The organism is Elizabethkingia bruuniana, from assembly GCF_002024805.1.
Classification (GTDB): Bacteria; Bacteroidota; Bacteroidia; order Flavobacteriales; family Weeksellaceae; genus Elizabethkingia; species Elizabethkingia bruuniana.
Genome location: NZ_CP014337.1, coordinates 461,371 through 1,384,116, shown reverse-complemented (window position 1 = coordinate 1,384,116; position 922,746 = coordinate 461,371). Strand labels below are relative to the sequence as shown.

The 922,746-nt window shown below is 35.9% G+C and carries 862 protein-coding genes, 7 tRNA genes, 3 rRNA genes, 1 other RNA gene, 2 pseudogenes and 2 riboswitches (2 of these 877 cut by a window edge); of the genes and pseudogenes, 383 read left to right on the top strand and 492 right to left on the bottom strand.

The features are described 5' to 3' along the window. Positions 1-846, top strand: the 3' portion of a protein-coding gene (locus tag AYC65_RS06490) for a hypothetical protein (RefSeq protein ID WP_052114711.1). It extends 837 nt beyond the left edge of the window; only the last 846 of its 1,683 coding nucleotides appear in the window; the start codon falls outside the window, past its left edge; its stop codon occupies positions 844-846. Between the two features lie 139 nt (positions 847-985). On the opposite strand, the gene lysS is transcribed toward AYC65_RS06490, so the two are convergent. From lysS to AYC65_RS06445, 9 genes are all read right to left on the bottom strand, one after another. Then, positions 986-2,689, bottom strand: coding sequence for a lysine--tRNA ligase (gene lysS / locus AYC65_RS06485; RefSeq protein WP_034870217.1), 1,704 nt, complete (start codon positions 2,687-2,689; stop codon positions 986-988). Between the two features lie 134 nt (positions 2,690-2,823). Then, positions 2,824-3,279, bottom strand: a complete 456-nt coding sequence (locus tag AYC65_RS06480; RefSeq protein ID WP_034870216.1) for a heme-degrading domain-containing protein — start codon at positions 3,277-3,279, stop codon at positions 2,824-2,826. Between the two features lie 98 nt (positions 3,280-3,377). Continuing rightward, positions 3,378-3,788: a c-type cytochrome gene (locus tag AYC65_RS06475; RefSeq protein WP_034870215.1), complete on the bottom strand. Its 411-nt coding sequence runs from the start codon at positions 3,786-3,788 to the stop codon at positions 3,378-3,380. 165 nt (positions 3,789-3,953) lie between these two features. Further along, the gene (locus tag AYC65_RS06470) at positions 3,954-4,448 is read right to left on the bottom strand and encodes a hypothetical protein (RefSeq protein ID WP_034870214.1); all 495 of its coding nucleotides are present in this window, start codon (positions 4,446-4,448) and stop codon (positions 3,954-3,956) included. 21 nt (positions 4,449-4,469) lie between these two features. Beyond that, positions 4,470-6,335 carry a M1 family metallopeptidase gene (locus tag AYC65_RS06465; protein WP_034870213.1) on the bottom strand — a complete coding sequence of 622 codons (1,866 nt, stop codon included), beginning with the start codon at positions 6,333-6,335 and terminating at the stop codon, positions 4,470-4,472. 151 nt (positions 6,336-6,486) lie between these two features. After that, positions 6,487-6,861 (bottom strand): helix-turn-helix domain-containing protein, encoded by a 375-nt coding sequence (locus AYC65_RS06460; RefSeq protein ID WP_034870212.1) that lies wholly within the window; start codon positions 6,859-6,861, stop codon positions 6,487-6,489. A 74-nt stretch (positions 6,862-6,935) separates the two neighbouring features. Further along, the gene (locus AYC65_RS06455) at positions 6,936-7,661 is read right to left on the bottom strand and encodes an AAA family ATPase (RefSeq protein ID WP_034870211.1); all 726 of its coding nucleotides are present in this window, start codon (positions 7,659-7,661) and stop codon (positions 6,936-6,938) included. Between the two features lie 84 nt (positions 7,662-7,745). Next, entirely contained in the window at positions 7,746-10,118 is a 2,373-nt protein-coding gene (locus tag AYC65_RS06450; protein ID WP_034870210.1) for an outer membrane beta-barrel family protein, read from the bottom strand. Positions 10,119-10,207: 89 nt separating this feature from the next. Next, a complete protein-coding gene (locus AYC65_RS06445; RefSeq protein WP_034870209.1) occupies positions 10,208-11,041 on the bottom strand; it encodes a GLPGLI family protein in 834 nt (277 codons plus the stop codon). 109 nt (positions 11,042-11,150) lie between these two features. Here AYC65_RS06445 and AYC65_RS06440 point away from each other — a divergent pair, with 109 nt between their 5' ends. The 8 genes from AYC65_RS06440 to AYC65_RS06405 all read left to right on the top strand — a co-directional run bounded on the left by AYC65_RS06440 (position 11,151) and on the right by AYC65_RS06405 (position 23,232). Next, the gene (locus tag AYC65_RS06440; RefSeq protein ID WP_078674552.1) at positions 11,151-11,420 is read left to right on the top strand and encodes a hypothetical protein; all 270 of its coding nucleotides are present in this window, start codon (positions 11,151-11,153) and stop codon (positions 11,418-11,420) included. A 323-nt stretch (positions 11,421-11,743) separates the two neighbouring features. Next, the gene (locus tag AYC65_RS06435) at positions 11,744-12,589 is read left to right on the top strand and encodes an RteC domain-containing protein (protein ID WP_078674553.1); all 846 of its coding nucleotides are present in this window, start codon (positions 11,744-11,746) and stop codon (positions 12,587-12,589) included. A 251-nt stretch (positions 12,590-12,840) separates the two neighbouring features. Next, complete coding sequence (locus AYC65_RS06430; RefSeq protein WP_078674554.1) at positions 12,841-13,194, top strand: helix-turn-helix domain-containing protein; 354 nt, start codon at positions 12,841-12,843, stop codon at positions 13,192-13,194. 11 nt (positions 13,195-13,205) lie between these two features. Continuing rightward, entirely contained in the window at positions 13,206-13,496 is a 291-nt protein-coding gene (locus AYC65_RS06425) for a helix-turn-helix domain-containing protein (RefSeq protein ID WP_074230273.1), read from the top strand. A gap of 102 nt (positions 13,497-13,598) precedes the next feature. Then, positions 13,599-15,068 (top strand): DUF3945 domain-containing protein, encoded by a 1,470-nt coding sequence (locus tag AYC65_RS06420; protein ID WP_078674555.1) that lies wholly within the window; start codon positions 13,599-13,601, stop codon positions 15,066-15,068. A gap of 6 nt (positions 15,069-15,074) precedes the next feature. Then, positions 15,075-17,168, top strand: a complete 2,094-nt coding sequence (locus AYC65_RS06415; protein WP_078674556.1) for a type IA DNA topoisomerase — start codon at positions 15,075-15,077, stop codon at positions 17,166-17,168. 258 nt (positions 17,169-17,426) lie between these two features. Then, positions 17,427-17,864 carry a DUF1896 domain-containing protein gene (locus AYC65_RS06410; protein WP_074229990.1) on the top strand — a complete coding sequence of 146 codons (438 nt, stop codon included), beginning with the start codon at positions 17,427-17,429 and terminating at the stop codon, positions 17,862-17,864. Next, the gene (locus tag AYC65_RS06405; RefSeq protein ID WP_078674557.1) at positions 17,851-23,232 is read left to right on the top strand and encodes an N-6 DNA methylase; all 5,382 of its coding nucleotides are present in this window, start codon (positions 17,851-17,853) and stop codon (positions 23,230-23,232) included. Before AYC65_RS06410 ends, AYC65_RS06405 begins: the two co-directional genes overlap by 14 nt. Positions 23,233-23,246: 14 nt before the next feature. Here the strand turns inward: AYC65_RS06405 and AYC65_RS06400 are convergent, their stop codons facing one another. The 13 genes from AYC65_RS06400 to mobA (AYC65_RS06340) form a co-directional block, all read right to left on the bottom strand. Further along, positions 23,247-24,068, bottom strand: coding sequence for an RteC domain-containing protein (locus AYC65_RS06400; protein ID WP_074229988.1), 822 nt, complete (start codon positions 24,066-24,068; stop codon positions 23,247-23,249). A gap of 69 nt (positions 24,069-24,137) precedes the next feature. Next, positions 24,138-25,367 (bottom strand): MFS transporter, encoded by a 1,230-nt coding sequence (locus tag AYC65_RS06395; RefSeq protein WP_074229987.1) that lies wholly within the window; start codon positions 25,365-25,367, stop codon positions 24,138-24,140. 65 nt (positions 25,368-25,432) lie between these two features. After that, positions 25,433-26,314, bottom strand: coding sequence for a bestrophin family protein (locus tag AYC65_RS06390; RefSeq protein WP_074229986.1), 882 nt, complete (start codon positions 26,312-26,314; stop codon positions 25,433-25,435). A 29-nt stretch (positions 26,315-26,343) separates the two neighbouring features. Then, complete coding sequence (locus AYC65_RS20980; protein ID WP_074229985.1) at positions 26,344-26,667, bottom strand: DUF6122 family protein; 324 nt, start codon at positions 26,665-26,667, stop codon at positions 26,344-26,346. 30 nt (positions 26,668-26,697) lie between these two features. Continuing rightward, the gene (locus tag AYC65_RS06380) at positions 26,698-27,885 is read right to left on the bottom strand and encodes an efflux RND transporter periplasmic adaptor subunit (RefSeq protein WP_078674558.1); all 1,188 of its coding nucleotides are present in this window, start codon (positions 27,883-27,885) and stop codon (positions 26,698-26,700) included. Between the two features lie 20 nt (positions 27,886-27,905). Beyond that, on the bottom strand, positions 27,906-32,300 hold the full coding sequence (locus AYC65_RS06375) for a CusA/CzcA family heavy metal efflux RND transporter (RefSeq protein WP_078674559.1): 4,395 nt from the start codon (positions 32,298-32,300) through the stop codon (positions 27,906-27,908). A gap of 21 nt (positions 32,301-32,321) precedes the next feature. Continuing rightward, entirely contained in the window at positions 32,322-32,930 is a 609-nt protein-coding gene (locus tag AYC65_RS06370) for a hypothetical protein (RefSeq protein ID WP_074229982.1), read from the bottom strand. Positions 32,931-32,941: 11 nt separating this feature from the next. Then, the gene (locus AYC65_RS06365; protein WP_074229981.1) at positions 32,942-33,625 is read right to left on the bottom strand and encodes a HupE/UreJ family protein; all 684 of its coding nucleotides are present in this window, start codon (positions 33,623-33,625) and stop codon (positions 32,942-32,944) included. A 119-nt stretch (positions 33,626-33,744) separates the two neighbouring features. After that, complete coding sequence (locus AYC65_RS06360) at positions 33,745-34,002, bottom strand: hypothetical protein (protein ID WP_074229980.1); 258 nt, start codon at positions 34,000-34,002, stop codon at positions 33,745-33,747. 85 nt (positions 34,003-34,087) lie between these two features. Then, positions 34,088-34,552 carry a hypothetical protein gene (locus tag AYC65_RS06355; RefSeq protein ID WP_228418650.1) on the bottom strand — a complete coding sequence of 155 codons (465 nt, stop codon included), beginning with the start codon at positions 34,550-34,552 and terminating at the stop codon, positions 34,088-34,090. A gap of 74 nt (positions 34,553-34,626) precedes the next feature. After that, entirely contained in the window at positions 34,627-36,627 is a 2,001-nt protein-coding gene (mobC, locus tag AYC65_RS06350) for a conjugal transfer protein MobC (protein WP_074229978.1), read from the bottom strand. 100 nt (positions 36,628-36,727) lie between these two features. Further along, on the bottom strand, positions 36,728-38,017 hold the full coding sequence (mobB, locus tag AYC65_RS06345; RefSeq protein WP_050378357.1) for a conjugal transfer protein MobB: 1,290 nt from the start codon (positions 38,015-38,017) through the stop codon (positions 36,728-36,730). Between the two features lie 2 nt (positions 38,018-38,019). After that, positions 38,020-38,457: a conjugal transfer protein MobA gene (gene mobA / locus AYC65_RS06340; protein ID WP_050378358.1), complete on the bottom strand. Its 438-nt coding sequence runs from the start codon at positions 38,455-38,457 to the stop codon at positions 38,020-38,022. A 681-nt stretch (positions 38,458-39,138) separates the two neighbouring features. Between mobA (AYC65_RS06340) and AYC65_RS06335 the strand changes: the two genes are divergently transcribed. Genes AYC65_RS06335 through AYC65_RS06325 form a run of 3 tightly spaced genes read left to right on the top strand, consistent with a single transcriptional unit; the run spans position 39,139 to position 40,995 of the window. Further along, on the top strand, positions 39,139-39,906 hold the full coding sequence (locus tag AYC65_RS06335) for a ParA family protein (RefSeq protein WP_074229975.1): 768 nt from the start codon (positions 39,139-39,141) through the stop codon (positions 39,904-39,906). Positions 39,907-39,910: 4 nt separating this feature from the next. After that, positions 39,911-40,348, top strand: coding sequence for a DUF3408 domain-containing protein (locus AYC65_RS06330; protein WP_078674560.1), 438 nt, complete (start codon positions 39,911-39,913; stop codon positions 40,346-40,348). Between the two features lie 11 nt (positions 40,349-40,359). Next, entirely contained in the window at positions 40,360-40,995 is a 636-nt protein-coding gene (locus tag AYC65_RS06325) for a conjugal transfer protein TraD (protein ID WP_074229973.1), read from the top strand. 13 nt (positions 40,996-41,008) lie between these two features. Here AYC65_RS06325 and AYC65_RS06320 read toward each other — a convergent pair whose 3' ends face one another. Genes AYC65_RS06320 through AYC65_RS06310 form a run of 3 tightly spaced genes read right to left on the bottom strand, consistent with a single transcriptional unit; the run spans position 41,009 to position 45,643 of the window. Continuing rightward, positions 41,009-41,656: a DUF5710 domain-containing protein gene (locus AYC65_RS06320; RefSeq protein ID WP_078674561.1), complete on the bottom strand. Its 648-nt coding sequence runs from the start codon at positions 41,654-41,656 to the stop codon at positions 41,009-41,011. A 22-nt stretch (positions 41,657-41,678) separates the two neighbouring features. Beyond that, complete coding sequence (locus AYC65_RS06315; RefSeq protein ID WP_074229971.1) at positions 41,679-43,499, bottom strand: UvrD-helicase domain-containing protein; 1,821 nt, start codon at positions 43,497-43,499, stop codon at positions 41,679-41,681. A 2-nt stretch (positions 43,500-43,501) separates the two neighbouring features. Then, the gene (locus AYC65_RS06310; RefSeq protein ID WP_074229970.1) at positions 43,502-45,643 is read right to left on the bottom strand and encodes an ATP-dependent nuclease; all 2,142 of its coding nucleotides are present in this window, start codon (positions 45,641-45,643) and stop codon (positions 43,502-43,504) included. A gap of 191 nt (positions 45,644-45,834) precedes the next feature. Between AYC65_RS06310 and AYC65_RS06305 the strand changes: the two genes are divergently transcribed. The 12 genes from AYC65_RS06305 to AYC65_RS06250 all read left to right on the top strand — a co-directional run bounded on the left by AYC65_RS06305 (position 45,835) and on the right by AYC65_RS06250 (position 55,300). Beyond that, positions 45,835-46,140, top strand: a complete 306-nt coding sequence (locus tag AYC65_RS06305; protein ID WP_074229969.1) for a DUF4134 domain-containing protein — start codon at positions 45,835-45,837, stop codon at positions 46,138-46,140. An 11-nt stretch (positions 46,141-46,151) separates the two neighbouring features. Then, positions 46,152-46,481 (top strand): DUF4133 domain-containing protein, encoded by a 330-nt coding sequence (locus tag AYC65_RS06300; protein WP_074229968.1) that lies wholly within the window; start codon positions 46,152-46,154, stop codon positions 46,479-46,481. Then, complete coding sequence (locus AYC65_RS06295; RefSeq protein WP_078674562.1) at positions 46,478-48,982, top strand: TraG family conjugative transposon ATPase; 2,505 nt, start codon at positions 46,478-46,480, stop codon at positions 48,980-48,982. Before AYC65_RS06300 ends, AYC65_RS06295 begins: the two co-directional genes overlap by 4 nt. A 27-nt stretch (positions 48,983-49,009) precedes the next feature. Then, positions 49,010-49,642, top strand: coding sequence for a DUF4141 domain-containing protein (locus AYC65_RS06290; RefSeq protein WP_074229966.1), 633 nt, complete (start codon positions 49,010-49,012; stop codon positions 49,640-49,642). 3 nt (positions 49,643-49,645) lie between these two features. After that, a complete protein-coding gene (gene traJ, locus AYC65_RS06285; RefSeq protein WP_074229965.1) occupies positions 49,646-50,638 on the top strand; it encodes a conjugative transposon protein TraJ in 993 nt (330 codons plus the stop codon). A gap of 23 nt (positions 50,639-50,661) precedes the next feature. After that, entirely contained in the window at positions 50,662-51,285 is a 624-nt protein-coding gene (traK, locus tag AYC65_RS06280; RefSeq protein ID WP_074229964.1) for a conjugative transposon protein TraK, read from the top strand. Positions 51,286-51,297: 12 nt separating this feature from the next. Next, positions 51,298-51,585 (top strand): nitrogen regulatory IIA protein, encoded by a 288-nt coding sequence (locus AYC65_RS06275; RefSeq protein ID WP_074229963.1) that lies wholly within the window; start codon positions 51,298-51,300, stop codon positions 51,583-51,585. Beyond that, entirely contained in the window at positions 51,572-52,891 is a 1,320-nt protein-coding gene (traM, locus tag AYC65_RS06270) for a conjugative transposon protein TraM (protein ID WP_074229962.1), read from the top strand. Before AYC65_RS06275 ends, traM (AYC65_RS06270) begins: the two co-directional genes overlap by 14 nt. 77 nt (positions 52,892-52,968) lie before the next feature. Beyond that, complete coding sequence (traN, locus tag AYC65_RS06265; RefSeq protein ID WP_078674563.1) at positions 52,969-53,862, top strand: conjugative transposon protein TraN; 894 nt, start codon at positions 52,969-52,971, stop codon at positions 53,860-53,862. A 20-nt stretch (positions 53,863-53,882) separates the two neighbouring features. Next, positions 53,883-54,443, top strand: coding sequence for a conjugal transfer protein TraO (locus AYC65_RS06260; protein WP_074229960.1), 561 nt, complete (start codon positions 53,883-53,885; stop codon positions 54,441-54,443). 10 nt (positions 54,444-54,453) lie between these two features. Next, positions 54,454-54,903 carry a DUF3872 domain-containing protein gene (locus AYC65_RS06255; protein ID WP_074229959.1) on the top strand — a complete coding sequence of 150 codons (450 nt, stop codon included), beginning with the start codon at positions 54,454-54,456 and terminating at the stop codon, positions 54,901-54,903. Positions 54,904-55,012: 109 nt separating this feature from the next. Continuing rightward, on the top strand, positions 55,013-55,300 hold the full coding sequence (locus AYC65_RS06250; protein ID WP_074229958.1) for a molybdenum ABC transporter permease: 288 nt from the start codon (positions 55,013-55,015) through the stop codon (positions 55,298-55,300). Positions 55,301-55,384: 84 nt separating this feature from the next. On the opposite strand, the gene AYC65_RS06245 is transcribed toward AYC65_RS06250, so the two are convergent. Beyond that, positions 55,385-57,418 carry an ATP-binding protein gene (locus AYC65_RS06245; protein ID WP_074229957.1) on the bottom strand — a complete coding sequence of 678 codons (2,034 nt, stop codon included), beginning with the start codon at positions 57,416-57,418 and terminating at the stop codon, positions 55,385-55,387. A gap of 233 nt (positions 57,419-57,651) precedes the next feature. Here AYC65_RS06245 and AYC65_RS06240 point away from each other — a divergent pair, with 233 nt between their 5' ends. The 3 genes from AYC65_RS06240 (at position 57,652) to AYC65_RS06230 (ending at position 58,902) form a co-directional block, all read left to right on the top strand. Beyond that, the gene (locus AYC65_RS06240; RefSeq protein WP_074230272.1) at positions 57,652-57,963 is read left to right on the top strand and encodes a helix-turn-helix domain-containing protein; all 312 of its coding nucleotides are present in this window, start codon (positions 57,652-57,654) and stop codon (positions 57,961-57,963) included. Continuing rightward, entirely contained in the window at positions 57,944-58,243 is a 300-nt protein-coding gene (locus AYC65_RS06235; RefSeq protein ID WP_074229956.1) for a helix-turn-helix domain-containing protein, read from the top strand. The genes AYC65_RS06240 and AYC65_RS06235 overlap by 20 nt, the downstream gene beginning before the upstream one ends. A gap of 269 nt (positions 58,244-58,512) precedes the next feature. Beyond that, the gene (locus AYC65_RS06230; protein ID WP_074229955.1) at positions 58,513-58,902 is read left to right on the top strand and encodes a response regulator transcription factor; all 390 of its coding nucleotides are present in this window, start codon (positions 58,513-58,515) and stop codon (positions 58,900-58,902) included. A 14-nt stretch (positions 58,903-58,916) separates the two neighbouring features. Here AYC65_RS06230 and AYC65_RS06225 read toward each other — a convergent pair whose 3' ends face one another. From AYC65_RS06225 to AYC65_RS06205, 5 genes are all read right to left on the bottom strand, one after another. Next, the gene (locus tag AYC65_RS06225; protein ID WP_078674564.1) at positions 58,917-59,909 is read right to left on the bottom strand and encodes a hypothetical protein; all 993 of its coding nucleotides are present in this window, start codon (positions 59,907-59,909) and stop codon (positions 58,917-58,919) included. A 307-nt stretch (positions 59,910-60,216) separates the two neighbouring features. Further along, complete coding sequence (locus AYC65_RS06220; protein WP_074229953.1) at positions 60,217-60,699, bottom strand: DUF1281 family ferredoxin-like fold protein; 483 nt, start codon at positions 60,697-60,699, stop codon at positions 60,217-60,219. 52 nt (positions 60,700-60,751) lie between these two features. Beyond that, positions 60,752-61,825: a DUF932 domain-containing protein gene (locus AYC65_RS06215; protein ID WP_074229952.1), complete on the bottom strand. Its 1,074-nt coding sequence runs from the start codon at positions 61,823-61,825 to the stop codon at positions 60,752-60,754. Positions 61,826-61,867: 42 nt separating this feature from the next. After that, positions 61,868-62,233, bottom strand: coding sequence for a single-stranded DNA-binding protein (locus AYC65_RS06210; protein ID WP_074230271.1), 366 nt, complete (start codon positions 62,231-62,233; stop codon positions 61,868-61,870). A gap of 571 nt (positions 62,234-62,804) precedes the next feature. After that, the gene (locus AYC65_RS06205) at positions 62,805-64,055 is read right to left on the bottom strand and encodes a site-specific integrase (RefSeq protein ID WP_074229951.1); all 1,251 of its coding nucleotides are present in this window, start codon (positions 64,053-64,055) and stop codon (positions 62,805-62,807) included. A 335-nt stretch (positions 64,056-64,390) separates the two neighbouring features. On the opposite strand from AYC65_RS06205, the gene AYC65_RS06200 reads away from it, so the two are divergent. The 4 genes from AYC65_RS06200 to AYC65_RS06185 all read left to right on the top strand — a co-directional run bounded on the left by AYC65_RS06200 (position 64,391) and on the right by AYC65_RS06185 (position 67,258). Next, positions 64,391-65,368: a sensor histidine kinase gene (locus AYC65_RS06200; protein ID WP_236887508.1), complete on the top strand. Its 978-nt coding sequence runs from the start codon at positions 64,391-64,393 to the stop codon at positions 65,366-65,368. Next, a complete protein-coding gene (locus tag AYC65_RS06195) occupies positions 65,358-66,038 on the top strand; it encodes a response regulator transcription factor (RefSeq protein ID WP_034870206.1) in 681 nt (226 codons plus the stop codon). Before AYC65_RS06200 ends, AYC65_RS06195 begins: the two co-directional genes overlap by 11 nt. A gap of 95 nt (positions 66,039-66,133) precedes the next feature. Then, entirely contained in the window at positions 66,134-66,613 is a 480-nt protein-coding gene (locus AYC65_RS06190) for a DUF4822 domain-containing protein (protein WP_034870205.1), read from the top strand. A gap of 84 nt (positions 66,614-66,697) precedes the next feature. Beyond that, positions 66,698-67,258 (top strand): TlpA family protein disulfide reductase, encoded by a 561-nt coding sequence (locus AYC65_RS06185; RefSeq protein ID WP_034870204.1) that lies wholly within the window; start codon positions 66,698-66,700, stop codon positions 67,256-67,258. A 74-nt stretch (positions 67,259-67,332) separates the two neighbouring features. Here the strand turns inward: AYC65_RS06185 and AYC65_RS06180 are convergent, their stop codons facing one another. Together AYC65_RS06180 and AYC65_RS06175 are read right to left on the bottom strand one after the other, a co-directional pair. Continuing rightward, positions 67,333-68,508 (bottom strand): MFS transporter, encoded by a 1,176-nt coding sequence (locus tag AYC65_RS06180; RefSeq protein WP_052114712.1) that lies wholly within the window; start codon positions 68,506-68,508, stop codon positions 67,333-67,335. A gap of 155 nt (positions 68,509-68,663) precedes the next feature. After that, on the bottom strand, positions 68,664-69,104 hold the full coding sequence (locus AYC65_RS06175) for a hypothetical protein (RefSeq protein WP_034870202.1): 441 nt from the start codon (positions 69,102-69,104) through the stop codon (positions 68,664-68,666). 165 nt (positions 69,105-69,269) lie between these two features. On the opposite strand from AYC65_RS06175, the gene AYC65_RS06170 reads away from it, so the two are divergent. Then, a complete protein-coding gene (locus tag AYC65_RS06170) occupies positions 69,270-70,685 on the top strand; it encodes an amino acid permease (protein ID WP_034870201.1) in 1,416 nt (471 codons plus the stop codon). Between the two features lie 251 nt (positions 70,686-70,936). On the opposite strand, the gene AYC65_RS06165 is transcribed toward AYC65_RS06170, so the two are convergent. Continuing rightward, positions 70,937-72,523, bottom strand: coding sequence for an ABC-F family ATP-binding cassette domain-containing protein (locus AYC65_RS06165; protein WP_034870200.1), 1,587 nt, complete (start codon positions 72,521-72,523; stop codon positions 70,937-70,939). A gap of 256 nt (positions 72,524-72,779) precedes the next feature. Here AYC65_RS06165 and AYC65_RS06160 point away from each other — a divergent pair, with 256 nt between their 5' ends. Then, positions 72,780-73,253: an META domain-containing protein gene (locus AYC65_RS06160; protein ID WP_034870199.1), complete on the top strand. Its 474-nt coding sequence runs from the start codon at positions 72,780-72,782 to the stop codon at positions 73,251-73,253. A gap of 49 nt (positions 73,254-73,302) precedes the next feature. On the opposite strand, the gene AYC65_RS06155 is transcribed toward AYC65_RS06160, so the two are convergent. The 9 genes from AYC65_RS06155 to gpmI form a co-directional block, all read right to left on the bottom strand. Next, entirely contained in the window at positions 73,303-75,708 is a 2,406-nt protein-coding gene (locus AYC65_RS06155) for an alpha/beta hydrolase family protein (protein WP_059333776.1), read from the bottom strand. A gap of 85 nt (positions 75,709-75,793) precedes the next feature. Continuing rightward, complete coding sequence (locus AYC65_RS06150) at positions 75,794-76,288, bottom strand: hypothetical protein (RefSeq protein ID WP_034867725.1); 495 nt, start codon at positions 76,286-76,288, stop codon at positions 75,794-75,796. Positions 76,289-76,333: 45 nt separating this feature from the next. After that, a complete protein-coding gene (era, locus tag AYC65_RS06145) occupies positions 76,334-77,209 on the bottom strand; it encodes a GTPase Era (RefSeq protein WP_034867724.1) in 876 nt (291 codons plus the stop codon). A gap of 159 nt (positions 77,210-77,368) precedes the next feature. Further along, on the bottom strand, positions 77,369-78,136 hold the full coding sequence (locus tag AYC65_RS06140; RefSeq protein ID WP_034867723.1) for a class I SAM-dependent methyltransferase: 768 nt from the start codon (positions 78,134-78,136) through the stop codon (positions 77,369-77,371). Between the two features lie 3 nt (positions 78,137-78,139). Beyond that, positions 78,140-78,949: a type I methionyl aminopeptidase gene (map, locus tag AYC65_RS06135; RefSeq protein ID WP_034867721.1), complete on the bottom strand. Its 810-nt coding sequence runs from the start codon at positions 78,947-78,949 to the stop codon at positions 78,140-78,142. A gap of 89 nt (positions 78,950-79,038) precedes the next feature. Continuing rightward, positions 79,039-79,467, bottom strand: coding sequence for a BT0820 family HAD-type phosphatase (locus AYC65_RS06130; RefSeq protein ID WP_034867720.1), 429 nt, complete (start codon positions 79,465-79,467; stop codon positions 79,039-79,041). Positions 79,468-79,509: 42 nt separating this feature from the next. Beyond that, entirely contained in the window at positions 79,510-79,767 is a 258-nt protein-coding gene (locus AYC65_RS06125; RefSeq protein ID WP_034867718.1) for a hypothetical protein, read from the bottom strand. Positions 79,768-79,777: 10 nt separating this feature from the next. Continuing rightward, complete coding sequence (locus AYC65_RS06120) at positions 79,778-80,269, bottom strand: GNAT family N-acetyltransferase (RefSeq protein ID WP_034867717.1); 492 nt, start codon at positions 80,267-80,269, stop codon at positions 79,778-79,780. 7 nt (positions 80,270-80,276) lie between these two features. After that, positions 80,277-81,800, bottom strand: a complete 1,524-nt coding sequence (gpmI, locus tag AYC65_RS06115; RefSeq protein ID WP_034867715.1) for a 2,3-bisphosphoglycerate-independent phosphoglycerate mutase — start codon at positions 81,798-81,800, stop codon at positions 80,277-80,279. A 135-nt stretch (positions 81,801-81,935) separates the two neighbouring features. Between gpmI and AYC65_RS06110 the strand changes: the two genes are divergently transcribed. From AYC65_RS06110 to AYC65_RS06095, 5 genes are all read left to right on the top strand, one after another. Then, positions 81,936-82,259, top strand: a complete 324-nt coding sequence (locus tag AYC65_RS06110) for a translation initiation factor (RefSeq protein WP_034867713.1) — start codon at positions 81,936-81,938, stop codon at positions 82,257-82,259. Between the two features lie 134 nt (positions 82,260-82,393). Next, positions 82,394-83,248 (top strand): nucleoside phosphorylase, encoded by an 855-nt coding sequence (locus AYC65_RS06105; RefSeq protein ID WP_034867711.1) that lies wholly within the window; start codon positions 82,394-82,396, stop codon positions 83,246-83,248. A gap of 22 nt (positions 83,249-83,270) precedes the next feature. Beyond that, complete coding sequence (locus AYC65_RS06100; RefSeq protein ID WP_034867710.1) at positions 83,271-83,450, top strand: hypothetical protein; 180 nt, start codon at positions 83,271-83,273, stop codon at positions 83,448-83,450. Positions 83,451-83,507: 57 nt separating this feature from the next. Beyond that, entirely contained in the window at positions 83,508-83,678 is a 171-nt protein-coding gene (locus AYC65_RS20720) for a hypothetical protein (protein ID WP_157877510.1), read from the top strand. Between the two features lie 449 nt (positions 83,679-84,127). Beyond that, positions 84,128-84,556 carry a CBS domain-containing protein gene (locus tag AYC65_RS06095; protein ID WP_024564093.1) on the top strand — a complete coding sequence of 143 codons (429 nt, stop codon included), beginning with the start codon at positions 84,128-84,130 and terminating at the stop codon, positions 84,554-84,556. Positions 84,557-84,666: 110 nt separating this feature from the next. On the opposite strand, the gene AYC65_RS06090 is transcribed toward AYC65_RS06095, so the two are convergent. Further along, positions 84,667-85,227: a DNA-3-methyladenine glycosylase I gene (locus AYC65_RS06090; RefSeq protein ID WP_034867708.1), complete on the bottom strand. Its 561-nt coding sequence runs from the start codon at positions 85,225-85,227 to the stop codon at positions 84,667-84,669. Positions 85,228-85,351: 124 nt separating this feature from the next. On the opposite strand from AYC65_RS06090, the gene AYC65_RS06085 reads away from it, so the two are divergent. After that, positions 85,352-85,690, top strand: a complete 339-nt coding sequence (locus tag AYC65_RS06085) for a hypothetical protein (RefSeq protein ID WP_034867707.1) — start codon at positions 85,352-85,354, stop codon at positions 85,688-85,690. 71 nt (positions 85,691-85,761) lie between these two features. Here AYC65_RS06085 and AYC65_RS06080 read toward each other — a convergent pair whose 3' ends face one another. Together AYC65_RS06080 and AYC65_RS06075 are read right to left on the bottom strand one after the other, a co-directional pair. After that, the gene (locus AYC65_RS06080) at positions 85,762-86,796 is read right to left on the bottom strand and encodes a threonine aldolase family protein (protein ID WP_034867828.1); all 1,035 of its coding nucleotides are present in this window, start codon (positions 86,794-86,796) and stop codon (positions 85,762-85,764) included. Positions 86,797-86,802: 6 nt separating this feature from the next. Further along, on the bottom strand, positions 86,803-90,183 hold the full coding sequence (locus AYC65_RS06075) for a trifunctional glycoside hydrolase family 18/polysaccharide deacetylase/glycosyltransferase family 2 protein (protein WP_034867706.1): 3,381 nt from the start codon (positions 90,181-90,183) through the stop codon (positions 86,803-86,805). A gap of 170 nt (positions 90,184-90,353) precedes the next feature. Between AYC65_RS06075 and AYC65_RS06070 the strand changes: the two genes are divergently transcribed. Beyond that, positions 90,354-91,007, top strand: coding sequence for a metal-dependent transcriptional regulator (locus AYC65_RS06070; protein WP_009088220.1), 654 nt, complete (start codon positions 90,354-90,356; stop codon positions 91,005-91,007). 107 nt (positions 91,008-91,114) lie between these two features. Here AYC65_RS06070 and AYC65_RS06065 read toward each other — a convergent pair whose 3' ends face one another. Together AYC65_RS06065 and gyrA are read right to left on the bottom strand one after the other, a co-directional pair. Next, a complete protein-coding gene (locus tag AYC65_RS06065) occupies positions 91,115-92,482 on the bottom strand; it encodes a tetratricopeptide repeat protein (RefSeq protein WP_034867705.1) in 1,368 nt (455 codons plus the stop codon). An 18-nt stretch (positions 92,483-92,500) separates the two neighbouring features. Continuing rightward, the gene (gyrA, locus tag AYC65_RS06060; protein WP_034867704.1) at positions 92,501-95,074 is read right to left on the bottom strand and encodes a DNA gyrase subunit A; all 2,574 of its coding nucleotides are present in this window, start codon (positions 95,072-95,074) and stop codon (positions 92,501-92,503) included. A 160-nt stretch (positions 95,075-95,234) separates the two neighbouring features. Between gyrA and AYC65_RS06055 the strand changes: the two genes are divergently transcribed. Further along, positions 95,235-95,552, top strand: a complete 318-nt coding sequence (locus AYC65_RS06055) for a DUF4286 family protein (protein ID WP_034867702.1) — start codon at positions 95,235-95,237, stop codon at positions 95,550-95,552. A gap of 64 nt (positions 95,553-95,616) precedes the next feature. Here the strand turns inward: AYC65_RS06055 and AYC65_RS06050 are convergent, their stop codons facing one another. The 4 genes from AYC65_RS06050 to AYC65_RS06035 all read right to left on the bottom strand — a co-directional run bounded on the left by AYC65_RS06050 (position 95,617) and on the right by AYC65_RS06035 (position 98,927). Then, on the bottom strand, positions 95,617-96,075 hold the full coding sequence (locus AYC65_RS06050; RefSeq protein WP_034867700.1) for a DoxX family protein: 459 nt from the start codon (positions 96,073-96,075) through the stop codon (positions 95,617-95,619). A 41-nt stretch (positions 96,076-96,116) separates the two neighbouring features. After that, the gene (locus AYC65_RS06045; protein ID WP_065419763.1) at positions 96,117-96,785 is read right to left on the bottom strand and encodes a hypothetical protein; all 669 of its coding nucleotides are present in this window, start codon (positions 96,783-96,785) and stop codon (positions 96,117-96,119) included. A gap of 67 nt (positions 96,786-96,852) precedes the next feature. Beyond that, positions 96,853-97,752 carry a helix-turn-helix domain-containing protein gene (locus AYC65_RS06040; protein ID WP_034867698.1) on the bottom strand — a complete coding sequence of 300 codons (900 nt, stop codon included), beginning with the start codon at positions 97,750-97,752 and terminating at the stop codon, positions 96,853-96,855. Between the two features lie 140 nt (positions 97,753-97,892). After that, positions 97,893-98,927 (bottom strand): aldehyde dehydrogenase family protein, encoded by a 1,035-nt coding sequence (locus tag AYC65_RS06035; protein ID WP_034867697.1) that lies wholly within the window; start codon positions 98,925-98,927, stop codon positions 97,893-97,895. Positions 98,928-98,980: 53 nt separating this feature from the next. Here AYC65_RS06035 and AYC65_RS06030 point away from each other — a divergent pair, with 53 nt between their 5' ends. From AYC65_RS06030 to AYC65_RS06005, 6 genes are all read left to right on the top strand, one after another. Beyond that, positions 98,981-99,331, top strand: a complete 351-nt coding sequence (locus tag AYC65_RS06030) for a 4Fe-4S binding protein (protein ID WP_009088212.1) — start codon at positions 98,981-98,983, stop codon at positions 99,329-99,331. Between the two features lie 75 nt (positions 99,332-99,406). Then, a complete protein-coding gene (gene serC / locus AYC65_RS06025) occupies positions 99,407-100,465 on the top strand; it encodes a 3-phosphoserine/phosphohydroxythreonine transaminase (RefSeq protein WP_034867695.1) in 1,059 nt (352 codons plus the stop codon). A gap of 68 nt (positions 100,466-100,533) precedes the next feature. Beyond that, positions 100,534-101,487 (top strand): D-2-hydroxyacid dehydrogenase, encoded by a 954-nt coding sequence (locus AYC65_RS06020; RefSeq protein WP_034867693.1) that lies wholly within the window; start codon positions 100,534-100,536, stop codon positions 101,485-101,487. Between the two features lie 6 nt (positions 101,488-101,493). Beyond that, positions 101,494-102,732 (top strand): DUF1015 domain-containing protein, encoded by a 1,239-nt coding sequence (locus AYC65_RS06015; RefSeq protein ID WP_034867691.1) that lies wholly within the window; start codon positions 101,494-101,496, stop codon positions 102,730-102,732. Positions 102,733-102,791: 59 nt separating this feature from the next. Beyond that, positions 102,792-104,147: a M20/M25/M40 family metallo-hydrolase gene (locus AYC65_RS06010; RefSeq protein WP_234300252.1), complete on the top strand. Its 1,356-nt coding sequence runs from the start codon at positions 102,792-102,794 to the stop codon at positions 104,145-104,147. Then, complete coding sequence (locus tag AYC65_RS06005) at positions 104,147-104,512, top strand: diacylglycerol kinase family protein (RefSeq protein ID WP_034867689.1); 366 nt, start codon at positions 104,147-104,149, stop codon at positions 104,510-104,512. The genes AYC65_RS06010 and AYC65_RS06005 overlap by 1 nt, the downstream gene beginning before the upstream one ends. Here the strand turns inward: AYC65_RS06005 and AYC65_RS06000 are convergent. From AYC65_RS06000 to AYC65_RS05985, 4 genes are all read right to left on the bottom strand, one after another. Continuing rightward, on the bottom strand, positions 104,488-105,282 hold the full coding sequence (locus AYC65_RS06000; RefSeq protein WP_034867687.1) for a patatin-like phospholipase family protein: 795 nt from the start codon (positions 105,280-105,282) through the stop codon (positions 104,488-104,490). The genes AYC65_RS06005 and AYC65_RS06000 overlap by 25 nt on opposite strands. A 105-nt stretch (positions 105,283-105,387) precedes the next feature. Then, the gene (lpdA, locus tag AYC65_RS05995; RefSeq protein WP_024564082.1) at positions 105,388-106,776 is read right to left on the bottom strand and encodes a dihydrolipoyl dehydrogenase; all 1,389 of its coding nucleotides are present in this window, start codon (positions 106,774-106,776) and stop codon (positions 105,388-105,390) included. Between the two features lie 209 nt (positions 106,777-106,985). Next, positions 106,986-107,816 carry an OmpA/MotB family protein gene (locus AYC65_RS05990; RefSeq protein WP_034867686.1) on the bottom strand — a complete coding sequence of 277 codons (831 nt, stop codon included), beginning with the start codon at positions 107,814-107,816 and terminating at the stop codon, positions 106,986-106,988. 14 nt (positions 107,817-107,830) lie between these two features. Beyond that, complete coding sequence (locus AYC65_RS05985; RefSeq protein ID WP_034867684.1) at positions 107,831-110,269, bottom strand: alpha-ketoacid dehydrogenase subunit alpha/beta; 2,439 nt, start codon at positions 110,267-110,269, stop codon at positions 107,831-107,833. A 121-nt stretch (positions 110,270-110,390) separates the two neighbouring features. Here AYC65_RS05985 and AYC65_RS05980 point away from each other — a divergent pair, with 121 nt between their 5' ends. Both AYC65_RS05980 and AYC65_RS05975 read left to right on the top strand, forming a co-directional pair. Further along, positions 110,391-110,690 carry a hypothetical protein gene (locus tag AYC65_RS05980; RefSeq protein WP_034867682.1) on the top strand — a complete coding sequence of 100 codons (300 nt, stop codon included), beginning with the start codon at positions 110,391-110,393 and terminating at the stop codon, positions 110,688-110,690. A gap of 52 nt (positions 110,691-110,742) precedes the next feature. After that, positions 110,743-111,285, top strand: a complete 543-nt coding sequence (locus tag AYC65_RS05975) for a hypothetical protein (RefSeq protein ID WP_236708669.1) — start codon at positions 110,743-110,745, stop codon at positions 111,283-111,285. Here the strand turns inward: AYC65_RS05975 and AYC65_RS05970 are convergent. Continuing rightward, positions 111,278-112,042, bottom strand: coding sequence for a response regulator transcription factor (locus tag AYC65_RS05970; protein ID WP_034867680.1), 765 nt, complete (start codon positions 112,040-112,042; stop codon positions 111,278-111,280). The genes AYC65_RS05975 and AYC65_RS05970 overlap by 8 nt on opposite strands. An 86-nt stretch (positions 112,043-112,128) precedes the next feature. On the opposite strand from AYC65_RS05970, the gene AYC65_RS05965 reads away from it, so the two are divergent. Next, positions 112,129-112,779, top strand: coding sequence for a DUF1349 domain-containing protein (locus AYC65_RS05965; protein ID WP_034867679.1), 651 nt, complete (start codon positions 112,129-112,131; stop codon positions 112,777-112,779). A gap of 384 nt (positions 112,780-113,163) precedes the next feature. Here AYC65_RS05965 and AYC65_RS05960 read toward each other — a convergent pair whose 3' ends face one another. From AYC65_RS05960 to AYC65_RS05910, 11 genes are all read right to left on the bottom strand, one after another. Further along, a complete protein-coding gene (locus AYC65_RS05960) occupies positions 113,164-114,141 on the bottom strand; it encodes a polyprenyl synthetase family protein (protein WP_034867677.1) in 978 nt (325 codons plus the stop codon). 52 nt (positions 114,142-114,193) lie between these two features. Further along, positions 114,194-115,069, bottom strand: a complete 876-nt coding sequence (locus AYC65_RS05955; RefSeq protein ID WP_078674571.1) for a hypothetical protein — start codon at positions 115,067-115,069, stop codon at positions 114,194-114,196. Then, positions 115,059-116,102: a dual-specificity RNA methyltransferase RlmN gene (gene rlmN, locus AYC65_RS05950; protein WP_034867674.1), complete on the bottom strand. Its 1,044-nt coding sequence runs from the start codon at positions 116,100-116,102 to the stop codon at positions 115,059-115,061. Before rlmN ends, AYC65_RS05955 begins: the two co-directional genes overlap by 11 nt. A gap of 96 nt (positions 116,103-116,198) precedes the next feature. Then, the gene (gene queA, locus AYC65_RS05945; RefSeq protein ID WP_034867672.1) at positions 116,199-117,248 is read right to left on the bottom strand and encodes a tRNA preQ1(34) S-adenosylmethionine ribosyltransferase-isomerase QueA; all 1,050 of its coding nucleotides are present in this window, start codon (positions 117,246-117,248) and stop codon (positions 116,199-116,201) included. Positions 117,249-117,452: 204 nt separating this feature from the next. After that, on the bottom strand, positions 117,453-117,944 hold the full coding sequence (locus AYC65_RS05940; protein WP_034867670.1) for a DNA-deoxyinosine glycosylase: 492 nt from the start codon (positions 117,942-117,944) through the stop codon (positions 117,453-117,455). Continuing rightward, on the bottom strand, positions 117,928-118,419 hold the full coding sequence (locus AYC65_RS05935; protein WP_034867668.1) for a toxin-antitoxin system YwqK family antitoxin: 492 nt from the start codon (positions 118,417-118,419) through the stop codon (positions 117,928-117,930). The genes AYC65_RS05940 and AYC65_RS05935 overlap by 17 nt, the downstream gene beginning before the upstream one ends. 10 nt (positions 118,420-118,429) lie before the next feature. Then, positions 118,430-118,885, bottom strand: a complete 456-nt coding sequence (locus AYC65_RS05930; RefSeq protein ID WP_034867666.1) for a hypothetical protein — start codon at positions 118,883-118,885, stop codon at positions 118,430-118,432. A gap of 111 nt (positions 118,886-118,996) precedes the next feature. Continuing rightward, positions 118,997-120,190 carry a glycine C-acetyltransferase gene (locus AYC65_RS05925; protein ID WP_034867664.1) on the bottom strand — a complete coding sequence of 398 codons (1,194 nt, stop codon included), beginning with the start codon at positions 120,188-120,190 and terminating at the stop codon, positions 118,997-118,999. Positions 120,191-120,265: 75 nt separating this feature from the next. Continuing rightward, positions 120,266-121,732 (bottom strand): D-alanyl-D-alanine carboxypeptidase/D-alanyl-D-alanine endopeptidase, encoded by a 1,467-nt coding sequence (gene dacB / locus AYC65_RS05920; protein WP_034867662.1) that lies wholly within the window; start codon positions 121,730-121,732, stop codon positions 120,266-120,268. Positions 121,733-121,879: 147 nt separating this feature from the next. Continuing rightward, the gene (gene priA / locus AYC65_RS05915; RefSeq protein WP_034867660.1) at positions 121,880-124,321 is read right to left on the bottom strand and encodes a replication restart helicase PriA; all 2,442 of its coding nucleotides are present in this window, start codon (positions 124,319-124,321) and stop codon (positions 121,880-121,882) included. 90 nt (positions 124,322-124,411) lie between these two features. Further along, positions 124,412-125,581, bottom strand: coding sequence for a proline dehydrogenase family protein (locus tag AYC65_RS05910; RefSeq protein ID WP_034867658.1), 1,170 nt, complete (start codon positions 125,579-125,581; stop codon positions 124,412-124,414). Between the two features lie 126 nt (positions 125,582-125,707). On the opposite strand from AYC65_RS05910, the gene aroB reads away from it, so the two are divergent. From aroB to AYC65_RS05880, 6 genes are all read left to right on the top strand, one after another. Further along, complete coding sequence (gene aroB, locus AYC65_RS05905; protein WP_034867656.1) at positions 125,708-126,751, top strand: 3-dehydroquinate synthase; 1,044 nt, start codon at positions 125,708-125,710, stop codon at positions 126,749-126,751. Between the two features lie 199 nt (positions 126,752-126,950). Then, positions 126,951-127,544, top strand: a complete 594-nt coding sequence (locus tag AYC65_RS05900) for a porin family protein (protein ID WP_034867819.1) — start codon at positions 126,951-126,953, stop codon at positions 127,542-127,544. A gap of 707 nt (positions 127,545-128,251) precedes the next feature. Continuing rightward, positions 128,252-128,884: a porin family protein gene (locus AYC65_RS05895; RefSeq protein ID WP_034867654.1), complete on the top strand. Its 633-nt coding sequence runs from the start codon at positions 128,252-128,254 to the stop codon at positions 128,882-128,884. 133 nt (positions 128,885-129,017) lie between these two features. Continuing rightward, complete coding sequence (locus tag AYC65_RS05890) at positions 129,018-129,641, top strand: porin family protein (RefSeq protein ID WP_034867652.1); 624 nt, start codon at positions 129,018-129,020, stop codon at positions 129,639-129,641. Positions 129,642-129,732: 91 nt separating this feature from the next. Then, positions 129,733-131,766: a methionine--tRNA ligase gene (gene metG / locus AYC65_RS05885; RefSeq protein WP_034867650.1), complete on the top strand. Its 2,034-nt coding sequence runs from the start codon at positions 129,733-129,735 to the stop codon at positions 131,764-131,766. Between the two features lie 54 nt (positions 131,767-131,820). Beyond that, positions 131,821-132,486, top strand: coding sequence for a hypothetical protein (locus tag AYC65_RS05880; protein WP_234300250.1), 666 nt, complete (start codon positions 131,821-131,823; stop codon positions 132,484-132,486). Positions 132,487-132,669: 183 nt separating this feature from the next. On the opposite strand, the gene AYC65_RS05875 is transcribed toward AYC65_RS05880, so the two are convergent. From AYC65_RS05875 to AYC65_RS05840, 8 genes are all read right to left on the bottom strand, one after another. Further along, positions 132,670-133,371: a class I SAM-dependent methyltransferase gene (locus tag AYC65_RS05875; RefSeq protein ID WP_034867647.1), complete on the bottom strand. Its 702-nt coding sequence runs from the start codon at positions 133,369-133,371 to the stop codon at positions 132,670-132,672. A gap of 100 nt (positions 133,372-133,471) precedes the next feature. Next, positions 133,472-135,085 carry an MFS transporter gene (locus tag AYC65_RS05870; protein WP_034867645.1) on the bottom strand — a complete coding sequence of 538 codons (1,614 nt, stop codon included), beginning with the start codon at positions 135,083-135,085 and terminating at the stop codon, positions 133,472-133,474. Between the two features lie 78 nt (positions 135,086-135,163). Then, positions 135,164-136,297: an HlyD family secretion protein gene (locus tag AYC65_RS05865; protein ID WP_034867644.1), complete on the bottom strand. Its 1,134-nt coding sequence runs from the start codon at positions 136,295-136,297 to the stop codon at positions 135,164-135,166. Positions 136,298-136,349: 52 nt separating this feature from the next. Then, positions 136,350-137,660, bottom strand: a complete 1,311-nt coding sequence (locus AYC65_RS05860) for a TolC family protein (protein ID WP_034867642.1) — start codon at positions 137,658-137,660, stop codon at positions 136,350-136,352. 117 nt (positions 137,661-137,777) lie between these two features. After that, the gene (locus AYC65_RS05855) at positions 137,778-138,608 is read right to left on the bottom strand and encodes a helix-turn-helix domain-containing protein (RefSeq protein WP_034867641.1); all 831 of its coding nucleotides are present in this window, start codon (positions 138,606-138,608) and stop codon (positions 137,778-137,780) included. A 123-nt stretch (positions 138,609-138,731) separates the two neighbouring features. After that, on the bottom strand, positions 138,732-140,462 hold the full coding sequence (locus AYC65_RS05850; protein ID WP_034867639.1) for a cellulase family glycosylhydrolase: 1,731 nt from the start codon (positions 140,460-140,462) through the stop codon (positions 138,732-138,734). A 228-nt stretch (positions 140,463-140,690) separates the two neighbouring features. Beyond that, positions 140,691-141,095 carry a hypothetical protein gene (locus AYC65_RS05845; protein ID WP_034867638.1) on the bottom strand — a complete coding sequence of 135 codons (405 nt, stop codon included), beginning with the start codon at positions 141,093-141,095 and terminating at the stop codon, positions 140,691-140,693. Between the two features lie 27 nt (positions 141,096-141,122). Then, positions 141,123-142,262: an acyl-CoA dehydrogenase gene (locus tag AYC65_RS05840; protein WP_034867637.1), complete on the bottom strand. Its 1,140-nt coding sequence runs from the start codon at positions 142,260-142,262 to the stop codon at positions 141,123-141,125. 121 nt (positions 142,263-142,383) lie between these two features. On the opposite strand from AYC65_RS05840, the gene AYC65_RS05835 reads away from it, so the two are divergent. The 9 genes from AYC65_RS05835 (at position 142,384) to AYC65_RS05795 (ending at position 150,618) form a co-directional block, all read left to right on the top strand. Continuing rightward, positions 142,384-144,150, top strand: a complete 1,767-nt coding sequence (locus AYC65_RS05835; protein ID WP_034867636.1) for an AMP-dependent synthetase/ligase — start codon at positions 142,384-142,386, stop codon at positions 144,148-144,150. 56 nt (positions 144,151-144,206) lie between these two features. Next, on the top strand, positions 144,207-145,778 hold the full coding sequence (locus tag AYC65_RS05830; protein ID WP_034867635.1) for a glycoside hydrolase family 16 protein: 1,572 nt from the start codon (positions 144,207-144,209) through the stop codon (positions 145,776-145,778). A 34-nt stretch (positions 145,779-145,812) separates the two neighbouring features. Next, on the top strand, positions 145,813-146,493 hold the full coding sequence (locus tag AYC65_RS05825; protein ID WP_034867634.1) for an SIR2 family NAD-dependent protein deacylase: 681 nt from the start codon (positions 145,813-145,815) through the stop codon (positions 146,491-146,493). Positions 146,494-146,797: 304 nt separating this feature from the next. Continuing rightward, positions 146,798-147,151, top strand: a complete 354-nt coding sequence (locus tag AYC65_RS05820; RefSeq protein ID WP_024567642.1) for an MmcQ/YjbR family DNA-binding protein — start codon at positions 146,798-146,800, stop codon at positions 147,149-147,151. 9 nt (positions 147,152-147,160) lie between these two features. Beyond that, complete coding sequence (locus tag AYC65_RS05815) at positions 147,161-147,820, top strand: YggS family pyridoxal phosphate-dependent enzyme (protein ID WP_034867632.1); 660 nt, start codon at positions 147,161-147,163, stop codon at positions 147,818-147,820. A 14-nt stretch (positions 147,821-147,834) separates the two neighbouring features. Continuing rightward, positions 147,835-148,407, top strand: coding sequence for a Crp/Fnr family transcriptional regulator (locus AYC65_RS05810; RefSeq protein WP_034867630.1), 573 nt, complete (start codon positions 147,835-147,837; stop codon positions 148,405-148,407). Between the two features lie 68 nt (positions 148,408-148,475). Then, complete coding sequence (locus AYC65_RS05805; protein ID WP_034867628.1) at positions 148,476-148,892, top strand: VOC family protein; 417 nt, start codon at positions 148,476-148,478, stop codon at positions 148,890-148,892. Positions 148,893-149,046: 154 nt separating this feature from the next. Further along, positions 149,047-150,084, top strand: coding sequence for a DUF4303 domain-containing protein (locus AYC65_RS05800; RefSeq protein WP_034867626.1), 1,038 nt, complete (start codon positions 149,047-149,049; stop codon positions 150,082-150,084). 63 nt (positions 150,085-150,147) lie between these two features. Beyond that, positions 150,148-150,618, top strand: coding sequence for a YdeI/OmpD-associated family protein (locus AYC65_RS05795; RefSeq protein WP_034867624.1), 471 nt, complete (start codon positions 150,148-150,150; stop codon positions 150,616-150,618). A gap of 120 nt (positions 150,619-150,738) precedes the next feature. Here AYC65_RS05795 and AYC65_RS05790 read toward each other — a convergent pair whose 3' ends face one another. From AYC65_RS05790 to AYC65_RS05775, 4 genes are all read right to left on the bottom strand, one after another. Further along, positions 150,739-151,170 carry a hypothetical protein gene (locus tag AYC65_RS05790; RefSeq protein ID WP_034867621.1) on the bottom strand — a complete coding sequence of 144 codons (432 nt, stop codon included), beginning with the start codon at positions 151,168-151,170 and terminating at the stop codon, positions 150,739-150,741. Positions 151,171-151,189: 19 nt separating this feature from the next. After that, positions 151,190-151,639, bottom strand: a complete 450-nt coding sequence (locus AYC65_RS05785) for a hypothetical protein (RefSeq protein WP_034867619.1) — start codon at positions 151,637-151,639, stop codon at positions 151,190-151,192. Positions 151,640-151,770: 131 nt separating this feature from the next. Continuing rightward, complete coding sequence (locus AYC65_RS05780) at positions 151,771-152,403, bottom strand: response regulator (protein ID WP_034867616.1); 633 nt, start codon at positions 152,401-152,403, stop codon at positions 151,771-151,773. Between the two features lies 1 nt (position 152,404). Continuing rightward, complete coding sequence (locus tag AYC65_RS05775) at positions 152,405-154,390, bottom strand: ATP-binding protein (protein ID WP_034867615.1); 1,986 nt, start codon at positions 154,388-154,390, stop codon at positions 152,405-152,407. A gap of 143 nt (positions 154,391-154,533) precedes the next feature. Between AYC65_RS05775 and AYC65_RS05770 the strand changes: the two genes are divergently transcribed. The 5 genes from AYC65_RS05770 (at position 154,534) to AYC65_RS05750 (ending at position 160,039) form a co-directional block, all read left to right on the top strand. Continuing rightward, positions 154,534-155,718: a sigma-54-dependent transcriptional regulator gene (locus tag AYC65_RS05770; RefSeq protein WP_034867613.1), complete on the top strand. Its 1,185-nt coding sequence runs from the start codon at positions 154,534-154,536 to the stop codon at positions 155,716-155,718. 3 nt (positions 155,719-155,721) lie between these two features. Next, on the top strand, positions 155,722-157,083 hold the full coding sequence (locus AYC65_RS05765) for an MATE family efflux transporter (protein WP_034867611.1): 1,362 nt from the start codon (positions 155,722-155,724) through the stop codon (positions 157,081-157,083). 197 nt (positions 157,084-157,280) lie between these two features. Next, positions 157,281-158,120 (top strand): hypothetical protein, encoded by an 840-nt coding sequence (locus AYC65_RS05760; protein WP_234300249.1) that lies wholly within the window; start codon positions 157,281-157,283, stop codon positions 158,118-158,120. Between the two features lie 6 nt (positions 158,121-158,126). After that, entirely contained in the window at positions 158,127-158,474 is a 348-nt protein-coding gene (locus AYC65_RS05755; RefSeq protein ID WP_034867609.1) for a DUF4180 domain-containing protein, read from the top strand. A gap of 47 nt (positions 158,475-158,521) precedes the next feature. Beyond that, positions 158,522-160,039 carry a carbon-nitrogen hydrolase family protein gene (locus AYC65_RS05750; RefSeq protein ID WP_034867607.1) on the top strand — a complete coding sequence of 506 codons (1,518 nt, stop codon included), beginning with the start codon at positions 158,522-158,524 and terminating at the stop codon, positions 160,037-160,039. Between the two features lie 85 nt (positions 160,040-160,124). Here AYC65_RS05750 and AYC65_RS05745 read toward each other — a convergent pair whose 3' ends face one another. The 5 genes from AYC65_RS05745 to AYC65_RS05725 form a co-directional block, all read right to left on the bottom strand. After that, a complete protein-coding gene (locus AYC65_RS05745; protein ID WP_034867605.1) occupies positions 160,125-163,223 on the bottom strand; it encodes an efflux RND transporter permease subunit in 3,099 nt (1,032 codons plus the stop codon). Between the two features lie 25 nt (positions 163,224-163,248). Next, positions 163,249-164,334, bottom strand: coding sequence for an efflux RND transporter periplasmic adaptor subunit (locus tag AYC65_RS05740; protein WP_059333777.1), 1,086 nt, complete (start codon positions 164,332-164,334; stop codon positions 163,249-163,251). Positions 164,335-164,337: 3 nt separating this feature from the next. Further along, entirely contained in the window at positions 164,338-165,585 is a 1,248-nt protein-coding gene (locus tag AYC65_RS05735; RefSeq protein ID WP_078674566.1) for a TolC family protein, read from the bottom strand. 78 nt (positions 165,586-165,663) lie between these two features. Further along, positions 165,664-167,034 carry a sensor histidine kinase gene (locus tag AYC65_RS05730; RefSeq protein WP_034867603.1) on the bottom strand — a complete coding sequence of 457 codons (1,371 nt, stop codon included), beginning with the start codon at positions 167,032-167,034 and terminating at the stop codon, positions 165,664-165,666. Beyond that, a complete protein-coding gene (locus tag AYC65_RS05725) occupies positions 167,031-167,711 on the bottom strand; it encodes a response regulator transcription factor (protein WP_034867600.1) in 681 nt (226 codons plus the stop codon). Before AYC65_RS05725 ends, AYC65_RS05730 begins: the two co-directional genes overlap by 4 nt. 161 nt (positions 167,712-167,872) lie before the next feature. On the opposite strand from AYC65_RS05725, the gene lipB reads away from it, so the two are divergent. Both lipB and AYC65_RS05715 read left to right on the top strand, forming a co-directional pair. Further along, the gene (lipB, locus tag AYC65_RS05720) at positions 167,873-168,586 is read left to right on the top strand and encodes a lipoyl(octanoyl) transferase LipB (RefSeq protein WP_021347105.1); all 714 of its coding nucleotides are present in this window, start codon (positions 167,873-167,875) and stop codon (positions 168,584-168,586) included. A 483-nt stretch (positions 168,587-169,069) separates the two neighbouring features. Further along, a complete protein-coding gene (locus AYC65_RS05715) occupies positions 169,070-170,377 on the top strand; it encodes a dihydrolipoamide acetyltransferase family protein (protein ID WP_034867598.1) in 1,308 nt (435 codons plus the stop codon). 893 nt (positions 170,378-171,270) lie between these two features. Here AYC65_RS05715 and rrf read toward each other — a convergent pair. From rrf to AYC65_RS05685, 6 genes are all read right to left on the bottom strand, one after another. Beyond that, positions 171,271-171,378, bottom strand: a 5S ribosomal RNA gene (gene rrf, locus AYC65_RS05710). 185 nt (positions 171,379-171,563) lie between these two features. Continuing rightward, positions 171,564-174,345: ribosomal RNA gene (locus AYC65_RS05705) — 23S ribosomal RNA — on the bottom strand. 160 nt (positions 174,346-174,505) lie between these two features. After that, a tRNA-Ala gene (locus AYC65_RS05700) sits at positions 174,506-174,579 on the bottom strand. Positions 174,580-174,667: 88 nt separating this feature from the next. Beyond that, positions 174,668-174,741: transfer RNA gene (locus AYC65_RS05695), tRNA-Ile, on the bottom strand. Between the two features lie 205 nt (positions 174,742-174,946). Next, positions 174,947-176,463 (bottom strand): 16S ribosomal RNA (locus AYC65_RS05690). Together the 16S, 23S and 5S rRNA genes with 2 tRNA genes alongside form the textbook arrangement of a ribosomal RNA operon. 686 nt (positions 176,464-177,149) lie before the next feature. Beyond that, positions 177,150-179,396: a glycoside hydrolase family 20 protein gene (locus AYC65_RS05685; RefSeq protein ID WP_034870381.1), complete on the bottom strand. Its 2,247-nt coding sequence runs from the start codon at positions 179,394-179,396 to the stop codon at positions 177,150-177,152. Positions 179,397-179,579: 183 nt separating this feature from the next. On the opposite strand from AYC65_RS05685, the gene AYC65_RS05680 reads away from it, so the two are divergent. The 7 genes from AYC65_RS05680 to rplI all read left to right on the top strand — a co-directional run bounded on the left by AYC65_RS05680 (position 179,580) and on the right by rplI (position 183,444). Then, positions 179,580-180,062 carry a GNAT family N-acetyltransferase gene (locus tag AYC65_RS05680; RefSeq protein ID WP_034870380.1) on the top strand — a complete coding sequence of 161 codons (483 nt, stop codon included), beginning with the start codon at positions 179,580-179,582 and terminating at the stop codon, positions 180,060-180,062. Between the two features lie 15 nt (positions 180,063-180,077). Continuing rightward, complete coding sequence (locus AYC65_RS05675) at positions 180,078-181,475, top strand: chloride channel protein (protein WP_034870379.1); 1,398 nt, start codon at positions 180,078-180,080, stop codon at positions 181,473-181,475. A 106-nt stretch (positions 181,476-181,581) separates the two neighbouring features. Further along, entirely contained in the window at positions 181,582-181,797 is a 216-nt protein-coding gene (locus AYC65_RS05670) for a hypothetical protein (RefSeq protein ID WP_034870378.1), read from the top strand. 42 nt (positions 181,798-181,839) lie between these two features. Then, on the top strand, positions 181,840-182,037 hold the full coding sequence (locus AYC65_RS05665; RefSeq protein ID WP_034870377.1) for a hypothetical protein: 198 nt from the start codon (positions 181,840-181,842) through the stop codon (positions 182,035-182,037). A 115-nt stretch (positions 182,038-182,152) separates the two neighbouring features. Beyond that, the gene (gene rpsF / locus AYC65_RS05660; RefSeq protein WP_034870405.1) at positions 182,153-182,494 is read left to right on the top strand and encodes a 30S ribosomal protein S6; all 342 of its coding nucleotides are present in this window, start codon (positions 182,153-182,155) and stop codon (positions 182,492-182,494) included. Between the two features lie 27 nt (positions 182,495-182,521). Beyond that, a complete protein-coding gene (gene rpsR / locus AYC65_RS05655; protein WP_021347702.1) occupies positions 182,522-182,824 on the top strand; it encodes a 30S ribosomal protein S18 in 303 nt (100 codons plus the stop codon). 119 nt (positions 182,825-182,943) lie between these two features. Beyond that, positions 182,944-183,444 (top strand): 50S ribosomal protein L9, encoded by a 501-nt coding sequence (gene rplI / locus AYC65_RS05650; RefSeq protein ID WP_034870376.1) that lies wholly within the window; start codon positions 182,944-182,946, stop codon positions 183,442-183,444. 58 nt (positions 183,445-183,502) lie between these two features. On the opposite strand, the gene AYC65_RS05645 is transcribed toward rplI, so the two are convergent. Next, the gene (locus AYC65_RS05645) at positions 183,503-184,324 is read right to left on the bottom strand and encodes a hypothetical protein (protein WP_034870375.1); all 822 of its coding nucleotides are present in this window, start codon (positions 184,322-184,324) and stop codon (positions 183,503-183,505) included. Positions 184,325-184,550: 226 nt separating this feature from the next. Between AYC65_RS05645 and AYC65_RS05640 the strand changes: the two genes are divergently transcribed. Beyond that, the gene (locus tag AYC65_RS05640; protein ID WP_009086192.1) at positions 184,551-184,727 is read left to right on the top strand and encodes a histone H1; all 177 of its coding nucleotides are present in this window, start codon (positions 184,551-184,553) and stop codon (positions 184,725-184,727) included. Between the two features lie 77 nt (positions 184,728-184,804). Here the strand turns inward: AYC65_RS05640 and AYC65_RS05635 are convergent, their stop codons facing one another. Next, the gene (locus AYC65_RS05635; protein WP_034870374.1) at positions 184,805-186,325 is read right to left on the bottom strand and encodes an FMN-binding glutamate synthase family protein; all 1,521 of its coding nucleotides are present in this window, start codon (positions 186,323-186,325) and stop codon (positions 184,805-184,807) included. A gap of 323 nt (positions 186,326-186,648) precedes the next feature. Between AYC65_RS05635 and AYC65_RS05630 the strand changes: the two genes are divergently transcribed. The 4 genes from AYC65_RS05630 to AYC65_RS05610 all read left to right on the top strand — a co-directional run bounded on the left by AYC65_RS05630 (position 186,649) and on the right by AYC65_RS05610 (position 192,378). Next, positions 186,649-187,041 (top strand): acyl-CoA thioesterase, encoded by a 393-nt coding sequence (locus AYC65_RS05630; RefSeq protein WP_034870404.1) that lies wholly within the window; start codon positions 186,649-186,651, stop codon positions 187,039-187,041. Further along, positions 187,041-187,601, top strand: coding sequence for a helix-turn-helix domain-containing protein (locus AYC65_RS05625; RefSeq protein ID WP_034870373.1), 561 nt, complete (start codon positions 187,041-187,043; stop codon positions 187,599-187,601). The genes AYC65_RS05630 and AYC65_RS05625 overlap by 1 nt, the downstream gene beginning before the upstream one ends. Positions 187,602-187,894: 293 nt before the next feature. Then, positions 187,895-190,867 (top strand): heavy metal translocating P-type ATPase, encoded by a 2,973-nt coding sequence (locus AYC65_RS05615; RefSeq protein WP_034870372.1) that lies wholly within the window; start codon positions 187,895-187,897, stop codon positions 190,865-190,867. 128 nt (positions 190,868-190,995) lie between these two features. Beyond that, positions 190,996-192,378 carry a phosphatase PAP2 family protein gene (locus AYC65_RS05610; protein ID WP_034870403.1) on the top strand — a complete coding sequence of 461 codons (1,383 nt, stop codon included), beginning with the start codon at positions 190,996-190,998 and terminating at the stop codon, positions 192,376-192,378. Positions 192,379-192,456: 78 nt separating this feature from the next. On the opposite strand, the gene AYC65_RS05605 is transcribed toward AYC65_RS05610, so the two are convergent. The 3 genes from AYC65_RS05605 to dacB (AYC65_RS05595) all read right to left on the bottom strand — a co-directional run bounded on the left by AYC65_RS05605 (position 192,457) and on the right by dacB (AYC65_RS05595) (position 195,881). Continuing rightward, the gene (locus AYC65_RS05605) at positions 192,457-193,200 is read right to left on the bottom strand and encodes a glycerophosphodiester phosphodiesterase family protein (RefSeq protein WP_034870371.1); all 744 of its coding nucleotides are present in this window, start codon (positions 193,198-193,200) and stop codon (positions 192,457-192,459) included. Positions 193,201-193,333: 133 nt separating this feature from the next. Then, a complete protein-coding gene (locus AYC65_RS05600) occupies positions 193,334-194,500 on the bottom strand; it encodes a sensor histidine kinase (protein WP_034870370.1) in 1,167 nt (388 codons plus the stop codon). A gap of 4 nt (positions 194,501-194,504) precedes the next feature. Further along, positions 194,505-195,881, bottom strand: a complete 1,377-nt coding sequence (gene dacB, locus AYC65_RS05595) for a D-alanyl-D-alanine carboxypeptidase/D-alanyl-D-alanine endopeptidase (protein WP_034870369.1) — start codon at positions 195,879-195,881, stop codon at positions 194,505-194,507. Positions 195,882-195,990: 109 nt separating this feature from the next. Here dacB (AYC65_RS05595) and AYC65_RS05590 point away from each other — a divergent pair, with 109 nt between their 5' ends. Further along, positions 195,991-198,192, top strand: a complete 2,202-nt coding sequence (locus tag AYC65_RS05590; protein ID WP_034870402.1) for a RelA/SpoT family protein — start codon at positions 195,991-195,993, stop codon at positions 198,190-198,192. Between the two features lie 9 nt (positions 198,193-198,201). After that, positions 198,202-199,356 (top strand): Na+/H+ antiporter NhaA, encoded by a 1,155-nt coding sequence (nhaA, locus tag AYC65_RS05585; protein ID WP_034870368.1) that lies wholly within the window; start codon positions 198,202-198,204, stop codon positions 199,354-199,356. Between the two features lie 107 nt (positions 199,357-199,463). Here the strand turns inward: nhaA and AYC65_RS05580 are convergent, their stop codons facing one another. The 4 genes from AYC65_RS05580 to AYC65_RS05565 form a co-directional block, all read right to left on the bottom strand. Then, positions 199,464-200,123: a rhomboid family intramembrane serine protease gene (locus AYC65_RS05580; RefSeq protein ID WP_034870367.1), complete on the bottom strand. Its 660-nt coding sequence runs from the start codon at positions 200,121-200,123 to the stop codon at positions 199,464-199,466. 1 nt (position 200,124) lies between these two features. After that, the gene (locus AYC65_RS05575; protein ID WP_034870366.1) at positions 200,125-202,125 is read right to left on the bottom strand and encodes a S9 family peptidase; all 2,001 of its coding nucleotides are present in this window, start codon (positions 202,123-202,125) and stop codon (positions 200,125-200,127) included. A gap of 160 nt (positions 202,126-202,285) precedes the next feature. Next, entirely contained in the window at positions 202,286-203,065 is a 780-nt protein-coding gene (locus AYC65_RS05570; RefSeq protein WP_034870365.1) for a zinc ribbon domain-containing protein, read from the bottom strand. A gap of 2 nt (positions 203,066-203,067) precedes the next feature. Then, on the bottom strand, positions 203,068-204,165 hold the full coding sequence (locus AYC65_RS05565; protein ID WP_034870364.1) for a Nif3-like dinuclear metal center hexameric protein: 1,098 nt from the start codon (positions 204,163-204,165) through the stop codon (positions 203,068-203,070). A 100-nt stretch (positions 204,166-204,265) separates the two neighbouring features. Here AYC65_RS05565 and AYC65_RS05560 point away from each other — a divergent pair, with 100 nt between their 5' ends. Continuing rightward, the gene (locus tag AYC65_RS05560) at positions 204,266-205,108 is read left to right on the top strand and encodes an ion transporter (protein ID WP_034870363.1); all 843 of its coding nucleotides are present in this window, start codon (positions 204,266-204,268) and stop codon (positions 205,106-205,108) included. Between the two features lie 42 nt (positions 205,109-205,150). On the opposite strand, the gene AYC65_RS05555 is transcribed toward AYC65_RS05560, so the two are convergent. Further along, positions 205,151-205,579 (bottom strand): DUF1801 domain-containing protein, encoded by a 429-nt coding sequence (locus tag AYC65_RS05555; protein WP_034870362.1) that lies wholly within the window; start codon positions 205,577-205,579, stop codon positions 205,151-205,153. A 209-nt stretch (positions 205,580-205,788) separates the two neighbouring features. After that, positions 205,789-206,712 carry an alpha/beta hydrolase gene (locus AYC65_RS05550; RefSeq protein WP_034870361.1) on the bottom strand — a complete coding sequence of 308 codons (924 nt, stop codon included), beginning with the start codon at positions 206,710-206,712 and terminating at the stop codon, positions 205,789-205,791. A gap of 291 nt (positions 206,713-207,003) precedes the next feature. Here AYC65_RS05550 and AYC65_RS05545 point away from each other — a divergent pair, with 291 nt between their 5' ends. Beyond that, positions 207,004-207,609 (top strand): hypothetical protein, encoded by a 606-nt coding sequence (locus tag AYC65_RS05545; RefSeq protein ID WP_052114727.1) that lies wholly within the window; start codon positions 207,004-207,006, stop codon positions 207,607-207,609. 53 nt (positions 207,610-207,662) lie between these two features. On the opposite strand, the gene AYC65_RS05540 is transcribed toward AYC65_RS05545, so the two are convergent. From AYC65_RS05540 to AYC65_RS05510, 7 genes are all read right to left on the bottom strand, one after another. After that, positions 207,663-208,742: a peptidylprolyl isomerase gene (locus AYC65_RS05540; protein ID WP_034870359.1), complete on the bottom strand. Its 1,080-nt coding sequence runs from the start codon at positions 208,740-208,742 to the stop codon at positions 207,663-207,665. A 205-nt stretch (positions 208,743-208,947) separates the two neighbouring features. Further along, positions 208,948-210,309 (bottom strand): DUF4403 family protein, encoded by a 1,362-nt coding sequence (locus AYC65_RS05535; protein WP_234300248.1) that lies wholly within the window; start codon positions 210,307-210,309, stop codon positions 208,948-208,950. A gap of 200 nt (positions 210,310-210,509) precedes the next feature. After that, positions 210,510-212,849: a phosphocholine-specific phospholipase C gene (locus AYC65_RS05530; RefSeq protein ID WP_034870358.1), complete on the bottom strand. Its 2,340-nt coding sequence runs from the start codon at positions 212,847-212,849 to the stop codon at positions 210,510-210,512. A 41-nt stretch (positions 212,850-212,890) separates the two neighbouring features. After that, the gene (locus AYC65_RS05525) at positions 212,891-214,720 is read right to left on the bottom strand and encodes an alkaline phosphatase (protein ID WP_034870357.1); all 1,830 of its coding nucleotides are present in this window, start codon (positions 214,718-214,720) and stop codon (positions 212,891-212,893) included. A 72-nt stretch (positions 214,721-214,792) separates the two neighbouring features. Further along, positions 214,793-216,301, bottom strand: coding sequence for a RagB/SusD family nutrient uptake outer membrane protein (locus AYC65_RS05520; RefSeq protein WP_034870356.1), 1,509 nt, complete (start codon positions 216,299-216,301; stop codon positions 214,793-214,795). Positions 216,302-216,318: 17 nt separating this feature from the next. Next, the gene (locus AYC65_RS05515) at positions 216,319-219,216 is read right to left on the bottom strand and encodes a SusC/RagA family TonB-linked outer membrane protein (protein ID WP_078674573.1); all 2,898 of its coding nucleotides are present in this window, start codon (positions 219,214-219,216) and stop codon (positions 216,319-216,321) included. A gap of 207 nt (positions 219,217-219,423) precedes the next feature. Then, on the bottom strand, positions 219,424-220,182 hold the full coding sequence (locus AYC65_RS05510) for a DeoR/GlpR family DNA-binding transcription regulator (RefSeq protein WP_034870355.1): 759 nt from the start codon (positions 220,180-220,182) through the stop codon (positions 219,424-219,426). A gap of 109 nt (positions 220,183-220,291) precedes the next feature. Here AYC65_RS05510 and AYC65_RS05505 point away from each other — a divergent pair, with 109 nt between their 5' ends. Genes AYC65_RS05505 through AYC65_RS05490 form a run of 4 tightly spaced genes read left to right on the top strand, consistent with a single transcriptional unit; the run spans position 220,292 to position 225,005 of the window. Next, a complete protein-coding gene (locus tag AYC65_RS05505; RefSeq protein ID WP_034870354.1) occupies positions 220,292-221,893 on the top strand; it encodes a glycerol-3-phosphate dehydrogenase/oxidase in 1,602 nt (533 codons plus the stop codon). A 10-nt stretch (positions 221,894-221,903) separates the two neighbouring features. Next, positions 221,904-223,400 (top strand): glycerol kinase GlpK, encoded by a 1,497-nt coding sequence (gene glpK / locus AYC65_RS05500; protein WP_034870399.1) that lies wholly within the window; start codon positions 221,904-221,906, stop codon positions 223,398-223,400. 24 nt (positions 223,401-223,424) lie between these two features. After that, on the top strand, positions 223,425-224,156 hold the full coding sequence (locus AYC65_RS05495) for an MIP/aquaporin family protein (protein ID WP_034870353.1): 732 nt from the start codon (positions 223,425-223,427) through the stop codon (positions 224,154-224,156). A gap of 36 nt (positions 224,157-224,192) precedes the next feature. After that, positions 224,193-225,005 (top strand): hypothetical protein, encoded by an 813-nt coding sequence (locus tag AYC65_RS05490; protein WP_034870352.1) that lies wholly within the window; start codon positions 224,193-224,195, stop codon positions 225,003-225,005. Between the two features lie 194 nt (positions 225,006-225,199). Here AYC65_RS05490 and AYC65_RS05485 read toward each other — a convergent pair whose 3' ends face one another. Further along, positions 225,200-226,381, bottom strand: a complete 1,182-nt coding sequence (locus AYC65_RS05485) for a C1 family peptidase (RefSeq protein ID WP_108721285.1) — start codon at positions 226,379-226,381, stop codon at positions 225,200-225,202. A 212-nt stretch (positions 226,382-226,593) separates the two neighbouring features. Then, complete coding sequence (locus tag AYC65_RS05480; protein ID WP_034870350.1) at positions 226,594-227,523, bottom strand: ClpXP adapter SpxH family protein; 930 nt, start codon at positions 227,521-227,523, stop codon at positions 226,594-226,596. 84 nt (positions 227,524-227,607) lie between these two features. On the opposite strand from AYC65_RS05480, the gene AYC65_RS05475 reads away from it, so the two are divergent. Beyond that, complete coding sequence (locus tag AYC65_RS05475) at positions 227,608-227,919, top strand: winged helix-turn-helix transcriptional regulator (RefSeq protein WP_034870349.1); 312 nt, start codon at positions 227,608-227,610, stop codon at positions 227,917-227,919. A 25-nt stretch (positions 227,920-227,944) separates the two neighbouring features. Here the strand turns inward: AYC65_RS05475 and AYC65_RS05470 are convergent, their stop codons facing one another. The 6 genes from AYC65_RS05470 to AYC65_RS05445 form a co-directional block, all read right to left on the bottom strand. Then, positions 227,945-228,796 (bottom strand): diacylglycerol/lipid kinase family protein, encoded by an 852-nt coding sequence (locus AYC65_RS05470; RefSeq protein ID WP_034870348.1) that lies wholly within the window; start codon positions 228,794-228,796, stop codon positions 227,945-227,947. A 60-nt stretch (positions 228,797-228,856) separates the two neighbouring features. Beyond that, the gene (locus AYC65_RS05465) at positions 228,857-229,300 is read right to left on the bottom strand and encodes a DUF6526 family protein (protein ID WP_034870347.1); all 444 of its coding nucleotides are present in this window, start codon (positions 229,298-229,300) and stop codon (positions 228,857-228,859) included. Positions 229,301-229,307: 7 nt separating this feature from the next. Continuing rightward, on the bottom strand, positions 229,308-230,126 hold the full coding sequence (locus AYC65_RS05460; RefSeq protein WP_034870398.1) for an RsiV family protein: 819 nt from the start codon (positions 230,124-230,126) through the stop codon (positions 229,308-229,310). Between the two features lie 78 nt (positions 230,127-230,204). Beyond that, the gene (locus AYC65_RS21040) at positions 230,205-230,438 is read right to left on the bottom strand and encodes a DUF5684 domain-containing protein (protein ID WP_234300247.1); all 234 of its coding nucleotides are present in this window, start codon (positions 230,436-230,438) and stop codon (positions 230,205-230,207) included. Positions 230,439-230,766: 328 nt separating this feature from the next. Beyond that, complete coding sequence (hisS, locus tag AYC65_RS05450; RefSeq protein ID WP_034870346.1) at positions 230,767-232,116, bottom strand: histidine--tRNA ligase; 1,350 nt, start codon at positions 232,114-232,116, stop codon at positions 230,767-230,769. A gap of 84 nt (positions 232,117-232,200) precedes the next feature. Continuing rightward, on the bottom strand, positions 232,201-232,524 hold the full coding sequence (locus AYC65_RS05445; protein WP_034870345.1) for a single-stranded DNA-binding protein: 324 nt from the start codon (positions 232,522-232,524) through the stop codon (positions 232,201-232,203). A gap of 251 nt (positions 232,525-232,775) precedes the next feature. On the opposite strand from AYC65_RS05445, the gene AYC65_RS05440 reads away from it, so the two are divergent. The 6 genes from AYC65_RS05440 to AYC65_RS05415 all read left to right on the top strand — a co-directional run bounded on the left by AYC65_RS05440 (position 232,776) and on the right by AYC65_RS05415 (position 238,819). Further along, the gene (locus tag AYC65_RS05440) at positions 232,776-233,120 is read left to right on the top strand and encodes a hypothetical protein (protein WP_034870344.1); all 345 of its coding nucleotides are present in this window, start codon (positions 232,776-232,778) and stop codon (positions 233,118-233,120) included. 108 nt (positions 233,121-233,228) lie between these two features. Then, positions 233,229-233,936: a response regulator transcription factor gene (locus tag AYC65_RS05435; protein ID WP_034870343.1), complete on the top strand. Its 708-nt coding sequence runs from the start codon at positions 233,229-233,231 to the stop codon at positions 233,934-233,936. A gap of 3 nt (positions 233,937-233,939) precedes the next feature. Beyond that, on the top strand, positions 233,940-235,349 hold the full coding sequence (locus AYC65_RS05430; RefSeq protein WP_078674572.1) for a sensor histidine kinase: 1,410 nt from the start codon (positions 233,940-233,942) through the stop codon (positions 235,347-235,349). Positions 235,350-235,604: 255 nt separating this feature from the next. Next, a complete protein-coding gene (locus tag AYC65_RS05425) occupies positions 235,605-235,973 on the top strand; it encodes a hypothetical protein (RefSeq protein ID WP_236887506.1) in 369 nt (122 codons plus the stop codon). Between the two features lie 25 nt (positions 235,974-235,998). Continuing rightward, positions 235,999-236,703, top strand: a complete 705-nt coding sequence (locus AYC65_RS05420) for a YoaK family protein (RefSeq protein WP_236887505.1) — start codon at positions 235,999-236,001, stop codon at positions 236,701-236,703. Between the two features lie 388 nt (positions 236,704-237,091). Further along, positions 237,092-238,819 carry a thiamine pyrophosphate-dependent enzyme gene (locus tag AYC65_RS05415; protein WP_034870339.1) on the top strand — a complete coding sequence of 576 codons (1,728 nt, stop codon included), beginning with the start codon at positions 237,092-237,094 and terminating at the stop codon, positions 238,817-238,819. A gap of 83 nt (positions 238,820-238,902) precedes the next feature. On the opposite strand, the gene AYC65_RS05410 is transcribed toward AYC65_RS05415, so the two are convergent. Together AYC65_RS05410 and AYC65_RS21180 are read right to left on the bottom strand one after the other, a co-directional pair. Further along, entirely contained in the window at positions 238,903-240,258 is a 1,356-nt protein-coding gene (locus AYC65_RS05410; protein WP_236708672.1) for a TlpA family protein disulfide reductase, read from the bottom strand. A 47-nt stretch (positions 240,259-240,305) separates the two neighbouring features. After that, the gene (locus AYC65_RS21180) at positions 240,306-240,431 is read right to left on the bottom strand and encodes a hypothetical protein (RefSeq protein ID WP_257788233.1); all 126 of its coding nucleotides are present in this window, start codon (positions 240,429-240,431) and stop codon (positions 240,306-240,308) included. Between the two features lie 299 nt (positions 240,432-240,730). Here AYC65_RS21180 and AYC65_RS05405 point away from each other — a divergent pair, with 299 nt between their 5' ends. Next, a complete protein-coding gene (locus tag AYC65_RS05405) occupies positions 240,731-242,854 on the top strand; it encodes a Tex family protein (RefSeq protein ID WP_034870337.1) in 2,124 nt (707 codons plus the stop codon). Positions 242,855-242,963: 109 nt separating this feature from the next. On the opposite strand, the gene AYC65_RS05400 is transcribed toward AYC65_RS05405, so the two are convergent. Continuing rightward, positions 242,964-243,401: a bleomycin resistance protein gene (locus AYC65_RS05400; RefSeq protein ID WP_078674671.1), complete on the bottom strand. Its 438-nt coding sequence runs from the start codon at positions 243,399-243,401 to the stop codon at positions 242,964-242,966. A gap of 230 nt (positions 243,402-243,631) precedes the next feature. Between AYC65_RS05400 and AYC65_RS05395 the strand changes: the two genes are divergently transcribed. Continuing rightward, on the top strand, positions 243,632-244,141 hold the full coding sequence (locus AYC65_RS05395) for a nuclear transport factor 2 family protein (protein WP_034870336.1): 510 nt from the start codon (positions 243,632-243,634) through the stop codon (positions 244,139-244,141). A gap of 64 nt (positions 244,142-244,205) precedes the next feature. On the opposite strand, the gene AYC65_RS05390 is transcribed toward AYC65_RS05395, so the two are convergent. The 6 genes from AYC65_RS05390 to AYC65_RS05365 all read right to left on the bottom strand — a co-directional run bounded on the left by AYC65_RS05390 (position 244,206) and on the right by AYC65_RS05365 (position 251,722). Then, positions 244,206-244,649, bottom strand: coding sequence for an SRPBCC domain-containing protein (locus tag AYC65_RS05390; RefSeq protein ID WP_078674665.1), 444 nt, complete (start codon positions 244,647-244,649; stop codon positions 244,206-244,208). Positions 244,650-244,759: 110 nt separating this feature from the next. Beyond that, entirely contained in the window at positions 244,760-245,332 is a 573-nt protein-coding gene (locus tag AYC65_RS05385; protein ID WP_185097693.1) for a Crp/Fnr family transcriptional regulator, read from the bottom strand. A gap of 175 nt (positions 245,333-245,507) precedes the next feature. Continuing rightward, complete coding sequence (locus tag AYC65_RS05380; protein ID WP_052114722.1) at positions 245,508-246,317, bottom strand: DUF2490 domain-containing protein; 810 nt, start codon at positions 246,315-246,317, stop codon at positions 245,508-245,510. A 232-nt stretch (positions 246,318-246,549) separates the two neighbouring features. Further along, on the bottom strand, positions 246,550-248,988 hold the full coding sequence (locus AYC65_RS05375; RefSeq protein ID WP_034870393.1) for a TonB-dependent receptor: 2,439 nt from the start codon (positions 248,986-248,988) through the stop codon (positions 246,550-246,552). Positions 248,989-249,002: 14 nt separating this feature from the next. Continuing rightward, positions 249,003-250,481 carry a trehalase family glycosidase gene (locus AYC65_RS05370; RefSeq protein WP_034870335.1) on the bottom strand — a complete coding sequence of 493 codons (1,479 nt, stop codon included), beginning with the start codon at positions 250,479-250,481 and terminating at the stop codon, positions 249,003-249,005. An 8-nt stretch (positions 250,482-250,489) separates the two neighbouring features. Next, positions 250,490-251,722 (bottom strand): MFS transporter, encoded by a 1,233-nt coding sequence (locus AYC65_RS05365; protein WP_034870334.1) that lies wholly within the window; start codon positions 251,720-251,722, stop codon positions 250,490-250,492. Between the two features lie 223 nt (positions 251,723-251,945). Between AYC65_RS05365 and AYC65_RS05360 the strand changes: the two genes are divergently transcribed. Beyond that, positions 251,946-252,800, top strand: a complete 855-nt coding sequence (locus tag AYC65_RS05360) for an AraC family transcriptional regulator (protein WP_034870333.1) — start codon at positions 251,946-251,948, stop codon at positions 252,798-252,800. 59 nt (positions 252,801-252,859) lie between these two features. Here AYC65_RS05360 and AYC65_RS05355 read toward each other — a convergent pair whose 3' ends face one another. Further along, entirely contained in the window at positions 252,860-253,684 is an 825-nt protein-coding gene (locus AYC65_RS05355) for a CvfB family protein (RefSeq protein WP_034870332.1), read from the bottom strand. 74 nt (positions 253,685-253,758) lie between these two features. Here AYC65_RS05355 and AYC65_RS05350 point away from each other — a divergent pair, with 74 nt between their 5' ends. After that, complete coding sequence (locus tag AYC65_RS05350; protein WP_034870331.1) at positions 253,759-254,220, top strand: hypothetical protein; 462 nt, start codon at positions 253,759-253,761, stop codon at positions 254,218-254,220. 102 nt (positions 254,221-254,322) lie between these two features. After that, positions 254,323-254,778 carry a VOC family protein gene (locus tag AYC65_RS05345; protein ID WP_034870330.1) on the top strand — a complete coding sequence of 152 codons (456 nt, stop codon included), beginning with the start codon at positions 254,323-254,325 and terminating at the stop codon, positions 254,776-254,778. 58 nt (positions 254,779-254,836) lie between these two features. Here AYC65_RS05345 and lpdA (AYC65_RS05340) read toward each other — a convergent pair whose 3' ends face one another. Genes lpdA (AYC65_RS05340) through AYC65_RS05330 form a run of 3 tightly spaced genes read right to left on the bottom strand, consistent with a single transcriptional unit; the run spans position 254,837 to position 257,944 of the window. Next, positions 254,837-256,240 (bottom strand): dihydrolipoyl dehydrogenase, encoded by a 1,404-nt coding sequence (gene lpdA / locus AYC65_RS05340; protein ID WP_009086051.1) that lies wholly within the window; start codon positions 256,238-256,240, stop codon positions 254,837-254,839. Positions 256,241-256,292: 52 nt separating this feature from the next. After that, a complete protein-coding gene (locus AYC65_RS05335) occupies positions 256,293-256,838 on the bottom strand; it encodes a shikimate kinase (protein WP_034870329.1) in 546 nt (181 codons plus the stop codon). Then, a complete protein-coding gene (locus AYC65_RS05330) occupies positions 256,838-257,944 on the bottom strand; it encodes a M14 family zinc carboxypeptidase (protein ID WP_034870328.1) in 1,107 nt (368 codons plus the stop codon). Before AYC65_RS05330 ends, AYC65_RS05335 begins: the two co-directional genes overlap by 1 nt. Before the next feature lie 357 nt (positions 257,945-258,301). Here AYC65_RS05330 and AYC65_RS05325 point away from each other — a divergent pair, with 357 nt between their 5' ends. Both AYC65_RS05325 and AYC65_RS05320 read left to right on the top strand, forming a co-directional pair. Continuing rightward, complete coding sequence (locus AYC65_RS05325; protein ID WP_034870327.1) at positions 258,302-259,384, top strand: TerC/Alx family metal homeostasis membrane protein; 1,083 nt, start codon at positions 258,302-258,304, stop codon at positions 259,382-259,384. An 802-nt stretch (positions 259,385-260,186) separates the two neighbouring features. Next, positions 260,187-260,726, top strand: a complete 540-nt coding sequence (locus tag AYC65_RS05320; RefSeq protein ID WP_034870326.1) for a helix-turn-helix domain-containing protein — start codon at positions 260,187-260,189, stop codon at positions 260,724-260,726. 155 nt (positions 260,727-260,881) lie between these two features. On the opposite strand, the gene AYC65_RS05315 is transcribed toward AYC65_RS05320, so the two are convergent. Continuing rightward, positions 260,882-262,936, bottom strand: a complete 2,055-nt coding sequence (locus AYC65_RS05315) for a glycosyl hydrolase family 95 catalytic domain-containing protein (protein WP_052114720.1) — start codon at positions 262,934-262,936, stop codon at positions 260,882-260,884. A 345-nt stretch (positions 262,937-263,281) separates the two neighbouring features. On the opposite strand from AYC65_RS05315, the gene AYC65_RS05310 reads away from it, so the two are divergent. The 4 genes from AYC65_RS05310 to AYC65_RS05295 all read left to right on the top strand — a co-directional run bounded on the left by AYC65_RS05310 (position 263,282) and on the right by AYC65_RS05295 (position 265,306). Next, positions 263,282-263,464, top strand: a complete 183-nt coding sequence (locus tag AYC65_RS05310; RefSeq protein ID WP_021347765.1) for a hypothetical protein — start codon at positions 263,282-263,284, stop codon at positions 263,462-263,464. 55 nt (positions 263,465-263,519) lie between these two features. After that, a complete protein-coding gene (locus AYC65_RS05305; protein WP_157877517.1) occupies positions 263,520-264,356 on the top strand; it encodes a GLPGLI family protein in 837 nt (278 codons plus the stop codon). Between the two features lie 105 nt (positions 264,357-264,461). Next, positions 264,462-264,818: a 50S ribosomal protein L19 gene (gene rplS / locus AYC65_RS05300; protein ID WP_009086043.1), complete on the top strand. Its 357-nt coding sequence runs from the start codon at positions 264,462-264,464 to the stop codon at positions 264,816-264,818. Between the two features lie 86 nt (positions 264,819-264,904). Continuing rightward, the gene (locus tag AYC65_RS05295; protein ID WP_034870323.1) at positions 264,905-265,306 is read left to right on the top strand and encodes an NUDIX hydrolase; all 402 of its coding nucleotides are present in this window, start codon (positions 264,905-264,907) and stop codon (positions 265,304-265,306) included. 82 nt (positions 265,307-265,388) lie between these two features. Here the strand turns inward: AYC65_RS05295 and AYC65_RS05290 are convergent, their stop codons facing one another. Further along, positions 265,389-266,171, bottom strand: coding sequence for an AraC family transcriptional regulator (locus tag AYC65_RS05290; protein ID WP_034870322.1), 783 nt, complete (start codon positions 266,169-266,171; stop codon positions 265,389-265,391). Positions 266,172-266,248: 77 nt separating this feature from the next. Here AYC65_RS05290 and AYC65_RS05285 point away from each other — a divergent pair, with 77 nt between their 5' ends. After that, positions 266,249-267,004 carry an MFS transporter gene (locus AYC65_RS05285; protein ID WP_311316672.1) on the top strand — a complete coding sequence of 252 codons (756 nt, stop codon included), beginning with the start codon at positions 266,249-266,251 and terminating at the stop codon, positions 267,002-267,004. Between the two features lie 161 nt (positions 267,005-267,165). Next, on the top strand, positions 267,166-267,393 hold the full coding sequence (locus tag AYC65_RS21230) for a hypothetical protein (RefSeq protein ID WP_311316671.1): 228 nt from the start codon (positions 267,166-267,168) through the stop codon (positions 267,391-267,393). Between the two features lie 14 nt (positions 267,394-267,407). Here the strand turns inward: AYC65_RS21230 and AYC65_RS05280 are convergent, their stop codons facing one another. After that, entirely contained in the window at positions 267,408-268,406 is a 999-nt protein-coding gene (locus AYC65_RS05280; protein ID WP_034870321.1) for an alpha/beta fold hydrolase, read from the bottom strand. Positions 268,407-268,445: 39 nt separating this feature from the next. Next, positions 268,446-269,687: an MFS transporter gene (locus tag AYC65_RS05275; protein ID WP_034870320.1), complete on the bottom strand. Its 1,242-nt coding sequence runs from the start codon at positions 269,685-269,687 to the stop codon at positions 268,446-268,448. Positions 269,688-269,999: 312 nt separating this feature from the next. On the opposite strand from AYC65_RS05275, the gene AYC65_RS05270 reads away from it, so the two are divergent. Beyond that, positions 270,000-271,340: an ammonium transporter gene (locus AYC65_RS05270; RefSeq protein WP_034870390.1), complete on the top strand. Its 1,341-nt coding sequence runs from the start codon at positions 270,000-270,002 to the stop codon at positions 271,338-271,340. A 112-nt stretch (positions 271,341-271,452) separates the two neighbouring features. Here AYC65_RS05270 and AYC65_RS05265 read toward each other — a convergent pair whose 3' ends face one another. Beyond that, on the bottom strand, positions 271,453-272,427 hold the full coding sequence (locus AYC65_RS05265) for an EamA family transporter (protein WP_034870319.1): 975 nt from the start codon (positions 272,425-272,427) through the stop codon (positions 271,453-271,455). A gap of 232 nt (positions 272,428-272,659) precedes the next feature. Here AYC65_RS05265 and AYC65_RS05260 point away from each other — a divergent pair, with 232 nt between their 5' ends. Continuing rightward, on the top strand, positions 272,660-274,828 hold the full coding sequence (locus AYC65_RS05260) for a M60 family metallopeptidase (RefSeq protein WP_034870318.1): 2,169 nt from the start codon (positions 272,660-272,662) through the stop codon (positions 274,826-274,828). A gap of 394 nt (positions 274,829-275,222) precedes the next feature. On the opposite strand, the gene rpsA is transcribed toward AYC65_RS05260, so the two are convergent. After that, positions 275,223-277,007: a 30S ribosomal protein S1 gene (gene rpsA / locus AYC65_RS05255; protein WP_034870317.1), complete on the bottom strand. Its 1,785-nt coding sequence runs from the start codon at positions 277,005-277,007 to the stop codon at positions 275,223-275,225. 342 nt (positions 277,008-277,349) lie between these two features. On the opposite strand from rpsA, the gene AYC65_RS05250 reads away from it, so the two are divergent. After that, positions 277,350-278,657: a DEAD/DEAH box helicase gene (locus tag AYC65_RS05250; RefSeq protein WP_034870316.1), complete on the top strand. Its 1,308-nt coding sequence runs from the start codon at positions 277,350-277,352 to the stop codon at positions 278,655-278,657. A 39-nt stretch (positions 278,658-278,696) separates the two neighbouring features. On the opposite strand, the gene AYC65_RS05245 is transcribed toward AYC65_RS05250, so the two are convergent. From AYC65_RS05245 to AYC65_RS05230, 4 genes are all read right to left on the bottom strand, one after another. Next, positions 278,697-279,110 (bottom strand): hypothetical protein, encoded by a 414-nt coding sequence (locus tag AYC65_RS05245; protein ID WP_052114718.1) that lies wholly within the window; start codon positions 279,108-279,110, stop codon positions 278,697-278,699. Then, positions 279,049-279,300 carry a hypothetical protein gene (locus AYC65_RS05240; RefSeq protein ID WP_034870315.1) on the bottom strand — a complete coding sequence of 84 codons (252 nt, stop codon included), beginning with the start codon at positions 279,298-279,300 and terminating at the stop codon, positions 279,049-279,051. Before AYC65_RS05240 ends, AYC65_RS05245 begins: the two co-directional genes overlap by 62 nt. Before the next feature lie 190 nt (positions 279,301-279,490). Beyond that, positions 279,491-281,158, bottom strand: coding sequence for a S41 family peptidase (locus tag AYC65_RS05235; RefSeq protein ID WP_034870314.1), 1,668 nt, complete (start codon positions 281,156-281,158; stop codon positions 279,491-279,493). A 30-nt stretch (positions 281,159-281,188) separates the two neighbouring features. Next, positions 281,189-281,905, bottom strand: a complete 717-nt coding sequence (locus AYC65_RS05230; protein WP_034870313.1) for an outer membrane beta-barrel protein — start codon at positions 281,903-281,905, stop codon at positions 281,189-281,191. 210 nt (positions 281,906-282,115) lie between these two features. Between AYC65_RS05230 and AYC65_RS05225 the strand changes: the two genes are divergently transcribed. The 7 genes from AYC65_RS05225 (at position 282,116) to AYC65_RS05195 (ending at position 288,086) form a co-directional block, all read left to right on the top strand. Continuing rightward, positions 282,116-282,454: a MerR family transcriptional regulator gene (locus AYC65_RS05225; protein ID WP_034870312.1), complete on the top strand. Its 339-nt coding sequence runs from the start codon at positions 282,116-282,118 to the stop codon at positions 282,452-282,454. Between the two features lie 67 nt (positions 282,455-282,521). Further along, positions 282,522-282,722, top strand: a complete 201-nt coding sequence (locus tag AYC65_RS05220; protein WP_052114724.1) for a hypothetical protein — start codon at positions 282,522-282,524, stop codon at positions 282,720-282,722. Between the two features lie 6 nt (positions 282,723-282,728). Further along, on the top strand, positions 282,729-284,003 hold the full coding sequence (locus tag AYC65_RS05215) for a helix-hairpin-helix domain-containing protein (protein ID WP_034870310.1): 1,275 nt from the start codon (positions 282,729-282,731) through the stop codon (positions 284,001-284,003). Positions 284,004-284,078: 75 nt separating this feature from the next. Next, positions 284,079-285,509, top strand: coding sequence for an ATP-binding cassette domain-containing protein (locus tag AYC65_RS05210; protein WP_034870308.1), 1,431 nt, complete (start codon positions 284,079-284,081; stop codon positions 285,507-285,509). A gap of 76 nt (positions 285,510-285,585) precedes the next feature. After that, complete coding sequence (locus AYC65_RS05205) at positions 285,586-286,725, top strand: acyl-CoA dehydrogenase family protein (protein ID WP_034870307.1); 1,140 nt, start codon at positions 285,586-285,588, stop codon at positions 286,723-286,725. 179 nt (positions 286,726-286,904) lie between these two features. Continuing rightward, entirely contained in the window at positions 286,905-287,441 is a 537-nt protein-coding gene (locus AYC65_RS05200; RefSeq protein WP_034870305.1) for a TlpA family protein disulfide reductase, read from the top strand. 36 nt (positions 287,442-287,477) lie between these two features. Continuing rightward, a complete protein-coding gene (locus AYC65_RS05195) occupies positions 287,478-288,086 on the top strand; it encodes a DUF4230 domain-containing protein (protein ID WP_034870303.1) in 609 nt (202 codons plus the stop codon). Positions 288,087-288,524: 438 nt separating this feature from the next. Here AYC65_RS05195 and leuB read toward each other — a convergent pair whose 3' ends face one another. The 4 genes from leuB to AYC65_RS05175 are packed head-to-tail and all read right to left on the bottom strand — an operon-like array spanning position 288,525 to position 292,785. Next, complete coding sequence (gene leuB / locus AYC65_RS05190) at positions 288,525-289,646, bottom strand: 3-isopropylmalate dehydrogenase (RefSeq protein ID WP_034870301.1); 1,122 nt, start codon at positions 289,644-289,646, stop codon at positions 288,525-288,527. Continuing rightward, positions 289,646-290,236 (bottom strand): 3-isopropylmalate dehydratase small subunit, encoded by a 591-nt coding sequence (leuD, locus tag AYC65_RS05185; RefSeq protein WP_034870299.1) that lies wholly within the window; start codon positions 290,234-290,236, stop codon positions 289,646-289,648. The genes leuB and leuD overlap by 1 nt, the downstream gene beginning before the upstream one ends. A 4-nt stretch (positions 290,237-290,240) precedes the next feature. Continuing rightward, a complete protein-coding gene (leuC, locus tag AYC65_RS05180) occupies positions 290,241-291,623 on the bottom strand; it encodes a 3-isopropylmalate dehydratase large subunit (RefSeq protein WP_034870388.1) in 1,383 nt (460 codons plus the stop codon). Further along, complete coding sequence (locus tag AYC65_RS05175; protein WP_034870387.1) at positions 291,610-292,785, bottom strand: 2-isopropylmalate synthase; 1,176 nt, start codon at positions 292,783-292,785, stop codon at positions 291,610-291,612. Before AYC65_RS05175 ends, leuC begins: the two co-directional genes overlap by 14 nt. Before the next feature lie 146 nt (positions 292,786-292,931). Between AYC65_RS05175 and AYC65_RS05170 the strand changes: the two genes are divergently transcribed. The 11 genes from AYC65_RS05170 to AYC65_RS05120 all read left to right on the top strand — a co-directional run bounded on the left by AYC65_RS05170 (position 292,932) and on the right by AYC65_RS05120 (position 303,829). Next, complete coding sequence (locus AYC65_RS05170) at positions 292,932-294,476, top strand: hypothetical protein (RefSeq protein WP_034870293.1); 1,545 nt, start codon at positions 292,932-292,934, stop codon at positions 294,474-294,476. A gap of 46 nt (positions 294,477-294,522) precedes the next feature. Further along, on the top strand, positions 294,523-296,454 hold the full coding sequence (gene thrS / locus AYC65_RS05165) for a threonine--tRNA ligase (RefSeq protein WP_034870291.1): 1,932 nt from the start codon (positions 294,523-294,525) through the stop codon (positions 296,452-296,454). 37 nt (positions 296,455-296,491) lie between these two features. Further along, complete coding sequence (infC, locus tag AYC65_RS05160) at positions 296,492-297,016, top strand: translation initiation factor IF-3 (protein WP_009085972.1); 525 nt, start codon at positions 296,492-296,494, stop codon at positions 297,014-297,016. A 103-nt stretch (positions 297,017-297,119) separates the two neighbouring features. Next, positions 297,120-297,317, top strand: coding sequence for a 50S ribosomal protein L35 (rpmI, locus tag AYC65_RS05155; RefSeq protein WP_009085970.1), 198 nt, complete (start codon positions 297,120-297,122; stop codon positions 297,315-297,317). Positions 297,318-297,439: 122 nt separating this feature from the next. Continuing rightward, positions 297,440-297,784 carry a 50S ribosomal protein L20 gene (rplT, locus tag AYC65_RS05150; protein WP_009085968.1) on the top strand — a complete coding sequence of 115 codons (345 nt, stop codon included), beginning with the start codon at positions 297,440-297,442 and terminating at the stop codon, positions 297,782-297,784. Positions 297,785-297,885: 101 nt separating this feature from the next. Further along, the gene (locus tag AYC65_RS05145; protein ID WP_034870289.1) at positions 297,886-299,274 is read left to right on the top strand and encodes a Gfo/Idh/MocA family protein; all 1,389 of its coding nucleotides are present in this window, start codon (positions 297,886-297,888) and stop codon (positions 299,272-299,274) included. Next, complete coding sequence (locus AYC65_RS05140) at positions 299,261-300,181, top strand: nucleotidyltransferase family protein (RefSeq protein WP_034870287.1); 921 nt, start codon at positions 299,261-299,263, stop codon at positions 300,179-300,181. Before AYC65_RS05145 ends, AYC65_RS05140 begins: the two co-directional genes overlap by 14 nt. Before the next feature lie 3 nt (positions 300,182-300,184). Then, a complete protein-coding gene (locus AYC65_RS05135) occupies positions 300,185-301,237 on the top strand; it encodes a phosphotransferase enzyme family protein (RefSeq protein ID WP_034870285.1) in 1,053 nt (350 codons plus the stop codon). 125 nt (positions 301,238-301,362) lie between these two features. After that, a complete protein-coding gene (locus tag AYC65_RS05130) occupies positions 301,363-301,959 on the top strand; it encodes a porin family protein (RefSeq protein ID WP_034870283.1) in 597 nt (198 codons plus the stop codon). Between the two features lie 282 nt (positions 301,960-302,241). Further along, positions 302,242-303,099 (top strand): sensor histidine kinase, encoded by an 858-nt coding sequence (locus AYC65_RS05125; protein ID WP_234300246.1) that lies wholly within the window; start codon positions 302,242-302,244, stop codon positions 303,097-303,099. Continuing rightward, entirely contained in the window at positions 303,089-303,829 is a 741-nt protein-coding gene (locus AYC65_RS05120; RefSeq protein WP_034870278.1) for a LytR/AlgR family response regulator transcription factor, read from the top strand. The genes AYC65_RS05125 and AYC65_RS05120 overlap by 11 nt, the downstream gene beginning before the upstream one ends. An 8-nt stretch (positions 303,830-303,837) precedes the next feature. Here the strand turns inward: AYC65_RS05120 and AYC65_RS05115 are convergent, their stop codons facing one another. Both AYC65_RS05115 and dgt read right to left on the bottom strand, forming a co-directional pair. Next, on the bottom strand, positions 303,838-304,746 hold the full coding sequence (locus AYC65_RS05115; RefSeq protein ID WP_052114716.1) for a DUF6268 family outer membrane beta-barrel protein: 909 nt from the start codon (positions 304,744-304,746) through the stop codon (positions 303,838-303,840). Between the two features lie 152 nt (positions 304,747-304,898). Further along, positions 304,899-306,263 carry a dGTP triphosphohydrolase gene (dgt, locus tag AYC65_RS05110; RefSeq protein WP_034870273.1) on the bottom strand — a complete coding sequence of 455 codons (1,365 nt, stop codon included), beginning with the start codon at positions 306,261-306,263 and terminating at the stop codon, positions 304,899-304,901. Positions 306,264-306,612: 349 nt separating this feature from the next. Between dgt and AYC65_RS05105 the strand changes: the two genes are divergently transcribed. Next, on the top strand, positions 306,613-307,542 hold the full coding sequence (locus AYC65_RS05105; protein WP_034870269.1) for a TIGR01777 family oxidoreductase: 930 nt from the start codon (positions 306,613-306,615) through the stop codon (positions 307,540-307,542). A gap of 93 nt (positions 307,543-307,635) precedes the next feature. On the opposite strand, the gene AYC65_RS05100 is transcribed toward AYC65_RS05105, so the two are convergent. The 3 genes from AYC65_RS05100 to gcvP all read right to left on the bottom strand — a co-directional run bounded on the left by AYC65_RS05100 (position 307,636) and on the right by gcvP (position 316,913). Further along, positions 307,636-309,069 carry a glutamate synthase subunit beta gene (locus AYC65_RS05100; protein ID WP_034870267.1) on the bottom strand — a complete coding sequence of 478 codons (1,434 nt, stop codon included), beginning with the start codon at positions 309,067-309,069 and terminating at the stop codon, positions 307,636-307,638. Positions 309,070-309,074: 5 nt separating this feature from the next. Then, positions 309,075-313,571 carry a glutamate synthase large subunit gene (gene gltB / locus AYC65_RS05095; RefSeq protein WP_034870386.1) on the bottom strand — a complete coding sequence of 1,499 codons (4,497 nt, stop codon included), beginning with the start codon at positions 313,569-313,571 and terminating at the stop codon, positions 309,075-309,077. A gap of 483 nt (positions 313,572-314,054) precedes the next feature. Then, positions 314,055-316,913, bottom strand: coding sequence for an aminomethyl-transferring glycine dehydrogenase (gene gcvP / locus AYC65_RS05090; protein WP_034870265.1), 2,859 nt, complete (start codon positions 316,911-316,913; stop codon positions 314,055-314,057). Between the two features lie 221 nt (positions 316,914-317,134). Between gcvP and AYC65_RS05085 the strand changes: the two genes are divergently transcribed. Together AYC65_RS05085 and AYC65_RS05080 are read left to right on the top strand one after the other, a co-directional pair. Further along, positions 317,135-317,713, top strand: coding sequence for a phosphatase PAP2 family protein (locus AYC65_RS05085; protein ID WP_234300245.1), 579 nt, complete (start codon positions 317,135-317,137; stop codon positions 317,711-317,713). A 27-nt stretch (positions 317,714-317,740) separates the two neighbouring features. Further along, entirely contained in the window at positions 317,741-318,205 is a 465-nt protein-coding gene (locus tag AYC65_RS05080; protein WP_034870263.1) for a BlaI/MecI/CopY family transcriptional regulator, read from the top strand. Positions 318,206-318,350: 145 nt separating this feature from the next. On the opposite strand, the gene AYC65_RS05075 is transcribed toward AYC65_RS05080, so the two are convergent. The 3 genes from AYC65_RS05075 to recQ form a co-directional block, all read right to left on the bottom strand. Continuing rightward, a complete protein-coding gene (locus tag AYC65_RS05075; protein ID WP_009085940.1) occupies positions 318,351-318,632 on the bottom strand; it encodes an RNA recognition motif domain-containing protein in 282 nt (93 codons plus the stop codon). A 105-nt stretch (positions 318,633-318,737) separates the two neighbouring features. Continuing rightward, complete coding sequence (locus AYC65_RS05070; RefSeq protein ID WP_034870261.1) at positions 318,738-319,829, bottom strand: glycosyltransferase; 1,092 nt, start codon at positions 319,827-319,829, stop codon at positions 318,738-318,740. An 11-nt stretch (positions 319,830-319,840) separates the two neighbouring features. Then, on the bottom strand, positions 319,841-322,048 hold the full coding sequence (recQ, locus tag AYC65_RS05065) for a DNA helicase RecQ (RefSeq protein ID WP_034870260.1): 2,208 nt from the start codon (positions 322,046-322,048) through the stop codon (positions 319,841-319,843). Between the two features lie 73 nt (positions 322,049-322,121). Between recQ and AYC65_RS05060 the strand changes: the two genes are divergently transcribed. From AYC65_RS05060 to AYC65_RS05045, 4 genes are all read left to right on the top strand, one after another. Continuing rightward, positions 322,122-323,081, top strand: coding sequence for a KpsF/GutQ family sugar-phosphate isomerase (locus AYC65_RS05060; protein ID WP_034870259.1), 960 nt, complete (start codon positions 322,122-322,124; stop codon positions 323,079-323,081). Between the two features lie 3 nt (positions 323,082-323,084). Continuing rightward, a complete protein-coding gene (tatC, locus tag AYC65_RS05055) occupies positions 323,085-323,939 on the top strand; it encodes a twin-arginine translocase subunit TatC (protein ID WP_034870257.1) in 855 nt (284 codons plus the stop codon). Between the two features lie 15 nt (positions 323,940-323,954). Next, a complete protein-coding gene (locus tag AYC65_RS05050; protein WP_034870256.1) occupies positions 323,955-325,604 on the top strand; it encodes a M1 family metallopeptidase in 1,650 nt (549 codons plus the stop codon). 101 nt (positions 325,605-325,705) lie between these two features. After that, positions 325,706-326,347 (top strand): TetR/AcrR family transcriptional regulator, encoded by a 642-nt coding sequence (locus AYC65_RS05045; RefSeq protein WP_034870255.1) that lies wholly within the window; start codon positions 325,706-325,708, stop codon positions 326,345-326,347. A gap of 66 nt (positions 326,348-326,413) precedes the next feature. Here the strand turns inward: AYC65_RS05045 and kdsA are convergent, their stop codons facing one another. Then, on the bottom strand, positions 326,414-327,223 hold the full coding sequence (kdsA, locus tag AYC65_RS05040; RefSeq protein ID WP_034870384.1) for a 3-deoxy-8-phosphooctulonate synthase: 810 nt from the start codon (positions 327,221-327,223) through the stop codon (positions 326,414-326,416). Positions 327,224-327,375: 152 nt separating this feature from the next. Here kdsA and AYC65_RS05035 point away from each other — a divergent pair, with 152 nt between their 5' ends. From AYC65_RS05035 to budA, 3 genes are all read left to right on the top strand, one after another. After that, positions 327,376-328,281: a helix-turn-helix domain-containing protein gene (locus AYC65_RS05035; RefSeq protein ID WP_059333843.1), complete on the top strand. Its 906-nt coding sequence runs from the start codon at positions 327,376-327,378 to the stop codon at positions 328,279-328,281. Between the two features lie 72 nt (positions 328,282-328,353). Beyond that, positions 328,354-329,136: an SDR family NAD(P)-dependent oxidoreductase gene (locus tag AYC65_RS05030; protein WP_034870254.1), complete on the top strand. Its 783-nt coding sequence runs from the start codon at positions 328,354-328,356 to the stop codon at positions 329,134-329,136. 13 nt (positions 329,137-329,149) lie between these two features. After that, positions 329,150-329,983: an acetolactate decarboxylase gene (gene budA / locus AYC65_RS05025; RefSeq protein ID WP_234300244.1), complete on the top strand. Its 834-nt coding sequence runs from the start codon at positions 329,150-329,152 to the stop codon at positions 329,981-329,983. Between the two features lie 92 nt (positions 329,984-330,075). Here budA and AYC65_RS05020 read toward each other — a convergent pair whose 3' ends face one another. From AYC65_RS05020 to AYC65_RS05005, 4 genes are all read right to left on the bottom strand, one after another. Beyond that, the gene (locus AYC65_RS05020; RefSeq protein ID WP_034870252.1) at positions 330,076-330,606 is read right to left on the bottom strand and encodes a DUF1697 domain-containing protein; all 531 of its coding nucleotides are present in this window, start codon (positions 330,604-330,606) and stop codon (positions 330,076-330,078) included. Positions 330,607-330,676: 70 nt separating this feature from the next. Continuing rightward, positions 330,677-331,003, bottom strand: coding sequence for a DMT family transporter (locus AYC65_RS05015; protein WP_009085924.1), 327 nt, complete (start codon positions 331,001-331,003; stop codon positions 330,677-330,679). Between the two features lie 67 nt (positions 331,004-331,070). Then, positions 331,071-331,634, bottom strand: coding sequence for a Crp/Fnr family transcriptional regulator (locus AYC65_RS05010; RefSeq protein ID WP_034870251.1), 564 nt, complete (start codon positions 331,632-331,634; stop codon positions 331,071-331,073). A gap of 87 nt (positions 331,635-331,721) precedes the next feature. After that, a complete protein-coding gene (locus AYC65_RS05005; protein ID WP_034870250.1) occupies positions 331,722-335,207 on the bottom strand; it encodes a glycosyltransferase family 117 protein in 3,486 nt (1,161 codons plus the stop codon). 242 nt (positions 335,208-335,449) lie between these two features. Between AYC65_RS05005 and AYC65_RS05000 the strand changes: the two genes are divergently transcribed. From AYC65_RS05000 to AYC65_RS04970, 7 genes are all read left to right on the top strand, one after another. Continuing rightward, positions 335,450-336,487: a PLP-dependent cysteine synthase family protein gene (locus AYC65_RS05000; RefSeq protein ID WP_034870249.1), complete on the top strand. Its 1,038-nt coding sequence runs from the start codon at positions 335,450-335,452 to the stop codon at positions 336,485-336,487. 74 nt (positions 336,488-336,561) lie between these two features. After that, complete coding sequence (locus AYC65_RS04995; RefSeq protein WP_034870248.1) at positions 336,562-337,833, top strand: aminotransferase class I/II-fold pyridoxal phosphate-dependent enzyme; 1,272 nt, start codon at positions 336,562-336,564, stop codon at positions 337,831-337,833. Positions 337,834-337,911: 78 nt separating this feature from the next. Continuing rightward, a complete protein-coding gene (locus AYC65_RS04990; RefSeq protein WP_034870246.1) occupies positions 337,912-338,727 on the top strand; it encodes a hypothetical protein in 816 nt (271 codons plus the stop codon). 74 nt (positions 338,728-338,801) lie between these two features. Further along, on the top strand, positions 338,802-339,263 hold the full coding sequence (locus AYC65_RS04985; protein ID WP_034870244.1) for a glucosaminidase domain-containing protein: 462 nt from the start codon (positions 338,802-338,804) through the stop codon (positions 339,261-339,263). An 81-nt stretch (positions 339,264-339,344) separates the two neighbouring features. Then, positions 339,345-340,676, top strand: a complete 1,332-nt coding sequence (locus AYC65_RS04980; protein ID WP_034870243.1) for an SGNH/GDSL hydrolase family protein — start codon at positions 339,345-339,347, stop codon at positions 340,674-340,676. A gap of 9 nt (positions 340,677-340,685) precedes the next feature. Further along, positions 340,686-342,341, top strand: coding sequence for an MBOAT family O-acyltransferase (locus AYC65_RS04975; RefSeq protein WP_034870242.1), 1,656 nt, complete (start codon positions 340,686-340,688; stop codon positions 342,339-342,341). A 47-nt stretch (positions 342,342-342,388) separates the two neighbouring features. Then, positions 342,389-342,823 (top strand): FKBP-type peptidyl-prolyl cis-trans isomerase, encoded by a 435-nt coding sequence (locus AYC65_RS04970; protein ID WP_078402188.1) that lies wholly within the window; start codon positions 342,389-342,391, stop codon positions 342,821-342,823. A 129-nt stretch (positions 342,824-342,952) separates the two neighbouring features. Here AYC65_RS04970 and AYC65_RS04965 read toward each other — a convergent pair whose 3' ends face one another. The 4 genes from AYC65_RS04965 to atpD all read right to left on the bottom strand — a co-directional run bounded on the left by AYC65_RS04965 (position 342,953) and on the right by atpD (position 348,981). Continuing rightward, on the bottom strand, positions 342,953-344,266 hold the full coding sequence (locus tag AYC65_RS04965; RefSeq protein WP_034870241.1) for a GDSL-type esterase/lipase family protein: 1,314 nt from the start codon (positions 344,264-344,266) through the stop codon (positions 342,953-342,955). Positions 344,267-344,433: 167 nt separating this feature from the next. Next, entirely contained in the window at positions 344,434-346,962 is a 2,529-nt protein-coding gene (locus AYC65_RS04960; RefSeq protein ID WP_234300243.1) for a DUF5686 family protein, read from the bottom strand. Positions 346,963-347,131: 169 nt separating this feature from the next. Continuing rightward, positions 347,132-347,416 (bottom strand): F0F1 ATP synthase subunit delta/epsilon, encoded by a 285-nt coding sequence (locus AYC65_RS04955; RefSeq protein WP_034870240.1) that lies wholly within the window; start codon positions 347,414-347,416, stop codon positions 347,132-347,134. Between the two features lie 56 nt (positions 347,417-347,472). After that, a complete protein-coding gene (gene atpD, locus AYC65_RS04950; RefSeq protein WP_034870239.1) occupies positions 347,473-348,981 on the bottom strand; it encodes a F0F1 ATP synthase subunit beta in 1,509 nt (502 codons plus the stop codon). 102 nt (positions 348,982-349,083) lie between these two features. On the opposite strand from atpD, the gene AYC65_RS04945 reads away from it, so the two are divergent. Further along, positions 349,084-350,004: a bifunctional riboflavin kinase/FAD synthetase gene (locus AYC65_RS04945; RefSeq protein ID WP_034870238.1), complete on the top strand. Its 921-nt coding sequence runs from the start codon at positions 349,084-349,086 to the stop codon at positions 350,002-350,004. 38 nt (positions 350,005-350,042) lie between these two features. On the opposite strand, the gene AYC65_RS04940 is transcribed toward AYC65_RS04945, so the two are convergent. Both AYC65_RS04940 and AYC65_RS04935 read right to left on the bottom strand, forming a co-directional pair. Beyond that, the gene (locus tag AYC65_RS04940; RefSeq protein ID WP_034871231.1) at positions 350,043-351,548 is read right to left on the bottom strand and encodes an alpha-L-fucosidase; all 1,506 of its coding nucleotides are present in this window, start codon (positions 351,546-351,548) and stop codon (positions 350,043-350,045) included. A 215-nt stretch (positions 351,549-351,763) separates the two neighbouring features. Beyond that, positions 351,764-353,842, bottom strand: coding sequence for a glycoside hydrolase family 2 protein (locus tag AYC65_RS04935; protein ID WP_034871230.1), 2,079 nt, complete (start codon positions 353,840-353,842; stop codon positions 351,764-351,766). 268 nt (positions 353,843-354,110) lie between these two features. Between AYC65_RS04935 and AYC65_RS04930 the strand changes: the two genes are divergently transcribed. Next, the gene (locus tag AYC65_RS04930; protein ID WP_045178950.1) at positions 354,111-355,118 is read left to right on the top strand and encodes an acyl-ACP desaturase; all 1,008 of its coding nucleotides are present in this window, start codon (positions 354,111-354,113) and stop codon (positions 355,116-355,118) included. A 118-nt stretch (positions 355,119-355,236) separates the two neighbouring features. On the opposite strand, the gene AYC65_RS04925 is transcribed toward AYC65_RS04930, so the two are convergent. The 8 genes from AYC65_RS04925 to AYC65_RS04890 all read right to left on the bottom strand — a co-directional run bounded on the left by AYC65_RS04925 (position 355,237) and on the right by AYC65_RS04890 (position 362,757). Next, positions 355,237-355,770: a glutathione peroxidase gene (locus AYC65_RS04925; RefSeq protein WP_034871229.1), complete on the bottom strand. Its 534-nt coding sequence runs from the start codon at positions 355,768-355,770 to the stop codon at positions 355,237-355,239. Between the two features lie 102 nt (positions 355,771-355,872). Next, a complete protein-coding gene (locus tag AYC65_RS04920; RefSeq protein WP_034871228.1) occupies positions 355,873-356,535 on the bottom strand; it encodes a hypothetical protein in 663 nt (220 codons plus the stop codon). Positions 356,536-356,565: 30 nt separating this feature from the next. Then, positions 356,566-357,300, bottom strand: a complete 735-nt coding sequence (kdsB, locus tag AYC65_RS04915) for a 3-deoxy-manno-octulosonate cytidylyltransferase (protein WP_034871227.1) — start codon at positions 357,298-357,300, stop codon at positions 356,566-356,568. Positions 357,301-357,415: 115 nt separating this feature from the next. Further along, on the bottom strand, positions 357,416-358,669 hold the full coding sequence (locus AYC65_RS04910; RefSeq protein WP_034871226.1) for a pyridoxal phosphate-dependent aminotransferase: 1,254 nt from the start codon (positions 358,667-358,669) through the stop codon (positions 357,416-357,418). Positions 358,670-358,714: 45 nt separating this feature from the next. Further along, entirely contained in the window at positions 358,715-360,460 is a 1,746-nt protein-coding gene (locus AYC65_RS04905) for a phospho-sugar mutase (RefSeq protein ID WP_034871225.1), read from the bottom strand. Positions 360,461-360,463: 3 nt separating this feature from the next. After that, a complete protein-coding gene (locus AYC65_RS04900) occupies positions 360,464-361,165 on the bottom strand; it encodes a GIN domain-containing protein (protein WP_034871224.1) in 702 nt (233 codons plus the stop codon). A gap of 38 nt (positions 361,166-361,203) precedes the next feature. Further along, positions 361,204-362,154 (bottom strand): glycosyltransferase family 2 protein, encoded by a 951-nt coding sequence (locus tag AYC65_RS04895; protein ID WP_034871223.1) that lies wholly within the window; start codon positions 362,152-362,154, stop codon positions 361,204-361,206. A 15-nt stretch (positions 362,155-362,169) separates the two neighbouring features. After that, entirely contained in the window at positions 362,170-362,757 is a 588-nt protein-coding gene (locus AYC65_RS04890; RefSeq protein ID WP_034871222.1) for a DUF4199 domain-containing protein, read from the bottom strand. 157 nt (positions 362,758-362,914) lie between these two features. Here AYC65_RS04890 and ffs point away from each other — a divergent pair. Then, an RNA gene (gene ffs / locus AYC65_RS04885) (signal recognition particle sRNA small type) lies at positions 362,915-363,012 on the top strand. Positions 363,013-363,020: 8 nt separating this feature from the next. Here ffs and AYC65_RS04880 read toward each other — a convergent pair. The 4 genes from AYC65_RS04880 to AYC65_RS04865 all read right to left on the bottom strand — a co-directional run bounded on the left by AYC65_RS04880 (position 363,021) and on the right by AYC65_RS04865 (position 366,000). Then, positions 363,021-363,707, bottom strand: a complete 687-nt coding sequence (locus tag AYC65_RS04880) for a metal-dependent hydrolase (RefSeq protein WP_034871221.1) — start codon at positions 363,705-363,707, stop codon at positions 363,021-363,023. Positions 363,708-363,713: 6 nt separating this feature from the next. Then, on the bottom strand, positions 363,714-364,163 hold the full coding sequence (locus AYC65_RS04875) for a GNAT family N-acetyltransferase (protein ID WP_034871220.1): 450 nt from the start codon (positions 364,161-364,163) through the stop codon (positions 363,714-363,716). 6 nt (positions 364,164-364,169) lie between these two features. Next, entirely contained in the window at positions 364,170-365,090 is a 921-nt protein-coding gene (gene menA / locus AYC65_RS04870) for a 1,4-dihydroxy-2-naphthoate octaprenyltransferase (protein WP_034871219.1), read from the bottom strand. A gap of 73 nt (positions 365,091-365,163) precedes the next feature. Then, positions 365,164-366,000, bottom strand: coding sequence for a 1,4-dihydroxy-2-naphthoyl-CoA synthase (locus tag AYC65_RS04865; protein WP_016198645.1), 837 nt, complete (start codon positions 365,998-366,000; stop codon positions 365,164-365,166). 125 nt (positions 366,001-366,125) lie between these two features. Here AYC65_RS04865 and AYC65_RS04860 point away from each other — a divergent pair, with 125 nt between their 5' ends. After that, the gene (locus tag AYC65_RS04860; RefSeq protein WP_034871233.1) at positions 366,126-366,608 is read left to right on the top strand and encodes a lipocalin-like domain-containing protein; all 483 of its coding nucleotides are present in this window, start codon (positions 366,126-366,128) and stop codon (positions 366,606-366,608) included. Positions 366,609-366,616: 8 nt separating this feature from the next. Here AYC65_RS04860 and AYC65_RS04855 read toward each other — a convergent pair whose 3' ends face one another. From AYC65_RS04855 to AYC65_RS04845, 3 genes are read right to left on the bottom strand one after another with little or no spacing between them, the layout of a single operon-like run. Further along, on the bottom strand, positions 366,617-367,750 hold the full coding sequence (locus AYC65_RS04855) for a lactonase family protein (RefSeq protein ID WP_034871218.1): 1,134 nt from the start codon (positions 367,748-367,750) through the stop codon (positions 366,617-366,619). Between the two features lie 13 nt (positions 367,751-367,763). After that, positions 367,764-368,774 carry a WD40/YVTN/BNR-like repeat-containing protein gene (locus tag AYC65_RS04850; protein WP_034871217.1) on the bottom strand — a complete coding sequence of 337 codons (1,011 nt, stop codon included), beginning with the start codon at positions 368,772-368,774 and terminating at the stop codon, positions 367,764-367,766. A gap of 40 nt (positions 368,775-368,814) precedes the next feature. Then, positions 368,815-370,329: an amino acid permease gene (locus AYC65_RS04845; protein ID WP_034871216.1), complete on the bottom strand. Its 1,515-nt coding sequence runs from the start codon at positions 370,327-370,329 to the stop codon at positions 368,815-368,817. A 184-nt stretch (positions 370,330-370,513) separates the two neighbouring features. Here AYC65_RS04845 and pnuC point away from each other — a divergent pair, with 184 nt between their 5' ends. The 7 genes from pnuC to AYC65_RS20920 all read left to right on the top strand — a co-directional run bounded on the left by pnuC (position 370,514) and on the right by AYC65_RS20920 (position 377,139). After that, complete coding sequence (pnuC, locus tag AYC65_RS04840; RefSeq protein ID WP_034871215.1) at positions 370,514-371,203, top strand: nicotinamide riboside transporter PnuC; 690 nt, start codon at positions 370,514-370,516, stop codon at positions 371,201-371,203. 7 nt (positions 371,204-371,210) lie between these two features. Further along, a complete protein-coding gene (locus tag AYC65_RS04835; RefSeq protein ID WP_034871214.1) occupies positions 371,211-371,861 on the top strand; it encodes a hypothetical protein in 651 nt (216 codons plus the stop codon). A 120-nt stretch (positions 371,862-371,981) separates the two neighbouring features. Then, complete coding sequence (gene dapF, locus AYC65_RS04830) at positions 371,982-372,749, top strand: diaminopimelate epimerase (protein WP_034871213.1); 768 nt, start codon at positions 371,982-371,984, stop codon at positions 372,747-372,749. A gap of 7 nt (positions 372,750-372,756) precedes the next feature. Beyond that, complete coding sequence (gene mltG, locus AYC65_RS04825) at positions 372,757-373,782, top strand: endolytic transglycosylase MltG (RefSeq protein ID WP_034871212.1); 1,026 nt, start codon at positions 372,757-372,759, stop codon at positions 373,780-373,782. Continuing rightward, a complete protein-coding gene (locus tag AYC65_RS04820; protein ID WP_034871211.1) occupies positions 373,782-376,373 on the top strand; it encodes a TonB-dependent receptor in 2,592 nt (863 codons plus the stop codon). The genes mltG and AYC65_RS04820 overlap by 1 nt, the downstream gene beginning before the upstream one ends. A 5-nt stretch (positions 376,374-376,378) precedes the next feature. Beyond that, on the top strand, positions 376,379-376,942 hold the full coding sequence (locus tag AYC65_RS04815) for a tyrosine-protein phosphatase (protein WP_078674664.1): 564 nt from the start codon (positions 376,379-376,381) through the stop codon (positions 376,940-376,942). Between the two features lie 44 nt (positions 376,943-376,986). Then, entirely contained in the window at positions 376,987-377,139 is a 153-nt protein-coding gene (locus AYC65_RS20920; protein WP_021347836.1) for a hypothetical protein, read from the top strand. Here AYC65_RS20920 and AYC65_RS04810 read toward each other — a convergent pair. The 14 genes from AYC65_RS04810 to tpx form a co-directional block, all read right to left on the bottom strand. Beyond that, a complete protein-coding gene (locus AYC65_RS04810) occupies positions 377,136-377,783 on the bottom strand; it encodes a J domain-containing protein (RefSeq protein WP_034871209.1) in 648 nt (215 codons plus the stop codon). The genes AYC65_RS20920 and AYC65_RS04810 overlap by 4 nt on opposite strands. 203 nt (positions 377,784-377,986) lie before the next feature. Continuing rightward, complete coding sequence (locus AYC65_RS04805) at positions 377,987-379,990, bottom strand: alpha/beta hydrolase family protein (protein WP_034871208.1); 2,004 nt, start codon at positions 379,988-379,990, stop codon at positions 377,987-377,989. A 113-nt stretch (positions 379,991-380,103) separates the two neighbouring features. Then, positions 380,104-380,562 carry a DoxX family protein gene (locus tag AYC65_RS04800; protein WP_034871207.1) on the bottom strand — a complete coding sequence of 153 codons (459 nt, stop codon included), beginning with the start codon at positions 380,560-380,562 and terminating at the stop codon, positions 380,104-380,106. Further along, the gene (locus AYC65_RS04795) at positions 380,563-381,000 is read right to left on the bottom strand and encodes an SRPBCC family protein (protein WP_034871206.1); all 438 of its coding nucleotides are present in this window, start codon (positions 380,998-381,000) and stop codon (positions 380,563-380,565) included. 33 nt (positions 381,001-381,033) lie between these two features. Then, on the bottom strand, positions 381,034-381,456 hold the full coding sequence (locus AYC65_RS04790) for an SRPBCC family protein (protein ID WP_034871205.1): 423 nt from the start codon (positions 381,454-381,456) through the stop codon (positions 381,034-381,036). Positions 381,457-381,482: 26 nt separating this feature from the next. After that, complete coding sequence (locus tag AYC65_RS04785; RefSeq protein ID WP_034871204.1) at positions 381,483-382,337, bottom strand: VOC family protein; 855 nt, start codon at positions 382,335-382,337, stop codon at positions 381,483-381,485. An 11-nt stretch (positions 382,338-382,348) separates the two neighbouring features. Continuing rightward, positions 382,349-382,759, bottom strand: a complete 411-nt coding sequence (locus AYC65_RS04780) for an SRPBCC family protein (protein ID WP_034871203.1) — start codon at positions 382,757-382,759, stop codon at positions 382,349-382,351. Between the two features lie 109 nt (positions 382,760-382,868). Next, positions 382,869-383,309: a VOC family protein gene (locus tag AYC65_RS04775; RefSeq protein WP_034871202.1), complete on the bottom strand. Its 441-nt coding sequence runs from the start codon at positions 383,307-383,309 to the stop codon at positions 382,869-382,871. Between the two features lie 18 nt (positions 383,310-383,327). Continuing rightward, positions 383,328-384,101: an alpha/beta fold hydrolase gene (locus AYC65_RS04770; RefSeq protein ID WP_034871201.1), complete on the bottom strand. Its 774-nt coding sequence runs from the start codon at positions 384,099-384,101 to the stop codon at positions 383,328-383,330. A 2-nt stretch (positions 384,102-384,103) separates the two neighbouring features. Next, on the bottom strand, positions 384,104-384,628 hold the full coding sequence (locus AYC65_RS04765) for a DinB family protein (RefSeq protein ID WP_034871200.1): 525 nt from the start codon (positions 384,626-384,628) through the stop codon (positions 384,104-384,106). A gap of 188 nt (positions 384,629-384,816) precedes the next feature. Continuing rightward, positions 384,817-385,404: a Crp/Fnr family transcriptional regulator gene (locus AYC65_RS04760; RefSeq protein ID WP_034871199.1), complete on the bottom strand. Its 588-nt coding sequence runs from the start codon at positions 385,402-385,404 to the stop codon at positions 384,817-384,819. Further along, entirely contained in the window at positions 385,388-385,774 is a 387-nt protein-coding gene (locus AYC65_RS04755) for a glyoxalase superfamily protein (RefSeq protein ID WP_034871198.1), read from the bottom strand. Before AYC65_RS04755 ends, AYC65_RS04760 begins: the two co-directional genes overlap by 17 nt. 11 nt (positions 385,775-385,785) lie before the next feature. After that, entirely contained in the window at positions 385,786-386,997 is a 1,212-nt protein-coding gene (locus AYC65_RS04750; RefSeq protein ID WP_034871197.1) for a DUF763 domain-containing protein, read from the bottom strand. 70 nt (positions 386,998-387,067) lie between these two features. After that, entirely contained in the window at positions 387,068-387,565 is a 498-nt protein-coding gene (tpx, locus tag AYC65_RS04745; RefSeq protein ID WP_009090558.1) for a thiol peroxidase, read from the bottom strand. 333 nt (positions 387,566-387,898) lie between these two features. Between tpx and AYC65_RS04740 the strand changes: the two genes are divergently transcribed. After that, entirely contained in the window at positions 387,899-388,426 is a 528-nt protein-coding gene (locus tag AYC65_RS04740; protein ID WP_034871196.1) for a DUF4442 domain-containing protein, read from the top strand. Positions 388,427-388,429: 3 nt separating this feature from the next. Here AYC65_RS04740 and proC read toward each other — a convergent pair whose 3' ends face one another. Next, entirely contained in the window at positions 388,430-389,218 is a 789-nt protein-coding gene (gene proC / locus AYC65_RS04735; RefSeq protein WP_078674663.1) for a pyrroline-5-carboxylate reductase, read from the bottom strand. Between the two features lie 162 nt (positions 389,219-389,380). Here proC and AYC65_RS04730 point away from each other — a divergent pair, with 162 nt between their 5' ends. Both AYC65_RS04730 and AYC65_RS04725 read left to right on the top strand, forming a co-directional pair. Further along, positions 389,381-391,600 (top strand): NADP-dependent isocitrate dehydrogenase, encoded by a 2,220-nt coding sequence (locus tag AYC65_RS04730; RefSeq protein ID WP_034871194.1) that lies wholly within the window; start codon positions 389,381-389,383, stop codon positions 391,598-391,600. A gap of 153 nt (positions 391,601-391,753) precedes the next feature. Then, on the top strand, positions 391,754-394,147 hold the full coding sequence (locus AYC65_RS04725) for a hypothetical protein (protein WP_034871193.1): 2,394 nt from the start codon (positions 391,754-391,756) through the stop codon (positions 394,145-394,147). Between the two features lie 72 nt (positions 394,148-394,219). On the opposite strand, the gene arsC is transcribed toward AYC65_RS04725, so the two are convergent. From arsC to AYC65_RS04710, 3 genes are all read right to left on the bottom strand, one after another. After that, entirely contained in the window at positions 394,220-394,567 is a 348-nt protein-coding gene (gene arsC, locus AYC65_RS04720; protein WP_034871192.1) for an arsenate reductase (glutaredoxin), read from the bottom strand. 14 nt (positions 394,568-394,581) lie between these two features. After that, positions 394,582-395,196, bottom strand: a complete 615-nt coding sequence (locus AYC65_RS04715) for a deoxynucleoside kinase (protein ID WP_009090550.1) — start codon at positions 395,194-395,196, stop codon at positions 394,582-394,584. Between the two features lie 106 nt (positions 395,197-395,302). Next, entirely contained in the window at positions 395,303-395,644 is a 342-nt protein-coding gene (locus AYC65_RS04710) for a winged helix-turn-helix transcriptional regulator (RefSeq protein WP_034846577.1), read from the bottom strand. Positions 395,645-395,736: 92 nt separating this feature from the next. Here AYC65_RS04710 and AYC65_RS04705 point away from each other — a divergent pair, with 92 nt between their 5' ends. After that, positions 395,737-396,372 carry a peroxiredoxin family protein gene (locus AYC65_RS04705; protein WP_034871191.1) on the top strand — a complete coding sequence of 212 codons (636 nt, stop codon included), beginning with the start codon at positions 395,737-395,739 and terminating at the stop codon, positions 396,370-396,372. 56 nt (positions 396,373-396,428) lie between these two features. Here AYC65_RS04705 and AYC65_RS04700 read toward each other — a convergent pair whose 3' ends face one another. The 9 genes from AYC65_RS04700 to AYC65_RS04660 all read right to left on the bottom strand — a co-directional run bounded on the left by AYC65_RS04700 (position 396,429) and on the right by AYC65_RS04660 (position 404,447). Beyond that, entirely contained in the window at positions 396,429-397,475 is a 1,047-nt protein-coding gene (locus AYC65_RS04700; protein ID WP_034871190.1) for a glutaminyl-peptide cyclotransferase, read from the bottom strand. A 63-nt stretch (positions 397,476-397,538) separates the two neighbouring features. After that, positions 397,539-398,456, bottom strand: coding sequence for a Dyp-type peroxidase (locus tag AYC65_RS04695; RefSeq protein WP_034871189.1), 918 nt, complete (start codon positions 398,454-398,456; stop codon positions 397,539-397,541). A gap of 51 nt (positions 398,457-398,507) precedes the next feature. Beyond that, positions 398,508-398,885, bottom strand: a complete 378-nt coding sequence (locus tag AYC65_RS04690) for a VOC family protein (protein WP_034871188.1) — start codon at positions 398,883-398,885, stop codon at positions 398,508-398,510. Next, on the bottom strand, positions 398,869-399,303 hold the full coding sequence (locus AYC65_RS04685) for an SRPBCC family protein (RefSeq protein WP_034871187.1): 435 nt from the start codon (positions 399,301-399,303) through the stop codon (positions 398,869-398,871). The genes AYC65_RS04690 and AYC65_RS04685 overlap by 17 nt, the downstream gene beginning before the upstream one ends. Before the next feature lie 144 nt (positions 399,304-399,447). Then, on the bottom strand, positions 399,448-400,653 hold the full coding sequence (locus AYC65_RS04680; RefSeq protein WP_034871186.1) for an ABC transporter permease: 1,206 nt from the start codon (positions 400,651-400,653) through the stop codon (positions 399,448-399,450). Positions 400,654-400,661: 8 nt separating this feature from the next. After that, a complete protein-coding gene (locus AYC65_RS04675) occupies positions 400,662-401,618 on the bottom strand; it encodes an HlyD family secretion protein (protein ID WP_034871185.1) in 957 nt (318 codons plus the stop codon). A gap of 10 nt (positions 401,619-401,628) precedes the next feature. Continuing rightward, positions 401,629-403,047, bottom strand: coding sequence for a TolC family protein (locus tag AYC65_RS04670; protein ID WP_034871184.1), 1,419 nt, complete (start codon positions 403,045-403,047; stop codon positions 401,629-401,631). Positions 403,048-403,289: 242 nt separating this feature from the next. Beyond that, the gene (locus AYC65_RS04665) at positions 403,290-404,093 is read right to left on the bottom strand and encodes a GLPGLI family protein (RefSeq protein WP_078674662.1); all 804 of its coding nucleotides are present in this window, start codon (positions 404,091-404,093) and stop codon (positions 403,290-403,292) included. A 27-nt stretch (positions 404,094-404,120) separates the two neighbouring features. Continuing rightward, the gene (locus AYC65_RS04660; RefSeq protein WP_131828186.1) at positions 404,121-404,447 is read right to left on the bottom strand and encodes a hypothetical protein; all 327 of its coding nucleotides are present in this window, start codon (positions 404,445-404,447) and stop codon (positions 404,121-404,123) included. A gap of 430 nt (positions 404,448-404,877) precedes the next feature. Between AYC65_RS04660 and AYC65_RS20715 the strand changes: the two genes are divergently transcribed. Next, on the top strand, positions 404,878-405,072 hold the full coding sequence (locus AYC65_RS20715; protein ID WP_078674661.1) for a hypothetical protein: 195 nt from the start codon (positions 404,878-404,880) through the stop codon (positions 405,070-405,072). Positions 405,073-405,086: 14 nt separating this feature from the next. Here AYC65_RS20715 and AYC65_RS04655 read toward each other — a convergent pair whose 3' ends face one another. Beyond that, positions 405,087-410,942 (bottom strand): alpha-2-macroglobulin family protein, encoded by a 5,856-nt coding sequence (locus tag AYC65_RS04655; protein WP_034871181.1) that lies wholly within the window; start codon positions 410,940-410,942, stop codon positions 405,087-405,089. A gap of 19 nt (positions 410,943-410,961) precedes the next feature. Here AYC65_RS04655 and AYC65_RS04650 point away from each other — a divergent pair, with 19 nt between their 5' ends. From AYC65_RS04650 to AYC65_RS04640, 3 genes are all read left to right on the top strand, one after another. Beyond that, positions 410,962-411,714 (top strand): UbiA prenyltransferase family protein, encoded by a 753-nt coding sequence (locus tag AYC65_RS04650; RefSeq protein WP_034871180.1) that lies wholly within the window; start codon positions 410,962-410,964, stop codon positions 411,712-411,714. A gap of 32 nt (positions 411,715-411,746) precedes the next feature. Continuing rightward, positions 411,747-412,826, top strand: a complete 1,080-nt coding sequence (gene recF / locus AYC65_RS04645; protein WP_034871179.1) for a DNA replication/repair protein RecF — start codon at positions 411,747-411,749, stop codon at positions 412,824-412,826. Between the two features lie 216 nt (positions 412,827-413,042). Next, entirely contained in the window at positions 413,043-413,336 is a 294-nt protein-coding gene (locus AYC65_RS04640; RefSeq protein ID WP_034871178.1) for a hypothetical protein, read from the top strand. Here the strand turns inward: AYC65_RS04640 and AYC65_RS04635 are convergent. The 4 genes from AYC65_RS04635 to AYC65_RS04620 all read right to left on the bottom strand — a co-directional run bounded on the left by AYC65_RS04635 (position 413,314) and on the right by AYC65_RS04620 (position 418,058). Then, the gene (locus AYC65_RS04635) at positions 413,314-415,350 is read right to left on the bottom strand and encodes a recombinase (protein ID WP_034871177.1); all 2,037 of its coding nucleotides are present in this window, start codon (positions 415,348-415,350) and stop codon (positions 413,314-413,316) included. The two genes, AYC65_RS04640 and AYC65_RS04635, sit on opposite strands and share 23 nt — an antisense overlap. A 19-nt stretch (positions 415,351-415,369) precedes the next feature. Further along, positions 415,370-416,020: a monofunctional biosynthetic peptidoglycan transglycosylase gene (gene mtgA / locus AYC65_RS04630; RefSeq protein ID WP_034871176.1), complete on the bottom strand. Its 651-nt coding sequence runs from the start codon at positions 416,018-416,020 to the stop codon at positions 415,370-415,372. A 590-nt stretch (positions 416,021-416,610) separates the two neighbouring features. Beyond that, the gene (locus tag AYC65_RS04625) at positions 416,611-417,609 is read right to left on the bottom strand and encodes a DUF6268 family outer membrane beta-barrel protein (protein WP_068801167.1); all 999 of its coding nucleotides are present in this window, start codon (positions 417,607-417,609) and stop codon (positions 416,611-416,613) included. 11 nt (positions 417,610-417,620) lie between these two features. Continuing rightward, positions 417,621-418,058 (bottom strand): hypothetical protein, encoded by a 438-nt coding sequence (locus tag AYC65_RS04620; RefSeq protein WP_034871174.1) that lies wholly within the window; start codon positions 418,056-418,058, stop codon positions 417,621-417,623. Positions 418,059-418,463: 405 nt separating this feature from the next. On the opposite strand from AYC65_RS04620, the gene AYC65_RS04615 reads away from it, so the two are divergent. From AYC65_RS04615 to AYC65_RS04595, 5 genes are all read left to right on the top strand, one after another. Then, complete coding sequence (locus AYC65_RS04615; protein WP_034871173.1) at positions 418,464-419,552, top strand: sensor histidine kinase; 1,089 nt, start codon at positions 418,464-418,466, stop codon at positions 419,550-419,552. Next, positions 419,549-420,271 carry a LytR/AlgR family response regulator transcription factor gene (locus AYC65_RS04610; protein WP_034871172.1) on the top strand — a complete coding sequence of 241 codons (723 nt, stop codon included), beginning with the start codon at positions 419,549-419,551 and terminating at the stop codon, positions 420,269-420,271. Before AYC65_RS04615 ends, AYC65_RS04610 begins: the two co-directional genes overlap by 4 nt. A 724-nt stretch (positions 420,272-420,995) precedes the next feature. Beyond that, entirely contained in the window at positions 420,996-423,950 is a 2,955-nt protein-coding gene (locus AYC65_RS04605) for a SusC/RagA family TonB-linked outer membrane protein (protein ID WP_034871171.1), read from the top strand. 6 nt (positions 423,951-423,956) lie between these two features. Next, the gene (locus AYC65_RS04600; RefSeq protein ID WP_034871170.1) at positions 423,957-425,423 is read left to right on the top strand and encodes a RagB/SusD family nutrient uptake outer membrane protein; all 1,467 of its coding nucleotides are present in this window, start codon (positions 423,957-423,959) and stop codon (positions 425,421-425,423) included. Between the two features lie 441 nt (positions 425,424-425,864). Continuing rightward, the gene (locus AYC65_RS04595) at positions 425,865-427,217 is read left to right on the top strand and encodes an endonuclease/exonuclease/phosphatase family protein (protein ID WP_034871169.1); all 1,353 of its coding nucleotides are present in this window, start codon (positions 425,865-425,867) and stop codon (positions 427,215-427,217) included. Positions 427,218-427,419: 202 nt separating this feature from the next. Here the strand turns inward: AYC65_RS04595 and AYC65_RS04590 are convergent, their stop codons facing one another. The 3 genes from AYC65_RS04590 to AYC65_RS04580 form a co-directional block, all read right to left on the bottom strand. Beyond that, the gene (locus tag AYC65_RS04590; RefSeq protein ID WP_052114772.1) at positions 427,420-428,175 is read right to left on the bottom strand and encodes a GLPGLI family protein; all 756 of its coding nucleotides are present in this window, start codon (positions 428,173-428,175) and stop codon (positions 427,420-427,422) included. Positions 428,176-428,189: 14 nt separating this feature from the next. Then, a complete protein-coding gene (locus AYC65_RS04585; RefSeq protein ID WP_059333842.1) occupies positions 428,190-428,447 on the bottom strand; it encodes a hypothetical protein in 258 nt (85 codons plus the stop codon). Positions 428,448-428,890: 443 nt separating this feature from the next. After that, complete coding sequence (locus tag AYC65_RS04580) at positions 428,891-429,760, bottom strand: DUF5829 family protein (RefSeq protein ID WP_034872036.1); 870 nt, start codon at positions 429,758-429,760, stop codon at positions 428,891-428,893. A gap of 209 nt (positions 429,761-429,969) precedes the next feature. On the opposite strand from AYC65_RS04580, the gene AYC65_RS04575 reads away from it, so the two are divergent. The 4 genes from AYC65_RS04575 to AYC65_RS04560 are packed head-to-tail and all read left to right on the top strand — an operon-like array spanning position 429,970 to position 437,609. Beyond that, on the top strand, positions 429,970-432,192 hold the full coding sequence (locus AYC65_RS04575) for a peptidase domain-containing ABC transporter (RefSeq protein WP_052114822.1): 2,223 nt from the start codon (positions 429,970-429,972) through the stop codon (positions 432,190-432,192). A gap of 6 nt (positions 432,193-432,198) precedes the next feature. Beyond that, positions 432,199-434,850 (top strand): lantibiotic dehydratase, encoded by a 2,652-nt coding sequence (locus AYC65_RS04570; protein WP_034872035.1) that lies wholly within the window; start codon positions 432,199-432,201, stop codon positions 434,848-434,850. A 4-nt stretch (positions 434,851-434,854) separates the two neighbouring features. Continuing rightward, positions 434,855-435,706, top strand: coding sequence for a thiopeptide-type bacteriocin biosynthesis protein (locus AYC65_RS04565; RefSeq protein ID WP_034872033.1), 852 nt, complete (start codon positions 434,855-434,857; stop codon positions 435,704-435,706). Continuing rightward, entirely contained in the window at positions 435,693-437,609 is a 1,917-nt protein-coding gene (locus AYC65_RS04560) for a lanthionine synthetase LanC family protein (RefSeq protein WP_034872031.1), read from the top strand. The genes AYC65_RS04565 and AYC65_RS04560 overlap by 14 nt, the downstream gene beginning before the upstream one ends. A gap of 119 nt (positions 437,610-437,728) precedes the next feature. Here the strand turns inward: AYC65_RS04560 and AYC65_RS04555 are convergent, their stop codons facing one another. The 14 genes from AYC65_RS04555 to AYC65_RS04490 form a co-directional block, all read right to left on the bottom strand. Continuing rightward, positions 437,729-437,923 carry a pinensin family lanthipeptide gene (locus tag AYC65_RS04555; protein WP_034872029.1) on the bottom strand — a complete coding sequence of 65 codons (195 nt, stop codon included), beginning with the start codon at positions 437,921-437,923 and terminating at the stop codon, positions 437,729-437,731. Positions 437,924-438,022: 99 nt separating this feature from the next. After that, positions 438,023-440,206 (bottom strand): TonB-dependent siderophore receptor, encoded by a 2,184-nt coding sequence (locus tag AYC65_RS04550; RefSeq protein ID WP_034872027.1) that lies wholly within the window; start codon positions 440,204-440,206, stop codon positions 438,023-438,025. Between the two features lie 10 nt (positions 440,207-440,216). Then, positions 440,217-441,665, bottom strand: coding sequence for an ABC transporter permease (locus AYC65_RS04545; RefSeq protein WP_034872026.1), 1,449 nt, complete (start codon positions 441,663-441,665; stop codon positions 440,217-440,219). 3 nt (positions 441,666-441,668) lie between these two features. Next, on the bottom strand, positions 441,669-443,087 hold the full coding sequence (locus AYC65_RS04540; protein WP_034872024.1) for a DUF3526 domain-containing protein: 1,419 nt from the start codon (positions 443,085-443,087) through the stop codon (positions 441,669-441,671). A 130-nt stretch (positions 443,088-443,217) separates the two neighbouring features. Next, complete coding sequence (locus tag AYC65_RS04535; RefSeq protein WP_034872022.1) at positions 443,218-443,919, bottom strand: ABC transporter ATP-binding protein; 702 nt, start codon at positions 443,917-443,919, stop codon at positions 443,218-443,220. A gap of 640 nt (positions 443,920-444,559) precedes the next feature. After that, positions 444,560-445,279 carry an SDR family NAD(P)-dependent oxidoreductase gene (locus AYC65_RS04530; protein ID WP_034872021.1) on the bottom strand — a complete coding sequence of 240 codons (720 nt, stop codon included), beginning with the start codon at positions 445,277-445,279 and terminating at the stop codon, positions 444,560-444,562. Between the two features lie 208 nt (positions 445,280-445,487). After that, positions 445,488-447,059 carry a discoidin domain-containing protein gene (locus AYC65_RS04525; RefSeq protein ID WP_034872019.1) on the bottom strand — a complete coding sequence of 524 codons (1,572 nt, stop codon included), beginning with the start codon at positions 447,057-447,059 and terminating at the stop codon, positions 445,488-445,490. 130 nt (positions 447,060-447,189) lie between these two features. Continuing rightward, positions 447,190-448,359, bottom strand: coding sequence for a TlpA disulfide reductase family protein (locus AYC65_RS04520; protein ID WP_162275841.1), 1,170 nt, complete (start codon positions 448,357-448,359; stop codon positions 447,190-447,192). A gap of 84 nt (positions 448,360-448,443) precedes the next feature. Beyond that, a complete protein-coding gene (locus tag AYC65_RS04515) occupies positions 448,444-449,043 on the bottom strand; it encodes an NADPH-dependent F420 reductase (protein ID WP_052114820.1) in 600 nt (199 codons plus the stop codon). Positions 449,044-449,352: 309 nt separating this feature from the next. Then, on the bottom strand, positions 449,353-449,979 hold the full coding sequence (locus AYC65_RS04510) for a hydrolase (RefSeq protein WP_034872017.1): 627 nt from the start codon (positions 449,977-449,979) through the stop codon (positions 449,353-449,355). A 100-nt stretch (positions 449,980-450,079) separates the two neighbouring features. Then, positions 450,080-450,523, bottom strand: a complete 444-nt coding sequence (locus tag AYC65_RS04505; RefSeq protein WP_108721179.1) for a nuclear transport factor 2 family protein — start codon at positions 450,521-450,523, stop codon at positions 450,080-450,082. Positions 450,524-450,698: 175 nt separating this feature from the next. Continuing rightward, a complete protein-coding gene (locus tag AYC65_RS04500; protein WP_034872016.1) occupies positions 450,699-451,067 on the bottom strand; it encodes a helix-turn-helix domain-containing protein in 369 nt (122 codons plus the stop codon). 294 nt (positions 451,068-451,361) lie between these two features. Next, positions 451,362-453,029 (bottom strand): FISUMP domain-containing protein, encoded by a 1,668-nt coding sequence (locus AYC65_RS04495; protein WP_052114819.1) that lies wholly within the window; start codon positions 453,027-453,029, stop codon positions 451,362-451,364. Between the two features lie 57 nt (positions 453,030-453,086). After that, positions 453,087-453,272: a hypothetical protein gene (locus AYC65_RS04490; RefSeq protein ID WP_059333840.1), complete on the bottom strand. Its 186-nt coding sequence runs from the start codon at positions 453,270-453,272 to the stop codon at positions 453,087-453,089. 411 nt (positions 453,273-453,683) lie between these two features. Between AYC65_RS04490 and AYC65_RS04485 the strand changes: the two genes are divergently transcribed. Beyond that, positions 453,684-454,913, top strand: a complete 1,230-nt coding sequence (locus AYC65_RS04485) for a phage integrase SAM-like domain-containing protein (RefSeq protein ID WP_034870178.1) — start codon at positions 453,684-453,686, stop codon at positions 454,911-454,913. A 252-nt stretch (positions 454,914-455,165) separates the two neighbouring features. Here AYC65_RS04485 and AYC65_RS04480 read toward each other — a convergent pair whose 3' ends face one another. Both AYC65_RS04480 and AYC65_RS04475 read right to left on the bottom strand, forming a co-directional pair. Continuing rightward, on the bottom strand, positions 455,166-455,909 hold the full coding sequence (locus AYC65_RS04480; RefSeq protein ID WP_034870179.1) for an SDR family NAD(P)-dependent oxidoreductase: 744 nt from the start codon (positions 455,907-455,909) through the stop codon (positions 455,166-455,168). A 39-nt stretch (positions 455,910-455,948) separates the two neighbouring features. Next, positions 455,949-456,710, bottom strand: a complete 762-nt coding sequence (locus AYC65_RS04475) for a nuclear transport factor 2 family protein (protein ID WP_034870181.1) — start codon at positions 456,708-456,710, stop codon at positions 455,949-455,951. 269 nt (positions 456,711-456,979) lie between these two features. On the opposite strand from AYC65_RS04475, the gene AYC65_RS04470 reads away from it, so the two are divergent. The 11 genes from AYC65_RS04470 to AYC65_RS04420 all read left to right on the top strand — a co-directional run bounded on the left by AYC65_RS04470 (position 456,980) and on the right by AYC65_RS04420 (position 464,647). Then, positions 456,980-457,183 (top strand): winged helix-turn-helix transcriptional regulator, encoded by a 204-nt coding sequence (locus AYC65_RS04470; RefSeq protein ID WP_059333839.1) that lies wholly within the window; start codon positions 456,980-456,982, stop codon positions 457,181-457,183. 261 nt (positions 457,184-457,444) lie between these two features. Continuing rightward, positions 457,445-458,695 carry a site-specific integrase gene (locus tag AYC65_RS04465; protein ID WP_019974921.1) on the top strand — a complete coding sequence of 417 codons (1,251 nt, stop codon included), beginning with the start codon at positions 457,445-457,447 and terminating at the stop codon, positions 458,693-458,695. Positions 458,696-459,115: 420 nt separating this feature from the next. Continuing rightward, positions 459,116-459,508: a single-stranded DNA-binding protein gene (locus tag AYC65_RS04460; RefSeq protein ID WP_019974919.1), complete on the top strand. Its 393-nt coding sequence runs from the start codon at positions 459,116-459,118 to the stop codon at positions 459,506-459,508. Positions 459,509-459,551: 43 nt separating this feature from the next. Further along, positions 459,552-460,625: a DUF932 domain-containing protein gene (locus tag AYC65_RS04455; RefSeq protein WP_078674660.1), complete on the top strand. Its 1,074-nt coding sequence runs from the start codon at positions 459,552-459,554 to the stop codon at positions 460,623-460,625. A gap of 51 nt (positions 460,626-460,676) precedes the next feature. Continuing rightward, positions 460,677-460,883, top strand: a complete 207-nt coding sequence (locus tag AYC65_RS04450; protein ID WP_078674659.1) for a DNA-binding protein — start codon at positions 460,677-460,679, stop codon at positions 460,881-460,883. Between the two features lie 4 nt (positions 460,884-460,887). After that, positions 460,888-461,091, top strand: a complete 204-nt coding sequence (locus AYC65_RS04445) for a hypothetical protein (RefSeq protein WP_059333838.1) — start codon at positions 460,888-460,890, stop codon at positions 461,089-461,091. A 4-nt stretch (positions 461,092-461,095) separates the two neighbouring features. Continuing rightward, positions 461,096-461,704, top strand: a complete 609-nt coding sequence (locus AYC65_RS04440) for a PRTRC system protein E (protein ID WP_059333833.1) — start codon at positions 461,096-461,098, stop codon at positions 461,702-461,704. Positions 461,705-461,722: 18 nt separating this feature from the next. Continuing rightward, positions 461,723-461,941: a PRTRC system protein C gene (locus AYC65_RS04435; RefSeq protein WP_059333832.1), complete on the top strand. Its 219-nt coding sequence runs from the start codon at positions 461,723-461,725 to the stop codon at positions 461,939-461,941. A gap of 17 nt (positions 461,942-461,958) precedes the next feature. Further along, on the top strand, positions 461,959-463,125 hold the full coding sequence (locus AYC65_RS04430; protein WP_059333831.1) for a hypothetical protein: 1,167 nt from the start codon (positions 461,959-461,961) through the stop codon (positions 463,123-463,125). Next, positions 463,122-463,841: a PRTRC system protein B gene (locus tag AYC65_RS04425; RefSeq protein WP_059333830.1), complete on the top strand. Its 720-nt coding sequence runs from the start codon at positions 463,122-463,124 to the stop codon at positions 463,839-463,841. The genes AYC65_RS04430 and AYC65_RS04425 overlap by 4 nt, the downstream gene beginning before the upstream one ends. Beyond that, a complete protein-coding gene (locus AYC65_RS04420) occupies positions 463,841-464,647 on the top strand; it encodes a PRTRC system ThiF family protein (RefSeq protein ID WP_059333829.1) in 807 nt (268 codons plus the stop codon). Before AYC65_RS04425 ends, AYC65_RS04420 begins: the two co-directional genes overlap by 1 nt. A 278-nt stretch (positions 464,648-464,925) precedes the next feature. On the opposite strand, the gene AYC65_RS04415 is transcribed toward AYC65_RS04420, so the two are convergent. The 17 genes from AYC65_RS04415 to AYC65_RS04335 all read right to left on the bottom strand — a co-directional run bounded on the left by AYC65_RS04415 (position 464,926) and on the right by AYC65_RS04335 (position 477,656). Then, positions 464,926-465,369: a response regulator gene (locus AYC65_RS04415; RefSeq protein ID WP_059333828.1), complete on the bottom strand. Its 444-nt coding sequence runs from the start codon at positions 465,367-465,369 to the stop codon at positions 464,926-464,928. A 274-nt stretch (positions 465,370-465,643) separates the two neighbouring features. After that, positions 465,644-465,943, bottom strand: a complete 300-nt coding sequence (locus AYC65_RS04410; RefSeq protein ID WP_019974910.1) for a helix-turn-helix domain-containing protein — start codon at positions 465,941-465,943, stop codon at positions 465,644-465,646. Further along, positions 465,924-466,235, bottom strand: coding sequence for a helix-turn-helix domain-containing protein (locus AYC65_RS04405; protein WP_019974909.1), 312 nt, complete (start codon positions 466,233-466,235; stop codon positions 465,924-465,926). The genes AYC65_RS04410 and AYC65_RS04405 overlap by 20 nt, the downstream gene beginning before the upstream one ends. Positions 466,236-466,405: 170 nt before the next feature. Further along, positions 466,406-467,695 carry a hypothetical protein gene (locus AYC65_RS04400; RefSeq protein ID WP_059333827.1) on the bottom strand — a complete coding sequence of 430 codons (1,290 nt, stop codon included), beginning with the start codon at positions 467,693-467,695 and terminating at the stop codon, positions 466,406-466,408. A gap of 84 nt (positions 467,696-467,779) precedes the next feature. Continuing rightward, positions 467,780-468,061 carry a hypothetical protein gene (locus tag AYC65_RS04395; RefSeq protein ID WP_019974907.1) on the bottom strand — a complete coding sequence of 94 codons (282 nt, stop codon included), beginning with the start codon at positions 468,059-468,061 and terminating at the stop codon, positions 467,780-467,782. A 111-nt stretch (positions 468,062-468,172) separates the two neighbouring features. Beyond that, positions 468,173-468,622 (bottom strand): DUF3872 domain-containing protein, encoded by a 450-nt coding sequence (locus AYC65_RS04390; RefSeq protein ID WP_059333826.1) that lies wholly within the window; start codon positions 468,620-468,622, stop codon positions 468,173-468,175. A gap of 12 nt (positions 468,623-468,634) precedes the next feature. Beyond that, the gene (locus AYC65_RS04385; RefSeq protein WP_059333825.1) at positions 468,635-469,195 is read right to left on the bottom strand and encodes a conjugal transfer protein TraO; all 561 of its coding nucleotides are present in this window, start codon (positions 469,193-469,195) and stop codon (positions 468,635-468,637) included. A 21-nt stretch (positions 469,196-469,216) separates the two neighbouring features. Further along, positions 469,217-470,110, bottom strand: a complete 894-nt coding sequence (traN, locus tag AYC65_RS04380) for a conjugative transposon protein TraN (protein ID WP_059333824.1) — start codon at positions 470,108-470,110, stop codon at positions 469,217-469,219. 24 nt (positions 470,111-470,134) lie between these two features. Further along, positions 470,135-471,469 (bottom strand): conjugative transposon protein TraM, encoded by a 1,335-nt coding sequence (gene traM, locus AYC65_RS04375; RefSeq protein WP_059333823.1) that lies wholly within the window; start codon positions 471,467-471,469, stop codon positions 470,135-470,137. Next, positions 471,456-471,722 (bottom strand): nitrogen regulatory IIA protein, encoded by a 267-nt coding sequence (locus tag AYC65_RS04370; protein ID WP_446175693.1) that lies wholly within the window; start codon positions 471,720-471,722, stop codon positions 471,456-471,458. Before AYC65_RS04370 ends, traM (AYC65_RS04375) begins: the two co-directional genes overlap by 14 nt. Before the next feature lie 40 nt (positions 471,723-471,762). Continuing rightward, entirely contained in the window at positions 471,763-472,191 is a 429-nt protein-coding gene (locus AYC65_RS04365; RefSeq protein ID WP_059333822.1) for a hypothetical protein, read from the bottom strand. A 12-nt stretch (positions 472,192-472,203) separates the two neighbouring features. Next, complete coding sequence (traK, locus tag AYC65_RS04360) at positions 472,204-472,827, bottom strand: conjugative transposon protein TraK (RefSeq protein ID WP_059333821.1); 624 nt, start codon at positions 472,825-472,827, stop codon at positions 472,204-472,206. Between the two features lie 21 nt (positions 472,828-472,848). Beyond that, positions 472,849-473,844 carry a conjugative transposon protein TraJ gene (gene traJ / locus AYC65_RS04355; RefSeq protein WP_059333820.1) on the bottom strand — a complete coding sequence of 332 codons (996 nt, stop codon included), beginning with the start codon at positions 473,842-473,844 and terminating at the stop codon, positions 472,849-472,851. Between the two features lie 2 nt (positions 473,845-473,846). Continuing rightward, positions 473,847-474,479 (bottom strand): DUF4141 domain-containing protein, encoded by a 633-nt coding sequence (locus AYC65_RS04350; protein ID WP_078674658.1) that lies wholly within the window; start codon positions 474,477-474,479, stop codon positions 473,847-473,849. 26 nt (positions 474,480-474,505) lie between these two features. Continuing rightward, positions 474,506-477,010 (bottom strand): TraG family conjugative transposon ATPase, encoded by a 2,505-nt coding sequence (locus tag AYC65_RS04345; protein ID WP_059333819.1) that lies wholly within the window; start codon positions 477,008-477,010, stop codon positions 474,506-474,508. Next, entirely contained in the window at positions 477,007-477,339 is a 333-nt protein-coding gene (locus AYC65_RS04340) for a DUF4133 domain-containing protein (RefSeq protein ID WP_055133788.1), read from the bottom strand. The genes AYC65_RS04345 and AYC65_RS04340 overlap by 4 nt, the downstream gene beginning before the upstream one ends. A gap of 11 nt (positions 477,340-477,350) precedes the next feature. Continuing rightward, a complete protein-coding gene (locus tag AYC65_RS04335; protein ID WP_055133789.1) occupies positions 477,351-477,656 on the bottom strand; it encodes a DUF4134 domain-containing protein in 306 nt (101 codons plus the stop codon). Positions 477,657-477,915: 259 nt separating this feature from the next. On the opposite strand from AYC65_RS04335, the gene AYC65_RS04330 reads away from it, so the two are divergent. The 9 genes from AYC65_RS04330 to AYC65_RS04290 all read left to right on the top strand — a co-directional run bounded on the left by AYC65_RS04330 (position 477,916) and on the right by AYC65_RS04290 (position 490,280). After that, a complete protein-coding gene (locus tag AYC65_RS04330) occupies positions 477,916-478,467 on the top strand; it encodes a restriction endonuclease subunit S (protein ID WP_055133790.1) in 552 nt (183 codons plus the stop codon). A 1-nt stretch (position 478,468) separates the two neighbouring features. Then, positions 478,469-479,995: a type I restriction-modification system subunit M gene (locus AYC65_RS04325; protein ID WP_055133791.1), complete on the top strand. Its 1,527-nt coding sequence runs from the start codon at positions 478,469-478,471 to the stop codon at positions 479,993-479,995. 1 nt (position 479,996) lies between these two features. Continuing rightward, positions 479,997-481,163: a restriction endonuclease subunit S gene (locus AYC65_RS04320; protein ID WP_055133792.1), complete on the top strand. Its 1,167-nt coding sequence runs from the start codon at positions 479,997-479,999 to the stop codon at positions 481,161-481,163. 3 nt (positions 481,164-481,166) lie between these two features. Next, positions 481,167-482,465, top strand: a complete 1,299-nt coding sequence (locus tag AYC65_RS04315) for an SMODS domain-containing nucleotidyltransferase (protein WP_055133793.1) — start codon at positions 481,167-481,169, stop codon at positions 482,463-482,465. 15 nt (positions 482,466-482,480) lie between these two features. Further along, positions 482,481-483,035 carry an SLATT domain-containing protein gene (locus tag AYC65_RS04310; RefSeq protein WP_059333818.1) on the top strand — a complete coding sequence of 185 codons (555 nt, stop codon included), beginning with the start codon at positions 482,481-482,483 and terminating at the stop codon, positions 483,033-483,035. A gap of 72 nt (positions 483,036-483,107) precedes the next feature. Further along, a complete protein-coding gene (locus AYC65_RS04305; protein WP_059333817.1) occupies positions 483,108-485,393 on the top strand; it encodes a Piwi domain-containing protein in 2,286 nt (761 codons plus the stop codon). Then, a complete protein-coding gene (locus AYC65_RS04300; protein WP_055133796.1) occupies positions 485,381-486,280 on the top strand; it encodes a hypothetical protein in 900 nt (299 codons plus the stop codon). Before AYC65_RS04305 ends, AYC65_RS04300 begins: the two co-directional genes overlap by 13 nt. Before the next feature lie 5 nt (positions 486,281-486,285). Beyond that, complete coding sequence (locus AYC65_RS04295; RefSeq protein ID WP_055133797.1) at positions 486,286-489,576, top strand: type I restriction endonuclease subunit R; 3,291 nt, start codon at positions 486,286-486,288, stop codon at positions 489,574-489,576. Continuing rightward, positions 489,573-490,280, top strand: a complete 708-nt coding sequence (locus AYC65_RS04290) for a M48 family metallopeptidase (RefSeq protein ID WP_235524276.1) — start codon at positions 489,573-489,575, stop codon at positions 490,278-490,280. The genes AYC65_RS04295 and AYC65_RS04290 overlap by 4 nt, the downstream gene beginning before the upstream one ends. Positions 490,281-490,312: 32 nt before the next feature. Here the strand turns inward: AYC65_RS04290 and AYC65_RS04285 are convergent, their stop codons facing one another. The 4 genes from AYC65_RS04285 to AYC65_RS04270 are packed head-to-tail and all read right to left on the bottom strand — an operon-like array spanning position 490,313 to position 492,450. Next, positions 490,313-490,948: a hypothetical protein gene (locus AYC65_RS04285; RefSeq protein ID WP_059333816.1), complete on the bottom strand. Its 636-nt coding sequence runs from the start codon at positions 490,946-490,948 to the stop codon at positions 490,313-490,315. Between the two features lie 12 nt (positions 490,949-490,960). Then, positions 490,961-491,266: a DUF3408 domain-containing protein gene (locus AYC65_RS04280; protein WP_055133800.1), complete on the bottom strand. Its 306-nt coding sequence runs from the start codon at positions 491,264-491,266 to the stop codon at positions 490,961-490,963. Then, complete coding sequence (locus AYC65_RS04275; RefSeq protein ID WP_059333815.1) at positions 491,266-491,670, bottom strand: DUF3408 domain-containing protein; 405 nt, start codon at positions 491,668-491,670, stop codon at positions 491,266-491,268. The genes AYC65_RS04280 and AYC65_RS04275 overlap by 1 nt, the downstream gene beginning before the upstream one ends. 12 nt (positions 491,671-491,682) lie before the next feature. Then, a complete protein-coding gene (locus AYC65_RS04270) occupies positions 491,683-492,450 on the bottom strand; it encodes a ParA family protein (RefSeq protein ID WP_059333814.1) in 768 nt (255 codons plus the stop codon). A 699-nt stretch (positions 492,451-493,149) separates the two neighbouring features. On the opposite strand from AYC65_RS04270, the gene mobA (AYC65_RS04265) reads away from it, so the two are divergent. The 14 genes from mobA (AYC65_RS04265) to AYC65_RS04200 all read left to right on the top strand — a co-directional run bounded on the left by mobA (AYC65_RS04265) (position 493,150) and on the right by AYC65_RS04200 (position 507,144). After that, positions 493,150-493,581: a conjugal transfer protein MobA gene (gene mobA / locus AYC65_RS04265; protein ID WP_059333813.1), complete on the top strand. Its 432-nt coding sequence runs from the start codon at positions 493,150-493,152 to the stop codon at positions 493,579-493,581. A gap of 8 nt (positions 493,582-493,589) precedes the next feature. Then, entirely contained in the window at positions 493,590-494,870 is a 1,281-nt protein-coding gene (mobB, locus tag AYC65_RS04260; protein ID WP_059333812.1) for a conjugal transfer protein MobB, read from the top strand. Between the two features lie 128 nt (positions 494,871-494,998). Continuing rightward, a complete protein-coding gene (locus tag AYC65_RS04255) occupies positions 494,999-495,373 on the top strand; it encodes an ArsR/SmtB family transcription factor (RefSeq protein WP_002978466.1) in 375 nt (124 codons plus the stop codon). Next, entirely contained in the window at positions 495,370-495,963 is a 594-nt protein-coding gene (gene merTP, locus AYC65_RS04250; RefSeq protein ID WP_002978464.1) for a mercuric transport protein MerTP, read from the top strand. Before AYC65_RS04255 ends, merTP begins: the two co-directional genes overlap by 4 nt. Before the next feature lie 6 nt (positions 495,964-495,969). Then, positions 495,970-496,176: a GDCCVxC domain-containing (seleno)protein gene (locus AYC65_RS21035; protein ID WP_002996045.1), complete on the top strand. Its 207-nt coding sequence runs from the start codon at positions 495,970-495,972 to the stop codon at positions 496,174-496,176. Positions 496,177-496,373: 197 nt separating this feature from the next. After that, a complete protein-coding gene (gene mobC, locus AYC65_RS04240) occupies positions 496,374-498,374 on the top strand; it encodes a conjugal transfer protein MobC (RefSeq protein ID WP_059333811.1) in 2,001 nt (666 codons plus the stop codon). Between the two features lie 233 nt (positions 498,375-498,607). Next, positions 498,608-499,453: a helix-turn-helix domain-containing protein gene (locus tag AYC65_RS04235; RefSeq protein ID WP_059333810.1), complete on the top strand. Its 846-nt coding sequence runs from the start codon at positions 498,608-498,610 to the stop codon at positions 499,451-499,453. A 149-nt stretch (positions 499,454-499,602) separates the two neighbouring features. Continuing rightward, on the top strand, positions 499,603-500,247 hold the full coding sequence (locus AYC65_RS04230) for an HdeD family acid-resistance protein (RefSeq protein WP_002978206.1): 645 nt from the start codon (positions 499,603-499,605) through the stop codon (positions 500,245-500,247). 195 nt (positions 500,248-500,442) lie between these two features. Continuing rightward, the gene (locus AYC65_RS04225) at positions 500,443-501,753 is read left to right on the top strand and encodes a TolC family protein (RefSeq protein WP_002978205.1); all 1,311 of its coding nucleotides are present in this window, start codon (positions 500,443-500,445) and stop codon (positions 501,751-501,753) included. Positions 501,754-501,780: 27 nt separating this feature from the next. Continuing rightward, positions 501,781-502,941 (top strand): HlyD family secretion protein, encoded by a 1,161-nt coding sequence (locus tag AYC65_RS04220; RefSeq protein ID WP_002978203.1) that lies wholly within the window; start codon positions 501,781-501,783, stop codon positions 502,939-502,941. A gap of 7 nt (positions 502,942-502,948) precedes the next feature. After that, positions 502,949-504,493 carry an MFS transporter gene (locus AYC65_RS04215; RefSeq protein ID WP_059333809.1) on the top strand — a complete coding sequence of 515 codons (1,545 nt, stop codon included), beginning with the start codon at positions 502,949-502,951 and terminating at the stop codon, positions 504,491-504,493. A gap of 113 nt (positions 504,494-504,606) precedes the next feature. Next, positions 504,607-505,467 carry a universal stress protein gene (locus AYC65_RS04210; protein WP_059333808.1) on the top strand — a complete coding sequence of 287 codons (861 nt, stop codon included), beginning with the start codon at positions 504,607-504,609 and terminating at the stop codon, positions 505,465-505,467. A 10-nt stretch (positions 505,468-505,477) separates the two neighbouring features. Then, positions 505,478-506,308 (top strand): universal stress protein, encoded by an 831-nt coding sequence (locus AYC65_RS04205; RefSeq protein WP_002978197.1) that lies wholly within the window; start codon positions 505,478-505,480, stop codon positions 506,306-506,308. An 11-nt stretch (positions 506,309-506,319) separates the two neighbouring features. Next, complete coding sequence (locus AYC65_RS04200) at positions 506,320-507,144, top strand: RteC domain-containing protein (RefSeq protein WP_059333837.1); 825 nt, start codon at positions 506,320-506,322, stop codon at positions 507,142-507,144. 4 nt (positions 507,145-507,148) lie between these two features. Here the strand turns inward: AYC65_RS04200 and AYC65_RS04195 are convergent, their stop codons facing one another. Together AYC65_RS04195 and AYC65_RS04190 are read right to left on the bottom strand one after the other, a co-directional pair. Continuing rightward, a complete protein-coding gene (locus AYC65_RS04195) occupies positions 507,149-512,530 on the bottom strand; it encodes an N-6 DNA methylase (RefSeq protein WP_078674657.1) in 5,382 nt (1,793 codons plus the stop codon). Further along, on the bottom strand, positions 512,517-512,954 hold the full coding sequence (locus AYC65_RS04190) for a DUF1896 domain-containing protein (protein WP_059333806.1): 438 nt from the start codon (positions 512,952-512,954) through the stop codon (positions 512,517-512,519). The genes AYC65_RS04195 and AYC65_RS04190 overlap by 14 nt, the downstream gene beginning before the upstream one ends. Before the next feature lie 264 nt (positions 512,955-513,218). Between AYC65_RS04190 and AYC65_RS04185 the strand changes: the two genes are divergently transcribed. From AYC65_RS04185 to AYC65_RS04170, 4 genes are all read left to right on the top strand, one after another. After that, positions 513,219-514,343: a hypothetical protein gene (locus AYC65_RS04185; RefSeq protein ID WP_059333805.1), complete on the top strand. Its 1,125-nt coding sequence runs from the start codon at positions 513,219-513,221 to the stop codon at positions 514,341-514,343. After that, complete coding sequence (locus tag AYC65_RS04180; protein ID WP_059333804.1) at positions 514,340-514,795, top strand: three component ABC system middle component; 456 nt, start codon at positions 514,340-514,342, stop codon at positions 514,793-514,795. The genes AYC65_RS04185 and AYC65_RS04180 overlap by 4 nt, the downstream gene beginning before the upstream one ends. A gap of 4 nt (positions 514,796-514,799) precedes the next feature. Continuing rightward, entirely contained in the window at positions 514,800-516,734 is a 1,935-nt protein-coding gene (locus AYC65_RS04175) for a DUF3732 domain-containing protein (protein WP_059333803.1), read from the top strand. Positions 516,735-516,836: 102 nt separating this feature from the next. Then, positions 516,837-517,013: a histone H1 gene (locus tag AYC65_RS04170; protein WP_059333802.1), complete on the top strand. Its 177-nt coding sequence runs from the start codon at positions 516,837-516,839 to the stop codon at positions 517,011-517,013. A gap of 34 nt (positions 517,014-517,047) precedes the next feature. Here AYC65_RS04170 and AYC65_RS04165 read toward each other — a convergent pair whose 3' ends face one another. The 6 genes from AYC65_RS04165 to AYC65_RS04140 form a co-directional block, all read right to left on the bottom strand. Further along, entirely contained in the window at positions 517,048-517,929 is an 882-nt protein-coding gene (locus AYC65_RS04165; protein WP_059333801.1) for an ORF6N domain-containing protein, read from the bottom strand. Next, the gene (locus AYC65_RS04160) at positions 517,919-520,012 is read right to left on the bottom strand and encodes a type IA DNA topoisomerase (protein WP_059333800.1); all 2,094 of its coding nucleotides are present in this window, start codon (positions 520,010-520,012) and stop codon (positions 517,919-517,921) included. Before AYC65_RS04160 ends, AYC65_RS04165 begins: the two co-directional genes overlap by 11 nt. A 2-nt stretch (positions 520,013-520,014) precedes the next feature. Continuing rightward, positions 520,015-521,466, bottom strand: a complete 1,452-nt coding sequence (locus AYC65_RS04155) for a DUF3945 domain-containing protein (protein WP_059333799.1) — start codon at positions 521,464-521,466, stop codon at positions 520,015-520,017. Between the two features lie 98 nt (positions 521,467-521,564). Beyond that, complete coding sequence (locus tag AYC65_RS04150) at positions 521,565-521,858, bottom strand: helix-turn-helix domain-containing protein (RefSeq protein ID WP_059333798.1); 294 nt, start codon at positions 521,856-521,858, stop codon at positions 521,565-521,567. Between the two features lie 12 nt (positions 521,859-521,870). After that, positions 521,871-522,224: a helix-turn-helix domain-containing protein gene (locus tag AYC65_RS04145; protein ID WP_059333797.1), complete on the bottom strand. Its 354-nt coding sequence runs from the start codon at positions 522,222-522,224 to the stop codon at positions 521,871-521,873. A 251-nt stretch (positions 522,225-522,475) separates the two neighbouring features. Continuing rightward, complete coding sequence (locus tag AYC65_RS04140) at positions 522,476-523,321, bottom strand: RteC domain-containing protein (RefSeq protein ID WP_059333796.1); 846 nt, start codon at positions 523,319-523,321, stop codon at positions 522,476-522,478. A 305-nt stretch (positions 523,322-523,626) separates the two neighbouring features. On the opposite strand from AYC65_RS04140, the gene AYC65_RS04135 reads away from it, so the two are divergent. The 4 genes from AYC65_RS04135 to pgl all read left to right on the top strand — a co-directional run bounded on the left by AYC65_RS04135 (position 523,627) and on the right by pgl (position 527,740). After that, on the top strand, positions 523,627-523,812 hold the full coding sequence (locus tag AYC65_RS04135) for a winged helix-turn-helix transcriptional regulator (protein ID WP_078674668.1): 186 nt from the start codon (positions 523,627-523,629) through the stop codon (positions 523,810-523,812). A 281-nt stretch (positions 523,813-524,093) separates the two neighbouring features. Next, positions 524,094-525,512 carry an NADP-dependent phosphogluconate dehydrogenase gene (gene gndA, locus AYC65_RS04130; protein WP_034870183.1) on the top strand — a complete coding sequence of 473 codons (1,419 nt, stop codon included), beginning with the start codon at positions 524,094-524,096 and terminating at the stop codon, positions 525,510-525,512. Between the two features lie 12 nt (positions 525,513-525,524). Next, a complete protein-coding gene (gene zwf / locus AYC65_RS04125) occupies positions 525,525-527,006 on the top strand; it encodes a glucose-6-phosphate dehydrogenase (RefSeq protein WP_034870184.1) in 1,482 nt (493 codons plus the stop codon). A gap of 23 nt (positions 527,007-527,029) precedes the next feature. Continuing rightward, entirely contained in the window at positions 527,030-527,740 is a 711-nt protein-coding gene (pgl, locus tag AYC65_RS04120) for a 6-phosphogluconolactonase (RefSeq protein ID WP_034870194.1), read from the top strand. A 56-nt stretch (positions 527,741-527,796) separates the two neighbouring features. Here pgl and AYC65_RS04115 read toward each other — a convergent pair whose 3' ends face one another. From AYC65_RS04115 to AYC65_RS04100, 4 genes are read right to left on the bottom strand one after another with little or no spacing between them, the layout of a single operon-like run. After that, positions 527,797-528,588, bottom strand: coding sequence for a TerC family protein (locus AYC65_RS04115; protein WP_034870185.1), 792 nt, complete (start codon positions 528,586-528,588; stop codon positions 527,797-527,799). Next, positions 528,589-529,788 carry a cation:dicarboxylate symporter family transporter gene (locus AYC65_RS04110; RefSeq protein ID WP_034870187.1) on the bottom strand — a complete coding sequence of 400 codons (1,200 nt, stop codon included), beginning with the start codon at positions 529,786-529,788 and terminating at the stop codon, positions 528,589-528,591. It lies immediately after the preceding gene. A gap of 49 nt (positions 529,789-529,837) precedes the next feature. Further along, positions 529,838-531,124: a CitMHS family transporter gene (locus tag AYC65_RS04105; protein ID WP_034870189.1), complete on the bottom strand. Its 1,287-nt coding sequence runs from the start codon at positions 531,122-531,124 to the stop codon at positions 529,838-529,840. Between the two features lie 21 nt (positions 531,125-531,145). Continuing rightward, a complete protein-coding gene (locus AYC65_RS04100) occupies positions 531,146-531,838 on the bottom strand; it encodes a DUF2490 domain-containing protein (RefSeq protein WP_034870190.1) in 693 nt (230 codons plus the stop codon). A 230-nt stretch (positions 531,839-532,068) separates the two neighbouring features. Here AYC65_RS04100 and AYC65_RS04095 point away from each other — a divergent pair, with 230 nt between their 5' ends. Next, positions 532,069-533,103: a sensor histidine kinase gene (locus AYC65_RS04095; RefSeq protein WP_034870195.1), complete on the top strand. Its 1,035-nt coding sequence runs from the start codon at positions 532,069-532,071 to the stop codon at positions 533,101-533,103. After that, entirely contained in the window at positions 533,096-533,797 is a 702-nt protein-coding gene (locus AYC65_RS04090) for a LytR/AlgR family response regulator transcription factor (protein ID WP_034870192.1), read from the top strand. The genes AYC65_RS04095 and AYC65_RS04090 overlap by 8 nt, the downstream gene beginning before the upstream one ends. A 59-nt stretch (positions 533,798-533,856) precedes the next feature. Here the strand turns inward: AYC65_RS04090 and AYC65_RS04085 are convergent, their stop codons facing one another. The 4 genes from AYC65_RS04085 to AYC65_RS04070 form a co-directional block, all read right to left on the bottom strand. After that, complete coding sequence (locus AYC65_RS04085) at positions 533,857-536,283, bottom strand: TonB-dependent receptor domain-containing protein (RefSeq protein WP_034870193.1); 2,427 nt, start codon at positions 536,281-536,283, stop codon at positions 533,857-533,859. A gap of 67 nt (positions 536,284-536,350) precedes the next feature. After that, a complete protein-coding gene (locus AYC65_RS04080; protein WP_059333836.1) occupies positions 536,351-537,637 on the bottom strand; it encodes a sensor histidine kinase in 1,287 nt (428 codons plus the stop codon). Between the two features lie 7 nt (positions 537,638-537,644). Continuing rightward, complete coding sequence (locus AYC65_RS04075; protein ID WP_034868177.1) at positions 537,645-538,328, bottom strand: response regulator transcription factor; 684 nt, start codon at positions 538,326-538,328, stop codon at positions 537,645-537,647. Positions 538,329-538,493: 165 nt separating this feature from the next. After that, on the bottom strand, positions 538,494-539,876 hold the full coding sequence (locus AYC65_RS04070) for an MFS transporter (protein ID WP_174561931.1): 1,383 nt from the start codon (positions 539,874-539,876) through the stop codon (positions 538,494-538,496). A gap of 892 nt (positions 539,877-540,768) precedes the next feature. Between AYC65_RS04070 and AYC65_RS04065 the strand changes: the two genes are divergently transcribed. From AYC65_RS04065 to AYC65_RS04035, 7 genes are all read left to right on the top strand, one after another. Further along, on the top strand, positions 540,769-541,581 hold the full coding sequence (locus AYC65_RS04065; RefSeq protein ID WP_034868180.1) for a M12 family metallopeptidase: 813 nt from the start codon (positions 540,769-540,771) through the stop codon (positions 541,579-541,581). Positions 541,582-541,645: 64 nt separating this feature from the next. Further along, complete coding sequence (locus AYC65_RS04060) at positions 541,646-542,542, top strand: omptin family outer membrane protease (protein ID WP_234300242.1); 897 nt, start codon at positions 541,646-541,648, stop codon at positions 542,540-542,542. Between the two features lie 295 nt (positions 542,543-542,837). Then, on the top strand, positions 542,838-543,977 hold the full coding sequence (locus tag AYC65_RS04055; protein WP_034868182.1) for a helix-turn-helix domain-containing protein: 1,140 nt from the start codon (positions 542,838-542,840) through the stop codon (positions 543,975-543,977). 154 nt (positions 543,978-544,131) lie between these two features. Continuing rightward, the gene (locus tag AYC65_RS04050; protein WP_034868183.1) at positions 544,132-545,190 is read left to right on the top strand and encodes a serine hydrolase domain-containing protein; all 1,059 of its coding nucleotides are present in this window, start codon (positions 544,132-544,134) and stop codon (positions 545,188-545,190) included. A 54-nt stretch (positions 545,191-545,244) separates the two neighbouring features. Further along, a complete protein-coding gene (locus AYC65_RS04045) occupies positions 545,245-546,711 on the top strand; it encodes a serine hydrolase domain-containing protein (protein WP_052114639.1) in 1,467 nt (488 codons plus the stop codon). Positions 546,712-546,724: 13 nt separating this feature from the next. After that, positions 546,725-548,092 carry a serine hydrolase domain-containing protein gene (locus AYC65_RS04040; protein WP_078674656.1) on the top strand — a complete coding sequence of 456 codons (1,368 nt, stop codon included), beginning with the start codon at positions 546,725-546,727 and terminating at the stop codon, positions 548,090-548,092. 130 nt (positions 548,093-548,222) lie between these two features. Continuing rightward, the gene (locus AYC65_RS04035) at positions 548,223-548,441 is read left to right on the top strand and encodes a DUF4287 domain-containing protein (RefSeq protein ID WP_034868184.1); all 219 of its coding nucleotides are present in this window, start codon (positions 548,223-548,225) and stop codon (positions 548,439-548,441) included. Between the two features lie 72 nt (positions 548,442-548,513). Here AYC65_RS04035 and AYC65_RS04030 read toward each other — a convergent pair. Continuing rightward, a tRNA-Arg gene (locus AYC65_RS04030) sits at positions 548,514-548,587 on the bottom strand. A gap of 176 nt (positions 548,588-548,763) precedes the next feature. Beyond that, positions 548,764-548,837 (bottom strand) — tRNA-Arg (locus tag AYC65_RS04025). 45 nt (positions 548,838-548,882) lie between these two features. On the opposite strand from AYC65_RS04025, the gene AYC65_RS04020 reads away from it, so the two are divergent. From AYC65_RS04020 to AYC65_RS04005, 4 genes are all read left to right on the top strand, one after another. Beyond that, positions 548,883-549,929, top strand: coding sequence for an ABC transporter substrate-binding protein (locus AYC65_RS04020; RefSeq protein WP_034868185.1), 1,047 nt, complete (start codon positions 548,883-548,885; stop codon positions 549,927-549,929). A gap of 35 nt (positions 549,930-549,964) precedes the next feature. Next, positions 549,965-550,576, top strand: coding sequence for a Pr6Pr family membrane protein (locus AYC65_RS04015; protein WP_034868186.1), 612 nt, complete (start codon positions 549,965-549,967; stop codon positions 550,574-550,576). A gap of 58 nt (positions 550,577-550,634) precedes the next feature. After that, on the top strand, positions 550,635-551,444 hold the full coding sequence (locus AYC65_RS04010; RefSeq protein WP_034868188.1) for a helix-turn-helix domain-containing protein: 810 nt from the start codon (positions 550,635-550,637) through the stop codon (positions 551,442-551,444). A gap of 66 nt (positions 551,445-551,510) precedes the next feature. After that, on the top strand, positions 551,511-552,779 hold the full coding sequence (locus tag AYC65_RS04005; RefSeq protein WP_034868189.1) for an erythromycin esterase family protein: 1,269 nt from the start codon (positions 551,511-551,513) through the stop codon (positions 552,777-552,779). Positions 552,780-552,867: 88 nt separating this feature from the next. Here the strand turns inward: AYC65_RS04005 and AYC65_RS04000 are convergent, their stop codons facing one another. Next, positions 552,868-553,356, bottom strand: a complete 489-nt coding sequence (locus AYC65_RS04000; protein WP_034868195.1) for a nuclear transport factor 2 family protein — start codon at positions 553,354-553,356, stop codon at positions 552,868-552,870. Between the two features lie 94 nt (positions 553,357-553,450). On the opposite strand from AYC65_RS04000, the gene AYC65_RS03995 reads away from it, so the two are divergent. The 3 genes from AYC65_RS03995 (at position 553,451) to AYC65_RS03985 (ending at position 555,175) form a co-directional block, all read left to right on the top strand. Then, positions 553,451-553,858: an Rrf2 family transcriptional regulator gene (locus AYC65_RS03995; RefSeq protein WP_059333795.1), complete on the top strand. Its 408-nt coding sequence runs from the start codon at positions 553,451-553,453 to the stop codon at positions 553,856-553,858. Positions 553,859-553,865: 7 nt separating this feature from the next. Beyond that, positions 553,866-554,513 carry an NAD(P)-dependent oxidoreductase gene (locus AYC65_RS03990; RefSeq protein WP_200289580.1) on the top strand — a complete coding sequence of 216 codons (648 nt, stop codon included), beginning with the start codon at positions 553,866-553,868 and terminating at the stop codon, positions 554,511-554,513. Positions 554,514-554,632: 119 nt separating this feature from the next. Then, positions 554,633-555,175, top strand: a complete 543-nt coding sequence (locus AYC65_RS03985) for an HdeD family acid-resistance protein (protein ID WP_234300241.1) — start codon at positions 554,633-554,635, stop codon at positions 555,173-555,175. A gap of 322 nt (positions 555,176-555,497) precedes the next feature. Here AYC65_RS03985 and AYC65_RS03975 read toward each other — a convergent pair whose 3' ends face one another. Further along, the gene (locus tag AYC65_RS03975) at positions 555,498-556,028 is read right to left on the bottom strand and encodes a hypothetical protein (RefSeq protein ID WP_059333835.1); all 531 of its coding nucleotides are present in this window, start codon (positions 556,026-556,028) and stop codon (positions 555,498-555,500) included. Positions 556,029-556,457: 429 nt separating this feature from the next. Between AYC65_RS03975 and AYC65_RS03970 the strand changes: the two genes are divergently transcribed. From AYC65_RS03970 to AYC65_RS03940, 8 genes and pseudogenes are all read left to right on the top strand, one after another. After that, positions 556,458-558,152 (top strand): acyl-CoA synthetase, encoded by a 1,695-nt coding sequence (locus tag AYC65_RS03970; protein WP_034866343.1) that lies wholly within the window; start codon positions 556,458-556,460, stop codon positions 558,150-558,152. A gap of 288 nt (positions 558,153-558,440) precedes the next feature. Beyond that, positions 558,441-558,503: pseudogene (locus AYC65_RS21245) on the top strand (TetR/AcrR family transcriptional regulator); the annotation flags it as partial. A gap of 36 nt (positions 558,504-558,539) precedes the next feature. Then, positions 558,540-558,941, top strand: coding sequence for a hypothetical protein (locus AYC65_RS03965; protein ID WP_236887503.1), 402 nt, complete (start codon positions 558,540-558,542; stop codon positions 558,939-558,941). 16 nt (positions 558,942-558,957) lie between these two features. Then, a pseudogene (locus AYC65_RS03960) lies at positions 558,958-560,304 on the top strand (TolC family protein). A 22-nt stretch (positions 560,305-560,326) separates the two neighbouring features. After that, positions 560,327-561,403: an efflux RND transporter periplasmic adaptor subunit gene (locus AYC65_RS03955; protein ID WP_078674655.1), complete on the top strand. Its 1,077-nt coding sequence runs from the start codon at positions 560,327-560,329 to the stop codon at positions 561,401-561,403. A gap of 33 nt (positions 561,404-561,436) precedes the next feature. Continuing rightward, the gene (locus AYC65_RS03950; RefSeq protein ID WP_034866349.1) at positions 561,437-564,610 is read left to right on the top strand and encodes an efflux RND transporter permease subunit; all 3,174 of its coding nucleotides are present in this window, start codon (positions 561,437-561,439) and stop codon (positions 564,608-564,610) included. A gap of 99 nt (positions 564,611-564,709) precedes the next feature. Next, positions 564,710-565,192 (top strand): DUF2059 domain-containing protein, encoded by a 483-nt coding sequence (locus AYC65_RS03945; RefSeq protein WP_034866352.1) that lies wholly within the window; start codon positions 564,710-564,712, stop codon positions 565,190-565,192. Between the two features lie 11 nt (positions 565,193-565,203). Beyond that, positions 565,204-565,617 (top strand): hypothetical protein, encoded by a 414-nt coding sequence (locus tag AYC65_RS03940; RefSeq protein ID WP_034866354.1) that lies wholly within the window; start codon positions 565,204-565,206, stop codon positions 565,615-565,617. Between the two features lie 22 nt (positions 565,618-565,639). Here AYC65_RS03940 and AYC65_RS03935 read toward each other — a convergent pair whose 3' ends face one another. The 3 genes from AYC65_RS03935 to dnaE form a co-directional block, all read right to left on the bottom strand. Next, positions 565,640-565,957 carry a type II toxin-antitoxin system RelE/ParE family toxin gene (locus tag AYC65_RS03935; RefSeq protein ID WP_034866356.1) on the bottom strand — a complete coding sequence of 106 codons (318 nt, stop codon included), beginning with the start codon at positions 565,955-565,957 and terminating at the stop codon, positions 565,640-565,642. Further along, positions 565,948-566,172, bottom strand: coding sequence for a hypothetical protein (locus AYC65_RS03930; protein ID WP_034866359.1), 225 nt, complete (start codon positions 566,170-566,172; stop codon positions 565,948-565,950). The genes AYC65_RS03935 and AYC65_RS03930 overlap by 10 nt, the downstream gene beginning before the upstream one ends. Positions 566,173-566,275: 103 nt before the next feature. Continuing rightward, a complete protein-coding gene (gene dnaE / locus AYC65_RS03925; RefSeq protein ID WP_034866361.1) occupies positions 566,276-570,937 on the bottom strand; it encodes a DNA polymerase III subunit alpha in 4,662 nt (1,553 codons plus the stop codon). Positions 570,938-571,172: 235 nt separating this feature from the next. On the opposite strand from dnaE, the gene AYC65_RS03920 reads away from it, so the two are divergent. The 4 genes from AYC65_RS03920 (at position 571,173) to AYC65_RS03905 (ending at position 577,499) form a co-directional block, all read left to right on the top strand. After that, entirely contained in the window at positions 571,173-573,245 is a 2,073-nt protein-coding gene (locus tag AYC65_RS03920) for an alpha-ketoacid dehydrogenase subunit alpha/beta (protein ID WP_034866363.1), read from the top strand. 45 nt (positions 573,246-573,290) lie between these two features. Continuing rightward, positions 573,291-575,510, top strand: coding sequence for a hypothetical protein (locus AYC65_RS03915; protein WP_034866366.1), 2,220 nt, complete (start codon positions 573,291-573,293; stop codon positions 575,508-575,510). Between the two features lie 186 nt (positions 575,511-575,696). Then, on the top strand, positions 575,697-576,968 hold the full coding sequence (locus AYC65_RS03910) for a M20 metallopeptidase family protein (protein ID WP_034866400.1): 1,272 nt from the start codon (positions 575,697-575,699) through the stop codon (positions 576,966-576,968). Positions 576,969-577,292: 324 nt separating this feature from the next. After that, positions 577,293-577,499, top strand: a complete 207-nt coding sequence (locus AYC65_RS03905; RefSeq protein WP_034866370.1) for a bacteriocin-like protein — start codon at positions 577,293-577,295, stop codon at positions 577,497-577,499. An 85-nt stretch (positions 577,500-577,584) separates the two neighbouring features. Here AYC65_RS03905 and AYC65_RS03900 read toward each other — a convergent pair whose 3' ends face one another. From AYC65_RS03900 to AYC65_RS03880, 5 genes are all read right to left on the bottom strand, one after another. Continuing rightward, complete coding sequence (locus tag AYC65_RS03900; protein ID WP_034866375.1) at positions 577,585-578,388, bottom strand: SDR family oxidoreductase; 804 nt, start codon at positions 578,386-578,388, stop codon at positions 577,585-577,587. A 23-nt stretch (positions 578,389-578,411) separates the two neighbouring features. Further along, positions 578,412-580,070: an FAD-binding dehydrogenase gene (locus tag AYC65_RS03895; protein WP_034866378.1), complete on the bottom strand. Its 1,659-nt coding sequence runs from the start codon at positions 580,068-580,070 to the stop codon at positions 578,412-578,414. Positions 580,071-580,229: 159 nt separating this feature from the next. Next, positions 580,230-581,222, bottom strand: a complete 993-nt coding sequence (locus tag AYC65_RS03890) for a glycosyltransferase family 2 protein (protein WP_034866382.1) — start codon at positions 581,220-581,222, stop codon at positions 580,230-580,232. 79 nt (positions 581,223-581,301) lie between these two features. Then, positions 581,302-582,465, bottom strand: coding sequence for a THUMP domain-containing class I SAM-dependent RNA methyltransferase (locus AYC65_RS03885; RefSeq protein ID WP_034866384.1), 1,164 nt, complete (start codon positions 582,463-582,465; stop codon positions 581,302-581,304). A gap of 41 nt (positions 582,466-582,506) precedes the next feature. Then, positions 582,507-582,887, bottom strand: a complete 381-nt coding sequence (locus AYC65_RS03880; RefSeq protein WP_034866388.1) for a Fur family transcriptional regulator — start codon at positions 582,885-582,887, stop codon at positions 582,507-582,509. Positions 582,888-582,968: 81 nt separating this feature from the next. On the opposite strand from AYC65_RS03880, the gene AYC65_RS03875 reads away from it, so the two are divergent. The 4 genes from AYC65_RS03875 to AYC65_RS03860 all read left to right on the top strand — a co-directional run bounded on the left by AYC65_RS03875 (position 582,969) and on the right by AYC65_RS03860 (position 585,485). Continuing rightward, complete coding sequence (locus tag AYC65_RS03875) at positions 582,969-583,691, top strand: class I SAM-dependent methyltransferase (RefSeq protein ID WP_034866390.1); 723 nt, start codon at positions 582,969-582,971, stop codon at positions 583,689-583,691. After that, complete coding sequence (locus AYC65_RS03870) at positions 583,692-584,384, top strand: ZIP family metal transporter (protein WP_034866392.1); 693 nt, start codon at positions 583,692-583,694, stop codon at positions 584,382-584,384. 132 nt (positions 584,385-584,516) lie between these two features. Then, positions 584,517-584,801 (top strand): hypothetical protein, encoded by a 285-nt coding sequence (locus AYC65_RS03865; protein ID WP_034866394.1) that lies wholly within the window; start codon positions 584,517-584,519, stop codon positions 584,799-584,801. A gap of 150 nt (positions 584,802-584,951) precedes the next feature. Continuing rightward, a complete protein-coding gene (locus AYC65_RS03860; protein WP_059333793.1) occupies positions 584,952-585,485 on the top strand; it encodes a hypothetical protein in 534 nt (177 codons plus the stop codon). A gap of 65 nt (positions 585,486-585,550) precedes the next feature. On the opposite strand, the gene AYC65_RS03855 is transcribed toward AYC65_RS03860, so the two are convergent. Both AYC65_RS03855 and AYC65_RS03850 read right to left on the bottom strand, forming a co-directional pair. Continuing rightward, positions 585,551-586,951, bottom strand: a complete 1,401-nt coding sequence (locus tag AYC65_RS03855) for an OmpP1/FadL family transporter (protein WP_052114673.1) — start codon at positions 586,949-586,951, stop codon at positions 585,551-585,553. 87 nt (positions 586,952-587,038) lie between these two features. Next, the gene (locus AYC65_RS03850) at positions 587,039-588,007 is read right to left on the bottom strand and encodes a vitellogenin ii (protein WP_034869655.1); all 969 of its coding nucleotides are present in this window, start codon (positions 588,005-588,007) and stop codon (positions 587,039-587,041) included. Positions 588,008-588,155: 148 nt separating this feature from the next. Between AYC65_RS03850 and proS the strand changes: the two genes are divergently transcribed. Then, entirely contained in the window at positions 588,156-589,631 is a 1,476-nt protein-coding gene (proS, locus tag AYC65_RS03845) for a proline--tRNA ligase (RefSeq protein WP_034869656.1), read from the top strand. Positions 589,632-589,748: 117 nt separating this feature from the next. On the opposite strand, the gene AYC65_RS03840 is transcribed toward proS, so the two are convergent. Continuing rightward, positions 589,749-590,159 (bottom strand): hypothetical protein, encoded by a 411-nt coding sequence (locus AYC65_RS03840; RefSeq protein WP_034869658.1) that lies wholly within the window; start codon positions 590,157-590,159, stop codon positions 589,749-589,751. A gap of 305 nt (positions 590,160-590,464) precedes the next feature. On the opposite strand from AYC65_RS03840, the gene AYC65_RS03830 reads away from it, so the two are divergent. The 5 genes from AYC65_RS03830 (at position 590,465) to AYC65_RS03810 (ending at position 595,742) form a co-directional block, all read left to right on the top strand. Continuing rightward, positions 590,465-591,787: an OmpA family protein gene (locus AYC65_RS03830; RefSeq protein ID WP_034869661.1), complete on the top strand. Its 1,323-nt coding sequence runs from the start codon at positions 590,465-590,467 to the stop codon at positions 591,785-591,787. Between the two features lie 113 nt (positions 591,788-591,900). Then, positions 591,901-593,298 (top strand): Nramp family divalent metal transporter, encoded by a 1,398-nt coding sequence (locus tag AYC65_RS03825; protein ID WP_034869664.1) that lies wholly within the window; start codon positions 591,901-591,903, stop codon positions 593,296-593,298. 59 nt (positions 593,299-593,357) lie between these two features. Continuing rightward, positions 593,358-593,894, top strand: coding sequence for a nucleotide exchange factor GrpE (locus tag AYC65_RS03820; RefSeq protein WP_034869666.1), 537 nt, complete (start codon positions 593,358-593,360; stop codon positions 593,892-593,894). Between the two features lie 26 nt (positions 593,895-593,920). Next, a complete protein-coding gene (dnaJ, locus tag AYC65_RS03815; RefSeq protein ID WP_034869667.1) occupies positions 593,921-595,033 on the top strand; it encodes a molecular chaperone DnaJ in 1,113 nt (370 codons plus the stop codon). Between the two features lie 232 nt (positions 595,034-595,265). Continuing rightward, entirely contained in the window at positions 595,266-595,742 is a 477-nt protein-coding gene (locus tag AYC65_RS03810; protein WP_234300240.1) for a glycine-rich domain-containing protein, read from the top strand. A gap of 105 nt (positions 595,743-595,847) precedes the next feature. On the opposite strand, the gene AYC65_RS03805 is transcribed toward AYC65_RS03810, so the two are convergent. After that, complete coding sequence (locus tag AYC65_RS03805; protein WP_034869671.1) at positions 595,848-596,483, bottom strand: DNA-3-methyladenine glycosylase family protein; 636 nt, start codon at positions 596,481-596,483, stop codon at positions 595,848-595,850. A gap of 10 nt (positions 596,484-596,493) precedes the next feature. Beyond that, positions 596,494-597,009, bottom strand: a complete 516-nt coding sequence (locus AYC65_RS03800) for a methylated-DNA--[protein]-cysteine S-methyltransferase (RefSeq protein WP_034869673.1) — start codon at positions 597,007-597,009, stop codon at positions 596,494-596,496. 533 nt (positions 597,010-597,542) lie between these two features. Continuing rightward, a riboswitch (SAM-I-IV-variant riboswitch) is annotated at positions 597,543-597,638 on the top strand. A gap of 377 nt (positions 597,639-598,015) precedes the next feature. Between AYC65_RS03800 and AYC65_RS03795 the strand changes: the two genes are divergently transcribed. Beyond that, positions 598,016-600,760, top strand: coding sequence for a TonB-dependent receptor plug domain-containing protein (locus tag AYC65_RS03795; RefSeq protein ID WP_059333834.1), 2,745 nt, complete (start codon positions 598,016-598,018; stop codon positions 600,758-600,760). Between the two features lie 100 nt (positions 600,761-600,860). Here the strand turns inward: AYC65_RS03795 and AYC65_RS03790 are convergent, their stop codons facing one another. Then, a complete protein-coding gene (locus tag AYC65_RS03790) occupies positions 600,861-601,658 on the bottom strand; it encodes a class I SAM-dependent methyltransferase (protein WP_052114674.1) in 798 nt (265 codons plus the stop codon). A 721-nt stretch (positions 601,659-602,379) separates the two neighbouring features. On the opposite strand from AYC65_RS03790, the gene AYC65_RS03785 reads away from it, so the two are divergent. From AYC65_RS03785 to AYC65_RS03755, 7 genes are all read left to right on the top strand, one after another. Beyond that, positions 602,380-602,958 carry a hypothetical protein gene (locus tag AYC65_RS03785; protein WP_034869674.1) on the top strand — a complete coding sequence of 193 codons (579 nt, stop codon included), beginning with the start codon at positions 602,380-602,382 and terminating at the stop codon, positions 602,956-602,958. A gap of 86 nt (positions 602,959-603,044) precedes the next feature. After that, positions 603,045-603,845: a WxL protein host-binding domain-containing protein gene (locus AYC65_RS03780; RefSeq protein WP_034869675.1), complete on the top strand. Its 801-nt coding sequence runs from the start codon at positions 603,045-603,047 to the stop codon at positions 603,843-603,845. Continuing rightward, positions 603,838-606,597 (top strand): COG1470 family protein, encoded by a 2,760-nt coding sequence (locus AYC65_RS03775; protein WP_034869676.1) that lies wholly within the window; start codon positions 603,838-603,840, stop codon positions 606,595-606,597. Before AYC65_RS03780 ends, AYC65_RS03775 begins: the two co-directional genes overlap by 8 nt. Then, complete coding sequence (locus AYC65_RS03770) at positions 606,594-607,133, top strand: hypothetical protein (protein WP_034869677.1); 540 nt, start codon at positions 606,594-606,596, stop codon at positions 607,131-607,133. Before AYC65_RS03775 ends, AYC65_RS03770 begins: the two co-directional genes overlap by 4 nt. Positions 607,134-607,135: 2 nt before the next feature. Then, a complete protein-coding gene (locus AYC65_RS03765; RefSeq protein ID WP_034869678.1) occupies positions 607,136-607,645 on the top strand; it encodes a hypothetical protein in 510 nt (169 codons plus the stop codon). A gap of 82 nt (positions 607,646-607,727) precedes the next feature. Further along, a complete protein-coding gene (locus AYC65_RS03760; protein WP_034869679.1) occupies positions 607,728-608,165 on the top strand; it encodes a low affinity iron permease family protein in 438 nt (145 codons plus the stop codon). A 268-nt stretch (positions 608,166-608,433) separates the two neighbouring features. Beyond that, entirely contained in the window at positions 608,434-609,768 is a 1,335-nt protein-coding gene (locus AYC65_RS03755) for a GH1 family beta-glucosidase (protein WP_034869680.1), read from the top strand. Positions 609,769-609,954: 186 nt separating this feature from the next. Here AYC65_RS03755 and AYC65_RS03750 read toward each other — a convergent pair whose 3' ends face one another. The 5 genes from AYC65_RS03750 to AYC65_RS03730 form a co-directional block, all read right to left on the bottom strand. Further along, positions 609,955-610,548, bottom strand: a complete 594-nt coding sequence (locus AYC65_RS03750; protein ID WP_034869681.1) for an HD domain-containing protein — start codon at positions 610,546-610,548, stop codon at positions 609,955-609,957. Positions 610,549-610,611: 63 nt separating this feature from the next. After that, positions 610,612-611,259, bottom strand: a complete 648-nt coding sequence (locus AYC65_RS03745; protein WP_034869682.1) for a hypothetical protein — start codon at positions 611,257-611,259, stop codon at positions 610,612-610,614. A gap of 7 nt (positions 611,260-611,266) precedes the next feature. Continuing rightward, a complete protein-coding gene (locus AYC65_RS03740; protein WP_034869683.1) occupies positions 611,267-611,731 on the bottom strand; it encodes a MarR family winged helix-turn-helix transcriptional regulator in 465 nt (154 codons plus the stop codon). After that, on the bottom strand, positions 611,721-612,146 hold the full coding sequence (locus AYC65_RS03735) for an EVE domain-containing protein (protein ID WP_034869684.1): 426 nt from the start codon (positions 612,144-612,146) through the stop codon (positions 611,721-611,723). The genes AYC65_RS03740 and AYC65_RS03735 overlap by 11 nt, the downstream gene beginning before the upstream one ends. Beyond that, on the bottom strand, positions 612,143-612,562 hold the full coding sequence (locus AYC65_RS03730; RefSeq protein ID WP_034869685.1) for an SRPBCC family protein: 420 nt from the start codon (positions 612,560-612,562) through the stop codon (positions 612,143-612,145). The genes AYC65_RS03735 and AYC65_RS03730 overlap by 4 nt, the downstream gene beginning before the upstream one ends. A gap of 336 nt (positions 612,563-612,898) precedes the next feature. On the opposite strand from AYC65_RS03730, the gene AYC65_RS03725 reads away from it, so the two are divergent. Beyond that, positions 612,899-614,047: an acyltransferase family protein gene (locus AYC65_RS03725; RefSeq protein ID WP_034869686.1), complete on the top strand. Its 1,149-nt coding sequence runs from the start codon at positions 612,899-612,901 to the stop codon at positions 614,045-614,047. A gap of 73 nt (positions 614,048-614,120) precedes the next feature. Here AYC65_RS03725 and AYC65_RS03720 read toward each other — a convergent pair whose 3' ends face one another. Continuing rightward, positions 614,121-616,136 (bottom strand): BCCT family transporter, encoded by a 2,016-nt coding sequence (locus AYC65_RS03720; protein WP_034869688.1) that lies wholly within the window; start codon positions 616,134-616,136, stop codon positions 614,121-614,123. A gap of 283 nt (positions 616,137-616,419) precedes the next feature. Beyond that, entirely contained in the window at positions 616,420-617,109 is a 690-nt protein-coding gene (locus AYC65_RS03715) for a TMEM175 family protein (RefSeq protein ID WP_034869690.1), read from the bottom strand. 232 nt (positions 617,110-617,341) lie between these two features. Between AYC65_RS03715 and AYC65_RS03710 the strand changes: the two genes are divergently transcribed. After that, positions 617,342-618,319: a DUF2971 domain-containing protein gene (locus tag AYC65_RS03710; protein WP_034869691.1), complete on the top strand. Its 978-nt coding sequence runs from the start codon at positions 617,342-617,344 to the stop codon at positions 618,317-618,319. A gap of 61 nt (positions 618,320-618,380) precedes the next feature. On the opposite strand, the gene AYC65_RS03705 is transcribed toward AYC65_RS03710, so the two are convergent. Continuing rightward, entirely contained in the window at positions 618,381-619,199 is an 819-nt protein-coding gene (locus tag AYC65_RS03705) for an anti-sigma factor (RefSeq protein ID WP_034869692.1), read from the bottom strand. A 1-nt stretch (position 619,200) separates the two neighbouring features. Next, on the bottom strand, positions 619,201-619,710 hold the full coding sequence (locus tag AYC65_RS03700) for an RNA polymerase sigma factor (RefSeq protein ID WP_234300239.1): 510 nt from the start codon (positions 619,708-619,710) through the stop codon (positions 619,201-619,203). Positions 619,711-619,856: 146 nt separating this feature from the next. Here AYC65_RS03700 and msrB point away from each other — a divergent pair, with 146 nt between their 5' ends. The 4 genes from msrB to AYC65_RS03680 all read left to right on the top strand — a co-directional run bounded on the left by msrB (position 619,857) and on the right by AYC65_RS03680 (position 622,674). Continuing rightward, positions 619,857-620,369, top strand: a complete 513-nt coding sequence (gene msrB, locus AYC65_RS03695) for a peptide-methionine (R)-S-oxide reductase MsrB (protein WP_078674654.1) — start codon at positions 619,857-619,859, stop codon at positions 620,367-620,369. 120 nt (positions 620,370-620,489) lie between these two features. After that, entirely contained in the window at positions 620,490-621,059 is a 570-nt protein-coding gene (locus tag AYC65_RS03690; protein WP_034869696.1) for a fasciclin domain-containing protein, read from the top strand. A gap of 65 nt (positions 621,060-621,124) precedes the next feature. Next, positions 621,125-621,835: a ferritin-like domain-containing protein gene (locus tag AYC65_RS03685; RefSeq protein WP_034869698.1), complete on the top strand. Its 711-nt coding sequence runs from the start codon at positions 621,125-621,127 to the stop codon at positions 621,833-621,835. A 26-nt stretch (positions 621,836-621,861) separates the two neighbouring features. Further along, entirely contained in the window at positions 621,862-622,674 is an 813-nt protein-coding gene (locus tag AYC65_RS03680; RefSeq protein WP_034869699.1) for a ferritin-like domain-containing protein, read from the top strand. Positions 622,675-622,744: 70 nt separating this feature from the next. Here AYC65_RS03680 and AYC65_RS03675 read toward each other — a convergent pair whose 3' ends face one another. The 5 genes from AYC65_RS03675 to AYC65_RS03655 form a co-directional block, all read right to left on the bottom strand. After that, positions 622,745-623,737 carry a phosphatidylinositol-specific phospholipase C gene (locus tag AYC65_RS03675; RefSeq protein WP_034869701.1) on the bottom strand — a complete coding sequence of 331 codons (993 nt, stop codon included), beginning with the start codon at positions 623,735-623,737 and terminating at the stop codon, positions 622,745-622,747. A gap of 173 nt (positions 623,738-623,910) precedes the next feature. Beyond that, positions 623,911-625,617, bottom strand: coding sequence for a fibrobacter succinogenes major paralogous domain-containing protein (locus tag AYC65_RS03670; RefSeq protein WP_234300238.1), 1,707 nt, complete (start codon positions 625,615-625,617; stop codon positions 623,911-623,913). Positions 625,618-625,671: 54 nt separating this feature from the next. Continuing rightward, on the bottom strand, positions 625,672-627,378 hold the full coding sequence (locus tag AYC65_RS03665; protein ID WP_234300237.1) for a fibrobacter succinogenes major paralogous domain-containing protein: 1,707 nt from the start codon (positions 627,376-627,378) through the stop codon (positions 625,672-625,674). A 547-nt stretch (positions 627,379-627,925) separates the two neighbouring features. Beyond that, the gene (locus AYC65_RS03660) at positions 627,926-630,592 is read right to left on the bottom strand and encodes a glycoside hydrolase family 3 N-terminal domain-containing protein (RefSeq protein ID WP_034869703.1); all 2,667 of its coding nucleotides are present in this window, start codon (positions 630,590-630,592) and stop codon (positions 627,926-627,928) included. Further along, positions 630,592-632,034 carry an alpha-L-fucosidase gene (locus AYC65_RS03655; RefSeq protein WP_034869704.1) on the bottom strand — a complete coding sequence of 481 codons (1,443 nt, stop codon included), beginning with the start codon at positions 632,032-632,034 and terminating at the stop codon, positions 630,592-630,594. The genes AYC65_RS03660 and AYC65_RS03655 overlap by 1 nt, the downstream gene beginning before the upstream one ends. A gap of 334 nt (positions 632,035-632,368) precedes the next feature. On the opposite strand from AYC65_RS03655, the gene AYC65_RS03650 reads away from it, so the two are divergent. Beyond that, a complete protein-coding gene (locus tag AYC65_RS03650) occupies positions 632,369-633,457 on the top strand; it encodes an alpha/beta hydrolase (RefSeq protein ID WP_034869706.1) in 1,089 nt (362 codons plus the stop codon). 80 nt (positions 633,458-633,537) lie between these two features. Here AYC65_RS03650 and AYC65_RS03645 read toward each other — a convergent pair whose 3' ends face one another. From AYC65_RS03645 to AYC65_RS03635, 3 genes are read right to left on the bottom strand one after another with little or no spacing between them, the layout of a single operon-like run. Further along, positions 633,538-633,939, bottom strand: a complete 402-nt coding sequence (locus AYC65_RS03645; protein WP_034869708.1) for a DUF1634 domain-containing protein — start codon at positions 633,937-633,939, stop codon at positions 633,538-633,540. Further along, positions 633,939-634,772 carry a sulfite exporter TauE/SafE family protein gene (locus AYC65_RS03640; protein WP_034869709.1) on the bottom strand — a complete coding sequence of 278 codons (834 nt, stop codon included), beginning with the start codon at positions 634,770-634,772 and terminating at the stop codon, positions 633,939-633,941. The genes AYC65_RS03645 and AYC65_RS03640 overlap by 1 nt, the downstream gene beginning before the upstream one ends. Then, positions 634,769-635,425, bottom strand: a complete 657-nt coding sequence (locus AYC65_RS03635; protein ID WP_034869710.1) for a FadR/GntR family transcriptional regulator — start codon at positions 635,423-635,425, stop codon at positions 634,769-634,771. Before AYC65_RS03635 ends, AYC65_RS03640 begins: the two co-directional genes overlap by 4 nt. 338 nt (positions 635,426-635,763) lie before the next feature. Here AYC65_RS03635 and AYC65_RS03630 point away from each other — a divergent pair, with 338 nt between their 5' ends. From AYC65_RS03630 to AYC65_RS03620, 3 genes are read left to right on the top strand one after another with little or no spacing between them, the layout of a single operon-like run. Continuing rightward, positions 635,764-636,033 (top strand): hypothetical protein, encoded by a 270-nt coding sequence (locus tag AYC65_RS03630; RefSeq protein WP_034869711.1) that lies wholly within the window; start codon positions 635,764-635,766, stop codon positions 636,031-636,033. 17 nt (positions 636,034-636,050) lie between these two features. Continuing rightward, positions 636,051-636,380, top strand: coding sequence for a hypothetical protein (locus AYC65_RS03625; protein WP_034869712.1), 330 nt, complete (start codon positions 636,051-636,053; stop codon positions 636,378-636,380). Between the two features lie 46 nt (positions 636,381-636,426). Continuing rightward, entirely contained in the window at positions 636,427-637,056 is a 630-nt protein-coding gene (locus AYC65_RS03620) for a GLPGLI family protein (RefSeq protein ID WP_059333792.1), read from the top strand. Positions 637,057-637,250: 194 nt separating this feature from the next. Here AYC65_RS03620 and AYC65_RS03615 read toward each other — a convergent pair whose 3' ends face one another. The 5 genes from AYC65_RS03615 to AYC65_RS03595 form a co-directional block, all read right to left on the bottom strand. Then, positions 637,251-637,664: an OsmC family protein gene (locus tag AYC65_RS03615; protein WP_034869713.1), complete on the bottom strand. Its 414-nt coding sequence runs from the start codon at positions 637,662-637,664 to the stop codon at positions 637,251-637,253. A gap of 95 nt (positions 637,665-637,759) precedes the next feature. Continuing rightward, positions 637,760-638,794, bottom strand: coding sequence for an ACR3 family arsenite efflux transporter (gene arsB / locus AYC65_RS03610; protein WP_034869714.1), 1,035 nt, complete (start codon positions 638,792-638,794; stop codon positions 637,760-637,762). A 3-nt stretch (positions 638,795-638,797) separates the two neighbouring features. Next, entirely contained in the window at positions 638,798-639,412 is a 615-nt protein-coding gene (locus AYC65_RS03605; RefSeq protein WP_034869715.1) for an arsenate-mycothiol transferase ArsC, read from the bottom strand. A gap of 18 nt (positions 639,413-639,430) precedes the next feature. Next, positions 639,431-639,904, bottom strand: coding sequence for a DUF6428 family protein (locus AYC65_RS03600; protein WP_034869716.1), 474 nt, complete (start codon positions 639,902-639,904; stop codon positions 639,431-639,433). Positions 639,905-639,979: 75 nt separating this feature from the next. Beyond that, a complete protein-coding gene (locus AYC65_RS03595; RefSeq protein ID WP_034869718.1) occupies positions 639,980-640,309 on the bottom strand; it encodes an ArsR/SmtB family transcription factor in 330 nt (109 codons plus the stop codon). A gap of 174 nt (positions 640,310-640,483) precedes the next feature. On the opposite strand from AYC65_RS03595, the gene AYC65_RS03590 reads away from it, so the two are divergent. Further along, positions 640,484-640,825 (top strand): winged helix-turn-helix transcriptional regulator, encoded by a 342-nt coding sequence (locus AYC65_RS03590; RefSeq protein ID WP_234300236.1) that lies wholly within the window; start codon positions 640,484-640,486, stop codon positions 640,823-640,825. A 69-nt stretch (positions 640,826-640,894) separates the two neighbouring features. Here AYC65_RS03590 and AYC65_RS03585 read toward each other — a convergent pair whose 3' ends face one another. Beyond that, complete coding sequence (locus tag AYC65_RS03585) at positions 640,895-641,860, bottom strand: MBL fold metallo-hydrolase (protein WP_034869721.1); 966 nt, start codon at positions 641,858-641,860, stop codon at positions 640,895-640,897. 288 nt (positions 641,861-642,148) lie between these two features. On the opposite strand from AYC65_RS03585, the gene AYC65_RS03580 reads away from it, so the two are divergent. Together AYC65_RS03580 and AYC65_RS03575 are read left to right on the top strand one after the other, a co-directional pair. Beyond that, the gene (locus tag AYC65_RS03580) at positions 642,149-642,817 is read left to right on the top strand and encodes a carbonic anhydrase (protein ID WP_034869722.1); all 669 of its coding nucleotides are present in this window, start codon (positions 642,149-642,151) and stop codon (positions 642,815-642,817) included. An 18-nt stretch (positions 642,818-642,835) separates the two neighbouring features. After that, a complete protein-coding gene (locus AYC65_RS03575; protein WP_034869724.1) occupies positions 642,836-643,141 on the top strand; it encodes a hypothetical protein in 306 nt (101 codons plus the stop codon). A 601-nt stretch (positions 643,142-643,742) separates the two neighbouring features. Here the strand turns inward: AYC65_RS03575 and AYC65_RS03570 are convergent. The 12 genes from AYC65_RS03570 to AYC65_RS03520 form a co-directional block, all read right to left on the bottom strand. Next, positions 643,743-644,324 (bottom strand): Crp/Fnr family transcriptional regulator, encoded by a 582-nt coding sequence (locus AYC65_RS03570; RefSeq protein ID WP_034869725.1) that lies wholly within the window; start codon positions 644,322-644,324, stop codon positions 643,743-643,745. Between the two features lie 76 nt (positions 644,325-644,400). Further along, positions 644,401-645,045, bottom strand: coding sequence for a cysteine hydrolase family protein (locus tag AYC65_RS03565; protein ID WP_078674653.1), 645 nt, complete (start codon positions 645,043-645,045; stop codon positions 644,401-644,403). A gap of 267 nt (positions 645,046-645,312) precedes the next feature. Further along, positions 645,313-646,845, bottom strand: coding sequence for a chitin-binding domain-containing protein (locus AYC65_RS03560; protein WP_052114680.1), 1,533 nt, complete (start codon positions 646,843-646,845; stop codon positions 645,313-645,315). A 10-nt stretch (positions 646,846-646,855) separates the two neighbouring features. Beyond that, complete coding sequence (locus AYC65_RS03555; RefSeq protein WP_034869727.1) at positions 646,856-647,035, bottom strand: hypothetical protein; 180 nt, start codon at positions 647,033-647,035, stop codon at positions 646,856-646,858. 495 nt (positions 647,036-647,530) lie between these two features. Continuing rightward, a complete protein-coding gene (locus AYC65_RS03550) occupies positions 647,531-649,162 on the bottom strand; it encodes an FISUMP domain-containing protein (protein WP_052114681.1) in 1,632 nt (543 codons plus the stop codon). A 32-nt stretch (positions 649,163-649,194) separates the two neighbouring features. Then, a complete protein-coding gene (locus AYC65_RS03545) occupies positions 649,195-649,377 on the bottom strand; it encodes a hypothetical protein (RefSeq protein ID WP_034869729.1) in 183 nt (60 codons plus the stop codon). Between the two features lie 763 nt (positions 649,378-650,140). Further along, a complete protein-coding gene (locus AYC65_RS03540) occupies positions 650,141-651,829 on the bottom strand; it encodes a fibrobacter succinogenes major paralogous domain-containing protein (RefSeq protein WP_090346980.1) in 1,689 nt (562 codons plus the stop codon). 17 nt (positions 651,830-651,846) lie between these two features. Beyond that, positions 651,847-652,029: a hypothetical protein gene (locus AYC65_RS03535; protein ID WP_034869731.1), complete on the bottom strand. Its 183-nt coding sequence runs from the start codon at positions 652,027-652,029 to the stop codon at positions 651,847-651,849. Positions 652,030-652,758: 729 nt separating this feature from the next. Next, positions 652,759-653,415, bottom strand: coding sequence for a porin family protein (locus AYC65_RS03530; RefSeq protein WP_034869733.1), 657 nt, complete (start codon positions 653,413-653,415; stop codon positions 652,759-652,761). A 98-nt stretch (positions 653,416-653,513) separates the two neighbouring features. Continuing rightward, positions 653,514-653,747: a hypothetical protein gene (locus tag AYC65_RS03525; RefSeq protein ID WP_031257562.1), complete on the bottom strand. Its 234-nt coding sequence runs from the start codon at positions 653,745-653,747 to the stop codon at positions 653,514-653,516. Between the two features lie 500 nt (positions 653,748-654,247). Next, positions 654,248-654,442 (bottom strand): LuxR C-terminal-related transcriptional regulator, encoded by a 195-nt coding sequence (locus AYC65_RS21025; protein WP_234300235.1) that lies wholly within the window; start codon positions 654,440-654,442, stop codon positions 654,248-654,250. Between the two features lie 8 nt (positions 654,443-654,450). Next, positions 654,451-655,665: a tetratricopeptide repeat protein gene (locus AYC65_RS03520; RefSeq protein WP_234300234.1), complete on the bottom strand. Its 1,215-nt coding sequence runs from the start codon at positions 655,663-655,665 to the stop codon at positions 654,451-654,453. A 709-nt stretch (positions 655,666-656,374) separates the two neighbouring features. On the opposite strand from AYC65_RS03520, the gene AYC65_RS03510 reads away from it, so the two are divergent. The 6 genes from AYC65_RS03510 (at position 656,375) to AYC65_RS03485 (ending at position 660,937) form a co-directional block, all read left to right on the top strand. Continuing rightward, entirely contained in the window at positions 656,375-656,995 is a 621-nt protein-coding gene (locus tag AYC65_RS03510) for a Crp/Fnr family transcriptional regulator (RefSeq protein ID WP_021347957.1), read from the top strand. Between the two features lie 39 nt (positions 656,996-657,034). After that, complete coding sequence (locus AYC65_RS03505; protein ID WP_034869736.1) at positions 657,035-657,634, top strand: hypothetical protein; 600 nt, start codon at positions 657,035-657,037, stop codon at positions 657,632-657,634. Positions 657,635-657,812: 178 nt separating this feature from the next. Further along, on the top strand, positions 657,813-658,295 hold the full coding sequence (locus AYC65_RS03500) for a DUF4822 domain-containing protein (RefSeq protein WP_021347959.1): 483 nt from the start codon (positions 657,813-657,815) through the stop codon (positions 658,293-658,295). Between the two features lie 351 nt (positions 658,296-658,646). Beyond that, on the top strand, positions 658,647-659,111 hold the full coding sequence (locus AYC65_RS03495; protein WP_034869737.1) for a hypothetical protein: 465 nt from the start codon (positions 658,647-658,649) through the stop codon (positions 659,109-659,111). 31 nt (positions 659,112-659,142) lie between these two features. Next, entirely contained in the window at positions 659,143-659,658 is a 516-nt protein-coding gene (locus tag AYC65_RS03490) for a hypothetical protein (RefSeq protein ID WP_034869738.1), read from the top strand. Positions 659,659-659,731: 73 nt separating this feature from the next. Continuing rightward, positions 659,732-660,937 carry an NAD(P)/FAD-dependent oxidoreductase gene (locus tag AYC65_RS03485; protein ID WP_034869739.1) on the top strand — a complete coding sequence of 402 codons (1,206 nt, stop codon included), beginning with the start codon at positions 659,732-659,734 and terminating at the stop codon, positions 660,935-660,937. A 494-nt stretch (positions 660,938-661,431) separates the two neighbouring features. Here the strand turns inward: AYC65_RS03485 and AYC65_RS03480 are convergent, their stop codons facing one another. The 6 genes from AYC65_RS03480 to AYC65_RS03455 form a co-directional block, all read right to left on the bottom strand. After that, the gene (locus AYC65_RS03480; protein ID WP_052114683.1) at positions 661,432-661,854 is read right to left on the bottom strand and encodes a hypothetical protein; all 423 of its coding nucleotides are present in this window, start codon (positions 661,852-661,854) and stop codon (positions 661,432-661,434) included. Between the two features lie 22 nt (positions 661,855-661,876). Further along, on the bottom strand, positions 661,877-662,224 hold the full coding sequence (locus AYC65_RS03475) for a hypothetical protein (protein ID WP_034869740.1): 348 nt from the start codon (positions 662,222-662,224) through the stop codon (positions 661,877-661,879). A gap of 68 nt (positions 662,225-662,292) precedes the next feature. Then, positions 662,293-663,048 (bottom strand): SDR family oxidoreductase, encoded by a 756-nt coding sequence (locus AYC65_RS03470; RefSeq protein WP_034869742.1) that lies wholly within the window; start codon positions 663,046-663,048, stop codon positions 662,293-662,295. A gap of 229 nt (positions 663,049-663,277) precedes the next feature. Continuing rightward, complete coding sequence (locus AYC65_RS03465; RefSeq protein WP_034869743.1) at positions 663,278-664,972, bottom strand: RagB/SusD family nutrient uptake outer membrane protein; 1,695 nt, start codon at positions 664,970-664,972, stop codon at positions 663,278-663,280. Positions 664,973-664,984: 12 nt separating this feature from the next. Beyond that, complete coding sequence (locus tag AYC65_RS03460) at positions 664,985-667,972, bottom strand: SusC/RagA family TonB-linked outer membrane protein (RefSeq protein WP_059333791.1); 2,988 nt, start codon at positions 667,970-667,972, stop codon at positions 664,985-664,987. 260 nt (positions 667,973-668,232) lie between these two features. Continuing rightward, positions 668,233-670,461: an alpha-L-fucosidase gene (locus AYC65_RS03455; RefSeq protein ID WP_034869745.1), complete on the bottom strand. Its 2,229-nt coding sequence runs from the start codon at positions 670,459-670,461 to the stop codon at positions 668,233-668,235. Positions 670,462-670,774: 313 nt separating this feature from the next. Between AYC65_RS03455 and AYC65_RS03450 the strand changes: the two genes are divergently transcribed. The 4 genes from AYC65_RS03450 to AYC65_RS03440 all read left to right on the top strand — a co-directional run bounded on the left by AYC65_RS03450 (position 670,775) and on the right by AYC65_RS03440 (position 673,690). After that, positions 670,775-671,203 (top strand): hypothetical protein, encoded by a 429-nt coding sequence (locus AYC65_RS03450; RefSeq protein WP_034869746.1) that lies wholly within the window; start codon positions 670,775-670,777, stop codon positions 671,201-671,203. A gap of 44 nt (positions 671,204-671,247) precedes the next feature. Next, a complete protein-coding gene (locus AYC65_RS21170) occupies positions 671,248-671,370 on the top strand; it encodes a hypothetical protein (RefSeq protein ID WP_021347971.1) in 123 nt (40 codons plus the stop codon). A 229-nt stretch (positions 671,371-671,599) separates the two neighbouring features. Further along, a complete protein-coding gene (locus tag AYC65_RS03445) occupies positions 671,600-672,301 on the top strand; it encodes a response regulator transcription factor (RefSeq protein ID WP_034869747.1) in 702 nt (233 codons plus the stop codon). 12 nt (positions 672,302-672,313) lie between these two features. After that, positions 672,314-673,690 carry a sensor histidine kinase gene (locus AYC65_RS03440; RefSeq protein WP_034869749.1) on the top strand — a complete coding sequence of 459 codons (1,377 nt, stop codon included), beginning with the start codon at positions 672,314-672,316 and terminating at the stop codon, positions 673,688-673,690. Positions 673,691-673,750: 60 nt separating this feature from the next. Here the strand turns inward: AYC65_RS03440 and AYC65_RS03435 are convergent, their stop codons facing one another. From AYC65_RS03435 to AYC65_RS03410, 6 genes are all read right to left on the bottom strand, one after another. Then, positions 673,751-674,590, bottom strand: a complete 840-nt coding sequence (locus AYC65_RS03435; protein ID WP_034869751.1) for a GNAT family N-acetyltransferase — start codon at positions 674,588-674,590, stop codon at positions 673,751-673,753. Between the two features lie 13 nt (positions 674,591-674,603). Next, complete coding sequence (locus AYC65_RS03430; RefSeq protein ID WP_034869753.1) at positions 674,604-675,455, bottom strand: EamA family transporter; 852 nt, start codon at positions 675,453-675,455, stop codon at positions 674,604-674,606. A 189-nt stretch (positions 675,456-675,644) separates the two neighbouring features. After that, positions 675,645-676,241 carry a pyridoxine/pyridoxamine 5'-phosphate oxidase gene (locus AYC65_RS03425; RefSeq protein WP_034869755.1) on the bottom strand — a complete coding sequence of 199 codons (597 nt, stop codon included), beginning with the start codon at positions 676,239-676,241 and terminating at the stop codon, positions 675,645-675,647. A 21-nt stretch (positions 676,242-676,262) separates the two neighbouring features. Continuing rightward, positions 676,263-676,706: a GNAT family N-acetyltransferase gene (locus AYC65_RS03420; protein ID WP_034869756.1), complete on the bottom strand. Its 444-nt coding sequence runs from the start codon at positions 676,704-676,706 to the stop codon at positions 676,263-676,265. A 274-nt stretch (positions 676,707-676,980) separates the two neighbouring features. Further along, complete coding sequence (locus tag AYC65_RS03415) at positions 676,981-677,469, bottom strand: DUF2938 domain-containing protein (RefSeq protein ID WP_034869757.1); 489 nt, start codon at positions 677,467-677,469, stop codon at positions 676,981-676,983. 35 nt (positions 677,470-677,504) lie between these two features. Next, entirely contained in the window at positions 677,505-677,804 is a 300-nt protein-coding gene (locus AYC65_RS03410; RefSeq protein ID WP_034869758.1) for a thioredoxin family protein, read from the bottom strand. Between the two features lie 375 nt (positions 677,805-678,179). On the opposite strand from AYC65_RS03410, the gene AYC65_RS03405 reads away from it, so the two are divergent. Next, entirely contained in the window at positions 678,180-678,716 is a 537-nt protein-coding gene (locus AYC65_RS03405) for an AAA family ATPase (RefSeq protein ID WP_034869759.1), read from the top strand. Here AYC65_RS03405 and AYC65_RS03400 read toward each other — a convergent pair. The 10 genes from AYC65_RS03400 to AYC65_RS03360 all read right to left on the bottom strand — a co-directional run bounded on the left by AYC65_RS03400 (position 678,713) and on the right by AYC65_RS03360 (position 685,391). Then, a complete protein-coding gene (locus AYC65_RS03400) occupies positions 678,713-679,207 on the bottom strand; it encodes a DUF7000 family protein (protein ID WP_034869858.1) in 495 nt (164 codons plus the stop codon). The genes AYC65_RS03405 and AYC65_RS03400 overlap by 4 nt on opposite strands. 12 nt (positions 679,208-679,219) lie before the next feature. Next, a complete protein-coding gene (locus AYC65_RS03395) occupies positions 679,220-679,951 on the bottom strand; it encodes a GNAT family N-acetyltransferase (RefSeq protein ID WP_034869760.1) in 732 nt (243 codons plus the stop codon). Between the two features lie 18 nt (positions 679,952-679,969). Then, positions 679,970-680,923 carry a helix-turn-helix domain-containing protein gene (locus AYC65_RS03390; protein ID WP_034869761.1) on the bottom strand — a complete coding sequence of 318 codons (954 nt, stop codon included), beginning with the start codon at positions 680,921-680,923 and terminating at the stop codon, positions 679,970-679,972. A gap of 10 nt (positions 680,924-680,933) precedes the next feature. Further along, a complete protein-coding gene (locus AYC65_RS03385) occupies positions 680,934-681,503 on the bottom strand; it encodes a GNAT family N-acetyltransferase (RefSeq protein WP_034869762.1) in 570 nt (189 codons plus the stop codon). A gap of 42 nt (positions 681,504-681,545) precedes the next feature. Beyond that, positions 681,546-681,935, bottom strand: a complete 390-nt coding sequence (locus AYC65_RS03380) for a cytidine deaminase family protein (RefSeq protein ID WP_034869763.1) — start codon at positions 681,933-681,935, stop codon at positions 681,546-681,548. Positions 681,936-682,002: 67 nt separating this feature from the next. After that, the gene (locus tag AYC65_RS03375; RefSeq protein WP_034869860.1) at positions 682,003-682,608 is read right to left on the bottom strand and encodes a GrpB family protein; all 606 of its coding nucleotides are present in this window, start codon (positions 682,606-682,608) and stop codon (positions 682,003-682,005) included. Positions 682,609-682,740: 132 nt separating this feature from the next. Next, complete coding sequence (locus AYC65_RS20705; protein ID WP_157877516.1) at positions 682,741-682,902, bottom strand: hypothetical protein; 162 nt, start codon at positions 682,900-682,902, stop codon at positions 682,741-682,743. Positions 682,903-682,907: 5 nt separating this feature from the next. Further along, on the bottom strand, positions 682,908-683,984 hold the full coding sequence (locus tag AYC65_RS03370; protein ID WP_034869764.1) for a DUF418 domain-containing protein: 1,077 nt from the start codon (positions 683,982-683,984) through the stop codon (positions 682,908-682,910). 453 nt (positions 683,985-684,437) lie between these two features. Continuing rightward, positions 684,438-685,004: a Crp/Fnr family transcriptional regulator gene (locus AYC65_RS03365; protein ID WP_034869766.1), complete on the bottom strand. Its 567-nt coding sequence runs from the start codon at positions 685,002-685,004 to the stop codon at positions 684,438-684,440. Then, positions 685,005-685,391: a DUF488 domain-containing protein gene (locus AYC65_RS03360; RefSeq protein WP_034869768.1), complete on the bottom strand. Its 387-nt coding sequence runs from the start codon at positions 685,389-685,391 to the stop codon at positions 685,005-685,007. Positions 685,392-685,616: 225 nt separating this feature from the next. Here AYC65_RS03360 and AYC65_RS03355 point away from each other — a divergent pair, with 225 nt between their 5' ends. The 5 genes from AYC65_RS03355 to AYC65_RS03335 all read left to right on the top strand — a co-directional run bounded on the left by AYC65_RS03355 (position 685,617) and on the right by AYC65_RS03335 (position 695,221). After that, on the top strand, positions 685,617-686,315 hold the full coding sequence (locus AYC65_RS03355) for an MgtC/SapB family protein (protein WP_034869770.1): 699 nt from the start codon (positions 685,617-685,619) through the stop codon (positions 686,313-686,315). Positions 686,316-686,338: 23 nt separating this feature from the next. Then, positions 686,339-689,011 (top strand): magnesium-translocating P-type ATPase, encoded by a 2,673-nt coding sequence (gene mgtA / locus AYC65_RS03350; protein ID WP_034869772.1) that lies wholly within the window; start codon positions 686,339-686,341, stop codon positions 689,009-689,011. Between the two features lie 524 nt (positions 689,012-689,535). Next, the gene (locus tag AYC65_RS03345; RefSeq protein WP_034869774.1) at positions 689,536-690,639 is read left to right on the top strand and encodes an efflux RND transporter periplasmic adaptor subunit; all 1,104 of its coding nucleotides are present in this window, start codon (positions 689,536-689,538) and stop codon (positions 690,637-690,639) included. A 114-nt stretch (positions 690,640-690,753) separates the two neighbouring features. Beyond that, the gene (locus tag AYC65_RS03340; protein WP_034869776.1) at positions 690,754-693,864 is read left to right on the top strand and encodes an efflux RND transporter permease subunit; all 3,111 of its coding nucleotides are present in this window, start codon (positions 690,754-690,756) and stop codon (positions 693,862-693,864) included. A gap of 88 nt (positions 693,865-693,952) precedes the next feature. Further along, positions 693,953-695,221, top strand: a complete 1,269-nt coding sequence (locus AYC65_RS03335; RefSeq protein ID WP_034869862.1) for a TolC family protein — start codon at positions 693,953-693,955, stop codon at positions 695,219-695,221. Positions 695,222-695,353: 132 nt separating this feature from the next. On the opposite strand, the gene AYC65_RS03330 is transcribed toward AYC65_RS03335, so the two are convergent. From AYC65_RS03330 to thiS, 7 genes are all read right to left on the bottom strand, one after another. Continuing rightward, positions 695,354-696,076 (bottom strand): HesA/MoeB/ThiF family protein, encoded by a 723-nt coding sequence (locus AYC65_RS03330; protein WP_034869777.1) that lies wholly within the window; start codon positions 696,074-696,076, stop codon positions 695,354-695,356. A gap of 343 nt (positions 696,077-696,419) precedes the next feature. Beyond that, complete coding sequence (gene thiH, locus AYC65_RS03325) at positions 696,420-697,529, bottom strand: 2-iminoacetate synthase ThiH (protein ID WP_034869779.1); 1,110 nt, start codon at positions 697,527-697,529, stop codon at positions 696,420-696,422. Between the two features lie 429 nt (positions 697,530-697,958). Continuing rightward, positions 697,959-698,723 (bottom strand): thiazole synthase, encoded by a 765-nt coding sequence (locus tag AYC65_RS03320; protein ID WP_034869781.1) that lies wholly within the window; start codon positions 698,721-698,723, stop codon positions 697,959-697,961. Next, positions 698,716-699,336: a thiamine phosphate synthase gene (locus tag AYC65_RS03315; RefSeq protein ID WP_034869782.1), complete on the bottom strand. Its 621-nt coding sequence runs from the start codon at positions 699,334-699,336 to the stop codon at positions 698,716-698,718. Before AYC65_RS03315 ends, AYC65_RS03320 begins: the two co-directional genes overlap by 8 nt. Further along, positions 699,326-699,940, bottom strand: coding sequence for a thiamine phosphate synthase (locus tag AYC65_RS03310; protein ID WP_034869783.1), 615 nt, complete (start codon positions 699,938-699,940; stop codon positions 699,326-699,328). Before AYC65_RS03310 ends, AYC65_RS03315 begins: the two co-directional genes overlap by 11 nt. Then, complete coding sequence (gene thiC / locus AYC65_RS03305; protein ID WP_034869784.1) at positions 699,937-701,745, bottom strand: phosphomethylpyrimidine synthase ThiC; 1,809 nt, start codon at positions 701,743-701,745, stop codon at positions 699,937-699,939. The genes AYC65_RS03310 and thiC overlap by 4 nt, the downstream gene beginning before the upstream one ends. 30 nt (positions 701,746-701,775) lie before the next feature. Then, complete coding sequence (gene thiS, locus AYC65_RS03300) at positions 701,776-701,982, bottom strand: sulfur carrier protein ThiS (RefSeq protein WP_034869785.1); 207 nt, start codon at positions 701,980-701,982, stop codon at positions 701,776-701,778. A gap of 60 nt (positions 701,983-702,042) precedes the next feature. After that, a riboswitch (TPP riboswitch) is annotated at positions 702,043-702,140 on the bottom strand. A gap of 131 nt (positions 702,141-702,271) precedes the next feature. Between thiS and AYC65_RS03295 the strand changes: the two genes are divergently transcribed. The 3 genes from AYC65_RS03295 (at position 702,272) to AYC65_RS03285 (ending at position 705,708) form a co-directional block, all read left to right on the top strand. Next, on the top strand, positions 702,272-703,273 hold the full coding sequence (locus AYC65_RS03295; protein ID WP_034869786.1) for an isoaspartyl peptidase/L-asparaginase family protein: 1,002 nt from the start codon (positions 702,272-702,274) through the stop codon (positions 703,271-703,273). Positions 703,274-703,491: 218 nt separating this feature from the next. Next, a complete protein-coding gene (locus tag AYC65_RS03290) occupies positions 703,492-704,394 on the top strand; it encodes an ABC transporter ATP-binding protein (RefSeq protein WP_034869787.1) in 903 nt (300 codons plus the stop codon). 24 nt (positions 704,395-704,418) lie between these two features. Then, positions 704,419-705,708 (top strand): ABC transporter permease, encoded by a 1,290-nt coding sequence (locus AYC65_RS03285; RefSeq protein WP_034869789.1) that lies wholly within the window; start codon positions 704,419-704,421, stop codon positions 705,706-705,708. 113 nt (positions 705,709-705,821) lie between these two features. On the opposite strand, the gene AYC65_RS03280 is transcribed toward AYC65_RS03285, so the two are convergent. The 8 genes from AYC65_RS03280 to AYC65_RS03245 all read right to left on the bottom strand — a co-directional run bounded on the left by AYC65_RS03280 (position 705,822) and on the right by AYC65_RS03245 (position 713,733). Continuing rightward, positions 705,822-706,490, bottom strand: a complete 669-nt coding sequence (locus AYC65_RS03280) for a porin family protein (RefSeq protein ID WP_034869790.1) — start codon at positions 706,488-706,490, stop codon at positions 705,822-705,824. Positions 706,491-706,639: 149 nt separating this feature from the next. Next, positions 706,640-707,515, bottom strand: a complete 876-nt coding sequence (gene sucD / locus AYC65_RS03275) for a succinate--CoA ligase subunit alpha (protein ID WP_034869792.1) — start codon at positions 707,513-707,515, stop codon at positions 706,640-706,642. Between the two features lie 50 nt (positions 707,516-707,565). Beyond that, positions 707,566-708,465 (bottom strand): UDP-3-O-(3-hydroxymyristoyl)glucosamine N-acyltransferase, encoded by a 900-nt coding sequence (locus AYC65_RS03270; protein WP_034869794.1) that lies wholly within the window; start codon positions 708,463-708,465, stop codon positions 707,566-707,568. A gap of 169 nt (positions 708,466-708,634) precedes the next feature. After that, the gene (efp, locus tag AYC65_RS03265; RefSeq protein ID WP_009091817.1) at positions 708,635-709,198 is read right to left on the bottom strand and encodes an elongation factor P; all 564 of its coding nucleotides are present in this window, start codon (positions 709,196-709,198) and stop codon (positions 708,635-708,637) included. A gap of 34 nt (positions 709,199-709,232) precedes the next feature. Further along, positions 709,233-710,024, bottom strand: a complete 792-nt coding sequence (lpxA, locus tag AYC65_RS03260) for an acyl-ACP--UDP-N-acetylglucosamine O-acyltransferase (RefSeq protein ID WP_016197960.1) — start codon at positions 710,022-710,024, stop codon at positions 709,233-709,235. Positions 710,025-710,031: 7 nt separating this feature from the next. Further along, positions 710,032-711,429: a bifunctional UDP-3-O-[3-hydroxymyristoyl] N-acetylglucosamine deacetylase/3-hydroxyacyl-ACP dehydratase gene (locus AYC65_RS03255; protein ID WP_034869797.1), complete on the bottom strand. Its 1,398-nt coding sequence runs from the start codon at positions 711,427-711,429 to the stop codon at positions 710,032-710,034. Beyond that, positions 711,422-712,459: a UDP-3-O-(3-hydroxymyristoyl)glucosamine N-acyltransferase gene (gene lpxD, locus AYC65_RS03250; RefSeq protein WP_034869798.1), complete on the bottom strand. Its 1,038-nt coding sequence runs from the start codon at positions 712,457-712,459 to the stop codon at positions 711,422-711,424. The genes AYC65_RS03255 and lpxD overlap by 8 nt, the downstream gene beginning before the upstream one ends. A gap of 32 nt (positions 712,460-712,491) precedes the next feature. Continuing rightward, complete coding sequence (locus AYC65_RS03245; RefSeq protein ID WP_034869799.1) at positions 712,492-713,733, bottom strand: HD domain-containing protein; 1,242 nt, start codon at positions 713,731-713,733, stop codon at positions 712,492-712,494. 141 nt (positions 713,734-713,874) lie between these two features. Here AYC65_RS03245 and AYC65_RS03240 point away from each other — a divergent pair, with 141 nt between their 5' ends. The 8 genes from AYC65_RS03240 to AYC65_RS03205 all read left to right on the top strand — a co-directional run bounded on the left by AYC65_RS03240 (position 713,875) and on the right by AYC65_RS03205 (position 721,391). Beyond that, positions 713,875-714,315: a DinB family protein gene (locus AYC65_RS03240; protein WP_034869800.1), complete on the top strand. Its 441-nt coding sequence runs from the start codon at positions 713,875-713,877 to the stop codon at positions 714,313-714,315. A 21-nt stretch (positions 714,316-714,336) separates the two neighbouring features. Beyond that, complete coding sequence (gene porX, locus AYC65_RS03235) at positions 714,337-715,881, top strand: T9SS response regulator signal transducer PorX (protein ID WP_034869801.1); 1,545 nt, start codon at positions 714,337-714,339, stop codon at positions 715,879-715,881. A gap of 143 nt (positions 715,882-716,024) precedes the next feature. Next, entirely contained in the window at positions 716,025-716,435 is a 411-nt protein-coding gene (gene tsaE / locus AYC65_RS03230) for a tRNA (adenosine(37)-N6)-threonylcarbamoyltransferase complex ATPase subunit type 1 TsaE (protein WP_078402387.1), read from the top strand. 39 nt (positions 716,436-716,474) lie between these two features. Further along, positions 716,475-717,665 carry an alanine dehydrogenase gene (locus AYC65_RS03225; RefSeq protein ID WP_034869802.1) on the top strand — a complete coding sequence of 397 codons (1,191 nt, stop codon included), beginning with the start codon at positions 716,475-716,477 and terminating at the stop codon, positions 717,663-717,665. After that, positions 717,666-718,034 (top strand): hypothetical protein, encoded by a 369-nt coding sequence (locus AYC65_RS03220; RefSeq protein WP_034869804.1) that lies wholly within the window; start codon positions 717,666-717,668, stop codon positions 718,032-718,034. Between the two features lie 232 nt (positions 718,035-718,266). Next, positions 718,267-719,775 carry a bifunctional ADP-dependent NAD(P)H-hydrate dehydratase/NAD(P)H-hydrate epimerase gene (locus AYC65_RS03215; protein WP_034869805.1) on the top strand — a complete coding sequence of 503 codons (1,509 nt, stop codon included), beginning with the start codon at positions 718,267-718,269 and terminating at the stop codon, positions 719,773-719,775. A 220-nt stretch (positions 719,776-719,995) separates the two neighbouring features. Then, a complete protein-coding gene (locus AYC65_RS03210) occupies positions 719,996-720,838 on the top strand; it encodes a prephenate dehydrogenase (RefSeq protein WP_034869806.1) in 843 nt (280 codons plus the stop codon). 76 nt (positions 720,839-720,914) lie between these two features. Beyond that, on the top strand, positions 720,915-721,391 hold the full coding sequence (locus AYC65_RS03205; protein ID WP_034869808.1) for a DUF1203 domain-containing protein: 477 nt from the start codon (positions 720,915-720,917) through the stop codon (positions 721,389-721,391). A gap of 19 nt (positions 721,392-721,410) precedes the next feature. Here AYC65_RS03205 and AYC65_RS03200 read toward each other — a convergent pair whose 3' ends face one another. Both AYC65_RS03200 and AYC65_RS03195 read right to left on the bottom strand, forming a co-directional pair. Beyond that, on the bottom strand, positions 721,411-722,160 hold the full coding sequence (locus tag AYC65_RS03200) for a subclass B1 metallo-beta-lactamase BlaB-22 (protein ID WP_068801164.1): 750 nt from the start codon (positions 722,158-722,160) through the stop codon (positions 721,411-721,413). Positions 722,161-722,179: 19 nt separating this feature from the next. After that, positions 722,180-723,598, bottom strand: coding sequence for an L-serine ammonia-lyase (locus AYC65_RS03195; RefSeq protein WP_034869810.1), 1,419 nt, complete (start codon positions 723,596-723,598; stop codon positions 722,180-722,182). A gap of 194 nt (positions 723,599-723,792) precedes the next feature. On the opposite strand from AYC65_RS03195, the gene AYC65_RS03190 reads away from it, so the two are divergent. Then, positions 723,793-724,083, top strand: a complete 291-nt coding sequence (locus tag AYC65_RS03190; protein ID WP_034869811.1) for a GIY-YIG nuclease family protein — start codon at positions 723,793-723,795, stop codon at positions 724,081-724,083. A 120-nt stretch (positions 724,084-724,203) separates the two neighbouring features. Here AYC65_RS03190 and AYC65_RS03185 read toward each other — a convergent pair whose 3' ends face one another. The 5 genes from AYC65_RS03185 to AYC65_RS03165 form a co-directional block, all read right to left on the bottom strand. Continuing rightward, on the bottom strand, positions 724,204-724,866 hold the full coding sequence (locus tag AYC65_RS03185; protein WP_034869812.1) for an alpha/beta hydrolase: 663 nt from the start codon (positions 724,864-724,866) through the stop codon (positions 724,204-724,206). 37 nt (positions 724,867-724,903) lie between these two features. After that, complete coding sequence (locus AYC65_RS03180; protein ID WP_034869813.1) at positions 724,904-725,944, bottom strand: S66 family peptidase; 1,041 nt, start codon at positions 725,942-725,944, stop codon at positions 724,904-724,906. Between the two features lie 76 nt (positions 725,945-726,020). After that, positions 726,021-726,587 carry a YceI family protein gene (locus AYC65_RS03175; RefSeq protein WP_034869814.1) on the bottom strand — a complete coding sequence of 189 codons (567 nt, stop codon included), beginning with the start codon at positions 726,585-726,587 and terminating at the stop codon, positions 726,021-726,023. Positions 726,588-726,690: 103 nt separating this feature from the next. Continuing rightward, on the bottom strand, positions 726,691-727,731 hold the full coding sequence (glk, locus tag AYC65_RS03170; RefSeq protein WP_223200293.1) for a glucokinase: 1,041 nt from the start codon (positions 727,729-727,731) through the stop codon (positions 726,691-726,693). A gap of 223 nt (positions 727,732-727,954) precedes the next feature. Continuing rightward, complete coding sequence (locus tag AYC65_RS03165; RefSeq protein WP_034869865.1) at positions 727,955-728,539, bottom strand: hypothetical protein; 585 nt, start codon at positions 728,537-728,539, stop codon at positions 727,955-727,957. Between the two features lie 214 nt (positions 728,540-728,753). Between AYC65_RS03165 and AYC65_RS03160 the strand changes: the two genes are divergently transcribed. Beyond that, positions 728,754-730,118 carry a DUF1800 domain-containing protein gene (locus AYC65_RS03160; RefSeq protein ID WP_034869816.1) on the top strand — a complete coding sequence of 455 codons (1,365 nt, stop codon included), beginning with the start codon at positions 728,754-728,756 and terminating at the stop codon, positions 730,116-730,118. A gap of 12 nt (positions 730,119-730,130) precedes the next feature. Then, positions 730,131-731,324 carry a DUF1501 domain-containing protein gene (locus AYC65_RS03155; RefSeq protein ID WP_034869817.1) on the top strand — a complete coding sequence of 398 codons (1,194 nt, stop codon included), beginning with the start codon at positions 730,131-730,133 and terminating at the stop codon, positions 731,322-731,324. Between the two features lie 89 nt (positions 731,325-731,413). Here AYC65_RS03155 and AYC65_RS21165 read toward each other — a convergent pair whose 3' ends face one another. From AYC65_RS21165 to rpsO, 4 genes are all read right to left on the bottom strand, one after another. Next, entirely contained in the window at positions 731,414-731,542 is a 129-nt protein-coding gene (locus AYC65_RS21165) for a hypothetical protein (protein WP_255412752.1), read from the bottom strand. Between the two features lie 288 nt (positions 731,543-731,830). Continuing rightward, the gene (locus tag AYC65_RS03150) at positions 731,831-734,020 is read right to left on the bottom strand and encodes a polyribonucleotide nucleotidyltransferase (protein ID WP_034869818.1); all 2,190 of its coding nucleotides are present in this window, start codon (positions 734,018-734,020) and stop codon (positions 731,831-731,833) included. A gap of 231 nt (positions 734,021-734,251) precedes the next feature. Then, complete coding sequence (locus AYC65_RS03145) at positions 734,252-734,800, bottom strand: DUF1003 domain-containing protein (protein WP_034869820.1); 549 nt, start codon at positions 734,798-734,800, stop codon at positions 734,252-734,254. Positions 734,801-734,868: 68 nt separating this feature from the next. Further along, entirely contained in the window at positions 734,869-735,138 is a 270-nt protein-coding gene (rpsO, locus tag AYC65_RS03140; protein WP_034869866.1) for a 30S ribosomal protein S15, read from the bottom strand. A gap of 171 nt (positions 735,139-735,309) precedes the next feature. Here rpsO and AYC65_RS03135 point away from each other — a divergent pair, with 171 nt between their 5' ends. From AYC65_RS03135 to AYC65_RS03125, 3 genes are all read left to right on the top strand, one after another. Beyond that, positions 735,310-735,891 (top strand): hypothetical protein, encoded by a 582-nt coding sequence (locus tag AYC65_RS03135; RefSeq protein ID WP_034869822.1) that lies wholly within the window; start codon positions 735,310-735,312, stop codon positions 735,889-735,891. A 79-nt stretch (positions 735,892-735,970) separates the two neighbouring features. Then, positions 735,971-737,281 (top strand): magnesium transporter, encoded by a 1,311-nt coding sequence (gene mgtE / locus AYC65_RS03130; protein WP_059333790.1) that lies wholly within the window; start codon positions 735,971-735,973, stop codon positions 737,279-737,281. A gap of 20 nt (positions 737,282-737,301) precedes the next feature. Next, positions 737,302-738,018, top strand: a complete 717-nt coding sequence (locus tag AYC65_RS03125) for an ABC transporter substrate-binding protein (protein ID WP_034869824.1) — start codon at positions 737,302-737,304, stop codon at positions 738,016-738,018. 133 nt (positions 738,019-738,151) lie between these two features. Here the strand turns inward: AYC65_RS03125 and AYC65_RS03120 are convergent, their stop codons facing one another. Genes AYC65_RS03120 through AYC65_RS03110 form a run of 3 tightly spaced genes read right to left on the bottom strand, consistent with a single transcriptional unit; the run spans position 738,152 to position 740,323 of the window. Continuing rightward, complete coding sequence (locus AYC65_RS03120) at positions 738,152-738,442, bottom strand: DUF1272 domain-containing protein (RefSeq protein WP_034869826.1); 291 nt, start codon at positions 738,440-738,442, stop codon at positions 738,152-738,154. A 7-nt stretch (positions 738,443-738,449) separates the two neighbouring features. After that, complete coding sequence (locus AYC65_RS03115) at positions 738,450-738,896, bottom strand: GAF domain-containing protein (protein ID WP_034869827.1); 447 nt, start codon at positions 738,894-738,896, stop codon at positions 738,450-738,452. Further along, the gene (locus AYC65_RS03110; RefSeq protein ID WP_034869829.1) at positions 738,896-740,323 is read right to left on the bottom strand and encodes a hypothetical protein; all 1,428 of its coding nucleotides are present in this window, start codon (positions 740,321-740,323) and stop codon (positions 738,896-738,898) included. Before AYC65_RS03110 ends, AYC65_RS03115 begins: the two co-directional genes overlap by 1 nt. Positions 740,324-740,369: 46 nt before the next feature. Here AYC65_RS03110 and AYC65_RS03105 point away from each other — a divergent pair, with 46 nt between their 5' ends. From AYC65_RS03105 to AYC65_RS03095, 3 genes are all read left to right on the top strand, one after another. Then, positions 740,370-741,137 (top strand): MBL fold metallo-hydrolase, encoded by a 768-nt coding sequence (locus tag AYC65_RS03105; RefSeq protein WP_034869831.1) that lies wholly within the window; start codon positions 740,370-740,372, stop codon positions 741,135-741,137. A gap of 64 nt (positions 741,138-741,201) precedes the next feature. Beyond that, positions 741,202-741,283: transfer RNA gene (locus tag AYC65_RS03100), tRNA-Leu, on the top strand. A 98-nt stretch (positions 741,284-741,381) separates the two neighbouring features. Next, the gene (locus AYC65_RS03095) at positions 741,382-742,533 is read left to right on the top strand and encodes a tyrosine-type recombinase/integrase (RefSeq protein ID WP_078674652.1); all 1,152 of its coding nucleotides are present in this window, start codon (positions 741,382-741,384) and stop codon (positions 742,531-742,533) included. Positions 742,534-742,564: 31 nt separating this feature from the next. Here the strand turns inward: AYC65_RS03095 and AYC65_RS03090 are convergent, their stop codons facing one another. The 25 genes from AYC65_RS03090 to AYC65_RS02970 form a co-directional block, all read right to left on the bottom strand. After that, entirely contained in the window at positions 742,565-742,921 is a 357-nt protein-coding gene (locus AYC65_RS03090) for a hypothetical protein (protein ID WP_034869833.1), read from the bottom strand. Beyond that, positions 742,921-743,541: an SOS response-associated peptidase gene (locus AYC65_RS03085; protein WP_034869834.1), complete on the bottom strand. Its 621-nt coding sequence runs from the start codon at positions 743,539-743,541 to the stop codon at positions 742,921-742,923. The genes AYC65_RS03090 and AYC65_RS03085 overlap by 1 nt, the downstream gene beginning before the upstream one ends. Before the next feature lie 2 nt (positions 743,542-743,543). Then, on the bottom strand, positions 743,544-744,041 hold the full coding sequence (locus AYC65_RS03080) for a LexA family protein (RefSeq protein WP_052114686.1): 498 nt from the start codon (positions 744,039-744,041) through the stop codon (positions 743,544-743,546). Further along, the gene (locus tag AYC65_RS03075) at positions 744,014-745,270 is read right to left on the bottom strand and encodes a Y-family DNA polymerase (protein WP_034869835.1); all 1,257 of its coding nucleotides are present in this window, start codon (positions 745,268-745,270) and stop codon (positions 744,014-744,016) included. The genes AYC65_RS03080 and AYC65_RS03075 overlap by 28 nt, the downstream gene beginning before the upstream one ends. A gap of 212 nt (positions 745,271-745,482) precedes the next feature. Next, complete coding sequence (locus tag AYC65_RS03070; RefSeq protein ID WP_052114687.1) at positions 745,483-746,430, bottom strand: hypothetical protein; 948 nt, start codon at positions 746,428-746,430, stop codon at positions 745,483-745,485. Continuing rightward, a complete protein-coding gene (locus AYC65_RS21020; protein ID WP_234300232.1) occupies positions 746,378-747,763 on the bottom strand; it encodes a hypothetical protein in 1,386 nt (461 codons plus the stop codon). The genes AYC65_RS03070 and AYC65_RS21020 overlap by 53 nt, the downstream gene beginning before the upstream one ends. A gap of 183 nt (positions 747,764-747,946) precedes the next feature. After that, positions 747,947-748,549, bottom strand: coding sequence for a hypothetical protein (locus AYC65_RS03060; RefSeq protein WP_034869837.1), 603 nt, complete (start codon positions 748,547-748,549; stop codon positions 747,947-747,949). Positions 748,550-748,635: 86 nt separating this feature from the next. Continuing rightward, positions 748,636-749,262, bottom strand: a complete 627-nt coding sequence (locus AYC65_RS03055) for a glycoside hydrolase family 19 protein (protein ID WP_052114688.1) — start codon at positions 749,260-749,262, stop codon at positions 748,636-748,638. Between the two features lie 9 nt (positions 749,263-749,271). After that, positions 749,272-750,102 carry a hypothetical protein gene (locus AYC65_RS03050; RefSeq protein ID WP_034869838.1) on the bottom strand — a complete coding sequence of 277 codons (831 nt, stop codon included), beginning with the start codon at positions 750,100-750,102 and terminating at the stop codon, positions 749,272-749,274. A 6-nt stretch (positions 750,103-750,108) separates the two neighbouring features. Then, complete coding sequence (locus tag AYC65_RS03045; RefSeq protein ID WP_034869840.1) at positions 750,109-750,447, bottom strand: hypothetical protein; 339 nt, start codon at positions 750,445-750,447, stop codon at positions 750,109-750,111. A 30-nt stretch (positions 750,448-750,477) separates the two neighbouring features. Next, complete coding sequence (locus tag AYC65_RS03040; protein ID WP_034869842.1) at positions 750,478-750,822, bottom strand: hypothetical protein; 345 nt, start codon at positions 750,820-750,822, stop codon at positions 750,478-750,480. Positions 750,823-750,840: 18 nt separating this feature from the next. Further along, a complete protein-coding gene (locus AYC65_RS03035) occupies positions 750,841-754,434 on the bottom strand; it encodes a phage tail protein (RefSeq protein WP_078674651.1) in 3,594 nt (1,197 codons plus the stop codon). Further along, on the bottom strand, positions 754,419-755,477 hold the full coding sequence (locus tag AYC65_RS03030) for a phage tail family protein (protein WP_034871246.1): 1,059 nt from the start codon (positions 755,475-755,477) through the stop codon (positions 754,419-754,421). The genes AYC65_RS03035 and AYC65_RS03030 overlap by 16 nt, the downstream gene beginning before the upstream one ends. Continuing rightward, positions 755,465-755,935: a hypothetical protein gene (locus AYC65_RS03025; RefSeq protein ID WP_131828183.1), complete on the bottom strand. Its 471-nt coding sequence runs from the start codon at positions 755,933-755,935 to the stop codon at positions 755,465-755,467. The genes AYC65_RS03030 and AYC65_RS03025 overlap by 13 nt, the downstream gene beginning before the upstream one ends. Continuing rightward, positions 755,932-760,164, bottom strand: a complete 4,233-nt coding sequence (locus AYC65_RS03020) for a tape measure protein (protein ID WP_157893258.1) — start codon at positions 760,162-760,164, stop codon at positions 755,932-755,934. The genes AYC65_RS03025 and AYC65_RS03020 overlap by 4 nt, the downstream gene beginning before the upstream one ends. A 203-nt stretch (positions 760,165-760,367) precedes the next feature. After that, a complete protein-coding gene (locus AYC65_RS03015; protein ID WP_078674648.1) occupies positions 760,368-760,589 on the bottom strand; it encodes a hypothetical protein in 222 nt (73 codons plus the stop codon). Positions 760,590-760,603: 14 nt separating this feature from the next. After that, positions 760,604-761,077, bottom strand: a complete 474-nt coding sequence (locus AYC65_RS03010) for a hypothetical protein (protein ID WP_034871249.1) — start codon at positions 761,075-761,077, stop codon at positions 760,604-760,606. A gap of 57 nt (positions 761,078-761,134) precedes the next feature. Then, positions 761,135-761,644, bottom strand: coding sequence for a hypothetical protein (locus AYC65_RS03005; RefSeq protein WP_078674647.1), 510 nt, complete (start codon positions 761,642-761,644; stop codon positions 761,135-761,137). 14 nt (positions 761,645-761,658) lie between these two features. After that, a complete protein-coding gene (locus tag AYC65_RS03000) occupies positions 761,659-762,060 on the bottom strand; it encodes a hypothetical protein (RefSeq protein WP_034871251.1) in 402 nt (133 codons plus the stop codon). Continuing rightward, the gene (locus AYC65_RS02995) at positions 762,057-762,476 is read right to left on the bottom strand and encodes a hypothetical protein (protein ID WP_223200405.1); all 420 of its coding nucleotides are present in this window, start codon (positions 762,474-762,476) and stop codon (positions 762,057-762,059) included. Before AYC65_RS02995 ends, AYC65_RS03000 begins: the two co-directional genes overlap by 4 nt. 14 nt (positions 762,477-762,490) lie before the next feature. Next, entirely contained in the window at positions 762,491-762,814 is a 324-nt protein-coding gene (locus AYC65_RS02990; RefSeq protein WP_131828182.1) for a hypothetical protein, read from the bottom strand. After that, positions 762,811-763,131, bottom strand: a complete 321-nt coding sequence (locus AYC65_RS02985) for a DUF6706 family protein (protein ID WP_034871253.1) — start codon at positions 763,129-763,131, stop codon at positions 762,811-762,813. The genes AYC65_RS02990 and AYC65_RS02985 overlap by 4 nt, the downstream gene beginning before the upstream one ends. Beyond that, the gene (locus AYC65_RS02980; RefSeq protein WP_034871254.1) at positions 763,131-764,201 is read right to left on the bottom strand and encodes a major capsid protein; all 1,071 of its coding nucleotides are present in this window, start codon (positions 764,199-764,201) and stop codon (positions 763,131-763,133) included. Before AYC65_RS02980 ends, AYC65_RS02985 begins: the two co-directional genes overlap by 1 nt. Positions 764,202-764,217: 16 nt before the next feature. Further along, complete coding sequence (locus AYC65_RS02975) at positions 764,218-764,586, bottom strand: hypothetical protein (protein ID WP_034871255.1); 369 nt, start codon at positions 764,584-764,586, stop codon at positions 764,218-764,220. 3 nt (positions 764,587-764,589) lie between these two features. Next, a complete protein-coding gene (locus AYC65_RS02970) occupies positions 764,590-765,168 on the bottom strand; it encodes a hypothetical protein (RefSeq protein WP_236887502.1) in 579 nt (192 codons plus the stop codon). Positions 765,169-765,364: 196 nt separating this feature from the next. Here AYC65_RS02970 and AYC65_RS02965 point away from each other — a divergent pair, with 196 nt between their 5' ends. The 3 genes from AYC65_RS02965 to AYC65_RS02955 all read left to right on the top strand — a co-directional run bounded on the left by AYC65_RS02965 (position 765,365) and on the right by AYC65_RS02955 (position 766,473). Beyond that, a complete protein-coding gene (locus tag AYC65_RS02965) occupies positions 765,365-765,661 on the top strand; it encodes a hypothetical protein (RefSeq protein ID WP_034871257.1) in 297 nt (98 codons plus the stop codon). Between the two features lie 10 nt (positions 765,662-765,671). After that, positions 765,672-766,382, top strand: coding sequence for a hypothetical protein (locus AYC65_RS02960; RefSeq protein WP_034871258.1), 711 nt, complete (start codon positions 765,672-765,674; stop codon positions 766,380-766,382). A 20-nt stretch (positions 766,383-766,402) separates the two neighbouring features. After that, positions 766,403-766,473 (top strand) — tRNA-Trp (locus AYC65_RS02955). A gap of 48 nt (positions 766,474-766,521) precedes the next feature. Here the strand turns inward: AYC65_RS02955 and AYC65_RS02950 are convergent. Then, entirely contained in the window at positions 766,522-766,929 is a 408-nt protein-coding gene (locus AYC65_RS02950; protein ID WP_078674644.1) for a hypothetical protein, read from the bottom strand. Positions 766,930-766,994: 65 nt separating this feature from the next. After that, positions 766,995-767,261 carry a helix-turn-helix domain-containing protein gene (locus tag AYC65_RS02945; protein ID WP_034871260.1) on the bottom strand — a complete coding sequence of 89 codons (267 nt, stop codon included), beginning with the start codon at positions 767,259-767,261 and terminating at the stop codon, positions 766,995-766,997. Positions 767,262-767,436: 175 nt separating this feature from the next. Between AYC65_RS02945 and AYC65_RS20695 the strand changes: the two genes are divergently transcribed. The 5 genes from AYC65_RS20695 to AYC65_RS02925 all read left to right on the top strand — a co-directional run bounded on the left by AYC65_RS20695 (position 767,437) and on the right by AYC65_RS02925 (position 769,402). Continuing rightward, positions 767,437-767,589, top strand: a complete 153-nt coding sequence (locus AYC65_RS20695; RefSeq protein WP_157893257.1) for a hypothetical protein — start codon at positions 767,437-767,439, stop codon at positions 767,587-767,589. A 154-nt stretch (positions 767,590-767,743) separates the two neighbouring features. Continuing rightward, a complete protein-coding gene (locus AYC65_RS02940; RefSeq protein ID WP_078411251.1) occupies positions 767,744-768,052 on the top strand; it encodes an SH3 beta-barrel fold-containing protein in 309 nt (102 codons plus the stop codon). Positions 768,053-768,055: 3 nt separating this feature from the next. After that, positions 768,056-768,316 (top strand): hypothetical protein, encoded by a 261-nt coding sequence (locus tag AYC65_RS02935; protein ID WP_078674643.1) that lies wholly within the window; start codon positions 768,056-768,058, stop codon positions 768,314-768,316. Positions 768,317-768,336: 20 nt separating this feature from the next. Then, positions 768,337-768,678 (top strand): hypothetical protein, encoded by a 342-nt coding sequence (locus AYC65_RS02930; protein ID WP_078674642.1) that lies wholly within the window; start codon positions 768,337-768,339, stop codon positions 768,676-768,678. Position 768,679: 1 nt separating this feature from the next. Continuing rightward, on the top strand, positions 768,680-769,402 hold the full coding sequence (locus tag AYC65_RS02925; RefSeq protein WP_078674641.1) for a phage antirepressor KilAC domain-containing protein: 723 nt from the start codon (positions 768,680-768,682) through the stop codon (positions 769,400-769,402). A 27-nt stretch (positions 769,403-769,429) separates the two neighbouring features. On the opposite strand, the gene AYC65_RS02920 is transcribed toward AYC65_RS02925, so the two are convergent. The 21 genes from AYC65_RS02920 to AYC65_RS02825 form a co-directional block, all read right to left on the bottom strand. Then, positions 769,430-769,837, bottom strand: coding sequence for a hypothetical protein (locus AYC65_RS02920; protein ID WP_034871264.1), 408 nt, complete (start codon positions 769,835-769,837; stop codon positions 769,430-769,432). A 9-nt stretch (positions 769,838-769,846) separates the two neighbouring features. After that, on the bottom strand, positions 769,847-771,889 hold the full coding sequence (locus AYC65_RS02915; protein WP_157893256.1) for a hypothetical protein: 2,043 nt from the start codon (positions 771,887-771,889) through the stop codon (positions 769,847-769,849). 56 nt (positions 771,890-771,945) lie between these two features. Beyond that, a complete protein-coding gene (locus AYC65_RS02910; protein WP_034871265.1) occupies positions 771,946-772,194 on the bottom strand; it encodes a hypothetical protein in 249 nt (82 codons plus the stop codon). A gap of 2 nt (positions 772,195-772,196) precedes the next feature. Then, positions 772,197-773,561 (bottom strand): phage portal protein, encoded by a 1,365-nt coding sequence (locus AYC65_RS02905; protein WP_034871266.1) that lies wholly within the window; start codon positions 773,559-773,561, stop codon positions 772,197-772,199. Positions 773,562-773,566: 5 nt separating this feature from the next. After that, positions 773,567-775,006, bottom strand: coding sequence for a phage terminase large subunit (locus tag AYC65_RS02900; RefSeq protein WP_034871267.1), 1,440 nt, complete (start codon positions 775,004-775,006; stop codon positions 773,567-773,569). Continuing rightward, positions 774,978-775,454, bottom strand: coding sequence for a hypothetical protein (locus AYC65_RS02895; protein WP_034871268.1), 477 nt, complete (start codon positions 775,452-775,454; stop codon positions 774,978-774,980). Before AYC65_RS02895 ends, AYC65_RS02900 begins: the two co-directional genes overlap by 29 nt. A gap of 18 nt (positions 775,455-775,472) precedes the next feature. Then, positions 775,473-775,709 (bottom strand): hypothetical protein, encoded by a 237-nt coding sequence (locus AYC65_RS02890; RefSeq protein ID WP_034871269.1) that lies wholly within the window; start codon positions 775,707-775,709, stop codon positions 775,473-775,475. A 5-nt stretch (positions 775,710-775,714) separates the two neighbouring features. Next, positions 775,715-776,182: a hypothetical protein gene (locus tag AYC65_RS02885; protein WP_131828181.1), complete on the bottom strand. Its 468-nt coding sequence runs from the start codon at positions 776,180-776,182 to the stop codon at positions 775,715-775,717. Positions 776,183-776,340: 158 nt separating this feature from the next. Continuing rightward, on the bottom strand, positions 776,341-777,120 hold the full coding sequence (locus AYC65_RS02880; RefSeq protein WP_034871271.1) for a ParB N-terminal domain-containing protein: 780 nt from the start codon (positions 777,118-777,120) through the stop codon (positions 776,341-776,343). Then, positions 777,092-777,793, bottom strand: coding sequence for a phosphoadenosine phosphosulfate reductase domain-containing protein (locus AYC65_RS02875; protein WP_034871273.1), 702 nt, complete (start codon positions 777,791-777,793; stop codon positions 777,092-777,094). Before AYC65_RS02875 ends, AYC65_RS02880 begins: the two co-directional genes overlap by 29 nt. A 291-nt stretch (positions 777,794-778,084) precedes the next feature. Then, entirely contained in the window at positions 778,085-778,429 is a 345-nt protein-coding gene (locus AYC65_RS02870) for a hypothetical protein (protein WP_052114779.1), read from the bottom strand. 1 nt (position 778,430) lies between these two features. Further along, the gene (locus tag AYC65_RS02865) at positions 778,431-778,844 is read right to left on the bottom strand and encodes a recombination protein NinG (protein ID WP_034871275.1); all 414 of its coding nucleotides are present in this window, start codon (positions 778,842-778,844) and stop codon (positions 778,431-778,433) included. A gap of 139 nt (positions 778,845-778,983) precedes the next feature. Then, a complete protein-coding gene (locus AYC65_RS02860; RefSeq protein ID WP_034871277.1) occupies positions 778,984-779,340 on the bottom strand; it encodes an HNH endonuclease in 357 nt (118 codons plus the stop codon). Further along, positions 779,340-779,594, bottom strand: a complete 255-nt coding sequence (locus tag AYC65_RS02855; RefSeq protein WP_034871278.1) for a hypothetical protein — start codon at positions 779,592-779,594, stop codon at positions 779,340-779,342. Before AYC65_RS02855 ends, AYC65_RS02860 begins: the two co-directional genes overlap by 1 nt. Then, on the bottom strand, positions 779,591-779,908 hold the full coding sequence (locus AYC65_RS02850) for a hypothetical protein (protein ID WP_034871279.1): 318 nt from the start codon (positions 779,906-779,908) through the stop codon (positions 779,591-779,593). The genes AYC65_RS02855 and AYC65_RS02850 overlap by 4 nt, the downstream gene beginning before the upstream one ends. A gap of 163 nt (positions 779,909-780,071) precedes the next feature. Next, positions 780,072-780,470, bottom strand: a complete 399-nt coding sequence (locus AYC65_RS02845; protein ID WP_034871280.1) for a hypothetical protein — start codon at positions 780,468-780,470, stop codon at positions 780,072-780,074. Beyond that, positions 780,467-780,688, bottom strand: a complete 222-nt coding sequence (locus AYC65_RS02840; RefSeq protein WP_034871281.1) for a hypothetical protein — start codon at positions 780,686-780,688, stop codon at positions 780,467-780,469. The genes AYC65_RS02845 and AYC65_RS02840 overlap by 4 nt, the downstream gene beginning before the upstream one ends. A gap of 16 nt (positions 780,689-780,704) precedes the next feature. Next, positions 780,705-781,004 (bottom strand): nucleoside triphosphate pyrophosphohydrolase family protein, encoded by a 300-nt coding sequence (locus AYC65_RS02835; RefSeq protein WP_034871282.1) that lies wholly within the window; start codon positions 781,002-781,004, stop codon positions 780,705-780,707. Between the two features lie 7 nt (positions 781,005-781,011). Beyond that, positions 781,012-781,437 carry a YopX family protein gene (locus AYC65_RS02830; protein WP_034871283.1) on the bottom strand — a complete coding sequence of 142 codons (426 nt, stop codon included), beginning with the start codon at positions 781,435-781,437 and terminating at the stop codon, positions 781,012-781,014. 19 nt (positions 781,438-781,456) lie between these two features. After that, complete coding sequence (locus AYC65_RS20690; protein ID WP_157893255.1) at positions 781,457-781,600, bottom strand: hypothetical protein; 144 nt, start codon at positions 781,598-781,600, stop codon at positions 781,457-781,459. Between the two features lie 43 nt (positions 781,601-781,643). Then, positions 781,644-782,129, bottom strand: a complete 486-nt coding sequence (locus AYC65_RS02825) for a hypothetical protein (protein WP_034871284.1) — start codon at positions 782,127-782,129, stop codon at positions 781,644-781,646. Positions 782,130-782,247: 118 nt separating this feature from the next. Between AYC65_RS02825 and AYC65_RS02820 the strand changes: the two genes are divergently transcribed. Beyond that, positions 782,248-782,391 (top strand): ribbon-helix-helix protein, CopG family, encoded by a 144-nt coding sequence (locus AYC65_RS02820; RefSeq protein ID WP_078674638.1) that lies wholly within the window; start codon positions 782,248-782,250, stop codon positions 782,389-782,391. On the opposite strand, the gene AYC65_RS20970 is transcribed toward AYC65_RS02820, so the two are convergent. From AYC65_RS20970 to AYC65_RS02740, 16 genes are all read right to left on the bottom strand, one after another. Next, positions 782,392-782,775, bottom strand: coding sequence for a hypothetical protein (locus AYC65_RS20970; RefSeq protein WP_185117053.1), 384 nt, complete (start codon positions 782,773-782,775; stop codon positions 782,392-782,394). 2 nt (positions 782,776-782,777) lie between these two features. After that, positions 782,778-783,626: a hypothetical protein gene (locus AYC65_RS02810; RefSeq protein WP_108721719.1), complete on the bottom strand. Its 849-nt coding sequence runs from the start codon at positions 783,624-783,626 to the stop codon at positions 782,778-782,780. Then, entirely contained in the window at positions 783,511-784,353 is an 843-nt protein-coding gene (locus AYC65_RS02805) for a hypothetical protein (protein ID WP_131828180.1), read from the bottom strand. Before AYC65_RS02805 ends, AYC65_RS02810 begins: the two co-directional genes overlap by 116 nt. Before the next feature lie 37 nt (positions 784,354-784,390). Then, on the bottom strand, positions 784,391-784,549 hold the full coding sequence (locus AYC65_RS20685) for a hypothetical protein (protein ID WP_157893254.1): 159 nt from the start codon (positions 784,547-784,549) through the stop codon (positions 784,391-784,393). A 1-nt stretch (position 784,550) separates the two neighbouring features. Beyond that, a complete protein-coding gene (locus AYC65_RS02800) occupies positions 784,551-784,847 on the bottom strand; it encodes a hypothetical protein (RefSeq protein WP_034871286.1) in 297 nt (98 codons plus the stop codon). Then, positions 784,840-785,793 (bottom strand): RNA-directed DNA polymerase, encoded by a 954-nt coding sequence (locus AYC65_RS02795; protein WP_034871287.1) that lies wholly within the window; start codon positions 785,791-785,793, stop codon positions 784,840-784,842. Before AYC65_RS02795 ends, AYC65_RS02800 begins: the two co-directional genes overlap by 8 nt. Before the next feature lie 211 nt (positions 785,794-786,004). Next, positions 786,005-786,382 (bottom strand): hypothetical protein, encoded by a 378-nt coding sequence (locus tag AYC65_RS02790; protein WP_052114781.1) that lies wholly within the window; start codon positions 786,380-786,382, stop codon positions 786,005-786,007. An 11-nt stretch (positions 786,383-786,393) separates the two neighbouring features. Continuing rightward, entirely contained in the window at positions 786,394-786,852 is a 459-nt protein-coding gene (locus tag AYC65_RS02785; protein WP_078674637.1) for a hypothetical protein, read from the bottom strand. A gap of 281 nt (positions 786,853-787,133) precedes the next feature. Beyond that, complete coding sequence (locus tag AYC65_RS02775) at positions 787,134-787,493, bottom strand: DUF3127 domain-containing protein (RefSeq protein WP_034871289.1); 360 nt, start codon at positions 787,491-787,493, stop codon at positions 787,134-787,136. Between the two features lie 4 nt (positions 787,494-787,497). Then, entirely contained in the window at positions 787,498-788,172 is a 675-nt protein-coding gene (locus AYC65_RS02770; RefSeq protein WP_052114783.1) for a YqaJ viral recombinase family protein, read from the bottom strand. Then, the gene (locus AYC65_RS02765) at positions 788,169-788,753 is read right to left on the bottom strand and encodes a hypothetical protein (RefSeq protein ID WP_034871290.1); all 585 of its coding nucleotides are present in this window, start codon (positions 788,751-788,753) and stop codon (positions 788,169-788,171) included. Before AYC65_RS02765 ends, AYC65_RS02770 begins: the two co-directional genes overlap by 4 nt. A 117-nt stretch (positions 788,754-788,870) precedes the next feature. Further along, entirely contained in the window at positions 788,871-789,128 is a 258-nt protein-coding gene (locus AYC65_RS02760; RefSeq protein ID WP_034871291.1) for a hypothetical protein, read from the bottom strand. Further along, the gene (locus tag AYC65_RS02755; protein WP_034871292.1) at positions 789,125-789,316 is read right to left on the bottom strand and encodes a hypothetical protein; all 192 of its coding nucleotides are present in this window, start codon (positions 789,314-789,316) and stop codon (positions 789,125-789,127) included. The genes AYC65_RS02760 and AYC65_RS02755 overlap by 4 nt, the downstream gene beginning before the upstream one ends. Position 789,317: 1 nt before the next feature. Beyond that, a complete protein-coding gene (locus tag AYC65_RS21160) occupies positions 789,318-789,440 on the bottom strand; it encodes a hypothetical protein (RefSeq protein ID WP_257788232.1) in 123 nt (40 codons plus the stop codon). Positions 789,441-789,652: 212 nt separating this feature from the next. After that, entirely contained in the window at positions 789,653-789,970 is a 318-nt protein-coding gene (locus AYC65_RS02745) for a hypothetical protein (protein WP_078674636.1), read from the bottom strand. A 68-nt stretch (positions 789,971-790,038) separates the two neighbouring features. Continuing rightward, the gene (locus tag AYC65_RS02740) at positions 790,039-790,236 is read right to left on the bottom strand and encodes a hypothetical protein (protein ID WP_078674635.1); all 198 of its coding nucleotides are present in this window, start codon (positions 790,234-790,236) and stop codon (positions 790,039-790,041) included. 130 nt (positions 790,237-790,366) lie between these two features. On the opposite strand from AYC65_RS02740, the gene AYC65_RS02735 reads away from it, so the two are divergent. Together AYC65_RS02735 and AYC65_RS02730 are read left to right on the top strand one after the other, a co-directional pair. Beyond that, positions 790,367-791,014 (top strand): hypothetical protein, encoded by a 648-nt coding sequence (locus AYC65_RS02735; RefSeq protein ID WP_131828179.1) that lies wholly within the window; start codon positions 790,367-790,369, stop codon positions 791,012-791,014. Positions 791,015-791,297: 283 nt separating this feature from the next. Beyond that, the gene (locus AYC65_RS02730) at positions 791,298-791,810 is read left to right on the top strand and encodes a hypothetical protein (protein ID WP_078674633.1); all 513 of its coding nucleotides are present in this window, start codon (positions 791,298-791,300) and stop codon (positions 791,808-791,810) included. Here AYC65_RS02730 and AYC65_RS02725 read toward each other — a convergent pair. Genes AYC65_RS02725 through AYC65_RS02715 form a run of 3 tightly spaced genes read right to left on the bottom strand, consistent with a single transcriptional unit; the run spans position 791,807 to position 792,785 of the window. Beyond that, on the bottom strand, positions 791,807-792,046 hold the full coding sequence (locus AYC65_RS02725; protein ID WP_078674632.1) for a hypothetical protein: 240 nt from the start codon (positions 792,044-792,046) through the stop codon (positions 791,807-791,809). The genes AYC65_RS02730 and AYC65_RS02725 overlap by 4 nt on opposite strands. A gap of 3 nt (positions 792,047-792,049) precedes the next feature. Then, positions 792,050-792,592, bottom strand: a complete 543-nt coding sequence (locus tag AYC65_RS02720; RefSeq protein ID WP_131828178.1) for a hypothetical protein — start codon at positions 792,590-792,592, stop codon at positions 792,050-792,052. After that, the gene (locus AYC65_RS02715; protein WP_078674630.1) at positions 792,519-792,785 is read right to left on the bottom strand and encodes a hypothetical protein; all 267 of its coding nucleotides are present in this window, start codon (positions 792,783-792,785) and stop codon (positions 792,519-792,521) included. Before AYC65_RS02715 ends, AYC65_RS02720 begins: the two co-directional genes overlap by 74 nt. Positions 792,786-793,003: 218 nt before the next feature. Between AYC65_RS02715 and AYC65_RS02710 the strand changes: the two genes are divergently transcribed. The 5 genes from AYC65_RS02710 to AYC65_RS02690 all read left to right on the top strand — a co-directional run bounded on the left by AYC65_RS02710 (position 793,004) and on the right by AYC65_RS02690 (position 797,954). After that, a complete protein-coding gene (locus AYC65_RS02710; RefSeq protein ID WP_078674629.1) occupies positions 793,004-793,561 on the top strand; it encodes a hypothetical protein in 558 nt (185 codons plus the stop codon). A gap of 1 nt (position 793,562) precedes the next feature. Further along, positions 793,563-794,462 (top strand): energy transducer TonB, encoded by a 900-nt coding sequence (locus tag AYC65_RS21015; protein ID WP_236887500.1) that lies wholly within the window; start codon positions 793,563-793,565, stop codon positions 794,460-794,462. 5 nt (positions 794,463-794,467) lie between these two features. Further along, entirely contained in the window at positions 794,468-794,779 is a 312-nt protein-coding gene (locus AYC65_RS02700; protein WP_034871303.1) for a helix-turn-helix domain-containing protein, read from the top strand. A 359-nt stretch (positions 794,780-795,138) separates the two neighbouring features. Next, the gene (locus AYC65_RS02695) at positions 795,139-795,903 is read left to right on the top strand and encodes a hypothetical protein (protein ID WP_034871304.1); all 765 of its coding nucleotides are present in this window, start codon (positions 795,139-795,141) and stop codon (positions 795,901-795,903) included. A gap of 527 nt (positions 795,904-796,430) precedes the next feature. After that, positions 796,431-797,954: a serine hydrolase gene (locus AYC65_RS02690; protein WP_052114784.1), complete on the top strand. Its 1,524-nt coding sequence runs from the start codon at positions 796,431-796,433 to the stop codon at positions 797,952-797,954. Between the two features lie 107 nt (positions 797,955-798,061). Here the strand turns inward: AYC65_RS02690 and AYC65_RS02685 are convergent, their stop codons facing one another. From AYC65_RS02685 to AYC65_RS02670, 4 genes are all read right to left on the bottom strand, one after another. Next, positions 798,062-798,793 carry an energy transducer TonB gene (locus AYC65_RS02685; protein ID WP_034871305.1) on the bottom strand — a complete coding sequence of 244 codons (732 nt, stop codon included), beginning with the start codon at positions 798,791-798,793 and terminating at the stop codon, positions 798,062-798,064. A gap of 148 nt (positions 798,794-798,941) precedes the next feature. Beyond that, positions 798,942-799,400, bottom strand: a complete 459-nt coding sequence (locus AYC65_RS02680) for a MaoC family dehydratase (RefSeq protein WP_034871306.1) — start codon at positions 799,398-799,400, stop codon at positions 798,942-798,944. A gap of 141 nt (positions 799,401-799,541) precedes the next feature. Continuing rightward, complete coding sequence (locus tag AYC65_RS02675; RefSeq protein ID WP_034871307.1) at positions 799,542-799,736, bottom strand: cold-shock protein; 195 nt, start codon at positions 799,734-799,736, stop codon at positions 799,542-799,544. Between the two features lie 83 nt (positions 799,737-799,819). Next, a complete protein-coding gene (locus tag AYC65_RS02670) occupies positions 799,820-800,944 on the bottom strand; it encodes a DEAD/DEAH box helicase (RefSeq protein WP_034871308.1) in 1,125 nt (374 codons plus the stop codon). 411 nt (positions 800,945-801,355) lie between these two features. Between AYC65_RS02670 and AYC65_RS02665 the strand changes: the two genes are divergently transcribed. After that, on the top strand, positions 801,356-802,294 hold the full coding sequence (locus AYC65_RS02665) for a beta-1,6-N-acetylglucosaminyltransferase (protein WP_034871521.1): 939 nt from the start codon (positions 801,356-801,358) through the stop codon (positions 802,292-802,294). A gap of 21 nt (positions 802,295-802,315) precedes the next feature. Here the strand turns inward: AYC65_RS02665 and AYC65_RS02660 are convergent, their stop codons facing one another. From AYC65_RS02660 to AYC65_RS02645, 4 genes are all read right to left on the bottom strand, one after another. After that, positions 802,316-803,416 (bottom strand): calcium:cation antiporter, encoded by a 1,101-nt coding sequence (locus tag AYC65_RS02660; RefSeq protein ID WP_034871309.1) that lies wholly within the window; start codon positions 803,414-803,416, stop codon positions 802,316-802,318. 65 nt (positions 803,417-803,481) lie between these two features. Then, a complete protein-coding gene (locus AYC65_RS02655; RefSeq protein ID WP_052114785.1) occupies positions 803,482-803,751 on the bottom strand; it encodes a hypothetical protein in 270 nt (89 codons plus the stop codon). A gap of 214 nt (positions 803,752-803,965) precedes the next feature. Continuing rightward, entirely contained in the window at positions 803,966-804,184 is a 219-nt protein-coding gene (locus AYC65_RS02650) for a hypothetical protein (protein ID WP_034871310.1), read from the bottom strand. A 104-nt stretch (positions 804,185-804,288) separates the two neighbouring features. Then, positions 804,289-804,849 (bottom strand): helix-turn-helix domain-containing protein, encoded by a 561-nt coding sequence (locus AYC65_RS02645; RefSeq protein ID WP_200289552.1) that lies wholly within the window; start codon positions 804,847-804,849, stop codon positions 804,289-804,291. Positions 804,850-805,026: 177 nt separating this feature from the next. Here AYC65_RS02645 and AYC65_RS20915 point away from each other — a divergent pair, with 177 nt between their 5' ends. The 3 genes from AYC65_RS20915 to AYC65_RS02635 are packed head-to-tail and all read left to right on the top strand — an operon-like array spanning position 805,027 to position 808,528. Further along, positions 805,027-805,167 carry a hypothetical protein gene (locus AYC65_RS20915; RefSeq protein WP_165689191.1) on the top strand — a complete coding sequence of 47 codons (141 nt, stop codon included), beginning with the start codon at positions 805,027-805,029 and terminating at the stop codon, positions 805,165-805,167. Next, positions 805,168-806,211, top strand: coding sequence for a glycoside hydrolase family 130 protein (locus AYC65_RS02640; RefSeq protein WP_034871311.1), 1,044 nt, complete (start codon positions 805,168-805,170; stop codon positions 806,209-806,211). Positions 806,212-806,257: 46 nt separating this feature from the next. Then, positions 806,258-808,528, top strand: a complete 2,271-nt coding sequence (locus tag AYC65_RS02635) for a glycosyltransferase (protein ID WP_165689190.1) — start codon at positions 806,258-806,260, stop codon at positions 808,526-808,528. 130 nt (positions 808,529-808,658) lie between these two features. On the opposite strand, the gene AYC65_RS02630 is transcribed toward AYC65_RS02635, so the two are convergent. Together AYC65_RS02630 and AYC65_RS02625 are read right to left on the bottom strand one after the other, a co-directional pair. Beyond that, a complete protein-coding gene (locus AYC65_RS02630) occupies positions 808,659-809,447 on the bottom strand; it encodes a hypothetical protein (protein ID WP_034871312.1) in 789 nt (262 codons plus the stop codon). An 820-nt stretch (positions 809,448-810,267) separates the two neighbouring features. Beyond that, positions 810,268-810,462 carry a hypothetical protein gene (locus AYC65_RS02625; protein ID WP_034871313.1) on the bottom strand — a complete coding sequence of 65 codons (195 nt, stop codon included), beginning with the start codon at positions 810,460-810,462 and terminating at the stop codon, positions 810,268-810,270. A 177-nt stretch (positions 810,463-810,639) separates the two neighbouring features. Between AYC65_RS02625 and AYC65_RS20680 the strand changes: the two genes are divergently transcribed. Beyond that, positions 810,640-810,789, top strand: coding sequence for a bacteriocin-like protein (locus tag AYC65_RS20680; protein ID WP_157877514.1), 150 nt, complete (start codon positions 810,640-810,642; stop codon positions 810,787-810,789). Between the two features lie 283 nt (positions 810,790-811,072). Here the strand turns inward: AYC65_RS20680 and AYC65_RS02620 are convergent, their stop codons facing one another. From AYC65_RS02620 to AYC65_RS02610, 3 genes are all read right to left on the bottom strand, one after another. Then, the gene (locus AYC65_RS02620; RefSeq protein ID WP_052114786.1) at positions 811,073-812,599 is read right to left on the bottom strand and encodes an amidohydrolase family protein; all 1,527 of its coding nucleotides are present in this window, start codon (positions 812,597-812,599) and stop codon (positions 811,073-811,075) included. Between the two features lie 102 nt (positions 812,600-812,701). Next, positions 812,702-813,442, bottom strand: coding sequence for a LytTR family DNA-binding domain-containing protein (locus AYC65_RS02615; protein WP_059333789.1), 741 nt, complete (start codon positions 813,440-813,442; stop codon positions 812,702-812,704). 197 nt (positions 813,443-813,639) lie between these two features. Next, a complete protein-coding gene (locus AYC65_RS02610; protein ID WP_078674627.1) occupies positions 813,640-813,804 on the bottom strand; it encodes a fibronectin type III-like domain-contianing protein in 165 nt (54 codons plus the stop codon). Between the two features lie 340 nt (positions 813,805-814,144). Between AYC65_RS02610 and AYC65_RS02605 the strand changes: the two genes are divergently transcribed. After that, a complete protein-coding gene (locus tag AYC65_RS02605; protein ID WP_034871315.1) occupies positions 814,145-815,464 on the top strand; it encodes an aspartate kinase in 1,320 nt (439 codons plus the stop codon). 73 nt (positions 815,465-815,537) lie between these two features. Here AYC65_RS02605 and AYC65_RS02600 read toward each other — a convergent pair whose 3' ends face one another. The 3 genes from AYC65_RS02600 to AYC65_RS02590 form a co-directional block, all read right to left on the bottom strand. Continuing rightward, entirely contained in the window at positions 815,538-815,891 is a 354-nt protein-coding gene (locus AYC65_RS02600) for a cupin domain-containing protein (protein ID WP_034871316.1), read from the bottom strand. 19 nt (positions 815,892-815,910) lie between these two features. After that, a complete protein-coding gene (locus AYC65_RS02595; RefSeq protein ID WP_034871317.1) occupies positions 815,911-816,330 on the bottom strand; it encodes a DoxX family membrane protein in 420 nt (139 codons plus the stop codon). A 194-nt stretch (positions 816,331-816,524) separates the two neighbouring features. Next, positions 816,525-817,313 carry a helix-turn-helix domain-containing protein gene (locus AYC65_RS02590; protein WP_034871318.1) on the bottom strand — a complete coding sequence of 263 codons (789 nt, stop codon included), beginning with the start codon at positions 817,311-817,313 and terminating at the stop codon, positions 816,525-816,527. Between the two features lie 232 nt (positions 817,314-817,545). Here AYC65_RS02590 and AYC65_RS02585 point away from each other — a divergent pair, with 232 nt between their 5' ends. Beyond that, positions 817,546-818,184 carry an HAD family hydrolase gene (locus AYC65_RS02585; RefSeq protein WP_034871319.1) on the top strand — a complete coding sequence of 213 codons (639 nt, stop codon included), beginning with the start codon at positions 817,546-817,548 and terminating at the stop codon, positions 818,182-818,184. Between the two features lie 85 nt (positions 818,185-818,269). Here AYC65_RS02585 and AYC65_RS02580 read toward each other — a convergent pair whose 3' ends face one another. The 4 genes from AYC65_RS02580 to AYC65_RS02565 all read right to left on the bottom strand — a co-directional run bounded on the left by AYC65_RS02580 (position 818,270) and on the right by AYC65_RS02565 (position 822,371). Continuing rightward, a complete protein-coding gene (locus AYC65_RS02580; RefSeq protein ID WP_034871320.1) occupies positions 818,270-819,850 on the bottom strand; it encodes a hypothetical protein in 1,581 nt (526 codons plus the stop codon). Positions 819,851-819,895: 45 nt separating this feature from the next. Continuing rightward, the gene (locus AYC65_RS20910) at positions 819,896-820,069 is read right to left on the bottom strand and encodes a hypothetical protein (protein WP_165689189.1); all 174 of its coding nucleotides are present in this window, start codon (positions 820,067-820,069) and stop codon (positions 819,896-819,898) included. 546 nt (positions 820,070-820,615) lie between these two features. Then, the gene (locus tag AYC65_RS02570) at positions 820,616-821,335 is read right to left on the bottom strand and encodes a LytR/AlgR family response regulator transcription factor (RefSeq protein ID WP_034871321.1); all 720 of its coding nucleotides are present in this window, start codon (positions 821,333-821,335) and stop codon (positions 820,616-820,618) included. Next, positions 821,328-822,371 (bottom strand): sensor histidine kinase, encoded by a 1,044-nt coding sequence (locus AYC65_RS02565; RefSeq protein ID WP_034871322.1) that lies wholly within the window; start codon positions 822,369-822,371, stop codon positions 821,328-821,330. The genes AYC65_RS02570 and AYC65_RS02565 overlap by 8 nt, the downstream gene beginning before the upstream one ends. Before the next feature lie 155 nt (positions 822,372-822,526). On the opposite strand from AYC65_RS02565, the gene AYC65_RS02560 reads away from it, so the two are divergent. The 4 genes from AYC65_RS02560 to AYC65_RS02545 all read left to right on the top strand — a co-directional run bounded on the left by AYC65_RS02560 (position 822,527) and on the right by AYC65_RS02545 (position 828,555). Further along, positions 822,527-824,968, top strand: a complete 2,442-nt coding sequence (locus tag AYC65_RS02560) for a TonB-dependent receptor (protein ID WP_034871323.1) — start codon at positions 822,527-822,529, stop codon at positions 824,966-824,968. A gap of 549 nt (positions 824,969-825,517) precedes the next feature. After that, positions 825,518-825,688 carry a hypothetical protein gene (locus AYC65_RS20675; protein WP_157877513.1) on the top strand — a complete coding sequence of 57 codons (171 nt, stop codon included), beginning with the start codon at positions 825,518-825,520 and terminating at the stop codon, positions 825,686-825,688. Positions 825,689-825,836: 148 nt separating this feature from the next. After that, positions 825,837-826,994 (top strand): TlpA disulfide reductase family protein, encoded by a 1,158-nt coding sequence (locus tag AYC65_RS02550; RefSeq protein ID WP_059333788.1) that lies wholly within the window; start codon positions 825,837-825,839, stop codon positions 826,992-826,994. A gap of 61 nt (positions 826,995-827,055) precedes the next feature. Beyond that, on the top strand, positions 827,056-828,555 hold the full coding sequence (locus AYC65_RS02545; RefSeq protein WP_157877512.1) for a vitamin K epoxide reductase family protein: 1,500 nt from the start codon (positions 827,056-827,058) through the stop codon (positions 828,553-828,555). Positions 828,556-828,652: 97 nt separating this feature from the next. Here the strand turns inward: AYC65_RS02545 and AYC65_RS02540 are convergent, their stop codons facing one another. Then, positions 828,653-829,324 carry a YceI family protein gene (locus AYC65_RS02540; RefSeq protein WP_034871526.1) on the bottom strand — a complete coding sequence of 224 codons (672 nt, stop codon included), beginning with the start codon at positions 829,322-829,324 and terminating at the stop codon, positions 828,653-828,655. 426 nt (positions 829,325-829,750) lie between these two features. On the opposite strand from AYC65_RS02540, the gene AYC65_RS02535 reads away from it, so the two are divergent. Continuing rightward, positions 829,751-830,779, top strand: coding sequence for a bestrophin family protein (locus AYC65_RS02535; RefSeq protein WP_034871329.1), 1,029 nt, complete (start codon positions 829,751-829,753; stop codon positions 830,777-830,779). Between the two features lie 75 nt (positions 830,780-830,854). Here the strand turns inward: AYC65_RS02535 and AYC65_RS02530 are convergent, their stop codons facing one another. Both AYC65_RS02530 and AYC65_RS02525 read right to left on the bottom strand, forming a co-directional pair. Then, positions 830,855-831,241, bottom strand: coding sequence for a hypothetical protein (locus tag AYC65_RS02530; protein ID WP_034871330.1), 387 nt, complete (start codon positions 831,239-831,241; stop codon positions 830,855-830,857). Next, on the bottom strand, positions 831,238-832,644 hold the full coding sequence (locus tag AYC65_RS02525) for an MFS transporter (RefSeq protein WP_034871331.1): 1,407 nt from the start codon (positions 832,642-832,644) through the stop codon (positions 831,238-831,240). The genes AYC65_RS02530 and AYC65_RS02525 overlap by 4 nt, the downstream gene beginning before the upstream one ends. A 73-nt stretch (positions 832,645-832,717) precedes the next feature. Between AYC65_RS02525 and AYC65_RS02520 the strand changes: the two genes are divergently transcribed. Beyond that, complete coding sequence (locus AYC65_RS02520; RefSeq protein ID WP_034871332.1) at positions 832,718-833,563, top strand: AraC family transcriptional regulator; 846 nt, start codon at positions 832,718-832,720, stop codon at positions 833,561-833,563. Between the two features lie 184 nt (positions 833,564-833,747). Here the strand turns inward: AYC65_RS02520 and AYC65_RS02515 are convergent, their stop codons facing one another. The 4 genes from AYC65_RS02515 to AYC65_RS02500 form a co-directional block, all read right to left on the bottom strand. Continuing rightward, positions 833,748-835,811, bottom strand: coding sequence for a fimbrillin family protein (locus AYC65_RS02515; protein WP_034871333.1), 2,064 nt, complete (start codon positions 835,809-835,811; stop codon positions 833,748-833,750). A gap of 23 nt (positions 835,812-835,834) precedes the next feature. Further along, the gene (locus tag AYC65_RS02510) at positions 835,835-836,032 is read right to left on the bottom strand and encodes a hypothetical protein (RefSeq protein ID WP_034871334.1); all 198 of its coding nucleotides are present in this window, start codon (positions 836,030-836,032) and stop codon (positions 835,835-835,837) included. Between the two features lie 342 nt (positions 836,033-836,374). Next, positions 836,375-837,337, bottom strand: coding sequence for a helix-turn-helix transcriptional regulator (locus AYC65_RS02505; RefSeq protein WP_034871335.1), 963 nt, complete (start codon positions 837,335-837,337; stop codon positions 836,375-836,377). A 146-nt stretch (positions 837,338-837,483) separates the two neighbouring features. Further along, complete coding sequence (locus AYC65_RS02500) at positions 837,484-838,488, bottom strand: hypothetical protein (protein ID WP_234300228.1); 1,005 nt, start codon at positions 838,486-838,488, stop codon at positions 837,484-837,486. 307 nt (positions 838,489-838,795) lie between these two features. Between AYC65_RS02500 and AYC65_RS02495 the strand changes: the two genes are divergently transcribed. The 14 genes from AYC65_RS02495 to AYC65_RS02430 all read left to right on the top strand — a co-directional run bounded on the left by AYC65_RS02495 (position 838,796) and on the right by AYC65_RS02430 (position 849,536). Beyond that, complete coding sequence (locus tag AYC65_RS02495) at positions 838,796-839,632, top strand: hypothetical protein (protein WP_034871336.1); 837 nt, start codon at positions 838,796-838,798, stop codon at positions 839,630-839,632. 149 nt (positions 839,633-839,781) lie between these two features. Then, positions 839,782-841,074, top strand: a complete 1,293-nt coding sequence (locus AYC65_RS02490; protein WP_078674626.1) for an outer membrane protein assembly factor BamB family protein — start codon at positions 839,782-839,784, stop codon at positions 841,072-841,074. 128 nt (positions 841,075-841,202) lie between these two features. Beyond that, positions 841,203-842,045, top strand: a complete 843-nt coding sequence (locus tag AYC65_RS02485) for a hypothetical protein (protein ID WP_034871337.1) — start codon at positions 841,203-841,205, stop codon at positions 842,043-842,045. 204 nt (positions 842,046-842,249) lie between these two features. Next, positions 842,250-842,789: a hypothetical protein gene (locus AYC65_RS02480; protein ID WP_234300227.1), complete on the top strand. Its 540-nt coding sequence runs from the start codon at positions 842,250-842,252 to the stop codon at positions 842,787-842,789. A gap of 7 nt (positions 842,790-842,796) precedes the next feature. Then, complete coding sequence (locus AYC65_RS02475) at positions 842,797-843,432, top strand: XAC2610-related protein (protein WP_034871339.1); 636 nt, start codon at positions 842,797-842,799, stop codon at positions 843,430-843,432. 65 nt (positions 843,433-843,497) lie between these two features. Continuing rightward, positions 843,498-843,920: a hypothetical protein gene (locus AYC65_RS02470; RefSeq protein ID WP_034871340.1), complete on the top strand. Its 423-nt coding sequence runs from the start codon at positions 843,498-843,500 to the stop codon at positions 843,918-843,920. 1 nt (position 843,921) lies between these two features. Next, entirely contained in the window at positions 843,922-844,803 is an 882-nt protein-coding gene (locus AYC65_RS02465; RefSeq protein ID WP_052114787.1) for an XAC2610-related protein, read from the top strand. 102 nt (positions 844,804-844,905) lie between these two features. Continuing rightward, positions 844,906-845,760, top strand: coding sequence for a hypothetical protein (locus AYC65_RS02460; protein WP_034871341.1), 855 nt, complete (start codon positions 844,906-844,908; stop codon positions 845,758-845,760). Positions 845,761-845,793: 33 nt separating this feature from the next. After that, positions 845,794-846,465: a hypothetical protein gene (locus AYC65_RS02455; RefSeq protein ID WP_034871342.1), complete on the top strand. Its 672-nt coding sequence runs from the start codon at positions 845,794-845,796 to the stop codon at positions 846,463-846,465. A gap of 28 nt (positions 846,466-846,493) precedes the next feature. Beyond that, entirely contained in the window at positions 846,494-846,976 is a 483-nt protein-coding gene (locus AYC65_RS02450; RefSeq protein WP_034871343.1) for a hypothetical protein, read from the top strand. Further along, on the top strand, positions 846,973-847,266 hold the full coding sequence (locus AYC65_RS02445; protein WP_034871344.1) for a hypothetical protein: 294 nt from the start codon (positions 846,973-846,975) through the stop codon (positions 847,264-847,266). Before AYC65_RS02450 ends, AYC65_RS02445 begins: the two co-directional genes overlap by 4 nt. Then, positions 847,244-847,822 carry a Crp/Fnr family transcriptional regulator gene (locus tag AYC65_RS02440; RefSeq protein WP_034871345.1) on the top strand — a complete coding sequence of 193 codons (579 nt, stop codon included), beginning with the start codon at positions 847,244-847,246 and terminating at the stop codon, positions 847,820-847,822. Before AYC65_RS02445 ends, AYC65_RS02440 begins: the two co-directional genes overlap by 23 nt. Positions 847,823-847,894: 72 nt before the next feature. Continuing rightward, positions 847,895-848,875: a quinone oxidoreductase family protein gene (locus AYC65_RS02435; RefSeq protein WP_034871346.1), complete on the top strand. Its 981-nt coding sequence runs from the start codon at positions 847,895-847,897 to the stop codon at positions 848,873-848,875. An 82-nt stretch (positions 848,876-848,957) separates the two neighbouring features. Then, positions 848,958-849,536, top strand: a complete 579-nt coding sequence (locus AYC65_RS02430) for a hypothetical protein (RefSeq protein ID WP_034871347.1) — start codon at positions 848,958-848,960, stop codon at positions 849,534-849,536. Between the two features lie 49 nt (positions 849,537-849,585). Here the strand turns inward: AYC65_RS02430 and AYC65_RS02425 are convergent, their stop codons facing one another. Together AYC65_RS02425 and AYC65_RS02420 are read right to left on the bottom strand one after the other, a co-directional pair. After that, positions 849,586-850,950 carry a sulfatase-like hydrolase/transferase gene (locus AYC65_RS02425; protein WP_034871348.1) on the bottom strand — a complete coding sequence of 455 codons (1,365 nt, stop codon included), beginning with the start codon at positions 850,948-850,950 and terminating at the stop codon, positions 849,586-849,588. Positions 850,951-851,192: 242 nt separating this feature from the next. After that, positions 851,193-852,626 carry a glycosyltransferase family 2 protein gene (locus tag AYC65_RS02420; RefSeq protein ID WP_034871349.1) on the bottom strand — a complete coding sequence of 478 codons (1,434 nt, stop codon included), beginning with the start codon at positions 852,624-852,626 and terminating at the stop codon, positions 851,193-851,195. An 851-nt stretch (positions 852,627-853,477) separates the two neighbouring features. Here AYC65_RS02420 and AYC65_RS02415 point away from each other — a divergent pair. The 6 genes from AYC65_RS02415 to AYC65_RS02390 all read left to right on the top strand — a co-directional run bounded on the left by AYC65_RS02415 (position 853,478) and on the right by AYC65_RS02390 (position 863,852). Then, positions 853,478-854,770 (top strand): nucleotide sugar dehydrogenase, encoded by a 1,293-nt coding sequence (locus AYC65_RS02415; protein ID WP_034871350.1) that lies wholly within the window; start codon positions 853,478-853,480, stop codon positions 854,768-854,770. Positions 854,771-855,123: 353 nt separating this feature from the next. Beyond that, positions 855,124-858,120 (top strand): SusC/RagA family TonB-linked outer membrane protein, encoded by a 2,997-nt coding sequence (locus AYC65_RS02410; RefSeq protein ID WP_052114788.1) that lies wholly within the window; start codon positions 855,124-855,126, stop codon positions 858,118-858,120. A 6-nt stretch (positions 858,121-858,126) separates the two neighbouring features. Then, positions 858,127-859,494: a RagB/SusD family nutrient uptake outer membrane protein gene (locus AYC65_RS02405; RefSeq protein ID WP_034871351.1), complete on the top strand. Its 1,368-nt coding sequence runs from the start codon at positions 858,127-858,129 to the stop codon at positions 859,492-859,494. Next, a complete protein-coding gene (locus tag AYC65_RS02400) occupies positions 859,494-860,735 on the top strand; it encodes a DUF4929 family protein (protein ID WP_078674623.1) in 1,242 nt (413 codons plus the stop codon). Before AYC65_RS02405 ends, AYC65_RS02400 begins: the two co-directional genes overlap by 1 nt. Then, complete coding sequence (locus tag AYC65_RS02395) at positions 860,732-863,437, top strand: insulinase family protein (protein ID WP_034871353.1); 2,706 nt, start codon at positions 860,732-860,734, stop codon at positions 863,435-863,437. The genes AYC65_RS02400 and AYC65_RS02395 overlap by 4 nt, the downstream gene beginning before the upstream one ends. Positions 863,438-863,531: 94 nt before the next feature. Next, on the top strand, positions 863,532-863,852 hold the full coding sequence (locus AYC65_RS02390; RefSeq protein ID WP_034871354.1) for a MazG-like protein: 321 nt from the start codon (positions 863,532-863,534) through the stop codon (positions 863,850-863,852). A gap of 243 nt (positions 863,853-864,095) precedes the next feature. Here the strand turns inward: AYC65_RS02390 and AYC65_RS02385 are convergent, their stop codons facing one another. The 19 genes from AYC65_RS02385 to AYC65_RS02295 all read right to left on the bottom strand — a co-directional run bounded on the left by AYC65_RS02385 (position 864,096) and on the right by AYC65_RS02295 (position 893,240). Next, positions 864,096-864,968, bottom strand: a complete 873-nt coding sequence (locus AYC65_RS02385; protein WP_034871355.1) for a ChaN family lipoprotein — start codon at positions 864,966-864,968, stop codon at positions 864,096-864,098. 105 nt (positions 864,969-865,073) lie between these two features. Next, entirely contained in the window at positions 865,074-866,102 is a 1,029-nt protein-coding gene (locus AYC65_RS02380) for a hemin-degrading factor (protein ID WP_034871356.1), read from the bottom strand. A gap of 4 nt (positions 866,103-866,106) precedes the next feature. Further along, a complete protein-coding gene (locus tag AYC65_RS02375; protein ID WP_034871357.1) occupies positions 866,107-866,757 on the bottom strand; it encodes a class I SAM-dependent methyltransferase in 651 nt (216 codons plus the stop codon). 2 nt (positions 866,758-866,759) lie between these two features. Continuing rightward, positions 866,760-867,536: a heme ABC transporter ATP-binding protein gene (locus tag AYC65_RS02370; RefSeq protein WP_034871358.1), complete on the bottom strand. Its 777-nt coding sequence runs from the start codon at positions 867,534-867,536 to the stop codon at positions 866,760-866,762. Next, positions 867,536-868,576, bottom strand: a complete 1,041-nt coding sequence (locus AYC65_RS02365; protein WP_034871359.1) for a FecCD family ABC transporter permease — start codon at positions 868,574-868,576, stop codon at positions 867,536-867,538. Before AYC65_RS02365 ends, AYC65_RS02370 begins: the two co-directional genes overlap by 1 nt. After that, positions 868,560-869,438 (bottom strand): heme/hemin ABC transporter substrate-binding protein, encoded by an 879-nt coding sequence (locus AYC65_RS02360; RefSeq protein WP_034871360.1) that lies wholly within the window; start codon positions 869,436-869,438, stop codon positions 868,560-868,562. Before AYC65_RS02360 ends, AYC65_RS02365 begins: the two co-directional genes overlap by 17 nt. A 178-nt stretch (positions 869,439-869,616) precedes the next feature. Next, positions 869,617-870,819, bottom strand: coding sequence for an enoyl-ACP reductase FabV (gene fabV / locus AYC65_RS02355; RefSeq protein ID WP_034871361.1), 1,203 nt, complete (start codon positions 870,817-870,819; stop codon positions 869,617-869,619). A gap of 229 nt (positions 870,820-871,048) precedes the next feature. Then, complete coding sequence (locus tag AYC65_RS02350) at positions 871,049-872,344, bottom strand: DUF2268 domain-containing putative Zn-dependent protease (protein WP_034871362.1); 1,296 nt, start codon at positions 872,342-872,344, stop codon at positions 871,049-871,051. Positions 872,345-872,419: 75 nt separating this feature from the next. Continuing rightward, entirely contained in the window at positions 872,420-873,718 is a 1,299-nt protein-coding gene (locus tag AYC65_RS02345) for a TolC family protein (RefSeq protein WP_034871363.1), read from the bottom strand. Between the two features lie 113 nt (positions 873,719-873,831). Further along, a complete protein-coding gene (locus AYC65_RS02340) occupies positions 873,832-876,264 on the bottom strand; it encodes an ABC transporter permease (RefSeq protein WP_034871364.1) in 2,433 nt (810 codons plus the stop codon). 71 nt (positions 876,265-876,335) lie between these two features. After that, complete coding sequence (locus tag AYC65_RS02335) at positions 876,336-878,768, bottom strand: ABC transporter permease (protein WP_034871365.1); 2,433 nt, start codon at positions 878,766-878,768, stop codon at positions 876,336-876,338. A 79-nt stretch (positions 878,769-878,847) separates the two neighbouring features. Continuing rightward, on the bottom strand, positions 878,848-881,277 hold the full coding sequence (locus AYC65_RS02330; protein WP_034871366.1) for an ABC transporter permease: 2,430 nt from the start codon (positions 881,275-881,277) through the stop codon (positions 878,848-878,850). Between the two features lie 95 nt (positions 881,278-881,372). Further along, on the bottom strand, positions 881,373-883,793 hold the full coding sequence (locus AYC65_RS02325; protein WP_034871367.1) for an ABC transporter permease: 2,421 nt from the start codon (positions 883,791-883,793) through the stop codon (positions 881,373-881,375). A gap of 86 nt (positions 883,794-883,879) precedes the next feature. Then, positions 883,880-886,294, bottom strand: a complete 2,415-nt coding sequence (locus tag AYC65_RS02320; protein ID WP_034871368.1) for an ABC transporter permease — start codon at positions 886,292-886,294, stop codon at positions 883,880-883,882. A gap of 95 nt (positions 886,295-886,389) precedes the next feature. Continuing rightward, positions 886,390-888,807, bottom strand: coding sequence for an ABC transporter permease (locus AYC65_RS02315; RefSeq protein WP_034871369.1), 2,418 nt, complete (start codon positions 888,805-888,807; stop codon positions 886,390-886,392). A 141-nt stretch (positions 888,808-888,948) separates the two neighbouring features. Further along, positions 888,949-889,683: an ABC transporter ATP-binding protein gene (locus tag AYC65_RS02310; protein ID WP_034871370.1), complete on the bottom strand. Its 735-nt coding sequence runs from the start codon at positions 889,681-889,683 to the stop codon at positions 888,949-888,951. Positions 889,684-889,748: 65 nt separating this feature from the next. Continuing rightward, positions 889,749-890,570: a head GIN domain-containing protein gene (locus AYC65_RS02305; protein WP_034871371.1), complete on the bottom strand. Its 822-nt coding sequence runs from the start codon at positions 890,568-890,570 to the stop codon at positions 889,749-889,751. Positions 890,571-890,581: 11 nt separating this feature from the next. Continuing rightward, a complete protein-coding gene (locus AYC65_RS02300; RefSeq protein WP_034871372.1) occupies positions 890,582-891,994 on the bottom strand; it encodes a DUF4932 domain-containing protein in 1,413 nt (470 codons plus the stop codon). A 1-nt stretch (position 891,995) separates the two neighbouring features. Beyond that, positions 891,996-893,240 carry an efflux RND transporter periplasmic adaptor subunit gene (locus AYC65_RS02295; RefSeq protein WP_034871373.1) on the bottom strand — a complete coding sequence of 415 codons (1,245 nt, stop codon included), beginning with the start codon at positions 893,238-893,240 and terminating at the stop codon, positions 891,996-891,998. A 147-nt stretch (positions 893,241-893,387) separates the two neighbouring features. Between AYC65_RS02295 and AYC65_RS02290 the strand changes: the two genes are divergently transcribed. From AYC65_RS02290 to AYC65_RS02255, 8 genes are all read left to right on the top strand, one after another. Continuing rightward, positions 893,388-894,734 (top strand): sigma-54-dependent transcriptional regulator, encoded by a 1,347-nt coding sequence (locus tag AYC65_RS02290; RefSeq protein WP_034871374.1) that lies wholly within the window; start codon positions 893,388-893,390, stop codon positions 894,732-894,734. Beyond that, positions 894,734-896,053: a sensor histidine kinase gene (locus AYC65_RS02285; RefSeq protein WP_034871375.1), complete on the top strand. Its 1,320-nt coding sequence runs from the start codon at positions 894,734-894,736 to the stop codon at positions 896,051-896,053. The genes AYC65_RS02290 and AYC65_RS02285 overlap by 1 nt, the downstream gene beginning before the upstream one ends. A gap of 33 nt (positions 896,054-896,086) precedes the next feature. Then, entirely contained in the window at positions 896,087-896,629 is a 543-nt protein-coding gene (locus AYC65_RS02280) for a dihydrofolate reductase family protein (protein ID WP_174561924.1), read from the top strand. 246 nt (positions 896,630-896,875) lie between these two features. Next, entirely contained in the window at positions 896,876-899,851 is a 2,976-nt protein-coding gene (locus tag AYC65_RS02275; RefSeq protein WP_034871376.1) for a SusC/RagA family TonB-linked outer membrane protein, read from the top strand. Positions 899,852-899,862: 11 nt separating this feature from the next. After that, entirely contained in the window at positions 899,863-901,308 is a 1,446-nt protein-coding gene (locus tag AYC65_RS02270; protein ID WP_034871377.1) for a SusD/RagB family nutrient-binding outer membrane lipoprotein, read from the top strand. A 20-nt stretch (positions 901,309-901,328) separates the two neighbouring features. Further along, positions 901,329-902,906, top strand: coding sequence for a calcineurin-like phosphoesterase C-terminal domain-containing protein (locus tag AYC65_RS02265; protein WP_034871378.1), 1,578 nt, complete (start codon positions 901,329-901,331; stop codon positions 902,904-902,906). A gap of 123 nt (positions 902,907-903,029) precedes the next feature. Further along, the gene (locus AYC65_RS02260; protein WP_034871531.1) at positions 903,030-903,482 is read left to right on the top strand and encodes an SRPBCC family protein; all 453 of its coding nucleotides are present in this window, start codon (positions 903,030-903,032) and stop codon (positions 903,480-903,482) included. Positions 903,483-903,489: 7 nt separating this feature from the next. After that, positions 903,490-903,561: transfer RNA gene (locus tag AYC65_RS02255), tRNA-Arg, on the top strand. Positions 903,562-903,610: 49 nt separating this feature from the next. Here the strand turns inward: AYC65_RS02255 and AYC65_RS02250 are convergent. The 5 genes from AYC65_RS02250 to AYC65_RS02225 all read right to left on the bottom strand — a co-directional run bounded on the left by AYC65_RS02250 (position 903,611) and on the right by AYC65_RS02225 (position 908,427). Next, positions 903,611-904,537 carry a hypothetical protein gene (locus AYC65_RS02250; protein ID WP_078674622.1) on the bottom strand — a complete coding sequence of 309 codons (927 nt, stop codon included), beginning with the start codon at positions 904,535-904,537 and terminating at the stop codon, positions 903,611-903,613. A 65-nt stretch (positions 904,538-904,602) separates the two neighbouring features. Next, complete coding sequence (locus tag AYC65_RS02245) at positions 904,603-905,478, bottom strand: hypothetical protein (RefSeq protein WP_059333785.1); 876 nt, start codon at positions 905,476-905,478, stop codon at positions 904,603-904,605. Between the two features lie 10 nt (positions 905,479-905,488). After that, complete coding sequence (locus AYC65_RS21010; RefSeq protein WP_236708670.1) at positions 905,489-906,913, bottom strand: hypothetical protein; 1,425 nt, start codon at positions 906,911-906,913, stop codon at positions 905,489-905,491. A 693-nt stretch (positions 906,914-907,606) separates the two neighbouring features. Continuing rightward, a complete protein-coding gene (locus AYC65_RS02230) occupies positions 907,607-908,047 on the bottom strand; it encodes a hypothetical protein (RefSeq protein WP_131828177.1) in 441 nt (146 codons plus the stop codon). A gap of 23 nt (positions 908,048-908,070) precedes the next feature. Beyond that, positions 908,071-908,427: a hypothetical protein gene (locus AYC65_RS02225; protein WP_034871382.1), complete on the bottom strand. Its 357-nt coding sequence runs from the start codon at positions 908,425-908,427 to the stop codon at positions 908,071-908,073. A gap of 249 nt (positions 908,428-908,676) precedes the next feature. Between AYC65_RS02225 and AYC65_RS02220 the strand changes: the two genes are divergently transcribed. After that, positions 908,677-909,498: a DUF5694 domain-containing protein gene (locus tag AYC65_RS02220; protein ID WP_059333784.1), complete on the top strand. Its 822-nt coding sequence runs from the start codon at positions 908,677-908,679 to the stop codon at positions 909,496-909,498. A gap of 318 nt (positions 909,499-909,816) precedes the next feature. On the opposite strand, the gene AYC65_RS02215 is transcribed toward AYC65_RS02220, so the two are convergent. Then, on the bottom strand, positions 909,817-910,176 hold the full coding sequence (locus AYC65_RS02215) for a hypothetical protein (RefSeq protein ID WP_034871383.1): 360 nt from the start codon (positions 910,174-910,176) through the stop codon (positions 909,817-909,819). 506 nt (positions 910,177-910,682) lie between these two features. Here AYC65_RS02215 and AYC65_RS02210 point away from each other — a divergent pair. From AYC65_RS02210 to AYC65_RS02175, 8 genes are all read left to right on the top strand, one after another. Next, positions 910,683-911,549 (top strand): AraC family transcriptional regulator, encoded by an 867-nt coding sequence (locus tag AYC65_RS02210; RefSeq protein ID WP_034871384.1) that lies wholly within the window; start codon positions 910,683-910,685, stop codon positions 911,547-911,549. 71 nt (positions 911,550-911,620) lie between these two features. Continuing rightward, on the top strand, positions 911,621-912,676 hold the full coding sequence (locus AYC65_RS02205) for a hypothetical protein (RefSeq protein WP_052114791.1): 1,056 nt from the start codon (positions 911,621-911,623) through the stop codon (positions 912,674-912,676). Between the two features lie 84 nt (positions 912,677-912,760). Beyond that, positions 912,761-913,651: a helix-turn-helix domain-containing protein gene (locus tag AYC65_RS02200; RefSeq protein WP_034871385.1), complete on the top strand. Its 891-nt coding sequence runs from the start codon at positions 912,761-912,763 to the stop codon at positions 913,649-913,651. Positions 913,652-913,717: 66 nt separating this feature from the next. Then, positions 913,718-914,701 carry a DUF6268 family outer membrane beta-barrel protein gene (locus tag AYC65_RS02195; protein ID WP_034871386.1) on the top strand — a complete coding sequence of 328 codons (984 nt, stop codon included), beginning with the start codon at positions 913,718-913,720 and terminating at the stop codon, positions 914,699-914,701. A gap of 29 nt (positions 914,702-914,730) precedes the next feature. Next, positions 914,731-915,138: a rhomboid family intramembrane serine protease gene (locus tag AYC65_RS02190; protein ID WP_034871534.1), complete on the top strand. Its 408-nt coding sequence runs from the start codon at positions 914,731-914,733 to the stop codon at positions 915,136-915,138. Further along, positions 915,125-916,039 carry an NmrA family NAD(P)-binding protein gene (locus AYC65_RS02185; protein WP_034871387.1) on the top strand — a complete coding sequence of 305 codons (915 nt, stop codon included), beginning with the start codon at positions 915,125-915,127 and terminating at the stop codon, positions 916,037-916,039. The genes AYC65_RS02190 and AYC65_RS02185 overlap by 14 nt, the downstream gene beginning before the upstream one ends. 909 nt (positions 916,040-916,948) lie before the next feature. Beyond that, entirely contained in the window at positions 916,949-919,822 is a 2,874-nt protein-coding gene (locus tag AYC65_RS02180) for a SusC/RagA family TonB-linked outer membrane protein (RefSeq protein WP_034871439.1), read from the top strand. 12 nt (positions 919,823-919,834) lie between these two features. After that, on the top strand, positions 919,835-921,397 hold the full coding sequence (locus tag AYC65_RS02175) for a RagB/SusD family nutrient uptake outer membrane protein (RefSeq protein ID WP_034871440.1): 1,563 nt from the start codon (positions 919,835-919,837) through the stop codon (positions 921,395-921,397). Positions 921,398-921,551: 154 nt separating this feature from the next. Here AYC65_RS02175 and AYC65_RS02170 read toward each other — a convergent pair whose 3' ends face one another. After that, entirely contained in the window at positions 921,552-921,986 is a 435-nt protein-coding gene (locus tag AYC65_RS02170; RefSeq protein WP_034871441.1) for a GNAT family N-acetyltransferase, read from the bottom strand. Positions 921,987-922,355: 369 nt separating this feature from the next. Here AYC65_RS02170 and AYC65_RS02165 point away from each other — a divergent pair, with 369 nt between their 5' ends. Next, positions 922,356-922,746: the 5' portion of an outer membrane beta-barrel protein gene (locus tag AYC65_RS02165; RefSeq protein WP_034871442.1), read on the top strand. It continues 236 nt past the right edge of the window; the window shows 391 of its 627 coding nt (coding positions 1-391); it begins with the start codon at positions 922,356-922,358; the stop codon falls past the right edge of the window.

Here is a 922,746-nt window from a genome sequence, read left to right as displayed (position 1 = left end):
CCCGGGATCAGCACTACTGCACAAACATTTATCATCAATACCGGAGGCGAAACAGCCTATAAAACAACCATTACGATCCCTGTCGGAGCTATTGCTATAGGTAAAGACGTTAACAGATCTCCTGTTAACATCAGCATAGACGGACCTGCCAAAGCAGGTTTGGAACCCGGCAGGTTTTATACACTGAAACTAAAGTTTAATAGCGACAGGTATACCGATGTCAACGGAAATACCGTAACCAAAGGTACAGGGATCTATGCTGTGATCGGGGGATACAAATGGGCACGTTACAATGAAGGCGTTGCCAACAAAAACCCGACTGTCAATAATCCCGATGTACTCAGAAAGGAAGTTCATGGAAGCTATTATCAATGGGGCTACCAGTTTACAGTAGCCGATGCTGATACATATGACGGATCGATTTCTAATTGGAACAGAACAAATAATACAAATAATAAAGGATGGAACAACGGAACGGAAGATCGTCCGATAAAAACCTCTAATGATCCTTGTGTCGGAGGTTTCCGTGTACCTACCCACTCAGATCTCAGGACATTGATCAACAATACGGTACAAAATGATGTAGGAAGTTTTGAGACATCGGCTGCAAACTACGGAGCGGCAAAGGTTTTTCGTAGTAAAAAAGCTCCAGAGATCCAACTTACCTTTCCCAATGCAGGTTTTCGGGAATCAACTAACGGTAGTCTTAGATACCGTGGCTACGGTGGCTATTACTGGGCCAGCAGCTCTTATGCCAGTAATTTTATGAGTTCCGAAACAGGGATTCTCATGGATAAAGCCCTATACGGCTCATTTGGCAATAGTGTTCGCTGTATTGCAGAATAGATAATGTGGATGAGCGAAGTATTCTTATAAAAATGTCAAGGCAAGTATAACACTAAGGATTAATCTCACAAGGGTATATTAATAAGGCATAAAAAAGCCGGAAGATATTCTTCCGGCTTGTAATTGTATTGTTATAGTATTAAACCATTTTAATCAATAAAACCTCATCTACTTTTTCAACTTTCACTAAGTTGTTTTTTGTAAGGTTCTTGATAGCTTTATCCCATTTCTTACCGGATAACTGGCTCTTATCTTTAACTTCAGCTAATGCTGTTGCGTCTTCACTAGCGCTTACGATTTCGATAATCGCTTTTTCATCTTCATTTAGCTCTAATTTAGGTTCTGTTTTCTCCGGGCGCATTTGCGGGAAGAATAATACCTCTTGAATAGATGGATTATTAGTAAGGAACATAATTAATCTGTCCATACCGATTCCTAAACCTGAAGTTGGCGGCATACCATATTCTAAAGCTCTAAGGAAGTCCTCGTCGATAAACTGACCTGCTTCATCATCACCTTTCTCAGAAAGTCTAAGCTGATCTTCAAAACGCTCTCTCTGATCGATTGGATCATTAAGCTCTGAATAAGCGTTAGCAATCTCCTTACCACAAACCATAAGCTCGAAACGCTCGGTTAAGCCTTCCTGACTTCTGTGCTTTTTAGTCAGCGGAGACATCTCTACAGGATAGTCTGTAATGAATGTTGGCTGAATAAAGTTACCTTCACATTTCTCACCGAAGATTTCATCGATAAGTTTTCCTTTCCCCATTGTTTCGTCAACCTCCAAACCAATAGATTTAGCAAAAGCACGAAGTTCTTCTTCAGTTTTCCCGGTAATATCATATCCTGTATATTTCTGAATAGCTTCAGTCATAGATACTCTCGGATATGGTGCTTTGAAGTCAATTTCATGTTCACCAAACTTCGCTTTAGAAGTTCCGTTTACTGCAATAGCACAGTGCTCTAATAATTTCTCTGTGAAATCCATCATCCAGTTGTAGTCTTTATAAGCTACATAAATTTCCATAGCGGTAAATTCCGGATTGTGAGTTCTGTCCATTCCTTCGTTACGGAAGTTTTTAGAAAACTCATAAACGCCATCAAAACCTCCAACGATAAGTCTCTTCAGGTATAATTCGTTTGCAATACGCAGATATAAAGGAATATCCAATGCATTGTGATGCGTAATAAATGGTCTTGCAGCTGCTCCACCAGGGATAGACTGTAATACCGGAGTTTCAACCTCAAAGTATCCTTTGTCGTTGAAGAAACCACGCATAGCGTTGAATAATTTAGTTCTCTTGATGAAAATATCTTTAACGTGTGGATTCACAGCTAAATCTACATAACGCATACGGTAACGTAATTCCGGATCTACGAATGCATCGTGAATTTTTCCATCTTCATCAGTTTTTACAACTGGTAGTGGACGTAATGTTTTTGATAAAAGGGTAAATTTGGTTACATGTACGGAAATTTCACCTACCTGTGTTTTGAACAGGTATCCTTCAATCCCGATAAAGTCACCAATATCTAAAAGTTTTTTGAAAACGGTATTGTACTCCACTGCCTCTTCTGTACTGGAAACGTCATCACGTGACACATAAATCTGCACACGTCCTTCGCTATCCTGAAGCTCTGCGAATGAAGCTTTCCCCATAATACGAACACTCATCAAGCGCCCTGCCAACTTCACCTTCTTACCATCCTCGTACTTGTCCTTTATCTCCTGCGTATTTGTGTTTACTTCAAATTCCGCTGCCGGATAAGGCTCGATCCCCATCTGTCTCAGCTGTTGCAGTTTTTCTCTGCGGATGATTTCTTGCTCTGTAAGTTGTTGCATAATAGGTTATATTTAACAGTCTGCAAAATTAAGGATTATTTAAAAAATATAACAGTGTTTCATCAGATAATATGATAATAAAGCTGTTTTGCTTTTTGTTATCCTGATCTTTAGTTTCTTAAAAGCACAATAATCTACAGATAACTTCCCTTCAGAGCTTCTATAATGATATTATGATCCTCTTCATCATGAAGTCCCGACACTGTTACAACGGCTATCATTCCCGCATTCTTTACAAAAATTGGGATTGCCCCGCCTTTCGCCAGGAAATCTTTTCCATCCAATCCAAAAGTCTTTTCTAAATTCATACTACCTTCTTTCAGGTCATTTTTCACACTAAGTGAGCTTTCTTCAAATTGTCTGGCAATATTTGCTTTTCTTCTCAACCAGTTATGCTTGTCCACCGGAAGTGTATCATCTACATACAGAAATACAGTTTGGTTCAGTCTGCAAATTTCCACAGCTATATGTTGATTACGGCTTTTAGCCAAATCGATAATTTTTACGCCCATATCAAAAGCAATCCGATTAGAAAAGCTTTCTAGTTCTATCCTTCTCAGAATTTCGTTATCGTTGTTATAATCTGTCATTATTAGTTTTTTCTAGTTTATTAATTGTGATCTTAAATTTAAGTCAATAAAAAGCCGGAAGACTAGCTCCCGGCACAATAATATATGGATTGTAATGTTTACTTCTTAAGACTAAGAACATACATAGCCATAGCTTCTGCCTGGGCCTGTGTAAGATCTGCGTGTGGCGCCATCGGAATCTCTCCCCAAACACCTTGTCCTCCTTTTATTATTTTTTCTGCAAGCATTTTTCTGTTGGCTTCTGTATTCTCATATTTAGCTGCAACATCTTTATAAGCAGGACCAATAAGTTTAGTATCATCAGCATGGCAGGTACGACAGTCGGAAGCGTTAATAAACTCCAGTCCGCTCTCTGGTGTAGCAACACTTACTTTTGCATCCTGCTGTTCTACGGTTACTTTAGGTTCTTCCAACATGGTATTGCTTTCCTTTTCTACAGGAGTTTCTTTTTTCGAACATGAAAAAGCTGCAAAAGCTAATAATGCAATAAGAAAGACTTGTTTTTTCATACTTTACTTTTATTTAGGTAAACAAATTTAACCATTAAATCCCTTGGATTCTTTCTAAATGACATCTATCAAGTATGAAATTTGAATACGAAGTACGAATGGGAAGCATTTTACAAAAAACAGCCCGAAGAAATTCTTCGGGTTGTTTTTATTTTATACAAGAGTTTATTTCAGTTTTTTAAGATCTACAATTCCGTAATGCAGCCATATTCCAAAAATTCCGGTTCTGGTATAAAACTCTTCTTTATCATTAAACCTAACCTTTGTTTTGGGCTCTGTCTGACAAATAAAAAAATGATTGCCATCTATACAATTCATTTTCCCGTTTCGGTATAATTCTGTCCAGCCAAATTCTTTATACTGATCTTCTTTATCTTCCGGAACGAACAAAAAACGCCTTATTACAGTCTGGTCCTTTTTACCTTCTTTTGTTGATGTAATTGCCCAACGTGCTAAATCGGATTCATATCTTGCTGCTACCTCATCAGCTTTTGCATCTGCGATTCGTTCTATGACTAAAGTATCCGAAGCCTTCATCAAACTGTCTTTTATTGCATATACCCCATAATAACCAGACCATATATCAGCCTTTGTATGCTTCTGTGCACTTAGTTTCCCTAATAACCCGGTTGCAATAAAAACTAAAAAAAGCTTCTTCATACTTTTAATATTATAAAATGATTAAAATATCTTTAGATTATCCTGAGGTGTATAATCCATAAAGATGCCACCATCCAAATTAACAGATTTTACCTGCTTTTTTATCGGAAGTTCTAGAGTGGTTTTCTTTTGGTCTTTCTCCCATACTGCAGGTGTGAAACGCTTATTTTCTTTGGTTCCGTCTGTATAGGTTACTACAGCATCGAATGGCACTGCAAAACCACCTACATTATCTATATTGATGTTCAGCTTGTTATTTTGCTGTGTAGCATCAGAAATCTTCAGATCTATGTAATTATTACTATAGAACCAGTTGTTCCAAAACCAGGTAAGATCTTTTCCGGACCCCGCATTCATGGAATAGAAATAATCCCAAGGTATAGGATGTTTGCCATTCCAGTTATCCATATAATGATGAAGTGCTTTTTTGAATAAAGCATCACCCAGATATTCTTTCAGTGCCAAATAAGATAAAGAAGACTTCACATAAGAGTTATTTCCGTATCCTGCTCCTGAAACCTGTGTACTCATTGTAATTAATGGCTGATCCTGTTCGGTTGCAGGACTGGTAATCCATCTTTTTGTTCTGAAATTTTTATAGAAGGTATCTGCAGCCTCTTTTCCGTTTTCATCAATTCCGATAAGGTATTCCAGTGTTGTTGCCCAACCTTCATCCATATATGCATAACGGGTTTCATTAATCCCCATATAGAAAGGGAAATAGGTATGTGCAATTTCATGATCAGCTGTCAGACGGGCATCCTGAAAATTATCCGGAACCGTACTGTCATTAATCATCATCGGGTATTCCATATCTGCATACCCTTGAATAGCCGTCATTACCGGATAAGGATATTCTACCCCCGGCCAGTTTTTGGAAAACCAGTCGATGTTGTAGCGCATCCAGCCTGTATATTGTTCAAAATCTTTTGCTCCGGCTTTGTAGCCAGCCTGTACACTTACCCTTTTTGTTTTCAGCTGCACACTGGAAGCATCCCATACATAATGGTTACTTAGTGCAAAACAGAAATCAGAGATGTGGTTTGCTTTAAACCTCCATACATTCCAATCATTCTGCTTCGTAACCTTCCCGGATTTCATCTCGGCTTCGTTGGCAACATGTATTATTTTATCGCTCTTCAGAGATTCTTTAAAGCGCTTCAAATATTCTGGCTGCAACACCTCTTCCGGATTCAGGAAATCTCCTGTAGACCATACAACATAGTTTTTAGGCGCTGAAATAGCGAAACTATAGTCATTGAAATCATTGTAAAACTCCTGTCTGTCAGAATGCTGAATAAAGTCCCAACCGTTGTAGTCATCATAAACAGATACTCTTGGATAAGAATAAGCTACATAAAAGGTATTTGGGTCTATCTGTCCTTCTCTGCCACTCTGTACAGAAAGTGGGTACTCCCACTCTATTTTTATTTCAGCTTTGGCCTTAGATGCTAATGGTTTATTCAGCTTTACCGCTTCTACAGTACTCCAATCATCACTATCAATATTATAACTTTCACCATTTACACTGAATGATTTTATTTTCAGTCCCGAACTCAGGAAATCTTTCGATACAAATCCTGAGCGTGGCGATTGTGGCTTGTGCATGTTATTCACAAAACGAATTGCCAAAATATCAAGCTGATCCGGGCTATTATTGTCATACAAAATAGTTTCGCTGCCGGAAACAATTTTGGTATCTGCATTTACTTTTATCTGAATATCATAAATTCCTTTATTCTGCCAGTAATTTTTACCGGGTGCTCCCGACAAATCACGGGTACCATTGGCATAAGCTTTCTTAATGTTTCTTGGCATGTACAACTCCTGAGCTGTAGCCTGCCCCAACATTCCCAGCAAAGCTATGCTGAAAAATATTTTTCTCATTTTTAAAATTTACGGATAAGTATCAAAATTAAGGAAAATACTTCTACAAAGGAGCTTTATGAACAAAAGAAATCTAAAAACATTGTATTTATTATTCGGATACTATTAAGAGACTGTATAAATTTTAATTCAAAATAATCTAAACAGGTTCTTAACCTGATATACCCTTTCGGAAATTTCCGGGTGTTTGCCCTGTCCACTTTTTGAAGAATTTGGAAAAGTTGGATGGATCATATGTAAGCTGTATGGCTACCTGAGCAATAGACGCTTTTGTTTCTTTTAAAAGTTTCTTTGCCTGATCTATAATCTTCTCGTCATAAAAATGACATGGATGGTGTCCGGTCTCCAGCTGGATAGTATCCGACAGATGTTGATGCGAAACAGCCAATTCGCGGGCTATCTGATTAAGTTCCATAAATTCGGGCACTCTCCCTTGGACAACATCGTCTATATGTTGATCCAGAAATACAAAATAACTGGTGAGAATCTCTTTACTTCTTTTTATGCTTTTATCCTGATCGGGCATCAATGTGTTAGTTTATAATTTCTCTAAAATACAAAAAAACACACTTAAGAATATGATGAACTTTTCAGATTATATTATTGGCTTATTACTGGTTTATTTTTACCTTCCAGCTCGTTGATAAGATTAGACTTAATCTCTGTAAAAATATAATCCCGGGCTTCGGCGAAGGAAATTCCGTAACGCCTGGATACAACCTGTAATTCTTCAGGGAATTTGGACAATAGAAAGTCGTAGTAACTATCCAATTCTTCTTCGGAAGGCATCGCAAAACTTATTCTAAGCTGGAAACGCCTGATGAGTGCAACATCCAGAATATCGATATGATTGGTTGCCGCAATTAGGAGTGCTTTCTCGGAGAAGTTATCTACCATCTGGATAATACTGTTTACCAAACGGCGCATCTCCCCAACATCTTTATCATCATTGCCCCGCATCTTTCCAATATGATCGAATTCATCCAGAAATAATACTGCATTCTCCCGATTTACTTTATCAAAAATCAGTCTTATATTTTTGGCAGTATCTCCTATTCTGGATGAAATAAAATTACTAAGATCCAGTATATACAAAGGTTTCTTCAGTGATGTGGCAATAGCTTTTGCAGTAGTAGTTTTACCACACCCTGAATAACCGTGTAAAAGAACTTTATTGTTTACAGGGAGATTGTATTTTTTCAGTTCGTCGATATAGGTAAACTCTTTCATCAGCTGATTAAGCTCTCTCCTGTTTTCTTCATCCAGAAAAACATCTTCCCAATTAACCTTTTCTTTTTCATCGATCAGAATCCCCGTAGTACTCATAATATACTGCAATTTATTTGATGTGTTAAATTTACGGAATATCTGAGTATTGGTAAACCTGATTTTTATCTCTCTTGCAATATGTTACATTCTGTTCTGTTCATCAGTTTTCTTTATCGCTTTGGTTCCTTTTACTTTTTGATTTCCAAAATTATATTTTAACTGAAGAACGAACTGTTGTGTATCTCTGTAATCGATAAAATAGTTGTCCTGATTGGCGTATTTAGTCGCTATTTTTTGCTTTGATGTTTTGAAGATATCGAGGAAGAATAAACTTGCTTCAAGCTTTTTATCAAAGAATTTGCGATTGGTTACCAGATAAGCTTCCCAGGCACCAGAAATTCTGAACGTTCCCTGAATTGCTGGCGAGTAATACTGATGTCCAATTTCTAATGTCCAATCCGAAGCTTTTTGCAATGTAAAGCTCGTAGATATAGTAGAATTCAGATTGTAAATTTTATTCTCATATAATTGCTGATCTTGTCCAAAGAAGTAGTTTTCATTATAGCTAAAATCTTCCGAAACACTAAGTGTCCACCAAGGTTTCAATTGAAAGTTTTTGTACAAACTGGCACCAAATGCATTTGCTTTCTGAATATTGGTATAATGAAATACCAAAGTATTAGTTTGTGGTACCTGATAAGAGATTTCCATAGATGGATCAATATCTTTCCTGTAATAAACTTCGAAATTCCAGTCTTTAACATTATAGGTAAAGCTAAGGTTATGTGAAATGGTAGCTTTCAGCTTAGGGTCCCCTTGAAAATAAGAAAACAGATTATAATATGACTTAGCGGGATTCAGCCAGGAATAAGAAGGTCTGCTAATTCTTTTGCCATAAGAAAGTCCAAACTGCTGCTTGTCATCAGTTGTATATTGTACATAAGCCGTAGGAAAAAGCTTCCAGTAATCATTGGTATTCTTTTCATAAGGTGTAGAAACAACACCGTTCAGGTTTGTATTCTCAGTTCTCAAACCGGCTTTAAATGCCCATTTTTTCAAATTTAAGGAAGCCGATGCATAGGCTGCAATATAGCCTTCTGTATAGTTGAAAATATTACTTTTATCCGGACGGTAAACTAACTTTCCGTTTTCATCGTCAGAAAAATCCAAAGTACTCGTGGTTTTAACCAAACTATATTTACCTCCTGCTTCCAATTCCCATTTGTCTTTTTTCCATCCATAATCCACCTGCTGAGAGAAAAGCTTTACATCCTGCCAGTTATTACTGATAAAATTTTGTGCAGATGGCGGTTGATTGGCAAAGTTGAGGTCTGTAAGAACATTTTCATATTTTTTATAATTGCTGGTAATGTAATAAGTCGTTAACGACAATGTACTGTTATCAAACTTTCTTTCCACCTGAAAACTTACATTGTTATTTATATTCCGGCTATTATGGTCGTTAATAGTATTGTAATAGGACTCAGCAACATTTTGAGCGTTGTATATGGTATTGGGGACAAAGTAAAGTCCTGCAGATTTGGGTGAAAAATATCCACGATAACTTAAAGTAAATGTAGTCTTATCATCTGGTGTATATTCTAAACTGGAATTTACCGTATTCTGGCTGTTGTTAATATCCTTCCGGTTCATAATACCACGCCATGTAGTCTGATCTTCCGGATAGTAAATATAATTGGACTCCTCCCGATAATAAGCTCCGGCTCCATGGGAGTAACTGGCCATAGCCGAAATTTTGCCCTTTTTATAATATTGTGCAATTGTTCCTACTCCTTTTGGATAAATAGACTGTACATATTTACCCGAAATATAACCACGATATCCTTCCAGTTTATTTTGTTTCAGAACAATATTCAGAACAGCACTTCCGGAAGCTTCATATTTAGCGGGTGGATTGGTAATAACTTCTACAGACTTCACATCGCTGCCCTGAGTATTTTCTAACAGGCTTTTTAGTTCTTCACTGGAAAGTGATACTTTTTTATCGTTGATGGTAACCAGAATGGCAGAACTTCCTTTAATTTTAAAAGCATCATTAGAAAATACAACTCCCGGTGTTTTCTTCAGAATCTCCCAGCCATTAAGACTGGAAATATTACTATTTTCAACATTAAATTCCAATCTGTCAATCTTTCTTTTCACCACTGGCTTTTGCTTGGTCATAGACACTTCCTGAATTTCGGTCGCAGATCTCTTCAGAACAAAATTTGGGTTAGTCCCTAAATCACTGAGTTTTATAACCTTCTCAAGTTTATCATACTCCAGATCATCTACTACTACTTTTATCTCTTGCACATCTATTCCTTCTACAATGAAACTACCTTTTTCATCAGTTGTCAAAGATTTTAGTAAGGTATTGTTCTGGTCGTATATATAGACTTTAGCCTGTGGTATTCTTTCTTTTTTATCATTTGTAACGATGCCTTCTGTTTTTTGTTGCTGCGCCCATAACATTACAGGCAGCAGGCAAATTGCTAATACTATTTTTTTCATGATCTTAGGTACTCAGATATAGTCTGAATTACAGAGCAAAAATGCAGTTAAAACTCCTGAAATTGGGTTAATGAAAGGTTAATGGCAGGTTAATACCGAATTGCTTTATCCAGTTCTATAGGATTAGAATAATTGTCCCTAATAGACTTTTGCATACTCGTATTAAGCTCTAAAAATTCTTCTTTACTCTTTATTTTCCGACCGTTAACATTAACATTCCAGTCAGGTTGAAATTCCGCTCTCATCCGTGCATAAGGATCATTATAAAAATCTTTTTTTAGCTTTACCCATGCTGGAAAAGTCACAAGCACAGGTTTCATATCATAATGATTCTCTACAAAACTTTTTGTATCAAAGGTTTTTGGAAGATTTTTATTTCGTGAGAAAGTATAAATAAAATTATGCCTGTCATCTTCTATCTTAAGAATGAGCCCAGGTAATCCTCTAAATTTATAAGGGCCTTCGGAAATAGGTATATCCTGAGTGAACCATGCAATCCATTTTCTTCCACCAAAATTAGTTGTTGCCTTCTGCATATTAAAGCCATTTTCTACTTTAGTATCATTGCAGATATCCCATTTCATTTCGTCTTTGGTTTGCATAAGATAATAATAAGGCATCATCCAGATTTGTAAATAATTGTTATTCAGAAAAGAATTTTTTTTGCGTAACAGTACCTGTTCTGTCATACTGGTATAGCCCTCATTATAATTCCCGTGAAGAATATTCAGAGAGTCAACTGCCAAAAAATTATAATCGTAAAACTTCACGTTATCCGGATTAATATCTAGTACAACTTCTTCCCGTTGATATTCCTCCTTTGTTGAATCTAGTTTATACCTGTATTCATAAATAAAACGTTTGGTCTGAGCATGCAAGATGACAGTAATAATTGTGATTAAAAAAAATAATAATCGATTCATAAAGTTTTTTGCAGTAAATATGTCACATAATAGAGAATAATCAGGTTAATGAAAGGTTAATGATGGGTTAATGCATCTTTAGCATTCACTAAAATTTTATCTTTGCTTTATGCTAAAAAACTATAAATGGCTTATATCTGCGTTTGCTCTCTTATTCCTGCTTCTGGTAGGGATACAGGTATACTTTCTTTATAAAACATACCAGATAAAAGAGAATAACATCTATGATAAATTAGATAAGGATCTTGGACAATACCAACCTATTCTACGGAAAAAATTAGAGGTTAGCGAGGATACTGTCCAGAAAATGCTTATTCGTTTTAATAAAGGCGAGATTACCAAAAAGCAGCTTCTGGATTTTTTTTTAGAAAAAGATTAATCAAGTCGAAATTGACTAATAAACAGTAGCTTACAAGAGTGCAAAACTCTGTTGGTAACGATTTAGTAATGGTGCTTACTGCGCTTGATTTCATTGAATTACCCCTGTATCAATACTACAAATTTAATGATTAATGGGCAATGTGGCTAACACTTTGTCCATTTTTTTTGTCTGCCTTTTTTTGTATTTGAAATTTCACTTCAAAAAAAAAAATTCCCACCTTGGGGGAACCTGTGGGAATGGTTTCATTATTTTTTTCAAATTTTGAATAATCAAAGATTTGATTATAAAACAAATAATGTTAACCTAAAATCGATTACGCTATGGAAATCCTATTAAGTGAAATATTATTAAAAATTCGGCATCAAGAAAATATTTTTTCTTCTCATATAATGCAGACGTCTGACGAGGCTTACCAAATGACTTTATTTCTAAATACGATGTTGCATAACATTAAAGCAGATGTTTTAAAATCAGGTTTTAAGAATGAACAACAAGAAATAGACTTTTTTAAAAACATTAAACCGCAAATTTTAGGCAAACTTATTTATTACAATAAGGTATTTCGTCTTGAAACAACTTGTCCTGCAAGCAAAGGCAAAATGTACCAAAGTTTTTACGAAAAACAGTTGAAAATTCTTAAAACCGAATACGAGGAAAACATCTGCAACGAAGATTTTTACAGATATTATCGTGCAAATAGAACAGACCGTGACCATAGCTATTTCACACTTGGAAACATAAATTATCACGATGGTTTAAAGAGCGGTGTATTTGAAATTGACCTAACTTTCTCAACCTATTATGACCACAAAATAGCCCATATAATTGCCAATGAACTAATCTATACTTATTTACTTTCCAAAATAAATCCTGAAGAAAATCCCGATGCGCTTTTACAAAATTTAGAAACCAACAAGGATATTTCGTGGACAAATTCACAAAATGCACTCATTGAACTGATATACGCTCTTTATGCTTCAAATTCCGTGGCTTACGGAAAAATTGGTATCCGAAAATTAGCTTTGATTTTTCAAGTCCTCTTCCAAACACCCTTAAATGATATACATCACTCTTTCCACCGGATGAAAACAAGGGCTGGCTCCCGAACTGCATTTTTAGACCAACTCAAATTGTCACTCGAAGAATATATGGATAAAGACCTTTAGGTTAATTCGGGGATATTTTTATTTTAAGCAGTACTCAAAAAGTACTGTTTTTTTTGCCCATATCTGCCAATTGGTAAATTCTTCCAAAACTTCAATACTAAATATTCAAAATGCCTTAAAAACCTTGTCTGATAAAGGTTTTACTTGATTGTGAAATTTTTCAAAAAACTTCAAAAACCAATGGGCAAGCATTGGCAGACAAACACTGCCACCTTTCACAATTTTGCATAGTGAACTTTAAATGATATGCAATGAAAATAATCACAATTGAAGAAGAAGCTTGGCTAAAGTTAAATAACAGTATTAATGCCATTGCCGATTATCTGAAAAAATTGGAAGATAAAAGTTATGATGACTTGTGGCTCAATAACCACGAGGTATCTCAATACCTACGCCTAAGCGAGAAAACCTTATGGCGTATGCGTACCAAAGGCGAGATTGCCTATTCAAAAATCTACGGTCAGTATTTCTACACCATCGGTGCAATTAAAGATATGCTGAATGCAAATGAAATTGAGAGTAGTGATGAGTTTTTGCAGGAACTTATGGCAAAAGGTAAAAGCTATATCGAAAAAGGAAGAAATCTGAAATTGGGGAAACCATAAAATGTATGGCTATGAATATTGATAGAATGGAATTTTTGGCGTGGATGGAACGCCTTATTGGTCGCCTCGATATGCTGGGCGATAATATCAATGAGTTGCAAAAAAAGCGTAACAGCATAGATGGCGAGGAATTATTGGACAATCAGGATTTGCTTCAAATGCTTAAAATCAGTAATCGTTCTCTGCAGCGGTATCGTTCGAATGGGAAGTTGCCTTATTATACGATTAGTGGAAAATTGTACTATAAACTTTCCGATGTACATCAATTTATTCGTGAAAGTTTTAATCCTCCTACTAAATAAATGAACGCCAATAAATGACAAATACTGCCTTTTAATGCCATTTCCACCAATCCAGTAAATGCTTGTTTTACATTCGATAGTGAATTTTAAATTTTTCAAATTATGAGCGAAGAAACAGCAAATACGCAGGAAATGCCCGAACAACTATCGGACATATTATTAGTGCTGGATAAAGAAAAAATGAAAATCCAAGCCGTAAAAAGTATCGACGAGAAAGGGAAAATGGAAACCGTTGACCCCACCAAGAAAAATGAAAATCAGTTTATGCGTGTGGATAAGGGTGGCGATTTTTTTTCCAATTTTTTTTCCAATTTTTTCAGCCAACTAAAGAACCCTACCAATTTTTCATTCTTTAAAGTACCTGCCCCTATCGCAGTTGAAAAAGCACAGGAAATGCAAAAACAGGTAAATAAGCCAACTCCCGAAGGCGAAAAAGTGATGCAAGAACACGAAATAAAAACAGAAATAAAGCAGGATAATAAACAAGAAAATCAAAAAGATATGGCAACAACACAAACAGCAGCGGAAACTAGCGAATACCGCTACAAACCGGAACAAATTGATTGGGACACAATGAATAATCTTGGATTGAGCAAGGAATTTTTAGAAAAAAGAAATCTGTTAGAACCTTTATTAAAAGGCTTCAAGACCAACGAACTTGTGCCCATTGGCGTTAATCTCGGTGGTTCAATTCTCCGTACTGATGCCCGTCTTTCATTACAGCAAGCCGAAGATGGAAAAGTTGTTGTGGGAATTCACGGTATCAAAAAAGAACCAACCTTACATTTTGAATTTTTCGGACACAAATTTACCGATGAAGACAAAAAAAATCTACTTGCAACTGGCAATATGGGTCGTGTGGTTGATTTAAAAAACACCAAAACAGGCGAAATGATGCCATCCATCATCAGTATAGATAGGCTTACCAACGACATTATTGCCCTACGGACAGATTTCATAAAAATCCCTGATGAAATTAAAGGCGTGAAACTCAATGATGCCCAAAAACAAACATTATTGGAAGGTAAACCGCTTTATTTAGAGGGTATGATTTCAAACAAAGGAACGGAATTTTCAGCAACGGTTCAGTTTAATGCAGACAAACGTTATGTTGAGTTTTTGTTTGATAGAAGCAACACCAACAAGCAAACTCAAAGCAACGGACAGAACAATCAACAAAGCAATCAGCAGAACCAAGCACAAGAAGCTCCAAAAACTTTCCGTGGTAAGGAACTGACCGATGAGCAACATAAGGATTTTAAAAATGGTCAAACCATCTACATTGACGGATTGGTAGACAAAAAAGGACAGCCTTATCAAGGTTACATCACTTTCAATAAAGAAGATGGTAAAACAAATTTTGAATTTCCAAATCAATACAAGGAAAGAGCAAAACCTACTGAAACCCATAAAACGCAAACTGCTGTCAATTCAGAAGGGAAAACCAATGAAGCCACCAAAAAAATCAATGAGCCTTTAAAATCGGGTCAGCAATCTCCGAAAAACAAGCAACAGCAGGAACAACAAGAAAAACCCAAAACTCCTGCAAAATCCAAAAGCAGAAAAATGTAACAGTGTATGAAAACAATTATTGCAGAAAAACCAAGCGTAGCAAGGGAAATAGCCAGAATTGTAGGAGCAACTGAGAAAAAAGATGGGTATATAACAGGTAACGGCTATTTTGTTACGTGGGCATTTGGTCATTTAATTGGCTTAGGAATGCCCGAAGATTATGGGATTTCGGGATTTGACAAAACAGCATTACCGATTTTACCAAACCCTTTTTTACTTACAGTTCGGAAAGTGAAAAAGGACAAAGGCTACGCAGTCGATACAGGAGCATTAAAACAATTGAAAGTTATCGAGCAACTTTTCAATAAAAGTGAACGCATTATTGTAGCAACCGATGCAGGCCGTGAAGGCGAATTGATATTTCGTTACATCTACGAATACCTGAAATGCAACAAACCGTTTGAACGGCTTTGGATAAGTTCGTTGACCGAAAAAGCCATCAAGCAAGGATTTGAAAAACTAAAACCAGGAAAGGAATTTGACGGATTATTTCAGTCTGCACAAGGCAGAAGCCGAGCTGATTGGTTGGTAGGCATTAATGCAACACAAGCATTGAGCATTGCCGCAGGAAATGGTATTTATTCGCTCGGAAGAGTTCAAACGCCAACATTGGCTTTGATTTGCAAACGCTATCTGGAAAACAAAAATTTCACAATTAAGAATTATTGGCAGATACAATTGCTGCAAAACAAGTCATCAATAGACTTTGAGAGCATTTCAGCAGAAAAATGGGAAGACAAAAAAGTTGCTGATGATATTTTGAAATCCATTCAACGAAACGGAACTGTAACCATAAAATCGGTAGAAATTAGAAACGTAACAGAGCAACCGCCTTTACTTTTTGACTTGACAGGATTACAAAAAGAAGCCAATAAAAAATTGAATTTGTCTGCTGACGAAACCCTGAATATTGCCCAAAGCCTTTACGAGAAGAAATTTATCACTTATCCCAGAACCGGAAGCAAATATATTCCCGAAGATATGTGGGCAGAAATTCCCAACCTCGTGAGGGCTTTGCAGGACAGGGAAAACTGCAAGCAAGCCGTATCAAAAATGAAATGGGGACGTTTCAATAAACGTATCGTGAATGATTTGCGTGTTACCGACCATCACGGATTATTGGTTACAGACAAAATCCCGTCAGCACTGAACGCAAAAGAAAATGCCGTTTATGATATGATTGCCTTTCGGTTGCTCGAAGCCCTTTCACAAGCGTGTATCAAAGAGATTACTGATGTTGATTTACAAGCTTTGCATTACGATTTTACGGCAAAAGGCTGTAAAATTCTGGAAGCTGGTTGGCGTTCCATTAAAGGTAATTTCTCCGATGATGACACCGAAGTTTTACAGGATTTACCCGAATTAAATAAGAACGATGAACTCAAAATAAAAGAAGCTTCTGTTCTCGAAAAGAAAACCAAACCACCTGTACTCTATACCGAAGCCGGACTTTTATCGGCTATGGAAAGTGCCGGAAAAGAAATAGAAAATGAGGATGAACGCAAGGCTTTACAAAATATTGGTATCGGTACACCCGCAACAAGAGCTTCGATTATAGAAACCTTATTTACCCGAAATTATATCCAACGAGAAAAGAAATCTTTAATACCAACTGAAAAGGGAATACAGGTTTATGAATTGGTCAAAGACAGGAAAATTGCAGACGTAGCAATGACTGCCGAATGGGAATTGGCTTTGCAGAAAATCGAAAACAACGAAATGAATGCAGAAACATTTCAAAAGGAAATGGAAAACTACGCTTCATCTATTACCAATGAATTGTTGCAAACTTCCATTGCCCAAAATAATCTACCCAAATTGGTTTGTCCGAAATGTAAAGCCCAACATTTGATTATCCGTGATAAAATTGTGAAATGTCCTGATGAGGTTTGCAATTGGATACAATTTCGCAATGTTTGTGGTATACAAATCGCTATAGCCGATATTGAAAATCTTATCAATAAAAAGAAAACCTCTCTTATTAAAGGGTTGAAAAGCAAAGCAGGAAAAAAATTTGATGCTTATATTTTATTGAATGAAGATTTTACCACATCATTTGAATTTGAACAAAATAAATCTCCAAAAAATAATAGAAAATAAAATTGCAACAACCTTTTGAAGTAGGTTAGACCAATCAATTTGCCAAATGTTTTACACTTGGCAAATTTTAATTTTCAGTGATTGGTTTCTTTTTCATATCACAACATTTTTAATCAATAAAAATACATTTTTTTAAACTGAATTTTTTTTCAACCAGACAAACTACGCCTTTCAAAGCCAATCTCTACCATCTCTAACGTTGATTTTATCTCCTGCCATAATTTTGATTTTAAATAAAATTCAAAATAAAATTATAGTATGGATACTCCAAAAAAAGACCTGTCGTATTTCAGTTTACGACTTAAAGATTTATTAAACACCAGCTTCCCCGAAAAAGCCCACGACCAAAAATTTATAGAGCATCGTGCTTCATTGGCTGCAAATGTATATGAAGGTGCTTTTCAATCAGGCAATGATGTTGAAAAATGCAATGAAATAGCCAATTACATTCTTTTTGAAGGTTTGCACTTCTCAAAATTCGATACTGTTTTTGAAGTGGTTTGTAATGAATTTGATACGGTAATGGCAGATGAAGAACTTCGACTATTTGCCTTGAAAATGTTTCCAATTTGTAAGCCAATTTTCGATGGCTATGAATTAACCGATGACTTCGCCTATAACACAGATTTCGACCTGCTCTATACTGAACTGACGGGAACCATCGCATTATGGATAGAGGAAAATGGGCTTCAGTAAAAAGCAACATCTCCAACAGAACATTGATGCCCTGCGAATTGCTTTTACACTGGATAAGGAGAAACGGCAAGCCACCGTAGGCGAAAGACTGCTAATGATGCAATACAGCGGATTTGGCGGTCTTAAATTTGTGTTGAACCCTATAGCGAAAGAAATAGACATCAACAATTGGAGAAAAACAGAACACGACCTTTTCCCAATTGCACAGGAACTCCACCAGCTACTCAAAGAAAATTCAGAAGACGAAAAACAATACCGCAAGTATGTAGATAGTATGAAAAGTTCTGTATTGACGGCTTTTTATACACCACCACAGGTCATAGATGCTATTTCTACTACATTGCGTGAAAGCGGTCTGAACATTGAAAAATTCCTCGAACCATCCGCAGGTATTGGGTCTTTCATACAATCCTTTTCAGAAAATCAAAAAGCCAGTGTTACCGCCTATGAAAAGGATTTGCTCACAGGCAAGATTTTAAAGCAGCTTTATCCCGAAAGCAATATCCGTGTAAGTGGCTTTGAGGAAATTCCCGAAAAGGAACAAAACAGCTATGATGTAATCGCCAGCAACATACCGTTTGGAGATACTTCCGTTTTCGACCTTTCCTATTCCCGCAACAAAGACAGCGCAAAAGTGCAAGCAGCTCGAAGCATACATAATTACTTCTTTCTGAAAGGTGCTGATATGCTTCGTGAAGGCGGTTTGTTGGTTTACATTACTTCTCAAGGGATTTTAAATAGCCCGAAGAATGAGCCTATTCGCAGGGCATCAATGGAGGATAACAATTTGGTTTCGGTGGTCAGATTGCCCAACAATTTGTTTACCGAATATGCAGGTACTGAAGTTGGCAGTGATTTGATTATCCTTCAAAAAAATACAGCAAAGGAGAAACTTACTGAAATTGAAGAACTTTTTTGTCAAAGCAAACCAACGGAATTTAATACAATTGGTAACGCTTACTTTCAAGACAACTCGAGAATTGTTTATACCAACCAAAAACTTGATACCGACCCTTACGGAAAACCAGCACTCATTTATACACATAAGGACGGATTTGATGGAATTGCCAAAGACCTCAAACAAATGCTTTCCGAAGATTTTGGCAAGCACCTGAATTTAGGCTTGTACAGAGGCGAACGCAACAATGAACCTATTATCCAAATTCCAATTGAGCCAAAAATAACTTCTCCAAATATCGAAACCGTCATCACTCAGGGAAGCGCTCAAGAATTAAAACAGTTAAGCATTTTCGACTTATTTGAAAATGTGAATGAACCTGTAACGGTAATTGTTCCTCCTAAAACGACTACACCAACCAAAAGGCAAAACGCTAAAAAAAGCAGCCGTACCAACGGTCGCCAAGCCAACCTATTCAGTAGTGTGCAACAATCTTATATACCTTCTGTTGCTAATAGTTCTGAGAATGTAATTACATCAAACTATAGCAAAAAACAGGAAGTTATTGGTGACCTGTTTTCAAGTTTAGACGGAAATGACCAAGTTACTCAACCAGCAGTTCCCGAAAATATTCCTGAACCTGTAATATTTAGCGGCGAACTTCAATCATTCCACCGAAACGATTGCCTTGTTGTGGATAATGGTTGGGTCGGTCATTTGCAAGATGTAGACAATTCAAATGGTAAAGCAGTTTTCCATCCTTTGCGATTGCCCACTTTACAGAACGCAAGAGCCGAAGCATACATTGCCGTCCGTGATGTTTACCAAGAACTTTACAATAAAGAGGCAAAATTTCATACCGAACAAAAAGGAGAAAGAGAAAACCTTAACCAATTATACGATGTTTTTATCAAAAAGTATGGCAATCTCAATAGTGCGGATAATATCAAACTTATAAAAACGGATAGTTCCGGTAAGGAAATTCCTTATTTGGAGCGTGTTGTTGGCGGTGTGGTGCACAAAGCGGATATATTCAGCCGTCCAGTAAGTTTTTCTACCATAACCATAGCAACGGATAATCCCGAAGAAGCTTTAGCGGCTTCATTGAATAAATATGGTAGCGTGGATTTGAATTATATGTCTGAAATCAGCGGTATGGCTGACGATGCTTTGAAAGAAGCCTTACACGGTCGCATTTTCTACAATCCATTACAAAAGGAATATGAAATATCCGAACGATGGATTGCTGGCAACGTAGTGGAGAAAGCCCAAGAAGTCAAATCGTATCTCGAACGCAATCCCGATGATACCGAAGCTAAAGCAAGCCTTACCGTTTTGGAAGAAGCCCGACCAAGAAGAATTGAGTTTGAAGAACTCGATTTTAACCTCGGTGAACGTTGGATGCCAACAGGAATTTATGCTCGTTTTGCTTCGCACTTGTTCGATACAGATGTAGTTATCCATTATTCCGAAAGCTCTGATGATTTTTCTGTAAAATGTAATCGAGGGAATTTGCATATATGGGAGAAATATGCCGTCAAATCAGAAAGCAGAACGTTTGATGGAATTGCATTGCTAAAACACGCTCTCGTTAACACCACGCCCGACATTACTAAAAAAATTACAGTAGAGGGACAAGAGGTTAAAGTACGGGATATGGAAGCCATCCAAATGGCGAATACCAAAATTGATGAAATCCGTACTGCTTTTTCGGAATGGCTTCACGCCCAAAATGATGAGTTTAAAAACAGGCTGACCGACCAATACAATGATACTTTCAATTGTTTCGTTCGACCAAATTATGACGGAAGCCATCAGGACTTTCCGGGATTAGACCGTAAGGCTTTAGGCATTGAAGACTTATATTCGAGCCAAAAAGACACTGTTTGGATGATAAAACTGAACAACGGTGCTATTTGCGACCACGAAGTTGGTGCAGGAAAAACATTGGTAATGTGTACCGCAGCACAGGAAATTAAACGTTTGGGATTAGCCCATAAACCAATGATTATCGGGCTGAAAAGTAATGTTCACGAAATTGCTGAAGCCTACCGCACTGCTTATCCTCACGCTAAAATTCTGTTTCCGGGCAAAGAAGATTTTACACCTCAAAAACGTCTGAGGATTTTTGGCGATATTAAAAACAACGATTGGGATTGCGTCATCCTCACGCACGACCAATTCGGGATGATACCGCAATCGTCCGAAATGCAAAAAGAAATTCTACAAATTGAGTTAGATAGCGTAGAACGAAACCTCGATGCGTTGCAATCGCAGGGCAAAGAAGTTACCAGAGGAATGCTTGCCGGAGTAATCAAACGAAAAGAAAACCTTGAAGTAAAACTAAAAACTCTGCAACACGATATTGATAATCGCAAAGATGATGTGGTTGATTTTAAGATGATGGGCATTGACCATTTGTTTGTGGACGAAAGCCATCAATTCAAAAATCTGATGTTTAATACAAGGCATTCAAGGGTTGCAGGATTGGGAAATGTGGACGGAAGCCAAAAGGCAATGAACCTGCTCTTTGCTATCCGCACCATTCAGGAGCGCATCAATGCGGATATGGGAGCCACTTTTCTTTCGGGAACAACTATCAGCAATTCTTTGACGGAGTTGTACCTTTTGTTTAAATACCTGCGACCAAGAGCAATGGAAAAACAGGGCATTCATTCTTTTGATGCTTGGGCAGCTATTTACGCAAGAAAAACGACCGATTATGAATTTTCAGTTGCCAATAATATTGTTGCAAAAGAACGTTTTCGATATTTTATAAAAGTGCCGGAATTGGCGCAATTCTATTCTGAAATTACAGATTACAGAACGGCAAAAGATATAGGAATTGACCGACCGGATAAGAATGAGATTTTATATACTATTCCGCCTACTCCAGACCAGTCTGCATTTATTCAAAAATTAATGGATTTTGCAAAAACAGGAAATGCCGAGTTGCTGGGAAGACCACCGTTGTCGCAAAGTGAAGAAAAAGCAAAAATGCTCATTGCTACAGACTACGCCCGCAAAATGTCGTTGGATATGCGAATGGTAAGTGGGAAATACGAAGACCATCCCGATAGCAAGGCTTCGCATTGTGCAGCAACTATTGCTAAATATTACAACCAATACAATGCACAGAAAGGAACGCAGTTCGTTTTTTCTGATTTGGGAACTTATAAACCTGGCGAATGGAATGTGTATTCTGAAATCAAACGCAAACTTGTGGAAGACCACGGTGTATCTGCTCACGAAATCCGTTTTATACAAGAAGCCAAAAATGATAAGCAACGTAAGGAACTTATTAAAGGAATGAACGAAGGCAAAATTCGTGTACTTTTCGGTTCTACAAGTATGCTTGGAACAGGCGTGAATGCGCAGAAAAGAGCCGTTGCTGTTCATCATCTTGATACGCCGTGGCGACCAAGCGACCTTGCTCAACGTGATGGCAGAGCTGTTCGCAAAGGCAATGAAATCGCCAAGTTCTTTGCCAACAACAAAGTGGATGTAATTATCTATGCAGTAGAAAAATCATTGGATAGTTATAAGTTCAATCTGCTTTACAACAAACAACTTTTTATTGACCAATTAAAAAACAATAACCTGGGCAAACGAACGATTGACGAAGGAAGTATGGATGAAAAATCGGGAATGAATTTTTCGGAATATGTGGCGATACTTTCAGGAAATACAGACCTGTTGGATAAAGCCAAATTAGAAAAACAAATTGCAGGTTTGGAAAGCGAAAAACAAGCTTTCAACCGTTCTAAATCTAGTGCCAAATACAAATTGCAAGATTATACAGTGTTATTGGAAAGCGCACAATCTCGTTTCAACAGAATGAACCTCGATTGGGGAAATTTAAAACAACGCATTCAAAAACATTCGGATGGAACTATTGCAAATCCTGTACAGTTAGACGGTTTACCACTTAATGCAGATATAAAACAAATCGGCATCAAGCTCAATCAACTTGCAGATAAATCCCGAACTGGCGGTCAGTACGAAGAGATTGGAAATTTGTACGGATTTACGTTGTTGGTAAAAACCGAAATGTCTGAAAAAGAAGGTTTGGATATTCGGGTAAACCGATTTTTGGTTCAGGGCGAAGGAAACATTAAATATACCTACAACAACGGTTTAATTGCTAAAGATGAAAAGCTGGCTGCAATGAATTTCCTAAACGCATTGGAAAAATTACCAAGCTACATCGACCAAGAGAAAAAGAAAATCGTAGAAATACAAAAAGATTTACCTGTGCTTCAGGAAGTGATAAATGGGACTTGGGCAAAAGAAGACAGATTGAGTGAACTGAAAACTGAATTGGCTTCGGTTGAACGGAAGATACAATTATCAATAAACCCCGAAAATAAAGGCGAAGAGAAAGAAAAAATTGAAAAACAAACGCTAAAAACAGCCAATCCCGAAAGTGCTTTAAAGAATAAAAGCATTCATCTTTCAAGAGGTGTTTAAAAATATCAAACCGTTTACATTTCGTCTTGTTCGTCCATTTTTTTCAGAAGACTTTCTTTAAGGTTATCAAGGAATTTTGTACGGTTGATTTTGCGGCTTTTCAGTTCGATGTAAGTGTGGTAAAAATCGCCTAAATCTATATTAAAAGTTTGTCCAAATGTTTTGGCTATCACTTTTAGATCTATGTTTCCACCTTCAAAAACAGCTTGGGAATGCAAAGCATAAATTAGTTCTATCAACGCCGTTTTACTGGCAGTCCAATTTAGTGTGGGCAAATCGGTTGATTTTTCTTCGTTTGTTGCTTTATGAAGTTGGTTTTCGATGTAAATTTGAAGCTGGTCATTGGCAATAATTTTTGCAACTTTATAATCGTGAGAAGTCGAAAAGGTATGGTCTGCCTGAAAATAAAAAGTATCTAAACTTAGCTTAATATCATATTTGCCACGTACAAAAATTTTTTCATCAATGTAGGTATTGTTGGTTCGATAGTATTTATAAAATTCAAGATTACTTTCAAAAAATCTTTTCAATTTCCTTAATTCTATATTTAAGTATTTTTTAATGAGTTTTGCACCGTAGGGTCTTTTGGTTTCGATTTTATAGATGGCGTTGTAAAAAATAAGCTTGGCAACAATTACAGGTTTCTGATATTTGAAAAAGCGGATTTCTTCCTCTTTATCTTGGAATTCATTTTTCAGGACATACTCCTTTAATTCGGACAAAGAATTTACAATAAGGTTGATGATTGCTTCAACTTTTTGAAAACAGCTTTCCGCTTCAATTTCTGTGATTTCAGTTTCTAGTTTATGCAACGTTTCATTGAAGAATTTAGTCATATATTTATCTTTTGGGATTAATATCTGGGCTAATTAATAAATGTCCTAATTATTTTCATTAAGCCATTTTTATTGTTTTACCTGTGGTTTTCTAATCAGCAGAATAGCTGCAATCGCTAAAATAATTGTGGCAATACCGCCATACAAAAACTCCCGACCGGGAAACTGTGTACCTAAAAATCCTGCAATGGGATAGGCTATTGCCCACCATAAATGGGAAAATGCGAAATGAGCACCATATACTTTGCCGTGGTCTTTGGCTTCAATATTTTCGCCGATTAGGGTTTCGGACGGCATATCTGCTAATGTTTGACCGATACCTGCCAAAACCCATAAAAACATTACTCCGTTGTATGGTAAAAAATTAGCAAAACTAATGGCTATACCTAGTAACATTGCACCGCTTATTAGGGATACACTTCTACTTTTCGATTTGTCTAAACTTCCCAATAAGAATGCGGTAATAGCTGCACCCACGCCAAAAATTGACATTATCCAACCGTAATGTTGGTCATCCAATTTCAAGGAATTTTTAACCAAACCTATTGTATTTACTAAGATGATAGCTCCTGCAATAGCTGATATAAACTCGATGCTTAAAGCGAAACGAACAATTTTGTTACCGAATAGTAATCGAATGCCTTTTAATACTTCATTCCACGTATTTTTAGATGCTGTATTCTCATTATTTACACCTTTTTGCAATGTTCCTTTGGGAATAGTAAGTATTATAAGTATAGCAACGAAAAGAGTTGCACCATTTATGAAAAATATTTGTGTAGCACCCATCCATACTGCGAAAATCCCTGCCAGTGCGGGTCCGAAAACACTCAATAACTGAAATGTTGCCATTGATAAACCATTGGCTTCTCTGTAAATTTCTTTTTCAACTATCTGTGGAATAATTGCCCTATAAGTTGGTGTAAAAAATGCTGCAAATACATTCAAGGCAAATATCAACCCATATAATTGCCATTCGGCATTAACGAATGGTAACGCACATACGATTGTCATTCTTGCCACCTGTGTAACGAGCAGTATCTGCTTTCGTTGAAATCTTTCTGATACAACACCTGCAAAAGGCGAAAAGAGAATATAGGCTGTTACCCTTAAAGTAAGGGCTGATGCTAATATTGCCGCTGCGTTTTTAGGGCTCATTTGGTAGGTAAGCAAAGCCAAACCGAGCCAAGTAAAAGCATCACCCAAAAGGCTTGCGATTTGGGCGAAATATAGCTTTGCAAAAGTAGCATTCCTCAGAGATTTGAAGGGTTCTATAATTGGTTTAATTATTTTATTCATTGTCTATTTAATTTTGATTTCTGTACGACAGATACACAGGTTTGATAATAAAAACTTAAGTACCACTACATTTCAAAATAAAGCTCATTGTCTTTCTTTTGGGGTATTTCGTCTTCACCAATCATTTGCTTGATATTGATTTCTATGGTTAAAGCCAGCGATGTCATCGGAGTATCAACAGGTGTATTCTCAAATGGGTCTTGCATCATTATGGCGGTTTTTTCTATGGCAATAAACATTATAGGAATAAGTATTGACAGTATAATTTGTATAGTAAACTGCGAATGCTCTAATCCGAATGGCACCAAGATGGTAAAAACGTAGATTAATGTATGTAATAGCAGGCTGTACGCTCTTGGGAATACCGTGTTTTTTATGCGTTCACATTTCCCCATACTATCACATAGCTTAGTAATTGTTTCGTTTAGTTGCAGTTGCTGAAACTCCGAAATTTTTCTTTGTTCTGCTAAAAAACCCATTTGTTTAGAATGCTCATCAAGAATAGCGTTTGGAATATTGACAGCACTAATTTTATGAAAATTAATATACGCTTCGACTTTTGAAGAAAATCCTACTTTCCTCAAGGTTTCGCCCAGAGCATACACCCATACAATTTGCCGTTGAGCAAAGATTTTAATTTCTTCTTTTTCTTTAGTCGATAGAAATTGGTTCAATTGCCTTGTAAGTATTCGAGAGTCATTAACGATAGCTCCCCAAACAATCCTCGCCTCCCACCATCTTTCATAAGACTGTGAGGTTCTAAAGGCAAGTAAAATAGAAACAATAGTTCCTAAAAGAGCCAATATGCTAAATGGTATTGCAATATCTGCCAGTACAGGGGTTAAATGCAGAAAACCAATGGTTAGAGCAAAGGTAACTACAAAGAATATTTGCCATTTTACTTGCTTAACAAAGTATGAAATAGATATTTTTTTGTTTAAAAGCATTTCTTAAAATTTTTGTTATTAATCGTTCACTACCACAAACAGTCCTGAAAATCGGCTACCATATGCAGCAATAAACCAAGGGCAATAATTCTTATTATTTTGTTTCCAAATAGGAACAACAAAACATACAGCACTATAGCGTAATATGAATGCAGAAAGTGAAATCCTACACTGCATCTGTTTGGATCAAATATTGGTTCGGCAAACAGATGGTCAATGTCAACAAGCATCGTTGATAATAAAATTATCCAAACCGTTTTCCATTCCTTTTTAAAAAATACAAAAGCAACTAACCCTGGAAAGAAAAAATGCAGCGTATAGTGGATAATGTTTTGTAATATAAATAGGGACATATTTTAACTTCTATTTGGGGCAAATCTTAACTATTCCTCTTCTTCGGCATTTTTAATCGCTGATAAAATAGTGTACGCATTTTTGGTAACTATTTTTATTTGTTGAGGATTTGCTGTTGATGGTAATTCTATGCCCGTGTAACCTTCTTGTTCTATGCCTTTGGCAACTTGTATTAATTGAAAAGTATAACCGTTTTTGCCTTCATTGGTCTGCGCAATAATATAATCCACTCCTTCTAACTGTACAAGTGCATCATTCGGCACTGCATTTTTTTCATCTGTTCCGGTTTCTACCCACGCTTTTACATACATTCCCGGCAGTAGTTTTACATCTTTAGTAAAATGGCAATGTACGGGTATCATCTTTTTATCGTCTGCAGCCTGCCCAACCAAAAATACTTTTCCGGTGTGCTTGTAATCATTTTCATTGGATAGTGAAAACCTAACGGTTTGCCCTACCTGAATTTTGCCTAAATCTTTCTCAAAGGCATTTAAAGCAAGATGTAGGTCATTGGTATCTGTAATTTCAAATAGGATATCGGTAGGCGATGCGTATTTTCCGATATTGGTATTGCTGTTTTTTATGTAACCTGATATGGGTGCATAAATGCCCGCTGTTCTCGAAATTTTATTGCTCCTTTTAAGAGAAGCAGTACTGATGCCAATCAAAGCCATTTGCTGCTCTAATCCTGAGATGCGGGCTTTCATTACTTTGAAGTCGGAACTTACCTGCTGGTAGGTTTTTGCTGCATTTATATCCTCATTTCTTAAATCCTGTTGTCTTTTGTATTCCTGCGATAGGTATTCTAACCTGCCAATGCTTTCTAAATACTCCTGTTGTATGGAAATAAATTCAGGGTTTTCGAGTGTGGCTAATTGTTGCCCTTTTTTTACAAATTGCCCGGGTAATAAACCTGCTGATTTGATGTAACCGCCTAAAGGTGCAGATACGGTGGCTACACTGTTGGGTTCGGCTTCAATTGCACCCGTTAGTTTGATGATATTGCTTAGGTTTCGCAGTTCTATAGTACCCGTTTGTATATCCGATAATTTGTACTGGTCTGGCGTAAATGTTATTTGTTTTACTTGGGATGCAGTATCGGTTTTGTTCTCTGTAACTGCCTGTTCTGTAGCTGTTTCTTTTTGGTCTTTACAGGATAACACCGTAATTACTACGATTAGTAAAAAGGGAATGTATTTTTTGAACGAACTATTCATTTTTCTAATTTTTTTAATGATTATTTATTGCCGGAAAGTGTTTCAATGGCGATAATTGCCTTATTGAAATTGTACAGGCTTTCTACGTAAGCGGTACGAATGTTATTTGCCAGCGTTAAATTTTGCAAATGCTGGGCATAGGAAACCTCACCGCTTTTAAAACTTTTTTCGGAATTGCTGATGATTAAATTGGCTTGTGGCAGAGCTTGTTGCTGATAATAATTCAGCTCATTCTGAAGTTTGGCATATTGCTGTTCCAATTCTTTTAACTGACCATTGAGGTTGGTTTTATTCAGCTCCACCTGTGTTGCTGCAATTTCCCGGTTAATTTTTGCTGCATTAATTTTTGATTTATAACCTCCCGGAAACAATGGAATGCCAATACCAATTTGAAAAAAGCTAAACCTGTCTTTTCCGGTATAAGTCCTGTCAATACCATTGATGGTCTGCATTCCTTTATAAGTCTGAGCGCTATAACCCAAAATAATTTCGGGCAACATTTTACTCTTTTCAACCTGTATTTCCTGCTGGCTTACGTTTACTTCTTGTTGCAGGTATCCAATAATGGGATTGTTATTTGCAGAAAAGTTTTCGATAGTTAATAGTAATTCTTTAGCCGTAAGGTTGGTTTCTGCAATGCTGATATCATCTGTGGTATTCAGTAAAGTTTGCAATTGTTGTTTGGCAATTTTCACATCGGCATTGTTTTTTTCAAGTTCATTTTGAATTTGTTTTAACTGAACGGAAGAGGTCATTTTTTCAAGATTGGTACTTTCTCCCGTTCTGTATCTTGCATCACTTGCTTTGCTCAGATTGCTGTAAATACTGTCTAACGCTGCAATGAGTTTTCCTTTTTCCAGAACATACTGGTATTGCAAATACGCCAGCTTCACATTTTCTATCAATTCATTTTCCGAAACGGCTTTGTATTTTTCTGTGCTGATTATCTTTTCTTGTGCCAGTTTTGACTGGTTGCTGTACAGTGTAGGAAAGTCAAAGCGTTGGGTCACGTTAATGAGATTATCATTAATGGTTGGGTTGCTTACAACGCCCTGTGTGTAAGAAAGCTCAGTTTTTGGAATGGTTACGCTTCCTTTTTTCAAAGCTTTTTGAACATTGATGTTGTATTCGGCAATCCTTATGCTGTTGTTGTTTTTTACGGCTTCATCAATAGATTGCTGTAAGGTCAATACTCTTGTGTTTGTTCCAGAAGATACCTGCGCTTTCAGTGTAGATGAAAAGCATAAAAAACCTAAGAGCAATATTGCCGTTGGTAATGTTTTATTCTTTTTCATTTTGAATGTTGATTTTGTAAAATAGATATAGAGCACCGGAAGCACCAGTAAGGTAAGCGCTGTTGCAGTTATCAGCCCGCCAATAACCACGGTTGCTAAAGGACGTTGTACTTCTGCACCTGATGAGGAAGAAATAGCCATCGGAAGAAAACCTAATGATGCCACCATTGCCGTCATTAATACGGGTCTTAACCTCACTTTTGTGCCAATGCGCACTCGCTCATAAATATCGGTAACGCCTTCTTTTGCCAATCGGTTAAATTCTGCAATGAGTACAATACCGTTCAATACCGCTACGCCAAATAGCGCAATAAATCCTACACCAGCAGAAATACTAAAAGGCATATCTCTTATCAGCAATGCAAATACACCACCTATAGCTGAAAGCGGAATAGCTGTAAAAATCAGCAAACCTTGCTTCACAGAACGGAATGTAAAATAGAGCAATAGCAAAATAAGCAATAGCGCTACCGGTAAGGCTACGGCAAGTCTTGCATTGGCTTCTTCCAGATTTTTGAACTGTCCGCCGTAAGTAATATGATAACCTGCCGGCATTTTTACTTTGGCTGCAACGATGTCCTGTATATCATTCACAATGCTTTTTACATCGCGGTTACGAACATTGAAACCAAGCGTAATACGTCTTTTGGCATTATCTCTCTGTATTTGTACAGGACCCGGTTTATAGGAAATATTGGCGACTTCGCTTAAAGGTATCTGCTGTCCTGTTGGTGTACTTACAAATAGGTTTTGTACATCTGTAATGTCGGCTCTTGATGCGCTGTCTAATCTTACCACTACATCAAATCTTCTTTCTCCTTCGTACAGCAAGCCTGCAGTTTTTCCCGCAAATCCTGTTTCAATGGCACTGTTTACATCTTCTACGTTCATACCGTATTGTGCTATTTTATCTCTGTCGAATTGGATGCTTATTTGTGGCAATCCTGTGATTTCTTCAACATACAAATCTTCTACACCTTCAACGGATTTTATTTTCTTTCCTACATCAGAAGCCAAATCTGAAAGTACATCCAGGTCTTCTCCATAAATTTTCAAGACAACATCTTGCTTAGCTCCGGTTAGCAACTCATTAAAACGCATTTGTATAGGCTGTTGAAAGCTGAAAGTAGCATTGGGAATAACAGCAAGTGATTGTTGCATTTTATCAATCAATTCTTCTCTATCTGCTGCGCTTGTCCATTCTTTTTTAGGTTTTAAAACAACGACCATATCACCGGCTTCAATCGGCATTGGGTCTGTAGGGATTTCTCCCGAACCTATCTTATTCACTACCTGCTTTACTTCGGGATAATTTTTCAGTAAAATATCTTGCGCTTTTTGGGATACATCTATCATCTGGTTAATGGAACTGCCCACGGGAACTCTTGTTTCTACTGCAAAGTCACCCTCATCTAATTGGGGTATAAATTCTCCGCCCATTCTGTTGAATGCAAAAAGGGTTATAACAAACATTGCCACGGCAATAGATATTACCAACAGCTTTCGTTTCATTGCTCCTTCAATGATGGGGCTGTACACTCTTTGAATGGCTCTCATCATTTTATCCGAAAAGTTGTCTTTGTGCGTGGTCTTTTTGCTGAGGACTAATGCAGACATCATCGGAACATAAGTGAATGACAATAGGAATGCGCCCATAATAGCAAATGAAACGGTTTGCGCCATTGGTGTAAACATCTTGCCTTCTACACCTACCAATGCCAGTAACGGTAGGTAAACAATAAGAATGATGATTTCTCCAAATGCTGCTGCCGAACGAATTTTGGTTGAAGACTGAAACACTTCTTCATCCATTTGTTCTTGTGTAAGTTTTTCTACTCCGCCGTACCGGTTTTTGCTGGTTGTTATTCGGTGTAGTACTGCTTCTACAATGATTACCGTTCCGTCGACAATAATTCCGAAATCGATGGCACCAAGGCTCATTAGGTTTCCGGATACGCCAAAAAGGTTCATCATCGCTATGGCAAACAGCATTGCCAATGGAATAACCGAGGCTACCACAAGACCGCCACGCAGATTACCAAGGAAAAGTATCAAAACAAAAATTACAATTAAAGCACCTTCTACCAAGTTGGTTGATACTGTTGATATGGCGCCATCTACTAATTTTTTCCTGTCAAGAAACGGCTCTATCTCTACACCTTCGGGCAAACTTTTTTGAATTTCTTCAATCTTTGCTTTTACATTGGTAATTACTTCAGAAGAGTTGGCACCTTTTAGCATCATCACAATTCCGGTAACGGTTTCTCCCTGCGCATTTCTTGTTGCTGCCCCATATCTTGCCCCATTTCCGAAACGGACATCTGCCACATCCCTTAACAAAACAGGAATGCCCCCTTCGTTTTTAACTACGATTTTTTTAATTTCCTCAATATTCTTTACCAAACCTTCGCTTCGAATAAAGAAAGCATTTGGGCCTTTATCGATATAAGCACCACCAGTGTTTTGATTATTCTTTTCTAAAGCGGTGAAAATATCGGATATATTGATGTTTTGGCTGGCGAGCCTGTCTGGCTCTATGGCTATTTCATACTGTTTTACAAATCCGCCAAACCCGCTTACTTCTGCTACTCCCGGTGTTCCTAAAAGTTGTCTTTTAATAATCCAATCCTGAATAGTTCTTAATTCGGTAGCATCGTATTTGTCTTCATATCCTTTTTTAGGATGGATGACGTATTGGTAAATTTCGCCTAAACCTGTGGTAAGCGGTGCCATTTCAGGAACACCGACACCTTCGGGTATGTTTTTAGCAGCCAAGGTCAACCGCTCCTGAACTTGTTGTCTTCCCCAATAAATGTCTACTTTTTCTTCAAAGACAATTGTAACTATGGAAAGACCAAAGCGAGAAAAAGAACGCATATCTTTTATGCCGGGAATACTTACCATTGTTTGCTCTACCGGAAAGGTTACGAGCTGTTCTACTTCCTGCGCTGCCAATGTGGGCGATACTGTGATTACCATTACCTGATTGTCTGTAATATCGGGCGTTGCATCAATAGGAAGTTTGGTAACGGAATAGGAACCCCAGCAAATTAATGCCAGGGTAAATAATCCTATTACCAACTTATTTTTTATTGAAAAATGAATGATGTTGTTTAACATATCATAATCTTGTTTGAATGGTTATTGTTTAAGGAGATACTGTCCTTTCATTTTGATTTTGACAGTAATGTCCTCATTTGAATTGTTTTTGAAATACCATCCTTGCGGACCTTCAAACGGAGCAAGAAATGAACCTGCCATATTGTTTGAATAAGCAATGGTGTAGCTTTCAAAGTAGTTGCTGTTGTTTTTTACCTCTCCGTGAAAATCAAAGTACAGTTCACCTTTATCGGTAATCCACTCATATTTTAATTGTCCGTATTTCAACATATTTACTTTGTACTCCAATCCTTTACCGGCAGGAATAACTACGCTTACATCATCTGTACGTTCTGCCAATTGTGTAGCAGGCGCAGGGTTGTTTGCGGCATCAGGCTTTGCCACATCCGCCGGCGAACCTACATTTTCCATTTTCAATATCTTGTGCGGTTCTGAACTTAGATTTTCTGTACTTCCTTCTGGTACATATAACTTGCTGAAACCGGTTGCCTTTCCTATTCCTAAGGGGTCTATACCATATTCAGCTGGTAATACTGCACTTACGAGAAGGGTGGTTCCAATAATTAAAGCAATGATTACCTGCTTTATGATAGATTTTTTATCTAAAACTTTATGTGCTATTTCTGACATTTTGATAATTGTTAAGAGTTAAAATAACCGACTAACTGGTAGCCGAATAATAAAAAGCCCGCTGCCATAAGCAACATATTGGTAACTGTAGAGAATTTGAAAAAGCTCGGTGATTTTCTCCAAAGGGTGATAACAAATAATACAAGAGCTAAGGCGATGAATTGACCTATCTCTACACCGATATTGAAACCAAGCAGGTTGGTCAATAATCCTGTTCGGTCAAAACTCAATTCCTGTAATTTACTGGCTAAACCGAAACCGTGAAAAAGTCCAAAGATTAAGACAGCCGCTTTTGTATTAGGCTGGCGACCAAGGAATTTTTGAAAGCCACCTAAATTATCAAAACCTTTGTAAACGATTGAAAGTGCTATAATAGCATCGATGAGGTAAGCGTTGATAGCCATATCTGCCAGTACACCTAATAAAAGGGTAATACTATGACCAATGGTAAAAAAACTCACATACAAAAGCACTTCTTTTGGACGATAAAGAAAAAAGATAACGCCCACAAGAAATAATAAGTGGTCGTAACCTGTAAGCATATGTTTTGCCCCTATATACAGGAACGGTACAAAAGCAACGCCTGAATTTCCACTTAAAAAAGTTTGGGTATCCTCATCTACTCCGTGAGCATACGCCGACCCTGAAACCAATAGCAATAAGGCTATTGATAAAACAATTTTTACATACTGCATTTGAAATTAATTTTTTAGTTAGGCAATAAAAGCCTGGCAGTACTGCGTACAAGGGTACGCAATACCAAACAGTCGCAGGCTTTGCTACAATGATTATAAGACTTTGCTTAAAAAATTAATTAATGCTTATGTCCGTGTGCTTTATCAATACTGTCCTGCTTTAAAGGAGCTACAGTTGAACTATCTGCTTTTGCAGCAGGTGCAGTATGATTACCGGAAGGATCGTGGGAATGCCCGTGTGCTTTATCAATGCTATCTTGATTTGCTGTTTCCACAGGTGTCACTTGATCAGTATTATCTGAAGATTTTTTCTCGTTGGTATTGCAGGCAACTAAGGTAAGGGCAGCAAAAGCCGCTATAATGAATGATTTTTTCATTGTTTAAAAAATTTGATAGTAAGAAATAAATAATTTGCCCGAAAAAATGGGCATACGTCAAATTTTAACTTTCGAGGATTGAAAGTTAAGCAACAATGAATGAAGGGGGACCCCGAAGGGAATAGGCTCCGTGGAGCGGTGGTAGATAAATAATATGCCTATCTGGTGGAAAAGTATTTTTCTGATAGTCAACTATATATTCAACGGGCGCAGTAAAATGAATAGGCAGAGCCTTAATAGATTTTACGTCGTCCTTGGAAATGACAATTTTAGTTTCGCTTGAATTTGTAAAGGATATGTTTTCACCAGCGTGTATAAAACCCGAAAATGCAATCTCTAAGGGTGTTTCGCCATTGTTTTTGCCGTTATGATGTTCGTCATTAACAATTTCAAGGTGGTGATGGTGCGATACAATGCCGTGCCCCAAAATCATTATTTGGGCAACAATTAAGAATAATATGGCAGTGTATCTACGCAACATTTTGACAAAGATATACAAATAAGTTTTGTTGGTAACAAAAGAAAGCAAAAAAAAGAATTTAAGAACCATAATAAATTTAATAATAACTCCCTAACCAACCATTTTTAAATTTGTCTGCTTACTGAAGTAGTTGTAAGAACATTTTATGCCTGCTGTAATAAATGTTGTAAATCTGGGTCGTTCTTAATTCTTTCCAATTCATTTTCTACAATATTCAAAATGTCCATCTTTATTTGTCGGTAATTCCCTTCAATCTGTTTTTTCATTTCATCTTCGCCCTGCTGGTTTACGAAAGATAATATTTGTGGTATCTTTTGGTACGCTTTGGTTTCTGATGCTACACTTTCATTGTCCACCACAATTTCAGCGTGAAAGATTTTCTGTTCAATTCGCTCATCGAAGTTATCCGAAACTGCACCAACAAACATCCCTTGTGTTAAAGTTGAAATTTTTGAAGCTGGGATTAAACTGTCCAATTGCGTAGAAATGGAAGTTGATTTGTCGCTTCGGTTGATGGTTAAACTTTGTCTTTTCTGCAACACCTTTCCGAAACGTTCCGAAAGGCTTTTTGCAGTTTCTCCCACCACTTGTCCGCTGAAAATATTACCAACCGTATTCTGAATAACCTTGCTTTCCTTGTCGCCATAATCTCTCGTCAATTGTGAAAAATCTTGAAAACCTAAACAAACAGCCACTTTATTACTTCTTGCAGTTGCAATCAAATTATCCAATCCTCTAAAGTAAATAGTTGGCAATTCGTCTATGATAACCGAACTTTTTAATTGCCCTTTTTTGTTGATTAGCTTTACAATCCTTGAATTGTATAATCCCAACGCTGCGGAATAAATATTCTGTCGGTCGGGATTATTACCTACACATAAAATTTTAGGTTCTTCAGGATTATTAATATCCAAAGAAAAATCATCGCCAGTCATAACCCAATACAACTGCGGAGAAATCATTCTTGATAAAGGGATTTTTGCCGATGCAATTTGTCCTTGCAATTGGTCTTGTGCGCCACCTTGCCACGCATCCATAAAAGGAGATAAATAGTTTTCCAAATCGGGATATGAAGTTAAAATCGTGAAAACATCTGAATATTTTTTGTTCAGCAATTCAATAGCGTGCGGAAATGTGCAATATTTTCCGTCATCGTAAATTTTCAAATACCAAATAATGGCAGCTAACAAAATTATCGGACTTTCTACAAAAAAATCGCCTTGTTTCTGTATCCAACTTCGGTTGAGGTTTAGCATTATGGTATAAGCAGCTTCGTAGGCATCAGAAATATCCGTCATAAAATCAGGATTGAGCGGATTGCAACGGTGGCTTTTTCGTGGGTCGTCAAAATTTATCACATAAAATTTTGGCTGAACTTTGTATTTATCCCGATGTTTTAATAAATGATTGTATGCAATGGTAGAAAGGTCATCAAATTTAAAATCGTAGATGTACATTGAAAACCCTTTTTCAATTTGTTGCTTTATATAATTATTTACAATCGCATAAGATTTTCCAGAACCGGGTGTTCCCAAAACAATAGTCGCCCGGAAAGGATTGACAATATTTATCCAGCCATTATTCCATTTGCCCTTATAATAAAACTTTGTAGGAAGATTGACAGAATACTCGTTTTCCATCAATTTAGTTTCCTGCTGAAAACTCTCATTCTCATTGTTGAAAACATCTTCCATTAAATTGGTACGGAGTAAACGGCTCATCCAAACTCCTGCTACCATCAAAGCAATATAACCTAAAGCAGTGGTAAAAATATACAGAAATGTGGCAGTTAATAAAGGTAGTTTCAACAAAGGAAAATTCAGAAAAAACAAAATAATTCCAATCGACAAAGCTACATATATTTTAGACCAAGTTATCTTCTCATTTTTAACGCCTTTTGTTCCCAAACAGCTTAATGCCAACAGTACCAAAGCAAAAATTTTGGTGTATAAATTGTGCGAAAACAAACCGGCTGTTCGGTCAAAATTGCCTAAGATTTTGTTGATTATTTCCAGCGTCCAGCCACGTTCCAAAAAGAAACCGTAGCAGAACCAATAAAGGTGCATCAGTACCAAAAGGATACTTACTGCCCGCATAAATGCCATTATTTTGGCAAGACCTCTTAAATCGTCTTCTCCCTGCATTATTTTAGTTTTAATGTTCGGGCGTGAATTTAAAAGTTGTAAATATTGGTTTTTAAAATGTGGTAGTCAATGTCTGCGAATGGCATTGTTTGGCGGATTGCTATTGCTGTCCTCTATGGCGTTTCCTTTTCTTCTTCATTTTATTTGCAAAATCTTGTTCTTCATAATCTTCTCCTTGTATTTCAGGCAATAAGCCGCCCAATGCTTCGACCAAACCATCTTCGTGTTTTTCAGTATTTAAAAAATCGAAGAAATGATGAGGTTTTTCCACAGGTAAATTTTCCGCATCGTTTGACTTAGAAGCTTTTATTTGTGATTGAACTGGTTCTTTAATTTCCGGTTTGATGTTGTTATTCCAATAATCGTTAAAAGTATTAGCAGAAAGTTCTTTTCCCAATCGTGAACCATTCCAAATTGTCTTAGAATTATGGTCTATAAAAGTTATTCCGTAAATTCGTCCTACATCATTTCTGCGCACCACTACATTAATTCCTTGTTCGGTTAATTGTTTCTTAAAACTCAATTCATCAGTTGTTGATTGTAAAGCAATGTTTATAGCAGATTTTAAAGTTTTTTGAACAGGATTATTTTTTAATGCAATTTTACTTTGCTCAAAATGCAATTCCAAAGCTGGAAGTCCAGCACTTTTCCCAAACAAAGATGCCTTGAACGGATGACCTGCTTTTTCTCCTTTTTCATTTAAGGGAATGTACAATAAACCCTTCTGCAACTGCCCTTGCAATTCTCCTTCTACCTTTTCGGTGGTAATGTTAAACAAAGAAAGCAAGGCGTTGTATTCTCCCAAAGTTTGGTATTGATAATAGTTTGGCAAATGGCGAATAACTGAAGCTATCTGACTTTTTACATCGCCTGCTTTGTAATTTATGGGACTAAAAATCTTGTCATTCAGTTTATGTTCTTTATCTGTAGCAGCTATCAATCCGTGTTTCCTTTCGAGTTCCCGGCACACATTCATAGACCGCATTTTCTCGAATTTATCAGAAATCTTTTTACCTTCTTCATCCACGCAAACCGAAACAATATGGATATGGCTGCGGTCAATATCGGTATGTTTGAAAATCACAAAAGGCTGTTCGCCATAGCCCATTTCACGCATATATTCTTCCGCCATTTCTCGAAACTTGTCATCACTTACCTCATCTCTCGGGTCAGGATTGAGCGAAATATGCAAGGTGTGTTTCTCGGTATTGCGGTTCGCTATGAGATAAGGTGCAAAAGATTGAGCCAATTGCGAAACGGAATAATGACCATTAGCGGTTTCAATCATCTTATTGGTGAACAAAATCTGTCCGTTCTCATTCTCCACTTTCAGTTGATTGTACGCCAATGCTCCATATAGATTTCCGCTTCTGCCAATTTTTGCTATCATTTCTAAGGCTGTTTTTTCAGATACTTTGTTTCAAATTCTTCGCTAATCTGAATGATTTTTTGACACAACATTGCCATTTCAGCCGTTTGTTTTTCTAATTTGTATAGAAACGCTGCGGCTTTTTTCTCGGAAAAATTCTTATACAAAAGCTTCACTATTTGGTTGTAATTGACACCCACAGAACGAAATTGACTATGAAACGAAGTCAATCTCATATAAAAATCAACCGTGCCTTTATCTATTTTAACTGATTTCATCTCGTTACCAAACAACAGAGAAATGATAAACTTTGCTTTATTGGGCATTCCCGATGTTTCAAAAAGCGATAAAAGTTTGGCATTTTCTTCATCAGTAAGACGAAAAACGTGGCGGTGGATGCTTGGGTCGATTTTTGCCTTCCGTCCGCCTTTATTTTGTTTTCTTTTATTATTCTCATTCATCACTAATCCATTTTAAATTCATACAAAACCTCGACTTCGGAGTGGTTTTTTCAGCTCCCGGCAGGGCAAGTTGTTTTGAGGCACGAACTCGGTTTCGAGTGCCTCAAAACACAACTTGCCGTGTTCTGATGAACACAAAAATCCGCCCTTCGGGACGGATTAAATTTAACAGGGAAAAACGGCTCGATGCCGTTCTGTTTAGTGTCCATTTTTGAGAGATACTTTGCATAAATCTGTTAATAAAAATCATTTTACAAAGTAAAGATCTGCTTATGAGAGTATTGCAAGACATTACCAAGACAAACATTGCCTTTGAGTGCCAAACACCGCCAAAGCCATAAAATTGATTGAAAATGATGATTTCTTTGCTTTTGAATGTTGGCAGGAACTCCATCAGGGATGATAGATTGATAGCATTCCGGAATGCAGATAATCCAGCAATCTTGACGGCAGGATTGCAAGGATGAAAGAATGATAGCGTGACGGCTTGTAATCAAGATTGCTTTCGTGAATGCAGGATTATAGGAACGCTAGAATGATGGCTATCCTGACTGATAGCAAACAATAATGAGTGCTGTCTTGCAGACCAGTAGGAAATCACGAATTCAATAAAGAAAGACTGCCGGTTATCCTGCAAGCAAGCCTGAAAACAAGAATACGAAAACTTTAAATTTTTAAAATATGGACACAAAAAAGAAACCTCTGTTTATTGCATTTTCTTCTCAAAAAGGTGGCGTTGGCAAAAGTACATTTACAACGCTCGTTGCAAGTACGATGCACTATAGATTGGGCTACAATGTAGCTGTATTTGATGCGGATTTTCCACAACACAGTCTGATGAAAATGAAGACAAGAGATTTGGCAATGGTTATGGAAAATGAAACTTTAAAAAAGCTGGCGTACAAACAATTTACCACCATCAACAAAAAAGCCTATCCGATTATGCAGCACAAAGCGGATAGTGTATTGGAAGCGGCTCAAGAATTTGTAAATACTTCTACCACTCCTGTGGATGTGGTATTTTTTGACTTGCCAGGAACTGTGAACACGCCAGGAATTCTGAATGCATTGGCGGGAATGCATCACATTTTTACGCCCATCGCAGCAGACCGTGTAGTAATGGAGAGTACACTCATTTTTACACAACTTTTGCAGGATGTGATTATGAAAAAAGGAGAAACCTCCATAGAAACCATTCATCTTTTTTGGAACCAAGTGGACGGAAGAGAAAGTACGCCATTGTATGCTGTTTACAATCAATTGATTGAGCAATTAGGATTGAGTTTGATGCAAAGCCAAATCAAGAACAGTACACGTTTCCGCAAAGAAAGTGAAGCGGATAGCAAAACAGTTTTCCGTTCCACAGTAATGCCGCCGGATGAACGATTGATGAAAGCTTGTCAATTGAATTTATTCATCGAGGAGTTTTTAAAAATCATTCAATTATAGCCTTATGGAGAAAGATAATAAAAGAAAAGCTACGCCCGATATTAACGAGGAAATGATGATGAACTTGATGGTGGATGGCGTAAAAAAAGACGGAATACAGCTTCCTCCTGAACCCATTGAAAAAATGGAAAATGAGGCTGTAAAACAAGAAGAATTTTCAAGAAATAAACCTGCCCAAAAGGAAAAGAACCGAACAAAGAAAATTCTTGATGGAAGTTATGGCGACCATTTTTTGAAAACGCATTCGATGACAAAGCGTGGAGATAAAAGCATCTACATCCGGCAGGAATATCACGAACGATTATCCCGCATTATACAGGTTATAGGAAAAGATGAAATACCGCTGTATGCTTACCTTGATAATATTTTGGAGCATCATTTTGAAGTATTTGAGAAAGCCATTATAGACGATTTTAATGAGAAATATAAACCCATTTTTTAAAACATTTAATTATGGAAATAGTAATTGTAATATGCTTGCTGATTGTAATTTTCTTGCTTGTACAAGATAAAATCATCATCAATAAAAAGTCGAAACAAAAACCGACACAAGAAAAAATCAATCCAAATCTTCCTGATATTATGGGTCTGCCTAAGCCAGTAAGAAGCCTTTCGATGCCAAACACTGCCAATGAACGCCAAATTGAGGAAGACGAAATAAATCCTGATAATTTAGACATAGAATACGACGAAAATGAAAACGTAGGTATTCAAATTCCGCAGGAAGAGCTGGACGAAGTTTTCAGAAATATACCTGATTTGGATGAAGAGGAAGAGGAATGGAACAGGTACGGAATATCCGATGGCGATGACGGTTTTGCCCAAGGGGTTACCTTTGAAGAACTAAGCTCCGTGGGGATGTTGCTCCAAAAAGAAGAATTGGAACCAGCCCAAAAGGAAACAGCGGTAGATATAGTTCAAAGATTACAGGGAACCGAATTATTTAGTTTGCTGGAAAGTTCAATAGATGGTGCTTCCAGAAGAATTGCCGAGCTTTTGGACAGTACTCTCACTTCTGAGACGGATGCCGGTTCTTCCACTTTGCGGAAAAGTGATGTGAGTGATTTTGATATTGGGGAATTTGTGTGAGCAAACTCCCTTTTTATTTTTGCTGCTCTAAAAATTCTTCGTAGGATACTGATTTGGCATATTTAGGAATGACATCAGCATTGCTTAACCAAGAATAATCAGCATCTATTTCTACATCAAATTTTGACGGAACAGTAATGAAAGTTAATTGTTCATATTCTTCTATTTCTAAAGGAAAGAAAGCGCCGCCCGGTTCTGAATGTAGAAAAAAATCGCCTTGCAAGGCTCCACAATGTTCACAATGATTAGCCCAATAACTACTTGTTTTAGAATATGCAATTTTATAATTTGGAAATAATCTTTTGATTTTACCTGCAATTTCATTTTCGATGAATACTGGCATACTAAAAAAAGACAATCCATCGGCTCGAAACCATTTTTCATCCTCATTTTCGTCGGTATTCAAATAATAAAAATTATTTGAAGCTAAGGAAATGACAGCAGTTTTGTTTGCACATTTATAGCAATCACTACTATTTAAAGCAATTGATACGGGCGATTTTATAATAACCGATACTTTTGATTTGTCTATCCAGTGCTGGAAATCATTAATATCCTTATGGTCAGGAACAAACCAAGTTTTTTGTTCTACATCCCAAAAAGCGCCTTTTGATTTGGCACTGTCTTTATCGCTGTAGGGTACATTTATTTTTAATGGCATCGTAATTTATTTTTTTAATGGCTCAATCCATCCCTTCAAATTTTTGGAAAGAATAATCATAAGTATACTCAAGCAAATGTGAGGTTGGGGGCTTTCCATCTGGCGCATAAAACTTATGAACATTTCTATATTTTTCAGAAATAAGATGTAAATTTTTTCTTGCTCTCGAAGCTAATACATACAAGAGTTTCTTTGAATTTTCAATACCATTATTATCATTAAAATGAGGAACATAACCGTCCAATAAGCCAAAGCCAATAACTGCATCGTATTCTTCACCTTTAGTTCCGTGTATTGTGGAAACAGTAATTCCATCTCGCTGTCTGAATACTTTTCTGAAATTTTCAATATCCCCAATATATGGATTTCCTTCATCAATCAATCTCTGAATTCTACTTTCAGAACTTGCAAAAAATGAATTGAAATGTTCATCTAACAAGGGAAAATTGGGCAGTACAATTTTTAACTTTTCACAAATCTGATTAAAGAAACTTTTTAAATAAGTTAAACCATCTGTCTCGTTTATCTCAAAAGAATTACAAATTCTTAAAAATTCTTTACTACTTACATTTGAAACATCAACACCTGCACTATCCAGTTCATTTAATATTTCTTTACTCCACCTTAGCCTTCTTACATACATAAAAGGAGATGGTTCCGTCAATGCAACTCTTGAAACCTTGAACCAAAAATTATCAATATCCCGAGAAAAAGGAGCCATTCCTGGTCCGTCAAAACTGAAATCAGGAAGTCTGATGATAAGTTTTCTTGTAATGCTTGCGATATGTACCCATTGTGGAGCAGTGATGCATATTTCGTTTGGGCTAATTCCGGCTGTTTCTACATTGTACAAAATTAACTGAGCTAATTCTTCAATTAAATCATCAACTGAGACAACTGAATTAAATGTAATTATACTTGGATAATCTTTTCCATTACCAAATGCAACAATTGGAGTGTCGAAAGTTTTATAATAATCAAAATAGTTGATAATAGCCGACGATGACCTATAGTTTTTATCTAAGCTTAATGGGGTCAATTCAAATCCTAATAATTTTTCTAATTCATCTTTAGGCATTGGGTAACCTCCCAGCGAGTCGTAAATAGATTGGTTTGGGTCTCCAACAATAAGTGTTTTTGAATTGCCTTTGTTAACGCTTAATATTTTGGATATGATGTGATACTGTATTTCCTTAGTATCCTGATACTCATCAATTAAAATAAAAGGGAATAATTTGGATAGAATATTTGCTACAACTGGTTTTGATTTGAGTATTTCATAAGCGTAAAACAAAATTTGTTCAAAATCAATCTGTCGGTTTTTTTCAAGGATTGCAAAATATTCCCCAAGAATTTTTTGTAACGAATTATGTTTTTTTGTGTCTAAACAGGTCAAATAGAAATTATCAGTTTTGGCAAGGATGCCACAATCATAATAGGTTATTTTTTCTTCTTTATAGGGTTTGCATAATTCGGTCAATATCTTTTCGCTGTCAAAAGAATTGATAACCTTAAAGCCGTTCTTCAATCGTTCAGAATACAAATGATATGGCTTTAAAATCCATTCCATACAAAAAGAATGGATAGTGCCAATCCATAATTGTGACGTATCGACACCTAATAACTCAACCCGCTCCTTTATCTCATCGGAAGCTCTATTAGTGTAGGTTATGGCTATAACGAATTCCTTGTCTGATTTCAACCTGCTTAACTCATAAGCAATTTTGAATGTAAGGGTTCTCGTTTTACCGCTTCCGGGACAAGCAATAAGAAGTACGCTATTATCTTCAAGAATTGCATCTTCCTGTTCTTTATTGATACTGTCTTTTTCCCAAATAAACATAACTACTTCAGTTTATCTATTAGTATTAAAATTTGGTCGTCTGGCAGTACAAGGTCAAAGTCAAAAGCTAAGTCTTCCAATTTATTTGTTCCATTTCTATATTTCAAAAGTTCCGCTTTACAACTTGTAAAATCGAGGGCATTATCAGCTTCAAAATGTTTATTCATTCTATATTGGATAATGTCTGCAACTATGTTTGAAGAATAGGTTTCTTTTGCAAAAAGGATAGCATCAAGAATGTAAGCTGGGATCTCAGTTTTATAAGAAATATGTTTGCCTAGCATAATTGCAAACCAACCTTTTCCTTCCTGTTTTGCCATTGTAAGCACCCGCTTACCATAAATAGCCACATCGGCACTTTCGATATCCGTTTTTGCTTGCGTACGTGTTGCTGGGTCAATATAGACTTTTTTAATAATCCTCTCCACTTCCCAAGCGTTTCCTTCTGAAATAAAATCTACTTCAAAAGTGTGCTTCGCATAAAATGCTTTGACCCACGTATTACCTGCTTCAAATGCATCTAATTTTGTTTTTCTTTCCAGCCCTTTTTGCTTAGAACCGGCTACTTTTTTCTTATACTTTTTCAAAGCATCACTGTCGCCAGCATTTTCAGTAGTATCGCAGATAGCATCATCTAAATCTGTGAGGATAGCACATTTACGTTGTATCCTGTCATTATGGAAAAGTTGCGCAACATTTTCAAACCCAGTGCTTCTAATGTTTATCAAACTTATTCCCAACTCGTCCAAGCTTATCCCCAAAACTTTCTTTACTATAATTGGGATTAGAATTTCTTCGGCATCGCCTTCTACCAAAATCACACCTTTAGCAAAGAGCAAGTTGGTTCTTACCGCATCCAAGTAACGTTGTACCTGATTGATGTTTTCTGCCCCCAAGTCTGTAGAAGGCTGATAAACCTCTGCATAATTTAGTTTTTTAGCTAAGATGTTTATGTTTTCTACATTACTGACTTCAGATATTTGCGTAGAATGGGTTGAATATATGATTTGAGTATCACCATAATCTAATTTGTCGAATAATGTTTTTTGAATGTGATTATGAATATGAGCCTCTGGCTCCTCTATAATTAAGAAATTTGCGAATGTATCTTTTGATTTTCGATATTTAAATTCCAAAAGTTTTAAGGTCAGGAAAATAAGATTAGCACCTCCCAAGCTTAACTCGTGGATACCGCCTTCATATTCTTCTCCTGGTTCTCCAATAAATAATTTCAAGGATTGGAGCAGTTTTTCCGCTTCATCAGGAACACTAGATTTTATAGATAATGATGAGGGAGAATAGGTAAGCCCAACAGCATCTTGAATTGTTGTTTTAATATCATCACGGATAGTCTGTACATCTGGAAGTGCTTCAATGCTTTCATTCAATTCTTTTACTAAATCGCTGATAGGCTGGTAATCAGCATCTTTTATTTCGCCACTTTTATTTTTTAAAAGGGTGAGTAACGGATTGGTTCTGTTATTATGGAAATCACTTACAACATCTCTTAGTGCCTGTATAAAAGTAAATGAAACTTCTTTTGCAACAGATAGCTGATGAGGAATTTTGGAACCAAATTTTGACGCATCAATAGCAGAAGGAAAAATGACATTTTCAAAATCACCTACAAGTTCTTTATACACATCAGGGTCGTTAAAATCCGCTGTACTTTTCCCTGTAAAAAACGTTTCATAGTTATCTAAAATGTTAATATCATCAAGGATAGCTTGTAATCCTGCTTTGTCGCCTTCCGCTAACTCAGAAAGTTTTTGTCTGATGTCTGCTTTTGGGCGAAAAAAAAGATTGTAAGTAGCTTTTTCTACATAGTCCGCTTCGGCAATACCGGTTCCGTGTATGAATAATGATTGAATGGCTTCTTCATCATTCAGTTCATCAAATTCTATGCTGATTATAATCCAATGACCTTTCCATCTTCCTTTGTCTAAAGTTCTATTAAAATCACCCTCAGTTAGTTTATAGGCAAACTGAAGAGAAGCATCTTCCAAAAGCAATCTGATTGCTTTAAAAACGTTGGTTTTTCCTGAACCATTTTCACCTATAACGGTGTTTATTCCTTTATTGAAATTGAAATATGCATTAACAAAATTTCTATAATTGACAAGGCTGACTTTAGATATGTACATTTAAAATTTGCGTTTTTAAATTAAGATTTTCAAAACAACTAATATAATACTTTTCTACGTTTTGGATGCCACCCACCGCCAAACAATTCCTCTCATTGCCACTTTCTTACAACGCTTTAATTTCTGAAACACCTTTGTCCCGAAAGTCCGCAAGGTGCGGGAAAACAGTAACAAATTAATGTGTTTCAATTATGGAAAAACAAAGAAAAAAAGTTTTGCTGGCAGCCGTGGCTATGCTGTCAGGAATTGGTGCGTTCGCACAGGGAAACGGTGTGGGCGGCATCAACGAGGCTACGCAAATGGTAACTTCTTATTTCGACCCCGCAACTCAATTGATTTACGCTATCGGTGCAGTCGTAGGGTTAATAGGCGGCGTTAAAGTGTACAACAAGTTTAGTTCGGGCGACCCCGACACAAGCAAAACGGCAGCTTCGTGGTTTGGTGCGTGTATCTTCTTGATTGTGGCGGCTACTATCCTGCGTTCATTCTTCCTATAATCCCAAGCCTTATGAATTACAATATCAACAAAGGCATCGGAAGAACGGTGGAATTTAAAGGGCTGAAAGCACAGTATCTGTTCATTTTCGCAGGCGGATTACTGGGTACGCTTATTCTCGTAATGATACTGTATATGGCAGGTGTAAACTCTTACTTCTGTCTGTTTCTTGGTGCGGGCGGTTCTTCGCTGATAGTGTGGCAAACCTTTTCGCTCAACAGAAAATACGGCGAACACGGATTAATGAAAATCGGGGCAAAAAAAAGACATCCCAAATACATCATCTGCCGCAAGCTCGTGCACCGCTATCTGAAATTCAATCCTAAACAAAATATCGTATGAGAAATGTAGCAAAAACAACCACATTGGAAAACAAATTTCCTTTGTTAGCAGTAGAAAACAACTGCATCCTTTCAAAAGATGCAGACATTACTGCCTGTTTTGAAGTGCGATTGCCGGAACTCTTCACGGTAGCAGCGGCAGAATACGAAGCCATTCATTCCGCTTGGCACAAGGCGATTAAAACCTTACCAGATTTCACGGTGGTTCACAAACAGGATTGGTATATCAAGGAAAATTATGCGCCAGATTTGACAGAAGAAAACCAAAGTTTTTTGGCAAAATCCTATCAACGGCATTTCAACGAAAGACCTTTTTTAAATCACTATTGCTATTTGTTCCTTACCAAAACGAGCAAGGAAAGAATGCGTATGCAAAGCAACTTCAGCTCGCTTTGCAAAGGTTCTCTTATCCCGAAAGAAATTAGGGATAAAGAAGCGATACACCGATTTATGGAAGCAGTTTCACAGTTTGAGAGGATTGTAAACGATAGCGGATTTGTAAGCCTGCAACGCCTAACTGAAGATGACATCATCGGAACAGATGAAAAGCAAGGCTTGTTAGAACAGTATCTAACACTTTCAAGAGAAGTAGGTACGCCAATGCAGGACATCGCTCTCGGTTCCGAAGAGGTTCGTATCGGTAATAAAAGATTAAGCCTTCATACTTTGTCGGACACCGATGATTTGCCAGGAGCAGTTTCAACTGATACCCGTTACGAAAAATTATCTACCGACCGAAGTGATTGCCGACTGTCTTTTGCTGCCCCAGTAGGTTTGATGCTCAGCTGCAATCATATCTACAACCAATATTTGTTTTTGGATAACAGTGAAGACAACCTGCAAAAGTTTGAGAAATCTGCAAGGAATATGCACTCTTTGGCAAGGTACAGCCGTGCCAATCAAATTAACAAAGAATGGATAGAAAAATATCTGAACGAGGCTCACAGTTTCGGGCTGGCTTCTATTCGTGCGCATTTCAATATTATGGCGTGGTCAGATGACCCAGCTGAACTAAAGCAGTTGAAAAATGATTGCGGAAGTGCCTTGGCATTGATGGAATGTAAACCACGCCATAACACTACTGATGTAGCTACTTTGTATTGGGCAGGAATGCCGGGCAACGCTGCCGATTTTCCGAGTGAGGAAAGTTTTTACACCTTCATTGAACCAGCATTGTGCTTTTTTACGGAAGAAACCAATTACCACAATTCGCCTTCGCCATTCGGGATAAAAATGGCTGACCGATTGACCGGCAAACCTATTCATTTGGATATTTCGGATTTACCTATGAAACGTGGAATTATTACCAACCGTAACAAGTTTATCCTCGGTCCTTCGGGAAGCGGAAAATCCTTCTTTACAAACCATATGGTACGGCAGTATTACGAGCAAGGCGCTCACGTTTTGCTGGTGGATACGGGTAATTCTTATCAAGGTTTATGCGAACTTATCAAAGGTAAAACCAAAGGCGAAGACGGCGTTTATTTCACTTATACCGAAGATAATCCGATTGCATTTAATCCTTTCTACACAGATGATGGCGTTTTTGACATTGAGAAGCGTGAAAGTATCAAGACTTTGATACTGACCCTTTGGAAACGTGATGATGAACCACCAACTCGTTCGGAAGAAGTTGCCCTTTCTAATGCCGTAAGCGGATATATCGAACGGATAAAAACCACTGATGATTTCCCGTCTTTCAACGGTTTTTACGAATATGTAAAAGGCGATTACCGCAAGGTATTAGAAAGAAAAGAAGTCAGGGAAAAAGACTTTGATATTGCCAATTTTCTCAACGTGTTGGAACCTTATTACAAAGGTGGCGAATATGATTATTTGCTCAATTCTGACAAACAGTTAGACCTTCTTACAAAACGTTTTATCGTGTTTGAAATTGATGCGATTAAAGACCATAAAATCCTCTTTCCCGTGGTAACCATCATTATTATGGAAGTTTTCATTAATAAAATGAGAAGACTTAAAGGTATTCGAAAACTCATACTGATTGAAGAAGCGTGGAAAGCGATTGCCAAAGAAGGAATGGCAGAATACATCAAGTATTTGTTTAAAACCGTCCGTAAATTCTTCGGAGAAGCCATCGTCGTTACGCAGGAAGTTGATGACATCATTCAATCGCCTATCGTGAAAGAAAGTATCATCAATAATTCAGACTGTAAAATCCTTTTAGACCAACGCAAGTATATGAACAAGTTCGATGATATACAGGCAATGTTGGGACTGACGGATAAAGAGAAAGGGCAAGTACTTTCTATCAATATGAACAATGACATCAGCCGTCTGTACAAAGAGGTTTGGATAGGATTAGGTGGTACGCACTCGGCAGTTTATGCCACCGAAGTTAGCCTAGAGGAGTATCTCGCTTACACCACCGAAGAAACCGAAAAATTAGAAGTGATGCAACTCGCTTCTGAATTGGATGACAATGTAGAACTCGCCATCAAGCACATCGCAATGCAGCGACGTGATAAAGTAAATCAATAATCTATAACATTTTAAAAATTTAAAAAAATGAAAAAATTAATGTATTTGGTGTGTACGGCACTAATGTTAGCCGTAGCACCGTCAGCAAAAGCACAATTTGTAGTAACAGACCCTGCAAATCTGGCTTCAGGAATTCTTAACAGTGCGAATGAAATCGTGCAGACTTCTTCCACGGTAAGCAACGTGATTAAAAACTTCAATGAAGTAAAGAAAGTGTATGAGCAGGGTAAGGAATATTACGATAAGCTAAAGGCAGTAAACAATTTGGTTAAAGATGCTCGTAAAGTTCAGCAGACGGTTCTTTTAGTGGGCGATGTTTCGGAAATGTATGTTCAGAATTTCGGCAAAATGATGAACGACCCGAATTTCACACCACAAGAATTGGTAGCCATTGGCAATGGATATTCCGCACTTTTGAATGAAAGTACTGAACTTTTGAAAGAACTAAAACAGATTGTATCTGCATCCAGTCTATCCCTGAATGACAAGGAACGTATGGAAGTAATAGACCGTGTGTACAAAGAAGTAAAAGACTATCACAGCTTGGTTCGCTACTACACCAACAAAAACATATCTGTAAGCTATCTCAGAGCAAAGAAGAAAAACGATGCCAAAAGAGTGCTTGACCTTTATGGAACTCCCAACCAAAAATACTGGTAAGCTATGGAATGGAATAATCTTCACGAAGTTCTTCGTTCGCTATACGATGATATGATGCCGCTTGCGGCAGATATGGCAGCAGTAGCAAAAGGTCTCGCAGGATTGGGTGCTTTGTTTTATGTAGCACTAAAAGTTTGGCAGGCATTGAGCCGTGCCGAACCCATAGATGTGTTTCCATTGTTGCGACCGTTCGCTTTGGGACTTTGCATTATGTTTTTCCCAACTATCGTGTTGGGAACCATCAATGCGGTTTTAAGTCCTGTTGTTACAGGAACGCACTCAATTCTTGAAAACCAAGTGCTTGACCTCAACAAACTGCAACAGCAAAAAGACCAATTGGAATATGAAGCGATGGTCAGAAATCCTGAAACCGCTTTTATGGTATCGGATGAAGAGTTTGACAAAAAGCTGGACGAATTGGGATGGTCGCCATCCGACATTGGAACAATGGCGGGAATGTATATGGACAGGCAGGCATATCAGATAGAAAAAGCTATCAAAGACTGGTTCCGCAATTTGTTGGAAGTCCTTTTTCAGGCAGCCGCATTGGTTATAGATACCATAAGGACATTTTTCCTGATTGTGCTATCAATACTCGGACCCATCGCTTTTGCGATTTCTGTCTGGGATGGTTTTCAATCCACACTTACGCAATGGATTACAAGATACGTTAGTGTTTATCTATGGTTACCAGTTTCAGATTTATTCAGTTCTATGCTGGCAAGAATACAATCGTTGATTTTGGAACGGGATATAGAAATGTTGTCCGACCCAACTTTCATTCCTGATACTTCCAATACTGTTTACATCATTTTTATGATTATCGGTATTGTGGGATATTTTACTATTCCAACAGTTACAGGATGGATTATCCAAGCCGGTGGGGCAGGAAACTTTACACGAAATGTAAACCAAACGGCAATGAAAGCTGGAAATCTCGCAGGAGCAGGAGCCGGTTCTACCGTAGGAAACATTAGCGGTCAATTACTCAAATAATTTAACCCATAATCAATAAAAAAATGGAATTTAAAACGCTAAGAAATATAGAAAACAGCTTTCGGCAGATACGATTGTATGCCATTATGTTTGCCGTTCTCTGCATTGGCGTGGTAGGATTTGCCGTATGGCAGTCCTATCGCTTTGCAGAAGAGCAACGCCAGAAAATATATGTATTGGATAAGGGTAAATCTTTGATGCTTGCCTTATCGCAAGACGCAAGTATCAATCGCCCTGTGGAAGCAAGAGAACACGTCAGGCGTTTTCACGAATTGTTTTTCACGTTGGCTCCCGATAAAAATGCAATCGAAAGCAATATGAAAAGGGCATTCAACCTTGCCGATAAAAGTGCCTTTGATTATTACAATGACCTATCGGAAAAAGGCTACTACAACCGTATCATTTCGGGAAATGTGCAACAGCGCATAGAAGTAGACAGCGTGGTGTGCAACTTCGACAGACATCCTTATGCGGTTCAAACGTATGCCAAGCAATTCATCATCCGTTCCAGCAATGTAACCAGACGTAATCTGATAACTTCCTGCTTCCTTGTAAACTCGGTTCGCTCGGATAATAATCCGCAAGGCTTCAATATCGAAAAGTTTGCAGTCATCGAAAATAAAGATGTAGAAGTCATCGAAAAATAAAAACCAAAGGTTATGAAAAAAATAAGAGCAAATCTGGACAGATACTTTGACAAGGTCGATGAACGCTGGCAGAAATTACCAATGCGAAAACAACATCAATATACCCTTTATTTTTTTATAGGCTATCTGGTGTTAACAGCATTTGTGATTGGCAAAGTTTGGTACGACACTTCAAAGTCCGAAAACGGTATGGTCATCGAGCATATCGAAAATCCTGTCCTCAAAAAAGATGAAAGTCCTGCAAAATTGCGGGACACAGTATCAACAATTCTAAAAAATCAGTTTTATGAAAGAAAATGATAACAAAAAGTCTGTGGTTCGGGTAACAGAAGGAAACCCGAAAGACAACGCTGATTTGCTTCACGAAGGCAATCAGAATAAAATGGATAAACTCAAAAAGCCGCTCATATTTGTTTTAATGGGTATTGTTTTTATCGGCTGTATGTATTTGATATTTAAACCGTCTTCGGATAAGGATGAAATCGAAAATCTCGGTTTGAATGATGCCGTTCCACAAGCAACTGATGCCGGAATGCAATCTGACAAACAAAAAGCGTATGAACAGGAAATGCTGGAAAAGCAAGAGCAGGCAAAAAGAAATGCCCTTACTACGCTTGCCGATTATTGGAATACAGACAGCACGCAAAGTAGTGAAGAAAGCTTATCTCAAGAAGAGGAAAGTAATGTTTTGGGTAAAGATAAATCTGCTAATCCTGCACTCAATAGTTACCAAAATGCGCAAAATACATTGGGTTCATTTTATCAAAATGATAATTCAGAAACGATGCAACTTCGCAGGCAGGTAGACGAATTGAGAGACAGGCTCGCGGAAAGAGATGTTCCTCGTGCTACCACAGTTGATGACCAATTGGCGTTGATGGAAAAATCCTATCAAATGGCAGCAAAATATCTTCCTCAAAATACAAATACGGGAAATGCTGCTCCTGACAATGCATCAAACCAAACAACATCCGCATCAGAAAAAGAGCATTTTGTAGCATTTGCACCGGCAAGAAAAAATACCGTTTCTGCTTTGTATCGAGAACCATCAGACAGTGCCTTTTCCGCAGACTGGAGCGAAATTAAAAACCGTGGATTTTTTACCGCAGGGTCTAAAGAACAAGTAGTTCAACCGAAAAATAGTATCAAAGCCTGTGTACACGATGCACAGACGGTAACAGGCGAAACTGGCGTACGTTTACGATTGTTGGAAACGGCACAAACACCACAAAGAACTATTCCGAAAGGAACTATTGTAACGGCAAATGCTAAATTTCAGAATGGCAGATTACAGCTAAAAGTAACTTCCATAGAATTAGAAGGTAACATTATTCCTGTTGAGATAACCATTTATGATTTGGATGGACAACAAGGATTGAACGTACCCAATTCTCCCGAACGAAGTGCCATTACAGATATTGTTGCCAATATGGGCAACGCTACCGGTTCAAGCTTTAGTATGAATTCTTCAACGGGACAACAAATTGCTTCCGACCTCAGCAAAAGCGCAGTTCAGGGTATTTCGGGTTATTTCGCTAAAAAAGTGAGAGCACCAAAAGTTACTTTAAAAGCTGGACATCAAGTCTTTTTGGTATCTAAAAAATAATGTTCAATTAAAATTTATAAAAAATGAAACCTGTCCTAGACAAGCTTCATCACAATTAAAAATAAATATTAAATAAGATGAAAAAATACATAAAAACCTTTTGGGCTATTGCCCTGATATTGGGCTTGGCCGTGCATTCTTATGCGCAAGACAGCATCAGAACACCGCTTGAACTCGGCAAGATAGAACCTTACAAAATGGAAGTTACTTACGATAAAACTTCGCATCTGATTTTCCCAAGCGCTATTCGTTATGTGGATTTGGGTAGCGAATACTTAATCGCAGGAAAAGCAGAAGATGCAGAAAACGTACTGCGTGTAAAAGCATCGGTAAGAGCTTTCGAGCCTGAAACCAATTTTTCCGTAATCACAAATGATGGTCGTTTTTACAGTTTCAATGTGTATTACAGTTCTTATCCCGAAGTATTAAGCTATGACCTTTTAACAATGCAAAAAGCAGTGGATAAAGCGAATGGAAACGATGTACTTTTTGAAGAATTGGGTAATAATTCTCCGTCATTGGCAGGTTTGCTTTTGGAAACCATTTACAATATGGACAAACGCATTGTAAAACATATTGGTGCTAAAAGTTTCGGCATCCAGTTTATTTTGAAAGGAATTTACATTCACAACGGCAAATATTATTTCCATACAGAATTGAGAAACCGTACCAATGTTCCTTTCCAGATAGATTTTGTGAATTTCAAAGTCGTAGATAAAAAAATAGCAAAGCGTACCGTAGTGCAGGAAAGACCAATGATACCGCTTAGAACCTACAAACCTTTGGATGAAATTGGCGGGAAGGCAATCGAGCAAAACGTGTTTTTGCTAGACCAGTTTACCATTGATGATGACAAAATTTTACTGATTGAAATTTTCGAGAAAAACGGTGGCAGATATCAAACGCTTCAGATAGAAAATTCGGATTTGATAAAAGCCCGATTGATAAATGATATGCACCTGAAATTTTAATAACCTTTTAAAACAATGATATGAAAAAATATATCTACACCGTAATGCTCGTTTTAGTAGGCATCACGGTTGCACAAGCGCAAAGAATGCTCCCGAAGCAAAAAGGAATTGAACTGAATGCAGGTATTTTGTCCAAAGATAAAATAGGCAATGATTATTACCTCAACATCGGAATGACCGTGAACGGTAAAAACGGTAATTACCAGCTTTGGGCTTTGGAATATACACACCAATACCACGACTACAAAAATGTTCGCATACCGCAGGAAACGTTTACTGCAGAAGGTGGTTACAGCTTATTTTTATTAGGCGATGCCCGAAAAAATATCACGATTAATTTAGGAATAACAGGCGTGGTCGGTTACGAAAGCATCAACCGTGGCGAAGCGATATTGTATGACGGTGCAAAAATTTTGAGCGAAGACAATTTCATCTACGGAGCTGGCGGAAGAATAACTTTTGAAACGTATTTGTCAGACCGGTTTGTATTAGTGTTGCAAGGACGTACAAAAGTCTTTTGGGGCACAGACTTAGAGCAGTTCCGTCCGTCTGCTGGTGTGGGATTAAGGTTTAACTTTTAAAAACAGAAAAATGATAACAATATTCAATAAATTCAGAATAGGATTATTGCCGGTATATCTAATGCTGGCAATCCTTACAGCTTCGGTTTCTTTGGTATCTTGCAGGAAAGATGACGACCTCGAAATACAGAACAATTTTCCTTTTGAGGTAAAAGTAATGCCGGTTCCGAAAGATGTTGCCAATGGACAAACGGTGGAAATACGTGTTACCATACAACGAACAGGAAATTACAGCAACACGCAATACTATCTCCGCTATTTTCAATTTGATGGGCAAGGTTCGCTACGTTATTATGATGAAACGCCATACTTGCCGAACGATTTGTATCTGTTACCAACAGAGCAATTCAGGTTGTATTACACATCTGCCTCTGCCGTTTCGCAATCTTTTGATGTGTGGATTTCGGATAGTTTTGGGAATGAAAAGCAACTGACTTTTCAGTTTAATAGCAGTGATTAACAGCATAGTAATTGAATGTAAAAACCGACTTTAAAGGTCGGTTTTTTGCTTTTTTACTTTTCGTAAATTATTTTTTTTCTTAAATTTAGATAACCTAATTTGAATTTTTATGGATGCGGTTACGGCTCAGTTAGTACTTGGTATTATTCCGCTTGTTATCGGAATAGGGCTTGTTTATTGGATAAGTCGCAGAAAATTTTACAGGCGTAATGCTGTTGGAGCCGAAGGGTTTTCCAGCTTTGAGGCATCAGTATTTACACGTTTTATAGAGCGTATTGGCAAATGGCTTGCCTATGCTTTGATTATTATCGGCATACTTTCTATTTGGTCGCATTGGCAAATGAAGAAAGAGAAAAAACAAACTGAGGTTAAAACGGAACAGCCTGTAGAGCGTTGATAATTATTCTCACTATAATTCTTTTAAAATCGGATAACGAAACGGTTACCCGATTTTTTTAATATAATTGTATTCGTTTCCATTTTACATCGCAACTCTTTTTAAAGAGGAACTCACTTTATTAAACTCAATATCTGCGAAGTCTTTCTCTGCCTTTTCTTGAACATCGATATCTTTAGTATTTAAAATTGCTGACATATACTTTAGCTTCCTTTTTACATTTTCTAACAAATCAGACCATTTCATAATCCATATTTCAATATTTTTATTTTCATTTCTGAAGTAGAAATAGGGGTTGTCTTCATTTCTTTGATTACCTTTTATTTGGAATTCAGCATCGGAATTTATTTTTGAGCTAATCAACAAAATTTTATAATGAATATTGGAGCTTGAGGCGTCAAGTTTTTCAATTTCTCTGGCATACTTCATTACTTGTTCTATTTCTTTAGGGCTTATTTTTACTTTGGGTGCTTTTAGTTCAACAACTAAAACTTCTCTTCTTTTAGCATCTAAAACTCTTTCATTATACATAAAAAGGTCAGTAATTGATTTTACTGGTTTTTCATCAATAACATTAATATTATCTCCATCTTTTGAGGGCTTAAACATTAAACAGTCTTGTCTTAATTGAGTTAAATTTTTTTCTAAATTCTTATCAGACAAAAGTTTAGTGCTTTCTGAATATTCTTCTCCAAAAACCCATAACATTTTTTCTAAAAATTTATGTAATTCTTTTCGCTCTTTTACATTTTTTGATATTTCGCTATATACCAATTTTTCGAGGAATTCAATATCTTCAATCTTTGAAGCAACTTTATCTGAAAACTCAACAATATTATCTAAATCGGTTTTTTCCAATAAATCGGAAAATTTAGATATCATTTTGTTATTTAATTTTAGAACACTTCGTAAAATGTTATTTAATTCTCCATTTGATATTGTTCTATCAATAAGGGGATAAATAATTTCTCTTAACTGATTATTGTCTTTTAAGATATGGTATTTATCTTCTACTAAATAGGCTAATTTATCAAACAGGATAACTTTTGATTTAGAGCTTGCCCTCTCTTTGTATGGATAAAAATCATCATTTTTAAGATTGTCGGAAAAATTGTCAAATTCAAAATTTCTGTCTTTAAAAAATGTGTTCAGTTTATCTTTAATAAATTCTCTTACTTTTCTCCAATCAGGGTCTAAGTCATCTAAATCTATATTTCTGTAAATGTCAGATGATAATGTAGAGGAAGACACATAAATAAACCATCCTCCAATTTTTGGGCTCAACCAACTTGCATCATATTCTAAACTTCCCGCTATAGTATTCAGACCCGCATTTTGCGCTGTTAAAAAGACTTTGATTTTATCCATTTTCTTAATTTGCATAAAGTCAAAAAGAACTTTATGTTCTTTACCTTTTGTGTCTGTATAAGTTTTAGCTATTTTAATCGGATTATCTATTACAAAATCAGTAGGATTTAAAGCTTTACCGTTTATGTGAAATGTAACTTCTTTATTAAAAATCTTTAAGGGGTATCTCTCAAAAATTGCATCTGAAAGATTGTCTTTAAGAAATTTGTCAATAATTTTCTTTTTTGGTTCATTTTCTGTGGTTGAATGTGGGTACAAACTGGAAATTGTTACCTTGTAAAAAGTATTATGATTATTTCCTTCTAAGATATTTTCTTTTGTAGCTAATTCAATTTCAGAAACATTGATGTTTTTCCCAAAACTATTGAATGATAACGGGATATATGTTTCAGTAAATGTCTTATCTTCTTGTGAATATCCAATAGTTTCAATTTCAATTTCTTGACCGATTTGAAAACTTGCAAATCTTCCAATTCCTTTACCACCATCTTTATTTGCCGTTCCAATGTCCAATAGTTTCCTTTCAATGTCAGACATATGAACTCCATTACCGTCATCTTTTACAGAGATTTTTTTGATTAAAAGAGGATGTATTTCAGTTTCTAAAGTATAGTCAATTTCAATCCAAATATTTTTACTCTTGGCTTGAATAGAGTTATTTAATAATTCGCAGAATGCAGCAAACGTACTGATATAATTAGCAAATAATTCATTGACTAATCTTGAATTTGTCGTAAGTTTTCTATTCATAGTTTCTTATTACGTATTGTTTTGTTACACTTGCAATTAATACCAACATATAAACAATGCCTATTTTGCATAATAATCAATAGGATTTATTTTCTCCAAATCTACAAAATTAATTCCTATCAAATTGCTGTTTCAAAGCCAAATACAGCCTTTCAAAGCCAACCAATACAATCTTTCCTAATCCCATAATAAGCCTCTATAAATTCGACTTCCAAAGAAAAATGAAGCAAGCTATGGAAGTTATCGCAATACAAAAATCTGCATTAGATAGAATAAACAATGAGTTAAAATCACTTTTGGAACTGACAGAAAATGCTACCACAAAATACATTCAGATTTTCAAAGCAGAAAAATGGCTCGATAACCAGGAAGTATGTCTGATGATGAACATTACCAAACGAACTTTACAGACTTATAAGGACAAAGGGCTATTGCCATATTCCAAATTAAACCGCAAAAACTATTACAAACTCTCGGATGTGCAGGCTTTGCTTGAAGCTCGACAATCTTACAATACCAACGAAAATGGATTTACTAACGAATGAAACCGAAGAAATAATTGCCCATCAGCAAATGATAATGCAGTTGAGAAGCTATATCGAAGTCATACTAAAAAATTATCGTCCTGTAATGAATGGCGAAATTTATCTCTCAGGCGATGATTTGTGCAGAATACTTCACATCAGCAAAAGAACCTTACAACAATATCGCGATGATAATATTTTACCATTTATACAAATTGGTGGCAAGATTATTTACAAGGAAAGTGATATTCTAACTGTCTTGGAACAGAACTATATAGCCAAAGGCAAACATTGTTTATAATAAATTTTCTTCTAGCTATGCTTCTATCAGAACGACTTTAGTATCTTTGCTATCTAAAATATAGAAATACTTAAAGTGTTTTTGCTTTAAGTCCCACATTGAAAACTGGTAATTTTTAAGACAACGGGACAAATAAGTAGGAACGCTCACGTGATAGGCGTGGGCGCTCGCTTATTCGTTGTCGGGTATACCAGTGCCTCAATGTCGGTAAGTGTAGTTGCCTGCGCTTTATTTTTTTGCAGGGCTACATCAACCTAAAAAGGTATGATATGAAAACTGGTACTGCACAACAAAAAACTTCCCTTGCCTTTATCAATGATAAAAGCCCGATTTTAGATTTGATTTGCAACGAACTTCTTTCTTCAGGAATAGAAATTCTGTTTCGGTCTGAAACTTTTCCAAATGCTTTAAATGAATTATCGGCATTAAAAAAACTTCCGCAAGTTTGCATTGTTGACCTCAATTTTTACGACAAAAATGTACTGGAGCAACTACAATATTTAACTTCACTTCATCCCACAATAAAACTGATTGCCCATAGCGATATTGATGCTGAAAAAGTAGCGAAAAGTCTTTTGGGTATTGGTTTTGTAAGCTATTTATTAATTGGCAGTGATGCAGATATTTTTAAAAAAGCTATTAAAAACGCCACCGAATGATGATTTTAAACAAATTAAATTTCATAGATAATACTGGTAATTTTATTATTTTCTAATACAAAATTCATCTGTTCAAATTTTTGAAAAGGTTGTTTTTCTAGTTCTGTAGAAGCAGGAAAATATTTCACGCCAATCATTACATAAGGCAATTTAAAACTCCACAATGACCTGATTTTAAAATCCTTACCGCTTAATTCTTGTTCGGAGGAACTAAGGTATTCTTTGAATTTTGGAATTCCTCTGGTTTCAAAAATAGTTTTCCAATGCTTGCGTACCTCGAAAATTATATCTTCATCAAGTTGCTTTACGATATTATCTTCATCAGAATTATTACACGCCTTTATAAATTCCCTGATAATTTTGCGGGGCAACTTTTGTATTTCTCTAATTTCTTTCTTTTTGTTTTCAAGGTAAAGAGTAAAATCATTTTCCACAACATCGGATATTTTATCAAATCCCCTCTGGAAAGCTTCTTGGCGAGATTTATAAAGTCTATCTGGCAAAATTTCTGCGCTTTTACTTTCATTGTTCGTTTTAAAATCATCTAACAACAAGAAACCTTTTTCATCGGTAGCTGTATTGATGCCATCTACAATATTGATATGGTAAAATTGCTCTTGGTCTTCAAACAAAACTTTAATTTTAGGATTGAAATCTTCCGCTTTGTTTATAGATGTTTTTATAAGATATTTCGTTTCGTTCAAAGGGTTTTCAATCCGTCTTCCCCAACCGTCAGTAGACAATTCAGACTGGTAACGGCTTATTTGAATTCTGATTTCCTTTCGTCCTCTTTCCAAATCTGTAGTAAATTCATAGCCCGGAAAACTACTGAGAATTGCTGTATCCAATTCCCATTCTTCATAATCGCTCGTAAAATTTATTTGATAGCTAAATTCATATTCCCGAATGTAAACAGGAAATTGAAACTGGTTTTCGATAATTTTCTGCTCCAATAAAGCAATATCGGATTTTCGGTTAACGGTTATTGAAATTTGAGTTTCTATCATTCTTTGAATTTGCGATTTTAATTATTTTGACAGATTTCAAATTTAATCAAATAGAAATATAGACAAAGCTTAATTGGCGATGTTCTTTTGCTTCTTTTCTTTGGTCGCTATGTGAAAAGAAAAGAAGTCAATCCAAAATTAAAGAATGGGATAACGAATATCCCACGCAAAAAACTCGCAACTGGTTTGATAAAATGGCGGAGCAAACATTTTCATCAAACGGGTTGCATCTTTATTGAATGCAAAAAGACATTTCCGACCAAAGGAAGGAAGTGTCTTTTTTGCTGAACCGATTTAATCGTAAATTTTAAATATTGCTCTTGGAAATTTTTCGGTCTAAAAGAGTTTCCAAAATTTCATAATCACTCTCATAAATTTCGCCTTCAAAATGATAATTGTCGGTTTCTTCGTCATAATGATAATTGGCAAAATCTTCATCTTCCAAATAAATATCTGTGACAATCCCGTCAGAAAATGTTGCCCTGCCATAGACCATATTGCCCAGTTCTTCATAATCCTGTATGAAATTTACTTTGTACTGTTTTGCTATCTTTTGAATAATTTCAAGATTAGGCGACCATTTTGTTTCATATTGAAAAACGCCTTCATCGCTTTCATTCCAATAAATATTGAAGAAATAACCGCCGTTTGTGTCGGGAACAAAATCGGGCAATTGCCCTTGTTTTTCTTTTTCTTCTTTGCTTTTCATCATTTGGAAAAGCTGCTGTATCTGTTCGATTGCTTCAGGTTTTCCCTCAAAAACAACCGTATTATTGCACCAATTTGCCATAACTTTTATTTTTAGTAGGCTACCACCGATTAAAGCGGTAGCCTGTTATTAATTAATTAAGATTTAAAATTTCCGCACCGTCTAAAGCAAATGCAGTACACAATTCAAATGCTTTCTGCGATTTTAGTTGGGCAGTTCCGCCCAATACAATACTCTGCAATTTGGCTTCATCGTTTTTGTAATTTCTTACATTCTGATAGTAGCCTGTAACAGCGTTGTACGCTCCGAACAATGTGCCTTTGGTTGTTTCCATTTGCTGTGTGTCGCTTATCATTGCATAGGCAAAAGCATCATCAACCGTATTTTTAAAGAGGGTTGAAATTTCATCTTCTGCACCTTTTTTAAGCAAATCAAAAGTTTCCTTGTTCGGACAAAGTGCCAATTGAATTAGCTTTTTTACTTCTTGGTCTGTTACCTTTACTTTTGCCCAATCGTTGAAAATGCGCTCTAATTGATTGCTTAATGTGTTTGCCAATCCCATAATCTTGTGGGCATTCTCGATACGCTGTTTTGCTCCCGATGTGTGTTTGATGCGGACTACATTGGTCATATTTCGCAATGAAGCATTTAAGGTATTTTGACAAACAATACGGATAGGTGTAAATGCGGCTGTAATGCTTCCGCTACCATCGTGCGAAGTGGTTAGAAAAATATACTTTTCCGTAACATCATCGCCATTGCCAACACGAATATAATCGGGTAATTTAGCTGTAATAAAAATACGTTCTCCGTTGCCCAATGCGCCTGCGGTTTCGTACAGAATACCTTCGCCACCGCCTACAATAGCATCAAAGAAATTAAAAGCTTCACGGTTTTGTACAATGTGATAATCTTTACCAACTACACCCAAAACGGCATTGTTATCGGTTCGTATGTTGGCAAAATAATTAGGTACTTCCAATTCGCTACTGCCTATTTCGATACCGCTTGCAGTTTCGATAATGCCCGAATTTTTAGTGAAAATTGGGGATTTTACGACTTCATAGTCTAATCCAGCGTATTTAATCGCTTCTTCACTGGTTGGGAATTGCTCCACGATTTGCCCTAAACCGTGCCACGCTTTTTGCTGAACGCTAAAAAATGAATAACGTCCTGTTCTCTCGTTGAAATTAATGTTGTGTGCCATTTTGATAAAATTTTGATGTTAAAAAATGATTTGTATACTTGATTAAAATGGAAGGTCATCCGTTTTTCCTTCTCCAGTAACTTGCACGGTTTCGGTTTTCCTGCCACCTCCGTGCAGTTTGATTTGCGAGGTATGAAAGTTTAACCCAGAATGCGCTTCTCCGTCTTTTCCTATCCACGCTCTTGTGCTTACTCTGCCTGTGAGTTCAACCAATTTACCCTTGGTGAGTAGTGTGGCTACCTTTGCAGAAATCCAATAAGCGCAATCGAAATAGGTTGTTTGTTCTATGCGGTCGCCTTGCTTGTTTTTGTAGCTTTCGTTGGTTGCTACAGAAAAATTCACTACCTGTTTTTCATTTGACAATGTGCGTACTTCCGCATCTTTTGTCAGTCTTCCAATGATGTTCATAACCATAATTTTTAAAAAGTTGTACATTTTTGTTAGGTTCACTTTTCTCGTTTCCTGCAATCGTAGTGGTTTGTTTCGCTTCGCTTCTCAAATAATTTTTCCAAAAGAAAAACCGGAAAAAAGAAAGCAGATAATCTTAGCGGGCTAAGCGAAAAACCAAAAGGAAACGGAATAAGTCCCGAAGGGTGGCAAGGCAACACACTACCACTCGGCGAAGCCATCATTTTGCCTTGCCATTATGCCGTAGTCTTTTGGTTGGACAGGGGCGGTGGCAGCCCGCTATACCTTAGCTGCCTTTTTACCGGTTGCTTATGGAAAATCATTTTCTAATAATTTTTTTTTGGAACTAAATACAGGCTAAGAAAGCCTGCGACAGGGAATTGAAAAATGAAATCGACGAGGGGATGAGAAAGGGAATTGCATTTTTCAATTTTCTGTTTCAAAAGAAGCAGAAAGCTCTTTTACAGCGTTGGGATATGCAGAGGAGAGTAAATGTGCTTTTGCTTTTAAAATTAAAGCCCAAAAAAAAGCAGAACCGTTAAGTTCTGCCTAATGATAAAATAAAAATGGTTTAAATAGTTGTTGAAAAAGCTTCTTCCATAGCAAGAAATTTAGGCGCAACCAAATCCATATCCTTGCTAATTTTTTGGCTTGTGATTTTGGCATAAATCTGTGTAGTAGCAATATTTTTATGCCCCATCATTTTACTAAGACTTTCCAAAGGCACACCTTCGGTCAAAAACATTGTTCCAAATGTATGTCTCGCAGTATGAAAGGTAACTTTCTGTTCAGTAATAATCTCGGCATCTTCCATTAATATTTTAATGTGATTATTGCAAGTTGTATTGCCAGGAACCGGAAAAATAAATTCATTGCGTGAGGTGCCTTGGTATTTTTCAATTATTCGTTTTGGAATATCCATTAAGCGAACATTGGATGCAACATCAGACTTCTTTCTTCTGCTGATAATCCATTGATGACCATCAAAAAAAGATTGGATATTTCTAACGGTCAGTTTTTTAATATCTACATACGATAACCCTGTAAAACAACTGAAAATAAACAAATCTTTTACCAGCTCATATCGAGGATGCGATGGTTTGCACTTCATTAATTTTTCAACATTCTCTTTCAGAAGATAACCTCTATCGGTTTCTTCCATACTGATTTCGTAATCCTCAAAAGGACTGTTACGTATCAAACCTTTTTTCATCGCCAGTTCAATTAAGCTTAAAACTGGCATCGTGTAAACCCAAACCGTGTTGTGGCTACATTGTTTATCATATCGAAGATAAAAATCAAATTCTCTGATAAAGTCGCCAGTTAACTCACGGAAAGCCATATCGTCTCTATGAAATCGTTGGCTTATGAAATCTGAAAGGTGAGTATAAACAATATTGTATTTGTAGTAGGTGCTTTCTGCACGTTCTCCCTTATCGACTAAATTTTTAAATTCTGAATTCTGTTCGTTAAAAACTTTTAAAATGGCATCATTCATTACGCCGACACCTAAAAATGACAGTTTCACTTTTTGTGATGTAGCAAAACCTTCGTGTTTCAGCATATCTTCATAAATCTTGTCGATGCGCCCACGAATGTTATCCAACTTTTGATTGATGTTTAAAGCAACTGAACTTTTTCCCTCAACTCTCCCAAATTTCAAATTCCAATTATTTGGATTGATTTCTAGCTTTGTTCCCAAAGTTTTAGCTGTTCCGTCAATGGTAATACGTGCCATAATGGGGGCATTTCCATTCTTTTTCAGTTCATTCTTTTTCAAATAGAAAAGTAGTTTGAACGTTGACTTTTTTGTCTGTTCCATAACTCAAATGTTTAATGATTAAAATTAAATTACATTGAGTTACAAGGGATTATGAAAACAAATGCAAAACACTGAATTATAATCAGTTACCACAAAATTACAAGCTATCAACAAGTAACGAATTAGTAACCAAACCTTGTCATTTCAAGTCCAAAACCGGTAAGACAGAGCATTCCATTCTTAGACTATAATTTTACAAATCACTGTATAGCAACGGTCTTAATCGTTTTTCTTACTTTTGCTTATTATTAATCTTTTTTTTAGAAAATAAAGAAACCATTAAACCTTATTTTTCCCATTATGTAGACAGTGTAGCCTCCAGAAGTAATCTGCAAGTGGCCATATCCCATCAGTTCAGAAATGTATTAAGCACAACTGACAACAGATATATTTTAGATTCAACCGTCACTATTTATGAAACCAAAAGACCAATTACAAAAGTTGGAAGAAGATACGGCGGTGAATGGGAAACATCAAATGAAAACAGGGATGACAAAACAAACAAACTGAATAACTTCTATTCGTTTAAAGTAAAAACCTACTACAATATTCAAATACTTAATATCAAATCCATTGTATTCAGAGACCTTACTATTCTTATCATTTCTTGTATACTTATACTTGCGGCTGTTCTATGGCTATTTACACGGACTATTAAGAACTTAATTTCACAACAAAAACAGGTTGAAATTCTGCATACTGTGGTAGATAATATTGCTCATGAATTTAAAACCCCTATTGCAACTCTAAAAATTGCTGCAAAATCTCTAAGAAAGGACTGGAATCAGGAGAATCTCCCATTGATGGAAAGACAAATTAGCAGGTTGGAAAATCTGATGCATCAATTACAGGATAATAATGATGAGGAAAATACGGAAGTATATTATGATGACTGGAATAATTATATTGAAGATCTGCAATTTGCTAATCCCAAAGTAGACTTTGTGTTGCATAACACTACACCAAACACACTTCCGTTTAACAGAACGGCTATGGAAACACTTATAAAAAACCTTTGTGAAAACAGTGCCAAATATGGAGCAACAAGAGTTGAAATTGATCTGAGGGCTATACAGAATACACTGGATATAAAGATAACAGACAATGGCAATGGTATTCCTAAAAAGGAACAGCAGCGGATATTTGAAAAGTTTTACAGAATACAGTCCGACAATATTCATAATACAAAAGGACTGGGATTGGGGCTTTTCCTTGTGAAGGATATAGTTAACGGGTATAACGGAAGTATTGAGCTAGTAAGTGAAACTGGCAAAGGGACAACATTTAAAATCGCATTGCCTTATGAAAACTAAGATACTTTTAGCCGAAGACGATTTCGATTTTGGATTGATCCTGAAGCAATATCTGGAACTGAGTGATTTTGAAGTATTCTGGTACCAGAACCCGGAGGACATAATGGAACTTCTGAAAAGTGAATTTCCTTTTCATATTGGTATCTTAGATATTATGATGCCTAATATTGACGGGTTCTCTCTTGCAAAAGCTATTATAAAGGAAAAATCTGATTTTCCACTGTTATTTCTAACCGCTAAAAACCAGAAAATAGACCGGATTACAGGTTTGAAACTGGGAGCAGACGATTATCTGTCCAAACCTTGTGATCCCGAAGAACTTATCCTGAGAATACAAAATATTCTGAAGAGAACACAGCCTTCTACTCCTCTATCAGTAATCAATATAGGTGATTACACCCTGCACTCTGATAAATTATTACTTAGCCACCCTAAAGAAGAGATTCGCCTTACCCAACGCGAGCTGGATTTACTCCTGTTTCTGCTGCAACACAATAATCAGACAATCAAACGGGAAATTATTCTGGATAAACTATGGGAAACGAACGATTACTTTACAGGAAGAAGTCTGGATGTATTTATCAGCAGACTCCGTAAATATTTTCAGTTCGACGAAGGTATCAAGATTCAGTCACTTCGTGGAATAGGATTTCAGGTAGACTTTCCTTAAAAGCATTTGTTATAATTTATACAACAACTACAAGTATATATACAATAACCGCTGGCCCATTATAAAATATTTTTGCTGCAATTAATATTTTGATAATGAAAAACAGAAAATTACTCTCAGCATTGGCTTTATTACTATTAGCCATATTCTCTATCTCTTGTTCCAGCGACAATAACGACAGAGAACCAGATCTTACACCAAGTCAGACACTGGCTTCTACTCCATGGTTAACCACAAATTCTAAAAATGCTGCCGGTGCCAATGTAGATCTTAAAGATCCAAATGTAGTAAACTTTGTAGGCTATGCATACTTCAAAGCAGATGGCACATTTACGATGTATAATCTGGACGATTCTCCTAAAATGCACGGAGACTGGTCTGTTAGTGCCGACGGAAAAACAAGAACCATTGTAGCTAAAAATGATAAAGGTGAAACTCTATTCACCCGTGTTGTAGATGTTACTGTTTTAACGAGAGCAGAATTTACTTACAGAGTATACCCGAATACTAATGACAAGTCTGTGTATTACGACATCATCCATACACCAACAACTCATAAGGAACCTGGAAAATAGTATTTAATTTTAGAATATAATCTGTTAGGCTGCTTTGTTAGGCAGTCTTTTTTATGCTTTTAAAATGCTTATCTTTACCCTATTATGAAGCGTTTTATCAATATTATTCTTGTCATTTTTGTTCTCGGTATTATCTTCGTTCCGGGAGTAAAAGTTTTTGTACAAAGTACACTTATGAAAATTGGTCTTTTTAGTCCTAAATTCAATAACAAACCTAAAGAAGCCACTACAGCAGCTTACACAATGCAGCTCAAAGATGAAAAAGGAGCAAATGTTAGCCTTGAAGACCTGAAGGGTAAAGTTGTTTTTATAAACTTCTGGGCGACATGGTGTCCGCCATGTATCGCTGAAATGCCAACAATACAGTCTCTGTATGAAAATTTCAAAAATGATGATAAGGTTAAGTTTGTTATTCTGGAAGTAGAAGGCAATCAGGAAAAAGCCAAAAAGCTATTTAGTGACAAAAGACTTACTCTTCCTGTAGCATTCCCCAATGGATCTATACCTCGCGAATTTTACAAAGGAACTCTACCTACTACAGTGATTTTGGATAAAAATGGCGCTATTGCATTTCAATCTGAAGGCATTACCAATTATGCAGATCAGAAAATGGTTGATTTTATCAAGCAGCAAAAGCAAAAATAATAGTTAGCTGATATCGGTATAAACAAAGGCACAATAGAAATTATTGTGCCTTTGTGTTAGTCTTATGATATAGATTAATGAGCTGCTTTAACCTTACCCGGAAGAAGCCAGTTTACAACAAAGTACATCGCAATAGCAGCTAACGCTAAAACAGCTCCCGATCCGATCCATAGTGTATTAAAACCTAAGTCACTTGCTACACTGGTTCCCAGTAAGGGAGTAATAATAAATGAAATAGAGAACGTCATACCATTAAGTCCCATATAGGCTCCCTGATTAGTTTTCCCGGACCGTAATGCCGTAATGGTAGACATAAACGGGAGTACTAATATTTCGCCTACACTCAGTAAAGAAATAGATAATAAAAGCAGTGCAATATGGTGGTTAATTGCTAACATAGCATAAGCTACTGCACACAGCAGAATTCCATAAAGAAGAGTTTTAGCAATGGTAAGATATTTATCAGCAAAGTTTACAACCAACATCTCCAATACCACAATAATAAACCCACTATAGCCAAGGATATACCCTATACTCTTTTGGTCTAGATGTGCTACTTCTTTATAGAAAATAGGAATCGTATTGAAAAACTGGAAGAAGCATACTGAAAATATAGCACACAGCAGACAGTATACCAAAAACGGAGAATCTCTATATGGGGAACGTTCTTTTTCCAAAGTCTCTTTAACTATAGGTTTCTCTTTCATTTTCTTCTGATAGATCTTATGTCTTTTTCTAAAAAATCTCACATAAAATATTCCTGCCATAACTGCCCCTACTGCATTGGTAATGAAAAGCAGTTCATAAGAAAATGAAGACAAAATCCCCCCTAAAGCAGGACCAATAGAAAACCCAAGATTAATCGCCATTCGGTTAAGAGAGAAGGCTCTGGTAAGATTTTCCGGCCTTGCATATTTGGTTATTGCTACAGAGTTAGCCGGACGAAATGATTCGCTGATAATACTTTGCACCAGAATAATTAATGCCATCCCTTCTACTGAAGTAAAAATAGGGATTAGCAAAAATAGAGGAGCACTGAGAAATAAACTGGTAGACTGTACCCTGTATTCTCCAAACTTATCGGTAATATAACCTCCCAACCAGGAACCTATAACAGATCCTACACCATAAAAACTCAGTACAATCCCCGATTCTTTAATACTGAATTCTAACTGATCCGTCATGTACACACCCAGGAAAGGCAGTACCATTGATCCGGACCTGTTAATAAGCATTACGATAGAAAGCATCCAAGCTTCCTTTGACAATCCCTTGAAAGAATCGGCATAAATACGGAGTAAACCCACAGTAGTATGATTTTAGTGTTATTCGGAAAAATTTAGGAATACCCAAATGTACGAATTAAAGGGCATTTACAGAGAATGTTAATCATTAATAATATCAATTAGCCAATCGATAGAATCTTCTGATTTTTACCATTGAGCTCAAATTCTTCTCCTGCTTTCTTCTTCAGCATAGATTGTACCAGCGGAGCATTTGCAGAAACCGCTATAATTGCTTTTCCATTAACATTAAGTTTCCCCAGACTTTCCGAGATATAAAAATTCCCCATAGAAGTCTCTACATAAGCTCCTAACCCCACAACAGCAGAAGCTTTTGTATTAATATTCTGTAAAACGTCTAGCTGATTATTTACTTCTGATTGTTGGGACAAAAGCCTGTTGATTTCCTGTTGTAACATTTCCCGGGAAGTTTCATATTTATCTCCCATACTGCTCTTTGTATCATTATTGGAAGCCCGTGTAGATACAATCATTTCTTCAAGATTCTTTACTTTTTCCTGTGCTAGTGTTTTCACTTGTTCCAACAAATATTCTTTATCCATATTACTATTACTCCGTTATTTACACCCGAAAAAATTAAATCATTCCGGAATTTCTTATTTTTCTTCTATTATTTCAGCAAAAATATAATCAAAATGTGATTTAATATAATTAAAATGCTATTTTTAAGCCTGAAAAATAATAATAAACTTGTAAAAAATTAAACGTTGGAGAATTCAGACAAGAAAGAATTAAAACGCGGTTTACAAAATCGTCACATTCAGCTTATTGCTTTAGGCGGAGCAATTGGTACCGGGCTATTCCTGGGTATAGGTCCTGCAGCTGTATTGGCAGGTCCTTCTGTAATTTTAGGTTATGCAATGGCAGGTTTCATTGCTTTTTTTATAATGCGTCAATTGGGTGAAATGGTTGTCCAGGAACCTGTTTCAGGTAGCTTCAGCCATTTTGCATACAAATATTGGGGCCCTTTTGCCGGATTTGCTTCTGGCTGGAATTACTGGATGTTGTATATCTTGGTAAGTATGTCTGAGCTTACCGCAATAGGAGTTTATGTACAATTCTGGTGGCCTGAAATTCCGTTGTGGGTGTCCAGTTTATTTTTCTTCTTTGTAATTAATGCACTAAATCTGGCTTCTGTAAAAGTATATGGAGAGGCTGAGTTTTGGTTTTCTATTATAAAAGTTGTAGCTATTATTGCTATGATCTTATTCGGTAGTTATCTGCTTATTAGTGGTACCGGCGGGGAAAATGCAACGATAAGCAACCTGTGGAATAACGGAGGCTTCTTCCCTAAAGGCTGGATCAGTACTTCTTCTGGCGGTAGTTTTCAAGGGTTATTAGCTGCTATGGCGCTTATTATGTTTTCCTTTGGTGGATTAGAACTTGTAGGGATAACAGCTGCTGAAGCAGAAAATCCTGAAAAGAATATACCTAAGGCAACTAATCAGGTAATCTACAGAATTCTTATTTTCTATGTAGGAGCATTGATTATCCTATTCTCACTATCTCCATGGGCCAATATTACAGAAGGAAGCAGCCCATTTGTTATGGTTTTCGAGAGATTAAAAGGCTTCCAGTTTAACTTATTCGGGCATACTGTGTATTTCACAAGTCTTATTGCAAATGTTCTGAATATTATTGTTCTAACGGCTGCATTGTCAGTATACAACAGTAGTGTATACAGTAACAGTCGTATGCTATTCGGACTTGCAGAACAAGGTAACGCTCCTAAATTCTTATCAAAACTGAATAAAAACCATGTTCCGGTAATGGCAATATTAGTTTCTGCAGTATTCGCTGCAATCTGTATTGTTATTAACAAGATTATTCCGGAAAAAGCTCTTAGTATACTGATGTCTCTTGTAGTATCATCTCTGGTTATCAACTGGATTATGATCAGCTTTACACATTTTAAATTCAAGCAGGCGCATAAAGGACAAAAGACAAAATTCCCTTCTTTTCTGTACCCGGCAACTAATTATATATGCTTAATATTCCTTTTCGGAATCTTAGTCATTATGTGGTTTACAGGGTTAAAAATTTCTGTGGAGCTAATTCCGATATGGGTAGCATTTTTATACATCTGCTACCTTCTGGTAAAGCAAAGTAAAAAAATGAAGTAGATCTTATAGATATATTAAAAAAATCCGAAAGAGTTTCTTTCGGATTTTTTATGCCATAAATCTCATATACATATGCTAATTAACTATATCAGATAAAACTATAACTACACAAATAAGGTGATATCCTTTCACTTAATAAAGCACGTATGGCTCCATTAGCAAAGTTCCAGGCTGTAACAGAATAAGCGTTTTATAAAAATCTTTAATAAGTTATCCTTGTCAGAGTCAAAACCCTGACAAGGATTTTTCTTTTATAATACAATTCTGGTCTCAATATTTATCTCTTCAGAAAAGACATCATCATGTGAAATTACCAATAGCGTTCCTTTGTAATCTCTAATAGCATTGGTAAGAATCTCGATATTCTGAATGTCAAGATTATTGGTAGGCTCATCCAGAATAATAATATCCGGAGCTTTTCCTGCAATTGACAAACATGCAAGCAATAGCCTCATCCTTTCACCGCCACTCAGTACACTACAAGATTTATCCCATGTCTCTTTCCCAAACAAAAAGCGATTGAGTATTGTTTTTACTTCGTGTTCAGGTAAAGGAAGCAGGTTAAATGATTCTGCCTGTTGAATTACATTCAACGAATGATCAATCATAGAATAATCCTGATCGATATATACAGAATAAAAATCTGCCCTTTCTATAATACCTTCAGAAGATTTCAGCTGTCCTAAAAGAACTTTAATCAATGTTGTTTTTCCCGATCCGTTTTCTCCACTTATCAGAATCCTTTCTCCACTGGTAACAACAATATCCAAAGGTTTTTTCCAAATATTCCTATCCTGGTAGGCAAAGTTTATATGCTCTCCTTTTACCAGTATTTTACCACGGTGAAGGCTAGTCTGATCAAATCCTAATTTCATTTGATCTGTAAGTGGAGCTTCTCTTCTTAGCTGCTGAAGCTCCTGACTAAGACCGTCTATTTTATCAGAATGGGTGTCTCTTATTTTAGCTGTACTGTTTTCAGCATTGTTCCGCAGAGTATTCATCATGATTTTAGCTACACCTGCTTTTTCCTGTTTCTTCTTTCCCTTTGCATCAAGCTTTTGCTGGCGTTCCAGAGTTTCTCGTTCAGTAGCTTTGGCTTTTTTCAGTGCGTTTTCAGTATTCTTAATACTATTCTGTAATGCATTTTGCTGTATCTGTTTTTGCTCTTTATAAAAATCATAGTTACCACCATAAAGCACCATTTCTTTACGGTTTAGTTCTGCTGTTTTAGGCAATAAGTTTAACAAGGTTCTGTCATGGCTAACGACCAGAAGGGTTTTATTTGTATTCTCAATAAATTCATATAACTGCTCCCTGCTCTTTCTATCCAGATGATTGGTAGGTTCATCCATCAGTATAATATCTGGCTGATGGACTTCTATACCGGCAATCAGAACTTTTGTCTTCTGACCGCCACTTAGCCGATTCATCGGCTCCTCTGCTCTAAAGTCTAACAAGCCCCATGCTTCCATCGCTTGTTTTATTCTTTCTTCCAGATCCCAGTCGTCATCAAGAACTGTCATATTCTCTTCGGTAACCGTTCCTTCCAGAATCTCTCTTAAAGCTGAAAGCTTTTTCTTCACTCCCAAAGCACTTGCTATATTCTGTGTATCGAATTGTTCCAGGATTTGTGGCAGATAATAAACAGACCCTTCTGTTCTTATATCTCCTGCAGCAGGTATTAATAATCCGGAGATTAGTTTTAATAATGTAGATTTACCGGAACCATTATTTCCGACAATTGCAATCTTTTCGCCTTTATTAACTATAAAATTAAGCTTCTCAAAAAGAATCTCCTTATCAGGGTGCTGATAAGTGATATTTTGTAACGTAAGCATTATTTCTTTCTTTAAAAAAATGAATAAATAGAAATTAACCCTGACATCAGGATTAAATAATTACGGAAAGAAATCGAATTCTACATGCTTACTATCTGAATTTTGAATGATACTACAAATGTAGTAAAATATTTATAATCAGATCAATGATCGTTTCAGTAAAATAAATTATGAAGAAAACAGATTATTTTCCAACCTATTTATAAAAAAAAGTATCTTAGTAAATAATAAACATAAAATTTTTTAAAAATAAATTATGAAAAAACATCTTACACTTATTGCTGCAGGAATATTACTATTTGCAAACTCCTGTAATACTGTTCAGAATACGAACAACAATAATAACACATCACAACAAAATACAATGCCCGAAAATACAGTTCTTGGAAAAAAATGGAAATTAATTGAGCTAAACGGTAAACCTGTAGCCGATAAAGTGAACGGAAAAGAACCTTATCTGAAACTTCTAAAGCAGGATAAAGAGTATAGATATGAAGCATCGGGTGGCTGTAATGGTATCGGTGGAAATCTTAAGCTAACCGGCTTTAGAGTTCAGTTTGCTCAGGGAATGTCTACTATGATGGCTTGTGAAGATATGAGTATCGAACAAGGCTTGAGTAAAGCCTTAATAGCTGCTGATAATTATACAGTGAGCAAAGAAGGAGATGTATTGTCTATTAACAAGGCTCGTATGGCTCCGTTAGCAAGATTCCGCGCTGTAGCAGAGTAAGCGATTTCAAACATATAAAAATAAAAGCTCCCATTTGGGAGCTTTTTGCTTATTTACCTTTCAGGCATTTTTCTAAGAAGATATCCTGCTCATAAAGCAAGTGAAGAATATTTTCTTTTGCTACATAACCATGTGCTTCTTTAGGTAGTAATACCATTTTTACAGGAGCACCAAGGTTCTTAAGTGCCTGGAAATAACGTTCCGTTTGTACAGTGAATGTTCCCTGGTTATTGTCTGCCTCACCATGTACCAATAACAATGGTGTTTTCATTTTATCAGCATTCATGAAAGGTGACATTTTCGTATACACATCCGGTACATCCCAATAATTTCTTTGCTCGCTCTGGAAACCAAACGGAGTAAGTGTTCTGTTATATGCACCGCTTCTCGCAATACCACAAGCAAAAAGATTAGAATGTGTTAAAAGATTAGCCGTCATAAATGCACCATAAGAGTGTCCGCCTACAGCTACTTTTTTACGGTCTATATAACCTAGTTTGTCTACAGCATCAATAGCCGCCTGAGCATCTGCTACTAACTGTGGAATAAAGGTATCGTTAGGCTCCGTTTTTCCTTCACCAATAATAGGAAAAGATGCATCATCCAATACTGCATATCCTTTAGAAACCCAGTAGATGAAAGATCCATAACTAGGGAAAGTGAAAGTATTTGCATTTTTAGTACTCATTCCTGCTGTTGCCTTGTCTTTATATTCAGCCGGATAAGCCCAGATTAGCAACGGAAGTTTTTCTTTTTTAGATTTCATATCATAACCTGCCGGAAGATATAAATTCCCTGTAAGAGTAACGCCGTCATTACGTTTATAGGTAATAACTTCTTTATGCACACCTTTCAAACCTTCAAAAGGGTTCTGGAAGTTTGTTACAGGAGTGCTTTTATTGGTCTTAAAGTTTTTAATAAAGTAATTAGGATAGTCTGTACTGGATTCATCCATTACCAGAATATCACCTTTTTTAGGATCTAAAACATCCAGAATCCTCTCTTTTACAGTTGTAGATTTAGATGTATAAAGTCTGTTTGTTTTAAATGTTTTCAGATCCATTTCATTGATGAAAGGAAATTGCCCTTCTTTGGTAAAGCCATCTCCTATCCAATATGTTTTTCCGTCTTTAATTTCTACAACGTTTCTGCCATATTGATTTCGTTCGGAAACAAGATTCCCCGGATTGCTATATACATCCTGGAAATTTCTGTCTATAATAAGTTTAGAATCTCCTGTTTTTGGATTAATCCAGCTGGTTTTGGTACTTCTGGTATCATACCATCCTTCGGAAACAAATGCATTATCTGCATTCCCCCAATCTATATCAGAAAATCTTTCTTTAGTTTTATATAATGCTTTAGCTTCTGCATTAAAAGGAGCATCCCATGTATAGATCTGGTCTCTGTATTCTGCTTTCTTCGACTGATCTCCGCCATCCAATGCTTCAACATAATATAAAGTAGCAGGCATGTCGCTTCTCCATGCTATACTTCTTTTACCTGTTCTTACAGAAGAGAATCCCTTAGGCATAATCTCATTTAAAGGCATTTCGTTCACTACCTTTACCTGCTGACCAGTCTTATCAAAAACTACAGTTTCAGAAGGGAAACGATTTAATGGGACGATATATGAAAACGGTTTTTTAATCGAGGAAATCATAATATAGTTACCATCTGGCGAAAATGTCTTTGAAGCATACATTCCGCTTTTTGCAAATCCGGATACATTACCATTCAAATCTACTTTGGCTAATTCAGAAGTTGCAAGATTTTCAAAATTAGTTTCATCTTTTGGTGTTTTTAACAAATCCTGGAATGTTGCATTCTGTGATACTTTTCCGGTACTGGTTGCTACGGTTGGCCCTGTTGGAATATCATTTTTATCACTCAATAATGCAGGTCTGTTTGCTGGCAAAACATTAATTAAAAATGATTTTGAATCTTTGAACCAGGTAAAAGGAGAACCTAAATTTGCATTCAGATTGTCAGAAGTAATTTTTTTTGCTGTTGCCGTTGCCAAATCCACTACCCAAAGTTCAACACCTTTTGAAGTTGTATTTGTAAATGCCAAAGATTTCTCGTCTGGTGAAAATGAAAAATAAGCAAGGCTTGCATTCTGAGGAAGCCCCTTAACCTGAACTTCAGATTTTCCTTTCAGATTCTTTATTTTCAGATTATCAATATATGTCAGTGTACTCGAGATATTAGTCAACGGATTTATTCTCAATCCCGCCAGCTTCACATCTTCCTCATAAAGATCCTTCAGATTCTTATAAGTTGGACGATAGGTAAATACCATCCATTCTTTTTTGCTGTCCATCAATACAGATGGTGGTCTTGTGTAATCTGCCAGCTTAAGAATTTCGGCAGAAGGTTTCTGATAGCTGGTACTTTCCTGAGCGTAGCTAAAACTCATTGCTGCTATTAAAAGCATTGTAAACTTTCTCTTCATATTAACATATTAACTTATAATTACGAAATTATGAATTAATAATTAGTTTACCCAAAATAAAAAGGCCCTTTATCAGGCCTTTTTATTACATCTTTTGTATATCTATTTTCATTTTACATCTTTCAATGCCTTCTTTAGCTTTCTCAATGTATGAGTTTTCATAAAGTGATAGTGCGTATTCTTTATACTTCTCAATTGCTTTTTCATATTGCCGTGTATCTTCATAATAATATGCCCACTCCCTTGCAAGATTACTTTTATTAACGTCTTCAACAGATTCTGCTTTTGTCAGAATATCCCGAAGATCATCATAGCGCTTTGCTTCTGATAAAAGGTAAGAATAGTTAAGATAAGAAGCTCCATATTCCGGAGTAAAATCTATAGCTAGTTTATAATGCTTTTCAGCTTCTACGGCATCATTCTCTTTATTTTTTAAAAGCCAGCCTATATGGTTATGTGCTTTGCCATATTTAGGATCTTCCAATAAAATATTATTGAGTACCGCTTTAGCTTCTTCGTTTAGATCCTGACTGATCAGGTCATCCGCACGGTCAAATTCTGAATCTAAATATTCGTTCATCTTTGAAATTCTTTACTTAAAGATAAATGAATTTACTGAATTTATCTAGCGATAACCAAAATTTTTCAGGTCTCTGTCATTTTTACGCCAATCTTTTTTAACTTTTACAAAAAGATTAAGGTGAAGCTTCTTTCCAAAGAATTTCTCCAAATCCATTCTGGCCTCAGTCCCAACTTTCTTTATAGATTCTCCTTTATGACCAATGATAATCCCCTTTTGAGTTTCTCTTTCTACATAGATAATACTATCTATAAAGATCATTTCTCCTTTATCCTTAAACATTTCTGTAACAACTTCTACAGAATACGGAATTTCCTTTTCGTAGTTCAGAAGGATTTTCTCTCTGATAGCCTCATTTACAAAGAATCTTTCAGACTTATCTGTAAACTGATCTTTATCGTAGTATCCCGGACTTTCTGGTAATAAAGATTTTAATTTTGGCAAGATATATTCTGTATTATAAGCATTTAAGGCGGATATAGGTAATATTTCTGCCTTAGGAATCCTCTCGTGCCATAGCGCAACAGTTTCTTCAAGAACTTTCTGATCTGCCTGATCTACTTTATTGATAAGGATAAGTACCGGAACCGGGATTTTATTCAGCTTTTCAATAAGAAATTCTGAAGGTTGTGCTTTATCTGTAATATCTACAATGAAAAGGAAAACATCAGCATCTTGTAAACTCTCCTTCACAAATTCCATCATTTTCTCCTGTAATCCGTACTTAGGGTCTAAAACTCCCGGAGTATCAGAAAAAACAATCTGGACATCGTCCTCGTTATAAATACCAAAAATACGATGTCTGGTTGTCTGTGCTTTCTGGGTAACAATAGCCAGTTTCTCCCCCATTAACTGGTTAAGAAGCGTAGACTTTCCTGCATTGGGTTTCCCCACTATATTAACAAAACCTGCTCTGTGCATTATTTAATTTAAAATTGAAATATTAAAAAGATTTAAGTTTTTAAATCTTTTGCAAAGTTAACAATAAATAAAAGAATGACTAGCTTATTCTTTAACAGGTTATAATGATTGATTATTCAACAGCTATAAAGAAAAGGCTTACAATAAGATATAAATTCACTAATGTTTAAAAACTACCGGAAGAATTTCATTCACCAGCAATCCGTAACGTTTCTGATCTTCTAAAGAAAACTTTTGAGAATATAAATTGATATCTACATCAAACCCAACTTTTTTAAGACGGTCAAAATAATCCATCCCATACCAACGAACATGATCATACTGCCCAAAATGCTTCTGACGCTCTTTAGGATCTGTTATACTAAAATCTTCATAAGTATGCTCCAAACTAGTTCTCATAGGGACCTGCAAAATTCCCCATCCGCCCTTTCGCATTACACGGTATAATTCGGACATCGCTTTGGAATCTTCTACAATATGTTCTAAAACATGATTACAAATAACAATATCATAAGATTCATCTTCAAAAGGAAGATCTAATACATCTGCCTTTACATCTACAATCGGAGAGAAAAGATCCGCAGAAGTATATTCCAGATTTTTTTGTTTTTTGAATTTTCTTAAAAACTCCTGCTCAGGAGCGATGTGAAGTACTTTGTAATTTTTGGTAAAAAAATCAGTTTCACGTTCCAGATAAAGCCACATTTGGCGGTGCCTTTCCAGTGAAAGAGTTCCGGGAGAAAGTGCATTTTCCCGTTGCTTCCCGTAGCCATACGGAAGGAATTTACGATAAGATCTACCGTCTATAGGATCAGTAAATTTATCTCCTTTAAAAAAGGATATAATTAAAGGACGCGCCACAATGCTTAATCGAATAAGCATAGGGCGCGGTAATTTATTTAAAAGAAATTTTGCTACTTTCTTCATTTGTTAGAAATCCATCTGGAAAGCTTTTTCCTCATCGGATTTAATACCTAATGCATCGTAGATATATTGGAATGTAGATAACAGTACTGGTTTTCCATTTACTACAGCTACATCGTGCTCAAAGTGTGCAGAAGGCTTATTATCCTGAGTTGTTACAGTCCAGCCATCAGAGTGAAACTTCACCTTTTCCGTTCCCATATTAATCATAGGCTCGATAGCAATAACTAATCCGTCTTTAATTACTTTTCCGGAACCTTTTCTACCATAGTTAGGTACCTGCGGTTCTTCGTGCATTTGTCTTCCAACACCATGCCCTACTAATTCGCGTACTACTCCGTAACCATGTTTTTCTGCATGCTCCTGAACTGCATAAGAGATATCTCCGATTCTCTTTCCACGGATACACTGAGCTATACCTTTATAAAGACTTTCTTTAGTTACCTGCAAAAGTTTTTTTGTTTCAGGAGACACTTCTCCAACTTCAAAAGTATATGCATGATCTCCAACAAAGCCATTCATGTATGTTCCACAGTCTACAGAAATAATATCACCATCTCTCAATGGTTCATCTGTAGGGAAGCCATGAACAACCTGCTCATTCGGGGACATACATAAAGAGTTTGGAAAACCTCCATATCCAAGAAATGCCGGTTCTGCACCGTGGTCTTTAATATACTCGAATGCAAGTTTATCTAAGTGCTTAGTTGTTACACCAGGTTTAATCTCCTTGGCTAACATTCCTAAAGTTTTTGAAACCAACTGAGCGCTTTCACGCATTAATTTGATTTCGTCTATTGTTTTTAACTGAATCATTTTTATTTAAATGTAGCAATTTACCCATGTAAGAATGTAACAATAATTGATACATTGGTAAATCGTTATATTATTACATTATATATATGTTACCAGAAAAGACCTTTTTTCTTTTCTTTTTTCAACTTTGAGTAAGCTAAAACTTCTCCGCCTGCTACACGGAATTCAATTTTCTCTTTAATGATGTTGTAAATTTCGCCCCATCCAGGAAATCCACCTAGGTTTCTGTCATCAATAAACATATCAGCATCGATTTTACGGCTGTGTGTTTCAGAATCAAAAACTTCACCTTCAAAGCTGGAATTTACAGCATAAAATTCTAATCCGTTTTTCTTACAAAAATCAACAGCATCCTGCAGAGCCTGCCCGCTTCTGTATGTCCATAAAATCAAACGATAACCTTCTGATTGTAATTTCAGCAATGTTTCGAATGCAAAAATTTTAGCTGGTCCTACTCCCGGATATGCATCGTCTACAATTGTTCCGTCAAAGTCTATCGCTAGTTTTTTATTTATCATCTGTATTAAAAATTTGAGTGCAAAGATACGAAAATATAGAACTTAATCCCGTCCCTTTATTAAGCGAATTATCGCGAAATAAATAACGTAAAGCCATCCCAATACACCATGGATAATTGCCCACAGAATAGATTTATTTCTATCCCATGATATGACTACTGCTATAATTGCTCCCAAACCTAGTCCGGAGTTTGTTACGGTATCTCTAATATCAGTGTTAGCATCTGTAGTACCAGACTGAGCCAACAACATATTGGAAAAAATTAACAATAGTGCAACTACCTGTATATTCTTTTTCATATCAGCTAATTTATATAATCTTTTTCAGCATCCAGATATCACATCCTGTATGCCCTGAATTTCCTAAAGGAGCAGATAACTGTTCGAATCCCTGCTTTTCATAAATACTGATTGCCTTACCAAAAGCCGGTAAGCTTTCAAGATAAATGTGAGTATATCCAAACTTTTCAGCCTGTTCATAGCATTTTTCCATAAACAATCTTCCGACACCCGTCCCTCTGGCTTCTTTGGAGATATAGAATTTCACCAATTCTACATGCCCTTCAGGCAATCCTTCAGTAGGATAAAGTCCACAACTTCCTATTACTCTATCTTCGATTTTAGCAACAAAAAGTACTGATCCTTTGGCATCAAATACTTTAGACAAATGATCTGTTGTAGGATCAACATAAACAGTACCTTCTGTAGGTGCTTTATATTCATCAAAAACACCGCGGATCATAGATGCCAAAGCACTATCATCCGCAGCCTGTATTGTTGTAATTATTACTTCCTTATCCATTATAGAATTAAGAAACAAGAATATCTCCCGTCATTTCTTCCGGAATATTTACGCCCATTACTTTAAGGATTGTAGGTGCTACATCTCCCAATTTACCATCTTTCACATTCCATGTGTGATCTTTATCCATTACAATAAAAGGTACAAGATTGGTTGAATGCTGTGTATTGGGAGACCCATCAGGATTTACCATAACATCAGAATTACCATGATCTGCCAAAATAAATACAGCATATCCGTGATTATAAGCTGTAGTAGCTACTTTTTCAATACACTTATCTACTGTTTCAGCAGCTTGTACTGCAGCCTGGAAAACACCTGTATGTCCTACCATGTCGGTATTCGCAAAATTCAGGCAGATAAAATCTGCACTTCCTTTTTCCAATTCCGGAACAATAGCATTGGTAATGTCATAAGCCGACATTTCCGGTTTGAAATCATAAGTAGGAACATCCTTAGGACTTGGACACAAAATCCTTCTCTCCCCTTTGAACTCCTCTTCACGTCCTCCTGAAAAGAAGAATGTAACGTGCGGATATTTTTCAGTTTCAGCAATACGAATCTGTGTTTTGTTGTTTTCCTCCAGAATCTGTCCCATAGTATGTGTAATGATATTTTCATCATACACCACTTTTACATTATGGAAGGTTTTATCGTAGTTGGTTAAAGTCACATAGTATAAAGGAAGCTTGTGCATTTCGTAGTCAGGGAAATCTTCCTGAGAAAGCGCCATGGTAATTTCACGCCCTCTGTCTGTTCTGAAATTGAAACAGAATACGACATCATTAGCTTCTATTTTAGCAACAGGCATTCCGTCCTGAGTACAGATAATTGGTTTTAGGAATTCATCTGTTATATCTTCCTCATAAGATTTCTGAATAGCTCCTACCGGGTTATTGGTTGCTAATCCAATACCATTTACCATAGCATCGTAAGCAATACGTACACGCTCCCAACGCTTATCACGGTCCATTGCGTAATAACGTCCAACAATTGTTGCCAGTTTTCCGGTTTTGGTATCCATAAACTCTATAAGATCCTGAATAAATCCTTTTCCGGAATGCGGATCACAGTCACGTCCATCTGTAAAAGCATGAACAAAGACATTTTCTAATCCATAATCATCTGCTGCTTCCAAAAGCCCTTTCAGGTGATTAACATGCGAATGTACCCCTCCGTCGGAAACTAATCCTATAAAGTGAATCTTCTTATGGTTGTCTTTTGCATATTTAAAGGCAGCAAGGATTTCCTGTTCATTCCCCAGTGTTTTGTTTTCCACTGCCATGTTTAGCTTTACAAGATTCTGAAAAATTACACGTCCGGCTCCAAGATTCATGTGCCCTACTTCAGAATTCCCCATTTGTCCTGCTGGTAAACCTACAGCCAAACCACTAGCTTCTAGTTTGCTGTGAGGGTATTTTTGTAAACATGAATCAATAAACGGTGTGTTGGCCTGCGCGATGGCAGAAACTTTGGGATCTAAACCTAATCCCCAGCCATCCAGGATGGCTAATATTGCTTTTTTAGACATTTCAGAATTATATTTAACTTAACAAATATACGAAACAATGCACTAAATAGTAAGGAATTTCACAGGTTTTATGAGGTAAATACCCTGAAAAATTGTAACTTTTCTTACTTTTGTTTACTAGTATTATAAAATAAAATGGATTTAAGAGATCAGTTAAAAAATCTTTTTCCTGAACACGAGGAGCAGGATTTCGAAATGCCTGAAGAAAAGTTTGAACAAAAGGGTGCCCTTGTCTGCAAGTTTGAAAAAAAAGGACGCAATGGTAAACCTGTAACTTTAATTGAAGGCTTTGAGGGTGGCGATACAGAACTGAAAGAAATTTCTAAAAAAATCAAAACCTCATTGGGAATTGGTGGCTCCGAAAAAGACGGTGTCATTATTATTCAGGGAGATAACAGAGATAAGATTATGAAGCTTCTGCAGGAAATGGGCTACAAAACCAAACGTGTAGGCGGGTAATTTTTTTAAGTACGAAATTAGAAGTACGAAGTAAGAAAATATGAAGTACAGAAGTAAAAGACCAGAAATACAAAAAGTATTTTTTTATCTCCGAAATTCTTTTTAACTTCAATTCCTTTTTAAAATCGGAAATTATGATGAATAAACTAGCAGCATCCGAGTTGGTGCTTAATGAGGACGGAAGCGTATACCACTTGAATCTTCTTCCTGAAGATATCGCTGAAAAAATTATACTGGTTGGAGATCCGGACAGGGTTCCTAAAGTATCTCAATATTTTGACAAGGTTGAAATCAAAAAAAATAAGCGTGAGTTTTATACCCACACCGGAACACTGAGAGGTGAAAGAATTACGGTAATGTCTACAGGTATTGGTACTGAGAATATAGACATTGTAATGAATGAACTGGATGCTCTGGTAAATATAGACCTAAAAGAAAAGGAATTTAAAAAAGAACACAGCCCTTTAGAATTATTCCGTCTGGGGACTTGTGGCAGCGTAAATCCAGATGTAGAAGTAGACAACATGTTGGTAACAGAAAATGTTGTAGGATTAGATGGTCTTCTTCATTTTTATCAGGACTATCAGTTTGAAAATGAGTTTTCAAAAAACTTTTTAGAAAAATTCCCTTATCAAAATATCAAGCCATTACTTTATTTCTCTGATTGGGCTAAAGAAAGTGCGCACTACTATCAGGATGCTAAATATATTGGCAATACAGCCACTTTCCCGGGATTCTATGCACCTCAGGGAAGACAGTTAAGACTGAAAGCTCTGGACGACCAGTTCTTGGAAACTCTTAATGATCTTGGTGTAACCAATTTCGAAATGGAAACATCAGCTATTTACGGATTATCCAAATTATTAGGCCATAAGGCTATTACTGTTAACTGCGTTATTGCTAACAGACGCCGTGGAGAATTCTCTGCTGACCACCATGCATCTGAAAAGATGACAATTCAGTGGGTATTGGACAGAATTATTAAGTAATATTTTATTTATACAACATTATATGAAGCCTCTTACAAGAACCATTACAGGAGTAGTTTTTCTAATTATCTTCCTTACGCTCTATTTTCAGGGAAGTGATAATACCTTATATAGTTTTCTTGAAGGTTTATCCGTAGCTATTGGAATTATTTTTGTAACACGAGGCTTATATGAATTGTATAGAGCAAAAAATGTAAAATAAAAAAATCCCCGTTTTGGGGATTTTTTTATTATCTTAGAATCACACAAAATACTTAATATGAAAATTTTTATCAGAATACTGCCAATCATATTCCTCGGATTTTCTATCGGAAGATTTATAAAACATGATCTTACATTCGATAGTATTGTAATTGCTACAGCAGCAATCGGAATTTTAGGAACTGTATTTTTACTTTTTAATGAAAGAAAAGATTCAAAAACAGAATAATAAGATGAATACTTCAACAAAATTCAATCAGTTTTTTAAGCTCTTTTTCACTCTCATCATTCCCTATCTTGTCATAAGTGCAATACAGTATTCTCATATTTTCGTCAACAGCTTTTTAAAAGGCTTCTAACTGTTTGACATAAAGTTTCTTTTCTTCGAATAAATCTTCCGGAATTTCGTTCCCAACAAAATGGTCCTGATATCTTATTGACATCAGGACCAGAGGATTCTCTCAATACGAAAAATATATTCGTGAACTATCGTATTGCTCCTACTAAGTTACATAGTCAAACTGAAAATAACTAAAGAAACATAGTGATATATATTTCTGAAATATATCATAAGTAGTTTTTTTGTAATGCCTGTTTTTCAGGCTATCTTTAAGAAGGATTAATAAAAGGGCCCTTTATTATCTGTCAATTTATCGAAATTAAATTAAAGAAATAATTATGAAACAAAGAGTTCCCGTATCCCAAATTATGTCCAAAGAGCTCATTACTCTTAATCCAAAACAGTCGTTATATGAAGCTGAAAAACTATTCAAAAAGAATAATATCAGGCATATTCCCGTTGTTGAAAACCTAAAATTATTAGGCATGCTCAGTTATTCTGATTTATTAAAGATAAGTTATGCAGATGTGGATGACTCGGATGAAGCAGAAGACACTTCTGTTTCCACAGTTGTTTACGATATGTTTAGTATTCCGCAGATTATGACCAAAGCTCCTTTGACGGTAAACACAGAGACTACAATTAAAGAAGTGGTTGAAATTTTAGCCCAGCAAAGCTTTCATTCAATTCCTGTAGTAGATCATGACGAAATAAAAGGAATTGTAACCACCACTGATATATTAAATTACTTATTAGAGCAATACTAATATAACTGTAATAGGCTAAGAGGTTGTCCCAAAAATGTCGTATTGAATCATGTTGAAATACCTTTAATTTTTTGAGACAGCCTCTTATTGTTCAATTATAATAGTTTCTTTTAATTATTCCTTACAAAGCAACTTTCTATATGATCATCTACAACTCCGGTTGCCTGCAGATGAGAATAAATTACTGTTGATCCCAAAAATTTGAATCCTCTTTTTTTCAAATCTTTACTTATAGCATCCGATAAAGGTGTTGTAGCAGGTGCTTCTGTGTGATGTTTCCAATTGTTTATAATTCTTTCACCATTGGTGTAAGTCGAGATATAGTTATAGAAACTTCCGAATTCTTTCTGAAGTTCCATAAATAGTTTTGCATTGCTTATAGCTGCTAATACTTTGAGCCTGTTTCTTACAATTCCTGTATCCTGAAGTAATTCATCAATTTTTTTCTCATCATATTTAGCGATCTTCTTATAATCAAAATTGTCAAATGCTTTTCTAAAGCTTTCTCTCTTACGGAGAATGGTAATCCAGCTCAATCCTGCCTGAAAACTCTCAAGTATCATAAACTCGAACATAGTAGCATCATCCGTTGCCAGTCTCCCCCATTCTTCATCATGATATTTCTGGTACAACTCATCAGTTCCGCACCATGCACATCTTATTTTTTCCATATTAAATTTATTTACCCAAAAATAAACATTTAGTATATCATTAGGAAAGTTTTAACGTTCGCTAACATCCTTTCGGAATGCTTATTGAAAGTATAGTAAACATTAACCCCAAAATTCACGAACAATGAGTACTAATGAACAAAATGAGAATCTGGACAAAGCAAAACAGTTTGTAAATGATACCGAAAACAATCTGAAAGATTTCACAAAACAAACACAGGATGCTATTGGCAATTTATCGGATAAGGTAAAAAGCTACATCGACCAGAAAAAGAATGAAAATGAAGAACCAACGAAGGAAGGTTTCTTTGCCCATCTGAAGCAACAGGTATCAGACGCTTGGGAAGACACCAAAGATGCAGCAGAAAATGCTTGGGAAAGCACTAAAAACTTTGCAGATGATGCCTGGGACAAAACAAAGGATGCAGCCAATGACATCCAAGACAATATAAAAGGAAAATAGGCCCTAAACTGCCAATCATTTTTAATTATAATTTTACGGAGAAATGGCCTCAAGATCTTGAGGCCATTTTTTTATGCTAAACGCTTTAATGATGCTATAAAACTATCCACTTCTGCTTCCGGTGTTGCCCATGAAGTTATAAGCCTTATTGCTGATCTTTCTTCGTCTATTTTCTTCCAGACATAAAAATCAAACTCTTCAGCAAGCTTTTCAATCCATGAATTTGGAATAATCGGAAATAACTGATTGCTGTATGAATCCGTAAGGAAACTACAATGATAAGCTTCAAATGCAGCTTTTATTTTCATTGCTTTCTGATTAGCGGATCTTGCAAGGTCAAAATAAAGGTTATCTTTCATCAGTTCCATAAACTGAATACCAATTAGTCTTCCTTTAGCTAGTAAAGCTCCTTTCTGCTTTACATGAAATCCGAAATCTTCCTTCAATTCCGGATTTACAATAACAATAGCCTCTCCTATTAACGCTCCGTTTTTGGTTCCGCCCAGATAAAACACATCTGCCAAACGTGCTATATCTTCCGGAGTTACATCAGTACCTTCTACAGTCAGTGCATGGCCAAGACGAGCTCCGTCTACAAATAAGTATAGATTATTCTCTTTACAAAATCCAGACAAAGCTTCCAGCTCTTCAAGAGTATAATGTGTTCCTAATTCTGTCGTATTCGAAATATACAACATCTTAGGCTTTACAACATGTGGCTGATTGGTTACCGTATCCAGAACTTCTCTACAAGCTTCCGGAGAAAGTTTCCCATCTTCAGATCGTGCTGCATGAACCTTATGTCCCGTAGCCTCTATAGCTCCTGCTTCGTTAGTAAATATATGTCCGGACTCTGCAGAAATAACAGACTGGTGCGGCCTTAGTATTGAAGAAATCGTAAGAAGGTTTGCCTGTGTACCTCCGGAAACAAAATAAATATCTGCTTCCGGACTATTAAACCTTTCGTTAATCATATCTCTTGCCATGGCAGAATACTGATCACCACCATAACCAATTTGTTGTTCTCTGTTGGTCTCAACCAATGCTTTCAGAATATTTGCATGACATCCTTCTGCATAATCATTTTTAAAACTAAATCTGTTCATTATCATCTATACTGTTTCAGTAATATCTTTTACGTTACCTGTTCTCTTCAATACTCCCCAGCTTTGTAGCTCTCCTTTCAGTGCTTTTCTCAGCGATTTGAATAATACAATTAGCATTAACCAACGATAAATAATACGCTGTGGAATCAGCCATATAATCTTCATAAAGCTTGCTTTCTCCATAACAAGGGCAAAGCCTAAAGCCAGGGCATCAATAATAAGGAATAATAAGTAATAAATCCCTATTTTTTCTGCACTTCCTGTGAACAATCCTATCACCATCAACAGATCTGCCAAAGGAGAAAAGAAAGGTATAATATATTTGAAGACCAACATATCCGGTAACGCTATCATTCCTAAGCCTTTAAACTTCGGATTAAAGAAAGCATCTTTATTCTTCCAGAAAGTTTGTAATACCCCAAATGTCCAACGGAAACGTTGTTTCATAAACTGTTTCAGCTTTTCAGGAGCTTCGGTATAGGCAATTGCTTCCGTTTCGTTGCTTACAAAATATCCTTTACGTAAAATCTTTATGGTAAGATCACAGTCTTCAGCCAGTGTATCAATACTGAATCCACCAACTTCTTCAATTGCTTGTTTTTTAAACAATCCTATTGCGCCCGGAACTACAGTAATTGCATTGAATGCTTCGAATGCTCTTCTGTCAAAATTCTGGCTGCCTATATATTCCGTAGATTGCCATTGAGTAATTAGATTGATCTCATTTCCAACCTTTACATTACCAGCAACAGCACCCACATTTTTATCAGCATTACGGTACATGTTTTCCATCATCAGACGCACCGCATTAGGCATCAGCTGGGTATCTGCATCTATACATACTACATAGTCCGACGTCGAACGGTCGATACCATAGTTAAGTGCAGAAGCTTTACCTCCGTTTGCTTTACTCAATAAAGTTATATTGGTATGCCCATTAAAGGCTTCAAATGCTTTACTAAAGGTTTCATCTTTACTTCCGTCATCAATAAAAATGATATGGAAATTAGGATAATCACATTTCAATAAATTTTTAAGCGATTTTACAATATTGACTTCTTCATTATATGCCGGTACAATAATATCGACCTGTGGAAACTCGGTTAATACAACTTTAATCTGATGCTTTTCCTTTTGATATGACCTGTAAGAATATACCATCAGCCATATAAAACGAAGTGCTCCCAGCACCATGAAAACAATAAACATGGCAAAGAACAGATATCCCAGATAATATCCGCCTATAGCAATAGCACTTGTAACCTGGAAGATATAATAGCCCTTAGTTTTTGGCACTGGCGGCATTACCTGATCTTTCTTCATCCCAAGAAGGTTGGCTACTGTAGTAAATTTATAGCCTTTTTTCTGGAAATACTCTATTATTCTTGGTAAAGCCTGTATTGTAGCTTCTCTTGGGCCACCGGCATCATGTAACAAAATAATATTACCGTTTCCCTGGCTTCTGATGACTCTGTTGACAATAGTATCCGCATTAAAACCTTTTATTTCTCCTGCCTGCCAGTCTTCCGGGTCTATACTTTCCCCTACAGTAAGATAGTTACGCTCTCTACTGTCTGCCACAGGAATTATTTCCTGCAATGTTTCGGGTTCACTATCTGCATTGAAAGGCGCCCGGAACAAAATTGTACTATGCCCGGTAATACTTTCTATCAGCAAACGGGTGGCATCCATTTCCATTTTACTCCGCTGGGGGCTTACCTCCGCCATATTCGGGTGTGTGAAAGTATGGTTGCCTATTTCATGTCCTTCACGGTAAATACGCTTTACCAAAGGTATATTCTGCTCCGCCTGAATACCTAATATAAAGAACGTTGCCGGAACTTTATATTTAGACAAAATATCCAAAATCTTCGGTGTATATTCGGGATCCGGTCCATCATCAAAAGTAAGAACCATTACCTTTTCATTATCTTTCGGTTTACCCCATTTTTTCACCACAAACATAGATGGTAACTTTACATATTGCTCATCCGTGATCAGCATATGTTCTTTATCTACAACTGGTCTTATAAGTCCTGTATCCGGGCGGGAAGCCACATCCAAGATTTCACCTTCTCCCATATAATCTACATCCGAGCTGCTGGCAACATGCTGAAGTTTGTTAAAATCGAAATCCTGCATTCCTTTTTTGCTGATATCTCTTTTATAAAAACTCCACAATCTGTTATCTTCACTTCCCAATCTCCATAACGCTGTTCCTCCAAGCCCATACTCCGCAGCAAACCTTAGTGTATTGAAATTGGTTACAGCATCGGTGAATTCTACATGATGTAAACTCCCCTGCTGATCTTTATAATCATAACGCAGGTTATAAGTATCCTTATCGAATACAACTTTCGAGTTTGTTTCCCGTGCTGTAGACAAAGCTTCCTGATAAGTAACATCTGTTGCAGTTTTAGCTCCAGCCTTCCAGTCGTAACCGTAGCCGGCTAGTCCTAATACAATTTTTTCTGAAGGAATATTTTTAGCCACCTGATCTACCGCAGCTTCTATCCATTTCTGACTGGAAACCGGGCCAGGTTTGGTATCATTACTAAACTCATCATAAGCCATCAGAAAAATATAATCGTTGTAGCGGTTAAGCTGATCATAATTATAATCTTCATTGAACGGCATTACATCCTGAGTTACCAGCAAGCCTTCTTTATGAAATGCATTATATAAATTTTTCTGAAAATTAATCAGCGGCTCATTCGTAGGCTCTGATAAATTCTCCAGGTCTATATTAATACCGCTAAAATCATTGGCTTTTACATAATGCAAAAGATCTTTAATGAATTGGTCCTGCTTCTTCTGATCGGTCAGAAGAATATGAATTCCTCTCGGATCGAAATTACCTTTGTAATTATTTGAAAGCATCGGTAAAACCTTAACTTTAGATGCCTTTATAAGGTTGAAGCCTCGTTTGTCTATATCCAACTGTAATTTTCCGTCAGGATGAATAAAAAACCATTCCGGAATAATCATGTTTAGCTTGTTGATACTTCTTCTGAGGGAAAAATAAGACTGTGCATCCCAAGCAACATAATAAGCCGCACGAATAGGTGCAGCCATATTATAGTCTATGGTTGCAGCCTTTAATTTAGAGTTGTGAACTTTTAGTCCCTTTTTCTGATGCTTTTTGATATATTCTCTGAATCCCTGATATTTACGAATACTTTTACTTTCATTCGCAGTTGTTTTACTTAAAAGTACATCCTGAGAGATTTTACCAGACGTATTCAGATTCGGAATGCTGGGTATAAAGGCTTTTCTGAAAGCGATAAACAATATAATCCCTGAAAGGATTAAGATAAACACGAGAATACGGGAAGCCCATTTGAACCGTTTCCATCGTGTAGGACTGTTGGTCTGAAAAATTTGCATTTAATTAATAAGTAGTGTTACAAAGATACTTCACGAATAAATAAATATTATACCATTTCTTATAATACACGGAAAATTGTTACATAATTAACACTGCTTAAAAATAGATTAAAGTAAAGTCTGTAGCCGGCAGAATTGGTCTAATTATTTTTTTGGTTTAAATTTGGGGTATGAATTCTCTGACTAAAGAAAATTACCTGAAAGCCTTATTTCATTTAGCCAACAGCGAAAATGAAATATCAGTAAAAGACCTTAGCGATAATCTGGGGATACGTATGCCCAGTGTAAATAGTATGATGAAGAAATTTTCAACAGAAGGCTGGGTCATCTATGAAAGCTATAAACCACTTATTCTCACTGAAAAAGGAAGGCGAAAAGCAGCTTTAATTGTAAGGAAACATCGTCTTACAGAAATGTTTCTGGTAGAAAAAATGGGATTCGGATGGGAAGAAGTGCACGACATTGCTGAGGAAATAGAACATATCCAGTCACCTGTTTTCTTTGATAAAATCGATGAAATTCTGAACTTTCCAAAAACAGATCCTCATGGCTCTCCTATTCCCGACAAGGAAGGAAACATTATTAAAAACAACTATTTCAAACTTAGTGAATGTAAGATTGGTGAATCTGTAGAATTTGTAGGACTAACAGCTTCTTCAGATGATTTTTTACGATTCCTGAATAACAAGAAATTGCCTTTGGGTACTTATATTACTATTCTGGAAAATGAACCTTTCGATGGCAGCAAGCGTGTAAAGTACGACGATCAGGAAGAAAGCTTCAGTCAGGTTGTTTTGGAAAAAATACTGGTTAAAAAGCAGTAAAAAAATAAAAAGATTATCTGTTTTTTAAATGAACCTTGACATGGTTTTTCTCAAAATAAAAAAACTCCCTTTCGGGAGTTTTTTTATTTTATAACTTAAAGATTGGCTTATTTACCTCCTTTTAGTTCTTTAGCTTTATCTTGCTTACCTAAACTGTTATAAACAGTTCTAAGAGTATCTACAACATCCGCTTCGTTAGGCGTTAGAGTATTTAGTTTCTCTAAGTATGGTAAAGCTTTGGAAAATCTTACTTTTCTTTCAGCAATAATCTTGTTCGCTTCATCAATTTTACCAGCTTTTCTTGCAACATTGTAAGCATCTACAATTTTAGCATCAGCTTTACCGTTTAAGTAAAGGTTGAATACTAACCCTTGTAATGCAGGTACATAGTTAGGGTCAATTTCTAAAGCTTTTTTAAATGAAGCTTCAGCATCTGCTACAGTCGCAGGATTGTTAGACTGGATAACACCAAGGTTAGACCAATTTAATTTATCACCTGGGTTTTTAGCAACCGCTTCTTTAATTGTTTGTTCAAGCTTGGAGCTATCACCGGTTCTTGAATAAGCCGACAATTTAAGATCGTTCATCTTAGCATTGTTCGGGAACTTAGCAAGACCTTTTTCAATAAGAGCTACTGCTTCAGTATTCTTATTATCATCTAACATTAAAGCTACAGCTGTTTCATATAATTCTTCTTCAACACTTTTAGATGTTTCAGTTTTAAAATCACCATAATCAGGAGATTTTTTCACTAATTCAAAAGAAGACTTATCCAGATTTTCTCTCTGGTTAGTTTTCTTGTTAAGTGCCGAATAAGTTGTTTTGATACCTGTATATCCTGAATTGATAAGATCCTGATATAGAGCAATAGATTCTGCTTTTTTGTTTCCTAAAGCATAGCTGATTGCCGCATAGTATTTGTAAATATCATCCGGCTGGCCTGCTGCTTTAAGTAGATCGTTTACCTGAAGGAATTTTTCAGCTGCAACCGGGTAGTTTTTAGCGTCATATTCTTTCTGTGCTTCACCACTTACTTTTTGTAATAAAGGGTTTACAGCTGCACCAACGTTTCCTGCTAATGTAGGAGAATATGTTTCTTCTTTCAACTGTAATCCAGCTCCGTCCTTATCAGCTTCTGCTTTACCTACGAAATAAACTTTATTTTTATTGTTGTCTTTACCAGCAAATATTTTATTTGTCTTAAGATCAGAAATTTTAGCTAGAACTGCTGCACCTTCAGATGTTTTGCCAGACTTTATTAAAGCTATACCTTTTGCATAATAGTATTGCTCTTGTACAGAAGGCTCCAACAAATACATTTTTCCCTGTAAAGCACTATCCGCAGCCGAAATCTGAGATAAAGCTTCAGCAGCATTACCTCCGTCTGCTGCTTTTACAGCGTTCTGAATTTCTTTTTTCTGTGCAAAAGCCAGTGAAACTGATACTAATGCTGCACTCAAAAGGATTTTTTTCATATTTCTATTATTAAACTTTTATTCTTCAATATTTTCGGTTCCGTCTTCCTTAAATAATTCTCCGGTAGCGGCATCATCCGAAGCATTTGGGATTACAGTGTTTTCATCACCTTCTTCCAATTCTTCTTCGTCCTCTACAGATTTGTCTACTTCGATTTTAGCAATCGCAGCAATTGCATCATTACCTTTAAGGTTGATCAGACGAACACCCTGAGTATTTCTACCCATAACACGCATTTCTTCAACGCTCATTCTAATTGCAACCCCGGATTTGTTAATAATCATAAGGTCATGTTCATTAGTAACGTTATTTATTGCAATTAATTGTCCTGTCTTATCAGTAATATTTAATGTAATAACACCTTTACCACCTCTGTTAGTGATTCTGTAGTCTTCTACAGCAGTACGCTTACCGTATCCGTTTTCAGAAACAACCAATACAGTTTCGTTCTCTTTATCACTAATAGCAATCATTCCGATTACTTCATCGCTGTCTTCCATTGTAATACCCTTCACCCCGATAGAAGTACGACCTACTGATCTTACTTTTTCTTCAGGGAAACGGATACACTTACCATTTTTAGTAGCAATCATAATTTCGGAGGTTCCGTCTGTTAATCTCGCTCCTAGTAACTGGTCGTCTTCACGGATTTCAATTGCGTTAATACCATTTACACGAGGTCTGGAATATGCTTCCAATGAAGTTTTCTTAATGGTTCCGTTTTTGGTAATCATCACAACGCTCATCTTCTCTACATACTCAGTATTTTTAAGATCATCCGTTCTTAGATAAGCTTTAATCTTATCATCCGGTTCTATATTGATAAGGTTCTGAATTGCTCTTCCCTTAGCCGTTTTAGATCCTTCCGGAATTTCGAATACTCTTAACCAGTAACATTTACCCTTTTCAGTAAAGAACAACATATACTGGTGGTTTGTAGCAGCCACAATATATTCAAGGAAGTCGGCATCTCTGGTCGTTGCACCACGATTACCAACACCTCCTCTGGACTGAACTTTATATTCGTTTACCGGTGTTCTCTTAATATAACCAGCGTGAGAAATAGTAAGAACAACCTGCTCGTTCGGGATGAAATCTTCAATATTCATTTCTCCACCAGCATAGTCAATCTCGGTTCTTCTTTCGTCACCGTATTTATCTCTGATCTCGATTAATTCATTTTTAATGATCTCATATTGTAAAGCCGGAGTTGCAAGAATATCTTCCAAACGCTTGATTAAGTTCATAATTTCTTCATACTCTTCACGGATCTTATCCAGCTCCATTCCGGTTAGTCTTGCCAACCTTAGATCAAGTATCGCTTGTGATTGAATATCAGAAAGTTCGAACTCTTCAATTAAACCTGTTTTTGCTTCCTGAGGGTTTGCAGAATGACGGATGATAGAAATAGCTTTATCTAAAGCATCCTGAGTTCCGATAACCTTCATGAAACCTTCAAGGATATGTGCTCTTTCTTTTGCTTTCTTCAGTTCGTACTCCGTTCTGCGGATAATTACCTCGTGACGGTGCTCTACGAAATGGTGAATAATTTCCTTCAGGTTCAGCTGTTGCGGGCGGCCTGCCACCAATGCAATATTATTAACACTAAAAGAAGTCTGAAGCGATGTATATTTGTAAAGAAGGTTTAGTACAACATTCGGGATAGCATCCATTTTCAGTTCGTATACAATACGAAGACCTTTTCTGTCGGATTCATCACGAATCTCATAGATTCCCGGAATTTTTTCTTCTTTTACCAGTTCCGCAGTTCTGGCAATCATTTCAGCTTTGTTTACCTGATACGGAATTTCGGATACAATAATTGCATCACGGTTACCGATTTGTTCAAAGCTTACTTTAGCACGAAGAACAATTCTTCCTCTTCCTGTATGGAAAGCATCTCTTACACCATCGTAACCATAGATAATACCTCCGGTTGGGAAGTCTGGTGCAATAATATGCTGCATCAGTTCATCTATCGTTATCTCTTTATTATCAATATAAGCGCAGATTGCGTTTATAGATTCTGTAAGGTTGTGTGGCGCCATATTGGTAGCCATACCTACTGCAATACCTGAAGTACCGTTCACCAGAAGAGCTGGCACTCTTGTAGGAAGCACTTTTGGTTCCTGTAAAGAGTCGTCGAAGTTATTCTGAAAGTCAACTGTTTCCTTATCAAGATCAGAAAGTATCTCATCTGAAATCTTTTTAAGTCTTGCTTCGGTATAACGCATTGCTGCAGGCGGGTCACCGTCCATGGAACCGTAGTTACCCTGCCCATCTACCAATGGATAGCGTAGAGACCATGGCTGTGCCATACGCACCATAGCATCGTAAACCGAGCTATCGCCATGCGGGTGGTACTTACCTAATACATCTCCAACAATTCTGGCAGACTTTAAGTATTTTCTGTTAGAAAAAACGCCTAAACCGTACATACCATAAAGTACTCTTCTGTGTACAGGTTTCAGACCATCTCTTACGTCCGGTAACGCTCTGGACACGATAACCGACATCGAATAATCGATGTAAGAGGATTTCATTTCATCAACAATGTTGATAGGAATTAGCTTTTCTCCTTCTGTATTCATTCTTTATATTTAAAATAAATCGGGAAAATCATACAAAAAACTGATTTTCACACTCCTGAAGTTCAGGATTTAAACAACGGGCTAATTTACGTTTTTTTTACCTAATATTGCCCCTGAAATGAAGCATATTTAATTTAAAAAATCATAAAATTTCTTAAAAATGAGTGTTCTTAGCGTTACCTTTCATGTTGAAAGTACAGTACAGCCGCAATGGTATGATTTTCTGGAGAAGGAATTTCCGGTATTAGTAGAAAATCTGTATGATGTGGAAAAGTTTATTTTCTCAGAAGTGAACAGCGATTATATCCAGGAAGGTAAAAATTATAATCTATTACTAATCTTCAATGATCATGAAATCAGAAGCGGATTCCTGTTGAATGAAATGCAGAATTTAAGCGAGATTATTCACAAAAAATTCTCTCAGGAACAGGTAATGATCTTTATCACGGAACTGAATCCGATTACTAAAAGGTTATAAATAAAAAAAGCGCCAGAGAAACTGATAATCTCTGGCGCTTTTCAGTTTATTCTAAAATTTAATTTTATTTATTCTTTAAAATATTTTTCAACAAAAATTTATCAATAGAAAATCTCCCGCTGCCTTCTATAAATAGTGCAACAGAAATTCCTATTACCAATAAATCGAACTGACATCCCTCTCCTTTTTGATTTCCAAACCAATTCATAAAAAAGCCGTTTTCCAGGTGTGATGTCATCATAATTCCAAGCATTAATCCGGTAAATGCCACAGCCCAAAAGCGCGTTGCAAACCCAATAAGAAAGCACAGAGAACCCAAAAACTCAATCAGAATAACAAGCAATGCAACAATCCAGGGAAGTCCCATTTTTTCTGTGAAAAGATGCAAGGTATCGGTAAAACCCATTCCACCAAATAATCCAAAAGTTTTTTGCAGACCGTGTGGAATAAAAACCACACCCAAACTAAGTCTTAAAATAAAACCAGTTAAAGAATCTGATGTTTTAAATAATTTTTCTTTCATTTTTCTATATATATTTTATTCGAGAATTAACTCCTCAGAGTTTAATTAAACAGACTGGCAGCCAGAAAAACACCATAGTTTTGTTTACCCTGCTTTTCCGGACCATACGCATCCCAATTCGCTCCCAATCCGAAACGGATCTCCTTATAACTAAGCCCCAATCGTAACATAAGATAGCTTCTGGCATGCTCTCCGGAATTTAAATTTTGTGCATACAATCCCTGTACCCTGGAATATATTTTCCAGTTCTCATTAATTTCCGGCTTGTATTCTGCCATTACAAAACCTTCTGCATTGCTATTCTTCGACAAATCAATTCGTGGACCTATACTCAGTAAAAGAGATTTATAATTGATTGTATACATTAAAGCTGTAGTAGGCCGCAACCCTGTGGTTGGTGTATAATGCATACCACCAAACAACCGCAATCCTTTTACTATTTCGAAAGTGATATTCGCCTGACTCATGGCATCCTTTGAGGTTGTTTCGTTCCATTTTGAGGAAATATTTGTAACACTAAAAAATCCTAGACGAGGAACAGACCGGAAAGATTTATTAATAATCATCTGAGAAGCTATTCCAGCGTCTCCGGTAAGAACTTCTATTGTTACAGGCGGGTTCAGAATTTTTTCGCTCTTTTCTTCCTGAGCAAAGGACATAAGGCAGGATAAGAAGAGAATCCCGACAGTATTTCGTTTTAATGTTTCCATTTCTGGTTAATTATTATCCTGCAAAGTTCCGTCCCTGAACACTGCATAACCAGAACAGAAAAATCAATTAACAGGACAAATCAATCATTCGTCTATATTCGGTAGGACTTTGGACTGCATGTTTTTTAAAAAAACGGGAAAAATAAGACGCATCTTCGAAGCCCAAAGTAAAAGCTACTTCTGCAACAGAATATTGCGACATGGATAATAAGGCTTTTGCTTCCATTAGTAATGCCTCATTAATGAGATCAGATGCAGTCTTACCAATAGTACTTTTTACACATTTATTCAGATGATTCGGAGACACATTAAGTAATTTAGCATATTCCTGTGTAGTATGGACATCCTGAATATGACTTGTGATAAGTTTCCTAAAACGTAGTGTAAGTGTTTCCTTCGGAGAAAATACCGGAAGAGGTTTGCTTTGTATAAAATGATGAAGTTCACTTATCAGTGTAGAAAAATAGGCCCGAAGCAGGATAATATTATTTTCTTTATCATAAAAATTCAGAAGCTGATCTAATATCCATTCCACCCTGCATTTATAATCCTCATCCAGATGGACAGACAGATTGCCCGTCAATTCTGTGTAATGGAAAATTTCTTTCAGCTGCTTTACTGCAATTCCGCTTTCAGCAATAAATTCTTCAGAGAAGTGACAGTAGAATCCTTGGATGTTCTGAGAATTGCGAACAATTGTTCTTATTTTGTATACAGGTAAAAACATAAACATACTTTCACCAATAACAAAAGAGTCCGAGCATACCATTTTCTCTAATTCTCCTTTAATTACAAATACAAAGTCATTGACGGTCTTTCTGTGTGGCAGGGAAGAAACCTTCTTACGCCGGTTCAATACAGAAAGAGGTTCTATAAAGAAACTGTTGAAAATATCCTTCATCTCTATTCTTTCTATATCAAGAATAGATTTAAAATTATTAGGTTCATATTGAGGGATACGCTGCATTCTCAGACACAAATTATACAATGAACTAAACTACAAATTTATTTTGTAGCATACCATCCTGTATATTCTTAAATGCAAAAATTCCCCATCCATAAACGGATAGGGAATCTGAAAATATTTTAAAACTTTTAATTAATGTTTTATACAACACTAAGAAAAGCCATTGTGTCTACATTATCTGCATAAACATCCAATCCTGGTTTCTGAGCTTCACCGAAAGAAACCGATGCTAATCCTAATGCATCTTTAGCAACTATACATTGTATTTCCTCCTGATGTTCGCTAATAAAAGTTTTTACATCACCAAGGTTTTTATACCTGCTAAAGTTAATTACTGAAAGCGGGCTAAATAACTCTTCACCTTCACGAAGCATTACAAAATTATTATCCCAGAAAGGTTCCTGATTTAATAAATATACAGCTCTGTTATAATCGTAGTTGTTTGCGTATTTATTATGATTGATTACATCTTTAAAATTCAGGAAATTTTCAAAAAGACGCTCAAGCTTAAAGTCCTTAGGAATAAATAGTCTTGTAACGTTACGACATCCTAATCCGAAATAACGGAAAATATCCTCAGCTAATAACTGCAATTCTTCATCGCTCTCATTTCCATTTAAAACAGCTACTGACGTACGGTTCTTACGAATGATATTCTGATAATCTTTGAAATAAAACTCCAGATACCTTGCTGTATTATTGCTTCCCGTAGCAATTACAGCATCGAAGTTTTCAAGTTTTTCAACAAATTCATATTCAATTCCTTCTTCTGTAAAATCATTCCATATTTTCATCAGAAAAGGAATGAGTAAACGATCTTTGGCAGAAAGTTTTATCACCGGAATATGTCCGGATAATACAACACACATTACATCGTGAAATCCTACTAACGGCAGATTACCAGCTAAGATAAGACCTACTCTTTTTGAGGTATCTGAAAATGGGTATTTATCTGTCCAACTGCTGATTGCAGCCTCATTAAGAACTTCTGCTAAACTTTCCAAAGCATATCTCAAACTATTCTGAGTAAACCATGGATTTTCAATTTCTGATCTTAACAATAATCCCTGAAATTCCTCTTCCAGAGGTGTATAATCGTTATTATTTTTTGTTAAGAACTCTTTCAAAAAACTTCCTAAACCTCCTAACCCCCGAATTTTAGCTTCCTTATTCATAATCTGGTGAAAAATTTTTATCTTTGTGCAAATTTAACAAAAATTAAAGAGCAATGGCCATTAAAATAACGGATGAATGTATTAACTGTGGAGCTTGTGAGCCTGAATGCCCTAACACTGCGATATATGAAGGAGCTGTAGACTGGAAAGCCGCTGACGGAACCAACCTAAAAGGAACCGTAACGATGACATCAGGTCTGACTATAGATGCTAATGCCCCACAAGAACCTGTTAGTGATGATGTATACTTCATTGTAACAGATAAATGTACTGAATGTAAAGGTTTCCACGAAGAGCCTCAATGTGCTGCTGTATGTCCTGTAGACTGCTGTGTACCAGATGAAGATCATGTAGAAACTGAAGAAGAGCTTCTTGAGAAAAAAGCTTTTTTACACGGAGAATAAAAATACCGCTCACTAATTGTGAGCGTTTTTTTTCAATAAAGACTTTATAAAAACAATATAACACCAAATTTAGTAATGAAGAAACATAATTTTAGCGCCGGTCCTTGTATTCTGCCTCAGGAAGTTTTCCAGAAAGCTTCAGAAGCTATTTTAGATTTTAACGGGATGGGGCTTTCCCTTCTGGAAATCTCACACAGAAGCAAAGAGTTTGTTGCCGTAATGGATGAAGCGCGTGCTATTGTAAAAAGATTAATGAAGCTTGGAGATGATTATGATGTTCTCTTTCTTCAGGGTGGTGCAAGCCTTCAATTTGCAATGGTTCCTTTCAACCTTATGAAAACAGACGGTAAAGCTGCATATCTGGATACCGGAACATGGGCTGCAGGAGCTATTAAAGAAGCTAAAAAACTAGGTACAGTAGATATCGCTGGTTCTTCTAAAGATCAGAACTATTCATTCATTCCTAAAGGTTATACCGTAGGATCTGAATACAACTATTTCCACTGTACATCCAACAATACAATCTATGGAACTCAGATGAAAGAGTTTCCTAAAACAGATACTTTAATGGTCTGTGATATGTCATCCGATATTTTCAGCAGAGTATTGGATTTCTCACAATTCGATTTAATTTACGCCGGAGCACAGAAAAACATGGGCCCTGCCGGAGCAACATTAGTTGTTGTAAAAAAAGATATTCTTGGAAAAACAGGAAGAGATATTCCTTCTTACTTAAACTATCAGCTGCATATTGATAAGGAAAGTATGTACAATACGCCACCTGTATTTGCTGTTTATACTTCACTCCTTACACTTCAGTACCTGGAGCAGCATGGTGGTATAGAAGCAGCTGAAGCACGCAATGAAGCGAAAGCTAAATTATTATATGATGAAATCGACAGAAACCCTTTATTCGAAGGATATTCTGTAAAAGAGGATCGTTCATTAATGAATGTTTCCTTCAAACTTACTGACGAATCTAAAAAAGAAGCTTTCGATACTGCATGGAAAGCAGCAGGCATTAGTGGCCTTAATGGGCACAGAAGTCTTGGCGGATACCGCGCAAGTCTTTACAATGCGCTGCCAATTGAAAGTGTACAGGTATTAGTAGACGTTATGAAGTCTATTAGCTAATTAATTGATTTGAAAATTAACGAACTCAAAAATCTGTAAATTTTTAAATCTGTAAATTTGTATCTTATATGAAGGTATTAGCTAACGATGGTATTTCGGAATCGGGGGAAAAAGCATTAAAAGAGGCAGGAATTAATCTGCTGGATAATCGCGTTTCATCCGGACATCTTGCCCAGTTTATTAACGATAACAAAGTGGATGTTCTTCTTGTAAGATCTGCAACCAAAGTAACAAAAGAACTGATAGACGCCTGCCCTACATTAAGGATTGTAGGACGAGGAGGTATTGGCATGGATAATATTGATGTGGAATACGCAAGAGAGAAAGACATCTATGTATTCAATACTCCCCTTGCCTCTTTACGTTCTGTTGCCGAACTTGTTTTTGCTCATTTCTTCTCTCTGGCCAGAAACCTGCATGAGTCAAACAGACTGATGCCGCTGGAGGGAGAAACCAAATTCAATGAACTTAAGAAATCTTTTGCCAAAGCTTTTGAGCTCAAAGGAAAAACTCTTGGGGTAATTGGTATGGGTAAAATCGGAATGGAAGTAGCTAAAATTGGAATTTCTCTGGGAATGAAAGTTTTATGTTACAACAGAACACCAAAGACCGAAAAAGTAGCACTAAACTTTTTCGATGGGCAAAAGGTGAATTTCAGCTTAACTTCTGTTTCCCTTGATGAAGTAATTACGCAATCTGATTTTATCAGTATCAATACAGCGAAAACACTCCATTATATTCTGGATTCTGAAGAATTCAGTAAAATGAAAGACGGTGTATTTATTGTCAACGCAGCCAGAGGTGGTGTACTTAACGAAGTTACCCTACTGGACTTTATCGAAGAAGGAAAAATAGCTGGTGCCGCACTGGACGTTTTTGAAAACGAACCTAATCCCGAACTTCCTTTATTAATGAATCCTGCTTTATCATTAAGCCCGCATATTGGGGGCAGCACAATTGATGCGCAGGAAAAAATTGGAACGGAATTAGCAGAACAACTAATTAAACTTAAACTACAATAGAAAGAAATGCCTTTATTTAAACCCTTTCGAGGCATAAGACCTCACCATGATTTGGTTGAAACATTTACAACAGCATCTATAGATAACTTCACAGAAGAAGAACTACATCTAAAAGCTGGCGTGGACGATTCTTATGTCCAAATGCTAAAGCCTTTTGTATGCAGCAAATCAAAAGATGTAGACCGTAACTTACGAAAGGTCAGAACTAATTTTGAAGAGCTGTTTCAGGATAAAAAACTATCTCAGGACAACGCTGCATTTTATCTTTACGAGCAGATAATGCCGGATAAAACAGTTTACCGTGGTCTTCTGGGTCTAACATCTGTGGATGACTTCTGGAACGGAAAAATAAAGAAACACGAAGCAACCATAACGCAGAGAAAAGAAAAGTTTGCCCATTACCTGGATAAAGTAAAAATTCAGGCTGAACCGGTATTGCTTACCTACCCTTCCAATTCCAAGATAGAAGTATTGATGAATCTGGAAGAGAAAAATGTTCCGGTTGCTAACTTTACTGATAAAAACGGAGTTCGTCATAAGTTATGGAGAATAGACAACCGCCTGAAACTTCAGCAATATAAAGAGGTAATCGAACAAATCGATTCCTTCTACATTGCCGATGGTCACCACAGAATTGGTTCAGCAGCACTAAATGCTAAAAACCATCTGGATAAAGGTAAAAAACATACCGGACAGGAAGGCTTCAATTATGTTTACAGTTACATTGTTTCCAACCAGTCTATTAAAATCCACGATTATAACCGTCTGATAAAAGACCTTAATGGCTTATCTACTGAACAATTCCTAAAGTCTTTAGAAAAGTTCTTCGTTATTCACGAAAAAGGAGATGTTCCTTATTATCCTTCTCAGAAATATCACCTGAGCATGTATGTAGACGGTAAATTCTACAGCCTTCATATCAGACATGATCTTAGAAATAAAACCGGAGGATTAGAGGATCTGGATCATTACTTCCTGGAACGTAACGTGATTAAAGAAGTATTGGGAATGGAAACCAAACTAAGTGACAGAATTGGCTTCTCTAAAGGTAACTCTACAGTAGAAGGTATTGCTGAAATCAAGCAGCTGGTAGATAATGGTGAGTATGCTGTAGGGTTTGCAATCCACCCGTTACCATTCTCTGATTTGGTAAAAATATCGGACCTTAAACAAAAAATGCCGCCAAAATGTACTTACATTGAACCTAAACTGCTTACTGCATTGGTAATGTATGACATGAAATAATATTTTTTCCTGTAAAAATTCCTTAAATTTGATTTACTCAAAACTTGACAGGAATTGCAATGAAAAAACTAATGCTTATTCCACTCATTGCGAGTGGATTTTTTTTCGCCCAACAGAAGGACGATTCTCTGGTATTTTCTAAAATATCGGGACAAATTTTAAACCACGGAGAAGCCTATGAAGAACTAAGGGATCTTAGTAAAAATATTGGGCACAGACTAAGCGGTTCTGCAGCTTACGAAAAAGCAACCCAATGGGCTGTTAATCAATTAAAACAAGCCGGAGCGGATAAAGTATGGCTTCAGCCTGTAAAAGTTCCGGTATGGGTAAGAGGTAAAGAATCTCTTCATATAAAAACAGCTAATGGGCAGTGGCAGTCTGTCAATATGCTTTCTCTTGGAAACTCTGAAGGGACTAAAGGTAAAGACCTGACCGGAGATATAATTCTGGTAAAAACTATTGAAGAGTTCAATGCATTGCCAGAAAGTGCTGTAAAGGGTAAAATTGTATTTTTCAGCTATCCTTTCAACCAATCTTATATTACTACATTCCTTGGATATCGTGATGCCGGAATATACAGGAGAGCAACAGCTTCAATGGTTGCAAAGAAAGGCGGAAAAGCTGTAATTATCCGCTCTTTATCTTCTGCTACAGACGACGCACCACATACAGGAGCGATGAAGTATGAAGACGGAATAGAAAAAATACCGGCTGTCGCTATTGGTCCAAAAGGAGCGGAGAATCTTGCTAAGTTATTACAATCTCAAAAGGTAACGGCTAAACTCAATTCAAATTGTGGAATGAGAGAGGAAGTTATGAGCAATTCTGTAATCGGAGAAATTACCGGTAAAAAAGATCAGAAAATTATTGTTGTCGGAGGACACCTGGATTCATGGGATGTGGGTGAAGGCGCACAGGATGATGGTGCCGGAATTGTACAGTCTATAGAGGTACTCAGAACTTTCAAAAAACTAGGAATTAACAATAACCATACAATACGCGCTGTATTATTTGCTAATGAAGAAAACGGAACGCGAGGCGGACTAAAATATGCAGAAGAGAATGGTGCCAAAGAGAAACATATCTTTGCTCTTGAAAGCGATGCCGGAGGCTACTCTCCTATTGGTTTCTTTATGGATGTGACACCAAACCAAAAAGCTGACGTAAAAAATTGGATGAAATTATTTGCAAGCTATAATGTTCATAATATTGCTGATTCAGAAGGAGGAACCGATATTGCACCATTAAAAAAATATGGTGTATCTACTGCTGGTTTAATGCCTGATTCGCAAAGATACTTTGATCTACACCACTCTGCTTCTGACGTTTTTGAAGCTGTTAACAGAAGAGAGCTTTTGCTGGGAGCAAGTGCTATGACTCAACTGATCTATATGGTTGACAAATACTGGGAATAATGCGTAAACCTTCTCTACATAAAAGTTTTGGTAATGCTTTCAGAGGAATATTGTTCTTACTGAAAAATGAGAGAAATTTTCAGATTGAAGTATTGGGCCTTCTGGTTAACCTGTTTCTTATTGTTTTTCTAAAGTTAGAAAGACTGGAAATAGCACTTATATTGATGGCTTCATTCTTTGTTCTGGTTACTGAAGCTCTAAATACGTGTGTAGAGAAAATATGTGATTTTGTCCACCCTGAATACAATCAGTATATAGGTATCATAAAAGATATAGCCGCCGGAGCTGTTGTAATAGCAGTTCTTGCGGCTGTTTTAACAGGCATTTATGTTTATCTGCCTTATATAATGGATTTTGCATCCTGATAGAACAGACTATCTGCAAAAGTATCCTGTGCAGAGATATAGCCAATATCAAATATCTCCTGCGTTCGTTGTTTTTTGGTTTCAAACCTTCCGTAGCTGCTTAGCTTATTTAAAGGAATAAACCAATCACACAATTCAAACTTATGCTGCTCCGATCTGTATAATAATATTTCCAAAGCCCGCTCAGTAACCGATCGGATACTCTTTATTTTATTCTGGTTCAGCTTTTCCATGGGAGAAAGATATACTCCAATCATTTTCTCTACCTTATTATTTAATAAATCTGCAGGAAAATTATTGATAATACCACCGTCACAATAGATTTCTTCATTAATACTATAGGGAGTGGCAACACCCGGAATTGCCGCAGAAGAAATAATAGCATCTATTAACTCCGTGTCCTCATCAAACACATGCAAAGTTCCTGTTCCCAAGTCTGTAGCTGTAAGTAACAATGGTATTCTGCTTTCTTTTATTTTTGAATTCCCAAATATGGGTTCAAGATAAATTCTGAAAATATCTGAACTGACAATACCCGGCTTATTAAATACCAGATGCTTCCAATTGAAAAAATGGACAGATTGGAAAAAAGCCAGAATATCTTCAGGCGACTTTCCATACGCATATAATGCTCCAACCAATGCCCCTGCCGATGTACCGGAAATAACATCTACTTTTATTTGCTGCTCTTCCAGAAACTTCAGCACTCCTGCATGCGCAATGCCTTTAGTTCCGCCTCCCGAAAGTACAAGCCCTGTTCTGTAATCCATTTAATAATTTTGTGTTGTAAAAATTTGGTTTATAAAATTATAAAATCCACAGCAGTTGCTGTGGATTTTAATTATTTTTCACATAATATTTATATTACGTTTATATTATATGTGAATTACTTCTCCATAAGCAGCTGCTACCGCTTCCATAATCGCTTCAGATAAAGTCGGGTGCGGGTGGATAGATTTAATGATCTCATGACCTGTAGTTTCTAATCTTCTTGCTACAACAGCTTCAGCAACTAATTCAGTTACACCTGTACCAATCATGTGGCATCCTAACCATTCACCGTACTTAGCATCAAAGATTACTTTTACGAAACCATCAGTATCACCATTTGCTGTAGCTTTACCACTAGCAGAGAACGGGAATTTACCTACTTTTATTTCGTAACCTTTTTCTTTAGCCTGCTTTTCTGTTAAACCAACAGATGCAATTTCAGGAAGACAGTAAGTACAACCAGGGATATTGCCGTAATCAATTTTATCTACATGCATTCCTTTGATTTTCTCCACACAAGTAATACCTTCAGCAGATGCTACGTGAGCTAGTGCCTGGGTAGGGATAATATCTCCGATTGCATAGTAACCCGGTACATTTGTCTGATACCATTCGTTTACTAAAACTCTTCCTTTATCTGTTTTAATACCAACTTCTTCAAGTCCGATATTTTCAATATTTGCCTGGATACCAACTGCAGAAAGTACAACATCTGCTTCAAGGATAACTTCACCTTTAGCCGTTTTTACTTTAGCTTTTACACCTTCACCTGTAGTATCTACGCTTTCAACAGAAGAATTTGTCATTACCTCGATTCCTGCTTTTTTCAATGATTTCTCTAAGTGCTTAGATACTTCCTCATCTTCTAAAGGAACGATGTTTGGTAAGAATTCTACTACAGTAACTTTAGTTCCTAAACTTGAATAAAAGTAAGCAAACTCAACACCGATAGCTCCTGAACCTACAACAATCATAGATTTTGGTTGCTCTGGTAAGCTTAGTGCCTGACGGTAACCGATTACTTTTTTACCATCCTGCGGAAGGTTTGGCAATTCACGGGAACGTGCACCAGTTGCTATAATAATATTCTGACCTGCATAAGTTTGTTTTTTACCTTCAGCATCAGTAACTTCTACTTTCTTGCCTGGTAATACTTTTGCAGTACCTAAGATTACATCGATTTTGTTTTTCTTCATCAGGAACTCGATACCCTTGCTCATTTTATTAGCAACGCCACGGCTTCTTTGGATGATGTTCGGGAATTCAAAACTAGGCTCTACTTTATTAAGACCATATTCCTCAGCATGTTCTATATATTTGAAAACCTGTGCAGACTTCAATAAAGCTTTTGTTGGAATACAACCCCAGTTAAGGCAGATACCACCAAGATTCTCTTTCTCTATAATTGCAGTTTTGAAACCCAATTGGGAAGCTCTGATTGCAGTAACATAACCACCAGGTCCACTTCCTATAACAATAATATCGTAATTCATTGGAAAAAATTTTATTGCGAATTTACGAAAAAGATTGTGAAAAAAATAGCGAAACTAAAAACGAACAAATGAGAATAAACAGCTTATTACAGATTTTGCAAAAAAGAGAATATATCCAGAATTGGCAATACTTTATGTCTCAATTCAATAGTCAATAAAAAAAGCCTGTTTCAATAACTGAAACAGGCTTTTATAAGGAATTTACAATTTTATCTTTTTGCTTCCAATAGCTGCATGAACTGGTCTAATTTAGGAAGAACGATAATTTCTGTTCTTCTGTTCTCAGATTTACCCATCGGCGTATTGTTGTCTGTTTTAGGAACGTATTCTGAACGTCCTCCGGCTGTCATTCTGGAAGGATTAACTGCGAATTTTGTCTGAAGCATTCTTACAACTGAAGTTGCACGCAATGCAGACAGATCCCAGTTATCTCTGATTAGTGCATTTGGCTTCATCGGATCTGTATCCGTATGCCCTTCTACCATTACATCATAGTCACTATAATCATTGATTACACGCGCTACTTTCTCTAATACAGTCTCAGCTGTAGGCAGGATTTCATAGCTGCCAGATTTGTATAACATTTTATCGGATAATGAAATGAATACAACACCTTTCTGAACTTTAATATCGATATCCTGATCATTAATATTATCAAGAGATCTTTTCAGCTTGTTAGATATTGCAATATTCAGAGAATCCTGCTTAGATCTTGCATCCTGTAATCTCTTGATGTAATCCTGAGATTCTTTGATCTGACCAATCAACTTCTCTATATTCATAGATCCTTTGTTGCTGTTGCTCGCACAATCTTTTAAGCTTTCCTGTAAGATTACATTTTGATTTTTAAGCAAATTAATTTGCTCTTCCAATGAAGAAACTCTTACTTTCTGACTCTGAATAAGGCTTTCTTTCTGCCCTGAATCACTCAGACACTTCTGATAATCTGTTTGTAATGCTTCTAACTTTTTCTGAGTTCCGCATGAAGTTAATGCTAACCCTAAACCACCTGCTAAAACAAATTTCAATACATTATTCATAATAAAATATTTTATTAAATCTCCGGATATTTTGTTGGATTAGATTCACGCACAAGTGCATAAATTTTCTCCACTACATCATCTGCCGAAGGTTTAGAGAAATAATCTCCGTCTGAAGCGTATGCTGGTCTGTGATCTTGTGCTGCTATTGTCAACGGTTCTGAATCTAAATGTCTGAACGCTTTTTGTTTTTCAATAACCTGCTGAAGAATAAAGGCTGTTGCACCTCCCTGTACATCTTCATCTACCACTACCAAGCGGTTTGTCTTCTTCACACTTTCCAGAATATCTTCAGATATATCAAACGGCATCAATGACTGAATGTCTATTACTTCAATATTCACGCCAAGTTTTTCTAATTCTGCTGCTGCTTCCATTACAATTCTCCATGTAGAACCGTAAGTTACTACTGTAGCGTCTGTTCCTTCTTTTGTAATTTCTACTTTACCTACCGGTACCGTAAACTCTCCTAAGTTGTTTGGCAACTTTTCTTTCAGACGGTATCCGTTCAGAGTTTCAATAATAAGAGAAGGTTCATCCGACTGTAACATTGTATTATAGAAACCTGCAGCTTTGGTAAGGTTTCTTGGTACCAATACATGAATACCTTTTATTAAGTTCAGAATTCCTGCCATTGGCGATCCCGAATGCCAGATTCCTTCTAAACGGTGTCCTCTTGTACGTACAATAACCGGAGCTTTCTGCCCACCCTTCGTACGGTAATGAACTGTTGCCAAATCATCACTCATTCCCTGAATACAGTAAAGCAAATAATCCAAATACTGAATCTCGGCTACAGGACGAAGTCCTCTCATAGCAAGACCAATTCCCTGCCCTAATATTGTCGCTTCACGAATACCTGTATCGGCAACACGATCAACTCCATATTTTTCCTGAAGCCCTTCCAACCCCTGGTTTACATCTCCAATATTTCCACTGTCTTCACCAAAGATTAGGAATTCAGGATATTTTGCTAATATTTTATCGAAATTATCTCTTATTACTACTCTTCCGTCTACCATTTCAGCATCGTCTGCATAAGTTGGTTTAACTTCAGGTATATTGACAGCCTGCCACTCTGATTCACTATACAGGTGAGATGAATAATTATCTCTTTCTACAGCTGTTAATTCATTTAATATACTTTTTACAGCCTGACGTTCTGCAGAGTTTTCACCTCTTGTTACCCAAAGAGATCTTCTTAGTAAATGGAAAACTTCTTTTTTAGCAATAGTAATAAGTGATTTGAATTTTTCAATCTCCTCATTTATTCCTGCAGGGTTTGCAGATACTGTAGCTAATTTTTCTACTGCAGGTAATGCTTTATCTTTTAATGAAATAATTGTTCCCTGATATACATCCCAAGCTTTCTTCTGTCCGTCTTTAGCTTCTTTCTTAGCTTCTCTGTCTATAAGATCCAATTCTTCTTCGGAAGCCAGTACCATTGATCCCTCTTCACCTTCAATTTCATAGTTCAGGATCCACTCACGGAATTTTTTCAGTCCATCGTGCTCCTGCTCCCATTGCAATCTTTCCGGAGATTTATAACGCTCATGAGAACCCGATGTAGAGTGTCCTTGTGGTTGTGTAACCTCAATAACGTGGATAATTACAGGTACTCTTTCAGTTCTTGCAAAATGTTCTGCTTTCGTGTAAGCATCTTGTAATGCAGGATAATCCCAAGCTTTCACCTGAATAAGCTCGAAACCTTGATTTTCACCTTCTTTTCTTTGGAATCCTGACAGCATTTCTGTCATATCCTCTTTCGCTCTCTGGTTTTTAGTTGGTACAGAAATTCCGTAACCATCATCCCAAATAGACATAATCATAGGAACCTGTAATGCTCCTGCAGCGTTAATAGTTTCCCAGAAATGACCTTCAGCTGTAGAGGCATCTCCGATAGTACCGAAGGCTACTTCATTTCCTTCTTTGGAGAATTTTTCAGATCCTGGATAAGTATGGTTTTTATAATAATTAGAAGCCTGAGCTAATCCTAATAAACGAGGCATCTGCCCTGCTGTAGTAGAAATGTCCGAGCTAATATTTTTCATTTTAGTAAGATCCTTCCAGCTACCATCTTCGTTTAAAGATCTCGTAGCAAAATGACCGTTCATTTGTCTTCCTGCAGATGCCGGATCTCTTTCCACATCTGTATCTGCATATAAAGAAGCAAAGAAGCTTTCTGGTGTTAATGCATGAATTGCCATCGCAAAAGTCTGATCACGGTAATACCCTGATCTGAAGTCTCCGTCTCTGAATACTCTGGACATTGCTAACTGAGGAAGTTCCTTCCCGTCTCCGAAAATCCCGAACTTGGCTTTTCCGGTTAATACCTCTCTCCTTCCTAAAAGACTCATTTCTCTTGAGACTCTGCCTAGTTTGTAATCCGCAAGTATTTGTTTTTTGAAATCTTCAAAAGTAACCTGTGATGTTTCAATATCTGTAACTTCCATTGTAAAGCATTTTTACAAATATAAGAATTTAGTATTTATTTATTTATCATAAAATTTATTAAAAAACTGCCTCGTAATGCTTATTTACATAAATTAGTTAAAAAAAACGAGAGCTTTAGTAATGAAAAGAAAATCACAGCATATTCTTAACACATCCTCAAATCTTTTGGGGTTTTGTTTAGTAATCATCACTTCACTAAAAGTCGCAAAACTGTCAAAAGGAACCTATTTGGATGATTTTGCAGCAGTTGCAAGTTTGCTTTTAATGGCTAGTTGTATCCTCTCTTTTCTTGCCATACGTACAGAATCGGAAAAAAAATCTTATAAATACGAACGGATTGCCGACTTGTTTTTTATTATCGCATTAACTGCTTTAGCTATTTCTGTTGTTATTATTGTTTTCTTAGATTTGATTAATTAAATCTGTTATTTATTCAAAAGGAAATATTACTGCTCTTATTATTTTAATAATTATGAAAGAAAAAATTACTTTAAGTTTTAGGGGAATGACACAATCTCAGTACCGGCTATCTATATTTTTTATCATATTGTCTATATTTCTTATCCCGACAATATTTATGGCTATTGTTATTAGCTATCAGCTAAACAAAATACCCAGGGCTGTGGGAATTATGATAATGGGTATTGCCGCAATTATTGTTTTCTTTCTTCTCTCTTTTCTTTTCAAAAAGCTTCTTGCCAGTAATTTTAAGATTTGCTTTGAAGACAAACAAGCTATTATCTCGTCTAAAAATATTAATAGCGTAGTTCTTTATGAAAATATTGAAAAACTGGAAATAAGAAATAATACCGATTATTCTTATCTACTATTTTTAGAAAAGGATGGCAGGAAAACTAAAATATTTGTAGGAATGGCAAATCTCGGTATGAAAACAAGTACAATCCTTACACCTGCTGATCAGTTGGATTCTTTCTTTGGAAAACCGGATTTCGAAAAAAAGACTTATTTCAAAAAAAGTATGGAATATATTCTTTATACAACTTTTCCTAACTAATCCACCCAAGGCATTCTGCTTTATAACAAGCTTCGAAAGAATTGTTTACATGAAGCTTTTCCAGAATATTCTGGCGATGACGGTTAACGGTATGCAGGCTTATAGATAATTCAGCAGCAATTTCTTTGCTCAGCTTTCCATTTTTTATAAATGTCAGAATTTCTTTTTCCCGTTCCGATAATATATTATCTAATTCGGGTTTACTGGTTTTTACAATTTCCCCGGTAGTGGTATTTACAATCATTCCTTCATAAGAATTCTGTCCGGGATGTGATGAAAAACTGTAAAGACATAATACTAAACCTATGCTTCCGTTCGGCGTACTGTTAATATAGAATATACGGTGCCATACCGGCAAATAACTTCCCTGAGAAGTTTTCATCCGTACAGCACTGGAGACGTGATAATTTCTTCTGTTATCCTGTGCTATACCTTTCAGAAAATGAAAAAAGTACAGCTCCATTCGGTATTTTTCAGTAAGATCATCCGGATGAATTCTCTCCAATACATCTTTTTCCCATATAGAAGGTATTTCAGACTTTTCATTTGTGAGTCCTAATGTGGCAGCCATATTTCCGTAATAGATATAACTTTTATCTGATACCAGATCACTTAGTACAGCAATTGCATTTTCTGTTTGTGCATATACCTTTGCAATATTCTGTCCTGCCAATAATTGAGCTTCCGGATTGTTTTCCTTGCCAAAATTCTGCTGAAGCAGTTGCTCATTTAAAGTTGTACCTATATTATCTTCCATAAAATGGCTATTAATCAGTATTGCTACCTATGTTGGTCTATTATAGCTTTGCGAAAATAATCAATTAAGCTAAAAACAACATTAATATGCGAAAACTATTATTGTTTATGATTGGCAGCATAACGCTACAACAGGTTTCTGCCCAAAAACTGGAAAAGCTTCAATGGTTTAATGAACCTGAGAAATGGGAGATTAAAAACAACAGCCTTCAGATGTTTGTAACTCCGCAAAGCGATTACTGGCGAATATCCCATTATGGATTTACGGTAGACGATGCTCCCTTCTGTTATGGAGTTTATGGTGGTGAATTTGAAGTAAAAGTAAAAATTACCGGAGATTACAAAGAAAGATTTGATCAAGCCGGACTAATGCTTCGCATTGATAAGGAAAATTATATAAAAACTGGTATTGAGTTTGTGGATGGCAAATACAACATCAGCAGTGTTGTTACCCATAAAACAAGTGACTGGAGTATGATTAGCCTAGATAAAAGCCTTCCATATATCTGGATAAAAGCTGTAAGGAAGCTGGATGCTGTAGAAATTTATTATTCTTTTGATGATACAAACTACCAGCTAATGCGCAATGCCTATCTACAGGACAATACTCCGGTTATGGTTGGCTTAATGGGTGCCAGTCCGGATGGAAAAGGTTTTCTGGCAAAATTTGAAAACTTTAGTGTGAAGCACCTTCCGGACCAGAGAAGATTAAAGTGGTTAAAGGAAAATCAGGAATAATTACATTATTCTTTTTTCATATAGTAAATAAGGGGAAGAGGTCTTTGAAAGGCCTCTTTTTCTTATAAATCCTTGTCAAGGTTTGGAACCTTGACAAGGCTAATAAATTATTTGATTTAATAATAGATCATCGGAATACTCTTCGACTTCGCTCAGAGTGACACTGTATCCAGATACTTTTTTATACCAGAAAATTCTCTCTATTTGTGATTAAAAACTCTAAATCTCCATTTAACACAAACCAGAAGTTATAAAAAGCCCTGTCAAGGTTTAAAACCTTGACAGGGCTGATTAAATTTAGAACCTAATTATGTCACTCCAAGCATCGTCGAAGAGCTTAACATTAATAGACTATACTATTTTGATTTATAAATTATAGAAAAATTAGAATTTACGTTCGATAACGTAATCCAGCATCAGACGTAAAGATTTCTTTGCCTCAGAATCGGGGAAAGTATCCAGAATATCTACAGCTTTTTGTTGGAAATCCTTCATAATACCAATTGCATAATCAAGACCACCAGAAGTTTTCACGAACTCAATAAGTTCTTTTACTCTTTTAGGTTTCTTGTTATAACGTTTGATCGTTTCGAAAAAATATTTACGTTTCTCCGGATCAGCCGTTCTAAGTGTATAGATTAACGGCAGTGTCATTTTTTGTTCCTGGATATCTATTCCTACAGGCTTACCTATAATATTGCTGCTCAGATAATCGAATAAGTCATCTTTAATCTGAAAGGCCATTCCTGTATAAGTACCAAACTCTTTCATTTTAAGAGCTGTATCTTCATCCACGTTATTGGACCGGACACCGACCTCACAACAAGCGGCTATAAGCGTAGCTGTTTTCTGACGGATAATTTCGTAATAAACATCTTCCGTAATATCCAGTTTACGGGCTTTTTCCAACTGAAGAAGTTCTCCTTCTGCCATTTCTCGTATGGTTCTGGAGATTACTGCCAGTAAATCGAAATCTTTGTTATCTGTAGAAAGCAATACACTTTTTGAAAGTAAATAATCGCCTACTAAAACAGCAATTTTGTTTTTCCAGAGTGCATTGATGGAGAAAAAATTACGGCGTTTGAAAGATTCATCCACCACATCATCGTGTACCAGAGTTGCAGTATGAATAAGCTCTATCATAGAAGCTCCACGATAGGTTTTTTCGGTTACCTCTCCTACCAGATTAGCGCACAGAAATACAAACATAGGACGCATTTGTTTCCCTTTGGTGGTTACAATAAACTGCGTCACTTTATCCAATAATGAAACATTACTTTTCATAGATTCATAAAACTTCTTTTCAAAAAGTTTCATGTTTTCTTTTATCGGACTTTTGATTTCCTCTACAATATTAGCCACTGGATCGCTGGTTAAATCTGGATGATGTTAAATTTTCGAAACACAAATATAATCAATTAAGTTCTTTAAATGGTAAGAAATATAATCGTTGTCTGGCATTAATGATTTTAAATTTGAATTGCTCTCCGGAAATATACAAACCTTCTTCTGTAGCTGTTAGCCCTTCTATTTGCCCGAAGCGTGTGGCCATCCCCAGAAAGTATTTCTGTATTTTACCGTTAAAGAACACTCCGGGAGCAGTTTCTTCGCATGATAACAAATAAACATTAGCTCCTTTGGTATAGCCAATAAGGTATAGTTTCCCCTGATAGTAAGTAGCGTCTGTCACTACAAAATCTGATTGATAAGATTCTGTTTTTTGTGCAGGCTGCAGGGTTTCGGTGGTTGGATCTATAATATAATGAGATACCGACTTGCTCTTCCACTCTTTGGTGAACAGATGAATTTTTCCGTTCAGAAGAATCATGGCTTCTGCATCGAAATCATTATTTCTGTTTTTGGAAGAAAAATCTTGTTGTTCCGGGTAGAAGAAATTAATTCTGGAAGTATATGTCAGGTTTTCAGTTTCCGGATTGAAAGGAATTTTATAAATAGTGAGATCCTTTCTGTTTCCCAGATTATTGCCAAAATCACCTACATAGATATTTTCGCTGTCATTGGTTATTGCTTCCCAGTCTATATTTACAGCATTAGTTTTATAAGTTTTACCAATGCTACCGTTATTTGGGTTCAGCTCATAGATTTCGGCAGGATTACCACTATCATTAAAGCTTAGCAGCTTTCCTTTTATAATGGTTAAACCCGAACTTTCTTTTAGTGTATCAGAGATAAGAGTCTTTTCAAAAGGCTTTAGCTTTAAGGTCCGGACTTCCTGTGCAAAGGAAACCTGAGCCATTACCAAAGCTATGAAAAGGTATTTAAGCTTCACTTTCAGTTGTTTTGTTGGCCAGCTGACCACAAGCTGCATCGATATCACCACCACGGCTTTTTCTTACCATTACAGTTATACCTGCTTTTTCCAATTCGCGAACATACTTTTCTTCAGCAGCAATACTTCTGTGATCGTATTTACCTTCACCAATCGGATTGTACTGAATAAGATTAACTTTAGAAGGAATCTGTCGACAGTATTTAATCAGCGCTTTAATATCTTCATCACCATCATTAATTCCTTTCCATACACAGTATTCAAAAGTAATTACGGATCCTGTTTTCTGATACCAATATTGCAAAGCTTCCATAATATCGGTTAAAGGAAACTTATCCGAGAATGGCATAATCTCATTACGCTTATGCTCAATCGCTGAGTGAAGGGAAAGTGCTAATTTTACTTTTAGCTCTTCATCCGCCAGCATCTTGATCATCTTCGGTATACCGGAAGTAGAAACGGTAATTCTTCTCGGTGACATTCCCAAACCTTCGGGCTTGGTAATTTTATGAATGGCTTCCACAACGTTTTTATAATTCATCATAGGCTCTCCCATTCCCATAAATACGATATTGGAAAGCGGCCTGTCGAAATATAAACGGCTTTGTCTGTCTATTAAAGCTACCTGATCCACGATCTCGGCAACTTCAAGATTACGCATACGTTTTAGTTTCGCTGTAGCACAAAATTCGCAGTTCAATGAACAGCCAACCTGTGAAGATACACAAGCAGTAGTTCTGGTTTCTGTAGGAATAAGCACACTTTCTACCATCAGGTTATCGTGTAGCTTTACTCCGTTTTTAATAGTTCCGTCTGTACTTTTCTGCATTAAATCTACAGATACCGGATTAATCGTATACTCCAGTGCAATTCTTTCTCTCAAAGGCTTCGAGAGATTGGTCATTTCGTCTATAGAGTGCAGGTTTTTGGACCATAACCAGTCATAAACCTGTTTCGCGCGGAAAGGCTTCTCTCCAAGCGATACAAAGTATTCTTTTAGCTGGTCCAGGGAAAGTGTGCGGATGTCTTTCATTGAGTTGACAATTGTCAGTTGTATAGTATAAAAAAGCAAACAGTTGGCAATACACAGTAAAATACTGCTACTGCCAACTGTTTATTTTAGTCTTTATTAAAGAATAAGCATTGCATCACCATAAGAATAGAACTTATAGTCATTCTTAATAGCTTCTTCATATGCTTGCATTACAAAATCTCTACCTGCAAAAGCAGCGATCATCATAATTAATGTAGACTTTGGTGTGTGGAAGTTGGTAATCATTGCATTTGCAATACCAAAATCGTAAGGAGGATAGATAAATTTGTTAGTCCATCCTTCGTAAGCACTAAGTCTTCTGTTTGTAGAAACCGAAGTCTCGATAGCACGCATAGTAGTTGTTCCTACTGCACACACTCTACGGTTTTCTTCAATTGCTTTATTAATGATGTCAGCGTTATCCTGAGTAATGATAGCCTGCTCACATTCCATTTTATGCTTAGAAAGGTCTTCTACCTCAATTGGGTTGAAAGTTCCTAAACCAACGTGTAATGTTACATTTGCAAAGTTGATCCCTTTGATCTCCATTCTCTTCATCAAATGCTTAGAGAAGTGAAGTCCTGCAGTTGGTGCTGCTACAGCTCCTTCTATTTCTGCATAAATTGTCTGGTAACGCTCAGCATCTTCTGGTTCAACATCTCTTTTGATGTATTTAGGAAGTGGAGTTTCTCCAAGTTCAGTTAATTTAGCTCTGAACTCTTCGTAGCTACCATCGAATAAGAAACGAAGTGTTCTACCTCTTGAAGTTGTATTATCGATAACTTCAGCAACTAAGCTTTCGTCTTCTGTAAAGAAAAGTTTGTTACCAATTCTTATCTTTCTTGCCGGATCTACTAATACATCCCATACACGAGCTTCACGATCTAATTCACGAAGTAAGAATACTTCAATTTTAGCACCTGTCTTTTCTTTATTTCCATAAAGACGAGCCGGGAATACTTTAGTATTGTTGAAGATAAATAAATCATCCTCGTTAAAATAATCGATTACATCTTTAAAAAGCTTGTGCTCGATTGTTTGAGTTTTACGGTCTAAAACCATCAATTTTGCTTCATCACGGTTTTCGGATGGGTGTTCAGCTAAAAGATGATCAGGTAGGTTAAAATTAAAATCAGAAGTTTTCATTTATATAAAATCGTATGTTACAGTTAAAAAATTTCAGACTGCAAATATACGACATCGAATACCCCTTTGTCAAGTCTTTGAGAATTAAAGATTTTATAACGCCTCTGGTTGGCCTCTAATAACACATATAAAGTAAAAAACCTTACAGACTTTTGAGATCTATAAGGTTGGTGGTTAGCTTTATATATTCTAAAACACCAAAATTTACAGATAATGAAGAATCTGTTCCCATTCCGGAAGTTTCTTTTCGAATCCGACAGTATGAAGCGGACTTGTGCTGGGTAATCCATAAAAATTAATCCCCACTTCTTTATTTTTTAGCTGTTTACTAAGATTTTTGAATGCTTTCTGTCCGTTGCAGAAAACAACCTTTATATTTGGAAACTCTTTTAAAAGTTTTGCAATGTCATTTGCTTCTTCATTTTTTATATCGGTATCTTTACTTCCTTTTCGTTCACAGCTTTCTATCGTATCCCATACTGCAATTCCATTTCGCTGAAGCATCACTACCTTTTCTTCATAATCCGAAGTTACGGGTTCAGCCAGCAGATGAAACATAATCTTCCAGAAATGATTTTGCGGATGTGCATAATATTGCTGCATCTCCAGAGATTTTACTCCGGGTACGGATCCCAAGATCAGAATTTTTGAGTCTTTATCTATAAAAGGTGGAAATGAATTAATTCGATCCTCCATTCAATGCTTTATTTATCTTTTTCATGTTGTCCTGCAGTTCTTTGTTCCCTGCCTGATCAACTTCCTTCGTTGTTTCTTTGGCAGCCTGACTAAAGTCAATTTCTTTAGCTAATTTACCATTTTCATCATAATATTTCCATACCCCATATTTATACCAATTCCGGTATTGATCAGTAATATTAGTCCTGGACATTCCTATAGCAGATAATCTACCATTTGAATGATAGGATTTGGTTACTGATGTTTCTTTTTTAAATTTCTCCGTTTCATATAATCTATCACCATATTTATAAGTCCATTTTCCAATTTTTTCTCCGTTTCTATATTTACCTGTCGCCAGCATATCTCCATCACCTGTATGCAATGTTTCTTTCCACTTTCCATGTCGTTGGTGTCTGGCATCATATTGATTGTATTTGGTAGAACAACTTACCACAGTTAAAACAGTCAATAATAGTAGAGCTTTAATATTCATATTAATAAATTTAGTGTCCGTAAAATTTCTTCACATCGTATTTCATTATACCTCCTTCCTGGTACTGGTATAAATGGCCTTCTTTGTAATATTTAATCCAAAGTAGATTGCCTTTTGAATCATATTCATGCCATGGTCCAAATTTATACCAATGCCTTTTCCCATCTTTTGTTATATCCAGTCTGGACTGCCCTTTAGCCATCAGTAATTTATCCGGATAGTAATAAGTTGTGGTAATAATATTCTTCCTGATCTTGTCCTTTTGATATAAAGTATCTCCAAAGGAATAAAGCCACTTCCCTTTTTGTTCACCATGCCGGTATCGTCCTTTACTCGTTAACATTCCGCCGGCCACAGGTTTTGTTTCATTCCAATACCCATGCCTTTGCTTTGCACGATCTCTTTTGTTGATCCCACAGGAGAACAATAAAGTTAACACAATCAATGAAGAAAAAAGCTTATTCATATTCTACTTGAATAGAATAAAAATAGTAAAATAATTTTATTCTACAACAATAGAATAAAAAAAATCCCCAACATTTCTGCGGAGATTAATATATTTAAAAACTAAGGGAGATTAAATAACTCTTAATTCTTTACCAATTTTAGTGAATGCAGCAATTGCTTTATCCAAATGTTCTGGTGTATGTGCAGCAGATAATTGTACTCTGATTCTAGCTTTGCCTTTTGGTACTACCGGATAGAAGAAACCAATTACATAAATACCTTCATCCAATAATTTATCAGCCATTTGCTGAGAAAGCTTAGCATCGTACAACATAACCGGAACAATAGCAGCATCTCCTTCAGGAATATCGAAACCAGCTTCCTGCATTTTAGTACGGAAATACTGTGCATTTTCCATTACTCTGTCTCTTCTGGAAGTATCATCAGAAATTAATTCCAATACCTTAGTTGCAGCTCCTACGATACCAGGCGCTAATGAGTTAGAGAATAAATATGGTCTTGAACGCTGACGCAGCATATCGATAACTTCTTTTTTACCGGATGTGAAACCTCCAAGAGCACCACCTAAAGCTTTACCTAATGTAGATGTAATAATGTCTACTCTTCCGATTACATCATTAGCTTCATGAGTTCCACGGCCTGTTTTGCCAATGAAACCTGTTGCGTGAGAATCATCCACCATTACCAATGCATCATACTTGTCAGCAAGATCACAAACCCCTTTCAGGTCAGCAACAATACCATCCATAGAGAAAACACCGTCAGTTACAATAATTTTGAATCTGTGATTTTTTTCAGAAGCAGCTATTAATTGTGCTTCCAGATCTTCCATGTTATTGTTTTTATATCTGTAACGGGCAGCTTTACATAATCTAACCCCGTCAATAATTGAAGCATGGTTTAATTCATCCGAAATAATCGCATCCTGTTCCGTAAACAAAGGTTCGAAAACCCCTCCGTTAGCATCAAAACATGCTGCATAAAGTATTGTATCTTCTGTTCCTAAAAATTCAGAAATCTTCTTTTCCAGATTCTTATGAATATCCTGTGTACCGCAAATAAATCTTACTGAAGCCATTCCGTATCCATGAGTATCCATTGCAGCCTGAGAAGCCTTTACAACTTCCGGATTATTCGCTAATCCTAAATAGTTGTTTGCGCAGAAATTTAATAAGGTCTTATTATTTACTACTATTTCCGCATCCTGCGAAGAGGTAATAATTCTTTCTCTTTTGTATAGTCCGTCAGCATCAATCTGTGCCAATTCGTTTTGAAGATTCTCTAAAAATTTTGGGCTAATCATATTATTAAATTTGAGACGCTAATTTATAAAAAAAGCCTCCAGTAAAGAAGGCTTTCGTATGTATTTAAGAAAATTTTATAATTGTAATGTCGGTTCCAGCAATTGTTCCATTTTTCGTTTTACCTGATCGACTGAACCACTATAATTATTAATGAGTAATGAGAATGTAAGTGTCTTCCCTGTTCTCGTTTTAATATAGCCTGCAAGTGTTTTCACTCTGTTCAGCGTTCCCGTTTTGGCGAAAATTTGTCCATTCGCTTCATTATACAAGAACATTTTTTTCAGTGTTCCTGAATTTCCGGCAATTGGCAATGAATCAAAATAAGTTTTGAAATATGGTTGTTTCATTAGCTGTGCCAGGAATTTCACATGTGCCAAAGGGGTTACAGTATTACTTTTAGAAAGGCCACTTCCATCTGCATAATTCAGTCCTGCAAAGTCAAAACCTACAGCTCCCAAATGACTTACAACAGCGCTTTTGCCAGACTCCAGCGAAAGATCTCCATTGGTATAAAATCCGGAAATACGCATCAATGCTTCTGCATATCTGTTATTACTGTTCTGGTTGGTAAAGTATATTATATCTTCCAGTGTTGGAGATTTTTGTTCTGCCAAAAAAACTCTTTCTTCAGGGTTAGTATCTACAGTACGTGTAGTTACTGCACCCGTTACAGGCGTTCCGCTTTTTATTAAAGAAGATTTCAGATTATTAGCCAGATAAGCCGGAGCATCCGGTAATTTCCCTTGTAAATATGTATTTCCTTCAAACTTATCTGCATAAACCAGCTGCTTACTATATGGTGAAATATAGAAGTAGCTTTTCTCTCCGGATGATGGTCTTTTGGCTTTAACCACCATTTTTTCGTTCTGAGGATTTATGTTCTGGGTATTCCCTACAGGCAAATAATAGTTATTGTGTTCTAACCATACGATATTAGGAGGAAGAATTGTTTCGGATGTTTTAAAAATCCCAGATTCTATTACAATTCCACCATTAATTCTTTTGATTCCTGCCCTGTTTAAAGCATCTTTAAAATTAGCAATAATTGTCCAGTAAGAGTCTGCTCCAGCCTGATTGGTTCCAAGGCTGGGGTCTCCACTACCAATAATATACAGGTTTCCATTCAAAGCTCCTTCCGGGGTTATTTCTCCGGAATATTCCAACTGAGTTACCCACTGGAATTTTTTTCCAAAAAGAGAATATGCTGTATCGGTTGTCAACAGTTTCGTTGTGGAAGCTGGCACCAATGGTACATTCTCGTTGTAGCAGGTAATCATTTTATTCGTTTGCGGATCATAAACCGCGAAGCCCCATGTTGCATAACGCAGAACGGGATCACTCTGAACTCTGTTCAATTCAGTGTCTAACTGAATTTTAGGGCTCAACAGGGATTTCTCAGCCGTCATTTCTTTTCCCACAAGCTGCTGCTCCGCATATACCTGCGGATAATATGTTTGTACAGATGGTTGAGCAGAGGTTTGTGCTAAAAGAAATGAAGTGAAGAGGATTAGGTTCCCCGAGATAAGTTTCTCTAGATTCATTTATTAAATATTTATAAAAACATGTAAAATGCTGAATATTTAAAAAATATAAATATTCCACATCTTATAACGAAATAAAAATACTAATTATTATGCCTAATCAATGAGTGAGCTGTACTAAAGCTTCATAACTTTTGTTAAAAAAAGTTAAAAATCGACATAGAGATTCAATTTTACACTTTTGTAACCCGAAATTTCATTGAATTCATCTATTGAAGTAGAGACAAATTGTTTGAACAGATTGTATTTTTTTCCTTTAGGAAGTTTTAGTAAAATCTGATACTGGTATAAATTATTAATCCTGAAAATCTGTGATTTTTCAGGTCCCAGTATGCATTCTTCCGGCAAATACTTTCTTAGGACAGAGCCCAGAAACTGGGATGCTCTTTCTACTTTATCTTCCCGGCGGTGCTTTAATTCTATGAAAATTAATTTCACAAAAGGCGGATATAAGAATCTGTTTCTTTCCTGAATAAAGTATTCGTATATGTGATCCGGATCCTTTGACAATTTCTCAAAAATGGTCTGATAAGGATTATAAGTCTGAAGCAGCATTCTTCCGTGTTGCGAAGTTCTTCCGGCGCGTCCGGCCATCTGAGTGAATAGCTGATAAGCTCTTTCTTCTGCCCGGAAGTCCTGAATATGCAGCATTGCATCAGATTTCGGAACCACAACAAGATCTACATGATCAAAATCCAGTCCTTTAGAAATCATCTGGGTACCAATAATAATATCCAGTTCCTGATTTTCTACTCTTTCAAAGAACTTTTCGTAGGCAAATTTAGTCCGCATAGCATCCAGATCCATTCGACCAACTTCTGCTTCAGGAAATAGACGCTGAACTTCTTCTTCCAATTGCTGGATTCCCAAACCTTTTGTTGTAAGATTTTCGGAATGACAAGACGGACATTGCTTAGGCACTGCCGATCTCTGACCACAATAATGACACTTCAGTTCGTTAGATACTTTATGATAAGTCATCACAACATCGCAATTACTACAATATTGTGTATAACCACAACTTTCACATTCTATCACATTGGCATATCCACGGCGATTGTGAAGGATGATAACCTGCTTCTTCTGCTCCAATTGCTCCCTGATCTCCATAATCATTTGGATTGTAAAGCTGCCATTAGTAGTTTTCAGATTCTGAGCTTCTTTAAAGTCAATCAGGTTTATCTTAGGAACTTTGCTTTCGCCAAAACGTTCATCTAATTTCACCAATCCAATTTTATTGGTTAAGGCCGAATAATAAGATTCGACAGAAGGTGTTGCACTGCCCAGCAGAACTTTTGCTTCGTAAAACTTTCCTAAAACAATTGCCGCATCTTTTGCATTAAAAAAAGGCTGAACAGTTGTTGTTTTATATTGGGAATCGTGTTCTTCATCTACAATTACCATCCCAAGATTCTGAAATGGTAAAAAGAGTGCATTCCGAGTTCCCAGAACAATTTTCAACTGGTTATTTTTTACTTTTCTCCAAATTTCAACCTTTTCAAAGTCGGTTAATTTGGAATGATAAAAACCGAGTAATTGTCCGTATTTTTTCTCTAATCTTTGGGTGATCTGCTTGGTCAATGCGACTTCCGGGAAAAGCATTAATACATTCTTTCCGGAAGCTACTGTTTCTTCTATTTTGGAAATATACAGGTGGGTTTTACCAGATCCCGTAACACCATGTAGCAATACAACATCTTTCTCTTCATACTGCTTTACAATTTCCCACAAAGCTTTTTGCTGAAGATCTGTAAGCTGTTCTATTTGCTCCAAATCCCCGTCATACGAGTCTATACGATCTTTTTGCAAATAAAACTCTTCCACATAACCTTTATCAACAAGTGCTTTTAGCTGCTGGCTGCTGAAAAATTTATCTTCAAAGAGTTCTGATTTTTTTACAAACGGATTTTCGGAGGTTGCTTTATCCAGAATGGCCAGAAAAAGATCTTTTTGTTTAGGCGCTTTATTCAGTATCGAAAGGATTTCGTGAAGCGCTACACTTTCCAGCAACCCTTCTTTCAATCTGATATATGAAACCTCTTTAGCTTTATACTTTTCGCTAATTTTCTCATCAATAACAATCAGACGCTCGTCGATCAGACTGTTAAGCGTCTTCATAACCTCTTTTCTGGGAATAAATGCTTCAAGTTCCTGGAGATTAATCACGGATTTTACCTCCAATGCCTGCATCAGATGTATCTCGTGAACATCCAGTACTTCATAGTCAACTTCTACATCCGGATTCCTCTTTACATAAGTTTCGCTTTCCAGTTTTAAAGAAGAAGGAAATGCAAAACGGTATACTTCACCTACATTACACAAATAGTAATCCGAAACCCATTGCCAGAATTTCAGTTGCTCCTCCGGCAGGATAGCTTCATTATCCAAAGCGGAAATAATTTCTTTTGGTAAAAATGCTTCCGGTTCTCTGTCATGAATTTCAGCAACAATCCCCGTATAAAGTTTTTTTCCGCCAAAAGGAACTACAACACGCATTCCGATCGCCAGTTTACCATATAAAAAAATAGGAACTTTATAGGTATAAGTTCCTTTAATATTTAATGGCAAAATGAGCTGAGCAAACATCATTTTTATCTAAAATATAAAAAATCTGAGAGTGAGTATTTCTTCTATAGTTCTATAGCAGGAAATTTTCTCAATCTCAGATTTTAAGATTATTTATTTTTTCTTTCTTCTTTCTATTTCTTTCTGAATCAAAGAAAGTTCTCTTCCTGTCTGTCCTGCCACAGAAGTATTTTCCTGCGCACGACGTGTTAAATATGGCACTACGTCTTTCACCGGACCATAAGGTAAATATTTAGCTACATTATAGTGTAAGCTGGAAAGGTAGAACGTAATATTATCAGACATTCCGTATAACTGACCGAAATATACATGAGATGAATCGTTTGACAATCCTGCAGCTTTCATCTTATCCATTATCAGCTCGGTACTTTTCTCGTTATGAGTCCCGAAGAATGCTGAAACAATATCCTGATGCCCCATAATAAAATCGATACCTGCATTATAGTTATCGTCTGTAGCTTGCTTAGTAGGCTGTATTGGTGAAGGATAGCCCATTCTTATAGCTCTGTCGCGCTCTTTTTCCATATAGGCACCACGTACAATTTTATAACCAATGAAATAACCTTTTTCACGAGCTCTTTGCAAGTGTCCTTCCATATATTCCAGTCTGAAAGTTCTGTACATCTGGATGGTATTCCATACAATTGGAGTTTCCTTATTGTATTTTTCCATCATTTCTTCAGTAAGGTGATCTGCTGCATCCTGCATCCAGGATTCTTCAGCATCTACCATTACTTTAATATTGTTTTCATGGCACAACTTACAAACTTCATCAAAACGGGTTCTTACACGCTCCCATTCTTCCTTTTCACTTGTTGTAAGTTCTCTTCCCTTACCTACTTCTTCATAAAGATCTATTCTTCCGAAAGCCGTTGGCTTGAATACCACAAACGGTATCGCCGGATTACCTTTAGAGAATTTGATAATATCTTTAATCTCATTGCAGATTTTGTCAAAGCTTTCTTCATCTTCTTTACCCTCTACAGAGTAATCGAAGATACTTCCTACCCCTCTTTTCCATAGCTTGTTTACCGCCTGTATACTTTCTTCACGGGTTTCACCACCACAGAATTGTTCGAATAAAGTTTTCTTTACAATTCCGTCTACAAAAGGAAAGTTGTTCTTTACGGTAAAGTTAAGCATAGAAACACCCATATTCGTTAGTGTAGGGTTTTCAATACCTTTGAACATCCAGTATGCTTTTCTCAACTGGTCTGTTGTTTTATCTGCAAATGCAATCTGTGTATTATCAAAAATACTCATCTCTGTTTCTATTAAATTTATGATTCGCAAATTTAGTAAAAGTATGCTGGACAATACACTATCTTTTAAGTACTTTTTTCAATTCAAAAACGGTATTTTTGCATGATATAAAAATTAGTAATCAGAATGATCAGCTTTTTAGACGACAACTTCAGCCAGCTTAACGAATATATTAGTAAAATCAAACCAAGCCTGCTTCTATTATTGGTAGATGAAAATACTCATGAATATTGCCTTCCTGCTGTATTGGCAAACTTGGAAACTACTATTCCGTTCGAAATCATTGAGATTGAGGCCGGAGAAGAAGGAAAAAATATCGGGACCGCTGCTCAGCTATGGGAGATTCTTTCGGAATTCGGTACTGACAGAAATGCTTTGATGATTAATATTGGAGGTGGTGTTATTACTGATATGGGTGGTTTTGTTGCTTCTACATATAAAAGAGGTATTAAATTCATTAATATACCTACAACTTTATTGTCTATGGTAGATGCTTCTATAGGGGGAAAAACAGGAATAGACCATCAGTTTTACAAAAACATTATCGGCACATTCGCCTTACCTGAAAAAATATTTGCTTACCCAAAATTTTTACAGACATTACCATTTACTGAGCTAAGAAGTGGTTTTGCCGAGATGCTGAAACATGGACTTATCGCTTCTGACCAACACTGGAACAATCTAAAGCAACTGGAATTAACACCAGAAAACATAGAGCCATTTGTAGTGGACTCTATGAACATTAAGCAATATGTAGTAGAGCAAGACTTCAAAGAACAGAATGTCCGTAAAACGCTTAACTTTGGCCATACAATAGGGCATGCTATAGAAAGTCTTTTCCTTCAGCAGGAAACTCCTGTTCCACATGGTGAAGCTGTAGCCGCAGGAATGATTATGGAGGCTCACCTTTCCTACTCTAACCAATTGATAGATGAATCTACTCTAGCAGAAATCACCAATGCTATTACGGCAATATACCCATACCTTTCTATTGATAGTTTCAGCCATGAAGATATTTACAATCTGATGCTGAATGACAAGAAGAATAGTAATGGTATTATAAAATTCTCAATTATAGATAAAATAGGTCATTGCCTGTATGATTATGAGGTAACAAAAAGTCAGACAGAAACTGCTATTCAATACTACAAAGAAGCCTATAAGGCATAATTTAAGCTTTATATAATTATTTAAACTTATTCCAAATTAAAACATAAACATTGTAATTACCAATGTTTTAAATGTTAACTATAAAAGTAATTTGACATTTTTGTCAAAATAAATAAAGTTTGGCATTCCATTTGAAATAATGCTAGCATCAAAAAAGAGATTAAGTTTAAAATTATTAAAAAAAGTAAAATTTAAAATTATGAAAAAGGTATTTTTAGGATTAGGTATTGTATTAGGTACAATGGCATTCGCTCAATCTACAGCTGGTCCAAGATTCGGTATTAAAGCTGGTGGTAACCTTTCAGACTTAACTAACTTGAATTCAATAGGTGAAAAATCTAAAATTGGATTCTACGCAGGTGTATTTATGAATGCTCCTATTTCATCTGAATTCAGCATTCAACCAGAGGTTGTATACAGCCAACAAGGTGCTAAATTCAAAGATATGGGCAATGTAACGGACAGAAAATTAAATCTAGGATATATTAATGTACCAGTAATGGTTCAGTATAATGCAACTCCGGATTTCTATCTTGAAGCTGGTCCTGAATTTGGGTTCTTAGTGGATGCACAAAATAAAAGAACAGTGAGCGGAGTAAGTATGAACACTAGTGGTACTGATGGATTTAATACTTTCAACTTCGGTGTAGGACTTGGAGCTGGTTACAGATTTACACCAAACATTAGCATCAATGCTCGTTACACAGCAGGATTCACTAATACAATCAAAAATAATGACGGAGATTCTGTTAAGAACAATAACTTCCAATTAGGATTAGGTTATACTTTCTAAGAAAAACAACATCAATTATTATAAGAGGACTGTCAGTTGACAGTCCTTTTTTTATTTTCTCACTTCCCTGTTTTTAATTCTTGTTTTCAAAAATAGACCTCAATTTTAGAATAAAATACAGCGACATGGTATATAGAATTACATACGAAACCTTACGAATTATTTATTTTAACTAAGTTTTCGCATGCTTTCTTCGGCTCTTCTTCGAGGACTCTTCGGGAATCCTTCGGAAAAAGTGCAGTTTTCCGAAGGATTCCCGAACAATAGTCGAACGAACCTCGAACAAACTATTAAGAATCCTCGTCGTACAGCTTGTTACAATACAATATAAAAGGCACATTGTAGTCAACTAATATGTAAGCTCTCCAAACCTTCGCAAAAAAGATTTCTGAGGAGCCTTGTCTATACCAAGTCTAATTTTACAAGCTCCAGCCTCTTATTCTTTACTCCTTCTAAAAAGAGGTTTCTTTTCCTTTACTTTATTAAGATTTTTGTCTCCTCAACTGATTTTTATACCTCTGAATCAATTTGCTAAGGCTATTTATCATAATATTATAATTTCTCTTAAAAAGATATTGAATCTATAATTTAAAATACGTAAAAACATGACTTTCGTCATGTTTAGCGTCTTTTATATACCAGAAAAACCCTCTTTGGCACTTTGTTTGTAATTGTTATGACCTCAAAGTAAAGTAAAATTTAAAATTATGAAAAAGGTATTTTTAGGCCTAGGGATTGTTCTAGGTACAATGGCTTTTGCCCAAACTACGAATAATAGTGGAATCAGATTTGGTATCAAAGGTGGTGGTAACCTTTCTAGAATTACAGAAGGGAACTTCAGCGATACTCAACACAAATTTGGTTTTAACGGAGGTGTATTCATGAACATGCCAATCTCTGACAAGTTCAACTTCCAACCAGAAGTTATTTACAACTACATGGGTTCAAAATCTACTGCTGATGTAAATGGTGAAAAAATAAAAAACGAAACTAACTTAGGGTATATCTCTGTTCCATTAATGGTACAGTTCAATGTAACTCCTAAATTCTATGTTGAAGCTGGTCCTGAATTCAGTTACTTAGTAAACGCTAACAACAAATTAAAAGAAGGCAGTCAAACCGTAACTAATAGCTGGGATAGCAAAGCTCTGGATGATCTTAAGAGATTCAATGCTGCAGGTGCTATCGGTTTAGGTTACAGAATTACTGACAACTGGGGTATTAATGCTAGATACATAACAGGATTCACTAAAATCGGTAAGAATGATACTCCTAGAGGTCAATACTTCAACGATTCTAGAAATGAAAACATCCAGTTAGGATTAAGCTACACTTTCTAATCAGAAAAGAAAAAACATCAATTATTGATTTCAATAAAGAAGCCCGATTAAATCGGGCTTTCTTTATTTCCTGAAACCTGGACTTATTTTTTGGCATTTGGTTTGTAGGTTTTTGGGAAGTAAAATTTGATTTATGAAAAAACTATTTTTAGGACTGGGATTACTGGCAGGAACTTTTGCCTTTTCACAAGTAGGTCCGAAATTCGGTATTAAAGCGGGTATGAACGTTTCTTCAATTTCTGAAAACGGAGGTCTTAGCGACACAAAGTCTAAGATAGGCTTCAACGCTGGTGTTTTCTTGAACGCACCCCTTTCTTCCAATTTCAGTATTCAGCCAGAGGTTATTTACAACGATTTAGGCTCTAAAGTAACTTTCGGAAGAGACAATCAGAATTCTTACAGCACCAACTTAGGTTACATCTCTGTACCGGTAATGTTTCAGTTCAACGCCACTCAACAGTTTTATTTAGAAGCAGGTCCGGAATTCAGTTTTCTGATAAGCGCTAAAAACAAATTAAAAGATGGTAATGGTAATGTTTCTGTAGATGACTGGACAAAAACAGCTACAGATAATTTGAATACATTCAACTTTGGTTTAGGAGTAGGTCTTGGTTTCAATATTACACCAAATCTAGGGATAAATGCCCGTTATGTAGCAGGTTTAACGAATATCGGTAAAACAGACAATCCTATCGGATATAGCTATAGCAAATCGAAGAATAATGTATTCCAGGTAGGCTTAGGTTTAGCATTCTAATCACTTATTATTTAAATACAGTAAAGGTCAGACATGATGCTTGGCCTTTTTCTTTAGCATTATCCGTATATTTGCAAAAAACTAGAAAATAATGTCTACAAGAAAGATGATTACGGCAGCTTTGCCTTATGCAAACGGACCGGTTCATATTGGGCATTTAGCAGGTGTTTATATTCCTGCAGATGTCTATGCGAGATTTCAGAGAAGATTAGGAAAAGATGTTGCTTTTATCTGTGGTTCCGACGAACACGGAATCCCAATTACTATACGTGCTAAAAAAGAAGGTGTTACACCTCAGGATATAGTAGACAAATATCACGAGATTATTAAGAAGTCTTTTGCAGACCTCGGAATTTCATTTGACGAGTATTCCAGAACGACTTCTAAAAAACATTATGAAACTTCACAAGACTTCTTTAAAACGCTTTACGATAAAGAAAAGTTTACTGAAGAGGTTTCTGAACAATACTTTGACGAGCAGGCAGGAGAATTTCTTGCTGACCGTTATATCGTTGGAACATGCCCTAACTGTGGCAACGAAAATGCTTACGGTGATCAGTGTGAGAAATGTGGTTCTACCCTTTCTCCGTCTGAGCTGATCAATCCTAAATCGATGTTAAGCGGAAATGTTCCGGTTCTGAAAGAAACAAAGAACTGGTATCTTCCATTAAACGATTATGAAAACTTCCTGAATGAATGGATTATTGAAGGTCATAAGGATGACTGGAAGCCTAATGTATACGGACAAGTAAAATCTTGGTTAAATGACGGGTTGAAGCCTCGTGCTATGACGAGAGACCTTAACTGGGGAGTTCCGGTTCCGTTACCAAATGCTGAAGGAAAAGTATTATATGTATGGTTCGACGCTCCTATCGGTTATATTTCTTTTACCAAAGAATGGGCTGAGAAAAATGGTAAGGACTGGAAAGATTACTGGCAAAATGAAGACAGCGACCTGATCCATTTCATCGGAAAAGATAATATTGTATTCCACTGTATTATTTTCCCAGCTATGATGAAGGCTCACGGTGATTATATTATGCCTAAAAATGTACCTGCATTTGAATTCCTGAATCTGGAAAATGATAAAATTTCTACTTCCAGAAACTGGGCAGTATGGGCACATGAATATGTAGAAGAATTCCCGGGACAACAAGATGTATTGCGTTATGCTCTGCTATCTTCTGCACCTGAAACCAAGGATAATAACTTTACATGGAAGGATTTCCAAACCAAGAACAATTCAGAACTTGTAGGTATTTTTGGTAACTTCATCAACAGAGTTGCGGTATTAATTCATAAATATTATGATGGTGTTGTTCCTCAGGGAGATGTTAATACACCAGAATTAGCTGAAATAAACAAGGCTGCAAAAGAGATTGCTGAATTCTTAGACAAGTTTGAGTTCAGAAATGCTTTATCTGCATTGATGAATCTTGCACGTTTTGGTAACCAATACCTGCAAACAGAAGAGCCTTGGAAGACCATTAAAGATAATCCTGAAAAAGCAGCACATTCTCTTTTCGTAGGTGCTCAATTAGCCGTTGCTTTAGCTCAGCTATCTGAACCATTTATGCCATTTAGCTCTGAGAAGTTGTTGAATATGTTCAACGCTACTAAAACAGACTGGACAAATTTAGAAAACAATAAAGTTCTTGTTCCTAGCGGGCATCAGATCAATGAAGCATTTCTTCTTTTCTCAAAAATTGAAGATGATGTAATTGAAGCACAAATCCAAAAGCTGGAACAGACAAAACAAGATAATAAAAAGACCAACCCTAACGCTAATCCTATGAAAGAAGAAATCACTTTTGATGACTTTGGAAAAATCGATTTAAGAACAGCAACTATCCTTGAAGCTGAGAAAGTAGAAAAAGCAGATAAGCTTTTAAAATTCAAAGTAGATACAGGTGTAGACATCAGAACTGTAGTTTCGGGTGTAGCTGAAAGCTTCAATCCTGAAGAATTAATTGGTAAGCAGGTTATGATTCTTTTGAATCTTGCTCCAAGAAAAATCCGTGGAATTGAGTCTCAGGGAATGTTCCTTCTGACCACTAAACCAGACGGAAAATTGTCTTTCGTAACTCCGGATGAAACAGTAGAAAACGGAATTGAGATTAAATAATTTCTGATTACAATTATATAAATGGGCACCAGGTGCCCATTTTTTATGAGCATTATGGTAAAGAAAAGTACTTTAGAAAAACTTTCAGATACTGACCTGAAAAAATATATATCATCAGAAAGCCGCTTCACTCCGGAGGCTGTACAAATGGCTTTTGAAATTCTGAACGAAAGAGGGCATCAATTTTCAGATCAGGAAAGTGCTTTGATTCAAAAAATGATTCAGGACAAAAAAGAAGCTGAAATAGCTGAAGCTACTGAAGAAAATGAAATTTGGGAAGACCATATCACAGATGATCCCAATGCTATTAAACTTTATTCGCTAGGTTCTATTGTTGTATTAAGTACATTATTCGGAACCATACCCGGAGCTATATTATTAGCTTTAAATTTTATTAAGGTAAAGAAATATACTTCGGTAATCTTTGTTCTGTTATTTGGGTTTATCTATCCCTTTGTTCAATATTATTTACTGGATGCAATTTCAACACTTAATGATAATAAGACGCATTCACGCTATAGTCCTGAAACATTTTCCATTATAACAGGAAGCTTAATTCTATATGCAACTTCTGTGTTAGTAATGCCTAAAAAACTTCCTTACAGAGCCGAATCATTGCTATTACCAGTCATATTAGCTTGTATAATGGCATTTCTAATCTATATCAATCCACAGAACTTATTTTCGCATTATTTATTAAACAAAATAATGGCATTTTAAACAATATTACCACATAATTCAGAGCCTGTCTAAATTTCAATTCAAAAAATATTAGACTTCGACAAGCTCAGTCTGCCACCTCTAAGAGTAATATATTTCGAACGAGCAATGTCACTTTGAGTAAAGTTTGTAGTGAGCCTGACGAACTATCGAAGAGTATTAACTATAATATTTAAACAACTCTTATAATGTTAATCTCGCCAGGAAAGAATCTTCATCCTGCAGTACTTTTTCGATAGAAAAACCATTGTGTTCCGCTGCATTTTTCAGAGTATTGAAATCCAGATACAGCCAGGTAATAGGCTCTTCGGATTCCCCTTTATAATGAACGGTATAACCTAGTTCGCCATAATAACCACCTGCCGGAATATAAACACCGCCGTCTTCATCTCTATCGAACATATACAAAATGTCTGTACTGTCAATTAAGACCTGTCCACCACCATTAAGCAAAGTTCTCAGCTTTTGGAGATATACATCAATCTTTGCCAGACTTTCAAAAATTCCGGTACCATTCATCAGCAATAAGATGGTATCAAATTTTTCATCCGAGAAGTCCAGAACAGATTTGCATACAGCCTTGCTAATACCTCTTTCTTTGCAAACCTCAACAGATTTTGGGGAAATATCCAGTGCTGTTACATTCATTCTCCTTTCGTCCTGAAGATATAAACTATGTGAACCTGCTCCAGCTCCTACATCCAGTATTTTTCCTGTTGTCAGTTCAAGAGCCGCTTGCTCCAAATCATTCATTTCATCAAAATCACGAAACAAATAAGCAACCGGTAAGTCATCTAATTCCGAAATAGAAGTTTCTGTCTGCAAATCTTCAGGATTCTGATTATGAAAATAATCCCAGATTGCCTTTCCCATCAAATCTTTCATGCTTTTAAGCTAATATCAGTTCAGACTTCAAAACTACAAAAAAAGAATCCCCGCAGCAATGAAGCATTGGGGATTCGCATGAAAAACAAGGAATTTTTTCCTAAAATGCAGACCCTGCTGCATCTTTTATACCTTCAGCACTTCTTTCCAGAATAAGCTGCTCTCTTCTTCTTCGTTGTGCTATGAGCCCTCTTCCTTTAATCAGACGTACATAGCGGTTGTATGAAGTAAATCTTTCTTTACCAAAACCATGTTGCAACACATAGATCATAATTCCTATTCCAGCGATAATAATATATCCGAAAAGCTTTTTATTAGCGGCTAAAATAGCATTGATCTGAAACACTTTTAGGTTTTGTATGGCTGCAGGCTGGCTCAGATTAATACCATCCAGATATACTGCCATATCTCCAAGACTTGTTACCTGAAAATCGTACTGGAACCAATAAAACAAAGCACTAAAAACGGCTACTGCAATAAAAGACCGCCATACAAGTGCCAATCCGATAGCTGCCATCATATCATTAATATCCAGCTTATCCATCATGTAAAACCAGACCGTAATATACAGACTGCACATACCATAGCCTTTTAAGATCATTGGCAGGTACCATCTTTCAAAGTTCATCTCCGGAACCATTGAAAAATACATGATAATACAATAAGCTATTAATGCTGCAAAGCCTGATAATACAAAGAATTTAATATTTATGTTTTGTTTGAACCACATCATGCCCATAACGCCTGAAGCTACCATTCCCGGAATCATCCACAGATTCAGTTCTGCATTGGTTACAAGATCATATCCCAGTATACTTACAGCAAATATATTCTGTACTGTTCCTGTGGCCAGAAACATACCGAGCATTAGTAACATCAATAATCCGCTGTAGACATTTTTTCTTTTAAAAATTTTAAAAGATATGTAGGGTCTTTTCAATCTTGTCTGTCTGAAGGCCAGCATTACAAAACATGCAAATGCAGCAATGCTGGCATCTATTATTTTCGGTGAATTCAGCCAGTCCTGTTGTTTTCCGAATGTAAACACATAAGCAGAGAACAGAAAAGTTGCTGCAAACAATAATACACTCAGCCAGTCGATATAGTACAATGGCATCTTTACAGAAAAATATTGGTTGTGCATGAATATCCAGCATAATAATGCCATAAGCAAGGCTCCTATAGCTGTCAGTACATAGAAATGTTCCCAATTGTAACGCACAGAAATATCTACAGAAATATAGTTGATAATCTGACTAACAATAATAGCAAACGGATAGAAAACAGAATAGAATTTCCCTCTGTTACCGTCCGGACTCAGAATCATCATGAGAGGCAGAAAGAATTCTATCATAACAAACATTTTCATAAATCCTACGAGAAATGCTGTAAATACAATAAGTTCCGGCTGATTGGTTGTAGCACTGAACAGGCTTAGCGCAGCAATAAAAACAAATGCAAATGTTAATTTATCTCTGACTTTAAAACGAAATTTAAACCGCATGACGAGAGGCATTACTGCTCCCATTCCGATTGTTGTTGCATAATTGGCCATAGAAAAGTATTCCGACATACTCCCCATGCTGCTGTACATATAGGTAATATTCCCTGTATTCACTCCCGACAACGACATCGTGAATGCAGAAAATATTGCTATAAGAAGTAACTGTAGCGGTTTGGGAACCCAATTAGCAAATAGTCCTTTGTTATACATTTTATATAAGTTGTGAGCTTGGGAAATAACTAATTCTTTTATCAGAATCTATTCCCGCATTTCACTTTTGTAATAAGATTAATCTTTCAGTTTAATGATCATATTCATTCCGGCACGAAGCTGATTAAGCTTTTGCTTATCATTGCCTGAAGTGAACTCTATTCTCACCGGAATTCTCTGCTGAACTTTGATAAAGTTACCGGTAGAGTTATCTGTAGGTACACTGGAATATCTGGAACCTGTAGCTGCTGAGATTGCTGTAACCTCTCCTTCAAATTGCTGTCCACCCAATGCATCTGCCGACATCATTATTTTCTTCCCTACAGCAATTTTAGGCATTTGGCCTTCCAGAAAGTTTGCGGTTACCCATTTCTGACCATTAAGTACAATTGTTGCAATCTGCTGACCTGCCTGTACCAACTGCCCGTCGGAGATTGCTCTTCTCCCCATAACACCGTCATAAGGTGCTGTAATTACTGTATAGCTCAGGTTAAGTTTTGCCATATCCAATGCTGCTTTTGTTCTCTTAATTTCTGCATCGTTAATTCCTAGTTTAGATTTAACTTCTGTAGTAGAAAGATTTGCAGATTGCTTTTGATTCACCAAGGTTTCATAAGCCGCTTTCTGTGCATCATATTCCGTTTTTATCTGGTCATATTGCTGTTTTGTTACCGCTTCTGCAACCAAAAGGTTTTTATATCTGTTCAGATTTTGCTCTGCATTCCATAATCTTGCTTTAGCACCAGCAATATTAGACTCCATTACATTTACATTATTGGAAACCGTATTCACTGAGGAACTTGTAGCGCTTCTTTGTGCCAAAGCATTCTGATAAGCTGCTTCTGCCTGTCCCAGCTGAGTTTGTATTTCCCGGTCATCCAGAATGAGTAATGTATCGCCTTTTTTTACCTGTTGATGTTCTATGAATTTAATTTCTTTAATATATCCGGCCACCCTCGTATTTACCGGATTAATGAATTCTTCAACCTGAGCAGCTTCTGTATAGTCTTTGTCTCCGATATGAAAATATTCTCTGACTAACCAATAAAAACCTGCAATAAGAATAATAAATACAATTGAGTTTGCAATAGTGCTTCTTATTTTATTTTTTTTGTTGGCTTTCTTTTTTTCCTCAACTCTTGTTGACATTTGCACTTTTGCTCCTGTCCCTTGAGTTGATTGTTCTTGTTGTACATTATCCTTGCTTTCCATATATGTATCCTTGTGTTATTCTTTATTAGTTATTAATTGAAAATAGCTTCAGTTATAAGCTTCCTGTAGATTTCAGAAGATTGTAATACTGATACAATACATTGATTTCAGCGGTTACAAAGTCTAGCTCCGCCTGTAGTTTCTGGTTCTGTGCGTCTATCATTTCTGCCTGTACTGCCAATTGGTTAAGGTATTTAGCTTCAGTAATTTTATAGTTTTCTTCTGCTAGTTTCTGTGCATCATCCATTAACTTTGCCTGGTCTATAGATTCCTGGTACTTTACATAAGCTGCGTTTACCGTCATGTCTATATTCTGTCTGGTAAGCGTTAATGCATCCTGTGCCTGTGATTTCTGCAACTCTCCTACTTTCAGTCGCTCTTTGGTTTTATACAGATTATCGATGTTATAACTTAACGAAATTCCCGCCTGCCAACTATTCGAATACATGTCCAGAACTGGTGTTCTTGTCATAATAGGTCTCTGCATATTGTAACCGCCAAATCCGGACAGTGTAGGCATTTTATCTGTATTGATAATCTCAATATTTTTCTGTGCCACAGCAATATTGGTATTTGCCGATTTTAGCTGTGGGTTGTTTTGATATGCTTGCTCTATATAATAATCAGTTCCTTTTACCAATTCTTTTCCTTCAAGGCTTTCTGTCGGGTTAATCTCGGTATTCTGAGGAAGTCCTAAGGCAACATCCAGATTATAGTTAAGGATTTTTTTGTTATTGCTTAATGTAAGAAGTCCCTGATCCAGATTTTTGATGGCTAACTCTCCTCTGATTACTTCATTTCGGGTTACCATTCCCTGCTGGTTGAATTTCTGAATGTTTTTCAATCTTTCTTGTGCCAGCTTCTTATTGTTCTGAAAAATCTGTTCCTGATTCTTTAATTTGTAAACATCTAAATAATTGGAAAGTACCAAGAACTTTACATCCTGTTGGTTCTTTTCCAAATCCAACGCTGCAAGTTGCTCACGCAAACCTGCCATTTCAATGGATTTCTTTACCAACCCACCCTTGAAGATCAGCTGGCTCGCCTGTACACCATAAGAACTTCCATAATGTGGCATGGAAACATTGGTGGAATTAGAAAAATCCTTATCTATGATAAGGGCATTTCCTAAATAAAACTGACTTGTAGATGCTGTAATAGTGGGTAACTTCTGCAATTTGGTTACCTCTGTCTGTTGTTTGGAAATATAGATGTTCTTTTCGGATAGCTTAAGTTGCTGGTGATTCTGTAGTGCCAGAGTCATCACCTCATCTGCAGTCATGCTTTTCACTTCTTGTGCGGCAATAAGGCTTCCGTACAAAAGCATTACTGCCATTGCATAGTTTATAACTTTGTTTTTCATTTTCCTTGCTTTTCGTAAATCTCAGAAATCAGATTTACAGTGCAAATTTACACTGAAAATGAGGCCAAGGTAATGCTTAAAGAAAAGATAAAGATGTTCAAAAGTAAGATTACCTGTCTAAAACTGGTTTCGATACTCTGTAGGACTTACCCCCTGATGCTTTTTAAAGAAGTGACTGAAAGAATATTGATCACTAAAGTTTAGCCGGTTAGAAATCTCATTAACAGGCTTTAAAGTAGAAGCCAACAAAGCTTTTGCTTCATTTATTATGAATTCATTAATCATTTGTCCTGCTGTTTTACCTGTTTCGGCTTTAATAACTGAAGATAAGTGGCGTGTAGACAGCATCATAGTCTGTGCATAGAACTCTACGCTTTTCTGGCTAAGATAATTCTCTCCTACCAAACCTATAAAGTCCAGAACAATTTCCTGATTACGCGTCATCATACCTTTGGTATTTTTCCGGTTACGCATAACAAAACTGGAAACATTATAAATAAATGCACTAAAAAGACTCTCAATACTTTCAACAGCATATTCAAGATCACCTATTTCGTCCAGAAAATAATCTATACCCTTCAGTATATCCCAGAATACTTCAAATTCTCTGTCGGTAAATGTATAGCCTCTTCTAAGTTCCATTCTTATGTTATGGTAAATATTGAGTCTGTTGAATTTCAGTCCGATTTTACTAATAAATGAACGATGGTAGGTAAGCACTTTCACTTTCAGCTCTTTGCTTACTTCCATAATCTCATATACTGAACGGGAATCTATTAGGATAATGGAGTTTTCTCCGAGCTCAAAGATGTTAATCTGTTCTTTGATTACCATCTTTCCTTTTTTTATAAATAAAAACAACGGATTATTGGGATGGTATGGATGCCCCATTGTAAGACTATCCTGAAGGTTTTGTTCAGTAAAGATTTTTAAGGCATGAAACTCCATTAGATTGTTTTCGACAAAAGTAAGCAATTATGGTTCGCTATCTTTTACAAATAAAAAATAACCACAAAAGAAATAATTCTCTTGTGGTCGGTATAAATGGATTATAGATAGTGGTCTGTATTTTTATTTAAAGTCTATATAATTCAGATTGAAACCGCCTTTATCAAACTGAAGTTTTATTTTATCTGTTCCTTTAGTTATGTTTACATTTTTTACGGTTATAGTTTTCCATATCTGATCTCCGCCTGTAGAAGGAAGCTCTGTTTGTGCTATTTGTTGTCCTTTACCATCTGTTACGGATAACCTTCCTGTACCGCTTGCATTTGCATAGCGAATTTCCAGACTATATTTTCCCGGCTTTACACTTTTCAAAGTGAAGTTTAACCACTCTCCATCTTCAATTTTTCCTACATAATAGCCATTGGAAACTTTATCCTTATTGCTGTAAATATCCACACCATCGTTTCTCATCTTATCTCCGGAATTCCAGTTGACCTGTTCACCAGTATCTATACGATAGTTAATTGCATCTTTGTCATAATAAGCCGCTCCAATCCTTCCCAAATCGTATTCCGTAGCAAATATTCTTCCCGGAATTGTATGACTGGTATATGGCAATACTTCATTGCTTTTTATCTGACGAAACATTGCATCGATTACATCTTTTTTAACTTCTGTATTTTCGAATTTGTAATTGTCTGCTATCTGCATCATTGTTTTATAGGTAAATTCTTTGGAAGGTTTTTCACCGCCATTTTTCCAGTAATCCAGCAGCTTCTCGTATTCTGGTGTTATCTTAACATTGGCTACTCCGGCAATATTGTCTATTTTTTTCATTGGCCAGAAAGCCCATCCGATATTATTATTTTCCATAAGACTTATAGCTTCAGTAAACCATACATTGGAATTCTCACCACTCTCTCCTAACCAGATAGGCACATTGTACTGGTTGCGGTAATCCAGCATTTGCTTAATAGAGTTTTGGTCATTTTTATTCCAATATTTATGGAAACTTAGTACAAGATTATTATCCCATAGCGGGAATATTCCTTTATAATTATTTCCCCAGCAATTTCCTTCAATTATAATCAAGTGCTTTTGATCCACTTCGCGGATAGCTTTGGTTACATCTACCATAAATTTTCTTAGCGGAGCATTAGATTCTTCGTCGCATCCATTAAGGTTTTTTCCTGTAAATCCATAATTGGGTTCATTGATAATATCATACCCGCCAATCCATGGACTATCTTTGTAACGTTCAGCAAGCTTTTTCCATAGTGCAACAGATTTTCTCTGATTTTCTTCACTCTCCCACAAAGACGGTTTCGATTTATCATTATCCGAAATATTGACGTCATTCCCTTGCCCCCCAGGCAGAGCATGCATATCCAGAAACAAGTACATTTTATTTTCTGCACACCATTTCAGAAGATTATCCGTCATACGGAAACCTTCTTCCAGCCAGGTATCCTTTCCTTTTACCTTCTCTTTCTCTATAGGTAAGGTATAAAGGTTATAATGCATTGGTAATCTCACAGAATTGAATCCCCAAGACTTTAGTGCATCTATATCTTTTTTAGTAATTCCGTTTTCCAGATACTTTTTATAAAATGCCTGCATACCATCCTCACCGGCAAGTTCTGCTATTTTATTCTTTATCTGATACTGTGGACCTGCAAAATCCGCTGTTTTCAGCATATAACCTTCTTGTAACATCCATCCTCCCAAACCTAAACCTCTTAACAAAACATTCTCTCCTTTATCATTTACGATTTTCTGGCCTTCAGATTTCAGTAATTGAGATGTCCCAAATTGAGACAATAAAAAACAGGACGCAAGTATTACTCTTTTCATAGTGTTAATATTTTAAAAGTTAGATGATTATTTTGTTAGAACTGAGTTATTATCGAATCAAAGATATTAAATAAAATAAAAACTTTGAAAAAAATTATAAGTCTCCTGTACTTCCTACATTAATACAATAATTAGGCAATCATGGAGGTCATTTGTAATGGAAAAAGCTCTAATACCTGAAGAAGATAAAGAAAACAAAAAGCTCCCGAAATTTCGGGAGCTTTAATTTTATTTTGAATTAATTACTTTGTCTACAATATATACTGTATTTCCTCTCCAAGGAAGAACACCGTGATATTCTTTGTAATGCAGATCAAAATATTTTCCGCTATTGGCTTCAAGCTGTTTAAAAACAGCTTCATCCTCTACCGAAAACTCAAATTCATAACTACTAATTCCGCTTCCGGTTTTAACCTTGCCGAAACCATCCTGAATTATTTTCCCTTCATAGGTTTTGAAAATGTTTCCTTTTTTTACTACATAATTAAGAGTTCCGGATTTTACACCTTCACCAAAAACGAAGTAGTATTTATAGTAAAACCAGCCCCCGAAAACCAAAAGTAAAACCAAGATAACCCAGAAAATTACTTTTCCGAAGCCGCTTTTCTTTTTTTCATAGATTGTTTCAGACATAATAGCAGAATTTAGTGTTTTATTTAATTATTTAGCAATCGCTCTGGAAATTACGATTTTCTGAATTTCAGAAGTTCCTTCATAGATCTGAGTAATCTTAGCATCACGCATCATACGCTCAACATGGTACTCTTTTACATATCCGTATCCACCGTGAATCTGTACTGCTTCAATCGTAGTATCCATGGCCGTTTTAGAAGCAAATAATTTTGCCATTGCGCCACTTTCAGAGATATCTTTTCCAGCATCTTTTTCAGCTGCAGCTTTAAAGCATAACATTCTTGCAGCAGTAATATTCACATGCATATCTGCTAATTTGAAAGCCACAGCCTGGTGATTGATAATTTCAGTTCCGAAAGCTTTTCTTTCTTTAGCATACTTCAAAGCCAGTTCATAAGCACCAGAAGCAATACCTAAAGCCTGAGAAGCAATACCTATTCTACCACCGTTTAATACAGCCATCGCAAATTTGAAACCGAATCCGTCTTCACCAATTCTGTTTTCTTTAGGTACCTTTACATCAGTAAACATCAAAGAATGTGTATCACTTCCTCTGATTCCTAGTTTATCTTCTTTTTTTCCTACTATAAAACCTTCCCATCCTTTTTCTACAATAAAAGCATTGATACCTTTATGCCCTTTTTCCGGGTGAGTTTGTGCAATTACAATGTAGTAAGTAGCATTATTACCATTTGTAATCCAGTTTTTAGTACCATTCAGTAAATAGTAATCTCCTTTATCTTCTGCAGTAGTACTTTGTGATGTAGCGTCAGATCCCGCTTCTGGCTCAGACAAAGCAAAAGCACCAATTACCTCTCCTTTTGCTAAAGGTGTAAGGTATTTTACTTTTTGTTCTTCGCTTGCGAAACGCTCCAGTCCTGCGCATACCAAAGAGTTATTTACCGACATTACAACAGCTGCAGAAGCATCGATCTTAGAGATCTCCTCCATTGCCAATACATAAGAAACGCTGTCCATTCCGGCTCCTCCATATTTAGGATCTACCATCATACCCAGGAAACCCATTTCACCCATTTTCTTTACCTGCTCGGCTGGAAACTTTTGCTGATCATCTCTTTCAATTACTCCAGGTAAAAGTTCGTTCTGTGCAAAATCTCTTGCTGCCTGCTGAATCATCAGTTGCTCTTCTGATAAATTAAAGTCCATATTATTATTAAGTTATTTTTCGTAAAAATACAATTTTTTAAAAATCCGAAAAAGATTTTTATTTTTGATAGAAAGAATAAATATTTTATCTTTACGAAACTCACCTTAAAGTAATTTCAATATGTCCGCAAAAAGAATTTTCGATTTTGCCCATAAAGCATTAGAAAAATATCCAAAAGAGGATGCCTTTGCCACTAAAAAAAATGGCGAATGGATAAAAACCTCTACTTTACAATATATCACTCAGGCAAACAAAATATCAAGAGGTCTAATTAAACTGGGAATTAAACCCGGAGATAAAATTGGACTTATCTCTCACAACAACCGTACTGAATGGGCTATAATGGACATTGGAATGTCCCAGATAGGGGTCATAAGTGTACCTGTATACCCTACTATCAGTGAAGAGGATTATGAATATATCTTTAACAATGCTGAAATAAAATACTGTTTTGTCTCCGACAAAGAGTTATACAATAAACTGATTTCAGTACAGCCAAAGATATCCAGTCTGATGGGAGTATTTGCATTTGATGATGTAAAAGGGGCTCCTAACTGGAAGGAAATTCTGGACCTGGGTGAAGATGACAGCACACAAACCGAGATTGAAGATATTGCCAATACCATTAAAACAGATGATATTGCCACATTGATCTATACTTCCGGAACAACGGGACGGCCTAAAGGCGTTGCGCTTACTCATGAAAATATTGTATCCAATGTACTAAACTCTAATCCACGCATTCCTGAAGTTAAAATCGATTACAAAGAAATGAAGTGCCTTAGCTTCCTGCCTTTGTGCCACGTATTCGAAAGAATGCTTCTATATCTTTATCAGCATAACGGCTACTCTATTTATTTTGCGGAAAGCATAGATAAAGTTGGTGATAACCTTAAAGAGGTAAAGCCTCAGTTTATGACTGTAGTACCTCGTCTGGTAGAAAAAGTATATGACAAAATCTACAATACCGGAACTTCTGCCGGTGGTATGAAAACTAAAATCTTCCTTTGGGCCTTATCACTCGTTGAAGATTATGATCTTGGAAAAAACCTTGGTATAAAAGGATGGATCGCAGACAAACTAGTCTTTACAAAATGGAGAGAAGGTTTAGGTGGTAACATCGTAGCCCTGGTTTCTGGTTCTGCAGCTTTGTCACCGAGATTAAACAGAATTTTCCACGGTGCAGGCATTCCAATTCTGGAAGGTTACGGATTAACAGAAACTTCACCTGTAATTGCGGTAAACAGTTTCAAACACAGAAAATTTGGTACTGTAGGCTGGCCTATTGAAAATGCCGAGGTAAAAATTGCTGAGGATGGAGAAATTCTGGTAAAAGGAACTTCTGTATTCAAAGGTTATTACATGGATGAAGAAAAAACTAAGGAAGCTTTTACCGAGGACGGATACTTTAAAACTGGTGATATTGGATTTATTGACGATGAAGGATTCCTAAAAATTACCGACCGTAAGAAAGAAATGTTCAAAACTTCGGGTGGTAAATATATTGCACCTCAGGTTATAGAGAACAGCGCTAAAGCTTCTAAATTTATTGAACAGATTATGGTTATTGGCGATGGCGAAAAAATGCCGGCAGCCTTTATTCAACCAGATTTTCTGTTCGTAAAAGCTTGGGCCGAAAGAAAAGGACTGAACATTGGTTCTACCAACGAAGAGATTGCTGCTAATGAAGATGTAAAACAGCGTATCGCTCAGGAAATAGAAGCTCTGAACAAACATCTTGGAAAATGGGAGCAGATCAAAAAATTTGAACTCACTCCTATTGTCTGGAGTATAGATGAAGGCCTGCTAACGCCTACCCTAAAGCTGAAACGAAAAATAATTAAAGAAAAGTTCATAGATTTATACAACAAAATCTATGAGCATTAAATAAACAAAATAAAAGCCGAAAAATTTTTCGGCTTTTATTTTATCAAAACTATACCATGAAAAAAACGATCTTACTATTATTATGCTTCCCAACCGGAAGCATATTTGCTCAGTCTGCAAAATCGGGAAATACATTGCAGCTACTGGGAACAAGAAGCTGGATACGAGTAAATTTACCTGTTCAAAAAGATACCAGCTCCAAACTGTATTGGTCTACAGAAAATACAAAACCAGCCTCACCCAATGCAACAATCAATAACAGTGAAGCTTTCTACATACAGAATGTAAAACCAGAAACCTTGTATTATGTATGGGCAGAAACACCACAGGGATTACAAAAGCAAACCGTAAGAACTACTAAAAAATGGACTTTAGATACTTCGGAATTAAGAGAATTAAATACCAATCCAAGCTCCGAAGCCGTTCCCCAAGGCATGAAAATTTTCTGGCAGGATGAATTCAATGATAAACTTCTGAATAAAAATAAATGGACCACCAATTACTTCTCTTCTCTCAATTATACTTCAGAAGAATCTAAAAAAGAAATGTTAGCCGGCCAGCTGCCACAACCTGCATACACCCTTAATGGTAAATTTATCAATCTATATGTCAGCGATACTCTTCCCAAACGATCTTATAATCCAAAAGGAGGACAAAAGATATCTTCAATACAAACCTACGATTGGAAAAGCAACGAAAATCTTTTAGACAATAGTCGCGGTGGTTATTTTGAAGTGAAGGTAAGACGAAACAGCAGCGGGAATCCAGAAGGCACTAATACTGCATTCTGGTTCGATTCGCCAGGCCCTGACTTACGTTATTATCTGGAACAGGGCACAAATCTGAACGGTACTGAAGGAATAAGACCTAAAGGACAACTTTTTGAGATCGATGTATTCGAATATCTTAATGCTCAGTTTGTACTTCATGGCCATGTAGACCAAAAAGGTGTTTTTCAGCGCAATCTTGCAACTCATATCGCCGAGGGAATTGATCATATCAATAAATGGGTAACACATGGTATTTTGTGGACACCTACCAGTATCAAGCACTATATTAACGGAAAATTGATTAAAGCTTATACCGACAAGCATCAGATCTACTCTCCCAATCATTTTATGAATGTATTTCTGGGAAGCTACGGTGCCAAAGGACAGGTAAATATGGATGTTGACTATATTCGTGCTTATAACTGGCCATTGGAAAAAGGAAATGAGCTTCCTGATCCCGGCTTTGAGGACAGCGGAAGTCTGATACCTTGGGAAGGAAATGGAACTTTAGCACCACAAAAAGGTATTAAAAATAGTACAGCTGTTCTCCTGGGTCCAGAACAAAGCATTGAACAGTATGTTTATTTAAATCACAGTACTTCTTACCAGCTGGAATTATTCGTTAAAAATAAAGGTAATATAAATGTTGATATTGATGATGTAACACCTGTTTCAGGGGCATTGTCTTCAATTAAAAAATCAGAATTTACAGGAAATAGTAATTACTCTAAACAACAAATTGATTTCATGACAGGAAAAGACCAGGCCTACAATATGAAAACAATACGTATTTCTGTAAAAAACACGGGTAATTCAGCGGTATTACTGGATGACATTACAATTAAAAAAAATAAATAATTATAACTAAATCTCACAGACCTAAAAATTTCCTATGAAAAAAATAGTTGTTCTCTCCGGTGCCGGCATCAGTGCTGAAAGCGGTATCAAAACATTCAGAGACTCAAACGGGCTCTGGGAAAATCATAAAATAGAAGATGTAGCAAGTCCTGAAGGTTTTGCCAGAAATCCGGAACTTGTATTGGAGTTTTACAATCTACGCCGGCGTCAGCTCAGTGAGGTTCAACCAAATGAAGCACACAATATTCTGGCCGAGCTTCAGAAAGATTTTGATGTACATATTATTACTCAGAATGTAGATGATCTGCATGAGAGGGCTGGCTCCGAAAACATTATACATTTACATGGAGAATTAAAAAAAGCAAGACCTGTAAATGATGAGGAAAGCATTATTCCATGGGAAGGTGATCTGAATCTGGGTGATCTGGATGAAAACGGAATTCAGCTTCGTCCACACATTGTTTGGTTTGGCGAAATGGTTCCGGAAATGGAAAATGCAGCTACTATAGCTTCTACTGCAGATATCCTGCTGGTAATCGGTACAAGTTTACAAGTATATCCTGCAGCATCACTGCTCCATTATGTTCCGGCGGGCTGTGAAATTTTTGTAATTGATCCACACCTCAGCCAGAACGTTACAAACGAGAAAAATTTCTTTAAAACTTCAGCTACGGAGGGCATGAAATTATTCCGGGAAGCTATCTACAAAAGATAAGCAAAATATTTTTTATTGAACGCAGAGGAAAAAGCATTAACATGTTATATTCTAAAGGTTCGCAGAGCCACTAACATTTAGCAAAGCCTCCTCATTGCTATGCATTTGTGGCTCTATGGATTTAAACAGGTCTATTTTCTAACAAACCTGTTTACTCAAAAACCCAGAAAGCTTTTATATTTCTTCTTAAGAAACTAAATCTCTTAATGGTTTAATTTTTACCATTAAAAATTTAAGAGTATTTAGATTCAATTTGCTTTATACCTTTATATTTCGGTAATTTTGATTATCAAATCTCTTTCCTATGGATATAGAAACTTTTAGAGAATACTGCCTGCAAATGACAGCCGTTACCGAGGATTTTCCTTTCGGTCCGGATACATTAGTCTTTAAGGTAGCAGATAAGATGTTTGCATTGTGTGGGTTAGACAGTCCTGCATTCACTGTTAATCTAAAGTGCGATCCGGAACGGATTATCGATCTGCGGGAAGAGTATGACGATATACAGCCCGGTTATCACATGAATAAAAATCACTGGAATACTGTAAATTTTGAAGGAAAACTTCCTGAAAAATTTTTAAAAGAACTCATTCAGCATTCCTATGACCAGGTCGTAAAAGGTTTACCAAAGAAAAAAAGAGAAGAACTTTCATTATAAATATTAAAGATGTCTATACAGAAAAACTACGAAGAAATCATACAATCCTTGCCTGCAAATGTAAAACTGGTTGCAGTATCCAAAACCCATCCTGCCGAAGCTATTCAGGAAGTTTACAATCTTGGTCAACGGGTTTTTGGGGAAAATAAAGTTCAGGAAATGGTTGCCAAACAGCCTGTACTGCCAAATGATATCCAATGGCATCTGATAGGACATTTGCAAAGTAACAAGGTAAAATATGTTGCTGAATTTGTAGATACAATTGAAAGTGTAGATTCTGAAAAATTACTGGAAGAAATTAATAAACAGGCTGCGAAACACAACCGTAAAATTAAAGTTTTGCTTCAGGTAAAAATAGCTGAAGAAGATTCCAAAACCGGAATGGAGGTTTCGGAAACAAAAGAGCTTTTTCTGAAGTATCTTCAAGGACATTTTGAAAATATAGAAATTACCGGTCTTATGGGTATTGGTACTTTTACTGATGATACAGAGCAAACTAAAAGAGAGTTTTTATTTTTGAAAAGGCTTTTTGATCAGCTTTCTGTACAGAAAAAACTGGAAACACTGTCTATGGGGATGAGCGGCGACTATCAGCTGGCTATTGAATGCGGTTCCACTTCTGTAAGAATAGGTTCTTCTATTTTCGGAGCAAGAGATTACAGTATTTAAACTATTTACCAGAGATGAATCTTCTTTTACAATTCATCCGCTCCCTTACTGAGTTTTCAGACGAAAGCTGGAAAATGCTGCAGCCTGCGCTTACTGTAAAAACATATAAAAAAAACGAGCTATTGCTACAGGAAGGACAGGTTTGCAATTCTCTTTTTTATATTGAAAAGGGCTATTGCAGAAGCTTTTATGATGTTAACGGAACAGATAAGAACACGGAGTTTTTCTTTGAAAACGAAATCGCCACAAATGTAGACAGCTTTGGTAATGGACAAGTATCCGCCTACAACATTATTGCATGTGAACCGCTAACAGTTATTATTTTTGATAAAGCAAAACTGTTTCAGGCAGCACAGGAATGCAGGGAGATTGAAAATCTTGGCAGGCACTGTGTCCGTTTAATCGCTACAAAACAGGAAAAATTTGCCACTTTATTCAAGCTGTATTCTGCACAGGAACGTCTGGAATATATAGAACAAAAGTATCCTGAAATGACGCGGAGAATATCACTCTCACAACTGGCATCTTTTCTGGGAGTTGCAAGGGAAACCCTTAGCAGGATTCGCAAACGGAGAATTTCCGGTTAATTTTGTGACGATTGTCACAGATAATACTCCTCGGTATTTTTGACATTTGTCTTCATAAAAAAGACATTATGCAAAAATTACAAAAGATCAGTTCAGAAACGAATATTATTACATGGTTCGAAATCCCTGTAAACAATACTCAGCGTGCTAAAAATTTCTATGAAACAATTCTGAATATTGAGATGACCACTCAATTTATTGCAGAAACCAATGAAACACTTACTTTCTTTCCTTACAATCCGGAAGTAATACAGGCTACATCCGGCAGAGTAACTGGTGTACTCACGGAGTCTGAAAATAATTCTCCGTCCCGTAGTGGAACAATCGTATACATCAATGCAAGTCCCGATCTTCAATCTGTTTTAGATAAGGTTCAGGCTGCAGGCGGGGAGCTTTTATCACCAGTCATAAATATTAAAGCCGGACTTATTGCATTTATACTGGATTCTGAAGGAAACAGAATTGGCCTCCATTCGGAAAAGTAATCTGAAGTTCAATTTATGTTGCACCAATACTTTGGTATTGGTATATAGCCTTATCAGTGTTTTTGAAACTTTGGTGAGGCTTTTATTTATTAATTCTCTGCCTGCATTTATCACATTGAATTTTTCGTATTTTAGTTACCTCCAAAAAGTCAATATGAATTTTGAAACACTAAAACACAAAATAGAAATTGCTACTAAAAAAGCATTTTTAGAAATTTATGATAAAGCAGGATCGGAAGGTCTTTATGCTTTTGCGCTATACAGTGATGAAGGCGCTATGACTGTTTGTCCTTCTGCCAATTCCCTAAAGCATCTGGAAAAAACTCCTACAAACGATATCACTTATTATAAATTTGAACCAGCAGAATGGAAATATGAAATGCAGGGTGCAGATCAGGAATTTAACGAAATCAGTACCTTACTAAGAGAAGAGCTGGACAAACATGGCGATAATGACGACTGGTTTTTGGATTTTCAAGACAAACTTTATGAAACCTGTGTTGAAGTCCTGGAAAAATTAAAACAGGAAAACTTCTTCACTCAGATTACCGGAAAAGAAGTATTTCTAACATTTACAATTTCTGATTATGAGATTAACAGCAAGTACATCAGAAATCTGATTTCCCGATTAAACGATAATAGTTATAAAGCAGAGTTTTATCAATGGATGAAGTCCTGGGGAACCTACAAGCCTATACAGGAGCTTCAGAATCTTTTGGATAGTGATAAAACGATTACCGAACAGGACGTCTACCCTTTTGCAGTTAAACCTTCTACCCGTGAGCTTACTTACCAGCTTTTGGATGAATACAATAAAACAGATCTGTTTCCAAAGGAATTTTACACCATTGAGAAAGCAGCCGAATCTAATCTGGTTAATTGGCTGGTCTATCCTACCGAACTTAATGCTTTTCCCGACGAATTGGAATACCTGCAACGGGTAAGCATCAATTCAGACGAAGATGATGATGCTTTCCATTATGAAGTTTTCAGATACAGAATAAACGAACCTCACTGGGCTGCCGAAAATGGGTGGATGCTTGGTGTGGTGGGACCTTATTACAACGAAAGTCTACCATACGATTATCCTGCTGCAACTTTTAGCAGAACTGACAGTACAACAGACAAAGTAACTCCGGAGGACGAAGCTCTGTGGGTGCATCAGAATATATTTTTGCAGGATCACAGTTAATCCGGTAATTCCTGACATACTGTTGTCTTTCCACCACATTATTTTTGCAGATATATACATAGTATGATTCTTTTAACAGATAAAATATATCTTCTGGAAAAATTCAGCGGAAAAGGCGGATGGACTTTTGTAAGGCTCCCTGAAATACCACCAGGCCAAAATACACCATTTGGATGGGTAAAAGTATGCGGAACAATTGACGGTTATGAGATTAAAAATTATAATCTGCAGCCTATGGGAAACGGTCGTTTATTTTTACCAATAAAAGCTGAAATCAGAAAAAAAATAAAAAAACAGGAAGGAGATTATGTTCATATCATACTATATGAGGATCGTAATCCTTATGAAATACCTGAGGAACTAGAGCTCTGCCTTTTGGAAGAGCCTTATGTATTCAATATATTTAAGGCTTATACTGATGGTGAAAAGAAAACAATCACGGAATGGATATATTCTGCAAAATCAGAGCAAACCAAAGCAGAACGGATTGCAAAAGTCATTAATGATATTGTCGATAAAAATCCCCGGTACTAAGCCGGGGATCTTTTTAGAAACTTTTCAAAAGTCTCCTGATGACCAATTTTTTTCATCATACAAAAATCTGATCAATCGTTTGTTTTGCTGTGTAATCCAATCTATGACATGATCCTAATTTTATTGCTTCGAACCATTAAAAATGTAAATTTTATCCTGTGCTGAGTTTTTCTCAGTACCTACATTAAGAGATTTTGTATCAATAAGATATGATACACTCCCTTGCTCGTCTACACCTACAACACTTGCCCCTACAGGGTTAGCAACTTTTATGGTTTTTGCGGTATAACCGGAATAAGCTTCACCTGATTTTGGTGTTACCTTTACACGGGAATCATCTACCTTGCTAACTATAACAACAGCGTTATAATATTTTATATCAGCATTTTCACCATCTTCAATAGTTCCTTTAAAAGTTCCTACAACAGGATCTATACTACCGGAAGGATTATTATCTGAATCATTACTGCTTTTACAGCCGATAAAAAATATACCAGTACTTAATACTAATGCTGCCCCAAGCATTAATTTCTTCATTCCATTTTTTTTCATAATTGTAAATTTTAAATTTTTATTTTAGTTTAATATTCAATGTGCCCTGCTCTATTCCTGTTACATATTCATCTTTCACTATATCCTTGCTTTTTTCTTGAATTTTAGACAGCAGATCTTCTGTAGATCCACTATACAATAACGTTATAGCAGATTGTTCAGCATTAAATTTCATTTGGCTTTCAGTAACGCCATCTATACTTTGTATAAGCGTATTTAGTTTTTTTACATAAGCAAGATTTCCGCCTGTAATCAGAATATTAGTTTGATTGCCTGTTGTTTTAGCTTTCCCTTTTTTACCAAATAAGGAGAGAATTCCTCCTCCGGTTTTGGCAGCACCTTCAGTAGTATTCGCAGCCCGGTTCACCTGATTGGCTATATTGTCTATTTTATCAAACAGACTTTGTGCCTGTGTTAGAGAGATGCCCATTAGAGTAAGAGCAATACTCAAAAAAAGTGTCTTTTTCATCTCGATAATTTTGTTATTTAGTTTCTGGGTTCTTACGATTGGTCATAACAAAATTATATCCCCGTAAGTGGGGATACAATACCTATTTATCGGCTTTTTATACCTCCTATCATTAGGAGGTTGCTGAAAAATTAAATGAGCTTTTCCTGAACCAGCAGCATTAAAAGTTCTGTGGTATTTTTCACTTCAAATTTTTGCAAGAGATTTTTACGATAGGTATCTACTGTAAAACGACTAAGAAACAATTCATCAGCTATAGTTACAGTAGTCTTTCCTTCTGCCAACAACTGAAGAAGTTGTTTCTCCCGACGGGTGATAGAAGGCAATACCTTTCTTTTATGTTCCGGAAATTGCGCCGCTGCCATAACTTTTTTTGCTTCACTACACAGTACAATTTCACCTTGCAGCACCTGCTTTATTCCATTAAGCAACTCATCAGCAGAAGCACTTTTCAACAAATAACCCGAAGCTCCGTTTTGTAAGAGTTGTAAAATAATACTTCTTTCTGCCTGATTACTGAATCCTACAATAATTGTCTGTGGAGCGATTTCTTTTATTGCTTTACAAAGATCCATGCCATCCAGATCGGGTAATATTATGTCCAGTAATATAATATCTATAGTATTTTGCTGTAGATAAACAAGCAGATCTTTGCCTTTTGTAAAACTTATAATATGTTTACCAGCTTTATTTTCCTCCAAAAGCGATCTTACTCCTTCTGTAACAATAGGATGATCGTCTACAACTGCTATAATACTTTTCATATCAAATATTAAGTTCTATGTTAATTGTGGTTCCCTGATGAATAATAGAATCTACATCCATCTTTCCTTTCATGTAGTTTACGCGATTTTGGATATTGCTCCATCCCAGCCCTTTTGCATTCTGGATATTACCGGAATCGAATCCGCAACCATTATCCTCTATTGTTATATAAAAGCGTTTTTCTTCCTGGATGCATTGTAAAAGAATCTTATCTGCTCCACTATGTTGGATAGCGTTGGATAAGAGCTCCTGAATAATACGATAAATGTTAACCTGGCTGCTAAGCGGATTTTCTTTATGAATCCCGGCCGACTGAAACTCTATCAACATATCCTCTCTTGTCATAGAAATACATAGGTCATGTAACGCCACTTCAAGTCCTGATCTTAGCAATGCTTCCGGCATCAGATTTCGCGAGATATTTCTAAGCTCGTTTATAGAGTCTTCCAACTGTAGGATAACATGGTCTATTACGGGGATACTTTCCTTTTTCTGCTGTCCGGATAACTTTAGTTTAATTCCGGATAAAGCTCCCCCTAATCCATCATGCAGATCACGAGCCACTCGTTCACGTTCACGTTCTTCACCTTCCAGCATAGCCTGAGCCATTTTAAGCTGCTGTTGGTTTTCCACTTCCTTCAGCTTCTGTGCATTATGCTTTTTATTATTTTTGACTAAATAAATTAAGAATACAATAATGAGAAGAAATATAACAGATCCTACACTTAAGAGCCAATTCAATAATTGTTGATTCTTATTCTGTAAAAGAGCTTGTTTTCTTTCTGACTGAAGCATTGCAATCTGTTTTTCTTTTTCAGAAGTTTTGTATTTAGTTTCCAAATCATGCACTTCTACTATAGTCTTCTCACGTTTGATGCTGTCTTCATATGCAGTATACTTTTTCAGATACTGATAGGCTGTTTTATAATCTCCCAGACGCCTTGAATATTCTGATATCTTTTTAGAAGCAGCTAAAGCCGATTCATCATATTTATCCGCAATAGCTTTTTGATAAATATCTTTTGAAATTTCTCTAGCCTGTACATAATCTCCTTTTGCCACTACTATCTCCTCCTTTGCCCAGTATACGTCATAATAATGATACTTTGTGTTGAATTTATGATATTCTACAAAGGCTTTATTCAACATCGCTTCTGCCTCTTTAATTCGATTTTTTTTAGCATAATATTTAGCTCTGTAGGCATAATATCTTCCAAAACTAATCATTGGAGTATCTATCTTATCTATATTTATTTTTGCTTTATCAAGATACTCTCCCATTCTGCTAATGCTATCCATATTATACAGCACAGTAGCTCCTGTTAAATAAAAATGTGCTTTTAAGCCAGGTTCTCCGTTATATTTTTCCAATAAATTGAAACTTCTCTGTAAATAAGAATATGCTTTTTCATATTCTCCCATATCGAGAAAACTATGGGCAATATTATGTTGTGTAGTACTTAGTAGCTTATAATCTTTTATTTTTTCTAATCTGGGAAGATTAGAGATGAGAAGTTCTGTGGACTTTCTTATAGCCCCACTGGCAGAATACATAACTGCCAAACTATTGGTTGCCGGAACAATAAGCTTTATGGCCTGTGGAGAATTATTACCCTTTAGTTGTGCAAGTACTTTATTGCTGTAAAAAAATGTACTGTCCTTATGCATAAGCCCCGTATGCAAATAATTAATAGTTTGGTCTGCATAGGCTTTATAAAGTATAAAAGAGTTCTGGCGGGCTAATGCATGCGCTCTATAAGCATATGTAAAAGCCCTGGCAGAATCATTTTGCGAAAAATATGCTTTAGATAGTTTGCCCATAACAACAATTCTGGAGGTGTCACTTTTAGCAACTTTCAGAATCCGCAGTAAACTATCTGTATTTTTATAATATTGTCCGGAGATATTTGTCTGCAAGAAAGTGAAAAGGATAAAAATTATGATCCTTTGTACTGCACTATTCCTTTTATATTTTATGATTTTCATAAAAATTGTCGTTATTCAAATTTCTCAAAAACATATGAGACTAAAAATACCTAAAATTAGGAGGGTAAAATCTAATAATCAGATACAAAATTATTTAACAACCCTACTTTCCCAACTCAAAAGCATTCCGTATCTTTGCTACTATGCAAAAAATTCTTATTGTTGAGGATGAAAAGGCTATTTCAGGCGTTTTGTCCAGCATTCTTGAAGATGAATGCAAAGGTTATGATATCGTAGTTGCTGAAGATGGTTTGGAGGGATTCAAATTAATCGAAAAGGACGATTTTGCCTTAGTTATTTCGGACATTAAAATGCCGAAAATGGCGGGTAATGAACTATTAGTAAAAGCTTTGGAAATAAAGCCAGATACTACATTTGTTATGATATCAGGCCACGCAGACATCGATACTGCTGTAAAATGTTTGAAAGATGGTGCTTATGATTTTATCTCCAAGCCTATTGATATCAACAGATTGATTACCAGTGTAAGAAATGCTCTGGACAGAAAAGTACTTCAACACCAGAAGAATGTTTTGCTTACTGAAAACAAACAGCTTAAAAGAAGAATCACCAAGAAATATCAGATGATTGGTGACTCTGAAGCTTTGAAGCACATTCAGGAAATGATTGAAAAAGTAGCGCCTTCCGATGCGCGTGTTCTGATTACCGGGCCAAATGGAGCCGGAAAAGAATTGGTAGCACATGCTGTCCACGATCTTTCTGAACGTGCAAAAGGTCCTATGATTGAAGTTAACTGTGCTGCTATTCCATCCGAACTTATTGAGTCTGAACTTTTTGGACACGTAAAGGGTTCTTTTACAGGAGCTATAAAAGACAAGCAAGGTAAATTCGAACTGGCTAATACCGGGACTATATTTCTTGACGAAATTGGTGATATGAGCCTTGTTGCACAAGCTAAAGTACTTCGTGCATTACAGGAAAGCAAAATCTCCCCTGTCGGAAGCGATAAAGAAATAAAAGTAGATGTACGTGTAATTGCAGCTACCAATAAAAATCTTCAGGAGGAAATAGAAAAAGGAAAATTCCGTGAGGACCTTTATCACAGACTTTCTGTAATTGAAATTCGTGTTCCTAAGCTTGATGACCGTAAAGATGATATTCCTCTTTTGGTGGAGCATTTTTCCAAGATCATTGCTGACGAGCAAGGAACTGCTAAAAAGAATTTCAGCGATGAGTCTATTGAAGCATTACAGAATTTTAGCTGGACCGGAAATATCCGTGAGTTAAGGAACGTTGTTGAAAGATTAATAATCTTAGGCCAAAGCCCCGTTACGGCAGACGACGTCTCCAAATTTGTAAAAAAATAATTTATGAGATTTTTAAATCAAAAATATACGCGGGATTCTCTGAAGCTCGCGTTACCTGTTATGATCACACAGCTCGGACAAGTTTCGGTGAACTTGTTCGACAATATGATCGTAGGTAAACTCCTTGGCGCACAGGCCTTGGCATCTGTATCTTTAGGGAATGCCACCTTCTTTTCGTTCTTCGTATTTGCGATGGGATTCTCCTATGCAATACCTCCGCTGGTATCTGAAGCGCACTCCAGATTGGATCACGACAAAATCAATAGTGTATTTCGTCATGGCTTTGTCATTAACCTGGCTGTAGGACTTCTTATGATGCTTGTTATTCTGTTTGGTATGCCACTGCTCTATCATATGGACCAACCGGCAGAAATCATTCCGGATACCATACATTTCTTAACGATTATGGCGTTCAGTATGATTCCATTCATGGTATTCCAGACCTTTAGAGAGGTTTCAGAAGGTTTATCTTTTACTTTAGGAGTAACCAAAGCAACAATTATTGCCAACATCCTGAATATTGTACTGAACTATATTCTGATTGAAGGGAAACTTGGTTTACCGGCTATGGGCGTAAGAGGATCTGCTCTGGCGACGCTTATTGCCAGAATATTCATGGTGGTATTCTTATACATCGTGTTATACAGAGATCCAAGAACTTCTCAGTACATCAAAGCTTTCCATCTGAAAATTGCAGGATTCTCCAAAAGTATATTCAATACAATGCTGAAAATCGGTTTCCCAACTGCTTTACAGTTATTCTTTGAAGTAAGTGCTTTTGCGGGTGCTGCTTTTGTTTGCGGACTGGTAAGCTCTACTGATATTGCTGCTCACCAGATTGCATTATCGATGGCATCTTTTACCTTCAACCTTTGTGTTGGATTTAGTGTAGCTTCTACAGTAATGGTCGGAAGGAAATTGGGAGAAAGAGACTTTGTAGGTCTTCGAAATGTAGGAATTAATAATATAAAAATTTCATTCTTGTTTATGATCGTTTGTGGATTAGCCTTCATCTTAGGCAGAAATATACTTCCACATTTCTTTGTACAGAACGATGATATCAATGTAATGATGCTGGCTTCCAAGCTACTTATTATTGCGGCTCTGTTCCAGCTTTCAGATGGTATTCAGGTGACATGTTTAGGGTGTCTTAGAGGTATTCAGGATGTAAAAGTACCAAGTGCTATTACTTTCGTTGCTTACTGGATCATTACAATTCCGTTAGGATATTTTCTGTGTTATACTCTTAAAATGGGAGCATTCGGAATGTGGATTGCATTAGGCTTAGGGCTTACCATATCTGCCTTATTCCTTGTTTCAAGATTCCTTAGACTTACGAACAGAAAAATATTAGCTGCAAAATAAATATTGCTACAATATATAGATTTTCATAAGGTTGCCTGTTTAGGCAGCCTTATTTATTTTAAAAGGCATATACCTGATCTTTATAAATCTGATTAAACAATTTTATAAAAATGTCTATAGCTGGGGAATTAAATAGAAAAATTGTTTGTAACCACGATGAATGCAGTATATTTGTAACTAACCTTATACACATTAAAATGAAGAAATATATACTACCTCTTTCTTTTTTAATTTCTCTTAGTGCATGTTCTGACAGAACGGAAGGAGTATCTGAAAATAAAGAAGAATCTAAACCTCCTTTTGCTAAACTTAGTTTAAAAACAAAACAGTCGGAGGCTAATATTTTTGACGTTGTTAACTTCTATCTCGAACCAACTGCAAAAGATAAGGATGTTTCTATATACGACCTTAGAATGTCTTATGATTCGATAGTTGTAAAAACAAAAGGTGAAGATAAAGGAGTTGTTGTTCTGAATGCGAAGGAGAACTCTTTGAAACTGACGCAAACATGGTCCAATTATTATTACCTTCCGGAAACCAGTACTACATATCTGTATGGCTATAAAGGTAATAAAGTTGTTTTAAAAGATTCTGTAAAAGTAGATATAAAGAACAGCAAAAATTTCCTGAATACAAACTGGAAAGACTTTAATCCGGAAGCTATAAATACAGGATATCCCAATATAACTAAACCCCGTTCCTTTTCTATACGTAAACAAAAAACGGATAATACTCCGTCCATCATACTGTACAATCACTGGGATATTCCGAATAGTTCAGATAATCCGTTTTATACAAAGCAAAATAAAGACATTTTAAAGAACTATATTACCAAACTATATTCAAAACCTACATATACTATTGAATCAAACGGATCTTTAGAACAAATTTACAGCAATAATTTTTCGGCAAAGCTAAATGGAGAGAAACCATTAGCAATATGGATAACCCCTACTTCTAAAATATCATTAATAGAGTACACAGCATTTTCGTCAAATGTTAATTATAAAATTTACGCAGAGCCGGTTACTAAATAAATTGAGATGTATACAATAATAGAACATACGGTTAATGGAATAAAAGTTGCAGAACTGAATTCCGACAAGGTACTAATCCAACAGATACAGGATGGATTGGACCTGTTAGCAGATCTTTATTACCTGGGATTCGATAAAATCATTATTAGTGAACAGAACATTACTCCTGATTTTTTCGACCTGAAAAATAAAATGGCCGGAGAAATTTTACAAAAGTTTTCCAATTATAAAATGAAACTTACCATTGTTGGCAGTTTCAGTTATGAAAGCAAGAGCCTGAAAGATTTTATTTATGAGTGTAATAAAGGTAAATTGGTTAACTTCGTTAGTACACTGTCCGAAGCTTTAGTATAAAGCATACAAAGGTTTTTCGGATAGTTAGATTCAAAAAATACAGCATTATGCAAGTAGACATCCGAAAATTAAGCTTAGACGATTATGATGAGCTTGTAGAGTCCATGCAGGAAGCTTATCCCGATATAGAGGATAATACCTGGGCTAAAAGAAATATTCAGAAATTAACCTCCATATTCCCCGAGGGACAATTGTGCATTACTGTAGACGGTAAACTGGCGGCAGCTGCTCTCTCTATAATAGTACAGTATGAATTATTCGGAGATCAGCATACTTACGATGAAATTACAGGTAGTGGAACATTCAACACCCATACTAACAACGGAAGTGTATTGTATGGTATAGAAGTTTTTGTCCATCCTGAATTCAGATCTCTTCGTTTAGGACGAAGGTTGTATGATGCCAGAAAAGAACTGTGTGAAATTAAAAATCTAAAGTCTATTATTATCGGTGGAAGAATACCTAACTACCACACATATAGTAATGAGCTGACACCACGCCAATACATTAATAAAGTTCGTAAGAAAGAAATATACGATCCGGTTTTATCTTTTCAGCTTTCCAACAACTTCTCTCCTATTAAGATATTAAAAGGTTACCTGAAAGGAGATACTGAATCCGAAGAGTATGCTGTTCTTTTACAATGGAACAACATCTATTATACTCAGAAGAAAAACACAATGCAGGATAGTGTTATCCGTATTGGCTTGGTGCAATGGCAAATGCGTCAGTTCCGGGATATCGAAGCTTTTTATCAGCAGGTCGAGTTTTTTGTGGATGTCATTAGTAATTACGAATCCGATTTCTGTGTTTTCCCCGAACTATTCAATACTCCTCTCCTCGCAGCATTTAACCATTTGAATGAAAGAGAGTCTATGGAAGAGCTTTCTAAATTGACAGCAGAAATTGTAGACAAAATTGCAGAGCTTGCAGTAAGCTATAACGTCAATATTATATCGGGTAGTATGCCAATACTTGAAAATGGTAATCTCTACAACGCCAGCTATCTTCTCCATCGTGATGGTAAGCGTGATGAATACAGAAAAATACACATCACGCCAAATGAGCGAAAGTACTACGGAATGTTGGGCGGAAATGAAGTAAAAGCTTTTGATACTGATTGTGGTAAAATAGGTATTATGATATGTTATGATGTTGAATTTCCGGAACTTTCCAGAATCCTTGCGGATCAGGGAATGAAGCTATTATTTGTACCTTATCTTACCGATACTCAAAATGCTTATACTCGTGTAAGAGCCTGTGCTGCAGCCAGAGCAATAGAGAATGAATGTTATGTTGCCATCGCAGGTTGTGTAGGAAACCTTCCTGGTGTAAGCAATATGGATATACAATTCGGACAAGCTGCAGTATTCACACCTTCAGATTTTGCCTTCCCTTCCAATGCTGTAAAAGGAGAAGCCACTCCGAATACTGAAATGACGTTAATCGTAGATGTAGATCTTAATCTGCTAAAAGAGCTTCACCACAACGGAGCTGTCCAAATACTTAAAGACAGAAGATCGGATCTCTATGATGTTACTATAAAAGAAAAAGAAAGCTTATAGTTCAAAGTATATTTATACTAGCTATATTATATAAAAAGCCCTGTCAGTAATTACTGACAGGGCTTTTATTTATTATTTAAAGAGACTAATTAGGTTCTCTTTTTTTAGTTCTGTTGAAAATCCAGAAGATTATAGGGAAAATAAGCAGTGTAAGAATAGTGGCAGAAACCAAACCGCCGATAATTACAATTGCCAGTGGTTTTTGAGATTCTGAACCAATCCCCGTAGACATCGCTGCAGGCATTAATCCTATAGAAGCCATTAAGGCTGTCATAACAACCGGACGGGTTCTTACTTTCACTCCTTCCAAAATAGCTTTATCTATATGGAAACCTTTTTTCACGTTACTATGGAATTCAGAAATCAGAATTACACCATTCTGAATACAAATCCCGAAAAGAGCAATCATCCCAACCCCTGCAGATATTCCGAAGTTCATACCTGTTACATGAAGTGCAATAATACCACCAATAAGTGCAAATGGTACATTAGCCAATACAAGTAATGAATCTTTCATATTTCCAAAAAGGATAAATAACAGGAAGAAAATCATTATAATACTAATCGGTACTACTTGGCCTAAACGTTTAGATGCACGCTGCTGGTTTTCAAATTGCCCAGTCCAGCCAATAGAATAACCATCTGGAAGTTTTATAGAAGCAACTTTTTTCTGTGCATCGGCTATTGTGCTTCCCAAATCACGATCTCTGATCGAAAATTTGATCCCAATATAACGTTTGATATTATCCCGATAAATAAAGGCAGCCCCGTTGTCTTTAGTAATATCACTAATCGCTTTCATAGGAATAAGCGTACCATCCTGACAAGGTACCATTAGCTTGGCAATGTCTTCTTCCGACTTACGGTATTCCGGAGCATAACGAAGTCTTATATCAAATTTACGTTCTCCCTCATAGATTTGCGAAGCTGTTTTACCTCCAAAAGCCATTTCTAAAACAGATTGTGCATCAGCCGGCATTACACCATACTCAGCCATCTTATGTCTGTCCAATACAACACTTACTTCCGGTTGTCCTATATTTTTGATAATTCCCGGTTCCCTTACACCTTTCACTTTACGAACCTCTTTATAAACCTCTTTAGCAAGGCGATCCAAAGTTTCCAGATTATCACCATAGATCTTGATTCCGTTTTCGGCTTTAAAACCTGCTACCGCTTCAGCAACGTTGTCTGAAATAGGTTGTGAATAATTATAGGTAATTCCCTGGAATTTCTTTAGCTTAATATTCATTTCATTGATAAGCTCATCATAGGTAATCTTACGCTTCCATTCTTCACGAGGCTGTAATGCAACTGCAAACTGTACAAAACCAAAACCATTAGGATCTGTACCATCATTACTTCGTCCTGTTTGAGAAAGAACTCCTGTAACTTCGGGGAATGAGGCAATAACTTTTTTTAGCTCGTTGGTTTTCTTCATCGACTCTTTCAGTGATGTACTCATTGGTAATTCTGCTGTTACCCATAATGAGCCTTCGTTAAGAGTTGGTAAGAATTCCGTTCCAAGGAATTTTCCGGAGAAAATGGTAATAGCCATTAAAGAAATTGCTGCAATAAGGCTTATTTTTTTATTCCTGAAAGCAAACGTAAAACCTTTTTCTACAATCCTATCCCAGAAAGATACAAATGGATTGTGTTTTTCACGTACATTCTTATTTAGTAAAATATGCATAAGAACCGGAACCAGAGTCAATGTAAACAGCAAAGCTCCCATTAATGCAAATCCAAGGGTATAAGCCAATGGAGAGAACATTTTTCCTTCTACTTTCTGGAAAGAGAAAATTGGTATTAGTGAAGTGATAATAATAAGCTTTGAGAAGAAGATGGCTTTCCCCAGACCTGTTCCGGTTTGCTTAATCCAGCCTCCTTTTGCCAGTTTATTAAAACGCTCCATTCCGTACCTCTTGGCTTTATGGTCCAGCATTACAAAAACACCTTCCACCATGACGACGGCCCCATCGATAATAATACCAAAGTCTACAGCTCCCAATGAAAGAAGGTTTGCGCTCATCCCGGCTATTTTAAGACATAGGAATGCAAATAGTAATGATAGCGGAATAATAATAGATACGATAACAGTTGTACGCCAGTCGGCCATAAAAATCAATACCATTACCGTTACCAGTATGATCCCTTCAATCAGGTTGTGCATTACTGTACGGGTAGTGAAATCCATCAGATTATCACGATCATAAAAGGTGACCAACTTTACATCTTTAGGTAGTGTTTTACTATTCAGTTCAGCAATTTTTGCTTTAAGTGCAACCAGAACTTCACGTGGATTCTCCCCTTTTCTCATTACAACAGTACCGGCAACTACATCATCTTTTCCGTTTAGTCCGGCCTGGCCTACACGTGGCATAGAGCTTTCTTTTACTTCAGCAATGTTCTTTACCAATACAGGATTTCCGTTATTAGTTTCAATCGTAATATTGCCGATATCTTCTATTGTTTTTACGAGACCAATTCCCCGTACTACATAAGATTGGCCGCTTTTTTCTATAACATCACCTCCTACATTCAGATTACTTTTGGTTACCGCATCATAAACCTGTAAAGGAGTAAGACTGTATTTTTCTAATTTTACAGGATCAATACTCAATTCATAAACTTTATCCTGTCCCCCGAATACATTAATATCTGCTACCCCCGGAACGCCGCGTAATGCACGGTCCACAACCCAGGTTTGTAAAGTAAGCAGTTCTCTCGAATCCCGCTTTGGGCTTTCCAGTGTATAACGGAAGATTTCCCCTGTTGGCCCATAAGGTGGTTGTACTTCGGGAGCAACATCATCCGGAAAACTTAATGTCCTCAACTGATTGTTGACCTGATTTCTGGCGAAGGTGTCATCTACTCCGTCATCAAAAATAATTTTGACAATGGACAATCCAAACATCGTGGTGCTCCGTACACTGGTTTTCTTCTGCACCGGGCTCATTGCAAGCTCTATAGGTGTTGTTACAAAACGTTCAACTTCTTCGGCACTTCTGCCGTTCCATTGTGTGATGATCGTTATCTGTGTATTGGTAACATCAGGAAAGGCCTCAATTGGCATATTCCTGAAACTTACAATACCTGCGATAGCTAAAATCCCTACCCAGACAAAGGTGAAAACCTTGTTCTTGATAGAGAATGCTATTATATTTTTAATGAACTTATTCATTCAATTCAGATTTAATATTTCTTATTTACTCTTTTAATGATCTGTAAATAAGTAACTGATTATTGGTTACAACTTTATCTCCTTCATTTACTCCTTCGGCCACATAAGTAGTGTCTCCTGTCTGTCTCAGTATTTTTATTTCACGAACTTTTATATTACTCTGGGAGGCAAATAATACAACAAAGTATCTGTTATCGTCAAAGATTACTGCAGAAGTAGGTATTGCTACCGCAGTTTCATTCAGCGTATTATTTACTTTAATAGTTGCTTTACTATCTGGTACCAGAAGTCCTTCCGAATTGTCCAAAACCACTCTTGCCTGCATAGCATTGGTTTGCGGATCTATAATTTTAAATATCTTATCAATTCTACCATGGAAGACTTTATCAGGATAACTTAGCGTCGTGATCTCTGCCTTCATACCAAGATCTATTCGGTCAATATCAGTTTCATTGATGTTAACTAATGCCCAAACATCTTTTGTATTAGCCACGTCGAAAATATTGTCCGAACGGTCACTTCTAAGCTGCATATCTTTATTGATGTTCTTTTGTACGATATAACCATTGATTGGAGATACTACAGAATAAATATTACCATTCTTTACGTTATAGATTGTACTAACAGCTTCTGCCCGCTTTAACTGATCCTGTGCCTTTGTAAGTTCGCTTTTGGCTGTCAGAACTTCATTTTTGGTATTCAATTTTCCTTCATAAAGTTCCTGAGCCACTCTCAGTTTATTTTTTGCCTCTGCCAAATCTGTTTTAGCATCACTAAGGTCTTTCTGAAAACCTGCCACTTCTGTACTTCGTATTGTAGCCAGTACCTGGCCTTTATGTACATAATCTCCCAATTCAGCATTTACCGTCAGTACATTACCTCCTACCAAAGGATAAATATCAATATAACTGTTTCTGTCGGCGGAGATTTTACCAAAGAAGCTCATTTGTTCTTTAATCTGTTCTTTTTGGGCTTCAGCAAGGGTTGTAGACTGCATCATCTCCTTGCTTATTTCAAAGCCTTTTACAATACTCTCTTTTTTCTGAGGCTCTTCCTTGCTGCATGCAGCGAGTATTGAGATTGCCAATAAGCCTGTAATTATCTGCTTCATATACTAGTAAAAGATTTTGGATTGTGTTAAACGATTAATTTCTTCAGCGGATGTTATAATATGTTTCTGAATTTCATAGATCTGCAAAATGCTTTGCTTGTAACTTTCCATAAAATCGGTGAACTCGATAAGACTGATATTTCCTTTTCTGAAATTCTTCAGAATACCGTTATATACAGTTTCCATATCTTGCAGGTCCTGAGGTTTCAGGGAAAAATATTGCTGATATTGATTCTTCCATGTCTGATATGCAGTATCTACTTGTGATATAAGTTCCTGTTTCAGCCTTTCTTCAGTTTTTTTGTTTTCCTGAATTTGGTATTCTGCTTTCATCTGATTTCCTTTATTTTTATTCCAAAGCGGAATCGGAATACCAAAACTAAGTGCCAGCTGATTGTCGAATGCGGCACCTCTTTGTGTCCAACGGGTACCTATAGTAAGGTCCGGTACACTAAGTGATTTCTGCCATTTTAAATTGAGTTCGCTACTCTGTGTAATTTTTTTAGCTGTCAGATAATCGGCGTTATTTTCCAATGCTTTTTGCTGCAATTCGGAAATGCTTATCAGCGGCTGTTTCTCCAGTTGCTGGGTCATATTATCATCAGAAAGTTCCGGGAGAACTTCTGTATCGCTACCTGTTAATAATTTCAGTGTTTGCTTTTGCTGAATAATATTATTACTAACCTCTATTTTATCATTCTGTACATTGATAACCAATGCCTGAAGCCTTACCATATCTTTTAGAGATACATTTCCTTTTTGCGTCTGGACTTTATAAGCATTCAACAAATCTGTAAAATACTTCAACTGAACATCCAGGCTTTCTTCTTTTTTCTGTTCAAAAAGAATATTATAAAAGGTACTTCGAAGCTGGGAACGAAGGTCTACAAGCAGTCCCTGAAACTGCATTTCTGCAATTTCTTTATTCGATCTGGCAAAAGCGACTTCATTTTTTCTTTTTCTTCCTAATACAAAAAGCTGTTCTATTCCCACTTCCTTAGCTCCGGTGCTGCCGATATGGAAAATCTTTTTATTTTCAGGATCTATTGCGTTAAGTTCGATAGACAAATTAGGGAGATCCCATATTTTTGCCTGAATAATATCTGCTTCTGCTTCGCTAATATTATATTGAGCGGCAAGTAGTTGCAGGTTATTCTTCTGAAAGGACTCTTCGCATTCTTCCAATGTCATCCGCTGCTGACTGTATACAAAAACGGATGTCATTAGAAAAAACGGAATACATTTTTTCATGCTATACTTTTTAAACATTACAAAAGTGTCATTACAATTTTAAAACAATCTTAATTTCACCTTAAAATATGCTTAAAATTACTTATTTATCGAATGTGTAGGAAATATTAAAGTAAAAATATTCTTATTTGAATCCGCAGAATAATAAATATTTGCCTGGTGATATTCTAAGATACGTTGAACAATTTTTAGTCCCAGACCGGAACCATTGATATTCTGTGAATTTTTGCCTCTTATAAAAGCTTCAAACAATTTGTTGCGGTCTTCATCAGAAATAACAGGTCCGTTATTTTCCATAATAACGCTGAGTTCATTATCTTTCTCATATATAGAAACAGAGACTTCTGCATTATCACTATACAAAACAGCATTTTTGAACAGGTTGATAAAGACAATCTCAAGTAATGATCTTATTCCTCTGACTGCCAATGTCAGTTCCTCATTTTCATTAATCTTAAAATCTAGATATAGCTGAGGATAAGTCTTTAAAACGACTTCATAAGCATCAAAAATAATCTCATCAATGCGCTCTTCTTTAAAAATTTGCTGAATATTTTCTCTGTCAAATTTTGTAAGTAACATTAGTGAGCTTGTTAAATCAGATAGCTGATGAATATCTTTTGTAACATTTTGTAATGTGGTTCTGGTATCCGGTTGGATATCACTTTTATGGCTCAGATTTTCTAATTGAAATGTAATCCTGGTTAATGGAGTACGGATTTCGTGTGATGCACTTGCTGTAAACTCCTTCTGCGCCTGAAAAACATCATTAATACGAATCATCATCGTATTAAAAGCTCTTGCAAGAACGCTAATCTCGTCTTCAGACTTATTTTCTTCTAATTTAGTAGTCAGTTTATGAGCCGTAATTTCCGTAATCTGCCTGGTAAATTTATCTAAAGGAGTCAGCAGCTTTTTAACAAAATTATAGCTAAATATCCAGACAAAAACAGTAGTAATAAGGTACGTTATGATCAATACATATTTTAAAAAGTCTAATTTAAGCTGCCCCGTACGATCACGTGCAGTTACCAGAATATAGTAGACTTTGTCTCTAATTTTTACATGAGCTCCAAGTAACTCCTGATCCTTATCTTGAACATGGACTTCACTTGTCTGATCAAGCTCATACAGCAAGCCTTCATCCCATGTGATATTCTCATCTTTAACAGTACTGTATATAAGTTTCTTATTACTATTGAAAATTAATGTTTCATCATGGAATAGTTCATCTTCAATTTCATCAACTTCAAAATTAGCACCCCTAACGTCAACATTTTCATTTTTTAAAATAAGCTGTATTGTAAATTCCAGCTTATTATGCATCCTTTCCAGAAATTTTTCTTTCCTGAAGTCATAACTGGTATAGTAAATAATAGCCATTACTACTGCAAAAATCAGAGAATATGCTATACTAAAGTTAAATGCTATTTTACGTTTTAAAGTCATTTCAGACTGGCAAGATAATATCCGAAGCCTGGACGGGTATGGATTAGTTTATGCTTAAAATCTTTATCTATTTTTTTTCGGAGAAAGTTAATATAAACCTCAATAGTATTATTGGTGGTCTGGAAATGATTCTGCCATACCTGATCAGAGATATGTTGCTTGGAAAGGGTTCTTCCGTTGGCATTAGCCAAAAGCATCAAAAGCTGGAATTCTCTTACCGTAAGGTTTATTTCTGTTCCGTCTCTGTATACTTTGCCATCTGCAGGAAGAATTTCAAGATCATCAATTACAATTTTTTCTTCCTCTTTTTTAGGTGCTTCTCTTCTTCTGAGTAAAGAATTTATTCTTAGCAGAAGTTCTTCAAGTAAAAATGGTTTTACAAGATAATCATCTGCTTTACGTAAAAATGCTTCTTTTTTATCTGCAATATCATCGTAAGCAGAAATAATAATAATCGGAGTATTGGGGTCTGTATCTCTTACAATTTGTGTAGCTTCCAATCCGTTTATCTTAGGTACATTAATATCCAGAAGATAGATATCATAAGCTGCCCCAGTAGTTTTCGTCAGAAATTCTTCTCCATCAGATGATGTCTCACACAAAATATCATTAGACGCTAAGAAAGTCGAAATCTCTGATGATAAAACTAAATCATCCTCCAAAAGTAATACTCGCATTGAAAGTCTTTTTTACAAATTTATAAAATAACATTGTTACTATTTCTATTTTGTAAAATTATACAAAATAAGCTATCAAATACAGAGATAGTTTTTCCGAATGAATATACTTGCATTCCCTTTACAAAACCTTTAAATTTGTATAGAAATTTTTACGAAAAATGAATTCTAAAATTAATCATAATGTTATTTTTCAGGAACTTGGTGTATTGGATTATCAGTCTGCATGGGACTACCAGGAAAAGCTTCTGAAAAGTAATATAGATATAAAAATAAATAACAGACAGCTTCAACCGGAAGACACTACGGAAACAGAAAATCATCTGCTTTTTGTAGAACATCCGCACGTTTATACATTGGGGAAAAGCGGGCATGAAGAAAATATGCTTGCTAATAATGATATGCTGAAAGAAATTGATGCAACTTATGTAAAAACAAATCGCGGCGGAGACATCACCTACCATGGTTATGGCCAAATTGTAGGCTACCCTGTTCTGGATCTTGAAAATTTCTATACAGATATCCACCGTTATATGAGGGAACTGGAAGAAATCATTATCCGGACTATTGCTGAATATGGATTAAAAGGGGAACGTTCTCCTGGGGAAACAGGTGTTTGGCTGGATGTTGGCAAACCATATGCCCGAAAGATTTGTGCAATGGGGGTGAAAGCCAGTCGCTGGGTTACGATCCATGGCTTTGCATTAAATGTAAATACAGATCTTCGTTATTTCGAATATATTATTCCTTGCGGTATAAAAGACAAACAGGTAACATCTCTTAAAAGAGAACTGGAAAGGGAGGTTGATATGGAAGAAGTAAAATTAAAAATCAAAAAACATTTTCAGGAAGTCTTCCAAACTGAATGGATATAATCTCTATATATAAATGTAAGAATTTCTGTCTCTGAAGATTCTGATTTTTGGAATTTTAGGACTAATTGTAAATGCAAGCGTAATTTTTGGGGAATGTATTGATCCAAAAATATTCAGTTTCCAGAATCATCAGAAAATAACATTTATCTTTATGCTTTCATATTACCAATAAAGAGATTAAACCCCATAATACAGTAAATACAAAAAAGAATATATGTTATAAATTGTAAGTCTGAAAGCTATAGATTTACTATTTAATCAAGATATAATAATACTAAATACTATTATTTATTTTGTTTCTAATCCTTTTATTCTTTTTAGATTATGGTTTTATACTCCCCCGATTAATAATTATTTTGCAAATACTTGAACTATTTATTTAGAATTTTTAATTATATTTTTTTCAAAAAAAAGCTCTCTAAATTAAATTATTTGCAACAACTGTTTTTTTGATTATATTTGTAAAATATAGAAAAAGTAATTATGGCAGAATATAAATTATTACTTCCTTCAATGGGAGAAGGCGTGATGGAAGCGACAATTATCACATGGTTGTATAACGAAGGCGACACTGTAAGTGAAGACGACTCCGTTGTAGAAATTGCAACCGATAAAGTTGATTCTGATGTTCCGACTCCTGTTTCCGGTAAAATTGTAAAGATTTTAAAACAAAAAGATGAAGTAGCAAAAGTTGGTGAAGCTATTGCTATTTTAGAAGTTGCCGGTGAGGGAAATGCTGATATTACTACAGAAGCTCCCGCAGCTGCACAAACAACTTCTATTGAACCTGAAGTAGAAAAAGAATTAATGCAGCCTATTGCTGCACAGACTGTAGCAACGGATTCCTTATCAGGTACAGATTTATATCTTTCTCCATTAGTTAAGTCTATCGCACAACAGGAGAATATTACTGAAGCTGAGCTAAAATCTATTAAAGGATCTGGCCTTGAAGGTAGAATTACAAAAGAAGATATCTTAGCATACCTTCCAAACAGAGGTAACACTGCAACACCAACAACTACACCAGTAGTTGCTAAAAGTGCACCAGCATCTGCTCCGACATCTACAATCCCTGTTGCTGCAGGTGATGAGATTGTTCCAATGGACAGAATGCGAAAAATTATCGCTGAAAACATGGTGAAAGCTAAGCAGATCGCTCCACACGTAACTTCGTTTATCGAAACTGACGTTACCAATGTTGTAAAATGGAGAAACAAACACAAATCTGCTTTCGAAAAACGTGAAGGTGAAAAACTAACTTTCATGCCGATTTTCATAAAAGCAGTTGTTAAAGCTATTCAGGATTTCCCATTAATCAACGTTTCTGTTGATGGTGACAAAATCATTAAAAAGAAAAACATCAATATTGGTATGGCTACTGCCCTTCCGGATGGTAATCTTATTGTTCCGGTAATCAAAAATGCAGATCAGCTTTCTCTTTCAGGTTTAGCAAAAGCTATTAATGACCTGGCTTACAGAGCAAGAAATAAAAAATTAAGACCTGAAGATACACAAGGCGCAACTTATACTATCTCTAATGTAGGAAGCTTTGGAAACTTAATGGGTACTCCTATTATTCCTCAGCCACAGGTTGCAATTTTAGCTGTAGGTGCTATCGTTAAAAAACCTGCAGTATTAGAAACTCCGGATGGAGATGTTATTGCAATCAGAAACCTTATGTTCATGAGTCACTCTTACGATCACCGTGTAGTAGATGGTTCTTTAGGAGGAATGTTCCTAAAGCATGTTCATGACTATCTTCAAAATTGGGATCTGAATACAGAAGTTTAAAATCAACACAATACATTATAAAAAATCCCCGATAAGATTATCGGGGATTTTTTATGTTTATGTTATTCTAAACTCGGATGATCAATTTTTATGTCCGCAATCTTTTCAGTTTTCTTCTACGTCATATTATCCGGGGGTTCTATTTTAATCTGAGTTTATCAATTTAATATTTTATGCAGAATTATAAGCTTAAAATAATAAAAGCGCTGAGAATCCAATAAAAACTATGCTTCTTTATCATAATCAGTATACCCAAATCTCACGAATTAGAGCTATCAGAACCTTATTAAATAATATATAGTTAAAAATCAGATAGTTAGTATTAGTAAAAGATGGTAGCTGATTATTGATGAATTATAACAGACCGGGTATAAAAGAGAAATATTTCTGTTGTGAAATAGTATTCCTCCAGAATACTTACTTTCTGACATATATTCTTTACGCAGATCAAGCTCCTCCGGAGCTTCATTCCAATTCCTTCCGATTTCTATCAAATCTTATACAGAAAATATAGTTCATCATAATGAATAAGGAGCTCCGTCAGGAGCTTTATCTCTATAGATCATAATGATAGAAAATTCAGAGCGTTCCGGAGGAACGTTATCTCAATTAGGAAAATAAATTTCTCCTTATCCTTTATTACCTCTATAACATTCATAGCTCTTATAACCAGTATAATCCTTATAACCTCTGTAGCCATTATAACTCTATCACATCCTTAACTATTATAACCTGTATAACTTACATAACCAGTATAACCTTTCTGGTTAGTTAGTGGTTAGGTATATTGAGTTGTGTTATTTTGGATAGGATTGGTTTGATAGAATGTTTTAGGAATATCCTAAAAACGAAAAAGCCTCTGCATGAATATGCAAAGGCTTTTCAAAAATAAAAACTGGCGGCGACCTACTCTCCCGCGTTAGCAGTACCATCGGCGCTGGTGGGCTTAACTTCTGTGTTCGGAATGGGAACAGGTGAGCCCCACCGCTATAACCACCCTAAAGTTTGTTATATATTTTTGGCTGTTCGTTATCGGTTTCTGGTTATCGGTCTTACACCTACAACTCTTATCCAATAACTACAAACCATTTTCGGTAGTTTCAACATCACAAAGGCATAACCTTTAGCGCACTCCTTAAGTATTTTTGCAAAGCTTACTTATTGCTTTTAGCTTTAAGCCTTATTAGGCTATAAATCTACGGGTAATTAGTACTACTCGGCTATGACATTACTGCCTTTACACCTATAGCCTATCAACGTCGTCATCTACAACGACCCTTAAAAGATGTCTCATCTTGAGGCGAGTTTCGCACTTATATGCTTTCAGTGCTTATCTCTTCCAAACATAGCTACTCAGCGGTGCACCTGGCGGTACAACTGATACACCAGAGGTTTGTTCAATTCGGTCCTCTCGTACTAGAATCAAGCCCTCTCAAACATCTAACGCCCGCAATAGATAGAGACCGAACTGTCTCACGACGTTCTGAACCCAGCTCGCGTGCCACTTTAATGGGCGAACAGCCCAACCCTTGGGACCTTCTCCAGCCCCAGGATGTGACGAGCCGACATCGAGGTGCCGAACCTCCCCGTCGATGTGAGCTCTTGGGGGAGACTAGCCTGTTATCCCCGGAGTACCTTTTATCCTATGAGCGATGGCCCTTCCATACGGAACCACCGGATCACTATGTCCTGCTTTCGCACCTGATCGACTTGTAGGTCTCACAGTCAAGCACCCTTATGCCATTACACTCTACGCACGGTTACCAAGCGTGCTGAGGGTACCTTTGAAAGCCTCCGTTACTCTTTTGGAGGCGACCACCCCAGTCAAACTACCCACCACGCAATGTCCTTCCGTAGAAGTTAGGCTCCAAGTAAACAAAGGGTGGTATTTCAACGTTGGCTCCACAAACACTAGCGTGCCTGCTTCACAGCCTCCCACCTATCCTACACATTGTTTACTCGAAGTCAATACGAAGTTATAGTAAAGGTTCACAGGGTCTTTTCGTCCCATTGCGGGTAATCGGCATCTTCACCGATACTACAATTTCACCGAGCTCGTGGCTGAGACAGTGCCCAGATCGTTACACCATTCGTGCAGGTCGGAACTTACCCGACAAGGAATTTCGCTACCTTAGGACCGTTATAGTTACGGCCGCCGTTTACTGGGGCTTCAGTCAATGCCTTCGAGTTACCTCTAAGCACCTTCCTTAACCTTCCAGCACCGGGCAGGTGTCAGACCCTATACAGCATCTTTCGATTTAGCAGAGTCCTGTGTTTTTGATAAACAGTCGCCTGGGCCTCTTCACTGCGGCCTCCCCGGAGGGAGGCGTCTCTTCTTCCGAAGTTACGAGACTATTTTGCCTAGTTCCTTAGCCACGACTCACTCGAGCACCTTAGGATTCTCTCCTCGACTACCTGTGTCGGTTTTGGTACGGGCAGTATATTTCGCTTTTCTTGGAAGCGGGTCCCCAGGATTATCAGCGCATCCGAAGATTTGCTGTACTATCGTAACCTCGCAGTTACTTCAACGTACTATTCCGTCAGTACGCACCTAGTTTCCAACTCCGTCACTTTTATTAATATACTGGTACGGGAATATTAACCCGTTGTCCATCCACTACGCCTGTCGGCTTCGCGTTAGGCCCCGACTAACCCTCAGCTGATTAGCATGGCTGAGGAAACCTTAGTCTTTCGGTGAGGGGGTTTCTCGCCCCCTTTATCGTTACTTATGCCTACATTTTCTTTTCTATCCGCTCCACAATACCTCACAGTACTGCTTCGGCGCAAATAGAATGCTCCCCTACCCAGTATTAAATACTGCCATAGCTTCGGTAATATGCTTATGCCCGATTATTATCCATGCCGGACCGCTCGACTAGTGAGCTGTTACGCACTCTTTAAATGAATGGCTGCTTCCAAGCCAACATCCTAGCTGTCAATGCAGTCCAACCGCGTTCTTTCAACTTAGCATATATTTAGGGACCTTAGCTGTTGGTCTGGGTTCTTTCCCTCTCGGACATGGACCTTAGCACCCATGCCCTCACTGCCGACAATCATTTATTAGCATTCGGAGTTTGTCAGGAATTGGTAGGCGATGAAACCCCCGCATCCAATCAGTAGCTCTACCTCTAATAAACTATATCGACGCTGCACCTAAATGCATTTCGGGGAGTACGAGCTATCTCCCAGTTTGATTGGCCTTTCACCCCTACCCACAGGTCATCCGAAGACTTTTCAACGTCAACCGGTTCGGTCCTCCACTTTGTGTTACCAAAGCTTCAACCTGCCCATGGGTAGATCACAAGGTTTCGCGTCTAATCCCACTAACTAAGCGCCCTATTCAGACTCGCTTTCGCTACGGCTCCGGACCTTAAGTCCTTAACCTCGCTAGTAAGATTAACTCGTAGGCTCATTATGCAAAAGGCACGCCGTCACAGCATATAGCTGCTCCGACCGCTTGTAGGCGTACGGTTTCAGGTTCTATTTCACCCTTCTATTCGAAGTGCTTTTCACCTTTCCTTCACAGTACTTGTTCACTATCGGTCTTTCAGGAGTATTTAGCCTTGGAGGATGGTCCCCCCATATTCAGACAGGATTTCACGTGTCCCGCCCTACTCATTTATCATCTATGTATGCCTTTCATATACGGGGCTATCACCCTCTATGGCCACACTTTCCAGTGTGTTCTATTAAACATATAAAGACTTTTGGGCTAATCCGCTTTCGCTCGCCACTACTTACGGAATCTCTTCGATTTCTTTTCCTCCGGGTACTTAGATGTTTCAGTTCTCCGGGTTTGCTTCTCGTCCGAAGACGAGATGACATATCTTCAATATGCCGGGTTGCCCCATTCGGACATCTGCGGATCAACTCGTGTGTGCCAATCCCCGCAGCTTTTCGCAGCTTACCACGTCCTTCTTCGCCTCTGAAAGCCTAGGCATCCGCCATACGCCCTTAACGATTTCTTTCCTAATTTTATTTTACTCTGCACTCAAGGAGTGCTCGGTTATCTCTTTGTGATGTCAATTTTACCGTTAATGTCAATGATCTTTAATTCTTTCTGTCTTCCTGATAAACGAATATTTGTTTTGGCTCTATTCGTATACTTGTATCAGTCCAACAAAACTGTGGAGAATAAGGGAGTCGAACCCTTGACCTCCTGCGTGCAAGGCAGGCGCTCTAGCCAGCTGAGCTAATTCCCCCTCTTAGTTAAGATGTTAGTCTTTAGTCCTTAGATTCTAGTATTAAACTAAATTCTAATTTCTTATTTCTAACCTCTAATTTAATTAGTAGTCTCGGGCAGGCTCGAACTGCCGACCTCTACATTATCAGTGTAGCGCTCTAACCAGCTGAGCTACGAGACTTCAATTTTAATTTTAAATTTTAAATCCTTAATTTTAAATTCAATCTAAAACCTATTATTTATAATCTAAAATCTCTCTATCCCTGTTACTAATCTAAGGGGTTATCTTTTTTATAGCAACCAAAGTAAAACCAAAGCTGTGCTTTGTTTAAGTAAGCAGTACATTTAAGTACCTTAATTTTGTTTATCGTCCTTTGGACGCTCTAAAATGAGATGTTCCAGCCGCACCTTCCGGTACGGCTACCTTGTTACGACTTAGCCCTAGTTACTAGTTTTACCCTAGGCAGCTCCTTTTACGGTCACCGACTTCAGGTACCCCCAGCTTCCATGGCTTGACGGGCGGTGTGTACAAGGCCCGGGAACGTATTCACCGCGCCATGGCTGATGCGCGATTACTAGCGATTCCAGCTTCATAGAGTCGAGTTGCAGACTCCAATCCGAACTGAGACCGGCTTTCGAGATTTGCATCCTATCACTAGGTAGCTGCCCTCTGTACCGGCCATTGTAGCACGTGTGTGGCCCAAGACGTAAGGGCCGTGATGATTTGACGTCATCCCCACCTTCCTCTCTACTTGCGTAGGCAGTCTCACTAGAGTCCTCAACTTAATGTTAGCAACTAGTGACAGGGGTTGCGCTCGTTGCAGGACTTAACCTAACACCTCACGGCACGAGCTGACGACAACCATGCAGCACCTTGAAAAATGTCCGAAGAAGGATCTATTTCTAAATCTGTCATTTCCCATTTAAGTCTTGGTAAGGTTCCTCGCGTATCATCGAATTAAACCACATGCTCCACCGCTTGTGCGGGCCCCCGTCAATTCCTTTGAGTTTCATTCTTGCGAACGTACTCCCCAGGTGGATTACTTATCACTTTCGCTTAGTCTCTGAATCCTAAAATCCAAAAACGAGTAATCATCGTTTACGGCGTGGACTACCAGGGTATCTAATCCTGTTCGCTCCCCACGCTTTCGTCCATCAGCGTCAGTTAAGACTTAGTGACCTGCCTTCGCAATTGGTGTTCTAAGTAATATCTATGCATTTCACCGCTACACTACTTATTCCAGCCACTTCAACCTTACTCAAGACTAACAGTATCAATGGCAGTTCGACAGTTAAGCTGTCGGATTTCACCACTGACTTATCAGTCCGCCTACGGACCCTTTAAACCCAATAAATCCGGATAACGCTTGCACCCTCCGTATTACCGCGGCTGCTGGCACGGAGTTAGCCGGTGCTTATTCATCTGGTACCTTCAGCTACTTACACGTAAGTAGGTTTATCCCCAGATAAAAGTAGTTTACAACCCATAGGGCCGTCTTCCTACACGCGGGATGGCTGGATCAGGCTTGCACCCATTGTCCAATATTCCTCACTGCTGCCTCCCGTAGGAGTCTGGTCCGTGTCTCAGTACCAGTGTGGGGGATCACCCTCTCAGGCCCCCTAAAGATCGTCGCCTTGGTGAGCCGTTACCTCACCAACTAGCTAATCTTGCGCGTGCCCATCTTTATCCACCGTAGTTTTCAATATAATCCGATGCCGAATCATATATTATAGGGTATTAATCTTCCTTTCGAAAGGCTATCCCCTTGATAAAGGCAGGTTGCACACGTGTTCCGCACCCGTACGCCGCTCTCAAGATTCCGAAGAATCTCTACCGCTCGGCTTGCATGTGTTAGGCCTCCCGCTAGCGTTCATCCTGAGCCAGGATCAAACTCTCCATTGTATGTTTGTGTTCCTTAAACTCAACTCAATTTAAAATTGACGCTTTGGTTTTTCTTACTTGGTTGTTATTTTATTTTCAATGATCTTTTATTCTTTTCGCTTTCTCCGAAATCTCTTCTGTCAGTTGTTTCAGATTTGCGAGTGCAAAGATAAAAACTTTTTCCCGATTTACAAAACTTTTTTTGAAGTTTTTTTTTCAGTCATCTTTATTAACTCTACTCTGCTCTAACAGTCCTTTTATTAACCATTTTTGCGTGGGCAAAACTAATAAATTTTATTAACATGACCAAATCTTTTTTTCTAAAAAATTTTAACCGATTTTATAGTCTCAATTATCTCCTGCTCCCCTCACAACTCTCATTGTTTAGGACTGCAAAAGTAGAAAAACTTCTACTACACACCAAACTTTATTACTCATTTTTTAACATAATATTCGTAACTATCTGACTACGGGTGAGAAAAATTTAATATTATGTTCATATTGAAAAGACTTCCCTTCTTTATATATACTCCATATATCGCTGCACACGCTTTAAAAACCAGATTCTTGTTGTCAGCATTTACTGGAATAAGCTCTTTCTAATAGCTCAGAAGCCATTTTTTTAGCTTTAGCACCTCCTTTATATATATATAAGAAAAACAAAAATCCGGCTTCATGCCGGATTTTATATACTATATATATATGTACTAATAAACAATAATTTCATCTGTAAACAAATACCCTTTCTTTATATTAGGAGCAATAATTTTCAGATACCTTGTCTGTACCGGAGTTTTTAACTTTAGTTCAAATCGTTTAAAAGTTAATTTCGACTCTGTCTCCGGGATATCATTTTTTACAATTCCAATTTCTTTATATGCTACTCCATCATCTGAAACCAAGACTTTCATTTCTCCGGGCATATAAACTCCCGGACCAATAATTTGCATAAAGCGCATAGCAATCGTATTAAGCGTTTCCTTTTTTTCAAAATCAACAACAACATCTACATCTTTAGTAAAACCCTGCCATTGCTTATCATGATAAGTCAATCCTCCGAAAACTCCATTCGTTAATGTTTGTTCCTTCTGGGCTTCATAACCATCCCATTTATTATTATAAATTACTTTTTTACCAATTGCTTTATGAATATCTATATCCAGATCTAAAACCGGACCTGTTTTTATAGCATTCATAAAATATGCAGCTTTAACTTTTGCAGGCTTATTTATAATAAAAGGTTCCTTATATATTAAGGACTCATTTGTTGGTTCTTTACCATCTAATGTATACCTTATATTCTCAGAGTTCATTTGCTCTGTAACCAAACTCACCGTATTAGTTCCGGATGAGGAATCAAATTTCACTATACTATATATATTATAGGAAGGTCTGTAATAATTGACCTGAAGCTTTTGCAAAATTCTATAGTGTGATTGTAGCCTTTTGGTAAAATCCTGAATGTTTTTATTCTCTAAAGCTGTCCAGTTTACTTCTGCTAATGCAAGAGCTCTGGGAAAAACCATATATTCTACATGTTCTGTTGTCGGAACATATTCAGCCCAAAGATTTGCCTGAGCGCCTAATACATGTTTTGCTTTTTCTTTTTTCAGTACTGCAGGGATCGGATTATACGAATATACTTTGTCCAAAGGTAAATATCCTCCTATTGCCTCGGGTTGAGTTCTGGGATCAGTCTGGTAACTATCAAAATACAAAAACTCTCCGGGAGTCATAATTACATCATGTCCGGCATCGGCAGCAGCTATACCTCCCGACTCTCCTCTCCAGCTCATCACAGTTGCTCCTGGCGTTAATCCTCCATCTAGAATTTCATCCCAACCAATAAGCTTTCGCCCTCTTGACTGTAAATATTGATCCATTTTACGAATAGCATAGCTTTGAAGCTCATCAACCGACTTCAATCCTTCCTTTTTCATTAAAGCTTGATCTTTCGGACAGGATGCCCAGTGTTTTTTATCGGCTTCATCTCCGCCTATATGTATATATTTGGAAGGGAAAATTTCCAGCACTTCATCTATTACATTCTGAAGAAACTCAAATGTCTTAGGATTTCCTATACAAAATTCGCTTTGAGTATATGGTTTTCCGGAGCATGATAATTCCGGATAAACAGCCAACACTTCTTCACTATGTCCCGGCATTTCTATTTCTGGTATTATATTTATACCTCGCTCAGCAGCATATTCTACCAACTCTTTTGCTTCTTTCTGTGTATAAAAGCCTCCACTTGCATTAGGATTCCCTTGTTCTGTATACTGTCGCCCGTTTTGCCACCAGTCCTTCCAGTTCGCATGAGTACGCCAGGCAGCCTTATCTGTTAATTCCGGGTATTTCTTTATTTCCAATCTCCATCCTGCTCCGTCAGTCAAATGCCAGTGAAAATTATTGAATTTATACAGAGCCATAAGGTCTATGTATTTTTTCAGGAAAGAAAAAGGATAAAAATGTCTGGATACATCTAAATGCAATCCTCTGTATGAAAAGCGTGGCTGATCTTCAATAGAAGCATAACTTAACCTTGACGGATCTTTCTGAAGCAAACCTAACTGTACAAAAGTATGAACACCATTAATAGCACCAGTAATATCTGACGATTCAATTTGTATACCTTTATTATTTACAGATAATCTATAAGCTCCGGGGGCAAATTTATTTTGTTGATCTTTTACAATACGGATATCACCGGAGTTTATATTTTTAGTACTGACTATATTCTTTCCACCCGTCAAAGCAGAATACTCAGATAAAAGGGGCTTAACATCAGCAAACTCTGGGGAAATTCTGATTTTAATGGTTTGAGGAAAAATATATTCTCCATTCTTTAAAGATACGGAAGAAGGTTTGGGAATGATATCGAAATTATTTTGCGCTGACACTAAAAATGGTACAGCATATATTAATAAAGATATCAGAACTTTATTTGTTTTCATTTTGAGGTTATTGTTTTTAAAGAACAACAAATATCATAAATAATATTGAAATCCTTTTATTCATATGTACAGGAACATTTAGTATATAATAATATCCGGCATTTTATTTTAATTTTTAATTGATAATCCCTTGTGCTTTTTATAAATTTGAGATTCTAATTAATTTTTCAATAAAAAAACTACATGACCAACAATTTTTTAATCCGAAAGGCTACAGAAGAGGATACACCTGTAATTTTCTCTCTAATCAAACAACTTGCAGAATACGAAAAGCTTTCTGATGCTGTTATTACTTCTGAGGAGGAGCTAAGACATAATATCTTCCATGAAGGTTTGTCTAAGGTACTTATTGCTGAAGAGAACAATATTCCGATAGGTTTCGCACTATATTTTTATAATTTTTCCACTTTCGTGGGAAAAGCCGGATTATATCTGGAAGATCTTTTTGTAGAACCTACGCACAGAGGAAAAGGTTATGGCAAAAAACTTTTAGTTGCTTTAGCACAAATAGCCAAAGAGAAAAACTGCGGAAGAATGGAATGGTCTGTACTAAACTGGAATAAGCCTTCTATCGAGTTTTATGAATCTCTGGAAGCTGTTCCTATGGATGAATGGACCGTATACAGACTGACTCAGGATAAAATCAATATTCTGGCAAATTCATAAAACACAAAAACACTGGTGAAAAAACTACTTACTTATATCCGCAACCGGCTAAAGCAAACTTTTGATAATATCACAAATGAGCGGCTGAAAGACAACTTGCTCCAGGCTATTCCTTTTTGGATAGCTTCTATTATCACGGGACTTATAGCTGTATTATATGCTAAAATTTTCGGTTGGGGCGAGCTGTTGCTATTTAAAATTATTCACTGGAAATCGTGGCTTATCTTTATTATCACTCCTTTCGCTTTTGTTTTATCCTGGTGGCTCGTGGATCGTTTTGCCCCCTATGCAAAAGGAAGTGGTATTCCCCAGGTAATGGCATCTGTGGATCTGGCAAATCCCAGAGACCGCTATATGATAAAATACCTGTTGAGTTTTAAAATTATTATTATAAAAATTATATCAAGCTTTGTCCTTATTACAGGTGGCGGTATTATCGGTAGAGAAGGACCAACAATACAAATTGCCGGATCTGTGTTCCGGAAAGTCAACGAACTTTTACCCAGATGGTGGCCAAAGATTTCACAAAAAAATATGATTCTTACGGGTGCTGCAGCCGGACTTTCAGCGGCATTCAACACCCCTTTGGGTGGTGTTGTATTTGCTATTGAAGAATTAGCAAAAACACATATCAGTTATTTTAAAACAGCGCTTTTCACTGCTGTAATTATTGCCGGACTTACTGCCGAAACACTTGCCGGGCCCTATCTTTATCTGGGCTATCCTAAAACAGGCGGGACTACTCTATGGTTAATGTTTCCTGTAATTCTTATCGCAGCTATCTCCGGAATCGCCAGCAGCTATATTTCCGGTTTAATGCTAAAAATTAATAAATTCAGGGCAAAATTCACTCATAAAAAGCAACATATTCTCTTTTTAATAGGTACAGCTCTTATTATATCTTCACTCGCTTACTTTGTAGATAAAAATATATTAGGTTCTGGTAAAGAGCTTATGGAACACTCCTTGTTCACTAGTGATAAGCATCAAAAATGGTATATGCCGATTCTGAAAATGATCGGTTCTACCCTTTCTTTTACAAGTGGTGGTGCTGGCGGTATTTTTGCTCCGGCTCTCAGCATCGGGGCAAGTATAGGATCTGTTTTTTCAGGATTAATTAACCTAACTCCTGAAGAAACTAATGTTATTATACTAGCCGGAATGGTTGCCTTTTTAACAGGAATTACCCGCGCCCCATTTACTTCTGCAATTCTGGTATTGGAAATGACGGATCGGCACAGCCTTATATTCCATCTAATGCTGGCAGGTATGATATCCTCTATTGCTTCTATGATTATCAGCAGACACTCATTATATGATTCCTTAAAAATAGGTTTTCTCGAAAAGCTTAATAAAGAAGTGCGTGCTCCTAAAGACAAATTACATCTCAAAGATTTGGTAAAAAGAAGATAAATATTTCATTACTAACAATTTATTCTCATAGAATTAGTAAAAAAAACCTATATTTAGCATTATTATCAAATAATAGTATATCACCAAATTTTTAAATATAGAAACTATGAGAAAAACATTTCTACAATTGAACAATGCTAAAAAGCTAAACAGGGAAAGTCAAAAAGCTATTTTAGGAGGTTCCACAGACTGCCCGCCAAAGCATTATGCAGTACAACATAATGGTTACACTGCATGTTGCCTAAAACCTGTCAGTAACCCATGCGAGCTAGTTGTTAACTTTTGTCTTATGCCAATGGGAATGTGTGGAGACGAAAGGTAAAATCTAACAGTAAGATCAAATAAATAATAAATATTATCAATTATGAAAAAACTTGACAGAAAAAAACAAAAAAGTATTCTCGGACAGGGAAACAATTGTGCAGATGGGCATTATGAAGCTGAATTTAAAGGATACATCATTTGTTGTATGAAAGTTCCTTTTACTGCAGACCTGTGTAATCCAGAAATGAGCAGATACTGCGATATGCCATACGGAATATGTGACGAATCATTCCAATAAGAATCAAAAAAGGCTCTGTTACTTATGTAATGGAGCTTTTTCTTTTGTTTTGTTTGCAAATTCAGAAAATATCAATATCTTTGCACCTCGAAATAAAAATAAATATTTTATCATTATGAACAATTACGAAACTGTTTTCATTTTGACTCCCGTTCTATCTGATGCTCAGGTGGAGGAAGCAGTTAAAAAATTCGAAGACCTTATTAAGGACAATGGTTGTGAGATCGTTGCTAAAGAAAACTGGGGACTTAAGAAATTGGCTTACCCAATTCAATTGAAAAAGAACGGATTCTACACTTTGATCGAATTCAAAGGTGAAGGTGATGTTGTAGCTAACTTAGAGCTAGCTTACAAGCGTGACGAAAGAGTTATCCGTTATTTAACAACTAAAATGGATAAGCATGCTGTAGACTATGCAGTAACGAGAAGAACAAAAGTGAAATCTCAAAAAGCTTAATTAATTAACCCCTAAAATCTTAAGACAATGGCAATAGATGAAATGGCACAACAAGCCGCACAAGGTGGTGAATCTGAAGTAAAGTTCCTTACTCCACTAGATATCAACACAAAAACACAGAAGAAATTCTGTCGTTTCAAAAAATACGGAATTAAGCATGTAGATTATAAAGATGCTGATTTCTTATTACAATTCGTAAATGAGCAAGGTAAAATCCTTCCAAGAAGATATACTGGTACTTCTCTAAAATACCAGAGAAAAGTTTCTGCAGCTATCAAAAGAGCTAGACACTTAGCTTTAATGCCATACGTAGCAGACCTTTTAAAATAAGACAAATTAATAAAAGAAGCAGGCTTGTCTTGCTTCTTTTGTTGCTGAATCAATATTAATTCTAACGATTTTTAGATTCAAAATTTAACTGAATCTAAAATTAAAAACGGACAACAACAATGCAAATTATTCTAAAAAAAGACGTAGAGAATTTAGGACTTGAATTCGATACTATCGATGTAAAACCTGGTTACGCTCGTAACTTCCTTATTCCTCAAGGATATGCTTTATTAGCAACTCCTAAAAACAAAGCAGCTTTAGAAGCTACTTTAGAGGCTAGAAAAGAAGAAGAAGCTAAATTAGTTGCTGCTGCTACAGCTAAGATCGATCAACTGAAAAAAGTTGTATTAACTATCCCTGCTAAAGTAGGTGCTGGTGACAAACTTTTCGGATCTATCAACAATGCAGATCTTGCAGAAGCTTTAGCTAAAGCTGGTGTAGACATTGAGAAAAAATTCATCAAGATTCCTGGTAACACTATCAAGAGAACTGGTAAGTTTGCTGCAAAAGTAAGACTTCACAGAAACGTAGAGCACGATTACGAATTTGACGTAGTTTCTGATGCTCCTGTAGAAGCTCCTAAAGCTGCTGAAAAAACTGAAACTAAAGAAGAGGCTTAATTAAAAGCAATTTCTTAATGATATAAATCCTTCCTTCGGGGAGGATTTTTTTGTGCTCTTATTTACTCTTGTTCATTTTTTCAAAATCCTCAGTTTTCATAATCGCTAAATTATTGTTTTTACAATCCCAGATACTCGTATATTTTTTTGATATTGTGATATAACTTTCCAGGTTATGAATATGCTGGTATAGCATAAGTGTACAGATATCTGTTGGTGTTATATACAACCAGTCAGGAAGAATATGTGAATGAACTCCACTTAACAGGTTCTCTCCTTTTTCATCTTTTGTGTTCATCGCGATTAAACTATTGTGCAGGCGTTCCGTCTTCTCTATTTCATTATTTTTATTAAAAGTAATCAGATAGTCGTTGCCAAATAATACAAGATTGCTCTGTGTAGTTCCGGTTAAAATATAAACTTTATTTTGTCCGTTCTTGCTATCATCAACAATTGGTATAAGATTTAGATTTGTATTCTGGTAAGCTCTGAAAATAGTATCGGTCTTAATCCTTTGTAATGCTTTCTGCCGGATGTCAAAATATTCTCTCTCAACATTAGTAAAATCTCTCACCGTTAAATCTAATCTGGAATCTTTAGGATTGTAATTGGCAGGAAAAGCTACCGAACCAATCACTTTATTTTCTTTTGAAAAAAATATACATGTGGGCACATTGCTGTTGATATAGGAAAAGTATCCGCCGATATTCTCATTATTTTTATAATTGGCCAAAAATACATCCGTTCCGTACCAGCTTGCCATTTCACTCCTGTATAATTTTATTCCCTCGTTTTTAATTTCTTTAGCAATCGCTTCCAGATCTTGAGCTGTTCCCCAAAAACCCAGAATTATGAACATTAAAATATATAGTTTTCTCATAAACAGATGATTTAAATAAAGTTACTCTTTTTTTTCTTTGCCTCCGGAAAACAAAAAAAGACATGATAAAAATAATAAGTGGCAAAATATTCTTTTAGGGCTTTTATATTTTCAGAAGCTTCAATTTAGAAAATGAATAAAAATGTAGATTTTATCGATATTTACAGCGATAAAATTCTTTATAAATGAAGGATTATTTTATATTTGCAGTCCAAAAATTAATCATATGCAAGAACTATTAGAAAAAATCGCACAGGAGTTTGGAACTTTCACAACTGACTCTAACCTTCAATTAGAAAAAGGTAACAAAGCTGCAGGTACAAGAGCTAGAAAAGCAGCTTTAGAGTTAAGCAAATTATTGAAAGACTTCAGAAAAGTTTCTGTGGAGGAATCTAAGAAATAAGAGAAATCTTTTACAAAAAAGAATCCGGTGAATTGCTTCACCGGATTTTTTATTTTACAGATAAACTCAGTTCTTAATTAGATCTGGGTTTTGTGTTTTACGTTTGTTAAGATATCCGGGAAGTAAGAATCTGATAAATGTTCAAACTCATCACCTCTCATAAACATAGAAGCATCTACTTCCGCATAAGATGTTCTTCCGGCAGCAGCGATAAGCTCATTACATGTATGCAATGTATTTCTGTGGAAATAATATACTCTCTCGCTCTTATCTGCCACATCCAGACCTTTAATCAGCATTTTATCCTGAGTTGCTACACCTGTAGGACAAGCGTTAGAATGGCATCTTAGAGCCTGAATACAACCTAAAGAGAACATAAAGCCTCTTGCATTATTACACATATCGGCTCCCATTGCTACAGCTCTAAGGATATCCAATGAAGTCAATACTTTTCCGCTGGCAATAATTCTGATTTTATCACGAACGTCATATTTCTGAAGCGTTCTGTTTACAAAGATAAGTGCTGGCTCCAAAGGCATACCAACTCCGTCTGAAAACTCCAATGGTGCAGCTCCTGTACCACCCTCAGCTCCATCTACCGTAATAAAGTCCGGCCAGATATTCAGTATATTCATTTTCTCGCAAATCTCTTCAAATTCACGTGTGTCACCAATACAAAGTTTAAACCCGACTGGCTTACCTTCACTAAGGTCTCTCAGCTGCTGTACAAATTTCAATAAACCTTCTGCACTGTTGAATGCTGTGTGTCCCGGAGGAGATAAAATAGTTTTCCCTGGTTCTACGTGACGAATCTTTGCAATTTCAGGTGTATTCTTTACTCCTGGTAATACACCACCATGTCCTGGTTTTGCACCTTGAGAAAGTTTTATTTCAATTAGCTTTACATTTGGATGGGCAGACTTCTCTGCAAAAAGTTCAGGATTAAAATGTCCGTGATCATCACGACATCCGAAATACCCCGTACCAATCTGCCAGCAAAGATCTCCTCCACCTTCTAAATGGTAATGAGATATCCCCCCTTCCCCTGTATTATGGAAGAAGTTTCCTTTTTTAGCACCAGAATTTAAAGATACCACAGCTCTGTTACTCAATGCTCCGTAGCTCATCGCTGAGATATTAAATAAAGATGCATTGTAAGGCTTCTTACACAAAGGTCCTCCAACGGTTACTCTTGGTAATTCTTCAGAAGGAACTTTTGCATAAATAGAGTGCTTAATTCCTTCATATTTCCTTGTATTAATGTCTAACTGTGTCCCAAATGGTACATTCGCAGATATATTTTTTGCTCTTCGGTAAGCCGCAGACCTTTCATTCCTCGGGAAAGGTTTACCATCGGTATTTCTCTCGATGAAATACTGCTGCATTTCCGGCGATATTTCCTCGAAGAAATAACGGAAGTTTCCCAATACAGGAAAGTTTCGCAAAATAGCGTGTTTTGTCTGGAAAGCGTCATATAGGCCCCAGAGATAAATAAGGGATAGCAAAATTGGTATCCACAGGTCGGCGTTAATAAGGAAAGTTATTCCCCAGGAGGCCAATACAATGACGATACCCCAGGTAAGAAACTGATTTCTCATTACAATACTTTTTGTTTAAAATTAACCTCAAATATACCTAAATAAAAACAGTAAAACCAAGCTTTATCATTAAACGATAACCCTGGAGAATCTTTTATAAAAAAATTAACATTCGTTATCATTTATTTACTTTTTTCAGCACAAACTTTGCTTATACAGAGGAAATAATATCTCCTGTTTTTCGATAATCCAAGGCGAAATACAAAAAAACGGGTGATTTATTCCTAAATATCCTTAATCCTAAATCTCTCTACCAAAACTTCTGCATTTTATTGTAGAAGTTTTGGTATTTTTACTCTATCAAAACAAATAAGTTTATGGCAATGAATTTCCATACCCGTAAATGGGTAAAACCTGAAGATCTAAACCCTAATCAGTCTTTGTTCGGGGGTAGACTTTTACAATGGATAGATGAAGAAGCAGCATTATATGCTATTATACAGTTAGAAAACCCACGTTGCGTTACCAAGTTTATATCAGAAATCAACTTTATACATTCTGCTACACAAGGTGATATCGTAGAAATCGGAATTCTGGCAACATCTTTCGGACACACCTCTATTACCCTTTCATGTGAGGTAAGAAATAAAATGACAAGACAAACCATTATAAAGATTGATAAAATTATCATGGTAAGCCTAGATGAACATGGTAAACCATCAGCGCACGGAAAAACCAAAATAGAATATCCACACGACAGATTCCCTGAAGGATAATGGAATTACACATTAAAAATATGGTATGTGGCAGATGTCTGTCTTCTGTTCAGAATATCTTTAATAATCTGGATATTTCCCTGACTAAATTAGAACTGGGTGTTGCAGAAACAAAAGATACTCTTGATAAAGAGCAGATTTCTGTGCTTGAAAAAGCTTTGAATGGACAAGGCTTTGAAATACTTCAGGATCTTTCGGTAAAGCAGATTGAGAAAATGAAGACTCTTATTCTGCAGAAAGTACAAAATATGGACATTGAGGAAGACTTTAAAATATCAGCATACCTTAGTGAACATCTGCACAAAGAGTACAGTTCTCTATCCAAGCTATTTTCTCAGACTGAAAATGTTACGTTGGAGCAATATTATATCCTGCATAAAATAGAAAAGGTAAAAGAACTACTGGTGTACAACGAGTACTCTCTTACACAGATAGCAGACATGCTTGGATACAAAACAGTACAGCATCTTTCTTCTCAGTTTAAAAAGGTTACGGGTTTTTCGCCTTCGCAATTCCAGAAAGCAAAAGACAAGCACAGACAGGCTCTGGATAAAATATAAATTTTAATTCAGCCAAAGAATTATTATAACATTTTATACAAAAACCAACACAACGGCACAATTGAGCTATAAAAGAATCTCAGAAAAATTCTTAAGGCACAAAGGAAAATCAAAGATTTTTTGTTAGCACAATTAATTTTTATCGTAGGATAAAACTCTTTGTGCCTTTGTGCTAGTCCCACTTTATTTTATTTCTACAGAAATTAAGAATCTGAATTATATAAACATCTTCCATATATTTATAATACATACCTGATTTCACTTTCCGAAATTTGTAGTATAAAATATTAAACATGGAAAAAGTATTCAGCATAAAAGGAATGTCATGTGATGGCTGTCGCAGTAAAATAGAGAAAAAACTAAATGAAATAGAAGGTATCTCTGCTACTGTACAACTAGATCCTCCTGTAGCTACAATACATTCAGAAAGAGACTTTTCAGAAGAAGAGCTCCAGGAGAAGTTAGAAGAAGCCGGGAATTACAGCATCGAACATGAAACTCCAAAATCCGGATGCTGTTCTGCTCCTGCCGGTAATTCGTTACCTACAATCGGAAGTCTGAAAAAAGAAGCAGCAAAACATACTGAAGAGAAAGCTTCATGCTGCTCTTCTCATAAACATGAACATTCAGTACCCGTTGATAAAATATCACCTAGCGGGCAGTATATATGCCCTATGAAGTGTGAGGGTGAGAAAATATACAACGAACCCGGAAGATGTCCGGTATGTGGGATGTTCCTCGCTCCTGTTGAAGAAGTGAATCCCCTTGAAAAGGAAGAAAAAACTTCATGTTGTTCTACAACAAATCATCAGCATCAACATAATATAGCTCTCGCTGATAAAATATCACCTAGCGGGCAGTATATATGCCCTATGAAATGTGAAGGTGAGAAAATATACAATGAACCCGGAAGATGCCCGGTATGTGGAATGTTCCTCGCTCCTGTTGAAGAAGTAAATACTCCTGAAAAGGGAGAAAAAGCTTCATGCTGTAGTGGCGGGCACCATCATCATACAGAAAAACCTAAAGTAACATCATCATCGGCTGGTAAATACTACTGTCCAATGCATTGCGAAGGTGATAAATTATACGATAACCCCGGAAGCTGTCCTGTCTGTGGTATGAATCTGGAAAAAATACCGGAGTTGAAGAAAAAAGTTCAGTATACCTGCCCTATGCACCCGGAGATTATTCAGGATGGTCCTGGTAACTGCCCTATTTGTGGTATGGACCTCGTCCCTATGGAACCGACAGAAGAAGAAGATGCAACCTACAAAGATCTTCTGAAAAAATTCTGGATTTCCGTGGGTTTCACTGTTCCTGTATTTATATTGGCTATGGGCGGAATGATTCCCGGTAATCCAATTTCGAAAATATTATCACCAGAAGCTAACGGCTGGATACAATTAGGACTAACCGTTCCGGTGGTTTTCTATACTGCATGGATGTTTTTTGAAAGAGCCTGGACTTCTTTCAAGACGTGGAGACTCAATATGTTCAGTCTTATAGGTCTGGGTGCCGGAGCTGCTTTTATATACAGTGTGGTGGCTTTAATCTTCCCGGATATTGTTCCACATGAATTAAAAGAACATCACGGTGGTGCCAACTTATATTTTGAATCAGTAGGTGTTATTCTTACGCTTGTTCTTCTTGGGCAGCTGATGGAGGCAAAAGCACATTCCAGAACAAACTCTGCGATAAAGGAACTTATTAAACTCTCTCCGACTGAAGCCACACTGGTAGAAAATGGTCAGGATAAAAAGATTTCTGTAGATGACATTCAGCTGGGAAATATTCTAAAAGTGAAACCTGGTGATAAAATTCCGGTAGACGGAAAAATTACTGAGGGTTATTCTACAATAGATGAATCTATGATTACCGGTGAGCCTGTTCCTGTAGATAAAAAAGAAGGAGACAGCGTAACATCGGGTACTATCAATGGTAACAGAACCTTCCTTATGGAAGCTGAACGCGTAGGTGATGAAACACTGCTTTCACAAATCATTCATATGGTAAATGAAGCCAGCAGAAGTAAAGCTCCTATTCAGAAGCTTACTGATAAAGTATCAGCCATCTTTGTTCCGGTTGTTGTACTTATTGCAATTCTTTCATTTATAATATGGAGCATTTGGGGACCAGATCCGAAGTTTGTGTATGCGTTTGCCAGCCTTCTGGCTGTTCTTATTGTAGCATGTCCTTGTGCGCTTGGATTGGCAACGCCTATGTCGGTAATGGTAGGCGTAGGAAAAGGTGCCAAGAATGGTATTTTGATTAAAAATGCAGAAGCTTTAGAAAATCTTAATAAAGTAAATGTACTGGTAACGGATAAAACCGGAACACTTACAGAAGGAAAACCCGTTGTACAGAAAATTGGAATATTCAATCAGTATACAGAAACGGAAGTATTACAATTGGCTGCCAGTCTTAATCAAAATAGTACTCACCCACTGGCAGAAGCCATTATAAAGAAAGCTAAAGAAAAAGGCCTTAGCCTTGAACAAGCCAGCAATTTTGAGAACATTTCCGGAAAAGGAGTATACGGGCAAACAGGTGGTAAAGAAGTTCTTGTAGGAAACGAAAGTCTTCTGAAACAATATAACATAACTATAGACCAAGCAATTGCAGCACAAATTACTGCTGAGCAGGAACAAGGGAAAACAGTTTCTTTTGTCACTATAGATCATAAAATTGCCGGTTATGTAGCTATTACCGATCCTATAAAAGCAACCTCTAAAGAAGCAATACATCAGCTAATGCAAATGGGTGTAGATGTAGTCATGATAACGGGTGATAATCGTAAAACAGCTAAAGCTGTAGCTGATAGTCTTGGAATAAAACATTATATCGCACAGGCACTGCCTGAAGATAAGCTGAATGAGATAAAAAAATTACAGGAAATAGGTAAAATTGTTGCAATGGCAGGTGACGGAATTAATGATGCACCAGCACTAGCTCAGTCCGATATTGGTATAGCCATGGGTACAGGTACCGATGTTGCAATAGAAAGTGCACAAATAACCTTATTAAAAGGTGATCTTAAGGGTATTGTAAAGGCAAAGATACTTAGCCATAAGCTGGTTAGAAATATCAAACAAAACTTACTCTTTGCGTTCCTGTATAATGTATTAGGTATTCCAATTGCGGCAGGTGTATTATACCCTTCCTTGGGTATTCTGCTCTCCCCTATGATTGCAGCTGCTGCGATGAGCTTTAGTTCCGTTTCAGTAATTGTAAACTCATTGAGACTGAACTCTGCAAAATTGTAAAATTCATTCATATATAATCTAAGGGACTATATCATAAAGGTATAGTCCTTTTCTTTTATCTCTAAATTCAGAAGTTTTCACTAATTTTGGCTCCCAATTATATATTGGATATCTACTACTATTATTATATGAGAAAACTTTATTTACTTGCAGGTATTGCATTATTTACTGTATCCAAAGCGCAAACGGATACAATAAAGAAAGATACTGTTATTCCTGCAAAATCACTTATTTCTTACACACCGACTACTCTGGAATCTAAACCTAAATTCTTCCAGAAGGAATGGGTAAAGAAATCAATAGCTCCGAGCATTTTATTTGTAGCTTCCGCGGCTACATGGGGACAAAAGGAACAAATACGTGAAAACAGAAACAGATATCTTCCCAATTTTAAGGTTCCTTACGACGATTATCTTCAATATACACCAGCATTGGCAGTATATGGGCTAAAGCTGGCAGGTGTAAAGGGACGTAATAATATAGGAAGAGCCACCCTTTCTTATGCAACCAGCCTTGCGATTATGGCAATTTTGGTTAACTCTATAAAATATACAGCAAAAGTAGAGCGTCCGGATGGTTCAAAAAGAAATTCTTTCCCATCAGGGCATGCTGCAATGGCTTTCACCAATGCAGCCTTTCTGGATAAAGAATATGGACTGGTAAACCCAGCTTATAGTATTGCAGGATATAGTGCCGCAACATTTACAGGATTGGGTCGTGCTCTAAATAACAGACACTGGTTACCTGATATTCTTGCGGGTGCTGGTATTGGTATTCTTTCTACAGAATTGGGTTATTTCTTTATCGATAAAATATTCAAAAATAAAGGAGATAACATGGGATTGCTTTCAAAAATTGAAGGCAATGAGAATCCTTCTTTCTTAGCCCTGAAATCAGGAGCTACCATTTCTATGTCCAACTTCCTGAGAGAATCTGGTCTGAGCGACAGAAAAACAGTAGGTTTTGAAGCAGGTCTGGAAGGAGCATATTTTTTCAGCAAAAATTGGGGTGTTGGCGCAGACTTGAATATCAGTACATTCCCTGTACGTGCATTACACCTGAAAACTGAAGATCCGGATTTGGAAACACTAGATGTAAAAACTGAATCTCTGGGCTTTCTAAATGCAATGATAGGACCATATTTTGCCTATGACCTTACAGATAAATGGCAGGTAATGCTAAAGGCTACGGCAGGATATTCCAAGGCTGCCAACGGAAAAGTATTCTTAAAAGACGATGATCCTACAGCAACACAGCAGTATTACAGAATAGCAACTTATCGCCCTTCTAAAAGCCTTATGATGGGATCCGGAATATCTTTAACCTACAAAATAACACCACAATTGGGTATTACAGCATACAACGATTTCCGTTTTACCAACTCAAAAATAAATTACCACTTCTCTGATGTTGTAGAGAATGATGACAATCTGAATCATGATTTCGATGTGTCTTCTCACGAGCAAATCTCTTATATGACACTAGGACTTAAGCTAACAGCTTATTTCTAAAAATATCTCTGATAAATAAACAAACAACACCAGAAGTAAAACTTCTGGTGTTGTTTGTTATGTTGTTTTACCTCTTTTTTATAGTTTCTGAAAAACATCTGGTGTATTGGTCGTTACAAAGTCTATTCCCTGAGCTTTTAATTTCAGGAAAATATCCGGATTGTCTACAGTCCACGCATTTGTTATCAGTTTTAAATCTTTTGCTTCTTTTAACCAGGTTGGATTCTTGTCGAATACACTGTAGTGATAGTCTATTCCGTCTATTCCCAGGTCTTTGATTTCTTTCGGTGAAAGATCTCCTTTCAGATACTGCACTTTTGCTTTTGGATCCAAACGCTTCAGTTCTTTACAGATAAATAAACTGAAAGAAATATACTGGGTCTGGTTCTCCATTTTATTTTTTTTCACCAGTGCCAGGCTCTTTTCTACAGCTTCTTTTTCAAATGCTTCAGATGCTAATGGTTTTATTTCAAGAATCATCTGTACAGCCGGATCCTTCTTCCCCTGTTTAAGGTATTCATCCAAAGTAGGAATCACTTCTCCATCTGCTAGCTTTTGCTTTCTAAGTTCTTTAAAATCTGTTACTGCAATAACTACTTTATTAATATCCTCATCGTGATTAACGACTACAACACCATCTTTTGAAAGACGAACATCAAACTCTGATCCGTAAACCTTAAGCTTTTGTGCTCCTTTTAATGCATGTATTGAGTTCTGGGCAGATCCTTCTGTCTTCCAGAAACCGCGATGCGCAATAATCTGAGTTTGTGCCATAGCCATAAAACTAAAAATTGATAATGCACCTATGAAATACTTCTTCATTTTTACTAAAATTAAATTCTATACATAATTACGAATTTAGTTTTAATTGAAAACTGCGACTATCATTAAGATTTTGTAAACTTTTATAGTTAGCAATTAGCAAAGTTAATTCGTAATTCGTAATTAAATAATCCTATGCATCTTTACTTCTGGATAGTATAATTCTGAAAGTTGAACCCTTCCCGACCTCCGTTTGTAATATCTTAATGTCACCATTATGATAATCTTTAATTACTCTTTTTGCGAGAGAAAGCCCAAGCCCCCAGCCTCTTTTCTTTGTTGAATATCCAGGCTTAAAAGCATTCCTAATCTGTGTCTTTGTCATCCCGGAACCATTGTCTTTAATATCAATAAAAATACTATCCCCTTTCTCCGAAATCTGCATATTAAGGTCTCCTATTCCTTTCATCGCATCAACCGCATTCTTCACAATATTTTCTATAACCCAGTTTATTAAGATTCTGCTGTGTGGAATAAGAATTTCACCACCAGGCAGCTGGAGCGAAAAATTAATTTTATTGGAGATTCTGGTTTTTAGATATTCATGATTTTGTTCAATCGTTTCTTTCAGATTAAGATCGTTAAGCTCCGGAACGGAACCTATCTTGGAAAAACGTTCGGAAATTGTTGTAAGCCGTTGTATATCCTTTTCGATTTCCTTTACACCTACACTAGCTTCATTTTCCAAACGCAAAATTTCTAGCCAGCCTATCATTGACGATAGCGGAGTCCCGATCTGATGGGCTGTTTCTTTAGCCAATCCTACCCAAAGGAAACCTTCATCACTTCGTTGTACCGTTCTCAAAAACCAAAAAGAGAATAATACATAAGCTATGATCACTCCACCTAAAGCTAAAGGATAATATCGAAGGTTATTCATGAGTCTGGAGTTGGTATAATAAATATACTGGACATTACCATCCGGCATTTCTATTTCCAAAGGTTTATAAGACTGCTCCATTTCGGAAAGCAGGTTTTTCACTTTACCCGGATTATCTGTTACATCCTGGGGCAAATTCAGCATATTTACCGGATTATTAAACCTGTCTGCAACAATCACCGGAATACTTTTATTATCATCCAGTATATTCAGCAGTAAAAGTTGCACCTGCGGATCCTGTACGGAGTCTTCATTTAGTAATTTTTGTGCCTGTGCAAAGAGCTTAATCCTGTGTATTTCCTCTTTACGCAGATAATTGATAAGTATCGCAGATGCCAGAATAGATCCTAATACAATAAAACTGAGGAGTACATAGACCGCCCAGTTAGCAAACTGCGAAAAGAATTTCTTTTTCTTCAAATTGTTATTTTAATTCATCTAAAACTTTATACATCAGACTGTTTATATTTCCTCCTGAAAAATTATTAATAATCATAGAGAACACATATTTCTTGCCCGATTTACTCTGGTGATAGCCTGTATATGCTTTGCTGGCCTTTATAGTACCACTCTTCATTTTCATCCCGTTATAAGTTGGAAGTGCTTTATAAAAAGCATCAAACCACGGTTGTTTCTGTGCATATAAAAGAGCCTGAACTTCAGCTTTTGCCGATACATAATTCTGTGGCGAAAGCCCACTTCCATCTGCAAAATTAATCATCGCTGAAGCTATACCTTTATCACGCCAGTATTGCTTCAGTTCGCTAATTCCGGAATCAAAAGATGCATTCTTTGTTTTTTGTCTCGAGAAAGTTTTCACCAGTGTTTCACCATACAAGTTTACGCTTTTCTGAAGAAACCAGTAAATAATCTTGTCCAGCGTTGGTGACTGATAGGTAAAGAATACATTATTTACAGGAGTTTGGGAGATTTCATTACCCTTAATTTTTTCAGTATTATAGGTTAGAACCTTTCCTTTGATTGTAATTCCTTTCTCCGAAAACCATTTTTTGATCTCAATTCCCAATACTAAAGGCGGATTGGGTAAAGCTCCGGAAACTACTGTGGTTTTGCCTGCCGGAAGCTTACCGTTTATTAGTCCAAAATCCGAGAAAGGTGCCGTATAAATAATACTATTATCTCCGCTTCCCTCAGCTTTTACTTCACTAACCCAGTTTACATTTACCGGAGTATAGTTAAAGCTCTTGATATCCTTACCTCCGGCTACGCTCATATCAAACTGATTCTCGTTCCAGCTTATTCCCCACACACCTGCACCGTAATAATTTCCCATATCATTCCATGGCCAGCCTCCGGGGGTTGTCTGCAAATCGAAATAAGAATCATCCAGTATAAGATCTCCTTCAATCGCTTTTACCCCTTTATCCTGTACAGCTGCCAATAGCTTTGCTTTAAAATTCTCAGGCTTATACCCCTCATAACGCCAGCTTCCCAGTGTAGGATCCCCATTAGAAGTGAGATAAAGGTTTCCTTGCAGTGTACCGCCCTGCAGCTGTCCGCTATAAGATGCCTGTGTCTTAAAAGTAAAAGACGGCCCTAACTTGTCTAAAGCAGCAATAGCGGTAAAAATCTTCTGTGTACTGGCAGTAGACAAGCCTTTATTTCCTTGATATTCGTAAACTACATTTCCATTTTCATCGGCTACATAAAACGATAAGTTAGCTGCCAGCATATTTTCTGACCCTGTCATTTTTTTTGTTTCAGCTTCAAGTCTTTGTGATATATTTTGAGCTGCAACTGTCTGACTTATAACTAAACCGATTATGAATGTCTTCCTCATAAATTTAATTTACCCAAAGATAGCGATTTTCAACCTTGTCTATTCTTCAAAAATATTATGATTTTACCCTAAAAAATAGTATTTTAGTGTAACTTAATTGATGAAGGAAATGGTTTACGACCTAGAACAAGAGAATAAAGAAATCTTAGCCCGATATAAGGACCTGATTTCTAATACATACCGAACACTTGATGAGGACCAGAACAAACTTATTCGTAAAGCATTCGATATCGCTTTGGATGCCCATAAGGATCAGCGACGTAAAACAGGCGAGCCTTATATATACCATCCTATTGAAGTAGCAAAAATTGTAGCTAATGAAATAGGTCTTGGTGCAACAAGTATTGCATCGGCACTTTTGCACGATGTTATTGAGGATTCTGATTATACCTATGAAGATCTTGAAAAACTGTTCGGAAAAAAAATAGCGGATATTGTCCAGGGGCTAACTAAGATCTCGATTATGAACCACCAGAATATTTCGGTTCAGTCAGAAAATTACCGTAAGCTCCTTATGACTTTATCCGAAGACTTTCGGGTAATCCTTATTAAAATTGCCGACCGTCTTCACAATATGCGTACCCTGGATAGTATGCGTGCTGATAAACAGAAAAAGATTGCTTCGGAAACAGTGTATATCTATGCGCCGTTGGCACACAGGCTGGGTTTGTATAACATAAAATCGGAGTTAGAGGATCTTTCTTTGAAATACAATAATCCGGATATCTATAATGAAATTACAGAGAAGTTAATTCTGGCAAAGGAAAGCCGGGAAAAATATATTGCTGAATTTACAAAAGAGGTTTCTGAGAAACTAAAAGAAGAGGGACTTAACTTCTCCATAAAAGGGCGTGCTAAAGCAATCAGCAGTATTTACCGTAAAATGCTGAAGCAAAATGTAAGCTTTGAGGAAGTTTATGACAACTATGCCATCAGGATTATTTACAAATCGGATGCTAAAAACGAGAAATTCCTCGCTTGGAAAATCTACTCTATTGTTACTGATCTTTACCACAGTAACCCTGCCCGAATGCGAGACTGGATATCTCAGCCCCGTTCTACCGGTTACGAAAGTTTACACCTTACAGTATTAGGTCCCGACAGCAAATGGATTGAAGTACAGATCCGAAGCGAACGAATGGATGAAGTGGCAGAAAAAGGTGTTGCTGCGCATTATAAATACAAGGAAGGCTATAAGAAGAACAATGATGACCGTAATTTCGAACAATGGGTTACGCAGATTCGTGAAGTTTTGGAAGGACAACAGTCGCTTTCAACCAACGAACTTTTGGACAGTATCAAACTAAACCTTTATAGCAAGGAGGTTTTTGTCTTCACACCAAAAGGTGAGATCAAGCTTCTTCCGTCAGGATCTACGGCTCTGGATTTTGCTTTTTCGGTTCACACCGATTTAGGGATGAAATGCCTCGGAGCAAAGGTAAACGGGAAGCTGGTTCCTATTTCCTATGTACTGGCTAATGGTGATCAGATTGATATTTTAACCAGCAACAACCAGAAACCTAAAGCTGACTGGCTGGACTTTGTGGTAACGTCCAAAGCTAAGGCAAAAATTAAAGCAGCTCTCAATTCTCACAAAAGTGAGATGGTAGAAGAAGGAAAAGAAATTTTGCAGCGTAAAATGCGCCATGCTAAAATTGCGTATACTGACGATGAAATCAACAAACTACAAAAGTTCTTTAATTATAAAACCTCACAGGAGTTATTCCTGAATTTCCAGAGTGGTGTACTGGATGCTTCGGATCTGAAAAAGTATGTCGACGGAAAAGGAATGATTAGTAATCTTTTACAGAAATTCCGTAAAACACCAAAACAGGAATTTGTTGCTCCTGAACCAGCTTCTGATCTGGATATGATTGTTTTTGGTAAGGATGAACAAAAAATGGATTATAGCTTTGCAAAATGCTGTAGTGTACTTCCTGGTGATAAGATTTTCGGGTTTATTACAATTAACGATGGCATAAAGGTGCACAATGAAAACTGCCCGAATGCTATTAATCTGCGTGCTAACTACGATTACCGTGTTCTTACCGCCAAATGGGTAAATGCAGAGCGCTTTACCAACCGTGCAAAAATAGAAATAGAAGGTCTGGACAGACAAGGTATGATCAATGATATCTCCACAATTATTTCCAATAACATGAACCTGGATATGAAGAGTTTCTCTATTGAATCCAATGATGGTATCTTTACAGGAAATATCGTTCTTGAAGTCAGAAATAAATCCCAACTGGACGAAACACTTAAACATCTTAAAGCGATTAAGAATGTTACTAAAGTCAGACGTCTGTAAAAACAATGTATGAAGTTAACTCAATATTTTAAAAAATTTTTCGAAAGCAGCCAGTCATCTGGTATTATCCTTATTTTATGTGTACTCGTATCCTTATTTATCGCTAATTCCTCGTTAGGGACAGGATTTCAGAATATTCTGGACAGTCATCTCGGCCCTTATTCTGTAGCAGAATGGATTAATGACGGCCTTATGTCTGTATTTTTCCTGTTGGTAGGTCTGGAAATTAAACGGGAAATGCTGGAAGGAGAACTTTCCAATATAAAAAATGCTTCCCTTCCTATTTTTGCTGCAATAGGCGGAATGCTTGTTCCGGCACTTATTTATGCATTTTTTAACAACGGAACTGAATATGCAAAAGGATGGGGAATTCCAATGGCAACAGATATTGCTTTTTCTTTAGCGATCATCTCTATGCTGTCCAGTCGCGTCCCTGCTTCTATCAAGATATTTCTTGCTGCATTAGCTATTGTTGACGATTTAGGAGCTATTCTTGTTATCGCAATATTCTATACAGAACAATTACACTGGAGTTATTTACTAATATCAGGAGGTATTTTAGTACTTCTCGTACTATTCAATAAGCTCGGTGTTAAAAAACATATTTTCTATCTGATTCCGGGTGCCGCTTTATGGTACTGCATGCATCATTCCGGTATTCATGCTACTATTGCAGGTGTTTTATTAGCATTTACAATCCCCACAAATTCATCTGAAACCGAGACCTCTCCTCTGGAAAAACTGGAAGGTATGTTACATACTCCGGTTAATTATTTAATCATGCCAATTTTCGCACTGGCCAATACCAATATTGTTTTTCAAAAAGGAATGGTGGATGGATTATTTACCAGTTTTGGAGCCGGTATTATTGGAGGTCTAATTATTGGGAAATTAGTCGGAATTTTATTCTTTAGCTTTATAGCAGTTAAATTAGGAATCAGTAAGCTACCCCAACATTCTAAATGGTCACAAATGGTAGGTGTCGGCCTTCTTGCTGCCATAGGATTTACAATGTCTATTTTTATAGCAATTCTGTCATTTAAAGGACATCAGGATATCCAGGATGAAGCTAAGTTTGCCATTCTTGTAGCCTCTACCCTTGCCGGGTTTGGCGGATACACTGTATTAAAACTCACTTCAAAAAAGAGAAGAAGAATCAATTAAAATTAAAAAAAATAAACCTTATAGGTTTTAGAAACCTACAAGGAAAATATTACAAATAACAAAAAATGCCCTGCTAAGCAGGGCATTTTAATTTATAATATGATATTCTATCGAATACCGCCTTTATTAAATAATATTCTGAATGCCAGATACAATAATGGTAAAGACATAATCAGGATCTGGAAGATATGCTCCAGTGTATTCATTGGGAAACTTATAAAAGCATAAACCAAACCTACAACTGAACCACCTAAGTGAGCAGCATGTCCCAGATTGTCCCATTCTTTCGGGTTAAGCATCATATAAACAGAATAACCGAAATATAATGCTCCAAAGATATATCCGGGAATTGGAATTGGAATAAAGAAGAAGCCTATACCCAGATACGGGTTCATGGCAATCGCCGCAAACAAAATACCTGAAACACCTCCACTTGCTCCTATAGCCGAATACATTGGATTATTCTTATAGATAAACATACTGAAAAGATTTCCGGCAATAATCGCCCCGAAATAAATCAGTACAAAACCTACTTTTCCGAAATAATCAATTACAATTCCGCTAAAGAAATATAAGGTAAGCATGTTAAACAACAGGTGCATAATATCGGCATGCAGAAATCCTGACGTCAACAAGCGTATATATTCTTTATTTCGCTGAATAGCTCCTACCTGGAACATATACTGAGAAAAAAATCCTCTGTCGTTAAAACCTTTAAAACTTACTAATGCTGTTGCAGCAATAATAATGATAACTAATAAATCCATATTATAATGTTTCTTTCAACCATCCGAAGAACTCGCGCTGCCATACAAGGGCATTATGCGGATGAAGTACCCAGTGGTTTTCATTAGGGAAATAAACCATTTTGGCTTTCAGCCCTTTTAATTTAGCAGCCTGGAAAGCTTCCTGTCCCTGCTCATAAGATACTCTGAAGTCTATACCTCCCTGTACAATCATAATAGGCTTGTTCCATTTTCCTACATAATTACTAGGGTTATATGTAGTGTACGCAGGTGCATCTGGCTTTTCCCAGTAAGAACCTCCAATTTCATGATTAGCAAACCATAATTCTTCGGTAGTACCATACCATGATTTCATATCAAAAAGACCATCGTGGGCAATAAATGTTTTGAATCTGTTTTCGTGAATACCTGCCAGCATAAATACGGAATAACCACCATAGCTTGCTCCTACTGCTCCCATTCTCTCTCCGTCTACATAAGGAAGTGTTTTCGCAAAGTCAGCTGCCGCCAGATAATCTCTCATTGGCTGTCCACCCCAATCTTTACTGATATCAGCATTCCATTTCACTCCCCAACCTGGCATACCACGTCTGTTCGGTGCAACGATTATATAATCATTAGCTGCCATAAGAGCCATATTCCAACGCTGGCTGAATGTCTGGGTAAGTGCTGATTGTGGACCTCCCTGGCAATATAGTAGTGTCGCATATTTTTTATTTGGATCAAAATTTGGCGGATAGATAAACCATACCCCCATTTCTTTACCGTCTGAAGTTTTCACCATTTTCAACTCGCTCTTACTTGGCGCAATTGCAGCGTAGTTATCTTTATTAACGTCTGTAATCTGGGTAAACTCACCATTCTTTAAAGAAACATTAAACAGATCAGGGCTATGGTTAAAGTCTGTTCTGGTTACTAGCAATCCATTTTTAGTCTCTGCAAAAATTCCGCTAACATCGAATTTATCTTTTGTTACCTGTGCAATTTTAGCATTCTGAGGATTAACGCTGAATAATTGTCTTACTCCTCTGTATGCTGCATTGAAGTAAATCGTCTTTGCATCTTTGGACCAATAGAAACCTCCGTCTACACTATCATCCCAATTTTGGGTAAGATTAGTTTTCTTTTTGGTTTTCCAGTCCATGATTACGATATCATTCTTATCTGCTTCATATCCGTCAGCACGCATGCTCTGCCATGTAAGATATTTTCCATCCGGGCTGAATTTAGGACTTACATCGTAACCCATCATTCCTTTTGTCAGGTTTTCTGTCTGACCACTGGCAAGATCATAGGCGAAGATATCTGTATTTGTACTCTGTGCGTATTCTGCACCGTACTTTTCTTTCGTTACGTATAACAACTGGCTGCTATCCGGGCTCCACACAAAATCTTCAGCACCACCAAAAGGTTGTTGCGGAGACATGAATTTCTTCCCTTCCAGCAGATCTTTTGCTTTTGCAGCTTCTTCAGAAGTATTCACTACAAAGACATGAGACATTTTACCTTCGTACCAAGTATCCCAGTGACGGTTGTTAAGGTCTGTATAAATCTGAGCTGTAGACTTTGAAGTATCTTTATACTTATCTTTTCCAAGAATAGTTTCAATCTGAACTTCTTTGCTGAATGCTACTTTTTTTCCATCTGGAGATACTACAATGTTATCTGCATCATTTCCTATTTTGTAGAATTCTGCCCATGTGTTTCCTTTATCTTTGGAAATATAGATTACTCCACCCTCCGTAGCGTAAAGACCGTTTTTATCCCACTGAATAATTGCTTTTTTTCCGAAGTCAATTTGTTTGGCAGAATTATTCAGAAGATCCAGAAAATAAGACTTTGCATTTGTTTTCTCGGTTTTCAGATCTGTAATGCCTACTTTATAAATCAGAGAAGACTGATCCGGCGCAACAGCCTGAACAGAGAATTTGCCTAGTGTCCATAATTTTTCCGGAGTCATCACATTTTGCGCATTCATTAATAATGGTGCAGCCAGAGCAACTGCAGTATGCTTTAATTTCATGTACGGTTTATTTTAATTAGTTGATAAGTTGTTTGGTTACCTATATATTACAAGTTTTAATTTTACTTGTAAATTATATCACCTCCCATAAATCCTACGAAAATAAAAAAATCCATTCACTTTTAATGAATGGATTTGTAAATATTTTATATCTAACTTCTTAGAAGTTGATAATAGTTTTCATTTTCTCTTGCTCTTCCATTACCAACTCGTCGTCAACAAGGATTTTACCTGAGTACTCATCGATGATAATTCTCTTTCTCTGAGCGATTTCAAGTTGCTTTTGTGGCGGAATAGTGAAGTAAGAACCTTTAGCAGCACCTCTTTCGATACCTACTACTGCCAAACCGTTTGAAGAACTTGTTCTGATTCTGCTATAAGAAGATAAAAGTCTGTCGTCAATTTTTTCAGAAAACTCTTTAGATTTCTCTAAAAGGTATTCTTCTTCTTTCTGAGTTTCAGATACTAAACCATCTAATTCATTTTTCTTGAAGTTAAGGTGATTCGTTAATTCGTCGATTTTACCATTTACTTCAGCTAAAACTTCATTTTTATGATCGATTTTTGCATTGAATTCTTTGATCTTTTTCTCTGCAAGCTGAATTTCCAATTCCTGGAATTCAATCTCTTTACCAAGGGCCTCGAATTCTTTATTGTTTCTTACGTTATCTTGCTGAGATTTATATTTTTCAATTAAATTCTGAGCATGACTTCCAGCTTCTTTCTTAGCTTTGATCTGATCCTGAAGATCTTTGATCTCACTGCTAAATTTAGCTGCTCTTTTGTTAAGACCTTCGATTTCGATTTCCAAATCTTCTACTTCAATTGGTAATTCACCTCTTGTGTTACGGATTTCGTCAAGTCGGGAATCAATGATTTGCAGATCGTATAATGCGCGAAGTTTGTCTTCTACACTAATTTCTTGTGCTTTTTTAGCCATATCTATAAGAAATAATTTACGGGATTCGTTTTTATATTCGTCTTTAAGATTGCAAATTTAGTAAATTTTTCGGAGAAAAATTCATATAATTGTTCAACAACGAATTGCTCGGATTCAAAATGGCCGATATCTGCCAGTATAATCCTATTTTCAGCGAGAAAAAAATCGTGATATTTAAAGTCTCCGGACAGATATATATCGCATCCGGCACCTATTGCGGCTTTAATTCCCGAAGCTCCGCTTCCTCCCAATACACCTACTCTTTTTATTTTTCTATTCGGAATTTTGGAATGGCGTATTACATCGAGTCCGAATTTTTCTTTTACAAAGGTTAAAAAAGTAACAGCATCTGTTTCTTCTTTCAGCTCTCCATATTGTCCTAAGCCTTCATACTGATTATCGTTTTCCAGACTGTAAATCTGGTAAGCTACCTCTTCGTATGGATGTGCTGCTTTCATAGCTGCAAGAATCTTATTCTTTTTATAGGTTTCAAAAACAAATGATAACTGAGCTTCTTCTACATATTCTCTTTGCTCCACGCTACCTATTCTCGGGTTAGCTCCGTCTAAAGGGCGGAAACTTCCTTCTCCGCTAAGCTTGAATCTACATTGATCATAGAATCCTATGTGTCCGGCTCCGGCATCAAAAATAGCCTGCTCTAACCCATCAGCATTGTCTTTTGGTACATAAACACTAAGGTATGAAAGCTGTTTTTGCTTTGGCATCAGAACTTTCATATTTTCCAAGCCTAATTCCTTACATATCCTGTAATTGACTCCAAAAAGGTCATTATCCAAAGCTGTATGAATAGCATAGATGGCAATTTTATTTTCTAATGCCTTTATAACACTTCTTTCAACATAATTTCTTCCGGTTAAAGATTTCAACCCCGAGAAGATAATCGGATGAAAACAGATAATAAGATTGCAATTGGTTTCTACAGCTTCATCCACAACTTCTTCCAAAGCATCATGACACAACAATATTCCTGTAACTTCCCGATCCGGGTTTCCACATAATAATCCTACATTATCAAAATCTTCTGCCTGCTGTAAAGGCCATTGTTTTTCTGTAATCGAAATTATTTCTTTAACTTTCATCCGTTATTTAATAATATTTTTTTGTTTTCTACAGAATGAAACAGACTTTCATCTTTTTCTTTCTGCTAAGAATGACACGAAGATATTAATTTTGCTACAGATGAGAAAAATAAGACTAAAGCCGGAATATGATTTGACTCCACAGGAAGGATGGTTGGAAAAGGTTTATAAAATCATATATCTATCAAATACCAGAGCCGGAAAAACTTTTGATATTATATTACTGACTGTTATTCTGCTCAGTACGGTTATCGTGATGCTGGAAACAGTACCTACGCTAAGTCTTAGAATGATTCGGAATCTGTATAGTATTGAATTTTTTGTAACCATACTCTTTACCATAGAATATATTCTCCGGATTGCATGTATAAAAGATAAAAGAGAGTACATTTTCAGTTTTAACGGAATTATAGATTTTCTGTCCATTGCTCCGTTTTATCTTGGACTGATCTTCCCTACTACACATTATCTGATTGTTATCAGGTTACTGAGACTTCTAAGAGTTTTCAGAATATTCAATCTTCTGGATTATATGAAGGATGGCCGTTATATTACCTCGGCTCTAAAGCATAGCTCCCGAAAGATATACATCTTCCTTTTATTTCTTTCTATCTTCATCGTTATTATCGGCTCCCTGATGTATGTAGTAGAAGGTGGTGTAAATGGCTTCACCAGTATACCGACCAGCATCTACTGGGCTGTGGTAACCGTTACAACGGTAGGCTATGGAGACATCTCTCCTGTAACACCTATCGGAAAGTTTCTTTCTATTGTGGTTATGCTTTGTGGTTATAGCATTATTGCTGTTCCTACAGGAATTGTTACTTCAGAATTCCGTCAAAAAAGAGCACTAAAAAATGATCTGGCCTGCCAGCGATGCGGAAATACAGAAAATGATTCGGATGCCCGCTATTGTAAAAAATGTGGTGAACGTCTGTCTTAATAATTTAGACTTATACTTACCAAAGTAAATGGTTGCCTTAGTTTAAATTCCTAATGTTTGGAGGTGTTTTACGTCATGATAAAGCAGGGTTGCTTTTATGCATTCTTTTAATTCTTCTACAGGAATTTTTTCATTTAGTTGGAAAATGATGGCCCTTTTCCCTTCGTATCTGAACTGGTGACCAAATACCAGACGAAAGGTATCGACCAATCTGCTGCTACACTGAAAGTACATTGCATATTGCTCCGGAGATTTTTCTTTCCAATCCATCCGAAGTGTACTCCCGTTTTTGGAAACGAAGCTAGGTTCTCCCCATTTTAGAGTTTCTTCCAATGCGTCTATTCCTTCAGTTTCTCCGGCAGTTTCAATCACCAGTTCCCTAAGAAACTGCATCTTTTCACGGATTAATTCCGGATAGTTATTGAATTTATCGTTGACTTTAGGGTCTGTCTTTAGCTTCAAATTTTTCATGTTCTATACTCGTTCTATATGGTATAACCTACCGTAATATTTCTGTATCACTACAAAAGTAACAACAAAGAATGTAAAAATAAAGCTGAACAGTAAAAAGCAATATACTTTTCCAAACGTAACTACGGCCTATAAAAATGACCGGAATTTCTTCCGGTCACAACTACTAATTATTCTGCACTTTTATTTACCGGATATAGCTCCAAATGCTAAGATATATGACTGTTTATAAATACAGAAATCTTTTCTACTGCATCCTGAACTTCAGTAAAAACAGAATCCATATGCATAAAACCGTGTATCATTTCTTCATAAATAACAACTTCTGTTTCTACTCCGGACGTCCTTAGATTTTCCACTAACATTCTCCCATCATCATGCAAAGGATCGTGTCCTGCTAATAAGACCTGTGTAGGCGGTGTATGTTTAAAGTCATTGATTAAAACAGGAACAGCTAAAGAATTCTGTTTATCCTCTTCTTTTTGTAAATACCATTCCCATGCCTGTACTCCACCTTCTAATGAAAGAACCGGCCCGTTCGCATAGGTCTGCCATGATTCTGTACTCAGTTTATTATCTCCTGCCGGGTATATCAAAACCTGAAATCTTAATCTGTCTCCCAGCTCATTAGCAATAGCAACAGACAATGCTCCGCCTGCACTATCTCCTACGATACCTATATTGCTCTGATCGATTTTTAATGTAGCGGCATTGTCAAAAACCCAATTGGTTACATAAATACAGTCATCTAATCCAGCCGGAAAAGGATGCTCTGGTGCAAGCCTGTATTCCGGGAAAATAACAACTGATTTAGTAGCATTGGCCAATTTTCTCACTATTGCATCATGTGTTTCAAAACTACCTGCTACAAACCAACCGCCATGGGTATAAATAATAGCAGAAGAGTTTTCTGTTCCTGAATTTTCAGGGCGGTATACCCTGACCGGAATATTATGTCCTCCATTATCTATATTAAATTCTTCAATGATCCTTACCATTCCTTTTTTGGCACTGAACTGAGCAGCCATACTCTCATAGCTCTTCCGACTCATATCCAAAGCATCTTTAGCATCAAATACCTGTACATTCTGCATATGATCTGCAGCTGCTTTCACTTGTGTTGTTAACTTCATTCTGATAATTTTTATATGTACTGCAAGTCATTTTATACAGCACTTATTTTCTTATATCAAAATTATAGCGATCTCTCTGCTATTCCTAATACATTGCTTAATGTATGTTACTGACAATTTTGTAAGTATTGGATTAAATAGCCTAAAACAGAGATTCTGTTTTAAACTTTCAGACTTATCATTATTTTTTTCCAAAAATGAATTTTGCGGCATAGTTTATGTGTTGGGATAAAAGACTTGGATACGGAGTTATTCAGATATAAAATAAACCTTAAACAAACACTTTCTCACATGAAATTAAGATTACTATTTACAGCCGCACTACTCTATACATCTGTTAGTGTATGGGGGCAACAGCTAAAAGGCCTGGATGTGAACATTTCCGAACAAAATTCTACAATCTTATCTGTTGATCTTTATACAGACGATGCTGTAATTACAGTCGACTCCTATGGGCAGCTCCTAAGATACCAGCCTAACAGAAGAAACAATTTTCAGCAAAGAGATGATTTTGACCGCTCATCCAATGATAACATAAGATACAGATACGGAAAATATCCTATAGAATATTATAGTGACAACGATATCTGGGGACGCAATAATATGGTTAAAAATATCGGAAGAATTGGATTTGAATACTTCCACAAGAACGATATCTGGAACCGGGATCTTTTCTTTAAACAGATTGGAAATATAAACTTTGAATACTTCGATAATGATATCTGGGGAAGAAAAGGAAAGTTGAAAAAAGTAGGCAATGTTACATTGGATTATTTTTCTGACTGGGACAACAACAAGCGTATGGTTGGTCAGCTAAAATCTATACAAGGTGAAAATGATCTGATACAGATTAATGTAATTCCGCAGTACTACTACAGAAACGATGGAAGAAGATAAATATAAAAACAAAAAAGGAAGCAAATTGCTTCCTTTTTTTGTTTATCTAAATGTTATGCTTTAGCTTTCACTAATTTAACTTCGAAGATTAACCATGCATTTGGCGGGATAACACCTCCGGCACCTCTTGCTCCGTAACCTAAATCTGGTGGAATAAGGAATGTAGCTTCTTCTCCTTCTTTTAGTAAAAGAATACCTTCATCCCAACCTTTAATTACACGACCAGTTCCTACAGGGAATTCGATAGGCTCGTTTCTTGAAATTGATGAATCGAAAACCTGTCCACTTGTTAATTTACCTGTATAATGAACAGAAACTGTATTTCCAGCTACCGGCTGAGCACCATCTGTAGTTTTTGTAATTTTATACATTAAACCACTTGCAGTGGTTGTCATTCCGCTTTTTAGCTCTTCCAGTTTCTTTTTGGCCTCTTCTTCTTTCTTCTGAACGAATACTTTGTTGTTTTCAGCAATTTTAGATTTTCCTTCATTGAAAAGTTTAGCCGCATCGTAATGCTTATAAGCATCTCCTTTTGTAAAGATGGTTACTTTTTCCAATACAATGTCAGTTTTTGGTTTGTCCTGAGCGCCTTTCTCTACATTAGCTACATCATCTATAACCTGCTCACCTTTCACCACTTTACCAAAGATCGTGTGTCTTCCGTCTAACCAAGGTGTTGCCACTTCAGTAATAAAGAACTGGGATCCATTGGTATTAGGGCCAGAATTAGCCATAGAAAGAATACCTTTTCCTGTATGCTTTAGGTCGTTCTTCTCATCATCGAATTTATAACCAGGATCACCCATTCCTGTTCCTTTAGGGTCACCACCCTGAATCATAAAGTCTTTGATTACTCTGTGGAAAATAGTACCGTTGTAGAAAGGTTCTCCTTTCTTTTTCGCCGAGTTTTCTATTTTCCCTTCTGCTAATCCTACGAAGTTAGCAACTGTTACTGGTGATTCTTTATCGTTAAATTTAACAAGGATATCTCCTTTTGTTGTCTTCAAATTTCCATAAAGCCCTTCCGGCAATTGCTCATAAGCAGCTTTGTCTAAATTGATTTCTTTTAAATCCAAAGTTTTACAGTTTAATAAGGTTAATAATACTGTACACAAAAATACGACTTTCTTCATAAATGACCTGTATAGTATAAATTGAGTTTTTTTAGTTGCGCTAAAATAGGCATTTTTATAATGGATATGTCGATATTTATTCAAATATGCATTGATAATAACTTTAACTGACGTAACTAATTGTCAGGCTAACTTTGACAGGGGTATAAAAATAAAAATGACCGGAAAAAATATCCGGCCATTTTTATATTTATAGTTTTTCAGCTTAAAAACTAAGTCCTGAAATCATTAACTGAGCATTTGCTTTAGTATCGATAATTGCGGTTATACTACTATTCCCTACCACAAAATCAGATGGTCTGAAATCTATTACCTTACCTTTTATAAATAGTCCTTTGTAATATTCTTTGTTCAGACTTTCTTCAATGCTCTTACGAGAGCTCTTCTCCATCTCCAATGTAGGAATACCATATTCTTTTTCAATCATATTAATAATCTTTCCTTTGAAAAGGAATACCAATGTTTTCTGGAAAACATTACTTGTTTTCAGATTGAACTTGGTATCGGTGAACACAATTTTCTTTTTTATGGGATCATAAGTTGGTGTACCGGTAATAATAGAAGTACCATTAACGGTTCCGCTTGTCTCTGCTTCTATTACTACTTTCTCGTCCTTTCCATATACCTTTATACTTTCAATCACAATCTTAGACTTCCCTTCTCTGAAGGTAAATTCTTTGTGGAGAAACTGTTGCTCTGCCAGTTTTGTAGCTTCAGTAAATGGAATATTTGCAGTAGTCTGCAGCTTGAAAACATTATCTATTGTAGGTTTGGTGACGAAACCAGGCACTGTAGTTACACTTGCACCGGCTGCCGGCTGATTTCCTGTGAATGTTTCGGAATATAAATCTACTCCTAACGTTGCGGAAATCTGATTAGCATATACTTTTAGTGGTGTTGCAGAAAGACTTTGCGGACTAATCTTCAACCATGTATGATATTCTTCGGAGATATTGATAGGATTTACAAACTGATTCCACGCCATTACCAGATAAGGCTGCATATTCATTTTTTGCTTTACCTGCTGATCTATAACTCCGGTAAATTTTTGCTGCTGCTTGGTAAGTGTGCTTTCTATAAGCGAGGATATAGGAATTTTTACTTTACCATAATCCAGTACAGGCTTTTCTTTCCATACAAAACCTGCTGTTGTAGTCGCTGTATTCAGTGTCCAGTTATTATTAAAGCTAATATTGGAGATAAAATTCATCACCACACTAAAGTTTGTCGACTGGTAAGCATAATAACCTAAGGTGCCATAACCTTTTTCTGCCCATATTTTAAGAGGTACAGAGATCATAATCCGATTATTGGTTAACCCCTGTATTACTATATTTCCGTTTTTCTCAACTCTGGTTTTAAACTGGTCATTGTTGTTATCCGTATAGGATTTATCTTCATAAATAACCCCGTTAATAGACTGGTTAATTAATCTGTTGATCTCTGCCATCGGAATAACCACCGGAATAGAAATCCCTGACTTTATTTTTGGAAAGTTATATTCAACACTATCCTGTGCAAAGCTATATGCAGACACCAATACGAATAAAAGTATTTTCTTCATCATAAAAAAAATTGTACGAACAAATATAAACAAGTTTCAAATTTGAAACCTGAAGTTTAAAATAAAAAACATGCCAAAAGAACAAAAATGGTCAGAAAGAATATCTGACCATTTTTTTATCTTTCATTAACCACAAAAGAAAACCTCATAGGCCTAGGGGACCTATGAGGTTTAAGGACAATCAATAAGTCCAAATATTTTCCTTAAGCCCAGTGTGGATCTGTAGAAGAAACTCTACCTGTCTCTGCCCTGCCTGCAAAAATCCAGTTATGATTTCCGGTAGAGATTTTCAGATCATACCAGCCTCCAATTTTAGAAGACGGAATTAATACTTTAGGTGTCTTTACCGGATCAATTTTCTGGATCTGTTTGGTATAAGCATTTTCCAATGTAATAGTTTTTGCAGCTGAAATAAATATTATTTCAACATCACCATTACTTTTTTGGGTCAATTTTATTTCCACTTTCGGAGCTGAATCACCTTCAAAATTCCGGTAAAAACCATTTGGTCCGAAGACCTCCCAATCATAGCCATTTTCAGAAGATACGGCATGATTGAAACTTTGTTTTTTAAACATCGTATACGGGAATAAAAAGTCCTTATCTTCATTTAGCTTTTTACGGTTGTATACCATCACCGGCGTTGCCTTCTCAGTGTGGTTTTGCATATCAATTCCTTTGCTGCTAAAATTAACCTCAAAGTGATATGGTAACGGATTAGAAGGTTTTAATCCTTTTTCCTGTTTCGGGAAATACTGAGATTGTGCATTTTGCTCGGCATCGCTCAATGCCACAAAATTATTAGGAACGGGCTTTTCTTTTGCAGCATTTATACTTTCTATAAAAACCTTTTCCTGTAAGAAGTCCAGTTTAAGGTTTTTACTTTTTTCCTGATTGAATGCCGAAGTAAGGTCTCCACAGACTTCCCTTCTCCAATCACTGATATTCTCTACATGGAGATTTTTATTTTTCTTTTTATTCAGGAAATGTTCTAAAAACTGCAAAACAGATGTATGATCTGATACTTCAGAATTTACATAGCCTCCCGTTGTCCACGGAGAAGCCATAACCATCGGAACTCTGTACCCTAATCCTACTGGACCTTCCATTTTTTCTGAACTATATAGTTTTTCTGTTGAAAAATACTTTTGTTTGAAATCTACATATTCAGCACCTCCTTCTCCATGAATATCGGGCTGCTGTTGTGGATTATTAGGTGGTAGAAACGGAACAACATGATCGAAATATCCATCGTTCTCATCATAGTTCAGAATGAAAATAGTCTTCTTCCATACTTCAGGATTCTTAGTCAGAATATTCATGACTTCTGATATAAACCATGCTCCGTACCACTGAGAAGACGGATGATCTGAGAATCGCTCCGGTGCAACCAGCCATGACACAGCCGGAAGCTTGCCCTCATTTACATCTTTTCTGAACTGAAACAAAACATCTCCTTTTGGCAGATACATCTTTTCACCGTTTACAGGATCTATCTCTTCAAGGCTCCAGAAATCAGGATCTCCTGAATTGATAGTAAATGCTTTGTTATGAAGATTCTTTTCTTTTTGAGAAAGCTTTTCCCAGTTTTTAGGGTCAAAATTTTTCAGATCTTCTTCGTAATAACGAAGTTCTTTTTCTAGGCGTTCTTTGTTATCCGGATTCTTGCTCAGTTTATCTTTAAGCTCAGTAATTTTCTTCTGTACAAATTCATGGTGTTTAGGTGAGAATTTCACATTGAACTGGGAGAACCATTCTATTGGATTATCTGTGAAATTGGACAAGTAAGCTTCCTGCTCCCCTCCCATTCCTTTAGAAAGACTTATTTCATTTTGATATATTCTCCACGAAATATCATTCTCTTCCAGCATTTCCGGGAAAGTTTTCCAGTGTACATTTCTGCTGTAATCTACAGTATCATTAACTACATGAGCCTGCACATCACCACTCTTTTCAGCTCTGATTGTTCCTGTCCAATGGAAAAGCCTGTTGGGCGTAGTCCCGGTAAGGGAAGAACAAAAATACTGATCGAAAACGGTGAAGGCATCAGCGAGCTGATAATAGAATGGTAGGTCGTTCCGATTATAAAAGCCTAAAGTAAGCGGCAAATCCTGATATTCTTTTACCCCGGATCTTTTTGCCAGTAACCACTGGTCATACTTACCTTTATTAAGAGCATTTTGCTGATTTGTCCATGAATGAGGTAAAGAACTCATCCAGGTTGCTCTGGTATTTTTAATATCTAAGTTAAATGGTGCGTAGGTCTTTCCGGCCTTGTCTTTTTGGAAAAAAACACTTTTCCCGTCAGGTTTACGGAAAGCATATTTGTCCATAAATCCTCTTACTCCCCGTAATGTTCCGAAGCAATGATCGAATGATCTGTTCTCTTGCATAAGGATTACCACATGCTCTGCATCGTAAAATGTGGATCCCTTTGCAGGCTTAATATTCATTGCTTTTAAAATCGAAGGATGTATAACTGTAGAAACCCCAAGGCCTCCCAGTACCATTCCCGATTTTTTCAGAAAATCTCTTCTGTCCATGTTTATTTAGTTTTATTGCCTAAAATTAATGAATAAACTACTTATTTCCGAATTCCGTAAGCAGCTAAAATTTTGTTGAAAATTTCTGTATTCTCAAACAAACCTGTAAACTCTTTAGAATTAGGACCATAAGCAAATACACTGGAAGGAATAGAAGTATGATCGTTTGTACTAAAATTGCCAAATATCCAGCCCTCTTTCAGGCTACCATCCAACAAAGTTAAACCTCCGGTTTCATGATCCCCTAAAACAACAACAAGTGTCTCCTTGTTTTCATCAGCGAATTTCATTGCTTTTCCTACAACATAATCAAAATCCAATAACTCGGTCACTAGTTGCTCTATATTATTGCTGTGGCCACCACCATCAGTCTGGGAAGCTTCAACCATCATAAAGAAACCATTTTTGTTGGTTTTCAAATCGTTTAAGGTAAGATCAAAAGCATTGGCCAGCCAGTTTCCTCTTCCGTTAGTTATTCTCTGTGAAGCCAGAGGATCAATAACTAAAGTACGGTTATTGGTATTCTTTACAGATTTCAAATCTTTATATAAATCAATTTTAGCTTCTCTTATTTTTTTAAGATTATCTTCTGTAAGTCCGCTTGTGGGGCCACCTATAAGTATTTTGGTTTTAGAACTTACAAAGTCTTTCAGAATAGGTTCTGAACTATTCCTGTTATCGGAATGTGCATAGAAATCTGCCGGTGTGGCATCGGTAACATCTCCGGTAGAAATAAGACCTGAAGTCATTCCTTTTGCAGCAATGATATCCGGAATCTGCGCTAAAGCTTTTCCTTCATTATCAACTCCTACAAATGTATTTTTGGTTTTTACACCTGTAGCAAAAGCTGTTGACCCCGGTGCCGAATCAGTAATATAAGCGTTGGAAGAATTGGTTTTAGACAATCCCGTCGCTTTCATATTAAAGACATTTAATTTTCCTTTGTTCGCTGTGAATGCAGCATAATACTGCGGCAATGATGTACCATCAGGAATAAGAAGAATTACATTTTTCACTTTTTTATTAACCCCGTCAGTTTCATATGTAGGCTTATAAACGCTGTATTCCTTCTGATTTTTATAAAAATTCTTCGGAATAGTATTCATAAACTTTTTCAGATCGGGAATATGATCTGTATTGATATAATCTACACCTATATCCATAAGATTAACCCATGCATTCGGAAAATCCGGTGCTCCATAAAAACGCATTGGCTTTTGCTGCTGATGTGCTTTTTCGACTGCATTTTTTATTCTTGCAGTCTCTTCATCTCTTGGGATACCTTTTCCGTTCCATTTTACTAAAGCTGGCAAATCTGCACTGAACATTCCTACTCTTTTCAGTTCATCTGCTGTATAAGTTTTATCCAGATCACCATCGAAAAATAAATAAGCAGGATAATTTTTGAAATCCTTAGGCTGCGGTCTGCCCCCTGTAATAACAATTTTAATATCCTGATTATTCGTAATTTCAGGATATTTCTGCAGCGTACTTACTAAAGCATCCAGTGTTGTTTTATAATCTTGTTTAACATCAATTAATAGCTGTAACTTTTTATTTGTATCCTGATAAATATGCCCGTTATTCAGCTTAATCTGTTTGGCTATATTATCAAGGTAAAGGCTCTCCAAAGTCCGCTCAGGTGATAATTCTTTCTCAGTATGGGCAACCCAAAGCTTTCCTTTTACCAGAAAAACATCTGCCTCTATGGAACCAAAATTAGCATAATATGCCTGCCAGAAAGGAATTTCCTGCATATAATCATTATGCGAATGGGCATTTCCTACATTATAATTCAAATAATTCTGTGCCTGTGTGTTTGCAAATACTGCCAAAGCCAGTATTGCCCATATTTTTTTTGCTTGTTTCATCGTAATATTAAAAAAACTATATCATTGCAGGAATTTCTGCAATGATATAGTATATGTTGTTATATTAAAAAATTACCAGCCTTCATTTTGCTTAATTACTCCATGGCTGTTTACAATTTCCACTTGTGGAACTGCCCACACATTGTGCACTGCCGGATTGAAGTTTCTTGAAGCCCATACTTCCTTATCATCTGCACCATGCAAAGGTTTAGCATAAGTATCCTTTGCATCTCCCCAACGTACCAAATCTCTGTGTCTGTCTGCCCACTCACCTGCCAGCTCACAACGTCTTTCATGCTTCAGGTCAGCCATTGTACATCCACTTTTCGGTGCCAAACCTGCACGCTTTCTAATCATGTTAATTTCCTGATCAGCATTTTGTCCCGACATTAACAATGCTTCTGCTTTTATAAGAATTACTTCTGCATAACGCATAATCGGTACGGCAAGATCTGTACATGGATAATCACCATTTGCACTTACGTGGCCGCTGTTCAACGGATATTTGAACGCATCCATATACTTGTTGAACTGATACCCTGTAAGAGAATTAGAAGAAGCATAGCTCCTTTCTTTCCCATTGAATGTAAACTTATCTCCAGCTTTCAGAATGGTTACATCTCTTCTTTTGTCTCCTGCTTCATACTCAGTAAAAAGCTCCTTGGTTGGCTGGAAATACCCCCAACCATTGTATTCGCCCCAGCCTTTATTTTCAAGCATTACTCCCGGAAGTATACTTCCTATAGCATTGAATTTTGGTGTACTTGGTATTGACCAGATATATTCGGAACTGTAATTATTCTCCGCTTTGAAAACATCTGCATAGTTATTCAACAGGTTTCTGTTTCCTTTAGTCATAACCTCATTTGCCCAGTATGCCGCATTTTTCCAGTCTTTCATGAAAAGGTATACTTTAGCCATAAGAGCCCATGCAGCAGCTTTATGAGGTCTTCCGAAATCCTTAGCAGCAAGCTCTTCCTGAGCTGGCAGTAATTCTGCTGCCTTTTTCAGGTCGTTTATAATATAATTGTAGTTTTCCGTTACGTTGGCTGCCCGCGGAATAGGATTTGGATCCGGTTCTTTTGTACGATCAATAATAGGAACTCCTGCTTTCTCATTACCATAACTGTATGCCAACTCAAAATACATTCTGCTGCTCATGAATAAAGCTTCACCCAGGTATTTGTTTTTCACAGCTGTTGCAGCCTGAATATTGTCTACATTACGGATAACACGATTGGCAATACCAATAACTGTATATCTCTTATTCCACTGGGTTTCCAAATCTCCTGCTGCAATATAATTGCTGCTAAAGTTCTTTGCATTATCAGCCTCACTTTTTGCCCTTCCTGTTACCATATCATCGCTGGCGTTGATAAACCAGAAAAAACCTCTGCCATAAAACTCGCTATCATACAAAGGTTTGTACATCGCATTTGCTCCCGTTACAAGGTCGTTTTCTGTTTTCCAGAAACTCGCTTCTGTCGGAGTTCCTTCCGGCTGAACATCAAGCTCGCTTGTACATGAAAGCAATACAGCAGATATTCCCGATACTAAAACTATTTTATTGAAAAATTTCATCTTTTTACTTTTTAAAATTATAACCCGATTTCTACACCGAAAATAAATGAACGAGCCTGCGGATATCTCCCTGTGTCTACACCATAAGTATTCATCCCCACTTCAGGATCAAAACCTTTGTATTTAGTGATAGTAAACAGATTATTAGCCGTCATATAAATTCTTAATCTGTTTATATTGATTTTGCTGTAAATCTCTTTAGGTAGTGAATAACCTATTGTAAGGTTCTTCAGTCTCAGGTAAGATCCGTTTTCTACATAAAAATCTGATACTTTGGAGTAGTTTCCGGAAGGATCACCCTGAACAAGTCTCGGAATATTGGTATTGGTATTTTCCGGAGTCCATGCATTCAGAATATCTTTATCCATGTTATAATTCTGCCCCGTTCCGCCTGGGTTTAATGAAATAAATTTCAGGCCGTTGAATATTTTATTCCCATATACTCCCTGGAAGAATACATTCAGATCAAAATTTTTCCATGTCATATTATAAGACAATCCATAAGAGAATTTAGGATATGGATTTCCTAGGTTTACAAAATCATTGTTATTAAGTGTACCGGTATTTCCTTCTTTTTTCAGGAACTTAATATCACCTGGCTTAGCATTAGGCTGGATAAGAGCACCATTAGCATCTTTATAATTATTGATTTCTTCCTGTGAACGGAAAATACCATCTGTCTTATATCCGTAATAAGAATAAAGTGACTCTCCTACTCGTATACGCGTAGGCTTCAGTACTCCTCTTACAGCATTGTCATTAATAAAGATTTCGTTTACATCTGCCAGCTGCTTAACTGTATTTTTTAGCTGACTGAAAGTTGCTCCTATTGAGTAACTGAAATCTCCTGTATTTTTGCTGTTGTAATTAATTCCTAATTCGTAACCTTTATCCTGGAATAATCCGGCATTGATATACTGATTCGTATAAGTTGCTGTACTCGGAAGGCTTACATTAAAAATCTGATCTTTGGAGTTTTTAATGAAATAATCGAACTGTAAAGAAAGACTATTGTTCAGGAATGAAGCATCTAAACCAAAGTTGGTTTGTTCAGATTTCCCCCATTTTAAGTTTGGATTAGGACGTGTTGTAGCATAGTAAGCAATATTCTGGGAAGGATCCCGTCCGAAAATAATATTGTTATCTCTTATCATTAACGGATTTACTGCCTGTGAAGAAATCCCGCCAAGGTTACCCAGAACACCATAACTTCCTCTAAGTTTAAGATTAGAAAGCCATTCGATATCCTGCATAAAGTTTTCCTTAGACATTACCCATGCACCTGAAACTGCATAATAATTGGCAAATCTGTTTTGTTTGGCTACTAATGAAGACCCATCTCTTCTTCCTAGTACACTGATAATATATTTACCAGCATAATCGTAGTTAATCCTTGCCAGATAAGAAACTAAAGCCTGCTGATATCTATAACTGGACAGATCTTTGTTGTTATCCGCTGTATTCTGAAGATAACGGAAAACTTCTGCTTCACTTCTGAAATCATAAGCTCTGGCCATGAAACCTTCATCAATTGTCTTCTGGAAAGTAAAACCAGCTAAGAAATCGAAATTATGTTTGCCTGCAGAGAATTTATAGGTAAGAAGCTGCTCTGCAAGAGAGGTAGAAGAGTTATTAGACTGATATTCTAAATTATTGGTATCGAATATTTTCCCTACTTCCAGTACTCTGGATGTAAAGTTTTTAATCGTTCCGATTCTGAATGTCTGAGAAAAGTTAGATCTGAACTTTAAATTTTTAGCTAAAGTAACTTCTGCATAAGGATTGATTAAAATTTCATGTGTAGGATTTTTTATACTAATCCTTTTAAGATAAGCCACCGGATTGATCATATCCCCGTAACCTCCGGCAACATCAATCGGTAAACCGGAAAATGCTCCTGTAGGTGTATATACCGGAACATTCGGCGGGTAATACATCGCTGCCACTACCGCACCTGTATAACCATTCTTAGTATCTGCTGTATTTCCGTCGGAGTAATTATAGTACATGTTCTCCCCGATAGTTAACCAGTCTTTTACTTTATGTTCAGAATTTACTCTGAAGTTGTATCTCTTTGCCTGTGTGTTCAGTAAGATACCTTCCAGGTTTCTGTGGTTCATTCCCACAAAAAATCTGGACTTATCATTTCCACCACTTAGATTAACGTTGTATTCCTGGATTGTTCCGGTACGGAAAATTTCTTTCATCCAGTCTGTTCTGGTTACTCTTCCGTCCGGATATTTTTCTGCATTGAAAGCTAAAGGCAGACTGCTAAGTTTACCGGCATTTTCATAAGCCTTATACATTACATCCTGAAACTCTGCTGCATTTAAAGATTCCTTCAATCTCCATGCCTGATTCACACCAAACTTAACATCAAAATCTACAGTAATATTACCTTTTTTACCTTTCTTGGTCGTAATAAGAATAACACCGCCTGAGGATCTGGCTCCATAGATTGCTGCAGAGGCATCTTTAAGTACAGATATATCCTGAATATCGTTAGGGTTAATCGCTGGTGTACCATTAAAAACAACACCATCTACAACGTAAAGAGGAGTCTCTCCGTTAATCCCGCCTAAACCACGGATATTTACTTTTGGCGAACCATTGGGATCTCCCCCTTCATTTACCACTGTTACCCCCGGTGCTTTACCCTGAAGTACTTCACCTACACCAGACAAAGATCTGGAAGTAAGTTTATCCAGTGACGCCTCTGAAACAGCACCCGATACTTTACTCTTTTTCTGTGTTCCGTATCCCACAACGACAACCTCGTCTATGGACTTCTCTTTTAAACTGTCTTTCTTTTGGGCAAACAATATTGGTGAGGCCGATATTGCTCCAATTAATAGCCCCCGGCTTGTAAAATAAGCCACCGAGACAGGGATTTTAAATACTTTCATGGCATCCATTTTAATTCTGAATGCAAAATTAGAACAGTACGACCCCGTGTTACATTAAGGTTTTCTTATGTTTTTATTAAGAAACATTAACTATTATCAATGGAAAAAGTTAATGTATAAATATTAATTATTTATTTATCAGGAAGATAGCAGTAAATTAATCATTACACCTGTATTCGGGGCATAATTAAGATTAATTTTATTTTAAATTTAATCTTAATCAGAAATAATTACTGTAACACCCATATCTTCAAGGCGTTCTTTGGTTTCAAGGTCAATTCCTTTATCTGTAATAATGGTATCTACCCTATCCAGATCTGCTATTTTGCCGAAACCTTTTTTATTGATTTTAGACGAATCTGCCAGGACAATAACTTTCTCCGCACATTCTATCATAGCCTGATTCAGATGAGCTTCGGCTGCACTGGAGCAGCTAATACCAAATTCCAGATCAATTCCGTCGACACCTAAAAAGAGTTTGTGACAGGAAAATTGCTTTAGTACTGATTCCGAAATAGCTCCGACAATAGAAGTAGAGCTTTTTCTTACTTCTCCACCCAACTGAATAATATTAATATTCGGCATCATACACAACTCTAATGCTACGCGTAAAGAAGAAGTAAGAACTGTAAGCTTCTGAAAACTTCCCATTGTGCGAGCCAGATAATGTATAGTTGTTCCAGAAGCCAATATAACAGAATCATTTTCATCAATAATATTTGCTGCTTTTCTGGCTATAGCCTGTTTGATTTCTACGTTGATGTTTTCTTTTTCATTTACGTTTTTCTCATAGGCAAAACGTGACTGCTTACTAGCTCCACCGTGGGTTCTGTGCAATAATCCCAACCCTTCAAGATAGCTTAAGTCTTTTCGGATTGTTACGGACGAAACATTATATTTCTCACAAAGATCTTGTACCAGTACATATTCTTTCTTTTCCAGTTCCTTAAGAATGTTATTGTGGCGGGCTATCATTACTACAGCATTTTAAATTTAACCAAAAATATAAAAAAAAATTTCATCTAAATGTTTTTGGTTTCGAAAAATTTCATATTTTTACAAAAAGCAAATAAAACGAAACAAAATGAAACGAAAAGAAGAGCTTACAAAAGTTTCACAAGATCAGGAATGGGACTTTATAATTATCGGAGGTGGTGCCAGCGGACTAGGGTCTGCTCTGGATGCTACAACGAGAGGTTTCAGAACTTTGTTACTGGAATCCCATGATTTTGCTAAAGCTACTTCAAGCCGGAGTACCAAACTTGTGCATGGTGGTGTAAGATACCTGGCACAGGGAAACATAGACCTTGTGAAGGAAGCCCTGTACGAAAGAGGACTTCTGGCGAAAAATGCTGCTCACCTTGTTAAAAATCAGTCTTTTATTATTCCGAATTATAACTGGTGGGGCGGTATATATTATAAAATAGGATTATCTGTTTACGATTTTCTGGCGGGGAAACTCAGCCTTGGTAAAACCAGATATATCAATAAAGCACAAACCGTAGAAAAGCTTCCAACTATAGAACAAAAAGGTCTTGCCAGCGGTGTTGTGTATCAGGATGGGCAGTTTGACGATTCCCGTTTGGCCATTAACCTTGCCCAGACTATAGTAGAAAAAGGCGGTACTGTAATCAATTATACGAAGGTTGTAGGTCTTCTGAAAAACGAAAGTAATAAAATTACAGGAGTAATAGCTGAAGATCAGTTTACTAAAGAACGCTACGAAATAAAAGCGAAAGCTGTAGTTAATGCAACAGGGGTTTTCACCAATGACATCCTGAACATGAGTAATCCAAAACATGGAAAATTTGTTGTTCCAAGTCAGGGAATCCATTTCGTATTAGATAAATCATTCCTAAAGAGTAATGATGCTATCATGATCCCTAAAACTTCTGACGGACGTGTTCTTTTCGTTGTTCCATGGCATGAGAGAGCCTTAATTGGTACTACAGACACATTAGTAGATGAACCGAGTTTCGAACCGAAAGCTCTGGAATCCGAAATTGATTTCGTTTTGAAAACCGCAAGACAATATCTGTCTAAAAAGCCAACTAAAGAAGATGTACTTTCTGTATTTGCAGGCTTACGTCCTTTAGCAGCACCAAAAGACGGAGGTAAAAGCACAAAAGAAGTATCCCGAAGTCATAAAGTTATTGTAGCCGAAACCGGTCTTGTAACCATTACCGGCGGAAAATGGACTACCTACCGACAAATGGCTGAAGATACTATAGATAAAGCAATAGAAGTTCATAACCTGAAAAAAGTTCCTTCTAAAACTAAGGAGCTTTCTATCCACGGAAATATCCCGGCAAAAGATGTTGACAGAAGTAATCACCTGTATATCTATGGTTCGGATATTCCGGCTATAAAAGCACTACAACAGGAAAAGCCTGAATACGCAGAAAGAATACATCCAAACAATGAATTTACAGTTGCTGAAGTTGTATGGGCAATCCGAAATGAAATGGCTGAAACTATAGAGGATGTACTGGCCAGAAGAGTCCGTCTTCTTTTCTTAGATGCCAGAGCAGCCATAGATTCAGCACGAAAAGTAGCAGAGATCTTTGCTCAGGAACTCGGATGGGATGCTGAAAAAGTAGAAAACGAAACTGAAAGTTTCATTTCACTCGCTAAAGAATATCTTCTTGTACCCTATACCACCAACGAAATGAAAAACTCTAAATAAGTACACTATGATGGACGAAAAACTAATTTTAGCACTAGACCAAGGAACAACCTCATCACGGGCAATCCTTTTTAACAAAAGCGGAGAAATAAAATTCGTATCACAGAAAAGTTTTGAGCAGATATTCCCTACACCGGGATGGGTAGAACATGACCCAAACGAAATCTGGTCTTCCCAGATTTCTGTGGCTGCAGAAGTTATAGCTAAAGCCGGAATATCAGGACTGGAGGTCGCTGCTATCGGTATTACCAATCAAAGAGAGACAACTGTAGTATGGGACAGACATACCAGTGAACCGATTTATAATGCTATTGTATGGCAGGACAGAAGAACATCCAGATATTGCGACGAATTAAAATCCCAGGGACACACTGATGAGATTAAACAAAAAACAGGGCTTGTCCTGGATGCTTACTTTTCTGCCACAAAGCTAAAATGGATCTTGGATAATGTAGAAGGAGCAAGAGAAAAAGCAGAAGCCGGAGATCTTTGTTTCGGAACTGTTGACACCTGGCTAATATGGAAACTGACAAGAGGAAAAATGTTTATTACCGATGTTTCCAATGCCAGCAGAACCATGATGTTTAATATCCGTACCATGGACTGGGATGATGATTTATTAAAATTATTCAACATTCCTCGTGCAATACTTCCTGAAGTAAAACAAAGCAGCGAAGTGTATGGAGAAACCTCTACTACCCTTTTCTCGACAAAAATTCCAATTGCAGGTATTGCAGGAGACCAGCAGGCTGCATTATTCGGACAAATGTGTACAAAGCCGGGAATGGTAAAAAATACATATGGCACCGGGTGTTTTCTATTGATGAATACAGGTAACGAAGCTGTATATTCTAAAAATAACTTGCTAACTACAGTAGCATGGAAAATAAACGGAGAAGTCAGCTATGCGCTGGAAGGCAGTGTATTTGTAGGAGGAGCTGCTATACAGTGGCTAAGAGACGGATTAAAGATTATTCATGATTCATCTGAAGTTAGTACACTTGCAGAAACCGTAGAAGATAATGGTGGCGTATACTTCGTACCTGCACTTACCGGACTGGGTGCCCCTTACTGGGATCAGTATGCACGCGGGACTATTATCGGCGTAACACGTGGTACAACAGATGGTCACATTGCCAGAGCTACTTTAGAAGGTATTGCATTTCAGGTTTACGATATTGTAAAAGCTATGGAGGCAGATGCCGGAACCCAAAGTACAGAACTTCGTGTGGACGGAGGAGCATCTGCCAGTGACATGTTAATGCAAATCCAATCAGACCTTTTCGGGTTCAAAATTATTCGTCCAAAGACTCTTGAAACTACAGCACTTGGGGCTGCTTATCTGGCAGGTCTAGCAGTAGGCTTCTGGGAGAGCGTAGATGAGATTCAGTCTCAATGGATTATAGAAAAAGAGTTTACACCTAAGGAAGACAAAAGCAAAATCGACAATATGGTCAACTTTTGGCACAAAGCTGTAAAACGTTCTCAGGCCTGGATAGAAGAATAATTAATAACCGAAAAAGTACACAACATGACACCATTTACAGCAGAAATTATAGGTACAATGTTACTTATTCTTCTTGGGAACGGCGTAGTAGCAAATGTTCTTCTAAAAGATACCAAAGGCAATAATTCAGGATGGATTGTTATTACCACAGCATGGGCATTAGCCGTTTTTGTGGGAGTAACTGTTGCCGGCCCCGTCAGCGGAGCTCATCTTAATCCGGCCGTTACAATCGGACTGGCAATTGCAGGGAAATTTCCATGGGAATCTGTTCCTTCATATATTGCAGCTCAGATGATCGGAGCTATGGCCGGAGCATTTCTGGTATGGCTATTCCACAAAGATCATTTTGCTATTACCGAAGACGAAGGAGCGAAATTAGCCTGCTTCAGTACAAGTCCGGCAATTGCAAAACCTGTTTCAAATATAATCAGCGAGATCATTGGGACTTTTGTGCTTGTTTTCGTTGTCTTCTATATCAGTGATGCTAATATCTCGATCCCAAATACTCCGGATGTCAAAATAGGCCTTGGAACTGTCGGTGCTATTCCTGTTGCATTTTTAGTATGGGCTATAGGTTTATCTTTAGGTGGTACAACCGGTTATGCTATAAATCCGGCAAGAGATCTGGGACCAAGAATCATGCATGCTATTTTACCAATAAAAGGCAGCAGCCAATGGAGCTACGCATGGATTCCAATTTTAGGACCAGTTATAGGAGCCGCTCTGGCAGCTTTACTATTCGGAATTTTAAAATAAATTTTGCATCTGACTAATTAACACGCACTAAATAAGATGAAAGAAAACCTATTAAGACTTTGTCTGATTTTTTCAGGCATTGTGGGAGTTTCTGCTCAAAACACAGACTCATTAAAAACAGAAGAAAAGGCAGGCAGGCTGGATTTTACAGCCAATATACAGAACAATCACCTATGGCGTGGACTTATTATTACTGATAAGCCTGTAGTAATGGGCAACCTCTCCTACGCTCTGGATAAAAATAGAAACTGGAAAATTGGAATCTGGGGAGCGTCTGCTCTGGCTAATGACAGTGACGGTACCCATTATAAGGAGATCAATTACTATGTTCAGTATTCGAATAAGAATTTTTATATAGGTCTTTGGGATTTATATAATTCAAGGAATATTAATACAGCAGTTGCAGCAGATGATATTTTCAGCTATTCCAGAAGAAGAACTGCTCATATTATTGACCTGAGAACTAATTATACTTTCGGGCCTAAATTTCCGCTGAACGTAGAAGCCGACATTATGCTATATGGCGGTGCCAATGCCGGAGAAGTTGTCCTGAAACCAGACAGAACATATGATAAAAACAAGTATTCTACTTATGTACAGGTAAGCTACCCTGTTATTCAAAGCAAAAAGGTTAATCTGAATGCTTTTGTTGGAGCAGGATTCGCACTGAATGACAGAAATTTCCTGTACGGTAATGGCCAAAGCAGTTTCCAGATTGTAAATGTAGGACTAAAGGCGAGCAAAGATGTGAAAATTACTGAACATTATACGCTTCCGGTCTCTATGATGGCTATGTGGAATCCTGCTCTGAAATATGCCCGTATACAACTGGCAGCAACAGTATTTTAGAAAAAGTAATGTTTTCTTAATGTACAAAACAACAAAATAGAAAATTTATCGTTTATAGATAAGAAAAAGTAAATCTAAATACAACATCAATTAGATAAACCCCGCAGGTATAAAATCTTGCGGGGTTTTACTTTTATAAAAATGCCGAAAGACCTGTCTTTCGGCATTTTATTTATTCTATAACAATCTGAGGATTATAATCCAATATTTGTATTAGGTTTCAATTTATTCAGGATATCCTTTGGTATTGCATTCTTGTGTACAAGAATACCTGTAGACTTATATTGTACATATGGTCTTGTTACATATAAATATCCCTGGTAATCATTGGTTACACCCCATGAATTTTTTACCATATAATATTCTTTACCAGTCTGGTCTTTAGCCAATCCTACAATCTGCATTCCGTGATCATCAGTTGTTGTAAGGTTGTTAAGCCCTTCCTGACGCATATCTTCTGTAATTTTTTTATCAGGTCTTGGTCCTTTGAAAAGATTAGCTTTTGTCTGACCGTCGATATTATTCAAATCTACATCCGGAACGTAAGCTACCCCGTTTTTATAAGAGAAATAAGGTTCGGAAACGTCTGTTGCCCATCCTACTGTATAACCTTTATCTACAGCATTGTCAACAATCTTAGTCAGATCATCCATCGGAACATTCCACATACTATCATGGCTCCAGTTGTCCGGAATCGGAGCAACAAAACGCTGATAATAAGGATAATCTTTGTAAGAAGTAAGCTCTACATAATCGTCAGGATTAATTCCTACTACATCTTTAGCAAAAGTCTGTGGTGTATAACGCTTTCCTTTGTAAGTAAATTCTTTTGGATATTCTCCAAGGTAGCTGTCTAATACATTATCTACATTTGTTAACCAATTTGCAGAAAGTTTACCATGAGGATTTTTTACATAAGCATCAAGCATAGACTTGATAACGCTTTGCATTTCACCAAAATTATTTTTGGTCTGTCCTGCCTGAAGTCCTGAATAAACCTCCTGAGGAACTGCACCGTACTTTTTGTACATATTGATTACATCGTGTAATTCACCACCATCTCCCCAGGAAATAGCACCACCGAATAATACATACTGTTTAGCTTTGTCATGATAAGCATTACGAGCTGTAAAGATTTCAGCTAAATCTACAGCCGGTTTTCCCATTCTTATCATTTCGGACTCAAGGAAAGAGTTTCCGGAGTAGCTCCAACAGGTTCCTGAGGATCCTTGATTTTTAATAGAAGTATTCCCTAACTCCTTAACTACTGTAAATTTAAAATCCGGATTTTCAGATTGATTGTTTTTCAGGCTGTTTACCAAATTGTCTTGAGCAAAAGCCATGCTTCCTGCCGTAAGCATGGTAAGCAAAAACATGTTTCTCTTCTTCATTATAAAATTAGAATTAAATTGATTAAAGTCTCAATATGACTAAAGAGTCCAAATTTAGTTCAAATTGTTACAATAATTTTATAGAAATTTTCGATTTTAAGGCCGTTTATGGTAGACTGCAACTATATTGCATTTAGTAAATTCTACACCTGAAAACAACAAACAACTGAAAAACAAATAATTAAATCTATTCTTATTTATATTTTGTCAGAAGATCTTTTAATCCACAGAGATCCATTTTTAGTCATTAATTTTTCTAAAATCCCATTATCAGTAAGTTCATCCAGATATTTCTCACTCTCATTATGGGATATTCCGGATAATTCAGAAAATTCTCTGGCAGTTAACGAATTGTATTTTGAGAAAAGAACTTCCTGGTTTTTACTATATTCTTTTTTAACAGCACTGGGATCAAGCATTAGAATTGCAGCTTCAAATAATGAATAGGGTTTAGTACCATAGATCATATCCTTCTCCCCTGATTTATTATGTATAAATATGGTCGGAAATCCTCGAACACCATAATCTCTTGCTAACTTCAGATCATCTTCAAAAAACTTCTTTGCATCTCCTTCAAAATCTGTTTTTAATTTTATAACATCCAATCCCGTTTCTTCGGCAGCCATGGTTATATGTTCCCATTTGGTAATATTCTTCTTCTTCAGAAAAACCATTTCTCTCAGTATTCTTAAGAAATCTATTGCTTTATCTTTATCCTGCATTTCTGCCGCTTTAAAAGCAATAGAAGGCGGATAAGATGAATTCAGAGGATCTTCCAGCCAGACATCACCGTCAATCGGCATATCATAATACACACTAACCTCATCCCAATGATGCGCAACATCTGAAGGCTTGCTAATCCCCCCACTGTTGTAACTCCAGTCTGGTAAAAGCCCGCCCATATGGTATTCTATATCCAGAATGTTTTCGTATTCTAATTTTAGTTTCCTCAGCTGCGGTTCAATTCCCCAACAAGAAGAACAAATTGGATCGGTAAAATAAATAAGCTTAAGAGGCTTATCCCGAATAGATTCTGTTTTATAATTATTATTCATCTCTGTTTCAGGAATTTCACATACTCCTGTTTCAGGATTACACAAAAGCGGGTTATTTTTATTTTCAGTCATTTTGTAAAATTTAATTATTTATTTTTGATTTCTGTAATACAAAGTTGTAACAGCTGACTCAAATTAACAATAAGTCAAAAAAAGATGACTACTAATATTAGTAATAAAAATAATGAATCTTGTCCTGCGGAAGAGCTTTTAAAGTTATTATCCGGAAAATGGAAACCTCAAATTTTTCGCTTAGCCACTGAAAGTCCCTTACGATTTAGCAGCTTACTGAGACAAATTGAAGGATCGAATAAACAGAGTATTGCTACAGCACTAAAAGAATTAGAAGCTGAAGGGCTGCTGGTTAAAAATATTATAAAATTAAAACCTCTGCATATAGAATATACACTATCGGAAAGAGGTAAGCTGATGCTGCCTGTATTTCAGCAACTGGAAAATTTAAGGTAATTCTCTTTCAGCCTGTTTAGATTATTTAATCTACCAGAATATTCAGGCTGTGGGGTAAAACTTTTATTTCAATAGGAGAACCTATTTCTACTCCCTCACCATCCAGGTGCCATGCCTTGGAGTTTTTCACACTGAATTTTAGTTCCGACACCGGGAAGTATGTCAGGTATTCATTTTCTTTCAGGTTTTTTGTAAACATTCTGAAGGCGAATGCTAAAGAATGCCATAACGGGAATTTTTTAACCAATACAATATCAACAAGCCCATCACTGTAATCAGCATGTGGTGCAATATAAGCATTGTTACCAAACTGACGTGTGTTGGCTACATTCAGCATCAGGTAATCTCCGTTATATTGTTTGTACTTCTCTTCAAATTGTACTTTTATAGATTTGAAAATAAAAAAGGTTTTTACAGTAACTTTAATATAATTGGTAAAACCGCGGCTGGTTTTTTCGAATTTTTTGATTACCTCACCATCGAATCCAGTTCCCGAAACATTAATAGATAAATTACCATTCACAGTAAAAGTATCAATCTTATGAAACTTTTTCTGTTTAATCTTTTGCAGAAGAGTATCTATATTTTTGGTAAAATTGGTTTCGTTGGAAAAACCATTACCCGAACCTGCCGGAAAAACAGCCAGAATTTTGTCTGTATTGATTAGCTTTTGAGCAACAGTAGAAATAGTACCATCCCCACCTACAGCTACAAAGACTTCTGTGGAAGCAAAGTTTTCATCAATAAACCGATGAGTGTCCTCTATCGACTTAGAAATCATAAAATTAGCCTCAGGATATTTTTGCTGAAGCTTTTCTAAAAATTCTTTATAATTCTTTTTTGCCGAAAAAGGATTGATGATAAATACTGCGTCCATGATTTTGAAAGGCCAAAGGTACAAAAAAAGACTCCATCTCTATGAAGTCTTTTAGTTTCTTTATACTCTTCTGTTATCTGCTTTCCAGTTTTTTATACGTTTCTTAATCTGGTCTGCATTCAGATTCTCCGAAATAGTATCTTCTACAAGCTTTAGAAACTCATCATCATTAGCAAATCTTAATGCAAATAACTGAGACTCGTTAAAAGTATAAGACATTTCATCTATGCTTTTCCCGGTTAAACGAAAATACCTGAACTTCACCTCATCTACAATAATCCGGTTTTGTAGAGTCAGCGCATAATGCTGCCGCATCATAAAAGCAATCCATATAATCAAAAATATGGCTCCTGAAAGTACAAACCATATCCAGAATTCACCATTATTATTTCCTAATGAATACCCCATACGGTAAAGAGATATCCCAAATAAGATAAGTCCTACAGGATAAAATACAAAATGATGAGGCGTATAAAAGCGTCTGTGATTCTGATAATTCTGCATAATAGGTCTATTTCGTATTAATTTTCATTCTCTTTTGGAATTCAGGATTTATAGTTCCTTCCAGTTCTTTCCAAGAAATAGGAATTGTAATATCTCCGGCTGCAAAAGCAGCGATTTCATATGGACTGTAATGGAAATACAAATTTTTATCATCAAAATAGAAGTTATCGTTTACTGTAACTTTATCAAATAATAATCCATCCGAAACTTTTACAGCTCCCTCTCCATTCTGAGATCCTGTAGGTATTTTGTCTACGTTTTTCATGAGTAAACTTTCCAGTTTCTTTTTCGGCATGGAGGTAATATCAGATAGTACCAATTGTTTTTTACTTTCTAAATCAAAAACCTTCTCCATAAAGCCATAGTTATCATGGGCTCCGCCCATATAACTTGCCCATGTATATTCTACCGAAAGATAATTATTGGTAAAGCTTCTCAAACGCATTGTATTATCTTCGTACCATTTATTTCCCATAATCTGCCCGTCTGCCAGATAATCCTTTTTGACCTTTGTAAAAAGACTTTCAGCAGCTTTTTTAGCGGCGGCCGCCAAATCTGGCTTTGAATAACCTACAGGTTTTATGAATGGATATAACGAATCTAAAATAGCTTTCTCTTTTATATCCGGAAAAACTAAAATTTTATCTGAATAAGCAATGGTAAGCGAATCTGTAGCCTTTATAGAATCACTGTAAACAACAGAATCCTGCTTTAATGCGACGATACTATCCCCTTTTGGCATTTCTGTTCCTTGTGCATTCTCCTGCTTTTTACAGGATAATACTAATATAGCCATCACAAATAAAGACGAAATTGTATTTTTCATAATTGTAATAAGTTTGATGCTTAAAGTTAATAAAAAAACCGCTGAGTCAGCGGTTTCCATTATTTTTACTTTATATTGTTAAGCGGTTTCGTCAGGAATTGCTGAAGAATCAAACTGATCACTACCGAAAGCATAAACAATCATATTAACAAGCATCCCTGTTAGTAGACCTATAATCCCCCAAACAGTGCTATTTTCTCCTTTTCCAAAGCCTTTTGCCAGTTTATCTCCAGCAACAAAGAAAGCATATAAATTGACAAACGGAATTAAGAATAAAATAAACCACCAGGTTGGTTTTTTAATAATATGCATAAGGACAATAAGGTTATAAAAAGGTATAAATGCAGCCCATGCATCCTCTCTTCCGGCTTTTTTAAATGTCTTATACCAGCAAAAGTAAACTGCTATATATAAGAATATAAAAAATCAGAAATCCAATTCCGAAGATCGCCCCTGCAGCCGCGGAGCCTGAGTTATCATAGTACGAAGAATCGTACGATTGCAAAATAGTTAACATAGTTTAGATTGTTTAGAATTATTAATTAAACCAAATATAACTATTTTAGATATCAATAAGAATATTTAAAATGAATTTTTCATTAATATTATACAATAAAAAACCACCTTACGGTGGTTTTATTTATTTCAAAAATTCGGATTGTGCTATTGTTTCCTGTTCTCCGGTTGTCAGATTTTTTATTGTGACATTAGTTTTTTCAATTTCGTCTTTGCCCAAAAAAACAAGATTTGGAATCTCCTTTTTCTCTGCATATGTAAATTGTTTTTTCAACTTTGCCGCTTCCGGATATAATTCAGCTGAAATTCCTTTTTCTCTAAGTTTTGCAATAAGCTTCATTGCTTCTACTGCTTCTTCTTCCCCATAGTTAGCAAAAAGATATTCTACTTTTACAGTCGCATTCTCCGGGAACAGACCTAACTCTTCCATTACCAGATAAGTCCTGTCTAATCCGAAAGAAATTCCAATTCCTGGTATATTCTTTACTCCAAAAACTTCCGTCAGATTGTTATAGCGGCCACCACCACCAATAGAACCCATTTCTACTCCTTTTGCTTTTACTTCAAAGATGGCACCTGTATAATAATCTAATCCTCTCGCCAGAGTAATATTGAATACCAAATCCTGATCGTCTATTCCTAATTCCATTGCTTTGGATAGAACAAACTCCAGTTCTGTTACTCCCTGAATACCAACTTCTACTCCTTCAAATCTTACTTTAAGTTCCTGAAGGTTTTCCAGAGCATTATTTTTCTGATGAAAAAGGAAATCCAGTTTTTCTATAGCTTCATCAGAAATACCTTTCTCCTGCATTTCTTTGATTACACCATCTTTCCCAATTTTGTCTAATTTATCCAATGCAACTGTGAAATCTATCAACTGCTCTGTTATACCCGCATATTCTGCAAGGCCAGAAAGAATTTTGCGGTTATTCATCTGAATAGCAACAGGCACTCCAAGCTCCTTAAAAGCTTTGAAATACAACTGTACCAGTTCTACTTCCTGCCAAAGACTTTCAGAACCTACCACATCTGCATCACACTGGTAAAATTCTCTGAATCTACCTTTCTGCGGGCGGTCTGCACGCCATACCGGTTGAATCTGATAACGTTTAAAAGGAAAAGTTAATTGCCCATGATTCATCGCAACAAATCTTGCAAATGGTACTGTAAGGTCGTAGCGCAATGCTTTATCAGAAATCTGTGACGTCAACTTCTTCGCATCTTTATTCTGCCAATCGTTTTCGTTCACTTTATCGGTATAATTACCAGAATTTAAGATTTTGAAAATCAAGCGGTCTCCCTCTTCTCCATATTTACCAGTAAGAGTTGACAGATTTTCAAAACTTGGAGTCTCCAGAGGTTGAAAACCAAAAAGCTCAAAATTCTTTTGTAATGTATTAATAATATATTTCCTGCGGGAAACTTCCTGTGCTGTAAAGTCGCGTGTTCCTTTTGCTAGACTAGGCTTCATTCTTTATCTTTTCTCTAAAGCACAAAAATAAGCATAATGTGGCAAATAAATGTAATAGAGATACAACAGGCTGAATATTATTGATTATTTCATCATCAGAAGTTCCTCTACTCTGATCTCAGTAATATAACGCATATTTCCGTCTTTATCTTCATAGCTTCTGTACGTTAATTTTCCTTCTATAGCAATCTCTTTGCCTTTGGTAACATACTTTTCAAAAACTTCTGCCAGCTTTCCGTAGACGATAAGATTGTGCCATTGGGTTTCTTCAATCTTTTCACCCTGTGTATTGGTATAATAATCATTGGTTGCTAAACTAACGGAAGCTTTAATTCCTTTTTCGAACTGGGTTACTTCTACATCTTTACCCGTGTGTCCGAATAAAATAACTTTGTTTCTTAGTGACATGGCTTTATGATTTTAAGATTAAACTCGATTGATTTTCTGTAGCAAAGATGAAAGTTATATAATGTTTTAATCGGTAAAAAAATATTTATAGTCATTTGTAATCGTTTAACTGAAACTAAAAAATTATATATCAAAAAGTTACGATTTTTATTTTATATTCTTTTTTATCATTAAAGCATGTAATTATTTAAACCAAATAAGATAAATTAAAACAATTAAATACTATATTTGAGACAATTAAATAAAAAAATATGCAATTCTGTCTGGAATGTGATGAAAAAATATCAGGCCGATCGGATAAAAAGTTCTGTTCGGACGGATGCCGAAATGCCTATAACAACAGACAAAATAAAGACAATACAAACCTGATGCGGAACATTAATAACCGCTTGCGAAAAAATTATCGCATCCTGCTTAATGCCAATGAAGAAGGAAAAACGAAAATTTCTCATCAAAAACTTCTGTCATTAGGTTTTGACTTCAGCTTTATTACTCAGATTATTACATATAAAAACGGCTCTGAATACCGGTTTATTTACGATCAGGGTTACAAAATTCTGGAAGAAGACTGGATTTTGCTGGTGAAAAAGAACTAATTGCTGCTTCCCTTTTTGGATCATATTTTAGAGCCAATTACTAAATATCATTTACGCCCGGGTTTTGTTTGCGTTTCAATTTTTATATTTTTGTAACATTCGTTGCTTATGGAAAAAATTATTCTGATCGAAGACGAGACCAGTGTGGTATCATTTATAAAGAAGGGACTTCAGGAAAAAGGTTATGAAATTTCTGTAGCCTTTGACGGCCGTACCGGTGTACAGCTGGTAGAAGCTAATGATTTTGATCTTGTTATCCTGGATATTATGCTCCCTGAAATGAATGGTCTTGACGTATGTAAAGAGATCAGAAAAACCAATAAGCAGGTACCAATTCTTTTCCTTACAGCGCTCGGGACTTCAGAGAACATAGTCCTCGGATTGGAAAGTGGTGGTGATGATTATCTGGTAAAGCCTTTCAAATTTATTGAGCTTGTAGCCCGTATAAAATCGTTATTAAGAAGAAGCAGTAACAATCCTGTTCCGGAAATTCCAGAGCCTGAAGTCGATGAAGAACATATTTATAAATTTTCGGATCTCATCGTTAATGACTATACCAAGAAAGTAACACGAGGTGGAGAAGAAGTAAACCTTACGTCAACAGAATACAAACTACTGGTTTATTTCCTTAATAATCCCGAAAAAGTTATTTCCCGCGTCGAGATTCTGGATGCGGTATGGGGTGTAAACTATGAACTGGGAACCAATGTAGTAGATGTTTATGTAAACTATCTTAGGAAGAAACTGGACAATCAGGATAATAGCAAACTAATCCATACGGTTATCGGGATGGGGTATGTACTAAAAAGACCGTAGCAGATGTTTAACCGAGTTATTACTAATCAGACCAAAACCATGATACTTTTAATGCTGGTATTTACCAGTATTATTATCCTGTTTAGCGGTCTGGTCTATTTTTCCATTGTTAACTTTTCGCATCAGCGGTTTTATGAATTGCTTAAAATCCGTACAACAACTATTATACAGATAGAAAAGGGTAAAGAATATCTGGATCTTCCGGAAAACTATATTCTCAATAGCCTGAACGATGAGGAACTCCCAATGGAAAAGGATTATGTTTTTGCTGTTCCAAGAGATTCCAATTTCAGTAAAATATCTCAGGAAGTTCATATTCCCTCTTCCTTTTTCAGAAATATTGTAAAGAACGGAGAAGCTAATTTTAATGATAAGGAGTTTTATTACATCGGGCAGACTTTTAGGTTTGATGATAAAGACTATATAGCCATTGCCTCTGCAAAAAATCACTATGTGGCTTATTATCTGGAGTATCTTAAAAGAACCCTTATTACCTGTATTGTACTGTCCTTATTCTTCAGTATGATCTTTTCTTTTTATTTATCCAAAACTTTATTCAAACCTATATTAAAAATTACAGGTAAGGTAAAAGAAATCAGCTCTGAAAATCTACATCTCCGACTGGAACCTCAACCGGATAATAAAGAGCTTAACGAGTTGGTTGAAACTTTCAACGATATGCTGAATCGCATTGAAACTTCTTTTGAAACTCAGAATCACCTTATCGGAAATGTTTCACATGAACTAAGAACTCCCCTTACCTTTATTATGGGAGAAGCAGATGTGGCGCTTTCTATTAACCGGACTGCTGGTGAGTACAAAGATACACTAGAGATTATCCTGAATGAAGCAGAAAAACTGGACAAAAAAATTAAAGCTTTATTAATGATTGCCCAGACTGGATTTGATGGTAAAATTCAGAAGTTCGATAAGGTAAGAACTGATCAGCTGCTTTGGGATGTTATCGAAACGCTGAAAAGAATCGATCCCCGAAATAATATATTCCTTGATATCAGTATGCTTCCTGATAATCCTAAAAAGCTTAAAGTACAAGGGAATGAACAGTTATTGCATCTTGCGCTGGCCAATATTATCAGTAATGGATGCAAATACTCTAATTTTCAGCAAGTAAGGGTTTCTCTGGGAGCGACAGATACAGATGTTTATATCATTGTAAAAGATGCCGGAATTGGTATTCCAGAAGAAGAGATGAACAAAATTTATGATCCGTTCTTCAGAGCATCTAATACCAAAAATTATGAAGGCTATGGAATCGGACTTCCTCTTGCACGAAACATTGTAAGGATACACCACGGGGAGCTTATTGTAACGTCACACGAAAATCAGGGAACAACAGTGCAACTTCGTTTTCCTAATTTTTACAGTACACAAAATGAGGAAAAACAAGTCTAAGTAATCTCATTTATATAGCTCTGTGAGCTTCTTTATTTATACATAAAAACCTTACAAAATTGTAAGGTTTTATATTTATTCTTCTCTTTCGTTTAGGTTTCAGAATTTGCCAAATTTAAAATTCTAATCTCATTTTAATCTCGTTAATCACATTTTAATTTGTTTCCAAAGAAGTTCTAATACGGCGGGTATAGTTTTGTATCATCAAAATAAGATAATACCCAATATAACATACTTTTTGTTTCCGGATACGAAATGGGAGACTCTATAAGAGATCTCTTATTCACAAACAAAAACACAATTTTCAATAAAATAAGACCACAGGAATTCTGTGATGCTTATGAAATCATTCGAAATAAATATTCACACCTGATCGACAAAATTGTATGCGATGTTTTTACAGGAACTTTCCAAAGAACATTCAACAATTATGTAAAAGCAACAAATATTCAGGAAGCTTACTACTCTCCTTCTGTAAGAAGCAAAGGAAAAGGAAAATTCAGCATTATCCCTTACATCAGAAAGTGTAAAGAATTACAATACACAGAGATTTCCGTTGAAGTTCCTCAGAGCTTACCGGAAAGAGGAAGACTTGCGGAAATTTTCGCAAGCACAGGAAGCTAAATAACAACCATTAAAACACACACAAATGTTAAGGAATTATAGTAACAGCAGGACACTGGGAGACAACATCAGGCTGGGGACGCTGACAGCTTTTACGGCCGGTACTATAAATATAGCCTCTTTATTGATATTTCTCTCATTTACCTCAAACGTAACAGGACACTATGCTATTCTGGCAGCTGAAATAAGTAAAGGAAGCTGGGCTAAAGCTGCAGTTGTTGGAGGATGGATCTTCTTATTCTTTTTCGGAAGCTTTTTATCCAACCTGATTGTCATAAATTTTAATAAAAAAAGCAAATATTTTGCACATGCAATGCCAATTGTTCTGGAAATTATGTGTCTACTATTTGTAGGTATTTATGGGCAGTTTTACTATCAAAAAACACTGGAAGAGACTGAATATCTGGTTGCATTAATGTTATTCGCAACAGGTTTACAAAACGGTCTTACCGCAAGTATTTCCAACTTCTCGATAAAAACAACCCACCTTACAGGTACAACAACTGACCTTGGAATCTTGTTTTCTATGTTTACTCATAAAAAGTACAGAAAGAATCCGGAGCTTATTGCCAGAGCAAAAGTATTGTTAAGCATTATGATTGCCTATGTAGCAGGAGCTGTATTCTCAGGACTTACCTATTACTATCTGGAGTTCAGAGTATTTTATGTCATCAGCCTATGTCTTTTAGTAGTAATTGGATATGATATGATGCCTATAAGATACATCTAAGACACTTCAATACCAGATACAGATATAGCAGGATTTATAGAAAACCAACCATGCTGGCATACCTGTATGACAAAATCCACGGGATACCGAAAAGGAATGAAAAACGAAAATTCATATTTGAAGATTAAATATATTATTGGTTTTAATTTTGTGTAAAACTAGCTGTGAGCCATCCTCTACTTGTGTAAACATTTAGAGGATTGTGCTTTTTATAGGCGATCTATAAAATAAATCTAAGATTATCCGAAAATTAAAAACAAACATTTTGAAACCTGCTTTCTTAGGATATTTCATTTATAAAAACATAAAATATTTATGTAAAATTTCAATCAATATTACTAAATAAAAAGGCTGTAGCTTTGTTAGAAACCAACCAAAACAAAACATTATGGAAAAAAATATCGCCGAGCAAATGGTCGACATGCTTGTTGATGCCGGTATAAAACGTATCTATGCCGTAACCGGAGACAGCCTTAATCACCTTAACGATGCCGTTCGCAAAAACGGAAAAATAAAGTGGATACATGTCCGCCATGAAGAAGTTGGTGCTTATGCCGCTGCTGCAGAAGCTGAACTGGACGGACTGGCCTGCTGTGCAGGCAGTTGTGGTCCGGGGCATGTACATCTCATTAATGGTGTTTACGATGCGCATCGGGGGCATGCTCCGATGTTGGTTATTGCTTCTACAATTAATACCAATGAAATGGGTATGGATTATTTCCAGGAGACCAATACTATTAAGTTATTCGACGATTGCAGCGTTTACAATCAGATGATAATGACTCCTGAACAGGCGCCCAGAATTTTGCAGACAGCGATTCAGCATGCTATTTCTAAAAAAGGAGTTGCCGTTGTAGGACTTCCGGGAGATGTCTCCGAATTAAAAGCAAAGGAAAACGTAACTTCCAATCGGTTTTTCTTTACCCGGCCTTTAATCAGACCCAATGATCAGGAGCTACAGCAGCTTGCTGATCTTATCAATGAAAACAAAAAAATAACCATCTTCTGTGGTATTGGCGCTGAAAATGCACATGCAGAAGTTATTCAGCTCTCGCAGCAGTTAAAAGCTCCTGTAGGCTATTCCTTCCGTGGAAAAATGTCCATGCAGCATGACAATCCTAATGAAGTCGGAATGACCGGGCTACTGGGGTTACCCTCCGCTTACAACAGTATGTGTGATTCCGATTTGATATTATTATTCGGAACAGACTTTCCGTATCAGGCATTCATGCCCGAAAAGAATAAAATCGCTCAGGTTGACTTAGCTCCGGAACGTTTAGGCAGACGCGCGCAAGTGGATCTGGGACTATGTGGTGATGCTAAAGAAACCATCAAAGCACTTTTACCTCTTATCAAGGTAAAAGAAGATTCGGCGTTTCTGGATGAACAGCTGAAGTACTATGAAAAAGTAAAAGAAAATCTGGAAACCTACGTAAAAGATTCCGGATCAGAGGATAATATACAACCTGAATATCTGGCTTCTACTATTTGTAGTCATGCAAATGATGATACCATATTTACTGTAGATACCGGTATGACCTGTGTATGGGGAGCACGTTTTATAAAAGCTACCGGTAAAAGAAAAATGCTGGGCTCATTTAATCATGGCTCCATGGCCAATGCAATGCCAATGGCAATAGGAGCTGCACTCTCCCATCCTGAAAGACAAGTTGTAGCAATGTGTGGTGATGGCGGAATATCTATGTTATTAGGTGATTTAGCAACTATTCACCAATACAATCTTCCCGTTAAAATTATTGTATTCAACAATCGGGCTTTAGGAATGGTTCGACTGGAAATGCAGGTTGCCGGCCTTCCGGACAATCAGACAGATATGATCAATCCTGATTTTGCAAAAGTCGCAGATGCCATGGGAATTACAGGTGAAAATATTCATAAGGTTGAAGATGTTGAAGCAGCTGTAAAAAGAGCTTTCGATTATAATGGCCCTTATCTGCTAAATGTCTTCACAAATCCAAATGCACTGGCAATGCCGCCAAAAGTAGATGCAGGTCAGATTATAGGAATGGCAAAGTCCATGACTAAACTAATGCTTGGCGGCCGTGTAAATGAAGTACTGGATACTATAAAATCTAATTATAAGCATATTTTCTAGGCACAATTTTATTTAGCTTAGAGATTTCACTTATAAAAACGAGAGGCAAAAATGCCTCTCGTTTTTATATTTTTTAAATATTATTACAAATATTTTTCAATTTGCTCTAAAAATCGAGGATCTGAAGGTCTCATAAAGTCATCAGAAATAATTTCATAATTTTTATCCAATAGCATATAACGTGGAATAGTATTAATTTTAAATTCTTTTATAAAAGGATGATTAGAATTGGTTATAATATAATTGAAATTATGATCATTTTTGGAAGACAAAAAATTATGCCATTTCTCAAAATTATGATCAATACTTATCTTCACAAACTTTATTTTCCCTTTGTATTTTTGTTCTGATTTATTCCATGCAGGCATTTCGTTAAGACACGGGACACACCATGTCGCCCAGAGATCAATCAGTACTAAAGATTCTCCAGTTTTTACCGATAGAACTTCTTTAAACGAAGATTCATTTGAATCTACACCCTGAAGTTTGGAGCTAAATACATTTTCGGATATTTTCTTGGTCTTTATATCAAAAACATTTTTAAGACTACGCTTTCGGATATATTTTTTTATAGTAATAATATCCTTATTGCTAAGATCATTATAAAAAGATTCCATATAATCCAGTAAAAAACCATCTAACGCTTCTGTTTGACACAATCTGGAATCAAGATATTGAAGATTTTCAAGCAAATCAGGATTTTTATTTTTAAATGATGTAAAGCGTAATAGATTATATAATATATTCTTATTCAGAATAGTATTTAGCTTGTCAAGCAATTTAATATTATCGAATATCTCTTTATAATAAAAATCCAGTTGTCCGATCGTTTTAGGATCATTTACTTTTGAAAAATCAATATTAAATATTTTATTATAAAAATATAATGTCAGATAATCTATAATAAATCCCTGTTCAGTCTTGTTATATGTATTTGCTCTATCTTGTACTTCCCGTACGTTATTTTCATATTTTTTTTTAAGATCATCTATATAATTAATGAGGTTATTGGGAGTTTGAACTGCAAATACATTATTATCATTTATCAAGGTATTCAGAATATTATTCTTTGTATTTCCTGAATATGAATTAATACAGTCTCTGCAAAATTTAAAACTTAAAGTATCTTCTTTAAAAACAAAATATCGTTTAACCACAGTTTCATTTTTCACCAATCGGTATGACTCAAAAACAGTTGGCTTTACTAAGCTCAGCCGCTTACTCTTCTTTTTGCTTGCTTTTGAACTTGGAATATCAATACTAAAATTTCTTTGATTGATTAAAGTATTAAGTGCAAATACACCAGTATCAATAAACTCGACATTTATTGTTGCATGAATTGAATCATTTTCTTTTTGTAATACCAGAGCATTTTCTACAGAAGTTTTTTCCTTATTATTTTTCTGGCAGGCAATATTTATTACTACAAAAATTATCAATAAAGGGAAGAATATATTCCTTCGCAATTTATTAACGACCATATCTATCATAAGAACATCTTGAAATCAGCAACTACTTCTTCCATAATTCCACCAAATACATTTTTCATTTGTTCTTTAGTAAGCATTTCATTAGATCCAAATTGAAGTTCTTTTAAGCTATTTTTTTTCATAAGAATTGTTTTTTAAAAAATTTTCAAAAGAATAATCATCTTTATTAACCGCTCTACTTTCTACACCAATATTTTCTTAATACATCTTTTAATTGTAAGTAAACTTGATTTCCAGTAATTGTATAATATTAAATAAAATACAAATCTATATATTCAATTATTAAAAATATCACATCATTATACAGCGTCAAAATTATATGAAAACTTTCAAGTTTTCATATAATTTTGACGCTGTTCATTTATTATAAAAACAACCCTCTCTCAAAACTTCCGTATATTCGTGTTCTTTTATCAATTTTATGACAAAAACCGAATATATTCAGCAACATATATCAGTTCCTTCAAAGGGAATTGAAACCACTTTACAACTTCTTTCAGAAGATTGTACCATTCCTTTTATTGCCCGTTACAGAAAAGACAGAACCGGGAATCTGGACGAAGTACAGATTGAGCAAATTGCTAAACTTTCGAAACAGTACGATGAAATCGTTAAACGTAAAGAGTCAATTCTAAAATCTATAGAAGAACAGGATTCTTTAACCGAAGAACTACGCTCCAAAATAGAATCTTCTTTTGACCTCCAGCATCTGGAAGATCTTTACCTCCCTTATAAAAAGAAAAAGAAAACAAAAGCCGACACCGCAAGAGCTTTGGGATTAGAGCCTTTGGCAAAAATTATTATGGCTCAGAATGCTTCTGATCTTACCGGAACGGCTTCGCGTTATATTTCCGATAATGTTCCGTCAGAGGAAGATGCTTTGCAGGGAGCCCGGGATATTATTGCAGAATGGATGAATGAACATCTTTTCATCCGGAAGCAATTAAGAAAATTATTCCAATACAAAGCGGAGATTTCCTCTAAAGTTGTTAAAGCTAAAAAAGATGAAGAAGCTGCACAAAAATTCTCTCAGTATTTTGACTGGAAAGAAAGTATTTCCAGAATACCTTCGCACAGACTTCTGGCAATGCTGCGTGCCGAGGCTGAAGGTTTTATAAAATTTAGTATAGACGCTGATAAAGATGAGGCTCTTCAGATTATAGAAAAAGCCATGGTCAGAGGTAATAATGAATGTACTGATCAAATAAAGCTGGCAGCAAAAGATTCTTATAAAAGATTGCTGGAACCAGCCATTTCTAATGAAGTGTTGCAGGAAGCTAAACTAAAGGCTGATACTAAAGCCATTGAAGTTTTTGCAGAAAATCTACGTCAACTACTACTCGCTTCACCTTTGGGAGAAAAAAGAATTTTAGCTATAGATCCTGGTTACAGAACAGGGTGCAAAGTTGTCTGCCTTGATGAAAAAGGTGATTTACTCCATAATGAAAATATATATCCGCATGCACCACAAAATGAAACCGGAACTGCGATGAAGAAAATCCGGTCAATGGTAAATGCTTACAACATTGAAGCTATATCTATCGGAAACGGAACAGCTTCCCGTGAAACAGAGTTTTTCATCAAAAAAATAGCATTCGACAGACCTTTACAGGTTTTTGTAGTCTCCGAAGCCGGAGCATCGGTTTATTCAGCTTCTAAAATTGCAAGAGAAGAATTCCCAAGCTACGATGTTACCGTAAGAGGCGCTGTTTCTATTGGACGCAGACTCTCCGACCCATTAGCTGAATTAGTAAAGATAGATCCAAAATCTATTGGTGTTGGTCAGTATCAGCACGATGTAGACCAAACTTTATTAAAAGACGAACTGGATTCTACCGTTATGCGTTGTGTAAACTCTGTGGGAATCAACCTGAATACTGCCAGCAAATCGTTGCTAAGCTATGTTTCGGGGATTGGAGAAAAAATGGCTGAAAATATTGTCAATTTCCGTAGTGAAAACGGACCTTTCACCAACAGAAAATCTTTAAAGAAAGTCCCGCGACTTGGAGAAAAAGCTTTTCAGCAGGCTGCCGGATTTTTACGCATCAGGGAAGCAGAGAATCCGCTTGATAACTCTTCTGTTCACCCGGAAGCTTACTCTATTGTAGAAAAAATGGCCAAAGATCTCAAGATTCTGCTAAGTGATTTTATTGGTAATAAAGAAAAAATTGCTCTGGTAAAACCAGAAAATTACATTACAGATCATACCGGAATTTTAGGAATTCAGGATATTCTGAAAGAACTGGAAAAACCAGGATTGGATCCAAGAAAAGCAGCTAAAGTATTTGAATTTGACAAGAATATACGCAAGCTGGAAGATGTAAGAACCGGAATGATTCTTCCGGGTATTGTTAACAATATTACGGCTTTCGGTTGCTTCGTAGACATAGGTATTAAAGAAAGCGGTTTGGTACATATTTCCCAACTAAAAGATGGCTTTGTTTCAGATGTTAATGAAGTAGTAAAACTCCATCAGCATGTACAGGTAAAAGTTGTAGAAATAGATGCCCAAAGAAAACGCATTCAACTTTCTATGATTTTGTAGTTATTTGATATAAAGGATCTAAGTCAGATACTTTCTGAAAATATAAACATCACAGGTTTTTAAAATCTGTGATGTTTTTTTGTAGTATAATATCAATATAACCTACTCCTTATTTCAGAATTTCCCGCTCCCCAAGGTATTGCTGGAATCTTAATAAGTATCCATCCGGATCCTGAATAAGCAATTCTTTTACACCTTCTTCTATTGTATTTATTCTATACCATTGTTCTTCCGGCTTTCTGAAATAAGGAAGCTCGTTGGCTTCAATCTTAGCAATAATAGTATCGAGACAATCTACCTCAATCTGAAAATTGATTCCCCTGCCTCTTATGGGACCGAACTCACCAGTAATCCATGCTGTAGCATGATCCTGCTCTAACATAAATTGGGAACCTTCGTATGAAATCAAAGCAAAATCATCTTCTATCCTCTCATATTCTATTGTAAAACCTAATTGTTCTACATAGAATATTTTAGAATTTTCAATATTGCTTACCAGCAATTCGGGTATTAATCTGTTAAATTTTATAGTTTTATCGTTGCTCAAAGTAAAATATTTATTGAATTTGAAAATAAAGAAACTGATCCTTTTAGCTATAACAAGCAATCCCCCTAAAATATAAAAAGTATGAGCATCACACAATTTACACTAAATGAAAGTTTAACTACAGAAGTTAAGCTAAAAAACTATTTAATTAATTGTCAGCCGCTAATTCTCAGAACACTATTAAGAAAATTAGGATAAAATTTGATATATTTGAGTTGAATCTTCTAACTATGAAAAAACTAACTTTCCTTTTGGCTTTTATGCTTTGTATCTTTATTGCTAAAGCACAAAAAGCAGAACAACAAATTGACAAATTAATGACCAGCTGGCATCAGGCAGCGGCTAAAGCTGATTTTAATGGCTATTTTGGATTACTGCATGACAAATCCATTTATATGGGAACCGACGCTACCGAACGCTGGACAAAATCAGAATTTATAAATTTTGCCAAGCCATACTTCGATCGTGGCAAAGCCTGGGATTTTACAGCTGTAGACCGCCATATCTCTTTTTCTAAAGACGGAAATACAGCATGGGTAGATGAAATTCTGGATACTAAAAACATGAGCCTTTGCAGAGGTTCAGGTGTACTGATTAAAGACAATGGGAAATGGCAAATTGTACAATATGTACTTTCTATGACGGTTCCAAATGATCTTGCTAATGATATTACAAAACAAAAGACTCCGGATGAAGTAAAAGTTCTGAAGGATTTTCAAAATAAAAAACCACTTAAATAAAGCGGTTTTTTGGGGTATTAATGTCATTTAATTTTTTTGTTGATATTCAAAAAACTTCACTTTTTTATTTGCTTTCTGCTAGTTCTTTTAACTTTTGATTCATTTTATTGAACCCGTTTTTAGTATTTTCAGGGTTAAATAACCAGACGAAAATACCACTGAATTTTTCACTTTGTATAAACGTTGTTGTACCATTTCCGTTATCTATCAATTCGAATTTGTGTTTTCCATCAAAAAGCCCTTTGAACAATAACCTCCCCTGCCAGCTTAATTCTTTGCTATCTATTTTGGTCAAAATAGTCGGTTTAAAAATCATGCCTTTTCCATCGGACGGTTTGATACTGACCACAATTTTATTTCCTTTTTCAACGTCACCCGTAACGGATACTATAAAAGGATTACATTGCGGATAGCTCTCAAAATCGGTAAGTATTTTCCATATTTTTTCAGGTGCTGCCTGAATAACAATTTCTGTTTTAATTTCTTTTGCCATAACTGTAAGACTCATCAAAAAGGTTGCTAATAATAAAAATAAACGCTTTATTGTGAAGTTTATTTAATTGAATATCACAAAGGTCTGTTTTATATAACGGGTTCGGCTTGACAAAAATCAAGAATTCAAGAAAGTTGCTTTTTTCTGATACGGCTAAACGTTTCAGGTCTCATTCCAAGCATGGATGCAATGTATTGCAAAGGAACCTGATTAAATAATTCTTTATTGTTTTCAAAGAAAAAATGGTACCGTTCTTCCGCTGTCATAGAAAGATGACTGAAAATTCTGTCTTCCAGTGTTGTAAAACAACGGACAATAAACAATCTCTCCAATTCAGGCCATCTAGGGATGATGGTCTTTATCTTTTCGTATTCATTCTTTCTGATGGTGTAAATCTCTACATCTGTCAACGCCTGAATAGTCCATCGGGCAGGCTGGTCAAAAATAAAACCAGATAAATCGGTAACAAAATAACCTTTTGTAGAAATCCATTGTGTAACTTCCTTATCTTCTGTTTCGAAAAAAATTCTCAAAAATCCGGATTGTACAAAACTTAGCCGATCACATTCTTTATTTGTATTAAGGAAATAATCTCCTTTTTTCAATAATTCTAATTGAAAAAAGGAGGCAATAGACGATAACTCTTCGGGATCAATAATTCCGAAATAGGATTTTATACTAAGTTCCAGTTCTGTCATGTTTCAAATATAGTAATTCTATCACTGCTACTATTGATATGACTATAGGTTGAACTTTAATATATTATTTTATCTTTTATTCTCAACACAAGAATTTCCATTATCTGCGACATAAATTTATACATATACATCTTCGGCCATTATCTGTTTAAATAAAACTCTAAAAATTTAGAATTTACTCTACACCTCTCTTTTTATAGGGAAGATTCCAGATTAAATCTGCTGCTAAATAATGCACACCACCTTTAGAAGCGCTATGACTTCCACTGATTAAATCATCCATATAACCTATGTCCATTGAGAAAGGGGAATTCGGAATATTGAACATATAATAAAGAGCTATACGCATTTCTTTATAAGCAAAAGGAGTCCAGTGCCTTTCTGGTTCGTTCATATAACTTGTAGAAAATAAAGTCTCTACACTTAATGCCAGCTTTTGGCTGTTTTTCTCAGATAAATTATATGTCAACTGGCTTTTTAGTCTTGTTCTCAGCTGAAAGTTCTCTTCAGCATTATGAAAATCGGCATCAAAAAACTTTCTGAATTCCTGACGGATGGTATTCTTCCACTTCCATTGGCTTCCGACATTAAATGTATAAGCATATCTTCCGTAAATTCTGAATTCTTGTTCCACCCCTTCTTTTTCATAAGGTTCTATGCTCTGATATTCATTTTGTCTACGATAGCTTATTGCATAGCTATATTGCTGATGAGGAGCAAATGAATTGAAAACTTCGTGATTGGCTACAAAAATAGCTTGCTTTGAAAACAGATTATCATTGTCGGGACTACTCTTCCGCCCAATTGCAACGTAAGTTAGTGCTTGTTTTTTTCCTAAAGAATCCAGCTTACGGCGAATTCCGAAAGCTCCCCAAAAAGCAGTATTGGCTTCTCCCAATCCTGGCGGACTGATCTGTGCTTTTAAGCATCCATCCGAGAACCATAATAAACCTAATATCGCAATAATTCTTCCCTTTCTGTACATACTAATCTCTATATAGAATTATATTTTCCCGGTTCGAAAAAGTATTTAACTAGCGGAAAAACAGCAAATATAAATTGTTTGTATCCTAGTTCCCTTATGCAAAAGCATCTAAAACTATTCATAATCAGGACAAAAGCTATACAAAAATGGCCTGGTAAAAACCAGGCCAAATCATTTACTTGTGTCTAAATATAGGTATCCCCAGCTTAGACAGTTGTTTGTGAAAACTGATCTAAAAGTCCAAGGTAATAGATCCTCTTACTGCGGCTCCCATAATTGGTCTTGCCATAATAATTCCGTCCCCTGTCGGAGATCCTGCTCTTGGGTCTCCTTCGGTAATACCAATAGTATTGAAGATATTAGTACCATCGATAGCAAAACGTATTTTGCCTAACTGATAAGACATTCCGGCTCCAAATTCACTAAATGAAGGTAAAACCTGAACATTCTTTTCATCCTGGAAACGTTTTCCGTAATAGTTATAGCTGATATAGGTTCTCCATTCTTTAGTAATATTAACCGCCGGAGAGATATTGAAGTAAAACTTAGGAATTCTTCTTACTACATTTCCATCATAGTCGAATGTTGTTCCATCTGCATTTCTTCCGGTAAAGTTCTTATATTTTGGATTTTGAATTGTTCCGTTAAATGTAACTTCTAATACATTACTAAACAGTCTTGCATAACCTTCCAATTCTATTCCGAGGTTAGAGGTATTGGCAAATTTGTTTTCAGAAGTTCCGTTAGAATAGACATCTGTAAATGAAAGGTTCTTCAGCGTTGAGTAAAATGGAATTAAGGCTATATCGAAAGTACGGGAATAATATTTATAACCTACTTCCAGCTGATTGGTTAATACAGGTTTTATTTTACTTAAATCTGCCATGTTATTATAATAGGCTTCTTCATTTGGTGATCTGAAACCACTAGAAAAACGTGCATATACCGCATTTTCTCTGTTGATTTTATAATTTGCAGCCAGTGTATAAGAAACTCTGCTGATGTCATAATTCCAGTAAGTATACTTATTCCCTAAAACCGCCATATTATCGTCTGCTGTAGTAGTTGCAAAGCTATGGGTGCCATCTGTTGTTAATCCCGAATTATTAAGATTTGCAGTTGTTGTATTGACACCATAACCTTTATAAAAATCACGACTGTAGCGGATTCCTCCATTTACACTCAGATCATCTGTAATATTGTAATCCACATTTAGATAGATATTATTCAGACTTCCCTGTATCTGCGAATCTCTAATCAAGAAAGACATACTGGAAACCCCGTTATAAGTCTTAGAATATCCGTTATCGGTTGGATTTAGTGATTTGTCTACAAGGTTCAGTAGTTCCGGTCTGTCTGTTGCTGTTGTCAGTATATTACTCCAGTTCCAGTATTGATGGGATTTCCAGCTGGACTTATAAAAACCGGCTGTAATATTTCCTTTATCAAACTTATAATTGAACTGCAAATCGTTGACGAAATTTCTCATCTGCTTATCTATAGCCCAGAAACCTAATTCCTGAACATATTGCGGACTAACAGACTGGCCGCTGCTCACCAAAGAATACTGATAATTGTTTGCACCAACACCTTTATTTTTAGCAAAATCAGCAGCAAGCTGTGGTCCCCCTGCAGGGAATATTCCGGTATAGTTCATATTAATATTAGTATACCTTGTTTTATTAAGCACCGTAAAATTATTACCCAGATCGTACTTAAACTCCGCTCCTATTACATCTACTTTCGGATGGATACCATCTTCCAGATTTCGTTGGAAAAATCCACCTCCGGCCTGAGGAATATTCAGCTGGCTAATAGATCTGTAGCTATAAGTTCCGTAATTGGGATCAAAGCCAGGGAAACCTTTCAGATCATTGCCATTCTGAATTAAAGGAATGGGCAGATAGAATGTATTTCTGTCATCAAGCTTTTTATAATATACTTTCACATAACCTTTATCAAAAACATATTTCAGATTCATTTTAATCTGGCCACCATCATTTGCTTTGAAACCTGTTTTACGTATTCCGTTATCTACTCTGTAAAAACCACCTACATTAAAGAATAGTTTATCCTGTATCAAAGCTCCGCCAACATTCACATCAGTCCTCATCAATCCGTAAGAACCAGTTTCCAGTTTAGCTGTTCCTTTAAAAGTATTTGTCCCCTCTTTAGAGATAAAGTTAATAAGTCCACCCGGAGAATTATTGGCATAAATAGATCCGGAGCCTCCTCTCAGTGCTTCCAGCCTGCTTACAGTATTGTCTACTCTGAAAAAATTATCTGCATTAGCAAATTGCAAAGCCCCATCTTCAAAAACTGGTAAACCATCTTCCTGCACCTGAACGAATTCATAAGCTCCGGCAGAAGGAATTCCTCTTGCAAAAAGGTTATTTCCTACTTCTCCACCCGAAGTTTCTACAGCAAAGCCGGGTACTCTTTGTAATAAAGCGGCAGCACTTATAGGATTCTGCTTCTGAATTTCCTTTGCGTTAAATGTAGAGATTGCCGTACTGGACTCTATTTTTTTCTTTGGGTTCGAGTTACCTGTAATAACCACCTGATCTATAGACGATACTTTTGTGGAATCCTTAGCCGTTTCCTGTCCGTATGCATTATTGAAATAAAGCATAGCGACACCAGCCACCAGAAATATTGATCTTTTCTTCATATCATTATGATTTTTTAATATTGTTTCAGTTTTAAATAGACTCCATTCGTCCAACCAAATCCATCCTGATTTGGATATTCACCACCTCCTGCAATCGTCTTGGTATCTAATGCGTTATATTTTTCCATTAGCTTGCCTGTATTATTATAAACCCTTTCTACATTTGTACACCAGTTATTTTTTATATCATCTGCCAATTGTGTAAACCCATAATTTTTCATTCCTAAAAAGCCCAGCCACTGATAAGGAGCCCATGCATTTGGCAAATCCCATTGTTGTCCGGATTCCTTGGTTGTTGTTACCAATCCACCTTTATAAAGAAATTTTTCTGCTATAACTTCAGATACAGCTTTTGCCTGCTTTTCACTTGCTAATCCTAAGTATAAAGGATACAAAGTAGCAATGTGCTCTGAGGAAGTTTTTATATGTTGTTTAATATGATAATCTCTGTAAATTCCTGCTTCTTCATCCCAGAAGTATTGATCTATATTTTGCTTTCTGTTGTCAGCTCTTTGACTATAATAAGCTGTTTTATCTGTTAATCCTATAAGTGCTGAAGACTTCGCTAATGTTTTCTCCAAATGCCATATCAAACAATTGAGATCGACTTCAGCCAAATTGAGAGTTTCTATAGTCTGTATCGTAGCACCATCTGCAAACCATCTGCTGGAAAAATCCCAGCCAGACTCGCAGGCACTTCTGATATTTCTAAAAAATTCTTCTCCGAATGCTTCATGCTGATCTTCAATATCTATGAGATAGCTTTCGGGGCGAGGTGTGTTTTCGGAATCGTAATAACGGTTTAATAAATCTCCCTCCTTTGTTTTAATCACTCTTTTTACCGCAGAATCATTCTCCAGCCCCTCTTCTCCAGCCATCCAGAATCTGTATTCTTTCTCCAATGTACTGTGATACTTACTGTATACATTTTCATCATTTGTGCTTTCAGCCAGTAAATCGAGCATCAGAGAAAAATATGGTGGTTGGGAGCGGCTAAGGAAATGCGTTCTGCTGGCATTCGGCACAAATCCGAATTCATGAATCAGGTAAGAACAATTCTCAACAATATTTTTTATCATCTCCACTCTTCCCGAAACTTGTAATCCCAACATTACAAAATAGCTATCCCAATAGAAAAATTCATTAAAGCGTCCTCCGGGAACAATATATGGTTTTGGAAGCTTCAGAAGCGTTCCCTCATCTTCAGATGCCGTATGGGTAAGTTCGTCCCATAATTTTTCTATATGTTCAGTTATAGGCAGCATATCATCCTTCCGGACAGCTTTTTCGCCTATAAAATCAAAGTTTGTTAATACAAATGATCTTAAATCAAATCCTTCCTCTCCTTTCTCTTTCTCATATCTTTTATTGATTTCAGAAATGGGAAATAAAGGAACAGCATCGGTCATTGTCTTTTGATCGTTAAAAATTCTGGATCTTTGTGCATCGTCAAACAATGGCTGAATTTCATTGATATACAATTGACTTTTCATATCTGTATTTATTTTTTATTTGTTTGTATTTTTAATCTGTTCATAAAGATTGCCGAGATAATTAATAATGTCAGCGGTATCAGCGAGAGATAAAAGGCTCTTTGCCCACTAAACTCCTGGAAGACAAAACCTGTTATTACAGATCCTATTGTGCCGCCTATTGCTGAAAAAACAACAATAAGTCCGGACATAGCACTGTGCAAATATTTGGGGATTGATGCCAGGATTACAGAGTTGATACTCGGATATATAGGTGCTAAGAGTCCGCCCATTAAAGGAAATAAGTAGACTACAAGTGGTGCATTCATCCATGTAGTATTGATATCTATCGCTGCGCTGTGCGTTAAAGGCAGCACCAGTAACAAGCTGATTGCAAAACCTACTACACAGAAAGAAACAACGTAAATCCAGCTGAATTTTTTAGAAAAAAATCCGGATAGGAATCTTCCTAGTGCAAATGCTCCTGCCAATACGGCTCCTGCCTGTATACTCATTGAAGTAGGAACCTTTAGTATCTCTTTATAAAAAGTTGGTGTCCATGTCTGGAAACTTTGCTCTACCAAAACAAACAGGAAAGCACAAAGAAGAAAGAATAACACCTTTTTATAGCTGAACAAGCTGATACTGTTCTTTATATCTCCCATTAAATCCGTTGTACCGCTCTTTGCTTCTTTCTCATTTAGTTTTGAAAAGAAAAGAAATATAAAAGACAACGATGAAAGTGCCCCCAATACCCAATACACTTTTAGCCAGTCTGTAGACTTCGGATTATGGTCATCTATAAATAAACTGAATAATACATTGCCTGCCAATACTCCGATCATAAAGAAGCCTTCTAAAAATCCCATGAAACTGGAATGTTCTTTATCGGTATTGGTTACAAGACCTATAGAAGTAAAAACTGAAATCTTGATAAGGGCAAACGAAACGCCGACAACTGTAAAAAGTAATTTGAAAAACCAGAATTCATTGGAAAAAGGCATAACAAAGCACATACAACTCACCAGAAAAAGTGCCGTAAGCATTGCATTTTTAATTCCTATTTTAGGAAGAAATGAAGCCAGAATAAAAGAACATATAGCAATAGGAAGATCTTTGAAACCTTCCAAAACACTCGCTGAAGATTTTGAAATTCCAAAGTTTTGCTGCACCTGTAAAATAACTGTCCCTACCGAATTCAGCAGAATTGCAAAAACAAAGTAGTTAAGAAATAGAATGGCTTTTATATTCAAGTTTTTCATTTACCAGTTTTTTAATATTCTGTTTTCTAAGATTAATATTTCGTAAAATGAAACGCCAGTACATTAATATTTTCCAGAAATAGATTGCACCTGTTATTCATTAAATAATTTCCTGGTGACTAAGATAGAAGCATTTGTGTTAACGTTAATTTAACACAATAAACAAATATTTGAACTATATTAATATAATTATTATTTTTAGTGAATAAATGTGATTAATTGAATGAAAGTTAGTTTTGAAAGAATAGTTCCAAGCGAAAAAAGCTCTTTCCGCACACTGCATAATAACTCTCCTATTTCTGAATTTAAATGGGAGTATCATTATCATCCGGAAATAGAACTGGTATGTGTAATTTCGGGAAGCGGCACAAGGCATGTTGGCTACCATAAAAGCAATTATACAAACGGAGATCTTGTACTAATAGGCTCGAACATTCCCCATTCCGGATTTGGACTGAATTCTGTTGATCCGCATGAAGAAATAGTTCTTCAGTTCAGGGAAGAGATTTTACATTTTCCACAGCAGGAAGTTGAAACAAGAGCTGTTAAAGATTTGCTGGAACGTTCTAAATATGGTATTCTGTATAGCACAGCCACGAAAAAGCTGCTCATGCCAAAACTAAAAAAGCTTCTGGAATCCGAGGGTTATAAAAGATACTTGCTACTTCTGGAAATTCTCTTCGAACTTTCTTTGTGTGAGGAATATGAATTGCTAAACAAAGAAATTATGCCTTATACCATAATCTCTAAAAATAAAACAAGACTGGAAAATATCTTTACCTATGTGGAACATCATTATGATAAAGAAATAAATATAGAGGATGTTGCAAAGCTGGCTAATCTTACTCTTCCCGCATTTTGCAATTTTTTTAAAAAGGCAACACAGATCACCTTTACAGAATTTGTCAACCGTTACCGTATTAATAAAGCCTGTCTTCTGATAACCCAGGATAAAACGATATCTGAATGCAGCTACAGTTGCGGCTTTAATAATGTTACTTATTTCAATAGAATGTTTAAGAAATATACCAACAAAACGCCATCAGAGTTTATCCGTAGCAACTCCGGTAATAATTAGAATGCAAAAAAGCTGTCTCAAGAGTATTGAAGACAGCTTTTTTGTAATATGTTTTATTCTTATTTCAAACGGATTTTATCTTCCAGAATTTCAATAACTCCTTCTTTGTATAATCCACCAATAGCTTTTTTAAAGTTCTTTTTACTCATCTGCAATTTGTCCTTAATCTCTTCAGGAGAAGATTTATCAGAAAGGTAAAGCAATCCACCGTGATCGTCCAGAGCATCCAGAATTTCCTGACGGAAGCTGTCTATATTTTCAAAACCTTCCGGCTGTAAAGTAACATCTATCTTCCCGTCCTCTCTTATTGCTTTAATATAGCCTGTTTCTTCATTTAGCGGATACAATTTTTTATACACATCCGAAGCATATACAAGTCCTATATATTTTTTGTTAACAACTACATTCCATCCCAATTCAGTCTCATTAATCAGAATAAGGTCAACTTTTTCTCCTTTCTTAAGATCCAGATTCTCATACTGAGGATTTCTTTTAAACTTCGTAGTTCCGGTAATAAGACCTGTAGCCTCATCTATATAAATATAAACAAGATATCTTTTTTCTTCAACAATCTTACCTTTCTGCTGTTTGTAAGGGACAAATAAATCTTTTATAATTCCCCAGTCCATAAAGGCTCCACTAGGTAAACTCTGTACAGCGCGAAGTACGGCATATTCACCTACCTCGCAGTAAGGAATTTCGGTTGTAGCTTTTAGCTCTCCTTCTTCCTGATAAACAAATACCGATACCTCATCTCCAATTTCCGAAGCAGGATCTGCAAATAGTTTGGAAAGAAAAATTTCATTCCCTGATTCATCCTTTAATTGAAGTCCGGCTTCAGATTTTCCGGAGACTGATAAATATTGTTTCTTCCCGATTTGCATACTTTATTTTTATGCAAAAATAGGCTTTCTTTTACGGAAGAAAAACTTTATTTAATTTTGAGTAAACATCTGTCATGAAATATTCTGCTTTATTCTCTGTTTTTTTACTCTTTGGAGCTATTTATCTTCCTAAAGCTCAGTTTCTTGATCAGACAGCTATCGGCGTAGGATATAAATATACAGGTAGAAACAGTCTGAAGCTAAGCTTTGAATACCGGACTTCAACTTCCTCCAATCAGCCCTACTTTAATCTGGGTGCAGGAGCCATCTATACTCCTGTAAATGGAAGCAACAAAATTCTTCCCGAAATACACGCTTATTATAATACTGCAATTTTCATGTACGGAGTATCTGCCTCCCCATATGCTATAGAGCCCAATATCGGACTTAGTCTCTTCAATGCAATATGGTTAACCGGAGGTTATGCTCTTCCTTTAAATAAGGAAAAATACTTCCATGGAGTCACTGTAGGGATACAATTTAATATCGCTCCCGTAAAGGCAAGTGACTTTTATGATAAATTCAGGACTTTTTGATAGTCACCTTCTTATTCTGATATTTTTAACAAAAATTTATGAAAATTATTATTATTTCTGCCTTTATAAAAATCTAAATTTGAGAATAATTAAATAATTGATATGGCACAAATTAACGTTTATCTTAATTTTGAAGGAAATTGTCTGGAGGCCTTTGAGTTCTATAAATCTGTTTTTGGTGGTGAGTTTCCCTATGTAGGGAAGTTCTCGGATATGCCGCCAAGTGAGGAATATCCCGTTAGTGAAGCAGATAAAAATAAAATAATGCATATTTCCCTTCCTATTTCACAGGAAACTGTTTTAATGGGATCGGATGTAATTGGAGGAAATTGCGCCGGAGGAAAATTTGCAAAAGGCAATAATATCCAACTTTCCGTAAATGCAGGTTCCAGAGAAGAAGCTGACAAGCTATTTAATGGACTTTCTGCCGGCGGAGAAGTAACAATGCCTTTACAAGATACTTTTTGGGGTGCCTACTTTGGGATGTGGACGGACAAGTTCGGAATTTCATGGATGGTTAATTATGACGATCCTTCGAAACAGCAGCAACATCCTTAAAAAAACAAAAAAAGCAATCCGATTGGATTGCTTTTTTATTTTATTATTGATTATAATCTTACATGTGGATTGCACGCTTACCTGTAGCATCTAAAGCAGCTTCTTTAATCGCTTCAGTATAAGTAGGGTGTGCGTGAGAGATTCTTGCGATATCTTCAGCTGAAGCACGGAATTCCATTGCTACTACAGCTTCAGCAATCATATCTGCAGCTCTTGCTCCTATCATATGTACACCAAGGATTTCATCAGTCTTCTCATCAGCAAGGATCTTGATTACACCATCGGTATCCATACTCGCTCTGGAACGGCCTAATGCACGCATTGGGAAAGATCCTGTTTTGTAGGCTACACCAGCTTCTTTTAGCTGTTCTTCAGTTTTACCAACACCAGCAACCTCAGGCCATGTATAAACAACACCCGGAATAAGGTTGTAGTTAACGTGAGGTTTTTCTCCTGCTAAAGTTTCAGCTACAAAAACACCTTCTTCTTCAGCTTTGTGAGCAAGCATTGCCCCTTTCACCACATCTCCGATAGCGTATATGTTCGGAACATTAGTCTGTAAGTGATCGTTAGTTTTTACTCTTCCTCTTTCATCTAATTCAACGCCAGCTTTCTCAAGACCCAAACCATCTGTATATGGACGACGTCCTACAGATACAAGGCAGTAATCACCTTCAACAACTACGTCTTCTCCTTTTTTATCTTTAGCGGTAACTTTTACAGTATCTCCATTTCTTTCAACTCCTGAAACGGCAGTAGAAAGCATAAACTTCATACCTTGCTTTTTAAGAGTTTTCTGTAATTCTTTAGATAATGTACCATCCATTCCCGGGATAATTTTATCCAGGTATTCTACTACGGTAACATCGCTCCCTAAACGAAGGTATACAGAACCTAATTCAAGACCGATAACTCCTCCACCGATTACAATAAGGTGCTTAGGCACTTCTTTAAGGTTTAATGCTTCTGTAGAAGTAATCACTCTTTCTTTATCCAATGTAATGAAAGGTAATGAAGAAGGCTTGGAACCTGTTGCAATGATTGTATTTTTAGCTTCGATAACTTCAGAAGATCCGTCAGCTTTCGTTACTTTAATCTGAGTTGCAGATTCAAAACTCCCTACACCTTGTAGAACAGTGATTTTATTTTTATCCATTAGGAAGTTAATCCCTTTGGTTGTTTGGTCTACAACATCATTTTTACGACTGATCATTTGTGCAATGTCTACTTTAGGCTCATCGATAAGAATACCGTGAGTAGCGAAAGTGTGTTTTGCATTTTCAAAATGCTCAGAAGAATCTAGTAATGCTTTAGACGGAATACATCCAACGTTTAGGCAAGTCCCGCCCAGGGTAGAATATTTTTCAATAATTACGGTTTTGAAACCTAATTGCGCACATCTGATTGCTGCAACGTATCCACCGGGACCTGAGCCAATAACGGCTACATCGAATTGATTCATATTTTAGTTTTTAGATTGACAAAATTATTTTAAGGCACTAAATTACGGCTTTTTAATGAAGTAACTGCCATTTGGAAAGTAATTTTTCTGTGATTTCTATGGTCGGAAAGTCTCCGGAAATTTCAATAATTTCAACAGTCTGATTTTCCAGCCATTTGCGGTGTGCTTTTATAGTACGGTTTGCAATTCCTTTCATTTCATCATAATCTTTACAGAATGCAATAAAGTCATCATGCATCCTCTGGATTGCCGGATCTGTGAAGAGTTTTTCACCATATCTCTCCGCTTCCCGTTCTTTTACCCTAAGCATTCTGCTTTCCGGCGGCACAAATAAAAAAACAATTTTATCGAAACAGGAATGAATTTCCGGTGACCAGCTAATACAACTGCCACCGAAAATTATGGACTCCCCGCTTTTTAACAATTTCAAAATTTCCGCATCTCTGCTTTTGGGATTTCTTTTTACCGTATAGGGTGTATCTGTCTTTTCCCAGAAAAAGTCATCTGAATCCAGATATTTCCACCCTAGTTTCTTGCTGATATAATTTCCAAGCGTTGTAACTCCGGAACCTGAAGCCCCAAAAATATGAATAATCATTACCCCAGACTGAAGTTTACTTCCTCATCCAGCTTTGGATATTTTTTATCTGATATAAATTTTTTCCCGGTCGCATCGATTTCTTTCCAGGCTTTCTTTTTGCCTATATCTCCAACTTCTGCAACAATAGGAACAAAGGAAATCTCATCAGCACCTTCATTAATCACTTCTTTATACTGCACTGCAACGTCCAGTACACAATCGAAATCTGTATTGAGTTTTACATTTCTGTAAATAACATCATAATGGGTTTGCTGATTTTCCGGAATGTCAAAGTAAGTTTCATACCCCAGTGTCTGTCCCGGAATAATCGACATTGCTGCCAATGCATCATACAATGCCAGAGTATAATATTTACGGGTTTCTTTTCTCAGGTAATCGTCTTCCGAATGTCCGCCTTCAAACAATACTGTCGGAATACCTGCCAGCATAAAATTGTCTCCGGTTGATGTCGGATAAAATTCATCCGTATAACGTCCGATACGGTTGGGTATTTTGTTTTTAAGATCCGAATAAATATGTGCTATGATCGCCATACTCTTTTTTCGATTTTCATTCAGCGTTCGATCCTGATCAAAAGAAGGAGCCAGGAACGACAAAGTTGCAGGATGTACTCCGTCAGTTGTAAAGATGGTTCTCTGATCATGCAGATTTAATGCATAATCGTATTTTTTCTCTTTAGCTATATTTTTCAGAATCTTAATTTCCGGACTCGACTCTTTCAAAAAGTCTCTATTCATATCGATATCCAATGCATTACGTCTGGTCCATTTTTCCGAACCATCCGGGTTCAGCATAAAGATAAAGTCTAATGTTATTTTACTAAAAAGCCTGTCCTTTAGTTCCGTATTCTTATCCATTGAGTAAAGCAAGTCCAGCATTGCCAGTGTAGCAGTAGATTCGTTTCCGTGCATTTGGGACCAGGCAAGAATATTAACAGGTCCGTTACCTATTGAAAATTGATAGACAGGTTGTCCTAAAACCGACTTGCCTACCTCTGATATATAATCGCTGTAATTCTCCTGCAGGTAGGAAAATAATTTTTGAGGCAAAATATAGCGATTTGAGAAGTTTACATTTGTGAAGTATTCAAAAACTGATGCCATTTACATTTTTATTTTACGTCCCAAATTTAGCTTATTTTTATCTCTTATTAAAATTTACATCTGAGAATTATTAAACACTTTGTTTTGACAAAATGTCTGTTGATAACTTTTCTCGTTAACAAAAAAATAATAAAAAAATGTAACTTACTAACAATCAGTTTTTAAAAATATTTATATAAAGTCTTTTTTTATATTTACTTTAAGCCTATTTTAAAGACAAATCTCCATAAATGTGGATATATTAGTTAAACAAACAGTGTTTTTAATTTCCTTAAAAAAAACTTAAGTTTACATTTGTAAAAGAGTCTAAATTATTGGTTTTTAGACTATCTTTGCGCATTACATTGTACTAAAGAAATGAGTGGAGAACTTTTATTTATCATAGGCTTTTTGGCCATCGTATTATTAATCCTGGTTATCGATCTTGGATTATTCAGTAAAAAGAGCAAGAACAAAGAAAATAGCAACAAGTCTGTATCGCTAAAACAGGCAATACTGATGAGTATATTTGTTATCTGTGTAGCTCTTGGATTCTATTTTTTCCTGATGCAATTCGGGCACTTCCTGCACAATATAGACAGTATGGAAAGGTTACAGCAAGTTATAGCCAAGCACCACCACCCTGTCAAGATAATTCCCGGTGATCTGGAGACCAGTATAGAGCTTTATGATAAAAACCTGGCCCTGGAATATATTACAGGCTATATTGTAGAGTATGCCTTATCTATCGACAATATTTTTGTTATACTCCTTATATTCGGATCCTTTAAGGTTGCCGAAAAGAATTATCACAAGGTGCTTATATGGGGAATATTGGGTGCTATTATCATGCGTTTCATCTTTATATTCGTAGGAGCGTCTCTTATCAGCCGATTCGAGTGGATTATGTACGTATTTGGAGCATTTCTTGTCTTTACCGGTATCAGAATGTTCTTTAGCAAAGAAGAGGAGCATATAGATACCGAAAAGCATCCGGTGGTCAAGTTTGCCAATAAATACTTTAAAGTCCATAACAAATTCGAAGGAAACAAGTTCTTTGTAGTGGTAGACGGAATCAAAAAAATGACACCTTTGTTTCTGGTATTGTTAATCATAGAGTTCACCGATCTTATTTTTGCAGTGGATTCTATTCCGGCCATTTTTTCGGTAACTAAAGACCCTTATATTGTATTCTTTTCCAACATATTTGCTATTATAGGACTTAGATCTATGTTCTTCCTACTGGCTAACATTGTAGACAAATTCAAGTATTTAAAAACCGGTCTGGCTTTCTTATTGACGTTTATCGGGTTAAAGATGATCTTTCATCATCAACTGGAAGACTGGGGCTTCAAAACAACCCATTCCCTGTTGATTATCTTAGGTATTTTAGGCGTTAGTATTGCGGCATCTTTAATCTCGTCCTCAACAGCCGGAAAACAGGCAAAGATCAATCATTAAAGGTATTTATCTACCGTATTTAAACGTTCATGCTAACATCAGCAATTACTCTGTATTGCTGCAGATATTAGTGTATATCGGATTGTCTCTTATATCACGGGAGATGCTGGCTATACTATGCTTATCTGGTATTTAACAATATAAATTGATACAGGAACACAAAGGTGTCTAAATAAGCTCGTTTAAAGCCTTAAATCCACATCTATATCCGATTATGAAGTTGGAGTAACTAAGATAATTCTGCTCAATATAAACGCAATTACAGCTTATTAAACACTTTGTATCTCCCCCTGTTATGTTTCTCGAAAGTATTAGAACATACACAAGAGATCTATTATTATAGTCATCTGGTATGTCCATCATTTGAAACGAAAACAGCGATTAGCAGAATAAAGTTTAAGAATGTTGTTTATCAGATTGATACTATCTGAAAAATAAGGCAATTTTCTATTGTAAAACGGCTAATTAACAGAAATACATATCTAAAATTTACATTATTAAAAACGCATAACTAATTAATTTACAATGCATTTACACTGATACACTAAAGTTAAAGTTAAGATATTGAATTTTAATAAAGTAAAACGTGAATTCAATAAAAGTATATTGAAAATTAATATTTCGAGAAATTTGAGTGAAAAACCGTTGTTTAGCGGTTAAAACTGTTGATTATTGTAAATTTTAAACCATAAATATATGTAAATCAGATAGTTTAGTTCTATTTACAATTATAAATTTCAATATTTTAAATTTGTTTACATTTGTATTTCACAATTCTAAAATTTGTTTTACATTTGTAATTATGGAAATTTCAGACAGAATTAAAAAAATCATCGATCATTATGGCTATTCTCCATCAGAATTTGCCGACACGATCGAAGTACCTCGTTCCAGCATTTCGCATATCACTTCAGGAAGAAATAAAGCTTCTCTGGATTTCATTGTCAAGATTAAAAACAGATTTCCCGAGATACAATGGGACTGGTTAATCGACGGACAGGGCGATATGACAAAACTGGCTGTTCAGGAACCTGAAGAAATTGATAATTCTGTTGAGGAAATTAATATTCCGGAAGAGGAAGAAGAGTCTTCTTCCCCACTCGATTTATTTACTTTGGCTCCCGATTTTTCTTCTCCAATAATTGAAGTACCGGAAATCCCATCTCCCGGAGAATCGGATATACCGATAAAAGGTACGGAGCAAAGTATTCCAGGCGATTCTCAGCGATTAGGTATTGAAGAAATTTTCGCGCCAATGCAAAGTACTGGAAATCAGGAAAGAGCTATAAAACGAATTGTTTTCTTTTTTGAGGACGGAAAATTTGAAGTTTTTACACCTTAAAATTCTATCTGAGAGAATTGATAAAATCCCAATACAGAGGCTGTCTAAAAATCAAAAGTATTACATTCTGTTATCCTGAGCCTGTCGAAGGATCTTTGTGTATGAAAATGTTTCGACTAAGCTCAACATGACATTTTTAAGGTGGCTCCATTTCCCTATCTTAAAGGGGCGTTGGAAAAAGCTTGTTTTTGCATTCCGATTCCTTTTACTGTAATTTTTTTCCAATGTGGAGGTAATGCATTTTTAGTCTGTATAATTGCTCCGTCCGAACCAAAATCAACTCCTGCAAATCCCATAATCACAGCTTGTAAAGTTCCGCCAGCACCGGTTATAAAATAAGGATTATCACCTTCAGCTGTTTCTGCCAGTACCCTGAACGGAGGCTGAAGATTGGGTTCATAGGACTCTTTAAACCATTTATAGGCTTCTTTCCCGTTTCCTAATCTGCTGTGTAATAATGCAAAAATAGATTTCGTCATGGCTGGTGTTTTTTCTTGCGGAACCTTCTCCTGATAATACAGCAAGTCTTTAAGAATCTGCTCTTTAGAATTGATAATATCCAAAGGATAAGCCAGCAGATTAACATCTGCCTGCTTTATTTTTTGCCCGGTATAGCTATCGTGTTCCCTTGTAACCCCATTTTCCATTTTAAAAAATATCAGGTTATCAGCTATATTTTTCCATGTATTATTCACTGGCAGGTTCAGTATTTTTGCTGCTTTATTAGCATATTCAAAGTTAAGTTTTGCAATAGCATTGGTATAGGCATTATTGTCTACATTCTCCGCCCACTCATCGGCTGCTACGACATTCAGAATATGGTACTTATCACCTTTTTTTTCTATTCTGCTCTCCCAGAATTTTGCCGTTTTCTCCAATATAGGCCATCCTTTTTCTTTCAGCCATTCTACATCTTTTGTAAACATATAATAATGCCATGCTGCAAAAGCTACATCTCCGGTAATGTGGTGCTCATATGTTCCTGTAAGTGCCCATACAGGCGTTTCTTCCTCTCCCGAAACAGCACTTTCCCAAGGATACATGGCTCCTTTGTAGCCATATATTCTGGCATTTTCTTCTGCAGCCTTCAGCCTGTTAAACCTATAATCGACAAGACTTTTAGCTATTTCCGGTTTAAAAAATAACAAGGGTTTGAACATAAATAATTCGGTATCCCAAAAGATATGCCCGTTATATCCAACACCACTCAATCCCACAGGCGATAACGATGTATCACTCCTTTCACGTGAAAAAGAATACAAATGGTACATCATATTATGTACATCCTGTTGTACCTGCGGGTCTCCTTCTATTTGGATATCCCCTTCCCACAGCTTTTCCCATTCTGCTTCATGCTTTGTTTTTATTTTTTCAATCCCCTGTAATCCGGCATATATACTGAGCCGCTCTGCATAATTTAAAGGATCTTTTACCTGAGCAGAAGAAATAAGTGTCCCTATAAGCGAAAAAGTATAAGTCTGAGATGCTTGTAATTCCTGGGAAAAAGCCATTGTATGCTGTTCATTATCTTTCTTATTATATATAATTTTAGGCTGTTCACCATGTTTTTCGGGAAATACAAATGTATTACTGGCTGCCATTATAATACTTCCTGTAGGACTTTTAGCAAGAGATGTCAGAAGCGGAATTTTAGCATGTGGTGGTGTAATTTCCGTGTAAAATTGCTGATTGTCTTTAAATCCCGCAGGCTGTTTTAATAGATTTTCGGCTCTAAAAGTGATATTCTTTTTCGCTTTAATACTTACATTCAGCATCACATTATTGGGAAGGTTACGGATGGCTATATAATTATATGCCACTGTTGCAATATCCTTATAATCAAAACTGCCTGAAAAAGCCGCTTTTTTAATGTCCAGTTTTTGTTTATAATTAGATATATTATTCAGATTTACAAGTGCTCCGTCAATTGTAAGGTTAAGGTCCAGTAAATTGAAACCGGAAAGAAAATTACTGGTTCTTCCACGTCCATACTGATCATAAACTCCGGCCAGGATTGTCTGACTCACTTTCATAGGTTCCGGAGAAGAAACCACACCTATCATTCCGTTGGAGACGCTAATACCGGTGTAACGCTTCGGATCAATATTTCCAGCTTCAATAACCCACGAATTCTGACCGAAAAGAGAACTGAAAAAGCAGAAAAGTAATAAAATTTGTATTCTTATATATATAGTAGAAAAATGATGCATGTTGTTATTGTTCTTTAGTAACAAATATATAAACCTATAATGCCTCTTGCCAGAGAAATTCTTCAAATTGATAAATTTTAAATCAAAATATGCGGCGAAACCATAAATGTAACAGTGCTATTTATATTATTGTTATTCTATTCTATCATGATCACATCTATAAAATGGATACATAAAACATTATCTAACAGTATTTTATAATTATACTTTTTTACTATACAATTTCGACATTATAAAATAATAGTGTTTTTATTATAAATGTTAAAATTTTATAAAAATAATTATGTTAAATTAATTTAATAAATAAATTTTTAACTTTAAAACAAATAAATTAAAATAAATTTTATGGAAAAATTAAAACGATTATCTCGAAATGAATTAAAAGGAGTTATAGGAGGTGTATGTAGTAGTTGGATAAATGTAACTGCTTCTTGCGGTGCTAGCTATGGTTTATGTGCCGATAATTACAAAAATGATTTTGAAAAATTAAACAAAACAGTTAAAGAACTTGACAAAATCAAATGTTAAACTTATTAAAAAGCCGTATAAGTCATATTTATGCGGATCTTTATCATTAATGAATATGAGGTTTTATTATTTACTATTTTTTTTATGTTTTATTCTTATAAAAACACAAACACCAGTTGTTTCTGGAAATTTTAAAATAAATATAGCCCCGTATAAGAAAAAAGTACTGGATCAGAGTATTCAAAATATTTATTATAAACTATTTTTTGTAAAAGATTCTAAAAAAAGTAATAATAAATTAGAAACGCTATGCGTGTTACAAATGAGTAAAAACTTTTCTAAATTTAGTGACTTTAATAAATTAAAAATGGATTCTCTTATGGAAGTGTTGAGCCAGAAAGGGGAAGCTGACGCTAAGGATGTTAATAAAGCTTTAGCCATAAAAGTTCAATGGGATAATTCTTTAATTAAGGATATAAAGAAAGAGAAATATATATACCAAGAAACTATAACTGCTACTTATCAATATGAAGAGGACTTTCCTAAATTTAACTGGGAGTTAGAGAATGAATCTAAAGATATATTGGGTTATAGCTGTAGAAAGGCAACCACTCAATATCGTGGCAGAAAGTACACTGCATGGTACACTACAGATATTCCCATTAATAATGGACCATACGTGTTTCAGGGCTTACCAGGGCTAATTATGGAACTGGAAGACAGTAAAAATCAATATCATTTTACTGTAGTAGCTATGAATAAAAAGGAAAATGAAATATATTTAAGAAATGAAAAAGAAATTTTCCATATTGATAGAGATAAATTTAGAAAAATCCATAAATCATTCAATGATAATCCTAACTTTTTTTTAGATCCTGTATATGATAGTAATGCAAATCCTGTTACATTTAAAAGTAAATCAAGACCATACAATCCCATAGAATTAGAATAATAATTTTGCAAATTTGAAAAATTGTTCTAAATTTGCAACCTGTTAATCAACCTCTGACGATAGACGTGAATGTTGTTTGATGTAATTATTTATTTTTAATTAACAATGGATTTAATTAAGTACGTACAAGACAAGTACATTACAAAAAAAGAATTCCCTGAATTCAAAGCTGGTGATACCATTACTGTGTATTACGAAATTAAGGAAGGTAACAAAACCAGAACTCAGTTCTTTAAAGGTGTTGTTATTCAGTTAAGAGGAACAGGTGCTACTAAAACTTTTACTATCCGTAAAATGAGCGGTGATGTAGGTGTTGAAAGAGTATTCCCTATTAACATGCCTGCACTTCAGAAAATTGAAGTTAACAGAAAAGGTAAAGTTAGAAGAGCTAGAATCTACTACTTCCGTGACCTTAGAGGTAAGAAAGCAAGAATTAAAGATAGAGCTCACGGCGCTAGATAATCTTTGCTTACTACAATATAAAACCTTCTCAATTTTGGGAAGGTTTTTTCTTTGTAAACGGAACCATAATTATTAATAATTAAAATATGAAACAACTTCATACTGCCGGATTAATTACATTAAAAGACAAGAAACTGTTGTTGGCTTTTAGTAAGAATAAACAAGCCTGGTATCTCCCTGGCGGAAAAATAGATGCAGGGGAAAGCCCGGAAGAAGCATTGATTCGTGAAATACATGAGGAACTTAATCTGGTTTTAAACGCAGAAGAGTTAAACTTTTTTACCCATATTTCAGCTCCGGCTTACGGTGAAAACAACTTATTAATGGAACAGGATTGTTTTCTGGTTCATTTGAACAAAACGATACATCCAAGCGCTGAAATCGAGGCTGTTAAATATTTCAGTCTGGAAGAATATAAAAAAGAAAATATTCAGGTCATTGGTGTATTGATGGCCTTCGCAGAACTTGAGAAACAACAGCTCATTTAATAACCTACTCCCTTTAAATAACCACGACAAAGATTAATAAATACATCTAGTATCCTATGTCTTGTGTCTAATGTCTTGTATCTTATTGCTGTAGCATATATTGTAATGGAGTTGCTCCTGTCTGTTTTTTAAAAAAATCGACAAAAGCACTATCCGATGAAAAACTAAGTTCAAAAGCTGTTTCTCCCACAGTTCTACCCTCCGAAAGAAGCTCTATAGCTCTGTGCAGGCGCCATTGTAATCTCCATTCCTGATAAGATAAACCGGTTTCTTTTATAAAAATTCTGCTAATTGTTTTTTCACTAGCTCCTACTTCACCAGATAAAACATTCAGAAATGGCGGCTGAGAGATTCTTAGTATCCATTCTTCCACTTTCTTCTGCAATCTCACATCTTTAGGCATAGAAAAAACTAAAGACTCTTTTGGGGCTGTTTTAAGCTCTTCCCTGAATACAGAGAGAATATTTCTTTGTTCCTTTTCTCCCATGGCCCATGGCCAGAAACAAATTCTTTCTATAATTTCCCTTAGCAACGGATTCACACTTAGCACTTGTATACCTTCCGGAAGATGATTTTCCGTCACATACTGCAACGAAAAATAAACAGACCTGTAGGCTACTACATTGCGAAAAGTAACCCTATGTTCCTCTCCTGCTGGTATCCACAATAATTTGGATGGTGGCAGAATAAGCTGTTTTTCCGGAGTAACAACCGTCATGCAACCCGAGGGAGCATACAACAGCTGTACTTTTTTCTGATGGCTATGAAACCCTGAATCATGCATCACCATATCCGAAGCAATACCTGTTACATTTTCAGGTCTGCCATCCGCATTAAATTCATCATTCTGGTGCAAAAAAGCCATGTCCTTATTTTAATATTTTTAGTTTTTATATCATTATAAAGATAGTAAAATATAGAAGGAAATTTGCAAAAAAAATAATGAAAAAGACAAATGCTCTCTGGATATTGATTTTACTGGTCATGTTTCCTCAGTTTGTAGAAACCATTTACAGTCCTGCATTACCATTAATCGCAAGAGAATTTGGAGTAAGCGAAGAAACAGCAACACTTACCATCAGCTTTTATTTTATTGCCTTTGCTACCGGGGTTATATTCTGGGGCATACAATGTGACCGCATCGGTCGCAGAAAATCTATGCTATTTGGATTACTTACTTATAGTGCAGGAACTATCGCTGCCCTTATCGCTGGAAATTTTGAAATCCTGCTTCTGGCGAGAGTTATTTCTGCCTTTGGTATTGCTGTTGGTTCAGTTGTTACCCAAACGATATTGCGTGATATTTATGACAAAGAACAAATCGGAAAAGCTTTCTCTTTTGTAGGAATAGGACTTTCTATCAGTCCGGTTATCGGGATGCTTACAGGTGCTGTAATCTCTTCTAACCTTGGATATCTGGGTATTTTTGGATTACTATTTATTCTGGCAATTATACTCATCCTTTTGGCACAAAGGAACCTCAAAGAGACTGTTACCCCAAACAAGCATATAAACATTAAATCATCTCTTCACTTACTAAAAGAGATGCTAAACGACCATTACATCTGGAGAAACAGCATTTTAGTAATGGGCTTTAATGTGATGTTGTTTTCCTATTATTCATTAGCACCTTTTATCTTCAAAAAAGAAGGTTTAGTACTACCGATTTTGGTTATAGCGGCTTTATTCTGGCTATAGGAACACTTATAGGTGCTTTAGCAAACAAAAAGCTGATTAAAAAAGGATTTAAATCTGAAGCACTTATCAGAATCGGAGGTATTACCGCTTTTATTGCAGCTATTATTATTGGAGCTTCAGGAGAAAAGATCTGGTTTCTGATTCCATTTTGTTTTATTGTCATGGCATACGGAATAGCTATCCCGAATATATTAAGCACAGCACTATTCAGGTATAAAAGCGAAACAGGATCGGCAGGTGCTGTTTTCGGACTTATCTATTATATTTTAATAGGTCTTGGACTTGTGGTTACCGGCGCTATTCAAAATCTTGGACTCTCACTTACCATTTTTTCCGGGATTGCCTTGGGTGCGATCCTGCTTCTGAAAAAAAATACAGCCACTTTGTAAAGTGGCTGCTGTGTTTATTCTTTTATAAAAGGTAACAATGCTCCTACAAACTGATCAAAAACCTCAATATGCGGGAGATGTCCTACATTATCTAATTCTACCAGTTTTGAACCCGGAATTTTTTCCTGAGTTTTCTTCCCCAGTTCATTATACAATCCCATTTTATCCTGCAATTCTTTTGGTGCGCGGTTTTTTCCTATTGCCGTTCTGTCTCTGGTACCAATAATAAGCAGCGTAGGTCTTTTGATATTCTGAAACTCATAACATACCGGCTGATTATAGATCATATCCGTTGTTAATGCAGCATCCCAGGCTACTTTAGGGTAGTCTTTATGCAATGTCCACCCTGCCAGCATATTCAGCCATGGCTGATATTCTTCTTTCCATTTATTGTCATAATAGAATTTCAGCTGATAATTTCTGTAAGTCTCTACGGTATTCTTCAACTCTCCCTGATATGCTTCATCTATGGTTTCATAACCGGCAAAGGTCTTGTAATCTTCCAATCCTATTGGATTTTCCAATACCAGCTTTTCGACACGTTCCGGATATTGTAAAGTAAACCTTGTTGCTATCATTCCCCCCATAGAGTGGCCAAGGATAATCGCCTTATCTATCTTCAGTTTATCTAAAATAAGTCTGGTATTATAAGCAAGTTGTGAAAAGGAAAACTGATAATCGTGAGGTTTACTGGATTTCCCAAAGCCTATCTGATCCGGCATTATTACTCTGAAACCTTCTTTCAGTAAAACTTCTGCAGTTTTCTTCCAATAGGCAGCATTAAAGTTTTTGCCATGCAACAGCACAATTGTTTTACCGTTAGCTGTTACCGGCTTTACATCCATGTACACCATTTCCAGATTCTGTCCCTGGGATTCAAACTTTATATAATTCTCAGGATATGGATAGTTTACCGTTGTGAGATAAGCATCCAAGGGTTTTAGCTCCTGTGCAGTAACGGATAGGCATAGCATTAAACCTATAGCCATAAAACCAATTCTAATCTTTTTCATAGATATAAAATTATAAAAAATGAAAAAGATAAGTATAAATTATTCTGTAAAATCTAAATCTTTATTGTGGGTTTCCGATATAGTAAGCGTTGAGTAAAATGCCAGACCAAAGACTATAATACCTACAATAGCGGCACTTATAATGACTGAGAAATCTTTTTTGAAAAAATCAAAAGCCAATATCATTACCGGAACCAAACCTCTTACCATATTAGGCACTGTAGTCGTTGCTGTATTTCGGATATTGGTACCAAACTGCTCCGCGGCCAGTGTAACAAACATTGCCCAATAACCTGTTCCAAGTCCTAACCACACACAAAATGCATAATATTTTGTTTCCGTATTTGTATTCCCGAATAACATTATTCCAACCCCTACAATAGTGAAAAGCAGCATATAGAAAATAGCTTTTTTACGAGACTTCAGCATTTGTGAAATAAATCCGCTCATCAAATCTCCGACCGAAATTCCTACATACCCCCACATAATTGCTTTTCCCGGATTAATATCCTTAATCCCTAACTCCGGAGCAAACTGATTGGCCAATACAGCTAAAATCCCTATACAATACCATGTTGGTAATCCTACGGCTATACATTTCAGATATCTTATAAGCCTGTCTTTACTTGTGAAAAAGGATAGAAAATTCCCCTTTGATACAGACTGATGTTTAATATTTTTATAAATCCCCGATTCAGAAACACTAATTCTTAAAAACAAAAGCAGAATTCCTAAACCACCACCAATAATATAAGAGATATTCCATCCCCCAGACAGCTCAACCGTTAACTGAGCAACCACAGCTCCCATTAAACCAAACCCTGCAACTACAGAAGTTCCTATAGCACGTAATTCCTTAGGCAGACTTTCTGATACCAATGTAATTCCGGCTCCCAATTCACCTGCAAGGCCTACACCAGCAATAAAACGCAATAATGCATAGGTGTATACCAGATTTGTCTTAGGAAAATACGGAAGAAAACCACAGGCAATATTAGCCAGTGAATACACCAGGATAGAACCGAACAAAACGGAAAGCCTTCCTTTTTTATCTCCAAAAATTCCCCAGAAAACACCGCCAATTAACAATCCTATCATCTGGCAATTCAGGATAAACGTTCCGTCTGCATCCGGATTCAGTCCCAGATCTTTTAAGCTGAGAATCCTTACAATACCAAAAAGCAATAAATCGTAGATATCGACAAAATAACCTAATGCTGATATGATAACCGGAATAGAAAAGATATATTTCAGCTTAGAAGATAGCGGAAGTTGCTGCATGATTAAATTTTGATAAAAATATAAAAACTATTGATTTGTGAAATAATTATAACAAAAAAAATCCGCAATAAAACACAAATACATAACCTATAACCTAATTCTGCATATATTCAATAAATCCGACACAGCATATTAGCTTAGGTTATTTTATAAAACAGACAAAACAACTAAATACCCCCGAAAAAACACACAGACATAAATTAAAAATATATACAAAACAGTTTTAACCGTTAAAAACATAGGGTACAATTAAAAATAAATGCAATATTTTAATTTTTACCCCTATATTTGACACACCAAATACTTATGAATATGAAAATCGAGAAACGCTGGATCATTTCTTTTGTTATTATCTGTATTATTTCATTAGGCGCATTAGTCGGAAGCAATACAGACCAAATTAATATGCAAAACTTTTTACCGGAGAGCAATATTAACAGTGCAGATACCGCATGGATACTAACCGCATCGGGATTAGTTCTGTTAATGACACCCGGACTTTCTTTCTTTTATGGTGGTATGGTAGGCAGAAAAAATATACTTTCCACTATGCTGCAAAGTTTTATTTCTCTTGGAGTGGTCTCGCTCATCTGGATCGTTGTGGGGTTTTCATTATCTTTTGGCAGCTCTATAGGTTTTGAAATTAATGGTATAAAATATGGTATTATAGGAAACCCTTTTGAGTACTTTTTCTTTGATAGGGTAAGCACTTTGCCACATAAAAGCCTTGCATCCACAATTCCGTTTCTGCTATTTGCGTTATTCCAGATGAAATTTGCCGTTATCACTCCTGCATTGATTACCGGGTCCTTTGCTGAAAGAGTTCGTTTCATTTCATATCTACTATTCATTGTTCTCTTCAGCTTATTCATCTACACACCATTATGTCACATGATCTGGTATCCGGATGGACTATTGAACAAATACTTTGGTGTAAAAGACTTTGCGGGCGGCACTGTTGTCCATATGAGTGCAGGCTTCGCTGCCCTTGCAGGTGCAATGGTTTTAGGAAAAAGAAAAAGACCACATCACGAGCCTTCCAATACTGCTTTTGTATTACTTGGAACAGGTATGTTATGGTTTGGCTGGTTTGGCTTCAATGCCGGATCCGCATTGGCTGCTAATGCCACAGCAGCTTTAGCTTTTGGCACAACAACTATTGCCTCCGCATCTGCAATGATGACCTGGATATTCTTTGACCGCATAAACGGAAGAAAAGTGTCAGTATTAGGAGCTTGTATCGGAGCTGTTGTAGGACTGGTAGCCATAACACCTGCCGCAGGCTTTGTAAGCATCCGTGAAAGCTTATTTATAGGTTTTATTACAGCAATCATCTCCAATACTATGGTAAATTGGAGCAAGCTAAAACAAATTGACGATACACTCGATGTATTTGCATGTCATGGCATTGGCGGAATTATGGGAATGATACTAACCGCTATTTTCGCACATGGCGACAATGCAAGCCTGCTACATGGCGGAATCAGTGTTTTCCTGCATCATATGACAGCTCTGATTCTTGTATCTCTATTTTCATTCTTTGGCTCTTTACTCCTGTATAAAATATCAAATGCTATAATACCACTAAGAGTATCTGAGGAATCAGAAAAAATTGGTCTGGATCTCTCACAGCATGACGAACAACTTTGCTAATTTAAAACATAAAAAAATCTCTCTTTAGCAATCCCAAAAACACTATTAAAATAAAGACACCTAAGCGTAATGCTTAGGTGTCTTTTATAATTTAGATTCTTTGATCCTTGAACTAGGCCAATACCTGTTCTTTTTTACGGGAAGGTAAATTCATCAGCACGATTGCAAAAAGTATAAGTGCAATACCTGCCCATTGAATAAGCAATACCTCTTCACCCAACAGAACAAAAGCCATGGTAACAGAAACAGGAAGCTCCAGAGAAGATACGATACTTCCCAATCCTAATCCTGAATTCGGGAAGCCTATATTAAATAAAATAGGCGGCAAAATGGTTCCGAAAACAGCTAAAAACAGTCCATAAGTCCATAATATAGAATAATCGAACGGACGAATCCCTTCCATATTACTGCTAAAGTGAGTATAAATCCCTTTTAAAGCATCAAAATGCAATGGTCCTATCTGAGAGAAGAACAGGAAAATAAAAACAATAACTGCACCTCCTAACAGCTGTATAAAACTCTTACGAAATGCGGGCAGATATGTTGCGATTGTATTAGATGTAAACATGGTAAGCGTATAAGACGCAGCTGCCATAAGTCCCCAAAAAACACCTCTAACATCCAGCTTTACATCCATATTAATAAGATTGGTTGCCAAGACGGTTCCTACAAGCACAATAATAGTCGCCAATACTTTACGGGCTGTCGGTAATTTCTTATTTATAAAACTCTCTACAACTACACTAAACCACACCGATTGCATTAATAATACAATTGCGATAGAAACATTAATATATTGTACAGAAAGATAATAGAAAAGACTCGTCCCTCCCAGAGAAGTTCCGGCAAGCATTAGTTTTCTTATATCTCCCTTTTTAGGTGCTGGAAGCTCTTTCTTTGACGCTACAGTCTGAATAACATTCAGAATCAGAAGCCCGATAATTCCCCACATAAACTGTGAAGTAGTAACTTCTGCTGTTGTATAACCATCATTATATGCCAGTTTAACAAAAGTTGCCAGCATTCCGTAGATACTCGCTCCTATTCCGACAAATAAAACACCCTTCAGTATATTTTTCTTCTCCATAATTTTTTCGTTACGCGGGCGCAAATTTACGCATTTAGTACCAAAGAAATATCAATATGCTTATTATCATTTTTTATCAATTTGCATTATCACTCACTTTTATGGCAATATCATACAGAAAACAAAAAGATACATCAATTAAAAAACAATTTTCATAAAAAAAATCCATTGTTGTTAAATAAAAAACATTTATATTAGCATAAACAACTAATAACCACCAAATTATATTAATATGAGAAACATTTCTACTGCAGTAGCAATGCTATGGCTCTTAGCATTCTGTTATAGCTGCAGGTCTGCCGACCATTTTATGAGCAATGAACTAAATCCGGAAGCCACACTTCAGAACAACAACCCTCCCAATGTCTTCGAGCTACTACAAATTGGAAGCTCTAATTATGAAAGAACAAGATTAAGGCAAGTCCAGCTAAAATTTGACCACACTACAACAGGCTATTATCTTCCCGCCGACAAAACCCTAAAACTAACGCTGGAAAATACCCTTCCTGCTTCAGACGGTGCTATGCCTAGTGTTGTTATAGGAACCAGAGTAAAAGACGGAAGCAACGTTGTTGAAATCCCTCTTAAAGCCGGAGAAAATATAATCGCCCCTACACAGCACAAAGGTGGTATTATTTATCTTCGTTATGTATCTGAAAAGGGTAATACCACAGGAAAGGTCAAAATAACATTAGATCCCGCCAGTGGCTACATCAACCATCCTTATTATGAACTGGGCGCAACAAATATTACCGACTTCAAAAATCAGGTTGCCCAATCAACCATTCAGGATGTCATGTTCAAATCCAAAGACATTATTGTAGTTGTCAATAAGGATAAAGTAGAGAAATATCTAATGCCGGACGCTTACAAAGGCTATCCTGTTTCTATACCTAACTGGCTGACAGCTTTCGACGGGATACTCGATGCCGAAATTCAGATCAGCGGACTGAGCGCCAACGACCCAAATCCCCTTCACCAACCCATGAGCAATGGGGTGAAATACCTGATGACACAGGTAGGCACCGGATATATGTATGCTACCGACTGGGGAACAGGCTTCAATGGCAATGATGAAGCTGCTATGGATCGCTTGCTTATGGAAAACAACCTCATCAATAACGGCTGGGGAATATCTCATGAAATTGGGCACCAAAACCAACAGGGAGCATACAAACCAACAGAATACACAGAAACCACTGTTAACTTTTATACTTTCGCATCTGTACGCCATTTTCAGGGAAGTAACTGGCAGAAATGGACAGAAAACATCTGGGTAGACAAATTCCATAATGATTGGTTTAAGCGTTCCAGCAGAGACTATTGGAGTGCAGATATCGGAACTGTATACCAAAATGTAAACGAAAGCCGCCTGTTCTTTTTAGAGCAATTAAGAGTTCTTTTTGGAGATGATCTCATTAAGACACTCCACAGAATAACAAGAGAGGAAAAAGAAAGCGGAGGTGATAACGAAGCCCGGAAGTTCTATTTCTTACAAAAAATAGTGCAGATATCTGGTTACGACCTGCGCAATTTATATTCGAAATGGGGACTGGTTTTAGATTCATATTACCAGCAGAAATTAGACAGTATGATTAATAACGGAAACTACCAAACTCCACCTTGCAACGACAATCTTTATCTTGTAACTCCTTTCAGCAAGCCATGTCCGGACCTTACCTTACCTCTGTCACTGAAAGGAATAAACACTTCTTCCCCGCAACCGGATCTTATGCCTGCCAATCAGCTAGCTTCTAAAAATCAATATTGTGATTATAGCACAAAAACAGGAACCTTTACCGATCCTCGTGATGGAAAGTCTTATGCTTATAAAAAATACGGAAACAGTGAATGGTTTATGGAAAACCTTAACTGGGACGGATACGATGGCGTAAATGAAAACACAAGAAATACTATAGGAATAGCCAATCCGAACGATCCTACAGGTGTTATTTATGGAAGATACTACCCAACGAATAAAGCAACTCAGGCACAAGCATGGTGCCCTGCAGGATGGAGCGCTGCAAGCGATGCCAACTGGACTAGTCTTTTCAATGCGATAACTTCTGAATATCAGGTAAGCTCAGCTCTGCTCGGGAGCGTGATGAAGTGCGGTGAAGACAGGGATAATAAAGCCGATGGATTATGGGCTATGGGACGTGGAAAAATCGATAATCCTAAAGCCAATCAGGTAGGATTTAATGCTTTGCCGGCAGGAGTACTCAACTCCGGAACTATGGAATACGATGCTAATGACAATCCGGGAGCCAAAGCCAGCTTCCATATGCCAGAAGGAACATGGTACCATCAGGTACTAACCAATGGCAGCGATTCCTGGACTAAAACGAACAGAAACTCGGTACACAATGCCTCTATAAGATGCGTGAGACCAGCACAATAATTAATAAATTTATTATTTCAACAACGAAACTGCCTGAATTCAGGCGGTTTTTATTTTTAGAATGATATTCTCTTCCATACCGGTATTAAGATAACGTTCCTCCGGAACGCTCAGAGTTTTCGTGATTATACACTCTCTATAGAGATAAAGTCTCTATAGAAACTTTTCTTTATTATAATACATTCTATTTCTTGCATAAATTTCATGATATGAGGAATAAGAAAGATTAGAAAATGCTCTGGAGAGGCCTAATCTGTATAGAAAAGGTGTATCAAAAAGTAAGTATTCCTCTGAGATAATATTTTTATATTTCTACTTATTTACTTTAAACTTTACAAAAATAAAAAACCCACCTCTTTAAGAGGCGGGCTATAATTAAGAAATGAATTCAGGATTATTTACCTTCTTCCATTTTTCTTTTCAATTCTGCAAGAGCATCGATGTCACCAAGAGTTGCTTTTTCTTCGTTGTTATTGTTTGAAGAAATAGTCTTAGACTCTTTTACGTTCTTTCTTTCCTCTTCTCTGAAGATACCAGTGTGAGAAACTACAACTCTCTTGAATTCTTTGTTGAATTCGATTACTTTGAATTCAGCTTCTTCACCTTTTTTGATCTTAGAACCATCTTCTTTCTCTAAAAGTCTTGCTGGAGCGAAAGCTTCAACTTCAGCATCTTCAAACTGTACATTAGCTCCTTTATCGAATACATCTACTGCTTTACCTGCGTGTACAGTTCCTTCAGCATATTTAGTTTCGAATTTATCCCAAGGATTTTCTTGTAATTGCTTGTGACCTAAAGAAATTCTTCTGTTATCTAAGTCAAGTTCTAATACTACAACATCTAGAGTATCTCCTACGTTGCAGAACTCAGATGGATGCTTGATTTTCTTAGTCCAAGAAAGATCAGAGATATAGATTAGACCGTCGATACCTTCTTCTAACTCTACGAATACACCAAAGTTAGTGAAGTTTCTTACAGTACCTTTGTGCTGAGAACCTACAGGGTATTTTTCCTGGATGTTAGCCCATGGATCCTGAGTTAATTGCTTGATACCTAAAGAAATTTTTCTGTCTTCTCTGTCGATAGTTAATACTTCAGCTTCAACCTCATCACCGATTTTCACGAAATCACCCGCACTTCTTAAGTGAGTAGACCATGACATTTCAGATACGTGGATAAGACCTTCTACACCTGGAGCGATTTCAACGAAAGCACCGTAGTCAGCAAGAACTACTACTTTACCTTTTACTTTATCTCCAACTTTTAGGTTAGCATCTAAAGCATCCCAAGGGTGTGCTTCAAGTTGCTTCATACCTAACTGAATTCTTGTTTTCTCATCATCGAAGTCAAGGATAACCACTTTAACAGTCTGTCCATCTTCAAGAATTTCTGAAGGATGGTTAACTCTAGACCAAGAAAGGTCTGTAATGTGGATAAGACCGTCAACACCACCAAGGTCGATGAATACACCGTAAGAAGTAATGTTCTTAACAGTACCTTCAAGTACCTGACCTTTTTCAAGTTGAGCGATGATCTCTTTTTTCTGACCTTCGATATCAGCTTCGATAAGTGCTTTATGAGAAACAACAACGTTTTTGAATTCGTGGTTGATCTTAACAATTTTGAATTCCATTGTTTTACCTACAAACTGATCGTAATCTTTAATAGGCTTAACATCGATCTGAGAACCTGGTAAGAATGCTTCGATACCGAATACATCTACAATCATACCACCTTTAGTTCTAGATTTAACGAAACCGTTAACGATTTCACCAGACTCGTGGTATTCATTTACTTTATCCCAAGCTCTAAGAGTTCTAGCTTTCTTGTGAGAAAGTTGTAACTGTCCAGACTTGTCTTCTCTTCTGTCAACCATTACTTCAACCTCGTCACCTACTTGTAAACCTTGGTTGTAACGGAATTCGTTAAGAGAGATAACACCTTCAGATTTGAAGTTGATGTCAACAATCGCTTCTTTGTCTGTTAATCTTACTACTTTACCTACAAGAACGTCGTTATCTTCAAGATCGTTAAGAGATCCTTTGTAGATTTCTTCTAGTTCGTTCTTTTCTTTTCTGTCCTCTGCATTTAATCCACTTTCGAAAGATTCCCAGTCAAATTGTTCTGGTGCTACGTTTTGGTTCAATAGAACCTCTGCTGAATTTGTCTCTTTTGACATTTTCTAAAAAATTTTGTATTCCGTCCTTTCCTGCTCTTGGCCTAATGTGATGGCAGAAATTCCGGAAGATGTTAATTATTAAATATTTACTTCGCCAAAAATGTACTCACAAAAAGTGGTGCAAAAATACAACTTTTTTATGACATAACCTTGTATTTCAAAGTTTTTTTACACTAGTGTATTTTACTGAATCATAGACTTATAAGTGCATTAAATAATTATAGTGTTATTTGATATACTTATAGCTTCTGTTTATTATATAATAACTCTTTCTATAGTGCGGAAAACATTCATTTTATAAATGATCTGAAATCTGAGTATTCAAAAACCTATCTTTGCAACATGAATTTAGAATCAATTTATAAAAAATTGCAGATTCAGGACATGAATCAGATGCAAAAATCTACATATAAAGCTACAGAAAACAAAACTGATGTAGTTTTGCTCTCCCCTACAGGTTCTGGAAAAACACTAGCTTTCCTGTTCCCGGTACTTCGCAATCTGAAGAAAGACAAACCCGGGATTCAGGCTTTAGTATTGGTTCCTGCAAGAGAATTGGCGTTGCAGATAGAACAGGTTTTCAAAGCGATGAAGACCGATTACAAAGTCACCGTATGTTATGGTGGTCATGATAAAAAAATTGAGATCAACAGCTTGACTGAAGCTCCCGCTTTATTAATCGGAACGCCTGGAAGAATTGCGGATCACCTTAGAAATAATAGTTTTAATCCTTCAACAATCAGCACTTTGATTCTGGATGAATTTGACAAGTCTCTTGAATTTGGTTTTCAGGAAGAAATGAGCTTCATTATAGAATCAATGGAAAACCTGTCGCAAAGGATTCTTACATCTGCTACAGCAATGGAGGAAATTCCTGCTTTTACAGGATTGAAAGATGAAAAGACAATTGATTTTCTGAAACTGAGTGATGTAAAACCTGATATCCAGTTTAAAAAAGTTATTACGACCGCTGAGGAAAAACTGGACGCCTTGTTTCACTTAATATGTAAGATTGGAAATAAGAGAACTCTTATCTTTTGTAACCACAGAGAGGCTGTAGACAGGATATCAGAACTATTAAAGGACAAAGGAATTGAAAGAGAAACTTTCCATGGTGGTATGGAGCAGGATGAACGCGAGCGGGCATTACTAAAATTCCGTAATGATTCTGCAAAAATTCTGATTACAACTGACTTAGCAGCACGTGGCCTTGACATTCCAGAGGTTGAATCTATTGTACACTACCAACTTCCTCCAAAAGAAGATGCTTTCATTCACAGAAACGGACGGACTGCAAGAATGAATGCAAAAGGATTTGCTTATCTTATTATGAAAGAAGATGATAACTTCCCTTTTCTGGAGAAAGATATTCCCGTTGAAAATGTAGAAGGTGAAAACAAAATCCCACAGCAAACAGCTTTCCAGACCATTTATATCAGCGCTGGTAAGAAAGATAAAGTAAACAAAGTAGACATTGTCGGATACCTCATCAAAAAAGGGGAATTAGGAAAAGATGATATTGGATTAATCGAAGTAAAGGATACCACTTCTTATGTTGCTATATCCAGAAAAAAAATACCAGAGTTATTAAAAAAGCTGGCTACCGAAAAGCTAAAAGGTAAAAAGGTTAAAATGGAAATTGCTTATTAGGAATAATAAAAACCGCCTCAAATGAGGCGGTTTTTATATTTATTTTTTTCTAACAGACCAATTACCACTCCAAGACCCTTGTTTCCATGTACCTGACATAGAACTTAGATTCCCATATAAAGTAAAGCCCGTTTGGGTAGAAATTACACTTTGCAGAGCCCCTGCATCTCCAATCCCTCCTAAAAAATCATCTGTAATATTCATTGATGTTCTGGTTCCTCTGACATAACCATCTTTACTCACGTTAATTACTAAATCACCAGATATACCACCTGAAAAACTTCCTACATACACTCCCATATAAGGAGATGTGTATTTTTCACTTGCTTCATCCTTAGATCTTTCATTATAAAAATCAATAATCTGATCACAGGAAACAAACATGGAAAGGCTAAAAGCAGTAAATAATATTTTTACTATCAATATGTTTGGCAATAACTTCTTCACTTTCATTTTTTACTTTATTATAATAATATTGTATCGATTCTTTATTAGCAAAATAAAGCCATCCATTCTTCACATAATCATCAGTAATTTCAATATTACTTGAAGTTGATTGTTCTGAAGCAACCATTTCCTGTCTACAGCCAAGGTTTACACCTAATAAAATCAAGGCTCCCATAATAAAATAATTTTTTTCCATATAATTTTATTTCCTTAGTGTTTCCAAATATAAAAAATAAATTAAAAAAAAACAATTTAACATAAAAAGATAAACATAATGAAAATAATTTTTTAATATAAATTAAAAAATAAATGCAAATAAAAAAAGCCGGAATATAAAAATTCCGGCTAACTATATTAAAAATAGCTAATGTTGTATTTATATAAGTTTACTTTCCTGACAAATATTTCACAGCCTCATTCAGCACCCTGTCTACAAAAGTATTTGGAGAACTTTGCATAGCCGCTACCTCAGCATCTGTAGGGGGCTCTACAAAAATATCAGGCTTTACTCCAACACCTTCTATAACTTGCCCACTAGCATCTTTTGCAGCCATTAGCGGCATATAGAAAGTAAGATAGCCCGCAATTTGATCTCTTGTCCCACCATTGAAGTCATCCGGAGAGCCCAAACCAGCAGTAGCTCCGGCGCTATAATCACCCACAGAAATCACCTGGCTTCCCTGGGTTTTAATCATCATTGTTGACATTTCAGACATACTCGCGCTTCCTTTATCGGTCAGGATTACAATTGGAATATTAGAAGGGAGCCCAAACTGATGAGGATTAGCCTGCATCGGAACCCAAGGTGTATAGTTAAACTGTCCGTTTCCTTCTTTGGTTCTTTGATAACCCCAAACAGCAGGTTTTGTAATAAAACGATCTGTAAAGAATCGAGCATCTACAATAGCACCACCGCCATTGCCTCTAAGGTCTATAATAATTTTTTTAATACTTCCTTTACGTAATGGATTGAAAAATCCTGTGTAAAGCGGTTCATTATCCAGAATATCCTGAGCAGCTGTCTGAAACTGAGGCAATCTATACCCCCATTGCACATGTGTACCCATTTTGGACACAAACCATTGAATATAAGGAAGACTCTCAGCTGTTAAAACAGGTGCATAAGTTGCACCACTAGTATATGCCACCAAATTTTTAGATTTATCCAGTGCCTTTTGTGTAGCGTCCAGAAAAGCACTTGAGATAATTTCAGTACTTTTAAAAGAAGCTATCTGATCATTAAAAGTTTTCACTTCTACAGATGCAGGGAAGGAATTCCACTGATTCAGAACATTTACTGTAAAATCTCGTACTTTTTTTCTGAAAGTTGCATCTTTAATTGCATTGAGTTCTTTTGAAGCATCAATATCAGCAGTGGTTAATAATAATCCATTCCCCGTATCCGGAGTCAAATACTTGTCTAAAAGATCTATCTTAAAATTTGATGCTAAAGCAAACTGAGCAAAACTGAAATAATAAATATCCGGATTAGATTTTAAATTTCCAGCTAATAAGAAGTTATCTTGGAGCAATACGTTTCCTGTAAGCCTATTCTTCATATAGCCATACTTCGCACTAAAAGGATAAATATTATGACCTTTAGTTTTCATCCCTCCCCAAAATGTATAGGAGCTAATGACACTATTATTAGAGGCAGGCATTGCGACTTTTACATTAAAATGTCGGTCTATAATAGGATCTACAATTTCGGTAAAATATTGTACAGCTTTTAACTTGTCATCGTTAATGTCTTTATCATTATCCGTACTCTTACCAAATGTTTTCAAAGCCGCAAACTTTGGATAATATTCACGGTATATAGCATTCCAATCCATTCCATCAGCTCTTTTTTGCTCATAGAAGTAGTTATATCGCTGGTCCATTACTGTCCAGAATACTTTAAAAAGATCCGCATAAGATTTCACATCATTACTGGTATATCTCGTAGGCTCTGTTATAGAGGTTTCTTCATCTTTTACACAGGAGTTTAGTGTCATTGCTGACAGAGCTAATCCTAAAGCAAAAACTGGTATTTTTATAAAATTTCTTTTCATAATTTAAATAGTTATTGGGTTGATAAGTGATTAGTCGAATTTGTAAGATACACCTACTGAAATCATATAAGAACGGGTCGTTGCCTTCTGATCTTTATCTGTGTTGGTTTTACTGATATCCGATAAACCATATTGATAATTATAAGCACCATATACATCAAACTTATCAAAAGAATAACCTAACTGAGCCTGTCCTTGAAGCCCATAACCAAAACGATTCAATTGGTTTTCATTCTTTTTAAAATCATAAGTGTCCGATACTTTTACATAAGGAAAGGTACCATCAGGCTGCAATCCTCCAAAAACAGGGTATTGGCCTTCTCTCTTCATATTGAGCCAGTATTCTGTATACATACCACCCGCTACTTTAATCCATACTCCTTTACTCTCGTGCGGATTATTCAGAATATAGGCCCCAACTAATAAAGGGAAAGAAAGGAAATTATTCTTATAATCGGTATACTGCCCGGAGCGGGTTCCTGTTCTTTCATATTTATAATTCTTTTGCAGGAAAGAAACTCCGGTAGACATAAAAATAGACTTCCAGATCATATATTCTCCGGAAAGATTTACTCCGAAACCATAACGGCCAGAATATTTTGTATCTACTAGATTTGAAACATTGCCATTTAATACACTGTACGTGTATCCGGCATCCAGGCCAATTTTAAACTTGTTCTGTGCGAACAGACTTGCACCTACTGGTAATAGGCAAAGACATAAAGCCTTGCATAAACTTTTTTTCATAGATTTTTTTGATTTGGTTAATTACACTGGGGCAATATACAAAATATTACTATTACAACAATTTAACATAATTAAATATTCCATCCCCAACAAAAACAATAAAAATTAAATCTTTTAATATTCAAAAACTTAATCCGTTAAATAAATTACAAATTATTATAAAAGCATTCGGTCACAAAAAAATATTTACCTTTGCTATAACAAGAAATTATGAAAGTAGAACTGCCTGAAAAACTATATTATTCAATTGGTGAAGTCGCCAAAGCCTTCAATGTAAACACCTCTCTTATTCGTTACTGGGAACAGGAGTTTACTATTATAAAACCGAAAAAAAATAAGAAAGGAAACCGTTACTTTACCCCTGAGGATATTAAAAATCTGAAAGTCATTTATCATCTTGTAAAAGAAAAAGGCTATACCCTGGAAGGGGCTAAAACAGCGCTAAGCACTTCTCCTAAAGTTGAGAAAACAGTTGAAATCATAGACCGATTGGAGTTTGTAAAAGCAGAGCTACTAAAGCTAAAAGAATCTTTAACTGAAAATGAATAAAGTAAAAAGATACTATTTGCATTAATTATAAAAATATTTTTTGAATAATAAAAACATCCTGCTTTTCATGGCAGGTCTTTTTCTTTTACTATTTGTCTCAAAAGCTGCTCAGCTTATTGTTTATGGTTTTCAGTTTAATGCAGAAGAAAGCAGTGCATACAATATAGGATTATTTACAGGTAAAACACTTATGTTGATTTATTTTTCAACATTAATTAATTTATTATATAAAAAATATTTATATTTAAAGAGACATAATATTAAATAATGAAATATGAAATCTCTACTCTCATTTCATATGAGAAAGAAACAGTTTATCGGATTAGCTGTTTTAGGATTTCTGGTGCTTATTTTAGAGGTATCTTTTCATTTTTATAAAGAGTATAAAACTCAGCAACCTTCCGATACTGTAGAATTCATTTCTTCCGGCAAATCAAATCCCGTTTTCACTACATTCAACCCTAATGATCTCAATGCCCAACAATGGGAAAAATTGGGATTCACTCCAAAGCAGGCCAAAACCATTCTTAATTATAAAGAAAAAATATGCAACGGAAGTTTTACTTCCAAAGAACAATTATCTGAGTGTTTTGCGATAAGCAAACAAAAATTTACAGAGCTCAGTCCTTATATACTACTTCCCGAGACTGCTATTAATAAGAATCCGGAATATCGGAAGAAAGATAAAAAACTTACAATCAGAGGGAAATTCAATCCTGACAATTACAATGTACAAGACTGGATTAATTTAGGATTTTCGGAACGCCAGTCAGAATCTATTTTGAAATATAAAAAGTATCTGGGAGGCAGTTTTCAGTCTAAAGAGAAATTTAAAGAATGCTTTATCATTAGTGAAGAACAGTACCAACAACTTGCACCTTTCCTACTACTTCCTCAACAAAAGAATACTGGTAGATTTTTGGTAAAAGAACTGAAGCCTAAAAACACATTCGATCCTAATGTACTTACAGCACAGGAATGGAAAAACCTTGGCTTCTCAGAAAAGCAAGTACAGGGCATTCTGAATTATAAAGAAAAGATTTTAAAGGGAAGTTTTAAAACTCTCGCAGACTTAGAAAGATGCTATATGATTTCTGCTGAAAAGTTTGAAGAATTAAAGCCATGGATCCAAATTAATCTGCCTACATCAAAACTAACTCCATCACAAATTACAGAACCAGATATTAATACTATATCTTTCCAGCAACTTCGTGATTACGGTTTTGACGAAAGAGCAGCAGCCAGCCTTCTGGGATTTAGAAAAAAATTAGGTGGCTTTGCCCAAAAAGAACAAATACTGGAAACCTATAACATCGATAAAGATTTAGCCTTAAAACTTATTCGGGAAGCGAAATTAGACCTCAATAAGGTCAATAAAATTGATATTCTTACAGCAGATGAATCTACACTAAAAGGACATCCCTATTTCCGATTTTATGCAGATAAAATAATATTTTACCGTACCTCGATTTCAGATAAAAATGACATCCTGAAAAAACTGAATGCGAAGCCAAAAGATCTTGAAAAAATACTGTGGTATCTAAAATAATACAATTACAAATACGTAAATTCGTGTAACCATTCGCTTATACTACTAAGCAACCAAACTAATAACCGACAACCAATGAACAGTATTATACTAAAAAATGTGTCCGTTAAAAGGGGCAACGATAGCTTACTAAATGACATTGACTTTACTTTAAATTCCGGAGAACACCTTGCCATACTAGGGCCTAGCGGAAGTGGAAAATCGCTCCTAGCAATGGCTTTAAAAGGGCAAATTTTACATACCGGAACCATAGAATACAGAAAAAACAATGAACTAACAAAACCCAAAATCGCTTATATCACCAGTACATATGCGTTAAAAAATAAGTCCAATCTCTCTGATTTTTATTATCAGCAGCGATTCAACACCAGCGATGCTGAGGATTCAGCAACTCTTACAGATGAACTTTTGAAAAAAGGCGATACAGAATCTGTAAACAAGTGGCTGGATAGATTCCAGTTAACACATAGAGCACAAGCTCCTCTTATACAACTCTCTAATGGAGAGCTAAAAAAAATGCAGCTGATTAGCTATTTGCTGAGTAGTCCCGAAATCCTGATTCTGGATAAAGTTTTCACAGGACTTGATGTTCTAAGCAGAAGAGAACTACATACAATTATCAATCAACTGGCCGTTGAAAATGTAAAAATTATTCTGATTACAGACCACCATAACATTCCGGACTGCATTACTCATTTCGCAGAAATGTCCGACGGTGGCATCATAGAATACAACAGCATAAACCGGCTTAGTTTCACTGAAACACAACAGACTGAATTCAACAAACCTCTACCTATTATTCAAAATCCGTCTGTTGATACACCTCTGATTCGGATGGAAAATGTGACAATTCAGTACAACAACAATATTATCCTAAACAATATCAATTGGCAGGTAAATCCTGGCGAGTGCTGGCAGATAAAAGGATACAACGGCGCCGGAAAATCCACTCTCCTTAGTCTTATTAATGGCGATAATCCACAAGCCTACTCTCAGCAGATTTATCTGTTTGGAAAAAAAAGAGGTAGTGGAGAAAGTATTTGGGACATAAAAAAGAAAATTGGATTTGTATCACCGGAATTGTATAACTTTTTTGACCGTAATACAACTGTTGAACAAGCTATTGGATCTGGTTTCTTTGACACTATCGGTCTGTTCAGAAAACTAAATGAACAACAGATATTAAAAGTAAAAGAATGGCTCAGTTTCTTTTCACTGGAAGGTAAAGCAACAAAACTACTGTCTTTTTTATCCAGCGGAGAACAACGACTGGTACTGATTGCCAGGGCACTTATAAAAGATCCGGTTATGCTTGCTTTAGACGAACCTTGCCAGGGATTGGATGATTCTCAGATTACTACAATTACTCATCTTTTGGAACAAATCCATCAGAGTAGCAACATCAGCATGCTCTTCATCAGCCATTACGATAACGAAGTACCTTCTTGTGTAAAACATATACTGGAACTAAATAAAGGTGTTCCCACTATTAGTGAAAGAAAATAAAACACTGAATATCAGACGTATTAAAAAAATGCAATTTTCTTATGTTTTTCATTATATTTGAGAAAAATAGACACCTATGAATTTCGAAATTTCAGAAAACCTGAAAATGATCGCTGAAACAGCGCGTGATTTTGCAGAAAAAAATATTCGCCCACATATCATGGACTGGGATGAATCACAACATTTTCCAAAAGATTTATTTCACCAGCTTGGTGAAATGGGCTTTATGGGAATTGTTATCCCGGAAAAATACGGAGGTTCCGGACTTTCTTACCATGAATATGTAGCTATTGTAGATGAAATTTCACAAGTAGACCCTTCTATAGGACTTTCTGTTGCTGCTCACAATTCACTTTGCACCAATCATATTTATGAATTTGCAAACGAAGAACAAAGAATGAAATGGTTACCACAACTAGCTTCCGGAAAAGTAATCGGAGCCTGGGGACTTACTGAACACAATACTGGCTCCGATGCCGGAGGAATGTCCACTACAGCTGTAAGAGATGGTGACGACTGGATTATCAATGGTGCCAAAAACTTTATCACCCATGCTATTTCGGGTGACATTGCTGTTGTAATGACGCGTACCGGAGAAAAAGGCGCTCCTAATAATGCTACTGCTTTTGTTTTAGAAAAAGGAATGCCTGGTTTTACCTCTGGTAAAAAGGAAAACAAACTAGGAATGCGTGCATCTGAAACAGCCGAATTAATCTTCGATAATGTAAGAGTACCAGACAGCCACCGTTTAGGTGAAGTTGGTGAAGGCTTTAAGCAGGCACTAAAGATATTGGACGGCGGAAGAATTTCCATTGCTGCACTAAGTTTAGGGATTGCTAAAGGCGCTTATAAAGCTGCATTAAAATACGCTAAAGAGAGAAAGCAGTTTGGTCAGGCTATTGCTGATTTCCAGGCTATCAACTTCAAATTGGCAGATATGGTAACTGAAATAGATGCTTCAGAATTATTGATTCAACGTGCAGCTTATCTTAAAAATACAAAACAAAAAATGACTCGTGAAGGAGCCATAGCAAAGCTATATGCTTCTGAAGCCTGCGTAAAAATAGCAAATGAAGCTGTTCAGATCTTTGGAGGCTACGGCTACACCAAAGACTTCCCTGCAGAGAAATACTACAGAGACTCCAAGCTTTGTACGATAGGTGAAGGAACTTCTGAGATACAAAAACTCGTTATCGGAAGAGACATTACAAGATAAAAAATAAAGCCTGATTTTTTCAGGCTTTTTTATTGACCGAAAGTTTGGCACGAAATATTCTATATATTGGAAGTATTCGAGGTTTGAATTGTACATCAATATATTTCAAAATTCGTAATTCATACTTCGTATTTTAAAATAAGACATTGCTTATATTTGTTTAATAATCTATCTCACCAATGAAAAAAGTATTCATAGCGACTTTGGCCTTTATGGCTTTATCTACATATTCTGTAAACGCTCAGACAAGTGAAATAAATCAGCGCATTAAAAATGAAAGAGGTGTTTTACTCATCGGGCAGCAAAATATGGAACCATTCAACAAAAAGCCCTTTAAAGCATGGTATGATGAAGAATATACTCCTTATGTTGTCGATCAGCCTTCTATAAAAAAACTGGAAAAAGAAAATATTTCTTCTTACGAAATCACCATTTTTATTGGATCATGGTGCCCGGATAGCCACCGTGAATTTCCAAGATTTATCAAAATACTGCAGGAATTGAAATATCCTGTAGACAAAGTACAGATTTTCGCTTTAGACCGTCAGAAGAAAAGCCCTCATGAGGACGAGAAAGTTTATAACGTTACCCATGTTCCAACTTTTATTATAAAAAAAGACGGTAAAGAAATTGGGCGAATTACGGAAGCTCCGGAAACAGGATTCTTGGAAAAAGATTTGCTGAATATTATTAATAAAGCAAAATCTTCTTCTTAAACTCTATTTCATCAATAATCATTAAAACATTTTTCTTTGAGAAGAACTCCAACTTACATAGGTATTTTAATCGGTATACTCTCTACTCTTCTTGTTGTTTCCATATGGCGCGGCTGCAAAGAGAAAAAAGCTGAAGCCATTAATCAGGATTATTATCTGATTACTAATCAGATCAGCAAAATGAATAAAATGGTGGTTTTAGAGCAGAATTTCTCAAGCTTTCAGACGCATAAAAGCGCTGCTTTTAAATTTGGAGGCTATGACATTCTTCCTAAGGAAATGGTATTGTATACAACTGCTAAAGCGCAGGTAACCTATGATCTGAAGCAAATGAAGATAGATGTAGATACCATTAACAAAAAATTGGTAATTACAGAGCTTCCAAGAGCCGAGATTAAAATTTATCCGGATGTGAAAATTCACTTTATGGATGATTATGCCATGAACAGATTCGACCAGAAAAGCATTAATGGCATTATGGAATCGGCTAAACAAAACATGGTAAAAAGTGTTGACCAGAAGAAACTGGAACAGGAAGGGCATGAACAGTTGGTTCATAACCTAAATGATATTTTTGTTTTGGCTAAAGCCTTGAATTATAAAATAGAGGATAAAACCGGCGAATTAAAAGGAATTATTCTTTAAAATATATCTTTGGCAAGGTTTAAAAAAGCTCATAGATCTCAAAGACCTATGAACTTTTTATTTTTAAATTAACGATAACAAATCAGATACAAATCCCGGGAAATACAGAGAAATATATTGCTATTGGCAGATAGTATCCCTCCGGAATACTTACTTCTCTATACACCCGTTTTTTACACAGATCAGGCTCCTCCGAAACTTTGTTCTAATTCCTGTTGATTTCTTATCTTATGAAACTTTATACAGAAAATATAGTTCATCATAATGAATGAAGAACTCCGTCAGGAGCTTTATCTATATAGATTATAATTTATGAAAATTCAGGGCGTTCCGGAGGAACGCTATCTTAATACAAAATTCTATTAAAAGTAGAAAGACCCCCGAACATGTCGGAGGCCTTTCAAAAAATAAACCCTAATAATAAATCAACTTTAATATTTAAACTATCGTAGATTTTCCAATTTGAATGTTTTCGTAGTTGTAATAACTACCATGCTGTGTATTACGGATAAACTCCGCTACAAAACTCCCTACCTCCGAGGTAGAATAAGATTTTGTCGTATTGAGATCCTGGGTTACAAAACCTTCTGCTATAGCTTTTTCTACAGCTTTCTCAATCGTTCTGGCAGCAACATCCCACCCAAGGTGGTCCAGCATCATTGCTGCACTTAAAATAGATGCTAACGGATTGGCAATTCCTTTCCCTTTAGCTTGCGGATAAGATCCATGAATTGGTTCAAACATCGAGTTAGACTCTCCTACCGATGCGGATGGCATTAGGCCGATAGATCCACCAATAACACTTGCTTCATCCGAGATAATATCTCCGAACATGTTTTCTGTCAAAATAACGTCAAACTGTTTCGGATTCAGGATCATTTGCATTGCTGCATTGTCCACAAAAATGTAATCTAAAACAACATCTTCATACTGAGGAGCTATCTCCTGACATACTTTACGCCACAATCTGGACGTATCCAATACATTTGCTTTATCGATTAATGTAAGCTTCTTACGACGCTTCTGAGCGGCCTGAAATGCAAGGTGTGCAATTCTTTCAATATCCGCTCTGTTATATTGGCAAACATCATATGCATATTCACCATTCTCTTCTGTAAATTTCTCACCGAAATAAATACCACTAATCAGCTCACGGTAAATTACCATATCTGTTCCGTCGATAATCTCTTTTTTCAACGGGCTGCTTTCTGCTACCTTGTCAAAGATTTTCACAGGTCTCAGGTTAGCGAATAGTCCCAACTCTTTTCTTAGCTTTAACAATCCCTGCTCCGGGCGTACTTTTGCTTCCGGATTGTTATCAAAATACGGATCACCAATTGCACCAAACAATACTGCATCTGAGTTTTTGCAGATATCCAGTGTTTCATCTGGTAAAGGATTTCCCGTCTGGAAAATGGCTTCAGCACCAACTATAGCCTCCTGAAACTGAAATTTGCAACCGTATACTTCAGAAACGGCATTTAATACTTTAATACTTTCATTTACTACTTCCGGTCCTATTCCATCACCAGCAAGTACAGCAATTTTCATTTCGCTCATTAGAATGTGTTTTGTAAGTTTTTTTCGAAAGCGTCGATCTTATCTCTTTTACTGATCAAGAAATCAATATCGTCATAGCCATTCATCAAACATATCTTTTTGTAAGAGTCTAGATCGAAGCTTTCGGATTTATGGTTAAAGGTTATAGTTTGCTTCTCTACGTCCACTGAAATTTCGGTTTCAGGGTTATTAGTTATGGTTTGTAATAGTTCTTTCAGAAATTCTTCGGATACTTTTACAGGCAGCAATCCGTTATTCAGTGCGTTACCTCTGAAGATATCGGCAAAATAGCTGGATACAACCACTTTAAATCCGTATCCTGTTAACGCCCATGCAGCATGCTCTCGGCTACTTCCGCAACCAAAATTGTTACCTGCTACCAGTATTTCTCCGGAATATTTTGGATTATTAAGGACAAAATCTGTATTCGGATTATTTTCTTTATCAAATCTCCAGTCTCTGAAAACATTTTGTCCAAAACCATTCTTGTCAATACTTTTTAGGAATCTTGCAGGAATAATCTGGTCTGTATCTATATTTTCCGTTGGTAAAGGAATTGCTGTTGAAGTAATATGTGTAAGCTTCTGCATTTTCTTAATTTTTAGAGATTAAAATTCTCCCTTCTACTGCTACCTTAGCTGCAGTTAGCGGACTTGCCAGGATAGTTCTGGCACCTTGTCCCTGTCTTCCTTCAAAATTTCTATTCGATGTAGAAACACAATATTCACCTTCAGGGATTTTATCATCGTTCATTGCCAGACATGCTGAACAACCAGGCTGACGAATTTGGAAACCGGCTTCTGTAAATACTTTATCCAGTCCTTCATCATAAATCTGTGTTACAACCTGTTGTGATCCCGGAACGATAAGCGCATTAATATTTTCGGCTTTTCTCTTTCCTTTAATGTATTCTGCTACTGAACGAAAATCTTCGATCCTTGCATTGGTACAGCTACCAATAAATACATAATTCACAGGAATATCACTGGCAGACTGCCCCGCATGTAACCCCATATATTTAAGAGCTTTCGCTTCAGATTCAGTTACGGGGGTCGGAACACTTTCATTTACTGAAATCCCCATTCCCGGATTTGTTCCGTAAGTAATCATTGGATGAATATCTTCTGCATTGAAGTGAAATTCTTCATCGAAAACAGCACCTTCATCGGATTTCAAAGTTTCCCAATAGGCCACTTTCTTTTCCCATTCTTCTCCTTCAGGTGCAAACTTGCGACCTTTCACATAAGCGAAGGTTGTTTCATCCGGTGCAATCATTCCACCACGGGCTCCCATTTCTATACTCATGTTACATACTGTCATACGCCCTTCCATAGACATTTCTTCAAAAACATTTCCGGCATATTCACAGAAATAACCTGTTCCAGCATCTGTTCCGATTTTAGAAATAATATAAAGGATGACATCTTTTGGCTGTACATCTTTATTCAGTTTACCATTCACGGTAACACGCATAGATTTAGGCTTATTCAGTAACAAACACTGGCTGGCAAAAACTTGCGCTACCTGACTGGTACCAATACCGAAAGCAATGGCTCCGAAGGCTCCATGTGTAGACGTATGACTGTCTCCACATACAATGCTCATCCCTGGCTGGGTAATTCCCAGTTCAGGAGCAATAATGTGTACAATTCCTTGATATGGGTGGCCTAAGCCGTATAATTCTACATTATTTTTTTTACAATTCTCTGTCAGCTGTTCTACCTGAGTTCTGGAAAGGTCATCTTTAATTGGCTGATCTTGATCTAATGTGGGTACATTATGGTCAGCTGTCGCCGTAATTTGTTTAGGACGAAATACCTGTACTCCTTTAGCTTCCAGTTCGGCAAAAGCCTGTGGGCTTGTTACCTCATGGATCAGGTGTCTGTCGATATAAATAATCTGAGGTCCGTCTGGTACCGTATCTACAACATGGGCATCCCAGACTTTATCGAATAATGTCTTCTTATCTGCGTTCATAATTGGCACTTTGGCTATATACATTCATTATAACATTCAAATCTTCATCATTTACTTCTTTCTTGCTGTCAGCTACTTTTAAGAATTCAGAGTATAAAACATCCAATTCATTTTTAGTAATATCAAAGCCAATATTTTTATATCTGTAAGCTAATGCAGAACGTCCGCTTCTGGCTGTAAGAACAATTGAAGATTCAGTTACCCCAACATCTTCCGGATTAATAATCTCATAAGTTTCACGGTTTTTGATCACACCATCCTGATGAATCCCGGAGCTGTGTGCAAAAGCATTAGCACCTACAATAGCTTTATTAGGCTGTACAACCATTCCCATCATATCCGAAGTCAGTTGACTAAGTTCAGTTAGCATTCTGGAATTAATATCTGTAGCTAAATGAAGGTCTCTGTGTTGTTGCAAGATCATTACCACTTCTTCAAGAGCGGTATTTCCTGCTCTTTCCCCTATTCCGTTAATCGTACATTCAATTTGTCTTGCTCCGTTTATTGCTCCAGCGATCGAATTGGCAGTAGCCAGTCCAAGATCATTGTGACAGTGGCAAGAGATAATTACATTATCAATACCCTTTACATTTTCTTTCAGGTATTTTATTTTAGCTCCATATTCTTCTGGCAGACAATATCCGGTAGTATCCGGAATATTCAGTACCGTAGCTCCTGCTTTAATTACCGCTTCACACACACGCGCCAAGTGGGCATTATCTGTTCTTCCGGCATCTTCAGCAAAAAATTCCACATCTTCTACAAAGCTTTTAGCAAAACTTACAGCTCCTACAGCACGCTCGATAGCCTGCTCCAGTGTAATGTTGAATTTATATTTAAGATGAGATTCAGAAACTCCTATACCTGTATGAATTCTTGGTCTTTTAGCAAATTTCAGTGCCTGAGCAGCAGATTCTATATCTTTTTTATGAGCACGGGAAAGTGCACATACTTTAGCATTTCTTACTAACTTTGCAATCTCGGTTACAGAATGAAAATCACCGGGACTGGAAATAGGAAAACCTGCTTCGATAATATCTACACCGAGCTCATCGAGTTTTTCTGCGATAACTAACTTTTGTTCTACATTCAATTTACAACCCGGGACTTGTTCCCCATCACGTAAGGTAGTGTCAAAAATTTCAATCTTCTCGGCTTTCATAATGAAGTTTTATTTAATTTTGACTCAAAAGTAGATGAATTCACTATTATCGGTTTTTCAGATCCGCTAAAAACTACAATATCCATTTCATTGAAAACTTTTTATAAAAAACTGATTATCAACTAAATAAACTTTCACTTTTTACAATGGCAGATTTGCAAAAAGATTTTCTTTTCGTACTGATAAAGTCACTTTCTACATCAGAAAAAAGACAATTTAAGCTTTATGTTAACCGTTTAGGAATAAATGTAGATGCTAAATTTCTGCTCCTGTTTTCTGAAATGGAGAGAATGAAAGAATATGATGAAGACATTATCATTTCAAAAAAAATATCTACCAAACAGCAGCTTTCTAATCTTAAAGCACACTTGTATAAACAAATATTGGTGAGTCTGCGCATGAATCCGAGTCTTCAGAACAACAGGATACAACTTCGGGAGCAACTGGACTTTGCCACCATTCTGTATCAGAAAGGTCTTCACCGCCAGGCATTGAAGATATTGGATAAAGCAAAACAAACAGCTTTTGATCTGGATGAAAAAACATTGGCTATAGATATTATAGATCTGGAAAAAGTTATAGAATCCCAATATATTACCCGAAGTATAGAAGGACGCGCTGATGAGCTTATCACCCAGTCACATGAACTCAGTATTCAGAATTCCTATTCCACAGAACTTTCCAATCTATCACTGAAGCTGTACAGTGAAATGCTTAAAAACGGTTATGCACAGAATGACACAGATAAGGAAAGTATTATTCATCAGTTTAATGAGCAAATACGGAAAATAAGTTTTTCTAAACTGAATTTCAGGGAAAAACTGTGGTTTTATAAAGCCCATGTATGGAAACATCTTCTGCTTCAGGATTATAAACATGCCTACAAATACTCTCAGAAATGGGTAGAATTATTCTATGAAAATCCTGAAATGATTAGTAATCACCCGGTATGGTATATTAAAGGGAATACTAACCTAATGAAGATTCTCTTTCTAAACGGCCAGGTAAATAAATTGGAAGGCTGGTTTGAAAGATTTCGAGAAACAACCAGTTCAGGACATTTTACAACTAACGAAAATTTACAGTCTCTTACTTTTCTGAATGTTTATAATACTCAGATGAACATCCATTTTATAAAAGGGGAATTTTTCATTGGCACCAAACTTATTCCTGAAGTCGAACTGAAGATGGAGAAATTCCGGGACAAAATAGATGACCATCATCTTCTTATACTATATCTGAAAATTGCAGCCCTATATTTTGGTTCTAAAAAATATAAAGAGACTATAGAATACGGACAAAGAATATTGCAGGCCAAAGGCTCCAGCATACAGGAGGACCTGGCATTTCATACAAGAGTTTTAATTCTGATGGCAAAATACGAATCCGGAATGGATGAGGATTACGATGAATTTGCGAAACAAACCCATCGTTTTGTTGCTAAAATGAAGAATGCAAGTGAAATTCATTTTAGTATAAGTGAATTTTTCCAGAAGCTAAATGAGGTTTTCTTTTCGGAACAGGAGAAAATTTTCACAGAGTTTTACAACACCCTTAACATATACAACCAGAACCCTTTCCATAAGCGAACTTTAGTATATATAGACATTCAGAGCTGGGCTGAAGCTAAGGCTACACACATAGATGTTGTAGAAATTATCAGACAAAAAGTAAAGAATAGAAAACTGTAGCTGATCTTTTCTCATTTTTTTGTAATTTTGCGTACATTTTTTTACTATGATAAAGATCACACTTCCGGACGGAAGCATTAAAGAATTCGAGGCAGCGGTAACTCCGCTACAGGTCGCGCAATCCATTAGTGAAGGATTGGCACGTAACACTATTTCGGCATTGGTAAACGGGACACAGACAGAAGTGACCACGCCAATAACGGAAGATGCCACGGTTCAGCTTTTTACCTGGAACGATGATATGGGTAAAAAAGCGTTCTGGCATTCCTCTGCTCACCTTTTAGCTCAGGCTATTCTGGATTTTTATCCGGATGCGAAGCTAACTATTGGGCCTGCGATTGAAAACGGTTTCTACTACGATGTAGATTTCGGTGACCAGACATTCTCTGAGAAAGATTTCGAAAAAGTCGAAAAGAAAATGCTGGAGAATGCAAAAAAGAACTCAACCTTCAATCTATATCCTGTTTCCAAGGCTGAAGCATTAGAAACTTATAAAGATAACCCTTACAAAACCGAGCTAATCGAAAATTTAACTGATGGCGAAATCACTTTCTGCTCTCATGACAATTTCTTCGACTTATGTCGTGGTGGTCACATCCCGGCAACCGGAATTGTAAAGGCAGCAAAAATTCTAAATGCTGCTGGTGCTTACTGGCGTGGTGACGAAAAGAACAAGCAGCTAACTCGTGTATATGGAATTACTTTCCCTAAGCAGAAAGATTTAACAGAATATCTGGAGCGTCTGGAGGAGGCGAAGCGTCGTGACCACCGTAAATTAGGTAAAGAATTAGGAATTTTCGCTTTCTCAGAAAAAGTAGGTGCAGGTTTACCATTATGGTTACCAAAAGGAGCTGCTCTTAGAAAGAAACTAGAAAACTTCCTTTCAGCTGCACAGAAAAAGCAAGGATATGAATTCGTTATCTCTCCGCATATTGGTCACAAAGATTTATATGTAACTTCTGGTCACTGGGAGAAATACGGAGCAGATAGTTTCCAGCCAATTAAAACGCCACACGAAGGAGAAGAGTTTTTATTAAAACCAATGAACTGCCCTCACCACTGTGAGATCTACAAAGCACAGCAATGGTCTTATAAAGACCTTCCAAAGCGTTATGCTGAGTTTGGTACAGTTTACAGATACGAGCAAAGTGGAGAGCTTCACGGCTTAACCAGAGTTAGAGGATTTACTCAGGATGATGCTCACCTATTCTGTACCCCGGATCAGTTATTGGAAGAATTCGAAAAAGTAATTGATTTAGTACTTTATGTTTTCTCTTCTTTAGGATTTGCTGATTTTACAGCTCAGATTTCTTTAAGAGACAAAGAAAACAGAGAGAAATATATTGGTTCTGAAGAAAACTGGGAAAAGGCAGAACATGCCATCATCAATGCTGCAAACCAGAAAGGATTAAAAACAGTTATAGAATACGGTGAAGCTGCATTCTATGGACCAAAACTAGACTTTATGGTGAAAGATGCATTAGGCAGAAGCTGGCAGCTTGGAACCATTCAGGTGGATTATAATTTACCTGAGCGTTTTGATCTTTGGTATACAGGTTCTGATAATGATAAGCACAGACCGGTAATGATTCACCGTGCTCCGTTTGGGTCTATGGAAAGATTCATTGCAATACTTATAGAGAATACAGCCGGAGATTTCCCGTTATGGCTTAGTCCTGAGCAATTTATCATTTTACCAATCAGCGAAAAATATGTAGATTATGCAAAAAAAGTTTCGCAATTGTTAGAAATTCACGATATTTGCGGTCTGATTGACGAAAGGAATGAGAAAACGGGTAAGAAAATCCGTGATGCAGAACTTAAGAAAATCCCATATATGCTTGTTGTAGGCGAAAATGAGGCTCAAGACGGAAGCGTTTCTGTAAGAAGAAGAGGCGAAGGAGATTTGGGTGTCATGTCAGTAGATGATTTCGTACTACATGTAAAGAAAGAAATAGCTAACCATTTAAATAAATAAGACCATAGCACTAAGAAGACCAAACAACAGACCACCGATGCGCAAAAAGGAAGATGCGCATATGATTAACGAAAATATCAAAGTGAGAGAAGTCCGCTTGGTGGGTGACAATGTAGAGCCGGGAGTATATCCAACTGCTGTTGCACGTAAAATGGCTGAAGAGCAGGAATTGGATCTTGTGGCAATCTCTGATAAAGCAGAGCCTTATATTTGTCGTATTTTGGACTATAAGAAATTCTTATATGAACAAAAGAAAAAACAAAAAGAACTAAAGGCCAAGCAAGTTAAAGTTGTTGTAAAGGAGATTCGTTTCGGCCCTCAAACTGATGATCACGATTACGAATTCAAGAAGAAACATGCTGAGAAATTCCTTGAAGAGGGTGCTAAGCTTAAGACTTACGTATTCTTCAAAGGGAGATCTATTATCTTCAAAGATCAAGGAGAAATCCTTCTTCTTAAACTTGCTCAGGAACTAGAGCATGTTGGAAAGGTAGACCAGCTTCCTAAGCTTGAAGGTAAAAGGATGATCATGATGATGAGTCCAAAGAAACCTGCAAAGTAAGTACAATGTAATAATATAGCAATATAACAGTGTATTAATAATCATGATTACATTGCTACATTGATAAAAAGATATTGATAACAAAATATAAAAAAGCAAAACAATGCCTAAATTAAAAACTAAATCAGGAGCTAAGAAGCGTTTTGTTCTTACCGGTTCTGGAAAGATCAAAAGAAAGCACGCTTATAAAAGCCACATCTTGACTAAAAAAGAAACTAAGCAAAAGAGAAATCTTACGCAAACAGGTCTAGTTAGTGCAGTGGATACAAAAAGCGTACTTAGACAATTAGCAATCAAGTAGTTTTTATAAATCTAATATCGGTTTATAAGAATTCTAACAAATTCAAAACAAGTTAACCCTGAAGCGGAGCTCATTAAGAGTAATATAATGTTACCGCCCTCTTCAAAAAAACAATTAAAATTATGCCTAGATCAGTAAACGCGGTTGCCAGTAGAGCACGCAGAAAAAAAATCATGAAGCAGGCTAAAGGTTTTTTCGGTAGAAGAAAGAACGTTTGGACTGTAGCTAAAAACGCGGTAGAAAAAGCAATGCAATATGCTTACCGTGGTAGAAAAGAAAAGAAAAGAAATTTCCGTTCCCTATGGATTACCAGAATTAACGCTGGATGTAGAGAGCACGGTGTTTCTTACTCCAAATTTATGGGGGATCTTAAGAGAAACAACATCGAGCTTAACAGAAAAGTTCTTGCTGACTTAGCAATGAACCACCCTGAAGCTTTCAAAGCTGTTGTAGATCAAGTAAAATAATTAATAATTTCTGTTATCAATATAGAAACTCCCGGTTTTTCTGGGAGTTTTTTTATATATTTATGCCTTTAAAAACTAAGAAGAACTAATAACTCATAAATATGAATAACTCATTTAACAGAAGAGATTTTATCAAGACCAGTTCTATGGCAGGAATGGGCGCCTTAATTCCCTCGAGCACTTTATTCAACATTTTCGATTTCAACCCTAAAAAGGTAAGAATAGCTTTTATCGCTGTTGGTTTACGTGGACAAACTCACGTAGAAAATATGGCAAGACGTGATGATGTGGAGATTGTAGCATTTGCAGATCCGGATCCTTACATGGTTGGACGTGCACAGGAAATTCTGAAAAAGAATGGCAAGAAGCCTGCTAAAGTTTTTGGAAATGGTAATGACGATTACAAAAACATGCTTAAAGATAAAAATATTGATGCTGTTTTTGTATCATCTCCATGGGAATGGCACCACGAACATGGCGTAGCAGCTATGAAAGCTGGTAAAATTGTCGGAATGGAAGTTTCCGGTGCTATAACACTGGAGGAATGTTGGGATTACGTAAAAGTATCTGAACAAACCGGAGTTCCGTTAATGGCATTAGAAAATGTATGCTACAGACGCGATGTAATGGCTATCCTGAATATGGTAAGAAAAGGAATGTTCGGAGAACTTGTTCACGGAACAGGAGGCTACCAGCACGATTTAAGACCAGTTTTATTCAACAGTGGCATCAATGGTAAAAACGGAGATGGTGTTGAATTCGGAGAAAAAGCATTTAGTGAAGCCAAGTGGAGAACGAACCACTATAAAAACAGAAACGGGGAACTTTACCCTACTCATGGTGTTGGTCCATTGCATACAATGATGGATATTAACCGTGGAAACAGATTACTAAGATTATCATCTTTTGCATCCAAAGCAAGAGGATTACATAAATACATCGTGGATAAAGGTGGAGAAAGCCATCCTAATGCAAAAGTAGAATGGAAACAAGGAGATATTGTTACCACTCAGATCCAGTGTCACAACGGAGAAACTATTGTATTAACACACGATACCAGCTTACAAAGACCATATAACTTAGGATTCAAAGTTCAAGGTACAGAAGGTCTTTGGGAAGATTTCGGCTGGGGAGAAGCAGCACAAGGATTTATTTACTTCGAGAAGATTATGAACCATTCTCACAGATGGGATAGTTCTGAAAAATGGATTAAAGAATATGATCACCCTATGTGGAAGAAGCATGAGCAGAAAGCTGTTGGTGCGGGTCATGGCGGTATGGATTACTTCTTAGATAATACGTTCGTAGAATGTATTAAAAGAAATGAAGCATTCCCGTTAGATGTCTATGATCTGGCTACATGGTATTCCATTACTCCTCTTAGTGAAAAGTCTATCGCTGAAAACGGTGCCGTTCAGGAAATTCCTGATTTTACAAACGGTAAATGGAAGAATGCTAAAAATACATTTGCAATAAATGACGACTACTAAAACTAATGCAACTTTACTTGTTCTGGCAGGTGGCCTGGGCAGCAGATACAAAGGAAAAAAACAAGTAGATCCAATGGGGCCTTCAGGTGAGTGCCTGATGGAATATTCTATCTATGACGCTAAGAATGCTGGTTTTGATCAGCTTGTGCTTATCATCAACGATTACTTTAATCAGGAAACCAAAGATCATTTCCAAGCTATTGCTGACAAGGTTGGCATAAAGCTGGATTTTGTGATACAGGCTCTTGATTCTCTTTTACCAGAAAAACATAAAAACAGACTGGAAAACAGAGTTAAACCTTGGGGTACAGGTCACGCTATTTTAACTGCTAAGGATGTTATTAAAAATCCTTTTGTGGTAATTAATGCTGATGACTATTATAACCGAAAAGCCTTTGAAAAAGCTTATCAGCTGATCAATTCAGGACAAATTAATGAGCATCAGTATGGAATGGTAGCCTACCCTCTTTCAGCAACACTAAGTGATAACGGAAGTGTGTCTCGTGGTGTTTGTACAATCGAAAGTGGTTTGCTGAAAAAAGTAGTAGAGCATACCAATATTTCTGAAGAAAACGGGAAAATCATCCATACAGATGATGCCGGAAACAAAACAGAATTAGCTCCTGACACACAGGTTTCGATGAATTTCTGGATTCTGGACACTTCAGTATTCCAGGTTTTAGAAACTGAATTCGATCAATTTTTAACTAACCTAAGCTCGGAGAAAGCAGAACTTTTCATTCCTTTTGTTATTGATGATATGATCCATAATGAAGGTTTAAAAGTTGTTGTTGAATCTTCACAGGACAAATGGTTTGGTGTAACCTATCCTGAAGACAAAGACTTCGTTATCAAATCCGTTCAGGAAATGGTGGATAACGGCTACTACCCGGCTTCGCTATGGTAAACTATGAACAACTACATTAAGATTTTACAGTCTTTTATATCTATAAAAGATGAAAATAAAGTGTCCATCATTCCTATTAATGATGGACATATTAATACTACATTGCGTGTAGATATTAATGACAACGATGCACAACAGTATATTTTACAGAAAATAAATCATCATATCTTTCGAAAACCGGAAGTAATTATGCATTCTATAGATGTGGTAAACAAGCATCTTCAATCTGCCGGATATGAATATGAAATTCTTGAAACTGTTCCAAATCTGGAGGGCGAATTTCTGACTATAGATGATAATGAGGACTACTGGAGAATGACGAAGTTTATTCCTAATACTTATTGTGTTACAAAAGTAAAAGACAGGGATCAAGCTTATGAAGCTGCGAAAACACTAAGTGTTTTTTATTCTAAAATTCTGGATCTCAATCCAAATTTGATTGAATCATCAATTCCGGGTTTTATAGACTTTGAAAAAAGAATTAATGATTACAAAGTTTCTTTGGAAAAAGCTTCTGAAGAAAGAAAGAATGAAGCTTCTGAAGAAATAAATTTTGTCAATCAATACCTGAATCTTCCGGAGTTATTTATCCAGAATCAGAAAAACGGAAGTTTCCCATTGCGAATTGTACATGCAGATCCTAAAATCAGTAATATACTCTTCGATAGTAATACTCATAAGGGACGCAGTGTAATAGATCTGGATACACTAATGCCAGCAACTATTCTTTATGATTTTGGTGATATGGTAAGGTCATATACCAACCTAAAAGAAGAGGATGATCCTAATCCTGAGAATGTATTCAGCAGAGAATATTATGATGCTGTAAAAGAAGGTTTTCTTTCTCATACATCAGGTTCACTGACAAATGCAGAAAGAGATAATCTGGATTATGCGGGCCAGGTGGTTGTATTTATACAGGTGATTCGTTTTTTAGGTGATTACCTGAATGGAGATACCTACTACAAAACAAAATATCCTAACCATAATCTGGACAGGACAAAAAATCAGATCAATTTATTAAAAGAATTATTAAAAATAGAACCGGCACCTTAAGCCGGTTTTTTTTTATTTTCAGCCAAAAACATCAATTTATCCTTTCTCTCTTACCATTCATCAAATAAAGTTTAGTATCAATAGCTTTCTTCGTTGTTTTGAGTCAGATTTAAACAACATTTACAATGAAACAACGAATTTTAGGACTCACTGTATTATTAGCATGTATTACCTGCTCTGTAGAAGTAAGTGCACAACAACAACCTTCTATTTTTCATTTAGGAGCAAAAGGAGGAGGAAACTTCACTAAAGTATCTACATCATCAGGTTTAACCGGAAAATATGATTATGGATATCATTTGGGGGCTATGGCTCGGGTTGATCTTGGAAGTTTATATGTACAGGGTGAAGCCTTATATAATCAAAAAAGAACATCTTATGATACTGGTAGTGAAGGTTCTCAAAAGCTAAAATGGAACTCAATTGATATTCCTGTAGTAATTGGTTATAAAGTTATTAATGATAAAGACTATAATGTAAGGGTATTTGCAGGAGGTGTATATAGCTATGCATTTAGTGATAACCTTTCGGCTTCAGCAGCATTACAGGACAGTTTTAAAAAATTTGATAGATCAAATATTGGAATTACCGGGGGTATCGGACTGGATTATAAAAACTTTACAATAGATCTTAGATACGAAACCGGTCTTTCCAATGTTAGCAAAGAATTTAAATCCAAACCTCATAGTTTCTCACTTGGCATTGGCTACTTCTTATTCTAAAAACTTAAATTATCTTTACCAATTAGAAACTACGGATTTGTAGTTTCTAATTTTTTATAAACCTACTCTGTATTATTTATGATAAAAATTTTTACTGTAAGAAAATACATATTTACCATAATATTCTGGCTTGCTTTTGGTGTTTTCCTCTGGTTAAATTTCCAGTCAGACGACGGAAAATTAAATGCTCTTTTTCAAACCTGTGCTATTTTAATCAGTTCTTTTATTTTCACTCAGCTTTTAACCGTCAAATTACTACCGAAAGCTTTAAGATCTAAAAGAATGAAATGGTTTCTAATTCAGTCCATCCTGATCATTTTTTCACTCAGCATCCTGTTTTCATTAATTTTCACTTACATTCGTGTTGACAGAAGCACTCCTTTACCTCCAAATTTTTCAGAGCAAATTCCATTTCTCTGGAAAGGTTTTTATTTGTCTATTTCTGCCTCTTTTCTTATAAATGGTACAGCATGTGGAATAAAATTTTATCAGGAACACGGAAAAATAGAACGGGATCATATCCTTCTTCAACAGGCACATCTGGAAAATCAGTTAAAGTTATTACAGGATCAGATCAATCCACATGTAATGTTTAACATTCTGAACCATATTCATATTCTTATGAAAAGCAATACTGAATTAGCCTCATTTCTTTTATTAAAATTTTCAGATATACTTCGATACCAACTCTATCATTGTAATCAAAATCTGGTCGTATTAGACGGGGATATCCAGTATCTACAGGATTTAGTGGAAGTAGAGAAACTAAGATGGGGAAACGAATTGGATGTAAAAGCAGAATGGCAGATTGAAAATAAAAAAGCACTTATTGTACCACTTCTTCTTGTTCCGTTTATAGAAAATGCTTTTAAGTATGTGTGCCGACTTCCGGGACAGACTGGCTATATAAACATTTCCTGCACAGAAAAAGAAGGTTTGCTTTCCTTTTATGTAGAAAATTCTTATTCGGATTTAGTGGTAAGCAGAAAGAAAGACGGAGCTCACGGAATTGGATTGCAAAATGTAAAAAAGCGATTAAAACTTCAGTATCCGGGTACTCATGACCTTAAAATTGAATCAGAAGGAAACGTCTATAAAGTATCCTTAAAACTAAAATTATCCAACGAAAATGACCAATAATTATACTCTGCCCAAAATGAAATGCCTGATTATAGATGATGAACCATTAGCGAGATTCCATCTTAAAGATATGGCAGATCAAATCGATTTTCTAGAAGTTATTGCTACCTGTGCAACAGCATTGGAAGCAAATACTAAAATACAGGAAAACCAGATTGACCTTATTTTTCTGGATATTAATATGCCTTATTTAACGGGGCTTGAATTTTTAGAGCAATTGGAAAATCCACCATTATGTATTCTTACAACAGCGTATTCAGAATATGCGCTGGAGGGCTATAGATTGCAAGTAGTCGATTATCTTCTGAAGCCTATAACTTTTAATCGTTTTTATCAGGCTGTAAATAAAGCTCAACAGCAATTTATTATGGCTGAGAAAATGAAAAAAAATGTCCAGCTGGAAGATCCTTTTTTATATGTACGCCAAGGAGATACTTTTATAAAAGTTTCCTGGGTAGACATCCTATATATTGAGAGTATGCAGAACTATACTAAGCTTCATTTTAAAGAGAAATCTATTGTGATTCATCAGACAATGAAAGCTATTGAAGAATCGCTTTCCGCAGAACATTTTTTCAGAATTCATAAATCGTTTTTAATTAATATTACTCATATAGAAATGATTTCCGGAGGACGCTTATATATTAATAAAATTGAGCTTCCTATATCCAGAACCCGTAAAGAAGAATTACTTAACCAGGTTGTCTATAAAAAGCTCATTAGTAAATAAGAAACTGTCTATGGAAGATTCCAACGCAACGCTACAGCTGCATAAAACGAGTTTGTAAAACTTGGATCTTTTTGCTTTTTCTCTTTAAAGAAACTTTTCAGGCTACGGTCATTCTCACTAAAAGACCTTACAAGCACACTCCCGCCGGTAATACGCAGGCTTAATGATTTTCCGATCTTTACTTCGGGCCTTAATCCTGCTGTTATCTGTTGATAGCCTAATAGTATTGATTTATCTTCCTTCTTTCTCTCTACTACCATACCGTCTAATCCCACTACAGCTTTTAAAGCAAACATATCAGAGAACTGATAGCCAACAGTAGCTTCTTCCGGGAATTTGACACTAACCTTAAATTTAGTACCTGTTTTCCAGTCCAGATAAATAAAAGGCATAATCATCGGGACACCGAAAGCTGTTGTTATTCCCGGTCCAAATCCAAAGGCCAAATTAGGGTTAAACTGTTTTATAAATACTACGCCACCCTGCCCTAGGATATCACTCTTGTCTACGTTTTCCAAATCAGTATAGACACCAACAGTTCCCATAATCATCATGCTCCATTTCCCTCCTAATGGCCTTATATGCTGCAGTCCAATCTGAGCGTTCAGCATCTGATCCGGAAATAGTTGTGTAGCATAGTCTTTATGAGACAGCTTAGCATAAGAGCCACTTACCAATAGTGACCATGCTTTTACCTTTCCATCCTCTGTTTTTTTTACAGACAAAGGAATACTAAGATTCATTTGTATTCGGCGAAAGTTACTTTTTGAATTAGTTTTAGTGCTGTCCTCCGGACGGATATAATTGGAATAAGGTATGTATTCCGTTTTCAATTCTCCGGATATTCCGGATTGTGCGTTTGCCCAATAAAAAAAATGGGTCATACAATAAAAAGTGATCAAAAGACCTTTTCTCATAGCTTAAATTTTCTGCAAAGAGAGGTCTTTGATAGTCTGATACAAAAATTACTTGATTAGTTGCATTTATGTTATGACGAAATGGAGACATAACCGGACAAAAAAGATCAGAGAATGTACTCCGATCTTTTTTGTAATATTTCATCTAAGAATTATACTGTCATTCCAATATCAATACCTTTAATTTTTCTGTAGATATCGGTTGCGTAATTGTCTGTCATACCCGATACATAGTCTATAATACCTAATACTTTCTGATAATCGGAAACGCCCTCATATACAAATTGCTTCGGTAGAAGTTGTAAGGCCATTTTATCATAATTCTTTCTGGCTGATTTTTCTTTAAGAATGGAGGGGATAAAGTGATTGAGTAACTCGTACATTACATTATAACCCGCATTTTCAATTTCTACAACTGCCCGGTGGCGGTAGATATTTTCGATAGAATATTTCTCTATTTTTTCTAAAGCATCACATTCCTCTCCAAAAATACCTAAAAGCGATTTGTTGAGACTCCCATCCAGGATTTGTGGGATATGCTTAATGTAAATTTCTTTTGTTTTTGAAATTAAAGAGTTTATTACTTTAGCTCGCAAATAAGAAATCCTTTCGTTCTCATTGGTGATCTGTTCAAGGTTTTTTCTGACTCTTGGTATGTCATCTGCATTTACAGATTCTATAAGTGTCGTAAAAAGCTCTTCACAAGGTTCTGTTTTCACAATTCCTAAGCGGTGCGCATCTTCCATATCGATGATATTATAGCAAATATCATCTGCAGCCTCTACCAACCATACAAACGGATGTCTTTTATAGATAACCGGAGAGTCTGAAGTCTGAATCAGATTAACAGATGAAGCAATATCTTCAAAAGTTTTTTCTTCACTCTGGAAAAATCCAAATTTCTTGCGCTGAAGATCCTTTTTGCTGAAATCTTTGGCGGATGATTCACATGGATATTTAGCGATAGAAGCTAATGTTGTATTTGTCAGCATCAATCCGCCTTCACTTTTTCCAATTTGCTGTTGCGTTAAAACTCTTATCGCATTTGCATTTCCCTCAAAATTAATAAGGTCATTCCACTCTCTCTCAGAAAAATGTGGTTTCAGAGAACTTTCATTTCTTTCAAAATAACTTGCAATAGCATCCTCTCCTGAATGCCCAAATGCAGGATTGCCAATATCATGACAAAGGCAAGCTGCGGCAATAACATTATTAAGATTATATTGATAAAACAGACTACTTTCTTCCTCCAGATCAGCTGCGAAATTTTCAGCAATATGTTCTCCTATTATACTCCCCAGAGAACGTCCTACAGAAGCTACTTCCAGAGAATGAGTTAATCTGTTATGTACAAAAACACTTCCAGGCAACGGGAAAACTTGCGTCTTATTCTGAAGCCTTCTAAATGCCGATGAAAAAATAATTCTGTCAAAATCTCTTTGATAAGCACTTCTGGATGCCGTTGTGCTTTCCTGTACTCCTGCCCTCTTGGTTGTAAAAATCGTATTCAAATTCATTGCGGTACCAAAATTAAATCTAATTTTAAAGAAAAAGAATTTTTAATCCGGAAAATTCTACTTCTTATCATCTTTTATAGGCGCCATATTTTTATTTAATAAACTCTTAATTTCAATAAAAAATAAACAAAATACGGCCCTAAAGCTAATTTGCATTCTTTCATTAATTATATTTAGTAAAAATTATACCAAACAACATTAACAATCATTCACAAAAACCATTAAATAAATTTAATATTCGCAACAAATATGTATTTATTTTTTCATTACCTTCACTATCTGTAACGAGTTATAACTCAATATTTTTTGATTTATTCCGTTATATAATCTGAATAAAAAAAGAAATTTAATGGAGACTGTAGTAATTACGGGCGGAAGCGGTTTGATAGGTAATCATCTCGCTAAGCTTCTCGTGGAAGAAGATTATAACGTAATTCTTCTTTCCCGGACCCCCGACAAAAACAAAGGGAGTGCTCATATTCGATTTGCAGGCTGGAACCCATCCACAGGAGAAATTGATAAAAAAGCTATTGAAGAAGCTGATTATATTGTACATCTGGCTGGAGAAAATATTGGCGCGAAAAGATGGACAAATTCCCGAAAGAAAGAAATAGAAAATAGCAGAATAAAGAGTTCTGAGCTATTATGTAAAAGTCTTAGAGAAATCCCTAATAAAGTTAAAGCTGTAATTTCAGCTTCCGGTATTAATTATTATGGTGGCGATTATGACAACCGTATGACCTTTGACGAAACGACTCCTAAAGGAAAGGGATTTCTTGCTGATGTTTGCCAAAAATGGGAGGAAAGCATAAAACCTGTTGGTGATATGGGGAAAAGGTTAGTGATTATGAGAACCGGTGTTGTCATGTCTCCTCAAGAAGGTGCATTAAAAGAGTTTCTGAAGCCTTTAAGCTTTAGAATAGCTCCTATACTCGGAAATGGTAAACAAAGAATGAGCTGGTTGCATTTGGATGATATTACACGGGCTTATCTCCATTCCATAAAAAACGAATCTGTAGAAGGAATATACAACATTACTGCACCACACGCCATCTCATATCATCAGGCTATCATTAAGATTGCGAAAACTAAATACAGAACCATTTTTATACCTCTCAAAATCCCTGCATTTATTTTAAAGATTATGAAAGGTGAAATGGCAGAAGGAACAGTTTTAACAGGTATTACAACAAATTCTGCTAAGTTCACCAATACAGGATTCCAATTTTTGTTTCCTATATTCAACAGAGACTGTATAAAGGACTTGCTAGCTAAATAGCAAATATATCACAATCAAATATTAAAAGACTGAAAAAGCATAAAAAAGGCCGTATTACCACTGGTATACGGCCTCGTTTGTGTGAAAAATAGTTTATTCATCCTTCATATATATATTCACCTTCTCTGCGCATTTTCGTCCTTCGGTAATTGCCCATACCACTAAAGATTGCCCTCTTCTGGCATCACCACAAGTAAAAATTTTATCCTGATTCGTTTTATATTCAGTATCATTACCAATCAGATTGAGCCTTGGATCTAACTGAATATCTAGAGCCTCAACCAATCCTTTATGCTGTACATGTAAAAATCCCATTGCCAAAAAGGCATAATCACAGTCAATAATAAACTCTGACCCTGGCTTTTCTACAAAAGATGTATAACGTTTTGTTACCGGATCTTTCGCCCATTCTACTTCTGTAGCCCTGACCCCTTTCAGATGCCCATGTTCATCTTTCAGAAACTCTTTACAGTTAATCATCCATTTCCTCTCACAACCTTCATCATGAGAAGTTGTTGTTTTCAGAACCATGGGGAACATAGGCCATGGCATTGTTTCATCTCTCTGCATCGGTGGCATTGGCATAATCTCAATCTGCAGAATCTGTTCCGCCCCTTGTCTGTTGGAGGTACCAATGCAGTCCGAACCTGTATCTCCACCACCTATTACCAACACCTTTTTTCCTTCAACATTAATTTCCTCTTCCTGGAATCCTATATTACTAACTCTTTTATTACTTTGCTTCAGGAATTCCATGGCAAAATAAATACCCTTAGCTTCTCTGTTCGGAATAGGTAAATCTCTTGGAATTGTACTGCCTAATGCCAATACAACAGCATCAAAATTACGGTCAAGTTCTTCTGCAGAATAATCTGTCCCGACATTAGTATTGGTTTTGAAAACAATACCTTCCTGCTCCATTAATCTAATCCGCCTTTCTACAATCTTCTTATCCAGTTTAAAATCCGGAATTCCAAACCTCAACAATCCTCCTGCTTCCGAATCTCTTTCGAAAACAGTTACCAGATGCCCCATTTTATTTAACTGATCTGCAGCAGCCAACCCGGAGGGACCTGATCCCACTACTGCTACTTTTTTCCCTGTTCTGCTAATTGCAATCTGAGGCTTTACATAGCCTTCACGGAAAGCTGTTTCTATAATATTTTTTTCAATCTCTTCTATGGTTACCGGTAATTCATTTATCCCAAGTACACATGATCCTTCACAAGGCGCCGGACAAATTCTTCCGGTAAATTCAGGAAAGTTATTGGTTGTAGAAAGTATATCATATGCCTTCTTCCACTGATTATTGTATACGGCATCATTAAATTCCGGAATCACATTCCCCAACGGGCAACCACTCTGACAAAAAGGTATTCCACAATTCATGCAACGGGCTGCCTGGTTATTTAATAATTCAGCCGATGGTAAGTGCTGGAATTCCTGATAGTGTTTCACCCTGCTTTCCGCCAGTTCTTTTACCGGTAGCTCTCTCTCATATAATAAAAATCCGTCTGTCTTTCCCATGGCTGCTAATTAGTTTCTTTGTTTTCTTTTTGCTTTAGTAAAGCCTTTTTATAATCTCTCGGATATACCTTTACAAAGTACCCCAATGCTTGTTCAAAATCACTCAGTAAATATTGACCTATTTCACTCCCTGTAATGGTAACATGTTCCTCTATTAATTGCCTGATTAACTGAACATCAGATTCCTCCAATGACTCCAGATCTGCCATATCCGGGTTAAAATTCTTATCCAGAGATTTATTAATATCCCACACATACGCGATTCCTCCACTCATCCCCGCTCCAAAATTCCTTCCGACATCTCCTAAAATAACAACTGTTCCTCCTGTCATATATTCGCATCCGTGATCGCCTACTCCTTCTACTACAGCCGTCGCTCCGGAATTGCGGACACAAAAACGTTCTCCAGCCATTCCGTTAATAAAAGCTTTTCCGCTAGTGGCTCCATATAAAGCTACATTACCAATAATACTGTTTTCATGTGCTTTAATTTTAGATTCTTCAGGTAATTTTATAGCCAGCTTGGCACCAGAAAGACCTTTACCAAAATAGTCATTGGCATCCCCTTCCAAAATCATCGTAAGTCCTTTATTACAGAATGCCCCATAGCTTTGCCCTGCAGTTCCCTTGAAGTCGAATACCAGCGAATCTTCCTTCATTCCTTCAGATTTATACTTCTTGGTAATTTCATGGGACAATATAGTACCTATTGCCCTGTCTGTATTTTTAACCTCAAAAAAGGCTCTGATATTAGATGTATTCTGCAACGCTTCCTCTGCTGCTTCAAGCATCTTCCAGGATATAGAATCATTCAATTCATTATCCTGATCTTCCGATTTCACCAATGGTAAATCATTTTCAACTTTTTGCAGAAAATCATCAAGATTTATATTCTGATGCTTCCAGTGTTTTAATTTTTCTTTTTTGGTAAGACACTGATACTGTCCTACCATTTCATCTATTGTTCTGAATCCTAAAGCTGCCATCAGCTCTCTTACCTCCGTAGCCAGAAATTTGAAATAGTTAACCAAATGATCCGCACTACCAGAGAATTTTGCTCTTAAATCAGGATTTTGTGTAGCAATACCTACAGGACACGTGTTTAGATGACATTTACGCATCAGAATACATCCCTGTACAATAAGTGCAGATGTTGCTATTCCCCATTCTTCAGCTCCCAGTAATGTAGCAATAACAATATCTCTACCTGTCTTTATCTGACCATCTGTTTGAATCGTTACGCGTTGTCTTAGTTTATTTTTAATTAAAGTTTGATGTGTCTCTGCCAGTCCAAGTTCCCATGGTAATCCGGCATGCCTTACAGAACTCACCGGAGATGCACCGGTACCACCATCATAACCTGATATTAAAATATGGTCTGCTTTCGCTTTCGCTACACCAGACGCAATAGTTCCGACTCCTGCTTTTGAAACAAGTTTAACACTAATTCGTGCATGTCTGTTTGCATTCTTCAGATCAAAGATCAGCTGTGCCAAGTCTTCTATTGAATAAATATCGTGGTGTGGCGGCGGAGAAATTAAGCCTACTCCCGGAGTAGCATGACGGGTTTTTCCAATCCAGCTGTCTACTTTATCGCCAGGTAACTGTCCTCCTTCTCCAGGTTTAGCACCCTGTGCCATTTTTATCTGGATTTCTTCTGCTTCTGCAAGATATCTACTCGTTACACCGAACCGCCCTGAAGCAACCTGCTTAATAGCGGAACGCATACTATCACCATTTTGTAACAAATCGTAACGTTGTTCATCTTCTCCTCCCTCTCCGGTATTGCTTTTTGCTCCGATGCGATTCATTGCAATTGCCAAAGTTGTATGGGCTTCCCAGGAAATAGAACCAAAGGACATCGCTCCTGTAGCAAAACGTTTTAGTATGTTTTCTATAGGCTCTACTTCTTCAATAGCTATTGCTTCGCGGTCATTTTTTAGTTCCAATAATGCTCTTAAGCTTACTGGCGCATCATTTCCTATATTGACAGCTCTGGAATATTTTTTGAAAATTTCATAATCATTTTTCCATGTAGCTTGTTGTAATAAATGAACCGTATTCGGATTATATTGGTGGTATTCTCCTGTTTTTTTCCATTGGTAAACGCCACCTTCCTGCAGTACTTCCTGCTTCATTACCGGACGGAAAGCATTGTTATGTTTAATGAGTGCTTCTTTGGCAATCTCATCAAATCCAATCCCCTCAATTCTTGATATAGCTCCCGTAAAACAGCTATTCACAACCATTTTATTGATGCCGACAATTTCAAATATCTGGGATCCCTGATATGACTGTAAAGTTGAAATTCCCATTTTAGAAAAGATCTTTAACAGCCCGTCTCCGACAGATTTTAAATAATTCTTTTTTAATTGTTCCAGATCACCATCAATCTCTCCGGCTAAATGTAACTGCCTGATGGAAGCTAAAGCCAGATATGGATTAATTGCCGTAGCACCGAAACCTAATAAGGCTGCAAAATGATGTACTTCCCATATATCTCCGGCTTCTATTACTATACCTATTTTTCGTCGGGCTCCTTTTCTTACCAGATGATGATGTACGGCAGAACAAGCCAGCAATGTAGGGATTGCAACATGGTCGGAATCTATAGCTCTGTCTGAAAGAATCAGAACATCAAAACCATCTTCCACTGCATCCATAGCATATCTGCAGATGCGGTCTATCCCTCGCTTCAAGCTACCCGGGTTTCCGTCAGCTTTGAAATAAGTATGAATTGTTTTCGCCTGAAAATTCCCGGTGTCTATACTCCTAAGCTTTTCCAACTGCTCATTATTAAGAATAGGCTGTTTAAGCGTTATAGAATGTGCAAAGTTTTTATCTTCAGAAAGAACATTTCCATTTCCTCCAATAATTGTAGCAAGAGACATCACCATTCGCTCCCGGATAGGATCGATCGGCGGATTGGTTACCTGAGCAAATAACTGTTTGAAATATGAGCTTAAGTGTTGTGGTTTTTCGCTAAGCACAGCCAGTGGAGCATCGAATCCCATAGAGCCAATAGGTTCTTTTCCGGTAAGTGCCATAGGTTTAATAACCTGATCTACATCTTCACGTGTATAACCAAATGCTTGCTGATATTTAAAAATGTCATCCGCCTGTAGCATAGTAAAACGTATTCTCGGCGCCGGCAGTTCTTCTAAACGTATTTTCTGGCTATCCAGCCATTCTTTGTAAGGCTGAGAAGTGCAGATTTCTTTTTTAAGTTCTTCGTCACTGATAATTTTACCTTTGGCAAGATCTACCAGAAACATTTTTCCGGGCTGAAGACGCCCACTTTTTATAATTTTAGCAGGATCCACAGGCAATGCGCCAGACTCCGATGCCATAACAACCATATCATCGGAAGTAACACAAAATCTTGAAGGGCGCAGTCCATTTCTGTCCAGAGTAGCTCCGATAATTTTACCATCCGTAAATGAGATAGAAGCTGGTCCATCCCACGGCTCCATTACGCAGGCATGGAATTCATAGAAATGTTTTTTGTAATCTTCCATGATCTCATTACCATCCCATGCTTCAGGAATAAGCATCATCATAACATGTGGTAAAGATCGGCCTGCATGTACCAACATTTCTACCATATTATCCAGATATGCTGAATCCGACTGATCAGGAGTAACTAATGGCAAAAGCATATCTATTTCCTGAGCAGTAAAATAAGGGCTTGTAAATGTTTTCTGGGACGATTTTAACCAGTTAAGATTCCCCTGTACTGTGTTAATCTCTCCATTATGTGCCAAATATCTAAAAGGCTGTGCAAGGCTCCATGTGGGCGAAGTATTGGTTGCAAAACGGGAATGCACCATACCAAAAGCAGAAGTAAGTTTGGGGTTGGTTAAATCTCTGAAATAGTGTCTGATCTGTATACTTCTCAATTGACCTTTGTAAACAAGCTTTCTACATGAAAGTGAAGCTACATAAAAACCAATAGGATCATTTTGCAGAACATTATTTATCTGATTGCTAATATAATTACGGAAAACGAAGAGCTTTCTTTCAAAACTATTTTCATAATCGATTCCAAAAGGCTTTTCGATGAAGATCATTTCCATTACAGGTTCCACTTCCTTCGCAAGTTCACCAAGCTCAATATTGTTTACAGGGACAGGTCTATACCCTAAAATATTTAGTTCTAGTCTGTCTGCGGCATGCTGAATAATATTTTTACATTCATCGATAAGTGCCACATTTTTAGGAAAGAAGAACATTCCTACTCCATAGTCTCCCAGCCGGGGCAAATCTATTCCGTAAGTAGAAGCTTCTTCTTCCAGCAGTTCATGTGGAATCTGGATTTGTACACCTGCTCCGTCCCCGGTATTACTTTCGTAACCGGTAGCCCCTCTGTGCTCCATATTCTCCAGCATTGTTATTGCATCTGCAACAACTTTATGGCTTTTAACTCCTTTAATATTAGCTACAAAGCCAACACCACAAGAGTCAAATTCAAATTCAGGTCTGTACAATCCATAGTTCTTCATAGTCATCAGTTTTCAGACACGAAATTACGAATTATATTGATAAAATAAGTTTTACGTGAACATTGAATAATTTTAACACCTAATAAGTATTGATTTTATTCAATTAAATCAATTTTATTAAAAATGTAATATAAATCTATTTTATTATAATGATTTCAATATTTAATTGTCATACAATAAAAACTATAAACATCTGATAATCAGCAAATATAGATTTTAAAATGCTTAAAATTTCTTTAAAATAGAATTACAAAACAATCAACTACAAAGCATATATTCAAATTTGTCTTAAAATTATTTTCACGTACTGTAAATAATTTTATTTATTTTTTATAAGTAAAATATATGTAAAACATTAAAAATATAAAGTTTTTAGAATGATTATAAATTATAAAGATAAAGATATTTTCACTGCTTTAAGATATAAATACAAATAAAAAAGCCCCAAACTAAGTTTGGGGCTTCATTATTTTTATGTATAAATTACATATAAGCTTCGATTGGTGTACAAGTACAAATTAAATTTCTGTCACCATAAGCTTCATCAATTCTGGAAACTGTAGCAAAGAATTTATTATCTCTCACCCATTCTAATGGATATGCCGCTTTTTCTCTTGCATATGGCTTGTCCCATGCATCAGAAATAACAAGCTCCATTGTGTGTGGTGCATTTTTCAGCACATTATTTTCTGCATCTGCAACTCCCTCAGCAATTTCATCGATCTCTTTTCTGATAGAGATTAATGCTTCTGCAAAACGATCGATTTCAGCTTTACTTTCACTTTCAGTAGGCTCTATCATTAGAGTACCTGCTACCGGGAATGAAACTGTAGGTGCATGGAATCCGTAATCCATAAGACGTTTCGCAATATCAGCAACTTCAATCCCTAAAGATTTGAATTGTCTGAAATCTACGATACATTCGTGAGCTACTCTGTCGTTCTGATTGCTGTAAAGGATTGGATAATGCTCCTTTAAAATATTTTTAAGGTAGTTTGCATTAAGAATTGCATGTTCTGTGGCTTTTCTTAGCCCATGAGCTCCTAACATTTTGATATATGCATAAGATATATTCAAAATTAGAGAAGAACCATAAGGTGCTGCAGAAATCGCATCAATTGCTTTCTCTCCTCCTGTTTTAATATTAGGATTAGAAGGAAGGAACGGCACTAAGTGTTCAGCCACACAGATTGGACCAACACCAGGACCTCCACCCCCGTGAGGAATAGCAAAAGTTTTATGTAAGTTCAGGTGACAAACGTCTGCGCCAATGTTTCCCGGACTTGTAAATCCTACCTGAGCATTCATGTTTGCACCATCCATATATACCTGACCTCCATTATCATGGATAAGTTGTGTAATCTCTTTTACATTTACATCAAAGAATCCATAAGTAGACGGATATGTAATCATAATTGCAGATAAATTCTCTTTATTCTGCTCTACTTTTAGTTTTAGATCTTCGAAATCAATTTCTCCGTTTTCAAGGTTCTTCACTACTACAACCTTCATACCTGCCATAGCTGCAGATGCAGGGTTAGTACCATGAGCAGACTGAGGAATCACAACTACATTTCTGTGGAAATCTCCTCTGGATCTATGGTATTCGCGGATAACCATTAATCCTGCATACTCACCCTGAGCTCCTGAATTTGGCTGAAGTGAAGTAGCTGCGAATCCTGTAATCTCAGCAAGATCTCTTTCTAACTCTTCAATTAGCTGCTGATAACCTAAAGCTTGTCCTTTTGGTACAAATGGATGGACAGATCCCCACTCGCTCCATGAAAGCGGAAGCATCTCTGCTGCTGCATTCAACTTCATTGTACAAGATCCTAAAGAAATCATAGAATGCGTTAAAGAAAGGTCTTTTCTTTCTAATTTTTTGATATAACGCATTAATGCTGTTTCTGTATGATAGCTGTTGAAAACCTCATCTTTAAGCACTTCATGTCTTCTTACCAAGTTCTCAGGAATAGAACATTCTTCTTTGATTTCAATTACAAATGTCTCAACACCTTTGAATTTAGCTAATTCATCTACTAATGATTGTAACTTAACCAAAGTAGATGTTTCGTTTAGTGAAGCACTTACAAACTCAGGTGTAAAGTAGTTCAGGTTAATTCCTGCTTCTTCCAACTGAGTTTTTAATTTATGTTTATCCTCTTCAGATAATTTGAATTTAACCGTATCAAAAATAGGATGTTTTACAACCTCATATCCTAATTTCTCTAAAGCTCCACGTAAAGTATTCGCTTTGTAGTGTACCTGATTAGCTATAAACTCTAATCCTTTTGGTCCGTGGTAAACAGCATACATACCTGCCATTACAGCTAGTAAAACCTGCGCTGTACAAATGTTAGATGTAGCTCTTTCACGCTTAATATGCTGCTCCCTTGTTTGTAAAGCCATTCTTAATGCAGGCTTACCATACATATCCTGAGAAACACCAATAATTCTTCCCGGAATATCTCTCTTATAATCTTCTTTACAAGTAAAGAAAGCTGCATGAGGACCTCCGTATCCCATAGGAACACCGAAACGCTGAGATGTACCAACAGCACAATCTGCACCCATTTCAGCTGGGGATTTTAATTTAACCAAAGCTAGCGGATCACAAGCAACAGCAACCTGTATAGCAAGAGTTTTGTATGTAGAAATAAGATCTGTATAATCTACAACTACACCATTTTTACCAGGATACTGAAGTAATGCACCATAGAATGTATTATCTAATTGCATTGTCTCGTGATTTCCTATCACGATTTCAATATCTAATCCTGAAGCTTTAGTTGTAAGAACCGCAATAGTTTGTGGCATTACAAGATCCGAAACGAAGAATTTATTTACACCTCCTTTCTTCTGTTCTTTTGTTCTGTTTGCAAAGAACATGTGCATTGCTTCTGCTGCAGCTGTACTTTCATCTAACAAAGATGCATTGGACAATGGCAGTCCTGTTAGTTCAGCCATTACAGTCTGATAGTTAAGAAGCGCCTCAAGACGTCCTTGCGCTATCTCAGCCTGGTAAGGCGTATATGCTGTATACCAGCCTGGATTTTCAAAAATATTTCTCTGAATAGCCGGTGGTAAAATAGTATCATGGTATCCATAACCGATATAGTTATCGAATTGTGCATTCTGGCTCGCCAGAGCCTTGGAATGCTGCAACATTTCGTATTCTGAAAGTGCCGGAGAAATATCCAGATCTTTGTTTAAACGAATCTGTTGCGGAATTGTTTGTGAAATTAGTTCTTCAACACTCCCTACACCAATTTTTTGTAACATTTCGGATTTGTCTTTTTCGCTCATGCTAATATGGCGATTGACAAACTGTTGTGTGTTCATATAACTTTTATTAGATTTTTCAGAAATTTTGGAGTGTAAATTTACAAATTTTTAAAGGATATTCAATGCATAAAATTCAGCTTATGCATTCCCGTTTTTACAGTACAATTAGTGATATTTATCAGGTTTATAGCGCCAGCCCACTAGAAGCTTTCACCACTTTTTATGCTTCATTATTATCATTTCGTAATTAAAGATTACATTTGCTTTTTATACAGTCTATGAAAAACTCTATGGTCGAAAAACTTTCTTCTTTTATTTCCAACTTGTTTAACCCTGTATTTTCGTTTTTATTCTTTCTTTTATATTACGCATTCAATACCATGGAAAACGGAGAAGCATGGTTATTTATAGGGAAAGCTGTCCTCATCTTTGCAGTTCCTATATTAGGATATATTTATTATAATGTAAAGAAAGGAAAGTTTACGAATATGGATGTTTCCAACAGAAAACAAAGAAATAGTCTATACTACTATATCATCGCTTTATTACTGTTATTTATTATAGTAAACCTTATTACAGGCAAAACTATACCTGCAGCTTTTTATTTCCTTACAGGACTCTTATGTGTAATGATGCTGAGTAACTTCTGGATTAAAAGTTCTATGCATACGGCTCTTAATTTCTTTGTCGCGGCACTTTTTTACCAGCTTTCACCAACTTTAGGATTTATCTGGGGCGGACTTACTGTAGTCATTGCTATCACGCGCCTTATCCTGAAAAGACATACGCTGAGCGAGGTATTTTCAGGTGCTGTTATCGGAATAATCTTTTCCATAGCTTTTGTTTATTGGAATTAATCCCTACTTTTGGGTAAAATAATTTTTATGAAGAGCCTTACTCCGGCAGAGGAAACGCTAATGCATGCGTTATGGACAATAGAAAGAGGGTTTCTTAAGGATATTATGGAAGCATATCCGGAGCCTAGACCACATCACAATACAGTAGCAACAGTATTGAAAATATTGGTTGAAAAAGGATTTTTGAAAGTAAAACCTTTTGGTAGGCTTCACCGTTATGAAGTAAAAGTTTCTAAGGAACAATACTACCAGCAGCTGCTAAGATTGTTTATAGAAGAATATTACCATGCATCTCCTGAACTTTTACTAGCCGAAATGATCAGACTAGAGCTTTTAACTGATCAGCATCTAAAACCTTATACTACAAGCGTTATTGCTGAGCCTGTTTCTGTAAAAGAGGAAGAAACTAAAAAAGCAAAACCAGAGAAAGAAAAGAAAAAGAAGAAAGAGAAATCTAAAAAGAAAAAAGCTGAGAAGAAATCAGTGGAATAACTTTCTATAAAAGGATATACAAACACCCTGAATTTTAAAATTCAGGGTGTTTTTTATTATTACAAAACAAAAGTTACAGTGTTTTTAAAATAAAAAAACCGGAAGATTGCTCTTCCGGTCACGACACGACAATTGTCGTCTTTTACTAGTATCTATTATTATTAAATGATCTTCTAGGTTTTTCTTCTTTAGGTCTAGCTTCAGAAACGTTAAGGTTTTTACCTTGAAATAAAGCTCCGTTTAAAGATTCAATAGCTGTGTTAGCTTCGTCATTGTTTGGCATTTCAACAAAACCAAAACCACGAGAACGACCAGTCTCTCTGTCCATGATAATTTTAGCAGACTGAATAGCACCATATGAAGCAAAAAGTTCTTCTAATTGAGATTCCTTAACTGAATAGTTAATGTTTGAAATAAAAATGTTCATTATAAAAAATTAAAATTGTTGATAAAATATGATTTAAAGTAATCAAAAAACGTAATGAACATCCTATTGATTTCTGTTAAATAATGCAGGCAAGGTACAACAATTTTATCGAATATTATACGTTTCTTCCAAAATATCAAAATATTGTTTTAAAATATTTTCTTTGGAAAACCTACTTTCCATGGAATACCTTATTAATTCAGGAGATTTATCACTATACAGTGATTCCAAAATTTGTTTCGCAAAGCTTTCATGTTTTTCAATATTTAACATTTCACCGCTTACTTTTGACTGAATAATTTCTGAAAGACCGTTTAATTTACTATCTGCTAAAACATAAGTACCACAACATCCGGCTTCCAATAATGTATTTACTGAATCATCACATTTAGATGAAAGGATAAATAAATCTGAATATTTGACACAGGCATAAGAATTACTCATTGTGCTATGAAAAATCACATTATCCAGATTCAGATTATTTTTTGCCTGCTGAATTTTTTCTTCACTTATTTCATCTGTTAATATATGTAGTCTCACCTTTTCATTTTCGAGATGTTTAAATACCTGTAACAAATGCTCGAATCCTTCTGTAGATGAAGAATCCCCCATTGTAACAATATTCTTGTATTCATCGTCAAAAAAATGAGGTTTCCGGACATCAGAGAATTTATGATCCATCTGATCAAAATCTACAGAATTATGAATTTTTGCAAGCTTACGGGGCTCAATTTTAAAGGTCTGAATAAGATCGTTACGCGTATCCTCTGAGGGTATAATAATCTTATCATAATTATTATAAAATCTGTAGAAAAAACGCAGACTCCTCCTGAACAATTGCCTGGAGAACCCTTCAGTCATTTTTGTGATAAACTTTGTATGTGGGAAGAAGTAAGAAAAGTAGGCAAAATAAACATTCAGTTCTTTTGCATTACAGAAAACTATATCCGGATTTCGCTTTTTAATCTGCCTAAGAATAACAGTTAAAGAATTTCTGATTTTCCCTACCTGCAAATCAATAACCTCTACATACTCCCTAAGTGTATTCAGGTTATAATAATGTTTTCCTTTATTTAGTAATAGAACAGAGGGACGAAAGACATCTCTTGGTAAATACTTCAGTAACATTGAAACAGTATATTCCTCCTGATCTGGTCTGAGATCAGGAAGAATAAACATAATTTCAATAAGTTTCATTTTTCCTGCTTTTAGTTCGCTACATCGCTAATAAATTTTATACGCAGCATTCGGATTTCCTCGTCGGAAAGTTCGTCAGAAAATTCAGTGCATAAAGTCTTCATACTATCGCTCTCAGACTCCATCATAAATTCCATAAACCCTTCTACGATATCCTCATCAAAATTCTCGTCGATATAATAATCGATATTTAGTTTCGTTCCCTGATAAACGATACTCTCCATTTCGGAAAGCAATTCGTCCATTGTCAGATTTTTAGCTTTAGCAATATCCTCCAAATCAATTTTCTTATCCGTATTCTGAATAATAAAAACCTTATGGCTGGATTTATTTGCTACCTGCTTTAGTACCATATCATCCGGACGGTCGATATCGTTTTCCTCAACATATTTTTTTATGAAATCCGCAAATTCCTTTCCGAATTTCTTAGCCTTACCTTCTCCTACTCCATATATCTTAGAAATCTCGTCTATACTAATAGGATATTGTACTGTCATATCCTCCAAACTTGGATCCTGGAATACTGTATATGGCGGAATATTATTTTTCTGGGCTACTTTTTTCCTTACCTCTTTTAGTAAGCTAAACAATTTATCGTCCAGTCCGCGTGCTGTATTTCCTAATGTAACTTCGGAAGATATTTTAGCAGTTTCTGCCAGATTATATACTCTGTCTTCTGCTATTTCAAATTTCGATTTCAGTTTACCGTCGATACAATCTAATCCCTTTTTCGTAAGCTTTAGTACACCGTAGGTTTCAATATCTTTTAATAAAAAATCCTGAACTACAGCCTGTCGGATAATAGATTTCCAGTAATTATCCTCCTTATCTTTACCGCTTCCAAAGTGGTGATTGTTTTCAAGTTTATACGACTTGGTTACGGCATTTTCTTTACCTGCAATTACAGCGACCAAATCTTTTGCTCTGAATTTTTGTCCAAGATCATTTACAAGGCTCAGAATTTTCGTCAAATCTTCACTTGCATCTTTTAATACAGGCGGATTTACTGAATTATCACACATCTTGGCACCAGCTCCATTTACCGGATCAAACTTTTCACCAAAATAATACAGCAGGTACTGGCGACGGCTCATGGATGTTTCAACATATCCCACTACTTCATTAAGCAGCTGTAACCCAATCTCTCTTTCCGAAACTGGTTTCTGAGCCAAAAACTTTTCAAGTTTTTCAATGTCCTTCGGATCGTAGAAAGCAATACAATGTCCTTCTCCTCCGTCTCTTCCGGCACGTCCAGTTTCCTGATAATAACTTTCTAAACTTTTTGGTATATCATAATGAATTACAAATCTTACATCCGGCTTGTCAATTCCCATCCCGAATGCTATAGTTGCTACAATAACATCTACCTCTTCCATCAGGAATTTATCCTGATTGGTGACACGTGTTTTTGCATCTAAACCAGCATGATACGGTAATGCATTAAGGCCGTTTACCTGAAGCAGCTGTGCAAATTCTTCTACTTTTCTTCTGCTGAGACAGTAAACAATCCCTGATTTACCATTTTGGGCCTTGATAAACTTAACAATCTCTTTATCAATGTTTACTTTCGGGCGTACTTCATAAAATAAGTTGGGTCTGTTGAAAGACTCTTTATATACAAGAGCATTCGTCATACCAAGTGTTTTCTGAATATCATCCTGAACTTTCGGAGTTGCTGTAGCCGTTAGTGCAATAACAGGAACATCCGCAATTTTATCGATAATACTTTTTAAATTTCTGTATTCAGGACGGAAATCATGTCCCCATTCTGAAATACAGTGCGCCTCGTCTATTGCAAAAAACGAAATAGGAACCTCTTTAAAGAAATCTATATATTCTTCTTTAATCAACGATTCCGGAGCTACATAAAGCAGCTTTGTCCTTCCGTTCCGGATATCATCCATCACGGTTTTCGTCTGAGTTTTGTTCAACGAAGAATTAAGAACGTGTGCTACTCCCTCTTCAGAAGAAAGCCCGTTAACCGCATCTACCTGATTTTTCATTAATGCTATTAATGGTGATACCACAATAGCTGTTCCCTCGCTCATTAATGCCGGCAACTGGTAGCATAATGATTTACCTCCACCCGTTGGCATCAAGACAAAAACATCATTTCCTTCTAATAGTGTGGAAATAATTTGTTCCTGATACCCTTTGAATGTTGTAAAGCCAAAATACTTTTTCAATGACTCCGCTATGTTCGCAGATTTTGTATTCATCCTTTGATTTAAGTTTACTAAATTTGCATCTTATCAAAGATAATGAAATTAATATAACAAAGCAATATCTACATTGAAAACCGAAGAAATTCTAAGCCTTGCTCGAAAGACCTTTTCCATAGAGATTCAGGAGCTGGAAAAGACAAAAAATTCACTAAATGAAAATTTTATTCAGGCTGTTGAAAAAATTTATGAAACCAAAGGCAAGCTTGTCGTTGTAGGCATTGGCAAAAGTGCTCACGTTGCCAACAAGATAGTGGCAACTTTAAATTCCACAGGCACTCCCACTCAGTTTCTGCACGCTGCCGAAGCAATACATGGAGACCTTGGTTTATTAGCTAAAGAAGATGTTGTTTTATGCATATCAAATTCCGGAAATTCTCCCGAAATTGCATCTTTGGCTCCTTTCCTGAAAAACTATTCTTCATGCCTTATTGGTATGACTGGAAATCTAAACAGTAAGCTAGCCGAATCTTCGGATATTATCATTAGTTCTGCCGTTGAGCAGGAAGCCTGTCCTAATCAGCTGGCTCCTACCAGCAGCACTACTGTACAGATGGCGCTGGGAGATGCTTTAGCAATCTGCCTGATGGAGCTAAGAGACTTTAAGGATACTGATTTTGCTAAATACCACCCTGGCGGATCATTGGGCAAGAACCTTACAGCTACAGTTGCTCAGTTCCTTTCGGATAACAAGCCAGAAGTGCATGAGAACGCCAATATCCGGGAGATCATTATTTCTATCAGTGCTTCCAAACACGGAATTACTGTGGTTACCAGCGGGAATGATATAATTGGTGTAATTACGGATGGAGATTTACGCAGAATGCTGATGCAGAACGAAGATGTTTCTGGTATTACAGCTCAGCAAATTATGAGCAAAAATCCGAAAACTATTGACAAAAATTCTCTGGCAAAAAATGCCATGGAAATTTTAAAATCCAACAATATTGGTCAACTTGTCGTAACAGAAAACGGAACTTATTCCGGAATTATCGACATTCATAAATTATTAGACGAAGGTATTATTTAAACCATGAGCGAAACTAAAGAAAAAGAGATGTCCTTCTTGGGACATATTGGCGAATTAAGAGGACATTTAATACGTTCCATCCTGGCTATTGCTATTGGCGGTTTTGCTATTGGGTTCAATATTAATTGGGTTATGGATCATATCTTATTTGGTCCTACAAAACCAGATTTTTTAACCTTTAAAGTGGTGAACCATTTCTCACAAATGATATTCGGACATGATACAATTGATCTACCAGAAAAATTTCCAATTCAGGTAAGAAGATTATTTGAACAGTTCAATGTAATGATGGCCGTTTCTATTGTTGGAGGTATTATGATTGCATTCCCTTATATCGTATGGGAATTGTGGAAATTCATCAGCCCTGGCTTACATGAAAACGAAAGAAAAAACTCAATTTTTGTAATCAACAGTACATGGTTAATGTTCATGCTCGGGGCACTTAGCGGATATTTTCTGGTAATGCCTTTTGTAATCAACTTCGGTTATTTCTTTCATATTTCAGATACAATTCGGGTAGACATTGACCTTTCCAGTTATATTACGATTTTCTTGCAGGTAGTTTTAGGAATGGCGGTTATTTTCCTTTTCCCAATTGTTGTATATATGCTTACATCCATCGGAATTCTTACACCTAAATTCTTAACTACATACAGAAGACATGCAATTGTGGTTATTATGGTTGTTGCAGCTATTATTACACCTGCCGACGTATTGAGTATGATGGCAGCAGCTTTACCTCTGCTTGTTCTATATGAAATAAGTATATTTATGTCCAGACTTATGGAGAAGAGAATGAAGAAAAGAGCAAAGAATAAAGAAACTCCGGAAACCAATCTCCCTAAGATAGAAAACTAAACATCTCACATCACTATGAAAAAAATTATAATCTCTGCGCTTCTGTTATCAGGAGTTCTCGGGTATTCCCAAAATAAGAATGCTTTTGGAGAAAAAGAACATGTGTTTACAAAACAAGATTCTCTGTTCGGATCTAATACAAAATACAGAGATTTTTGGGATGTAAAAAAATATGATATTGAAGCTGAACCCAATTTTGCACAAAAAAGTGTAAAAGGTAGCAACAGAATTAGCTTTAGCATTACAAAAGATGTAAATAACCCTATATTTCAGATAGATATTCAGCAACCTATGAAGGTTTCTAATGTGATGAGTGACTTTGAAATTACCTCTCAGAAAAGAGACGGAAATTTCCTATTCGTTCAGTCCAAAGGAAGCTTTAAAAAGGGTGACGATCACTTTATCAGCATGGATTTCGAAGGAAATCCTGTTGTTGCCAAAAGAGCACCATGGGATGGAGGCTGGGTTTTCACTAAGGATGCCTCCGGAAAACCATGGATGACCACAGCTACCGAAGGTATTGGTACAAGCGTATGGCTGCCTATAAAAGACTATTGGGGAGACGAACCGGACAATGGTGTAACTTTCACCGTTATAAGCCCTAAGGATCTTACAGGTGTATCTAACGGACGCCTTATAGAACAAAGAACTGAAAATGGTAAAAATGTTTCGGTTTGGGAAGTTAAGAACCCAATTAACGATTACAGCATTACTCCTTATGTTGGAAATTATGTACACTTTGGAGATAGTTTTGATGGCGAAAAAGGAAAGTTATCTTTAGATTATTATGTAATCAAAGAGAACCTGGATAAGGCTAAAAAGCAATTTGAGCAGGTAAAACCTATGTTGAAAGCTTTTGAGCACTGGTTTGGTCCCTATCCTTTCTATGAAGATGGCTATAAACTTGTTGAAACGCCTCACCTTGGAATGGAACACCAGAGTGCGGTAGCCTATGGAAACAAATATCAAAACGGATATTTGGGAAGGGATCTTTCTGGTACAGGAGTCGGATTAAAGTTTGACTTTATTATTATCCATGAAAGCGGACACGAATGGTTTGCAAATAATATTACAGCACAGGATACAGCTGATATGTGGGTACACGAAAGTTTCACATGCTATTCGGAGACTCTTTATTCAGATTTTATCTTTGGCAAGGAAGACGGAAACAAATATCTTATTGGCCAAAGACACAATATCCAGAACGATGAACCAATTATTCCGGCTTACGGTGTGAGAGCACATGGCAGTGGAGATATGTATTATAAAGGGGCAAGTATGCTTCATACAATCCGCCAGGTGATTAATGATGATGAAAAATTCCGCCAGATACTCAGAGGTCTTGGAAAAGAGTTTTATCACCAAACAGTCACCGGTAAGCAGGTACAGGATTATATCAACCAGAAATCCGGTATAGATTTTTCAACAGTATTTAGTCAGTATCTTACTACTACCAATATTCCGAAACTGGAATACAAACAGGATGGTAAAAAATTATCTTTCAGATGGGTAAACACTGTAAAAGATTTTAAATTACCTGTTCGTTTAAAAAATTCTAAAATTGTTATAACGCCTTCTGAAGAGTGGAAAACAGTAAAGTTAAAGGATAAGAATCCGGTAGAATGGGATGCAAATTACTACATTGATTATACCCTTATACAATAGAAAAAACACTCCATATGGAGTGTTTTTTTATATATTACCCATTATAAACAGTTATTTTTTATATTTTTACACTCAGGAATATAATTTAGAATAATAAGAATATGGCAAGAAAAGTAGTAGACGGCCCAATAAGAAATAAGGAAAAAACTAAACAAAAATTATTAAATGCTGTTGGAAAAATTCTGGCAACAAAGGGATATTCGGAGTTAAAAGTTTCCAAAATTGCAACCGTTGCAGGACTGGATAAAAAACTAATCTATTCTTATTTTGGAAGTACAGATAAGCTTATTGATGAGTATATAAAATCACAGGACTTCTGGGCTAATGTAGATGATCAGGAAATCATGACTTCTGGTTTCTCTGATGGTGGACAGGAAATAACAACCAATATGATTCTGCAGCAATATGAGACTTTAGCCAGGAACAAAGAGTATCAAAAAATTATTTTATGGGGTATCTCAGAAACCAGACCGTCTCTGAGAAAGCTTGCAGATGACAGAGAAGCCGTAGGAAACCCTTTGTTAGATCAGGTTATAGATCCTCTGTTTAAAGAGAAATCAAAAGAATACAGAGCTATATTGGCGATGCTGGTCTCTGGTGCTTATTATCTTAACTTGCATTTTGCTGTAAATGGTTCAACTTTTTGTGGACTTGACTTTAATAAAGAAGAAGATGCTAAGGTTCTAAAAGATGCTATTGCTACCATTATAGACGACCAGTACAAAAAGCTGGAGAAAAAATAAAAATTTAGCACTATTTTATAAAAAAAAACCGGAAGTTGTCTTCCGGTTTTTTTATTTCAAAACACTTTACAAAATTGCTTCACGTACTCTTGTTAGTTTTTCCAGTAATGCTTCCAGATAATCTAATTTCAGCATGTTCGCACCATCCGATTTTGCCACAGCAGGATTAGGATGGGTTTCGATAAAGATACCGTCTGCACCAACTGCAATACCAGCTTTAGCAATAGTTTCAATTAACTCTGGTCTTCCACCTGTAACACCTGAACTTTGGTTAGGCTGCTGTAACGAGTGGGTAATATCTAATATTGTAGGTGCATACTGACGCATTGTAGGAATCCCACGGAAATCTACAACCAAATCGGTATAACCAAAAGAGTTTCCTCTTTCAATCAGTGCTATTTTATCATTTCCTGAATCTTTTACTTTGTCTACAGCAAACTTCATAGATTCTGCAGAAAGGAATTGTCCTTTCTTCAGTGTTACAGCTTTACCTGTTACGGCAGCCGCTATCAATAAATCTGTCTGACGTACTAAGAAAGCGGGAATCTGTAATACATCTACATACTGAGCTGCTAATGCTGCATGTTCATTTTCATGAATATCAGTTGTTGTAGGAATATCGTACTTTTCCCCTACTTTTTTCAGAATTTCAAGTGCTTTAATATCTCCTATTCCGGTAAAACTGTCAACACGTGAACGGTTGGCTTTTTTAAAAGAACCTTTGAAAATATATGGAATATTGAACTGATTGGTAAGCTGAACTACTTTTTCCGCTACTTCCATAGCCAGATCTTCGCTTTCGATAGCACAAGGTCCTGCAATAAGAAAGAAGTTCTTAGAATCTTTATGTTTGATCTTATCTAATGCCTGAATCATCTTTATTTTAATTATATTTTCAGTAAAATTACTCATAAAATTACAGAATCGGAAATTAATTTCCGGCAGGTTTCATAGAGCCTTCCTATAGCATTCATACTGAATAACACTAATTATGAAAATATTAAATAGAATTTATTTAACTTTATCCTATGGTACCTAAAGAGACATTAAATGAATTTTATGCTTTACATGGACAAGAACATGCTAAGACAGAACAATTTAATGTATATCGCAGAGAAGATTTTATGTGTAGTCATCGTCTCGCTCCTGTTTACCGAAGAGATTTTTATAAGATTTCGTTAATTTCAGAGGGTACCGGAGTTATTCATTATGCTGATAAATTAATAAATATTGACAGACCCTCTATTACATTCATGAACCCTTTGATTCCTTATTCCTGGGAACCAACTTCACAAAAGCAGACTGGTTATTTCTGCCTTTTTACAGAAGATTTTGTAAATCCAACATTAAAAAATGAAGGACTTTCACAATCAGCTTTATTTATAACTGGAGGCAATCATGTATTTTTCCCCGATAACAATAGCTTAAAATTACTTAAACCTTTATATGAGAATATGCTGAGCGAAATTCAGTCTGATTATCATCATAAATATGATTTGCTTAGGAGCTATGTACAGATTATAATGCATGAGGCTATAAAAATGCAGCCGTCCAAAATTCTTCAACAACATTCAAATGCTTCTGAGCGTATTAGTACATTATTTCTGGAATTATTAGATAACCAATTCTTTATCGATTCACCTGATCGGGTAATATCATTAAAAAAGGCTCATGAATTTGCTAAACAACTTTGTATACATACCAATCATCTAAACCGGGCGTTGAAACAAATTACGGGCAAAACTACTACCCAGTGGATAGCCGAACGTATAACCAAAGAAGCAAAATCATTATTACAATTCAGTAACTGGAATATTAGTGAAATTTCATATTGCCTTGGTTTTGAAAACTCTTCAAACTTCATTATTTTCTTTAGAAAGCAAACCGGGAGCTCCCCCTCTCAATTCAGGAGAAATATTATTTCAATTTCATAACCTTCTGTTTGTTTTACACAGTGTAATTTTTATCTGGTACTCTGAACTTTGTTTTATTAAAGTTATAAAACAATGATACAAGAAAATTTAAAAGGAAAAATTGCACTTATTACAGGTGGCACAACGGGTATTGGATTAGCTACGGCAAGGCTTTTTTTAGAAAATGGTATAAAAGTGATTATAGCAGGACGAAGAACTGAACAAGGTATCAAAGCACTGGAGATATTGCAACCAATAAGTCCTGACATTCGATTTATTCAAACCGATGTTTCAAAAAGAAAAGAAGTTCAGCATCTTATTGATGAGACTGTAAAACATTTTGGGAAATTAGATATCGCTTTTAACAATGCCGGAATTGAAGGTCATTTTTCTCCTATTGATCAGACTTCTGAAGAAGAATTTGATCAGGTAATGAGTATTAATACAAAAGGTATTTGGCTTGCGTGCAAATATGAAATCGAACAATTTAAAAAGCAAGGAACAGCCGGAACTATTGTTAATACATCTTCATGGCTGGCAAAAGGTGCATCTGCTGGGTCTAGCGCATATTCTGCAAGCAAAGCTGCTTTGGATGGGATGACCAGAGCTTTGGCTGTAGAAACTGCAGCTGAAGACATTCGTATAAATAACATTCAGCCAGGCTATATCCGCACACCAATGTTTGATCGCTTTTTCCCGGGAGAGAACCCTGATGAAGCAATAGAGCCCTATAAAAAACATGCTCCAATCGGACGTTTTGCTGTACCTGAAGAAGTAGCGGAACTTGTATTATGGTTAAGCAGTCCATCAGCCTCCTTTATAACAGGTGAAAGTATCTTAATAGACGGAGGACTTGCAATAGGAGGACAAAGATAAATCACAAAACAAAATGAAAAAATTGTGTTTTTATATTTTCTTTCTTTTAGGAAGCCAACAGCATGCGCAACAACTCGTGGATTATAATTCTAAATCAAAACATTACATGTTGGATAGTAAAAAAGCATTTATTGTGTATAACAAACTCTTTCAATATGGAATAGCAGACGCTTTTGTAGGAGGGTTATATAAAGGCTCTCTTTCTGTGAAAGATTTAAAACTGAAAGGTAATTTTGGATTGGGAGCACCTGATCTATTAGATGGAGAATTAACTATATTAGATGGAAAAGTTTACCAAACTAAAGCAACTGGTGAGACTATAGAGCCCGATAATGAATTCAAGACATCATTATCATTTGTTACGTTTTTTAAACCTAACATTAATTTTATTATTAAAAAAAGAACAGATGAGAAATTATTGTTATATAAAATAAGTCAAGTCCTTTCAAATAAAAATGCAATGTATGCTATTAAGATTTCAGGAAAGTTTTATAATGTAAAAACAAGAGCATTTCCACCTGTAAAAAATAAGCCATTTCCTACCTTAACCTCTATACTTGATACTCAAAAGGTTTTTGATTTCCCTGAAAAAGAGGGAACATTAGTAGGCTATTATATCCCTGAGTATTTGAATGGAATAAATGTAAAAGGTTTTCATTTTCATTTTCTTTCTACAGATAGAAAACATGGTGGTCATGTATTAAATTTTATTGGAGAAAATCTTAAAATTGAAATTGCGGAATTAAAAAGTTTTGAGCTAGAAACATCAAGAGATTCTGATTTTCAGAATTTTAATTTCAAGGGAAAAGACAACGAAATCTTAAAGAATATAGAGCAAGGATATTAAATCCTTTTTAGAATCAAATTACCAGATTAATAAACTTTTATGGGGTTTCATATTCATAGTTTTAAATATGAAACCCCATAAAAGTATTTGTCTTAAAGCATCTTTTTCAATATTTTTTCTATCGTATTAATATTACGACTTGTAAGTCTGTCTTTAAGCGATTTCTTTCCAAGAACTTTGCCAAAATCTGAATTCAGTGTATTTCCTTTAGGAGTCTGCCAGTAGAAATGTGCACGTACAATTTCAGCCTGCTCATTTTCTTTATACGCCGCACCATCAAAAAACTGCATTAAAGCATCTTCAGTTCCTTCTGTTGTTATGAAAACGTAGTTATGGTACTCCGGCGAAGAACTAAAAGGAGAACCACTAAAAATAGCTTTTATTTCAGCTTCATTTCTGATAAAAAGAAATGCTTCATAATCGAAATAATCTGAAAGTTCTTTTTCCAGTTTTGTTTTCAGACTCTCAACAGAATCCGCAGAAGAAAAAATAATATTACCTGATGCCAAAACCGAAGAAACATCTTTTACTCCCGCATCCTGAAAGACTTTACAGACTTCCGCCATCTTCATGTTAGTTCCTTTTACATTTACACCACGAAGAAATGCGCAGTACTTTTCCATGCTTACAAAATCTTCTTCAAATTTACGAAAGTATTTTGTTATAAACAGCCTATTATGATTAGTAAAAGAATTAGTGTGAAACTGCTTTCAGTCCGATAAGAGATCCTATTAAGGTAAACAGAAAGAAAATTCTCCAGAAGCTTGCAGGCTCTTTAAAAATAAAGATTCCTACAATCACTGTTCCGACAGCACCTATTCCCGTCCATACTGCGTAAGCGGTACCAATTGGTAAAGTTTGTGTTGCTTTCATCAGAAGAAGCATACTAATGGTTACTGTTACGAAGAATCCGCCATACCACCAATAAGATTCAACTCCGGTTGTTTCTTTTGCTTTTCCCAGACACGATGCAAATGCAACTTCACAGATCCCTGCAATAATTAAAATTATCCAATTCATTTTTAAAAATTTAGCGGCACAAAATTAATGCATGCATTTCGGAAAAAAATTTACATATGATAAAAAATCATCTGATTTCTGCCCGAATCCGGCTAAGACTTACCTGTGTAATTCCTAAGTAAGAAGCTATATATCCCAGCTGTATTCTCTGCAGAAATTCCGGATGCTGTTTCATCAGATCTTTATAACGTTCGCCAGCCGCACGAACCTGTCTGGATATAAGCCTTTCCTCAGTCTTTATAAGCTCCTGTTCTGCAAGTCTCCGCCCCCAGTTGGCAATATGAATATCTTGCTTATAGAGCTTTCTTAAACTGTCTATTTTTAGTTCATATAGTTCGCAGGCCTCCAGAAGTTCAATATTCTCATAACCTGGCTTGTTTTCAACATAACTTCGCATAGAAATTACGGTGTTTCCTTCTTTTCCGAACCAAAAGGTAATTTCATTACCGTCCTGCAGCACATAGGCCCGGACAATTCCTTTTTTAATGAAGTAAACTGAGGTTTCTACCTTGTCTATTCCCATCAGATTATAAGCTTTTGGAAAACTAACTTCATGAATATGTTTTTGAAGTTCTTCTCTGGACTCTTCCGGCATTACCCATATCTGATCCAGAATTTCGTTTAAAGTCATTCAGTGTATTTTTGGACTTTTATATCATTAAAAATAATAAAAACTACCACAATGTGGTAGTTTTTATTATTTGAATATTCTATTTTTTTATTGCGTTGCTTTAATCACCTGACTTGTGATCTGATCCATTTTCTCTTTGGAGTAAGTTGAATCATATGGCTTCATTACATTGAAAAGGTACTCGTAGAAAGGTGTAATCTTCTGTACATTTTCAGATTCCTTATACGCCTTTTCTTTACCCATAGCCTGAAGTCCTTTAACAAAGTCTGAGAATCTTTTATCTACAGGTGTAATTGAGTTTACAATATACTGGTAAGCTTTATCTTTCTGTCCCATTTCTTCGTAAGCATCACTTACTGTACTTACAACAACAGAATACAGATATGGTTGTAAAGAAAGCTGCTTTCTCACAAATTTCTGCTGTGACGGATCTAGGTTACTGAAGTAATCGTATTCATTAAAGATATTCTTTTTCAGTTCTTCAGCCAGTTTAAGACCTTTCTGTTCCTGACCGGCAACAATATAACCGTAAACTATTTCAGCTAAAGAACGTGGATCATTATATTTGGCTACCGGAATCTCTGTCGAAGCAAGGTCTAATAATTCTAAAGCTCTCTTCTTATCACCTTTTGCTACTAATTCCTGCGCTGCACGAGAAGCACTCATTCTGTAGCTGATGATATTTTGGGTAGCAGTTTCGTCATAGTGATTATACAGATCTTTGAAGTTACCCCACTTGTAGCTTTTCACTACGTTATAAAGATCGTCTGCATCTACTCTTCCCATATCGCCTCTGTTATTTGTTTCCGTTTTAATAGGAACCAAACGATAAGAGAATCCGTCGAATTGTAAATAATCCCCCAGGAAGAAAATATTCGACGCATCGTATACCCCTCCTGCAGAGAAACTAATTGGACGTTTCCAATCGAATGTAGCTAATAGGTCTAATAAGAATACATTATTCTTCATAATAGAAGATTTTGCATAATCTATTGTGATATGATCTACTGCCAATCCAGCTTCCTGAGGTTTAATAATTCCTGCCTTTACAGCGTTGTTTACATTAACAGGAAGAACAAATTTACCAACCGGAAGGAAATTTAATTTTTCATATTTATCGTCACCAAAGATAAACTTCAATACAGTGTCTTTATCTTCAGATTTCATCTTCAGGAAGTTCACCGCATCCTTCATCGTCATAGAATCCTGTACAAGGTATTTTCTGAATGATGACAATACAGTACCCGGAGCTCCCTGAGATTCAAGGTTTTTATAAATAGCATTCCAGTCTTCTTTAGACATTACATATACCTGATCATTTACACCTTCTTTATAATTTTCATGAGACATAGATAATGGTATAGGATTAGAATTATCTACCTTACGCATCATCTGATCGATAAACCAAGGTGTTGTAAGAAGAGCCTGGTGAGCAACTCTCACATCATTTCTGAACCCTTCTGTCTGCTGGATTCCCCATACAGGATAAGTATCATTATCTCCGTAAGAAATCATAATTGTTTCTTTTGGCAGGGATTTCAGGAATGAATACGCATAGTCATAAGCAGCATATTTATGGCTTCTGTCGTGTACTCTGTAATTCTGGAAGCCCATCATAAACGGAATTCCTAAAAGGATAACACCTGCAATCCAATTGGCTTTGCTATTCTTTACTTTCTGATCCAGAAAATAGAAAACTGCCGCAGCTCCCAATCCTATCCAGATTGCAAAAGCATAGAATGAGCCTACCATTGCATAGTCACGCTCACGTGGTTCAAAAGGTTTAACACCCGTATAGTAAACAATACCTATACTCGTAATAACAAACAGAGAAAGGATTGCATAAAAACGTCCAAAATCTTTGTTTAGCTGGAAGAAGAATCCTACTAAACCTAAAAGAAGCGGAAGGAAGAAGAATACTACAGTAGATTCATTTTTATAATAAGCAGGCATTTTGCTCTGGTCACCATGCATAGCATTATCAATAAATGAAATACCACTGATCCAGTTTCCGTTTGTGTTTTCCATCTGCCCTTGCAGATCGTTCTGTCTTCCGACAAAATTCCACATCAGGTATCTTACAAAGTAGTAACCATTCTGGAAGCTAACGAAATAATCAAAATTCTGACTGAAAGAAGGCTTTTGGATGTTGATCAGGTTATAATTTTTCACCTGCATATAGTCATCCACCTTTATAGATCCGTCATTATATTTCTTTTTTAGTTCATCAAATATTTTATGAGCCTGTGGATCATCAGAAACATCAGGATTGCTATAATTGAATGTAAAGTCCGGAGCTCCGTACATAGAGATATAATTAGACATTACATCTTTATCACTATTGAACATTCTCGGGAAGAAACCTACATGGCTTTTATTGAAAACAATGTTATCTCTCTGTCCGACTAAAACATAACGTCCTGTTTTATCATCTTTCTCGTAGATATCACCAGTTTTCTTTGTTTTATAACTTCCGTCTTCATTTTTTTCCATCCCGTTATAATCCAGGTAAGCTGTATAATTCTCACCATAAGACGTTGGCCAGTCCCCATACTGTACACGATTATAATAATCCAACATACCAATAGCGTTGTCAGGATCATTCAGGTTAATTGCCGGATTTGCCATTGCACGGATAGGAATAACCATCCAGCAAGAGAAACCAATAATCATGTAAACAAGGCTTAGAGCAATAGTCTGGAAAATACTGTTTTTCTTTTTTCTGGCATAATTGATTACCAGATAACAAAGAACTACCAATACTACAAATGCAAAAACGGTCCCCGAATTGAAAGGTAACCCGAAGCCATTAACAAAAGTTATTTCGCTTTTCGCAAACATGGCCATAATAAAAGGGAAAATCCCCTTGAACACTAATCCTAAAATAACAAGTGTAACCACATTAGCTATGATAAAGCTTTTCCAGGTAAAAGTATATTTTCTTGAATAATAGATAAGACATATTGCAGGAACAGCCAGCATACACATCATGTGTACCCCAACAGAAAGTCCTGTCACAAAGAAGATAAGAATAATCCATCTTTCGTTATCGCTTTCATTAAATTCATTTTCCCATTTACAGATCAACCATAAAAGTAAAGCAATAAACATACTGGACATGGCGTACACCTCTCCTTCTACTGCGGAGAACCAGAATGTATCACTGAATGTAAAAGCCAAGGCTCCTATAACTCCGGAAAAAAGAACACCTACAATCTGACTACCTGTAAGTTCATCCATTTCTTTGTTCAGGATTCTTCTTACCAAGTGCGTAATTGTCCAAAATAAAAATAATATAGTGAAAGCACTGCATAAAGCCGACATAGCATTAATAACTGTTCCGTAATGATGTCCGTCTCCAAATGCAAACATTGCTACAACTGCACCTATCAACTGGAAAAGAGCCGCCCCCGGAGCGTGTGTTACCTGCAGTTTTACTGCAGAAGATATGTATTCTCCACAATCCCAGAAACTGAGATTCGGCTCAATTGTAGACAGGTAAGTAATTGCGGCGACCACAAAAATTCCCCATCCTAAAAAGGTATTCCATTTCCTAAATGTCCATTCCTTCATGCTAAAATTTTAAATTGTGTTGCGAAATTAAGGTTTTTAAAATACTTTTAATAGTTTTTTTTCATTTCAAGTAAAACATGACAAGAATTAGGCTTTCTATAAATCACTATAAATTAATGCTTTTTAAGTTTTTTTTAATCTCAGGATTTTAAATCGTAGATTTTGGCATAATTTTGACATATTGAAACCAAATATTTTTATATTTTTGCAGATAGTTCTTTATTAGAGAAAAATGATATATAATGACTAATGTATTCGATAACATTCTTGGTTTAATCGGGAACACTCCCATGGTTAGGTTAAACCGGGTAACGAACGACATTCCGGCTACAGTATATGCTAAACTAGAATCTTATAATCCCGGACACTCAACAAAAGATAGGATTGCGATCCATATTATAGAGGCCGCGGAGAAAAAAGGTATCCTAAAGCCAGGTGCTACAATTGTAGAAACTACTTCAGGAAATACAGGCTTTTCAATCGCAATGGTTAGTATTATAAAAGGTTACAAGTGTATACTTGCTGTTAGTGACAAAACTAAACCAGAAAAAATTGCATACTTAAAAGCTTTGGGAGCAACAGTATATGTTTGTCCTGCCAGTGTACCGGCAGATGACCCAAGGTCTTATTATGAAGTAGCAAAAAAAGTCGCTTCGGAAACTCCAAATTCAATCTATATTAACCAATACTTCAATGAATTAAACATTGAAGCCCACTATCAGAACACAGGTCCTGAAATCTGGGAACAGACAGAGGGAAAAATAACTCATATTTTTGCATGCTGTGGTACCGGAGGAACTTTATCCGGATCTGCAAAATTCTTAAAAGAGCAGAATTCTGATATTAAAGTAATTGGTGTAGATGCAGATGGTTCTATTCTGAAGACTTACCATGAAACCGGAGAAATAGACAAAGATGAAATTCACTCTTATCAGATAGAAGGTTTGGGAAAAAATCTTATTCCCGGAGCTTTGTTATTTGATCAGGTAGATGAATTCGTTCGTGTAAATGATGAAAACTCGGCATATGCCACAAGAGATATTGCATTAAAAGAAGGAATTATGGGTGGTTATACCACAGGTGCTGTTGTTCAGGCTCTGAAACAATATGCAGAAACCCATGAATTTTCTAAAGATGACCTTGTTGTACTTATATTCCCGGATCATGGTTCCCGTTATATTACTAAGGTATATAATGACGGATGGATGGAATCTCAGGGATTTAACCGTAACTGTGTACACAATTACGAAGAGGTCTTCAAAACAGAATACATCAAATAATTATTGTAATAATTTAATATAACTATTCTCCCGATATTCCATCGGGAGACTTTTTAATAAAAAACCACAATTAAATGGATATTTTTGAAAGAATCAAGCAAAATCCAGGTCCATTAGGGCAATTTGCCGACTATGGAGAAGGTTACTTTATTTTCCCAAGACTAGAAGGACCTATCGGCCCGAGAATGCAGTTCCAGGGAAAAGAGGTTATCTTTTGGAGTGCTAATGATTATTTAGGATTATGTAATCATCCGGAAGTAAAAGAAGCTGATGCAAAAGCTGCTGCAGAGTATGGAATGTTCTATCCTATGGGTGCAAGAGCAATGTCCGGAGAAACTGACCAGCACCTTCAGCTGGAAAAAGAACTAGCTGAATTCGTTCAAAAAGAAAGCGCATATCTATTGAATTTCGGATATCAGGGAATGGTTTCTACTATAGATGCCTTGGTAAACAGAAATGATGTTATTGTATATGATATGGATTCCCATGCTTGTATTGTAGATGGTGTAAGACTACATGCAGGTAAGAGATTTACATACAAGCACAATGATATGGAAAGTCTTGAGAAAAATCTTCAAAGAGCGACTAAAGTAGCACAGGAAAACAATGGTGGTATTTTAGTAATCACTGAGGGGGTTTTTGGTATGAGAGGACAGCAGGGAAAAATTAAAGAGATCTGCGAATTAAAATCCAAATACAATTTCCGCTTATTAGTAGATGATGCTCATGGTTTTGGTACTTTAGGTGAAACTGGTGCCGGAGCAGGTGAAGAGCAGGGATGTCAGGATCAGATTGATGTATACTTCTCTACTTTTGCTAAGTCTATGGCTGGTTTTGGTGCATTCTTAGCAGGAGATAAAGAAATTATCCGTTACCTGAAGTTTAATCTTCGTTCACAGATCTTTGCAAAGTCTCTTACAATGCCTATGGTACTTGGAGGATTAAAAAGATTGGAGCTACTGAGAACCAGACCAGAGATAAAAGCTAAGCTTTGGGAAAATGTAAATAAATTACAAAAAGGATTAAAAGACAGAGGTTTTAACATTGGTGATACCAATACATGTGTAACACCTGTTATGATGCAGGGAACTCCTGTAGAGGCTACCCTATTGGTTAAAGACCTTAGAGAGAACTACCGTATATTTACTTCTGTTGTTGTATATCCGGTAATTCCTAAAGGAATGATTCTTTTAAGGCTTATTCCTACCGCTTCTCATACAGATGCTGAAATCAATGAAACTCTTGCAGCTTTTGAAGCTATCCACGACAAATTGGTTAGCGGACATTATAAAGAGCAGGAACAGAAGCTTTTACAAGAACAAGGACTAAGTTTCAAGCCTATTTAATAGTAAGCTATAATTCAATATAAAAAGCTGAAAGTGTACTTTCAGCTTTTTTCATGCCTTAAAACTATTATTATTTCGATGAAAAATGCTATTATTGCAGTATATATCTCAATGATGAGAAAAGTTACCTATATAGCTTTTTCATTTATATTATGTACAACTTTTACAGCCTGTAAAACAGCACCTCAGGAAGCTGATTTCCTGAGAAATAATGTGGTGCATGGCATTAATGACCAGATCATTACCGGAAAATTTGTAGCTAAAAACGACCTCAATATTCAACATGAGATCAATATCACTAAACTGAACAGATCTAAGAATTATGAGGTTAATTTTGCGGCGTATGATAAAAATGGAATCGCCTATTACTCAGTAACTTCCAAGGGAACATATAATGGTTATGTGCTTGTTGTCCCGTTTGAATATGAGCATCAGAAAGATGATTTGTATTTAAACTTCAACGGAGAAAAAATGAAGATTAATTATGATACTGACGTAAAAAGTATTATTTCAAATCTCGGAATCAAAGGAAATCATTTACCAAAGATCTACACACATATTCTTACAGCTGTACCCGGAAACGGAAAAAAACCGGAGTTATTTTTCTTGAAAAACTTTGAAAATGAGTATCCAAAAGAAGCTGGCTTTTTTAATCATCCAATTATAAAAAACAGGCTAGAAAAATTATTAAAAGATGCTTATCCTGACTTCATAAAAAATTTCAGAGAAGAGACTCCAATCGTCCAAGCAGAGCCGGGTGTGTACAAAACGTCAGGATGCTCAGATCGAAAATGCCTTGATAATCAAGCATTTATCGAATTGAATGTACCGCATAATAAAATAAATGTTAAAATTTTTAACAAAAAAAAGAAAATAGAGTACAAAGAACCCTGAAAAAATGTTAAAATTTCTTAAAAATTTGAGACCGGAGACTTGAAAAACTACCTTCGCACTCAAATTTAATATTTATGAAACATTTTATTAATATTAAAGTAGTCGTCATAAGTTTAGTATTAACTTTCATTTCATTCAATGCCAAAGCGCAGAATTCTTACATCAAAGAGAATAAAGACATGGCAGCGACACTTTCAAAAGAATATGGTATACCCAGTTCGATTATTTTAGCAGTAGCCTTCGTAGAATCGGGAGGCGGAACAAGTAAAAACAGCAAAGCTTTAAATAACCACTTCGGGATTGTAGGCAAAAACACAGTAAACAGTTCTAAGTACAAAAGCTTCAATTCAGTAAAAGAAAGTTACAGAGCATTCTGCGAACTTCTTTCCAGAAAAAAATACTACTCCCAACTAAAAGGGACAGACAATCACAACGCTTGGGTCAAAGCGATCGCATCCGCAGGATACTCCACTCAGCCAGAAACCTGGAAACAACGGATCAACTCAATCATCAACAAATTCGGACTTTCAGACTAATATGTCTCTGTTTTGTGTAAAATTATTTTTATATTTGGCATCTGTTTGCTAGATACTATTTAATAATTTAAAACACATTCTTTGAAAAATCAAAATAAAAGAGTACTCGCGTTAGTCTCTGCATGTTTTTTCATTTATCTACTAGTTTCCATAATTTTCAAGGTTTTCAGCCTTAGCTGGGAACCATTTGACCGCATTAATTTAATTGCTGATGTTTTCCCTAATAAGGAAAAACAAAAAGCTGATTCTTTAGCTTCGCAGCCAAAAATAAATGTAAAGGAAACTACAGAGCAGGATTTTGATCTTTACAAAAAACCTGAATTCATCACCAATTTTAATAAGGGTGAGCATAGTTCGCTTCCTAAATTCATGGAAAAGCTGAACAAGCTGAAAAAGGGTGAAAATGTAAAAATCCGGATCGCTTATTTTGGAGATAGTATGATCGAAGGTGACTTACTTACTCAGACATTACGTAAACTTTTACAACAGGAATACGGAGGTTATGGCGTAGGTTATCTTCCTATTTCTTCTAATGTGGCAGGGTTCAGACAAACTGCAACCACTTCTGCATCCGGATGGAATGATACCAGCTTTAAGACCAAAGGAGCTACCAATATGTACCTCTCCGGGCATTATTTTACCGGAGATGGTTCTGGTTCTTATACCGATAATACTATTAAAAATGATTCTTTAGCTACACCGATTACCAAATCTGTTATTTACGGAAGAGGAGGCGGAAGTGTGTCTGTAAATGGTACAGAGCTTAGCCTTGGCGGAAACGCAAGTGTAAATAAAGAATCTATTACCGATTCTTCCCACCAGATAAAACTAAAAGGTAATGCTGGATCTACACCTATATATGGTGTAAGCTTCGAAAGCCAGAAAGGTATTTTCGTAGATAACTTCTCTTTCAGAGGTATTACCGGTGTGGAACTGAACAAACTGGATGAAGACTTTATTAAAGCGATCCAGGAAAATAATCACTACGATCTTATTGTACTTCAGTACGGGGTAAATCTTCTTTTCCGTCCTAATGATACTGATTACAGCTATTATGCTAAACTAATGAAGCCTGTTCTGGCTAAATTAAAAAATGGTTTTTCCGATGCCGATTTCCTTGTCGTAAGTTCTGCGGACAGAGCTTTCCGATATGACGGTGCTTATAAAACAGCAAAAGGATTGCCTAACCTATTGGAGACACAGGCTCAATTAGCTATTGAAAACGGATTTACATTCTACAATCAGTTTGAATCTATGGGTGGAACCAACTCTATTGTAAAATGGGCAAATGAAACACCTCCGTTGGCTAATAAAGATTATGTCCATCCGAATGGTAAAGGAGCTGATATATTGGCAGAAAAAATCTACCATGCTATCCAGAATGATTATAAAAAGTATTTAAAGAAAAAATAAGCACTACAAATGTTTGAGAAATTACTGGCTGATTTCGATTTAGGAGCCTTCCTTCATCAGTTTTTATATGACAAAGAGAATCCTTTGCTCTTTAACAATGGATTTTTCGTTTATTTCTTCTTTTTATTTATTGTTCTGTTTTATTTTCTTAGAAAATATCCTAAGCCCAGAAGATATATGTTTTGTTTCTTCTCGCTTTACTTTTTCTATAAAGCGAGTGGAGCCTTTGTATTACTGGTAATACTGTCTGCTATTGTAGACTTTGTTCTCTCTAATGCAATATACAAAACACCGGATAAGAAGAAAAAAACCATATTACTTATCTGTAGTATAGTTTTCAACCTGGGGATGCTTTTCTATTTTAAGTATACCAATTTCTTTATTAATGTATCCAATGAGTTATTCCATACAGGATTCAACCCTCTGAATATTTTATTACCTGTAGGGATCTCTTTTTATACTTTCGAGAATCTTAGTTATACATTGGATGTTTACCGTGGTGAGTTTAAACCTGCTACTAAGTTTTCAGATTACTTATTATTCCTTTCCTTCTTCCCAAAACTTGTGATGGGGCCAATTGTGCGGGCGCATGACTTTGTACCGCAAATCAACCAATCTTATGTTATTTCAGAAAGGGATTTTGCAAAAGGATTTTACCTTATTATTTCAGGTCTGATCAAAAAGCTTGTCATATCGGATTACATCACGCTTAATCTGGTTAATTATATATTCGATAATCCATCGTTGCATGCCGGTGTAGAAAACCTATTTGCGGTATACGGCTATGCGATGGTTATTTACTGTGACTTTAGCGGTTATAGTGATGTTGCAATAGGTGTTGCATTGTGGTTAGGCTTTAAGATACCGACAAACTTCCTTTCTCCTTATCAGAGTAAGAGTATTACCGAATTCTGGAGAAGATGGCATATTTCCCTGTCTTCATGGCTGAGAGATTATTTGTATATCCCGTTAGGAGGTAACAGAAATGCAACTGTAGGTTCTTATATCTTTGTTGTATTATTCCTGGCAGGAACTTTCCTGATGTCGGTTAATCTGTTTCATTTATCGTATATGTGGGCCGGTGGAGTTTCAGCTATTTTATTGCTAATCTTTGTTCTTCCGCCACTGATTAATAAAAACCCAAAAGGTATTGCTGCCAATTTCAACTTGCTTACAACAATGTTACTAGGTGGTTTCTGGCATGGTGCCAGCTGGAACTTTATTATCTGGGGAGCTATGCACGGTGTATCATTGGGTATTCATAAAATATGGATGATGCTTACCGGAAAGGCTTTTGCCGGATTTAATAATTCTAAGTGGTATAATGCCATTATGGTTGTTATAACCTTCCACTTTGTTTGTTTCTGCTGGATCTTCTTTAAAGCCGAAAACTTTGATATTGCAATGTCTATGATCCATCAGATCTTCTATAACTTCGATGCGGGAGTTTGGGGACCTTTCTACGACAATTATAAAGAAGTATTATGGATGATTGCTCTGGCAATGTGTATCCACTTCATACCGGATGGCTATGCAGATAAGGTAATAGATAAAGTTGGTAAAGTTTCTTTAGCATACTATATTCTTATTTTCTTTGCTTTCCTTATACTATATGGTTACTTTAAGTCATCTGAACAGGTATTGCCAATTTATCTGCAGTTCTAATTGATTAATTGTTTTTCACTAAATTCGCAGTCTAAAAAAATAAAAATATGGGCGTAGCAGATTTATTATCGAAAAAGAAGAAAGCTTTAGCTGAGAAGAACCTAAAAGAAGGCCAGGAATTTCAGGCTGCATTTGGAGCAAAAGAAGGTGTTGTAACCTTGGAAAGCGGACTTCAGTATGAAATATTAGAAGCTTCTGAAGGAAAAAAGCCTGGTGTTAAAGATTCTGTTATCTGCCATTATCATGGTACAACGATCACTGGTCAGGTTTTCGACAGTTCTGTAGAAAGAAAAAAGCCAGCTACGTTTCCTTTAAACAGAGTTATCGAAGGTTGGACTGAGGCTTTACAGCTAATGTCTACAGGCAGCAAATGGAAACTGGTTATTCCGCCACATTTAGCATACGGAAATGAGCAAATTTCAAAAGAAATAGGACCTAACAGTACCTTGATCTTCGAAGTAGAGCTTTTAGGAATTAAATAAAGTACGAAGCTAGAAATTAGAAGTACGAAATTTTCACTTCTAAATTTAAAATATAAAAACAGCCTGTTTCAAAATGAAACAGGCTGTTTTTATATTTATAGATCGTTCTTCATAATTCTAAATTCCAACTTATTTTAAGGCTTCATTCAGCGCCTTCCAGATCATTTCTGCTTGTTGGGTATAACCAGGCTTCAGAAAATGAACCCCGTCTCCATTCGCTTCTTTTCTGGCTAAAGATTTTACAAAGTAGCCTCTTCCGCCTGTTGCTTCATACATATTAAGAAAAGCTGTATTATTCTGGGCGCTTATCTCTTTAATCCATGAGACAATTTCTTTAATTCGGTCTCCTTTCAGTTTATTATCTGTAGGAGAAATCAAAAGAATGGGTAATGTAGGATTATCTTTTCTGAAAGCTTGTATCAGGTCTTGTGCGCTCTTTTGGAATTCTTCTTTTGTAATTGTGCTCAAAGATTCATTTGTTCCCAACGAAATCATAACCACATCCGGATTTACCAGCTTTAGTTCCTCCAATTGCAGCGGATATTTTAAAAAGTCAGCATAAGTAGCGCCGTTCACCCCTACACTATTGAAAACAATACCTGAAGCAGCATTTTTTTTCAGGAACTGAAAGCCATATAAAATGTTTCCTTTAGCAGCATTTGTACGCATCAGAAAGTTCCTTGTTGCTTTAGGGTAATTAAAAACAGTTTCTCCTTCCGCATATTTCCCTTGCCCTGCTATAGTCAGCTTTTGTTCAAAATCGGGGTTAAAGTCAGGTTCTGTCTGTTCCGCTTTTATCACCTGCCCGGGCTGCGGGAATTTAATTCCATTTCCATTTAGCTGGGCCAATCTTGTAGTTGTTGTATTAAATTTTGCAGCCAGTTCCGGAAAAGTTTCACCCTGCTGAACAGTATATGATACAATATTCTTTCTTTTAGCAATATAAGAATTGAGAGGAGCATTGGTTTCATAAATAGTAAAACTCTCCCTTGCCATTTGCTTATCGTTTAGTATTCTTACTTCATCAAAAGCATCATTAGGATTATTAAAGCCTATTTCTATAAAAGAATCTTTATTGTTCCCCATAACAAATCCTAAGGCTCCCATCTGACTGAAAACATGCTGATCGTATACCAAGCGGAATGTCTGCCATGCCTGATTAGATACAGATGTAATATCCAAAGGCCCATTGGAATTGGCTACCGCATAAGGAAATACCAATCCTCTTCCGGCATAGCCATATTTTTCGGTAAATCTTTCTCTCAAAACTTCCGGAATCCATCCAGCCTGAATATGTGAATCTCCTAAAAATAAGATATTGGTAACTTTATTATTTGCTTTAAGTTTTTGTGCAAATCCGGAAAGTCCGGCAGGATTTTCAATCTGTTGTGCAGATAACGAAATACAAGCGGCTAAAGAAATTGCTTTTAAATATTGATGCATAATGTGTTCTCAGAATTTGAAGTCTTAAAGATAGGAACTATGACTGAAAAAAAAGGAAAACCAATAAGAAATCATACATGCCCAAATACAACATTGTCTATAAAAAAACTCGCAGGTTTTTAAAGCCTGCAAGTTTTATATACTTAAAATTATTTTCGTTCTATATCTTAGAATCCGAACTGCATTCCGATTTTCACACCAAACTTACGTGCATCGGGTCTGTCCAGGTAGTTCCCTCTCCAGTTGAAATCTATTCGGAACATACGGAAATTACCAAAGCCAATGTTTTCTATTCCGAAACCATATTCATAGTAAATATGATCTTTAGGAGCTGTATAGAAAATGTTGGATCTGTTCATGACTACATTATCATGCTTCAGGCTACCCCATGCTCCTCTAAAGAAAGCCACTTCACGGAGTTTTAGCTTCTTCAGTAATGGAACTTTGTTGAATATCCATCCATTAAAATGGTGTTCCCAGAATAATGTAGAATAAGAATCTGTTACAAATTCGTAGAAATTAAGCTGAGCAAAAGTATTTGGAATACTAAAGTAGGACTGGTTCCCCGGAAGAACATTCATTAAAGACAGTGGTACAGATCCGAAGATGGTCCCTGCTTCAAAGCTAACATCAGATCGTCCCATGTTACCAATAAGAATTGGATGTCTGTATGAGAACTGTAATTTATCATAGTTGAAATCAGACTTGAAAAATCCAGGTATCCCTTTCGTATAACGCAAAGTAAATATCGGAGATAATGTTTTTATTGTATTTCTGTCTACTCCGTATTCGGCGAATCTGGCTCCCGGACGGTAAGTTAGTACTAACGATGCTCTGGCATCATTTACCTGACTTTTTTCTATACCGTTTCTATTAATATAATTAATTCTAAATAGCTGCGGATCTGCGGCTGTAATTTCTCTGTAGCTTCCATCCAATGTAATCTGGAAATTACGGAAAGGCTCTATCGAAAAATAGAGGTTATTTTCTACAACCTTACTCAGATAGACATTGCTTCCGGTACTTGCAATAGATGATGATGCGAATGATCTTCTCATACCTACACTACTGTTGGTATCCCCTATTGCCTCTACACCCAATTGCTGGATATCATTTTTGAAACCATAACCAATTGTAAAACGGTTATTTTTATCAAACATATAGCGTCCACCTATACCATATTTGAATTTATGATCTTTAAATCCATATGCTCCATAACCTTCCAGTCTCCACATATCATTACGGCTAAAGAAAGTTCTTAGCCCCAATCTTACACGTGGTCCTTCAACATCATTACGCCCGTATACGGAATAAAGATTACCTATATCAATCGCTTTGCCTACATTATAAAAACCAGATCCTAGCATTTCTGCAACTTTTATAGCAGTTTTAAATTTAGGTACCTGCCATAATTTTTCAAGATTATTATAAGTCACAGAATCCATTTTGGTTAATGGTACCTGGCGGTTAGCCTGCCAGAAAGCATCATCTTTCTTATAAACTTCGGGATTCCCTATTTCAGCTTTTTTGTCTACTTCAGCAGATATTTCAGGTTTATTAACTTCAAAGTTTGTATAAGAAATAGTACGGTCTACATAAAGTCCTTTAGAATTGGCTTTTTTATTCAGTAAAGACATATCTATCATAATATGCGACTTCTCTGGTCTGAAAGACTTTTCATCGATAATATAATAGGTTAATTCAGCATTTACACCACGAACAAAGTTTACATCCATATTCTTTGCAGAATTCAACGATACTTTTTTAACGGCATAAGATGATTTCGCTATAAATATAACACCTCTGAAAGCAAGTGCAGCTGTATTTTTAGGATAGTATTTTATCGTAAAACATGGTTCTCCATCTACAACGTTATCCGGCATCAATTCGTACTCGTATATACTAAATCCGTCTGTAGAAAGCGGACTTGGAAAACCTTTATCGAAAAAGTTTAACGTATTGTCATAAATATTGAAGTCCTTATAAAGGTTCTGAATGGTCTGAACCATGAACTGGTAATCTTCAAATCCTGAAGCTTTTTCAGCTACCAATACTTTCTTTTCAGATGAAGAAGGTTTGTTTCTTTTATAAAAGGTAGAAATTTGCTCGTTCATGTAAATCGGTACATAAGCTTTCCCGGTAACGGCAGCTGTATCTACATTTTTGAACATGAACTCCATTCCTTTGAAAATCTTTTTCTGGGTAAAAGTACTGTCAAGATTATTCAGGGATGCTTCCAGTTTCTGGTATTCATCGTATTTATAATTATCATACGAATCAAAAGCATTTCTGTACTTACGCTTCCATACTTCATTCAGAATTGCGTAGGCAGGATTTTCTTTTTTATTTTTATACTTTTTCTTTCCACTGATTACAACACCTTCAATATTCTTCTGTTCTGTTTTCACAGATGATACCAGTGCAATATCCAGTATGGATGTTTTATGAAAATCAAAAGGTACATCCTGCAATAGAAAGTCTTTCTTTTCTACAGAAATCATACCGATACTGTCCTGAACAACAAGTTCAAAAAGTCCGTTACTGTCTGTTTTTGCAGTATTGCTTTGATTACTAAGCAGAGCTTCGGCAATCGGTTTTCTAGATTTGGAGTCCGTTATTTTACCTGTTAGTTTTAGCTGCCCGTTTACCTTTACGAGCATCACACAGGTTAACGAACAAAATAGTAGTTTTTTCATCATAAGATTTCACATCGTCAGAACCAGCATTCCTTTTATAAAATAATTTTGCAAATATATAAAAGAATACCTGTGTTTATAGCCAAGGGCGTGCCAATTAACTATTTATATCAATAAAAAATCCCGAATCACTGATGATCCGGGATTTTTTTATCCTTAAACAAGGGAATTAACATTCACAAAGAATAATTCCGTTGTCGTTATTAAACTCTATTACTCCGCTTTTGATTTTGTAAGCAAACTCACCTTTGTCAGCACTTACGGTCTCAAAATTCTTAGCATAGTCATCAGAAATTCCAGCTGAGAAAATTCTAACATCACCTTCCTTCAGTGCAGAAACAATTGATGCGTGATTTTTCATGATGTGGAAATCACCACTGATACCAGGTACCAGAACTGAATCTACTTGTCCTTCAAACACTACAGATTCCGGGGTTAATATTTTTATAATCATTTTTAATTGCTTTAGGCTACCAGCTAATAGCTATGGGCTATCAGCAATTAGCAATATTATTTGTTCTCAGCTAACATTTTCTCTCCGGCTTCGATAGCATCTTCGATAGAACCTTTAAGGTTGAAAGCTGCTTCCGGAAGGTGATCTAACTCACCATCGATAATCATGTTAAATCCTTTGATTGTATTTTTGATGTCTACTAATACACCTGGAATACCTGTAAACTGCTCAGCAACGTGGAAAGGCTGAGATAAGAATCTCTGTACTTTTCTTGCACGGTAAACTGCTAATTTATCTTCTTCAGAAAGTTCTTCCATACCAAGGATAGCGATGATATCCTGAAGAGCTTTATATCTCTGAAGAATTTCTTTTACTCTCTGAGCACAGTTATAGTGTTCTTCACCGATAATTTCCGGAGCAAGGATTCTTGAAGTAGATGCCAATGGATCTACCGCCGGATAAATACCTAATGAAGCGATTTTTCTGTCCAATACAGTTGTTGCATCTAAGTGAGCAAATGTTGTAGCCGGAGCCGGGTCAGTTAAGTCATCCGCAGGTACGTAAACCGCCTGTACAGATGTAATAGATCCGTTTTTAGTTGAAGTAATTCTCTCCTGCATCGCACCCATCTCAGAAGCTAGAGTTGGTTGGTAACCTACTGCTGAAGGCATACGACCAAGAAGTGCAGACACCTCAGAACCAGCCTGTGTAAAACGGAAGATGTTGTCTACGAAGAAAAGAACGTCTCTACCTTGTCCGCTTTCACCACCATCACGGTAGTATTCAGCTAAAGTAAGACCAGAAAGGGCTACACGTGCTCTTGCACCTGGTGGCTCGTTCATCTGTCCGAAAACGAAAGCAGCTTTAGATTCTTTCATCAACTCACTGTCAACTTTAGAAAGATCCCATCCACCGTTCTCCATAGAGTGCATGAATTCGTCACCATATTTAATAATACCAGACTCTAACATCTCACGAAGAAGGTCATTCCCTTCTCTTGTTCTTTCACCCACTCCTGCGAATACAGAAAGACCACCGTGTCCTTTAGCGATGTTATTAATCAATTCCTGGATCAATACTGTTTTACCTACACCAGCACCACCGAACAAACCAATTTTACCCCCTTTTGCATAAGGCTCGATAAGGTCGATTACTTTGATACCTGTATATAGTACTTCAGCAGAAGTTGATAACTGATCGAATTTAGGTGCTTCTCTGTGGATTGGCAAACCATTGTCTTTAGATAATTCCTGAAGTCCGTCGATAGCATCTCCTACCACGTTGAATAATCTACCATTTACTTCTTCACCAATAGGCATAGTAATTTGTCTTCCATGTCCTATTACAGATTGTCCTCTTTGAAGTCCGTCTGTTGCATCCATAGCGATACATCTCACTGTATCCTCACCGATGTGTTGTTCAACTTCTAAGATCAGACCTTTCTGGCCTTCTCTGACAACTTCAAGTGCGTCATAAATGTTTGGTAGTTCCTCTACTTCCTGAAATACCACGTCGATTACCGGTCCGATAATCTGTGCAATTTTTCCCTGAATTTGGTTTGCCATTTCTAATTTTTTTCTTGAGTGCAAATATAGTGATATTCCTCATATCTGCATTGTCTGTGAAAAAGATTTTTATCATATTTGTAATGCCTAAAATTTTTCACCTTGAAAATTGTAAAAAATATAGCTGAATATAGCGATGCAATGGGACTTACAATGTCGTTGGGAATGTTCGACGGAGTACATAAAGGCCATCAGGAAATTATAAAAAAACTAAAAAAGCATAGTGAAACCCACCAGCTGGAGAGTGCATTGCTCACTTTTTGGCCGCACCCCCGAAAGGTTTTGCAACCAGAAGTTGAAATAAAATTACTCAATACTCTGGAAGAAAAACTACAGCTTTTAGAACGTTTTGGAATTCAAAAAACATTCCTTCAGGAATTCAATGATGACTTCAGAAATCTTTCCGGAGAGGATTTTGTAAAACAGATTCTGCTGGATAAACTCCACATGAAGCATATTGTGATTGGTTATGATCATCACTTTGGAAAAAATAAAAGCGGAAATTTCGAACTTCTCGAAAAAATGGCTTCTGAAAACAATTTTGTTGTGGAAGAAACCAAAGCTGTTCTTGTGAATGAACTTGCAGTAAGCTCTACAAAAATAAGAAATGCCTTGTCTGAAGGAGATATAATAACAGCTAATGAATTTTTAGGCTACCACTACCCTGTAAGTGGTACAGTCGTAGCAGGTAAAAAAATAGGAAGAACAATTGGCTACCCAACCGCCAATATAGATGTAGATCCTATAAAGCTGCTTCCTAAAAACGGAGCCTATATCGTGGATGTAGAACTTAACAGACAAATGTACAAAGGAATGTTGAGCATAGGTACAAATCCTACAGTAAACGGTACTAAAAAAACAACTGAAGTATATATCTTAGATTTTGATCAGGATATCTATGGAGAAAACATTACCGTATACTTCAGAGATTATCTTCATGATGAAATAAAGTTTGAAAGTCTTGAAAAACTGATCGAAAGACTGGATGAAGATAAACAGCTAACAATAGATTTCTTTAAATAATAAAAAAGCGAAAACCTGGGTTTTCGCTTTTTTATTATTTACATTTTTGCATCCATCAGCTTGCCTGTTTTCACAGATCCTTGTTTCATTTCTATTTTTATAACAAATGCTTTATCCGTCTGGTAATCTTTCGGAAGGATAATATCATAGTATGTGTTCTTATCCAAATCCAATCCCATATCGCTTTGTTTTAGCTCCAGTTTTCTGTTGCCTATAAGCAGTGAAGCAGAAGCCGGAACTTCTGTAACTTTCTTATCTACCGCTAATCTCACAATCTGATTAACAGGTCTGTTAAACACCGTTAAATAGGTATTATTACCCTTCTTTGTAAAATATCCATAGTTGGAAAGAGACATTGGAGAATGTTCTACATTATAAATGGCTTCAGCATTTACTTTTGTCCATTCACCTATCTCTTTCATTATTTTATCCTCTTCGGGGTGAAAGTTCCCGTTACCATCGGGGCCGAAATTAATAACAAAATTACCTCCCATAGAACGTGAACGCATCAGCATTTCGATCAGATCATCCGGTGTTTTGGTATAAATACCGTTCCAGTCTTTCATGTAGCCCCATCCGTTTGGCGGAATGGTCATCACACAATCCCAGTCGTTCCCGTTAAGGGATTCGTAATTTTTTGGAAGCTTGCGTTCCCAACCCTGCTCATAATCACCCAACAAGTCTCCGTTAGTATCGAAGTGTCGTTTTTGATTTTCGTCGTTACGGAATCGGCTACCAATAATAAGTCCCGGATGTTTTTCGCGAAGTTTTTTCTCCAGATTATAGGTAAATTCGTAGGCACTTTTCCATGAAGCATCCCATGTTCCGTCGAACCAAAAGCCTTTAATCTGTGGATAGTTCTTCAGCAACTCCAGTAACTGATTTTCTGTATACTTCAGAAACTTAGAATATTTAGCTTTCTCTTCTGCTGTTTGGGGTGCTTTATAAAGATAATCCGGATTATTCCATTCCAAAATAGAGAAATACAGGAATACATCTATTCCTTCGGCATCATAAGCATCTACAATCTGCTTTACAATATCTTTTTTATAAGGTGTTTTCGTAATATTATAAGCAGAGTACTTTGTAGGCCACAAAGCAAAACCATCGTGATGCTTTGTTGTAAAGATTACATATTTAGCGCCCATGTCTTTAGCCTGTTTCGCCCAGCGTTTGGCATCAAAATCTTTAGGGTTAAACTGTTTATATAGATTATCATAGATATTCTTCCAATCCTTAGGAGCTGTTGGGCCACTCCAGGAACGTATCCATTCGGATGCAGCGGCTCCCCCTCTGGCACTTACACCATTCCACTCGTTACCGGGTATCGCATAAATTCCCCAATGGATGAATTGCCCTAATCCGTATTCTCTGAATTTTTGCATCGCTTCATCTGTCCGGTGAGCGGATGTGATAGGGCCGTATTTCAGCGCTACCCTTTCTTTAGGCTTCTCTTGCTTTTCACCTGTCCATGCCTGAGCCTGCATTATAGCACTCATACAAAGCCCGGTCAGAAGGCTTAAATTAAACATTGATTTTCTCATGGTATTAGTTGGTTGTTAGTTTTTAGTTATTGGTTATTAGTTGATGGTTGATGGTTGTCAGATAATATGTTAGTGTAATAGAGTATATACTAGTCCCAGCTACATTGCTACATTGTTACATTGTTACATTATTACATTGTTATATTGTTACATTATTACATTTATTACATTTATTACATTGCTACATTGTTACATTGTTACATTGTTACATTATCTCACTCCAAAGTCCATGTCATTTCATCGGTTAGTTCTTTTCTTCCGGACTTACCAATCGCTTTAATGGTATTTGTTCCTTTCTGAAGCTGGGCATTTTCTATTACCCAATGTTTAGCATTCACCCCGTTTTTAGCCTGATATTCTTTTCCGTTAACTATAATCTTCACATCTTTTAAATTAGAGAATACCTGAATTTTAGAAACCGGATTTTTACGCATATTATCTCTTCTGTTCGCCAGATAGAGCATTGGTTCCGGATTCCAATTGGCCTTATACCAGTAGAAAGAATCTTTTTTACGTTTGCGGTCAAAGGTAATCAGCCCTTTCAGATTTCGGGCATTTATGCCACCACGATTCCACATCGGAACTGCAAATTCAAACATGTTCCATACATAAGAAGCGGCAATCTGCGGATGCTTTTCTATAATCGCCCATTGCTGAATATGGGTCTCTGTCTGATAATTTTCCGGAAATGATTTCCCGGAAACCACATCTGCAGGTTGTTTTACTTCTTCAGCGCCAATATCCATATTTCCGTCTGCTCCGTATTCGGTAAGGATTACCTTATATTGTGCAAAATTCTTTTCCAGTCCTTGTGCCCAGTTTTCCAGGTCACCAATTTTACCGCCATACCAGCCAAAATAGTGGTTGATTCCCTGAATATCTGTTGTGAGATTTTCCGGCCTGTCTACCTGATTGTAGCCATTTACAGCTCCTGTCATTCGGTATGGATCTATTGTTTTTGCAATATCACTTAGCTGACGAGACAGTACAGGAACCTGTTCGTCTTTGGTCTTGGAATAGACCTCATTGTGTACACCCCATATATAGATAGAAGGATGATTGTAATTTTGCTTAACCAATTCCGTCATTTGCTGTTTCGCATTGTCATTCTCCTGATAAGAAACAGCGTTTACGAATGGAATTTCTGCCCATACCAAAAAACCATATTGATCTGCCAGTTCATACATCTGCGGGGCTTGCTGGTAATGAGCCAAACGAATAGTTGTAACGCCCATTTCCTTCATCAGGTCCATATCTCTTTTATGCTGCTCATAAGACAAGGCCGAACCATATCCCCATTCATCCTGATGGCGGGAAACGCCATGCATTGGGTAATGTTTTCCGTTCAGAAAGAAACCTTTTCCGGGAATTACCTCTACAGTTCTTACACCAAGGTTTTGTTTTAGAACATCTGTATCAGTACCATTAACGATAATTTTGGAAGATACGGTATACAAGTAAGGATCGCGTACACCATCCCAAAGGTGTGGGTTTTTCAAATTAATATCTTGGGTTACATACGTAGTTCCCTGTGGACTTATATTTACAGGACTTTTTACTACTGCTACAGTTTTACCTTCTTTATTGATAACAGAACTTTCCAAAACTGCATTCTGAATCGTTTTTTCAGTGGTCTCCAGTTTTGCCTTTATTTCTATATCTGCACTCTTAGAAGAAACATTTTTCTGACTAACAAATATTCCGGGTGCAGCATAATCTGTTACCACAAAATTGGTTTTATTAGTCGTAATCATACTTACCGGACGATATATACCACCATAAATAGGGAATAAAAACTGATTAACAGGAATTACATCCTTACGAGCCTGATTATTGGCTATTACTGTCAATACATTTTCTTTACCATAGTTTACTGAATTGGTAATTTCATAAGCAAACTGGGAATATCCACCTTTATGCTCTCCAATAAATTTGTTGTTGATATAAAGCTTGGCAACGCTTCCTACTCCTTCAAACTTCAGAAATGTTCTTTTGCTTTTTTGCGCATCGCTTACTGTAAATTTCTTCTGATATAATACATTTCCGGTATAAAAATTATTATCCCGCTGCATATCATCTTTGTTGAAAGTGTGAGGAAGAGTAACGCTTTCCCATAGATCTATATTGGAAGGCTTAAAATCCTGTCCATTATCAAAGTTAAAATTAAAAGTTTCGTTTCTGGGCTGGAAGAATTTCCAGTCCTTATTGAAGTCTTCCGTAACCCTTTGAGCATAAGCTACAGAAGCAGACGAAAGCATTGTAAGCAACAGTGCCTTGTTAAAATGATTCAACATGATGTTTGTTTTGGTTATTAGTTTTCCAAAAGTAGGAATTTTTATCCAGCATTTTCTGCTAATTAATTATATTATAAATATCTATAAAGTTTTAATTAAAAACTGTATGCAAAACATAATTATTGAAATATAAATAATCATAAGACCTCTTTTTTAACAAAATAAAAATCAAAAGCAGAATATAAAAATGATATCCAATCAAATAATGGAAATTTTAATAGCTATATTAATTTATAATAGATAAATTTGCATTAAAGAAAAGAGGAAAATGAATACGAAAGAATTGCAGGAATACCATGATAGATTTGACGTGATCAGATCCATGGATAGTTTTGTTTCAGAGGCCGTTGATGATAAATTAATGGATCCGGATGATTGTTGGCAACCTAATGACTTTTTACCAGATATGGAAAGGGAGGATGCATTGGATGAGATTAAAAAATTACGTGAAAGAGCGGCTAACATTCCCAATACTGTAATCACCTCATTGGTAGGAAATATGATCACTGAAGAGGCATTACCTAGCTACCAGACTTATTTCAGTTTAATTTTCAATGAAGATAAAGAAGTAACTTCCGATAAAGGCTGGGCAAGATGGTCCAGAGCATGGACAGCTGAAGAAAACCGTCACGGTGATCTTCTGAATAAATATTTGTACCTGAGCGGACGTTGCGATATGAAAAAGGTAGAGCAAACAATTCACCGCCTTATCTACAACGGATTCGATCCGGATGCAGAGAAAGATCCATATCAGTCTATTATCTATACATCTTTCCAGGAAAGAGCTACAAAAATCTCTCACGTAAATACAGGAAAGCTGGCTGATAAGGCCGGAGATAGTGTTCTGTCTAAAATCTGTAAGCAAATTGCAGGTGATGAAGCAAGACATGAAAATGCCTATAAGTCTTTTATGACAGAAATCTTCAAGAAAGATCCTAATGGAGCTATTGCCGCTTTTGAAAGAATGATGCGTAAGCAAATCTCTATGCCTGCTATGCTAATGGATGATCAGGCTTCAAAGAGCAATATATTTATTGATTTCTCGGCTATTACTCAGCAAATTGGTGTATATACTACATGGGATTATGCGGCTATTATAGACCACCTTGTTAAGTACTGGAAAATTGAAACTTTAACCGGTTTACAGGATGGATTTACAAAGGCTCAGGATTATCTGTGTCGTTTGTCTGATCGTTATAAAAAGATCGCTGAAAGAATGAAAGTTCCGGAGGAAATAAACTTACATTGGCTAAGTAACCCTAAATTCTCGTTCTAAAAACAATACAGAAATACAAAATGCAGCTCTAAGGGCTGCATTTTTCATTTTAATAACAGAAAAACAGCAGACTCAATTGAGTCTGCTGTTTTTTTATTCTTTAAAAGTCTTGTTTTTATTATTTCAGATATTTTACAATAGCCTCGTCTGTAGGTTTTACCTTACTCGGGAATGAGTTGATTAATTTCCCTTTATCATCCAGTAAAAACTTTGTGAAGTTCCATGCAATATCAGTGTCTTTCACTCCATTCAATTTCTTTTCTGTAAGGAATTTAAATATTGGTGCAATATCTTCTCCTTTTACAGAAACTTTAGCAGCCATCGGGAAAGACACACCATAATTAGCCTCACAGAAGCTATGGATATCTTCATTGGTTCCTGGTTCCTGTTGCCCAAAATTATTTGCCGGGAAACCAACAATAACCAATTTATCTTTATAATCCTGGTAGATTTTCTCCAGGTCTGCATACTGAGGTGTGAAACCACATTTAGAAGCAGTGTTTACCACAAGAATCTTTTTCCCTTTGAATTTAGAGAAATCAATTTCGTCACCCGTAAGTCCTTCCACTTTATAGCTATAGATAGTCTTGCTTTGTGCTGCAATAAAAAGAACTCCTGCCACAGACAATGCAAATAATAAGAACTTTTTCATCTGTAATATTTTTTTTAAAATTTGGTCGGATGAGACCCGCATGATAGTCTTCATCCTTGAAATTATTACGAATCATGCTCGTTTTATAATATTTATATTTTATTAGAATTTAAAAGTATTATTTGGGAATACTTTATTCACTTCTATTTTGCTAAACAAAAGTACATAATCTCCTTCTTTTTTCTGAGATGAAGATTCAATTCTGAATGGCATTAACAGATTCCCTACTTTACGGTAATCATAATAAGTAAGAATATCTGTCTTGTTAATCTCTCTTACCAGCATATACGTATTGGCATCGAAGTAATAAACAGTTTTATTTACATTCTTTACCAATTCTACTTTAAAGCAATCTACATTACCTATTTTTTCTTTGCCCAGATAATTTGCTACAAATCCTTTAGAATCATAATCTATAAAGTCTGTATCGAAACTTTCTGCAACATAATCTTTTACTTCTACCAGCTTATTCGTTGCAAAATTCATAGAATAACCTTTCTCTCCGTCAAAACCTTCAATCGCATACTCTTTTCCTTTAATGGTAAAGCTTGTTTTTTTCAGATTAGGTCTTTGCTGGAATATTTTCACAGGATATTCTTCACTAACACCCAAAACTACTTTCCCCTGTAACATTATAGAGTTAAGTAATTTCCACTGTGTTAATCCTCCTGTACTCTGAATGTTTTTTTCAATAATTTGCTCCGCTGTCTGGGAGAAAAACATTTGGCAGACACCAACAAGTACAACTAAAATAAGTTTCTTCATAAATATTTTTAAAGTTAATATTTCCGGAGATTAGCCTTTATTGGCTATAATCTCCTTAGCCTTTTTCAGATCATCCGGAGTATCGATACCTACGCCGATAAAATCGGTTTCGAGAAGTTTTATCTTCATCCCGTATTCCAGATATCTGATACATTCAATTTTTTCAGCTATTTCCAAAGGCTTTTGCTGAAGTCTGGCAAAGTTAAGTAATGCCTGTTTTCTAAAAGCATAAACGCCAATATGTTTAAAATATTCTACCTGAAAAGATTCTTCTCTTGGATAAGGAATTACAGAACGGCTAAAATAAAGTGCAAAACCATTGTTGTCGGTAATTACTTTTACATTATTAGGATTCTGTACTTCTTCAAAATGATGAAGTTTTATTTTCAACGAAGCTAATGAAATTTCTGCATTAGGATCGTTTTCGAATACTTTTATAAGTTGGCCAAGAGGTTCTTTTTTCAGAAAAGGTTCATCCCCCTGAACGTTAATCACAATATCGCAATCGATATTCTGAACCGCCTCTGCTATCCTGTCACTTCCCGTTTCATGTTCACCCGTCATTACAGCCTTGCCTCCGTTTCTTGTTACTTCTTCAAAAATAATCTCCGAATCTGTAGCCACAAAAACGTCATCAAACAAACCTGTTTCTTCAACATTTTTATAGGTTGTAGAGATTACAGTTTTATCTTCCAGAATTTCCATTAGTTTTCCCGGAAATCTGGTAGAATTATAACGTGCAGGAATAACTGCGATTACTTTCATTTTCTATTAATAATTTAATAATGACCAATATAACGGTGTAACAATCGAGCAATACAATTAACCTCTTCTACATTGGTATATTGCTACATTGATACACTGTTACATTAATATATTGTTATGCTAATTTAGCAAGTGCTTGCTCCAGTTTTGGTAGCATGGTTTTAATTTCATCAACCGATAAGCCTCCTACCGATGCACGGAACCATGGCTCAGTTACTTCACAGCCGAAAGCAGAGAATGGCACTAATGCAACGCCACCTTTCTGAATCAAATAGAATACTAAATCTGAAGAGTTTTCTATTTTCGTTCCGTCTGGTTTCGTTTTACCAATAAAGTCAAGTTTAATTGTAAGATATAAAGCACCCATAGGCTGAATACTCTCTACTGCCAATCCTTTATTTTTAATCTCCTGAATTCCTCCATGCAAAACTTTCAAGCTTGCCTGTAATTTATCTTTGAAATCCGTAACAAAATGATCTACATTTTCCTGGTTTTCATAGAACTTAGCTGTAGCCTCCTGCTCTGGCTTTGGAGCCCATGCCCCAACGTGCGTTAGCAAAGCTGCCATTTTGCCCATAATAAGGCTTGGCCCGAACCCCCAACCTACACGTACTCCCGTTGCAGCAAGACATTTAGAAATACCATCAATATAGATTGTATATTCTTTCATTTCCGGGAATAAAGATACCGGATTGAAATGTTCTGCCTCAAAAGTAAGATTAGAATAAATCTGATCGTACATCAGATATAAAGGTTTCTCGTCTGCACCACGCTTTTTATTTTCCTCCAATACCATTTCACAGATTTCAGAAAGCTGATCTTTGGTAAACATTGTCCCTGTAGGATTAAGTGGAGAACATAAAGCTAATAAAACTGCACCTGATAAGTGTGGTCTTAAATCATCTGCTGTAGGCAGGAAATTGTTTTCCTGAGTCGTTTTTACTTCTACTGCATTAGCTGAAGTAAGATATGCATAATGATTGTTATTCCAAGATGGTGTAGGATATATTACTTTATCACCTTCGTCTACAATGGTTTTATAAACTGCATAAATCAAAGGACGTGACCCTGCAGTAATTAAAATATCACCTGCCGCATAATCTAATCCCCATCTTGATTTAAGATCTTTTGAAACAGCAGTTCTTAGTCCTAATAATCCGTTTGCTGGCGGATAATTGGTAAGATTATTCTGATAAGCTTTCTGAATTTCGTCTTTTAATCCCGCAGGGATTGGATAAATATTGGAGTTTAAATCCCCAATAGTAAGGTTAGCGATTTCGGCTCCTTTAGCTTTCATATCGTTAACTTCGTTTCCTATTTTTACAATTTCTGAGCCTATAAGGTTTGCGGCTAGTTTAGATACTTTCATATTTTTGATGGACAGTTATAGATTAACGGTCTTTTATTTGGTTGATTATAAATTCAGGTCTGTTTTAATCTGCTGGATTTTAGCTTCCAGAGAAACTAATTTATCTTTAAAATCTTGTTCCGAAGCGATCTGTTCTTTCACAGAAACGTAGAATTTAATCTTTGGCTCTGTTCCGGAAGGACGAATACATACTTTTGTTCCGTCTTCTGTATAATAGATTAATACGTTAGATTTCGGAATATCATTCATTACAGATTTCTCATTCGTAGAAATTAGCAAACTTGTCTGCTCTTGGAAATCTTTTACTTCAGCTACAGGTGATTCTGCTAAAGTTTTTGGCGGAGACTGACGGAAATCCGTCATCATCTGCTTAATCTGCTCTGCACCATCTTTTCCTTTTTTCGTAATGTTTACCAATCCTTCATAGTACATTCCAAGATCTTTGTAGATATCGATAAGGTACTCATATACTGTTTTACCATTGGCCTTGCACCATGCAGCAATTTCACAAGCTAAAAGAATACTTCCACAAGAGTCTTTATCACGAACAAAATCTCCGGTCATAAATCCAAAGCTCTCTTCACCACCGCAGATAAACTTCTCCTGTCCTTCAAAATCGCGGATCATTTTACCAATCCACTTGAAGCCGGTTAGTCCAACCTTACAGTCAACTCCAAATTTCTTTGCAATATCATAGAAAATATCTGACGTTACAATAGTAGAACCAATGAATTCTTTCCCGGTAATTCTACCTTGTTTTTTCCACTGATCTAAAATATAATAAGTAAGGAATGTATTGGTCTGGTTACCGTTTAACAACTGCATTTCTCCATCCAGATTTCTTACAGCAATTCCTAATCTGTCACCATCCGGGTCTGTTCCTATTACAATGTCGGCATTGGTAACCTTAGCCAGATCCATTGCCATAGAAAGCGCAGCTGGTTCTTCAGGATTTGGAGATTCTACTGTCGGGAAATTCCCACTTGGGATCATTTGTTCCGTAACCAGGTCTACTCTTGTAAAACCTGCTTTTGCTAAAGCCTTAGGAATAGTTGTATAGGTCGTTCCGTGGATAGAAGTGAAAACAATATTCAACAAATCTCTACCAACATTCTGATATAAAGAATTTTCGATACATGCATCGATGTATACATCGTCCTGATCTGCTCCTATCCACTCGATTAGATCATCGTTTCCGTTGAATTTAATCTCGTTAAACTGAGTTTTTTCTACTTCAGAAATAATTCCGTTATCATTTGGCGGAACTACCTGTGCTCCGTCATTCCAGTATACTTTATAACCATTATATTCCGGTGGGTTATGCGACGCTGTAAGTACAATACCAGCATTACATTTTTTATCTCTTACAGTAAAAGACAATTCCGGAGTTGGTCTGTGTTCTTCAAATAGTAAAACTTTAATACCATTTGCTGTTAAAACATCTGTAACTAACTTTCCGAATTCCGGAGAGTTGTGGCGAACATCATAAGCGATAGCAACTTTAATTTGGCTCGCCTCCGTCTTCGCCGAATCTGCAGTTTCTTCACCTGGAAATTGTTGATGAAGGTAGTTTGCTAATCCCTGTGTAGCCTGCCCTAATGTATATTTATTCAGACGGTTGGTGCCAACGCCCATGATTCCGCGCATACCTCCTGTTCCGAATTCCAGATTTTTATAAAAAGCATCCTCCAGTTCAGCTGGATTATTATCTATTAATGCCTGGACTTCTTTTTTCGTTTCATCATCGAAACCTTCTCCTAGCCACAATTTTGCTTTATCTAATGACGTCATATATTAAGGTTTTTGTTTTTGCTCTAATTTAGCTTTATCTGTTACTTTTATTTTCTTCTGCGGATTACCATAGTATACTAATTCTGCAGTATTTCCCAAGCTTCCGTTTAGTTCGTCATCCACTGAAAATTCTGAATAATTTCCATTTTTAGAGGTTATATTCAGATTGTTAATATACCAGTAAGGAGAAATAATACTTGCTGTGTCACTAATCGCAACATTTGCATCCAACGTTCTGCCTAAAAGATTTGCTTTTGCTTTGTTTGTCATAGTTATATCTGCTTTATTAGCTAAAACAGAGCCCATGAATTTAGCATTGTCTTTAATCTTCAGTTTAAATGCCGGTACCGACATCTGGCTGGAAATCGTAATATCTGTTGAATCTGCCATTGTTATACTTTCCAAGTTATTTTTAGAGTATAACATAATATTGTACATATCCACACCTTCTGTCTTGCTTTTCTCTGAAATATAAAGCGTTTTATCTTTTACTTCAATTTTAAGATTATCAAAGACATTAGGATAGGTCTCCACAGAAACCATGTTTTTAGGATTCTGTACATAGAAAATTTTAAATTTCCCACTGACATCCAATTTATTAAAATCCTGAATATTCACATCTTTTGTTGTGATCTCTCCCTTTGGTTTCACTTTGGAACAGGAAACCAAACCGATGACAAGAAATATATAAAGTAATTTTTTCATCCGTTTAAAAATTAAAGTTTGAATTTAGCTATTTTTAATTAAATTATCTCTTCAATATGATAATTTTTGCGCTCACGATTTGTTCTGATCAACATCTCACCAAGGAATCCGGCAATAAATAGCTGAGTACCAAGAATCATCATTGTTAATGCGATATAGAACCAAGGATTATCTGCAATCAGATGTCCGTACATTCCTCTTGCAACATCTATTAGCTTAGAAATCCCCAGCCATAAGGCTGAAAGAAAACCTATAATAAACATTACAGTACCTGCGGCACCAAAGAAATGCATCGGGCGCCCGCCAAATCGGCTTACGAACCATAGAGTTATCAGATCTAAAAACCCTCTGATAAAACGGTTTGCTCCAAATTTGGAAGTACCATAAGGACGAGCCTGGTGTTTTACTTCTTTTTCAGTGATATTTTTAAATCCTGCATGAGCCGCCAATACCGGAATATAACGGTGCATATCACCGTATACATCTACAGTTTTAACAACTTGCTTTTTGTAAGCCTTCAATCCGCAGTTGAAATCGTGTAAGAAAACACCCGAAACTTTCCTTGCCGAAGCATTGAATAATTTGGACGGGATATTCTTGGTCATTACATTATCAAAACGTTTCTTTTTCCAGCCACTTACAATATCGTAATTCCCTTCTCTTAATTTTTCTACCAGTCCTGGTATTTCTTCCGGGAAGTCCTGAAGGTCGGCATCCATAGTAATTACAACTTCGCCTTTTGCCTTCTCAAAAGCAGCATGCAAAGCCTGAGATTTACCATAATTACGGGTAAATCTTATAGCATGTACCTGCGGATGTGATGCAGAAAGTAGTTGTATAACGCCCCATGAATTGTCGGTAGAACCATCATCCACAAACCATACTTCATAAGAGAAATCATTCTCATTACATACATTGTCTATTCTGGAAAAAAGCTCTTCAAGAGATTGTTCTTCATTAAGAAGCGGGATAATAATAGAAAGATCCATTCAGTATTTTTAATTTTATTCGTAGCGTTTTTTGTTCTTCAAAAACGCTGCTATTACGATTGACAAAAGTAGATAAAATAACATAAAGCCTCCAAAAACGGCAGAAAGAAAACTAAATGAAAAATAATTTCTATTTTCCTTTATTGCAGCTTCTCTTGCAAGCTTTGCATCGTTATAATTTTTGTCTAATTCACCCAATTTGCTCTGATCTTTAAGATGTACTGCTTCAGACTTTTGCTTGGTATAAGCTTCATCCAGATTGGTTAATTCGGTCTGAATATACTGATGGTTTAGTAAATCTCTGGCATCAGTATCTACATAATTAAGAAAAGCAAAAATGGACATTACAGAAAGGAATCCTCCTATAAATAATGTTACAAAAGCTTGCTTAAAAGCCTGTGGATAAGTTATTTTCCCAGCTCCTCTATACCAATATACAGAGAGAAATCCTCCAACTGCATACAAAAAAGGCATTCCAAATGCATTTACCTTCATAGAGGTACTATAATAACTGGCATTTGCAAAAAAATAGTACACTACAAAGAACGCCAACATGGTAATTCCGAACAACACTAACCCGATAGCTACAGGATTTTTCGTCATATTTTTAATAATAATAGATGTTGGAAGTCCGATTTTAGAAAAAAAATAATAAAAATATTAATTTATAAATCAGCTATTTACCCCATTTTACGGGGATCATTACACTTTTTTTCTTGGATCTTTCTTCCGGATTCGTAAATAATTTCTATATTTGCACTGGCAAGTCCTACACAACCAGCTCCTGAGAATCCTCCAGGGTGGGAACACAGCAAAGGTAATTGGTCGTAGCGGTGTGATGTAGGTAGCTTGCCATTTTTTATTTCTTAAAATTCAAATTCCTCACCCAGTTTCGGTAAAACCAACTCCACATTTTTCTCTTCAAAATGCTTCATTGCACTGTCGTGATTAATTGTAATTGGAGGAAAAGTATCGAAATGACATCCAATTACTTTTGGAGATTTTAATAATTCGCCTGCAGCAAATGCAGCTTTTCTTGGACACATTGTATAGTGACTTCCTACTGGCAGAATAGATAATTCGATTTTACCAAAAAGTCTTGGGAATAGTTCCATATCAGCCATTACTCCAGTATCACCTGCTAAGTACATATTTCTTCCTTCAGGAAGTCTGAAGATATAACCTACTGGTACACCACCGTAAGTACCATCCGGAAAAGAACTGGTATGATGTGCTGGCACCATGGAGATCTTAAGACCTTCAACTTTTGCAGATCCTCCCAGATTAATATCACATGTGTTTTTCGCGTTTTTAAAATAACCGCATACTTCTGGCACCCCAATAATAGTTGCTTCCGGATAATGAGCTAATACCTCTTCAACATCCGCAATATGATCGCCATGTGCATGCGTTAACAAAATATAGTCAATTTTGTGTTCCTTAATATCAAATCCGGATTGTTCTTTCTGATAATTGTAGAAAGGATCCGAAAGGATATTTTTTCCTTTGTAAGTGAACAAAAAACAGTTTTGTCCTAAAAAAGTGAATTTCATAATACTTTATATTATTTTTGACATTACCGGAAGAAACCTTCCTTCTATTTTAGTAGGTTTATTTTCTACTGTTTTAAAACCAAATTTTTGATAAAATTCTTCAGCATACGGATCTGCATCCAATATAATTTTATCAGCAAGCAATATTACCTGACTAAAAAAATGGTTTATTAATAATTTCCCATAGCCATATCCAATATATTCAGGCTTTACAAACAGAAAATCTAATCGGATAAAATTTTCATCTTCTCTGTAAAAAGAATAAAATCCAATGATATTGTCTGGTTCATTCTCAATTTGCCATACCTCGTTGGCAGCTATGTATTCTTCTGTTAATGTTAAATCTTTATCCCACAAGTTCATCCATTCATCAGAATAGCCCCAAAACCTTTTAGACTTTTTGGCTATTTCTGATAATTCTGAATGATATTTAGGTTCAGATTTTTTAATTAACATGAGATTTTATTTAATCAGGTTCAAACCTATCCCTGTAAGCAGGCTCATTGCAAAACACATAATAGCAACTTGCTTTAGGTAAGGATCCAGATTTCTTGGTTCCTTAGTTTCCATTATTCTTCTTCGTAAAGCCATTAAAGGCAGGAAAAGAATAATAAATATATAGGCATAATAACTTCTGATTTCATACACCATCATATAGGTCAAAATCAGAATAAGAGGTAATTGTAGCAAGATGATCTCGTAGATCATAGCTTTTTTAAAGCCCATTTTTAATGCAAGAGTATGTTTACCACTCTCTGCGTCACTTTCTATATCCCGCATATTATTCAGGTTAAGAACAGCTACACTAAACAGTCCTACAGCTGTTGCCGGTAAGATCATCTGCCAGTCGAATGTTTTAGTAAACAGATAGTAAGACCCCATTACAGACACAAGTCCAAAAAATATAAATACAAATACATCTCCGAGTCCCATGTAACCATAAGGTCTTTTTCCTACTGTATAGCCAATCGCTGCAAAAATACAGGCAATCCCTAAACCTATAAACACATAAAATGCCTGAATGTGTCCCGGAAAGAATGCTTTATATAATAATAAAACTGTAAAAGCCAATGACAATACAGAAAATAGAATGACTGCATTACGCATTTGTTTTGCTGTAATCTTTCCTGAGGCTACGGCTCTGGCTTCTGCCTCTCCGGCTCTTTTTTTGTCTGTACCTTTTACACCATCTCCATAATCGTTAGCATAATTAGATAACACCTGATACAAAAGCGTCACCACTAAAGCCAGTACAAAAACCCATACATCCCAGCTTTCTCCTACAGAATTAAGCTTCCATTTTGCAATAAGGGAGCCTAAAATAATACCACTAAGGGAAAGTGGTAATGTTCGCAGACGAGCTGCTTTTATCCATTCAATCATAATATTTTAGATATTAGAGGTAGAGGTTAGAATCTGGTTATTTAAATCCAATTTCTAACCTCCAACTTCTTATTTAAGAGATCCATTGATCTTCTCCAAAGTCTGGTTTTCTTTTTTCAAGGAAGGCATTTCTTCCTTCTTTAGCTTCATCTGTCATGTAAGCCAAACGAGTAGCCTCACCTGCAAAAACTTGCTGTCCAACCATACCATCATCAGTAAGGTTCATTGCGAATTTCAGCATACGGATAGAAGTTGGTGATTTCGCTAAAATCTCCTGTGCCCATTCATAAGCAGTATCTTCTAACTCGGCATGAGGAACAACTTTATTTACCATTCCCATTTCAAAAGCTTCCTGTGCAGAGTAATTTCTCCCTAAGAAGAATATTTCACGAGCCTTTTTCTGCCCAACCATTTTAGCCAGATATGCAGAACCATAACCACCATCAAAGCTGGTAACATCAGCATCTGTTTGTTTGAAAATCGCATGTTCTTCACTTGCTAAAGTAAGATCACATACAACGTGTAGTGAGTGTCCTCCACCTACAGCCCATCCCGGAACAACCGCAATAACAACTTTAGGCATAAAACGGATTAAACGTTGTACTTCCAGAATATTCAAACGGTGTCTTCCGTCTTCTCCAACATAACCTTGGTGGCCCCGTGCCTTTTGATCTCCACCGCTACAGAAAGCCCATCCACCATCTTTTGGACTCGGTCCTTCGCCAGATAGTAAAACTACCCCAATTGATGGATCTTCATATGCATCGTAAAAAGCATCATATAATTCTGAAGTTGTCTTTGGTCTGAAAGCGTTGCGGATTTCTGGCCTGTTGAAAGCAATCCTTGCTACACCATTACATTTTTTATAAGTAATATCTTCGTATTCTTTTGCGGTTTTCCACTCGATCATAGTCTGAAAAATTTTCCTCAAAGATACGGTTAAATTAGGAATTTTAAGAGCTGAACATCCACAATGATTTACTGTAATTTATAAAATTAATGTATTTTTGGAGATCCTTTTTCAAAACACAATTTATGAAGAAAACCTTGAGTTTTTTAATTACCGGATTTAGTCTGTTTAGCTTTGCACAACAAATAATTTCCCCTGAAGCTGTTACCGGAATATGGAAACTTAAAGAAGCTGGGTTTTACGAAAATAATAAAAAAGTAAAAAAGGATTTTGATGCGTGCCGCCTGCAAAGGCATTACATCATAAAAGCTGATGGAACCGCAATTTATAATTACTACGAAGGCTCTGTTCAGAACTGTTACAAAAGCGATCCCAGAGAAACATACTGGAAAATTACCGATGGCAAACTAGTTTTCTTTATCGGAAATGAAATATATCAGGAGGAAAAAATAACCAACTTTAACACACAAAAAATGGTTTTCAACTCTATTCCGATGGATGCCGCTAATGAAAAAGATCAGGTTGTTGCAAAGATACTGCAAACAGTACACTATGAAAATTTGGAGAAAATAACAGAAGAGCAGCTGCAACAACAGCTACTCCACTGATTTTCTTTCTATTTTGTAAATTTTATACAAACCGGCATACTGAGTTTAATATCCTGATTTGTATTATTCAGTAAACCTGTTTTAGCATCGATTTTAAAAACCTGAATCTGATCGCTATCTCTGTTAGCTACCAATAACAATTTACCATTGGGGGTGATTGCAAAATTACGCGGATGAATACCCGTTGGTTGATACCCTGCTTTTGTAAGCTTTCCGTTTTTCTGATCAATTGAAAAAACAGCTATTCCATCACCTTTCAGCCTATTGGAAGCATACAGGTATTTTCCGTTCGGGCTGATATGAATATCAGCACTACCTTTTGCATTTAATGAATCGGCTTTTACCGTTTGGAATTCTTCCAGCGTACCATTTTTATAATTAAAAGCAATAACATCTCCAGAAATTTCAGTAATCAGATACGCATATTTTCCATTGGGATGAAAAGCTAAATGTCGCGGACCAGAGCCATCTTTTACTTTAACCGAAGACGAATTATCAGATGCCAAAAGCTTTGAAGCATCTTTATTCACTTGGTATTTATAGATTTTATCCGTACCAAGATCATCAGCAAACATATATTTCCCTTCCGGTGAAAACTCTACATAATGAAGATGAGGCTGCGTCTGGCGTTCTTTATCGGTTCCGTTTCCGGAAAACACTATATTCTGAGAAGCATCGCCTAAGCTTCCGTTATTATTAATCGTATATTCCGTAATACTTCCGCCCATATAGTTAGCTGTTACAATATGCTTACCATCCGGTGATATATTAATATGGCAAGGCGCTCCGCCACCAGCGGGCTTACTATTGATAAAGCTAAGTTTACCTGTTTTTTTATCAAAAGAGAATGCATTGACCTTAGAATTCTGCTGATCTTCTTTTTCGGTAACGGTATATACATAATTACCGTTTTTACTAATTGCCAGATAAGAAGGATCTTCTACTGCAACTTCACTTACATATTTGGAAGCTCCTGTTTCCGTATTTAGCTTATAGACATAAACACCTTTACTTCCCTTTGCTGTATATGTCCCAGCCAACATATACATTTCACTATCAGATTTTGTTTTCTGGGCATTACAATTACTCCATATTACAACAGTAGAAGTAAGTACCAATAAACTTTTATAAATCATATTCATTTTCAAAAAATATTTACTGAATTTTCATTTTCAGGATCTTGTTATTTCCTGCAAGAACTACATTCTCTTTATCCAGCCACTGACAAACATACAGATTTTTTTCTTCAGAAATAACTTTCCAGGTCTTTCCATAATCAGCAGAATAGCTAATATGCTGATCTCCCACTGCTATAATTTCTTTACCTCCCGATCCCGGCTTAATTCTAACACATGTCATATAACCTCCGTTTTTACCAGAAGCTTGTATTTCCCAGGTTTTTCCACCATCGGTTGTAGTAGCTATATTGTTTTGATTTTCTTTCTGTGCAGTATAATCTCCACCAACAGCAATTCCAAATTTATCTCCGTAAAAATCTACAGAATACATTCCCTGAGACGATTTCCCCTGTACAAAAGGTGTATTAAAGATTTCCCATTTCTGAGTTTTAAGATTTTGTCTCAAAATTCTGGAAGACATTCCCCCGGTTGCTATCCATAAATAATTTTTAGAAGATGCTATATTGGTATTGCTTGCCGCAAATGCTGCTTCACCTTTATTCAACTGAATTTTATAATCAGGTATACTCCATACTCCTTTTCTATCCATCTGTGCCAGTTTCAGTTTCAGACTCTCGTCAGGATCACTAAATGTATAAGCCGTTCCGCCTTCTGTAAAATGCAGCGCATCGTAAAATGCTGTTGGAGCATTATCCTGGAAAACATTTTCTATCTTCAGGTTTTTCTTTTCTATTCTGAAGAAATTAGCAGGACTTTCAATATTAATAGCATAAAAATATTTTTTATCCTGTGCTAATGTGCGAAACTGGAGATTTTTATCGGAAATCCTGATCTGCTTTTTGTCCAGTGTATCGTTTACGTTTACAAAACCAAACTTAGATTCTGTACCGGAATACCATACTTTTCCGTGCGATATCTCCAAAGCTCGTATACTAATCTTATCTTTAAGTAAAGTCTTGAATTCAACCTGCTGGGAAAACCCCATAAAAGAGACTGATAATAGTCCCAAAGACAATATTTTTCTCATAATAATTCAATAAAAAACCCGCCGGAGCGGGTTACGTTAATTAGTCTTCCGTTATTTTATCCGGATTATTTAGTTTACTGTTTCTTCTGCCGTAGAATATATAGACAAATATTCCTAGTAACAACCAGCCTGCTGAAAGTTCCAGCGCATGTGCACTAAGGTTAAAGATTAGGTAAATATTAATAAAAACTCCTAATGCTACAACAAGTTTGTAAGCAGGAACTCTGAAAGGTCTGTTAAGGTTTGGTTCTCTTTTTCTCATTACCCATACTGCGATACAAACCAATGTAAATGCGAATAAGGTTCCGAAACTTGTCATATCCGCTAAGGTAGAAATTGGTGTAAGTGCAGCAACTAAGGCAACTACCAATCCTAATATAATAATTCCTTTGTATGGTGTTCTGGTTTTTGGGTGAAGTTCTCCAAAGAATTTAGGAATCAACCCATCTTTCGACATACCGATAAAAATACGAGACTGCCCCATCATCATTACCATTACTACAGAAATCAATCCTACAGTAGCCGCAATAGTTACAATGTTACTAGCCCAGTGTTTCCCGGCAATTTCGAATGCATAAGCTACAGGTGCCTTAATCGCATCCGGGAATTTCCCGGCAGGATTAAAGTCTGAATAATGCATCATACCAGTTAATACTAAAGATACACAGATGTATAAACCTGTACAGATTAGTAATGATGTGATAATTGCAAAAGGAACATCTTTTTTAGGATTAATCGCTTCACCAGCCTGAGTAGAAACGGCATCGAAACCGATATAAGCAAAGAATATTGCTGCGGCTCCTGAAATAATACCTTTAATGCCATAGGCGGATACCATCTTGTCTTCCGGATTCTTAATCATAGTCTCTGCCGGAATAAAAGGTTTCCAGTTTTTAACACCATCTACAGCTGTGTATAGATCGGTATTAGAAAAGATAATATATGCACCTGAAATAATTACGAAAATTACAGCTGCTGTTTTTAACAATACAATCAGGTTATTTGCTCCTGCAGCTTCTTTAGTTCCTTTTACTAATAATGCTGTAAGTAATAATACCAAGACAAATGCAGGTAAATTCATAGAAAAGCCTTCCCCTGTGTAACTGGCTGGATCCGTGGTAAGATATGCCGGCAGATGTACACCAAAAATTTTCAAAAATTTAGTAAAATAACCGGACCAGCTTACTGCCACCGCCATACTGGCCATGGCATACTCCAGAATGAGACACCAACCCATTGCCCATGCAAAAATTTCACCTACAGTTCCGTAAGCATACGCATATGCAGATCCTTCAACCGGAATAATAGCTGCAAATTCTGCATAACATAATGCAGCAAATACGCAGGCTATCCCTGCGATAATAAAGGATATTGCCAGTGCAGGTCCCGCGTGATAATACGCTCCGGTTCCTGTAAGAACAAAGATTCCGCCGCCAATAATAGCGCCAACTCCTATTGCTGTTAAGCTCCATTTTCCAAGGACTTTTTTCAATCCACTTTTCTTCATGTCTGCCTCGTAGGCACTAAGCGGCTTCTTTGCCCAAATACTCGCCATATATTTTTTCAGTTTTTCTTTTAGATTTACGAAAGTAGAAATTTTTTACAATATGTTAACATTTTTTTAGCAACAAAAACTCATTGTTTTTGCCTTTCCCCTTCTACATAAGACTAAAATGTAAATTTTTATTTTTCGGATACTCCTATTAAATATAGTCCGGAAAGCTCTACCTTTGGGCATTATGGACATTCTTAATTATCTTATAGCACCCTATCTCAGCTATTCGTGGCAACAAATATTACTGGAGTTTATTGCTGCAATATTTGGCCTGCTAAGTGTTTATTTTTCGGCAAAGAAAAACATCTGGGTCTATCCTACTGGTATTATCAGTACAACAATATATGTGTATATACTCTACCATTTCGGACTATGGGGAGATATGCTCATCAATTTTTATTATACCAGCATGAGTATTTATGGATGGATTAAGTGGGCTAAGAGTTCGGAGGATCATATTCATGTTGAAGTTTCCCATGCTACAAAAAGAGAATGGAAAATCTGTGCGGTTCTTTTTGTCCTTAGTATAGCACTTGTAACACTTGTGTACTACTATAAACCATACATTAACAATGGTTTTTCAATGATTGGCATCATTTTGGATTTAAGTCATTTAGACTGGGCTAATTATATGGATATTCTGACAACTTCTATATTTTTAGCAGGAATGTGGCTAATGGCGGAGAAGAAAGTAGAGAGCTGGTGGTTCTGGATTATAGGAGATTTGATTTGCATTCCTATGATGATTTACAAAGAACTTGGTATAACAGCAGTACAATACATTGTCTTTACTATAATTTCCATTCAGGGTTACATCGACTGGACAAAAAGTATTAAAGAGAAGAAGAAAAATAAATCAAACCAATTATATTAAACACATCATGAAACTTTTATCAAAAATAGCACTAAGCCTCTTCACTATCGGAACTTTAGCTTCCTGTGGCGTATATACAGACGGATATGGATACAACGACGGATATTATAACAATAATAGAAATCCATATTATGACGGAGGTTATTATATGAATAACGTATATTACAGTGGTCCTAACTATAATTATTATGGTCCTGGCGGCTACTGGGGAAATGATGGTTACTACTACAGAAGAGGTGTTTCCTATTATTATGATGGCGGAAGACCATACTTCTATAATAATAACAGAAGAAAAATATACGTGGAGAAAAGAATTGTTTCCGGAAGAGATCAGAATAACGGATTCCGAAATAACAATTCATGGAACAATAACAACAGAGGTAACAGCTGGGGAAATACAAACAACAACAATGGATTCCGAAACAGCCAATACGGAAATGGTAACAACAACAATCAAGGTTACAGAGCCGAAAACAACGATGGCAGAAGAAGAGACAATGGATTCCAGAATAACAACAATTACCAGCCACGTCCTGAAACTCGTGTAGAGACCCGTTCTAATAATAACATGAACAATAATGGTTTCAGAAATTCCGGATCTACAGAACAAAGATCCAGTAATGAGAATAACAATTCCAATACTGGAGGAAGAAGATAATTTAAACATTTTCTATATAAAAAACAGCCACAATATGTGGCTGTTTTTTGTATAAATTATTCACTAATTTCGCGTTATTAATTCGGGAACTATAACTACCAATTTTTATATATAATATTTATGGAATTTTATAAATATCAGGGAACAGGGAATGATTTCGTAATGGTTGATAACCGTAATCTTACCTTTCCAAAAAGCACTTCGCTCATAGCACAACTTTGCGACAGAAGATTCGGTATTGGAGGGGACGGTCTTATCCTTCTGGAGAACGACGACCAATACGATTTCCGGATGGTATATTACAATGCCGATGGTAACGAAAGTACAATGTGTGGTAATGGTGGCCGCTGCCTTGTTTCTTTTGCTCACTTCCTGAATATTTTTGAGGATAAAACAAGCTTTATGGCTATTGATGGCTTGCATGAAGCAGAAGTAAACGGAGATCTGGTAAAATTAAAAATGATTGATGTAGAAAACATTGATACTTTCTCTGAATACACTGTAATGAATACAGGTTCACCTCACTATGTAGCATTTGTAGAACATGTAGAAGACATGGATGTTTATTTAGAAGGAAAAAAAATAAGAAATAATGATACTTTCAAAAAGGAAGGCATCAATGTAAACTTCGTTACACAAACTTCTGAAAACGAACTATTTGTAAGAACATTCGAAAGAGGTGTAGAAGATGAAACTTACAGCTGCGGAACAGGAGTTACAGCATCAGCTTTAACTTTTATGCAAAATCATAATCAAACCCCTGTCCATATCAAGGTTCTGGGAGGAACATTGAAAGTATATGCGGAAAAAGTTGAAAAAGGTTTTCGAAACATATGGCTAGAGGGTCCTGCAAAGCAGGTATTTAAGGGTAATTTAGAAGTAAAATAACAGCATTATGAAGAAAGTAGTTTTAATTGCAGTACTTGCTATCGTTTCGGCAGCAGGCTTCTTCGGCTGGAAATTTTACAAAAAGAATTACGGGAGCAATGTGAAAAAATCCGGATTTATTCTGGTTCCTCACGATGCAACATTCCAGCAGGTAACGGATTCCCTGAAGCCATACCTTAACGATGTTGAAAGCTTTACACAAATAGCAAAATCTAAGGGTCTGGATAATAAGATAAAAGCCGGACGCTATGAAATTAAGGAAGGTGCAGACAATGCTCAGCTTATCAACATGATTAAAGCCGGGCTGCAAACTGAGAATACTTTCAGAATAAAGGATTTTGATGATGTATATCAGATGATTGGTCGTGTATCCCGAAAAACAGAAGCAGATTCTCTGACTTTTATAAAAGCATTTAATGTAATAGCCCGCCAGAAAGGATTAAACAATGCAGAAGATTTGAAGCCTTATTTCTTCTCAGATACTTATAATTTTTACTGGACAGTAACACCTGAAGACTTTTTCAAAAAATTTGAAAGTCTTTATAATGACTTCTGGACTCCCGAAAATCTTGCAAAAGAAAAGAATTTAGGCCTTAGCCGTACTCAGGTTTACGCATTAGCTTCTATTGTTCAAAAAGAATCCGGTGGAAAACCCGATGAACAAAAAAGAATTGCCGGTTTATATCTGAACCGTTACCGCAAAGGAATGAAATTACAAAGTGACCCTACGGTAATTTATGCTATAAATAAGGATGCCAATTTCACTAAATCGATTAAACGAGTCTATTACAAAGACCTTACTGTAGACTCTCCTTATAACACCTATAAAAACATAGGTATCCCGCCTGGTCCTATTTGCCTGGTCAACAAATCTTCGGTAGAAAATGTTCTGAATGCAGAAAGCAATGATTATATATTTATGGTAGCCGATCCTTCCAGGCCAGGCTTACATAAATTCACCAATAATCCTGAAGAGCATGTTCAGAATGCCAAGATTTATCAGGACTGGCTGAATAAAAAAGAAATTAAATAATGATAAAAACTGAAATCAAACAGAGAATTGTAACCCGAACATTAGGCTTAACGCTCGCATTTAGTGCAGCCGCTTTTGCCTTTGCTCAACAACAGAAAGTAGCTGTATCCGGAAAGATCACTGATAAAAACGGCGCAGCTGTTCCTTATGCTTCTATTACATTTGCTAACAAAACTAATAATGCGTTATCTGATGGCAGCATGACGGATGACAAAGGAAACTACTCTCTTAATCTTACTCCCGGAACTTACTCTTTGCAGGTAGAAACACCAGGATTTAAGACATTTCAGACAGAAAAAACAATAACCGCTGCCGGTAATATTGGCAGTGTTCAGATAGAAGCTCTGAAAGGTCAGGAAGCCGTAGATAGTAAGACCAAGAGTATACAAGGTGTTACCATTACTGCTGCTGCATCTAAGCCTTACAAAGTTGAGCTTGATAAAAAAACATATGACCCATCAACCGACCTTATTAGTAAAGGAGGTACATTACAGGATGTACTAACCAATGTTCCTTCAGTATCTGTAGATACAGATGGAACAGTTTCTATGAGAGGAAATACTAATGTGAAGTTCTTAATCAATGGTAAGCCGTCTTCACTTTTAGGTATTGACGATGGTGCCAATGCTTTACAGAGTATTCCTGCAGACCAGATTGAGAAAATAGAAGTTATTACGAATCCTTCTTCTAAATTTGAAGCATCCGGTACATCTGGTATCTTAAATATTATCCTAAAGAAAAATAAAAAAGTTGGTTTCAATGGCAGTGTTACCGGAACTTTAGGTTACATGCCAAGAACAGCTCTAAATGCCAATTTAAGCTGGAGAAAAAACAACTGGACCTGGTTTTTAAACGGTGGTGGTGGCTACACAGAAAGTAAAGGTAAAAATGAAACGGAAACAACTTATAACAATATCGTTCTTCCGGTTATTCCTCCGAATCAAACAGATCAGCCCAAAGATATTCTATCATATCAGTCACAGAATTCTAATAATAAAACCTATAATAATAATTACAATGTAACCGGAGGTTTTGTTTATGATATTTCGGATAAAACATCTTTAAGTTTATCTGGTGTAGTAAGAACTTTTGAAGGTGATAACAGAGAACCTTTAAACACTTACAATGACTTCTATAGATATGATCTTAATTCCCGCCAATGGAATTTCATGAATTCAATAGGTACGAGAACATCTGTTGGAAGGAGTAATAATCTTGCTTTTCAAGGGGATTTAGGATTAGATCATAAATTTAATACTAGCGGGCATAATTTATCTCTAGCATTAAGTGTACAAAGAAATCGTAGTAATAATTACTCTGATATCATTGAAACGCTAGATTCTGCTTTAGTAAGCCACGATAATACTGAAAGAAAATCGGTTACGAAAACGATTATTGGTAAAGCAGATTATGAATTACCTATTGGTGAAAATTCTAAATTGGAAGCTGGTTATCGGTTAGATGTAAATAAGAACGATTATAACAATATTGTGAATACTACTGCAACCAATCAGTTGATTCCAAATTATAACAACACAACAGATTATCAGGAAGTTTTCAATGCTTTCTATGTTCAGTTTAAAAGTAAAGTCGGAAATTTTGGTTACCAGTTAGGATTGAGAGATGAACTTTCAAATGTAAAAATCGATTATAATAATCTTGCAGGGTCTAATATTAATAAGACCAAAAATTATAATAATCTATTCCCTAGTATATTCTTAAGCTATGATGTGGCGAAGAATAATCAGATTTTGGTAAATTACTCACGCAGGATAGACAGACCAAGAGCCTTCTTCATGGTACCTTTCCCTAACTACAGTAACAATCAGAATATCTTTGAGGGAAATATAGATCTTAACCCTTCATATGTAGACTCTTTTGAAGTTGGATACAGCATTCAGAAAAAGAAATTCACTGTGAATCCCACCCTGTATTACAGTCATACTACGGACGATGATAAAATGTTGGTATACAGACCAGATGAAAACCTGAATGTATTCTATACCAAACCTATAAATCTTGGGACTAGTGATCGTTACGGTTTAGATCTTAATTTCACTTACGATCCTTTATCATGGTTAAAATTCATGGGTAGCTTAGACTTATTTGGGTATAAAACGACAGGTATAGCTTCTTATGACACTATAGATAAAACGACCGGACAGCCTAAAGTAGGAACAATGGATTTCACTGGTAGCGGTTTCTCTACACGTGCCAGACTGAATACAACCTTCAAACTGGACAAAACCCTAAGTGTACAGTTACAGGGACAATACAGAGGTGCACAAAAAACAGCTAGTCAGAACAGATCAGATATGTATTCTCTTAATCTGGGGGCTTCTAAAACAATCTGGAACGGTGATGGTACGATCACTTTTAACATTCAGGATGTATTTAATACGAGAAGAATGGAGTCTTTCACCTTTAATGATGATTTTACAAGACGTAATTATATGCAGTGGCAGCCAAGACAGTTTTCCATATCTTTGTCTTACCGCTTCAAGCAAGGTGAGAAAGTTGATCAGCCTAAAAAGAAAAAGGATATCAACAACAATTACGATGGTGGCGACGAGCAAGGCGGACCAATGTAAGAAATATGAAAAAAACAATCGTTATAATTTTAGCATTTAGTACAATGGCTTGTACTTCCAGAAGTTTGAAAGGCCCACGACCTGAAAACTGGGCAACAAAAGTCACAGAAAAGCCTTTCCACAATCTGCATAAAGTTAGCGACAGCATTTATAGAAGTGAAAAGCCCGATAATGCGGGCTTTCACTTTTTTCAAGAAAAACAGATGGCATCCGTTCTGGATCTGAGACGTCAGCACAAAGATCTTATTGCTGTAGAAGGAAGCTCATATAAAGGTAAATTATATAGTGTTCCGATGAAAGCCTCAAAGATGTCGGATAATGATATAATTGAAGCTTTAATAATACTAAAAACAGCTCCTAAGCCTATTGTGGTACACTGCGCACATGGCAGTGACAGAACCGGAGTTACTATCGCTATGTACCGCATTATTTTTCAGAACTGGAACAAAGACCAGGCTATTGAAGAGATGAAACGCGGTGGCTACAATTATCACTGGTTTTATCCGGGTTTAATTACTTATATTCAAAATGCAGATATAAATCATATTAGAGAACAGGTACTTAAATAAGTATTTTTATTTGTACTTATTCTAAATTAATTTATATTTGCAGCATGAAATCTAACATCATCCCTTTCAGAGTTGCACCATTAGCACCAGCATTTAATCATACAGAAGAAATGTACTGTGACAAGAAGAAATGTTGTAAAAAATTCAAGAAAGGAAAACGTTGTAAAAAATGTCCGGGCCGTCTGAAAATGGCTTAATGCTTTTTCATCAGCAAATAAAGAATAACTAAAATAATAGCTGCGGCTACTATTCCCCATTTTATATAAATCGGAAGTTGTTCCTCTGCTTCAGTTACTTTTCTTACCTCAGCTACTTTTTCTTCAGCTGCAGGAAAATTCTCTCTTTCTACTTCAAAAACTTCTGTAATGGTAATACCATTTGCAACTGTTTTATTCAGTAGTGTATTTGTAGCATTCAGTATAAGCTGAAATTTTCCTTCAGCATCAAAATTATCGACAATAAATTTCTTTTCACCATAGGCCTTTTCCAATCCAAAGGGGTGAATCTTCACAACATCGGCATCAAAAGTCTGCCAGGTAATAATAATCTCCTCGCCTTTTACTACACGAATCTTGTTCGCATGAAAAGACTTTATGCGTGGTGGCAAATTAGATTTTGCATTTTTCTGTTCAAGACTCAGAAGATGATCATAGGTTCTGCGTCGATCTTCGTCACTTAATGTATTGTACGCTTCCTGTACTTCCCGAAAACGATTTTCGAAAAAAGGATCGTTATCGCTTTTATCCGGATGATACTTCAATGATAATTTACGATAGGCTTTTCTGACATCTTCGTCTGAAGCGTCAACAGAAATACCGAGAAAGTAGTAATAGTCCTTCACAATGGGAATTGTGAAACAAAAATAACAATTTATTTCCCGATACGACTAATGTAATATAAAAACGTAAGACTCATTTTCTTGTTTTTAGAGGTTTAAATTCCAGTGAAAATATCTTGTATGTTTTTGTTTTATATTTCTGTATTCAGAAGATATATAACCAAAGAAACGAAAAGCAGGTGCTTTTCGTTTCCTAGTTAATTGATTTATTTATTAAAATTCTTTGCAAAGAATCCCAGCATATAGGTGTAAAGCTCAATTCTGTTTGGTTCTTTACCAAATCCATGGCCTTCATCATATTTCACCATATACGGAACATCAAAACCTTTTGCCCGCAAACCTTTTACAATCTGATCCGATTCATTGATATTAACTCGCGGATCATTCGCTCCCTGTACTACAAATAATGGTTTCTTTATTTTATCAATCTGGAATACAGGAGAAACTTCTTTAGCTATTTTAGCTTCTTCAGGATTATCCAAATCATACCAGATTTGTTTTACCATTTCTTTGTAAGGCTTCCAGTATTCCGGGAACGAATCGAAGAAGGTAAAGATATTGGAAACACCTACATAATCTACACCGCAGGCATAAAGATCAGGTGTTTTTATAAGCCCCATTAATGTTGCATAACCTCCATGGCTTCCGCCATAGATGGCAATTTTATCTTTGTCTACCCAACCCTGCTCGATTGCATATTTTACTCCGTCCTCTACATCATCCATTGCTTTCCTTCCGATTTGCTTATATCCAGCTTTCTGGAATGATTTTCCATAGCCTCCGGATATTCTGAAGTTAACCTGTAATGTAGCATAACCACGGCTGGCAAATAATTGCGTTTCTGGATTGAATCCCCAGCTATCACGGATTCCCTGCGGGCCGCCATGAGGATTTACAACCAATGGTACTTTTTTCCCTTCCAGTGCTGCCTTAGGCAAGGTAATATAGCCATGTATTGTAAGTCCGTCTCTACTTTTAAAGGTAATTGGTCTCATTTCAGCCATATCTTCAGGCTTCAGCTGAGGCATCAAATCGTATAATAGTTTAGTCTTTTTCGTTTTTGTATCGTATTCGTAATAAGTCCCATACAATTTATCACTACTTACAACAACCAGAAGTTTATTATTGTTGTCGTCAGAAGAAACTACAGAAAAGTCTTTATCTCCAAATTCAGATTTTAACTGATTGTGCACTTCTTTGTAGAATTTACTTACCGGGATAATCTCCCCTCTTTCTCCTTCATAGTTTATGTAATCCAGTTCGTAGTTTCTGCTTTTGCCTGCAAGACTTATAGAACTCACATCATATACCGGATTAGAATACACTTCTTTAATCACAGCATTTTTCTTTAAATCGTATAGAACAATTTTTGCTTTATCGCTGTCCAGGTTAGTTACTACATAAGCTTCATCTTTATTTTTGGAATTTTCATTGAAGCTTATAATATTAAATGTATCTGACCAGTCTGTTTTTTTCAGAAGATTAAATTTCCCTGTCTGTAAATCTTTATAATAAGTATGGGTGGTTAATCCATTTACCAATACGGTATATCCTCTGAGATTACCATCTTTATCAAAAATATAATCGTCAATAGGATTTTTTGGATCTTTATTTTCTAATAACTGTGTTGCTTCACCCGTAACAAAGTTAATTTTAAAAGGTTCAAAAATCTGCTTGTTGTTTTTATTCATGGTAACCACAACAAAATCTGTATCTTTTACAGGCATTGCAAAGCCTATCTTTACACCGTCAAATGGTGTAAGATCTTTTAGGTTCTTACCATCCGTATCGACAGCATACAGATGAAGATTTTCATTACCACCTTTATCCTGGGTAAAGTATAAACGATTTTTGCTTAACCAACCGTAGCCTTTTATCAGATCCTCTTTTTCTTCAATAGCTTTAGTTATTTTTCCGGATTTCAGATCTTTTACATAAACGTGATTTTTCTTGTTATTATCTTTTTCTTTATAAGATAAAAACTGTCCATCAGGAGAAATTTTAAACTGAGAAGCTTTTGGTCTTGCAAAATAATCTTCGACTTTGTATTTGAAGTTTCCTTTATCATAGGAAACCAATTGTTCCAAATTAGCTTTGGAAGATGGCAGTGTAGCATCTCCCGGTAATTTGGTAGCTGTGCTTTGTGCATTCATCATTGCAGTAGTTATTACAACCCCGGCGGTTATAAAAAGTTTAGTGTTTAATTTCATAACTCATATTTTAGTGATTAGGACAACTGAAAAACAGTCATTTACTAATAAGACTATTTATAACACCAAAATGTTACACTCAATATGATTTATCTTTAATTTTTTTATGTTCTTTAGTGTAAATAAACTCCAAAATACCATGTCCAGACGATTAGAATAATCTGCATAGGGATTCTTTCCTTATACAAATAGGTCATTCCCGGACCTGTATAGTCAGCCTTGAAAATGTTGATTCGCTTTTTGGAAGAATTAATATTGGCTATAAATATGACAACATAAAAAACAATAAGCAGAATGGCTGTTATTTCCCGCAGTTGTGGGATCATTAGTCCTATTCCGGCAGCTATTTCCAATACTCCGGTAAAATATACCCAAAACATTTTGTTGGGAATGAAATCCGGAATCATCAGAGCCATCCCCTTTTGAAACTTAAAGTGAGAAAGTCCTGTAAAAATAATAAATACAGCCATCCCCAGATTACCGGAAAAAATCCAGTTCCATTCTCCCTGAATAATTTTTGTTCCAAGTAGTGCGATAATAAATACGCTAAAGAGTATTGACAATAATTTCATTTATTTTTCTGCTAATTCTTTTACCAAACTAAGTCCTTTGATAAACCCTTTATCCATATCATCTTTCCATTTATCATCTACCTGTACTTCAACATGAAGTTTAGTTTTGCTTCCAAGATCAGTAAGAAAATATTTTTCCTGAGCACCGCTCCATTCCATAATCTCTTTGCTATGGAGATCTTCAATTCCATTTAATATCATCCCCAAATGTTTAAATACGATCTGATGAGGTTCTTTGAGACTATCGATAGTAGAGACCATCCCGTCCCCTTTACTGTTCACAAATAATGTGCGCCCGCCAACTTTCCAGTCTGATTTCATAACAGAATCTGAACCGAAAAATTTTGTCCATTCACTGTAGGTTGCTTCACTCCATAAGATATCCCAGATCTTCTGTGATGAAGCATTAATTTCAAATTCATATGATAAGGTTTCCATAAATATATCTTTTAGGATTATAAAATTCAGTTTTTATTTCTCAGCCAGATTTTTCACAATTTCCAATGCTTTCGGAAACTTCTCTTCAAAGAAACTTTTAAATTCTTCCGGTGTCTGTATTTCTCCTTTAAGAATTGTTCCGTTTCCGGTTTCTTCCAATATATAAGATTCTGTCGCCTCTCCCCAGTTTTGAGCCTTCTCTACACCGTCATAAATCTCACCAAGGTGCAGAAATTTCATTTCTTTATTCGGAATGTTCTTTTCAATACGGCTGTACATACCATTATTATTCGGATCGAAAAACTTTACAATACTTCCCTCCTCCAGACTTCCTTTATAAAAAGAGCCTTCAGCAAAAACTGATGTCCATTGTGTATAGGTAGCAGCATTCCATAATACGTTCCATATTTTGTCCGGAGCAGCATTAATCTGAATCTGATAAAAAAGTTTTTCCATGAGATACAATATTATACATTAATTATTTAGGAGTTATATGCTGCTTCCAGATCGGCAATTACAATTTTCTGCATTTTCAGCATTGCCTGAACAACTTTTTGTGATTTTGCAGGATCAGTATCATTCATCAGCTCAATTAGTCTTTTAGGCACTATTTGCCAACTTACGCCATACTGGTCTTTCAACCAACCACACATGCTTTCTCTCCCTCCTCCGGATATTAATGTATTCCAAAGATGATCTGTTTCTTTCTGATCGTTTGTCATCATTACCAGGGAGATTCCTTCATTGAAATCAAACTTATGGTCAAAAGAAGAGTCCATACAACTGAGCGTATAGTTATTAATTATAAACTGAGCATGCTGTACATTTTCGGGGTTTTCTCCGTTCTCACCGCCATCTTTATACTTCAGGATGCCTTCAATCTTAGAATCCGGAAATGTATTGGTATAGAACTCCATTGCCTCCATTGCTTTTCCGTTATTCTGATGCATAAACATAAGCGTAGGCACTAATCTCTGCTCTTGCATTTCCCCAAAGTAAAGCTGCCAGGTTGCTCCGTATTTATCTTTAATCCATCCGTATTTTTTACTCCATGGATAGGAATCCAAAGCCATTAGAGCAGTTCCTCCATCGGATAGCATATCCCAATAATGCTGCACATCTTCTTCGGAAGCACAGTTGATGAGAAAAGATATTGAAGGATTCTTCTCAAACTGTGGACCACCATTCAGTAACATAACTTTTTGTCCAAACAAATCTATATTTATAACAACAGGGGTATCTACTGTAATCTTTCCTCCGAATACCTGACAATAAAATTCTGCTGATTCCTTAGCGTCTCCGTTGCACCAAAGACACGGAAAAATATCATTATTCATTTCTTTATTTTTTAGTGTGTTTCTGTGTACTGGCTAAAGCTACCTAAGATTGCATTCCATCCGTCTTTTTGCATTTCGACAGGGTTTTCTGCTTCGGGATCGAAAGCCGTCGTAATTTTTGTCCCATCTTCTACCGCTTCAAAAGTTGTGGAAACTTTTCGTCCATCCGGCATATGGTATTTAATAAGTTGCTGAGGAACTACCTCATCATAGGTTCCTTCAAAATTAAATCCAAAACTTCCATCTCTTGCTTCCATTCTGTTATTGAATTTCCCACCTACTCTAAGGTCATTTTCAGAGGAGGGGCAAAACCAACTTTCGTGGGCAAAATTCCACTGGGTAATATGTTCAGGCTGATTAAAATAATCCCAAACCTTGCCTAAAGGAGCATTTACGGTTGTTTCTATTGTAATTTGTTCCATAATATTTAAATTAATTAGTTTGTCTAAAATAATGAAATTGACTAGTATCTCAACTGTGATTTTACAGATTAAACCTTATCAGGGTTTGGAACCCTGATAAGGTTATTTATTATTTGTTTTCGTAGCCTTTATCACCACTATAGTTAATCATCCATTTTACATCATATTTATCTGTAAAACAGCCAAAATAATCTCCCCAGAATTGGTCTTCCAAAGGCATTTCTATAGTTCCTCCATCCGAAAGACCTTTAAAGAGTTTATCAGCTTCTTCTCTGGATTCCGGAAAGATGGAAACATAATTGTTATTTCCTAACTGAAGGCTTTGTCCAAATTCCGGAACAATATCGGAAGCCATTAGTAAATCGCTACCTATTGGCAAAGCGATGTGCATTACTCTGTTTTTAGCTTCTTCGGATAAGTTTTCGGTACCGGGAGCATTTCCCATTTTGTGGATATCACCAAGGAACTCTCCTCCGAAAACAGATTTGTAAAAATTAAAAGCTTCTTCTGCTTTACCATCAAAATTGAGGTATGGATTTAATTTAGGCATAATAGTAAAATTTAAAGGTTATTGTAAAAAATTTTTGACTTTCAGAATTGTAAAATCTATTGTTCTGTTATTGGTGTGGCCATGCTCATCTGCCATCATATAGGTACCATGCCCTGAAGGAAGTATCAGTAATCTTGAATCGGGAAACAGGGTATGGAGCTCTGCTGCATGAGATACTTTTATAGCGTCCCGATCTCCATATATAAGAAATACAGGATTTTTAATATTCTGTAATGTTTTGTTTTCCCAGTCTTCAAAGTTTATCATCCTCTGGCTGTCTTTCTGGAACATATTGTAAAGCTTATCTTCATCCGGTGTCAGTTTTAGAAAATTTTCTTTGAGATAATCGGGCATTATTTCTATTGCTGCATTTTGCATTCCCTCAAAAAAACCGTCTACCATCCCTTTTCTTTTATAAAGTCCGGAAGCAGCAATTAGTTTGTAAACTTTTTCAGGGAAGAGTTCTGCAATCTTCATAATACTTGTTGCACCATTGCTGAAACCAAAAAATGAGGCTTTTTCAATATTCAGTTTATCCAATACAGCTACAATATCTTTTGCGTCCTGTTCAAAAGTTTCAGAGATTTCTCTGTGATCAGATTTTCCATGATTCTGCAAGTCAATTCCGATAAGCATAAAATGATGATGCAATCTGTTAATGACTTCCTGAAAATTTAATCTTATAGAAGATCCACCGCCATGAACTAATACTACAGGTTTTCCCTCTCCGTATATTTCGTGGTATAGCTGAATGCCATTGATATCAAGATATCCGGCTTTATGCGGTTCCATATTTAATACAGAATATTATTATCGGTGTCATATTTCATTCCGGGATAATCCAGCAAACGCCGCATCAATCCCATTTGCCCACAGAGATAATCCTGACGCCCAATACACATTCCTATAAAATTGAGTTTATCTTCTTTAATGAAGGGGATATTCATATTAATAGGAAACATTTCAGATAGTTGTTCATCAGTAGCTTCTAAAAGCTTCTGATAGGCTTTAGGAGAAACAGCATGAAAGCTGTCTTTCAGTTCTTTCAGAGAAGGATAAGAAAAGCTTTCATCCAGTGCCTTTCCCATAAAAAATAAATCCTGATAAGGATCTTCTGTTGCTTCTCCCAGTATATGAGCGATAGCATAGCGAACATTTACATAATTTCCGGCCATCCAGATGATATGGTTGGTTCGTCCGTCAATTCTTTTCAGTGCATCTTCTTCTGTAATTCCGTCCAGAACATTCAGAAAGGTCTGAGTATGCATTCTGTAGGCAGGAATGATGACTTCTAATTTTAATGATTTTGGTGCATTCATTTGTAATTGTTTTAAGTCGGTTTTAAACTATCTCATTTCTTTATCAAAATTAAGAGTGAATGATATAATATGGACTTGCCATAGGGCAAGAAAAATAAAAGTCGTTTATCTATTTTTTAGCTTATACTGAATAGCTTTTTTAGCTGCTGAAAAAATAATAGCATGAACAAAATGTCCATGCTATTATTTTAATATTCTTTTTTATGAGAAACCAATTCTTTTCGGATTCTGCTAAGAGAAGTATCTGTTACACCGAGATAAGATGCAATCTGTTTCAGGGGAGCAAATCTTACTACATCCGGTTTTTGTTCCATTAGATTCAGATAACGTTTGGTTGCTGATAGTGTAACCATATCCAGAGAACGTTGTTTCATGGAAAAAACCTGATAACTGAACCAAAGACGCCCCCATTCACTAAATCCGGGAATAGTATGATAAATATGCTGAAAATCATCGAACTCTATTTTCAGTAATGTACAATCTGTAACAGCCTGAAGATTTTCCTGTGAAGGAGTCCTTTGAAAAAGTGAAGCCGGAACAATTACAATATCTCCTTTTGTAAAAAACTCAGTCGTGATTTCGTTATTATCATAATCATATACGAAAGCTCGAACCAATCCGCTTTCAAGCAAATAATATTCATTGGCGGTCTCACCTTCATGCAGAAATATTTTACCCTTTTCTATTTCAGTTTTCAGGTGCTTCTCTGCAATTTGTATTATATCTTCATCGGACAAGAGAAAATGTTGATATACCTCTTTATAAATCGGATTCATAATTTCTTTCCAGTTTTTGATTAAAGATAATATTATTTCCGAAAGGATCAGTTACTGTAAAAGATAATGCTTCGTAAAATGTTTCTTGCAGCCCGGGTTTATTGTATTTATAGTCTTTTGCAGAGAGTTCTTTATGAAAATCTTCTATTCCGTCACACCAGATAAATATATGGGTTCCGGGGGTGCCATCACCATGATGTTCACTGAGATGAAATTTAATATTGGCTCTCTGTATTTCCATATATACAGGAAAATTCTCTTCGAATGTATGCTCCCACAGAATCTCAAAACCAAGCCAGTCTACATAAAATTCTTTTGCTTTCTGATAATCAAACATTCGTAAAACAGGAATAATGGCTTCTGCTTTCATAACAGTATTATTTAAAATAATGATAATTGTATTTCATTTGGTTTATCCGGTTTCTTAGCATCTCCCATTGTCGACTTTCCTCCGTATTGCCATGAAACGGCTCTTTCTTCTTCTATCACCTGCTGAATATCAAAATTGGGTGTGAAGTTTTTTTCTGCATTCAGTACAATCTGATGCAGCTTGTTAATTGAATTCAGCTTATCAGAATTTCCCAGTTTAGATTTTTCTATCCCTTTCTGGAGAATCTGAATGCTCTCATCATAAATTTTTATAGGAACAGGAAACGGGTGTCCGTCTTTACCACCATGTGCAAATGAAAAACGGGCAGGATCTTTGAAACGTGAAGGAGCACCATGAATAACTTCACTAACCAATGCCAGCGACTGCATGGTACGGGGCCCTACCCCTTCCAGCATAAGAAGGTCTTCAAAGTTTTGTGGCTGTTGCTCTCTTGTGATATAAAGCAAGGCTCCCAGTCGTTTAAGATCTACATCCGTAGCTCTTACATCATGATGTTCAGGCAGAATCAATCGGGCAAAATCCTGCATAATTTTGGCCGAATCTGTATGAGAAATATCAAGAATTCCTTTTCTGTTATCCGACGCTTCATTAGCCGTAAGATTCAGAATTGTTCCTTTGGAAATACCATTTATCCCAGTATGCGGCTCATCTATAAAAGAAGTAAGATTTTCGGATAACCAGTGGTAGCGCCTTGCTGTTCCATCGGCATCGTTAAGTCCTTGCTGAATTACACACCAGTTACCATTATCTGTAACAACAAAATTATGCTGGTATAGCTGATAGCCATCCTGAATAGCTGTATTATCTACTTTTGCAGATAATTTACTTGCTTTTACAAGCTCTGTTCCGTTAAGTCCGGTTTTATCCGCAATATAAAGAAGTTCCTGTGGGGTATCCCTGGAATATTTTCCTTTTCCACCACAAATAAAGATTCCCAGACTCTGAGAATTCGGATTAATGGCTCTTTTCAAAGCTCCCATTACAGATGTTGTAATACCCGAGGAATGCCAGTCCATTCCTAATACTGCTCCAAAACTTTGAAACCAGAAAGGATCGGATAATCGCCTTACAACTTCTTCTTTACCATAATCGGCGAGTATAACTTCTACTATAGAAAGTCCAAGCGCAGACATCCGCTCGTATAACCAGGCGGGAACTTTTCCGTAGTGTAATGGTAAATCTGCAGTTCCTGAACGTTTCATACCTCTAAGATAAAAAAAACGACTCCGAAAAAGAATTACGAAGTCGTTTTTTATAATTTTTTGCCTTTAATTATTTCAAAGCAGCAAGAGCAGCATCATAGTTTGGCTCCTGAGCAATTTCCGGAACCTGTTCTGTATAAACTACGTTTCCGTTCTCATCTGCTACTACAACTGCACGGCTTAATAAACCTTGTAATGGAGAATCTGCTAAAGTCACACCATAATCATCTCCAAAATGCCCTCTGAAATCAGATAATGTATCTACATTGTTTAATCCTTCTGCTGCACAAAATCTGCCTAATGCGAAAGGTAAATCTTTAGAAACATTTACTACTACTGTGTTGTCTAAGTTAGAAGCTTCCTGATTGAATTTTCTTGCAGAAGCTGCACAAACACCAGTATCAATACTTGGGAAAATATTTAATACTACTTTCTTTCCTTTGTAATCTGCCAAAGTTTTCTCAGACAGATCTGCATTTACCAGTGTAAAGTCTTTTAATTGTTCTCCAATATTCGGAAGATTTCCTACTGTAGAAATCGCATTTCCTTTTAGTGTAATGTTTGCCATTATTTTGTCTATTTAATTTCAGATAAAAATACAGAATTCTTCTAAATTTCTACTGATAGTTCATTTTAAATTTATCATAAATTTCAGTACAAGAGAAACGAATAAAAAAAACATAAGATTTATTCTTAAAGTACAGGCTTTTCTTTTGGAAGCTTAATATGCCAGACATTCTATTTGTCACTGAAATTCAATAATATATGGAATATTTTACATTATTTTATCTAACTTTTAAATGCAGGAATACCAAACATACAAATTCAACTGTATAAAACGATTAGTAGTCTGCCTGATTTGAAAGCATATATAAATGTTTTTAAACTAAATATTCAGTTTATGTCGTTCTACCAAAAAATTTCAGTCATTGGCTCCAAATATATAGGATTACCCAAACTTATGAAATGGGGTTTCAATCTTTCACCTATGTACAGAAGAAGTACTGCAAGAATCACTTCCGTATCTCCTGACTTGCTCGATGTACAAATTAAGTTACCCATCAGCTATAAAAATCGAAACTATATGGGAACCATATTTGGTGGAAGTATGTTTTCAGCAGTTGATCCCATCCCAATGGTACAACTGATTAATCTATTGGGGCATCAGTATGTCGTATGGGATAAATCTGCTCAGATATCCTTCAAGCGTCCTGGAAATATAGATTTATATGCAGAATTTACATACACAAAAGAAGAACTTGAACAAATAATTGAACAAGTTGAACGTGTGAACGAAATCGAAATTGTAAAGACAACACAACTAACCAACAAAAGCAAAACGATTGTATATTGCGAAGTAAAGAAAACTATCTATATTGCAGGAAAAGCTTATTATAAAATGAAAAGAAAGGAGAAAGCTAGGCTATAAAATTTAAGCCTTCTTTTCAATCTTTTGGAAAGAAGCGTTTATCCCTTTAATAAGAGATGAGCTAAACCCTTGATGTTCCATCTCATTAAGTCCTACAATTGTACAACCTTTAGGTGTCGTTACTTTATCAATCTCATCTTCCGGGTGATTCTGATTCTGAATCAACAATTCTGCAGCACCCTTTACCGTCTGATTTACAATCTGAACTGCCGTTTTAGCATCAAACCCAATCTGAATTCCTCCCTGTACCATTGCACGCATAAATCTCAGTACATATGCAATTCCGCATGCTCCTAAAACAGTTGCTGCTTCCATAAGATCTTCATTGATTTGTATAACACTACCTACATGAGACAACAGGCTTTTCACACTCTCTAACTTTTCTTTTTCCTGTCCATTGTATACTAAACAAGTTAAGGATTCTCCCACATCCGAAGCTGTATTCGGCATTGCCCGCATAACAGTAACAGCTTTATTTTCTATTGATTCCTGAATTTGCTGTATGCTAATTCCTGTTGCCATGGAAACAAGAATTTTGTCGGGTGTAAAGTATTGCTTGTATTCTTTTAATACTTCCAGAATATTAAAAGGCTTAAGTGCCACAATAACAATATCCGATTGTGTAATTGCATAAGCATTGTCTGAAGTCACTTCAATACCGTCTTTTTCCAAAAAAGCAATAGACTGAGTGTTTCTTCTCGTAGCTATAATCTGATAATTCTCACCGGACTTCAATATGCCCTTTATAATGGAAAGTCCAAGGTTTCCCGTCCCTAATACAGCTATCTTCATAGACATTTGGTTTTTAGTTTATTTTTTTATCACAATAAAAGTAGTTCATTTTTGGCGATTTGTTCTAAAAATCATTCTAAAAACAGTAAATTTGTTACTCTAAAAAATAGATCATAGAGAGGGGCTCTCTTTTTATAACTAAGTTTAAAAAAACAAAAAAGAATGTCAGAAAAATCAAAAATCTACTACACACTAACGGATGAAGCGCCAATGTTGGCTACACACTCGTTTTTACCAATCGTAAAGGCATTTACAAAATCAGCAGATATCGAAATCGCTGTTCCTGATATTTCTTTAGCAGGAAGAATTTTAGCAAATTTCCCGGAATTCTTAAAGGACGATCAAAAGATCGGTGATGCATTGGCAGAATTAGGTGAATTAGCAACCAAACCAGATACTAACATTATTAAGTTACCAAATATTTCAGCTTCAGTTCCGCAATTAGATGCAGCTATCGCTGAATTACAAGGAAAGGGTTTTGCTGTTCCGAACTACCCTGCTGAGCCGAAAAATGATGAAGAAAAAGCAATTAAAGCTAAGTATGCTAAGGTTTTAGGAAGTGCTGTAAACCCAGTGTTAAGAGAAGGAAATTCTGACAGACGTGCTCCAAAAGCAGTTAAAAACTACGCTAAAGCCAACCCGCACAGAATGGGTGACTGGGCATCTGACAGCAAAACAGATGTTGCTCATATGAACAGTGGAGACTTCTATGGTACTGAGACATCTACTACTGTAGAAAACGCTACTAAATTCAGAATTGTATTCAAAGGAAATGATGGTTCTGAAACTTTACTGAAGGATTTTGCTCCGCTTCAGGCCGGAGAAGTAATTGATTCTTCTGTAATGAATCTTAATGCATTAAAAGCTTTTGTTCAGCAGGCTATTGAAGAAGCTAAAAACAGAAATGTACTTCTTTCTGCTCACCTGAAAGCTACTATGATGAAGATTTCCGATCCTATTATCTTCGGAGCTATTGTGGAAACTTTCTTCAAAAATGTATTTACAAAATATGCTGAGACTTTCAAGTCATTAGATATAAACCCTAATAATGGTCTTGCTGATCTTTTTGAGAAAATCAAAGGAAATGCTCAGGAAGCTGATATCAAAGCTGATATTGAGGCAGCTTTAGCTAACGGACCAAGAGTTGCTATGGTAAACTCTGATAAAGGTATTACTAACTTCCACGTTCCTTCTGATATTATTGTTGATGCATCTATGGCTGCTCTTGTAAGAGGTGGTGGTAAGATGTGGAACAAAGAAGGGAAGGAAGAAGATACTGTTGCTATTATCCCGGATCGTTCTTACGCAGGTTTCTACCAGGCTGTAATCGATGATATGAAAGCTCACGGAAAATTAGATCCTACAACTATGGGTTCTGTTCCGAACGTAGGCCTGATGGCTCAGAAAGCTGAGGAATATGGTTCTCATGATAAAACTTTCCAGGTAAAAGCTGACGGAACTGTAGAAGTTCAGGATGAAGCTGGAAATGTTCTTCTTTCTCAGAAAGTAGAAAAAGATGATATCTTCAGAATGTGTCAGACTAAAGATGCTCCTATCCAGGACTGGGTAAAATTGGCAGTAAACAGATCCAGGTTATCTGAAACTCCTGCAATTTTCTGGTTAGACAAAGGAAGAGCTCATGACAGAGAGATCATCAAAAAAGTAGAAAAATATCTTAAAGATTACGATACTACAGGTCTTGACATCAGAATTCTTGATGTAATGGATGCAATGACTGAAACTTTAAGAAGAGCAAGAGAAGGGAAAGATACAATCTCTGTTTCCGGAAACGTATTAAGAGATTACCTAACTGACCTTTTCCCAATCCTTGAACTTGGAACTTCTGCAAAAATGCTTTCTATTGTTCCTTTAATGAATGGTGGTGGTTTGTTCGAAACCGGAGCCGGAGGTTCTGCACCTAAGCATGTTGAGCAGTTCTTAGAAGAAGGATACTTAAGATGGGATTCACTAGGTGAATTCCTGGCACTTCAGGCTTCTTTAGAACATTTAGCACAAACTCAGAACAATCCTAAATCTCAGGTATTAGCAGATGCATTGGATGAAGCTAACGCTAAATTCCTTGCTACTGATAAATCTCCTGCAAGAAAAGTAGGTCAGATTGATAACAGAGGTTCACACTTCTATCTTGCAATGTATTGGGCTGAAGCATTGGCTAACCAGACTGTAAATGCAGAGATTGCTGCACAGTTCAAGCCAATTGCACAAAACATGCAGGAAAACGAGGCTAAGATTAATGAAGAATTAATCGGAGCACAAGGACAACCTCAGAACATCGATGGTTACTTCAAAACTGATGAAGCTAAAACTTATGCAGCGATGAGACCAAGTGCTACATTGAATGCTATTATTGACGGAATTTAGTTCCTGATAAATATATAATTTATATAAACCGGATGCTTTTAGTATCCGGTTTTTTTATTGCTGATTATGCTTTTATTATATTAAATAAAAACTAATGCTACATATCTGAAAAATCACTAAATTTCTAAGTTAAAATCAAGATCTATTATTAGCATGAAAAACAGAATTATACTTTCAATCTGTCTATCTTTCATTTACAATATAAAAGCACAAAGTAAAATTGATCAGGCAATACAAGTACTGGATCAAAAATATTCTCAGGAAAAGGTTTATCTTCTTTTTGATAAAGAAAAATACATCTCCGGAGAAAATATGTGGTTTAAAGCTTTTGTTTTTGACGGTTATAACCGATCCACAATATCATCTTCCTTATTTGTTGAACTGTATGACAGTAATAAAAATATAATTGCTAAAAAGGTATTTCCAATAAATAATGGTGAAGGTAATGGTAGTCTTAGCCTTTCCGAAAAATTAAAAGAAGATGTTTATTTCGTGAGAGCCTATACGACATGGATGGCTAATTTTGGTGAAGAGTTCCAGCTTGTACAGCCTATTCCGGTATATAATCCGGCTTCTCCACAAAGACTGGTTATTAATAAAGATTCAAAATGGACGGCTAAGGCCTATCCTGAAGGCGGAACCTTTATAGAAAATCTTCCTACCAAATTCGCTGTAAGACTTCAGACTGAAGGCACTCCTCCATCCGAATGGCATGGTTATGTAACAGACAAAGATAATCCTGCTGAAAAAATTACCAGCTTCAAAGGATTGGATCAGAATGTAGGAGTATTCAACCTTACTCCCAAAAAAGGAAAGACATACCAAATCGTTGTTGAAGATAATAACGGAGTAAAGCAAAATATTGATTTACCTGTAGCCAAAGATACTGGAGTACATATACAAATAGCCAATACAGCAAAAGGTATTCAGTATACGCTGAAAAGTAATAATCTTTCGGGATTGAAAGACTATAAAGTTATTGGTACTGTCAGTAATTTACTGGCCTACAAAGCCAATATCAGCATCAATAATAAAGAGGCTTCAAGTACCATCCCATCTTCTATTAGTAATAAGATGAATGGTATACTACAGTTGGCTGTATTTGACGAAAAAGAGAACCTTGTTGCTCAAAGATTATGTTTCATTGATCCTTCACAGCTACATGTAACCCAGCCTGCTGTTTCATATTCACAAGCTGATAAAACACCACGTGCATACAACACGATTGAAATTCCGCCTCAGGAAAATTATTCCAATTACACAGTGGTTGTCCGGGATGATGCTAAAAACACTGAGAAAAATAACATTTTAAGTGCTTTATGGCTTACCGGAGATTTCTCTTCAAAAATAATAGCACCGGCACAGTATTTTACTAAAAATGCAAATACAGAAGCTCTGGATGGTCTTTTGATTTCTGAAAAATGGAATCGTTTTGACTGGAATGATGTAATGGCAGGAAGAACACCTGATATAAAATATAAACCTGAACCTTATTTTTCTTATAGAGGAAAATTAACAGTCAACAGCAGACCTCTTCCAAATACTTCTGCAAACCTGATCTTCAAAACACCTGATAACACAGTGATTAATGAAGTCCAAACCGATGATGGAGGTTATTTTATGTTAAATAACATAAATACTGATGAACCTATAAAAGTTACCTATTTTTTAAATACTTTAAACAAAGCAGCTAGTAATCCCCCCAATCTTAGAATATCCTTTGAACCAACTGTTGATTTTGTTACCTACAGAAGCTCCTTACCAGTAACACAATACCATTTGGAAGACCGCCAGGCTGCAACTGATACTCCTGCACCGGAAATAGCCCGTGCAATAACCAATAAAAAGAATCAGAAGCTTATACATGATAATGAAATTTTAATCAAGGAAGTACAGCTGAAGGCGAAAAAGAGGGATGAAAAGAGAATACTTAATGACAAATTGAGTAGCGGAATGTTCAGAAGTATGAATGAACAGGTCTTCGACCTCGTGAATGAAAATCAGGATGCACAAAGCTCTCAGAACATATTACAATGGTTGCAAGGCAGAGTTGCCGGATTAACTTTCCAAATGGAATCAGGAAATTATGTCCCATATATAAGAGGAGGAAAGGCTGCATTATATATGGATGAAGTTCCTATGGACGCCAGCATGATTAACAGTACACCTGTAAGTAATATTGCCATGGTAAAAGTGATTAAAGGTTCCGGGCTGCTTGGAAATGCTGTCGCTATCTATACCCGAAGAGGAGATATCCAAGCCGCTACTCCAGCCGTAAAAGACCCTTTTATGGATAATACTGCAACTATTTTGGGTTATGATAAAGTAGCAGAATTTTATAACCCGGATTACAGCAAAGAAGCCTATAAAACTATTCCTAGCGATACACGTGATGTATTATACTGGAATCCTGATTTAAAAGCTCAGGATAAAGCTCCTTCTGCAATACAGTTTTATAATAATGATACCCCAAAAAATTATCAGGTTATTATTATAGGTTTTGATAAGGATGACAAACCTTTATACTATAACGGGACAATGCCATAATCCCGGATACCATAAAAAAGGACTGAAGAATATCTCTTCAGTCCTTTTGCTTTTCCATATAAACAGCCTAGATTATTTTAGGAAGTCTACTATATTTTCCAATGGTCTTCCGATAACAGCTTTGTTATCTTTTATAACAACAGGTCTTTGGATTAGAGTTGGATTATCCACCAAAACATTAATCCAATCATCTTCATCTAATTCCTGTCCTGCATATTTTTCTTTAAATAGCGCATCGCTTTTTCTCACCAAATCTTCTGCTTTCATCCCAAGCTTTTGGAGTACTGATACTACCTCTTGCTTATTCAGTGGATTCTGAATAATATTAATAAGCTCAAAATCTATATTCTGATTTTCCAGATACTGTAATGCTTCTCTGGATTTTGAACATCTTTTGTTATGTAAGATTTGTATTCCCATTGTCTGGTTAAATTTTAGAAAAGACCATTAAGATTACTGTCAATACTATCTAAGATAAAACCAAAGTCTTCTGGTTTCTCAACAAAGTCAATATCATTAACGTCTATAATAAGCAATTTCCCTTCATCATAACCTTTGATCCATTTCTCATACTTATCATTCAGCTTCGAAAGATAATCAATGCTGATTCCTGCTTCATAGTCTCTTCCTCTTTTTGCAATCTGTGCAACAAGTTTAGAGATATCCGCTCTTAGATAAATCAATAGATCCGGTGCCGACACGAAGGTTTTCATCAGATTGAATACTGACTTATAGTTATTGAAATCTCTTTCAGTTAAAAGCCCCATATCATTAAGGTTTTCAGCAAATATATGAGCGTCTTCATAGATCGTTCTGTCCTGAATAACATTCTTACCACTCTCACGGATTTCTTTAATTTGTTTAAAGCGACTTCCTAAGAAGTAAATCTGAAGGTTAAACGCCCATTTAGCCATGTCGTGGTAGAAATCGTCCAGATACGGATTATGATCTACGTCTTCAAACTGCGCTTCCCATCCGTAATGTTTAGCCAACATCGTTGTGAGCGTGGTTTTTCCAGCCCCTATATTTCCTGTTACCGCAATGTGCATATCTTATTTTTTTCGAGGTGTAAAGATAAAGCTTGTTTGGCTCGATTGCAAGCTCATTTTGAAAACAATGACTAACGTCCGGAATTCCATTGTGTAAGATATATACTTACGACTTATTACTTTTTTCCAGCAATACTTCTCCCCAAGCATTAAGCTGCCACAATACTTTTACTAAATCTTCACCAAGAGGTGTAAGGGAATATTCTACACGTGGTGGCAACTCAGGATAGGAAACTTTTGTTAAAAGACCTGCTGACTCCATTTCTTTAAGCTGCTGATTAAGAACACGCCTGTCTACTTTACCAATTCCTTTGATAAATTCACTAGGACGTTTTTTACCTTCATTAATCTGCCAAACGATAGGAATTTTCCATTTTCCGCTTATTGCATTTACGGCAAATTCAAGTGGACATATTTTTTCTTCTATCGCTCTTTCCTTTGTATTCATAAAATTGACTTTTTTATCCCATAGGGACAAATTTATGCGTTATTGTCTATCTCCGGATAGTTATAAATATTTGCAAAATTAAATAAAATCATATGGATATTTTAGCAAAGAACATTGCCCAATTCAACGAAACATTAGCATCTCAAATTCCCGCAGAAACATTACAGGCTTTTCAAAGATCTGTCCAGGATTTGGAAGAGAAACAAACCGGAAGTAAAAGTCTTAAAATTGGAGATAAATTCCCGGATTTCCAACTTTCCAATTTTGACGGACAAATGCATTCTTTACAGGAATTGTTAAAAAATAAACTTGTGATCGCCTTCCTCAGAGGAAGTTGGTGCCCTTACTGCAACTTGGAAATACAAGCACTACAAAATGAACTTCACCAGTTTAAAGCAAAGGATGCAAATCTGGTTATTATTACCCCACAACCTGCAAGTATTAATGCTGAATGGCAGCAACAGCAAAATACAGGTTTCCAAATTTTGTCTGATAAGGATAATTTACTGGCTAAAAAATTGGGAATCGATATTGAGTTACAAGAGTTTGTTATCCCTCATTATAAAGCCATGGGAATAGACTTACTTCAAATTAATCAGACAGAACAATACTCTTTGCCAATCCCCGCTGTGTACGTTCTCGATTCTCATGCTACTATAACCTATAAATTTGTGAACCCTGATTATATGAAGCGTGTTAACATTGAAAAATTATTAAATCAGCTTTAGACTAAAGCCCTAAAGCCATTTTGCTATGAGCAGAAAAAATTAAAGTAAGCGAAAGCTTACTTTAATTTTACTTCGTATATCTTCGGCCAGTTCTTACCGGTTACCAGCATATTATCACCTTTAAAGGCTATACCATTCAGGACATCATCGGATCCTTTGGTATGTAATTTCACATAGTCAGAGAAATCATATCTCCCTACCACTTCCCCAGTTGCAGGATCAATTTTTAGTACCACAGGCTGTTGCCATACGTTGGCATAAATAAATCCTTTATAATACTCCAGTTCATTAATCTGACCATATGCCATTTCTGATCCGGCTACTCCGATTTTTCTTACCACTTTGGAAGGATCATTAACATCCAGGAAATAGATATTAGAAGAACCATCTGAAGCAATCAGGTTTTTGCCGTCATAAGTCAATCCCCAGCCCTCTGTCATTTCAGTAGGATACTGAAACTGTCCTATCTGCTGCAAATTAGCTTTATTATAAATGAAACCAATTTTATTTTTCCAGTCCAGTTGAAACACTTTATCTCCGGCTATTGTACTTCCTTCAGAGAATATTTTTTCAACTAACTGAGTTCCGGGAGCAGGACTAGGTTTTGCTTCAGCAATAGGCTGGGTCTGTCCTAATGTATATTTAATTAGTCTGGACTGATCGAATTGTCCATCCGATTCATAGACTGTATTTCCGTCTAGCTGAAATCCCTGTACAAAATTTTTCGGATCATGCGGATATTCAGCAACCTGCTCATAAGTAAGATTTTGCTCTGGTTTAGATGCAAATACATTAATTGTTGCATCCTGGTTGACCACTTTACCATCTTTCATCTTGATATTGAATGTTACATCATTCTCTCCCAGTGTGAAAAATTTAGGGTCAATAGTCAGTGTATTACTTTCTTTATCTCCGAAGCTTATACTGATGCTTTCTGCATTTCCTGTTACATCGGAAGGTAAAGCTATCTTATCTCCGAAATGATAGCCTTTATCCTGCATTGTAGCATTATATTCCTGAATACTTTTTATAACTGTTTTCTCCTTGTTACAAGAAGCTAAAAGTGTAAGAGCCATAAGCCCTATAACTATATTTTTTTTCATTTACCTATTTTTATTTTCAGGGGTATTCATCCCCTTTTATAATTGAGTCAAAAGTACAAAATTTTATCCCGAAAAATCACCAAGCATATCCATTGTTGGTACAAAAAACAAACATCCGGTTTTTGCAGTACTGAAGTCTAGTATTCTGTCATAATTACCTGCAGGATCACCAACGAACATACTTTCAAGCATTTTTTGTACGGTACTGAACGTACTGGCATAAGCGATAAAATAAGTTCCGGTTTCGGAACTTGTCCGGAAAGGCATATTATCCCGAACCACTTTGAAATCATCTCCTACGTTAGCCAGAGCACTGTGCGAATTTGTTGGCTTCACATCATCTGTCATTTCTATATCACTTGCTTTGTAGCGACCAATTACTTTTTCCTGCTCTGGTACAGGCAATGAGTTCCATGCTTTCATATCATGAGTATATTTCTGTACAAACAGATAGCTTCCGCCTTCATATACCTCATCTTCTGTTCCCACCTTTGCAAAGAAATCTCGGTCGGATCCCTGTGGGTTCTCTGTTCCGTCTACAAATCCCAATATGGCTCTTCCATCCCAATATCTGAAACCATGTATTTCCTCTATACAGCTGGCAACAGGAGATAATACATCGGAAATTGCTGTGGCCATATCAAAACAAATACTGAACTGATCTGCCCTGATATGAAAATGCAAATCACCCGGAGTAGAAACAGCTATATGCTTCTCCCCTTTTACTTCTTTAAAGATATCAAGCTCTTTAGGCAGTGGCTCCTGAAGTTTCAGCTTTTTCCATGCATTATAACCGATTCCCATAACGCAGCTAACCCTTACATTTGGAAATCGTACTGCTGCCGAATTATTAAGATTCGAAACCAAAGCACATACTCTCTGAAAAGCTTCTTTAATATTATCTGTGTTTTTTAAATTCCATACCATGAAATAGGTATTGGCATTAGGATTATCTGTTACCTTTTGTGATTGTACAGCCATATTATTTGTCTAAAAAACGATTAAATCAATATAAATTTACTCCAATAATAATTATTTCAAAGTTTCTACATCCTGACCAAACTGCAGGATATAGCCATTGTTATCATAAATAGCAAATTCCCGCATTTGCCACGGAAAATCTTCAATATTATAACATATCTCTGTTTTATCTTTCAGCTGTTCCCAAAGATTATTAACATCCTGAATGTTAAAATAAAATGATCCGGAAAACATTGAGCTTTTGAAAGGAATCTGCTCATTAGGTTTAGAAAACATAATCTCAACATCATCTTTTTTCAGCAATGTCCACTGCCATTCTTCATCTTTTTTCAGGCACTGAAACCCTAAATTTGTTGTATAGAATTCAATCGTTTCATCTAATTCTGTTGTCCATAAATTAGGGGTAAGTGTATTAAACTTTATCTCCATTATTTTCTAAAAAATTTTTAAGTGATTTACCCAGAATTTCATTCCAACCTGCTTTATAATTTTCTTTTGCAAAGTCGGCTCCGGCATCGGAGAAACTATCTAATCCTGTATGTGTTAAGGTTAGCTTTGTTCCGTTATCTGTTTTTTCAAGTTCCCATAACAATTCCGATGAGCCTCTGCTATGATCCGGGTGTGTCCAGGTATGCTTTAAAAACCTGTTAGGTTCAAAACCAAGTACCTGACAGCGATGAAGGTATTTTTTTTCATCCCCGGGTTCAAAAAAATCGAACACAGCTCCCTCTTTAAGAACAAAGTTGGGAATATCAAAATACCAGATTTTCATTTCATCTTTATCGGTAATGGCCTTCCATACTTGTTCTACAGGTACGTTATATGTTTCGGTAACGATAACTGACATAACCCATATTTTCCAATAAAGCTAAACAATATTTCAGTTATTCTTAGCCTATTTATGAAAGTTTATGAATTTTCATGAGGTATTTCATGAAAAAAGGTGAGCAAGTTCACCTTTTAATTTTATTCACTTAAAGAATAAGTTAATTTATTTTAAATCGATTAATTCGTCCTCAGACTTTACTTCTTCAGGCTTAAGATAGCGGAACATCTTCCATAACTTTATTTTCAAAGCGATCCAGCCTAAAACTCCGTATACAACCAGAAGAATAATCAGGTGTTGTAAATACGGATAGGTAAGTTCAACAGAGCCTTTCTGAATCAGAAGTATTTTGAATGCCTGTAAAAATGGTGTCAGTGGAATAATATTGGCTAAAAATTGTACTGCCGCTGGCATTGCACTAAGCGGCCATGTAAAACCACTGATAATAAAGGACGGCGACGCCAGTACCATTAAAATTTGAGTAGCCTTCAGTGCATCCGGAATCAAAATACTAATAAATACGCCCAGAAATGATGCAGATCCAACAAAAACTGCCGTGAGCAATATAAAGTTAAAAATACCTTCCGGCATTGGAACCTTAAAAATCATATGCATAAGGTAATAGATTCCTACAATAAGAATCGAGAAAAACCATATTGGGATTACTTTTATCAACATGGTAGGGAAAGCCCATCTGCGCATTCCGTAATATTCTTTAATAAACGACCCTCTCTGGAATTCCGCAGCAAAACTTACTGCCATTGCCAAAAGGATTACCTGCTGCAGTACTACTGCAAGCATCGCAGGCCACATAAAGATAAGGTAGTTACTGGTTGTATTAAACAGGGTAATATAATTAGTCTTAAAAGGCTCATATTGAGTTGCAGCTTTTACGGCCGGCATTCCCATTTTCTGAAGACCTTTTATAGAAGCTCCCGCAGAAAAAGTACCAATTGTAAGCTGTAGCGCTTTAGAAGCAAAATTAGCTGTTAAAACATTTCCTGTATTCACATAAACATTAAGCTCCGGATATTTTTTCTGCAGCATGTCTGCCTCAAATTTTGCCGGAATCATAACCACTGCAGCAGCTTCATTTTTTATAACTTCATCCTTTATGCTTTGTGGCTCCTGTATATATTTAATAACTTTTATACTGCTGTTATCATCCAGCATATCAGTCAGCTGATTAGACAAGGGAGTGTTGTCCCTGTCTACAACCAATACCGGAATATTCTCTACTTTTCCGCTTTGGTAAACAAAACCTAGTAAAACAGCATACAGAATCGGAGCCAGAAAGAATACTGATCTCAGGGTATCATTGGCTACAAAAAGCTTAAATTCTCGCTTTAAAAGACGCAGAAATTCTTTCATAGACCTTATTATTTCAGAATAATATTTGCATTCACCAGGATATTCTGAGCTTTCTTCATATCCTTTGGTTTTACTTTGATTTCATAAATAGCATCCTGAAGCTGATAGTCGGGATAAGCGGTTGTAATATCAGCGTAACGGGTAAGCTGCTTGATGTAAACAATTGTTCCTTCCAGCTCTTCTTTGTTGTAGACTACCTGCATTTTTACCTCCTCACCTTTCTTATATTTAGCAATCTTACTTTCCGGAATTGTAAAACGGAAGTAAGTACTCGAAGGTATATAACCGTTGAACAATGCAAAACCTGCTGTTGCCAATTCTCCCGGATTAAGGCTGATGGTTTCTATCTCCATATCGTTTGTTGCAATAACATAACGTTCGGAATATGCTACATTAGCTTCCTGTAAAGCTCCCTGAGCCTGAGAAGCCTGTCCGGCTGCCATTTCTATTTTCTCATAGCGCGTTCCTCTTTTCACATCATCGAGTTCTGCGTTTACTGCATCGAATTGTGCTTTTGCGCCCTGCAATTTAGCGTAAACCTCATCATAGGCTTGTGGAGACATCAGACTGTCTCTATACATATTGGATGCTCTCCTGAAAGACTTCTGTGCGAAGTCATACTGCTCTTTCAATCCTTTATATTTAGCCTGAAGCTGTTTCATCTGATCTGCAGTTGCACCATTTTTTGCCATTTGCTCTTGCGCCTGAGCTGCACTTACAGCTCCTTTTGCCTGCGCTATTTTAGCAGTAACTTCCGGAATATCCAATAAAGCCAGTGTATCTCCTTTTTTTACGGTTTGACCTTCACTTACTAATATTTTCACAATTCTTCCGGTAACTTTAGGGGCAAAAGAAATAACATCCTTTTTGGTTTTCCCTTCAAATTCGGACATGCTGCTTTTATCGCTTCCGCAACTGCCCAGAATAAATAAACTGAAAAGAGGTATATAGATATTTTTTTTCATAATGTTCTTTTTATAAACCTTGATAAAGCTTGGTTACATCTAATTCCTGAGTAGATTTCATCAGCTCGATAGCCGCTCTTCTCTGGTTGAATATAGCGTTTTGGTAGTCTAGCTCTGCAGCTTCCAGATCGTTTTCTGCTTCTATCAGCTGTGTAGATTTTGCCATTCCGTAGCGGAATTCTTTCTCAGCCTGAACCAATGCATTTTGTGCCAGTTCTTTTTGTTTCTTTTTCAATGCAATTTGCGCATAGGCAATATCGTAATTAGACTGATTATTCGCCAAATTCAGTGTCAGCTTTCTCGTAGCATCATATTTCTGAGTCTGCAGCATTTCTTTATTTACTTTTGCCAGTTCTTCAGCATGTTTACCTTCCTTACCATCAAATATCTCCCATTTGAATCCCACTCCCGCAGTAAGCAATGGAAATACAGCCAGGTTATTGGGTCTCCAGTCAAGTTTTCTACCGGGATAATTCAGCTCCGGAATTGCCGGAATAATATTATCTGAAGTTTTGATCCTGTTACTATAAAGACCAATATAGTATAAAGAAGCCATTAACTGAACTTTTGGAATCCACCATGTTCTTTCTGCCTGTATTTTATAATCTGCAGCATTAATTCCATGATCGAGTGCGCGAATTTCGGCTCTTTCTTCGATGCTTTTTTGCAACGGAAGACTTTCCACCGGAACCAATACAGGATTTATCAAACGTAATCTTTCTTTTTCTACTCCGGTCAATACTTCCAGCTGAGTCAGCAGAAGTTCTTTCTTCCCTTCATATTCTACAACCTTTGCATCCAAAGTTGCCTGGGCCAGTTCGATTTTTTTATGATCGTATGGTGTAATAAGACCATAACCTAAAGCCTTATCTGCTGTTTTTCTGTTGGCATCCAGCCGTCTCTTGCTTTCATCCAGAACAATTTTGGACTGGTGAATTAGTGCCAATTGGTCATAGGCACGGGAAATGGTTGTAATAACCTCATCACGTGTTTTTTCCAATAGGATATCTTCCGACTTTTTCTTTTCTTCCAGTGCCTTATTCAGATATTTTACTTTTCCGCCGGAATACAGCAGCATTTTTGCATCTGCTTTCGCGATTCCTGAAAACCCGGAAATATTAAGATTGTTGCTATACGCACCGCTTGGAATAGTAAGAAAAGGTTCCAGATTTATTTCCGGAGAACTTAGACGGGTTGTCGCATTAAGATAACCTGCCTGTCCACTAATTTCCAGTGTAGGCAGAAAGATATCTTTAAGTTTGTGCTGATCGAGTTCTGTGACCTTATTTTTGGTCTTCTGCATCATTAAATCTGCATCGCGTACAATAGCACTTTCCAGCAATTCTTTGAAGTCGGGAGCCGATTGTCCCCATCCCAAAACAGGGAGTAAAAACAAGCTTATCCCATACAGTGATAATCTGTTCCTCATCATTCTATTTTTCACAAAAATAATACAAAAAAAATGGAAAAAAGAGAAATTTTAATCCTCTTTTTTCCATTAAAGTTAGTTTAACCCTCAATTCCCATAAAATCAAAGCTTACAGGAAGTGTATAATTTAACAGACATATTCATTTATTCCTACGACTTAGATTAATTATCTATAAAACTAAGAGCCTGTTTGGATTTATTTAAGAAAATTCAAACAGACTCTTAAACAAATCAAAAACATACTAATCAAGAAGATAATTTGGATTAATTGATTTATATACTGTCTTCTTTGATTCAAATCCGGAATCGGTTTCTTTTATGATAAAATCAAGAGGAGCTTCTGCATTAGGATTTACAATAAATGTTTTTCTTTTATCCAGGAAATCCTTCTTGCTAATATGATAAACTTTCGGATACTGCAAAGGATATATCCCTGCATTTGATTTTCTTATTTCTACTGCCGAAATATGGATTGTATTAATTTCATTATAAACCTCCAATATAACCCCGGCAAGCCCTTTAAACCTGAATGGCCCCTCCGGAATGGAGATCTTAGGTGTAAACCATGCATAGAAAACAATACCGGTATCAGTAGTTGTTTTAGCTAAAATGCAATCGTAGTTACTAATCTTTTTTTTCTTCTCATTTATAATAGTCCATTTTAATGCAGGTTCATCATAGGAATAAATATCTCTGCCTATTGGCTGAGAAACGATTAATTTTTCATTTTCTTTATAAACACTACCTTTTCCTTTCGGAGGTCTCATAAATAGTCTGTAATTGCCTCTTTCTTTAGCAATATAATCGTAATATGCTTTGGCATTGGAGTCTGCATAAATTGAAGTGGTCTTATCAAATATCAAGTCGTAATAATATATGCTAATATCTTTATTTTCAGAAATATTTCCCATCTTCATCTCATAAACAATCTTCATCTCTGCTTTATTATCACTTTTCTGACATAATGCAAAATTATAAGTTATAACAAATAAGAAAATTGTAACTATCCTTTTCATATTTTTTTTTAAAAGGCATGCTAAAATCATAATAATAAATTTTTCATATTCAAAAAATTATACCAATCTAGCCTCGGGAACATACCCTTCACATATTTGAGCATTCTTTTGCTCTAACTTATCCATTAAATCATCATATTCTTTATTGGTCAGGTCATATATTGGCTTACTCAGCACTATACCAAAAGTTCGTCCACAAGTACTCTCATACAAATAAGCATAACCAATTAACGCTGTCAAAAATTTATCCATCCTACTGCTTTTTAGATCAGATTTTGGAGCAGTTGCAACTTTGGAATTAATTGGTGCTGATTTTTCAATATTCATGCTTTTAGCAAATACAATGCTTATTGCAAAAAACATAATTATAATAATTTTTTTCATAATTAATAATTTTATTTATAAAAATATTATCATTAAAATTCCTAATTTACATATTTTTTTTATAAAAAAAACTGATATAATATTTACAAATTAAATTAAAAAAAATTGCATAAAACAATCTCTTATCAAAAAAAATAATATAAAACATTCATTATCATATATCTACAAATAAAAACAACCCGCAACTAACTGGTTAGCAAGCAATAACAATTCGTGAGAAAAGCTTTAAATTTTAATGATAGAAAAATGCAAACATGAGCGAACGCCATCATGTATATTATAAAAAAAAGTTATCAGTTACATTTGTTTCCCGGGGACTTTCCGAAACAGCATTTACTTATTATTACTTTTTAAAATAGGCAGAGAATAAAAATTTTGATTTACTTCTTTCTAAAGTACGTAAAAAGTTAGATTAAAATAAATCAAGATAATGGTACAATTCTGGGAATTATTAACAACCAGAGTAGTTAGATGGAGGGGTAATCGTTCTATAAATAACTTCGGCAGAAATAAAAAAGAGAAAGGAATAAAACGACATGTGATGAGAAACGATGAAAATAGGTTTAATAATCAAAAATTATTAAAGCAAGACCAGAACAAATTTATGAATCCGTTCTGGTCTTAAGCCAAGGTATTTATCTAATGAGACGCTACAGTAACATTTGTTCCCTGTGTATGTGCATTCATCTGAGGTGCGTAGTAATTCTGCATTGTTGTAATTCCGTTAGAGAACTTACCTGCAATATTAGCTACCACATCATATTCGAAAACATATTTGCCTTTTGGCATCTGTTCTATATAGAAATTGGTAGATGCATCTTTAGTCGACTGATAGTAACCTAAATTATTCTTCCACTGGTATCCTGATAATACTTCTGTTGGTTCAAATCCTGCAGCTCTCATATCTTTGATATGAATATACTCCATTGGACGGTCTGTATTCAGAATCATTCTCACTGTCACTTTATCTCCTACACGAAGTGGTGTATCAGCTGTAATCTTTTTAAGTTCTTCTCCATTTTCTGTTTTCACTTTTTTGTAAAGTTCTTTGGTCACAGAAATATAAGTTTCAGAAGATTTCACTTTATCCAGATCTTCATAATACTGCCAGAACAGCCCGCCCTGAACAATACCAGGACCTGGTTTGGTTACTGTTACTTCAGCCAGTTTCTTATCCAGTTCCGGGGATTTTACAGAAGATTTGATATAACCTGTTGCCTGAGTGTCAGTTTTTGTCAACTCTTTACCTCCCCAGATTACAGTTGCTTTGTCTGCTTCCGGAGTTGTCCATGACTTACCGCTGTTCATTATTGTATAGATAACTTCTGCAGTAGCACGGCTGGTTTCCCAATGGTTGACTTCTTTCTGAGTTATAAGCCAGATTTTCATATCCTCTATAATTGCATCACTAGGTTTCAGCTTATTAAATGCCTGCATTGCCAAAGCATGGTTAATTGCTTTCGAAGCATACCAGCCCCACGCATCCAGATTCTGCTTCCAGTATACACCTTGAGTTTTAGTATCTGTAGAAGTTTCCTTCAGATAGGTCATTAGTTTTTCAGAAACATCTTTCAATCCATAGTTATTGAATAATAATGCAGCTCTTGATAACCCATAGAATGTAAAGTCTGTAATCTTAGCTGTTTTTGCTTTAGCAATAACCTGAGATTTCAGTGTTGCACCTGTATTTTTTAGCGGGTATTGAGCTTCCCAATAATGACGTGTATCCAGATAATCCAATACCAGATTGTTCCACGGATTCATATCTTTTGGTTTCCAGTAACGGTTGATCTCACGGTCCAAATAAGCCGTTAATGTACTTACCATTTCATTTTGCGGTGTATTCTGATAATCGTTCACGCCGCCTTTATCTTTCAGCCATTCGTTTATTTTCCCTAAGTTTTTAAGAATATAAAGCGATGTAGAGAAGCTGCTTGGAGAACCTGCATACCATGAGAACCCACCATCACCATTTTGCAATTGTTTCAGTGTGCTCCAATCGTCTAAAATAGAGTTACGCATATTATTAGCATCAAACAGACGTGCTAACATTTGCATTTGCTGTTTCTCATCTTTAGCCTCGAATACCCAAGGTGTTTCTTCTAATAAAAGCTGCTTCAGTTCCTGATTTTTCTCCAGATTACTTTCCAACAAGCCTTTCTCCTGATATTCTTCAAAGATCTTCTTCATTCTCGGATTAGCCTTGAATATTTCAGAAGCCAGAACATCTGCAAACCATTTATTGAATACTACATCTGCTGAATTATTAATATCATTCTTCAGACTTGGCAATGCAAACAGTACCTCCCAAATTGGATTGGTTGTCAGCTCTAATGTATTAGAAACATTGGCAATTGTTGTCGAGTTATTCGATTTTAACTGATCCAGCACAAAAGTCTTGGTTTGTCCTTCTTTTACAAAAATTGGTAAGGCATCCGTTACCAACATTCTGTTTGGCAATACCGGAACTGCTTTTTGTTCGCCATCACTATACTGCCCTGCTTTTGCAACCGTTTTTATAATAATTCCGGAAACATCGTTTGGCACTTTGAAAGTCCAGTTAACAGATTTGCTTGAAGTTGCATTGATATCAAAATTCTGAATCATATTATTCAGTCCGAATTTTGAAGAAATATCTTCGTTGGTATCAGCATTCAGAATTTGCAGCTGTACACTACCACTTAAAGCTTTTTCTACAAGATTATTCAGCTTCACCTGCATATTGATTTCATCGCCTTCACGTAAGAATCTTGGATAATTTGGAGTAACCGAGAAATCTTTCTGTGTAACAATAGTCTGCTCCAGTGTTGCAGCATTAGCATTTTTATCATGTGCCAGGAACATCAGTTTCCACTTGGTTAGCGCTTCCGGAGATGTAAATTCAAAACTTACATTTCCATCTTTATCTGTCTTTAAGTTTGGATAGAAGAATACAGTTTCATTCAAATTACTGCGAACAGGAACCTTGTCCAGATCTTCTTTTTTCTTCGCTTTACCATATCCAGTAACTACAACTTCTTCAATTTCCTTCTTACTTGAAGAATCTGCAACTTTAGCAGCAGCTACCGGAGCAGGAACCATATCCATAACACTTTTTTGATCAACAGCTGCTTCATAAGCTACATTAGCTTTCCGTAATGTGGATCCTCCTCTAATTCTGACATTAGTTGCAAGTCCGCCTAATGCCCCATACTGATCGAACCAGTTAAAATAAGGCGCAAATACGGTTTTAGCATTCAAATATTTTTCACGTTTATTAAAGCGTACAGAGTTTAGACTTTCTGTACCCACTCCATAATTTTGCTGTATAAATCTTTCGAAATTGAAATTTCTGAATGTATAAGTATTAGCAGCAAACTGATCTAGTGACATATCATACATATTCGCTAATAATTCAGCTACAGCCTTTTCTTTGTTCTTTCCGGTAATTTTCACCGTCCACTTTTCTTTGCTTCCCGGCTGGATCTTATCACGGAAAGTCGTCAGTTCTATCTTCATAGGTTCTGTTTCATTACGAACCGGCAAGTTTGTAGAAAGTGTCTGGATATCATTATAAGCCGCTAAAGTAAACTGAAGGTTCAGTTGCTTCACAGCCGGGTCCGCAGGAATTGCAATTTCGTACTCCAACACACCATTCTTAATATACTTTTCTTCGGTTTTAGTCTCTCCGTTTCCGTTTTGTACATACACATACACTTTAGCCTCCGGGATAGCAGAATAAAGATATACTTTGGCCTTTTCTCCTCTTGCATAATCTTTCTGATTATTCATTAATCTGAAGAAAGGCTTCTGTCCGTTTCCTAAAGACTTTCTGTCCCACACTTCGAAGACTTTTTCAGTTTTTATAGTATCCTGTCCTTCGATGTTGTAGAATTCCAGTTTGTAAGTTCCTGCTGCTAATTTCCCAAGACTAAATTCTTCATCAGTGGCTGTTTTCTGCAGTACTGTTTGTTTCTCTTTTCTGTTATTTGCTAATTCGGATTTATCAAAATAATCGTGCGGAAACTTCTGAATGAAATTCTCTTTAGAAAATACCGGAACATCCTGTACAAAATCTTCAAAATTATTTCTGAAAATACGCTCAGGAGATTCCAGAAGACTTAGTTTTGCCTGATAACTTTTCCCAAGCTTCTGGTTGTTGTAATTCTTAGTCGCAACTTTTACTTTTATATCTTCATTCGCGAAAGCTGGTTTTACTTCTTCAGCTTCTATAAAATGGCTTACAGAGGCTACACGGAATGTTGACGAATTCTCCTGTGTTTCGCCATTGGTATCTGTCACCGATGCATTTACCACATATTCATTTACCTGTATTCCTTTTAGCTTATCATCTTTTTTCAGGTCTACAGGAATATCGAACTCTCCTTTTTCATTGGTTTTAACCGTTCCCAGGATTGAGTTTTCATTAGAAGTTGGCGCGAACCAGTAGAAATAACGGTAACGTATATCCTGTTTCTTAATTTCATAATTCAATGTAGCATTGCTTAGCGGAACTCCCGAGAACGAAACAGCTTTACCTTTCATGTGAATAGTCTGTCCAAACTTATATTCACCTTTAATATCTTCAAAGGTAATTTCGAAATTCGGACGTTTGTATTCTTCTACTCTGAAGCTTACAGAACCTTCATCCGTTTCCAGCATAAACTGACCGTTTAATTTTCCTTTTGGCAGAATAAAATTGCCATTATAGCTTCCAAACTCATTTGTTGTAAATGTCTGCTCCGAAACATCTTCACCATTAGCATCTACCAACTTTATCTTTTGCTTCATTCCAACTACAACAGTTTCTTTTTTGTTGCTGTATTGGGTATTAATCACTTTGAAATAAACAGTCTGCCCGGGTCTGTAAATAGCTCTGTCTAAAAATATCTGAGCTGTCTTTTCGGTAATATCAACTCGTGGCTGATCATAATAATTCCCGCCATAAGCTTCTATAAAGCTGATATTTTTCTCAGAATCTTCAATCAGATAACGTTTGTAATTTTGGGTTTTATTTTCCGGGAACACAAAAATACCCTGCGGATCTGTTTTAGCAGAAGATTTAACTACAGGCTTGTTATACTCGCTATAGTCATAAAAAGTAAGGTTTGTATTTTTCTTAGACTCACCATTATTTCTGCTGATCAGCCTCAGTACATTATTAGACCCATTACTCGCAATTTTATTATAGATAATACGGGAATCTGTTACGGAGAACCAGTAGCTTCCCTGAGATTTCCCATCCACAATATATTCGGCAATATAAAGACCATTCTTCAATGCAGACAATTCTACAGAAGAAATATGGTTTTTATAATCGCCTGTATTTTTCAACTGATAACTTTCCTTTTTCACAAGTTGTTTTGCAACCTTTAACAAGGGGTTCCTATAGCTGTCTTTAATATGGCTGATAAATGAATTGATATCAGTTACCTGATAAATATTCATTGCAAAGGCATCTGCATTTTTATAGTTAACAGATAAGTGAATAGGCTGCTGAGGTAATGTGAACGATTCATAGCTTACCGTTATTACCGGAGTTGTAATACTATTCTCTGTATTTTTTATGTTATTCTGAAACTCGCTCTTAGGATACATTTCCTTTGCTTTCTTCAAAATAGACATTGCCTCTTTAGGGTTTGCAGAAGCAAGGCTTCCTGCTATATCATTCAGAATATAGACTTTGTAATCTCCATCTGTGGAAGAATTTACAATTGCTTCATATTTTTTACGGGCTTCCGCTTCTGATAACTGACCAAAGCTTACCTCATACTGGGCTTTAAGGTATTCATAAAACAATTTAGGGTTTCCTGAATTAGATGCAATCTGATCATTGTAAACTTCCAGAATTTTAGCATTATTTGCTTTTAATTCATTTGGTGTAAATAATACATTATCTTTTAAAAAGTCTACATACTGCAAAGCTACCCAGTCCTGAACAGACGGGAAGTAAGCAATATCCTGTGTATTGGCAAATAACTTCTGGTATTTGGTCATGGAAATTTTACGAATTTCATTTTTAATCTTTCCAAGATCATTGAAATTCTGTGTAAAGTATTTCTTAAAATCCAGCTTAGACCACGTTTCAATCTGACCAAAGTCCTGATTGTCTATATTGGTTCTGTCCTGAATTCTCCATTGATTTCGTTTTAAATAATCGTCTACAAACTTTACCTGTAAGGCACGATACACTAATAACTCGTCACCTTTCAGATTCTTTTCGTGCTTCTTGATTTTTTCAAAAAACTGGCTTGCAGAATCATTTTTCTCATCGTCTCGCGTTTGGTTGACAATGACAAACTCTGCCTTCAAAGCATTGATTAGCTCAATGGTGTTGTTATCTTTCATAGCTTGTTTCTGAATATCCAATACTATTGGCAAATTGGATTTTACCATTCCTTTTGCATAATTATCGTTAATCTTTTTCCATTGCTGATCATAGTAATTCTGGGCATGTAATGAGACACCCGATAAAATGACCAACAGCAGGCTAAAAATTTTGGCAATGCGTTGCATAAATATTTATTTTTGATGTGTGTTAAATTTACTTAAAAAATACATTGTAGACAGTCAGATTTATGTTTCTTTAATGGGAACTTTACTTACACTGTTCTTTATGGCAGAGCGAATACCGTTCCGTTCTGCACTTATCCTTCTTATATTCCTTACTTTTCTGAATGGTTATCTGTATACAAAATACCAGATGACACGAAGGCTTTTTGGTTATGTTCTGCTTTTCAATACACTTACTTTTATCTTTTGTGTCACAGTTATCATCCACAGGCATCATCCTGAATCATTAATTAAATGGCTTTTTATCATCATTTTAGGTTTTTTATATAATACTCAGTTTCTTAATACATTTATCCGAAAAATTCCGTTTATCAAAATCTTTCATGTGGCACTCGTATGGGCGCTAATCAATTCCTGGCTTATTATGCCTGTGATACAATGGGATGTTTTCTTCATCACTTTTTTCTTAGTATCGGGTCTTATTTTGCCTTTCGATATTCGGGATATGCAATATGATACTGTTACTACATTTCCGCAGATTATCGGTATTCAGAATACTAAATATTTGGCTTATCTGCTATTATTTTTTTCTTCACTCATTGCTGTTTTTTCGTTACAACCAGATTTCGCTTTCTGCTATTCTCTGTCTGTATTTGTTGGTTTTATATTTATTTATTTCGCTCAGCCATCAAGGCCTGATGCTTATTATTCTTTTGGAGTAGAAACCGTTAGTGGCCTTCCGTTTTTGCTTCATCTCCTTCAGAAATTATTCTGATTGTTGTATCTTTACACAAGTTTTTTCCAAGTATGCTGATACAATCTATTCGCTTAAACAATTTTAAAAATCATGCTTTTCGCCAATTTGACTTTTCACCACAAATCAATTGTTTTGTCGGGAACAATGGCGTAGGCAAGACTAATATATTAGACGCACTATATTACCTTTCGGTTGGAAAAAGTTTTCTGGGCAATACAGATCAGAACAATATTTTGCAAGGCGAAGAGTTCTTCAACATCGAAGCAATGGTAGCTGACGATGAAAAAGAAAATATTATAAAAGTTCAGCAGCCGCTGAATTCTAAGAAGATTATTAAGAAGAATGACAAGTCATATGACCGTCTTGCTGACCACATTGGTTTTCTGCCTTCGGTTATTATCTCTCCTTATGATAACAATCTGATATCTGATTCGGGGGAAGCGCGCAGAAGATTTCTGGATGGTATGATCTCTCAAACCGATACCGAATATCTTTTCAATATAATCCAATACCAAAAAACGATTCAGCAAAGAAATGCTTTACTAAAAGCTTTTCAGAAGAACCGTTACTTTGATGCCGATTCTCTGGATATTTATCAGCACCATCTGATAAAGTCCGGGAATATAATCTATGAGAAGAGAAAATCGTTTAATGAGAAGTTTTCTCCTATTGTACAGAAATTCTACCAGTTGATCTCTGATGGAAAGGAAGACATAGAAATCAATTACCAGTCTGATCTATCAGAACAGGATTTTGAAGCAATTCTGATCCAGAATCTGGAAAAAGACAGAATGTTGACTTATACCTCAAGGGGTACTCATAAGGATGATCTTAATTTTCTTATGCGCCAGTTTCCATTAAAGAAAACAGGATCACAGGGACAGCAGAAAACTTTCCTTATCAGCCTGAAACTTGCGCAGATGCAGATGATAAAAGATATCACCGGAAAGTCACCTATTCTTTTGCTGGATGATATTTTTGACAAACTAGATGACAACAGGGTAAGTCAGTTAATAGCACTGGTAAATAAAGAGAACTTCGGGCAAATTTTTATTACGGATACCCATAAAGACCGCACACAATCTATTGTACAGCGTATTAATGAAGAAAGCAGAATTTTTGAGTTATAGTTGTCCACAATTCTTTGGAAAGTGATAAAAATTAAAACCACATAGATACATAGAATACAGATTACTGGTAGTTTTACATAGTTAAACATAGACCTGTGTATTTCTATAGTGCATCAGAAGTATCTCTAAACCACTTTAAAACGATGTTCCTCTGTGGTTAACAAATTTATTATAATTAGAGATTCCACAATTTGAATAAAATCAATAGATTTAGAAATGAAAAAAAAGAAACGCGAATATATGTCTTCTGAATTGGTCCAATCTTTTATAAAGATCTACGGGCTGGAAGAAAAAATGGAAGCTATTGCTATCCGAGATTTTCTTGAAGATTATCTGGACGAATCTCTTTATCAGGAAATCACCAGTGTCTCTTTGAAAGACGGCATGCTGGATATAAAAATTAAATCACCTCTTCTGAAAAATGATTTCAGAATGCGTAAGACTTTTTTTCTGCAAAAATTCCGTGGCGTAATCGGTGAAGAAAAGATTAATGACCTTCAGTTTTTGTAGTATTCGTACTCTTCATTAGATCCATTGCACGCTCATCCAGTCTCGAACGGATTGGCAGGAAGAATCTTAGTGGGTTTCTGAAGAAATAACGGAAGATCTCTGCGATAATCAGTCTTACCTCCCCCATATTCACTTTTCTCGAACGGAATGCCAATACCATAGATAATCCAAAGCTTACCAGGAAGTTGAAGAATCCTATTAAGAAGACTGTTATAAAGGAAATCCAGAAAGCATAAGTGGTTACATTAAAATCTTTACCATAAAGACCTAATGCAAAGTTTCCGGCCGCAAATGTAATATGTCGAATATCCAGATCGAGTCCTAAAAACAGTCCTATTGGAGCTGTAGCTCCTAAGAAAATACCAAACCAAAAGTTGGATACAATCCCACCCCAATTACGGGAATAATAGACCGATAAGTTTCTGGCAAATTTTTCTCCGAAGAAATAATTGATAAACGGATTTTTTGCAATACGCTTTGGTATCTGATAGAAGACTCCTGTATTACTCACATTTCCGGCTATAATACCTGATATAAAAAGGAAGAATCCTGCTATACAAGCATGGAAAATAGCTTTAGAATGTATAGGGTCCAGATCCTGTAATAATTTGGATGATTTGTCTATCGCAAGGTTTTGTTTAAAAATAATCTCTAACCCGTAAATGATGATTAATGCTACAGGGAATGAAAGCAATACGTTCCCAACGAAAGCAATAAACTGTGAACGGAATAATTTAGAAACAAGGTGTGCAAAATCTATATAATTCTTCTTGGTATTACGTCCTTCTGAAAGCACTCGTGCCATTGTTGCAGCCGTCATTGCCGGTTGTTTTGTAGCAAGGGTGAAATTCATCAGATAAATCATTACAAATCCCATAGCATAGTTAAAAGAGTACATAAATGCATGTACAAAATCACTACTATGGCTATAGCTATACAACATTTTCAGTACACACAATGCCCCTACAATAACACCACCGCCGGAAGATTTCAGAAGCATTTTAAAATAATCCTTTCTTCCTGTAGTAATATAATGGGTCCCTACTTCCGAAGTATGGGTTGTAATAAGATGGGAAATAAGCCTTGTACTGTCGGATACAAGATCTGAAATATTATTTTTATGAGATTTGAAATCCAGAATACTGAAAAATAATTGTCTTGATTTTTTCAGGTAATCATCCGGATTATCTATTACCAACAGGTTAAGAATAATGCTTACTCTCTCCAACTGCTGGCGGATCTTCAGCAAAGACTGATTAATCTTATTGGAAATCCCATATTTAGAAGCATTTTTAAAGGCCAGATTCACAAACTCCTGACACTGCTGCAGGTAGACTTTCATCTGTTTATAGATCTCCGATTTCGAATTCAATTCTGTCGCGGGATCTTTTTTAAACTCTTCCAAAAGCAAGTCCAGTTCATTTTGTAACGCCAAAAACGGATTGTCGAAGTTTTTGTACTCCGGCGCCATTCTCACTACATCTACATCCAGTGCATTTCCGATAACACGCCACGCCAGAATATTCATAGAGAACATCAGCTCATTTTTTACTTTTGGATTGCGAATAAAATCATCGATTTTAAGCAGTCGGAAAAGCTCATCCATTTCAGCATCTGAAATATTTTTCAGATAAGTCAGATCTTTTTTGGTATGTACAGAAACGGTATCTACCAGATAAGAAACAGAGTTTTCATTATCTACAGATGGCAGAATTTTGTTTAGTATTCTTTTCTTTAATTCCGGATAAAAGGCATTCTCCGAAAGGATATCTGCTTCAGTAAGAGATAAATTGAAAGGTTTTCCATCAAATAAGTTCCGAATATAATAACCGAAATTATCACATATCTCCGGATTATTCTTCAGATAAGCTAAAAAAACCTCAAAATCCTCCTGTACAATACTGTTAAATATATCTTTAAGAGGTTCTAAGGATTTTGTTTCGTTTTTAAAAACGAAATATTTCTTTAGAATATTGTTAAAATTATCTTTATTTCTTCTGAGGAGCCTTCCCATAATCTGTACTGCTAAGATATCAATTTAACTTCATATAACCCATTTGTTTCATAATCCAGCTATGCTTTTTCTGTAAGTACGGCGATGGATTTTTAGGATCATATTTCTTTGGATTTGGTAACACAGCTGCAATCCAGGCAGCTTCACTTTTGGTTAAATCTTTTGCAGATTTATTAAAATAGTATTTAGAAGCAGCTTCTACACCAAATACCCCTCGCCCCATTTCAATAGAGTTAAGGTAACGTTCCAGAATAATATCTTTATTCCAAAGATGCTCTATAATAAAAGTATATACAACCTCAAGACCTTTCCGCACCCAGCTTCTCCCGTTCCACAGGAATATGTTCTTGGCTGTCTGCTGGGAAATTGTACTACCGCCCTGAACGGTTTTCTTATTTTTCTTTTCATTGTGCTTCATAGCTCTTTCTATCGCTTTGAAGTCGAAACCATTGTGTTTGAAGTAGTTCTGATCTTCACTGGCTATTACAGCAAGCTTTACATTATCTCCCATTTCGTCAAACGAAATATAATCGCGGTCTAATTTTCCGTATTCTGCAAGCCCTCCCAGCTGTATAAAAGTAATAGGCGGATTAAAAAATCGTCCCCAGATTACTGCCAGTATATTGAAGACAATAACAATAAAAATAACTCTTTTAATAAACTTCCACATATGTCGAAATATCTCGCAAAAATAAGCTTTTTAATTTTTTGAGAAATATAAAAGTATATTTAATGTAAGTTCAGAATAACTATTTTCATTATTCTAAAACTGGTTGCCAGAATGATTCTGATTTTTTTTAGGATTTAGTGCCCAAAATACCAAATCAGATGCAAATCCCGGGAGATACAGAGAGAATATTACTGTAGAGAGATAGTATTCCTCCGGAATACTTACTTTCCTGTACACCTGTTACATAGATCAGGCTCCTCCGGAGCATCTTTACTAATTTTCTAATTTCTTATATCATGAAACCTTATATAAATAAAGTCTGTCATGATGAATGAGGTGCTCCGTCTGGAGCTTTATCTCTATAGATTATAAATTATGAAAATTCAGGGCGTTCCGGAGTAACGCTATCTTAATAAGAAAAGTGAATGTCATTCAGATAAAAAATCAAAAACTTCAGAATGTAGATCAGAGGAGTAAAGGACAGAGTACTTTTTCTATTCAGATTAACACAACTTTTTGCGTAGTTCCCGACTTTTATGCCTGAACTATAATACCTTAATACTATTTCTTTTTGTATTCAGTAATAAACATCAGAAACGTTTATTCTTAGCTTTTGCAAAAGGATTAAAGGAAATCCCTATATTAAAATAAAAAGAAGCCTCTGGTTTCGCATCGAAAATATAATCTTTCATTTTTTTATTTTTCTCAAATGCCTGAGCTATAGGAATCGTTTTAATTCCTGTTTTTAGTGTAGCTATAAAAAAGCTTCCGAGATTATGCTCATAAGTTAGCCCTGAATTAATTTCAAGCTGGCTAAAACTATATGTTTTGCTCGAGTTATTAAAATTATATAAATAAAAGAATGTATTATCTAGTTCTGAGCCTAGCGAAACTCTTCCGTTCTGTGAAAACACTTCTTTTCTTACATATAAACCTTTGGGTAATAAAACATCGGCTATTAAGCCATTGGCAAACTGATGCCTGTATGCAAAGGAAGGCACAATAGAAAATACTGAGCTGGGATCCAGAAAAGCAATAAGCCCTAAAGTCATCTGAGTTTCTGGTGTTGCCTTTAGTACCATGGTGCCTGAAATAACCCCGCGTATTTTTTCAAATTTCCGGTCACTTCCGTCAACCATAAGACTTCCTGAGTATACAATATTTTTTTTAAATAGCTTTGAAAAATAGGATAGGTTAAGAGCTTCTGTATGGTATTGGAAATTTATATTTTCTGATCCTGGACCTCCGGACAACATACCGGATTTGTTAATATTCATAGATGTATACTGGTAAGATAGTGTTGTCCCCAGCATCCATTTGGGTCTCTTTATGAAATGAATATTAGCACTCGCTTTCAGTTGATACAGATTATTGACTTTACCTTCGGGTAAATCTTTATCCAGAAGTTTCAGGGTATAATTATATGGCGTTACCTGATTGTATTCTACATTAATCACACGTGTTACCGGAAATCTGTCAGCAAAATAAGAGAGTACTTTTTTTGCAGGGGCTGCACTATCTTTCTTCTGAGAAAAAGAAAGCATAGGAAACAGTAAAGCTCCCCCCATTAATAATATTTTTTTCATCATGTGTTTTATTTTTAATTTAAAGAATAGATTTTTTCTCTGAAAAAATCGAATAAAAAGAGCTTATCGAAAAAATAGCTCATGTTTTCCTGCTGTATAAATTCCAGTGCCTGCCCCGCATCAATTGTTTCTCTCTCCCGTACAAATACAAGCCATAGTTCTTTAGCTCTTCCATGATTCTTTTTAGCTTCTGAAACTAATTGCTTATATGTGATTGTAGAATGCAGGCTGTTGAGATCACAAAAAAGAATACCTTTCTCTTTTCCTCCGTCTACTATCACGTTTATTTTCCCTCTGAATTTGCATTCAGATGTATTTATAGAAGAATTATAGCATTTTATAAAGCGGATAAGATCAACAAACTGAATTATCTTTTCCTCTTTTTGTTGCTCTGTTAAAGAGTCATCGCTAAGGATCTGATTCGATAGATTGTTGAATTCCTTTAAGTCCATAAGATTAAATTATAATGAGGCAAAAGAAAAAAAATAAGACATATTAACTCTTTTTTTTATATAAAATCCGAAAAATTTTATACAAAACGGCTACTTATGATTTGGTATAAAAAGATGACGGGTTTGTATATTTTTTCAAAATTTTCTTCTGGATATTTTAGTTTTGCAAATTAAAAGTTAGTCTAGATTTTATTTCAAAAAATAAAAGGTTTCGATGGTTTAGTTCGTCAAGTCTTCTATAAACTCAGTTCAAACAGAGATCTCTAAATGGAAGATGTTTAGAATGATAATGTCATTCTGAGTTAAGTCTATAGTGAGCTTGACGAACTATCGAAGAAGATTAATAATAAAGTATTTTATAAAATTTAAACAGATTCTAAGAATCTATAGCATTATATCTATCATATGGAAGATACCCGGGACATTCAGATCAATGGTTTTATTAAATTTCTTGTAGAAGACCGCTACAGAATTATCCGACATCTTATTTTTCTCATCGGACTTTTCCTTTTATTTTACAGCAGCAATTCAAAACTAACCTCCTATTCTCCGCAAATTTATAAATTCTATATGGTCTTGTTAGGCTGGTCTGTTTTTATCACCATGTTTTATGTCAACATGTATATTCTAGTGCCCTTTTTCTTTTTCAAATCCAGATATCTTCTTTATATCATCCTTCTTATTGTATTGGTTACTGCCAGTCTGTCTTTTATAGGTTATATCATTAACAATACTTTTCCGGTTTATAAAATCGACAATACAACTTTTAAATTACGTCAGGATAAAAGCTTATACAACGGAATTATTATTTCAACACCGATTATTTTAATGACTACAACTTTAAAGCTTCTCCAAAGATGGGTAAAAGATAAAGAACGAATTTCCGAACTTAAAAATCTTTCTTTGTCAATGGAACTGGATGTACTAAAAAATCAGATTAATCCACATTTTCTTTTCAATATGCTGAATAATATAAAAGCACTAATCAGAAAGAATCCGGAAAAGGCAACCGAGATTCTCATGAAACTTTCAGGCTTTCTGCGTTATCAGCTTTATGAAAACAATGATAAAACAACTCCGCTTACCCTCGAAATAAATTCACTTTCTAATTTTCTTAATTTCGAAGAACTGAGACGTGAAAATTTTACTGCTGTTATTAATCACAATCAGGATATTCAGTCCTTCAATCATATTTTCATTCCGCCTAATTTGTTTACTACTTTTGTAGAAAATGCTGTTAAGCATAGTGTAGATCTTACTGATAATAACACCTATATTACCCTTGATTTCGCTGTAGAAAACTCTAAATTGATTTTTACATGCAGAAATTCCAGAAGTCAGGATTCGCCCCTAGAGAGTACCAAATATAGTGGCTTAGGTCTTAAAAATATTAAACGAAGGCTGGAATTATTGTATCATGATCAATACTGTCTGAATATTATGTCGACAGAAACAGAATATATTGTAAATTTAACAATACCCCTATCTTTATGAACTGTATAATTGTAGATGACGAGCCATTGGCAAGAGAAGAGATGAGATCATTAATTAATGAAATATCTCCTGTTGAAATATTGGGAGAATTTTCTAATGCTCTCACGGCCCTTAGCTTTCTTAAAGATAATAAGACTGATCTGATATTTCTGGATATACAGATGCCTAAAGTAACAGGACTTGAATTTGCAGAAATGGTTCCTGAAGAAACTCTGATTGTCTTTACAACCGCCTACCCTCAATATGCACTGAAAAGCTATGAACTGGATGCTATAGATTATCTATTGAAACCAATAGAAAAACAAAGATTAAAAAAAGCGATTGATAAAGCTGCTTCATATAAAGATTTGTTCTCTCAGACTACAGTAAAGAATACAATTGAAGGCAGTAATGATGCTTCCCTGATGATAAAGGCAGATAAGAGGTATTATAAAATCCAGCTCGATGATATCCTCTTTATTGAGGGCTTAAAAGATTATGTCGTTATTTATACACAAAACCAGAAGCTTATTACAGCTATGAATCTTAAAACTATTCATCAAAAGATTTCATCACCCCTTTTTCTGCGGGTTAGTAAATCTTATGTGGTAAATATGCAGCATATTGAATCATTCGACAGCCATACCATTTATATTGGCGAACATGAAATTCCTATTGGTGAGGTATACAGAAGTGATTTTTTTGACAAATATTCCGGCGGGCTTATAGCTGGCAACTAGATCTGAATTGCATAATTAGTGAAATTTAGTCCATAAAAAAGTAATGTAATTATTGGATTTTTTTTAAAAACTGACCATAATAAGCAGAGAAATGTCTATAAACAGTTATTAATTCTTGTTCATTTTAGTTTTTGGGGGTTGTTTTTATCAATTAGACAATTGTGATTAAATTAATATTTCAACTATCAATTACATAAAATACAATACAATAATTTTCACAAATCACAACAGTACACTCTTTTTATTCAAACAGGAATAATATCAAAAATAAATATCTACTAACTAGATAGACTTTATATGATATAAATCATATCCACTGTTTACCGCAAATTTTGATTAATTAAATACTTTTGAAGCAGTAAAAAAAATCAAATTCGTTTTATGAACACAAGTTTACCCGACACTGTCCCGGGAAGTTTCCCAACAGTATCTGCTCAAGAATCTTCTTGTACAAAAAACTATTATACACTGAAATACTTTACTTTTCAATGTATGTGTTATATGTATTCCATGTAATGCATTATTGAAGAAGTAATAAAAACGGGAGGCCAGGTTCTTTCTCACACTAAAATCTCCTTTTTCCTTTCAATCTTCAACACTTTTAATGCAACCTCCCTCATCTCATAGAAGGAGGCTGGATATTTATTATCTCTTTTCAGCAATAATGAACAGGGACTAAATAAACTATGTGTCTTCTCAAGATTTAAACTAAGATTAATATATAATGAAAAAAAAACAATGTAAAATTGGAGCATTAGCCCTGATTCTGTTTGCGGAATATGGTTTTGCACAAACCAGGGACAGCCTGACCAAGGAAAATTCCATAAAGGAAGTTGTGGTGGTAGCCTTTGGTAAACAAAAGAAAGAAGAGATCACAGGATCTGTACAGTCACTAAAAACAAAAGATCTGGCAAATCTTCAAAACGGTAATATTTTGCAGGGGATCGGCGGAAAGGTTGCCGGCGTACAGGTAATATCTTCCGGGCAGCCAGGTTCCCAGCCAACCATAAGAATGCGGGGAATAGGCTCTATCAATGCATCAAGCGACCCGCTAATTGTATTAGATGGTATTCCGTACAACGGGAATCTGAATAGTATTCCGGGAACAGATATAGAAAGTATTTCTTTTCTGGAGGATGCATCTTCCAATGCTTTATATGGTTCCAGAGGTGCCAACGGTGTAATCATTGTAAATACCAAAAGAGGAAAAACCAATGGCCTCCGCGTAGAAGCTGATGTAAAAACAGGTATAAACTTCAGATCAATAGAGGATTATCCGGTTTATACATCTCCAAAAGATTATTACACTGCATTCTATAACCGGGCAAGAGTCGGCGAGATTGCCAGATTAAAACAAGCTGGTGCAGTTCCCTCCGGAGCCTCTCCGCATGAGGTCGGAATCACTGCACTAAACAAATTGGGATACAATGCATACAATCTGCCTTTTAATCAATTAATTTCACAAGATGGCTCGTTTAACCCTAATGCACAGCTATTGTATCAGGATGACTGGAAAAAACTGCTTTTCAAACCAGCATTAAGAAGAGAGGCAAGTATAGGAATTACAGCAAATAATGAGCAGGTAAAGTCTTATACCTCTCTGAATTATCTGGATGACCAGGGTTATCTTATCTCTTCAGGGTTTGAAAGATTTGGAATAAGGTCTAATCTGGATTATGCTATTACCAGTAAACTAAAACTGACCAGTGGTTTATCATATACTCATAGTAAACAAGACTTTGGTGAAACCGGAGGTTTTTCCAATCCATTCCAGTTTGCCAGAAATATTGCACCATTTTATCCGGTATTTCTGAGAAATAATAATTACCAGATTGTTTATGATAAGAACGGAAAAGCTTTGTATGATTACGGCGATGGGCAAGGCCCTAATGGAGCTGCAAGATCTTATGCTGTTTATGAAAATCCGGTTGGTAATCTCCAGCAGGATAAATCCCAAACAACCAGTAATATCACCAATATAAACCTGGGTCTAAATTATGAAATTATTAAAGGATTAGATTTCACTTACAACTTCGGTGCGTATTTAGAAAACATAAAAGATCTGCGGTTTGGCAATACAATTGGCGGTACCTCTGCATCTGTTGGGGGCAATCTTACAATGAGTTCTATATTCAGAAATACATTGAATCACCAGCAGTTGCTTACCTACCAGAAAAAACTGGGTAAACACAGCTTCAATATTCTTGTTGGTCATGAGCTGAATAAAACAAAAAGCGACAGATTCTCGGGAACAAAACAGCAGCTTGTATTGCCTAACTCCCTGTCCTTTGATAATGCTGTAAAAATTACGGATTTATCAGGGAATGGCTATGAGTATGCAGTAGAAGGCTATTTCTCCAGATTACTTTATAATTATGACAATAAATATTTCTTTAATGCCAATATCCGTAGAGATGGTTCTTCGGTATTCTCTCCCGACAGCAGATGGGGTAATTTTTATGGTTTAGGAGCCGCCTGGAATATTGCTAAGGAAGATTTTCTAAAAGGCAACAATACCATTAATTCTTTAAAATTAAAGATTTCATACGGACAACAGGGAAATGACAATATACTACTGGAAAACTCCGACAGAGATTATTATGCTTATCAGGACATCTACGGAATCAATAACTTCGGAGAGGGAAAGCCTGTTTTATCACTTAGGAAACAAGGAAATAAAGATTTAAAATGGGAAACCTCTAAAAATCTGAATGCAGGTTTTGAAATTTCTCTTTTAAAAAACAGAATTAGCCTGAATGCCGATTATTTTGAAAGAAAAGTATCGGACATGATCTACACCCTTCCCCTGCCTCCTTCCAATGCTGGATCATATATCCGATATGGCAATATTGGTGACATGATCAACAGAGGGGTTCAGGCAAATCTGAATATAGATATTCTACGCTCTGATCAGTTACAATGGAGTTTTTATGCAAATGCTACCCACTATAAAAATAAAATAACCAAGTTACCTGCTGAGCAAAGAAATACAGGATTGGTTTCTGGATTATTTATTCTGACTGAAGGTGGTGACAGATATACCTATTATCTGAAAAAATTTGCAGGTACAGACTCTAATAATGGTGATGCTCTTTGGTACCGTACAAGTATAAACCCTAATACTAAAAAGGAAGAAACTACTATTACCAATAATTATAAGGAGGCAACTGACTACAATACAGGCAAGTCTGCTATTCCAAAAGTATATGGTGGTTTTGGTACCGATTTTACGTATAAAGGATTCAATCTGGTAGTTAATTTTGCTTATCAGTTTGGTGGTTATGGTTATGACGATATCTACAGAAGTTTATTTCATTCCGATACTTATGCTTCCAACTATTCAACAGATTTGGATAAAACATGGACACCCGAAAATCCGAACGCTGCATTACCACGTGTAGATCTTAATTCGACTAATCAAAACGGAAACTCTACACTGTATCTTATAAAATCAGATTACGTCAGCCTTCAGGATATAACCCTCTCTTATCAGCTGCCTCAGGACTTCACACAACAGATAGGCCTGTCAGCACTCAAAATTTATCTTACAGGGAACAATCTCTACTTATGGTCCAAAAGAAAAGGTTATGATCCAAGAGCCTCATTAACAGGCGTTTCTAATTCATACAGATACTCATTACTTTCAAGCGTTTCTTTAGGCTTCAAACTCAATTTTTAAAAACATATGAAAACAATAAAATATTTAATCACAGCACTATCTATAAGTACGATCATTAATAGTTGCTCTAGTGACCTGAATACTTTGCCAAACGGAGATATTTCGGGTGATCAGCTAAACGATGACAAAACAAAGGCTGAAAAAATCCTGGGTGGGATCTATCTGGACCTCCGTAGTAATGGAGCCGGAGGAACTACTTTACATTCCGACTTTGGTATTATGGCTATAAAAGCGGGAGCAGACCTTATGTCCAATGATGTAATACAGTCCACCAACCAGCATTTAGGAATGTTTTATAATTATGATGCTACAAATGCCAATAATTCTGCTGCTGAATTTGTCTGGACTACTTTTTATGCCAGAATATTTGTAATCAATAAACTCTTGAATGATTTAAAAAACGATAATAGTATAGCTAACGGAGCCATTGCTGGGCAACTGCATGCGTTAAGAGCTTACTCCTATTTTTATCTGATTCGTTTCTATGCCAACGACTACAAAGAGCACAAACAGGATCCGGGGCTACCTTTGGTATTAACGAATGATAATCAAAGCCAGGGACTTTCCAGATCTACAGTAGCCGATGTATATCAGCAGATTACCAAAGATATTGAAGAATCTATTGTCCTTTTAGGCAGCTATGCACGCTCTTCCAGAGCTCAGATAGACCAAAGAACAGCTAAAGCAATTGCTTCTGAAATATATCTGCAAACCGGAGATTATGCTAAAGCAGGTAAATATGCCAATGAAAGCAGACAGGGAATAGCGCTGATGACTGAAAATGATTACATAACAACTGGTTTTTCGAATATCAATAATCCAGAGGTAATATGGGGATTCCATAATACTACAGCTACCATGAGTATTGGGAATTATTATGCTTCCTTTTTCTCTATGTTCGATAATACAAACAGGGGCTACGCCGGAGCTGCGCAAATTTATAAATTAATAGACAAAAGACTTTATGATGCTATTCCAGAAACTGATTACAGAAGAAAAGTATTCAATGGCAGTCAGAAAGCAGATTATACCTTTAATGGTACCCAAAAGAATTACCCGCCATATGTAAGCTGGAAATTTAAAGACCCTACCCTCTTTGAAGGAGATTATATCTATATCAGAGCTTCTTCTTTGTATTATACAGAAGCTGAAGCATTGGCAAGGCAAGGCCGTGAGGCTGAAGCCCGACAGGTTCTTTATGAAATTACCTCTCAAAGAAATAAAGCTTATTCGTTGTCCTCCAAAGCAGGAAATGAACTTATCAATGAAATCATTCTTCAGAAAAGAATCGAACTTTGGGGAGAAGGCTATGCATGGTTTGATATGAAACGACTGAGTACACCTCTGGAGAGAATATATCCCGGGACTAACCATACTTTCGGAAGATTCAATTTAGCACCTGATAAATTCAAATTCCAGATTCCAAATAAAGAGATCAATAACAATCCACAGATTAAACAAAACGAATCATAAATAAAGTCCATTAACCTCAAAAAGGTAAAAGTATAATAAAAAGGCAACATTTCAGGATGTTGCCTTACTTTGTTAATTAAGATATAACCATGTGAAGCACCTGAATACTATTTTCCAAATATTTTTATATCATCATGATAAGCTATTCGTGTACAGGAAGGCAGCACTCCGTAAATTCCTCATTTCAAATATCGAACTGCCCAATAGGAGTAATGAATATAGTACGTAACGTTCCAATATTTTAATTTTTCTCATAAAATAATATTTAGGTTTGGTATTACGAATGTAAATATTATTGTCACAAATTATTTACAACACAATAAATTTATTACTAATACGTTTTCGTTAGATTTTATCCGGATTATCATTTTGTAATACCGAATCGAAATAACCACATTAATTTATATTTTAGCAAAACCAAACCTAAATATTACTAGAACTATGAAAAAACATTTATTCTCCACAACTCTTGCTGTTGCATCATTGGTTTCCTGCTCACGGCCTGAGATCCATGCCAGTGCTGCGGAATTAGAAGCGAAGCAATATGCTTTACAAAGTAAATCCACATCAGAAGATCAGACCTACTCATTTAGTGTTATGCAGTTCAATATCTGGCAGGAAGGCACACAGGTATCTGGAGGCTACGATGCTATTGTTAATGAAATAGCTGACCGTGAGCCTGATTTTGTAACCCTTTCGGAAGTCAGAAATTACAACAACACCTCGTTTGACCAACGTATTGTAGCTTCTTTAAAGGCAAAAGGAAAAACATATTATGCTTCCAGAAGCGAGGATAATGGAGTATTAAGCAAATATCCAATTAAAGAATACTCAGCCTTTAGTGCCTACCACCGTTTGGTAACCGAAGTTGTTCCCGGGAACGAAGTTGTTATTTACTCCGGTCATTTAGACTATACGCACTACGCTGTATATTATCCCAGGGGTTATGATCCTGTAACTTTCAAAGAATTACCAGCTCCTGTTACAGACGTAACTAAAATTACGGAAATGAATGATCAGTCCAAACGACCTCAGCAAATTCAGGATTTCCTTACCCGCGCAAAACAGGATATTGCAAGCGGAAAAGTAGTGATTCTGGGTGGAGATTTTAATGAAGCCTCACATTTGGACTGGACAGAAGCGGTTAAAAATTTATACGATCATCGTGGTACAGTTGTCAACTGGAGTTCTACCGCTACCCTTTCCAAAGCTGGTTTTAAAGACAGCTACAGAGTACTCTATCCGGATGAGGTAAACTATCCGGGATTTACATGGCCTGCACAGTCCTCGTGGACTCCTAAATCTGATGAAAGGGACAGAATTGATTATATCTTCTATTATGATAACGGGAATATTTCTGTAAGCGACAGTTATATAGTTGGACCCAAAAATACAGTAGTAAAGAATATTTCGGTTCCGGAAACTTCAAAAGATAAATTTTCTGAACCAAAAGGAATCTGGCCTACAGACCACAAAGCAGTATGGAGTACTTTCAAAGTTAAAATACCTCAGAATAATGCCAAAGTAACACTAAACAAATCCAGCTATAAGCTAAATGAGGCAATTCAGGCTTCCTTTAGCAACGGATCTTCAGACCCAAAAGCTTGGATAGGTATATATAAGCAAGGGCAAACTCCGGGAACTAATTACTCAGCAAAATGGCAGTATACAAATAGCATCAACGGAACATTAAACTTTGCTTTGGATACTCCAGGTTCTTATTATATCTCTTTCTTTAAAGATAACGGATATACCGAAATAGCACCGAGAGTATATTTTACGTGTGGGAATTAAACTATCGAAACCAGATATTTCACTTAAATAAAAAGAGAGCACCGGTAGTGTTCTCTTTTTATTTGCAAATACTATGTTAGGTTACAGCTATGGTATCATGTTAAAAAAATGACAGCAGAAACGCTACTATACACTAAAATTGCTAACTAACAAAATAGTTTGATGCGATATAAAAAACACCCCTAATTAGGATAGTTTTATTTTAAGTCTTCTCTATAGGATTTAGATTTATAATTGGAGAGCGCCCATTATTCCCTTTTAATCCCTTAATTATTTTAATTTTATCAAAATAATATTTTTCACGGGTCGTTTTGATATTATTATTGATATTTATTGAAATCTCTTTGCTTTTGCTTCTTGAGATTGATATTGCATTAAAACTAAATTGATTACCCGTATCGGCTATACTTAAAATTAAACCAGGCAGCCCATTAAATTTGTATGGACCATCAGGTATTGAAATTTTCTCAGTATACCAAGCTGTATAATTTCTTCCTTTAAAATAACAAATAGCTTTTTTACTTTTATAACCTAGTATTACCTTTGTTTCTGGCAATAATTTCCACTGCATTTTATCTATATTACTTTGATAAAATAATTTATATTTCATTATTCTATCAGAATATATCAATTCATTACTGTTGAAATCTTTGAATATTGATATCCATACTTGGGGCTTTTGAATAGCATCAAAATCTATGATTCTTGAATTTAACTTCATATAATTAGAGACTATGGAATCATATTTATACTTAGCATTACTTTCAAAAATAGATTTATCTTTAGCCAAAAATAAATTCATAATTTCTGATTTTTTACTTCTTGCATCAGTAGAATCAGATTGAAATATAAATTCATACCTGACTCTTAAGTCAGGTATGAATTTATATTCTTGGCTCTTTAAAAATTGTTGCATCAATAAAAAAAGAGATAAAAAAATAGCCTTTTTATATAACATAAAAATTATTTAATTTAGACTAAGATATCCCATTTGTCTCTACCTGGTCCACAACTTCCATACCACAAATCAAAAGCTTGTTCAAAAGCTTCTTCTACTGTTTCAGTAATAAAAGCAACCTCATTTCCACATATTGTCATCCAATACCAATTTTCGAATGAAACAATTCCTTTCAATTCTTTAGTTTGAAAAAATGAATTTAATTCTGTATTTTTTGTTGAAAAACTAAAAAAAAATAATGTAAAAATTGAAATAATGAAAAAATTTTTCATATAAATATTTTAATCAAATATAACATTAAAATTCAATAATGCAATTTTTAATATAAAATATTTCATTATTTATTAAAAGTAAAATTAATTATTCAATATAAAAAACTTAAATAATAAATAAAATTAATTTACAACTAGAAAAACATAAATAATCTGATATAGATCACAAAAACAATTCAGGCTTCCTTTAGTAACGGATGGATTGGTATATATAAGAAAAGGGCAGAATTACTCAGCGAAATGGCAGTATACAAATGCTACAAGTGGTACACTGAGCTTTGCTTTGGATACTCCAGGTTCTTATTATATCTCTTTCTTTAAAGATAACGGATATACTGAAATAGCACCGAGAGTATATTTTACGTGTGGGAACTAGTTTTATATTGATGAATATTTAAAATAATAAATCTCAATGATGTTTCAAAAAAAGCTAAACAAAAGGCTTATTCAAACGTCATTGAGATTTGATTACTCGTTGAATTTTTAATGTGAATATTACCCAAATTAATATTTAGCCTTGTTTCACCTTTACTTATAAATCTAAGTTCCTTAATCATACTATTTCTCCTCTCTGTTAGCTTTAATTCAATTGTGACTGAATCTAATTTATAGATGACTAATCTCGGTTTCTGCTTTTTAATTTTAATATTTAGCGCTTTAAATTCTTTAATCATTTTATAAAAATCATTTGCATTGGCGTTAATCACAATACCCGATAAATCGATAATCTTTTTATTTTGATCAAATACCTTTTTTAAAAAGTCCTCTCTTTTAAAGTCAGAATAATTAATATTGAATAAATAGTTTAAAAAAACAGGATTGTATATCGCATACCAAGTCGCAATACTCCCCTTAAAATCGCTATAGAAAAAGGTATACCATAATATTTCTTTACCTCCAAACGGCCAGTTAGCCTCACTTTTTTGAAATTTTAAATCTTTAGATTTCTGGATGCTTTTTTGTACAGTATCAAGAGTACTATTAAAAGTATCCCATGAAAATCCGATTCCTATAGATCCAATTTTTTCTTTGAATCTATTCTCAGGTCCCATAATTTCTAAATAGGTAGATTTAAACCTCATATAAATAGTTGTTGCCGAATTATCTAGCGGAAGAAAATTTGGAAGCCCCTTGTCCTGATTTGCCAAAGTATTTAACTCATTACTCTGTTTTAAAGCATTAAATGTAGTAGAATCAACAACTACATATATATGATTTACTTTAAGATCTTTTAAATCAGAATTACCTCCTGATTTTTGGCCAGAAAGAGCCATACTTACAAAAAGTATTAAGAGTGAAAATATTTTATTCATCAGTTTGAGTGTTTAGTACCTACAAAACTAATCAATTCTAATTAACGCAACCAAGTTTCATTAATTATTGAAAAGAAAAACTCTTTGAGATCAATATTTTTTCTATATTGCAACTGTATTGCATTAATGTATTTTTAATTTTATCCCTTTAGAATATAGGTTATAGTTCATAAGAATATATTAATCAGTAAGTAACTATAGATCCACCAATGAAAATTAAAATACTTAGAAGAATTAAGCATTTTTTTGAAGGAGACCATTATCCATTTTTCCGACAATTGGACACAATGGACTGTGGCCCGACATGCCTCAAAATGATCACCAATTATTATGGAAAAGAATTATCTCTAAATCACTTACGGGAGCTGTGTGATGTCCGTAGTCAGGGGACTTCTGTAACCGGATTAAAATATGCCGCAGAAAAACTTGGATTCAACACATTTGCCGCGGAAATAAGTCAGGACGTGTTGCTAGAAAAAGCTCCATTGCCATGTATACTCCATTGGGATCATAATCATTTTGTTGTTTTATGGCATCTTACCGAAACCCATGCCTATGTCGGAAATCCGGCGCTTGGAAAGAATATGCGTTATGCTCTCAGCGATTTTATGGAGCATTGGAGATTATCGGGACAAGGAGATAAAGGAATTGCCATCTTTTTAGAAACAACAGAAGCTTTTGATCAGGTAGAAAACTCCCCGGAACCTCCGGTACATCTGTTTTCTTTACTGAAACGAATAGATAATCATTATAAAAATATTTCTTTTATCGTATTAACGCTTTTGGCTGCTACTCTCTTAACATTAGCCATCCCATTACTTACCCAGGCTGTTGTGGATAAAGCTATTATTAGAAAAGATATTGGAATATTATCTCTGATCTGCATTGGTCAGATTCTACTATTCACCGGAAGAATTTTTACAGATTTTTTGCGCAGCAGATTACTCTTTAAGGTAGGAATGACTATTAGTATAAAGCTGATATACGAATTTGTAGATAAGCTGATGCAGCTTAAACTTTCTTTCTTCGAATACAGAAACAGCGGAGACAATCTCCAAAGAATTTATGATAATCAACGAATAGAAGAGTTTCTTACAAAACACTGTGTTAGTGCAGGGCTTTCTGCTATAATTCTTGTCGTTAATGGTGGACTGTTATGTTACTACAATTGGAAACTCTTTTTATTATTCTTAGGTGCCAGTATTATTAGTGTGTTATGGACGAATCTTTTTGAAGAAAAAAGGAGACGCCTGGATCAGCGTACATTCAGTTTGCTGGCCAACACACAGCGCCACCAGATAGAAACCTTTGAAGCGATGACAGAAATAAAACTGACGGGAGCAGAAATGGAAAAAAATCAGATCTGGAAAACCATGCAGGAGGAAGCCTATGCCGTCAGGATGGAAAGTCTAAAGTTAGACCAACGGATACAGGGGGTTGCTCTTTTTATCAATGAAACAGCTGGAGTATCAACAACATTTTTAACAGCTTCTTTGGTCATTAACGGAAATCTATCCCTTGGGGCAATGCTTGCAATTACCTATATGTATGGAGCGCTAAACGGTACAGTCAATCAGTTATCAGATTTTATACGCTCTATGCAGACGGCAAAGTTCAGTCTGCAACGTATTTCAGAAGTCGAATATGAACCTACAGAAGATGCTCATTCAAGCTTGACTATGTCTGAAGGGAATCCCGGTTCAATAGAATTGTATAATGTCCATTTCCGTTATGGTAAGCTATCTCCTGAAGTATTACAGAATATAAATCTGACCATACCTGCCGGAAAAGTGACTGCTATTGTCGGAATGAGTGGAAGTGGAAAAACAACTCTTCTGAAACTCCTGCTGAAATTTTTCCCGCCCACACAGGGGATGATTACTTTTTGTGGACAAGATCTTGAAATGATTACTGCAAAGAGTTTACGCAGAAATTGTGGGGCTGTAATGCAAGACTCATTCATTTTCACAGATACAATAGCCTGCAATATTTGGATAGGAAGCCCGGAAAAAGACTTAAACAGAGTAAAAATTGCTTGTGAAATGGTCAATATGAAGGACTATATAGAAAGCCTTCCCTTCTCTTATGAAACTCTAATCGGCACAGACGGAACCGGAATTAGTGAAGGGCAAAAACAGCGTCTGCTTATAGCACGCCTTATCTATAGACAACCTGACTATATATTTCTGGATGAAGCCACAAACTCCCTGGATGCTAATAATGAAAAATTAATCGTTGAAAATCTGAATAGCTTCTTTACGGGCAGGACAGTTGTAATTGTGGCCCATAGACTAAGCACCGTAGTCCATGCAGATAATATTATTGTTATGGATAAAGGAAGCATTGTTGAACAAGGAACTCATGAAACTTTAACAAAGACAAGAGGAGCCTATTTTAATTTAGTTAAAAATCAATTAGAACTAGGAAAATAATAAAAAATGAGCTTGAATATTTTACCTTATATTTTCACACGATTCGCTGCATTGCCCGTAAAAAGACTGAATACACTCATTATTCCTGATACTCACCATCAGCTGAATACCTGGCAAAAGATTACTGACTTCCATAAAATATGTAATGAAAATTTATGCAGCCAATTATATATCCTTATTGAAAAAAGTTCTGATAACCTGGAACAGAAACGGCTGCTAAACTTAAAGCGCTCCGTTTACAACAACCGCCAAAATGCTTTGACAATGGTTCAAAAAATACAACCGGAAATATTTGAACTTTTTAAAGAATATTGGCAAGAGTGGCAAGGTGCAAACGTTATGTATAAAGAGTTTTTGCAGCTATGGGAAGCAGAGTTTCAGAATTACCAGGCATCACACAGACAGGAAATTAAAAAACTCATTGGAGAATATCCTTTCCGGAATGGTATTTTACTTTCCAGCAAAGATCTATATGGCCAACTAGATGATTTCGCTGAGACACTCTCCTCTGTCAATAAAGATAGCGAACGTATTGAATTCAGTGTTCTCCGTTATCTTACCCGAATGGCCTATAAAACTTCTCCTTTCAGTACATTCACTTATTTAGGCCTTACAAAAACTGCAGCCAGTAATAATACCCATTCATCTTCAACCGATCTTAATTGTAAAATCAGGCTAAACAATAAATTGCTGAAAAGAGTCAAAAAATTGATGGAACAACATCTTGCCTTGCGGAGTCTGTTATTTGTAAATACCAATAGCAGCATAACAGAAATTGATGGTCGTTTCACTTTCCTGATGAACAGCGCAAATATTGAAGTTTTTCAGGAAATACAAACCAGCGGTATCAATCAGTATATCAAAGAACTGATAATGAGTTCAGAAGAAAGTATAACATTATCTGCTTTGTTGGAACTTCTTTCGTCACAAATTGATGCTGAACTTCCTGAATTACAAGATTACTTACTAAAACTTGTTGATGTTGGCTTTTTAGAGCTGACTCTGGAATGTTCTGAAATCGATCCTGACTGGGATAGCCATCTACTTACATTTCTTCATAAACATAAAGAAACAAACCCTCCTGCAAATCAACTCTATCAACTTATTCTCATTTTGCATGAAGCTAAAAAAGAATTTGGTACAGCCGAAATACCCCAACGTGAAGTCCTTCTCCAAAAGACCTCTGGAATTTTTGACAATGTTATTTCTGATCTCGAAAATCAGGCAGGTATTGTTAAACTACCCAAAGCGGAAATGCAAACTGTACTGGACGAAATTATTAATCGATATAAAAATGGAGGGGGTTTTGAAAAACTTCCATACCTGCCTGTCGATTACCGCCAGGAAGGTTTTATTTATGAAGATGTCTATACAACTGTATCTCATATAATTGACGAAAATTTGATTCAGGAATGTGGACAGTTACTGTCTGACCTTGCTAACCGATTATCGGCTTTTGATATCAGAGGTCATGAAAAAAATAATATTACTAATTTCTTCAAGTCCAGGTATCAGCCAAATCAACAGATACCTCTTGTTACATTTTATCATGAATATTACCGTCACAAAAATGAATTTGAATCCAAACACGATATAACCCAAAAAGAGACTGAGAATTCATGGTCTGATATTTTTTGGAAAGCCCTTCATTATGAACCTCAAAATCCGGATGAAATAAAAATTTATCAAAAGAATCTTAATGTCCTTCCCTTATCAAAAAATAAGACCTTAGCAGGATCTGCGTTTTTGCAGTTTTTTGACGATCCATCAGGAGGCAAAACAAAAGCTGTTGTCAATGGTCTGATGCAGGGAATGGGCAAGATGAGCGGGCGGTTTCTGCACCTCTTCGATGATGAAGTATCAGAAATACACAGAGATTACAACAACCGGCTATTCTCAGATCAAATACTCATAGAACTTAATGATGATTCCAGTTTTAACGCCAACATTCATCCTCCATTGCTGGATCATGAAGTGAAAATGCCATCATCCAACACACAAATGAAAAAAACACAACAGATTCCATTAGATCAAATAGCTGTTGTATACGATTCTGGAAAGGATTTACTATGTCTAATAGAAACTGTTTCAAAGAAAGAGGTTTACGCATTTGATCTGTGTCTGGAAACCATAACAAACAGATCTAATCTTTATCAGCTTATGTCATTGTTCAATCCATGTGTCTATGCTAGCTATTACCCGCTAATTCAGGCTATCGATAAAAATTTCTCTAAACAGTTTACCAATGAGGCTATTCAGATTTTTCCAAGAATTGTTTTTGAAGACCAGCTTATCCTCCGGCGCAAAGGATGGCTTCTAAGTTTAGCCGCTATTCCTGTACAAGAAAAAGATGAAACAGACAGTATTTATTTTCTGCGTTTTCACCAATGGCTTTTAGAAAATATATTACCCTCTTCTCTCTTCCTTTATTTGCAATCTTCTTACATCCCTGAAGACGATTCATCCGAGAAAAATACAGGATACAGGGACGATTACAAACCTCAATTCATAGATTTCGAACAACCGCTCCTTTTTAATCTTTTCAAAAAGCTTCTGAACAGGGCTTCCTCCTATATTTATGTGGAAGAATCCCTGCCTACAGTCGACAATTCCCGCGAAAGAGTTTCTGAACATTTGATCCAATGGTATAATTTTTAAGCCGATGAAAAAAAACTGGGAAACTTACTATCTGTATTATGAAGGTCATGCGGACCGGGTATTAAAAGAAATTGTACATCCTGTTATTGAAGATATACAATACAAATTGAAGAAAACGGTAAAGTTTTTTTTTATTCGCTATTTCGAAAATGGTTATCATATCCGTTTAAGACTTCTTTTATCTTCCAAAGAAGTTTCATTGTTTCATTCTCTGCTTACTTATTATATATCAGATTCCGATATAAAAATTATTTTGAAAGAAGCTCAGTATATTCCGGAAACAGAAAGATATGGTAATTCAGACACTATTGTTTATGCAGAAAATCAATTTTATGCATCATCACGCTTTGTTCTTAATCAACTGACAGAAAGTGTTCCTTTAACAGGATCTGAAAGATATTCCATTGCATTGAATACCCATCTGGCATTTTTAAAAGGATTGGGATTGTCCTCTGAATACTGTCTGCAATTATGCGACAAATTTGTAGAAAGCTGGCTTCCGATACCTGCTTCATTTGATGCTAATGAACAGGAACAATACAAAAAGAGTCTTTTGGCTGCTTTCCAGCAGCAATTTGATCTTTATAAAGATTCCTTATATAGCAACGCAGTAAACTTCTGGAATTTATCTGACACTTCGAGAGATCCCTTTACACTAGAGTTTATTGAAATCAACAGAGAAGTAAACAAAAAATATACTGACTCCCATTTACCTGCTGAAGCTATAGATGAAGCATTACTGAGTTTTATTCATATGACTAATAACCGCATAGGAATTGTAAACTCTGAAGAATCTTACCTGCTTTTTTTAGTCAGACAAACCATCACCCTAATCAAGGATTATGACCATCAATAAAGAACTTAATGAACTGGAAACCGGATTGAATGAAATAAGTGAATTTCTTCTGTCTAAAATAAAACGGGACCAAAACGGATTTTATTGGGATACTATTAGTTATGATCATAATGTCGGAGAATTTTCTTTTGCATTCAACCCGTCACTTTGGAACGGAACCGGGGGAATTGCCTGGTTTTTCCTCGTATTGTATGAAAGTACAGGCAAAACCGATTATCTCGAAATAGCCGAAAAATCCTTTTCCAAAATATATCACTTTTCCATTAATCATAATATAGTCGGAACCAGCCTGTATGATGGAATATGCGGCACTATCTACTTTAGTTTGGAACTATTCCGGGTTACAGGTAAAAACTTATACCTGAAGCAAGCTTCAGAGCTTTATGATCGGTATCGTGAAAAAATACTGGCTGAACAGACTGAAGATATGCTGATTGGGATATCAGGAATATTAATTGTTCTTACACTGCTTTATCATTTTACCAAAAGCAATAGCCTATATCATGATATAACGGTATTGGTCACAAATCTTCTCAAAAAATCCTTGGTTGCAGAATTAGGAATTAAATGGGGAAGCAACCAGCTCTCCGTAGATTCCTTATGTGGTTTCTCACACGGAAATTCAGGTATTGGTTTCTCTTTGCTGCAACTTGGAAAGTATTTTAATAATCAGGAATTTATCTGGTTAGCCGAACAGGCATTCCTGTATGAAAGCCTGTATTATAATCCTGTAAAAGATAACTGGATGGATTTAAGGTGGGAAAATTCAAAAAACGACCTTCCAAATCTATTTGACTGGACTAAAGAAACTTTTCTTCCTGAAGATTTCGACCTCAACACCTGGGCACACGGAGCCTGTGGTATTGGAACAGCAAGAATTGCAGCATTCAAAATAACTGCTGGTAGTGTATATAAAAAAGACTGTATAAAGGCAGTCGAAAGATGCAAAAAAGATATTGAGACAAGATCCAAACGCAATCATATTCTGTTTAGTGGTTATGGTGGACTCGCTGATTTTCTCCTCCAATACCACAACACATTTGACGATAAAGAATCTATGGAACTTGCAACAGAGATTGTTCAGGAAGGTTTAGAAAAAAGCAGACAAACCGGACATTCTGAATGGGGAGTTCAAAACAGTGAGGATTTGGGACTAATGACGGGTACAGCTGGTATTGCTTTTTCATTACTTATGATTACAAAAGGCAAAACTTTTAATTCCATTCTTCATCCGGAGCTCCCAGATTCTGATATTTCTGTTACAAATAACAATACTCTGAAAAACATTAAAATAAAAGAAACTTTCTTTAGGGCTTATTATCCTCAAACTATTGAAATACTGGAAACTATCACTCAGATCCGGGATACAGTATATAACTCTCAAAACTTAGATGATTTTAGTAATTCTTTATTGAATCTAATAGAATGTTTGCCTCAGAAGGACATGATTTATATTTCCGATATTTACTTATTGGAAACAGCAAAAATACAATTCCTGAAAGAACATAAAGGTACTTTATGTTTTCAGACACGGCTAACAATGTTACAAAATGATTTAGACCAAATCTTAGAAAATAATGAGGTTGACTTTTCAGAAAGGCTATTTATCCGCAATCCTTTTATCCATATCCATGAATCGCAATTGAACTGGAAAGAAAGTAATAACAGGGAATCCGATACCGAGGTTTTTTACAATGTTTTTTACAGCACAGATAAGGAAACGTTTCACCTTATTATAGATCCTTTTTCTGCAATAATCCTTAAGCTATTGGAAAAACCTTTAAGTATTGAAGAACTCGCAAATCAGTTTCAGTACTCCCATGAAGAAAAAGAGATGATAGAAAGAAAGTTAACTGACCAAATTAAGGAACTGCTTAAATCATTTTTTATACGAATCCAGTAAAATGGTTTGATGTTTATAAATGGATATTGATTAAACCGGTTCTATATCCTGGCGAAAAACAATTACAAAAAAGGGCTGCTTTTATATAAAAGCAGCCCTACAATATAATCCCTCAATAATTAACACTGAACTGTTCCACAAACGTGAAGCCTGTCCTGTGTTTTTATTGTATGAGTTGGGTGATCATGGTCTCCTGCCGCAGAAATTCCTAAACCACCTTGAAGTTTTTTGGATAAATCTTTATCCAATGCTGTTACGAAGCTTTCGATCTTAAGATCTTCAATTTTAAGCTTCATCTTTTTGTTGTTTTCCATTGTAAAAACATTTTATAATTTGGCCTACTGTTTAAGGGTTTCGGCTTTCCCTCTTTTGTAAAGATAAACATTTTAACGCAACTTAGTTGCATTTAAATGTTAAAATTTCATGCCTACCTGTAATTTAAAATTGAACGGGTTGCTTTCTTTGTACATCCAGTTCTGTCCTATCACAGCACTCCAATCGGCATTGTACCTGTCTGTTACATTTCCATCCGTTATATAGCGTCTGTTAGCCAGGTTATCAAATATTCCCCTCACAAACCATTTTTTATGCTGATACATAATACTGGCGTCCAGTTTTATAAAATCCGGTATACGGACTCCGGGCACATCGGTCTCTCGCAGTAAAGCTGCTGTTTGTCCTATGGCCAATGATAGTCCCTGAAGTTTTCCTTTCTGAAATTTGTACATAAACCAGGTATTGATCTGATGTCTTGGAACGCTTGAAAATCTTTTACCAACAAGTTCCGGTACATAAGGATCTTTTGAATAAACAGAATTGATATAGGAATAATTAGCTGTTAAGGTAATATTCGGGTAGATGGAACCAATTATATCGACTTCTATTCCTTTATTTCTAACTTGGTTTAGCTGCGTCATCAGACCATTTGCCGGATTCTGGGAAAACGTATTATTTCTTATAAGACGATAAGCGCTTACAGAAGTAGATAATAACCCACCAAACCAGTCCTTCTTCAACCCAAATTCGGTGTTGTAGGTTTCCATAGGTTTCCATTCCTTGCCTTGTGGATCTGTTCCCGGCATTGGTTCAAAACTCTGATCATAGGAGAAGAAAGCTGCAAAATCCTTTTCAATAAGATAAGTTATTCCTACTCTTGGACTAAAGGCATAATGTCTGTAAATTTTACTGTCGCCTTCAGGTGAAAAAGGACCTTTGAGATATCGGTTACGTTTATTCCTGCTATATCGGAAGCCAGCATCGATAATCACACGATCCCATAATTTGAAATTATTGTAGAGATAGGCTCCTATAGTTACGTCTTTTGATTTTGTATAATCAATTTGATCATCAGCCTCAGGTTGAATCAGCAGGTCTCTGTTGATTCCATAATTCATTTGGTGCCGGTTAAAAATAAATTCTTTAGCTCCCTGAATATGTTCTGTATTACTCTTACTGCTATTAAAATCGAATCCTGTGAGTACCGTATGAACAATATCTTTGGTCATATTATAACTACCATTTAAAAATAGCTGAGTATTATAGGTCAGGTATTTCTGTTTATTTCTAAAACTTGAACGCAAAGCATTCCCTGCTTCATCAAACATTGGCGGATTATAGCTTTTAGTTCCTCCTAAAAGGCTCCATTGATCCAGGGGTGTACTTTTAATGGATGACTGGGATACTATTTTCCATTTATCACTGAAATTATGATTAAATACCAGCCTTCCGTAATGCTCATCAAGCTTTGACACAGGAAGATTTGGGTCTCCCTGATAATTAGCTCTCCAAGGATGTTTCTGAACCATATTTTCAGATTCATATTGAATGAAATTACTTGATTCAAGAGCTCTTCCCTGGATCATATTCCACTCTGCAAGAAGGAAAGTATTCTTGCTAAAATTATATTGGATAACAGGTGCAACGACAAATTTTCTCCGCTTAGCATAATCAAAATAATAGCCTTGTGATTCATAAGCCGCATTCAATCGGAATGAAAGACCTTTCTCTTTTACCGCGCTTCCCAAATCAACAGAGGCTCTATAAAAGCCAAAGCTCCCGGCAGTTATATTAGCTTCCCTTATCCTTCGGGGCGCTTTGGTATTGATGTTTAAAGATCCCCCACCTGATCCCATTGAATTGATAAACCCCGCAGGCCCTTTTATAACATCCACCTGCTCTATCAGTGCAACATCTTCTTGCGAAAGGCCTCCAGCAAAAGAAGGCAGTCCATTTCTGAATGTACTGACAGGGTTAAATCCACGAATCTGGGCATTGAATGTTCCGGAAAAGATATTACCAGCCCCGGTAGCATCACCTATATAAATCCCACTTACATTTCGAAGCACATCTTGTACATCAAATGCTCCCTGAAGATTGAGTAAATCACTTTTAATACTTACAATATTCTGAGGAATTTCTAATAGCTTGTCATTTCTCTTCAGGTTTCCCGAAAGACTGTCTGTTTTAATCTGCTTCATCGCGGTTAGTATGACCTCATCAATATATTTTGCAGACACAGAATCTTTTTTCTCCTGTCCATATATTAAAGAAAATGTTCCGCAAAGGGCTGCCGTTACCAGGAGGTAGTTTCTCTTCATTATTATTTTTTTATTGTTTTATTTTCTTTATCAGGAATAAGCCTCCCGCACAGAATACTATGCTTATAAGCCACAAACTCCATATACCATATATAAACTCCGATAGGTCTACTTCATGGTATTTTACTTTGAACTCTGGTATTTCTTTAAGCTCTTCCGGAGAGAATGAAGACAATGTTCTCTTACCTTTATTCATCGAAAAAACTCTGTTATAAAAGCAGTTTTGCCATATCCGCTGAAAATCTTTAACATCTTGTTTATATTGCAGGTAGTCTTTCCGGCTGGTATGGGCCAGCAGGGTGAACAAATGTTCTGTATTTTGAACCGGATTATATTTGATTAAACTATGAGCTGTCTGATTAGCCATATTCTCATTTTTCCATAAGGAATCAACCACAGCTTTCATTCGATTTTGTTTAATCTGATAGTATCCCGCAAAAAATGCATCATTTTGGTTGTCCAGAGTGTCTGCCGGAGTATACGCTGATTTATATTGCGGATAATTTCTGTAAAAACTGTCAGTAACAGACTTTGGATTCATTGCCCATACATCATCACTTATTAATCTGTCTTTCTCCTGGAGATCCAAAAGCTTAAGTTCAGAAGGGTTTTTCAACTGTGCTGTTTTATTAATTACCAGAGGTAACAGAAACAATAAAAAAATCCAAAGTGCAAGACACGAAAACAGGTTAAATACACTATTTCTATCCAGAGAAATAATTATAAAACACAGAGAAAACCAAAAAATACAATATGACAACAGCAAAAAGAACCAAAGAAAGACATCCCAAACGGAAGGATATCCAGATGGAGAAAGCAACATCCCTAAGGCATTTAAAAAGACTGCAGCCAGAAAAACTAAGCTTAAACGAAACGTAAGCTTAATAAGCAATACACGTTTTATAGTTCCGCCCTGAACAATCAAAAGACGGCTAATCCCATTTTCTTTTTCCGAAGAAAGAGTATTGTATACCAAAACTATAATGAGCAATGGAATAAGGTATAAATTAACATACACAAGATCCAGGCGTCCTTCAAAAAGAATAGCAGGGTTGGTTATCTCCCTGTCAACAGCGGCATAATCTGTATAATAATTGACCTTCTCCGTAACAGGAGTTACATCTTTTATTCCGGCTGCCAAACCCGTTAACGGATAAGGATAATCAAAGGCCATTCGCGGATATCGATAATCTATTACATAGGGATTTCCTGCATTTTCTGCCTGCTTTTTTTTCTCAATAGTAAAAGTATCACTAAAAGCCTTCAGGGTATTATGATAATCTTTAACAGATTCTTTCTTTGCCTCGTCAATAGCTTCCAACTTCTTATTTGTCAAAGCATTCCCGGAATAAATAGCGTAACCTCCAATTACAAAAAACAGAAAAAAAAGAACCCAGACTCTCGGCTGTCGAAAAATATGTTTCCATTCGTATAATAACAACATTACTTTATCCTTCATATCCTAAAAATTATTTCGCTTAATAATTAATCTGAAAGAGAAAATCAATATCAGAGTCCACAATAACAATGACAGAATAGCAATTGTATGATTACAGATAATAGATCCTACAGCAGGGTACCTGTAGTTAAAATCCGGAAAACGGCTATAAAAATCTTGGTTATTTACTTTTAATTTCCCTGAAACAGCAATTTCAAGCTCTCTTTTATTCAATCTGTTCATCATATTATTTCTGTATTCTTCGGCTTTATTAAAGAAATCAATATGATGCTGTACATCTGTTCCGGTAAATGCCATAGAAAGTTGTCGTACCGCCATAAAAGGATTGATAAGCCCCATGTAATCCATAAATTTCTGCTGTTGATTGAATTTCCCCTCTACTTTCTTAGAATAAAAAGCGTTTACTTTATTTTCATAAGCTTCGGCTTGAACAAGATCAAGAGCAAAACGAACTTTTTCCGGTAACTGGTCTATACTGGTCGCGTTGAACTGGTTGAGATGCTTTTTTAAGTAGTTTTCAGATCGGGAAGTATAATCGCCATCATTCCCAAGCCCTTTGTCGAAACCTGTTTTAACATTATGCTCAAATTCATGATAGGAAGGTAAAGGATAGAGGTTATCCGCTACTGAAGTACTGAATTTTGGAATTAACAGAACGCTAAAAACCCATACTGTAATATTAGCCATTAATGAAGACCAGGATGAACGGCTTAAAGCAGAAATCAATAGAACTCCGCCTGAAACAAGCAGAAAATACACTGCATATAAAATAATCCAATATCCTGCTCTGATCAAATAACTGACAGGTTCACCCTCAAAAATAAGTCCAGCAACCATTATGACCAATGGTGGTACAATAAACATTAGAGTTGCAGTGTAAAGAGCCATAAATTTCCCTGCCAACAGTTGCCCAAATGAAGCACCCTGTACAGATAGTACCTTTAGAAATCCTTTTTCACGTTCTGAAGAAACAGAAGAAAAGCCCAATCCAATAATAATCAACGGCATAAACCATTGAAAGAAAAATGCTGTATTCAAATCAGGACGCCTCATAAATGCTTCCAGATCCGGTAATCTGTAGGAGTGCATTTGTGGTCTTTTATGAGCTTCTACCCTGTATTGATTCTCTGAATAAACATTAGTACCTGATTCCAAAAGGGATAGATAGCTGACAGGCTTAAAAAGAAATGTTCCCCAATGTGCAGCGCTATGATTATTTCGGTTCTGATCTTTCCATTCGCTGTCTATTATTTCTTCAGCTTGCTTATTTTTAGCTGATGCCGCGGTAAGCTGTACATAGTTGGTCCCCCAAACGCCCAATAAAATAAATGTATAAAAGAAGATAAACAGCTTCAGTCCATTTTCCTGAAATGCTTTGAATTCATGCTTAGCGACTAAAAATGTAATTTTTAATTTAATCATTCATTTACTTTTGATCATTATTATATCAGGATAAAGCTTTTACGAGAACTAATCATTATTGCAACACTGTAACAAAAATAAAAATACTTTTAAAATAAACGCACCTTTGTTGCAATAATTTTTCAAAATTTTATTCTTGCATAAAATCCAGATAAATTTTTTCCAGTTCATTGGCTGTTACATCAGAAGCTGACATTTCCTTCACCAGTAGCCCATTTTTAAGAATTCCTATACGACTGCATGTTTCTCTGACCCTGAAAATATCATGTGAAGCCATCAGAATAGCCGCGCCGTTTTCTGCCAGTTTCTTCAGTAAAGCAGAGAGTTCGTTGCTTGCCGAAGGATCGAGACCACTTGCCGGTTCATCCAGCAGATATACTTTGGCTTTTTTGGCATAGGCTATAGCAATTCCTACTTTTTGTCTCATTCCTTTGGAGTATGTTTCCGTTTTTTTATTTTGTGAATCTATCTGCAATCCACAATCCGAAAGAATATTTGAAAGCTCCGCCGTGCTGTATTTTTTTCCTGCCAGTTGACAGAAATAATAAAGATTCTCAATTCCCGTCAAATAGGAATAGAGGTTTACATTTTCAGGAATATAGCCTATAATCTCCCGAGCTTCTCTGGCATTTGTTCCAGTATTTATATTATCCAGAAGCGTTATCCCTGAATCTGGTTTTAGAAATCCCAGCAACATATTCAATGTAGTAGATTTCCCTGCACCGTTCGGTCCAAGTAATCCATATATTTCTCCTTTCTGTACGGATAAAGAAAGTCCATCCACAGCCAATTTCCCCTTATAAGATTTACTTGTATTTTCAATATTTATCATAGTTTTCAATGTATTCGATTCGGATATTTAAAAATCACCTTAATGCAATATTGTTTCAAAAATAAAAATTATATTCATTATTGCAACATTGTATCGTTAATTATACCAAAATTTAAAAAGGAAGAAATAGAGAAATGCGATAGCAACAAGGGAAATTACAAGACTAATACATGAGCCCGGAATAGCTTTGTTATATGCTGAACCACAAATTCTATTGGGTGAGATTTGTGATTATGCAACCACTTGTAGAATATTTGCGAGATTAATGGGGGAAGAAATCATTCACAAAGTGGCCGAAGAATCAGTTACCTGGATTTAGGTTTTGAATATTGTTAAGACTATTTATCTTTTGAAAACACAAAAAATCTAATAGTTACACTAGAGAATGGAAAAATTAAAACTTACAGAAAATATTGGAATCTCTATACTGCATTAATCGACTTTGATTTGGTAGCACCTATAAAGAATCTTTAATGATCAGAGTGAAGCTGATAAATCAGTTTCAGTTTCTTATGAAAAAAGGGTCTGACTCTAAATAGCGTCAAACCCTTTGTTATTATATTATATTAAATGTTGGGAGTACCCCAATAAATGCAAACATTATAATTTATATAATCTGAATATTGCTGTTATTTTATACTTACCAGCCTATTACCTCTCCATCTCTGAAGAATCCACCAGTTGGACCGTCTTCTGGTAAAGTTGCTGCCCAAACAATTCCATTAGCCCCCTCTGTTACAGGTCGGGCTCCATAAGCTTCCATACCGGGAGTTGTAGCAACAAATCCAGGACAAACAGCATTGATCCTTATTTTATCTTTCTTCAGCCTCTTCGCTAATTTTACAGTTAGTCCATTCAAAGCTAATTTAGAAGTGGCAAAAGCCGGAACATCAGCAAAATAATTTGCCAGGCCAAATACCGGATCACTAAAGGATCCTATTCCAGAAGTTACATTTACAATAGTCCCATTGTCTGCTAATTTCAATAATGGAACAAAAGCCTGTATCATTCTCAATGCCCCAAAAAGATTTAAATCCAATGCTTCTTTCATAAAATTAACATCTACTGTCAGAAGATCACTGTTCTGGTCAAAAAAGCCACCGGCATTATTAATTAATATATCCAGTTTCCCATATTGTTTTGTAATTACATCTAAAAGTTTTTCAATACTTTCTTGACTTGTTACGTCCAGTTGTGCAGCATTTACACCTAACTGTTTTCCCAGAACAGTTACCGCTTCAAGCTCACGGGCTGTAATAATTACGGTTAATCCTAATTCTTTTAATCTTTTAGCTGTTTCATATCCTAAACCAGTTTCTCTACTTACACCAGTAATAAGGACGACTTTATTTTCAAACATATTTTAGTTATTTTTTATATTTATTTATACTTTTTCCCCTGCATATGAGTATGCTAATACGACAAAAGACCCATTTTTAAATCCTTTTAAAGAAGTTCCTCGTTTCTATCTATCATTTTTTCTTGCTTTAATAAAGTCTTGACTGTTTCAGTAAAAAATATTTCTCTTCAAAATCAGGTATTAAAAGCCAAAAAAAGAATATTATAATTTAGTAGGCTCCAAACTCAGCAAGATGTGTATAGTTAAAACCTCCATTAGTTGAAGTTACTTTCACTTTTACATACCTCATAGACTGTGCCTGTGCCAGATCTACATATTGCCAGCTTTGCTGAGCTTTTAATGAAAAAGTGCCTACACTTGTCCAGGTACTGTTATCATTGCTTTTAAAGATTTCAATATCCTTCATGGCTCCATTTAAATTGCTGCGATTGGCAAAAGCAAATCCATTCACTGTAGTTGCAGCTCCCATATCAACAACAAACTGATGTGGTAATGGAGCTTCTCCTCCTCTCCATTTAGTATGCCATATAGTAGATGATTTACCATCAAGAATATTTCCAATAACATCAGCCGATTCTTGACTATCCGTATCAATTGCTACCCAGTCCGTTTTTTTTAATAAATCTTTTGTGTTTATCACCTCAATATGCGGTATTCCGTCTATCATTTGATAACTATACTGAAAATTGGGTCTAGATCCGTTCTCACAGATTAGACTTATGGTTAAATCATTACGGTAATTACCTAAATTTTTAAGCTCAGAGATTGGTATTTCTGTATTAAAACTATTAGTCTCCGTTGGCTTGGAAACCCAGTTTTCGGAATCATAGTTACCATCGTTTGCGTTGCGTTTAGCATCATTTGTATACCCTACATACAGCACTTTTTTATTACTTGTAAATTCTCCGGATATTATAATTTTCTTTGCATCAGCATCATATTTAGCATTGATCTTATTAATTTCCGCAGTTACATCACTATACCAATCACTTCGAGTTGTTTTACTAAATAGCTGACTTGACAAAAGTAAAGCACAGTCCCAGGCATCCATTGAGCTCTTACTTACAACAAAATTACCTCCGTTGCCTGTAATTACCGGTTGTCCATATTGAGTGTTATTGGACACCAAACCGCCATTATGAGGAAGTCCAAAGCCATGTAACATTTCATGAAAATTACCTCCAATCCATGCAGATGCTGAAGCAATGGTATCGGTATTTGCCGGATTAGCTTTCATATTTCCGATTTTCATATCGGGAAAATCAATACCATAAGACTTCCTGCCTATTCCATAATAAGGTGCTTTTTGTTCCCCTAACTTATTGACTGTTGTTAATACAAAGTAATGCTCACTGGTACTCGGCTTATCTTTAAAATACTCCATAATCTCAGCCCACATTTTTGGCTCACCCCCACTATATGGATAAGATGAACTTGCCTCTTTACCATAAACAATATTTATTTTCACTTTACCCTCAGCATTCTTTAAAAGACCAAATGTTAAATCACCATATCCCCATTTATTCATCCAGTCCTTTATGTAATTTTGTTCATAGGTAAGCGTTTCACTAATTCGATCCTCATAGTCAGGATTAATCTTTTGGTCTTTAGGAACAAAAAGAACAACATTCAGGTTGTAAGGAGAAGAGGAAATATACTCAGTATCTAATGCTACTGAGGCCGATCGATTTAGAGCACTCTCATCTCTACTTACCATAACTTCGTTTCTACATCCCATCAATGCAAAACTTAAAACAAATAATTTTAACAAATTTTTCATATAAATTAATTTTGTGATTTGTACTTCTATAGTAATGACAGCTTTACAGAATCATTACATAACTATTGAATAGTTTCATTTTTAAGAGTCTGTTAAGAATAGCTTTTCCTTATCAGAATAATTTGGCTTATTATCTTTTAAATAACGTTTCCAATTTTATATCTAAATCGTTATTTTCACCTACATAGCGAGCAATAATTTTACCATCCCGATCCAATAGAATCTTTGTTGGGAATGCCGTTATACCATAATCTTTCACAATATCAGACCTCTTGATATCTTCATTATTAAGTACCTGAATCCAATGAATATCATCTTTCTTTACTGCTTCTAGCCATGATTTTCGAGACTTCTCATAGGTTGGTGATTCTTCCTGAGCTATTCCTACAATCTCAAAACCCTCTGCCTTATATTTTTTATATAATTCTTTCATATGGGGATGTGATTTTCGACAGGGCATACACCAACTCCCCCAAAAATCCAGTAAAACATATTTCCCTTTTAAAGACTGCAGATCAAATGGTTTACCGTTTATATCATTTTTATTAATTGGGAAAGCCTGCATTCCTATCGCCGTAGACTTGTTTTTCTTTATATAACTTTCCAGTTCCTTGGCATATGATATTGTTTTTAAGTCATTGTTCAGTCCATTGTATAACTTTTCTAACAGATTAAAATCTATAGCATTTTGAATCTTGTACAGAAGGTAAACACTTACTATTGAATTTGGGTTTTTTAATATAAAATTGGTATTTAGATCTTTTTCTTTTTCATTATTGCGTTCTATGAAATTAGTTAATCTATCAAATTCTACAGTGTCTTTATCCGGATCATAAGAAGTATAAATTCTTTTCATTTCCAGCCAATTTTCATTAATTAACCGACTCTGCTCTTTCTTAATGCTACTCCACTCCTGATTGGCCTTGCCTCCTTTTATTGTTGCCAAATGAAGATTATTTATATCACCTTCAATAGTTATTTCATCATTGGTCAAAACAAACTCTCCCACAGGCCCGGGAATTAAACCTCCTTTTATTTCGATAGAATTATCTGGTGTACTCTTGGCTGCTATACTTGCAATTACTGGTTCTGAAACTTCTCCTCTAAAGATAGCCCAGCCTTTTTCGTAGGTATAGGTGGAATCTACAACCATGCTATCTTTTAAAGGATAATAAATAATTACTTTATTATTTTTGAGATTATCGGTTTTTAGTTTTACTATATATCCTTTTTCTTTTTTGTTACTACAACTTAATGTAAAACACACTAAAGCAAAGAACATCATTATTGTACTTTTCATCATTATTAGTTTTTAGTCTTAATCTCTCTAAGAGAAATAAACCTATTAAATCATTATCTTATTCTTTATTGATGTCAATTGGTATTATTTAGTATTTATTTCATGCAAATCTCCACCAACCTCCATTCTTATTGACTGATCTATCCCACCTATATAAACAGGATTAAATCCGCTATTTTCAATCAACTTTTCAATATCTTCTTTAATCTCTATATCATCAGCAGCATAAAATAAGTCTATATTTTGATTTGATTTGGATCGAAGGCTTTCAACTGTTAGAGAACCCAACGCTTTAACTAATTTTGCTCCTTTTGGAAGAAGTAAAGCATTGCTCATACCTGCGGATTTGTTTTCTTCAATAACTCTCTGTAATCCTCCTTTTCCATCAGGAATAATCGGATTCGAAACATCGATTATTATTTTATCTTTTAACAAGGTCTCATACTTTGTGAAGAAATCTGGATATGCTGTAAACCAAATTGCAGGAATTACGATATCGGCTTCATTTATAGCATCTTCAATTTCTTTTACAATAACAAATCCATTAACTTCAGATGTCTGAGAGAATGTTGTTGCATCATCAATATTTCTTGATGCAACAATAACTTCATGTTTATTCTTAATCAGATTTATGGCAATAGCTTTTCCAATATTACCTAATCCTATTATCGCTACCTTTTTCATTATGCTTTTTTTAAAATATTAGTAAATAGACCCAATGATATATTAAACAAGTCTGCAATTATCAACAAAAAATTACAAGACTGATTATTAACACAATACACATTAATTAAACCGCCCAATACAGCAGCGGTTTAATTTTCAATAATGCATCGAGTGTGTTTATTTTTCTCAAGCTTAAGCTATCAGTTTTCAGCTTCCGACTAAGATTAGACAGCTATGATAGGCAGAAGCTAAAAGCTTAATAACCAATATCCTAAATTGAATTTACAGGAAGTGCTTCATCTTAATTTTCTATATAAATCAAGTCGCTTATAGTGTCTCTCCAAGAAAAGATCCATTAGCAACCAATGCTTTAGAAAATACCGGTATTGTCTCTTCCCTATTCCAGTCTCTCTGCCATTCGCAAGATAACTGGGTTAATGATGTTAATCTAGCACCAGCTTGTTGAATTCTACTTAATGCAGCATTATGTGCTTCTTTTGATGTTCCTCCGACACAATCAATAGGAGCAAATACATTATAACCTTCACTTAAGGCGTCCAGAGCAGGAAATGACAGACATGCTTCGGTCCATAATGCACACATGATTAAATTTTTCCGATCTGTTTTTTTTACTGCTTCTAAAAACTCATAATCTTCCCATGCATTAATAGATGTCCTGTCAAAAGAGTATTCATCGTTAAGAATTGTTTTTAATGCTTTAACGGTTTCTTTATTTCTTCCGGTTGCCACATTTACTGTTGATAGAATAATCGGGATATTGAAGCCTTTAGCCATTTCTGATAAAGCACAAATGTTCCTTACCAAGTCATTCCTATCCATAGAATTAATAGAGTTTATCTGTATTGGTTGATAATCAATAACAATTAATACAGAATTTTCCGGGGTTACAAGATGATCTTTTTGTGGATTGCGAATTGGTGTAATACTACTCATAAGTTTTTATTTAATTTATTAATACTTTGTTTTTTTAAATTAAGAATCTTCCTTTTTACTTAGCACTTTTCATCAGCCAGGATATTGGATCCTCTGCTGACTATTTAAATTTCGCAGCAAAGGTTTGAGCTACAATTTTACCATCTCTTACAATATAGGTATCTGTTGTAAAATCTGTTCTCGAAGTCTCCCACGTTAAATAGGCTACTTCTCCGACGATGGTAACGGTTTTTACTTTTAAATTTGTAGTCGCAGGAGGAAAATAATCTTTATATACTATTTCAAATTGCTTTCGAATTTCTTTCAATCCTTTTACGTAGCCTTTCTCGTTTACACCTTCCACAATTATTACAGCATCTTCTGCGTAATCTTTTAATGTTTCATCCACGTCCCCTTTACGAAAGGCCATCATATGGTGCTCAAATACTTTTCTAGTAACTGCTGAATCTACATGTGATTTTAATTGTGCATTAGCCTTATTTCCACCTAATAATATCAGACTTCCTGTAATAATAGTAGCAAATAAATATTTTCTTGTTATCATAAAAATTAATTATAATGTAAAGGTATCATATGCAGTATCAAAGGAAATAGTAACCTTTTCTGTTTTTTAGACATTAGGAATCATTTATAAATTCTATCAGAACTGATTTGTGATGAATGGAATAAATTGATCTTTTTATATAATGAATAGCTGGGTAAAACAATTTAAACCTAACCTATATCTTTTCACGGAAAGCTTTTCTATATTGTACAGGGGTATTTCCTGTATGTCGCTTAAAAAATTTTGTGAAATTAGAAGGGTCATAATCTAATCTTTGAGCTATTTCATTAATTGGCATGTCAGAATATCTAATAAAATCCTTAGCAATATCAAGCAGCTTTTCTTCATATACAGCACAAGGGGACTTCCCTAAGACTGCACTTATAGTATCACTAAGATGATTAGGATTTATAAATAACAGATTTGCAAATTCATTGATCTCATATGCAGTGTCTATTTCACCAGATTTTAATTTCACCAGGTGCTTATTTAATTCTAACAGAAACTGTTCAGTGATTTCAGCTTTCCTATTCTTTAATTCCATTATAAAAAAATTACTACGATTTAACTTTAAATTAATATAAATGCGGTTATCCACAGAATTATATAAAGTCACAATATTAGATATAAACATAATAATGCTTTACCCTATTACCTATATTATATCACTTTGAATATCTTCATTTTCCCATTATTAAGGAATCCTCAGACTTAATTAATTTTATCTATACCAGAGTTTAGTCATTATAGATTAAATTAATATATCAATTTTTCTTCTCTGGGTCATGATAAGTTCATATTACCCATCTGACCTTACGACTAAAAAGCTTATACCCAATTATATCGCTGCTATTTTATTGCTTTCCGCTACACATCGAATATTAAATCCAAATTGCCGGTACCAACTAAAACTGGCAACAGGGTTTTCAGAAATTTTAAGATATATACTATAGTAGTCAGGTCCTTTGCTACTCGACCAATAATGAGAAACCATTCCTCTTTGAGTAAGCGGATTGTTATAAAAAAAGTATCCCTGGGCAGGAAAAGTCAGTTTAACACTACTGTTTCTCTTACTGGTCAAAATTTTAGCTGCACTATAATTAGTATTGTCTTCTTTCCATGTTCCCGTCTGCGTTTCAATTATCCCGGTTCTAAGTGCTCTAAATTCTATTGTTGTCGGAACTCTATATCCTGAAGGACAAGGATCATTAGTTGTTTTTACTGGTGCAATATCTGTACCCGAATTCCAAGCTTTTTCATCTGCAGCTACAGAATTATAATTAGCATTTACATTAGTTTCCGTTCCGTTTGCAACAATTGCACTCCGTCCAAACTGATAATAATTACCATGAAGATTAGATGCTATAGGAGTCTTATCCGGATCTATACCAGTATCTACCCCCAAATTATGACGCATCCAAATAACACCATTGATACGCGCTGCCGAAATACCTTCATGTACAAGGTAAATATCCGTTGGTTTAATTTTAAGCTTCAAATCATATTTAACCCCGGGAACAATTTTCAGTCCGGTTAAAACATCTTTAGATGTGGATTGGGCTATTTGGCCAATTGTTAATGACGAAACGACAAGCTTACCTGTTGTTGTTTCAGTATTAAGTACTACTGGGTTAGCTGTTACAGTCTTTGTTTCAGGGGTACCAAAATCTATTGAAATATTACCTGGTATTCCACTTCTTGTCAATACCCCACTTGCTAAAGCAACGTCAAGTACGGGATAATGGGAATCAAAATTTGCATTTACTTTAGTAATGTTATATCCTGTTTCAGAAGCATCAATAGTGGCTGTAATCTGACTCAGTTTGTGTTTGAATATTATATCTAAATTATTGGGTTTATCGCCTGACACACCCATGTCTTTTCTATAATACATAAAATCAACGTTGCCTTCTATTGCTGAAATACTTGATGTAGCAAGTGTCTTATTACTCGGTATAGAAAAACTAACTGGTGGTAGATCTATAGTACTATTGATAGAATATGCAATGAAAATATAGTCTTTACCCCCTTGTAAACTAAGTATTTCGGAAGAAGATTCTTGACCACGAGTATAATCTCGCTCTGTTACATATTCCCCGTTTGTCTCAAATACAATTACTTTATACCGGATTCGTTCTTTAAGATTATTAATTTCTGCAACTGCCTTAGTTCTATCATTAAGAGAAGCATAAGCTTCAGGAATATTTCCAGAGGAAACAGGAGATAATTCGGCTACTAATGTATAATCCTTATTAAATGGAATTTCTTTTCTTTGTACCCCCTCTCCTTTTATTGAAGTGTTGTTATTTGACGATGCCTGAGTTTCTAAAACTGTATTATTTTCAAAATCATCTCCAAGCATATTAATTTTTATTGTAGCTGTTCCATTAATTAGCTTATTATCTCTATCAGTATTATGACATGAGAACAATACAGAGAATAGGAACAGGGTTATAATTGGTTTGTAATAATTGTTATATATATCGTTGTGTTTTTTTATTTTCATAATTCAATCTTTTGTAAATGTACTTTTGTGGTAGTTTAAGTTTTATTAAGGAATCTGCTACCAGTCTAGCTCACCTTCTATAGCATCACCCTTTTCCCATTCTTCTTTTATTTCACTATAAATATTTGTGGGTACTATCTTCGCTGAGCCGGAAGCTATCCCTTGTTCCATTTCCACGAATGCAACTTCAATTTTTGGTGGTACATAAACATTTTTTTCTTCATCTTGTTTGTTGTTTTTCATTATAAATTATTTTAGGTTGTGTTTTTTATACAGCTCATTTTTTTACAGTATACTCTCTAATTAATAGTAAATATCTAAGGGTAATTTGCAAACCAATAAAAACAAAATCTTGCTTATTATCAGTAGAGCTGTGAATGGGTAGTCCTGTATAGACTACTTTTTATACTACTGATTTACAGTGCAATACTTTATACAGGCAAAAAGTAGAATCTTGGATCTTTAAGTAGTTGTTTATGAAAAAAGAATTAGCACGATAAAGAAAAATTTAAACACTATAATAGTATGATTTATAAGAATTTAAAGTTCTAGGCATTTATTTAATTAATTTATATTTGTTCCGAAAAAGTAGTCTATACAGGACTACTTTTTTATTCTTAAATTAGCTGATTATTAATACTTTAACTTTTCAAAATGACATTTAATTTTTACTTATCCAGCAAAGAATCCACAAAAAATATTAACTTAACCATCACAGAAAATAATTTTACCTATTCGTTTCGTACAATATTAAGAATTCCAGAACCGGATTGGGACGCTAAAAAACAACGTCCAAAAAATATATACCTTAAAAAGTATAAAAAACTCAATAATAGAATCGATCGTCTGAAAACTATAATTTCAGCATATATCAATAACCAAAAAGCCCAGGGAAAACAAATCAAGCAAAGATCTTTGTCCCGGGAAATACACAAAGTATGTACTGAAAAACAAATTTCTTATCACGAAGAATCATTATTAAACTTCATGCAGCTATACATACAAAGTAAAAACGGCATCATTTGTAATTCAACATATAAAAGATATAAGGTGTTTTTTAATCTTATACAAAGATTTGAAGGCACTATGATGAGCCAGTTAATGATTCAAGATGTTAATTCTGAATTCATAAAAAAAATTCTTTCTTTTGGTCAGGAAGAATTATATAGTGAAAATACCATATACAGGACTATACATTTTGTTAAAACCATATTAAACTATGCAGAAAGACAGGGCATAAGAACCTCTGTAAGGGATTTGGATATAAAAAGAGAAAAACAAAAAAAAGAAATTATTTCTTTGACAGAAGACGACCTTTTAAAAATAAAACATACAGAAGTTCCAAATGAACTAGAGCCGGCTAAAGATTGGTTAGTTATAAGCTGTTTTACAGGTCAAAGGTTTTCGGATTTTATGAAATTCTCTCAGGAAAAACTATTAGATGTCCAAGGAAAAACTTGTATTAAGTTTATTCAGCAGAAGACAAAGAAAGAAATCCTCCTACCCTTACACCCCGTTGTGTTAAATATTTTACAAAAAAATAACGGTTACTTTCCTAAAGCACTTGATATTAAAAAGTACAACCAGGATATTAAAAGGGTTGCAGAAATGGCAGGGCTCGATAACATTTTAAGAGCTAATAAAAGAATAGGACATAGAGTCAAAAATATATTAGTTGAAAAATGGCAAGCAATAACCAGCCACATCGGAAGACGTACCTTTGCAACAAATTTTTATGGAAGAATCCCCACACCACTGCTTATGGAAGCCACCGGGCATAGCACAGAGCAAATATTCATGAAATACATTAATGCATTTGACAAAGAACGTATAATACTTTTAGGCAATCATTTTGACGATATATACAAAAAAATGACGGCTTGATTTCGGAATAAAAGATAGATCTTAAAAATAATTTAATTAATAATTTCTCATATTATATTTTATCTCCTCACCTTTGTGAGAAGCAGTATTTTTATGCATTTAAGATTTTGGGTTAATAAATATATTATGCTAGTTTTGAAGGCTCATCGGCAATAGCCAACATAGCAACTTTTATTAAACAAGTCTGGCTATTGTTATATAATACACTATAATATCAATCAATAACCAGAATTGCTCAATTTTCAATTAGGCTTATGGTACCAATTTAAAACCTCCGTCTACATCAATAATAGCACCTGAAATCCAGCCAGCCTGTTTACTTGCTAAAAATGCGACTGCATCACTAATATATTCCGGCTTTCCTAGCATTTTTAAAGCCTGATCTTTTAGAAGTGTATCCTTCCCTTCATTTGTTTCAAACCAAGGATTTAATCCTGTGTCAATAGCTCCTGGCGAAATAGCATTAACTGTAATTCCACGTTCACCAATTTCTCCTGCAAGATATTTGGTAAATGCTTCAATAAAACCTTTAATGCCAACATAGGTAATGAATCCCGGAGCATATGTTTTCTTCAGGGACGATGAAATATTAATAATTCGTCCCCCATCATTAATATGAGGAAGTAGTTTTTGTGAGATAAAAAATACTGCTCGCAAATTAATATCAATCATCGCGTTAAATAATTCCTGATCGACTTCCTGAAAGGACTTTACAGGTGCAATACCCGCATTATTAACTAAAATATCAATCTTGTCGATACTTAGTTCTTTGGCAATGATCTCACCAGCGTCGTGCTTAGATAAATCAACCTGAATAATTTGTTGAACTATGCCTCCCGCAGAACTAATCTCATTTGCTGTTTCTTCAAGTGATGTCTTCTCAATATCATGTAAAATAACCGAAGCACCTTCAAGAGCAAGCCGTTTAGCTATTGTAGCTCCAATTCCTCTACCCGCCCCTGTGACAAGGGCTACTTTGTCTGTTAATTCATTCATAATTCTCTCTATTTTACCTAATAGGGGGATATCCTACTTCTAAAAAGGTCCGTTAGAATGCGCTACTACGTCAGGAAATACAGCTATTACCTGCCATTGCTCAACAATTTTATCATTGGTGTCTATTCTTAGAATATCCCAAAATGTATGAATCTGTCCTCGAATTTCTCCTTCTGACTGTATTGCAACAAATTCTCCTTCAGCTACAACTCTATGAACTCGTTTGTATTCCTTTTCATCAACCTCCAAGGCTTCTTTTAAAGCTGTTATTCCGTCTCCAATACCGGGATTATGTTGTAGTACATCTGCATTAACAAACTTATCCAGTTCATTTATTTTTTGGCCAATCAATACATTTTCAACATATTCTTCACCAATATTCTTACTCCTTTCGGTAAGTTCTTTATTTTTAATTTCTGTTGGACCATCCAACTGGCTTCTCCCGGAAATACTAGCGGGAGCCATAGGAATAGACGCATCCCAATGTTCAGCAATTTGGTCATTTTCCACTCGGAAAATATCAATTCCAACAACTTTTTCTCCACCAGTCATTATATTATTGAGCCAATTGTGATGAATTCCGTGCATAACAACAAAACTATCATCTCCAATAAATCTCACAGGCTCATAACTATAATCCGGGCGGAGTGTTGCTAATAAATCTTTTAGACCTTCAGGTCCATTTTTCACATATGGGCTATGTTGTTTATATTGAGGATGAACATATTTTTCGATAACGCTGGGATCATTATTTGTCATTAATGCAGACCACATTTCTGCTACTACTTCTTTTGCTTTCATAAGTTTTTACTTAAATTATAATTGGTTTAAAATAAAATATGACTTAACAAGCTATACTAAATTTCCAATCTGGATTTTTTTATAAAGTATCTAGAATATTATTATAATCCATCAGTAATTAGACGCATACCCAGTTATATATTTTTACATATATTGCAGCCATATTGTTATAACAAAATTATTGTCTGTATCACCGGAAGTCAAGTACTAACCTTCAAGAATGCTACTTACATGCAGGTATGAATTACTGATTATTAATCACTTACAAAATGAAAAAAAATGAAAAAAAAATTGACAATTGCCCTATAAGAAAAATGTTCGTTATAATTGGGAGTAAATGGAGATTGTTAATTATTGAAATATTAAGAGAAGATAAAAAACGATATGGTCAGTTAAAGCGCCATCTCCCGGAAATAAGTGAAAAGGTTCTAAATGAAGAACTAAAAGCCTTGGTAGAAGATGGCTTTTTCTGAAAAAAAGATTAGTAAAAAGCAAAAATAAGCAAAACGATTAAACCCGTTGCTATACAATGCTTTATAAAACAGTAGTCTTAGTTTGGAACTCGGTGTCTGATAGGTTTTGGTCGTGAAAACACAAGGTTAGGTTACTAATTCGTTACCGATTGATAACGGTAATGACATAGCTTAACTGATTATATTTCAGTCTTTTGCACCCATTTTTATATTCCCTTGTAACTCAATGTAATTTAATTTTAAACATTAAACATTTGAGTTATGGAACAGACAAAAAAGTCCACGTTCAAACTGCTTTTCTACCTGAAAAAGAACGAACTGAAAAAGAACGGTAATGCACCAATTATGGCACGTATTACCATTGATGGAACACCTAAAACTTTCGGAACAAAGTTAGAAATCAATCCTAATAATTGGGATTTAAAATACGGAAGAGTTGAGGGAAAGAGTGCCACCGCTTTGAGCGTTAACCAAAAATTGGATAACATACGTGGACGTATCGACAAGATTTACGAAGATATGCTGAAGCACGAGGGGTTTGCAACCGCCCAAAAAGTAAAGCTCTCGTTTTTAGGTGTTGGTGTAATGGAAGATGCCGTACTAAAAGTCTTTAAAGACCAAAACGAAGACTTTGAAAAAATGGTCGCTAAGGGAAAACGCTCTCAAAGCACATATAGCAAGTACAACACTGTTTACAATCACCTTAGCGAATTTATAAGGGAGCGTTACCATCGTGACGATATGGCTTTCCGAGAACTCACTTCTGATTTTATCCGTGAGTTTGATTTCTTTCTTCGCATTGATAAGGAATGTACCCATAATACGGTTTGGGTTTACACAATGCCAGTTATTGCTTTGGCAGAATTGGCTATCAAGAAAGGCTTGATACGGGATAATCCTTTTGAAGATTATGAAATCAGTATGGAAGAAACCGACCGCAGCTACCTTTTAAAAGAGGATGTGGAAACTTTAATGCTCCTGAAACCATCTAAGCCCCGATATGAACTTGTAAAAGACCTTTTTATTTTCAGTTGCTTTACAGGGCTTTCTTACATTGATATTAAGAAACTGAAATGGAGCAATATCCAGTCTTTCTTTGATGGACACCAATGGATAATCAGCAGGAGGAAGAAATCAGATGTTGCCTCCAACGTCCGTCTTTTGGAAATCCCCAAACGCATCATTGAGAAATATCGTGGAGTTACAAGAAATGATTTTGTATTCCCAATGCCATCCAATGCGACTTGCAACACGCATATAGGTAAACTTATTGAGGAAGCGAGTATTGTTACAGAACAGAAAGTTACATTCCACACCGCCCGTCACACATTCGCCACAATGTTTTTGACCGAGGGCGTACCGCTTGAAAGTCTTAGCAAAATGATGGGGCATAAAAATATTTCCACCACACAGATTTACGCCAAAATCACAAGCCAAAAAATCAGTAAGGATATGGATTTAGTTGCCCCAAAATTTCAGGCTATGGAAGAAGCATTTTTAGCCGCAATCTGATTAACTTTTATTACTTCACAACACAGCAGAACTTAACGGTTCTGCTTTTTTTATGCCCTTACTTTTCGATTATTCCAACCTCTATTTCAGGCTCTCATAGCCTGGTCATTTATTCCATAAAAATTAGAACAGAATATTTCCACAATCAACCGGTAAAAAGGCAGCTAAGTTATAGCGGGCAGCCACCGCACCCACCCACCAATAAAAAAAATGAATGAACGGTTTCCCCCTAAAGGAACCCCCATTAAATCATTTTTTTTCTTGGTCTTCGCTGTTGCCCGCTTGGATTATCTGCTTTCTTTTTTCCGGTTTTTCTTTTGGAAAAAATTATGCGAAGCGAAGCGGAGCAAACCACAACAGGAAGCAGGAAACGAGAAAAGCGAACGTAACAAAATGTAAAACTTTTAAAACAGGACGATTATGAACATCACAGGAAGACTGACAAGGGATGCGGAAGTACGCACAACGTCAAACGGAAAACAAGTAGTAAACTTTTCAGTAGCGGTAAACGACAGCTACAAAACCAAACAGGGCGAACGAGTGGAACAAACCGCCTATTTCGACTGCTCATATTGGAGAACCCCGAACGCAGTGAAGATACTCACTAAAGGTCTATTGGTAGAACTGACTGGCAGGGTAAGCACAAGAGCGTGGGTAGGCAAAGACGGAGAAGCAAAGGCAGGTTTGAACTTTCATACCTCCGACTTCAAACCGCTTGCAGGAGGCAGGAGAGCCGAAACCGTACAGGCTACTGCACAATCTGAAAGTAACGGATTTACAACACAGGGAGTAGATGACGACCTCCCATTTTAACAACGAGTATTCAATCATTTTTTAACATCAAATTTTAAGTATTATGGCACATAATATCAATTTCAACGAGAGAACAGGACGTTATTCATTTTTCAGCGTTCAGCAAAAAGCGTGGCACAACTTGGGACAAATCGTGGAGCAATACCCGACAAGCGAGGAAGCTATCAAATACGCAGGGTTAGATTACGAAGTCGTAAAATCTCCACTATTTACCAAAGGTTCGGGCATTATCGAAACTGCCAACGGCATAGAGATAGGCAGTAGCGAATTAGAAGTACCCAACTATTTCGCCAACATACGCACCGATAACAATGCAGTATTGGGCGTAGTCGGCAAGGATTACCACATTGTACAGAACCGTGAAGCCTTTAATTTCTTTGATGCGATTGTAGGCGGTGGCGAGGGCATTCTGTACGAAACCGCAGGAGCGTTAGGCAACGGAGAACGTATTTTTATCACAGCCAAATTGCCCGACTATATCCGAGTAGGTAAAGGGGATGACGTTACGGAAAAGTACATTTTCCTAACCACTTCGCACGATGGTAGCGGAAGTATCACAGCCGCATTTACACCTATCAGAATTGTTTGTCAAAATACCTTAAACGCTTCGTTACGCAGTATGACCAATGTTGTCCGTATCAAGCACACTTCGGGGGCAAAACAACGTATCGAGAACGCTCACAAGATTATGGGACTTGCCAACACATTGAGCAACCAATTAGAGGGCATTTTCAACGAATGGGCAAAAGTAAAGGTATCAGACCGAGAGGTAAGAAAGCTAATACAGTTGGCACTTTGCCCAAACAAGGAAACGCTTGACCTCATCAAAAAAGGTGCGGAAGATGAAATTTCCACTGTGTTCAAAAATGTCGTTGAGGATGCTTTTGCGTATGCAATGATAAGCGATACACAGCAAATGGACACTACCAAAGGCACATTGTTCGGAGCGTACAACGCTGTTACAGGCTACTATCAGAACGTAAGAAATTATAAGAACGATGAAGCCAAGTTGCAGAGCATTGTATTGGGTGGTACTGCCCAACTCAAATCACAAAAAGCATTTGAATTGTGTAGTGGTTTTGCCTTAGATGGTGCGGAAATCCTAAACCTTAATTAAATAACAACAGGCTACCGCCTTAATCGGTGGTAGCCTTATAAAACAACGGATATGAAAGCAAAAACAATAGAGGAAGCAAAAAGTATGGCTAAAGACAAGAGCCTTGAAACGCAATACAGGGATGAAGCTATTTACATCATCTATTGCAGTAGAACCGAGTATTTCTATGTAGATACCGACAGCCTAATACGACTTTGGGAACAGCTATTTGGCTATTATGAAAATGGATTTTATACCGCTGAAAAATCACACTCATAAAGCTATGCAAGTAACAGATTTGAACAGTTGCCCCATTGAAATAACAAACCTCAAAGAAGCCATCAAAATAGCAAGGCAATACAAAGAATACCGCCACGAGGATAAAAGTTTCTCCGAGTTCGATAAAAGGAAAAAAGTCTATTGGGCAGATATGTACGAGAAACTAAAAGCAATAAAAAAACGATTAGACGAAACTTTAAAATTTTAGAACAATGAACACAAATTTTTTCAATCAGATACAGCAGTTGGACTTTACAGGAGTTTTACAACTGAACATTTCAAAAGGAATAGAAAGCAACTTAATTGTAACTGTATTGCTCAACAACGAAGAATGCGGAGATAGTGCCAAAAACGGTATTCCCCCATTGACCTTTAATGCCACGCCCCAAGAGTTTGACGAGGGATTTTTTGAACAGATAACAACACCTATACAAAAGGTATCGGGCTTAATGGTGGATATGGAAAAATTCCTAAAGCAATTGGAAGAAGTTAAAAAGCATTCCGCAATAGAAAAGGAAAAAGCCGAGAAAGCCAAAAAGGAGAAAGAAGCCAAAGACAAGAAGTTTAAAGATGCTATGGCAAAGGCTGACGAGTTGGAGAAAGAGGGCAAATTCCGTGAAGCGTGGATAAAAGTACCCGATATAACGGAGTTCCCCGAAAAAGCGGACGAGATACGCAAACGTAAAACATCATTGTCCGACAAGTTTGCCACACCAAGCCTTTTCGGAGCAATGGAAGAAGCAAAACCCGAACCGCAAAAAGAGGAAGAAGTTACTGCCGATTATCCTATTGATGAAGCGGACGAAGAAGAACAGTATTAACACTTAAAAACGACCATTATGTTATTAGCAACCCAATTAGAGCGAGTATTTATCCTCAATGATAAAGGACAGGACATCAGATTGACCGACCCAGAACCACGTTGGAGCGTGGAAGCCGTAATGAATTTTTACGCCAATATGTACCCGATTTTGACAACAGCAAAAGCATCCGCACCGCAAATCAAAGATGATGTGGTAGAGTACAAATTTGAAAGCGTAATGGGTACGAAAGGTTAAACAAAAATTATAAAACGATGAATTATGCAACGCAATATCATATCGGGAATTATCAGCATACCCGAACAGAAACGACAACAACAGTTACACCGACAGTTGGGCGGGTTCGCAAATTGGCTACAAAGACCAAAGGACGCAAACCAAGTGCAGAAAGACAAGCAGAAATCCGTACCGATAGCAATGCTACCAATGGTATTCTAAAGTGTACGTTTCTGCCTAAACTGAAAACAGCACAATCCGTACAGGCTTGTCAGAAAACGGAGAGGGATTTTTACAAGTCCCTTTCCCGACTTGCCGAACATTACAGCATTGAGCCAATGCAGACCCAAGATTTTGATTTTCCCTACAATATGGCATTGGCTATGTGGGATGTGGAAACCAAAGTAAAACGTACCAATATCAATTGGGATAGTTTCAAATTGCTACAGGACAGTAAGAAAACCTACTTCACAAGTGAGGAACGATACAATACAGGCACAACCTTGTATTATATTCCTATTGCACCACTCTTTAAAATGCTCAAAGACCCGAAGCGTAAAAAGACTGCACAGCTTTTAATATCAGTATGCAGTTATCTGTACCATATTGCCGATGTACCGTATTACAGGCAAGAAGACAGCTATTTGTATTGGCTATATGAAACGCATAAAGATTGGGTAGAACAGGACGAAGAAACGGGCGAAACCGAAACGTATAAAAGTGAGTTAAGAAATGCAGAATATATTGGCGATAATATAGAACAGAAGCTATTTAACCGTATCAATTTAAAGGTATTTGAACAGCGTTTGAGCCGATTTAAAAGCGTTGATATATTCGACAGGAAATGTTGGCAGATAGCTTGTAATGCCTTTGCCCTTTATACGGAATATCCGAACGCACCCATTTTCAGAAATGCACCATTGCCCGAAGAAGACCCCTATAATGATGATTACGAAACCGAAGCAATCGGAATGGAAAAGTATATCTCTTTTATTTCCGATACCAAAGGTTGGTTATATGAAAGCCTTAAAGACAGCATCAACAACGAGTTTAACGAGTGCGGAGTATTGGAAGAACCGACCATTTGCAAATCCTTTGACGGCAGTAAAACAAAGACAAATAACCTCGATTTTGAGAACCGTCTGTTTGCCGTATTGGACGACCTCTGTACCCTATTGTATGACTATAAAACAACAGAAAAATGAACACCGTAAACGACATAACCAAAGATTTCGGTACATTGTATTATCCAAAATCCGCTTTGGTATTCTACGAAACCAAAGGCACAGATACAGCAATGTACGTGGAGCATTTCGATATGGATAGCAACGGAACGCCTACCAATGCCCACCCATTGACAGTAAAAGAAGCCAACGTATTGGCAAAGGCTTTACAGACCGATGAAGAAAAGAACACAGCTTTTTTAAAGCCAAATGGAATTTTGCCGACCAATATTCTGCATATCAGTCCGAGCGAAAAAGGTACGGTGCTATGGTACACGAAAGCACAGCAAAGACAACTGTATTTTGTAGATAGTTTGGGCATACCCAACGGAAAGGCACAAGTACCACCAATGCTTTGGTTAGCGAGCAAAAGCAGTCTTACTGTATTTGCTTTGGCAAGCGACAGAAGACCTACCGAGAAAACGCCATTGCATTACGTCCCATTTTTCAATATCTACGAAAAGGGCAACGTATGTATGGGTACTGTTAGTATTGACATTAAAAATTCGGCTTCGGTTGAGGAATTTACCCGCGCGTGGGAACATTATTTTTTCAATTCCTATTTCAGCCATTCATTATGCGAAAACTTGACGAAAAAAAACATTGTAAACCTTTGGAAAGACCTTATCAGCACAGATAAACCCTTTCCGAAAGAAGTATTAAAAAAGAATAACAAAACCCTTAAAAATCTATTGTGATGAATACAGCAAAAACAGCAATCCATTTTACGGACAATTATCTGCTCAATCCGACCAATCCGATTTCGGTAAACCTTATCGGAGCAGGTGGCACAGGCTCTAAGGTACTGACCGCTTTAATGGAAATTAACGAGAGCTTGATAGCATTAGGACACGCAGGGTTGCAAGTCCGCCTTTGGGACGATGATGTTATCACGAATGCCAATTTAGGCAGACAGCGATTTTTTGAATGCGAAACAGGATTGCATAAATCCGTTGCTCTGATAAACCGTATCAATCGTTGCATCGGTACAAATTGGAAAGCCGAAACGGTAAAATTTGAAAAGGATAAGTTTGGCAGAATGCCCGAAAAAGCAAGGGCAATCATTACTATTACTTGTGTGGATAATGTACAGGCAAGATTTGGTGTTGCTGAAATTCTTAAAGAAATAAGTTACCGCAGACACTACCAAGATGAACCAAAATATTGGTTGGATTTTGGCAACAGCCAAGATACAGGACAAGTGCTACTATCTACTATCGGAGAGATAAAGCAACCCAATTCAGAGAAATACCAAACGGTGGCAAGCCTGCCATTTGTTACCGATGAATTTGGCGAATTGCTGAAGCAATCCGAACAAGAGGACAACACGCCAAGTTGCTCACTTGCCGAAGCGTTGGAACACCAGGACTTGTTTATCAATTCATCATTGACACAAATGGGTTGTTCCTTGTTGTGGAACTTGTTCCGCAGGGGAATGACCGAATACAAAGGATTTTTTCACAATCTGAAAGACTTCCGCACCCACCCGATAAAAGTCGCCTGACCCGAAAAGTCGGGCGGCAAAAAGACAGATCCTCCCGATGGTCGGGGCAGTCTTTTTGCATCAAATCGGTGCAACCCCTTTGTTAAAATGCACTCCTGCGCAATTCCCTTTCCTTACATTTTACCAAACAGGTTGCGACATTATTGTATGGGATATTCATTATCCCAATGATTAGGTATGCAGTGACTTCTTTTCTTTTCACATAAGCGACCAAAGAAAAGAAGCAAAAGAACGCCGCTTGATTAGAACAGATATTTTACACTATTATAATTGGAACGTTACTTATTGCTGAAATATTCCTGTGTAATTTCCGCTACTCCCACACTAAAATATCTATCGCCATTGGTAACAACATCAATAGCTTTTTTAAAATCGTCCACATCACTACCTATGAGCAGATAACCTGCAAAACCGATTTCTAAAAGAGATTTTACGGCTTTTTCTGCATCACTATGTGCAATCAGTTTAATGGTTGGATATTGTGTTCTCAATTCTTGAAGCTGTGCCAGCACATTCTTATTGTAAAAATCAAGGTCAATAATACAAACGTTGGGGAGTGTTTTTAATGCTGATAATTGGGATAGTCCGTCTTCAATGTTTTCAGAGCGGAACGATACTTCAATTCCTGAAGCAGCGAGGTCGTTGCAGGTCAAATCCAAAATCGGGCTTTTATCATTGATAAAGGCGAGGGTAATTTTTTTTTGTGCTGTACCAGTTTCCATATCATTACTTTTTTGAGTTGATGTAGCCCTGCACAAAAAAAAGAAGCGCAGGCAACCACACTTACCGATACTGAGGCACTGGTACGCCTTAATCCCCGAATAAGCGAGCGCCCACGCCTATGACGTGAGCGTTCTTACTTATTGTCTTGGGGATACAAAAAATTACCAGTTTTCAGTACCAAGACCTAAAGCAAAAACACTTTAAGTATTGTTATATTTTACATAGCAAATATACTAAAGTCCTTCCGTTGAAACATAGTCAGAACAAAATTAATTACAAGCAATGTCTGTCATTGGCTATATAGTTCTGTTCTAAGACGGTCAGAATATCACTTTCCTTATAGATTATCTTGCCCCCAATTTGTATAAACGGCAGGATATTATCGTCACGGTATTGCTGTAAAGTCCGTTTGCTGATATGGAGCAGCTTGCATACATCTTCGCCCGACAAGTATATTTCTCCGTTCATTACAGGACGGTAGTTTTTCAATATTTCTTCAATACGGTTTCTCAACTGCATTATCATTTCCTGATGGGCGATGATTTCTTCCGTTTCATTCGTCAGTAAATCCATTGTCGTTGGTATTGTACGGCTGTCCGGCTTCGAGTAAAGCCTGTACGTCCGAGCGTTTATAATAATTCTTGCGGTTCAGTTTGGAATATGGCAATAAGCCTTTGTCCTTATAGGTCTGCAAAGTCCGTTTGGTAATGTTCATCATCAAACACACTTCCTGGTTGTCGAGCCATTGCTCTTCTTTGAAAATCGGCGTGTATTTCCGTACAGCATTTTCGGTCATTTCCAAAATTTCCCTTAGCTCATTTTTCATTCCGTCCAATGCGGATTTTTGTATTGCGATAACTTCCATTTTTTGCTCATTTTTTCTGTGGAAGTCGAAGATATTAAGGGGTGTTACAGGGTTGGAAAATGTAGTATTGATTGGCGTTGAAAGGTAGTGTTTGGCGGTTTACTACCTCTGTAAACAAAAAATCGGATAACCTTTTGGCTATCCGATTTGATATTGCTTATTCACAATATTTAAGCAAAGTATTTTTTTAATTTCTCTGGTATCTCTACATTATCAGTTTGCAAAATATTTTTATATTCAATGGTAATGGTACTACCATCAATAAATATATTATTAAATCTTTCCAATAACCAATCAGAATTATCTCGTTGATTATAGTGCTCAACTAATCTCATAATTATATCCTTATCGGACGGGCAATTTTTGATTATTCCGGAAATAATATCAGCTCTATCGTTTACCCATAAATATGACTTATACCCAATAAAACTAATGTTGTTTAAAATCACTTGTTTAAAAGTATCTAAGATGCCATTTCCTGATAATATCTGATGCTCATTGATGGTTGGAGAATATTCTCTTATAGCATTTAATATAGTTTTATTTGCTTCTGCTATTTCATTTTGTGGGATTAAACCATTTCTTAAAAAAGAAGTATATAATCCTAAAATGTTGTTGCAAGAAGTTAATTGTGTTTTCCAAAATTTTCGGACTTCTTCCTCATTAAAATTAAAGCTCAAAATTTTATCAGGATGGTTCGACAGAAAGTCTTTTAAATAATACTTATTGGCTTTGACAATAGCAATCAAACTATCGTTTACAAAACCTTTATTTACCTCTAAACTTTTACTAATTAGTTCCTGTTTCCTTATAGATAAGTCGAAATCCCATTCTCCATTATTTAATAATGCTTCCCAAAAATGTTTCAATTTTGACCTTTCTACTGAAAATTCAATCTCTTGAATTAATGGAGAAATGTCTTTATCCGGTGGAGTAATAGTTGGGTCAAAATGTTTATGAATTTTATTTATCAGAGATTGCATTCCACCCTCTATTGTTATTTTGGACATATTACTCTCTATAAATGCCCAAAAAGCCTCAATATGAAAAGTGTCTATAATATTATCCTTGTAATGAGCGCAGTCATTCCTTCTATCTTTCCAATATTTTATTTGTAATCGTAGATTGTCATTAAGGTTAAATATTGGGTCTTTAGTGCGTTCTTTTGTAGTCTGGTCAGTTTTTTCTTGTTGTTGAGTTGAATCAAATACACTTGCTTCCCACAAGTCTTCATTTTGTAATTTTGAGATTATTTTGTCCCATTCCCCTTGGGGAAATAAGTTTGGTTTAGTTCCTCCAATTATTCTTTCCTTCAGTATCGTCAGAAAAGCCAAATATGAAAATAATAATGAGGCTCTATTCGCTCCAGCTTTATAGCAAGTAACGGCATCTGTAAATAGTACATTTACATCTTCTGAAAAATTATTATTATCAATCCAATTTTCAATTCGTAGTTTCATTCAAATTATATTTTGCCTAAAGCTGTTTAAGATACTACAAAATTATACAAATATCTTAAGTGGCAACTTGAATGAGCAGATTGATTATCGAGGGTTTTGTATCTCCACTTTTTGCAGTTCCTTTTCCTTTTTCATTTGGCTGTAAGTCCATATACAGACAATACCGACAACAATTAAAGCATAGGCAATCCATTTGCCGATACGTTCTATAAAACGGGTAAATACAGATGCTTCAAAACTCGAAAATCCCTCTGCACCCATACCATTACGCCTGTAAAATTTCCTGCGGTTTATCCAATAAATAAGCACTATCGCAATAACGATAACAATAATACCAAACACCAATTGAGCCGTAACTGTATCCATACCCGTTAAGATTATAATTCAAGTAAATTTAAACAAAAAACAACGTACACCGAAAGCTGAAAAGCAAAAAACCGACCTGTAACAGTCGGTTTTGCTTTTATATAAGTAGCATTAATCACTACTGTTGAACTGAAAGCTCAACTGCTTTTCATTCCCAAAGCTGTCTGAAATCCACACATCAAAAGATTGTGAAACGGTAGATGCCGAAGTGTAATACAACCGGAACTGCTCCGTTGGCAACGAATACAAATCGTTTGGCAAATACGGTGGTTCGTCATAATACCGCAATGTGCCTTGACCGTCAAATTGGAAGTAGCGGAGAAAATATTGCGTATTGCTGTAATTGCCTGTTCGCTGTATGGTAATCCGTATCTCTACGGTCTGCCCACTGGCAACATCTTTGGGTACAGGCATTACTTTGACCTCAAAAGGGAAATCGTTCTGTATTTCGAGTTCATCGTCTTTGCTACAAGATACCAACGTAACCGAAGCTGTGAGGATTGCCAAGAGTACATATATTGAGCTTAATCCTATCCTGAATTTATTGAATATTGCTATCATTGTTTTTACGTTTTAAAAATTAAACCTTAATCCCACGCCTGCGGACGGTCGGAACTGTTCCAAGTCTGTACCCCACAAAACCTTTGTACGCCCTTGCAGGACTAACACAAAACGGTCGGACAGATACGTTTCAAAAGTGAGGCGACCGCCTGCTCCATAGATAAAATTATCCTCGCTCAAAATTTTTGCTCCGTCATACAACATTGCTTCGCCACGGTTGATACTTTCGTAACCGACTACACCTGTTATTCCGAAGTTCAGCGTGATGTTCTTACGGGCATCGCCCAAGAGGAAGAAGCTGTAACCGCCCTCTGCGGTATAAGTTTCCTGCGGTATGCGGAGGTCTTTATAATCGTGGTATTGGTGCGTGTATTCCAACGCCCAAAGCTGATAGTTACCATTTTTGCCGTTTACGGTCATTGCTGCACTGATGTAATAATCGTCACCGATTTTATCATTGGACAGCACACCCGTACTCACTTCCAATCCTTTCTGTTTAGGTAACATTCTTTGTGCCTGTGTGACCGTGATGGCCATAAAGATGAGCATCACGGTATAGATATACTTTTTCATATTATTTACTTTAAAAGGTTATTAAAATTTCAGGTGCATATCGTTAATCAAACGGGCTTTGATTAAGTCGGAATTTTCTATCTGGAGCGTTTGATGCCTGCCTCCGTTTTTCTCGAAAATCTCAATCAGCAGTACCTTGTCATCGGCAATGGTAAATTGGTCTAACAGGAAGACGTTTTGTTCGATTGTTTTTCCGGCAATGTCGTCCAGTGGCTTGTAAGTCCTAAGCGGTATCATCGGGCGTTCCTGCACTACGGTACGTTTGGCTACCTTTTTATCCACCACTTTGAAATTCACAAAATCAATCTGAAACGGCACATTGGTACGGTTTCTCAATTCCGTATGGAAATAGTATTTGCCGTTGTGTATGTAAATGCCTTTGAGGATAAACTGAATACCGAAACTCTTAGCCCCGATATGCTTTACAATACGTTTGTCCTTTTTGTAAATGGTTTCCAAAAGCAAGCCTGCCAATGATGGCGAATTGTTGCCCAATTCTTCAAAAAGCACATCGTTTCCGTTGGCTTTATCTACCGCCTTTTGCATCGTAAGCAGGTCATAGCTCAACGCATCGGGATAGGAACTGTAATATACATTGAAGCTGTAAAAACGTCCGTCATTCGTGATTACGGAAAAATTGGTTTCCGCTTCAAATTCCCTTACCGATGCTTTTACACGCAACACGTTTTCCGCATCTTCCGCTTTTCCTGCAATCAGGTATTCGCTTCCCAAATCCACATAACGAATGGCGGTCGGAAAAATAAGATGTGAAGTTTTATCGTAGGTAACTTCCATTCTATACGGTTCTATCTTGCCTAATGCAAGCGGAGTTTTTGCACTATCCTGTGCAAAAGATTGTACGGCAAAGCCGAGTATCAGGGCAAATGCCCAAAAGGTTTTTAAATGATTTTTCATTGTTTAAATTATTTGAGTTCAACATTATTTTTTAGATACAAGGAAGACCTGATGCCCCGCTTTTAGCGTAACCTTTGGGGTTCTTACCTTTTTGGCGAAATAGCCCGAAACACCCTGTACCACGCCACGGCTTAAATCAGCAGCAACCTGTTGTCCTGCATTCTGCGTGAGCATTATGCTTGTTCCCGAAGTCTGGCTCATATTGCCCGCCATTTCGGTAAGGGCGTTCATTTCGGGCGAATACGGAACGTACAAGCCTTGCTGTCCGTCCAAATCGTAAATAGTAATATCAACCGGAATGATGTTGCCCTCTAATTCTACGGAGGTAATTTTTAGCTGTAATCGTCCACCCTGAAATTTGGCATTAGCTGTTACAATCGTTCCTTTTGGAATGGTACGCCCGGGCGTTTGGGCTGGCTCTAACAATCGCAATCGTACCCCTGTTTCGCCGATAACCGTTTGTGCATCGTGTACACAGGCTTTGATACTGTTTTTCGGTTGTGCCGTTTGCTCAATAGAACCTGCGGTATAAAAGCCCCGGTTTCTTGTTTCGCTCCAATCGGCTAAAAAGGCACTGTCCGTAGGCTCACGATACAAAGCGGAAACGGTGTTTTTCCTTGTCGGTGTAAACGCTACAAAATGTTCTTTTTGAGTTGAACCGGTCGTAGCTGTACCTGCACTTTTAACAGGTGGAGCTTCTGTCGAATTTGTACCCGTTGGCAGATACTTTGCCGCCATCTGGTAGGATTTCTCCATTAGGGCAAGCTGGTCATCAACGGTTACAGATTTAGGCACATCTTTCTCGGCTAATTGTTCTTTTAGTTCGTCCAATTGCCTGCGGAGTTCTGTTGTTTCCGAGTTGTTATCCTGATAAAATGAACCCAATGTGCTTTGTGCATTGCGGTAACTGCTCAATGCCGGATTGCCGTTTCTGCCCGAACCTCTGCCACCGCCATAGCTGTTGCTTTCGTCTTCTTCGGAAAATTCATCATTAGGCTCTTTTTTGTCTTCAGTATTCCAATAGTCAGAAAGCGTGGTAAGTGCATTGCGTTTTTCTTGCTCTTTGCGTTCCAGCATTTCCAACTCGTAAGCCTTGCCTTTGTCGGCAGGCATTCCTGCTCCGGTAGCCTCTGGTACTGCATCGTTCAGCCCGATGTTCTCGATTTCCTTTTTGTCTGCGGATGGTTTAAATATGAGGTACATACAACCTACGAAGACAATTCCCATTAAGCCAAAGATGAGCGGCTTTTTGAGCTTTTCGGCTTTGTTCTGTGTACCGTCTTGCGGTACATCAGCGGTTGCTGCCTGGTTCCCTTCCGTTACCCGAACAACCGACTTTTTGTTCTCATTTTCTTTCATAAATCTTGTTTTTTAGAATTGTTGATAATGTGTCCTGCAATCTTGCAGGGCTTTCACTTTTTTTGAGGACAGGGTTTTCGATATGCTCAATGACCATATCGTTACCGGACTTTGAGGTATCGTACCATACTTTGCAAATGACCCCTGCCGTAAGCAGTAGATACCCCACAAAAAAGTAAAGTGTGTATTGGTGCTGTTTCCGCAAGGGCAATGCCCGCCAGCGTTCGTCCAGTTTGTCAAAGTACCTGTCCATATTTGCTCTTAGTTTTTTCATAACCTTACTATTTCTGTTGTTATAGCTTGAAACGCTTAGGACTTTGACCTGCCTTTTGCTTCGGTTCTTCATTGACCAAAGCGACTGCCTCAACCGCTTTGGGTACGGATATTACAGACAGGTTTGTCAGTTCCGATTTTTTCAGCAGTTGCCCAAATTGGTCTTTCCTTGCAACCTCCATTCTGTTGAGCGAGAATTTGCCGTTCAGGTATTTTACCCACATACTGCATTCTACACTTGGCTTGTCTTCGCCCGACCATTGCAGGTAGCCCGTCAGCAACAAGTCCTGTTTAGGCAAACTATCTGTACCTTTTTGGCAGTTTTCGAGGTATTCGCCGATACTTTCCTTCAACTTTCCGGCATACGCTCCCTGCGTATGGAAATAGCCGTTATATCCTTTATCGGTAAGGATTTTTGCAAACGTGTTTAAATCTGATAATGCTTCCATAAGATTGTTTTTTTAGCGTTCGATAACTTCTATATCCCTGTTTTCTATCACTGCAAACTTTTCGATGTTGAAGCCCTGCGGGTTGTTGTCCGAACGGACAGAGTTCACGAGATAGCAGGAAGTAATCAGGTTACGCCTGGTCACGTTGCTCGAACGGATAATGAATTGTTTGGCGTAGGTACGCACCGCATAAGGATAGGTGTCGAAATTGCACACGACACTATCCACCTCAATGCGTTGCTGTACATTCCCCGAAATAATCCTGCTGTAATAGCCCTTTTCCGACAGGTCTTTGTAATAATCAAAAGCTGATTTATCGGCAAGGTTGAACGCCCTGCTCATATTGCTTTCGATAGCGTTCTTGTCGGGAGCAAGCGTAAAAAAGAGTTCGTGAAAACGCCTGACGTGTTCCCTTGCTTCCACAGGTCGATTGATACTTGCATCTTGCGATAAGGCAAGCATCAACGATTTTCCATTATCCAGCACATAGATTTTTTGGCGTTGTTCTTCCGCAAAGCTGTAAGATTTCCAAAGTGAAAATCCTACCACGCTTAGGCAGAGAACGGCAAATACAATGGCATACAGCCGTATTTGCCTAAAACTGTTTTCGATATTTCTTAATGTTTTAAATTCCATTTTTAAATGATTTGATTGTTTTTATTTCCCCATTAACTTGCCACCGATATTTCCAACTGCCGAACCTGTTCCTGCTCCGGCGATATTTCCGGTTTTCATTGCGGCTTGGTTTACGTTACGGGTAAAGTTTCCTGCACCGCCTGCCTGAATAATCCAGCCTGTTACCGTTGGGATAGTGAAGTAGCCCACGATACCGATTATCATAAAGATGATGTACACGGTATTTGAGGTATCAGGAATGTAAGTCGGGTCGGCAAGCATTGCTATATCCTTTTCGATAATGAGGGATTGTATTTTGGCAAGCATAGAGCTGAACAGGTCTGCCACAGGCAACCACAGGTAAACGCTGACGTATCGGGTCAGCCATTGCGTGAGCGTGGACTGAAAACCGTCCCACACGCTTATCGCAAAGGCTATCGGCCCGAGTATGGACAGGACAATGAGAAAGAACGTCCTTATGGTATCAATAACCAAAGCTGCTGCCTGAAACAGTACCTCTAACAGATTGCGAAACCAATTCTTAATAGCTTGTTCGGTTTGGTAGGCAAACCTATCCATATACATTCCCGACATCGTAATCAAATCGCCGGGCGACCAGCCCAATTCTTCGAGCTTTTTATCAAATTCCTCATTTGATACGAGATAGGCTGTTTCAGGATTTCGTAGCATAGCTTCCCGTTCGAGCAGGTCTTTTTTCGCCTGCAAATTGTTGAGGTCAAGCACCTGATTTTCGAGGATTGTGTGAGTACCCTGTACCACCGGACTTAACACGGCATTGATTGTTCCCAATACGATAGTTGGGAAAAACATAATGCAAAGCCCCAAAGCGAAAGGACGAAGCAAAGGGTACATATCAATGGGTTCAGCCCTGCTCAAAGCCTGCCATACTTTTATGGCAACATAGAACAAAGCCCCCAATCCGGCTATCCCTTTAGCCACTGCCGCCATATCGGCGGACAGTGGGAGCATCTCATCATATAATGAGCGTAGGACTTCGTGAAGATTTTGAAATTCCATAACTACCAGTATTTTTGGTTAGGAGTTCCATAGAGGTCAAGCACTCTTTTGGTATTGTTCTGCTTTTTTGCTCTTAGAATACTTACAGAGATATTCTTATTGGTATAGTAGCGTACCAAGCTGTGGTATTCCTTTACTTCTTTGTACACTCTATCAATAATATCCATACGCTCTTTGTCGTTCAGCGAAAGGCTTGATGAGGTTACAATCTGTTTGAGTTCTTTCAGCAGTTCGGTACTTTCATTCAAAAGTGCCGAATAACCATTGCTGATAGCTGCCAATTCCTGTGCAGAAAAATTCGGGTCGTTCATCATCTTACCGAAGTTGGTAACATACATTTCGGATACGTCACCGACAAGCAATACAGTCTGCTGTACCTTACGTGCATCTTTTACAAGATTATTTACAGCTTGTAGCTTGTCGTAATACTCCTTACCCTGTTTATACACCTTTTCCACTTCCTTGAAATTTTTAATTACATTGGATACCGTGGAAGAAGTCTGTACGATTTCATTCGCACTGTTGAGAATACCCGATGCCAGATTTGTGGGGTCGTTTACTACCCATTGTGCTTTAGCGGACGGTGCTACGGCGAGCATTAGTGCCGTACACACCATAAAAAGGAACTTTTTCATTTTTATGAATTTTAAAATGTTAATGACTATTGATTTGCTTTGTCACGCCTTTGCATTGCGATATGCTTAATGGCGAGTTCTACGTTACCGTCCAATTCGGAAGCTAATTGCATTACCTCCATTTTTTCGGTTTCTTCGGTGGTGTATGCGAGGTATTCCTCCAAACTAACTTCGGTGGCATAGACTGCCGAGTTCGTACCACCTAAGCCAATCCAAACCTCTTTGTACAGTCGGCTTGCATCGTTGTTCATATTGATAGAAAGTACCTGACTTTTTTCCTTATCTGTAAGCCCCAACATTGCCTGTATGTCATCGAATTTATTCATATACTTACGCTGGTCTAAGAGGATTTTACAGTCGGAATTGTTGATGATACTTTCTTTTACAATGGGCGACTGGATAATATCATCTACCTCTTGCGTAACGACAATCGCTTCTCCGAAGAATTTCCTAACCGTTTTAAAGAGGTACTTTATGTATTCCGCCATTCCTTCTTTTGCGATTGCTTTCCAGGCTTCTTCAATCAAAATGAGCTTGCGAATACCTTTTAATCGCCTCATCTTGTTGATGAAAACTTCCATAATGATGATTGTGACTATGGGAAAGAGGATTTTGTGGTCTTTAATCGCATCAATTTCAAACACGATAAAGCGTTTGGAAAGCAGGTCTAACTGCTTATCGGAGTTGAGCAGATAATCATATTCGCCGCCCTTGTAATAGGGTTCGAGTACGTTCAGGAAATTGGCAATGTCAAAGTCTTTTTCCCTTACCTGTTTTTCTTCGAGTACCTTGCGGTAATCGCCTTTGACATACTCGTAGAAACCGTTAAATGATGGGTAAACATCGTCCGTTTTGATACGTTCGATATAGCCGCTTACGGCATTGGAAAGAGCAACCTCTTCAGAACGGGTTGGCGGTTCATCATCACGTTTCCAGAGTGTCAGTATCAAAGTCTTGACACTTTCCCGCTTCTCAATGTCGAACACGCCATCATCGGTATAGAAAGGGTTAAAGGCAATGGGATTGTCTTCGGTGTATGTAAAATACACGCCGTCTTCGCCTTTGGTCTTTCCTTTGATGAGTTCGCATAAGCCCTGATAACTATTCCCTGTATCCACCAACAGGACGTGAGCACCCTGTTCGTAGTATTGCCTTACCATATGATTTGTGAAGAACGATTTTCCCGAACCCGATGGCCCCAAAATGAATTTGTTGCGGTTCGTGATAATCCCACGCTTCATAGGCAGGTCGGAAATATCCAAATGGATAGGTTTTCCTGTAAGCCTGTCAGCCATCTTGATACCGAACGGCGAGGGCGAATTGTGATAGTTGGTTTCTTCTGTGAAGAAGCACAAGGCAGGTTCGATAAAAGTGTAAAAACTTTCCTCACTCGGAAAATCGCCTGCATTGCCGGGCATTCCAGCCCAAAACAAAGTGGCTACGTCCGTAGTGTTGTGGCGAGGCTTACACTCCATCAATGCCAATGCACTACCGCAATCGTTCTTTAACTGTTTCAGCTCCGCAGGGTCTTCCGACCACGCCATAATGTTGAAGTGTGCCCTGATAGACGACAGACCGAAGCTGTGGGCTTCGTTCAGGTATTTTTCTATCCACTCTTTGTTGATTTGGTTTGCCCTGCTATACCTTGCCAAAGAGTGCATATTGCGGGCGGACTTTTCAAACTTTTGCAGGTTGTCTTCGCTGTTATCCAAAAACAAATATTGGTTGTAGATATGGTTACAGCTAAGGAGTAATCCCACGGGAGCAGCGAACGACAAACGGCAGTCGCTCCGGTCGGTGGATAGCTTTTCAAAACGGGTATCAGCCGATACCGTTCCGGGCAAATCGTCTGTATCGGACAAGGTGTGCAGGCTCAACCTTTTGTTTCCGATACGGACTTCTTCCGTTCCGAGTGCGATGTCCTGCATTGGTGTTCCAGATTCCCTTGATAACGTGAGGTACTGTTCCAGTAATCCATGTGTATCTTCTGTTCCGATGATTTCATCTTCGGTCAGACGTTTCAGGGTTACAAAACCGCTATCGTTCACGATACGCTCAAACTGGGCGACCGCCTCCATAAAGCGGTGTATCGTTTCCTTGTTCCTGATTTCCTTTGGTATCAGCGTACCTTTACATAGCGATGAAAAATTACTTTGCATCCGCATTCTTTCCTTAGTGGTCTTGGTCAGGAACAAGTAACAGTAGTGATTTAAGAACGGTCGCTCATTGAAATGGCGTTGATAGGATTTTGCCAAAAAACTTTGGTTATCCTCTGCCAAATCGGGCGCATAGCTTTCTTTGATGTACCAATCCTGTTTGTGAATGACCGTAAAATCAGGCAAGGTTTTGATAGCCTTGTGCCAGGCGGAGTGAATAGCTTCGTATTCCGCAGAAGCTACCGTGAACAATTCCGGCAAGCGTACTTCAAAGCAGGCGGTAATGTCCGCATCTTTGGATAAGATGCAGTTGTTCTCCACTGCCAACAAAGGGAACTTGTTTTCCAGTGTGGTGGTCTTTGCTACATTTCTCATACGGCATTCTGTTTAGGTGTGAATTTTAAATAGCGGTGTACAGGCTTGCGGCAGATGATGTAGCGGGGATGCCTTTTATTGGCTCCAATTTTCATCAGCCCGTGTTCGCCGTACTTCCTGTTCAGCGAAAAGGTCTGCCATACAATGAGCGAAGCACCGCCTGCCCCAAGAAAAAGGCAGATGTAGGAATTAACCCCGGCCATGTAAAGTATCATGACCAGGATAAGGGTTCCGAGCAGTCCGCCTGCAAAAATGAACAGGTATTGTGCTTTCAGCCCTTTAAATTCCACCGTTCTCCCAATGCCTTTGTTGATGTTATAATTACTCATAAGGCAACGGATTAAAGGAAGAATGAACGCAGGATGGTAGCTGCAACAATTAAGAAGATACACGCACCAAACCAGGATGCTGCAGTCTTCGATGTGTCGGGGTCGCCCGAACTGAACTTGTTATAAACCTTAACGCCCCCTATCAAGCCCACGACCGCACCAATGGCGTAGATTAATTGGGTTGCGGGGTCGAAATAAGACGTTACCATTTGAGTAGCCTCGTTGATGCCAGCCGAACCGTTTCCCTGTGCGAACGCACCAATTCCTGACAGAATTGCCACGGCTGCCAGCAAAACTTTTTTTCTCTGTTTTTCCATAATTGAAACACATTAATTTGTTATTGTTATCCCGCACCTTGCGGACTTTCGGGACAAAGGTGTTTCAGAAATCAGGGCGTTATAATAAAGTGGCAGTCAAAGGAATGATTTGGCAGTGAGTGGCTGAATTGCTGGATCTTCTTCATGAAATAGGGAAGATAATTTTATTATTTGAAACTATCTACAAAGAAATATATTTGTGTATTTAAATATTATCCTGTATATTTGCTTAAATTTGAAACGGAATACAAAATTGAAAATGCAATTAAAAGATATATCCCATTTGCAATTTGGCTTTTATGACAAGCCAAAAGAAAAAGGTGCAGTTATCTATCTTCAGGCTAAAAATTTTAATGATTTTGGGCTGTTTGATGGTAATGGAGATGGATGGGTTGAAATAACAGAAAAGTCCAAAAGCCATCTTTTAGAAGAGGGAGATGTTTTATTTGTGGGGAAAGGGATGCGAAATTTTGCTTGGAAATACAGTGTTGATACAGGAAAAGCAATTGCTTCCTCTATCTTTTTTGTTATCAAGCCGAAGTCTGATCTTGTTGATTCAGACTATTTGGTTACGATTTTTAATTCGACTAAGTATCAATCATTTTTTCAGTCCCTTGGTGCAGGTAGCTCTATTCCTTCTATTCGTAAAAATGAACTCGAAGCAGTAGAAATCCCTCTTCCTCCATTAGAAGTTCAAAAAAAGATAGCCAAGCTAAGTGATTTGCATCGAGCAGAATTAGCTTTGACAGGAAGGTTGATAGACGAAAAAAATAAATTATTTCAAGCAGTAATAAATGATATTTTAAAATAAAATGGAAAAGAAGCTCACTCAAAAAGAGATTAACAATATAGTATGGAAAGCCTGTGATTCATTCAGAGGAGTGTTAAGTAGCGGACAGTATAAAGATTATGTGCTGACGATGCTTTTTGTAAAGTATGTTTCTGATGTATGGAAAGACAAGAAAGCATTTTACACCGAAAAGTACAAAGGTGATAATGTGCGTATAGAACGGGCTTTGGCAAATGAACGATTTAAGCTTCCTGAAAATGCAACTTTCGATTATTTATTTGAAAATCGTAATGATGTACAATTAGGTGATTTAATCGACCGTGTTCTGGAACAAATTGAAGATTCCAACCGCTTGAAATTAGCAGGTGTTTTCAGAAATATTACGTTCAATTCAGAATCAAATCTTGGGCAAACAAAAGACCGTAACAGAAGACTGAAAAATTTGCTTGTCGATTTTTCTGAAATGGATTTACAGCCTTCGCATTTGGAAGGTAATGATGTGATCGGTGATTCTTATGAGTACCTGATTTCAATGTTTGCGGGTGATGAAGGAAAAAAATCAGGAGAATTTTATACCCCAAGTGAGGTTTCTACCCTATTAGCGAAGCTCCTTACTCCTGAAGCGGGTAATAGATTAAATGACCCAACCTGCGGTTCGGGCTCCTTATTGATTAAGCTATCCAAAGAAGTAGGATCCGGAAACTTTTCTTTATATGGACAGGAAGTAAACGGAAGCACTTGGGCTTTAGCTCGTATGAATATGTTTCTGCACGAGATTGATAACGCTACCATTGAATGGGGAGACACCATAAATAACCCACGCCTTTTGGAAGGTGATCAATTAATGAAGTTTCATATTGTGGCTGCAAATCCACCTTTTTCATTAGATAAATGGGGAGCGGAAAATGCGGTCGCTGATCAATACAATCGTTTCCATCGAGGTGTTCCTCCAAAAAGCAAAGGTGATTACGCCTTTATTAGTCATATGATTGAAACCACTTATGAAGATATTGGTCGTGTTGGAGTGATTATGCCGCATGGTGTATTGTTTAGGGGAAGCAGCGAAGGTAAAATCCGTCAGCAGTTGATTGAAGAAAATTTATTAGAAGCTGTCATTGGTTTACCTGCCAACTTATTTTTCGGGACTGGTATTCCAGCTGTTATTCTGATTTTCAACAAAGCAAAGGAATCCAATAAAGATGTTTTGTTCATTGATGCGAGCAAAGGTTTTGAAACAGGTAAAAATCAAAACAAACTGAGAGATATAGATATAAAACACATTGTTGAAACATACAAAGCTTTTAAAATCAGTGTTCCTCTTGCTACTGATAAAGGTAGTGTAATTGAAGACAAATATGCTTATCGAGCGCCCTTGAGCGAAATTAAAGAGAACGATTTTAATCTGAATATCCCTCGCTATGTGGATACGTTTGAAGAAGAGGAAGAGGTGGATATTAAAGCGGTACAATCAGAGATTAATACACTAAAGCAACAGATTGATGATGTGGAAGCAGAAATGGCTAACTATTTAAAAGATCTGGGATACTAGTATGGATAAAAAGACTGGATATAAGAAAACACCATTAGGAACAGTTCCCTCTAATTGGAATATCGTTGAAATACTTGAGGTTCTAGAATATGAACAGCCGAGCAAATATTTAACGAATAATATCAACAAGGTAAACAACTTGAACAACATGCCTGTATTAACAGCTAATAAAGCTTTTGTTTTAGGTTATACCGAAGATCAGGATGGTATATATAACCCTGATAATCCTGTAATAATTTTTGACGATTTTACTACTGCTAGCAGGTATATTGACTTTCGCTTTAAAATTAAATCTTCAGCCATAAAAATTTTAACAGCAAAGGCGGGTAACGACACAAAGTTCTTATATGAGAGACTTCAGCTAGTAAAGATTAATACTGAAGATCATAAAAGACGGTGGATTTCAGAATTTCAAGAAATAGCTATAGCGTTGCCGCCAATTAACGAGCAAAATGAAATTGCAAAACTTTCATTTACTTGGGATAGGTCAATTAGATATAATGAGCAATTACTTGAAAATTTTATAAATCGCAGACGTGCTCTTGTTTTAAAATTGACTTCTGACATCGGAATGAACGTAGTTTTAACACCGCTTGCAAAAGGAGTTATTAAAGTTAAAACAGGTTTTATTCCTGAGAAAGAAATTTTTTATCAAGAAATTGGTATAAGATCTCATGCTAAAGGCATTTTTCATAAAGAACCAGTAACAGGAAAAAGTTTAGGTAACAAATCCGTGTTTTGGATAGAACCCGATTGCTTTGTTGTAAATATTGTTTTTGCATGGGAGCAAGCAATAGCAAAGACAACGGAAGCAGAGAGAGGAATGATAGCTTCACATCGTTTTCCTATGTACAAACCTAAAGAAGGGGTTTTAGATCTGGATTACCTGTTGTACTTTTTTAAATCAGCAAAAGGGAAAAACTTATTAGAGTTGGCTTCTCCCGGTGGTGCAGGGCGAAACAAGACGTTAGGGCAATCTGAATTCCTAAAACTCAAAATACCCGTACCTCCAATTGAGGAGCAGAAGGAAATTGTTCGGTTACTAAATACAGCAGATAAGGAAATCGAACTACAAAAGAAGAAAATAGAAGCGATTAAACAACAGAAAAAAGGTTTGATGCAACAATTATTAACCGGGAAAAAGAGATTGAAAATAAATACTATTTAACGCATGAATACATCTGAAACCTTTAAGGAGTTCCTCTCAAATATCAAAATAAGCGATGATAAGGCTGATACAATTTCTTATCGCTATGGGCGTATTACAAAATCTTTGAACACAGAATTTCGCAACACAGATTCTAAAACTGCAAATAGCTTGCAAGTTGGTTCTTATGGAAGGTATACGGGAATTAATGGGATTTCAGATTTAGACATGCTATATATTATGCCTGCATCAAAATGGGCAGATTATAACAAGTCCGGAGGACAAAGTAAATTATTACAAGATACTAAAACTGCAATTTCAAATACCTACTCTTCTTCTGATATTAAGGTGGATAGATGTGTAGTTACGGTAAATTTTACAGATTCCCATATCGATGTACAGCCAGTTTTTGAATTAGACGATCAAGACTACAAATATCCAGATACTTATGCTGATGGCACTTGGAAAATTACAAAGCCAAGAAAGGAAATGGATGCCATGGTCGAGTTTGTAGCCAATAAAAATCGAAACCTTAGAAGACTCTGTAAGATGGCCAGATCATGGAAAAATAAGCATGGGGTTTGTATGGGTGGGCTTTTGATAGACACGCTTGCTTATAATTTTTTAAAATCAACTACTTGTTATGACGAAAAGAGTTTTGCATATTATGATGAAATGTGTAGAGATTTTTTCAAACATTTATATGACCAGCCCAAGGATCAAAATGAATATGGTGCTTTAGGAAGCAAGCAGCGAGTGAAAGTTAAAAAGTCTTTTAAGAGGAAGGCAAAGAAGGCGTATGATCTAGCTGAAGAAGCGATTGATGCTGCTTCTGATAAAACGAAACATAATAAATGGAGGGATATTTTTGGAAATGATTTCCCGAAATATGTAAACGAAGAAAAAGAAGCCGCATCACTTAATTCCAGCTATAGAAACACCGAGGAATTTATTGAATCAAAATACCCTATTGATATTAGATACGATTTAAAAATAGATTGTGAAGTGAAGCAAAATGGTTATAGAGATGGTTTATTACGTGAATTTCTGTTAAAGAAAATTAGATTGATGCCGAATAAATCTTTAAGGTTTTATATTGAGAGAATAGATGTGCCTGCTCCTTATGTAATCAAATGGAAAGTTACTAACCGCGGAGAACAAGCAGTCAAGAGAAACTGCATTAGAGGACAAATAATTGATTTAAACTCTAGTGAGAAGACTGAAACTACAAGTTTTAAAGGTAGTCATTTTGTAGAATGTTATATCATTAAAGATAATATAGTAGTTGCCAGAGATTTAATTGATGTACCTATTTCTGAATAGTTTAAAAATATAGATATGAGTGAGCAAAAAAACTTATTAGAGTCTCAAATTCGAGAAATTTATGGAAGAGTTGTTTATACACACAAAACCCATGAAAAATGTGCCGATGTTCTTAAGGAAAGAAGTGATTGCTTAAAATTTGCTGAAATTTTCTTATCGGCAGCAACTACTACCAGTATTTTAGTTGTAGTGCTCGGTGAAGGGGAAGCATTTCAATTTATCGCTGCACTTTGCTCAACAATATTACTTGGAATAACACTTTATTCCAAAGATTTCAATTTATTGGCGATAGCAGAAAAACATAAACAGGCAGCTTTAAATATTCTAGAAATAAGAGAAAAGCTACTTTCATTACTTGTCGATATTAGGATTGGAAATAAAGCAATAGAACATCTTCAGCAGACCAGAGACGAATTGAACGAAGAACTTATCAATACATATCGAGGTGCTCCTAAAACAATTAATAAGGCTTATCAAATTGCTTCCAAAGCACTTCAACAAAATGAGGAGTTTACATTTTCAGATGCAGAAATCGATAAGTTTTTACCAGAAAGCTTGAGAAAGAATTAGAATTATAGTTTATCAATTGATTGAAATAGATCAGGCACATCAACCCTTAACCAATAAAACTTTAAAAAGAATATGCAGCTTAATTACTTTCCAATAAATATTGAGTTTGAAAAATATCAAATCAATACTGAATTATATAGCGATGAACGTCTTACTGAATTAAGAGGTTTGTACAATGCTACGCATTCTTTTTTTAGAAACGGTGATTCTATATACATTTCCAACAAGGACAGTGATGACAGCACTCCAATTGGTATATTAACAGAACGAAGTACATATAGTGATCATCAGATCACAGCCTCATTGATAAAGCATATCTTTTTCAGAACTTTCAAAGACCGTTTCCCAAGATACACTCCCGTAGATTTTTATCCTTTCCGTTTCTTTTCGGGTAAAGACGATATCATTAAAAATGCCTTGCCAGATAGTTTAAAAGACAGGATAGGTTATAAAAAGCTCATTGAAGTGCAATTGCGTTTGACCGAGATCAATGGAAAAAAACGTTTCGGTTTCTTGGTCAATATCAAACGTAACTGGATTTTTGACATTAGTTGTGCTGAGTTACATTCAGAAGGATTTGAATTGATTGGTCTTGATGTATTGCATGCAGAAACCTTGCCTGGATTAACGAATATTCTCGCTCCCAATGAAGAATTTGTTGGAGTTCTAAAAGAAGTAATAGGAAACAAAGCAAAAGTTGAAACCAATGAAGGTTTGAAAGAATTTGAATTAAGTGAATTGCTAATTCGAAAAACAAAATTCAACATCGGGAAGTACCTGAGTTTTGCCACATCACCAGATAAAAGTGATGAAATATTGAACATCATTGAGGGTAAACGATCTGATATCTACAATCCCAAAAATCTCTATACCGAAATTAGTAAAATAGCAGAACACTTATTTAGTGAAAACGGAAAACTGGTTTTATTCCAGAATAAAGAAAGTTTTTGTTTTACGGTAGATAGCAAACCGATCTCTGTTTCAAATACGATGGAACTAAAAAATCCTACGTTTATTTTTGACCATGCTGTTACAAAGACCAATAATTATAACCCAGATGCAGGTCTGTCTAATTATGGCCCTTATGACAGCAATACATTTGATATCAAATCACCAAACATCCTTTCTATCTGTAACAAGAATACCCGTGGCAATTTCACAAAGTTCCTTTATAGTCTTAAAGATGGTATTCCGCAATCCAGATATTTCCAAAAAGGACTGCAAAAGAAATACGATTTGCAAGATATAGTATTTAACATTAAGGAAATTCAGGATTATACTATAAATGAATATCTAAATGCAATTAGAAGTGATGATGAAAGTAAACCAGATTTAGCTATTATTGAAATCCCAGCAGCATTTAAAAGATATGATGACCGAAATAATCCATATTATGCTATAAAAGCAAAATTACTTGCTCTTGAAATTCCGGTTCAATATGTTACTGCAGAGGTAGTAAAAAGCCATAATGAATACATTTTAAATTCACTTGCATTGCAAATTTATGCAAAGCTTGGCGGTATTCCTTGGGTTTTGCCTTCGCAGCGTTCGGTCGATAGAGAAATAGTAATTGGTATTGGGCATAGTTGGCTCAGGAAAAATCAATACGCAGGATCCGAACAAAACAGAGTGGTTGGTATCACAACCTTTCTTTCGGGAGATGGTCAGTATCTATTATCAGATAAAGTAAAAGATGTAGCTTTTGAAAATTACTTTTCGGAGTTGCTTAAAAGCCTAAAAAATTCCATCGAAAGGCTATCATCAGAATATGGTTGGGCAGAAGGTGATACTGTACGTCTAATTTTTCACATATTCAAACCTATCAAAAACACAGAGTTCGATGTAATCAGTCAACTGGTCAAAGAAATTAATCAGTATAAGATAAAATTTGCTTTTGTTACAATTAGCCAATCGCACCCAAATATGATTTTTGACACCACTCAGCAGGGTGTACAGAAGTATGGTAACAGCAATGTTATCGGTGCGTTTATCCCCAGCCGAGCAAGTAATGTTTTTTTGGATTCAGAAACTTGTATTGTTCAAATGTTGGGACCGAATGAATTGAAAACATCTAGGCAAGGGATGAGCAAGCCCATTCAAATTAAAATACGCACCCCACAAGGCAATTATGACAATAATGGATTGAATGATTTGATATTTCATGATTTGAGTTATATCACACAGCAAATATTCTCATTCACTTACCTGTCTTGGCGTAGTTTTTTACCAGGAGAAGAACCCGCAACAATGAAGTATTCCAACCTTATTTCACGCTTGCTCGGCAAAATGAGAAGTGTTCCTGGCTGGGATGCGGATAGCTTAAACTATGGATTAAAAAGAAAGAAATGGTTCCTTTAGAAGAAAAAACAGGTTATCTATCAAGAGTCACTGAAAGCCATAAACTTACAGCATTTAATAATTTGTTGTTAGGTAAGACTATTATTGTACCTGAAAGTCAAGATTTGAATGAGTCTGAGGAGTATTATTTTGAAATTGTAAATGCTATTCAGAAAAACAAGAAAGTAGATTTTGAAAAATATTTTGAAAAAAAATGTAAAAGTAAACCGAGTAAAGACTCTCCAGCTCCTTTTGTCAATGATGATTTTCTTATGTTCTCGTTTATTGTGGGTGTTTCAATATTTAGTATAAACAAGGATTGGGTAAACTATATAGTTTCTATCAGAAACAGAAATGCAATAACAATCACTTTTGAAAACATTTTAAACGAAAATTATTATAGCACAAGTAATTTGCCAGAGATTGTATTCGTGTTTCTTCAAATAAGCAATCAATCACTAATTACAAACGAGTTCGTAAACTTCACCTATAAAAAGTTGACTGAGAATATTAAATTATTTGAAAGTCGTAGCGATTTTCAAATTTTGTGTTCTATAAAAGCTTATGACTCAATACTGTTACTAAAGGAATTACCTGATAATAGTGAATTAAACTTGTTTAGGAGCTTTAATACCAAATTTATTAGACGCATAAAATACTTATCATGGATAATTCAAGCAGTTTTATTTGCTGGGTTAATTTATCTATTGCTTAAGCTTCCAAAGTACAGTCCTGAAACAATTCAATTTATTGAAACATACAACTACGCTTTTACAATTTTTGGAGCGTTGGGGCTTAGTCTTATAGGCAATTTAATACCTGCCTTTAAAAACAAATCACAAGAATTAATTATGAAAATGCTTGGCTATCCAAGTGAACTAATTATAAATTCTACAAAGAAGATATAAGTATCATGGACACACCCTCATTCATAGAAGACCATATTTCCCAAATTCCGGCGTTAAAATTGCTGATGAATATGGGCTGGAAATACCTATCGCCAGAGGAGGCTTTAGCAGCCCGTGGAGGAAGAAGCTCGAATGTGCTATTAGAAGATATTCTAAAAAGCCAAGTACAGAAGATTAATAAAATTGATTATAAGCAAAAGGAATTTGCTTTTTCCGAATCTAACATCAACAATGCAATACTTGCAATCAGGGATTTACCAGTACAAGATGGTTTTATAGCAGCGAATAAGGCCTATTACGAACTCATCACATTAGGGAAAAGTTTTGACCAAACGGTTTTAGGTGATAAAAAAAGTTTCTCTTTTCGTTATATTGACTGGGAAAAGTCGGAAAACAACATCTATCACATAACTGAAGAATATAGTGTACTACGTTCAGATAGAGCCGATCATTACCGACCAGATATTGTACTATTTATTAATGGTATTCCGATGGTCATTATTGAATGTAAGTCGCCTAAAATAAAAGAGCCTGTAGAAAAAGCCATTGAACAGCATTTAAGAAACCAGCAAGAAGACGGAATTCGAAGCTTGTATTTGTACTCCAATCTTACATTTGCTTTGGCCTCTAATGAAGCAAAATATGGTACAACCGCTACCAGCAAAGAATTTTGGGGAGTTTGGAAAGAAATGTTCCGTACTAAAGAAGAAGAACGTTTTTGGGAAAATAAAATCAACATTTTAAAGCACAAAGCTTTACCAGAAAATGAGCGTACAGTATTATTTAAAGAACGATTTAGAAAGGTCTGGCAATATTTTGAAAATTTAGAACAAGAGGAACAGGTTATTACTACGCAGGATAAACTACTCTTTAGTTTTTGCCATCCCAAACGATTATTGGAAATTATATATGATTTCACTTTGTATGATGACGGTATCAAAAAAGTAGCCCGATACCAGCAGTATTTTGCGATTAAAAACACGTTGACTAGAATCCTAAAAATCGATACCAAAGGTAATCACGAAGGTGGTGTGATTTGGCATACACAAGGAAGCGGAAAATCTTTGACTATGGTGATGCTAGCTCAATTAATTGCTTCACATCCGAATATTAAAAATCCTAAGATACTTTTGGTAACAGATCGTATTGATCTGGATGACCAGATAACAGAAACGTTCAAAAAATGTCATGTGCCAGTAGTTAATGCTGATAAAGGAGCATCAAAGGAAATAGCTAAAAAACTCAGAGGGGAAATACTGGATGATAACGAACAGGAAAAATTAAAGAAGGATACCAGCCTTTTAAAATTGATTACAGAATCCGGCGATGCAGTCATCACCACCCTAATTCATAAATTTGAAGCTGCTGTTAATGCAAGCCCTCAATCATTTGATAGCTCAGAAATTTACATTTTGATAGACGAAGGACACCGTTCACAATACGGTTCTTTCAATGTCAAAATGCAGAAAGTATTTCCAAATGCCTGTTTTATCGCATTTACTGGGACGCCATTGTTGAAAAAAGAAAAAAGCACAGCGAGTAAGTTTGGAGGCATTATCGATGTGTATTCGATTACGGATGCCGTAGAAGACGGAGCCGTTGTCCCTTTGTTATATGAAGGCAGGCATAACCTTATTGAGGTTAATGAAAAACCGTTGGATAATTATTTTGACAAGGTTTCGGAACCACTTACACCCTACGGAAAAGCGGCTTTGAAGAGAAAATACAGTTCGAAAAATATCCTTAATAAAGCCGATCAGGTTATTTACGCCAGAGCCTGGGATATCACTGAACATTATGTGGATAATTTTCAAGGCACTGGTTTTAAAGGGCAGCTGGTAACACCCAATAAAGCCACAGCAATTAAATACAAAGAGTATTTGGACGAAATTGGCAAAGTAAGCTCTGAAATAATCATGTCTGCTCCCGACACTCGGGAAGGCGAAGAAGACGCCTTTGATGTATCGGACGATAAAGTGAAAAAATTCTGGAATGTCCGAATGGATAAATACGGCACACAGGATAAATATGAAAAGTCTGTAATCGGTGCGTTTAAAAAACAAGACTTTCCTGAAATTATCATAGTGGTGGACAAACTACTGACGGGTTTTGATGCTCCAAGAAATATTGCGTTGTATTTGACCCGTCAATTAAAAGAACATACTTTGTTACAAGCTATTGCTCGTGTAAATCGTGTGTATCCTGGAAAGGATTATGGTTATATAATAGACTATTTTGGTAATTTGGAGAACTTGGACAACGCCATTCAGACATATTCCGGTGAGAATATGTTTGATGCAGAAGATTTAGCCGGAAGCTGGACAAATATAGTAGAAGAAATCAAAAAATTACCTCAGGCACATTCCGAGGTTTGGGATATTTTCAAAACTATTAAAAACAAATATGATGAACCGGCTTATGAAGAATTGCTTAGCGATGAAGCTATCCGGCATCAGTTTTATGAGAAAGTATCTGCTTTTGCACGTTTACTAAAACTGGCATTATCCAGTATTGATTTTGCTAACAACACCCCTGAAAAACAAATTGACAAGTATAAGTCTGATTTGAAATTCTTTTTGGCATTGCGTGTTTCTGTCAAAAGGAGATTTTCTGATGATATTGACTACAAGGAATATGAGCCACAGGTACAAAAATTAATTGACAAGCATATCACGACAGAGGGCGAAGTGCTTAGGATAACGGATTTAGTCGATATTTTTGACAAAGAACAACGAGAAGCTGAAGTTGAGAAATTAAGCAGTAAATCTGCTAAAGCGGATCATATCGCCAGCAGAACTATTCGAGCCATCAATATCAAAATGAATGAGGATCCCATCTTTTATAAAAAGCTGTCTAAACTCATTCGTGAAGCGATTGAAGAATATCATCAGCAAAGAATTGACGAAGCTGAATTCCTAAAAAAAGCTAAAGAGTATGAGGAGGCATTTTTAAAAGGAGAACGAGGGAATATTCCAAATGCTTTGCTAGGAAATGATACAGGTATTGCTATTTATAATCTTATAACTGATATTTTTAAAGATGTGCTTTCTGATAAAATCGAAGTTGCTACAGAGCTTGCTCTTGGTATAGATCAAGTAATCCGTTCAGTAGTATATCAAAATGATCAATTGATGGTAGATTGGCAGAACAAACCTGATATAGAAGGTAAAATTCGCATCGCTATTGATGATTACATCTTCGATTTGAAAAGCAAATACGACATTGACTTGTCTTTCGATGATATTGATCAGACCGTAGAAGAGGCATTAAAAGTAGCTAAAATCAAGTTTGTATGATGGTGGAAAATATCCATAAGATACAATTTGGTTCTGCTACAATTGAATATAGACTCGAATTTCAGGATAGAAAAAATTTGACTATTAAAGTCTATCCAGATTGTATTGTAAAAATAATAGCACCGTATGATACAGCGGTGGAAAAAATTACACAGCATATCAAAAAAAAAGCTCCATGGATCATCAAACAACAACGTGAATTTTTATCCTACCATCCATACACACCAGAACGAATATATGTCAATGGAGAAACACATCTGTATTTGGGAAGACAATATAAGCTACGTGTAGAAATAGGTAATAGAAATGAGGTGAAGCTTTTCAGAGGGCATATTACGGTACTTTCTAAAGAGGAAAATAACGTTAAAGATATTCTCGATAAGTGGTATCGAGAGAAGGCATTCGTTCATTTTGACGAGGTATTGAGTAAAGTGTATCCCATGTTTAAGAAATACAAAATCAATAAACCAGAATTACATATCCGCTCTATGGAAAAACGTTGGGGAAGTTGTACGCCAAATGGTAAGGTTATTCTAAATCCAGAGTTAATCAAAGCTCCTAAAGGTAGTATTGAGTATGTAGTTGTTCATGAATTGTGCCATTTAGTGCATCACAACCATACAAAGGCTTTCTATGATTTACAGGAGGTAATGATGCCAGACTGGAAGAAATGGAAAGAGAAGTTAGAACATAGTTTAGTGTGATTTATTTGTGCTTAAAAATAACATTGGGAAGTCTATAAAAACTCCCCAATGTCAAAATCACTCAAATCACTTTTCCGCAAAGTTGAAGAACTGTCTTCCGTTTCAGATGAAAGGGTGCTATCCAAAAGCTCGGCTATTCTTCGGGAAGCATCTTCCATAGAATTTTCCAATAGGCTGAATAATTCGGTTCCCTGTATTTTTTGAACTATCGCTATCGCTGTTTCCTTTTGGGCTGGTTCCAATTCTTCTTTTTGGAGCAACACCCCCACGGAGCTTAGTTCTTCAAAGGTAACCCCTTGGGCAAAACCGTCATCGCCACCGGATATTCCGTACCTGTTCCATTCTTCTTCCTCTTCCTCCAAATCAGGCATATTACTGAAAACTTCGTCCAGCTCTTCCTTGCGGATTTGAATGCCGACGTTTTCATTTTCGTCGTATTCAATGTCTAAATTAGCGGGGTTTATCTCCGGTTCCTCAATTTGGCGTTCATTGGCAGCGTTTGGCATTGAAAGGCGTTCTACGGGTTTTGGCTGCCCCATAATATCGGGCAGGTTCGGATTGACTTTCTTCTGCATTGGCTTATGCTCCGACCTTTTCTTAATGACAATCTTGTCCTGCACCAGCAGGGCAATGACTATGAGCAGGCATATCACAATTACTGTTTCCATAACGTAGGTTTTTTAAAACAAGCCTTTGTACTTTTCCTTGAACTCTTTTGTAATCATATCTTCAAATACTTTAAAATGATGTTCAAGAATATTATTGAGATAGGCAAACAAGGGTATTTTATCATCGCCTATAATCTGGACTATGCGGGTTAAACGCTCGTGATGTTCAGGACTTAGGTATATGCTTTTATTGCCTCTTTTCTGCATTTTATTCATTTGCATAAATGCATTTTCATAGGTTGTTTTAGCTGTATTGCTAACTGTATCGGAGTTGCTGCCGGCTGCAACAGTATTCCTGTTCTTTTTATCTTTCTTCATTATAAAATGGGTTTAAAATGTTCATTGAAATAATCGGTAATATCGTCCCCGTACTCTCTGAAATGATGTTCAAGAATGTTGTCAATGTAAGAGTAGAGCGTTGTTCTTTCCTCTCTTGTCAGTTGCACGATGCGGAGCAATCTTTCGTGGTATTCAGGGCGTATGTAAACTACCTTGCCGTTACGCCCCGATGGAAACCGATTGACCAAAAATGTTTCCTCGTAGTCCGCTTTCTTTGATGAACTGTTACGGGCTTTTTCCCTGGGCTTTGTTTCCTTTGGTATATCCTGCAGTTTATTATTGCTCGGTGGAGCAACAGGCTCATCGCCGCTTATGACGTTCATAAGGTATTCCTCATCAACATTGGGCTTTTCAAAATCGTTGTTTTTGTTATCTGAAGCCATACTTTAATATTTTTATAGATGAGTGATTTTTAAAAATTCCTCGACAAGCAAATCCATTTTGGTTGCTTTCATTAGCTGTGGTTCGGCAGGTAGCAAACTTGACCGGAATACATAACTGCCTGTATCGTCTGTTTCCTTTCGGAAACGCTTGCTGTCCATTATCCTTGTTTCCATTATGGGCAGGTTGAGTTCTTTGATGACACTTTGATACGCATCATACAAACCTGTTTTTTCCCTGCCGTCCACCTGGTTCCAAAACAGCCACATCTCTTGTTCGGGATTGCCCTCATCCGTTTGGGGAAGTCCGAGAAAGGCTTTGGTAAAGCCCAATGTACTTTCCACTACCAAACGGTCGGCAGTAATGGGCGAAAAGATGAAGTCCATTTTTTTTAAGGTCGTCAGTACACCTTTGGTATTGGCTGTTCCTGGCAGGTCGAAGAAAATAACATCCGGTACAACCGCCGACTGGCTTCTGTATTCCGATGCTTTCTCCAAAGCTGTTTCAGCTTTGCATTTAATAATCGGGTATGCTTTTTTGTTGATGGCTTGAAACTGCTTCATTGCCGCCTTTTTATGGTAGTCGTTCTGCATTATGGTTCTCTTATCCCGTTCACGCATATTGGTCAGGCTGTGTTGCGGAAAGTCGCAGTCCATCACCATCACATTAAAACCTAAACGGTAGTGAAGCACACTTGCCAGCAAAGTGGTCATTGTAGATTTTCCCACACCGCCTTTTTGGGTGGAGAAGCTGATTTTTAAAGTTTTCTTTGTTGTTTCCATTATTTAAAAATTTATTGTTACACACTTTATTTGTTTTGCAGGATTGAATATTGGTTTATCTGATTATTACCTCATTCCTATATTCCTGCATTCCCTTTTGGGTACTTTCCTGCACAGGTATCTGCTTTCATTTTTGCCTTGTAAGGCACATTCTTTGGCAAGTGGCAAAACTTGCAACAGGTAAATTGCTTTACCGCTTTTATGCTTTTACACTTTTATTGTTTTATGCTTTTAAAACCCTATGCTTTTATTCCAAACTGTCTGTTTGCAAACCTGATTTTCTTCTTTGTTTAGATACATTTTTTACTACCTGCACTAAAATTATACGGCAAATAAAGCGATTGATTTGCCCGCTGATTGCGGTGTGGCAGTGTTTGGCGTTCAAAGGCAGTGTTTGGCACAGCTATACAGTACAATGCTTTCGTAAACAGGGCTTTACTTTGTACAGTGATTTTTATTAATGGATTTATGCAAAATTCTTTTGACAAATCGGAGGGTAACGAGAACGGCATCGAGCCGTTTTTCCCTGTTACATTTAATCCGTCCCGTAGGGCGGATTTTTGTGTTCAACAGAACACGGCAAGTTGTGTTTTGAGGCACTCGAAACCGAGTTAGTGCCTCAAAACAACTTGCCCTTTGCAGGGGGCAGAAAACACCTTCCGAAGTCAGGGTTTTGTATGGATTTAAAATGGATTTGTGATGAACGAGAACAGTAACAATAAACAGAATAAGGGTGGACGGAAAGCTAAGACCGACCCAAGCATCCACCGCCACGTTTTCCGTCTTACAGATGAAGAAAACGCCAAACTCTTATCGCTTTATGAAGCATCGGGAATGCCCAATAAAGCAAAGTTTATCATTTCCCTGCTGTTCAGTAAGGAAATGAAATCGGTTAAAATTGATAAAGGAACGGTTGATTTTTATATGCGATTGACTTCGTTTCACAGCCAGTTTCGTTCCGTAGGTGTAAACTATAACCAGATTGTAAAGCTGCTGTACAAGAATTTTTCCGAGAAAAAGGCAGCAGCATTCCTGTATAAACTGGAAAAACAGACGGCAGAAATGGCGATGCTTTGTCAAAAAATCATTCAGATAAGCGAGGAATTTGAAGCCAAACACCTGAAAAAATAGCGGTAGAAATGATAGCAAAAATCGGGAGAAGCGCAAATTTATACGGGGCGTTGGCATACAATCAGCTTAAAGTAGAGAATGAAAACGGGCAAATTTTGTTCGCCAACAAGATAATTGAAACCGCAAGCGGTCATTATTCCGTTGCACAATTAGCCCAGTCTTTTGCCCCTTACCTGATTGCCAACCGCAATACAGAGAAACATACCCTGCATATTTCACTCAATCCCGACCCGAATGACAAGGTAAGTGATGATAAATTTCGGGAAATGGCAGAAGAATATATGCGGGAAATGGGCTACGGCGAACAGCCTTTTGCCGTATTTAAACATACCGATATTGACCGTAGCCATATTCATATCGTATCGGTTTGCGTGGACGAAGAGGGCAAAAAGATTTCGGACAAATTCGAAAAAATGAGGTCTATGAATATTTGCCGTGAACTAGAAAGAAAACACGGATTGATACCCGCAACTGATAAAGAGCACAATCAGAATGACAAGGTTTTCCGTCCGGTAGATTACAAAGCAGGCGATGTGAAAAGTCAGATTGCTGCGGTTGTCCGTCACCTGCCGAATTATTATAAATTTCAGACTTTGGGCGAATACAATGCCTTGCTTTCCCTGTTTAATGTTACCACCGAAAAAGTGGAGGGCGAATTGCAGGGACAGCTACGGCAGGGTTTATTGTACATTCCTTTAAATGAAAAAGGCGAAAGAGCCGGGCATCCGTTCAAGGCTTCGTTGTTTGGTAAAAATGCAGGGCTTCCGGCTTTGGAACTGCATTTTGCAAAATGCAAAGAGGATTTAAAAGACCACCCGACAAAACCTACCATTAAAGCTGCTGTTACCATTGCCCTGCAATCAACAAATGATGAGCAGGGTTTTAAAAAGCAGTTAGGCGAACAGGGCATTAATGTAGTGGTGCGTAGAAATGATACAGGACGTATTTACGGAATAACTTTTATAGACCACAATTCTAAAACGGTTTGGAACGGTTCACGCTTAGACAAGGAACTTTCTGCCAATACCTTTAATGATTATTGGAACAATAATATCAAACTGGAGATTAAAGAACCTGCCGTACAACCACCAAAAACATCCACATCAAATGATGCAGATCTTCCTGCGGAAGAACCTCATCATTTGTTCGACTTCCTGAATACTACTGAAAAACACGAAGACGGTTTGATTGAGGCATTTGGCGGTTTGTTACCCGAAGCACAGGGCGATGATTACGAGGAACAGGATTTTGCTAACAAAATGAAGAAGAAAAAAAAAAGAAGACTGTAAGAGGTCAGATTTTGGAATTAAAAATCTGTTTTTAAAAAGATTTATTGAGCTGTCACTTTATAATTCTGAAAGAATTTGAGTTGTATTTAAGTAATTGCTTAAATAAACAAATTGACTATCTTTGTGCTATGGACAATAATTCTTGCATACGACAACAAGCAGACATTAAACAAATAAACCGCTGTAAAGACCGAGTTTCAGAACTCAACGGTTCTTTTGACTATTTATCGAACGGACTTGAATTAGCGGGAAACAATGTAAGACTGAAAATACTCTTTCTACTTTATGAAGAAAAACGACTTTGTGTTTGTGATATAAGTGATATTCTTGGTATGACAATTTCAGCGGTTTCACAACACTTGCGGAAACTCAAAGACAGAAAACTTATTGAAACCGAACGAGAAGCTCAAACTATTTTTCACTCACTGACTAAAGAGTATGAAAAAATGCTGAAACCATTTTTCAAAATACTTGACGAAAACAAAATATTAGAAACAATATGAAAACTGACAAAAAATTAATTGGTGCAGGACTTTTGACTACAATTGCAGCTTCTCTTTGTTGCATCACACCAGTATTGGCTCTTATTGCAGGAACAAGCGGTCTTGCTTCCACTTTTTCTTGGCTTGAACCTTTTCGACCCTATTTTATCGGGTTGACAATTTTGGTTCTTGGTTTTGCTTGGTATCAAAAGTTGAAACCCAAAAAGCAGATAGATTGCAATTGTGAGACAGAAGAAAAACCAAAATTCATTCAGTCAAAAATGTTTTTAGGAATTGTAACAGCATTTGCAATCGTAATGCTTGCCTTTCCATACTACTCAAGCATTTTCTACCCAAAGACAGAAAAGCAAATTATAGCGGTGGACAAATCCAATATTCAAAAAGTAGAATTTACGATTAGCGGAATGACTTGTGCAAGTTGTGGCGAACACGTAAATCACGAAGTAAATAAATTGACAGGAATAATAAGTTCAAACGCCTCATACGAAAAAGGAAACGCAATCGTGGAATTTGACAACTCAAAAACGAATATTTCTGAGGTCGAAAAAGCAATTAACTCAACAGGATATTCTGTAACCGACAAAAAATAAAACCAAATGGAAATCATATTGCAATCAACAATTACTTGCCCCAACTGCGGACACAAGAAAGAAGAAACAATGCCGACAGACGCTTGCCAATATTTCTACGAATGTGAAAAATGCAAACAAGTTCTTAAACCAAAACAAGGAGACTGTTGTGTTTATTGTAGTTACGGAAGTGTTCCTTGTCCACCAATTCAGCAGGACAAAAAATGTTGCTGACGGACAGAAAACAGAAGAGCAACTAAAAGTATTTTTTATTTGGATGCTTCATAAATGTTACGATACAAAAGGATCATAGAAGCTACAACTCTTATCACTTCGCCAAACACTGCCACGCACCGCCATTGACTGCCACATTCTTATAGCCGCTGTGTAGAGCCTTTAAATTCACGCCCGAACATTAAAACTAAAAAAGAATGCAGGGAGAAGACGATTTAAGAGGTTTAGCCAAAATAATGGCTTTTATGCGGGCAGTGAGTATTCTTTTGGTGCTGATGCACCTTTATTGGTTTTGCTATGGTTTCTTTTTAGAACGTGGCTGGACGTTGGAAATAATCAACAAGATATTAGGCAATTTCGACCGGACGGCGGGCTTGTTTTCACATACCCTTTATACCAAGGCGTTCGCTTTGGTTTTGCTTGCTTTGAGTTGTTTGGGAACGAAAGGCGTAAAAAATGAGAAGATAACCTGGTCTAAAATATACGTGGCTTTGGGCGTTGGTTTTGTGCTGTTCTTTCTGAACACACCATTATTAAAACTTACTCCGGTAATAGGAACATTTCTGTATATCCTTACTATCTCGTTAGGTTATATTGCTTTGTTGATGGCAGGTGTATGGATGAGCCGATTACTCCGTACTAATCTGATGGACGATGTTTTCAATAATGAAAACGAGAGCTTTCAGCAGGAAACTAAGCTGATGGAAAACGAATATTCCATTAACCTGCCTACCAAATTTTACTACAAAGGCAAATGGAACAACGGTTGGATAAATATTGTAAATCCTTTCAGGGCATCAATCGTGTTGGGTACTCCGGGTTCGGGGAAATCGTATGCCATCGTAAACAATTACATCAAGCAGCAAATTGAGAAAGGCTTTAGTATGTACATCTATGATTTTAAGTTTGATGACCTTTCCACCATTGCCTACAATCATTTATTGAAGCATCGGGATAAGTACAAAGTTCAGCCAAAATTCTACGTCATCAACTTTGATGATCCACGCAAGAGCCATAGGTGCAATCCACTCAATCCCGATTTTATGACGGACATATCCGATGCTTACGAAGCGGCTTATACCATAATGCTGAACCTCAATCGAAGCTGGATACAGAAACAAGGGGATTTTTTCGTGGAAAGCCCAATCATTCTTTTGGCTGCTATTATTTGGTATCTGAAAATTTACGAGAATGGCAAGTATTGTACATTCCCACACGCCATTGAATTGCTTAATAAAAAGTATTCGGAAGTATTTACTATTTTAACCTCATATCCCGATTTGGAAAATTATTTGTCGCCTTTTATGGATGCGTGGCAATCCGGAGCACAAGACCAATTACAGGGGCAAATCGCATCGGCTAAAATTCCATTGTCAAGAATGATTAGCCCGCAGTTGTATTGGGTAATGACAGGCGATGATTTTTCGCTTGACATCAACAATCCGAAAGAGCCAAAGATATTATGTGTAGGTAACAATCCCGACCGTCAAAATATCTACTCCGCAGCATTGGGTTTGTACAATTCAAGGATTGTGAAGCTCATCAACAAAAAGGGGCAATTAAAGAGTTCTGTTATTATAGATGAGTTGCCAACCATTTATTTTAGAGGACTGGATAATCTTATCGCAACTGCGAGAAGTAATAAGGTAGCGGTTTGTTTGGGTTTTCAGGATTTTTCGCAATTAACAAGAGATTACGGCGACAAGGAAAGTAAGGTTATCCAAAATACGGTAGGTAATATTTTCAGCGGGCAGGTTGTAGGAGAAACGGCAAAAAGTCTTTCGGAACGCTTCGGAAAAGTATTGCAGAAACGCCAAAGTATGACGATTAACAGGAATGATAAATCTACCTCTATTTCCACACAGTTAGACAGCCTTATTCCGGCATCGAAAATTTCAACACTTACACAGGGTATGTTTGTGGGTTCAGTTTCGGACAACTTTGATGAACGTATCGACCAAAAGATTTTCCACGCTGAAATTGTAGTGGACAATGAAAAAGTTGCCGCAGAAACTAAAGTATATCAGAAGATACCGGAAATCCTATCCTTTGTTGATGAACACGGAGAAGACAAAATGAAACAGAAAATTGAAAGCAATTACCGTCAGATAAAATCGCACATTCTGCATATCGTTGAAAATGAAATGGAGCGTATCAAGAACGACCCGAACTTACAGCATTTGGTGCAGGAGGGATAGTTTATTAATCAAACAAGACCATTCGGGATACGTTGTTTGATGAATAAGCCATCATCATAGAATATAGTTTTGTGAATACTAAATTAAAGCCTTTCGGGGCTAAATTTGTATACTTTTTTTACTTTTGTATTTATACTCAGCGATTATTCGATTTTACCTTAAACCTTTAAAATTTATTTTTTATATTTTTACGGTAACGCTCAATATCTGATTAACTTAACAACAACCATTGGATGATAAGTGTATTTACAGAACGTGCATTATTACGGAAAGTGAAATTAGGGGACTCTTTTAGCCCCCAAAAGACTACTATTGTTATCATTGAAAAGGGAAGCATCAGCATCAAATCCAATGAGTTGATACATCACTACAAAAAAGGAAATTTGGGTATGATAATACCCAATAATGTATATAAGGTAAATGCCTTTACAGATGATGTGAAAGCATATTTTATTTTAATAGACAGGGATGAGCTAAACAATCAAACTTCTTTTGCTTTCAATAAATATGAAATGCAGCAAGCACTTCGCAGCAGTAACAATAATATTGAGAAAGTTTCAGATAATGCTTTTGCTCATATACTCAACTTATGTGAACAGCTTTTTTATTATAATCAGGAAGAAAAAGAAATCACGTTTAGCCAGCAGATAAAGCTGTCTTTATTCACATCGCTGGTGTATATTTTGGTGGGAGACTTTTTACAGGGAAAAGGAAAGGACATAAACATTCTTAAAAATTCAAGAAAAGAAAGCATCACGATGAAGTTCCTGCAATTGGTAAGCATAAATTTCATGAAAGAAAAAGAGCTTAAATTCTATGCCGACAAATTGTTGATTTCTTCCAAATACCTTTCCAATACCGTCAGGGAAATAACCAATCAGCCACCGTCCAAATTTATTACCGAAGCATTGCTGAACAATGCAAAAATCCTGCTGCTCAATTCCGACAACTCTATTAAAGAAATATCCAACGAGCTTGATTTTTCTGACCAATACGCATTTGGCAAATTCTTTAAGAAGCACACAGGACTTAGCCCCTCTAATTTCAAGAAAACGAATAAATTAGTCGATGCCATTTAGCATCGAACACACCCTTTCCTTTAATAGTAGTATTTAATCTGTGCAGATACTGTTTGAACCTCTTTTTAGGCATTATAAACCTTTACTGAAAGTCCTGCAAACCCGAACTTTGCATCAGTATTAAAATTTACATCTTAAAAAGACAGTCTATGGCAATATTTTTTAAAACAATCCGAAACACCATAAAGCACTGGTATGTACCTGCTATCATCGGGGCATTATTTATTGTATTGGGCGGTTATCTGTTTACAGTCCCTGAATCTGCTTATCTTTCATTGGTTATGCTTTTCAGTATATCGTTTTTGGCAAGCGGCATTATGGAAATTTTCTTTTCCGTACAAAACAAGGACGAGTTAGACGGTTGGGGCTGGTATTTGGCAAGCGGAATATTCACACTGCTGATAGGTGTCATATTGATAACCAAACCAGTCGTTGCAGCTACCACATTGCCATTTTTTATTGGGTTCAGCTTATTGTTCCGGTCATTTCAGGGGCTTGGTTTCGCTTTTGAGCTGAAAAACTATGGCGTGTTGCGTTGGGGAAATCTGGCAATTGTAAGCGTACTCGGTATCATCCTTTCATTTTTATTGATTGTCAATCCAATCTTTGCCGGAATCTCTTTAGTGGTAATGACAGCTTTGTCTTTCATATTTGCAGGTATTGTAAGTATTGTATTAGCGTTTCAACTGAAAAAACTGAAAACATTTCCTGAAAGAATCAACAAAGAACTAAAGGAGAAAATTGAACATCTAAAAGAAGAATACTATAAAAATATCCAATCCGAGGATAAATAGAAAATAGTTGCACATTTATCCTTAAATGGTATGCAAGGGCAGTCTTTTGTGGGTTGCCTTTTTTATTGGTATGTTTCGGAAAGCATTAGCAACATACCGTTTGAACCTCTTTTTGTGAATTACTAACCTTTTATGAAGACCCTTTCATTCAGAACTTTGCCAAGTAATATTTAAGTAATTAATGACAAGTTCAAAATGAAAAAAATCACTATGCTATTGTTAGGGCTTTTTGTTTTTTCGCAAACAATCTATGCCCAGCAAGGTCAAGAAAGAACGATAACCATTAAAGAGTTATTTGAGCTGACCAAAGAAAATCATCCGAATCTGAAAGTTTCCAAAACAGATATTGCCATAGCAAAGCAAGATGTAGAAGTTGCTAAAAACGCACAACTCCCTACTTTGAATGCGGCTTTGCAAGGATATTATCTTGGGGATGCCCACATTATTGATAAGGATTTTTCCAATTCCACAAGAGTAGATATGCCACATTTCGGCAATACTTTTTCGATAGATGCCAGTCAGTTGATATGGAAAGGCGGAATGGTAAAAAATGGTATCAAAGCCCAATCTTTGAAAGAAGAATTAACAGAGCTGAATTATCAGTCGAACGAACAAAGCATCAAACTTTTGGTGTTGGGCTACTATCTGGATTTGTATCAACTACTGAACCAAAAATCAGTATATCAGCAGAATATCCAATTGGCGGAACAACGCTTGCAAAACATCAATAAGTTTTATAATCAGGGAATGGTTACGAGAAATGATGTTATCCGCGGCGAACTGCAATTGTCTAATCTTAAACTTGCTTTACAGGTCGTAGAAAATAACCGTCAAATTCTCAATAAACAGCTTACCACCGCTTTGGGATTGTCCGAAAATACACAGATTGTGCCCGACGAAACCATACTTAGCAATGTTCCTAAAGCTTTATTGATGGAAGATTACAGAGCATTCGCACAAAATCATCCAACCATATTGATGACAAAAAAGGCAGTTGATATTTATGAAACCTCCGAAAAGATAACCCGTGCAGAAATGATGCCTTCGTTATCTGCATTTGCAGGAAATCAGCTGGCACGTCCGATTACTACATCAACGCCTGCTCTGGATATGTACACTAACGGATGGAGTGCCGGACTTTCACTGAATTTTAATATTGACGCACTGTACAAAACCCCTAAAAAAATCAAACAGGTGCGTTTTGAAAAAGACAAAGCCATTGCACAGGCAAACGAAGCTGAACAGATGATTGACGTTGCTGTAAATGCCGCTTACATTAAATACAATGAAGCCGTTACTCAGAACAATACACTTGAAACAAACAAAGAACTATCCGATGAAAATTATCGCATTATGAACAGTAAATACAACAACCAGTTGGCTATTTTATTGGATTTGATTGATGCAAGTAATCAGAAATTAGACGCAGAGTTACAGTTTGCTAATTCGGAAATAAGCATCGTTTATGCGTACTACAAATTATTAAAAGAAAGCGGAAATTTATAATAAATTGATAAACTTAAAGATAAAACAATGTCAGAAAATATAGAAAACAACAATCAGGAAAACACACCGCAACCGACTGGACAATCTGCGGAAAAGCAAAAGGTAAACAAGCAGAAAACCAAACAAAAAAAGACCAAAATCATCAATATTTTGATAGTCATTTTGGTTTTGGGCGGACTTTATTTTGTGGTAAAATCCTATTTCAATGTCGGGAACGACAAATACACCAATGCCGCACAGGTAGAATCGTTCATCAACCCGATAAATACAAGGGTTTCGGCTTATATCACTGAAATCCGTTTTGTGGAACATCAATATGTGAAAAAAGGTGATACATTATTGATATTGGACGACCGTGAAATACAAACTCAATTAGGACAGGCAGAAGCTACTTATATGTCGGCTTTGGCTTCTAAAAACGCAACATCCAGTTCGGTAAAAACAGCGACCAACAATGTAAATACCGTTGGAGCAAATGTGCAGGCAGCAAAAGCGAATATAGAAGCTACGAAAGCAAGACTGTGGAATGCGGAACAGAATTTTAATCGTTACAAAAACCTCTTGGCAGACGAAGCAGTAACCCGTCAGCAATTTGACCAGATAAAGACTGATTTCGAGGCACAAAAAGCCCAGTTGGAAGCCCAGATTTCGCAATATCAATCCGTGATTAATTCTAAAACTACGAGCGAATTATCAGTAAACGAAGTACAATCGCGATTGGGAATGAACGATGCTGACATCAAACGAACGCAGAGTGCTTTGGATATGGCAAAACTGAACCTTTCTTATACCGTTATCACAGCTCCCCACGATGGCATTATGGGAAGAAGAACAGTCAATGTAGGGCAGTTGTTAAACCCAAGCCAACAGGTTGGAACTATCGTGGACATCAATAACATTTGGGTAACGGCTAATTACCGTGAAAAACAAATGGGCAACGTACAGATAGGCGGTTTGGCAAAAATACAGGTAGATGCACTGGGCGGTAAAGAATTTGAGGGAAAAATAACCGCTGTATCAGGTGCAACAGGTGCGAGATATGCCGCTGTTCCGGTGGATAACTCAACAGGAAATTTTGTGAAAGTGCAACAGCGTATTCCGGTACGTATTGAATTTACAGATAAGAATAAACCCGAAGACTTGAAATTGCTTCGTGCAGGAATGAATGTAGAAGTGAACTTAAAATAACAGGAAGATGTACAATAAAGGTCCATTTGCAAGCTGGGTTCCCAAACCTTTGATGCTGTTGCTGATTTTGACGATCTTATTCTCGATGATGACCGTTTCCGGAGTATATACAAGTGTCATTACGGATATTACGGGAGCAATGGCTACCTATACGGAATATATCTCGCTTGCCAATAACGCAGGTACAATTGGTATGGGCTGCGCCATAATGATACTGATGCGTGTCAAGATGCGTTTCCGTACCAAAGAAATCATTTCAGTGTCAGCTATTATCCTTGCTATATTATCATATATGTGCGGTACTACAGATAGTCCTGTTGTTCTGATAAGTTGCAGTTTTCTCATAGGTTTTTTCAAGATGTTTCCGCTGATAGAAATGGTATTACCCATTATGTTCATCATTGCTCCGACAGGAGACCGTGGAAAATTCTATGCTGTATTCTACCCCTTGTCCATTGGATTTGGGCAGCTTTCGGCTTATTATTTTTCTACAATGGTGTTCAATGGTAGCTGGCAGACACCTTATATGTTTATGTCCGCTACGATGCTTGTAATTGCGGCAGTATCGCTTATTTTTCAACATAACCAACGATTTGGTTTCAAAATGCCACTGTATCAGATAGACTGGCTGTCACTTGTTTTGATAGCAACCTCCTTTATGTCGCTTAATTACTTTTTTGTGTTTATGAAACAACAGGGGTGGTTTATTTCGCCTTACATTTCGGGTTCATTGATTATCGGAGTGGTTCTTTTTGTAGCATTGATATACAGGCAGAAATCGCTCAAACGAAAGATGATTGATTTCGGAGCATTTAAAAAGAAAAATGTTATCCACGCTACCATATTATTGTTCTTTCTCGGGCTATATCTGGCAAGCACATCGGTATATACACAATATACAGTTGGTGTATTAGGGTATAATAACCTGATTAACGCACATATCAATCTTTGGATGATACCCGGTATCGTCATTGCGGGAATATTGGCATTTTTCGGTTTTAAAAATAAATGGTACATCAAGTATTATATCGCTTTTGGATTTGTGTGTTTTGCTCTGCATACATTAAGTCTTTACCTGATTATACAACCGCAGATGGACATCCGCTACCTCGAATATGCGACGGTACTGAAAGGATTGGGAATGGGCATCCTGTTCATTGGGTTATGGTTTTACGCTACCCTCAACCTGCAAATGAATGAAATGATGGGAATAATGGTTATATTAATTGTGGTAAGGTCTTTTCTGGCTACCTCATTAGGCAGTGCAATTATCGGATGGGCAACTTATCAGTCACAGTGGCAAAGTCTGACCGACATTTCGATGTATCTCGATGCCGGGGAAATTCCGAACGGAATGGCAATATACCAAAACATCAGCCTCAATGCGTTAATGGCTTCCGGGAAAATCGTATTGGGAACATTAACCTGGCTGATTGTCCCTATACTGATATTTATTGCTACACATTCTTACGGAAGTTTCCACTACAAACGGGTGGTGCTGTTCCGCAAAGCGATACGGGGAAATTCAATCAAAGGTTATCGTTTATCTTAATACAAATTATTATGAAATGAAGCATAAGAAAATATTCATTTCCATACCCAAAACAATGAATATTTTCTTATGCGAAATTCCATCTGACCATTAAAAACAATAAAAATAAACAGATGAAAAAAATACTTTTTCTGACAGATTTTTCAGAAGTAGCAAAGAACGCATTTTTATATGCCCTATCGCTTGCAGATAATTTTAACTCGGAATTGCACATTCTGCATATTACACCTATTATTGAACCGAAGACGGACGAGGAACGCTATCGGGTACACCCTTTGGCACAGATTTTCAACGATTCGCTGGAAAATGATGAGTGGAACGAATTTAAGACAGAAGCAAAAAAATTGGAGCAGTTGGCTCATAACAACAATAAGCTTCACGTTCCCGTAGAGTTCCATTTTGAAAATGGCTATTTCCAAGATGTAATTGAGAGCCATATCGTAGAAAAATCAATTGACCTGATTGTAATGGGTACGTCGGGGAATAACACTATAGACAAAAAACTGTTCGGCTCGCACGCAGTAAGGCTGATTGACAGTGGTTTTGATATACCGATATTGGCAGTGCCTGCAAAAGCCGTTTTTACCTCTACGGGGGCGTTTGCCGTTGCGGTAATGCTCGTTGAAAATGAATGTGTCATTATCAGGCGGATTGCCACAAAACTCTCCCCGTCAGAGACACCTTTAAAATGTGTACACATAGTCGATACAGAAGAAAAAGCTATGGCTGCACAACAAAAGAAAGCACATTGGCTTACAAATTTTGAGGGTCTTGATGTTCAGGTGGATATTGTTATTGATACGGATATAGAAGACGGCTTGACAAAGTATGTAGAAGATAACTATATCAATATCCTAAGCATCATACATAGACAATTACCCTTTATGAAAAGATTGTTCAATATAAACCATAGTAAAAGGCTGCTACGTCTTTCTGAAACGGCAATGCTGATATATAATGTAGAAGATAAATAAAACATTTGTTATGGAAATAAAACCAAAAATTCTTTTGCCTGTTGATTTTTATTCAACATCAGACAATACTTTCTTATATGCAATAGCATTTGCAGAACAGTTCAATGCAGATGTTCATATACTAACCGTGTTGGAAGATACGGCTGAACCGGAACAAAACAATCAATTCAGAAAAGGGCTGAAAGAACGTGAAATAGAACTGTTCTATCAACAGATAAAAAGCTATAAGAATACTTCGGAAGTAAACCTTTCTTTCGGACTGACAAAGGAAAGTTTCACGGACGCAATCATTAACTATTTACAGAACAACGCGATAGATTTCCTGATAATCGGATATGACACCAACGGAATAAAATCCAATTCACAAATTAGGCAGGAAATATCAGAGAAGAATTATAAAGTCAATGTGCCGATTATCATCGTTCCGGAAAAAGCTACTTTCAGTATAGAAAACAATATCGCTTTCGATGTACGACTACATAGTGAAGAATGTGAATTATTGAAAAAGCTCGCCGTTGATTTCAACAAAAAAGGCAGGTTAGTGCATTGTATACATATAGCAGACTCCCAAAAATCGTTTAACGAGGCGGTAGCTAAAAAAGATGCTTGGCTGAATAAGATTAATCAGACCAACCTAAGTTTGGATATACTCTTATCCAAAAATATAATGAACGGGCTAAAGAAGATAATTGAGAAATATAATATTCAGGTGCTCACTATGATAAACAGTTCTGCTAATGAAATCCAGACCTTGCTAAGAACACAGGTGGAAGCCCTTACTGTGCTAAGTCCCAAAGCAGTTTATGTTTATATTTCTACTAATCAAAGAATTGATTTTTAAATGGTATTATGCTGGATAAATTTTATAATGAAACACTACATAAACTGGAAACGGCTATCAACGAATTGGAGATTGAAGCAGATAATTGCTCGATACAACGAGTTGAAGCCATAATTCAACTTATTATCCAAACCCTGTCCAAATTAAAGGAGTATGTTTTAAAACGAGGGTTTAAAAATACTGATGAGGAAATCCATTTTTTCAAACATCAGAAACCTGTCATTGTTTCAAAGCTGATTTATTACAATGCTATCTATAAAATAGAAAGCAAAAAGCCTTATGGTGCAAAGCGGATAAAGAAATTTCTTAACAAAGAATTGAAAAAACTCAAAAAATTCTTTGACAACAATATTGACTTTTACAAGTATTACCGTAGTGGCAATTCTTTTCTTGATGAAAATTTCTTTATTCGTGGAAAACACGATATAAGGATGTGGTTGGATACGTTTTATTTTGAGGCAGACCACCGTTTTTGCACTTCTCACGATTATAAGGTCGCCAAAATAATTGCCAATGACCTGATACAAGTTTATCTTGAAGACCAGCTAAATAGCAATCATAAAAAGGTATCTGATAGTTCTTCACTCCATTGGACAGGAAGTAAAACGGCATTGACCGAGTTGATTTATGCACTCTACGCACAAGGCGTATTCAACAACGGAAATACCGATATAAAATTGATTGCCAAAACATTTGAAACTGCCTTTAATATTGATTTGGGCGATTTCTATCATACATTTATGGAATTGAAAGCCCGAAAAATAAACCGTACCAAATTCCTCGACAGCCTGTGTGAAGCTCTGATAAAGAAAATGGACGAACAAGACGAGAGGTAATATTTTATAATACCCCTCGTGGCAGATGAACGCCTTTTGTCCGAATAATACTTTCTGAAATCTTTGGTGTTTCTTGCTTTTTTTCGGTTTGCTCCGCAGGTTCTTGTTTTTGTTCCGGTTCGATAGATAGTTGTATCTTACGCTCAACAGTCGCTAATTCCGTTTTGAGTTCACTCAATCGGTTTTCCTTTGACCACGTACCATTAACGACCTCCTGAAGTATCGGAATATCTTTTTGGAACTCGGCAATATTGTCCTGTTCTTTTTTAATAAACGACGGCAGTTTTTCCAATGCCCTTAAAAAATTTAAAGAGGCGGTTTCGGGGTCTTTTGCAATTACCCCGAAATTGTGGTTGTATTTAATGTTACCCTCTCCCTGTATGAAAAATCGGTTTACCCGAATATCTACGCCGTCTTTTTCCGACATTTCCGTTTTGACGATAAGCTGAAAGCCGTACAAGCTGCCAATTTCCTGATAATCCCCGCCTGTTCGGGCTTTTTCTGCAATTTCATTGAGCTTTGTACCGATTTGTTTTGCATTAGCGTTGGACGATAAGCCGTCTAACTGAACAGGGTTTAAAACTATGCCGTCCTGCCGTTTTTGTATGCGTTGTTGTAAATTATCCCAATCCGTTGTCATTCGGTTCAGGCGTGATTGAGCTGCGTTAAATTCTTCCTTATAGTTTTCCAATTTGGATTTAGCACTATACTTGGAACGGTTAAACGCTTGCTTTTCGCTTTCCAATCCGGCAATCTGTTTTTCAACCCTCGCTTTATCCAGCAGGTCAGTATTTCCCGACAGGATTGCCACATATTCCGAAAAGTTCATTCCTGATTTCTCGTCCATACTGCCCTCGTCAATGGTGCGTTTGCCGAGATTATTGGATTTTAATTGGTCGATAAAAAGCTGTTTGTTAAACAACAGGTTGAATTTATAGCTATCCAGCGATTTTTCAACGGCGTAAATAATGACATCTACTTTATTGTTGTTGAAGTGCTTGGCAATTTCATTGCCCTTGCGGACTGCCCGACCGTCACGCTGGGCAAGGTCGGACGGTCGCCACGGCGTATCTAAATGATGAACGGCAACAGCCCTTTTCTGTGCATTTACGCCTGTTCCGAGCATACTCGTTGAGCCGAACAGCACACGGATTGTACCGTCGTTCATTCCCTTGATAAGTGCCTTACGTTGCCTGTCTGTTTTGGCTTCCTGAATAAAACGGATTTCATTCGCAGGTATATTGTGGTCTTCCACGAGCTTGCGTTTGATTTCGGAGTACACATTCCATTCATTCGGTTTGTAAGTACCTAAATCCGAGAAAACGAATTGCGTTCCTTTTTGTGCGTTGAATTTGTTGTAATATTTCGCAATATTGTTGGCACAGTGAGAGGCTTTGTTATCAGGGTGGTCTTCGTAGATACCGCTTACCATTCGCATATCCAAAGACATCTTACGGGCATAGTCCGTAGCGATAAGCATCTTTGCTTTTTCCTCTGATTTGGATAGCGGTGCTCTGCCGAGTAATTCCCCTTTGCCTGTTTTGGCAAACTCCATTAGGTTTTGAATAAACTCCTCTTGGTCTGGAGTAGGCGGTATATTGTAAAATATCTCGTTCTTTTCGGGGCGGTCAATCCCAATCATTTCCGCAGTACGATAATCTGTAATTTCGGAATAGAATTGAGCCAGTTCCGGCACTTTGATAAAGTAACGGAACCGCTCCTTTGCCACGATGTTATTCGCCACCGAAAACTCATAATCGGTTGTTTTCTTGGCATAGATTGCCGCCCACGCATCAAAAGAATTGATGCCCTGTTTTGCCAATGCCCGTGGTCGTAGGTATTTAAAAAGTAGGTATAATTCAGTAAGCGAATTACTAATGGTCGTACCCGAAAGGAAAGTTGCACCCATATCTGCTTGAGTTCGTTCCTGAATGGTACGGATAGCAAAAAGCAGGTTCATCGCTTTTTGGCTTCCTTGTTGATTGCCCAATCCCGCAACCCTTGAATGTCTTGTATTGAACATCAGGTTTTTAAATTGATGACTTTCATCAATAAATAAATGATCGATACCCATCATTTTGAAATCCACAATATCATCTTTGCGGTTTTCAATATCGTGTTGTAGGGTTTTGAGCTTTACTTCAAGATTTTCCTTTTGCTTTTCCGCACCTTTGAGCATCCATTGGGTTATTTCATCGCCCTGACTTCGCATCACGTCAAGGTTTTCCTCCACTGTATCCAATTCGTTTTGCAGGATTTCCTTTTGTATTTCTGGCGATTGGGGAATCATTCCGAATTGGTCGTGCGTGAGTATCACACAATCCCATTCGTTGTTTTTTATATCGCCAAAAATCCGCAGGCGTTTTTCAGGTGTAAAATCATCAATGCCCGGATAGAGGATTTTGGCGTGAGGATAAGCGGTGCGGTAGGCTTCAGCTATTTCAGGAATATTGGCTTTCAATCCGATAATCATCGGTTTATGAGCCATTCCCAAACGCTTCATTTCCTGTGCTGCCGTACACATAATCAACGTCTTTCCTGCACCTACTTCGTGGTCGCAGATAGCACCGTTATTCAGTTTTATCATCCATACCGCATCCTTTTGGCTCGAATACAGATCTTCAATACCTAATCCTTTGCGATCCAATCCCGGAAACTCCTGATGTGAGCCGTCATAGTCCGGTCGCACAAAACAGTTAAAGGTGTCGTTGTATTGGTCGGTCAGCCTTTTTTTGAAGGCATCGTTTTGGGCGTGAAGCCAATCGGTAAAGGCAATGCGTATTTCATCAATCTTGGTATTCGCCATTTGTATGGCTTCCATATCCCGCATTTTGACATCTTTGCCATCTATGTGTACTGTTTTGGAAATGTCGGGCGTAGTGTTGACAAGGGCATGTTTGAGCAGGGCAATTCCGTCATAGGTACGGCTTTGGGCTTTGACAGTGTATTTGTCCCATATATGTACATTCTTCCGTTTGCAGGTTACGGAAAAGTCATCAGCACTTTCTGCATAATGGATATTGACTTCCGCTTCAAACAAATGTGATGCAAACCGGGCATAGATCCCTGTAGGTATCCAGCGCTCGCCGAGATTAAAATCAAGTTCCTCAAATTCAATCCGCCTTGGTCTTGCTTCCTCTAATACCGTCAAACTTTCTTTGGCTTGGGTATCATTGGGATTGTTTTCGAGGTAGGTTTTGATTTCGTTGGCTTTATCCACGACATTGCCCGAAATCCAACGTTCAGCTATTTCATATTCCTTTTCTAATGGATTGTAGAAAATACGTCCGTGTAAGGCCTCTTTCAGCGTATCGGCAGGCATACCGCTGATTTCGGACATATAGTCCAAATCCACGCTTCCGTATTTGTTCAGCGAAGCCGATAACGCTTCTTCGGGATTGTCCGTTGCTATGGTTGCGGTAGAAAAACTTACCGGACGGTTGAATATATCCGCCTTATGCACCACGCCACCAACAACACGCTCCAAATAGGGCATTTCTTTACCTGCACTATCCGTTTTGATGAGTTCGATATTTTTAGCATCGTTGAGGTTTCCGTACCTTTTTATAAAAGCATCGTAAAGGTTGTTAAGGGTTCCCCTTTCTTCCTTATGTTCGGTCTGAAGCTCCGCTTCTTTGTTGTAAAGCTGTTGGTAAATATCACGTACACCGATATACGCTTCGGCTCTTACTTTCTGTAAGGACGGCAGTTGCAAGGGGTGGAAAACAGCCGTACCGTCTGCGGTATCTACATCTTGCAGATGACCGACCCAACCTTTATCCACGATAAGGCAGTCGTTTCGGTGGAACGGTTGCAGTTTGCCACTATACGCAGCAGGTTCGGGAATGGTATTGATTACGATGTTGGGAATGGCTGGGGTGTCCGCTTGGCCATTCCCATTGGTTTGTGAAAACAAATCGCCAATGGCTACCTGTTTTTTACCGTTTATTTGTGTTGTGCCGATGGGATTTGAGGGTGGCTGTATATACGACTGTTGCATTCCTCCGCTGAACAAATTGGTTTGACGATCTGTTCTACCTTGTCTTTTTTTAGCGGTTTGCCTTTTGGCTTGCGTGGTACTTTTGGCTGGGGCAACCACCATTACAGGCTTATCCTCATTTTCAAACAGGTCAAATATGCTCAACTGTTTTAGTTCCTGCGGGCTTTCCCGATGAATTACCGGAGTTGGTGCAGGTTGTGGCTTTTGCTGAATGATAACAGGCTCATCGTTGCGTTCGCCTTTGTACAAATCCAAATTCAGGTGCTTTCCAAAATCTTCGGAAAGCATTTGTTTGAGGTCTTTGGCAATTCCGGCAACGCCGTCTTTGTGTGTATAAATTAAGGCAGGCTGTCCGTAAGGGTCGGTATCTATTTTAAGGTCAGTATGGATAACCCTCGTACCATTGCGAAAAAAAGCATTGCTTGGCGTATTGTATTTGGTCTGTTTGCTTTGGCAAAACAGTTCTTCCGTTTCGGTCAGACCTTGTTTTGCCGTATTCTTTTGCAGGATTATCAAATCACTTCCAACTTCCGTACCTGCATATTCCGTAAAGAGGTCATTGGGCAGTCGGACAACCGAAACCAAATTATTGTTTTCCATCAACGCCCTGCGTATCGGCTCATTCTTCGGGCTGTTCAAAACACCTTGAGAGGTAATGAACACCTGTAAACCGCCCTCACGGAGCATAAAATTTCCTTTCAGAAAGAAGTAGTTGTGAACACTTCTCGCAGCTTGAACTTTTGCATCGTTCTTACTTCGAGAAAATGAAAGGTCGAATACAGAGGTGTCGCCAAAGGGAATATTACTTGCGACTATATCATAGCTATTTTGTTCCTTGTCGGGGATTTCCTCAAAACCACTTATACGAATAGTACTTTCGGGATAAAGGTGTTTTAAAATTTTGCCTGTCAGCAAATCCTTTTCGTAAGCGGTAATTTTGGGTAGTTGGTTTTCGGAAAAGGATTGAATAAACGAGCCGATACCTGCGGAGGGTTCGAGGAATTTTTGAATGTTCACACCACTTTCACGCAAGGTTTCGGAAATCGCATCAATGACCTGTGGTGGAGTGTAAAAAGCCGTCAATACCGAGCTTTTCATACTGTCCACATATCTACGGTATTGCTTATCGTCTTCGGAATTTTCTTTGAGTAATTGGTGGAGTTCCTGTGTAATGGGGAATAAATCGTGGTCGGTTTTCCGCCAATGGTTGATGTCTGTTTCGTCCGCTATGGGGTTCAGCACGAATTTAAGACCACCAAATCCGCTATAACGCATCAATGACAGTCTTTCGCCTACGGTGGCTTGTCGTTTCTCCTTTTCCAATGTAAAAGCAATCCGCAGGGCATCAATGTTCTGTTGGAGATATTGCTTTTTACTGAAGCCCATTTTCTTCTATCCATATTGCGATGGCTCCGGTTGTTTCGGTGTAGAGCAGGTCAAACTCATAACCGTATGCGAAATCATCTGTTAGTTCATATCGGGCAAAAACAGGTTCACAGACAGGGAGCATTTTAAGGGCGAACGGTCGCAGTTCCTCGTCTGCCATTACGGTATCAAATTCATTGCAGACCACTTGAAAAACCGTATCAAACTTGGAGAAGTGCAAACCCTCGAAAAGAATGTGATTGGCAATCTCGTTGCATTGCTCAATCGGGTTTCCTGCCCTAAAAGCACCCTCATAGGCATTGGAAGCCCACGAAGAACGTTGGTGGATAAATTTTTGGTCGTGTGCCTTTTCGGGGAAGCTACTGTTTAGTAATTCCTGCAATCGTAATCTGAAATACGATAGGTCTTTTTGTTGTGTATCCATATTATAAATTTTGTTTAGATTTTTGATGAAAACCTAAAATTATAGAAGCAGATAAGAGCCTTTGCAGATGTGGCAGGGTTTGGCGTTGAGAGGTAGGATTTGGCGTAAGTATATTAAGAGAGAGGGATTTATTTTGTATTTTTGTAATACAAGTATACTCTAACAATTAAATCATAACACGCAGGATATGTATTAGGGTAGGTAGTTGTAAACTTAAAAAACTGAACAAATACAAAATGGGCTGATAAAAACATAAACTGTGAAATGAATGAAACTTTAGATAATGACTCAACGAAAAAGCAATTAGGATTTGAATACCAAAAGTTAGTTGCATTAGAGTATTGCTTAAATGCTAAAAATGGTGAACATGTCTATATTGAATGCTTCGGAGATGTTCAATATGGAACTGAATCTATTGAAGTTAAGCATCATGAAGGAGAATCAAACCTTACCAGTAACTCTGTAGATGTTTGGAAGACCTTGAAAAACCTTGTTGTAGAATATGAAAAACTGAAGTCGAATGACAAGTTTATTCTCCATACTACGCAAAATGTGCCAAGTGACAGTATTTTTCACGACTGGAGTCAACTCACCAAAACTGTCAAATATAAAAAACTAAAGGATCATGCTATTTCAGCCACTTCTAAACCCTTTAAAGATGTAATTTTTGATGCCAAAACTATATCTAAGACTGATTTTTTAAGGATTTTAGATAAGTTTTTTATTAATAGTGGCGAACCTAAAGTTGATGAAATATTGGCTCAACTAAAAGAACATACAACATTCAAATTAATAGATGATAAATTAAGAAGTTCTGCAATAGGTGTGCTTCAGCAATGGATTATTGAGAAAGCTATTGATGATTCAAACAAATGGGAAATTAATATAACTGACTTCAATTCAGATATGCGATTCAGTCTATCAAAGTTCACTAAAGATCATATTCCCTTTCCATCTATTAAAGAACCAGGTCAACATGATTCAGATTTGACTAAGGGCTATAAATTTATTGAAAAATTGAATGCTATATCAATAAAGAAAAACGATTTACATCAGGCATTTCAAGATTACGTTAGATCGGAAGAGGCTTACGAAGAAATTCTAAAAATAAATCCTACTCTAAAAGACAATATAATAGTTTATGAAGCAGAGATCAATTCTGCTATTCAAACAGAAAAAAGTGCTGCCTCTTATCATTTATCAGACGAGTCATTTAAAGATAACTCTCATATTAAAAAGTCGCAAGAAGTTTATTTTAAGTGTATTACAAATACTCATAGTGAAATTTCGGGTTTTAATGGAACTCAAAGATTTTTTCGAAATGGTAGAATTCAAAATATTAATGAAACCAGTGATTTTGAATGGTTATATAAAGAAACTGATTTATGAATATAGCTCAAACAGAAAAAATCCTTTTTAGTCCATTATTTACATCAAAATTATTACTGATGGCTTTAGTCGGTGCAAATAATAATAAACTAAAAGTAGAACTTATCTATTATATTCTCCCACTGATATACAACGATACAATTAAAAGTAAACTTGTAAAAAGTAATGCAAAGAGTACATTTAATACGTTTTTAAATTCTGAAGTTAAGATGGAACTAATCGTCATCGAAACTCTACTAACTAATTATAAGAAGAAGACTAAAGAAGCTTTGATTACATTATCAAATATCTACAATATCGAAATTTCAGATTACTTAATATTGGTACAAGGGCAGAATGAAAGTTATACAGGAGAGAAAGACCCTATCCTAAGAGAATATTATAAAGCAGCGTTTAATTTAGGTTCAATTCTTTCTAAAGAAGACCATAAGACAATTTTTTTTAATTTATAAAATTATGCAAGCAGCAATTTCACATATATTTCTTTTTAAGAATAACAAGGAAACACGTACACTGAAATTCGATGAAGGTCTAAATATTATTTCTGGAGATTCTAAAACAGGTAAAAGTGCAATCATTGAAATTATTGACTACTGTTTATTTGCAAGCCGGTCTACTATACCAAAAGGGATTATAACAGACTGGACAGATCTTTATTGCATGATTTTTAGAGTTAGAGACAAACATATGATTATTGGAAGATTAAAAAACAGTAATCAAATGTATTTCAGTATTGAAATTAATTCAGAGGTTCTTACCAATTTTTCAATAGAATATTTCAGCGACAAAAAGCTAGTCGATTTAGATGATGCTAAAAAAGAATTTGAGAAACATATAGGAATCTCTGTTTTAGATACAAGAACTGATGAAGAGGAAGATAAAAGAAAGTCTGGAGGAAAGGTAACAATGCGGAGCTTTATACCATTTCTATTTCAGCATCAAAATCTAATTGCTAATAAGCATAGCCTTTTTTATAGATTTGATGATTTCTATAAGAGAAAAAAAACTATTGATGATTATCCTATATTAATGGGATGGGGAAATGCTGATTTTTTTGATTTACAGAGAAGTCTAGAAAGTAAACAGAAAGAATTGAATCAAAAGAAAAAGTTAGATGAGAAGTTAAAAATAAGTAACGATCAATTAAGAGAGGATCTTTATGGCATCGTATCACTATACTATACTTCTATAGGTAAAGACCTATCAGAGGAGATTACATTGTCTGATCTTAAAAACCTTATAAAAGATTTACCCAATGCCAATGCCAATTCAATTGGTGATCAAAACCTTAATGAGGAATTGAGGAAGATAGACAATTCTATATTCCAAAAAAAGAAAGAATTAGATGTAGTGCTAGATTTGTTATCTACTATTAAATCTAATAATGATATTTCTATAAATTTTTCCAAAAACATAAATCGATTAAAATCATTAGCATCTATTGAGGCAAATGTTAGTGAAGTTCATTGCCCCCTTTGTGATCAAGAAGTGGGAGAAATAAAGGATAAAATTTCGATTATCAAAGAATCTAATGAAATTTTGGAGGATGAGTTTGAAAAAATAGGTACTTATGTAAATGATACTTCAAGTCAAAATGCTTCGCTTCGAAAAGAAAGAGATATTCTGAAGAAAGAGTTGAAAGATCTAAAGATTAAAGCTGATAGCTTAAATACACAAGTATTAAAAGAGTTTAATACTAAAAATGAGTATGAAAGAAACTTATTATTGAAAGGCAGAACTGAAGCTAATGCTCAAAACCTTATCGAAAGGAATAAACTTTTATCTAATAGTAAAAGTGGCTATACAGAGTTGGAATCAGAAATTGAAGAACTCAAAAATAAACTTGCTGGCTTCAACCTGAAAGAAGAATTACAAAAAGCCCAAGTAATATTAAGTGAAAAGATGAGTGGTATTTGTGACTTACTCGATTTTGAGGAAGAGTTTAAACCAGGCAAAATACTTTTCGATTTGGAGAAGTTTAGCTTAAAATACAATTTGAAGGATAAAGAAAATATTCTTCTTTCAGAAATGGGAAGCGGCTCAAATTGGTTAGCTATTCATTTATCTGCATTCTTAGGCTTTTTATATCTACACAGTACTACATCGACTTCTAAAATACCATCAATATTAGTTTTAGATCAACCAAGTCAAGTATATTTTCCTAAAATCTACAAACAATTGGATGAAGATGTTGAGAATGAACAAAAGAAAGTAGATGATAATATTATTCAAGTGAAAAATATATTCAAAGTGATTTCTGATGAAATTGCTAATATTGATAAAGAATGTGGTTACAAGCCACAAGTGATTGTATTGGAACATGCTGATGAGGATGAGTTCTCACAATTCATAAAATATCGATGGAGCAAAGATGGTAGTAAGTTGATTTAATACTTTTATGATTTAACACACATCCGCATTAAATCAACAAGGTTCTAAAAATCTTATATTATTTATTTTATTTTAGCACTGAAATTTTAATCCATTATGATAATGAACGAATTAATTGAAAAAATCAACGCAGGCTATGAAGCATTGAAAAGGGATGCAGAATTGCAGGCTGAAAAAGGAAACAAAGCGGCAGGTACAAGAGCACGTAAGGCTTCTCTTGAATTGGAGAAACTTTTAAAAGAATTTAGAAAAGTATCTTTGGAAGCTTCTAAAGGCTAAAACAAAACCCTCTGGAAATTCGGAGGGTTTTGTTTTAGAAAGTGTTCAGAATTTGAAGCATCCTGCCAATTTCAATATCCATTCGTGAAAAGGCAAACCATTTTTTGCCCAGGTCTTTAAGTGATGCCCCGATATGGTAAAGCTCTGTATTATCAATAATCAAAAATCGGTCGTGAGCATCGGAGAAAATCTCTACTTCGATATGTGGATATTGACTGTTATAGCGTTGTAAATCCAACCGTATCTGACTGCTTATGCTTTTGGTGTAGATAGTAGCTCTTACGTTTGCATTGCGTTTGCCTAACAAGGTCAGCACCGTATCGTCCACGTAATTATCCAGCAGGATAATGGAACTTTCGGCACTTCGGATAATATCCGAAACAAAGGTATAGGCATCAAAAACCTGTCCGTTGTAGAAAATACCTTTTTCAGCGTGGAGCTTGTCGCTTTCCAGAGCCTTAAAGATTTCCTCAAATTTTTGGTCGGCTTGTAGTTGTTTCAGTTCTATATTGTCCAAACGATGAAATAAGGAAGCATTGCTAATGAGCATTTTTCGCATTTCTACAAACGCATCCATTATCTCAATGCTCACCTTTACAGCCACATCGGAGCGAAGCACGGCACTCAACATCGCAATGCCTTGCTCGCCGAAAACGTAGGGCAGATAACGTCTTCCGCCTCGCCCTACGTTTGAGGTTCCAATTTGGAACCTCAAAAAATCCGCTTCCTCATCGGTCAGTTGAAAACAGAATTTTTCGGGAAACCGCTCAATATTCCGTTTTACGGCTTTGTTCAGTATTTTGGTTTCAACGTGATACAGCGTAGCGAGGTCGCTGTCCAGCATCACTTGTCTGCCACGTATGGTATAAATCAGATTTCTGATTTCTTGTGGTACAATAGTCGGTTTATTTTCCATTGCGTTTGTAGCTTTTGTTATTCTCAAATTCAAAGGAACTTTCGGCTTGCTCATTCAACACGATGTAGGCATCGAATTTCTTTCCGGCTTTGCTTTTCATTCCTTTGATAAGCGAGGTTTTGCCTTTATTGACAAGGTTTGCAATATCGGCAATGCCGATGTGTACACCACACACATTGCGGAACTGTACCCAACCGCAAATTTCATTGGGGCATTTGACAAGTTTATCACGGATAATGAGTTGGTGGCTTTTGCATTTTGGGCATGTAAGTTTCGGAAGGTTGCTTTGGGCAATAGAGGTTTGCAATAGTTCATTGGTAATCGTTGAGGCGTAGGTTTCCATTTCCTTTTGAAACGCATCGGCATCCGCTTCCTTGTTCTCGATTTTCAGCAAAGCCAATTCCCATTCAGCCGTCATAGAAACGTCTGCAATTTTTCGGTCTTTAACCAACTCATACACCTGCAACCCCTTTTCAGTCGGAATTAAGGATTTCTTTTCCCTTTGGATATAACTTCGGGTAAACAGGGTTTCAATGACTGATGCTCTTGTAGCGGGAGTACCGATACCGATATTTTGCAGGACTTTCCGTTCTTCCTCGTTTTCGATTTCCTTACCTGCGGTTTCCATTGCTGACAAAAGTCCGGCTTCGGTATAAAGCACGGGCGGTTTGGTTTTCTTTTCCAAAACGGTTGCTTCTTTAATTTTGAGCTCATCGCCTTGTTTCAGTTCGGGCAAATCCTGTACGGGTTCGGTATCTTCATCGGAGAAACGACCTTTGATACCACGCCAGCCCGCTTCGATAATCTTACAGCCCTTCAGCGTAAAATCATAGTGCGATACTTCCAAAGAAACGTCGGTTATCTCTTTAATATAGGCTTGTGAAACGGCTTCGAGCAAACGAAAGGCAATCATATCATATACTTCATTTTCCTTTGCGTTCAGTGCGGAGGGGATTTTATCCGTTATCAACAACCCGTGATGGTCAGTAACACGCAAATCATTCACGATACGTTTGTTGAAACGCCCCCACTTAATTTTCTCCAAGGCTTTTTTGCTGGTTTCCCTGTTTTGCAAAGCCCTTACGAGGTTAGGGATTTCCGTCCACATATCTTCAGGAATGTGTTTGCTTCCGGTACGTGGATAAGTGATAAATTTCTTTTCGTACAGGCTTTGGGCAATATTGAGAGTTTCTTCGGCAGAAAGATTGAGCTTTTTGTTGGCTTCCTTTTGCAGTCCTGTAAGGTCGAACAGCAGGGGTGGTTGTTCTGTTACGCTTTTAGTTGCTACCGATGTCACTGTCGCAGTTCCGATACGCTGAACGGATTTCAACGTATCATCGGCGAGTTTTTGGTCTTCCCATTTGCTTTTGGAAATGCTTTTGAAGTCAATAGCTTCTTTGTGGTGCAAAAGCTGTATCTGCCAATACTTTTTAATTGAGAAGTTTTTGTTTTCAAGATAACGTTTGCATATCAATGCCAATGTAGGTGTTTGCACTCTGCCGAGAGAGTAAACGCCGTTGCCTGCCATAATGCTCAATGCCTGTGTGGCATTGATACCCACAAGCCAATCGGCCCGGCTTCTGCCTTGTGCTGCCTGGTACAATCCGTCAAAATCTTTTCCGTCTTTGAGGTTCTCAAAGCCCTGTTTAATGGCTTTTTCTGTAAGGGAACTAATCCAAAGACGTTCAAAGGGCTTGTTGCATTTTAGGTATTCATAGATATACCTAAAAATCAATTCGCCTTCACGACCTGCATCTGTAGCTACGATAATGCTGTCGCTTTTACTAAAAAGTTGCTCAATAACTTTCAGTTGCTTTAATGCTCCTGTATCGGTTTGATAGCCTTTGTCTTTTTTGACCTTGCGGACTGTCAATAAAAAAGGGTTTGGCAATATCGGCAGTGATGCCTTGTCAAACCCAGAAATGCCGTAATCTTCCGGCATTCCCAATCCGATTAAATGACCGAACGCCCACGTAACAAAATAGCCGTTGCCTGTCAGGTAACCATCCTTCTTTTCGGAAGCTCCCAACAGACTTGCTATTTCCCTCGCTACGCTTGGTTTTTCTGCAATGATTGTTTTCATAATTAACTCACTTTTCTACCTTTTGATTTTGCGGGCTTGTTTTGTTGCTCCTGTTGCTTTTCATTTTTGGGTCTTTGTTGCCCCGACTTCAAAGGCTCTTGGATATTTTTGGTCGCTTCGTTGGTTTTGCCCTGTGAATTGACGGCTGTTTGCGTTTTGTGGGCTTCGGTAGGTTGCATTCTTTCCTTGTATTGATTTGGAAATTCAAAACCTGTTTTTCCGGTGTCTTTGTTGAACGTGATGTAACCATTGTACGTTTGCCCTTTCTTATCAACCAGACCTGCCATATACACGGTTTGACCCGCTTTGAAATCCTTATGCTGCTCATCGGTCAGCTCTTTTCCACGAAATGTTCTTGGAGCTTCCTGCGGTTGGCTTTGCTGATTGTTTTGTTGGTTATTTTGCTTTTGTCCGTTTGAGTTACTACGGTCAAACAAAAATTCGGTATAGCGTTTATCAGCGTTGTACTGTACCGTTGCCGAAAACTCCGTTCCCTTTGTCGAAATCATACCCTCCAATTTGAGCGGCTTGCCCTCCATTAAGGTTTGCTTTTGCTCATCATTCAGCTTTACACCTTTAATTTCATCGGGAATTTTAATGAAATCTGTCCGCAGTGCAATTACATCATTGGTAAGCCTGTCAATACTGATAATGGACGGCATTAGTTCGCCCGTTTTAGAATTGGTAAGATTAACCACACGCCCCATATTACCTGTTTCCAGAAGATTTTTTTTGTCTTCATCTGTAAACTTATGTCCAAAGAAATCAAAGTGCAGGTTAGGTTCTTTTTTGATGCCGTGCATTGCCACGATGGCATTGCCGTCTTCTCCTTGCTGTAAAGACAGGCGGGCATCTGTACGGAGAATAGAGCCTCCGAGATTAATGCCTATCGGGACAAGTTCGTTGGTTTTATAACCTCGTAATAAAGGGTCGAGCAGGTTTCTTTTTTCAAGAAACTCCTTGCTCAATCCGAGATTTTTCATTGTGTCCCAATCAATCTGCTCCGGCTTATAGCGGTATTCGCTTGTTTCCGGTGTTGTCTGTGCTGTTGCCATATCATTTTTATTTTCTTGTTTATTATTCTCTTGTGTGTTGGTTTTTACTTCGTGTTCCTTCATCACTTTTTCGCCCTCCTGTGTAGGATTATCAACCTGTTTCTGCATTTCCTTTGCCTTTTCGATAGCTTCGGGTTCACCTACTTTAAAAAATGAAAAGTTGGTCGGGTTTTTCAGTTGGCTTATAAAGTTGGAAAAGAAATTAGAAAAGAAATCTCCGTGTTTGTCCACACGCATAAACTGATTTTGGTTCTTTTTCGTGGGGTCAACGGTTTCCATTTTTCCGTTTTCGTCAATGCTCTTTACGGCTTGGATTTTCATTTTTTCTTTATCCAGCACTAACAATATGTCCGATAACTGTTCGGGCATTTCCTGTTTGTTCGTTGTTTCTTCACTCATAATCTGAAGAATTTAAAGTTCATCGCCGAAAGTAAAGGAAGCGTTCACTGCATTGCCCGATGTGGCACTCAAAGGCAGTGTTTGGCACTTATTGGCGTTCATTTCTTTGGAGGTGGATTAAAGCTCTCTCTTATGAACTGATGTACATCGGATAGTTTGTAATACAGTTTTCCGCTTATCGTATAATAAGGTAGCTTGCCAATGGAGCGATACCGTTGCAGGGAGCGATTGCTGATTTTTAGCATTTGCAATAAATCCTGATTATCCAACAATTCCTCGCCGTCTATGCTGTTGCGTTTCCTTTGCAACTCGTCTATATTGTCGCCCAGCATATCAAGGCGACCCATTAAGCGTTCCATCCACGCCAAAAATTCCATTCTGTCAATATTCATAGCCACACGTTTTTAGGATTTGCCCGATTTCAGCTTTCTACCTTTTTCGATATAGCTTTTGCCTTTTGCCATTAGTTCCTGTACAAATTCATCGTTACTTTGTACAGCATTGGCATTGAGCATATCCTTGATTGCTCCGATGGTGTAGAAGTACTGTCCGTACATTTTTGAGTAAGCTATTTCGCCTTTGGTACGCATACGCCACAACGTCTTTTCGCTGATGTGCAGGTATTGGCATACCTCGTGGTTATTGAGCCACAGGTCATCGTAGCTTGTATCGTCCAATCTTTTCAGATAATCCGCAATGGCATTGATACGGCTGTTGAGCTGTTTCCACGCTTCTTCTTCAATTGTGATTATTTTCATCGCATTGCTCTTTAATGTTTACAATGCAAAATTCCCAAAGGTGGCAATGTTTGTCTGCCAATGCTTACCCATTGGTTTGGCGGTTTTTTGAAAATATTTAGAATTAGTAGAAACCCTTGTTTAATAAGGGTTTTAAGAGGTTTTGGATATTTTGTGTTGTAGTTTTAAGAGCATTTGCCAATTGGCAGATATGGGCAAATAAAAAAGCAGTACGTTTTGTGTACTGCTTTGAACTTATTGTTTTGAAGTAATTAAAGGTCTTTATCCATATATTCTTCGAGAGAGATTTTGAGCTGATCTAAAAACGCTGTTCTTGAACCAGCCCTTGTTTTCATTCGGTGGAAAGAGTGATGTATGTCGTTCAGTGGTGTCTGGAACAGCACTTGAAAAATTAAAGCCAATTTTCGGATGCCGATTTTTCCGTACGCAATGGAATTCGAGGCATAAAGAGCGTATATCAATTCGATCAGTGCATTTTGTGAATTTGTCCACGAAATATCCTTGTTTGTATCTCCATTTATCATAATCATATCAGGATTTATTTCGGGGTTGATTTTCGTAATCATATAAGTATAAAGTAATTCATTCGCTATTATATAGGCTATCTTGTTATCATAATAGGTTGAAAAACTAAGGTCAATTTCAAATACGCCACTTTTTAATCCATCGTGGTAATTGATTTGCCCAAGCCTGAAATAAGTATGGTCACGGTCTGTTCTGCCAGCTCGATAGTATCTGTAAAAGTCTTCGTTACAGATACTTTCTTTATATTCTGATTTAAGGGCTTTTAAGAGGTTTTCATAATAGCTTTGGTGTATTTCTCCGTTGCTCACAGGGCAGGATGTTTCAATACGGAATACTTTGTTATAGTAAATGAGTTTTCCTAAAACCTGCGGTTTGATATTTTTAAAAAATTCTATCTCTTGCTGTTCATTTGCAAAGTTATCCTTTATCACTTTTGCCTTTATTGTGCCCAGCATTTCGTTTAAGAACAAGGTCATTTGGTAAGCCTCATCTACCATTTGCATCATTTGAGAAGACAGCTTATCTTCCTGATGATGAATTTTCGATAATATTTTACTCAACACGATTTCCATAGCATAGTCTTTTTGAAGTTAGCACTATTTGTTTCGGAGATACAACTATTGTTGGTAATCCAAAATTTGGAAATAATTTTGAGATAAAACTCACAGTATTACCCCAGTGGGGAAGTTTTTATGGAACTTTATTTGTATAGGCTATCACAGAAAAGAGTAAAGCAGTAGTGTACCTTACCCATAATTTTATTACATTTGCATTAATGATTTACAGGGTAATCAGATGAAAGCGAGTGCAGTAAGCACCATTACTAAATCGTTACCGATACCACTTTAGGTTCTTGTAAACTACTCTATATTAGCTAATTTTAGCTATTCTAATCTTTTTAAATAAAAAATCATATCCCGAAATTCCACCAAAAGTCGAATATAGTCTAACTGAAAAAGGGCAAAAAGTACTTCCTATTATTGATTCTATTACGTTATTTGCTATGGAAAATTTGAGTAATACTGAGAGTCCTGACCAGCCTTGTTTCAGCAAAGAAATCTAACATTCAGAATCCAATAAGTCCCCAACCTTCTATGTGTCAATATTGAAAAAATCCATTGACACAGTTATATAGATTCTCTTACTGTAATACCAGAGTAATTGTTACATATCCGGTCTGGATACTATCCTATCATCAAATGGAAAGGCACTGGTATTTTTTTATAATGATAGATAGTCTCTAACAGGAAATTAATAATATTTCACATTCTATTATTTTGTTCTCCACCCCCATTTCCGTAATTTTATTGTCTGTAAAAACAGAATTCACATAACATTTAAACAATGGAGAAATACAATTACGGAGTGATTGGCCTCGGAGTAATGGGGCGCAATCTTCTTTATAATATTGCTGATCATAATTTTTCAGTTGCAGGATTTGACCTTGATGAAGAAAAAGTAAAAGAATTACACGATGGTGCTACTTCCGAAATGAAAGTAAAAGGGAGTACTACTTTGGAAGACTTTGTATCGGCAGTGGAAATCCCAAGAAAAATTATTCTTATGGTTCCTGCAGGCAAGCCTGTAGATGCTGTTTTAGAAAATATCACACCACTTCTAAGCCCGGGGGATATTGTTGTAGATGCAGGAAACTCTTACTTCGAAGATACCAACAGACGTATTGCAGATTTAGCAGCAAAAAATCTACACTTTATGGGAATGGGTGTTTCGGGAGGTGAAAAAGGAGCCAGAACAGGTCCCAGCATTATGCCGGGTGGAGATCTGGAAGCTTTCCGTCTTCTTCAGCCAATGCTGGAAGCTATTTCTGCAAAAGTTGGCAATGAAGCCTGTACTGCATACATGGGGAAAGGTTCTGCCGGGAACTATGTGAAAATGGTGCATAACGGAATTGAGTATGCCATTATGCAGCTGATCAGTGAAGCATATGATCTGCTTAGGAGAGGAGCAAATCTAAACAACGATCAATTATACGAAGTTTTCAAAGAATGGAATAACGGAGAAATGAATTCCTTCCTGATCGAAATTACCCGTGATATTTTCCAACAAAAGGATACTTTAACTGACGCTTATCTTGTAGATAAAATCTTGGATAAAGCCGGAGCAAAAGGAACCGGAAAATGGACTTCTGAGCAGGCAATGGAAATTGGAGTTTCTATCCCTACCATTGATATTGCTGTGACTTCACGAATTATATCTGCTTATAAAGATGAAAGAATTCAGGCTTCAAAACTGTATTCAGAAAAAGAAATTACAAGCCCGGAAAATACAGAATCATTCATCAAAGAAGTTGGAGATGCCTTATATCTGGCTACATTAATAAGCTATGCACAGGGACTTGCTTTATTGGTAAAAGCATCTAAAGAATATGATTTCCAAATTCCGTTACAGGATGTTGTAAAAATCTGGAGAGGCGGCTGTATCATCCGATCAGTTCTATTGGAGAAATTCTATTCGGCTTACACCAAAAATCCGGATCTTTCTAATATCTTGCTGGACCAGGATATCTCTGTTATCGTTAAAGAAAAAATTGCTTCTTTACGAAAAACAGCAAGCTATGCAGCTTTAAACGGAATCCCGGCTCTGGGAACTCAATCCGCTCTGGGATATTTTGATGCTTATACAACAGAATCTCTTCCGGTAAACCTTCTTCAGGCTCAGCGTGATTATTTCGGAGCACATACCTATCAGCGCGTTGATCAGGAAGGTACTTTTCACACTTCATGGCAATCTGCAAACAACTAAAATCAGGAAATAATGAGCGAAGAAAAAGTCCTGCATCCGACTACTATTATCATTTTCGGGGCAACAGGAGATTTAGCAAAGAGAAAGTTATTTCCGGCGTTTTATAATTTGTATATAGATGGCAGAATGCCTGAACAATTTAATATTGTAGCATTAGGCAGATCAGAAAATACCAATAAAAATTTCAGAAATTACGTCGTAGAAAATCTGGAAAATTTTTCCAGAAAAAAAGGAACCCCTAAAGACTGGTCCGGATTCAAGTCCCATATTACCTATTTCCAGCATCAACTGGATCAGGAAGATTCTTATCAGGCACTGAATCAGAAATTAGAAGATTTAGACAAGGCATACGGAACCAGAGGAAACAGATTGTTTTATCTATCAATTGCCCCTAATTTTATTACTACAATTTCTAATCATATCAAGAATGCTTCATTAGCTTCTGATCCTGCTAAAGATCGGATTATTATAGAGAAGCCTTTTGGCCATGATAAGCAGTCTGCCATTGAACTTAATAATCTTCTTGGCGAAACTTTTGAAGAAGAGCAGATTTACCGTATCGACCATTATCTGGGAAAGGAAACGGTACAGAACATTCTGGCGTTCAGATTTGGAAATTCAATTTATGAGCCTTTATGGAATCATAACTATATAGAATCAGTGCAGATTACGGTGGCTGAAGAGGTTGGCGTAGAAACAAGAGGTGCTTTCTATGAACAGACAGGTGCATTAATAGATATGGTACAGAATCACCTGTTACAAATCTTGTGTATGGTTGCTATGGAACCGCCCGCTTCATTGGAATCAGGTGAAATCAGAGACCGTAAAGTAGATGTTCTTAAATCAATACGCAGAATTTCAGCCGATCAGGTCAGTCATTATGCCGTAAGAGGCCAATACGGCCCGGGCATCATCAACGGAGTAGAATCCAAAGGCTACCGCCAGGAGAACGGCATTGCGCCCGATTCCAATACAGAGACTTTTGCTGCTGTAAAATTCTATTTGGATAACGAGAGATGGCAGGATGTTCCTTTCTATGTCCGCACCGGAAAGAAAATGAAGGAGAAGCATTCTTATATTACGATTCAGTTTAAGCCGCTTCCCCACTCTACATTCTCAAACAGTTCGCACCATCTTTCAGCCAACAGACTTATTATCAATATCCAACCGATGATGGATATCAGACTGCAGTTTATGACGAAAAAACCCGGACTTTCATTGGTTTTAGAACCTGTAGAAATGATTTTCGATAACTTCGCTTGTCAGGAAGATACACCCGAAGCCTATGAAACGCTATTGTTGGAAGCTCTTTTAGGAGATCTTACTTTGTTTATGCGTTCGGATCAGGTAGAGGAAGCCTGGGACGTGGTAAAAACCATACAGGAATCCTGGAAAAATAACAAAGACACCTCTTTCCCTAATTATGCGGCAGGAAGCTGGGGACCTGAGGACAGCATGGAGCTTGTTAAAAGACAAGGACATAAATGGGTGTAAACTATAATAATAAAAAAGAAAAAATGAATATTACGGTATTTAATGATCTGGAAAAACTGTATAAAAAGGCAGCAGATACATTTATTGACCTTTCAAAGAAGTCTATTGAGAAGCATAATCGTTTTGTCGTAGCACTTAGCGGAGGCTCTTCTCCAAAAGCTATTTTCAGTTTATTAGCTACTCCGGAGTATGCGGAGCAAATTGAATGGAATAAGGTTTATTTTTTCTGGGTTGATGAAAGATGGGTTCCTTTGGATGATGAGAAAAGCAATGCACGAATGACATTTGAGACGCTTCTGGATAAAGTTCCTGTCAACAAAGATCAGATCTTTCCTATGTACCAAAACGGAACGGAACCTGAAAAGTTTGCTGAAGTATATGAACAACAGATAAGAAATGTTCTTGGAGATGAAGGTATTTTCGATTTCATCCTTCTGGGAATGGGAGATGATGGTCATACAGCCTCTTTATTTCCGGGCGAAGCAATCCTAAATGAGAATCAAAAATGGGTAGACGCTTATTATCTGAAATCTCAGGAAATGTTCCGTATTACCCTGACTGCACCCTTGATTAATAAAGCAGAAAATATTCTGGCCGTTGCATTCGGGGAATCGAAAAAGCATGCGCTGAACGAAGTACTGAATGGTGAGTACAATCCTGCACTATATCCAATGCAGCTGATTAACAAAAAAGAAAGCTTTCAGTTTTTCACTGATGAGAAAGCTAAAGGATAAATTCTATAAATAAAAAGACCACTAAATAGTGGTCTTTTTTATGTCTTTTAAAAAAGTTATTTAGATCGTTTAGGGAATCCAAACAAATAACTGGTAATAATTGGAACTACAAATAAGAGAACCGTTGTTGCCGAAATCAGAACTTCCATTGTATGTCCGCTTAAAAACTCAGCCAACGATGTAGTTGGATAAAAATGCTCATACAATGACAATGTAAGCTTAACTCCTAAAATTGCAATAACAATAAAAGCAATGGTTTCTAAAAAAGGAAATTTTTGCATTAAACGCACAAACCACTGTGCGATAAATCTCATGGCTAAAATACCTATGAATACTCCTATGGTAACTAAAAGTAGATTTTTTGAAAATGCCACGGCCGCAAAAACATTATCTATGGAAAATGCCAGATCCATTACTTCTACCAGCGCTACAGTCGTCCAAAATTTCCCTAAAAGACCCACAGAATTTCTATACAGCCATCCGGATTCTTTAGGATGTTGCTCTTTCTCCTCCTCTTCTCCATCTGGATTTTTATTCTTTTTAATAAACCAGTCTAAAGCGATATAAATAAGGTATAAACCTCCCAATGGTTTTACCCACCATACAGAGATGAGTACTGAAGCAAAAACAAGCGCCAAACCACGAAATAAATATGCGCCCCATATACCATACTTAAGTGCTTTTTTTCTTTGTTTTTCTGGCAGATCCATCACCATTGTTGCCAAAACAGCTGCATTATCTATTGATAAAAGGCTTTCGATAAGAATTAAGTTGGCAATTATGATTGCTGATTTTGTTGGGTTTTGAAGAATCTCTTCAAAAAGAATAGAGAAATCGGAAAGTATCATTTATATATTAATGTGTTTTTGATTTATTTTCGAAATAACGGCACCTCCAATAGCAATCCCTATAAAATTGGTAACAGCTCTGGCCTCATTCATAAAACGGTCGACGCTATACAACAGGGCAATTTCTGACATCGGAATTTTTCCAAATCTGTCGAGTGTGAACACAAGAGCCAAAAAACCAGACCCAGGAACTCCTGATGCTGTTTTTGAAGCTATTGATACAACAGTAAACAACCAGATATAGTCTGTATAATCTAAATGAATGTTATACAATTGAACAAGAAATAAACAGGCAATTGAAAGATAAATACAGGCACCGGCAAGATTAAAATTATATCCAAGCGGAATAACAAAACGAAGAATTTTCCTGTTATAGCCTTGAGACTCCATCTTTTCAAAGATCATTGGAAAAGAAGTTTTTGATGAAGAAGTTGCCAAGACAAGCACGATTTCTTCTTTTATACTTATCAAAAAGTCCCAAAGATTAATTTTGAAGAGGTAAGATACTGTTCCTAATATCCCTATAATAAAAATAATACAAGCCAAATATACCGTCGCAACAAGTTTGCTCAATGGCAAAAGAGTATTGATTCCGTATACAGAAATACCATAAGCTATATTACAGAAAACAATAATGGGAAGAGTAAAATACAGATACTTTATTAGTTTATAAAATACCTCTCTGCTATTATCCAAAAACAGAAGAACTTTGTCTTTATTTTTAAAGAAATTAATAACTATACCTCCTGCAATTGATAACAGAAGCATCATCATATAGTTATTGACATACAGCAGCCTCCCGGAGCCAATTACAGGTGACCCTGAAACATATTTACCAACTGATGTAATATCGATTCCTGTATCAGCACCGGGTTTCAATAAAAATCCAAAACCAAAGCCCAGTGCAATACTTATTGTCGTAATCAGAAGAAAATAGCAAATCATTTGCATAATGACCCGAAATGCATTTTGAATACTGAAAACATAGCTGACTCCGTAAGTAATTGCAATAAAGATTACAGGCACTATCAGGAATTCCAGAATCAAAAAAAAGTAATAGCTTACAGTCCTTAATTTCTTTCCTATTTCCGGGAAATAATACCCCGTTAATGCTCCACAGATAATTGCAGCAAATACATATAAAGAAAGACTTCTTACATATGCGTCAGTAAAGGTTTTTTGTCGGGAAACAGAACTCATCAGAAAGTTACCATATTAAAGTATATAAGAATACAAAATTATCTAAAAACTAAATAATACCCAGAATCAATGCTCCCACAAGCATAACAATTGAAGATCCAATTGCCCACTTTAGTGTGAACTTCAGGTGATCCGAGAATTCAACACCTGCCAGAGAAACCAGCAAATAGGTAGAAGGAACTAACGGGCTCAGAAGGTGTGAAGCCTGCCCTACTAAACTCGCCCTGCCCAAAACATCAGGCGGAATTCCCAATTGGGTGCCTGTTGCCGTAATGATAGGTAATATGCCAAAATAGTAAGCATCATTGGTAAGAAAAAACGTCAGAGGAACACTACATACTGCCGTAATAACATTCAGAAAACCACCCCAGCTCTTTGGGATAATTTCGATCATGCTATTCCCCATCGCCTGCATAATACCTGTACCATTTAATATTCCTGTAAAAATTCCTGCTCCGAATATCATTCCCGCAACCGACAATGCATTGCCTGCATGTTTTGAAATTATTTTCTGCTGATCCTTCAGTTTGGGATAATTAATAATTGCTGCAATACAAAATGCAATCATAAATGCAATTCCTAAAGGAATAATATCGAGGATCATTACACAAAGAAGGATAACTGTAAGTATAAAGTTGATGATCAAAAGCTTGGGACGGCGAAGTGTATTGTCTTCATCTCCAACGATGTCCTGTTTGTTGTACTTGGTGTATTTTCCATATTGGCTTATTCTCTTTTTTTCTTTTGTCCCTAAAATGTAAGCAACAATAAAGACCCAGATAATCCCTATAACCATTACCGGAATCATAGGAACAAAGATTTCAGTATGACCAAGCTTCAGAGAACTCATCACACGGGCTGTAGGACCTCCCCAAGGGAGAATATTCATAATACCGCCAGCCAGCATAATAATGCAGGTAAGCACAAGGGGATTCATTCCCTGTTTTTTGTAGAGCGGAAGCATTGCTGCCACCACAATAATATAAGTAGAAGAGCCGTCTCCGTCCAAAGAAACCAATGTTGTAAGAAGAGCCGTCCCTATTGTAGTTTTCACAGGATTATCCCCTACAATTTTCAATATAAACTGCACAAGCGGCTCAAAAAGCCCCGTGTCAATCATTAAGCTAAAATATAAGATCGCAAAAATGAGCATTACCCCTGTAAGTGCAATTTCTTTTACACCTTCCTTCATCATCTTACCCAGTTCCGGACCGAAACCGGCTACCAAAGCAATAAGAACCGGCACCAGAACCAAAGCAGTAAGGGGTGTCATTTTTTTATTCATGATGAGCCCCATGAAAATAGCAATCATTAAAAAACCAAGAAATGTAAGCATAGCTATAAATTCGTTATGATGTTATTGTTTTTCTTTTTTTCTCCAGTCAAAATTGTTCCTGAACCCTAAGAATCCATAATTACTGGTTTTCCCCGTTTCCAGCTGGTTTATAAAAGCCAGTTCAATAGCAGAGTTTTTTCCTACCTTTATTCCAATCCCGGCAGTTATACGGTTACTGTCAAAAGGCTCATCTTTCACCATATTCATTCTTATCTCATTTTTCAGAATTCCATACAGCTTCTCCTTCTCTCCTTTCCTGTTAAAGGGGATCCTTATGGAAAGGAGATAACGGATTCTTACAATAAATTCATCAGGGTTATTCAGGAATCGTTCTTCCACACGAAACCTGTTGGAAATGGAAGTTCTTCCGATATTACTTTCCAGAGTTACCTGCTGGAAAGGTCTTTTCTCATAACGTATTCTTTTGGTATTATCAGAATTATAAGATTCCAGAACAAGGAACATTGCTCCGGCTGCAGGCTTTACTCCTTTTGCTACTTCATAATCGAGATATGCATTCAGCAGGAAGAGCCTTGTATCATATGCCAGGTCGAAAGAACGATACTGCGTAAGCGCTGTCAAAGTACTCTTATCCGATACCTGGGCCGTCATTAGATACTGAAACCACATATTATAGTTATCTCTGCTCTGGCCTTTTGAAAAACCGGCAAAAATAGTCATAACAATGAAGGTTAATATTAATTTAGTTTTCATGTAATATTTGGTTAACATTATAGTTTCTCAAATATATTTATTCGGAAAAGTGCTTCCGGAATTTTTCAATCAATGGCAATTTTTATCAACGAACAGCATTTTCAGTCGAAAAGATATTATATTTGGCAATCCCCAAAAAGGGAGATACAAAGATGTTTTTAATAGCCAACATAATTATAATATTACTGATTATAAGGATTTTATTTAATCCCAAAATTCTAAAATCACTTATGGAGTATCGCTGGAAGCTTTTACTAAAGTTTCAGCATATTTTTTTCTTTTTCGTCTTTACTTTAATGATCTTTTTCACCGAAAACTACTTCCTCAACATACCGGATCTTATTTGGAGTGTTATTTTAAATAGTATTTTTAATATTGGCGTTTATTACCTGGTATATTATTATTTGGTACCACATTTCTACCTTTCAAATAAATATCCGGAGTTTATTCTTTACGCACTTATATGCTTTTTAGTTTCCAGTCTTTTCAGAATTCTTTGGGAACCCGCTTTATTCAACATGAATTTCAATAATGAAGGCTCTCATATCAGTTTCTTGTATAATGTATATATCTACCAGGGAATTGTAATATTGGTGGCATCGTTCTTGGGAATTACCAAAGACAAGTTCTTAATCGAACAGGATGTTATCGATTTAGGAAAACAGAAAGACGAGCTGTATCTTAATTTATTAAAGTCAAAACTAAACCCTCATTTCTTACTGAATACACTTAATAATATCTATGCCAACAGCTTTACACCTTCTGTAGTAACCTCCAATTCTATTTTACAGCTTAGCAAGCTTTTGCAGTACATTATATACGACAGCAGTAAAGAAAAAATAAGTGTATTACAGGAGTTATCCTCTGTGGAAGCTCTTGCAGCGCTATACCAGTTAAAATATTACAATAGACTCAACCTTGTATTTGACATTCAGGATAAAGAAACGCTGGAACTTATAGAGATTCCACCCTCTCTTTTTCTTACTCTTTTTGAAAATGCCCTGAAGCATTCTGCAATAGGAGAAAATCCGGAAAGCTTCATAAGACTATCTTGTAAAACTGAAGATCTTGTTTTAGTTTTTGAAGTCATTAACTCCTTTGATAAAAACAAAAAATCACCCATTGATACAGGATACAACGGATTAGGTAATAAGGCTATTATTCGTATATTAGAAAAATACTATCCTGAGAAATTCAACTTTTCTTCGGATCAAGATGGTGATTTCCATTATAAAACTGTTTTAAAAATTAATTTAAATGAGTGACCTGACTGTCGTGAATATTGATGACGAATATCCTGCCCTGCAAATCATAAAACAATATTGCGGGCAAATGGAAGGCATTGATTTATTGAGATCTTTTCAGAATCCGCAAGAAGCATTAACATATCTTGAAGAGAACAAAGTTGACCTTATTATACTGGATATTAATATGCCCGGAATTAATGGCATTGAACTTCTGCAGCAGCTCTCCTACAAACCGCTTTGTATTTTCCTGACATTAGAAACCCAATATGCTGTAAAAGCATTTGAGCTGGATGTGGTCCATTACCTTGTAAAGCCTGTAGAATTTGAGACTTTTAACAAGGCCATCAATAAAGCAAAAGATTTTTTACAGTTTAAAAACCTCTCTAATAACAGTCCGCAGAAAGATTTCATTATGTTTAAATCCGATTATATAATGAATAAAGTTTTCTTAAAAGATATTCGATGGATTCAAGGTTTCGGGGAATACATCATTCTTATCACACCTTTAAAAAAATACATGATATTGGAAAGAATGACCAACTTCGAGGAAAAATTTAAAGACTTCGGATTTATAAGAATCCATAAATCCTATATTGTTTTATCTTCTTCCATTAGTTCTTATGACTCTAACAATGTTTACCTAAAGGACGGGCATAGTTTACCATTGGGCAGAACCTATAAGAGTACTTTAAAGAACATTTTTACAATATAATTAAACTATTTCCTTGGCAAATATTAAGAGTTCCCGCGGCTATATAATATAAGCTATGCTTAAAACTTATAACTGTACCCCAATCGTATCACCTGTGTTTCGTAATAGTCATCGCTTGTATATTTAAATCCGGAGCCTTGGATTTGTTTTTTAATCACCATTGTGTTCAGGAGATCTGTAGCATTCAAAAATATCTCCCCTTTTCCTTTCTGAACAGATTTTTTCATGCCCACATCTATTGAAAATCTCGATTTCATTTTTCCTTGTGGTATAATATCCGGAGCCAAATATATTGCTGTTAACTGAGCATCGAAACCGTTTGAAAACCTGAATGTATTATTAAACTTTACATTTCCTGAAACAGCAGTCTGTTTATCGGCTGAAAAAAAGACAGGCTGTGGATACAGATTCTCAACTGAAAATGCATCGATCTGGTTTCTGTATATATTCCCATTAACATTAAAAGAATATGCTTTCGAAACTTTCTGATTCCAAATCATTTCTAATCCCGAATTATAGCTTCGTCCTGCATTTTGGAATACTGCGTAGATTAAAGGACTGTCAGGCACAATACTCGAAATTCGGGTAATTGTTCCGTTCGCAAAACGATGGTATAAAGCTGAATACAGGTAACCATTATTCCAATTATATTTATGTCCTAATTCTATTGAGTTGGTAAACTGAGGTCTCAATCCGGGATTTCCTACTTTTATAATCTCTGCATCATCATATTTTGGGAAAATTCGGATGTCTACTTCATTGGGGCGGTCTACTCTTCTGTTGTAGAATATAGAAAGTTTATTATGATCATTTAGTTTGTACGCCAATCTCAAATTTGGAAAAGGTTGTGTATAATTATAACTGTCACTTTTATAAGTAGGATGATTCGGATTAACATCATACTGTATTTTCACATATTCCAGCCTCAGCCCAAGTTCCGCTTCCCATTTTGCATTTTCGAAAACATAATTTCCGTAAACAGCAGGAATCAATTCTTTATAGTTTGCCCATCCGCCTGCATTCACATCTAATACAGAATTAGCTCCCGGAATAAAATTCATATTGGTCGGAATACTTCTGTTTCTTAATTTAATTCCGGTTTCTATACGCCCGTATTTTAAGGGTTTTATATAATCTATATTAAAATCATAAACCTGTTCATCGGACAGCAATTTAAAAGCATCTGTTCCTTTTGAATTAGGCAAATAATTATCATAGAAATATTTCTCATCTTCCCGGTGGAATGTATAATTAAACCCTACATTTAATACATGTCCGGCTTCTTTGAATTTATGCTGATAAGAAGCAGTACCCATTACAGTAGTTTTCAATTCATCTTCTAAAAACTGCCAAAGACGCAGACGCTGAGAGAAATCTCCATTGAAAAAGGGCTGATCGCCACGGTCTATAATCTTTTCACTTCCATAAAGTCCGGAAATTGTAAGTGTGTTTTGGGAATCAATATTCCAGTCGACTCCTGCTTTTGTAGTCAGGTAATTCGTATTTCTGTTTCTTTTTAACTGGGAATTAATGATACTCCCGTTATCATAAGTTCTGGTTACAAATTCATTTTTATTAAGTGTCTGTGTGTATAGATTATCAACCTGCAGAAAGACGTTTATTTTATCTTTCCTGTAGTTTAATGACAGCGAAGGATTTATCTTTGGTGTAATCGTATACTGAGGTCTTATTGTAGGAAAGTTATCTTTTCTTATCCAGAACGAGCCTGTACCATAAGTAAATCCAATCTTTCCGTTCCAACCGTTTTGTTTATTTTTCTTCATGATAATATTAATGATCCCGGCATTTCCGTTTGCATCATATTTTGAAGACGGATTATTAATAATCTCGATTTTATCAATTGCAGAAGCAGGAATATTATCCAGCCCCGACTGACTCCCAAAACCGGTTAATGCAGTCTGTTTACCATCGATTAGCACTGTTACTTTATCGTTTCCACGAAGTTGTACTTTCCCATCCTGTACAGTAACACCCGGCAGATTCTGCATGCTTTGCAGAATGGAACCCCCGCTTTGGCTGATATTATCTGCAACAGAATAAGTCTTTTTATCAAGCTGATTGCTTATTTCATTCTTCTTTGAGGATGTTAAAACAACTTCTTCAATTTTGGTTTCTTTGTCGTCTTTAATTTGTTCAAGTTCTATAGACGGAATTTCAAGAAATTCTGAAAGACTGCCTATAAAGACAGATTGTGTATAAGGCCTATATCCCGAAATAGAAGTTTCTAAATAGTAATTATCTGGCTTTATTCCTGCTATCGAAAACCGTCCTTCTTCGTTGGTAATGGTTCCGGATACAAATTTCTTTTCTTTCACAGTCTTTAGGGTAACTGTGGTATAAGGCAACACGGTTTTATTCTTACTGGTTACAATTCCCGATATTGTTACAGAAGATATCTGTGCAAACAAGAAATTGACAAATACTAATGAAAGAAATAATGAGAAAACTAAAATCTTTTTTTGCATGAATTTGTATCTTTAAGATTAATCGATGGTACAAATTTGCAATCCGATTTAGAAGAAATTTAGAATTCTATAGGTTTACAGAAAAAATATGCTGATTATTTTCAAATCTGTAATTAACCTTCCAGCCGTGAAATGTACATATCTCTTTTATAATTGCCAGACCTAAACCACTGCCTCCTTTATGGGATGATAATGTTGAAAATCTTTTAAATAATAAATTTGTGTTCAATTTTTCCGTTCCGGAATTCGATATTTCAAATAGAGATCGGGTAAGCTTTACAGAAATTAAACCTCCAACCAGAGTATGCCGAATGGTATTTAAAATAAGGTTATTAATCAGGATTTCGGTCAGACTACTGTTTCCCTGTACTCTTACGTCTTCATGAATATTCTCCTGTATTGCAATACTCTTTTGCTCAAAATGTTCTTGTAAAACATCTATACTTTGATGAAGTAATGTATCAAATGGAATCGTTTCGGTATTATCGAATTGGTTATTTTCTATTTTCGCAAGCAGTAAAAGATTCTTATTGATTCTGGAACTTCTCAATAAGGCATTATTCATTTCCTCAGTAATCTGATATTGTCCTTCCGTAAGGTCTTTACTCTGCTGCAGAATATCCAGTTTATTTTTCAGAATTGCCAATGGTGTTTGTAATTCATGTGAAGCATTTTCAGTAAATTCTTTCTGAGTTTTATAAACTGAAATATTATGCTCTATCAGCTTGCTTAATGAGCTATTCAGTTCTTCAAACTCCAAAATATCTGTCCGGTTGAATTCTATTTTGGTCTGGTGGTTCAGGTTAAAACTTTTTAACTTATCCAATGTATTCCGAAAAGGCTTCCATACAGAGTTAGAAAGTTTTCTGTTGATCAATAAAAAACCTAGGACAATAGTAATAAAGAAAAAAAATGTAGTAATTGCAATTACTACAATTGTTTCCTGGGATTCTTCAATATTGGTCTGTACTGTAAAACGGAAAGGTTTGTTGTTGACATAAATAATTGTGGAAAGCGCTCTGAAACGGTCAATATCTATTTCTTTAGTATATGGCTTTTGTTTCTCATAGGTAAAAATGCTATCCTTTAGTTTATCATGATCTCTGATATTCTGAATATTTGTTCCGGGCTGAATATCGTTCCAGAGTTTTATACTTTCGGATAATTTTTGGTCTGTCAGGTTTAGCTTGTTAAGCTCATAAGCGGTCTTTTCTGCAGTAATTTTATTATGCTCATCCAGCTCAGCTTTCCATATTGTATCTACCACCCAATAATAAACAGGAACACTAATGATTAATACAAAAAGTACATACATTAGAAAAGGCTTGGTTATTTTACTTAACAATGGCTTCATAGATATACTATTTAGAATTTTCTTCCCATTTATACCCAGTTCCATAAACTGTTTTTAAATATTGATTGCAGCCGGCATCATATAATTTCTTTTTCAGATTTTTTACATGAGCATACACAAAATCATGATTATCCAGCATATCTGCAAAGTCTCCGGAAAGATGCTCTGCTAAAGTACTTTTCGAAATCACTCTGTTTTTGTTTCCTACAAAATAGATAAGTAAATCAAATTCTTTTTTGGTAAGTATAATTGTTTGATCATTTACAAATACTGTTTTTGCCAAAAGATCAATCTGCAGTTCATTTTGTATTATAACATTTGAATTGCTGAATTGCTTTCTGCGGATAAGAGAATAAATTCTGGCCATTAATTCTGAGAGATGGAATGGTTTTGTAAGATAATCGTCTGCACCAAGATGTAGTCCTTTTATTTTATCATCCAAAGCATTTTTAGCAGAAATAATAATGACTCCGTCCTGCTTATTTTGTTTTTTTAATTCTTCTAGTATAGTAAGACCATTTCCGTCGGGCAGTGTAATATCCAATAGAATACAGTCGTAATGAAAGTTCTCTATTTTTTGCATTGCTTCTTTAAATGTAGGCGCAAATTCACATAAATAACTCTCTTCCGAAAGATATTCGGCTATACTTTTAGCCAGTTCCGTTTCGTCCTCTATTATTAGTAGCTTCATTTTACAAATCTATAGATTCAATTCTGAATTAATTTTGAATTAAAATAGAAATAAAATTTTATTTATGACGTACATGATGATTAATGTTATAACAAAAAAGACCACTGTTCAGTGGTCTCTTTTCATCCTTTTGTTATGATACAAAGCTTGAATCCTCCGCAAGAATTATGCTCTGGAAAATATTTTCACCTGCTTGGTACTCATCAGTATGCTATAGAACAACATCCCCGTTGCTAAAAGAGCGTAACATACCAGAATAAATATATTTAAAGCTCCTACTGCATATTCTGAAGAAAAAAACTGGCTTATAAGGGTCAGAAATGATAATCCTAATCCGGCTCCTAAGAAATAACTTGTAGTTCCTAAACTAGATGCTACTCCATAATTAGCTGGTTCCACATCCTTAATTCCCAGTACCGATAAAGCGGTAAAACAAAAAGTCATTCCTATTCCCGAAATGCAGGCTGCCCCCATCAATACAAATACCAAAGGATGTCCGGTAAAAACAGAAACCAATAAAAGCAATGCTCCTGTAAGCATAAATATCCACCCTAAAGCTCCCATTCGAAAGGAATTTAATCGCTTTGATATATAAGGCAGAATATATTTAGCAACCAATGCAGACAATATACTAAAGGGAACAAGCATTAATCCCGAAGATGCGGCATCATGACCCATATCTTTCTGCAACATTAATGAAATAAGAAACAAGAAACCTATGAAAAATGCACCTAATAGAAAAAATGCGAGATTAGAGATCACCAATGATTTGTGTCTGAATATCTGCAGATTTACTAATGGATAAGAAACAGTTCTCAATCTATAGATTACAAATTTTAAGAGTACCACAGGAAGCATTAAAGAAGCTATAATGATTACAGGATTTTCTTTAATATGTGCCAATTCATGTACACCATATGTTAAACTTAAAAATCCTAACACAATAAATACAGCAGAGATCATATCTGTTTTAGCAGCTTTATCCGGTTTATCTGCTGGCAAATAATAATATGCAGCAACTAATGTTACAAGAAGAATGGGAACATTAATCAAAAAGACCCAATGCCAGCTTAGATAGGTACTTATAATCCCGCCAATAGACAGTCCGCTTCCCGAACCTATTGCAGCAAAAGAACCAAAAATTGCCATAGCCCTGTTCCGTTCCTGTTCTGCCAGAAAAGTATTTGTTACAATTGATACGGCTGAAGGCATTATAAAAGCTGCACCCAGCCCCTGCAACGCACGGAATATTGCCAGCACCTCAAAACTTGTAGACAATCCGGCTCCTAATGATGCCAGCATAAAAGTAAACGCCCCAAATAAAAATACCTTCTTTCTTCCTAACTGATCCGAAAGTTTTCCGCCAATAATAAGAAATCCTCCAAAGAAAAGAACATAAAATGTCTGCAGCCATTGTGCTGTCTCGGATGTGATATGGAACTGTTCCTGAATAGAAGGAATCGCCAGATTGATTACTGCAATATCCAATGCTTCTACAAAAGTTCCTATTGAAGCTAAAATTAGTATTATTTTTTTTCTCCTGTCCATCATACTTTAATTCAATAATTCTAAGTAATAGCCTTTGACCAAAATACAAGTTCTTTACCACATAGTGCCAGTTAGAATCAAACAAAGCACTATATAACAATTACTTACAATACAAAAAGCTATTTCAACGCTGCAAAAATCAAAATAAAAAACATTTAGAAAAAGGACATTTGTCCCAACTATGATAAAATTTATACGTAATTGGTCAACTTATGCTACCCTTTTGTTGATGTTTTTCAGGTAATTAGAAAAAAAAAAAACAGAAATATTTACATTTTTTAAATCTTCTCCAACACGCTATAAATCTAGGTTTATCTCCTATTTCAATTGCATATTCATTATTCATTTGCACATAAAAACAATATTTTCTTTTGGATTTGATATAAATTTGTATATTAGCGTCATGATATGATAAAAATTGTATCATAAAACCAAATCACGCTTAATTAATTATTATGAAAAAAACATCCATTCCTCTATTGATGGTAGAGATACTATCATACACACCTCCCAATTTGTGTGTATAGAGAAAAAGCACTTCAATTTCAGAAATCAATCAGTACAGAACCTTAGCATGAACGCTCCTAAATTGGAATTGTTATATAGCTATTCGGCAACAGCTCGATTTTATCATCTGTTTCAAATAAGGATTTTATACTGATTTGTACATTCTGAAATAATTAACTACGATTTTTTTACAGAAACAAGGTATTATTATATAACAGTTTAATATGATATTTATTAATCTTATTATATACAAAATTGATAGAAATAGTAGTTAATAAAGATTATGCTGTAAACAAAGCCGAACTGTAAATTGTCTAAAAACATGATTGACATATTTTATCAGTAATGTCAGAAGAATTATAAACCAAATTTAACACTAAATATTATGGAATTACACAAGAAGATCCTACTTGGATCATTTATCTCAGTTGCATTGGTATCATGTAATACCAGCGATAATGTGGACGAAAGTACTCCACAAGGATTAACAGAATTGAAAGCTGTACCACAGGCAGATATCCCTGCTGGCTTTGAAAACACACACATGTGTAAAGATGTTTATCTTCCAGGAACTGATCCAAGAGGAGCTGTTATTAAAAGTACAAAATGGCCAAATGGCAGCGTTATCACTGTAAGTCTGAACGGTGGAACAGCCAAAGTTCGCAGCAAAGTAATGCAATATGCTAATGAATGGTCTAAGTATGCTAACATCACCTTTAAATTTATTACTAGCGGAACAGCACAAATTCGGGTTACTTTTACACAGGGAGCAGGATCTTATTCCTATTTAGGAACACAGGCCCTTAACCGTCCTTCTAACTCTGAAACAATGAACTTCGGTTGGTTTGATGATTCAACAACTGACACAGAATTCAGCAGAACAACTATTCATGAATTTGGACATGCTCTAGGTATGATACACGAGCACCAGCACCCTTTAGCTAATATCCCATGGGATAAAGAAAAAGTGTATACCTATTATGGAGGTTATCCTAACTATTGGTCAAGAGCACAGGTAGATAGTAACTTGTTTGCAAAATATTCTACTACACAAACGCAATATAGTGCTTATGACACACAATCTATCATGCATTATAGCATTAGTAGCAGCCTGACAACAAACGGATTCAGCGTTGGCAGCAATACTGTTCTGTCTTCTACTGATAAGCAGTTTATCGGATCAGTATATCCAAAATAATAACTACATTAATTAAACAATTGTCTACCCTGATTACACAGGGTAGACTTATTTATATATGATTATGAATAAATGGTCTCTTCTGCTATTTCTTGGTTTTTTCTCCTCTTTGGCAAACGCACAGGGGAAAGAACGTAAGTCTTACATTATGCCATATGTTGGCTGGAATCAGGAAAAACTCAACTGGAATATTGCCGGCAATGAAAATGGTCAATACCCGAATGTATTATCTGAATTAAAATGGCAACAGCTACGTGGCTCGGAAATGGGAATTATTTCCGCTGTATCAATTTCATCAAGATTTCAGGTAAAATGGGACTTTAGTTATCAGGCTATTACCTCGGGAAAAGTAAATGATACAGATTATGCAGGTGATAACAGAGCGCTTAAAACTGCAGAATTCAATTTAGAAGCCGATAAAGGTTATACAATTAAAACCCGTCTGGAATTATCCTACCTTCTATGGTCTAACCAAACATTCTCTTTTAGCCCACATGCAGGGTATTTTGGAAGTTACCAGAAGCTTTATATGCTGGACGGTGATGCTCCGCTTATTCCCGGAAAAGAACTAAGAAGTACATATAAACCTCAATGGCATGGTGCTGTCCTTGGTTTAGAAACAAATTTCAAAAAGGAAAATTGGAATGTTAATCTCGACATCAGTGGTATGTATTTCCCCCAATATTCAGCTACTGCAGATTGGAATCTTCGAGAGGAACTTAGAAGACCTGTCAGCTTCGAGCACAGATCCAAAGGAACAGGTTGGGATGCAGGACTGCGTATTGGATATCAGCTAGGCCAACGTATTCAGCCTTTTGTATCTGCAAGATATACACAGATAGAAGCAGGAAAAGGAACAGATAAATTATATATGGCAAACGGGGATATTTACAAAAGCCGGCTGAATGAAGTCAATTCTACCAGCATCAGTTTTGGCATAGGTGTTAAAATACTATTTTAAGATACAAACGCTATATAAGTAAAAAAGACCACTTTTCTGTGGTTTTTTTATTTTAAATGAGGACGAGAAGAACTGACCTATCAACCTCCAGAACTGCAATCAATGGTATACTTCTCATAAAATCACCCTCACTTATTATACTAGTTAATTAATAAATAGCTGTACTTTTTTCTATGTATAATAAAAATCTATATAATGTCGATCTAATCTTTATATTTGCACATATTGGATTTTAAATACCAATAAACAAGAAGATTTATAAAAAAAATTAACAATAAACAAAGAATACTAAATAATGGATAAAATTAATTTATTAATTATTGTAACTATAATCTCTTTGTTCATTTCATTCTTTCTTGCGTTCTTCTTGGTCACGGTAAAAACAAAATACAAAACAAGTAATTATCTTTTTGCTGCTTTTCTATTGATAAATGCATTAGATCTTAGTCATCCTTTATTCGATTTAATAGCTGATGGCCCTTCAAATTTTGGAATGTTCAGAACTACATTTGCTTTCTTACAGATTCCTGTTTTCTATCTTTATGTAGTATCAGTCTGTTATGCTGATTTTAGGCTTAAACCTAAATATCTATTACATCTACTTCCATTTTTAATTGTGAATGTAGTTTTACTGCCTCGTTTTTATATGGTAGATCCTACCTCTAAAATTAATTTTATTCTCAATCGTCAAAGTAGGATTGAATTACAATTCACGCACTTTTTTATTCTTATTCAGATAGTTGTATATCTTATTGCTGTTTTTAGGGTATTAAGAAAAACAAAAAAGCTATATCTGGAAAATTATGCCGGAGCCAATATTAATTCCTACAATTGGCTGTTTCAGTTTACGAGCATTCTGACTTTTCTATATTTAATGGCCATTTTAAAAAATGCTTTTAAATTTTCTGATTACCCTTATATCTCTGAATGGATAAAAATTGTAATCTTGGTATTTCAACTGTTTATCATTTGCTGGTACCTATTCAAAGCATTAAGCAACCCGGGCTTATTTAGAAATGTTGATTCCAAACTAAAACTTGTTTCTGAGATTGTTTCAGAAGAGAAAAACAGTAAGCCATCAGGAGCACATGAAAATGAACATAATGAAGAGCTTTTGAAACTAAAGGAATATATGGCCGAAGAAAAGCCTTTTCTGAACTCTTCACTGACGATTCAGGATGTTTCTCGTGAAATTAAAATTCCTGTCCGGGAATTATCTCTTTTAATCAATCATCAATTAGGGCAACATTTTTATGATTTTGTGAATGCCTATAGGATAGAAAGTGCTATGGGTATTCTAAAAGACACGACAAAAAATAAGGTAACTATCCTTGAAATCTTATACGAAGTTGGTTTTAATTCAAAATCTTCTTTTAATACTGCTTTTAAAAAGCATACCGGCAACACACCAACCAACTACCGTAAATCACTATAAAATAGATACTTGTAATTACTCGTACTCTTTTTTGTAAAGATTCGCACTCATTTTTTAACACAAATTAGACCGATTGCATTTACTCGGTCGTATAGCTTCAACGTCTTCTACATCTTTGTATCGAAATAAATTTTTAACATCAAAATACGGTACAATGAAAACTTCATCAAAATTTTTAGCAGCACTTTTATTCATAAGCAGTTTTTCTTTCGGACAAAACATTTCCAAAAAGATTGATTCTATAATAAGTGATAATTACAAAAAAAATCCGGAAGTAGGAATTAGCGTTGGCTTTATCAATAATAACGAAGAGCATTATATAAGTTATGGTAATTTGAATGCGGAAAGTCAGGTTCAAATCAATAAAAACTCCTTATTTGAAATTGCGTCAATTACTAAAATCTTGACCTCAAATTTAATTGCTCAGGCAGTTCTGGATCATAAAATAAAGTTAGATGATTACATAGACGGGTTCCTTCCTAAAGAATATATATTACACCAGAATCTTAGAAATAAAATTAAAATTTCGGATCTGGCATCACATCAGTCAGGTTTACCTGATATAGATTTTGCAAAATTGATAGAACAGGATCCGCAACAGCCTGTGAATAATGTAACAGCACAGACTTTAGCCACTATAATCAATAATTGTAGCGAACTAAAGGATTATGGTAAATATCGTTATTCTACGATTGGATATACTCTATTAGGACAGATAGTGGAAAAAGTATATGGTAAGACTTATGATGAGATCATCAGAGCCAAAATAATAAAACCATTACAGATGACTAATACATTAACCAAAGATTTTAATGTAAAAAACAGAACAACTGCCCATAATCCAGATGGAGGCATTCAGGAGTTTTTCAAATGGAATATTACAGCACCAGCAGGATTGGTAAAATCTACGGCTTCCGATATGGTTAGATTCTTAAAAGCAGTCCTTAATAAACAAACGACAATAGGTAAGGCAGCTATCATCATGGAAAGAGTTGTGTACAAAGATGAAAAAAGGGAAATGGGACTAGGGCTCAACATCGTAACAGATGATAAAAACACAATTTATATGAAATCAGGAGATTCTATGGGTCAGTCTTCAATCATCTGTTACAATAGGGATAAAAAATGGGGAATTATTATACTCCTTGACCAGAGAAATTCAAAAATGAGACAAGATCTGTTGAATAAAATTTATGATACGGTCCTGAAATAAATAATACCGCAAATAAAACAGCCTGAAAGCCATTTTAACTATAAAAATTATACAATGAAAAACACTTTATATCTGTTAATAGCTACACTTATAATATTGAGTTGCCGTACGAACAATAATATATTGACCTCAAAAAGGAATTATAATTTTCTTACAGATAGCTTAAAGATTAATCAACAGTTAGAAAAGTATAAACTTCCCGGGTTCAGTCTTGTTGTTTTTGAAAATTATAAGATTGTCTATTCCAATCAATTTGGATTGAAATCTGTAAATTCTAAAGAAAAAATAGATGAAAATACCGCTTTTTCAACAGCATCAATTTCAAAACCTATTACTGCACTTCTTTGCCATATCCTTGAAGAGAAAGGCTTTATTAACCTGAATACCCCAATAGATAAGTACCTAAAACGCTGGCATCTGCCGAAAAGCAAATTTACGGAGAATAATAGCCCTACCTGGAAGCAGTTTTTGAATCATACTGCTGGTACCAGCCAAGGTGGATTTGAAGATCATTATGAAGGAGATACAATTCCAACCATCACGCAGAGTCTTTTAGGGCAGATACCAAGATATGATAAGGAAATTGAATTCCTTTTCACACCAGGAACCAATTTTGAATATAGTGGTGGTGGCTATGTAATTATCCAAATGGCATTGGAAGACACTCTGAATAAATCTATTGCGGAGCTTGCACAAGAATATATTTTTTCTCCACTTGGCATGAAAAACACCACAATGGTACAGCCTAATGAAAAAGGATTTCTAACAAATGTGGCACTGGTTCACGATAAAGATGGAAAAGTGATCAGAACAGGACTGCCAATAACGCCACAAGTGGGAGCTTCCGGAATGTGGTCGACACCTACAGATCTGGCCAAACTTTCTATCGAAATACAAAATGCTTTACGTAATAAAAATAACAAAGTGATTTCTCATCAGACAGCTAAAAAAGTAACCGAGGTAACGGCTTTTAAAAATGCGGTTGGAGGCTGGAGCTACGGATGGCAAAAGTCTTTTGGTTATAGTAACTATGATTGGTTTTCATGTAATGGTTCTAATACCGGAGTTGGAGGTAATGTTCTGGCTACTATGACTGATGGTAATGGTATGGTATATCTTGCCAATGGTGAAAAACCAAATCGTTTTCCTGTAATGAATCAAACCAGAAGAAAGGTTCTTACGTTGATGAACTGGAACAAAACAACTAATGAGAACACTCAGGAAATACCATTAAGTATAAAAAAGCAACTCATCGGGACTTATGATGATTTCTTATATGGACAGGGAATGGAAACCAAAATAGTAGAAAAGAATAATCGTCTTTATGTTGAATCTATGCTTTTGGATTTTTTTAAAGGAAAGAATGATAGCGAACTGTTGTATCTCAAAAATGGATTGTTCAAAATTGTAGATTATCCAAACCTACTGAAATTCGATTTCAGCAATGGAAAATTGAATTCAGTTACCCAAAAAAGAGATACTTTGGAAACCAAAATTATGCTTAGTAATAAAGATAAATAATAACTGACTCCCTATGAAAAACCGTTCAAAACTAATATTTCTTATAGGAATTTGCCTCCTTCCTTTCAAAAGCTTTTCGCAAACCAAGATAATAGAAAAGAAAGTCAACTTAACGAAAAATCAGACCAATCTTTCCGATAAGTTATCAAAATATATGCAGGCTCAGACAGACGTGAATGGATTTGGTGGTACCGTTCTGATTGCCAGAAAAGACACTGTGCTTTTACAGGAGGCTTATGGTTTAGCAGATTACGAATGGAATATTAAAAACACAATAGACACCAAATTTCAGTTAGCATCGGTAACAAAGCAATTTACAGCAACTGCAATTCTTCAATTAGCAGAAAAAGGAAAGTTGTCACTTGATGACAAGTTAAATAAATTTTTCCCAGATTTCCCTAATGCCGAAAGTGTTACCATTCACATGTTGTTATCACATTCTTCCGGACTTGCTTTAGGGTTTAAAGAATTGGCTTTAAGCACCATATCAGCTGATTCCGCCTATAATGAGATAAAAAAAATACCGTATGAATTTTCGCCAGGAACTAAAAGTGAATACAGTAATATTGGGTATTATTTATTAGGTAAGATCATTGAAAAAGTATCGGGAGAAGAATATGCAGTTTTTCTGAAAAAAAATATATTTGAAAAAGTAGGAATGAAGAATACTGGAGTTAGTAATAATGATTCTATAATTCCGAAAAAAGCAAAAGTTTATTACCACACGGAAAATAAGTTAGCTCATAATCCATATATCAATTGGGGATTTAACATTGGACATGATGGTGTTTATTCGACCATTGAAGATTTGGCATTATGGGATAAGGTACTCTACGGGACATCTATTTTATCAAAAGATATGAAAAACCAAATGTTTACCTCCTATAATGAGCAAAACTTTGGATATGGATTTCTTATCAATCCTTTCTACAACCAAGGGCATAGATTAATTGCTCATGATGGTGGCTTTTTTGGGACAATGACTTCCTTCAACCGTTATACAGATGATGGTTTGTTTATCACTGTTCTTTCCAATAATCAGTCTCCGGCATATATGCTTGCATACGGATTAGCTGCAATATGCTTTGGTAAAGATGTTGAACTTCCATATCATCATAAGAAGGTTAAGAATAACCCGGCACTTTATAAATATTTTGAGGGCGATTATGAAGGTATCAAAATTCGTGAAAACAATGGAAAGCTCTATTATAATGACTTTGATACTGAATTATTTCCGGAGTCAGATCTTAAATTTTTCAGATCAGATGATGATAACATAACCGTTGAGTTTATTAAAGATTCCGAAGGAAAATACTCTACCATTAAATTGACTAAAGCCGGAGTCGCAGAAATACGAAAGAAAATATTTTCAAATAAATAATCATAATAAGTATTAATATAATTATTTAGCAACAATTCTACAAATAACATATTTATTAATTATGAATTTTATCTATTTTTGATAATACTTAAAAACATCATAAAATCAATCAACCAAAAACAAAATAAATATGTCCTTTCAAACTTATATTAAAAATATTGAAGAAAAAACCGGAAAGTCTCGCTCAGATTTTGAAAAAATCGCCCTTGAAAAAGGATTTACCGAAGATGGTAAAATCAAAAAAGGAATAAAGGCAACAGAAATAATCAACTGGTTAAAAGAAGATTTTGAATTAGGACATGGACACGCTACAGCAATGTATGCCTATATTAATGGAAAACGTGAATAATAGATATTAGTTTTTTATTAATATATGTCTATAAAACAAAATATCCCTTTCTATAGAGAGGGATATTATACGTGAGCGCGGGAGGAGTCGAACCCCCAACCTTTAGAGCCGTAATCTAACGCTCTATCCAATTGAGCTACGCACCCGTTTAAAGGTTTGCAAATATAATACTTTTATGCGATTATATGTACTATTAATCGACATTCTTAGTGATATTTTTTATTCTTAAATTAATTGATACATATAATTGGCTTTTGAGAATTTATCTTAGCCTAGGTATAATAAAAAAAGACCACTAAATAGTGGTCTTTTTCTTTCCGAGTGAGCGCGGGAGGAGTCGAACCCCCAACCTTCAGAGCCGTAATCTGACGCTCTATCCAATTGAGCTACGCACCCGTTTAAAGGTTTGCAAATATAGTACTTTTTTTCTTTCTTTGAAAAATGAAAGCACTTTTTTTAGCATCAGGTCTCGTTTTTTTTCTGTTTTCCTGTAAAAAAACAGAACAGAATTTTCCGAAAGAAGACACTCGGATTTCTCAACGACTTCATTTTAAAGAAGATAAAGACAACTTCCGAATTACCTCTGGAAAGTTCGATATTGAGCTAAAAAAATCAGTTTTCCCGTTAAAAAAAGTAATTTTCCTGAACTCAACACTTATCGGATATATGACCGAGCTTGGGTTAGAAGATAAAATTGTTGGAGTTTCCAGTCCGGAATATATATTTTCGGAGAAGGTTCAGCAGCTTATCAAGGCCGGAAAAATCCAGAATGTAGGATCCGAACAAAAATATGATGTAGAAAAAATACTGGTTTTAAAACCCGATGCCGTTTTCACCAACTACATCGCTTCATTCGAAAATACTTACGAGCTACTGAAGAAAAATGGCATTAAGATCATCTTCCTTGATGAATACATGGAACAAAAGCCCTTGGAAAAAAGTGCATACCTGAAACTATATGGAAGATTATTTGGTATTGATAAAAAATCCGATTCTCTATATAACCTTATCGAAAATAACTACAATCAACTAAAACTTCAGGCCTCTCAAGCAAAGGACAAACCAGAAGTTATTTGTAATGAGATGTATGGAAACCAGTGGTTCGTTCCGGGTGGGAATAGCTTTGCAGCACAATACTTTAAAGATGCCAATGCCAGCTATCCGTGGCAATCTTTACCTAATGAAAATTCGGTTCCATTGAGCTTTGAGGAAGTTTTTGCAAAATCTACAAAGGCTACTTATTGGGTAAATGTTGGAGAATATAAAAAGAAAAGCGAATTATTGGCCTTTAATCCGGTATATGCGAAACTTCACCCTTTCAAAAACGGAAAAGTATACAGCCTGTATGGCAGCGTAAAAAGCAAATCCAATGATTATTTTGCTTCCGGAGTAGTTCGTGCAGATAAAGTACTTCATGATTACGTGAATATCTTTCACCCAAGCCTGCTGAAAGACACGGCTATGGTATATATGAAGGAACTTAAATAAAATATATAATAAGACTAATCATATAAACCGTCCCAATGAAGAGAAATTTAGCTTTTATATTTGCTGCATTAGGATGGTTTGCTGTTATTGCACAATACTATCTGATGCTAGAGAACAGAACAACATCTGTTTCTGAAGCCACAATAAGGTTCTTCAGCTTTTTTACTATTCTTACCAACATACTTGTAGCTATTTATTTCAGCACTATCTGCTTTTCCCGAAACAAATCCGTTTCTTTAATCAATGCTGCCGGAATGCTTACATTTCTTACTATTTACATTACTGTAGTAGGATTAGTCTATCAGGTAGCCCTCAGACATCTATGGCATCCTCAGGGAATGCAAAAACTTGTTGATGAATTACTACATTCGGTTATTCCAATTTTGGTTATTCTCTTCTGGTATTTATATGAGGCTAAGAATAACTTAAAATTCAGTCAAACGATAAAATGGCTCTCCTATCCTCTCATCTATTTCATCTATATTCTTTTACGCGGAAATCAGTCCGGTTTTTATCCTTATCCTTTTGTTGATGTTTCAGTATTAGGATTTGCAACTGTTATCCAAAATGCACTTTTTCTATTACTCTTTTTTCTAGGGCTATCTTTGGCTTTTATTCTTATTGGAAAATGGCTGGATAAAAAATAGATTACATTTTATTAATTATGAAAACCTTCTTATATTTGGTGGCATTAGTAGCCGTTAAATGAAGATCGAAACAGAATTTTATAAACCAGACAATAATATCCTGAACAAGTATATTGAAGGGTTTTACTTTATTTCCAAACAGGAGATTGAAAATTCTTTTAGCTATCAAACCTTTCCAAATAATTACAACATTGTCTCTGCTTATCTGAATTCGGATGTAAAACTGGAAAAGGGTAAAATCACAGTTTCTTCTGCCGAGAACAAGTTTACTTCTACTCTTGTAAAAAAATATATTACGCCAATAGAAATTAAAGTCGATGCGATAGTGGACGAAATTACAATCTACTTTAAACCTGCTGGTCTCAATCATTTTATAGATGACATGTCTTCTCTATTTGAAAATGATTTTAGCTACTTCAATCCTTTTGGTGATTATGAAGCTGAAATGACGAAAATACTGCTCACCAGGGAAAGAAATATCCAGTTGGAGCTTCTGGAAAAGTATTGGATTTCAAAGCTTATTCAAAAAGATCTTACGGCTGTTGAAAGTTGGCTTTCAGACATCAATTCCACAATAAGTATAGAAGAAATCGCAGATAAAAATCAGATTTCAAGACAATATTTTAACAAAATGTTCCGGAAATATATAGGAAAATCTCCTTCTGAATTTCGGAAAGTTAATAAGTTTAGAAATTCAATTAGCCAGAAGAATAAGAATACCAACCTTATCGAATTATCCCTGGATGCTGATTTTTATGATCAGTCCCATTTTATCCGGAATTTCAAAGAACTCACCAAAGTAAATCCTGGTTCTTTTTTCAATAATGTAGACATCTCTAAAGAAAATATCTGGCTGTTTGAAGAATAGTTTCCATTTGTACAATTATAATAGTCTGGCACATTTTATTTTTGCCCAACACTATTATAAAACAACATGAAAAAGATATTTTTAGCACTATCACTTATAACCGGACTCATCTATATAGAAGCGCAGGATAATGCTATAAAAACAACAGAACTCAATTTAGCTAAAGATTATCTGAAAATAGCAGCACCAATAGCAAAAGAAATCGGGAATAACACCATTATAGGTCTTGGAGAAGGAACACACGGAACCAAAGAATTCAATGAAATAAGAGCTGCAATCTCTAAAAATCTGATCACCAAACAACATTTTAGTATCATATGCTTCGAATCTCCATATGGAGATATGTTCTATCTCAATAAAGCTGTTAACTCTGATGCGGATCTTAAAACAGCCATGAAACAATATCTCCTTTCTATATGGCAGACTAAAGAAATTGAAGAATTCCTATTATGGGTAAGAGACTACAATAAGAAGAATAAAAATCAGATTTTACTTTCCGGAGCCGATTTCAATTTCGTATCCAATTCTGTTAAGATTCTCGAAAATGAGTTTAAGAATAACGGCACGTTAAAAGCATTAACAAATGATTTACTGAATAAAGCAAAATATCAGGACGAGATGTGGAGTAACAGAAATGATAAAAACTTCCGAGTTGATATGCCGGCAGTTATAAAAAATGGAACACAGGCCTACAAATTAGCCCAGAATATTGAAGAAGCTGTAAAGAAAGATAATATTAGCCTCTCCACTGAAGCAAAATTGGCATTACAAAATATCAAGTTAGGTTTTACTGTGATGTATGAGGCCAGCAAACAAAATTATAATATTTCAAGAGATCAGATGATGGCGGAAATGGTTACTAAAACCCATCAGCTTTATGATAATAAGAAAGTTATAGTTATTGCTCATAATGGTCACATAGCTTTCACTTTCCCTTTTTCTGATGATTTAGGGATGGGTGGCTATCTCAAAAAGCAGTTTGGTGAAAAATATTATTCGTTGGCAACATTAACAGCATCTGGTACTTATAGTGCAACTTTGGATAATACAGACACCAATGACAACAAATATCAGGCATATCCACTCCCTGCCCCATTAAAAGACAGCTGGCAAAATTATTTTTCAGAATTTAAAAATGAAAATTTTTACCTGAACCTTAGAGGTAACAATGGAGGTCTGAAAGGAAATTTCTCTTTGGCTTTATGGGGGTACTTTTATCTGGATCCTGTAAAGTTTGAGAAAAATATATATACTTCTAAAATCAGTAATTTGAGTAATTACTTCGATAGTATTATTTTCCTCAGAAAAACAAATGCCTCTGAACATCTAAACTGATATCGTAAACTATAATTAACAAAGAAGGAGCCGAATCTTAAAGATTCAGCTCCTTTATTTTCTACCAGATATTACAAATATTTATCTACTAAAACATTGGATGTGCATTTGCAGCTTTTTTTGGAACATCTTCCTGAGCATCCCAATGTTCAACAATTTTACCATCTTTCATTCTGAAAATATCAATAGTCGATTTCAGGCTTCCGTCCTCATTTTTATTTTTTAGGTGTATAAAAACCAAATCTCCTTCTGCAGCAATATGCTGTACATCTATTTTCGTTTTAGGAGCTCCTTCAAACCATTTTGCAGCAGCTTCTTTAAATGCTTTTGCTCCGTCTGCTACCGTTGGATTATGTTGTATATATTCAGGTGCTATATACTGATCTACTGCTGACAAATCTTTATCTCCGAACATCTTTTGATAAAAATCTAGAACCAGTTGCTTATTTGCCGCGGCCTGATCTTTAGATTCGCTTGTTACCACTTCTTTAGTAGCAGCAGTTTCCTTTTTACTACAGCTTGTAAGGGCTACTACTCCCATTGCTGCCACTCCAATAATTAAACTTTTTGTACTCATTTTATTTTTTTTTCAAATGTATAAAAATATTCTGTAACAAAAAATATTACAGTTTAAAATATTTTATTACCTTTGTCTCATCATTATAATAAAAATGCTTAACAATTTAAGATTTGCAACAGCTATTCATATCCTTATCCTTCTGGAAAAAAATCCTGAAGTATGGATGAGTTCAGAATATATAGCAGGAAGCATAAATGTAAACCCTGTTGTTGTAAGAAAAGAAATAAAAAACCTGAAAGCCTTAGGTTATATACAGAGTAAAGAAGGCAAAGGCGGTGGTGCTAAACTAGCAACGGACGCAGAGAAAATTACACTTGCTGCAATATACCGCAGTGTAAGCGAGGATCAGAAAGGTAAACTAAACTCTCCAAATCCGGCTTGTCCCGTAGGAAGGCAAATCAACGAACACCTGACAGATCTCTACGAGGAAATAAACAAAAAAACTGAAGAAGTTTTAGGACAATACACATTAGAAAATTACAGTAAACAATTTAAATAAAAACATGATGAAAGTAGCAGTAATCGGAGCCACAGGATTTGTTGGTTCACATATCGTAAGCGAGTTAGCAAACAGAAATCACGAAGTAACAGCGATTTCCAGAAACACAAATGAAAACCAGCTTTCTGAAAATGTAAAATCTGTTGCCACAGATGTTACTAATACAGCACAATTAGCAGAAGCACTAAAAGGTAATGATGTTGTAATCTCTTCGTACAACGCAGGATGGACAAACCCAAATCTTTACAATGATTTTTTAGCAGGATCTGAAAGCATTCAACAGGCAGTAAAAGACGCTGGTGTTAAAAGATTAATTATTGTAGGTGGAGCTGGTAGCTTATTAATAGATGGTAAGAAAGTAGTTGACGGGCCAGACTTCCCGGAGGCATACAAACCCGGAGCAAAAGCAGCCAGCGACTATCTGGATATCATCCGTAACGAACAAAATCTGGACTGGACATTCTTCAGCCCTGCATTGGCTATGAATCCAGGGAACCCGGGAGAAAGAACCGGAAAATACAGAACAGGTCTGGATACTCCGGTATTCGATGCCGATGGAAACTCTTACCTGTCTGTAGCAGATACAGCTGTAGCCTTGGTAGACGAAGCAGAAAATCCTAAGCATATTAAAGAAAGATTTACAGCTGCTTACTAGGCGCTTTTCGATTCAGAATAAATAAAAAATCCTCAAATATTTGAGGATTTTTTATTTATTATTCCTAAATTAAGGCTTCAAAGGCACAAACAAATAATTTAAATTAAATTTATATGACTATGGACAATTACAACAACCCCGGTAGACTTTGGTTTCTTCCTCTTATCACAGGTATCCTCTTTATCGTTGTAGGAATCTGGATTTTCAAAACTCCAATGGAATCTTATCTTACACTTTCAATATTTTTCGCTGTAACTTTTCTGATTAGCGGACTGTTCGAAATTATTCATGCATTAAGCAATACCCATCTCCGCAACTGGGGCTGGTCTCTTGCCGGTGGACTTATCGACTTATTGTTCGGTATCATTATGATTTCATCTCCCCTACTGTCTGCTACTGTACTAGCATTATATGTAGGTTTTATTATTCTCTTCCGTTCTTTTATGAGTATAGGCTTTGCTCTTAACCTCAGAGAACTTCAGTCCAAATCATGGGCAAGCCCGCTGATCTTCGGAATAATAGGCGTTGTCTTCGCCATAATAATGATTGTTAACCCTGCATTTGGCGGTTTAAGTATCATTATCTATACAGCTCTGGCATTCATTCTTGTAGGCGTTGTACAGATTTTATTTGCCTTTATGATCAAAAAACTAAAAAGATAAACACTCTTTTTTTGAAATAAAAAATGAGATAACTACAAAGAGTTGTCTCATTTTTTATTTTTATAGCATATAGATTATGCTCTTTTTTAGAAATATCACTATTTCATCTTATATTTAAAAACATCTAAATAAACTGTTTTCCAACAATTATACCATACAAGGCTACTAAAAAAAAAATAGCTACAACTAATAAAGTAATAGGTTTATACCTGAACTCTATTCCTTTCTTTACTGCGTATTTGTAATAAAAAAATGTTCCTGCTAAATAAAGCCCGGTAAATATTAATATCAAATAATTAACGCTCATAATATATTCTTTAGTCTAATATTTCTGAACAGTTACATCAGTAATTTCATAACTGTAATCCTGTCCTTCATCTTTCATCGTTTCTTTACCTGTTTTATAGTCCTTTACCAAAGATTCTTTTTTCACGCCTTTATGAGGATAAACAATACGCCCTGTAATCTTTACTTTGTCAGAGGTTTTTAATTTATTCCCGTCTTTATCAAAGATAACTACATCAGATTGTTCAAATTTATTATCACTGCCGGCATTAATCAATACGGTATTCTTTCCCTCTCCGTAATTCATATGTATTCCGGTGATAACTTTATTTTTTGTCTGGATTATAAAGAAGTCATTATAAACTTCAAACTCCATGGAAATAGTATTTCCTGTTCTTGTTAAAAATGGTGCTTTAAACTTCCCCTCCAGCTCTATCACTTGTCCGTCATATGTATAACTGTTTTCTATTTCTTTGGATAGTTTTACACTTTTGTTGTTATAAAATACAACGAGAAGGACAAATACGACAATTGCCAGTGGAATTACTTTTGTTTTAATAGTTTTCATTTTGAATATAAATTTAATTTGGTGTTGTTTAATACAATAAAACTCTGCTTCATTCATATTTAACCTATTTAAAAGTCAAATAACTATTTCACAAAATTTTGATATAAGTTGATAAATATAAAACAAAATCTTGTATATACACTATCACCTGCCATTTATACTCAGATTCATCTAAGAACCAGTACTAGACTTCGACAGGCTCAGTCTGACATCTCTAAAGAAAGAGACTTTGAACAAGCAATGTCACTCTGAGCTAAACCTCTAATGAGCCAGTTTATAGTGAGCTTGACGAACTAAATTATCGAAGAGTATTAACCATAAAATTTAAACAGGCTCTAATTCTATAACAAACATTATCCAACTATATAGCATGGGAATTTATTTTAAATTCTTAAATTAAAACATTGAAAAACCAAACCAATTAACAATATGAAGGAGATCTTTTTAAAAGTTAAAAAACTTATTGAAGAAGAAGATTTCGCTGCACTAAGTGAAATAAAATACAATAAACCAGAAACCTTTAACTGGGTAAAAGAAATTTTTGAAGGTGTCCATTTACAGGAAAGACCGGAAAAGACAGCTTTACTGTGGACAGATGGAATTGATACAAAAGAATACAGCTTCCGGACACTGAGCAATGAATGCAATCAGATATTAAACTTTTTACGTAACAAAGGTGTTCAGCAGCATGATATTGTCCTGACACAAATGATGCTGGAACCTGTAAACTGGACAACCATTCTTGCTGTAATTAAAGGAGGTATGCAGCTGATTCCCGCAGCTGGTATACTTGGATCAAAGGATATTGCTTATCGTTTTGAAAAAACATTACCGGTGGTGGTTTTCGCTAATCAGGATAATGCATACAAAACCGATGAAGCCGAGAAATTAATTGGTAAACGTATAAAAGTCAAAATTCTGGTTGACGGTAATCGTGAAGGTTGGTACTCCCTGGATGATATTGCTCGGGAGAGTACTGAAGCCGAGGCTGCAAATACAGCTCCGGATGATACGTTATTCATGTTCTTTACTTCCGGGACTACAGGGTTACCCAAAATTGTATGCCATTCACAACTCAGTCAACCATTCGGGCATCTTACCACGGCATCATGGATTGGATTAAAAGAAAGTGATATTCATTACAATATTTCACAGCCCGGATGGGCAAAATTTTCATGGAGCAGCTTTTTTGCACCATGGAATATAGGCTCTACAATTTTTGCCTTTCATACCAATGAGCGTTTTAATGCAGCCAAAACATTGGAGCAAATACAAAAACATAGAATTACTACACTCTGTGCTCCTCCAACTGTTCTCCGTTTATTAATCAATGAAGATTTAGAATCCTATAACTTCAGCCTTCGCCAGTGCGTAGCCGCAGGTGAACCTCTGAATCCGGAGATTATTGAACAATGGAAATCCGGTACCGGAATTGTAATCAGAGACGGTTTCGGCCAAACCGAGACCAGTTGTATTGCAGGCAATCTTCCCGGAAATATTATAAAGTTCGGGTCAATGGGAAAACCTACTTTTATGTATAATGTGGTTATTGCAGACGAAAACGGAAAAGAGCAACCGTTGAATGAAGAAGGCAATATTTGTATAAAAATGGATAAAGGCGATATGAATGGCGTTTTCAAAGGTTATCTATATGCTAAAGACAAAGAAGAACAGGTATTTAAACATGGACTTTATTATACAGGAGATAAGGCTTATAAGGATGAGGACGGTTATATCTGGTTTATAGGCAGAGACGATGATGTAATTAAAGCTTCCGACTACCGAATTGGGCCATTTGAGGTTGAAAGTATTCTTATAGAACATGCGGCTGTGCTGGAAAGTGCAGTTGTTGGTTCTCCCCACCCTGTAAAAGGTTTTGAAGTTAAAGCTTTCATTATATTACAAGCCGGTATTCAGGCCTCAGAAGAATTGGCCGAACAGCTATTCAGTTTCTCGAAAGAACATCTTGCGCCCTATAAAATCCCTCGTATTATCGAATTTGTTCAGGAACTGCCAAAAACCATCAGCGGAAAAATCAGACGTGTAGAACTAAGAGCCAGAGAGTCAGAAAATAAGGCAAAAGGAATTATCGCTTCCCATGAATACAATTACCAGAAAAAATAGCGTCTTTTTGACAAGATTCCTTTTACTTGTAAAATAGCATTTAAAAAAGCTCCTTATACCCCATAAGGAGCTTTTTTATGACATTATTCACAAAAAATTAACACAAATTTTATAAAAAAAAAGATTTGACAATTTTGTTAAACAAAAAATTCGAAGTACATTTGTCGACGAAAATGTCAAACTATAATGTCAACTGAATCAAAAAAAGAAGACACAGAAGAATTAATCAAGAAAACTGCCATGCAGCTGTTTTTCGGGGAAGGCCATTTCAAAGCCACAACTTAGGAAATTGCGGATGCTGCGGGGGTTAACAGAACTTCTATCAATTATTATTTTAGATCACGGGACAATCTTTTCAAGGTTGTATTCGAAGAAGCTACAGAGCAAATGCATCAAAACCACAATGCAATTTTGCTTTCAGAACTTCCTTTCAAGGATAAATTAAGCCGTTGGCTGGATGATGAACTGGCATCTGCCCTGAAATATCCTTTTTTGGAAATTTATATTGTAACGCAGCTATCATCTGATAAATGTGCACACATGAAAGATGAAGAGCACGTAGAATCCATAACCAAAGTTCTGGAGAAAGAGCTAAAAACAGAAATAGAAAAAGGTACTATAAAACCAATATCAACTATTCAGTTCATGCTGAATATTGCTTCTCTTGTATCATTCCCTACCTGTATGAGACCTCTGCTACAGGAATCCTTCAAACTAAGTGACAGCGATTTCGAGCAGATCCTTAAGGAAAGAAAACAGGTGATACTGGATACAATATTTATTAATTAAGATAATAAACTAAAATATGAACAGAAAAAATAATGTACGTATTGCTGCATTCTTACTTATGCTGGGCGCTTTTCAGGCCAATGCACAGCAAACAGTAAGTCTAAAAAATGCAATACAGTACGCATTACAAAATAAGGCAGATGCCATAAAAGCACAGTTAAATGTCCGTAATGCGGAATATCAGATTGCAGAAGCCAAAGCCGGGGCACTACCTACTCTTACAGGAACCGGAGCGTTGAACTACAATCCTATATTACAACAAAGTGCATTGCCAGGAGAGTTTTTCCAGCGACCAGGAGAAATTGTTATGGTTCCATTCGGACAAAAATGGAATTCAAGTATCGGAGTAAACCTTCAACAAGCTCTTTTCAACTAACAAGTATTTATAGGACTAAAAGCTGCTAAGACTACAAAAGAGTTCTATCAGATCAACAAACAGCTGACAGAAGAACAGGTTATAGAGAAAGTTTCAACTGCGTACTACCAAGTGTTCTCCCAACAGCAAAAACTTGAAGCCGTACAAAGCAGCTATGAAAGTACACTGAAGGCAAGAAACATTATCAAAAGTCTTTTCGAAAACGGACTTGCAAAAAAGGTGGATCTGGATCGTACCAATGTAAACCTTACAAATCTGGAGACCAATCGTTCTCAGCTGAAAAATGCGGTAACACTACAGGAAAATGCTCTGAAGTTCTATATGGGTATGCCTATTGAAGAGCCAATTGCATTGGTAAAAGAGGATGTGCAGATTAATCCGCAGTTACTTACGGATCAGATCAACACAGATAACAGAACTGAGGTAAGAGTTTTGGAAAAAAGAAAGCAACTGCTTCAGTATAATGTAAAAGCAACACAGGCTGCTTACTATCCTACTCTTTCTTTAGTAGGAAATTATGCATGGCAAGGACTTGGTGCCAAATTCCCAATTGGGAACGGAAAAAGCCAGGGTGTTTACTGGACAGACTATGCTTCAGTAGGTTTATCACTTAATATTCCTATTTTCAACGGATTCCTGACTAAATCAAAAGTGGATCAGGCAAAAATTCAGTTAGAAACACTTGAACAGGACCTGAAAGATACCAAACTAAGTATGAGTCTGGATTATCGTAATGCCAAAGCACAAATAGAAAATAGTTTGGATGCTATTAAAAATCAGACGGCTAACATGGAGCTTGCACAAACAGTACTGGACAATACCCGTAGCAATTACCAATATGGGCTGGCAACTTTAACGGAATTATTGGACGCTGAAAATGCTTTAGTACAGGCAAAAAACAATTATTCCAATTCGCTTTACGATTACAAAGTTGCCGAAGTACAGCTTTATAAAGCTCAGGGTGAACTCTTAAACTTAACAAAATAATAAACTATTAAATTATAACAAAATGAAAATTGGTAAAACATTACTTTATATTCTCATAGCTGCAGGACTTTTGGGTGGTGGAGCCTATATCATTAGCAAAAACCAAAAGGAAACCAATAAGCAGACAGCAATTATTGCAAGTAGCAATGCTGAAATTCCTGTAAATGTAGTTACAGCTTCTTTTGAACATGTTAGTGCGGATTATTCTTCAAACGGAACATTTGCACCTTTACAAAATATGCAGCTTTCATCTGAAATTGCCGGAAAAGTAATTCGCGTTTTAGTAAAAGAGGGGGACTTCGTACACGCAGGACAAACTGTAGCAACGATTAAGAAAGATGCACTGGAGGTTGATCATTCTACAGCTCAGGCTGCTTATCAGAACGCCGTTGTAGACAATCAGCGTTACGAAAATGCATATAAAACAGGCGGCGTAACCAAGCAACAACTTGATCAGTCCAGACTTCAGCTAAAAAATGCTAAGAACTCATTAGATCAGGCAGGTATTAAGATTGGTGATTCCAATGTAAGAACGTTAATCAGTGGTTATATTAACAAAAAAACGGTTGAACCAGGTGCTGTAGTATCTACAGGAACTCCGCTTTTTGAGATCGTAAATGTTTCTAAACTGAAGTTACAGGTAACTGTGAACGAAAGTGAAGTAGCAAAATTAAGAATCGGAGATCAGATCAAAATAAAAGCAAGCGTTTATCCGGATAAAGAGTTCTCAGGCAGAATTACATTTATTGCTCCGTTAGCTGATGCTTCTCTTAACTTCCCTATAGAAATTACGGTAGACAACAATCCAAACAATGAGCTAAGAGCTGGTATGTATGGTACAGCTGTTTTTTCTGCTAAAGAAACAGGAACACAACATGCTTATATGACTCTTCCTAAAAATGCTTTTGTAGATGGCGTTAGCAACAACAAAGTATTTGTTGTACAAAAAGATAACACTGTAAAACTTACAAAAGTAGTAGGCGGAAGAATCTTTGGAGATAAAATAGAAATTATCAGCGGACTGAATGAAGGAGACAGAGTTGTAACCAGCGGTCAGATTAACCTTACCGACGGTACTAAAATTTCAGTTATCAAGTAAGCAGGCAGTGGCCACAACTAAAATTAAAAAGACGTGAAATTAGCAGAAATATCCATAAAACGACCAACCCTGGTTATTGTATTGTTTACAATACTAACCCTGGGTGGGATACTCGGTTACTCCTCTATGGGGTATGAGCTAATCCCGAAATTCGAAATCAACGTAGTAAGTGTTTCCACCATTTACCCGGGAGCATCGCCTGCCGAGGTTGAAACAACAGTAACCAAGAAAATTGAAGATGCCGTTTCTTCACTGGAAAACGTAAAGAAAGTAGAATCCAAATCATTTGAGAGTTTATCACTCGTTACGATTACCCTGAATGCCGGTGCCGACACAGACTATGCGCTGAATGACGCTCAGAGAAAGATCAACGCTATTATTGCTGACTTTCCGAAAGACGTAAAAGCACCTTCATTACAGAAGTTCTCCCTGAGTGACCTTCCTATTATCACGGCCGGTGCTACTTCTAACCTGAGTAGTGTTGCCTTCTATGACCTTTTGGATAAAAAAATCCAGCCGGTACTATCAAGGGTAAAAGGTGTTGCACAAGTAAACCTTATCGGTGGACAGGAAAGAGAAATTAAAGTAAATCTGGATAAAAATAAACTGGAAGGTTACGGACTATCTATTCCGCAGGTACAACAGGCGATTCTTACATCCAATGTTGACTTCCCGACCGGAAACGTAAAAACCCGTGAGAACAGTACTATCATCAGATTATCCGGAAAATACAAAAATGTAGAAGAGCTTTCTAATCTTGTAATAGCTGTTAAAGACGGTGCCCAAATTAGACTTTCGGATGTTGCTTTTGTTGAAGATGCTCAGAAAGATGCTGAAAAAGTAGCAAGAATTGACAGAAAGCCGGCGATCCTTCTTCAGGTAGTGAAACAGTCCGATGCCAACGCTGTTGAAGTAAGTGAATTGACAAAACAAACGATTGAGAAAATTGAGAAAGATTATGCACAACAAAATGTAAAACTTAATGTTGTAAATGATACTTCTACATTTACCCTTACTGCTGCAGACAATGTAACGCATGACTTGTTTATCGCGATTATCCTTGTAGCTGTAGTAATGTTATTATTCCTTCACAGTATCCGTAATGCCTTTATCGTAATGGTATCCATTCCGGCATCATTAGTTGCAACCTTTATTGGTATGGCACTAATGGGATATACGCTGAACTTAATGAGTTTACTGGGACTTTCCCTGGTTGTAGGTATCCTTGTGGATGATGCGATTGTGGTATTGGAAAACATCTATCGACATATGGAGATGGGAAAAAACAAAGTAAGAGCTTCTTATGATGCAACTGCAGAAATCGGTATGACAGTAACTTCCATTACATTAGTAATTGTGGTAGTATTCTTACCAATTGCGATGAGTACTGGTTTGGTATCTAATATTATCTCCCAGTTCTGTGTAACCGTGGTTATTGCAACGTTGCTATCATTGTTAGCTTCCTTTACTATTGTACCATGGCTATCTTCAAGATTTGGTAAACTTACACACCTTACAGGAAAAAATATTTTCGAAAAATTCATCCTTGGATTCGAAAAGCAACTGGATAACTTCACCCATTGGGTATCTGACTTACTTAAATGGTGTCTGAAAAACAGATGGACAAAGATTTCTACAGTAGTTATTGTAATTGTATTATTCTTCATGTCATTAGGCTTAATGAAATTTATCGGAGGGGAATTCTTTTCTAAGATTGATAAAGGTGAATTCCTTGTACAAATAGAGCTTCCTAAAGATGCTTCTGTAGAGAAAACCAACTTTATGACACAGAAAGCTGAAGATTATTTGTCTAAAAAATCAGAAGTTGTAAAAATGATTACAACCGTTGGTCAGCAAAGTGATGGTTTCGGTGGAGCTCAGGCAACAGCATACAAATCAGAGATCGATGTGATCCTTGTTGGTAAAGATAAAAGAGCGGATAACTCATTCGTATATGCTGCTAAGGTTAAAAATGAACTTTCTAAGGTATTAGTAGGTGCAAAAATTAAAACGGTTCCTGTAGGTCTGATGGGTGCGGAACAAGCTCCGCTGGCATTAGTAGTAACAGGACCAGATTTGAAAAGCATCAATGAGTTTGCTAATCAGGCAATGGCGCAACTGAAAAAAATTAAAGGAGCTTCCGAAGTTAGACTTTCGTCTGAAGGTGGTAACCCGGAAATTAATATCGCCATCGACCGTGATAAAATGTCTGCCCTTGGATTAAATATACAGGATGTAGGATTGACAATGCAGACCGCTTTTAGTGGAAATACAGATGGTAAATTCCGTGCAGGTGATTACGAATATGATATCAACATCCGTTTTAATCAGCTGAACAGATCAAGTGTAGACGATGTAAAAAGCATCATCTTTGTAAATGGTAAAGGAGAAAAGATCAAACTGGATCAGTTCGCTACTATTACAGAAGGTTCAGGACCTAGCTTCCTGGAAAGAAGAGATAAATCTCCTTCTGTAACGATTAACGCGCAAACTGTAGGTATTCCTACAGGTACAGTTGCACAGCAGTGGGAAGCTCAATTCTCTAAACTGAAAAGACCTTCAGGAGTTAACTATGTATGGAGTGGTGATATGGAGAACCAAAATGAAGGTTTCGGTACACTAGGTATTGCCCTTATGGCCGCTATCATCTTAGTATACCTTGTAATGGTTGCTCTATACGACAGCTTTGTATATCCGTTTGTGGTATTGTTCTCGGTTCCGTTATCTCTTATCGGGGTATTAGCAATCTTGGCTTTAACTAATAACTCTCTGAACGTATTTACCATTCTTGGGGTTATCATGTTGATTGGTCTTGTATGTAAGAATGCGATTATGCTGGTAGACTTTGCTAACCATAGAAAAGAAGCCGGAGAAAACACATTCAATGCATTGCTTCAGGCTAACCATGCCAGACTTCGTCCAATCCTTATGACCACTATTGCGATGGTTTTCGGTATGATTCCGATTGCATTGGCACAAGGAGCAGCAGCAGAGCTTAACAACGGATTAGCATGGGTAATTATAGGTGGTTTAACATCTTCATTATTCCTTACCCTAATTTTCGTTCCGGTTATCTATTCTGGTTTCGACTGGTTAATTAGAATTTCCACCAAAGGCGAAAAAGTAGATTATGCCAAAGAAATGGTTGCAGATTATAAACCATTGGAAGTAAGTGAGGATGGCTTTACACCAAAGCACAATCACTAAATAGTAGTAAATAGTTTAATTTATGTTTATAGGATCCCGGCAGATATTTTTTTTCTGTCGGGATTTTTTTTATTGTACTTTTGATTTAAAGAAATACTAATGAAAAAAATTACAATACTTCTTTTAATACTAGCTGCTAGCCTGACATTTGCTCAGGAACAGACAGTTTCACCCGCAAAAAAAGAAAAGATAAAAACTTTTCTAAAGCTTACTAACGTATTAGGAGTTGCTAATCAGGTAATGGACAATATGATTAACTCCTATCAAACCTATTACAAGCAAGTCCCTGCTGAATACTGGGACGAATTAAAAAAGGAAACAGCTAATACAAATGACTTCGAAGAGCTTCTTATTCCAATATATTCAAAATACTACACAGAAAAAGAACTGGATGATATCATTGCTTTCTATAAAACATCTACTGGGCAAAAAGTAATAAAAACAATGCCAGATATGACAAAGGAATCTATGCAGGCAGGACAGGAATGGGGCATGAAGCTTGGACAGAAGGTCATGAAGAAAATTAATGAAAAATATCCTGTTCAGAAAGAAGTAATTATGAACTATCCATCGTCTAAATAATATAAAACTATATGAAATATCCCATTATAATTACCTGCTTTGCTTCTCTTTTGACATTTGGTCAAACTGCTAAAGCTAAAAAAGCAGAATCATTAATCCACTTGGAAGAATCTGAAGCAAATTTTAAAAAAGATCTTTCTGCAAGCATTACAAAATTGAGAGTTGCTGACAACAGAAATCTTTCACCAATATATTATCAGACACTGGAATCCGGACTAAACTATCAAAGCATGCTGAAAAGCCTTGTACCGGTCTATGAAAAATACCTGACCAACGAAGAACTGGATGCAAGAATAAAGAATCATAAGAGCAAACTTCAGAAGCCTCTAAAGGACAACCACACTTTCGATACGGAAAGACAAAAAGCCGTTATTCAATGGCAAACTCAGGCAAAACTGGCAGCTGAAAAAGCTGTGTCTAAATAATTAAAAACGTCGAAAATAAAATTTATTTTCGACGTTTTATTTTAATCGGATTTTGCCTGGCATCAAAAACATCACTTATCTCTATTCTGTTTTTCTCTTTATTATGCCAGTATATAATCTTATAATTTTTATAAACTAAATATCTAAAATTTTGAATACGATCTAAAAGTAATTCCTCTTTTTGGCCAATATCCGTTTGGAATATTAAAATCTCAGTGCTCTCAATAATATTAGTAATTAATTTTATTGAAACTTTAGAACCTGCTTTGACTTTGTAATAATCAAAAATTTTCTTTAATTCTTTTTTAGCAAAATCAGTCCAAAATATCTTTATTGCCATTGCTTAATTTCAGAAAGCAATTCATCAGATGCAATAACTTTATCATTCTTAGAATCATCTAAAGACCTATCAATTCTGGAATTAAATTCCTCAACTGTAAAAGGTGAAAAATCATTATTATCCTTCAATATTCCTTCTAAGCGAGAAAGTAACTCTTCGCTTTGTATTTTCAGGAACTCCTGGATGAATTTTAATTTTCTGGTTTGAATATCCATTTTAATAATCTAAAACAATTCAAAGTTACAAAATAAAATCATAAAACTTTAAATAACAAAAACTTAAAGTAAAAATCCTCAGCATTGACTGAGGATTTTTTGTTTAATTTAAGAATAACTCATATTTCTTATACTCGTGCAGAAGCTTTATTGTTTCAGCACTTATATCTACCGAGGTCTGCATTGAATTGAGTTCTACAAAATGATTTTCAACCGGATCTTTCAGATAGAAACTTAGTTTATGCACCCCTTTATTGTGGGCAAAAGTACGTCTGAAAAATTCTATATCATCCTGATCTACTTCATTAAATGGTACTACCAAAGAGAGCTGATTGGCATAGCGGTCGAAAGCTTCTTTCAGGTCAATAACCTCAGTAACATTTACATATAATCTGTCAAAGTCTTTAGAAGGTGCAAATTTGATCTTAAAAATTACAAACCTATGCTCTCCAAGCTTTTCTCTCAAGCGCATGTAGTCTTTATCATTCAGTCTGAAAGAATATGAACCTGTATAATCTTCCAATGTAATAAAGGCTATCTTCGTTCCGCTTTCGTAACCATCCCTTATCACATACTCCGTAATAAGACCGGAAACCATGTATTCTTTGGAATTATCATTTCCTTTACTCCGGAATTTTTTCTCTTTTAACTTTGAAATTTCAGCAGGTGTAAGATTGGAAAAATCTCTTTGAAGCACAAAATCTCTATAAGGGTCTACCTCATCCAGGTTCAGGAAATTAAACTTCCCTCTGGGGTCCACTTTTTTAATAACCTCTTCGATAATTTCATCTCCGTCTACCTCCAATATATCAGCAGGGAAATCGATATCTGTAGATACTTCATCCTTATCATCCTGTTCTTCTACTTTTTCATTTTCAGGAGCTTTTTCCAGTTCTTCATCCAGCTTTTTGTTTACCACGGATTTTTTACTCAGTGCTCCCTGAATAAACTTATACTGATAATAGAATTCATCCAACGGATGCGCCGAAAGATAGAAACCTATGGCTTCTTTTTCCCGGTTCAGTTTATGCATATTCTGCCATTCCGGAGCCGGATTTATTTTTGGTCTTTCAATCTGAACCTCATCAGCGAAATCAGCAAATAAAGAGTTTTCTACAGAGTTTTTACTATCCTGGAAACTGTTACTGTATTTTAGTAAACGTTCAATATTGGTTCTTCCCGCAGTATCTACATCGAAATATTGGGCACGGTGATAAGAATCTAATTCGTCGAAAGCTCCGGCAAATACCAAACTTTCCACTACCCTTTTATTTAGTTGTGATGAAGGAATTCTTTCAAAAAGACTGTAGATATCGGTAAATCTACCACCCTGTTCTCTTTCCTTACAAATAGCTTCCGATGGTCCTTCCCCAATCCCTTTTATAGCACCAAGTCCAAAACGAATCTGCCCTTTTTCGTTTACTGCAAATTCATATTCAGATTCATTAACAGATGGCCCCAAAACGTCTACACCCATCGCCTGGCAATCCTCCATGAACAGGGTAATCTGCTTGGTATTGTTAATGTTGTTACTCATTACACTCGCCATATATTCAGCCGGATAATTAGCTTTCAGATAAGCAGTATGATAAGCGATATAAGCATAACATGTGGAGTGAGACTTGTTAAATGCATATTCTGCAAAGGCTTCCCAGTCTTTCCAGATTTTATGAAGTTTCTCTTCGTCCAGATTATTTTTCTTCCCGCCTTCAATAAATTTAGGGAACATCTTATCCAGTACCGCTTTCTGCTTTTTACCCATTGCTTTTCTCAGCGTATCGGCCTCACCTTTGGTAAAGTTGGCCAGCTTCTGAGACAGTAGCATTACCTGCTCCTGATATACCGTAATTCCATAGGTTTCCTGTAGATACTCCTGTGTTTCCGGCAGGTCATATATAATTTCTTCCAGACCATGCTTCCGGTTGATAAAGTTCGGTATATACTTAATAGGTCCCGGTCGGTACAATGCATTCATGGCAATAAGATCGGCAAATACTGTGGGCTTTAGCTCACGCATGTATTTCTGCATACCTGCAGATTCATACTGGAAAATACCAATCGTACGACCTTCTTTAAAGAGCTGGTAGGTCTTAGCATCGTCTAGCGGTATATCATCCGGAATAATCTCTATTCCATGTCTGTTTTTAATTAGTTTAACAGCATCTTTAATGATGGTAAGCGTCCTAAGTCCCAGGAAGTCCATTTTCAGCAATCCGGCACTTTCAGCTACCGAGTTGTCAAACTGAGATACCAAAATATCCGCATCTTTTGCTGCAATGGTCACCGGAACCAAATTACTGATATCTTCCGGCGTAATAATTACCCCACAGGCGTGGATACCGGTATTTCGGATACAGCCTTCCATTTTGTAAGCACTGTCCAATACATTGAAACGGCCATCATCCGGATTGTTCAGAATTCCTTTTATTTCATCCACCAACGGAAGATCTTCCGGCTTGAATTTCTTCAAGTCGGACTTCATCACTTTCGCAATGTTCATCCCCGGTGTATTCGGAATTAGCTTTGCAATATTATTGGTTTCAGGAATAGATACATCCAGTACCCTTCCTGCATCTTTAATAGCCGATTTCCCCCCCAATACAGAATAGGTAATAATCTGTGCTACCTGATTTTGCCCATATTTATCAATTACCCATTTAATAACACGATCCCGTCCTTCATCATCAAAATCGATATCGATATCGGGCATCGAAATCCTTTCCGGGTTAAGAAAACGCTCAAAAAGGAGATCATATTTAATAGGGTCTACATTGGTAATTCCGATACAGTAAGCCACAGCAGATCCTGCTGCAGATCCCCGTCCTGGTCCAACCGATACCCCCATATTTTTAGCTTCATTACAAAAATCCTGTACAATAAGGAAATATCCCGGATACCCTGTTTTAGCAATAATATCCAGTTCGAAGTCTAGTCTTTCCCTTATATCATCGGTGATCTCTTCATATTTTTTTCGGGCGCCTTCGTAGGTAAGATGTCTCAGGAAATTCATTTCTCCTCTTTTACCACCGTCATTCAGATCTTCAGCATCCTGGAATTCCTCAGGAATATCAAACTTAGGTAAGAGAACATCTCTTTTTAGTTTATAAGATTCAAACTTATTCAGAAATTCATCATATGCAATGAAAGCATCCGGATACATCTGAAAAGCCTGCTTAACTTCTTCACTATTTTTCAGATAAAACTGTTCACTGTTCAGACCTTTTCTTTTCCCAAATCCTTTACCTACAGGTGTCGAAAGTTTCTCACCATCTTTAATACAGGCTACAATATCCTGGATCTTAGCATCCGATTTACGGGTATAATAAGTTTCGTTTTGTGCCAGTATCTTTACATTATGCTTATCCGCAAACTTTAATAAAATCTCATTAACATAGTCTTCCTCATCCATCTGGTGATTCTGTATCTGCACATAGAAATCATCACCAAATTCATTCAGCCACCACTGGAAAACTTCCTCACCACGTTGCTCCCCCAATTCTAGAATAGTAGACGGAACTTCACAGGACAAACTTCCTGTCAGTGCAATAAGATTGTCTTTATATTGAGATATTAGTGCACGGCTAATCCTTGGAACCCCTGCATAATAACCTTCTTTAAACCCTATAGATGAAAGTTTTGCCAGATTTTTATATCCTTCAAAGTTTTTAGCCAATAATACAACCTGAGTTCTTCTGTCCGGATCGTCTTTAGTAAATTGTCTCTGCTGATAACGCTCCGAAATATAAAGCTCTAGCCCCAAAATAGGTGTAAGGAACTTTGCACTGTTAATTTCATCATAGTTGTCTGGCTTTTCTTCAGCAGCTTCGGCATCCTGCTTCTTTTGCTTAAGATTTCCGTTATACTTTTCAACCTCATCGATAAACTTAAAGGCACCCATCATATTGCCCAGGTCAACAAGGCCTACAGCCGGAAAATTATTCTTTTCGGCTATGGAGACCATATCAGCTAAACCAGTCGTTGCCTGTAAAGTTGAATAAATACTGTGGCTATAAAAATGGAAGAAATTCCCGATATCAATATCATCAGTATCACCAAAGTCAGCAGTTTTCTTCCGCTTTTTAGAGTCAGCAACCTGTCTTCGGATAACAATATCGAAAGGTTTGAAGACAGCAGGATTATGATCCTTAAAGGCCTTCATCTGTACATCATCGAAGAAAATTCTATCCAATGGATAAACTTCCAATCTCATCATTTCGAAGAATGCTTGTGCTGTAGCATTTACATCGGCTGCAGCATTGTGAGCTTCATCGAATTTGTGTCCGAATAATTTTTCAGAAAGTTCCTCCAGTTTAGGAGATTTGAATCTTCCACCTCTACCTCCGGGAAGCTGACATACGTTGGTACCAAACTCCATCGTATCTACAATAGGCTTGTCTTTCAGACTGTCCTCCACTTCCTTTCTAAGAAATTCGGATCCTACAATACTGTAGTCAAAGCTTACATTATGCCCTGCTACTACCTTTGTTTTTTTCAGTACTTCTTTGAACTCGTTAAGTACTTCTTTAAGATCGCGGCCTTCACGCATCGCCATCTCTGTAGATATCCCGTGGATGCGGTATGCATTAAACGGAATATCGTAGCCCTCGGGCTTTACAATATAATCCTGATTCTCTATAAGATTTCCATGCTCGTCGTGTAACTGCCATGCAATCTGAACCATGCGCGGCCAGTTGTCGAAGTCAGTTAAAGGAGCATTAAAATTTCGGGGTAAACCAGTTGTTTCTGTATCAAAAATCAAGAACATAATCCATCAGAAATTTGAGTAAAATTACGAAAAAAGTGAACGTAAAAAAAGTTTCAGGTTCAATTGATTTTCTGTACAACATTGAATTTCAACATAAGCTTTTTTTATTGCAAAACGCACAAAACCCAGCTTAAACAAAAATTAACAAATTGATTTACAAAAATTTAAGTACATTAAACCTTCAAAAATATTTTACCTAACGATCGTTAAGTAAATTTATCTATATTTGTCAGATATGGAAGTTGACTTTAAAAAACATCTCGATAAAAAAATACTACTACAGGCTTTTGAAGATATGATGAAAGCCAGAGCTATCGCTAATTTGTATGATGAAAAAAAACAAATCTGCAAATATGTACATAGTACTTCCCGCGGACATGAAGCTATTCAGCTGGCAACAGCTTATCATCTTCAAAAGCATGATTGGGTAAGTCCCTATTACCGGGATGAGAGTATGCTTCTGGGAATGGGATACACGCCTTACCAGCTGATGTTACAACTTCTGGCAAAAGCAGATGATCCTTTCTCTGGCGGTCGCTCGTATTACAGCCACCCTTCCAATCTAAGTGATGATTATCCAAAAATGATTCACCAGAGCAGTGCTACTGGTATGCAGGCAATTCCAACAACCGGAATTGCGCAAGGCATACAATACATAGAACACTTTAGCCTGAAATCATATCCTACCCCGCCAGTTGTAGTTTGTAGCTTTGGCGATAATAGTGTAACCGAAGGCGAGGTAAGTGAAGCTTTTCAGTTTGCCGCACTACACCAGTTGCCTATTATTTTCTTGGTACAAGATAACAATTGGGGAATTTCTGTAACGGCTGAAGAAGCTCGTTCACAGGATGCTTATGATTTTATTGCTGGTTTCAAAGGTATCGAGAGAATGCGTATCGACGGAACAGAGTTTCCGGAATCTTATCTGGCTATGAAAAATGCTTTCGACTATGTTCGTACCGAAAGAAAACCAATTTTAGTTTGTGCTAAAACTGTTTTGATTGGTCACCATACTTCCGGAGTAAGAAAAGAAATGTACCGTCCTTTAGACGATCTGGCTAAGCATGAAGCCCATGATCCGGGTAAAAAACTATGGAAATATCTTCTGGAAAATGGCATCAGTGATGATCAGTTAAAAGAAATTGAGAAAAATGCAGAAATACAGATTCGTGAGGATTTTGAAAAAGCTTTGGCTGCAGAAGATCCAAAACCTGAAGATGCTGTAAAACATATTTTTGCTCCTACTCCTGTTACAGAAGAGAAAGGAGAAAGATCCCCTGAAAATGGGCAAAAAATAGTCATGGTAGATGCCTCTATACATGCTATTGAAGAACTGATGCGCAAACACCCTGAAGCATTACTTTATGGTCAGGATGTAGGCGGCCGTATTGGTGGCGTATTTCGGGAAGCTGTTACTCTGGAAGCCAAATTTGGTACTAAAAGGGTTTTCAATACTGCTATACAGGAGGCCTATATAATTGGCTCTACGATTGGAATGAGTGCATTAGGTCTAAAACCAATTGTAGAAGTACAATTTGCTGATTATATCTATCCGGGGATTAATCAGTTGATTACCGAGATTTCTAAATCCTGTTATTTAAGCGAAGGAAAATTTCCGGTAAATAATATCATCCGTGTACCGATTGGGGCCTATGGCGGCGGCGGACCGTATCACAGTGGCAGTGTAGAAAGTATTCTTGCTAATATCAAAGGGATTAAAGTAGCATACCCGAGCAATGCTGCGGATTTCAAAGGACTGTTTAAAGCAGCATTTTATGATCCAAACCCGGTAATTATGCTTGAACATAAAGGTTTATATTGGTCTAAAGTGCCGGGGACTGATGATGCTAAAACCATAGAACCTGCAGAAGATTATATATTGCCATTCGGGAAAGCCACGAGTACATTGACTGCAACCGAAGATAATATCAGTAAAGGAAAAAGTATCTGCATCATTACATACGGAATGGGTATTTACTGGGCCAAAGAAGCTGCCAAAAGTTTTGAAGGTCAGGTAGAGGTTGTAGACCTTCGAACACTTGTCCCTATGGATGAAGAATATGTATACGAAACCGTAAAAAAACATGGTAAATGTATTGTACTAACTGAAGAACAAGTACAAAATTCTTTTGCTGAAGCACTAAGTGCCAGGATCTCCAGAGAATGCTTCAGATATCTGGATGCTCCAGTCACTCCGGTAGGCGCTCAGAACGTACCTGCAATTCCTATTAATATAGATTCTGAAAAAGAAATACTCCCTAACCCCGAAAAGCTCAAAAAAACAATAGAATACTTGTTAAATTGGTAATACAGAATACTTTATAAATCAAATTTTGTTTCATAAATTTGACTTATGAAAAAACTACTGCTACTGCTTATTCCAGTTCTTTATTCTGCACAGAATAAAACCAATTCGATAAAGTCAGATAGTAGTACTTCATATAAGAATATCAAGGAAATTGTTTTAAGCAACAGAAGTAATCCCCAGGCTCTTGCCATACTGGCAAAAGCCAATAGGAACTTCAAGCAAAACAGTCCTAAAAATGAGGATTCCTATAGTTTTAAGGCTTACAGTAAATTTTCAGTAGACTTTGACAAAGATTCTATTGCCAATTATCAGAACTATGTAGCACGCAGAATTGATTCTTTGAAGCTCTTAGGCGACAATCCTGGGTTTTCCAAAAGAAAACGCAAAGATTCCATAGAAGATATAAGCTATAAAGATATGCTTACCACCAGCAAAATGTTTCTTTGGGAACGTGCTATGGAGTATAAATACAATAAAGAGCAAGGTGAGCATATCGATATTCTGGACAATAAAGTATCCGGACTAAAGCGTCCTCTTTATGATGCTATTGCTTTACGCTCTAATATTGGCCAGATCCCTGATGAAATACAAAAAGAAAACTGGACATTATACCGTTATTATCTTACAGATTCTATTCTCCTGAATGGTAGGGAAACTTATGTTATTGGTTTTAGAAAGACCAATATTACTTTCTCCAGAAAACGTAAATACAGTGGCTATATCTATATTGACAAAGAAAATTATGCTGTCGCCAAAATAGAAGACCATGGCAAGGATAAAACCGATTTGGAACATATATCCATATGGAAGCCGATTAATAACAGCTGGTTTCTGGAAAAAGAATACATGAAATCCAGAATTGGGAGTATACCTTTCAAAAACAAGGATAGCAAAAAGAGATTCAATAGCTATTTTTATATAGAAAACAATTACTTTGACTTCAAAGTACCAGACAATAAACTTACGCCCGATGATTTCAAAGGTTATACTTACACTATAAAAAATACTACAGGTACGGAGCTTCCTAAATACCGTAAAGATAATTTCGATCAACGGGATAATAACACTTATTACAAAATGGACAGTCTCTTTAAGGCTAAAAAAGTAGAATTTAAACTTAACTTTTTAGCAGGAATTACAAGAGGAGACTTTCGTTTTGGTATTATAGACTTCCCTATCGACAGATTTTTCGACATCAACAGATACGAGAATTTCAGATTTGGACTGGGAATGAAACTTAATGAAAACTTCAATCCTTATGTTTCACCAGATGCTTATGTTGGCTATGGTGTGCGGGATGGAAAGTGGAAATTCCGTGTAGGTGTAGATGTAAGGACTACCCTTGAGAGGGATGCTGTACTTCGTTTAGATTACACAGATGACGTTGGTGCATCCGGACGTTTCAGGCAGAATCTGTGGGTAGGTAAAATGAAGATTATGAATACTGGTGCAGGACTTCAGACGCTAAACTACTACAGATACAGAGGTTTTAAGCTTTCTTACCTGGACAGTCCGATTAACTCTTTTATGTATAAAGTAGAAGCCGCAAAATATAAAGAAGAAGCTTTATTCGATTACCTGTATAAAGGTCAGGATAAGATCTATGATAACTTTTCTACTGTTGTTACCTTAAAATACTCACCAAACAGTAAGTATATTATGACACCTACCGGGAAAGATATGGTAGAACAGGGTTACCCGGAGCTGTATTTCAACTGGGAAAAAGGATGGAGTGATTTAAAATACAATAGACTTGATTTGCTTGCACTATACCAACAGGAAAGTATATTAGGACAAACCGGACTTAGAGTTTACGGAGGCTATGTTGGCGGAGATTTCCCATTCTGGAAAACCTTTGAAGGCGGAGGTCTGGCTCCGGAAGGAAAGAAAAGCTTTATGAGCCGTTTCAACCTTACTACTTATCTGGGCTTTGCAACTATGCCTAGTGGAAAATATTATCAAGACAAGTTTGGTGCATTCTATATCAGTCACCGCATTCCTTGGCATTTTAAAAGCTTCGGACAGAATACTTCCAGCTTCGATTTGGTTTATAAAGGTATTATAGGCGATTTCAAAAATCCGGAATTCCACCAGATAAAGTTTGAAACACTAAACAAGCTTTATCAGGAAGTTGGTGTAGAATGGAATAATTTCCTGAGCACTCAGTTCAATCTTGGGTTCTTTTATCGTGTTGGCCATTACCAAACCAGCAATTTTACCGACAATTTCGCTATTCAGCTGAAATTAAAGATTTTAGGATTCTAAATCCACACAGCTAAAAATATATCAATCCTGTATTATGTACAAGATTTTTTTATAATACCAGTATATTTATTATATGCTGGTCCATTAATTTTAAATAATAATAAAAACTTTTAACTAATTTAACAGCAGACACAGAAATATTTTGCATCTTTAGAACTTGTTTATCCAAAGATAAAAGTGCTGAATATGAAAATACAATTCTTATTTCCTCTACTCTTAGCATGCTCAGTTGGTGCTCAGCTAAAAACAAAACAAACTTCTATCCACGAGTCTATTGGATTGGAAACCGACAAAGTTTTCAATAAACTTGTTGAAATCAGAAGAGATTTTCATGAAAACCCTGAATTGGCAGGTCATGAAGTCCGCACTCAAAAAGTTTTGGAAAAGTATTTACTCGATCTGGGGCTAGAAGTCCAAAAAGATCTATATGGACACTCTTTAATAGGAATCCTTAAAGGAGGAAAAAAAGGAAAAAAAATAGCATGGCGTGCAGATATGGATGCTTTACCTGGCAATAACACTGACAAAGTATCTTTCAAATCTAAAAATAAAGACATATGGCATGGCTGTGGCCATGACGTGCATATGGCAATTGGTATTGGTATAGCCGAAGTACTGTCAAAATATAAAAAGGAGCTGAAAGGAACCGTTTATTTCATATTTCAACCAGAAGAAGAAACTTTTGTCGGTGCAAAAAAAATGATTGATAATGGCTTATTTTCTAAAATAAGCCCGGACGAGATCTATGGACTTCACGTGACGGCATTACCCGTTGGCCAGATTATGACTAAGCCAGAAGAAGTCTTTGCTTATCAGACAAGAGTAAAAATTGAGCTGAAAAATTCATTATCGGATAAAGAAATAAAAGAGATTTCAAAAAAAATATCTGCTTCATTATCCCGTACAGAAAATAATAGCAAGCCTTGGGAAATACAATATATAACTGATCCTAAAATAGGGTTAATGAATCCTGGAACTATCTTTAAGAACTATCGGATAATAGATGAAAATTTTATTTCAGGCTCTGATGATAAAAGCTTTTCTATGAAGGCTTATATTTATGAAACAAACGCTGATAAGCTGAAAGAAATTATTCCACAGATAAAGCGGGTTTTAGAGACAAATGGCTATAAAGATCAGCTTCTTTCTGTTTCTTATATACAGGAAAACCCAACAGTTTTCAATGATAAAAATTTAACCAGTCTTGCTACAGAAACACTTGAAAAGATTTACGGGAAAACGGTAATGGTTAAAGATTATGGCCAGGTTCCTTATTTCAATGATGATTTCGCTTATTTTCAACAAAAAAAACAGGGTGTCTACTTCTTATTGGGAGGCTCAAATTTTAAAAAAGGAATTGTTGCAATGAATCATACTCCGGATTTTGAAGTTGATGAAGAAAGTATAAGAAATGGTGTTAAAAGTTTTTCATCCCTTATTTATGAAAGGTTGAAATAGTCTTTATAATGAGTACCCAAATGAAAACCAATCATTCCGATTATGATTAGTTTCTTATTTTTCTCCTGCAAATGTTTTTAAACTTCAATTCTTTAAGTTGAGTATCAAATTATTTGCAAAAATTGTCAATTTGTATAAAAATATTTGTAATTTGGTTTTTCAAAAGCACAGTAATAATTTATTTAAATATTTGAATTTTAAAACTTAAATACACAAATAATTACTTTTTATCTCAAGTTCTTTCTTCTTATCCCGAACTTAGGTTAATTAGTAATTGTTTAAGCAAAATAAGACAATTAAATTCATAAATTAAAAATAATTGATATGAAAAATTTAAAAAAATTATCCCGAAGACAACTAAAAGTTATTTCTGGAGGAATGGTATCTTGTGGAGGTGAATGTTCTGATGGAAGTGGAGTCTCAGTAGATTCATGTACTTCATGTATTAATTATCTAAACGGTGCAGCATGTTATAATTCTCATGACAAAAGTATTCATGTAGAAAAATGTTTAGAGCTTCCTTTTGTATAATTTTTCAACTTTTACAGATTATAAATAAGATTTATTATGAACGTTAAATACTCATGACAATTTTGTTCAGAAGAAGAGTTAGTATTTACACCACCTTTGCCTTACGAACAATCTTTACCAGCAATGAAGGGAAAAATCTTTTAAGATATACCCCGAACTTTTCTTTTCCACCAATAACAGCCTGATACTTTTGTTTTGCAATCGCCTTCAGCATTTTTTGTGCAAAAACGTTGACAGGTATTCCATTAGCCGTAGCATCGTCCATTGTATTTTGAGCTGTTCCGGTACCAGTAACAGCATTGATGGAAATATTGGTTTTTACAAACCCCGGACAGATTATTGTTACCAATACCTTATCATTATAAAGCTCTGCCCGCAAAGCTTCAAAAAAACCATGTAAAGCATGTTTTGCCGCTGCATAACCGCTGCGCATAGGTGCACCGAAAAGTCCCATAAGACTGGATACAACAACAATTTGCCCTCCTTTATTGGTAATCATATAAGGAACCACCGCCTTAGTAAGCGCAACAGTGCCTATAAAATCAACATCCATCAGGCGCTTATCCACCTCTATAGATGTTTCCATTGCTAATGAACGTTGCGGCAATCCTGCATTATTGATTAGTATATCTATTTTACCAAATTTTGCAATTGCATTTTCTACAATAGCCGGCATAGCAGTATAATTCTCCAAATCAACAGGAATTACGACATATCTATCTTTATCCAATCCGGCGTTCTGAGCAATTACATAAAGCTGATCTTCCCGTCTTGATGAAAGAATAATCTTTGCATTGCTCTTTACTGTCAGTTCTTTTACCAATGCCTCTCCAATACCAGATGATGCACCTGTAATCCAGATTACTTTGTTATTAAAATATGCATTCATGATCCGTTCCTTTTTTGTTGTGATTACAATCCGCCTATATACTTCCCTGCTTTCATTCCGGAGAATATGCAGCCTCCAAGGAAAGTACCTTCCAGAGCTCTGTATCCATGCATTCCGCCGCCTCCAAATCCAGCAGCTTCTCCTACTGCATAAAGTCCTTTTAATACTTCTCCATCATTTCCTAATACCTGCGCATCCAGATTAGTTTCTATTCCGCCCAAAGTTTTACGGGTCAGAATATTAAGGCGAACCGCAATAAGAGGACCATTTTCCGGTGCCAGGATTTTATGAGGTTTTGCGACACGGCCTAATTTATCTCCTAAATATTTCCGTGTGCTTCTTATATAATTGATTTGTGTATCCTTTGAGAACTTATTATCCAACTCCCGATCCCTTTCTTCTATTATCTGTCGGATGTTATTATAGTCCAGAAGGTGATCTCCGGAAAGTTCATTCATTTTTTGTACAAGCTCCTCCAGATTATCAGATACTATAAAGTCCTTGCCATGTTCTTTAAAGGCTTCAACAGGAGCAGGAGCTTTTTTACCAAAAATCCGATTCAGAAAAAGACGGTAATCTTTATTTGTGATATCAGGATTCTGCTCTGATCCTGAAAGTGCAAATTCTTTTTTAATAATCTTCTGAGTCAGGATAAACCAGGAATATTCATAGCCTGTATCCTGAATATACTTTAGTGTTCCCAGCGTATCGAATCCAGGCAGAAAAGGAGCAGGCAGGCGTTTCCCTTTAGCATCAATCCATAAAGATGATGGTCCCGGTAATATTCTTATTCCGTGTTTTGGCCAAATCGGATTCCAGTTCTGCAAACCTTCTGTATAATGCCACATCCGATCTCTGTTGATAATATTAGCCCCTGTATTCTCTGCTATACCAATCATTTTCCCATCTACATATGCAGGTACTCCACATACCATATTTTCAGGGGCTTTTCCTAATCTTTCAGGCCAGTTCTTTCTTACCAGTTCATGATTGGCTCCAATTCCTCCCGATGCTATAATGACATTCTGAGCTTTGTACTCAAACTGACCAGTAACAGTTCTGTTTGTAGCAATTCCTCTTTCTTTATCATCCGTTTCCAGAATATTTCCTTTAACACCTGTTACTCTATTATCTTTTGTGATTAATTCCGTAACCTGGTGTCTGAATTTCATTTGGAGCAATCCCTCTTTCTGCGCCTCATAAGCTTTCTCTACAAAAGGTTCTACAACACCGGTACCTGTTCCCCAGCTAACATGAAACCTGGGCACAGAATTTCCATGACCGCTAGCATTACCATCTCCACGTTCTGCCCAGCCTACCATAAACATAAGTTTGATTCCCATTTTGCTGATGTATTCATATTTATCATGAGCCGCAAATTTCAAATAAGCTTCAGCCCACTGTCTTGGCCAGTAGTCTTCTTCCCGGTCGAAACCAGCTGTTCCCATCCAATCCTGTCGCGCCAACTCATAAGAATCTTTAATTCCCATTCTGCGCTGCTGCGGAGAATTGACAAGGAATAATCCGCCGAAAGACCAGAATGCCTGTCCCCCTATATTCTGTTCAGTTTCCTGATCCAGCAACAAAACCTTTTTCCCGGCATTCGTAATTTCCATTGCGGCAACCAATCCTGCCAGTCCACTTCCGATAATAATAGCATCCGGATGAAAATTATTTTCCATTTTAATAGATCATGATTTTGGTGAGTACAATTAAAGTCCTTACTACGAAGAACATAACTATCAAATATAATAAAAAGTATCTGTTTATATTTCAGGAAAAACAAAACATATAGCCCGTTGATAACGGGCTATATTGTATATTTTGAAATTGTATAAATATTAGTGAAAATGCTTCGGAAAAGCATCTCTGGGCTCTTTTCTGAAAACATTCAACTTTATCCAGGACTCCAGAAAACCATAGCCATAAGAGAACATCTGCACGTAGGTTGTAACTACCGCAAGTGCACCAATAGAAATATTACGTGTAATTATTGTAGCGTGGGCAAAAACTAAAAATGTATAAAGTCCATACAGGCTGAGAATAATTCCGTTATGTTCAAAGAAATAATGAATAATCCCCATACAATAGCCTACTAAGAAAACGCTGGGAAACCAAAAGGTAAGTTTCGTATAATCCGGATGTCTTTGATTAAGAATCGGACGTGCTACTCCAAACTGGTAAACCTGTTTTGAAAATTTCCCCAGATCAGTACGGCGTTTATGATAAACTCCTATATGATCGAAGAAAGCTGTCTGATATCCTTTTTCCCATAAAGTCATGGACAAATCCGGGTCTTCTCCGATTCTCATCTCAGAAAAGCCACCCACTTCCAGAAAAACTGACTTTTTAACTCCCATATTAAAACTACGGGGTTGAAACTTACTTACCGCTTTCTTATTTCCTCTGATTCCGCCTGTAGTAAATACAGAGGTCATGGAATAAGAAATTGCCTTTTGCAGCAGGTTAAAACCCTTATGCGCTTTATCTGCGCCACCAAAAGCATCTGTCGGAATTTCATCTATATTTTTGCAAACCTGCTCTATATAATCATTTTCTACTATAACATCCGAATCCAGGAATACTAACCACTCGCCTTCTGCACGATGTGCACCATAATTTCGGGAAAGACCAGGACCTGTATTTTCTTTTTTGAAATACCGGATTGTCAGCATTTCCCGGAACATATCAACCGTAGGCTGTAATTCTATTTTGGATCCATCATCTACAATAATTACTTCAAAACCTTTACATGTCTGATGAGACAGACTATTAAGAAGTTCAAAAAGCTCATCTTTTCGGTTAAATATTGCAACAACAATGGATATCTTCATATTTTATTTAGTTTACAGATTCAGTTATCAGCTACCAACTCTTAGTCAGAGGTATATAGCTAAATACCTGAAAATATACTTATGCTTCTGCTATTTTGTGTACTTTTTTTGTTCCCTCATACATTTCATACTGTAGAAAACGGCACTCCAGTTTCCCGTTGAACAATTTTATTTTTCGGGACGGACGAAGACCTATTTTTTTCACAGCTTCTAAGTCTGCCGAAATCATCCATGCTAAAGTATTAGGATAATGCGTTTTGAATGTATCTCCTATTTTTTTATAAAAATCTTCATCAGAAATACTCAGACGTTCGTCATATGGAGGATTAAACACCATTAACAATGGGAACATATCCTTCTCTGAATCAAAGAAATTTTTCTTTTTCACAGTAATAATGTCATCCATTTCTGCCGCTTTGATATTCTTCCAGGCAACGTCCAATGCATCTTCATTTATATCATATCCAACAATTTTCCCTTCAAAAGCTTTTACTCGGTTAACTCTGAATTCTTTTATCTTTTCAAATAACTCTGCATCGTAGTTCTTCCAGTTCATAAAACCGAATTCCTTTCTGAAGATTTGTGCAGGTAAATCCATTGCTACCATTCCGGCCTCTATAAGAAGAGTTCCTGATCCACACATTGGATCCAGGAAGTTTCCTTTTCCATCCCAACCTGCCAGCTGAAGCATTCCAGCCGCCAATACTTCATTGATAGGAGCCGCTGTCTGCTCTTTTCTGTAGCCACGCTTAAATAATGGGGCGCCGCTACTATCCATAGAAATAGTAACTAATTCACGGTCTATATGAAGATGGAATTTGATATCCGGATTTTTTGTATCAATAGACGGACGCTTTCTGTGATTTGCCACAAAATAATCGACAATAGCATCTTTCATCTTCAGCGTCATAAACTGAGAATGGCTGTAGCGTTCAGAATATACAGTTGCATCTATAGCAAAAGTTTGGTCTGCATCCATATACTCATCCCATGGAAACTTAAATAGTTTATCGTAATATTTACTTTCGTTAAATGCTTTAAATGTAAGTACCGGGACCAAAATTTTGAGTGCTGTACGCAGGGAATAATTAATCTTATATAGAAACCCTAAATCTCCTACACAGTTTACTGCGCGGTTTTTAACTTCTACATTTTTTCCTCCTAATTTTTTTATTTCCTCTGCCAAAACATTTTCCAGTCCAAAAAATGTTTTCACCTGTATTTCCAGATCCTCTGTTTGCATAATATTGTAAGTATTTTGCAAAAATAGACATTTTAAACCGGCTATTTTTCTTTTTCCTTACAATTCGGACAATAACCAGATACAAATGCATTAACTCCAGCGATATGATAATCTCCCGGAAGATTTACATTAATCTCTTCTGTCATACATTTCACCTTTTTGCATTTCAAACAGCGAAAATGAAAATGATTGTGATCTTTTCCATCACAGGGTTTACACAATGCAAAATATTGTTTTCCTTCATCACTTATAATTCGGTGTACAATTCCGTCCTCACAAAAGCTATTTAGAATTCTGTAAATAGTAGCCCTATCTACAGTTTCCTGCAGGCGATTCTGAAACTCTTCATGACACAATGCGCAAGGTTCTGATTCCAGAATATCCAAAACCAGCTGCTTCGATTTTGTATTTCTTTTTCCCATGAATAAAAAATTAATGCGACAATGTTGCAATATTAGCGATTTTTTTTAATAAATTTGCATACTATTAAAAATTAAAACAGAATGGATTGGTTCGAAAGTTGGTTCAATACCCCGTATTATCATATTTTATATAAAGACAGGGACTTTGTTGAAGCCGAAAATTTCATTGATAAGCTACTGGCTGAAATCAGATTACCACAACATTCCACGATCATAGACCTGGCATGTGGCCACGGGAGACACTCTGTATATCTTAATCAAAAAGGTTACACTGTATTAGGCCTGGATCTATCAGAAGCCAGTATCAGTTTCGATAAACAATTTGAAAACGAAACACTAAGCTTCCGTGTACACGATATGAGAAATCCTATTCAGGGTGAGAAAGTAGATGCTGTAATGAATCTCTTTACAAGTTTTGGATATTTTGATCAGGACGATGATGATGAAAAGGTTTTTGAATCTGTAGCACAGGCATTAAAACCCGGAGGAATATTTGTTTTGGATTTTCTGAATGCAGATTATGTAGAACATACTCTGGTATCTGAATCATTAACGGTTAAAGACAATATCTCTTTTAGTATTCACAAAAAAATTGACAACAACAGAGTTATAAAAGACATCCGTTTTAGCGACAATGGCCAGGATTTCCACTATGAAGAGAAAGTAAAGCTTCATTCATTTGAAAAATTAAAATCACTGGCAGAGAAACATCAGCTTTCTTATGTCACCAGATGGGGCGATTATCAGCTAGGCTCATTGTCAGATAATTCACCACGTTGCATTATATTATTCCAGAAAAAATAGATGGTTTATTTACTTCTTATACTCAGCGTCCTTTCAGGTATTACCTTAGGATTTTACTTTGGCAGACAGCAGAAGTTTGCCAAAAGATTGCTCATACTCAGTGCCGGATTTTTGCTCAGCATGACGGTTATGGAAGTATTTCCGGTTGTATTCCAAACTCCTTCACACAATATAGGAATGTGGATTCTGGGTGGTGTTATCCTGCAGTTGATATTAGAAAGCCTTACCAAAGGCTTTGAGCATGGTCATTTCCATCACCATGAAGAGGAGAAACAAATCTTCCCGATGGCACTGATTGCCGGAATGTTTATTCATGCTTTTATAGAAGGCATACCTTTAAGCAAAATGCCGAATGCTGTAACACCTTATTTACAAGGAATACTGGTGCATAATATTCCTATCTCTTTTGTTATGGGAGCTTTCCTGCTTAATGGCAGTTACAACAAAAAAATTGCATGGACAGTAATTGGATTATTTGCATTAGCATCCCCGCTCGGAATGCTTCTGGGGCAATATTTTAATCCGGATTATCAAATTTATATTTTGGCAATCGTAAGTGGTATTTTCCTTCATATCTCATCTGTTATTATTTTTGAAGGCAATAAAAACCACAAACTGGATTTGGAAAAAATTGCATTAGTGCTATTGGGAATAGGTATTGCTTACGTAGGGCATCTTTTCCATCACCATTAAATTTACAGCCTTTATTACGGTTTCCCGTAACTAAGGGTCAGATAAAATATCTACCTTTGATGGTAGCCAGAATGCTTTAATTCATTACGGATTAAAGCATTTTTTATTGATACGTAAACAAACCAATAATACATGAAATTATTAAAATTTACCGCCTTATTTCTACTTAGCATTTCGATAGCAAACTGCTCTTCCGACCGTGAAATAACTACTGTCACTAATCCTGAAGTCAAACCAGATCCGACAGCAAAACCAGAAGATAAAAAAATTCTGATACCGAGTTCTTTTGAATTAGTAAAAGACAGTATCTGGAGCGATTCGAAAACCCATACAATTACAGTGTCGACAGACAGAGTTCATCAGTCATTTTTACAAGAGAGTTTATATATAGGACAGCTTGTACAAAACAAAAACTGAAAAATATCAGGTACCAATACAAAGGCGGAAAACCCTCTTAATCTCGACACCAGCTTTAGGTATAATGATCAGTTTCTAATAAAGGATATCGCTGATATCAAGAACAGTTATTTGAAATTGTATAATAATATCATTGCTAAGTATTCCGGGATGAATTCCTCAAATTCTGCTTTCTTTTCTTCAAATACAGAATTTCAGTCATACCGACAGCTATATATGTTAACCGTAGACAAGTTTCCCGATGTAGACAAACTTATACTAGGAAAGAAATATTATGAACAAGACCGTAAAGCCAAAGGTGTAATATATGAGCTAAAGCTCGAAGCTTTCGATATTGCTGTTCCTGTAAGTGATTCTTATTCTGATGCGCTTCATCTTTCTATGGTTTCCTTTGGTAAACATTTATTATTAATTGTTGAAAGCGAAGCTGAAAAAACAGCTATCAATTCCGTTGTCAATACATTATTAAATAAACAAGCTTTAAACCCTGATCAAAAATCACTAATAGATAAAGCTAATCTCTATTGTGTAAACCTTGCTACTAAAGAGATAACAAAAGGTAAGGAAAATGTTGTAGACAAATACATAGCAAGTGCAGAAAGCAAAGAATACTATCCGCTATGGACTTTCTATTCAACAGCTAACAATTCCAGAAAAATCAAACTGAAATACGATATCCGATAGGACTCATTCTATAAAAAAATCCTGCAAAATATTTTGCAGGATTTTTTTATATGGTAAAGATTTTATTAAAATCTGTACCCTAATGTGATAAAGATATTGTTTTGCTGATTCTTCACTGCAGAAACAATGGAGTTATTATTTATAACACCCTCACTTGCTACATTAGAATTTGTTGCATAGGCACCTCCGAAAAATTCATTGTTATAATCATACTTTACATTCTGGTATGCTGCATCGATATAGAACGAACGGAAGTCGTAACCGATACCTAAACCTAAAGTATTTCTTTTACCTACATATAAGTTATTATAATTGATATCAGCTTTAGTACCATCATTATTAAATGTTGCAATAGTTCTGTTATCAAAAGGATTATTTGCAAAAGCATAACCAGCTCTCAGACGGAACCCTTCAAATCTATACTCCGCACCAACCTTAAGCTCAGATAAACTTTTGTAAGAATCACTAAGGAAGTTATTCAACTGATCATTTACGGAACTAGATGTTGTGTATTTAGGCTTAGAGATTCCTATTGTATAATCTACGTTAAATGCGAAATCCTTAGATGGAATTACTGCCGCACTGAAAGTAGCTTTTGCAGGAGAGCGGAAATCTCTTCGTTCGTTATAGATATCAACTGATGTAATAGGTCCGTCTTGCTGAGAAGCAGAATATTGTGTATAGGCTCTATCCATATTCCACCATGTTGGCGATTCTAAAGATGCTCCTAAACGGAATTCCTCAGTAACCTTACCAATAATACCCGCAGAAATAGAGAAACCACTGGATGATTCTGTATATGGAGTATATTGCTTGTTATAAATAGTAGTCTTGCCATCTGAAGCATATTGAACTCTGTAAGAGTCACCCTGATCAAGATCCGCAGTATGGAAATTAAGCCCCATACCTACATATATTTTGTTATTATAGTTACCACCTACCGTAAGGTTGGTTTTTGTTAAATGACCTGTTCTGTTATATCCATGACCATCATACATTGTTCTGTCATTAATCTGCTGCCCTTGCTGGTTTGTCCATGTAATATTTTCAGCAATCTTATTGTTTCCCGGAGTTTCAGTATAATCATCCAAATTCTGATTCAGATAACTCACTCCAATATTTACAAACTTCCAGTTGCTTCCATAAAGAGGAAATGATACTACTCCACCTAACTGATTAAGATTTGTATTATTTTTCTTATAAGAAAGACTTGAATTATTTAATGTTGATGTATTTTTATAGGAATTGATACCTAATGTTCCCTGAAAATCGCCTGTAATATAAACTCCGACACCTGCAGGGTTAACATTAGCCGCAGAAATATCTCCGCCTATTGCTCCCATAGCTCCCGCCATACCCATATATTTAGCAGACCCCTGTGTCATATTATTACCATAAACAGTAGCCGTATTGCGAATTTCCGAAACATCCTGAGCATGCAGAAACAATGCTGCTGGAAGGCTCATTAACAAAACTATTTTTTTATGCATCTTTATTTTCTTTAACTAATTTAATATTATACTATATCCTTAATATTTGAAAAGACTGTGGAATTATCTTCTGCCCCCAGATCTGAAGCCGCCTCCGCCTCCGCCAGAACTTCCTGCAGATCCGCCACCAAAGCCACCGCCGCCTCTGCCACCGGTACTGAAGCCATTATTGCTTCTAAAGCCTGAGTCAGATGGTCTGTTATTCCAGCCCTGATTTGTAGGTCTTTCTCCAAAGCCTGAGTTTCTGAAACCATTGTTAGAACGATCCTGGTACCCGTTACCATTATTTCCACGGAAACTTCCATTGTTATAACCGCCATTATTACGGAAACCATTTCTGCTTCTGTCTATATAATCAGAATCTCTGGATTTATATCTAGGTGCATAATAGCCGCCACCTGCCCACGGGCGGTAGTAACCTCCCCAATAATGAGGTCTGTATGCATAGTAAGGATAACCCCAGAACGGATCGTAGAAACCACCCATACCCCAGCCTGGGTAGTAACCTCCTCCCCAGCCAAAGCCAATGTTCCAACCCCAGCCCGGATAGCCCCAGCCATAAGAAGCACCCCAGCCAAAACCTATACCTCCACCATAGTATGGTCCGTAGAACGGAGATCTCCATCCACCCCAACCATAAGGATACCCCCAACCGCCATAAAAGCTATTGTCGGTATAATAGGTTTGTGTTCCGGTAAAGTCTCCCCAATCGGAATCTGTTTTTTTATTACCCCAGTTCTGGTATTTTGTTTGTTGTTTTTTCTGATTGTACTGGCTTTGTCTTACAATACTAGTGTCATAAGATTCATCCTCATCGTCACCATATGAATAGTAGCCACCTACCTGATTACCGGCTGTTCTTGTGTCATACTGTGGTACAGTATCTCTTCTCGGATCATAATAGGCCCCGTCTGTCTCAGAATATCCGTTCATATAAGCACCGCATGAGGTTAAAAGTCCCAATGCAGACGCTCCCAGCAACACATTGCTTTTCAGCAGTTTGCCCATACCAATTATAGTTTTATTTTTCATGATAATTACAGAGCTTAATTTTATTAATATATTTGCAAAATGAATTGCTAAAATTATACCAAATTATACAAAATCAATGGTATAAAATTACAATTTATTATTTAGATAATTTTTTCTAAAAAAAGTTAAATTAATTGAGATACGCAATATGGCAAAATTAACTTCAAGAGCTGAAGATTATAGCAAGTGGTACAACGAGTTAGTGGTAAAAGCAGATTTAGCAGAAAACTCTGGTGTCAGAGGATGTATGGTTATTAAACCGTATGGTTATGCAATCTGGGAAAAAATGAGAGATGAGATGGACAGAATGTTCAAAGAAACAGGCCATCAGAATGCTTACTTCCCCATTTTCGTGCCCAAAAGCTTGTTTGAGGCTGAAGAAAAAAATGCAGAAGGCTTTGCCAAAGAATGTGCAGTGGTTACCCACTACAGATTAAAAAGCGATCCGAATAATCCTGGAAAACTAATTGTAGATCCTGAGGCGAAGCTTGAAGAAGAGCTTATTGTAAGACCAACTTCTGAAGCTATTATCTGGAATACCTATAAAAACTGGATCCAGTCTTACAGAGATTTACCAATATTAATTAACCAATGGGCAAATGTTGTTCGTTGGGAAATGAGAACACGTCTGTTCCTAAGAACAGCCGAATTCTTGTGGCAAGAGGGGCATACTGCACACGCTACAAGAGATGAAGCTGTTGAAGAAACAGAAAAGATGCTTGGAGTATATGCAGACTTCGCGGAAAGATTTATGGCTATTCCGGTTGTGCAAGGTTATAAAACCGAGAGTGAAAGATTCGCCGGTGCTGACGAAACCTACTGTATCGAAGCAATGATGCAGGATGGAAAAGCATTACAGGCGGGTACATCTCACTTCCTGGGGCAAAACTTTGCAAAAGCATTCGATGTAAAATTCACCAACAGAGAAGGAAAACAAGAGTTTGCATGGGCGACTTCTTGGGGAACTTCTACCCGTTTAATGGGGGCGTTAATTATGACACACTCCGATGACAACGGATTGGTACTTCCTCCCAGCTTAGCTCCAATTCCGGTTGTAATTGTTCCTATTCACAGAACAGATGAGCAACTGGCTCAAATCGGAGATGTTGCAGATGATATCATTGCTAAATTAAAAGCAAAAGGAATCTATGTAAAATATGATGACAGAAACGAATACAAACCAGGCTGGAAGTTTGCTGAATACGAACTAAAAGGTGTACCGGTAAGAGTAGCAATCGGTCCTAAAGATCTGGAAAACCAAACTGTAGAAGTAGCACGTCGTGATACCCTTACTAAGGAGATTGTTCCGATTGAAGGTTTGGATCAGTATATTACAGATTTGCTTCAGACAATTCAGCAGGATATTTTCAACAAAGCAAAATCTTTCAGAGACGAGCATATTACCAGAGTAGATACTTATGAAGAATTCAAAAAAGTATTAGAAGAAAAAGGCGGGTTTATCTCTGCGCACTGGGACGGAACTCCGGAAGAAGAGGAGCAGATTAAAGATGAAACCAAAGCTACCATCAGATGTATTCCTTTGGATGCAGAAGAGGAAGACGGTATTTCTCTTGTTACTGGTAAGCCATCTAAAAGAAGAGTATTATTTGCAAAAGCTTATTAATACTTTTCAGATATCATATATTAAGACACTTCTTCGGAAGTGTCTTTCTTATTTCTACTTTCTATCAGAATCCGGACTCCATTTTTTCCATGTACAAATTGTCAGGAAGTAAAGCTTTCACTTTTTAACACGCTTAAAAATTTTCACAATTACCGGAGCATTCTCTATATGCACCGGGTTATTGTTTTTATCCCATAATACCAGTTGCTGACGGAAGTACAATTTACCTTTTATGACTTCCATTTCTATGTTATAGTCGTTCCTATGATAATATGGAGGTATAACAAGTTTATTATTCTTTATCTGTGCCCGAAAATGCTCTTCCGGAGCCTCACCTGTCCCAACATCTATAAAATTTGCATAATCTTTACCCTTTTCAAATTTCAGAATTACAGTACTGCTGTAATGCTTTCTTTTATAAATCCATGTTCCTTCAAAATCCGCTTTTATTTGCGGAGATACTAAGGCTTGGGCAAATACAATTATATTACTTAACAATACAATTATAATAGCTAAGCTTGTTTTCATCCTAATGTTTTTTTACGGGCTGACACCATTGTCATAAATGTACAAAAACAAAAAATATTTTGTTACAACCATGTTCAAACTAATTAAATTCAAATTTTTTTCTATTTATAATTGCATTATTTTATTTCTGCATCAACAAAACCAAGATGACGTTTTAATGCAGGCTGGCAATAAATATTTGCAAAAAAAACACCTGCTTTTCATTCGCAATCCTGTATTAAAATATTCTTAAAGTTTCATTTTCAGCAATTTAATTGAAAAAAAATTACTTATTTTTGATATATTAACTTTTAAACTAAACTATTATGTCTGTAAACATTATTGATCTTGTAAAAAATTATCTTTCGCCTGGCGTAGTATCTCAGACAGCTACTCAGCTTGGAGAAAGTGAATCCGGAGTATCTAAAGCTATCAGTGCTTTTCTACCCGTATTAGTTGGTGGTATTGCCGATAAAGCAGGTAGTACTCCCGGATTATTAGACCAACTAAAAGGGCTGGCTTCCAGCGGAATTCTTTCCAGTTTAGGATCCGGATCCGGCGGTGGTAACTCTGTAGTTTCCGGTATTGTATCTTCTATTTTTGGAGACAAAATCAGTGGTATCCTTTCTTCTGTATCTGGTTTTGCCGGTATCAAAGAATCATCTGCACAGTCTCTTTTAGGACTGACATCTGATGCTACTTTAGGTACCATTGGTAAATACGCAGCAGATAATAACCTGGATGAATCCGGATTTACAAACCTTCTTTCCGGCCAAAAAAGCTGGATTTCTTCTTTATTACCTGCCGGACTTTCATTAGGTGCATTAGGTTTAGGTGGTGTTTTTAGCGGACTTGGTGAGAAAGCTGAAGATGTAAAAGAGGCTGTTACTGAAAAAATTGAAGACATTAAAAATGTATTTACAGGAAATGAAGAAACTCCTGAAGTTACCAGATCCGGAAATACATACACTCCTCCTCCTGCCGGAAATAGCGGTGGTGGCGGTTCAGTATGGAAATGGTTGTTGCCATTAATTCTTCTAGGGTTAATAGGCTGGTTCCTGTGGAAGCAGTGTAAAGCAAAAGAAAGCTCTACAACAACAGTTACAACTACGGAAAGTTCTTCTTCAGGTACTACACCTCAGGACAGTGCAAAAACAAGCACAACAACTACCACTAAAGAGACAACTACAATCGACGTAAAAGGGGCCTCTTTACAAGGCTTTAAAGGAGGTATGGAAGAAAGTATGGTTAATTTCCTTAACTCCGGAAAATATGCTACTACTGATGACGAAGCCTTAAAAACTACATGGTATAACTTCGACAATGTTAATTTTGTAATTGGTAAAGCAGATAAGCTTGAGGCTGGTTCTGAAGGACAAATCCAGAACATAGCTACTATTCTGAAAGCTTTCCCTGATGCTAAAATCAAAATCGGAGGTTACACAGATAAAACAGGAAACGAGGCCAGCAACCTGAAATTATCTCAGGACAGAGCTAACTTCATCAAAGCTGAGTTAACAAAATTAGGTGTAGGTGGACAAATCCTTGAAGCAAAAGGTTACGGAAGCGAACATGCTACAGTTGCTGCAACTGCATCTAATGAAGAAAGAGCTGTTGACAGAAAAATGGCTGTAAGATTTGCAAAATAAGCATCTCATTTACAATACTTAACCGCTCACCATGAGCGGTTTTTTTATGTTCAATTCTTTATTTTTAGATTATTTTAGTAATTTTGTTAGATTAAACTAACTTTTCATTTTTAATGACGGATAAATCTCTTCACGAAATACACGAAACAATTGATACCAAAAAACTTACCGGATGGAGACGGATTCTTAGTTTTTTTGGCCCCGCACTTTTAGTTAGTATTGGCTATATGGATCCTGGTAACTGGGCAACAGACCTGGAAGCCGGTTCCAGATTTGGTTACAAACTATTATTTGTGCTTCTGCTTTCCAATCTTATGGCCTTGGTATTACAAAGTCTTTCAGCAAGGCTGGGTATTGTAAAGAGAAAAGACTTAGCACAGATTAATAAAACAATATATCCCCGAAAACTTAATTTCATTCTTTATATTCTGGCAGAAATAGCCATTATTGCGACTGACCTGGCAGAAGTACTCGGAATGGCATTAGGTCTGAAACTCTTGTTTGGAATAGATCTGATCTGGGGTGTTCTTATCACTTTTGTAGACACTTTATTAATACTATATCTGCAAAAATTGGGTGTAAGAAAAATTGAAAGCTTTATCCTTGGGCTAATCTTTATTATTGCCGGGGCATTTGTTTTCCAGCTTATCCTTTCACAGCCGGATATTGCCAGCATTACCGGTGGACTAGTTCCCAAAAAGTTAAGTACTGAAGAGCTTTATATATCCATAGGGATTATTGGTGCTACAGTAATGCCACACAACCTGTATCTCCACTCTTCGCTTGTACAATCCCGGAAAATAAACGATGATGAAAAAAGCATTAAGGAATCGCTGAAATACAATTTCTGGGATTCTGCAATATCATTAAACTTCGCTTTCTTTGTGAATGCAGCAATTCTTATTCTGGCCGCCAGCACATTTCATAATTCCGGTAATCAGGAACTCAACTCCATTACTGACGCCTACAAAATGTTGGCTCCAGTTCTGAATAATAATTTTGCACCAGTTGCGTTCGCTATTGCACTAATTGCAGCAGGTCAGTCTTCTACCGTTACAGGAACACTGGCAGGACAAATTGTTATGGAGGGTTATCTGAATATTAAAATCAACCCGTTTATTCGTCAGTTAATTACCAGATTACTGGCTATCATTCCATCTATTTTAGTTATCATACTCTATGGAGATGACAAATCGGAATCGCTATTGGTTTTCTCTCAGGTAATATTAAGCTTACAACTAAGCTTTGCTATTATACCTCTTATCTTTAGTGTAAGCTCTGAGAAGATTATGCAGAACTTCAGAATCGGTCTACCGTTACGGATCACTTCCTGGGGTATTGCAATACTAATATGCGGGCTTAATTTGTTTTGGCTGGTATCTTATACTTTTGAAGGTTTTAGTAATCTTTCCTTTGGTATAAAACTGTTGCATATTCTCGGAATTGTAGCTTTTATAACGCTCCTGTTTTATACATGTTATTATCCGCTTAAAAAGGAAAAATCTGCCTAAATGTCCTAAAATATATTTTGGCGTTATCTTTGTGAAAATGATTTTAAAATATATCAATAATGGACGAAAATAAGGAAATACAGGCAGAAGAGACTACGCCAAATGAAAATATAGAGAACAACGATACTACATCTACTGAAAATTTGTCAGCAACTCCGTCAGTTGAGGACCAATTGGCAGAAGAAAAAGATCGTTATATCCGCCTTTATGCTGAGTTCGAAAACTATAAAAAGAGAACCACCAAAGAAAAGATGGACTTTTTCAAATATGCTAATCAGGATCTTATGGTTTCCATGCTTGCTGTTTTAGACGATTTTGAAAGAGCTATAAAGGAGATTTCTAAAAATGGCAATCCTGAAGACCTTAAAGGTATAGAACTTATTTACCAGAAATTTAAAGGTAAATTAACTGAAAAAGGCCTTGTTACTATCGAGGTACAGGCAGGAGACAGCTTTGATGTAGACAAGCATGAAGCTATTACGCAGATCCCTGCTCCTTCAGATGATTTAAAAGGTAAAATCGTAGATGTTATAGAGACTGGTTATATGCTTCACGATAAAGTAATTCGTTTCGCGAAAGTAGTAGTAGGAGCATAATTCCAATATAATTCTGAAGTAAGAAAATGACAAAAAGAGATTACTATGAGGTATTAGGCATTAGCAAATCTGCTTCTGCTGATGAGATCAAGAAGGCTTACCGTAAAATGGCTATAAAGTTTCACCCGGATAAAAATCCTGGTGATAAAGAAGCTGAAGAAAACTTTAAAGAGGCTGCTGAAGCCTATGAAGTTCTAAGCGATGATAATAAACGTGCCCGTTATGACCAGTATGGTCATGCTGGTGTTGGCGGAGCAGCTGGTGGCGGCTTTGGCGGCGGAATGAACATGGATGATATTTTCAGTCAGTTTGGAGATATATTCGGTGGACATTTTGGCGGCTTTGGTGGTTTCGGCGGCGGCGGACGTCAGCAGGTAAAAGGAAGCAACCTCAGAGTAAGAATAAAATTAAACCTTGACGAAATGGTAAATGGTACAACCAAAACCATCAAGGTAAAGAAAATGAAATTGGCACCAGGAGTAACTTCTAAAACCTGTCCAACATGTCAGGGAAGTGGTGTACAAATGAAGATAATGAACACTATGTTCGGACAGATGCAGACGCAGACAACCTGCGGAACCTGTAACGGACTAGGGAAAGTTGCAGACAAAATTCCTTCAGGAGCTAACGAACATGGTCTGATAAAAGATGATGAGGAAATCAGCATCAACATACCAGCGGGAGCAAGAGATGGTATTCAGCTGAATGTTCGCGGAAAAGGTAACGATGCCCCTTTTGGCGGAACTCCGGGAGATCTTTTAGTTGTTATTGAAGAAGAAGAAGACAACACTATAAAGCGTGAAGGTGATAACCTGCACCAGGAACTTTATATATCTTTTGCTGAAGCTGCATTGGGGACTTCTAAAGAAATTCCGACAGTAGGTGGAAAAGTAAAAGTAAAAATCGATGCCGGAACTCAATCCGGGAAGATTCTTCGTTTAGCGAACAAAGGATTACCAAGCATCGACAGCTACGGAAAAGGTGATATGTTTGTACATATTAATGTATGGACGCCTCAGAAGCTTTCTAAAGAGCAAAAAGAATTCTTCGAAAACCAAATGGAATCTGATGAAATGATTCCTAAACCAACAGGAAAGGAAAAAACTTTCTTTGAAAAGGTAAAAGACTTATTCAATTAAGTTATACATAAATCAACTTTACAATAGCCTGCTTTTTTAGCAGGCTTTTTTATACATAGTCCTTGAATCATTCAGCCATCATAAGACTTTTACCACTCATGGTTCATTAAAAATGTTAAACTTATCTAAATATTAATGCGACATTATTGCATTTATAAATAAAGATATTATATTCGCAACTAAGTTGCATTTAAGAAGATAATATTATTCCTATTTTTAAAACCGATCTGTTATGATGTTTCCACAAGTCTTAAAAAATACGTCTTATCTTAATTATCGTAATGACGATGTCCTGTCTCATTTTTCCTGTTTGTATAATCTCCCCGCTGAAGAAATTGAAGAACTTTTTCAGGAAACAAAAAAATATATCGCAATTTGTACACAGCCCGGAATATATATCAATGACGACATGCTGATTATAGAAGAGATGTGGAATAGCTTTATTGTATTTACTTCTGCCTATACCGAATTTTGTCAGCGTTTTTTCAATCGCTTTGTCCATCATACACCCTTGCAAAAGAAGAATGAAACTGAATACATTAATTCCCAAATCATTTGTGCAGAAGCTAAAAGAGATGAATCCACACGAAAAAAAGAATTACTAATGAATACAGTCTATGTATTGTGTGGAGAAAAAACCGTTTCAAAATGGTTCAAGGAATATCCGGAAAAGTATACAAAGGAATATATAAGAGCTATACAGAGATAAAACTTATACTCTGCGATTACAACAAAATGAAAACTTGATATAACAAGATTTTATTCTTGCAATTTTCACTAGTCTATTTTCTGTCCAACCTATTACAAACCCATATTACTTATTTCTTGCACTGGACAAATAGTAATGCCAAAGCATCATTGTAGCTATAGTACGGTAAGGTTTCCAGTTTTCACTAATACTTATTATTTCTTCTCTTGTAACAGAAGATTCGAGCTTCTTTAGACGTTTTAGTGCATTTACCGCTGCCAGATCAGCAATAGGAAAAAGGTCTGTGCGCTGCAATACAAACATGAGGTAAACATCTATTGTCCAATTTCCGATACCTTTGAGTTTAATAAGCTGATCCCGTATTTCCTCATTTGTTATTTTTTCAAGTTCATGCAGTCTTACCTCTTCATTTATAAGAGCCCGGGCCAATCCTCTAATGTAAGTGGATTTCTGCCGGCTTACAAAACAGGCTTTCATTTCTTCATCAGTAAGTGTAAGAATCTTTTCGGGAGAAATATCTATAAGCTTTTCTCTTAGTTTATTCAAAGTAGCCAATGCTGATGCTAAAGAAACCTGCTGTTCTAAAATGATATGAACAAAAGTTTCAAAACTATTATCCCTTGTCCACATTGGCGGATAGCCATATGCATCCACAATATCTTTCAAATGATTATCATTATTAGCCAGCTCATCACAAATTATCCGGAAGTTTTCAGAAGTAAAAGTAGAAGATGTATTCATTGTACATTTATTAATCGAAAAGAGAAGGTATTGTGTATTTATTTTCCAGATTTAATAAAATAGTTTTATTGGCGATACCTCCGGCAAAACCAACCATATTACCGGAAGCTCCAACTATTCTGTGACAAGGAACAATAATAGAAATAGGATTTTTATTTAATGCCCCACCTACCGCTCTTACAGCTCTGATGTCTCCTAATATCTTTGCCAACTCACCATAGGTTGTGGTAGTACCAAAAGGAACGTCCAATAAAGCTTTCCATACTTTTTTCTGAAATTCGGTGCCCGAAAAATCAAGCGGGATATCAAAAACAGTCCTGGCCCTTGCAAAATATTCGGTTAATTGTTGCTCAGTTTTCAGAAGTATAGGATTTTGATCATCTCTTTCCGGAGCAGATAATTTTGTCCGTTTATAGTCCTCCCCTTCCCATAATATAGCTGTAAGGCCTATATCTGAAGCGATAAGCCTGATTATCCCAAGTGGTGAAGGCATATCCTTGTATGCTAATTTCTGATTGTCTTCCATTTTTTATGATTTGCCCGCGAATTCAGTTCTATCTATTCACACTGCATATGCAATAAATTCAATATATTAAGCCTGATTCAAATTTATTAAACTTTTTGCAGTTTCTAAAACAGCTTCCATGTTGCTTATTTACTACAACCTCAACAGTATTTTTATTATTCTAAAGAACGCAACCTTTTTCCATTATTAGCATCTTATTTAGAAACAGGAGCCATCCTGTCTAGAACACCAACCAAATATTTAGATATGATACCAAAAGGACAAAATATTTTTAAAATACTCGCGTTTCTGATTGTTTATAATATACTGAAAGTGTGTCATAAGATATTTAATCTTCATCCTGATGCATGTGAATAAATCATTGTAAATCTTAATGATTTCTATACTCCTCTTCAACAATATTTTCATTAATATGGTACATAAAAGTACTGATAGCCAAGCCTAACAGTTGAAAACAAAATAAATCCTATCAAAAAGGTATAATTTTATTTCCATGATGCATTTTTATTTCAAAAAAAGAAATATATTTGCACCATAATTATCAAGAACTTCAAGAGAAGTAGCAACCTGCAACAACAAGCAAGGTGCTGAAATAGATAAGCCGATATTTCGGAAAAAATGTTGTATTCTATTTTCATTTTGTTGAGTTCTTGTGTTAAATAAAACACATTAATGAAATATCAAAAAAGAAATTTCCGATTACTTATTCCGTTTACCGAGTTAATACTTTTAGGCGCTTTTATAGCACCCTATTATTCTTGTATTTTCCTCACACCAGTTACTCTGCTTTTAAGCACTATTACTATTCTCCGATTGATTAAAACAAAAGGAATGATGCACAGTATGTGCTGTTGCTTATAAATACAAAGCTACAAATCACCCTTACAGGAAATCTATCTTGTTTCTCATGATGATGGGGCTAATAAATCTGTTAGCTTTCATTACTATTAATTATCAATCCAAAACGGCTCTGAAATATCGGGAGCTCTTAATCAATATCAACCTTATGAAACGACTATTACATAAAACTATTATTGCTTCATTAACCTCTGTATCGGCCATTTACTATGCGCAAGACAGTTTACAAAAAGCCAAAACATTAAACGAAGTTGTACTCCTGGGAACCCGGAGTTCCAGTCGTACAATCGTAAACTCTCCGGTACCTGTAGATATTATTGAACTGTCTAAAACTTTGAAAGAAGTACCACAAAATTCGATATCCAGCACACTTAATTTTATTGTCCCTTCATTTACTTCTACCTCTCATACTGTAAACGATGGAACAGACTTTGTAGATCCTGCACAAATCCGTGGATTGGGACCTGATCAGGTGCTGGTTCTCCTTAATGGAAAAAGAAGACATCAGTCATCTCTGGTCAATGTAACCCTAACTCCCGGAAGAGGATCTGTAGGCACTGACCTGAATGCAATTCCTGCTTTTGCTTTGGAAAGAATTGAAGTCCTGAGAGACGGTGCTTCCGCTCAATATGGCTCCGACGCAATAGCTGGTGTTATAAACCTTGAATTGAAAAAACGCTTAGGCTTCTCGGGACAGGTATATCTTGGCGGGTATGCATCTTCCGTTACCAATAATCATACCGGTGGCGTGGATGGCGAAAATATAGGATTAGACCTTAACTACGGTACCAGAATTGGTAAGAAAGGCTTTATCAATTTTACCTCATCCTTGCAATACCGCGATCCTTATTCAAGAGCCGGAGAGCAACAAGCTGATCTTTTTAACGGATACAACGCTATATCTTATCGCGCTGCACAGGACAATATTAATATAGACGGTCTGTACAAAAACATCAACAATACACCGAATACAAACCAGATTATTAATTATATCCATCAATACAGTAATAAGGTCGATTATTTCTCTGCAGGAGAAAAACAAGCTATTCAGAATGCCAGCAGCATACCTGCACTTCAACAGTTATTATCTAAAGATTACACTACTCAGGAACTCGCTTATCGTGGTCTTGAAAGAAGTGACTTTAACATGAGAATCGGTCAATCACGATTGAAAAGTGCACAGCTCTATTTCAATACAGAAGTTCCGATCAGTGATCAATGGAAAGTATTCTCCTTTGGTGGCTATAGCCTGAGAAATGGAAATGCAGGAGGCTTCTATCGCTTCCCAAACAATCCGAGAGCAGTTACAGGCCTATATCCTAATGGTTTTTTACCTCAGATAGAATCTACTATTTATGATTATTCTCTTGCAGCAGGTGTTAAAGGTAAATGGAACGACTGGAACATTAACCTGAGTAATACTTATGGTCAAAACAATTTTAAATTTGGAGTTGCCAATACTCTTAATGCTTCTTTACTGCAAAATTCACCAACTTATTTTGAAGCAGGAAGTCTAGGCTTTCTTCAAAATACATTAAATCTGGACTTTCAGAAAAAATTTGATGTGTTAAAAGGATTAAACTTAGCCTTCGGTGGCGAGTATCGACACGAGAAATACAGTATCACTCCGGGGAAAGCAAATTCGTATCAACAATATGACATATTTGGAAACCCGGTTACTGAAAGAACAGCAGTAAAAGATATTCCTACAGATTTTTTTGGCACTGCACGTCCCGGCGGTGCGCAGGTTTTTCCGGGATATCGTCCTGAAAATGAAGTTTCCAAGGGAAGAAATAGTGTAGCAGCTTATCTTGATGCTGAATTGGAAGCAACAGATTGGCTCTTCCTGGAAGGAGCACTTCGCTATGAAAACTATACAGACTTTGGCTCAACATTCAATTACAAACTAGCTTCCAATATCCGGATATCTCCAACGTTTAACTGGCGCCTTGCCGGATCTACAGGATTCCGGGCTCCTTCGCTGGCACAGTTATACTACAGTTCTACTTCCACTCTTATCAATGGCGGAAAAACTACTCAGGTAGGAACCTTCCGCAATGACTCCGATGCTGCGAGACAACTGGGAATCCCCCAGCTGAAACAGGAAACCTCTAAGTCTGTAAGTACCGGATTTAACTGGAAAATACCTTCTATAAACCTTTTATTTACAGTAGATGCCTATTTCACCCGAATTGATAATCGCGCAGTTCTGACAGATTTATTCACAAGACCTCAAGGAAATTTTGCTGACGGAACTCCGGAGAGAAATTTGCAGCAGATATTTGATTCCGTAGGTGCTGAAGCTGCAAACTTTTTTGCTAATGCCATCGATACAGAAACTAAGGGAATAGACATAACAGTATCTCAGCGTTCCCGATTTGCACCCGGAATCTCTTTAGAAAATAATCTGGGGATTAATCTTAATCAAACCAGAAAAGTAGGTGCTATCAAAGCATCCGAACAGCTGCAGGGCCAGATAAACAGCTATTTTTCTGAGGAAAACAGAATATATTTTGAAGAAGCTGTTCCCCGTTTCAAAGCTATTCTTGGTCATAATTTAAAAATCAACAAGTTTAATTTCTATGTACGAAATGCTTATTTTGGTAAGGTTACCGATGCCAATATTGTAGATGCAAACCTGGATGGAGTAACAGAGCCTAATGAGCACGTAATATTGGGTGGCAAGCTTGTGACAGACCTGTCTGCCGGATATCAATTCAACAAAAATATTTTGTTAACAGTAGGTGCCAATAATATTTTCAATGTACAGCCTACACAAAATCCCAACATTAATAGTCTTACTGCCGGAAATCAGTTTCTTACTTCCAGACAGGTCTCTCAGTTTGGTATTGGCGGGCGTTATCTATTTGCCCGTATCAATTTTGATTTTTAGTGAGCGTAAAGCTATATCCGGAACTCAATCTAAACAGGTATTAATAAAAACATCATAGGTTTTAAAACCTATGATGTTATATACTTCGCAAGACATAAACTTACAGTTTTACTGACCAAGTTGCTATAAAGCCCGGTACATATTCTTCTATGAGAAACCTTGAAACCGGAGCAGAAGATTCATGAAAACCTTTAATCAGAAATCCGGACTGTAACTGCCCTCCTATCAACTGGGACAGACTATGCCCAAAAGTTAAAGCCTCATTCTTTTCTTTCTTAGCTTGCAGAGCCTCTTCATCAATATCTGTTAAATCTGAAAAAGGAATTTTATAACGGGGCTTTATAATTCCCTGTTTTCTGTATTCCGGATTACGATCAGCAACAAACAGAACCGGATTATAGAAACTACTGAGTAATTTTCCTCCGGGTTTCAGTACACGGAAACATTCATCCCATACAGGTTGTACATCCGGAATATACAGATTGGATATCGGATGAAAAATACAATCGAAGGTTTCATCTTCAAATACACTCAGATTCCGCATATCACCTTGTATAATTTCCAAATCAAGATGATCACGCTCTGCAACCAAACGGTCTTTTTCTAATTGATTTTCAGAAATATCAAAGACTGTAACTTTAGCCCCGGCAGCTGCAAGAACTGGCGCCTGTTGTCCCCCGGCAGATGCCAGACACAAAATCTTCATTCCCTTTACATCGTCCAGCCAGCCTTTGGGTAACGGATCATGAGTTAAACGTACCTCCCACTCCCCATAACGGGCTGTATTAATAATTTCGGAACTTACGGGTCTCGACCATTCACAATCCAGATTGGATAAATGATCCCATACTTTCTGATTATATTCTTTACCTGATTGATTATTTTTATGACTTATCATTATGCTTTACGATTAAAATTGAACTTAATTATTTATAATAATGCAAAGCTTAGCTATATGAAATAAACATTTATCAGAGATAAATGCTGAAAGTGAATTCTATTAAGAGAATACTTCAGAATTGGTATAAGCTGATCCCACATCTGCTCACAAAATATTGCTCTTCTAAAAATCTGAGATTATATATAAACCCGGAGATAAAAACATATCCATGAGACGAATACCACAATTACTATATATTTAAGCCATGCCTCTGTTAAACATTCTGATTAACAGTAAACTTTCTTCTAAACTTTAGTCAATTGAGATTAAATTAGCATGTCTTATGGGTCTTTTTAGTATTAAGATTCTTTTTAGGTGTATTTCCGGCAGATGAAAAGTCTGTTTTATGGCCAGGACTACACTGCAATATTAGGAATAATTTCCAATATAACTACTCTGCACCATTGTTTTAGGGAAGTTTTCTTTCTTAATATTAAATCAGAAATTGCACTTCATATATCGCCACAATCCTTTATAATCACCGATATAAACGGTTATATAGAATACAGCTGGTTAATTTTCAATAAAAAAATAATTGATATATTTTCACTCATAATACATTACTACAACAGTATAAAATAATACATAAAGCAAAAAATAAATATATAATTCAAAAAAAAATAATTATTAATGAAAATTTAATTATATTCACTTCACAATACAATCAAATACAAACAATATGAAAAAATTAAATTATCCATTGGCATTATCCATTGTGCTTATTGCTGTATCTGCAAATGTGAAAGCTCAGGATAAAAATTTTGATAGTCACTCTATCGCAATAACAATTCCAAAAGTTGCTTTAGTAGATATAGAGCCGGCAGCCAGCAAAAACCTTACATTGGCATTTACTGCGCCGACTGAAGCAGGACAACCTCTTACCGCACCGACTCCCAATAGCACACTTTGGTTAAATTATTCGTCTATAAAATCTCAGGCGGATACTACCCGGAATGTTACAGTAAAACTAACGGCCCTAGTACCGGGTGTAGATATTAAAGTTACTGCAGCAGCAGCTACCGGTTCTGGTGGTGGAACCCTGGGGACTCCTTCTGCTCAGCTTATATTAAGTGCCGCCGACCAAACTATTATAACGGGAATCGGAAGTGCTTATACAGGTGATGGAGCCAATAATGGACATAATCTTACTTATGCACTTAATTATGGTAGTGCAGCTGGTTCTGTAGCGTCTTATAGCGATCTAGATGCTACAGCAACAGCAACAGCTACTGTGACTTATACCATTTCAGACAACTAAAATCTGAATATCTGTTTTTTTAGAAGAAGAAGCCGCACACGCAGTTTCTTCTTAAATTCTTATGTTATTAATTTAATATCCAGTGTATGCTTAAGCGTATTCTATATATTGTTGCATTTATTATGCAATTCGGGCCTTTACACGCAAGTATAGTAGTCCTAAATGGTCTCACTCATAATTATAAAGTAGAGAACGGTCATGTTTATAAGGGAAAAATAGCTATAGAAAATACCGGTAGCACTTCACAAAATGTAAAAATATATCTGCAAGATTTCAGCTATAAATCTGATGGCAGTGTGAACTATACAATTCCGCTAACCAATACCAAAACTAATGCAGACTGGATAAAACTAAACACCAATCTGTTAACCCTGAAGGCTAAAGAAAAAACTGAGGTATTTTACGAGATTGTCGTTCCGGATAAAATAACTCAGGCTGGCAGCTATTGGAGCGTACTTATTGTAGAGCCTGTGGATGATATAAAACCCAGCGATAAAAAAATAGGCGTAAGCATTACTTCTGTAGTTCGCTATGCAATACAGGTAATTACAGATTATAAAACAGAAAATACAAAACCCGATCTTAAATTTGAAGGTGTAAAAGTAGATAATGTTGAAGGCAAACGAATGCTAAAAATAGCCATAGCGAACAAAGGATCTGTTTATTGTAAGCCCACTCTATCAGCAGAAATATACAGTATTAAAAATGGACAAAAGATCAATAATCTTACCAGCATGCCTATGGGTTTGTTACCAGACTCTTCCAAATCTTTTTATATAGATATTAGTAAAATCCCCCCCGATAAATATAAAGCTGTAATTATTGCGACAGATGAGAACGAAAATGCCTTCGCTCTTAATGTAGAATTAGAAATAAAGAATGATTAAAAACCTTATTCTATATCTTATCATCCTATTTCCGGCACTTATTTATTCACAGCTCCAACCACAGCAATCTATTAGTAAAAAAGATAGTTTAGTGCCGGGAACGGCCACTTCTGTATCTTTTATTATAGAAAACAATACTACTGAAGATAAAGTGTACAGCCTGCAGGTCAGCACATCTACCCAGCTTATCACTCCGATTATAACTAAAACCGAATTGAAAATCCCGGCACGTGAGAAAGCGCTCTATATAGTCCCTATACGAATTGCTACCGAAGCCTCGCGGGGCTCTTATCATATATTTCTACAAGGAATTGAAAAAAATCCAGAAAACAAATTCACCCAATCTGTAGAAGTTAACATTTCCAGCACACGCAGTTTATCTCTTACTGTACTTAATACTCCGGAGTTTGTAAGAGCGGGGGAACCCATCACAGCTTCTTTCTTGCTAAAAAATAATGGAAATACAACCGAGGCCCTAAAATTAGAAAGCAGTCCTAGTTCTTCTATAGATAAAGAATCATCATTCTCTCTAGCACCGGGAGAAAACAAAGTGATTAGTATAACTCAGAATACAGATTCTGAGTTAGGACGAAATGATTATCAGAATCTTAGTTTATCAGCACAAGCTTCTGGTTATTCGAAAGAAAAGCTTACCGCTTATACCAGTGTAAGAATCATTGCTGTAAAACCAATTGAAGAAGACATCTATTATAGATTTCCAATATCAGCTTCTGTCTCTTTTATTGGAATGCGCAACAGGGGTATTTATGAGAACGGCTTTCAAGGGGAGCTTTATGGAAAAGGCAGCCTGAGTAAAGAACATAAAGATATGCTGGAGTTTCGGGCAGTGAGTCCAAACCCGGTTGAGTTTAGTGCCTTCACCAAATATGAAGAATACTTTGTTAATTATAAAAGCCAAAATCTGTTTGTCCATTTAGGTGACAAGACTTTTTCTTCTTCATTTCTTACAGAGTATGCCCGTTATGGCCGTGGCGCAGAACTGCGTTATGATTTCAAAAAAGTTTCTCTGGGTGGTTTCTACAATCATCCAAGATTCTTCCGGGACATAAAGGACGAATTCAATCTGTATTCTACATTCAGACTGGGGAAAGGAAACGAAATTACGGCCGGATATCTGTATAAAAAACCACAAGCCGATAACCATAATGACTATTTAAGCAGTACCTATCTGGATTCCAATGCACATCTCCCCTATCTGATTACCAAATTAAAACCTTTTAAAAATATTGAAGTTCAGGCAGAAGCTGCTTATAGTGAAACCCATAAAACGAATGGTACTGCTTATATGCTGCAAGCACAGGCTTATTATGAAAAGGTAAATGGTAATATATTATATATGAAATCCAGTCCTCAGTTTGCTGGCTATTTCAATAATACCAATTCCATTAATGCAAATATACAGTATAGAATTACCAAAAGACTTAATGTTTTTGCTAATTACATGCAGGATGCTAAGAATTTTCAGCGAGACACACTACTACTGGCAGCTCCTTACCGAAAGTTTTTCCAATATGGAATTAATTTCAAGTATATGAAAAGTGGCAATATTGCATTCAATAATGGTTTTCAGACCTATGAAGACCGGCTGAAAACCCAACAATTCAATTATAACGAAAAGTTCTTTAAAGTTAGTATAAACCAGAAAATAGGCATTTTTAACCTGAATATGGAAGGTCAGTTCGGTAAAACAGATAACTACCTTACAGGCTTCACAGGTAATTCCAATTTTTACATGGCCAATGTTAGTTTCGACAAATTCAAAACTACTTTTAACCTGTTCGGGAGCTATGGAACAACTTCCCGTTACCAAGAAAAAGACCAAAAACAAATTTATTACGGGGCAAGAGTCTCCAGCCGGCTTTCACAATATAATTCGTTGAGTATTTTTTATCAGAACAACTATATCCCGGAAGAGTATTACAAAGACCGTAACCTTTTCGAATTGCTTTTTCATCAACGGATTGCACGCAACCATGAGTTTGATATTTCCGGACGTTATGCCTTACAACGTGGAGAGTTAGGCGATAAAGATTTCATTTTCTCTTTACGTTATACTATGCGGATGAACCTTCCTGTGCAAAAGATTGCAGAATACACCAGCCTTACGGGCAACATTAGTAATATGGGTGTAAAAAAAACGGATGGCATCCGGCTATTATTAGGCAACCAGTTATCAGTAACAGATATTAATGGAAACTTCACTTTCAAGAATGTAGTTCCCGGAGATTATTATCTGGAAATTGACCGCTCTACTACAGAAATGAATGATATCTCCAATATAAATCTTCCGGTTCAGATATCACTTGTCAATAAGCAAAATGTATTCAATTTTGGATTAACCGGAGCTGCCAATATAAAAGGTCATATCCGATTGAGCGAACAAGGCAATACCGACCAGCCGGAAGCTACACTATCTCAATATTCACAAGAGAAAAACAAGAAAGAAAGTATTGTAATAGAAGTTTCTAACGGCGAGCAAACCTATCGGAAAATATGCAGTATAAATGAAGATTTCGATTTCACTTATCTGCGACCAGGTGAATGGACAGTTAAGCTCTATAGGAATGGAATGGACAAGCGATATAAGATTGCCACAGATAACTTTAAATTTATACTAAAGGCTTATGAAAGCAAAAGCATCGACATTTATATTGTAAAACATCAGGCAGAAGTAAAGTTTCAGCAGGAAGCAATAAAAGTAGAATACAATGAAAGAAAAAAAACAAAATGAAAAGATCAATCAACTATATAGCAGCCATTATCCTTACACTCCTGTCTTGTAATGTATACTCACAGCTTTCATCAAGCAAAGAAATATCAATAACATTGCCTATTGTGACTTTACTGGATATAGAACCTGCCGGGGGCATTTCTTTAAGTTTTATAGCACCAACAGAAGCCGGAAGACCTTTAACCAGTCCGACTGCTAATACTACAAAATGGATTAATTATACCTCAGCAATAGCTATTGGCGGAGTTAGCAGAAAGGTAACAGCATCTGTCAGCAATCTTGTTCCGGGGGTAGATATCAGACTACGAGCAGCAGCGGCAACCGGTGTAGGTGGTGGCACCTTAGGAACATCCACCGGGCAAATTACACTAAGTACTACTCCCCAGACTATTATTAGCGGAATTGGTGGAGCCTATACCGGAGATGGAGTTAACAATGGCCACCAATTAACAATTTCGCTAGCAACAAACACTTACGGAAATATTCAGGCACAGAACAACAATACTATTGTTATTACTTATACCATTACAGAATAAAAATGAGAGCATACATTCCTATAAAATATCTATACAGCCTTATTTTAATAATAACCGGAAGTTTGTATAACGCACAGAGTGTCATTGCATATGGTACAGATTGGACACTAGCTCCTACAATTACCGAAGCCGGAACCAACTATACAGGAACTTATGAGACATCAGCAACGGCTCCTTACCAAATGACATTAACAGTTTCAATGCCAGCTTTATTAGGCGCAGCAACAGTAACGGTACGCTACATGAAAGATCCAACATGGGATAATTCACTAGGTCTTGCCGTAAAAAGGTTAAATAATGGAACTTCTCTCTGTGTACTGTGTTCTTTAACAGGTGGTACGGAGTATATCCCTTTAGCTCTGACTGATGTTCAGTTTTTTAAAGTGGGTACGTTACTTGCCCTAACTTCTTTCAATGACATTGGCTTACAATTAAGACTAACTGGTGTATCGGTTACCGTTCCTGCTGCGGCTTATAAAGCTAAAATACTTTTTACAATAGGTTCCCCATAAATTAAAGCTAATGAATATTAAACACCTGATTTTAAAGTATATTGCAATTATATTTTTGTTGAACGAATAATCTCTATCTCTCATGAAATTCAAGGCTTTTTTCGAAACATTCGCCAATAGAGCAACCAGCTTTACAGGCAGTTCTTCTGCTTTTACAATAGCATTGGCTATTGTTATCGTCTGGCTTCTGAGTGGTCCTTTTTTTAATTACTCAGAAACCTGGCAGCTGATTATCAATACCGGAACAACTATTATAACCTTTTTAATGGTTTTCCTGATTCAGAAGTCACAAAATAAAGACAGTAAAGCCATTCAGCTTAAACTAAATGAGTTGATCGCAGCAAGTAAGGACGCCAGCAACCGTATGGTAGATATTGAAGACCTTACAGAAAAAGAACTCGACCAGCTGCACCAGTATTTTGTAACATTGGCACAAATGACCAAAAATGAGATCAATATCCATCAGTCTCATTCCATAGATGCTGCAAACAAAAACCATATAAAGAAGCAGCATAGCTAATTGTTATTTTATCTCACCTTATTCCAAAATTTAATATTCCCTTAATATACAGGAAGTTAAAACGATGTAATTTTATAGTAGAAAGTGAATATAGTATTGTAACCAAATACATTAACACGATGAAAACTATTGTACATTTCTTCCAAAGACTATTCTTCCGCCTGTTTTTAACGCAGTTTAGTTCGTTTTATTCTCCGCTGAAGTTTCATAAAAACTAAACAGCTGAATGAAAGGAATGCAGATGTTGTTATTAAACCACTCCGAATAGATGTTATTGACAAAGGAAGCCTTTGGCAAAGATTTTATTTGGGGAGTATCTACTGCAGCATATCAAATAGAAGGAGCACATAATCTGGATGGCAAAGGCCCTTCTGTATGGGATACATTTGTGCAAAAAAGAAATAAAATATTCCGCAATCATACAGGCAATATCGCCTGTGATCATTACAACCGCTATATAGACGATCTGCACCTCATGCACAGCATGAACATTCGCAATTACAGATTTTCTGTTTCATGGAGCCGGATTCTGCCAGAAGGTACAGGCCGGATCAATCAGTCCGGAATTGATTTTTACAACAAGCTTATTGATCTTTCTCTGGAACTTGGAATCACGCCTTGGATTACATTATACCATTGGGATTTACCTCATAGCCTTGAAATCAAAGGTGGCTGGACCAACAGAGACGTTAAAGACTGGTTTGGTGACTATGTTGCCATTTGTGTAAAGAGTTTTGGAGATCGTGTGAAAAACTGGATGGTATTAAATGAACCTACAGTATTTAGCGCTGCAGGTTATTTCTTTGGGGTACATGCCCCCGGCAGAAAAAGTATAGAAGGCTTTCTTGCTGCTGCACATCATGCAGCTCTGGCACAAGCCCACGGAGCAAGAGTTATAAAAGCATTACAGCCCGAAAGCAATGTAGGCACTACTTTTTCCTGTTCACATGTAGAACCGTATACAAACCGGGAAAAAGATATTAAAGCTGCTAAAAAAGCAGACCTCTTGCTTAACCGATTATTTATAGAACCTTTATTGGGCATGGGGTATCCGGTGAATGAAATCAAGACCCTGAGAAGGATAGAAAAATACATCAAACAAAATGATGAGCAGGATCTGAAATTCGATATGGATTTTATTGGTATACAGAATTATACCCGCGAGATTATCCGCTATGCTATGTTCGTTCCATTTCTGCAGGCAAAAATTGTAAATGCCAAGGACCGAAAAGTAGAAATGACAGCTATGGAATGGGAAGTATATCCGGAATCTATTTATCATATCCTAAAAAAATTTCAGGCTTACGAAAATATACCGCCTTTAATTATTACCGAAAATGGTGCTGCCTTTTCGGATACATTACAAAATAATGTGGTACACGACCCTAAAAGACTGCAGTACATACAAAATATATTACAGCAGGTACTACGTGCAAAACAGGAAGGCGTGAATGTAAACGGTTATTTTGTGTGGACTTTCCTTGATAATTTTGAATGGGCGGAAGGTTATCATCCGAGATTTGGCTTGGTACATGTAGACTTTCAGACCCAGCAGCGCACCGTAAAAGCATCTGGACACTGGTATGCCGATTTTATTAAATAACAGGGACATAGTAATAATGTTATGTAAAGCTTTTCCAAAGGAAAAATAATCGAGACATTGTTAATTTACATTTCCCAATCTGACTGACAATAGTGTTTTTGTCCCAAAAACAGATCAGACAGACGATATGATATAACGAACTTACTTATTGTAAATCTGAGTTGAAAAAGGCTAATCAATTTGGTATTACTCCTTCTTTAAAATCCCTTTCTCTACACTGTCGTTGATAAGCCCTTCAGCATATTCCCATATATTTTCGGCTCCGTCTTTAATGGCAATTTTTTTAGCATATACTTTGGTATAATTTACTCCCGGTGTATTCCATGTGCCACCATTATTGGAGGTGTTTTGAAGCAGAGGTTCTAATCTGTCCATCGCTCTGGCAAATTTTGCTTCAGCTGTTTCTCCAGCTTCAAACTCTTCCCATATTGCAATTAGTTCCTTCGCCTGCTCATCTGGTAACAAACCAAATATGCGCTGAGCTGCCAATCTTTCCTCATCAGTATTGCTGTGGTTCTTCTGTGTATCGTAGATAAAGGTATCACCAGCATCTATCTCTACAATATCATGAATCAGAACCATCTTGATAACTTTCAGTATATCTACCGGTTCATTAGCATGTTCAGCTAATACAACCGCCATCATGGCCAAATGCCAGCTATGTTCGGCATCATTTTCATTACGATCGCTATTGAACAGTTTTGTTCTGCGCTGAATGTATTTGAGCTTGTCGATCTCTTTAATAAAATCTATTTGTTTGAGCAGTGTATCGTGAAGCATGTATAATTGGGAGTATTTATATTCTGTGTCATACAAAGATAACATTTTATGCATTCAGACTACCTACCATATACCTATCCAGTTTTCCAGGTTCCTTTTGGATTCATCTACAGCCAGCCATGTATTTACTTTTTGTTTATCATTTCTATCATAAGCTGTCACATATTGGACATGTAATTTTTCACCTTTATTCAAATTGGGAATCTTTGTGATAAATCCATTTTGTTTCATTTCTGTTATTGACTGATGAAGGCCAACACTATTTTTTAGTCCAGGAGGAAACCAGTCGTCATTTTCGGCTCTTAAATTTAAAGTTTCGCCATCTTCTGTTCCGATGTGTAAAATCCATTCATTGCTTTCTGCCTGTACTGCATCCAGAGACTCTCCCGATGCTGAATCAAAAGATACTTCATCACTGATTTTATCAAGCAGGCAATATATTTCAGTTTCATCATTAGCTTCGGTTATTTTTTCAATTCTAAAAATCCAGCCAGAACTATCGGTAAGGGAATCACCATTATAGAGCGGGATTCTTACTTTGAATGAAACCAGTTCAATTTTATGTCCATTAGTATTAATAATCTCAGAATTTCCATTATCATATTTCTTGACTTCTAAAGCATTTTTGATCCCAGCACTGATAATTCCGACACGAATAATACCCAGAGGAGTTTTAAATTTCTTCTCTATATTATTTGCCTGTAATGACATGCTATATCTATATATTATTTTTATTTCCCAGCAATGCTATTAATTTGCTGTTAAAATCATTGGCTTTTCCATCAAGTAAGCCAAAAAATTGTTTATCAAATTCTTCAACCGCAACAACCGCCTGCTTTATATTCTTCAGTCCTGCTACTGTTAATTCAACAGTTTTGGCTCTGGTATCTGTTCGGTGTTCTGCTCGTCTGATAAATCCTTTTGTCTGTAGAGTTCTTAAAACAGTAGAAGTAGTCATAGGATCTATTTTGGTATGATTAGAAAGTAAAATCTGTGTAACATCCTGGTTTTGCAATGTAAGCCAATGTGTACTTGCCAGTAATACAAATTGGGCATGTGTTAGCTCATATTTTTCTAATGCCTTTTTTATTTCCCGCTGCCACAAGTTAGTGACCTGCCATAGCAGAAAGCCTGTGCTGTCTTCGGGTCGCTCGACGCTAAACGTATTATCTTTATTTTTCATTTGTAATCATTTTCGATGCGATTAAATTATAATCTTTTTTATTGATTTCAAAAAATCCGTAACGAAAAGGATAGCCCCACATTTTTTTATTCTCAATAAAATCAAGTTCAGCAATTAAAGGAAGAATCGAATATTCTTCACATGCATAAAATTTTATTTTTCTTCTGAACGGAACAAAATTTTCTGACATTTGAAACGAATAAATTTCATCATCAGCCACTTTTCCTATTGCAGTGAATTTTTGACACTTCTCATTTCCGTCTAATGTGATTTTAGAAGAATAAATAAGAATCATATCTCCTTTACTCATTCGTTTCAATGGTGCTTTTTTACCATGACACACCTGAATAAAATTCCCGTTTATGCCGCGCATAGTATGTTCTTTTGATATAGAAGCTACCCAAAACCGTGTCATAATTTATTAGCATTTTTTATTTGGTTAGAAATATCATCCGCCAGATTATCTACAATGTCTTTTGCTACCAATTTCACCCATATAAAGCCTAGTATCCCTTCTACAGTCATTGTTATAGTTATTTTCAGTCCGTCTTTCGTCTCCTCATAAAGATGTTCCCCGTACATCTTTGCGAATGGAAATTTCGTTAAATCTGTAAATTTTTTGTAAGGTTCAATTTCAATAAGTTTAATTTTTACTTTCGGCCCACCTTTTGGTTTTAGCATGAAGAAACTGCCCACTTTGAAATCACCTAAAAGTTTTGAATCCTCCACCGAGCTATCCCAATTTTTCCAATTATCAATGTCGGTTGTTAATTTCCAGATTTGCTCTTTTGTTACCTCTTTTGTAATTACTGAATAAGATTTTTGCCACATATTATATATTTTAAAAACACAAATATAATAAGTATACATATAATAAGTAGAATTATTTTATTTCATTCTGTTTATTTAAAAGAACCTATCTTATTTGAATGTCAACTGAAGGTTAAAAAACAAGCTTTTTGAAGCAAAAAAATAAAAAATCTTTGTCACCGGACAATTCTCTTATTCAATACGTTTCGATGTAACTTTAGTTTTCACTTGTTTTTAAATTCAGCCTTTTATTTATATATTGCTCATCTTTTCAGTTAAATGGTTGTTTATTTTGTTATTGTTCTCAAATATTCAACCTTTAAGAAGTAAAGAAAACTAATAACCAAAACTTATTTCATGTTAAACACTCAATCCCCTACAGCTGCTTTTGCAGACACCAAACCTCATTATAATATTCTTGATGGTTTGCGTGGAGTTGCAGCTATTACCGTAGTATGTTTTCATATTTTTGAAGCTTTTGCAACAAGTCACTTAGACCAGCGTATTAATCATGGTTATCTGGCTGTCGACTTTTTCTTTATCCTTTCGGGATTTGTAATGGGATATGCATACAGCGACCGTTGGGGAACAATGACGACTAAAGATTTTATTAAACGCAGAATTATACGTTTGCATCCAATGGTAGTAATGGGGGCTTTAATTGGTGGTATTTTATTTTACACTCAGGTTTGTGCCGTATGGGATGTATCGAAAGTATCTGCTATATCATTGTTTGGAGCAACGCTTCTCAATGCTCTTTTAATTCCGGCAACACCAGGAACTGAAGTCCGTGGCTTGGGCGAGATGTTCCCGCTAAATGGCCCGAGCTGGTCTTTATTCTTTGAATATATTGGCAGTATTCTTTATGCACTGATTATCCGCAGGTTTTCTACAAAAGCACTTTTAGCTTTGGTTATCGCTGCCGGACTAGGTTTAGGAGCTTTTGCGATATTTGGACCTTATGGTGATATCTGTGCAGGGTTCTCATTGACCGGAACTGAATTTACAGCAGGTTTTCTGCGCTTTATGTTTTCATTCTCTGCAGGTCTGCTTCTCTTCCGTATTTTCAAACCGATGAAAATAAAAGGGGCTTTCTGGATATGCAGTTTAATTCTCGTTACGCTTTTGGCTATCCCTCGTATAGGCGGCGCGGAACATCTTTGGATGAATGGCTTATATGATACAGTATGCTGTGTTATTTTTTTCCCGCTTTTGGTATGGTTTGGAGCATCAGAAAAAAGTACCAACCAATTGACAAACCGTATTTGTAAGTTTCTCGGAGACCTGTCCTACCCACTGTATATGGTACACTACCCTTTTATTTATCTGTATTATGCATGGGTGAAAAATGGCAGCCTTACATTTCAGCAGTCTTTTCCCGGAGCAGCAGCAGTAGTTATAGGCAGTATTGTATTGGCTTATCTGTGTCTGAAATTTTATGATATACCGGTAAGAAAATACCTGACTGCAAAATTATTAAAGCCTAAAAGCAGCATAAAAAATTAGTGATTAGAAACTAAGATTATATAAAAACAGCAGGCTTAAAAGGCCTGCTGTCTTTAGTTGTATAGAGTATCTTCTATTTCATTCTCTTGTTTGCATTACTGCTTATAAACATTTCGTTTCGTTCTTCGGAGATAATCTCTATAAAACGTTCATAATGCTTCAGCACATCGGATATCAGTTCGTTTTTGGTAAAGAGCCTTACATCATAACCTTCACGGGCATCACCGAAATAAGATCCCGGAAAATGCGCCTGGTTATCATCTGCATCGGGTAAATTATCTTCGTTTAATAAATAAGCAGATACTGTTCTGGACTGGTTTCTCACCCCATATAAAAAGTTATTTACCAGATCATACTGAATTTCTATTTCAATTCGTGTAGGATTCTCATAAGTATTGATCTTTGCCTCCGTTCCGTTTTCAGCAAACTCGGCCTGCAATTCTGTAAACGCCGTTTTAACGGTTGTATTTATAAAATGGTCTATTGACTGGCGATCGTCTAGCGAGATAATCTGTTTCAATCGTTCCTTCCAATATTCTCCTGACCACGGAGCTGTAGATGCAGAGAAGTCGCGTTCATAATAATTTTTGTCGATGATAAGTGCTTTCATCAGGCTGACGATAAACAATATAATGATAATGGAAAAAGGCAGTGCTGTGATCAGTGTCATACTCTGCAAGGCTTTCAACCCACCTGCATTGAGTAATAATAAAGCCAATACTGCGAGCAATACTCCCCAGAATACGGTTTGCCATTTTGGAGAAACCTTTGCATTTTTCGTTGCAATGCTGTTCATCACAAACATTCCTGAATCTGCAGAGGTCACAAAAAAGATAAGAATAATTAATATTACAAAGAAACTTACAATGGAAGAGAATGGCATATACTCCAGAAACCTGAACATTAATGCATCCGGATCACCAGCCAGTTGGCTAAGCGCTCCACCAGCAGTATGAAGGTCTATCCAGATCGCACTGTTCCCAAAAACAGACATCCAGATAAAATTAAATAAGGTTGGCAGAATCAGTACTGCTGCAATAAATTCTCTGATGGTTCTCCCTTTCGATATTTTAGCAATAAATAGTCCTACATACGGGGACCACGAAATCCACCATGCCCAATATAAAATTGTCCAATTGTAGAACCACGGCAGGGTCTCCTCTTCATAAACATGAGTTCCGAACGTAAGGTTAAAGAAGTTATTGATATAATTACCCAGTCCCTCTGTAAAACTACCGATCAGATAGACTGTCGGCCCTAAAGCCAGTACAAAAACCAATAGTACAATTACACTGATTACATTAATATTACTCAGCAATTTCACGCCTTTGTCTACTCCTGTAACCGCAGAGATAATAGAAAGAGTTACCAATACACTTACAATAATAACCTGATAAACAAAACTATTCTCCGGTACAATATGCAATGTCTGCAAACCCGAATTAATCTGCACCACTCCGAATCCTAATGTTGTGGTAATACCAAAGAAGGTACTGCAAAGGGCAAAAACATCAATAGCATTTCCCCATCGACCGTTTATTTTATCTTTCAGTAACGGATAAAAGCAGCTTCGCAGAGAAAGAGGTAATCTGTAACGGTAAGCAAAATATGATAAAGCCAGACCTACAACTCCATAAATAGCCCATGCATGAACCCCCCAATGGAAGAAGGTATACAACTGTGCATTTTTTGCTCTGTTGATGTGGTTGTTTCCGGTAAATACATCGTTGGAATAATGCTGCATAGGTTCAGCAACACTAAAGTACATCAACCCAATCCCCATTCCTGCTGCAAACAGCATGGAAATCCATGAGAAAAAGGAGTATTTGGGTTTACTATCATTCCTGCCCAGCCGGATATTTCCATACTTACTGAACATAAGGTAGATAAGAAAAAGAACAAATATGGTCACCGACCATACATATATCCAATTGAGTTTAACAAAAATAAATTCTTTTACATTGTTCAGGAGGCCTTCCGTAAGTTTTGGGAAAACTGCCGAAAGTACACAGACGGTAATAATAAAAATTAGACTGGGGACTGTAACGCCCTTACTGAATGTTGTTTTAAAATTAGAAAATTTCATCATTATTGTATTGATTAAAATGCCGGTACATTCCTTATACCTTCGTACAGAATATAGACATGAACATATAAAAAAAATGGAGCCTCTTGTTCTGGAATTTCCGGGAACATACGAGAAAACGGTACAGCAGTAAAAGCTGAAAACCTGTATGCTAAAAAGGGAAATTAATAGTGATAGAAAAGACTATAATTACGCTGCAAATATACGGACAAATAATTAAACGGTCTAAAACACAACACAACTAACTGTATTACAGTTATATACACATAGTATCAAAAACAGAAAATCAGGAATATTTTACATGACTAATTTTCAATATTCTTTCCAGAATGTTTTTTACAAGAATAGTAACACAAGCAATCCCCCCTAATAGCTTTGCACTATCAGTAAAAAACGTGAGTACAAGCAATAAAATAAACATACTTGCCAGAAACAAATTGTCTAAAAAAAATTTACGCTTATAATACTCCGGAATACTATAAGAAAGTTCTGTATGCGCAACAAAAACATAGTAAGAAAGAGCAAAAATACTAAGAGCTGCCAAAATGTTATTGAGTGCGAATAACCGAAATGCCAGTGTAAATACAGCAAAATTTTCAACCGAATCTGCATAAAACGTAGTGGTAAACGGAAAGAAAATAATCGTAAGCATTATGAGCATATTCAGCCGGATTACTGGCCCGTTGTAATTATGGATATGTTTGAACAGGAAATGATGTCTGATCCAGAACATTGAGATGAGTCCAAAGCTAAAAAGCAGGGCCAGAAAATTATACTTTAGTTCCGACAGCTCTCCGAGTACCTGATCATATGTGCTTTCCCGGGTAACATGTGGCACTTTGAACTCAATAATAAGAAGGGTAATCGCTATTGCAAAAATAGCATCGCTGAAAAAAGCCAGCCTTTCTACCTGAAATTCCTGCTTCGGATGTTTTACTTCTGTACCTGAATATCCTTCATTTTCCTGATTTTCCATATTAAAGTTTTCGTTTTTTTGGTGTTAATCAAATTTAAAATAAAAAATGATTCATGTATATTTATTCATCAATATATAATAAATATTATTAAAGAATCTTCAATACATCAATACGATTACAGACAGAAATGTTTTATCATGTGGAATTGTAATAAATTGTTCAATTTTTAAGTTTATATTGTTAAACGTAATTTTAGAAGATAATTCAACACCAGATTAAGTCAATTATTGTATGAGAGTTTTCAAATACAGAAGTAACTATGGACGCGACCTGATTACCTTAACCTGTAACCAGCTATTTGCCTCGAAATATGAAGATCTTAATGATCCTTTTGAAAGCATGCAGTTTATGGATCCCATAAACGATGAATCGTTTATTGAGAGTCTCCCCTATTTAACCAATAAAGCTGAACTAAAGGCTGCCTATTCGGAAGTGGTTCGGTTATTAAAAACTCAGGGTGTATACTCGCTTTCAAAAGATGTGGATAATGAAATCTTATGGGCATTGTATTCCGATTCGCACAGAGGATTTGCCATTGAATATGAAACAGATATTCTGTTGAAAGATTTCAATTTTGACCCTAATATTCCATGTGCCTTTATGTTTGACATTGAATACACCAATACTTCCAGAGTTCCAAAGATCATACAACAGGCTTTAAACGGAAAGCTCAATATCCAGAGTATTATTGGCAACAAATCGACGGCATGGGAAAAGGAAAATGAGTTAAGAATAACATTTGAAGATTGGGGGCTTCTTACTTATAATCACACCGCTGTTAAATCTATTATATTCGGGGCAAAAGCACGAAAAGAGGATATTAAGAATACGATGAACCTACTGAAGGGGCGTGGTTTAAAGTATAAACAAATTGAAATAAGCTCTAAAAAATACCAGTTAAAAGTAAAGCCCATTGAAGATTTATATCCAAACAGTCCTCAGTACTATCAGAATAAAGCTTTTTTCGATAAAGGATTATTATTAAAGCAAAATCTAAAAGAATACTACAAATACAAAAAACAAATAGAAAGGATAGCATTAAAAATTGTAGAGCTGCCCAATATTCTAGAAATCCAGGAGATTGTACTAACAGGAGATACAAGTGAACCTACACTTCAAATTTTATGTAAAAATGATCTGAGAAAGCTAACCACTCGAAATTTCAGTTTCAAATATATTAAGCGAAAAGGATTTATTGAAACAACATAAAAAAAGCCTTCATATGGAGGCTTTTTTTATGTTATTGTATAGATATTATTACCTTATCTGATTAAATCCCTCCCATTACAAACATATTCTCCATAGTAGGAACCTCGCTTCCGTTTTTCTTTTCCAGAGTTATAGCAAAGGCCTGAGCTTTTGGTATTTTTGAAAGAGCTACCCTGCTGTCTTTTTCTTCAGAATACATTCCGGCATTTACTGGTTTACCATCTGCAATAGCCCAAAGCTGATACTGCATTCCTTCCGGAGCTTTCGGCAGACTCTCCGCGTTCAGATAAACCTCTTTAGTTTTCTGATCCCAGAAAACTGTAGCTTTAGCTTCCGGATGTTTCTCCACACCCTTTAAAGCAATAATTTGCATATTGGAACCGGACAGTGTTTGCCACTTTTCGTTCATCTTTTGCAAAGCCAAATTCTGAGCCTGATTAGTTGTTTCGAGTTTTACAATTTCTTTTTTAGTTTCAGACTGTCGGTTTAGCCAATATAAATTCCCTGCGATACTCACCAGAAACAGAACAGATGCTGCAACTGCAAAATTTTTCCAGCTCGTATTTTTTTCACTTCCTTTTATTTCTCTTTTTTCTTCAATCCTAAGATTCATTGAAGATTGGGAAACATCAGTAGTCTTTTCTTCTGTTATTTGTTCTTTCTGAATTTTGTTCCAGATTTTAGATTTTAAATCTTCCGGAGGTGTCATGGCTTGTGCTGTAGCCAGATCTTCCATTGTCTTTTGTGCTTCTTCAAAAGCAGCTTTTACCTCAGCATTATTCTTCATAACACATTCCAAAATGCCTGCCTCCTCGGGAGAAGCAAGACCTAGAATATAAGATTCTATAATTCCGGATGATATGTATTCTTTAGTATTCAATTTATTGATAATCTTTTAATAAATCTCTTAATTTCATTAGTGCATTCCTCATTTTTGTTTTCACGGTCCCCAGCGGTATCTTCAGTTGTTCAGATATTTCATTCTGTGTATATCCCTGATAATAGGCCATATTAATAAGCTCTTGTTTATCTGTCTCCAAACTTTCAAGTACATTATTAAAACCAATAAAATCAGATGTATTATTGGATGTAGAAAGGGCTGTACTATTATATACGAAATCCGGAATTGATTGGTTTTTCAATTCATTCTGAAAACCTTTTGATTTTAAATAATCTATTGCTGTATTTCTTGCAATATTGATCATCCATGTATAGAATCTGCCTTTTTGCGAGTCGTACTGATGAACAGAGTTCCAGATCTTAACGAAAACATCCTGAATAATTTCTTCAGTATATTCTTTAGATTGCACAATCCGGAATATCACACCATACAATGCGCCAGAGTAGTGATCATACAAATGATGAAAACCAGTTTCGTTTTTTTCTCTCAATAAAACGATAAGCTCCTCTTCCGAATAGTTTGTTTTAATTGTTCTCTATTTTTAATTTTTCAAATGTAACAAAATAAAGAAGATAATAATACAAATCTGTTTTAATTTTTATCTCGTATATGTATTTATGACAATAATATACAATCATGAATACAATATTAAAAACACTAGCTATCAACCTGATTATATTGGTTTCCATTCAGGTTTCTGCGCAGTCTGAAAAGTTTAAAATCCACAATCCTTATTACTCCCGCACAGCCAATAATTCCTTAAATGTAAGTAATACAGAATGGAAAAAAATTCTAACACCAGAGCTTTATATGGTTGCCAGAGAAGCTGCTACAGAAACTGCCTTTACAGGAAAATATTATGAATTCGATGAGAAAGGAACTTATTACTGTGCAGTTTGTGGTAATCCATTATTCCTTTCCACTTCAAAATTTGCAACCACATGTGGCTGGCCTTCTTTTTACCAGCCAATACATAAGAACAGTGTAAAATACAGAAAAGATACTTCTTACAATATGGTAAGAACAGAAGTTTTATGTGGCAGATGTGGCTCTCACCTCGGTCATATTTTCGATGATGGCCCTCAGCCGACCGGAAAGCGCTTTTGTATGAACTCAGTTTGTCTAGATTTTGTTCCAAACAAAAAATAATCAACTGATTACCAATTAATTGAAATAAATAATTCAAAATTAAAATCTAAAATAAAACCGAACTCGTAAATGACATTAAGAACATATTCAAGTAATGTTTAATTAAAAAAATCTAAGAAAATGCAAACAAAATCAAAAATCGCAGTTTTAGGAATGATCATATTATCATTTGCCTATAGTGGCCAACTTACCGCACAAGTAATGAAAGAAAAAACAGTAATGGTAGGTGGAGCTCCTATGTATCCATCTAAAAACATTATAGAAAATGCTGTAAACTCCAATGACCACAAAACACTTGTTGCAGCAGTAAAAGCAGCAGGTCTTGTTGAGACATTACAAGGAGCAGGGCCTTTTACAGTATTAGCTCCTACCGATGAAGCCTTTGCTATGTTACCAAAAGGAACAGTAGAAAATCTCTTGAAACCGGAAAATAAAGAAATGCTGACTAAAATATTAACCTATCATGTTCTTTCCGGAAAGTACAATGCTAAACAAATCTGGGCAGCTGTAAAAGCAGGAAACGGAACAAGCATGATGAAAACTGTAGAAGGGGAAGGTGTTACTTTCTGGACAAAAGGAAAAGATCTTTACATAAAAGATGCTAAAGGTAATAGTGCCAAAGTTACTATTGCCGATGTAAATCAATCCAACGGAGTTATTCACGTAATAGACAAAGTCCTTATGCCATAGTCATTCGCACCTATCCCAAAAACACAAATTTTCACACCAAATATTAACACCTAAAAAATAATATTATGAAAAAAACAATTCATATTTCAAATCAGGGAGCAACCCTGGATACCAGCAGAAGAAATTTCTTAAAGCTTGGTGGAATTGGTCTTGCGATGGCAGGTCTTACAATGGTGGGTTGCAATGATGGTGATGGATTCAACTTCATGGACGATACGATATTTGACCTTGGACAAGGCGATGTAGGAGTACTTAATTATGCTTATGCACTGGAACAGCTAGAAGCTGATTTCTATACAAAAGTAGTTAACAATTTTTACACAGGAATCTCCAGTAATGAAAAAGAGATTTTCACAGATCTTTATCACCACGAAGTCATTCACAGGGATTTTTTCAAAGCCGCAATTAGCGGTGCTACTTCTCATGTTTTGCCAAAATTAGAATTTCAATACCCCAATGTGAATTTTAACGACCGCAGCTCAGTTTTGGCGACAGCTAAAGCTTTAGAAGATACCGGAGTAGCAGCCTACAACGCTGCAGGAAAATACATTACAAATCCGGCTTATCTTGTGATTGCAGGAAAGATTGTTTCTGTTGAAGCAAGACACGCATCAGCAATCAGAAATCTTATAAACCCCGGATCGGCCGACTTTTCAGGAGATGATGTTGTAGATGCTAACGGGCTGGATGTGGCGAAAGAGCCTAAAGACATTGTTATGGCTGCAGGTGGATTTATAAAAACCCGCTTTACGTGGAAAGAAAGAGGCATTAGTTAATTATTTCATTTTTAAAACCTATTGTTATGAACATTCTTAAATTATTAGACCAGCTTTCTGATGACAAATTCTTTACTGCGGGTTCATCCAGATCAGAAGCAATTACAAACATATATACTTTCGGAAAAAAAGCAGCCATAGCAGCCGTACCACTGGGTTTGGGTTCTATGATGACTATAAAAGCCGAAACGGTAAAACAATCATCCATGGCTGTGAATATGGCTCAAAATGATCTCACAGATGCACTACAACTGGCATTGGTCCTTGAATATCTTGAAAATGAATATTATAATATTGGTCTTTCTGCTCCCGGGCTTATTCCGGCTAAAGACAGAACCGTATTTATGCAAATTTCCAAACATGAGTCTGCACACGTTAGCTTCCTTAAAAATACATTAACCTCCTTAGGAACGACTCCTGGTAACAAACCAACCTTCGATTTTACAGCAAAAGGTAAATTTTCTCCATTTACAGATTACAGTCAGTTTCTGATTCTGGCTCAGGCTTTCGAAGATACCGGGGTAAGAGCTTATAAAGGGCAGGCCGGAAATGTTATGTCTAATAAGACTGTTTTGCAGGCAGCCCTTCAGATTCATTCAGTAGAAGCCAGACATGCATCGCAAGTCAGAAGAATGCGGGCTAATAAAGGCTGGATAGAGCTTGCGGACGGTGGAAATATGCCTGCAGCAACCAATCCGGTGTATACAGGAGAAGACAATACCAATCAAGCAGGATACAACACCAGTACAACATTTGGAGCTGCTGCCGGTTCCGCTTCTTATGACGAAATCCTTACAGGTGATGATGCTAAAGCTATTGCATCTTTATTCATTGTATAGGATACATATCCACATAACAAATTAACAAAAAGAGCCCTCATGTGAGGGCTCTGTAATAATCCGGGATTTACTAAGGATTATTTGAAAAATTTGTTTTAACGATAGGCTCTGCCAGTTCTGCACTGATAAAATCTATTGGCAGAATGCCATAAGAGCCCTGTGTACTACTCTGAAAAAAGGTTTTAAGCTTTGGATTTATGGCATTAGAAACTGTAGGAATACTTGGAATCCCGAATATTAGAGGTTTGTAACCACTTGTAAAATTAATGAACAGCTTTCCGCTGGTATCGGCTTTTGCCTCGGTAAGAATGGACTGAATCTGCGACCATTTAGTATCGTTATTGTCTACTTTATAGTTATCCTGTACTTTTACTTTAACCGGAGAATCATTACTGATTTCGAAAGTGGTATTATCTGCCCAGTTTGTAGCATCTATTCCTTTAGGTTTTGTTTCTGCAGGGAATCTTCTCAATAGTCTTATCTTTCCTCTTATGTCCCCCAACTTAGGGATATTGTTTCCCAGATCCCATTTAGAAGGATTTTTCTGAACATAGGCATCAAAGGTTTTTTCAAAACTTCTGGTTGTATTAGATGCATTATACTCCTCCTTTACCGACATAATAACGGTTTCCGTAGGATGGCTGTCTAAAAATGCATAAACGGCATTCAGTACATCATCGAAGTTCAGCTTCTGATAAACAGGCCCATGGTGTATGGCAAAAGAATCATCAATGTGTCGGCAGCGGATATCCAGAAAGCGAACACCAATATTAAGCTGTTCAGCAATAGTAAGATTCTGGGTTTTTGCAGTCCCCGAAGGGAATTCTACGGTTGCTCCGGAATCGTGAGTTCCGGGTACCGAAATCTGTGACAAAGAAACATTATCCTGCAAAGCAGACATCCAGTTGCTAATTCCTACTGAAGCTAAAGAAGCTTTGTTAATAACAGCAGCATTTAGTTGGGCTTTAAGACCTTCGGAGTCTCTTTCAGTGGAGTTCTCTGAACATGAAAAGAATACGCCTGCAATTGCAGCGGTCAGTAAATAGTTAGTTAGTTTTTTCATATGTGATATATTACCAGATATAAAAATACACAGGCCTTTTACAATGCAGATGAACATAGTTTTAAACTCTGATTAAGTTATAGTAAACTTGTTCTATCTAAAAAACAAAAGCCCCATAACGGGGCTTTTATAAAAAATGATATTCTCTGATACTGATATACAATCTCTACATTTTATTGTGCTATACAGCGGATATTTACACTAAAAATTTTAATACTTGGATTTCCATCTGTCTGTACAAACATGCTTGCAGAAGTACTATTAGCCCTAAAATACGAAGTATTGTTACTACTAGAGCTTGTACTGGTCCAATATACGGCAAGAGCTCCTCTCTGATTAGTCCAAAATCCCGAATATGGTGCATTATTTCCTCTGGTACCAAAGGCTCCCTGAGCAGGTAAAACTATTTTTACATTATTATTCTTCTTACTTGTTAAGACTTTCGCGGCACCGTAATTTGTATCACTTGCAGACCAGGTTCCCACATTACTTTGCACTGTAGCATCCAATAATCCCTGAAATTCGGTCTGCGTAGGTAGACGGTAATTTTGAGGACATGGATCATTCGCTGTTTTTACTGGTGTTGTTTCTGTGCCACTATTCCATGCATTAGCTGCCGCAGGGTTGCCATTAAAATTAGAATTCAAAGATGTATCTGCTTTACCGGCAACAGAAACACTGCGTCCAAATTGATAATAATCTCCATGAAGACCCGAAACAATTGGATCCTGATCTGGATTAATGCTGTTATCAGCTCCCAGGTTATAACGCATCCATACTTTTCCGTTAATACGTGCTGCTTTTTGTCCGTTATAATTATCCAGATAAACATCCGAAGGGCTTAATGTAAATTTCAGATTGTACATAATTCCTGGTGTTATCTTAAGACCAGTCAATGCTGTACTCGATACTGTCTGAGTCAATGGACCAATAGTAATTGTAGACAATGTAAACTTACCTGTAGTCGTATTTCCGTTCAGCATTACAGGATTTGCAACGATAATCTGCGTTCCTAAAGTTGGAAATGTTACTGCTGCGGTGCCTGCTGTTCCTGTTTGAGCTGGAGTTCCGGTAGACAATGGAACATTATAAGACGGATAATGAGAATCGATATTTGCGGTCACGGCTGTGATGTTATAACCCGTTGCGGAAGCATCAATCGTTGTGGTTATCTGGCTGAGTCTATGCCTCAGGATAACATCCAGATAATTGGTCTGGTTACCGGATACCTGCATATCTTTTCGGTAATACATAAAGTCGACTGTATTGGCCAACCCTGAAATACTGGCTGTGGACAATGTTTTGTTTGAAGTATTGGTATATGTAACATCTGGTAAATCGGTCTGACTTTTTACAGAATAAACAATGAAAGCGTAATTACTGTCTCCATCCAGATTAAGATCTGCGGTGCTACTTTCCTGACCACGGATATAGTTTCTTTCCGTCACATATTCTCCGGTAGACCGGAAGACCACTACTTTGTATCTGATTCCGGTGCCTAAAGGTGTTGGTCCCGTTGCCGCCAGCAGATTTCCACCTAAGGAAGCCTGTACCTGATTACTTACCGAAGTTTTTACGGGGGACAGCTCTGCTACCAGCGTAAAATCATCGTTAAAAGGAATTTCTTTTCTCTGTACCGCAGATGTACTCACTGAAACGCCTTGCGTTAAAGAAGCCTGTCCGCCAAGATCTGCAGTATCATCAAAAGCTTCTCCCTGAAGATTGATACTTACATTGGCTGTTCCGCCCGCTGTCATTTTGTTATCAGTATCGCTGCTGCGGCAGGAAAATACCGCAAATAAAATCAATAGCAATGTTGTACCAGTTACTATTCCAAAACCTGTCCGCTTTGGAATAAATTGTGTCTTTCGTTTTTTCATTATCATCATTTGTTTGTTATTCTATAGAGATCTTAATAGTGCAGGGTAACTATTTTATTGTGCAATACAACGAATTGTTTTAGATAAAACTTTTGTACTCGGATTACCATCTGTTTGTACAAAAACTGTAGCACTGGTACTACTCCCTTCAAAATATGATGTGTTATTTCCACTAGTGCTTGTACTGGTCCAGTAACTTACACGACTACCTCTCTGATTAGTCCACCACCACGTATATGGAGCTCCATTTCCTCTTGCTCCAAAGGCTCCCTGAGCAGGTAAAACTATTTTTACATTATTATTCTTCTTACTTGTTAAGACTTTCGCGGCACCGTAATTTGTATCACTTGTAGACCAGGTTCCGGCATTACTTTGCACTGTAGCATCCAATAATCCCTGAAATTCGGTCTGCGTAGGTAGACGGTAATTTTGTGGGCATGGATCATTAGCTGTCTTCACAGGAGCTATTTCTGTTCCGCTATTCCATGCATTGGCCGCCGCAGGATTACCGTTAAAATTAGAATTTAAAGATGTTTCGGTTCCGTTTGCTACAGAAACACTGCGTCCAAATTGATAATAACCTCCGTGAAGACCTGAAACAATTGGATCCTGATCCGGATTAACACTGGTATCTGCTCCCAGGTTATAACGCATCCATACTTTTCCGTTAATACGTGCTGCTTTTTGTCCGTTATAATTATCCAGATAAACATCCGAAGGGCTCAATGTAAATTTCAGATTGTACATAATTCCCGGTGTTATCTTAAGACCCGTCAATGCTGTACTCGATACTGTCTGAGTCAATGGACCAATAGTAATTGTAGACAATGTAAACTTACCTGTAGTCGTATTTCCATTCAGCATTACAGGATTTGCAACGATAATCTGCGTTCCTAAAGTTGGAAATGTTACTGCTGCTGTTCCTGCTGTTCCTGTTTGAGCTGGAGTTCCGGTAGACAATGGAACATTATAAGACGGATAATGAGAATCGATATTTGCGGTCACGGCTGTGATGTTATAACCCGTTGCGGAAGCATCAATCGTTGTGGTTATCTGGCTGAGTCTATGCCTCAGGATAACATCCAGATAATTGGTCTGGTTACCGGATACCTGCATATCTTTTCGGTAATACATAAAGTCGACTGTATTGGCTAATCCTGAAATACTGGCTGTGGATAATGTTTTGTTTGAAGTATTGGTATACGTAACATCTGGTAAATCGGTCTGACTTTTTACAGAATAAACAATGAAAGCGTAATTACTGCCTCCATCCAGATTAAGATCTGCGGTGCTACTTTCCTGACCACGGATATAGTTTCTTTCTGTTACATATTCTCCGGTAGACCGGAAAACCACTACTTTGTATCTGATTCCGGTGCCTAAAGGTGTTGGTCCCGTTGCCGCCAGCAGATTTCCACCTAAGGAAGCCTGTACCTGATTACTTACCGAAGTTTTTACGGGGGACAGTTCTGCTACCAGCGTAAAATCATCGTTAAAAGGAATTTCTTTTCTCTGTACCGCAGATGTACTCACTGAAACGCCTTGCGTTAAAGAAGCCTGCCCTCCAAGATCTGCAGTATCATCAAAAGCTTCTCCCTGAAGATTGATCTTTACATCGGCTGTTCCGCCTGCTGTTACTTTATTATCAGTATCGCTGCTGCGGCAGGAAAATACCGTAAATAAAATCAATAGCAATGTTGTACCAGTTACTATTCCGAAACCTGTCCGCTTTGGAATAAATTGTGTTTTTTGTTTTTTCATCATCATTTGTTTGTGTGTTTTATTAGTATTTAAAGCTTTATTTCATAGAAATTTTATTTTAAAATATTATTTACGGAGCATTATTATACAAGACATACGTCAAACAACAACATCACAAAAATACCGACAGCATGTATTACGCACAGAAATATGACTATTAAGCAATAGCATAAACAACACTTGCCCGAAGCAGTGCTTATTCTTATTCCGCATTATACGGATTGCTCCATAAATAAAAGGAGCTTCCTCTTTGAGGGAAGTATGGTTGGGTAAAAAGTTCATTTGTTTCATCATTTGTTTGTTTGTGTTTTTATAAAATCACTGCCTCATCGGTAATATCCGGCAGGATTATTTATGGAGACAAAAATAGAAAATAAAATCAGGAAAACAATGAATATAAGACAATTAACTTTAATTTTAAATTCTGTTAGTATAATGCATTATTCTTTATTACTATCCAAATGATGTAATATTCATAAAAAAGACCTTGATACAGCTTAGTGTATCAAGGTCTTTTTTATAATTATGCCGAGCTATATTTAGCTTCCTACTCTATTTCAATATTTTGCTTTAACGGTAGATTCTTCGAGGAATTACCGATCATAATTCTGTAGGTTCCTTTTTCAACTATCCAGTTCATCTTTTCATCTAAGAATTTAAGTTCTTTTACCGGAAGCTCTATTGTAATTTTTTTAGATTCTCCCGGCTTCAGATTCACTTTCTGAAAACCCTTTAATTCAATAACTGGTCTTGATACAGAAGCTAATACATCTTTAATGTATAACTGTACAACTTCACTTCCCTCTTTAGCCCCTGTGTTCTTCACATTTACCTGAGCTTTTATGATATCATTTTCAGAATATTTATTCTTATTCAGCTGCAAGTCTGAAATATCAAAAGAAGTATAGCTTAATCCATACCCAAAAGGATATAATGGTTCCCCGCTAAGATCGTGATAATCATTTCCCCTGCCTGTAGGATGATGATTATAGCTTAACGGAAGCTGTCCTTCTTCAATTGGAAATGTAATGGGTAATTTTCCGGAAGGATTCTCTGCACCAAACAATACTTTAGCTACAGCATTACCGCCTTCTTCTCCCGGATACCAAATATCTATAATAGCTCCTACTTTATCTTTCCAGCTTGTGGTTTTTATAGCAGATCCTCCAACTAAGACTACAGCTACAGGTTTATTTAATTTGGCTACTTCATGAATAAATGCTTCCTGATTCCCGGGAAGACTTAAAGAAGATCTGTCTTGAAATTCTCCCTCATGAATTCCGGCAGTTACAATGATGTAATCTGAGCTCTGCGCTAATTTTAATGCTTCATTAAAATCCTTCTCATAGTTATTCAATCCATGGTTCCAGATCAGTTCGATATTTGCTTCACCTCTATTTTCATGAAATTCTATTGCAATATTATATTTTTGCCCTTTTACAAAATCAACATTTGTTGTTTGGGTTGAATAACTCAGCTTTTCCCATTGGTCTATTAATAATTTTCCATCTAAATATAATCTGAACCCATCATTTCCCCGTAATCCCAATTTATACTTCCCGGAAGCTGGAGCTTCTAATTTTCCTTCCCATTTTATACTATAATTATCCGGTTGTAATTTTTCCGGATCCGGAGAGTACAAGGTCCACTTGAACCCTATCTGCTCATCTTGTTTCTCAACAACAGGTTTTCCCGTTAAATTGCTATTGGAAAAATACAGACCTCTTAATCCTTTTTCTTCCTCAAAAGACAAATACTCGGAAGGAACTTGCATAAATGTTTTCAGATTCCAATCAATACCTTTAGCATAGGATACTTCAACATTTTTATTTTTAACGAAGTTTTTAATACCATCTAAAATATTAACCTTTTTATTACCAGGACCTGAATAACCTCCGAGTCTGGCGTCTGCAGCATCTGTACCAACAATCAGAATCTTTTTATAATGATCAGTAATAGGAAGAGCAGCATTATTATTCTGAAGCAAAACAAATGATTCTATAGCTGCTTTTTCTGCTAAGGGTTTATTATTTATTTTCTTCAATTCTATAATCTCTTTCTCAGAAGTATAAGGTCTCTCAAAAAGTCCCAGTTCAAATTTTGCTCTTAAAACTCTTGATACAGCATCATCAATTCTCTCTTTCGAGATTCTTCCATCTAAAAATGGAGAAATAAATAGTTTATAATGATTATACTCCGTTTGAAAAATCACATCCAATCCAGCATTAATTGCCTGCGCAGAGGCATCACTATAGTCTTTTGCTGTAAAGTGTAAAACATTTGCCCCACCGACAGCACTCGCATCACTAATTACAAAGCCTTTGAAATTCCACTCTTTTTTTAACTTATCTGTTAGTAACCAATGATTAGATGTAGAAGGTCTTCCGTCTAATAAATTATAGGAAGTCATTACAGACCTGCTCTTTCCTTCGGTAAAAGCTTTATAAAAAGGAATTAAGTGCGTTTCTTCCAAATATCTTTTACTCCAGTGAATCGGATAGGAATCTCTGCCACCTTCACCAACATTTGCCAGAAAATGTTTTGGAGTGGTAATAATTCCCTGATTTTCGAACGAACTTACAAAACTCACCCCCATCACAGAGGTTAAGAATGGATCCTCACCATAAGTTTCTTCTGTTCTTCCCCATCTGACATCATTGGCTAAATTTACCACCGGAGTTAGAATCTGCCGGATTCCTCTAAGCTTAGATTCTCTGGCAATTGCAGATGAAATTTCTTTCATCAGATCCGGGTTAAAAGTAGCCGATAATCCAATAGACTGCGAAAAAGCAGTTGCCCCTTCCCGCATCAAACCATGCAACGCTTCATCAAAAGGAATTATTGGAATTCCCAGTCTGGATTCTTCAACAAAATACTTTTGAATGGCATTAATTTTCCTGGCTAACTTTTCAGCATCTTCTTTTGCATTATATTTCAGCATCTGTCCGGCTGCTGCGCCGTCCTGACTTCCGGCACTTACCTGTAAACCGAAAATACCATGATGGTACTGGTTCTTAGGAACATTATCCAAATCCCCGGGAATCATAAAACATTGCCAGAATTTTTCCTCAGGGGTCATCCTTTTCAACAAATCCTGAACCCTTATCTCAACAGGTTGTTTTGGATCTTTATAGAGAGCTGGCTGCGCTTTTACCCAGGAAAACAATAAACAAACAGCGACTAATAAAGCCATCTTAAAATGATAAACCTTCATTACTGTGTTATTTGGATTACTGTTGAATATTTTAATTTATTGCATTCTTTAGGAAGTTGAACCTTAATCTTATTCCCCTGTTTCTTCCATGAAATTTTAGATGAGATACCAAGAATCTGTAGTTTCTTAGGCTTGAAGTTCTCTGGTAATGTAAAAACAAGATCGTGAGGTGCCTGATAATTTGAGGTCTCATTTATATGAAATACATTAACTGTTTTTCCATCTTTACTCTGGGTGTAATAAAAATCATTCTCATGATATGGCGCTATACTTCTTGTTGCATAAACGGCTGTTTTATTAATATCAATCCAACCAGAAATTTCTTTCAAACGTTCATAAACGACAGCATCATAATCGCCATTCGGTCCCGGTGCTATATTCATTAGATAGTTCCCGCCTCTGGAAATAATTTTAATTAAAGTTTCTACAATCTTTTGGGAAGATTTATAGTTATCATTTGGCACATATGAAAAAGAATTTCCCATTGTAATACAGCTTTCCCATGGAATTGAAAGATTGTGTTCAGGAATAGCCTGTTCGGGAGTTACATAATTTTCCCACTTTCCGGGAACCGTACGATCTACTATAATAATACCCGGCTGGTTCCTGCGTGCCATCTCTCCAATTTTATCCATATCAATATCCTGCTCTACTTTAATTGTTTTTTGCCATTCTACAGTAGGGTCAATTGTTTTAAAAGGTCTCACCCATCCACCATCCAGCCAGAGGATATCTATTTTGCCATAATTTGATGTTATTTCATTAAGCTGATTGAATGTGTATTTTTTAAAGCTTGCCCACTTTTCCGGGTATTTCTTTGGGTCATAATTTACATTTCTGTCTTTTGGTGGAAAGTATGACCACCAATAATTATCGGTATGCCAATCTGGTTTTGAAAAATATGCTCCTATTTTAAATCCATCCTTTCTGAATGAATTAAAAATCTCTTTTGTTACATCAGCTTTCGGGTTCTTTGAAAAAGGCGTTTTAGAAGAGGTAATTTTATAATCAGATTCTTTGGTATCAAACATCGCAAAACCATCATGGTGTTTTGTTGTAAAGACAACATATTTCATTCCTGCTTTTTTTGCTGCATCTGCCCATTTCTGCGGATTAAACTCTACAGGATTAAATGTTGTCTGAAGGTTTTCATAATTTTTCACATACTCGTAATAAGATTTGCCATGCTCGGGCTTTCTCTGTGTCCAGGATTCATCTTCCGGGCACAAGCTCCAGCTTTCCACAATACCCCATTGGCTGTAGGTTCCCCAATGCATAAAAAGCCCAAATTTCAAATCTTGCCATTCTTCAAGATTATTAACGACTAAGGGATCTTTTGGTTTTTCGTACCCCGCCGAAACATTATGGGCTTGTGAGAAAAAATTTGTGGAAATAAAAATTGCTGATAAGAATAAGGTTTTAGTTTTTTGTTTAATTAACATGGAAATAGTTTTTATTAGCTTTCAGTATATAGTTTTACATAACCTGTAAAATATGATACACAATTAATGCATGAAGATAAAATATTTTCTGTTATTTATAATTAATATATCATAAGAATAATTAAACAAATTTCTAATAAAAAGCGGATTACTATATAAATAACCCACCAAACTGCTAAATAACAAAAATAGTAATGATGGTTAAACATCTACTATAAACTCTACCCAAATAAATTAACAGTTTTGAATAAATTGCCTGTTGTGTTCAAAAAACAACATACTATAAATTAAGTATATTTGAATAGGATTCAGATAGCACACAAATACAATTTATATGAGAAACAATATTTTCCTGCTGATTCTCTTCACATATTCTTTTATATGTTTCGGGCAAAACAATCAACAAACCAATGAGTATACCAAAGCCAGAGAAATCATTAAAGACCTTGATTCTATTGTTTCTCCAAACGGAATTCAGGAAAGATATAAAGCAGATATAGGTGGTATAAAACAATGGGTATATGTTCGTGGTCAGAATAAAGAAAACCCGATAATACTATTTGTGCACGGAGGTCCGGCATCTCCCATTTCCCCAATAATGTGGATGTTTCAAAAGCCAATTGAGGAATACTTTACTGTAGTAAATTACGATCAGAGAGCTGCAGGAAAAACTTATAATGCCAATGATACACTTACTCTGGGAAAAACTATTAATATAAAACAATACGCTGATGATGCAATAAAGCTTGCTGAGTTTATTACCCAAAAATATAAGAAGAAAAAAGTTATTCTTGTGGGGCACAGCTGGGGAACTATCGTATCTATGCAAGCTGCATTAAAAAGACCTGACCTGTTCTATGCTTATGTAGGAATAGGCCAGGTAATAAACACCCGAGAAAATGAACGCCTAAGCTATAACTATGCTATAGAGCAGGCAACAAAATTAAAGAATGATAAAGCTTTAAAAGAACTTGCTACAATTGCTCCCTATCCCGGCAACCAGCCGATTACCAGACAACGAATTATTGTTGCCAGAAAATGGCCTCAATATTATGGAGGGTTAACTGCTTACAGAAATAATTCGGTTTATTTTTTCCAGGCACCCCTATTAGCACCAGAATATACAGAACAAGATGCAGAAGCTATTGGCAAGGGAAGCTTGTTTACCTTAGCCAAAATACTTCCGGAATTTGTAAATACAGATTTCACTTCCGTTAAAAAATTCCCTATTCCTGTATTTATGTTTATGGGTCGACATGATTATACTACTCCGACCGAACCTACATATAAGTGGCTTCAACAAGTAAAAGCACCTGTAAAAAAAGGAATATGGTTTGAAAACTCAGCACATATGATTATGTTGGAAGAACCCGGAAAGATGCTCGTTACACTTCTAAACGATGTAAAACCCGTCTGTAAATAACACTTAAATCAGTATTTACAATAAAAAAACTCACAGATTATAGAAGTCTGTGAGGTTTTTATGTTAAACAGCTTTTATTTTTAGCCCTTTACTCCGCTGAAAATACTGAAGAATATAACGCCCAGCACAATAAGGGTAATGATAATATAGAGCTTGTCTTTTTCCATGGTAAAACCTATTAATGAGAAAAAGACACGAAATACAGGTGTAGCCACCAGAAAAACAACACCTAATTGGATAAGCTGAGCTGCTTGTAAATGGAATGCCCCTGATACAATACCGCTTAACGTTGTATTAGATCCGCTTTCCCCGACAAAATGTCTGTAATCCGGTAATGCCTCACCACCATGATTGATAAGATACATAATCCCCCCCGTTAAAACTGTAATAGAAGCTATTGTAACTCCCATTCTCAGGATCTTGCCAACCAGTAATTGTATATCCTGGTCTGCCCAGTAGTGTTCAGAAAAATACTTTTTCATCAGAATTTATGGTTTATACCGTTTATAATCATCTCTATAGCAACTGCTGTTATGGCTACAGCAAAAATAATCCTTAATATTTTCGGATTTATTTTCGGTAATATTTTCGCCCCTGTCAAGGCTCCTGCCAATACACCTAAAACAACAGGAAAGGCAATCCCCGGATCCATATATCCACGCTGAAGATAGACAACAGCTGATGCTGCTGCAGTAACACCAATCATAAAATTACTCGTTGTTGTACTCACTTTAAACGGAATTTTCATCGTGCTGTCCATTGCCAGAACTTTTAAAGATCCCGATCCGATACCTAAAAGGCCAGACAGTACACCCGCAATCGTCATTAGCGAAAAACCTCCGGCTACATTGGTTAACTGATAACTTACTTTCTCTCCGTTAACAGGATAAGTACTGTTTAGTTTTAACTTTTCCGACAGCTTACTTCCTTTTGTAAGTTTTGCTTCATGCTTCTTTCTCACCGTCATGGCCGCAGAAAAAATAAGAACTACACCAAAGATTACCGCAATAGCATTAGTCGGCATATAGATCGCTATAAAAGCTCCTACTACAGCTCCTATTGTTGTAGCAATCTCCAGAAACATCCCCAACCGGATATTCGTAATTCCTTCTTTTACATAAGCCGACGCTGCTCCCGAAGAAGTCGCTATTGAAGCCAGCAATGCCGCACCGATAGCATAACGTATATCTACATGAAAAACTAGTGTAAGCAGAGGAATAATAATTACACCGCCACCAAGGCCCGTTAAAGAACCCAGTAAACCCGCCATATAAGCCCCGACAAGAAGTATAAGGGTAAAAACAAGAATGGTCATAATGAAAAGTTGTTATTTAATATATTATCAAGAATTTTAGCTGCCTGTTTTTCTTTTTTATCCCTGACAGCCAGGTATAACTGCTCGTGCAAATGGTAACTCATGGCAAAAAAACTGATGCCTTTTGGCTCTCTTTCGTGGAAGAAATCGGTTATCATTTCCGTGAATCCCTGATACAGCAGCAGCAATACCTGATGATTAGCTGCTTTTGCTATATTCAGGTGAAAAGCTATATCAGCCTGAATACAGCTGTCTTTATTCTCTGCCAGGATTGCTTTCTTTTTTTCCTGCAGGCTTTGGTCAATAGCCTCCAGTTGTTTTTTAGTTGCTGTTTGACATGCACGTTGAATAAGTTCTCCTTCTACCAAACGTCTCACATCATTTATCTCATCAAACTTTGCTTTCTTCAGGATATCCGAAGGACTTAGCATCTGACTTTTATTTACATAAGTTCCCGAGCCTTGCTTTACGATTAAGATTTTAGATATCGATAGCTGTTTTACAGCTTCTCTGATCGTAGAGCGCCCTACCTGGTAGATTTCCATCAACTCCTTTTCCGTAGGAAGCTTATTCCCTACAGGATATTTCCCTTTCAGAATATCTCCCTGTATACGAGCTGTAGTGAGATCTGACAAGCGTTCTTTTTTTTCCATGATTAAAAATTACACCACAAAGATATGATGTATAAATTAAAACATCAGATGAATTTAAATTGATTATTTAAATAATAAATATTCATTTTTATAGACATTACCTAATTAGATCATTCATTCTAATTACATATTATAATAACAGCCATAAAAGATACCTGATTTTATATCTAATATCCAGGAAAGCATATCATACATAGAATTTAATTTCAGACAATAAGTATTTCACAAGTAATTTTATTGAAACACAAATCAAAAAAAATGAAAAAAATTATTATTTTAAACAATTATTTAGAATAATATACTTACATTTAACAAAATAACCTAAAAACAATTTGAAAATGAAAAAATTATTATTAATTGCAGCTATCGGAGTGGCAACTTTAATGAGTGCAACTGCTGCCTCTACAACAAAAATCAAATGTTTTGAAATAATATCAGAATCTGGTTTTGCCGCTTATGATACAGCAGATAAGGGAACATGCTTTGTTTACGGAACTTATATAACAGATACCAATACTGGGGTGACAGTTTTTAAAGTTGCAAGCATTGCAACACAGGCAACAGTTATTACCCCACCATGTACTGGTGAAGGGAGCTATTTAGTATAACTTGATTAAAAGAAATAATGAGTACAAAATCTTCATTTTTAGCTATACTATTTATTTCGTTTTATAGTTGTACTACAAAAATAAAGAATCAGCCTGTTGTTGATTACTATTCTCCATCTAAAGATTTTTATAATAGCATCTCTAACGGGCAACGTATTTATGAACAACAAAATAAAAACACTCTGGTATTAATAAACAATAAGAAGAGGGATCTTTCTGATTTTCATTCAGAAATAAACAAAAATAAAATTAAAGGATTTAATGTCATTACTGATAGTACAGAAATAGCCCGGTTAGGGTATTCCTATAATAACATTAAAAATATTATTATTGCAACCACTAAATAAATAATCATAATGGCTGTTTGAAACAGCCATTTTTTAATATAAACTTATGAAAAAAACATTTTTTTTCCTGATTCTGGTTTATAGTTTATGTTTTTCTCAAAATATACTTTTTAAATCTGATGTTCAAATTATTTATGGACTGGATTTTAAACCGGACTCTACATCTGGTAAATCGCAAAATGAGATAGTCAGTTTATATATTGGGAAGAATAAATCTGTTTTTCAAGATAATAAAAAGTTTCAAATAGATTCTTTAATAGCAAGCCAACAGCATTTTGAATTCCCATCCAAACTCCTATTTAAAGTAAATCATGTAGTATTCAAAGATTTCAAAAAGTCAGAGTTAGTTTATAGTGAAATGATTGATAAAGCAGTCGTTGGGTATAAGGAACCACTTTTACAAATGAAATGGAATTTAAAAAATGAATCTAAAAAAATATTAACCTATACCTCCTATAAAGCCGAAACAGAATTCAGGGGCAGGAAATATACAGCATGGTATACAAAAGAAGTTCCATTTCAAGATGGTCCATATAAATTTTCAGGTTTACCCGGATTAATTCTTGAAGTATATGATAATAAACAAAACTTCCATTATAAGCTATTAGCAATTATAAAAAAATCTAAGGAAATCTATATAATCCCAATATTTATTTCACAGATAGAAAAAAGCTAATTGAAGCCAAAATGAATAATATTTCGAAAAACTCAAAAGGTGTAATTAGATTTAATCCTTTAGAAAAGAATTAAATTTTTATTATAATTGGATAATAAAGCCCTGCTAATTCAGGACTTTATTATTTTATTCACATATCCCGTTCTAAAATAAGCTGATAACAATTCAACTTGTTTTTAGGATGAAACAGATTTTTAATTCTCTAATGTAGCATTCAGTGTAATCTCGAAACTGAAAGCTCCGCTTACCGGGCAGGTTTCTTCAGCTCCTTTGGCGATTTGCTGAAACTGTTCTTCAGATATTCCCGGTACTTTAGCTGTTAAGGTTAATTCGGATTTTGTAATCTTTCCGTTTTCAAGGCTAACCACAGATTTAGTTTCCAGTACTTCCGGAGTAAAGCCTGCTTGCGTTAAATCAAGACTTAACTTCATTGTAAAGCAGCCAGCATGTGCTGCTGCCAGCAATTCTTCAGGATTTGTTCCTACTCCGTCTTCAAAACGGCTGCTGAATGAATATTGGGTATGATCCAATACAGTACTTTGAGTTGTAATATTTCCTTTCCCTTCTTTGATGGTACCGTTCCATACGGCTGTTGCGTGACGTCTCATAAAATTTAGCTGTTATTTGATATTTATAAACTAAAGTTAGTCTTATTCTCCGGACATTCAATATTAAAAATTGTACTTCTTATTTTTTGGAGCATTTAACCTAAGTAATATTTTTTCTTCAGCCACAGGCTTACTCTTACCAGTACGATTAGAACCGGAACCTCTACCAAAGGCCCTATTACTCCCACAAATGCCTGTGGTGAATGAATACCAAATACAGCTATTGCTACGGCTATCGCCAGTTCAAAATTATTTCCTGTAGCAGTAAAGGCAATTGATGCATTTTTATCATATGGAATTTTAAAAAATTTATTGATTGAAAAGCTTACAAAAAACATCAGTATAAAATAGATAATAAGTGGCATAGCTATTTTAATTACGTCCATTGGCAATCCCAGTATTTTATCACCTTTCAAGCTGAACATTAATACTATTGTAAACAATAAAGCATACAATGTAAATGGTGATATTACCGGAATAAATTTTCTGTTATACCACTCATTACCCTTAATCTTGGTAAAAACACTGCGGCTTATAAAACCCGCAAAAAAAGGGATGCCTAAATAAATCAGTACACTTACCATAACATCTTTCATAGATACATGGATATCAAAACTTGCCAGACCCAATTCAGAAGGCAATACATTAATAAATAACCAAACCATGAAACCATACATCAGAACCTGAAAAATACTGTTTAATGCTACCAATAGAGCAGCATATTCTCTGTTTCCTTTAGCAAGATCATTCCATACAATAACCATAGCGATACATCTCGCCAAACCAATCAAAATCAGTCCAATCATATAATCTGGTTCATGCTTCAAAAACAAAACCGCAAGAATAAACATTAATATGGGTCCAATAATCCAGTTAAGCAGTAATGAAACACCAATTACTTTTTTATTTTTAAGAGCTTTAGGCAATAATGAATAATCAACTTTTGCCAAAGGCGGATACATCATAAAAATCAGTCCTGCTGCCAAAGGAATATTTGTTGTTCCAATGCTTAGCTTATTAATTAAGCCGGATGTTTGCGGAATAAAATAACCAATACCTATTCCTGATAACATTGCCAGGAATATCCATAAAGTAAGATAACGGTCTATAAATTTTAGTTTCGGCTGCATAGATCAGATCTTAATCATTGAAAAGACATACAACATTTCTGCTGCTATTTGCAAGCTCCGTTCTGCATATACCTGTGTCTGTTCAGGAGTATGATCTGAAATTTTAGGATCTTCAAAGGTAATCGGGATTCTGGCTTCTGCACCCGCTATAAAAGGACAGCCTTCATCCGCTTGCGAGCAGGTCATCACTGCGGCATACAAATTTTCGGGATTAAACGGATGATCATACTTTTTAGAGAAACCTATAATAGGCGGAGTATTTGCACTATACTTTATAACATATACAGGATTATTACCTTCTGATATTTTTAAAATATTAAATCCCTGAATTTTCAGGGTTTCTGTAACCTTGGGAAAAAGTGCAGTTTCTTCGGTTCCGCCGGAATAACAATGTACTTCCGGAATATTAAAATATGCAGCGGCAGCCTGCGCCCAAATCTGTGAAAGATGACTTCTTCTGGAATTGTGTGTACAAATAAAATTAATATTTATACGCTGTTTATCATTTATTTTTTTTTGGATAAAGCTGATTAATGGCAGTAGTACATTTTTGCGCTCTTCACTAATACTAAGCTCTTTTTGAACTTCCTGAATAGTGTCTGATAATGGTAAATACATCATAATTCTATTATAAAATTAGCAACATCCTGAATCCGGAGCACAGCAAGAGGATTGATTCGCGGATAAATCGGACAGGCTTTTCTTTTGTTTAACGGGAGGAATACCGCAAGCATCCTGAGCAAGACATGCTGTAGTTTTATTTTTCAGAACAAATGTCTTTCCGTTAAAATCCAAATCGTATTTACCGATAGTATCACTCTGATATTCAACTTCTATTTCAGCATCCTGTATCCCCAGTCTATCTTCCGAAAGTTTAATAATATGCAATAGCTTGCCTGGCTTCAGGCGATGCTCGTAATCATCCGCATTCCAAAGCTGAAAGTTTACTGTTCTCTCATTTCGGATTGCCCCGCCACAATCGATAAAGTCTTTAATAATCTGTCCTACTTCTGTCACATGAAAATGCTCAGGAACAAATGCTCCGTTTTCTAACTGAAATTCTACATTTTCCAATGCAGGCAGAATTTCTTTAATTTCTGATAACTTCATAATATTTATTTTTTATGGTTTACAAACATCACTACCATCGTAATATTACGATGATAGTAGGTAAAAAAAATGCTTTTAACAGCATTGATTAGTTTTTACTTCCTGGTTAAAAAAAGCATTGAATTCTTCCTGCAACTGTTTCCATACATTTTCTTCTATACAATAACATACCGATTTCCCTTCTATAGACCCCTGTATAATACCTATGTTTTTTAGTTCTTTTAAATGCTGTGAAATAGTAGCCTGCGCAAGACCTAGCTCATCCACAAGATCATTACAGATACAAGCTTTTTGATTGATAATGTATTGCAATATCGCAATCCTGGCGGGATGCCCTAAAACTTTAAAAAGAGAAGCAAGTTTATTATGTTTATCTGTATAAATTTCTGTTTTGGTAGTTCCCATTTTCTTATTTTAATATCGCAATATTACGATATTAAAATTGAATACACAATATTCTCACATAGGGAAACTCCGGAGTATTTCTTATTTTTGTATCTGCATTTCATTATGCAATCTGAATCTGGCAGGCTGTACAAAAGTTTATCTCAATATAGCCACTCGAAACAAGAATAAAATATGGATAAAGAGATTTTCATTTGCCACAACTGCCCTATGACACGTACTATGGCCACAATAGGAACAAAATGGAAACCTATTATTATTTATACAATAGGCCTTAAGAGAAGACGTTTCGGACAAATTTTCACTTTAATGGATATTATCTCGAAGAAAGTTTTGACGGAACAACTGAAAGAACTGGTAGAAGATGGTATTGTACTGCGGGAAGAATATGAAGAAACTTTGCCAAGGGTGGAATATTTTCTGAGTGAAAAAGGAATAGAGCTTCTGAAAATCTTAAACCAGCTTTCTTTATGGAATATGAAGTACAATGATCCTGAAAATACTTCAACAAAATAAAAACTGCTTAACCGAAATCCAAATATAGAATTTCTGATTAAGCAGCTTAGGTGTTTTTAATCAGTTATATTACTTTGTTCTTCCTGTAAGGCTGAAAGGTATCGGATACCATACATATTTGTTTCCTTCTTTTTTCACACGCCCCATTCCCGGGTACGAAATATGGGAAGCTCCTATCAGATAATTGTTTTTTGCAGCATCATTGTAATACTTTTCACGATTATCAATTCCCGATTTGTGATCAACATCAAAATGATTTTCCAGTGCAGGTTCTGCAAACTGTAATCCTTCCATATGCACCAGGTCTCCCCAGAAATACATTTTTTCACCCTTATTTTCCAGCACATATACAGTATGTCCGGGTGTATGTCCTCCGGTAGGCAATGTATAAATATTTGGTGCAATTTCCTGTTTTTCTCTTTCAAAGGTTTTTACTTTCCCCGCCTTCAAATAAGGATCCAACATCTCCTTTGCATTTGAGAAGGTACGCGGATTTGCACCCATTGCTTTTTCATCCGCTTTTTTAGCATTCTTTTCATTCAGCCAGAAATCCGTTTCAGCTTTGTTTACGTGGATGATGGCATTTGGAAATATTATTTTTCCTTTTATTACCAGCCCGCCGGAATGATCTGCATGGATATGGGTAAGCAGAATATCGGTGATATCTTCCGGAGCTACAGCAATTTGTTTCAGGCTTTGTACCAGTTTTCCGCCTGCATTTCCAAATAATTCTCCGGCACCTGTATCTATTAATATCAGTTTCCCGTTAGTTTTTACCAGATAAGCATTCATACTAACCTCTACAGGATTCTGAATAAATACATTTTCTAATAACTGTGTTGGCTTTCCGGGTTCGTTGGTAAAGAAAAGCTGTTCTGCATCTACAGGAAGTACACCATCCAGTAATGCTGTTACCTCTGTATCTCCTACTTTTACTTTATAGGGAGCAGGCATTTGCCCATATATGAGGCTGCTAACAAATAATAATACATAAAAAAAAACTCCCGAAAAACGGGCTTTTATTACATCTTTCATATGACACATAATTTAAATTCTGTTACAAAATTAGACTATGCCGGTATGCCTTTGAAGCTATTTTGGACAAAGTGGTTACATTAAGGTTATCAGTTTTTTGCAGACATTCTGTGATCTGAATTTTCGGTTGACAGGGAATTTTATTATTATACGTTAAATCATAAACTGTATTAAAGTTTCATTGAGTTCCCATAAAAATTATACTTTTGTGAGTGTATTCAATCACTCTGCTGAGTTTGAAAATAAAACAAACGAATTACGTCGTAATAATCTTTTAACAAATAAATTATGACACAATCGTACGAAGTTATTTTCGAAAACAACAAGAAGTGGGCGGCATCCAAACTTTTAGAGGATCCTAATTTCTTTCAGGAACTTGCCAAAACACAAAACCCCGAGTTTTTATATATCGGTGGTTCGGACAGCAGGGTTACAGCGGAAGAAATGATGGGAGTAAAGCCCGGAGAAGTGTTTATCCACAGAAGCATTGCCAATGTTGTCAATACTCTGGATATGAATTCTACAGCAGTTATTCAGTATGCTGTGGAACATCTTAAGGTAAAGCACATCGTGGTATGCGGGCATTACAACTGCGACGGCGTAAAATCAGCAATGACTCCTCAGGATTTTGGCCTTCTGAATCCATGGCTTAGAAATATCCGTGATGTGTACCGCTTACACCAAACGGAACTGAATGCCATTGAGGATGAAAAAAAACGTTATGACAGACTTGTAGAGCTGAATGTTCTGGAGCAATGTATTAACGTCACTAAAATGGCCTGCGTACAGGAAAGATATCTTTTGGAAGAATATCCTATTGTACACGGTTGGGTGTTCGATCTTAGGACAGGTAAAATTATTGATCTGGAAATAGACTTCGAAAAAGTACTGAAGAATATCCAAAAGATTTACAATCTTACCACCTCGGACTGGGTAATGAGAAAAAAAACTATTTAGTTTTTTAAAGGATGTGAGATGAAATTTTGGAGTATTATTACATTAATGTGTTTTCTAAATTTTACAGCTTTGCCCGGCATTGCTGCAGTTATGGATTGGGGAATTCCCAGAACAGATGTAATAGTAAACGAGGAAGAGCCTCATTCCGGTCCCGCTTCTCTTATTGTTTATGAAAAGATGCTTCCAAAAACTCTGGAGGTCTTTGACTACCTGAAGTTTTTTGAGCCCCATGCAAAGGGCCAGGCTTTTGTGCTGGTAGATGATGCTTTTCATCTGTCACCTTTACTCACCATATTTTCTCCGCCTCCGGAAAATCTGATCTAAAATCAGAAAACAAAACCTCCAAATCCTAAAATTCAGAGGTTCCAAATCTCCTCAGCTCTCTGCTGAAAAATATTTTCTATCTCAAGATTATTTCTCTCTAATCAGCCGTTCCAGTTTATCAATCATTTCTCTTAGCTGTTGCAGCATACGTCCGTATAACTCTACCATCTTGTCAATTGAGTCATTGATACAGATACTCTAAAATATAAATGAAATTTCAATGTATATTTTTAATTTCCAAAAATTATTCTTTTCCTTACTCTTAATTAAAATTAAACATTAAATTTGTCAGAAGTCAATCGCAGTCAAAAGATTAATATAAAATCCATGCTCTGTTTCTTTATCCCTCCGATACTGAATATGTATGGATAACCAAGAAAAAAATGATATTTTTTGTCATCAAGTAACTTTAAAAACTGATGACTCCTATAAAAATTTATGGCTTTATCTGTTGATATGAATGTGAAACTAATTGAAAAAGCCACAGCCCGGTTATAATAGCCGGGCTTTTTATTTCAGTTTTGTTTTAAAAAATCAGCTCAATTTTAGCTAAAAAACTTATTACGAAATAACAATATAAATGAAATTTCAAAGTATATTTTTAATTTCCGAGTGCTATTCTTTTTCTTATTTTGCTTAAAAACTCATGTGATATTCCCAGATACGAAGCAACCTGCTGCTGGGTTATCCGCTGTTCCAGTCCGGGATATTTTTCCAGAAATTCCAGATAGCGCTTGTCTGCTGTTTTATTCATTAAGGAAAGAATCCGCCTTTGCAGGGCCACCGATGATCTCTGATTCATAATTCTGAAAACTTTTTCCACATGTGGCAATGTCTCATACAGCTTTTCTTTATCCTCTTTAGAAATCAGCAACACTTCGCTGTCTTCCAGTGCTTCAATATTCAGCATACTTGGTACATCGTTCACAAGGCTGTCAAGATCAGTAATCCACCAGCTCTCTACTGCAAAATATAAAATCTGCTCTTGTCCGTTCTCATTCAGAAAATATATTTTGAAACAGCCGTTTAGTACAAAGCCTTCAAAATTACAACGCTCTCCCTCACATAGGAGAACATCTTTTCTTTTGAACTTTTTAAGCCGGAAAGGCGCTGCAAACTGTTGAAACTCCTTTTCTTTAAGCTCTACATGTTGACTGATATTTTTGTGAAGTAGATCCAGCATTGTTTATATTTAAGTAAATAAAGGTACCGAGAAAACCGGTACCTTTACAAAATAAGCTGCTTATTTAAAGTCAAAACTATTTTCCTTTCAACAAATCTTGTGTATTGACAATACCTGTATACAATCCACCTAATGCTGAAATCCCTGCCAGAAAAGATTTTTGCACATCAGCAGCTTTTACAACCTGTCCATCTAATTCCCGATCTCTTGTTGCTGTTGCATCTCCTACAATAGTATTACTAAAACCATAATCGAAAGCTGCTCTTGTTGTTGATTCCACACAGACATCGGTCATCATTCCTGTAATAACAAGATTTTTTATTCCTTTTGAATGCAGGTATTCCAGCAATTCGGTTTCTCTAAAGCTATTTGGATAATGCTTTATTACAACTTTCTCATCAGCATTTGGGGTTACCAAAGGCGAAATTTCAACACCTTCTGTATCTGGTAAAAAGAAAGTTGCACCATCATTTGTTGCAATATGCTTGATGTGAACAACCGGAAGATTATTTTTTCTGAAATATGCCAGAACCTGTTGTACATTTTTTCCAGCTTCTTCAGCACCCACCAGTGTCATTCTTCCACCTTTGAAATAATCATTCTGAACATCAATAATTAATAATGCTGTGTTTTCCATACTTTTTTTCTTTTGCGCGTTAATTGTTACAATTGAGATTAATGATAGGCATATAGTTATAATACCTTTAAGTAAATTTTTCATTTTTATTTGAATTTTATGGTACAAAGTTATAGCCAAAAAAAGTCCTGACATTTGAACAAGTTCAAAAAACAGTGTTTATTTTCCTGATTCTAAAATTTATTATTTAGAGTTACTAAATGCAAAAACCGACAAATAATTTTGCCGGTTTCCAACTGTCAAAAAACAAGTAATTGGAGAGTATAATAAAGTTACAACTACCTAGCTTAAAAATAATATTGACAGTTTTCTATGGAATTCAAATATCATTGTAGTATTTTGGCAAGTTTATTATGGGACATATCCCACTACACATCTACCAACTGATGGATTAAAATTAGAATTGGCAGGACAAGAATAAACATAATAATACCATTGACCACTTATTTGTACACACTGGAGATATTTATCACCTACATTAGGATATGGATAAAAACCAGCAGCGACACATCTGATAAGCACACCCCTTGCCAGATTTATTTCTACACTTATTATACATGTTCTGCCTCCAATCGTAATAGTAAATATAGCCGGCCCCTCTCCAAGAGGTTTACCCGAAATCGTAAGTATAAGGTTAGCATTTCCATTGACAAAGCTTCCTGCTGCTAATGTTGCTCTTAACCCAGTAACACCTGTAGACTGAACAACCTGACCAGGATATGTTCCTCCATTCCCTCCCTGATAAGGAATTGTAAGCGTCGTATTTGCAGCAACATCTTCATTATTATAGAACGTTGTATTAAAAACTGCACTTGCACAAATTAAATTAGCTATTGACCCTACAGCCTGGGCTACTCTTACGTTTGCCGTATACCTGACTCCGGGAGTAAGCTGCAAATTATTATAAGGTATAACATTGGTTGCTGTTACCCCGCCTATTGTTAAAGTTGAAAAGGCCAAAACACCTGCATTGGTGGCATTACTGTTGATAATGGTTGGTCTGGAAGTTACAACCTGTGCATTAAGCGTTGGAAATACGATAGGAGATCCCGCTGAGTTTGTTGCTGTCCTTGTAACAACCCCATCTGCAAGATTCATCGTCCATTGTCCTGTATCCGAATGTGGGCTATAATTACCTGTAACAGCTGTTACATTAGCATTCCTTGCAGAGGCATCTATCACCGTTGTAATCTGGGTGAATCTATGTTTTAATATAACATTCAGATAATTCGTCTGGCTCCCCGATACGGTAAGGTTTGTTTTAAAATACATTATATCCCTGTTTCCGGGTGTACTACTAATCCTAGCTGTTGCCAAAGTCGGAACTGCCGGATTTGTATAGGTTATCGCCGGCAGATCTGCCACATTGGTGGTATTAACAGAATACACGACAAAAGTATAGGTACTGCCACCATTCAAATTCATACTTACAGTACCCTCATTCCCTCTGGTATAATCTTTACTCTCTACAAATGCCCCGTTATTATCGTATACAACTACCCTGTATACTGTACCATTCGGCAAAGGATCTTTTACAATTGCATCTATTGCACCTCCTTTTATTGTACGCTGTCCCCTCTCTTTACTTTCTACAGGAGTAACCTCTGTTATAAGATCGAGCTCATTGGTAAGCTTAATACGATTCACTTGCACATTCGGATCAACAGACTGAATTCCACTTTTTGTATTACTGTTATCAGAAAGAGTTTCAAATTCACTATCCGTTAGATTTACTTTTACTACGGCCTGATTTTCGGAAATCTGACGCTCTGTATCTGCGCTTCTGCATGAGAATAAAAAGAATGATACACCCAGAAATAAACTTCCAATACCCGTTATTTTACCTTTTGAAAAAGCAGAATTGTATTTTAATATTTTTTTCATCTTTCTGGTTTTAAAAATTAATTGTTGTGTCTCTATCCGTTCCAGTTTCCCATTCTTGTTCTACCTGGCTGGTAGCACTTACAGGTGTTACCCGCGCAGATCCGGCTGCAACCCCTTGTTCCATTTCAATCAATGTCACTTCTACTTTTGGAGGGACATACTCTTTCTTTTGTGTTTTTGTTTTCTTCATAATTTTTGCTATTTGTTTTCCTATTTTTTAAACGACTGCAAAATTATGACTGACATTCCTCTGTATTGGTAACATATGTAACACGTTATCAATTATTTTGTATTTTGAAATTGCTATTAATTAACCCTGATGACGGTAATCTATGGTATTATATCAGTTTTATAAGCTGCATTGACATCCGACTGTCAATATCATCCGTTTCTAAGTAAAAATCTGTATGATATAAAAACAAAAAAACAGGCAAACGGTGCTGCCTGTTATAACCGCCAATAGTAGTAAACAAAAATATAATGAAGTTACCTGAACTACATATAAACACTATGGACGACTTCTATGGATGTTAGTTATAATTAAAACATTATTTAGAGTATTGAAATCTCTTTCTTATTGATAAAAAGGGTGAATAATTGTGAATACATCCACCCTTTACAAACAAACGAATTATGATTTTTTTATCATTTTTTAAATTAAGGTGATGGGTCTCTAATTTTTATACTATTGCGCTATACAACGGACCTGATGCCCTTCTATATTAGTATTAATACTACGGCTTACAGTATTATTGGGCATAAAGTAATTAATTTGGTTTACGCTCGTCCAATACTGTCCGGCAACACCTCGACGATTTAAAGATCCATCATTAGTATCTCCTCCTCCTCCTCCTCTCCTATAGCCTGTTGACATAAAAGTCATTTTAACAGAGCTATTGGTATTACTTGTAAAGACTTTTGCAGCAGAAAAATTATTTACATCATTCGTAGCTGTCCATGTTCCAATATTAGTCTGAGTTGTAGCTGCTATCAATTGATTGAACTCTGTGTCTGTTGGTATCCTATAACCTGCTGGACAAGGATCCGCAGATGTCTTTACAGGAGCTGCTACCGTTCCGCTATTCCATGCGTTAGCCGGAGAAGGATTCGTTGTATTCCATCCAGGTATAGTACCTGCACCTGTAGAAGCTGTTGCAACCGCCGTAATAATCCCCCATTGATAATAGTTTCCAGCAATAGCCTGACTGGGAACATCGGGATCATTAGAAGTTGTAGCTCCCAGAGTATGCCTCATCCATATCCTTCCATTAATCCGCGCTGCAGATTGCCCCTGATAGGTTAAATAAATATCAGTTGGATTAATTGTAACATTCAGATTATATTTAACACCAGGTCTGATGGTTAAATTATTCAATGTTAAATTACTACGGGTTACTGACCCTATAGTAATCGTATAGATGAAAAGATTTCCTGTTGTAGTATCTGTATTAAGGATCCGAGGGTTCGATTTCACAATCATCGTATTCAATCCGGTAAAAGAAAGAAGTGTCTGAGACGTACCTCCACTACGTGTAATATTTCCGTCTGATAACTGCATACTAGCACCTGTATTAGAATTACCAATTCGAGCATTAATATCCGAAATAGTATAGCCTGTTGATGAAGCATCGACTGTGGTAATTACCTGGCTCATTTTATGTTTCAATACAATATCCAGATAATTGGTTCCGCTTCCAGATACAATCATATCTCTCCTGAAATACATCACATCGCTAGCAAACAGTATTGGTGAGGTAACACTGGACGTTGCCAAAGTTTTATTATTCGGATTGGAGAAAGTAACAGAGGGAAGATCCGCTGTACTAGAGTTATTAACCGAATAAACAATAAAAGTATAACTGCTGCCTCCATCAAGCATTAACGCCTGAGCACTATCTTCCTGTCCACGGGTATAGTCTCTTTCCGTAACGTAGTTTCCATTAGCATCAAATACAACAACTTTATAAAGGACGCCCATTGCCAAATCACCCGTCTCTACAGCTGTAATACCATTCCGCAATGTTTTGGCTTTATCCTGTGCAGAAGCTGTATCAGGTACTAATTCGGCTGTCAGCACTAAGTCTTTGGTCAGCTGGATATTCTGGCGTTGCACCGATAATCCGATGCCGGCACTTTTTCCGGAAGAAGCTAATGATCCTAAATTTCCGGCATCGTTATATTCAGTACCTTTCATATTCATTTTTACAGCTACCGGCTCATTTCCTAAATGATGATCCGTATCTGAATTACGGCACGCTGTTACTGTTATCAATAACACAAACAGGAAAGCCTTTATTTTATAAAATCTGTTTTTCATAATCTATATCATTATTTTGTTGTTTATTTGTATTACCACTCAATAGTACCTGATTGGTCTTCAGTATCCCATTCATCTTTAACTGTTCCGTTAGCAGTATCCAATGGACTTACTCTGGCTGACCCCGCAGCAATTCCCTGCTCCATTTTTACAAGTACGACTTCTATTTTCGGAGCTTCATACTTCTTCTTTTGTTTTTTCGATTTTTTATTCATCTGTTTTTATTTTAATTGTGCGAAATTCTAATTAATACTCAGGAAATTTTGTAACAAGTGTTACACAAAGACATTATTTATTTCCTTCCGTATTGTGTTTGCAAATCTACCTCCGTTGTGCCAAAAACCTTGTACTGCAATTACACTTAAAAACCACAACTAACTTAAACACAATAGATTGCAAGACAAGAGAAGTGATAATGAAGTAATATCTGGTTGTTAATTTTTTTGTGAATAATGGTTTAATATTGAAGATTAAACATGCCGGCAGACTTGTATAATTTCTAAGTCGGAAATCATGTTATGAGCTCTCTATTCTTTATTTAGCCACCCTACCTTTTTTCATTACTTAATGTTGTCATGAATCCGAAATTCATTATTTAGAAAGATGTCCGCTGAGTATGTATTAGAATAATCTTTGTTGTTCTTTTTCTGTACTAATGCATTTAGAATTCCCACATCTGGATTACTCTGTAAAAGTGTATATCCTAATGATGCTTTAAACTAAGAAACTATTTAAAATCAATAATAAAAAAACAGGCAAACTCCGCTGCCTGTTATAGATTCTCAAAAAGTAAATAACAAAAGTATAATGAAGATATTCAATGAGCTTCCGTAGACTTCTGATAATACTTTGGAATTTATATAATTATTTTATTTCTATAAAAAGGGTGGATAACTCTTATTGATATATACCCACCCTCCACAAACAAATGAGTTATGAAATTTTTATAATTAAACTGTTATACACTGAAAATGTACTTTAGTATGGATATGTAGCTACGCAACGCACAGGCATTCCTCTTTGAGTTATGACACCACCAGCTGAAAAGAACCCTGTACCACCTACACTAAAAACTCCAAATACATTTTGACTGGACGACCAATATTCTCCTTCTATATCAGAGGTAGTAGTTCCATTGATCGCAAACGAACCATCAGGACCATTTCTAAAACCTGTAAAAGGCATGGTAACCTTTACGTTTGGATTAAATTTACTGGTAAAGACACCTGCTGCAGAACTCGTACTTGTAGTTTGCGTATTTCCTATATAAGTATAAGTTGTATTAACTGGATTTGCCAAAAATCCCAATTCTGCACGACTCGCTACCCTCCAATTATCCGGACAGGGATCATTTGTCCGATTTTTCTGAGGAACAGAGAGACTGCCAAGATTCCATGCATTGGCCTGAGGAACTGTTGTATTATCCCAGCCTGCAATAGGTCCTGTTCCTGTGGTCGCATTTGCAACCGGTGCAATTCTCCCCCACTGGTAATAATTCCCTACAATATCAGGACTTGGAACATCAGGATCAGCTAAATAATTTGATCCTAAATTATGACGCATAAAAATCATCCCATTTATTTTTACTGCCGGATAACCTCTGAAGGTTAAATATTGGTCATTCGGGACAATAGCCAGATTAAGATTATATTTTATACCCCTGCCTATCCTAAAGCGTGAAAAGGCAAACTGGTGAGATATCTGAATAGGGTTGGCTCCGTTTGCCTGTAGTGTTAAATTAGCTATAGAAAACACCATATCACTTTGATTTGCAGTTTCAAACAGTGGATTAATCAGCACTGGATTTGCGGTTGCAATTGCAGTACCAAGAGTGGGAAATGTTAAATTTCTACTAGTATTTCCACTGGCCGTTACACCTCCATCCGACAATTTAAGCGACGCGCTATTATAATGCGGAAAAATCTGAGGTGTTGTAATCCCCGTAATAGTAAATACTTGCGTAGGGGAAGCATCTATTGTTGTGGTGACCTGGCTAAACCGGTGTCTTAGTACCGTATCTAAATAATTAGTCCCATTTCCGGAAACTGTCATTGTTTTAGAAAAGTACATCAGATCATTATCTCCTGATACATTATTCACTGATGCAGTAGCTAAAGTTTTATTGAGTGGATCAACATAGGTCACAATAGGTAAATCTGTAGAAGAGCCAATAGAATAAACAATAAAAGTATAAGCACTGCCACCATCTAATCCCGTGATATCTGAACCCGCCTGACCACTGACATAATCCTGCTCTGTAAGATAGTTTCCACTATTATCAAATACAACAACTTTGTATCTCGTACCATTGGGTAAAGGATTGGTTTCGGTGGCTGCAATAAGATTTGCTTTGGAAGACGCTTGTGAAGTATTAACAGATTTCGCCGGCGTAAGTGTTGCCACTATTTTATAGTCATTATTATTTTTTAAAGCAATCTCCTGTCTTTGCTCTGTCTCCGCTGCAGAATCAGTACTATTTCTTCCACTAGAAGCCTGTGCTCCAATATTACCTGTATCACTAAAATCTTCACCTTTTAAAATAACCTTTACTGAAGCCGGACCTTGTTCACTTTCAACAGAATCATTTGTACCACGACAACCTATAGCTAATGAGAGAACAAGACTTAGTATAATTCCTGTTATGGAAAATTTTATATAATTCTTCATTTTTGTTTGTTTTTAAATTACCAATCTATAGTTCCTGACTGATCTTCGGTATCCCATTCGTCTTTAACAGTACCGTTAGCGGTATCCAGCGGACTTACTCTGGCTGATCCTGCAGCGATTCCCTGCTCCATTTTTACAAGTACGACTTCTATTTTTGGAGCTTCATATTTCTGCTTTTGTTTTTTCGATTTTTTATTCATCTGTTTTCATTTTAATTGTGCGAAATTCTAATTAATACTCAGGAAATTTTGTAACAAGTGTTACACAAAGACATTATTTATTTCCTTCCGTATTGTGTTTACAAATCTACCTCCGTTGTGCCAAAAATCTTGTACTGTAATTATACTTTAAAATTTTAAAATACTGAAAAACAGATATATACAAAACAGCAGAAGTGATAATGAAGTAATATCTGGTTGTTAATTTTTTTGTGAATAATGGTTTAATATTGAAGATTAAACATGCCGGCAGACTTGTATAATTTCTAAGTCGGAAATCATGTTATGAGCTCTCTATTCTTTATTTAATTCTTTATCTTTTTCTATTACTATGTTGTCATGAATCCGAAATTCATTATTTAGAAAGCTGTCTGCTGAGTCTGCATTAGGATAGTTTTTGTTATTCTTTTTCTATACGAATCCCATAAATCTGTAAGCATTTAGAAACTCCACATCTGTATTATTTCTATAAAACTTATATGCTAATTATGTCTTAGACTAAATAATGATACAATACCGTGAATACTACATTAATAATAGTTCATAAAAAAGTCCCGGTTTCCCGGGACTCACAACTAAATCATAAAACAGATCTATGAAAAACTATTTTAAAAGCAGGGTACATACCTGTTGTTCTCCTGTCTTACTATCCTATCCGGTATGTACCTATACTTCATAATTTAGTTGAGGTGAAAATATTACAGATTCGGATTACCTGAAGATATAGGTGGCTCCTACACTGAAAACCTGTTCTGACTTATTTCGGTTACTGAGTTCATTCATTAAGCCTTTATAAGTATTGGAAAGACCCACATCATGTTTAATAACAATTTCGAAATCTCTGTTGATGCTGTATCCTACACCTAAACCTATTGCAAAGTTCAGACTTGCAGCTTTTCCGTTTAATCCGTTAGGATCACTATAATCAGGATCGTACCACGGCCTGCCTGCCGGGATATTCTTTACATTTTGATCGATCAGGAAATTAAATCTGGGTCCTGCCATTGCAAAAAATGATGAAGCTTTTTTTGAAAAATAGGCTTTGAAATATACAGGTACACTTATATAATTGTTGGCATACAATGCATTATAACCATCCTGTCCTTTAAAATCAGGATCTTTTCCTGTTTCTCCCGCACCGTGATATAACACTTCGGGCTGTAAGAAAAGCTGATGGGTTTTGCTAATCGGTATAAGCGCTAATCCCCCGGCCTGAAAATTATACCGTGGACCTGAAGGTCTGTGGGCATTACTAACGCCGGAACGGTTTACTCCTGCTGTAATACCAAATCTGATTCCGTCTGAATCTGTTTGTGCATATGAAAATGCAGATATAGCCAGAGCGAATACTAAAATTGTTTTTTTCATAATTGATATTGATTATTTTTTATATACTTCTGTTATTTTAGTCAAAGCCCCATCAATAGAAGAATTGGCTAAAAGATAATGCCTATGATAGATTGATATTATCTGTACTTCTCGTGCTTTATTTTTCCAAAAGAACTGATCAGGCTTATTTTTTTAACCTTAAAACCATCAAACTTTAACAATAATGAGGTACACCTTCCCCACCATGTTTTATCTATATCATAAATCCATATATTATCGGGATAGAAATTAAACCCTTCCCCTAGATATGATAACACATCTCTTTTACTTTTTCCTAATAAGTAATTATACTCAGTAGCATTTTCTTTCATCGGTTTTCTATTTGTTGTTGTTTTATTATGGTCTGTGTTTATGGGTACATACAATCGGTTGTTGTATAGTTAGGTCTGTTCAGAATCAATTCACCGGTACTTCGTTGCATCTGCAAAACTATATCAAAGCTCCTCAAAACAATCTACTACAATTACACTTCAAATCCACAAACAACACATTAACAATCATTTACAAAACAATTGAAGTAACAATAGGGTAGCACAAAATCAGCCTACTATAAAAGCTCATTGTTATACCCATTAATTAAAAGAGTCCTGATTTCTCAGGACTCTCATTTATAGATAAACATGTTTATGAAAAAATATTGGTATAATGTATTCTACTTTTAACTGCAATATTAATGGATAAGTTTTATGGTTTCTGTTACATATGTTACAACATTTTTAGTTTTAAATTGCATTAAAGCTTTTAAAAACCCGGATTTCCACCTACTTCTTATCTGTTAAAGCATTATAGTATTATCATACCTTAAATGGTCTCAAAGTTCCAGTATCCATTTGTTAAGACTGGTTTCGGAATCTAACTTCAGCTTCTTTTTAAGTCTGTATTTTCTGCTTTCAGCAGTCCGTAACGAGACATTTTCATACTGGGCAATTTCCTTGGTATTAAGCCCCAGTTTTATAAAAGCAGCCAATTTTAAGTCGTAGTCTGTAAGATTAGATTGATGGGACAATAACTGATCTATAAATCGGAATAGGTTTCCCGGAAGCGCGTCAGGAAAAAGGGGCTATTGGTTTTTGCTAATTCTATAATCTGATCGACAGAACCGTCCAATTGCCTTTTCAATTGCATATTTTCCATTGTCTGTTGTTCCAGTAAGTTTTCTTTTCTCAGTTGTTTTGTCCGATAAAACCTTAGGATAGCATAAATGATAATAAGAACTAATACTACAAAGCCGGAGAATATAAAATACAAGTTCTTTTTTTGTTTTTGTTTCTCTTGCATTTCCTGTTGAAGTAATTTGTTTACAACAATATTTACCGCAGCTTTTTCTTCATTTTTTATAGTGTCATTTATGGCTTTATATTTTTTCAGATACTCATTGGATTTCTCAGCATTATTAAGATAGCCATAAGTATTGGAAATGGAATCGAAAGCAGTTCTGGTATACGTCCTGAATTCCGTCTTTTGCAAAGCCGAAACAGATTTCAGATAATATTCCAAAGCTTGATGATAATCTCCTTTTACCTGGTACAATTTTCCGTAACTAAAAAGAGTAATTCCACTTACTGCCATACTATTGTAATCCGGAGCAGCGTCTGCTTTGTTCAGATAATAAGCAGCTGAATCCAGCTGAATTCTTTTGTCGATAAAACCATCGGCGATTTTGCTATAAGTAATAGCACTGGGCATAATACGGATTAGTTTTTTCTCTATATTTCTCAGAGAATCCTGCTGATTGAGAAAATTAAGGCGCTTCCAGGTATAAATGGAAAATAAAGAAAAGGTCTTTTGCTTTTCGTTGGGTATCTTTTTAGCATAATCTATAGCTTTCTCAAAACTTTCATTGGACTGTTTTTGTAAGCCCAACCTGGTATAAATCCGTGCATACTCACCATAGAACCTTGTCTGAAATAAAGGATTCTTGCTTCCTTTCATTTCCTCCCCGGCCTTATCAAGGTAATGCATACTTTCTTTCAGTTTGTCTACAGAAAACAGCAATGATGCAATATTGGTATATGCTGTAATAATTCCGTCTTTATCATTTAGCTTTTTATATTTTTCCAGAGCTTTAACATTAAAGTCCATTGCCTTCGCCAGTTCTCCCTTATCATAATATTCAAAGGTCTTTTTTATAGGCTCGGGAAAAAAGGAATAATCCTGAGCCGGATATTTTTGAAGCAGCAGAATAAGAAATAATAATAAAATCTTTATCGAAGAAATTTTGCCAGGCATTAGTGATGATTTTACAACGATTAAAGATAAACAGAATTATGATTCAAAGTTTTCAAATTTTGCTTTCCAAATAATATCCCATCTTCAGAAGCAATGAAAATTGATAATAATTCTCTCAAACAAGATTCCCCTTTTCACTTCATCTATACGTTACACCAAAAGTCAAGAAACTGTATTACAGCACATTAAACAGATGAAGTACAATTGCAGTAAAAGTTTTTCATGATAACGGAAATAGATTTGTACCAGAAAAACAAAATATTCACACCTCCAAAGGCAGCAAATTTTAGATCGATTAAAAAATACCAGATACGTAACATATGTTACAAAAAGCACCAGCTTTTAATATCAGCTTTGCAAGTTCATAAACACAATAACAATTATTTAAAAAAAATGAATATGAAAAATGAAGTGAAATTTATTACGATATGGGTGGTCCTTATATTTCTATTTTTATTAGCCATATCATCCTTTAGTCCAAATAACAACGCTAAAAATGAAGAAAGCAATATTGCTTTACAAGCAATTACTAAAAAGCAATAACAGGTCACTGGCAACATATTACTCTTAGCAATACATACATTAAAAAACTTCTCAACTACCTCCTTTTCTGATGAACTGCCTCTACGGTTAAAAAGAGTAACAATTACACTTGTTTATACAAGCTTTAAACATATCTGGTAAGCATTAGAAAATAAAAAACACAAAAATGGAAAACTTACAACAAATACCAGCGTTTAAATCATCTCCTGAATTAATTAAAAAACTATATGAAAATAGTATAAAAAAAAGCTACAAAGCTGGAAGTGTTATTCTGAAGGAAAATGCTTATACACTATCTATACCTGTAGTTACTAAAGGTATTCTGAAGATCGTACGCAGAGAAAATGAGGATAAAGCAATCCTTCTGTATTACGTAAAAAAAGGAGAAACCTGTATCCTTCCGTTTTGGGGAAGCATATACAATATTACCAGTAGTCTGCGGGTAGAAGCAGAGGAGGACTCTGAAATCTATTTTCTCCCTATTCAAAAAGCCAGGCTCTTTATAAAAGAGCATCCACAGTGGCTGGACTACATTCTTCTACTTTTCATAAAGCATTATGAAGACCTTATTAATGTAGTAGATTATGCGTATAAAAAAACTGATGAACGTTTGCTGTATTTACTAAAAAACAAAGCTGAAGTAACACGATCCAGAGTAATACCAATAACCCACAAACAACTAGCTTATGAGCTACTTACATCACGTGTAGTTATTTCCCGCCTGTTGAAACAATTAGAAGAAAAAGGAGTTTTGAAGCTCAACAGAAATCAGATTACACTGATATAGAAAAAACAACATTTCCATTTTTCACTTTAAATATATATTATGTCAGATTCATTCAATACTACTATAAATTCATCATTAAGAAATATTTTATTCCCATTAGTTACCAGTACAGGATCAATACTTACAGGCTTTTATATGCTTAGTCTTTTAATAGAAAATCAGATAGCATCTTCTCAGATTCCCGGAATTCTTTTTATAGCATCAGGTTTATCTCTGAGCATTTTCTCTGTTCAGAATTACAAGCTTATTAATGGCTGGGGGCTTTATCTTTTATTCGGATTATTAATACTGCTAACAGGAATTTATATTACTGTATCAGAACCTTCTGTATACGTTACAGGATTAGCTTCTTTGCTTCGTTCAGGTATTTTACTGGGCGCTGCGTGGGATCTTAAAAAGCACGAACATGCTGATTGGGGCAATATAGGTATTGCAAGTATTACCGGAGTTATTTTTTCTGTAATACTGATTGCCGGCCCTGACACTCTGGAGCTTCCTGTAAATTTTGTAATGGCAGGTTTATTTATCTCAACCGGAATTGCAGGTCTATTATTATACTTGGAGCTAAGAAAAGTAAACAGATTTTACGGGCTACTAAAGAAACTGACAAAAAGTACAAAACTGGTGTCGATTGCATAGAAAGTACTGTTCTTCAGATCTCTGAATATATATTTATATAAATGATATAGTGTAACAATAGTTACCAATGCCAATATAATTTAATTACATATTTGTATTCAAGATACAAACACAAATAATCATACAATAATAAGAGTAGCAATACTCGTCTCTTTTAATCAATTTAAATTTTAAAACTATGAAGAAGTTATTTTTAGTTTGGGCAGCAGCGCTGGCCATGGTCTTAATCTCATGTTCGCGTGACAATGATAACAATACAGACATCCCGCTAACGCCAAGCCAGATTCTGGCATCTACACCATGGGAAACTACAGGAGCTAAAGACGCTGCCGGTGGCAAAGTAGATCTTAACGATCCTAACGTTATCAATTTTGTAGGTTTTGCTTATTTCAAAGACAACGGAACTTTTACCATGTATAATCTGGATGACTCTCCAAAGATGCGAGGCGACTGGTCTGTATCTCCTGATGGAAAAACCAGAACCATTGTAGCTAAAAATGCTAATGGTGAAGTAATATTTACACGCGTGGTGGACATTACGGTACTAACGAAAGCTGAGTTTACTTACAGGGTTTATCCAAATGCTGATGATAAAACTGTTTATTATGATATTATCCACACTCCTACCAATCATAAGGAGCCAATTACAATAAATCCGTAATACAGAAATATCATACAAATAAAATCTATTCTCTCCGCTTTTCAACTAATAATCTACTCATACAACATAGATATTCCAATATATTTCATAAGCAATTTTATTCAGATGATAACATACTTTTATCAATACAGCGGAGAGAATTTTACATAAAATTTTCATCATTCATTTGTGTTTCGTGATCAGCTAACTTCGGGAGGCTGGTCACTTTTATAAAAAATTGGCTTTATCTGTTGGTATGAATGTGAAACTAATTTGAAGCCACAGTCCGGTTATAATAACCGGACTTTTTATTTTCAGTGATATACTAAATAAAAATTCTGCTTAACTTTAGCTATAGCTAAAACACCTATTATGAAATACAATATCTTCAAATCCTTGTCGCCTTTATTATTCCTGCTGATTATGGGAATTGGGAAACTATCTGCACAAAACACTACGCCTGAAATACCTTACCCAAAACAATGCCTGCAAGTACTAAAACTAAGCTCGGATAAAATGATCTTCACAAAAGATAAAACGGAAAAGCCCGTAAAAGCTATATTTTTCATTAATCCACAGAAGCGCACACTGGACTTTAGCATTAGTGAAACTGACAAATTAGGCACCATGAGGAAAACTGAGATTACGAATATGAATTGTACTATAAGTCCGAATTTTAAACAAGGCAAAATCATATATAGTATAATTGAAAATAATAATGATGGTACGTATTCTGCAAATGAAGTCTTACTGGAAGCAACACCAACCGGACTTTATTTTTCTAATAATAAAGATTCAATGAGGGATAAAGTGCTGTTTTCTATAAAAAGAAAATAAATGGGTTTACCCATTTTCATACACTATTACTATGAATAAATTCATAATATATCTTATATTGATTATACTGACAATGCTTCCTGTAAGTTATGCCCAATATAACCCGTTTATAAAAACGACCTGGAAAATAGACCATATTGCTCCTAATGGTAAAGCTATCCTTGTAAAGGCAAAATGGATTAACCTATCAAAAGAGCGGGCTAAGTTTCATTTTATACAATTTGAAGATAATTTCAATTATCAGACTGGTATTTCATGTTATAATGCCCTGGGACTTTATCGTGTAAGGGAAAACAATATTATTGAACTTTCAACCAGTGACGGAGCTATGAGCCCGGATTGTGAAGAACCTAAAATCTTGTCCGGATCTTATTATTTTAAGGAAAATAATAACATTGTAGAGCTAACCCCATTATATGAAGAAACCCCTTCCACTATTGATGCAATAGCAACAAAATCTAATCCCCCCGAAGCAAAAGGTTTTCCAGCTAAAGAGACAAAACAGAAAATAAAGAAACGTCCAAAATATAAGAAGATAATCAGATAGTTATCAATTATAAATTCATTAAATTTACATACAGGCACATCTTAAAATCACAATATAAATCTATTCTGTCAGCATGGATTTAAAATCAAATGAGCCATTTTGGCTAATTAAAAACGGATTAATTCAGTCTTTCCCATCTCTGATGGAGGACAAAACTTGCGATGTATTAATTGTTGGTGGTGGTATTACCGGAAGTCTTATTGCTCATCAATGTATTAAAGATGGTTATAATACTATTCTGATAGATAAGAGAGAAATTGCCAACGGAAGTACTTCTGCAACAACCTCTATGCTACAATATGAAATTGATATCCCCTTATACAAACTATCGGAGATGATTGGTGATGAAGGAGCCATTGCAAGCTATAAAGCATGTTCGGATAGTATTGATACAATAGAAGATATTGTAAAACAAATCCATACCAGAGCAGGTTATAAAAAGAAAAAGTCTCTTTATTTTGCTGCACGAAAGAAAGATGTACAGTGGTTGCAAAAAGAATTTGAAGCCCGCCGAAATGCAGGTTTCGATGTAAAATGGCTAAGTGCAGACAGTATTCTAAAACAATATGGAATAGAGAAAACTTTTGGAGGTATTATTTCTGCGCAAGGAGCAAGTATTGATGCCTTTATGCTGGTTCATAAAATACTAGCATACAATCAGAAGAAAGGGCTGCAAATATATGATCGAACAGAGCTAAAGGAAGTGAAATCCGGTAAAACATTCAATGAGGTAATATTGAATACAGAAGCTACTATTAAAGCAAAAAAAATTATATACTGTACGGGTTACGAAAGCACCAATATGATTAAAGAAAACTTTGTAAAACTAATCAGTACCTATGCTATAGTTTCTGAAGCTAAGCCTGAAAAATATAAGAAATTCAATAATCTATTGGTATGGAATACGGAAGATCCTTACATCTATCTAAGAACAACTGATGACGGAAGAATATTAATAGGTGGTGAAGATGAGGCGTTTCGTGATCCTGAAAAAAGGGATAGCCTAATTACTGACAAGGAGCAAAAGCTTCTACACTCTTTTCAAAAATATTTACCTCTTACAGAGTTTCAATCTGACTTTGCATGGGCAGGAACTTTTGGAACTACTAAAGATGGTCTGCCTTATATTGGAGAACACAAAGATTTTCTAAACACTTATTTTGTATTAGGTTTTGGAGGCAATGGTATCACATTTTCAGTAGTGGGTATGGAAATGGTTTCTTCCTGGTTAAAAGGAAAAAAACATAAACTTACAGAATGGTTTAGATTTCATAGATAAATCAATACATAAACCCGGAAATCCTTTTATTTTAGAGAATAATATTGAATATTTTATTTCCTTACGGAAGTAAATCATTGAAGGATCCGAATTATGAAAACACATTTTTATCAGGTAATTATTAACCGAAACATTAAATACCAAAAATGGATGTTCCAAGTCCTGTAAAACGTTATATATCAAATGTAAACAAAAAAGGTCCCGATTGCTCGGGACCTACCAAATCACAAAAAATTTTATAAAAAAAATTTATTCACTTCAAAAGTACAAATTATTTTAACATACACAACAGTATTAAGAAAAATTTAATATAAAACACATATCTCCCTGAATAGAGAATTTAAAAATAAATAAAAGAAAAGCCCTAAAATAGGGCATAATCAGAATACAAAAAATATTTACTTTTCATTTTTCACTTTTGAGACATTAAGAACTGTTAAGAAAAAAATATTTGAGATACAGCACTATATAATGTCCTATACTATATTCGGAAATTAATTTGCCTGACCTATATCTAGTCTTTCGAACTTTCCATTTGCATTTTGATGAAACTTAAAAAATACACGAAATGTCCCCCACTGTCCGGCTTTAAAATTTCCATATAAGGTTTTCCCATCATCTTCTACTTTATCTATGCTCAGAAATTTTTCATTCCCCAGTGCTTTGGCAAAAAAAGATTTAAATTCTATCCTATGGCCATCGTCCGTCATTTCGGGGTTCTCCGTAAAGTATGAATACAATTTCGTATCCCCGCTTTGCAAGGCTTCAATAGCATTTTTCACTTGTTTGTTTGTAATTTTTGATAAATCCATCATGTGTGTTTTTGGGAATTGTTGTTTTATAGGTGATTCTGAGTTCTGTTTCTGTGCATAACCTGTAAAAGAAAGGCACAGACTACAAATGAATAAAGCTTTCATAACATTTAGATTTTCAGCACTTTTAATTTTTCAAAGGATGCTGTAAATAAATAATTAGCAGATTAAGCAACAGGAATGGTAACTCTATAAGTGCTCCTTTAAAATCCCTGTCTGAAATCTGAAAACAAATAATAAGTAATATACCGGCGGCCATGAGAAAATTTCCCCATACAAAAGTTTTTGGAAAAAGAATTAATACTGCAGAGAGCATAGTAACCAATCCGTTTATCATAACCCCGGATTTTCCAATATGCCATTTTCCGAACATTTCCAGCATTTCAGGTTTTCCTGTAAACATAGCCGATCCTTGCTTAAATCCCATAAATACAGCAAATAAAATAAGAATCGCATTTATAATCTTTAGTACCATAATTTTCAGGAATTAAAAACAGAAAACTCCTAATTAAAAAATTGAAGAGCTTTCTGTTCCTGGATTAGTTATCTTGTTGTATAGCCTCCATTGGCAAAAATAGTCTGCCCGGTAATCCACCAACCGTCGCTTACCAGAAATTCCACCAGCGGAGCAATATCTTTAATATCCGTTAAGCCACCTAAAGCTGAAGCCGACTTATGATAAGCTACAGCATCCGAGCTTTCCTGTCCATAGAAGAAAGGAGTATCCATAGGCCCTGGCGCTACAGCAGTTACAGAAATACCTCTGTCACCAAATTCTTTAGAAGCTGCTCTTGTGAAATGTTCTACTGGAGCTTTCATACCCTCATAAGTAGAATACAAGCCTGTATAAGCTGCCAAAAGAGAAGTTACAATAGTACAGATCTTTCCGTTATCATTTAACTTTTTACCTGATTCCTGGATAAAGAAATAGGCTACTTTGGAATTGATATCGGACATCTGATCATATTCAGCTTCTGTTGTTTCTGTAAACGGTTTTTTCAGTACCATACCTACGGTATTAATTGCAATATCTACACCCCCAAATCTGGAAACCGTCTCATCGAACAACTTAGTAATATTTTCTACTTTTGTAAGATCACCCTGGAACAGAAATGCTTCAGCTCCTGCTGCCTGAACATCTGCAAGCGTTTTTTCGGCATCGGCTTTTGTAGCATCACTATTATAATGAATTGCCAGTTTTGCACCTTTAGCTGCAAAATCACGGCTTAACAATCCACCAAGATTTTTCGCACCACCTGCAATTAAAACTACTTTGTTTTTTAAATCATTTTTTGACATCATATGTATATTTGAAATTAGTGTTACAAAAGTGCATAATACTCACCCATAATTCATGGTGAACTTTTCGGAACTTATCAAATATAAAAACAATTTGAATCAAATAAATTCACCTAAAGCAATTAATCAACTTATTTACAGCACATGTAGAACGTATGTAGTATATAAAAAAGGGAAGCCATCATATCGACGCTTCCCTCTCTCTGTAATTATTAGTCCTTGTATAAAATTACCAGCCTGGATTTTGTTTGAAATTCTTATTCAGCAATAACTGATCTTTAGGCAATGGGTACAGATACATTTTATTGTCCCATGCTCTTGCTGTAATATTAGGATATACACGAACATAGCCCTGTGCATCCCGCAGTACATTATCTACCTGCGAATTACCATTGGCATCTTTCGGGTAAGTTGCTTTATAAGCATCTGTAAGCTTCATTCCCGTTATTGTTTTAGAATTATTAATCAGCTCTCCGGCTCTCCATCTTAACAAATCTTTGAAACGATAGCCATCTCCTGCCAATTCAACACGGCGTTCTCTTCTAATCTCCTGAAGTGGCAGGCTAATTCCCGGAAAAGGTGTATTGGGATCGGCAGTAAGGCTAGCCAATGACATATCAGGCATGCCTACACGTTTTCTTAATTTATTAATAGACATGTCCAGTACATCCTGAGTAAGCTGCCCCAATTCTGCTTTGGCTTCTGCATAGTTTAGTAAAACTTCAGCATAGCGGAAAATAAAGTGGTCTATATTATCCTGATTGGCATTTTGTAATTTTACATCCGAGGATCTTCCTTTTATAATCTGATAACCTGTAGAAGTAGCACTGGTTCCTATATTAGGCCTCTCCAGTTTGGCAGTTGAGCCATTTTCATTGATTGTAATAACAAAACCTGGTGTAGCAATTGTCTGCGGATACCGGGGATCTCTATTTTTCACTTCATTTTCCGGTGTATCATCGCCGGCATACAATGGTGAAACAGAAATTGGCTTCCCATCTGTACACAGATAACTTTCGATTAAAGACTTACTGTATCCATTTCCATTACCAGCCCCTCTGCTATAATTGGTTGTACTGATATTGGTAATGTATATTCTGGACAAAATACTTTCTTTATTTTTAGACAGATCATCCTGAATAAACAGGCTATTATAGTCAGCATCAGGTTTGCCGGTAGAATAAATTTCATATTTACCTGAATTTATAACCTGAAGCGAAGCATCTGCCCCCGCTTGTAAAAATACTTCAGCATCTCCCAGATTATGGTATTTTCTAAAAGTTCCTTCCCATAGGGCAATTCTTGACTTCAAAGCTAAAGCTGCATATTTATGCACTCTGTTTTCAGTTGTTGGTTCCCCTAGATTTGCTATTGCAAAATCAAGATCTTTTAATACAAAATCCATTACTTTTTTATGTGGGTCTCTTGGATTATATAATTCCGGTGAAGTCTCGTTCAGGTCAGTTTCGTATATAGGAACATCACCAAATCGAACCACTTTATCCCAATAAAACATCGCCCTGAAAAACCTAACCTCTGCATTGTATCTGTTTTTTATATCTTGCCCTAATTGTGGATCCGCATTTTTTCTTAAAAAATAATTACAGGCTCTAATATTAGACCAATCACCAGCGGACCATCCACCACCTGAACCCGGAACCTGATCTGTTCCCGCCAGAAAACTGTTAATACTATTTGGAACCTGATTATCCGATTGAGAATCCTGATCAGAAAACTCTACCGGTAAGCTTGTATAAAATTGATTGGTATAGAGCTTCAAATCATTTTCAGTCTTAAAAAGCACATCTTCAGTCAATTTATCCTGTGGAGACCTGTCCAGAAGTTCGTCCCTCTTACAAGAAGACATATTAATTAGAGCTGCAATAGCAGCCGTATAAATCAATTGTTTTTTATTTAGTTTCATGATATTAAATTTTTAAAAACGAAGCTGAGCTCCAAATGAAATAGATTTACTAATTGGATAAGTAGCTCCCGAAAGGAGGTACTCCGGATCAAAATTTTTGAACATACTGGTAAACGTAAACAGGTTTTGTCCGGTAATATAAAGCCTCAAATACTTAAGCTTTATACTCTCCAAAACTTCCTGTGGAAGTGTATAACCTATCGTTATTTGTTTTGCTCTCAGATAAGCGGCACTCTGAAGGTACTTGGTCTGGGTCTGGAAATTTCCGCCGCCACCAAATCTAAGTCTCGGAAAATAGGCATTGGTATTATCTGGCGTCCAAAATTGTCCCACATGTGCTTGTGTTGGCACATCCCATTCGCTGGTATATCCCCAAAAGGCGTTTCCACCCGGCATCCAGTCAGCCTTTCCTACCCCTTGCAAGAAGATAGTCATGTCGAAATTCTTATATTGAAAATCCAGATTAATGCTATATTGATATCTCGGTGTACTGTTTCCTATTATCCTGCGGTCGCCCGGGTTAGAAAGCGTATTATCACCTTGGTCAATTTTACCATCTCCATTCAGGTCTTTATACTTAATATCTCCGGCCAGCCATTGACCTCCGAAAAGAAATTTTTGATTCCAGTTCTGCGCATCAGCATCTGTTTTAAAATAGCCATCTGTTTCATACCCCCATATTTCACCTAATTTTTGGCCAACATAATATGTTCCGATGTTTCCGTTAGGGTTTTGCCCAAACTTGGTAATACGTGCCTGGTAATCTGATAAACCTAATGTTACCGAATATCGGAAATCTTCACCAACCCTATCCTTCCAGATAAGACTGGCCTCAAATCCTCTGTTGCGGAGGTCTACAGAATTCTGAAGAGGTACTCCGGTGCCCAACACCGCAGGTACAGCAGCTCCGGCATACAACATATCCTTGGTATCCCGGATATAGTAGTCAAAACTTCCGGACAATTTGTTGTTTAATAAGGAAAAATCAATACCTAGGTTTTGGGAAGTTACCTTTTCCCAAGTAAAGTTAGAGCTTACAAGCCCGGGAGCATTAATATAAGGTTTCTGTTCTGTCCCGAAGATGTAACTACCTAAATTAACACCCATTGTAGCCAGATATGGGTAATTATTATCACCTCTGTTTCTTCCTAATTTCTGGCTGGCAGAAGTTCCGTAGGATGCTCTTACTTTTAGTTCATTTATCACCTTTTTCAAGGGGTTAAAGAATCCTTCCTTAGAAATTCGCCACCCCACTGATGCTGAAGGTTGGAAAGAATAACGGTGATCTCTTGCGAATCTTGAAGTTCCGTCATAACGTCCGTTTACTTCAAACAAATACTTTTCATCGTATACATAATTAATTCTGGAGAAAGATCCTGCAACCGCCCAATCATTGATTCCTCCTCCAACTATAGGGTTAGGATCATAGTTCAGATTAATAGAGGGCAAATCCTGATTAACAAGGTTTTTAACACTTACATTAACACTTTTGAATTGCTTCAGTTCCTGATTATATCCCACCATCGCTTTTATATAATGCTTCCCTCCGAATGTATTTTCATACTGAGCATAGGCATTGATAGCCTGGTAACGGTCATTAAAATTTTCTTCGGTAACCCTAGCCGGCGTTGTCCATGGATAAACACCCAGCAAAACTCCGTTAGCTCCATATTCATTAAAAGCTTTTGTATTGGTAGTACGATTATAGGTATAGTTATTCCAGGTATAATCCGCAATAATATTTACATGCTTCATCGGCTTCAGGTTGATTCCCCCGGTAAGCCAGATATCATTGTCTTTTGTAATATTACGTCCGTTATATTCCAGAATAGCAAGTGGATTGGTAAATCCGCCTTGCCCGGAATAGTGTCCATCCGGATGTTTAATTGGCATAAGCGGTCTCAAATCATTTTTAATCAGTTCCGCACTTCCATAACTTACACTTGCAGGATCATTATTATCCGTTCTGTTAAAAGTAATTCTGGTATTCACATCCAGCCATGGAGCCAGTTCAGAATCTAATTTAAATGAAACATTGTACTTCTGAAATTTTTGTTTAGAAGCCTCTAAAGTTCCGGCCTGATCCAGATATCCTAATGATGCATAATAGGTTGTTTTATCACTACCTCCACTCAATGATAAATTATGCGACATTTGCGGCGCCCAGCTTGGGTACAATGCTTTTACCCAATCTGTATTTCCGGTATACCTGTAAAGTCTTGGATTTCCCGGATCTACATAAACTGCATTTTCAGGAGAAGGATGTTGCATAAAATATTCGGCTCTGCGTAAATCTTCAGCTGTAAAAGGAGAAGATGCAGCTCCCGCTCCGGTTGCAGCTCCTGTAGCACTAGCTTCCATATGGCTTTTGATGTAGTCAACGGAATTCATAGTACCAAAAATCTTTGTGGGGCGGCTTAGAGTATAGTCGTAGTTATAACTTACAGCCATACGTGCATTCTTCTTACCCGTTTTAGTAGTAATAAGTACCACACCATAGGCTCCCCGCACACCATAAATAGCTGTAGAAGCTGCATCTTTTAATACTGTTACTGTAGCTACATCTGCAGGGTTAATCAGGTTAGGGTCCATCTGCACATTGTCTACCAGAATTAGCGGATCTCCACCATTAATAGAAGTTGTCCTCCTGATATTAAAAGTTGATCCTTGTCCGGGTTTTCCTCCAGCCATATTAATATTAAGGTTGGGAATTAAACCTTGAAGCCCTTGCCCTATATTGGTAATAGGACGACTTTCGAGTTGCTTTGCAGAAACAGAAGCAACAGCTCCGGTAAGATTAACTTTCTTCTGTTTACCGTAACCTACAATAACGACTTCGTCAATGTCCTTCGTTTTGTTGGTTGAATCTTTCTTTTTCTGAATTTCTTTTTTAGATGGGGTTTGCTGTGCGCTAAGCATCTGTACTCCGCCAAAAGAGCACAGGAAAAACGCTATAGCAACCCCCGGGCTGTAAGAAGCCCGACAGGTTAGTGTTTTCATATTTTTGTTATTTGAGTTTGGTATTTAGTTTTTAAGACAAGTACATCTGTGCTCTGTTATCATTACCGATTAGAGCACTAATACACCTCTTAAATTATCGTTTTATTACTTTCTGAAATGATGCAGCATTGGCTATGACATCAAATCTGAATATCATAAATAAACATTCGTAAGTTCATTAGTATTCATTTATACTAACGAATCTGTTTAGCATGTTTTATACAGAAGAAGATATTGTTCTGTACAATCAGGTTTTGTGATTAAAAGAAATCGAGTTCAGCAATCGTCAGTGCCTGTGAATTCCCCGCAACTTCCTGAGCTGTCACCCTTATATAACGGGCCTTGACAGCCTGTTTAAAATAAAGGCTCCTCTTGGAAGGGTCATTCACAAGGTTTCCGAATTCAAAAGCAGATGCAGATTCCCATTTCTTTCCGTCCATACTCACTTCTATACTACCTTTAGCCATCATTCCACCACCAAATGCAGTTTGTGGTGTATATGCCATACCAGTTAAAGTGTAGAGACTTCCAAGGTCTATACTTAGACTTTGCGGAAGCATCTGACTTGTCGATTGCCAGAAGCTTTTAGGATTTGCATCAAAAGCTGCTTCAGCAGAATGATTCTTTGTTCCTTCTTTAGTTTCGACAAGTTTCCATTTGTTTTTAGCAATACTAACGGCCTCGGTTTGTACAGCTCCCCGTTCTCCTTTCAGGATAGCGACAGCCTTTACTGTTCCTTGTTCTTTTTCAAATGGTCCGTTATATTTCAATGAATTAGCACCAGGCTCGGAACCGTCTGTAGTATAGTAGATATCAAAATCTTTATTAGATTCTTTTGCTTCTTTTTTATCCTGAACTTTCCAGTCAAAAGGCTGTTTCTTTTCTTCTATAGAAACCTTTCCTGTTTTGTCCTGTGAAATAGTGAGTTGTGGTGGTCTCATTTTATAATAGTGAGCAGAAACACTGCTAATAGCAACATTACCTCGATCCTGCAATATACGCAGCCTTATTTTTCGGGTTGTAACTTCGGGGAAGCGCAGAATACGCTTATATCCTATATTGGTAGCTGTAGCTAATTCTTTCCAGACTCCGTCTATCCATGCATCCACAGCATGGCTTTCCACACGTTCACCATGTGTAGATACTGCTTCCTGCAAAACTATTCGGTTAAATGTTACAGGAACCTGAGTTTCTATAATAAGCTGATTATTGTTCAGTAAGGAATAGGTAGTATCATTATGATCCAGAACTTGTTTAGGGCCTTTAGCATTTGTCAAAAGATCTTTGCTATAAGTCTCCCGTATCCTTTTTCCGGTTTCACTCAGCACTTTTACATCCTGATCCGAAAACTTTCCTTCTCTGTTTGGCGGAACATTAAGTATAAATGTTGAATTTCCACCTACAGAGCGTTCATAAATATCAAATACATCATCTGCACTTCTTACCTTCTGATAAACATCATCCCGATAGAACCAACCTTCCCGAATGGATGTATCTACTTCAGCCTGTTGATAATGCAAGAAATGCCCATTATATAACCGGTCACGTCTTCCTATATTATCTTCCTCCCAGTCTGTCAATCCTGTGATTTCTGTTAAATCCTTATTGTTAAACGGCAATACATTCCATTCAGTTTTTCGGGTCACTCCGGCTTCGTTGCCACACCAGCGGACATCACCCTGACCAAATATTACAGCCTTAGGAGCTAATGTATGTATTACTTTTTTCCAGGCTTCGTAATTGTATTTCTGCCCTCCTTTCGTTTTAGGATGAGCGCCGTCAAACCAGACTTCATGTATTGGTCCATATTCGGTAAGAATTTCGAAGAGCTGATTCAGGAAATATTCATTATAATCATCGACTTCAAATTCAAATTTAGTTTTGTTGGAAAAAGGTCTTCCCGGAACTTCACGGGGAATAGTTCTTTTGGTATATTGACTAAGGTTACCATAAAGACCTTTGGGATTTTCAATCTGATATAAATCGGCAGGTGATAAGTATAATCCTAATTTTAAACCATATTTCTGACAAGACTTGGAAAGATCCCGCAGTATATCTCCTTGTCCTTTCTGAAAGTTTGTAGACATAATCCCGTGATCGGTATAACGACTTTGCCACAGCACAAATCCATCATGGTGTTTTACTGTTAGGATAACCATTTTCATTCCGGCATCCTTTAACGATTTACACCACTGGTCAGTATCCAGTTCTTTCAGATCAAATATTTTGGGATCCTCCATTCCGTTGCCCCACTCCATACGTGTAAAAGTATTGGGACCGAAATGTATAAAAGCAATGAATTCATTGCGCAAGGCATCAAGCTGATTTTTTGTAGGAACTACATGAGCTGCTTTTTCTATAATAAGCTCTTTACTGTCTGTAGGAGCTATTACAATAGTATTAGCCGGTATAATTTTGGCATTCTGCGCAAATATACAGACAAGTCCTTCCAGCAAAGCCAGAGAGGTGATACAGGTTTTAAGTTTCATGGTTGGTTTTAGTTTTCGATGGTTGTTATAGTTTCTATTTCATATTATTATTTTTTTATTGTTTCTCCACTTTTATTGATTCTTCTATATCAAAATTAGAAAATAATATAGAATATGCAAAAAAAATATCTAATTATTTGTCCGTATATACTAAATGTAGGATTCGTGTAGTATATAAACACTAAGTGTATTACGCAAAATTCATATTAAAACCTGAAATAATATAGCTAATATAGATGCTCTTTAATAATTTTAAATACAGACGCAACCATTAGAAAAAATATGCATCTTATAAAAGAACATCAAATCACTTATGCTAAATTTCCTGAAACCTGGATTTGTTACGGTATACTTAGGTATATGTTTTATAAGCTGCTCCGATATTGAAAAACGGGATAATATTACCTATGGTTATCTTACTGCTGCGCATGTAGAGGCAACAGAAATAAAACCCGTAGGAGAAATTAACAAGTTACAGGTTACTTATAATACCAGCAATACCTGTCAGTCATTTACCCAATTCCGAATATTGAAGAATATGAATAATATAACGAATGTAGGGGTAATTGGTTCACAGATTTACGGAAAGCAGTGTACTGACAAAAAGGAAGAGAAGAAGCACGAATTTACTTTTCGTCCGACTCAGGCAGGGGAATATACATGGAAATTCTGGGCAGGGAGGGATAGTGACCAAAGCAGTAAATATGTAGAGGTTACAGTAAATATTCCTGAAAAGAAGTAAATAGTCTGACAACTTTCTGTTTAATAACTTTAAAAATCAGAATCATGACAGAAAAGCAAAATATTTTCAAATTAATTATACTCATGGTAGTATACAATATTTTTAAAACATGCGATCGGTTTCTGGACTTCCTGTTTATGAGAAATACACAGGAATATCAGGAATAAAACATCCATAGAATTATATCAAAGGCTACTGCTAAATTTTACACTTAATCTTTCATTTATTTTTTTGATAAGCAGTAGCTTTTTCTCTTTCAAATAAATTTAATGGTTTGTCCTGATTACAATCCACTTCATATACAACGCTACAGCTAAACTTCGAACGCTTGATCCTTGTTTCTTTCTGCAGGTTTCGTGATATTTGCAATGTCGGTAACACAATAACCACAGTCTTATGCCAAATATTTTACTCATAGAAGACGATGACAGACTTTCCAGACTGATTACAAAAGGCTTACAGGAAGCCGAATTTGAAGTCAGTACAGCATACGATGGTATGACAGGAATGAAACTGGCTATGCAAAAAGATTTTGATCTGGTCGTTACCGATATCGTTTTGCCCAAAAAGGATGGATTGGATTTTTGCAAAGAAATAAAAGCATTAAAACCTAATCTGCCTGTAGTAATGCTTACAGCATTGGGTACTACCGACGACAAACTGGAAGGTTTTGATGCCGGGGCAGATGATTATCTTACCAAGCCTTTCGAAATGCGTGAGCTTGTAGCCCGAATAAAAGTACTACTAAAACGCTTTTCGCAACAACAGCAGCAAAAAGTATTTGTATTGCGGTATGAAGGCATCGAAATGAATCTGGAACAAAAAATTGTAAGCAGGGATAAAATTTCGATCAAACTAACACCCAAAGAGTTTAACCTTCTGAAGTTTATGCTTGAAAACTCGGAACGTGTGCTTTCCCGAATTGAAATTGCTGAAAAAGTATGGGAAACACATTTTGATACCGGCACCAATTTTATCGACGTATATATCAACTACCTGCGTAAAAAAATAGACAAGGATTTTCCAGTAAAACTTATTCATACAAAGGCCGGTATGGGCTTTATTCTGAAAAAGGATTATGAATCGGATATTTCATAAAAACATTATAAAATGAAAATACGGACCCGGCTTACTTTACTTTTCACACTGGTTACTGCAATGCTTCTAAGTGTTTACAGTATTACAGTATACTATTCTTCTAAAGAGGCCCGGGAGAAATCGTTCTATGGTGAGTTGCAGAACGAGGCTATAGCTAAAGCTGATTTGTTTTTTAAGAGTTCGCTTTCTGAACAAGAAATGCACAAATTATACAGAAACAACAACAGGACATTAAATGAAGTCCAGGTAGCTATTTACGATTCTGGTTATGATCTTATTTATCATGATGATGCAAAAGTAGATTATGTAAAGGAAAATTCTGAAATGCTTTCCGGCATTTTTAAAAAGAAAAAGACCAGCTTTTTTTTGGACAATCTACAGGTCATCGGAATTACGTATAATTATGCCGGGAAAACATATGCAGTTACAGCCGCTTCTTATGACAAATATGGCCATGTCTATGTTACAAATCTTTTGACAGTTAGCATTATCGCATTTTTTATTATCCTTATTCTGGTTTATCTCGCAGGGATTTTCTTTGCAAGTAAGGCACTGAATCCGGTAAGTGAAATGGTGAGTCAGGTAAAAAATATTACCGCAGGAAAACTTCAGCTAAGACTAAAAACAACCAAAGAAAAAGACGAATTAAATGAGCTCGCACAAAGCTTTAACGGAATGCTGGAACGACTGGAGAACTCTTTCGATGCTCAAAAGTATTTCGTATCCAATATATCGCATGAGCTTCGCACACCTCTTGCAGCTATTATAGCAGAGCTGGAACTGGCTTCTGAAAAGGAGCTTAGCGGGATGGAATACCAGCAGACAATAAAGCTTGCCTTGGAAGATGCCCGTAATATGACACGTCTGTCCGATAGCCTGATGGATCTGGCTAAAGCCAGCTATGATCCGAATGAGATCAGTTTTTCTGAAGTACGGCTCGATGAAATTCTTCTGGAATCCTATTCAGGAACAATAAAGGAAAATCCAAAATATAAAGTAGCACTTCATATTGATGATGCTGTTGAGGAACAACAACTAACTATGCAGGGAAATGAATATCTGTTGCGTGTAGCATTTAATAATCTTATCGATAATGCCTGCAAATATTCTCCGGAGTATTCCTGCACTGTAAATGTTACCATAAATTCCGGAGACCTTCATATTGATTTCACCAATACAGGTATTACCATAGCAAAGGAAGATCTGCAACATATTTTCGAGCCTTTTTACAGAAGCGAAAATTCCAAAACCGAAAAAGGCCATGGAATAGGTTTATTTCTCACTGAAAAAGTTATTCATCTCCATCATGCAGAAATACAGGTAACATCGGTACACGATAAAACCTCTTTTACAGTCATTTTCCACACATCCGGAATACAGAAAATATAAAATAAATCCCTTTAAAGTCTGACTCTAAAGGGATTTTAAATTATATCGTTTTTAACAAAATTATACAGCTCTTGTCATTTCATATTGCTCAATGAAGACTTTTAAACCTGATTTTTGCAAAAACTTATTAGCTGCAACAGAGTTCTCATCTACATTAATAACAGAAATGCTGGCACCTGCTTCTTCTTTTAATGCAGCAAGCAATTGTGTACCAATTCCTTTCCGTCTGTGCTCAGGAGCTACTGCAAGCTGATATATCTTTTTAGCCTCCGGATTAAAGACAAGGTAACCCACCAATTGTCCTCCAATAAAGGCTCCCAGTATTTTACAATGTTCCTTTATTTCTTCCAGTACATTTACAGAGTTCTGCCATGTAGGCTGAATATCCCAAAAGGTCTTCATTTTCTGCCAGCCAAAATCTACAACCTCACGAATTTCTGCTTCCTGCTGTACCGCCTCAGAAGTAATCTCTCCACGGTAACATTTAAGTTTTCGATTAATGGTATAGCCAAATTTCTGATAAGACTTGATCGCAGGAGTATTATCGGTAATAACCTCCAATACTAATTTTTGCGCCCCTTTTTCTTTCAATACAGGAAGAATAAGATCATACATTTCTCTTACCCATCCGGATTTTCTTCTTTCCGGAATAACACCTGTACCACCGTTATAAATGACTAGCTTTCCATCTATCATTTGTTTACCATGCAGAATAAAAGCAACAGGTTTTTCTCCATCTTTCACCATTACCGACATACTTTTATCGGTTTTGTCAGATCGCATTTTAAACTCCAGCTGTTCTTCAGTAAGTTTCATTGGCACTATATAATCGGCAAATGAATCATTGAATACCTGAAGGATCTGCGATGTATCTATTGTCTCTATAGTCTGAATTTTCATTTTTTACTTTTTATTAGTGATTAGAAGCTTTACTAAAAATTGTAGTTCCGATACTGGCCATTATTACACAGGCTATAGAAACCCATTGTAAAAAGTTTAAACTTTCTGATAGAAATACCAGTCCTGAAAGTGCTGCAAATGCAGGTTCCAGGCTCATTAAAATACTAAAGGTTTTTGCCGGCAGTTTTTTCAGAGCTACCATCTCCAGAGAAAAAGGTAATGCACTGGACAAAATAGCAACACCTAAACCCTTCAGAAAGATAATAGGAGTAATATTGAAAACCGCTCCATCCCATACTGTAAAAGGAATAATAACCAGACTGGCAAATAACATTCCCGTAGTAACGGCATCTTTTCCATCCATAATTTTAGCCACTTTTCCCCCCATCACAATATACAATGCCCAGAATACTCCAGCCAGAAAAGCTAATCCTAATCCTAGTAAATCAACATGGTCATTCTTCCATGGAACAATCAATAATATTCCGGCACAGGCTAATAGCGCCCAGACAACATCTAGTAATTTCCGCGATAATGCCAATGCCAAAAATAAAGGTCCTGCAAATTCTACTGTAACAGCTAAGCCCAATGGTATCCGCTGTATAGCCATATAGAAAATAAGATTCATTACAGCCAGACCTGTTCCGTAGAATCCACAATAAATCCACATTTGCTTTGTAAACTGTGAGAATTTCGGTCGGTTAACCAGCGTTAAAATAATAGCAGAAAGTACTATTCTTAAAGTAACTGTTCCTATAGCTCCGATAGCCGGGAAAAGCTGTTTTGCAATGGAAGCCCCACCCTGTACACATATAATAGCTAATAATGTGGCGGATATGGCAATATTTGTATTTGTTTTTTTCATTTTTATAGTTTAATAATTCACAAAAATATAACCCTGAGAAAAAATTTCAAGGTCTCAAAAAAGTGTACTAACACTTTATTTTTTCATTCATTAAAAAACTACTACTGAATTCATTGTGTAAAGGTTTATCATCAAATTTACTGTTTTTTATTTATAACAAGCTTATATTGTATCAATTAATTAAGGTTTTCAGGGCTGTATTTTCTTCTTTTGCCATATCTGGTCTTTTCTTTCATAAAGTGTTCTGTCATGAAATCTTGACTCGCTGAACACTAAAAATTCTATACGGAAAGGAACAATTGCATAACCTCCCCAATTATCCGGTCTCCGGATTTTCGATATTTCCGTATTGTTTGCTACAGTATCAAATTTCAGAATAAGCTCATTTAAATCGTGCAATTCTTTTCCCTGATCACTGACTACAGAAACGATCTGGCTTTCCCGATTCCTCTCGCTGAAGTAGCTGTCCAAAACCGATCCTGAGATTAACCTTGCTTCACCCTGAATTCGTACCTGTTGCTGTGTTTCAGGCCACCAGAATGTTAAAGCTACTTTATTATTATAGTTAATTTCCTCTCCTTTTCGGGAAGTCAGTGTGCCAGTGATTACAAATTCTTCATTCCTAATTTCTTTTAAAGACACAAAACGCGCATTAGGAAACCCATCCAGCCCTTCCGTAGAAAGGCAGCATGCGTAAGGCAGTTTTTGTTTATGCACCTGCATTTCTCTTTCCAGCCCATTATTAAACAAGCTAATTATCTCATCAAATCCTATTTCAACTACCATTTTGACTATTTTTTTTAATTTTTATTCTTCGGTACCAAGAGTCATTTCCAATATCGGATAAGCTTTTCCGAAATCATCTGTTGCCCGTCTGCCCGTTTGTACAAATCCGGTTTTCAGATAAAAGTGTACAGCTTGTTGATTCTGCTCGTTGACATCCACCTTTGATATCTGAAATTCGGATTGTGCATATTGAAACAGTTTGCTACCAATCCCTTTTCTCCGGTAGGCAGGATCGATGAACAACATATCCAGCGTATTTCCTGAAACTCCCATAAAACCGGCTACCTGTCCTTCAATTTCATAAATAAAAAGTTTTACCTGAGGTAATGCCTCAGGTATAATACTCTTATAAAATGTTATATCTTCAGGATCCAGAAAGTGATGGGTAGCCCTTACCGAAGCTTCCCACACCCTTATCACATCTGCATAATCTTCCGAATTAGCCTCTCTTATTAATTCACTCATATCTTAAAGTTTACATGATTAAACAATATCAATACAACAACCTGAATTAAAACACTCTATATCAAAAAAATCAATACTCCCGGGAGTTTATAATCCAGGAATTGTCATGTAATATTTCGGTTGAATATAATTGATTTAATAGCATTACCAGTACTTTTAATCAACCCGTTTAGGTTGTCATATCCCGGTTCATTGCTGAAAGTAATCAAAGATACGAAATCCTGTGAATTTACAGTCAGGAAACTCCTGTTTTCTAAGGCTTTGACCGTTATTTTCAATTTATTAAAACCCTAATTAATAAAGCTGAAAAATATAAGCCAATACCATATATAAGATGTGTACATAGGCTCCTGATTCTTGCAATGCGCGGATTAGGTGTTTTGGATGCAGCAATTCCAAAACCAAAAGCAGGCTGCATCATAAAGAAAGGAGCCACTGTGGTTCCTACCCCAATAAAAATAGCAGGAAAAAGTGTAGGATTTTCTAACCAATCAACACCCCATATCAGTAATAATAAAATTGCAAAGGTTATCCCGATTCCGTAATGAGCCATCCATCCTAGTAGTCTTTCATTCGTAACCGGCTCTGTCTGAAGAATATTCTTATGAAAGAAAATTCCTTTTCGGAAGTTGCCAATCCACCGACCCAGCAAGCGATAGTCCAGGGAAGGGATATTAAAAAATCTCTTTAAAATGACTGCATAAGCATCCATAAATAGTGTAGCCCCTACCCCCATTAAAATACCGTAAAATATCAATTGCATAGCTTTTATTTTAATGATAAACTTTAGACTGTCTGCTAGCGTAATGCCTTTAACTGCTCTTCCAGTTGCTTTTCTGAAAGCACTCCGGAGCTACGCCATACCTCCTGATTATTTTTTAGTACCACAAACGTTGGTACTGCACGGACTCTGTACTGTATTGCCATATTCTGTTCTTCATCCACATCCACCTGATGTACATTTAGCCAGTCTTCTAATTTATTTTTCAGTGTATTTACAACCGGCATCATCATTTTGCATGGGTAACACCATTCTGCATAGAATTGCAATAAAGTCAGTGAATCAATCTCCTGAATTTTGTTGTCTGTATTGTTCATTGTTTTAAAATTTAGTTATACAAATTTAGGCTGAGCTTCGGGCATCATCATGACACAAATCGTAGGAGAAGTGGTACAAATCACAGATTATACAAACTAAACACAAAAGCACCAATTATTGTATTATCAACAGGCTTTTAAGGCTCGGGAAAATCAAAGATTTTCAGAAAATCTACTTGTCCTAATGCTAAATGTAGTATGAGCTGAGGGCAAATCAGAAACGGATTTATAAAAATATATCGTATATTTGATATTCACTTTGATCAGCTATTCGCTTTTCTATTTCCGGAATTATCAGATAGTCCTCTTATTCAGGTCCGGATAAACTCCCCGACACAATAATTACAACTAAAAAACAATTTAAATTCATCAGTAATGAATAATTTTTATGTCATTACCGGTGGCCCAGGCTCCGGTAAAACTTCTCTTATCAATGAGTTAAATAACAGTGGATATCTTACCGTTCCGGAAGAGGGCCGCAGAATAATAAAAGAACAGACCGAATCTGCCGATGAGGGTCTTCCCTGGAAGAATAAACCTGTCTTTGCTGCATTAATGCTAAAATCTTCACTAGAAGCTTACCATAAAATTCTTCAGGAATCAGCAGGTTCTTTAGTATTTTTCGACAGAGGAATACCGGATACTATTGGCTATATGGAATTGGAAAACATTCCGATCTCTCCGGAAACTGAGCTAATTATACGTGCAAATCCTTATCATGTAAATGTTTTCTTACTTCCGCCATGGAAGGCTATTTATAAAACAGATACCGAACGCAAACAAAGCTGGCAGGAAGCTGTAAACACTTTCGAAATAATGAAAAATATCTATCTCCGATATGGATACAACATCATCAGTGTTCCCTTTGATACTGTAATAAACAGAAAAAAATTTATCCTTAGTAACCTTTAGGCTATATCCAGTTGCTCCAACTCTTTTATAATAGCTTCAGAAACATGCTCTACCTGCACTTCAATAATCCGGGTAAGTTCTTTAAGATCATTAAAATCCGGAGTATCTGTCAATACAGCCTCCAAGACAGCATATCTCGGCATTTTCTTTTTATCTTTATTCCACCTGCTGTTTTTCAGGAGTTCCCAATAAGCTTTCTGTACTCCCGCATTTTGTCCCATCATCCATAATTCGAACCTCATCTTTTCGTGATTAAGTACTATACCGAAGCGTAATTTTTGTTCTCTCAGGAATTCATTATGAAACGGAAAATAAGTAAAGTCCATGTAGCCAAACGAAATATTTCCGAAACTAAATCTGCCTGCATATACTCCGGATAAACTGGCTTTCAGACTCATCATATACTTCATCAGGCCATGATAGCCTTTCTGAATATCTTTTTTTACGAGATGCTCTTTATATACCTGTACGTAGTCGTTTAATGTTTTCATTTCTTCCATTTTTCAGATGATACTGTCTTCGGCAATAAGATCCCATTTCCCGTATAATGTAAGCCCTGCAGCAGCAGCTAATGCTATGGAAGCATAATTATCAGTCTGACAACGATACTGAGGCTCGTACCCCTGCTCCAGTATATATTTACAAATAGCCTGTACCAGATTTTTGGCATGCCCCCTTCCTCTGTAATCAGGCAGTGTCAACACTCCCAGATCTGCAATTTTCACATCTTTTCCCCATGGATACATACTGCCGACACACACCAGCTTTCCGTCTTCAAAGGCTCCGTATACAACCCAGTGATCTAACTCTACATAAGCATCATCCAGATCCTGTTCTGAAGCTGAAGAAACGAAATGTTCAAAAACCTCAGCATCTGAAGATTCCAGCTTACGAATTGTTTCATTAGTTTCTGTTTCTAATAATTCCTTTTTATTCTCTTCCTGATAATAGTAGATATAATCGGCTCCGTGCAGGGATATTCCGGCTTCTTTCAACAGCTGAAGAAAAATAGATTCCGACAAATAATCTTTTACTGTCAAACCTATACGTTTCATGATAGTTGGTGTAACAACTGCATTCACCCTCTTATCTTCTGTATTTTCAAACAGCATAATCTGACCCTTCTCTTCCAGATCTTTATTAATCATAAGCGCAAAACTCTCGTCTTTGTACCAAAAATCTCCGTTCATTTCTTTTTCCCAGAAAGCAATAACCTGCTTCGAAAAATTGTTCATTTTTTATTTTTTTAATATTTAGTGTTGATGTCTTTTCCTGTACTGTAATGGAGTAAGTCCTGTTTGTTTCTTAAAAAATCGCCCGAAATAAGAATCATCCGCAAACTGAAGTTCCGTTGCAATCATAGATACGGTATCACTGGTTTGCACCAGACGCGATTTAGCCTCCTGAATAAGCTGTTTCTGTATAAAGTGACTTGCGGGAAAACCTGTAATTTCCTTTACCACATCATTAAGATAGTTGGGATGGACATGCAATAACTCTGCATATTCATTCACCTGCTTTTTATCCAGAAAATACTGATTGACAAACAGCTGAAACTGAGCCACCAGTTGTTCTTGTCTGGAAAGACTAAATGTTTCTTCAGCAGATGTTTTACGGTGTATTCTTTCTGCTTCCAATAAAATAACATTCAGAAACATCCTGACCAGAAGGTCATCGTTGAATGTAGATTTCTGGCACTTCTCACTATTCAATTTCCAGAAAAGATGCTGCATCATCAGGCTTTCCCTCTCAGAAAGCATGATAAATGGTTTTTGATCTGTCTGAAAAAAGGGAAACTGATTCAGCTTAATCTGGTGCTTAATGCATAACAGAAAATAATCTACATCAAACATACACAGTATACCTTTTACATTTTCATCCCATTTTTCTGTAGAATAAAGCTGATTTTCAGAAATAAAGTACATAGATCCTGGTCCAAAATGGTATTTTTTATGCCCTATTGTCTCTTCTGTCTCTCCTTCTGTAAGTAATATAATGCTATAGAACTTTCTTCTTGTCCGGTCTCCGAAAGTTTTCTTCTGTATCTTCTTTAGTTCTTCCAGCGCTATAACTTCCAAAAAGCCATTCCCGTACATATATTCTATTGTACTACATTCTTCACAAAAAGAATGATGCGCATCATTCAGATAAAATTCTTTGAATTCCTGTGGATTACTAATTTCTTTGATATCGGAGGATTTGGACATTTTTATATTTTTATGATATGATTTTTACAAATTTTTGGTAGAAATCTTTTGGTTCCAGATTATGATAAATACTAAGGAAATCTGTTTCCATATCTATACTTTCTATGCCAGCCTCAATGGGCATATATAAAAGGCAGAAATCTACTTCTACAACCTCTGCAATCACAGTGGTCATTTCCACTCCGTTTCTTTCGTAAAAGGCAATCCTCTTTTCTCTTATCACCTTGTCTTCTTCATTTATTGCTTTTTCCGGTGCTTCACATTCTATAATGAAACCTTTTGCCTTTATATTTCGGGCTAATTCCTGAAGAAATACAGAGCCGATTCCACCACCTCTTCCAGCTTCCCGGGTTACTGCAAAGTAGTCTAACAACAGTAAATCTTTTTCTTTCCACATAAAAGTAGCATAAGCTTTTACCTGTGAATCTTCTTCCAGTACATAAGCTGTATACTTGTTAGCCGCAAAGGCATTTTCTATAACATATAAAGGTTTTACCTCATCTTCCGGAAAGTCTTCCAGAAGATATTGGTTATATATATCACTAAATTCTATAAAGTTTATTTCTCTAACTTCCTGCATCTTAATTCTATCTTTATTATCTTATTAATCTTCTGGTAATTATTACCATGCTCTTCCTAAATCTTCCTTCCAGTCATAAGGCAGTATTTCACCAAGACTTTTATAGATTCCGTTTTTTACTTCTACAATAGCTTCAAGGTTTTGTTTAGAGAGCTGACTCATCAGTTCTCTACAGCGCCCACATGGAGGCACTGCATTTCCCTCGTTATCCACAGCTACTACAGCCTGAATAATATGCTCACCATGTTTAAGCATTTCTGCGACAGCACTATGTTCTGCACAAAACCCCATGGAACATGCTGTATCTATGCTAACACCAGTATAAACATTTCCGGCACCTGTTTCTATAGCTGCTGCAACACCGCCGTATTCTATAAAATCATTCAGAACTTTAGATTTAGCGTACTGATATGCTATTTGTTTTAAATCCATGATGTTATTCTTTTATTTTTACTTAAGTATGTGATAAATTTCTCATATATTAAAAACCCATCAAGGTTTAATTTCCACTATTATTTTCTTTATACCAGCGAATTGCTTTTTGTTCTTCATCTTGTATAAAGTCATTTTTAGCGTCATTATATTCATTACCATCCTTCCACTCATTTTTTCCAAGCTCTTCTTTTAGCTTCTGGTATTCAGTTAGTACGGAAGGATGTGTCCGCAAGTAATCCCGAAATGCAATATGACGCAGCCAGTGTTCCGAGCCTACAGATATTACATGTATATGGGCTAATCTTAAATGATGATCGTGCAGCTTCTCCGGAATTTCATCTCCTTTATTAATCTGTTCAGGAAAAGACCACTCGGAAGGTTTAGCTTTTAGCTTTACAAAAAATCTTCGGTAAGGCATATCTTCATTGTATTTTTCATAATACACATACTGATTCCCGGCTAATAAAAGCGGAATTTTATCTAAATCATCTTCAGAATTAACGCCTATCATAATATCGATAACAGGCTTTGCAGAAAGTCCTTCTACGGAGGTACTTCCTATATGCTGAATATCTGTATATAGCTGAGCTGTTAATTCTTCCAGCTCCTGTTTCAGTTCTTCAAACTGTTTTTTCCAGTCAGGATTATATTTTTCTATGGTGAGCTGCATAATTGGAAAGTATTTATGAATATAATGTTCTTTTTCTGCTGAAAACTGCATTTTCTAATTTCTGAAGTTTTTCCTTTTTGATATCTTCGGAATCAGGCTTATTACATAGCAGAATTACGGATATTCCACTATTCAAATGTAATGAATTATCGGTACAGAAGCAGCAAACGGTCTGTATACAGGCGCAAGCTCAAAAACTGAGGCCTCGCTCCATTCTCTTTTTTCCGGATGATAAGTATTTCCATCAAATTTTATTTTTTTATAATTTTCAAGTATATCAAATACGTTCTTCATTATTTTTAGTTCGAAATTTTGCGCATCAGCATTTCCAATGGCCCTTGTTTAAATTTCTTATTCCAAAAAATACTGAAGTAAATACTGATGATAAAGTAACCTATAGAGAATAACAGAATATATAAAGGTTTTAAAGGAAGCTGTCCGCCTAATTCTCCCGAATAGTAGTCACCTCGCAAAAGAGCCAGTATAAGAAGACCAATTGTAAGATGAGATACATAATGCGTGAATGTCATCTGTCCTGTTTTAGCCAGATCTATAGCCCATTGTTTATCAGAAATATACTGACTCACATACATAAAAGCAGCAATAAGCATCATTCCAAAACTTATGGTATTGATTACAAAAGGTAAAAATGGCGGGATATAATCAGCATGAATAAACTCTATAACCTCGGGACTAATATTTAGATAAGCACTTATAAAACGGATAATCTCAACAAAAATGAAGAGTATAAGCCCTGTTACAAACATTTTTCGTTGGGTTCGTTTCTGTGTCCAGTCCTGCCTCCCTAAATATAAACCTACAGCAAAGTATGCAAACCATGGAAATATAGGATTCCATCCATTGTAGAACGTATTCCGAAGAAAACCTTTTACAGTCCAGAAGTCAAGATATTGTAAACTTCCAAAATCCCATCCTGTTTCGTAAGGAATAAACAATAATAAAAAATGAAAGACTGCTACAGCAATAGCAGCAGCTATTAGGTAGTACTTTTTATCTATGAATACCAGTAAAGCACCTATACTCATATACCCACCATATAAATGCAGAATATCCGCCGGCCACCACAGATAAAAAAGTACTCCAAAAACAAACAGGAAAGCAGCACGCTTCAGAATTGTTGCTCTTAATCTTTTTTTGTCTTCCGTCGTGTATTCCTGAGTACGATTTGTCATCAATGCTACTCCCATACCCGCCAGCATAACAAAAACCGTACTGGAATGTCCGCTAAACAGGGTCAGAAACCTGCCCATGAAACTATTATCATCTTTTCCGAAGACAATATTAAAGTTCACAATAAACATCCCAAAAATAGCATAAGCTCTGGCCAGATCGAATCCGATAATCCTTTTCTTCATGTTGCATATATTCCGCAGCAAAAGTCACGATTACTGCCCAACCAGCCTTTGACAAATGTCAAAAAATCCAGAAATTTTAAGATTTAATTTATAACCGCAAAAGCAATTTTTTTTTAACCACATAGATACATAGCTTTATAAGCCCCTGTAAAGGTATCTTCGATACTAACATAGATTACATAGCTGATATGTGAAAATTTATTTTCCTATTATCTAATCTCTTTTATAATATTAATCCTATGTTTCTATGTGGTTTTATATACAGGATTCATAACCGCATAAGCAATTTCTTTAACCACATAGATACATAGCTTTATAAGCCCCTGTAAAAGTATCTTCGATACTTATATAGCATACATAGCTTATGTGCGAAAATTTATTTTCCTATATCTAATCTCTCTTATAGTATTAATCCTATGTTTCTATGTGGTTTTATAAGGTATCCATCTGATTTTATATTTTCGCTCTGATCCGGCTAAGGGTTTCCAGAGAAATCCCCAGATAAGATGAGATATGGGTAAGCTTGATATGATGGATGTATTCCGGATATTTTTTCAAAAGGTTGAGATAACGATCTGTAGCACTGCGCGCATGAAAATCGAAAATACGATCTTCCAGCCAGATAACATATAATTCCGTGATCAGAATTACATATTCCATCAATTGTGGATACCGTCCTCTGATTTGATAAAAAGCATTATAATCTACCGCTTCAACCGTAACATCTGTCAGGCATTCTATAACTTCTTTGCTGGGCTTCTGATTCACCAGGCTTTCAAATGATACAGCAATATCTTCTTCAAAAAAGAATTCTGTTGTTACTTCTTTATTGTCCAGAATAAAAAACTTTCGGGCAATTCCGTTTACCATAAAATAACTTTTCCGGCAAACTTCATCCTCCTGCAGCAAAAGCTCTCCTTTCTTCAGGTGTTTAATAGTCGTTAACTGATCCATTACATTTATCGTTTCTTCATCAAAACTTTCAACGAGTACCCTGATCTTTTCGATATGTTCAGTCATTTATGGCTGTGGTTTATTTTGATTAGATTTCTCTGCCAGAATAGCATCCAGATATTTTTTTAATACCAAAGGATGACAGTGTTTTTCATCTTTTGCGGCATATACTAATGTAATTACTTCTTCGTTTTCTAATCTGTGCAGAAATTCGATTCCTGGATTCTTATCCAGTAATTCGGTTTTATATTTTGCAGAAAAATCCTTCCAGAGCGCAGGATCATGATGAAACCATTTCCTGAGATCTGTAGATGGAGCCAAATCCTTATCCCATTCAGCAATATCAGCTTTCTGTTTAGAGATTCCGCGTGGCCATAATCTATCCACCAGAACTCTGTAACCATCTTCCGGAGAAGGCTTCTCATAAACTCTTTTAAGGTGTATTGTCTGCATGACTGTAAAAGCAATGACTAAATTTATGAAAAATTATACAATATTTATTTTCTAATGGTTTTCTAATTACATTCTAAGATCTTTCTAACGGCCTTTCCAAAGTACTCAGCCTACCTTTGCAGCAAAGAAAAACAGATATGGATACCGATCCGCATTATTACAACAACTAAGCATTCTGCCGCTTCACTTTTCTGTAAGCCGGCCGGATGCTAAAACAGAAAGGTTATGAATACATTAGAATTTACACTTCGTCTTTTTATTGCATTTGCTTTGGGAGCTAGTATTGGCTTTGAAAGACAGTGGCGCCAGAAAAGTGCAGGGCTCCGCACCAACACATTAGTATGTCTTGGATCAGCAGCATTTGTACTGCTTTCTATAAGAATAGGTGGTGATGCTACCGGCAGAATAGCATCTTATATCGTTAGCGGCATTGGTTTTTTAGGTGGCGGAGTCATTATGAAAGACGGGCTTACTGTAAGAGGCCTTAATACTGCTGCCACCATTTGGTGCTCGGCTTCGGTTGGAGCTTTATGTGCAATGGGACTTCCGTTTGAGGCTGCTATTACCAGTGGTTTTATTATCCTCACTCATTTAATCCTGCGTCCGCTAGGAATAACACTTAGTAAAAATATCAATAGCAGAAGTCATTATACGGAATACCTGCTGAGCATTAAATGCAAAACAGAGGTTGAAAACCATGTACGGGTACTTCTTATGCAATCCTTAGGCGGCAATGATAAGGTTCTGCTGAAATCCCTTACCAGCGATGACAATGGAACACCCGAAAATGCTATTATCACAGCAGAAGTTCATGCTTCTGTACCACAAGACAGCTTTATGGAAAAAACAGCCAGCAGACTTACCATAGAAGATAAAGTAATTAAAGTAAGCTGGGAAATTGTAGGTACCGAAAACGATTTATAACATCAAAAAACAGCATTGAAACAATGTTAAAAAGATCCACAAACAAAAATCTTAATTCAGCAGCACTTGTAAAGCTTAAAGAAGCAGCTGTACTGAATGAAAAGATGGTGTATGCTATGCTGGAAACTTCAGAAGAAGGGCTTAGCGACAATACGGTAAAAGACCGTGTAAAAATTTATGGTAAAAACGAAATTGCAACACAGAAAGCTCCTTCATGGTTAAAGCAATTTGCCCATTCCTTTTTCAATCCATTCAATTATATATTGGCATGTATTGCTATTATTTCGTTATTTATAGATGCGATCCTGGTGCCTTCGGAAGAGAAAGACTTCAGTACCTGTATTATTATTGCCATTATGCTGCTGTTCAGTACTGTCCTTAGATTTATTCAGGAATTCCGGAGTAATAAAGCTGCAGAAGCCTTAAAGAAAATGGTAAAAACAAGCTGTCTTACCAAACGAAAATTTAAAGATAGCGAGGAGATAGAGATTGCCGATATTGTTCCGGGGGACATTGTTTTGCTCTCTGCTGGTGATATGGTTCCTGCAGACTGCAGAATACTAAAAAGTAAAGACCTTTTTATCAGTGAATCTATCCTTACTGGTGAAGCTCTTCCTGTAGAGAAAAATGCTTTTGCCATCAAGAATGCCAAAGAGCAAAACCCGCTGAGCCTTCAGAATATATGCTTTATGGGAACTAATGTAGTAAGCGGCTCCGCCACTGTGGTTGTAGCGAATACTGGTATCTTCACTTATTTCGGGAGTATCAGTCGAAATCTTGTTTCCAAGCGGCCTGAAACATCTTTCGATATCGGTGTTAACAAAGTAAGCTTTCTGCTTATCCGGTTTATGTTGATTATGACTCCGGTTATCTTCTTAATCAATGGATTTGTAAAAGATGACTGGATGCAGGCATTGTTATTTGCCATTGCGGTTGCTGTTGGGCTTACTCCGGAAATGCTGCCAATGATTGTTACTGCTAATCTTGCAAAAGGTGCTGTAAACATGAGCAAAAAAAAAGTTATTGTAAAAAGACTGAATGCCATTCAGAATATAGGCGCAATGGATATTCTATGTACGGATAAAACCGGAACACTTACATTGGATAAAATCGTATTGGAAACCCACCTCAACGTTCGGGGAATGGATGACGATGAAGTACTAAAATGGGCTTACCTCAACAGCTTCCATCAGACAGGCCTAAAAAACCTTTTGGATCAGGCTGTTCTGGATCATGCCGAAGTACACAATCTAATGAAAGCCGATGAGCTATATATGAAAGTGGATGAAATTCCTTTTGATTTTGAAAGAAGAAGAATGTCCGTTGTTCTGAATACCTCCAAAGGCAAACACTTAATGATTTCCAAGGGAGCTGTAGAAGAAATGCTTTCTCTGTGTAAGTATGCCTTAGATCCCGGAGACGACCACAGCCTGCATATTGAGAATGACAATATTGTTCCGCTGGATGAAGCTATGAAGCAAAAAATTCTCAAAATGTCTGAGAAATTAAATGCTGAAGGTCTTCGTGTACTCCTGGTTGCCATTCGGGAGTTTGAAGGAAATCACCCGCTAAACTATTCCGTTGCTGATGAAAACAATCTTATCCTTACCGGATTTATTGGATTTCTGGACCCTGCAAAACCTTCTGCGGAACCCAGTATTAAAGCACTCCACAAATTGGGTGTAGAGGTAAAAGTAATTACCGGAGACAATGATATTGTGGCAAAAAAAATATGCCACGATGTAGGAATTCCTATCAACAATATAATGCTGGGTGAAGAACTGGATCATATTTCGGATGAAGAACTAAGCAAGAATATGGATCTTTATTCAATTTTTGCAAAAGTAAGCCCCTTACAGAAACAACGTATTGTAAAAGTATTAAAATCAAAAGGCCATACCGTAGGTTTTATGGGAGACGGTATTAATGATGCGGCTGCCATTAAGGAAGCAGATGTAGGAATTTCTGTAGATACCGGTGCCGATATTGCCAAAGAAAGTGCCGATATTATATTACTGGAAAAGGACCTGATGGTATTGCGTAGTGGTGTTATCTATGGCAGAAGAACTTTTGGAAATATCATTAAATATATAAAAATGACGGCCAGTAGTAATTTTGGTAATATGTTTAGTATGATCGGTGCAAGTGCTTTTTTACCATTCTTGCCTATGCTTCCGTTACAAATACTTACCCAAAATCTGCTTTATGATATCTCCCAGTCATCTATCCCATGGGATACTATGGATAAAGATTTTCTGGAAAAGCCTAAAAAATGGGATGCCGGCAGTATTAAGAAATTCATGCTGTATATAGGTCCTTTAAGCTCCATCTTCGATTATATAACCTTTGCGGTAATGTTCTTTATCTTCAAAGCCAATACCCCGGAACACCAAAGTCTTTTTCAGACCGGATGGTTTGTAGAAGGTCTGTTGTCACAGACACTGATTGTACATATTATCAGAACTAAGAAAATACCTTTTATTCAGAGTTGGGCAGCAGCTCCGGTAGTTGCTCTTACCAGCCTGATCATGCTTATCGGGATCTCCATTCCGTTTACTCCGATAGCAGGATACCTGAAAATGCAGCCATTACCACTTTCCTATTTCCCCTATCTTCTGGGAATTCTTACCGGATACTGTATCCTGACTCAGCTGGTAAAACAATGGTTTATTAAAAAGTTCCAACAATGGTTATAGTCACAAATCAAATATTCCATGAATGAAAAAAAGAATTTTCAACCACATAGATACATAACTTTTGAAATCCAGATAGAGGTATCTTCGATACTAACACAGTACACGTAGCGGATGTGTGAAAGTTTACTTTCCTATATCAAACTTCATTTTATATGCTTCACTCTATGTGTCTATGTGGTTTTACAGAATATTAAAATCTGACCATCCTTTTACGATTAATCAACTAAAATTATTTATTTACTTTCCATATTAGAACATTCCCCTGTAGTCTTTACTACAAGGGATTGTTTTTTTGTTCTATCGGAGAATAAACTTCGATATGTAAAACCATTTATTTCAACCCGAAATACAGACTTTTTCTAATAGTTTTCTAATAGTATTCTAAAGATTTTCTAACGGGGTATTCTAAGTGATGAAAATACCTTTGCAACAGCGAAAAAAACACTATCTTGGTTACTCTGAAGATGGTATTTGAGGCTAGATAATTTAAAAATTTAATCTATTGTTACAAATAACTACTAAATATGAGAAGAACAGTACTAACATTGGCACTTTTAGCGTTCATAATCTCTTGCAAAGACTCTAAAAGTGATACTCCTCAGGATCAGGATCTCATCGTTAAAGGCGATAATGTTATCGTTCCAGAAAGCAATCCTGTCTTCAGAAAGATTAAAACCGAAACAGTTTCCGAGCAGGAACATAGTGACGGTGTCGTTTCTGCCGGTACAATTCAGGCTATTCCCAATCATTATGCAGAAATTGCGAGTCCTTTTTCGGGAAGGATAACAAAGTCTTTTGTCCGCCTCGGGCAAAATGTTTCTGCGGGCAGCCCTATCTTCGAAATTCTCTCATCTGATTATTTTTCGGTTCAGAAAGATTATACTGATGCTGTAAATGATGTACAGCTTGCGGAGAAAAACTACCGGAGACAGCAGGACCTTGTAAAACACGGTGTGGGAATCCAAAAGGAACTTGATGAAGCTGAAACAGACTTCAAAAACAAAAAGACCTCTCTCTCCAATGCATCTTCTGCACTAAAGGTATACAACAGCAAAGGTGGAGGTCTGGGCAGTCCCCTTATTGTAAGATCTCCTATCAATGGTGAGATTATTTCTAATCAGATCGTTAATGGTCAGTTTCTGAAGGGAGATGCAGATCCTGTCGTTATTATTGCCGAATTATCCAAAGTATGGATTACCGGAGAAGTAAAAGAAAAGGATATCCGCTTTGTAAACACCGGAGACCATGTTTCTGTAAAAGTAGGTGCCTATCCGGACAGAAACATTACCGGAAAAGTATACCATATTAACGAAATTGTAGACGAGGCTACCCGAAGTGTAAAAGTATTGATTGAATGCGACAATCCAGACAGAAAATTAAAACCAGGAATGTATGCTACAGTTAATTTTTCTACCACACCTGTGAATTCTATAATGATTCCGGTTACAGCATTAATGCAGAAAGACAGTTCCCAGTATGTATGGATAAAAACCGGTAAAAATCAGTTTGCAAAACGTTCAGTTATCGCAGGAGAAACAGATCAGAAAATGGTAAGAATTACTTCCGGTCTAAAGCAGGGTGATGTTATCATGACTGAGGGCGGAATCTATATGCTGGATGCAAAATAATCTATAACATCTTTATCATGAGACTATTTTCAACTTTCACAATTTATTTGTGAATATGTAAATGGTGAATAGTCAAATTCAGATCCTGCAGGATCAGGTTCAAAAATTAAAAACATGAAACAATTACTTACACTCTCTATACAGAAGAGATGGCTGATGCTGGCGCTCTTCCTTTTACTGGGGTTCTTTGGATATTATTCCTGGACCAAACTATCTGTAGAAGCCTATCCCGATATTGCTGATGTTACTTCACAGGTTGTAACACAGGTTCCGGGGCTGGCAGCTGAAGAAGTAGAACAACAAATCACCATCCCTTTAGAAAGATCTCTGAACGGACTTCCGGGAATGCACGTTATGCGTAGTAAGAGTACTTTCGGATTATCCATTATCACAATGGTTTTTGAAGATGGTGTCGACGATTACTGGGCAAGACAACGAATCCAGGAACGACTATCCGAAGTCAACCTCCCTTACGGAGCACAACCCGGATTAGACCCGCTCACCTCTCCTATCGGGGAAGTCTACCGCTATATTATCGAAAGTGATAACCACAGCCTGCGTGAGCTTACCGACTTACAAAACTTTGTTATTATTCCGCGGATTAAACAGGTTTCCGGAATTGCAGACGTAACTAACTTTGGCGGAATTACAACTCAGTTTCAGATAGAGTTGGACCCGCATAAACTGGAACAATACGGATTGTCTCTTTCCGAAGTAACCGAAACGATTTCCAAAAACAACATAAGTGCTGGTGGAAGTATGCTTCCGCGTGGTGACCTTTCCTATGTCATCCGGGGTATTGGTTTGGTAAAAGACCTGAATGACCTTGGAAAAATTGTTGTGAAAACAGAAAATGGTGTTCCCGTTTTCCTGAACGATGTAGGTACATTAAAATATGGTAACCTTGAAAGAAAAGGTATACTTGGCTATAGCGACAAAAAACGCAACTATTCTGAAAGTGTAGAAGGTATTGTACTTTTATTAAGAGGTCAAAATCCATCTCAGGTACTGGAAGGCGTTCATCAGGCTGTTGATGAGTTGAATAACGAAACTCTTCCGCCAGGCGTAAGAATACATCCATTTCTGGACAGAACTGATTTGGTAAAAACCACTCTTAATACTGTATCTCATACTTTAACTGAAGGAATTGTACTGGTTATTATAGTTCTTATTGTATTCCTGGGAAGCTGGAGAGGGGCTTTACTAGTTGCCATAACAATTCCACTCTCATTGCTATTTGCATTTATCTTAATGCATTTTACCAATATTCCGGCTAACCTTCTTTCTCTGGGGGCAATAGATTTCGGTATTATTGTAGATGGAGCCATTGTAATGCTGGAAACTATTCTGAAGAAAAGAGAAGATGATCCCGAAGAAGAACTGGAAGAGAAGAGCATTACCAAAAGAGTGATAGAAGTAGCTAAACCTATTTTCTTTTCCACCATTATTATTATCACCGCTTATTTGCCACTATTCGCATTTGAAAGAGTAGAGAAAAAACTCTTTACACCGATGGCCTTTACAGTTGGTTATGCTTTATTTGGAGCATTGGCTGTTGCACTTCTTCTTATTCCGGGGCTGGCATATGTAATTTACAGAAAGCCTCAAAAGCTTTATCACAACAAGTGGTTGGAGAAAATTAGTACTGCCTATGGAAAGAGAATTGAAAAAATTATGCAGGCTCCTAAAAAGGTTATTTTACCTGTAAGCCTTGTCCTGGCAACAGCAGGAGTATTATCCTACACGGTTGGAAAAGACTTCCTTCCGGAATTGGATGAAGGTTCCATTTGGTTACAAGTACAATTGCCTCCGGGAATATCCTTGGCAAAAGCAAAAGAAATGAGCGATACCCTACGTGCCAGAACACTGAAACATTCTGAAATTACTTATATGATGGTTCAGGCAGGACGTAATGACGATGGTACCGACCCGTGGACAGCCTCTCACTTTGAAGTTTCTGTAGGAATAAAACCTTATAAAGAATGGCCTAAAGGAAAAACCAAAGCCGATCTTATTCAGGAGCTCGCAAAAGATTATAAAGATATGCCAGGTTTTACCGTTGGTTTCTCTCAGCCGATGATTGACGGTGTAATGGATAAAATATCCGGTGCACATAGTGAGCTTGTGGTTAAGGTTTATGGTGATGACTTTAAGGAAACCAGAAGAATTGCTGAAAATGTATTGTCAACTCTGGACAAAACTCCCGGTTCTGCCGATTTAGCAATTGACCAGGAACCGCCATTACCTCAGCTTCAGATTATTGCAGACCGTGACAAAATTGCTCAGTACGGACTAAATGTATCAGATGTTGCAGATCTTATTGAAGTAGCATTGGGCGGAAAAGCCATATCACAAATCTTCATCGGCAACAAAGTATATGATATTTCATGTCGTTATACCGAGGACAGCCGCGATACTCCGGATAAAATAGGCAACCTGATGCTTACTTCGGCTTCAGGAGCTAAAATCCCATTATCTCAGGTTGCTGAAGTAAAACTAAGTACAGGTGAAAGTACCATTACACGTGAAATGAACAAGCGACATCTAACGGTAAAACTGAACCTTAGAGGCCGCGACCTTTCTTCTTTCCTGAAAGAGGCACAGGCTAAAATTGAAAATGATATTAAATACGATCATGAGAAATACCACATTAAATGGGGTGGTCAGTTTGAAAATCAAAACAGAGCCTATTCCAGACTAGCTTTCATCGTTCCGCTGGCATTGGCTATTATGTTCCTGTTATTGTATGGTGCCTTCGGGGATTTCAAACAGGCACTGGTTCTTATGTCTATTGTACCATTAGCGCTATTCGGCGGAATGCTGGCGCTTAATATCCGCGGAATGTCACTCAATGTATCATCTGCTGTAGGCTTCATTGCCTTGTTTGGGGTAGCCATTCAGAACGGAGTTATTATGATCTCACACATCAACGATCTACGAAAGAAAGGGCATGAACTGAAAGAATCTGTGATTAAAGGGGCAAGAGACCGATTCAGACCTGTATTGATGACAGCTACCGTCGCAGTAATAGGATTATTCCCGGCATCTATGGCAACAGGAATAGGCTCAGATGTACAACGTCCTCTGGCTACGGTAATTGTGTATGGACTAATGTTCTCCACGATTCTGACATTGTTTATACTACCGGCAATTTACTACATGGCTGAACGTCGATTTGGAGAAAAACAAAATTTGAAAAAAGAGACAGATGAAATGCCTGAATAAAAACCTGACGAATTTGGTTATGATAGGCTTTAGCATTCTATCTGACCTATACAACCAGCCGAGAAGCGGCGTATTAAAAAAGAGACAGATGAAATTTAATATTCGTTTTATTATAGTTACGGCAACATTACTCAGCACGGCGGGTATTGTAAAAGCACAGGAAAAAGAGCTTTTAAGCTTTAATGAATACCTTAATCTTGTTGGAAAGAAAAATCTGAATTATGCTGCACAGAAATATAATGTAAGCATGGCAGAAGCTTCTATTCAGACAGCCAATATGTTTCCGGATCCACAATTTGATATGGAAGGTTCCAACAACGGCGTTTCCAAAAAAATGGGATATACCTTTGGCGGGTCTTTCGGCTGGACTGTAGAGCTGGGAGGAAAAAGAAAAGCCCGTGTAGACCTTGCCAGAAACCAGTCTGAGCTGAGTAAAATATTATTATCAGATTTTTTCAGAAACCTCCGTGCAGACGCCAGCTTAGGTTATATTGAAGCCCTAAGAACCAAAGCCCTCCTGGATGTACAGCAAGATTCTTATAAAAACATGCTAAAACTGTCAAAATCCGACAGCATCAGATACCGTCTGGGGACAATATCTTTGGTAACCTCCAAACAAAGTAAGCTGGAAGCCGCTTCTCTTCTCAATGATGTCTATCAGGCCGAAAGTGCAGAGCAGCAAGCTATAACAGGACTATCTGTATTTCTGAGCGATAACAATCTGACGGGCAGAGATGTTGACGGTGATTTCAATGCCTTCAACAGAGATTTCGGTGTCGAGGATCTTATCACGCAGGCGCTGAATGACAGAGCCGATTTATTAGCTGCCCGCCAGAATACACAGGTGGCAAAAAGCCAGATCAATCTGGAAAGAGCCAATCGTAAAATAGATTTGGGACTTTCTGCCGGAGTATCTCATAATACAACAGCAACGAATGAAATAGCTCCTTCTCCTGCTGTAAATGCAGTGAAGCTTGGTGTAAGTATTCCGCTAAAGTTCTCTAATAACCGAAATGCAGGACTCAAGATTGCTGAAATGGCACATTCCCAGTCTCAACTGGAATATCAACAGGTAGAACAAAGTATACGTGCTGAAGTAATGCAGGCTTACCAACAGTATATGGCTACACAGAAGCAGGTGAAGCAGTTCCACAACGGGATGCTTACAGAGGCTAAAAGTATTCTGGAAGGTATTATCTACAGCTACAAAAGAGGAGAAAGCTCTATTCTGGAGGTTCTGAATGCACAAAGAACTTACAATGATGTGAGAAAGGATTACTATCAGGCTCTTGCTGATAACGCTGCAGCCTTAATAGAACTTGAACGCAAAACTGGTATCTGGGATATCTCTTTTTAAATCACTTTACTTAATTCTATAGAAATGCTCCTATGAATAAACAACAGGAGCATTTTGTTTGAAACAACCTTGCCAAGGTTAATACAACACTGACTGTTAACCTTGGCAAGGTTTAAAATATTATGTTTGTATTCAAAACCCAATCTTAAAAAAATTCCAGTTCAGAGTGTCTACTATGGTTAGCTGATTGGTTGTTACCGGAAGATCTGTAATAATCTTTAGTGTCTGCATCGCCATCATGGTTCCTACAATTCCGGGCAATGGACCAAGTACTCCGTTTTTATCACAATCGGGTACATCATCCTGATTTGGTGGTTCCGGAAAAATATTCCGTAGATTTTTACTCCCTTTATAATTGAACACTGCTATGTGCCCTTCGAATCCAAAAATACTCCCGTAAACCAAAGTTTTATCGAGTGCTATGCAGGTATCATTGACCAGATATCGGGTGATAAAATTATCGGATCCGTCTACAATCAGATCATAATCCTGAAAGATTGACTGTATATTTTCAGGTCCTATTTTTTCGTTTATAGTAATAAACTTAACCGAAGAATTTAACGCTGAAACAAAAGCTATAGCACTTTCCGTCTTTAATTTTCCAACATTGGATTCGGTATGAATCACCTGTCGGTTCAGATTATGCAGTTCTACCCTGTCGAAATCTGCAATCCCGATAGTACCAACTCCACTCGCCGCTAAATACTGAATAACCGGGCTTCCTAAGCCCCCGGCACCTACTACCAGTACTTTGGCATTTTTTATTTTCCGCTGTCCGTCAACACCGATTTCCTCAATAAAAATCTGACGGCTATAGCGGCTAAATTCTTCATTAGTTATAGAATCTTCTTTCATAGAATAATTGTAATAATTATGAGATACATCAATATCAACAACAAAAGCGAGAAAAAAACAATTGCTTTTTAAGGCTTAATAAACCACATAGAAACATAGAACAAATGAAATAAAATTTTATATAGGAAAATAGGCTTTCACACATCAGCTATGTACTCTATGTTAGTATCGAAGATACCTACTTCTAATACAAGAAAAACTTTATTTCTATGTGGTTAAAAAATTAGAACACAAAGTCACGATTTAATACAAACTTCGCTCTTTTGTTACTTTTGTGGTTAAATAAAAATTCATATTATTTATGACACAAATATTTCGTACTTCTAAATTCTGACTTCGTACTTTAAAAAACTTTATCCCAGTCTTTCATCACAGGATCATAGCCTGAGTTGCGGATAATATTTTTAACTTCCTCCATGCTTCTTTCATCACTGGTTTCAAACTGTTCAAGAGACTGCGGATCCACAGCATAACCACCAGGATTGGTTTTGGATGCAGCACTCATAGTCGTTACCCCCAATGGAATTACATGGTTCCTGAAATTTTCGTTCTCTCTTGTAGAAACCGAAATCTCCAGATCTTCATTCCATATCCGGTAAGCGCAGATGAGTTGTAACAGATCCCTGTCACTCATAATAAAATTAGGTTCAATAATTCCTTCTGCAGGTCTTAACCGTGGAAATGAAACCGAAAACTTAGTCTGCCAATATTGTTTCTGGAGGTAGTCTATATGCAGGGCATTAAAAAAACTATCTACCCGCCAGTCTTCAAGTCCCAGTAAAACGCCCAGTCCTATTTTATGCAGTCCTGCCTCTCCTATTCTGTCGGGTGTGTCGAGTCTGAAATCGAAATTGGATTTCTTTCCCTTAGGATGATATTCTTTGTAAACAGCTTCATGATAAGTTTCCTGGTACACAAGTACAGAATGCACACCGGCATCGTGTAATGACTGATATTCTTTCTGAGATAAAGGCTGAACCTCAACAGAAATATTGGCAAAGTAAGGCCGAAGCAGCTTGATAGCATTTAGAAAATATTCTATACCCACTGTTTTATTAGCCTCCCCGCTCACCAGCAGGACATGGTTTACTCCCATTGTTTTCAGTGCCATTGCTTCTATTATAATTTCTGTATTGGACAGTGTTTTACGCCTGATCTTATTATCCAGACTAAAACCACAATAGGTACAGATATTCTGGCATTCGTTACTCAGGTATAATGGTGCATACATCTGTATAACTTTACCAAATCTTTTCTGAGTAAGATTTTGTGCCATTTGAGCCATAGTCTCCAAGTAGGGGGCTGCCGCAGGAGAAAGCAATACCATAAAATCTTCAACAGTTCTTCTTCTCTTATTCAATACACTTTTCACCTGCTGTTCCGTGGTTGTATAAATTTTGTCTTTTATCCGATCCCAGTCATATTGCAGAAAAGTATTTTTAAATGTTTTCATGTATTCGTTTTTTATAATTCAGTTAATAACTACAACAGCACAAATTTTATAAAACCACATAGACACATAGAGTGAAGCATATAAAATGAAGTTTGATATAGGAAAGTAAACTTTCACACATCAACTATATGTGCTTAATAATATCTTCACATAAAACCGGAAAAACTATGAGCCTGTCGAAGCCTTATATTTTTTGATAAAATCTAAATGAGCTATATGTATCTATGTAGTTGATTTTTTCAAAACACAATGGCACGATTTAATATAAACCTTCAACATTGCTTTTAAGACACAAAGGAAAAATCAAAGATTTTTCTGTCCATACTAAGATGTTTACTATTTTATCCTAGGATAAAATCCTTGTGTCTAAAAACAGTATCTTATTCATTGCCTTTAATGCCTTCGTGTTATGCTAACAGCCATTAGCTCTTATAAAAATGAGGTTAACGGACTGGATGCTACTGCTCCGGAGTGTATGTCTCCCAGTTGAGCTTCATAACCTCTTCTTCCGGCTATAACAGCTTCTCTAAATGCTATCGCCATTTGTACAGGATCACCTGCCACTGCTATTGCTGTGTTTACCAGAACTGCGTCTGCTCCCATTTCCATCGCTTTTGCGGCGTCCGACGGAGCTCCTATTCCGGCATCTACCACTACAGGCACATTACTTTGCTCAATAATAATTTCCAGAAAGTCCAATGTTCTCAAACCTTTATTACTTCCTATAGGTGCACCTAAAGGCATAACTACAGCAGTTCCTGCATTTTCCAATCTTTTGCATAATACCGGATCAGCATGTATATAGGGCATAACGATAAAACCTAATTTAGCCAATTCTTCAGTAGCTTTCAGTGTTTCTATAGGATCGGGTAACAGGTAACGGGGATCAGGATGTATTTCCAATTTCAGCCAGTTTGTTTCCAGGGCTTCTCTTGCCAGTTGTGCTGCCAATACAGCTTCCTGTGCATTTCTAGCTCCGGATGTATTAGGCAGAAGATGAACCTCCGGCAACTGTAAAGCGGTTAATAGATCATCGGAATCCGACTGATGGTCTATACGTTTTAGTGCCATTGTTACCAATTCGGATCCGGAAGCTTTTACAGCTTCTGTCATTTGGGACATACTCCCAAACTTTCCTGTTCCCAGAAATAATCTGGATGTATAAATTCTGTCTGCTATTTGTAAGTTACTCATTGAATATTGTTTTAATGGTTGAAACCAATTCAGGGTTTTTAGCAATTAGTCCGGATACAGCGACTCCATATAAACCAACATCTTTTAGAGCGTTGATATCTTCTACCTGAATGCCGCCGATAGCGAAAACTGGTGGTAAGCTAATTTGTTGCTCCTGAAAATGTTTAAAAATGTTTTTATAGCCTTCCAGCCCGAGAATTGGACTTAATTTTTCTTTTGTAGAGGTAAATCGAAAAGGGCCTAAACCTATATAATCACAGTTTTCATCAATACGTTGTTTGATATCCTCAATAGTATTAGCCGTCCCTCCAATAATTTTATGATCTCCCAGAATATTTCGGGCTTTCGTTATCGTGGTATCTGTTAATCCCAGATGTACACCATCTGCATCAATTGCTTTGGCTATACTCACGTGATCATTGATGATACATTGAGCACCAAATTCTCTACAATGTTTTTGTACTTTTATACAAAGTTCCTGCAATGCTTCTGCATCTGAATTCTTCCAACGTACTTGAATCCAGTCAGCTCCATTAAGCAAAGCTTTCAGGATATTCCTTTCCTGCTCTTCAGCATTTACGCCCTGTGATATGTATTGCAGTTTACTCAACATGATTTTGATTCTGTAATTGATTTAAAAATTTGTTTTTACAATTCAAAAATACCTGAAGCGGGTTTGGACTTTGCCAGATATTCCCTAGCATAGCCACACCATCTGCTCCTGATTTTAATACTATATCTATATTATTTTCATCTATTCCCCCCAGTCCTATTAGCTGAACATTTTTATTGGTTCTTCGTTTAAGTTCATTCAGAATATTGTGCTCTGCTCCATAACCTTGCTTGGATATACTCGGGAATACTGGAGATAAGAAAGCATAAGTCCATTCGGTACCCAATTCATTAAATTCTTCGATAGAATGGGTGGAAGTCGACAGAATATGCTTTCCCTGAAAGTTTACATGCTCATTATTTAATCTGCTTTCTTCTCTGAAATGTAATCTTACAATTCCAAATTTTTCTGCCAGATTGTAATGAGAATGCAAAACCAGCTGATGTCTGTAATCTTCATCAACTTGGCTAATATAATCGCGCATGGCAACATCAGACAGCCAATATTTCCTGACATGAAAATAATCGAGTCCGTTAGCTAACAGTTCATTGATCCAGTAGGCTTCCTTTTCTGCCTCTTGTTCCGGAGAGAAAACAATGATCATAAGTAGATTTCTTTACCTGCTTCGATAAACTCTTTCGACTTCTCATTCATTCCTTGTTCAGCAGCATCTCTGATTTCCTGTGTAATCTTCATCGAACAGAATTTAGGACCGCACATCGAGCAGAAATGAGCTACTTTCGCACCATCCGCCGGTAGTGTTTCATCATGGAATTCTCTTGCAGTGTCCGGATCTAAAGAAAGGTTAAACTGGTCTTCCCAACGGAATTCAAATCGGGCTTTACTCAATGCATTATCCCGATATTGTGCTCCCGGATGTCCTTTAGCAAGATCAGCTGCATGAGCTGCAAGTTTGTAGGTAATTACACCGTCTTTTACATCTTTTTTATTTGGTAAACCTAAATGTTCCTTTGGGGTAACATAGCAAAGCATTGCACAGCCATACCAACCAATCATAGCAGCACCAATAGCAGAAGTAATATGATCATAACCCGGTGCTATATCCGTTGTTAATGGTCCTAGTGTATAGAAAGGCGCTTCATCACATTCTTCAAGCTGCTTTTCCATGTTTTCTTTAATCATATGCATTGGCACATGCCCAGGTCCCTCTATCATTACCTGTACATCGTGTTTCCAAGCAATCTTGGTAAGCTCACCCAAAGTTTCCAACTCCGCAAATTGTGCTGCATCATTGGCATCGGCAATAGAACCCGGTCGCAATCCGTCGCCCAAAGAAAAAGCAACATCATAACGCTTCATAATTTCGCAGATCTCTTCAAAATGCGTGTACAGGAAATTCTCCTGATGGTGGAACAGACACCATTTAGCCATAATAGATCCGCCACGCGAAACAATCCCCGTAACACGACTTGCAGTAAGGTGGATATAGCGTAACAGTACTCCGGCATGAATGGTAAAATAAGAAACACCTTGCTCTGCCTGCTCTATCAGGGTATCTCTGAAAATTTCCCAGGTAAGATTTTCTGCAACACCTTTTACTTTCTCCAATGCCTGATAAATAGGCACTGTTCCTATGGGAACTGGGGAATTCCTGATAATCCATTCCCGTGTTTCGTGGATATTCTTTCCGGTAGATAAATCCATAATCGTATCTGCACCCCAACGGCAAGCCCATACTGCTTTTTCTACTTCCTCTTCGATATTGGAAGTCACAGCACTGTTACCAATATTGGCATTAATCTTCACCAGAAAATTACGACCGATAATCATGGGTTCACTTTCAGGATGGTTGATATTATTCGGTATAATTGCTCTACCGGCAGCGATCTCGCTCCGCACAAATTCCGGTGTAATCTTTCCTTTAGGTGTATTGGCACCAAAGCTGTCACCACGGTGTTGTACAGCCATTCCTTTGGTAGAAGTTTCCAGCTGCTCAATTTTCTGATTTTCGCGTATGGCCACATATTCCATTTCAGGGGTAATGATGCCTTTCTTTGCATAGTAAAGTTGGCTTACATTCATTCCTTCTTTGGCAACCATTGGTTTATGGCTATACTCAAATCTCAAATCATCCAGCTTTGTATCTGCCAATCTTTTTTTTCCATATTCAGACGTTATACCTTCCAGTATATTTACATCTTCTCTGTTCAGAATCCATTGTTCGCGAATTCTGGGTAATCCTTTACGAACATCTATAACTGCCTGATCATCGGTATAAGGTCCTGAAGTATCATATACCGTAACCGGCGGATTGACTTCTATACCTCCCGAACTAAGTTTGGTCTGGCTTAGTGAGATCTCACGCATTGCCACTTTAATCGGGAAAAGCTGACCATCGATGTATACTTTCTTAGAATTAGGTAATGATGTTTGGGTGATTGTCTTCATATTTTCTGTCTTTTTATTGTTTACTTAGTATTAACCTCCTTGTGTTGCGGTGATGATAAGAACAGAATCTTTATCCTGAAGAACAGTATTGCCCCAGTCGGTCTTGGGGATAACCTGATTGTTTACAGCTACAGCAATACCTTTGGACTTGCCGCCGGCTTCCAGATGTATTAGTGCTTCCAATGTGGAAGGTAAATGCTCGTAATTTCTTTTCTCGTGATTAATTGTAAGTTCCATTCCTGATAATTTTTAGATATATAACTTCAGGAATGGCCACAAAAGTGCAGAAAGCACCAATGAAGACATTTTACTTTTCCCTACGCCAGTATGACCCGGATCAGGTTCTAAGGGTAAAATCTCAGCCTGCATATTTGCAGACACCCCTAAAGTCGATTACAAAGATAGAAAAAAACCGACAGGTTGTTTATGATCTCTGAAATTCTTTATTCAGATAGTCATTAATTACTCCCTGCTATTATTTTAGAAATAGAAAATTTCATGTAAATTTGGAGTTATTTATTACATAATGAAGAAGTTTATATTTCCTTTATTAGTTTTCGGGACACTAACATTTGCCCAGAAAAAGTATGTGATGGTGATCCACGGAGGTGCCGGAACAATAACCAAAGCCAACCTTTCTCCTGAAAAAGAAAAAGAATACCGCGAAAAACTTACAGAAGCCTTACAAAAGGGATATGCCGAGATCAAAAACGGTAAATCTTCTTTAGATGCAGTATCTGCAGCTATTATGGTTATGGAGGATTCACCTTTGTTTAACGCCGGAAAAGGTGCTGTCTTTACTAATGAGGGAAGAAATGAACTGGATGCTTCCATTATGAACGGAAAGGATCAAAAAGCTGGTGCTGTTGCTGGTGTTACCACTATAAAAAATCCAATTTTGGCTGCAAGAGCTGTTATGGATAAATCGGAACATGTCATGATGGCTGGCCCCGGAGCAGAGAAATTTGCAAAAGAGCAGAAACTGGAAATTGTAGATCCTAAATATTTCTGGACGGAAAAAGCATGGAATAGCCTTCAAAAAGTAAAGGCTATGGAAACTACTAAGAAAACAAGCCTAAACAATAAAGAACAGTATCCTGACTATTTTATTGTTGATCATAAATTTGGTACTGTCGGTGCTGTAGCGCTCGACAAAAACGGAAATATTGCTGCCGGAACTTCTACAGGAGGTATGACCAACAAAAAGTACGGCCGAATCGGTGATTCGCCTATTATTGGTGCCGGAACCTATGCTAATGAACAGGTAGGAATTTCCGGGACAGGATGGGGAGAATTTTTTATCCGTACAGTAGCTTCTAAAACAGCTGCAGACCGTATGAAATATCTTCATAAACCTGTTACTGAAGCAACACAGGAAAGTATTGATGAAATTGGAAAACTAGGTGGAAACGGAGGCCTTATCGCACTGGATAAAGATGGAAATGTAGCAATGCCTTTCAATACCGAAGGAATGTACCGCGGAACAGTAACCGATAAAGGCGAAATAGAGGTATATATCTACAAGTAGAAAACCACATAGAAAGATAAAAATCATTAAACTATGAGGTCACACAGGAAAAATAAATTTTCACACAGAGGTAAGTATTATAACTTTTAACAGCTATGTCCTACCCAGGCGACTATCCAATACTTTTCAAAGTTAAACCTATGTATCTATGTGCTTAAAAATGCGATCCGACCTCTGTAACAAATTCTGAAAAGAGAGACTAACAAGAAAAAATAATAATGCTAAAAGCTATAAATGTTACTAAAACCTATAATGCAGGTAAAAAGGTAGCACTCAACAACTTCAGTATCGAAGTTCCAAAAGGAAGTATTTACGGTCTTCTGGGACCTAACGGTGCCGGAAAAACATCATTTATTCGTATTATTAATCAGATCACGCAGCCTGACAGCGGAGAAATTTTTATTGACGGCCAAAAGTTAAGCCCTGAGCATATTCAAAAGATTGGATACATGCCTGAAGAGCGTGGTTTGTATAAAAACATGACCATCGGAGATCAGCTCACCTATTTTGGAGAGCTAAAAGGTATGTCTAAACACGATGCTATTACACAAGCTAAATATTGGTTTGAACAGTTGAATATAGACCAGTGGTGGAAGAAAAAGCTATCTGAACTTTCTAAAGGTATGGCTCAGAAAATACAATTTGTGGTAACTGTTCTGCATCAGCCTAAATTGTTAATTCTGGATGAACCTTTTTCAGGATTTGATCCTGTAAATGCCAATCTGATTAAAGATAAAATTTTGCAATTGAAAGAACAGGGAACGACAATTATCCTGTCTACGCACCGAATGGAATCAGTAGAAGAAATGTGTGATTATGTTGCCCTGATTAACCAGTCGAATAAAATACTGGACGGAAAGGTATTCGATGTCCGTGAGCAGTTTAAACAAAACCTGTTTAATGTAGTATTGACAGACCTGCAATCTGACAACTTTGAAAACTTTAAGACCAGATATACACCGGATAATATTATTCAGGAAAACGGACTAATTAGTTTCCAAATTCGAAATGAAAGCAATTCTAATATCCTGCTGGAAGAGCTGTTAAAAACTGGAAAGGTGAGGGTTTTTGAAGAGAAAATCCCAAGTATGAATGAAGTATTCATTAATGCTGTAAAGTAAATCTCGAACCCAACGACTGAACTTATGAAAAATATTATACTTATTACCAAAAGAGAATACCTTACCCAGGTAAAGAAAAAATCTTTTGTTGTACTTACCCTTATGGCACCTATCCTACTTTTGTTGTTTGGCGCTGTCATTACTTACATGTTCAAAGCGAACAAAACCCATTATAACATCGCAGTAGTAGATAACAGTCAGAGTTTTTCCAAAATGAAAAATTCAGGTGATATTACCTACCAATATGTCTCTGAAAAAAGTGCAGGAACAATAAAGGGAACATTAACAGAAACAGAAGCTATAGATGGACTTTTGGTTATTCCAAGACTGGAAGATAACGACTACAGTAAACTGGAAACACAAACAAAACTGTACACGAATAAACAGATAGGCTTTGATTCCCGTAAAGAAATTTCTTCCGCTATTTCTGATGAAATCAGAAAGCTTAAAATAAAGGAACTTGGTATAAAGGAATCACAGATTCTGAATCTGAATCAGAATTTCACACTGAATACGGAGAACCTAAAGGAGAAAAAGCAAGATGATGATGCCTTTCTTTTTGGCGTAAAATCTGCATTAGCGGGTATCCTTATGTATGCTACATTTATGTTTATCATTATGTATGGTGTACGGGTAATGCGTAGTGTACTGGAAGAAAAAAACAACCGTGTTGTAGAGATTATTATTTCGTCTGTAAAGCCTTTTGAGCTAATGATGGGAAAAATTCTGGGCGTAACCTTGGTAGCCCTTACACAGTTTATTATATGGATTGCTATGACGGTAAGTGCTGCCGTATTTTTTAATCAGAAATACTCGGTTGCAGCAGCCGGCCCAATGGATAAACTAGGAAATATTCAGGAGATCTTTACTATGGTATCTCACAGTCTTCTGGGTATGGATTATGTAACTATTATCGGTGTATTTATATTCTACTTCCTTTTAGGGTACATCTTCTACAGCTCTATTTATGCTGCTGTAGGCTCTGCCGTAGACAATGAAACAGAAACTCAGCAATTCACATTATTTGCGATTTTACCACTAATGCTGAGCTTATATGGCAGCTTTAGTATTATGAATAACCCTGAAGGTCCTTTAGCTTTCTGGCTGTCTATAATTCCGTTGACATCACCGGTTGCTATGATTGCCAGAATACCATTTGGTGTACCTATGTGGCAATTATTACTTTCCATGGCATTACTTGCCGCATCAGCTCTGTTTATGATCTTTGTAGCAGGAAAAATCTACCGTGTGGGTATTCTGATGTATGGCAACAAAGCTTCGGTAAAAGAGCTTTGGAAATGGATCAGAAGCTAGCTAATTATGAAGTTAGAAGTACGAAATTAGAAATATTAAAATTCAACAGACAGATCTGTAAAATAAAAAATCCCGTTAACCCGGGATTTTTTTATGTCTTAATGTTATTTGTCTTATTTGAAGATATAGCTAACACCAACGCTCGCTACCTGTTCAGATTTGCTCTTAGAGCTTAATTCATTTACTAAACCTTTGTAAGTATTGGTAAGTCCTAAGTCATACTTAATTGTGAATTCCCACTCTCTTTTAAGGCTATACCCTATTCCTAATCCGATTCCAAAGTTAAAGCTTGCCGCTTTACCATTAAAATTGCTAGTTCCACTATAATCAGGATCATAGTAAGGTCTATCTTGAGGAACATTTTTAACATTCTGGTTTACCAGGAAGTTAAATCTTGGGCCTGCCATTGCAAAAAACTCAGATGGTGCTTCAGAGAAATAAGCTTTGAAGTATACCGGAACGCTGATGTAGTTATTTGCATATACTGCATTATAACCATTAGCATTACGATCTCCGTTCTTAAAATCGCTATCCTTTCCTGTTTCACCAGCACCGTAGAATAATACCTCTGGCTGTAAGAAAAACTGATTAGCAGTTCCTATCGGGATTAAGGCTAATCCACCTGCCTGAAAAGTATATCTTGCTCCTGATGGTCTGTGTGCATTGCTCACTCCTGAACGGTTAAGCCCTGCAGTAACCCCAAATCTGGTGTTGTTAAAGTCTATCTGGGCAAATGAAAGCGTAGATAGTGCTAATGCAGAAGTAAAAAGTAATTTCTTCATAAAATTTCTGTTTTTTTAATTTTATGAGGCAAATATAATGAAAACTTTCACTACATAAGCTTTTTGACTGTCACATATATACTACACTGCCTATAGGGCATAAAAAAATCCCGAATTTTCGGGATTTTATTTATGTTTTTAGCAAACAATTATTTGTTTAAAACTTTTGCTACAGTAGCACCGATATCAGCAGGAGAAGCTACAACATTGATTCCGCATTCTGCCATAATCTTCATTTTAGCTTGAGCAGTATCATCATCACCACCTACGATAGCACCTGCGTGCCCCATTGTTCTTCCTTTAGGAGCTGTCTGACCTGCGATGAAACCTACAACTGGTTTAGTAGAACCAGAAGCTTTGTACCATTTAGCAGCATCACCTTCTAGCTGACCACCGATCTCACCGATCATAACTACAGCTTCAGTTTCAGGGTCATTGATGAATAATTCTAAAGCTTCTTTAGTAGTAGTACCAATGATTGGGTCACCACCAATACCGATAGCTGTAGAAACTCCGAATCCAGCTCTTACAACCTGATCAGCTGCTTCATATGTTAAAGTACCTGACTTAGATACGATACCTACTTTACCTTTCTTGAAAACGAAACCTGGCATAATACCAATTTTAGCCTCGTCAGAAGTAATGATACCAGGGCAGTTTGGACCGATTAAACGACAATCTTTATCCTGGATATAGTCCTTAACTTTTACCATGTCAGCTACAGGAATACCTTCAGTAATACAAACGATTACTTTGATACCTGCATCGGCAGCTTCCATTACTGCATCAGCAGCAAATGCTGGTGGTACGAAGATAATACTTACATTAGCTCCTGCTTTTTCTACAGCTTCTGCAACAGTGTTGAATACAGGCTTCCCTAAGTGCTCAGAACCACCTTTTCCTGGAGTTACACCACCTACTACATTTGTTCCGTATTCTATCATTTGACCTGCATGGAAAGTACCTTCATTACCGGTAAATCCTTGTACGATTACTTTCGAATCTTTGTTTACTAATACTGACATTGTTGATTTTTTGTAAAATTAATATTTTTTATTAGATTTTTGAAATTTAATTAAAGCCTGCTCAGCTTCACCGCTTTTTTATAGAACTCTTTTGCTGGTTCAGCAGGGGCACCGAAATATGTACCGGTTTTCAGGTCTTTAGAAACACCTGAAGTTGCCAGAACAACTGTTTTATCTTCAATTGTTACAGAAGATGCAACACCTACCTGTCCCCATAATGTAACATCGTTCCCTATATTACAACATCCGGCAATACCTACTTGTGATGCAATAAGACAACGTTCACCAATAATGGTATCATGTCCTATCTGTACCTGATTATCTATTTTAGTAGATTTTCTGATTAGTGTAACATCGGTAACACCTCTGTCTAGTGTACAGTTAACACCAACCTCTACATCGTCCTCCAAAACAACATGTCCAACGGATTGAAGTTTTTCAAAACCATTGGCTGTTTTACGGTAATAAAAAGCATCACCTCCCAACACAGTTCCGGACTGGATAATCACATTATTACCAATAACTGTTCTGTCACCAATAACTACATTAGGATGGATCATACAGTTATCTCCTATTTTCACATCGTTTCCAATTACTACAGAAGAGTGAATAATAGTAGTATCTCCAACTTCAAGATTATGTCTTTCTTCTTTGAAGTCCTGAGTTCTGGTAAAGTGAGTATTGATTAAGTTGAAATCGCGGAACGGATCCTCAGAAATAAGAAGTGCTTTTCCTTCCGGGCATTCTACTTCCTGATCTATAAGAACAATAGTAGCAGCTGAATTTAAAGCTTTGTCGTAATATTTTGGATGATTGACAAAGACAATATCTCCGGCTGTAACACGATGTATTTCATTAGTGCCTAAAACCTGAAATTCAGCATCACCAACATAGCGTGCTCCGATAAGATCGGCAATTGTTTTCAGATTCTGAGCTTTTTTAAATTTCATCCGTTTATCTTTTATTTTTTGTTGCCGGACGGAACGGAACTTACAATGATATTACCTGTTTGGAAAAACTCATTATAAGTTTCGTTTCATTCGTATATTTTTTTTTAAGATCTGATAAGATGCAGTTGTTCGATTGTAATCAACAGCTACACTTTATCAAAGTGTCATCTTATTTAATTCTTTCGATGTAGCTACCGTCCTCAGTATTGATTCTGATTTTTTCTCCCGGTTCTATAAATAAAGGAACCAGTACTCTTGCACCAGTTTCAACGATTGCATTTTTCAATGCGTTAGTCGCTGTATTTCCTTTTACACCTGGATCTGCTTCAATAACTTCTAAAGTTACAGTTGGTGGAATTTCCGCTGATAACGGAGCCTCATCTGCTTCTTTTAAAACGATTGTAACCTCTTCACCTGCTTTCATAAACTGAGCATTTTCAATCATTTCTTTGTTGATATAGATCTGAGTGAAGTCATCATTATTCATGAAATGGAAGCCATTTTCATCGTCATAAAGGTACTGAAATTTTCTGGTAATTACTTTAACCTCTTCGATCTTGTGTCCTGCAGAAAATGTATTATCTAACACTTTCCCGTTGGTTACACTTTTCAGCTTTGTTCTTACGAAAGCAGGACCTTTTCCTGGTTTTACGTGAAGGAATTCAATTACCTTATAGATATCATTGCTAAATTCAATACAAAGACCTTTTTTAATGTCTGCAGTTGTTGCCATTGAGTATTTTTATATTTTTTTGTTTCTTAATTTTCTAATCTTTTGAGGAATTACCGTATCCTTTTACAATACCTCTTGGTGAGTTCTGGATAAAAGTAATAATCTCGTCTCTCTCCGCAGTAGGAAGAAGCTCTTTTTCAATATATTCTATTGCCTGGGTAGCGTTTTTCTTCATCTGGAAGATAGCGCGGTAGATAGACTGGATTTCGTAGATTTTCTCGTTAGTGAAACCTCTTCTTCTTAAACCGATAGAGTTAATGCCAGCATAAGAAATAGGTTCTCTGGCTACTTTGATATAAGGCGGAATATCTTTTCTTACCAGAGTACCTCCGGAAACCATCACATGCTTTCCGATTCTGGAGAACTGATGTACCGCACTAAGTCCACCGATAAAAGCATAATCATCGATTTCTACGTGACCAGCAATTCCGCTTCCGTATACTAATACAACATGATCTCCAATGACACAGTCATGTGCGATATGTACATTAGCCATAATAAGGCAGTTACTACCAAGCTTGGTATATCCTAGTGCTTTTGTTCCTTTGTTAACCGTAACATTTTCTCTGATAGTGGTATTATCTCCGATAATTACCTGTGTATCTTCACCTTCATATTTAAGATCCTGAGGAGCCGCAGCTATTACAGTTCCGGGGTAAATTTTACAATTCTTCCCGATACGTGCCCCGTCCATAATGGTTACATTTGGTCCGATCCACGTTCCTGATCCGATTTCCACATCTCCTGCGATGGTTGTGAAAGGTTCTACAATAACCTGACTTCCTATTTTTGCTCTTTTATCTACAGCGGCTAATTGATGTATCATCACTTACTTATTCGGTTTTATTTTTTGCTACCTGTGCCATTAGTTCTGCTTCAATAGCTACAGTATCTCCTACATAGCCATATCCCTGCATATGAACAATTCCTCTTCTGATAGGTTCCATTAATTCAATCTTGAAAATAACGGTATCTCCCGGAACAATTTTTCTTTTGAACTTTACATTATCCATTTTAATGAAATATGTAGAGTAATTTTCCGGATCCGGTACGTTAGCCAATACTAAAATACCTCCTACCTGTGCTAAAGCCTCTACCTGTAATACACCCGGCATTACTGGTTCTTTAGGAAAATGTCCTACAAAGAAAGGTTCGTTCATGGTAACATTTTTCAACCCTACCACGTGGCTGTCAGATAATTCTAAGATTTTATCTACTAATAAGAATGGCGGACGGTGAGGAAGAAGTCTCATAATCCCGTTTATATCATAAACAGGATCTGCCTTCAAATCAAAATCCGGCACATTTTTCTTTTTCTGCAATTTATATTGTCTGTTTAATTTTTTGGCAAATTGTGTATTTACAAAGTGCCCTGGTTTGTTCGCAATAACTTTACCTTTTATTTTAACACCTACTAAAGCAAGGTCACCAATAACGTCTAGTAATTTGTGACGTGCTGCTTCGTTCGGATATTTAAGGGTAACATTATCTAATATACCATTTGGTCTGATAGAAACATCTTCCTTACCAAAAGCAAATTTTAATTTCTCTATAGTTTCAGGCGTCAATTCTTTATCAACATATACGATAGCATTGCTGATATCTCCACCTTTAATTAATCCGTGATCTAAAAGCATTTCCAATTCGTGTAAGAAGCTGAATGTTCTTGCGCTGGAAATTTCATCTTTAAATTCAGAAATATGTTTCAGACTTGCATTCTGAGTTCCCAAAACTTTAGTTCCGAAGTCTACCATACAGGTAATTTCGTAGTTATCTGCAGGTATTATTGTAATCTCTGAGCCTGAAGCCGGGTCTACATAATTTAATACCTCTTTAATAACAAGGTAATCTCTTTGTAGTTCCTGTTCTTCTACGCCAACAGATTCAATGGCTTCGATAAAGTATTTGGATGATCCGTCTAAAATAGGAGGTTCTGAACTATCCAGTTCGATAATAACATTATCAAGATCCATACCTACCAAAGCTGCTAAAACGTGCTCAGAAGTATGAATGCTTACTCCTTTCTTTTCAAGGGAAGTACCTCTTTCTGTACTGGTAACATAATTAACATCTGCTTCTACTGTAGGATGTCCTTCCAGATCAGTACGTACAAACACAAAACCTGTATTTTCTTTTGCAGGTTTCAGTGTCATGATTACATTCTTACCGGTATGAAGTCCAATTCCCGAAAGGGTTACTTCTTCTTTTAAAGTCTTTTGCTTATCACTCATTAGTGCTATCTTTTGAGTTTATGTTTTCTAAATTATTAATTCTTTGTACGATATTCGGGAAATTACGGAAGTGCACGTAACTTCTTCTGAAGTCGGTTGCTGAAATTGCAGGTGATCCGTAAAGTACTTCATGATCGCTAACACTGCTGTTAACTCCACTTTGTGCTTGGATTTTCACTTGGTTCCCGATATTAATATGCCCCACAATCCCTGTCTGGCCACCAATCATATTCCAGTGTCCGATAGTTGTTGAGCCTGCAATTCCTGCCTGAGCCGCAATTACATTATTCTCACCTAATTTCACGTTATGGGCAATCTGAATAAGGTTATCAAGCTTCGTTCCTTTACCTATAATTGTTGAACCAATCGTAGCTCTGTCTATAGTACAGCCAGCGCCTATTTCTACATTGTCTTCAATAATTACATTTCCTAATTGTGGAATCTTCTTGAAACCATCTGCTGTAGGCTGGAAACCAAACCCGTCTCCGCCGATTACAGTATTGGAGTGGATCACACAATTGTCCCCGATTACACAGTCATCGTAAATTCTGGCACCACTATCAATCTGACAGTTTTTACCAATTTTCACATTTTTACCAATATAAACTTGTGGATAGATTTGTGAACCTTCACCAATAACAGATTTATGAGAAATATAGGTAAATGCTCCGATATAGACATCATCCATTATTTTAGCAGATTCACTGATAAAGGCAGGTTGTTCTATTCCTGTCTTTTTTGACTGTAAATCCTGATACAGATTCATCAATACCTGAAAAGCTAAATATCCATCTTCCACAGCAATAAGGGCAGACGGATATTTTTTATCTTTATCTATTAGATTTTCCGAAATAATAACGACCGACGCTTCAGTATTATCCATCAGGGATAAATACTTAGCATTCGCAAGGAAAGAAAGATTGCCTTTCCTACCCTCCTCGATCTGAGAAAATCCGGACACTTTTGTCTCAGGATCCCCTATAACTTTACCTTTAACTAGGTTTGCAATTTGCTCTGCAGTAAATTCCATAGTTTGCAAAGATACTAAAAAAGTGAATAATTTTATCTTTTCAGATCCTGAATTACAACAGGTAAAACTTCTCTCGGAAAAGATAAGATATATTTAGTACTGGACGTCTTTAAATGCTGGGTTAATATCTGATTTTCGGACTTATCTAATGCAAAAACATCTTCAGATTTACTTTTCAGAAAAATTGGTTGCTTGTTTGTATCATATGGCAGCAAAGTTCTTTCGATTTGATCTACCAGCCATTCCGCATTATCTATCCCGTAGAACTCATTGGTCTTTTGGATAATTTTGTCCACAGTCTCTTTGTCAAAAGCTTTTTCCGAAATAATATTTTTAGGAAAATGTCTTTGAGTGATTGATTTACATAAATGGCTCAATACAAAATCCGAATGGTTCTGCCAGTTTTTAAGTCCGAACATAATGTCTGAATCGTCCATCTCGGTAAAACGTCTGAGATCTTCTTCAGTCATTTTATCAAATTTATTTTTCTTCAGAAAATAACTCAGGTTTTCTGTAGCAATAAGATCTTCACCCTGCGCAGCCAATTCTTTTGCTCTTTTCAGTACTTTTATAAGTAAGTGCTCTGCAACTGCAGATGTCTTATGGAAATAAACCTGCCAGTACATAAACATTCTGGCCGTTAAGAAATTTTCGATGGAATAAATCCCTTTTGCATCAATAACCAGTTCGTCTTTATGAACATTCATCATAGAGATAATTCTCTGGGTATTTACATTACCTTCTGTAACACCTGTATAAAAACTATCCCGCTTCAGATAATCCAAACGATCCACATCCAGTTGGGAAGAAACTAGTTGATTGAAAAATTTGCGATGGTATTTCCCCTGAAACATCTGTATTGCCAAATCCAGCTGACCATTAAAATGTTCATTAAGCTTCTCCATTAAAAGAATGGATAAACGCTCGTGATGACAGTCATTCATCAGTACGGATTCCAATGCATGAGAATAAGGACCGTGTCCTACATCATGCAAAAGTATAGCGAGTAAAGCTGCTTTTTCTTCTTCCTGAGAGATCTCTGTCCCTTTCATCTTCAAAGTTTCCAGAGCTGTAAACATGACATGTGTAGCTCCCAGTGCATGGTGAAATCTGGTATGCGTAGCACCAGGATAAACCAAAGAAAGCAATCCTGTTTGTGAAATTCTGCGCAACCTCTGAAAATATGGATGTTCTATAACATCAAAAAGTATTTCATAAGGGATTTTTATAAATCCGTGTACCGGATCATTAACGATTTTCAGTTTATTAACCATTCAGAAAATTTTAGCATCAAAAAGCTATACAAATGTAGTCAATTCCATACAGAGTTAACGGTTTTTAACGCAATCAATTGTCTTTTTAGCTATTAATTAAGAACTTTTGGTCGTATTTTTGAAGAGCATAAAAAAGTTATGATGATTGAGACATTACAAATACTTTTCAAAAGAGATCTTCTGAAGCTGAAAACTGAGATCGAATCTTATCAGTCAGAAGAAAATATCTGGAAAATATCACAGCATATCAGCAACTCTGCGGGTAATTTGTGTCTGCACCTTATAGGAAACCTCAACCATTTTATCGGTGCCATTACAGGTAAAACAGGTTATATAAGAAACAGAGATGCTGAATTTTCCTTGAAGGATGTCCCAAGAACTCAACTAACAGAGATGATAGACAATACCATCCTGGTAATAGAGAATACGCTGAACAATCTTAATGAGGATGATCTGAAAAAAGAATATCCGCTTGTTGTTTTCGAAAGCAAAATGAGTACTGAGTTTTTCTTTACTCATCTTACAGCACACCTCAGCTACCACCTTGGACAGATTAACTATCACAGAAGATTATTAGAATAAAAAAAGAAATAAAAAGAAATTATGTCAGGAAAGATATTATGGGTAGATGATGAAATCGATTTACTAAAACCTCATATGGTATTTCTGGAGGCTAAAGGCTATGCGCTGACTCCGGTAAATAACGTAAATGAGGCGCTGGAAATTCTGGAAAAAGAAAAATATCAGCTGGTACTTATCGATGAGAATATGCCGGGGATTTCAGGATTAGAAGCAATCCCGATGATTAAAAATATAGACTCCACTATCAAAATTGTAATGGTTACCAAAAGCGAAGAAGAGCACCTAATGGAGCAGGCTATTGGTTCCCAGATTTCGGACTATATCCTAAAACCGGTAAATCCCAATCAGATTTTACTGTCATTAAAAAAGAATCTTCAGAGCGAAGATCTTGTGGAACAAAAGACCATATTGGAATATCAGCAGGAATTCAGAAACCTTAGTATGGAACTTTCTTACCTGAACAGTTTTCAGGATTGGGCAGAATATTACAAGAAAATTCTGAACTGGGAGATAAAATTCGATAAAGTCCTGAACAATGAGTTTTCAGACCTTTTACTTAGTCAAAAAGAGGAAGCCAATATTCAGTTCGCTAAATTTATTGAGAACAACTATGCAGACTGGTTAAACTCTAACGAAAAGCCACTAATGTCGCATACTCTGTTTAAAGAGAAAGTAAAACCTGAGATAGAAAAGGACAAAGTACTTCTTCTAATGATAGATAACCTACGCTATGATCAGTGGAAAGTTATAGAGCCTTTGTTTACCCGTTTTTACAACAAAACATCGGAAGATTATTACTTCAGTATTCTGCCGACAGCAACGCAATATGCAAGAAATTCATTTTTTGCGGGGCTGCTTCCTTCAGAAATAGAAAAGAGGTTCCCTGAATACTGGTTTAATGATAATGAAGAAGGAAATAAAAATGAACATGAGAGAGACTTCCTGGAAGATCAGATGAAGCGTTTAGGATTATCCGGTAAGCACCTGAAGTATCTGAAAATATTAAATGCTGACTTTGAGAGAAAAATCTACGAGGATTTTAATCAGCATAAAAACAATGACCTTTTAGTAATTGTTTACAACTTCATCGATATTCTTTCTCATGCTAAAACAGACAATGTTATTGTTGACCAGCTTATTCGTGATGATAAAACTTTCCGTTCACTAACCGAGCACTGGTTCGAGAACTCTTCTCTGATGAAGATTATCCGACTTGCTGCGGAGAACAAGTTCAAACTGGTAATTACAACGGACCATGGTACTATTTATGTAAAGAAACCAAGCAAAGTAATTGGGGATCGTGAGACTTCCACCAACATCCGTTACAAGACCGGAAAAAGCTTAACATACGAAGACAAAGATGTATGGGCAATAGATTTCCCGGAGAAACTATTCTTACCAAAAGGAAATCTTAGTTCCAAATATATTTTTGCCAAGAACAATACTTTCTTAGCTTATCCTAAGAATTACAACCATTTTGTTAACTATTACAGAGACACCTATCAGCATGGTGGAATTTCTCTGGAAGAAGTAATTATTCCGATTGCTATTTTGGAACCGAAATAAACAAGACAAAATTTAAAATACCGAAACATACTGTAAACAAACACCTTTACAGCCAAAATGATAAAAGCCGGGTAAATAATTTACCCGGCTTTTTTGTTTTGTAACATTAAAAAATACAAATTTGCAGGATTAAAGAATAAAAAATGCTGGAAATTGAAATTTCTTCCATAGAACAATGGCAGGAAGTTGCTGAGAAAATCAAGCAGCATCTGAAGCATAATATCTTGTTCCTGAAGGGTAATCTTGGAGCAGGAAAGACGACCTTTACACAACAGCTTGTAAAATCTCTGGGAAGTAACGACGAAGTTACCTCACCCACTTACTCTATTGTAAATGAATATGAGAGTCCAAAAGGCAAAATCTTTCATTTTGACCTGTACAGGCTTCGCAACCTGGAAGAGGTATACGACATTGGCATCGAAGATTATTTGGACAATGCCTTCCTTAGTATTATTGAATGGCCTGAGATATTTCAGGATGAAATTTCTGATCTGCCACACCACGAAATGGAAATCACAAATTCTGATAACACAAGAACAATAAAATTTAAATAGTCCTATCTTTGTTATAAGGATTGATATAAAAGTTAGAAAATGGGTACAACAATTTTTACACCTTTCACAGAAAAAGAACTCATTCCCAAGGAAGAGAAATTAGAAATTGTACGAAAGGAAAAAAAGTTCAGCATCGGAATTCCGAAAGAAACATGTCTTGACGAAAAAAGACTTTGTCTTACTCCAGATGCAGTGCAGGTATTAGTACAGGCCGGCCACCGCATTATTATGGAAAATGGTGCAGGAGAAGGTTCTTTTTTTACCGATTTGCAATACTCTGAGGCTGGTGCAGAAATGACAACAGACACTCAGGAAGTGTTTAATCAGAATATTATTCTGAAAATCAATCCGCCAACACTGGAAGAGATAGAATTCCTTAAGCCTTGTTCTTACATTATTTCTGCATTACAGATCAACCTGAGCTCCAAAGAATACTTCAAAAAATTATCTGAAAAGAAAATCAATGCGATTGCATTCGAATATATTATGGATGAGTACAAGCAGTATTCTCTTGTGCGTCTTATCGGAGAAATTGCAGGTACTGTTTCTATTCTTTACTCTTCCGAGCTTCTTGCACAGACCAACGGGCAAATGCTTGGTGGAATTACAGGAGTAAGACCTACAGAAGTTGTAATTGTGGGTGCTGGAATTGTAGGTGAATATGCCACAAAAGCAGCTATTGGATTAGGTGCCAGCGTAAAAGTATTCGATAATTCTTTATCCAAACTAAGAAGGCTAAATGTGATGGTAGACAGCAGGGTACCTACTTCTATTATCGATCCAAAAGAATTAAAAAAGAGCCTGAGACGTGCAGATGTTGTAATCGGTGCGTTACCAAGGCTTAACATGTTCCCTATCGTTACCGAGGATATGGTAATGCATATGAAAAAGGGCAGCGTAATCATAGATGTTACTGTAGACAATGGCAAAAGTGTCGAAACATCAGAACTTACCACTCTTTCCAAGCCTACCTTTATAAAGCACGGTGTTATCCATTGCGGATTGCCTAACCTTACCTCCCGTATGTCCAGAACAACGACAAAAGCTATAAGCAATTTCTTCTTAAGCTACTTACTGGATTTCGATCAGGAAGGCGGCTTCGAAAATGTTCTGGTAAAAAATAGTGAAATGAAGCAGAGCCTTTACATGTACAAAGGCAGACTTACGAAGCAGGCTATTGCAAACAAATTCGGAATGCAGTACCACGATATCAACCTTTTAATTTTCTAAATGCGGAGATTCAGATTTTATTTAATAGGCCTTATTCCGGGCATCATCATTGTATTCTTTATTCTAAACCAAAAAGGAACCAGTTGTTCTTATTTTCCAAATGACCGCGTAGTCGCCGAAACCCTTACAAAAGATTTTGTTCTTTCTCCGGATTTCCAGCAAGAACTAAAGGCATTGAACCTGAATGAAAAATTCCTAAAGGACAGTATTGTAAGCAAAGGAAAAATCGACTTTGACAGAAGTGAAGCTCAAAAGCAACCTTGTCCAAAGTATTTGCTTTTCTACCCTTCCAAAAAACCTGTATATGAGGTACAGTATGAAAAGTGCAAAGAAAATGCTCAGTTTATCAACATCAAAAAGATAAATTAACAATAAACAAATGACCGGAATTTCTTCCGGTCATTTTTATTTATAATATTCAGCCTTGTGAAGACTAAATATTAAACTTCACAAGGTTCTTCAATTTAGGAACCTGCATAGTAGAAACACAGAGCAAAATCAAAGTATTCAGACTTAATTCTGCTATCAATTACATAAAGATCATCTGGGCTTTATTGGATTAAAAATTTGATTTACTTTAGGTAATCCTTACCTTTAGATTATGAAAATCCTAAACTCCGACCAAATTAAGCTTCTGGATCAGGAAACTATTGCAATTCAGAATATTTCTTCATGGCAGCTAATGGAACGTGCCTCTGAAGCAGTTACAGATGCCATTTTACATAAAGCAAAAGGTCTGCGGCTCTCGTTTAGTATATTCTGCGGAAAAGGAAATAATGGTGGGGACGGGCTTGCAATAGCCAGAATTTTACGTCGGAAAAATTTCAATATTACAGTGTTTCTTCTTCAATCAAACACTTACTCGGATAGCAATATTGAGAATCAGAAGCGTCTGAAAAACACAGGTTTAAATGTTATATTATTCAACGAAAACAGTCTTCTTGAAATTCCACAAGGAAGCATCGTTATTGATGCTATTTTCGGCAATGGGCTGCATTCTCCACTGAATTCAGAATGGAATCTTATTTTTCGACAAATTGAAAGTTCTTTGCCTCAACATATATTTTCTATTGATCTTCCATCAGGCTTTATCGCAGATCATCCTATGGAAGAAAACTATCCATGCCTTAGAGTCGAACATGTTTTTACTTTCGAGATCCCTAAATTAGGTTTTCTATTTCCCTCATCATATCAGTTTTTAAAAGATTTTTCTATTGTAAAAATAGATCTTGATGAAACAACCAGAAATAGCTTCACATCATCTTATTACTTTACAGAAAAAAATAAGATTCAGGCATTATTAAAACCTGTTTCCAAATTTTCACATAAGGGAAGCTTCGGTCATATCCTGGTGATTGGCGGAAGTCTTGGTAAAATTGGGGCTCCTATATTAAGTGCAAAAGCTGCTTTAAAAACAGGAAGCGGATTGGTCACTGTATACGTTCCGAAATGTGGCTATACTATTGTACAAAACAGCATAACCGAAGCCATGTGTCTTACAGATTCCGAAGAGGAGTATCTGGCTACTATTCCAGAGATTTCTGGCTATCAGGCCGTAGCTATCGGAATGGGAATAGGACAACATAATGAAACAGGCACAACAGTCCTGAAATGCCTTATAAACAATCCTAACACGGCATTTGTTATTGATGCGGATGCTCTTAATCTTTTATCCAAATACGAGAATCCATTCATACATATTCCAAAAGACTCCATCCTAACACCACATCCAAAAGAGCTACAGCGACTGATTGGTGATTGGAAGGATGACTTTGAAAAAATTGAAAAGGTAAGAGCTATCACCGTAAAATATGAAATCAATATCTTAATAAAAGGAGCTTACACTGCCAGTATATTATCCGATGGCAATTGCTATTTCAACTCTACAGGTAATTGGGGAATGGCAACTGCAGGTTCCGGAGATACACTTTCGGGAATACTTGTTTCACTTTTAGGGCAAGGTTATTCATCCCACGAAGCTTGCCTTCTAGGTACCTATTTACATGGATTAGCCGGAGATCTCGCAACAGAAAAAATACATCCGCATTCTCTGGTTGCTTCTGATATCTCAAATTTTATAAGTGCTGCTTATTGTGACCTTACCAAATAGAATTGACTCCACACAAATTTTAAAAGGAACTAATATTTTTTGAATAAAAAATTTTGTCACCTCATCCTTAATTTCTAATTTAGCCTCGTGAAAATGAACAACGCATATTATTATTCTAATCTTAATGACCATTAGGACAAGAATGATATGTCAAAATATTAGTGAACCCTGTCCTTATAAGACAGGGTTTCTTTTTTAGTATAGTAAAGAAAACAGAATCATGAATATCAGTATTATTGGAACCGGGCTTATCGGCGGATCGATGGCCCTGAAATTAAAACAAAAAGGGCTTGCCTCAAAAATTATTGGAATTGACAAGAATGAAGAACATCTAAAGGAAGCTAAGTCTTTAGGAATTATAGATGATTATCTACCTTTTGAAGAAGGTGTGAAAAATGCTGATCTGATTATTGTTGCTATTCCTGTAGATGCAGCCCGAATAATCCTTCCTAATATACTGGATCTGCTAAATGATAAGCAGACAATAATGGATGTAGGTTCTACTAAAGACGGAATTGTAAAGGCTATTAAAAATCACCCGAACCGTTTCAGGTATGTAGCAACTCACCCTATGTGGGGAACCGAAAATAGTGGCCCGGCTGCTGCAATGGCCGATGCTTTTACCGGAAGAGCTGCAGTAATCTGTAATCAGGAAGAATCTGCAGAGGATGCCGTAGAACTTGTACAAAGAGTGTATGATGCTTTGGAAATGAATTTATTGTATATGAATTCTGAAGATCATGATATACACACTGCTTATATTAGCCATATATCACACATTACTTCGTATGCGCTTGCCAATACGGTTCTTGAAAAAGAAAAAGAAGAAGACACTATTTTTCAGCTGGCCAGTTCCGGTTTTTCGAGCACAGTACGTCTGGCAAAATCGCATCCGGAAATGTGGGTGCCTATTTTCAGGCAAAATAAAGAGAATGTTTTGGATGTTCTCAACGAGCATATCTCCCAGTTGAGAAAATTTAAATCTGCACTGGAGAAGGAAAATTATGAATATCTGGAGGAATTAATTCTGAAAGCTAATAAAATAAGGGGAATCCTGAAATAGGTATTCGAAAAAGCTGAATAAGCAAGAATCGGGTTGTTAAACATTCTGTTTTAGACAAAATTTGTCAGAAAAAAGAATGAATACAAATTTTAAAATCCAGGGACTAGACCACGAGATATTCTCTCCATTATTTGCTTTGTCAGACGAAGAATTAGCAAAACGTAATATTGTCCGGAAACCAGTTGATAAAGCTTATGCTTTTCCCTGTCGTGTTAGTTTGGAAGATGCTGAAATTGGGGAAAGTGTTTTGTTATTATCATTTGAACATTTAAAAACCGATTCTCCTTATAATTCAACAGGGGCAATTTTTATTCGTGAGAATGCCCGGACAAAAGAAATAGCGGAAAATGAAATCCCGGACATACTTATAAGAAGGCTCTTATCCCTCCGTGCTTATGATAAAAATGAAGCAATGATACAAGCTGATGTTATAAACGGAACAGAACTTAAAAATGTTTTGCATCAGTGGCTCGAAAACACGGATATTGACTATATCCATATTCACAATGCCAAACCAGGCTGCTATAGTTGTCTGGTTAAGCGTTCAGTTTAAATTAAGGAAAAAGGCTTCATTAATTTGAAGCCTTTTGTTTTTGTTGGTAATCACTGATTAAATCCAGTGTATGTTGTATTGATGTTTGATCTTTCCAGTCATCGTGGCCTGCAACGACATACTGAACATCGGGAAATTTCTGCTGAATATTGTGTATAGACTGTGTCCAGTCGTTTACATAAGCTTCTCCAATATATCCAAGGTCTTTCGAATCACCACTTTTTACAATGCAGCCTCCTACTAATACTTTGTCTTTAGGGAACCATACCACCACATTATCTGCCGTATGCCCTTTTCCCGGATAATAGACCTGAAACTCAGTCTTTCCTACTTTAAAGGATTTATTATTATCAAAAGTGTACTTTGCTCTTGGCTTATTCTCTTTTGCTAAAATAGAATCTGTCATTTTAGTAGAATAAGTTTTCGCACCTAATTTACCAAAATACTCAAGACCTCCGGCTCTATCATCATGAGAGTGAGTAGCAATGTTCATGATGACTTTCTTTCCGTGCTTTTTATAAATCTCGTCTGTAAAACTTTTAAATTTATCTTCTCCCCATGGAGAGTCTATAACCATTACTCCTTTATCAGTTACCATATATACCGCATTAGCTGCATATTTAGTCCCTTTGAAGGTATTATAGGTTGTATAGACGTATAAATTATCTTTTAATTTTTCAATTTTAATATCAGGATTTTGCTGCCCAAAAACCTGTAGCCCTGTAAAACCTAAGGCCAGAACCAATAGTCCTTTTAATCTTTTCATCATTATCTTCTTCTTTGTATTATTAACACTCTGCTACATTCACTGCCACAGCAAGTCCTCCTTCCGATGTTTCTTTGTATTTGGTATTCATATCCAAAGCAGTTTCCCACATCGATTTAATAACCTGATCCAATGAAACTCTCGCATTATCCGGATTAGATTCCAGCGCGATATTAGAGGCCGTTATAGCCTTTATAGCTCCCATTGAGTTTCTTTCGATACATGGAATCTGAACAAGCCCGCCTATAGGGTCACATGTTAATCCTAAATGGTGTTCCATTGCGATTTCTGCTGCCTGTAATACCTGTTTTGGTGAACCTCCCATAATTTCGGTTAATCCAGCCGCTGCCATTGCTGAAGAGACTCCGATCTCTGCCTGACAACCTCCCATTGCTGCCGAAATTGTTGCATTCTTTTTAAATAGTGTTCCTATTTCTCCGGCTACAATTAAGAATCTTACAATATCATCGTCTGAAATATGCTCAGTAAAGCACTGCGAATACATCAAGACTGCAGGAATTACTCCACTTGCACCATTTGTAGGCGCGGTGATAATTCTTCCGAAAGAAGCATTTTCTTCATTTACTGCCAGTGCAAAGCAGCTTACCCATTTATTGATTGTACTGAAGGTTTCTTCGGCATCTACTACCAACTGAAACCATTCATTTATATTTTTATAAACTTTATCACCTAAAAGCTTTCTGTTAATACCTGCTGCACGGCGCGTCACATTCAATCCGCCCGGAAGAATACCTTCACGGTTTACCCCTTTGTAAATACATTCTTTAATCTGTTGCCAGATATATAAAGCCTGCTTGCGGGTTTCTTCTTCTGATCTCCATGATTCTTCATTTAAAAGAATAAGATCCGAAATTCTGTTAAGGTTTAGTTTATCGATATACTTTTTAATATCTTCGGCATGATGACACGGATAAAGTGTACGAACACAATTATTTTCTATTGAATTTTCTTCTTGCGTCGCTACAAATCCACCACCTACGGAATAATAATCTTTGGATATTTCCTCACCATTATTGAAAACAGCACGGAAAATCATTCCGTTAGGGTGAAAGTCCAGAGCTCTTTCCATATTCAGAATTAAGTGATGCCCGTATACAAAAGGAATCACATGTTCTCCACCAAGATTTAACTTCTGGGATTCTTTTATCTCAGCTACTTTATCATCTATTTTAGAAGTATCTATTAACTTAAAATCTTCACCACTCAGCCCCATCATTCCGGCAATATCGGTACCGTGTCCAATTCCCGTTTTGGCCAGTGAACCAAAGAATTCTACAAAAACTTCTTTTACATCTGCTATTTTATATTCGCGACGGATATGATCCAGAAACATTTCTGCTGCATTCCATGGCCCCATAGTATGAGAACTGGAAGGACCTATACCCACTTTTATAATTTCAAAAACACTAATCGATTGCATAATCTGAATTTATACAAATTTAGCATTTTATCTACAGGTAGTCAATGATAAATATGGGATATAATGGGGAAATTTGAAAATTTGATAATAAGCTAAATTATAAAGATGTTCTCGATACGCTATATTTCATTTCGCACTCGAACTGACGAGATTTTATTATAAAAAATTATAACTTATCCTTAAATATCCAGATTATGAAAACATCATATGTCTATATATTATTATGTTCAGATAATACTTATTATACAGGGGTTACTGAAGATGTATTCCGCAGATTTAATGAACACCAGGATGGAAAATATTTTGGTTCATATACCTATAATCGACGTCCTGTAGTATTAGTATACTATGTTATATTCACTGATATAAAAGAAGCGATATTATTTGAAAAGAAAATAAAGAAATGGTCTAAAGCAAAAAAAGAGGCTTTAATAAATGGGCAATATGAAGACTTGCCTAATCTTGCAAAGAAAAAATTCAAATAACCATTAGAGATTAATTGGTCTATAAAATATTTATATGACGTCACTTCGAGTGAAATTCTGAAAGAATTTTGTATCGAGAAGTTATTTCCTAAAGGTTCTATCCGACTGTTTGAAATTATATTAACTCAAAACTTTCCGTAAAATATCCGATACTTCCTTCGCCCTGGTTACGGGGAATAAATGAGACGCTCCTTTAATAATATAATCCGGAGCAGAATTTTTCACAGGGAATACTACATCTTTATCAGCAAGAATCTGAACAACTTCTTTTTGCTCCTCACCTTTCCAATTCAAAATCTGATGAATACACCATTTCAGATAATAAGGCTGTCTGACTGTAAAGTATTCATACAGCTTATCTATCCTTTTGTCATTGGCTTTACGGAAAAAAGCATAGGAAATAGCTTTCTTATTGGAGAAAAAGCTCATCGGAACTACTTTGTATAGCCGCAATAGCTGATTCCAATTAAAAAACCTAGATTTCTCATGACAGGATTTAATACTCCCCAGAATAACAATTTTTTTAGCGGGTTTCAGTTTATGAATTTCCTGTACCAAAACACCACCAAAAGAATAGCCTAATAAATAAAACGCTTTGCTATCATCTATCTTTTCTGCCATTCTGGAAATATAGTGATCAAATTCTTCATCCCTCTCCGGCATAAGCCAGTCGATAAAAACAGGCTCAATATCTTCGTTAAAAGTTATTTTGTCAAATACACGTGCATTGGCTCCCAGCCCGCTGATGATATAGAGTTTTATTTTAGAATCCTGAGGTTGCATTTAAGTACAAATATAATATAAACCGAAAGTTTCTCCTTTATAAGGCTACTCCACTTTCCAAAATACTAAATGTTTTTCTTTCATTATCAATTTCCGCCATTACACCGTAAGGAATTGTAAAAACGGGGCAAGTATGTCCAAAATTCATTTCAGTTACAATAGTCAGATCATCCCGACCTTGCTCATCTCTTATAATCTGCAATAGTATTTCGTTATACTCCTGAACATATTTATTATCATAAGGTCTTCCTAAAATCAATCCGCTAATTCTGTTAAAAATACCCTGTGCGGCATAATTTCTTAATGCCCAACAAAACTGAAGCGGGGACATCATCTCTTCTGAGGTTTCCAGGAATAAAATCTTTCCATCCCAATCAGACTCTGAAAACCAAAAATCCGTTCCTTTCAGAAATTCCAAAACATCTACACAACCACCAATCAGCTCACCTTTAACCTTTCCTGTGCCTTGCAGAAAATTCCATTGACTTTCTTGTACAAGGCTACGCTTAGTATTCTGCAATTCTGGTTCTCCCCATTCTAAACGTTCTGTTGTCCATCCGTCATGATTAGGTAAAACCTGACCTATAGGCTCTGTTGAGAAAAGAGTTTTTTTAATATCTTCTATCTGGTATTGATGCATACCCCCATTTTCGGCAAAGCCAACCAATACAGATGTTCCGTAAAAAGAAGTTAAGCCTGCCTTGTAGCAAGCCATATGGGTAACTGTAGTATCCGAAAATCCCAGGAATATTTTAGGATTATTGCGGATTACTGAAAGATCCGTAAAAGGCAACGTTCTGATACTATCATCTCCACCAATATTGGAAATAATAGCTTTTACGGATGAATCCGAGAAAGCTTCCATTAAATCTTCTGCTCTTGCCTGAGGATTTTTATAAATGTAATCAGCAGATTTCAGGGCATTTTTTGTTTCTATAACACAGAGCCCAAAAACTTCTTCCAGTTGTTTTTTTCCGGCTTCATATCTGTGCGGAAAAGTTCCTGCTCCACCCCATGAAAGAGAAAGGGTAGCAACAGTATCTCCTGGCTTCAAAAGTCGTGGTCTGGTAAGTATCATGTTTACAAAAATATAATAAAAAAACGGGAAGTAGAGGCTACTTCCCGTTTCATTAAAAATACTAACTATATTTTATTTATCTCGCAGTCACTTTTACAAGCATATCGATATCGTCTTTGATAACAACATCTTTCATACCAGCTTTATAGTTTACTCCAAACTTCTGTCTGTCGAAAGAGAACTTGTTAGACACGATGCTTACTTGCCCTTTGCTATTATTAATTTTTGCAGGGAAAGAGATAGCTTCAGTTTTACCTTTTACAGTAAGGTTTCCGTTTACTACATAGTTGTAAACTTTATCATTGTTAGCTTTTACAGAAGTAATTGTAAAGCTAGCAGTCGGGAATTTTTCAACCTCAAAGAAGTCACCATTTTTAAGGTGTCCGTTTAGTTTTTGCTGATCTTCACCAGCAACATCAGTAGCATTGACACTCGTCATATCTAATACGAAAGTACCTCCTGCAACCTGATTATTTTTCAAAACGATATTACCGCTTTTCAGATTTACTTTACCATAATGCGAAGAAGCATCAGACTTCATCACTTTATAGCCCCACCACTGGATATCAGAACCAACTACCTTTTTGGTTTGTCCAAATGCCAAACCAGCTGTCATTAATAATAGAAAACCTACCTTTTTCATGTGTTGAATTTATGTTGATGCAAAAGTATACCTTTTTTATAGACGATTGCCTTATCCTATGATAAGTTTTCAACAATCACTATAAAAACTGCATTTTTACCTTTTACGCTCTTCCATAAGCTCCATAGTAAGCAGCTCCCATCAGAGCAGTTTTACTATTCAGGATTAAGTAGATTGGAATATCTTTTAGTATATGTTCCATTTTATCACTCACGATAAAATTCTGGTGGAATTTATCTTTGTTCAGCAAATTAAAAATCTTCGGAGGAATACCACCGCCTAATAATAATCCGCCTGTTGCTTTTAGTTTTAATACAAGGTTTGTCGCCTCACGTGCCATAAAGTCCACAAACATCTCCATTGCAAGAGAACATGTAGGATCCAGCTCACGCATAGCTGTATGGCTAATAATTGCTGACGGGTCACCTTCTTCCTCAAATTTCTGAGTAAGCCATGCTGGTTCAGGATGTTTTTTTACATCACGCAGGAATCTGTAAATATTAAAGATTCCAGGACCTGAAATTACAGTTTCCCAGCTTACGATACCATAAATAGAGTTCAGGTATTCGTAAAATTCAACTTCTGTTTTATTTCTTGGAGAAAATTCAGAATGTCCGCCTTCTGTCGCAAATGGTCTTAAAGCTTTACCATCCCAGAATAACCCAGCCTCACCAAGGCCTGTTCCGGGAGCAAGAATAGCCACATTTCCGTCGATATTAGGATTTCCTTTGTGAATTGTTGCCAGATAACCATCGTTTACCTCTGCTAATCCGTACGCTGTAGCCTCCAGGTCATTGATCATTTCCACACGGTTAATACGAAGTTCGTTTTTCAATAACGATACATCCAGAGACCATGGAAGATTTGTGGTAATACATTTACCATCTACAACCGGTCCTGCTACACCGATTGACAAAACGTCCGGAAGTTCCAGTTTATAATTTTTGATAAAGTCTTTGATAATATCGCTAAAGGAGCTATAATCTCTTGATGGATAGGTAGCTTCTTCTTTTAATACCATTTTATGATTCTCAGAAACAAACCATCCTAAGTTTGTTTTGGTACCTCCAATATCTGTTGCAATTACCGAAAGTCCGTCATTATCAGCATTTTTCCAACCAGGAAGGTGCAATGGAAACCTCATTAACTCCATATTAAATAATTATTTTCCCAAAAATATAAAAAAAGCACTTAACATTTTGTTCATATAATATAAAAAAACATTATACCTTAAAAAAGCAAACAAATCATTGACTGCAAACGGATTACAGTATACTCCAAAATCAATTTTAGGCCATATCTATTTTTATACAGCAAAAAAGCTCTCCCTTTTTTGGGGAGAGCTTTTACTATTAAATATTAAAAAACTATTTACCTAATGGAATGTTGTATGCTACACCAGCGCCAATTGTTCCTGCGTTGAATTTAACATCACCAATCTGTCCTTTGTCACCTGTAAATACTTTAGTATAGTGTACAAAGAAGTTCCAGTTTTGGTTGTGGTAACCAATTTCAGGCTTCAAGTAGAAACCTCCATTTGGCATTTCAGCATTGTAAGGAGAACCATCTTTTGCTACATTGTTTTTACCTACGATAAATCCATAACCTAAGTCAGCACCACCATAGAAACCTGTACGTGCAGGGTAATATCTTAGTAATGCAGCAACCGGAATTACTCCGAAGTCATTGTATTTAACATCTCCACCTGGCGAAAAAGTTTTAGTTTTTCCGAAAAACTGATTGTATCCCGTTGCGATACCTAATCCAAAACCAGGAGTTACAATATTTTGGTAAGATAAATCAAACCCTACGTTTGCAGAAGTGTTACCTCCGGTAGAAACACCACCGTTAACACCTACTTTAAGCATATTATTCATATCAGCACTCTGAGCACTTACTAACCCTGCTGCGAAAATACCAGCTACTAAAGCCGCTTGCTTAATCATTTTCATAACATCTATTTTTTTAAATTTTACTACCATACTCCTGTAAAAAGCGTGCCAAAATTAACAAAACATTAACAAAACCTTTATACATCAGGCTTTAAACGATGTTTAAGTATTATAAAAAAAGACTTATTTTTTATATATTTTTATAAAAACTTAAAGCAATTTAATCTTTAACCTTAACGTTTAATATTAATCATACCAAAAACAATAAAGCGATATGCTCACAAATTTTGTAAAAAATAAGCATCTGTTGTGGCGGGCAGGCTTTGGTCCCAAAAGCGACAGTCTTAATCTGCTCAGTTTTGACACACTGAAACTATGGAAACAAATTCTGGCAGATTCTACAGAAGCTGATGTCCCTGCAATAAAAGTTGTGGACGATAGCAATCTGCTTGTGGATGGTAATATTAAAAACGATCCGGAGGCCAGAAAGCTCAGAAACCAGCAGCTGAATATGCAGACCAATCAGATCGCTCTGGACTGGATAGACAAAATGGCATATTCACCACAACAACTTCGGGAAAAGGTTTCTTTTTTCTGGATGGGACATTTTGCATCCCGTATACAAAACAGTAATTTTAATCAGGATCTACTGAACATTGTACGACAGCAAGCTTTGGGGAACTTTAGTGATCTGCTAAAAGCAGTCAGCCAGTCTGCATCTATGCTGAGCTTTCTGAATAACCAGCAAAACAGAAAAGGCCATCCTAATGAGAACTTTGCGCGCGAGGTAATGGAACTGTTTACAATGGGCAGAGGTCATTATACCGAAAAAGATATAAAAGAAGCTGCAAGAGCTTTTACGGGATGGGGTTATGATAAAACGGGAATTTTTCAGGAAAGGCCAAAGCTTCATGATGATGGTGAGAAAACTTTTCTGGGGCAAACCGGGAATTTTAACGGAAATGATATCCTGAATATTATTCTGCAACAAAAAGCGACCTCCAAATTTATAGCAGCCAAAATCTATCGTTTTTTTATAAATGAAACAGTCAACGATCAGATAGTAGACGAAATGGCCACAGTTTTCTACAAAAGCAATTATAATATTGCTAAATTATTTGATCATATTTTCACTTCGAAATGGTTCTATAATGAGGCTAATATAGGTACCAGGATAAAATCGCCTATAGAATTATTTGTAGGTATACAACGTACTTTGCCATTAAGCTTTGAAAAACCGGAAGTTATCATTAATTATGGTAATCTGCTCGGGCAGGTTATCTTCCGTCCGCCCAATGTGGCCGGGTGGCCGAGTGGAACCAACTGGATAGACAGCAGTACCCTACTGCTAAGAATGCAGATACCACAAATATGGAGTGGTATTATTCCTATGGTATATAAACCTAAAGAGGACGATGATACCTATATGGGACAAAAGCAACATTTTAATCCAAAGAATGCAAAAGCAAATATCAACTGGATGCAGGCGGAAACTGTATTGAAAGATCAGAATCTTGCGGATTTGCTTCTCCAGAAAAAAGTAGCTTCTTCTTCAGATGTTATTAAAGAATACTCTGGAAAATCATTTGAGGCAGATGTTATCAATCTTATGTCTGTTCCTGAATACCAACTATGCTAAATTCCTGATATTATGCTGATCAATCGTAGAAATTTTCTTAAAATAAGCTCATTAGCCAGCGCATCTCTTATGATGCCTAAATTTCTGAAAGCAATGGAATTGCCGCAGGCACTCCCGACACAAAACAAGATACTTGTTGTTCTCCAGCTTAGCGGAGGTAATGACGGACTGAATACAATTATACCGGTAAGAAATGACCTGTACTATAAAAACCGAAATGGCATATCTATCCGCAAAGAGGATGCACTCTCTTTAACTGACGAAGCTTCTATACATCCGTCTCTGACATTCTTTAAGGAATTATATGATAACGGAGAACTTGCAGCATTGAACAATGTAGGTTATCCCGATCCTGACAAATCACACTTCAGAAGTATGGACATTTGGCAGTCTGCCAGCAGCTCAAAAGATTTTTGGGAAACCGGATGGCTGGGCCGCTACCTGGATGAGGCCTGCCATACCTGCGCGCATCCAACACAAGCTCTGGAAATAGACGATATGCTGAGTCTTGCTTTGAAAGGTTCACAGAATAAGGCAATAGCAGTTACAGACCCTAAAAGACTGTTTAATTCGAGTAATGAGGCTTTCTATAAAAAGCTAAACGATTCTCATTCTCATGATGAGCAGGTGGTGGATTATCTCTATCAGACTTTAGGTAATACCATTAGCAATGCATCTTATATTCTTGAGAACACAAAGGCAAAGCCTGCTTCGTCTACCTATCCTACCACAGGATTGGGTAAAGATTTTAAAACCATTGCTTCTCTTATCAATTCAGATATCAATACTCAAGTATACTATCTGTCTGTAGGAAGTTTTGATACTCATGTTAATCAGCTTCAGACACAAAAAAATCTGTTTACTCAGATCAACGATGCTGTAAAAGCATTTATAAGTGATCTAAAAGCCAATGGCAGATTTCAGGATGTATTATTGGTTACTTTCTCTGAATTTGGCAGACGTGTAGCTCAGAATGCCAGCGGAGGAACAGATCACGGAACAGCCAATCAGATGTTTCTTATTGGCGGCGGGCTAAAGAAAAAAGGCTTGTTAAATCCATTGTCTAATCTGGAAAGACTAAATGACGGGGATCTTATCTACACCGAAGATTTCCGGAATGTATATGCTACTATTCTAAAGAAATGGCTAAATGCTGATGATCAGAAAATCCTGTCGAGACAGAATACATTTTATGACTTCATTTAGTTAGTATTAGTAGAGATATTAAGTCCTTGATACAATTCTAAAACAAAATAACTCCTGAAAAATTCAGGAGTTATTTTTTATTTTATCAATTATGAATTGGGTAAAGTTGCCGGAGACTGATCTCTTTTATCTTTACGTTTTTCAGTAATCTTTTTTATAACAAATTCAATTGCAATTGGGATCAAAAAGGCTAAAGCCGCTCTTACTATTCTTTTCATAATATTTTGTTTTTCAGCAATAAGGTACAACTTTCACGCCAAATAAAAAATAAAAGCATGGTAAGGTTTTATAAAAGCACATAGCTACATAGAATAGTTAATATAAAAAGTTTTACATAGGAAAGTAAATTTTCACACATTCATTATGCACATCCTGTATTAGTATTGAAGGTGGCTTTATATTTAATTTAATACTAAAACACGATGCTTCTATGTGGTTTAATTGATCACAAAAAAAGGCCGAAATAAATTTCAGCCTTTTCTACATTTATAATGTAATTTCTATTTTTATGCTTGTTCTGCAGGTTTGTCACCTTCAGTTTTAGCTTCTGTTGCTTCAGCTTTTGGTTTTCCTTCCGGCTTTGGAGGTCTTGGAAGAAGTACTTTTCTTGAAAGCTTCATTTTCTTACGATCGTCGTAACCCATGAATTTCACTTCTACTTCATCACCTTCTTTGTACGGAACTGTATCCAATCTCTTCCATTCGATCTCAGAGATATGAAGAAGACCTTCAGTACCTTTTTTAAGCTGAACGAAAGCTCCGAAATCCATTACCTTAACAACTTTACCTTTGTAAACTTCTCCTACAACAGGAACGAAGGTAATATCATTAATTCTTGCAATCGCTTCGTTGATCTTCTCACGGTTTGTACCTGCGATTTCAACTCTTCCGATCTCTCCGATTTCTTCAATAGAGATAACAGTATCTGTATCTTTTTGTAATTGTTGGATATTTTTACCTCCAGGCCCGATAATAGCACCGATGAAGTCTTTAGAAACTTCCAGCATTTCCATTTTCGGAGCGTGTGGTTTAACATCCGCTCTAGGTGTATCAATTGTTTCAAGGATTTTACCAAGAATATGAAGACGTCCTTCTTTAGCTTGCATTAAGGCGTTTTCCATGATATCCATAGATAATCCCTGGATTTTAATATCCATCTGACAAGCTGTGATTCCGTTTTCTGAACCTGTTACTTTAAAGTCCATATCACCTAAGTGATCTTCATCTCCTAAGATATCGGAAAGAACAGTCCATTTACCAGACTTAGGATCTGTAATCAATCCCATTGCAATACCTGATACAGGCTGTGAAATCTGGATACCTGCATCCATTAATGCCAGTGTACCAGCACAAACAGTTGCCATAGAAGAAGAACCGTTAGATTCTAAAATATCGGAAACGATACGGATAGTATAAGGAACTTCTGCCGGGATAACGTTAGCCAAAGCTCTCTGAGCAAGGTTACCGTGTCCAACTTCTCTTCTGGAAGTACCTCTTAAAGGTCTTGCTTCACCTGTAGAGAATGGCGGGAAGTTATAATGTAAAAAGAATTTCTCGTCGTGCTGTGTAATTACGCTGTCTACCATGTTAGCATCTTTAGAAGAACCTAAAGTTACTGCCGTTAGAGACTGAGTCTCCCCTCTTGTAAATACTGCTGAACCGTGAGCTCCCGGAAGGTAATCTACCTCAGACCAGATCGGACGGATAGTTTTAGGATCACGACCATCCAAACGGATGTTTTCGTTAAGAATCATCTGACGCATTGCCTCTTTTTCTACATCGTGGTAGTATACTTTAACAAAAGGTGTTACACGTGCTAATTCTTCTTCGTCTGTATATTGAGCTAAAAATTCTTCTAAAACAGCTTTGAATTTTTCGCCTCTTTCTTCTTTGTTAGATGGAGATTTAGCTACTTCATATACTTTGTCATAGCACTCCTTCCATACTTTCTCACGAATTTCTTCATCGTGATCTTCATGGCTGTATTCTCTTTTAGGGAAAGCTTTTCCTACTTTAGCAGCTAATCTTTCCTGAGCTTCGATTTGAATTTTAATTTCTTCGTGTGCAAATTTAATTGCCTCTAACATTTCCTGCTCAGAAATCTCTTTCATCTCTCCTTCTACCATTACGATAGAGTCTTTTGTAGCTCCTACCATAATGTCGATATCAGCTGTCAAAAGCTGTTCGTAGCTTGGGTTAACTGAAAGTTTTCCGTCGATTCTTACGACTCTAACTTCAGACATTGGTCCGTTGAAAGGAATATCTGTAATAGCGATAGCTGCAGATGCTGCAAGGCCTGCTAAATCATCCGGAATAGATTGTCCATCATAAGAAATAAGGGAAATCATTACCTGAACTTCAGCATGGAAATCTTCAGGGAAAAGCGGACGTAAAACTCTGTCTACTAAACGCATTGTTAAGATTTCCTGATCCGAAGGTCTTGCTTCTCTTCTGAAGAAGTTCCCCGGAATCTTTCCACCAGCGTAAAATTTCTCTCTGTAATCTACTGTAAGGGGAAGAAAATCCACTCCCGGATTAGCTTCTTTGTTTGCTACAACTGTAGCCATTAGCATAGTGTCGCCCATTCTAACGACAACCGAACCGTCTGCCTGCTTAGCAAGTTTTCCGGTTTCGATGGTAATCTCGCGACCATCTCTTAGTACAATTTTTTCTGTAATTGCTTGAGGTATACTCATAAAAAAACATCTTTATACTCCGTATTGAGTATGTTATTATTTAAACTCTTTAAATTTTCGTTCGCAAAGGTAATGAATTTGTTTTGTTTTAGCTGAAAAAGCTGGTGCAATATAACAACAACTTAACATAAGTACTATTGAGTGCTTTTATCCCTCTCACACTACTTTTCTAGCTGTCTCAGCCAATTCGCTAAACAAATATTACCGGATCCTGAAAGGACCAAATATACACTATTCTCCCTGTTCTTTTTTCAGGTTTTCAATAAGGCTTTCTAATTCGGCTATTTTATCTTTCAAAATTCTGATATCGGACTTATTACTGGAGACCTTGCTTTTCAGCATTACTGCCCTTGCTCTTCCATTATGGTCTTCATCGTCGTCATCTTCACTAATCTCTTCTACATCCTCCTGGATTTCTTCAACGTCTTCCTGGATTTCATCGATATCTTCCTGAATTTCTTCAATATCTTCCTGAATTTCATCGATGTCTTCCTGAATAATTTCAACATCTTCCTTCAAATCTTCAATATTTTCTGAACTTCTGTTAACAGACATTTGAATGAAGATGGCGAGATAGATAGCTTCCAGAGAAACGACAGTAGTAAGCACCAAAAGCATTTTGTCAAAATCTACAATCCCCAGAATTGGTAGCGCAAAGCTTACTATAAAGAAGATAGTATGCGCAATAAGAGAAGGTATAGAACCTATCCACCACATTGCACCGTTGGCTATTTTCTCTAAAGCACTAAGTTTTTCTATATTGTTTTTGGTAAGATTCATAAATATGTTTTTGTTACAAAATTAAAAAAGCAACCCTTTCGAGTTGCTTTAACAGAATTTCTTGTATCTTATTTTCTGATACCTAATTCAGCGATGATTGCTCTGTAACGCTCAATTTCAGTATTTTTAAGATAATCTAACAATCTTTTTCTTTTACCTACTAATTTTACCAATGATTTCTCAGTAGCGAAATCTTTATGGTTCTTTTTAAGGTGTTGAGAAAGGTGGTTGATTCTGAAAGTGAACAAAGCGATTTGTCCTTCAGAGCTACCAGTGTCAGTTGCGGATTGTCCGTGTTTTGCGAAGATCTCAGCCTTCTTTTCTTTAGTTAAATACATTCCAATATTATTTAAATGATTATTATGTAATTCGGCTGCAAATATACGACTAATTTCTTCATTCACAATACTGATTCTGTTTTAAAATTCAAATTCAAATAATTCAAAAAACTTTATACTTTTTTATCAAAAACTCAGTAATTGGCTGTATTTTTGTACTCTGTAAAAGAGATGAAAAAAGTACTACTTTTTGGGACATTAGCGATTATTACGACAGGACTACTGGTTAGCTGTGCTAACTTTGGTGATAGCCTGCGTTATGTAAACAATGATATCAAGTTGGGTAAGATTGGTAAAGTAGTCTACCTGAATCCTGAGATTTATCCGGAATTTGAAGGTATAGAAGAGCCTACTTACCAGGCATTTTTCAGTGCTGTAACCGATAAAATGTACAGCATGGGCAATATAAAGGTAAACAGGATCGATACACCTATGCCTTATGACACTATAGATGTGCCCACTCTAAAAACACTCTGCAATAATAACATGGCCGATCTCATTGTGGTGCCAAAAGTAAAATACTTCAAAGTAGGTTTAGGAAAGTATGTACTTTCCAATCAGGTTGTTGTAAGTATGAAAGCTTATAATAAAATGGGAGACTTTGTAATGGAAGTTGCCTACGACACCTATAGCGGAAACGGGCGCCTTGTTGGTTCTGCTGAAAACTCAGTGAAAATTGGAACTACCGGAGCTATCCAGAAAATGTTCAAAGAATTTCGCAAGAGAAAGATGCTTGGAGTGTACATTTCCTAAGGTTACAGAAAAATAATATTCCATTATAGTACTTTTTTGACAAATTCACGTTACTTTTGCAGCGAAAAATTTTGCTGTGATGGAAACAATTCTAAATCCAGCTGATGTAGCTGAAAAACTAAGCGAACTTCATGCAGATGAAAGACTGTTGGAGTTCTTAAAAGTTCCGAAAGAATATAAAGCTGACGTTTTTGCGCATCTGGACCCCAGTTTTCAGGAAGAAACCATACGCAGTATCGGCAGCAATGATGTTGCCGACATTCTTAATGCAATGACGCCGGATGACAGAACTCAGCTATTAGAAGACTTTCCCGACGAACTCATTAAATACTCTATTAATCTTCTTAACCCTTCTGAGCGTTCGGTAGCACTAAAACTTCTGGGCTATAAATCGAATTCTATTGCCCGTCTGATGACACCTTATTACATTCAGGTAAAAAAGGAATGGACAGTTAAGCATTGCTTTCAACATATAAAGAAAGTTGGTCAGAAAGCCGAAACCATGAACTTCGTATATGTTGTGGACGACCACAACAGACTGATCGATGACATGATTATTGGCACACTGCTTCTCGCTGATGAGGATCAGAAAGTTTCTGAACTTATCGATAATCATTTTGTAGCGATTACAACTACAACCACCAAGGAAGATGCGATTCATTATTTTGAAAAGTATGACCGCGCTGCTTTACCCATTATTACCGAAGCAGGTGTCCTTGTCGGCATTGTAACCATCGATGATATCATTGATGAGATAGAACAACAGACCACCGAAGACATTCAGAAATTCGGGGGATTGGAAGCCTTAGACCTTCCCTATACTCAAACCAGCTGGACAGAAATGATTAAGAAAAGAGCTACCTGGCTTATTATTCTTTTCATTTCAGAAATGCTTACCGCTTCTGCAATGGGTTATTTTGACCATGAAATTCAGAAAGCCGTTGTATTAGCTTTATTTGTACCGCTTATTATCTCCAGTGGTGGTAATTCCGGTTCTCAGGCTGCAACACTTATCATCAGAGCTATGGCACTTCAGGAAATCACACTGAAAGACTGGTGGTATGTGATGAGTAAAGAAATTATTTCCGGATTGTGCCTGGGCACAATTTTGGGTATTATTGGTTTTATCAGAATTTATACGTGGCAACATTTAGGATTATTCGATTACGGAATACACTGGCTATATGTAGCACTTAGTGTTTCTTTATCCTTAGTTCTTATTGTATTATGGGGAACTCTTTCAGGATCGATGATTCCGTTTGTACTAAAGAGGTTGAAGCTGGACCCTGCAACGTCTTCTGCTCCGTTTGTAGCAACATTGGTAGACGTTACCGGGCTGATTATTTACTTCACTGTTGCCGGGCTCTTACTAACCGGAAAACTTTTGTAAATTTGGGATAAAACCCAATCATGCGCATTATTTCTCTGGTACCTTCTCTTACCGAAAGTCTTTTAGATTTTGGTATTCCGGATATTGTAGGACGGACAAAATTCTGTATCCATCCTAAAGATCAGGTAAAAGATATCGAAGTTATCGGTGGAACCAAGAATATTCATATTGAAAAAATCAGGGCTTTAAAACCAGATCTTATTCTCGCCAACAAGGAAGAGAATATGAAAGAGCAGGTCGAAACTCTTATGCCGGATTTTAAAGTATGGGTTACCAATATTGAGAATATAGAGGACAACTATTATTTTCTGAAAAATCTTGGAAACATGTTCAATCAGAAAGAAAAGGCTCAGGCATTCAATCTGAAGATCTACGATATTTTCAATCAGTACAAACTCAATAAAAGAATAAAAGCTGCTTATTTGATCTGGAAAAAGCCTTATATGACGATTGGAAGTGATACTTTCATTCATCACTTGCTCCAGCAATTGGGGTTTGATAATATTTTCTCCGAACAAAAGCGTTATCCTGTTATCGAAATGCAGGATCTGGATGAAGCTGAAATCATTATGCTATCTTCGGAACCCTACCCTTTTCAGGAAAAGCACCTGGAGGAATTCAGGGCTGTATACCCGGATAAAAAGATTATAATTGTGGATGGGGAAGCTTTTTCCTGGTACGGAACTCATATTGCGAAATGCGAAACATACTATAAAGAACTTGTTACCACGATATAGAATATGCTCACTAAAGGCATAACCCTATAAGTTCGGAATAAAAAATATCCCCACAGCTATTAGAAGCTATGGGGATTGTATTTAATAGGAGTATTATAGCCTGTAAAAAATGGAACAAACATTAATATTCCTTTTATCTTTCTGAAGGCTTTATATCTCTGTATTTTTCTAAAATAATTTTAAATTTCTCCGCATCAACAGGCTTAAAAATAACCTTTTCACTGACCGGATTTTTTTCTAAAAAGCTCCGTGGACGTACAGGTCTTTTCTCGAATCCGCCGCCACAATTAGGGCATACATTTTCCAGAACCTGTTCAACGCAATCTTTACAAAAGGTACATTCGAAAGTACAAATCATGGCTTCCTCAGAATCTGGCGGAAGTTTTTTGCCACAATTTTCACAAATTGTACGGAGTTCTAACATTCTTATTCTACAAAACTTTAGCTACTTCTCCACAAAGCCATTCCAAAAGCTCGGTATCTTCATCTGTAAATGGATCAACAGTATGACTATCGATATCGATTTGTCCTATGTTTTTACCATCCTTAAAAATTGGCACTACAATTTCGGATTTGGTATCAATAGAGCAAGACAGATAGTTATCCTGACTGTATACATCCGGAACCACAAAAGTTTCTCCGGAAACAGCTACCTGCCCGCATATACCCTTACCAAAAGGAATTACGGTATGATCTGTTTCAGCTCCGACATAAGGACCTAATACAAGTTCCTCTTTGTCTCCGTTTCGGAAATAAAATCCGGTCCAGTTATAGTAAGCTATTTCCTGATCCAGTAATACACATACTTTTTTCAGTCTGTTTTCTACACTTTCATCTGCTGCAAGCAAATAAGAAAGTCTTTGTTTCAAGTTTTTCATTATTCTTCGAAAGCTAATTCTTTGTAACCAAACATTCCGCGTTCTTTGATGATTTCTACAACACCATCTGGTAGTTGCTCTTCCCAGCCATGTTCACAATGTGCAATTTTCTTCAGGATCTCTCTTGAATAAATTTCCAGATACTCTGGCTTGAAGCTATTGATATCTACAATACGTTTGTTCAGTTTGAAATATTTATATAATTCTTTAAGATTCGGATGTACTTTAAGATTTTCAGAGTTTAGTAACTCTCCTGTTGTTGTATCCTTGTATGGGTAAAGGTATACACGCATTCCTTTTTTGAAGAATTTCCCAAAGGCCTCAAGGATTCCTCCCGGAAGCAGTTCGTAGAAGTCTTCATCGAAGACATCCAACAGGTTGTTTACTCCCATTGCCACGCCAATTTTACCATTGGAATAGTTACTGAAGTAGTCTACCATTCTGTAGTATTCCGAGAAGTTGGAGATCATTACATTATATCCCAGTTTTGCAAGCACGTCTACTCTGTCCAGGAAGTCACGTTCGTCAATATCTCCGGCTGCACGTAAGTTGGCAATTGTAATCTCGAATAAAACCTCTGTATCTTCAATAGTTGTATTATTATCTTCAAGGAACATTTTCAGTCCATTCTCAAACATATCTACATTCACTAGTGTTACCGGGCGGAAACTTCCTCTTACCGCAAATATATTCTGTTTGTACAGAATATCTGCAGGAAGCATATTATTACCTTCGGAATTGAAAATTACAGCATCTGTCATTCCCATTTTCACTAACTGAAGAGACATCAAACGGTTATCCACGTACTCAAACGCAGGTCCGCTGAAGTCTATCATGTCTAATTCCAATTTGTCTATTGAGATATCGTCGTATAAAGATTCTATTAATCTTCTCGGGTTATCTGAATATCTAAAGGCCCCATAAATAAGGTTTACACCAAGATTACCTAATGTTTCCTGCTGTAATGTTGCATCGTTCTCTCTAAATTTTACATGGATAACGATTTCGTTATAAGCTTCATTTTCATGCAGCTGAAAACGCAGACCTACCCAACCATGTCCTTTTTGGGTTTTATCATAATTGATGGTTGTTACCGTATTGGCATAGGAGAAGAATTTTCTTCCCGGATTTTTTTCTCTGTCCAGACGTTCTTCAATCAACGAAACTTCATAACGAAGCATTTTTCTAAGACGGTTCTGGGTAACATACCTGTTTTTTGTTTCTTTTCCGTAAATCGCGTCACTGAAATCTTTATCGTAAGCAGACATGGCCTTTGCAATCGTATTAGACGCACCACCTGCCCTAAAAAAGTGCCGAACAGTTTCCTGCCCAGCACCAATTTCCGCGAAAGTTCCGTACACCGACGGATCTAAGTTTATGTTTAAAGCCTTTTGCTTTGGGGTAAGAATTTGCTTTATTAGGGACATTTTTATTTTTTTGTAAATTTATCAAAATAAATACCATCTTCAAAAAATGCGTCTTAAATTTTTAGGAACAGGAACTTCTCAGGGAGTTCCGACTATTGGATGTACCGATCCTGTTTGTCTGTCGGAGAATCCTAAAGACAAAAGATTACGATCTTCAGTCTTAGTAACAACAGATGATGACAGAAAAATATTAATAGACTGCGGTCCGGATTTCAGGCAGCAGATGCTTACCCAGCAGGAGCATAATGTGGACGCTGTACTTCTTACCCATGAGCATAATGATCACGTAATTGGTCTGGATGATATGCGCCCTATCATCTTTCGGAGCAAAAAGGATATGCCCATTTACTGCAGGCAACGCACAGGAGATGAAGTAAAAAAACGATTTCCGTATGCTTTCTCCGATGAAAAATATCCGGGAGCTCCTTCTTTTGAAATGCATTTTCTGGATAATAGGCCTTTTACACTTTTAGATACTGAAATCGTTCCTATAGAGGTTACCCACTATAAAATTGATATTTTCGGTTATAAATTTAAAAATACAGCATACATTACCGATGCCAGTGCTATATCGGATATGGAGAAAGACAAGCTAAGAAATCTCGATTATTTTATCATTAACTGCTTGAGAAAGGATAATCCACATCCTGCACATTTTATTTTGCCTCAGATTTTGGAACTTGTCGAGGAGCTTCAACCGAAGCAAACTTACCTTACCCACCTGAGCCATCATATTGGTTTTCACGATGAAATGAATCAAGAGCTGCCATCTCACATCCAGCTGGCTTTTGACGGGCAGGAAATTGTTTTTTAATTTTTTTAAAAAACTCTTTTCAGAAGCAAAAATATACCTATATTTGCACTCACAATTTCGAGTGGCCCAGTTGGCGGAATTGGTAGACGCGCTAGACTCAAACTCTAGTGCCGCAAGGCGTGCCGGTTCGATTCCGGCACTGGGTACAATTCCCGCAAACCACCTTCCACATTAGGTTTGCGGGGTTTTTAAAAGTTACATTTTTTTCTCATCTGATTTCAATCGTGTAAAACATCGTGTAAAAATGAAATCATTTACAGAAATGAAGGTTTATCCTAAAAACTGGGAAACCTTAAAATCCACAGGCAAAAAAATTTGGGAAATCCAATACACCTTTATAAATAATAAAGGCATTGAATACCCTCGAAGAATTAAAGGAATGAATCATATTAAAGATCATTCTGAGCGTGTTATAGAGACAAAAAAAATAATGGAGGATGAAACCTTCTTATTAAGCCGGGGATGGAATCCTATTACAGAAGAATTTGAAGAGATAACCGACACCATAGAACTTATTCATGGTAAAATTCCATTTTTACAATCTCTTGATATGGCGCTAAAAACATTTGATATTACCGAAGGTTCAGCAGGTGATATGAAAAATTCTCTGATACACATATTTAAGTACAGTGTAAAGTTAAAGCTACATTTAAAAGACATTCAAGATGTAACAAAAGGAGATATAAAACAATTACTTATAACCATGTCTATGGACGGACACTCTAACTACAGAATAAATAAAACCAGAACACATTTATCTAAATTTTTTGCCTTTTTCACTGAGTTAGATATATTCGAGGTTAATTTTATTGAAGGTATAAAAAGACTAGAGCATACTCCAAAAGTTAAAAAGATTATTCGAACCGATAATGATTGGGAGAAATTTCACAAGCTTCAAACTATTCACCCTAGATTACATAGATTCGCTATAATATTCTTTTATTCAGGAAGCCGCATTGAGGAAATGTTAGGTGTTACAAAAGATGATGTTGACCTAGAGAAAGGTATATTCTATATAATGCTAAAAAAAGGTGGAAAACATATCAGAACAATGAGAGCTATCAATATGAACGCTTATGATTTATGGCAGCAAGTAATGTATGAAACCGGATCTGGCCAGTATTTATTTAGTCATAATATGAAAACTGGAAGTAATAGACTGCATCGTCAAAGCGCTTATAAACTTTGGAAGAAATATGCCGCAAAGGTAGATCTTCATGTTACATTATATTCTCTAAAATATGCATTCTTAAATCAAGTATCAAAAATGCTTGGATTACAAAAAGCCCAGGAATTAGCTGGGCACACAACAGATAGAACAACTAAAATATACGCTATTGATTACAAAGAGCATCAAGTAGAACGAAATAAAAACATTGATATAAAAATTGGTTAAAATAAATCCTCCTTAATTGGGGGATTTAATATTAAAACTCTACTCCATTATCTAAAAGCTCTTCAGACATTTTAATTATTTCTTCTTCAGATGGAGGTAATTGTTGGCTTACGGTATATATATAAGATAGATGTTGCATTATTTCCTTGTCCTGTAATGCGGATAATAAAACATATAATTTCACCCTACTTTCATTTGCAAAGTAGTCCTCATCAAAGCTTGGAATATTCTGTAATGCATCTTCATATTTTGTTTTGAAGTATCCATTAAATTCAAGTCCTTTCTGTATTGCTTCTCCTGCAACTAAAGAAAAAGCATCATTCATATACCCGTCAATATCTTCCGGATCATCAATAAAATATTCTACAAGTAAACTATATATGTCCATTATACTAAAACAGCATTAAGATTTGGATTATAATTTTGAAAAGAGAATGACTGGATATCCCTATCATTTAACCATTCTTTTTCAGCTCCTTTATTAAGGACTACCGGCATTCTATATTTTGTGTTGTGGATTTCAGCCATCAACTCATTCGCCTCCGTTGTAACTATTGAAAATGTTTTCAGTTGTTCACCTGATTCCTTATCGGTCCACAATGAATAAATACCACCTAAGGCAAACGGTTTATTTCCATTGTCTAAGTGTATGAAATATTTTTCTTTCTGTTTACCTTTTGGATCCAACCATTTCCATTCATAAAAGCCATTTACTAAAACCAGACATCTTTTATGTATTGAGTTCTTAAAAGAAGGTTTTTCTGAAATAGTTTCAATCCTGGCATTTAAAGTATTCTTCTGAATATCTCTGTTTTTTGCCCAAAATGGAATTAAACCCCAGTTACCTAAAACAATTTCAGACTGGTTATTATCAGTTATAATTGGAACATTTGGATGTGCAAATCCTGAAACAAAACCTTCTTCAATATAATCTCCTTCTACAATTTTTGTATCAAAATTATCTTCCAGTTCCTTTTTATTTAATTTCATTGAAATGTAGAAGCACATAATTATATCGTTTTATTAGAAATATCATCCCTGATAATAGACTCTACTCTACCCATTATAATTACAACATCATCATCTGAAACTTTTATTTCAGGAAAATCTTTGTTATCTGGCACCAACTGATTATTATTCAAATCAAGTCTTTTAGTAGTAAACTTTGAATTGTTAAATGACACCACTGCAAAATCACCATGTTTAGCCTCTTTATCTGCTCTTATAATAAGTATATCCCCTTCCATTATAGTTGGATGATTTGATCTTCCTTTAGCCTTTGCGAAGTAAGTACTTTCCGGCTTACTAAGATATCTTTCGTCCAAACTTAATTTTTCACCTTCAAAGTCTTCTGCAGGTGATGGAAATCCATTTTGTACACTCGGAAATAATGGTGCATATTTTTTAATTGCATCATCCTTGATATTGATAAGTTCAATATCTTCAAATTCTATTTTATTATGTAGTGGTACTATTTTCATTATTCTACTTCTATCAGTTCCTCCCATTTAGTAGTGTATCTGGGTGAAAGTTTCTCTTGTTTCATTTTTTCACGTCTTCCAAAGTCTTGAGAGGCAAGTTTTACAATTGGATTCGGAAGTGCTTTATTAATCTTATCCAAAGCTTTCATGAGTTCACCATGTCTCGAATCTTCATTATCAAAAAGATTAAATTGCCTGAACGGAACCGGACTTATCTTACCTACTATAACTCCGGCTTTTTTATACGCAAATCCATCAATAAATATTTGATTAAGTGCATTAATAGCATATTTTGAAATTGTAATACTCGAATTAGTCGGCTGGGGAATTCTTACCCGGATTGAGTTAGAATATTGCTTCTGGTCCTTCCTGAAGAAATTAGTATGTATAAATACAGTAACCTCGGAACAATAAGAACCTTCTTTGCGCAATTTTTCGGCACAACGTGATGCGAATGTAGAAACCCGTTCTTTTATTACATCCTGCTCTCTGTAATTTTTATCAAAACTTCGAGTAGTAGCAATAGCCTTTTTACGTTTCTTTTCTTCAAGTTCTATATACTCCTCCCCCAGAAGTTCTTTTTTCAAGCGCAATCCAACTACACTCATTTCCTTTTTTACATAGTAGTCTGGAAGCTGAGTAAATTGATACGCATTTGCAACTCCTTGAAGAGATAGTTTTTTAGAAAATTGCCTGCCTATTCCCCAAACATCCTCTATTTTCAACCACTTTAAAGCTTTGATACGCTTTTCTTCAGAATCAATAATATAAACACCTTGTGTAAAATCTGGAAATTTCTTCGCAATTCTATTTGCAACTTTAGCAAGTGCTTTTGTTGGGGCATAACCTATCGAAACAGGAATTCTGGTATTTACAAGAACATCGGACTTCATTTTCAATCCATACTTATGAAGATCATATTTTTCAAAACCATTGAATTTTAAAAATATCTCATCTATTGAATATACTTCAACATCTGGAGTATACTCAGAAAGTATCTTCATTACTCTTTTACTCATGTCTCCATAAAGGGCAAAATTTGTAGAAAAAACTTTCACATCATTATCCTTGAATAATTTTTCATATTCAAATGCTGCAGCTCCCATTGGAATACCTAATGCTTTTGCTTCATTAGAACGAGCAATAGCGCATCCATCATTATTAGATAGCACAACAACAGGCTTTCCATTTAACAATGGATCAAATGACCTTTCACAAGAAGCATAAAAATTATTACAATCTACCAGAGCATACATAACGCAAAATTATGCTCTTATTTTATCATTTTGAAAACAATATTTTAATACAATTAAAATCAAACTAATATTTAACACATTATATATTATAATATTAAATATAATGTTGTTTAAAAAATAAAATTGTTCCGATTCTTCGGAACACAATACCGTAAGAAAAAGAAAAACCCCGAGGTTAGTCGGGGTGTAATATTCTGATCAGATTAGAAAAGCTATTTTAACTCTTCAGCAATCATTACTTTTTCGTTAATGATATTTTCTTTTATTTTTTTTGCTAATTCAGAAGATGAGTTAAAGGAAAAATAAAAGTCATAAGATCCTCCTATTATTCCTTTTTCTGGTATATATATAAAACGGTCAATACCTCGATACGTACTATAATAATCAGCCGTCCTATAGTTGTCTAATGTCCAAAATTGATATGCATTATTTCCATTTAAAGTATAAATTTTTGATAAATAATTCCTTGCGTAAATAGGAAATGAAAATGAATAATCTGTTTCATAGGGACTCAATGGAAACCCCCTATCAGGTATTTGCTCACGATAACTTTTCTCCATTTCCTTTATTGTAACTATAGGTCCATTAATGTCTATTGTTCCATAGGCAGGTATAAAGGGAAATTTATAGCTTTTTACATAAAAGTATTCTATTAAAGTCATTTTTGGTACATAGTATTCTCCATCTATCTTCTTAACTAATCCATATTTTAAGGTTTTCTTTTCAGAAATATTATTCAGATACCTTTCCATAATAAATTCTTTAAGTTGTGGTCTGGTTAAAATGTCTTTTTTTATAGCATTTATATCGATTTTTATCCAGTTTTCATTGCCTTTAATATCTGGTAAGGCTGATATTAATAATACTGCATTATTATATAAAACATTATAAATCTCCACACTTTTATCAAATCCATAAAGTTCTTTTGTATTTAAGGTAAATTTATTAATTACATTATCCCCATATACATTTTTAAGACTATCTAATACAATATAATTTGTATAATATGTCTTTTTATTATCCTTCTGTGCAAAAAAACTATTTGACAGAATTATCAAAAAGACAGTTAATAAAAGTTTCATATTTATTCTCATCTTAAATAATATTTTAATTGTTATTGCATCTTTGTCCCAATGCAGCTGTGGAACCATCTTTTTCATGTTGGTTAATTTTATCATATCCTTTTGGCATAGAGCTATCATCTAATATACCTCCCATAGCTAAAGCCTCAGCTCTGTCAGATGGATATTTTGGATTGTATTGAAGAATGGCATTCTTTAATCCACTGATAAATGGTCCCATACGGTTATGATTTTGATCAGTTCCAATAAATTTAAATTTCTTTGAAACACTTCCGTCTTTGAATGTAATATCATAGCTTTCCATAGCTGGATATTTTGAATAGAAGCTACTAGATCCTAGATTTGTCCATTCATATAATAAATAAGCATGAAGTACTTCATGATACATTGTTGCTAAGATAAATTCTTTTGTTGCTGTAGATAACATTCCGCTATCAAGAGTAATCGTTGCATTAAAATAATTTTTATCTCCTATCATATTTGTTCTGCCATCATGTTGTCCTAAATCACCTGTTTTAAAAGTAACATTAATTTTATTACTAACACCAAAGGTTTCCACTAATAATTTAGCAATATTATTGTCCAAATATGGTAAGTCTTGAGCTATCGCAAAAGCACAAGGATATTTCTGTAAATCTGTAATGTCTATTTTATCAGCCTCGTCTATGGGTGGCGTGCTTTCACCGCCTCCTCCAGGATTTAAACGAATACATTGTTCAATTCCAGTACAATCAACTGCTCCATCACCTCCCATACCTGGCTCTCCTTCTCCTGGCATGCCAGGTCTAATGTTATTGCCTCTACTTACTGTTATTACAACTTCCTTAATGAGTGTTTCACCTCCAGCTATTGGTTTTATACTAGCATTAAGATTCAGTTTGTTCGATTGACTCAGGTATTTATCTAAAGCTTCTTGAAAAGATGTCCCATACTCTTTGTAAATAGAGGTTTGATTGTTATATGTAAAGAATTTTACTAAGGTTTCTTTGTCTGTAAGAAGCATTACCACAAGCTCTTTAACTTTTGTCCCTTGGACTCTTGGATAGACAACCCATTTATCACCATTCTTTTCTTCTATTGTTTCAGAACGAATATTAAACTCTACATAAATATCCTTTTTGCCTGATGTAAGAACAATTTGTCTTTTACCAGCACTGGCAGTAAGATTATTTATTACAAGATTGTTATTGATCCCAGATAAATTAGTGTTCTTTTTCTCATCATATTTCTTCATTACCAAAGCAAATCCATCAGCATAATTGACAGGCTTCCAATCCTTCGGAACAAAAACAGCAAAACGTTTGTCTTCTATTTGTTTTTGAGTTATTGCTCCATCTTCTGAACGACAGGAAGATAATAGAGATAAAATTAGAAGTCCCCATAATGCAGGATAAAATAAATGTTTTTTCATATTTGTTAAATTTTGTTTTTTCGGTTCGTTAAACTTAAAAATAATTTTTCACATATTTATTTAACATATTTTATTTTCTATTACGGGGAACCATAATGAAGTGTAAAAAGTTTAATTATTTTGATTTAAGGCAAAGAAAAAGCCTCCATTGGGAGGCAAATGCTATCACTTGAAAATAATAAGTTAAGTTGCAGATATTGAAATCATTTTCCAAAAAATATCATCTCCATGGGACTCTAATTTTTGATTAATAATAGTTGTATATATATCATCTGAATCAATTGGACTATATTCTATTACTACATCATATACTAAATCGGTTTTGTCGGTTTTAGATTTATCTGTAATACTTATAAAATGATCATTATTATATTCTATCTTATTAATAACTTTATCATCAGGAAAATAAATTAATTGAGAAGGTAATGGTATAACTGCGGCAACTTCCTTTGATCCATTTGTTTTATCAGTGAAGTTGAATTCAAAATTAAAATTAATAATTTTTGCGGGGGCATTCTTAGTTCTTATTATAAAAGCATTTAGTTCTGGAACAACCTTGTTTTTTTCGTTAGTGACCGACGAATTCTCTATAGTCAAGAAAGGCCTTACATTTCGCTTATTAGAATTTTTTAATTCTTTTAATGAATTATTAGATATTCTTGTAGTAATAATATTATATACCAAGGTACAAACGAGAGCTGCTATACTAATAAAAAGAGGATAATTACTTGATACTTGTTCGTTCTGAACAATATTAGTACATAGAATTGTGTAGATTTGTTGCATATTTTTTCCTCAAATCTAGAATATTTTTAATAAAAATCCCAACAATTCGTGCTGGGATAAAAACATCTCAATTTTTTAAGTTAATACTATGCTGCTTTCAGCTTGTTGTAATAGTTTAGAACGGTAGAATATCCCTCAGGAACGCCAGATTTTATACCGGCCATTATTCTACGAGCTGTAATTAAACTACCGGCATCACCCATTTTAGTTTTATTCCAATAATCAAGAGCTGTCAACAGAGCATATTCTTTTGTAGCTAATAGATCCGGATTACTGACAAAATCAACTCCTATTCTTTTAGAAATAGCAGAATATGCAAATTTACCTGTAATCTGAATAAATCCACGGCCCCGGAACTTATAACCATCACCATCTCTATCATTACCCAGTCCAAGATTTGGAAAAATACGGCTGTCATATACTAGATTACCCAGTTTAGCAGGACTCCTCAGGTATTCTGCCGGATTATAGTTCTTTCTAACAAAAGCACGGGGAAACACCTTTATTAATTGTGCAGTTGTTGTATAATTCATATTTTCTACAAATAGCTTAAATCCTCCTGTTTCATTTAAGACATTAGCAAAAAAAATGTATATGTTTTCATCAGTTGTAATTCTTCCATATTTGGCAAGAACTTCACCTACATTTTCAGGAACCATAGCTATATTAGCTCCTACAGCTTTTAATTTTCTTAAGATTAATTCATTCGTCATGGTTAGTTATTATTTCTTTATTCTCATTAAGTTTATATCAGCTCCTACCTTGAAGTATTTCATCATTTGACCATTGTTAAACTGCCATATAAGGCCAGTGCCTACATTCGGGCTGACGAATCCATCAGGGTTAAGTCTAAGCAGTACACCGGAAGAAAAACTATTTTGATCAGGATTTTTAATACCAAACTGAATCTGGTTTTCCAGCACCAATTGAAGTCGATCCCGTTGCGGTTCTACGAACTTTTTGAAATGCTCAATATCTGTTGGTCTAAAATTCGGATCTGGGCTGCTAAAATCTAAAACTGTTTCAGGTTTTTGCCAAAGGAATATTTTATTCTTCTTCTCTACCTTAGCATAATTAAACTCCGCATTATACTGATAATCCGCCTCAGACTTTCCGTCTTGGTTCTGCCTTGATACTATCTTTAAATATTTATTCTGATATGTAATAGTTACAATCTTATTGTCAATTTTCACATCTGCAGAAGGAAGAGTCCCGGATATAACAGCTTTGACTTTGGTAAATTCTTGCAAATCCTCAGATTTTGCATTTAATGCTTTCAAAGTTTTTTCCTGAATTTGCTGCTTAGTGGATTGGGTTACAGTATTTTCGTAATTCAATGATGATTTTTCTGTCATCTGAATATGATTTATTCCATCTTGGTCGGTATACTTCTTTTTAGGTATAGTTTCTGATAACGGCTTATCTTTGTACTTTAATAGTTCTGCATACTCTTTTTCCTTACTTGTGGGATTGAACCACCCATAAAAGGTATTAGCAATTAATACAATACATGCAAGTGCTAATATTCCGATAATTGTGTTTCTAGTTCTCATGGTTACTTAATGTTTTAAGATGTTGTTGATAAGCGGTTGTGCTTTTTTTATGTAATCGTTATCAAGGCTATCATTTATTTTAGCTGAGTCTTTTTGTTTTCTCAGAGCCTGATTTTTCTTCTCAATGATATTATTCTTTTCAAGGAGACTGTAGACGAGATATTTATTCTCGTCAATACAGTCTTTTTTTTCAGTGGTAATTTCCTCTATTCTATCCTCATAAGTCCCTTTGATCACATAATAGCAAACGATAACCACAACAACCATCAAAGTTGCCATTGTTGGAATAGGTCTTCTCTGAAAGTTGCCAATTAGTTTTTCAATTGCGGTAATTTTTGTTTGCATTTGGTTCTTTAGTTTTTTGTGATTTGATTTTTACTGAGCAGGAGTGGTAAGCTCCGCAACGATAGCTTTGCATTCAGCAAGGATGCTTTCTTTTAATGCTTCGTCTCCAGGCTTTGTTCCTACCGTCTTGCTATCGAAAGTGTCGTTCTCTGGATAATAGCTACCTGTGATAGCATTATTACCATTAAATTCCTGATCTCCTGCTTTACCCCGCTGCACTGTGAATCCAATTAAGTATGGAGCTTTTTGAGGACTTACATTATAACTGTAATTAAATGTCACGGTATTACCGGAAATAATAGCTTTTGACTGGATTTGACGATTGTCTGAAATAATTGTTCTTGCAGTGTTTTCTGTGTTTGTGGTTGTTCCCATTGTATTTAGTTTTGTTTGTTATTTTTGTTGGAAAATAAAACCTGTGGTATCTACAGCAGTGTAGCCAGCCTGTGCGGGTTTCCCTTCCGATACTCTCATTATATTTACTATTTTTTTGGTAGGATCAATACCGTCTGTGTCCATATTGCCTAACTGTTCAATACAATACCATCCATCAGGTATATTATCAAACATATTTTTAGAATTCTTATATCCATTGTATTGTTTGTTGCCTTCAGAGTATATATTTCGACCTGCATCATACAGATATGAATCTTTATTACCAATCAACTCAAACCTAGTAGGGTTGTTAGTGTATTGCCACATATTGTTACGAATTCGATCATGGAAATATGTAAAATCACTTGTTGCAGAGTTGGAAGAAAGGTCAACAAGCCTATATAGCATGAAGCTTTCAGAAATTTCTGAAACAAAATAAATCCCATTCTGTCCAATTTGATATACGAGTAACCCGTTATTATACCATTCTTCTGTTATCCTTCCATTTATAATTCCCGTACGCTTTGCCAGAATACCAGATGTATTGTACAGCTCATCTATGTAGTTGCCATTTATAACTCCACGTCTCCTTATCATTACACCGTTAAGAAATTGGTATTCCACTCCATAATCGTCAATATACCAAGGAGCCGTATTTTTTCCTGCATACGCTGAGCCTGCATATAGTCGCACAGATTGTCTACCTCTATCTGTAACCCCTGAAATTCCTGCATTTGCCCCAACTACATCACCAACTTCTAGCGTTCCAGTTGCAATAACATTATTGTTAATAGTAGTACTTAAGAATGATACTTTTTGACTTGTTATATTAGAAGTAGCAAGCGCATTGTCTGCCTGTGCTTTTGCCAAAGCTGTCTGCTGTTCATTTTGCTTGATTTTATTATCAACATCCTCCGGCGCAGGTGTCCAGTCTGTAGACTTGTTACCACTTTCCAACTGTAGCCATGATATTTCAATTCTGCCTGTTAAAAAGGTCATGTATAATTTTTCAAAATTGCCACTGTTAGTAAATTGATGTGTAACAATAGTTTCTGTTGTTATGTTAGAAGTATTTGGTATTTCCTCGTAACCTGTACCATTGTAAAACCTAATATTTCGACCATCGCCTTGTCCTTCAAGTCTTTTAATTTTAAAGGATAGAATGAGTAACCCTTGTTGAACATTGGAAGTATTCCACTTGCAATATTCAGTTGCATTGGTCAATTGAAATCCCCCAGCTTCCAATTGTAATGATGCCCCACCGCCCATTTCTACAGGCACATTTTTAGATTGTAGTATTAAATTACGACCACCAATTTCTATATTGTTAACTAATATCTGTGCATGCTGTTTAGCTGACTCCATTTTTGCTGTTGCATCTGCTATTGCTCTGGCTTCTTCTGCGTCTACTATACCATCAGCATAAGCAGCAGCAGCAATTTTAGCCAGATTATCTTGTGCATCTGAATAAGCTTTCGATGCTACAATACTTTCTGCTTTTGATTGATCTATATTAACCTGTACCTGTCCAAGTGCCGGGCTATCGTTCGTAAAAGTTACTTTACCGATAATTTCGCCTTTGTCTAAGTCAATGATTAATCTCCTGTTAACAGAAGCAATTTCCCCAGCTGTAATTTGTCGTCCATTAACCTGAGAAACCCCATAGTTAGCATCAAAGATTCTGAAACCATTTGACGGTGAATAAAGGTTTCCGATTAGAAAGTGATAATAATTTGGCTGCGAATCAAAAACAATTCTGTCTGGAGTTATAACGAACGTTCCGTAATCTCCGTTGATGTCACATTTAGCATATACATAATAACCCTGATTAAGCAGATTGCTTACTGTTAATGCTGAAAGATTCCATACTCGCTCTGCACCGGAACTTGTTTTAATACCAAAGTGCACAAGTCTACCTGCTGTTGCCCGGAATGAATTTGGATCACTTCCTAAATTAGGAGTGAAAACAACTTCTTCCAGTTGGAACCAACGAGATTTTGATCCGGAAGAAAGCATACCAACGTCAATTGTATCAGCTTTTATGTGACTTCCGTCCATTTTTCCGTCTGCATCAAAATACATTGAAAAACGGTCTTCTACACGTCTATATCCATCCAGATAACTTTGGCGGTTAATGACTTTCTGAGAAGCAATTTCTTTCTGAAGGTCTTTAATATTATTGACAATCTCCTTTACAAGTGATATTTCATAAGAATCTGCAACATCAAAAGAAGTATAAGTGTCTGTTAACAGGTCTTTCTTCAATGAGATTATCCGCGAAGCTTTATCAATCCCAAAATCAGCATCTTTTATAGGAAGCAAATCACCAATTCCGATTTCTCCTTTATCTTGAAGAAATAACGGATCAACGTTAAGCGTATATTTTACATTGTTTTGAGATACTTTCTGGTACTCCTTTACAGTTTCGTCATATAACTTCTGTTCAGCATTAGTAATATATTGATCAGGCATCATAATGTCTATAAGCGTAAATTCATCACCAGCAGCAAACTTGAATACTGTTGTATTGTCTGGAAATTTTTGTCCTCGTTCGTCCGCAAACTGCTTTAATTTGAATGTTTTTGTAGAGTGGATATAATCCACCACTTCAAAGTCGTAGCCTGCCAAATCGCCCTTTGTAACACTTATTTTGGCAGGAGTTCCGGCAATAAGATATTTAGTTGATCTATCAGCTTTTTTTTCTTTAAGATCAAAATCCATATTAGAGACTGAAATTTCCTGAACACCATTTGCAAGTGATCTAACACCCGAAACTTTACCTTTGAAAGTTGGCTTTATATCTGGCGTGAAAACATCTTCTACATATCCAAATAGGTCAATAGCTGCTTGATTGGAAATGTAATCACCAACAGCAACAGGCATACGTAGTCGTGGAGAATATCCGCGGTAATCTACTGGAATATTCTGAGAACTTCCATAGGCATAGAGAACGGTAACAACTTCTGAATCATTAGCCCTTGCGCGGGATAGATCATACAAACCGTTACCCATACCATATTCAACAGTAAACGGTAAGGTTTTTCCGATTTTCTCTCTAATGTTTAGTGTGAATTTTCCTCCGGCTTCTACAATATCAAATTCAACATTGAATTCTTGGCAAATCCTCTGAAGAACCGCAAGGCAATTCTCATTATTGAAAGTAAGGGTTTTGGTTTCTGTATTGGAAGGGAAACTTCCTAGAATCCACTGATTATCTTTCTTGTTAGCATTATTGATGAGCAGGTATAAAAATTCATTTATCTCTCCGGTTAAAGGAAACTCATTAGTTGTTTTATTTCCTTGGGAATCCAAATTGAATACTTTCAACTTTCTCAATAGGAACGCAGGACCTTCAAAGCGAAGTTCATACGAAAACTGATCTTCAGCAAGCTTTTTAACAGGTGGAAGCATGTTAAGAAAAAAAGTCCTTCCTTCAGCTGTAACCTTATCACCAATATTTAAATCTAATGGATTAGCACATTCAACCGAAATATCAACATAGTCGTCTGACATCAGTGTACGGGAAAGCTCAGCCTTAGTAACTGATCTAAAAGGCTTATAATTGAACAGATCAATTGTAGTATTTTTTTTCTTTATTACAATTTCTCCCATAATATCTGTGCATTTGTGTTTAGGTTGGTTATTTCGTCTATGTTTCCGGCAATTGATATATAATGTTGCTCTTCTGGCGCAGGTGTCCAGTCTGTAGACATATTACCACTTTCCAACTGCATCCATGAAATTTCGATTCTACCTGTTAACCAAGTCATGTATAAACCTTGAATATTTCCAGAATTTCTGAAACTATGTGTAACAATAGTTTCTGTTGTTATGTTAGAAGTATTTGGTATCTCTTCATAGCCTGTACCATTGTAAAACCTAATATTGCGACCGTCTCCCTGACCTTCAATTCTTTTAATCTTAAACGACAGAGTGAGTAACCCTTGTTGAACATTTGAAGTATTCCACTTGCAAAACTCTATTGCATTTGTCAATTGAAAGCCACCTGCTTCTAACTGTAATGAAGCTCCACCGCCCATTTCTACAGGCACATTTTTAGATTGTAGTATTAAATTCCTTCCTAAATAATTGCCTACAATATCTCTTACAGGTACATTAGTATTAATACTCACATCTCCTTTTGCTTGTTGTGATTTACCATCGATGTTTATTATTACAGAGCTTGGAGTATTGAATGAAAGTTGCAGATTTGTGGACTCAGAATAAAGTACTTTTTTTATTGGTTCTGGCTCTAATAGTTTTATTGTAAATGTTCCAAAGTTTTGACCTTCTTGTTTAACCTCATTCAATACAGTTTTATCCGAAAGAATAATATCATATACTCTTTGCCTGAAAGAGAACACCTCTACAATAAGACGTTGTGTTCCTATTTTTGAGAATTCAGATGTAAACAAATTAAATTGGTTTACCATTAAATCCCAATCATTCCCAACTATAAAACAATCTAATTCTATTATACGCTCTTCATACTTGGGTTTCGAATTCAAATTATATTGTCTTCCATTTCTACCTGGCCAATTATAACTTTGACGTTCTTTTTGCTTTAGATCATCACCTAATCCCCTTGAAGAAGAAACTTTAATTCCAAAACTCTCAAAGTTTTTACCATTTATGGACCAGTTTATTTTTCCCATGATCTCTGATGTATTATTGCGTTTCCTTTAACAGTTCCTCCGTATTGGAATACGGTTACTTTTGCGTTTTCTTCAGCTTCAATTTCGACAGTAACTCCGTCGGCGATTGTCACATAAACAATTGAATTGTCTTTTGCTGTTATTTTAACATGTGATTTGTGCCGGATGTATATTTCTCCTATGTTGTACTCATTATACTCTAATTCAGACTCTGATTCTCCGAAAAAACCAATCTGTTTAGCGTTTTCTTTCTTTACTTTAGCATCAGTGTAAAGTCCATACAAAAAAGTTGTTTTATATTTTCTCAAAAGACCAAGTGAAGGAAAGTCATTTTCCATTGCCCAGTCAGAACCCTTGAAAAACATTTCACAGAAATCCTTCATGGTCGCTTTTGCCATATCCTCTCTCCATGGTTTACAAATACCCTTCTCAGTTGCTAATTTTATTATGTCTCTCATAATCCTATTCCTCTTAATCCGTTGTTATTTGTTATTTTGCTGTTGAGTTCAGCCATATTCTTGTCTATGCTATGTAGACGGCTGGTATTGAATTCAATCTTTGATAATTGTATAAGTGATTCACGCATTGCAGTACTACTTTTATCCTGCATTTCAAGCATCTTTCCTTGAACTATTCTCATAGCATTTAATTGTGATACTAATTGCCCTGCTTCCTCAGAAGTAATAGATTTTACAGCTCCTTCAAGTCCTTTCGGTGATGTATTAGCATCTTGGAAGAATTCTTTATACTGTTCTAAGAATTCCTGCTGGCTTTTGGTAGCATTTTTCATTCGCTCTTTGAACTCATTCATTTGCTGAGCTGTCAGAGGAGTAAATGTTCCGGTTCCATCTTTATTTATTCCAGATTTTTGAAGCATATCATCGAAAATGCTTCCCATGCTTTTTTCAAGTCGGGAACGAACCCAAGCCTTTGCCATGTTAGCAAAAACATCATTTGCTTTTTTATCAAGGGAATCAAGAGCATCCTCGCCTTTTGCCAAGGCCTCCACTAGTCCGTCGGTAAATTGACTCGCAAGATCTTTTGCATCAGTCTGAAGAAAATCTTTGGCTATACTATCAACTAAATCCTGATACTGACGATCAAGAACTTTTATCTGTTCCTGATAATCCTGCATTTTCCCTTTATCACTTTTCTTCTTGTCTCCCTCAATGCGGTACATTTCACGAAGTCTTGCCTGCTGGTCACGAATATTTTGTAAGCTTCTTTTGTTAGCATCATATTTATCCGAACCAAGGGCTTTATTAGCTGCATAGGCCAAATCTTCATAAGTAGATTTAAGTTCTTTTAATGCTCCTGCTTCTCGTTTTATAGCGCGTTCTTTTCTCTTGTCTCCTGATAAGGCACTGAATATAGAACCTATGAGCTGAACACCTGATGAAATCATTCCTGCTATATCTCCTGATGCAATGCTTTTACCCAAATCAAATGCAGCATTTCCTATAGCCATAATGTCATCTATAGCATCATTTGCAGCATCGTCAAAGCCGCCCAAAGCTTCTCCTATTTGCTTTATTCCATTCCCTACAGCGTTAAATACATTTTGACCTTTTTGCAGGTTTTCAATAAATCGTTTTTTTGCTTCAGCAGCTTTTAAGTCCGCTGCCACTCCTTTCTCTGTGGCTTTTCTTAATTTTTCTTTTGCTTTTATTGCGGCATCAGATTCTTTTCCCTCTTTTTCAACCGCTTCATTATATTCTTCCTGCGCTTGCTTTACTTCATTCTGAGTTTGTGATGAATCTTTTAAAGCTTTTTTATAACTGGAAAAATTATTTACAAGGTTTACGAACGGATTTTTATTTGCTGCACTTCTAACCCTTTCAATAGCTTTTTCTAATTCAGCGGTATCGGTAAGGGTTAAAGTTCCTTTAGATTTCTCCTTAAACTCTAAAAGTTTTTGTAAGATTCTATTTAGAGAATCGGATGTCATAAACTCCATATCTCCAAATGCTGCTTCCCATTCCTTAGACTGTTTGATAATGTCAAGCTCTAGTGCGGAATTAGCTTCTTTTTCCCCTCTGTCTATTTTTATAGCGTTTCCAGCATGTTGCTCGGAAGTTTCATTTTTATCATTTTCCTTCCTTAAATCATCAAATTCTTTAGTTATAGCCAGCTTTCTCTCTTCAAATGTCCTGTGCTCTTTTAAGAAATTTTCATAAGATGATTTTATTCTTTTCTCCTCTTCACGAGTAGCCTTTTTTACCTCTCTATTTCTATACGATATTTCTTCCTCTGTTGAATCCCCCACATCAGTTATACCATATTTTTTTAATTTAGAAATAAGCTCGGAACCCGAAAATTTAGACTTTAATACATCAATTTGGTTATTAATGCCCTCTATATATGTTTCGGCACCTTTATAGTCTTTTAAAGTATTTTTAATTAATTCTAAGTTTTGTGCCGTTTCTTTATCTGCTTTACCAGATTTAAGAAGCTTATCTATAGCAGCATCAGTTTCCTCTAAATACTGCAAAAAAGATTTATCTTTAATTTTCGGAAACATGCTATCAACATAGTCTTTTGAGTATCCCTGTTGAAGAAGTTTGTCACGGACACCAATTTGACGCTTTACTTCGTCCATTTCCTCACTGAAGGTTCTAGCTTGTGCATCAGCCTGAAGTTTTCGGACTTTTTTATTTATATCTTGAATTTGTTTTTTTGCCTCGTCAACAGAAACTACTTTTCCGGTATAATAAGGATTACCACTTTTGTCTTTATCTTTTCCATACTTGTCTAGCTTACGAAGCTTAACCATTCCGTTAACGGCTACATTGATAGCTTCATTGATGAGTTTTGCTCTTTGCTCAAGTTCTGCAATAGACCCTTTAGGAAATACTTCAGCTAATTGTTTATTATCCTTACTACTTTTGACACTAATTAAATCATTGTACCTCTTAATAAGAGCCATATTTTTCAACCACTCTTTTGATTGAGGCACTAATTCTTTATTGGCTTCTTTAAGCCTTATAACTTCCTCTTCATACCATCGTTGAGTGCCTTTTTTCGCGCCACCAGTTGCTATTTCAGGAGTAACATCATCTAAGCCTAAATAGTCGGAAACAAGTGTTTTAAATTGCGCTCTATCTTTTTTGAAACCTTCAATATATTTTTCGGCATATTTACGGCCGTCCTGCATTTTCCAGCCTCTTTTTTCAAGTTCATCAATTTGATTAATCTTTTTATTGTAGTATTTCAGATCATTTTCTTGTACTTTATTTCCTACTTTAAGTTGCTCTCTTGAATCTTTTACGGCCTCAGAATATTCACGTACGGACTTAGATAGTTTTATTAACTGATCACGCTCTTCAGCAGTTATTTTTTTATCAAAAAATGCATCTTGAACATTTCTGTAAAAATCACCTCCTTCTTTGAATTTGAAATTTTTAGATACAGTATCTATCTTTGTTTTGATAAGCGAATAGTTAAATTCATCCTTTGCATTTTTCTCTATAATATCTTTTACTGCGGCTAATTTTGCTTGTGCGGAAGCAAACGCCTGCATTTTTTTTATTACTTGATCAAATGCATCTCCCAATTTTAAGGTTGCTCTATATTGATTGTCTAAGGCCCCCCTAAATGTTGGATCAATAGCTATTAACTTATCATAAGCCTTTTTTCTATCTTCAAGCTTAGAGTTTTCACTATTAATAACAGCTATTAGATTTTGTATCTGTGCTCTTTTTTCAGAAACTCCTTTAGAAAACGTCTCAGTTAGTTGTTTCTCAATACTTTCCTGAAATTTCATTTCAGATGTAGCTTCCTTAGTAAGTCCTATAGCACGTTTTATTTCATCACCATAGACTATGTATGAAGAAACAACCAATGCAAGTGCGGCTAGAATAGCTCCATAAGGATTTGCAGAAGCTGTAAGATTAAATAATGCCTGTGCATCCGCAGCAGTTTTAATACTTCTCGCTAAACTTATCCAAGCAGATATACTTTGGCCAATAGCTACGGCTTTTTGAACTACGGCTGTTAAAATTAATGCAGCTCTATAAGCTCCATAAGTAGCTATAAGCACTTTAAGAACTTTTATTACTTCTTCGTAGTTTTCAACAAGATAAGCCAGTCCATCAATAGCATCATTTAAAATGCCTTCATTAGCTTCACCTATCTTATTTAACATCTGATCCCACGCATCCTCTAGGTTAGATATTTTACCAGATACAGAGGCTGATTGTTTTTCCATCAGGTTAAAAAACATTCCTCCTTCATTGGTTAAACTAAACAAAACATCTTTTACGTCTTTGAACCCAATTTTCCCTGCGGAAACCATAGCAGATATTTCAGATTCTGATTTCTTGAACTTTGCTGCAAGTTCAGCTACCATAGGAATACCAGCTTCAGTAAATTGTCGAAGGTCATCACCCATTAGTTTACCTTTTGCCTTTACTTGTCCATAAACAAGATTTATTCGGCTCAATGGTACGCCCAAACCAGATGCAATATTACCCATACGGGTAAGTGTGTCAACAACTTCTTTAGCAGGTATCTGAAAAGCCAACAACTGTTTAGCACCAGAAGAAACGTCTTGAAGAGAGAACGGTGTCTTAGCAGCTAGGTCAACCATTTGACCCATTAGCTGTTTCGCTTTTGCCCCATCTCCAAGCATTGTAGAAAAGGCAATTTCGGTTTTTTGAAACTCTCCACGAATATTAATAAGCTCCATAACGAAGCCTTTTAATGCATTTGCAGAGAAATACCCAGCTATTCCCAGTGACAAGTTTTTAAATGCAGAATCTATCTTACTGGTCTCTTGTTGAACAGTATTATTCAATCCTAAGATATCCTGACGCATTTCGTTTATGCCATTACGCCATTGCGTCAAGTCGATTCCTGCACCGAAGAATAAAGATCCCTGAGTATTGTTCATTACTGGTATTGCTTGAGTTTTTCTATAAGCTCATCAGGACTCTGTTCTGTGAGTTTTATAGATTTGGTATTTGTATTAGTTTTTTTATCGTCGTCTTTGTCGTAATCGTAATCCGGGCCATCTATTAGCATCCGTTGTACAATTCGCCAATCAACTTCCCAAAGCAGATATTCTAAAGACCAACTGAAATGATGACATATTTGCCCTGCATTTCCGTATATGGAATTGAGACCCTTTACTCTATCGGCTTCGCTTTGGTCGGACGGTTCCCGTTCAACAATGCGATAGAGGTCATAAAATTTTGATAATTAGAAAATTTCAGTAATTCTAAAGTGAATTCCAGAAGTTCTTCACTATTGAAAGATTTCAGAAAATGCTTCTTAATAATAGGTTCCATGAAAAACTTATACTTCAACATCCATTTCGGAAGTTCACTTTCAATAGCTATGTAAACAGCATCTACAGATAATTTTGCATTATCTCTTACCGCTTGATATTGTGCTGAAATAGTTTCGGCTAATTCTCCACTGGTTAAAGCTTCTTCATCAATTTTCATTTTTATGAAAACATCTGACAGCTTTATCATTTTGCCTAAAGTGATTTTACCTATTCTCCAGGTTCTTTTCTTACCCCAAAAGAATGTTTCAAATGCATACCCTTTTCCAAGTAACAAATTGATCTCTTCTTGTTCTAGTTCTTGATTTCCCATAGTTATAAAAAAGCCCGCCCATAATTACAGACGGGCTTTTGATTTAAAAGATTATGCTTATGGAGTTGTAGCCAGTGGATATTTAGGCATCGTGAATTTTTTAACACCTGCTTTTGTAGGAGTCATAATTTTCACAGTGACAATAATACCCATCAATGCATTTTTACCCATTGCATCGGTAAATTTTCCTGTAATTTTTGCTCTTACTACATTGAAGCCAAGCCCCATTTCTGGAACTACTTTAAAAGACTTCTCAACTGTAGCCGTTTTATCTGGTGGTTCATAACCCCCATCAGCAGTTTTGGTTCCCTTGAATATCGCAACAAGAGCATCAGCATCCGGATCCATCAATTGAAATTCAAATCCAAGGCTACCGCCTCTTGTAACTTCAAATTCCGGATCATCTGTTTCTTCTGATTTAAAAGTGGTCGTTGTACCATCTTCTGTAAGGATTTTAAAAGAACCCTCTAAGGTTTTGCCCAAAGCTTTAAATGTGGTGCCAGCACCACCATCTGCAGCAATATCAGCAAATAGAACTTCGGCAATTCCGTTATTAAATAGTCCCATTGTTATAGTTTTTTTTAGTTAAAAGCGTTCAGGATCACCCTGAAGTTTATATAGTTTGCGTTTTCTGTTGGTTCTTCCAGTTGAATATGATTTTCAACTGACAGATTGTATTTCTGGTTTGAGTAAACCTTTTCAAGTATTTCGTATACCTGAGAAGCTATTTCTTTTAGCCTTTTTTTGTTAGGAACTTGAACAATAGATCCACCATTATTTACTGAAAGATTAGGTACATAACAGTTGACATTAAAAACACCATTTTGCATTTGTGTACCAGTCATTGTAAGAGAATTGATAACGATATCCTCGGTATTTGTTGTAACTCTCTTATCGACGTATATCTTTCCGGAGATATTAGGTTTTTTAGCGTTTAAAAGCTCTAAAATCCAGTCCTTCCCATCAATTACTGTCTTCATTATAATAGTTGTCTTAATAACAAAGGAACTTGTGTATTTGCCATCTGCTCAGCACTGGTTAATACATTTTTCCCTGTAGATTCTACATAAAGAGCGTACTTCATTCCTGCTACAACGATCAAAGCAATTTCACTTTGTCTGCTTGCTAATTCTAAAGCCAGGTCTTTACCTATTTTCAACCCATCTTCTGTGGAAGTTTGCGTTTGAGCAGCAGTATTCTGAAAATTCACATCCAGTATTCTTCCATTAACAACTATTACATAGCCAATAGAATTTCTAAGGTTGGCAGTACGATCTAAGTAATTACCGTTTAGTCTAGCCTCATTAACGGCTCGCTCTCCTACATATCGGAGAACCCGTAAAAAAGAATTAGTGACATTTTCAGATGCAGCTTTGAAAACTCTATCTATATCACTCATTCTATGTTTTGGTACTAAAGCCATATCCTACAATTAAAAAAGTCTCTTCTAAAGTTTACTACCATCCCTTCCACCTTTATCAAGCCATCAGCATCTTTTACCCTAACCTTCAAGCCTTTGTTTATGTCAGCACAGCTCAGTGGCAAATAAATAATTGAGGTGTGTATATAAAATTCACTGTCCTCAGTTTGTTTCTTTTGCGTATTACCTTCATCTCTACATTTCCCCCAGTCTTTCCACTCTTCTGTACCTACTGTCCATTCTCCGGTAGTTTCATTATAAACACTTTCAGCTTTATTGAAAACTTCAAGTGTATACGGGTACTGTGGTGGAATCATAGCCATTTCTTTGTAATGTCTTTAATTGTTTGGGTTGATGTTTGGTCCGGTTTTCCAAGTCTTCTGGCTATCATTTTATAATATGCCAGCATACCATTTTTATCATAGCTTACTGAATAACCGCCTTCGCTTACACTGGTTGGAGCAAATAGGACGTCGGGGAGTATATTGTAAAATAGCTTATCTGTATTTGTATTCTCGTTGTACTCGGAATCCGGATTAATACCAGCTTTTTGCATTTCAGCCTGTAATAACCGATCGGAGTAGACAAACGACCATTGTGACATTTTTTCTTTTACGTACTCCCCGACAGTCATTATGCTAACTTAGTTTTAAGGATTAATCTCTTTTTCACACTGTTAAGTACCGGTGTAGCAAAAGCAGTAGCCTTTGTTAATACCTGCATAGGAGCAGCCTTAGCAATCGTAGAAACCAAAATGAACTCATTAGTGGTTAATTTTGAAGTTTCGTTAAGATCGATAGACGCTTCCGGTGAAATGGTATACTGAGTGTTTCCAAAGTCGGCAGTACCTGAGAAGTGAATGTTTCCTAGAATCCATCCACTCATAGAGGTAAGTGTACCGTCTTTTGCTTCATCATTCACGTATGACTCCCAGATTTCAATAACTGGTAAATTTTGCGCTTGTAAAGCAGAATTAACCTGTGCTAAAGTTGGAGTTTGTGCTAATCCTAATGCATTTTGGGCAAAAGAGGCTGTGAATTTGATTACCTTTTCAGAAGCAACCAACTGATTGAAAGTAGCTAAATCCATTACAGCTCTTAAGTATCTGAAACCTTTAGCAAGAGCTTGCTTTTGCAGCTTCTGGAACTCCTTAATAGGGTCAAAAGTTGAAGCATTAGCAGGTAAAAACCAATCGGATGTTGCATCTTGCATGGTCACACCAAAATCAATTTTAATCCCGTTCATTTCATATAAGCCCTGAGAAAGAAGAGATTTGGACATATACTCCATAGAAGCATTAACCGAATCCGTTACAAATACTGCATCATCATAGATTTTGTTGATAAGCTGTAATCTGATGTTCTTGTTGTTAGGATTTGCAGAAACTGCATTTCTTAATTCGTTAATCTTAAAAAAGTCTTTTTCAGTCTTTTTTCTACCTACTTCTACTTTAGGGATTTCACCTTTAATAGCTTCTGTATTATCTCTACCTTTTAGGATAACATCTGAATCCATTGCTACAATAGGCGCAATTACTTTAGCCCCTGTATCTCCTTCGAGATTCCCGAATGTAAGCCCGGTTTTGAATTCTGATGGAAAATAATTTTTGTACTGTAATTCGCCCAAAGGATTAGCGTTTAGGATTGCTCCTAAATCCACCTCTCTATATTCGGGCATAATTTTTTGTAATAATATATCTGACATGGTTACGTTTTTGAGGTTAAATAAACTTTAGGCTTGGAAGCTCCTTAACCAATAAGGCCGCCCCTGCTTGTTCTTTGTCTGGCAGTGCTACAATTCTCACGGTAGCGTCTATAACTACAGAGGACTGAGTAAAGTCTTCAATAGCTACATCCTGTAATACAAGACCAATTGCACCTTTAATGTTCGTAGCCGTTAAGTCAGCATTCACGATTTTAAATTTTCCATCGCTAGGAACTACAACAGCTCCCGCAGGTATAATACCGTCTGTAAATCTTGCTTTTGCATCTACATTGTCAATAATTACCCCTCCTGGATAAGTTGCCAATGTCATAGAATCAAAAACAACTTTCTGACGGCTTCCGTTAAACTTTTTAATGTTGTTCATTGTTTACGATTTTTTAGAATCAATCAATGCTTGGACATCCGGAGAGACTTCTCCTTCTTTAGTTGTTTGACCGAATAGAGGAACATCTTTAGACTTTAGCTTTTCATTGCTTGTGTCTTGCAGATACTTGTCCTCTGCTTCTTTCACAGTAGTAGCAAATGAATCTATTTCATCGTCTTTCTCAAAGGTTTTTCCTAGGTGAAGACTGTAGAATGATTCATTTACTCCTAATTCTTTGAGTTTTGAAACTAGCTTTTCTGCATTGGTTTTGTTGACCTTTTCAGCATCCAGTTGGTTTTGCTTTTCTAGAATTGCCTTGTTGGAATCTATAATAGCTTTTGCCCAAGCTGGAACTTCTTCACCACCCGTCTCTTTCTTTTCTTCACCCTCCTTTTTTTCTTCTTCCTTCTTCTCTTCGGAATTGCCTGCTTTCTTTAGGTTTGTGATTTCAGTTTGTAACGTTCGGTTTTGGTCTGCGAAAGACTGATATATTTTCATCTGTCCTTCAAACCCTGCAACAGCAGTTTCAATATCCTCTTCTTTTTCGACCGTCTTGGCTAAAGATTCAGCCGTAACTTTCAAAATTGTCTCGCTTAACCCTAAATCCTTGTATTTAGTTTTAAGTCCTGATAAGATTTTGTCAAACATTGTTTACGAATTGATTGTTAATTATTTCTGTCGTAACAAATTTACTTTGACTATTGCATTTTTAATATCCTTTTATTTGCTATTTGATTGCTTTTTGTTATTTTTACAGTAATCAATTATTGATTATTACATGAGCGATAAAAACCTTCAAGAATTAAGAAAAAAGAGAATAGCAGACATGACTTTGGAAGAATTGGAAATAGCTATTCTACGCCTTCATAACGGAATGAGAGTTACAATGGACTTGAAGGAGTTTTGCGAAACATTAAATAGAAGTGAAACAACAGTAAGGAACCATTTGAGATGCCGACATTATCCAGAAAGCTTATTAGTTGGTGGTTATTCTCGGAATCGTGGAGATAATTACCGCTTTCTTAGAGAAGAGGTTTTACAGTGGATAAAAAACAAGGAAAAAAAAATAACATAAAAACATTAATATGAAAACAAATGTAGTAATGCATAGTTCCGATAGAAACTTGTTCGGAACTATAATCAGACAAAATACAAAAGATGGACAGAGTTTCTCTGTTTCCGATTTACAGAAAGCTTACAATCATGCGAGATTTCAGCATGGGTGGAGTTTGAAAAGGATAGATAATGTAATGACAACTAAAGACTTTCAAGAAAGATGCTATCATATTCTAAATGAGCGAGGTGTCATAAAAACAACAATTCATGGATTTATGGAAATGATTGAAAAAGAAGGAGTTGTAAAAGTACTAAAAGGTCTTAAAGTTTGGAAAACTGGCGGACGTGGAGAAAATAAGTCAACATTCTGCGACCCTTACATTTGGGTATTACTGGCTATGGAGCTGAATCCGCTTATTTATGCTAAAGTAGTCATTTGGCTAACTGACAGCCTAATATTTAACAGGGTTTTGGCAGGATCTGATTTTGCACCAATGAATAGAGCTATTGCAAGTATTGTTTCTGAGCCAGACTATCCAAGATACGCACGAGAAATTAATCTTAAAGTTTTTGGTAGGCACGAAAGGGGAATAAGGGACACAGCAACACAAGACGAACTTAGACTTATTTCTGATGTTGAAAAATTCATCATTCAATCTATTGAAATGGGGATGATTGCGAATGAAACCCAGTTAATAAAAGTAATCGAATTATATAAAGTGAGGAAGCTGGTCGCCTAAATGGAATAACTATAAATATTACCCATTTCGTCTAACGGTAAGACCCTGGTCTCCAAAACCAGTAATTGAGGTTCGAATCCTTGGGTGGGTGCAAAGCTACATATGATAAAAAAATAACCCGCTATTATGCGGGTTATTTTCATCTTCTTTTTAGCTTGAAAGTTACTCGATCATTTGTATTACTTTGATCATAATATTCGGCTATTGCTTCATTTCCATTAATAGAAATAATATTGTAGTACACCTTAAACCCACTTACAGATGCGGTAATTAAATTCTTCCCATCGTATTGATAAGTTCCTGAATAGTTACTTTTATTAGAATAACTTTTATAACTCCCGTCAGCATTGAACGCTGCCCATTGTTTTAGAATAGTTGCGTCTATAAATTTTCCATTTTCATCTTTGAACGCCATAAGATCCCAAGTTCCGGTAACATTATACCTCGCAGATGCTTGCTCATCTCTATTATCTGAAGAAGAACAAGACGTAAACACTGTACCTAACGTAATAATAGAAAGGGATAAAACTGTAAATATTTTTCTCATAATATAAAATTTTCAGTGAAAATAAACATTCCATTTCAAACAAAAAAACGGTTTCCCGTAAAATTCTAATCTTTTTTTAAAAAACCTACTATAATATCCTTTCCGTCCTCTTTTTTATAAATAGGAATATCCTCATTTTGATTTTTAATAAATAGTTCTAGAAAATCCACATTCAAAGCATTTGCAATCTCCTCTAATCTTTTTAGAGGGGGATTTCCATTTTCATTAATTGAAATTGATAATCCCGTTTCTGTCATATTAAGCTTTTCCGCTAATTCTTTTTGTGAAATTCCTTTCTCCTTCAGTAATTCTTTAACTCTTAGTTTAATCATATTATTATAATGTATACAGTTGCAAATTTAAATGAAATTTAATTACAAATATAATTATTTAATTGACAGTTTAATATTTAACAAAATTTTAACATTTTAAATTTGTTTATTATTTAACCCTCATTTAAATTTGTATAAAATTATTTAAATAGCAGTTAAATAAAAACAAAAAGATATGACAACTCTAAGAAACAAAGTAGAAGCAAGATTATTAAAGTGTAACAGCGAGAAAGCAGTAGCTGAAATGATGGCAAAACATTATGAGTATGCAGTTAGTAAGTACACAACATTAAAAACTATCTGCGAGTGTATCGTAACACTTGACTAATAGGCTATTAACCCAAATAAAATAATAAAGATGAAAGATATTACTAAAAACGAAGCCTTTCAGAATAAAATGAAAGCAACCTTATATAAGTGTAGTAAAAACCACAACACGAAATTATTATCAATGATTAATAAGCTTAAAAAATAATATCAATATGAAAACTGAACTTTTTAAAACTGCATGGCAATTTGCAAGACAAACAGGCTTATCATTTTCTGAATGTTTAAAGAAGGCATGGGCAAATTTCAAACTGAAAATAAAAATGCAAACTGAAATAGTTCGGTTCTACTTTCAAAAAGTAGACGGTACTATTCGCGAATGCTGGGGTACTCTAAAAGCTGAATTATTACCAGAAACAAAAAGTACGGGTCGAAAAGACAACCCAACAGTACAAACTTACTTCGACACTGAAAAACAAGAGTTCAGATGTTTTAAGAAATTCAATCTAATCACTAACATTTAATATATGAAAAATTCAATATTAACTAAAGATCTGGTAACTGTAGACTTAAATGCCATTTATCAAATACATATGAAAAATAAACAGCTTTTCAGTCAGGGGTATATCTCTAAAAAAGAATTTTTAGAAAATAATTTAATTCTCATCAATGAACTAAGTAACCATAATTCAAAACCCAGTATAACAATAGATTCTACTGTCAACGAATTTTCAATAGTTAAGTTTCGTTTAAGAATGCAGCTTTTAAGAAATACAAGTAAAAATTAATTAACAATAAAAAATATAAAATGAAAAATTTAGTACCAACAGCCAAAGAACAAGCGATTATAAACATTATTGCAGATCATATTTTTCATGATCGTATTTATGATGGTATACATACGGTTTTAAATGCCTTTGCGCCAAATGAAAGTGATCATTCTCTACAGGGCGTATACAACGGCATAGATAACGCCTTTGCATTTATGGACATTGTAGATGAAGATTTATGTGGTAAACTCACAGATATATTTTATAATACAGCATGTGAGCCACATGAATTTAGAAATGTAGACGAACTGGCAGAAGTTGTTTATTACTCATGGCTAAAATTTATTAAAGATTATTATACAGTAAAAAAAGCATCATAACATGAACGAATTAATAAAAATACAAGACAACGGCGGTCAATCCGCCGTGTCTGCTCGTGAACTGCATAAGTTCTTAGAAATTGAAACAAGATTTGACATGTGGACTCAAAGAATGTTTGAATATGGTTTCACACAAGACACTGATTATCAATGTTTGCACAAAAATGTTCAAATGCCAAATGGTGGCTTTAGAGAGGTTTTAGACGATTACGCATTAACTTTAGATTGTGCTAAAGAAATATCTATGCTTCAGAGAAGCGAAAAGGGCAAGCAGGCAAGAAAGTATTTTATCGATTGTGAGAAGAAATTAAAGACTGGTGGTTTTGCTTTGCCTCAAACTTTCGCAGAAGCCTTAAAGCTTGCAGCCAACCAAGCCGAGCGCATAGAACTTCAATCTATTGAATTACGTAAGCAAGCCCCAAAGGTTGAGTATTTTAACGAGGTTCTACAGTCTGAAAGCGTATATAATACTAACCAGATAGCGAAAGAATTAGGCATGAGTGCTGTAACGCTTAATCGAAAGCTTTCAGATATGAAGATACAGTATAAACAAAGTGGTACATGGCTATTATATCACGTTTACCAAAATAAAGGCTTTACCAAGACTAAAACGCATACCTATACCGATACAGAAGGCAAAACCCAGACAAGCATGCAAACTGTATGGACAGAAAAAGGTAGAGCATTTATACATTACACAATTAAAAAGCTACAAAGCGCATAAAAGTGAAGCCCGATTGATTTCGGGCTTTTATTTTGCGTACTTTTTAAATGCTGAATGATCAATTAGCCTATCCTCATTCTTAACTAATTTATACCAGTAGTCATTATTTGATTGCTGGTATTTTTTATCCTGAATCCTGGCTTTTGGTTCTCGAAGTAAAATGAGTAAGTTGGAAAGATTGTTCCTGAGGTTATTGTATTTCGGATCTACTTCTGAATAAACATATTCTAATGTATGTGTAAGCTTTTCGTAGATTTCCTTAAGTCCTTTATCAGAATAAAGATGAAAGCAGAAGTAAGGTAATTCCGGCTCTTCATACCCAAAAATAACATTCTCACAATGAGTCAGGAAATCCATAGTCAAAGCCATGAAAGTAAATTCCATTCCCTTAGTGAGGCGGTTGTATTCTTTTATTTCTTCTGGGTAAAGTTCCATTGCTCAAATTTACAAAAACTTCTTATTATCAGCTATAAAGTCAGGCTTCCGTTTCCAGTTTTTCATCTTTTCAGCATTATCTTTATGCCATTGTACGAAATTATCTGGAACATCACCAACATAATTTTCTGAGGTTTCCGGAGGGAGGTTCTGCCCGGCATTCAATTCTTTTATAAACTCAGTTTCTGACTTCATAATCATTGTACGGAAACACATGCAATTAGAACCCCAAACAGCCTTTCCATTTCTCATAACGTATAATGTATGATTCTTTTCTAATTCAATATCATAAACGTAATCATCATAAGGAACTAACTCTTTATTAAACACACTGGATGTTTTAGAAAATGCTTCAGACACAGTGTAACTATCTGCCTTCACCATATAGTCTCCATTTGGGAATGTTATAATATTGCCTTTGGACTTTTTTATGGCAATAGAAGGTCTATTACCAACTTTCATAATAAGTTCCGAAATATCATTTTTAATATGTTCAGAACTGGTGTAAAATATTCTTGCTAGCCTTTTTGGGGTAAAGTCAGCGCCTCTATTTCCTTTAAATGCTTTGGGTCTTGTAATGCTGCCATCTGTAATAGAATACGCATCTAAGAAAATGTTTATTTGCCTTGAAGATGCATTTTTAATATCTTCTGGAATAAACTTTTCCAAAGACTTTCCGAATTGTTTTAAATATGAATTAAATGAATTATTGTAAAAAGATATTCCAGATTCATTTTCAGATGATTTAAATCCAAGCCTTCTTATAACGCTTATCATTTTTGATCTTGTGCCTAAATTCTTTTCATTATCTTTTTGAGCCATAAAAATACCGCTATTTCTCTGTAAAGAACCTTCCGATATCCAATATGCCATAAATTCACAATAATCATCAAACTTATAAGATGTGCCACCAATTTCTATAAAATCAATATCCGATTTATTCCACTCTGCCGTTCTATAAAGAGCTCCACTATGTTTATTAAAATCTTTTGCTAATTTGTCATCAGCAAAAGATTTTATGTCTCGTTTTTTCCCAGACAGCTTTTCATAAACCATTTTATGATCAGGGGTAACAAGTAATGACAAAAATGCATTGTGAAAATGGATCATTTCACCCTTATAACGTTTTTTGATTGTTGCAACGACTTTTACAAGCTCTAATTCCTTCGTTTCTGGATTCATTGACCATACTTTGTCATCTGTTTCAACTTCTGACATTTTTCGCCATCCTTTTTCTGTAAATAACTCCATATCATATGAATAGCAATTTGTATGCCATTTACTCCAATCAAAATCCTTTGGGTATGATCCTTTTAACTCATCACACATGTCATAATGTTTATGTGATGGGGAAAGGTTTATTTTCTGACCTACAACGTCGTTATTTGCACTAATTCTCATTTGTTCAGCTGATCGATATCCAGTGTTTATTTGGTCAACCGCCAACCTCAATGCGTTTTTATGTGCGGACCTATAAACTCCTTGTCCCGGATGGTAACTTTGTGCGTTTTTAGATAAAACTAAGTTACCGTGTTTGTCTCTTACTCTACGAAATAGCTTATCAGGGTTATTCAAGTTTAATTTTATAGCTCTGGCAAGTTCTTGCGCAGACATGCCTTCTTTAAAAGCTCCTTCTATGGCTAATTCGATGTTTTCTTTTGCCTGTTGTGAAATATTCCACACTCTCTCTGAAACGGTGAATTTGCCTACCTTTCTGTTTTGAAATGCTTCAAGTGCTTTTTGATTGTGAGACTGGTTTGCAATCTTCCGGATCTCTGTTTCATATATCTTCGGTGTAATCTTACCTTTTACGGAACCTAACCGAGCTTTTAGAATCTCATCTACTTTAGCATTTGCGAAATCCCATTCATATTCCGTGTAGGTCCTTATAGAATTTAGCAGATTATCACGATAATTTACCAGGTACTTATCTACATCTTTTATGATGGATGGGTATTTTCGGAACTGAAACAACTCATCTTTAAGTTTAAGACGAACAATTATAGAGGAACACGACAATAAAAGCTCATCAAACAGTCTTTCGATAGCCAATAAGTACTTATTTATCCGTTTCCGGTGTAAATCGTCGTGATTCTTCATTACGCTTGCTAAATCTTAAACAATATCTTTTCTGCTTCTTCCTGATCTGTTGGCTGTGGGTGGTTCTTATACTCAATTCCGTTAGCCGGTGAAGCTGCAGTAAAAGTTTTATCAGCATGGATAGTCAAACTGTTCCATATATGTTCTGAAAGTTCCTTTTGATAGTTTGTACAGAAAGTCTTTCCAGTATCTTCACGGAAAACTTCTTTCTTGTAGCCGTTGTAAACAAGGAATTTGTAAAAACAAAAACTGCTCATTGTTATAATATTTGGGTTGATGCTTTTTTCTCCTGTTCCTTATTCAGCTGTTCTTGCATTTTTGGAACATCTTTAATTCCTGCCTTTTCCATAGAGTATTCCTGTGAGTATATAGGCTGATTTCCGTTAGCTTCCATAAGCATACGAATGAATGCTGATTCGTTATTGATTATAAACGGAGTAATGATTGGCTCTACATCTAATTCTAAGCTTTTCCACTTGATATTGTAAGATTGCAAGAATGATTTAATAATAGACGCTCTCCGTTGTAATGCCGGAATATAAATAGCCAGTTTATCCATTACTTTTAAGTGTGCTGACAAGAAAATAAACTCTGCATTTTCCCCAGCTAACATATTACCCATGCCTTGGATATTCTTAATTGAGAAAATGTTAGGTGTATTAGTGAAAGTATGGATATCGTCGTCTAAACGTGTAATCTCGCTTACAAGATTCTCATTTGCTTGTGGAGGCGCTAAGAATTGTCCACTGCCATCGCCTTTGAACATTAACACCTTTCCTGATCTATCACGAGAAAAAGAGCCTTCTACTTCACCGTTAAGTGCGAGAATAGGAAAAGCAAACTTGTCATTACTTTCTCCTACATTTGAGTAAATTCTTTCCAATCTTTCTATACCGGTCTGTACGTCTTCCCACTCTATTTTGCCAGAATAGTATACAATTGGAATTTTCCCAAGTAAATTATCTACCCTATCTTCCGTCCATCCTGAGCCTTCATTTCTGTACGTAATAATTTCAGTAGCAGTGTAAACCTCAAAGATTTTAATGTCCTTATCAACTTCCTTTATGGTAAACTCACGACCAAAGCTGATAAGATTATCTGTCTGATCAAAAACAGGATATAGATTATAAATATCCGGTGTAAGTAGCTTAACTTTTAGAGTACGGACTGCTTTAAATGAGTTGTACTCACTTTCTCCTTCAATATCATACCATAATTCTGCACATTCTTTCCATCTACCAACAGAATTAGAAATATCCTTATCAAAATAGATCATTTTATTTCTTGAAACTACTTCCTTAAAGGCTATATACAGAGTATCGTCATCTAAATTATTGGTATACTGCACAGGATTACCAAAAAGAAATGTTGTGGCAATATTTACCGTTCTTTTCTGATACGGAAGGCCTATTCTATTTCTTGGTATAGTAATAGTTTCAACAACTTCTTCTCCTTTTTCATTCTTCCTTATTACTTCTGCTTCTCTGTCTGGAAAATTAATTAAGTCGGTGAATATCTTATGCTTTTCCACATTGTATTCACTATCGTATTTAGCAATGTCAGGTAAAGGAGTCTTCCTCTTTTTGAATTGCTCCATTCTTTGTTCTATTGTTAATTCTGCCATGGTTATTATATTAGGGAAGCAATGCGCTTCAGGTTATTGTTTATTGGTTTGTTAAAGTCAAAATATGCTCTCATTAATATCATGTCTCGGTAATCCGGAGACCTTCCTATGTTTTCTTTAATTGTTGCTTTATTTACTAAGGTTATGACGTCATAATTCGGGTCCTGCTCTATGGTGTCAAGTTCCTCTTTTATTCTTTCCTTTTGCTCTTCCGATAATTCAGCAGAAATAAACATTAGATTCTTATTAACAATCTTCTCAGCCAGATATACCAATAATTGAGTCTGAGCATTTTTATATTTCGGAGTATCTTTTTCATCGCCTAGATCTTCATCGAATGGCCTGCCATTGTTGTGGAAACCTATGATATCAAGATTATCTACTACTCCACCGCCTACTCCGTCGGCATCAGCAATACAATTACTCTTCGGTATAGAATACTTCTTTTGTAAAGCCTTGATACAATTCTGTATTTCCGTTGTTTTACTTATTTCAAACTCATGAATCTCTATAAGTTCCCAGTCGTCCCATACACCAATAACAGCTAAGTCGGAACCGAATCGGGCAACATCGGCTGTTATATACTTCTGAGGCTTTTTTGTTAGGTGATCATTCCGGAATAAGTCAAGAATTTTGTCGTATATACATAGCTTATATGGATTATCATCATATTCCCAGTTGCCGTTTAGTAATCTCTCTTTCTTTGCTTTGTCTTTAGTATTCTGGAGCTGTTCAATATAGAGCTTATCAATAAATGGATTATCCTGAACGAATGCTTGTAAAAACTTCTGTATTGGCTTTAGTAATTCCTCTTTATACGGCTTGTAAAAGTGAGAATACATCCAATTCTTTTTCGGGTTGCAAGTGACAAACATTTTAGGAGCCAATCCTAGTTCCTTGTTCAAGTGCCTTCCGATACGGGTATTTAAAACATCAAATGCACCAAAGTTTATCTCTCCACCTTCTTCGATCCAACCTCCGGTATATTCTAATGAACCGAATCTTTCATATAAGGGGTCACTTGGTTTATGTCGGAGGTCAAGCATATCAATTCGGGAACCATTTTTAAATTGTATATAGTTATCTTGTCCATTGTAATTCCATTCATTTGAAGGTACTTTGTATTCCTTGCAAACCTTTTGAAAGGTTATTAATGTTGAACTACGGATACGCTTTAACTCTTCTCTACCTATAAACCATTTAGTATTTGGGTATAATAAGCACATAAATAAAAGCCAGGATGCACCGGTCCATGATTTCGCTCCACCTGCAGCTCCACCATAACAAAACTCTCTAGTTTCAGTATCAGTTAAAATAAATAACGCCTGCTCTTGCTTTTCATGTCTTTCCCCATTATGAGTAGTTATGAAATCAAAAATCCCTTTCTTAAAAGCAATTGTTTTAAGACGCAAATAATCAATCGATATTTTCGGAGGATTCTGCATTTAATAAATCTCTTATTGTATCATCGGAAAGTTTGGAATAATCAACAGTTTGTTTTGTTTCCAATAACATTTCATTCTTTATACCTTCGTCTGACTTAAACAAAGTCATAAGCCTACTTGCATACTCCATTCGAGTATTAACACCAACCACAGCATCATAATAAACTACTTTGCCATCTTCGTCTTTTTTAATACTTCCTTCTTCGTCAAATTCGGGAGTCTTCATAGTTCCCCCTAATACAGCTCCTATCTGGAAATTATGTAGGTCTTGGAAGGTCTTCTGCCTTGCTGACTTCTGAATGTCTAACAAATCAGGATTTCTCCTGATTCGACCATATACAGAAATATATGTAACATCCAACATCTTTGCGGCCACTGTTGGTTGCCCATTAGATTTAATCAGAGCTTCCTTTAGCTCATCGTCTGTATATGAATCTACATTAGCCATATTAAATATTATTAATTATTACAGGCCTAATTCCTCCTTATCTACAGTTAGATAAACAGGCTGTAAAGGCTGCCCAAATGTCATCATAGAAAGGTATAGGCATTTTGTTTCCTTTATCTTCTCTATCTCTTCGTCAGTAAGTTCCCAGCAGCTTATTGCTTGGCCATCTTCTGATCTATATACTGGTAATGGTTGGTATTCTTCTTGTCCTTCACCGTACATTACATTTACTTGTGGAAATTTATTTGGTGTCATAATTATTATTTTTTTAAGTTAGGTGGAGTAATTAGTGGTTTCTTTGGTAATAGGTTGAACATTTCTCTCTGGTTATATTGCATTTCATTTAATCTATGTTGAAATTTACTAGGCTTTTTAAACTCTTTTTTAAGACATTCCACTCCAGTTACTCCAACACTTGATGCTCCAGGATATCCAATGATCATAATTCCTCCTTTTCCATCAATCTCATACATCTTTTCAAATTCTTCCGGTTTAAGAGGATAAAACTCTCCATTAGCATTCTTAATGATAAAGTCTCCTACATCAGCTCTTTTCTGTCCTTCTGGTGTCTCTACATAAATACATGTACCGTTATGCCAGGCTTGAACTTTTATTTGTCCTTGATTTGCCCAATTAACAATAGCATCCATTGTCGGGCTTCCGGCTTCGTTGTTAGTTGTAAATTCCATTACTTCTACTAACTCTGGTTTTCTCCTGTATATTTTCATTCTAATAAAATTTGGATTTCGTTTTCTGGCTTGTAACATGGTAGCCTTTGCAGATCTTACAGTAATATGTTCTCTTAGGAATGCGGCTCCGGCTGCTAGTGTGTTTACATTTTTCTATAACACGTCTTGCAGCTCCTTCGGAATCGTATGTTTCCTTATCACATATTGTTGATCTTTTCTGCAAGCTCTTCTCCTTTTATAATTTTTACGTCTGCGCTGATACCGAATTGTTCCAAGAAAAATACTTTGTTCTCATAGGAGTCAAATGAAACAGTGAAATACGGGTCCCCCTCATATATAGCACCTTGTTTCACCTGCTCTTTAACCTTTTTTACAGCATCTATTTTCTCCTGTCTGGCTTTCTCTTCAGATTCCTCTCTTTCCATTTCTGAAACACTGGCTTCCGGAACAGATACAGAGTTATCCAATTCTTGCGTAATGAACTTTTCCTTCTTAGCTGCTTGTGGTTCAAACACTGGAACATCAACTTCTACAGGCTCCGGCATTTCCATTTCTATGAAAGACATATCAACATCATCAAGTCCAGCAATGTCAATATCTATATCCGGAATCATTAATGCGAGCTTTGTATAATCCATTTCTCCCTGTGCGCTTTTTGAGTTGAAGAAAATATTTAGTTCTTTCTCTGTCTTCAGGTCGACATTAATTATTTCGACTTTTATTTCATAATCGTTCTTTCCTGTTTCAGGGTCGTATTTATTTACTTCATCAGCAATACTTATTCTCTGATGTCCAGATACAAGATTTCCGGTTTGTTCATTAACGACTAATCCTCCTATGATGCCATTCTTCTTGATATTAGCCTTTAGCTTCTTTCTCGCATCATCGGATATAGTCCTTGGGTTATAGTCACTAAATGAAAAGGAACTACGTAATATGGTCCTTGTTTCAGACTGTTTGACTTTGTTTGTACTCATATTCAAAAATTATTCGTTCAGCATCTGGAAACTCAGCAATAATCTTCTTCAAGTCTTCCGGAGCGTTGTTTTTACACCAAATTAGAAAGCCGATATCGTCAATTGCTGTACCCTGGCTTTTAGCATTGCCCAGCTTTGAGTATTGTAAAGGCTTTATTAGCCTCTGTTTTTCGATATATGCTAAAACTTCTTTGTTTTTCCAGAGAGAAAGCGGATATATCTTCTTTGTTTTCTCATTTGTGATTTCATCATCATAACTACGAAGCATTAAACGACGATTCATACTATCAGCCATTTTAAAGCCGTATACCTGCCACTCTATACCGGTTTCTTCAACAACCTTGTCGGCAATCTTTGATAAGGTCCAGTCTGAATATCCTACCTGCTCAGCACCATAAAAACCGTGTTTTTTGAGATTATAATATGCGTAATGGGGTGTTTGTATAAATTGACAATTTGGGTAGCGTTTTTCTGCCCATTTGATGTACCTATTGATGTGATCAAGGTCTTTAACCATATACATAAATACACACTGAATAAACTTAAAATGAGGCGAAAGCATTTCGAGTAATGCGATGCTATCTTTACCAGCTGCAGAATGAAACAGCAAAACCCTGTCTGTTTTTTCAGACAAGGTTTTAATGCTGTTCATTGTAGGAGTCAATAAGTTCATTATTGTCTTGTTCTAATACGAACTCTTGGCCTTGCCCCCGCACTTCTTCTAAGACTTCTTTGAACTGCACCTACAGCTCTACGGTCTCTTTTTACACTTGATTCTGCCATTGCTTTGAATTTAAATTAAAATCTACGACCTAATGTTCTAAATGCTCTTGCTCTGGACTGTACACTTCTGACTCTGAACCTAGGCCCAGTGCCTCTTGCTATTGCCCTAGATCCGACTGTTGATCTAGATCGTTTATTACTACTCTCTGCCATTGCTTTAAGTTTTATTGGTTATATCATATTAACAATTAATTTTTTCGAGAATTTCACCCAGAACAATAACGAAATTGCAATTTTCAGATGTCAATACGTCACCTGCGTCTTCGTCGTGTTCAATTATTACATCTTCGCATTTTACGATCATTTTCGGGGCCTCTGGTGCGTAACCAAGTTGAAAACGAATAGTATCGTATTTCTTCGTGTCGACCAGATCACCTTCTTTATCAATTACCCCCAACCTGGTAATATAAAAATCTGTAAAATCGCGATATTCTTCTTTTTTTTCGCCTGAAAGTATTTTATCAAACCATTCTTTAGTCAATACTAAATACAGTTCGTTTTTCGCTTCTTTGGTCTTTTTAGCCATATTAATATTTTTTAAACCGTTCAATTATATCTATCAATACGAAACGGTCGTGTTTGAAGTTTTTTAATTTGCTCATCATTTCTAGCTGGTCAAACCGTTCTTGACCTATCTTTTTGATCAGATTTTCGCGGTATGGTATTAGGTTGCCGTGTAAATGTAGATTGCATTGTATACACTGGCTGTTGATATTATCTAAGTCAAATCTAACTGACCCATATTGCCCTCGGCTAAAATAATGCCCGGCATTAACCTGGTCTTTTGATTTCAACTTTTGACAAGAAATACACACAAAATCACATCGTTCGTTTATCTGATCTCTTTTTCTGACATAAGCGTTCACAACTTCTTGCGCTTTTTCGATAAGAGCACCAAGCTTTTTATTCTTATACTTTTGTATTGTCTTTGCTTCGATCATAACTTATACAAATATAACAAATTATTTGCTTTTTATTGTCATTTTATTTGCTTTTTAATGCTGTATACCGTCATAATAACTACACCAATGGCACATATTATTGCTAACAAGACATTCTTTAAGTTTTCTCCTATCTCTATCATAATTTCTCAAAATAAAATTTAACTTCAATTTCTGTTTCTTCAATAAGTCCGTATTTTTTAGCGAACTTATACTGAGTGGAGTATTTATTCAGCGAACCGACAAACTCCTTTATGTTCTCCCTAAATTGTTCTAATGAGTAAGAATTCTTTTGAATGTTACAGCTTGGACATGCCGGATTTAAATTTTCAAAGTTTTCATTCTCTGGTTTTTCACAAGTGCCATCCATCCAATTGCGTACAATTGGCTCTATATGGTCAGCATGCCATTTCTTAGGAAGATCACAACCACAGTAAGCGCACTTACCATTATATTTTTGATGAAGGGTATTTCGCTGTTCTTTGGTTAGTTTCATCAGTATTTTCTTTTCTTGTAAAAATTAGGAGGAATAACACCTCTGGGCTTTTTATCGACGTACGTTTCTTCAAGTTCTTCCACAGCTGCAGATACTATCATCTTAATACTCTCCTTCATCGCTCCGGTTTTTGCTTGAAAGGCTTCAATAGCAGCATTTATCTCATGTAAAGAATAGCCATTCGCCTGGCAAAATGCAGATAATTGTTCTCCTGAACCGATGATAATTAAATTTTCTGGTACTTTATTGCTCATAACCTTCTAACAATATCTAATTTGGTTTTAAAATCAATTTCTTTCTGTCTTACTGTTATCCAGTGTTTGTACCATGTGAATATGAAGGCGAAATAATCAAATAGAGCTTTCAAACCTCCATAAATAAAGAGTGGTATAGCTACTATAGGAAAAAGTAAAATCCACGGAATAACTCGTTTTTTAACGTAATATCTATGTTCCTCATATTCTTCGTCATCATCTTCGTCTTTTTCTACATGAAGAACATAGTGAGGTTTATACCAGATATAGCACCAAAGGGAAATAATCCAAAGTTTAATTCTGTATTTTTTCATAGATTAAAATTTAATTTATCATGTTTTTCTGTACAAATGGAGTAACCTCTATCTATTTTAAAATAAACCTGATTCCGGGTTACTTTGACCACTTCAAACTCATGTCCTATATATGGTTCTAGCCATGTGTCAATAGCGTTGTAATTAACTTTTGCTTTCATAATTAAAATACTGGTGATTTTGGTACTTCTATTGGTTGGTAGTGGGTATGGTTTTGTATTAATTCTTTCCTTGAGCCTTCATTATTATGGTAATGGAATATGAACTGATCTTGATATGGAGGATGTACAAATAGTTTGCATTCTTCCTTCGGTAGATCCTCTTCGCTTTCTATTCGTGTCCATGAATTATTATTTCTTATTCCCGTAAGACATTTTGGACGAACTGAATGCGTATTTTTGTTTAATTTTAGTCTTGAGAACATATCCATCTGATATTGGTAAGGAGTAACTTTAATCCAACCTTCATTTTCTAATGCATATTTTTGTTGATCGTTAGATAATCCTATCCAATACTCCCCGTAGGCAGCCTTAATTGCTTGTTGTTTTGGTGTTTCCATCATAGTAGTGTTATGTTGTTAGGGTTTAAAATGTCTTGTTTACACTCATAGCTATCGTTATAATTTCTTGATACCTCTTCCGCTGCCTTCTCCAAAGAAGCCTGAGCTACTTCGCGGGCGTAGATCTGTGCTAATTCTAATATGTAGGGCTTTAATTCTTCGTTAATTACAAAAGGTATTTCTCTTGTCATTTCTGTGAATAGTTCTTCCAGTCTTTTCATTATTATTTGTTTGGGGTTAATCTTCGAATCTATTTTCATTCAATCTTTTTACTAGCCTTTCAAGCTTAACTTTACACCATTCATTTGATAGAATAATAATATCCGGAATCATTAATGCTAACTGCTCCATCATTATCTTAACATCTGCAATCTCAGAGGCTAATGCAGTTAATGTTTCTTCATTTGGGTTTCTAATGTATTTCCTTGTAGCTAGCGCTAGTTCAGTGCTTTCCTCTTGTAGCATTTCTAATTGAGATTTGTGACCCCATTTTTCTAATGCCTTTTCATATAATAATTTTGCTTCGTTGTGATTCATATCATTATTATTTGTTTGGGGTTAAACTTTCGTGTATGTTGCCGATTACAGCGCCTAAGAAGCCTTTAAATATGACCTTATTGCCATGATTAGGTATATATTCACCTTCTTCTCTTTCAATCCATTCAGATAAAGGAGTGTTTTTTAATGCAAACTCACCATTTTCAAATATTACATGTGTTCTAAGGTCTTCATCTTCTTCTGAGGTTATTTGCCCCATTGGAGTTATGTATGGTAGTGCAATCAAATCCCCCTCGAAAATCTTGTTTCCGTTTTTGTCAAAAAGTCCGGTGAACTCTTCTGCATTAGTCCATTTGAAACAAAATGCGTCTACTTCATTATTAAACTCTAAACTGTCAAAATACAGCCCCTGTGTGAAGTAGTAGAAACATTGGTCTATTTCATTCCAACTCCTAAATATTATTTCTCTCATATCGTTTTATTTTGGTTGTTTAAGATTCAACATAATGCCAGGTAGTATATCCATACGATCCGTATTTATCAAATAGCATTGCATCAATATCCATGGCTAGCATTCCACTTACTCTATGGTAAACCACTCTACCATCTTTTAGAATTACTTTTATTTTTTCCATATCTTCTGTTTTAGTCCCCTCTTATTACAGAGGGGTGGGTTAGTTATTTTTTACTTAGATCTTTATTTAAAGCGTTATAAATGTGTCTGAAAATTGAGTATTGCTCTTGATTTGGAATCTGTGATAAATACGAATGAGAAATAAAACCGCCTTTTTCATCGTAGATAATTCTCGCTTTATCAACTCCAACTACAAAGAATCTATTTGGGTACTTTCTCCATTGAGTAATTTTACCTTCATCAATCAGATTTTTAATTTCAATTGGCAAGCTTACCGCCTCAACATTTTTAATCTTACCCTTTTCTCTTTCAATAGCGTCCTTTGTCTTTTCGATACTGGCTTGCATGTTTCTGATTGAATCATTTTGCTTTTCTATCTTTTTAAAGAAAGCCCCACCGCCTCGCTTATCATTCATCGGCTGTCCGTTAGTCTGTTTCCAAGTACTGAAATGATTATCAAAACGCTTTTGTAACTCAGCTTCTTTTTTTACTAATGAATTTTCTAATATTTCTAATCTGTTAGTTTTCATATTTGATTTTTTGTTGAAACAAATGTATGTCATTTTGAAATACAATGCAAATGTTTTTCGAGCTTTTGTATATTATTTTGACATACATTTTTTATCTTTGCGTTAAAATTTATGAGGAATGGCTAAAAAACTGCTTTCTATACGTGTTTCTGATGAGGTTGATGCTCTGGTAAAAAAGATTGCTGAAAAAAGACAATCTACACAAGCCAATGTCATTGAAGAAGCAATTAGAGAACTGGCGAAGAAGGAAAAACTAAAATAATTACAGATTATAAGTCACCTTCGCTATCAAATACCTATCATAATACGATCTGAAATTATGCCTGTGTATATTGATTAGCTTGCAGCAATCCTCTATTGACTTTCCGGATTCGTACGCTTTGCCCAGTATGCTGTATTTAAACTTCAAAACTTGATCTCTTGAATACTGGGGATTCTTAGCTTGAATTTTTGGCTTTATTTCTTCTTTCGGTTTTAATGATCTTCTGAACTCGTTATCAATTTCCGGGGCATATCTTACAGGACGGTTGATTGCTTTTGCTCTTGCCAGTACTTCTAAAGCCTTTTGATTCTCCTGTTTCTTCGTTAGCCTTCCCGATCCATCCATTAACTCTGAATGATCCGATTTTCTCTTTACTTTTGCCATGGTTACAAATATTCTTTTAGGTGTTTTTTAATGTGTTCATAAACCAGGTGATCCTTTGCGTGATGAATTGCCATTCCGTTGAGATAATCACTTTTTATTTTGTTGGTTTCGTTAAGCGTTTTTAACAGCCTTACAGCCTCTTCTTTTCTAAAATGGATATTCGTACCCTTTGTTATTTCTTTGTTTAAAATTTGGGCAGCTTTTGATCGAATTAAGCGATTCTTATCACTTGCTGTCAGATAATCAAAACATCCTTTCTCATCTAATTCACTGTAAAAGTGTCCAGCATACACACATGGTTCATCATTTTTAACTTTCTGTACCAAATCATCCCACATCTTTTTTCTTCTGGCCAGTTTCGTTTCTTCTGATTCTTCAATAGCTGGGTTTAGCGTCTTGTGAATTAGCTTTCGACCTCGGTTCCATTCTTCACTTCCATGCTTAAACTCCTGATATGCTTTTAAAATCTCTCCGGCCGTTATTAAGCTGAGGTTTGGAAAAACTTTTATTTCCGGGAACTCGTGACGCAATGCCATTCGGTAAGCCTCAATAATTTCAAGTGCTGTGAGCTGGTAACCTTGGCAGAAACTTATCCAATGAGCACCGGAAGTTTTTTTATACTCTTCATCAGTTCCGAAATTCACCCCAACCATGGAAGAAACCATATTCAGCGTTTTAATCATTTCTTCACCACTGTTTTTGAAAAGCGGATAATCAACCTCACGTTTTACTATCTCAGGAAGGGACTGTAAAATCGTCAATGGTAAATTGGTTATTTCGCCTTTGAACCTGATTTGCTTGAACTGGTCCTTTGTTGCCAGATCCTGAGCTTGTTGTTTGATTATGTCCATTTGTTCTATTTCTGTAATTACCTTCTAAAATTTTTGTAAAGTTTGTTGGCTTCATTATCCAGTCAAAGTCCGCGGACCAACCACGGTCATTTTCACCGTTTAGAAAACTTGATTCACCAGTCAGCCTGATAACCTGCATCACTCTCTCAACTCCTACATCTTTAATCCGGGCTTTAATTGCTTTCTTTCTCGTATCATTTACCAGTTGTACCCTTGGCAAGGTGCTACACTGCTCATGGAAATACTCAATGATTTCTTTTTCATTTTTAGCGCAACTTTTTTCTTTTTCTTCGTCAGGATTTATAACAGGTTTTTCAATTTCTATTTCTTCTTCTGGAAATTCTAAATCATCACTCTCCCCTTTTGCTTCTTTTTTAAAAGAAGAACTAGTTTTGTTTAGTTTATCTTTACTCATCCCTAACCTCGTCATAACCTCATCCCATACCTCGTCACTTACCTCATCCTTAACCTTTGTATTTTTTACCAAGGTTGATAATGAGTATTCAGTTTCTGCACTTCCATTTTTGGTTTTAAAGTCAATTAATCCGGATTGCTTAAGCTTGTTTCTAGCATTTGAAAGAGTCTTGAAAGAACTAATATTGATTGCAGCCATAATTTTATAATTGTTATGCTTAAAGGATTCTTTCCACGAACAAAGATTGTTTACTCTTAATAGGTAAAAGTAAAGGGCTATCTCGTTGGAGTGGAATGAATGGATTTCATTCATAGACCAAAAATTATTTATTGCAGCTAAATAGTTCATCTTACTCTAAATCTTTAATGTTACAGGGGAACCTTTTCCCTTTTGCATTTTCGTACACAACGGCTGATCCGCTGATTGATATTATTTTAACCTTGTCTCCTTTTTTACCCCAAATTTGACCCCGGAAAACATTATCCTTGTTAAGTGTTTTTGTTTCCATATCAGGTGAATTGAAACATTTGATCTTCTTGGGTAATCGTAGTTACAAAAGGAAACTTGTCTTTTGGCACTTGCTCAATCATATCCATCAATGTTTTGGCAGATGTGAAGATTATTTCCTTTTCTCCTTTTCTTGTTATCTGAAGCGTTAAATATTTAGTGCCAGGTCTTTTTTCTGAGTCTTTTATTTTGTAGTCGTGAATTATGATTTCAGTATTTAATACCTTACTCATTTTAACTTTATCTCCTACAAAAGCAATAAAACTCGGTTTTATATTGAATTCTTTAAAATTATTCATTGAGTAGCTTTTTTAAAAGGTTTTTAGAATTACAATGCTTTAACCATCCTTTATATGATGCTATTGATTGATATCTAGGATTACGCTTTAGCATTCTTGCAAATCTTTTCTTTATTGACTTTCTAAGCAAAGTATGACTATGAAAATGCTTATATCCTACGAAGTCTATTCCTCTACTTTTTACAGGAAATACCTGCCAGTTATCTTTTACTGTTAACTTTAACTTTTCAGATAAATAGGATTCTATTTCTTTTAAAAGCTGATGCAAATACTCTTTACTTCCTGAAAGGATTACCAGATCATCTGCATATCTGAAATAGTACTTTACTTGCTTTTCCTCTTTAATCCAGTGATCGAAGTAGGTTAAGTAAAAATTAGCCAGGTATTGACTTAAATAATTTCCGATTGGAATTCCTGCAGCAGATTCAATAATTTCATCTAACAGCCACAAAAGGTTTTTATCTTTAAATTTCTTTCGTAGTAGTGATTTTAGAATATCATGATCCACATTCGGGTAAAACTTCTTGATATCAAGCTTTAAGCAATAGGTAGTTTCAGTTTCATTTCTCAACGCTTTTCTGACTGCAAATGAAGCTCTGTGTATTCCTCGACCTTTTATGCAGCTGTATGTATCCGCAGTAAATACCGAAACAAAAACAGACTCTAAAACATTCATTATCGCATGATGAGTAATCCTGTCAGGGAAATAAGGCAAACGGTATACTTCACGTTCTTTTGGCTCATAAACTTTGAAAATATCATATTCCGATGTTCTGTAAGTTTTATCCTTTAGCATTGTATGAAGCTTCATAATATTACTTTCTTTGTTTTTATTATGGGTAAGCACACCGTAATTCTTAGATTTTCCTTTTTGTGCCTTTCCATCGGCAATAATTAAGTTTTCTATACTTATTATTTCCTGATAAACGTTTCCTATTCTTTTCATATCCTTTGCTTCTTATTAAGTCGCATTCGCTTTTGCTACCAACGCCTTTAAAGTTTTGTTGTTTTTTACCAAGGGGTAAGGTCTGTGATGTAAATATTTTGCAAACTCGAGAGCTGACATTCGAATTCGTATTCCAGTTATCGTAGTCGTTGTACGAGAAACTGGCACCTGAAGAAGAACTACAACTACAACATCACACAACCTTTATTTTTTAATCCAGTAAGAAATAATCTTTATACAGGTCAATGAATGTTTTTCCTATATGCTCTGCCAATTCCCATGTTTTAAAGCAAAGGCGAGAGCCGACAGACGAATACGAATCCCAGAGAGCGCAGTCGCCGTACGAGAAACCGGCACCCGAAGAAGAACCTTCTAAGTCAAACCAAGGATAATACTTTATTTCATCCCAGTTATCCCAATTTGGTTTCCAACCTTCATTTACTGCCTCAGCTATAATTACTAGCTTATAATGTGCTACTAGTGCCTTTTGATGGTTATCTGGCAGCATTGATACTTCTGGAACATTAGGCTCTATTCCTAATAATTGACAAGCATCCTCAAAACTTTTTACTTTATCTGTAATATTCATTATTGTTAATTTTAAATGGTCATAAATTCTTTATAAATACTCTCAAACTGTTGTCCGGCATATTTTGCTAAATCTCTATTTTTAAAGCAAAGGCGAGAGCCGACATACGAATACGTATACCAGTGAACGTAGACGAAGAACGAGAAACCGGCACCCGAAGAAGAACTCATATTGAACCATGGGAAGTATTTGTATTGATCCGAATCAGACCAATCAGGAGTCCATCCTTCATTAAGAGCCTTAACAATTAGCTTTACTTTTCTGTATGCTACTTCATCAGACTCAAGGTCTTCATTCTGCTCATTGAAATAAGTTTCATCAATTCCAAAATACTTAAGTACATCAGCAAAAGTCTTGATTCGCTCTTTAATGTCTTTTGGCTTTTCTCTAAACTTAATTTCTCCAGTTGATGGATCAAAGTTGTCTACTTCGTACCCCGCAGGGATTTCAATTTTTAATGTTGTATTCATTTTATTTATGATTATTTAATGTTATTCTATAATTTCCCAGATTACTACCGGCCTACGAGATACCTCACATAACTTAACCTCTCCACTATCTCTAATCATGCTCTTTTTAACCATTTCTGAAAGCCTTTTCCATACTTGACCTTCTTCTAATCCGGACGCTTTCGCTATATCCCGGAAGGAACCCCGCTTAATCTTTAATAAGCCCCGATAAATTTTATCGTGTATACACTCTTTATGAGGCTTAATAAGTTCATGAGAAATAATTGATGTGGCTTTCATGGCTAGAATGGTAAATCAGGATCTTCATCGATTCCAACATGATCGCCAGAAGTATTATTATTTTGGATTATCTCAATTTTCCATGCATCAAGATTCTGAGCATGCCCCTTTCCGGTTCCATCTTTTTTATCGTATACTCTACCCTGTGGATTGAATGATACAATAACATTTTGCCCCTTCGATAATCCGGATAATGTATCAAGTACTACAGACCTTGAAGTCTGAAACTTTAAAACATTCTCTATCGGTTCGCCTGTATTCGGATTGAATCTTTTACAGTCTAAATAAAATTCCTGTATGCTAAATCCGCTTTCAAATGTTTTTACTTCACTTTTGTTTAATAAAATTCCTCTTAGTTCCATGTTTTTAATTATTTAATGCTTTTAATATTTCTTCTTTGTAAGTTTTGGCAGCTTTAGCCTTTTTAAGTAAGTTTTCTATGTATTCATCATCTTTTGGAATATTGATGTAGTGTTCATGCAGTTTATCGTTATAGAAACGATTATCGAAACTCATGAAAATGCATTCATCTGTACCGGTTAAATACATATTGCTTTGCATTTGTCCGTAATATTTAGGTAAGCTGATTTTTACGTCTTCCGGTGTTTTCAAGGTTAAATGTTCAAGGTGTGTATCTGAATTTGGACATTTAATTTCGGCTGATTTTTTAAGAGCTTTCATGATTACATCTGGTGTGCCCCCTAAGTTGTATTCATCATCATAGAAGAAAACAAAACCATTAGTAGAGGTATAGATAAAATCATCATCATCAATAGATTTACCTAAGTTTTTTGCTAAAGCCATCACAGCAAACGGTTCGGTAGCTTTACCATGCTCCATTGCTTGATTGTATTGCGGTGGCGGTGGTGGCGCTAATACAGATGCAGCACATTTTCTTATATAGGTTTTAGCACCAACGCTTAATATTTCGCCTTTCTTTTTTGCTTCTGGTAATAGTGCTGTCGCTTCACTAGATGTGAAATAAGGCGCTCTAAAATCTAGCCATGCCTCTTCTGTATCAAAAACTGCGTACTTTATCATAATGCCATTTTTTCAGCGTTAGACTTTCCGGTTTCTGTAAGATTGGCATCAAGTGTAAACGCTACCAAATCAGCTCTGTTAAGGTTTGCACCGAATATATTACCGAACATATCACATGCATCTTTTACCGCTAATGTTTTAGCTAATGGAAAAGCCATTGAAATTGCCCCGTTATTTATATTCTGCAGATCAGCCGGGCTTGTGCCTGATTTAGTCTGTAATTGACTTGCGCCTACACCATCATGAAAATACCACTCACCATTAATAGGTGATTTAAAATGTACTCTTACCGTTACCCATACACCATTGAAAGCAGTACCTTGCCCTGTGATCTCAATTTTATATTCTTTGAAGATCTTTCTAAGTAAATGCTCTACCTTGTCAATCGGTAAGTATTCATAAGGTACTTTTTGCTTTGAACCGTTTATAATTACTTCTTTTTTAATGAAAGGGTGTTTCGCGATCCATTTTGAAGGTGGATTTTTACTAAGAAGAAAATTTAACTGGTCATTTTTCCAAGCCTGTTCTAAGTCAATGGTTAAATCTGCAATAGTTGGTAGCTTTTGTATTTCGTTTGACATATTATTTAGTGTTTTAATTGTAATCTTTGAATTTGTCCAAAATGGAGTCTAAATCGAATGGTAGAATACCGCCTAGAGACATATACCATTCACAGAATTTAATTGCTTCGTTCATGGCTACATTATGGGTTTTAAGGTTAATGCTTTAATTTTTGCAGCTTGTTTTTTCTTAGAGACGCCATAGAGAACAAAATCATTCGCAGTTTTGAATGTGGCTTCCACACCACTTGTTACATTTTCTTCTCGATCGATTTCAACCATTTTTAATTCAACTAACTCTAAATCTCTTAATGCTTTGTTTATTGTTCGATTGATGCGAGTTACTTCTGTTCTCAGGTCGTCTATATTGAATGACTGCTTTTTACGGCCTCTCATCTTAATACATATTTATAGTAACCAAATAGGCGTTGCTTCATTTTAGTTCGCCATTCTATTTTTCGCTCAATTTCTTCTTTAGTGAAAAACATTGAACCCGTAACAAGAGAACTTTTCAATGATAGTATCACCAATTCAACATTTACAATCATTTCTAAAACTTTATCTGCTTTATCTGTAGTTGTCATATTAATATGCTTTATGGTTATTTTCACTTTCAAGTCTTGCTAAAGTTGCTATACAGCTTGCCTTAAAGTCTCTAGCAGAATAATCAGCTCTATAATGATGTTTACCGTTTAAAATTGGCTTCATGGTAAACCGGTTTTTGAATCTTTTACTTAGTTTCATCTTCAAGAATATTTTGTGTTAAAAATTTGGTTAATTGTTTTGATTTACATGCCCCATAAGTTGAAATGAAGCCGAATGAGGTAAATATGAAAGCATCGAAAAACCGACTGCATTCTACGCTACAGGTTGCCAGAAAAAAGCTACCTATAGCAATAATTATCAATAAAGCTTTCATATTAGGCGTATTTGAAGTTTTTTCTAAAGTGATTCTTCATAAACCAGTGGTGATCTGCTTCGTCACGCTGATCTTTTGTCTCTTCTGATATAAATTCTTCAACTAAATCAGATAATTCATTGTCTAATTTGAATTGATATTCGTCGTCGGCTTCTACTACAAGAAAGCCATTGGTATTACGCTTAATGCACCAAAATGCATTGTCTTCGTCGAAAAACAACCCTATGAAAAAGTATTCTTCGTTGACCAAGTCCATTTCTTCGAACTGATTATTTAAAATCAATTCTCTAACCTGTTGTTTTTTTGCTAAATTTGCCATACAATAAATCGTTTAATAATTTTTATTAAGCACCTGCCGACTTGGTTGCCGCCTTGTCGGCTTTTTTATTAATTTTCGAATATTTCTTTTTCAGTTAGCCCAAACTCTTTATATATCAATACACAACCATAATGACATAGTTTGTTAGACTTTCTGGTTGCTAATTGCTCTACTGCAACCTGTTTTACACCCAACACACTCGCTAATCTTAATGATAGCTCGTTGCTCTCTTTTATTTTACGGCAAACCGTACTAGCTATTTTCATTTTGTTTATATATTTGCAATGTTACTTTGATGATGCTAATGTACTACACTTTTGTCGTATTACAAATTAATTTACTACTTTTTTGTAGTATTAATTATAACCACCTGAAAACCAGATAGAAAAATTTAATATGAAGAAAAACTTATTATCTTATATAGCATTAGTGATATCAATTATTGCAATTTCAATAAGTTGCTTCACCCCAGGTGATTTGAAAATTGATAATTACAATTCTATCATATCATCTTTGTCCATATTAATTACAGTATTGATAGGATGGCAGATATACGCGTTAGTTGACTACTCAAAATACAGAAAGGAAATTTCTGCTGATTTTGAAAGCTTTAAAAAAGAGACGAATGATTCTTTAAGCCTTAAATTCAATGAAATAAATAATATACTTTCCGAATATGACAAGAAATGGGGAATAATAAATATTAAAATAGAGGGAGATATGGCTTCAATGTATTATAGCGTAGCCTCTGTTCACCTTAAAACAAATGATTATGTAGCATTTTTAGAAAACATGCTTCATTGTATTGTTGCTGCTGAAAGAGTTGGAAACATAGAAATGATGAACAATGCTTCTAAGCATATATTAATTAATGTTAGCTCTGGTTTAGAAATGTCAGAATTTCAATTATCAAGAATTTCCACCTTGTTTTACAAAGGCGTTAATAATTGGAATAAAACATTGTATTATAAAGAATTGGAAAGATTAATACTAAGTATTATTGTGAACGAAAAAAGTGAATTATCACAACTTGATTTCCTATAATAATTTGCAATTAATCTTTTCTGTGCTGTGTAAAATAAAAAAAACAATTAGCAGAAATATAAAAATAAATACATTGATTAAGGTGAATCGCTTAATCCCTTTAGCAGTTACAGGAGGTTCAAAAAGTTTTTTCATTGGTAAAATACATTATGAAGATGTCTTAATATATTAAAATATAAAAAGCAATTTAGCACTAAAACACAAGGTATTAATAGACAGCATGTTAATAAATTCTCATATTCATCATCAGGATCAGTCATAACAAATTAATTTAAACAAATATATGAATAAAAAAGAAACAGAACTACAAAATAGTAGTATAAAAGATTTAGATAAAAGATTAAATCAGGTAATGGATTACCTTTTAACTAAAAATCCTAAAGCATATAAGAATCAGACGCTTGTCGCTAAAGAAGTTGGATTATCACGTCCAAATTTAAATGCAGCTTTAAAAGGAGAAAAATATTTGACAAAATACACTGTTGATAAATTTTGTTTGGCATTTCCAGAATTGAACGAAATTTGGCTTTTGGAAGGGAAAGGAGAAATGTTGAACTCTAAAAATACTCAATCTGAAATTATATATGATAATAATGACTCAATTTCACAACCCAACGACACTATAGAGGGCATCTTAGATGTTGTTACACTTTTATTTGCTCAAGTCAACACACAGGATAAAAGCCTTTTATTTATTCAGGATCAAATTTTAAAGTTGGTTAAGAAGCAAGACGAAATGAATAAAGACATGAAAGAGTTAATGAAATCATTAAATAAAACAACTGTTAAAAATTAATTAAAGCTAAATGTATATACTTCTGGGGTTACCTCATGAATAGTGTATCCTAATTCACTTGCAAAAATTTTCAGTTCTTTTAAGCCAGATAATACGTCTTTATTTATCTGCTTTCTCACCTTTTCTAGTTTTAACAGATAACTTTCTTCAGACAGAAGATTATTTGTATAGTCCTCCCACAAGCGATCGCTAAGCCCCATTAAAATTCTGGCTTTTTCCCTTCTAATATTTCCCATAAATTAAAGGCTGTTCTTCTTTTTTAGTATGGATATTAAGCGATCAATAGTACTGATGTTAAATTTATCTCTATCTTCTAAGCTTTTCTGATAATTAGATAAGAAATATATAAGAATTAGAAGTAAGCATAAAATGGCAACAATAGCAATTTTTGCTATCACATCTATATTGTTATTATTAAAGAAAATAAAATTAATGTAAGTTATTAAGTGAAAATAACCAGATGCAATCAGTATATAATAACTGAACTTGTAAGGTTTTAAAAATTGAGCAATACCAACGAGAATTGCAATACACGGAACTGCTAAATAATAAATTACAGTATCATAGTATAAATACTCTTTCCCTACAGTATTGGGAACAATAGCATCTGGGTCGTAGTTTATTATCGGTGAAATAAATTTTAAAAAATTATTCAAAAAGGGCAAAAGAGCGGCAATTAATATAATTGCCGTTCCTATAATTTGAAGCCTATTTTGGTCTGCCCGATTTTGTCGGATCGATTGTTTCTGAGCTGTCGATTGACTGAGAAGTTTCTTCTCCATCTGAGGCTGCTTTTGTTGTAATTCCATTTATTTGTGATTGGATTGGTTTTAAAGTATCGGACTTATATCTAATACTTTTAACCGAAGTTGATGTTCTTAAGGTTGTATTTGTTGTTTCCTGATCCCTATCAGAAGAACATGCTACAATTGTGCTTAATCCCAGAACTGAAACAATTAGTTGTTTTGCTTTCATTTTTAAAATTTTAATCTAAAAGTAAAATTACTAATTCATATCAACTTATTTTCGGTTTCTGCTAAAATAAATAAAAAATTAATACAAATACACTATTATTTGATTTATTTTCTCCATAAAAGAAAATATTAAATGACATTATGGTTTCCCGTAAATAGCAAATAAAAAGCAATCAATTTATTATTATATATTTGTATTCATTTTGAAACACTATTTATATGAACAAAATATTTACAATCCTAGCTGTTGGGATATTCTCTATATCTACAGCTCAGTTTAAGTTAACTCCGGATAATTTTAAAAATGCAGAAATGCCGGAAAAAGATTTTATTGTAATTGAATATCCTGGACTTACTCAAAAACAAATATTTGACAAGGCAAAAATGTATATCTACTCCAACTTTAAGAATTTGAAAGGAGATGGATTTAATGAAGTTGAACCAAGTCAAATAAAATTAAGGTCAAGACAGAGATTTGAAGCAAACAAGGTATTTGGCATGGTAAATACTTGGGTCCTAAATAGTGTATATGAATTTAATTTCAAAGACGGGAAAATAATGATTAAACCTGTTTATGAATATATTGAGTTGCCTAGCAGCAGTGGGACTGAGAAAAGCATGTATTTGACTGGGGGAAGTGGAATTCTTGGTAAATCTGTTTTTAAAAAGGATGGTTCAGTTTGGATAGATAAAGAAATATTTAATCGTATAGAAAATACTGTAAATGACTTTACAAATGGACTGAATAAGTCCATCACCAAAACCGAAGATTGGTAAGATGAAAAAAATACTAATCCTTTTTATCATTATTTCAGGACTTACTTTTGCACAATCAGGTACAGAACAAAAAAATCATAGCATAGAAACATATACTGATGAAATTTCAAAACTATATAAGCGTTTAGATAATGAACTTAAACCTTTTGATGATACGGCAAAATATGGTTTAGGAATTTTGAAATATGATGCAACAGGAGATAAATATTCAACAGGAGCAACCATCAGAGTTTATAACCCTTTAAAAAAAACAATAAAATACGTCTGGTTTACAATAGCTGGAGTCAATTCAGTGGGAGACTTAGTTAATTCAAATGAAGGTTTTTATAAGACAGTAAAAGGTATTGGTCCCGTAGGATATCAAAAAACAGGAGAATGGTCATTTGATTATGTTTGGTTAACAGGTGTCGTAGTAATAATAAAAATACAAAGTATCAGAATACAGTATATGGATAATACTATTAAAGTAATTAAATATAATCCTAATATGTATGTAGATGAGTACAGAGCGTTTAGTGCTCTTGCAACCTTAAACGAAATAAAGGCATTAGAGGAAAAGTCTAATGGGAAAGTTATTGATGTAAACGATACGGATGTCTATGATAGTGTTGATCAACAGGCAGAATTCGCAGGTGGCTTAGAAAAGTTCAGAAATCTTTTCAATAATAATTTTGATAATTCATCTGTAATAAAAAATGAAGGTACATTTAAGACTACAGTTACTTTTATTATAGAAAGAGATGGTTCTATTTCCGATGTTAAAGCTTCTGGACCTGATTATGACTTTAACAGAGAATCCGAAAGAACAATTAAATCAATCCATGGTAAATGGAGTCCGGCAAAGATTAACGGATATCCTGTAAGATCTAGATTCAGATTCCCAGTAACAATAAATATATAAAAAGCATGTCAATAAAAGATCGTTACATATCGCTTAGAGATGAGAAAGGAGTAACAAATTATGTTGTTTCAGACAATACTGGAATTCAATCTTCTTCTTTGGGGAGATTAGAAAAAGGACAAGTGAAGCATCCGAGTGAAAAAACAATTGCTGCTTTAGCGAAATTCTTTGATGTAAATGAAGACTGGTTAAGAACTGGAAATGGAGAGAAAAGAGATGATATGAAAAAATCTGATCTTTATAAAATTGTCTACGCAGCAACTATGGATGCTTTAAGAGACTTTAATAAAGATAGGATAAAGGATAAAACTAAATAAGCATAGTATTTATTTAAAAATATACCGTGTAAAATACCGTGTAAAACAACAATGAAAAACGTCGTAAAACAAATATTAACTAACTACAACTATTTGATTTTCAGATTTGTAAAAATTTTAAACTAACTCAATTCTAGACTCAAACTCTAGTGCCGCGAGGCGTGCCGGTTCGATTCCGGCACTGGGTACAATGGAAAGGCTTAAACAATGTTTAAGCCTTTTTTTATTTTATATCTAAAAGTTCAACCTTACCAAACTGCTATAAAACAAGTATAAAGATTGGTTTTTGCATTTTTCTTTTTTCTTCTTATCCCGAGCTCAAGTTAAAGTAATAAATTTGGTATAACATAACTTATTATATGAACAACGAGGGAAAAAGGAGACCATTCAACTTGCGTAGACTTTTGTTTAAAGCATTAACCTGGATGGGGATTGGTGTATTCATAGGAATGGTAGCAGCAGGTTCAAGCGGTATGATTCCGGGTAGTTGGATTCCGTTTACCATCTTCGGGTTTATCGGGCTCACATTTTTGTGGTCGATAATTTTCACGCGTGGTCTGATTTCCAAATTCAGAAAAATGTCCGGAAATGGCGAAAATATAGGAGGCGGAAATGCCCGACGAGTGCCCGCACGGGTCGACAAACTTAAAGAAGCCGGCTTAGTGGTGAATAATTTAAATCATCAATTCATATTCACACTAACAGTTTTCCCTGATATCGGAGAACCTTATCAAACCACTATTCGCCAATTTATCACTATAGGCGAGTTGCCCAATTTCTACACTGGGCGGTTTGTAGCTTTTATTGAAGACAAGAACGACCCGGGTTATGGTGTTATAGAAATCAATCCCAATGAAACGTGGCGCGATAAGGTCAATGAGCCGTCAGAAAAGTTTAAAAATGCCAAAGCCCAAAAGGTGTATTCCGACAAAGGCATGGGGTTTTCGATCAAAACTTACGGCATAATTTCCGGTATGCCATCGGCATTCGACATTGTTCTTTCGCTCACCTTTCTCAGTCTTGGCATTCTGCTGCCCTTTGCTTTGTCGGGCAATTTTGATAAGCTAGTTTCCGGTTTTCACGATTTACCAAAAAAAATCACTGGCATAGTCACTCCGAAATAACCTATTGTGTATCTTCATAATTAATAATACTGGTTTTATCAAAATGCAAATAGAAAATATAAAACATCTTATTTACTAAACATCTAATGAAATACGACTTGTAAATATCTTATTGCACTCGCTTTCATTTTTTATTACCTTTTACATATTTAATAAAAAATTATCGCGATTAATATTGGTAATATTGTTCAGAAATTATAGGTATTCAAGCTATATAAAAACAAAAAAAATCAATTTAGTATTAAAGCCCAAGAGGAAGTGGGCTCTGCTGGGGAGCAACCTGTCAGCAATAGGCTTTTAGATATACGGAAAGGAGACTGTCTCAAAATGATAGTCTTTTTTTATTTTATCACTAAAAAATTCAGGCATAAGATAAAATCCGTTAATCTCATCTTATTAAAGTTATCAGCTAAAAAATTTAATAATTACACCCACAAACAAGGCTTATCAATAAAATACATAAATACTTAATTTATAAATACATACACCAATTTAATTAGTACCTTCACTGGTGAAATTATATAGTGATGTCTTTAAAAGAAATATCTGAAAATATTGGTATGAAAGGCCATTCAGCCCTCATATCACTCATGTATCGAGTTGGGCTTATTTTTATATTGATATATAGCACACCTGCTTTCACACAGAATCTCTCTCAACAAGTAGATTCTTTTCTTAAGGCAAAAATGAAATACAGCAGAATTCCGGGAATGCAAGTTGCCATTATTAAAAATGGAAAAATAATAAAACTCGCAGCATATGGAACAGCCAATATTCCGTTCAATATCCCTGTAACAGTCAACACTCTTTTTCCAATTAATTCGATGACAAAATGTTTCACAGGCACTGCACTTGTGAAGCTCATAGAAAACGGACAGATAAAACTCGATGACTATGCTTCAGTTTATCTTAGCAATCTTCCGGAACCCTGGCATAAGATAACAATCAAACAATTGCTTACCCATACTTCCGGTCTTCCAGATATTGTAGACGGAGATACAGGAAAAATGATTGTTCCCGGAGAGGATACCATTGCTTTAGAAAAGGTAAAAACCTTACCCATTCGCTTTGCTCCGGGAGAAAAATCAGAATACAACCAAACCAATTATGTACTCCTTGGTCAGATCATTGAAAAACTATCAAAAAAGCCTTTTACCTCCTTTGTAACAGAGCAGGAATTTGTCCCCGCTAATATGCAGCAAACGAATTTTGGAGATTCCTTCGATGTAATAAAAAACATGACTGAATCTTACTCTTATAAATTCAACCGAAACGGTCTTTGGAAACGCAGCAGCCAGCTTACCAGGGTTTTTGAAGAATTTTCAATACTCACTCGCCCTGCAGCAGGTATTAATAGTACAGCCAAAGAGTTGGCTGATTGGCTGATTCATCTTACTGAAGGAAAATTTATCGATCAGAAATCTTTGAAAATAATGTGGACTCCGTCCTTACATAATAACGGAACTACTGCACCCAGAGGATTAGGATGGTCCGTATCACTGCGAAAGCAGCATCCTTTTGTTTACGGAAGTGGTGGAATGCGTTCAGCCATGTATTATTATCCCGAAGACAAGATTGGTTTTATTATTTTAACCAATTTAAGAGGTGCTAATCCTGAAAAACTCATTGAGCAGCTGGCAGGATTTTATATTCCTGAATTACATCCTTATACAGGAACAGGTTTACCTCCTGCGCTTGGGCTTCTGCATACAGAGCTGCTAAAAACAAAGTATACAAAGTCTAAAGAAATTTATAAAAAACTCCAGCTGAAAGATAGTCAATTTAACCTTTCAGAAGCTTCTTTGAATGATTGGGGTTATACCTTGTTACACATTGGATATATGAAGCAGGCAATTGAAATTTTCAGTCTAAATACACAACTATATCCAAGTTCCGGTAATACTTACGACAGTCTTGCAGAAGCTTATGAAAGCTCAGGTAATAAATTAATGGCTCTTAAAAACTACCGACGCTCATTGGAATACTCTCCTGAGAATACCAATGCAAAAGAACAAATCAAATTATTGGATAAACAAATAAAACACCATTAATATCAGACCCTTATAATTTATATTATAAAAACAGTAGTAGCAGAACCAGGCAAACCCAAGGAAAACAAATAAAACCTTACTCGATTCCAACACTGGGTACAATTATATTAATCTGTATAATTTAAATTTATGGGAAATCTAAAACGGCTATTAACGGGAACACCATGAATCGTTCCTGGAGTCCACGTGCCTCCTATCTTTTTAATACTGTTAATAAGCATTTCGTCGAATTTTCTATTGCCACTACTTTTATCAGGTTGAATTTCTTCAATTTCACCTTTATCAGATACACTAAAATCTATTACAATCCTTTTTATATTTTTAACTCTGAAACGATCAAAGCTAGCAACCTTAACAAATCTTTCACGAAAAACATTCATTCCATCAGTATATTCAGGAGCAGAAATGTAGTCATCCAAGTTATAACCTTCTTTATAATTGTCAAAGAGGGCATCAGGGAAAATAGCTATATATGTATTAGCAGTAATACTCTTCCCTTCTACAGTCGCAGGTTTCCAATTATTTAGATATTTGAAACTATCTCTAACCAAATTATAGGTACATCTTATTTCATTAATATCCTTGACATCTTGCTCTTTTGGAATTATAATAGAAGCATCTGGATTAATTATGATCCAAGCTGTGTACAATTCATTTTTATTGTCACACGGCTTTAGTTTTTTATCTATTAAAACTTGATGCAATTCTTTATAGAATTGTACTTCACCACCAATATAATATTGTTGATCTATTGGGTAGCCTTGGGTTATGATTTTATTTTCCTTCTCTTGAGCAAATGATAGGTATACAGGTAAAATAAATAATAATATTTTTTTCATTCAGGATTTTTATTAATAAAAGTTGCTATAAAAACTTCTAATAACCGAATGCTCAAATATAATAATTACAAAAACTTATTATTATTAAATATAATTCATAATGACTAACCTCATCATAGCTTTATTTGTATCCTGGGTGCTACCCGTTTTATTTAAAATGGTAGAGAAAAATCACATCTCCTGTATAAGCTGGTTTAGACTCTCCTTTAATGAGAAGCTTAGCTTCGATAGTCACTTTGATCGTTCCTCTAAGATTGTTAACCGATTTTATAGTTGCCTGCAAAGAAACTTCAGAATTAACTTTTACCGGAAGCCCAAATCTTAGGTTTTCTATCCCGTAATTAATCTCCATATTGACATTCTTTACTTCTGCGATCTGCTTCCACAGGTAAGGAATAAGGGATAAGGTTAAATAGCCATGCGCAATTGTTGACTTATAAGGACCTTCACATTCTGCCTTATTTGGATCAACATGAATCCACTGATGATCCAATGTTGCATCTGCGAACTGATTGATCTGTTTCTGATCTATGATATGCCAGGAAGAGTTGCCCACCATGACACCTTCCAGCGATTTATATTCTTCAAAATTGTTGATTGTAATCATGGTATCGTTTTAATTTATATGACATAAAGATATGAGGGAAGGAATACATTTAAATGGATCTTCCTTAAAATTGATAAAAAACCCCTCGTACTGTACGAGAGGTCATGGGTATATCGAAAATAAAATAATATACGTATGAGGTTATGCCAATTTTACATTGACAGCATTTAAACCTTTTTTCCCACGTTCTACTTCATATACAACAGAATCGTTTTCACGAATATTATTTGATATTAAACCTGTAGAATGTACGAAAATGTCTTCTCCTCCATCGTTGGGAGTAATAAATCCGAAGCCTTTTGCTTCATTGAAAAATTTTACGGTGCCTTGTTGCATTGTAATTGTAATTAAAAATTGTTATTGTATAAATGATGATTAATGAGGGAATATCTTTATTCCGTTCATTAATGCAATATTTCTTAGTGTATGCCCGCCTGATTTCCTACAGGCATTGTAAAGCCTATGAGCTTTTGAATATTCTTTAAATCGGAACGTTCGTCCTCGTCGCAAAAAGAAACTGCTTTTCCTTCCATTCCGGCTCTTCCGGTTCTGCCTATTCGGTGAACATAAGTTTCCGGTATATTTGGGAGTTCATAATTGATAACGAAAGAAAGTTCGTCGATATCGATTCCGCGCGCTGCAATATCAGTGGCGATTAAAACACGGACCTTACTTTTTTTAAAGTCTTCAAGTGCTTTTTGTCTTGCTTGTTGAGATTTGTTTCCGTGAATTGCTGCTGCAAATATTCCTGTATGTCCCAGTTGTTTTACCAATCGGTCTGCTCCGTATTTGGTTCGTGTAAAAACCAATAGGCGGTTAATACTAGAGTCTTCCAGAAGATTGATAAGTAAATCTGTTTTTCTGTTTTTATCAACAAAATATACAGACTGTTCTATAGTTTTTGCTGTTGATGAAACAGGTGTTGCCGATACTTCTACAGGATTTTTCACAATTGTATTTGCAAATTTCCGTATAGAAACAGGCATGGTTGCAGAGAAAAACAGAGTCTGTTTCTTTGAAGGGGTTAACCTGAGAATCTTTTTCACATCATTCACAAAACCCATATCAAGCATTCTGTCTGCTTCATCCAGAACCAGAATTTCAATTTTGGAAAGATTCACATGTCCATCGCTGCACAAATCTAAAAGTCTTCCCGGTGTGGCAATCAATACATCTACTCTTTTTCTTAAGGCTGCAATCTGGCTTCCTTTACCAACGCCACCGAAAACACAAAGCTGTGATAATGGCAGATATTTACTATAGACCTTAAAATTTTCCTCAATCTGTATTGCCAGCTCCCGCGTGGGGGTTAGAATAAGTGTTCGAATTTCTTTATGTTCCGGGTTTTTCTTTTTAAGTAACTGTAGAACAGGCATTGCAAATGCTGCCGTTTTGCCGGTTCCGGTCTGTGCACAGCCAATAATATCTTTTCCCTCAAGAATATGCGGTATCGCCATATTCTGGATATCGGTGGGTTTTGAATATCCGGCTTCTGTTATGGCACGGATAATAGGATTTATTAAATTTAAACTTTTAAAATTCATTGTTTTTGAAATTGCCTTTTTTAGGCTTTAAGTGAATCAGGTTTTCCATAAAATCCTGAATAAAATCCATAAACAACAGTCCTTAAATAAAGAAATAAAAGTTTATAATCCTGCGTATTATATAACTGCTTATTGATATAGCTTTTGCTACCTAAACTCATATTCATCCATAAAGATTTAAAAGTTAAAATGTGGCGGCTGGAAAAGCTAGATACTGAAAAAGAAAAAAAAGGTATTTTAAACTGTGACAGAAGGCAAAGGCAGAGGCCTGTTTATTTATTGTGCTGCAAATATACAATAAACATTCAGAACAATACTACATTTAATCAACTGATTATCAAAAATTTATTCATAGATTTCGTGCATGAAACAAATTGTTTGCATTCAGCGGATAATTTTAATCCTCTAATAATGCATACTTATTTTCCCAAAACACAACCCCAGCCGTTAGCTACCTCTCCTCCTCCATTGATAAGAATTGCCTATTTCATTATGGTGCACCATGAACCTGAGGTTTTTAAAAAACTCTTTTATCAGATTCATACAAGAGATCAATTCTACCTTATCCATATTGACAGAAAAGCAAAATCTGAATTTACAGAAGAAATTCAACAATTTCTTATACAGTTTCCAAATGCTTATGTTTTACAAAGTATGAACATTAATCCTGGAGGATTCAGCATGATACAAGCTGAACTCGATGCTATGGAATATCTTCTTAATGTAAGTTCTGAGTGGGATTTTTTTATTAATCTGAGCGGAGATGATTATCCCTTAAAAAATCAAAATATTATACGCCAGTTCCTCTCCGATAATACTAATAAAAACTTTATTTTCTATTACGATCAGAAATTTTACAGACCCGATACACTTCAAAGAATCCAAAACCACTTTACAGAATTGGCATATAAGATATCTTCTATGATTTATAAGAGAGAGTTTATGAAAGGAATAACGCCCTATATTGGCGGAAAGTGGTTTATATTCACACGTGACACTTGTGCTTTTATATGCAGTAATGATAAGATCGTGAAATTTAAAAATTTTTATCTTCATACTTTTCTGCCGGGAGACTCTTTTTTCCAAACAGTTTTAATGAATACAACATTTCATGACATTGCTGTAAATGATGACAAAAGAATGGTTATTAAATTGTCAAAAGTAACAAAACAGAATTCTGAGATTTATATTAATATGCTAAAACATGGTAATCATCTTTTCATAAGAAAACTCAATCACCAAACCGATACCCTAATTCTGCGTTATATTGAAGAAAATTATAACCACCCGTTGCCTCAGACAGATCAGATAGGAAACGAACTTAAAACAGATGAGAATCAGAAAAACTAACCTGTATAATTATTATAATTATTAAGGTTCAAGTGTAGTGAACAGATAAAGTATAAAAATGGCAATCAGTACAAGTCCCTGCATAATATTGGTACGGCCTGTTGCCAAAGAAACTGTAATAATAAATAAAGACAATCCTAAAAGCAGTATTGACTTAATACTAATACCTAACATCATCCTCATATCAGCTATTACGGAAACAAAAGCGATGAAAGGAATACTAAGCCCAATGCTTGCCAAAGCTGAGCCTAAAGCTAAATTAAGACTTGTTTGAAGTCGGTTGTTGTATGCGGCCCTGATAGCCGCAAGCCCTTCGGGAAGGAGCACTATTCCGGCAATAATAATCCCAACTAAGGACTTTGGAGCGCCCAATCCTATAACCAGTGTATCGACATCTTTCGAGAGGTTTTTGGCCAAAAGAACGACGATTCCGAGACATAATAATAAAAGTATAATACTAAAATACATCACCTTTCTGGAAGGCTTTTCCAGTGGGACATCATCTTCACTAAAATCAGAATTTTTATTCGGTATGGGTGCTATAAAGTAAGCGCGATGCCTTACCGTTTGTATCATGGTAAAACCGATGTACAAGGCCAGGCATATTAAAGAAATAAATATTAACTGGTATGGAGTATATTCTCCCCCTGTATGACTAATGGTGTAATTGGGCAGAATTAATATAAAAACAACAATAGAGGTAAGCGTTATTAAAGCTGTGCTTACGCCCTGTAAGGTAAATACCTGTTCTCTGTATTTCAATGAGCCTACGATAATACACACGCCTATAATTCCGGTAAGAATAATCATAACGGCTGCAAAAACAGTATCCCTTGCCAGAGATATGCTTTCCAGTCCCTTGCTGCTAAGCATGATAGATATAATAAGCGCCGCCTCAATAACTGTTATAGCAAAAGCTAAAAGAAGGGTTCCGTAGGGTTCTCCTACCCTGTAGGCAATAATCTCAGAATGATATACGGCTGCTAAAACCGAACTTATCAGAAAAAATACAAGAACCAGAGAATAAAAATGTCCGGTAAAAACATTATGAAACAAATAAACCACCCATGCCATTACAGGCAGAATGATTGTCCACCCTAAAAGGTATATTTTATTTTTCATAGGATATCAATACTTTCTCAGTTTCTGAGCAACTGCAGGACACCAGCTCTTTGATTTCTATTAAGCTAAATAACATCATAATCATTACATGTAACAATGAAATTATGATCGATAGAATCCGGGGATTCTTCACACCATTTTATAAGTTCATTTTGCAAATGGTCCTCAAATTTAAAATCATCCGGTACTTCAACAGTACATTCCGTAACCGTTTCTATATCAAAAAGATTAAAAGCCATAATATCATTAAGTGAAGTCAGTTCATAGTAACCTTTAAATAAAGGTATTTTTTTAGTTACACTATTTTTAAACAGGTAAAGCGTTGTATTTTTCATTATAAAGATATTATTTGATTATGTGTATTCTTTTATTGTCTGCCAATAATGCTTGTTGCTATACAGAATGTGTTTGATAAAACATAAAGTAAACGCTCTCTTTTTGGTATAAGCCCATTTTATACTAACAGAACAGGCACCTTGTGGGCACCTGTTCTGTTTACTAAGACTCTTTATAGCAGATCAATTATTTTTTATATTTTAATTGATCAACCTACAATACAAGTGCTTTATTAATGATATCAATAGTTTCCTCACGATTTTTATTTAATTTTTGCCCTAATTTTCTTAGTAGTTCATCTTCTTTTCCTTCTTCAAACTGGAGATCAGAATCTTTTAATTCCACAAATTTTTTCTTTAATCCTCTGGCCTGTTCTGCCCAATTACCTTTAATTCTAAAATTACCAAGGCTTTTATTTTGGTTGTTATCCATCGTTTTATTTTTAGGTGTAACAGAATTATTACATGGTAAAGGTGAGCTAAATAGCTCGCTAAACTATTATACCTGGATATAATAAACTTGCATATATCACACCTTTATAAATCTTCAAGATTTTTTAAACGCCGAAGTTTAAGCTTTTTGTAAAATGAAGGAGAAAGACCTGTTATTTTTTTAAATTGATTTGAAAGATGGGCAACACTGCTATAATTGAGCTTATAAGAAATTTCTGTGAGGTTAAGTTCATTATAAAGTAAGAGCTCTTTTACCTTTTCTACTTTATTGATAATAATGAAATGCTGTAAGGTTATTCCTTTTACTTCAGAAAATGTATTGGCCAGATAAGTATAATCATAACCTAATTTTTCGCTAATGTAGTCCGAAAAGTTTTCTTTTGGAAATTCATCTGTATAATGAATCATCTGGGTAACAACATTTTTGATCTTTTCAATCAGGATGCTTTTTTTATCATCTAAGAGTTCCAGACCCGTCTTCAGAAGATTTTCTTTCAGCATTGTTCTCTGTGAAAGAGATATATCATCCCATAGCTCTACCGTCCCAAGATCTACCACAGCATTTTTTATCCCTAAATTCTCGAGTTCCTGATGAACAACCATCTTGCAGCGCAAGCTTACCATATATTTTATATACAACTTCATCACATTTCCTACAACTATTTTATATTATTAAGAATCAATACCTTATGAATCTCTATTTTCAAAGTTAGTGTTTATACTTCAAATACCTATGATTTATATAACAAATTATAAAACGCTTATAAAGCAACGGCTTTTTAAAACTTGACCTTTACACCTAACCCAATAAATCTATAGACCATGTCAAAAGAGAGAAACGGAAAAAAAAAATCTGACAGCCAGGATAAAACGGCCCCCTCAAAATCTACAAAGGAGAAACGAAAAGACAAAATTGCCAAAAGAATTGATAAGGAAAATGAAAGAAGGCGTCTGGATACCTGAATGAAAAGCCTAAAGATAAAAAAAGAAGGAATTCTTTTGAAGAAAACTGATTACAGTTTTGAAAATGAAGGTGTTCTAAATCCTGCTGTAATAAAGGATAATAAAATAATACATCTATTTTACCGCGCTGTGGCTAAAGGAAATTTTTCAAGCATCGGGTACTGTCAATTGTCTGATCCCCTTCATATAGAAAATCGAAAAGATGTTCCTGCTTTGGTACCTGAATATGATTATGAAAAGCAAGGAATGGAAGATCCACGTCTGGTAAAGATTGACAATCTGTTTTACCTTACCTATACCGCTTACGATGGTATTAATGCTCTTGGAGCCTTAGCCACTTCAACAGATTTGAAAACATGGAAAAAAGCAGGCATTATTGTTCCCAGGATTACATATGAAGAGTTTAAACATCTCTCGGAAGATAAAGATAATCTTCATGATAAATATATCCGCTATAATCATTTCCAAATCAGCCATCAAACCAATAGTGACAACGTTTATCTATGGAGCAAAAATCTTGTGTTTTTCCCCAGAAGAATTAATGGAAACCTCTATTTTCTTCACCGGATAAGACCAGATATTCAGATGGTTACTGGTATTAAAAATATAAAGGCATTGACTCTGGATTTTTGGAAAGATTATTTTCTTCATTTCAAAGACCATATTGTACTGTCTCCTGTATATGCACATGAAACGAGCTATATCGGAAGCGGCTGCCCACCTATAGAAACTCCCGAAGGCTGGCTTATTATTTATCATGGTGTATATGATTCCATAGAAGGTTATGTATATACAGCATGTGCCGCTATGCTGGACTTGGAAGATCCAAAGAAGGAAATTGCAAGACTTCCGTATCCCCTCTTTCAACCGGAAAAAAAATGGGAACTAAAAGGGGAAGTCAACAATGTTTGCTTTCCAACAGGAGCCCTCGTAGAGAATGACACGCTGTATATCTATTACGGAGCAGCAGACCAGCGCATTGCAGTTGTCTCTGTTAAGCTATCAGAGCTCATAAAAGAACTCCTGCAATATTCTTCATTATAAATAAATATTATCCCGGAATAAAATGGAAAGTAATAACGATTTAATTATGCAAAATAATATTCTGACAGGGCAATCCGAAAATTTATATAAAAACACAATATATTATAAAAATAAATATCTGCCTAAGGTTGCCTTTATTAGTACTTTTCCGCCAAAAGTATGTGGTATTGCCACATACTCACAAGACCTGATCAACATGCTCAGGATTCAATTCCCAACTTCTTTTCAAGTCTCTGTCTTTCCTTTGGAATCTAAACAGGAACATTATCATTATCAGGAAGAAGTTTCCTATATCCTAAAAACATACGATTCGGATTCTTATATAGAACTGGCCAATAGAATAAATAAAGATCCCCAAATTCAGCTTATTATTTTGCAACATGAATTTGGTTTCTTTACTGACACCAGTATCGGATTATCTGCTTTTCTTAGGATTTTAGAAAAAGAAGTGATTGTTACTTTTCATACCGTTCTGCCAAGACCAGATAAAAATTTAAAAGATAAAGTACGGGAGATTGTTAATCTTTCGGCTTGTGTTATTGTTATGACAGGTATTTCTTCTCAAATTTTGATTCATGCCTATGGAATTCTACCAGAAAAAATCAAAGTAATTCCACATGGCACTCATTTATTAGCCTATAATGATAAAATTTCACTAAAATCAAAATACCACCTTACCCATAAAAAGGTACTCTCTACATTTGGCCTTCTGGGACCCGGAAAAAATATTGAAACGACATTAAAGGCACTCCCAAAAATTATCTTGCAACATCCCGATATTATATTTCTGATTATAGGTAAAACACACCCTATGATTATTAAAACTCATGGTGAAGAATACAGAAATTATCTAAAAGATCTTATTAAAAAGCTTGATATTGAAGATCATGTAATGTTTATCAATGAATATTTGCCCCTTGGAGAATTATTAGAATATCTTCAGTTAACCGATGTATATCTTTTCACTTCTAAAGACCGAAATCAGGTTGTAAGCGGCACTTTCTCCTATGCCATCAGTTCCGGATGTCCCATTGTTTCTACTCCTATTCCTCACGCACTAGAAGTATTGAAAGATGGCAGTGGTCTTATTATAGATTTTGAATCTCCTCTACAACTAGGATTGGCAGTAAACACTATACTGAAAGATAAAACCATACAGGAAAAATTGAGAACCAAAGCTTTAGAGAAAATGGCACCAACAGCCTGGGAGAATTCTTCTCTTCTTCATGCACATTTATTTCAGGCATACGGAAAAGGAGAAATAGAACTTCATTATACTTTACCTGTGATTAATCTTGAACATTTTCGGCATTTAACTACAGATTTTGCCATGCTTCAGTTCTCTATACTTAACCGTCCCGATATGGATTCCGGATATACGCTGGATGATAACGCCAGGGCTATGATCGCCATGTGCCAGCACTATCTGTACAGTAACGATCCCGCTGATCTGAAATTAATAACTGTTTATTTAAATTTTATTGATTTCTGCCAAATGCATGATGGCAGCTTTCTTAATTATGTAGATAAAGAAAGAAAGTTCACCTCTCAGAATTATAAATCCAATCTTGAAGATTCTAACGGAAGAGCGATTTGGGCTTTAGGTTACCTTATTTCTCAGAAAGAAAATTTGCCTGAAGAACTTTCTGTTCGGACAGAGAAAATATTACAAAAAAGTATTCTCTATATCAGTAGAATTAAATCTCCAAGGGCTATCGCATTTATTATAAAAGGTTTATACTACCAAAAATCGATTCGCAATATACCTGTTATAAAAAAATTAGCCAATCAATTGGTTAAATTATACCGAAAAGAAGCTAAAGACAGTAATTGGCAATGGTTTGAGCGCTATTTAACCTACGCCAACAGTGTTCTGCCGGAGGCTTTACTATATGCATGGCGAGCCACCGGAAACGAGAAGTATAAACACATCGCTTTTGAATCTTTTCACTTTCTTTTATCAAAAATTATTATAGGTCCGAATATCAAAGTGATTTCAAACAAGGGCTGGCTTCATAAACAAAATAAAAATACCTCCAATGGAGGTGAGCAACCGATAGATATAGCCTATACTATTTTAGCGTTATCTGCATTCTATATGGTTTCTGATAATCCGAAATATCTTCATTTGATGCAGAATGCCATGAATTGGTTTCTGGGACAAAACCATCTGAATCAAATTATTTACAATCCTGCTACAGGAGGTTGTTACGATGGTCTTGAGGAGTATAATGTCAATCTCAATCAAGGGGCAGAATCTACTGTCAGTTATCTTATGGCAAGACTTTGTTTGGAGAAGGTAAAGCAAAACATTTAATTTGGGCTGTGTCAGCGCTTATACTCATTACCAGATAATAATGGCTATAAAAAACAATTCATTTACTTACATAGTGTAAGCAAATGAATTTTAAAAAAACAATATAATAAATAAAATAGGATATTACATATTACCTTTCATCGTTTCCATTGATCCACCTGTCTAACATAACATGTTCTCTAGGTGACTGATGTGCTCCCCCGGCTAATATATCCAGGAGCCTGTCCCACAGATTTCTTTTTTTATTGAATTCAGTTTTATAAATCAGTAATGCTTTTAAGTATTCTTTCTCGTATTTCTTTGCCTGCTGAAGGGTATAGTTCCCGGGAATATTATGCATAATATTAGAGGTGGTGTTACTAATTCTAGCAGGCGTTTGCGCCTCAATATACTTCAGCTCGCCCATACAAACATTGATGAGGGCTATAATTAATGTAAAAAACTCATTTTGAATATCACATATATTGATTCTCCAGTATAGTTTTTCCTCTTTAGGAAGGATTTGAGAGCCAAGTGTTTCAATATGTTTATAATCTATAGTAATTTTCTCTATATAATACTGGTTTTGCTGCCAGAATATATATGAATTTAACCTGTTTTTTTCTACAATATTTTCTTTTATATAAAAGATTTGCTCTTCAACATAAGCAAGGTTATTACCTATAATTGATAAGGTATTCTCACACTGTTGGTTCACTTCTGTAGAACAGTGAAGACTCAATATATCTTTTGCTTGTTTATTCAGGTTTTCCAATTCCTTCAATGCTCCCAATATATCTGTCAGATCTTTTCTTAAAATCGTATTTGCATTTCGAATATAAAATAAGGCTGCAAACTGTGAAGTATTGTCCTGTATCACACTACGTTTCTGCTGATTTACTCCTGCTCTCTTTCTATGATGATTTAATGTACTTCTCATTATAATTTTAATTGAATTTTATAAGAATATCAGATAGTCTATATTAGCCTATAATCTATAATGGGACTACTTTCTGTTCAACAATAAAGGGATAGGAACTGCAATTCCTACCCCACTTATTAAAACTTTTCGAAAACATATTTACTGCTTTCTAATCGTCCTAATTACTAATGGTAATGAATTTATTTTAGTAATAGCTGTGATCTGTTTATAGTCTTATTGTAATTACTATTCTTTCAGATTCTCATCATTAAGTCGCTTAATATTTCTATACAAAGGTGGATGATTACAAATCTATATTATTACGCATTTATGTAATAAACTTACATATATCACATGTAACATGATAATTTTCCAACTCTGTGCCCAACCACATATTTGGTTATCTTGTAAGATAACATATTTTTAGACTTACTCTTTTATGTTACTAATTATCATTGTTAAGTAAATTATGTATCATAATCTAATTATCCAGCCATTTTAAAATCAGTAAATTCAGAAGCAGAAATGTAATCATTCAAGTCAGAAGTTTCTTTGAATGATTGGAGTGGTACTCTGTCACATATTGGCTACATAAAACAGGCAATTGAAATTTTCAACTTAAATACACAACTATATCCAAGTTCCGGTAATATTTAAAACAGTCTTGCAGAAGCTTATGAGAGCTCAGGTAAAAAATTAAAGGCTCTTAAAAACGACCGTCATTCATTGGAATACTCTCCCGATAATACCAATGCAAAAGAACAAATCAAATTATTGGATAAACAAATTAAACATCGTTAATCTCAGACTGCTACAATTTATATTGCAAAATACATGGTTATTCATCATTATCCTTCTTTTTCTCTTCTAAGGACCTCCCGAATGCACTATCTGATGATGTAAGATGCTTTATAGGGGCTTTTAAAGCTTTTGCTTTTTCCAAGACTATTTTAGCTCTTTCTAAGTCAGTTTTCTTACTGTTGTTACCTAAATTGTCTGGAATATCACCCGTCTTGCTTTTTCTCTTAGACATACTTCATATTTGTCTACAAGTTAATCATTTAATAATTAAGGAGTTTTAAAATTTTTCGATTTTTTTTTCCGGATCCCCTCATGAGCTTATTTATTAATTTTCATTTATCCTCAATGTTATATCTATAAATAGTGAAATACTATTATATTTGCTCACTAACCAATTAAATATTATACAATGAAAAATTTAAAGAAAATCAATAGAAGCGAATTAAAATCTTTATTAGGTGGAGGTAACGGACCAATAACATGCCCAAGTGGATATAAACGTTCCTTATGTATGCAACCTGAAGATCCAGGATGTGAGCCTAAATGTGAAAAAGCATAAGTTTATTTCCGAAAATAAGTAAATAGAATTTCGCTTAGTTATATAAACCTTACTTATGAAAGTAAGGTTTTTTCATTTCTTCTTATTGCAAATTTTCACAGCATTTTTAATTACTGTTTTATGGTTTCTTGGCAGAATCAATAATTTTCGGCTTTTATCGTAGTTCAACATTCTTTTATTCCAAATTTTTAATGGAAATTATCATACTATCCCACTGTTTAGTATATCCTAAAGTACTTTCATGAAATGCAGAGAACGTAATAGACACACATACTACAACTTGCTATTTTTCAATAAGATATTCGTCAATTTTTACTGACCTGTTTTTATTATTTGCCCTCTCAATAGACTTTAGAATATCCTTTATCTGAGTTTTATTTATCATATGCGCTCCAAAAAAAACATTTTCTATTGTTTTTGTATTTTTAATATTATCCAAAGGATTTTTTGACAGAAGTACTAAATCTGCATTGTATCCAACTTTTATTTTGCCAGTACTGCTTTTCATCCAATTACTTGGTGCGACAGTTGCAGAATAGAGAGCTTGAGTATTTGTCATCCCGGATTTAGTTAATGATTCTAATTCATCATGTAAAGAAAATCCTGCTACAACAGTAGCCACACTTGAATCCGTTCCTGCTATCAATGTAACTTTGTTATCGATCAAAGCTTTTACCATTATATGTATCGCTTCTGCATAAGTTTTCCAATAGGTAAATGAACGCCTTCTTGCTTCAGGATTATTTTTCCCATCATATTCATAAGCATTTTTACCCGGCAACCAACCCAATTTATGAATTGGGGTACCTTCAATAATTTTTGGATTCACATATTTTAATTCTACTTCTTTAAGTTTAGATTTAAGGTCAAATCTTTGTTCCATAAAACTTTCACATAACCAAACTGTTGAAGTGACACTGATATTATTTTCTTTTAATTTCTTAGCAATCTGATTAGAACGCAATTTTAAAAAATTAATGTATTCTTCAGGATTTTTTGCAATTGACTTTCCAAAATCATCAATAGTTTTTTTAGTAATTTCTTCTATGTGAGCAATCTCAATTTGACCTGAAGAATAAAAAATATCTAAACTAACTAAAGGGATATGACCAATAACCGGAATGTGGTTTTCTTTTGCTATTTCAATGGTGGCCTTAAATGTTTCAGGATTTACAAAACCATACATTTTAATAGCATCATAACCATCTTGTTTTATTTTCTTTATGGCTTTTTGGGCACCATTTTTATTAGAATAATCGATAGATTGTCTTGTCCAAGCATAATAATACCCCATTAATCCACTCTCACTATATATAGGAGGAGATGCTACATAAAGTCGAGGACCTATTCCATTTTTATTGATTTCTTTCCTCCAATCTAATATCATAGGATTGCCAGCCATCTCTCTGATATAAGTAACACCATTTACTAAATATAAAAACAGATCGTTTTTGCTTTCCCTTAAATGCGCATGGCTATCTATAAGCCCCGGAATTAAGTATTTACTCGTACCATCAATGATCATATTATTACTATTCAATAATAAATTTGTACCTATTTGAACAATTTTACCTTCTTTAAGAATTACATCTTTATTTCTTATAAAGTAACTGCAATCCTCAGAAAGAATATTGGCATTTCTTATCTGGACTATTTTATTTGACTTAACAAACCTGTCAATATTTATAACCTCAGTAGACTTACCTAATATTTTATTTAATTCATTATCCGCCCAAATAAAAGTGATACAAAGTAGTCCAAACAATAGTATAATAGTGTATAAAGTTCTTCGCAGCCATTTTTTTTTCATATGTAATATTTTAAAATTGTGGCTCAAAAGTAAACTTAAGTACTGCTGATTTAGCTTACAAAAAGCGATTCGGGATAAAACATAGCATTTTAGGGACGAAATTTATAGTGACATTAAACTATCCTTATAGCTTTTGGAAACGGGTAGTTCCATTTGTGTAACGAAAATCGTATTTTGATCTTTCCAAGCTTTAAAATGAGATGGATTTATTAAATGCGAACGATGTATTTGGATTAAAAAATCAAAATCATATTGAACCTTTTTTAATGTACTACGAATCACTTTTGTTTTTAGCAGGTTGTCATCTATAAAGAATATATCAACATAATTCTGAGAATTTGATACACAGACTAAATTGTCTTTTTTTATTTTTAAAACATCTAATTTATTTTCTCCTCTAATAATAATGCTTTCATCCTCTAAAGGAATTAATCTTGTTAGATATATTCTTGCTAAAACTATTATCGGAGTTGATATAAAAGCTGATTTCAGACTGATTGTTTGCACAAAATTTAAAAAATCAAATCCACCGTTTAAAATAGGAGATTTATAATAAGCAAAAGTGCTAAACAAAAAAAGTGATTGGAAAAACACAAGACTAGCAATTTCCAGCCCAATATTCCATTTAGAAATTCTATAATAAACTTTTTGTTGAATTATGGCAAGTAATCCATAACATAAAAATGAAATTATACTAAATCCAGAACTTATAAATATCCAATTTTTGAAGCTTATACTTCCATCATCAAAAGGTCTTATTAAGAATGCGAAAAAGAATAGCCACATAGCGATAAAAATCCCCACCAATAAATGATGTTTAATCGATGGATTTATCTTTTTCATTTCATATATTTTATAGGCTTGTTATGAAGCATTTGTTACAATAAAAACGCTGCGAAGTTACAAAATATCTACTTGATACTTATTTATTCATGACTGTTCATATGATGTTTTTAATATGGATATTTGACAATCAATTGAATAAGCTTCAACATCCAGAAGATGTTCGAAGAAAATTTTCATTATCCATTCATTCCTATCTATTTTACAAGTAGATATATAAGAGCCTCTACTCTATTTCTATATTTTGTTTTAGGTAGGTTCTTAGATGAATTTCCGATCATAATTCTGTAAGTTCCTTTTTCTACAATCCAGTTCATTTTCTCATCCAGAACTTTATGTTCTTTAACCAAAATTTCTATCATAACCTCTTTTGATTCTCCTGTATCAGGGATTCCTTTTTAAAAGCCTTTTACTCAATAACTGCTCTCGATACTGTAGCTAATATCTATCATATATGGCAATTACAAAAATCAGCTGGTTAATTTCTTCGAAATACATAATACACAAATCAAAAAAAAACCTATATTTGCCCATACAAAAAATAAGAAATGATATTGTCTAACTTAAAAAAGGGGAAGAAACAGAACTTGCGTAGAACTTCGTGAGTCATTTTCCTTTGGTTAGAATCGAAATATATAAGGAGCTTGTCATCACGACAAGCTCTTTTTTTTGCTTATAATCATTAACAATTTAAATATATTTATGAAAGTATTGAAATTTGGAGGGACATCAGTAGGAAGCCCGGAAAGAATTGAACAACTATTACCCATTATCAGATCTCAGGCTGCAGATAAACATCTGGTTGTATTATCTGCTGTTTCCGGAACCACAAACGATCTCGTTACATTATCCGAGCTATATGCCAAAAAAGAAGATAAAGCTGCTCAAAAGCATATTGATATACTTTACGATAAATATAAAAAGTTTGTAAAAGAACTATTCAGAACAGAACCGGGGACTTTAGAAGCATTGGCTTTTATTGACAATGTATTTCAGTTACTGTATAAGTTTGACAGTACAAATTTCACCACTACAGAAGAGCGTATTATCTTAGCTCAGGGCGAGATTATTTCCACAACCTTATTTCATCTGCATTTAAAAGAAAAAGGTATTTCTTCAGTATTATTATCGGCATTGGACTTTATGCTTATTGATAAAGAAGGTGAACCTGATGTAGAATACATAAGAGAACATGCCACCAGTGAAATGGCAAAATTCTCTGATGAAAAATTATTTATTACTCAGGGATATATTTGCCGAAATGCACAGGGTGAAATTGATAATTTGAGAAGAGGAGGCTCAGACTATACAGCATCCCTATTAGGCGCTGCACTACAGGTGGAAGAAATTCAGATCTGGACTGATATTGACGGATTTCATAATAATGACCCTCGTTATGTACCAAACACAAAACCTATTGCCCATCTAAATTTTGATGAAGCTGCCGAGCTTTCTTATTTCGGAGCAAAGATTCTGCATCCACAAAGTGTTTTTCCAGCAAGAAAATATAATGTACCTGTTCGGTTATTGGACACCATGAATCTTAGTGCATCAGGAACTTTGATTTCGGGAGAAACAAAAAATCTAAATCAAATTGTAGCTATTGCTGCCAAAGATAATATTACTGCAATTCGTATTCAGTCTTCCAGAATGTTAATGGCTTATGGGTTTTTGAGGAAGATTTTTGAGGTTTTTGAAGTGCATAAAACTCCAATTGATATGATTACGACCTCCGAGGTAGCAGTTTCTCTGACAATTGACCAAACCGAATTTCTTCCGGAAATAATAAAAAAATTAGAATCTTTCGGAACTGTAGACATTGATAATGAACAGTCTATCATTTGTATTGTTGGTGATTTCAAAAAAAATAATCATGGACTGGCAACTATAGTTTCTGAAGCTGTAAAGCATATTCCGGTACGAATGATCTCTTATGGCGGGAGTGAAAATAATATTTCATTATTGGTTCCAACCAGTTATAAAATTGAAGCGTTAAGATCACTGCATAACAGATTATTCTAAGAAAAATCGGCAACAAAAAAGCCCGTGATAAAAATTTTCATCACGGGCTTTTATCCTAAAACAGATCATCAGATTAAAGGATTTCCACTTCTTCCGGAACTACAAACATAATCATACAACCATTTTCTGACTTTACAGAATGTTTGAAATTAGGCGGAGTGTACAAGTAATCTCCTTTTTCCAGCTCAGCCCCTGCTATAGTCGCTTTTCCTTCCATTATAAAGAGTTCTTCGCCTGCGGGATGATTATGATAGGGATAACTCGCTCCTGGCTCAAACTTTAAAAGGATTGTTGTAGAGCGGTTTTTCTCCAAATCAAATTTTAAAGATTTCACAAAAATACCTTTATAATGGATTCCTTTCTCAATTAAAGGCTGCCATTCTTTCTGTTCTGTCTTTACAATGTAGTCATAGATGTTTGTGTTCATGATATTGAATGTTAAATTGTTATAGATGTAAAAGCTGATCCAAAGACCATAAGTAAGACGAAAAAGTACTCAGTAAAAATGCCCCGGCACTGAATACAAAAACAGAATAGTCCAATGGCTCTTTACAGCCAAAAGAAATACTCATCGCAATGCCAAATAAAACAGTGAGAATAGCAGCACATAAAGCAGTTTTACGTACCCGATAACCTATAAGAAGTAAGATCCCAATGGAAGATTCTGCAAAAGTAGATAGTACTGCAAGGGATGGAATCCATGAATGAGGTAAAAAAGAATTTACTTCAGCTGTATATCGGACAAATTTGCTCCAGCCCGAAGACTGTGCTCCCCAAAGGTTTAACCTGCTGGATACAGCAGATAAAAATCCGGCTGCAAGTGTTATTCTTAACAGAAAAACAGCGATGTTTTGTCTCACTTTCATAAGAGTAATTTTTAGTTCTTGATGACAGGGACAAAGTTCAGGGAAAGAGTATCCCTAAAGAATAGACAATTCTGGAAAAAGCATATAATATTTGAAGATGACACAAATTTCAATGATAAGGATATAACCTCGGAAATCTATATAAATACCAGAAATAAGTAGGTACTGGGTTTATTGATAACCTGTTTCACAGGTTAATTTCTGACCACCTTTTGATAGTCTTTTGGAGAAAGCGAAGTATGTTTCTTGAAGAAATTAGAGAAATAAAAAGGATCATTGAATCCAAGCAGATAAGCAATTTCCTTTACACTCAGTTTTTCATACAGTAATAATCTCTTTGCTTCAGAAATGACGAGGCTGTAAATTACATTTTGAGCTGTTTTATTGGTATGAAGTTTTGAAACTTCATTCAATTTAGCTTCGGTAGTACCCAGAAGGTCTGCAAATCGGGAGACAGGATAGTTTTCAGAAAAATGATTCCGGACACTTTCCAGAAAATTCAAAAACAAAGCATCAGGTTTCCAGATTTCATCTCCATTAGCAATTTTGCTCCGGTTGATTTCCACCAATAAAAGTTCGACCATAGAATGAGTAGAAATGAGATACTGATAAGGTTTCTCCTCTATTTCCTTTTCAATCAGGTTAAGAGTTTCAGTAAAAAAGGAAGGATGATATATCGTAATGATTTCATTCATTCCGAAATGGCAGAAAAGCCCGTTATGGAAAATCAGCTCAATATCGCTGTCGCTTTTAGAGAAAAAATCTAGGGTGAATTCAAGAGCGGTAAGTTCGCCTTCTACAGAAATCAACTGATGAAACTGTCCGGAAGTTATGGTAACCAATTGGGAAGCCTCCAGAATAAAAATATTTTCATCAATCAGAATCTCTGCACTGCCCTCTTTACACCAAAACAAAGTGTATTTTACAACCCGCCTTGGCTCAGGGTGTCCTGTACGATGAGAATATCTTATTATTTCAATCATTTATTAACCTTATTTAAATTGGAACTTCCTAATATTATTTTAGCTTTAATTCACTAAAACTAAATTACAAAAAATGACAATTTAAAATATACATTTTGTAATGAACCCAGGAATTACTTTTGTCGTTTCATATTAAGCATTTGTCAACTCTTTTCTGATATCAAGTCATTATCTTTGCTATAGCTACTACAGTTTTATTCACTAAACCACTTAATTAAAAAGATTCTCTGTAATGAGCAAATACAATACTTATATTTTTGATTTCGATTATACTCTGGCTGATTCTTCCAAAGGAATTATCATGTGCTTTCGCTATGTTTTGGAAAACCATGGATATCATGATATAAGTGATCATCAAATAAAACTCACTATCGGAAAGACACTGGAGGAATCTTTTAGCATACTGACAGACATTACAAATAAAGAAACACTTGCTTCATACGCAAAAGAATATGTAAAAAAGGCTGATGACTGGATGACAGCCAATACTGTACTTTTTCCGGAAACCTCATCGGTTTTGAATACATTAAAGAGACATAGCGCCAAAATAGGTATTGTATCTACGAAGTATAGGTACCGTATAATGGAATTTATCGATCAAAAATTCCCAAAGGGTTTCTTTGACATTGTTATAGGTGCTGAAGATGTAACTGCACACAAACCGGATCCGGCTGGATTAATTTTAGCAATTAATGGCCTGCAATCTGATTTAGAAAGATGTTTATATATAGGTGACAGCATCATTGATGCAAAAACGGCACAGGCAATAGGTGTTGATTTTTATGGAGTTTTAAATGGCATCACTACAAAAGAAGAATTACTTATATATCCACATGTTAAAATTGCCGATAATCTAAATGATTTGATATAGGACTCATAACTGTACAAAATCAAAAAATCGAATATCAGATGCTGATATTCGATTTTTTGATTTATCATTAACTATTTATAAGCAACTATGGGCACGGAATAATTTTCCGGCCTTCTCCATAACCAACTAACTGTGTTAATCTGGTAACTTTCATTGTTGCTATAACATCATTAGTTGTATCAGATTTCCAGGTAATCCTGTTGAACTGAGCCCCGCCAAATAACTCTAATAGTTCCAACGGGCTGGACAAATTTCTTCTTCCCATCATCGATACAGAGCCATCCGGTCCAATTTTTATTCTGACAACTGCTGTCTTAGGATTTGTTGTAGATCCGTTTATATTATAGATCTGTGAATTTCCGGATGATCCCCATAAAGTTTTATCCGATTTAAAACGAATATTCTGAGGCAAACCACTAATTCCGGACTCAAACTGAATCTCCTGATTCGCCAGATCTACACCATTAATTTTAAGATTAAAGGAATTATCAAGTTCGTAAACCTCAAAAGTAAAACCTGCATTTGCTGCCGGAAAAGTAAATCCCTGCGAAATTCTGTCTTTAACAGATGTAGCTGGTTCATACATATTGAAATCATATGACGGTGTAGAAATAGCTGTACAGGCAAATTTTAAATTAAGGTTATATCTAACCTCCGGACTAATGACAAGATTGGGAACCGATATATTTGTTTTCACTTTTGTCCCGACAGTCATAGAATTAAAAGTTAAAGTAGCCATATCACTTGCTGCAGCTCCAGGATTAGCAATTAGTAAAGGTTTACTTGTCCATACAGGATTTGCAGCAGAGTTTCCTGTAAAATCCAGTGACTTAGAACTTCCCGTTGCTCCGTAAGTAACAATACCATCAGATAGCTTTATACTATTTCCTGTAGTACGCTGGTTGTTTATCGTCGGTGTATCAATTATTTTAATTCCATTTCCAGATGCAACATCCGAGGCATCCACAATGGTTGTAATCTGACTGAATTTATGCTTTAAGACAACACTTAGGAGATTATCCCCTTTTGTAACTCTTACATTATTAGCCCTGAAATACATCAAATCATCATTACCCGAAACAGGAGTTAAAGTAGCTGTTGAAAAGCTACCAGTAACATCTGCAGGTGCCGTTGAAGAATTATAGGACAATACTACAAAATCATATTTATTAACCGTTTCTGTATCACCATCCAGTGTCATTGCTGTACCATCATCAGGAGTAGAATTTCCGGCGGCATCTATTGTATATACTTTTGTAGCAGCTTTAGTTCCATCTGTTCTTCTATAGGCAATAACTCTGTATTTTACATTTGGCCCTTTTAATGGATTATTTACAACAGCAGCTAAAGTATTTTTTATACCAGCTTGTTTAGATAGCGAGGAAACGGGAGTAAGCGTAGCAATAAAAGGCTGATCATCACTCATGAATTTCACCTCTTGTATCTTTACTGTTGAAAGGGAAGCTTTATGTTGAAGAGAAGCTGTTGGGTCAATAGTTTCAGTTGTATAATCATCTTCGGAAAGATTGAATTTTAAAGCGGCTGAACCATTGGTAATTAAATTATCTCCTGGATTATCTGTTATATTATCTGTGCTTCTGCATGAAGCTGCCAAAAATAAACATGATAGTCCTATAAATATGGTAGTTTTTTTGAAGTTTCTCATTTGTTTGTGAATTAATAGATTTACATCATACTCAAAAAAGTTTACTTACCATTCAATTGTTCGGTTATCATCCGGGTCCTGTATCCATTCTTCCTGAACCTGCCCACCAGAATTTGGGGGTAATACCCTGGCAGATCCTGCAGCTATTCCCTGCTCCATTTCTATAAGAAACGAGCCTACTCTTGGAGTTATATACTCCTGTTTTTTCAAATCATTCATTTATATACATTTTAATCTTTCTTTATTTTCTTTAACGATAACAAACGAAATTGCCTATTACATTATGTATTTTAATTTAATAAAAGTTATTTTCAAATAATAAATAATATATAACTATTTAAAAATCAACAGTTTTTACAATTAAAAAAACGACTGCAAATTTACAAATATTATCTTATTGTATTAAAAATAAATACATTACAACGATATATGTATTAAAATAAGATATTACTAATTGGTTATTCATAATAGATAGTAAATAATATCCACTATTTCTTGATACAACAATTAATATGAATTGCAAAAAAAGCAAATCAAAAAAAGTTGTTTTTAATAAGAATTAATCTCTTAGAATAAGTTTGTTTTTTTAATCCCATCTCCAACAGGAATAGTAAACATTTTGTTACTCATATACAGACTATTTCACAACATAAAAAATGATGCAAAAAAAACAGAAACAGGGAAAGAAATCCAATAAAAAATTCAGACAATCTGGTAAAATTATCTAATCATTATTTGTCAATCAGAAGCAGCTAACAGTACATCTCACTGAAAATACTCAAGCAGTTCTCTTCGATAAGTATTACCTATAGGCAGAATAAGTCCTGTATCTAGCTCTACCTGACCGCCTGAAATTTTACTGATGCGCTTCAGTGCTATGATATACGATTTATGAATTCTCATAAACAGTTTTTTATCCAGTTTCTGCTCTGTCTCTGTAGTTGTTGTAGGACTTAGGTAATAACCAATTGTAGTAAAAACTTTCACATAGTTGCCCCAGCTCTGGATATGTGTAATTTCATCATAACTGACTTTAATTACATTACCATCGACTTTCAGGACAATAAAAGCTTCTTGCGAAATCAGATTGCTTACCTGGTTTTCTGATGTTGTGGAGGGCTGTGGAAACCTGGAAAATACATTTTCTATTGCTCCCATAAACCTGGCAAGGTCAAATGGTTTTACCAGATAATCGACAACTCTGTATTCATAACTTTCTAAAGCATATTCCTTATAAGCCGTTGTCAGAATAACAAGAGGCGGGTTGCGCAATGCTTTCAGCATCTGCAGGCCACTCATTCCAGGCATATTAATATCTAAAAAAACAAGATCAACAGGATTAGCGTACATGTAATCCATAGCTTCAACAGGATTGTAAAAGGATTTCTTTAGCTGAAGTTGCTTCAGATCTTTAATATAATGACGAAGCACCAAATGAGCCCCTTCTTCATCATCTATAATAATGCATTTAAGAATTTTACTCATGATTGTAATGTTTTAGACTTAAAACCAGATTAGTTTGATATTCCTCTGCTTCCTCTATAATATCAAGCATATAATGTCCACTATAAAGAAGTTCCAAACGTTTACGAATATTGAGTAAACCAATGCCTGTAGAACTTGTTTTAAGATTCTGATCCGGCATAGAATTATGTACGCTCATGCTAAGAACTCCGTTTTCAAGGCGAACCACTATTCTCACAAACCATTCCCGCTCGGTAGTCAGACTATGTTTAAAAGCATTTTCTACCAAAGTAATAAGCACCAGAGGAGCGATCTGATAATTTTGAGCTTTCATTTCTTTATCTTCAATATTATATTCTACCAGGCAGCGTTTACCCACCCGTTCTTTTTCCATCGCAATATAATTTTGGATAAAAGAAAGCTCTTCTTTCAGATTTACAATATCCTTATTCGCATTTTCAAGCTGATAGCGCATTAAATCGGAAAGCTTTAAGATAAGCTCCGGAGCTCTGGATGGTTCTGTCAGGCTAACACCATAGAGATTATTGAGCATATTAAAGAAAAAATGCGGATTAAGCTGAGCATGAAGATATTTGATATTCATCTCACTTAGCATCAGCTGAGCTTTATTTTTCTTTTCAAGTTCTCTGGAATAATTACGTATCAGAAATAATGAGAGGAATGCAGCTATACTAATTGAACACAGGACAACATTATACAAAAAATCCTTAAAAAGTATTACATCTGCAGTTTTGTAATATTCAGGATCTATCCAGTAATAGTCAACTGCTAATAGTAATATTGCTCCCAGAATAATAAACAATGTACCACTAAGATAATAGCGCACATATTGCCCGGTTATAAAAAAAGGAAATATAAAATAACGATGTAGGATAGCCTGACCATAAAGCAACGCAAGGAAAACCATATTCTTGACAAGGTACATCATAGAGACGGGCTTGATAAAATCCGGAACCATCGTCAATATGAATATTGCGCCAAAGAAAATTATTTCGTCGAAATATCGCTTCTTATACCATTTTTCTGCCTTAGCCATTAACCTTTTATTATACAGCAAAGTAGATTCATTTTCACGGAATATGCAAATACTAAATGACAAACACATTACAGCATGTTTATCAGACGATTCATCATTTAAATTTCAGTTTCTATGGGCTTTGTGATTGCTTTGCAGTTCTAAAACAAGGCATTATGAAAACGATAAAGATGTTTTGGTGGTACTGTCTGATATTAGGCTTTGTAGTAACTCCCAGTAAACTATTCTCACAAACAACTCCGGAGAAAGTTGTAAAGATAAAAGGTATTGTAGTCAACAGTGCAGATAATAAAGCACTTTCAGGTTCTGTCATTGTTTTACAATCTGAAACCGGAAAAGTATTGCATACCATTACCTCATCTGCAGATGGTTCATTTTCAGCTTCGATTCCCAAACACATGAAAATAAACATTAAAATCAGCTATTTAGGCTATAATGACTATACTTATGAAACCACAAGTCTGGAAAATGAAGACCTTGATCTCGGAAGAATCTCTTTAGAAGAAAAGAGCAACAACATTAAAGGAGTTGTAATTGCTGGAAACAGAAAAAAAACTCTTATCCAAAACGGAAAAGACAAAATAGTCTACAATGCAGATTCTGATATTAGTAACAAATCGGGAAATGCAACAGATGTCCTTCGTAAAGCACCAATGCTTACAGTAGGAGCCAACGGAGAACTTAAGCTGAGAGGTAATTCTAATATTAAAGTTCTGATTAATGGTATTCCTTCAGGAATAATGGCCAAAAATCTAAAAGAAGCGCTGAAAATGATTCCGGCCAGCTCTATTGTTTCAGTGGAAGTAATTACAAATCCATCAGCAAAATATGAAGCCGAAGGCGCTGGTGGTGTCATTAATATTATCACAAAGAAAAAATTAAAAGGTACCAGTGGATCGCTTGATTTATCCGGAGGAAATCTGGAACAATCCGGTAATCTTGCTTTAAATATAGCTACAGGAAAATTTAATATTTCGGCTACTGGCAGCTATAGCGAAGAACGCGAAGAATCAACTACTGAAACGGAACGTACATCTCTGTCCGGGCAACAGCAAATTAGGCGTCTTTTCCAGAGAAAAAACTCTCTTCAGACGGAGAAAGGAGGTTCAGCCGGACTTAATATTAAGTATCAGATAGATTCCCTTCAGACCTTGGAAACTAGCTTCTCTTACTGGAAAGGAGCCTGGCCACAAAAAGGCAATTTGTACAGCCGTTACAGCAACAATTCTGCTATAGATGAATACCATCAGAAAATAAAACAAACCGGAAGATTCGATTACAAAGAATGGGTTTTAAACTACCAGAAAAAATTCCGCCGCGAAGGACAAGAATTGCAACTGGTAGCACAAACATCCTACTCTGCTGAGTTCTCAGACTATCTTACCGAACAATATAAAATGGACGGTAACCTGGCTTTCCGTGAAAGCGGTCCCAACAGAGGGTCTGAGAAAGAATGGAGCATACAGGCGGATTACGCTCAGCCATTAAATGCATCCGGAAAGATTCTGTTGGAGACAGGCTTACGTTATTATAACAACAGATCCCAAAGCTCGTATGAAGTTATTAACAGCCATATTCCTGTAGACCCTTCACGTTTAGGAAATATAAAGTATATACAGGATGTATTTTCAGCTTATATGACATTGAATTTCGAAACGGATAACGATTGGACTTTCCGTCCCGGAATAAGATTGGAGAAGACATTTGTAAATGCTAATTTCCAGTCCGGGTCTCCTTTTAAAAGAAACTTTACAAATTGGATTCCAAATTTGCTGATTGTAAAAAAGCTTAATGAAAACTACGAGCTTAAATTCAATTATACAGAAAGGATACGACGTCCCTGGATTATGGATCTCAATCCGTATAGCAACGCCAGTGACCCGCTGAATATTACTTCCGGAAATCCTTATCTGGAGCCAGAACAAACCAGAAATATAGAACTTTCTCATGTATTTACAACTGCTAAGAAAGCATCATTAACCAGTAGCGTATATTACAATTTCAACAAAAATTCTATTGAACCGGTTACGGTGGTTAATAAGGAAGGAATTTCTTATACCACACCTTCAAACATTGGAGAAAACAACCGTTTGGGAGCTAATATCAGTACAGTTTTTAGTCCTGTAAAAAAATGGACTGTAAATGCCAATGCTGAAGTTTTTTACCTTCAGTTTCGCAGTAAATCTTTAGGACTGAACAATACCGGAACTTTTTTCACCACGAGTCTGAGTAATACCATAGCACTACCGGATAATTTAAACCTCAGCATATCGGGAGATTACGGAAACGGATTCATTACGCTACAGGGTAAAAATTCTGCCAACTATTCTTACCGCTTTGCGATAAGCAAACAGCTTATGGATAATAAGGCGAGCCTTACCCTTGCTATTATCAATCCGTTCCAGAAAGCATTTAGAGAAAATGTATATGCATTCGCTCCCACTTTTCAGAGTACCAGTATAAACAGATATTATAACAGAGCCGCTACGCTTACTTTCAGCTGGCAATTCGGAGGTCTAAAGCCTGCTCATGATAAAGAAAGCCGTTTTTCGGATGAAGGAAACGACAAACATACAAGAGGAAAAAAACTAAAATAAAACAGGAAAATTTCATCCTGTCAGAAAAGTACATATATATCATTTTTTCACTCCTTTAAAGAAGATTTTGTTCCGTTAGTTACAGAGCTCCTGCTTTAAAGGCACAGATCCTGCAAACAGTCATTTGCAGGATCTTATTTTATATCAGACAAAATGCACAGGGAGGCTGAATCCGCTAAGGAAGATAATATATTAACTATTGTTATTTCCGGTTTGAAAAATAAAGGGGTTTTGTTTTTTATACTGTTAACTTTTATTTTTCTGAAATCGGGCACAAAATATTTAATGCAGGTTAAAGATCAAGACTGTATCAAACAGTATGATTTATCATCAAATCTCATCTATTAAGAAATATCATCCTGAAAATAATATAAAAGTATACTCTTATCCTTAAAGCAAAACAAATAATAAACAAAATATTAAATATAAACAAAAATATATTCTATTTTTAATTAAATACAAAACTATAAATTAAATAAAAACTAAATAAAATCAATTAATAAGAAAATAAATAATATATTTATCTAATAATTTAAAAAACTTATTAAGATGAAAAAATTTAAAAACAATTTATCCCGAAAAGAAATGAAGGAACTTCATGGAGGAATGTCACTTAAAATTCAGGTAGAATCTTTAAGCAGAGAATGTGGAGAGGAATGCGGCCCGGATAATGGCTGTGGTGATGGCTGTCCAAAATGTGACGGTGTATGTAAGAAATAGGAAATATAAAACATAACAGGCTATAAACTTTAGCTTATCTGTTTTATATTTTAACGTTTGTTGTACATCGTCTCCACACAGGAGCACTTTTACAACAAACGCTTTTTTTATTATAACTAATCTTGTTTTATCTCTTTATTTATTGAAAATGAAAAATCTACTTTTTCTTTTTTACTTTCCTCTCTTTATTTTATCCAAAAGTCAGGTAGTTAAAACAGCAATCACCGGGAAAATCAATGGTTCTGTTCCGGACAACACCAAATTACTGGTTTATGACCGGGAAAAAACGGACACTATTATAATCAGGAAAAATACATTTACACTAAACAGGGATATTAAGTATCCAACGGAAATAACTTTAAGATCTCTTATATACGATCAGAAAAAATTTTTAACATTTTATTCGGATCCGGGTATCAGCACCTATATAGATTTAGACATCGACGACTTTTCACAATCTAAGGTAAAAAGTGGGAAATCTGAGAAAGTAAATGAGCTTCTTAAAGAAAAAACGAAAGAAATAAGAGCAAATTTCAAAGAAGCTTACGCCGAATTTCAATATAATATCAAACTTAGAAACGAAGCAACTGACTCTATTAAAAAAAGGCAATTTCAGCTCGTTATTGATTCTTTAGAAGAAAAAGTATTAGAGCCTATTTATGTGAAACAGACACTACTCTGGCTTGACTTTGTAAAGGATAATCCACAGTCATTTGTATCGGTATACAGATTATTGACTACTACAAAATCAAGGATAGGATTACCATTTATGGATCAGCAACAGAAACTGTATAATCAATTGAATGATAAAATAAAAAAAAGCCCTGTAGGGCTAATGGTTAAAGAAAATCTCCGGAATTATTCAGAAAGCAACATTGGAGCTAAAGCTCCTGATTTCAGTTTAAAAGACTATGAAAACAAAAATATAAAGCTCTCTGATTTTAAAGGAAAATATGTCCTTCTGGATTTTTGGGCAAGCTGGTGCATTCCTTGTTTAGAAGATTTTCCTGCACTTAAAGAATATTATCAGAAATACAATCCTGGTTTAGAAATTATCGGAATTTCACGGGATGAAGACCCTGAAAAATGGCGAAGAGCTCTTACAAAGTATGAAGTTAATCACTGGAAACAGATATCATTAGCAGAAAATAAGAACAAGAGTGTTGAAAAAAATTATTTTGTAAGTGCAATTCCTGTCAAAGTATTGATTAATCCGGAAGGAAAAATTATTGCAAGATGGCGGGGATCCGGAAAAGAAAACAGTAAAGAACTGGAAGACTTACTTAAACGTTTTTTCCATGACTGAGACCAATCCTGTTTTTCAGTACCTGAAAAAGGAAAATATAACGATTAACAAATCCGAGTTCTTGTTTCAACATCGGGTACATCCGGATTATCCCAAATTATTATCTGTTGTTGATACTTTAAACTTTCTTAATATACCAGCCAATGCTTTCCACATAACACAAGAGGAGTATTCACTCCTTCCCGAATATTTTATTAGTTATCTAAATCTGGATAAAAGCATCCGTCCCTATTTAATAAAAACAGAAGCAAAAGCAAAATATACTATATATAAAGGAAAAAAAAGAATTTCACTTTCAGAACATGATTTATCGGATCACACCAATGGTGTTTTTTTATTAATAGAAAAAGAAGACAATACTATTTTCAATTTTTCATCAGAAATATTAAAACGAATACCATTACTTCTTTTAACCAGTCTGTTAATAGCTTTATTATTAATTAAAGGCAGTAATATTTTTTCAAATATTTTTTTTCTGTCTTTATCAATTCTAGGATTATATTTATCCGCCACCACTTTAAAAGACATTTTTGGAATTAAAAATAGTCTTATTGATAATATATGTAATATTTCGGCCAAAACAAATTGTACTACACTAATAAATTCCGGGAAACAGTCCTTTTTCAGATATATTAATTTTAGTGATCTGAGTTTATTATTTTTTTCCGGCCAGATACTCGGAATGTTTGTGTTTCTCATATCAGATATGGAAATACAATTTTTTGCAGTTCAGAAATTATTGCTCTATTGTGCCATCCCTTTTATAAGTTTGTCAATATTTTACCAGTTGTTTATTGTGCATAAATGGTGCCTTATATGCCTGTCTATAATTCTAATTTTAGTAACTGAGCTTATATATCTCTCTATTTTCTTTAAAAATATATCATTCCAAAATACAGAGATATTTTTTTTATGTGGTATTATCATCTTTTCTCTAATAACCTTTTGGCAATGGGTTAAGAATTCATTATTAAAACAAAAGAAATTACAGGAGTTTTTCATCGAAGGAAACAGACTTGCAATGGATTATAATATTTTTAAAAACACCCTTACAGCAACCAATAAGATACATTTTCCTCATTCCGTCTTTGAAGCAGGAAATGCTAAGGCAGATAAAATCCTTAGTATCTCAACCAATCCGTTTTGCGCATACTGTAAAGAAGCTCATCAATTAGCTAAAAAGATTGCAAAAAAGCATTCAGGCAAACTTAGTATAAAAATAATATTAAATATTGATTTGATTTCGTTAGATAATGATCTGAAAACTGAATTTTGCAGGCGACTCGTTTCTGCTTATTCCGTTAACTCCGAAAAATTTACTGAGGCTTTAGACTATTGGTTTGAACAGGAAGACATTATTAAATGGAATAAAAAGTATGGAAACATTTCCATTTCAGATGATGCAGAAGAAATATTAAAGTCACATCATTTTTGGGCTTTAAATAATAAATTCCAATTTACTCCTGCTATTTTTATAGATGGATTTCCCTTTCCCAAAAAGTTTGACAGGAAATACTTACCCTACTATATTGAGGAATTTTTAGAAGATGATAACTGGTAGTAGTAAAATGGAAAACATTTCGGGAATTACGTGTAATACAAAAGGCTTAAACAATGTTTAAGCCTTTTCTGGTATATAAAATTTTAAATATAATCGCTTATTTTTTAGCTTTTACATCAATTGCGATTTCGATGTCTTTGCTGATCATCCATTCAGCCGGATCAGATTCAGTAGTACCGAATTTAATACCCCAGTCTGTTCTGTTTACAGTGAACTTAGCCTGAATAGCCGCTGCATCTGCAGTAACATCTACTTTAGCAGGGAAAGTAACATTCATTGTTTTTCCAAGTAAAGTAAGATTTCCGCTTATTGTTTTATTAGCTCCTGCAACAGCATCTTTTGGAGTCTCTTTCAAATCTGCTACGCTTGTAATTTTGAAGTCAGAAACAGGATTTTTCTCTACATTAAAGAAGTCAGGATTCTTCAAGTGAGCTTCAAGTTCTGCTGGCTTTTTATCAGCCTCTGTTACTGAAGCTGGATCTACTTTAATAGAAGTCATATCAATAATAAAGTTACCCGCTGCTACCTGTCCACCTTCAATGCTCAGATCTCCTGATTTTACATTAAGAGTTCCCCAACGAGGTGCAAATCCGCCTTTGTGGAAAGCTTTCCAGTTTACCACAGAAGCTACTGTATCTACTGCTAACTTTTCTCCTTTGCTTTCTGCAACCGACTGCTCTGTAGCTACTGACGTATCTGTTTTTGCTTTATTACATGATGCTGCAAGCAATCCTACTGCTACTAATGCTAATACACTAATTTTTTTCATATTATTATACTGTTTATAAATTCTGTTGTATTTCGGAGACAAAAATAGAAAAACCAAATTACCCTATCCTTAACATACATCAAGAAATACTGTTTTCTGCTTTTTAAGTATTATCTACTATTGAGTTTTTGATGTTGCAACATTGAATACACAAAAGACCTGAACGACGCTTAAGTCTTTAATATTCTATAAACCAAGGTTTTTTAAAAATCTTTTTAATTTATCAATTGGAATATTGTTAATGAATGAAGCATTCCTAAACATTAACAAAATATATTTAGGAATGCACGATTATAATTTTTAATTTTAATCTGTAAACTATTATAATCTGACAACCTGAAGGATGTGCACTTTACAAGTATTATCTCATCAAATTTTCACTAATTTGGTACTTATTTTGTTTGCACCCGATACACATTTATCTTTATGATCACAACCAAATACATTAATTATAAGCAAATCCTTAACCTCTCGGGGCTCCATGTTATTATACTCACCATATGGTGTACGCTGGTAGCTGCACTTTTTTATTTTTTTAAATGGCAATGGATGGTTATTCCGTGGGTACCTGTAGCACTTATTGGTACTGCTGAAGCATTCTATGTAGGCTTTAAAAATAATCAGGCTTATGACAGATTATGGGAGGCAAGAAAAATATGGGGAGGCATTGTTAATTCCAGCCGTTCTTTTACTTCTATGCTTTATGCCTTTAATACTGCAGATGAAAGCGATCTGGAACTGGAGAAAAAAAGAAAAAAATTAGCCTACCGCCATATTGCATGGTTGTATACTTTCCGTGAGCAGCTTTTGGTTCCTACCGAATGGGAACACATCAGTATTGAGAAACACGGGGTGAATGTAGACCAAAGACGTAACAGAATTATTAAGGCCGGATTCCCGGATTATGGAAGAACACCTATTTTCTTAAACAAATATCTTTCTGAAGAAGAAGTAGCATTACAGTCGGAATATAAAAACTTTGCTACTTATCTGATATCACAACAGGCTAAAGAAGTCAATGAACTAAAAAACAGTAAGGATATTTCGGATTTCAACCAAATGCAGCTTCAGGAATGTCTGAATCTGTTTTACGATTATCAGGGTCAGGCTGAGAGAATTAAAAAATTCCCTTCCCCAAGACAGTTTGCCAGTACCGCCTTTATCTTCAATGTTATCTTTATGATGCTTTTACCATTGGGGCTTGTGAATGAGTTTGCCAAACTGGGAAACTGGGGAATACTACTCAGCGTTCCATTCTGTGTTATCATCGGCTGGATTTATATCGTAATGGAACTAGTGGGTGACTATTCAGAAAACCCTTTTGCCGGATTGATGTTCGATATTCCAATGCTGTCCATTTGCAGAACCATTGAAATAGACATGCTCCAGATGATTGGTGAAAATAAAGACGATCTGCCGGAAGGCATAACATCTAAGCACGGCGTTCTGGTATAGTTTGCGATAAACTTTAAACATGATAAATTGATAAAGCCCTTGTTTGAGGGCTTTATCAATTTATCATGGAATGAATCATATCCACTCTTCAATAAGATGCAGCCACAATGCTTTATCCTCCTCTAAAAGGAAAACAGCAGATGCTTTTCTCTGATTATTTACATCTTCGGTAATCTGTATTTCGGTATAGGTTGCCAAACCGTGTTTATCGGAATACTGAATATCTACATTTTCCAGAGTAACACTGCGCGATGGAAATTTACCATACACCGTCGGCAGCCAATCGGAAAACATATGAAACGATACAGCATCACCATCGCCATTGATCATTCTGAAATCCGGTGAAAATCCTGAAAGAATCTCATGATATAGAGTTTCCTGATCTGCTTCTCCTCTGAACCATTTTTCGATATTTTCGCAGAATTTTCTTAACTCTGCAACGACTTTTTCTTTGTTGTTCATTTTATTATAGAATTTAGTATTGATGAATTTTTTGATAATTTTAGAAGTTTGGAATTAAGGTACAGTCCGGTAATCTGAAATAAGGCGATCATTAAAATAGCCAGTGCAAATGCTTTTGGAAAACCTAAATCATTTATAGTACTAAAAAATACAGTTCCGATAATGGCTCCACCAGTTACACCACCTACCTGCATACTGATACTGACCAGGGCTGATGCTTGTCCTGCTTTGTCTTTACTGACCAAGGCTATAGCTGTGCGCATCATAACCGGCATAATTACACCATGTCCAAGCCCTGCCAGAAATAATGTGATATCAGTTCCTAATGAAGGCTTTTGCCAGTAATAAAACAGCCATGAGCTTGCTGAAAAACCTATTATAAGTAAGCCCAAACCTATATAAATTAAAGTATTGACAGAAAGTTTTACTCTTTGAGCAATTAAAGGTCCTAGAAAAAATGCCAATCCATAAGGAACAATAGCCAGTCCTGTGCTCATTGGTGAGTAATGCAGGAATTGTTGTAAATAATAAGGATAACAAATAAATAACCCTGCTGTAAAATTGTAGAAAAATATAACAGGCAGGCTTAATGAAAATCGCTTATCCAGCAATAAAGCAGGATCTATAAGAACTGATTTATTCTGCTGATACCTCTTCACTTCATATCTGAAAAAGATTACCAAAAGTCCTAACCCTACTATCATGGTACAAAATATCCACCACGCCCAATGGTATTCTCTTCCGAAAATAAGCGAGCAAATAAACAGTAATAGTGCAAGAATTAATAACAAAGCTCCTTTATAGTCAATACCCGAATGCTCAGATTCTTTATTATTATCCATACTGAAATGGATACCTGCAATGCAGATAATGGTAACAGGTACATTTACTAAAAATACCATTTCCCATGAAAATCCAGCCCAGTGTAAATTGAGCAAAAGACCACCCAACAATTGTCCTGCTACGGAAGCGAGACCAAATACAGAACTAAAAATACTGACTGCCTTTGGCTGTTCAGTACTGCTAAATAATACCCGAACAGATGCCAACACCTGTGGAGCCAAAAGGGAAGCTCCCACTCCCTGAAAAAGTCTGGCAGCAATGAGCACAGAAATATCAGGAGAAAAAGCACATGCTATGGAGGAAAACAGGAAAATGTACAATCCGAGGGTAAATATTTTCTTCCTTCCGTAGATATCCCCCAACCTTCCGCCACATACGACCAACGCAGCATAAGTTAGTCCGTAGATAGCTACCACTAATTGTAATTGCTGATCTGTAGCATTAAAAGCCTTTTGTATTGCTGGCAAGGCCATGTTCACAATAAAATAATCCAAAGGTGACAAAAAAGCTCCTGCTACCAGAAAACCTAGTGCCTGCCATCTTTTCGAATGAGTATTCATTTTTTTAATGCAAAAATACCCGCTTTTAATACGGTTAAAATTGTACTTTTGGAGGAATATATAGTGTCCTGATATGAAAAACCTGCATATAGAAAATATTACCGTAAAAGAATTAAAATTGGTTAATGAATCCATTCAGTTCCGGACACAGGCTTTTCTTAGCCTCGTTTATATTGTTAAAGGTGAAGGAGAACTCTCTTACGAGGAGCATCAGATAGATTTTATAAAAGGGAAACTTATTATAATTCCTCAGCATCAGGCTTATCATTTCAAAAGTGCAAATGCAGAACTAATAGTCATACAGTGCCCTGTTGAGTTTATTGACAAAATACGCCTCGAAGCGGACCGTATAGAAAGCTGTGAAAATTTGTATAAACTACAATACATAAGCAATAACCATCACTCACGTGCAGGATGTGTATTCCGGAATAAAAATGATGAGTCTTTTGCAGAGACCCTTATCCTTCAAATTGCAAGAGAATACAGAAACAAAACGGAGGACTATCTTATCATCAGAAATAGTATCTCCATTTTACTCAACCTTATTACCCGTAATATTATTAAAAGCGAAGCTTCTGATATAGAAAAGAACCGGAAAGCATTTTCCATTATGAAGATTATCACCTATATACAGCAGCATATAAAGGATAAAGAAAGGCTTCGTATCCCGGTTATTGCAGAACATTTCCGGATTTCCGAAAACTATTTTGGTGAATATTTCAAACAGCAGACAGGTATTTCTTATCAGGAATATTTACTGGATTATCGTTTAAAACTCGTAGAAAACTATCTGCGCCACAGCAGCATCCGCCTGAGCGAAATAGCTTATGAATTACAATTCAGTGATGAAAGCCATCTTTCAAAGCTATTTAAAAAACATAAGGGTATAACCCCAGGGGCGTACAGGAAACTGAAATAATAAAGGGTGATAAATTCTAATACACCCAAAAAAATCGGGTAACCCAAGAAGGATTACCCGATAAAACTTGTTAACAGACAAAGAATGATGATAATATTGTTATTTACCGGCTATGCCGGAAATGAGTTAACAGTTTTACAAACAAATGAATGATGATTTTTTAAATTGATATTTTGATTATTATTTACGGAGTTGGAGGAGCTGCATATTTCCATGGTTTAAAGCCATTAAACTCAGAAGTTCTTGCAGCCCATACCATAATATTCCCCATCACAATACTATTATAAGCACTTTTACTTCGGGAAGTATAACCATTTCCCGCATCTCCGTATGGTTTTGGCAATGGTCTTTTAGTTGTGGCATCATAATTAAAAGGACATATAGTAGCCGAAGTAAGATCCCCGTTCGAAACAAAGCCACCGTCTCCTACATAGAAAAAGTTCTTAGTATTATGCTTAAACATGGTAATACCCGAATTAGAACCCGTTCTGTTAATGGCTTGTCCGTAGGAATATACGGTCACTTGGCTCAACGGAACATTTACAATCCCAAGAGTTGTACCGGCATCTTCTCCCCAATATTGTCCGCGCGCATCTCCTACCTGGCCATTCAGTATTTTGTCATTAGAATTTGTTCCTACCAAAGGATACATGGCACCACCACTACCATTGGAATCCAGAGTAATATTTGAAACCCCAAATAAGCTGTTAAAGAAACTTCTGTTTTCGGTGCCTACACTATCCTGAAGCAGCATTATTACAATTCCATTATTGTTAATATAGTCCAATAATGCTGTTGCTACAGCCGGTCTGATATAAAGAACATCATATCCAAGAATTATAATATCCGGTTTTTTGGATGCGTCTGCAGGATTAATTTTATTGATAATATTATTATCTCCGGCAGTACTAGCACTATAGTTCACCCAGTTTTCTGTCTTATCATCAGTAGCATTTCCTCCAATCCACGCACCCCCGCCAGACGTCCATGGTGACATTTTAACCAAGCTTGTAGGCAGGTTCCCGAAGTTTTCTTTAGCATTTAGGAAAGCCCATGAACGGCCTTGTTCCAAAGCATAACCATAGCTTGTATTATTTGAAATATGCAGAATTCTTTTTGAAGTAAGCATATACCATAAGTTGGCAACTCCCAGTAATCGCTGCCCGGAAGCCGGAGAAGTAAAATTGTAAGTAAATGAGGGCTTATTTGCTGCTCCGTTGTAAGTCGCAAGATTTCTGTCGGCAACTGCTGCTGCTGCATCTGTAAAATGCACCTGAAGATCATCTATATTCACCTTATATGAAGTTAAAGCTGCAGGATCTGCAGTATAATAATTAGCTTCCCATACGTTTGTAGGTGACAGCGCTGTAAAAATATCCGTTGTCGGAATAACCTGTAAATTACTTATACTACCTCCTTTAATATCAAAAGTTCCTTTTTTCAGATAATTATTCTGTGCAAAGCTTGCCTTAAAACTATTGATGGTTGCATATTCTGCTAATATTGAAGCATCCACTTTTACACTTACCTGTGCCACTTTGTGCTGAAATGTAATAGCTACATTGTAAGTATCCTGTTGATTTTGCGGAGTTTTAGCAACCACTACTTCTCCTGTAGCGTAAAGTAAATCTTTGTCTATTGCTGTATCTATAGAAGGACTTGCCGTATTCGCCGGCTCAGGTATTGCTTCGTTATTATTATAAGAGTATGCATACCATGTGTAGGTTCCTCCTTTTACAGCATCCAGAGATACTGGTGTTCCGGAAGTGGCTTGTACAGTTTTCCATAATAATCCTGTAGCCTTATCATAAATAAGAATACGATAAGTATACCCCACCGGCATCGGCTGTGTAGCCGCTATAAGATTATTATTCAGGTTACCCGTGCTTGCAACTGCTGATTTCAGGATCTGATTTCCTACCGTCGCGTCCATAGGTGCTTGTTCCGCTTTAGCATCTGCGATAAATCCGCTGGCCGTAGTTAGTCCGGAAGTATTTCCTACTGTTGTACCTCCAGTAAGGGACATCGTGCTGCTTACTGATGCTACTGCCATTTTACTAACAGGTTGAATAACCTCTGTCCCTATTACGCCGTCTACTTTTATCACCATTTTCATTCCTTCGCCTCCAGCAGATGACCCCTCATTATTATCCGGCGAACAACTTGCTACAGAAAACGTTAAGAGTAAAGCCGAGAACAATGTTGAGAATATTCTGCTACAGCTTCTATATGTAGTTGTATTATTCATAATCAATTGTATTTGTTGTGTTTTTAAAATTCCCAGTTTTGTTCATCTTTTTTCTCATCCCAATCTGTAATTGTGGGTGTATTGGTAGAACCACCAGGAACAATCTGTGCCGAAGAACTGGCAATCCCCTGCTCCATTTTTACATACAGAACCTCCAGAACAGGAGGTTCATAATATTTTTTTTCAGTCTGATTCATCAATTGTTTGTCATTTTTTCTCATTGTATTTATATTCTTTAAAGGTTTTTCAGCAATCTGTTAGCATATTATCTGATACTTTACAGCACAGAGAATTACTAAGCTTAAGAGGAAAATTTATTGTGTTTTTGAATTTTAGGGCAGGTATGTTATATCCTGTATAATATCGCTGTACAAAGTTATATTCATTAATCAGTTATGTATTATTTACATACCCTTATATTCACTCACGAGTGAAAAAAAGGTGATAAAATCTCATCATGAACAGACAAGAATGGACTGCGGAAAATTATATCGTGCATCCCACATCTCCTTCCTTTAGATAAAACAACAATTTGCAGTTATTTATAAGAGTAATTTTCAGAATTATAGATTACTCAAAAAGCAATCTATGTTCACATCTCCTGGTATATTGAGTTTTTTCTTTACTCTGTATTTTCTGCTCTCTACAGATTTTACAGTAGAGTCGGTACAGACTGCTATATCTTTTGTTCTGAATTCTAGTTTTATTAATGCACACATTTGTAGTTCGGAAGAAACAAGGTCTGGATTAATGTTAAGAAGTGCGGGTATAAAATCTGGAAAAAACAGCTGAAATTTTTCCAGAAAAAGAGGTGATTTTTGTTCAGCCAGATCAATGATTTCTTTAACCTTATTTTGTACAAGGTCTTGGATAATAACAATCTTTTTACTGAGTTCTTTATTTGTAGCTGCTAAATCTGCAATTTGCAATCTTTTTGAGTTTACATTTTTTACCAGAAGCTTTATTTTATAATCTTTATCGGCAATAAAGCCAATATGAAAAAAAAATGTAGTTACCGAAAATATAATGTTTACGACTTTCAGTACTTTATAATTATTTCCTGCTAAAAATTTGTTTCTCGGAATAAAATTCAGATCAAAAGATTCAACAACAATAAAATTTAGTAGAATAACCAATACCAATACATACACAATATTTTTCTGAGTTTTATAATCAAAGAAAAAGGGTATTACAAAAAGTAAGGAAAAATAGAAATATTCATCTCCGACATCTCCATAATTGTAAACATGAAAAAAGCTGATATGAAGTGTAAGAACTATAATGACACTGCTGACAAGGGTATTTAGAAGTTTTTTGGAATAGTCTGACTTCTTAACCTTGCCAATTAAAAGAAAACTGAATGAAATAAAAATCAGGAATAAAGATATGGGTACATCCTTTAGAAAAAATCCGATAAATAAGGCAAAAACAAGAAATACACAAAACAGAAAATACAAATATTTGTTGATTAAATTTATGTATAGACTATGAATACTTCCTTCTTCATTAATAATTCTGTTTTGCATATTTTTTATGGGCAATGATTAAAATGGAAATGAAAGTAATAATATAAATACTATACATATATAATTAAATATAAAAGTATATTCTGAAATATTACTGTAATATTTTTCTTTCTAAAAAATTAAATTTTAATGTGAATTGGAAATTTTTATATAGATGTCATCCAGATCGTGAAATCCTGATCAGCAGGAATTTCGATTTTTTTCCTTAATCTGTACTTTTTGCTTTCGATTGATTTAACGGTAGAATTACTGTATAATGCAATCTGCTTGTTGCTAAAATTGAGCTTTAGCATTGCGCATAAATATAAATCCGACAAAGTAAGCGGTGCTTTTGATGCATTTCTTATGCTATTAAAGAAAGTAGGAAAATACAGATCAAAGCGTTCTATAAAAATCGAATCATTGGTCTGTGCCAATCTGATCATTTCACTAATATCTGATTCTGATAATTTTTCTTTTTTGTGTTGTTCTTCTAAAGTTTCAATCTTAACCTGCAGATCTCTAATATACTGATCTTTAGTAACATTAAAATCAACCAGCATATAGTCTTCTCTCTTTTTTTCTCCAACAAAATAATAAGTGATTCTGAATATCAATAAACTAAATGTAATATTCATAATCAACAGCTTATTCTGATAATGATATTTTAAGACTAAACTGGATTTAGGTACAAGATTAAAATTATTTACAGCAGATATATACAAGCTTCCTAATATAATAACTGAAATGATAAAAATTTCAATTTTATTTTCGGGATAGTTTAAAAAAAAAGGAATAGCCAGAAACAATGGAAAATAAAATAAAAAAACGCAGCTCTCAACACCACAAAAAGAAGAGTAATAAGTTATAATAAAGTTGAGTAAAATGAAAGTGATCAGAATAACATATTTGTTCTTTCTGTATTCTTTTATAACATAAGAGCCTGCAAATAGCAAGGATATTGAGAGTAAAAAGAGGCTATCCACAGTAAGTGCTATAAAAGTATAGATAGCAATCCCATGTGAAAAGAAAATAAGCGTTAATAAGGCAAGATATTGATTAATTAAAATTGTAAAATCTTTTTCAATTTCACTGGCATTATGATCAATCCCCCAAAATGAAATTGTCTCATATATACCTTTTACAGTTCTTGAAAAATGGCTTTTGCTCATTCTCATTTTTTAGTCCTCGTCTATGATAATTAGTTGAAAGTATTCCTCATTAATTTACACAAACGTATTTATTACGTATGAGAATTCAGTAATAGGCTAACACTCATTTACACTCACGAGTGATTTAAAGTGCCTAATACATGTAATTTTCTTCAAAATAGATTTTGATTTACGCTTAGAGAAATATTCACCATCATATGAACTCATAATTTATATTCAAATCTTAATTACTTATTATTTCAAAAAAATGTGATTTATAATTATTCCTTTGGATACAATTATTATTTTTACCAGATAATTAACAACCATGAAGTATTTATCTCTTATCTTATCATCCATTTTTGTAATCTCTTGCAGCACTTCCATTAATCCTAATAAACACTCTCGGGTTATAATTTTGGGAACCATACATTACGGTGCTGAGAATATCAACACAGAATCTGTCTATACAATATTATCGAAGTTCAAACCCGATATCATATTATTGGAAGCAGAATCTAATATTTTTGAAAAAGAGAATGTGCTAAAAACTGACTTCGATGGTATCAACAATAATGAATTTCAGGCGACTTTGAAATACCAGAAGGAAAACCCTGGTGTGCAAATTAAGCCTGCTGAATTAGAAGGCAGAAACAATTACAGAAAAGAATTGGGAATTTATTCAGAAGCAGGTTTTGTTTTTAATAAACTCGAAGAGTTAGATAAAAAAGGAGAAATAAAGCTTTCCGATCAGGAAAAAAAGAATTTGTCGAAACTCAATAGTTATTGGAACGCTGTGGAAAGTATTGCTAAACAGGATTTGAAAACAGTTAATTCAAAACAGTCTGACGCCATTGTTGACAGTCTGATGAAATATCAGTATAACCGGACAAGAGACATTGTGAATAATCATAATGAATTCACCAAATTCAGGTTACTGAGCAGCAAAAACAAAAAAGACACTATTACTTTCAAAGAATACTTCAATAACTGGTCAAATTTTGAAGGAAACATCAGAAATGAAGGCATCGCAAAAAATGTAATCAAATACTACAAAGAGAATCCCGGAAAAAAAATCATTCTGCTCACAGGGTTTAAACACCGCTTTTTTATAAAAAAATATTTAGAAAGCCAGAATATTAAAACAATCGAATTCTACCAATAATAAGAGATTTACTCATATTTCTCACCTGTATTACTGGTTTTTCAGATTTCACGCAATTATTTATATTTCAAAAAAAAGTGATTTAATCTGTTTTCTTTCCTTACAATTATTATTTTTACCAGCTACAAAAGGTTGAAAATTGATAACTCATGAAAAAACTATTATTATTCCCTATAATCCTTCAAACCCTCCTGGGCTGTAACAGTGCTCCACCAGCCGAACTTACCAAGATGGAACATTCAACGCTGCTTGTCGCAACACAGGGCTCTATTTATAATTTTGATCTTGATGAAAATAAAATAGCATGGCAATATAACAGTCCTATAGATTCCACTGGTAACAGAAATCTTTTTACACTGGATGGGCAAAATATTTTCATGCCTTTTGAAAGTGGAAAGCTGATTAATTTTGATGTTAATACAGGCAAAATAATCTGGAAGCAACAAGTCGATGGCAGCGAAGATTTACCAATAGATTTGGGTGGCAATGATAACCAGCAAAATCAAAAACTACAATCAATCATGCCTTTATTTATGTCTCAACCACTTGTTGATGGCCAAAATATAATAATAGCTTCCACAGGACAGCCAGAGACTACGAATGCATGGTTATATAACTTCAACAGAACTACGGGTGAAAAAACATGGGCAAGCCCCTTACCTACTGTCTTCAATCTATATGCACCTGTAAAATACCGCGACAATTATTTTGTAAATTCAGCTGTATTCCTGGAGATGTATACTCAAATAGGTACTCATACATCTTACGGAATGTTCGATGGTGATGTGGAGATCGCAGGCCAGCCTCTTCAGCATCATGATGTAAGCCAGTTTGAATATCCTATTTACAACCAAATGCAGACCGATGGCAAAAACCTTTTTATAGGTGATGAAAAAGGTAAATTTTATTGCCTGAATCTTGATAAAAATGCTAGCCTTCCAAATTCAGATATTTCTGATCCCAATAATACATTTATTAAAAATCCAAAGGTATTTAAATGGATATTTAAAGACGATCATTACAGCTTTGCCGGGGATGCCAAGAGTTTTTTAGAAGATGATATTCTATATACTGTCCTGAGGGACGGCATTCGTACTGAATCTTGCATTTTTGCTATTGACACTGATAATGGTAAAACAAAGTGGAAACAAGTAATAAAGGCAGATATTATAAACTGGTCGACTGTTAAAGATAAAATTATCGGTAATACAGAAAACACAATTTTTTATATGGATGCTAATGGTAAAAACTTTACTGAAGTTAAAATTAAGAATAAGCCATTATCCAATATAGAATCTATCGACAAGACTCATTTTATATATGCCACCCAAAAAGGAATTGAAATCTTCGATACCAATACAAGAACATCAAAACTTGTTATAAGTAAATATTTTAAAGATAACCAGCACAACAACTTACAGATTAAATATATTTATAAATAAGTTTAACAATCGCTATTTTTATCAGTCAGATTATATATCAAAAAAAAGTGATTTACTATATTTCCTTCACATACAATTATTATTTTTACCCTATGTAAAAGATTGAAATTACTATCTAAACAAACACGATGAAAATAAAAGCCTTTTTCCTGTACACTTTTATTCTGCTTGCTTTCTCAAGCTGCAAACAGATACCTGTACAATCTGCCGCTGTATCACCACCCAAATGGTTGGCAAAGACTTATAAGCATGTTATTATGATAGAAGATGAGCATATGGTAAAACTTGGAGAAAACTATCTGATAGATATTCCAATACAGGAAAAACCAGATTCAACCTATGTCTTTTTCTTAAATGCTGACATTCCGGTTGAGCGATTAAAAAAGCCCAGTAGCTTCTACCCTTCCATTAATGAATTTATATTAATTGTTCCGGACCGGAAATACTACCAGACAATTGCAGAAGAGGCTTCTAAGCAAGGAATACAAGTAGAACCATTGGTTACAAACAACTATTATCACATTATACGAAATGGTGAAGAAGTAAAAACAGACAGTACACATATATCCGGTAACGGGCACCCAAAAATCAGTTATGCCGAACCTGAAGTCCCAAAAGATATGCTACAAGTTTACTATACCGATAGCTATGGTTCCGTATGCTGTCCACGCGATCCAAAATGGGATAGTAATCAGGATGATGCATCTTTCATAAAAGGATATGAACAGAATAACAAGGTTAAAATTACAGATACCTACAGGCAGAATAATGGTAAAGAAGGTGAACATGCTATTTATTACACACTTTCAAGGTTAACATCTTTACAACGCCTGGGTTTTATGCTGGAAAAGAGGTCTCAAGGGTTTGTAAACAAAGAAAAAAAGGACATTATTTTCGCTCCGCAAATATTTACGCCACTTCTTGTGAAAATTGAAAAAGAAGGGTTTCGGAAAATGACAAAGCTAAATTGATAGATGGGTATTAAAGTAAAAATCTGTACAGATCGCTTCACCGAGGCTAAATGTAATAATTATAACCCGTGATGATATTTCTTTATCTACTGTCTATGATAAAGAATCTTATAAATTTAAAATAGCTACTTTAGAATAATGAGTCGGCAATACATTCTCAGTTTTATAAAAAAACTCCGCCAAAGGAAGAAAATTCTTATCTCTATGGTTTCTGTAATCTTTGCAGTTCTGCCATTGGTGTTCTATGTATGCGCTTATATAGAAACCGTGAATATAGGCAAAGACCTATTAGGCGAGTCCCGATATAACGAAAGAATTTCAGATGCCGGAAAATATGCTTTAGTAATGGCCGGAATATTCAGCCTCTTTTTAGCAGCTGCATTATTTATAATCAACAGATTTATTAACAGCTATATTTCTATATTAAATTCTCTCGATGAGGGTGATATCTCGAAACTAAAAGAATACAATGACATACAGTTACCCCTGAGTAAATATACTGTTCCTTTTATTTTTCAGAAAAATACCCTACATATTTTTAATATGGGAAAAGTAACCTCAATAAAAGGCAGTAATATCGTAAACTACGAAATAGAAAAGATACGCAGCCGCAACGGATTTTTTTATCGACTGAACATCAATACCAGAAATGGAAACTATAAACACACCATGTATAATATAGACAAGCAAGCGGCAATGCTACAAGAGGATATTGCCAGTATCATGTATAAAACCAGCAACTAAAATATTTATGGGTAAAATTGTTAGCATATTACTTTTCATTTCCGGTTTTAGTTTTGGCCAGAATACTGAATTCTTTTCTGATTCAAAGACTGTAATAAAACCTGGTAAATACAAAATAAATATTACCCAAAGGAATGATAAAACCAAATCAGTTGTAAACTTTGAGCTGTTTCGGAAATCCGGAAACAAATGGTCCAAAATCCAAAACGGAAGCTTTAAAAAGCAAGCAGATCTTCCGCTGTTTGTAACTACAGATGAAGACCTGAATAATGATGGCTATAATGATTTAAAAATATTCTATGCCCAGGCAGCAAGAGGCGCTAATGAGATTGAAAAACTGTTGATTTTTAATCCAAAAACACAAAAGCTTGTCGAAATTATTAATTCACAGGAGTATCCGAATCTGCATTATAACGCCAAAAGAAATTGCATTACCTCTTATATGTTTTACGGTGGAAATGCCACATACTTCCTGCATATTAAACAAAACAGGCTGGAAGGTTTTGGTAAAGTCGAATTTTCTAATGATAGTATTTATAGCTACAGAATCAAAAACAAGCAGGAGATTTTACTGAAGAAACAAGCCTATAAGTCCAATGATGGTGCTGTGTTCTTCTCCAATTTCGATCCTGTAGAAGAATAAATAACAATTCCTGCATCCATAAAATATAGTACAGAAATGTTCAGCCACAAACACAAAATTATCACATGAAACAAAAAACATTTATAATTATAGCTATAATCCTTGGTACAATGCTATTTACAGCTCAGTCCAAAATCAACATGGAAGGAAAGTCATTCACCGGTTTTATTACAAGTTTATGTGTAGAAACCGTTCCGCCTGATCCATGTGCAGGATATTCTGATGAAATGGAGCTTTATTTCAAAAAAGATATTGTTGAAATTGTCTCACTAAGGTACAAATGCAACAAAACACAAAGAAAATCTGTATTTTCTAAATGGAAATGGATATCAGGAAATCAAATTAAAGTGGAGAAACTTAATTACGAAAATCAGCCTTTTATTTCCGGGAACATATTGTTTCTTAAAAACAATCAGCTAATTGGTAAGCATGGCTCCGGATATACTCAGGATTTTACATTCGAACCCCTGACAAAAAAACACAGGTAACATGGATAAAATAATACTTTTAGTTTCTTTCTTTATTATCACAGGCAGGTTAACTGCACAAACCGTGTATACCGGATTTATTGGTGAATCTCCTGTCGAAATGGTAATAGATTCAGATTCAGGCACGGCAGATGCTGTTTATGCCTACACCAATTACGATGAACCTATCCGGCTAAATAATGGTATTATTAAAAACGGAAGACTCATTTTCAACGAAAAAGAAGGGAAACTGACAAAGGCCGTACTGACATTTGAAAATTTTACAACTGATAAAAATACGATAACAGGTGTATGGAAAAACTTGAAAACAAAAAATGAGTTAAAAATTACGTTAACTAAAAAATACGCTGTTGAAAATGGCGAAAATATACAGTGGGCGGACAGAGAATTATTACAACCCGAATCTACAAAGGATAAATACTTTAAAGTTGTCCTTTCAAAAGAAAAGGACGGATATTACCCCACAATTACTGCTGTAAAAGTATATGAGAAACGAACTGATAAACTACTACAAAAAATTGATGTGGAATGCTCATTTTTAGGACTGGATAATATCAATATCGAGGATTATAACTTCGATGGTACCGAAGACTTTTCTATATTCGAAGCCAGCTATGCAGGTCCCAATACCTCACGGATCTACTACCTGTACAACAAAGCCACACAACAATATTATGAAAGTGGTTTTAGCGGAGTTTCTTTAGAGTTCGACCAGAAGAAAAAAAGAATATATGAAAGGAATCAGTGCTGTGCAGGAACTATCGTAACAACAGCCGAATATAAAGTTGTAAAAGATAATATGGTTTTACTTAACCAGCATTGTTATCGTTGGGATGACAGAAAACAAAAACTGGTAGAAAAAGCAATAAAAGCATGTCAGTAGAAGCTTTTAATTCATCTGCTTTTTCAGTTACATTCAACCTTTATTATCTATGAAATTATTAATAGTTATATTTATCACTAAAACAGACAAATAAATAAACAAATGAAAACAGGATTATTCACCTTATGTATACTGACGGCCCATGTTGCTTTTGCCCAGCAGAAGCTGGAAGACATCAAAATAGATCTTCCAACTTCCGGAGATACCGGAAATGTATTTATAAATACAGTGACCTTAAAAGATTCTGATAAGAAGATAGTAACTCTAACGGATGGAAATTACAGCATTGACAACAGCAAACAAAAGGCTAATATCAGCATCAAAAAAGGTCTGATCAATGGTACTGTAACTGAAATTGAAGAACAAGTGAAATTTAATTTTACTATTGAAAACTCACATATTACTGCTTACAATATGTATAACGGTTCCGACTTAGCACTCGATGCCCGCAGAGATAAAGAAAAAGCATATTTCAAAGGCTATCATCCTAATAAAGCTCTGAAATATGAAGGCTGGGTATCTTTAGATAAAAACAAATATTTCGGGCGTGGTATTTCAAAACAATATTCTGAAAATGGCACATTAACTGGCATTGAAAACGATATTACTGTAAGTTATACCTCTTTTTATCCCAACGGAAATAAAAAGGAAGTCACCGGAGTAAATCTTTTCGAAAGTTATAACGAAGATGGAACCCCGGAAAACAAACAGTATACAAAGAATAATGTCCGCTACGACGATTATTACTACAAAGGAAAGCTGGGTACCAGTTCTTATAAAGACAAACAAGGAAACGAAGTAAAAGACTATTATGAAAATGGACAAATTCAGAAAAAAGAAGTAATAACCAGTCTTAACGGAGAATTATGGCTATCTGCCTACGACAAATCCGGAAAACTAATAAGTAAAAAACCTTTGTCCGAAACTGGTGCAGAGAAAGCTAAATCCGCCGAATAAACAAAATTCAATATTATACGACAAGTAGCCTTTATGAAAAAAACGCTAAAAATCATTGTTTCTGTGATTATTCTGTTCGGAATATTCCTGGTGGCAGCCAACTTTATAAATGTTTCCCCTAACGAAAGCCTCCTGTACAAAATTCAGCAGTACGCAACCTATTCTAAAGCCGACTGGGAGAATTACGAAAGAAACCAAAAATTATTGGCCGAAAACCCCGTTCCTGCCAACTATGTAACCGAAGCGGTACAGACCGCACAGGGAGAAGATGATATCTATCCTGTAGATAGTAATTTTGCAACACCTGCTGTAAAAGCACAAGAAATAGAAAAGATAAAAAAGGCTAAATTCGAAAATCTGGTTGTCGCAAAAAATAAGCCAGATGACGAGGATGCCCAGTCTGCGTTAATCAGGTTTACGAGAGATCGGTTAACGGATGTTATTATAAACCAAAAGCTCAATATAAAGGTGGGCAAATGTTATGTAAATCCCAATACTGAAGGCAACTTCAATTGTGTAAGCTGCATGATTCTGCTATACAACCGCGACAAAAAAGACTGGCAGGAAGCTCCGGATGGAGAAAACTTCCTTAAGAATTCTTACGATTTTTATCAATCTTCCGAAGGTGCCAGATGGGAAGCAAAAGACCTTTCTATGCAGATTCCTTTCGATTATATATTGCGCAAAAAATACAGTGTCCAATAGTACATAGAAAATATACTATACTGAATCTATGATTAACCTTCTAACAGTACTTATCCATTATCTGACAACAGATTTTTATCTGATTGATTCTTTTAGAAATGACGACGACTTTTTAGCTGTCATGCTCGTAATGGGAGCTTTAGTGTTTTTTATTCTGGGAGTAATTGGTATTGTATTGGGGCTACTCTTCATTCTTATTGTAATTTTCTTAATTAGTGCCGGTATTATCTCTACTTCTGTATTGGTAGGGCTGCAACAAAAATCTCTAAGTAAAGGTTTTAAAACCTTTTTTATATCTGTTTCCATACTGGGCAGTACAATTGCCTCTGTTATCTTATTTTTATTTATAAATACAATAAAAAACTGGTGGCAGACAGATACTACAATTATTGCAGGTCTGATTTCGGGAATAGCTTCGGGCTGGATTTTGGGACTGATTATGTTTATCACCTGCAAAAAGCTTGTTCTCTTTCTGAAAAATAAATATGCAAACAGAATCGTACGCCAATGAAAACCGTTAAAATTCTCCGGAACATTCTTTTTATAGTAGGGCTAGTATTATTGGCTTTTGACTTTTTATTGGTTCTTCCGGAGTACTATGCCTGCAAAAATGCCTATGAAGGTGAAGAAGCAACTACAATATGGGGTTATAAAGTAGATTGTATAGGTGACAGTGCAGAATTTACGCTGGTATTTTTTCAATTAACAGGATGCTGGATTTTAGGGATATTTATCATTATTGCTATATTGCATTTGGTCTACAAAAAGCAGAAAAAGAATGTTCGATCAATTCAGAGATAAATTTCGGTTAGACGACGAAAAGTGGAACAGGTATCTTAATTATTTTAATAAGGTGAAAGTCCCTGCTAAAACCATACTTCTAAACGAGGGTGAGGTTTCAAAGAAACTTTTCTTCATCGAAAAAGGCTGTATCAGAGTATGCTTCAATCATGATGGAAAAGATATTACTTCACAATTCTTTTTTGAAGAAAATGTCGTAGCATCTATTGAGAGCTTTAGAAAAAATATCCCAAGTCCTACCACCCTGGAAACAATAGAACCAAGTACGCTATGGTGGATACACAAGGATGATTTAAACAGTATGCTGGAGGAAATTAAAGAAATTCCGTATTTGAGAGATCTATTTATCGATAAAATATTCGACCGGACATTTGACTATATGAAATATTTTATTTCATCTATAAAATATACACCACAACAGCGTTATCTTGACCTGATAAGAGAAAGACCCGAAATTATACAACGTGTCCCACAGCATTACATTGCTTCTTATCTGGGTATTACAACAGTACATTTAAGCCGTATAAAAAATAAGCTACTTAAAAATAAAGAATAGCCCGTATTTAGTAACAAATGTTATCGCCTGCAAAAAGATCCTATTCTAATTTTGTTCTATAAATTTTAAAACATGAAAGCAGCAGTTGTATTATCAAAAGGAGCACGCCCTGCATATGTAGAAGACTTTGCAGAGCCTGTAGTACAAAATGAAAACGAGGTATTGATTCACGTAAAGGCATCGGCAGTTAAGAATCTCGACAAAATGCGCGCAAGTGGGAAGCACTATTCTGTACAAAATGAAACCTTTATTGCAAAAGTAGTAGGCGGAGACGGTGTAGGAATACTTGAAGACGGAACACGCATATATGGAATTGGTGCAAGCGGAATGATTGCAGAAAAAGCAATTATTGAAAAAGATAAAATAGTAAAATTACCCGACGGAATCAGTGACGAAACAGCCGCAGCTCTTCCTAATGCTGTAATGGGATCGGCAATGGCTTTACGCTTCAGAGCCAGCTTACAAAAAAATGAAACCGTTTTAATAAATGGTGCCACAGGTGTTACCGGAAAAATTGCGGTACAAATAGCAAAACATTATGGCGCAAAGAAAGTTGTTGTCACTGGCCGGAATGAGGAAACACTAAAAGAATTATTAGCCTTGGGTGCTGATGATATTATTGTACTTAAACAGGACGATGATGCCATCATCTCACAAATAAAAGTTTTGCATCAACAAAGTCCATTCGACGTTGTAATTGATTATTTATGGGGACATAGTGCTGAATTAATTTTATCTGCAATAAAAGGGAATGGAGGTTTTTCTCATAGAACACGCTATGTAACTGTTGGCGGTATGATAGATGATAATATGACGCTATCATCCTCTATTCTGCGCAGTACCGATATACAGATCTCAGGTTCAGGTTTAGGAAGCTGGACACCAGACGAAATGAAATTACTAATTCATGAAATACTTCCCGAAATGTTTCAGCTGGCAGCTGATGGCAAATTAAAATGTGATACTGTAAGTGTTATGATTAATGAGATCGAAAAAGCATGGGATATGAATATTGATGGTGGAAAGCGTTTAGTGGTTATAATTGGCTCTTAATAATACAGTAACAGAATTATATAGACAGATTAACTTATCCGCCAGTATTACTATATTGCATACAATCTAAATCACCAGTTACATGAAGAAATATCTGTTAAAAATATACTTTACACTTTCTTTGCTATTAGTAGCAGATATTGCTGTTTACTTTCTTTATAAGATTAGCCTACGGGGTTATTATGCAGATATTATTCTTTTCTGGTTATGGTTCTTCGGAAGTATTTTCGTCATAATTGTTTACTGGAAAAAGCTATTAGCCAAATTATTTTTAGGCGCTATAATCCTTGCCTTCATACTAAGCATGCTGCCTATGGGATTGTTCTTTTATGCTTTTATCTTTTCATCAACACCAGCCGGATTATGGATGAATAAAGATTTAAATGAAAACTACCGGGCACAGATTGTATCCTACAGTGTAATGGTACCGCCTCTGTTACAAATTGTAGAGAAAAAAGGATTGTTCGAAAAACAAATTATTCAGTGCACTGATTCCGAATTGCGGGACAGAAATCTGGAGGTAAGTATCCGAAACTCAAAAGACCTCATCCTGCAAAAAGATACAGATAGTACCATTACTCTCACTCTTTTTTATGGAGGGCCTAATACTACACTGACTTTTAATAAGGTAACAGGAAAACTTATTAAAATAGAGAAGTAACATTAAAAAAAGACTCTTACACATTTTGTAAGAGTCTTATTTATTTTCTTTATTTCCCAACCGCCTTAAAACTGTCAAATATCTGTTTCATTTCTTTTACTTTTTCGGGATATTTGGTGATTAGGTTTACACTTTCTTTTGGATCTTCATCCAGATTAAAAAGTTCTGTAGTGGCTGGTACTATAGCTCCCGTTCGGGGATGCTTAAGATCCGGAACTTCTCTGTACTTCCAGTTGCCATATTTTACCGCCTCAGGCTTTGTACTTCCATTTACAATAAATATTGGACGATGGCTGTAAGCAGATTCTTTTACTTTACTTTCTAAAAGCTGACTGATATCCTGTCCGTCCAGTTCTCTATTCGTTGGTAAGGGACTGTTGGTCCACTTGGCAATCGTCGGTAATAAATCCAGATTGCTTATCGCGCTCGTTAAAACGGTCCCGGGTTTAATCTTATTTTTCCAATATACAATAAACGGAACGCGGGCTCCACCCTCATACGACCAGGCTTTAGAACCTCTGAAAACTCCTGCACTTCCTACATGAGAAGCGATAGTTACACCATCCCCTTCCATTCTTTCAGGAAAATTCGTCCAAGGTCCGTTGTCACTGGAAAACACAAAAATCGTATTATCTGCCATACCTTTTTCTTCCAATACTTTCCATATCGCAGCCAGGCCTTCATCCATTTCAGTAATTACAGCACCAAGTGCCCCGCCTTTTTTATTTTTCAAGGCAGAAGACTGTGCAGCATAATACACAGGTAAATGCGGCATATTGTGCGCCAGATACAAGAAAAACGGTTTATCTTTTTTCTGCTGTCTTATATAATTAATTGATTCTTTGGTATACAAACGGGTAAGAAGAGAATCTGCAGGTTTCTCAATCTCAACTTTGATATTTCTGAACATTCTAATCGGAATGTCCGTATTTACATAGGGAGCCTTATAATCGTGACTGTATAATATTCCGTAATAGAAGTCAAATCCTTGTCCGTTTGGCTTATTCTCAGCTTTCTGATCTCCCAAATGCCACTTTCCAACCATCCCGGTATTATAACCGTTTGATTTCAACATTTCTGCAATTGTTACTTCATCATCTGGTAACCCTTGCTTAGATCCCGGCGCTATAGGCCATGGTAAATCATAACGGGACGAATAACGGCCAGTAAGCAAAGAGGCCCTGGAAGGGGTACAAGTGGGACTGCTGACAACATAATTAGTGGCCATTAACCCATTTCTTGACATCCGGTCTAAAAATGGCGTTTTAATAACAGGATTTCCATAAGCACCAATGTCTGCATATCCCATATCATCTGTCAATACAACAATAATATTAGGCTGCTTCTGAGCTCTGGCATTGGAAAATGAAATAGTAAAAAGAATGATTAAAGCACAACGTACAGTATTCTTCATGGTTAAATATTTGTTTTCTGGTGGTTATTGGTGATTTTAAAACAAATATATAACTTAACTTCCCGATACAAAATTCTTTCAGAATTTCACTCGAAGCGACGATTTATTCATTAAATATAAAACAGATTACAGAATGCTTTTAAAGTTATTAGTGCATAAAGATGCTTTGAGATAAAGATAGAAGCAAAAACTCCCCTGTAATTTTCATTACAGGGGAGTTCTATTTTAAAATATTTATTAGCTTATGATTCCTTCACTGCCAGTTCACGGGTCAGCCAGCCACTTTTACTTGCTGTGGCAATAGCGTATGGTGTGATCCAGAATAGCGTAAAGGCGTAGAAAATACTATAGGTATATGCCCAAAATGCCTCGGGTGTATTTTTATTTCTCTTCGCAAAGAAGAAAGCCTGTACACTGGAGAAAATCAGTATTCCTAACAATGTTGAGCTAATGAATAACATGGTATGATTAATGATAAACCATAGCATTAATAACATTAGTGGATAAGACATAACCAGTTTTAGCCATTGCATGCACAATAATATTCTGGTTCCTACTTTTGGCCCTTCACGGAAATCACCAAAAGCAAACTTGCTCATCATTATATTTTCACGCACATTACTACGTTCCCAACGGATAAACATCTTATACAAGTTTTTATATCGTTTAGGAATATTCGTATATACATATGCATTTCTCTGGAATAAGATATGATAACCTTGTTTCAGGATCATATTCGTCATAGCTCTGTCCTCTCCTATATCAGACGGACGTCCCATAAATGTCTGGTTCACCCATTCATCCAGGCAGTTCATTACCTGCTCTCTGCGATATGCTGCCAAAGCTCCGGGCGTACACATTACCGATCCAAGCATACTTTGTGCAGAACGTACAAATTCAAAACTGAATACAAAGTTTACATTAAGCATTCTTGGGATCAGTTCCTTCTCATTATTCAATACACGTACATTACCTGCTACTCCACCACATTTTTTGTTTACCACAAACGGGCTTGTCATATTACGGAGTGTATCTTTTTTTACAATAGAATCACTATCTACGGTAATAAATATTTCCCCGGTACCCAACTGAAATCCACGGTGTAAGGCATGTCTTTTCCCCATATTTCGGGGCTGCTGATAAGCCATTACTCTGTCACCCAGTTCTTCTTTGGCTTTCTTAATCCATGCCCAGGTATCATCTTTACTGCCATCGTCCACAGCAATAATCTGTACCTTTTCCTCCGGATAATCACTGCTCGCTAAGCTATGAAGTGTCTCATATACGAGCTTTCCTTCGTTATAAGCAGGAACAATAATTGTACAGGTAGGCAGCTGATCGTCCGATACTGAGGTAACAGGTTTGTATCGTAGATATAAAACCAACAAATAAACCAAAAAGCATACAGCAATACTTAAAAGAAATAAGCCTGTTCCTATGACTACAACCCCGATGGAACTGTTCATTTGTTCCCAGTGCAGGTGTTCGAACTCTGGTTGTAATAAATATACGGCATATATTGAACTGAACAACAATATAAACGTCACTGCAAGGATACCATACTCTATAGTTCCAAACCTCCCCTTTTTGACGGGTACAAAATCTCCTTTCTGGCGAATTAATGCTGATTTTGATACAACATTCTTCTTAACGTGTAGTGTTTGTGTTTCTTTCATACATTCTATAAAAAAATTCCCTACTGATATTCCTTGTTTCTTTTGATTAAACGGAATATCAGTATCCAATAATTTATTATTTCAACTTTTGAAATTGGAAGCAAGGTTTCCCAAAAGAACCTGCGCACTCTTATTTTGTTGAAAAAGCCCTATTCTGAAACAGAATAATAAGGTTTAAACTTTTAACAAAACAGAAGAGAATAGTTTTATATCATGTATTAATTGATCAGTATTATCATGAAGGAAACCAAAAGTATGATCAGAATCCATACAGTATGATAACGTTATTTTTCGTTATTTATTACTACTCAAATGAAAACATTGTGCCATTTTATCTATCAAATTATTTTTTTTAGAATTCAAAATCTATTATTCATGAATAGTATTTGATTATTAACGCTTTATAATAAAAGGTTATTTTCTACAATATTCAGCTTCATGTATGATATGAATACATGAGAATAGGAAGAATATTAATAGGATATTTTTTGTATTTTTGTTCATTAGGTCATTATATGCTAAACGCTAAAATACAGCATGATAGCCTTTTTAATGATAAATTTACATGGACATTAGCTGATGTACATGGACAAATAAAGTTTCAAAAATATGCACAGAGTATTCTCTTATTTCTAACAAAATGAATAATAAAATATACTAAGCAGTGGATATGAGCGTTATAATATTGAAAGAAATTTATTAAATGGCTAAAAAATAGTTTAGCATTCTTAACATTCAAATTACTCATAATTGTAAACCATTAGTAGATCCTAAAACTTTAGCTTATTATTAAATAATGTAAGTAATCTATATGGTTATACAACCTAAAAAAATAAAAGAAGATTATAAATATGAACAATCACCGAATAGCTGTTATAGGACAAGGATATGTAGGATTACCACTAGCACTGGAATTTGCAAAACATTTTCCAGTATACGGATTCGACATTAATACAGACAGGGTAAAAGAGCTTAATTCCGGAAAAGATCACACACTGGAAGCAGACCTTACATTGCTTTCCAAAGTGATTAATGAGGCTCAAAATTCTGATTTTTCTAAAGGCTATATTGCTTCCGCTTCACTGGACACTATTAAGGATGCAAATATCTATATAGTAACCGTTCCAACACCTATTGATAAATTTAATGCTCCGGATTTAGGACCATTGCTAAGTGCAACCAAAATGCTGGCAGAGATTTTAAAGAAAGGAGACATCGTAATCTATGAATCTACAGTATATCCTGGTTGTACAGAGGAAGACTGTGTACCTGTTCTGGAAAATATCTCAGGATTAAAATACAATGAAGATTTCTTTGTAGGTTACTCACCTGAAAGAATTAATCCGGGAGATAAAGTAAATACACTTACAACTATAAAGAAAGTAACATCAGGCTCCACTCCTGAGATCGCTGAAATAGTAGATACACTCTATAAAAAAATTATAAAGGCAGGAACTCACAAAGCTGCAAATATAAAAGTTGCCGAAGCCTCTAAAGCTATTGAAAATGCACAAAGAGATATCAATATTTCTTTTGTCAATGAGCTGGCTTTGATATTCGACAGAGTTGGAATTGATACCAATGATGTACTTGAAGCTGCAGGTACAAAGTTCAACTTCTTAAAATATAAACCAGGCCTGGTTGGTGGGCACTGTATCTCTGTAGACCCATATTATCTGGCACACAAAGCTTCTCAGCTAGGTTATCACCCTCAGGTTATCCTTAGTGGAAGAAGAGTTAACAACTCTATGGCTGAATTTATTGCTTCAAAAGTTGTAAAATTGATGATAAAAAAGGAGATTTCTATAAGCAATGCTAATGTTCTGATTCTGGGAATTACTTTCAAAGAAAACTGCCCGGATGTCCGAAATACCAAAGTAGTAGACGTATACAAAGAGTTGGAAGAATATGGTCTGCATGTAGATATGTACGATCCATGGGCAGACCGAGATGAAGTGAAACAGAAGTATAAAATCAATATGCTTGAGAATATAGACTACAACAAAAAGTATGATACCATTGTTTTAGCAGTATCACACGATGAGTTTCTGACACTAGATTTAAATAGCTTAAGAAAAGAAACATCGGTTGTATTCGACATAAAAGCAAAACTGGACAGAGATATTGTAGATGCGAGGCTGTAAGTACTCCTCTTCTCTAAAAAAGTAAAAAACTTATATTTTTAAGGTCCCCTGTAATTTCGATTATCAGGGGATTTTTTTATTTATACACCGCCCTTCTTTAGTTAAAAATATTTGAGTTTCCTTTATACTTACAGGTATTCACAACCATCAGTTTATTCCCTTAATACATCAGACTTAGTATTGTCTTAACGCTATTGCAAACCCATTCCATATGAGAACCAGACAGTAACAGATTATTTTTCATTTTCTGGCATATAGCGGTAATCCCCGACTGGTATGAGAACTGTCATACTTTATGATCACATATTATTTTTACATTTGCATAATTCTTAATTAGAATAAATAAAAATAAAATGATACGAAAGTATACTCCTGTACTATTCCTTTTTTCTTTTTCTATTGTACATGCAAGTTATGATGATCTGAAAACAATACAGACCTCTAACAAAACAACCGATGAGAGAATCTCGGAAGCGCAAAATAAACTAAAAAAACATTTATTTCATACCAGTGTACAAAATACTTATACTGTGCATGCCTTATCTGTTCCTCGCCTATATAGGGATACTATTGTAAAACCTAATAAGAAAACAAGTGATGCAAAAGATATCCAGGAAGTTACCTTGGTAAAAAGTAAAAACATCAACGACATCGATATCCGGAAAATAGCGGGCTCTATTACCACTATCGATATGAAAAAATTTGAAGGCCGTTCGGAAATGGATCTTATGCGAATGTTACAGGGTATTGTCCCTGGTCTTTATATAGAATACAATGGTATACTGGGGACCAGACCCAAAATCGAGATCCGCGGAACACAGTCATTCTCTGGTCAGGCAAGAGCAAACGAGCCATTATTTGTACTGGACGGGATGATTATCTCTTCCGATACATTTCTGACACTAAATCCAATGGATTTCTCAACCATTAAAGTTCTAAAAGATGCTGCTGCGTCTGCTTTATATGGTATAAAAGCGGCCAATGGTGTTATAGAAATTACGTCCAAAAAAGGATATAAAGGTAAACCCATTCTAAGTCTCAATATCAAACAGGGAATTACGACAAGAGGCCCCAGAGGTGTTGAAATGATGAACTCGGCTGAAAAACTGGAATTGGAAAGACGGCTGAAAGCACCATTGATGCCAGGATACATCAATTCTGAAGAATATATAAGAGAGAGTTATGCCCATTCACCTAATCTGGATGCTCTGATCCAGAATGGCAAGAGAAATCTGGATTCTTTAAAAGCAATTAATACCGACTGGTTCAAGGAACTGATAAGACCCAATCAGTTTAGTTCCTATAACCTCAGTGTAAGAGGTGGTACTGATAAAAATGCTTATTACTACTCATTAAACTATGGTAACCGTGGTGGTAAATTACCTGGAAATGACATCAATAATATTACTGCAAGGGCAAACATAGATTATATTGTCACACCCAAATTGAGTATATCCCTGAACACCTCAGCCGGAATTTCTAAAACAAACACTCAGAACGGAACCAAAGAAGATCCTTCAGCTCTTGCCTATGCTTTAAATCCTTATGAAACCAGATTATCAGAAAAAAATGGCAAAAAAAAAGATCTGATCTCGTATCCTGATTATGCATTCAGTGATCTCATGAATCAGTATATGCGCCGTGAAACCTCTAACAGGGTAAGCAGTTCCCTAATTTTTAACTGGAAGCTCCTGAATGATCTTACGATTTCTGGTGTTACAGGGGCAGACTATGTAACCAACGAAAATAAAACAGTTATTCCGCCCGAAGCAGCTTCTGAACGGCAATATAGTGAAGATGAAAAAGGAAGCCTGACTGAAGAAAAGGCTACTGAATTTATTTACTCATCCAACATAAGAGCTACTTATGCCAAGAAATTTGGGGACCATGACATAACTCTGGGAGCGAATATAGATTATGTACTCAACAGAAGAAAAGTAGTAGGTATTAATGGTTACGGAATACCTTCAGGTATGGCTTCTGTTCCTGTTATTAACCAATCTTTGGAAGGCAATCGAAAAACAACAGCTTTCGGTGGCAATACCAAAAACATACAATTAGGCTTTGGTGCTGCATTCGGATATTCTTACCGGAATATCTACGATCTGTATGCCAGCTACAAAAGAGACGGATCCTCCCTCCTTCCCTCTGATAAAAGATGGAATACTGCCTGGTCTGCCGGATTTGGATGGCGACTCAAAGAGTATGAATTTCTGAAAAATTCAAAGTTTATATCCGATCTGAAACTTCGGGCTTCTATGGGAATTACCGCCAGTATGGCTGGCATTACAATAGGAGATATTGTACCGACTTACAAATACAATAATCTTTTTTATGGTTCCGGAAGATTATTACCTTCACAACAGCTATCAAACAGAAATCTGAATCCACAACAATCTCACTCATACAATGCTGGTCTTGATATTGGTATCTTAAAAAGATTTACACTAACCACTAACTTCTATAAAATACTGAATAAACAAGCTTTACTGGATGTAGAAATTGCACCAAGCAATGGCTTTACAAGTTATAAGAAAAACATTGGTGTACTTGAAAACAAAGGAATTGAAGTGATGCTCTCCGGAGATATTATACGTGGTTCCAATTTTCAGTGGAACAGTGCCTTTACATTTTCCGCCAACTTTAATAAAGTAAAACAACTTTACGGAACCGATAAAATTTATCAGAATGGAGAAGCATTGATCCCTTCCTATGAAGTAGGCCAGCCGTTAGGAATGATCTACGGACTGCAGTCTTTGGGTATATATCCTCTGGATGGCACTTACAGATATAAAGCAAAGGATGGAAGAGAATTGACATACAGAGATAAAGGTCTGCTTACCCGTGCAGACTTCATTAATCTGGGATACAGTACGCCTCCGTACAACGGAATGTTTTCCAATGTTATAACTTATAAAAATCTGTCTTTGGCTTTTGATCTTTATTATGCCTTAAAGGGCGTAAAACAATACTCAACCTCATTTGTAAGAGACAGAAGTGATATCCGTTACAATGCCTTTAAAGGTCAGTTGGAGCAAATGTGGTTCAATGAGGGCGATGAAGGAAAGATTTACCCATCGGCTAACAGACCTTCGGGAGCTGCTGAAATGGAAAAGCTCTTTGCCACAACAGACAGTGTATACAGATCCGATTTTATTTCACTCAACAATATCCAGCTTACCTATACTGTGGATACCAACGTAATACGTGAGCTGTCGAAAACTCTACGATCATTTAGCCTTAGCCTTCAGGCAGAAAATATCTGTACCTGGTATTTTGTAAAAAACAGAAATACAATCAATGATATCAAGCAACCTGTCTTCACTCTTAGTTTAAACGTGTCTTTTTAATTCAATATGAAAAAAATAACCTGTATAACATCATTATTAGTTTTGTTCAATGCCTGTAGTCTGGATTATACTTCTGAAGATTCCATTTCAGGGGAAAATGTTATAAACACTGTCAGCCGTGCTAAAGAAGTTCTGAACACAGCTTATTCAGATTTCCCAAAAGATAAAACTTTTCTCAGCTTGTATACCGAAGATTTTGTTCCTACCTGGTATATTTCCCAAGGCAAACAGGAACCTGTGGAAAAAATGTATTATTGGGACAGGCTGGTCATTAAAAACAACGCAGAAAACCTATGGCAGCAATATTACAAATCTATGTTCGAGATCAACACAGTTCTGGCAGCTCTGGATAATAATATTTCTGATAAAAATTCTGATGAGGCCAAAAAATTAAAAGGCAGAGCATTGGGGCTAAAAGCCTCGATATATTATGAATTGCTATTACTTTTCAGCGATCGTTATTCAAATATTAATATACCAGGAGCTGTTCTAAAAGATAAAACAGTATACGAAGACAAAGAGCGTTCTGGTTATAAAGAAACATTGGCCGAAATCAATAAGCTGTGTGATACTGCTTTATCTCTCCTTCCAAAAGATGAAGGTAGTGCCGGTAAGAAGGAATATTTCGGTTATTACGCCGTTAAGTTACTGAAAGCCAAGACCGCTTTATTAGAAGGATCTTATCAGAATGCTATCAATCAGGCCACTGAGCTAATTACACAAAGTGGAGCATCACTTACAATGTCTAATCAGGCTTCTTATCAGCAGATCTGGAACTCAACATCCTCTTCTCCTGAAGTCATAATGTATTTCAGCTATAATCAACAACCCTATAAAAACCTTAACTATAGCTACGAAAAAGGAGATTACGTAAGACTTCATTCCAGGTTTACTTTTGAAGAAAACGATGTACGCAGCAAAATTTCTGATATCAGCATCTCTGAAATTCCCGGAACCTTTATTGGAAAATACAGATTGAATATTCGTGATAGTAAAAACAAGGATATAGTGCAATATAGATTTAGCGCTGTTTATTTCCTTTTAATAGAAGCTTATTTAAAAAACAACCAGCTTCCACAGGCCAGTAGGCTTTTGAATGATTTTCTTAAAAGCAGAAATGCTGGTGCTATAGATACCACATTGTCCTACGAACAGTTTTTTGAAAGATTCCGGTATGAAAAACAAAAAGAGTTTCTGGGAGAACCTGAAAATTTCTTTGATCTGAAAAGATGGAATACTGACATTAAAAGATATAACACCGATGATGAGAAGCAGTATTCAATGGTTTCAAAATCCGATTACCGCTGGACTTTACCTATTCCGTTCAACGAAACAAAAAATAATAAAGTAACCCAGAACAAAGGCTGGGAATAATGGACACTACAATGAAATACTGTACTATAAATTTATATACCAAGCTAATCCTGCTCTTTATACTGACCTTTAGTGTTAGCTCCTGTATGCCGGATGACGAAAGAAATACTTACAGAGGAGAAAACAAGGTAACTTTCTCTCTGAATAAATCACAGATTGAAGACCAGTCCAATGATTATATCGTGGTAAAATTAATGCTGGTAAAAGCTCTGGAAAAGGAACTTACAATTGACCTGAATCTTCAGAATGCTGAGAATACAATGAAGCTGGACCATCCAAAAGTGATATTGTCCGCAGGAGAGAAAACAGCTACTATACTTATAAAGCCTTCTAATCTTTTGCCTCTTGATGAAAGCAAAACTATTCAGTTATCAGGAATAACTTCCGACAGTCAGATAACAGTTGAAAATACTGCTTTTGAATACAGAAAAGGAATTGATATTCCCGTACTCACCAAACGACAGAAAGAGCTCCTTGAGATCTACAGAAAAAAGGGACTCAATCTTTATCCTTTTATTGGTGTTGTGGAAGTAGAAGGTAATGCTTCTTTTCCTGCTGGAGGAAGTATTGAACCTTTTACAGAAGGTTTTCAGGAAAAGATTATAGGAAAAACCATTATTGCTCTTAGTGACAATGCAACCGAGGATAAACCATTGTTAAAAATGCAAAGAAATGCAATGGGAATACAGAACCTTTTACAGAAGTTATACCGGAAAATGACTATTGAAAATGCCTACTATATCGACCCTAATGGTGCTCCGAACTTTCATATGCTAAAAGACATTAAGGAAAATGGATTATCTTATTATTCCATGATGGAAAATATGGAGAAGTATGACTTTATTGTCTCTCTGGACAATATAACATTAGATTTTAATTCCGATAAAATTCAGTTTGTATCCCAAAGACTTAATGAATTTCAGTCCGATACTGAGATTTTGGCAGTGAATTTCAACTATAGCTTCACGTTATGGACTTCACTCCATAAAAGAATTAAACAAGATATCAGCCTTCAGGATATAGGTTTGGAAGACATTGATGGCACAATAAATCCCTATTATTATATGAATTACAGAACCATAGACAAGGATGATAATGAAAGAGGCAACTGGAAACCTGCAAAAGCGGTAATCAACAAAAAGGATAATACTTTGCATTTTTCATTTCCTATGGACTTTTATAACTCAGATGATTATATGCTGACCAATGTTATCTACAAAGGAAAAAATATAGTACAATGAAGCAGATTTTATTAGTAACGAGTTTATTGGGTTTTATCACATCAGAAGCCCAGACTATACTTCCGGATAACTTCCCGGTTATAGACAAGAAAATTAATGAAAGCGGACTTCATTATATTATTCATCCGGTAAATGACAATTCCCGTGCAGAGATCAGATTAATTATAAGCGCAGGAAGTCTTATGGAAACTCCGGAGCAGGCAGGTGGTGCCCATTTTCTGGAACATCTGGTATTCAAGAAATCCCTGTTCGGAAATCTGGAAAAACTGGGCGTAAAACTGGAAAGAGACTTTAATGCTTCTACCCATTATGAATCTACAATTTATAAAATTTCAGTGCCCAATACAACCGAAAATATTGGAATGTGTCTGGAGATATTCAGAAAAAATATTTTCTCAGATTTGTTCAGCAATGTCAGCAAAGATGATATAGAGAAAGAAAAAAATGTAATTATTCAAGAGCTTCGGGACAGAGGAAATGAGGGTCCTTTCTACCATGAAAAAATAGGAAACAGCGTTTTCAGAAACAAACTTCCGGGCGGTACAGAAGCTGATATCCGAAAGATAAACAAAGCATCATTGGAAAGTTATTTCAGAAAGTGGTATACAACAGGCAATGCTCATATTGTAATTGTAGGTGATATAAATACATCCGCCACAGAAAAAAAGATCATAAGCCTATTTAAAGACACTACTCTTTCACATCATCAATCTGTAAATAATCCCGCAATAGATTATGCTTCTTTGATACCGAAACAAAATGTATTTTCCATACAGCAGGGAAAACAAAAAACGTTGAGTATCGACTGGATAGCAGTTACGCAAAAAAAAACAGAAGATCTAAAAAATACGCTGATTCAGAAACTTTATACAGAACTAATACGTCAGAATATAGCGCATACCGGATTACAGAACATAACATTTTTTGATGATTGGTTCCTCGGGAATATTTTCCATTCAGGTTTTGAAATTCGGGCAAAGGACAAAGCGAGCTTGCATAAAACCTATGAGCAGCTCGGAGCTCTCTCTGAGCAAGTAAAAAAAACAGAAATTCAGCAGGAGTTGTTCGACACCATAAAGCAAAAAGTAATTAAAAATACTTTTACTCCAGTGCCAACCAGTGCCAAAGATATTGCTGTATATTACGAAGATATAATAGGCAGGCACAAGTATGTCCTTCCCTCCGAAAGCGGATTTCTCGTGCAAAAAATTCTGAATGAACTAAAAGAAGAAGCGATAAGGTCATATTCTTCTTTATTATCTGAAGAGCCACATTTCAATCTGATTCAGACACCTTCAGGTTTATCTAAAATCACAGAACAGGAACTAACCGAAAGCTTTCAGACAGGAATAAAATCCGGCTTGAAAATACAATATCAGGAAACTGCAAAAGAAGAGGTTTTAAAAGAAGCTCCCCTAATCCATTATAAAATAGAATCTCCAAAAAAACTTTTTGCCGGAGTCATTAGTGAAAAACAATTAAATCAGCTGAATGTCTCTCTAATAAAACTTTCCAACGGAATTGATGTTATACTGGCACCTGACAGCAAAGCAGAGAAAAATACGATTATATACTATGGAAGAGGCGGATTTTCGCAGCTTTCGGATCACAAATATCCATTCTACAAGGATCTGAATTATTATGCTAATCAGATTGGGATTAAATCTTACAAATACAATATTCTTTCTGATATTTTGTCTCAGAATAGCATCTCATATTCTTCTTATATTGGCAGTTATTCTAATGAAATCCGGATAACTGCTCCGGATGAGAATATGGAATTGGCATTCAAATTATTGTACCATTCAGTATACAATTATGTATTGCCTATTGAAGATTTCAAAGATGATATTAAACAAAAACTCCTGGAAGATGATAAGGAAGAACAGGTTTCAGAAAATGAATATGCCAGGTTTCAGCAGGCAGAAGAATTGTTTCTGGGCAACTACAGAAACACTGAAAATAAAAACCTTACAAAGCAGGAACTAAAAAAACTCGATATTAAGAAGCTATTTGCATTTTATGATCAGGTATTCCGGAATACTAACAACCGAGCCGTTCTGATCTCGGGAAACTTTAATATACACCAGACAAAGGATTTAGTCACAAAATATTTTGGAGCTTATAAACCCGATCATCAGATACTGCAATGGCAGTCAGACAGCTCCCCTGCTATTTTGAATAAAGATTTCGCACCTGAAAACCAGACAAGAAAAGACGTTACATTGATTACCAAATCACCAGTTATTCCCTCTGCAAAAAACATATATGCCATACAACTTGCAAAGGAATTATTGCAAGCCCGTTTTTTTGAAACAGCAAGAAATAAGTATGGGAAGGTTTATTCACCATCTGTCAGTTGTGAGTACAAAACTTACCCTGTTCCTTCAGTTTCTTTTATCGTAAAATTCCGAAGCGAAAAAGAAGATATCCCGTTTCTGAAAAATCTGTTCTTAAACCTCATGAAAGATTCTGCTGACGCTCATGCATTAGAGAATAGCAAGAAAGCTTTTCTGATTTCTATGACCGAAAAAATAAATGATCCTTATTCAAAAGAAAAGGAAATTGTTCAAAGCTGTATAGATCAGCTTAATATTGAAGATTTGGAGAATTATAAATCATTAATTAATTCGATTACTGTGGATGATATCAATACTATTCTAAGCTCTGTTAAAAGTGTAGACGCACAGCTTATTCAGTAGTATAACGTCCGGATAAGGTTAGAATAATAAAAATTATTATGCTTCATATTATTTATATAATTTTATGAAAGTTCTATCATAAAAAAATTATAAAATGGCAAATATTAACTTTAAGGAAATTATTGAACGTTCGAAAAAAATACGGGAAAGTTACCATCAATTGGAAAGACAAAATCATGGTAGTGAATGGACTATTGAGGAAGATGCATTAGCATTTTTGACAGATGCCGGTTTAGTCGGACGTCACACTATGTCTCAACAAAAGCGCTGGATTGCAAAGAATACAGACACAGAACTCGAACATAAATTAGGCGAATGTATCTGGTGGTTGATTATTTTAGCTGACAGAATGAATATAGATGCTGAGGAAGCTATTGGATTTTTTTTAACAAAAACTGAAAAGTTATTAAAATAAAAAACTAAAGTTGTCGCGGGCGTCACACCCGTGCCTCCTGTATGTTTTAAATATAAACAGGAGTATAATATCTATAATGGCTCTTCGACTTCGCTCAGAGTGACACTGATTATATATAAGGATATAACAAACCTCATAGATATGGGAGACCTACGAGGCATTAGAAGTAAAAAACTCACAGGCCGTATAGCCTATGAGTTTTTTTGTTTTATTTATTCTATGAGCTATAAAGGTGAGTAACTCCTAATAGGTCTTCGTCATATCTGCGGGAACAATCAGGTTAAAATCTGTGGGGATATAATCTTTTTCAGGTACAGACAATTTTGGAGTTTCTGATTCAAAAACAGAAATCACAGCAATCTTTAGATTAGGATTTCTTTGTTTCAGATACCAGTAAATGCCTCCATACTCTTTGCTGTGATAATTTCCATTGTAGTGAATAAAAGTTTTTCCGGGTTCTAAATTCTTAATAATTGACTCGGCCATTGTAGCATCTTTTACAGCCTGAGCAGAAATAAAATTCATGACTTTCAGATCATCAGCATGGTCTCCCATCATGGTTTTCATTTCCTTATACCCTGGTGTATCCAATGTTACCTTTACAGGCAAAGCTGCCATATAAGTTTTCTCCTTAGCATCCAACGTATTCAATGATTCCAGTCCTTGTTTCGCTACCTGAGAAGCGTACTTTCTCGGAATATTGCCGGCTATAAATTTCAGGTTTTTAGCTTTTGCAAAGTCTAAAAGCGGTTTGTAATCTGTAATATAGTTATTCCACAAACGGACAGAGTCTTTCATACTCTTAGGGTCCAATTTACCAGACAAATAACGATCCAGCTGTGGCTGGTTATCTCTTTCAAACATCTCAGCCCCCAAAATCAGCTGGTTATTTTTCTGCTGATACAAAGCTTCTGTAAACTTCAACTGTAACCAGTGAACGATGGAATTGTTATGTAATTCGCCAAACAATACCACATCGTAATCGGATAGCTGTTTGACAATTTTCTCAGCCTTTACAGCTTTTCCTTTTTTATTATAAAACTTATAAGCATCGAATTGCTGTGCTTTTATTCCACTGATACAGAGCATCGCAAAGGCAAAAAGTAATTTTCTCATCTCTTAAATAAAAGTATAATTTAAATACCAATTTACAATAAAAAAGGCCGCTTTGAAATGCAATGATTCTCAACGGCCTCAACATTTAAATTTAGCTTAGATATTTTATTTTTCTAGTTCAGCTACAAGGTCTTTCCACTCTTGTAATTCAGGGATTCCCGGTTTTCTTTTTCCGAAGAACTGTGCAATGAATTCACCATCTTTATTGAATACCTCCACTGCATGTACCAAACCGTCCTCCGTAGGTTTCTTCACCACCCATGCTTCGGCAATTTTTTCGGTATCCAGATGAAGATTGAAGTCAGGATCCATTACATTGATCCAGGTATTGTACCACAATACTTTGTTTACTTCTCCTGTATGGATCTGGATAATCCCGCGATTTCCTACAAACACCATTATCGGCAATTTTCTTTCAGATGCAGTTTCCAGTAAGGTTACGACTTTTTTAGGATCAATCTTCGTTACAAATTCATCTGAAGCCAGACGTAATGCCTGTGTTCTTGTCACACCATATTTTCTTGTCATCGCAAAGAAATCATGAGTATCTTTCAGCTCAGACCATTCTTTACGGAAAGCTTCCACATCGATATCAGTATCCGGTTTTTCAGCTGCTTTTGGCGCTAATGCTTCAAATACAAACTCCTGATTCTGTACATCTGCTTTATACTTGTCTGTAATAGTATCGAAAGCATCTGCATTGCTGTCTTTTGTTAAATATATTTTGTGAAGTGCCAGTCCGTCTTTACCAAAGAATTGTAAACTTTTCTTATCTCCTTCTACTACTGCAAAAGCATGCTTCCATGAGTTCAGGAATATTCTAAGGTCAATATCTTCACCAACAAATAATTGTGCATGCGGACTGCTGAAATCGCCATTCAGATAAGTTCCTTTTCTTTCGTGTACACATTCATCGTTTCTGGTTAAAGCCATTACTTTTCCCAGCTGTTCAACATCGGTTAAAATTCCTGCAAAATCAGGATTCAGAACCGTAACACCTTCACCTATATTGGTTACCAGTAAATCGGCTTCGCTAACCCCTAATTGTTCTGCTGCATTTCTGATTCTAAGATGTGGTGTTTCTGCTTTCAGTTGGGTCCACTTTTCTTTTAAATCTCCGACTAATGTATTCATTATATTATTTTTTTAAGGTTAATATTGTATAGTTTCTTTTAACAGGACCATCTCCTGTTTTACCGGGTATCCATTCTTCTTTCTGCAACAGTTTTACCTGTACAAATTGACTTTTAGCAATAAGCTTTTCAACATCTTCAGTATGATAAAGCTGAAAGCCATATTGGGTAAATGGCAAATTGCTCATAAAATCTTTATGCCCGAAAGTAAGAACAAATGTTCCGTTGTTTCTCAGTACCCTGTAAATTTCTTCTAGGAAAGCTTGTGGTTCTTTCCAGAAATACAAAGTATTTACTGTGAAAATTTTATCAAAACTCTGTTCAACAAAAGGTATATTTTGTCCGTCATAAACAAAAAACTGCGATTGGTTTTCAAATTTTATATTTTTCCGTAAAGCTTGATCCCTCATCGTTTCGGAGATATCTAATCCCGTATAGTTAAGATCATCAGCTAATTTTAGTAACTGTTTCAGATGTCCGGCATTACCATGTCCTATCTCTAATATTCTATCAGAATCATCGAGCTCTAAAGCTGCAATACTTTCCATAGTCATAGAAATATTGGTTGTATCCATCATTTCAGCTATTTCTATCCCTTTCTCGCCTTCAGGATTGGCCAGATTTTTGGCCAGTAATTTCAGATCTTCTGTATTCATAGTTATCCAAAAATAATCATTGGTGTGTCATTTATCGGGTTTTTACATATACTACACGGAAAATTATAAGTATCACTTATTCTTTCCTTTGTGAAAACCTCATTAGGTTTACCACAGGCAGCTACTCTTCCGTTTTTCATCAGTAAGATTTTATCCGCAAACTGAGCCGCAAGATTCAGATCGTGTAATACTACAATAGCTGAATTGGCTCGTTTGGTAAAATTCTTAATGCTTTCCAATGCACGGTACTGATATTTTATGTCCAGATTATTCAGAGGCTCATCCAGAAATAAAAGCTTGTGGGCTACTTCATTTTCAAGTTGTGCCATTACCCGGGAAAGATGTACTCTTTGTTTTTCTCCACCCGACAGGGTATTGTAGTCTCTGTCTTTAAGATGAACAATATCTGTTTCCAGCAGCATTTTGCTCATCGCTTCCCAGTCTTCTTTTTTAGGCTGACCATCGAAATACGGGTAGCGTCCCATCATTACAACATCTTTTACCTGCAAAGGAATATCGTTACTGTTATGCTGGGAAAACTTGGCTTTATGTTTTGATATTTCCTGGATTCCCCAATCAGAAATAAGTTTGCCTTTAAATAAAATCTGCTGTTTTTTATCTTGCTTCACTTCATTGGCCAGAACACTCAGAAGGCTTGATTTTCCGGCTCCGTTGGGTCCGACAATAGCTAAAAATTCTCCATATTCTACTGACACATCTACGCCGTCCAGAATATGGAATTTCTTATGCAGATAACTGATATGATGCGCTTTTATCATTATAAAGACTTTTTATGTTTCATTAAAATTGCAATAAAAATAGGTCCTCCCATTAGCGCCGTCAGAATTCCGATTGGCAGCTCCGAAGGTGCTACTATACTTCTGCTGAATGTATCGGCTACCAATAACAATACCGCTCCGAATACCGCTGACAATGGCAATATAAAGTAGTAATTGGATTTAAACAGCAGCCTGAGGATATATGGTACAATGAGTCCTACAAATCCTATGGCTCCTGAAAAAGCAACACAGGTACCTACCATAAGTGCTGTAATTACTACAATCTGCTTTTTTAGCTTTTCTACATTAATCCCCAAATGCTGAGCATCTTTTTCTCCCAGCATCATAGCATTCAATGCTTTTCCTTTAGGCATCAGTATAAAATAAGAAATTAACAAAACAAACAGCAAAACCAGATTCTTGGTCCAGGTTGCTGCAGCCAAGCTTCCTAAATTCCAGAAAGTAAGGTCTCTTAACTGATCATCCTTTGATATATAAATAAGGAAACCTGTAATGGAGAAGCCTATAGCCGTAATAGCAACACCAGTAAGGAGCATCATTACAACATTGGTTTTCCCGCCGCTTGTAGATATCCTGTATACCAACAGCATGGAGAGTAAAGCTCCGACAAATGCAGACAAACCTACCAATGAAAACTGCACTGCTTCCGGAAGATAAGCTCTGAAACTACTTCCTAATACTATTGCTATTGCTGCCATCAGTGTAGCTCCGGATGTTAGTCCTATTAAATCTCCTGTTGCCAGAGGATTTTTGAAAAGTCCCTGCAATGCTGTCCCCGATACTGCCAGCATACTACCTACTAATATGGCCATTACAATCCGTGAAAGCCTGACATCCCATAAAATGTATTTGTCGCTAACTGCCAGCTGCGGATCCTGCATGATTACTTTCCATAATACTGTAAATGGTGAGTGTCCTCCAAAATCATAAACCCCAACATAAAGGGCAATTACTGCAAGAACTATTAGTAAAAGCCCGCCTGATACAAGATAAAAATATAATTTACTTTGTGTTTTCAATCAATAGCTTGTTTAATTCAACCACTGCTTCCCCCAGTCTTGGACCAAAGCTCGATGCCAAACCACCATCCATAGAAATAACTTTTTTGTTTTTTCCGGCATTGGTTTGTGCAACTCCCGGCATTTTTAATACGGCTTCATTTCCTCCCGCTCCCATTAATCCGCTCTTGAATAAGAACAAAATATCCGGATTAGCTTTTACAACCGCTTCTGGTGTAAGAGGTTTAAAATCGTCAAACTCATTGATTGCATTTTCACCACCAGCCAGTGTAATCAGCTTTTCCATTGGAGTGTTCTTACCTGCCACCATCAGGTTGTTCCCTCTTGCATAAATGAATAATACTTTAGGCTTTTTTGCCAATGACTGTACCTGCTTCATATCTGCATCGATTTTGTCATTAAGCTTCTGATAGTCTGTATTTCCTATAGCCTTTGCAACTTGTTCTATTAACTTTTTAGTCCCTTCTACAGAAAATTCCTGAGTCAAAAGTTCAGCCTTGATTCCTGAAGATTTTATCTTACTCAATAATTCCGGATTTAGATCTTTATCGGAAGCTAAGATCAATGTTGGACTTAATGCCATAATCGGCTCTATAGTCATAGATCTTACATGTCCCAAATCTTTAGTTGTTGTTTTCAGAGTCTCAGGATATGTACTGGTAACGTCTGTTCCCACGATTTCACTTTCATGTCCTAACGCACTTACTATCTCCGTAATTCCGCCGCTTAGGGTTACTATTTTATTTGCAGATTTCGGGTTTTCCGAGGTCTGTTCAGTTGCTCCACTGCTAAGCTTATCGGTTTCTTTCTTACAAGAATACAGGGCAAGCACTACGGATGCCATTAATATTGCTTTTTTCATACAGATTTAATTTTGTTCCTATCAAATTTTAATCTTCATACCGAACTCTTTGTTCATTTATATGATTTTACAATATTACACTTTTATTTAGAATTAATAAAAATAATATTTGATGATAAATTTCAGCCAACAAAAAAAGCGGTCCCAATGGAACCGCTTTTCGTATTATTTTTATGTATTATCCTTCTATACTCGGGATGTTTACCACTTCGTTGGTATCTTTTTCGTAATCAATACCCGGAACATTAAATCCAAATAACTGGAAGAACTCTTTACGATAACCTTCGATATCACTAATTTCTCCTAAGTTTTCTGTAGAAATAGTTTCCCAAAGAGCCGCAACTTCTTTTTGTACATCTTCACGCATTTCCCAGTCGTCGATACGGATTCTGCCTTTATCATCTAGTAAAACTTCACCGTTATCTGTATACAATCTGTCTGCAAAAAGTCTCTGCATCTGCTCAATTGTACCTTCATGAATACCTTTTTCTTTCATCACTTTGTAAAGTAGGGAAATATAAAGTGGCACTACAGGAATTGCTGAGCTGGATTGTGTAACCAAAGCTTTGTTAACAGACACATAGGAAATACCGTTAAGGTCTTTCAGCATGTCATTGATCGCTGTTACAGATCCTTCCAGATCATTTTTAGCCTGTCCAATAGTTCCGTTTCTATAGATAGGGAAAGTTAATTCAGGGCCAATATAAGAATAAGCAACAGTCTTAACTCCATCAGCCAGAACACCTGCATTCTTAAGATCTTCGATCCAGAATTTCCAGTCTTCACCTCCCATTACAGCAATAGTATTCTGAATATCTTCGTCCTTGTCTACTGGCTGGATACTGATATCTGAAACAACACCTGTATGGAAATCTACAGTTTTGTTGGTAAAAGGTTCTCCGATTGGCTTTAGTACTGAAGCATAAGCCACACCTGTTTTAGGGTGCGTACGTCTTGGGGAAGCTAAACTGTAAACAACTAAATCGATCTGACCTAAATCTTTTTTAATAAGATCAATTGTCTGCTGCTTTACCTCATCGGAGAAAGCATCGCCATTGATACTTTTTGCATATAGTCCTGCCGCATTTGCTTCTTTCTCGAAAGCTGCAGAATTATACCATCCGGCAGTAGCCAGTTTACCTTCTGATGGTGCTTTTTCAAAGAAAACACCAATAGTTGCTGCACCAGAACCAAAAGCTGCTGAAATTCTGGAAGACAAACCGAAACCTGTAGAAGCACCAATTACCAATACTTTCTTAGGCCCGTTTTTAATCTCACCTTTAGATTTTACATAATCAATCTGACTTTTAACATTCTGTAAAGCTCCTTCAGGGTGTGCAGTAAGGCAGATAAACCCTCTAACACGTGGTTGTATGATCATAGTTCTTAATTTTCAATATTATTTACTGAATACAAATGTAGTGAGACATGACAAAATGCACAAATAATCTGTTAAATCGTGGTTTGTTTTTCATTCTTTTCGTAGAAAAAATGAATCAGGATAAGCCAAAAAAGTTATTTTGAAATTTTAATTTATCACTTTTTATAAACTGAAAAACCTTGTCAAGATCAATAATTATCTAGGTAATAACACTAACAAGATTAAAAAATTATTTCGTTGTTGTAAAGTCAATAAGATAATTCTGGGCAGGATTTCCATCTTTAGATCTGAAACCTCCGTCAAATAACATCTGATGGTGTGTATTTGGTAAAACTTCTATCTCATACACAACTGTTTTATTATTATTTATAAACTTTAAAAATTTCTTCTTTTTCACAAAAGATTCTTTACCTAAAGGTCCATAGTCGATACCATCTCTAAAAGGATTCATTTCCTGAGAAAAAGTTACAGAAAGTGTTTTAATATTCGGATTTACATTTTTGCTGCCGTTCTCAAATTCGGTGATACCAACAACCACAGGTCTATTCTTCTCATACTCGTCCTTATAATAAGAAACAGGTTTTTCAAAATATCCAGACTCTTCAACAAATGCCCATAAAGCCGCTTGATTATTATAATCTAGTTCAATCATTTTTTTAACTGCAGACTTTTTATCGGCTTGTTTATCATAGTATTTTTTTACAAGCGCATACCCCACAAAGTATCCCAAATCTGCCATTTTAAAACGGTTGTTAGTTGCATTCCATATCCAATTATTCCATGTATATGGTGAAAACATTTCTTTTACAAAAACATCTTTAATCTCTGTTTCATGGGCATAACCATAGTCAATAGCCGGGGTTGGAGATTTCTGATTCATTGATAATGAAGCTATAAATTCAGCTACTCCTTCCATCACTACCTGGGTTAATAAGTTATTCCCAATAGTAGATTTTTGCTGTGTATGAATATATTCGTGAGCGGCCAGGAATGGAAAAGAATCAATAGGATTTGTTGCAAAATAGGCTTTTAGTTGCGGATAGCTTTTATCCATTTCAGAAATATCTACATCTTTATCTGCAAAAGCACTTTCGGTACCTATCAAAAGATTTCCGTTCATTACGGTACCATTTGTTCTTAACAGACCTACTGTAAAGTAAGCGTTAGCTGATTTTGCTTCGGGATAGATTCTCTTTAAGGCAGTTATACTTTTCTCAACATTTTTCGCCTGTTTTTTATACTTCAAAGTACGGGATCTTATGGAAGACCAAAACTTCGGGTATTTTCCAATAACATCAATATATTCCTGTGCAGAATATCGCCTTGCCTTCATAATATCATGCAACCCCTGTGTTCCTTTATCTATGTACATTGTCTGAATCAGACTTAATTTTTGTGCGGAGTCTTTTGTTTTTATGATTTTATCGTAGGTTTTCCAGAAATTATCTACATCTTGTGTGAATACTTTCTGACTAAACAGCAATACGGGTGAGCAAGCTGCAATGAGGAATAATTTTATTTTCATATGTTACTTTAGCTAAGTTTAATTGGTGTTAATTTCTATTCTTGTACTTCTAATTAAATTGATATTACACTACTTTTATCTGTTATAAATTTTCCAGAGTTCTTCCTGCAGCATGACATCATAGCGGCTTTTAATCAGGTTATAATTCGCCTGAAGCCAGTTATTACGGACCACAAAGAAGGTATAAGCGTCCATTAGACCTTCTTTGTACTTTTCTTCTGATTTGTCAAAAGATAATTTTTGATTTTCAAAATTTTGCTGAAGAAGTCTGTATTTTTCTTCTGAGTTCTGGTACTGAATCTTAATAGATTTCAATGCAGCAACCAGATTGCTGACTGTTTTTTCTTTTTCCAGATCGGCATTAATTTTATTAAGTTTTGCTATTTCCACATTGGATTTTACCTGTAGTTTATTGAAAACCGGAATACTTAGATTAAAATATACCTGCTGATTTTTGTTTTGGTTAAACTGATCTGAAAATGCTGTTGTAGGCTGATTCCCTCCCAGTACTTTACTATAAAAAGTAGACCACGAATACTGCCCGTTCAACGTTGGTAAATAACCGCTTCTTTCGACTCTGATCTTTTCTGCAGAAACCTGAATCTCTTTTGCAGCAGCCAGATAGGCGGGATTCTTTTCCAGCATTTCTTTTACAAAATTTTCATCTGAAAAGGCCAGAACAGAAGATGTATCCGATGTATTCTGTGCAAAATCTATATTATCTGAGGTAATGGCTAGTGCATTGAGAAGATTGTTTTTGGAAATTTCTTTTTGATTTTTGGCAGATACCCATTGCTCCTGCAAAGTTCCCATATTTGCCTTTATATCGTAGATATCGCTTTTAGGCCTGTTACCTATTTCCACTTCTTTTTCTGTTCTTTTAATCTGCTCCTCTACTCCATCCAGCTGAGTTTTCAACACTCCGAACCATGCTTTGTCGTTTTGATACTGAAAGAACAACTGAATAACATTTAATGCAATATCGTTTTGTACAGCTTTCAAGCGGTAATCGGAACTTTCTTTATTCATTTTGCTCAGCGAAATGTTCATAAAATTCCTCCAGTTGAATAACTCCCAGTTAGCAATTGCCGAGAATTGTGTTGTACCTACATTTAATGCTTCACGCTGATTGGTTCCCGGATTAATGGTTGAACCAAAACTATAATTCTGACTGGTGCTGGCAGAAACAGAAGGCAACAGCATTCCTTTGGATGCTGTGATTTCCTGCTTACGCTGGTCCACTTTCAGAATACTTTGCTGCACTGTAGGATGTTTACTTATAGCATAATCTACTGTTTTTTGCAGATCCCATTCTTCGGTTTGCTGAGAAAACATAAAGGCTGATATGCTAAGGAAAATAAGTTTTTTAAACATGATGGTTGGTTTAATAATAGGTCAATGGATGAGTTGATGAATGATCAATGAGTGAATAGTGAATTTTCTAACTTCTAACTTCTAACTTCTAACTTCTAACTTCGTAATTAGCATCATTCGTATTTCAGGTATTTTACCAGTTCTACTTTAGTAGCTCTGTAGGCTTTAATACTTGTCACCAGGAACGTCAGCAATAAGAGGATCACTAAGCTTAAAATATAAGGCCACCAAGGCATCTCGATACGGTATACAAATTCTTTCAGCCATTCGTTCATAAAATAATAACTAAACGGAATACTTATAAACACTGCCACTGCAGTAATCCACAGAAATTTCTTTGTCAGATCTTTTATCAATGTACTGTCAGATGCTCCCAATGTTTTTTTAACAGCAACATCTTTCAGTTTCTGCTCTATCATCAAACTGGATAATGCAAATAATCCCAGGAGTGCTACAGCTAATACTACAGAATTAAGAATTGAAAATAGCAGTCGTTGTTTTTTAAATTTATCAAAAGTCCGGGCAAAATTCTTATTCACAAAATTTCCTTCGAATGGATACCCTGGTTCTACTTCTGTTTCCCAATATTTTTTAATACGCGCAGTATTTTCTGCTATATGATCACCAGAAAGTTTTATCTGTAAATTGTTCATCTGATTTCTGGACCAATACCTCTGATAATTAAAGAACATCATTGGGAAAACATCATATTGTACACTTCCGTAATGAAAATTCTTTACAACACCTATAATAAGCATATTGTCACTTTTATCGTCCATTCCACTGGAGATTTCTTTACCTATAGCCTCTGAAGGACTCCAGTTCATTTTTTTCACAAAAGACTCATTTACAATTAGTCCACGTGCGGTATCTGTCGTCATCTTAGGATTCATCTCACGGCCTGCAATAAACTTTATTTTATAAAATTTAAAATAATTAAAGTCAATAGCCCCAATTCCGGCAGATGTCGCTTTTGTAGAATCTCTTTTATATTTAGCACCCGATGAACTGGTAATTCCGCCACCCATTGTATGTGAAGATCCGGTAATATCTATTACACCAGGGAAATGTTTTATTTTATCTCTGTAGCGTTCGTACTTTCTCTGATTGTAATTCTCATCTATAAAGTTGGTTTTCTTGAAATTAATCTGAAAAACCTGATCTCCACTAAAACCTAAGTCTTTATTCATCATATAATTCACCTGAGTGTATATAATCAACGAAGAAATAATAAAAAATGAAGAGATAATCAGCTGCAAAGACAGGATTGCATTGCGAAGCCAGACACCATGTCTGCTTCTTGCAAAATTTCCTTTCAATGTCTGAATAGGTCTAAAATTGGAAAGATATAATGCCGGAATAATTCCGGAGAAAAGGGCAAAGGTGACTACAATGAGGAAAGTATAAAGATAAATATGAATTCCTTCTACCTTGATTTCTTTCTTCAGAAATTTGCCATATACAGGTAGTAATAATTCCAGTAAAACCAGTGATATAACAAATGCAGTGATATAGACAATAAAAGCCTCCAATAAAAACTGCAGAACTAACTTTCCTTTCGAGCTTCCCAATGCTTTGCGTACTCCTACCTCTTTAGCTCTTTGTGAAGCCTGTGCGGTATTGAGGTTGATAAAATTAATACCTGAAAGAATTAAAATAAGCCCTGCTAAAGTCATCAGAATTACAATAGATTTCTGATCTCCTTTCATAATCCCTGAGCCTTTGGCTTCAAGTTTCATATCACGGACATTAGTCAAATGAACTTTAATTGGATCTCTGTCATCTGCCCACCCAAATTTACTTCTGTCTGCTCTTTCGTTGTCGTCATCCCATTTGGATAATTTTTCTTCAAGCTTAGCAATATCTGTATTAGGTTTTACTCTGAAAAATCCATAGAAACTATAATTTGTCCAATTGTCGTTGTTATCAATATTAGATTGTCTTACTACAAAGCCACCTCTGAATATTGTATTTTCTGCATCAGCAGGGTTCTTATAAATGGCCTGTACCACATATTTACTGCCATCATTATCTGCCACTACAACCTTTCCGATACTGTTCAGGTAGTCTTTACCAAAAAGAGCCTTAGCAGTTTCTTCGGAAAGCGCTGCGGAATGTCTATCTACTAAAATATTATTGTAACTGCCTGCTACTTTAGGAAGTTGTATTACTTTAAAAAAGTCTTCGCTGGCGGCAATTGGTATAGTATAAACAGAACGCCCATCAGCTATCAGTTTAGTTTTATCATCCTCTCCTATATTAGCAACTACGGAATAATTTTCTATTTCCGGAAACATTTTCGGAGCAGTGCGTAATAACGGGTAATTTATATTAGAGACATAATTATTTTTTGCAGTCTGTAATTCTACAAAATAAATATTCTCTTTATTCGGCACCCATTTCTCATAAGATCTCTCGTCTTGCCAGTTTAGAAAAACCAACAGAAATATTGTTAAGCCCATAGACAATCCTAAAAGATTGATGAGCGTAGTAAGCCAATTTTTATAATAATTGCTAAATGCTATTTTAATCCAGTTGCGTAACATAATCAGCTAATTGTTAATGATTAATTGTCAATGGTTAATTTCGTAATTCTAACTTCTAATTTCTAACTTCGTTATTCGTATTTCAGATATTTTACCAGCTCTACTTTGGTTGCTCTGTAAGCTTTAATACTCACCACAAAGAAAGTTAACAGTAAAAGAATAACTAAACTCAGAACGTAAGGCCACCATGGCATCTCAATTCTGTAGGCAAAATCTTTCAGCCATTCATTCATAAAATAATAGCTTATCGGTATACTTATTAATACCGCTATTCCTGTAATCCAAAGAAATTTCTTTGTCAGATCTTTTATAAGTACTCCGTCTGATGCTCCTAAAGTTTTTTTAATCGCTACATCTTTTAGTTTTTGTTCGATGATCAGGCTGGACAATGCGAACAATCCTAAAAGTGCAACAACTAAAACTAAAGCATTGAGAATGGAAAATAACAAGCGTTGCTTCTTATATTTGTCAAAAGTCTTAGCAAAATTTTTATTGACAAAATCACCTTCAAAAGGGTAACCTGGCTCCACTTCTTTCTCCCAATATTTTTTGATGCGTTCTATATTCTGAGAAATATTGTCCCCGGAGAGTTTAATTTGCAGATTGTTCATTTGGTTCTTAGTCCAGTACCTTTGATAATTAAAGAACATAATAGGTGAAATTTCATTTTTCACTCCGCCATAATGAAAATCCTTCACCACCCCTATAATCAACAAATTATAACTATTTTCAGCCAATCCGCTTGATATTTCTTTACCAATAGCTTCTGATGGTTTCCAGCCCATGCTTTTCACAAAAGCTTCATTTACAATAAGCCCCCTCGCCGTATCTGTAGTCATTTTTGGGTTAATATCCCTGCCTGCAACTAATCTTAGTTTGTAAAAATTGAAGTAATTAAAATCTATAGCTCCGATTCCGGCGGATGTAACTTTTGTGGAATCTCTTTTATCTTTAGCGCCTGTAAAATTTCTAAGGCCATTGCCTATGCTCTGTGATGAACCGGTAATATCTAATACTCCCGGAAAATGTTTTATCCGGTCTCTATACAATTCATATTTTCTTTGATTATAATTACCATTCTTAAAACTGGTCTTTTTAAAATTAATCTGAAATACCTGATCTCCATTAAAGCCCAGATCTTTATCCATCATATAGTTTACCTGCTTATAGATAATCAAAGAAGAAATAATAAAAAATGAGGAAATAATAAGCTGTAATGACAAAATAAGATTACGCAACCAGATACCATGTCTGCTGCCTGCAAAGTTTCCTTTCAACGTTTGAATAGGCTTAAATCCGGAAAGATAAAGCGCCGGAATAATACCGGAAATAAGGGTAAAAGCCAGTACAATAAAAACTGCATATAAATACACCTGAAATCCCTGTATTTTAATCTCTTTCCCCAGATATTTCCCATACATTGGTAAAAGCAGCTCCAGTATGACCATGGAGATAACAAATGCTGTAACATAAATAATAAGGGTTTCTAGTAAAAACTGAGTTATTAATTTTCCTTTGGAACTTCCCAAAGCCTTACGTACACCTACTTCTTTAGCCCGTTGTGATGCTTGTGCTGTATTAAGGTTGATAAAATTAATTCCGGAAAGAACCAAAATAAGACCCGATAAAGACATCAGAATGATAATAGACTTTTTGTCTCCCTTCATCAGCCCCCATCCTTTAGCATCGAGCTTCATATTTCTAATATTAGTTAAATGAGCTTTGATACGTTCTCCGTTATCAGCCCATCCATTTTTTCGATTTTCAATTCTTTCATGATCATCGTCCCATTTTGAAAGTTTTTCTTCCAGTTTAGCTAAATCTGTATTGGGTTTTACTTTAAAGAAACCATAGTAACTGTAGTTTGTCCAGGCCTCCTTACTATCATTAACAGAAGAATCGCGGATTACAAACCCACCCCGAAATATTGTATTCTCCGATTCCTCAGGATTTTTATAAATAGCATGTACAATATATCTGCTTCCTTCATTATCCAGTACCACTGTTTTCCCGATACTATGAAGATAATCTTTCCCAAAAAGCTGTTTGGCTGTATCTTCGGAAAGCGCTATAGATGTATTATCTATCAGAATATTTTCATAGCTTCCCGCTACTTTGGGAAATTCTAATACTTTAAAGAAATTTTCGTTTGCAAAAATAGGAGTAGTATAAACAGAATGCCCGTCTGTAGTTAATTTATTTTTTACGTCCATCCATATATTAACGATCGTAGATGTTTCTATTTCCGGAAATGCTTTAGGAGAAGTGTACAAAAGTGGGTAGTTGACCTGGGAAACATAGCTGTCTTTTCCGTTTTGCAATTCGATCAAATAAACATTTTCACCATTCGGAACCCATTTTTCATAAGATTTTTCATCCTGCCAGTTGAGAAATACTAACAAAAATATTGTGAGTCCTATAGATAATCCTATAAGGTTAATAAGAGTTGTTAACCAGTTTTTTTTATAATTCGTAAATGCTATTTTAATCCAGTTCCGTAACATAATCAGCTAATTGTTAATGATTAATTGTTAATGGTTAATTTTCTAGTTTCTAAAATCTAATTTCTAGCTTCTAACCTCGTTATTCGTATTTCAGGTACTTTATCAGTTCTACTTTTGTTGCTCTGTAGGCTTTAATACTTACGACAAGAATTGTCAGCAATAAAAGAATAGCTAAGCTTAAAATATAGGGCCACCATGGCATCTCGATCCGGTAAGCAAAGCTTTTCAACCATTCGTTGATAAAATAATAGCTTATCGGTATACTGATTAAAACTGCGATCAGTGTTATCCACAGGAATTTTTTGGTCAGATCTTTTATGAGTATTCCGTCCGACGCCCCTAGTGTTTTCTTAATAGCTACGTCTTTCAGTTTCTGTTCTATCATTAAACTGGACAGCGCAAATAATCCTAAAAGTGCCACTAACAAAACAATGCCATTGAGAATTGAAAATAAAGTCCGCTGTTTCTCATACTTTTCGAAAGTTCTGGCAAATTGTTTGTTGACAAATTCTCCGCGGAACGGATACCCTGGTTCAACCTCTGTTTCCCAGTACTTTCTGATTCTGGCTATATTTTCATCGATATTTTCACCTGTTAACTTGATTTGTAAACTGATTAAATTATTTCTGGTCCAGTACCTGTCATAATTAAAAAACATGATTGGCTCAACTTTATACTGTACATCATCGAAATTCATATCCTTTACAACCCCAACTATAATCATATTTCTTGCCTTACTATCAGTGTTGCTTGTCATTTCTTTACCAATTGCTTCCTGATTATTCCAGCCTATTTTTTTGATAAAGGCTTCATTTACCACAATTGCCTTTGTTGTATCTACAGTTAGCTTTGGATTAAAATCTCTTCCGGAAAGAAACTTGATTTTATAAAATTTCATGAAATTCAGATCTATAGCACCAACACCAGCATCTACAGACTTAGTAGAATCCCTTTTATATTTAATTCCTGTTGTACTGTTAACTCCGTTTCCTAAAGTCTGAGCAGAACCTGTAACATCAACGACACCCGGGAAGTGTTTTATCTTCTCACTGTACAACTGGTACTTCTTCATATTATAATTATTTTCCCATGATATCTTATTAAAATTAAGCTGATAAACCTGCTCACCATAAAAGCCTAAGTCTTTTTGCATCATGTAATCGACCTGTTTATAAATGATGAAGGAAGAAATTATAAAAAATGAAGAAATAATAATTTGGAGCGTCAGAATAGAATTGCGTAACCATATACCATGTTTACTTCTGCTAAAGTTCCCTTTCAGCGTCTGAATTGGTTTAAAACCTGAAAGATATACAGCAGGTACAATTCCTGAAATAAATGCAAATCCAAAAATAATCAGTACTGTATACAGATAAATCATGGGATCTTCCATTCTTATTGTTTTATTCAGAAACTTACCATATAGTGGCAGTAAAAATTCTAAAAGAATCATCGATATAAAAAACGCAGTGATATAAATAATATAGGTCTCCAGTAAAAACTGTATAATCAATTGTCTTTTGGAGCTTCCAAAAGATTTTCGCAAACCTACTTCTTTCGCTCTTTGTGATGCCTGAGCTGTATTGAGATTAATAAAATTAATGGCAGAAAGGATCAGAATAAGTCCCGACAAAGACAATAAAATTAAAATTGATTTTTTATCTGTTCCTTCAAGCCCACCGCTTTTTGCATCCAGTCTCATTTTTTTTATGTTCACCAGATGTATTTCAATGGGCTTTTTCATTTCCGGCCAGCCTGACTGTTTAAGCTCAATATTTTGTTGTTTCGTTTGTATTGCGGATAGTTTATTCTCCAATTCCGAAATATTTGTTCCTGGCTTCACACGGAAAAACCCAAAGAAACTGTTGTTACTCCAAATATTTTTATTAGCATCTATATTCGCATTTCTTACAACATAGCCAGGGTTGAAAATAGTATTCTCATTTTCTGCCGGTAGTTTATAAATGGCCTGAACAACAACTTTTTTACCATTTTCATCTTTTGTTACCGTCTTTCCAATACTCTCCTTGTAGTTATCCCCGAAAAGCTGTTTTGCAACGTCTTCAGATAATGCTATTGAGTTTTCATCCACAAAAAGATTATTATAACTACCTGCTACCAAAGGGAAAGGAAGAACTTTGAAAAAATCTTCTGATACCTCAGCAGAGCTATTATAACTGGAACGACCATCGGTCAAAAGACGGGCTTTATTATTTTTCCAGTAATTGATTACTGAAAAGTCCTGAATTTCCGGGAACATTTTTGCGGATACTTCCAAAAACGGATAACTGCATACGGCATTAAAATCTTTATTGTTAAAAACTCTTTCGGCATAATACACATTATCACCTTCCGGCACCCATTGTTCATAGGATTTTTCGTCCTGCCAGTTCAGAAAAACCAACAGAAATACAGTTAGCCCAACAGATAAACCTAAAAGGTTGATAAGTGTTGTAAGCCAGTTCTTTTTATAATTGCTAAATGCTATTTTAATCCAGTTCTTTAACATAATCAGCTAATGGTTAATTGTTAATGATTAATTGTAAATGGTTAATTTTCTAACCTCTAATGTCTAATTTCTAAAATCTAACTTCTCAGTTAGCATCATTCATATTTCAGGTATTTAACCAATTCTACTTTGGTTGCCCGGTATGCTTTAATACTTACCACCAGGAATGTCAGAAGAAGAAGAATTACCAAACTCAGAATGTAAGGCCACCACGGCATCTCAATCCGGTAAGCAAAGTCTTTCAGCCATTCATTCATAAAGTAATAACTAAACGGAATACTTAGGAGTACCGCTAGTGCTGCAAGCCATAAGTATTTTTTAGTAAGATCTCTTATCAGGACGCTGTCTGATGCACCTAGTGTTTTTTTAATCGCTACATCTTTCAGCTTCTGATCAATCATTAAACTGGATAATGCGAATAGCCCTAAAAGTGCCACAACCAAAACCACTGAATTAAGAATAGAAAACAAAAGTTTCTGTTTTTCATATTTAGCATATGTCCTGGCAAAAGCCTTGTCTATAAAAGTATATTCAAATGGATATCCGGGTTCTGCTTTTGTATTCCAAAATTCTTCAATACGTTTTAGGGTTCCGTTAATATCATTTCCTGACAGCTTGATCTGAAGACTTGTTAAACTATTTTTAATATAAGTTCTGTCGTAATTATAAAATAATATTGGAGTGATCGGTTTGTCTACTCCCGTGACATAGAAATCCTTTACTACACCCAATATTTTATACCTTTTCTTGCCATCCCAGCCTGGATAAATTTCTTTTCCCAATGCTTGCTGATTGTTCCATCCCATTATTTTGACAAATGTTTCGTTAGCCACAACTCCGGAGATTGTATCTGAAGCTTTATGAATATCCAGATTTCTTCCGGATGCAAGTTTTATTTTGTAAAACTGAAAATAGTTATAATCGACTCCACCGTTTCCTACATTATTAATAGTCTTGGTAGTGTCCAGAGCATTTTTTACAGATGAAGAATTTCTTACACCACCACCTAACGAAAGGACAGATCCGGTAATATCCTGAACTCCGGAAATTTTTGATATTTCCGACTTTAATCTCAGGTATTTTTTATAATTATAATCATCTCTGTAATCGGTCTTCTTAAAGTCTATCTGTACCACCTGATTTCCGTTAAATCCCAGATCCTTATTCAGCATATATTGAACCTGATGGTGAATAATAAAAGAACAGATAATAAAGAATGAAGAGATAATCAGTTGTAATGTAAGAATCGAATTTCTTAGCCATACACCGTGTTTACTTCTCGAGAAATTTCCCTTTAGTGTATTAATCGGTTTGAAATTCGACAAATACAGAGCTGGTATAATACCTGATAAAAATATAAACAGAATAAGTAATAGAGTTGAATATACAAAAACATTGGTATTCGCCATGCTCATTTCTTTTCCTAAAAACTTGTTGTAGGAAGGAAGTAAAAATTCTATTACAACAAAAGACAATAAATAAGCTAAAATACAAATGATTGCATTTTCGAACAAAAACTGAAGGATAACTTCGAACCTGGATCCGCCTATGGCCTTTCTTACTCCTATCTCTTTTGCTCTTTGTGAAGCCTGGGCTGTCTTCAGATTAATCAGATTAATACCAGATAACGTTAGAATCAGAACTGACAGACCTAATAAAATCAAAATTGTTTTTTTATCTCCTTTTTCAATTCCTTCACTTTTAGCATCCAGCTTCATATTATTTAAAGGAACAAGAGAAACTATTGTTTTGTCTTTCTCATTATATTCTTCTCCATATTTCTCAGAATTCTTTTTCTCCTCTACAGTCATCTGATCTGTAAGCTTTCTTTCCAAGTTTTTAATATCTGTCCCTGGTTTTACCTTAAAGAATCCAATATAGCTGTAGTTAGTCCAGTTTGTTGAATTATTAAGTCCTCGCGTTCTAATAATATAATCGGATTTAAATACACTATTCTTATCTGTATATTTGTATACAGCTGTTACTACATATGATTTGTCATCACTGTCCTTTTTTACTATTTTTCCTATACAGTTTTTATATCCCGCACCAAAAAGCATTTTTGCTGTTTTTTCGGAAAGAGCAATTTTACTTTCATCACTAACAGCATTTTTAAAACTTCCTGCTATTGCTTCATGAGGGAAAAATTCAAAATAAGAATCTATCGCATTGGCTTCTTTGACATAAGCAGACCTGTCTTTATAAATAAGTTTATCATTACTCTGCCATAACCCGGCTATAGTATAATCTTCTATCTCACTGAACTTTTCTTTGGAAATATACAACTCTGGATAGCTTGATACTGCCATATTCCCAAAAATGGCGTTATTATTTTCTACCAGATAAATATTCTCTCTGCCAGGTACCCAGCTTTCATAGCTTTTCTCGTCCTGCCAGTTCAGAAATACCAGAATAAAAACAGTAAAGCCTATAGTCAACCCCAAAAGATTAATCATTGTGGAGGTCCAGTTTCGTTTATAGTTCGTAAATGCTATTTTAATCCAGTTGCGTAACATAATCAGTTAATGCTTAATGATAAATGGTTAATTTCCTAACCTCTAATGTCTAGTTTCTAAAATCTAATTTCTAACTTCTAACTTCGTTATTCGTATTTCAGGTATTTCACCAGTTCTACTTTAGTGGCGCGATATGCTTTAATACTTACCACAAGGAAAGTCAGTAACAAAAGAATTACCAGACTCAGAACATATGGCCACCAAGGCATTTCTATACGATAGGCAAATTCCTTCAACCATTCATTCATAAAGTAATAACTCAACGGAATACTTAAGAATACCGCCAGTGCAGCAATCCATAGAAATCGTTTTGTCAGATCCTTTATCAGTACACTATCCGATGCCCCTAATGTCTTTTTGATAGCTACGTCTTTTAATTTCTGTTCGATCATAAGACTTGATAATGCAAACAAACCTAATAATGCTACAACAAGTACCATAGCATTGAGGATACTGAATAGTAATCTTTGTTTTTTATAACTATCATATGTTTTAGCGAATTGTTTATTCAGGAACTGATATCGAAATGCATATCCTGGTTCTACCTCTTTCTGCCAGTAATCCTGAATATTACTAATCGTTTCAGGCATATCATTACCGGAAAGCTTTACCATTATATTATTAATATTACTTTTATTCCAGTTGCGTCCATAGTTGAAGTAAACAACAGGCGCTATTTTGCTGGCTACACTTTCCTGATTATAATCTTGTGCTACACCTACAATTTTATATTTTATACTATCAAATCCCGGGCGCACCTCTTTTCCTATAGCCTCTTTCGGTGTCCAGCCCATCTCCTTGATAAAAGCCTGATTCACAATTGTAGAGGTTAACGTGTCTGAAGATAATTTTGGATCAAAATCCCGACCTTCCAGTATTTTGATTTTGAAGAACTTGAAAAAGTTAAGATCTATCGATCCATGATTTGCCAAAATACTTTTATCTAGAGAATTAACATTAGAATTTCCGGCACTTCCCATTCCCATACGTTGCTTGGTGTAAGTAACACCCTCTACTCCTTTTATTTTAGGAAGCTGCTGTCTGAGCAACTCATATTTTTGATAAGGCTTGTCAACTTGTTTTTGAAAATCGATATTAATGACCTGCTCACCACTAAACCCAAGATCTTTATTCAGCATATAATTAACCTGAGTATAAATAACTAATGTTGAAATAATAAAAAAGGATGAAATTACAAGCTGTATTGTCAGGATTCCGTTTCTAAGCCAGATACCATGCTTACTGCGGGAAAAATTACCTTTAAGTGTATTAATAGGTTTGAAATTAGCCAGATAAACAGCTGGAATAAGTCCGGAAATTACTGTTGTAATAAGAAGCATACCAAATGAGTAAACAAAAACACTCGCATTAGATAATGTAATTTCTTTACCCAAAAACTTATTATAAGCTGGTAATAATATTTCAGCAAGAGCCGTTGCCAACAAATAAGCAAACATACATATGAGTAATGTCTCGAGTAAAAACTGACCTGTTAATTGCCAGGTTGTTCCGCCCATTACACGGCGTACTCCTACTTCTTTTGCCCGTTGTGAAGCTTGCGCTGTCTTTAGATTAATAAAATTAATAGCAGATAACAATACAATGACAATAGAAAGTCCCAGCAAAGTATAAATATTCTTTTTATCCGCTTTTTCCAGACCTCCGCCTTTAGCCTCCAGTTTCATTTTGTCCAGCCTTGTGATAAAAAGCTCAGCTTTACCACCAATGGCAGCTTCATACTCCTGAAGTGTCTTCTTCATGATCTTCATATCTCTGGTAACTTTGTACTGACAAACTATTTTATTAAGATCTTCATTTACTTTCGTAATGTCCATATTGGGCTTTGTCATAAAAAAGCCAACGTAATTATAATCGCCCCAGTTGTCTTCATTTCCGTTAAGGAAACCATCTCTTACAAGTAGCCCAGGCTTAAAAACTGAATTTTCTTTTGGCAGTTCATATACCGCAGAAATCACGTATTTACTTTGGTCAGATACTATGGTTTTGCCAATTGCATCCTGATAATTATTACCAAAAAGTTGTTGAGCTGTTTCAGTGGAGATGGCTGCTACATTTGTGTTTTTAAAAATATCTTTATAGGATCCAGCTAACTTTTTAAAAGGAAAGAACCTGAAAAAATTATCTGATGTTGTATACTTTACAGGATTGGAAATTTTAGAACCAAAACTAACGCGCTCAGCATTTTGAAAAGGATTTATCAAGAGGTAATCTTCAATTCCATTTACTTTTTCTTTCCCATAGCGCATCTGTCCCTGAGTAGAAGAACTCCATATTCCAAAGTTTTTCCCCATCCCGTTTTCAAGAAAATAAACATTTTCTTTCCGGGGGTTCCAGGCTTCGTAGGATCTCTCATCCTGCCAGTGCATCAGAATAAGCATAAACCCGGTAAGACCTATAGTCAATCCAAAGAGATTGATTACTGTAGAAAGCAGGTTTCTTTTGTAATTGCTAAATGCTATTTTAATCCAGTTGCGTAACATAATTAGCTAATGGTTAATTGTTAATGATTAATTGTAAATGGTTAATTTCCTAACCTCTAATGTCTAGTTTCTAAAATCTAAATTCTCTGTTAGCATCATTCGTATTTCAGATACTTTACAAGCTCTACTTTGGTGGCACGGTATGCTTTTATACTCACGACAAAGAAGGTCAATATCAGGAGAATCACCAAGCTCAGAAGATATGGCCACCATGGCATTTCTATACGATAAGCAAAGTCTTTCAGCCATTCATTCATAAAGTAATAGCTTACCGGAATACTGACTAGAACTGCTATTAGCGTTATCCAAAGGAATTTTCTGGTCAGATCTTTTATGAGTACACTGCTTGAAGCACCCAATGTTTTTTTAATAGCAACATCCTTCAGTTTTTGTTCAATCATTAAAGATGACAGAGCGAAAAGCCCCAGTAGCGCTACTATTAAAACCAATGTATTTAGTATCGTAAAAAGTGTTTGTTGCTTTTGGTATTTTACAAAGGTTTTTGCAAACTTTTTATTAATAAACTCACCATTAAACGGGTAGCCAGGTTCTATATGCTTTTCCCAATATGCTTTTACTCTTTCCTGAGCAGCTAACATATTATTCGGATCCAATTCTAAAATAGCTCTATTCAGATTATAGCGTTTCCAGTCGGTATCTTTATAATGAAAAAATATTATAGGCTCAATTTCAGCCCTAGGATTAAACACATTAAAGTCTTTAACTATTCCTACAATATTATACTTTATAGTATCGAATCCCGGGGAAACCTGATTCTTAAATGCTTCATTGTTTTTCCATCCGAATTTTCGTACAAAAGCTTCGTTTACAATGGCAGAGTTAATAGTATCCGATGACAGCTTTGGAGAAAAGAATCTTCCTGCCAGCAATTTTATTTTCATAGCTTCTAAAAATCCAAAATCCAAAGAACAATGTTGTGCCTCAACCGATTCATTATGCCAGTCTACATTGGAAGAATTACGTCCATTAAAACCGGGCACAGCTTCACCAAAAGTCACACTTTTAACTCCCTCTATTTTTTTCAGTTCAGATTTTATAAGCTCATATTTCATCCAGGGCTTTTTAGAATCCTGATTAAAGTTGATCGCATATAACTGAGAACCATCAAACCCTAAATCTTTATTCATCATATAAGTTACCTGATCACCAATAATAAAGCTGCCAATAATGAAGAATGAGGAAATAACCAACTGTAGTCCTAAAATTGAATTTCTGAGCCAAATACCATTTTTACTGCGTGCAAAATTTCCTTTTAGTGTATCTATGGCTTTGAAGTTTGACAGGTATAAAGCCGGAATAATCCCCGATATTAAAGAAATAGCAATAACAATAATTGCCGAGTATAAATAAAAATCATTTTGGAAATGAATTTCTTTATTCAGAAACTTACCAAAAAAGGGCAATACAGCTTCTGTAAGTGCCAATGAAAGCAGATAAGCAGCAAAAGTAATAATAAAGGTTTCCAGCAAGAACTGAACTATCAGCTGTAATTTACCACTCCCCAACGCTTTCCTTACTCCTATTTCTTTAGCCCTTTGTGATGCCTGAGCGGTTTTCAGGTTAATAAAATTAATAGCTGACATGAGCAATAACAAAACAGATAAACTGAATAAAATAAGAATAAGCTTATAGTCTCCACCGCCAAACCACGAAGCTTTGGCATGTAACTTTATTTTATCCAATCGGGTAAATTCGACATCATTCGGTCCATAGAGTTCCAGATATTTTTCTGCACTCATACCTTTATCATGAGATACTTTCGCCCGATACTCAAAGATATCTTTTACTACCTTCTGGCGTACAGTTTCGGGTGAGGAATCATTTTTTAATAAAAGGAAACATCCGTAGCTATTATTTCCCCATCCGTCTCCCGGATCTTTCACAGAATTGGCATACTGCTTTGAAAGAAAGAGAAAGTCAGGATTGATTTCCGTATTTTCTTTCGGGAGTTCGAAAACTGCCGTTACAACATATGGATTATTTTCATAGGTCAAAGTTTTTCCCACAGCTTCTGTTGTTCCGAAAAGCTTCTGACTAACGGTATTCGATATCGCTATAGAATTCGTTTCCAGTAAGGCATTTTCACCATTCCCAGACAGAATCTTAAAAGGAAATAGCTTAAAAAAAGATGGTGAAACAGACATTCCGCCTTCTATATAGGCCGATTTTTTATCTGATGTTGCTACACCGGCATAACCCGAACCATTAATCAATACATAATCTTCAATTTCTGGTATAATGTCTTTTGCACGTTTAGCTACCAGATATGAAGTGTTATTACCATAGACATTATCTTTCTTATAATACCCCTGAAAAAAATAAATATTATCTTTTTTAGGATTCCAGTTTTCAAAAGATTCTTCATCCTGCCAATGTATCAGTATAAGCATAAAACTGCTAAGCCCAATGGCTAGTCCAAAAAGATTAATTACTGTAGAAAGCCAGTTCTTTTTGTAATTGATAAAAGCTATTTTCAGCCAATTGCGAAACATGGTCTTATGGTTTATTAGTTGATGGGAATTTGGTGAATGGATCAATGAGTGAACCTGATGAATAGGTGAATAGTCAATAGTGAATTTTCTAACTTCTAACTTCTGATTTCTAACTTCTAGTTTCTAATTTCGTACTTAATACTATTCTCCGGTTACAGCATAATCTCCAGGCTGTGCTTTATCGAAAACATCTGTTCTTTTTGTCGTATGCTCTTCATTAAAGATTTCACCATCTTTCATATTCACAATACGGGAAGAGAAGCTAGCATCATAAGATGAGTGGGTCACCATTACAATAGTCGAACCCTCACGGTGAAGTTCAGCCAAAAGATTCATCACCTCATTTCCGTTGGTACTGTCCAGATTTCCTGTAGGTTCATCCGCAAGAATAAGTTTAGGCTTTGTTACCAAAGCTCTTGCTACAGCTACCCTTTGCTGCTGTCCACCGGAAAGTTGTTGTGGATAATGTTTTGCGCGGTGTCTGATGTTAATTTTTTCCATAATCTCTTCTACCCTCTTTTTTCTTTCGGAAGAAGAAACTCCGTTATAAATCAATGGCAATTCAATATTCTCATAAACTGTTAATTCATCTATCAGATTGAAATTCTGGAAAATGAATCCAATGTTTTGTTTTCTTACATCTGATTTTTTTCTTTCAGATAAGCTTGTTGTTTCCAGATCATTGAACCTGTAAGATCCTGATGTAGAAAAATCCAGCAATCCCAAAATATTAAGTAAAGTAGATTTTCCACATCCTGAAGGTCCCATAATAGCCAGAAATTCACCTTTTTTAATATTAAGATCTACCTGATTAAGCGCAGTAGTCTGTACATCTTCTGTTCGGTATACTTTGGATAATTTTTCTATTGTTATCATAATAAGATTAATATTTAAGATTATTAGTTATGTGTTTCTAATTTAAAATCTGAGATTGGTATTGATTATAATGCTTCTACTTTTCCTCCGGAGCTTTTACGTACATTAAGTCTGATACCTGATGGACTTTTGTAATAAATCTTTGCTCCCGAAGATGCAGCTGCTGTAAGCTCGTCGATTACCCCTATTTTTACTTTACCTGCGGAAGAAGCTTGTGCTTTTACAGTACCACTTCTAAGGTCTGATCCGTTAAAGTCTGCAGAACTTGAAGCATCAACTCTTACTTCACCAGCTTTTCCATTGATGTTGATGGTAGCAGCACTAGAAACATCAGCGTTTACAGACTGTACCTCTGCACTTCCTGTAAAAGTAGCCGCGCTACTAAGTCCTAAATTCAGGCGATTTGCTTTAATATTCTCATATTGTATTTTTCCGGCGCTGGAAACATCAATATTTAACGTAGAAGTACTGAACTGATCTTTTACTAAAATCTTACCAGCACTGCTTGCTCTTAAGTCACTAATATTTTTTGCATATACAATTACTGTTGTATTAGCATTTCTAAGACCGTTATTCCCTCTTGGGATTTCGTAATATACATTCAGAACTCCTCCTCTGTTTTCTACGCGTACATATTCCATGTAATTACTGGTTACCACTTGTTTTTCAATATCTGATTTTACGATCTCAACTTTTATAGCCTGCGATGTTTTTACACCACTGAAGTTTTGTACATTAAAAGTCTTAGTTTCCGATACAGTACTTTCAACAGCCTGTTCTATATATGAAGAGTTTCTGCCGGTATAACCATCATCACTTGCTTTTACGATAATGCAGGATGTTACAATGCTGCCTGCTATCACTAAGGGTAAAAGAATCTTTTTCATATTATTATTTTTTATTTAGTTTTAAATTTTATTGTATAGTCTTGTAAAGGATATCCTTCTACAGATTCGAAATTCCCGCCCACCAGAATAAACTCATATTCTTTATTAGGCTTTAAATCCACCGGAATTTTTAATCCTCTATTATTATTGATATAAACTGATCTTGCGCTAATCGGTACAGCATCCCGGCCCAGCTCTCCCCAATGTATAGATAATCCTTTGCCTGAAAGTGGTTGATCAAATTCAACAATAATCTCTTTTATCGAAGTATCTACATTATTTTTCCCGTTAATATCAGGACTTAATGATTTTACTTTAGGCTGCTTCGCCGTAAAATCACTCATAACCTTGTCCATGTTTTTTCCTGTATTTTGGAAAAAAGAAACAATACGCGGATAGAAAACTTCCAGATTAGGGTATTGTTTTCTGTTGGCTTGATATTCCTCTAAAAGCTTTACCAGTTCTGGTGTCCATATAAAGCTCTTGGAAATTTGCTCTTTCATTTCATTGTTAATCTCAGCCTGAGAAAAATGATTTTCCTTCATATAAACCAGAACAGCCGCCCTTACAATTGACTCGTTAATTATAGTTTCCCATGAACTGTAAGCCTGATCTGCCATTGGTTTTTTAACTTCTTTCTGGATTTTCTCTCCTGCATCCTGCAACTGATTTTTATAATCTTTAGTCTCTAAAATATAGTTTACAAAAGAATGATTGAATTCGTGAATTAAAGTAGGTGCATAATTACTGGAAAAGTTTACTGTTCTTCCATTAAATTTTCCCCCGCTAACAATAGCATATACTGTATCCTTTCCCTTTTCAGACGATACCCTTGGTCCATAATTTCCACCGCCATTTCCATAGCCTAATACTATTTTATAATCCTCATTAGGCTCTTTTCCATAAAACTTCACATACCAATCCTGCTTAAACTTTGTTAGAACAGAATCTGAATATGCTTTAGCTGCCTGCTTATAATCTGCTTCATGAGATTGGAAGAACTGATGATACTTGCTGTTTTTGTAAAAACCGTTTAACCCTTTCAAAAATACGGGAAGATCCACAGTTTTCCATCTTTTCTCTACTGTATTACTCCTTTCCTTTACCAGACTAATTTTTTGATCTTTTATTTTCAGGTGTACCGCCATCGACATTACAGCATCGTAGCCTATACCGTTTTCGTTTCTTATATTTTTCAGAGTCGACAGAAACGGGTCATCTTTCACCGGAGCAAAATATTTTTCAATATCCTGAACATATAATTCATTATTCCTGTCAGAATATTCTCTGGCCTCTATTAGTCGGAATAAAGTACTCATAAGCTCTACTCTTTCATCTACATAAGGCTGTATTTTCTGCTGGCCAAAAACCTGAGTTCCGGCAAAAGCCGCAATTAAAAAATATTTGTTTAATTGAGTTTTCATGTTATTTTTTAATATCTAGTATTTCGTATTTTTTGTAATCAGAATAATCCGATACAATAACCTGCTCTCCTTCTTTTAGTCCAGATAAAACTTCATAATACAATGGATTTTCTCTTCCAAGACTGATATTTTTGCGTACCGCTTTTCCATTTTCGGTAACAAAGATCCACTTTCCATTGGTATCTTTAAAGAAATTTCCTTTAGGAATCATCAGACTTTGTGTATCTGCAGAAAGTTTAAGCTTCACTCCGAAAGTCATCCCTATTTTCAAATCATCAGGTTTATTATTGTCAGCAAAATTAAGTTCAGCTGAAAACTGCCCCTGTACTACTTCTGGCAATACTTTGGATACAATAACATTATATTCTTTCCCATTACTTTCCAAGGTTCCTTTAATCCCTGCATGTAGTTTGTTGATATAGTATTCGTCTATTTTAGCAACCAGTTTATAGCCGCCCATCAAGTCTACTTTCCCAATGCTTTGTCCTGTAGTAAGACTTTGACCCAAAGAAATACTAAAAGAAGATAAACGTCCTGTAGCCGGAGACATGATGAGGAAGTTATTTTTATTATTTCTCAACACATCCAGGCTTTTTTCCATTTGTGCAATAGAATTATTAACTGCTGCAATCTGCGAAGCCCGGGAATGTTTTTCGTTCACAATGCTCTGTTCTACAATTTGCTTTCTCTTTTGCTGGTAAGCCAGATTTTGGCGAGCCATATCATAATCTGTTTTCTTACCTATTTCAGCATCGTATAATCTTTTTTGCAGATTATAGTTTTGCTGTGCTGTATTGTAATCGTTTTGTGCCTGAAGAATCTCTTTGTCCTGTGTAAATTCCTGATTTTTCAGTTCCAACAGAGTATTTCTCATCTGGCTGATCTGCTGCATAATTCCGGTTTCCTGACTCATAAAATTGAATTCAGTATTCGGATTATACACTCTGGCTAAAGGCTCTCCTTTTGTTACCATTTTTCCGTCTTCCGTAAAGATTTCTTTTACAGCCCCTCCTTCCATTACATTCACCAGTGAAGAATTCAATGACTGCGTTTGTGCTGTAATCATCATCATGTCTTCAAACTTCCCACGGGTCACCTTTTCTACCTGTAAATCTTCTGCTTTTACATTAAAAGTTTTCTTCTGACGAAAAAAATATCCCAAAAACAACCCCAGAACTACTACTCCGGCAAGTGCTAAAAGAATAATTTTGAGTTTAGATCTTTTTTTCTCTATTTTCGTATCCATTACAGCTATTTGATTTTCAATAATATACACGACAAATATGCCACAAAAAGAATTCGTCGGTAAAAGTCTGAAAATTAAACAGTAAAGATTTTAACTCAAAATAAAAGTGTCCGAAATCGAACACTAAGTGTACAAAACTGAACACCCATGCGAAAGAAAACAGCCAAAATATTAATTGTTGACGACGATGAAGACATTCTTTTCTCTGCAAAAGTGTGGCTGAAAAAATTTTTCACCGATGTAAAAACACTTAATAATCCAAAGAAAATTCTTCCGGCACTCACCGAAGAGGCGTTTGATGTTATACTTCTCGATATGAATTTCCGAAAAGGCTTCGAGAACGGACAGGACGGATTATACTGGATGAATGAGGTTAAAGAAGTAGCTCCTGATATTCCTATTATATTAATGACAGCTTACGGAGAGGTAGAACTTGCTGTAGAAGCTTTAAAACTAGGAGCTTCAGACTTTATCCTGAAACCATGGAATAATGAAAAACTGTATGCCTCTGTTAACCTTGCTGTAGATGTTTCGCGCAAGAACAGAAAGTTGCATCAGTGGGAAAATATTCAGCAAAGCGATCAGAATTATATTCTGGAAAGTAACTCGGGGGCTGTACAGAACATTCTCCATACCATAGATAAAATTGCACCTACCGATGCCAATGTACTTTTGCTTGGTGAAAATGGTACTGGTAAATATGTTTTGGCAGAGCAAATCCACAGAAAATCTCCGCGCAATAAAGAACCTTTTGTGCATATCGACCTGGGAAGCTTACCCGAAGGGCTTTTTGAAGCAGAGCTCTTTGGATATAAAAAAGGAGCTTTCACAGATGCGATTGCTGATACTGCAGGAAAAATAGAAAATGCCCAGGGCGGCACCGTTTTTCTGGACGAAATCGGAAACCTGCCACTGCACCTGCAATCTAAACTCCTTACCCTTATTCAGAATAAAAAACTATCCCGTATCGGAGAAACCCGGGAACGGCAGATGGATGTCCGCTTTATTTTTGCAACCAATGAAAACCTTCAGCAGAAAGTAAACGAATTTTTATTCAGAAAAGACCTTTATTTCAGAATCAATACTGTAGAGATTACCATCCCGCCTTTACGGGAACGTCTGGAAGACATGCCTCTGTTTGCACAATATTTTCTTGCAAAATACCAATACAAATACCATAAAACCTTATCTCTTTCCGAGGAAGACATAAAAGAATTATGCAGTTATAACTGGCCGGGAAATATACGTGAACTGGAGCATGCTATGGAAAGAAGTGTTATTCTTTCCGATCACGGAATATTACAGCTTTCTTTACCAAAGCCAATGGAGAATGCATCCGAGGGATTACCTGATGTACTGAATATTGAGGAAATGGAAGAAATCCTGATTAAGAAAGCCCTAAAGAAACACCAGGGCAATATATCTTCGGCAGCAGAAGATTTAGGACTTTCACGCGCAGCACTTTACCGCAGAATGGAAAAATTCGGAATCTGATGAAGACAAAATTCTATATTATCCAGATAGCTATTTTATTGCTGGGGCTTGTTTTCGGTATACTGGCTTTTGACTGCTATGAATCAGGAAAATGGATTACGGCCTTACTTTTCCTTTGCCTTTCTGTTTTTATGGTTATTCTGAACATCCGAAATGCCCAGCAATCCGGGAAAGAAACAGAACAGATTCTACAGGCAATCAATCATAAAGATTTTTCTTTGTTTCCGGACAAAAAACAAAATGATCCGTTAAAGCAAAAGGCTGTTGATCTTTACTATCAGGAAAAAGAGAAAAATACCGATGTATTGTCGTTCAAAGTTCTGTACGAAAACATTCTGAATCAGCTGGACATAGGCATCATGATACTCAAAGAGAATACTAATGACTGGGAGATATTCTATTCTAATCCAAAGTTTATTGAAATTCTGAAGGTTCCAAAATACAACAGATGGAGTTTATATGAAGAAAAGAGCCCGGAGTTTTTTAAGCTTATAAAAGATACTGATTACAGAGAAAGTCAGGATTTCATGGAAGTCTCCATTAACCAGTCAGGATTTCAGACTTATTCCTTACGGACGACACGTCTGGAAACACCACGTGAAGATTTTTGCATTATATCTCTGGAATCTGTACAAAAGATTATAGAACGTAAAGAGAAAATGGCCTGGAATAATCTGATGAAGGTTATTTCTCATGAATTACTGAATACCCTGACCCCTATCAACAGCCTGATAAGGAATATGGAATATATTACCGATCAGGAGGAAATTTCCAGAGATGATCAGGAAGAAATAAAAGAGAGCCTGAAGATTGTTAATAATAAATCCGAGCAATTACTCAACTTTATAAACAACTACCGACAGGTTGCTGAACTTCCTAAGCCCAAGCTTCAGAAAATATCCATCAGGCCCGTTATAGAAAAAGTATTACGGCTGATGGAAAGTGAGTTTCAGAATAAAAATATTATACTTACAGCCAATATTAAAGACTATATGATCCTGGCTGATGAAAAAATGCTGGAACGCAGTCTTATCAATCTTCTTACAAATGCTCTGCATGCTGTGGAAGATTCAGATAATGGAAAAATAAAGATTTCCACCGACCAGCAGAATACCAGAACCGTTATTCAGGTAGAAGACAATGGTATTGGTATCAGTGAGCAGATATCGGATAAAATATTTCTGCCTTTCTTCACCACAAGAAACAGCGGCTCGGGTATCGGACTTACTTTAACCAAAAGCATTATGGAAGCTCATAACGGTTACATTAACTTCCGCAAGCAGCAGCAAGGCAGTATTTTCGAGCTGTGGTTTACTTAGTTTATGATAAAAGGTCAAATTTTAAAAATTAACATGAAAAAAATAGTTTTAAACTTAGCTGTCAGTCTGGATGGTTTTATTGAGGGACCTAATGGAGAAACCGATTGGTGTATTATGGATGATGACATGGACTTCGAAAATTTTCTCCAAAGTATTGACACTATATTTTACGGCAGAGTAAGCTATGACGCCTGGGGTACTTATCAGCCTGAATCTGATGCTGATATTTCAGAAAAAGAGATGTGGAATGAAATACATTCAAAACAAAAATTTGTCTTCTCTCATCAGGACAGATCGGACGAAAATGCAAATTTTATTACCTCTGACATCATTGATCAAGTTAATGAAATCAAAAAGCAGAATGGTAAAGATATATGGTTATACGGAGGAGCTAATCTTATAAAAACATTTATCAGCCTGGGACTTATCGATATCTATAAAATATCTCTGCATCCCGTTGTATTAGGAAACGGAAAGCCGCTATTCGAAAATTTGAAAAGCCGGATTGGGTTAAAATTACTGGATACCCGAATTTTTAAATCCGGAGTTATAGAGCTTACTTATCAGTCTGAATAAACTTTCAGGAAAGCACAGTTACAGGAAAATAATTCACACAAGTGTTATTTATTAACACAAACTTAATCCTATTCATTCTGTTTTATAAAACAGAATGTTTTTTTTATAAATTAATATAGTTTTTTAGTTATAAATATTTAGTTTTTATAATTTTAACTATTATTAACATTAATGAATTAAAAGTTAAAATTAGCTTAAAAATCTCGTAACATAGGCCTCTTACTTTTGCCGCTAAAAATAGAGACCATGAATAAGAATGTCAAAAGCCTTTTGGCTCTGGTTCTTACGGGATGTATTACACAGGCTGTTTTTTCCCAAAAGACCAAAGACACAGTAAAGACCAAAGTTATCGACGAGGTTGTTGTAACAGCATTAGGTATCAAAAGAATGAACAAATCTTTAGGATATGCTGCTGAAAACAAGGATTCAAAAATATTTAAAGACACTCAAAACAACAACTGGGCAAATGCTTTGGAAGGAAAAGTGGCAGGTCTAAAAATTCAGACCGCAGGAGCCGGCCCCTTAGGAAGTGCCAGAATCACATTACGGGGTGAAAAGTCTTTTGAAATGGACAACAACCTTACTCTTATTGTGATCGATGGTGTACCCATGGGTAATAACACAACAGGAACCGGAGCAGCTGCATATGGTGCCGGTGCCGGAGGTGATCTTCCAATTGATTACGGAAATGGCATCAACAGTATTAACCCCGACGACATTGCTTCAGTTACTATATTGAAAGGAGCTTCAGCAGCTGCACTATATGGTTCCAGAGCAGCGAACGGAGCTATTATGATTACAACCAAATCAGGTGCAGGCAGCAAAAAACTACGAGTTTCTTTTTCATCCGATACGAGTTTCGACACCGTTTTGAAGTGGCCAGACTACCAATATGAGTATGGACAGGGAACGCTGAATAAAGATAAAAGCGGAAAATTTTATTATTCATATGGTGCTTCTGAAGACGGGGTCAATACAGGAAGTACCAGTAGTGCATTCGGTCCTAAATTCAATGGCCAATCTTATTATCAATATGATCCTAATATTATAGGCCAAAGTCTGGATCGTCAGCTTTGGAGACCTTACAAAAATAACATTAAAGGCTTCTGGCAGGCCGGAGAAACCTATTCCAATAATCTGTCACTGGAAAATTCTAATGACAAAACCAGTTTCAGAACTTCATTGGGTTATGTAAAAAACAACTGGATGATGCCCAATACAGGTTTTAACCGTTTTAATTTCTCGACATCATTAACCCATCAACTTAATGAGAAATTAAAAATTACAACTAAGGTTATGTACTCTAAAATGATGAGTGATAATCTTCCTGCAACCGGATACAATAACCAGTCTATCTCTTATTTTATGATTTTCCAGAATCCTAATGTAGATTTGGCATGGTACCGCCCGATATGGAAACCAGGAAAAGAAAATGTAGACCAGGTTCATCCATTCAGTTCTTATATAGACAATCCCTATATGATTGCTTATGAAATGCTCAACAGTGCTAATAACAATCAGCTAAATACCAATATAACCTTAAACTACAAGATCAATCGTAGTTTCGATGTGATGTTCCGTTCCGGACTGGAATGGCAAAATGATATCCGTACCCAGCGCAGACCTTTCAGTACTGCCAACTATATGCAAGGCTATTACAGAGAAGAACATATTACCAATCAGGAATACAATAATGATATTCTCTTTACCTACAAAAACGATCAAAAGGAGAGCAAAATAGGAATCAGTGCATCATTAGGAGGAAGCATCAGATATAATGAATATCGTTATGAATCAACAAGTGCTATAGGTCTTAGAAGACCTAATATATATACACTTTCTAATGCACTAGCATTATATAGTACTATTCCTTCACCAAAGGACAGACAGGAGAACAGTATTTATGGTTTAGTTTCCCTAAACTATGGGAAGTATATCTATTTGGATCTTACCGCCAGAAATGACTGGACCAGTACACTAAGAAAAGGAAACAACTCTTTCTTCTACCCTTCAGCGAGCACCAGTTTTATTCTTTCAGATATATTCGGTATAAAAAATACATTCGATTTCTGGAAATTAAGGCTTTCCATAGCTAAAGTTGGTAATGGAACCAGACCCTACAGACTGGATAAATATTACAGTATGATAGACATACCAGGATCCATAGTTGCCCCAAATGTTCTCAACAACAAGAATCTTTTACCTGAAAAGAATACCAATTATGAGGGAGGTATGGACTTCTCTATGTTCAAAAATAGGCTTAACTTCAACTTTACCTTCTATAAAAATATTACCGAAAACCAAATTGTAGACATTCCTGCCCTTACCGAAAGCGGTTTCAAAAGTCGTATAATTAATTCCGGAAGTGTGGAAAATAAAGGTCTGGAAATTACACTTAATGCTACTCCAATAAAAAAGCCTAATTTTTCGTGGAACATTAATGCCAACTGGTCTGCTAACAGGAATAAGGTAACAAGCCTGGCTGCCGAATTTGAGGGCAATCCATATACGGTTGCTTCTGTAGGTGATGTTGTATACTACCAGGCACGCATTGGCGGGTCACTTGGAGATATGTATGGTTACAAACTCAAACGTGCTCCAGATGGACAGGTAATTTATGATGCTATAACAGGACTACCTGCCAGAACTTCAGATATTGAATATGTGGGCAATGCATTCCCGGAATGGAGAGCCGGACTTCAGAATGAATTTAAAATTAAAAATTTCCGTATAAGCTTTTCTTTTGACGGCCAGTACAAAGGAATGGCCTACTCCCAATCTCATCATAAAATGAGTGAACAAGGAAAACTAGGTCACACATTATGGGGAAGAGAAAATCCGGACGGAATGGTAATTGGTGAAGGAGTTATACAAAATGCTGACGGAAGCTTCTCTCCGAATACTAAAAAGGTTCTGTTAACCAACTATTACGGAGACTACTATCGCCGTGCCAATGTAGAAACGAACTCATTCGACACTTCTTTTATCAAGCTTAGAGATGCAAGAGTATCTTATACCTTCCCCGATGCCAGCATTGGAAAGCTAAAACTAAAAGAACTTACAATTGCCTTGTATGGTAAAAATCTTTGGATGTGGACCAAGTTCCCGTTATTCGATCCGGAAGCCGCTACACTGAACAATGGTACCATTACACCAGGGTCAGAAGTTGGGCAATTACCTTCTGCCAGAACAATTGGTATGCAGCTTAATGTTAAATTCTAATTTTTTAATTCATGAAATCTTATTTTAAATTCATAATACCCCTAAGTCTTTCTCTGATTGCAGGTTCATGCAGCCGAAATTTCGAACAAATTAATACTGATACCAGCAAAATTATAAATCCAACTTCAGGTAGTCTACTAAATCCTGTACTCTATAACATGTCTTCATATGGTTATAACAGAGCCAATGACTTTACATTTGACCTTATGCAGGTTTCTATTGACTTTCCAAATGAAGGAAACATTACAAGCCGGTATTATATGACCGATAAAACCGGACAAGGCATGTGGAACACCTCCTATCTATGGTTAAAGCAAGTACGGGATATGATGGACATAGCCAAACAGGAAGGCGACAATAACAATCTGGCAATCGGAACAATTCTTAACGCATGGATCTATGCTAATCTTACAGACAGTTTTGGGGATATTCCAATGACACAGGCTTCTCAATTAGACACAGGCGTAAAGCAGCCTGCATTCGACAGACAAAAAGATATTTATATCAATTTGCTCGATCAGTTGAATCAAGCCAACAGTCTACTGGATATAAAAAAGAAGCTTGCCGAATCGGATATTCTGTACAAAGGAGAGGCTTCGGTAGATGGCATTATGAAATGGAAAAAATTTGCCAATAGCCTTTCTCTTCGATTATTAACCAGAATTTCTGCTAAAAACGGAGAAATTAATGTTCATGAAAGAATCAGAAAAATTGTAAATGATCCGGTTAATTATCCTGTTTTCACTTCCAATGCAGATAATGCTGCTCTTGACATTTCCGGTATAGCACCATTCCTCCCACCTATTGCCCGTCCACAGGATTTTACAACCGCAAGAGCCGCCGGCGAGTTTTTTGTCAATACTTTACTGGACAACAACGATCCCAGAATTCCTGTTATCCTGACAAAAGCAAAAGATCTTAAAAATAAGGATATTGGTTACAAAGGTGCCCCTGCAGGTTATCCTTTGGGTACTTATTTCGATTACCAGCCTTCCCAGCTGAGTCAGAATTTAGCCAAAGCACCGATGCGGCTGTTTATGATGACCTACTCCGAGGTACAGTTTATTATGGCTGAACTTTCTTATAAAGGCATTATCACCGGAAATACAAAATCTTATTATGAAACAGGTGTAAAAGCTAACCTGGAACAATGGGGAAGCGAAATGCCGGCCAACTATTTCAGCAATCCTAAAGTTGCTTTTAACAACAGCTTCGAACAGATTATGCTGCAAAAATATGTTGCTCTTTTCTTTGTAGATCACCAGCAATGGTTTGAACAGCGCAGAACAGGCCTGCCTAAGCTTCCAAATAACGGCGGACTGCAGAATGAGGGTAAATTACCTCAACGGTATATGTACACTACTCAATCCAGAGTATTAAACTCTGAGAATTATCAGAAGGCAGTACAACAGATGGGCGGTGATGATATCAACATCAAAGTGTGGTGGAATAAATAAAACTATAAATCGTAAATAAGATGAAAGTTCAGTTATTATCAGCTGTTTTATTATGCGGAATGCTATCTGCACAAAGTACGGCAAAGGGTTATGTTTTTGAAGATAAAAACAACAACGGAATTAAAGACGGTAACGAAACCGGAATTTCCAATATTGCGGTATCCAATGGTATTCAGGTTGTATTAACAGACAATAAAGGTGCCTATCAGCTGCCTGCAGGAGAAGAGAACATCTTCTTTGTCATTAAACCATCCGGCTACCGTACCCCGTTAAATGGGAATAATACACCAAAATTTTATTACCACCACAACCCGAAAGGAGCTCCGGCACAATTCAAATATAAGGGAATAGGCCCTACAGGAAATCTTCCGGAAATAATCAATTTCCCATTGGTAAAATCAGAAGACAGAAAAGATTTCAATATCATCGTATTCGGAGATCCGCAGCCTTATACTCAAAAACAGATCGAGTATTTCAAAAGAGGAATTGTACAGGAGGTTAAAAACCTGAAAGAGGATTATGTATTTGGAATCAGCCTTGGTGACCTTGTTGGAGATGACCTTAGTCTTCAGCCGCATTATGCTGATGTTGTAAAGGAGATCGGGCTTCCATGGTACAACGTGATGGGAAATCACGATATGAACTACGATGCTACAACAGATGAGCAGTCTGATGCAACATTCAAAAAAAATTTTGGTCCCAGCAATTATGCTTTCAACTACGGAAATGTTCACTTTATTATACTGGACGATATTCTCTACCCCGACCCTCGTGACGGGAAAGGATATTGGGGCGGACTTCGCCCGGATCAGTTAAGCTTTATAGAAAACGATCTAAAACTGGTTGATAAAAACAAACTGGTGGTTGTTTCTTTCCATATCCCAATGATTTATGATGAAGAAAATTTCCAAAATGCTGACCGTGAAAAACTATTCAGCCTATTAAAACCTTTTAAAAAATCATTTTTAATGTCTGCCCATACCCATATTCAGCAGCAACTGACTTATGGGAAAGAACAAGGATGGAATCAGGAAAATAAATTATATGAATTCAATGCCGGAACTACAGCCGGCGACTGGTATTCCGGAACAGCAGACGAATTAGGTGTACCAGCTTCTACTATGCGCGACGGAACTCCAAGAGGATATGCTTTTATCCATTTCAATAATACCGATTATAAGATTAAATATAAGGTAGCCGGAAAACCTAACGATTATCAAATTTCCATATTCGCACCGAAGGTTATTCCATATCCAGTGAAAACATCGGCACAGATTGTTGCTAACTTCTTTATGGGAGCTCCAAATGACAAGGTCGAATATCAGATCGATAATGGCGACTGGAAGCCAATGCACTATCTAAAGGATTACGATCCTAAATATGTAACAGAAGTTCTGAAATGGGATATCAATCCGCAGTTACTGGAAGGAAGAAGACCCTCTAATCCGGAATTCTCTACACACTTATGGAATGCAGAGTTTCCTAAAAAACTGGAAAAAGGTCAGCATAAAATCAACATCCGGGCTACAGATCGCTTCGGACAGTCTTTTCAGGCTACGGAAACTTTCCGTGTAGAAGAGGCAAAGCTTATTCCTTAATCAATTTTAAACATTTTACTTTTACTTTATTTTAGACAGCACAGGCTTTTAGCCTGTGTTGTTATTTTTTATGAAAGTGATTGAAAATTATGTTTTAAATTTAGGTTTACAAAAATGACAACAATGGAAAATAATAACCGCTATGCAAAAGCAGAAATGCTAATTAGAAAACCTATTGCAGAAGTTTACGAAGCTTTTATAAATCCTGAAATCACTACTAAATTCTGGTTTACCAAAAGTTCCGGAAGACTTGATGAAAATAAAAATATTACATGGACATGGGAAATGTACAACGTTGATGTAGATATAGAAGTAACAGAGCTTCAGCCCAATCAGAAAATATCGATATTATGGGGCAATTATGAAGAAAAAACTCCGGTTGTGTGGACCTTCTCTGAACATGGAAACAACACTTTTGTTTCTGTAATTAACAGTAATTTTACAGGTGACGAGGATACAGTTCTCTCTGCTGTCCGCGATTCCACTGAAGGTTTTACCTTAGTACTTGCCGGCTTAAAAGCCTATTTGGAACACGGCATTGAACTCAACCTTGTAAAAGACAGGTTTCCTAAATAATTCTTCTGGCCCCGTAGTTTAATGGATAAAATAGAAGTTTCCTAAACTTTAGATAGCAGTTCGATTCTGCTCGGGGCTACAAAATAAGCAAAAAAAGGCTCAGATTCTAAATCCAAGCCTTTATATATTTATTTTAACTCTTCAGCAATCATTACTTTTTCATTGATGATATTTTGCCATAATACTGTATCAGCTATCCTAAAGCCTCTAGGATCTCTAAAATAAAAATCATAAGAGCCACCAACAATTCCTTTTCCTGGCATATATACAAATCTGTCAATTCCTCTATGATAATTATCTCCATGCATGCTCCACCAAGAATCCAATGTCCAGAATTGGTAAGCATTATCATTTTTTATTTTATATTCTCTGGAAATATAATTCCGAACAGTATATACTCCATCGCCTCCTCTTGGTTGGCTCTTTTCCCAAATATCTAACGGAAATACATCTTTTGGATATTGTTTTTTAAAAACTTCCAACATTTCTTTAATGGTAACTTTAGGTTCTGTAATATTGATCGTTCCATATGGTGTAATTATTGGATATTTAGGACTTTCAATGCTAAAAACCTCAGTCAAACAATTCTTTGCTGCATAATAATCTTCTCCTATTTTTTTTACTACTCGATATTCAAATGTCTTTTTCTCTGGTGTAATATTCCACCCCCATTCAGACATCATGTCACTTTCAATATTCCATATTTTTCTAATTTTATCTTTAATCTTATCATAATCTACTTTCTCCCAATTGACATCTTCTTTTTTTTGTTTTTCTATTTTTGTTGTGCCTATAATATTTGCCAACTTTTCATAATCGGTATTTTCCATCTTATATATTTTGGCTTCATATTGGGGGAGTACCGTAAATAATACTATCATATTGCTACTACTAAAAACATTATATATAGTAATTTTCTTATCTATACCATATAACTCTTTTGTCTTTAGTGTATATTCTTTAGGTTTAGTTTCCAAACTGTCTAACAAAATATATTTTTGAGCAGAAATCATATAAAAACATAACGTTAATAGGAATAAAATAAGCTTTTTCATAATGCTAATTAATAGTCGTTCGTTATAAAAAAAGGCTCAGATTCTAAATCCAAGCCTTTATACTGTTACTTTAACTCTTCAGCAATCATTACTTTTTCATTAATGATATTGTTTTCTATTTTTTTAAATAGATCATTCGAAGCATTAAATGAAAAATAAAAATCAAATGAACCTCCTATAATACCCTTTTCTGGAATGTATACAAACCTATCAATTCCTCTGTAATAAGCCATAAAATCAGCCGTTCTCCAATTATCAAAAGTCCAAAATTGATATGCTTTATCTCTCTTAATCTCATATATTTTAGACATATAATTTCTTGCATAAATCATAAACGGAAAAGATACATCAGTACTTTTTATGGAGGGAGGAAAACCTTTATCTGGCTTGATTTTCCTATATATAGTCTCCATATCTTTCATTGTAACTAGTGGTTGATTAATGTTTATCGTTCCATAAGAAGGAATGAATGGAGAAGGAAAATTATTTATATAAAAAAATTCTACAAGAGTATTTTTTGAAGTATAATATTTACCATCTTTATTGATAAGTAGACTGTATGACATTGTCTTTTTATCTGAAGTATTATTGTTTTTTATCTTATTTATAAAATTCTTAGTTTGAGAACGTGTGAGAATTTTGTCTTTAATATTATTAACGCCTACAGCTGTCCAGTTTTCCTTACTCTTTAAATCTGGAAGAACTGATATTAAAAACAAAGACTCACTGTCTATAAATACATTATATAGTTCCACATTTTTATCAATTCCATATAAGTCTTTTGTATTCAGATTAAATGCATTTACTTTTAGTATTTCTCCTTTATATAAATTTATTAGGCTATCTAAAGAAATTATATTTTGATCTTTTTTTTGAGAATACAAAAGCTGTGTAATAAATAACAGTAAAATAATAGAAATGTTACGGATAAATCTTTTCATAAGGTAAATTTTATTTTGAACATTTTTTTCCCATAGCTGCGGTAGATCCTTCTGCCTCGTGTGAATCTATACTATTATATCCAGGAGGTAAAGAGTTAGGTGCTATTAACCCTCCCATAGCCAAAGCTTCCGCTCTGTTTGCAGGATAAGATGGATCAAAGTTAAGAACAGCTTGTTCAATTCCACTTATAAACGGACCCATCCTATTATGATTTTGATCAGGACCGATAAACAAAAATTTTTTAATTGTCGTTCCATCTCCAAGTTTAACATCATAACTTTCCATTTCAGGATATTTTATATTGAATTGAGATTCTCCCAATCGGTTAAGTTCATAATACAAATACCCATGAACTACTTCATGATATAATGTTGCAAGAAGGAAATTCTGAGTTGCATTAGATAGAGTTTCTTTATTTAGATAAACGTTACCATTAAAATTATTTGCATCTCCTATGAATCTAAATCCTCCTGAAGTCGTTTTCCCTAGAAATTCACTATTAGATGAAATAAAATTTATGTTCACCCTTTCGTTTGCACCAAAAGTTTCTTTTAAAAGTCTTGCCAGATCACCTCCAATTTTTTCATTAGTCAATTGTTGAGCTAATGCATAAGCACATGGAAAGTCTTTTAGTTGTTCATAATCTATTTTTTGTGGGGGCAGATTTGGAAAATACCCACCTCCGCCGCCACCTCCTCCACCTTCATCTGTAGGAGGAGGGCATTGACTTAAGCTATCACAAGACGATGCTCCTACTGGTTTTGATGGAGGGTCTTTAGGTTTGTTAGGTTTTCCTGGAACAACTACTTCTTCAATACTCCCACATTGTTGAACATCATCTCCACAACCTTCTACAGGATTTTCGGTTTCTCCTCCACCCCCTATTGCCATAGGTTTAATACTAGCATTTAAAGCTAAAGAACCTTTTCTCCTGTTATATCTATTAAAAGCTTCTTGAAACAAAGGAAGGAGTTGTTTGTAGTAATCACTGTCACTTTTAATCTCATCGAAGGCAATAAATGTTTCTTTTTCTTTAAGAGTACACATAATCAAGCCGATAACCTGATTATTTTCCACTCTTGGGAATATCATCCATTTCTCACCATTCTCTTCCTTCATAATATAGGATCGAACTTTAAACTCTACATAACTACCAGTATTTTGAAATAAAGGATTGACACTAGCATTAAGGTTAGCTTTTGTGGTATTGTTAATTCCTGAAATATTTGTACCATTTACATTATCATACCTCTTCATGAGGAATGCGAAACCGTCAGCATAATTCACTGATTTTCCAGACTTAGGAACAAAAACTGCAAAACGCTTGTCTTCTATTTGTTTTTGGGTAATAGCGCCATCTTCAGTACGACAAGATGATAATAAGGATAAAGCAAAGATTCCCCATAATGGAGCAAAGAGTATTTTTTTTCTCATACTTTTTGTGATTTTATGTTTTTTAATGGGTTAAATATATAATGAAAATTCATATTTACATTATGGTTTACCATAAATTGATATAAAATTAGTATTATATTCTTTTCATGATTAGTAAAAACCTACTGATGGCAGTTTAATACTATAGATGTAATAATTTTAATAAGGGTTGGAATTACAAATGAAAAAAGTATTAACTTTCAGAAATTAGCAAGTATTATTATGGAGTTTTCAAATAAAGAACTTATTTATCTGGGGATATTACCTGTATTTTTAATACTAGGACTGGTATTGTTTTTATATTCTTGTTGGCTTATTTTACGAGAAAAGAATGAGAGCAATAAACTTATGCTGTTTATTATTTCAATTCTAATTCCTATTGCAGGTCCGATATTTAGTATTTATACCCTTAAAAAGGCAAAATACCTTTAGTAGCTGCCCTAAATCATATTTAAAATCGATTTGGAGAGCATAACAACAGTACAGTTTCAGTCAGTATTGTTTTTATGGGAGCGATTTTAAGCCTCTAACACACCGCATTACATAAAAGAACTGTTAGAAAGTCATAGGAAGAATCTGGGTAAGAAGGCAAGTTAAATCAGTAAACTTTAAATATTTATTGATACTATAATAATTTAAAAATTTTTAAGTGTTAATATTATCTTACCTTACCTCCCCAGCAACTAAACTGTATTAATCACTAGTTAATGGTTTGCCGAGCTTGTTTCTAATGTCAATATATAATAAAGTACCTTCGTTTTCACCTACTTTTGTCTGAGATTCTTCTTTATTTGTAATTTGCCAAATTCCGTTATGTTTTGTCAGCTTATATTTATTAAAAGATCCGTTTTTAACTCTTAATATGTCTACATCAGCTTCATTATCTTTATAAGAGATGCTGTATAGAAACCAGAAATTATCTTTTTCACTTTTTAATAACTCGTCCTTTGTAAAATAGTTTTTCTCTTTGAAAATATGGTTTTTACTGAAGAAACTGCTATAATAAAACGGTTCAGGAAGTACATCTTTGGAAACTGTCTGGAGAATACTATCTAAATCATTGTTTTTTGATGAATGGCAACTAATAAACACAGTAGATACAAGGCAAATAAACAGTAAAATATACTTTTTCATAGGATTATTGCTTTTATTATGTATTACATAACAAGTTTATCTTCCTTAATATAGTATGTTATTAAATTTTCTTTATTATTTAGGTTCTTACTTACTGAAGATACTTTTTTGACCTTAAAGTTTTTACTGTTTAGAATTTCGATTTTTTGATCTTTCACATCATAAATCACCTGATCAGCTCCATTAAAACTTATAAATGGACTATCCAGTGACACATCGTTAGTAAATCTGGTTACTTGTAAAATTTTACTAGTTATTATATTTTTACTTTTAAATTTGAAACGATCATCAGTCTTTCCATCACTACTTGTTTGAGCGAATAGAGCGTGTGAGAATAACGAAAACCCTAATACTACAGAGAATTTAAATATTTTTTTCATATTTATGCTTTTGATATGATAAATATATAATAAAATTTAATATCAAAATATACCCATTATAATCATACCCCATGAGTGTATACCTTTAAATAGTATTATAGTGGGTACTCAATATACTTTTTCACATATTAGTGTTATATTTTCAGAACCTTTTTGATAATAATTTATATATTAGTATACATTCTTAAAAAGAATATAATAAAGGAAAAACCTTTCTCCATAAACTTATAATCAAACTAAAGTCTAAATATGAGACTAATTTTTATTTTATTTATTTTACTGAATCTGAATTTGTATGCTCAAAAGGAATCATATGAGAAAACAAATATTTACAAAACAAAATTTGATGATGTAATACCTGTTTTGAATGTAGCTACTTTTCATATGGGAGAGACTTCTGATGCAAACTCTACAGAGTTTGATGAAAATGACAAAAAAAATCAGCTTGAAATAAAAAAACTTGCAAAATTATTAGCAGAATTTAAGCCAACAATAATTGTTATAGAAAGTTTGCCTAAATATGACAGTATACGACAATCTTCATATTTAGACTATCTTCAAAACCCAAATAAAAAATTTAAAAACCCTGATGAACGTGAGCTTTTAGCATATGAAGTAGGACGATTAAGTGGTGCTAAAAAAATATATGGAATTGATTTTAAAGAAAGTTATAATTATAATATAAGTGTAAAAAACAGTATAGATAAAACAACTATAAATAAGTACTGGAAATTGAGCGATGAAAACGAAAATAAAAATCCAGAAAAAGGAATACCATTTTATGATTTATTCAGATTAAACAATCATCCCCAATATTTGGAGAGTTTAATTAATATGAATGCCGATTTATTAACTTATATTTCAAGTAAAGGAAATGCCGAAGGTGCTGATGAAGCTGGTAAATTTTACCATAGAAATTTAGTTATGTTTTCAAATCTAAATCAAATTCCAATAAATAAAAATGATAAGATATTCATCTTGATGGGGGGAACGCATACAGCATTCTTTATGGATTTTTTGAAAAGAAGCCCAAAATATAAAATTGAAAATGTATTCAAATATTTAAAATAAAATTCTAATCAGACCTTATTGAGTATTACATCTTAAATACTATTATAGTGGTTACTTTTCCACAGTATTGGCTTCTAAAATAAAAATTATAAGAGCCGCCAACTATTCCCTTTTCTGGAATATAGACAAATCTATCAATACCCCGTGATGATTATCTCCATGCATATTCCACCATGAACTAAGTACCCTAAACTGATATTAAAAAACAAAAAATCTTAAGTCCTCAAATTAAGAACTTAAAAAAACATAAGAGAGCGATACCCGAAGTATCACATTCCCAATAAAATTAATTGAATATGAAAATTTATCCGTAAAGTATTAGTTGAGTGTATAGTTGGAAATAACCAAGCTCAAAATAAAGTGAACATAATCTTCATCCACGGCTTTCCTGTTAATCAGCTTGTTTCTATATTCATATGAACCCAACGCTTTCACTAGTCTTTCATATGTAACCAATTCCTCTCCTTTTATCATAATTCGATTATTGCCATTTTTAGTTTTAATAATAGCATCATCCAATGTTCTTACTTTAAATAACACATGGTGAAATTTCAATTCAGAACGCATTGACCCAATATGTCTTTCAACAATATTAACTTTGAACGAATCAAACATAATATTGTTAAAAACAAGACTAGAACCTGATCCTTGTGCATTAAGTTCAAGTTTATAATTCATACATTTTATCTTTTTATTAATTTATGCAGAAGCCAAAATTACAATACTCTTCGTTGTTTTACATATTGCAATAGTTTTTTCTTTATTCTAAAGCAGCCTGTCTAAAACTAGTTTCAAGCAGGAATTCAGCTTCGCAGTAGTACCTTTATTTTATCTTCTCGATGCTTTTACACTCAATAAATATATTTCAGGAACAAAGGAATAAAATTACACATAATACTACATTTATGAAGAATTTTTGCTACATATTTTCAAATTTTAAAATATATCAAAGTTTAATTACAAAAGATCAGGTAGTTTTTTTATAGATTAAATATTCCATTGTATGATATAGACTATTGACTTTGTGCCATATATCATAACTGTAATCAATTTCAGAAAACTAATATATGCTAAAAATGCCCTTGGATTTATAATTCTAATTCACCAATTCTTCAATGATAATAAGTAACAGAAATTTGTATTTTTAACTCATCTTTAAGAGCGAAAAGAAATAGTAAACAGAAATGGCTTCAGTGACAAAAATTAAAACTTATCATTTTCTTCCATGCAAGTATGGTCAGGAGCTGCTGTTGGATATCGGACGCATTGAGACCTTGAATAATTATGTTTTAGATAATACGTTGCACCAACTTAGTTTTTACGAAGTAATTTTTATCGAAGAAGGAAGCGGAACTTTTACATTGGACGAAAATAAGGTACTGATAGCTCCGCAAACTATTATCTTTACAAGTCCCGGACAAGTACGTTGCTGGGAAATTGAAGAAAAGGTTAAGGGTTATACTCTATTCTTTGACAAAGACTTTCTTCATCTTTTTTTCTCGGACGAATTATTTCTGTATCGGTTTCAATACTTTCATCAATATTCACATCCCACCGCAATCCGGATACCGGATGAATCATTTGAAAAATGTCTGGAACTGGTACATGGAATAGAGCAGGAATTCGGACAGCTTCAGAATGACAGCAATCATTTGATCAGATCGCTTTTATATCAATTACTTGTAATTCTCAATCGATATTACGCCTGTATTCACAATGTTCAGAGAGACACCTATATTCATTCAGATTTTTACAGATTCCGGTCTTTACTGGAGAAGAAATTCGTAGATGACCGAAGTGTTGATGCCTATTCAAAAATGCTCAATATCAGTACAGGATTTCTTAATAAAATCTGCAGACAATTTAGTGGATTATCCACTCAACAAATGATCCATTACAAGCTGATTTCAGAAATAAAGAAACAGCTTTATCAAAACAAATCAGCAAAAGAAATTGCCTATGAATTTGGTTTTTCAGATCCGTCTAACTTTAATCGTTTCTTCAAAAAATTCACAGGTATTACCCCACAACAATACCGAAAGAAAATATAAATGACCTTTTTAAAGGTAAAATGACCTTTTTATAAGTTAAGACTGTTCCTAATTTTACAAAAAAATGGAATATGAAAAAATACGCATTTAGTTTTCTATTATTTGTAATGAGCATAGCCTTAGTACACGCAGAACAATTATATGTTAATCCCAAGACTGGTAATGACGGTAATTCCGGGACGAAGTCACAACCGCTAAAAACCATTATGGAGGCTTCAAAACGTGTAAACTTAAACAAAAAGCTCGAAGCAACTACAATCTTTCTTTCAGAAGGAATACACTTATTAACTCAAACCGTTGTATTCAACAATGACAAATATACCCAGACAAACCGCCTTGTCATTCGTGCGGATATTATGCCTGACGATTCCGATTGGACTCCTCAAAAAATGCCGGTTGTAGTAACTGCTATACCACTTGAACCAGGTATTGGCGGAGAAGAAGCGAAGGGTATACAACCAGAAGTGAGTCATGTTACCATTGAAGGCTTACGCTTTACCGGCAGTCCGGATTACTCTTATATAGATGGTGCAAACCTACGTCGTTCTTATCCTATCTGGCGGGAAGGAAAAAACCTGGATGATCTGCTCGTGACACAATGCTTGTTTGCCGGGAATACTGATGTACTACCACTGCATGTAGGGGTTATAGCCAATGGCTACGGTCTGGTAATCGATCATTGCGTTTTCTTTAACTGTAAAATTCCGGTTGTTTTCTGGAAAAATAATGGCGGAACCGGTAGCCGCAGCGCTATGCGTTATTCGTTGGTATATGGTGGTTATTTTTGTGGCGTTTGGACTACACAAGGTACCAGTGGAGACGATTTTGATTTCCATAATAATATCATAGCAAGTACCAGTACAATATGGATCCGGGAGAAAGGAAGCAAAAACCGATATAAAGCTTCTGATTGTATTTTTACTGACTACAACAAGCTGGCAGGATATGGAAGCGGCCCATTAAGCGATAGTGATGCAACTGCAACAGATTTTCTGGAAATGAAAAATGTACAAACCACCGGAACTATAAAAATTGAAAAAGATCAAAGTAAGCGCAATTACCTGCAATTAGCAGAAGGTTCAGTTGGCTCAAATTTAATGGCGGGACTTTTTAAAAAGAATCAATAACCAATGAAATTTAATAAAAAGATCTTAGCATTTTTTCATAAAACATTTATAGCATTATATGTGATATGCGATTAACTTTGTGCTATGGCTAAAATAAAGAGAATAACTCCTACAGATTTCAGAGGGCAGTATATGCCGGAGATATCCTCTGACTTTGCAATTTTAAAAACCCCTATTCAGGTACATGATATAGCCAAAACATCGGGTTTCATTAAAGTTCCCACGCCATTGCACAGACCCGAATTCAATTTCATCGTGCATATTACCAAAGGAAATGCAAAACAGCAGGTGGACGCTAATCTGGTTCCCATAAAGGAGGATGAAATCTTATTTGTACGGCAGGGAAACGTGACTTCGCTGGTAGAGGTAAGTCCTGATGCTGCCGGACACATGATCTTATTCGAGGATCAGACACTAAACCAACTCTTGTCCAAACAAGAATTGATTAAACTTTTCTCTGCGAATGTGGTTATTCATCTGCCGAAGGAAAGCAGTATATGGCTCAACTCTTTATTCGAATTATTAACTACCGAGATTTATCAACCAGATCCAAATCTCGGTATCTGCTATTCTCTTTTCCAGGCAGGTCTCCAGAAAATCTTTACCTCAGCTAAAGAGCTTAATAAAAATATGAACCGAAGTGCCGAGATCACCTTTAGTTTCAAAGAACTGGTTTATAAAAATTATTTGGAACATAAATCGGTTCTTTTTTATGCCGATGCTTTATCTGTTTCTGAAAATTACCTTCACCGGTGTATAAAAGAAACTATTGGCGAGAGGCCAAAAGAATGGATCAATAAAGTAAATATCCTGCAAAGCCAGTTGCTTTTGCAGGATCTTACCAAAAGTATTTCAGAAATTGCTTTTGAACTTAATTATGGTGACCCAAGCTATTTTGGACGCCTCTTTAAAAAAATAACCGGAGTAACACCGTCAGAATACCGAACATCTTTTATGCAAGATTTGTCCGGGTAAAGCGTGGTTTAGTTTTAAAGCCGCCTTTGTTTTCAGTCCATCTTTGTATCATTAAATACAGAGAAAATGAAAACATTATTAATTCTTAAAAATGGAGATTATAAAGCTCCTCTTTATGGCAAACAAAGTGCAACACCTAAGTGGTTATATTTTTGTTTAGCCGTTCTTTTCACCTTTTTCTTTTCGGGTAAAATTCATGCTCAGATTATTCAGGATATTGGCGGAATATCTGTCACTAGCCATAGCAAAGCAACATTCAAAGACTTACCAACTGAAAGTCCAGATCCGGAAAATAAATTCCGATTGAATACCTATGATGCATGGATACCAATCCCTCACGTTAAAATTGGAAAGACCAGTATTTTCGGGAATCTGAATTACCGACTAATGGATTTTAATTATGACAATAATAGTATAGAGGATCCTAACCGACTGAAAAGAATTCAGGAAATAAAACCCACAATAATTATCCGACATCCGATCTCAGAAAAATGGTCTGTTCTGGCAATCGCTATGCCTGCACTTGCGGGAGAAAAGTCCGTATCTTTTGACAATCTGGTTCTCGACGGAATTCTCGGTGTATCAAAGAAATTTGGTCCCGAATCAAATTTCGAAATAGGCGTTGGCGTTCATGCTCTTCATTCTTTCGGAGAAACTTTAATTACTCCCGGAATATCAATTGACTACAAGAGCACAAACAATAAATGGCTGGCTCAGTTTTACTGGCCAAGACTAAATGTGCTCTATAATATAAGTCAGAATACCCAGATTGGTCTCGCCGGTTCAATAGACTGGGCAAGGTTTAAACTGAAAAGCTTTCGTGGCTACAATGGCAAAGAGGCCGACTATGCTCAGTTCTCTACCATTCATGGTGGACTACAGCTAAACCAGCGTATTGCAGGCGGAATATGGTTACAGGTACAGGGAGGTGCAGGACTTTTTAACAGCTATGAGTTATTTGACATAAATCAGAAAACCGTAAACAATTTTTCAGTTTCTAATATGGCTTACGGAAAAGTAACACTCACCTATCGTATTGGGAAGAAATAATTAATCAACGGAAAAGTAACATGAATATCATGAAAGAGAAAAACCATACTTCCTCAGATTTCAGTATGCAATCCATGATTGCCACAGCCTTGCCTTCTTATATATTTCCTGCTCTGATGTCTTTTTTATCTGGCTACTTTCTTCAGAAAACAGAACTGATGACTGCAAGCTACAGCACGATAGGTTTATCATCTTTGATATCAACAATATTAAGCTGTATCATACTTAGGCAGCTAAGTTCAAAACGAATTTTAGTACGAAATAAATCGATAAGATCTTTATTAATCATACTATTAATGATGGCTTTGGGATTAGCTTTTACCTTCGTCACCAATCTCCCGTCAGAACGATTCAATATCACTTTCTCAGCTTTTCTGGGTGCAGCGATAATAACAGTTCGCCAACAAATAAAAGATTATAGATATGAAAAAAATTAAACCAGTTATCGTTGTTTTTGGCTGTACAGGTACCGTCGGAAGAGAAGTAATGCAGCAACTAAAATACCATGACTGTATTATACGGGGAGTTCTTAGGAATCCTGAACGCCCTTATCCTGTACCTATAAGCTCATCACTGTCAAATATAACCTATGTAAGCGCCAGTCTTAATTCTATAAAACAACTTAAAGAAGCATGCTCCGGGGCTGATGCTCTATTTCTGCTCACAGCTACATCTCCGGATCAGGTTGAATATGAAATTAATATAATCAATGCTGCCAGACAAAGCGGTGTAAAAAGAATTATTAAACTTTCTGCGCCTGTAATTCAGCCTTCAGCCGTTGTAAAAGTCAGTGAGTGGCATAATACAATAGATAATTATCTTATAAAAAATATAAATGAATTCTGCTGTCTGAGACCTCATTCATTTATGCAAAACTGGGAGCGGAACACATTTACTATTCAGAATTTCGGTAAGATTTACGGAGCTTCAGGTAATGCCAAAAGAAATTACATTGACTGCCGTGATGTAGCAGCTGTAGCCATAAATTATCTACTAACAACAGAGGAAGTAAAACAGCATTCTGTTATTCTGGCAGGTCCACAAGCCATTACAAATATAGAAATGGCAGAAAAGCTTTCTTATGTAACCGGCCGCAAAATAGAATATATAGATATTACACAGGAAGAGCTGTTCAGTCAGCTAACAAAGAAAGCAAAGCTACCGGAATGGCTGGCCTCTCATATCGTAGAGCTCGATGACCTGGCGATTAAAGTTCCGGAACCGGAAAGCGATACTATTACAAACTTAATCTTAAGAAAGCCCCGTATTATGGATGAATACTTACAGGAATCCCGGCATCTTTTTAAAAGAAAGCCGCTATGGAAATTATTGTTTTAGATTCTTATATAGTGAAACTCACCCCTATCCACTTTCCATAAATACAATGAAAAATATTTTACCTCTATGGTATTTATATAGAAATATAGAAAAATTCTCAGATAATTATCAATCCTAAATTTAACATAACAATCTATAATACATTCACATTATATTTAAAATTTATTATAACTAGATTGTAGAAACTTAAAATTATCTACAGCAACATTTTACCTTTCAAATACTTTATAAAAAACAGATAATATATCTTCTATCAAGAAAAAAACTTATATAAAACTTACATTTTAATATTTCAACATAAATAAAATATTAAAATTAATAAAAATACAGATTTATATTTAAATAAGTAATTTTATACATTAAATACAGACATATAAGTTAATATATTACAATAAACAAACCATAGAAGACACAATGATTACATATTAAATAATTTACTTATCATCAATAAAAATGAAAAAATAAATACCAATTAAAACAAATTAAGTATTTAAAATATAAAATATAAATATTTTATTAAAAAAAACAAAATTTAACCCAACATACTTAAACAAATTAATTTAATAAAAAAAATAAAACGACAACACAATCCTCTAACTATTAGCTAAACATAAATACAATATATATAATTAAATAATAATCAATAATTTACATTTAAAATCCTATAAATAAAATCAAATCAAAACAATTTTTAAATCAATATTTAATGTTTTTAATTTTAATTACATTATATTTTTTTGATAAAAATTTTAATTAAGTAAAATATAAATAATAAACCAAAAACAATATATACATAAATACAAATCAATACTTATTAAGATATCATATATTACACTAAATTATTATCAATTATTATTTTCAATTTAATAAATTATTAACATATTTGCAATTAGTTAAAATGTTGTTAATATGAAAAAACTTTACATTCTAAGTGCCAGCACAATCTTTTTCTTAGGAATCGGAGTGCAAGCACAAAAAAAGAAGTCGGACACGACTAAAACAAAAGACATTGATGAAGTAGTAGTACTGGGCTACAATAGAAAGTCCACTAAAACAAAAGATGTATCAGCAACCACAATGGTTACATCAGAAACATTAGCCAACAGGCCAAACGCATCTTTTCTAAACTCATTACAGGGGGCTGCTCCCGGTTTATCGATTAATTCCAATTCAGGATCTCCCGGTTCCGGAAAGATTGACATGGTAATCCGAGGCGTTTCATCTATTAATGCAAGTACTGATCCTCTAATTGTTATCGACGGAATTATATCCAATGCAAATCAATTTCGAAACATTAATGCTGAGGATATAGCATCTGTTTCAGTACTAAAAGATGCTGCTGCTACTTCCATTTATGGTAACAGAGGCGCTAATGGTGTTTTAATGGTTACAACAAAAACCGGAAAATTCAGATCTTCTTTTGCCCTTTCTTATTCAGGAAACACAGGTGTTAGCTTTGGGTTAAATAACAAATATAACATGTCAACATCACCTGAGCTTTTAACCATCCAGAAAAGACTGGGAATAGCCTCAGCTCTAAAACTTACTGATGAACAAATAGCCAGCACCCCTACAACAGAATGGGAAAAAGTTTTCTTTAAACCATCCATGACCCAAAGTCATAATATTTCTGCAACCTTTGGATCAGAAACCGTAAACTCCTATACCTCATTAGGTTATTTTGAACAAGGCGGAATGGTTCCAGGCACTCAATTTCAAAGATTCTCATTGAGAAACAATATCAATGGAAAAACAAAAAATGAGAGATTCACTTTTTCCAGCAATATAGGCATATCATATTCCAAAAGAAGACAGTTATCTCAGGAAGACAATTCTAATCTTGATAACCAAACCTTACAAAACCCATTATTAGGTGCCACAATGGGAAACCCTACATTAAAGCCTGGTCAGTTCGTCAACGGATATGATCTTTACAATGCAATAGGAAGAAATTATGCTAATGGTAACAATATTTATGTTTTAGAAAATACATTAAACCAAAATAACATAGGCAACAGAATTAATGACTTAAATATATTTGCAAGCATTACTGGAACATTAAAACTAACAGATAATTGGACCGTAACAAATAAATCCGGAATAGACTTTAAACAAACCAATGGTTTAAGCTACTCCGCTCCCTGGTCGTTTATCGGTGGGGTTATCACATCTGTTTCCTCGGCAACAACCATAACTCCAAATCCATATGGAGGGAGTGAATCCATTACCAACGGGTTTGACTTAGGATTCAACTCAGTAACAAGCACAAATTACAAATTGCAACTAGGCGAAAAACATACATTCAATTTTGGTTTATACTTAGACTACTTAAAGGATCACTACAATTATTCTTCACGTACACAAAATGGACTTGATCCTAAAGTATGGCAACCAGGAAATGGAAGAGGCTATATTGCAGTGAGCAATATTACAGGCGACCAATTAAGATACGTACCATCCGTATCCGCTAATAAAATTACAGCAGGAACACTCTCATATTTTGGAACATTAGATTATGATTATGCTGACAAATATGGATTTAGTGGAGTATTAAGAAGAGATGGCTCTTATAGATTCGTCGGAGATAATAAATGGGGCACCTTTTGGTCAGTTGCCGGAAGGTGGAACATTAATAAGGAGTCCTTTATGAAAGACATGGACATCCAATTATTGAAACTTAGAGCTTCTTATGGAACCATGGGAAATCAAAATATTGTATCTCCAGCAGCAGGAAGCAATGCTCTACTGGCCTCTCCAGCTCTTGCAAGAGATTTAGTTGTATCAAACACGGGGTACAATAATGTCCCAGGATACAATTATACAATAGGTAATCCAACCTTAATGTGGGAGGAACTAAGTCAATTTAACGTGGGATTGGATTTCGCATTATTTAAAAATAAATTAGAAGGTAATTTCGACTACTACGAGAAAAAGACAGACAAGATGTACCTAAGTAGAAGAGCATCCGCTGTAAATGGCTTTTATACCTATAATGGAAATGAAGGAGGTATGAAAAATTCAGGATTTGAATTATTATTAAGATATAATGTCATAAGAAAAAAAGATGTTTCATTATCAGTTTGGGCTAATGGAAGCTATAATAAGAACAGATTACTAAGTATTGTATCTCCTGTTACTACCGGAAGCCGTGTTAGAATGGTTGGAAGAACCATATATGAATGGAACATGGTTCCTTATCTAGGTGTTAACCCGGAAAATGGAAAAATGCAATATTTAGATATCAATGGCAATATTACAGAAACTCCTACAGAAAACGACAGAAGATTAACAGGCAAAAGTATACTTCCTAAATACCAGGGAGGATTTGGATTAAGTGCAGAATATAAGGGCTTTTTTCTAGATGCTACTTTTACTTTTCAGGCAGGCATTTGGAAATATGACAATATGCTTTCTTGGATGACACTACCAAGTTACGCAGCCGCAGGCCATAATGTCTCCAGTGATCTTTTAAGAGCCTGGACTCCGGACAATCGCAATACAGATATGCCAGCACTTAATACGCTCGACTACGGTTCATTATCCGACAGATTACTTTATGATTCTTCTTTTATTAAGTTCAGAAATCTACAAATAGGCTATTCAATCCCTAGAGGAATGCTGAAAGACGGATTTGTTAAATCTTTAAAAGTATTTATACAAGGGGAAAATCTTGCCGTATGGAGCAAATGGAGAGGTTGGGATCCAGAAGGAATTACAGCGTCTGCACTTAGCATTTACCCAAATCCAAGAACTTTTACAATTGGTACTAACATTGAATTTTAAATCAGAATAATTATGAAACGCATAATAATAAATATAGGGTTACTTACAAGTTTATTAATTATAAATACATCATGTCGAGATGCTATAGACATTATACAGGAAGGAGAATTAAATATCGATAATGGAATGACAACTATAAACGATATGGATATGTTTTTACAAGGGAGTGTATATAACTCTTTAAATAACAGCAATCAAATCTCATTCACGTCACAATTCACAGACGAAGTAGGGATAGGCCCTTCTAATTCCAACATATCAAGCGCTGGCACACATCAATTCTACATTGAAACGTCTAATGCTTTTGCTTCATCCATATGGCAAAATGATTATCTTGTAATAAACAGAGTAAATCGTTTACTTGAAGGAGCAAAAAAAATCACTCCAGCAACAACAGAAGTTGGCAAATACAACTCAATTTTAGGAGAAGCCAGAGCAGCCAGAGCCTTAGCATATCTTGACCTATTCTCTTATTTTTCACCAAACATGAAAGATCCGAATGCTTTAGGGGTAATTATTGTAAATGGTATACCTACCTTAAATGACAAACCACAGAGAAGTAATAATAGTGAAGTATATAAAGCTATTGAAGATGATCTAAATTTTGCTGAACAAAACATAAATCAAAATGCATCAAACTACCTATACTTTACAATTAATGCTATTAATGCAATAAGAGCAAGATATTACACTTATAAAGGTGATTATACAAATGCTAAGATTTACGCACAAAAAGTAATATCACAATCTGGCTTAACACTAACACCTGCAACACCTGCCCCTGCAGGAACAGCGGGCTCTACAGCATGGTGGACTTCATTAAACGCATATGGCTCTTCAAACCCGTATGTCAAAATGCTACAAGATGGAGCGAGAGGTGAAGTTATTTTTGGATTTAGCAGACCTTTGACTGGTTCCAGTGAGAACATTGCAACATTATACACAACAAATACATCAACTTATACAGGTTCAGTAATTTGGGATATGGGCAGAAACCTATACAACATTCTTGCTAATTCTCCCGGGGATATCAGACGATATGCCTACTTGGATGTTTCCTCAAAAATTGACCCAAATTATTTAACCAGTGTAGATTATAAGACTTCTGACGGATTAGTCATTAAAAAATACCCAGGCAAATATACCGGTGCTTTACAACTTAAAAATGACATCAAGGTAATCAGACTCTCCGAAATGTATCTAATACTTGCAGAATGCGCTGCTTCTAATAATGACTTCCCAGGTGTAGCTATAAATTTAAAAGCTATCCGTGATGCCAGAAATTATCAAGGTCCAACTACTCTACCTACTTATTCGAATTCAACCCAGGCTTGGCAAGACATATTAAAAGAGAGACGGGTGGAGCTAGCCTTCGAAGGACACCGTTATATTGATTTACGGAGACTTGGAAAAACAGCAGGAGTATCTATTGACCGAAGCATTGTTGATGATATGTCTAAAACCTTACCTATAACATTATCAATTGATGATTATAGATTTACATTACCAATACCGAGAGATGAATTACAAGGAAACCCAACAATTCAACAAAATACTGGCTATGCAAATCAATAATATAATTCATATTTTATATTAATATTTCACTACCCCGAAACCCTAAAAAAAGATCCCGGATTAGACATCCGGGATTCTTTTCACAAAAAATCTATTCCAATGCTATTCAGTAAATCTCAATATACATTGTGCAATCTAATCACACAAAGAGATTTTACCCCTTGTATATTCCCGGTCTGTTTATTTCCATAAATGATTCAGGTTTTACAGGGGAATTAAATCCAAATTGCCGATACAGGTCATGAGCATCCAAAGTTGCCAGTAAAATTCTTCTTAAATTATCGGTCCATTCTAAATTCATCATGTGTTCCATAAGCTTTTTAGCAAGCCCTCTACCTCTATGGTTTTCCAGTATATAAACGTCCGCCAGATAAGCAAATGTAGTATAATCTGTAATGAGCCTTCCAAAGCCAACCTGAATATCACCATGAAAGACACCTGAACAGTAAGAATATTTTAAGGATTTTTTTACAGCTTCTAAAGAAATACCACTTGCCCAGTAGCTCTTATTACTCAAAAAATTATGAACAGCATTAATATCCATATTTTCGTATCCTGATTCTATTTTATAATCCATAACCGCATCCATACTATTTGTTATTATGTATTGTGATATACAAAGTAAAATATAATCTTCATGAAATTCCGGTCACACTTTTCATATTTCATTGAGATACAGATATACTGCAAAATATTATTCTATTTTTCAAAAAATATAAAATTCATATCTCTGTAATTTATAATTATTTTCAAAATCCAGGAATAAATAGCCTATTTCAGGCTATTTAGGAACAATATTTGCATACTTACGCCCTGATTTTCAATTCAGAATCAACTGTAAATTTTACTGAAAAATTTATGTTCTAAAAAATAGATTTAATTTTTAATAATCTATTCAAAAGATTCTCCGTTGTTGAAAATAAAACTTCGTATTTAAAGTAATAAATCAATTATAATTATGAGAAAAATATTTATCCCGTTAATGATATGTTTCGGAATGGCAGCTCAGGCTCAGGTTAGCATCGGAGTAAGAGTTAATGCCTTGTTCAACACCTCATCTTCCAACTGGAATGCTATCGGTACTACAGCAAAAAATGCCTTTACCAATCCAAAAGATGTAGCCGGTTTTAATATTGGACTTTCAACAAGATTCAAGCTGCCTGCTACTCCGATATTTTTAATGCCTGAGATCTACTATACAAACTTTAAAAGTAAGGTTACTTATGTAGACTATGATAACAGAGATATTTTTGAAATTTCGGCAAAGAGCCAAAGAATAGATATTCCGATACTGGCAGGTATTGACGTTATTGGACCTGTAAGTGTTTTCGCCGGACCGGTATTATCTA

Excerpts from the sequence above, each read along its gene's own strand:
- AYC65_RS05330 (WP_034870328.1), bottom strand. The coding sequence starts at position 257,944 with ATGGCATCAGTTTTTGAATACTTCACAAATGTAAACTTCTCAAATCGC.
- AYC65_RS04850 (WP_034871217.1), bottom strand. The coding sequence starts at position 368,774 with ATGAGAAAAATATTGTCTTTGGGACTATTATCAGTCTCTTTTATGGGG.
- AYC65_RS03975 (WP_059333835.1), bottom strand. The coding sequence starts at position 556,028 with ATGAAAACTATTAAAACAAAAGTAATTCCACTGGCAATTGTCGTATTT.
- AYC65_RS02650 (WP_034871310.1), bottom strand. The coding sequence starts at position 804,184 with ATGGATAACAACCAAAATAAAAGCCTTGGTAATTTTAGAATTAAAGGT.
- lpdA (WP_009086051.1), bottom strand. The coding sequence starts at position 256,240 with ATGAATCAATTCGATGTAGCCGTTATTGGCTCAGGTCCCGGTGGATAC.
- AYC65_RS04345 (WP_059333819.1), bottom strand. The coding sequence starts at position 477,010 with ATGAGAAATGTAGCAAAGACCACCACACTGGAAAACAAGTTCCCTTTG.
- AYC65_RS02840 (WP_034871281.1), bottom strand. The coding sequence starts at position 780,688 with ATGAAAAGACTGGAAGAACTATTCACAGAAATGACAAGAGAAATACCT.
- AYC65_RS04525 (WP_034872019.1), bottom strand. The coding sequence starts at position 447,059 with ATGAAAAATTTGTTAAAATTATTTGTTTTAAGTTTTGCATTGATGGGA.
- mobB (WP_059333812.1), top strand. The coding sequence starts at position 493,590 with ATGATAGCAAAAATCGGGAGAAGCGCAAATTTATACGGGGCGTTGGCA.
- zwf (WP_034870184.1), top strand. The coding sequence starts at position 525,525 with ATGAGCGAAGAAAAAGTCCTGCATCCGACTACTATTATCATTTTCGGG.
- AYC65_RS04185 (WP_059333805.1), top strand. The coding sequence starts at position 513,219 with ATGAATGAAACTTTAGATAATGACTCAACGAAAAAGCAATTAGGATTT.
- AYC65_RS04610 (WP_034871172.1), top strand. The coding sequence starts at position 419,549 with ATGAACTGTATAATTGTAGATGACGAGCCATTGGCAAGAGAAGAGATG.
- AYC65_RS02720 (WP_131828178.1), bottom strand. The coding sequence starts at position 792,592 with ATGGAGAAGAAACTTCTCAGTCAATCGACAGCTCAGAAACAATCGATC.
- AYC65_RS05800 (WP_034867626.1), top strand. The coding sequence starts at position 149,047 with ATGAATTTTGAAACACTAAAACACAAAATAGAAATTGCTACTAAAAAA.
- AYC65_RS03955 (WP_078674655.1), top strand. The coding sequence starts at position 560,327 with ATGAAAATTGGTAAAACATTACTTTATATTCTCATAGCTGCAGGACTT.
- AYC65_RS05420 (WP_236887505.1), top strand. The coding sequence starts at position 235,999 with ATGTTAAGGAATTATAGTAACAGCAGGACACTGGGAGACAACATCAGG.
- rplT (WP_009085968.1), top strand. The coding sequence starts at position 297,440 with ATGCCTAGATCAGTAAACGCGGTTGCCAGTAGAGCACGCAGAAAAAAA.
- AYC65_RS02670 (WP_034871308.1), bottom strand. The coding sequence starts at position 800,944 with ATGAATTTTAAAAGTTTAAATTTAATAAATCCTATTATCCGTGCCATA.
- AYC65_RS05900 (WP_034867819.1), top strand. The coding sequence starts at position 126,951 with ATGAAAAAGGTATTTTTAGGATTAGGTATTGTATTAGGTACAATGGCA.
- AYC65_RS05070 (WP_034870261.1), bottom strand. The coding sequence starts at position 319,829 with ATGAAACTTATTGAAATTATGTTTATTCTTCCTGATCTCAGACCAGAT.
- AYC65_RS06250 (WP_074229958.1), top strand. The coding sequence starts at position 55,013 with ATGGATGCGGTTACGGCTCAGTTAGTACTTGGTATTATTCCGCTTGTT.
- AYC65_RS04400 (WP_059333827.1), bottom strand. The coding sequence starts at position 467,695 with ATGAAACTACGAATTGAAAATTGGATTGATAATAATAATTTTTCAGAA.
- AYC65_RS03525 (WP_031257562.1), bottom strand. The coding sequence starts at position 653,747 with ATGAAAGAAAATGCTACTGAGTATAATTACTTATTAGGAAAAAGTAAA.
- AYC65_RS03560 (WP_052114680.1), bottom strand. The coding sequence starts at position 646,845 with ATGAAAAAAATATTAAAATACAATTCTGCTTTTTCAAAAGGTAAAATA.
- AYC65_RS04765 (WP_034871200.1), bottom strand. The coding sequence starts at position 384,628 with ATGAATGCACCAAAATCATTAAAATTAGAAGTCATCATTCCTGCCTAC.
- AYC65_RS05715 (WP_034867598.1), top strand. The coding sequence starts at position 169,070 with ATGGCAGAATATAAATTATTACTTCCTTCAATGGGAGAAGGCGTGATG.
- AYC65_RS04635 (WP_034871177.1), bottom strand. The coding sequence starts at position 415,350 with ATGGGAAGGCTCCTCAGAAGAAATAAAGATAATTTTAACAATATTCTA.
- AYC65_RS03800 (WP_034869673.1), bottom strand. The coding sequence starts at position 597,009 with ATGGAAGACAATCAGAAATTAGCATACAAGGATATGCCTTCACCACTT.
- AYC65_RS02540 (WP_034871526.1), bottom strand. The coding sequence starts at position 829,324 with ATGAAAAAAATTAGTGTATTAGCATTAGTAGCAGTAGGATTGCTTGCA.
- AYC65_RS06415 (WP_078674556.1), top strand. The coding sequence starts at position 15,075 with ATGAAAACAATTATTGCAGAAAAACCAAGCGTAGCAAGGGAAATAGCC.
- AYC65_RS06335 (WP_074229975.1), top strand. The coding sequence starts at position 39,139 with ATGGACACAAAAAAGAAACCTCTGTTTATTGCATTTTCTTCTCAAAAA.
- AYC65_RS06155 (WP_059333776.1), bottom strand. The coding sequence starts at position 75,708 with ATGAAGAGAAAGTTTACAATGCTTTTAATAGCAGCAATGAGTTTTAGC.
- AYC65_RS04035 (WP_034868184.1), top strand. The coding sequence starts at position 548,223 with ATGTCCTTTCAAACTTATATTAAAAATATTGAAGAAAAAACCGGAAAG.
- AYC65_RS06095 (WP_024564093.1), top strand. The coding sequence starts at position 84,128 with ATGAAACAAAGAGTTCCCGTATCCCAAATTATGTCCAAAGAGCTCATT.
- AYC65_RS02900 (WP_034871267.1), bottom strand. The coding sequence starts at position 775,006 with ATGCAGAATCCTCCGAAAATATCGATTGATTATTTGCGTCTTAAAACA.
- AYC65_RS06380 (WP_078674558.1), bottom strand. The coding sequence starts at position 27,885 with ATGAATAGTTCGTTCAAAAAATACATTCCCTTTTTACTAATCGTAGTA.
- AYC65_RS03310 (WP_034869783.1), bottom strand. The coding sequence starts at position 699,940 with ATGATCATTGTTTTCTCTCCGGAACAAGAGGCAGAAAAGGAAGCCTAC.
- AYC65_RS04180 (WP_059333804.1), top strand. The coding sequence starts at position 514,340 with ATGAATATAGCTCAAACAGAAAAAATCCTTTTTAGTCCATTATTTACA.
- AYC65_RS05750 (WP_034867607.1), top strand. The coding sequence starts at position 158,522 with ATGCAAGTAGACATCCGAAAATTAAGCTTAGACGATTATGATGAGCTT.
- AYC65_RS21170 (WP_021347971.1), top strand. The coding sequence starts at position 671,248 with ATGACAGAAAAGCAAAATATTTTCAAATTAATTATACTCATGGTAGTA.
- AYC65_RS05815 (WP_034867632.1), top strand. The coding sequence starts at position 147,161 with ATGTCTATACAGAAAAACTACGAAGAAATCATACAATCCTTGCCTGCA.
- AYC65_RS04620 (WP_034871174.1), bottom strand. The coding sequence starts at position 418,058 with ATGGACTTAAAGGAATTCAACAATCTATCGAATCAGATCCTTAGCGAT.
- AYC65_RS04100 (WP_034870190.1), bottom strand. The coding sequence starts at position 531,838 with ATGAAAACTAAATTAATATTAACCTTCATTGTTATGACTATTTTTGCC.
- gyrA (WP_034867704.1), bottom strand. The coding sequence starts at position 95,074 with ATGAATACAGAAGGAGAAAAGCTAATTCCTATCAACATTGTTGATGAA.
- AYC65_RS03495 (WP_034869737.1), top strand. The coding sequence starts at position 658,647 with ATGAAATACAATATCTTCAAATCCTTGTCGCCTTTATTATTCCTGCTG.
- AYC65_RS03860 (WP_059333793.1), top strand. The coding sequence starts at position 584,952 with ATGAATTCCTCAAATTCTGCTTTCTTTTCTTCAAATACAGAATTTCAG.
- AYC65_RS03715 (WP_034869690.1), bottom strand. The coding sequence starts at position 617,109 with ATGGAAAATCAGGAAAATGAAGGATATTCAGGTACAGAAGTAAAACAT.
- AYC65_RS05445 (WP_034870345.1), bottom strand. The coding sequence starts at position 232,524 with ATGTCACTAAGAAACAAAGTTATTTTATTCGGACACACGGGTAAAGAT.
- AYC65_RS04875 (WP_034871220.1), bottom strand. The coding sequence starts at position 364,163 with ATGTTAATTAAAAAATCTGAACCTAAATATCATTCAGAATTATCAGAA.
- AYC65_RS03490 (WP_034869738.1), top strand. The coding sequence starts at position 659,143 with ATGAATAAATTCATAATATATCTTATATTGATTATACTGACAATGCTT.
- AYC65_RS02660 (WP_034871309.1), bottom strand. The coding sequence starts at position 803,416 with ATGAAAAATAAAATATACCTTTTAGGGTGGACAATCATTCTGCCTGTA.
- AYC65_RS05135 (WP_034870285.1), top strand. The coding sequence starts at position 300,185 with ATGAACAACTACATTAAGATTTTACAGTCTTTTATATCTATAAAAGAT.
- AYC65_RS02875 (WP_034871273.1), bottom strand. The coding sequence starts at position 777,793 with ATGAACTTATTGACTCCTACAATGAACAGCATTAAAACCTTGTCTGAA.
- AYC65_RS06480 (WP_034870216.1), bottom strand. The coding sequence starts at position 3,279 with ATGACAGATTATAACAACGATAACGAAATTCTGAGAAGGATAGAACTA.
- AYC65_RS04220 (WP_002978203.1), top strand. The coding sequence starts at position 501,781 with ATGTCAGAAAATATAGAAAACAACAATCAGGAAAACACACCGCAACCG.
- AYC65_RS02360 (WP_034871360.1), bottom strand. The coding sequence starts at position 869,438 with ATGAAAAAAGCAATATTAATGGCATCCGTAGTGCTTGCCCTGTATTCT.
- AYC65_RS02450 (WP_034871343.1), top strand. The coding sequence starts at position 846,494 with ATGATTAACCTTCTAACAGTACTTATCCATTATCTGACAACAGATTTT.
- AYC65_RS04060 (WP_234300242.1), top strand. The coding sequence starts at position 541,646 with ATGAATAAATGGTCTCTTCTGCTATTTCTTGGTTTTTTCTCCTCTTTG.
- AYC65_RS06070 (WP_009088220.1), top strand. The coding sequence starts at position 90,354 with ATGAATTCTCTGACTAAAGAAAATTACCTGAAAGCCTTATTTCATTTA.
- AYC65_RS03565 (WP_078674653.1), bottom strand. The coding sequence starts at position 645,045 with ATGAAAAATTTACTTAAAGGTATTATAACTATATGCCTATCATTAATC.
- AYC65_RS05175 (WP_034870387.1), bottom strand. The coding sequence starts at position 292,785 with ATGAAAGCCGAGAAGATTGAAATTTTTGACACTACCTTACGTGATGGG.
- AYC65_RS04055 (WP_034868182.1), top strand. The coding sequence starts at position 542,838 with ATGGATAAAATTAATTTATTAATTATTGTAACTATAATCTCTTTGTTC.
- AYC65_RS03295 (WP_034869786.1), top strand. The coding sequence starts at position 702,272 with ATGAAGAAGTTTATATTTCCTTTATTAGTTTTCGGGACACTAACATTT.
- AYC65_RS06215 (WP_074229952.1), bottom strand. The coding sequence starts at position 61,825 with ATGGCACACAACATTAATTTCAACGAGAGAACAGGACGTTATTCATTT.
- AYC65_RS05430 (WP_078674572.1), top strand. The coding sequence starts at position 233,940 with ATGTTTAACCGAGTTATTACTAATCAGACCAAAACCATGATACTTTTA.
- AYC65_RS02350 (WP_034871362.1), bottom strand. The coding sequence starts at position 872,344 with ATGAAAATAAAATTATTCCTCATTGCAGCTTGCTCACCCGTATTGCTG.
- AYC65_RS04190 (WP_059333806.1), bottom strand. The coding sequence starts at position 512,954 with ATGGATACACAACAAAAAGACCTATCGTATTTCAGATTACGATTGCAG.
- AYC65_RS06460 (WP_034870212.1), bottom strand. The coding sequence starts at position 6,861 with ATGCCCGATCAGGATAAAAGCATAAAAAGAAGTAAAGAGATTCTCACC.
- AYC65_RS02975 (WP_034871255.1), bottom strand. The coding sequence starts at position 764,586 with ATGAACAACATTAAAAAGTTTAACGGAAGCCGTCAGAAAGTTGTTTTT.
- AYC65_RS03935 (WP_034866356.1), bottom strand. The coding sequence starts at position 565,957 with ATGGCAATAAAGATATTTTGGACTGATTTTGCTAAAAAAGAATTAAAG.
- AYC65_RS02465 (WP_052114787.1), top strand. The coding sequence starts at position 843,922 with ATGGATAAAATAATACTTTTAGTTTCTTTCTTTATTATCACAGGCAGG.
- AYC65_RS05615 (WP_034870372.1), top strand. The coding sequence starts at position 187,895 with ATGGAAAAAGTATTCAGCATAAAAGGAATGTCATGTGATGGCTGTCGC.
- AYC65_RS03430 (WP_034869753.1), bottom strand. The coding sequence starts at position 675,455 with ATGAAAAAAACAAATACAAATATTGCCATATCCGCCACATTATTAGCT.
- AYC65_RS21015 (WP_236887500.1), top strand. The coding sequence starts at position 793,563 with ATGAAAAAAATACTAATCCTTTTTATCATTATTTCAGGACTTACTTTT.
- AYC65_RS04775 (WP_034871202.1), bottom strand. The coding sequence starts at position 383,309 with ATGCCTAAATTAAATCCATACCTCAATTTTGATGGTAAAGCAGAAGAA.
- AYC65_RS05075 (WP_009085940.1), bottom strand. The coding sequence starts at position 318,632 with ATGAACATTTTTATTTCAAACATTAACTATTCAGTTAAGGAATCTCAA.
- AYC65_RS03005 (WP_078674647.1), bottom strand. The coding sequence starts at position 761,644 with ATGGGACTATTTAATAACGGAATTGCCGAAGTTCTATTTGCTGATATT.
- AYC65_RS04455 (WP_078674660.1), top strand. The coding sequence starts at position 459,552 with ATGGCACATAATATCAATTTCAACGAGAGAACAGGACGTTATTCATTT.
- AYC65_RS04105 (WP_034870189.1), bottom strand. The coding sequence starts at position 531,124 with ATGCTTACATTTCTTGGTTTTTTAATGATTGCTATTTTCATGGGGCTC.
- AYC65_RS05745 (WP_034867605.1), bottom strand. The coding sequence starts at position 163,223 with ATGAATAAGTTCATTAAAAATATAATAGCATTCTCTATCAAGAACAAG.
- AYC65_RS02710 (WP_078674629.1), top strand. The coding sequence starts at position 793,004 with ATGAACAAAATATTTACAATCCTAGCTGTTGGGATATTCTCTATATCT.
- AYC65_RS21180 (WP_257788233.1), bottom strand. The coding sequence starts at position 240,431 with ATGAAAAAAAATAGCTTAAAAGAACTTCAATTTGGATCTAATGAAATG.
- AYC65_RS02505 (WP_034871335.1), bottom strand. The coding sequence starts at position 837,337 with ATGCAAAACAGAATTATTAATGAAGAAGGAAGTATTCATAGTCTATAC.
- AYC65_RS06245 (WP_074229957.1), bottom strand. The coding sequence starts at position 57,418 with ATGAATAGAAAACTTACGACAAATTCAAGATTAGTCAATGAATTATTT.
- AYC65_RS03400 (WP_034869858.1), bottom strand. The coding sequence starts at position 679,207 with ATGAAAACATTAAACGACTACGTACAGGTATATAAAGAGCATCTCGTA.
- AYC65_RS04155 (WP_059333799.1), bottom strand. The coding sequence starts at position 521,466 with ATGAGTGAAGAAACAACGAACAAACAGGAAATGCCCGAACAGTTATCG.
- AYC65_RS05290 (WP_034870322.1), bottom strand. The coding sequence starts at position 266,171 with ATGGCTTTTTTGCACCAGAATGATGAATTTAATGCGGATGGCAGACCT.
- AYC65_RS05310 (WP_021347765.1), top strand. The coding sequence starts at position 263,282 with ATGGAAAAATTAAAACGATTATCTCGAAATGAATTAAAAGGAGTTATA.
- AYC65_RS03280 (WP_034869790.1), bottom strand. The coding sequence starts at position 706,490 with ATGAAGAAATTACTTTTTACTTCTGCATTAGCACTATCTACGCTTTCA.
- AYC65_RS04370 (WP_446175693.1), bottom strand. The coding sequence starts at position 471,722 with ATGGACAGGTACTTTGACAAACTGGACGAACGCTGGCGGGCATTGCCC.
- AYC65_RS05510 (WP_034870355.1), bottom strand. The coding sequence starts at position 220,182 with ATGATAGCCCGCCACAATAACATTCTTAAGGAACTGGAAAAGAAAGAA.
- AYC65_RS04475 (WP_034870181.1), bottom strand. The coding sequence starts at position 456,710 with ATGAAAGCAAAAGAAGTAGTAGCAGAAATGTGGTCTGCATTAATGACA.
- AYC65_RS06400 (WP_074229988.1), bottom strand. The coding sequence starts at position 24,068 with ATGACTAAATTCTTCAATGAAACGTTGCATAAACTAGAAACTGAAATC.
- AYC65_RS02870 (WP_052114779.1), bottom strand. The coding sequence starts at position 778,429 with ATGGCTAAAAAGACCAAAGAAGCGAAAAACGAACTGTATTTAGTATTG.
- AYC65_RS06030 (WP_009088212.1), top strand. The coding sequence starts at position 98,981 with ATGGCCATTAAAATAACGGATGAATGTATTAACTGTGGAGCTTGTGAG.
- AYC65_RS03555 (WP_034869727.1), bottom strand. The coding sequence starts at position 647,035 with ATGAAGAAAACAAAAACACAAAAGAAAGAGTATGTCCCTCCAAAAGTA.
- AYC65_RS06430 (WP_078674554.1), top strand. The coding sequence starts at position 12,841 with ATGAAAATAATCACAATTGAAGAAGAAGCTTGGCTAAAGTTAAATAAC.
- AYC65_RS05355 (WP_034870332.1), bottom strand. The coding sequence starts at position 253,684 with ATGCAAATCGGGAAGAAACAATATTTATCAGTCTCCGGAAAATCTGAA.
- AYC65_RS02620 (WP_052114786.1), bottom strand. The coding sequence starts at position 812,599 with ATGAAAAAAAAATGGCTGCGAAGAACTTTATACACTATTATACTATTG.
- AYC65_RS02380 (WP_034871356.1), bottom strand. The coding sequence starts at position 866,102 with ATGAATACATTAGTCGGAGATTTAAAAGAAAAGTGGACCCAACTGAAA.
- AYC65_RS05375 (WP_034870393.1), bottom strand. The coding sequence starts at position 248,988 with ATGAAGAAAAGATCAATATTTCTGGTGGCTGGTGTCGCTATGCTTTAT.
- AYC65_RS05265 (WP_034870319.1), bottom strand. The coding sequence starts at position 272,427 with ATGGAGAAGAAAAATATACTGAAGGGTGTTTTATTTGTCGGAATAGGA.
- AYC65_RS04020 (WP_034868185.1), top strand. The coding sequence starts at position 548,883 with ATGAAAGCACTTTTTTTAGCATCAGGTCTCGTTTTTTTTCTGTTTTCC.
- AYC65_RS05740 (WP_059333777.1), bottom strand. The coding sequence starts at position 164,334 with ATGAAGCAGATAATTACAGGCTTATTGGCAATCTCAATACTCGCTGCA.
- AYC65_RS02665 (WP_034871521.1), top strand. The coding sequence starts at position 801,356 with ATGCATACTTATTTTCCCAAAACACAACCCCAGCCGTTAGCTACCTCT.
- AYC65_RS05495 (WP_034870353.1), top strand. The coding sequence starts at position 223,425 with ATGACACCATTTACAGCAGAAATTATAGGTACAATGTTACTTATTCTT.
- AYC65_RS02455 (WP_034871342.1), top strand. The coding sequence starts at position 845,794 with ATGAAAAAAACGCTAAAAATCATTGTTTCTGTGATTATTCTGTTCGGA.
- queA (WP_034867672.1), bottom strand. The coding sequence starts at position 117,248 with ATGAAAACTTCTGATTTTAATTTTAACCTACCTGATCATCTTTTAGCT.
- AYC65_RS04335 (WP_055133789.1), bottom strand. The coding sequence starts at position 477,656 with ATGGAAAAACAGAGAAAAAAAGTTTTGCTGGCAGCCGTGGCAATTCTG.
- AYC65_RS05140 (WP_034870287.1), top strand. The coding sequence starts at position 299,261 with ATGACGACTACTAAAACTAATGCAACTTTACTTGTTCTGGCAGGTGGC.
- AYC65_RS03615 (WP_034869713.1), bottom strand. The coding sequence starts at position 637,664 with ATGAGACGTCACGCAACAGCCGTATGGAACGGTACCATCAAAGAAGGG.
- AYC65_RS03240 (WP_034869800.1), top strand. The coding sequence starts at position 713,875 with ATGATTGAGACATTACAAATACTTTTCAAAAGAGATCTTCTGAAGCTG.
- AYC65_RS06365 (WP_074229981.1), bottom strand. The coding sequence starts at position 33,625 with ATGCAGTATGTAAAAATTGTTTTATCAATAGCCTTATTGCTATTGGTT.
- AYC65_RS05360 (WP_034870333.1), top strand. The coding sequence starts at position 251,946 with ATGAAAGTTAGTTTTGAAAGAATAGTTCCAAGCGAAAAAAGCTCTTTC.
- AYC65_RS06080 (WP_034867828.1), bottom strand. The coding sequence starts at position 86,796 with ATGAACAGATTTAGTTTTAAAAATGATTATGCAGAAGGATGTCATGCA.
- AYC65_RS03870 (WP_034866392.1), top strand. The coding sequence starts at position 583,692 with ATGGTTTATTTACTTCTTATACTCAGCGTCCTTTCAGGTATTACCTTA.
- traK (WP_059333821.1), bottom strand. The coding sequence starts at position 472,827 with ATGGAATTTAAAACATTAAGAAATATCGAAAACAGTTTTAGGCAAATA.
- AYC65_RS02985 (WP_034871253.1), bottom strand. The coding sequence starts at position 763,131 with ATGACTGTCGGGGAGTACGTAAAAGAAAAAATGTCACAATGGTCGTTT.
- AYC65_RS20675 (WP_157877513.1), top strand. The coding sequence starts at position 825,518 with ATGAAAAAATTTAAAAACAATTTATCCCGAAAAGAAATGAAGGAACTT.
- AYC65_RS04805 (WP_034871208.1), bottom strand. The coding sequence starts at position 379,990 with ATGAAATTAAACACTAAACTTTTTATAACCGCCGGGGTTGTAATAACT.
- AYC65_RS04255 (WP_002978466.1), top strand. The coding sequence starts at position 494,999 with ATGGACAATAATTCTTGCATACGACAACAAGCAGACATTAAACAAATA.
- AYC65_RS03290 (WP_034869787.1), top strand. The coding sequence starts at position 703,492 with ATGCTAAAAGCTATAAATGTTACTAAAACCTATAATGCAGGTAAAAAG.
- AYC65_RS03805 (WP_034869671.1), bottom strand. The coding sequence starts at position 596,483 with ATGAATACATCTTCTACTTTTACTTCTGAAAACTTCCGGATAATTTGT.
- AYC65_RS05280 (WP_034870321.1), bottom strand. The coding sequence starts at position 268,406 with ATGAAAAAGATTAGAATTGGTTTTATGGCTATAGGTTTAATGCTATGC.
- AYC65_RS02445 (WP_034871344.1), top strand. The coding sequence starts at position 846,973 with ATGAAAACCGTTAAAATTCTCCGGAACATTCTTTTTATAGTAGGGCTA.
- AYC65_RS04215 (WP_059333809.1), top strand. The coding sequence starts at position 502,949 with ATGTACAATAAAGGTCCATTTGCAAGCTGGGTTCCCAAACCTTTGATG.
- AYC65_RS06330 (WP_078674560.1), top strand. The coding sequence starts at position 39,911 with ATGGAGAAAGATAATAAAAGAAAAGCTACGCCCGATATTAACGAGGAA.
- AYC65_RS04890 (WP_034871222.1), bottom strand. The coding sequence starts at position 362,757 with ATGACGAAAAATCCTGTAGCTATCGGGTTAGTGTTGTTCGGAATTACC.
- AYC65_RS02865 (WP_034871275.1), bottom strand. The coding sequence starts at position 778,844 with ATGATCGAAGCAAAGACAATACAAAAGTATAAGAATAAAAAGCTTGGT.
- AYC65_RS06440 (WP_078674552.1), top strand. The coding sequence starts at position 11,151 with ATGCTAAAAAACTATAAATGGCTTATATCTGCGTTTGCTCTCTTATTC.
- atpD (WP_034870239.1), bottom strand. The coding sequence starts at position 348,981 with ATGGCAAACCAAATTCAGGGAAAAATTGCACAGATTATCGGACCGGTA.
- AYC65_RS02265 (WP_034871378.1), top strand. The coding sequence starts at position 901,329 with ATGAAAGTTCAGTTATTATCAGCTGTTTTATTATGCGGAATGCTATCT.
- AYC65_RS04590 (WP_052114772.1), bottom strand. The coding sequence starts at position 428,175 with ATGTTATATAAAAAGGCTATTTTTTTATCTCTTTTTTTATTGATGCAA.
- AYC65_RS04295 (WP_055133797.1), top strand. The coding sequence starts at position 486,286 with ATGGACACACCCTCATTCATAGAAGACCATATTTCCCAAATTCCGGCG.
- AYC65_RS03125 (WP_034869824.1), top strand. The coding sequence starts at position 737,302 with ATGCGCATTATTTCTCTGGTACCTTCTCTTACCGAAAGTCTTTTAGAT.
- AYC65_RS20715 (WP_078674661.1), top strand. The coding sequence starts at position 404,878 with ATGGTACAATTCTGGGAATTATTAACAACCAGAGTAGTTAGATGGAGG.
- AYC65_RS03115 (WP_034869827.1), bottom strand. The coding sequence starts at position 738,896 with ATGAAAAACTTGAAACAAAGACTTTCTTATTTGCTTGCAGCAGATGAA.
- AYC65_RS06425 (WP_074230273.1), top strand. The coding sequence starts at position 13,206 with ATGAATATTGATAGAATGGAATTTTTGGCGTGGATGGAACGCCTTATT.
- AYC65_RS05605 (WP_034870371.1), bottom strand. The coding sequence starts at position 193,200 with ATGAAGAAGTATTTCATAGGTGCATTATCAATTTTTAGTTTTATGGCT.
- AYC65_RS06165 (WP_034870200.1), bottom strand. The coding sequence starts at position 72,523 with ATGCTTACGTTACAAAATATCACTTATCAGCACCCTGATAAGGAGATT.
- AYC65_RS02195 (WP_034871386.1), top strand. The coding sequence starts at position 913,718 with ATGAAAACATTATTAATTCTTAAAAATGGAGATTATAAAGCTCCTCTT.
- AYC65_RS06295 (WP_078674562.1), top strand. The coding sequence starts at position 46,478 with ATGAGAAATGTAGCAAAAACAACCACATTGGAAAACAAATTTCCTTTG.
- AYC65_RS05335 (WP_034870329.1), bottom strand. The coding sequence starts at position 256,838 with ATGATTATTCATATTTTTGGGGCTTCAGGTTCCGGAGTTACAACGCTT.
- AYC65_RS05020 (WP_034870252.1), bottom strand. The coding sequence starts at position 330,606 with ATGGAAAAGTACTGCGCATTTCTTCGTGGTGTAAATGTAAAAGGAACT.
- AYC65_RS05505 (WP_034870354.1), top strand. The coding sequence starts at position 220,292 with ATGAAACGAAAAGAAGAGCTTACAAAAGTTTCACAAGATCAGGAATGG.
- AYC65_RS05465 (WP_034870347.1), bottom strand. The coding sequence starts at position 229,300 with ATGCAGAATTATCAGAATCACAGACGCTTTTATACGCCTCATCATTTT.
- AYC65_RS05085 (WP_234300245.1), top strand. The coding sequence starts at position 317,135 with ATGAAAAACTCTATGGTCGAAAAACTTTCTTCTTTTATTTCCAACTTG.
- AYC65_RS03255 (WP_034869797.1), bottom strand. The coding sequence starts at position 711,429 with ATGAGTGATAAGCAAAAGACTTTAAAAGAAGAAGTAACCCTTTCGGGA.
- AYC65_RS03385 (WP_034869762.1), bottom strand. The coding sequence starts at position 681,503 with ATGCAGGAAGTTAGAGAAATAAACTTTATAGAATTTAGTGATATATAT.
- AYC65_RS04485 (WP_034870178.1), top strand. The coding sequence starts at position 453,684 with ATGACATTTAATTTTTACTTATCCAGCAAAGAATCCACAAAAAATATT.
- AYC65_RS06395 (WP_074229987.1), bottom strand. The coding sequence starts at position 25,367 with ATGAATAAAATAATTAAACCAATTATAGAACCCTTCAAATCTCTGAGG.
- traM (WP_074229962.1), top strand. The coding sequence starts at position 51,572 with ATGAAAGAAAATGATAACAAAAAGTCTGTGGTTCGGGTAACAGAAGGA.
- AYC65_RS04800 (WP_034871207.1), bottom strand. The coding sequence starts at position 380,562 with ATGAAATTATTGTCAATACTCTTTAGCGTATTTATTATCGCACTACTT.
- AYC65_RS02735 (WP_131828179.1), top strand. The coding sequence starts at position 790,367 with ATGAAGAAAAACTTATTATCTTATATAGCATTAGTGATATCAATTATT.
- AYC65_RS03910 (WP_034866400.1), top strand. The coding sequence starts at position 575,697 with ATGAAAATACAATTCTTATTTCCTCTACTCTTAGCATGCTCAGTTGGT.
- AYC65_RS03475 (WP_034869740.1), bottom strand. The coding sequence starts at position 662,224 with ATGGTACTAAAGATTATAAATGCGATTCTTATTTTATTTGCTGTATTT.
- AYC65_RS03025 (WP_131828183.1), bottom strand. The coding sequence starts at position 755,935 with ATGAGAGACATAATAAAATTAGCAACTGAGAAGGGTATTTGTAAACCA.
- AYC65_RS06225 (WP_078674564.1), bottom strand. The coding sequence starts at position 59,909 with ATGATAGAAACTCAAATTTCAATAACCGTTAACCGAAAATCCGATATT.
- AYC65_RS02370 (WP_034871358.1), bottom strand. The coding sequence starts at position 867,536 with ATGATAAAAGCGCATCATATCAGTTATCTGCATAAGAAATTCCATATT.
- AYC65_RS03605 (WP_034869715.1), bottom strand. The coding sequence starts at position 639,412 with ATGTATTTACCATTATCAGACACTATTCAGGAAGTTCAAAAAGAGCTT.
- AYC65_RS05045 (WP_034870255.1), top strand. The coding sequence starts at position 325,706 with ATGGCAAGAAAAGTAGTAGACGGCCCAATAAGAAATAAGGAAAAAACT.
- AYC65_RS03665 (WP_234300237.1), bottom strand. The coding sequence starts at position 627,378 with ATGAAAAAACAAAAAACACAATTTATTCCAAAGCGGACAGGTTTCGGA.
- AYC65_RS03050 (WP_034869838.1), bottom strand. The coding sequence starts at position 750,102 with ATGAGAACTAGAAACACAATTATCGGAATATTAGCACTTGCATGTATT.
- AYC65_RS04500 (WP_034872016.1), bottom strand. The coding sequence starts at position 451,067 with ATGGAATTAAAGAATAGGAAAGCTGAAATCACTGAACAGTTTCTGTTA.
- AYC65_RS04205 (WP_002978197.1), top strand. The coding sequence starts at position 505,478 with ATGGAAATAAAACCAAAAATTCTTTTGCCTGTTGATTTTTATTCAACA.
- AYC65_RS05130 (WP_034870283.1), top strand. The coding sequence starts at position 301,363 with ATGAAACAACGAATTTTAGGACTCACTGTATTATTAGCATGTATTACC.
- AYC65_RS02825 (WP_034871284.1), bottom strand. The coding sequence starts at position 782,129 with ATGAAAACTAACAGATTAGAAATATTAGAAAATTCATTAGTAAAAAAA.
- AYC65_RS02615 (WP_059333789.1), bottom strand. The coding sequence starts at position 813,442 with ATGAAAAAGATAAATCCATCGATTAAACATCATTTATTGGTGGGGATT.
- AYC65_RS04115 (WP_034870185.1), bottom strand. The coding sequence starts at position 528,588 with ATGATACTTTCCGATTTCTCTATTCTTTTTGAAGAGATTCTTCAAAAC.
- AYC65_RS03060 (WP_034869837.1), bottom strand. The coding sequence starts at position 748,549 with ATGCAACAAATCTACACAATTCTATGTACTAATATTGTTCAGAACGAA.
- AYC65_RS04970 (WP_078402188.1), top strand. The coding sequence starts at position 342,389 with ATGGGCGTAGCAGATTTATTATCGAAAAAGAAGAAAGCTTTAGCTGAG.
- AYC65_RS02695 (WP_034871304.1), top strand. The coding sequence starts at position 795,139 with ATGAACAACGAGGGAAAAAGGAGACCATTCAACTTGCGTAGACTTTTG.
- AYC65_RS03655 (WP_034869704.1), bottom strand. The coding sequence starts at position 632,034 with ATGTTAATTAAACAAAAAACTAAAACCTTATTCTTATCAGCAATTTTT.
- tsaE (WP_078402387.1), top strand. The coding sequence starts at position 716,025 with ATGCTGGAAATTGAAATTTCTTCCATAGAACAATGGCAGGAAGTTGCT.
- serC (WP_034867695.1), top strand. The coding sequence starts at position 99,407 with ATGAAGAAACATAATTTTAGCGCCGGTCCTTGTATTCTGCCTCAGGAA.
- pgl (WP_034870194.1), top strand. The coding sequence starts at position 527,030 with ATGAATATTACGGTATTTAATGATCTGGAAAAACTGTATAAAAAGGCA.
- arsC (WP_034871192.1), bottom strand. The coding sequence starts at position 394,567 with ATGGGAATACAAATCTTACATAACAAAAGATGTTCAAAATCCAGAGAA.
- AYC65_RS06130 (WP_034867720.1), bottom strand. The coding sequence starts at position 79,467 with ATGATAAATAAAAAACTAGCGATAGACTTTGACGGAACAATTGTAGAC.
- AYC65_RS02580 (WP_034871320.1), bottom strand. The coding sequence starts at position 819,850 with ATGAGAAACTTCAAAAAAACTACCATATTTATAGGACTATCATGTTTA.
- AYC65_RS04305 (WP_059333817.1), top strand. The coding sequence starts at position 483,108 with ATGCAGCTTAATTACTTTCCAATAAATATTGAGTTTGAAAAATATCAA.
- AYC65_RS02315 (WP_034871369.1), bottom strand. The coding sequence starts at position 888,807 with ATGTTTCGCAATTGGCTGAAAATAGCTTTTATCAATTACAAAAAGAAC.
- AYC65_RS04520 (WP_162275841.1), bottom strand. The coding sequence starts at position 448,359 with ATGAAAAGTACAATAATGATGTTCTTTGCTTTAGTGTGTTTTACATTA.
- AYC65_RS02215 (WP_034871383.1), bottom strand. The coding sequence starts at position 910,176 with ATGAATTATAAACTTGAACTTAATGCACAAGGATCAGGTTCTAGTCTT.
- AYC65_RS03890 (WP_034866382.1), bottom strand. The coding sequence starts at position 581,222 with ATGAAGATATCCATTGTTGTTGCAATATTTAACCGAAAAGATGAGCTT.
- AYC65_RS02260 (WP_034871531.1), top strand. The coding sequence starts at position 903,030 with ATGGAAAATAATAACCGCTATGCAAAAGCAGAAATGCTAATTAGAAAA.
- rpsF (WP_034870405.1), top strand. The coding sequence starts at position 182,153 with ATGAACAATTACGAAACTGTTTTCATTTTGACTCCCGTTCTATCTGAT.
- mgtA (WP_034869772.1), top strand. The coding sequence starts at position 686,339 with ATGTTAAAAAGATCCACAAACAAAAATCTTAATTCAGCAGCACTTGTA.
- AYC65_RS03150 (WP_034869818.1), bottom strand. The coding sequence starts at position 734,020 with ATGAGTATACCTCAAGCAATTACAGAAAAAATTGTACTAAGAGATGGT.
- AYC65_RS05460 (WP_034870398.1), bottom strand. The coding sequence starts at position 230,126 with ATGAAAAATACAATTTCGTCTTTATTTGTGATGGCTATATTAGTATTA.
- AYC65_RS06315 (WP_074229971.1), bottom strand. The coding sequence starts at position 43,499 with ATGTTTATTTGGGAAAAAGACAGTATCAATAAAGAACAGGAAGATGCA.
- AYC65_RS03135 (WP_034869822.1), top strand. The coding sequence starts at position 735,310 with ATGAAAAAAGTACTACTTTTTGGGACATTAGCGATTATTACGACAGGA.
- AYC65_RS02800 (WP_034871286.1), bottom strand. The coding sequence starts at position 784,847 with ATGAATAATTTTAAAGAATTCAATATAAAACCGAGTTTTATTGCTTTT.
- AYC65_RS05805 (WP_034867628.1), top strand. The coding sequence starts at position 148,476 with ATGCAAAAATTACAAAAGATCAGTTCAGAAACGAATATTATTACATGG.
- AYC65_RS05345 (WP_034870330.1), top strand. The coding sequence starts at position 254,323 with ATGGCACAAATTAACGTTTATCTTAATTTTGAAGGAAATTGTCTGGAG.
- AYC65_RS06120 (WP_034867717.1), bottom strand. The coding sequence starts at position 80,269 with ATGGATAAGGAAGTAATAATTACAACAATACAGGCTGCGGATGATAGT.
- AYC65_RS02760 (WP_034871291.1), bottom strand. The coding sequence starts at position 789,128 with ATGAGAGGCCGTAAAAAGCAGTCATTCAATATAGACGACCTGAGAACA.
- merTP (WP_002978464.1), top strand. The coding sequence starts at position 495,370 with ATGAAAACTGACAAAAAATTAATTGGTGCAGGACTTTTGACTACAATT.
- AYC65_RS04900 (WP_034871224.1), bottom strand. The coding sequence starts at position 361,165 with ATGAAAAAATTACTTTATATATTTCTTGTCATCGGTTTGGTTTCCTGT.
- AYC65_RS05755 (WP_034867609.1), top strand. The coding sequence starts at position 158,127 with ATGTATACAATAATAGAACATACGGTTAATGGAATAAAAGTTGCAGAA.
- AYC65_RS05285 (WP_311316672.1), top strand. The coding sequence starts at position 266,249 with ATGAAAAAGACAAATGCTCTCTGGATATTGATTTTACTGGTCATGTTT.
- AYC65_RS03820 (WP_034869666.1), top strand. The coding sequence starts at position 593,358 with ATGGACGAAAATAAGGAAATACAGGCAGAAGAGACTACGCCAAATGAA.
- AYC65_RS03690 (WP_034869696.1), top strand. The coding sequence starts at position 620,490 with ATGCAAACAAAATCAAAAATCGCAGTTTTAGGAATGATCATATTATCA.
- AYC65_RS02725 (WP_078674632.1), bottom strand. The coding sequence starts at position 792,046 with ATGGGAAATATTAGAAGGGAAAAAGCCAGAATTTTAATGGGGCTTAGC.
- AYC65_RS05470 (WP_034870348.1), bottom strand. The coding sequence starts at position 228,796 with ATGGACGCAGTATTTATCATCAATCCTTTTTCGGCAAAAAAGAATTAT.
- AYC65_RS03600 (WP_034869716.1), bottom strand. The coding sequence starts at position 639,904 with ATGAAGTTATCAGAAATTAAAGAAATTCTGCCTGCATTGGAAAATGTA.
- AYC65_RS02185 (WP_034871387.1), top strand. The coding sequence starts at position 915,125 with ATGAAAAAAATTAAACCAGTTATCGTTGTTTTTGGCTGTACAGGTACC.
- AYC65_RS03905 (WP_034866370.1), top strand. The coding sequence starts at position 577,293 with ATGAAAAATTTAAAAAAATTATCCCGAAGACAACTAAAAGTTATTTCT.
- AYC65_RS06290 (WP_074229966.1), top strand. The coding sequence starts at position 49,010 with ATGAAAAAATTAATGTATTTGGTGTGTACGGCACTAATGTTAGCCGTA.
- AYC65_RS04365 (WP_059333822.1), bottom strand. The coding sequence starts at position 472,191 with ATGGAAGCATTATCAGATTTAAACACGTTTGCAAAAATCCTTACCGAT.
- AYC65_RS03175 (WP_034869814.1), bottom strand. The coding sequence starts at position 726,587 with ATGAAAAAGGTAGGTTTTCTATTATTAATGACAGCTGGTTTGGCATTT.
- AYC65_RS04940 (WP_034871231.1), bottom strand. The coding sequence starts at position 351,548 with ATGAGAAAATCAATGTTTAATTTAAGCCTTCTGACCGGGCTTTGTATG.
- AYC65_RS06320 (WP_078674561.1), bottom strand. The coding sequence starts at position 41,656 with ATGCCATTAAAAATAAATGTACCCTACAGCGATAAAGACAGTGCCAAA.
- rplI (WP_034870376.1), top strand. The coding sequence starts at position 182,944 with ATGCAAATTATTCTAAAAAAAGACGTAGAGAATTTAGGACTTGAATTC.
- AYC65_RS05405 (WP_034870337.1), top strand. The coding sequence starts at position 240,731 with ATGACAAAAACCGAATATATTCAGCAACATATATCAGTTCCTTCAAAG.
- AYC65_RS03505 (WP_034869736.1), top strand. The coding sequence starts at position 657,035 with ATGTCAGATTCATTCAATACTACTATAAATTCATCATTAAGAAATATT.
- AYC65_RS05385 (WP_185097693.1), bottom strand. The coding sequence starts at position 245,332 with ATGACAGAACTGGAACTTAGTATAAAATCCTATTTCGGAATTATTGAT.
- AYC65_RS03850 (WP_034869655.1), bottom strand. The coding sequence starts at position 588,007 with ATGAAAAATAAAACTATAATTGGTATGGGCAAACTGCTGAAAAGCAAT.
- rpmI (WP_009085970.1), top strand. The coding sequence starts at position 297,120 with ATGCCTAAATTAAAAACTAAATCAGGAGCTAAGAAGCGTTTTGTTCTT.
- AYC65_RS06020 (WP_034867693.1), top strand. The coding sequence starts at position 100,534 with ATGAAGGTATTAGCTAACGATGGTATTTCGGAATCGGGGGAAAAAGCA.
- AYC65_RS04835 (WP_034871214.1), top strand. The coding sequence starts at position 371,211 with ATGAAACTTTTATCAAAAATAGCACTAAGCCTCTTCACTATCGGAACT.
- AYC65_RS04990 (WP_034870246.1), top strand. The coding sequence starts at position 337,912 with ATGAAAAATGCTATTATTGCAGTATATATCTCAATGATGAGAAAAGTT.
- AYC65_RS04585 (WP_059333842.1), bottom strand. The coding sequence starts at position 428,447 with ATGAAAAATTTTTTCATTATTTCAATTTTTACATTATTTTTTTTTAGT.
- AYC65_RS04160 (WP_059333800.1), bottom strand. The coding sequence starts at position 520,012 with ATGAAAACAATCATTGCAGAAAAACCAAGCGTAGCGAGGGAAATAGCA.
- AYC65_RS03220 (WP_034869804.1), top strand. The coding sequence starts at position 717,666 with ATGCGGAGATTCAGATTTTATTTAATAGGCCTTATTCCGGGCATCATC.
- AYC65_RS06355 (WP_228418650.1), bottom strand. The coding sequence starts at position 34,552 with ATGGTTCTTAAATTCTTTTTTTTGCTTTCTTTTGTTACCAACAAAACT.
- AYC65_RS02320 (WP_034871368.1), bottom strand. The coding sequence starts at position 886,294 with ATGTTACGCAACTGGATTAAAATAGCATTTAGCAATTACAAAAGAAAC.
- AYC65_RS04595 (WP_034871169.1), top strand. The coding sequence starts at position 425,865 with ATGAAAAAACATTTATTCTCCACAACTCTTGCTGTTGCATCATTGGTT.
- glk (WP_223200293.1), bottom strand. The coding sequence starts at position 727,731 with ATGAGGTTTCCATTGCACCTTCCTGGTTGGAAAAATGCTGATAATGAC.
- gcvP (WP_034870265.1), bottom strand. The coding sequence starts at position 316,913 with ATGAACACACAACAGTTTGTCAATCGCCATATTAGCATGAGCGAAAAA.
- AYC65_RS04780 (WP_034871203.1), bottom strand. The coding sequence starts at position 382,759 with ATGGAACAAATTACAATAGAAACAACCGTAAATGCTCCTTTAGGCAAG.
- AYC65_RS04015 (WP_034868186.1), top strand. The coding sequence starts at position 549,965 with ATGAAGAGAAATTTAGCTTTTATATTTGCTGCATTAGGATGGTTTGCT.
- AYC65_RS05000 (WP_034870249.1), top strand. The coding sequence starts at position 335,450 with ATGACTAATGTATTCGATAACATTCTTGGTTTAATCGGGAACACTCCC.
- AYC65_RS05635 (WP_034870374.1), bottom strand. The coding sequence starts at position 186,325 with ATGAGAAATCAGTTTCTTACCTGGGGTATCGTCATTGTATTGGCCTCC.
- AYC65_RS05325 (WP_034870327.1), top strand. The coding sequence starts at position 258,302 with ATGAGTGGAGAACTTTTATTTATCATAGGCTTTTTGGCCATCGTATTA.
- AYC65_RS02745 (WP_078674636.1), bottom strand. The coding sequence starts at position 789,970 with ATGGCAAATTTAGCAAAAAAACAACAGGTTAGAGAATTGATTTTAAAT.
- AYC65_RS04705 (WP_034871191.1), top strand. The coding sequence starts at position 395,737 with ATGGATATTTTAGCAAAGAACATTGCCCAATTCAACGAAACATTAGCA.
- AYC65_RS02285 (WP_034871375.1), top strand. The coding sequence starts at position 894,734 with ATGAAGACAAAATTCTATATTATCCAGATAGCTATTTTATTGCTGGGG.
- AYC65_RS05475 (WP_034870349.1), top strand. The coding sequence starts at position 227,608 with ATGACTACTAATATTAGTAATAAAAATAATGAATCTTGTCCTGCGGAA.
- budA (WP_234300244.1), top strand. The coding sequence starts at position 329,150 with ATGAAAAAATTGTGTTTTTATATTTTCTTTCTTTTAGGAAGCCAACAG.
- AYC65_RS02605 (WP_034871315.1), top strand. The coding sequence starts at position 814,145 with ATGAAAGTATTGAAATTTGGAGGGACATCAGTAGGAAGCCCGGAAAGA.
- AYC65_RS06185 (WP_034870204.1), top strand. The coding sequence starts at position 66,698 with ATGAAGCGTTTTATCAATATTATTCTTGTCATTTTTGTTCTCGGTATT.
- arsB (WP_034869714.1), bottom strand. The coding sequence starts at position 638,794 with ATGCAGCCGAAACTAAAATTTATAGACCGTTATCTTACTTTATGGATA.
- AYC65_RS04955 (WP_034870240.1), bottom strand. The coding sequence starts at position 347,416 with ATGATTATAAAAATATTAACCCCGGAATCTGTAGTGTTTGAAGGACAA.
- AYC65_RS05760 (WP_234300249.1), top strand. The coding sequence starts at position 157,281 with ATGAAGAAATATATACTACCTCTTTCTTTTTTAATTTCTCTTAGTGCA.
- AYC65_RS06300 (WP_074229968.1), top strand. The coding sequence starts at position 46,152 with ATGAATTACAATATCAACAAAGGCATCGGAAGAACGGTGGAATTTAAA.
- AYC65_RS03360 (WP_034869768.1), bottom strand. The coding sequence starts at position 685,391 with ATGCAGACAATACACCTTAAAAGAGTTTATGAGAAGCCTTCTCCGGAA.
- AYC65_RS04660 (WP_131828186.1), bottom strand. The coding sequence starts at position 404,447 with ATGAAAAAAATTATTATAATTATGTTTTTTGCAATAAGCATTGTATTT.
- proC (WP_078674663.1), bottom strand. The coding sequence starts at position 389,218 with ATGAAGATAGCTGTATTAGGGACGGGAAACCTTGGACTTTCCATTATA.
- AYC65_RS03375 (WP_034869860.1), bottom strand. The coding sequence starts at position 682,608 with ATGCAGCTCACCATAGAAAAATATAATCCTGACTGGAAAAAACAGTTT.
- AYC65_RS03210 (WP_034869806.1), top strand. The coding sequence starts at position 719,996 with ATGAATATCAGTATTATTGGAACCGGGCTTATCGGCGGATCGATGGCC.
- AYC65_RS02500 (WP_234300228.1), bottom strand. The coding sequence starts at position 838,488 with ATGAGCAAAAGCCATTTTTCAAGAACTGTAAAAGGTATATATGAGACA.
- AYC65_RS04285 (WP_059333816.1), bottom strand. The coding sequence starts at position 490,948 with ATGGAAACAGTAATTGTGATATGCCTGCTCATAGTCATTGCCCTGCTG.
- AYC65_RS03195 (WP_034869810.1), bottom strand. The coding sequence starts at position 723,598 with ATGCAATCGATTAGTGTTTTTGAAATTATAAAAGTGGGTATAGGTCCT.
- AYC65_RS02340 (WP_034871364.1), bottom strand. The coding sequence starts at position 876,264 with ATGTTACGCAACTGGATTAAAATAGCATTTAGCAATTATTATAAAAAT.
- AYC65_RS03200 (WP_068801164.1), bottom strand. The coding sequence starts at position 722,160 with ATGATGAAAAGATTAAAAGGACTATTGGTTCTGGCCTTAGGTTTTACA.
- AYC65_RS05670 (WP_034870378.1), top strand. The coding sequence starts at position 181,582 with ATGAGAAAAACATTTCTACAATTGAACAATGCTAAAAAGCTAAACAGG.
- AYC65_RS06435 (WP_078674553.1), top strand. The coding sequence starts at position 11,744 with ATGGAAATCCTATTAAGTGAAATATTATTAAAAATTCGGCATCAAGAA.
- AYC65_RS05535 (WP_234300248.1), bottom strand. The coding sequence starts at position 210,309 with ATGATGAAGAAAATACTTTTATTCGTATTGGTGTCTGCATATAGCTTT.
- AYC65_RS04770 (WP_034871201.1), bottom strand. The coding sequence starts at position 384,101 with ATGGAACCGCATAAAGCCGGATATCTTGATATCAATGGCATTCAGCTA.
- AYC65_RS03965 (WP_236887503.1), top strand. The coding sequence starts at position 558,540 with ATGCATCAAAACCACAATGCAATTTTGCTTTCAGAACTTCCTTTCAAG.
- AYC65_RS02965 (WP_034871257.1), top strand. The coding sequence starts at position 765,365 with ATGAGCGATAAAAACCTTCAAGAATTAAGAAAAAAGAGAATAGCAGAC.
- AYC65_RS02295 (WP_034871373.1), bottom strand. The coding sequence starts at position 893,240 with ATGGATACGAAAATAGAGAAAAAAAGATCTAAACTCAAAATTATTCTT.
- AYC65_RS03460 (WP_059333791.1), bottom strand. The coding sequence starts at position 667,972 with ATGAAAACACTAACCTGTCGGGCTTCTTACAGCCCGGGGGTTGCTATA.
- gltB (WP_034870386.1), bottom strand. The coding sequence starts at position 313,571 with ATGAAGAACTATGGATTGTACAGACCTGAATTTGAATTTGACTCTTGT.
- AYC65_RS04460 (WP_019974919.1), top strand. The coding sequence starts at position 459,116 with ATGAACATCACAGGAAGACTGACAAGGGATGCGGAAGTACGCACAACG.
- recF (WP_034871179.1), top strand. The coding sequence starts at position 411,747 with ATGCTGATACAATCTATTCGCTTAAACAATTTTAAAAATCATGCTTTT.
- AYC65_RS03755 (WP_034869680.1), top strand. The coding sequence starts at position 608,434 with ATGTTATTGACAAAGGAAGCCTTTGGCAAAGATTTTATTTGGGGAGTA.
- AYC65_RS04555 (WP_034872029.1), bottom strand. The coding sequence starts at position 437,923 with ATGGAAAACAACAAAAAGATGAAGCTTAAAATTGAAGATCTTAAGATC.
- AYC65_RS06110 (WP_034867713.1), top strand. The coding sequence starts at position 81,936 with ATGGATTTAAGAGATCAGTTAAAAAATCTTTTTCCTGAACACGAGGAG.
- AYC65_RS02905 (WP_034871266.1), bottom strand. The coding sequence starts at position 773,561 with ATGGCAGAATTAACAATAGAACAAAGAATGGAGCAATTCAAAAAGAGG.
- AYC65_RS04340 (WP_055133788.1), bottom strand. The coding sequence starts at position 477,339 with ATGAGTAATTATAACATCAACAAAGGCATTGGGAGAACGGTGGAATTT.
- AYC65_RS04995 (WP_034870248.1), top strand. The coding sequence starts at position 336,562 with ATGGATATTTTTGAAAGAATCAAGCAAAATCCAGGTCCATTAGGGCAA.
- AYC65_RS04000 (WP_034868195.1), bottom strand. The coding sequence starts at position 553,356 with ATGAGTACAAAAAGTTTAATTATTGGAGTGGCAGCAATGGGAGTAGTA.
- AYC65_RS03420 (WP_034869756.1), bottom strand. The coding sequence starts at position 676,706 with ATGAGTGAATTAATAAGAGAGGCTAATTCGGAAGATTATGCAGATGTG.
- tpx (WP_009090558.1), bottom strand. The coding sequence starts at position 387,565 with ATGGCAAACATTACACTAAAAGGAAATGCGATTTCTACAGTAGGAAAT.
- AYC65_RS03535 (WP_034869731.1), bottom strand. The coding sequence starts at position 652,029 with ATGAATAAAAAATCGAAAAAACAAAAGCAGAAATATGAAGCTCCAAAA.
- AYC65_RS02440 (WP_034871345.1), top strand. The coding sequence starts at position 847,244 with ATGTTCGATCAATTCAGAGATAAATTTCGGTTAGACGACGAAAAGTGG.
- AYC65_RS06410 (WP_074229990.1), top strand. The coding sequence starts at position 17,427 with ATGGATACTCCAAAAAAAGACCTGTCGTATTTCAGTTTACGACTTAAA.
- AYC65_RS03435 (WP_034869751.1), bottom strand. The coding sequence starts at position 674,590 with ATGAAAATTCAGACTATAGAGACAATAGATACATCGCAGATCCTTCAG.
- AYC65_RS05790 (WP_034867621.1), bottom strand. The coding sequence starts at position 151,170 with ATGAAAAAAAATGGAATGAAGAAATTAATGCTTGGGGCAGCATTAGTA.
- AYC65_RS03630 (WP_034869711.1), top strand. The coding sequence starts at position 635,764 with ATGAAAAAATTATTATTAATTGCAGCTATCGGAGTGGCAACTTTAATG.
- hisS (WP_034870346.1), bottom strand. The coding sequence starts at position 232,116 with ATGAAGCCTAGTCTAGCAAAAGGAACACGCGACTTTACAGCACAGGAA.
- AYC65_RS05985 (WP_034867684.1), bottom strand. The coding sequence starts at position 110,269 with ATGGAAGTTACAGATATTGAAACATCACAGGTTACTTTTGAAGATTTC.
- AYC65_RS02625 (WP_034871313.1), bottom strand. The coding sequence starts at position 810,462 with ATGTCTAAGAGAAAAAGCAAGACGGGTGATATTCCAGACAATTTAGGT.
- AYC65_RS03145 (WP_034869820.1), bottom strand. The coding sequence starts at position 734,800 with ATGAATCTTACCAAAAACAATATAGAAAAACTTAGTGCTTTAGAGAAA.
- AYC65_RS02570 (WP_034871321.1), bottom strand. The coding sequence starts at position 821,335 with ATGAGTAAAATTCTTAAATGCATTATTATAGATGATGAAGAAGGGGCT.
- AYC65_RS02630 (WP_034871312.1), bottom strand. The coding sequence starts at position 809,447 with ATGAGAAGTACATTAAATCATCATAGAAAGAGAGCAGGAGTAAATCAG.
- AYC65_RS05665 (WP_034870377.1), top strand. The coding sequence starts at position 181,840 with ATGAAAAAACTTGACAGAAAAAAACAAAAAAGTATTCTCGGACAGGGA.
- AYC65_RS02770 (WP_052114783.1), bottom strand. The coding sequence starts at position 788,172 with ATGATAAAGTACGCAGTTTTTGATACAGAAGAGGCATGGCTAGATTTT.
- AYC65_RS05840 (WP_034867637.1), bottom strand. The coding sequence starts at position 142,262 with ATGGACTTTAATTTATCAGAAGAGCAACTGATGATTCAGCAGGCAGCA.
- AYC65_RS04615 (WP_034871173.1), top strand. The coding sequence starts at position 418,464 with ATGGAAGATACCCGGGACATTCAGATCAATGGTTTTATTAAATTTCTT.
- AYC65_RS02405 (WP_034871351.1), top strand. The coding sequence starts at position 858,127 with ATGAAAAAAATAACCTGTATAACATCATTATTAGTTTTGTTCAATGCC.
- AYC65_RS20910 (WP_165689189.1), bottom strand. The coding sequence starts at position 820,069 with ATGAATGATTTGAAAAAACAGGAGTATATAACTCCAAGAGTAGGCTCG.
- AYC65_RS03205 (WP_034869808.1), top strand. The coding sequence starts at position 720,915 with ATGAATACAAATTTTAAAATCCAGGGACTAGACCACGAGATATTCTCT.
- AYC65_RS05210 (WP_034870308.1), top strand. The coding sequence starts at position 284,079 with ATGAACAGTATTATACTAAAAAATGTGTCCGTTAAAAGGGGCAACGAT.
- AYC65_RS03760 (WP_034869679.1), top strand. The coding sequence starts at position 607,728 with ATGAAATTCAAGGCTTTTTTCGAAACATTCGCCAATAGAGCAACCAGC.
- AYC65_RS02525 (WP_034871331.1), bottom strand. The coding sequence starts at position 832,644 with ATGAATACTCATTCGAAAAGATGGCAGGCACTAGGTTTTCTGGTAGCA.
- AYC65_RS04385 (WP_059333825.1), bottom strand. The coding sequence starts at position 469,195 with ATGAAAAAGTATATCTATACCGTGATGCTCATCTTTATGGCCATCACG.
- AYC65_RS02190 (WP_034871534.1), top strand. The coding sequence starts at position 914,731 with ATGAAAGAGAAAAACCATACTTCCTCAGATTTCAGTATGCAATCCATG.
- AYC65_RS05275 (WP_034870320.1), bottom strand. The coding sequence starts at position 269,687 with ATGCAGCAACTTCCGCTATCTTCTAAGCTGAAATATATCTTTTCTATT.
- AYC65_RS02170 (WP_034871441.1), bottom strand. The coding sequence starts at position 921,986 with ATGGATGCGGTTATGGATTATAAAATAGAATCAGGATACGAAAATATG.
- AYC65_RS02910 (WP_034871265.1), bottom strand. The coding sequence starts at position 772,194 with ATGAGCAGTTTTTGTTTTTACAAATTCCTTGTTTACAACGGCTACAAG.
- AYC65_RS02950 (WP_078674644.1), bottom strand. The coding sequence starts at position 766,929 with ATGAGAAAAATATTTACAGTTTTATCCCTTTCTATTATTACGTTAGGT.
- AYC65_RS04280 (WP_055133800.1), bottom strand. The coding sequence starts at position 491,266 with ATGAAGAAAGATAAAAAGAACAGGAATACTGTTGCAGCCGGCAGCAAC.
- AYC65_RS06230 (WP_074229955.1), top strand. The coding sequence starts at position 58,513 with ATGAAAACTGGTACTGCACAACAAAAAACTTCCCTTGCCTTTATCAAT.
- AYC65_RS05490 (WP_034870352.1), top strand. The coding sequence starts at position 224,193 with ATGAAAGAAAACCTATTAAGACTTTGTCTGATTTTTTCAGGCATTGTG.
- AYC65_RS02530 (WP_034871330.1), bottom strand. The coding sequence starts at position 831,241 with ATGAACAACAAAGAAAAAGTCGTTGCAGAGTTAAGAAAATTCTGCGAA.
- AYC65_RS04225 (WP_002978205.1), top strand. The coding sequence starts at position 500,443 with ATGAAAAAAATCACTATGCTATTGTTAGGGCTTTTTGTTTTTTCGCAA.
- porX (WP_034869801.1), top strand. The coding sequence starts at position 714,337 with ATGTCAGGAAAGATATTATGGGTAGATGATGAAATCGATTTACTAAAA.
- AYC65_RS03165 (WP_034869865.1), bottom strand. The coding sequence starts at position 728,539 with ATGAAAATGATTAAGCAAGCGGCTTTAGTAGCTGGTATTTTCGCAGCA.
- AYC65_RS02420 (WP_034871349.1), bottom strand. The coding sequence starts at position 852,626 with ATGAAAGAAACACAAACACTACACGTTAAGAAGAATGTTGTATCAAAA.
- AYC65_RS03055 (WP_052114688.1), bottom strand. The coding sequence starts at position 749,262 with ATGACGAATGAATTAATCTTAAGAAAATTAAAAGCTGTAGGAGCTAAT.
- AYC65_RS02415 (WP_034871350.1), top strand. The coding sequence starts at position 853,478 with ATGAACAATCACCGAATAGCTGTTATAGGACAAGGATATGTAGGATTA.
- dacB (WP_034867662.1), bottom strand. The coding sequence starts at position 121,732 with ATGAATCTAGAGAAACTTATCTCGGGGAACCTAATCCTCTTCACTTCA.
- AYC65_RS03110 (WP_034869829.1), bottom strand. The coding sequence starts at position 740,323 with ATGTCCCTAATAAAGCAAATTCTTACCCCAAAGCAAAAGGCTTTAAAC.
- AYC65_RS05315 (WP_052114720.1), bottom strand. The coding sequence starts at position 262,936 with ATGCATCATTTTTCTACTATATATATAAGAATACAAATTTTATTACTT.
- AYC65_RS03785 (WP_034869674.1), top strand. The coding sequence starts at position 602,380 with ATGAAAAAATTAAATTATCCATTGGCATTATCCATTGTGCTTATTGCT.
- AYC65_RS06005 (WP_034867689.1), top strand. The coding sequence starts at position 104,147 with ATGCGTAAACCTTCTCTACATAAAAGTTTTGGTAATGCTTTCAGAGGA.
- proS (WP_034869656.1), top strand. The coding sequence starts at position 588,156 with ATGGCAAAATTAACTTCAAGAGCTGAAGATTATAGCAAGTGGTACAAC.
- AYC65_RS03825 (WP_034869664.1), top strand. The coding sequence starts at position 591,901 with ATGACGGATAAATCTCTTCACGAAATACACGAAACAATTGATACCAAA.
- AYC65_RS04790 (WP_034871205.1), bottom strand. The coding sequence starts at position 381,456 with ATGGAAAAACTTTTTTATCAGATTCAGATTAATGCTGCTCCGGACAAA.
- AYC65_RS04930 (WP_045178950.1), top strand. The coding sequence starts at position 354,111 with ATGAATACGAAAGAATTGCAGGAATACCATGATAGATTTGACGTGATC.
- AYC65_RS04865 (WP_016198645.1), bottom strand. The coding sequence starts at position 366,000 with ATGATCGAGTGGAAAACCGCAAAAGAATACGAAGATATTACTTATAAA.
- AYC65_RS05030 (WP_034870254.1), top strand. The coding sequence starts at position 328,354 with ATGATACAAGAAAATTTAAAAGGAAAAATTGCACTTATTACAGGTGGC.
- AYC65_RS02990 (WP_131828182.1), bottom strand. The coding sequence starts at position 762,814 with ATGATTCCACCACAGTACCCGTATACACTTGAAGTTTTCAATAAAGCT.
- AYC65_RS03875 (WP_034866390.1), top strand. The coding sequence starts at position 582,969 with ATGGATTGGTTCGAAAGTTGGTTCAATACCCCGTATTATCATATTTTA.
- AYC65_RS05105 (WP_034870269.1), top strand. The coding sequence starts at position 306,613 with ATGGAGACTGTAGTAATTACGGGCGGAAGCGGTTTGATAGGTAATCAT.
- AYC65_RS04350 (WP_078674658.1), bottom strand. The coding sequence starts at position 474,479 with ATGAAAAAGTTCCTTTTTATGGTGTGTACGGCACTAATGCTCGCCGTA.
- AYC65_RS03900 (WP_034866375.1), bottom strand. The coding sequence starts at position 578,388 with ATGAATGCATATTTTAATAACAAAGTAATCTGGATTACAGGTGCATCA.
- nhaA (WP_034870368.1), top strand. The coding sequence starts at position 198,202 with ATGAAGTTAACTCAATATTTTAAAAAATTTTTCGAAAGCAGCCAGTCA.
- AYC65_RS02395 (WP_034871353.1), top strand. The coding sequence starts at position 860,732 with ATGAAGCAGATTTTATTAGTAACGAGTTTATTGGGTTTTATCACATCA.
- AYC65_RS04625 (WP_068801167.1), bottom strand. The coding sequence starts at position 417,609 with ATGATGAAAAAAATATTATTAATGGGGGGAGCTTTACTGTTTCCTATG.
- AYC65_RS03810 (WP_234300240.1), top strand. The coding sequence starts at position 595,266 with ATGATGTTTCCACAAGTCTTAAAAAATACGTCTTATCTTAATTATCGT.
- mobC (WP_074229978.1), bottom strand. The coding sequence starts at position 36,627 with ATGCAGGGAGAAGACGATTTAAGAGGTCTTGCCAAAATAATGGCATTT.
- AYC65_RS03740 (WP_034869683.1), bottom strand. The coding sequence starts at position 611,731 with ATGAAAAATAAAGATAATACGTTTAGCGTCGAGCGACCCGAAGACAGC.
- AYC65_RS05680 (WP_034870380.1), top strand. The coding sequence starts at position 179,580 with ATGACCAACAATTTTTTAATCCGAAAGGCTACAGAAGAGGATACACCT.
- AYC65_RS02835 (WP_034871282.1), bottom strand. The coding sequence starts at position 781,004 with ATGAATCACAACGAAGCAAAATTATTATATGAAAAGGCATTAGAAAAA.
- AYC65_RS06465 (WP_034870213.1), bottom strand. The coding sequence starts at position 6,335 with ATGAGAAAAATATTTTTCAGCATAGCTTTGCTGGGAATGTTGGGGCAG.
- AYC65_RS06065 (WP_034867705.1), bottom strand. The coding sequence starts at position 92,482 with ATGAAAAAAATCCTTTTGAGTGCAGCATTAGTATCAGTTTCACTGGCT.
- AYC65_RS03330 (WP_034869777.1), bottom strand. The coding sequence starts at position 696,076 with ATGAAAGAAGATTCTATAACTAATGAAGAATTTAGCCGCTATAGCCGT.
- sucD (WP_034869792.1), bottom strand. The coding sequence starts at position 707,515 with ATGTCAGTATTAGTAAACAAAGATTCGAAAGTAATCGTACAAGGATTT.
- metG (WP_034867650.1), top strand. The coding sequence starts at position 129,733 with ATGTCTACAAGAAAGATGATTACGGCAGCTTTGCCTTATGCAAACGGA.
- AYC65_RS02585 (WP_034871319.1), top strand. The coding sequence starts at position 817,546 with ATGAGCAAATACAATACTTATATTTTTGATTTCGATTATACTCTGGCT.
- AYC65_RS03840 (WP_034869658.1), bottom strand. The coding sequence starts at position 590,159 with ATGAAAACAAGCTTAGCTATTATAATTGTATTGTTAAGTAATATAATT.
- gpmI (WP_034867715.1), bottom strand. The coding sequence starts at position 81,800 with ATGTCTAAAAAAGCAATATTAGCCATCCTGGATGGCTGGGGATTAGGT.
- AYC65_RS05145 (WP_034870289.1), top strand. The coding sequence starts at position 297,886 with ATGAATAACTCATTTAACAGAAGAGATTTTATCAAGACCAGTTCTATG.
- AYC65_RS02925 (WP_078674641.1), top strand. The coding sequence starts at position 768,680 with ATGAACGAATTAATAAAAATACAAGACAACGGCGGTCAATCCGCCGTG.
- AYC65_RS21035 (WP_002996045.1), top strand. The coding sequence starts at position 495,970 with ATGGAAATCATATTGCAATCAACAATTACTTGCCCCAACTGCGGACAC.
- AYC65_RS03585 (WP_034869721.1), bottom strand. The coding sequence starts at position 641,860 with ATGAAAGATGTAATAAAAGCCCGTTTTTCGGGAGTTTTTTTTTATGTA.
- AYC65_RS02960 (WP_034871258.1), top strand. The coding sequence starts at position 765,672 with ATGAAAACAAATGTAGTAATGCATAGTTCCGATAGAAACTTGTTCGGA.
- AYC65_RS04855 (WP_034871218.1), bottom strand. The coding sequence starts at position 367,750 with ATGAATATGATTTATAAAAGTTTATTGGTACTTACTTCTACTGTTGTA.
- AYC65_RS02275 (WP_034871376.1), top strand. The coding sequence starts at position 896,876 with ATGAATAAGAATGTCAAAAGCCTTTTGGCTCTGGTTCTTACGGGATGT.
- AYC65_RS05115 (WP_052114716.1), bottom strand. The coding sequence starts at position 304,746 with ATGAGAAAAGGTCTTTTGATCACTTTTTATTGTATGACCCATTTTTTT.
- AYC65_RS02590 (WP_034871318.1), bottom strand. The coding sequence starts at position 817,313 with ATGATTGAAATAATAAGATATTCTCATCGTACAGGACACCCTGAGCCA.
- recQ (WP_034870260.1), bottom strand. The coding sequence starts at position 322,048 with ATGAATACAAAATCTGCGAACATAGCGGAGTCATTGAAAAAGTATTTT.
- AYC65_RS02230 (WP_131828177.1), bottom strand. The coding sequence starts at position 908,047 with ATGAAAAAGTATATTTTACTGTTTATTTGCCTTGTATCTACTGTGTTT.
- AYC65_RS04580 (WP_034872036.1), bottom strand. The coding sequence starts at position 429,760 with ATGAATAAAATATTTTCACTCTTAATACTTTTTGTAAGTATGGCTCTT.
- AYC65_RS04845 (WP_034871216.1), bottom strand. The coding sequence starts at position 370,329 with ATGGCGAGTATTTGGGCAAAGAAGCCGCTTAGTGCCTACGAGGCAGAC.
- AYC65_RS04815 (WP_078674664.1), top strand. The coding sequence starts at position 376,379 with ATGAAAAAAACAATCGTTATAATTTTAGCATTTAGTACAATGGCTTGT.
- AYC65_RS04315 (WP_055133793.1), top strand. The coding sequence starts at position 481,167 with ATGAATACATCTGAAACCTTTAAGGAGTTCCTCTCAAATATCAAAATA.
- AYC65_RS04175 (WP_059333803.1), top strand. The coding sequence starts at position 514,800 with ATGCAAGCAGCAATTTCACATATATTTCTTTTTAAGAATAACAAGGAA.
- AYC65_RS05970 (WP_034867680.1), bottom strand. The coding sequence starts at position 112,042 with ATGGAAGATAATATAGGTACAACTTTAAATGAGCAACTGCTTCAGCAG.
- AYC65_RS04510 (WP_034872017.1), bottom strand. The coding sequence starts at position 449,979 with ATGAGTAGTATTACACCAATTCGCAATCCACAAAAAGATCATCTTGTA.
- AYC65_RS04795 (WP_034871206.1), bottom strand. The coding sequence starts at position 381,000 with ATGGAAACCTTATCATATGAATTTGAAATTAATGCTTCATCACAGAAG.
- AYC65_RS04505 (WP_108721179.1), bottom strand. The coding sequence starts at position 450,523 with ATGATAACAAGAAAATATTTATTTGCTACTATTATTACAGGAAGTCTG.
- AYC65_RS04010 (WP_034868188.1), top strand. The coding sequence starts at position 550,635 with ATGAAGATCGAAACAGAATTTTATAAACCAGACAATAATATCCTGAAC.
- AYC65_RS04080 (WP_059333836.1), bottom strand. The coding sequence starts at position 537,637 with ATGAAGCCATTGTTAAGTAAAATAACCAAGCCTTTTCTAATGTATGTA.
- AYC65_RS05925 (WP_034867664.1), bottom strand. The coding sequence starts at position 120,190 with ATGATTAGCCCAAAATTTTTAGAGAATCTTCAAAACGAATTGGCACAG.
- AYC65_RS05575 (WP_034870366.1), bottom strand. The coding sequence starts at position 202,125 with ATGAAATTAAAGCATACTGCAGTTGCTCTGGCTGCACCATTATTAATG.
- AYC65_RS03920 (WP_034866363.1), top strand. The coding sequence starts at position 571,173 with ATGGAAGTTGACTTTAAAAAACATCTCGATAAAAAAATACTACTACAG.
- AYC65_RS05875 (WP_034867647.1), bottom strand. The coding sequence starts at position 133,371 with ATGAAAGATTTGATGGGAAAGGCAATCTGGGATTATTTTCATAATCAG.
- AYC65_RS03635 (WP_034869710.1), bottom strand. The coding sequence starts at position 635,425 with ATGGAAAAAAAAGAACGCTTGTCAGATCTCACTACAGCTCGTATACAG.
- AYC65_RS05685 (WP_034870381.1), bottom strand. The coding sequence starts at position 179,396 with ATGAAAACAAATAAAGTTCTGATATCTTTATTAATATATGCTGTACCA.
- AYC65_RS06375 (WP_078674559.1), bottom strand. The coding sequence starts at position 32,300 with ATGTTAAACAACATCATTCATTTTTCAATAAAAAATAAGTTGGTAATA.
- AYC65_RS03750 (WP_034869681.1), bottom strand. The coding sequence starts at position 610,548 with ATGCTTCACGATACACTGCTCAAACAAATAGATTTTATTAAAGAGATC.
- AYC65_RS06405 (WP_078674557.1), top strand. The coding sequence starts at position 17,851 with ATGGGCTTCAGTAAAAAGCAACATCTCCAACAGAACATTGATGCCCTG.
- AYC65_RS02305 (WP_034871371.1), bottom strand. The coding sequence starts at position 890,570 with ATGAAAAAGATTCTTTTACCCTTAGTGATAGCAGGCAGCATTGTAACA.
- traM (WP_059333823.1), bottom strand. The coding sequence starts at position 471,469 with ATGAAAGAAAATGAGAACAAAAAGTCGGTTGTTCGGGTAACGGAAGGG.
- AYC65_RS20680 (WP_157877514.1), top strand. The coding sequence starts at position 810,640 with ATGAAAAATTTAAAGAAAATCAATAGAAGCGAATTAAAATCTTTATTA.
- leuC (WP_034870388.1), bottom strand. The coding sequence starts at position 291,623 with ATGAACGCAGATAAGAAGACATTATTCGATAAAGTCTGGGATGCCCAT.
- AYC65_RS03575 (WP_034869724.1), top strand. The coding sequence starts at position 642,836 with ATGAAATTTTGGAGTATTATTACATTAATGTGTTTTCTAAATTTTACA.
- AYC65_RS04310 (WP_059333818.1), top strand. The coding sequence starts at position 482,481 with ATGAGTGAGCAAAAAAACTTATTAGAGTCTCAAATTCGAGAAATTTAT.
- AYC65_RS05100 (WP_034870267.1), bottom strand. The coding sequence starts at position 309,069 with ATGGGAAAGACAGACGGATTTTTATTATATGAGAGAGAGCTACCGGTA.
- AYC65_RS03500 (WP_021347959.1), top strand. The coding sequence starts at position 657,813 with ATGAAGAAGTTATTTTTAGTTTGGGCAGCAGCGCTGGCCATGGTCTTA.
- AYC65_RS02400 (WP_078674623.1), top strand. The coding sequence starts at position 859,494 with ATGGACACTACAATGAAATACTGTACTATAAATTTATATACCAAGCTA.
- AYC65_RS04910 (WP_034871226.1), bottom strand. The coding sequence starts at position 358,669 with ATGAAAGTATCTAAACTAGCCGCAAACCTTATAGGCTCAGAAATTGTA.
- AYC65_RS05935 (WP_034867668.1), bottom strand. The coding sequence starts at position 118,419 with ATGAATATTAAAGCTCTACTATTATTGACTGTTTTAACTGTGGTAAGT.
- aroB (WP_034867656.1), top strand. The coding sequence starts at position 125,708 with ATGATCAGCTTTTTAGACGACAACTTCAGCCAGCTTAACGAATATATT.
- AYC65_RS04515 (WP_052114820.1), bottom strand. The coding sequence starts at position 449,043 with ATGAAAAAGGTAGCGATAATAGGATTAGGTAATATTGGAAAAGCTATT.
- AYC65_RS03445 (WP_034869747.1), top strand. The coding sequence starts at position 671,600 with ATGCCAAATATTTTACTCATAGAAGACGATGACAGACTTTCCAGACTG.
- AYC65_RS06255 (WP_074229959.1), top strand. The coding sequence starts at position 54,454 with ATGATAACAATATTCAATAAATTCAGAATAGGATTATTGCCGGTATAT.
- AYC65_RS06420 (WP_078674555.1), top strand. The coding sequence starts at position 13,599 with ATGAGCGAAGAAACAGCAAATACGCAGGAAATGCCCGAACAACTATCG.
- AYC65_RS03095 (WP_078674652.1), top strand. The coding sequence starts at position 741,382 with ATGAAATCATTTACAGAAATGAAGGTTTATCCTAAAAACTGGGAAACC.
- AYC65_RS04755 (WP_034871198.1), bottom strand. The coding sequence starts at position 385,774 with ATGAAAGCAGAAGCCATTATTCCTGTTTTACGAATGTTTGATTATCAG.
- AYC65_RS02940 (WP_078411251.1), top strand. The coding sequence starts at position 767,744 with ATGAAAACTGAACTTTTTAAAACTGCATGGCAATTTGCAAGACAAACA.
- traJ (WP_059333820.1), bottom strand. The coding sequence starts at position 473,844 with ATGGAATTTCAAAATCTTCACGAAGTCCTACGCTCATTATATGATGAG.
- AYC65_RS06445 (WP_034870209.1), bottom strand. The coding sequence starts at position 11,041 with ATGAATCGATTATTATTTTTTTTAATCACAATTATTACTGTCATCTTG.
- AYC65_RS06180 (WP_052114712.1), bottom strand. The coding sequence starts at position 68,508 with ATGCTTTCTATCGTAATGCTTATTAACAGGTCCGGATCAATGGTACTG.
- AYC65_RS06160 (WP_034870199.1), top strand. The coding sequence starts at position 72,780 with ATGAAAAAACATCTTACACTTATTGCTGCAGGAATATTACTATTTGCA.
- AYC65_RS04700 (WP_034871190.1), bottom strand. The coding sequence starts at position 397,475 with ATGAAAAAAAATATAGTTATAGGGCTTATGGCTCTTACACTTTTAGCT.
- AYC65_RS03640 (WP_034869709.1), bottom strand. The coding sequence starts at position 634,772 with ATGACCATTCTTGTTTTTACCCTTATACTTCTTGTCGGGGCTTATATG.
- AYC65_RS06105 (WP_034867711.1), top strand. The coding sequence starts at position 82,394 with ATGATGAATAAACTAGCAGCATCCGAGTTGGTGCTTAATGAGGACGGA.
- AYC65_RS05625 (WP_034870373.1), top strand. The coding sequence starts at position 187,041 with ATGGAATTACACATTAAAAATATGGTATGTGGCAGATGTCTGTCTTCT.
- AYC65_RS03345 (WP_034869774.1), top strand. The coding sequence starts at position 689,536 with ATGAGAAGAACAGTACTAACATTGGCACTTTTAGCGTTCATAATCTCT.
- leuB (WP_034870301.1), bottom strand. The coding sequence starts at position 289,646 with ATGAGCGAAATGAAAATTGCTGTACTTGCTGGTGATGGAATAGGACCG.
- AYC65_RS04390 (WP_059333826.1), bottom strand. The coding sequence starts at position 468,622 with ATGATAGCAATATTCAATAAATTCAGGATAGGATTAAGCTCAATATAT.
- AYC65_RS03030 (WP_034871246.1), bottom strand. The coding sequence starts at position 755,477 with ATGGGAAAAATAAACTGGTCCATAAATGGTAAAAACTTTGAGAGTTTT.
- pnuC (WP_034871215.1), top strand. The coding sequence starts at position 370,514 with ATGGACATTCTTAATTATCTTATAGCACCCTATCTCAGCTATTCGTGG.
- AYC65_RS05645 (WP_034870375.1), bottom strand. The coding sequence starts at position 184,324 with ATGAGAAAACTATATATTTTAATGTTCATAATTCTGGGTTTTTGGGGA.
- AYC65_RS05895 (WP_034867654.1), top strand. The coding sequence starts at position 128,252 with ATGAAAAAGGTATTTTTAGGCCTAGGGATTGTTCTAGGTACAATGGCT.
- AYC65_RS03675 (WP_034869701.1), bottom strand. The coding sequence starts at position 623,737 with ATGAAAAAACTAACTAACTATTTACTGACCGCTGCAATTGCAGGCGTA.
- AYC65_RS05795 (WP_034867624.1), top strand. The coding sequence starts at position 150,148 with ATGATTCTTTTAACAGATAAAATATATCTTCTGGAAAAATTCAGCGGA.
- AYC65_RS03590 (WP_234300236.1), top strand. The coding sequence starts at position 640,484 with ATGGATAAAGAGATTTTCATTTGCCACAACTGCCCTATGACACGTACT.
- AYC65_RS05270 (WP_034870390.1), top strand. The coding sequence starts at position 270,000 with ATGAAAATCGAGAAACGCTGGATCATTTCTTTTGTTATTATCTGTATT.
- AYC65_RS04540 (WP_034872024.1), bottom strand. The coding sequence starts at position 443,087 with ATGATTAAATTAAAAATTACATTTTTAGTCGCTAAGCATGAATTCAAA.
- AYC65_RS02375 (WP_034871357.1), bottom strand. The coding sequence starts at position 866,757 with ATGAATACAGAAGATCTGAAATTACTGGCCAAAAATCTGGCCAATCCT.
- AYC65_RS04820 (WP_034871211.1), top strand. The coding sequence starts at position 373,782 with ATGATAAAAACTGAAATCAAACAGAGAATTGTAACCCGAACATTAGGC.
- AYC65_RS02490 (WP_078674626.1), top strand. The coding sequence starts at position 839,782 with ATGAAAAAACTATTATTATTCCCTATAATCCTTCAAACCCTCCTGGGC.
- AYC65_RS04880 (WP_034871221.1), bottom strand. The coding sequence starts at position 363,707 with ATGAAATTCACTTTTTTAGGACAAAACTGTTTTTTGTTCACTTACAAA.
- AYC65_RS06305 (WP_074229969.1), top strand. The coding sequence starts at position 45,835 with ATGGAAAAACAAAGAAAAAAAGTTTTGCTGGCAGCCGTGGCTATGCTG.
- AYC65_RS03985 (WP_234300241.1), top strand. The coding sequence starts at position 554,633 with ATGGACAATTACAACAACCCCGGTAGACTTTGGTTTCTTCCTCTTATC.
- AYC65_RS05530 (WP_034870358.1), bottom strand. The coding sequence starts at position 212,849 with ATGGACAGAAGAGATTTTCTGAAAAAATCGGGAATGGTACTGGGAGGC.
- AYC65_RS02310 (WP_034871370.1), bottom strand. The coding sequence starts at position 889,683 with ATGATAACAATAGAAAAATTATCCAAAGTATACCGAACAGAAGATGTA.
- AYC65_RS05780 (WP_034867616.1), bottom strand. The coding sequence starts at position 152,403 with ATGAAAAGTATTATAGCAGTTGTAGACGATCATCCTATTGTTACAGAA.
- thiS (WP_034869785.1), bottom strand. The coding sequence starts at position 701,982 with ATGGAACTTACAATTAATCACGAGAAAAGAAATTACGAGCATTTACCT.
- AYC65_RS06175 (WP_034870202.1), bottom strand. The coding sequence starts at position 69,104 with ATGGATAAAGAATATTTGTTGGAACAAGTGAAAACACTAGCACAGGAA.
- AYC65_RS05540 (WP_034870359.1), bottom strand. The coding sequence starts at position 208,742 with ATGAAGAAAGTCGTATTTTTGTGTACAGTATTATTAACCTTATTAAAC.
- AYC65_RS06475 (WP_034870215.1), bottom strand. The coding sequence starts at position 3,788 with ATGAAAAAACAAGTCTTTCTTATTGCATTATTAGCTTTTGCAGCTTTT.
- lpxD (WP_034869798.1), bottom strand. The coding sequence starts at position 712,459 with ATGGAATTTACTGCAGAGCAAATTGCAAACCTAGTTAAAGGTAAAGTT.
- AYC65_RS03035 (WP_078674651.1), bottom strand. The coding sequence starts at position 754,434 with ATGGGAGAAATTGTAATAAAGAAAAAAAATACTACAATTGATCTGTTC.
- AYC65_RS04665 (WP_078674662.1), bottom strand. The coding sequence starts at position 404,093 with ATGATTTTAGCATGCCTTTTAAAAAAAAATATGAAAAGGATAGTTACA.
- AYC65_RS05370 (WP_034870335.1), bottom strand. The coding sequence starts at position 250,481 with ATGAAAAGTCAATTGTATATCAATGAAATTCAGCCATTGTTTGACGAT.
- AYC65_RS20980 (WP_074229985.1), bottom strand. The coding sequence starts at position 26,667 with ATGTCCCTATTTATATTACAAAACATTATCCACTATACGCTGCATTTT.
- AYC65_RS05980 (WP_034867682.1), top strand. The coding sequence starts at position 110,391 with ATGAAAAGAAAATCACAGCATATTCTTAACACATCCTCAAATCTTTTG.
- AYC65_RS03720 (WP_034869688.1), bottom strand. The coding sequence starts at position 616,136 with ATGATGAAATTTTCTAATTTTAAAACAACATTCAGTAAGGGCGTTACA.
- AYC65_RS06000 (WP_034867687.1), bottom strand. The coding sequence starts at position 105,282 with ATGGATTACAGAACAGGGCTTGTACTTTCGGGAGGCGGAACTAAAGGC.
- AYC65_RS03520 (WP_234300234.1), bottom strand. The coding sequence starts at position 655,665 with ATGCCTGGCAAAATTTCTTCGATAAAGATTTTATTATTATTTCTTATT.
- AYC65_RS02795 (WP_034871287.1), bottom strand. The coding sequence starts at position 785,793 with ATGAAAAGAATAGGAAACGTTTATCAGGAAATAATAAGTATAGAAAAC.
- AYC65_RS05015 (WP_009085924.1), bottom strand. The coding sequence starts at position 331,003 with ATGAATTGGATAATTTTAATTATTGCAGGGATCTGTGAAGTTGCATTT.
- AYC65_RS02495 (WP_034871336.1), top strand. The coding sequence starts at position 838,796 with ATGAAGTATTTATCTCTTATCTTATCATCCATTTTTGTAATCTCTTGC.
- AYC65_RS04685 (WP_034871187.1), bottom strand. The coding sequence starts at position 399,303 with ATGTCAGTTATCGTTACCGAAACATATAACGTACCTGTAGAACAAGTA.
- AYC65_RS03725 (WP_034869686.1), top strand. The coding sequence starts at position 612,899 with ATGTTAAACACTCAATCCCCTACAGCTGCTTTTGCAGACACCAAACCT.
- AYC65_RS03620 (WP_059333792.1), top strand. The coding sequence starts at position 636,427 with ATGAAAAAAACATTTTTTTTCCTGATTCTGGTTTATAGTTTATGTTTT.
- AYC65_RS03370 (WP_034869764.1), bottom strand. The coding sequence starts at position 683,984 with ATGAAGAAAAGGATTATCGGATTCGATCTGGCCAGAGCTTATGCTATT.
- msrB (WP_078674654.1), top strand. The coding sequence starts at position 619,857 with ATGAATACAATATTAAAAACACTAGCTATCAACCTGATTATATTGGTT.
- AYC65_RS03120 (WP_034869826.1), bottom strand. The coding sequence starts at position 738,442 with ATGTTAGAACTCCGTACAATTTGTGAAAATTGTGGCAAAAAACTTCCG.
- AYC65_RS04085 (WP_034870193.1), bottom strand. The coding sequence starts at position 536,283 with ATGCAAAAAAAGATTTTAGTTTTCTCATTATTTCTTTCATTAGTATTT.
- AYC65_RS03570 (WP_034869725.1), bottom strand. The coding sequence starts at position 644,324 with ATGCTGGATCTACTTCACAAAAATATCAGTCAACATGTAGAGCTTAAA.
- AYC65_RS05260 (WP_034870318.1), top strand. The coding sequence starts at position 272,660 with ATGAGAAACATTTCTACTGCAGTAGCAATGCTATGGCTCTTAGCATTC.
- AYC65_RS04935 (WP_034871230.1), bottom strand. The coding sequence starts at position 353,842 with ATGTTGAATCATTTTAACAAGGCACTGTTGCTTACAATGCTTTCGTCT.
- AYC65_RS04150 (WP_059333798.1), bottom strand. The coding sequence starts at position 521,858 with ATGAATATTGACAGAATGGAATTTTTGGCGTGGATGGAACGCTTAATG.
- AYC65_RS03180 (WP_034869813.1), bottom strand. The coding sequence starts at position 725,944 with ATGATACTTACCAGACCACGACTTTTGAAGCCAGGAGATACTGTTGCT.
- era (WP_034867724.1), bottom strand. The coding sequence starts at position 77,209 with ATGCACAGAGCAGGTTTTGTTAATATAGTGGGGAAACCCAATGCAGGA.
- AYC65_RS05485 (WP_108721285.1), bottom strand. The coding sequence starts at position 226,381 with ATGTTTTTGCTTACCATGCTTACGGCAGGAAGCATGGCTTTTGCTCAA.
- lpxA (WP_016197960.1), bottom strand. The coding sequence starts at position 710,024 with ATGATACATCAATTAGCCGCTGTAGATAAAAGAGCAAAAATAGGAAGT.
- AYC65_RS04095 (WP_034870195.1), top strand. The coding sequence starts at position 532,069 with ATGGAGTATCGCTGGAAGCTTTTACTAAAGTTTCAGCATATTTTTTTC.
- AYC65_RS03995 (WP_059333795.1), top strand. The coding sequence starts at position 553,451 with ATGCTTAACAATTTAAGATTTGCAACAGCTATTCATATCCTTATCCTT.
- AYC65_RS05555 (WP_034870362.1), bottom strand. The coding sequence starts at position 205,579 with ATGAAAAATTTGAAGCTAAAGACAGACCCTAAAGTCAACGATAAATTC.
- AYC65_RS04430 (WP_059333831.1), top strand. The coding sequence starts at position 461,959 with ATGAATTATGCAACGCAATATCATATCGGGAATTATCAGCATACCCGA.
- AYC65_RS03160 (WP_034869816.1), top strand. The coding sequence starts at position 728,754 with ATGCTCACAAATTTTGTAAAAAATAAGCATCTGTTGTGGCGGGCAGGC.
- AYC65_RS06040 (WP_034867698.1), bottom strand. The coding sequence starts at position 97,752 with ATGCAGCGTATCCCTCAATATGAACCTAATAATTTTAAATCTATTCTT.
- AYC65_RS21165 (WP_255412752.1), bottom strand. The coding sequence starts at position 731,542 with ATGAAAAGAATAGTAAGAGCGGCTTTAGCCTTTTTGATCCCAATTGCA.
- AYC65_RS03670 (WP_234300238.1), bottom strand. The coding sequence starts at position 625,617 with ATGAAAAAACGAAAGACACAATTTATTCCAAAGCGGACAGGTTTTGGA.
- AYC65_RS05235 (WP_034870314.1), bottom strand. The coding sequence starts at position 281,158 with ATGAAAAGAAATTTTATAAAAATACCAGTTTTTGCTTTAGGATTAGCT.
- AYC65_RS04145 (WP_059333797.1), bottom strand. The coding sequence starts at position 522,224 with ATGAAAATAATCACAATTGAAGAAGAAGCGTGGAAACAGCTCAACAGC.
- priA (WP_034867660.1), bottom strand. The coding sequence starts at position 124,321 with ATGATGTTTGCTCAGCTCATTTTGCCATTAAATATTAAAGGAACTTAT.
- AYC65_RS05225 (WP_034870312.1), top strand. The coding sequence starts at position 282,116 with ATGAAAGTAGAACTGCCTGAAAAACTATATTATTCAATTGGTGAAGTC.
- AYC65_RS03090 (WP_034869833.1), bottom strand. The coding sequence starts at position 742,921 with ATGGACATATATAGTTTACTTGTAGAATATTTTATTGATGATCCGGAA.
- AYC65_RS02680 (WP_034871306.1), bottom strand. The coding sequence starts at position 799,400 with ATGATTACAATCAACAATTTTGAAGAATATAAATCGCTGGAAGGTGTC.
- AYC65_RS04860 (WP_034871233.1), top strand. The coding sequence starts at position 366,126 with ATGAAGAAAACCTTGAGTTTTTTAATTACCGGATTTAGTCTGTTTAGC.
- AYC65_RS02290 (WP_034871374.1), top strand. The coding sequence starts at position 893,388 with ATGCGAAAGAAAACAGCCAAAATATTAATTGTTGACGACGATGAAGAC.
- AYC65_RS02430 (WP_034871347.1), top strand. The coding sequence starts at position 848,958 with ATGAAGAAATATCTGTTAAAAATATACTTTACACTTTCTTTGCTATTA.
- AYC65_RS04040 (WP_078674656.1), top strand. The coding sequence starts at position 546,725 with ATGAAAAACCGTTCAAAACTAATATTTCTTATAGGAATTTGCCTCCTT.
- AYC65_RS04395 (WP_019974907.1), bottom strand. The coding sequence starts at position 468,061 with ATGGATACAGTTACGGCTCAATTGGTGTTTGGTATTATTGTTATCGTT.
- AYC65_RS03395 (WP_034869760.1), bottom strand. The coding sequence starts at position 679,951 with ATGAACAATTTTTCGAAGCAGGTTATTGCTTTCTGGGAAAAAGAAATG.
- AYC65_RS05890 (WP_034867652.1), top strand. The coding sequence starts at position 129,018 with ATGAAAAAACTATTTTTAGGACTGGGATTACTGGCAGGAACTTTTGCC.
- AYC65_RS04605 (WP_034871171.1), top strand. The coding sequence starts at position 420,996 with ATGAAAAAAAAACAATGTAAAATTGGAGCATTAGCCCTGATTCTGTTT.
- AYC65_RS02425 (WP_034871348.1), bottom strand. The coding sequence starts at position 850,950 with ATGAAGAATACTGTACGTTGTGCTTTAATCATTCTTTTTACTATTTCA.
- AYC65_RS04725 (WP_034871193.1), top strand. The coding sequence starts at position 391,754 with ATGAAAAACAGAATTATACTTTCAATCTGTCTATCTTTCATTTACAAT.
- AYC65_RS03735 (WP_034869684.1), bottom strand. The coding sequence starts at position 612,146 with ATGACACGGTTTTGGGTAGCTTCTATATCAAAAGAACATACTATGCGC.
- AYC65_RS05005 (WP_034870250.1), bottom strand. The coding sequence starts at position 335,207 with ATGAAGGAATGGACATTTAGGAAATGGAATACCTTTTTAGGATGGGGA.
- AYC65_RS20970 (WP_185117053.1), bottom strand. The coding sequence starts at position 782,775 with ATGGCAAAAGTAAAGAGAAAATCGGATCATTCAGAGTTAATGGATGGA.
- AYC65_RS05205 (WP_034870307.1), top strand. The coding sequence starts at position 285,586 with ATGAATTTCGAAATTTCAGAAAACCTGAAAATGATCGCTGAAACAGCG.
- AYC65_RS05845 (WP_034867638.1), bottom strand. The coding sequence starts at position 141,095 with ATGTCTGAAACAATCTATGAAAAAAAGAAAAGCGGCTTCGGAAAAGTA.
- AYC65_RS03155 (WP_034869817.1), top strand. The coding sequence starts at position 730,131 with ATGCTGATCAATCGTAGAAATTTTCTTAAAATAAGCTCATTAGCCAGC.
- AYC65_RS05515 (WP_078674573.1), bottom strand. The coding sequence starts at position 219,216 with ATGGATGCCATGAAAGTATTTAAAATCCCTGTCTCGGTGGCTTATTTT.
- AYC65_RS04210 (WP_059333808.1), top strand. The coding sequence starts at position 504,607 with ATGAAAAAAATACTTTTTCTGACAGATTTTTCAGAAGTAGCAAAGAAC.
- AYC65_RS04445 (WP_059333838.1), top strand. The coding sequence starts at position 460,888 with ATGCAAGTAACAGATTTGAACAGTTGCCCCATTGAAATAACAAACCTC.
- AYC65_RS04495 (WP_052114819.1), bottom strand. The coding sequence starts at position 453,029 with ATGAAAATAAAAAAACACAACGATATATATAACAATTATTACAAACCA.
- AYC65_RS02820 (WP_078674638.1), top strand. The coding sequence starts at position 782,248 with ATGGCTAAAAAACTGCTTTCTATACGTGTTTCTGATGAGGTTGATGCT.
- AYC65_RS06205 (WP_074229951.1), bottom strand. The coding sequence starts at position 64,055 with ATGGAACAGACAAAAAAGTCAACGTTCAAACTACTTTTCTATTTGAAA.
- AYC65_RS03045 (WP_034869840.1), bottom strand. The coding sequence starts at position 750,447 with ATGCAAACAAAAATTACCGCAATTGAAAAACTAATTGGCAACTTTCAG.
- AYC65_RS06150 (WP_034867725.1), bottom strand. The coding sequence starts at position 76,288 with ATGAACGAATATTTAGATTCAGAATTTGACCGTGCGGATGACCTGATC.
- AYC65_RS03315 (WP_034869782.1), bottom strand. The coding sequence starts at position 699,336 with ATGTTGAGTAAACTGCAATACATATCACAGGGCGTAAATGCTGAAGAG.
- AYC65_RS02755 (WP_034871292.1), bottom strand. The coding sequence starts at position 789,316 with ATGACAACTACAGATAAAGCAGATAAAGTTTTAGAAATGATTGTAAAT.
- AYC65_RS03440 (WP_034869749.1), top strand. The coding sequence starts at position 672,314 with ATGAAAATACGGACCCGGCTTACTTTACTTTTCACACTGGTTACTGCA.
- AYC65_RS02565 (WP_034871322.1), bottom strand. The coding sequence starts at position 822,371 with ATGGCTAAGGCAGAAAAATGGTATAAGAAGCGATATTTCGACGAAATA.
- AYC65_RS03540 (WP_090346980.1), bottom strand. The coding sequence starts at position 651,829 with ATGAAGAATTATATAAAATTTTCCATAACAGGAATTATACTAAGTCTT.
- AYC65_RS04740 (WP_034871196.1), top strand. The coding sequence starts at position 387,899 with ATGTCGTTCTACCAAAAAATTTCAGTCATTGGCTCCAAATATATAGGA.
- AYC65_RS05870 (WP_034867645.1), bottom strand. The coding sequence starts at position 135,085 with ATGTATAACAAAGGACTATTTGCTAATTGGGTTCCCAAACCGCTACAG.
- AYC65_RS02980 (WP_034871254.1), bottom strand. The coding sequence starts at position 764,201 with ATGTCAGATATATTATTACAAAAAATTATGCCCGAATATAGAGAGGTG.
- AYC65_RS05525 (WP_034870357.1), bottom strand. The coding sequence starts at position 214,720 with ATGAAACAAGCAAAAAAAATATGGGCAATACTGGCTTTGGCAGTATTT.
- AYC65_RS04045 (WP_052114639.1), top strand. The coding sequence starts at position 545,245 with ATGAAAAACACTTTATATCTGTTAATAGCTACACTTATAATATTGAGT.
- AYC65_RS04655 (WP_034871181.1), bottom strand. The coding sequence starts at position 410,942 with ATGCAACGCATTGCCAAAATTTTTAGCCTGCTGTTGGTCATTTTATCG.
- AYC65_RS03390 (WP_034869761.1), bottom strand. The coding sequence starts at position 680,923 with ATGTCCAAATCCTCCGATATCAAAGAAATTAGTAATCCACAGGAATTC.
- AYC65_RS06210 (WP_074230271.1), bottom strand. The coding sequence starts at position 62,233 with ATGAACATCATTGGAAGACTGACAAAAGATGCGGAAGTACGCACATTG.
- mobC (WP_059333811.1), top strand. The coding sequence starts at position 496,374 with ATGCAGGGAGAAGACGATTTAAGAGGTTTAGCCAAAATAATGGCTTTT.
- AYC65_RS02225 (WP_034871382.1), bottom strand. The coding sequence starts at position 908,427 with ATGAAAAAAATATTTAAATTCTCTGTAGTATTAGGGTTTTCGTTATTC.
- AYC65_RS06450 (WP_034870210.1), bottom strand. The coding sequence starts at position 10,118 with ATGAAAAAAATAGTATTAGCAATTTGCCTGCTGCCTGTAATGTTATGG.
- AYC65_RS04165 (WP_059333801.1), bottom strand. The coding sequence starts at position 517,929 with ATGGAAAATAAACCGACTATTGTACCACAAGAAATCAGAAATCTGATT.
- AYC65_RS05435 (WP_034870343.1), top strand. The coding sequence starts at position 233,229 with ATGGAAAAAATTATTCTGATCGAAGACGAGACCAGTGTGGTATCATTT.
- AYC65_RS03855 (WP_052114673.1), bottom strand. The coding sequence starts at position 586,951 with ATGAGCCTTCCAGCAGCATTGTTTCTGCATGCTCAGGATGTTTCGGAA.
- AYC65_RS02470 (WP_034871340.1), top strand. The coding sequence starts at position 843,498 with ATGAAACAAAAAACATTTATAATTATAGCTATAATCCTTGGTACAATG.
- map (WP_034867721.1), bottom strand. The coding sequence starts at position 78,949 with ATGATTCAGTTAAAAACAATAGACGAAATCAAATTAATGCGTGAAAGC.
- AYC65_RS02655 (WP_052114785.1), bottom strand. The coding sequence starts at position 803,751 with ATGAAAAATACAACGCTTTACCTGTTTAAAAATAGTGTAACTAAAAAA.
- AYC65_RS02830 (WP_034871283.1), bottom strand. The coding sequence starts at position 781,437 with ATGAGAGAAATAATATTTAGGAGTTGGAATGAAATAGACCAATGTTTC.
- rpsR (WP_021347702.1), top strand. The coding sequence starts at position 182,522 with ATGGCAATAGATGAAATGGCACAACAAGCCGCACAAGGTGGTGAATCT.
- AYC65_RS04300 (WP_055133796.1), top strand. The coding sequence starts at position 485,381 with ATGGTTCCTTTAGAAGAAAAAACAGGTTATCTATCAAGAGTCACTGAA.
- AYC65_RS04895 (WP_034871223.1), bottom strand. The coding sequence starts at position 362,154 with ATGGATCTTTCTATTATTATCCCGCTTCTTAATGAAGAACAATCTCTT.
- AYC65_RS03510 (WP_021347957.1), top strand. The coding sequence starts at position 656,375 with ATGGAAAACTTACAACAAATACCAGCGTTTAAATCATCTCCTGAATTA.
- AYC65_RS05425 (WP_236887506.1), top strand. The coding sequence starts at position 235,605 with ATGGGAGACTCTATAAGAGATCTCTTATTCACAAACAAAAACACAATT.
- AYC65_RS02330 (WP_034871366.1), bottom strand. The coding sequence starts at position 881,277 with ATGTTAAAGAACTGGATTAAAATAGCATTTAGCAATTATAAAAAGAAC.
- AYC65_RS02245 (WP_059333785.1), bottom strand. The coding sequence starts at position 905,478 with ATGAAAAGATTTATCCGTAACATTTCTATTATTTTACTGTTATTTATT.
- traN (WP_059333824.1), bottom strand. The coding sequence starts at position 470,110 with ATGAAAAATCATTTAAAAACCTTTTGGGCATTTGCCCTGATACTCGGC.
- AYC65_RS04195 (WP_078674657.1), bottom strand. The coding sequence starts at position 512,530 with ATGGGCTTCAGTAAAAAGCAATATCTCCAACAGAACATTGATGCCCTG.
- AYC65_RS04640 (WP_034871178.1), top strand. The coding sequence starts at position 413,043 with ATGAAAAAAAAGAAACGCGAATATATGTCTTCTGAATTGGTCCAATCT.
- AYC65_RS02855 (WP_034871278.1), bottom strand. The coding sequence starts at position 779,594 with ATGAGCAATAAAGTACCAGAAAATTTAATTATCATCGGTTCAGGAGAA.
- AYC65_RS02645 (WP_200289552.1), bottom strand. The coding sequence starts at position 804,849 with ATGAAGTTGTATATAAAATATATGGTAAGCTTGCGCTGCAAGATGGTT.
- AYC65_RS20695 (WP_157893257.1), top strand. The coding sequence starts at position 767,437 with ATGACAACTCTAAGAAACAAAGTAGAAGCAAGATTATTAAAGTGTAAC.
- AYC65_RS02740 (WP_078674635.1), bottom strand. The coding sequence starts at position 790,236 with ATGAAAATAGCTAGTACGGTTTGCCGTAAAATAAAAGAGAGCAACGAG.
- AYC65_RS02945 (WP_034871260.1), bottom strand. The coding sequence starts at position 767,261 with ATGATTAAACTAAGAGTTAAAGAATTACTGAAGGAGAAAGGAATTTCA.
- AYC65_RS06085 (WP_034867707.1), top strand. The coding sequence starts at position 85,352 with ATGAGTACTAATGAACAAAATGAGAATCTGGACAAAGCAAAACAGTTT.
- AYC65_RS02385 (WP_034871355.1), bottom strand. The coding sequence starts at position 864,968 with ATGAGAAAATTACTTTTTGCCTTTGCGATGCTCTGTATCAGTGGAATA.
- AYC65_RS02675 (WP_034871307.1), bottom strand. The coding sequence starts at position 799,736 with ATGCAACAAGGCACCGTAAAATTTTTCAATGAAGCAAAAGGCTTCGGA.
- AYC65_RS02535 (WP_034871329.1), top strand. The coding sequence starts at position 829,751 with ATGATCACAACCAAATACATTAATTATAAGCAAATCCTTAACCTCTCG.
- AYC65_RS03470 (WP_034869742.1), bottom strand. The coding sequence starts at position 663,048 with ATGTCAAAAAATGATTTAAAAAACAAAGTAGTTTTAATTGCAGGTGGT.
- AYC65_RS04750 (WP_034871197.1), bottom strand. The coding sequence starts at position 386,997 with ATGAAACGTTCAGGAACTGCAGATTTACCATTACACTACGGAAAAGTT.
- AYC65_RS02810 (WP_108721719.1), bottom strand. The coding sequence starts at position 783,626 with ATGGACATAATCAAACAACAAGCTCAGGATCTGGCAACAAAGGACCAG.
- AYC65_RS02175 (WP_034871440.1), top strand. The coding sequence starts at position 919,835 with ATGAAACGCATAATAATAAATATAGGGTTACTTACAAGTTTATTAATT.
- AYC65_RS06325 (WP_074229973.1), top strand. The coding sequence starts at position 40,360 with ATGGAAATAGTAATTGTAATATGCTTGCTGATTGTAATTTTCTTGCTT.
- AYC65_RS02345 (WP_034871363.1), bottom strand. The coding sequence starts at position 873,718 with ATGTTTAAAAAACTTATTTTCCTTAGCATATCAGCCTTTATGTTTTCT.
- AYC65_RS03545 (WP_034869729.1), bottom strand. The coding sequence starts at position 649,377 with ATGAATAAAAAATCGAAAAAACAAAAGAAGAAGTATGAAGCTCCGAAA.
- AYC65_RS05240 (WP_034870315.1), bottom strand. The coding sequence starts at position 279,300 with ATGGAAAAAAATTATTTTATTATGGGAGCCTTGATTTTATTAGGTGTA.
- lipB (WP_021347105.1), top strand. The coding sequence starts at position 167,873 with ATGAATTCTAAAATTAATCATAATGTTATTTTTCAGGAACTTGGTGTA.
- AYC65_RS04715 (WP_009090550.1), bottom strand. The coding sequence starts at position 395,196 with ATGCACATTGCGGTAACAGGAAATATAGGGGCTGGAAAAACCACGCTC.
- AYC65_RS02550 (WP_059333788.1), top strand. The coding sequence starts at position 825,837 with ATGAAAAATCTACTTTTTCTTTTTTACTTTCCTCTCTTTATTTTATCC.
- AYC65_RS03745 (WP_034869682.1), bottom strand. The coding sequence starts at position 611,259 with ATGTCATTACAGGCAAATAATATAGAGAAGAAATTTAAAACTCCTCTG.
- AYC65_RS05080 (WP_034870263.1), top strand. The coding sequence starts at position 317,741 with ATGAAGAGCCTTACTCCGGCAGAGGAAACGCTAATGCATGCGTTATGG.
- AYC65_RS03320 (WP_034869781.1), bottom strand. The coding sequence starts at position 698,723 with ATGAGTAACTTACAAATAGCAGACAGAATTTATACATCCAGATTATTT.
- AYC65_RS03380 (WP_034869763.1), bottom strand. The coding sequence starts at position 681,935 with ATGGATTTAAAACAAATAGCATATCAGTACGCTAAATCTAAAGTTCTG.
- AYC65_RS04975 (WP_034870242.1), top strand. The coding sequence starts at position 340,686 with ATGTTTGAGAAATTACTGGCTGATTTCGATTTAGGAGCCTTCCTTCAT.
- AYC65_RS04330 (WP_055133790.1), top strand. The coding sequence starts at position 477,916 with ATGCAATTAAAAGATATATCCCATTTGCAATTTGGCTTTTATGACAAG.
- AYC65_RS03680 (WP_034869699.1), top strand. The coding sequence starts at position 621,862 with ATGAACATTCTTAAATTATTAGACCAGCTTTCTGATGACAAATTCTTT.
- rplS (WP_009086043.1), top strand. The coding sequence starts at position 264,462 with ATGGATTTAATTAAGTACGTACAAGACAAGTACATTACAAAAAAAGAA.
- leuD (WP_034870299.1), bottom strand. The coding sequence starts at position 290,236 with ATGCAGAAGCTTACACATATTACTTCAACAGCAATTCCTTTACCAACG.
- AYC65_RS06370 (WP_074229982.1), bottom strand. The coding sequence starts at position 32,930 with ATGTCAGAAATAGCACATAAAGTTTTAGATAAAAAATCTATCATAAAG.
- AYC65_RS02700 (WP_034871303.1), top strand. The coding sequence starts at position 794,468 with ATGTCAATAAAAGATCGTTACATATCGCTTAGAGATGAGAAAGGAGTA.
- AYC65_RS05785 (WP_034867619.1), bottom strand. The coding sequence starts at position 151,639 with ATGAAAAAGACACTTTTTTTGAGTATTGCTCTTACTCTAATGGGCATC.
- AYC65_RS02690 (WP_052114784.1), top strand. The coding sequence starts at position 796,431 with ATGTCTTTAAAAGAAATATCTGAAAATATTGGTATGAAAGGCCATTCA.
- AYC65_RS05640 (WP_009086192.1), top strand. The coding sequence starts at position 184,551 with ATGCAAGAACTATTAGAAAAAATCGCACAGGAGTTTGGAACTTTCACA.
- AYC65_RS05835 (WP_034867636.1), top strand. The coding sequence starts at position 142,384 with ATGTCCGCAAAAAGAATTTTCGATTTTGCCCATAAAGCATTAGAAAAA.
- AYC65_RS03940 (WP_034866354.1), top strand. The coding sequence starts at position 565,204 with ATGAAATATCCCATTATAATTACCTGCTTTGCTTCTCTTTTGACATTT.
- AYC65_RS03990 (WP_200289580.1), top strand. The coding sequence starts at position 553,866 with ATGAAAGTAGCAGTAATCGGAGCCACAGGATTTGTTGGTTCACATATC.
- AYC65_RS20720 (WP_157877510.1), top strand. The coding sequence starts at position 83,508 with ATGAAAATTTTTATCAGAATACTGCCAATCATATTCCTCGGATTTTCT.
- AYC65_RS02595 (WP_034871317.1), bottom strand. The coding sequence starts at position 816,330 with ATGAAAGTGAGACAAAACATCGCTGTTTTTCTGTTAAGAATAACACTT.
- AYC65_RS06310 (WP_074229970.1), bottom strand. The coding sequence starts at position 45,643 with ATGTACATATCTAAAGTCAGCCTTGTCAATTATAGAAATTTTGTTAAT.
- AYC65_RS05610 (WP_034870403.1), top strand. The coding sequence starts at position 190,996 with ATGAGAAAACTTTATTTACTTGCAGGTATTGCATTATTTACTGTATCC.
- AYC65_RS03415 (WP_034869757.1), bottom strand. The coding sequence starts at position 677,469 with ATGCAATTGATATTTTACGGTATTTTAATGGGGGTAGGGGCTACACTA.
- AYC65_RS03020 (WP_157893258.1), bottom strand. The coding sequence starts at position 760,164 with ATGGAGCTTATTAATATTCGTGGAGAGTTTCAAAAAACCGAAATTGCC.
- AYC65_RS04965 (WP_034870241.1), bottom strand. The coding sequence starts at position 344,266 with ATGCATCAATATTTAAAAGCAATTTCTTTAGCCGCTTGTATTTCGTTA.
- AYC65_RS02270 (WP_034871377.1), top strand. The coding sequence starts at position 899,863 with ATGAAATCTTATTTTAAATTCATAATACCCCTAAGTCTTTCTCTGATT.
- AYC65_RS05730 (WP_034867603.1), bottom strand. The coding sequence starts at position 167,034 with ATGACTTTAAAACGTAAAATAGCATTTAACTTTAGTATAGCATATTCT.
- AYC65_RS03335 (WP_034869862.1), top strand. The coding sequence starts at position 693,953 with ATGAAATTTAATATTCGTTTTATTATAGTTACGGCAACATTACTCAGC.
- AYC65_RS03010 (WP_034871249.1), bottom strand. The coding sequence starts at position 761,077 with ATGGGAAATCAAGAACTAGAACAAGAAGAGATCAATTTGTTACTTGGA.
- AYC65_RS04565 (WP_034872033.1), top strand. The coding sequence starts at position 434,855 with ATGAAAAAAAACTGGGAAACTTACTATCTGTATTATGAAGGTCATGCG.
- AYC65_RS04490 (WP_059333840.1), bottom strand. The coding sequence starts at position 453,272 with ATGAAAAACAACAAACAAGATGAAGAAAAAAATGTTTATGTACCACCA.
- AYC65_RS04690 (WP_034871188.1), bottom strand. The coding sequence starts at position 398,885 with ATGGAGATAAAGTTTAATACACTTACCCCTAATTTATGGACAACAGAA.
- AYC65_RS02180 (WP_034871439.1), top strand. The coding sequence starts at position 916,949 with ATGAAAAAACTTTACATTCTAAGTGCCAGCACAATCTTTTTCTTAGGA.
- AYC65_RS05770 (WP_034867613.1), top strand. The coding sequence starts at position 154,534 with ATGCAAAAAATTCTTATTGTTGAGGATGAAAAGGCTATTTCAGGCGTT.
- AYC65_RS02860 (WP_034871277.1), bottom strand. The coding sequence starts at position 779,340 with ATGAAACTAACCAAAGAACAGCGAAATACCCTTCATCAAAAATATAAT.
- AYC65_RS03895 (WP_034866378.1), bottom strand. The coding sequence starts at position 580,070 with ATGGAAAATAATTTTCATCCGGATGCTATTATTATCGGAAGTGGACTG.
- AYC65_RS02520 (WP_034871332.1), top strand. The coding sequence starts at position 832,718 with ATGAAAAACCTGCATATAGAAAATATTACCGTAAAAGAATTAAAATTG.
- AYC65_RS05035 (WP_059333843.1), top strand. The coding sequence starts at position 327,376 with ATGGTACCTAAAGAGACATTAAATGAATTTTATGCTTTACATGGACAA.
- AYC65_RS04325 (WP_055133791.1), top strand. The coding sequence starts at position 478,469 with ATGGAAAAGAAGCTCACTCAAAAAGAGATTAACAATATAGTATGGAAA.
- AYC65_RS20685 (WP_157893254.1), bottom strand. The coding sequence starts at position 784,549 with ATGGAAACAAAAACACTTAACAAGGATAATGTTTTCCGGGGTCAAATT.
- AYC65_RS03105 (WP_034869831.1), top strand. The coding sequence starts at position 740,370 with ATGCGTCTTAAATTTTTAGGAACAGGAACTTCTCAGGGAGTTCCGACT.
- AYC65_RS03530 (WP_034869733.1), bottom strand. The coding sequence starts at position 653,415 with ATGAAAAAAACAATTTTAGTATTCGCTCTGGCTATATCTGCATTTTCA.
- AYC65_RS03770 (WP_034869677.1), top strand. The coding sequence starts at position 606,594 with ATGAAAAGATCAATCAACTATATAGCAGCCATTATCCTTACACTCCTG.
- AYC65_RS05630 (WP_034870404.1), top strand. The coding sequence starts at position 186,649 with ATGAATTTCCATACCCGTAAATGGGTAAAACCTGAAGATCTAAACCCT.
- AYC65_RS06010 (WP_234300252.1), top strand. The coding sequence starts at position 102,792 with ATGAAAAAACTAATGCTTATTCCACTCATTGCGAGTGGATTTTTTTTC.
- AYC65_RS03040 (WP_034869842.1), bottom strand. The coding sequence starts at position 750,822 with ATGGGAACAACCACAAACACAGAAAACACTGCAAGAACAATTATTTCA.
- AYC65_RS04550 (WP_034872027.1), bottom strand. The coding sequence starts at position 440,206 with ATGAAGAGAAACTACCTCCTGGTAACGGCAGCCCTTTGCGGAACATTT.
- AYC65_RS04065 (WP_034868180.1), top strand. The coding sequence starts at position 540,769 with ATGGAATTACACAAGAAGATCCTACTTGGATCATTTATCTCAGTTGCA.
- AYC65_RS06260 (WP_074229960.1), top strand. The coding sequence starts at position 53,883 with ATGAAAAAATATATCTACACCGTAATGCTCGTTTTAGTAGGCATCACG.
- AYC65_RS05440 (WP_034870344.1), top strand. The coding sequence starts at position 232,776 with ATGCAATTCTGTCTGGAATGTGATGAAAAAATATCAGGCCGATCGGAT.
- AYC65_RS02790 (WP_052114781.1), bottom strand. The coding sequence starts at position 786,382 with ATGAATATTACAGATAAAGTAAAAAGTTTTGAGGATGCTTGTCAATTA.
- AYC65_RS03765 (WP_034869678.1), top strand. The coding sequence starts at position 607,136 with ATGAGAGCATACATTCCTATAAAATATCTATACAGCCTTATTTTAATA.
- AYC65_RS04090 (WP_034870192.1), top strand. The coding sequence starts at position 533,096 with ATGAGTGACCTGACTGTCGTGAATATTGATGACGAATATCCTGCCCTG.
- AYC65_RS02935 (WP_078674643.1), top strand. The coding sequence starts at position 768,056 with ATGAAAAATTCAATATTAACTAAAGATCTGGTAACTGTAGACTTAAAT.
- AYC65_RS05930 (WP_034867666.1), bottom strand. The coding sequence starts at position 118,885 with ATGAATAAGCTTTTTTCTTCATTGATTGTGTTAACTTTATTGTTCTCC.
- AYC65_RS05050 (WP_034870256.1), top strand. The coding sequence starts at position 323,955 with ATGAAAAAAATTATAATCTCTGCGCTTCTGTTATCAGGAGTTCTCGGG.
- rpsA (WP_034870317.1), bottom strand. The coding sequence starts at position 277,007 with ATGTCAAAAGAGACAAATTCAGCAGAGGTTCTATTGAACCAAAACGTA.
- AYC65_RS04270 (WP_059333814.1), bottom strand. The coding sequence starts at position 492,450 with ATGGAAACAACAAAGAAAACTTTAAAAATCAGCTTCTCCACCCAAAAA.
- AYC65_RS04425 (WP_059333830.1), top strand. The coding sequence starts at position 463,122 with ATGAACACCGTAAACGACATAACCAAAGATTTCGGTACATTGTATTAT.
- AYC65_RS04785 (WP_034871204.1), bottom strand. The coding sequence starts at position 382,337 with ATGAATAATGATATTTTTCCGTGTCTTTGGTGCAACGGAGACGCTAAG.
- AYC65_RS05230 (WP_034870313.1), bottom strand. The coding sequence starts at position 281,905 with ATGAAAAAAAGTTTATGCAAGGCTTTATGTCTTTGCCTATTACCAGTA.
- AYC65_RS05520 (WP_034870356.1), bottom strand. The coding sequence starts at position 216,301 with ATGAAATTTTTCAATAAAATAGTTTTAGTATCGGGAATATCTGCTGTA.
- AYC65_RS05480 (WP_034870350.1), bottom strand. The coding sequence starts at position 227,523 with ATGACTGAAAATAAAAATAACCCGCTTTTGTGTAATCCTGAAACAGGA.
- AYC65_RS05120 (WP_034870278.1), top strand. The coding sequence starts at position 303,089 with ATGACCAATAATTATACTCTGCCCAAAATGAAATGCCTGATTATAGAT.
- AYC65_RS04905 (WP_034871225.1), bottom strand. The coding sequence starts at position 360,460 with ATGACGTCATTAGATAAAGCAAAATTGTGGCTAGGAGAAGGTTTCGAT.
- AYC65_RS02890 (WP_034871269.1), bottom strand. The coding sequence starts at position 775,709 with ATGACACCAAATAAATTTCCACAAGTAAATGTAATGTACGGTGAAGGA.
- AYC65_RS21230 (WP_311316671.1), top strand. The coding sequence starts at position 267,166 with ATGGCATACGGAATAGCTATCCCGAATATATTAAGCACAGCACTATTC.
- AYC65_RS05305 (WP_157877517.1), top strand. The coding sequence starts at position 263,520 with ATGAGGTTTTATTATTTACTATTTTTTTTATGTTTTATTCTTATAAAA.
- AYC65_RS05880 (WP_234300250.1), top strand. The coding sequence starts at position 131,821 with ATGGTAAAGAAAAGTACTTTAGAAAAACTTTCAGATACTGACCTGAAA.
- AYC65_RS03865 (WP_034866394.1), top strand. The coding sequence starts at position 584,517 with ATGAAATTATTAAAATTTACCGCCTTATTTCTACTTAGCATTTCGATA.
- AYC65_RS03780 (WP_034869675.1), top strand. The coding sequence starts at position 603,045 with ATGCTTAAGCGTATTCTATATATTGTTGCATTTATTATGCAATTCGGG.
- AYC65_RS03480 (WP_052114683.1), bottom strand. The coding sequence starts at position 661,854 with ATGAAAGCTTTATTCATTTGTAGTCTGTGCCTTTCTTTTACAGGTTAT.
- AYC65_RS21040 (WP_234300247.1), bottom strand. The coding sequence starts at position 230,438 with ATGCATATTATTAAAAAACCAACCTGGTGGTTTATTTTATTCTTAATT.
- AYC65_RS02850 (WP_034871279.1), bottom strand. The coding sequence starts at position 779,908 with ATGAAAAAATACAGAATTAAACTTTGGATTATTTCCCTTTGGTGCTAT.
- AYC65_RS02460 (WP_034871341.1), top strand. The coding sequence starts at position 844,906 with ATGAAAACAGGATTATTCACCTTATGTATACTGACGGCCCATGTTGCT.
- AYC65_RS04985 (WP_034870244.1), top strand. The coding sequence starts at position 338,802 with ATGAAACATTTTATTAATATTAAAGTAGTCGTCATAAGTTTAGTATTA.
- AYC65_RS04275 (WP_059333815.1), bottom strand. The coding sequence starts at position 491,670 with ATGGCTTCAGATAACAAAAACAACGATTTTGAAAAGCCCAATGTTGAT.
- AYC65_RS02610 (WP_078674627.1), bottom strand. The coding sequence starts at position 813,804 with ATGATAGAAATTTTGGTTAAAGAACATAAAGTTCTGGATGAGAAAATG.
- AYC65_RS05220 (WP_052114724.1), top strand. The coding sequence starts at position 282,522 with ATGGCAGGTCTTTTTCTTTTACTATTTGTCTCAAAAGCTGCTCAGCTT.
- AYC65_RS03070 (WP_052114687.1), bottom strand. The coding sequence starts at position 746,430 with ATGAAAAAGATGGTTCCACAGCTGCATTGGGACAAAGATGCAATAACA.
- AYC65_RS05560 (WP_034870363.1), top strand. The coding sequence starts at position 204,266 with ATGAGAAAAATAAGACTAAAGCCGGAATATGATTTGACTCCACAGGAA.
- AYC65_RS02475 (WP_034871339.1), top strand. The coding sequence starts at position 842,797 with ATGGGTAAAATTGTTAGCATATTACTTTTCATTTCCGGTTTTAGTTTT.
- AYC65_RS03485 (WP_034869739.1), top strand. The coding sequence starts at position 659,732 with ATGGATTTAAAATCAAATGAGCCATTTTGGCTAATTAAAAACGGATTA.
- dacB (WP_034870369.1), bottom strand. The coding sequence starts at position 195,881 with ATGAGGAAGACATTCATAATCGGTTTAGTTATAAGTCAGACAGTTGCA.
- AYC65_RS04675 (WP_034871185.1), bottom strand. The coding sequence starts at position 401,618 with ATGAAAAAAAATATCTATATACCTCTTTTCAGTTTATTTATTCTGGGC.
- AYC65_RS06015 (WP_034867691.1), top strand. The coding sequence starts at position 101,494 with ATGCCTTTATTTAAACCCTTTCGAGGCATAAGACCTCACCATGATTTG.
- AYC65_RS03355 (WP_034869770.1), top strand. The coding sequence starts at position 685,617 with ATGAATACATTAGAATTTACACTTCGTCTTTTTATTGCATTTGCTTTG.
- menA (WP_034871219.1), bottom strand. The coding sequence starts at position 365,090 with ATGATTGAATGGATAAAAGCAGCTCGTCTGCGAACATTACCACTTTCC.
- AYC65_RS03225 (WP_034869802.1), top strand. The coding sequence starts at position 716,475 with ATGGGTACAACAATTTTTACACCTTTCACAGAAAAAGAACTCATTCCC.
- thiH (WP_034869779.1), bottom strand. The coding sequence starts at position 697,529 with ATGAAAACATTTAAAAATACTTTTCTGCAATATGACTGGGATCGGATA.
- AYC65_RS05545 (WP_052114727.1), top strand. The coding sequence starts at position 207,004 with ATGAAATTAAGATTACTATTTACAGCCGCACTACTCTATACATCTGTT.
- AYC65_RS04670 (WP_034871184.1), bottom strand. The coding sequence starts at position 403,047 with ATGAGGAACAGATTATCACTGTATGGGATAAGCTTGTTTTTACTCCCT.
- AYC65_RS03595 (WP_034869718.1), bottom strand. The coding sequence starts at position 640,309 with ATGGGAACTACCAAAACAGAAATTTATACAGATAAACATAATAAACTT.
- AYC65_RS21010 (WP_236708670.1), bottom strand. The coding sequence starts at position 906,913 with ATGAGAAAAAAAATACTCTTTGCTCCATTATGGGGAATCTTTGCTTTA.
- AYC65_RS06275 (WP_074229963.1), top strand. The coding sequence starts at position 51,298 with ATGAAAAAAATAAGAGCAAATCTGGACAGATACTTTGACAAGGTCGAT.
- AYC65_RS04235 (WP_059333810.1), top strand. The coding sequence starts at position 498,608 with ATGATAAGTGTATTTACAGAACGTGCATTATTACGGAAAGTGAAATTA.
- AYC65_RS05415 (WP_034870339.1), top strand. The coding sequence starts at position 237,092 with ATGGAAAAAAATATCGCCGAGCAAATGGTCGACATGCTTGTTGATGCC.
- AYC65_RS04170 (WP_059333802.1), top strand. The coding sequence starts at position 516,837 with ATGAACGAATTAATTGAAAAAATCAACGCAGGCTATGAAGCATTGAAA.
- AYC65_RS02930 (WP_078674642.1), top strand. The coding sequence starts at position 768,337 with ATGAAAAATTTAGTACCAACAGCCAAAGAACAAGCGATTATAAACATT.
- kdsA (WP_034870384.1), bottom strand. The coding sequence starts at position 327,223 with ATGATTCAGGCATTAGATAAGATCAAACATAAAGATTCTAAGAACTTC.
- AYC65_RS03790 (WP_052114674.1), bottom strand. The coding sequence starts at position 601,658 with ATGATAAGTCATAAAAATAATCAATCAGGTAAAGAATATAATCAGAAA.
- AYC65_RS05965 (WP_034867679.1), top strand. The coding sequence starts at position 112,129 with ATGCGAAAACTATTATTGTTTATGATTGGCAGCATAACGCTACAACAG.
- AYC65_RS02220 (WP_059333784.1), top strand. The coding sequence starts at position 908,677 with ATGAGACTAATTTTTATTTTATTTATTTTACTGAATCTGAATTTGTAT.
- AYC65_RS20690 (WP_157893255.1), bottom strand. The coding sequence starts at position 781,600 with ATGGAAAAAATAAAAGTAATTCTAAAAGATGGTAGAGTGGTTTACCAT.
- AYC65_RS04050 (WP_034868183.1), top strand. The coding sequence starts at position 544,132 with ATGAAAACTTCATCAAAATTTTTAGCAGCACTTTTATTCATAAGCAGT.
- AYC65_RS02785 (WP_078674637.1), bottom strand. The coding sequence starts at position 786,852 with ATGAATACAACATTAAAAATTGAAATCCCTGCGGGGTACGAAGTAGAC.
- traN (WP_078674563.1), top strand. The coding sequence starts at position 52,969 with ATGAAAAAATACATAAAAACCTTTTGGGCTATTGCCCTGATATTGGGC.
- AYC65_RS03945 (WP_034866352.1), top strand. The coding sequence starts at position 564,710 with ATGAAAAAAATTACAATACTTCTTTTAATACTAGCTGCTAGCCTGACA.
- AYC65_RS02600 (WP_034871316.1), bottom strand. The coding sequence starts at position 815,891 with ATGAACACAAACATCTATGACTACATTGTAAAGACAGAACAGAAAGAA.
- AYC65_RS04110 (WP_034870187.1), bottom strand. The coding sequence starts at position 529,788 with ATGAGTTCTGTTTCCCGACAAAAAACCTTTACTGACGCATATGTAAGA.
- AYC65_RS02805 (WP_131828180.1), bottom strand. The coding sequence starts at position 784,353 with ATGAATGAAATCCATTCATTCCACTCCAACGAGATAGCCCTTTACTTT.
- AYC65_RS06050 (WP_034867700.1), bottom strand. The coding sequence starts at position 96,075 with ATGAAAGAAAAATTATTTAAAACATCAGATTCTTTAACTGGTTTTATT.
- AYC65_RS05295 (WP_034870323.1), top strand. The coding sequence starts at position 264,905 with ATGAAACAACTTCATACTGCCGGATTAATTACATTAAAAGACAAGAAA.
- AYC65_RS21160 (WP_257788232.1), bottom strand. The coding sequence starts at position 789,440 with ATGAAGCCAATTTTAAACGGTAAACATCATTATAGAGCTGATTATTCT.
- AYC65_RS04680 (WP_034871186.1), bottom strand. The coding sequence starts at position 400,653 with ATGAAAGAATTTCTGCGTCTTTTAAAGCGAGAATTTAAGCTTTTTGTA.
- AYC65_RS03795 (WP_059333834.1), top strand. The coding sequence starts at position 598,016 with ATGAAACGACTATTACATAAAACTATTATTGCTTCATTAACCTCTGTA.
- AYC65_RS04545 (WP_034872026.1), bottom strand. The coding sequence starts at position 441,665 with ATGAAGGATAAAGTAATGTTGTTATTATACGAATGGAAACATATTTTT.
- AYC65_RS06055 (WP_034867702.1), top strand. The coding sequence starts at position 95,235 with ATGAGTGTTCTTAGCGTTACCTTTCATGTTGAAAGTACAGTACAGCCG.
- AYC65_RS03080 (WP_052114686.1), bottom strand. The coding sequence starts at position 744,041 with ATGGGAGGAACTGATAGAAGTAGAATAATGAAAATAGTACCACTACAT.
- AYC65_RS20915 (WP_165689191.1), top strand. The coding sequence starts at position 805,027 with ATGTCAAAAGAGAGAAACGGAAAAAAAAAATCTGACAGCCAGGATAAA.
- AYC65_RS04290 (WP_235524276.1), top strand. The coding sequence starts at position 489,573 with ATGATGGTGGAAAATATCCATAAGATACAATTTGGTTCTGCTACAATT.
- rpsO (WP_034869866.1), bottom strand. The coding sequence starts at position 735,138 with ATGTATTTAACTAAAGAAAAGAAGGCTGAGATCTTCGCAAAACACGGA.
- AYC65_RS03930 (WP_034866359.1), bottom strand. The coding sequence starts at position 566,172 with ATGGATATTCAAACCAGAAAATTAAAATTCATCCAGGAGTTCCTGAAA.
- AYC65_RS03550 (WP_052114681.1), bottom strand. The coding sequence starts at position 649,162 with ATGAAAAACAGATTTTATAAAATAAAGGCTTTCCTGTTTGTGTTATTG.
- AYC65_RS02510 (WP_034871334.1), bottom strand. The coding sequence starts at position 836,032 with ATGAGAAAAAATGACAAACAATTGATGAATCAGACTGAAAAAAAATAT.
- AYC65_RS06100 (WP_034867710.1), top strand. The coding sequence starts at position 83,271 with ATGAAGCCTCTTACAAGAACCATTACAGGAGTAGTTTTTCTAATTATC.
- AYC65_RS05245 (WP_052114718.1), bottom strand. The coding sequence starts at position 279,110 with ATGAAAGTGAAGAAGTTATTGCCAAACATATTGATAGTAAAAATATTA.
- AYC65_RS03425 (WP_034869755.1), bottom strand. The coding sequence starts at position 676,241 with ATGGTAGTTGAAATAGGATTTGATGAGATAATTAGCTTGTTTAATAAT.
- AYC65_RS02280 (WP_174561924.1), top strand. The coding sequence starts at position 896,087 with ATGAAAAAAATAGTTTTAAACTTAGCTGTCAGTCTGGATGGTTTTATT.
- mobA (WP_059333813.1), top strand. The coding sequence starts at position 493,150 with ATGAACGAGAACAGTAACAATAAACAGAATAAGGGTGGACGGAAAGCT.
- AYC65_RS06125 (WP_034867718.1), bottom strand. The coding sequence starts at position 79,767 with ATGAAAAAGAATATACAGGTAGTTGCACTATTGTTAATTTTTTCCAAT.
- AYC65_RS02730 (WP_078674633.1), top strand. The coding sequence starts at position 791,298 with ATGAATAAAAAAGAAACAGAACTACAAAATAGTAGTATAAAAGATTTA.
- AYC65_RS02335 (WP_034871365.1), bottom strand. The coding sequence starts at position 878,768 with ATGTTACGGAACTGGATTAAAATAGCATTTACGAATTATAAAAAAAAC.
- traJ (WP_074229965.1), top strand. The coding sequence starts at position 49,646 with ATGGAATGGAATAATCTTCACGAAGTTCTTCGTTCGCTATACGATGAT.
- AYC65_RS05910 (WP_034867658.1), bottom strand. The coding sequence starts at position 125,581 with ATGAGTATTTTTGATAATACACAGATTGCATTTGCAGATAAAACAACA.
- AYC65_RS06045 (WP_065419763.1), bottom strand. The coding sequence starts at position 96,785 with ATGGAAACATTAAAACGAAATACTGTCGGGATTCTCTTCTTATCCTGC.
- AYC65_RS04435 (WP_059333832.1), top strand. The coding sequence starts at position 461,723 with ATGTTATTAGCAACCCAATTAGAGCGAGTATTTATCCTCAATGATAAA.
- AYC65_RS04920 (WP_034871228.1), bottom strand. The coding sequence starts at position 356,535 with ATGAAGAAACTTATTTTAGTTGTACTTGTTGGTGTCTGCCAAATGTTT.
- AYC65_RS03775 (WP_034869676.1), top strand. The coding sequence starts at position 603,838 with ATGATTAAAAACCTTATTCTATATCTTATCATCCTATTTCCGGCACTT.
- AYC65_RS05820 (WP_024567642.1), top strand. The coding sequence starts at position 146,798 with ATGGATATAGAAACTTTTAGAGAATACTGCCTGCAAATGACAGCCGTT.
- AYC65_RS21020 (WP_234300232.1), bottom strand. The coding sequence starts at position 747,763 with ATGAAAAAACATTTATTTTATCCTGCATTATGGGGACTTCTAATTTTA.
- AYC65_RS02775 (WP_034871289.1), bottom strand. The coding sequence starts at position 787,493 with ATGGAACTAAGAGGAATTTTATTAAACAAAAGTGAAGTAAAAACATTT.
- AYC65_RS04440 (WP_059333833.1), top strand. The coding sequence starts at position 461,096 with ATGAACACAAATTTTTTCAATCAGATACAGCAGTTGGACTTTACAGGA.
- AYC65_RS03365 (WP_034869766.1), bottom strand. The coding sequence starts at position 685,004 with ATGACTGAACATATCGAAAAGATCAGGGTACTCGTTGAAAGTTTTGAT.
- AYC65_RS03185 (WP_034869812.1), bottom strand. The coding sequence starts at position 724,866 with ATGCAACCTCAGGATTCTAAAATAAAACTCTATATCATCAGCGGGCTG.
- AYC65_RS02515 (WP_034871333.1), bottom strand. The coding sequence starts at position 835,811 with ATGAATAATACAACTACATATAGAAGCTGTAGCAGAATATTCTCAACA.
- AYC65_RS04320 (WP_055133792.1), top strand. The coding sequence starts at position 479,997 with ATGGATAAAAAGACTGGATATAAGAAAACACCATTAGGAACAGTTCCC.
- AYC65_RS04140 (WP_059333796.1), bottom strand. The coding sequence starts at position 523,321 with ATGGAAATCGTGTTGAGTAAAATATTATCGAAAATTCATCATCAGGAA.
- AYC65_RS06140 (WP_034867723.1), bottom strand. The coding sequence starts at position 78,136 with ATGAAGAAAGTAGCAAAATTTCTTTTAAATAAATTACCGCGCCCTATG.
- AYC65_RS02200 (WP_034871385.1), top strand. The coding sequence starts at position 912,761 with ATGGCTAAAATAAAGAGAATAACTCCTACAGATTTCAGAGGGCAGTAT.
- AYC65_RS05940 (WP_034867670.1), bottom strand. The coding sequence starts at position 117,944 with ATGGAGGATCGAATTAATTCATTTCCACCTTTTATAGATAAAGACTCA.
- AYC65_RS05010 (WP_034870251.1), bottom strand. The coding sequence starts at position 331,634 with ATGACTTTAAACGAAATTCTGGATCAGATATGGGTAATGCCGGAAGAG.
- AYC65_RS05570 (WP_034870365.1), bottom strand. The coding sequence starts at position 203,065 with ATGGCTAAAAAAGCACAAGAAATTAGTGTAGAAGACAAACTTCGCGCA.
- AYC65_RS04075 (WP_034868177.1), bottom strand. The coding sequence starts at position 538,328 with ATGAAGCTACTAATAATAGAGGACGAAACGGAACTGGCTAAAAGTATA.
- AYC65_RS05990 (WP_034867686.1), bottom strand. The coding sequence starts at position 107,816 with ATGAATAATGTATTGAAATTTGTTTTAGCAGGTGGTTTAGGGTTAGCA.
- AYC65_RS03710 (WP_034869691.1), top strand. The coding sequence starts at position 617,342 with ATGAGAGTTTTCAAATACAGAAGTAACTATGGACGCGACCTGATTACC.
- AYC65_RS02205 (WP_052114791.1), top strand. The coding sequence starts at position 911,621 with ATGAAAAAATACGCATTTAGTTTTCTATTATTTGTAATGAGCATAGCC.
- AYC65_RS05380 (WP_052114722.1), bottom strand. The coding sequence starts at position 246,317 with ATGTACAGAAAGGGAAGAATTATTGCGATATTAGGTTTATTATGGTTC.
- AYC65_RS03075 (WP_034869835.1), bottom strand. The coding sequence starts at position 745,270 with ATGTATGCTCTGGTAGATTGTAATAATTTTTATGCTTCTTGTGAAAGG.
- AYC65_RS05765 (WP_034867611.1), top strand. The coding sequence starts at position 155,722 with ATGAGATTTTTAAATCAAAAATATACGCGGGATTCTCTGAAGCTCGCG.
- AYC65_RS04925 (WP_034871229.1), bottom strand. The coding sequence starts at position 355,770 with ATGAAAAAGTTCTTATTATTTGCATTGTCTGTGGCAGGAGTTCTTTTT.
- AYC65_RS04070 (WP_174561931.1), bottom strand. The coding sequence starts at position 539,876 with ATGGACAGGAGAAAAAAAATAATACTAATTTTAGCTTCAATAGGAACT.
- AYC65_RS03880 (WP_034866388.1), bottom strand. The coding sequence starts at position 582,887 with ATGGGAAAAAGAAATACAAAATCGAAGCAGCTGGTTTTGGATATTCTG.
- AYC65_RS05200 (WP_034870305.1), top strand. The coding sequence starts at position 286,905 with ATGAAAAAAGTATTCATAGCGACTTTGGCCTTTATGGCTTTATCTACA.
- AYC65_RS03660 (WP_034869703.1), bottom strand. The coding sequence starts at position 630,592 with ATGAAGGTTTATCATTTTAAGATGGCTTTATTAGTCGCTGTTTGTTTA.
- AYC65_RS04230 (WP_002978206.1), top strand. The coding sequence starts at position 499,603 with ATGGCAATATTTTTTAAAACAATCCGAAACACCATAAAGCACTGGTAT.
- AYC65_RS03450 (WP_034869746.1), top strand. The coding sequence starts at position 670,775 with ATGCTAAATTTCCTGAAACCTGGATTTGTTACGGTATACTTAGGTATA.
- AYC65_RS04710 (WP_034846577.1), bottom strand. The coding sequence starts at position 395,644 with ATGAATACAAAGGAAAGAGCGATAGAAGAAAAAATATGTCCACTTGAA.
- AYC65_RS02410 (WP_052114788.1), top strand. The coding sequence starts at position 855,124 with ATGATACGAAAGTATACTCCTGTACTATTCCTTTTTTCTTTTTCTATT.
- thiC (WP_034869784.1), bottom strand. The coding sequence starts at position 701,745 with ATGAAGACAATCACCCAAACATCATTACCTAATTCTAAGAAAGTATAC.
- AYC65_RS04450 (WP_078674659.1), top strand. The coding sequence starts at position 460,677 with ATGAAAGCAAAAACAATAGAGGAAGCAAAAAGTATGGCTAAAGACAAG.
- AYC65_RS05590 (WP_034870402.1), top strand. The coding sequence starts at position 195,991 with ATGGTTTACGACCTAGAACAAGAGAATAAAGAAATCTTAGCCCGATAT.
- AYC65_RS05975 (WP_236708669.1), top strand. The coding sequence starts at position 110,743 with ATGAAAGAAAAAATTACTTTAAGTTTTAGGGGAATGACACAATCTCAG.
- AYC65_RS03405 (WP_034869759.1), top strand. The coding sequence starts at position 678,180 with ATGAATAATTTTTATGTCATTACCGGTGGCCCAGGCTCCGGTAAAACT.
- AYC65_RS03410 (WP_034869758.1), bottom strand. The coding sequence starts at position 677,804 with ATGAACAATACAGACAACAAAATTCAGGAGATTGATTCACTGACTTTA.
- AYC65_RS03465 (WP_034869743.1), bottom strand. The coding sequence starts at position 664,972 with ATGAAACTAAATAAAAAACAATTGATTTATACGGCTGCTATTGCAGCT.
- AYC65_RS06035 (WP_034867697.1), bottom strand. The coding sequence starts at position 98,927 with ATGAATAAGGAAGCTAAAATTCGGGGGTTAGGAGGTTTAGGAAGTTTT.
- AYC65_RS05350 (WP_034870331.1), top strand. The coding sequence starts at position 253,759 with ATGAAATATTCTGCTTTATTCTCTGTTTTTTTACTCTTTGGAGCTATT.
- AYC65_RS02880 (WP_034871271.1), bottom strand. The coding sequence starts at position 777,120 with ATGAGTACAAACAAAGTCAAACAGTCTGAAACAAGGACCATATTACGT.
- glpK (WP_034870399.1), top strand. The coding sequence starts at position 221,904 with ATGGACGAAAAACTAATTTTAGCACTAGACCAAGGAACAACCTCATCA.
- AYC65_RS05395 (WP_034870336.1), top strand. The coding sequence starts at position 243,632 with ATGAAAAAACTAACTTTCCTTTTGGCTTTTATGCTTTGTATCTTTATT.
- AYC65_RS03685 (WP_034869698.1), top strand. The coding sequence starts at position 621,125 with ATGAAAAAAACAATTCATATTTCAAATCAGGGAGCAACCCTGGATACC.
- AYC65_RS05565 (WP_034870364.1), bottom strand. The coding sequence starts at position 204,165 with ATGAAAGTTAAAGAAATAATTTCGATTACAGAAAAACAATGGCCTTTA.
- AYC65_RS05125 (WP_234300246.1), top strand. The coding sequence starts at position 302,242 with ATGAAATGGTTTCTAATTCAGTCCATCCTGATCATTTTTTCACTCAGC.
- AYC65_RS04575 (WP_052114822.1), top strand. The coding sequence starts at position 429,970 with ATGAAAATTAAAATACTTAGAAGAATTAAGCATTTTTTTGAAGGAGAC.
- AYC65_RS02765 (WP_034871290.1), bottom strand. The coding sequence starts at position 788,753 with ATGTCAAACGAAATACAAAAGCTACCAACTATTGCAGATTTAACCATT.
- AYC65_RS05215 (WP_034870310.1), top strand. The coding sequence starts at position 282,729 with ATGAAATCTCTACTCTCATTTCATATGAGAAAGAAACAGTTTATCGGA.
- AYC65_RS05810 (WP_034867630.1), top strand. The coding sequence starts at position 147,835 with ATGAATCTTCTTTTACAATTCATCCGCTCCCTTACTGAGTTTTCAGAC.
- AYC65_RS04600 (WP_034871170.1), top strand. The coding sequence starts at position 423,957 with ATGAAAACAATAAAATATTTAATCACAGCACTATCTATAAGTACGATC.
- AYC65_RS03455 (WP_034869745.1), bottom strand. The coding sequence starts at position 670,461 with ATGAAACTTAAAACCTGTATCACCTCTCTGGCTTTGCTGGAAGGACTT.
- AYC65_RS04695 (WP_034871189.1), bottom strand. The coding sequence starts at position 398,456 with ATGGCTGTACAATCACAAAAGGTAACAGATAATCCTAATGCCAATACC.
- AYC65_RS05860 (WP_034867642.1), bottom strand. The coding sequence starts at position 137,660 with ATGAAAAACAAAGTTATAAACTATGCAATGGCAGTAATGCTTTTGTAC.
- AYC65_RS05850 (WP_034867639.1), bottom strand. The coding sequence starts at position 140,462 with ATGAAAAGAGTAATACTTGCGTCCTGTTTTTTATTGTCTCAATTTGGG.
- AYC65_RS03285 (WP_034869789.1), top strand. The coding sequence starts at position 704,419 with ATGAAAAATATTATACTTATTACCAAAAGAGAATACCTTACCCAGGTA.
- AYC65_RS05775 (WP_034867615.1), bottom strand. The coding sequence starts at position 154,390 with ATGAAAATCATAAAATATAAAAGGAATAGTGCAGTACAAAGGATCATA.
- AYC65_RS02715 (WP_078674630.1), bottom strand. The coding sequence starts at position 792,785 with ATGAAAGCAAAACAACTAATTGTTTCAGTTCTGGGATTAAGCACAATT.
- AYC65_RS03245 (WP_034869799.1), bottom strand. The coding sequence starts at position 713,733 with ATGGTTAATAAACTGAAAATCGTTAATGATCCGGTACACGGATTTATA.
- AYC65_RS02885 (WP_131828181.1), bottom strand. The coding sequence starts at position 776,182 with ATGAAAATATACAGGAGAAAACCAGAGTTAGTAGAAGTAATGGAATTT.
- dapF (WP_034871213.1), top strand. The coding sequence starts at position 371,982 with ATGGAATTTTATAAATATCAGGGAACAGGGAATGATTTCGTAATGGTT.
- AYC65_RS06455 (WP_034870211.1), bottom strand. The coding sequence starts at position 7,661 with ATGAGTACTACGGGGATTCTGATCGATGAAAAAGAAAAGGTTAATTGG.
- AYC65_RS02895 (WP_034871268.1), bottom strand. The coding sequence starts at position 775,454 with ATGGCTAATGTAGATTCATATACAGACGATGAGCTAAAGGAAGCTCTG.
- AYC65_RS04405 (WP_019974909.1), bottom strand. The coding sequence starts at position 466,235 with ATGGAAGTTATCGCAATACAAAAATCCGCATTGGACGGAATGAAAAAT.
- AYC65_RS02210 (WP_034871384.1), top strand. The coding sequence starts at position 910,683 with ATGGCTTCAGTGACAAAAATTAAAACTTATCATTTTCTTCCATGCAAG.
- AYC65_RS04570 (WP_034872035.1), top strand. The coding sequence starts at position 432,199 with ATGAGCTTGAATATTTTACCTTATATTTTCACACGATTCGCTGCATTG.
- gndA (WP_034870183.1), top strand. The coding sequence starts at position 524,094 with ATGGAGAAATACAATTACGGAGTGATTGGCCTCGGAGTAATGGGGCGC.
- infC (WP_009085972.1), top strand. The coding sequence starts at position 296,492 with ATGCGCAAAAAGGAAGATGCGCATATGATTAACGAAAATATCAAAGTG.
- AYC65_RS02485 (WP_034871337.1), top strand. The coding sequence starts at position 841,203 with ATGAAAATAAAAGCCTTTTTCCTGTACACTTTTATTCTGCTTGCTTTC.
- AYC65_RS04730 (WP_034871194.1), top strand. The coding sequence starts at position 389,381 with ATGTCAGAAAAATCAAAAATCTACTACACACTAACGGATGAAGCGCCA.
- AYC65_RS02250 (WP_078674622.1), bottom strand. The coding sequence starts at position 904,537 with ATGAAAAAGCTTATTTTATTCCTATTAACGTTATGTTTTTATATGATT.
- AYC65_RS03085 (WP_034869834.1), bottom strand. The coding sequence starts at position 743,541 with ATGTGCTTCTACATTTCAATGAAATTAAATAAAAAGGAACTGGAAGAT.
- AYC65_RS04415 (WP_059333828.1), bottom strand. The coding sequence starts at position 465,369 with ATGGAAACTGGTACAGCACAAAAAAAAATTACCCTCGCCTTTATCAAT.
- AYC65_RS03340 (WP_034869776.1), top strand. The coding sequence starts at position 690,754 with ATGAAACAATTACTTACACTCTCTATACAGAAGAGATGGCTGATGCTG.
- AYC65_RS04960 (WP_234300243.1), bottom strand. The coding sequence starts at position 346,962 with ATGAAAAAACTACTATTTTGTTCGTTAACCTGTGTGATGCTCGTAAAG.
- AYC65_RS04410 (WP_019974910.1), bottom strand. The coding sequence starts at position 465,943 with ATGGATTTACTGACGAATGAAACGGAAGAAATCATCGCCCATCAGGAA.
- AYC65_RS04005 (WP_034868189.1), top strand. The coding sequence starts at position 551,511 with ATGAAAAAGATATTTTTAGCACTATCACTTATAACCGGACTCATCTAT.
- AYC65_RS02300 (WP_034871372.1), bottom strand. The coding sequence starts at position 891,994 with ATGAAAACTCAATTAAACAAATATTTTTTAATTGCGGCTTTTGCCGGA.
- mobB (WP_050378357.1), bottom strand. The coding sequence starts at position 38,017 with ATGATAGCAAAAATTGGCAGAAGCGGAAATCTATATGGAGCATTGGCG.
- thrS (WP_034870291.1), top strand. The coding sequence starts at position 294,523 with ATGATAAAGATCACACTTCCGGACGGAAGCATTAAAGAATTCGAGGCA.
- AYC65_RS05830 (WP_034867635.1), top strand. The coding sequence starts at position 144,207 with ATGAAAAAAACGATCTTACTATTATTATGCTTCCCAACCGGAAGCATA.
- AYC65_RS06090 (WP_034867708.1), bottom strand. The coding sequence starts at position 85,227 with ATGGAAAAAATAAGATGTGCATGGTGCGGAACTGATGAGTTGTACCAG.
- AYC65_RS05170 (WP_034870293.1), top strand. The coding sequence starts at position 292,932 with ATGGCAGATTTGCAAAAAGATTTTCTTTTCGTACTGATAAAGTCACTT.
- AYC65_RS04465 (WP_019974921.1), top strand. The coding sequence starts at position 457,445 with ATGGAACAGACAAAAAAGTCCACGTTCAAACTGCTTTTCTACCTGAAA.
- AYC65_RS02635 (WP_165689190.1), top strand. The coding sequence starts at position 806,258 with ATGCAAAATAATATTCTGACAGGGCAATCCGAAAATTTATATAAAAAC.
- AYC65_RS03270 (WP_034869794.1), bottom strand. The coding sequence starts at position 708,465 with ATGAAATTTAAAAAAGCTCAGAATCTGAAAACAATTGCCGATCTTATC.
- AYC65_RS06360 (WP_074229980.1), bottom strand. The coding sequence starts at position 34,002 with ATGAAAAAATCATTCATTATAGCGGCTTTTGCTGCCCTTACCTTAGTT.
- AYC65_RS05320 (WP_034870326.1), top strand. The coding sequence starts at position 260,187 with ATGGAAATTTCAGACAGAATTAAAAAAATCATCGATCATTATGGCTAT.
- AYC65_RS03970 (WP_034866343.1), top strand. The coding sequence starts at position 556,458 with ATGAAGGAGATCTTTTTAAAAGTTAAAAAACTTATTGAAGAAGAAGAT.
- AYC65_RS03730 (WP_034869685.1), bottom strand. The coding sequence starts at position 612,562 with ATGTGGCAAAAATCTTATTCAGTAATTACAAAAGAGGTAACAAAAGAG.
- AYC65_RS05550 (WP_034870361.1), bottom strand. The coding sequence starts at position 206,712 with ATGAAGTTAACAACACAAGTGAAAGCAGCTGCAGATCATATGCAGAAT.
- AYC65_RS03215 (WP_034869805.1), top strand. The coding sequence starts at position 718,267 with ATGAAAATCCTAAACTCCGACCAAATTAAGCTTCTGGATCAGGAAACT.
- rlmN (WP_034867674.1), bottom strand. The coding sequence starts at position 116,102 with ATGAAAGACATCCGCACACTTTCCCTGGACCAGCTAAAAGAATACTTT.
- AYC65_RS06235 (WP_074229956.1), top strand. The coding sequence starts at position 57,944 with ATGGATTTACTAACGAATGAAACCGAAGAAATAATTGCCCATCAGCAA.
- AYC65_RS06390 (WP_074229986.1), bottom strand. The coding sequence starts at position 26,314 with ATGCTTTTAAACAAAAAAATATCTATTTCATACTTTGTTAAGCAAGTA.
- lpdA (WP_024564082.1), bottom strand. The coding sequence starts at position 106,776 with ATGAATTACGATATTATTGTTATAGGAAGTGGACCTGGTGGTTATGTT.
- AYC65_RS04535 (WP_034872022.1), bottom strand. The coding sequence starts at position 443,919 with ATGATAAATATTGAAAATACAAGTAAATCTTATAAGGGGAAATTGGCT.
- AYC65_RS04470 (WP_059333839.1), top strand. The coding sequence starts at position 456,980 with ATGAAAAAAAATGAAAAAAAAATTGACAATTGCCCTATAAGAAAAATG.
- AYC65_RS05735 (WP_078674566.1), bottom strand. The coding sequence starts at position 165,585 with ATGAAAAAATGTATTCCGTTTTTTCTAATGACATCCGTTTTTGTATAC.
- AYC65_RS06220 (WP_074229953.1), bottom strand. The coding sequence starts at position 60,699 with ATGGCAAATTGGTGCAATAATACGGTTGTTTTTGAGGGAAAACCTGAA.
- dnaE (WP_034866361.1), bottom strand. The coding sequence starts at position 570,937 with ATGTTCTTGATTTTTGATACAGAAACAACTGGTTTACCCCGAAATTTT.
- mgtE (WP_059333790.1), top strand. The coding sequence starts at position 735,971 with ATGGAAACAATTCTAAATCCAGCTGATGTAGCTGAAAAACTAAGCGAA.
- AYC65_RS02920 (WP_034871264.1), bottom strand. The coding sequence starts at position 769,837 with ATGGAACTTTACCCAGAAGAAATAAAAGAATACAACCGCCTCACTAAG.
- AYC65_RS05825 (WP_034867634.1), top strand. The coding sequence starts at position 145,813 with ATGAAAAAAATAGTTGTTCTCTCCGGTGCCGGCATCAGTGCTGAAAGC.
- AYC65_RS02640 (WP_034871311.1), top strand. The coding sequence starts at position 805,168 with ATGAAAAGCCTAAAGATAAAAAAAGAAGGAATTCTTTTGAAGAAAACT.
- traK (WP_074229964.1), top strand. The coding sequence starts at position 50,662 with ATGGAATTTAAAACGCTAAGAAATATAGAAAACAGCTTTCGGCAGATA.
- AYC65_RS03885 (WP_034866384.1), bottom strand. The coding sequence starts at position 582,465 with ATGCAAACAGAGGATCTGGAAATACAGGTGAAAACATTTTTTGGACTG.
- lysS (WP_034870217.1), bottom strand. The coding sequence starts at position 2,689 with ATGCAACAACTTACAGAGCAAGAAATCATCCGCAGAGAAAAACTGCAA.
- mobA (WP_050378358.1), bottom strand. The coding sequence starts at position 38,457 with ATGAATGAGAATAATAAAAGAAAACAAAATAAAGGCGGACGGAAGGCA.
- AYC65_RS02480 (WP_234300227.1), top strand. The coding sequence starts at position 842,250 with ATGGTTTCTGTAATCTTTGCAGTTCTGCCATTGGTGTTCTATGTATGC.
- AYC65_RS02435 (WP_034871346.1), top strand. The coding sequence starts at position 847,895 with ATGAAAGCAGCAGTTGTATTATCAAAAGGAGCACGCCCTGCATATGTA.
- AYC65_RS06470 (WP_034870214.1), bottom strand. The coding sequence starts at position 4,448 with ATGAAGAAGCTTTTTTTAGTTTTTATTGCAACCGGGTTATTAGGGAAA.
- AYC65_RS06195 (WP_034870206.1), top strand. The coding sequence starts at position 65,358 with ATGAAAACTAAGATACTTTTAGCCGAAGACGATTTCGATTTTGGATTG.
- efp (WP_009091817.1), bottom strand. The coding sequence starts at position 709,198 with ATGGCAACAACTGCAGACATTAAAAAAGGTCTTTGTATTGAATTTAGC.
- AYC65_RS20920 (WP_021347836.1), top strand. The coding sequence starts at position 376,987 with ATGAAATCTAACATCATCCCTTTCAGAGTTGCACCATTAGCACCAGCA.
- AYC65_RS02560 (WP_034871323.1), top strand. The coding sequence starts at position 822,527 with ATGAAAACGATAAAGATGTTTTGGTGGTACTGTCTGATATTAGGCTTT.
- AYC65_RS04480 (WP_034870179.1), bottom strand. The coding sequence starts at position 455,909 with ATGAATGAATTAACAGACAAAGTAGCCCTTGTCACAGGGGCGGGTAGA.
- AYC65_RS05855 (WP_034867641.1), bottom strand. The coding sequence starts at position 138,608 with ATGGAGTTTCATGCCTTAAAAATCTTTACTGAACAAAACCTTCAGGAT.
- AYC65_RS05580 (WP_034870367.1), bottom strand. The coding sequence starts at position 200,123 with ATGGATTTATTAGTTATCATTATTATTGCTGCAACAGCATTAGTAAGT.
- AYC65_RS02390 (WP_034871354.1), top strand. The coding sequence starts at position 863,532 with ATGGCAAATATTAACTTTAAGGAAATTATTGAACGTTCGAAAAAAATA.
- AYC65_RS05865 (WP_034867644.1), bottom strand. The coding sequence starts at position 136,297 with ATGGAAAGCAAGGATAATGTACAACAAGAACAATCAACTCAAGGGACA.
- AYC65_RS03915 (WP_034866366.1), top strand. The coding sequence starts at position 573,291 with ATGAAAAAACTACTGCTACTGCTTATTCCAGTTCTTTATTCTGCACAG.
- AYC65_RS03580 (WP_034869722.1), top strand. The coding sequence starts at position 642,149 with ATGACACAATCGTACGAAGTTATTTTCGAAAACAACAAGAAGTGGGCG.
- AYC65_RS05725 (WP_034867600.1), bottom strand. The coding sequence starts at position 167,711 with ATGCGAGTATTACTTTTGGAGGATGATTTAGTTTTATCATCAGAGATT.
- kdsB (WP_034871227.1), bottom strand. The coding sequence starts at position 357,300 with ATGAAAGTAATCGCAGTTATTCCTGCACGTTATAATTCTACCAGATTT.
- AYC65_RS05390 (WP_078674665.1), bottom strand. The coding sequence starts at position 244,649 with ATGAGTCTTACAGTTATGGCAAAAGAAATTAAAACAGAAATTGTTATT.
- AYC65_RS02685 (WP_034871305.1), bottom strand. The coding sequence starts at position 798,793 with ATGAAAAAAATATTATTATTTATTTTACCTGTATACCTATCATTTGCT.
- tatC (WP_034870257.1), top strand. The coding sequence starts at position 323,085 with ATGAGCGAAACTAAAGAAAAAGAGATGTCCTTCTTGGGACATATTGGC.
- AYC65_RS05250 (WP_034870316.1), top strand. The coding sequence starts at position 277,350 with ATGAATTTAGAATCAATTTATAAAAAATTGCAGATTCAGGACATGAAT.
- AYC65_RS04530 (WP_034872021.1), bottom strand. The coding sequence starts at position 445,279 with ATGTTTGAAAATAAAGTCGTCCTTATTACTGGTGTAAGTAGAGAAACT.
- AYC65_RS02325 (WP_034871367.1), bottom strand. The coding sequence starts at position 883,793 with ATGTTACGCAACTGGATTAAAATAGCATTTACGAACTATAAACGAAAC.
- dnaJ (WP_034869667.1), top strand. The coding sequence starts at position 593,921 with ATGACAAAAAGAGATTACTATGAGGTATTAGGCATTAGCAAATCTGCT.
- AYC65_RS04420 (WP_059333829.1), top strand. The coding sequence starts at position 463,841 with ATGAATACAGCAAAAACAGCAATCCATTTTACGGACAATTATCTGCTC.
- AYC65_RS03190 (WP_034869811.1), top strand. The coding sequence starts at position 723,793 with ATGAAAACATCATATGTCTATATATTATTATGTTCAGATAATACTTAT.
- mltG (WP_034871212.1), top strand. The coding sequence starts at position 372,757 with ATGAAGAAAGTAGTTTTAATTGCAGTACTTGCTATCGTTTCGGCAGCA.
- AYC65_RS06075 (WP_034867706.1), bottom strand. The coding sequence starts at position 90,183 with ATGCAAATTTTTCAGACCAACAGTCCTACACGATGGAAACGGTTCAAA.
- AYC65_RS06190 (WP_034870205.1), top strand. The coding sequence starts at position 66,134 with ATGAAAAACAGAAAATTACTCTCAGCATTGGCTTTATTACTATTAGCC.
- AYC65_RS06240 (WP_074230272.1), top strand. The coding sequence starts at position 57,652 with ATGGAAGTTATCGCAATACAAAAATCTGCATTAGATAGAATAAACAAT.
- AYC65_RS03650 (WP_034869706.1), top strand. The coding sequence starts at position 632,369 with ATGAGAAACAATATTTTCCTGCTGATTCTCTTCACATATTCTTTTATA.
- fabV (WP_034871361.1), bottom strand. The coding sequence starts at position 870,819 with ATGATCATACAACCACGTGTTAGAGGGTTTATCTGCCTTACTGCACAC.
- AYC65_RS03645 (WP_034869708.1), bottom strand. The coding sequence starts at position 633,939 with ATGAAAAAGTATTTTTCTGAACACTACTGGGCAGACCAGGATATACAA.
- AYC65_RS04760 (WP_034871199.1), bottom strand. The coding sequence starts at position 385,404 with ATGAATCCGATTTATAAAGAGGTATATCAACATTTTCTCTTGTCCGAT.
- AYC65_RS04560 (WP_034872031.1), top strand. The coding sequence starts at position 435,693 with ATGACCATCAATAAAGAACTTAATGAACTGGAAACCGGATTGAATGAA.
- AYC65_RS02845 (WP_034871280.1), bottom strand. The coding sequence starts at position 780,470 with ATGATGGAAACACCAAAACAACAAGCAATTAAGGCTGCCTACGGGGAG.
- dgt (WP_034870273.1), bottom strand. The coding sequence starts at position 306,263 with ATGAATTTGAATACGATTTTTACAACCAAGAGGGCAGGAGTACAGGAA.
- AYC65_RS02995 (WP_223200405.1), bottom strand. The coding sequence starts at position 762,476 with ATGAGTGATATAGATAGAGTTTTCAAAGCTGCATCTGAAAATGTCACT.
- AYC65_RS03830 (WP_034869661.1), top strand. The coding sequence starts at position 590,465 with ATGTCTGTAAACATTATTGATCTTGTAAAAAATTATCTTTCGCCTGGC.
- AYC65_RS05365 (WP_034870334.1), bottom strand. The coding sequence starts at position 251,722 with ATGAAAAACTTGAATATAAAAGCCATTCTATTTCTTAACTACTTTGTT.
- AYC65_RS03625 (WP_034869712.1), top strand. The coding sequence starts at position 636,051 with ATGAGTACAAAATCTTCATTTTTAGCTATACTATTTATTTCGTTTTAT.
- mtgA (WP_034871176.1), bottom strand. The coding sequence starts at position 416,020 with ATGTGGAAGTTTATTAAAAGAGTTATTTTTATTGTTATTGTCTTCAAT.
- AYC65_RS20705 (WP_157877516.1), bottom strand. The coding sequence starts at position 682,902 with ATGAAGAACGTATTTGATATACTTGAAAATTATAAAAAAATAAAATTT.